Here is a 922,746-nt window from a genome sequence, read left to right on the forward strand (position 1 = left end):
CCGGGCGAACAGGCGCTGGATCTGAAAGTGATCCGTGCCGAACTCGCCGAAGGCAGCCGCATCACCGCTCGCGGTGCGCCGGGAACCTATGAAAAAGCGGCCCGTGCCGGACGTAACCTGAATCTGCAGTTCAAGGCGCTGGAGGCTCCACGGTTGGTCGTCGATGCCCGTGGCGGCACCGGGGCGCCGGGCTTCGTCGGGCTTGACGGGGCCAACGGTCAGGAACCGGGCTGCACCTGGGGCCAGGCCGGGCATGGTTTCGACGGCAGTGACGGCAGCAACGGTCAGCCCGGTGCGCCGGGCGCACTGGTGCGGCTGGAAGTGCCACGGGAGTTTCCGGCGGAGCTGATCAAGGTCGACGTGGCCGGTGGCGCCGGCGGCGCGGCAGGCCCTGGCGGTAAGGCGGGGGCGGGCGGCAAGTCCAAGGGCTGCCTGGTGTATCGCGCCGATGGCGGCAAGAACGGCAAGCCGGGGGCTGACGGACAGCCGGGGCCGGCCGGGGCGGCGGGTTCGGTTACGGTTCAGCGCCTGTAAGCGAATCCTGGTCTGATCGTTCCCGCGCTGCGGGAACGATCCCTTCAGAACGAAGGCCGTGCCGCGGCAATCGCTACCAGCAACACCCCGACCAACAGATTGACCCCCACCACCTTGCGAATCCGTCCCAGCACCGCTGCACCAGCCGGCCAGTCCTTCGCATCAACCGCCGTGCGCAGTTCCGGTAGCATCAGCCCCTGAACCCGGATGAACAGGGCCGTCATCACCACGTACAACCCCATCATTACCTGCACGTATTTCGGCGCCGTTTCGAAACCGATGTGCTGCAGATGCAACATGCCCACGCCGGTCACCGGCAGCAGGATCACCGCACCCCACACCCAGCGGAAAAAACCTTGAAACACTTCCACCCACAGGGTCAGCCGTCCGGGACCCTCCAGCGCCTTCACGACTGCGGGACGCAGCACCATCCAGGCGAAAAACATGCCGCCGACCCACACCAGGGCGGCGAGGACGTGCAGGGGGTAAACGAGGCTAAAAGGTGTCATTGGGGCACTCCGATCTGCGCAGGATTGATTAGCGGGGTATGATAGCGGCCGATCCGAACCACTGAAAATTTATCCAGCGTTTTTGCGCCCGACAACACATGATCAGCACTGAACTCAAAACCACGATCCAGGGCGCCTACTCGCGTTTTCTGGAGGCCAAGAGCCTCAAGCCGCGTTACGGCCAGCGTCTGATGATCGCTGAAGTCGCCAAGGTTCTCGGGGATATCGACACCGACGACGAGGGCCGGCGCAGCGGTGATCCCGCAATTGTCGCGGTGGAAGCCGGCACCGGTACCGGCAAGACCGTGGCCTACAGCCTGGCCGCCATTCCTACGGCGAAACTGGCCGGCAAGCGCCTGGTGATCGCCACCGCGACCGTCGCCCTGCAGGAGCAGATCGTTCACAAGGACTTGCCCGACCTGATGCGCAACAGCGGGCTGAACTTCAGCTTCGCCCTGGCCAAGGGCCGTGGCCGTTACATGTGCCTCTCCAAACTCGACATGCTGCTGCAGGAAGGCCACGCACAGACCGCCACGGCCCAGCTGTTCGAGGAAGAAGGCTTCAAGATCGAGGTCGACGAGGCCAGCCAGAAGCTGTTCACCAGCATGATCGAAAAGCTCGCCGGCAATAAATGGGACGGTGACCGCGACAGCTGGCCCACTGCGCTGGAAGACGCCGACTGGGCGCGGCTGACCACCGACCACAGCCAGTGCACCAACCGTCATTGCCCGAACTTCGGCCAGTGCGCCTTCTACAAGGCTCGCGAAGGCATGGGCAAGGTCGACGTGATCGTCACCAACCACGACATGGTGCTGGCCGACCTGGCGCTGGGCGGCGGGGCGGTCTTGCCTGACCCGCGCGACACCATTTATGTGTTCGACGAAGGCCACCACCTGCCGGACAAGGCTATCGGTCACTTCGCTCATTACACGCGGCTGCGCTCCACCGCCGACTGGCTGGAAACCACCGCCAAGAACCTCACCAAGCTGCTGGCCCAGCATCCGCTGCCGGGGGATCTCGGCAAGCTGATCGAACAGGTGCCGGAGCTGGCGCGGGAGATCAGGACCCAGCAGCAGTTCATGTTCACCGCCTGCGAGCAGATCGCCGACTTCAAGCCCGGCGAAGACGTCGAGGGTCGCGAACGGCCACGACATCGCTTCGTTGGCGGAGTGATTCCGGAACACCTGCGCGAGTTGGGCATCGAGCTGAAAAAAGGCTATGCCCGTCTCAACGATCTGTTTACCCGTCTGACCGACCTGCTCAAGGAGGGCATGGACGGCGAGGTCAACATCGGCATCGCCAGCAATCAGGCCGAAGAGTGGTATCCGCTGTTCGGCAGCCTGTTGTCCCGTGCCTCCGGCAACTGGGAGCTGTGGACCGCGTTCACCGCCGAAGACCCGGAAGAGAGCCCGCCGATGGCTCGCTGGCTGACCCTGGCGGAAAGCGGTTCGCTGTTCGACATCGAGGTCAACGCCAGTCCGATCCTCGCCGCCGAAACCCTGCGCCGCAGTCTGTGGAACGTGGCTTACGGCTGTCTGGTGACGTCGGCCACCCTGACCGCGCTCGGCACCTTCGACCGCTTCCGCATGCGTGCCGGCCTGCCGAAAAAAGCCGTCACCGCCGTGGTGCCGAGTCCGTTCCATCACGCCGATGCCGGTGTGTTGCGGGTGCCGGACCTGAAGGCCGATCCACGGGACGTCGCCGCTCACACGGCGGCAATCATCCGCGATCTGCCGGAACTGGTCGAAGGCTCGCGAGGGAGTCTGGTGCTGTTCTCGTCGCGCAAGCAGATGCAGGACGTGTTCGACGGTCTTGACCGCGACTGGCGCAAGCAAGTGTTCATTCAAGGCAACCTGTCGAAACAGGAAACCCTGAACAAACACAAGGCGCGGGTCGATGGCGGTGATTCCAGCGTACTGTTCGGCCTCGCCAGTTTCGCCGAAGGGGTGGATTTGCCGGGGGCTTACTGCGAGCACGTGGTGATTGCCAAGATTCCGTTCTCGGTGCCGGACGATCCGGTCGAGGCCGCATTGTCGGAGTGGATCGAAGCCCGGGGCGGCAATCCGTTCATGGAAATCTCGGTGCCCGATGCCTCGCTGAAGCTGGTTCAGGCCTGCGGTCGTCTGCTGCGTACCGAAGAGGATCGCGGCACCATCACCTTGCTTGACCGGCGGCTGGTCACCCAGCGCTACGGCAAGGCGATCCTCAATGCGTTGCCTCCCTTCCGCCGTGAAATATCCTGAGACATCGGTGGGCAGTTTTGCCCGCCGCGTTGTCTATCTCTACGCCATCGCTTTTCCATTGGCCATTGCTGGTCGCTAGGGAGAAATCCGTTCTCATGATTCGTCGTACGTTGCCTGCCTTTTTTGCCCTGGTTTTCGCTGCACCCTTGCTGGCGGCGCCTGCGGGGCAGCAGACCCTGTTCAATTTTGTCCGCCCCGCCGATGTGGTGAAAGTGGCGACCGAAAACGCCGACCTGCCACAAGCCAACGCCGAGCAGACCCCTGAGGGCGAAGTGCTGCGCCGGGTGACGTTCAACCCGGTGGCGCGTCCGACCCTGCGCCTGACCCCGCAGACCGGTGCGTGGGACTGGTCGCAGTCCGGCATGATGAGCCTGCGTATCCAGAGCGCGATGAACTGGGCGGTGACCGTTTACGTACAGATCCAGAGCAACGACGGCAAGACCCTGGTCAGCCGTGTCGATCTGCCGGCCGGACCGGCGCAGACCCTGCTCGTACCGTTGACCGCGACCTCGCCACTGAACCAGGGCATGAAGGCCGGGCCGTTGATGCCGATGACGATCGACGGCCAGCGCATCCTGCTGGCCAGCAGTTCCGGTGAACTGGATCGCAGCCAGGTCGTTTCCGTCAGCCTGTCGATGGACCAGCCGAAAGCCGCGCAAAGCTTGCTGTTGGAGCGCTTTGGCGTGCAAGACGAGGGCGAGGTGATCAAAGCCGCCTACGGCAATCTGGTGGATGCCTACGGTCAGTCGACCCGCGGCAAATGGCCGGAGAAAGTCGCCAATGACGAACAACTGAAATCCGCCGCCGCCAAAGAACAGCAACAGCTGAAAACCTGGCTGGCCGAGCGCGAAAAGTCTTCGCTCGACAAGTTCGGTGGTTTGAACAAGGGGCCGGCGTTCAAGGCCAGCGGCTTTTTCCGCACCGAAAAACTCGACGGTCGCTGGTATCTGGTGACGCCGGAGGGCCATCCGTTCTATTCACTGGGCGTGAACACGGTCAGTCCCGAGGTCAACCAGACCTATGTGGCCGGTCGCGAGTACATGTTCGAGTCTCTGCCGAAACCCGATGAGCCACTGGCCGTGCACTTCGGTGAAGGCGACAATCGGGGCGGCAACGGGGCCGATCAGGGCCGGGGCTACGGCAACGGACGCTGGTACGACTTCTATGGCGCCAACCTGCAACGCCTTTACGGCGAACCTTGCGCAGCTACGGCGACGACCGAGAAAGCGCCGGCTACCCCGTGCAAGGCCACCATCGACGAGCAGCAGTGGACCCGCCATACCCTCGACCGCCTGCAGGCGTGGGGTTTCAACACTGTCGGCAACTGGAGCGCACCGCAACTGGGCGACGCCGAACGCGTGCCGTACACCTTGCCGCTGTCGATCGTCGGCGATTACGCCAGCATCAGTACCGGCAACGACTGGTGGGGCGGCATGCCTGACCCGTTCGATCCACGCTTCGCCATGGCTACCGAACGTGCGGTAGCGATTGCCGCCCGCGATCACCGCGACGATCCATGGCTGATCGGCTACTTCGCCGACAACGAACTGGCCTGGGCCGGTCCCGGTGACGATCCGAAGTCGCGCTACGCGCTGGCTTACGGCACTTTGAAAATGACCACCGACGTTCCGGCCAAGCGGGCGTTCCTCAAGCAATTGCGCGACAAATACCGCAATCAGGCGGGGCTGTCGAAGGCCTGGGGTATCGATCTGCCGGCGTGGGAGTTGATGGAAGACCCGGGTTTCGAGGCACCGTTGCCGAATCCGGAGCACCCGGAAATCGAGGCTGACTACAAATACTTCCAGAAAGTCTTCGCCGATACTTACTTCAAGACCATTTCCGATTCGCTGAAATGGCATGCGCCGAACCAGTTGCTGCTGGGTGGTCGTTTCGCCATCAGCACGCCGGAGGCCGTGGCCTCATGCGCGCAATACTGCGACGTGCTGAGCTTCAACATGTATACCCTGAAACCCCAGGATGGCTATGACTTCGCTGCGCTGCGCAGCCTCGACAAACCGGTGCTGATTACCGAGTTCAATTTCGGCTCGACCGATCGCGGCCCGTTCTGGGGCGGTGTGACGCCGTTGAGCAAGGAAGAAGACCGTGGCCCGGCGTATGCCAACTTCCTCAAGCAAGCCCTCAGCGAGCCATCGATTGTCGGCGTGCACTGGTTCCAGTATCTCGATCAACCGGTGACCGGGCGTCTGCTCGATGGCGAAAACGGTCACTTCGGTCTGGTGGGCGTGACTGACTTGCCGTATCAGGGGTTCGTCGACACCGTGCGCAAGAGCAATCTGGCGACCCTTGACCAACTCGGCAAAGAAGCCGCGAAGGCCGCAGCGGCGGCGGACAAGGCCGGTCACGAGATCGAAGGCGGGCGCAAGGGCGAGGCCGGCAAAGGCCCGGGGCAGGGCGCCGGCCATACCGGCGGGCACTCCGGCAACGGCCATTGAGGCAGGACCGCCCGGCCCGCCGCTGTTCCCAAATCCCTCAAGGGCTGGAACAATGCGGGCCACTTTGTAGAGCGTTTTCGCGGGGGAGTTGCGGGTGCAGATTCAGGGACATTACGAGCTTCAATTCGAACCGGTGCGCGAGGCTTTTGCCGCACTGTTCGACGATCCCCAGGAACGCGGCGCCGCGTTGTGCATCCGGGTCGGCGGGGAAACCGTTCTCGACCTCTGGGCTGGCACCGCCGACAAGGACGGCAGCGAAGCCTGGCACAGCGACACCATCGCCAACCTGTTCTCCTGCACCAAGACCTTCACCGCCGTCACCGCGCTGCAACTGGTAGCCGAAGGCAAGTTGCAACTCGATGCGCCGGTCGCGCGCTACTGGCCGGAATTCGCCGCCGCCGGTAAGGAATCCGTGACGTTGCGTCAACTGCTTTGCCATCAGGCCGGCTTGCCCGCCCTGCGCGAGTTGTTGGCGCCCCAGGCCTTGTATGAGTGGCAGACCATGGTCGACGCCCTGGCGGCGGAAGCACCGTGGTGGACGCCGGGTACCGGGCACGGTTATGCCGCGATCACTTACGGCTGGCTGGTCGGCGAGCTGCTGCGGCGGGCCGACGGGCGCGGGCCGGGGGAATCCATTGTGGCGCGGGTCGCCAAACCGTTGGGGCTGGATTTTCACGTCGGTCTGGCCGACGAGGAGTTTCACCGCGTCGCGCATATCGCCCGGGGCAAGGGCAATGTCGGCGACGCTGCCGCCCAGCGCCTGTTGCAGGTGACCATGCGCGAACCGACCGCCATGACCACCCGTGCCTTCACCAATCCGCCGTCGGTGCTCACCAGCACCAACAAACCGGAGTGGCGGCGCATGCAGCAACCGGCGGCCAACGGCCACGGCAATGCGCGCAGCCTGGCGGGGTTCTATGCCGGTCTGCTCGACGGCAGCCTGCTGGAAAGCGAAATGCTCGACGAATTGACCCGTGAACACAGCCTCGGCGAGGACAAGACCTTGCTGACCCGTACCCGTTTCGGTCTCGGTTGCATGCTCGATCAGCCTGATGTGCCAAACGCCACTTACGGCCTCGGCCCGCGGGCGTTCGGTCATCCTGGCGCGGGCGGTTCCATCGGTTTTGCTGATCCGGAGCACGATGTGGCCTTCGGATTTGTGACAAATACCCTGGGGCCGTACGTCTTGATGGATCCGCGTGCGCAGAAGCTGGCGCGGGTGCTTGCCACTTGTCTGTAAAACATGGCTGGAGGTTCCAGGGCCGGAACCTCATTCGGCTTTTCGATTCAAAGCGTCTGTTTATCCGGGCGAAAGTCCTCTGATTGTCCATCACTAATTTTTGTGGGTTTCCAATGTCGTCCAAACAAACTCTCGCTCTGGCCCTGTGTTTCGCGATCACCGGTTGCGCTCAGACTCCCAAGAATGACGCCGATGGCGGTAGCTGGTGGCCGTTCGGTTCCTCCGACAAGGTCGCGGCCAAGGAGCCGGCTCCAGCGCCAGCATCGGTGAAACCCGCCGCTACCGCCCCTGTCGCCAAGACCGAGAGCAGCAGCCACTGGTACTGGCCGTTCGGTTCCGATGAGGCGGCAGACAAGGCCAAGGCTGACGTGAAGCCCGAAGTCAAACCCGAGGCCAAGCCTGCCGTTGTTGCCAAGGCGGATGCCGACACCGGCAGCAAGTGGTGGTGGCCGTTCGGCGGCAAGTCCCAGGACACCGCCAAGGCCGTGCCTATGCCTGACCCGAAAGTGACCCAGGCCTGGCTCGACGATTACGAACCGCGCCTGCGCGAGGCGATCAAGGGCAGCAACCTGCAATTCGAACGTCGTGAAAACGTCCTCGTGGTCACCGCGCCGGTTGAGGGGTCGTTCAACCCGAAACGCCCGGCCATGCTGTTGCCGGTGACCCTGAGCCCGTTCACCAATATCGCCAAGATCCTCGAAGCCGACCCGAAAACCGCTGTCCTGGTGCTGGGCCACAGCGACAACGCCGGTGTCGCAGCGGACAACACCAAACTCAGCCAGGAGCGTGCCCAGTCCGTGGCGGCGATCTTCCGCATGAGCGGCCTGCAGCGTGATCGCCTGATGCTGCGCGGCATGGGTTCCGAGGCACCGCGTGCGGCCAACGACAGCGTTGAAGGGCGCGCCCTGAACCGTCGCGTCGAACTGCTGGTGACCCCGCAGAACACCATGGTTGCGCTGCTGAGCAAATACAACATGCCGGCACCGAAGCCGGTCACGATGGTCGCTGCCCAGGACGTCAAGCCAGTCGCCAAGCCTGTGACCCCGGCGCCGGCCGCGAAGAAAGCCGCTGTTCCGGCCAGCAAAAAGGCTCCGGCCAAGAAAGCCGCCGCCAAAGCGCCAGCCAAGAAGGCACCGGCGAAGACGCCGGCCAAGAAAACCGCTCCAGCCAAAGCCGCCGCCAGCGACAAGAAAGTCGCAGCGACCGATGCGGCAAAACAGTGATCCGCTAACGAAAAGGAATGCGCCATGACCCAGGCTCTGGCAGATATGCGTCGTGATTACACCCGGGACGGCCTGACCGAGGCGCAAGCCCCGGCCGAGCCTTTCGCGCTGTTTCACCAGTGGTTTGCCGATGCGGTGAAAACCGAACAGGCGCCGGTGGAGGCCAACGCCATGACCCTGGCCACGGTCGATACGGACGGGCGTCCGCACTGCCGCATTCTGCTGCTCAAGGGCCTGGACGAGCGGGGCTTCACCTTTTTCACCAACTACGAAAGTGCCAAGGGCCAGCATCTGGCCACGAATCCGTTCGCGGCCATGACGTTCTTCTGGCCGACCCTGGAGCGCCAGGTGCGCATCGAAGGACGGGTCGCCAAGGTCACGCCCGAGGAATCCAACGCCTATTACCAGGTACGTCCGCTGGGCAGCCGACTGGGCGCCTGGGCTTCGCCTCAGAGCCGGGTGATCAAGGGAAGGGGTGAACTGGAAGATTTGCTCAAGGCCACCGAGCAGCGCTTCAGCGACACCCAGCCCGACTGCCCGGAACACTGGGGCGGCTACCGCTTGCTCCCCGAACGCATCGAGTTCTGGCAGGGGCGCGCCAGCCGTCTGCACGATCGCCTCAACTACCGTTTGCAGGGCGCCGACTGGATTCTTGAACGTCTGGCACCTTAAGCAGTCTACCGAGCGGGATAGCCTGCCGCAGCGGCCTCGAGCCACTTCGGCAGGTCCCGGCGCCTGATTTTCTGTGCCCGGGCCTGCGCCAGCCGTTCGAGCATGAAGGCGCGTTTGCCTTCATCCTTGCCGGCCAGCGACAATGCCAGATCGCGGTCCATCCAGCGTCTGATCCGCACGTACAACCACCCGTGGAAGTACAAACCGGCGACGGTCGTGACGACAATGATGAAGTAGTCCATGAAAATCCTTGGGGTCGGCGGCGCAAGCTTTGTATTTTGGCGCTACTGTTGGGTGAGTTCGTGGAGGCCCTGTACCGGGCCTGAATGAAACCAAATTTATCCGGGCGATGCCGTGACAGGCGTCAAGCTGCGGAGTTTAATGAATACCTGTCCTTTGGAGTTGATCCTATGCGTAAGTCTGTTCTGCTGGTTGCTTCCTTTTCCACGATGGCGATGTTGCTTGCCGGCTGCCAATCGAGCCTGACCGGTGACTCCTACTCCCGTGACGAAGCGCGTCGTGTGCAGACGATTCGCATGGGTACCATCGAATCCCTGCGTCCGGTGAAAATCGAAGGCACCAAGACCCCGATCGGCGGCGCCGCCGGTGCAGTGGTCGGCGGTGTCGGCGGCAGCGCCATCGGCGGCGGTAAAGGCAGCATCGTTGCAGCCGTTATCGGTGCCGTGGCCGGCGGTCTCATCGGTTCGGCCACCGAAGAAGGCCTGACCCGTACCCAGGGCGTTGAAATCACCGTACGCGAAGACGACGGCAGCATGCGCGCCTATGTGCAGCAAGTGCAGGAGAATGAAGTGTTCCGCGTTGGCGAGCGCGTACGGATTTCGACTGTTGGCGGGACCAGCCGCGTTTCGCACTAAGCGGGAACGAGCGGTAAAGGAAAACCCCGATCAGGTGACTGGTCGGGGTTTTGTTTTTAAAGACTGTATTGGCACATTACTTCTTAATAGGTGTTGCAGCTCAACTGAAAGATATAGGCGGGATCAAAAACCTTCTTTCCCAATAGTTTCTCCAAAGCTGCGAGCTGATCACTTGTCAGGTCGTAGCCTTCCCAACCTTGCTGTTCTGCTGTCCAGCCCATGATGGCAAAGATCTTTTCATCGCATCCTTCAGGCAATTGTTCCTCAAATGCGAGCAACTCTGTTTTTTATCAAAGGCTTCGATGATGTAATTCAGTTCAGCATGGCGAAAAGTCATTCGGTACATACCAGTTGAATTATACGACTTGCTCCTGAGAGTTTTTCACCGGTCCATTCTTCCAGAGTTTTGACCTGGTCTTCAGACAGGTCGTAACCATCGAATTCGTCTTCCGGATGTTGCCAGTTCATCAGTACCTTCAACGCTTCAGTATGGCATGCAGCAATTTTGACGCTGAAGAGCAGGTCTTCGGTTTTCTGATCAAAAACTTCAACCACATGAATCATTTCTCTACGCTCCTTGTGGGATCGGCAGGTTTCGTCTGTTCGCCTGTTTCAGGGTCGTACTCTCCTAGGTGTTTTCCTTGTTTGGTATACATCTCGACCTTGCCATGCTGAGAGTCCCACTCATAAATTTTCCCAGAAGCATCTTTCCATCGTCTGCGCTTTTTCCCTCCACCTCGAACCGACGTTTTCATTGGTGCAGATTTGACATCAGGAAATGCTGACAGTGATGTTGGGGCGGGATGATATTTGATGTCTCCACGAGCATTGAGGACGATGTATAGCGGTTTTACTCCCGACCCCGCCGGAAACACCAATATGAAATCCCGATACTCCGGCGGATAAACCGGGTTCACCAGAATCCCGTCCGCCGCTTTCGTCGGTGGATACACCCAGATAGGCGGCGCCTGTGAAGCGGCCTCCAGCGCGGGGATGCCGAGGATGTCGGAGCCGTCCACGGCGGGCGTCCAGATCAGTTCGATGCCTTCGCCGAGGTCTGCGACAAACCGGTTACCGCGAGCAGTGAACTGCGCGACATCGACCATTTCCCAGTCGCGGTTTTTGCCGGTGTAGAAGCCGTAACCCTTGAGGCTGCCGTCGGCCTGCTGTTCGACATACAGTCGCATGCGGGTGCGGGCCTGTTTGAGGGCGAGCAACTGGTCTTCGGTGTAGAGGGCGCTGTCGCCCAGGTTCGATGGCATCAACAGCGCGACCAGCCCGACCAGCGGCGTGATGACGGCAGTGGAGGCCATGGCGGGCAATGCCTTGAACGCTTCACCCGCAAGGGCGAAAGTGCCCAGCCCCGCAGGAATGGCGGTGCCGCTGATTTTTTTGAGTGCCACGCCGCCGCTGTCATCGGCCTCACGGCCACCGAGCAGGATCAGATCGCCGTAGTCTTTCAGGCTGTCCGTCGGCACCATCCCCGAGGGATTCGAGTAATCGATGATTGCGTCCGGCAACTTGCAGGACTTGGCGAACGTGCAGCCGGCACGCATTGGTTGAGGCTTGTTCGCCGCCACCTCGCGGCTGCGCTCGAAGGCCTCCTGGCGCGCCAGCATGGCGTCGTACTTGTTTTGCCGTTCGTCCTGATCGGCCAGCTCGGTGGCCGTCATGTAGCGATAGGTGACGTGATGCCCGTCGCCTGCCGGTGGGTTGGGAACCCGGGGAATGTCCTTTTGACCAGCCACTGATTGTCCTTTCGTTCATGCATCGGCAGCCCCTCGAAAGGGCTGCACGACGTTAACGAAGCAGGAAAATCGTGGCTGTAGGACGCGTCTCCAAAGACGTGGGGATTGTTCGCTACGGCATCAGGAAGGCAGCGCGGTGTTCTTTCTGCTTGCCGCCAGGGTCACCGCATAACCGATCAATGCGGCGAACACCGAGCCGGTGAGAATCCCCATCCGGTCCATCCCGGCGTATTCACTGGCACCCGGAACGAAGGCCAGGGAACCAACAAACAGGCTCATGGTAAAGCCGATCCCGCAAAGGATCGCCACGCCCAGCACCTGGCCCCAATTGGCGTTCTGGGGCAGGGCGGCGATGCCGGTTTTCACGGTGAGCCAGGTCAGGCCGAACACACCGATGGTCTTGCCCAGCAGCAGGCCGACGGCGATGCCCATCGGTACGTGGTGGGTAAAGCTTTCGGCGGTTACGCCGGTCAGCGACAGGCCGGCGTTGGCGAACGCGAACAGCGGCAGAATGCCGTAAGCCACCCACGGGTGCAGTGCGTGTTCCAGGGTCAGCAGCGGCGACGGCTCGGCGTTTTTCGTACGCAGCGGGATGCAGAACGCGAGAGTCACGCCGGCCAGCGTTGCGTGGACGCCGCTCTTGAGCACGCAGACCCACAGGATCAAGCCGATGATCATGTACGGCCCGAGCTTGACCACCCCGAGCCGGTTCATCGCCACCAGCGCCGCGATGCACGCGGCCGCCAGGCCCAGCGACAGGGTCGAGAGTTCGCCGGAATAGAAGATCGCGATGATCACGATGGCGCCAAGGTCATCGATGATCGCCAGGGTCATCAGGAACAGCTTCAGCGACACCGGCACCCGCTTGCCCAGCAGTGCCAGTACGCCGAGGGCGAAGGCGATGTCGGTGGCGGTGGGGATCGCCCAGCCATCGAGGGCGGCCGGGTTGTCGCGGTTGAGGAACCAGTAGATCAGCGCCGGCACCAGCATGCCGCCGATGGCCGCCGCGCCGGGCAGGACGATCTGCGAAGGTTTCGACAGCTGGCCGTCGAGCACTTCACGCTTCACTTCCAGGCCGATGAGCAGGAAGAACAGCGCCATCAGGCCGTCGTTGATCCACAGCAGCAGGGGCTTGGCGATTTTCAACGCGCCGATCTGTGCCACTACCGGGGTGTCGAGCAGGCCGCTGTACAACCACGACAGCGGCGAGTTGTTGATGATTAAAGCCAGGATGGCCGCGGCGATCAGTAACAGACCGCTGGCAGCTTCCAACTGAAAGAAACGCGTGAAAGTGCTACGCAGAGGCAAGGTCGCTCTCCATCGATAAAGTCAAAAGGTGGGACACCCTAACCCGTACTGTTAGTTGTTAAAACAAAAGTTATATTCTTTTTTGTTATATATGGTTACAGGGCGCGAGCCAGACCTTGGCAAAGCCTAGCAGTTGCCCCGGGGATTGAAGTTCAGCTGTATCTGTCAGTGCGGTGGGATTTTTCCTAAGCTTGGGAGCTAAGCCTGTGAAGGCACTTCTGCCCGATTCAACGAGAACGACAGCCATGAGCGACAACCGACAGTGGGCCCGCGAAGCCATCCGGATCATCGAAGCGGACTTCCAGCGCAGCGCCGACACCCACCTGATCCCCTTGCCGCTGCCGGGGTTTGCGGGCATCGAGTTGTACTTCAAGGACGAATCCAGCCACCCCACCGGCAGCCTCAAGCATCGGCTGGCCCGTTCGCTGTTCCTTTACGCCTTGTGTAACGGCTGGCTCAAGCCCGGCGCGCCAGTGATCGAGGCGTCCAGCGGTTCGACGGCGATTTCCGAAGCTTACTTTGCGCGGATGCTCGGATTGCCGTTCATTGCGGTGATGCCGGCGACCACCTCCAGGGAAAAGATCGCGCAGATCGCTTTCTACGGCGGCAAGAGCCATCTGGTGGACGATCCGACGCAGATCTATGCCGAGTCCGAACGTCTGGCCCGCGAACACGATGGGCACTTCATCGACCAGTTCACCTACGCCGAGCGCGCCACCGACTGGCGGGCGAACAACAACATCGCCGAGTCGATCTTCCAGCAGATGCGCTACGAGCAGAACCCGTGCCCGGCGTGGCTGATTTCCAGCCCCGGCACCGGCGGCACCACCGCGACGCTCGGCCGCTATGTGCGTTATCGCCAGCACTGCACCCGTGTGCTGTGCGCCGATGCCGAGCGTTCGGTGTTCTTCGACTTTTACCAGACCGGCGACGCGAGTTTGCGTCTGGACCACGGCTCGCGGATCGAAGGCATCGGTCGGCCACGGGTGGAAGCGTCGTTCCTGCCGAAGGTGATCGATGCGATGGTCAAGGTGCCGGATGCCTTGTCGCTGGCGGCCATGCATTACCTGGCGCAGCGTCTGGGGCGGCATGTGGGTGGGTCGAGCGGCACCAACCTGATTGGCGCGCTGATGGCGGCGCAGCAGATGAAAGCGGCGGGGGAATCGGGGTCGATCGTCGCGATCCTGTGCGATGGCGGCGAGCGCTACGCAGACACTTATTACGATCAGGCGTGGCTCAAGGCGCAGGGCTATGAGCTGGAAGGGTTGATGGCGGCCGTGGCGGCGAGTGCCGAACGGGGTGAGGCGTTACCGGCTTCAGTGTTACGCGCAAATATCTGAGCCACCGGTAACCAGTGTGGAAGCTGGCTTGCCAGCGATAGCGCAGTGTCAGTCAACATTAATTGTGAATCTGACTCCGTCATCGCTGGCAAGCCAGCTCCCACAGGTTTTTGCAGTATTTCAGGTCGTGCAGATCAGTCTTTCAGACCCAGGATATCCCGCGCCACAGCTTCGGCAATCCGAATCCCGTCAACACCCGCCGACAGAATCCCGCCGGCATACCCCGCGCCTTCACCGGCCGGGAACAGACCTTTGACGTTCAGGCTCTGCAGCGATTCGTTGCGCGTGATGCGCAGCGGTGACGAAGTCCGCGTCTCGATCCCGGTCAGCACCGCATCGTGCAGCGAATAACCGCGAATCTGCTTCTCGAATGCCGGCAATGCTTCGCGAATTGCTTCGATGGCAAATTCCGGCAGCGCCAGGGCCAGATCGCCCAGCGCTACACCCGGCTTGTACGACGGCTCGACTTCGCCCAGCTCGGTGGATGGCGTGCCGTTGATGAAGTCGCCGACCAATTGCGCCGGCGCCTTGTAATCGCTGCCGCCGAGGATGAAGGCGTGGGATTCCAGACGTTCCTGCAGTTCGATGCCGGCCAGCGGGCCGCCCGGATAATCGACTTCCGGGGTGATGCCGACGACGATGCCGGAGTTGGCGTTGCGTTCGTTACGCGAGTACTGGCTCATGCCGTTGGTGACCACGCGGTTCGGCTCGGAGGTCGCGGCGACCACGGTACCGCCCGGGCACATGCAGAAGCTGTAGACCGAACGGCCGTTTTTGGCGTGGTGCACCAGTTTGTAGTCGGCGGCGCCCAACTTGGGGTGACCGGCGTACTTGCCCAGACGCGCGCGGTCGATCAGCGACTGCGGATGCTCGATGCGGAAACCCACCGAGAACGGCTTGGCCTCCATGAACACGCCACGGCTGTGGAGCATGCGGAACGTGTCGCGGGCGCTGTGGCCGAGGGCGAGGATCACGTGCTTCGAGTGCAGGACTTCGCCGCTGGCCAGTTCGACCCCGAGTAATTGGCCGTCTTCGATCAGCACGTCGGTGACACGTTCCTGGAAGCGAACTTCACCGCCCAGAGCACGAATCTCCTCACGCATGTTTTCGACCATGCCGGTCAGACGGAACGTACCGATATGCGGCTTGCTGACGTAGAGAATCTCTTCCGGCGCACCGGCCTTGACGAACTCGTGCAGGACTTTACGGCCGAGGAATTTCGGATCCTTGATCTGGCTGTACAGCTTGCCGTCGGAGAAGGTGCCCGCACCGCCTTCGCCGAATTGCACGTTGGACTCGGGGTTGAGCACGCTTTTGCGCCACAGGCCCCAGGTGTCCTTGGTGCGCTGGCGCACTTCGGTGCCACGTTCGAGGATGATCGGCTTGAAGCCCATCTGCGCCAGCAGCAGGCCGGCGAAGATGCCGCACGGGCCGAAACCGACCACGATCGGCCGCTGGCCCAGGTCGCTCGGCGCCTGGCCGACGAACTTGTAGCTGACATCCGGCGCCACGTTGACGTTGCGGTCATCGGCGAACCTGGCCAACACCCTGGCCTCGTCGCGCACTTCCAGGTCGATGGTGTAGATGAAGCACAGTTCGGTGGACTTTTTGCGCGCATCGTAGCTGCGCTTGAACAAGGTGAAGTCGAGCAGGTCATCGCTGGCGATGCCCAGGCGCTGCACGATGGCGGTGCGCAGGTCTTCGTCGGGATGGTCGAGCGGCAGCTTGAGTTCAGTGATTCGTAACATGACAGGATCCGGTTCGCGGGACGCACAACTGCGCCAGGGCGTTTGAAGGCGGCGATTATAAGCCGCAACGGCCGGATCCCGTGAGGGTAAAACGATCAGTCGTTGCGCGAGCCGCCGAAATACCCGCAACCGCGCTGGACCTTGCCGTCGATGCGCAGCTCGGCGCTCATGTGCTGCACGCTGCCGGTGCGGCTGTCGACGCAGCGCTGCGGCGTCACCCACAGTTCAATGCGCTGGTTGTCGGCTTCGCTGCTGAGGTTGAAACGGCCGTCGCCCAGTTGCTCCTCGACGTAGGGCACGGCGAGCGGTGGCTGGCCTTCGCGGTCGATGACCATGCCTTTGCCACTGACCTTGACGTTCCACTCCGGGCCATGGCCGGCGGCACGCAGGATCAGTTGTTTGAAGTTCGGATCATCGCAGGCGGTGCCGGAGCGTTCGACGCGATACAACTGGGTCAGGTCGAGCCGGTCACCGGCGATCTTCCCGCGTACGTCGGCGAACAGCTTGCCTTGCTGATCGGCCAGGGTCGCAGCCTCTTGCAGAATGCTGGTGCCGCCGATGTCATTGACGACGTACTGACGCTGTTCGCCGCACGACTGGAACACCAGTTTGCCGTCGTCGGCGGTCAGTTGCCCCTGCATCCGCGTCTGGCCGACGTGGGAAGCGCTGGTCCGCGCGCCGTCGAACAACTGGCACGCGGCAAACAGAGGGAGCAGGGCAACAACGATCAAGGAACGGGCAACACGCATCTTCGGCTCTCCAGACAAGTGCCGCCACGTTACGCAGGCTGACCGTTCATCACAAGGGTTTAGCCCACGTGAAATGTCTGACCTGTCTGCAGTCCTTCGACACTTTTGGCGTAGGCCAATGCCACATCCGCTGCCGGAACCGGCTTGTAGCCGCGGAAGTACGGGGCGTAGCTGCCCATGGCTTCCACCAGCACGGTCGGGCTGATCGAGTTCACGCGCAGGCCGCGAGGCAGCTCGATGGCGGCGGCACGGACGAAGCTGTCGAGGGCGCCGTTGACCAGTGCCGCCGAAGCACCGCTGCGGATCGGATCGTGGCTGAGCACGCCGCTGGTAAAGGTGAACGACGCACCGTCGTTGGCGAATTCGCGGCCGATCAGCAGCAGATTGACCTGGCCCATCAGTTTGTCTTTGAGGCCGAGGGCGAAGCTGTCTTCGTTCATTTCACCCAGCGGGGCGAAGGTCACGTTGCCGGCTGCGCAGACCAGGGCGTCGAATTTGCCGGTTTGCTCGAACAGCTTGCGGATCGACGCGCTGTCGCTGATATCCACCTGGACATCGCCGCTGTTGCGGCCAATGCGAATGACTTGGTGACGCTGTGACAGTTCTTTGTCCACGGCCGAACCGATGGTGCCGCCTGCGCCGATCAACAGAATTTTCATCGTGATTGCCTCGAGTGATTGAACGAGCTTTCAGTCTAGAGTGGTTTTTTTGGCGGATAAGCGCGCTAATGGGCAACCTTTGGTTTTCAAATGGAAACAATCCATGAGCGAGATGGATGATCTGGCAGCGTTCGCGGTGTTGGTCGAAGCCGGCAGTTTTACGTTGGCGGCGCAGCAACTGGGGTGCAGCAAGGGGCAGTTGTCCAAGCGCATCAGTCAGCTGGAGGCGCGGTTTTCCGTGGTGCTGCTGCAACGCACCACGCGTCGGCTGAGTCTGACCGCCGCCGGTGCGGCGCTGTTGCCTCAAGCGCAAGCACTGGTGGTTCAGGTGGAAAGAGCACGTCAGGCATTGGCGCGTTTGAAGGACGATCTGGCCGGTCCGGTGCGTATGACGGTCCCGGTATCGTTGGGGGAAACCTTCTTCGATGGTCTGGTGCTGGAGTTTTCACAGAAATACCCCGAAGTACAGATCGAACTGGAGCTGAACAACAGCTATCGCGATCTCTCCCGCGATGGCTTTGATCTGGCGATCCGCACGGATGTCGCCAATGACGAGCGACTGGTGGCCAAGCCTTTGCTGGCCTGGCAGGAAATGACCTGCGCCAGCCCCGCTTACCTTGAGCGTTTCGGCGAACCGCTGACACCACCGGCGCTGGCCGAACATCGTTGCCTGCTCAACAGTCACTACGGCGGTCGTGAAGAATGGCTGTATCACCAGCAGCACGAGCTATTGCGGGTGCGGGTGTCGGGGCCGTTCGCCAGCAATCACTACAGCCTGCTGAAGAAAGCCGCACTCGCTGGCGCCGGCATCGCTCGCCTGCCGTCCTATCTGTTGCAGACGGAATTGGCTGACGGGCGATTGCGCTGGCTCCTGCGGGATTTTCAGACCCGGCGCATGCCGATGTACCTGGTGCATCCTTATCAGGGCGGGCTGCCAAAGCGCACGCAGGTGCTGGCGGACTATCTGATCGACTGGTTCAAGCGCAGCGGCGAGGCGCTGGACCGGCTTCAGCGGTAACGTCGGGCGATCAGATGATCGATCGACAATTTGCCCGGTCCCGTGGTCATCAGGTACAGCAACACTGCCGCCCAGGTGCCATGGGTCGGGTAGGCATCGGGGTACACAAACAGCTCGATGACCAGCGTCATGCCCAGCAACGCCAATGCGGAAAACCGTGTGGCAAAGCCGACAAGAATCAGGATCGGGAAAAAATGTTCGGCAAACGCCGCCATATGCGCGGCGATTTCCGGCGACAGCAGCGGTACGTGGTATTCGCTCTGGAACAGCGGAATCGTCGAGTCCGCCAGGTGTGGCCAGCCGATCTGAACGGTGCCGTCGATGAGGTCGATGGCCAGGCCTTCGACCTTGGTCTGTCCGGATTTCCAGAACACCGCCGCGATGGAAAACCGGGCGATGAAGGCGATCAGGCTGTGCGGGATTTTTTCCAGCAGCGCGATGGCGCGGGCAATGAGGCTGTTCATGGCGAAACCTTTTGCTGTAAGTGAGTGATGGCGTGGCGACTGATCAGCAGGGCCAAGGTCTGGCTGAGATCGAAGGCTTCTGCGGATTCCAGCGCCTCGGTCAGTGACAGGCCGGCCTTGAGCTGGCCGATGAACTGGCTGGCGCCGGGATCCACGGCAAACACCTCGACCTCCAGGCCGTTGCGCAGGACCAGCGCGTGCTGGGCCTGATCCAGATCGATCCCGGCGAGTGTCGCGTCGTGCTGGTGCGCCGCCCAGATATCCACCACGGCAAAGGCTGAATCGAGCACGTGCAGCGAAGGATGCAGACCGATTTGCAAGCGACTCAGGCCTTCCTGATCCGCGAAGGTCGCAGCGATTCGCGCCTGGCTGAGCGGTGCGACATCGGCGGCGTGATAGGCCAGCGTGCGCAGGCGTTCCAGTCGCGCGACATCGGCCAGATAAGGAACGCTCGACGCCGGTTCGAATCCGCTGATGAAGTCCGCCAGATCACTGCCGTAGTCGCTCATCAACGGGCTTCGAGGTGGATGGTTTTGAATGAAGACTCCGGCCATGGCACGGAAGAATTCCTCTCCCACCAACTGCATCACCACGGGGTAACTGTCGGCCAGTGCATTGCTCAATGAGCCTTGCACGTTGTTGCGGTACACCGCGAAACGGCTGGCGGGATCGGCACCGTTGACGCTGCGCAAACCATCGGGGCAGGGCAGGCCGGTATCGAGAAGTGCTGCACTGAATACGGCCTGGGTGCTCATGGCCGACCTCCTGCGCAGCGCAGAAGCAGATCGGCTTGTTGCGCCTCGGCCATCAGCACGTTGAAGGCCGGCACCTGATTGTCCCGTTCGATCAGCGTCGCCACCGGGCCGATGCGCTCCAGCGCCTGTCGGTACAACGACCAGACGGCCTGATCGACCGGTGCGCCGTGATCGTCGATCAGCAAGCGATCACCGAGGCTGTCGGCATCTTCGGCAAACCCCGCCAGATGGATCTCGCGCACCGCGTGCAGCGGCAATGCATCGAGGTAAGCCAGAGGATCGCGCTGATGGTTGATGCACGAGACGTAGATGTTGTTCACGTCCAGCAACAGACCGCAGCCGCTGCGTCGGATGACTTCACGGATGAACTCCGCTTCGTCGATTGTCGAACGCTCGAATGCCAGATAGGTCGCCGGGTTTTCCAGCAACATCGGGCGCTTGAGGGTGTTCTGCACCTGGTCGATATGTTCGCAGACGCGGTCGAGCGTCGGTGTGTCGTAAGCCAGGGGCAATAGATCATTGAGAAACACCGGGCCATGGCTCGACCAGGCCAGGTGTTCGGAAAAGGATTGAGGTTGATAACGCTCGATCAGCGTACTCAGACGTTTGAGGTGTTGAACATCCAGCGGGCCCTCGGCACCGATGGACAAGCCGACGCCGTGCAGCGACAGCGGATACGCTTCGCGGATCAGACCCAGAAAGTGATGAAACGGGCCGCCGGCCACCATGTAGTTTTCGGCGTGGACTTCGAAGAAACCGATGTCCGGTAGAGAACCGAGCACTTCACGAAAGTGCCCGGTCTTGAGCCCCAGCCCGGCACGGGGCGGGAGCCCGCAGAGGGCTGCCCGAGTGCGGGGGGAGGCATGGTCGCAGGATGTGATCATGATCGTCACTCGGGCAGGCCGTGGATCAGGACTTGGCCTTGAACGCTTCCAGCTGACCGAAACCGGTCGGCGAGGTCTTGCTTTCGGTGGTGGTGCAGGTGCCTTTCGGAACGAACTTCCAGGAGTTGGCCTGGTAGTCCATTTTCGCCGTGCCTGCGCAGGTGGTGCCGGCGCCGGCGGCACAGTCGTTGTGACCTTTCATGGCCACGCCGAAGCATTTTTCCATGTTGCTGTTGTCGGCGGCCTGAGCGGTCGAAACGCCGGCCATGCTCAGGGCGGAGCCCAGGGCCAGAACCAGGGCGGTGGCGGACAGGGTGCGGGTGGTAGCAATCATGATGTTTCTCCGGTTTTTGCTTGGGTTGGAACAAGCGATGTGCGCTTGCTTGTCCCACTAGAGAAACGGGGTGGCGATGCGTTACAGCGATCGACAAAATAATTTTCAGAGCGAAAAAAAAACGGCCCGAAGGCCGTTTTCTGTTTAACGCGATCCATCAACCGCCGAGGTACGCCTCGCGCACTTTCGGGTCGGTCAGCAGCGCTTCACCGGTGCCTTGCATCACCACCCGGCCGTTCTCCAGAACGTAGGCGCGGTCGGCGATTTTCAGCGCCTGGTTGGCGTTCTGCTCGACCAGGAACACCGTTACACCGTCCTTGCGCAGCTGTTCGATGATGTCGAAGATCTGCTGGATGATGATCGGCGCCAGGCCCAGCGACGGCTCGTCGAGCAGCAGCAGTTTGGGCTTGCTCATCAGCGCACGGCCGATGGCGAGCATTTGCTGTTCGCCGCCGGACATGGTGCCGCCGCGCTGGTTGAAGCGTTCTTTCAGGCGTGGGAAAAGTCCGAGAACCTTGTCCATCTGCTCCTGATAGTCGCCCTTGTTGGTGAAGAATCCGCCCATGGACAGGTTTTCTTCGACGGTCAGTCGGGCAAACACCCGACGGCCTTCCGGCACCACGGCGATGCTCTTGCGCATGATCTGCGACGAGTCCTGGCCGACCAGTTCCTCACCCATGTAGCGGATGCTGCCGCTGTGGGCCTGGGGCGATCCGCAAAGCGTCATCAGCAGCGTGGACTTGCCGGCACCGTTGGCGCCGATCAGGGTCACGATTTCGCCCTGGCGGACTTCGACGTTGACGCTGTGCAGGGCCTGGATCTTGCCGTAGAAGGTGGAAACGTTTTCGAACTGCAGCATTTACGCTTCCCCCAGGTAGGCTTTGATCACTTCAGGATTGTCGCGGATCTGTTCCGGTGTGCCGTCGGCCAGAGGCGTCCCCTGGTTGATCACGACGATGTGGTCGGAAATGCTCATGACCAGTTTCATGTCGTGTTCGATCAGCAGCACGGTGACGTTGTGCTCCTCACGCAGCACGCTGATCAGCGCCTTGAGGTCTTCGGTTTCCTTCGGGTTCAGACCGGCGGCCGGTTCGTCGAGCATGAGGATCCGCGGACGGGTCATCATGCAACGGGCGATTTCCAGACGACGCTGCTGACCATACGCCAGGGTGCCGGCGGTACGGTTGGCGAACTCCTTGAGGTTGACCTTTTCCAGCCAGTATTCGGCGTATTCCATGGCCTCGCGCTCGCTCTTGCGGAACGCCGGGGTCTTGAACAGGCCGGACAGGAAGTTGGTGTTCAGGTGACGGTGCTGGGCGATCAGCAGGTTCTCGACCGCCGTCATGTCCTTGAACAACCGCACGTTCTGGAAGGTGCGCACCACGCCCTTGAGGGCAATCTTGTGCCCCGGCAGGCCCTGGATCGGCTCACCGTCCAGCAGGATGCTGCCGCCCGACGGCTGATAGAAACCGGTCAGGCAGTTGAACACGGTGGTCTTGCCCGCGCCGTTCGGCCCGATCAGTGCCACCACTTGTTTTTCCTTGACGGTCAGGGCCACGCCATTGACTGCCAGCAGGCCGCCGAAGCGCATGCTCAGGTTTTCGACTTTAAGGATCTCGCGGCTCATTTTCGCAACTCCATGTGTGGGCGTTGCATCGGCAGCAGACCTTGTGGACGCCAGATCATCATCAATACCATCAGGGCACCGAACATCAGCATTCGGTATTCACTGAATTCACGCATCATTTCCGGCAACAGGATCATCACCACGGCCGCGAGAATCACGCCCAGCTGCGAGCCCATGCCACCGAGCACCACGATGGCGAGGATGATCGCCGACTCGATGAAGGTGAACGATTCCGGGGTCACCAGCCCCTGACGGGCGGCGAAGAAGCTGCCGGCGAAACCGGCGAAGCTCGCACCCAGGGTGAATGCCGAGAGCTTGATCACAGTGGGGTTGAGACCCAGTGCACGGCAGGCGATCTCATCTTCACGCAACGCTTCCCACGCACGACCGATCGGCATGCGCAGCAGGCGGTTGATGATGAACAGCGCGGCCAGCGCCAGCAGCAGGGCAACCAGGTAGAGGAAGATCACCTTGTTGATCGAGTTGTATTCCAGGCCGAAATACTCGTGGAAGGTTTGCATGCCTTCCGCAGCCTTGCGTTCGAAGGTCAGACCGAAGAACGTCGGTTTCTCGATGTTGCTGATGCCGTTCGGGCCACCGGTGATGTCGGTCAGGTTGCGCAGGAACAGACGAATGATTTCCCCGAAGCCGAGGGTCACGATCGCCAGGTAGTCACCACGCAGACGCAGGACCGGGAAGCCCAGCAGGAAGCCGAACGTTGCCGACATCAGGCCGGCGATCGGCAGGCAGATCCAGAAGCTCAGGCCATAGTAGTGCGACAGCAGCGCGTAGCTGTAGGCACCGACGGCGTAGAAACCGACGTAACCCAGGTCGAGCAGACCGGCCAGACCGACCACGATGTTCAGGCCGAGGCCGAGCATCACGTAGATCAGGATCAGCGTCGCGATGTCCACCGCGCCACGGGAGCCGAAGAACGGCCACACCAGTGCACCGAGGATCAGCGCAATGATGATGTAGCGCTGGGTGGTCGGCAGGGTCAGGAAGTTGCTGGCTTTGGCCGGGATCAGCGGCAGGCCCGGCGAGGATTTCCACGCCTTGCTGATCTGCTGGTTGAACAGCACCCGCAGGAACATCAGCACCGAACACACGGCGATGGTCGCCAGGATGGCCGGGCTGGTGCCATGCACTTCAAGGTTGATGCCGACGATGGTCAGTTTCAGACCCAGTACCGGGTAGGCCACGGCCCACACCAGCAAGGCACTGAAGAGTGCCTGTTTAAGATTCCTGTTCATACTTTCTCAACCTCCGGACGGCCCAGAATGCCGGTCGGACGGAACAACAGCACCAGAACCAACAAGCCGAAAGCCACGACGTCCTTGTACTGGTCGCCGAAGATATCGGCGCCAAAGGCTTCGGCCACCCCGAGCACCAACCCGCCGAGCATGGCGCCGGGGATGCTGCCGATCCCGCCCAGTACCGCGGCGGTGAAGGCCTTGAGGCCGACGAGGAAACCGGCGTTCGGGTTGATCACGCCGTACTGCATGCTCAGCAGTACCGCAGCGACAGCCGCCAGCGCGGCACCGATGACGAAGGTCAGGGCGATGATGTTGTTGGTGTTGATGCCCAGCAGGTTGGCCATCTTGATGTCTTCGGCACAGGCGCGGCAGGCGCGACCGAGGCGAGAGCGGGAGATGAACAGGGTCAGGCCGAGCATGGCGACCAGGGTCACCACGAACACCACGATCTGCATGTAGGAAATCAGCACTTCATGTGCGCCACCTGGCCCGATGGAAAAGTTTCCGGGAATCAGGTTGGGGATGGATTTGTCCTTGGAGTCTTGCGCCAGCAGAACCGTGTTCTGCAGGAAGATCGACATGCCGATGGCGGAAATCAGCGGGATCAGACGGTTGCTGCCGCGCAGGGGGCGGTAGGCGATCCGTTCGATGCTGTAACCGTAGGAACTGGTGACGACGATGCTGGCGATGAACGCCGCGGTCATCAACAGCGGGACGTTGTCGAGTCCCATCATGGCCAGCCCGGCGATGGCGATGAACGCCACGTAGGAGCCGATCATGTACACCTCGCCGTGGGCGAAGTTGATCATTCCAATGATGCCGTAAACCATCGTATAGCCGATGGCGATCAGGGCATACGTGCTGCCAATGGTCAGACCATTAACCAGCTGCTGGAAGAAGTGATAGATGTCAGGCATTACAGCGCTCCTAAAAACCTGATACGCATTTCACTGGTGGAGTCATTTTCCCACTCGGTCCCGTGGATCTTCATCCACTTCGAATCCGGGTTTTGCCAGCGAACCGCTGATGACGGTTTTGAGATTTTCAGGTGGGGAGACTGGCGGATCACGCCAGCGCGGCCCAATACATTCGTAAAACAAAGCCCACGGCACGCCGTGGGCTTTATTGGCAGTCAGTCAGGCAGCGCCTTACTGAGGCGAAACTTCGGTTTTAGGTTTGCCGAAGTGCCACTCGTAAACCACGAACTTGAAGTCCTTCAGGTCGCCCTTGGCGTCGAAGCTCAGGTCGCCGGTCGGGGTCTTGAAGGTGCCGGCGTGAATGGCGGCGGCCACTTTGGCAGGGTCTTCGGATTTGGCAGCGGCGATACCGCCGGCAATCACTTCGACCGCCGAGTAGGAAGGGAACACGAACGGACCGCTCGGATCTTCTTTCTTGGCCTTGAAGTCTTCAGCCAGCTTCTGGTTGGCCGGATCCTGGTCGAAGGACTTCGGCAGGGTCACCAGCAGGCCTTCGGAAGCGTCCTTGGCGATCTGCGAGATGGAGTCGTTGCCCACGCCTTCCGGGCCCATGAACTTGGCTTTCAGGCCTTTTTCCTGGGCTTGACGCAGGATCAGACCCAGCTCCGGGTGGTAGCCGCCGTAGTAGACGAAGTCGACGTTGGCTTGCTTGAGCTTGGAGATCATCGAGGAGAAGTCCTTGTCGCCGGCGTTGACGCCTTCGAACACGGCGACTTTCACGCCTTTCTTCTCCAGGGTCGCCTTGACGGCGGTGGCGATGCCTTCGCCGTATTGCTGTTTGTCGTGCAGTACGGCAACGATTTTCGGCTTCACGTGATCGGCAATGTAGTTACCGGCGGCAGGGCCCTGGGCGCTGTCCAGACCGATGGTGCGGAACACCATTTTGTAACCACGGTTGGTGATGTCCGGGCTGGTGGCAGCCGGGGTGATCATGATCACGCCTTCGTCTTCGTAGATGTCGGAAGCAGGCTGAGTGGAGCTGGAGCACAGGTGACCGACCACGAACTTGACGCCGTCGTTGACGACCTTGTTCGCTACGGCTACCGCTTGTTTCGGATCGCAGGCGTCATCGTATTCAACGGCTTCGAGCTTTTTGCCGTCGACGCCGCCTTTGGCGTTGATCTGCTCGATGGCCATTTTGGCGCCGCTGAACTGCATGTCGCCGTACTGGGCTACCGGGCCGGTTTTAGGGCCGGCGATGCCGATCTTGATGGTGTCGGCTGCGAACGAATGGCTGGCCACCCCGGCCAGTACCATTGCGGCAAACAGTTTGGAAATCTGCTTAGTAGCCTTTGTCATAGTGCTCCACTCTTGCTGTTGTATTTTTTTAGAGTCCTGACGCCGTAGCAGCAGAACCGGGCTGGGTATCTTCGCGATACCTTCCGGAAATGCCCCCGGCAACTGTACCGGTACAGTGTAGAGCGCCGGTTGTTGGCCTGGGAAGCTGGCGCCAAGGGGCAAATCCTGAGGGTGTCGCTTTAATGAAAGAAAAAGACAGAATTGCGGCGGGGCTTTCAGAGGGCTTATGTCCCATTTGTCAGCATTCCCTGGCTTTCCTGCGCTTTTCGTTCGGTACAGCCTTTTACTACCGGGTTTTTCTGCCGGACCACCGACGTTATCATTCGCGCCGATTTCTTTTCCGGACAGTCCCATGAATCAAGAACCTAGCACCCTCTATGCCAAGCTGCTTGGTGAAACCGCATCCATTACCTGGAAAGAGCTGGAGCGCTTCTACGCCCAGGGTGCCCTATTGTGGGTCGACGGCGACCTGGATTTGATCGCCGTGGCCGAGGCCGTGGCATCGGACCAGGGCGAGAAAGTGGCTGCCTGGCTGGCCGAAGACAAAGTCGCCAAGCTGTCTGAAACGCGGGCGCTGGATATTTTCGAGCGCGATCCCGAGATGTGGGCGGTGGTGGTCCGGCCGTGGATTCTGGTCCAGGAAAGAGCGTTGGCCTGAGAGGTTGCACCTTGTTGGTGCGCTTGATGGTCGAGGAAAAGTGTGTAGCCGAGTAGCGTGATGGCAGGTTGCCGTAGAGAAATGCCACAGGCAGGGGTGGCATAACGGTGACGTAAACGTAACGGGCACAGTTTAGTAAGCAGCCTAACGGCTGCTTAATTGTTTCGGAATGTTGGAAAGGCTGAAATCTTCAGGGAATTCGCGGCCCCCTTCGCGAGCAGGCTCGCTCCCACAGGGAAACGAATTCCAATGTGGGAGCGAGCCTGCTCGCGATGGGGTCGCCTCGGTCCGGTGTCAGACCGAGTAAGTCTTGCCAGTATGGTTATTCAGCGAAATGACCTTGGTCTTGCCGATCCGGTGACGGTAGATCTCGCGCAGGTATTTGATCGACTTTTTCACGCAATCGCGCGACAGGCGAATGTCGTTGATCGAGACGAACTTCTCCTTGTCGTTGATCAGCTCGCGGTATTTCTTTTCGTACATCGGCTTGATCGCGTACCAGTTGGTATCGAGGATCTTCGCCGGATTTTCGAACTCGTTGAGCAGGTCATCGATGCGCTCCTCGTCGAATTCTTCATTGATGATGAAGTCGAGGATCGAGTTGTCGAGAGTCTCGTCGAAACGGTACGGATTCTTCGCAAAGCAACGCTTGATGAAGGCCACGATCAGGGTCAGGAAGTCGTCCGACAGGCACGGGCTCTTGGCGATCAGGGTAGTCAGCGACAGGTTGGCCGAGGCGCCGATAACCAGTGCGTAACGCTTGAGCGTGGTGTTGGGGAACAGGCTGTTGAGGTGGGTCTTCAGCCGGTTCAGGTCCATGTACGACAGCTTGTAGTCTTTCGGCAGCGAAACGATCGAGACCACCGACGAGCAGTTCTTGAAGAAGTGCAGGTCATGCAGCGCGGCGGCGTCGTAGCCGGAATTCTTGTATTGCTCCAGCGACGCACGATAACGCTTGGATTCGATAGGCAGCAGGCTGATGCCTTCGATGGCCTGGGTCACCTTGTTGAAGTGCGGCAGATCGATGGAGCGGAAGAACAGGTCGTCGATGTTCAGGCGCTGCGGCTCTTTGTCGAACACCTTGAATTTGTCGCTGCTCGGCGGCGGTGTTTCCGGCACGACCGATTCTGCGTAGGCAATCGCCACCGGGCCGGCCAGACTCATGAACAGGTCGTTGGCGTCCAGGCGGATGGTTTCGCCGATGTCGATGCCGGCACGCCGGAAGTAGTTCTGGTCATAGTCGGTGGTAACCGCCTGCGCCGTCAGAATGTTGAAAATCTGCTGCGAGATGTACTGGTTGGCGTGCTTCTCCATCGCATTGACGTCAATGTTCTGGATGTTGCCGTCATCGCTCTCTTCGGCGTAACGCATGATGTCGTTGGAGATCAGCATCATGGCGTTCCATGGCCGGATACGGCCCATGACGCTGGCTTCGCTGCTGTCTTCGTTGGCGAAGTTGTACGAGAAATCCCATTCTTCCGACAGGTATTTGCACAGCAGTCGACCGGCGTTGATGTGCAGCGCTTCGGACATTTCGCTGCGGTGGTCGGAAATGTTCGGCAGCACGCAGATACCGCTGGTGAAGATCGGCTCGAACACGAACGAATGACCGCTCTTGCCGTCATGTTCGTCCATCGGCTTGGTGTCGAACGTCTTGTTCATGTACGAGTGCTGCTGGGCCAGGCCGAATTCCGAGGCCATGCCCGAACCGGTACCGCCACCGGCACTGAAGATCGAGAAATACAGGCGCGACTGGTTGGCCTTGATGCCGCAGCTGTCGATCAGGTACGAGTGGATCATTTTCCAGTCGGGGCTGGAGAAACGCTGGGTGTCCTTGTTGAGGATGATCTTCGCCAGGTACTGGCCGAGGATCGGCGCGTTACCGGCGCCGCCGGCGTGGACTTCGGACAAGTCCATGATCTTCATTTTGCTGTAGTCGCGCAGGAAGCCGCTTTTCTCGCCCTTGCGCGAGAAACGGATGCGCCCGGCGATGTCTTTGTCCAGGTCGCCGAGCATCACCAGCGGTTCCACCAGGAATACCGGTTTGGTCGATTTGTTCGGGCCGATCCGCAGGTTCTGCTTGATCCACTGGGCCGGGCTGTAGCCTTTGTCGGAGGCCAGGCGACGGTCAGCCGCGCGGTCTTCGTTGTTGAATTCGTTGAGGTAGAACTTGCGCGCGTTGTACACCAGCTCCGCCACGTCGAGGGCGATGTTGGAGCCGCAGCGACCGAGGCCGATCAGACACACCGATGGGAATTCCTGGTCGTTGTGCTGCTCGTTGTCGCCTTCCAGGTGCGGCGGGCGCGGGAACACCAGGTCACGCAGGCCGTCGAGGTTGTCGAGGATGCGGTCGGTGTTGGTTTCGGTGAAATACAGGTATTGCTGGGTGCCCAGAGGGCGGGAAGGCGGCAATGGCTTCATGGGGGCAGGGCTGTTCGCTGCAGGGCTCAGGGTCAGATCGGATACCGCAGTGGCCGGATTGTTTTTGGAAGTCATTGTGCGCCATGTACCTGGACTGGTTGGTTCGGCGACCGCTGTCGTCGAGCCTCACGGAATGGGATCTCGCGTCTTTTTACTGCGCGTATTTGGCCCGTGCGTCAGGGGTTTGGCCTGTGTGCCGCACGGGGGAATCCTTTCCTGATTGATGATGGATCGGCCATGATTCGGCGATCTTTAATCAAAAGGAGGCTAAATGATGTCAACGCTACCTTCGTTGGGGTTTGCCGGAATCGGTCTGATGGGGTTGCCGATGTGTCGTCGTCTGCTGGCGGCGGGTTATCCACTGACCGTGTGGAACCGCAACCCGGACAAATGCGCGTCGCTGGTCGAGGCCGGCGCCCGGCAGGTTTCGACCCCGGCCGAACTGTGCGGGCACGCCGACGTGGTGATGCTCTGTCTGGCCGATACGGCGGTGGTGCGCGAGGTGGTGTTTGGCCCGGCCGGTGTTGCTGAAGGCGCAAGAAACGGTCAGTTGCTGGTGGACTTTTCCAGCCTTGAACCGACAGCGACTCGCGAGATGGCCGCGGAACTGGCGCAAAAGACCGGTATGACGTGGCTCGACACTCCGGTGTCCGGCGGCGTCGTTGGCGCAGAGGCTGGCAGTCTGGCCATCATGGCGGGCGGTGATGCAGCGGATCTTGATCGGGTGCGCCCGGTGTTGCTCACCCTCGGTCAACGCGTCACGCATATGGGCGGCATCGGCGCAGGTCAGGTGACCAAGGCCTGCAACCAGATGATCGTCGCCTGCAATGCGCTGGTGATTGCCGAGGTGGTCGCGCTGGCCGAGCAGGCCGGGGTCGACGCCCGCCTGATCGCCGAAGCGCTGGCCGGTGGTTTTGCCGATTCGAAGCCGCTGCAGATCCTCGCCCCGCAAATGGCCGAGAGCCGTTTCGAGCCGGTGAAATGGCATGTACGCACGTTGCTCAAGGATCTCGACACAGCGGTGAAGTTTTCCCGCGAAACAGGCTCGGCCACGCCGATCAGCGGATTGGCCGCACAACTGATGCGCCTGCATGGGGCGCAGGGCTTTTTGGCGAAGGATCCATCGACGCTGGTGCAAATGTACCGCGGGCCAGAGTCAGCGGATTGAGCGTGTGGGTGTGTTTGCGCTGATTGATTTCCTCGAGGACCGGCCGCAGTTCCTCCAGCGGCACCGGACGGCTGAGCAGGTAGCCCTGAATGAAGTCACAGCCGGAACGCTCGAGGAATTCGTATTGCTCCAGGCTTTCGACACCTTCGGTGACCACTTGCAGGTGCAGGGTGTGCGCCATGACGATGATCGCCTGGACGATCTCCATGTCGGCGGTGGCCTTGGGAATATCGAGGATGAACGAACGGTCGACTTTCAGGGTGTTGAGCGGCAGACGCTTGAGGTAGGCGAGCGAGGAATAGCCGGTGCCGAAATCATCGATCGACAGTGATACGCCCAGGGCGCGGATCTGCCGCAGCAGCACCAGCGTATTGGCAATGTTGCCCATCAGGGCGTTTTCGGTCACTTCCAGTTCCAGTCGCTCGGGGGCGACGCCGGCACTGTGCAGGGCCCGTTCGATTTCATTGGCCAGCTCCTCCCGCGCCAGGTTCAGCGGAGAGCAGTTCCAGGCGATCTTCAACTCATCACAGCCATGGCGCGACAATTCACCAAGATCGTCGCAGGCCTTGCGCAACACCCAGTTGTCCAGTTCGGCGATCAGTCCGTTGTTTTCCGCGATGGTGATAAAGCGGTCCGGCGTCAACAGCCCATGCACCGGGTGCCGCCAGCGAATCAGTGCCTCCAGCTTGGTCACTTTGCCGGTCTTGAGTTCGAAGATCGGCTGGTAATACAGCATCAGGCCGTTCTCCTCGCGTAGGGCATGGCGCAATTCTTCTTCCAGTTGCAGTTCCTGGCTGGCGCGGTTTTTCAGGCTGGAATCGAAGAAATGTAAGCCATTGCGCCCGGCACCCTTGGATTGATACAGCGCCAGATCCGCGTGCTTGAGCAACTCCTCGCAGGTGGTGCCGTCCTCGGGAAACAGGCTGATGCCGATGCTGGTGGTCATCACCATGCGCCGCCCGGCCAGTTCGATCGGCTCTTTCATCTTGAGCATGATGCGCTGGGCCAGGTTGCGAGCCTCTTCGCGGTCGCGCAGGCCGATCAGGATGCAGAATTCGTCGCCGCCGAAACGCGCCACCACATCCTCATGGCCGCGTACCGAGCCTTTGATGTGCCGGGCGATGACTTTGAGCAGTTCGTCACCGGCATCATGGCCGAGGCTGTCGTTGATGCGTTTGAAATGATCGATGTCGAGAAACATCACCGCCAGCATGCCGCCTTCGGTGGCTTTCTGGCTGAGCTTTTCAGCGAAGAGCTGGTTGAACCCGCGACGGTTGATCAGGTTGGTCAGGGCGTCGTAATTGGCGGCCTGTTGCAGCGACATGCGCGCCTGATCGAGCTGGCTGAGCAGCATGTTGACCCGGCGCAGGTCCTGTTCCTTGTTCTGCAGTTTCTTGTCGGCCAGTGCGGCGCTGATGGCGCTGCCGAGGATCAGCAGGGTGATGAAGGCGACGGTGAGCCCCAGTTGCAAATGGCTGGAATCGGCCTTCAGTGCAGGGATGCTCCCCTCCGGCAGGACCAGTTGCAACGCGGTCATGCCGGTGAAGTGCATGCTGATGATGCCGGCCCCGAGAATCAGTGTGGCCACGTATTTGAGCATCTGGTTGTGCAGGCCGCTGCCTTCGCGCAGATTCCCGGCGACCCACAGCGCGGCGAAACTGGCGACGATGGCAATCAGGATCGAGAGCCCGAACAGGGTCGGGTCGTAATAAGGGGTCGCCGCCGATTGCATGGCGGCCATGCCGACATAGTGCATGCCGGCAATGCCTGTGCCAATGACGATGGCCGTCTTCAGGTATGGCAGCAGACTGGGTTGCGGTTCACTCAGGGTGTGCATCGCCAGCCAGGAGGCCAGCACTGCGATCAGCAGGGAAAACAGAGTGATGGACAGGTCGTACTGGATGTCGATGGGGGTCTGGAACGCCAGCATGCTGATGAAATGCATCGCCCAGATGCCACCGGCCAGGCAAGTGGCGCCGATCCAGCGCCAGATCCTGCGCGATCCGGGGTCTTCGGCGTGGCCGACGCGTTCCGCCATGTCGAGGGTGGCGAAGCTTGCGGCGCAGGCCACCAGATAGGCGACCAGCACCAGCAAGGGATTGTGTGTGCAATTGAGGATGATCTGCCCGCTGTGCGGCAGCTCGGTAACAAACTGCAAACCAAGCCACTCCATAGCATGCCCCGTCTCTGAGTGCTTCCTGACTGCGTCATGTACGCAGGCGAATGAGAGGAGTATAGAGGTCGATTTCGCGGTGCAAGCGATGGTGGCACATTGGTTCTAATGATTTTGGCATGAGCGCCATAGCGATTGGCGCTAAGGCTCAGGCGACCTCGTTCCAGTGCGGTTGCAGCGGGGGCAGGCCGAAGCGGGCGCGGGCCTTGTCGCAGTCGATGTTCTGCACGCCGTTTTCCCACGACGCCTCGAATTCCCGGCAGGGGCTCGAACGCTTGTCGTAGATCGTGCAACTCACGGCCTTGCCGACTTCGCCCGCCAGCGCAGTGCAGCGCGGGGCCTTGCGGTCGGTACCGATCATGGCAACCCGGCTCGGCGTGATCTGGGTGACCAGCTCATCGGGGACGGTCCCGCCGGAGGATGCGCATTCACCCCAGAAAAATGACACACGAAAATGAGAACAGCAGGCACCGCAATTCAGACACGGACTGACATCGGACATGGGAGGGGCATCAAAGGGATTGATCGGGAGGATCCGGACGGATCCGGCGGCCATTCTAGGCTTTGCAACGGCGTTGGGAAGGGGGGCGAGAAAGTATTTTTTCATTACCGGATTTTTCGCAAAAGCCCCGGTTTTCGGGGGATTCGAGGCTTATCAAGGGCTTACGTTTCGTTACAGTGCCATGGGCGGATATCAGGCTGGCGAATGATCACAGACAGCCCCGATTGCCATGACTAGATTGCAGGTTCCGGGCTCGGATGCGTCGGCAGTGAAGCCCCATGACAATAAAAGAGACGGACCCATGCAGAACTCGACCCAAGCGGCGAATGCCTGGCGCATTCTGTTCCTGTTGTTCCTTGCCAACCTGTTCAATTTCTTCGATCGCACCATCCCGGCGATCATCATCGAGCCGATCCGCATGGAATGGCACCTCAGCGACTTTCAGCTGGGCATCGTCGGCACCGCGTTCACCATCGTCTATGCCATTGCCGGTCTGCCGCTGGGGCGTCTGGCCGACACCGGCTCGCGCAGCAAACTGATGGGCTGGGGGCTGGCGACCTGGAGCGCGCTGACGGCCGTCAACGGTCTGGTCGGCAGCTTCTGGAGTTTCCTGCTGGTGCGCATGGGCATCGGTATCGGTGAGGCCAGTTACGCGCCTGCGGCCAACTCATTGATCGGTGACCTGTTCCCGGCCCACCGCCGCGCGCGGGCCATGGGCATCTTCATGCTGGGCCTGCCGTTGGGGCTGCTGCTGGCGTTCTTCACCATTGGCGCGATGGTCAAGGCGTTCGACAGCTGGCGTGCCCCCTTCTTTATCGCTGCGGTGCCGGGCTTGCTGCTCGCGGTGTTCATGTTCTTTATCAAGGAACCCAGACGCGGTGCGGCGGAAACCGTGCAGGTGTCGCAAGAGAAGGTCGACAAGCCGATCCGCCGGGTGCTGGCGGTCCCGACGTTCCTGTGGCTGGTGCTGGCGGGGTTGTGCTTCAACTTTGCGACCTATGCCTGCAACTCGTTCCTGGTGCCGATGCTGCAACGTTATTTTCTGATGCCGCTGCAGGAAGCGGCGGTGGCCACCGGGCTGATCGTCGGAGTGACCGGGCTGATCGGCCTGACCCTGGGCGGCTGGATCGCCGACAAGATTCACCAGCGTGTGGCCAACGGGCGCCTGTTGTTTGCGGCGTTCAGCCTGATCATTTCCACCGTCTGCACTGCGTGGGCACTGCATGCCGGCCGGATCGAGATCGGTGTGTTTGTCGCGCTGTTCAGTGTCGGCTGGCTGTTTGCCTATAACTTCTACACCTGTGTGTACACGGCGATTCAGGACGTGGTCGAACCGCGCCTGCGGGCTACGGCGATGGCGTTGTTCTTTGCCGGGTTGTACCTGCTGGGCGGCGGTCTGGGGCCTGTCGTGGTGGGCGGTCTGTCCGATCACTTCGCGAAATCGGCCATGGCAGCGGCGGGCGCCGGACAGATGACCGAGGCCTTCAAGGCGATCGGCCTGCATGACGCGATGTACCTGATCCCGGTAGCGCTGTTGTTCACGATGGTGTTTCTGTTTCTGGCGTCGCGGTGTTTTGTGCGGGATGCCAAGCGGATGAAGGCGGGGATGTCGGCAGTGGTGGAGCCTGAGGGCGCTGCGGTAACTGCATGATTGCTATCGCTGGCTTGCCAGCGATGGGGCCATTGGCATCACCCCAAAAATGGCAGACAAAAAAAGGCCCGCATCGCTGCGGGCCTTTTCATGTGTGGCGTTGGAGCAGGGCGGTTTAACCCGCCACCAGCACCCGGATCGCTTCCAGTCGCAGCGCAGCCTTGTCGAGCATGGCCAGGCCTTGCTCGCGCTGTTCGCGCAGGGCAACCAGTTCGCTGTCGCGTACGGTCGGGTTGACCGCCTGCAGGGCGGTCAGGCGCGCCAGTTCTTCGTCGGTGTCCGCTGCCAGACGGCGGCGGGCCTCGGCCACGCGCTCGGCATGGCGCGGGGTGACCTTTTGTTCACCGGCGTTGATCCGTGGTGTCAACTGATCGCGCTGAGCCTGGATGAACTTGTTGGCGCTGGCGCGTGGCACGCTTTCCAGCTGATCGTTCAGGGTCTCGAACGCCACCCGGGCCGACAGGTCGTTGCCATTGGCATCGAGCAGGCAGCGCAGGGCGGCCGGTGGCAGGTAACGGCCCAGTTGCAGCGAGCGCGGCGCGACCACTTCGCTGACGTACAGCAGTTCCAGCAGCACGGTGCCCGGTTTGAGCGCCTTGTTCTTGATCAGTGCGACCGCAGTGTTGCCCATCGAGCCGGACAGCACCAGATCCATGCCGCCCTGCACCATCGGATGTTCCCAGGTGATGAATTGCATGTCTTCGCGTGACAGCGCCTGGTTGCGGTCGTAGGTGATGGTCACGCCTTCGTCGTCGCCCAGCGGGAAACTGGCGTCGAGCATTTTTTCGCTCGGCTTGAGGATCAGGGCGTTTTCCGAATGGTCTTCGCTGTCGATGCCGAATGCGTCGAACAGGGTTTCCATGTAGATCGGCAGGGCGAACTGGTCGTCCTGTTCCAGAATCGCCTCGACCAGCGCTTCACCTTCGCCGGCGCCGCCGGAGTTGAGTTCCAGCAGACGGTCGCGGCCGGTATGCAGCTCGGCTTCCAGACGCTCGCGCTCGCGGCGTGCCTCGTCGATCAGGGCTTGCCACTCGCCGTCATCCGCCGCTTCAAGCAGCGGCAGCAGGCGCGGGCCGAACTGATGCTGCAAGGCGTTGCCGGTCGGGCAGGTATTGAGGAACGCATTCAGCGCTTCGTGGTACCACTGGAACAGGCGTTCTTGCGGACTGGTTTCCAGGTAGGGCACATGCAGTTCGATGGTGTGTTTCTGGCCGATCCGGTCCAGACGACCGATCCGCTGTTCCAGCAGGTCCGGGTGCGACGGCAGATCGAACAGCACCAGATGATGGGCAAACTGGAAGTTGCGGCCTTCGCTGCCGATCTCCGAACAGATCAGCACCTGCGCGCCGAACTCCTCGTCGGCGAAGTAGGCGGCGGCGCGGTCACGTTCGAGGATGCTCATGCCTTCATGGAACACCGTGGCCGGGATGCCGGAGCGCACCCGCAGAGCGTCCTCCAGGTCCATCGCGGTTTCGGCGTGGGCGCAGATCACCAGCACTTTGGTGCGCTTGAGCATTTTCAATTGATCGATCAGCCACTCGACGCGCGGGTCGAATTTCCACCAGCGTTCTTCTTCGCCGGCGTCCGGCTGGGCCTGGAAGCTGACCTCCGGGTACAGCTCGGCGTGATCGCCCAGCGGCAGTTCGAGGTATTCGTCCGGGCACGGCAGCGGGTACGGATGCAGCTTGCGCTCAGGGAAACCCTGCACGGCGGCACGGGTGTTGCGAAACAGCACGCGGCCGGTGCCGTGGCGGTCGAGCAGCTCACGCACGAGGCGGGCGCTGGCTTCGGTGTCGCCATCGTTGACGGCGGTAAGCAGGGCTTCACCTTCGTTGCCGAGGAAGCCGTGGATGGTCTTGTGCGCTTCAGCCGAGAGGCGGCCCTTGTCCAGCAGTTCCTGAACGGCTTCGGCCACCGGACGATAGTTCTCGCTTTCGGCACGGAAGGCGGCCAGGTCATGGAAGCGGTTCGGGTCGAGCAGGCGCAAACGGGCGAAGTGACTGTCCTGACCCAGTTGTTCCGGGGTGGCGGTGAGCAGCAGCACACCGGGGATGGTTTCGGCCAGTTGCTCGACCAGCGAATATTCCGGGCTGACGTTATCTTCGTGCCAGACCAGATGGTGTGCTTCGTCGACGACCATCAGGTCCCAGCCGGCGGCGAACAACGCGTCCTGGGCCTTCTCGTCGTCGACCAGCCACTCCAGCGCCACCAGAGCCAGCTGGGTGTCTTCGAACGGGTTGGAAGCATCGCTTTCGATGAATCGCTCTTCGTCGAACAGTGCGACTTGCAGGTTGAAACGGCGGCGCATTTCCACCAGCCATTGGTGCTGGAGGTTTTCCGGCACCAGGATCAGTACGCGGCTGGCGCGGCCCGAAAGGAGCTGACGATGGATCACCAGGCCGGCTTCGATGGTCTTGCCCAGACCCACTTCGTCCGCCAGCAATACCCGTGGCGCGATGCGGTCGGCCACTTCACGGGCGATGTGCAACTGGTGCGCGATCGGTTGTGCACGCGCGCCACCCAGCCCCCACAGCGAGGACTGCAGCTGGCGGCTGGTGTGTTCCAGGGTGTGATAACGCAGGGAAAACCACGACAGCGGGTCGATCTGGCCGGCGAACAGGCGGTCGCTGGCCAGGCGGAACTGAATGAAGTTCGACAGCTGGGTTTCCGGCAGGGTAACGGCTTCGTTCCCGGCGTTCAGGCCGTGATAGACGAGCAGGCCATTGGCATCCTCGACTTCGCGCACGGTCATTTTCCAGCCTTCGAAGTGGGTAATGGAGTCACCCGGCGAGAATCGCACGCGGGTCAGGGGCGCATTCCTTAGCGCGTACTGGCGGGTTTCGCCAGTGGCCGGGTAAAGCACGGTCAACAAGCGGCCATCCTGTGCCAGAACGGTGCCTAAACCAAGCTCTGCTTCGCTGTCACTGATCCAGCGTTGCCCCGGTTGATACTGCTGCGCCATGCTGCCTGACTCCCACCTTGAAAAAGCGGGCTATCTTAACGGAATGAGGCCCTGAGGCCAAAGGATTAGGAGCCGTGACGAGCTTTTAGCTGCAAGCCGCGAGTGAGGGCAAATGCGGTCATCTGTCAGTTTTAAGCACAGCCCGGGCACCTGTGAGTGCCAACCCGGTCACAAGTTTGCGACCGATGGCTCAAGGCACCGATGCCGCAGCCGATAGCCTGCTGACAGGAGACCCTTCATATGCTGCCACCGATGCTCCCCCTGAGCGCCGTGCCGATCACTTCCCAGCAGGATCCGATCCGCCAGCGGCCGGACATTCCTCCGGTGGTGCCGGTGCAGGAAAGCTCCAATGAAAGCACCATCGACCTGCAAAAACGTGACCCGGAAGAAGACGGCCTGCTGCTTCGCGAAGAACAGCGTCGTCAGCAGGAGCGCGACCGTCGTCGCCGCGAGGCCGACGAGGATCCACAGGAGCACCTCGCGGTGCCGGGCACCGAACTCAATGCCGACAACACCGTGCCGGTGGTGCCGCTGATGGAAGATCAACCCCGTCAGGGCTTGTGGGTCGATATCGAGATCTAAGGCTGCCCGGCTGGCGTCCTGAGTACACGATTCGTTGTATCCCTTTTTATTGATGACTAGCCAGCGCTGGCGCCAGGCCGCATTATGGGCGCAGTCCTGTCGGCGGTCCGGCAGTTGTGATTCAGTCCAAGCGATGTTCCTAGCGCCATGAGCCAAGATGACAAACTGATCGACCTCAACACTGAGCGCGCCAAGCGGGTTCATGACCTCAACGAAAAACGCCTGAATGAAGTGCGCAAGGCATTCGAACAGGCCATGCCGTTGGGAAAACCGAAGAAAAAGTCGAAAAACAAACCGAAAAAGCGTTGATCTTCCCCTGTATCCGTTGATGCAGGTCAGTTATTTCCTCCCCTTTCCTACACACCTTTACTGGTATTGATCCCGGTCAATTCCTGCGCCTGCCTGATTGGTTAACTTAGCTCCATCGCAGCAAAGCAGGGGCCAGGAGGCCAGTCATGTTTTTCGATAACGTGGTGTTTGCCGGGGTTCTGACGGTAGGGCTCATGGTTCTGTTTTTTGCAGGGTTTGGATTTTTTATCTGGAAGGATGCGAATAAGCGCAAGAAGCCTTAGTCCTTCCGGATTTGATGAGCACGCAAGGCATTTTGGGCAACTTCGGTTGCCCTTTTTTTTTGTGTCTTGGCGGCCTTTGGGCCGACCATGCTTTGGGTTGTTTTGGGTGAGTATCCGTTTCTTTGGGTGTTGCTAATGGCGGTTTCGCCCTTACGGCGACTCACTTTTTTGACAAACGCCTCAAAAAAGTAAGCAAAAAAACGCTTGCTCCTGCGTTCGGCCCGCTCGCTGGGGCTCGGGGTTCCTTCGCTCCGGGATTCATCCGGGGGCATCGCCTCCGGTTTGCTTCGCTGCACCTCCTCTCGATGCATGCGGCTGCGCCGCAAGGTCGCTGCGCTCCCACCCCCGGATAAATCCCTCCACTCAGCCTTCCGATGGGGCCGGCACGTCAAAAGCGGTACTCGAGCTAACGCTCATTGTGTTGAGTGGTGGAAAGCCAAAGCCAAAGCCAAAGCCAAAGCCAAAGCCAAAGCCAAAGCCAAAACATTGATCGTTCCCACGCTCCGCGTTCCATTTCCGAAGGCAACAAAAAAGGCGTGATCCTTTCGAATCACGCCTTTTTCATTACTACGATCTATCAGCTACCCAGCGCCTTCGATGCCAGCCAGAACAGGCCGGCCGACAGGGCCACGGTGGCCGGCAGGGTCAGGACCCAGGCCAGCAGGATGGTTTTCACGGTGCCGCTGTGCAGGCCGCTTTTGTTGGCGACCATGGTGCCGGCCACGCCCGAGGACAGGACGTGGGTGGTGGACACCGGCAGGCTGAAGATGTTGGCCAGGCCGATCATGCTCGCGGCAGTGATCTGCGCCGACATGCCCTGGGCATAGGTCATGCCTTGCTTGCCGATTTTCTCGCCGATGGTCAGGACCACGCGTTTCCAGCCGATCATGGTACCCAGACCCAGGGCCAGGGCGACCGCCAGAATCACCCAGAACGGGGCGTATTCGGTGGTGGTGGTCAGGTCTTTGCGCAGCTTGTCGAGGTCGGCTTTTTCACGCGCTTCCAGGCCCGGGAGTTTGGCGACTTTCTTCGCGGTATCGTCCAGGCACAGCAGGTAGCGACGCACTTCGATGCGGCTTTCCGCCGGCAGCGAGTGGTAATCCGATACACCTTTGAGCGTGTGGAGCAGGGCGGAAATGGTCGGTTCGGTCTGCTGCGGGTTGCAGCGGAATTTCTCCGGCAGGTCGCCTTCCACGCTTTTGCCCAGGGCCAGGAACTCGCCGAGGGAAGAAGCGTTGCGCTGGTAGAACTGGCTCAGGTGCAGGGTCGCATCGCGGGTACGTTCGATCTGGTAGGTGGTGCTGTTCAGGTCGAGCACGAACTGCGCAGGCACGATACCGATCAGTACCAACATGATCAGGCCGATGCCTTTCTGACCGTCGTTGGAGCCGTGCACGAAGCTCATCGCCATCGCGGACATGACCAGCACCAGACGATTCCAGAACGGCGGGTGTTTCTTGTCGTCGATCTTGCGGCGCTGTTCCGGCGTCTTGTGCATTTTCGACAGCGGGCGCCACCATTTCAGGCCGATCAGCACCAGCGCGGCGACCAGGAAACCAGCCATCGGCGAGAACACCAGCGAAGCACCGATATCGATCGCTTTCTGCCAGTTCACGCCATCACCCAGCGGAATATCGTTGATCAAGGCGTTGGCCAGGCCGACACCGAGGATCGAGCCGATCAGGGTGTGTGAACTGGAAGCAGGGATACCGAAGTACCAGGTGCCCAGGTTCCAGGCGATGGCGGCGGCGAGCAGCGAGAACACCATGGCCAGACCATGGCCGGTGTTCACGTTGATCAACAGTTCTACCGGCAGCAGATGGACGATGGCATACGCCACGCCGACGCCGCCCAGCAATACGCCGAGGAAGTTGAACACGCCCGAGAAGAACACCGCCAGATGAGGCGGCATCGCTTTGGTGTAGATAACAGTGGCTACCGCGTTAGCGGTGTCATGAAATCCATTGATGAACTCGAAGGCGAGGACAAATGTCAGGGCGAGCAGGAGGCTCACAAGCACCCAGGCATCCAGTCCGCTGAATAAATCGATCATGAAGGTTTTCTGACCCGGTCATAAGGGGGCGCGATTATGCCAGAAAAGACTGGAAATCGATCCCCTACCTGCTCATCGGTCACCTTCTTCGCTCAATTAATTTGTATCAAGGTGCATTGCCCGAGCATTTTGCAGGGTTTTGCAACCTGTTGATTCAATTGGAAAAAGTGCTCAAAGGTGGCAGGTTGGCCGGTGTCCGGGAGGGGGTGGAAGCTTGTATGAAAAATCTGAAAGACGTGTCTGACGTGCTCCAGGCCCGCGCAATACGGGGAAGCTGGCCGCTGCCCGCGGGTAGCGGGCGCGCAAGGCCTCGTCAGTCCACCGTGCTTGTAACCCGGTGAGTACGCTGACCTTCGAAAGATACAAAGGACGACTTCAAGGCTCTTCGGCTTTGAGTTCCTTTTCCATCTTCTGCAGTTCCTGCTGGAAGACCTGATCCTGAACAGTGGCGCGTTTACGCCAGGGTTTGCGTTCCGGTTCGGGCTGGGCGGCGTAGGTGGTGACTTCCCCGCCGTAAACTTCCTTGTAACGTTGTTCCTGGCGCTCAAGTTCCGCGCGCAGTTCGTCTTTCGTCACAGTGCTACCTGTATGAGTTGAGATAAATGTCTGGTGAAACGCACTGCAACGAATCGATTGACCCGTTCGCCGACAAGTCACTGCTCGAAAGGGCAGCGGTGCAATCGGCAAAGTGGCCAGGACTTCCGTGTTACAGGCGGCTACGGCACCAGATTAAAACTGACGCAGCATCAGTTTCCTGTTTTCAGCGAGCGCGCTGGCGGTGCATGGGTGATGAACATCAGGCGCTGGCCGGGCTGAATGCAATGGACATTGTTTCAGCGAATGGTGTCGGCAGCAGATAAAAGCGCGACACCATTAAGGGGCATTATAGCGGCCGATTCTGGATTGACTATCTTTGCGAAGTTAAAAACGGTTCCGGGTGTGTGATTGTTTTGTGATGCGCAACTGTCAGCAGTAGTTACGACCTTGTTCATCAGTGATGTGTTTCTGGCGCCAATGGTCGAACAACTAGGGTTGCGGACCCGGAAGTAAGAAGTTGTTAAAAATCGTCCGCCCGTCGCCTTTGGAGCAATTGCGATTATCGGTCGGTGGTTCGATAATCGCCCGAAGTTGGCAGGCCGGTACTTGTGCATCGGTCTGCGAGTCGCTTGTATAGCCGTCGATCCGTACAGGAAAAAGATCCCGACATGAACGATCAAATGCGCAATTCCTTTACGTCAGTGGCGCCGCCGATCGTTGCCTCACCGGCCAAGCGCATCCAGGCCATGACCGGCGATCCTGATTTCATGACTTCTCTGGCCCGCGGCCTGGCGGTGGTGCAGGCGTTTCAGGAGCGCAAACGGCACCTGACCATCGCCCAGATCAGTCACCGCACGGAAATTCCCCGCGCCGCCGTGCGCCGTTGCTTGCACACCTTGATCAAACTCGGATACGCCACCACCGACGGGCGTACCTACTCTTTGTTGCCGAAAGTGCTGACCCTCGGTCACGCCTATCTGTCGTCGACGCCGCTGGCCGTCTCTGCCCAACCGTACCTCGATCGCATGAGCGAGCAACTGCACGAAGCCTGCAACATGGCCACGCTGGAAGGGGACGACATCCTTTATATCGCACGTTCGGCCACGACCCAGCGCCTCATCTCGGTGGATCTGTCAGTGGGCGGGCGGCTGCCGGCGTATTGCACGTCCATGGGCCGGATCCTGCTGGCGGCGCTGGATGACACCTCGCTGCGCGAATACCTCGACCACGCCGAACTGGTGGCCAAGACCAGTCGTACATTGCACACCCCCGAGTCCTTGCTCGCCTGTCTGCAAGAGGTGCGGCAGCAAGGCTGGTGCATCGTCGACCAGGAACTGGAGCAGGGTCTGCGTTCGATCGCAGTGCCGGTGTACGACGCTTCCGGCCAGGTGGTGGCGGCGCTCAATGTCAGCACTCATGCCGGCCGCGTCAGTCGCAGCGAACTGGAACAACGTTTTCTGCCGGGCCTGTTGAGCGCCAGCCGCGATCTCAGTGCGCAGTTGTTCGCCTGATGAAGCTGTTCGATAAACGCACAGAGTTGCGTTTATCGAATTGACGCTAAAACCCTCGGATCATTAATGTCGCGGCAGCGTCATCCGGCACCGAAGTAAATGAGCCCGCCGGATCGTCGACTTACATAATAATGACAAGAGGCAACTTCCCATGTGCACGTTCCCCGACTGTCGCCGCTCCCGGTCCTGTTGCCGATTTCAGCGCAACGCCTGATTCCCTTCTTATAGAGTTGTATCCGTGCCGGTCATTGGCCGGTCGCCGTTCGACTGCGTTTTTTGCGTGGAATAAAAATAATGAACCAGCCTCAGTCCGCTGTAGGTCACTGCCTCGACGTGCAGTCCTTCATCAATGCCCAACCGATCTCGCGCTATCAGTGGCGCGTGGTGATTCTGTGTTTCCTGATTGTCTTCCTCGATGGCCTCGACACCGCGGCCATGGGTTTCATTGCGCCGGCCTTGTCCCAGGATTGGGGCATCGACCGCGCCAGCCTCGGCCCGGTGATGAGCGCCGCGCTGATCGGCATGGTCTTCGGCGCGTTGGGTTCCGGGCCGTTGGCTGACCGCTTCGGGCGAAAAGTCGTATTGGTCGGCGCGGTTTTTCTGTTCGGCGCCTTCAGCCTGGCTTCGGCCTACGCCACCAGCGTCGAACAATTGCTGGTGCTGCGTTTCCTCACTGGGCTGGGACTGGGCGCGGGCATGCCGAACGCCACCACGCTGTTGTCGGAATACACCCCGGAGCGCAAGAAGTCGCTTTTGGTGACCAGCATGTTCTGTGGGTTCAACCTTGGCATGGCCGGTGGCGGATTCATTTCGGCCAAGCTGATTCCGGCGTTCGGCTGGCACAGTCTGTTGCTGATCGGCGGGATTCTGCCGTTGATTCTCGCCGGGGTATTGCTGGCCTGGTTGCCGGAATCGGCGCGCTATCTGGTGGTACGCAATCGCGGCACCGACAAGGTGCGCAAGACCCTCGCACCGATCGACCCGGCCACCGTCGCCCAGGCGGCGAGCTTCAGCGTGCCGGAACAGAAAACCGTAAAAGCCCGTAACGTGCTCGCGGTGATTTTCTCCGGCACCTACAGCGTCGGCACATTGCTGCTTTGGCTGACTTACTTCATGGGCCTGGTGATTGTTTATCTGTTGACCAGTTGGCTGCCGACCCTCATGCGTGACAGCGGCGCGAGCATGGAGCAGGCGGCCTTCATCGGCGCGCTGTTCCAGTTCGGCGGAGTGTTGAGCGCAGTGGGCGTAGGCTGGGCGATGGACCGATTCAATCCGCACAAGGTCATCGGCATTTTCTACCTGCTGGCCGGGGTGTTTGCCTACGCGGTCGGGCAAAGCCTGGGCAACATCACGTTGCTGGCGACGCTGGTACTGGTGGCGGGCATGTGCGTCAACGGCGCGCAATCGGCAATGCCGTCACTGGCGGCGCGGTTTTATCCGACCCAGGGCCGGGCGACAGGGGTGTCGTGGATGCTGGGGATCGGCCGCTTCGGTGCGATTCTCGGCGCATGGATGGGCGCGACCCTGCTGGGCCTGGGCTGGAACTTCGAACAAGTGCTCACGGCGCTGGTGATCCCGGCGGGGCTGGCGACCGCAGCGGTGGTCATCAAGGGCCTGGTCAGTCACGCGGACGCAACCTGATATCAAGACGGATCGCCCCGCACCCGGGGCGATCATTAGGTTGATAACAATCTGTTCGATAAACGAACACTCAGTCGATTATCGGATTGTTTGGTGAAAATCAGCGGCTTAATCTTCAGTGACTCCGGCGCATGACCTCGCGCCTTTTTTATCACTGGCGATTCACTGGAAAAACGGGAGCCCGCTCCATGGCTGAGATTCTTTCGCTGCACGACGCGGTGAAGCGATTCGTCAACGACGGCGACACCGTCGCGCTCGAAGGCTTCACACATCTGATCCCTACGGCGGCGGGTCATGAAATCATTCGTCAGGGCAAGAAAGATCTGACCCTGGTGCGGATGACCCCTGACCTGATCTATGACCAACTGATCGGTGCCGGTTGTGCCCGCAAACTGATCTTCTCCTGGGGCGGCAACCCGGGCGTGGGTTCGCTGCACCGTCTGCGCGACGCAGTCGAGAAACAATGGCCCCATGCGCTGGAAATCGAAGAGCACAGCCACGCCGATCTGGCCAATGCCTACGTCGCCGGCGCTTCCGGCCTGCCATTTGCGGTGTTGCGAGCCTACGCCGGTTCGGATCTGCCGAAGGTCAACCCGCTGATCAAATCCGTCACGTGCCCGTTCACCGGTGAAGTGCTGGCCGCCGTGCCTTCGGTGCGCCCGGACGTCACCGTGATCCACGCCCAGAAAGCCGACCGTCAGGGCAACGTGCTGCTGTGGGGCATCCTCGGTGTGCAGAAAGAAGCCGCTCTGGCCGCCAGGCGTTGCATCGTCACCGTTGAAGAAATCGTCGACAACCTCGACGCGCCGATGAACGCCTGTGTGCTGCCGACCTGGGCCTTGAGTGCGGTCTGCCATGTACCCGGTGGCGCGCATCCGTCCTACGCCCACGGTTACACCGAGCGTGACAACCGTTTCTATCAGGCGTGGGATCCGATCGCCCGCGACCGTGAGACGTTTACCGCGTGGATCAACGAATACATCCATGGCTGCGCTGACTTCAGCGAATTCCAGGCCAGATTGGCCGCTGCTTCGGAGGCCAAATAATGACGTACACCACCAACGAAATGATGACCGTCGCCGCGGCCCGTCGCCTGAAGAACGGCTCGGTGTGCTTCGTCGGCATCGGCCTGCCGTCGAAAGCCGCCAACCTGGCGCGCCTGACCTCGTCGCCGGACGTGGTGCTGATCTACGAGTCGGGCCCGATCGGCGCCAAACCCAGTGTGTTGCCACTGTCGATCGGTGACGGCGAGCTGGCGGAAACCGCCGACACCGTCGTGCCGACCGGTGAGATTTTTCGCTACTGGCTGCAGGGCGGGCGCATCGACGTCGGTTTTCTGGGCGCAGCGCAGGTCGACCGTTTTGGCAATATCAACACCACCGTGGTCGGCGATTACCACCAGCCGAAAGTCCGCTTGCCGGGTGCCGGTGGTGCGCCTGAAATTGCCGGCTCCGCGAAAAGCGTGCTGATCATCCTCAAGCAGTCGGCGCGTTCGTTTGTCGACAAGCTCGATTTCATTACCTCGGTCGGCCATGGCGAGGGCGGCGATTCGCGCAAGCGTCTGGGCCTGCCGGGTGCCGGTCCGGTCGGCATCATCACCGACCTGTGCATCATGGAACCGGAAGCGGGCACCAACGAGTTCGTGGTGACCGCCCTGCATCCGGGCGTGACCCGCGAACAAGTGGTCGCCGCCACCGGTTGGGCGATCCGGTTCGCCGACAGCGTTGCGGTCACTGCCGAACCGACCGAGGTGGAGCTGACGGCCCTGCGCGACCTCGAGGCCCGCACTGCAGCGGCCCACGGCCAGGCACCGGGAGAAGCATGATGCGTGACGTTTATATCTGCGATGCGATTCGTACCCCCATCGGTCGTTTCGGTGGCGGTCTGGCGGCGGTGCGCGCCGATGACCTGGCAGCGGTGCCGATCAAGGCCCTGATGGAACGCAATCCGTCGGTGGACTGGAACGCCCTCGACGAAGTGTTCCTTGGCTGTGCCAACCAGGCCGGTGAAGACAACCGCAACGTGGCGCGCATGGCGCTGTTGCTGGCCGGGCTGCCGGAGAGCGTGCCCGGTGTCACCCTCAATCGTCTTTGCGCATCGGGCATGGACGCCATCGGCACCGCGTTCCGCGCCATCGCCAGCGGCGAGATGGAGCTGGCGATTGCCGGCGGCGTCGAGTCGATGTCCCGCGCACCGTTCGTGATGGGCAAGGCTGACGCGGCGTTCTCGCGCAACATGAAACTGGAAGACACCACCATCGGCTGGCGTTTCATCAACCCGCTGATGAAGGCCCAGTACGGCGTCGACGCGATGCCGCAGACCGCCGACAACGTCGCCGACGACTATAAAGTGTCGCGCGAGGACCAGGACGCGTTCGCCCTGCGCAGTCAGCAACGCACGGCCGCCGCCCAGGCTGCCGGCTACTTTGCCGAAGAGATCGTCGAAGTGCGGATCGCCCACAAGAAAGGCGAAACCGTGGTCAGTCAGGATGAACATCCCCGCGCCGACACGACCCTTGAAGCCCTGACCAGACTGAAACCGGTCAACGGTCCGGACAAGACCGTCACCGCCGGCAACGCGTCGGGTGTGAATGACGGCGCCGCCGCACTGATTCTGGCCAGCGCCGAAGCGGTGAAAAAACACGGCCTGACTGCTCGCGCCAAAGTGCTGGGCATGGCCAGCGCGGGAGTCGCTCCACGGGTGATGGGCATCGGCCCGGTGCCGGCGGTGCGCAAGCTCACCGAGCGCCTCGGCGTGGCGGTCAGCGATTTCGATGTGATCGAACTCAACGAAGCCTTCGCCAGCCAGGGGCTGGCGGTATTGCGTGAACTGGGGTTGGCGGACGATGCGGCCCAGGTCAACCCGAACGGTGGCGCGATTGCCCTCGGTCATCCACTGGGCATGAGCGGCGCGCGTCTGGTGCTGACGGCCCTGCATCAGCTGGAAAAGACCGGCGGCAAGAAAGGTCTGGCGACCATGTGCGTCGGTGTCGGTCAGGGTCTGGCCCTGGCCATCGAACGTATCTGACACGCAGCCGTGACGAAAAAGAACAGAGGAAAGCGAAATGACTGACAAGCCTGGTTACCGCCGCCCGCAGGAAGGCACCCAGCCGCCGTACCTGCACCCGACCTATCAATCCACCAATCTGCGCTCGCCGTCCAAACCGTTGGTGTTTCTGCCCCATTCGCTGTCGGAAATCACCGGCCCGACCATCGGTGCCGAGCGTGTGGCCGAAACTGACAATGATCTGACCGCCCAGCATCAGGGTGAACCGCTCGGCGAGCGGATCATCATCCACGGGCGCGTGCTCGACGAAGACGGTCTGCCGGTGCCGGGAATTCTCGTGGAAATCTGGCAGGCCAACGCCGCCGGTCGCTACAACCACGCCCGCGATCTGCACGACGCGCCGCTGGACCCGAATTTCACCGGTACCGGTCGCACCGTGACCGACGCTGACGGCTGGTATCAGTTCCAGACCATCAAGCCCGGCGCCTATCCGTGGGGTAATCACCACAACGCCTGGCGCCCGGCCCACGTGCATTTCTCGCTGTTCGGGCCGAGCATCCTGACGCGGCTGGTCACGCAGATGTATTTCCCCGGCGATCCGCTGCTGGCGTACGACCCGATCTACAACTGCGTGCCGGACACCTCGGCCAAGGAACGCCTGATCGCTGCCTTCGATCTGGAAAAAACCATTCCGTCCTACGCCCTCGCTTATCGCTGGGACATCGTGCTGCGCGGCCGCGAAGCCACGCCGATGGAGAAATGAGATGACCCTGACTGCGACCACGTCCCACACCGTCGGGCCGTATTACCACATCGGCCTGACCTGGCTGAACCGCGAAAACCTCGCCACCGAGCTGTCCCTCGGCGAGCGCGTGGCGATCACCGGGCAAGTGCTGGACGGCAACGGCGATGTCGTCAACGACGCCATGCTCGAAGTCTGGCAAGCCAACGCCGCCGGTAAATATGACCATCCGGAAGACCAGCAGGCCAAACCGCTGGACCCGAATTTCGAAGGCTTTGGCCGAGTGCCGGTGGATGCCGAAGGGCGCTTTCGTTTCACCACGATCAAGCCGGGGACGGTCGAAGGCCTGAAAGGCACGACCCAGGCGCCGCATCTGGTGGTGCTGGTGTTTGCGCGAGGTCTGGTGAAGCACTTGCTGACGCGGATTTACTTCGAAGGTGATCCGGCCAACATCAATGATCCGCTGCTCGAATGCGTGCCGGCCGAGCGCCGCACCACGTTGCTGGCGAAGCCGGATGCAGCGGGCGTTTATCAGTGGAATGTGATTCTGCAGGGCACTGATGCGGAAACCGTGTTCTTAGATTACTGACGTCACCACACATCGCTTGTGGGAGCGGGCTTGCTCGCGAAGATGTGTCAGTCGCCATTGATGTTGGCTGATCCACCACTTTCGCGGGCAAGCCCGCTCCCACAGGGATTTGCAGCGCTTGAGTATCTGTGGAACGGGACTGTTGCGAAGTGTGTCTAGACTTTCACGTGTCCCCTTCGAGTACATAACAATGACAACCACCACCACGCATTACACCGGCGAAGAGCGCAGCAAGCGCATCTTCGCGATTGTCGGCGCCTCCTCCGGCAACCTGGTCGAATGGTTCGACTTCTACGTTTACGCCTTCTGCGCGATCTACTTCGCCCCGGCGTTCTTCCCTTCGGACAACCCCACGGTGCAACTGGTCAACACCGCCGGCGTGTTCGCGGCCGGATTTCTGATGCGCCCGATCGGTGGCTGGATTTTCGGTCGGGTGGCGGACAAGCACGGGCGCAAGAATTCGATGCTGATTTCGATTCTGATGATGTGCTTCGGCTCGTTGCTCATCGCCTGTCTGCCGACCTACAACAGCATCGGGGTCTGGGCGCCGGTGCTGTTGCTGTTCGCGCGTCTGCTGCAAGGTCTGTCGGTGGGCGGCGAATATGGCGCCACGGCAACGTACATGAGCGAAGTGGCACTCAAGGGCCAGCGCGGGTTCTTCGCTTCGTTCCAGTACGTGACCCTGATTGGCGGACAACTGCTGGCGGTGCTGGTGGTGGTGATCCTGCAACAGTTCCTCTCTGAAGACGAACTGCGGGCCTACGGCTGGCGGATTCCGTTCGTGGTCGGAGCGGTGGCGGCGCTGATTTCACTGTTCCTGCGTCGCGCCCTGAAAGAAACCACCAACAAGGAAACCCGTGAGCACAAGGACGCCGGCAGCATCGGTGCGTTGTTCCGCGATCACAAGGCCGCCTTCATTACCGTGCTGGGGTACACCGCCGGTGGCTCGCTGATTTTCTATACCTTCACCACCTACATGCAGAAGTACCTGGTGAACACCGCCGGCATGCACGCCAAGACTGCCAGCTTCATCATGACCGGTGCGTTGTTCTTGTATATGTGCATGCAGCCGCTGTTCGGCATGCTCGCCGACAGGATCGGGCGGCGTAACTCGATGCTCTGGTTCGGCGCCCTCGGCACGCTGTTCACCGTGCCGATCCTGCTGAGCCTGAAAAGCGTCAGCAGTCCGGTCCTGGCCTTCGTGCTGATTACCGTGGCGCTGGCGATCGTCAGTTTCTACACCTCGATCAGCGGTCTGGTGAAGGCCGAAATGTTCCCGCCTGAAGTGCGCGCCCTTGGCGTCGGCCTGGCGTATGCGGTGGCCAACGCGATCTTCGGCGGCTCGGCGGAATACGTGGCCCTGAGCCTGAAGGCCGGGGGCATGGAAAACGCCTTCTACTGGTACGTCACGGTGATGATGGCGGTGGCGTTCCTGTTCAGCCTGCGTCTGCCGAAACAGGCGGCGTACTTGCACCACGATCTCTAAACCGAAGTGCGCGGGCCGCCATGGCCCGCGCCGGCAAGGACTGTTTATGACTCAGCGACCGGGCAATCAATTGTTCGATGCCTACTTCACTGCCCGCCAAATGCGCGACGTGTTCTGCGATCAGGGCCGGGTGCAGGCGATGCTCGATTTTGAAGCCGCTCTGGCCCGGGCCGAAGCGCGGGTCGGAGTGATTCCGGCGAGTGCGGTAGCCGCCATCGAAAATGCCTGTCGCGCCGAGTTGTTTGATTTCGCAGCGTTGGGTGAAGCCATCGCTACTGCGGGCAATTCGGCGATTCCGCTGGTCAAGGCATTGGGCAAGCGGATCGCGGCATCCGATGTCGAGGCCGAGCGCTACGTGCATCTGGGCGCCACCAGTCAGGACGTGATGGATTCCGGGCTGGTGCTGCAATTGCGTCAGGCGCTGGCGCTGATCGAAGGGGAATTGGCGCAACTGGCCGACTCACTTGCCGTTCAGGCGCAGTGCCACGCGGCGACGCCCATGGCCGGGCGGACCTGGCTGCAACACGCGACGCCGGTGACACTCGGCATGAAGATCGCCGGCTGGCTCGGCGCCGTGACCCGCAGCCGTCAGCGTCTGCGCGAACTCAAGCCGCGCCTGCTGGTGCTGCAATTCGGCGGCGCATCCGGCACCCTGGCGGCGCTGGGCGAACAGGCGTTGCCGATTGCCCGTGCCCTGGCCGAAGAACTGAATCTGACCCTGCCCGAACAACCCTGGCACACCCAGCGTGATCGCATCGTCGAGTTCGGCGCGGTGCTCGGTCTGATCGCCGGCAGCCTCGGCAAACTGGGCCGCGACATCAGCCTGTTGATGCAGACCGAAGCGGCGGAAGTGTTCGAACCGTCGGCACCGGGCAAGGGCGGTTCCTCGACCATGCCGCACAAGCGCAACCCGGTGGGCGCGGCGGTACTGATCGGCGCGGCGACCCGTGTGCCGGGTCTGGTCTCGACGCTGTTCAGCGCCATGCCCCAGGAACACGAACGCAGCCTCGGCCTGTGGCACGCCGAATGGGAAGCCCTGCCGGACATCTGCTGCCTGGTGTCGGGCGCGCTGCAACAGGCACGGCTGTTGGCCGAGGGGCTTGAAGTCGATGCGGCGCGCATGGCCCGCAACCTCGAATTGACTCAAGGTCTGGTGCTGGCCGAAGCGGTGAGCATCGTCCTCGCGCAACGGGTCGGCCGCGACACCGCGCATCATCTGCTCGAACAGTGCTGCAAACGGGCAGTGGCCGAACAACGCCATTTGCGTGCCGTACTCGGCGACGAGCCGCAAGTGACCGCGCAACTGAGCGCAGCCGAACTGGATCATCTGCTCGATCCTGCCCGTTACCTCGGTCAGGCGCAGGTCTGGGTCGAGCGGGCCGTGGCCGAGCACAACGCATTGTCTGACTGAAAGGAGAGGGCTGTGGCTTTCGTTCAACTCGCCGATGGCGAACTGCATTACACCTTGGAAGGTCCGTCCGGTGCGCCGGTGCTGGTGCTGTCCAACTCGCTGGGCACCGACCTGCACATGTGGGACGCCCAGATGCCGGCGTTCACCGAGCACTTTCGCGTGCTGCGTTTCGACACTCGCGGTCACGGCCGGTCGCTGGTGACGCCGGGCCCTTACAGCATCGAGCAACTGGGCCGCGACGTGCTGGCGCTGCTGGATGCGCTGCACATCGAACGCGCGCATTTCTGCGGTCTGTCGATGGGGGGGCTGATCGGTCAATGGCTGGGGATCAACGCCGGCCAGCGTCTGAACAAGCTGATCGTGTGCAACACGGCGGCGAAAATCGGTGACCCGTCGGTGTGGAATCCGCGCATCGAAACCGTGCTGCGTGACGGCCCGGCGGCGATGGTCGCGTTGCGCGATGCATCGATTGCCCGCTGGTTTACGCCTGATTTTTCGACGGCCAATCCGGCAGCGGCCAAGCAGATCACCGACATGCTCGCGGCCACGGATCCTGAAGGTTACGCCGCCAACTGCGCGGCGGTGCGCGATGCGGATTTTCGTGAGCAGTTGTCGTCGATCAAGGCACCGCTGCTGGTGATCGCCGGTACTGAGGACGCGGTGACGCCGCCGTCCGGCGGGCATTTCATTCAGGAGCATGTGCGCGGCGCCGAGTACGCCGAGTTTTATGCGGCGCACCTTTCCAACGTTCAGGCCGGCGACGCGTTCAGCGACCGCGTGCTGAGCTTCCTGCTGGCTGATTGAGGGGACTTTTGTGGACGAGAAACAACGTTATGACGATGGCATGCAAGTGCGCCGCGCGGTGCTCGGCGATGCCCATGTCGACCGCAGCCTGACCACCCTGACCGAGTTCAATTCGGAATTCCAGGAAATGATCACCCGGCATGCCTGGGGCGACATCTGGACCCGTCCGGGCCTGCCGCGCCACACCCGCAGCCTGATTACCATCGCCATGCTGATCGGCATGAACCGCGAGGGCGAACTCAAGTTGCACCTGCGCGCAGCGGCCAACAATGGCGTGAGCCGTGGCGAGATCAAGGAAGTGATCATGCAGAGTGCGATTTACTGCGGGATTCCGGCGGCGAATGCGACCTTTCATCTGGCCGAATCGGTGTGGGATGAGCTGGGTACCGAATCTCGCGAGTAATCGTTGAATTCAAAGGATCGCAGCCAATTGAAGACTGCGATCCTTTGAACCTCATACCTTGGCGACAATGAAAATCCGCTTGAACGGAAACAGCGTATGCCCGTCATCCTCCTGCGGATAATACGCATGCACCCGCATCAGATAGTGATAGATGAACCGCGCCTGTTCCTCTGACGTCAGGCCCTGCATCACTGGCCGCAGCGCCGACACTTTCACCCAGTCATAAACCGGCGACTTGCCGTCGACCACCTGCAACTGCTCGGTTTCCCAGATCTCCAGCGACCGGGTCAGCGGTGCGAGCAGGCGATAGTAATCCTCCAGCGATAACAGCGACCGTGCCGCCATGCGCTGGCGCAGTTGCAGGCTGCCCAGCGGTTGGCCACCGGGGCCGGCATCCTCGAGGGTATCGAGCATCAGGCGATACCAAAGCGCATCGCGCCAGTCGGGCATGTGCGCGGCCAGGCATCCGCCGGGGTTGAGGTGATTGAGTAGTCCCGGCAACAGCGCTCGATGGTCATCGATGAAGTGCAACACGGCTGCGGCGAACAGCAGGTCAGCCGGCTTGCGGGGGGTTCCAGTGTTGCAGCTCGGCGTGTTGCCAGCGCGCCTTGATCGGCAGACAGCGGGCGACTTGAAGCATGTCTTGCGAACTGTCGATGCCCTTGAGATCTGCCCGGGGCCAACGATCGGCCAGAACCTTCGTGGCAATCCCGGTGCCGCAACCGAGATCGTAGATGCGTTGGGGATTGTCCAGGTCGACGCGGCCGAGCAGTTCATCGACCGGTTGTTGTCTGAGGCGGGAAAACTGCTGATACGCCTTGGCATCCCAATCGGGAGCCGATTTGACTCGAGTGATCATGAGGTGGTCCTCCGATGATCGGCAGTGTCTTCCGGTGACAGCCTGGCTCAAGTCCGGGGGACCAACATCAACAGATAACGGAAGCGGGAAGGGTGGAGCGCCTGATTCCTTCAGGTGCATCCACTGTACTCAAGGATGGGGAACGTTCCATGAATCCTGACGGATGGCGCAGCCCCCTAGAGCAGGCTGATCGGATAGCTGACGATCACCCGGTTCTCGTCGAACTCGTTGTTGCTGTAGTCACGGCGCAGGGTCGAGTTGCGCCAGCGCACGTTCAGGTCTTTGAGCACGCCGCTTTGCACGGTGTAGCCCAGCTCTGATTCGCGGCCCCATTCCTTGCCGTCGGTGATAGCGCCGGTGTGCACGTTGTCGCCGCTGATGTAGCGGTTCATCAGCGTCAGGCCGGGGAGGCCGAGGACGACGAAGTTGTAATCGTGGCGAATCTGCCAGGAACGTTCCCGAGCGTTGTCATAGCTTGAGTTGTAGCTGTCGTTGGCCAGGGTCCCGCCACTGGTGCCGTTGACCCGCATCCAGTTGCTGTCGCCGGTCAGTTTTTGCAGGCCGACGTAAAAAGTGTTGCCGCCATATCGCGCGGAGAACATTCCCGACCACGTCTTGTTGTCGAGCTTGCCGGCCCGGGCGCTGCCGTCATCCTTGCCGTAGAAGAAGCCGAGGTTGGCGCCCAGCGTCCAGCCGCCGAGTGGCTGGCTGTGGATCAGGTTGACGTACTGCTGGCTGTAGATGTCCTTGAGTTCGGCATTCCACAGGCCGATCTGCGTGCGTTTGTCATTGAATGCGACTTCGCCGCCCTGGAAGTTGAAGCGGTCTGACGTGAACGCCGGTTTACCGAACATCGACAGGTCGCTCATGCTGCTGTCGTCACGCGGGCTGTTGGCGCGGAACTGGCCGCCGTACAGGGTCAGGCCATCGATTTCCTTCGAGGTGATCTGCCCGCCGCGAAAGGTCTGTGGCAGCGAACGGCCGTCGTCCGAACGCAGGATCGGCAGCACCGGCATCCATTCGCCCACCTTGATTTCGGTCTGCGACAGCCTGGCCTTGAACGCCACGTTGGTGCGGCCGAAGGTGTCCGCCGGGCGACCGTCATGATCCAGCGGCAACAGTTGCGTGCCGCCGGTGCCTTTGCCGCCATCGAGTTTCACCGAGTACAACCCCAATACGTCCATGCCGAAACCGACCGTGCCCTGGGTGAAACCGGATCTGGCGTCGAGGATGAAGCTCTGCGTCCATTCCTGCGCCATGCCCTGGGCCTTGGTCGGGTTGGTGAAGTTGCGGTTGATGTAGAAATTGCGCAGGTTGAGGCTGGCCTTGGCTCCATCGATGAAACCGGCCTCTTCGGCCATGGCGGGTAAAGCGGCGCCGGTCAGTGCCAGGACAATCAGGCCAGGAAATGCGCAAGGGGTTTTGCAGTGTGTCATGGGCTCGGGTCTCTCTTATTGTTCGGGGTGCAGCAGTGCGTGGCCGCAACCTGAGGTTGCAGACAAGAAAAGGGATGTGAGGAGAAGAAGGGCGGATCAGCCCGAGCGGCGAGGACGTGTCGTCATGGGGGAGCCTTTTTATTGGTTTTGTTGTTGTGGGCAATGGTGAGGGGGATCGGCGAGGGGATTCAATCGGGGTGAATGGGGTTGTGTGCGATTATCGAACGATAATCGACGATGGTTTTATTCATTGCCAGGTACACATTCTTAATTAAAACCCGTGGTTATGCTTCGTGTTGATGGCTGTTCCGGCGGTGTTCTATTAATGGCAATTGTGGATGTGGTTAGTACTTTGGTTGTAGGAAATAAACTACAGAAGTTATTGAAATAAAGGTTGGTTAATTAATCGCGGGTTTAACTTGATAATTGGTGTTATCGCTTATCGTGAAAAGGTTTAACGGGATATTGTGTTGTAACTGGCAAAGGAAAGGGTCGTTGCTATATTCAAGATTCTCGAAGGGGGCATGGAGGCTGATTGTCACTTTCGAGAAGATTAATTATTGAAAACAAGGAGAGATAACATGCCTGCAAAAGTTAATCAGGAACGTCTTGCGACGGTGGTCGGTCGTGCCCTTATTGATAAGGACTTTGCGGAACAGTTGCACAAGGATGCTGAAGGCGCGGCCAAGGGCATCGGTGTGCATTTGAGCGCATCCGAACTGGGCGCCGTCAGGAGTATTGATGTGACAAAACTGGGCACCGCCGGTGCGGGTATTCGCGACAAACTGGGAGCCGCTGCGATCTTTGATCAGCAACAGCAGGTTCAGGCACGGATGGATTGATGCCCGGGGGCCGTTTGGCGTGCCACGGAGCAGCGATCCGTTTCTGACACACGTCAAATGGCCCGCCTGGACATGCTCGAACAGCGGGGAAGCGGTCTATGTCAGTCACCTTGGTTCCCATGGACGACACGGAATTTTCGGCGTTCACCGAAAGGGCGGTCGAGGAATACGCTCAAGGCATGGTCGCTTCGGGAGAGTGGAGCCAGGCAGAGGCGCCACATCGTTCCGGTACGGCGTTCGCGCAGTTGCTGGACCAAGGGCGGCTCACCGAAGGTCATCAGCTCTGGGTGCTCCGGGACGATCAGCGGCGCATCGGCGAATTGTGGATTGCCCGGCGCCACGTCGGCCCCAAACCGATTGCCTTCATTCTGGATATCTACATCGAACCCGGTGAGCGTCGTCAGGGTCATGCCCGTCAAGCCATGCTGGCCGCCGAAACCTGGGCGCGCCAGAACGGCTGCGAGGAAATGCGTCTGCATGTGTTCGGTCGCAACCTGCCGGCCCGTGGTCTTTATGAACAACTGGGCTATGAAATCGCCAGTCTGACCATGGCGAAACCATTACCGCCTGACTGAAAGGATGGTTGAAAAATGGATATTGGAAACCACGGCGAACTTGATTCGACGGTTGATGACTTGTTTAAAGCGAATACGTTTCTTGCAGATGCACGGTATTCCAGGTTTGAGATATTACTTGAGCATGTCAGTCGCAATCGTTTCACTGTATTCATGGTTTTATATGCCGAGCTGTTCAAGCTGCTTGGCGAAGATTCGCGATTGTCGGCATTCTTCGAACGAGCAGTGGAACTTGTATTGTTGCCGCCTCACGAGCAGGCTTCGATTATCAATGATCCGGTTTTTCAGATATGGGCGGGACAGACATTCCGGTTGACCAATCATTGTCTGGTCGGCAAGTCGGATAATACGGTCGAACTTGAAAAGGCATTGTTGGAATTCTCCGACATGCTCGACAGGGTCAAGGAGCGCAATACCTCGGTTGCCGTTCAGAGCGATCCGCCGGTCTACCGGTTCGATGCCGATCCTCTGATCATGCAGGCTACTCCGCCCAGCTACGAGTTCCCGGAAGACGAAGCGAGCCGCAAACGCCTGGAGCGTGGCGGAATTTCCAGCCGCTTTTTCGCCGACGTGGTGAAGATTGCCCTGTTGCGGATCGAACACACCTGGCCGGCCTGCCGTGAACAGATGAGGTTCCTGATCAAGTCGATTTGCTTCCTGCCGGACGGTGCTTTTCGCAGTTGTTCGGCTTCGCGTTACACCGGCGTCATTCTCCTGGCGAGCCGGGACGAATCGATCCTTGATCTTGAAGAATCCCTGGTGCATGAGGCGACTCACCAATTGCTCTATCACATCGTCGAAGTGTCTGCCGTGGTCGACCCTGATGCCTCGCAGGAGCCGTCATTCAGTTTGCCGTGGTCCGGTCAGAAGCGTGACCTGTACGGCTACTTTCATGCGTTTTACGTGTACATCGCGCTGGTCAAATACATGGAGCGGGTGCGCTCGCGCTCTGCCGAGGAGTTGCAGCGGGCGCAGAACCGACTGCTGTTCATTCTGCGGGGGCTGATCCGGGCCTTGCCCGATCTTCAAGCCAGTGAGGACTTCACACCCCATGGGCGCCAGTTGCTGGACAACCTTGCCGCCGAAGTCCGGGCCATGGAGAGCAAATATGCCGGGCGGCTGGCCGCCTCGCCGACATTGACCACGACGCCGTCGGTATTGGGCGCAACGGCCTGAGCCGGGAGGCAAGCATGACGATGTTCGATGCTTCGCGATTTCCCGAGGCCGGGGTAGGGCTGGAGTACCACTTGCCCCGTCACCGGGTTGCCGATCATGCCGTCGATCCGGCCCTTGAACGGATCCTCGCCGAAGGGCTGCCGTATTTTGATTATCTGGAGTTTCAGCCAACCCACAGCATTCTCGAACCGCGTTTGCTCGAGGTCGGGGAGCAGACGCCCAGCCTGCTGCATTCTTCCAGCCTGTCTCTGGGCAGTGTGGGCATCGCGATGGATCGCGAGTTTCTGCAGATGACCCGACGGCTGTGCGACAGAACCCGCTCACCCTGGCTGGCGGAGCACATTTCCTGGTCGCGGTTTCATGGCGGCGACACCCAGCACTTCATTTTGCCGACCCTGGCTGCGGAAGTGGCCGATACGGTGGTCGCCAACGCTCTTGAGCTGCAGGCACTGACCGCAACGCCGCTGGTGCTGGAGAATGCTCCGCGCCTGTTTTCATTGACAGATGCGGCGGAACAGTCGGAAGGCGAGTTCATTTCCAGCGTGGTGCAGCGCAGCGGTGCGGGGTTTCTGCTGGATCTGGACAGCGCCATCGCGACCGCCAAGGCGCAGGGGTATGAGCTCAACGATTATCTGCGTTCGTTGCCGCTGGACCGGTTGATTGAAATCCACACCGGTCATCCGCGCCGGGACTGGGATCTGCTGACGCAGTTGTTTGCGGTGTCTCCCGTGCGGGCGGTAACGCTGGAGTGGGATATCGCCGACAGGGACGACGACGCGCAACTGCAATGTCTGATTCGCGACATCAAGCGCCTCAAGCCCAGGGTGCTGTTCTGGCAGGGCCGCGACTCACCCTCCGAGCCGCAGACTCCGGCCCTCGAACCCGGTGAGTTGCTCAGACTCAGGGGCAGCGTATGGGTGAGTGTCGGACCGTCATCCTTCGTGTTGCGGGACCGGCAGTCGGGTCTGAGTCTGGAGTTCTGCCTGACGCTGCTGCCGTTGTTGAAGCACTTCATGGTTGCGCGCACGCTGGAGAGTGCCTTGATGCTGCCGGACATTCTGCAGGGGCCCGGGCAGGGCAACAATCTGGCGTTCCTGCAGACGCTGGTCAACCAGGGAATCGTGCAACCCGTCATACCCCGGCGCGATCGGGTTCACAGACAACCGCTGCAGCTCTGGTCCCGCTGGGAAGCGGCGCTGGAGTTCTACCTCAGTACCCGCACCGGTCTGCAGACACCTTATGTCAGTGTCGTCGAACTCGAGGCCGAACTTGAGAAGAAAGCTTCGCAGCAGCGTCAGCCTTCCTCTTTCAAGGACTATCACTCGCATCCCTTCATTGCGCTGGAAAACCCGTTGCTGGTGCCCGGTGAGACCATCGCCGAAGCAACGCTGCTCGATACACTCTGTGCCCGGCGTACATCCCGGGCATTCAGTGGCAAGCCGTTGACCCCGACCCAGCTGTCTCTGCTGCTCTATTACACCTGGGGGGTGACGGCCATGGAACCGAACGGCATGGGCGACTTTTTCCTGAAGAGGACCTCGCCCTCCGGCGGCTCGCTGCAGGTCACCGAGGTGTATGCGGTGCTGATGAATGTGCAGGGTTTCGAGCGGGGGCTCTATCACTACTCGGTGCGCCGACATGGACTGGAACTGCTGTCACGGGAGGATCCTCGGAGCTGGATAGGCGAGGCCTGTGGCGGGCAACCCTGGGTGAAAGACGCGGCAGCGGTATTTGTGTCTACCGCGCGGGTCGAGCGGCTGGCCTGGAAATACGAGTTCAGCCGTGCGCTGCGGGTGGCGCTGATGGATGCCGGGCATTTGAGCCAGACGTTTTCACTGGTGGCCACGGGGCTGAATCTCGGATGCTTCACCACGGCGGCATTGCGCGATGAAATGTTCGAAAACCGTCTGGGACTCGACTATCTGGAAGAACCGGTGTTTCTGCTCAACGGAGTCGGCGGCTGAAGGCGTTGCGCAGACAACAAAAAGCCCACCGAAAGGTGGGCTCTTGGTTTATCGCGACACGATCAGAACAGTTTCATCTTCGGCGCTTCTTCTTTCAGCGGCTCGTTCTGCGCGGTCTGCGCATTCCAGCCGCCACCCAGGGCCTTGTACAGGTTGACCTCACTGGTCAGCTGCGCGAGGCGGTCGGTGATCAGGGCCTGTTGGGCGCTGAACAGCTGACGCTGGGCATCGAGGAAGGTCAGGTTGCTGTCGACGCCGATGCGATAGCGACGCTCGGCCAGACGGTAGTAGTCCTGGTTCGCGGCGACGAAATCACGCTGGGCCTGCAACTGTTCGGTGTAGGTCTGACGCGCGGCCAGGCCGTCGGCGACTTCCTGGAAGGCCGTTTGAATGGACTTCTCGTAGTTCGCCACGCCGATGTCCTTCTGGATCTTGGCGTAGTCGAGGCTGGCACGCAGGCTGCCGGCGTTGAAGATCGGCAGGTTGATCTGCGGCTGGAACAGCCACGTCCCCGAACCACCCTTGAACAGACCGGACAGGTCCGGGCTCAGGCTGCCCGCATTGGCGGTCAGGCTGATGCTCGGGAAGAACGCGGCACGGGCCGCGCCGATGTTGGCGTTGGCGGCCTTCAGGTTGTATTCGGCCTGGAGGATGTCCGGACGGCGTTGCAGCAGGTCCGACGGCAGACCGGCCGGAACGTCGCTGAGCAGGTCATCCGACAGCGGTCTGGCCGCTTGCAGGTTGGCCGGCACGCCGGTGCCCAGCAGCAGGGTCAGGCTGTTTTCGTCCTGGGCCACCTGGCGGGTGTAACGGGCCAGTTGGGCACGGGCGTTCTCGACCGAGGTGCGCGACTGCGCCAGATCCAGCGCCGAGGCCACACCCACTTCGTTGCTGCGACTGGTCAGCTTGTAGCTTTCCTCGAAGGCACCCAGGGTCTCCTGAGTCAGCTTCAGCAGCTCCTTGTCGGCCTGCCAGGTCAGGTAGGCATTGGCCACGCTGGCCACCAGGCTGATCTGGGTGCTGCGGCGCGCTTCTTCGGTGGCGAAGTATTGCTGCAGCGCTTGCTCGCTCAGGCTGCGGACCCGACCGAACAGGTCGAGCTCGTAGGCGCTGATGCCGACGGTGGCGGTGTAGGAACTGTTGATGGTCGCTTCACCGGTCTGCGATGCACGGGCCGGAACCCGCTGACGGCTGCCGCTGGCATTGGCCGAAACCGCCGGGAACAGATCGGCACGCTGGATGCGGTACTGAGCGGCATAGGCGTCGATGTTCAGCGCCGCGACCCGCAGGTCGCGGTTGTTTTCCAGGGCAACCTGGATCAGCTGTTGCAGGGCAGGGTCATGGAAAAACTGCTTCCAGCCCTGCTCGGCAGCGGCCTGCGCCGGTGCCTGGGCCGACGAATACGCCGGACCCTGCGGGAATTGCGCGGCCACCGGTGTTTCAGGCCGCTGATAATCCGGTATCAGCGAGCAACCGCTCAGCACGAAGGCGGCGACTGCGATGGAGAGTAGCGACTTGCTCATTGGCCAGCCTCTTTAGGAGTTTCGATGGTGTCATCCTCGCCGGCAATTTTGCGCTGGCCCATGGACGACACAGTGACGAAGAACAGTGGAACCCAGAAAATCGCCAGGATCGTGGCCGTGAGCATACCGCCAATCACGCCCGTACCGATCGCGTGCTGACTGCCCGAACCGGCACCGGTGGAGATAGCCAACGGTACTACACCGAGAATGAAAGCCAGCGAGGTCATGATGATCGGTCGCAGACGCATGCGGCAGGCTTCGATCGCCGCATCACGCAGACTGCGCCCATGCTCGTGCAGTTCCTTGGCGAACTCGACGATCAGAATGGCGTTTTTAGCCGCCAGACCGATGGTCGTCAACAGGCCCACCTGGAAGTACACGTCGTTCGACAGACCGCGCAGGCTGGTAGCCATCAATGCACCGATGATCCCCAGCGGTACCACGAGCATGACCGCGATCGGAATCGACCAGCTTTCATACAGCGCTGCCAGACACAGGAACACCATCAGCAGCGACAAAGCGTACAGCGCTGGCGCTTGCGAGCCGGACAGACGTTCCTCGTAGGACAGACCGGTCCAGGAAATACCCACACCCGGCGGCAATTTCCTGGCAATGGCTTCGACTTCGGCCATCGCTTCACCGGTGGAGTAACCCGGCGCCGGAGAACCGAGGATCTCCATCGCTTCCACACCGTTGTAACGCGCCAGTTTCGGCGAGCCGTAGATCCACTCGCCCTTGGCGAACGCGGAGAACGGAACCATGGTGCCGGCGCTGTTGCGCACGTACCACTTCTTCAGGTCTTCAGGGCTCATGCGCGCACCGGCCTGACCTTGCACGTACACCTTCTTCACCCGACCGCGGTCGATGAAGTCGTTGACGTAGCTACTGCCGAAGGAAATCGACAGGGTGCTGTTGATGTCGGACAGGCTCAAGCCCAGGGCGCGGGCCTTCTCGTCATCGATTTCCAGGTGGTATTGCGGCTCGTCGTTCAGACCGTTCGGACGCACCTGGTAAAGCACCTTGCTCTGCGCGGCCATGCCGAGGAACTGGTTACGCGCTTCCATCAGTTTTTCGTGGCCGATACCGGCGCGGTCCTGCAGGAACACGTCGAAACCGGTGGCGTTACCCAGCTCCAGTACGGCCGGCGGAGCGAAGGCAAACACCATCGCGTCGCGGAAGCTGAAGAAGTGCTGCTGGGCGCGTTGCGCCAGGGCGAACACGCTGTTGCTCGCGTCACGCTCGTGCCACGGCTTGAGCATGATGAACGCCAGACCGGAGCTCTGGCCGCGACCGGCAAAGTTGAAGCCGTTCACGGTGAACACCGAGGCAACCGCACCGGCCTCTTTGTCCAGCAGGTAGGAGCGCATATTGTCAATCACCACCTGGGTACGCTCGGCACTGGAGCCGGCCGGGGTCTGCACCTGGGCGAACAGTACACCCTGGTCTTCTTCCGGCAGGAACGCCGTCGGAATGCGGGTGAACAGCCAGATCATGCCGACCACGATCAGCAGGTAGGCCAGCAGGTAAGGTGCCTTGCGCTGCAGAATGTTGCCGACACCGCGCTCGTAGCTGCGTACGCTGCGGTCGAAGTTGCGGTTGAACCAGCCGAAGAAACCGCGTTTCGGCGTGCCGTGCTCGCCTTTCGGAATTGCCTTGAGCATGGTGGCGCAAAGCGCCGGGGTGAAGATCAGCGCCACCATCACCGACAGGGCCATGGCCGAGACGATGGTGATCGAGAACTGACGGTAGATCACACCGGTGGAACCACTGAAGAACGCCATCGGCAGCAGTACCGCCGACAGGACGAGGGCGATACCGACCAGGGCGCCCTGGATCTGGCCCATGGACTTCTTGGTCGCTTCCTTCGGTGACAGGCCTTCTTCGGCCATCACCCGCTCGACGTTTTCCACCACGACGATGGCGTCGTCCACCAGCAAGCCGATGGCCAATACCATACCGAACATGGTCAGGGTGTTGATGCTGAAACCGGCGGCCGCGAGGATGCCGAACGTACCGAGCAATACCACCGGCACGGTCATCGTGGTGATGACGGTGGCGCGGAAGTTCTGCAGGAACAGGAACATCACCAGGAACACCAGTACGATCGCCTCGACCAGGGTTTCAACCACACCCTTGATCGACTCGGTCACCACCGGGGTGGTGTCGTACGGGAACACCACTTCCATGCCTTGCGGGAAGAACGGCTTGAGGTCGTCAATCGTCTTGCGCAGGGCCTTGGCGGTGTCGAGGGCGTTGGCGCCGTTGGCCAGTTTCACCGCCAGACCGGAAGCCGGCTTGCCGTTGAACTGCGCCGAAATACTGGAGTTCTCACCACCCAGACCGACGTCGGCGACATCGCCGATACGCACTTGCGAACCATCCTGGTTGACCTTCAGCAGAATCGCCTTGAACTGCTCGGCGGTCTGCAGACGGGTCTTGCCGATGATCGTGGCGTTCAGTTGCTGGCCAGGCAGCGCCGGCAGACCGCCGAGCTGACCGGAAGACACCTGGACGTTCTGCGCCGAGATCGCGGCGCTGACATCGGCCGGGGTCAGGTTGTACTTGTTCAGCTTGGCCGGGTCGAGCCAGATGCGCATCGCGTACTGGGCACCGAAGACCTGGAAGTCACCGACACCGGCGGTCCGCGAGATCGGGTCCTGCATGTTCGACACGATGTAGTTGGACAGGTCGTCCTTGGACATGCTGCCGTCACGGGACACCACGCCGATCACCAGCAGGAAGTTCTTCACGGCCTTGGTCACGCGGATACCCTGTTGCTGCACTTCCTGCGGCAACAGCGGGGTGGCCAGGTTCAGCTTGTTCTGGACCTGGACCTGCGCGGTGTCGGAGTTGGTGCCTTGCTCGAAGGTCGCGGTGATGGTCATGCTGCCGTCGGAGTTACTTTCCGACGACACATAACGCAGGTTGTCGATACCGTTGAGCTGCTGCTCGATGACCTGCACCACGGTGTCCTGGACCGTCTGTGCCGAAGCACCCGGATAGGTCACGGAAATCGCAATGGCCGGTGGCGCAATGCTCGGGTACTGGTTGATCGGCAACTTGAGGATCGATAGAGCCCCGACCAGCATGATCACGAGGGCAATTACCCAGGCGAAAATCGGACGGTCGATGAAAAATTTCGACATGAGTTACTCCCCTTTGCCGCCGTAGGCCTTGTCATTTGCCTTGGCGGGTGCCGGGTTCCTGGCGACGTTGGTCGCTTCGGTCGGGTTGACCTGAACACCCGGACGCACGAATTGCAGCCCTTCGGTGATCAGGCGATCGCCGGCTTTCAGGCCGTCTTCGATCAGCCACTGGCTGCCGACGGTACGGCTGGCCTTGAGCTGACGCAGTTCGACCTTGTTGTCCGCACCGACGACCAGCGCGGTCGGGGTGCCCTTGAGGTCGCGGGTCACGCCTTGTTGCGGTGCCAGAATGGCAGCGGCGTTGACACCGGCTTGCAACTGGGCACGCACGAACATGCCAGGCAGCAGGGTGTGATCCGGGTTCGGGAACACGGCACGGAGGGTCACGGAACCGGTGGTCGGGTCGACCGACACTTCGGAGAATTCCAGCTTACCGTCGAGCTTGTACTGGCTGCCGTCTTCCAGGGTCAGCTTGACCGCGGCGGCGTTGTCGCCGGCTTTCTGCAGACGACCGCTTTCCAGCTCGCGGCGCAGTTCCAGCAGTTCGACCGAAGACTGCGTCACGTCAACGTAGATCGGGTCCAGTTGCTGGATGGTCGCCATCGCATCGGCCTGACCGTTGCTCACCAGCGCACCTTCGGTGACCGAAGAACGGCCGATACGCCCGGAGATCGGCGCATAGACCTTGGTGTAACGCATGTTGATCTGCGCGCTCTGCAGCGAGGCTTCCGATTGCAGGGTGTTGGACACGGCCGTGTCGTATTCCTGACGGCTCACGGCCTGCTCATTGACCAGTTGCTTGTAGCGGTCGGAGATCGACTTGGTCGAACGCAGATTGGCTTCGGCGCTCTTCAGGGTCGCTTCATAGACCGACGGATCGATCTGATACAGCTGCTGGCCGGCTTTGACATCGCCGCCTTCCTTGAACAGACGCTTGAGAATGATGCCGTTGACCTGCGGGCGGACTTCAGCGATGCGGAACGCACTGGTGCGGCCCGGAAGTTCCGATGTCAGGGTAAAGGCTTGTGGTTGCAGGGTGACGACGCCGACCTGAGGAGGCGGTGCGGCGGGAGCCGCCTCTTCCTTTTTACATCCGCTGAGCAGCGATGCCAGGGCGACGGCAGTGACCAGAGCGGTAACAGCTGGCTTGAATTGCATGAAGATCCTCGGGTCAGGCGCGCGAAAAGCGCACAAGAAGTGTGGAAGGGTAAAAAATGGATGCCGGGTGGATAAGTAGCTTGCTAATGAATATACTTACGTTCATGGTTGTTTGTAAACACCTTGGCTGCGTACCCAATCGGTTACAAAAGTCGTGGCAAGGTCTGAAATTGTAGGCCGGGGAAGTGATCCGCGAGAGATCCGCCCCTTTTTATTCAGCGGATATTCAGCCATCCCTGAACCATCCTGTTTGAGGTTTTACTGCCATGGTTCGTCGTACCAAAGAGGAAGCTCAGGAAACGCGAAGCCAGATTCTGGAAGCCGCCGAGAAAGCTTTCTTCGAAAGGGGCGTGGCCCGCACGACGCTCTCCGACATTGCGAGCCTGGCCGGTGTGACCCGCGGTGCCATCTACTGGCACTTCAGCAACAAGGCGGATCTGTTGCAGGCGATGCTCGAGACGTTGCGTGAGCCGCTGGACGAGTTGGCCAAGGCCAGCGAAAGCGAGGACGAGCTGGATCCGCTGGGCTGCATGCGTCAGTTGCTGATTCATTTGTTTCAGCAGGTTGCGCTGGATCCGAAGACTCGGCGTATCAACGAAATTCTGTTTCATAAGTGCGAGTTCACCGATGAAATGTGCGACCTGCGCCAACAGCGCCGGACTGCCAGCCTCGATTGCAATGTGCGGATCGCGCTGACACTGAGTAACGCGGTCAATCGTGGGCAACTGCCGGCGGACCTCGACACCGCCCGTGCTGCCATCAGCATTCACGCCTTTATCGACGGCATCCTGTATCAGTGGCTGCTGGCCCCGGACAGCTTCGAGCTCTATGCCGAAGCCGAGCGCTGGGTCGATACAGGGCTGGATATGCTGCGCTGGAGTCCCGGCCTGCGCAAATGAAACAAAATGCAAAATCGGATCAGGTTGGATCAATCAAGCAGGCGAAAGAAGATCCCTGTTCGTTCGCCTTGCTGCAACGGACTGCTTTTATATACCTCATCGAATCGAGTTGATACGTAGCGAACTACGTATTTTGTAGGGATTTTGTTTCATGTTTGTGAGCAGATGTCAGCGCCCGACCTGATCAGCGCCCATGAAAAAGCCCCGGCTCTGGCGAGTCGGGGCTTTTTGCGTTTCGGCGCAGTGGCTTACAGCGTTGGGTAGTCGATGTACCCGACCGGGCCCTTGCCGTAGAACAGTTCAGGGCGAGCATCGTTGAGAGGGGCATCGGCCTTCAAGCGGGCCGGCAGGTCCGGGTTGGCAATGAACGGGATGCCGAATGCCACTGCGTCGGCCTTGCCCTCAGCCAGCCAGGCGTTGGCGCTGTCCTTGGTGAAGCGCTCGTTGGCGATGTACGCGCCGCCGAAGGCTTCTTTCAGTTGCGGGCCGAGGCTGTCTGCGCCTTCTTTCTCGCGGGAGCAGATGAAAGCGATGCCACGCTTGCCCAGTTCGCGGGCGACGTAAGTGAAGGTTTCGGCCAGGTTGTCGTCGCCCATGTCATGGGAGTCGGCGCGTGGTGCCAGGTGTACGCCGACACGGCCGGCGCCCCAGACTTCGATCGCCGCGTCAGTCACTTCCAGCAGCAGGCGGGCACGGTTTTCCAGGGAGCCGCCGTAGTGGTCGGTGCGCTGATTGGTGCTGCTTTGCAGGAACTGGTCGAGCAGGTAGCCGTTGGCGCCGTGGATTTCCACGCCGTCGAAACCGGCGGCCTTGGCGTTTTCCGCACCGACGCGGTAGGCGTCGACGATGTCGGCGATTTCAGCGGTTTCCAGCGCACGCGGGGTCGGGAAGTCGGCCAGTGGGCGAACCAGGCTGACGTGACCTTTCGGCTGGATGGCGCTTGGGGCGACCGGGGTTTCGCCGTTCAGGTACGACGGGTGGGAAATCCGCCCGACGTGCCACAGTTGCAGGACGATCTTGCCGCCGGCGGCGTGAACCGCCTTGGTCACGTTGGTCCAGCCGCGCACTTGATCGTTGGACCAGATGCCCGGGGTGTCCGGGTAGCCGACGCCCATCGGGGTGACGGAAGTGGCTTCGCTGAGGATCAGCCCGGCGGAAGCACGCTGCACGTAATATTCGGCCATCAGCGCGTTCGGTACGCGGCCTTCGTCGGCGCGGCAGCGGGTCAGCGGCGCCATGATGATGCGGTTGGACAGCTCGAGATCGCCCAGCTTGATCGGATCGAAAATTGTTGCCATGAGATACAACCCTCGTGAAGTCAGTGAGTGAATCAGTTAGCGGTGGCCAGCTCGGGGTTACCGTTCTGGCGGAATGTGATCAGGGTCACCAGCAGCGCCAGGACCGCCAGCGCGGCAGCGGCGAGAGGCACGCTGGTCAGGCCGTAGCCGTGGGCGATGACGCTGCCGCCGACCCAGGCACCCAGCGCATTGCCGACGTTGAAGGCGCCGATGTTCAGGGTCGACACCAGATTCGGGGCGGCCTGGCCGTAGGTCACGACGTTGACCTGCAGGGCCGGCACGGCGGCGAAACACGCGGTGGCCCAGAGGAACAGGGTGATTTCGGTGGGGATCAGCGCGATGCTGGTCCAGGTCAGAACGGTGGAGGTCACGGCCATGGCGATGAACACGCCGATCAGCGTCGCTGCCAGGCCCTTGTCGGCCAGTTTGCCGCCGATGATGTTGCCGACGGTCAGGCCCAGGCCGATCAGCATCAGGGTCCAGGTCACGCCACGGGGCGAGACGCCGGTGACATCACCCAACAGTGGTGCGACGTAAGTGAACAGGGTGAACACCGAGGCGGCGAACAGCGCAGTCATGCTCAGGGACAACCAGATCCCGGCGCCCTTGAGGGCGGCCAGTTCGGCGCGCATGTCGAGTTTTTCCTCGTCACGCTTGGCCGGCAAAAAGCGGATCAGGCCGAGCAGCGCAATCACGCCGATCACGGTCACTGCCCAGAAAGTCGAACGCCAGCCGGCTTCCTGGCCGAGGGCGGTGCCCAGCGGAACACCCAGCACGTTGGCCAGGGTCAGGCCGGTGAACATCAGCGCCACGGCAGACGCGCGTTTGTTCGGCGCCACCAGGTTGGCGGCAACCACCGAGCCGATGCCGAAGAACGCGCCGTGACAGAGGGCGGTGATCACTCGGGCAAACATCAGTACGTTGTAGTCAGTGGCGATGGCGCAAAGCAGGTTGCCGATAATGAAAATGCCCATCAACGCGACCAGTGCAGCCTTGCGCGGCAATCGCGCAGTGGCCATCGCCATGAATGGTGCACCGATCGCCACGCCCAGGGCGTAACCGGTCACCAGCCAGCCGGCACCGGGGATCGACACACCGAGATCGGTCGCCACATTGGGCAGCAGGCCCATGATGACGAATTCCGTGGTGCCGATGGCGAAGGCGCTCAAGGCGAGTATGAGAAGCGAGAGGGGCATCGTTTGGTCCTTTTGGCTGGCTGACGTTAAGGGTCAGAGCTCTTTGCTGAGGGTGCTGAGGAACGCCTGGATCACGTCCTCGTTGCGTTTGAAAAAGTGCCACTGGCCGGCTTTCTGGCTGCTGATCAATCCTGCGCGTTGCAGGGTGGCCAGGTGGGCGGAGACAGTCGATTGCGACAGGCCGCAGCGTTGATCGATCTGCCCGGCACAGATGCCGTACTCGTGGTTGTGGATCTGTTCCGGAAACTCGGCTTTCGGGTCTTTCAGCCAGTTGAGGATGTCTCGCCGTACTGGGTGTGCCAGGGCTTTTATTATTTCGTCGAGGTCAATGTTCATGGCTGGTTGCTCGTGATGTGTGTAGCGTTATATCGCGATGAGGCGAACTTTAAATCGGTATTTCGCGATATACCAATATGAATTCGATCTGACGACCGCATAAATTGGTATATCGGGTTATAACGATATGTGAGGTGTAAACAAACCCGGGCGCGGTGCTAAGCTGCGCCCATGAACTATCTCGCACATTTGCACCTTGGTGGCCAGCGTCCGGGTCAATTGCTCGGCAGTCTGTATGGCGATTTCGTCAAAGGGCGGCTGCAAGGCCAGTTCGATGCGGAGATCGAAGCGGCGATTGCCCTGCATCGTCAGATCGATGTGTTCACTGATCGTCACCCGTTGGTGGACGCTTCACTGGCGCGGTTCACCTCGACCCGCCGCCGCTACGCCGGCATCGTCCTCGACGTGTTCTTCGACCATTGCCTGGCCCGGGACTGGACACTGTACGCCGACCGCCCGCTGGAGCAGTTCACCTCCGACGTTTACCGTGTGCTGTCCAGCGAGCGGCAGTTGCCCGAGCGCCTGGCGAAGATCGTCCCGCACATGGTGGCCAATGACTGGTTGGGTTCGTATCAGGAGTTCGAAGTGCTGGAACAGGTGTTGCGCGGGATCTCCCGGCGCCTGACCCGACCTGAAGAACTGGCGGGGGCGATGGAGGATTTGCGGCGGTTGTATGAACCGTTGAGCGAAGACTTTCGTTTGTTCTACCCACGGCTGCAGGACTTTGCCGGCCGACAGCTGTAGGCGGAGTCGCCGATCAGGCCGCGATCAGATCGCGGGCATGTTGCGCTTCGACCGGTTTGAGCACATCGCCGAACAAGACTTTCTGCACCGCCTGCTGTGCTTCAAACGCCAGCGCCGCGCGCTCGCGGCCCTGGCAGGCAATCGGCTTGAGCAGATGAATCTCGACATCGCCGCAATCGTTGCTGAACAGACGCATCAGGTGCGACAGCAAATCATCGTCACCAATGAACGGTGCCAGCGTATCGATCTGGCCATTGCGCAGATAACGGATCGCCACCGGTTGCAGCATCACTTCGGAATCAATCGCCGCCGACAGCAGGCGACCATGAAAGGTGCGCAGCGAACGACCGTTGGTGGTGGTGCCTTCCGGGAACATCAGCAGCGGATGATCGGTTTGCAGGTGACGGGTCATCTGTTTGCGGATCAACTGGCTGTCGCCCGAACCGCGACGGATGAACAGGCTGCCGGCCTTCGCCGCCAGCCAACCGGCCACCGGCCAGGTGCGCACTTCGGCCTTGGACAGAAACGACAGCGGCGTCAGCATGCCGAGCAATGGAATGTCAGTCCATGAAACGTGGTTGCTGACCCACAGCATCGGCTGCTTCGGCAGCTCACCGTGGACGGTCACGCGAAAGGGCAGGGCATTGCTCAGGCGCGCCATGAAAAACCGCGACCAACGCTGCCGGCGCTGCATCGAATGGGCCAGCCCCAGGCGTTCGAAAACCCCGAAGACACTGGCCATGCTCAGGCCCAGCGTCACCACCAGCAGCACCCGCGCGATTCGCGCGTACACCCGCAACCGGCTCATCACACGGCCGCCTTGAAGTGTCTGGCATAGCGCGGGCAGAGCTCGTCGCGCTTGAGCAGGATGAACACGTCGGCGACCTGGAAATCTTCGTCCCAGCACGGCTCGCCACAGATCTTCGCCCCGAGGCGCATGTAGGCCTTGAGCAACGGCGGCATTTCGGCGATCACGTTGGAAGGAATATCCAGCGCCGGGAGCGGATTCTTCGGTTCGGCGCGCAAGTGTTCGGTGCACAGATAACGCTCGCGCAGACGCTGCATGATCGCGTGCGCCTGTACGCCGCCGTCCTGCATCGGGATACTCGCGCAACCCATCAGGTAGCTGTAGCCGCCCTGGTTCAGCACCTCGGCCAGTTCGCCCCAGAGCACGGCGATGGTGCCGCCGTTGCGGTAGGCCGGGTCGACACAGGTGCGACCGATTTCCAGGATCGGCCCCTGAAGGCCGGCGAGGCCATGCAGGCTGAATTCTTCTTCGCTGTAGAACCGGCCCAGGCTGCTGGCGGCGGTGTGATCGAGCAAACGGGTAGTCGCCACCAGGCGGCCGGTGTTCAGGTCACGCACGCCGATGTGGCTGCAGTGAACATCATAGTCATCCATGTCCAGACCCAGTTCCGCGCCTTTCAGCTTGGCGTTGAATTCGCCGCTGAACACGTTGAAACGCAAGGCCTGGGCTTGCTGCAACGCTTCGGCGCCGATCAGGCGTTCGGCTTGCAGGCGGCGTTCATTGCCGGTGTCGCTGATGCGGGCGATCTGAGTCATTTGAATCTCCGTACGGGCCTTTAACCCGTCGTGGGTTACAGCCGATCGACTTTCTTTATGCAGCTGTGTTGTGCAAAGTCAGGCTATGTAGCCCCGGTGTCATCGCCATGAATGTTTGGTGATGCTTATATGACAGCCCACAAGGAGCCTCTGATGACCTGGTCGACCCTGCTTGAATGCCGCGAACGCCTGCCCGCCGTTGCCGATCTGGCGGAGGGTTTCGCCACGCTGCTGCATCAACTGGGCAGCGTCACGCCGTTCGAACTGGCGGTGGCGGGAGGGCGGCGGATGGCGACGCCGGGGCTGGCGTTTCTGGTGGGCTATCAGGCGGCGTTGCGCATGCTCTGGCCGAGCGCACCGCCGAGCCTGGGCGCGTTGTGTGCGACCGAGCAGCGCAGCCTGCGTCCGGCGGACATGCAGACCCGCCTCACGGATCTGCGCCTCACCGGGCTAAAGGATTTCGTCACCGCCGGCGATGCGGCGGACTGGCTGCTGATCGCCGCGCGCAGTGAGCAACCCGGCGAATCACCGCGTCTGAGTCTGGCCGTGGTGTACCCCGGCGAGTCCGGCGTGCGTGTGGAAAAACTCCCGGCGTTGCCGTTGATGCCGGATATCAGTCATGGTCGTTTGCACCTCGACGACGCCCTGTGCGAGTTGCTGGCCGGAGACGGTTGGGATGCCTACGTCAAACCCTTCCGTACCCTTGAAGATGTCTATGTACTGAGCGCCATGACCGCGTGGTTGTTCGGCGTCGCTCAGGACAGCGGCTGGCCGCAGCCGCTGCAATTGCGCTTGCTGGCGCTGTTGGCCGGGTGTGCGGAAGTCAGTCGGCAGCCACCGAACAATCCCGCCGGGCATGTGTTGCTTGGTGGCTTGTTTGCGCAGTTTGACGGGCTCAAAGCGGAAGTCGATCAGGCCCTGCGTGACGGCAATCCCGAGTGGGCGGCGATGTGGCAGCGCGATCAGTCGGTCATGCAACTGGCGGCGGGCGCGCGGGCCAAGCGTCTGGCCAAGGCGTTGGCGACCAGCCAAAACACATCTGTCATGAACGCCGGCTAGGCTTGGCAGGTTAATCCCCAGAGCCCTCACCATGTTCAAAGGCCTGTCTCTTTTTCTGCTGCTGATCAGCTTCACGGTTCAGGCCGATCAATGGCCGGGCGAACAATGGCCGACCGCTCCGAAAATCACCGGCCCGGCCGTCGAGGCACTGGAGGCTTACGCCTTTCCCGCCCGCGACGACAACACTCGCCAGGGCATCCGCACCGATGCCTTGCTGGTGGTCCGCGACGGCCAGATCGTCTATGAACGCTATGGCGCCGCAACCACCGCCGACACGCCACACCTGACCTGGTCGATCAGCAAAAGCCTGATGGCCACGGTGCTGGGTGTGGCCTACGGCGAAGGTTTGTTCAAGCTGGACGATCCCGCCGCAAAGTTTTACCCGGCGCTGGAAAAACACCCCGCGATCAAGATGGCCGATCTGCTGCACTGGGCCTCGGGCATTGACTGGCAGGAAGACTACGAATACGCCCCGCTGAAGTCCTCGGTGGTGGCGATGCTTTACACCCGTGGTCACCGCGACATGGCCGCGTTCACCGCCGATCATGACAGCTACGCGCCGGCGGGCCAGGCGTTCCGCTATTCCAGCGGCGACAGCAATCTGTTGGCGGCGGCGCTGAAAACCATGGTCGGTCCGCAGCGTTATCCAGACTATCCATGGACAGCGCTTTTCGATCCATTGGGCATCCGCCATGCCACCTGGGAAACCGATGCCACAGGCACCTTCGTCGCGTCGTCCTATGCCTACCTGACGGCCCGGGATCTGGCGCGGATCGGCCTGCTGATGGCCCGGAACGGGCGCTGGAACGACCGGCAGTTGCTGCCAGAAGAATGGGTAGCGTTCAACCGCCAGCCCTTCAGCGGCTACAAGGCTGATCAGGACGAAGCCGTCCCCGGCGGCCAGTGGTGGCTCAATCGCCCGGCGGACGGCGCCCCCTCGCCATGGCCCGATGCACCGCCCGATACCTTCGCCGCCCTCGGTCACTGGGGTCAGGCGCTGTACGTGATTCCGAGCGAAAAACTGGTGATCGTGCGCTACGGCGATGACCGCGACGGCAGCTATCGCCATAACGAATTGCTCAAGCGCGTGCTCGGGGCGGTGCGGCCATGAAACTGTTCAGTCGTATTCTTTTGGGGCTGTTTGTCGTGCTGCTGGGCTGGGGCTGGCACGAACGGCAAAACCTGTGGGCCTTCCCCGATATCATCAGCGCCTATACCGCCAAGGAATACTGTTCGTGCCGCTACGTCATGAACAACGACGCCGGATATTGCCGGGGTTACGTCAAGCAGTGGTTGCCCGCTGAGCTGACCGATAACGCTGCACAAAAACTCGTCAGTGCCAGCGGCATGGGCCGTAGCAACAGCGCCCAATGGCAGGGCGAGCGTCAGGGCTGTCGTCTCAATCCCTGATCAGCAAAATGAACTGCCAGTTTGCAACCCGGCTTCAGGCAGTTAAGGTTCGTGCAGGTTAATCGGCCCCACGAGTTTTCAATGTTCAACCGTTCTCTGTGCAACGCCTTCGCCGGCCTGCTGCTGGGCGCCGCTGCGCTGCCGGCCCAGGCCAACTGGTATCTGGACGGCGAGTCGTCGCGGCTCTCCTTCGTCAGCACGAAAAACGCCAACGTGTCCGAAGTTCAACGCTTTCTGGTACTGCACGGCAAGGTCGATCCCGATGGTCGCGCCGAAGTCGAGGTCGAACTGGATTCGATCAACAGCGGCATTCCGCTGCGTGACGAGCGCATGCGCAAGGAACTGTTCCAGATCGAGCAATTCCCCGGAGCGACCATCACCACACAGATCGACCTGCGCCCGATCAACGATCTGGCTCCCGGCGCGCAGCTTGAATTGCGCCTGCCGCTGACCGTCAATCTGCATGGCAAACAGCGCGAATATCCCGCCGAATTGCTTGCCACGCGCCTCGATGACCGACGTTTTCAAGTGGTAACCCTGGAACCGCTGGTGATCAGCGCCGAGGACTTCGATTTGCTGCCGGGGCTGGAAAGCCTGCGCAAAATGGCCGGCCTGTCGGCCATCAGTCTGTCGGTGCCGGTGGGTGCGGTGCTGATCTTTGCGGCACGCTGACATGCGCGGCGCAGTGTTCCCTTGGCGTGACGGCAACCGCTTCGAACTGTTGATCGACGGCCCGCAATTCTTCCCGCGCATGCTTGAAGAAATCGCGGCGGCCCGTGAGCAGATCGAGCTGGAGCTGTATCTGGTGGAGGCCGGTGCCTGTGCCGAAACCGTGGTCCAGGCGCTGGTGCTGGCGGCCGAGCGCGGGGTGCGTGTGCGGTGTCTGTTCGATGATTACGGCAGTCTCGCCTTCACCTTGACCTTGCGTCAGCGCCTGACCCTCGCCGGTGTCGAGCTGCGTTTTTACAATCGCCTGAGCTGGCGGCGCTGGGTCGGCAATTTCTACCGCGATCATCGCAAGCTGTTGCTGGTCGACCAGCGGCTGGCGGTGGTGGGCGGCACCGGGGTCACTGACGAGTTCTGGAGGCCGGGTCACGACAGCAGCGAATGGCATGAAGTGATGGTGCACATCACTGGCCCGCTGGTGCTCGACTGGCAATTGCTGTTCGACCGCCAGTGGATCGCCAACCGCCATCGCCGGGCCTGGAAGCCTCACGCGAATTTTGGTCTGCCACGATTGCCGCGAGTACCCGACACGGGTGAGGGCATGGGCCGGGTGGCTTACACCGACGCCCGTCAGCATCGCGACATCCTGCAATCGCTGTTCCGTGCCCTGAACAGCGGCCAACAGCGCATCTGGCTGGCCACGCCGTATTTCCTGCCGACCTGGAAAATCCGCCGCTCGTTGCGCAAGGCCGCCGCCCGTGGTCTCGATGTGCGTCTGCTGCTGACCGGGCCGCGCACCGATCACCCGTCGGTGCGTTATGCCGGCCATCGCTACTACCCGCGCCTGCTCAAGGCCGGGGTGAAAATCTTCGAATACCAGCCGTGTTTCCTGCACCTGAAAATGGTGCTGGTGGACGATTGGGTGAGCATCGGTTCTTGCAATTTCGATCACTGGAATCTGCGCTTCAACCTCGAGGCGAATCTGGAAGCGCTGGACCCGTCATTGACGGCAGAAGTGGTGGCGAGTTTCGAGAAGGACTTCGGCCTGAGTCAGCAGGTGAGTCTGGAGGAATGGCAGCGTCGGCCATTGTGGCGCCGGGTGAAGCAGCGGATCTGGGGCTGGGTGGATCGGGTGGTGGTCAATATTCTGGATAGACGCGGGTAGCACTCATCGCAAAAACAATGTGGGAGCGAGCCTGCTCGCGAAAGCGGTGTACCAGTCAGTGTCGATGTGACTGATGAACCGCATTCGCGAGCAGGCTCGCTCCCACAGTGGAGAATTGCCCGGGCGTTACAGCAATTCAAAGCTCTGCTGCGTCACGTCCTGGGAATCCAGGCCGATCTGCACGTTGAACTTGCCCGGCTCGGCGGCATATTTGAGCTGGGCGTTGTAGAACTTCAGGTCATCCTCGGTGATGGTGAAGTGCACGACTTTCTGTTCGCCGGCCTTGAGCATGATCTTCTGGAAGTTCTTCAGCTCCTTGACTGGGCGGATCATCGAACCGGTAACGTCCTGAATGTACAACTGCACCACGGTTTCGCCGTCACGCTTGCCGGTGTTTTTCACCGTGACACTGGCGTCGAGCTTGCCGGTGGCGTTCAGGGTGGTCGACGACAGTGCCATGTCGCTCAGGCTGAAATCGGTGTAGCTCAGGCCGTAACCGAACGGAAACAGCGGACCTGTGGTGTCATCGAAATACTGCGAGGTGTAGTTGCCCGGTTTGCCCGGCGTGAACGGCCGACCGATGCTCAGGTGGTTGTAGTAGGTCGGGATCTGGCCCACGGAACGCGGGAAGGTCACCGGCAGTTTGCCCGACGGGTTGTAGTCACCGAACAGCACGTCGGCGATGGCGTTGCCGCCCTCGGTGCCGCTGAACCAGGTTTCCAGGATCGCGTCAGCCTGTTCTTTCTCCTGAAGGATCGTCAGCGGACGACCGTTCATCAGCACCAGCACCAGCGGCTTGCCGGTGGCTTTCAGAGCGCGGATCAGCTCACGCTGATTCTCCGGGATGTTCAGGTCGGTGCGGCTCGAGGATTCGTGAGACATGCCACGGGATTCACCCACGGCGGCGACTACCACGTCGGCCTCTTTGGCGGCTTTTACCGCCTCGTCGATCAGCACGTTCGCCGGGCGCGGGTCATCGACCACTTCCGGGGCATCGAAGTTGAGGAAGTTCAGATAGTCGAGGACCTTCTTGTCGCTGGTGATGTTGGCACCACGGGCGTAGATCAGGTTCGACTTGTCGCCGATCACATTGCTCATGCCGTCGAACAGGGTCACCGATTGCGCCGGACGACCGGCGGCGGCCCAGCTGCCCATCATGTCGATCGGCGCCTTGGCCAGCGGGCCGACCAGCGCGACTCTGGCGGTTTTCTTCAACGGCAGGGTTTCGTTCCGGTTTGTCAGCAGCACCAGGCTGCGGCGGGCCACTTCACGGGCTTCGGCGCGGTGCAGGCGGCTGTCGGCGTAGGTGTCGGCCGGATCGTCTTCAGCCTTGCCGATGCGCAGGTACGGGTCCTTGAACAGGCCCATGTCGTACTTGGCGGCGAGGACTTCCCGTACGGCGTTGTCGATGTCTTTCTGTTCGATCTCGCCGGACTTGAGCAGCCCCGGCAGCTCTTTGCCGTACAGGGTGTCGTTCATGCTCATGTCGATGCCGGCCTTGATCGCCAGCTTCGCCGCTTCGCGACCGTCGGCGGCCACGCCGTGCTTGATCAGTTCGAAGATCGCGCCGTGGTCGCTGACCGCCAGGCCCTTGAAGCCCCACTCCTTGCGCAACAGGTCGTTCATCAGCCAGGTGTTGGCGGTGGCCGGGATGCCGTTGACCGAGTTCAGCGCGACCATCACGCCACCGGCGCCGGCATCGATGGCGGCGCGGTACGGCGGCAGATAGTCCTGGTACATCTTCACCGGGCTCATGTCCACGGTGTTGTAGTCGCGACCGCCTTCGACCGCGCCGTACAGCGCGAAATGCTTGACGCTGGCCATGATGCTGTCGGCCGCGCTCGGCGTGTCGCCCTGATAGGCCTTGACCATGACTTTGGCGATGCGCGACGTCAGGTAGGTGTCTTCACCGAAACCTTCGGAACTGCGGCCCCAGCGCGGGTCGCGGGAGATGTCGACCATCGGCGCGAAGGTGATGTCGAGGCTGTCGGCTGCGGCCTCTTTGGCGGCGATGCGCCCGGACTGGCCGATGGCATCCATGTCCCAGCTCGACGCCAGGGCCAGGGGAATCGGGAAAATCGTACGGTGACCGTGGATCACGTCGTACGCGAAAAACATCGGAATCTTCAGACGGCTGCGCATCGCAGCGTCCTGCATCGGACGGTTTTCCGGGCGGGTGATCGAGTTGAACGTGCCACCGATGTTGCCGGCAGCGATTTCTTTGCGGATCAGCTCGCGGGGCATTTCCGGGCCGATGCTGATCAGGCGCAACTGGCCGATCTTCTCGTCGAGGGTCATTTGTTTCATCAGGTTACTGATGAACGCGTCCTTGTTTTCCAGAGGTACCGGGGTCGTGGCAGCCAGTACTTGATGACTGGCCAGACTGACGAACAGGCCCAGCAAACACAGCTTCTTCATGAATAGTTTTCTCAAGGGCCTAAACGGCGTTACAACACCGGCCAGCCAAAATTTAGGGAGCGACTATTGTTGTTCGGGTGCTGATTCAAAAAACGACAGCCGAATAGACGGCGCCAATGTCGGCGACGTGATCGCGCAGGGCCTCTTTTTAGCCCATCGGCCCGCTGCAATCCAGTGGCGCGGCTGATTATGTCCCGGGAGCCGGCCCGGAAGGTCTGGTGTGTGGTCATTCATGTCATGTGCAAGGGAGCTTCGAAACGATGAATGTCAGTCCTGTCTACCGCTCGCGCTTGCAGGTCGCCACCTTGCTGGTGCTGGCCATGCTGTTGACCGCTTGCGGCATCAACAACATTCCCACCCTCGACGAGCAGGCCAAGGCCGCCTGGGGTCAGGTGCAGAACCAGTACCAGCGCCGCGCCGACCTGATCCCCAATCTGGTGGAAACCGTGAAGGGCTACGCGAAACACGAAGAGGCCACCCTGACGGCGGTGGTCGAGGCCCGGGCCAAGGCAACGTCGATCCAGGTCGATGCCAGCACCCTCGACAATCCGGAAAAGCTCAAGCAGTTCCAGCAGGCCCAGGATCAACTGACCGGTGCCTTGAGCCGGTTGATGGTGGTGTCCGAGCGTTATCCGGACCTGAAGGCCAACCAGAATTTCCTCGCCCTGCAATCGCAACTTGAAGGCACGGAGAACCGCATCGCCGTGGCGCGCCGGGATTTCATTCTGGCGGTGCAGAAATACAACACCGAGATCCGCACCTTCCCTGGCCGCCTGTGGCACAGCGTGATGTACAGCGATCTGCCGATCCGCGAGACCTTCGAAGCCACCAGCCCCGGCGCGGACAAGGCCCCGGAAGTGAAGTTCTGAGCCGGGGATGCCCATGGGTGCGTTGAAGTGGGGCCTGGTGCTGATGCTGTGGCTGTTCGCCGTCAGCGCCCGGGCCGAGTTGACCTTTCCGGCATTGACCGGACGGGTGGTGGACGATGCGCAAATGATCGAGCCGTCGGTGCGCGCGCAACTGAGCCAGCAACTGCAGGCCCACGAACAGGCCACCGGCGAGCAACTGGTGGTCGTGACGTTGCCGAATCTGCAAGGCGCCACTATCGAGGATTACGGCGTTGAACTCGGTCGGCGCTGGGGCATCGGCCAGAAGGACAAGAACAACGGCGCACTGTTGATCGTCGCCCGGGACGAGCGCAAGTTGCGCATCGAGGTCGGCTACGGGTTGGAGGACCGGTTGACCGATGCCCAGAGCTCGGTGATCATCCATCAGGTGATCACGCCGGCGTTCAAGACCGGTAATTTCAGCAAGGGCATCAGCGACGGCGTGGCGGCGATGCTGGTGGTGCTGGGCGGCAATCCGCTGGATGAACCGTCCACGGTGTACGAATCGTCTGGCGATCCTTCTGACGACTTTGTCTCGCGACACCCGGGAATATTCGTATTTCTGGTGATGTTGTTCATCCTGACTGTTTTTGTCTGCCAGATGCTCGGTATCCTTCCCGCCGGCCGGGGCGGGTCCGGAGGAGGGGGCGGCTTCGGTGGCGGTGGTTTTGGCGGCGGCGGTGGAGGCGGGGGCTTCAGCGGCGGCGGTGGCAGTTTCGGCGGGGGCGGTTCCTCCGGCGGCTGGTGATAACAAGAATGAGCAGGCATTTCACGACATGGCACTACTGACTGAACACGAACAACGCAAGGTCGCCGAGGCCATCGCCCGTGTCGAGCGCGACACCGACGCCGAACTGGTGACGGTGCTGGCGGCCCGCGCCGATGATTACGCGTACATTCCGTTGCTGTGGGCCAGTCTGCTGGCGCTGGTGGTGCCGGGCATTCTGCACTACCTGACCGGATGGCTGACGATGCACAGTCTGTTGCTGGTGCAGTGGATCAGTTTTGTCGTGCTGTGCCTGGTATTTCGCTTGCCCAAAGTCACCACTCATCTGGTCCCGCGCCACGTCCGGCACTGGCGCGCCTCGAACCTGGCGCGTCGGCAATTTCTCGAGCAGAACCTGCATCACACGGTGGGCAGCACCGGGATGTTGATTTTTGTCTGCGAGGCCGAGCGGTATGTGGAGATTCTGGTGGATGAAGGTATTTCCAGTCGGCTGGACGACAAAAGCTGGGACGCGATTGTCGCGGCGTTTACCGAGCAGGTGCGCCAGGGCCAGACGTTGCAGGGCTTCGTGACCTGCATAGAGGCGTGCGGCGAGTTGCTCAAGGTGCATGTGCCGGTGACGCAGGTGCGCAATGAATTGCCGAATCGGTTGGTGGTGTTGGGATAAGCCGTTCGGGAAAATAGCCGTGCCCTCAAACGCCATCCCCCCTTAAACTAGCGGCCATTCCCGATTTGCCCGTCCGAGGCCGTTTTCTGCATGTCTGCCACCGCCGTTTCCACCCCCGATCACCACGCCCGTTTCATCGAGTTGCTGCAAACCAGTCTCGAACAGAAGGGTTTCATCAAACTGGTGCTGGCCAGGTACGTCGGCGAAGAAGCGGATCTGCAGCGGATCATCATCAAACCGGTGACGGTCAAGGCGCAGCCTCATCTGTCATTCGTCTATCGCTACAAGACTCGCGACATCACCAAGAACCTGCCGCTGACCGAGGCGGTGGCGACGATTGCAGGGCTGCTGCCGGCGGCTTTCAAGAACGCGCATTTGCTGACGCTGACGGATGAAGCCCAGCTCGAATACAGCAAAAAGGGCAAGAGTTCGCTGTTCATGAGCAAGCCCCAGCAATTGCGCGAAGTGCCGTCCGCCGGGCACAACCGCGAGAAAAACCGCTTCCTCGAGTTGAGTCGCCCGTTCCTCAAGGATCTGGGTGTGACCAACGCGCAACACGAGCTGATTCCGGCGATGTCGCGCAAGTGGAAGCAGATCAACAAGTTCATCGAAGTCTTCAGCCATGCGCTGACTTCATCGCCCCTGGCCCTGGACAAACCGGTACGGGTGGCGGATTTCGGTTCAGGCAAGGGTTACCTGACCTTCGCCATTCATGACTATCTGCGCAACACCCTGAAGGCCGAGGGCGAAGTCACCGGCGTCGAACTGCGCGAAGAAATGGTCAACCTGTGCAATGCCGCCGCGCAGAAACTCGAACATCCCGGGCTTGTGTTCAAGTGCGGCGATGTGCGCAGCGTGGCGCCGAGCGAACTGGAGGTGATGATCGCGCTGCATGCCTGCGACATCGCCACCGACTACGCGATCCACACCGGCATCCGCTCCGGCGCGTCGATCATCATGTGCTCGCCGTGCTGCCACAAACAGATCCGCCTGCAGATCCAGAGCCCGGCGCTGCTCAAGCCGATGCTGCAATACGGCCTGCATCTGGGGCAACAGGCGGAAATGGTCACTGACAGTCTGCGTGCACTGTTCCTGGAAGCTTGCGGTTATGAGACCAAGGTCTTCGAGTTCATTTCGCTGGAACACACCAACAAGAACAAAATGATCCTCGCCGTGAAGCGCGCCGAGCCGGTGGACCCGGCCCGGTTGCTGGTGAAGATCCAGGAACTCAAGGCGTTCTACCACATCAGCGAGCATTGCCTGGAAACCCTGCTGCTCGCCGATGGCCTGCTGCCGCTCAACGCTTGAGCTGAACCCCGGCCGGTAACGTGCCCGGTTGAGCCGGGCGCACCGCGGTCTTGCGCCCGAGCATCACTGTCGCGATCACCCCGCAGGCGAACAGCCAGGTGATCGGCTCCACGTGCTCACCGAAGAGCAGCGCGGAAAACGCGATGGTGAAGAAGATCTGCAACAGCTGGATCTGACTGACCCGGGCAATGCCGCCCATGGCCAGCCCGGCGTACCAGGCGAAGAAACCCAGGAACTGCGAAAACAGCGCGACGTAACCGAAGGCCCACCAGGTTTTCGCCGACACCGCACCCTGATGCTGGAACGCCAGGTACAGCACCGGGCCGATCAGCAACGGTGTCGACAGCACCAGCGCCCAGCAGATCACTTGCCAGCCACCCATCTCCCGGGCCAGGCGCCCGCCCTCGGCATAACCCAGACCGCCCACCGCAATCGCACCCAACATCAGCAAATCCCCGGCCTGAATGCTGCCGGCGCCGGTGTACAACGCATAACCCAGCACCAGCGCACTGCCCAACGCGGCGCAGGCCCAGAAGGCTTTCGACGGCCGCTCATGGGACAGCCACGCCGCGTACAGCGCCACGCACAGCGGCTGCAAACCGTTGACCAGCGCGCCGTGGGACGCCGGCAAGGTCTGCATGGCCCAGGCCGATAGCACCGGGAACCCGAGAATCACCCCGGCGATCACCAGGCTCAGGCCTTTGATCTGTTTCCAGGTGGGCCACTTTTCCCGTCGCCACAACAGCAGCAATGCTGCCGGAATCGCCGCGAACAATGCGTGGCCCAGGCCGTTGAGCAACGGGTGCAGTTCCTGCACGACGATGCGGGTGAAGGGCAGGGTGAGGCTGAAAATCACAACGCCGAGCAGGCCCAGGGCCATGCCGGTGTTTTCGCGCGAAGACATGATGGCAACCAGATTCGAAGATGACAGGGAGGAGGCTTCATCTAGCCACAAACCTCGCGTATCACGCTGTTACAGTCCTGCACAGAGTTAGCCGTACAGTTAGGGTAATGCCCGTGGCGAGGGAGCTTGCTCCCGCTGGGCGCAAAGCGGCCTTGATGTGCGTTCAGGCTCGCGTCTGCTGCGCAGTCGAGCGGGAGCAGGCTCCCTCGTCACGAATTGGACTACTTTGAATACTCCTGTGCATTTACCAGAGGAGCCCTGTCCATGGCCGCGAAAAAGATTCTGATGCTGGTCGGCGATTACGTTGAAGACTACGAAGTGATGGTGCCGTTCCAGGCCCTGCAGATGGTCGGGCACACCGTGCACGCCGTGTGCCCCGATAAAGCTGCCGGCAAGACCGTGCGCACCGCGATCCATGATTTCGAAGGCGATCAGACCTACAGCGAAAAACCCGGTCACCAGTTCGCCCTGAATTTCGATTTCGCCAGAGTCGATGCCAAGGATTACGACGCACTGCTGGTGCCCGGCGGCCGTGCGCCGGAATATCTACGCCTGAACGAAAAAGTCCTGGAACTGGTGCGAGCCTTCGACAAGGCCGGCAAGCCGATTGCTGCCGTCTGTCACGGTGCGCAACTGCTGGCGGCGGCGGGGATTCTTGAAGGGCGTGAGTGCAGCGCCTACCCGGCCTGTGCCCCGGAAGTGCGACTGGCCGGTGGCACCTACATCGATATTCCGGTCACGGACGGTCATGTGCAGGGCAATCTGGCCACCGCGCCTGCCTGGCCGGCGCACCCGAACTGGCTGGCGGGTTTCCTCGGGCTGCTTGGAACCAAAATCACCCTGTGACCCATCGATAAGGAGATACACCATGTCCGGATGGTATGAGTTGAGCAAAAGCAGCAATGGCCAGTTCAGGTTCGTACTGAAAGCGGCGAATGCCGAAACCATTCTGACCAGCGAGCTGTACACCAGCCGCACGGCCGCCGAAAACGGCATCGCTTCGGTGCAAGCGAACAGCCCGCTGGATGAACGCTACGAGAAAAAATCGACGAAGGACGGCCATCCCTACTTCAACCTCAAGGCAGCCAATCACCAGATCATCGGTAGCAGCGAGTCCTATTCGTCGGAGGCGGCGTGCGCCAAAGGCATCGCCGCTGTGAAGGCCAATGGACCGACCAAGGTAATCAAGGACAAAACCCTGCCGGTACTTTGAATCCAGCACAAAACCCTGTGGGAGCGAGCATGCTCCCACAGGGATGGTGTGTACCCTGAAGTCAGCTCAGGGTTTTGAGAATGCCCTGCAACTGGCTGCGCCCGGCCTCGTTCAACGGGAACACCGGCAAGCGCGGATCGCCGGCTTCCAGATCGGTCAGGCGCAAACCTGCCTTGATCGTCGCCGGCAAACCGCCCTTGAGGATGAAATCCAGCAGCGGCAACTGGCGATAGAACAACTCCCGTGCCTTGCCCAGATCCCCCGCCAGTGTGGCTTCGTACAGATCCAGGTTGAGTTGCGGGATCAGGTTCGGGGCCGCGGTGCACCAGCCCTTGGCGCCAGCGGCGAACGCTTCCAGCGCCAGCGGGTTGCAGCCGTTGTAGAACGGCACCCGGCCTTCGCCGAGCAGTTGCAGCTTGTGCATGCGCTGGATGTCGCCGGTGCTCTCCTTGACCATGGTCACGTTTTCCACGCCGTTGACGATGCGCAGGATCAGCTCCACCGACATGTCGGTGCCGCTGGTGGCCGGGTTGTTGTAGAGCATGATCGGCACGCCGATGCTATCGCCGATGGCGCGGTAGTGGGCCAGGATTTCCGCTTCGCTGAGCTTCCAGTAAGAGGTCGGCAGCACCATTACCACGTCGGCGCCGTGGGCCTCGGCGAAGCGTGCGCGACGCACGGCTTTGGCGGTGGTCAGGTCGGAGACACTGACCACGGTCGGTACCCGTCCGGCGACGTGTTTGATGCTGAACTCGGCGACCTGGTCCCACTCCGCATCGCTCAGGTAGGCGCCTTCGCCGGTGCTGCCCAGCGGTGCGATGGCGTGGACGCCGCCGGCGATCAGACGATCGATCGAGCGGCCGAGGGCCGGCAGGTCAAGGCCTTCGCCATGGGCGCCGAACGGGGTGATGGTGTAGCCGATGATGCCGTGAATGTTGGTCATGTGAGTGCTCCGCAAGGATGGGCTGTTCAGTTCAGGCAATCGGCGTGCTGGCGCAGGTTCTGCCGGGCGTAGTAGTTGAAGGCAGCGGCGTGGCGCTTGGGTTTCGACACCCAGTCATGCGCCTCGCGCCCCAATTCGGGAATGATCGGTTTGATCGTGCCGGCGGCCATGGCCAGCAGTTGCAGTCTGGCGGCGCGCTCGATCAATTGGGCGATGACACAGGCTTCCTCGATGGTCGCCCCGGTAGACAGCTGACCGTGGTGGGAAAGCAGGATCGCCCGCTTGTCGCCCAACGCGCCGGCAATCAGTTCGCCTTCTTCGTTGCCCACCGGAACGCCGGGCCAGCCTTCAAGGAATGCGCAGTCTTCGTACAGCGGGCACAGGTCCATGTGGGAAATCTGCAGTGGTACTTCCAGCATCGACAGCGCGGCGATGTGCGTCGGGTGAGTGTGGATGATGCAGTTCACATCCGGCCTGGCGCGGTACACCCAGCTGTGGAAACGGTTGGCCGGGTTGGCCATGCCATGGCCTTCGAGCACTTCCAGGTCTTCGTTGACCAGCAGCAGATTGCTCGCGGTGATTTCATCGAATCCCAGCCCCAGTTGCTGGGTGTAGTAAGTGCCCGGCTGCGGGCCACGGGCGGTGATCTGCCCGGCAAGGCCCGAGTCATGGCCGTTTTCGAAGAGGATCCGGCAGGTCAGGGCCAGCTTTTGCCGGTCCGTCCACGTATTATCCGCCAGGGTGTTTTGCATCTGTGTCAGCGCTTGCCTGACCAGTTGGTCTTTGGGGAGTGTTAATGTCTTGGCCATATCGGTGTCCTGTGGTGGTTGCACATGAATGACACTTAAGAGGCTATATGACACTTTGTGTCATTGGCAAGGGCAAATCGTCTTTCCTCTGCTGGAATAATCGCTGCGCATGTCTATCCGTTTGAAATTATTGAGAAAAAAACTTGGTGTAACCCTTGAGGCGCTGGCCGAAAAATCCGGCATGACCAAGAGTTACCTGTCGAAGGTCGAGCGCGGCTTGAACACGCCGTCGATTGCCGCCGCGTTGAAACTGGCGAAAGCGCTGAACGTGAAAGTCGAGGAATTGTTCTCCGAAGACAACGTCAGCCTCGACAGCTACAGCCTGGTGCGCAGCCATGAGCGTCAGTCGCTGGCGGCCAACGATCACAGCCCCGGTTACGCGGTGCTGGCTCACCAGGTCAGCGAGCGCAGTCTGTTGCCGTTCATCATCTATCCGCCGACCGAATTCACTGACAAGACCTTCAAGGAACACTTGGGCGAGGAGTTTCTGTTCGTCCATGAAGGCCGGGTCGAAGTGGATTTCATGAACGAACGGGTACTGCTGGAGCGGGGCGATGCGCTGCACTTCAATGCGCAGAAACCGCACCGGATCCGCTCGGTGGGCGAGGAGCAGGCGCAGCTGCTGGTGGTGGTGCACAGCAGCGAGGAATGATCAGTCCTCGACCGGCACCGATAGCTTCGGGTTGCCCAGGGCATGGGACTTCGAGTCAAAGAACCGCAGTTCCACGCCGGTTTCGTCGAACACCTTCGCGTAATGCCGTTTCTGGTGCTGGATGAATGCCGCACTGCGCGGGTAGATCGAGATCGCCACGGTTTTCGGTTTTGCCAGGCGCAGGGCACGCACGATGTGTGCATCCTGCTCGCCGAGGGCATGGCCGAAGATGCACAGGCTGTCACCGTGCCCCAGTAACTGGTCGTAGCAGAACGACAGGTAATCCGAACTGCGGATAGTCTTGAGTTTGTCTGCGCTCGGCCCTTCGTTGACGAACAGCGGTACGTCGTCGAGGGTCTTGAGGGTGTTGTTGATCGCAAAGTTGCCCAGCAGCGTGCCTTCGGTGGCGGTCAGCTTGCGGGCGCTGCCGTCCAGGTTGCGCACCAGATGCAGGCCGCCGTGCAGGTACAGCAGACGGGGCTTGTCGCTGCGGCTTGCGCACAGATCGAAGTTGGCGTCGGGGCCGTTGAACAGATCGTCGATGGCGTCGCTGTCGTGTTGCAGGGCCCAGTAGTTGAGCAGGTCGTAATTGGTGGTGAACACCGTGCGATAGCTTGCCAGTTCGTTGTTCAGCGTAGCCAGAGTCGAGGTTTCAATCAGCCGCCACGGAATATGCACCGCGTGGACGGTGTTGATCAGCGCTTCCTTGATCGCGTAGTAGCGGTTGCGCGGTGCAGCGGAACTGACGGCCAGCGCCTTGTTGACCCGGCTGGTGGTTTTCAACGCGCCGAGCACCTGCTCGAAACTGCGTGTCTGCAGGGCGTCGAACACGCTCAGTTCCGACGGGGTCAACGGTTTTTCCTCCACTGTGCGGGCGTTTTCGAACAGCGAGTCATAGCCGAAATCGTCCCATACTGTGCGGCTGGCGCCGTTGCCCACCAGCAAACCGCTGAAGTCGGTGGTGGCGCGTAACGCGTTCCAGTCTTCGAGGGTAGCGTCGACATCCAGAAAATCGGTCATTGCAGGGCACGTCTCAAAACAAGGGGCAGATGGGCGGCGACTTTATCACGAGCGGGTATTGAGCCAGATCAACATCCGCCGTGACCGATCGGTCGATCCTGTATGCATCCGCCGGATCGCAGGAGTCGAACCGGCCCCTGTCAGGAGACGCGCCATGAGCAGCACCTTTTTCATTCCCGCGGTAAACGTAATGGGCAGCGGCTGCCTCGACGACGCCATGAATGCCATCCGCAACTACGGTTTTCGCAAGGCGCTGATCGTCACCGACGCGGGCCTGGCCAAGGCTGGCGTGGCAACGATGATCGCCGAGAAACTGGCGATGCAGGACATTGATTCGGTGATCTTCGACGGTGCCAGACCCAACCCGAGCACCGCCAACGTCGAGGCCGGGCTGGCGCTGCTAAAGGACAGCCGCTGCGATTTCGTTGTCTCCCTCGGCGGCGGCTCGCCCCATGACTGCGCCAAGGGCATCGCGCTGTGCGCGACCAACGGCGGGCAGATCCGTGATTACGAAGGCGTCGATCAGTCGGCCAAGCCGCAATTGCCGTTGATCGCCATCAACACCACCGCCGGCACGGCCAGTGAGATGACCCGTTTCTGCATCATCACCGACGAAACCCGGCACGTGAAAATGGCCATCGTCGACCGCAACGTCACGCCGCTGCTGTCGGTCAACGACCCGGCGCTGATGGTCGCCATGCCGAAAAGCCTGACCGCCGCCACCGGCATGGACGCACTGACCCATGCCATCGAAGCCTATGTGTCCACTGCGGCCAACCCGATCACCGACGCCTGCGCGCTGAAAGCGATGACTCTGATCAGCAACAACCTGCGTCTGGCGGTACGTGACGGCAGCGATCTGGCGGCGCGGGAAAACATGGCGTATGCGCAGTTCCTCGCCGGCATGGCATTCAACAACGCGTCCCTTGGTTACGTGCATGCGATGGCGCACCAGTTGGGCGGTTTCTACGACCTGCCGCACGGGGTGTGCAATGCGGTGTTGCTGCCCCACGTGCAGACGTTCAACGCGCTGGTGTGCGCCGATCGCCTCACCGATGTGGCTCACGCCATGGGCGCCGACATTCGTGGTTTCAGCCCGGAGGAGGGCGCAAAAGCTGCGATTGACGCGATCCGCTGCCTGGCCAGGGACGTCGACATCCCCGGTGGCTTGCGCGACCTCGGCGCCAAATGCACTGACATCCCGGTACTCGCCGCCAATGCCCTGAAAGACGCCTGCGGTTTCACCAACCCTCGGGCGGCGGATCAACGGCAGATCGAGGAGATTTTCCGCAGCGCGTTTTAAGCGGACTGACGATCGGGCGCGAACCTCGTGCAGAGCACCGCGCCCAACGCCAGAGCGCAACACAGCAACGCCAGCGGCCACGCTTGCGGACCGGCGAACAGGCTGGCCACGGCGCCAATCAGCGCGGCCATCAGTTGGTGGATGAAACCGCTCAAGGCCATCGCGTAGGCCCCGGCAACCGGCGCTCCATCGTTGGCCCGTGACAGGCTGATCGGATAGTTCAACGACTGGCCGAACACGGCGACGCAGTAAGGCAACCAAAGCAGCCAGGCAACGGAGCTGGCCAACAGGCTGCCTGCCAGCATCACCCCGCTTCCGGCCATCACCAGGCCCACACCCAACGTCATCAACCGGTGCTGACCGGTACGCAGCACAAAGCGATTGACCGCCAGCGCCCCCAGAAAATAGGCCGCGCTGATCGGCCAGCCCAACAGTCCGTATTCGGTCGTCGACCAACCGAACGGACCTTGCAGAATCAATGGCGCAGCGCTGTTGAACGCGATGATCACGCCATAACCCAGGCCGCCCGCGAGCGCCGGCAGAAGAAACGCCCGATGGCTCAGGATTGCTCCGTAGACCGCCCAGGACGAAGCGCTTGCCGGCGTGTCGACGAGTTGCGGAAAACCCAGACGCGAGACAAGCGCGGCCATCGACAGGCTGAGCGCACCCAGCAGATAGAAGATCGCCGGCCAGCCCAGCGTCACCTGAATCAGTGAGCCGGCGTATTGTCCGATCCCGAGTGCCACCACGAACGAAATCGAAATCCACGACAACGCCTTGGCCAGCAGATCACCCCGGAAGCTGTCACGGATCAGCACCCGCGCCATCACCGAAATGCCGCTGGCGCCGATCCCCTGAAGCAGTCGCAGCAGCAGGAATGACGCCAGCGTCGAGCCCAGGGGCAACGCCAGATTCGCCAGCCCGTAGATTCCCAGCGCCGCCAGCAGCACCGGTTTGCGCCCGATGCGTTGTGCAAGGCTGCCCCAAAGCAGCATCGGCAGCGCCATGCCGATCAGGTACAGCGACAGGCCCCAGGCTACCTGCGTTGCATCGATGTGCAGGTGCTTGGCGATCTGCGGCAACGCCGGCAGATAAATGCTCATGCCCAGTTGGGCGAGGAACACGGTGGAGCAGGTAAGAAGCAGGATGAGGCCGGGGTTCATGAGTCGTCCGTGCAGGCTCAGTGGTCGCGATGGCCGCGGTGAGTCAGAAACAATCCGATGATCACATCACAGAAGTGGTGGATCAGTGTCGATTCCATATCGGCGCGCAATGTAACGCGAATCGCGGCTTTACCTTGAGCCACCACCGGAAAAAATACCGCGCTGGTGAAAAAGCCGTGCTCGGCCAGTTCTATGGCAATACGCGTGGCCAGGGTGGCCTCACCGCAATTGATCAAGCGAATGGCCATGGAGCTGCCATGCTGTTCGGTGCTCAGAAGACTGTCGAACAGGCGAATGTTGGCCTGGAGCCGAACCTGCAGTGCGCGCAGTTCAGCACTGCGATGCAACTGGATCGAAGCAAGGCCAGCGCCGATGGCGGCGCAATTGAGGCTTTGCGACCAGTTGCTCGGCCCGCCGTAACGCTGAATCAACGTCCTCTGCCGCTCATTCCCCAACATCACCAGACCGCCGCTGGCCCCGAACGATTTGGCCAGTGACGCGACGATCAGACAGTCCTCTTCCAAAGCCGGCATTCTTGGCCGCACCAGTCCGGCCCCGTTGTTGCCGACCGCCGACAGCGCATGGGAGTCGTCCAGATAAAGGAACAGGCCGTAACGTTCTTTCAGGTACAGCAGACCGTCCAGATTGGCGACGCCGCCCATGCTGTAGGCACCGTCGGCAACGTAGGCGACCGTGGCATGGCGCTGGCACACCGATTCGAGAAAATCCATGTCGTTATGGGGACAGGTCAATACGAGGGTTTCATCGGCGCAACTGGCCTTCAGTTGGTTCATCGAATAGTGCGCCAGACGATCAAACACCATCACCGGCGGGCGGTTGTGCGTGAACACCCCACTGGCCAGCAATGGCAGGATCCCGGCACTGGCGGCGCTGCAGGACAGACTGCTCAGGCACACGGCACCGAACAGTTCAGACAGTTCGCATTCGTAACGATCGAGCAGCGCCAGTTTGCAACGGTTTTTAGAGTTGGCGATCCGTAGCGTGCCGGTTTCCCGCAGTGCCGAGATGGCGCCTTCAAGCAGGGCCGGGTGGTGATCGAGGCCCAGGTAGGACGTGGTGCAAAAGTGATGGAAGGAGCGCCCGTGCTGATCGACCAGTTCGTTGCAGCCTTTGACTTCGACATTGAGGGCGGCGATTTTTCCGGCTTCGGCGGCGTCCCAGTCGTGGTCCGCCAGAGTGATGACCTTGCGATAGTGAGTGAAGGTGTGGGCGGCGGTATCGGACAGATGATTCACGGCAGCTCTCCTTGAGCATGGCAATCCATGGGATGTTGCAATTTGTGTGTGTTGCCAGACTTTACAGAGCGCGATACCGGGTCAGAATCGGTCATATCTGATAGCGCTGAGGGGCGTTGGAGTTTTGTTTGTAGGGCAATGCCAGGCAGGAGCGTCAGATCGTGAAACGCCTGACGACCCCCGGGTGATGACTCATCCTGTCGTCACAGCGCTTTTTTCTATCGCAGTGGAAAACTGGATCAACAGCACACCGGCGATCAACAGCATTGCCCCGAAAACCCGTGGCAAGGTCAGTTGTTTTTCCAGCAGGCCGAATAACCCGAAGTGATCCAGCACCATCGACGCCAGGACCTGCCCGGCCAGGGCCAGCGCGACGAACCCCGATGCCCCGAGCTTCGGCACCAGCACCACCGCCAATGCCACGAAGCACACCCCGAAAGCGCCACCGGCCCACATCCACAGCGGCGCCTTGCCGATGAATGCCAGCGATGGCAATGGCAAGCGCAGTGCAACAATCACCGGCAACAGAACCAGCACGCTGACCAGCAAGGACGCCAAGGTCGCCCACAAGGGATGGCCCAACCCTCGGGCCAGATTGGTATTGATTGCACTTTGAAACGGGACGACGGCCCCGGCCACTGCCGCCAGCAGCAACAGACCGGCCCAATGCAAGGTACTCATAATCGTGCTCCAGCAAGGTTTTGCTGGACTCTAAGGTATTCGTCGCGCAGATTTAAATTCTGTTTTGTCATGCGGAACATGCATCAGATGAATGAACTTCGGCGCATCGATCTCAACCTGTTGGTCGTCCTCGACGCCTTGCTCGCCGAGCAACACGTGACTCGCGCTGCCGAGCGTCTGCACTTGAGCCAGCCGGCGGTCAGCCATGCGCTGGCCCGTTTGCGCGACTTGCTCGGTGACCCCTTGCTGGTGCGTGCCGGTTCGGGGCTGGTACCCACCGCCCGGGCACTGGAACTGATTGCGCCGCTGTCCGAAGCCCTGGCCCGGGTGCAATCGCTGCTGGCGCCGAACACCTTCGATCCCGCCAGCGCCCGTCGGACCTTTCGGCTTGCGATGTCGGACTATGGCGCGGCGATCATCCTGCCCGGGCTGATTCGCACGTTGCGCACCGAAGCGCCGGGCATCGACCTGCAAATCAGCCATGCCAGCCGCGAAGGCATGGTCGAGGGGTTGCTCAATGGCGACATCGACCTCGCGGCTGGCGTACTCCCGGAATTGCCCGGCGAGTTGTGCAGCATGCCAATGTTCGAGGAACGCTATGTCTGCCTGCTGGATCGCCAGAGCCTTCCCGCCGGTGATGCTCTCGATCTGCCAACCTACCTTTCCCGTCCCCACGTCCTGCTGGAGATGCGCGGCAGCGGCACCCCGGAAATCGAACGCACCCTGACCGCCCTGCGTGAGCGCCGCCGCGTCGCCGTCAGCCTGCCGCATTGGAGCGTGGCGCCGCAGTTCATCAGTGGCACGGATCTGATCCTGACCGTAGCTTCGCGAGCGTTGAAGGATGTGGATGACGACTCGTTGATCGTCGTGCCGCCACCGTTCGAGATCGCACCGTTCACCTTTGTCTCGGCGTGGCACAAGCGGCGGGGCGGGGATCAGGCGTTGAACTGGTTGAACCGGCAGATTGAGCAGGGGATAGTGCGCAGCTGAACAACATCAAGGAGCTGGGCGTGACAGTGAAGTCTGTGGTGACGGTGGGGCTGGCGCTTTGCGGGGCGCTGATGGCGGGGGCGGTGTTGGCGGATTGTTTGCCTGCGCCGGTGAACGGTGACCTGGATTTCTCCGTGTGCAAGGAGTGGCCGGCCTTTCCGGGATTGAATATCAACGCGAATGCGAAATTTCAGCGCAGGTCCGGGCCGGGTGCTATCGATACGAGCGGCACCTATGATTTCACTTTATCTGTCTTGAAAAGCGACCAAACGGAACCGGTTGCCACTTATCACCAAGCCTCCGCTTTCTTCTCGGATGGGGTGACATTGCGAGATATCTCGCTCGATACCGCGCGCTACAAGCTGACTCCAGAGGTACGGGCGTTTGGTGTTCGCGTGCAGTTCACCAATGCCTCTCGCCTCAATCCGCTTGAGGAAACGCACCTCTCTCTTTTTGTAAAAGAAGGCGACAAGTTACGCCCTGTGCTCAGTCAATTAGTGGTTTACGAGTACGGCGGCGAATGGGACGGTGATTGCACTGGCGAGCGATTTGAGATGACCAGAACAGTAGAAATCGCCAAGACCAGCTCCCATGGTTATGCCGATCTGATTATCAAAACCCGGCAGACAAACACGACCAATGTCGTCGAAGGCGATACTTGCGAAGACAAGATCCATGTCAGCTCCCCTGAACTGACAACCCTTCACTACGACGGCAAATCATATGTCTTGCCTAAAGGTTTCAAAGCCATCGAGTGATACAGAGCCAACGCGACTTATTTCAAGGAAGAACAATGCTCACCCCGACCCGACTTTTCATCGCCCTCGGTTTTCTGGCCGTTACCACTCAGGCCCACGCCGCCTGTGAGATAAAGAAATTCGACGGTCACTCCCTGTCACGCTGCAAAGTGTGGCCGGCCTTCCCGGACAAGGCGATCTCGGCCAAATCCACCTTCGTGTCCGACTCCGAAGGTGATCACGACGGCGTGTTCGACCTGGAACTGTCGCTTCTTAACGCCGCCAATGCCAAGCCTCTGGCGACTTACGTCAAACCCGGTGCCTACAACTCCGACGCGATCAGCTTCGAAGACTTGAAGATCGATACCGCTCGATATCGTCTGGCGTCGGACGTTCGCGCCTTTGGCCTGCGGTCGGATTTTGCCGACCAGCTTTCAAGAGCCAATCCCTACGCGAAAACCGATCTGGCGCTGTATGTCCGCGAAGGCAGCAAGTTGCGACCGGTGCTGGAAGGCCTGGTCATTCGCAAGGAATTTGGCGAGGTTAGCGGTGAGTGCGATACCAAAGACACGAAAATCCTCAGGACCGTGGAAATCGGCCCATCCAGCCATAATGGCTTCGCTGACCTGATCGTTTCCTCAAGTGGTGTGGTGTACACCTCGACCCAGTCAGGCAAAGAGTGCGTTTCCAAAACCTCCAACCTGAAAAACACCCAAATCACCCTGACCTACGACGGCAAGCAATACACCGTCCCCGAAGACCTCAGAGGTTACTGACCGATGCTCACCGGCCTCAATCACCTGACCCTCGCCGTCACCGACCTGGATCGCAGCCTCGGGTTCTACCGCGACGTGCTGGGCTTGCGGGTCGAGGCCACGTGGGACGCCGGTGCCTACTTGTCGCTTCCGGGCTTGTGGTTGTGTCTCTCCCTCGATGCACAACGCCAATCCGAGCCCGGCGCCGACTACACCCACTACGCCTTCAGCCTCGGCGCTGCGGATTTCCCGCTGTTCGTGCATCAGCTTCGTGCCGCGAACGTGCCGCAATGGCGCGACAACCGCAGCGAAGGCGCATCGTTCTACTTCCTCGACCCGGACGGGCACAAGCTCGAGGCCCACGTCGGCGATCTGGCCTCGCGGCTGGCCGCGTGTCGGCAAAAGCCCTACGCCGGGATGCGTTTTTTCAACGAGTCGTGAATATTCACAAACCGCTGGGCTAGACTGGCGGCCACGTTTTGCGGCGTTTGCAGGTATTTCATGACTCCATCGTTGCTTATGGCCGTGCTGGCCTCGGGTTTCATCTACGGCATCACGCCGGGGCCGGGTGTCCTTGCGGTGTTCGGCATCGGCGCCGCGCGCGGTCGTCGGGCCGGGGCAGGGTTTCTGTGCGGGCATCTGCTGGGCGATGTGATCTGGTGCAGCACCGCGCTGATCGCGATTGTCGGCGCCCGGGAAATCGGTAGCACCGCGTTCGATGTGCTCGGTGTGCTCAGCGGTCTGTACCTGTTCTGGCTCGGCTGGCGCGCCGTGCGGGCCAAACGCAGCAACGGCGATCAACCCCAGGGCGCGGCGCGCCAGCCGTTCTGGCACGGCATCCTGTTCGGCCTGACCAACCCCAAGGCCTACCCGGTGGCGGTGGCGACATTCACCGCGCTTCTTTCGAGCCGTGCCGAACTGCTCAACTGGTCGATGCTGCCCATGCTGATTGCCCTGAGTTTCCTCGGCGGATTGCTCGCCTACGCTATTCTCATTGGCGTTGTCGGCGCCCGTCAGGTGCGTACGCTGTATCAGCGCCATGAACTGGCCATTACCCGGTTGTGCGGGGTAATGTTCATCGGTTTCGCCATCAACGCGCTGGTGCATGCGCTGCCGGGGCTGATGCCGAACAAGGCTTGAAAGAAATCGCCGGGATGCGAGGTCGAGGTCAGGGACGGTTGATCAGTGCTGCATTACCGGACACCCACGCTGAACCATGGAAAGCCGAAATTCTGCGCCCTTGGCGAGTTACATCGATCTGTTGCTGGACGCCGTTTGCGCGGTCGACAAACAAGGTCGCTTTGTTTTTGTCAGCGCGGCCTGCGAGCGGATTCTCGGCTACACCCCTGACGAACTGATCGGTCAGTCGATGATCGACTACGTCTATCCCGCCGACCGGGATCGCACCCTGGCCGCTGCCAGAGACATCATGGGCGGCGAGCCCAAGCACAATTTCGAAAACCGCTACGTGCGCAAGGACGGCAGTATCGTGCACATCCTCTGGTCGGCACGCTGGTCGGAAGTCGATCAATTGCGCATTGCCGTGGCGCGGGACATCACCGAGCGCAAACTTGCCGAATCCCGGCAGGCGGCGTTGTATGCGATCTCCGAAGCGGCCCATGCGGCGGAAGATCTGCTGGCATTGTTCAAACGCATCCACACGATCATCGGTGAGTGGCTGCCGGCGCTGAATTTTTCCGTGGCGCTGTACGACGAGCACTGTGCAAAGCTGGATTTTCCCTATCACGTTGACGATGACGAGGCACAACCGGAGCAACCGGGCACGGTGACCGGGCGCCTGTGCGCCGAGGTGATCCGCAGCGGCCAGCCGATCCTGCTGACCCCGGATTGCCCGCAGGCACCGCCGGGTTTCGAAGCGCTGGTGGCCGGGCAGCAATCACCGTGCTGGCTCGGCGTACCGCTGAACTCGAAGAACGGCACCATCGGCGCCCTGATCGTCAAAAGCCTGCCCGGCGGCGAGCGTTACACCGAGCGCGACAAAGAACTGCTGCAATACGTCTGCGCCCAGGTCGCCACAGCCATCGAGCGCCAGCAATTGCACGCCCGTCTGCGACGCATGGCGCAATATGATCAATTGACCCAATTGCCCAATCGCGAATTGTTGCGTGATCGGCTGAAGGCTGCGCTGGCCAGCGCTCGGGAAACATCGGGGCACATGGCGCTGCTGTATGTCGATCTGGATCGCTTCAAGCAGGTCAACGACACCTTTGGCCACGGCGTCGGCGACATGTTGCTGCAGACCGTGGCCAACCGCCTCAAGGGCTGCGTACGCGAGACCGACACCGTGGCACGGATCGGTGGTGACGAGTTCGTGGTATTGCTGCACAGCGTCCATGCCCCTGACGATGCCGACAGCGTGGCGGAAAAGATCCGACAGGTACTGGTGCAACCCATGCGCCTGGACGGGCACAACCTGAACATCGAACCGAGCATCGGAGTTGCGCGCTTTCCCGAACATGGCCATCACGAGCAGCAGCTGTTTCGCCACGCTGACCAAGCCATGTATGCCGCCAAAAGACAGAATCATCAGGCCCGGGGTATCTGACGGCCTGGCCGTTCGTCGCGGCAGCGGCAACTTTTATAAACCTTTGAGGGCCGTGTTTTTCTCAACTTAGGCGGGCAACAGCTCGCTTACGATCAATACCAAGAGGTAGAGAATCATGCCTAACTCAAGAAACTCGAACTCGGGAAACTTCGCCAACGATCGAACAAAGGCCTCTGAAGCCGGTCGCAAAGGTGGGAAAACCACCACCACGACTGTCGACAAAGAGCCTAAATCCGAAATGGGCCGCAAGCCCGCTCAGAAATCGAAGTAGTCGGCGAAGGTTGTTTTGATTGAGAGGCGGGGGCGCAAGCTCCCGCTTGAATTTGCCGAGAAGGAGGGCGCGACCATGAGCCGGATGGCCACCCGAGTACGCCGCATCAGTTTTGTCAGCCTGCTGGGCCTGTGTGCCAGCAGCGCATTTGCCCAGTCGCCCGCCGACTTCATCAACGAAGCCTCGGCCAAAGGCATGGCCGACATCGAAGCCAGCCGTCAGGCGCACGGCAAGGCCGAATCGAAAGAGGTCAAGGATTACACCATCGTGGTCATCAACGACCGCACCACGGCCAACCAGCATTTGGCGAAAATCGCCAAAAAACTCGATCTGCCGGTGGCCCCTCGCGAAGAACTCGCCGACAAGGCCAGGACGTTGATTCCGGAGGTGAAGGACGGCGCGTCTTTCGATCAGGCTTACGCCGCCAGCCAGGTCAAAGCCACCGAAGAAGCCATCGACCAGATCCAGCAGGAAGCCCGGACTACCGACGTGCCGGAAATCAAGGCCTTCGCCGACGAGACCCTGCCGAAGCTGCAAAGCCATCTGGAAATGGCCCGAGCGCTGCAAGCCAGTCGCTGAAGCCGGGTTAAACAAAAAACGGCGCTCGATGCGCCGTTTTTTCTGCTCAGCAATCATTCAAGTCCTGCTTCGGTTTGCTCTTTTCTCCCAACCCCTCCAGGTTGAAAACTTCGCCTTCGCCCAATGTACGGTAGTGCTTGCGCAAGGCTTCCAGTTGTTTGAGATCCAGCGCTTCCAGCCCGAGCATTGCGTTCTGTGCCTCTTTGGTTACCAGCAACAGTTCGTCGAGCTTCAAATGCAGAATGTCGGTGTCGCGGTTCTGGGTGTTCTGGATCAGGAACACCATCAGGAACGTGATGATCGTGGTCGAGGTGTTGATGATCAGTTGCCAGGTGTCGTTGAAATGAAAAATCGGCCCGCTCAGTCCCCATAGTCCAATCAGAATCAAAGCTCCCATGAACGTCTTGGGGCTGCCGGCCCAGAGTGCGAGCGTTTGCGAAATCTTTGCGAATTTCATGACCTTGTTCCTTATTGAGGGGCGCTTGAAATTCAGACATCTGAGGTGTGGCGAAAATTCTACTTACAAATCTCGGTGTTCACTGCCAGACCGGCGTTATCGGACGTAGGTAGGGGAAGGCAGGCCTGCAAGTTCGCTGTATCGTGACGGCAGTCGCTTTTCCATGTTTCGCCAAAACGTCCAAGACAGGAGAACGCAATGACCTGGTCCGCCAGACAATACGTCGCTTTCGAAGATGAACGCACCCGCCCGGCCCGTGACCTGCTGGCGGCGATTCCCACACAGCGAGCACGCTCCGTGGTCGATATCGGTTGTGGCCCCGGCAACTCGACCGAGCTTCTGGTGGAGCGTTTTCCGGGGGCGAACGTGCAGGGGCTCGACAGCTCAAAGGACATGATCGAGGCCGCACGCAAGCGTCTGCCGCAGTTGCAGTTCAAGGTGGCGGACATTGATACGTGGGCCGATGAAGGGCCATTCGATGTGATCTTCGCCAACGCGGTGTTGCAGTGGGTGCCGGATCACGCGGCGTTGTTGCCGGCACTGGCGGGCAAGCTGGCGCAGGGCGGCACTCTGGCGATCCAGATGCCGGACAACCTCAACGAGCCATCCCATCGCTTGATGCGCGAAGTGGCTGCCGACGGGCCATGGGCCAGCAAGCTGGCCGGCGCGGCAGGGCAGCGGACCGAGATGGCGGATGCCAGTGCTTATTTTTCGATGTTGCGTGCGCATTGTGCGCGGGTCGATGTGTGGCGCACCACCTATCACCATCAGTTGGCGGACGGGGCTTCAGGCGTTGTCGAGTGGTTCAAGGGCAGCGGTCTGATTCCGTTCCTCAGCCCGCTGACCGAGGCGGAGCGGGCGCAATATCTGGCGCGTTATCTGGCGGAGGTTGCGAAGGCTTATCCTGCGATGGCGGATGGTTCGGTGCTGTTGCCGTTTCCGCGATTGTTCATCATCGCCACACGCTAGATACCCCGTGGCGAGGGAGCAAGCTCCCTCTCCACAGATGATCTGAAAATTCAGCGCTGTACGGCGACCAGCATCATCATCGGCCGCTCGCGTTCTTCGGCGAGGGCCGGTTGCGCGGCCACTTCTGCATCGCTCGGGCCCCATTCGTTGACGTGTTGAATCGTGAATCCGGCGCCAATCAATGCGTTGAGCAGTGTCCCGACCGTGCGATGTTGCTTGATCACCCCGTCCGCCAGCCAGTTCGTCACCCGTTCGCCTTCCCTCTGATAACTGTCCAGCGGCCAGCGCTTGTTACCCTCGCTGTCGATCAGCCAGCCCGGATTGCGCGGCGCCATGAAGATCGGGTGCTCGATGGAAAACACGAAATGCGCACCGGGTTTGAGTGCGGCATGCAGCCTGGCAAACAGCCCCGAGAGATCCTTGATGTAGTGCAGCGCCAGCGAACTGTAGGCCAGATCGAAAGTGCATGCAGGCAAATCGAGCTGTTCCAGGTCGGCACGTTCGTAGCGGATGTTCGCGGCTGACGTCGTTTCCTTCGCCCGTTGGAGCATTTTCTCCGAGACATCCAGCCCCAGTACGTCGGCGGCACCTTGTTCGCTGGCCCAGCGGCAGAACCAGCCATAGCCGCAGCCCAGATCCACCACCTGCAAACCGTGCAGGATGGGCAGCAAGGTCTTCAGCGCCGGCCATTCAGGTGCGGCATCGAGGCCGCCGAGGGAGCGGTTCAACTGGCTGTAACCCTGAAAAAATTCGGGGTTGTCGTAAATGTTCTGGGTCATGGTCGGGTGCTCGTCTGAATTTGATTCGGGTGGCTCAACGGCCACGATTTGAAGTCCCTCGAAATGTGATGGCGCGTATTCGTCGATGGCCGCGCAGGGGGAGGGTGGTGGGTGACGGGGAAATGCTAGCGGGTCGGGGTGAGCGTGAGAACCGAACGAGTGTTGAGGATCTGTAAGCAACTCAGCGTAGCCGCTCTACGTTCTCATCGATTCGTTTCTGGATGGTTTGCAACGTGTCTTGAGTGATGACGCCGGGATACATCTTTTCGGCCATCGCCGCGAACTGGTCGGCCACTTCGCAGAATCGGGCGATGACAGCGTCGGCCGTTTCAGACGAAACCTCTGCTTCTTCTGCAAGATCGAGAATGGCTTTTCGCCCGATTTCCAATGCCTCGCCCATTACGTCCATCTGGTGGTAACCGCCGGGACCCTCGCAGAAGGTTACATCGTAGGCTGGCGCCAGCTTCCATTGGCCGGATTCCGACATGATGTAGGCGAAGTTCTTTGGGTGGTCATCTCGGTTATTGAACGCGACGTTGAAAACTACACGCTCAAACGCGAGCGCTTTCTCCCTTACGTCATTGGTGCACAGATGAGTTGCACGCAGGAAATTGACGTAGTCCAGTGCTCCGGCATTCTGGAAATCAGCGGCAGTGAAGGCAGCGAGACTTTGCATAGGCACGCGTAAGTCGTTTTCGCGATCAAAGCGCTTGGTAGCAAACGCTGCCAGCCCGTTTGGCAGGCTGAAGTACTGAGTGTCAGGTGTCTTTATTCCACACATCCGCAAGCATTCGGCGTAGACCATTTCGATGGCACACACCTCGGGATGCTCCTGCCGCGCGGGAAACTTGACCAGCCAGGCTTCGAAGCCTGATCTGGCTATGGTGGTATAGGTGTCGGTTTGCGGATCGCGATAGACCAAGGCTTTTGGTCTGGCACCCTGCGGAGAGCCACCCACCAGCAACAGCCGTTGCAAGAATTCACCACCTTCACCATTGAGAACTTCCTGCACCTCAGCCGCTAACAGATCGATGGAGACCTCAACTTGCGGCTCCAGCGCCTCGGGCGCCACCGGCTCGAATGACATTGCGCCCATAGCACTGTTGCCAATGTAAGCGAGACGCGCGAGCGGGCCGATGCGTGCGGAGTTAAGGCCGCGCCGCTTGAACAAGCGATCCATCAGCAGCATGCCCCAGCCATCCGGCAGCGAATCGTAGACAGGTCCAGGCAAACCCAATTGATGGGACGGAAAGTCACGCCGTAACTTGGGACCTTCCAATGGCAGCCTGTACGCCGACAGTTCCAGGCCTCTGCTCTTTGCCTCGTCGCTGTACTCGAACACGATCAGTGGACGACCGGTGATTGCCGTCGTGGAAACGAGTGTGCCCCACCGCCAGTGTTCACCCCATCCGTCGTAATAGACGTCCACTCGTTCAAGCATTTCCTGATTTCCTTTTAATGCGCTGACGCCTGGAACTGTCTTCATAGCGAAGGATGTCGTCCAGGCTGTCCAGTTTTGGCAAGAACAGATCTTCGACTTCCTGGACACGCCCAACAACCATGGCTACACGGACCACGGTTTCGAAACTGACATTACGCCCGGCTTCAAGGTTGGCCACCGTATTGGTGCCGACACCGGCGCGAGCAGCCACATCGGCTTGTGTCATTTGCAGGGCTATCCGCTCTGTGCGCAGGCGTTGGCAGAGCCGCTTGACGATCTCGCTTGGTTTGCTGAGGCTTAATTCCAGCATGGTGTGCCTTATGTCGCATAAAGGTCAGTCAATACCCAAAATTATAGAGTTAACCTTCAGTGCGTCAAATCAGTTAAATCCATTTTGATAGGAGTTAACCTCGATTCATGTCGATAAGCCATAATAATGCATAATTAAATTTCAAGTTTGTAAGCAGTCCAATCTGGCTTTACGTGGAGCATTACTTCGAGACCATCTCAATCGCCTGTTCCTGGGTGTCCCCGGTCGAGAAGCAGCCAGGGAGGTCTGGCAACTCAACTCGCCATGCGAATTCACGGTTACCGGGATGTATCGCCTGAACGCTTCGGAGCGCTCACGAAATGAGTTCGGATTGTCACGAGCGTAAGGGAAGACGGGTTGAATTCAATCAACGTGTAGTTTCTGAATGGTTCAAAAGCGGGCTTTTGCGCTACAAATCACAGGCACAAAAAAACCGGCCATCAAGGCCGGTTTTTTCTGTTTGCGCATCCCCCGCCAAACCACGACGCGGGACATGAATTCGATTGGAGCGGGTGAAGGGAATCGAACCCTCGTTATCAGCTTGGGAAGCTGGAGTAATGCCATTATACGACACCCGCTCGGAGCGGCTGACTTTGTACCAGACTCGGCCACGGATTTGAAGTTTTCTTTGCGTGGGGCGAGCGCAAAAGCCTGAATCAGGGCCGGATCGGTCGATCGCGGGCAAGCGCTGCGGGCTGGAGGACGACTTTATCTCAGATCCGCAGGCTCGCTCGCGACGACGTTGTTTCAAACGGCCAATGCATGGTGATCCTGGACAAACGGGTGACGCGTTCGGCTCATGGGCTGCTGTGCAGGTTTCAGGAAGCCGAGCAGGGCGTTCTGGCTGTCCCGGCAAGCGGACTTGTGTTCCATGTCGAGGAAGTGCCCGGTGGCCTGCAGGGTGGTGAAGGTGCTTTGCGCCACGTGGTTGCCGAACAGCCGGGCATCTTCGGCGGCGGTGTATTCGTCCCATTCGCCGTTCATGAACAGCACTGGCACGTTGATCTTTTTCGCTGCATTCAGATAGCACTGGCGATCACTGTTCAGCACATTGCTGATGTGAAAGTGCATCTGCCCGTATTCGTGCTCGGCGAGGCTGCTGACGTGACGATAGTTGAAACGCTTGAACAGGGATGGCAGGTGCTTGCCGATCGTGTTGTTCACCAGATGGCCGACGCGGTTGCGATCCAGGTTGCTCAAATAATTCACGCCCCGTTCGAGGTAGTCGCGCATCGGTTCGTTGATCACTGGCGAGAAGGAACTGATCACGGCCTTTTCGATACGCCGTGGCTGGTGTGCAAGGGCGACCATGGTCGCGGCGCCGCCCCAGGAAAACGACAGCACATGCTCGGCGGCGAAGTGATCGATCAGTTCCAGGAGAATCTGGGCTTCGATTTCCTTCGTCAGCATTTTCTCGTGACGATTGTGGACTTTCGACCTGCCCGCGTAGGGCTGGTCGTAGCAGACCACGTTGAATTGCGGGTGCAGATTTTTCACGGTCTGTGCAAACGACGCAGTCGTGGCCATCGAGCCGTTGACCAGAATAATGGTCTTTTCCGCGGCGTCTGCGCGATAGAACTCCGTGTAAACCCGATACTGACCCTGTATATCCAGCACAGCGATTTCTGGCCTCATGTCATAAGACTCCTGGCAAGCGGGTATGCGCGCAAATAGAGATTGCACGAGCTTTGTGACAGGTAGGCATACGCCTGGAATTTGGAGCCCATGTCGATCCGGAACGGCAGGTCGACGGGTATTGTTATTGGCGGGCAATCTGCCGGCTGAGGCGAGGCCCTGAGGGCTCTCTACCGGCAAAAGGTTTCTTGGATGTTGTATGTGACTCATCGGTCACAATTTGGCCGACGTCCTGATTCAAGCAGGGGGATCCGGATCGCGCAAGTGCCGTTGGCAAATTGTTCGACAACTTCTGCTGAGCGGTCGGCGGCTCAGAACAAATGGATCTCTTCGGTGCGCAGGGCTCGGTATTCGCCCGGTTTTAGCGCGTTGTCCAGGTGCAGCAGACCCATGGACTCGCGGTGCAGGCGCAGCACTTTGTTGTTGAAGAGACCGAACATGCGCTTCACCTGATGGTAGCGCCCCTCGACAATGCTCAGCCGTGCCGTTCGTGGGCCGAGCACTTCCAGCTGCGCCGGTTGGGTGGTCAGGTCTTCGAAGGCGAAGTAGATCCCTTCGGCAAACTTGATCGCATATTCCGGGCCGATCTCTTGTTCGGTCTCGACGTAATAGACCTTCGGCAGTTTGGTCTGGGGCTGGGTCAGACGCCGCGACCAGCTGCCGTCGTTGGTGATCAGCATCAGGCCGGTGGTGTTGAAATCCAGGCGCCCGGCAATATGCAAGTCGTCCTTGTCCGGCTCATGAATCAGGTCGAGCACGGTCGGATGCTCGGGATCGCGGGTGGCGCTGACGCAGCCCTGGGGTTTGTGCAACATGAAGTAGCGCGCCGGTTTGCCGGTTTGCAGCACTTCGTCGTCGACTTCGACGCGGCTGAATTCCAAGACTTCGCTGTGGGGGTCGCTGACGACTTTTCCGTCAATGCGCACGCGCTTTTCCACCAGCAACAGGCGAACCTGCTTGCGGTTGTAGCGGGGCAGGTTACTGAGGAAGCGGTCGACGCGCATGATCAGGAATTGGCAGGGGACGGGGGGCGCATCTTACGTTATCGACGACCTGGCCGCTTGCAGTTGCGCCTCGACCCGGGCGCAACGCGGGCACAGACAGGATTCATTGCGCAGTTCCGGCGGCAGGGCTTCGAGGACCGCCGGGTCAATGGAAACGCCGTAGCACCAGCAGGCACGGTCGGCGGTACGTGGATCAGCCAGGGTGCAGTCGTTGCGGGCGCCGCAGGCCGGGCAGAGGTCAGGTTTGTTCATGGTCGTCAGGCATAGGCAGAGTGAGGCATTTCCATGCAGGTGCGGTTGCGGCCGGTCTGTTTGGCCCGGTACATCGCATGATCGGCCCGGGACAGCAGGCTGTGCAAGGTGTCATCCGGTTGCAGGGTGGTGGCGCCGATGCTGACTGTCAGATTCAGGGTGTGATCGTTGTAGGCGTATTCATGCTGTTCGACGTGTCGGCGGATCTTCTCGGCAATCTTCTGACCGGTCTCGCCGTCAGTGTCCTTCAGCAGAACGATAAATTCCTCACCGCCCCAACGGCAGACGATATCGGAATGTCGCAGACAGCTTTGCAGGTCCCGGGCAAAGCCGATCAAAACCTGATCACCGGCCATGTGGCCGTAGGTGTCGTTCAACTCTTTGAAGTGGTCCAGATCCAGCAGCAATGCGGTGAGTGGTTTCGGCTCGCGATGCGCTTCCTGCAGGGCCTGTGCGGCGAGCAGGTCGAAGCCGCGGCGGTTGGGCAGTTCAGTGAGGCTGTCGAGGGTGGCCTGGGCGTGGATCTTGTCCTGATAGCGTTTGATCAAGCGGTTGACCAGCCACAGCACGATCAAGGTCACCAGCAGACAGATCAACAGATTGAGGTACAGCGACTGGCGAATCTCGCTCAGTGCGCCGTCTTCACGTTTGTCGACGAACAGATACCAGTTCAGCTCTGGAATGAACCGCACATTGAGGAAATGTCCCTGACCGTGGGCGGAATATTCGTAGCTGCCGCTATGGGGTTTGGGCAACTGGCTGACCAGGCCTTTCATGCTGTCGAGATCTGTCAGGCTTTTGCCGGCCCGCGCACCTTCCGGCCCGCCCTCGGCGCCGGTCAGTACCAGTCGGCCAAAGGTGTCGACGAAGTAAACGCTGCGTTGATAACGCTGTTGATACTTGTCGATCAGCTTGATGACCGCGTCCACCGTCAGCCCCACACCGGCGGCACCGATGAAGCGATCGTTGTAATCGAACACCTTGTAGTTGATGAAGAAGGTCATGTTGTCTTTGTTGGCCAGATCCGGGTCGACATTGATCTCGTACGGATCTTTCATGTCGCGCACGCGGAAGTACCAGGCGTCGCGCGGCTCGTCGATCTTCACCTGCTTGAGCACACCCTTGGCGTGGTAGTAGGTGTGACTGCTGTTGGAGACGAAGAATGCGGTGTAGGCACCGTAGTGGGTCATGACCTCGTCGAGATAACGGGTCATCTGGTCGCTGTCTTTCTCGCCGTTCACCACCCAGTCGCGCATGAAGGTGTCGCGGGACATCATCGAGGAAATCAGGATCGGTCTGACGAGATCCTTCTGGATTTCCGAATAAACGGTGTCGGAAGTCAGCGGCAGTTCCGTGTTGACGATGTTGTCGCGGATCGAGGCTCGAGAGGCGTAGTAGCTGAGCAGCGAGGTGGCGAGGAAGCCTGCGCCGAGGAGGGCGACCAGCGTCAGTACCAGCGAACGTTGGGAGTAAAACGCAGATCTGAGCGGCATTGGCAATTCCGTTGACGGTGGCCCGATGGCAGCATTCTAGTGGCAGTGACGGGGAAAAGGTTGCGGCATATTGGCCTGAAATGAGCAGCCTGTTGCGCCGCTGATCCGACGGGCGATGGAAGTTGGCACTCGGCAGCGATTAGCCAGTCAAATCCGTTGTCAGCCGGTCTGTGCCGACTGCTGTCACAGGTCTTCCAGGAGGCCGTCATGAGTACTGCAAAATTGCTGCGTCGAGTGCTGCTGGGAGCAGTGCTCGGTTTTGGGCTGTCCGGTTGTTATTACTACGCCGGCAGCTACGATGCCTACCCCGCAACCTATTATTACCCCGGCTATTACTCTCCCTATTACTACGGTGGCTATTACGGCCCGCGCTATTACGGTGGCGGGCGCTATTACTACTATGGAGGCCATGGCTATCGCGGAGGGTACGGACGGGGTTATCACGGCGGCGGATATCACGGTGACCACCATTAATCAGCGGCTGAATGAGTCGATGTTTTCGTGAACAAGGTTTCATCAATCACATGTTTCAACTTGTTACAGAAACGCACCAGATTCGGAAAACGCTGTCAGATGTTTCGTCAGTCGCCGAATGAAAGACTGACGCCTGCCAGCGTCGCTGGTGTGGCTACCCGCGGTCCAGGAGGCCGCCATGTATCGCCGAATTCTTCTGCTTGCCGTGATGCTTTTTTCGATTGGCGGTTGTGTCCCTTACTCCTACGGTGAGGGTTATTACACCTCAGAGGTCTATACCTCCCAATCTCCGTCGTACTACAACAGCGGTGGCACCTATTACAGCGGTGGCAGCACCTACTATTCAGCCCCGCGTTACTACCAGCCAGCTCCTCGCTATTACCAGCCGGCGCCACGTTATTACTCGGCGCCGCGTTACTACCAACCGGCCCCGCGCTACTACGAGAGCCGCCGCTGGCACGGCGATGATCGTGGACGCTGGGATGGCCATCGTCGTGGTGGCTGGGACGATCATCGCGGTCGTGGCGATCACTGGCGCGGCAACCGCTGGTAACTCCCCGCAAAAAAGCGGCGCATTGAGCGCCGCTTTTTTTTGCCTGTTTTTCGGCAATAACGTGTATCGAACCATCTCCTAACAGGTTCTCGGAACCCTCCTACAGTTTTATTTCTGAACATTTGTTAGCGTTTGTATGCATACGTTGATGTTGAAAAACTTCAATTTCAGGGAGATGTAAGCGCGGGATATTGCTCAGATATGAATCTTCTTATCATTCATCAAAATTTTCCCGGTCAATTTCGTCATGTGGCGTTGGAAGCATTGCGCAGGCGTCTGGGAGTCGTAGCAGTTGGGCGCGATACGGCGCCAGGTGTTGCCGGTGTGAAGTTTTATCGATATAGGCCATCAAGAAAAAATATTTACGGCGTTCATGCTTGTTTACGTAAGTATGAGGAGGCTGTTTCCGATGGGCAGCAAGTTAAAAGAATATTGTTGGGGCTTAATAAAGCAGGCTTTCGGCCTGATGTAATACTCGCACATCCAGGGTGGGGCGAAACTCTATTTGTCAAGGATGTGTATCCGGAAGTGCCTCTTGTGCATTTGTGTGAATACTATTACCGAGCACATGGAGCAGACTCTGATTTTGATCCCGAGTTTCCTTGTGCGATCGATGTGTCTTCAAGGCTCGGAATCTTGAATTCGATGCATGTTTTGAATATTGAGCAATGTGATGTCGGCATTGCACCCACACACTGGCAGCGCAGCCTTTTTCCGAAAGCATATCAATCTAAAATTCGCATCATTCACGAAGGTGTTGTTCAGGTTGCTGATTCGGAAAATTTAAAGTCCGTAACTTTGCCTGACGGGTGCACGATTATATCAGGTCAGCCTGTTGTGACTTATGTCGCCAGAAATCTTGAACCGTATCGTGGGTTTCATAGTTTTATGCGAGCCATTCCTCGTATCCAGGAAATATTCCCGAATGCGCAAATTATTGTAATAGGCGGAGAGGGTGTCAGTTATGGACGGATGCCCGTTGGATACCCGAACTGGCGCAGCAAGATGCTCGCGGAAGTGGATGTTGATATTTCCCGGGTTCACTTTGTGGGGAAGTTGCCTTATCAAACATATAGATCGGTTCTGAGTCTTTCAAAGGCTCACGTGTATTTGACATATCCGTTTGTACTGTCGTGGTCTCTGTTGGAGGCAATGGCGTCTGGCTGTGTTGTCGTCGGCTCAGATACCGCTCCCGTACGGGAAGTTATCGAGAGTGGAGTCAACGGAATACTTGTGGATTTTTTTGATGTTGAAGAAATCGCCACGGCAGTGTGCAGGGTTTTAACGTCTTTCGGTGATTTTGAATCCATGAAGGACGCGGCGAGATTGAGGGCAAGCGAATTCGATGTGGTTAAAGGAGTAAGCGGCTACTTCGAAGTGTTCAAGGAGTTGATGAGGTGAGTTGTTTCAAGTGACGTGATTGATCATTTTAAAATGGAGATTTGAAATGCTGAAGATGTCTCGCAAGGAAGTTTTTCGTCAGTGCAGACGGGCGGTTAAATATGGACTGTTGCTAGCGATCTGTTATTGGATGGTCGACTTCTATATCCGGTGGGAAGAGGCTGCAGAAAAGCGGGCGATTTATCAGAAAAAACAGGAGGAGTGCAGCAGGAAACTGGCGGGTATGGAGCAGGTTCCTATCCTTGGCGGCAGTCTGCTGGACCGGACAAGGATTCCCGGGTTCCATTTTGGATCGACATTAAGGAGCGACGGTTCCTGTATTGCCGATCTTCTTGATGGGTCATTCTGGTGGACGGGAAAAGAACTGTTTCCTGTGTATGAAACTCTTGGGGTAGAACCACCCAGCAGCTGGACGCATTTCCACGTTACCGCCAGGCTTTTCACCAGAAGGGATACCACGGCACCGCACAACATGGGCGGGCGGCATGTGGATTGGCCGGATGAACTGATTGTTAAGCTGAAAAATTATCCAGGCCTGGAACTTTGGCTTACCGCGCCTCCACCCAGTATCAAAAATGAATTCTCTGTTCGACTTTTTGTTATGCGCGACTGGCGTCGGCATGATGGAACGCCACGGAAGATAAATTGTGAAGGTTTAAATTCGCTAGAATCTAAAGCTTCTGCAAGCGGTTTGAGTAAAGCCTATCTTTTGAAAATGAATAAGGAGCAGTTGGAGAATTTGGAGTTTGGGAGTTTGCGTGCGTATTGTACGGTCGGGTTGCACCATTTCGATTTTGCAGGTGGGGATGCTCGTATACATTTGGGTACCGAGGGTTTGCGGGGTGCTCCAGAAGCGCTTAAGGCTGTCAGTGACTATCTTTCACATTCAATTATTACAGGGAAGTAAATATGAGCTATATATTCAGTGATTTGGAAAGATCGGAAATTTTGCAGGCTGCAAATGTTTGTGAGGGAATGGAATTCAATGTCGAGGAGGAAGAGTATTTTGCGATGGCAGTGGAGGGGCGAAGCTGTGTTGCACTTTACCGCATATTGTCAAATATCCTGGATGAAAAGATTTTAGACGGTTCTGCGTTCGATGAGAACGTAATGGGTATTTTTAAAGATGCCAAACTTTGGCTCGATGTGGCAATTGATGCAAATGGCGGAGTGGGTGCTTACTCTGCGTTGATCCGAGCGTATACCCAGCGGCAAGGGGAGTTAAGGTTAAATAGAAAATTCAGTGATTATAAGATGCAAGAGTCATCTAATCAGGTGGCGGTCAATCTCATGAATACGCTGGTAAAAGGCTCCGTTGAATATGGTTTGGCGCCATGGACTGTGCCCACCATAAGCCAAATTGCAGCAATCGATGCAAGCGCTATTGGTAGAGTATTATTTCGTCAAGTTGTTGGTGATATTGATACGGCTACCAGTCGTAATGCGGGATGGTCTGGAACAATCGGCTTCAGCCTGTTGGGTGGAGAAAAACCCTATGAAACCTGGCGATTGATCTCCGCCGGTGATCCGGATTCCCATATAAAAGGGAATCATGGTCTTGCCAGGTTCAACAGGCTGGATGACCTAAAGAATATTCTGTTTGCCGTGGATTCATACGGTATAGCCTTGCAGGCAGTGATCAAAAACTTCGGGTTGAATATGGTCGAAAGCCTGTTCTCGGTCCTGCCCGAACAGATAAATATCGCTCTTGCCAGCGGCAGCATCAATCCGCTTATTCAGCACGTGGTGAAAGGTACGCCCATTTCACCTATTGTCAGCCTGATATTGCGATATAACCTGAATGATTTTTTTGACATGCTCAGGCGAACCTACGACGGAAATTCGGCCGCCACGCCTACCACCGATGAAACCTTCGCCTCCAACGCTTACACATTTTTCTCCGCATTTTCTCCGTCTCAATCTCAGCGCATCGTTACCAGAACCATTGGCGAGTACGGCAGCGCCAGTGACTGGGCCCAGTTGGCCACCCAGGCAACGCCCATCGGCGTCGCGTTACGCAATTCTCTCCAGCAGTTAAGTGAAATCGTGATCGAACGATCCGATGGTTTTTCAGGACGCGGACTGGAGCTTTACGATCCCGAAACGGGGGAGGGCTTCATCACTGAGCAATGGCTTGCCGATCGCTCTGAAATGCTGGCCCGGCTGATTTCCCGAACCAATGGATCGTTCGGTCGAAATACTGTCCAGACCTTTTCCTATTCGGATTTGGCGTCGGGCAAACAGGCGCCGATGACCACAGGTGTCTCCAACCCTCTGGTCATGTTTGGCGATGACGGCGGACGATCATTCGGTGGCGGGGCAAATACCGATCATCTTTACGGCGGTGGTGGCAATGATTCAATCAGTGGGCTGTCCGGTAATGACGTTATCCAGGCGGGTAGCGGTAACGACTCTATGACTGGAGGCGAAGGGCACGACGCGTTGTACGGGATGGCGGGTAATGATGTTTTGGTGGGTGGCAGGGGCAATGACTTTCTGGCCGGTGGGTCGGGAAAGGATCGGTATGAGTTTTCCAGCGGAGATGGGATAGACGAGATCTTTGAGGCGGACGTTGATGACGCGTTACTGATAAACGGACTTCCAATCCCGGCCCTTGAGCGCAGCGCTCCGCTCAGCAATATCTGGCTGACGGAAGATCGAACGATCACTTTGACGCTCATTGAGGATCCGGCTGAAAACACGCTGAACATCAAATACGGACCGAACGACCTCATCGTCGTAAAGAATTTCGCGCCGGGGATGCTCGGCATTGATCTTCCTGATTATCGGGGCCAGACGTTCTCTGCTCCCGATCTGATTCTTCAAGGCGACTGGAAAGTTAAAGATACCGACCCGAATGTTCGTGGGGATCAACCTTCTTATGATGAGTTGGGCAACGCCCTGCTTATGCCCAACGTCAAGCAGAGGAACAAAGCCGATTTGCTATACGGATCACCGAAAGACGACCTCATCGTTGGTCTTGGCGGATCTGATCGACTGTTCGGCAAGGAAGGTAACGATCGTTTATTCGGCGACAAACCGTCGACGCTGGAAAAGGCCTTTGCCGATGCAACCAAGGGAAAGACCAGCCGTGGCGATTGGCTGGATGGCGGGCCGGGTGATGACCTGCTTGTCGGCACGGCTTCGCGAGATGTGCTTCTCGGTGGGTATGGCCGGGACACGCTGATCGGGGGAGCAGGTGATGACAATTTATCCGGTGATGAGACGACTGGATCACATGAGCAAGGCTGGGGCGTCAGGCGCGTCAATGTTCCACTTGTCGATGGCGTTATCAGCATGCGCACTGTCTTTGACAAGTCCTCATTGAATCGTCCCTTGGAGGGCGGCAACGACGTTCTCTATGGCCAGAGTGGCCAAGACTTTATGAATGGCGGCTGGGGAGATGACTTGCTCGATGGCGGCAGTGACGATGACACGCTGTCCGGCGGGGAAGGTAATGACACGCTGGCTGGCGGGAGTGGCGATGACACATTGCTGGGAGACAACCTGGATTGGGGTGGCGGTCTCGACAGCCGGCATCATGGCAACGATTTGTTGGTGGGTGGCAGTGGCGATGACTCCCTTGCCGGCAACGGTGGTAGCGACGTGCTGTACGGTGGCAGCGGCAATGATGTACTGAAAGGTGATGACGAGATACTGCGAGGCGTTGCGGGTGATGCCGCAGACTTTTTCGGAAGTGATTTTCTGGATGGCGGCGAAGGAAATGACACCCTTTGGGGCGGCGGTGCCGATGATTCGCTTTTCGGTGGCGGTGGTAACGACGAGTTGGTCGGTGATGACCATGAACACCCGGTTCGTTATCACGGTGATGATTATCTTGATGGCGGTACGGGAGACGACACACTCCGTGGACTGGGTGGCTCTGACACTCTGATAGGTGGATCAGATGCAGATGCTCTGGATGGTGATGAGCCTGGCTTGAAAGCGGGCGGAACCAACGATGACCACATTCAAGGTGATGCAGGAAACGATACGCTCTGGGGAGGTTTGGGCGCCGATACGCTTTTGGGTGGTGCCGATGATGACTTTTTGATGGGTGACTACGAGCAAACATCCGAAGCGGAACATGGCGCTGATTATCTTGATGGCGGCTCAGGCGACGATACTTTGCTGGGCGGTGGTGGAAACGACACGTTGGTTGGCGGCGAGGGTGTTGATTATTTGCGCGGCGGCCCTGGCGATAACGTGTTTGAAGGTGGTGCCGGTAACGATTATCTGGAAGGGATGCAGGGTAACGATGTTTTTTACTTTGGCGTTGGCGATGGTCTGGATGTCGTTACTGATACAGGTGGCAACAATGTCGTACATTTTGGCGCTGGATTTGCTGAGCAGAACTTGCAGGCCGAGATCGTCAATCTTGATGTGGGCACGGTGTTGCGTCTGTCGAATGGTATGGGTGACGCGCTTCTGATTCGTCACCATGAAAAGTGGGCAGGTTCGACTTTCAGGTTCAACGATGGTGTGGTCCTGAATTTCCAGGATGTAATCAAATTAACGGTGCAACCGGTAGATGCTACGGATCAGTCCATGACAATTGCTACAGTGCCCGATGCCGGAAAAGTGCGGGACATTGAGAGTGAGAGTGTAGCAGTCGTCCAGACACCGCCCGATGACACATCCGCTTCTACTGAAAGGGAGGGTAGTAAAACGAGTCGTCATACCGGGTGGGATAACCATTTTCTCTCGGAGCTAAAAGCGAAGCGCTCAGCGGACAGGCAGGTGTCAGGATTTGCACTGAACGATCAGGGTGTGTGGGTTAGAAGTCATATTGCTACCGATGAAAGTGGTTATGTCATTAGCGCCGAGCTGATCCGTGACGACGTCGAAGTCGGATTTCTCTCCAGGACACCTGAGTGGATGGGAGCTATTGCCGGTGACGCCGTAGTGAGTGAACAGACCTCAATCTCTGCAACGAAAACCACGTTCAAGCCTGTAAAAGCTGAAGCGGCTCAATTACCGAAACAAAAGCCAGAGTACTATCCATCGGGCTCGAGTTATTCGGGGTTTTCGTTAAATTCAGGTGACGCCGTCGTTGAAGACAGAGACTCCTCGGGCGCCATTCAGGGGTGGTACGTCTATCCCGCTGGAAGTTTTGAAAGTCATGAAACTGTTCTTAGAGCGTTTCGTTGGAGTACGACTAACCAAACGATCAAACATAAAACTGTTCATGGCAGTGACGCTGGCGGCAGGGTAAATCTCGAGGTGGGAAATCTCTTTCATGGCGGTGCAGGAGATGACTTGATCGCGACCTATGCCGGTTCAGTGCTTGAGTATGGCGAGGTTAACGACAGGATCCCGGGTGCGTTTCTATCGGCTGGCGCAGGCAACGACACATTGCTTGGGTCTGCGGGGGGCGATTATTTGGTCAGTGGGCCGGGAGAAGATTGGCTTTACGGCGAAAACGGTCCCGACACTTACATAGTTCAAGCGCATGATGGCGCAACAACCTTTATTGCGGACGTGCTTGCCCCGGTGTTTTTGAGCCCTGAGGTTGGAGCTTCCGGATGGAGTGACGAGTTCGGGGGGCTTGATATTGATACCGTCATTCTTCCGGATGAGGCGAAGCCGGCCAAGTTGCAGTTAAGCTGGGGGGCGGTATTGATTGAAGCGGTAAATATTGAATTGTTACCCGCTCCACCACGCAGTGCTTATCGCCAGCCGCCTCGGGCCCGGATGCTGTATACGACACTCGATATCGGATGGGGCGGAACTCAAAAAGTACGAATCGTTTTGCCCCGTCCGAATGATCTCGGTGGTTCCGGAATTGAAAGAGTGAGGTTTTCCGACGGGTCGAGCATCAGTTTCAAAGACCTCGTCAGTCGATCAGGCATTGCACCCGATACTTATCATCACGGCATCACCGTTCAAGACGCTGCTCAGGTCAAGTCTTTCCGAGACAATCATTTTCTGCCGCTCGTGGGTGGTCGCGGTAATGACACCCTCCGCGGGGCTGGTGAAATAAGGGGAATGCAAGGAGATGATCTGCTCTGCGGCAGTTCAGGCGATGACGTTCTCTACGGCGGGGCTGGCAATGACACCTTGTCCGGTGGCGCGGGTAATGATGTGTATAAATACGATGGGCTCGGGCGAGACTTGGTAATCAATGCAGGCGGTGGAACTGACGGTATAGATTTTTCGGAAGTCGGGCTATCGATTGATCAACTCAAGTTTCACCGAGAGCAGGATGATCTCGTCATCGTAGTCAGTTATGGCGTGTCTCCAAAGATTCGTGTCTCCGGACACTTTTCGAGGGGTGATGCCGCTATCAGCTTCATCAGTGTCCTAGGAGAGGATGGAGCCGTTCAAAACTACACGGCGAATCAATTCGCTGAGCTTTTACACCCTCTACCTCCGTTACGGGATGTAGAGGATATCTTGTCGAAAAATGATGAAGAGTCGGTGCAGGCCATGAAGGAAATAATCGAGTTTTACCAGTTGAATGCCTGATCGCAGCCAATTCGCGTTGGGCTCGAGTTTCCCGCGACAGAGCTCAAGAGACTGTAATCGCGGGTAACGATCGGCTTTAGTACTGCGACAGATCCGCCAACGGATGCCGTCCCTCCCAGACCTTGTGAAAGTGCGCCTCGACCACCGCTTCCGGCACCCGGGTAATGTCCGGCCAATGCCAGTGCGGTTTCTGATCCTTGTCGATCAGCCGCGCCCGAACCCCTTCGCTGAACTCAGGATGCCGGCAACAGTTGAGGCTCAGGGTGTATTCCATCTGAAAGACTTCAGACAACGACAAGTGCCGGGCGCGCACGATCTGTTCCCAGACAAGATGCGCGGTCAGTGGCGAACCTTCGCTCATGGTTTTCGCCGCCCGGGCAACCAGCAGGTCGTTGCTGTCCCGTTGCAGGCTGAGGGCTTTCCAGGCGCAGGTCACGTCGCTGACATCCAGCCATTCATCGATCTGCTGCCGCCGCGGCAGCCATTGCGCTTCCGGCATTTGCGCCACGGCCTCCTGCTGCAACGCCTTGAGCAGACTGTTGAGCTGCATGGCGGTCTGTTCCTGCCAGTTCAATTGCAGCAGGCGGTCGATCAGTTCCTGCTGCTGTTCGTCGAGCAGGAAACGGTCGGCGAGGTCCAGATCGAGTGCATCGCGGCCATTCATGTGCGCGCCGGTCAGGCCGAGGAACAAACCGAGCTTGCCCGGCAGACGTGACAGAAACCAACTGGCACCGACATCCGGGTACAAACCGATGCTGATTTCCGGCATCGCCAGTCGACTGCTCGGTGTGACGATGCGAATGCTCGCACCTTGCAACAGACCCATGCCGCCACCGAGCACATAACCATGGCCCCAGCAGATCAACGGTTTCGGGTAGGTGTGCAGGCTGTAGTCCAGGCGGTATTCGGCATTGAAAAACTGCGCAGCCAGCGGCGGTACTTCGCCGGGATGCATACGACAGGCTTCCACCAGACTGCGCACTTCGCCACCGGCACAGAAGGCCTTGGCACCGTTGCCGCGCAAGAGCACACAGACAATTTGCGGATCCTTGGCCCAGACGCTCAGTTTGTCGTTCAGTGCATGGATCATGGGCAGGGACAGCGCATTGAGCGATTTTTCGGCATCGAGAGTGGCCACGCCGATGCGCGCACCGTCGGTGCCGGTCAGTTCTTCGAAGTGCAGATTCATCGTGACCTCGATCGGGAATTTGAACGATCAGTATGAACGCTGTGTGGGAAAGTGCCGGATCTGCGTCAGATCAATTGACAAGCGTGGTCGGCTTTCCTAGGGTTCGCCCCATTGTTTTTGCCGGGTATGACCATGACTGCTGACGACCGTATCAAACTCGAACCGAGCTGGAAGGAGGCACTGCGTGCCGAATTCGACCAGCCTTACATGGCAGAGTTGCGCACTTTTCTGCAGCAGGAGCGGGCGGCCGGCAAGGAAATCTATCCGCCGGGCCCGCTGATTTTCAATGCGCTGAACTCGACGCCGCTGGACAAGGTGAAGGTGGTCATCCTTGGTCAGGATCCGTACCACGGCCCCGGCCAGGCCCACGGCTTGTGCTTCTCGGTGCAGCCGGGCGTGCCGGCGCCGCCGTCGCTGGTCAACATCTATAAAGAATTGAAACGCGATCTGAACATCGACATCCCCAACCATGGCTATCTGCAGAGCTGGGCCGATCAGGGGGTACTGATGCTCAACACCACCATGACCGTCGAGCGCGCCAACGCCAACGCGCACAAGGACAAGGGCTGGCAGTTTTTCACCGACCGGATCATCGAAGTGGTCAGCCAGCGGCAGCCGCATCTGGTGTTCATGCTCTGGGGCTCCCATGCCCAGAGCAAACAGAAGCTGATCGACGCCACCAAGCATCTGGTACTGACCTCGGTGCATCCGTCGCCGCTGTCGGCCTATCGCGGCTTCCTCGGCTGCGGGCACTTCAGCCGTACCAACAAGTTCCTGGAGCAGAACGGCGAAGCGCCGATCGAGTGGCGCTTGCCCGCCGTCGTCTGATCGTCAGGGCTGGCGGTTCCAGTACTTGAACAACGGTTCCGCCAGAAACAACACGAACAGCAGCCGCATCACCTGCATCGCCGTCACCAGCGGTACCGACAGTTGCAGGGTTTCCGCTGTCAGGCTCATCTCGGCGATCCCGCCGGGCATCATGCCCAGGGTCAGCGAGCGCAGATCCAGATGGGTCATTGCACTCAGTCCCAGCGCCGCCAATGTGGCGATCAACATGGTCAGCGCCGTGCCGATCAACGTACGCCCCATGAATGACGGTGCGCGGCGAAAGAACTGCCGGTTGAAATGACAGCCGAGTCCGCTGCCGATCAGCCACTGGCCGATCTGGCTGCCGCCATTGGGCAGACCGATGTGCAGATCCCAGCCGATGCTCACCGCCGCGCTGACCAGCAACGGCCCGAACAGCCACGGATTGGGCTGGCGCAGACGTTGCCAGAGCCAGGCGAGCAGACCGCCCGCCGGAAACAGAAACGCCAGCCAGCGCCAATCGACGCTGCCGGCGTGAGAAATCGAGGCACCATCGCCCAGCAGATATTTGAATGCCGCCGGCACACACAGCACCACTACCAGCACCCGCAGGCTTTGCCCGGCCGCGACATGGCTGAGCAGTGCGCCGTTGCGTGCGCCGAGGTTGACCATCTCACCGGAGCCGCCGGGCATGCTGGAGAAAAACGCCGTGGCGCGATCCTCACCGGTACGGCGCATCAGCCATACGCCGACTACTGCCGACAGGCTGGTGACCAGCGCCCCGAAGAAGATCAGGCCAAAGTGGCTCAGTACCTGCTCCATCACCAGTGGGGTAAAGTGCAGGCCGATGCCGATCCCGACGATCCACTGGCCGCACTTGCGGCCGCCAGGGATTTCTGTCAGTTGCCAAGGGGTCAGGCAGCGCACCAGGATGATCGCCAGCAACGAGCCGACCATCCACGGCAGCGGCCAGCCGATCTGGCTGGCGATGAAACCGCCAAGCAGACCGACCAGCGGCGTTCCCCACCAGGTTTTGAAGGACCGATCAGACATCGGCGATGGCGCGCCGGGCGACCGAACGTTTGCGCCAGATACGCAGCAGCGGCATAAACAGCATGATCGCGGTCAGGATCCAGACACCGAAGGTGATCGGGCTCGACCAGAGGATTTCCAGCGCACCGTTGGAGATCGACAGCGCACGGCGCAGGTTCTGCTCCATCAGGCCGCCGAGGATGAATCCCAGCAGGACCGGCGACAGCGGGAAGTCCAGTTTGCGCAGGATGTAACCGAAGATGCCGATGCCGACCATCAGGAACAGGTCGAACGTGGTGGCATGCACCGCGTACACGCCGATCCCGGTAATGATTGCGATCACCGGCACCAGCGCCCAGTTCGGCACGGCGAGGATGCGGGTGAAGATGCGGATCATCGGGATGTTCAGGATCACCAGCATGATGTTGGCGATGAACAGCGAAGCGATCAGGCCCCAGACGATGTCCGGTTGTTGCTGGAACAGCAGCGGGCCCGGGGTGATGTTGTACAGCGACAGCGCACCGATCATCACTGCCGTGGTGCCTGAGCCCGGTACGCCGAGGGTCAGCATCGGCACCAGCGCGCCGCAGGCGGATGCGCCGATGGCGGTTTCCGGGGCGGCGAGACCGCGCTTGTCGCCTTCACCGAATTTGCCGTCGGCACCGGCGATGCGTTTCTCGGTCATGTAGGCCACGGCACTGGCCAGGGTCGCGCCGGCGCCAGGCAATACGCCCATGATGAAGCCGAGCAGACCGCAACGAATGTTCACCACGAATACCGACGCCGCTTCCTTGAGGTTGAACATCATCCGTCCGGTGGCTTTTACGGCTTCCTGGCCACGATGGGTTTTCTCCAGCAGCAACAGGATTTCGCTGATCGAGAACAGGCCCAGCACCAGCACCACGAATTGAATGCCGTCGGTCAGGTGAATGTTGTCGCCGGTGAAACGGTACACACCGCTGTTGGCGTCGATGCCGACGCTGGACAGGAACAGACCGATCAGCGCTGCAATAAATGTCTTCAGCGGTCGGTCACCCGCCATGCCGCCCAGGCAGACAATCGCGAACACCATCAGGACGAAATATTCGGCCGGCCCGAAAGCGATGGCCCATTTCGCCAGCAGCGGGGCGAACAGCACCATGCCGCAGGTGGCGATGAGCGCACCGATGAACGAGCTCCACGCCGACAACGACAGCGCCACACCGGCGAATCCCTGACGGGCCATCGGATAGCCGTCGAGGGTGGTCATCACAGTGGAAGCTTCGCCGGGAATGTTCAGCAGGATCGAACTGATCCGCCCACCGTATTCACAGCCCAGGTACACCGCCGCCAGCAGGATCAGCGCCGACTCCGGCGGCAGACCGAGGGCGAAGGCGATCGGAATCAGCAGTGCCACGCCATTGATCGGGCCCAGGCCCGGCAACAGGCCGACGACGGTGCCGATCAGCGTACCGGTCAGCGCGGTGACCAGGTTATACGGGCTCAGCGCGACGCCGAAGCCCTGTCCCAAATATCCGAGCGTATCCATATCAGTTCTCCAGAACGTCGAGCAGGCCGAGGGGCAGCGGTACGTCCATCAGACGGTCGAACAGCAGGTACAGACCGATGGCCATCAGCGTGGTCACCACGGTGCTCGGCAGCCAGCGGCCACCGTACAGGCGCGCCATCGGGATGCCGATCACGCAACTGCTGAGGATGAAACCCAAGGGCTCGAACAGACCGGCGAACACCAGCAGCAACAGCACGCAGATGCCGATCTTGGTCAGGGTTTCACGGTCCAGCGGCGGTTCGTCTTCGCTGTGTTTGATCGGTGCCGGGCGAAACAGCATGTACAGCAGCGCCAGGCTCATCAGGCCGAGCATCAGCAGGGGAAATGCCCGCGGGCCGACCGGTTCGTAGGAAAACGCCGCCTGATAGGGCCAGGCCATCAGTGCCAGGCCGGTACAGGCCAGCAGCAACACCGAAGCAAAAATGCGTTGAATAAGCATGAGGAACTCCTGGGCCACGACCTCGAAGCGCGAGGCCATGGCCGTTAGACAGAGACGATCACTGGATCAGGCCGAACTCTTTGGCCAGCACTTTGTAATCCGCGACTTGCTTCTTCACGTAGGTGTCCAGTTCCGGGCCGGTCATGGCGAACGGGAACAGTTCACGCTGATCACGAAGCTTGGCGAAGTCGTCGGAGGCCAGCAGTTTGTCGAAGGAGGCTTTCCACCAGGCGTAGTCTTCATCGCTGACTTTCGGCCCGAGATAGAAACCGCGTACCACCGGCCAGACGATGTCGTAGCCTTGTTCGCGGGCAGTCGGGATGTCCTTCATTTCCGGCTCGTCCAGGCGTTTCTCGGCGAACACGGCCAGCAGGCGCATGTCACCGCTCTGGATGTGCGGCATGGAGTCGGAGATGTCGGTGCTGCCGACCTGGATGTGACCGCCGAGCAGGGCGGTGGCGATTTCGCCGCCGCCTTCGAGGGCGACATAACGCAGGTCGCGCGGGTTGATCCCGGCAGCCTTGGCGATCAGTGCGGTCTGCATCCAGTCCTGGCTGCCGACGGTGCCGCCGGAGCCGATGACCACGGCGCTCGGATCTTTCTTCAGTGCCTGAACGAGATCATCAAGGGTTTTGTAGGGCGAATCGCTTTTCACCGCGATGGCGCCATAGCTGGTGCCGACCGCCGCCAGCCAGCGCACGTTGGTTTCATCGAAGCGGCCGAACTTGCCCTGCGCCAGGTTCAGCAGTGAACCGCTGGACCAGGCCACCAGCGTGCCGGCATCCGCCGGGCGCTGAGCCACGACGGCGTTGTACGCCACCGCGCCGACACCGCCAGGCATGTAGGTCACGCGCATCGGTTTGGTCAGCAGTTTTTCGTTGACCAGCGCGCTTTGCGCCAGTTTGCAGGTCAGGTCGAAACCGCCGCCGGGGGAGGCCGGGGCAATGCATTCCGGGCGTTTCGGTTCAGCCATCAATTGACCGGCGAACAACATGACGCCAGCGGCCAGAGCGACTTTACGCAGTGATAAGTTCATCGATGTCTCCTTGGGAGTTGTTGTTATGGACGTACTGAATTACCAAAGGGCAACGCTATAGCTCACCAGCAGACGCACTTCATCTCGATGAAATCGGCGGAGCTCATCGGTGCAAAACCGGCGAGGGCCGCGGCGCTGGCAAGGGCGGTATGGCTGAAACGGGAAGGAAGAACAGGCGTAGGAGCCTTGGTCTGCAAGGTCGGCATGCGAGGGGTACTCCGTTTATTGTTCTTATTGGTCGAAAACGCTTCGAGGCGTTTTTCGTATCGCTGTATGGCACAGCGACGGAAGCCGAAACATTCCGTAACCCGACTCTATCGGCCAAACCTTTCGCTAACCTTTCAGCGGCCTTTAACGCGTTTTCGGGCTTCACAGCGGCGGTTGCGGCTGTAAACTCCGCGGCAAAGAATGGCGTCGGCCATCCCTGAATGAGGTGAGATCCATGCGTGTTCTGCTCGTCGAAGACCATCTGCCACTGGCCGAAAGCGTTGCCCAGGCGCTCAAGAGCACGGGGTTGACCGTGGATGTGTTGCACGATGGCGTGGCCGCCGACCTGGCGTTGGGCAGCGAGGAATACGCGATGGCGATCCTTGATGTCGGCCTGCCGCGCATGGATGGATTCGAGGTGCTGGCACGCCTGCGGGCCCGGGGCAAGAATCTGCCGGTACTGATGTTGACCGCTCGCAGTGACGTCAAGGATCGGGTTCACGGGCTCAATCTCGGTGCTGACGATTATCTGGCCAAGCCGTTTGAATTGACGGAGCTTGAGGCCCGGGTCAAAGCCTTGTTGCGTCGCAGTGTGCTTGGCGGTGAACGCTTGCAGCGCTGTGGTGTGCTGGCCTATGACCTGGAGACCCGGCGCTTTACCCTCGGCGAAGAGTTACTCACCCTGACTTCCCGTGAGCAGGCCGTGCTCGAAGCTCTGATTGCCCGTCCCGGGCGGGTGATGAGCAAGGAGCAACTGGCCTCGCAAGTGTTCGGTCTTGACGAGGAAGCCAGCCCCGACGCCATCGAAATCTATGTGCATCGCCTGCGCAAGAAGCTCGACGGCCATGCGGTGGCCATCGTGACTTTCCGTGGCTTGGGGTATCTGCTGGAAAGCCGCGATGCATAAGCCCAGCAGCCTGCGCTGGCGATTGTTGTGGAACCTCGCGCTGCTGTTGGTGGTGCTGATGCTGGCCAGCGGCTTGAGCGCCTACTGGAACGGTCGCGAAGCCGCCGATACCGCTTATGACCGCACGCTGCTGGCGTCGGCCCGCACCATTGCCGCAGGGCTGTCTCAACGTGATGGCAGTCTGAGTGCCGATGTGCCCTACGTGGCGCTGGACACCTTCGCCTACGACAGCGCCGGGCGCATCTATTACCAGGTCAACGACATCCATCAGAAACTGATTTCCGGTTACGAAAACCTGCCCGGCCCGCCGCCCGGAACGCCGCGAACCGACAGTTACCCGGCGCTCGCGCGTTTTTACAACGCCACCTATCAGGGCCAGAACGTGCGCGTGGTCAGTCTGTTGAAAGCGGTGACCGAACCGAACATGAATGGCATGGCGGAAATCCGTGTCGCTGAAACCGATGAAGCACGCGTCAGCATGGCCCGCAGCCTGGCGGCAGACACGTTGTTGCGACTCGGCATGCTGGCAATCGGTGCGTTGCTGCTGGTGTGGTTTGCCGTCAGTGCGGCACTGCGGCCGATCGAGCGCTTGCGCACGGCGGTGGAAGAGCGACAGCCGGATGATCTGCGGCCCTTGCCGCTTGTGGAGGTGCAGCACGAATTGTGGCCGCTGGTGCGAGCGCTCAATCACTTTACCGAACGCCTGCGCGGGCAGTTCGAGCGGCAGGCGCAATTCATTGCCGATGCGGCCCACGAACTGCGTACACCGCTGGCAGCGCTCAAGGCCCGTCTTGAACTGGGGCTGCGCTCCGGTGAGCCGCAGACCTGGCGCGAGACACTGGAGTCATCGGCACAAAGTACCGATCGCCTGACCCATCTGGCCAACCAGTTGTTGTCGCTGGCCCGGGTGGAAAACGGTGCCCGGGCGATTGCCGAAGGTGGCGCACAATTGCTCGACCTCAGCCAACTGGCCCGGGAACTGGGCATGGCCATGGCACCGCTGGCCCATGCGCGGGGCGTCGCTCTGGCACTGGAGGCCGATGAGCCCGTGTGGTTACGCGGCGAGCCGACGTTGCTCAACGAATTGCTGAGCAACCTGGTGGATAACGCGCTGGCCCACACGCCGTCGGGGGGCAACGTCATTCTGCGAGTGTTGTCACCGGCGGTGCTTGAGGTGGAGGACGACGGCCCGGGCATTCCGCAGGATGAACGTGACCGGGTGTTCGAGCGCTTCTACCGGCGTAATCAGCAGGTTGCCGGTTCCGGGCTGGGGCTGGCGATTGTCGGGGAAATCTGTCGCGCGCATCTGGCGCAGATCTCGCTGCATGATGGTGAGCAGGCGGGTTTGAAGGTGCGGGTGAGTTTTATCGCGGGCTGAAACTCAGTAGAACATCGACCGCGACTCTTCCAGATCCGCGCACAATGCCTTGTTGTCGATGTCGATCCCGAGCTTGCGACAGGCTGGAACGCTGAGCGGGTCAATCCGGGCGAAGGGGTGATCGCTGTCCTTGTGGCAATACAGGCTGGCCACCTGTACCAGATCCACGTAGTCGACCTGCGGCGATTCGCGTTTCAGATCCTGATACAGCCCGGGCAACGCCACGAGTCGCTCGGGGAATTCCCAGACCTGCAGCAATTTGTCGCCGATCAGCGGATGAATGTGATCGATCACGTGGTTGAGGCTGACCGGATCGGACAGCAATTCATAGTGATCTTCGGCGTAGGTCAGGATCGGCAGCACGCCGATCTGGTGCACCAGCCCGCCCAATGCAGCCTGATCAGGCTTGAGTTGGGTATGGCGGCGGCACAGAGCGTAGCTGACACCGGCGATTTCCAGACTCTTGCGCCACACCTCGCGCATCTTCTGTTCCACCACCTCGGAGCGGGCGTGGAAGATCTGTTCCATCACCAGGCCGATCGCCAGGTTGCTGCTGTAGTTGACGCCCAGCCGGGTGATCGCGGTGTGCAGGTCGGTGACTTCCTGGGTGGCGCGCAGCAACGGGCTGTTGACCACTTTGATCAGCCGCGCGGACAGTGCCGTGTCGCGGCCGATCACTTTGCTCAGGTCGCTGACGCTGATGTCCGGGTCTTCGGCGGCCTTGCGAATCTGCAGGGCCACTTCCGGTAACGTTGGCAGAACCAGGTCATCGTTATCGATGGCCTCAACCAAATCCTGTTGGACCTTATCCGCCAGCTCACTCATGTCATTTCTCTAGGGTGTTGCAACCAATACTGCGATCAACGCTGGATTTCGCGGTCGCGATCCAGTTCGTATGGCAGGTCGAGCAAGTGCAGCGCCGGACCTTCGGCCGTGCCCAGACGCAAGTCGCCTGCGTCGGCAGCTTCGGCCTGCAGTACCGCCAGCAGTTCAATATTTTGTTCGGCGCGGGCAGCCAGCACCACTTCGCCGATGGAACTGCCGTGGCTTGGGGCGAACAGCGGGGACCCAGGCTCAGGCAACTCGCTGGCGTCCAGTTGCACGCGGTACAGGCGACGCTTGAGCTTGCCCAGGTACTGCATGCGCGCAACGATTTCCTGGCCGGTGTAGCAGCCTTTCTTGAAGCTCACGCCGCCGACCGCTTGCAGATTGAGCATCTGCGGAATGAACAGCTCCCGGGTGCCCGGCATGACCTGGCCGATACCGGCGCGGATCTGGCCCAGCAGCCATTGGTTGAGTTGGGCTTCGGTCAGTTGCGCAGACAATTTGCCTTTGACCGCGTCAGCCTGAACGGCCGGGACCCAGAGTTCGGCACGTTCGGGGGAAACGCGAATCGCGATCAGCCCTTCGTGGCGAACCACACTGTCGGCGTCTGCCGGCAGTTCCAGACCCAGGCTGCTCAGGGCTGCATCCCCGTGATCCAGACCGAAGCGCACCCATGCGGCGCTTTCGTCGGTCAGTTTCGATTTGGAAAACACGGCGTATTTTTTCAGGTCCGCGAGTTGCGGCTCCAGCAGTTCACCAGCCATCGCCATCAGCACGCCATCGCCTTCGAGCACAATGCGGAAACTCGACTGCATCCGGCCTTTCTGCGTGCAGCGGGCACCGAGGCTGGCCCGGTCATCGCTCAGGTAATTGATATTGCAGGTCAGCTGGCCTTGCAGGAATTTGCCGGCATCCGCGCCGCGAACCGCGAGAACGCCTTCATGAGAGAGGGTGCAGAAAAAAGCAGAATCGGCCATGGGTCATCGCAGGGTAAATAGACTGGGGCACATCATAAGGGGGTGGTGTTGAAATGGGTAGTTCATAAAGGATCGGTGGCGCGCGACCAAAGCCGACTGTTCGGCCCGCCCCGGGCCTGTATACTTGCGGCCTATTTGAGGAGCGCTCCATGGTCGAACAAGTTGAACTGAATCGCCTCTTTTGGCACAGCCGCCGCGGCATGCTCGAGCTTGACGTGCTGCTGGTGCCCTTCGTGAAAGAGGTCTACTCGAGTCTGAACGAGGTGGATCGCGCGCTGTATGTCCGCCTCCTGGAGTGCGAGGATCAGGACATGTTCGGCTGGTTCATGGAACGCAGCGAATCGGAAGATCCCGAGCTGCAACGCATGGTTCGCATGATTCTGGACCGTGTCCAGCCCAAGTAACGCGTTCGAATGCCGCTGGCAGGCCTCTCGGCAATTGCTGGCGGCGTATCTCCTGGTTCAGGCGTCCGCCCTGTGCGCTTTGTTTCTGCTTGTCCTGCCTTTATGGGGCAGTCTGCTCGGTGCAGTCGCTTGCCTGATCCATGCGGCGTGGGTGCTGCCCCGCCAGATTCTGTTGAGTCATCCCAAGGCTTTCTGTGGATTGCGTCATGATGCCGATGGCTGGCAATTGTGGAATCGGGCCGATGGCTGGCAGCCGGTTCAGTTGCGACCGGACAGTCTGGCGCTACCCATGATTGTGGTGCTGCGCTTTCGTTTGCGCGGCGAGTGGCGGGTCAGGTCGATCTGCGTACCACGGGATGCGCAGGCGGCGGATCTGCACCGACGCCTGCGGGTACGCCTCAAGTTCAGCCGACGTAGGTGGGCGGCACCAGAATAGTGTCGAGGGCTTCGGGCAACAGGTCCGGGTAGTCGAGGGTGTAATGCAGGCCTCGGCTCTCTTTGCGCTCCATGGCTGAGCGAATCATCAGTTCCGCCACTTGTGCCAGGTTACGCAGTTCGATCAGGTCGCGACTGACCTTATAGTTGCTGTAGAACTCGTCGATTTCGTCCAGCAGCAGTCGCACGCGATGTTGTGCCCGTTGCAGACGCTTGTTGGTGCGTACGATGCCGACATAGTCCCACATGAAGCGCCGCAGCTCGTCCCAGTTGTGCGCGATGATCACGTCTTCGTCGGAGTCGGTTACCTGGCTTGCATCCCAGGCGGGCAAGGCGTGGGGGATGGCGACGTCGGACAGCTGTTCGAGGATGTCCGAGGCGGCAGAACGGGCATAGACGAAGCATTCCAGCAGCGAGTTGCTGGCCATGCGATTGGCGCCGTGCAGGCCGGTGAAGCTGGTTTCGCCGATGGCGTAGAGACCGGGTACGTCGGTGCGCCCCTGTTGGTCGACCATCACACCGCCGCAGGTGTAGTGCGCCGCCGGGACGACCGGGATCGGCTGTCTGGTGATATCGATGCCGAATCCGAGGCAGCGCTCGTATACCGTCGGGAAATGGGTTTTGATGAACGTATCGGGTTTGTGGCTGATATCGAGATAGACGCAGTCCACTCCCAGTCGCTTCATCTCATGGTCGATGGCTCGGGCCACGATGTCCCGGGGCGCGAGCTCGGCGCGCGGGTCGAAACGCTGCATGAAGCGTTCGCCGTTCGGCAATTTCAAATGCGCGCCTTCTCCGCGCAGGGCTTCGGTGATCAGGAAACTCTTGGCCTGCGGGTGATATAGGCAGGTGGGGTGGAACTGATTGAATTCCAGGTTTGCCACGCGGCAACCCGAACGCCAGGCCATGGCGATGCCGTCGCCGCAGGCACCGTCAGGATTGCTGGTATAGAGGTACACCTTGGCGGCGCCGCCGGAAGCCAGAATCACGAACCGGGCACCGTAGGTGTCGACTTCGCCGGTCTTGCGATTGAGTACGTAGGCGCCGAGGCAGCGGTCGCCGTCCAGACCGAGGCGACGTTCGGTGATCAGGTCCACCGCGACCCGCTGTTCCAGCAGTTCGATGTTCGAGCGTTTTCTGGCCTGGGCCAGCAAGGTCGTGAAGATGGCGGCGCCGGTGGCATCGGCGGCGTGGATGATGCGGCGATGGCTGTGGCCGCCTTCGCGAGTCAGGTGGAATTCGAATCCGCCGTCTTCTGCCCCGGACTGTTCGTCGCGGGTAAAGGGCACGCCTTGGTCGATCAGCCACTGGATCGCCTCTTTGCTGTGCTCGACGGTGAAACGTACCGCATCTTCATGACACAGGCCGCCACCGGCGTTGAGCGTGTCATCGACGTGGGATTCGACGGTGTCGGTATCGTCCAGTACAGCTGCGACACCCCCTTGGGCCCAATAAGTCGAGCCGTTGGCGAGATCACCTTTGCTCAATACGGCGATGCGCAAGTGACCGGGCAGGGTCAGCGCGAGACTCAAACCGGCAGCACCGCTGCCAATCACCAGGACATCGTGTTGAAACTGTTGGCTCATTTCAGGATTCCGCTCAATGCGACCCGGGTCGGGGTTGGCGCAAGACAGGCGGAGGGGCGAGTCGAGACAGCCACACAGCCCACTAGTATATAGAGGGGTGGGGCGGCACAATAGCCGGGCCGATATGGCATTGTGAAACTATCGCGATGGAAAAATGCAGGCGCCTTTTCAGATGCTTTTTTCTCTGATTCAGGCAAAAAGCGGCTGTATCGCGGATGAAACAGGCTTTTTCCACCCGTGGTTGCCCAATGTCGCTTCAGTCCGGCTATAAATGTTTGGAACTTTTGCCAAAGGCTCAAGATCAATAGACAGTTGCCTGAATCAAGGGACAGTGTCGGCTTCATAGCGGAATCCGTGGTTGGATTCTCGCCGGTGAGCCGATGAAAAGATTATTCGCGCAGCCGGCTTGTCCCGCGCTGCGTTTTTCGTGCGTGTCAAATCAGAAGCCCGCAGGAAACTTGCTTGGAGGGGGAGAACTTTTGCGAAAAGCCCGAGTCTATGTTTGCAAGTCCGGTCGATTGGTCATGCAAGCCTCCTCCGAGTTTATCGAGGAGTGTTCATGCTAACCCAGGAAGAGGATCAGCAGCTGGTCGAGCGCGTTCAGCGCGGCGACAAGCGAGCTTTCGATCTGCTCGTGTTGAAGTATCAACACAAAATTCTCGGGTTGATCGTGCGTTTCGTGCACGACACCCATGAAGCCCAGGACGTTGCGCAAGAAGCCTTTATCAAGGCGTATCGAGCGCTTGGAAACTTTCGCGGAGACAGCGCCTTTTATACATGGCTGTACCGCATCGCCATCAACACGGCGAAAAACTATCTGGTTTCACGCGGCCGCCGGCCGCCGGATAGCGATGTCAGTTCGGAAGATGCAGAGTTCTATGACGGCGATCACGGCCTGAAGGATCTTGAATCTCCAGAGCGTTCATTGCTGCGGGATGAGATCGAAGGCACCGTCCATCGAACCATTCAGCAATTGCCAGAGGATTTGCGCACGGCTTTAACTTTGCGTGAATTCGATGGTCTGAGTTACGAGGACATCGCGAGTGTCATGCAATGTCCGGTTGGTACCGTGCGCTCCCGGATTTTTCGCGCTCGGGAGGCCATCGATAAAGCCCTGCAGCCGTTGTTGCAGGAAAACTAAAGACAGCGGCGACAGCCAAGAGAGGAACGCCATGAGTCGGGAAGCCCTGCAGGAATCGCTGTCCGCAGTGATGGATAACGAAGCGGACGAACTGGAATTGCGTCGAGTGCTCAACGCACTGGATGATGTTGAAACCCGCGAAACCTGGGCTCGTTACCAGATCGCTCGGGCAGCCATGCACAAGGATCTGCTGCTGCCACGCCTGGATCTCGCTGCGGCGGTTTCTGCTGCGCTGGAAGATGAAGCCACTCCAGCCAAAGTGTCCCGCGGTCCTTGGCGCAGCCTGGGTCGTCTGGCCGTTGCAGCTTCTGTGACTGTTGCCGTATTGGCCGGTGTTCGTCTGTACAACCAGGATGAAATCGCCGGTGTTGAACTCGCGCAACAATCCAATCAGCCAGCATTGGCCGTTCCTCAAGTAAAAGGCCCGGCTGTATTGGCCGGCTACAATGAGAGTTCGGAAACCACTGGCCCTATGGCCAACGGTGTGCTGCAAGGTCAACCGGGCTGGCACGATCAGCGTCTGCCAGGTTACCTGCGCCAACACGCTCAGCAAGCCGCGCTGAAAGGCACTGAAAGTGCCCTTCCTTATGCGCGTGCAGCCAGTCTGGAAAACCGTTAAGGAGGATCATGCGCGTCATACCTCTACTTTCGCTTCTGCTCAGTGGCTGGTTCGTTGTTCCCGCCCATGCCGATGAGGCCCAGGACTGGCTGACCCGTCTGGGCCAGGCGGAGCAGCAGCAAAGCTTTCACGGCACATTCGTCTACGAGCGTAACGGTAGTTTTTCTACCCACAGCATCTGGCATCGTGTCCAGAACGGGCAAGTGCGTGAGCGCTTGCTCCAGCTTGATGGTTCTGCACAGGAAGTCGTGCGCGTTGATGGGCATACTCAATGCGTCAGCGGAACCCTGATTGCGGGGCTGGGAGATTCTCCAAATTCTGCCGCTCGTTCTCTTGATCCCCAGAAACTTAAGAATTGGTATGAGCTTGCCGTGATCGGCAAGTCGCGTGTGGCCGGGCGTGAGGCGGTAATCGTATCGTTGACGCCAAGAGATCAATATCGCTACGGTTTCGAGCTGCATCTGGACAAGGAAACCGGGTTGCCACTCAAGTCTCTGTTGCTCAATGACAAGGGACAGCTGCTTGAGCGGTTCCAGTTCACTCGTCTGGATACCTCCGAGGTTCCTTCCGACAAGGAACTTCAGGCCGCTTCCGACTGTAAACCGGTCAACCTCGAGAGTGACAAGGCTTCAGCCGTCAAGGCCGCTCAGGTCTGGCGATCCGACTGGTTACCTCCAGGCTTCGAGCTCACCAGCAGCTCCTCGCACAAGGATCCCGACACCAAGACCCAGGTCAACAGTCTGCTATATGACGATGGACTGGCTCGTTTCTCGGTGTTTCTGGAGCCGCTCAATGGTGCAGTCGTCACGGATACCCGGACTCAGTTGGGTCCTACCGTCGCAGTATCCCGCCGTCTGACTACGCCACAGGGCGAAATGATGGTGACGGTGGTCGGCGAAATTCCGATTGGCACCGCCGAGCGGATTGCCCTGTCGATACGCAATGATGGCGCTGCAACCAGCAAGCAGTGAGCTGATTCCAGCCGTTTCCACTTCGTGTTCGAGATGTGAAATGTTTGCTGAGCATTTTCATTTGCAAATAACCCGAAAATTTTTTATAGGTCAGAGCCTCTCGGCTCTGGCCTTGTTTGTTGTTCCCGGAACAAAAATGCCGGCCTGCGGTTTCCGGTGTTCCTTGCTCCATATCGCTTAACCCTGCTCGTCGTAACGGGAGCTGTATGTCGATACCAAGTTTGAAGTCTTATCTCTCCGTCATCACCGCTGTGCTGGTGCTCGGTCAGGCTGTCCCGGCAGTCAGTGCGGCTGAAGCGGCCAGTCCGGTCAACCTGCCGGATTTCACCCAGTTGGTTGAAAAGGCCTCGCCTGCGGTGGTGAACATCAGTACCACGCAAAAACTGCCGGATCGCAAAGTGAACCAGCAGATGCCTGATCTGGAAGGTTTGCCGCCGATGCTGCGTGAGTTCTTCGAGCGGGGCATGCCACCGCAGCAGCGTTCGCCACGTGGTGACCGTCAGCGTGAAGCGCAATCGCTGGGTTCGGGCTTCATCATTTCGCCGGATGGCTACATCCTGACCAACAACCATGTGATCGCCGATGCTGACGAAATCCTCGTTCGACTGGCGGATCGCAGCGAAATGAAAGCCAAGCTGATCGGCACCGACCCACGCTCCGATGTGGCCCTGCTGAAAATCGAAGGTAAGGACCTGCCGGTGCTGAAGCTCGGCAAATCTCAGGACCTGAAGGCCGGTCAGTGGGTCGTGGCGATCGGTTCGCCGTTCGGCTTCGACCACACGGTGACCCAAGGCATCGTCAGCGCCGTTGGCCGCAGTCTGCCGAACGAAAACTATGTGCCGTTCATTCAGACCGACGTGCCGATCAACCCGGGCAACTCCGGTGGTCCGCTGTTCAATCTGAACGGCGAAGTGGTGGGGATCAACTCGCAGATCTACACCCGCTCCGGTGGCTTCATGGGCGTTTCCTTCGCTATACCGATCGATGTGGCCATGGATGTCTCCAACCAGCTGAAAAGCGGTGGCAAGGTGAGTCGCGGCTGGTTGGGCGTTGTCATTCAGGAAGTGAACAAGGATCTGGCCGAGTCGTTCGGTCTGGAAAAACCGGCCGGTGCGCTGGTGGCTCAGATCCAGGATGACGGCCCGGCTGCCAAGGGTGGACTGCAAGTAGGCGATGTGATCCTGAGCATGAACGGCCAACCGATTGTCATGTCCGCTGATCTTCCTCACTTGGTAGGTGCTTTGAAAGCTGGCGCCAAGGCCAATCTGGAAGTGATCCGTGAAGGCAAGCGCAAGAATATCGAGCTGACGGTCGGCGCGATTCCTGATGAAGACAAGGAGCTGGATGCCTTGCCGAAATCCGGCGTCGAGACCAGCAGTAATCGCCTCGGTGTTTCAGTGGCCGAACTGACCGCTGAGCAGAAGAAAACCTACGACCTCAAAGGTGGTGTGGTGATCAAGGAGGTGCAGGACGGTCCTGCCGCACTGATTGGCCTGCAGCCAGGCGACATCATCACTCATCTGAACAACCAGGCCATCGGTTCGGCCAAGGAGTTCGGGGAGATCGCCAAGGCACTGCCGAAGAATCGCTCGGTATCGATGCGGGTTCTGCGTCAGGGTCGTGCCAGCTTCATTACCTTCAAGCTGGCTGAATGATCCGATAGCTGTCGCGTAAATGAAAAAACCGCCTCGAATGAGGCGGTTTTTTCATGCCCGCAATTTTATCCCATCATGTCCTTGATCATGCGTTCCTGCTCCATCAGCTCACGCTGACGAGCGTCGATACGCGACGATAGCGGGAAGTTGTTGCCGGCCTTGCGTTTGGCAAAATCCAGTTGCTGGATGGCTTGGCGATAGTCGCCGACCAGTGCGAAATACTCGGCGCGGGCTTGATGCAGGCCGATGATATTGCCAGACAAACCACGGGTTTCAGCCACCTGATACCAGACGTCCGGATCATCCGGGCGTGATTTCAGCAAGCCTTCCAGAGCCTTTTCCGCATCGGCCGTACGGTTTTGCTTCAGCAGCAGATCGACACGTACCTGGTTCAGCGGATAGTTACCCGGGTATTGCGTCAGCATGCGGTCGACCCGAGACTGCGCGTCTGCCAGGCGATTGTTGGTGATGTCCAGATCGATCTGGGCGAGGTTGTAGATGATTTCGTTCGGCGACTGCGCCAGCAACTGCGTGAGGTTCGCTCGCGCCTCATTCAACTGGCCTCCCTTGATCTGGGCGATCGCCAGACCGTAACGGGCCACATTGTTTTTCGGGTTTTCGTCCAGTTGCGCCCGGAAGCGTTTTGCACCCATCCCGGGGGTTTCTTCATAGATTAGCTGTACCCGTGCGCGGATCAACTGATAGCGCATGCTGTCCTCGATGCCGCCGGGCTTGGCCTGCTCTGCGCGGTTGCGGGTGTCGGCGATGCGGGATTCGGTTACCGGGTGAGTCAGCAGAAATTCCGGCGGCTTGGCGTCGTAGCGATATTGGCGCATCAGGCGTTCGAACATGGTCGGCATGGAGCGGGGGTCGTAACCGGCCTTTTCCAGATTGAGGATGCCGATTCGGTCAGCCTCTTGCTCGTTCTGGCGCGAGAAGGTGCGCTGCGACTGGATCGCTGCCGCCTGAGTGCCGGCGATGGTCGCAATCCCTGCATCGCCGCCACCGGCTGCTGCGATCACGATCCCGGCCAGCAGGGCTGCCATCATCGGTACCTGCATCCGCTGCGAGGCTTCGACGCCCCGGGCGAAGTGGCGTTGTGACAAGTGTGCCAGTTCGTGGGCCAGCACCGAGGCATATTCACCTTCGGTCTGGGCGTTGAGGAAAAGGCCGCCGTTGACTCCGACAATCCCGCCAGGTGCCGCGAAGGCGTTGAGCTGCGGGCTGTTGATCAGTATGAACTCCAGGCGTCGGTCGTTGACCTGGCTGGTTTCCACCAGTTTATAGACGCTGGACTCGACGTAATCCTTGAGCTGCGGATCGTTGAGTTGCGAAACCTGGCTGCGCAGCAATGCCAGCCAGGCGCGGCCCAGTTGGTATTCCTGTTGTGGCGAGACGATGGCAGAGCTGGCGTCACCGAGTGACGGCAGGTCGTCGGCGAAGCCCTGTGAGGCGAGCAGGCAAGCGAGCGTCAGCAGGGTAGGGCGCAAAAATGTCATGCACAAAGCCTTAGTCGACAAAGTCCTTACTGTAGCCGGACACCGGGCCTGCGACCAGATATTCTAGGCAGCCTGACCACCTGATCCGGAGTGACGCATGACCGACGCCGTAGCCCACGACTGTGAACTGGACGCCAGCGGCCTGAACTGTCCGTTGCCGTTGCTCAAGGCCAAGATGGAACTGAACAGGTTGCCCAGCGGTGCGGTACTGAAGGTGATCGCCACGGATGCCGGCTCACAGCGCGACTTTCGCACCTTTGCGCGGTTGGCCGGTCATACGCTGCTGCGTGAAGAAGACGAGGCAGGCGTCTACCGTTACTGGTTGAAAAAAGCCTGAAATCGACAGCGTAAAAGACCTAAGGATTATTGATGTTCAAAGTGTTACGCGACTGGATTCAGCGCTACTTTTCCGATGAGGAAGCCGTCGTGCTGGCGGTGCTGTTGTTTCTTGCCTTCACCGCCGTGCTGACCCTGGGTGGAATGCTTGCGCCGGTTCTGGCCGGGATGGTGCTGGCTTACCTGATGCAGGGTTTGGTGGTGACCCTGGAGCGCCTGCGGATGCCTGGCGGCGCGGCGGTGGGGTTGGTATTTGCGCTGTTCATGGGCGTACTGCTGTTGTTCATCGTCGTAGTGTTGCCGTTGCTCTGGCATCAACTGATCACCTTGTTCAACGAGCTGCCGGGCATGCTCGCCAAGTGGCAGTCGTTGCTGTTGCTGCTGCCGGAGCGCTATCCGCATCTGGTGTCCGACGAGCAGGTGCTGCAAGCCATCGAGGTGGCACGGGGCGAGATCGGCAAGTTCGGGCAGTGGGCGCTGACGTTTTCGTTGTCCAGTCTGCCGCTGCTGGTAAACATCATGATCTACCTGGTTCTGGTGCCGATCCTGGTGTTCTTCTTCCTTAAAGATCGGGTGATGATCGGTGAATGGGTGCGCGGTTATCTGCCGCGTGAGCGAGCGCTGATCACCCGGGTTGCCGAGGAAATGAACCGGCAGATCGCCAACTACATTCGCGGCAAGGTCATCGAGATCGTGATCTGTGGTGGCGTGACCTATATCGCCTTCGTCGCCCTCGGGCTGAACTACGCAGCGCTGCTGGCGTTGCTGGTGGGAGTGTCGGTGGTGGTGCCGTATGTCGGGGCGGTAGTGGTGACGGTGCCGGTGATGTTGATCGCGCTGTTCCAGTGGGGCTGGAGCGATCAGTTCATTTATTTGATGGCGGTCTACGGAATTATCCAGACCCTGGACGGCAACGTGCTGGTGCCGCTGCTGTTTTCCGAAGCGGTCAACCTGCACCCGGTGGCGATTATCTGTGCTGTGCTGTTGTTCGGCGGGTTGTGGGGATTCTGGGGTGTGTTCTTCGCGATTCCGCTGGCGACGCTGTTCAAGGCTGTGCTTGATGCGTGGCCGCGCAAGGAGCCGGTAGTAGCGCCACTGCTCTGAAGCGGATTCGGCGCCCGTCAGGGCGCCAAAAGGATCAGGCCTTGTTCAGTGCCTGAGCGGCGGCCAGCACCGCATCAACGTGGCCCGGCACTTTCACGCCACGCCATTCCTGACGCAGTACGCCGTTCCTGTCGATCAGGAAGGTGCTGCGATCCACACCCATGTATTCCTTGCCATAGAGTTTTTTCAGCTTGATCACGTCGAACAGCTGGCAGATGGCCTCGTCCTTGTCGCTGATCAGCTCGAACGGAAACTCCTGCTTGCACTTGAAGTTCTCGTGGGACTTCAGGCTGTCCCGGGAAATACCGAAGATTTCCGTGTCGGCCGCCTTGAACGCTGCGTATTGATCACGAAACCCCTGGCCTTCCGTGGTGCAACCCGGAGTGCTGTCCTTCGGATAGAAGTAGATCACCACCTGCTTGCCCTTGAGGGCCGAAAGGCGCACGGTCTGTCCGCTGGTGGCGGGTGCTTCGAAGTCGGCAACCGCTTGATCGATGGTTACGGCCATGAAAGCTTCCTTACATTGGGTTTTGTGGGCGCCACGGTTCGATCAGCGCGTCCAGGTTCATGGCATCGGCGAAATCCAGGAACTGGTCGCGCAGCCAACTGATCTGGGTGCCGGCCGGCAAGGTCACGGTAAATGTGGCGTTGAGCATGGTGCCGCCGGTCTGCGGCGCCTGATAGGTGTCGCAGGTCAGATTTTCCAGCTCGACGTTGTGATCCATGAAGAACTGGCAGAGTTCGTTGATGATGTCGGAGCGATAGGCCGAGGAGACGTAAGCCACGTACGGCAGGGCCTGCGGGCGATTTTCCAGGGCGGCGCTGCGCACCACGTTCACGGTGAATGAATGACGTTTGGCCAGGATCGGCAGACTGCTTTCCAGGCGGGCCAGGGCGTCCCAGCTGCCGGAGACTTCGAGCACCAGCGCGCTGCACTCGCCGTGGCGGGTCAGTCGCGAAGTGACGACCGCGCAGCGGTTTTCATGGCTGGCGCGGCACAGGACGTTGGTCAGCTCCATGGGATTGGCGCCGAGCGCACTGACGACAAGGAATTGTTCGCGAACTGTGGGGGTGGACATGCAGCATTCCTAAAGCGATGAGCGGTCGGTAGGTTAAAGGCATTGATTGCCGGGACATGCCTGTACGGAAAGCCCGATTTGCATGTCGCCAGGGCTCCGATAATAAGGAAGCGCAAGGCGGCGACACTGGAATGGGGGCCTCGATGGCCGAAACAGGGAGCAGGAACCCGGCGTACAAGCTGATCTGTACCGATCAAAGTCTGAAGGGTAGCGAAAAGCGGCGCTCAGGGGAATGGCGGCACCGTACTTCGCTTGTGCAAGCATGTTGGCGCCAGTACCATTACCGCTCTCTTTTTCCGGCAGGAGCGGTTTCATGATTGCGGGCAGTATGGTGGCACTGGTCACACCCATGGATGCACAAGGGCGTCTTGACTGGGACAGCCTCAGCAAACTCGTGGACTTCCACCTCAAGAACGGCACCCATGCCATCGTCGCGGTCGGTACGACCGGCGAGTCGGCAACCCTTGACGTAGAAGAACACATTGCCGTCATCAAAGCCGTGGTCAAGCAAGTCAACGGTCGAATTCCGGTCATCGCCGGCACTGGCGCCAACTCGACCCGCGAAGCCGTCGAGCTGACCCGCAATGCCAAGGAAGCCGGCGCCGACGCCTGCCTGCTGGTGGTTCCGTACTACAACAAGCCGACCCAGGAAGGCCTGTACCAGCACTTCAAACACATCGCCGAAGCCGTGGACATCCCGCAGATCCTTTACAACGTTCCAGGCCGCACTTCCTGCGACATGCAGGCCGAAACCGTGATCCGTCTGTCCAGCGTGCCGAACATCATCGGCATCAAGGAAGCCACCGGCGACCTGAAGCGCGCCAAGGCGATCCTCGATGGCGTGAGCAAGGATTTCATCGTGCTGTCCGGCGATGATCCGACCGCCGTCGAACTGATCCTGATGGGCGGCAAAGGCAACATTTCCGTCACTGCCAACGTCGCTCCGCGCGAAATGGCCGACCTGTGCGAGGCCGCGCTCAAGGGCGACGCCGAGACCGCACGGGCAATCAACGAAAAACTGATGCCGCTGCACAAGGACCTGTTCATCGAAGCCAACCCGATTCCGGTGAAGTGGGCTTTGGTCGAAATGGGCCTGATGCACGAAGGTATCCGCCTGCCGCTGACCTGGCTGAGCGCTCCTTGTCATGAAACGTTGCGTTCGGCCCTGCGCCAGTGCAGCGTCCTGGTTTAATTGAGGAAGTACAACGCATGAAGCGAATGGCCGGACTTTCCGCACTTGCCTTGATTATCTCCAGCACCAGTGGCTGCGGATGGATCTGGGGCCCGGAAGGTTATTTCCGTGACCGTGGTAGCGACTACCTGGAAGCGAAACAGACTGCACCGATGCAACTTCCGGAAGGTGTCAGCACCTCCAAGCGTCTGGATCCGCTGCTGCCGATCCCGCGCAACGTCGCCGACGATACCGCTACCGGCGAATATGTGGTTCCGCGTCCTCAACCGTTGTCGGCAATCGCCGATGCCAGCGATTACTCGCTGCAGAAGAGCGGTGATTCGCGCTGGGTCATGGGCCAGCATCCGCCGGCCGAAGTCTGGCCAGTGGCTGTACAGTTCTTTCAGGACAACGGTTTCCGTCTGGATGAACAACGCCCGCAAACCGGTGAGTTCACCACCACCTGGCAGCATGCCGACGAACTGTCCGCCGCCATGGCCAAGCGCCTGAGCGCCGCCGGCGTCGGTGCCGACAGTGAAACCCGCGTGCGGGTGCGCATCGAGCCAGGTGTACAGCGCAATACCAGTGAGATCTATGTGGTCAGCGCCGAGCGTCCTGCCGGCAGCACCGCGAATGTCGATTTCACCAACCGTTCGGTCAACACCGGTCTGGACGCTGCGCTGGTCGACGACTTGCTGGCGAGCATGAGCCGCACCTCCGAGAAGGGCGGGTCGGTGTCGATGCTGGCATCGCGTGATTTCGATACCCCGAGTCGTGTCAGTCTGAGCGAAGACGGCAGCGGCAACCCGGTCCTGAACGTCGGTTCCGACCTGGACCGTGCCTGGTCGAGCGTCGGTCGTGCGCTGGAGCAAGGTCAATGGCGCGTCGAAGACATCAACCGCAGCCTGGGTCTTTACTACATCAACCTGGCCGAGAAGGCCGAGAAGAAAGACGAGAAGCCCGGTTTCTTCAGCAGTCTGTTCGGCAGTGCGCCGACCAAGGAAGAAGTTGAGGCTCGTGCCGAGCGTTATCAGGTTCGCCTGAGTAAGGTTGGCGAGAACGTTCAGGTGACCGTGGAGAAAAACATCAACACCGTTGCTCCGGCCGAAGTGGCCCGTAAAGTGTTGAGCGTGATTCAGGACAACCTGGGCTGATCCCATGCGTTTTGCCGTTCTCGGCAGCGGTAGCCAAGGGAACGGCACGCTGATCGCCAGTGACGATACGTATGTGCTGGTGGACTGTGGCTTTTCTCTTCGGGAAACCGAAAAACGCCTGTTGCGCCTGGGTGTGAGTCCGGCGCAACTGAGCGCGATACTCGTGACCCACGAACATGCCGACCACGTGCATGGCGTGGGTTTGCTGTCTCGGCGCTACAATCTGCCTGTCTATCTCAGTCGCGGCACGTTGCGCGGGATGCGCAAACCGATTGAACCCGCAGGCTTCGTGGCCGGCGGCGAGCAACTGCAGATCGGTGCTCTGGACATCCGGGTCATTGCCGTGGCCCATGATGCTCAGGAACCGACCCAGTATGTCTTCAGTGATCGGGAGCAGCGGCGTTTCGGCCTGCTGACCGATCTGGGTTCATATTGCGAGCGGGTGATGGATGGCTATCGGGATCTCGATGCGTTGATGATCGAGTCCAACCATTGCCGCGACATGCTGGCCCGTGGTCATTACCCGTACTTTCTCAAGCAGCGGGTGGGCGGCGAGCTGGGACATTTGAACAACCACCAGGCGGCATTCCTGGTGGCCGAGTTGGGCTGGCAAGGCCTGCAACACCTGGTCCTGGCCCATCTGAGCAGCAAGAACAACCTGCCGCAGCTGGCCCGGCAATGTTTTGTCGACACCCTCGGGTGCGACCCGGACTGGCTGCAACTGGCCGATCAAGATTCAGGGCTCGACTGGCGCCACATCGCCTAGCCCATCTACTTAGCAAGCGGAGCCCATCATGGAAAAACGTGAAGAACTCTACCGCGGCAAAGCCAAATCGGTTTACAAGACCGACGACGCTGACCGCTTGATCCTGCTGTTTCGCAACGACACTTCGGCGTTCGACGGCAAGCGCATCGAGCAGCTCGACCGCAAAGGCATGGTGAACAACAAGTTCAACGCCTTCATCATGCAGAAACTCGAAGCGGCCGGCATCCCGACCCAATTCGACAAACTGCTGGGCGACAACGAATGCCTGGTGAAGAAGCTGGACATGATTCCGGTCGAGTGCGTCGTGCGCAACTACGCCGCCGGCAGCCTGGTCAAGCGTCTGGGTGTCGAAGAGGGCATGAAGCTCAACCCGTACACCTTCGAACTGTTCCTGAAGGACGACGCCAAGGGCGATCCGTTCATCAACGAATCCCACGTCGTGGCGTTCGGCTGGGGCACCGCCGAGCAACTGGCGCGCATGAAAGAACTGTCGCTCAAGGTCAATGAAGTCCTGAGCAAGCTGTTCGACGACGCAGGTCTCTTGCTGGTCGACTTCAAGCTTGAATTCGGTGTGTTCAGCGACGGCTCCATCGTCCTGGGCGACGAGTTCAGCCCGGACGGCTGCCGTCTGTGGGACAAGGACACCAAGAAGAAGATGGACAAGGACCGCTTCCGTCAGGGCCTCGGTGACGTCATCGAAGCCTACGAAGAAGTCGCCAACCGTCTGGGCGTACCGCTTTAATCGACGCAAGCATCTGATAGCACAGAAAATATTTCGTTCAGGGGTTTCCCATTCAACGAAAGTGTTGTTATGATGCGCGCCGTTGGAGAGATGCCAGAGTGGCCGAATGGGACGGATTCGAAATCCGTTGTACCTTCGCGGGTACCTAGGGTTCGAATCCCTATCTCTCCGCCATACTTGGAAAAAGCCCCGTAGATGAAAATCTACGGGGCTTTTTCGTATGTGCTGAAAAAATTGCTGCTCAACTTTCCACCGGTGCCAGCACTATTTTCTCTACCCATTTCCCTGTTGGGTCTTGGTGGAACCGCCTTCATTACATCGTCGATTACAGCCTTGCCCATCTCTGTCAGAAAATGTGCGACCCAGGCATACACGCAACTCGCGGATTCTGCCTACAAGCCTGTTTTGAGTCACCAGATCGCCCGAAGCTGTCGAGCAAAGACTATCTGGTGGAGTTGCGTCGACTGCACGTTGAGCTCGTCAAGCGGCAGAAGCCGGGAGGGTACAAGGAGTCGGATTACCCCTTCCGGCACATTCCCGAGAAATTCTGAGGATCAACTTCGTTAATGGAAACGCCCCATGGATGAAAATCCATGGGGCTTCTTCGTACCGGCAGGATGATCGGCCAGTCTCAAATCTCCTTCACCGGCGTTTCTCCGTGCACGCCCTTGATCAACTCGATCACATGCAGACAGTCCGCCTTGTTCACATACGACTCCCCGCTGGCGACCGTTTCATGGTTTCCCGCCCTTAACCGCCAGCGCCATTGGCCTTTGCCAGTGCTGAGGGTGCCCTTGGATTGCCTGTAAATCTCGAAATACATTGAGTTCGCTCCATGCGATGGGGATAGTGCGACAAGCTGTTTGACGCATGCTCGCAAGCCTAGCGGAGCCTTCTCATTTGGCTATCGGGGATTTGTTTCCAATCGTTCGATAATGTTTCTGCAAGGCGCGGGGCAGAGCGTCGGGATCGGCCTTCGTATTGGCGAGTACGTCCTTTTTTCACCCTTGCATGAGCACCAGTGGTGCTGCTTAATACGGGGCGGCTCATGGCGTCGGATTTCGTTCGGTGACCGACAAACACTATAAGAAAAGAGCAGTCCATTGACCCATTCGCATGGAACGCAACATGCGGGCCCGGTGACGTTATCGCTGGTGGTTCCCGTATTCAATGAAGAGGACAGCCTCGACGGCTTTCTCCTGCGCATTCGTCAGGTGTTCGAGCCTGAGGCTCAGATCAGTCTTGAACTGGTTTTCGTCAACGACGGCAGTACTGATTCGACGCTGGAGCGCCTGCTGCAATGTCAGCAGAGCAACTCGACGATCCGCATCGTCGATCTGAGCCGCAACTTCGGCAAGGAGGCTGCGCTTTCCGCCGGTTTGCAGATCTGTACCGGGCAGATCGTGGTGCCGATCGATGTCGATCTGCAGGACCCGCCCGAGGTCGTTCTGCAGATGATCGAGCGTTGGCGCGAAGGTTACGAGGTGGTGCTTGGTCACCGCATCAGCCGCCGCAATGACTCCTGGGCCAAGCAGACGTCCGCCAGTTGGTTCTATCGTCTGCACAACAAAATTGCCGAACAGACATTGCCGGAAAACGTCGGTGATTTTCGACTGATGGACCGTTGCGTGGTGGACGCGCTGCTGACGCTGCCGGAATCCCGGCGATTCATGAAAGGCCTGTTTGCCTGGGTCGGGTTTCGCACCACTCAGGTCGAATACGAGCGCCCGGAACGGGCGGCCGGGCAGAGTAAATTCAACGGCTGGCGGCTGTGGAATTTCGCGCTCGAAGGCATCACCAGTTTCAGCACCGAGCCATTGCGGATCTGGACGTACCTTGGAGCGTTGGTGTCTCTGGTGTCATTTGCCTTTGCCATGTTCATCGTGGTGCGTACGCTGATCTACGGCATCGATCTGCCCGGTTATGCGTCGCTGATGGTGGCGGTGACGTTCCTCGGCGGCTTGCAATTGGTCGGTATCGGCGTACTTGGCGAATACCTGGGCCGCACCTACATCGAAGCCAAGCGTCGACCGATTTTTCTGGTGCGCCGCATTTACGAATCCAGAGACTGAAGCATGGACCTCAAGGAAACCGATATCCTCGGCGACAGCATCGGCGAGCATTGGTATTACGCTTCCAAAGCAGCGGCGACCCGCCGGTTGCTGGGGGAGACACCGATAAAAAGCATCCTTGACGTCGGCGCCGGGTCCGGTTTTTTCTCCCATCATTTATTGGCCCGCACGGGAGCGCATGAGGCCTGGTGCGTGGACATCAGCTATCCCGCCGAATCCAGTGCCAGCACGGGTGGTAAACCTGTGCATTACCGCCGTGCGATCGATACCGTGGACGCCGATCTGGTATTGCTGATGGATGTGCTGGAACACGTCGACGACGATCTGGGTCTGCTCAAGTCCTATGTCGACAAAGTGCCGTCCGGCAGCCGCTTCCTGATGACCGTGCCGGCGTTCCAGTTCATGTGGAGCGGGCACGATGATTTTCTCGAGCACAAACGCCGCTATACCCTGAGCCAGTTCGAGTCTCTGACAAAGAACGCCGGATTGACGGTCGAGAAAGGCGCTTATTACTTCGGCGCAGTGTTCCCGATTGCCGTTGCGTCGCGCCTGATTCCCGGTGGTTCAAGTGGTTCGAAACCGCGCTCGCAACTGAAAAAACATCACCCGCTGGTTAATACGCTGCTCAAGACCCTGTGCAGCCTGGAGCTACCTTTGATGGGCATGAACCGCCTGGCCGGACTGAGTGTATTCGTGCTGGCGCGCAAACCGTGACGTCTGCCGGGAAAGACGCGCTGATCCGGCGTGGCCTGCGCTTTGCTGTGACAGGTCTGTTCGTCACCGCGTTGCATGCGCTGGTAGCGGTTTTTTTCATCAACTTCGTGAGTCCTCAGCCGCCGCTGGCTAACGGCGTGGCATTTGCCATTGCGACAGTGGTGTCCTACGTGATCAACACCACCTGGAGTTTTTCCGCTCGTTTGCACGGTAAAACGCTGCTGCGATTCCTGCTGGTTTCGGCGGGAGGTTTTCTTTTGGCGATGTTCGTCGCCTGGGCCGCGCAGATGGCAGGGCTGCACTACCTGCTGGGTATCGTGGCGGTTGCGCTGACCATTCCGGCATTCACTTTCGTACTGCACAACTTCTGGACCTATCGATGAAGGATATACGCGAGCACCCGGCGCTCTCCTTGCTGCCGTTGCTGTTGGGGGCGCTGGTGTTTTTCCTGACGATCGGGCCGCAGGCGCTGAATCCGCAAAACATTGCCTGGCTGGAACAGGGTGATCCGGCGACGCATTATCTGGGCTGGGAATTCTTCCGACGTGCGCCCTGGACTTTTCCGCTCGGGCTCAATCCGTCCTATGGCCTGGAACTGAGCAGTTCGATCATCTTTTCCGACTCCAATCCCTTGTTGGCGTTGTTGTTCAAGCCCTTCAGTGCGTGGTTGCCGGACACCTTCCAGTACTTTGGCCTGTGGCTGCTGGCGTGTTGTGTCCTGCAAGCCTGGTTCGGCTGGAAACTGCTCGGGCTGATCAGTGGCAATCCCGTGATTCGCCTGTTGGGCACGGGCCTGCTGGTGTTTTCGCCAGTCATGCTTCTGCGCATGGGCGCGCATCTTTCTCTGGCGGGACATTTCCTGATTCTGGCCGCGCTGTATCTGGCGCTGGTGCCGGGTCTGCGTCGACGCCATTGGACCTGGGGTTCGTTGCTGGCGGTGACGTCATGGGTGCATGCCTACCTGCTGGCCATGGTGGCCCTGATCTGGCTGGCGGATCTGTTGGGCAAGGCATTCAGTCGCCAATTGACCCCGCGTCAGGGGCTGATCGAAGGTGGATTGCTGTTTGCGCTGGTGAGCGTGTGCTGCTGGCAGGCCGGCTATTTCAGCATTGCCGATGGTGCGGCCTCGGCCGGCTTCGGCTTGTACCGGATGAATGTGCTGTCGCCGGTCGATCCGGCGGGCTGGTCCCGGGTCCTGCCCGATTTACCAAAACGCGAGGATGACTTTGAAGGCTTCAATTACATGGGGCTGGGCGTTCTCCTGATGGTGCCTGTGGCAATGATTGCCTGGATGGGCAACCGCCAACCCTTGAAGGACATGGTGCACGCACGTCCATGGCTGTTGCTGGCCTTGTTCGGACTATGGGTTTTCGCACTGTCGAATCAGATCGGAATCGGCTCATTGACCGTCGTTTATCCGCTGCCGGAGATGATCCTCAAGTTGGCCAATGTCTTCCGGGCCTCGGGGCGGATGTTCTGGCCGGTGCTGTATGCCCTTGTTCTGGGCGTGCTTTATCTCGTGGTGCGTGGTTACCGACCGCGTGTTGTCATTTTTTTGCTCGCCACAGCACTGGTGGTCCAGGTCGCCGATACCCGCAATGGCTGGCTTGGGTTGAGACAGGGGAAAATGCTTGCGCCATCGGCGACCTGGGGCAGCCCGATGCACGATTCTTTCTGGGCAAGCGCAGCCGGGCATTACGCGAATGTCCGCAGTCTGATGCCGCAGAATCAGAACGATCGATGGCAGGTGATTGCCGGGTTTGCCGCTGCTCACGGCATGAAGACCGATGCCGTCTATCTGGCACGCGTGAGCGCTTCGGCACTGACGCTGGCGCAGCAGAAAGCACGAGGCATGCTCGACTCGGGGCGTTACGACGCGGACTCGCTGTACATCCTGAGTGACGACGTCCTGGCGGACGCAGCCAAAAGCATCAACAGTGAATCCGATCTGTTGACCCGTGTGGATGGCCTCATTGTGCTCGCTCCCGGGTGGAAAAGTTGCGCACAGTGTCTGTCCATCAAGGATGAGGGGCAGCGGATATCCATGATTCCCCTCTCGGTGCCTGGACAAACGCTGACATTCAACTATCGGAACCGACAACTGGCCGACGGCTGGTCGACACCGGAAAGCTGGGGCACATGGACGGACGGGCAACAGGCGAAAATCGAAATGCGCCTGGTGCCGCAGGCGCGTTCAATCGTGCTCTACGCATTGGCCTTCGTCCAGCCACAGCATCCCGCTCAGCGAGTGATCGTGAACCTCAATGGCGAACAGGTATTGAGCACGAGTCTGACACAGCTCCTTGGCAATCGCCTGGAGGTTCCGATCAGTTCCTCGCTCAGTCAGCGCCTTGCGAGAGACGACCGGCTCACTATCGAACTGCAATTGCCGGATGCCATCAGTCCCCGGCAGCTGGGTATCAATGATGATTCGCGGGTCATGGGCCTGGGGCTGAAGTCTCTGACGGTGCAATGACGCACCGTTTTGATGGACGCTGCCCCTGCAGCCTTTCTACACTGCCCGCAATCCGGGGACAGGGGGCAATGGATGAACCGCAATGAACTTCGCAAAGCCGACATCAACCTGATGGTGGTGTTCGAAACCTTGATGCTCGAACGCAACGTGACACGGGCGGCGGAAAAGCTGTTTCTCGGCCAGCCGACCATCAGTTCGGCGCTCAATCGCTTGCGCACCATGCTCAACGATCCATTGTTCATTCGCGTCGGTCATCGCATGGAGCCGACAGCCCGCGCCGAGGACATCTATCGCCATCTCAAACCCGCGCTGGACTCGCTGTCCGTGGCGCTGAGCCTGACCCGTGATTTCGATCCCGCCGTCAGCACCATGACCTTTCGCATCGGCCTGTCGGACGATGTCGAGTTCGGTCTGCTGCCGCCGCTGTTGCGCGCCTTGCGCCAGGAAGCACCAAACGTGGTGTTTGTGGTGCAGCATGTCGATTACTGGCGGATTCCCGATCTGCTGGCGGCGGGTGACATCACCGTCGGTATCAGCCAGACCCGGGGCCTGCCGGCCAATGCCAAGCGCAAGCTGTTGCGACATATCCAGCCGAGCATCCTGCGTGCCGACAAGTCCGACACCCCGTTGACCCTCGATGAATATTGCGCACGTCCGCACGTACTGGTTTCCCACACGGCCAATGTCAGTGGCTATGCCGATGAGTGGCTGGCGGATCTCGGTCGCACCCGTCAGGTGGTGTTGTCGGTGCCGCAATACAGCGCCTTGCCGGCGCTGCTCGCGGGCACTGATCTGATCGCCAGCCTGCCGGACTACACGGCCGAGGCCATGGCCGCCTCAGGGCTGCTGTTCAAGGAAGCATTCCCGTTCAAGACCCCGACACTCGATCTGTCGATGGTCTGGCTCAGCCATGTCGACAGCGACCCGGCCGAGCGCTGGCTGCGCTCACGGCTGGAACAGTTCATGAGCGAGCGGCCTCTGATGCCATCGTTGGCGTGAGTCAGCCGTTGCTGTGGTATATGTACGACCTTTCTGCCGACCGATTGGAGTCTTTCGATGCCACACCTGCACGTGGAGTACACCGCCAACCTGCCGCAACTGAACGCCGATGTGGCGTTGATCCGGCTCAATAACACGTTGGTGGCGTCCGGTCAGTTCGCGGCGGAGTTCGACATCAAGAGCCGCGCGGTGAAGGTCGAGACCTTCAAGGTCGGTACCGGCATGGGCGAGCGCGCCTTCGTGCACGTGAAGCTGGCACTGCTCAGTGGCCGCTCGCCGGAAATCAAGAAACAACTCTCGCAGAGCCTGCTGGCGGTGCTGCAGGAGTTGTGCGAATGGCCGACCGGGGTCGAAGTCCAGCTGTGTGTGGAGTTGCTGGATATCGACCGCGATTCCTACAGCAAAACCGCCATCGGCATGTAGGACTCAGGCCGCTTCCAGCTCCGCGCAGGTCTTGATGATCTGCTCGCGCAGCCACAGGTTGGCGCTGTCCTGATCGACGCTGTGACTCCACTGCATGTCCAGAGTGAAACCCGGCAGGCCGTTGGGCGCCTCGCAGTGATTGAACACCGCATCGTTGGTCAGCAAGCGCTGGATCCGCCGGGGCAGGGTCAGGATGAAATCCGTTCCGGTAATCATCTTCAAGGCGGCGCTGTAGCTGTTGGAGCGGGCGACGATCTGGCGCTTCTGTGCCTGCCGTGCCAGCCAGCCATCGACCATGTTGGTGGTCGAGGTCCAGGGCGTGGGGAACACATGCCGCCGCTCGGTGAACGCTTGCAGGCTGAGACGTGGCTCCAGCGGTGTCGCACGTTTGTCGAAAACGCAGACCAGATCATCTTCCAGCAACATCCGGGATTTCAGGTCGGCATGGCTGCGATGGAAGTGCGGACCGAAACAGATCACCAGGTCGAGGCTGCCGTCGCGCAACTCCTGTGCCGGGACATCGGTTTCGAACTTGTGCATGTTGACCATCACCGGCAGATCGTCGAAGTCGAAACGCTTCAACATGCGCGGCAGGATCAGTTGTTCGAAGTATTCCGGGGCGCAGATGTTGAAGGTCACCGGCTGTGCCATCGGGTCGAACGCCGGGGCGCCGGCGTGGCACAGGTTGATGCTTTCGAGGATTTTCTGCACGTGGCCATACATGCTGCTGGCCTTGTAGGTCGGGCGCATGCCCGTGCGGGTGTTGACGAACAGCTCGTCTTCAAAACTGGTGCGCAGTTTCTTCAGGCAGTAACTGACGGTGGACTGACTGACAAACAGCGCCTCCGACACATCGGTGACGCTGCTTTGCTCATACACGGCGACAAACACCATGAGATCCTGCATGTCGAGCTTTCTAAGCAAGTTACTGTTCAGCATCCGTTCCGTCTCGCTGTGCTCCTTGCGCCGAATCCGCGCAAACGTGTGCGCATGATCGTAACGGAACGATGGTGCCAGGAGAAAGCCCTGTAGGATTTTTCACGGACAGTTGTGGGACAGAAAGTTTTAGTAATACGACGTATCAAATCCTTCGTGCGAAAGATGGCCAGAAGCCTTTAACCAGACAAGGGAAGAGCCGTGCACAACGCCCGATCAGTGAAAGTGCCGGGCGTAATCTCGAGGGTCGAAACGCAGCACCATCAGCAGCATGACCGCCATCACCGCAGTCAGCGACCACCAGGCCCATTCGAAGCTGCCCAGCCGATCGCGGATCACCCCTGCCAATAGCGGTGAGAGGCCGGCGATCAGATAGCCGACACCTTGTACGAAAGCCGTCAGACCGCCTGCGTGTTGCGGGTTGTCGAGGTGGTCGAGGGAAACGATCAGGCTCATCGGAAACAACCCGCCAATCCCCAGCCCCAGCAGGCACGGCCACAGCAGACTCAGGTGTTGCGGGCTGAGGATCAGCCCACAGAACCCGGCAATGATCAGCACCAGCAGGGCGCCCAGCACCAGGCGCCGGTCACGGCTTCGGTTGGCAATCGCCGGAACCACCAGGCCTGAAATCACTTCCATGGCCGTCAGAAAACCCAACAGCAGACCGGCATTCTGCTCACTCCAGCCTTTTTCCACGTAATACGGCGCGAGCCAGGCCAGCACACAGGTGTAGGACGCCGTTCCAAGACCGAAAAAGAGGGCGAGCAGCCAGGCGCGGGGATGATTGATGAAGGATTTTTTCTTCACTGCCGTGATCGTGCAGGGCGGGGCGTCCTCGCGTTGTGACCACCAGAACACCAACGCCAGCAGCGCCAATACCGCCCAGATCGCCAGCCCGGCACGCCAGCTGCCGGTGTCGAGCATCACCCGCGGCGCGAGCGAGGCGGCCAGTGCGGCACCGCCCATGATCGATGTGACATAGAGCCCCATGCAGAGTGCCACGTTGCCGGGAAACCGCGACTTGATCAGCGCCGGCATCAAGGCCTGGATCAGCGCGATGCCGAACCCGGCCAGGACGGCACTGACGATCAGTTGCGGTGCCGAATCGAGAAACAGCCGGGACAGGGTCGCCACTCCGATGATCAGCAACGACAGCACCACCGTGCGTTGCTCGCCGAGGCGCTGGCTGATGCCGACGCCGAAGAACATCGCCAGTCCCATCGCCATCACCGGCAGCATGGTAAGCAGCGATGCCAGACTGAAGCTCAGCGCAATATCGCCGCGAATCGCCGACAGCAAAGGCCCGATGGCGGCCATCGACGGGCGCAGGTTGAGGGCGACCAGAATGATGCCGAGCATCAGCCAGACAGCAGGGCGGGAAGTGACGCGTGTACTTTCCATGTTCGGACCTTTGAGTGAACGCCCAGCGATTAAGCGAGCGCAGTGCCGCCGGCGGCAAATCAGAAAATCCCGGGTGGTATTTAAAAAGTCGATAGCCAGTCGATTGGCGGGTTTGACAGGTTCATTGGCGGTTCAGACAGAAGGCAGTCCTGGTCAGGAACCGAGTCTGCGGAATCTTTCTGTAAGACTATTCTTGTTCTCAGGCAGGCAATTTCATCAAAGCACAGACCTTGCGGAGGCGCGGAAAGCACCGATGGCGATATATACTGCGCGCCATTCTTGAAGGGAGAGCCGTGTGGCCATCGATATTCACTGGATTCGCGACAACGATAGCCTCGCGCGGTTTTGCGCCGAGTGGCAGCAGTTGCCTTTCGTTGCCCTCGACACCGAATTCATGCGGGTCGACACCTTCTACCCGATTGCCGGCCTGTTGCAGGTCGGCGACGGCAAACGCGCCTATCTCATCGACCCGCTGACCATTGACGCCTGGCAACCGCTGGCGGCGTTGCTGGAAAACCCGGCGGTGCTCAAAGTGCTGCATGCCTGCAGCGAAGACCTCGAAGTCCTGTTGCGCCTGACCGGCAGCCTGCCGGCGCCGCTGTTCGACACGCAACTGGCGGCTGCCTACCTGAACCTCGGGTTCTCGATGGGCTATTCGCGTCTGGTGCAGGAAGTGCTCGGCATTGAACTGCCGAAGGGTGAAACCCGTTCCGACTGGCTGCAGCGTCCGTTGTCCGACACGCAGATCAGCTATGCCGCCGAAGACGCCGTGCATCTGGCGGAGGTTTTCGTACAACTGCGTCCGAAACTGTCCGACGACAAATTTGCCTGGGTGCTGGAGGACGGCGCCGAACTGGTCGCCAACCTGCGCCGCGAGACCGATCCCTACGAGGTGTATCGCGAGGCGAAGCTGGCGTGGAAACTGTCCCGCGCTCAACTGGCCGTGTTGCGCGAACTCTGCGCCTGGCGTGAACGCGAGGCCCGTGCCCGCGACCTGCCGCGCAATCGTATTGTCCGTGAGCATTCGCTGTGGCCGCTGGCCCGCACGCAACCTGACAGCCTCAGCGCGCTGGGCAAGATCGAAGACATGCATCCGCGTACCGTGCGTCAGGACGGCGAATTTCTGCTTGATCTGATCAAGCGCTCTGGCAGTGTGGGGCCTGACCAGTGGCCGCCGGCCGTGCCGGAACCGCTGCCGATCGAAGCCGCCGCGCTGATCAAACGGTTGCGGGCCCTCGGTCAGGCCGAAGCCGAACGCCTGGGGATCGCGCCGGAACTGATGCTGCGCAAGAAAACCCTCGAAGCGCTGGTCAAAAGCGGCTTCCCCGAGGGGCCTTATCAATTGCCTGATTCGCTGCGTGGCTGGCGCCGCGAATTGATGGGCCAGAAGCTGCTCGACAGCCTGGCCACCGCCGGAGAACAGCCTTGAAACGTATTTGCTCCATTTATCAAAGTTCGAAAAAGAGCGGCATGTACCTCTACGTGCTCAAGAGTGATGCCCTGGAGCGCGTGCCGGAAGGTCTGATGGCGGCGTTCGGCAAGGCGAAGCATTCCTTCGATCTGGTGCTGACCCCCGAGCGCAAGCTGGCCAGCGAAGACATCGCCGTCGTCCTGGAGAACCTCGACAGGCAGGGTTACCACCTGCAGATGCCGCCGGCCGAAGAAGAGTACATCGAGCACTTGCCGGAAGAGTTGCTGCGCCGCAACGACCCGGTCTGACCTGCGAGGCCCTGTCCTGGGCCTCTTGTAATCCCTGAAACTGTTTTTACCGAGATGACTGCCCCCAGACGGGCGGTCGTCTGCACGGCTTGCGAAAGGTTTGAAGATGCGCGTTCTGATTGCTGAACACGACCACGCGGTATACGCCCGGCTGCTGCGTCAGGCAGCTCCCGAGCTTGAAGTGCTGACCAGCGGCGACTCCGCCGAGCTGGCCCGTCAGGCCGTTGATTGCCCCGTATGGCTGGGGCAGCCCGATCTGCTGGCGACCCTGTTGCGTCAGGGCCATCAGCCACGATGGCTGCAATCGACCTGGGCCGGCATCACGCCGCTGCTGGCCGACGGCTTGCGTCGGGATTACCGCCTGACCCGGGCGGTCGGTATTTTCGGTCAGGTGATGGCCGAGTACGTGCTGACCTACATGCTCGGTCACGAGCGTGAAGTGCTGGCCCGGCTGGTGAGTCAGGTCGAGCGCAAATGGGACAACCGCACCGGCCAGAGTCTGGTGGGGCGCAAGGTGCTGATCGTCGGCACCGGTGACATCGGCCAGAGCGTGGCGCAGTTCCTGCTGCCATTTGGCGTCGTGCTGTATGGCATCGCCAGCAGCGCCCGGGAGCAGGCGCCGTTTGTCGAAGTCGGTTCGATGGCTGACCTGCCACGGCTGGTGGGTGAAGTGGATTACGTGGTCAATCTACTGCCCAACACCGAGCACACTCATGACATCTACAACGCAGCGCTGTTCAAGCAATTCAAGCCGACCGGGTTGTTCATCAACGCCGGACGCGGTGTGGCGGTGGTCGATGCGGATCTGGTGGAAGCGCTGAAGGAAGGCCATCTGGCCGGCGCGGTGATCGACGTTTGCCGTCAGGAGCCACTGCCACAGCGTCATCCGTTCTGGACCGCATGGGGCTTGCTGTTGACCGGGCACAGCTCGGCACCGACATCGCCGCCGATGATGGTGCAGTTGTTTCTGGATAACCTGCGGGCGTACCAGGCGGGCGAAGCGTTGCGCGGGGAAGTGGATTTCGCGCGCGGTTACTGAGTCCGCCGCTATACAAATGTGGGAGCGAGCTTGCTCGCGAAAGCGGTGTAACAGTCACGATCATTATTGACTGACACAACGCCTTCGCGGGCAAGCCCGCTCCCACAGTTCGTTTTGCAGTGTGGCTCAGAGGGTGAAATCGCCTTCGGCCGCCAGCTCGCTCAAAGGACGACGCGGGCTCGGCACTTCCCGTGCCTGCAGGTAGTCCGCCAGGGTTGCCTTGTCACCCAGCTTGCCGACGGCGACTGCCGCGTGCAGTGCGTAACCTTGCGGGATGTTCAGCTCCTTGCGGGTCAGCTCCTGATCGAAGCCGGCCATGCCGTGAGTGTGCCAGCCGCTCAGGCTCGCTTGCAGTGCCAGGTGGCCCCACGCAGAACCGGTGTCGAAGGTGTGCCACAGTGCGGGTGTTTCCTCGGTCGCACCCGGGGCGGTGAAGGTGGTTTTGGAAATCACGATCACCAGCGCCGAAGCATGCTGCGCCCAGGCACGATTGAATTCATTGAGCAGGCCCAGGTAGCGCTCCCAGTTCGGCGTGTCGCGACGGGCGTAGAGAAAACGCCACGGCTGCGAGTTGTACGCCGACGGTGCCCAGCGCGCGGCTTCGAAGAAGCTCAGCAGGGTTTCTTCCGGGATCGCTTCGCCGGTGAAGGCGCGGGGCGACCAGCGATCGGTAAACTGCGGGTGAATGGCGTAATCGGCAACGCGAGGGTTGGCACTCATCGAGAGATTCCTTGCTACGTTTGAGAACAGGTTGGAAGCGAAACCCGGCAGGATCAGCCGGGCTGAACGATGGGGGGCGAGTCTCAAGCCGTGCAGTTCACCGGAGTGCAACGCGGTCGAGCGTCAATGGCCTCCGGCCCGGGCTTCTTGAGACTGGCAAAGCTACTTGGCCGCGCAAAAACTGACAAGCCCCGCACAACCGACAGTCGCCGACGCTTGGCCCACAGGGCCTTGGGCACTAGACTGGCGGCCTTTTCACCACCTGATGTTGATGCTTGAGCCATGGCCGCCAAAGTCGAACCGTTCTGGAAACGCAAAACCCTCGATCAACTGGATCACGAGGAATGGGAATCGCTGTGCGACGGCTGTGGACTGTGCTGCCTGCAGAAGCTCGAAGATGAAGAAGACAACAGCGTCTATTACACGCGCATCGCCTGCAAACTGCTGGACCTGAAAACCTGCCAGTGCAGCGATTATCCGAACCGCATCAAGTTTGTTCCGGACTGCATCCAGCTCACCCCGGGCCAGGCCGAAGCATTCAAATGGCTGCCGCCGACCTGCGGTTATCGGCTGGTCAGCGAAGGCAAGGATCTGCCGTTGTGGCACCACCTGGTCTGCGGTGATCGCGACGCGGTGCACCACGAACGGATTTCCCAGTCCGGGCGCATGCTCGCCGAAGGCAGCGTGCCGGAAGAGGACTGGGAAGATCACCTGATTTTCCGGGCCGGCTAGGCTCCCGAGAATTCAGGTTCCAAAGTCAGGTTACAACAAGGAGTGTGTATGGCTGTGGGATTGCGCCGGACGTTGATCGTCGGATTGCTGGCGCTGAGCGCGCCGGTATGGGCGGCCAAGAAGGTCGATCTGGATTACCACGTGCGCCTGTTGCCGCAAAGCGATCAGGCGCAAGTGAGCCTGACCCTGGCCAAAGGCGAGGCCGTGCGCAGTCTGGATTTCGACCTCGGCGACGGCAGCCGCTACAGTGACTTCAAGGCCGACGGCCAATGGCAACTGACACCGGGCCAACACGCCCGCGGCGTGTGGCGCCCGACGGCGGACAAGGCCAGCCTGACCTACCGCGTACGCATCAGCCACGGCCGCAAGAGCGGCAGCTTCGACACGCGCATGACTCCGACCTGGGCGCTGATGCGCGGCGATGAACTGGTGCCGCCGGCCAGGCTCGATCAGCAGGACGGCATTGAACTGGTCTCGCGCCTGCAATTCGAACTGCCCGACGGCTGGAAAAGCGTCGAAACCGCCTGGCCACGTATCGGCAAGAACAAATTCCGCATCGACAATCCATCCCGTCTGCTCGACCGGCCCACGGGCTGGATGCTGGCCGGCCACCTTGGCAGCCGCCGTACGCGGTTGGGCGAAACCGAAGTGACGGTGGCCTCGCCGCAAGGGCAAGGCATGCGCCGGATGGATGTGCTGACCCTGCTGACGTTCGTCTGGCCGCAGGTGCAAGCGGTGTTTCCACGCCATCCGGGCAAGCTGCTGATCGTCGGCGCCAACGACCCGATGTGGCGCGGCAGCATGGCCGCACACGAGTCCATCTATCTCAATACCCGATTGCCCATGGTCAGCGAAAGCGGCAGCAGCCCTTTGGTTCGCGAGTTGGCGCAAGTGTTCGCACGGATCAACGACGAGCAGCGCAGCGACTGGATCAAGGAAGGTTTCGCCGAGTATTACGCCGTCGAACTGGTGCGTCGTGCGGGTGGCATGAGTGATGAACGCTATCAGGCGTTGCAGCTGAAACTGGCGAAGGACAGCCAGAAGGTAACGACCTTGCGCGGTGAACAGATCGGCCCGGCACAGGTATCCAAAGCGGTTTTGCTGCTGCAGGAACTGGATCGTGAAATTCGTCTGAAGACCCGCAACAAACGGTCGCTGGATGATGTGCTGCGCGGGGCCATGCATCTGGGGACAGTGGATACCAAGGCGTTCGGGCAACTCGCCGATAGCGTCATCGGCGAGTCTTCCAAAGTCCTTGATACCGCGTTACTGCAGTAAAGCCGTCATCGCTGGCAAGCCAGCTCCCACAGGTTTGTGCGGTGACTACCGATTGGTCTCCAGCCCAAAACATTGTGGGAGCTGGCTTGCCAGCGATGAGGCCATCAGCCTCAAGGCAAATCCAGAATCAAACCCCGGCTTCAGGTGACTTCACCGAATCATTGCCGGTCACGGTCGCGGTTCTGGTCGCCGCTTCGGCGTTGGCTTTCAGCTTGCTCAGCTCTTCACCGGCGCGCTCGATCTTCGTGCGCACGTTGTTCATGTCCTGACGGCTTTTTTCCAGCAGGCTTTTCACCGAGCTGTGGCCGGTGATGCCTCGGGCCATGGCCACGCCGCCGATGGCCACCTGGATCAGGCCGAACACGCCGCCACGGCGAAGACCCTTTCCGACCATGATCACGCCGCCGGCCAGCGAGCCGATGCGCTCCCAGCCTTCGACGTTCTGTTCGGAACGGGTCTGGAACGGGGTGGATTCGATACGCTCGACGCGTTTGAGCTCGGTCATGATCTTTCTCCAGGCAATGAGTGATGGATAAACAAGCTGACTGCACCGGCAGTCAGCTCGTTCCATCGGATGTGCGGCGCTTCAGCGGAATTTCGGCCCGGAACGGGTGTTCAGGCCTTTGGCCATGCGGTCGTAGAGCACGACATTGACCGTGGCGGCGAGGTTCATGCAACCGGTGGTCGGGATGTACACGACGTCTTCGCACCAGTCGCGGATCTCCTGATCCAGCGAGCCGTCTTCGGGGCCGAAGATGTACAGGGCGCGATCCGGGTGGGTGTATTCCGGCAGCGGGCGGGCGCCGTCGACCAGTTCCACGGCGACCGGTACGCAATTGAGCGGCAGGATCTTTTTCAGGTCGTCGATGCCGATCAACGGGATGTCGTAGTGCACGCGCTTGGTGTCGGTGACGAAATCGGCGGCGCGTTCATAGCGCTTGCCGGTGTAGAACACGGTCGATACGCCGTAGCAGCCTGCGGCGCGCATCACCGAACCGACGTTTTCCGGTGATTTGGGGTTATACAAGCCAATGCAGCTGTACCGTTTGTCTGCCACGAGCGGAGTGCCTTCGGAAAAAAGAGGGCGATTATACGGGGATTGGGGGAGGGGTGTTCAGTTTGAGATTGGCGGTGTCTGCCAGGCCGCCTTCGCGAGCAGGCTCGCTCCCACAGATCGGTGTCGTACACAAAACCAATGTGGGAGCGAGCCTGCTCGCGAAAGGGCTGGGTCAGGCGCTGAAGATCTTCAGTCTTCTTTTTTCATCAACCCGGCCAGCGCCGCAAACGGGTTATGCGTGGCCTTGGCGATCTTCGGCGTGCTCAGCGAGCCTTCGCCGAAATACTGCTGATCGGTGTAGCGCGAATGTTCGTTGTCGTGGCAGTACAGGCACAGCAATTCCCAGTTGGAGCCGTCCTGCGGGTTGTTGTCGTGGTTGTGGTCGCGGTGATGCACGGTCAGTTCGCTCAGGCGCTTGCCGGAAAACTCGCGGGCGCAGCGGCCGCACACATGCGGGTACATCTTCAGGGCTTTGTCGCGATAGCCCATTTCCTTGTCGCGCTGGTTGTCGGCGAGGATGCGATCCAGCTTCGAAGTGTTGGTCGGGGTGGACGAACTCATGGGTTCACCTTGGTAGAAAGACTAATGACGGATGTGGGGAAGTTTAGCTCAGCCCGAGGCGTGTTCTGCAAGAAAGGAACAGCGCGCAAGTGCGGTTGGGAGTAGTCTGAGGCCAGTCCGGGGCCATTGGAGTCATCGATGAAGTGCAGCATTCTGGCAGCGATCATGCTGGCCGCTCTTTCGGCAACAGGCGCGCAGGCCCAGCAGGCGGTGCCCGTCAGTCCGACGCCGCAACCGGGTTCGCCCGGCACCGCAACACCGACACCGTATCCCCAGATCAGCCCGGTATCGATTCCCAAGGCCGGTCCCGGCAGTGGCGGGCCGCCGCTGGTGCCGATCGAAATGCCCAGCCCGCCGACCAGGGATCAGCCGGTGCCGGGTATCGACCAGCCCGAAGGCAAACCCAAATCCCCCGGCGGCTAGATCTGCTGCGCCGCCAGTTGGCCGTCGGCCATGCGCAGGCGTCTGGAGAGGGAAACGGCGAGGGCGCGAATGATCTTGGCGGCGATCTTCGGTGCGTCGTTGAGCATTTTTTCCAGCGAGTCCTTGCCGAGGTTGAGCAACTGACAGTTGCTCGCCGCCACACAGGTCGCCGAGCGCCGTTCGCCGTCGAGCACGGCCATCTCACCGAAGGCCCGTCCGCTGCGCAGAGTGGCCATGGTGATGACCTGACCGTCGGCGCCGATCTTCTGCACGGCCACCTGACCGGTGTGGATGATGCACATGAAGCTGCCGGCATCGCCTTCGCGAAAGATCGCCTCGCCTTCGGCCACGCTGCTGATGCTGAAGTAGCCCGAAGCGGCGGCGAAGTCCGCCAGTTGCAATTGGTCGAACAGGCCGCAGTCCATCAGCCAGTCGCGGATTTCGTTGTTCAGTAAGGTCGGTTCTGACATGTCGTTGCGGTCTTTTTGTTGTGTCGGGTTGCAGGCTCACCGGGAGCCGACTTGATTATCGGCTTCCGGTGTCCGGAATTAAGACCCGAGTGACCGGCGGAGTTCCTCAGGCGATGCCCAGAACCTTGAAAACAAATGCATATTCGAGGGCTACGTCACGTAATCCCTGATAACGCCCGCTCATGCCGCCGTGGCCAGCGCCCAGTTCGGTCTTGAGCAGCAGCGGATTGTCGTCGGTCTTGGTTGCGCGCAGCTTCGCGACCCACTTGGCCGCTTCCCAGTACTGCACGCGGCTGTCGTTGTAACCGGCGATCACCAGCGTCGCGGGATAAGCCTGGGCGGTGACGTTTTCGTACGGCGCGTAGGCTTTGATTCGTTCGTAGACCTCAGGCTCTTCAGGGTTGCCCCACTCGTCGTATTCGGTGACGGTCAGCGGCAGGTCCGGATCGAGCATGGTGTTGAGCACATCGACGAACGGCACTTCGGCGATTGCCACGCCGAACAGCTCCGGACACTGGTTGAGCACCGCACCGATCAGCAGGCCACCGGCGCTGCCGCCACTGATCGCCAGTTGCGGCGCGGTGGTGATGCCATTGAGGATCAGGAATTCGGCACAGGCAATGAAGTCGCTGAAGGTGTTCTGCTTGTGCTCCTGCTTGCCGGCGCGATACCAGGCTTCGCCCAGTTCACCACCGCCGCGCACGTGGGCAATGGCGAACGCCATGCCGCGATCCAGCAGACTCAGGCGGGCATGGGAAAACCACGGGTCGAGGCTCGAACCATAGGCGCCGTAGCCGTAGAGATACAGCGGCACCGGCTTGCCGAGCATTTCGCGTTTCATCACCAGGCTGATCGGCACCAGCGTGCCGTCCGGCGCGGTGGCCCACAGGCGCTGGCTGACGTAGGCGTCGGCGTCGAACGGGCCGAGCACCGGGGTTTCCTTGAGCACTGCCTGTTCGCCGGTAGCGAGGATCAGTTGCCGGACCTGGGCCGGGCGATTCAGCGCTTCATAGCGCAGGCGAATGCGGTCGCTTTCGAACTCCAGACTGTTTTGCACGTAGAGGCTGTAGGCCGCGTCCGGCAATTGCACGCGATAAGGCGCCAGACCGTGCGGGCGCACTTCGATGATTGGCAGTCCGCCTTCGCGCAGGCTCAGGGTCAGGGCTTCGGCGTTGAGGGTGACGCCATCGAGCATCACCGAATCGCTGTGGGGAATCAGGTTCTGCCAGTCGGATTCGCTCGGCGCGATGCCGGTGTCCGGCGCCTGATACAGGGCGAAGTTGATGCCGTCGCGGTTGGTGCGGATGAACCAGGTCCATTCACCGTCGAGTTTGCCGTGATCAACGTCGTATTCGTGATCCTCGACCCGTGGTGCCAGGCAGGTGAAAGGCTGGTGCGGCTGATTGGCATCCAGCGCCCAGACTTCGCTGGTGGTCTTGCTGCCCAGGGACAACAACAATTGCTGCTCGGAGCTGGAGCGGTAGCAATGCAGGAAGAAACGCCCGTCCGGCTCGTGGAACACCTCTTCGGCAGCGGTACCGTCGAGGCGGTAGCGGAACAGTTTGTGCGGGCGATGGGTGTCGTCGAGCACGCTGAAGAACAGGGTCAGACTGTCGTTGGCCCAGGTCATGCTGCCGTCGCAGTCCTGGAACTCCAGTTCGCTGACACGCTCGCTGGACAACTCCTTCACGAACAGCGTGTAAATCTCGTCGCCCGAGGCATCGACGCTGTAGGCCAGGCGCTGATGATCCGGGCTGATGCTGAACGCGCCGAGGGAGAAAAAGCCGCCATTGGCCAGGGCGTTCGGGTCGAGCAGCAGTTGTTCGCGGCTTTCGTCGAGGGTCAGGCTGTCGTCGGCCGGACGCGGGCAGCGGTAGTGACGCGGGTATTCGTCCCCCGCCGTGGTGCGGGTGTAATACAGATAAGGGCCCCACGGCGACGGCAGGGACAGGTCCGTTTCGAGGATCCGGCCCTTGATCTCCTCGAACAGGGTTTCGCGCAGTCCGGCCTGATCGGCGGTCTGCGCCTGCTGGTAGTCGTTTTCGGCCTTGAGGTAGTCGAGCACCGCGTCGGTGTCGCGTTCCTGCAGCCAGGCATACGGGTCGTGACCGGCATCCTTGCGGGCAATCGGGGCGCTGGTGACGTTGGCGGATACGGGCATGGAGGGCTCTCGAACATGACAAATGAGGACCGCACGGACGGCGGGGAAGCCTGATGTGCGAAAAGTCGTTACTATAAGCGCCTCTGTGCGACACGCGTAGCGTGTCTTCAAGACTTCGAGGTGGATGGTCATCTTGAAGGGCTGTTTGATTACCGCCAAGGCTGGAGTACCCAATCTCCAGAAACAAAACCAGACCCATAAGTCCAATGCCTTCAAGGACTTACCGTTGCGGCGGGGCATGCCCACAGTCGATCAGCATTCCACAATAGCGACTGGGAAGGATCTCTTTCTTTCTAGAATGCATCTTCAATCTTCGGTTCTTACAGAACCTCACCCCAGCGGGAAAGAATCCCCGCAAGGGTTTTCTCCTGCTTCCGAAACAGGAGGAAACACTTTTCTGAGCATGCTGACTCTGTCAGTTCCTGCTCATCCCTCTGAAGACTCGAGCGAAAGCTCTGTCTGTCATTGTCCATCCAGCTTGCACGCAAGTTGGCAGCGGACTCGTTGTACGACCAACGATAGCCTAGGAAGACATGCGTCATTGGCAACGATGAGGTGTGAAGCTTTTCTAACAACGTAGCCCCTGAAAAGGTCTGCAGCCACCGTGAGGGGATGTAGAGATGCTCGGAGCTGAACCGGGTTGAGGCGCAAGGCTGGTTGGCATGGGCAACATATGTGAACTGCTGATAAACGTCGTAATTATAAACAAGCCAAAACAGCTGTCAGGCTTGAGCCAAAAGGCAAAGTGATCGGATATCTCTGTAGAGGCTGGAGATACGTCGTCATCAAGATCACCGGCGAAAAGGCAGGCCCTAAACCAATCGTGTGACAGGCAGGGAACGTGGTAAGCCCGTATGGCTGCCTTCGGGCAGGTGAACCGCAAGGGGATCTGTTGGCTGTGCGGGTATGGGATCGCAGAGAAAGCGAAAGTCGATCTGTAATGGATCGGATAGGGGTTGAAACATCACCTCACGGGAAACCGGGCAGACTTCTGCGTGGTCTTTCGTCGCATGAACTCTGACTGAGTCTGTCTCAATAATTTCAGAAACCTGCGGTTGAGGTTTCCCATTCATCCAGCCCTGACGGGACGTCCATTCCCGTCAGGGGATGCGTACGTCTTCAGCTCAGGCAACTTGAGAGGAAGGCAGCATGAAAGTACACAGCCCCACGGCCGTGTCTGCGCCTTCCGGCGCTCCGCAACAGTGGCATGACATCGATTGGTGGCGTGTTCAGCGGAATGTCCGGGTGATGCAGTTACGGATTGCGAAGGCTTGTCGGGAAGGCAATTGGCGCAGGGTTAATTCCCTGCAACGAATGCTGACCCGCTCTCGTTCGGCCAGATATTTGGCCGTTCGGCGAGTCACTGAAAACCAGGGCAAGCGCACGGCAGGAGTCGACCGCGTGCTCTGGGATACACCCGATGCCAAATGGAAAGCGGCAAACGGGTTGAAGCGCCACGGATACAAGCCACGGCCGTTAAGGCGTGTCTTTATTCCGAAGTCAAATGGGAAGGAACGCCCTCTGGGAATTCCGACCATGACTGACAGGGCCATGCAGGCGTTGTATTTGCTGGCTCTGGCGCCCATTGCAGAAACCACCGGAGATCCGAACAGCTACGGCTTCAGGATTGAGCGCTCTACCGCAGACGCGATGGGACAGCTGTTCATCTGCTTATCCAAGAAGGTTTCGGCCGAATGGGTACTGGAGGCGGACATCAAAGGCTGCTTTGACCACATCAACCATGACTGGCTGATCGCCAATGTCCCTACGGACAAAACGATCCTCCGGAAATGGTTGAAGGCTGGAGTGATTCACAAAGGCCAGCTACAGGCAACGGACGCCGGTACGCCACAAGGCGGGATTATCTCGCCGACCTTGGCAAATATGGTGCTGGATGGACTGGAGTCACAGCTCAAGCAACATCTGGGCGTGACGAAAGCCAAGAAGCTGAAAATCAATGTGGTGCGTTATGCGGATGACTTCGTGATTACCGGAAGCTCGAAAGAGACACTGGAAAGCAAAATCAGACCTTGGGTGGAGCAGTTCCTCGCTGTGAGAGGACTGCAGCTGTCGCCCGAGAAAACCCGTGTCGTTCACATAGATGAAGGCTTCGACTTTCTGGGATGGAATTTCCGCAAGTACGAGGGAAAGCTCCTGATCAAGCCAAGCAAGAAAAACGTGAAAGCGTTCTATCGCAAGGTGAAGGATGTCATCAGTACCAACAAAACGGCGAAGCAAGAGGATCTGATCCAACGGCTGAATCCGATGCTGCGTGGGTGGGCGATGTACCACCAACCAGTGGTTGCCAAGAAGGCGTTTAGCAGAATGGATAATTCTGTTTTCCATGCGCTTTGGCGTTGGGCGAAAAGGAGACACCCAAATAAATCGTTGGAATGGGTCAGGAGAGGTTATTTCCAAGCCCATGAAGGCAAAAGTTGGGTATTTGCCACCATGGCGATGAGGGCGGACGGAACGAAAGCAATAGCTTCTCTGTACTCAATAGCGAGCACAACGATCGAACGGCATAGAAAGGTGAGCGGGGATTACAACCCCTTCGATCCTTCCATGGAGGAGATGGGAGAGAAACTGCGAATGGCACGAATGCTCAAAAAGCTGAAGTACCGAAAGCAGATAGTGAGGCTCTTCCAAACCCAAAATGGGCAATGCCCACTGTGCAAACAGCCGATCACCAAGGAAAGCGGGTGGCATGACCACCATATAATCCACCGCTCCCAAGGCGGTGGAGACACCTTGGATAACCGAGTACTATTGCATCCAGTTTGTCATCAGCAGCTACACAGCCGTGGATTGACAGTAAACAAGCCGGCTCCAAATGGGGCTTTTTAAAGACTTGAGCCGTATGCGTTGAAAGGCGCACGTACGGTTCTTAGGGGGAGGCAGACCAGTAATGGTCTGTCTCTACCCGACTTGCCTGCCTTGCCATGGACACCATGACCGAGAACGACTATCTGATCGCCTGGGGCCTCTACGCCTTTGCTGCCGTTGGCTGCCTGCTGGTGTGGATGCGCATGACCCGCTGGATGTGGCGCTGGCTGCGTGAGCCGCTGCGTGTGCTGGTGGCGGTGTTGCTGTTCAGCCCGACCATCATCGATCCGGTGAAGGAAAAATTCGCCCCGGCCGTCGCCATCACGGCGCTGGATCTGGCGTTCAAGGTGGGCAACAACGCCTGGCGCGCGATCTCCGAATTGCTCATGTACGCGATGATCGCGTTCGGCCTGTACCTGATTTTCGTGTTGATCCGCTTCCCGATCGAACGCGCTTCGAAGGCGCGCAAGGAACAGGCCGAAGCCGCCCGCGCAGCCGCCCGTGCCGATGACGAGCGCGACAGCGATCAACCGTTCGGCGGCGCCGGCGATGATCGTTATGGCCGGCCACCGCTGCCGGGCAATCCGCAGCGTCGGCGCGTCGAGCCGCGTCTGTAATCACGAGAGCCCGCACATGTGTGAACTATTGGGCATGAGCGCCAACGTGCCGACCGATATCGTGTTCAGCTTCACCGGGCTGATGCAGCGCGGTGGTCGCACCGGCCCGCACCGCGATGGCTGGGGTATTGCCTTCTATGAAGGTCGCGGATTGCGGCTGTTTCAGGATCCGGCGGCCAGCTGCGAGTCGGAAGTGGCCAATCTGGTGCAGCGTTATCCGATCAAGAGCGAAGTGGTGATCGGCCATATCCGCCAGGCCAATGTCGGCAAGGTCTGCCTGTCCAATACCCATCCGTTCGTCCGCGAACTGTGGGGACGCAACTGGTGCTTCGCGCACAACGGCCAGCTCGCCGACTTCACCCCGATCAAGAGTTTTTACCGTCCTGTGGGCGATACCGACAGCGAGGCGGCGTTCTGCGATTTGCTCAACCGCGTACGTGCAGCGTTTCCGGAACCGGTCGATATAGAAGTGCTGCTGCCGGATCTGGTCGCCGCATGCGCCGAATACCGCAGCAAAGGCGTATTCAACTGCCTGCTCAGCGACGGCGACTGGCTGTTCTGCTATTGCTCGACCAAACTTGCGCAGATCACCCGGCGCGCACCGTTCGGCCCGGCACGGCTCAAGGACGTTGATGTGATCGTCGATTTCCAGGCCGAAACCACGCCCAACGACGTGGTCACGGTCATTGCCACCGAACCTCTGACCGAAAACGAAACCTGGACCCGCTACGAACCGGGCCAATGGAGCCTGTGGCGACGCGGCGAATGCGTCCGTCAGGGCACGACCGAATAAAGGATCTTTCCTCGATGTTGCTCAGTTATCTACGGCTGGTGTTGTTTGCGGCGGGCCTGTTGATCGGTGTCCAGGTGCCGGGATTCATCAACGATTACGCCAAGCGGGTCGAGGCGCATCTGATCGAGGTGCAGACCGGCCTGCGCGGTTTCCAGGGTACCGCCGCGCAATTCTTCAAGGGAGATATGCAGGCACTGGTCGCCCATTACCGCGCCAGCGAAGACCCGGTGTTTCGCAGCGATGCCGACAGCCTGAGCACCTTGCTCAACCGTCAACTGGCGCTGGACAAGCAATTCCAGGCGATGCAGGGCCCCTGGTACATCCGCTTCCTGCAAGTGGTGCTGGCCGCCGATCCGGACATTCGCAAAGAGACCTGGAACGGCTACAGCTACCAGATTCTGCTGACACCGCAAGCGATGATCTGGGGCATGAGCGGCGCGATGCTGCTGTCGTTCGGTCTCGAATGCCTGTTCCGTCTGATCGACTGGGTGGTGCTGGGCGGCAAACGCCTGCGCCAGAGCCGGCCGATCGAAGACCGGGATGTGCGCGGGCTGTAAACCTCGAAGCATCGTTCCCACGCTGTGGGAACGATCAACTCAGAACGATGTAATCTGTTCCCACCTTGCGCGCATACCCCTCCAGCACCTGCTGACACAACGTCACGATCTCTTCGGCCCATTCCACGCCCACCCGCCACGACACCACCACTTGCAGATCGGGTGGCCGTTGATCGATGTCGAGCAGGGTCAGTTCGCCCCGCGCCAGTTCTTCGGCCACCAGCACCGGCGGCAATGCGCCGATACCAAAGCCGTCGCGCAACAACCGGGTGATCGCCGACACCGAGTTCACACAGTTCAAGCGTGGCGCCAGCACGCCCTGGGCCTGCATCAACGCCAGAATGTCCTGATGCGGCCGGGAGTTTTTCGAGTAGGTGATGATCCGTTCCTGCGCCAGATCGGCGAGGTTCGCGTAATCGCGGTTGTAGATCGATTGGCTGGCGACGATCCAGCCGATGGGATGGCTGGCCAGTTCCAGACTGCGCACGCTTTCATGACGCACCAGATCGGTTTGCAGGATCAGATCGAGAAAGCCTTTTTGCAACTGATCGCAGAGGTTCAGCGAGGTATCGGCCACCAGTTCGATTTCCACTCGTGGGTACAGATCGGTCATCTGCGCCACCAGCGGGCTCAGCCAGGTGTGAATCACCGTGTCCATCACCCCGATGCGCACCCGACCGACCTTGCTCGATCGGGTCTCGATGGACTGCTTCAACGCCTGCAGGGTGTCGAGCATCTGCTCGGCATAGTCCAGCACTTTCAGGCCTTCCGGCGTCAGGCTCACACCGCGCGAATCCCGCACAAACAGCTTCACCCCAAGCTCACCCTCAAGCACGGCAATGCGGCTGGAAATCGACGCCTGAGTGGTGAACAGCTTGTCGGCGGTCAGGCGGAAACTCTTCAGCCGGGCGACCCAGACGAAGGTCTCGAGAAACTTCAGGTTCATGGCAACAAATTTTTCTTATGTCTTGGGCGGGTTTTTATTCGTTGGACGCGGCCGGGTGACGCACCCAAGAATCGACGCATCCGGTTCCCACGATAGGCGTCGTCGGAGCTTCGAACAAGACCAATAAAAGCCTGCGGAGACATGCCATGAGTGCGCCCGACACCCTCGACCTCCCCAAGACCACGGCCCGTCCCGGCCCGTTCGACTGGTATCGCAACATCAATCAGCAGGAGCGCCGTACCTTCTGGAGCTGCAAGATCGGCTACGGTCTGGACGGCATGGACACCCAGATGCTCAGCTTCGTGGTGCCGACCCTGATCGCGATGTGGGGCATCACCACCGGCCAGGCCGGGTTGATTCATACCAGCACGTTGATCGCTTCGGCCATCGGCGGCTGGGTGGCGGGGATTCTCTCCGACCGCATCGGTCGCGTGCGCACGCTGCAACTGACAGTGCTGTGGTTCGCTTTTTTCACCTTCCTTTGCGGTTTTGCCCAGAACTACGAACAACTGCTGATCGCCCGCACCCTGATGGGCTTCGGTTTCGGTGGTGAGTGGACGGCCGGCGCGGTGCTGATCGGTGAAGTGATCCGCGCCAAGGATCGTGGCAAGGCGGTCGGCATGGTGCAATCGGGCTGGGCGCTCGGTTGGGGACTGACAGCGATTCTGTATGCGCTGCTGTTCTCGGTGTTGCCGCCGGAAGACGCGTGGCGTGCACTGTTCATCCTCGGCATCGTGCCGGCGGTGTTCGTGATTTTCGTCCGCCGTCTGGTGAAAGATCCCGAGATCTACCGCGAAGCCAAGGCCAGACAAACCCCGGACAACCCGTCGAAGTTCTACGAGATCTTCGCCCCCGGCATGCTTTTCACCACGTTTCGCGCCTCGCTGCTCACCACGGGTGCCCTCGGCGGTTATTACGCGATCACCTCCTGGCTGCCGACTTTTCTGAAGAATGAACGTGGCTTGAGCGTACTCGGCACCGGCGGTTATCTGGCGATGGTGATCATCGGCTCCTACGCCGGTTATGTGATCAGCGCCTATTTGACCGACCTGTTGGGACGCAAGAAGAACTTCATCCTGTTCGCGGTCGGCTCGTTCACCATCGTTCTGTTGTACACCCAGCTGCCGGTCAGTAACGGCGTGATGCTATGGCTGGGTTTCCCGCTGGGCTTCTTCGCCTCGGGGATTTTCAGTGGCATGGGGGCGTTTCTCACCGAGTTGTTTCCGACGCGGATTCGCGGTTCGGGGCAGGGTTTCTGCTACAACATCGGCCGGGCGCTGGCAGCGTTGTTCCCGTTGCTGATCGGGCTGCTCAGCCAGAAAGTACCGCTGAGTGTCGGCATCGGGGCCTTTGCGGCGGTGTCCTACGGCGTGGTGATCCTCTCGGCGCTGAGCCTGCCGGAAACCCGGGGCAAGCTACTGGACGCGCAGTAACTGATAACCTGCGACAACTGTCCTACGGCATAAAAAGATAACAGCTACAGGAGTGTTCACCGTGAGCCGCCTGCTATTGAACTGTGACATCGGCGAGAGCTTCGGCAGCTGGACCATGGGTCTGGACGCGGAAGTCATGCCCTTCATCGATTGCGCCAACATTGCCTGCGGCTTTCACGCCGGCGACCCGGGCATCATGCGCAAGACCGTCAGCCTTGCCCTGAGCCATGGCGTGCAGATCGGCGCGCATCCGGCCTATCAGGATCTGGTGGGTTTCGGTCGGCGCTCCATGGCTTACACCGCCCAGGAACTGCAAGACATCCTGCATTACCAGATCGGCGCCCTCGACGGCATTTGCCGCGCCCAGGGTGGCAAAGTCGGCTACGTCAAACCCCATGGCGCGATGTACAACGACATGATGGCCAACCCGGCGCAGTTGCGGGCGGTGATTCAGGCCGTCGCGGCTTACGATCGCAGTTTGCCGCTGATGCTGATGGCGACTCGTGACAACACCGCAGCACAACAGCTCGGTGACGAGTACGGCGTGACCCTGTGGTTCGAAGCCTTCGCCGACCGTGCCTACGACAGCGCGGGCCGACTGGTGTCGCGACAACTGCCGGGAGCGGTGCACCACGACGCCGAAACCATCATTGCACAGGCGCTGACCATCGCCCGTGGCGACAACCTGACCGCCAGCGACGGCAGTGCGCTGCATTTGCAGGCCAACACCTTGTGCGTGCATGGCGACAACGCCGGTTCAGTGGCGGCCGTGCAGCGCATTCGACAGGCCTTGAGCGAGCAGGGCGCACCATGAATCCGCGGGTGGAAGTGGTGGCAGTGGATTGTCTGATGCTGCGCCTGTTCGATGAAATCGCCGAGGCCAACATGCCGTGGATGCTCGCCGCCAGCGAGCGCTTGCGCACGGTATTTGGCGAGCATCTGATCGATCTGGTGCCGTCGTACACCACGTTGATGGTGCATTACGACCTGACGGCATTGAATCCGGGTCAGGCACGGGAGTTGATCGCCGAAGCGTTGATCGACCTGACGCCGAATGCGCGAACCGGCGGCCAGTGTCATGTGCTGCCGGTATGGTACGACCTGAGTGTCGGTCCGGAACTGAGCCTGCTGTCGCATCGCAGCGGTTTGTCGGTGGAAGAGGTGATCCGCCGCCACAGTGGTCGTGAATATCAGGTATTTGCGCTTGGATTTGCGCCGGGCTTCGCTTTCATGGGCCTGGTTGAAGAGGTGCTGGCCGCGCCGCGCCTGAATACGCCACGCAAAAAAGTCGCCGCCGGCAGCGTCGGCATCGCCGAGCGACAGACGGCCGCGTATCCCGTGGTGTCCCCCGGCGGCTGGAACCTGATCGGGCGCACGCCGGCAAAGCTGTTCGACCGCGAGCGAGAGGGTTACAGCCTGATGCAGCCCGGCGACACCGTACGCTTCGAAGCGGTGAGCCATGCCGAATTCATTCGGCTCGGCGGTGACGACACGCCTCTGGAGGCCCTGGCATGAGCCGACTGACGATTGAAGCGAGCACGCCGCTGTGCCTGTTGCAGGACGCCGGGCGTTTTGGCGTGCGTCATCTGGGCGTGACCCAGGGCGGTGCGGCGGACTGGCGGTCGATGGCCTGGGCCAACTGGCTGTTGGGCAATGACCTGGATTGGCCGGTGATCGAAATCACCCTCGGCGGGTTTGCGGTGGTGGCGCAGGACGACTGTCTGCTGGCATTGGCTGGCGCCGATCTGGGGGCGCAGATCGACGGCGAAGCATTGGCGCCATGGAGCAGTTTCAAACTGCGCAAAGGGCAGAAACTGCAATTGAATCAGCCATTGCTCGGGGCTCGGGCCTATTTGGCGGCGCCCGGTGGATTCATTGCGCCGAAAGTGCTGGGCAGCCGTGCCACCGTGGTGCGTGAGGAACTCGGCGGTCTCGATGGTTTTGGCTTGCCATTGGCCAAGGGCGCTTCGCTGAGTTATCAAGGTGAAACCCTATTGGTGCGCGAGCTCCCGGCAGCGCACCGACCGGATCTGCGTCTCGACGCGCCGCTGGATCTGGTGCTTGGCGCACAAATCGGCCAGTTCAGTGGGCAGAGCCTGTTCGATGCATTCAACCGTGTCTGGACGCTGGACAGCCGCGCTGATCGCATGGGCATTCGCCTGTTGGGGACGGCGTTGCAGTATCAGGGCAAACCGATGATTTCCGAGGGCATTCCGCTGGGCGCGGTGCAGGTGCCGCCGGACGGGCAGCCGATCGTGTTGCTCAATGACCGGCAGACCATTGGCGGGTATCCGCGCCTGGGTGCATTGACCCCTTTGGCGCTGGCGCGCCTGGCGCAGTGTCTGCCGGGGGCGAAGGTCAGATTGCGCCCGGTGGTGCAGGACGTCGCGCACCGGGAACATGTCGAATATCTGAAGCGCTTTTGATCCTTCCCCCGCCGCTGGCGGGGGAGTGATTGCAGATTACTTGGACAGAAACCGCATCCCTTCTTCCAGCCCGCGCAGGGTCAACGGATACATCTGATCCTCGATCAGGTCCCGCACGATGTTGGTCGACGAGGTGTAGCCCCAGGTGTCTTTCGGGTACGGGTTGATCCAGATGAGCTTCTTGTACTTCTCCATGAAGCGCTGCATCCACACGTAACCCGGCTCTTCGTTCCAGTGTTCGACGCTGCCGCCGGCCTGGGTGATTTCATAGGGCGCCATTGCGGCATCGCCGATGAAGATCACCTTGTAGTCGGCGCCGTACTTGTGCAGCAGGTCCTGGGTCGACGTGCGTTCGGAGGTGCGACGCATGTTGTTCTTCCACACCGATTCATAAATGAAGTTGTGGAAGTAGAAATACTCAAGATGCTTGAACTCGGTCTTGCAGGCCGAGAACAGCTCTTCGCAGATCTTCACGTGGGCGTCCATCGAGCCGCCGATGTCGAACAGCAACAACAGCTTCACCGTGTTGCGTCGCTCCGGGCGCATCTGGATGTTCAGCAGGCCGGCGTCCTTGGCGGTGTGGTCGATGGTGCCGTCGATGTCCAGCTCTTCTGCCGCGCCCTGGCGCGCGAATTTACGCAGGCGGCGCAGGGCGACCTTGATGTTGCGGGTGCCCAGTTCCACGGAGTCGTCGAGGTTCTTGTACTCGCGCTGATCCCAGACTTTCACCGCTTTGCCCTGTCGCTTGCCGGCATCGCCGACCCGGATGCCTTCCGGGTTGAAACCACCGGAGCCGAACGGGCTGGTGCCGCCCGTGCCGATCCATTTGTTGCCGCCGGCGTGGCGTTCCTTCTGTTCTTCCAGACGTTTCTTGAACTCTTCGATCAACTTGTCCAGGCCGCCGAGGGACTGGATCTGCGCGCGTTCCTCGTCGGTCAGCGAGCGCTCGAACTCCTTGCGCAACCAGTCTTCGGGGATCAGCGCCTGCAGGTGATCGTCGAGCTTTTCCAGGCCGTTGAAGTAGGCGCCGAACGCGCGGTCGAACTTGTCGAAATGCCGTTCGTCCTTTACCAGAATCGCCCGGGACAGGTAATAAAACTCGTCCATGTCGGCGAAGGTCACGCGCTGTTTCAGCGCGTTGATCAGGTCGAGCAGCTCGCGCACCGAGACCGGTACCTTGGCTGCACGCATTTCATTGAACAGGTTGAGCAACATGGCGTCAGCCTCTTAACGGGTGCCGCGACGGCTCATGAACGCCAGGCGCTCAAGCAGTTGCACGTCCTGTTCGTTCTTCACCAGCGCACCGGCCAGCGGCGGAATCGCCTTGGTCGGGTCGCGTTCGCGCAGCACCGCTTCACCGATGTTGTCGGCCATCAGCAGTTTCAGCCAGTCCACCAGTTCCGAGGTCGACGGCTTTTTCTTCAGGCCCGGCACCTTGCGCACGTCGAAGAACACGTCCAGCGCTTCGCTGACCAGATCCTTCTTGATGTCCGGGTAGTGCACGTCGACGATTTTCTGCAGGGTGGTGCGGTCAGGAAACGCGATGTAGTGGAAGAAGCAGCGGCGCAGGAAGGCGTCCGGCAGCTCTTTCTCGTTGTTGGAGGTAATGATGATGATCGGACGCTGTTTTGCCTTGATGGTCTCGTCGATTTCGTAGACGTAGAACTCCATCTTGTCGAGTTCTTGCAGCAGGTCGTTGGGGAATTCGATGTCGGCCTTGTCGATTTCGTCGATCAGCAGAATCACGCGTTCTTCGGACTCGAAAGCCTCCCAGAGCTTGCCCTTCTTCAGGTAGTTGCGCACGTCGTGGACTTTTTCATTGCCCAGTTGCGAATCGCGCAGACGGCTGACCGCGTCGTACTCGTACAGGCCCTGATGGGCCTTGGTGGTGGACTTGATGTGCCAGGTGATCAGCCGGGCGCCGAACGATTCGGCCAGTTGCTCGGCGAGCATGGTCTTGCCGGTGCCCGGCTCGCCCTTGACCAGCAGCGGCCGCTCCAGGGTGATGGCGGCGTTGACTGCCAGCTTCAGGTCATCGGTGGCGACGTAGGCCTGGGTGCCTTCGAACTTCATCTGCTAATCCTCGAACGGTAACGCCGACCTGAACGGGCAGGGCGGAGGCGAAAAATCGGATGCCCGACTATAACGCGCAGCCCGGTCGACTGTGAACGCAGACGGCGTATTCAGTCTCTGAATGGAGCGTCACATGTTGACTCAGTTTCGGCACGGGGCCAGTATTCAGGTATCGCCGATTTGGCGATAGCCTTCGAGCATGTCTACCAAATACCGATTTCGCGAAAAATACCGCATTCAGTTGCGCGAGAAGGATCACCCGCCACCCCATGTTCACCTGACCGGTGGCGGAATGGATGTGATGCTGAGCCTGGAAACCGTTGAAGTCATGATGGGCAAGGCACCGCCGCTGATCGTCAAGGAAGCGCTGGCGTGGGTTTCGGCCCATCAGACGCAATTGCTGGAGGACTGGAAACGATGTTACCCATGAAGCGGCCACGGTTGGCGGCTGTGCAGGCACTGGCTGATGCTCGCCTGTCACTGAGCTTTATTGACGGCCAGCAACTGATACTCGATTTGAGCCGCGACCTCCAGACCTATCCGGGGCTCGCTCCGCTATTGGATAGTGAAGTGTTCGCAACCGCTGACTTGGGCGACGATGGCTGGAGCGTGGAGTGGCTGGAGCCGGATATCCAGATTGGTGCCAATACCTTGTACCGGGACGCGCTCGCGCAAAATGCGCCCGACGAAAACACACGGATCTTCATGACCTGGCGTGCTCGCACAGGGTTACCGTTGAATCAGGCAGCCGAAGCGTTGGGTGTCAGTGCCCGCAGCATCAGTCGCTACAGCAATGGGCGGGAAGCCGTGCCACGGTCATTGGCCCTGGCCTGCCTGGGTTGGGATTCATTGCAGGAGAAACCTGCGCTGATCGCGGCAGAGGATACTGGACGCTACATCGTCAACCGTAAAACTTAGCCCGCATCCGGCTTCGGTCGCTCATACCGGGCATTGAAAGCCTGGATGAATCCATTGCGCAGAATCTGCAAAAACGCTTCGAACGCGCTGATATCCTGCTGATGAACGCTGCCGCTGAGTTCGACCCGGGTCGCAAACTGATTTTTCGCCTGGTTTTTCAGCACGGTTTCAGTACCGCCTACCAGCGCCTCCCAGACCGAGCGGAAGATGCTTTTGTTCTTGTTTTCCACATCCTGCTGCCAATTGAACACTTCAACATCGCGCAGCAGGGGTTTGATGTAGCCCGTGAGCTGGGCTTTTTTGGCCTGCGCCTCGATGACCACGTCGCCGTGGCCCGCATTGAAGTCGAACTTGCCGTAGGCCGAGGCAAAATCGTTCATGCGCTTGAGTTCGAGATCGCGGGCCCGCAGGCGAAATTCGAAGTCTTCGAAGTTGCTCAGCGGATCGAAGGTGGCGGAGGTTTCCAACGGTGCCTGGCCCAGCAGCATGGCCTTGCCTTCGAAGCGGGCATCGCGCTTGCCCTTGGTGTCGACCACGTTGGTCAGGTTGTAAATGCTGGCCTCGACATTCGTGGCGTTCATGTTCACGGGTGGTTTGGAGTTGAAGTTGCGAAAACTGATACGGCCATCGTGGATCTGCACTTCGTCGAGGGTGATCGGCAACAGCTTGCCCAACTGCGCACGCCAGTCGGTGCCTTTACCGGTCTGGGAGTTCTGTTTGTTGGCGCCGCCATCGACGAAGTTGACCTCTGGTTTGAAGAACTTCACTTGGGCGACCACCGCATGGTCGTACCACAATGAATGCCAACTGACGGACAAGTCGATCAATGGCGCGTTGACGAACGGCACCGGTACCTTGCCGTCGACCTTGACGATCTTCAGGCCGTTGATCTTGTACGCACCACGCCACAGGGCCAGGTCGACGTCGGTAATTTGCCCACGGTAGTCGCCCATGTTGGCCAGTTTGTCGTTCAGATAGTCGCGCACGAGGTAGGGCAGGGCGATGTGCAGAGCGACCAACAGGACGACGACAATGGTGAGAATCCACAACGGCCAACGGTAGCGACGCTTCATGGTGGCATTTTCCTTGCGATGTAAAGCGATTGACTGTCGGCGGTTGCAGACGTTCGACCCGACTGGACTGCCAGGAGCAACAGGCTTACCTTGGAAGGCTGAATTTCACGCTGTACAAGGACCCAGCCATGAGCCGCATTTTTGCTGACAACGCCCATTCCATCGGCAATACGCCGCTGGTGCAGATCAATCGCATTGCGCCCCGTGGCGTGACCATTCTGGCCAAGATCGAAGGTCGCAATCCGGGCTATTCGGTCAAGTGCCGGATCGGCGCGAACATGATCTGGGACGCCGAAAGCAGCGGCAAACTCAAGCCGGGCATGACCATCGTCGAGCCGACCTCGGGCAATACCGGCATTGGCTTGGCGTTCGTCGCCGCCGCTCGTGGTTACAAACTGATGTTGACCATGCCGGCCTCGATGAGCATCGAGCGGCGCAAGGTGCTCAAGGCGCTTGGGGCCGAACTGGTGCTGACCGAGCCCGCCAAGGGCATGAAGGGGGCGATCGAAAAGGCTGCCGAAATCGTCGCCGGCGACCCGGACAAATACTTCATGCCGGCCCAGTTCGATAACCCGGCCAACCCGGCCATCCATGAAAAAACCACCGGTCCGGAAATCTGGAACGACACCGACGGTGCCATCGATGTGCTGGTGGCGGGCGTCGGCACTGGCGGAACCATCACCGGTGTATCGCGGTATATCAAGAATACGGCGGGCAAACCGATTATCTCGGTGGCCGTGGAACCCGTGTCTTCGCCGGTGATCAGCCAGGCCCTGGCCGGCGAAGAAATCAAACCGAGCCCGCACAAGATCCAGGGCATCGGCGCCGGTTTCGTGCCAAAGAACCTCGACCTGTCGATGGTGGACCGGGTCGAGCGCGTCACCGACGAAGAGTCCAAGGTCATGGCGCTGCGTCTGATGCAGGAAGAGGGAATTCTGTGTGGCATTTCCTGCGGCGCGGCGATGGCAGTTGCGGTGCGCCTGGCGGAAACCCCGGAAATGCAGGGCAAGACCATTGTGGTGGTGCTGCCGGACTCGGGTGAACGTTACCTGTCGAGCATGCTGTTCAGCGACCTGTTCACCGACCAGGAGAACCAGCAGTAAGCGTGGCGTTGATTCAGGTCAGCCAGGATTCAGGCTTGTTATGTTAATTAGTGCTTTGTTGCGCAATTCTTAACACTGAATCTTGGGTCGGGCGGGTTTTTCCCGGCGCCGGTAGTGTTTATCATGGCCGGCCGCCATGCCGGGTGAGTGACATGGCGTGGCGTTGTCTTTTTTCAAGGAGTCGTTGATGACCTTTTCGTTGGCCGCCAAGGTATCGGTGTTGCTGCTGTTCGTGAGCAGCATCCTCTACGTGCATTTGCGCGGCAAGGCGCGTTTGCCGGTGCTGCGCCAGTTCGTCAACCACTCGGCGCTGTTCGCTCCGTACAACGCCTTGATGTACCTGTTTTCCGGCGTGCCGTCCAAACCGTACCTGGATCGCAGCAAGTTCCCGGAACTGGACGTGCTGCGCGACAACTGGGAAACCATCCGCGACGAAGCCATGCACCTCTTTGACGAGGGCTACATCCGCGCCGCCGAAAAGAACAACGACGCCGGTTTCGGCTCGTTCTTCAAGAAAGGCTGGAAGCGTTTCTATCTCAAGTGGTACGACAAACCGCTGCCATCGGCCGAGACCCTGTGCCCGAAAACCGTGGCGCTGGTCAGTGCCATCCCCAACGTCAAAGGCGCGATGTTCGCGCTGTTGCCGGGCGGCAGCCACTTGAACCCGCACCGCGATCCGTTCGCCGGTTCCCTGCGCTACCACCTGGGGTTGTCGACCCCCAACTCCGACGATTGCCGGATCTTCGTCGACGGTCAGGTCTACGCCTGGCGCGACGGTGAAGACGTGATGTTCGACGAGACCTACGTGCACTGGGTCAAGAACGAAACCGAGCAGACCCGCGTCATCCTGTTCTGCGACGTCGAGCGTCCGCTGAGCAACCGCCTCATGACCCGCATCAACCGCTCCATCAGCGCCTGGCTGGGTCGTGCGACCGCACCGCAAAACCTCGATGACGAGCGCGTCGGCGGGATCAACCAGGCCTATGCCTGGAGCAAGAACTTCAGTGACAAGTTCAGCGGCGTGGTCAAACAGTGGAAACGCCGCAATCCAAAGGCCTACCGTGTGATGCGGCCGGTGCTGGCGGTGGTGGTGTTGACGTTGCTGGGGTATTGGCTGTTTGGTTGAGGCTGGATGCAGACGTATAAAAACCGCTCCTTGTGAGCGGTTTTTTCATGAGGGGAAAATAAAAGATGCGCCGGCGAGAACCCCCCCCGGCTCTTCCACCGCTGGATTAGCCAATGTCTCTCTAATTCGAAGAAGCTCCTTTTCAGGTAACTCTCCAGAAGAGCGCTTACCTTTGGCCTTTACCAGTTTGGCGTCTGGCGTTTTGTTTTCAACGACAGTTTTCATGGCACCTCCAATATTGATCATTTAGTGAACAGTTAACCCGATACTAGTCTTGGTCAACAGGCTTCACAAGCCGACCTTCAGAGTCAAACTCAAACCCCAGTTGCCGATAAAGTGGTATCACTCCGGGAAGAGGCTCCTGAATTTCGATTTGCTTGCTGCCTACGATTCGCGCGAAGTGCGTCACGGCGGTCAGGGCAAATGTTGCGATTCGGCACTTGAGGGGGTGATCGTTTCCGGGTTTTCCTTCCAGACGCACGATTTTGACTCTCAACCGGCTCTTATTCGGATTCGCAAAACAGAGTCCGCATAGCTCACGCTCAAACCAGATCGCCAAATCGAATCCCATTTGCTCTCTGGCTTTCCACCTGACGACTTCCTGCCAGGAGAAATAAGGATCCAGCCATTGTTCGTAGGCGATCAGTGCCAAAGCGTCGATAGCTTCGAACCGAACTCTGGAGTAATCGACATCCACAATTCCTTTTTCCTCCAGATCTTCATGCAACTTTGCGAAAGTGCTGCCCGCGTACTTCCTGGCTTGTGATCTGTACAGTTGGTACCGCAGATATGTCCGTTCCCTTGGCATGTGATCTCGCGCATTCCATTTCCCCATCAATTGCAAACGAGCCTATGCGCCTGCATCCAGCCTGTCGCTGGCGGCCCTTTGCCCAACTTATTGCAATCCATGTCGCAGGCTGGTTATAGTCGGCGCTCGTGAGTCTCGGGACTCACCTTTCAAATCCCTCGAAAAAGATCAGCCCAGATGCCTGTATCCCTCATCAACGCGGTAGTCGATTCAGCGGTCAACGCTGGCGTCGTGCCATGCGGGAATCAGCAGCCTGTGCAGATCAGTCATTACCCTCCACCTGTCAGCAGCACGCCGGTGTGCGCAGTCGTATCACCGCCGGGCGTGGGTGTTTCGCGCTGATCAGCGTTTTCTGCTGACTCCTGCGCCCGCCTGAAAAAACCTACTGAATTTCAGCTTCGGCTGAGTTGGCTATTTGCCTGACTACAGGTGGTATTCATGTTTGTCCTTTCGAAAAAATCCGCGCTCGCGGCGGCGTCCACGAGCCTGTTCGTCCTGCTGTGGAGCAGCGGGGCGATCTTCTCCAAGTGGGGGCTGGCCCACGCTTCGCCCTTTGCCTTTCTGCTGATCCGATTTGTGATCGCCCTGTCCGGGCTGGTGTTGCTGGTGCCGTTGCTCAGGCTGAAGCTGCCCAGGGGTGGCAGGCCGATGCTGTATGCGATGGCTACCGGGCTGGTGCTGTTGGGGGCGTATCAGATTTTCTATCTGTTGGCGCTGGACTTGAAAGTCACCCCCGGCGTGATGGCGACCATCATGGGCGTACAACCGATCCTCACGGTGGTGATCATGGAGCGCCAGCGCTCGGCGAGCCGGATCTTCGGTCTGGCGCTGGGGCTGGCCGGTCTGATCATGGTGGTTTACCAGGGCATCGGCCTGGCCGGAATGTCCCTGGCGGGCATGCTGTTCGGGCTGTTGGCGCTGGCCAGCATGACGTTCGGCTCGATCATGCAGAAACGCATTACCGACAACCCCCTCGGCACGCTGCCGGTGCAATACCTGGCGGGACTGTTGCTGTGCGGGATCTTTGTGCCGTTCCAGCCTTTCCACTTCGAGCACAGCGCCGGTTTCATCGTGCCGGTATTGTGGATGGGTCTGGTGGTTTCGGTGCTGGCGACCTTGCTGCTGTATCGACTGATCGCCCGGGGCAATCTGGTGAATGTCACCAGCCTGTTCTATCTGGTACCGGCGGTGACGGCAGTGATGGACTATCTGATCTTCGGCAATCGACTGGCCGCGCTGAGCGTGGTGGGGATGCTGTTGATCATCGTCGGTCTGGTCTTCGTGTTCCGTAAATCGGCGTAACAGCCGCGCATGAAAAAGGCCCGGGAGAAAACTCCCGGGCCTTTTTGTATCTGGCGATCAGCGAGCGGTGATCTCTGCCGGCTTCACCGCCGTCGGTTTCAACACCAGCCACAACGCTATCGCGATCAAGACTCCGCCGTACAGATGAGCCATCGACAGCGGTTCGTCGAGAAACAATGCGCCCCACAGCACGCCGAACGGCGGAATCATGAAGGTCACGGTCATCGATTTCACCGGCCCGATGGAAGTCAGCAGGCGGAAGTAAATGATGTAGGCGAACGCGGTGCAGCCCAGGCCAAGGCCCAGCAGTGACAACCAGACAGGCCAGCCGCCCCAGCTCATTGGTGGTTGAGTGATGACGCTGTAGCCGAACAGTGGCAGCAGGAACAGCGTGGCGCCGAGCATGCTGCCCAGCGCCGAGAGACGGCTGTCGAGCCCGCCGGCCTGATCCAGCCAGCGCCGGGCGAGGAATCCGGCAAACCCGTAGCAGGTCGTTGCGAGCAGGCAGGCAAAGGCACCCATCAGCAGCGGCAGATCGAACGCCACGGGGCCGGCGCGGGTCAGCACGCCCACGCCAAGCAGACCCAGGAAAACCCCGGCCAGTTTGGCCACCGTGAGTTTTTCACTGAAGAACAGCCCGCCGATCAACACGCCCATCAACGGCGTGGTGGCGTTGAAGATTGCCGAATAACCGGCCGGCAGCACTTGAGCCGCGACGGAATACATCGTTGCCGGCAGCCCTGAGTTGATCACCCCCAGCAACATCACGGTCTTGAGTTTGCCTTTGAAATCCCAGCTGATACGCATCAGACCGAGGATCACCAGCAAACCGGCAGCCGCGATCGAAACCCGGAAAAAGCCGGTCGGAACGGTGCCGATCGCAGGGGCGATGATGCGCATGAACAGGAAGCTCGCCCCCCAGATCGCGGCCAGCGACAACATGCGGAAAATATCGACAGGGCTCACGAGCAACTCCTTCCATTTCGGGGACGAGAGTGTTGCCGAGCGCCCTGTCGATGGCAACCGCTGATCGGGCATTTAATTTCTTCGTCAGAGCACGAAGCGCGTCACCAGCCCGTTGAGGTCGACCGCCAGGCGCGACAGTTCCTGACTGGCGGCTGACGTCTGGGTGGCGCCGGCGGCGGTCTGGGTGGACAAGTCGCGGATGGTCACCAGGTTTTCATCGACTTCCCGGGCCACCAGGGCCTGCTGTTCGGCGGCGCTGGCGATGACCAGGTTGCGCTGGTTGATCTGCGAGATCGACGCGGTGATTTTCTCCAGTGCCTGACCGGCGCTGTTGGCCCGGCGCAGGGTCTGGGTGGCCTGCTCGGCGCTGCTTTGCAGGGCGCCGACCGTGGCGCCGGTGCCTTGCTGGATGCTGCTGATCATCAGCTCGATTTCCTCCGTGGAGTTCTGCGTGCGCTGAGCCAGCGAGCGCACCTCATCGGCCACGACTGCAAAGCCGCGTCCCGCTTCGCCGGCGCGCGCCGCTTCGATGGCTGCGTTGAGTGCGAGCAGGTTGGTCTGGCCAGCGATGCCGCGAATCACTTCCAGCACTTTGCTGATGTCCTGGGCCTGAGTCGCCAGGCCTTCGGCCTGTTCAGATGCACCGAGCACCGCGCTGACCAGTTCCTGAATCGAACTGATGGTCTCACTGACCTGTACATGCCCGTGCTTGCTGTCCTCGTTCGAGGCCTCGGACGCTTCGGCGCTGGACACCGCGTTGGCCGCGACTTCATCCACCGCCGTGCTCATCTGGGTGACCGCCGTGGCCGCCTGTTCGATCTGGTCGTTCTGCTGTTGCAGGCCACGGGTGCTTTGCTCCATGACTGAACTCATTTCCTCGGCGGCAGAGGCCAGTTGTTGCGCCGACTCGCTGATGCCGCGAATGGTCGAACGCAGATTGCCCTGCATCTCGGCCAGGGCCTTGAGCAGTTGCGCCGCTTCATCCCGACCCGTGCTGTCGATGGGAGCGCTGAGGTCACCGGAGGCAATCCGCCTGGCCACGCTCAATGCCTGATTGATCGGCGCGGTAATGCTGCGGGTCAGGAGCCACGCCAGCAGCAAGGTCGCAACCAGGGCGATGACGATGATCGTCGCGACGATCCACAGCGACTGTTGATAGGTTGCCGCCGCCGCTTTTGCAGCGGCGTCGGCGCCTTGCTGATTGAGGGTGATCATTTGTTCCAGGGTCTTGTCGAGCACGTTGCCTTGGGGGGCCAGTTCCGTGGTCAGTCGTGCATAGGCCTGATCGCTCTGCCCGGCGTCGATCTGTTTGATGATCTGGTCAAGGATGCTCAGGTACCTGGCCGTGTCTGTGCCCAGAGTTTCCAGCATCGTCCGCTCCTGATCGTTGGCGATCAGGGTTTTGTGATCGTCGAGGCGCTTCAGCAATTCCTGGCGCTGTGCCGTCAGCAGGCCTTTGCTGCGTTCGCGCACGGCAGCCTCGGTGCTCGTGATCAGGCGCAGGGCTTCGAGGCGGATGCTGGCGATGTTTGCCGCCGCGTCGTGAATGCTTTCGATGCCGGGCATCCATGACTCTTCGATGACTGCCGTGCTTTCACGCAGGGCTTTCATCTGGCCCAGGCCGAACAGGCCGACCACCATCAGTAGACCGGCCAGAACGGCAAAACTCAAACTGGCGCGCAAACCTGTGCGCAGATTCCGGATAGACATCAATGTGCTCCTTGGACGTTGAGAAAGAAGGCGTCCTCGTGAGCCGAGGATCTTGTTGTGAGGCGGGTGATGGCGAGCTGTATATCAAAGTGCCATCATCTTGGTAAGGTCACCACGCACGGGCAGTGGGCAGGAATGCCCAGACCGGGCAAAGCCGCGAGATAGAGATGTCATTGCTTGATTGGATCCGAAACCCGCAGGATCAGTGGGCTGGCGCCGAACGATGGGAAGGGCTGATGGGCGTGTTTGCTGACCGAACAGTCGAATAAAAAAACTTTGATAAAAACTGTGTTGCTGTACAACACGGTCGCGGAAATGGCAGAAATTACGCTTCTCCTGCCACCGGTTCCGTGGCTAAGCTCAGGCCTTCGAGCACAGATTCTTCAATTCCCGCAGAGGTCTCATCCATGCCGCAGCAATGGCCAGCCACCGACATCGCCCGCATGATCCTCGATGGCTTTGACGATTACCGCGAGCATTTCCGGCGGATCACAGACGGTGCCCGGGAACGCTTCGAGCAGGCGCGCTGGCAGGAAATACAAACGGCGTCGGCGGCGCGGATCAACCTCTACGAAGAAAAGGTCGGTGAAACCGTCGCCCGCCTGCGCGAGTATTTCGAGGCGGACACGCTGATGGAGGTCAGTTGCTGGCCACTGGTCAAAAGCGCCTACATCAGCATCATCGATCTGCGTTTCGACGATGAGCTGTCCGAGACCTGGTACAACTCGATTTTCTGCGGACTGTTCAGCCACGACCTGATCAGCGACGGCTGCATGTTCATCCACACCACACGTCCGAGCCTGCGTCGTGCCCGGGCCGCGCAGACCCGCACCTACAAGCCCCATGGGCAACTGTCGGGCATGCTCGCGAGCATCTTTGCCGATTACCGTTTCAGCGAGGATTACGCCGATCTGCCCCGGGATCTGCAGCGCCTTGAAGCGCAATTGCGCGAGAACCTGCCGGACTGGGTGTGCAAGGACCCGGAACTGAGCGTCGAGCTGTTTTCCTCGGTGCTGTACCGCAACAAGGGCGCCTATCTGGTCGGACGCCTCTACACCAACGACGACCAGTGGCCACTGGTGATTCCGCTGCTGCACCGCGAGGGGCGGGGGATTCAGATCGACGCGCTGATCACCGACGAAGCCGACGTGTCGATCATCTTCTCGTTCACCCGCTCCTACTTCATGGTGGATGTGCCGGTGCCGGCAGAGTTCATCGGCTTCCTCAAACGCATCCTGCCGGGCAAGCACATCGCCGAGCTGTACACCTCGATCGGTTTCTACAAACACGGTAAATCCGAGTTCTATCGCGCCCTGATCAACCATCTGGCCAATACCGACGACCAGTTCATCATGGCCCCGGGCGTGCGCGGCATGGTCATGAGCGTGTTCACGCTGCCGGGCTTCAACACCGTGTTCAAGATCATCAAGGACCGCTTCTCGCCGTCGAAAAACGTCGACCGCGCCACGGTGATCGAGAAGTATCGACTGGTAAAAAGCGTCGACCGCGTCGGGCGCATGGCCGATACCCAGGAATTCGCCGACTTCCGTTTTCCCCTGAGCAAGTTCGAGCCGGCGTGCCTGGCGGAATTGCTGGAAGTTGCGCCGTCCACGGTGTCGCTGGAAGGTGAAACCGTGCTGATCCGCCACTGCTGGACCGAGCGCCGGATGACGCCGCTGAACCTCTACCTCGACAATGCCAGTGAAGCCCAGGTGCGCGAAGCACTGGAAGACTATGGCCTGGCGATCAAGCAACTGGCGGCAGCCAACATCTTTCCGGGCGACATGCTGCTGAAGAACTTCGGTGTCACCCGTCACGGCCGGGTGGTGTTCTATGACTATGACGAGATCTGCTTCCTCACCGAAGCCAATTTCCGCCACATCCCGCCACCGCGCACGCCGGAGGACGAAATGGCCTCCGAGCCGTGGTATTCCATCGGGCCGCTGGACGTGTTCCCCGAGGAGTTTCCGCCGTTTCTGTTCGCCGATGCCAACCAACGCAAACTGTTCGACCAGTTGCATGGCGAGCTGTACGACGCCGATTACTGGAAGGGCTTGCAGGAGGCGATCCGGGCGGGGAAAGTCATCGATGTCTTCCCGTATCGGCGCAAGGGTCTGGATAACGAATAACACTGCGAGCGAACACTCTGTGGCGAGGGAGCTTGCTCCCGCAGGGCTGCAAAGCAGCCTTGGAACCACCTGTCAGTCCGGGCGGCGATTGCTGCGCAATCGAGCGGGAGCAAGCTCCCTCGCCACAGTAGAAGCCAAATCTGCCACAATCGCGTCCTTGCGCCACTAGACGACCGAATTGCGTACCCGATGACCGACGAATCGCCCTCCATCGACAAACTGCTGAAAAACCTCGATCACGCCATGCTTGCCGACCGCCATCGGCTGCGGCGGCAGTTGCTTGAACTGCGCAAGAAACCCGACGAGGCCAAACTGGCTCAATGGGTGGCTCGCATGCAGGCGTCCTGCGATCAGGTGCTGGCGCGCAAGGCCAGCCTGCCGGTGATCCGTTACGATGACAGCCTGCCGATCGCGGCCAAGCGTGACGAAATCAAGAAAGCCCTGGAAAAACACCAGGTGCTGATCATCGCCGGCGAAACCGGCTCGGGTAAAACCACCCAGCTGCCGAAAATCTGTCTGGAAATCGGTCGCGGCCAGCATGGCCTTATCGGCCACACCCAGCCGCGTCGAATCGCGGCGCGCAGTGTGGCCAGCCGGGTTGCCGAAGAACTCGGCACGCCGCTGGGCGCGCTGGTCGGCTATCAGGTGCGCTTCGAAGATCAGAGCGATGCCAACACCCTGATCAAACTGATGACCGACGGCATTCTGCTGGCGGAAACCCAGAACGACCGCTACCTCGAACGCTACGACACGATCATCGTCGACGAAGCCCACGAACGCAGCCTTAACATCGACTTCCTGCTCGGTTACCTGAAAACCCTGCTGCCGCGTCGCCCGGACCTGAAAGTCATCATCACTTCGGCAACCATCGATCTGGAGCGTTTCTCGAAACATTTCGACGATGCGCCGATTGTCGAGGTGTCCGGCCGAACCTTCCCGGTGGAAACCTGGTATCGCCCGCTGACCCTGGAGCAGGACGAAGAGGGCAACCGCGTCGAGGACGACCTGACCGTCGATCAGGCCATCCTCGCCACCCTCGATGAAATCGCCGCGTATGAACGCAGCGAACGTCGCAGCCCTGGCGACGTGCTGGTGTTTCTGCCGGGGGAACGCGAGATTCGTGACGCCGCCGACATGCTGCGCAAGGCCCAGCTCAAGCACACTGAAATCCTGCCGTTGTACGCACGACTGACGCCGGCCGAGCAGCAGCGGATTTTCCAGTCCCACCCGGGGCGTCGTGTGGTGCTGGCCACCAACGTTGCCGAAACCTCGTTGACCGTGCCGGGCATCCGTTACGTGATCGACAGCGGCACGGCGCGCATCAGCCGCTACAGCTATCGGGCCAAGGTCCAGCGCCTGCCGATCGAAGCGATTTCCCAGGCCAGCGCCAACCAGCGTAAAGGCCGCTGTGGCCGGGTCGAGCCGGGCATCTGTGTGCGTTTGTACAGCGAAGAGGATTTCCTCGGTCGTCCGGAATTTACCGATCCGGAAATCCTGCGCACCAACCTCGCCGCCGTGATCCTGCAGATGCTGCATCTGCGCCTCGGCGAGATCACCGCGTTCCCGTTCATCGAGCCGCCGGACGGCAAGGCGATCAGCGACGGTTTCAATCTGCTGCAAGAGCTGTCGGCGGTGGATCGCAACAGTCAGCTGACCCCGCTGGGGCGTCAGTTGGCGCGCCTGCCCGTGGACCCGCGCATGGGCCGCATGCTGCTGGAAGCGGCAAAACTCGGCAGCCTGCAGGAAGTGTTGATCGTTGCCAGTGCCATGTCGATTCAGGATCCGCGCGAGCGTCCACCGGAGCGTCAGCAGGCCGCCGATCAGGCCCATGCGCAGTGGAAGGATGCCGATTCGGACTTCGCGGCGCTGGTCAATCTGTGGCGTGGTTTCGAAGAACAGCGCCAAGCGTTGACCGCCAATCCGCTGCGCAACTGGTGCCGCAAGAATTTCCTCAACTACCTGCGCTTGCGCGAATGGCGCGATTCCCATCGGCAATTGAGCCTGATCTGCCGCGACTTGCAGTTGAGCCTGAACAAAGAGCCGGCGGACTATCCGAAACTGCACAAAGCGGTGCTGGTCGGCCTGCTCAGCCAGATCGGCCAGAAAACCGAGGAGGGTGACTACCTCGGCGCCCGTCAGCGGCGCTTCTGGATTCACCCGTCGTCGGGCATCGGCAAAAAGCGCCCGCAGTGGGTGATGACCGCCGAGCTGGTGGAAACCACCAAGCTTTACGCGCGGATGGTGGCGAAGATCGACGCCGACTGGATCGAGCCGCTGGCCGGGCATCTGATCAAGAAGAACCACTTCGAACCGCACTGGGAGAAGAAGCGCGGCCAGGTCGTGGCCTTCGAACAGATCACCCTGTTCGGCCTGATCGTGGTCGGCCGTCGCCCGGTGCATTACGGCCCGGTGGATCCGGTGGTTTCGCGGGAATTGTTCATCCGCGAAGGCCTGGTGCGGGGCGAGATTCAGTCCCGGGCCAAATGCCTGAGCGCCAACAAGCAGTTGCTCGAACAGCTCGACGAGCTGGAAGCCAAGGCCCGTCGCCGGGACATTCTGGCCGACGAGGAAACCCTGTTCGCCTTTTACGATGCGCGGTTGCCCGCGGAAATCCATCAGAGCGCGACATTCGACAGCTGGTATCGGATCAATAGCCAGAAAAACCCGCAGCTGTTGATCATGCGTGAAGAAGACGTGCTGGCCCGGGAGGCCAGCGAAGTCACCGCGCAGCATTACCCGGACACGCTGCGCATTGGCGATCTGGAACTGGCCCTGAGTTATCACTTCGAGCCCAATCACCCACGGGACGGTGTGACGCTGCGCGTTCCGGCTCCGCTGTTGCCGATGCTGCCGCCGGAGCGCCTGGAATGGCTGGTGCCGGGGTTGATCGAAGCCAAGTGCATCGCGCTGGTGCGCAACCTGCCCAAGGCCTTGCGCAAGAATTTCGTGCCGGTGCCGGACTTCATCAAGGCTGCCCTGCAACGCATGACCTTCGCCGAAGGCTCGTTGCCCCAGGCGCTGGGTCGCGAGCTCCTGCGCATGACCGGTGCGCGGGTCAGCGATGAAGCCTGGGCCGAAGCGGCGCAGCAGGTTGAAAGCCATTTGCGGATGAACCTGGAAATCGTCGACGGCCAAGGCAAGTTTCTTGGCGAAGGGCGAGACCTGGCGGAGCTGACGGCACGTTTCGCCGAAGCCAGCCAGGCCGCACTGGCCGTACCGCAGAGCGCCAGAAGCCAACAACCGGTGGAGGCCAAGGTCTTCGCGCCGGTGGCGGAAAAGACCCAGCAGAAGATCGCCGGACTGTCGATGACGGTGTATCCGGCGCTGGTGGAAGAGGGCGGCACGGTCAAGGAGGGGCGGTTCTCGACCCCGGCCGAAGCCGAGTTCCAGCACCGCCGCGCCTTGCAGCGCCTGTTGATGCAACAACTGGCCGAGCCTGCGAAATTCCTGCGCGGCAAGTTGCCGGGACTGACCGAGTTGGGGCTGCTCTACCGCGAACTGGGTCGGATCGATGCGTTGGTCGAAGACATTCTGCTGGCCAGCCTCGACAGCTGCATTCTGGAGGGTGAAGACCCATTGCCTCGCGACGGCGCCGGGCTCGCGGCACTGGCCGAGCGCAAGCGCGGCAACTGGACCGAACATGCCGAGCGGGTGGCGCGCCTGACTCTGGAAATCCTCAAGCTCTGGCACGGCCTGCAAAAACGCTTCAAGGGCAAGATCGATCTGGCGCAGGCGGTGGCGCTAAACGACATCAAGCAGCAGCTCAGTCATCTGGTGTATCCGGGTTTCGTCCGGGAAACGCCGATGCTCTGGCTCAAGGAACTGCCGCGTTACCTGAAGGCCGTCGAGCAGCGTTTCGAAAAGCTCGGAGCGCAGGTGCAGAAGGATCGGGTCTGGAGCGGCGAACTGGCCGGCCTCTGGACGCAATACCAGACTCGCGCCGCCAAGCATGCCCAGGAAGGCAAGCGCGATCCGCAACTGGAGGTGTTCCGTTGGTGGCTGGAGGAGTACCGGGTGTCGCTGTTCGCCCAGCAGTTGGGAACGAAAGTGCCGATCTCCGACAAGCGGCTGAGCAAGCAGTGGGCGCAGGTCGAGGCCTGATCCAGGGTTTACGCGATCACCTGTGGGAGCGGGCTTGCCCGCGAAAGCGGTGGGTCAGGCAACATCGATATTGCATTTGACGACCCCTTCGCGGGCAAGCCCGTTCCCACAGGGATGTGTGACAGCTCCCGGAAATGGGGCCAAAACCTCGTGTTTATGGCAAACTTCGCCCCCATAAACGCCGGTTTCGCGACCCAGAGCCTTCGCCGGGTCGCGCAGCGGAATAAAGCGATGCCAGGTTTTTGCGTCCCTTACCGGGAATGAACCCTTTGCGTGTTGGCACGTCGGTGCCAGCACTTTCTGCCTGAACAGATTAGAGAAACGACCATGCATAACGTCGTCATCAGCGGCACCGGCCTGTACACCCCGGCCAACAGCATCTCCAACGAAGAGCTGGTGCAGTCTTTCAATACCTACGTCGCGCAGTTCAACGCGGACAACGCTGACGCCATCGCCCGCGGCGAAATCCAGGCCCTGACCGAATCCAGCGCCGCGTTCATCGAAAAAGCTTCGGGCATCAAGAGCCGCTTCGTCATGGACAAGGAAGGCATCCTCGATCCTGCACGCATGACGCCACGTCTGCCCGAGCGTTCCAATGACGAATGGTCGGTACTCTGCCAGATGGCCATCGGCGCAGCCGAGCAAGCCTTGCAGCGTGCCGGCAAGACCGCCGCCGACATCGACGGCGTGATCGTCGCCTGCTCCAACCTGCAGCGTGCCTATCCGGCCATCGCCATCGAAGTCCAGGAAGCACTGGGCATCCAGGGTTTCGGTTTCGACATGAACGTCGCCTGCTCGTCGGCCACGTTCGGCATCCAGCAAGCCGCCAACACCGTGCAACTGGGCCAGGCCCGGGCGATCCTGATGGTCAACCCGGAAGTCTGCACCGGTCACCTGAACTTCCGCGACCGTGACAGCCACTTCATCTTTGGTGACGCCGCGACTGCTGTTGTCATCGAGCGTGCCGATACGGCGACGTCGAAACACCAGTTCGAGGTGGTCAGCACCAAACTGCTGACCAAGTTCTCCAACAACATCCGCAACAACTTCGGTTTCCTCAACCGCGCAGCGGAAGAGGGCATCGGTGCCCGTGACAAACTGTTCGTGCAGGAAGGCCGCAAGGTGTTCAAGGATGTCTGCCCGATGGTGGCCGAGCTGATTGGCGAACATCTGGAAGAGAACAAACTCAACGTCGGTGACGTGAAACGCTTCTGGCTGCATCAGGCCAATCTGAGCATGAACCACCTGATCGTGCGCAAGCTGCTGGGCCGTGAAGCCACCGAAGAAGAAGCCCCGGTGATTCTCGATACCTACGCCAACACCAGCTCCGCAGGTTCAGTGATTGCGTTCCACAAGTATCAGGATGATCTGGCGGCCGGTTCGCTGGCGGTGCTGAGTTCGTTCGGTGCCGGTTATTCGATCGGGAGCGTGATTCTGCGCAAGCGTTGAGGTGGGAGGTTAATTTCCTCTTAACCGCGCTGATTTTTCCTACATCCGGATCAGCGCAGACGCTGTAGTTTTCGGGGATGACGGCAGGTGAGATCCTGCCGTTTTCATTTTCGAAGTCAGGACAAGGGGATTGATGGATGGTGGCTGACGACACCCAATTGCTTGCACGCCTGCTGGCCGGCGAGCAAAAGGCTTTCAAGGAACTGGTCACGACTTACCAGAGCGCCATGCGCGCGGTGGCGTATGCGATTGTCGGCCAGCGTCACGTCGAAGAAGTCGTGCAGGACGCGTGGCTTTCGGTGGTGCGCCATATCGGCAGCTTCGAGGGCCGCTCCAGTCTCAAGACCTGGCTGCTGACCATCACCGCCAATTCGGCCAAGGGCCGCTACAAGCAGAACCGTCGCGAAGTGTTGCTGGATGATCTGCCGTCGCCCCATGGCACTATCGACGATGACCGTTTTTCTCCGGGAGACGGACACTGGCTGGTGGCACCGTTCGCCTGGCACCAGGACACCCCCGAAGCGCTGCTCACCGAAAACGAGTTGCGCGAATGTCTGGAACACACGCTGCTGAGCCTGTCGGAACTGCAAAGCAGTGTGCTGCTGTTGCGCGAGCGCCAGGGCCTTGAACTGGAAGACATCTGTAATCTTCTGGAGATCTCGCTCTCCAATGTCCGCGTGCTGCTGCATCGGGCACGTTTGAAGGTCTTCGCGACCGTGGAGCATTTTGAGGAGACAGGCGAATGTTGACCTGCAAGGAGCAAGTGGCACGATCCAGCGATTATCTTGATGGCCAGCTGAGCTTTCGCGAAAAACTGATGGTGCGTCATCACCTGATGTTCTGCCGCAACTGTCGGCGTTTCATTCGCCAGATGCGGCTGATGCAGGCGACCCTGAAGGCCATGCCGGAGAAACCTGAAGAAGGTGTGGATGCCTTGGCCGAGCGCCTGGCGCAGCAGCGGCGCAAAGACCGGTCCTGACAAAAAACGGCCCGGGCCGGCCGCAGCGAACGGATGATGGGGATCGCTGCTGCCGTACCGGGCTGTAGGAGAAAATCAGCGTCAAGCTGCAAATGAGGCACTCACGTGCAGCCTGTCGCTTGTCATAGCTGTTTTAGAACTTGGCTTCGGCATCCAGTTGCAGGGTATTGATGTCGGAGTCGGTCTTCCTGAGGCTGGCGTTGGTGTAGTCCGAGTTAGCCATGAAGTAAGTGGCACCCAGGGTGAAGTTCTTGTCCAGCTCGTAGCTCACTTTCAGCTTGCTGCCGCGCGAACCGGTGTAGCCGTTGGCGAAGTCGGAGTCGGTGAAGGCACCCACCACCGCGTTACGCTGTACGTCGCGGTAGTTGTAATCGATGCCGAAGCCGTAGACCTTGGTCTTCACACCGGCCAGCCAGCCAGTGTCCTGGTCGTTGCTGGCGTCGTTGTTGTTCACGTACTGACCGTAGATCGACAGCGGTACCGGCAGGTTGGCGATGTCCAGCTGACCGAAACCCTCATACAGTTTGAAGGTTTCGTTCGGGCTGTTGCCGTTGACGGCCAGGGCGCATGGCGCGGTGACGGTGCCGCTGGTCGGGCAGGCACTGTTCTTGTCGTTGTCGTAGGAGTAGATGCTGCCGCCCAGGGTCAGTTTCAGGCTGTCGGTCAGCGCGAAGCGACCGCCCAACTGGCCGGCGTACAGACGCAGGTCGTGCTTGAACTGCACGCCTTCGCCGTCGACGTTGTCCTTGAGGGTGTAGTGACCGGCGCTGCCGAACAGTTCGGCGCTGCCGTTCAACGGGTACTTGTAGGTAACAGCCAGGCCTTCCGGGTTGATGTCGCTGTCCCAGATGATGTCGCCCATGCTCACCCAGGGCTGGTTCATCTTACCGGCGATCAGATGCAGGTTCTTGACCGCGTCAGGGTGGTAGTCGACGTAGCCCAGGTCGAGCCAGATCTGCTTCTTGTCGAAGTAGTTGTTCAGGTCCTGGTTGGTGGAACGGGCGTCGTCGCTGCTGCCGGTGGCGATACGGATACCGGTGTCGACCTGCGGGTTGATTTCGGTGTACGCACCCAGACGGGCACGAATGCGCTGACGGTCCTGGTCCTTGGCGTTCGGCACGCCATCGTTCTTCACGGTTTCCTGACGGAAACGCACGTCACCCTTGAACTGGGTCTTGGCAGCCCAGGCCAGCTTCTGGTCGAAGCTGCTCAGCTCGTTGGTTTTCTTCGCGGTTGCCGCGATTTGCTCGTTGGTCTCTTGCTGCGCCTGCTGCGCGATTTGCTGGGCCTTCTGATCCTGGGCCAGTTCGGCTTGCAGTTCTGCATACTGCGCCTGGGTGATGGAACCGTTAGCTTTGAGCATGTCGAGCAGTTTGGCGTCGACTGCGGCACTGGCCGGAACACTCATGGCCAGCAACAGGCCACCGCACAGGGCCGCCGCAGTTTTCGTGGAAGCAAGACGCATAGCAATCTCCGAAGATGAGAGGGATGGCTGAACCATCCTGGGCACAACCGACGGTTTGAAGGTCGGAAAACTGTGACCGGGTAGAACCCGGCGCTCTAAAAACAGGCGCCAGTATCGCGATGGTTTATGACAGAGCAGTGGCACGGTGATGGCAGCTTGATGACGATCTCAAACGTCCGTGAACTATTGATCCAGAGCGCTGTCGCGCAATCGGACGTGGGCAAGACAGGGGTGATCAGCGATACTCGCGAGGTTTTCAGGGCCAAACGTGGAGAGGAAAATGCCGTTGCAGCGCCTGCAAAAACTGTCGGAGATCGAACCGGCACTCTGGGATGCACGGGTGCCGGATGACCAGCCGTTTCTGCGCCATGCCTTCCTCGGCGCGCTGGAAGACAGCGGCAGTGTCGGCCCGCACACGGGTTGGCAACCGGAGCATCTGCTGCACGTCGAAGACGGACGTCTGCTTGCGGCGCTGCCCGGTTATCGCAAGTGGCATTCCTACGGCGAATACGTGTTCGATCACGGTTGGGCCGATGCCTGTGCCCGTGCCGGCATCGATTACTACCCCAAGTTCTTGAGCGCCGTGCCGTTCAGCCCGGTCACCGGGCCGCGCTTGTTGGCGGCGAGCGTCGAGGACGGATTCGAACTGCTCAAGAGCCTGCCGGGTTACCTGGAGATCGAGGAACTCTCCGGCGCCCACATCAACTTCACCGATGCCTTTACCGATGCCGCCATGGCCGAACAGCCGGGCTGGCTGCAACGCATCGGCTGTCAGTACCACTGGCAGAATCGCGGCTATCGCGACTTTCAGGACTTTCTCGACGTGCTCAGCTCACGCAAGCGCAAGCAGATGCGCAAGGAGCGCGAGCAAGTGGCGGGGCAGGGCTTTGAATTCGAATGGCTTGAGGGGCGAGAGCTGGACGAAGCGCAGTGGGATTTTGTCTACGCCTGCTACGCCAACACCTATGCAGTGCGTCGTCAGGCACCGTACCTGACGCGGGAGTTTTTCAGTCTGCTGGCCGAGCGCATGCCGCAATCGATTCGTGTCGTGCTGGCCAGGCAAGGATCAAGGCCGGTGGCGATGGCGTTCAGTCTGGTGGGAGGCGACAGTTTTTACGGGCGTTACTGGGGCTGCCTTGCCGAGTTCGATCGGCTGCATTTCGAAACCTGTTTCTATCAGGGCATGGATTACGCGATTGCCCAGGGCTTTCAGCGTTTCGACGCCGGCGCCCAGGGTGAACACAAACTGATTCGCGGCTTTGAACCGGTGATCACTCATTCCTGGCATTACCTGCGCCATCCCGGTCTGAAAGCCGCCGTGAAGGATTTTCTTCAACAGGAGCGAGCCGGTGTGCTGGCTTACGCCGAAGAGGCGAAAGCGGCTTTGCCCTACCGTCAGGCATAGATTTCCTGTGGGAGCGAGCCTGCTCGCGAATGCGGTAACTCAGGCAATCAAGGTGTTGACTGATGTTCTGCTTTCGCGAGCAGGCTCGCTCCCACGCAGGGTTCTCGGAGGTTCTCAGGTTTCTTCCTTGCCCAACCAGCGATAGACCACGCCGCCCACCACCGCGCCCAGCAGCGGCGCGACCCAGAACATCCACAACTGCGCGATGGCCCAGCCGCCGACCATCAGCGCCGGGCCCGTGCTGCGGGCCGGGTTGACCGAGGTGTTGGTCACCGGAATCGAGATCAGGTGGATCAGCGTCAGGGCCAGGCCGATGGCGATCGGTGCCAGTCCCGCCGGGGCGCGTTTGTCGGTGGCGCCGAGAATGATCACCACGAACATGGCCGTCATGACCAGTTCAGTGACGAACCCGGAGGCCATCGAGTATTTGCCTGGCGAATGCTCGCCATAACCATTGGAAGCAAGGCCGGCGGCGATGTCGAAACCCTCCTTGCCGCTGGCGATGTGATACAGCAGAGCCGCTGCGAGAATCCCGCCGATCACCTGGGCGATGACATAGGCGGGCAACTCCCTGGCCGGAAACCGTCCGCCGACGACCAGACCGAGCGACACGGCCGGATTGAGATGACAACCGCTGATGTGGCCGATGGCAAACGCCATGGTCAGCACCGTCAGACCAAACGCCAGGGCGACCCCCAGCACACCGATACCCACAGGTGATGAAGCGGCAATCACCGCACTGCCGCAACCACCGAGAACCAGCCAGAACGTACCCAACAACTCCGTGACCGAACGTTTGAACAGAGACATGAGAGTGTCCTTGATAGACGCGCTATCGAGACTGTATCGATTGGTGTTTCCTTGCATTTACGACAGGTTCATTTCCAGAGCCTTTGCTGATTACAGCAGGGATTGTGCGGATTTCCAGCAGGCATGAAAAAGCCGCCAGGGCCCGTGGTTCAAGGGCTGTGGCGGCTTTTCGTCTGCGGCAGAATCAGTCGATGCCGACAAATCCTCCAGTCTGGTGCGCCCACAACCGTGCGTACAATCCGCCATGGGCCAGCAGTTCGGTATGGTTGCCGGTTTCGGCGATCTTGCCGTTCTCCAGCACCACCAGCCGATCCATGCGGGCAATGGTCGAAAGACGGTGGGCGATGGCGATCACGGTCTTGCCCTGCATCAGGGTTTCCAGGCTTTCCTGGATCGCCGCTTCGACTTCCGAGTCCAGCGCCGAGGTCGCTTCGTCCATGATCAGGATCGGCGCGTCCTTGAGCAGCACCCGGGCAATCGCGATCCGTTGACGCTGGCCGCCGGACAGCTTGACGCCACGCTCGCCGACATGGGCGTCGAAACCGGTGCGTCCTTCGGCGTCCGACAGCAGCGGAATGAACTCGTCGGCCCGGGCCTTGCGCACCGCTTCCCAGAGTTCGGCGTCGGTGGCGTCGGGTTTGCCGTACAGCAAGTTGTCGCGGATCGAACGGTGCAGCAGCGACGTGTCCTGGGTGATCATGCCGATCCGCGCTCGCAGGCTTTCCTGGCCGACTTCGGCGATGTTCTGGCCGTCGATCAGGATCCGCCCGCCTTCGACGTCGTACAGGCGCAACAGCAGGTTGACCAGAGTCGATTTGCCGGCGCCGGACGGGCCGATCAGGCCGATTTTCTCGCCGGGTTTGATGGTCAGGTTGAGGTCGCCGATGATGCCTTTCTTCTTGCCGTAGTGAAAATCCACGTGCTCGAAATGCACTTCGCCACGGGACACGGTCAGCGGTCTGGCCTGTTCGTGATCAGTGACGCTGACCGGTTGCGAGATGGTCTGCAGACCGTCCTGAACCATGCCGATGTTTTCGAAAATGCCGGTGACCACCCACATGATCCAGCCGGACATGTTGACGATGCGGATCACCAGACCGGTCGCCAGGGCGATGGCGCCGACGCTGATCAGCGATTGTGTCCAGAGCCACAGGGCCAGCCCCGTGGTGCCGACGATCAGCAGACCGTTCATGGTGGTGATGGCCACGTCCATGCTGGTGACCACGCGGCCGGCCAGCCGGGCTTTTTCGGTCTGCTCCTGAATCGCCTCGCGGGCGTAGTGCTGTTCGAAGTTGGTGTGGGCGAACAGCTTCAGGGTGGCGATGTTGGTGTAGCCGTCGACGATGCGGCCCATCAGTTTCGAGCGCGCGTCGGAAGCGGCGACGGAGCGGTCCTTGACCCGAGGCACGAAGTAATAGAGCGCGCCGATGTAAGCGGCGATCCACGTCAACAGCGGGATCATCAGGCGCCAGTCGGCTTCGGCGAAGAGCACCAGCGAGCTGATCGCATAGATCAGCACGTGCCACAACGCATCCACCGCCTGCACCGCGGAATCACGCAGCGAGTTGCCGGTCTGCATGATGCGCTGGGCGATGCGCCCGGCGAAGTCGTTCTGGAAGAAATTGAGGCTCTGCTTGAGCACGTAGCTGTGGTTCTGCCAGCGGATCAGGCTGGTCATGCTCGGGCTCAGGGTCTGATGCACCAGCATGTCGTGCAGGGCCAGAAACAGCGGTCGCAGGAGCAGGGCAACCACGGCCATCCACGCCAGTTCGGCGCCATGCTGCTGGAAGAAATCGACGTTCGGCGTGCCTTGCGCAAGGTCGATGATGCGGCTCAGGTAGCTGAACAGCGCCACTTCGATCAGCGCACCGAACAGGCCGACGATCAGCAGCGCGACGAAACTCGGCCAGACCTGCTTGAGGTAATAGGTATAGAAGGGCAGAACACGGTCCGGCGGAGAGGCCGTAGGGGCGTCGCGGAATATGTCGATCAGTTGTTCGAAGCGGCGATAGAGCATCAGATAACCGCCCGGAGTACGGGCTCTCCTTTTATCAGTGTGAGCGGCGAGGCATGAAACCATCGCCGCTCGATACGCCCTGTAAAGCTTAGTCGATGCGCTTGGCCGACTTGATGATCACAGGGTCCACCGGCACGTTCTGCATGCCCTGTTTGGTGGTGGTCTGGGAGTTGACGATGATGTCGACCACGTCCATGCCCTTGACCACTTTGGCGAATACCGCGTAACCGGCGTCGCGGCCCGGGTCGAGGAACGCGTTGTCGGCAACGTTGATGAAGAACTGGCTGGTGGCCGAGTTCGGATCGGAAGTGCGGGCCATCGACAGGGTGCCGCGAACGTTGTGCAGACCGTTGCCGGCTTCGTTCTTGATCGGGGCGTCGGTAGGTTTTTGCACCATCTGCTGGGTAAAACCGCCGCCCTGTGCCATGAATCCAGGGATCACACGGTGGAAGATCGTGTTGGTATAGAAACCCTTGTCAACGTACGAAAGAAAATTCTTGGTGCTGATCGGCGCCTTGACCGGGTCCAGCTCGATTTCGATGGTGCCGTTGGTGGTCACCAGTTCGACGTGTGGCGCCTTTTCCGGCGTGGCAGCCATCAGGTTGGCGGCGAACAGCACGGTGCCGGCGGCGAGGGCGAGTTTTTTCAGCATGGTTCAGTGATCCTGAGGGTGAATATCGACTGTGGCGAGAAACGCCAGCAGCGTTTGATTGAAGCGTTCGGGCTGATCGAGCGGGGTGGCGTGACGCGAATCGGCAATCACCTCCAGTCGTGCATCGGGCAGCAGTCTGACATAGGTTTCTTTCAGAGCGACGGGGGTGTAGTCCCGGTCGGCGCTGACGACGAGCGTTGGACAGGTGATCCGGGAAAGACGTTCCTGCACCCCCCAGCCAACAATCGCATCGAAGCTGGCGAGATAAGCACGTTTGTCGTTCTTTGCCCAGCGCTCGGCCATCTTCTGTCGCAAATCGGCCTGCTCCGGTCTGGGGAACAGTCTGGCGCCAAGGGCCTTGCCGATGGTGGCCAGGCTCAACAGACGCATCAGGCTCCAGCGCTTGAACCACTGCCAGTAATCGTCGCGACTGCGCACCTTGACCTCCGGCGCGCTGTTGACGATGGTCAGGCTCTTGAGCAACTGCGGCTGATCGACAGCGAACTGGAAACCGATCATGCCGCCCATGGACAGCCCGACGTAATGCACCGGGCCGAGGCCAAGGTGCTCGACCAGGGCGACGATGTCGGCGCTGAACCCGGCGATGCTGTAGCGCTCGCGGGGCTTGTCGGAGCGACCGTGGCCGCGCACATCCGGGACGATCACCCGGTATTGCGCGGCCAGCACCGGAATCTGCATTTCCCAGTCAAGCGTGCTGGAGCCTAGCCCGTGAACCAGCAGCAATGGTTCGCCGTGGCCATATTCCTCGTAATGCAGGTTGCAGCCTTCATGTTCGAAATACGCCATCGGTGACTCCGTGTCAGGCTTGTTCGGGAGCGGCGAACGGTGCGTCCAGCGGCAAGGTGTCGAAGGTGCGCAGCAGTTCGACGAGGATCTGCGAGGCCGGGCCCAGCGGTTTGTCCTTGTTCGAGTACAGATAGAAACTCGGATTGCGGCTGCCGCCCTGATCCAACGGTAGCAGCTTGAGCAGGCCTTCCCTCAATTCCCGTTCGATCATGTGCCGTGGCAGCCAGGCGAAGCCCAATCCGCTGGAGACGAAATTGGCGGCGGTGGCGAGGCTGCCGACGGTCCAGCGCTGTTCGGCGCCGAGCCAGCCGACGTCCCTCGGCTGCTGGCGGCCGGAGTCGCGGATCACCACTTGCATCTGGGTTTCCAGGTCCTGGAAGTTCAATTCGCGGTTCAGCCGATGCAAGGCATGTTCGGGATGGGCGACGGCGACGAATTCCACGTCGCTCAGCTCCGCGCCAAGGTAGCCGGGAATGCTCAGGCCGGTGATCGCCAGATCGGCCACACCTTCGAGCAGCACTTCTTCGACGCCTGACAGCACTTCTTCACGCAGACGCACGCGGCAACCACGGCTCTGCGGCATGAACGCGGTCAGTGCACGAACCAGGCGTGCGGTGGGGTAGGCGGCATCCACCACCAGCCGCACTTCGGCTTCCCAGCCTTGCTCCATATGATGGGCGAGGTCTTCCAGCTGGCTGGCCTGTTTCACCAGTTGCCGCGAACGGCGCAGCAGCACGCCACCGGCCTCAGTGAGCACGGCTTTGCGTCCGTCGATGCGCAACAACGGTACGCCGAGCTGATCCTGCATGCGGGCGACGGTGTAGCTCACCGACGATTGCGAACGGTGCAGGGCTTCGGCGGCCTGGGCGAATCCGCCGTGGTCGACCACTGCCTGCAACGTTCGCCATTGATCGAGGGTCACGCGGGGCGCTTTCATCGATAGCTCCTCTTGTCCTAAGCTGGCGGTCCCCCATGGAGACTGCCGAATGAAAAAATTCTGTTGTGTGGTGCTGGCGCTGCTGCCGCTGACTGCGTTTGCGTATCCGATCGATGTGCAGAAGAATCTCAATGGCCTGAAGATCGATTACGAGTCCTTCGATACCGATAAAGACATCGGCTCCATCCGGGTCGCCAACTACGGCGAAGTCGACGCGGTCTGCAAAGTCGTGTTCAGCAATGGTCCGGAAGCGCCGCGCACCCGCAATATCGAAGTACCGGCCGGCAAACACACCAATGCCACCGCCAAGTTCTCCCGCGAAATCATCAAGCTGCGCGTCGAGCTGAGCTGCAACCCGAAATAACATCAGTCCCTGTGGAGCGAGCCTGCTCGCTCCCACAATGGCTCAGGTGCATCTAAACGAATATTTCGATGGTTTGCAGCAATTATTTGCGCTTTTTCATCGATGCGACCCTGTTTAACCTTCACTCCATCGACTTACAACATTCCCGGATGGAGGCTACACAACATGTCCCGCGTTCTGATCATCGAAAGCAGCGCCCGCCAGCAAGACTCGGTTTCCCGTCAACTGACCCAGACGTTCATCAGTCAATGGAAAGCTGCACACCCGACCGATCAGATCACCGTCCGCGACCTCGCCGTGAATCCTGTTCCGCACCTGGACAGCAACCTGCTGGGCGGATGGATGAAGCCCGCCGAACAGCGCAACGCCAACGAACAATCCTCGCTGGATCGCTCCAACGAACTGACCGATGAACTGCTGGCCGCCGACGTGCTGGTGATGGCCGCACCGATGTACAACTTCGCGATTCCCAGCACCCTGAAAGCCTGGCTCGACCATGTGCTGCGTGCCGGCGTCACCTTCAAATACACCGAAACCGGCCCGCAAGGCCTGCTCAGCGGCAAGCGTGCCTATGTACTGACGGCTCGCGGCGGCATCTACGCCGGCGGTCCGGCGGATCATCAGGAACCTTACCTGCGTCAGGTGATGGGTTTCATCGGCATCCATGACGTGACCTTCATCCACGCCGAAGGCATGAACCTGGGCGGTGACTTCCAGGAGAAAGGCCTGAATCAGGCCAACGCCAAACTGGCTCAGGTCGCTTGATATGTTAATCGCCAGATAATCGCCGCTTGTTCTAGTGACCTGGCGCAACCCCTTCAACGCTCTACGCGCATCGAACCTCCCTTTGCACTTGTTGCTCCTGAGTGCTGCAGCCCGATTGAACGCTTTAGCGAGATCGGGCTTTTTTTTGCCTGCGATTTTTGCAACGCAGGGCATCCCCTGTGGGAGGGTTCGCGATCAGAAGCAAAAACCGCTATCGTCGCCGCCATTCGAAATCGAGGCGACCATGGGCTATCTACTTATTGTCACGCTGATCCAGGCGTTTTCCTTCAATCTCATCGGCGAATACCTGGCCGGGCACGTCGACAGCTACTTCGCGGTGCTGGTGCGCGTGGTGCTCGCGGGGCTGGTGTTCATTCCGCTGACCCGCTGGCGCTCGGTGGAACCGGCGTTCATGCGCGGCATGCTGCTGATCGGTGCGCTGCAGTTCGGTGTGACTTACGTCTGCCTGTATTTGAGCTTTCGCGTGCTGACGGTGCCGGAAGTGCTGCTGTTCACCATCCTCACGCCGCTGCACGTGACCCTGATCGAAGATGCGCTTAACCGCCGCTTCAACCCGTGGGCATTGATCGCCGCACTGGTGGCAGTGGCGGGGGCGGCGGTGATCCGCTACGACCGGATCAACCCGGACTTCTTCATGGGTTTTTTGTTGCTGCAACTGGCCAACCTCACCTACGCCGCAGGGCAAGTGCTGTACAAGCATCTGGTGGCGAAGCACCCGAGCGATCTGCCGCACTACCGGCGCTTCGGCTTCTTCTACCTCGGCGCGCTCGCGGTGGCGTTGCCGGCCTTTCTCCTGTTCGGCAAACCGGATTTTCTGCCGCAAGCGCCGCTGCAATGGGGCGTGCTGGTGTTCCTTGGCCTGGTTGCGACCGCGCTGGGCCTGTACTGGTGGAACAAGGGTGCGTGCCTGGTCAACGGCGGCACCCTGGCGGTGATGAACAACCTGCATGTGCCGGTGGGGCTGGTGTTGAACCTGCTGATCTGGAATCAACACGAGGAACTGGGGCGGTTGGTCCTCGGGGGCGGCGTGATTCTGGCGGCGGTGTGGATCAGTCGGTTGGGGATTGGCAAGGCGGCGCCAGTTGCCCCACCAGAAACTCGATAAACGCCCGGGTCTTCTGCGGCACCCGCCGCGCTGACGAGTACACGGCGTTGATGGTAATCGCCGGGGCTTGCCATTCGCACAGCACCGGCACCAGTCGCCCGGCCGCCAGTGCATCTTCGACGATGAAGTCCGGCAGCAGTGCAATGCCCATGCCGGCCTCCGCCGCCTGCGCCAGCAGGTCACCGTTGTTGGCATGCAGAGGCCCGGTCACGTTGACGCGCTGCGTCTCCTTGCCGTTGCACAGTTGCAGGCTGACGCCGCTCTGCAGATAGCCGTAGTTCAAGCATTGATGCGAGCGCAGGTCCTGCGGTGTCTGCGGCGTGCCTGCGCGTTCGAGGTAAGCGGGAGAGGCGACCATGATGCGCGGCGCCGGCGCCAGTTGCCGGGCGATCATGGTCGAATCGGGCAGGCTGGCGATGCGGATCGTCACGTCGAACCCGCCGCGCACCGGATCGACCTGCTGGTCGCTGAGCACCAGTTGCAACTCGATGTTCGGGTGCTGCTCGTGGAACAGCGGAATCAACTTGCCCAGGCGCCGCAGGCCGAACGACATCGGCGCGTTCACGCGCAACACCCCGCGCAATTCGCCAATGCCATCCCGCGCCCGCTGTTCGGCCTCGTCCAGCGCCGCGATCACTTCCCGCGCCGCTTCGAAATACTCCGCTCCGGCCTCGGTCAGGTGCAGGCTGCGGGTGGTGCGTTGCAGCAGTTGTACGCCGATGGCTTCTTCCAGCGCCTGAATCTGTTTGCTGACTTTCGACCGGGGCACGTCCATGGCCCGGGCGGCGGCTGCGAAGCCGTTCTCGCCGACCGTCACCACGAAGGCGCGCATGCATTCGATGCGATCCATGATTGTCCCTTTTTTGGAATCAATGATTCTCGATTTTAGGGAATTGTCCCTTTATCGGCCAGCCCCTAAAGTGACATCCAAGCCGAGACAACAACGCCGAAGACGGCAAAACGCCTCGACTCACCCAATACCCAATCGACACTCTGAATCGACATCAAAAGGAACGCGCCATGTCTAACCGTGAACTGCTGAACCCGACCAACTCCGCCCTGATCCTGATCGACCACCAGCCACAAATGGCGTTCGGCGTGCAGTCGATCGACCGTCAGACCCTGAAGAACAACACCGTGGGCCTGGCCAAGGCGGCGAAGATCTTCAACGTTCCGACCATCTACACCTCGGTCGAAACCGAAAGCTTCAGCGGATACATCTGGCCGGAACTGCTGGCGGTGCACCCGGAGCAGAAGCCGATCGAGCGCACCTCGATGAACTCCTGGGAAGACAAGGCGCTGGTGGACGCGGTGAAGGCCACCGGTCGCAAGAAACTGATCATCGCCGCGCTGTGGACTGAGGTCTGCCTGACCTTCCCGGCGCTGGAAGCCCTGGCGGAAGGCTACGAGGTGTACATCGTTACTGACGCATCCGGTGGCACCACCAAAGAAGCCCATGACATGTCGGTGCAGCGGATGATTCAGGCCGGCGCCGTTCCGGTGACCTGGCAGCAAGTGCTGCTCGAGTACCAGCGTGACTGGGCGCACAAAGACACTTATCAGGCGGTGATGGACCTGGTGCTGGAACACAGTGGCGCTTACGGCATGGGCGTCGACTACGCCTACACCATGGTGCACAAGGCGCCGCAACGGCAGGTCAAATAAGTCGGCAGGACAAAAAAAGACGCAACCGGGGTTGCGTCTTTTTTTGCGCTGAAGAAAGCGCTACATCAAATGTTTTTCAGCTTCGGGCATATGCGCCGAACCCAACACCGCCGGCAACAACCCCGAACGCAGATCCCCACCGCTCGGCTGCTGATACAGGCTCAACCCGAACTCCGGCAGCACCGCCAGCAGGTAATCGAAAATATCCCCCTGGATCCGTTCGTAATCGGCCCACACCGTGGTCGTGGTAAAGCAGTAGATTTCCAACGGAATGCCCTGGGCCGTGGTCTGCATCTGGCGCACCATGCAGGTCATGTTGGGCTGGATCTCCCGGTGGCTCTTCAGGTAGGCCAGTGCGTACGCGCGGAAGGTGCCAATGTTGGTCATGCGCCGACGGTTGGCCGACATTGCCGCGACATTGCCCTGGGCCTCGTTCCAGGCTTTGAGCTCGGCTTTCTTGCGACTCATGTAGTCGGTCAACAGGTGCACCTGGGACAGTTTCTCTTCTTCATCATCGCGGATGAAACGCACGCCGCTGGCGTCGATGAACAGACTGCGCTTGATCCGCCGCCCGCCGGACTGCTGCATGCCGCGCCAGTTTCTGAACGACTCGGACATCAGGCGCCAGGTCGGGATCGACACGATGGTCTTGTCGAAATTCTGCACCTTGACCGTGTGCAGGGTAATGTCGACTACGTCGCCGTCGGCGCCCACCTGTGGCATTTCGATCCAGTCGCCGACCCGCAGCATGTCGTTGCTGGTCAGTTGCACGCTGGCGACGAACGAGAGCAGGGTGTCCTTGTAGACCAACAGGATCACCGCCGACATCGCACCCAGACCAGACAGCAGCAACAGCGGCGAACGGTCGATCAGGGTGGCGACGATGATGATCGCGCCAAACACATACAGGACCATTTTCGCCAGTTGCACATAACCCTTGATCGAACGGGTGCGTGCATGTTCGGTGCGGGCGTAGATGTCCAGCAGCGCATTGAGCAGGGCGCTGACCGACAACAGCAGGAACAGAATGGTGAACGCCAGCGCGACGTTGCCGAGAAACACCATGGCGGTCTTGCTCAGCTCCGGCACCAGGTGCAGGCCGAACTGGACGACCAGCGACGGCGTCATCTGCGCCAGACGCTGAAACACCTTGTTGTGCCGAAAGTCGTTGATCCAGTGCAACGCGGGCTGGCGACCGAGCATGCGACTGGCATGCAGGATCAGATAACGCGCCACTCGTCCGAGAACCAGCGCGATCACCAGCAACAGAATCAACGCCAGGCCGGCGTGCAGGAGCGGGTGCTGATCGAGGGCACCCCAGAGGTCTTGGGCGTTGAGCCAGAGCTGTTTGAAATCCATGAGAGAGACGATTCTTCTGTAAGACGCGACGGGCGATTAGAGCATTTAAGACGCTGTGTATTACCGTTGGAGACAAATCGAGCAACAAAAAAGCCACTGATTGCGCCTGATTTCACAAAGAAACTCGGCCTGAGCGCTCGAAACCGGTAACCTATGCAGCTGTTTTTTCGCACATCTTCGAGGTAGCACCCGTGTTTTCCCAATTCGCCCTGCACGAACGCCTGCTCAAAGCCGTGGCCGAGCTGAAATTTGTCGAGCCAACGCCTGTGCAAGCCGCGGCCATTCCGCTGGCGCTTCAGGGGCGTGACCTGCGGGTGACGGCGCAAACCGGTAGCGGCAAGACCGCCGCTTTTGTCCTGCCGATCCTCAATCGCCTGATCGGCCCGGCCAAAATCCGTGTCAGCATCAAGACCCTGATCCTGTTGCCGACCCGCGAGCTGGCCCAGCAGACACTGAAGGAAGTCGAACGCTTTTCGCAGTTCACGTTCATCAAGTCCGGTCTGATCACCGGTGGTGAAGACTTCAAGGTCCAGGCCGCCATGCTGCGCAAGGTCCCGGACATCCTGATCGGCACGCCGGGCCGGATGATCGAACACCTGAACGCCGGCAATCTCGACCTGAAAGAGGTTGAAGTGCTGGTTCTTGACGAAGCCGACCGCATGCTCGACATGGGATTCGCCGAAGACGTGCAGCGTCTGGTGGACGAATGCCCGAACCGTCAGCAGACCATGCTGTTCTCCGCCACCACCGGCGGTTCCGGTCTGCGCGAGATGATTGCCAAGGTGCTGAAGAACCCTGAGCACCTGCAACTCAACGCGGTCAGCCAGCTGAACGACTCCACCCGTCAGCAGATCATTACCGCCGACCACAACCAGCACAAGGAACAGATCGTCAACTGGCTGCTGGCCAACGAGACCTATCAAAAGGCGATCATCTTCACCAACACCCGGGTCATGGCCGACCGTATCTACGGCCGCCTCGTCGCCCAGGAATACAAGGCATTCGTGCTGCATGGCGAGAAAGACCAGAAGGATCGCAAGCTGGCCATCGACCGTCTGAAGCAGGGCGGCGTGAAGATTCTGGTGGCCACCGACGTGGCGGCCCGTGGTCTGGACGTCGAGGGTCTGGATCTGGTGATCAACTTCGACATGCCGCGCAGCGGCGACGAATACGTACACCGCATTGGTCGTACCGGCCGCGCCGGCAACGATGGTCTGGCCATCTCGCTGATCTGCCACGGTGACTGGAACCTGATGTCGAGCATCGAGCGCTACCTCAAGCAGAGTTTCGAGCGCCGCACCATCAAGGAAGTCAAAGGCACCTACAGCGGACCGAAGAAGGTCAAGGCCTCGGGCAAGGCCGCGGGTACCAAGAAGAAAAAGACCGACGCCAAGGGTGACAAGAAAAAAGCCGTCGCCAAGACCCCGAACAAGCGCAAGAGCGCCAACCGTCCGAAGCCGGATTCGCTGGTGAGCAGTGACGGCATGGCCCCGCTCAAGCGCCGCAAGCCGGCAGCGCCTGCGGCTGAATAAGCCGTTTCAGATGCCCAAAAAAACCCGGACAGTGTCCGGGTGTTTTATTGCCGGCAGTTGATCAACTGCCCAGCTGTCCACGGGTGTCGGCATCAAAACGTTGCTTTGCCTGATCCGCCTTCGGTTTGAGCTGTGCGAGCAGGGCCGCCTCGCTGTACAACCCGGTCAGCGCCAGTTCCCTCGGCGTCGGTTCGATCGGAATCAGCACATCTTCATTTGCCGCGTGCAGCCAGATCGCTACGACATGCAGCGCCGAAACGAACAGCACTCGCAGCTCAACGGTCTTGCCCTGCAACTGCGGCGATTGCTCGGCCAGTTTCAATGCATCCACCGTTGCGGCTGCGTGGTTGCCGTGGTTCAACGAAGCGAACTCGACGTGACCGCGGACTTCGGCCAATTGCGCATCGGCAATCGACACGCCGTCGGCAAACACCAGGTAATGCCAGTCACCGATCCGGGCGTCCTTCAGGCCTTTGCCCTGGCTCAGATCCTCCAGACTGAGCGAATAGCCACGATAGGCCTCGCTGAGACTGATTTTCGCCGGTGCCGCACTGGCGAAGTGGCGATTGATGCCAAACCCCTGGGTTTGCAGCGCTGCTTGCAGCACCGGACGCAAGGTCTGTACGCCGTTGGAAGGCGCCTTTGGATAAGTCAGTTGCATGATGTCGCCCTCCTAGTTTTTTGCCGTGAAGTACGTATGAGTCCAGTTTCCGCCGCCGTTGTAGGAGCCGGGGAACGAGTTCAGTGCACGGGTCGAATAACCGTAGATGGAGTCCGCGACCAGCACGTAATTGCCATTGGTGCCATAGATCGTCAGAAAGTGCGCACCGCCGCCGTACCAGGCACAGCGCAGACCGACGGGTCGGCCCATGTTGATCTGGTTCTGGATGGCCGACATCTGCAACGAACCCTGATTCATCCCGTTGTAGCTGCGGGTGGTTTGCAGAGCCGAATCCAGGTAGCCGTAGACGTTGCAGGGGCCGGGCTGGCTGCAGCAGTTGCGGTTCAACTGGGTGCTGGCAACGCCGCACTGAGTCCAGGACCCGGTGCCGTAATAGTTGCCGACCGAAGCCGAGACTGCAGCCCAGCACCAGTTGGTCTGGGTCTGTTGCTGCATCGTGAAGTTCAGGCTTGAGGCCGCCAGCGCCTCGGCCTGCGGGGCCGCTTCGACCTCGACCAGCTGCGCGTCGAGCAGATGGCCGGTCAGGCACCCGGGCAGGGTGCTGCCGGTGAATGGCGTTGTTTCAGTGGTTAACATTTTTCAATCCTCCATGAATGAAAACAAATGTCTTGCGTGGATTTGCGAGCCGTCGGCGGTCAAGGGGTGCCACTTCTGTGGCGGGTTCCGAGCAGGCTCCAGGTAACCCTAGGTCTGAATATGCATTGGTGCAAATATATAAATGCACAAGTGCAATTTTGCAGACGAAAGGACACTCTCTTCAGTGTGTCCTTCGGGGTGGAAGACCCGGGCTGTCAGCCCTCGGCCTTATGTTCGGCCGAATCCAGCTCCTTCAAGCGCTGGTCGATCAACTGACATTTGTCCGGCAGATCCGCAGAGGCCGTGCCCAGATCCATTTTCTGCAGCTCGGCATTAATTTCCTTGGCCTTGGCCGGGTTTTGCTCGGTGAGCTTTGCCACTTCCCCGGCCAGTTGTTCGCGTTTGGCGGTGGCTTCTTCGGGCGTGCAGGCCCAGACGGGCAGGGCGCAGGCGAGGGTGGTGGCGAGTGTGAGTTTGAGCAGGGTTTTCATGGGACGGGCCTCGGTTCCGGTTAAGGCGGGTTAACCGGTTGAAGCCCGTGACCAGTGGAAAGTTCACTGTTTTTGCTGGCTCAGTCGCCGTGACAACAGCTGGATTTTTCTGCCTTGTCATACCGATCATGATGCCGCACCCACTCCATGATTTCGTCCTCGTTCCGACCCTTGGGCGTGAGGTCGAGAAAATTGTAGGCGCCAACCAGCATGTCCAGGCCCCGGGCGTAGGTTGAGTAGGTGTGAAATATCTCGCCGTTATTGGCGCGATAAAACACACTCAGCCCCGGCATTTCCTCCTCGGCACTGTCAGTCTTTTCATAGTTGTACGTAGCCTTTCCGGCTTCGGCATCTTCAGCACGGGCGCACACGCCAAAGTCGTAGTTGAAATCGGATCCGTCCGACGACACCCAGTCGAACTTCCAGCCCATCCGTCGCTTGAATGCCTGGAATTCGGCGAACGGCGCGTGGGATACCGCCACCAGCGCTATGTCGTGATGAGCCAGGTGCAGATTGGCGCCGTCGAAGTGGTCACTCAGGAAGGAGCAGCCCTGGCAGCCTTCTTCCCAGCCCTTGGCGAACATGAAGTGATAGACGATGAGTTGACTGTGGTGGCCGAACAGGTCGGCGAGTTTCAATTGGCCGTCCGGCCCCATGAAACGATAGTCCTTGTCGACTTTCACCCAGGGCAGGGCGCGGCGTTTGGCGCTGAGGCGGTCGCGTTCCCGAGTAAAGGCTTTTTCATCAGCAAGGTGTTGTCTGCGGGCGGCGAGCCATTCTTCGCGCGACACCACCGGATGATTCTCAACGTTCATGATGATTTCTCCTGCGCAGGTTGAATCCGACTGTCTCAGACTAGTCGCTCACTGCCTCCGGAAATCGACAGACCACCGGTCGATCGTGCCATCGAATAATCCTGAACGGTGACGCAGCGCTTCGGTCACAACCTGTGAACGCGCCAAAAACTCACGCGCAACGGAGGTTCAATCAGGATGACGACTTATAACTGGGATTTGATCGAACGCCTGCTGCATGAAGTGCAGAACGGCGCAGGCCACAGTTTTGCACCTCGCACCTTTGCCGAAGATTACGCGGCTGACAAGGCGGCAGCGGGCGAGCCCATCGAGAATCTGGATCACCTGAAAACCCTGGCCTGTGACTACGAAAAGCTGCTGCTGGATCGCGGTTACATCACCCCGCGCGAGGAAGACGGCAGCACGGGCAACAACTTCAGTCTGACCCTGCGCGGGTCGAGCCTCTTGAGCCTGATCGACAGCAGCATCCCCGGCAATGACCACCCACGTCAGGTGCTGGACGAACAGGAGGATGCGCTCGACGAGGCCACGTTCGACACCGTGGCCTCCAAGGCGCAGATCGCCTGAGTTGTCGAAGCGAGCGATCGTCCGGATGCGGTCCGGACGATCTTCGCTGTTCAATTGCGCCTGGCCGCTTTCAGGCACTTCAAATCATTGAAGTCCTTGCGTACACCTTCGATCTTTTTCAACAAGCGCTGACGCTGCTGCGGCGTACTCTCGGCCATCAGGTCCACCGCCAGTGAACGGGCCTGTGCCTCGGTATTGTCGTAGGCCTTGCGGTAATCCGCTGTCCATAAACGCTCGCGATAGACCAGAAGGGTCTCGATCCGCTGTGGGAATTCCGGGCTCTTGCGCTGGGAAACGGCGGCGCTGAACTGTTGCTGCCAATGCGCACGGTTGGCGATCCATTGGGTGTTCTGATCGCCGAGAGCGGTCGACCACGCCATCACCCGTTGCTCTTGCGTGACACTCAAAGGCCCGAGCCAGTCGTTGAGGCGCTTGTCCATGCGGGCGCCACGCTCGGCAATCTGCTGGGCCAGTGGCGGCTTCACATACTCCTGCTGACGTTTGCGCAGGTCCTTGGCAAATGCAGCGTTCATGTCCGCGACCTGTTTGTCGTCCAGCCCCTGCAGCAACTCGATGGCCGACGGGGTGATTTCCCGTGCGGTTTCGGCAATCGCCTGTTTGGCTTCCACGGTGCGGGCCTGCAATGCAGCATCGGTGACCTGGTTGGTTTCGACCATGGTCTGCAGGCGATCCAGCCAGTCGAGATAGCCCGGCAACTGGGTGGTGCAATGCCAGTTCAGGTGTTCCTTGAGGCGCTCGTTGAACCAGTCTTTCTGCTCGCCGTTCATGTCCAGGTAGTCGCTGAGCGTCCATGGAATGATGACGTCGAGATTGCGATAGGCCAGGCCGATCCGGCTGCAGGCGCCGAGTGCGAGCAGGCAGACCAGCAGGGTGGCGAAGGGTTTGAACCAGCGAGACATGGGCGAGTCCTTGCGAAAGCCTGGCGTCTGATTCTTATGTGAACGCAGGATGCTCCCGGCAGTTCAGCCAATCAATAGAACGTGCGTTCGGCCTTGAGCGTGACCAGCCCGTCGCACTGGCTGTTGTGTCCGGAGTAAGCCGAACAGTCGCTGCCGCTGAGGCTGGAATTGCTGTAGATCAGGTCCAGATCGATACCCATGACCGGCCGGGAAAATTTCACCGACCAGTCGGTAAAACTGCTGACATACCCACCGTCCACCGAAACCGGCGTGTTGAGCTGATGGGTGGTGTATTTCATGCTGATCCCGATACCGAACGGCGGGTTGCCGCCCAGATCGGCAAACAGGGTGTTGTTCTGTTTATCCGGATCGTTGCTCAGTGCGATGCCGAAACGGCTGCCGAGCAACGTCAGGCCACCGAAGAATTCCTGACTGTCGAGGGTGTCGACCTTCGGGTAGCTGTAATGAATCATCCCGACTTCGTAGCCGAGGGTTTGATCGAAAGGTTGTTTGAAGCCGATGTAGGAATCGATTTCAAGATTCTTGCCCGGCGTCAGTCCCATGCTCGGCGCGTACTGGCCAACGTAAAGGCCGCTGTCGTGGCTCAGATCGAGGCCACCGTGGAACGAGCCGATCGCCGAGGGTTTGACCAGGCCCTGAGCCATGCTGCGGCTGGGCGTGGTGCCGAGTTTCAGGTCGAAGTCACCGAGCTCACGCTGGAAAATCTGCGCGTGTGCGACCGGGCTTGCCAGCAGTCCTGCAATAAATAAACAGAGCGGTTTGAACATGCGTCACTCCTTGAACAGCGAGCGCAGGGTGACATACCTGCTGAAACGCTTGATCCAGACGCGTGCAAGGATACCGGCGAATGCTCGGCATCGGGGGCCGTTCGTCGATTCATGCTGATTTGATTTAAACGCGAGGGAAGTCTTGCGAGGGATCCGGTCCGGACGCTTCGACGTTCAAAGCGTCCTGGATCTGGTGCAGGGCGGGGTGTTACTTCTTGCCCAGGCTGATCTGTCTGGACGAGGCGAATGTCTGGCCGCTGACGCCCTTGGCAATTTGCTGGATCTCGCCGCCGGACTTGAGGAATGCCGCGATTTGATCGTTGATCGATTCGCTGGTTTCAACGGCTGGAGCTGGCTTTGCTTTGCTGGTGGATGCTTTTACACGCATGGCGGCCATTAACCTGTAGAAAAGTAATTCGGCCAGGCATCGTACAGGAATAACTTGCTGATCGCTTGGTTAATATCCATCGGAATAAACAGTTGTGCGGGCAGGGCATCTCTCGAACCATCGTCTGGATATCCCGCTAACCTGCTGATTTAAATAAATAACATGGAACGGAATTGGCCTGCTTTTCAGGAGCCTGGTGTGGCCGGAAACCGCCGGTTCGGTCTGACGAGTGGCGTCCGTCCAGCGGCAAATCGAGGAAAATCAAGGCTTCGCGCAAATTTCAGGGCAACCCTGGATCTGGCGCCCGACGAATCCGGCAAAACCGGGTAGAATGCCGCCCACGCAATGAGGGTATTGGAAATGGCTTTAGTCGGGCGTTACAACAGTTTGCAAGTGGTTAAACACACTAACTTCGGTTTATATCTGGACGGCGGGTCCGACGGCGAAATTCTTTTGCCCAATCGTTATATTCCCAAAGATATTCCCAGCGAAGATGAAGACTGGCTCAATGTTTTCGTTTATCTGGACAGTGATGACAAACTTATTGCCACCACTGAAAAACCAAAAGTTCAGGTCGGTGAATTTGCCAGTTTGAAAGTTGTTGAAATCAACAGTATCGGTGTATTCCTCGACTGGGGTCTGCCAAAGGATCTGTTGTTGCCTTACTCGGAAGAAAAACGTCAGTTGACCGCCGGCGACTATTGCGTGGTGCACGCCTATCTCGACAAGCGCACGCGCCGTATCACCGCCACCGCGCGTCTGGATCGCTACCTCGACAAGACCCCGGCCAACTACAGCGTGGGCCAGGAAGTGGATCTGCTGGTGGTCGAAGCCACCGACATGGGCTTCAAGGCGATCATCAACAACAAGCACTGGGGACTGATTCACAAAAATGAAATCTTCAAGTTCATGCGCTCCGGCATGCGCGAGAAGGGCTTCATCAAGGAATTGCGCGCCGACGGCAAGATCAGCCTGAGCCTGCAGCCGGTGGGGCAGGATGCGGCCAGCAGCCTGAGTTCGAAGATCCTCGCCAGGTTGCGTGAAAGCAACGGCACCCTGGCCGTCAGCGACAAGAGCGACCCGGCGCTGATCAGCAGCCTGTTCGGTGTCAGCAAGGGTAACTTCAAGAAGGCCATCGGTTCCTTGTACAAGGAAGGCAAAATCATCATTCATGCCGATCGCATTGAACTAACCTGACCCTGACGTAGCCCATGTTGCATGGGCTCACCTGAGGTCGGGCAGATGAAAAGATCGCTGATTGCCTACGTTGCGACACTGCTGACGTTTCTTCTGCTCGACGGCGTCTGGCTCGGCGTATTGATGGCACCGACCTATCGCGAACTGCTCGGGTCGCTGATGCTCGAAAAACCGTTGCCGGCCCCGGCAGCGGTTTTTTATTGCCTGTACGTTTTCGGCTGCGTGGCGTTTGTGGTGGTGCCGGCGACGACCTGGCAACGCGCCGCCCGCATGGGGGCGCTGCTCGGGCTGGTCGCTTATGGCACCTATGACCTGACCAACTGGGCGACGCTGCGCGGCTGGTCGGTGCAAGTGACATTGATGGACTGGGCGTGGGGGACGTTTGCCACGGCGGTGATCTGTACGGTTGGATTCGTCGCGACCCGCCGGTATGGCAGATAAGTCCGTTGATTTCAGTTGTTTGAGCTGACGCTTCAGGAGAATGAAGTGTCTCTTCCAGACGGCTTTTTCTGGCCAACTGGTTAATAATCCTCGAAACCATTATTCGCCCCGGACATCGATCCGGGGCTTTGCTTTGACCATTGGGAAAACTGCCATGACGTATGCGTTCGAGGTGTTGCGGTGAGTGTCAGTCGGCGCAGTGCCGACGGCTTTGCCCTGCAAGTGATGATCGGCCTGTGCCTGATCTGGGGCGTGCAGCAGGTGATGATCAAGTGGGCGGCGACCGATATCGCGCCGGTGATGCAGGCAGCCGGACGATCGGGGATTTCCGCGTTGCTGGTTGGACTGCTCATCTGCTGGAAGGGCGGCTGGGAACAGGTCGGCACCACCTGGCGTGGCGGTTTGCTGGCCGGTGCCTTGTTCGGGCTTGAGTTCCTGTTCATCTCCGAAGGCTTGCAGTTGACCACCGCAGCGCACATGTCGGTTTTCCTCTACACGGCGCCGATTTTCACGGCGCTGGGTGTGCACTTCCTGTTGCCCAGCGAGCGTCTGCGTCCGGTGCAATGGCTGGGAATTTTCATGGCGTTCGTCGGGATTGCAGTGGCGTTCGCCGGTGGCGTGTCCTGGGACAACCTCGACCATCGCATGCTGCTGGGCGATGCCCTGGGCGTACTGGCCGGGGCCAGTTGGGGCGCGACCACCGTGGTGGTGCGCGCCTCGCGGCTGTCGGACGCTCCAGTGACGTTGACGCTGTTCTATCAACTGATCGTCGGTTTCGTCGGTCTGCTGTTGATCGCATTGTTCAGCGGCCAGATCACCCACGTCAGCCTGACCGTCGTGGCGGTGGGCAGCGTGCTGTTCCAGGGGCTGGTGGTGTCGTTCTTCAGTTACCTGACCTGGTTCTGGCTGCTGCGCCGTTATCTGGCGGCCAACCTGGCGGTGTTTTCCTTCATGACACCGTTGTTCGGCGTCACGTTCGGCGTGGTGTTGCTGGGTGAAAAGCTCAGCCTGAATTTCATCGTCGGTGCCGTACTGGTGCTGCTTGGCATCACCTTCGTCAGCGCGGAACAGTGGGTGCGTCGGCGTTTGCGCAAGGCACTCGGCCAGTCGTAAGCGGTTTCCACGCCAGGCCGCCGGCGATCAGCAGGCCGCTGCCGGCGATCACCAACGCCGGTTGCAGGCCGCCGCTGAAGTGGCTGCTGACCGCCGCCAGCAACGGCCCGCTGAGCTGACCGACAGCGAAGCACGCGGTGAGCAGGCCGGCGTTGCGCTGGGTGGCATGGGGCGCCAGTTCCCGTGAGCGTTGCATGACCAGTTGCATACAGGCCAGGAACGGCGTGCCACACAGGATCACACCCAAAGCCAGGCCCGGGCCGCTGCCCGACAGGCAAGCGAACACCCCGGCCGCTTGCAGCCACAACGTCGCCATCAACCAGTGACGGGTGGTGTCCTGATCGTGCCGACGCAGACTCACCAGCAACACACCAAGGGCCGCGGCGAGGCCGAAGCATGGCCAGAACAGATCGGCCTGCCATTGCCCGTGAAACTGCGCATTGGCCATCTGCGACAGGAACGTGGCCGGAATGATGTAGCCCACGCCATACAAGGCATACACCACCGCCAACCGCGCAATGCCGCGATTCGAATGCTTGACGGCAGCAGGTGCGACGCTTGCGCTGGAAACCGGTTGCGGCAGGATCCGCACGATCCCCAGCAACATCACCAGCGCCACGGCAGCATAGATCAGCCACAGAGTGGCGGAAGTCTGCTGCGCCAGATGTGAGAACAGCGCCAGCAGCCCCGTCAGAAAAATCCCCAGCCCCGGCCCGGCAAAAACCAGCGCTCCCAACCGTGGGCGACCCGCCGCCGCAGCCAACGGCTGACTCAGTGCGGTGATCATCACCAGTACCCAGGCACTCGCCACGCCCGTGCCGAAACGCAGCAGCAGATGCGACCAGAAACCGTCGGCCCAGAACGACGCCAGCGTCAGCAGCACGCACAGCCACAAACCGCCATGCAAACGGCGTTGTACCTGATCGGGGCGACGGGAAAACATCGCGTCCACGGCGCCGAGCAGATAGCCGAGGTAGTTGGCGGCCGCAATCAGACCGGCGGCAGTCAGGTCGATCTGCCCTTCGCTGATCAGGTGGGGAAGTTGCGGTGTGAGGGCGAAACGCCCGATGCCCATGGCCATCATCAGGGCAATGAAGCTGGCGGATAAGCGAATCAGCGGCGACATGGTCTGGATTCCGTTAGAGGTTCAATGACCGTCAGGCTAGGACTGATTGACTTTCTTTAAAATTGAATAATATTGAGTAACTTGTTCAGTTCAGGAGAAAGCTTGTGGAGTTCAGCCAATTGCGGATCTTCCAGGCCGTGGCGCAAGAGGGTTCGATCACCCGTGCCGCCGAACGTCTGCACCGGGTGCCGTCGAACCTGTCGACCCGGCTCAAACAGCTCGAAGAGCAACTGGGCGTCGAGCTGTTCGTCCGGGAACGTCAGCGTTTGCAGTTGTCGCCTGCGGGAAAAGTCCTGCTGGACTACGCCGGCAAACTGTTTGCCTTGCGTGATCAGGCCAGCGCAGCGGTGATGGGCGGGCAACCGGCGGGGGATTTTGTGCTCGGCACTCTGTACAGCACCGCCGCGATCCATTTGCCGGCGCTGCTGGCGCGGTATCACAAACAGTATCCGGCGGTGAATCTGCAGGTGCAGTCAGGGCCCTGCGGTGAGTTGCTCGAAGGGTTGCTGGCCGGGCGGCTTGATGCGGCGCTGGTGGACGGCCCGCCACAACTGGCCGGGATCGACGGCGTGCCGCTGTGCAACGAGCGGCTGGTTTTGATCAGCGAGGCCGATCACCCGCCGGTGCGCAGTGCCAGGGATGTCGAGGGACGGGCGGTGTTCACCTTTCGCCATGGCTGTGCCTACCGGGCGCGGCTGGAGGCGTGGTTCGCCCATTACCAGACGGCGATGGGCCGGGCGATGGAGATCGAGTCCTATCAGGGCATGCTCGCCTGCGTGATTGCCGGCAGCGGCGTGGCGCTGATGTCGGAGTCGATGCTCGCCAGCCTGCCGGGCCGCGAAAGTGTCGCGGTGCATCCGCTGGCCGAGCCATTTGCCAGTGCGACAACCTGGCTCATGTGGCGCCGGGGCATGGTCGGGGCCAATCTCAATGCGTGGATTGAACAGCAGCAGATGCTCTATCCCGTGGCCGGCGAAGAAAGCCTGGAAATCGCTTGAACGATCGGTCAGGGATTCTGATCCATTCAGTAACAGATCATTGCGGATTTTGCCGAGCATTGCGTAGGACTTCGGACTATTATCAGTGCGAAGCGGCCTCAGAATTCCGGTCGCTCAGCACCACCCTGAAGGGGGCATGACGATGAAAGAGAAAATTCAGAACTGGCTGCACGATTTGGGTGTTGCCCTCGGCTTGATCGAACCGCCTCTGCAACCGGTCCCGATTCGCACTGACGACGAACAGCGTCGGCGTCAGCAGCGTCGGCGGTAATGCCTCCGGCTTCAAGGATTAAATATTAAAGAGGTCGCCGTTTCGGGCGGCTCCAGCACAAAGAGGCTGGAGCCGCTCGAAACGGCGACCTTTTGCTTTTCAGTGCCGCCCGATTTCCAGTAGAAACCGGCTCAAGTCATTCGCGGTTTTCGCGCTCTTGAGCATGTGGTCTTCCTCGGCGGTGAAGGCCGTCAGTCCGAATTCATCTTCCAGATGGAAGATCAGATCCTCGATGTCCGCCTTTTCCAGACCCAGCTCCGCCAGACTGGTGTTGTCGTTGAAGTCGCGGTGTTCCAGCAGGCGTTTGATGAATCGGTGCACGGCGGCACGCACGGCAGCTCTTCTCATGGCAGATGTTCAAAAAGTGGCGGGATCTGACTGGAGTACAGCAGGCCTCAGGCGTGTCGGCGCAACCATTCGTCAATCATCGCGCGCAAATGCTCTCCCGAGAAACTACCGAAATGTCCACCATGCACGGTACGGATCGGCAACGCCTGCAAGCGACGAAGGCTGGCGGCGTAATCCTCGAGATTGGAGTGGTAGGCGTCTTCGATCAACGGCCCGTCGTAGATGATGTCGCCGCTGAACAGGGTTTCGGTGGCGGCTTCATAGAGGCTGATCCCGCCCGGCGAATGCCCCGGCGTGTGCAGCACCTGCAACGTGCGGTTGCCCAGATCCAGCACATCGCCGTTCTCGACAAACCCGGTGGCCGGCGCAGCCTTGACCCGGTATTCGGCGTAGCACAACGGGCAGTCCGGGTGCGCTTCGAACATGTCGTCGCCGACGAAGGCGCGGCTCAGGTCATTCTCGCCATCCGGCGCCGCCAGAATGTCCGCCTCGGCGGGGTGTACCAGCCGTTCGGCAAACTCGTAATGACCGGCGATGTGGTCGAAGTGGCAATGACTGGCCACCGCCACCAAGGGGCGCTCGGTCAGCCATGGCAGTTGCTCGCGCAGGCTGACCAGCCCGGAACCGCTGTCGAGCAGCAGATCCTTGTCCCGACCCTGAACATGCCACAGGTTGCAGCGATAGAACGGGCGAATGTACGGCTCGTGAATCAGGCGGATGCCGTCGCTCAGGTGCTGTACTTCGAACCACTGATCGCGAGAAACAATCTTCATAAAGCATTTCTCCAGAGGAAAAAAAACGAGTGTGGCAAGTGGGCGTGTCCTCCCTTATTTCCTGCGCCGCGCCGGATCTGATGTCGTGCAGGGCAAGGCGCGAGGAGCGTAGTTTGGTTTTTCCAAATAAGCTCTGAGCAACGCAGCCCTGCACGACATCAGCTCCGGCCCTCCGGGTTGTGCCTAAAAGCGAGCCAGGCTGTGTTGCAGTCCTTGGCAAGGAAACGACCCTTACCTACGAACTGCGCCTTGCCTGGCTCGCTTTTAGGCGCAACGCGGCGCAGGAAATAAGGGAGGACACGCCCGTGCCACACTCGTCGAAGAAAGCATCAAGTCGTTATGTTCAGCTTAGATCGCGCTGGCCACCGGGGCAGGGCGGCGGGAAACCAGGCTCACCACCACGAAACTCACCAGGCCGACGGCCAGGCTGTAGTAGATCGGCGTGTTGGCGTCCAGACCGTCCTTGAACATGAACAGCAGGGCGGTGGCGAAACCCAGACCCATGCTGGCGATCGCGCCGGCGGTGGTGGCGCGTTTCCAGAAGATTGCACCGATCAGCGGAATCAGCATGCCGCCTACCAACAGGTTGTAAGCGAGGGTCAAAGCGCTGATCACATCGTTGACCACCAGCGCGATGGCCAGGACCACGGCACCGGTCAACAGGGTGAACAGACGGTTCACACCCAGGCTCGACTGTTTGCCGCCACGCAGTTTCGGCAGCAGGTCTTCGGTCAGGGTGGTGGAGGCGGCGAGCAGACCGGCGCTGGCGGTGGACATCATGGCGGCCAGGGCGGCGGCGATCACCAGACCGCGGATGCCGTCCGGCAGCGACAGTTTGACGATCGCGGCGAAGGCGTTGTTGACGTTGTCCAGATCCGGAATCAATACGTGTGCCGCCATGCCGATCAGGGCGCAGGCCAGGCCGTAGAGGATGCAGTAGATACCCGCGAAGCTGCCGGCGTACTGAGCCACTTTTTCATTCTTGACGGTGAACACCCGTTGCCAGATGTCCTGACCGATCAGGATGCCGAAGAAGTAGATCATGAAGTAGGTGATGATCGTGTCCCAGCCGATGGTGGTGAAGTTGAATGCCGCCGCCGGCAGCTTCAGCACCAGTTCGTCCCAGCCACCGACTTTGTACAGGCAGATTGGCAACAGGATGAACATCAGGCCTACGGTCTTGATGATGAACTGGACGATGTCGGTCAGGGTCAGCGACCACATGCCGCCGATGGCCGAGTACACCACCACCACGCCACCGCCGAGCAGTACCGAGACCCAGAACGGCAGGCCGAACAGCACTTGCAGCACGGTGCCGATGGCGAGGATCGAGGTCACGCCGATCATCAGCGCGTAGGCCAGCATGATTGCCGCGCTCGCCGAGCGGGCCATCGGGTTGTAGCGTTTTTCCAGGACCTGGGTCACGGTGTAGATCTTCAGTTTCAGCAGCGGCTTGGCCAGGAACAGGTTCAGCGCCACGATGCCGCAACCCAGTGCCGCGCACAGCCAGAAACCGGAGATACCGTGCACATAGCCCAGACGCACGGTGCCGACGGTGGACGCGCCACCCAGAACGGTCGCGGCCATGGTGCCCATGTACAGGCTCGGGCCGAGGTTACGCCCGGCGACGAGGAAATCCTCGTTGGTCTTGGCTTTGCGCATGCCGAAATAGCCGAGCAACAGCATGCCGGCCGCGTAGATGAGGACGACGAATAAATCCAGAGCCATGATGGCGTGTCTCCGATTGTCTTTTTTATGGGGTGGAACACTGTGGGGGAAGGCTGACCCCCACAGGCGATTCGTTTATTCAGGCAGCCTGACGCAGCGCCGCTTCAGCCGGCGCATGGGCGCTTTTGCTTCGGGGATCCTTCGGGCCATACACCAGCGCCGGTTCCGGGAACAGGCTCAGCAGCATCAGGTACATCACCGAGGCCAGGCCAAGAGTCACCAGCAGGCTGATGTCGATGCCGCCGGCCAGTTCACCGAGCGGGCCGACGAACTGCCCCGGCAGGTTGACGAAGCACAGGCCGACCGCCGCGCTCGGGATCCATGCACCCAGGCCACGCCAGTTCCAGCCGTGGTTGAACCAGTAGCGTCCGCCTTGCTCGCCGCGGGTGAACACTTGCAGGTCGTCCGGGCAGTAGAAACCGCGACGTACCACCAGGCCGATGATCATGATCACCATCCATGGGGTGGTGCAGGTGATGATCAGCACGGCAAAGGTCGACACGCTCTGCACCAGGTTCGCCGCGAAGCGCCCGATGAAGATGAAGGCAATCGACAGCACGCCGATCAGCAGCGTCGCCTTGACCCGCGACAGCAGACGCGGGAACACGCTCGACATATCCAGCCCGGTGCCATACAGCGAGGTGGTGCCGGTGGACATGCCGCCGATCACCGCAATCAGGCACACCGGCAGGAAGAACCAGTTCGGCGACACCGCCAGCAGACCGCCGACATAGTTGTTGGCCGCGATGTAGTCCGGTGCCTGGATCGCCACGATGGTGGCGGTGGTCAGGCCGAACAGGAACGGGATGAAGGTGGCGATCTGCGACAGAATCACCGCCGCCATGATCCGCTGACGCGAAGTCTCACGCGGGATATAGCGGGCCCAGTCGCCGAGGAACGCGCCGAAGGAAATCGGGTTGCTCATGGCCACCAGCGCAGCGCCGATGAACGCAGCCCAGAAGCCCGGCTGGCCAAGGCTGACGGTGCCGGCGTAGTGCGAATCGAAAGGACCGGCGAAGGCGAAGATGCCCAGCAGGAACAGCAGGCTCGCGCTCCACACCGCGACCTTGTTCACCCACAGCAGGAAGCGGAAGCCGTAGATGCACACGGTCAGCACCAGTATTGCGAACAGACCGTAGGCCAGACCCAGAGTCAGGTCGGTTTCCGGCAGGCCGATCAGGCGTTTCGCACCACCGATCAGCGCATCACCCGAACTCCATACCGAGAGCGAGAAGAAGGCGATGGCGGTCAGCAACGACAGGAACGAACCGACGATCCGCCCGTGCACGCCGAAGTGCGCACCGGACGACACGGCATTGTTGGTGCCGTTGAGCGGGCCGAACAGGCCCATCGGTGCGAGGATCAGCGAGCCGAGCAGCACGCCCGAGACAATCGCCCAGACGCCCGCCTGAAAAGACAGGCCGAACAGTACCGGGAAACTGCCGAGCACGGCGGTGGCAAAGGTATTGGCGCCGCCGAAGATCATGCGGAACAAGTCCACGGGACCGGCGGTGCGTTCGTTGTCCGGGATCTGTTCGACCCCGTGGGTTTCAATTTGCGTAAGGCTTTGGTCTTTGTTGTTGTTATTCATGATCTGCTCCGATCACAAAGGCGCGCTCATCGTGCGTGAGCGTCACCTGTCTTGGCTAAGGGGGTGGCAGCCCTTCCGGCATTGCGGACAAATGTTCGTGGCAGGCCAGCCAATGGCCTTGTTGTTCTAGGCTCGACGCTTGTTTCCTGAAAACAATCGTCTCGCGCTCCTGGCTGAAGTGTTGCTCCCCTTGCATGCGCAGCTCGGTGGCCACGTCATGGATAAACACCGCCACGTCACCCTGAAGGCTGACGAAGGCGTTACTCGAGGTGCACGACAGCACCTCGAAGCCATCCTCGGCGCGCCAGCGGTCCCACAACGCCTGATAGGCGTCGCGTGACAGCAGGGGCTGTTCGAGGGTGTAGAACACGAAGCTCGCATCGGCGCTGAACGCGCCGAAGTAGGCTTCGCGATCATTGCGGGCGAAGGCGGACACCAGATCGGCGGCCGCTTTCAGAACCTGATCACGTTCGTTCATGACCCGACCCTCAGCGGTGGACCACGCCCGGCAGTACGCAGAGCATTTCGTACAGCAGGTTGGCGGCCAGCAGCGAGGTATTGCCGGTGGTGTCATAAGCGGGCGAGACTTCTACCAGATCGCAGCCGATCAGGTCGAGGCCCTGGCAGCCGCGAACGATTTCAATCGCCTGAATGGTCGTCAGACCACCGATTTCCGGGGTGCCTGTGCCTGGCGCCCAGGCCGGGTCGATGCCGTCGATGTCGAAGCTCAGGTACACCGGGCCACCACCGACTTTCTCGCGCACTTCGGCCATCAGCGGTTCCAGCGACTTGTGCCAGCACTCTTCGGCCTGCACTACGCGAAAGCCCTGATCACGGCTCCAGTTGAAGTCGTCAGCGGTGTAACCCTGCGCACGCAATCCAATCTGCACCACGCGGTCGCAGTCCAGAAGGCCTTCTTCGACGGCGCGACGGAAGGTCGTGCCGTGGGCGATCTTCTCGCCGAACATGTGATCGTTGACGTCAGCGTGAGCGTCGATGTGCACCAGACCGACCTTGCCGTGCTTCTTATGAATGGCACGCAGGATCGGCAGGGTGATGGTGTGGTCGCCACCCAGGGTCAGCGGGATCACGTTGTGCTCGAGGATGTTGTCGTAGGCTTCTTCGATGATGCGTACGGCGTCGAGCAGGTTGAAGGTGTTGATCGCCACGTCACCGATGTCGGCAACCGACAGCGAATCGAACGGCGCGGCGCCGGTGGCCATGTTGTACGGGCGGATCATCACCGATTCGGTGCGGATGTCGCGCGGCCCGAAGCGGGTGCCGGGACGCAGCGAAGTACCGATGTCCAGTGGCACGCCGACGAAGGCAGCGTCCAGACCGGCAGCGGTCTCAAGGTGTGGGAGTCGGAGCATGGTGGCGATGCCGCCGAAGCGCGGCATTTCGTTGCCGCCCAGTGGTTGGTGAAGAATCTTGTCCACGGGTAGGGCCTCATCGTCTTTGTTTTATTTATGTCGGCGCGCCGTTCAGCACAGGTTCGGACGCCGCTGTGGGGCCGATTCTGCGAAATGCAGTGAGGGGGAAGAATCGCTACGAACAAAAACTTAGTTCAGAATTTTCTAAACTAATGGGGAGGCGCGGGATAGACTCTTCGACCTTATATAGATGACCCTGTGGCGAGGGATGGGGTGCCGTGGGATGTTTATCGCGCCTGTGATCCTTGTTTGTGGAGTACCCATGGCCAATGCTTTACCCGACTTGAAACTTTTGCGCATCTTCGTCAGCGTCGTGCGGCATCAGGGGTTTGCCAATGCGCAGCAGGAACTCAACCTGTCGACTTCGGCGATCAGCACCTACATGAGCCAGCTCGAAGCCGCGCTCGGCCTTGTGCTGTGCCATCGCGGGCGTGGTGGTTTCAGTCTGACCAGCAAGGGCGAGCTGTTCCATCAGGAAACCCTGCGCCTGCTCGCAGAACTCGAGGGCTTCGAGCAATACGCCGCCGCGCTCAAGGGTGAATTGCGCGGCACGCTCAACCTGGGGGTGATCGATTCCACGGTCAGCGACAAGGCCCTGCCGTTCGCCGAAGCCATCGGCGCCTACAGCCAGGAACACCCGGCGGTGCATTTGCATCTGTCGGTGATGAGCCCTTATGAGCTGCAACTCGGCGTGCAGGACAACCGCCTCGATCTGGCCATCGGCGCGTTTTCCACGCGCATGAGTGGTCTGGTGTACATGCCGCTGTACCGCGAACAGCACTGGCTGTATTGCAGCAGCCGTCACCCGTTGTTCAACGAGCGGCGGATTCCCGAGCAGGTCATCACCCAGCAACGCATGGTCGGTCGCGGTTACTGGAGCCAGGCGGAACTGGCGCGCCACGGTTTCAAACACAGCGCCGCCACCGTGGAAAGTATGGAGGCGCAGCTGATTCTGGTGCTGTCCGGCGCCTACATCGGTTACCTGCCGGAGCACTACGCCCAGGCCTGGGCGGACAAGGGCGACCTGCGGGTGCTGTTGCCGGCGACCTTCGGTTATCAGGCGCCGTTTTCCATGATCATGCGCCGTGGCCGCAGCCGCGAGCCGTTGATCCAGACCTTCCGCGACCTGCTCAAAGCGCAGCTCAATCAGGCCTGAACATGTCCAGACCTCAATGCCCGCGCTGCCTGCGCCCACAAACCCACTGCCTGTGCCCGCTGATTCCCAGCCTCGACAGTCGCACCCGCGTGTTGCTGTTGCAGCATCCGAGCGAGGTCAATCACGCGCTGAACACCGCACGTCTGGCGGCGCTTGGTTTGAACAATGCGCAACTGATCGTCGGCGAGGTGTTCGAGGATCTGCCGGCGCTGTTGAATCAGCCGGGGTATCAGGCGCGGCTGTTGTTCCCGGCGGATGATGCGCAGCCGATGCAGGCGTACGCCGCCTCCGATGAAGCGTTGTTGCTGGTGGTGCCGGACGGCACGTGGCGCAAGGCGCGCAAGATGTTGCACCTCAATCCCTTGCTGGCGGCGTTGCCACGGGTGACGCTGGCGCAGGGCGGGATTTCGCGGTATCGGCTGCGCAAGGCGCCGGGGCCTGGGGCGTTGTCGACCATCGAGGCGATTGTGCAGGCGTTGCAGACCCTGGAAGCGCCGGCCTCTTTCGATCCGTTGCTCAAGCCGTTCGAGGCGCTGATCGAGGGGCAGATTGCGGCGATGGGGGAGGAGACTTTCCAGCGTAACCATGGCGATAGATAAGTGCTGAAGCGGCTGACCTCTTCGCGAGCAGGCTCGCTCCCACGTTTGATCGCAGGTGTACACAAATCATGTGCTCAGCTCAAATCCCCTGTGGGAGCGAGCCTGCTCGCGAAAGCATCAGATAAATCACCGCAAAGTCCGGATCATCGCTAGCGCTCGCGCATCGCCTCGGTCCTCGCCTTGAGCACCGGTTTGAGCAGGTAATCCAGTACGCTTTTCTCCCCGGTGATGATGTCCACCGTTGCCACCATCCCCGGGATGATCAGCAGCGGTTTCACATCCCCGCCCAGATGGTTTTTGTCGGTACGCACCTGAATCAGGTAAAAGCTGTTGCCCTTGTCGTCGGTAATGGTGTCGGCACCGATCAGCTCAAGTTTGGCACTGAGTCCGCCGTAGATCGTGTAGTCATAGGCGCTGAACTTGACCATGGCTTTCTGGCCCGGGTGCAGGAACGCCACGTCCTGCGGTCGCACCTTGGCTTCGATCAGCAGGTTGTCTTCCAGCGGCACGATTTCCACCATGTCGCTGCCCGGCTGGACCACGCCGCCGATGGTGTTGACCTTCAATTGCTTGATCACCCCGTGCACCGGCGAGGTCACCGTGGTGCGGCTGACGCGGTCGTCGATGGCGATGCTCGATGCGGTGATTTTCGACAGGTCGGTGCGTTTCTGGTTGAGGTCCTTGGCGGCGTCGGAACGGAAGGTCTGTTCCGATTCGTCGATCTTGCTCTTGATCTCGTTGATCGCCGATTCGGCCCGGGGAATTGCCAGGGTCGTGGCGTTCAGCGATCCGCGAATTTCCACCGCACTGCGTTTGAGCCGCAGGATTTCCACCGGCGACACCGCCCCGGTGCCCACCAGTGGCGACGACATGTTCATCTCTTGCTGCAACAGCGCCAGACTGGAACTGTACTGACCCTGCTTGGAGCGAAACTCCGCCAGTTCCTGAGTCTTCTGCCGCAACTGTTCGGTGAGGGTCCGTTGTTCGCTGGCCAGCCTGCGCTGACGCTGGTCGTACAACGCCCGTTCGTCTTCGGCGACTTGCGGCGCCTTGCTGAGGATCTCGTCGGAGAGCTTCATCGGCCGGCCTTCGGACTCCGCCGACAGCCGTTCGACCTGGGCCATCAACGCGTAGCGATCGGCCTCGCTCTCGCCCTTGTTCGACAGAAACCGCGTGTCATCCAGGCGCAGCAGGGTGTCGCCCTTGTTCACCATTTGCCCTTCACGCACGAAAATTTCGGTGACGATCCCGCCCTCGAGGTTCTGGATCACCTGGACCTTGCTCGACGGAATCGCCTTGCCTTCGCCCATGGTCACTTCTTCAAGCACCGCGAATTTGGCCCAGACCAGCGCACTGATCAGCAGCGCCGCCGCCAGCCACACGGTGATCCGCGACCAGCGCGGCGAATCCTGCAACGAAGCACTGGCGGTTTCCGGCATGAATTCGGCTTCGGCGCTTTTGCCGAAACTGTCGAAGTAACCGCGCGATCTTGAGGAAGAGGAAGCAGACATGGGCGACTCCTAGACTGCCGCCGAGCCGACCCGGCCCTTGCGCAGTGCATCGATGACCGCTTCTTTCGGACCGTCGGCGACGATCCGGCCGTTGTCCAGCACCAGCAACCGGTCCACCAGGCTCAGCATCGAGGTGCGGTGGGTGACCAGCAACAGTGTCTTGCCCTCTACCCATCCATGAAGCTTCTGGCGCAGGACATCTTCGCTGCTGTTGTCCATGGCGCTGGTGGGTTCGTCGAGCAGCATGATCGGCGGGTCGAGCAACAGTGCCCGGGCCAGCAATACCGCCTGGCGCTGACCGCCGGAAAGCAATTGCCCGCGCTCGCCCACCGGCCGGTCGAAGCCTTGCGGATGCTGACGGGCCAGCTCGGTGACACCGGTCAGTTCGGCCACTTCGAGCATGCGCGCATCGCTGACATACCGGGCGCCGAGGGTCAGGTTGTCGCGCAGGCTGCCGGCCAGCAGCGGCAGGTCGTGGGCGACGTAACCGATCTGTTGGCGCAGGTCGGCGACATCCAGTTGCCGTAGGTCGAGGCCATCGAGCAGCAACTGGCCTTCCTCCGGTTCGAAGAAACCCATCACCAGCCGTGCGAGGGTGCTTTTGCCGGAACCACTGCGGCCGATGATGCCGATGCGTTCGCCGGGCTTGAGGCTGAAACCGACATTGCTCAGGGCCGGAGCGTTCTGGCCGTTGTAATGGAAGGTCACACCGCTGACGTCCAGTGCGCCTTGCAGTTGCGTGCGTTCCAGCGGCCGCTGTTTGCCGTCGCGTTCCTGGGGCAGGGCCATCAGCGCGTCGGTGCTTTTCATGGTCAGTTGCGCTTGCTGGTAGCGAGTGATCAGTCCGGCAATCTGGCCCAGTGGCGCAAGCACGCGACTGCCGAGCATGTAACTGGCCACCAGCGCGCCGACGCTGAGGTTGCCGGCGATGATGCTGTAAACCCCGGCGACGATGGTCGCCATCCCCGAGAACTGCTGGATGAACAGCGTGCCGTTGGTGGCCAGCGCCGAGAGGTTGCGTGCATGACTGTCGAGGCGGGTGAGGGCGCCGTGGGTGCTTTCCCATTTGTGCTGGCGCTCGCTTTCGGCGCTGCAGGCCTTGAGGGTTTCCAGGCCGCCGAGGGTTTCGATCAGCAACGCCTGACGCTCGGCGCCAAGGCTCAGACTTTTCTGCACGGTGTCGCGCAGACGTGCCTGAATGATCATCGCGAACATGATGGTGATCGGAAACGCCAGCAGCGGAATCACCACCAGCCAGCCACCGAGCAGGCCGATCACCACCAGCATCAGCACCACGAAGGGCAGGTCGATCAGGCTGGTCAGGGTCACGGCGGTGAGAAATTCCCGCAGCCCCTGAAAGTCATGAATGCTCTGGGCGAACCCGCCGATGGTCGCGGGCCGGGCTTTCATCGCCATGCCGGTGATTCGCTCGAACAACGTCGCGGACAGGATCACGTCAGTCTTCTTCCCGGCGGTGTCCAGCAGGTGCGCTCGCACCACCCGCAGTACCAGTTCGAAACCGGTGCCGATCAACAGCCCGATGGCCAGCACCCACAGGGTCGACGTGGCCTGGTTCGGCACCACGCGGTCGTAGGTCTGCATGACGAACAGCGGCACCATCAGGCCCAGCAGGTTGATCAGGAAACTGGCGAGGATCGCGTCGCTGTAAAGCCATTTCGACAGCTTCAGGGTGTCGCGAAACCACGCCTGGACCCTTGGCACCAGGGGTGAACGCAGGTCTTCCAGTTCATGCCGGGGCCGGGCGAACAAGGCCTGCCCCGTATAGTGTTCGGCAAGCTCTTCGTGGCTGACCCACTGCTCGCCGCCGTCGGCTTCACTGGGCAGGATCAGCGCCTTGCCGTCATCGGCAAGACGACGCAGCACCGCCGTGCGGCCATTGCCCAGCAGCAACAGCACCGGCAGGTTGAGCGGGGAAATGTCCTTGAGATCGCGGCGCAGCATGCGCGCCTGCAAACCGGCCCGGGCCGCTGCACGGGGCAGCAGGTCCAGGCTCAGACGTTGTCTGTCCAGGGGCAGCCCGGCACTCAGGCTGGCGCGACTGACCGTCGCGCCGTGGAGTTTGCAGAGGATCAACAGACCGTCGAGTAACGGATCATCGAAGCTCAGACGCGGATCAATCCCGGAAACACCGGGTTCCATGCTGGTCATATTGATCGCCTCTCTTGATGACTGCCCGATTACCTGTGGCGAGGGAGCTTGCTCCCGTTTGAGTGCGCCGCACTCACATGGATCTCAGTGTTGCCGGGTTCGTTGGGGGCGCTGCGCACCCCGGCGGGAGCAAGCTCCCTCGCCACAACGGTTTATTTGAGTTCGGGCAAGCGCGCCTCGTTTTTCACTTCGGCAGCGGCAATTGCGTCAGCCGGCAGCACCACCCGTTGCTTGCTCAACAACTGCCCCATGTTCGCCAGCACGCGGTACATCGAAAACTCCTCGGTGTAGCGGATTTCGGTGTAGCGGCGGTTGGCGTTGTACAGCTCGTTTTCGCTGTCGAGCAGGTCGAGCAGGGTGCGTTGGCCGAGGCCGAACTGATCCTGATAGGCGGCGCGTACACGCTTGGTGGTCTCGGCGTATTCGCGGGCGGTCGGGGTCTGTTTCTTGGCGTTGACCATGGCGTTCCAGGCCAGGTGAATGTTCTCGTTGAGCTGGCGCAGGGCGTTGTTGCGGATATCCATGGCCTGGTTGATCTGGTGCGCATCGGAAGCCAGTCGCGCCTTGTCGCTGCCGCCACGGAACAGGTTGTAGTTCATCACCACGCCGACCCGCCATTCGTTGTCGTGGCCTTCGTCACCCTGCACGTTGTTGTTGGCACCGACCGCCGCTTCGGCATCGAAGCGTGGATAGAACGGCGACTTGGCGACTTCGTACTGGCTCTCGGCCGATTGCACGTCGGCCTGGGCGGATTTCAGGTACGGGTTGTTCTCCACCATGCTCTGCTGGGCTTCGGGCAAGGTGGCGGGCAATTCACCACGGGTCGAGGCCGGCGCTTCCAGTTCATCGGGCATGCGCCCGACCACGGCGTAGAAATTCGATTCGGCGTCCGCCAGATCGACCTCGGCAGTGTCGAGGTTGTTCTGCGCCAGCGCCTTGCGGGCTACCGACTGGTCGGAGTCGGCGGTGCTGCCGATGCCGCGCTGGGTACGCAGGCCGATCTGGTCGTTGACCCGCAGGTGAGCCTGCAGATTGTTCTTGGCAAGCGTCACCAGTTCGCGGCGCTTGAGCACTTCGAGGTAGACCTCGATGGTGCGCAGGGCCAGATCCTGGGCGGTGCCTTGCGCGTAATACGCTCGAGAGTTGGACACGCCCTTGGTGCGTTCGACCTCGTTGGCGGTGTTGAAACCGTCGAACAGCATCTGCCGCAGGCGCAGCTCGGACTGGGTGTAATTGAGGATTTCGGTGTGGTGATTACCCAAGGCCCGGGTGTTGGTGTTGTCGCTGTAGCCGCGCCCGTAGGCAGCGTTCAGATCCACCGACGGATAGAAGCCGCCCCTGGCGACTTTCACCTGTTCATCGGCCGACAGTTTGGCGTCCACCCGCGAAGCCAGTTCCGGGTGGGTCGCAATGGTGCTCTGAATGGCTTCGGTGAGGTTCATGGCCTGAGCCTGGGAAGTGCAAGCCATGGCCAGCAAAACCGCACTGCAGAGGGGTGTTGGAAAGCGCATGGGTGCATCTCCCTGAGTCCTGATGGTATTCCGCTGTCGCCAATTTATTGACGAGTTTTTTAGTGTTTAGCGTCTCATCGCTGTTACAACAGAGCTAAGAACATCCTGAAGCGTAGCTAAGAAAAATTTTTCATATGGGTTATGCCGAAAAAAACTTATGCGCTTTGCCGAATCCAGCACATTGTTCCATTCGAAAGCCTTTGTTTTATGCGCTTTAGGGAGTGCATGAAGGCTTGAGGAAAGTTCCACTCACTTTGCGACATACGGGCGAAGTACTGCTAAAGGGGAGGGACGCGTAGCGGCAAAAGGGCGACAGTTTTTTGTCACTCGGGTGATTCACCACCGTTACGTAGCGCTAGTGGGCGTGCTGCATCGATCCGGGATTCCAGGTGCCTGAGGGCGCTGGGGTTTCTGAAGATGCACAACCTGCGAAACGAACTGTCGAGGTGCGAGCGTCGCCCCGACAACCCGTTTGAGCCATGGGCTGCTTCGCGAACCAGCGCCGACGGTGGTCGGCAGCGGAGGACATGCACATGGCAACGCTCATCGGGACGGTTTCCAAAGTCATTGGTCAGGTATTCGCTCAAACGGCGGACGGAAGTCGGCGCGCATTGCTCGCGGGCGATCGACTGTTTGCCGGGGATCAATTGATCACGGGCGCGGAGGGAGCGGTCGCCGTCCATCTGCAGAACGGCCAGGAACTGACCCTGGGCCGCGACAGCAGCCTGACCCTGACCGGGCAATTGCTGGCCAACCACGCGCCCCATGTGGATGCCCCGGAAACGCTGACTCCGAGCGATGCGCAACTCACCGATGTCGCACAGATCCAGAAAGCCATCGCCGCCGGTGAAGACCCGACCCGATCCGCTGAAGCCACTGCGGCCGGCCCCGATGCGCCCGGTGACATCAATGGCGGCAAGGGCGGTGGCCACAGTTTCGTGTTGCTGACCGAAGTGGGTGGCCGGGTCGATCCGGTCATCGGTTTCCCCACGGCCGGTTTCGGTGGCATTCCCGAGTTTCCGCAAGAGCGGCACAACGTAGTGGTCGACAATGGCGACAACACGCCGGTCGTTGCGCCACCGGTCAACAATCCGGTCAATCTCGTTGGCCTGGATGTACCCGGCGGCGAGTTGACTTTGAACGAAGCCAATCTGCCGGACGGTTCTGCCGCCAATCCCGGCGCGTTGACCCAGGCCGGCAGCTTCAGTATCTCGGCGCCCGATGGTCTGACCAGCCTGAGCATCGGCGGCATCAACGTAATCGTCGGTGGCGTGCCGGTCGGTTTCCCGCAATCGATCACCACACAACTGGGCAACACCCTGACCATCACCGGTTACAACCCGGCCAATGGCACGGTCAGTTACAGCTACACCCTCAACGGCAACGATGCCCATCCGGCGGGTGACGGTGCCAACAGCCTCAGCGAACATTTCACGGTGATCGCAGGCGACAGCAACGGTGACACGGCGACCGGCTCGCTGGACGTCAACATCACCGACGACGTGCCCAAAGCGGTGGATGACAGCAATGCCAGCACCGCTTCGGAAACCAACCTGAGCCTGACCGGCAACGTGCTGACCAACGACGTCCAGGGAGCCGACCGCATTCCTGTCGGTCCCAACAGCGGCCCGGTGGTAGCCGGTACGTTCACCGGGACTTACGGCACGCTGGTGCTGAACGCCAACGGGACTTACACCTACACCCTCAATACCAGCGACGCAGATTTCAAGGCGTTGCATGGCGGCGGCAACGGCACCGAAACCTTTACATACACCCTGCGTGATTCCGATGGCGACACCAGTACCGCGAATCTGGTGTTGCAGATCCACAACAACGACGATCCGGTGATCATCAGCGGCCTCGACGTCAACGGCGGCGAGCTGACGGTTTTCGAGAAAAACCTCAGCAACGGCAGCGCACCGGATGCCACCGCGCTGACCCAAAGCGGCACGTTCACCATCACCGCGCTGGACGGTGTCACCACGCTGACCGTGGGTGGCATCGCCGTCGTGACCAACGGTGTGGCCGCCGGATTCCCTCAATCCATCACGACGCCGCTGGGCAGCACGCTGACCATTACCGGGTTCAACGCTACGACCGGCGTCGTCAGCTACAGCTACACCCTCGATCACAACGACGCGCACCCAACTGCCAACGGTGCGAACACCCTGAGCGAACAGTTCGCGGTCACCGTGGTGGATGACAACGGCACTACGGCCAATGCCAGCCTCGATGTGAATATCGTCGACGACCTGCCAAAAGCCGTAAACGACACCAATGCCGGCACCGCATCGGAAACCAATCTGACGCTGACCGGCAATGTGCTGACCAACGACGTGCAAGGTGCCGACCGTGTGCCGACCGGCCCGGTCACCGCCGGAACGTTTACCGGCACCTACGGCACTCTGGTGCTGAATGCCGATGGCTCTTACACCTACACCGTCAACCCTAACGACGCCGACTTCAAAAACCTGCACGGCGGTGGCAACGGCACCGAAACCTTCACCTACACCATCACCGATTCCGACGGCGATACCAGCACCGCGAACCTCGTCTTGCAGATCCACAACAACGACGATCCGGTGATCATCAACGGCCTGGATGTGAACGGTGGCGAACTCACCGTCTACGAGAAAAACCTCAGCACCGGCAGCGCACCGGATGCCACCGCGCTGACCCAAAGCGGCACGTTCACCATCACCGCGCTGGACGGTGTGACCACGTTGACTGTGGGGGGCATCGCCGTCGTGACCAACGGTGTGGCCGCCGGATTCCCTCAATCCATCACGACTCCGCTGGGCAGCACGCTGACCATTACCGGGTTCAACGCTACGACCGGCGTCGTCAGCTACAGCTACACCCTCGATCACAACGACGCGCATCCGACTGCCAACGGCGCCAATACGTTGAGCGAACAGTTCGCGGTCACCGTCGTCGATGACAACGGCACTACGGCCAATGCTTCGCTGGACGTAAACATCGTCGATGACCTGCCCAAAGCGGTGGACGACAGCAACGCCGGCACGGCTTCGGAAACCAATCTGACGCTGACCGGCAATGTGCTGACCAACGACGTGCAAGGTGCCGACCGTGTGCCGACCGGCCCGGTCACCGCCGGAACCTTCACTGGAACTTACGGCACCCTGGTGCTGAATGCCGACGGTTCCTACACCTACACCGTCAACCCTAACGACGCCGACTTCAAGAACCTGCACGGCGGTGGCAACGGGACTGAAACTTTCACCTACACCATCACCGACTCGGACGGCGACACCAGTACCGCGAACCTCGTGCTGCAGATCCACAACAACGACGATCCGGTGATCATTAACGGCCTGGATGTGAACGGTGGCGAACTCACCGTCTACGAGAAAAACCTCAGCACCGGCAGTGCGCCGGATGCCACTGCGCTGACTCAAAGCGGCACGTTCACCATCACCGCGCTGGACGGCGTAACGACCCTGACCGTGGGCGGCATCGCCGTCGTGACCAACGGTGTGGCCGCCGGATTCCCTCAATCCATCACGACGCCGCTGGGCAGCACGCTGACCATTACCGGGTTCAACGCTACGACCGGCGTCGTCAGCTACAGCTACACCCTCGATCACAACGACGCGCACCCAACTGCCAACGGTGCGAACACCCTGAGCGAACAGTTCGCGGTCACCGTGGTGGATGACAACGGCACTACGGCCAATGCCAGCCTCGATGTGAATATCGTCGACGACCTGCCAAAAGCCGTAAACGACACCAATGCCGGCACCGCATCGGAAACCAATCTGACGCTGACCGGCAATGTGCTGACCAACGACGTGCAAGGTGCCGACCGTGTGCCGACCGGCCCGGTCACCGCCGGAACGTTTACCGGCACCTACGGCACTCTGGTGCTGAATGCCGATGGCTCTTACACCTACACCGTCAACCCTAACGACGCCGACTTCAAAAACCTGCACGGCGGTGGCAACGGCACCGAAACCTTCACCTACACCATCACCGATTCCGACGGCGATACCAGCACCGCGAACCTCGTCTTGCAGATCCACAACAACGACGATCCGGTGATCATCAACGGCCTGGATGTGAACGGTGGCGAACTCACCGTCTACGAGAAAAACCTCAGCACCGGCAGTGCGCCGGATGCCACCGCGCTGACCCAGAGTGGCACGTTCACCATCACCGCGCTGGACGGCGTCACCACACTGACCGTGGGTGGCATCGCCGTCGTCACTAACGGTGTCGCCGCTGGCTTCCCTCAATCCATCACGACGCCGCTGGGCAGCACACTGACCATCACCGGCTTCAATGCCACCACCGGCGTTGTCAGTTACAGCTACACCCTCGATCACAACGACGCGCATCCGACTGCCAACGGCGCCAATACGTTGAGTGAGCAATTCGCGGTCACCGTGGTGGACGATAACGGCACCACGGCCAACGCATCGCTGGACGTAAACATCGTCGACGACCTGCCAAAAGCCGTAAACGACAGCAACACCGGCACGGCTTCGGAAACCAATCTCACGCTCACCGGTAACGTCCTGACCAACGACGTGCAAGGCGCCGACCGTGTACCGACCGGCCCGGTCACCGCCGGCACCTTCACCGGGACTTACGGCACGCTGGTGCTGAATGCCGACGGTTCCTACACCTATACCGTCAACCCTAACGACGCCGACTTCAAGAACCTGCACGGCGGTGGCAACGGGACTGAAACTTTCACCTACACCATCACCGACTCGGACGGCGACACCAGCACCGCGAACCTCGTTTTGCAGATCCACAACAACGACGATCCGGTGATCATCAACGGCCTGGATGTGAACGGCGGCGAACTCACCGTCTACGAGAAAAACCTCAGCACCGGCAGTGCGCCGGATGCCACCGCGCTGACCCAAAGCGGCACGTTCACCATCACTGCTCTGGACGGCGTCACCACACTGACCGTGGGTGGCATCGCCGTCGTCACCAACGGCGTGGCCGCCGGATTCCCTCAATCCATCACCACGCCGCTGGGCAGCACGCTGACCATTACCGGGTTCAACGCTACGACCGGCGTCGTCAGCTACAGCTACACCCTCGATCACAACGACGCGCACCCAACTGCCAACGGTGCGAACACCCTGAGCGAACAGTTCGCGGTCACCGTGGTGGATGACAACGGCACTACGGCCAATGCCAGCCTCGATGTGAATATCGTCGACGACCTGCCAAAAGCCGTAAACGACACCAATGCCGGCACCGCATCGGAAACCAATCTGACGCTGACCGGCAATGTGCTGACCAACGACGTGCAAGGTGCCGACCGTGTGCCGAGCGGGCCGGTCACCGCCGGCACCTTCAACGGGACTTACGGCACTCTGGTGCTGAATGCCGATGGCTCTTACACCTACACCGTCAACCCTAACGACGCCGACTTCAAGAACCTGCACGGCGGTGGCAACGGGACTGAAACTTTCACCTACACCATCACCGATTCGGACGGCGATACCAGCACCGCGAACCTCGTCTTGCAGATCCACAACAACGACGATCCGGTGATCATCAGCGGCCTCGACGTCAACGGCGGCGAGCTGACGGTTTTCGAGAAAAACCTCAGCAACGGCAGCGCACCGGATGCCACCGCGCTGACCCAAAGCGGCACGTTCACCGTCACCGCCCTCGACGGTCTGCAAACCCTCACGGTCGGCGGTATCGCGGTGGTCACCAACGGTGTGGCCGCAGGCTTCCCGCAATCGGTCACCACGCCGCTGGGCAGCACACTGACGGTCACCGGCTTCAACGCCGCGACCGGCGTCGTGAGTTACAGCTACACCCTCGTGCACAACGACGCGCACCCGAGCGGGAGTGGTGCCAACAGCCTCACCGAGAACTTCAACGTGGTGGCTACCGATGGCGATGGCAGCACCGCGTCGGGGCAGATCAACGTCAACATCGTCGATGACCTGCCGACCGCCAAGGCCGATACCGGCTCGGTGGTGGAGGGCGGTACGGTCAACATCAGCGTGCTGGGCAACGACGTCACCGGTGCCGATGGCCCGGCAGCAGGCGGTGCGGTGGTGGGCGTGCGGGCCGGCAGCGATACGTCGACCTCGGCCATCGGCGGCCTCAACAGCAACATCAACGGCACCTACGGCTACCTGACCCTGGATGCGGCGGGCAACGCGGTCTACCACAGCAACCCGAACTCGGTGAGCCCACCGGGCGCCACCGATACGTTCACCTACACCATCCGCGACAGTGACGGTGACGAAAGCACCACCACCATCACCGTGAACGTCGCCGACAGCAAACTCGTGGCCTCGGTGGATCAGGACGTGACCGTCTACGAAAAAGCCCTCGATCTGACCAAGGACGGGCAAGACCTGGCTCCCGGCACGGTCATCGGCAGCGACCCGAGCAACACCGGCGAAACCGCCAGCGGCACGCTGGTCGGTGCGGTCACCGGCGGCAGCGGCGCGATCACTTACACCCTGGTCGGCAGCGCCACCGGTACCTATGGGCAGATCCAGCTCAATGCCGACGGTACGTACACCTACACCCTGACCTCGGCGCCGAAAACCACACCGAACGCCAACGACGGACCGAACACCCTGAGCGAAAGCTTCACCTACAAAGCCACCGATGCGCTGGGCAACAGCACCACCAGCACCATCGTGGTCAACATCGTCGACGACGTGCCCAAAGCGGTGGCCTCGGATCGTTCGGTGGCGGCGGTGGAGATCGATTCCAACATCCTCATCGTGCTCGACATCTCCGGCAGCATGGCCGACGCCTCCGGCGTGCCGGGCCTGTCGCGGCTGGACCTGGCCAAGCAGGCGATCAGCGCCTTGCTCGACAAGTACGACGATCTGGGCGATGTGAAAGTACAGCTCGTCACCTTCAGCAGCAGCGCCACTGACCGCACGTCGGTGTGGGTCGATGTGGCGACCGCCAAGACCTTGCTCGCCGGCCTCAGCGCCGGTGGCGGCACCAACTACGATGCGGCCGTGGCGACCATGCAGACCGCGTTCAACACCTCGGGCAAACTCACCGGGGCGCAGAACGTCGGCTACTTCTTCTCCGACGGCAAACCTACAACCGGACAGGAAATCGGTACTGCCGACGAGGCCGCGCTGAAGAACTTCCTCGATGCCAACAACATCAAGAACTACGCCATCGGACTCGGCAGCGGTGTGAGCAACGCCAACCTCGATCCGATTGCCTATGACGGCATCAGCCACACCAACACCAATGCCGTGGTGGTCACCGATCTCAATCAACTCAACTCGGTGCTGTCCGGCACCGTGGAAGGCGCGCCGGTTACCGGTTCGCTGCTGGGGGACAGTGGTTCGTTCGGCGCCGATGGCGGTTTCATCAAGTCCATCGTGGTCGACGGCACCACCTACACCTATGACCCGAAAGCCAACAGTGGCCAGGGTTCGCTCACCGCCAGCGGCGGTACCAACCACGGTACCTTCAACACGGTGAACAACACCCTGAGCATCGCCACCAACAACAGCGGCACGCTGGTGGTCAACCTCGACACCGGCGACTACAGCTACACCTCGCAGAAAACCACCACCACGGTGATCACCGAGAACATCGGCTTCACCCTCAGTGACAACGACGGCGACCTCGCCAGCTCGACGCTGACGGTGAAAGTCATCCCGAATTCGCCTCCGGTGGCGGTGGACGATCACATCATCACCAACGTGCTGTCGAGCACCGTGACGGTGCCGGGCGAGCTGCTGCTGGCCAACGACAGCGATCCGGACGGCGACACCCTCAACGCTTCGCCCACCACCTTCAATACCGGTTGGGTGGCCAAGGGCGCGGACTTCACCGGCAGCGGCGCGATCAGCTTCACCGGCACCAGCAACACCAGCGCCAACCAGAACCTGGCCGATGTGCGCAGCTCCTTTGCGGCCAATACGGCGGCGATGACAGCGGTGCTGGTGGTCAGCGGCTACCTTGGCGCCGTGACCAACGCCAATGCCAACGATGAAGACCTGATCACCGTCAAACTGAAACAGGGCGAGACCCTCAATCTCGACCACAACCTGGCGGCCGGGCACATCACCATGGAGTATTCGGTGAATGGCGGGGCGTTCGTCAGCATCGCCGATGGCGGCACCATCACCGCCAGCGCCGACGGTACGTATCAGATCCACATCACCAACATCACCAACACCAGCGGCAGCAACTCCAACGCTGCGGAAAACTACCAACTGACCATGACGGTCAACTACGCCGGGGCCCACGACGTCACCCCGGATTTCCAGGGCACCTACACCGCCAACGACAATCACGGCGGCAGCGACACCGCCAACGTGACCATCAGCTATCAGGACGGCCACACCCTCACCGGGACGTCTGGTGATGACGTGCTGGTGGCGGGCAGCGGCGACAACATCCTTAACGGCGGCGATGGCAACGATGTGCTCACCGCCGGCTCCGGCAACAACGAACTGCATGGCGGCGCCGGCAATGACTTGCTGTACAGCGGCCCGGGCAACGACATTCTCGATGGCGGCCCCGGTATCGACACGGTCAGCTACGCCCATGCCACCGCCGGGGTGACGGTCAACCTCGGCCTGCTCGGTGCGCAAAACACCGTCGGCGCGGGCACCGATACTCTGAGCGGCATCGAGAATCTCGTCGGCTCGAACTTCAACGACACCCTGACCGGTGACAACAATAACAACGTCATCAACGGCGGGCTGGGCAACGACATCCTCAACGGCGGCGGGGGAGACGACCTGCTGATCGGCGGCATGGGCAACAACACCCTGACCGGCGGGCCGGGCGCCGACACCTTCCAGTGGCTCAAGGGCAACAGCGGCCACGACACCATCACCGACTTCACCCCAGGCACCGACAAGCTCGACCTGTCGCAACTGCTGCAAGGTGAAAACGGCACGGCAGCGTCACTGGATGACTACCTGCACTTCACCGTCACCGGCAGCGGCGCCTCGGTGGTCACCACCATCGATGTCAGCGCCATGGCCGGCGCCACACCGAACCAGACCATTGACCTGGCGGGCGTCAATCTGGCCAGCCATTACGGTGTGACGCCGGGGGCGGGCGGGGTGATTGCCGGTGGACATGACACGGCGACGATCATCAACGGCATGCTGAATGATCATTCGTTGAAGGTGGATACGGTGTGATCTGAACGCTGAAACGACAAAACCCGCCGTTCCGGTTAGACGGGACGGCGGGTTTTTTATGGATGGCGAAATCTGTGGCGAGGGAGCTTGCTCCCGCTGGGTTGCGAAGCAGCCCCCAAACGCATTGCGAGCGCTTCGCACTCGAGCGGGAGCAAGCTCCCTCGCCACAATCGCTCACTTGGCTAGAGGTTTGCGTCAGCCTTCAGTTCCAGATTATCCAGCACCCGGTTCACCGCCAGCTCTCCCAGCATGATCAGTTGCGCAATCCCCGATAGCACATGCCGCTGCGGCGCATCGAGCATCCCGGCGAAATCGCTGGCCATGGTTTTGGCCGAGGTCAGGGTCTCGCAGGCTTCGGCCAGCAGCTCTTCGCTCGGGATGCCAGGGGCGATGAGGTAGCGGGTGTCGGGTTTGAGCAGCGGTTTTCTGGGGTGGAAGGGGTTGAGGTAGTGATCGAGAGCGCGTTCGGCGGCTTCGTGGAATTTCTTGGAATCGAGGGTTTCGTAGGGGGAAGTCGAATCGACTTCCGGCGGGTTTGGCGTGGGTTTGATCATGGATAAAGCCTCTAGAGTAGTGGAGGCGCCACACTTCGCTGCTAAACGAAAGAGGTGGCGGCCGTACGCGGGTTAGCAGACCAGGACTCTAGAACCCGGCGCACCGAAGTGCCCCACGCAAAGCCGCCATAACGTGAACGGACAGGCGTGAGCCTGATCACGAACAAACGGCATTGTGCGTCTAGAGTAAAATCCGGGCTGCTAAACCCGATCGCTGCTTTTCAGCGACCGCCAAACAATAGGACCCGCCCGCCAGGCGCACAAGCCGGCGGATTCTGGCGGATGCGTAGGCAAAGGCGCAAGGTGGCGTGGCTTTGCGGACATAACCGTCAACAATCTTCAACAGGGTTTCCAAAGGCACTGAAACGACAAAACCCGCACTCCCGGTTCAAAGGAGGCGCGGGCTTTGCATGGTCGGGACTGGTAAATAAATGCGTCCCCATTTATGTTTTGATTTTTTGATCTTTTATATTTCTACCTTTTCTACAACCAAATTACTTCCGGAGCAATTGCCCAATTGAGTCCTGTAGAACATTCAATCTCGACGTAAGACAGATTGCCGCCTGATGGAGCAGTGTATGTCACTTCTGTGAGCGTGGTTATGGTGGGGGTCTGCCGGACCAAGCGTTGTTGATTCAAATCATAATAGTCGACAATAAAAGTTAACTGTTTGTTCGTGTAAAACGCTCTACATTTTATTACCACCTTGTTTGCATGACCGGTAAATTTTATCCGGCCTCGTCGGCCTGGGCCAATAGTCAAGCCTGTGCCCTTGTCATTATGTATGCCCATCATATGATTGCCGTTATCCAGCACATTGGTCACCAAAAGCCCGTTTGGAGTTGTAATGCTTTCTTCTATCTCCCTTAAATTGAAGTCGTCAAGGATCAGAAAGTTTTCGATGCCAGAGGTTGCCGCACTTATATTCAGTTTCCACGGCTGCGATTCCGGTAATGCACCGTAAGTGGCCTTGACCGTATAACTATGCGCTCCGGCACTCTGCCCTGTAAGGTGATGCGAGTAATCACCATTAGAATCAACTGTAATTGTGCCTTTCAAAGCACCACCGTCCAGCAACTGGAGCTGTTGACCCGCGCTCGCCCTGCCTTTGAACACCAATGTGGTGGCGACGGTAATTCCGCCATTCGGAACAGCTGCACCGGTAGCGGTGTTTTCATTCACCCTGGTAATGGTCGGCGGCATGGCAGCGGTCACCGTCAACGTACGCGGGTCGGATGTCTGTCCCGAACCGTACAGCGCTTGTGCAGTGAATGTGTGCAACGTGAGTGTCCGGCCGGTGAGTGTGTGCCGCCAGATGCCGGTGCCGGGATCGGCTGTGGGCTGGCCATCGAGCGTTGCGCCATCGCGCAGCTGGACCTTTTGACCGGGAGCGGCCGTGCCGATGAGCGTCACGCTGGTATCGACGGTGTAGGCACCGGGCAGGATTTCGACGCCTTTGGAGTCCTCTGCCCGGGTGATTTCCGGCTTTACATCCGCGATAGCCTTGACCGTGTAGGTGCGCTCCGGAAAGGTCACCGCGTCGTTTTCTGCCAGGCTGCCACTCAACCCGGCCTTGAACGCGATCCTCAACGACGAACCGTCCTTCAGCGCCTGCAATTCGGTCTTCAACACCGCTGTGTCGTAGTGGCCATTGTCGATCCATCCTTGGTTTGTCTGAGCGTTTCCACCATTCCAGAGGGTTTTCGCATAAGGCGTGTTGTCACTTTTCATGCCTGACAGGTGCATCCACACTCTTTGCTTCAGCGCAATGAACGGCCAGTCGAGGGCACGCAACGTGGCGTTGCCAGTCAGCGCCGAGACGTTTAGCTCCAGCCCGTCACCGTTGTTGGCCGCCTGAAGAATCTTCGGCACGTTCGACAGATCCAGCACTAGCGACTGCACCGCCAGGATACGGGTATCCGAAGGCAGCGGCTCACCGCTGCCGCGTTTCACCGTGTAGCTGACCGTCACCGCTTTGTTCAGGTTGAAAGCCACCACACTGTTGGCCAGGGGAATTTCCTGCGCCCCGAGCACGGTGACGGGTTTTTCCGGCGCCGTGTATGAGCCTTCCGCCGGCGCGCCCGCCGCACCGGTCCACTTGGCAATGATTTTGTCACCGATCCGCATGCCTTCGTAATCCACGATAGCGGTCAGGGCATCCTTCGCGGCATTCGGGATCAGGCTGAGGTCGTTCGGCGCTTCCTTGATTTTCGGGGCTTTCAGCTCCAGCGCCACCCCAACACTGAACGCCTTCACATCGGAATAACTGGTGGGCCGCTCATCCGCCCATTTAATGGAATAAGACGCCTCGACCGTCCCGCCTTCATTGCCCTTGATCAGCTCCGCCTTGATGGTGAACGGCACCGGTTGGCCGGCAGTAAACGAGGACAATTTGACCGAGTCGCTGTCCGGCCCGGTTTTCGAGCCATTCCAGAAGTAGGTCACTTCGTCATCCTTGACTGTATTCAGGTATTCCACAGTCAGCGTGGTGCCGTCCGTATCTGCCGGCAATACGCCGTCCACCACGCCGTCCACCTTCGGCGCCGGCAGCTCTTTCCTCGGTTCGCCGACGTTCAGGACCTCGGCGTGAATCGACTCTCGGATGGCGTGGGTGGCGTTGACGCGGTTCATCGTGCCCAGCACCGCGTCCTCGATCAACAAGTGGTAATACAGCTCTAACGTGCCACCTTCGATCTGTTTGAGATGAAGGCCCGGGACGTTGATCAGCAAGGGCACACCGGCCGTGATATCGCCATTGGTAATCGGGCGCAGCGGCAGGTCGGGCAAGTAGGTGCTCAGGTCAGGCCGGGTGCCGAGCCAGAACAGTTTGATCGCCTGGCCGGCCGCAAAAGATTTGTCGAATGGAATCTCGATGCGGGCCTGTACCAGCTCCGGATCGAGGGCGCCTTGCAATGCGTCGCGGGCGATCGGGGCCAGCAGGCGCTTGATCTCGCCAATGACATTGATGAACTGGGTCTTGGACAACAGGTCGGCGGAACCGTCGGCTTTTTTCAGGCGAAAGGACAAGCCGATCTGGGTCTTGGCCAGTTGCCGCAGCACGGCATTGGGTATCTTGATTTCGGGGATGCTCGGCACGCTGACCAGCGCCTGGCCGGTGATCTCGATGTTGATCGGTGCCCCTTCGACCGGTGTGCCCTTGAGCCGGACGATGGGGGTGTCACCAACCTTGAATTTGTTACCGTCCACGGCAAGGATCTGCGCCGTGGCATCGGCATCCCCCAGTTTGTCGGCGTCCAGCACGTTGTTCACCGCTTCCTTGCAGATCGGTGCGCTGAGCCTGTCGGCGTCGACCGCGACCACCACGCGCTGTTCGTAACTCCAGTCTTCGGAGCGGTTTTCGACCATGTCGTAAACCTCGAAGGCCACGGCGAGACCGGCCTCTCCGGAGTCACCCGCCTCGCGAATGGTTGCCTCGGTAATGAGCACGACAAGCGGCACTGTGCCGTCGGCCTCATCCTGAGTCAGCGGTCCGTAGAGCACAAAAAAACCGCCCCAGGTCACCTGAATCCAGTCGCCGGCCGCTGCGTAGGGATAGGGCTCTGGCCCGTCGTCAGAGGGGCCGATCGTGATCGGCACACCAGTGGCGATGTTGTCCTTGTCGATACCGCCCTCGAGAATCTCCTTGGGGATGGTCATTTTCAGTTTCGAGTGCCCCGGCCCTTCGTCGCTGTCATGGCCACCGGGGCGGGTGAGCTTGACCCGTACCTGCATCACTTCGGACGGTTCGGGCGTTCCGCCCTGTCGGGTGACGGCGTAGGACAGCGTGGACGAGCCATCACTGAAGCGGGCGGCGGGCACAAACATCGACAGCGTCGTGTTGACTTCATGATCGTCGACGGTTTTGTTGAATACCGGCTGCCCGCCCAGGGAAATTACCAGCTTGTCACCTCGGCTCATGACCCCCCACGGTCCGGCCCGGCACAGCAAGCCCTGTTTGGGAAAGTTGTCCTGCACCGCTGCGATGTTGAGCCCCCAGACATCAGGGTTTTGCGAAACGGGGCCGGTGCGGCCGGGAACGTCGGGTTCGGCGAGCAACAGCGGTGATGAGCCAGGGGGGTTGTTGACCGTCATGGCGCAAACTCCGATCGAATGGTGGGACGATGGAGGCATTGAACGGCGCTGTATGCGGAGTTGGCTACTGTCAGAAATTACAGGTGCGCATGTGTTTAAGACGAAAGGTAGGGCCTGAGCGCTGAAGCGACAAAACCCGCCGCCCCGATCAAACGAGACGGCGGGTTTTTCTTTGCTCAGGCTACAGCGGCATCTCAGCCTTCACTTCCAGATTATCCAGCACCCGATTCACCGCCAGTTCCGCCAGCATGATCAGTTGCCCGATGCCCAGCAGCACATGCCGCTGCGGCGCATCGATCATCCCGGCGAAATCGCTGGCCATGGTTTTGGCCGAGGTCAGGGTTTCGCAGGGGTAAAGGTGGCGGCTGTACGCAGGTTAGCGATCCGGGTCACAGAAACCCCGGGTAGACCTGAAGGTCTCCCACGCACAGCCACCATTACGCCAATTGCAAAGATAAGACTGCAATCGAGAGTGGGCATTGTTGCGTCTGTATGAAGCCGGATCGCTAAACCCGATCGCTGCTTTTCAGCGACCGCCAAACAATAGGACCCGCCCCCAAGGCGCACAAGCCGGCGGATTCTGGCGGATGCGTAGGCATCGGCGCAAGGCTGCGTAGCCTGGGTCGGCCACTGAGCCTGTTTGTTAAACATTTCTGTTTATGCCGCTCTGCCGAATTGACTGCGCCCCCCAATCTCCGGACGAACGGTAGCAAAACCTGTAATTTCTGACAGTAGCCAGTGAATGTGCAACGCCGTTAAATCACGTCAGAGCAACGAATCCTGAACCTTTAGATAACGTGCAGTTGTTCAGGGCGTGAGGTCATTTTTTGAGAGGGCGTCTGTAATGCCGGAGACTCAAAACCAGATCGACTCTGTAGATCCCGAACTGGAAAAACCCAGGGTTCCGATCATTCTCAAGGATGAGCACGGCAATGAAAGCCCCGATGGCCTGCTGCCGCGCAGTGCTTTAAGCGATGATCTGCAGGTGATTGTCCCCGACTGGGTACCGCCCCCCTTCGCTGATCCCATCCCTTACATCATTACCATCAGTTGGGTGCTGGAGGGTGGCTCGTTCACTCCGGTGTGCAAAGAGACATTCGATACGCCGGGGGAGAAGGTCTTGAAAGTCCCGCGGGACAAGCTGGCGCATGGCATTTACGCCTTGTCCTACGAGTTGAATTACGGTGGGAACAAGCAATATTCCTTTGATACTCGAGTGACGGTCGATCGGCTGCCTCCGGATGATGGGCAAAGCCCCAGAGCCCTGATATTGCTGAACGTTCCCGGTAACGTCATTACCGACGACTATCTCACCCGTTTTGGCGAGGTCAGGTTTCAAGTCCCGTTTTATGTGGATGCCAAGGCTCGGGACCGTGCGATCTATTTTCTGACCGACAACGACAATCCGCCGGACTCAGAGCAGGAAATTCGTGAGCAAGAGTTCAGCCAGCAGGACATTGATCAGAGACTGCTGTTTATTACGATCTATGAAGCAGACATTCGGGCCAGAGGGCACGGCCCACGTTATTTTTATTACAAGCTGCGTGACTGGGCCGGCAACATCGGGCCGCGCGCCACGCTGTTGCCGGTGTTTGTCGATCTGAGACCCGGGCCCGGCAACCTCAAGCCGCCTCGTGTGCCCTTGTCGATCCGGGGATTGATCGACCGCGAGCATGCCCGCGAAGGGGCCACGAACCAGAAGGCTGTTACGGTTGAAATCGACCCTTATGACAATCCGGATGCTTCCGACAAACTTCTGATCCGGTGGAACGGTCATGATCTTGCACCGCTTGATGTCGATCCTGCGGCATTTCCACTCACCGCGACCGTGCCCTGGCCAACGCTGACGGCTGACGGGCTCGGGCCCATGGACGCGCATGTCGACTACCGCGTCAGCCGGGGCGGGATACCGACGCCGCCGTCACCTGAAACAACCGTGCCCTACAACTTTACAGTCGCGGGTCAAGACCATCCCGACGCACCTGCACTGTTGAACACCAGGCTGGCTAAGGTCGAGATTTACGGCGCCGTTTCCAAAGAGCTGAACAAGCTGCTGCCCGATGACTACGAATTGCCCGCCGAAGGGCAACTGGCGCTACATGACAATCCCGTACCGGGGGAAAAAGTCTTTCTGTATTGGGGAGCCATCAGTACGCCCGTCGCGGAGTATGAGGTTCAGTTTGGTGACACGGCCGGGAAAATCATTCCCTTCAGCATCCCTTGGGCGTTTATCGACCTGGACAAGGAAAATCCCGCGCTACCCGTGCGCTACTTCACCGATAACGGTGTGAATCAGCAGTTGGCCCCGACGACCCCGGTGAACGTGGCAATCATCATCAGGAATCTGCCCGAGCCGACCTTCCCGGATGGTGGGCGGCAAGGGCTGCTCAATTGCTGCGCCAACCCGCGTTTGTGGGTGCATGTAAAAGTTCATGTCAAAGGGAATGCCGCGTTCGACGAGAACGATGTTGTCGAGCTGCATTGGCAAGGGTGTCTGGGCCCCAACGGTACTTCTCCTATTGCGGGCGCTGCAGACTCTTTCCCGAAAACGCTGAGTATTGATGAGGCACGCAATGGTTTTGACGTGCTGGTGACGGACTATCAAAAGTTGATTGCGCCCATGGTCAATAACGGATCGGCGCTCTGTCGTTATTTTTTGAGAAAGAGCAATGGCGGGCGGGGAGAGTCGAGACCGGATTTCGTCGTTATCAATAGAACCATGCCCAGCGGGGAAATCTGTGGGCCGGATAATGATCTTTGTGAAGAGTGAGTTACGGGCAGCCTGTTTCAAGTTGCGTCTGCTGTTTTAGTTGTGCATGAAAGCCAGTTTTTTCGTGGTAGTGATCAGTACTCAAGTGTCCTGATGGAGGTCTTCATTGCCCTTTGTCAGTCAATCAAGCAATGACGAGGAAGTTAAAAATGACCAGTTTCATATCGCTCACACCTGCACAGAATCGGGAGCGTTTCTTTGGTGTCCGGCGGCGCATACTGAAAGTTGCCGCTGAACCACCTGAGCTGCATTCCGATAATCCATTACTGGCTGACAAGCCTGACGATGACATCAACCAACTGCATTCCAGCTTCCAGGGTTTTGAACTGAAAGTACTGATTCCCCGATTTGCCGAAGCGGGTGACCCCTCAGGTATACAGGGCTTCTTGCAACTGACGTGGGACGGCACTGCCCAGGGGGCAAGAATTCCCTATACGACACCTGTTGATGTAGCAGTCACCGAATTCGACGCAACTTTGCCAGCGGGCCTGACATCCACTTCAGGCCCCCACGAGTTGAGTTATATATTGAATCACGGCGGCAACCGGCAGGATGTGACGCCGCTGGTGATCAATATCGACAATGTAGCGCCTGTTCCATATGGCAAAGCAACCGTACCTCCCGAGGTTGAGCGGGACGGGATCACCAAAAAATATCTGGATGATAATGGCTCTGTACTTATCACCATTCCCCCGTACGGCGGTAAAAAACTCGGTGATGTCGCCGAATGCTATTTTGGTTCCAGCCTGCCGCTCGCCACGCTTATAGGAACGTTTACCGTGACGGATGTCTTGGACCCTGTAACGTTCAATTTGACGGCCGCTCAGGTGGGAACCGAAGAGGGGGAAATGTCGATTTTTTATTACTTGTATGACCGCAAAGGCAACAAGAGCACGCAGTTGTATTACCTCAACCTCAACGTCGTACTGACCGATCCACCGGAAGGGCTGTTGCCTCCAAGCATTCCTCTTTACGACGACGACACACCTCCGAGACTCGTGGATCTGGAGGATGCACGGATGCCCGTGGGGGTGGGTATTCTGGCGGAGTACACCAACTTCATCGATGGCTCCGACGAACTGGAAGTGACTGTCGATGGCAATCTTCTGCCGGCCGTGAAGATCAATGGGTTTCCTTTTTACATCGATGTTCCTTACAGCGCGGTCTACAACGGTGATTTGGGTCTAAAAACCATTACCGTCGGATATCAGATCAAGCGGGGTAGTGTCCGGCATCCATTGACTCCCCTGACCAAGGATATCGAGGTCGATCTTCGCCGACCAGGCGGAGGCACGGGGCCGGATAACCCCAATCCCGATCTTGATCTGGTTAATGTTCAAGGGCAGGGCGGCAATGCGGTGAACGTCCTGACGGCGGCAGATGCCAATCAGACAGTTGACGTCACAGTGCCTGTTTTCGCTGGGCTAAAGGACGGAGACGTGATGACTTTGATCTGGAAGGGAGTGGAGGTCCCAGACACTCTAGGAGGGGTCATTCAGCTGGACGGTACGGAAACAGGCAATTTGGTATGGACCATCGAGTGGGACGTTGTCGATGCTGGAGGCAATGGCAATCCGATTGAAGTCAGTTACAAAATTACCAACCCTGGCGTGAATGACAATGAAGAGCACTCATTCCCGCAAGATGTCGACGTGCTGATTCGAGCGGGTTCTACTCCTGATGCGAAGTTTCTGCACCTCGATCCTGACTTTACCGACTGGTTCAACTGTAACTCGTTGCGGTCAGACCCTGTACTGGTCAAGTGCGCCGAGGTGCTGGTTGATGGAGGGGAACCCCAGCTGGCAGACCAAGACCTGGTATTTATCTATCAGGGTTATAGCGATTCGACAGGCCAGACAGAAATTCCCAACACTTACCGCGAAGTCAAATATAAGCCGTCCGCACAAGAGGCTCAGGATGGTTTCATTATCAAGATTCCCTATCAGGAAATCATTGACACGGGGAGCGCATGGGGGGCAGTCAGTTACTCGGCCATCATTGATGGGCGACCTACGCCTTCCAAGCGGCACCTGGTGAGAGTGCATATGAAGCTGGGGGACGGGACGACCTGCCCTATTTGAAAAAGAAAAACCGGGAGGCCAATAGCCTCCCTTTTTTTAGCGATGACTATTGCTGAAGGTTTTTCGCTGCCTATTTAGGGACTTCTCCTACATTTTTTTGTGGAAAATCCCATTACCTTCCGCGCTCTATTTTTCACGCAAATGCTCTACGCATTTTTTGTAATGATTTTGGAGGTGGACTAGTCATGAACGTATCTTACGAGTATCCCTCGACCCCGATCTTGAAAAGCACATTGGGGATGTTGGTGTTCCTGCCGTTTTTCTCAATGTCCGGCGGCGTAGTACTCGCAGCTACCATTGTCGATAACACGACCCTGACTATTGATTCAACAACAACACCCATTGACTACCTGGTGCGCAACGGCGGGGTGTTGAATGTCAATGGCGCAAGTACGCAATCGATCACCGTGCAGCCCGGTTCTACGTTGAACATCAATGGCGCCACCGTTGTGGGTAACAGCGGTATCGAAGGTGTCATCATCACCAGCAGCCGAGGCACCATCAACCAGGCCAACGTGACCAGCGACGACATCGGTCTGGCCGTCAACCGATCTTCGATTGCCGCTGGCGGCTCTACTGTGGATGTTTCCAACAGTCAAATTCGCGGTGACGTCTTTGGTGCACAGGTCACCGGGTTGAGCACTTTGTCGTTGGTCAATACGCAAGTGACTGGCGCGGGTACGAGCGGCATCGGCGTGAACATTCTTGGAGGGCAGGTGAATGCCTCCGCCGGGACACAGATCACCGGACAGACCACAGGCGTGCGCATGGTCAACGATACGGCCAATGTCGGCGCTCGTGCGCTCACTCTGGATAACGCCACTGTTCAAGGCATCAACGGTTCTGCGGTTCTGGTTGATCGCGGGACCAATGCCACCATCAACCTGTCGAACGGCGCCCGGCTGCTTGCCGGGAACAACAATCTGCTCGACGTCCAGGGTGCCTCCACCGCCGCCATGACCGTCGCCAGCAGCGAGTTGCAGGGCAACATCAACATCGCTGGCAACAGCACCGGCAACCTGACCTTCGATCAAGGCCGGATGACCGGCGATGTGCTGGTCGAAAACGGTTCGACCGCCAACGTCACCCTGCAGAACAGTTCGCAGTTCACCGGCCGTCTCGACAAGGTCAATGGCGTGACCGTCAACAGTGGTTCGATCTGGACCCTGACGGGCAACGACACCGTAGGAACCCTCGCCATGAATGGCGGGACGATTCGCTTTGGTGCGCAGGATGTGCCCAATACCTTCTACCAGTTGAACGTCGGTACGCTGGCCGGGTCGCCCGATGGTTCCAGTACGTTCGCCATGAAGGGCAACTTCGCCACGGGGCAGCATGACTTCCTCAACGTCACCGGTGTGGCGACCGGGCAGTTCGGTTTGCTGGTGGCGGCGTCCGGTCTGGATGCAGTGAATCCACAACAACTGACCCTGGTGCACACCGCCGCTGGCGATGCGCAATTTGCGCTGACGGGCGGGCGAGTGGATCTCGGCACCTGGTCCTATGACCTGGCCCAGCGACCGGTTGGAACCGGCGGCACTGAATGGTTCCTCGATCCGACCACCCAGGTGATCAGCCCTGGTGCCAGTGCGGTGCTGGCCCTGTTCAACTCTCCGATCACCCTGTTGTACGGAGAAGCCAGTTCACTGCGCAGCCGCATGGGTGAGTTGCGCTTCAACGGTGGCCAGTCGGGCGCCTGGGCACGCACCTATGGCAATCAGTACAACGTGTCAGAAAGCTCCGGTGTGGCGTACAGGCAGAACCAGCAAGGGCTTTCCCTCGGAGCTGATGCCCGGGTGAATGACAGCGATGTGCTGGTGGGCGTGATGGGGGGCTACAGTCAATCGGACCTGAATCTTGAACACGGTACTTCAGGCACGGTCAAGAGTTACTACTTCGGGCCTTACGTGACGTGGATGGACCGCGACACCGGTTACTACGTTGACGGTGTGCTGAAATTCAACCGGTTCCAGAATGAGGCCAAGGTCGGTCTGAGTGACGGCACGCGTGCCAAGGGTGATTACGACAACTGGGGTGTCAGTGCATCGGTTGAGGCCGGTCGTCACATCAAGTTGCGCAACGATTATTTCATTGAACCTTTCGCGCAGTTTTCGGCGGCGCAGATCCAGGGCAAACGCTTCAGCCTGGACAACGATATGCAGGCCGATGGCGATCGTACCCGCTCATTCCTGGGCAAGGCTGGCACCACGTTCGGGCGCAATTTTGATATCGGCAACGGTGCTGTGGCGCAACCTTATGTGCGTGCAGCCATCGCCCATGAGTTTGCGAACAACAATGAGGTGAAGGTCAACAACAACGTGTTCAACAACGACCTGTCGGGTTCACGGGCGGAGTTCGGCACGGGTGTGGCGGTGGCGTTGTCGGACAAATGGCAGGTGCATGTTGATCTGGATTACGCCAATGGCGAGCATATTGAGCAGCCTTGGGGGGGGAATGTGGGAGTGCGGTATAGCTGGTAAGTCGCTGAGTCTTTCAAAAGCGCCTCATAAACAATGAGGCGCTTTTTGCGTTCTGCAATCGCAGCCGTTTTATCTTATGCCCACTCCGTTTGCAGTACCGTAATGTTGAACGTGAGCTTCCGTTCCGGTGACGAGGTTTTTCATGTAATACCGGGTTATGGGCCACGAGGCCGCGAGATCTGTTGACCAATAATAATAATTCCCCATGGGCCAACGGCTTCCATAAAGGTTATACATCTCTCTGAGTTCGCCCAAGGAGGGTAATCGAGCGCCGTTGTTGGCGGCATTGTTTCTCATGGTTGTCCAGTTTCCCTGTCCGAGGCCGACACAATGGATGACACCTGTCACGCTCACGGTGTAGCTCTTTGACTGATTGGCTGCATCTGAGACGGTAATGGTTGCAGAACCGCGACCTCTGACCGTGACCAGTCCAGATGAGCGATCAACGAAAGCCACGCTCGTGTTGCTGGAGGTATAGATATAAGCGGGCTGCCCCCCGGATGCCTGGTGATGCACTGACGTTCCCGGACCGAAAGCCGGGAGTACTTCGGGATTGCCGGGAATCAGGTAGATCTTGCCGCTCAATGTCACCGGGCTGGTGTTGAAGTTCAGTGGAGGAATCGGCGAGTTTACGGTGAAGCTTCGCGCATTTGACGTTTGTCCGGTCACCACCGCCCGTGCGGTGATGGTATGCCCACCCAGTCCTACTGCCAATGTGGTATTCCAGATGCCTGTATTCAGAGCTGTCGCAGTGTGTTTTGGCGTGCCTCCATCGTAGATCTGGACCTGATGCAAAGGCGTCACCCTACCTTGCAACGAGACTGAAGTGTCTGTGGTCGTACCGTTATTCAGCAGTTCACCGCGAGAGTCTCTGACGGAATCAAGCGTAGGAGCGGTGTGTACTGCGACGGTAAAGCTGCGAACCGCCGACTCCGGTTGTGCCCCGTACAGTGCCCTGGCCTTGATGTTGTGCGGTGCAACGCTGAGACCGGTGAAGGTTTTGCTCCAGTCACCATTGGCATCGACATTGGTCACAGGCGGGACGGCGGTAGTGCCGTCATAGAGCTGCACGGTCTGGCCGGGGCTGGCCTTGCCGGTGACGGTGACGCTGGTGTCGAAGGTGGTGCCGTTGTGCGGCACGCTGCCCTTGGAGTCGGTGACATTGGTGATGGTGGGGGTCACGGCTTGTGCGACGGTAAAGCTGCGAACTGCCGACTCCGGTTGTGCCCCGTACAGTGCCCTGGCCTTGATGTTGTGCGGTGCAACGCTGAGACCGGTGAAGGTTTTGCTCCAGTCACCATTGGCATCGACATTGGTCACAGGCGGGACGGCGGTAGTGCCGTCATAGAGCTGCACGGTCTGGCCGGGGCTGGCCTTGCCGGTGACGGTGACGCTGGTGTCGAAGGTGGTGCCGTTGTGTGGCACGCTGCCCTTGGAGTCGGTGACATTGGTGATGGACGGGGCCGAGGCGACCGCGACGGTGAAGCTGCGAACCGCCGACTCCGGTTGTGCCCCGTACAGTGCCCTGGCCTTGATGTTGTGCGGTGCAACGCTGAGACCGGTGAAGGTTTTGCTCCAGTCACCATTGGCATCGACATTGGTCACAGGCGGGACGGCGGTAGTGCCGTCATAGAGCTGCACGGTCTGGCCGGGGCTGGCCTTGCCGGTGACGGTGACGCTGGTGTCGAAGGTGGTGCCGTTGTGCGGCACGCTGCCCTTGGAGTCGGTGACATTGGTGATGGTGGGGGTCACGGCTTGTGCGACGGTAAAGCTGCGAACTGCCGACTCCGGTTGTGCCCCGTACAGTGCCCTGGCCTTGATGTTGTGCGGTGCAACGCTGAGACCGGTGAAGGTTTTGCTCCAGTCACCATTGGCATCGACATTGGTCACAGGCGGGACGGCGGTAGTGCCGTCATAGAGCTGCACGGTCTGGCCGGGGCTGGCCTTGCCGGTGACGGTGACGCTGGTGTCGAAGGTGGTGCCGTTGTGTGGCACGCTGCCCTTGGAGTCGGTGACATTGGTGATGGACGGGGCCGAGGCGACCGCGACGGTGAAGCTGCGAACCGCCGACTCCGGTTGTGCCCCGTACAGTGCCCTGGCCTTGATGTTGTGCGGTGCAACGCTGAGACCGGTGAAGGTTTTGCTCCAGTCACCATTGGCATCGACATTGGTCACAGGCGGGACGGCGGTAGTGCCGTCATAGAGCTGCACGGTCTGGCCGGGGCTGGCCTTGCCGGTGACGGTGACGCTGGTGTCGAAGGTGGTGCCGTTGTGTGGCACGCTGCCCTTGGAGTCGGTGACATTGGTGATGGACGGGGCCGAGGCGACCGCGACGGTGAAGCTGCGAACCGCCGACTCCGGTTGTGCCCCGTACAGTGCCCTGGCCTTGATGTTGTGCGGTGCAACGCTGAGACCGGTGAAGGTTTTGCTCCAGTCACCATTGGCATCGACATTGGTCACAGGCGGGACGGCGGTAGTGCCGTCATAGAGCTGCACGGTCTGGCCGGGGCTGGCCTTGCCGGTGACGGTGACGCTGGTGTCGAAGGTGGTGCCGTTGTGCGGCACGCTGCCCTTGGAGTCGGTGACATTGGTGATGGTGGGGGTCACGGCTTGTGCGACGGTAAAGCTGCGAACTGCCGACTCCGGTTGTGCCCCGTACAGTGCCCTGGCCTTGATGTTGTGCGGTGCAACGCTGAGACCGGTGAAGGTTTTGCTCCAGTCACCATTGGCATCGACATTGGTCACAGGCGGGACGGCGGTAGTGCCGTCATAGAGCTGCACGGTCTGGCCGGGGCTGGCCTTGCCGGTGACGGTGACGCTGGTGTCGAAGGTGGTGCCGTTGTGCGGCACGCTGCCCTTGGAGTCGGTGACATTGGTGATGGTGGGGGTCACGGTTTGTGCGACGGTAAAGCTGCGAACCGCCGACTCCGGTTGTGCCCCGTACAGTGCCCTGGCCTTGATGTTGTGCGGTGCAACGCTGAGGCCGGTGAAGGTTTTGCTCCAGTCACCATTGGCATCGACATTGGTCACAGGCGGGACAGCGGTAGTGCCGTCATAGAGCTGCACGGTCTGGCCGGGGCTGGCCTTGCCGGTGACGGTGACGCTGGTGTCGAAGGTGGTGCCGTTGTGCGGTACGCTGCCTTTGGAGTCCATAATGTCGGTGATAGTCGGTTGAACAGCCGCCTTCACCGTAAAAGCCCGGATCAGGCTGGAAACCGGGTCCGCTGCATATAGAGCGTGAGCTGTAATGTGATAATCCTTGATCTGGAGGTTGAGCAGGGTCTTGCTCCAGATGCCATCAACCCCAACGTCAGCATTGCCGTGTGAGGTGGAGCCATCGAAAATCTCGACCTTCTCATCCCGGGTCGCGGTGCCTTTGACGGTCACCTGCTCAAAGAAAGTATCGCCACCCTCTGCAACCTCCCCACTGGCGTCAGTCACATGGGTGATCTTCGGCGTCAGCCAGTCGTACCGGGTTCTGATCGTCAGCGACAATTTCGGGAACTCAATCGCATTGACTTCCTGATCGGTGCCATCAAACGAGACTTTGCAAATCACGTCTGCCGGTGTGGAATGCCCCAGTTTCATCAACTCGCTTCTTAGCAGCACTTCATTCAGCCCGTTGCTGACCTGCGCCGGAGTGATCTCCACGCCATCGAGCATCCGGATGACGTAGTCGCTGCCTGTCGTTGTCTTGCCTTCCAGTCTTAGCCAGAGGCGTTGCTTGAGCGCAATGAACGGCCATTTCAATACGAGAGCGTTCGCATCACCGCTGAACGTCATCAGATCAAGAACATCGCTGGTTGCCAAAGGTACTTGCGGACGCGGCCAGTCGTTTTCAGGGTCCTCGAAGTTGGAAACATACAAGTCCAGGGACTCAGAGGGAGTGGTGAAACCATAGCGTGTCACGCCGTAACCGACGCTCACTCGTCGGTCGATGTTGGCGCCGATCACGTTGCTGCCTATGTGAAAAGTGACGGTTCCACTGGCATCCCCCGGCAATTCAAGATCAAGTGAAGTGCCTTCACCCTCTGTACCGATCCATTTAAGGTTGATGGTATCCAGATCGGGTTTCATGCTTTTGTAACTGACGCGTACGTCGGCGCCGTTGAGGCCGTCTTTGGGGTTCAATATATCGTCGGGGGCCTGAACTACTTTGGGTGGGGGCAGCTCGCCGACGAGTTCACCTATCAGAAGATTCAGCGTTGCAGAATGTTCGTAACGTTGATTGGAGGGGCGCCATAGCGAGTAACGGACCTTGACATATTGCCCGATATTGGCAGTGACATATTCCGCAGGCACTCTGAAACGCAGCGGTTTACCGGCGCTGAGCGAGGTGATGGGCAACTGGTCGCTGATGCTGCCCAATGGATGAGTCGCCTGCCAGTACCAGGTCACGATGTCGTCTTTTTGCGTCGGAGGGTTTTCGATCAGTATGTGGACAACGTCAAAGACTTTGGAGGGGTCGAGCACATCCTTGTCTTTGTCGGCTTCCTCCACCTCGGGCCTGGGCAGTGTCGCGGTGACGGTTTGCACCTTGACCAACAGATGCTCTGAATCACTGACGCCGTAGAGCTCCGGCTTGTCATTGGACACGGTGTACCAAAGATCGAGACGGCCGTTGCCGAGCACGATGATGTGCTCTGCGTCGATGTAAACAGTGAAAAAGCCTTCTTTTGCCTCATTGTCACTGACGGTATGAGTGAACTCATGGACATAGGGCTGACCGTTGGACTTTTCACCTATCCAGTGACCGGCGACCAAATCGCCATTGGCAATGGTCAGATACTTGATCCGTACCGTGGCGTAGGGCCTGTCTGACTCGAGTATGTCACCCAGCAACTCGAGAATCGTCGGTGCGTCCGGCATCGAAACGTCACCCACCACGTTGGCAAATTCGCGTTTGGAGGACAGCGGTGGGCTTCCGTCTGCTTTCGTCAATACGTAGGAGGCGTCAGCCCGGCCCATGGCGATGGCGCGGACTTGCGCGTACGGCACCTTGAATTCCATGACACTCGGGATGTTGTCCACCGGTTTGGTTTCGGTGTGAATCAACGGCTTGCCAGTGAAAGGGGTGCCGATCCAGGTCATTTCCACTGAGTCGTTCAGCGCGAAATCCGAGCCCTGGATGTGGACCTGGACCGTGACGTCCCGCTGGTTCAAGTCGATGATCGTGATGATCCCATTGACCGATTCCTTGATAATCGGGGCAACCAGACGCCAGGCGCCGGCGTCGACGGCAATCCGAGTGCGTTTGGAGTGCCGGGAAGACCAGTTCCATACTTCATCGTGAGGGTTGTACTTGATTTCCAGCGTCGGGCTGTCGCCACCGGCCAGAATGTCTTCCTGTTTGGCGACGATCACGATGGGGTCCTTGCCCTCTGCCTGCGGTTGTGTGACGAGGTGCGGCGCGAGGGTATGGCTGCCCCAGCGCATCAGAATCGTGTCTCGCACCCTGATTTCAGGATAGGCACGAACCGTCAGGGGAACCCCTTTTTTTGCCCACGCCGCGTCGATCACTCCCTGATCGATGATTTCCTGCGGCAGTTGCGCGATGTGCAGTTCGGAGTGCCCGTCGGGTAGATGGGGTTCCCTGTCTCGGCCACCGGGGCTGGTGAGTTTGACGAAAAACAATGACGTTACAGAGGGATCGTCCGGCGTGCTTGCGCCGAACCGGGTCAATTCATAAAAGCATTCATGCAGACCGGAAGTGAACAGCGCTTTGTCCAGATAAAAGAACAGGTGCTTGTCTTTTTCCCCCGCTTCAACCATTCGGGTGAGCAGCGGAACGTCATCCCAGTAAACGACATTTTTATCACCCTCCAGCATGTCGAGGTACGCCACAATTACGCACAGCACGCCGCTGGCGCTTTCCTCGACCACTGCAATATTGATCCCGCCATCGGCATCCACGACTGGCGCGACTGCGCCGCTGATCTGCATGGGCCGAAGCGCCCTTGTGACGGGCTGATTGAGATCGGGAAACAGAAGCAGGCTTTTGGTGGGCATGACGAAACTCCTGAACGAGCACGCAATGGGATCGCAGACGGTTTTTTATTGAACCTGAGGGGAGGAGGGAGAGGTACTGTCAGATCTGACAGGTTCGCAGGTTTTTTAGACCAGCGGTCGCTGAGTGTTCAGCGTTTGTGCAGGGTTTTCTGTCGCAGAATGTAGACCGTCACCAGCACCGCACTGGTCAACATGAACCCGCGCGCCCACGGCAGCGGCACCAGGTAGCATGAGAACAGAATGCTCGCCCACATCAGCCCGATCGCGTAGACCTTGCCCTTGAGCGGTATGCCATTGCCATCGAGGTAATCGCGGATCCACGGCCCGAGCCGGGGATGCTCGACCAGCCATTGATAGAAACGCGGAGAACTGCGGGCGAAGCAGGCGGCTGCCAGCAGCAGGAAGGGAGTGGTGGGGAGAACAGGCAGGAAGATCCCGATCACCCCCAATGCCACGCTCAGCCAGCCGATGGCCAGCAGGATGTAGCGCAACATCAGGGAGCGGTTGCCTATGGGGTTGTCCATAGGCCGGATCTTAGTGGTGACGTGGCTTGAGGATCGCCGGTTTTTCGTCGGGAGCGTGGCACAGCAGGTACAGCGCGGTCAGGGCTTCTGGAATCTGCACGATCATGTCGTCCATCAGGTTGGCATCTTTTGCGATGTCTTCGAATTCAGGCTGTTCGTCGAACAGACCCGAACCGACCATGATCGGCAGGAGCATTTCGCTGACTTCTTCTTCGGCGGTTTCGAACCAGGCCGCTTCGCGCAGGAACACGCCTTCCATGAAACCGATGCACCAGCCGCGCAGTTCGGAATCATCCGGCTCGTCGCCCAGGTCCAGGTCGCACGGCAGCTCGAACTCTTCATCGGAGGCCAGTTGGCGAGCGATGTGGGCTTTGAGGCCGATCAGCGTGGCTTCGATCTCTTCGCGCTGGGCTTCGCTGCTGTAATGCGGCTCTTCGGCAAACAGGGCGTCGATCCATTCACGATCAGGCACCACGTCGGCGCAGATCGACAGCGCGGTCAGGTAGCCGTGAGCGGCCACATAGTCCAGCGCCTCTTCATGCAGCTCGTCGGCGTCGAGGAAGACTTGCAGGCGGGTTAGTTGCTCGGCGAAGGACATTAAAAGGCTACCTTGGGGGAATAAACAATGCGGGAATTCTAGGCCTTCTTGAGCCCTCAAGCCAGCCGCATGGCACATTTGCGCCCACAAGCTTCTTATCGGCGGCACCCTTTGCCGGGAAGGGCTCGGGTATACTGCCGCGCTTTGCGATCCCTGCCTGCGTCGCGGCTGGTTTTGTACGGCGTCCTGCAATGCGCCCTTACGTTTTGTTTAAAGCAGCCCCGGCTGCCTTGAACCAGCCTGTGCAGGGATGTTTCGGTGGATTTTTGGAGTTTTTATGCTCGAACAGGCTCAACGCGTCCTCAAGGACATCTTCGGCTACGACAGTTTCCGCGGTCGCCAGGGTGCAATCATTGAGCGCGTGGCCAGTGGCGGCGATGCCCTTGTGCTGATGCCGACCGGTGGCGGCAAGTCGCTGTGCTACCAAGTACCGGCGCTGCTGCGCGACGGCCTGGCCGTGGTGGTGTCGCCGCTGATCGCGCTGATGGACGATCAGGTCGCCACCCTTGAAGAGCTGGGCGTGGCCGCTGCGTCGCTGAACTCCACATTGAGCCCCGAGCAGCAGCGCGACCTCGCCAACCGGATCCGGCGCGGCGAAGTGAAAATGCTCTATCTGGCGCCGGAGCGTCTGGTACAGCCGCGCATGCTGTCTTTCCTGCAAGGTTTGAACATCGCCCTGTTCGCCATCGACGAAGCGCATTGCGTGTCGCAGTGGGGCCATGACTTCCGCCCGGAATACCTGCAACTGGGGCAACTGGCGGAAATGTTCCCCGATGTACCGCGTATTGCCCTGACGGCCACCGCCGACAAACGCACCCGGGAAGAAATCGTCACCCGTCTGCAGCTGCAGAACGCCGAGCGTTTCCTGTCGAGCTTCGACCGGCCGAACATCTTCTACCGCATCGTGCCCAAGGAGCAGCCGCGCAAGCAGTTGCTGGCGTTCCTTGCCGAACGACGCAGCGACGCCGGCATCGTCTACTGCCTGTCGCGCAAAAAGGTGGAGGAGGTGGCCGCGTTCCTTACTGAGCAGGGCTTCCCGGCGCTGCCGTATCACGCCGGTCTGCCCAACGATCTGCGCGCCTATCACCAGAAGCGCTTCCTCAACGAGGAAGGCCTGATCATGGTCGCCACCGTGGCGTTCGGCATGGGTATCGACAAACCCAACGTGCGCTTTGTTGCTCATCTCGACCTGCCGAAATCCCTTGAGGCGTATTACCAGGAAACCGGACGCGGTGGTCGTGACGGTCTGCCGGCGGACGCGTGGATGGCCTACGGCCTGCAAGACGTGGTGATGCTCAAGCAGATGCTGCAGAACTCCGAAGGCGACGAGCGCCACAAGCGTCTGGAGCAACACAAGCTCGACGCCATGCTCTCGCTCTGCGAAGAAACCCGCTGCCGCCGTCAGGCGCTGCTGGCGTACTTCGACGAAGACATGCCCGAGCCGTGCGGCCACTGCGACAACTGCACCGACGGCGTGCAGACCTGGGACGCCACCGAGCCTGCGCGTCAGGCACTGTCGGCGATCTATCGCACTGGCCAGCGCTACGGCGTCGGCCATCTGGTGGACGTGCTGCTGGGCAAGGACAACGAAAAAGTCCGCAGCTTCGGCCACCAGCACCTGTCGGTGTTCGGCGTGGGCAAGGCGCTGGGGGAGAGCGAATGGCGTTCGCTGTTCCGCCAATTGGTGGCCCGTGGTCTGGCGGACGTCGATCATGAAGGTTATGGCGGACTGCGTCTGAGTGACACATGCCGGCCGCTGCTCAAGGGTGAAGTCAGCCTGGAGCTGCGCCGCGACCTCAAGCCACAAATCACTGCCAAGAGCGGCAGCAAGAGCCAGGCCAGCCAACTGGTGCGTGGCGAAGAACGCGAACAGTGGGAAGCCTTGCGCGCCCTGCGGCGCAAACTGGCGGAAGAGCATGGCGTGCCGCCGTATGTCATCTTCCCCGACTCGACCCTGCTGGAAATGCTCCGCAGCCAGCCGACCTCGATGGCGCAGATGGCTCGGGTCAGCGGTGTCGGCGCCCGCAAGCTGGAGCGTTACGGCGAGGCGTTCCTCGAGGTGCTGGGCGGCGAGGCCGAGGCGCCGAAAGTGGTGGCCGATGTGCGCCACGAACTGATCACCCTGGCCCGCGCCGGCATGACGCCATTGCAGATCGCCGGCCAGTTGCAGTGCTCGGAAAAGAACGTTTACACCATGCTCGCCGAAGCCATCGGCAAGCAGCAATTGTCGCTGGAGCAGGCGCTGGATCTGCCGGAAGACCTGATGGGCGAAGTGCAGGACGCGTTTCTCGACGGCGAGGGCGAGTTGCCATCCGTCGCCGAAGTGGCGGAGCTGTTTGCCGGCCGTGTTCCGGAGGGTGTGCTGTATTGCGTGCGCGCGGCCTTGCAGGCTGAGTTCGAGATGTGAGCAATTGCTTACACAAACCGTTGTATTGATGGAACGATTCAGTATCGGCCTGCTCTTGCCTATAGCCAGATGTCATGCTTAGCTGACTAATAATTAGTTTTTCTCTATTTCTTCAGCCTAACCATGAGTGTTTTATGCCGTTAACCGATCAACACCGCTTTGGCATGCAATTGGCCCAGATGTCCCGTGGCTGGCGTGCCGAGCTGGATCGCCGGCTGGCCGGCCTGGGTCTGTCCCAGGCGCGCTGGCTGGTGCTGCTGCATCTGGCGCGTTTCGAGGAAGCCCCGACCCAGCGGGAGCTGGCGCAAAGCGTCGGCGTCGAAGGGCCGACCCTGGCCCGGCTGCTCGACAGTCTGGAAAGCCAGGGGCTGGTGCAACGTCAGTCCGTGATGGAAGACCGTCGGGCGAAAAAGATTGTGTTGTGTGCCCCGGCCCGCCCGCTGATCGAACAGATCGAAACCATCGCCACGCAGCTGCGCAAGGAGTTGTTCGAGGGCATTGATGAGGCTGACATGAAGGTGTGCATGCGGGTTCACGGGCACATTCTGGCGAATCTGGAAAAATCTTGAGGCACAACGACGTGCCGTTTTTTTGAGGGATCGCGCTGGGCAGACTATAAGAACTACTGGGCAATATCGTGTTCGTACCGGATGTGCGAACCCATAGAAGTCGGTTTTGCTTATTTAAGGGATGCTCATGCTCGACAGTCGGCACGTAGTACTGCGTTGCGCCCATTCATTGCTGGTGGCCGGTGTTGTCACCTGGTCCACGGCATCGCTGGCGCTGGGGCTCGGTGACATCACCGTGCACTCAGCGCTCAATCAGCCGTTCAAGGCCGACATCGCCCTGGTGGATGCTGCCGGGCTCAGTGCAGGCGAACTCTCGGCCAGCCTGGCCTCGGCAGACGAGTTCGGCCGAGCCGGCGTCGAGCGGGTGTTCTTTCTCAACGACCTCAAGTTCACGCCGATCCTGCACGGCAATCGCAATCTGATCCGGGTGACCTCGACCAAGCCGGTCAACGAACCTTTCCTGAATTTCCTGGTGCAGCTCAATCAGCCCAACGGCCACCTTCTGCGTGAATACACGGTGCTGATCGATCCGCCGGGTTCGCCGGGGATCGTGCCGGCCACCGACGAACCTGATGTCCATGCGCAATCTTCGGAATTCCCGACGCCCGAGCCGCCTGTAGCCACCTCCCAGAACAAACCTGTTGCCGCACCGGCCGCGCCAGCGCCTCAAACGACGCCAGCCAATGACGCGCAGGCGGAACAACTGGCGGCCAGCGTGCTGCAGAACCAGCAATTGCAGAAGACCATCGATGAGCTGAATCTGAAGCTGCAGACGCAGGATGTGCAAATCGCCGACGGCAAGAAGCAGCTGGCTGATCTGCAGGCCCGTCTGGCAGAGGTTCAAAAGGCTCCGCCGGCGCCTGCAGCACCGACAGCGCCTGCGCCAGTGCCGGTCGCAGCGCCGACGCAGACACAAGACGACTCTGTCAGTTGGCCTTTGCTCCTGGGCTTGCTGCTGTTGCTCGGGGGGCTGGTGGCCGGGCTGATCGTGCGCCGCAGGCGTCAGCAGGCAATGATCCCGGATGGACCGGCACGCATGCTGCCGCTGCGAAGCGAACCGGAGCTCAATGACAGCGAACACGTTCGCCCGCATGCTGCGCACGGAGCCGTTGAGCATAGAGACGAACAGACAAGCGGCGATGTGCTGGAAGCCGTAGGTATATACCTGGCTTACGGTCGGTTGGGCGAAGCGCTTGGCTTGCTGCGCGAAGCATTGCGAAAAGACCCGGAGCGCATCGATCTCGGTATGCAGTTGCTCGATGTGCTGGGACGGCAGGGCGATCAGACGGCCTATGACGAACAGGAACACCACTTGCGCCAGCTCGGTGTCGAAGAGCAGCGACTTGTCGATGTCCGCTCAAGCCACTCCAAACTGACGGCGGCCACAGCGCCGCCCCCCGTGGCCCCGGACATTGTTGCGTTGCCCGCTGCGCCTGTGTTGCCTGCCGAAACCCTGGCCGAAGACGATTTCGAGCTGAATCTGGATGCGTTGTCCACGGACTCCGCCTGGGAATTGAAGGACAGTCGCGCTTCCAGTGATACCTCTGCGCCGGCCCCGTCCGCGTTCGGCTCCAGCCTGCAGGTACTGCCACAGGATTTCGAGCCTCCGTCATCTGCCGATGAGAACCCTGAAACGGCTGAGCTGGAATGGATCGCCGAACCGGAGGTACCGCCGATAGACGACGATTTCCTTAACGAGTTTGGCGATCCCGAGCAGTCTCTGGCGCTGGAGCCACTTGATCTGCAAGCGCCGGAGCCAGAGCATGATCCGATAGAAGCTGCTCACGCCGGAAAACTCGAACAGGCCCAGACCTGCATCGACGATGGCGATCTCGACAGTGCGATCGCTTTGCTCAATGAGCTGCTCAAGGAGGGCGACGAGCCCCTCAGGCAAACCGCCCGAACACTGTTGGCGGGCATTCGCTGACCCGGTTCAGAAGGTTTGCCCCAGGTTCAGGTAAACCGCCTGTTCATTGGCATCGTTGAGGCCATAGCTGAAATTCAATGGCCCCAATGGTGTGTCGAAACCGATGAATACGCTGGCTGCATTGATGTAGCCGCTGTCGAAGTCGTTATCGTTGTTCCAGGCCCGGCCACGCTCCAGCGACCCGCCGGCATACAGCGGGAAATCCAGTGGCAGGTAGGCGCGTGGCGTCAGACGGCGGTAGTACACGGCCCGCAGCAGGCTGACGTTCTGCCCGGAGATGGCGTCTTCGCGGAAACCGGACAGCTGCCGGGCGCCACCGAGCAGGAAACTTGAAGTCACCACATTGGCATCGTCCAGCGTGCGCCCATAGCGACCGCCCAGGATCAGCGTGTCCGGGCCGCTGCTCATGGCCTTGTCCAGTTTGAACTCCCATTGCCGGTAGCGCGTGTCGGAGCCCAGGCCCGGCTCGAACTGCATCAGGGTCAGGCTGACATCCTTGCCGTCGTGGGGGAAGTACACGTTATCCAGTGAGTCAAACGAATACTTCAGCGCATAGAAACCTTCATTGAAATGTTCGCTCGGCAGATCCTGATCGCCGATCCGCACGTCTGCCTTGCCCCAGGCCTCGCCGACGCCAAAGCGGATTTCGCCGTTGTTGCCGATCTGGCGCCCGACGTTGAGTCCGAAACCGTAGCGCTCGACGCGGTACTGGGCGACCGGATCATTATCGAGCACCGAGTCGACATTCTGGGCTTCGAACGCCGCATAGGGGGCGACGAAGTAGCGTGAACCCACGTCCAGCGGCTGGTAGAACTCCGTGTAGAGTTCCTGTTTGTCACCGATTTGCGCCCGGGTCAGCCACTCGGCGCCGAGGCGATTGATGCCGTTCATGCGGTAACTGGCGCCCAGATTGAAGGCACTGTCGCCGCGCATGTCGTCCGACAGGTTCAAGCCGACCCGCAAGTAATCGGTGCCGCTGCGCTTGCCCCGGGCGCTGATTACCAACGTGTGTTCCTGGCCCTTGTGTACCACGCGGTACTGCACCTGTTCGAAGTAATCCAGACCGTACAGGGTGCCCATGTCCGAATGCAGTCGCCCCAGGTCCAGCGGTTCGCCAATGGGCTGGCGGATGTAGTAACGGATCACGTCGTCGCCGACTTTCGAATCGTTTTCGATTTTGATCGCGGTGATGATCGGCGTGCGTTGGCCCGGTGCGCGGGCGGCGTTGAGCTCGGCGTCCTGCGACACCGCAGGCTTCAATCGCGCGAGGCGGGCGTCGAGGGCTTTGGTGGCGCGGTATCCGGCGTCGATCATTTCTTCGGCGCGACCGAAGTCGGTGACGCCGAAACTGGCCAGTGGTGGCTGGATCAGCACATCATTGGGGTGCAGCGCGGCCAGTTGTTCCTCGGAATTGCGCCGGGTCATCAGGGTGATCGACTGGTTCAGCACATCCACCACGGTGGTCAGTTGCTTGCGATTGCGCAGCGGGGTCCCGATGTCGACCACGATGGCGACATCGACGCCCATTTCCCGGGCGACATCGAGGGGGATGTTGTCGGTCATGCCGCCGTCCACCAGCAACCGGCCGTCCAGCTCGACCGGGGCGAACACCGCCGGGATCGACATGCTGGCGCGAATCACCTGGGGCAGGTGGCCCTTGCGAAACACCACTTTTTCGCCATTGGCGATGTCAGTGGCCACGGCGCGGAACGGGATCGGCAGCTTGTCGAAATCCCGGGTGTCGCTGGTATGGGCGAGCAGGCTTTCCAGCAGCAGCGCCAGGTTCTGTCCCTGGATCACCCCCAACGGCAGGCCGAGACTGCCGTCGTCGCGAAAGCTCAGTTTCTGCTTCACCAGAAAGTCACGGTCATCCTGTTTGCGCCGAAACGGTACGTCCTCCCGGGGCGGCGCATCGGACAAGGCCTGCTGCCAATCGATGCTCAAGGCCATTTTTTCCAGCTCGTCGATCTGGTAGCCCGAGGCGTACAGGCCCCCGACCACCGCGCCCATGCTGGTGCCGGCGATCGCGTCGATCCTGATGCCTTGCTCTTCCAATGCCTTGAGTACACCGATGTGCGCGAGTCCACGGGCCGCACCGCCGGACAGCACCAGACCGACTTTCGGTCGGGGTGCTTCACTGGCATGAATGAACAACGGCAGGAAACCAAGCAAAAGGCAGATCAGCAGACGACGCATTGTGAGTCTCGGGGCGAGCGTTAAAGCCGGCTATTATAGCGGCGCCCTCTGGCTCAGGAGTTTCAGCGATCATGACCGCCACAAAACCGGAAATCGTCATCACTTATTGCACGCAATGCCAGTGGCTGCTGCGTGCCGCGTGGCTGGCGCAGGAGTTGCTCAGCACCTTCGGCGACGACCTTGGCAAGGTGTCACTGGTGCCGGGCACCGGCGGGATTTTTCACATCAGTTGCGACGGCGTGCAGATCTGGGAGCGCAAGGTTGACGGTGGTTTTCCCGAGGCCAAGGTGCTCAAGCAGCGGGTACGCGACCAGATCGACCCGGAACGCGACCTTGGCCATAACGACCGAACTCAGTGAGAGGCCGCCTCGGCTGCCACGGATTTTTTGCCGGAGCTGCCTGACAGCTGGCTCGACACCACGATGGCCACAATGATCAGTGCACCGCCCAGCAGCATGCGCAGGGTCGGATTTTCATCGAACAGCAGCCACGCGACGGTGATGCCGTACACCGGTTCCATGGCGAACACCACGGCTGCAGTGCGCGCCTTGATCACCGCCAGACTGGCGACGAACAGACTGTGGGCGACGCCGGTGCAAAACACCCCGAGCAATCCGATCCACAACCAGTCGATGGCACGAACGTCGCTCAGTTGTGGCGCCGCCACCGGCAGCAGACACAACGCCACCACCACGTTCTGACACAGTGCTGCCTGCACTGCCGGGATGCGACCGGAGCTGGCCCGGTTGGTCAGCGACAATAGCGAAAACAGCAGGCCGGACAGGATTGCCCAGAGCAGGCCGGCAGTGGCGCCGCTGGCCAGATCGAACGCCGGGGTTACCAGTATCAGCCCTACACTGACCAGCGCCACCAGAATGATCTCGTTGGCGCGAATACGCTCGCGGAAGATCAGACCTTCGAGGATCACCGTAAAGGCCGGGAAACTGGCGAAGCCCAGCGTGGCGACGGCGACACCGGCGACCTTCACCGCGACGAAGAAACTCACCCAGTGGCCGGCCAGCAATACACCGCTCAGGGCCAGCCGTCGCCAGTCCACGGCTTGCAGTCTTTGCCAGCCGTGATCGGTGGCGAAACGGGTGAAGAAAGCCAGCGCAAGTACGGCGAAGGCGGCGCGTCCAAAGACGATGACCGCCGGCGTGGCGGCAGCGAGTTTGCCGAAGACGCCGGTCAGGCCGAACATCAATGCGCCGATATGCAGGGCGCCGAGGGCGGTACGGGGAGTCATGTCGATCCTTTTTCCAGACGCAATTTCATTGACTCATTGAAGCCGGAAACGGCCCGTCAGTCTGTCGGCAGACTATCGACTTTTGTCGTCAGTCTCGCGTCGCAATTGTGTAGGAGAGGTACCAAACTCACGCAGGACGGCAGCCGAGAATGCACTTTGAGATCCATAGCCGACGCGGCTGGCGATTTCACCGATGGGCAGGGTGGTTTCCCGCAACAGCGTGACGGCCTTGTGCAGACGTCGACTGCGGATGTAGTCCATGGGCGTTTGCCCGCATTCGGCGACGAACCGGGCGTGCAGCCGAGCGCTGGATAATCCGGCGACGCGAGCCAGGTCCGCCACTTGCAGCGGATAGGCCGCGTACTGCTCGATGTGCGCATCAAGTGCCGCGTAGGGCAGGCGACGGGCGCAGATTTCGGCAGGTCGAGCGTGGTTCAGACTGGCCAGCAACAAGACCGCGCCCTGTTGCGCGATCAACGGATCGTCCACCGGACTGTTTGCCAGCCAGTTGACCAGTTGGCCCTGGCCGGTATCCAGCGAGAGCCGGGCGGCATTGTCCAGCAGACGACGGCTGGCCTCGGCGTGATCGCCCAGCGACTGCGCCAGCCATTGTTCGTCCGGCACATCCAGGACCAGACAACGGCTGCCCCTGGGGCTGCCGCACGCATGGTGCGCGCCGGCGGGAACCACCACGAAACTCTGCTGCAGGACTTGACTGCCATGACCTTCGACCTCGAAATCCAGCGCGCCGGACAGGCCGAACACCAGTTGCGCGTGGTCGTGACTGTGGACGATCAGGTCGTGGGTGTAATGGCGCAGGGTCAGGATCGGTTGCATGGCGGTCTCCGGGCGAGCTGCCAGTCTACACCGGCGCGCAGGCGGCGCGTTTGTCACAAGACTGACGCATGCCTGTCATGGTCGATTAACCGGGCTCGCGCACAGTGGCGAAAACATCGCAGAGGGTTGCCCATGACCAGCGCCGAGCTCGCCCGACCCAGCCGTAAACAAAGGGTTCGCACCTTGTGGATCTCCGACGTGCATCTGGGCACGCGGGATTGCCAGGCCGAGCATCTGTCGCAGTTTCTCAAGGGCTATCACGCCGACAGGATTTACCTGGTGGGCGACATCATTGACGGCTGGAAGCTGCGCGGTGGCATGTACTGGCCCCAGGCGCACACCAACGTGATTCGCCGTTTGCTGACCATGAGCAAGCGCGGTACCGAGGTGATCTACGTCACCGGCAACCACGACGAATTCCTGCGCCGCTATTCAAAGCTGATTCTGGGCAACATCCAGCTGGTGGACGAAGCCGTGCACGTCACCGCCGATGGCCGGCACTTGCTGGTGATCCACGGCGACCAGTTCGACGTGATCACCCGCTATCACCGCTGGCTGGCGTTCCTTGGCGATTCGGCCTACGAATTCACCCTGACCCTCAATCGCTGGCTCAATCACTGGCGGGCGAAATATGGCTACGGCTACTGGTCGCTGTCGGCTTATCTGAAACACAAGGTGAAGACGGCCGTGAATTTCATCAGCGACTTCGAAGAGGCCATCGCTCATGAATGCGTGAAGCGCGAGCTGCACGGTGTCGTGTGCGGGCACATTCATCACGCCGAGATCCGCAAGGTCGGCGAGGTGGATTACCTCAATTGCGGAGACTGGGTGGAGTCGTGCACGGCGCTGATCGAGCACTGGGACGGCACGATCGAGCTGTATCGCCTGGCCGATGCGCAGGCGCGGGAGGCCGAATTGAAAGCGGCCAAGGTTGCCGAGCTGGCCTGAGTTTTTCAAATCAACTCAAGCCGGGGAGTGTTCCTCCATCGCCGCTTTGTAGATGGAGTTCTTTGGCTGGGCGAACAGCCGCTCGATCATCGGCTCGAAGAAACTCAGCGGCAGGGTGTCGTAGTCCGGGTCAAATGCCGCCGCGTCGTACCTGGCGCAGAACTCGGCGGTCGCCTGATACTGCGGATGGCCGCTGAACTGCTCGCGCAAGTGCCGATCCATGCCCAGGTGATGGAAGAAATAGTAGCCCTGGAAGATTCCGTGTTTTTCCACCATCCACAGGTTTTCGGCGCTGACGAACGGCTTGAGAATGGCGGCGGCGATGTCCGGGTGATTGTAGGAACCCAGCGTGTCGCCGATGTCGTGGAGCAGGGCGCAGACCACGTATTCCTCGTCGCGCCCGTCGCGATATGCACGGGTGGCGGTTTGCAGCGAGTGGGTCAGGCGATCCACCGGGAACCCGCCGAAATCACCTTCGAGCAATTTCAGGTGCGCGGTGATCCGGCCCGGCAATTGACGGGCGTAGGCACTGAAATCCGCCGCGATGATTGCCCAGTCTTCCTGGGTGCCGTGTTCCATGTGGGTGAATTTGGCAGTGGCGTTCATCGGCAATCCTTCCGGTCAAGTCTCAGAACGCTACGCGCCCCAGGATCATGTCGCGATACATGACGAAGTCGCCCAGCAGGCTGTAGAGCGGATGCTGGAAGGTGGCCGGCCGGTTTTTCTCGAAAAAGAAATGCCCGACCCAGGCGAAGCTGTAACCGGCCAGCGGCAGGGCCAGCAACAGCAGCCAGGCGCCCTTGGCGATGGTCAACGCGAGAATGAAGATCACCAGCGTCGTGCCGACGAAGTGCAGGCGACGGCAAGTGCTGTTGCTGTGTTCGCTGAGGTAGTACGGATAGAACTCGGCGAAACTGTTGAAAGGCTTGATGGTTTCCACGACCGCTGTCTCTGTGGTTATTGTTCTGATGGCAAGTTGTTCGGCGGGTAGCTTATTTGAGTCTAGAGTGAACAGTGGCGTCGGCCAGTGACAATCGGCGCCACTTTACTATCCTTGGAAAATCGGCCGTAGTATGCGGCTCATCATGTCATCCAAGAAAAAAACGCCATGAGCGAACGTACGACATCTGCAAGCTGGGCGATGGGGATTGTCAAGGCACTGGAAATGGACGGCCTGGATTGTCGGGTTCTGTTCAAGCAACTGGGGCTTGATTATGCGGCGCTGGAGGATCCGGACGCGCGTTTCCCGCAGGATTCCATGACCCGACTCTGGCAGCGGGCGGTCGAGCTGTCCGGCAACCCGGCCATCGGCCTGAACATGGGCAAGGTGGTACGACCCGCCTCGTTTCATGTTGCGGGCTACGCGTTGATGTCCAGCAACACCCTGGCCGAAGGCTTTCAGCGACTGGTGCGGTATCAGCGGATCATCGCCGAAAGTGCCGACCTGAGTTTTCGTCTGCTCGACGAAGGCTATGCGCTGATCCTGACGGTGCACGGCGATCATCTGCCGCCGACCCGGCAAAGTGCCGAAGCCTCGCTGGCCTGCGCGCTGTCATTGTGCGGCTGGCTGACCGGGCGTACCTTGCACCCGCGCAAGGTGCTGGTGCAGGGCGATGAGCCCGATGACCTCGAACCTTACAAACTGGCTTTTCATGCGCCGCTGGTGTTCAACGCACCGTATGACGCACTGATTTTCGAGCGGGCCGACATGGAAGCGCCGCTGCCCACCGCCAACGAAGCGATGGCGCTGCTGCACGACCGGTTCGCCGGGGAGTATCTGGCACGGTTTTCCGAAAGTCGCGTGACCCACAAGGCCCGTCAGGTGCTGTGCCGTCTGTTGCCCCAGGGCGAACCCAAACGCGATACGGTGGCGCAGACGCTGCATCTGTCCCAGCGCACGCTGCAACGGCGTTTGCAGGAAGAGGGCACCAGTTTCCAGCAGTTGCTCGATGACACTCGCCGCGAACTGGCCGAGCAATACCTGGCGCAGCCCAATATGACCCTGCTGGAAATCGCCTATCTGCTGGGGTTTGCCGACCCGAGCAATTTCTTCCGCGCCTTCCGCCGCTGGTTCGACACTACGCCCGGCGATTACCGGGCGCGTTTGCTGGACGCGCCGAACGCGGTCAGTGGCGCCAGAACGCCGGAATACACAGCACAAACACCGTAATGATCTCCAGCCGGCCCAGCAGCATGCCGAACGACAGGATCCACTTGGCGGCATCCGGCAGCGTCGAGAAGTTGCCGGCCGGCCCGATGGTTTCGCCCAGTCCCGGCCCGACGCCGGAGACTGTACTGGCTGCGCCGGTCAGCGCCGTCATCCAGTCCACGCCGATCAGTGACAGCAACAGGGCAATCACACAGATCGTGATGGCGAAGAAGAACGAAAAGGTCAGGATCGAACGCACGATTTCTTCGTCGAGGCGATGGCCGTTGTATTTCTGCTTGATCACCGCGCGCGGGTGAATCAACTGATTGAGGTTGGCCTTGAGCAGGATGTAGGCGACCTGGAACCGGAAGATTTTGATCCCGCCTGCCGTCGAGCCGGAACAGCCACCGACGAAGCCCAGGTAGAAAAACAGCATCAGCGAGAAATTGCCCCACAGGCTGTAATCCCCCAGTGCAAAACCGGTGGTGGTCACGACCGACGTCACGTTCAGCGCCACATGACGCAGTGCGTCCAGCCAATGCAGGTCGGTGGTCCACCAGTACCAGGTGCCAAGTACCAGCCAGGTCACCAGCAGCATTCCGAGCAGGCCTTGTACCTGCTGATCCTTGATCAGCGCCCGGCGGTTGCCGCGCAACGTGGCCACGTAAAGCGTGAACGGCAGGCTGCCGAGGATCATCACCACCACCGCCACCCAGTGCACCGCCGGTTGTGTCCACTTGGCCAGGGACTGGTCAGAGGTCGAGAAACCGCCGGTGGAGATCGCCGACATCGCGTGGTTGATCGCATCGAACGGGCTCATTCCCGCCCACCAGAACGCCAGGCTGCCGAGAATGGTGATGCCGATGTAGGTGACCACGATCAGGCGCGCCACCATGTGCGAACGGGGCATGACTTTTTCCGAGCGATCCGAGGATTCGGTCTGGAACAGGCGCATGCCACCGATGCGCAGCAGCGGCAGAATCGCCACTGCCATGCCGATGAAGCCGATGCCGCCGAGCCAGTGCAGCAGCGAGCGCCACATCAGGATGCCGGGAGACATGGTGTCCAGACCGCTGAGTACGGTCGAGCCGGTGGCAGTGATACCGGACATGCTTTCGAAGAACGAGTCGGTGTAGCTGATGTGCTGGGTCAGCAGAAACGGCAGCGCGGCGAAAATGCACACCACCAGCCAGCTGCTGACGGTCAGCAGGTACATGTCGCGGGGGCGCAGGTGAATGTGTTCCGGGCGACCGGGAATCACCAGGGCCAGACCGGCAAGGAAGGTGATCATGCTCGCCCAGAGGAACGACGGCAGGTCCCCGGTACGCTCGAAAATCACCAGAGTGGCCATGGGCACGACCATGGCAATGGCCAGGGTGATGAGGAAGATGCCGATGATGAAACCAATGATCCGTAAGGTCGGCAACGCCATGAAATCCGCTCGGGCTGATGTGGGAAGGGCGCCATTCTACCTGCGAGGCAAGGCATGTAAACCGACGCGGCCGGATCACTTGCAGCTAGAATAGCCGGACATTTTTTTCAGGAGGTGGCCGATGCAGGCTCTCGACGCTTTGCTCAACCGTGTTTCCGTTCCGCGACTGGTCGATCCGGCCCCTTCCGCCGAACAACGCGAAGTGCTGTTCGCCGCCGCGACCCGCGCTCCGGATCACGGGCATTTGCAGCCGTATCGCTTTCTGACCGTCGAAGGTACGGCACGTGAGCAAATGGGCGAGTTGCTGGCGCAAGCGGCACAGATGCAGGAAGGCGAAGTCACCGAAGCGATGATCGACAAGGCCCGCAACGGCCCGCTGCGGGCGCCGCTGGTGGTCGTGGTCATCGCAAAACTGCAGGATCACGTCAAATACCCGAAGGCCGAGCAGTTGCTGGCGGCGGGGTGTGCAGCCCACGGGATTTTGCTGGCGGCCTATGCGCAGGGGATTGGCGCGGTATGGCGTACCGGTGAGCTGGCTTACTCAAAACATGTCGCCAAAGGTTTGGGGCTGACGGATGACGAAGAGGTGATTGCGTTTCTTTACCTCGGTACGCCGCAGAAAGAACCGCGCGTGGCGGAGAAGGTTGATCTGGCGGAGTTTGTCAGTGCCTGGCCGGGTAAAGCCTGACACTGAAAACCTCATCAGGGCTGGACAACCGCACCCGGTTCCAGCGGCAACTCAAGACTGGCCACAAACCCGCCCTGCGGGTGATTGGCCAGCACCAGCGTCCCGCCATGGCGCTCCGCCGCACGCCGGGCGATTGCCAGGCCCAGACCATGCCCGGCAGCGGTTTGCCCCGGTGCCCGATAAAACGGCTCGCCCAACTGGCTCAAATGCTCGGCCTGCACGCCCGGTCCGTGATCGCGCACGCTCACCACGATCCGCTCGCCATGTCGCGAGGCTTGCAATTCGATCGACTGCCCCACCGGGTTGAAGCGCTGGGCGTTGCGCAGCAGATTGTCCACGGCGCGTTCGATCATGGTCGGCCAGCCTGTCAGATTGAGCTGCGGTTCGGCCTCCAGACGTACGGTCTGCTCCGGCGAGCCGAGTTGCGCGTCCTTTTGCAGGGTGCCCAGCAGGGCATTCAGATCCACGGATTCGGCGCTGGCGTTGTCGGCGTCGACCCGCGCCAGCACCAGAATTTCACTGATCAAGGCTTCCAGCCGATCGCATTCGCGGGTAAGACGCGGCCAGAGTTTTTCCCGTTCTTCCGGGCTCGCCCGTTCGGCCAGTGCCAGGGCGATGCGCAGACGTGCCAGCGGTGAGCGCAACTCGTGGGACACGTCGCGCAGCAACTGGCGCTGGCTGCCGATCAGGCTTTGCAGGCGTGCGCCCATGCGGTTGAAGTCGTTGGCCAGCACGCCGAACTCATCGCGGCGGTTGGCCAGTTTCGCCAGGCTGTTCTGCTGGTAGGTGGTCTGCCCCAGATCGTGCACCGCGCCGCGCAAGCGGTTGAGCGGGCGGGTGATGGAAAAGGTCACCAAAAGACTGAACAGGGTCAGCACCACCAGCGCGATCCCCAGCGCGCTCAATGGCCAAAGCAGGCTTTCGCGGTGCCAGGCGTCGAGTTCCGGGTGCGGGATGCGATAGATGAACAGGTAAGTATCACCGGTCTTTTCGCTGGTGAATTCATCGGTCAGGCGCCGCCAGGGCAGGCGCCGGTCGTCGTTGTTCTGCCGTGCTTCAAAGGCTGCCGCGCGACGGGGGAAGGTGCCGCGTACCACCGGGTCGCCGCTTTCGTTCAGCACTTGTACGTCGATGTGATACTGACGCTTGCGTTGCTGGAGGATGTCCTGGGCGGCGTCTTCACCCTGGGACTCGTAGGTCTGCGTCCAGTCGGCGGCCAATGTGTTGAGGCCCGGATGGCGGCTGAGGATCCAGGCGTCCTGATTGAGCATGTGCCCCAGCAAAATGGAAAGCCCCGCAACCAGGGCGATGGCCAGCCAGAAGCTTGCGAGAATACGCCAGAACAATGAACGCACAATGATTCCTCAGAACAAACGCAAAACCCTGTGGGAGCGAGCTTGCTCGCGATAGCGTAGTGTCAGACAGCTAAGTTTTGTCTGATGCACCGCTATCGCGAGCAAGCTCGCTCCCACATTGGGCCGGGTGAAAAAAGACCCGACGGGGTGAGCCGTCGGGTCAGAACATTATTGCGCCTTTTGCGGCTGTTGCGCTTTCCAGGCCTTGAACTCGGCCCATTCGGCGCGACGCTCGGCCTGTTTCTTCTGGATCTCGTCGAATTTCTTCTGTTGATCCGGTTTCAGCACGGCGCGGACGTCGGATTCGGCTTTCTTGTGGTTGGCCGCCATCTCGTCTTTCATGGCTTTCTGGTCGGCCGGGGAGAGTTTCTCCAGGTATTTCTCGACCGTCTGCTTACGCTCGTGCATCTGCTCGCCCATGATCTTGCGGATTTGCTCGCGCTGTTCGCGGGAGAGGTCCAGCTCGCTGTACGGGCCTTTGCCGTGCATGCGGTGCATCTGACCGCCGTGGCTCCAGCCACCGTCAGGCCCGCCCATCGGGCCACCATCCTGCGGCACGGCCATGGCGACGGTCGGCAGAGCGGCAGCGAACATCAGAGCGATAAGAGTCTTGCGCATGGTGTATCTCCTTGTCTCGTTCCCGGTACGTTCCGGATGGGTACAGATTACGGAGATCAAGGTCAGCGGCGGTCAGCGCTGGGTAAAGCTTGGGTAAAGACGCTTTGTCATCGAACTGACAAAGCGTCCGCAGAAACGCTAGAGGCTGTAGTAGTAGCCACGGCTGCGCAGGGCCACGATGCGCGGGCGGCCGTCGGCGTGGGGGCCGATCTTCTTGCGCAGGTTGCTGACGTGCATGTCCAGGCTGCGATCGTACAGGGTCAGCTTGCGACCCAGGGCGATCTGCGCCAGTTCCTGCTTGTCCAGCGGCTCGCCCGGTTGTTTGAGCAGGGCTTCGAGCAGACGGCTTTCGGATACGGTGAGGGTGAATTCCTTTTCGTCGATGCTGACCACGCCGCGCACCGGACTGAAACTCAGGTCGCCCAGCTCCAGCTGGGTCGACACGGCGGCCGGATGGCTGCGACGCAGCACGGCGCGCAGGCGGGCGGTGAGTTCGCGGGGATCGCAGGGTTTGGCCAGGTAATCGTCGGCACCCAGTTCCAGACCGAGGATGCGGTCCAGCGGCTCGCCGCGGGCCGAAAGCATCACCACCGGAAGGTCGGCATGGTCGTTGCGCAATTGCTTGAGCAGTTCCAGACCGCTGCCATCGGGCAGCATCACGTCCAGCACCACGGCAGCGGGGGCGGATTCGGCCAGGGCCTTGCGGGCGCTCTGGCCATCGTGGCAGGCACGCACCTGAAAGCCTTCCTGGCTCAGCCAACTGCTCAGAAGCTCACACAGCTCCTGGTCATCATCAATCAGTAACAGCTCGCTCATGACTCACTCAATTCAGCCATTGTCGACGTTTTCGACTTGCACCACTGGCAAAGATACCGCAGAGCAGGGCCAATAGCGCTACCCCGGCGCCGGTGACGAACCATTGCTGCTGTTCGGTCAGCAGGCGCGGCACTGGGCTGGCCAGGGCTTCCTTGAGTTGCAGCTTCAGACGCTGGTTCTCCTGGCGGAGCCGGGCAAGCTGGGCGCTTTCGCGGGTGTTGTCGGCATCCTGCAGTTGTTTGCTCAATTCTTCACGCTGCTGCTCGCTGGCTTTCAGGCGCTGCTGCAACTCGGTGATCTGGCTGCCGGCGCTCAAGGACAACGGCGTGGAATAGCCGCTTTCGGTGCTTTCCTCACCATGGGCGGGCGCCATGATCGACAACGTGACCAGCATCAGACACAACGGACCCTTGCGCATAGCGACTCCTGTTTCCAAATGGATATTGGGCAGGTTGTCGGCCGGCAAACGAGAATAATGAGCGATTGAGAACGCGATGAACCGACAAGGTTCATCGCGTGGCAGTAGATTAAGGCAGGACTTGCTTGAACGGCTTCACGACTACATTCGCATAGACGCCTGCAGCGATGTAGGGATCGGCATCGGCCCAGGCTTGTGCCGCACTCAGGGAGTCGAATTCGGCGACGATCAGGCTGCCGGTGAAACCCGCCGCGCCCGGATCATTGCTGTCGACCGCCGGATGCGGGCCGGCCAGCACGATGCGGCCTTCGCCCTTGAGCACCTGCAGGCGTTCAAGGTGCGCCGGGCGGGCGGCGAGACGCGCGTCCAGAGAATTGGCGACGTCGGTGGCAATGATGGCGTAGAGCATGTCAGTCCTCGGTTTTTGGCGTTGTGGTATCGGCGTCGTGCAGGTGACGGGACAGGTAGATGCCCTGGCCCACCAGGAACAGCACGGTCATGCCCAGGCTGCCGAACACCTTGAAGTCCACCCAGATGCTCTGGAAGGTGAAGGCAACGAACAGGTTGGCGGCGCCGCTGAACAGGAAGAAGGCGATCCAGGCGATGTTCAGGCGGGTCCAGACCGGGTCCGGCAGGGTCAGCGCGTGGCCCATGATGCGCTTGATCAGCAGGCGGTCACCGATGAAGTGGCTGCCGATGAAGGCCAGGGCGAACAACCAGTTGACCACCGGGGCTTTCCATTTCAGGAAGGTTTCGCTGTGGAAAGCCAGGGTCAGGCTGCCGAACACGAGGCAGGCGATCAGGGTCAGCCACTGGCTCTTCTCCAGCTTGCGCTGCTTGATGAAGAGCGCGCCGTAGACCACCAGAGAGCTGACAATCAGCATTGCGGTGGCGCTGTAGATACCGCCGACGGTCAACTCGTGACCGGCGACATCGACGGTACGGGGGTCGAGTTTGTAGACGATGAAGAACAGCAGAAGCGGGATGAAATCGATGAATTGTTTCACAGTGAGAGCCAGAAGCTGGATGTGGCGGCATAATAACAAACATATGGGCGCGCGATAGCGCCAGCTGATTTGAGGTTACACAACCCCGTGAATGTCGATTTGCACTGCCACAGCACGGCCTCCGATGGCGCCCTGGCGCCTGCGGCACTGGTTGCGCGTGCGTTCGAGAACGGCGTGCGAATCCTGGCCCTGACCGATCACGATACCGTCGAAGGCCTCGCCGAGGCGCGTGTCGCTGCCGAAGCGTTGGGGATGCAACTGGTCAACGGCGTCGAACTTTCCTGTACCTGGGGCGGGGCGACCATTCATGTGCTGGGCTATGGCTTCGACGTCAACGCCGCGCCGTTGGTCGAGGCCATTGCGAAGTTGCACGATGGCCGCTGGCTGCGGTCTGAAGAAATAAGCCGCAAGCTCGCCCTCAAGGGCATGCCCGGCGCACTCGACGGCGCACGGCAGATCCAGCAGGAGCTGGGCGACAGCGGCAATGCGCCGGCCCGCCCGCATTTCGCCGACTGGATGGTGCGCGAAGGATTCGTCAAGGATCGCGCCGAGGCGTTTCGCAAATGGCTCGGCGCCGGCAAGCTTGGGGACGTCAAGCAACACTGGCCGACCCTCGATGAAACCGTCGGCACGCTGCGCGCCGCCGGGGCCTGGGTCAGCCTGGCGCATCCCTGGCACTACGATTTCACCCGCAGCAAGCGCCGAAAGCTGATTGCCGACTATATTCAAGCGGGCGGACAGGCGATTGAAGTCGTCAACGGTTATCAGCCTGCGGAGCAGGTAGGCAGCCTGGCGATCCTTGCCCGTGAGTTCGGTCTGCTGGTCAGCGCCGGCAGTGATTTTCATGGCCCGGGAGGCTGGTCGGAGATCGGCCAGTACCGGCCGCTCCCTGAGGACCTTCCACCCCTGTGGTGTCGGTTCAAACATGACACAGTTATTGCCGCCGTCTGAACAGGTAGAGAATGTGAGCCAATTTTTCCAGATTCATCCGGAAAACCCGCAAGCGCGCCTGATCAAGCAGGCGGTCGAGATCATCCGCAAGGGCGGGGTGGTGGTCTATCCAACGGACTCTTCCTACGCAATCGGTTGCCAGATCGGCGACAAGACGGCGATCGAGCGTGTCCGGCGCCTGCGTCAGCTCGATGAAAAGCACAACTTCGCGCTGATCTGCAGCGATCTGTCGCAACTGGGCAACTACGCCAAGATCGACACCGGCACCTTCCGGATTCTGAAGGCCCATCTGCCGGGCCCTTACACCTTCATTCTCAACGCCACCCGCGAAGTGCCGCGACTGTTGCTGCACCCGAAAAAGCGCACCATCGGTCTAAGGGTGCCCAGCCACCCGATTGCCCTGGCGCTGCTGGCCGAGCTGGGTGAGCCATTGATGAGCGTGACCCTGATCATGCCCGGCGATGAAGACCCGTTGAGCGATCCTTACGAAATGCGTCAATTGCTTGAGCATCAGGTCGATCTGATCATCGACGGCGGTTTCGGCGGCATCAAGGCCTCCACCGTGGTCGACCTGACCGGCGACGATCCGGAAGTGGTCCGCGTCGGTTGCGGTGATCCTGCGCCGTTCATGGTCGAGGCCTGAATGTCCGCAGTCGAAACCGTCGATCCCCAGGCCGGTGCCCAGCAGGAACTGCCGTTTGCCATGGTCTATGGCCAGGCCGTCACGGAAATGCCGCTGGACCTGTATATCCCGCCGGATGCCCTTGAAGTCTTTCTCGAAGCGTTCGAAGGCCCGCTCGACCTGCTGCTGTACCTGATCCGCAAACAGAACATCGACATCCTCGACATTCCGGTGGCGGAAATCACCCGTCAGTACATGGGCTATGTCGAGCTGATGCAATCGGTGCGCCTGGAGCTCGCCGCCGAATATCTGGTGATGGCCGCGATGCTGGCCGAAATCAAGTCACGGATGTTGCTGCCCCGGGCCGAAACCGTCGAGGACGAAGAGGAAGACCCGCGCGCCGAGCTGATCCGCCGCTTGCAGGAGTACGAGCGCTTCAAGGTGGCCGCCGAAGGCATCGACGGGCTGAGTCGGGTCGGTCGCGATGTGATCGTGCCGAAGCTCGAGGCCCCTCAGGTGACCGTGCGCAAGTTGCTGCCGGATGTGGCGCTGGAAGAAATACTGATGTCCATGGCCGAAGTGTTGCGTCGTGGCGACATGTTCGAAAGCCATCAGGTCAGCCGCGAGGCATTGTCCACCCGCGAACGCATGAGCGATGTGCTGGAGCGGCTCAAGGGGGGCGGCTTTGTGCCGTTCGTCGAGCTGTTCACCGCCGAGGAAGGTCGGCTCGGTGTGGTGGTGACCTTCATGGCGATCCTTGAACTGGTCAAGGAGTCGCTGGTCGAGCTGGTGCAGAATGAGCCGTTCGCCGCGATCCACGTGCGAGCCCGAGTCGAATAACGAGTCTGAACATGAACCTGACTGAACCCCGCGAGCTGGCGCCCCTGCTTGAAGCCTTTCTGTTGGCCTCGGGAAAGCCGCAAACCCTTGAGCGACTGTACGAGTTGTTCGAGGAAGGCGAACGACCGGAGCCGCCGGTCTTCAAAAAAGCCCTGGCCCTGCTGGAAAAGTCCTGCGAGGGGCGGGCATTCGAGCTCAAGGAGGTGGCCTCCGGCTATCGTCTGCAGATTCGCGAGAAATTCGCACCGTGGGTCGGTCGTCTATGGGAAGAACGCCCGCAACGTTATTCCCGGGCCCTGCTGGAAACCATGGCGCTGATCGCTTATCGCCAGCCGATCACCCGAGGCGAGATCGAGGACGTGCGGGGCGTGGCGGTCAACACCAACATCGTCAAGACCCTGATCGAGCGTGAATGGATCCGTGTCGTCGGTTACCGTGACGTGCCGGGCAAACCGGCGATGTTCGCCACCACCAAGGCGTTTCTCGATCATTTCAACCTCAAGAGCCTTGATGAATTGCCACCGCTGGCTGAATTGCGTGAGATCGAACCCGATCCGGTGCTCGACTTCGACGATGCCCCGGTGCCCCCGGGGTTGCAGGAACTGGCCGATGCCAGCGCCGGGCCGGAAGAGCCGAAAGAGGAAACCAGTTTCCACACGTTGCTGCTCGAACTGGACAGCATGGAGGAGGGAATCAAGACCGACTTCGATGATTTGCTGCGGGATGCGGCGGATGGCGAGTCGGTGTCGTCCGGTTTCGAGACCGATCCGGCCAGACCATCCGTCGACGTTGAATTCGAAGCGAAGCCGGAGGTTGAGCCCGATCTTGAGCCCGAGCCTGAAGAAGACGTCCTCGGAGTTGCCGAAGCCCGGGAGAAATTGCTGGCTGCCGTCGCCCGGCTTGAACAGCCGGCTGTCGATGAAGAACTGAGCGAAGAAGAAGCCGAAGCCCGGGCACTGGCCGAAGCCATCGAAGCCGAGCGCCGCGAGTTCGAGGATTGAGCATGAGCTCGACCAAGGACCCGTGCATCAGTCTCTGCAAGTTCAGCGATGACATCTGCCTCGGATGCGGGCGCAGTAAGCGCGAGATCAGGGCCTGGAAGAAACTCGACAAGGATGAAAAGCGCACGGTGCTGGCCGAGGCCGCGCTGCGCCTGATCAGACTCGGTGCCACCGGTCGGCGGAAAAAGAAATAACCTGGCCGCGATCGGCTAGTCTCTGATGCGCGCGCGGACACATCCGCGTATGATTCGCGACCCTTCGGCGATCCCTTCGCCCGAAAACCCAGATTTCAACGATTCAGCGGCTCAACTCAGGGCCGTTGAGCAGACCACACCGGGAGGTGCCCAGATGAGTGACAATCAGAAAGACGACCAGGAAATTCGCCCGGCAGGCGAAAAACTGCAAAAGGTCCTCGCCCGTATCGGCGTCGGCTCGCGCCGTGACGTCGAAGCGTGGATCAGCCAGGGCCGGATCAAGGTCAATGGCACAGATGCCACCCTCGGCCTGCGTGTCGACATGCACGACGCCATTACCATCGATGGCAAGGTCATCAAGCGCGAAGAGGCGGCCGAATCGGTCCGCCGCGTGATCATGTACAACAAGCCCGACGGCGAGATCTGCACCCGCGACGACCCGGAAGGCCGCCCGACCGTATTCGACAAGTTGCCACGCCCGAAAGAAGGGCGCTGGATCAACATCGGTCGTCTCGACATCAACACCACCGGCCTGCTGATGTTCACCACTGACGGCGAGCTGGCCAACCGTCTGATGCATCCGTCCTTCGAGATGGACCGAGAGTACGCCGTCCGTGTTCGTGGCGAAGTCGATGACGAGATGATCGAGCGTCTGAAGGCGGGTGTCGTGCTGGAAGACGGCCCGGCGCGCTTCACTGACATTCAGCAGGCACCAGGCGGCGAAGGCTTCAACCACTGGTATCACTGCGTGGTGATGGAAGGTCGTAACCGTGAAGTGCGTCGCCTGTGGGAATCCCAGGGCCTGGTGGTCAGCCGCCTGAAGCGCGTGCGTTTTGGTCCGGTGTTCCTCAATTCCGATTTGCCGATGGGCCGCTGGCGCGAAATGAGTCAGTACGAAGTCGACGTGCTGAGCGCTGAAGTCGGTCTGACACCTGTGGCCCTGCCGCAGTTGAATGCCAAGAGCAAGGACAAGCTCGAGCGTATGCAGCGCAAGTCGTCGCGACCGATGGCTCGCACCGAGCGTGTGCGCACCTTGCGTCCGGCCAATGGCGCACCGGCTGCTGCCGGCCCGCGCCCGGCGCGTGAGCCGCAGATCGAAGGCGAGCGCCCGGCTCGCAAGCCGGCGGCGCGTCCGGAAGGTGAGCGTGCACCACGCGGCCGTACCGATCGCAGTGAAGGTCGTGCGCCTGCCGGTCGCGGTACGCCGGTGGCGGATCGTCCGGCCGATACCAAGCGTCCGGCCAAACCGGCACCGAAGCGTCCAGGCATCAGACTGGCGGACGATGACAAGCCATCGGGCAAGCGCCGTGGCGCGCCTGCCGGTTCCGGCCAGCGTCCGGGGTTCGGTCGCAAGAAGCCGGAATAAGGCAGCTGCAAGTTTCGAGCGGCAAGCCTCAAGCTGAAACAGAAAACGCCAACTCTTGGAGTTGGCGTTTTTTTTTGGACTTTTTATTTCTTTTTTTTGAGGTGTCTTTTCTTGTTTTAGAACAGAAAACTTGACGGCTTTCAAATAGTTAGCCAGCTAACGTCAATCTCCGCACCAGGCTCCGGTTGGTGTGGAGTGGAAAATTTACGTTACGCAGTGTCAGCGGCTATTTACGAAAAAGTCGCCGTAGCCCCGTGAATCGGATGCGTCTGTCGCGCTGTAAGGAAAATCTGCCGGAACTCGTCCCGCCGGGCCTTGCGCAGGGCTCTGGCGTGCTTGTTTCAGGCTCGTTTGAAAGGTGAGATGCGCCCCATGCCTGTCGTGCAGGTGCATAACAAGAAGGAGGCGCAATGAACGCCGATATCCATTTTCACTTCTCTTCGTGGGACGGATTGACCATCGTCCACGCCGATGGCCTGCAAAGGCCTGACTCAATTTTTGCAGCCGTCCGGGTCGCCCGGGACGGACACACGCAATCCCGGCAACCGACTCGCTGATCCAGCGGGGTCTGGCAGCAGGGGGTTAGCGGTGTACAATGCGCCGCGTTTTAACTGTGACCCTCTGCGTAATCGCGCAAACCTCAAGGCTATCCGCCTTGTTCACTCCGCCGCGTCACGAGCGTGTCGGGTTCGATTTCGTCACAGACAAGAACAAACAGGTGACGCATGACCGTTGTAAGAAAACTGAATGCCTGGTGCTTGCGCTGGGGTTTGATCAGGGCTGGCTGAAATCGCAACCTTGCAGCAACGTCTACTGAACATCATCAAACCTTGTGTGAGACCTTTTTCATGAGTGGACAAAACTCGCAATCAGGCGAGCTGAAACGCGGCCTGAAAAATCGCCATATTCAACTGATCGCCCTTGGCGGCGCGATCGGCACCGGATTGTTCCTGGGCTCGGCGGGGGTGCTGAAATCCGCCGGCCCGTCGATGATCCTCGGCTATGCCATCTGCGGCTTCATCGCCTTCATGATCATGCGCCAGCTCGGCGAGATGATCGTCGAAGAGCCGGTGGCCGGCTCCTTCAGCCACTTCGCGCACAAATACTGGGGCGGTTTCGCCGGTTTCCTGTCGGGCTGGAACTGCTGGATCCTGTACATCCTGGTGGGCATGTCGGAGCTGACAGCCGTCGGCAAGTACATCCACTACTGGGCGCCGGACATCCCGAGCTGGGTCACCGCGGCCGCGTTCTTCCTGCTGATCAATGCGATCAACCTGGCCAACGTCAAGGTTTTCGGTGAGGCCGAGTTCTGGTTTGCGATCATCAAGGTCGTGGCCATCGTCGGCATGATTGCCCTGGGCAGTTACCTGCTGGTCAGCGGCCATGGCGGCCCACAGGCTTCGGTCAGCAACCTGTGGTCCCACGGCGGCTTCTTCCCCAATGGCGTCAGCGGTCTGGTGATGGCCATGGCGATCATCATGTTTTCCTTCGGTGGTCTGGAAATGCTCGGTTTCACCGCAGCCGAGGCCGACAAGCCGAAAACCGTGATCCCGAAAGCGATCAACCAGGTGATCTACCGGATCCTGATTTTCTACATCGGCGCACTGGTGATTCTGTTGTCGCTGACCCCGTGGAACAGCCTGCTGGATACCCTCAACGCGTCAGGCGACTCCTACAGCGGCAGCCCGTTCGTGCAGGTGTTCTCGATGCTCGGCAGCAACACGGCTGCGCACTTGCTCAACTTCGTGGTACTGACCGCAGCGCTGTCGGTGTACAACAGCGGCACCTACTGCAACAGCCGGATGCTGCTGGGCATGGCGGAGCAGGGCGATGCACCGAAAGGGCTGGCGAAGATCGACAAGCGCGGCGTACCGGTGCGTTCGATTCTGGCTTCGGCGGCGGTCACCCTGGTGGCCGTGCTGCTCAACTATCTGATGCCTCAACATGCGCTGGAACTGCTGATGTCGCTGGTCGTGGCGACGCTGGTGATCAACTGGGCGATGATCAGCTTCTCGCACTTCAAGTTCCGCCAGCACATGAACAAGACCAACCAGAAGCCGCTGTTCAAGGCGCTGTGGTACCCGTACGGCAACTACATCTGCCTGGCGTTCGTGGCGTTCATTCTTGGCGTGATGCTGCTGATCCCGGGCATCCAGATCTCGGTGTATGCGATTCCGGTGTGGGTCGTGTTCATGTGGGTCTGCTATGTGATCAAGAACAAACGTGGCGCGCAGCCAACGTTGCACGCCGCCGTGAAGTAACGCGGCGAGCACAAACATCAAACCCGGCCTGGCGCCGGGTTTTTTGTTTTCGCGGATTCTGCAAGTGATCCCGAATGCCTTTTGTTTCCGGGGTGAGAATTCTGCGCGTTACGCGTAATCGGCAATGGGATAGAGCGTGCACAACGCTTCGGTCTGCAAGCGGAATTGTTCCTTCGCGGCAGGCTCCAGTGCGTAGTCCCGCTCACCCAGCGGTGTCACCTTGTCGAGGATCCGGCACATCAGGTCGACAATCTGCCGGCATCCTCTCCGGTCGATGTGGCGTTGGGCAATGGAGCCGGTGCCGATGCGCAATCCGCTGGTCACGGAGGATGACCGAAGCTCGCCAGGGACGCGGTGCCTGTTCACGATGATTCCGCATTGTTCCAGCGCCGATTCTGCAATGGAACCGGTGATGCCGCTGCGCAACCGGAGCAGAACCGTATGGTTTTCACTGCGTCCGCCCACCACTTCATAGTCATGTGCTTGAAACGCAGTGGCCAGTTCATCGGCCGAGTTGCGGATCCGCGCCATGTACGCGTCGAACTCTGCCGACATGGCATGCCCCAGTGCCGCCGCCTTGGCCGCGATCATGTTGACGGCCGGCGCACCTTGCATGCCGGGAAACACAGCCTGGTCAAGGGCGCGGTTGAAGGTTGTCCTCAGGCCGGGAACCTTGGTATTCGCATCCCGGCCGCAAAGGATCAGGCCGCCGCGGGGGCCCATGAGTTGCTTGTGTGTGCAGGTAGTGGTGACGTGCGCTACGTCGATCGGGCTTGGATGGCGCCCGGTGGCAACCAGACCGGCGATATGTGAAATGTCGGCGAGCAGGATGGAGCCGGCCTCGTCGGCAATTTCGCGGAACCGCTCGAAATCCACCACCCGCGAGTAGGCACTCGCACAACACATGATGATGCGCGGGCGGTGGGCGAGAGCCAGTGTGCGTACCTCGTTGTAATCGATCAGGCCCTCGGCGGTCGTACCGTAGCGGATCGCCTTGTAATGGTCGCTCGAGAATGCCGCAGTGCTGCCATGAGTCAGGTGGCCGCCATGTTCGACGGCCATTCCCAGCAGGGTGTCGCCAGGTTCGAGCAGGCCGGTGAGCACCTGGTAATTGGCGTTCGATGCCGAGTGTGATTGCACGTTGGCGTACTGAGCGCCAAACAGCTCCCGGGCTCTGCGGATGGCCAGCGACTCGACCAGGGTGACGTTTTCGCATCCGGCGTTATAGCGTCTGCCGGGTGTCCCTTCGGCCGTCACATTGACCAGTGCCGACGCGGAGGCTGCCAGGGTGCGTGGGTTCGCAGCGCAGGCGGAAGAGACCAGTGACAAGGTCTGGTGCTGGCGCGTGACTTCGGCGTCGAGAATCTGCGCGAGTTCGGCGTCTTGCGCTCGCAGGTCTGCCAGGCCGCGCCGCAGCAAGTCGGCCTGGGTCGTAAGCTGTTGAGTATTGACCGGCATTGTCTGTATTCCTTCCCTGTGTGTTGCGCGCAGCCAGCAACCGCGCGACTTTCCCGTTTTGCCTGTGGCGACATCCCTGTATTGCCAAACCGGTGCAGGCGGATCCGTTTTCCGGCGCCGCTGCGCACAAAACCAACCTCCGTACAGACAGTCAGTGTCTTTTCCCCTGTGGATCATTGGGGCGAGACTGCCCGAAGCATCATAGTTTTTTTGCTTGGGAACGCTAGAAGAATTAATCAAAAAAATGAACATTCTTCAAAGAAAATGATTCTTTTTGTCGGGGGAGGGTGTAAAAGCTGAGAGCTTGTCGCTGCTTTTCTTCGATGAAGCGAAAGGTGAAGGGAACGGACAAGTCAGTTCAGATTGCCGGGTGAGACGACAAGGTTGAGCGAGCCATCGAGGGTTCAGTTAATCCCGGATGGAGGATGCTATGATCGCTCGCGATTTTGACAGGGATGCAGTTGTAGTCATCCGCCTGGGTAATTATTCAGGGTGTGATGTCTTTACAGTTACCAATGGGCAGCAGGCAATTCATGCACAGACGAGAAAGATCGGAGAATCTGAAAAACAACATCAAATACCTGATAAAAAGCCGTGGGGAGACACAGTTGTCCTTGTGCAACTCCAGTGGCCTGACCAGAACAACCATCTATAACATCCTTGAGGGGAAAGTGGTCAATGTTCAACAGTCCACGGTTCGCAAGATTTCCGACTTCTTTGGCGTTTCTTATGAAGAAATAGAAACGATCGATTTTGAAGAGAAGGAAATAATAGAAAGCAGTATTTCGCCGCAGGGGAACATGAACCCGGCGGCGGTGCCTGTCCTGAAAGAGAGTCTGCTGATCCAGAATCTGGACAAGAGGATTGGCGAATTGGCCACGATTCATCCATTGACCTATTACTTCGGCACCTCCTTCAATTTGATCGGTGTGCTGTTGGAAAACGAGATCAGTGGGCTGAATGAGCCGGGCGATCTATTGATCGTTCAGAAAGGCTCCTCGAGCAGCGGCAGGGAAAAGCTGGTGTATGACAAGGTCACGAAAAGGCTGGCGATTACCAGGGAGATCGGCGTCTCCACGGATCGCATTCGTGTTGTCGGGGATATCATCGAGGAACGATTTAATGGGTTGTAGTGTTGGAATGGAAAACAGCAAGTACAAGCTATTGGGATTTGAGAACGAAAAAAGCCTGGCAGTCATCATGGTGATTGCTACAGGCAAGATAATAAAGATAAAGCTGAGTGAAGTTTTGAATAGTGAGATTATGGATAATCTGAACAAGCTGGAAATAAAGAATCTGTACAAGAAGTTCTATTCTCAGGGCGGGGCGCTGACAGCCTATGAGTTGAATGATCGTCATGAAAGTTCATGGATGATTTACATCATTCTGAACCTCATGTTGTTTACCCTGTATATCTTTACCAGCATCGCCGCGACCAAGCCTATCTATCTGGCGTTTTTCGATATCATCGTGACGCCGGGGACGTTTCTGTATCCGCTGACATTTCTGATCGTCGATCTGTTGAATGAAACGTTCGGTCTCAGACTCGCGCGCAAAGCCATTCTCTTTGCGTTCATCAGCAACGCCGCCATCATCATTCTGCTGGCCATCACGACTCATCTGCCCGGTTTGCCAGGGTGGAAGCTGGACGGGCCTTACAATGATGTCATTGGTCAGCTGTCTTCGGTTCTGGTGGCATCCTCTGTTTCATTTCTGGTGTCCGAAAACATAAACTCGTATCTACTCTGCAAAATCAAGGAACTCACAAACTCCAGGTTCCTGTTTTTGCGCGTGTTTTTAAGTACGTTGTTTGCGGTGATTATCGACAGTTTTCTTTTCTGCTTTATCGCGTTCTATGGCGCGATGGAGACCAGCGCGATATTGAACATGATCTATGTTCAGATTGCGATAAAGGTGGGTTTTGCTTTCTTTAATGTCTTGCCGGCTTACGGGGCAAGATCATTGTTCAAGAAGTATTTGACTGGAAGCCAGGCACAGTAATAACTGTCGTCGCTCACCGGGACGTGATGGCTGTCATGTCCGGTGAGCGTCTGTCGCTGTACTATCGGATATTCAGTTCAGCTCAAGTTTTTCTTTCAGCTTGCGCGCGACCTGATCCTTGTCGTTCAGGAATTCGGCGAGCCCTTTGGCACGAAGATTACAGGCGTCGCAAGTGCCGCAGCCGCTGCCGGTAATGCCGTTGTAGCAGGTCAAGGTCCGGTCGCGGATGAACTCCAGTTTTTGATGGTAATCGGCCAGGGCCCAGGTTTCCGCCTTGTTCAGCCACATCAACGGCGTTTCCAGGGTCAACTTGTAGTCCATGCCGAGTTCAAGGGCTTTGTTCAGCGCTTTGACAAAATCATCCCGGCAGTCCGGATAACCGGAGAAGTCTGTTTCGCAAACACCGGTAATGACGGTTTTTGCCTGCACCTGATACGCATAGATCGAGGCCAGGGTCAGGAAGAGAATATTCCTGCCCGGTACAAAGGTGCTGGGCAGACTGTCGCCCGAACTGTTCATGGTCGGTACTGGAATGTTGTCGCGTGTCAGGCTGCTGATCGCCAGTTCGTTCAGCAGGGAGACGTCCATGGTCTTGTGCACGGTCACGCCAAGTTCTTTTGCAAGTTGCTGTGCAACTTCGATTTCCGCGCGATGGCGCTGGCCATAGTCAAAGGTGATGCAATGGATTTCATCGTAGCGGGTCAGGGCATGGATCAGGCAGGTTGTCGAGTCCTGTCCGCCACTGAATACGATGACCGCTTTGTTGCTCATGGTTATGCTTCCTGCATTGAAAGGTTAAGTGCGATGGATCGAGCAACAATCGAGGAAGTGGCTGCTCTGCGGGGACGACATTCTACGGAGTGCGGTGCTCGATGGCACGGCTTGTTGGCCTGGTGTGGACGGATAGTCCCTCCTGGCGCTTTGTCGTTTCAGCTGTAAGTCGCCCTGTATAGTGAAAGGCCCCGTCACCCGGGAGCTGTTGACTGTCGCCAGGACCCGCTTGGCGACAGTCAGCTTTCACAATGAGAATGCAATGCTGAAGATTTCCAATAACGTGCATCTGCCGGATGCCGAGATCGAGCTGACCGCCATCCGTGCCCAAGGGGCCGGTGGGCAGAACGTCAACAAGGTCTCCAGCGCCGTGCACCTGCGCTTCGATATTCCCGCCTCGTCCTTGCCCGCGTTTTACAAGGAGCGGCTGATGGCGCTGCGCGACAGTCGTATCACCAGCGACGGCGTGTTGATCATCAAGGCCCAGCAATACCGTACTCAGGAACAGAATCGCGCCGATGCGCTGGAGCGTCTCGTCGAGCTGATCCTCAGCGCTACCAGAGTCGAAAAGAAGCGCCGCCCGACCAAGCCGACGCTGGGCTCACAGAAGCGTCGGCTGGAGTCCAAGACCAGGCGCGGCAGCATCAAGGCCGGGCGGGGCAAGGTGGATTTCTAGTCTTCGCGATACTTCGAGGTATGTCGATACAGATAGACGCTCAGCGCCAGGCCGCTCAGCGCAGCAATGGCGGCGAACAGGAAGATCGAGGCAAAGCCGAAGCCTGCCGCAATCGCCCCGGCCAGCGGCCCGGTGATCCCCAGCGAAAGATCGATGAACAGCGAGTAGGCACCGACTGCCGCTCCACGGCTGGAGGCCGGCACCAGATTCACCGCTTCCACACCCAGTGCCGGGAACACCAGCGAGAAACCGAAACCACTCAATGCCGCACCGGCCAATGCCCAGTGTGCATCGGGCGCCAGCCATAGCAACAACAGGCCGAGGGTTTCCACCGACAGGCAGGCAATCGCGACGCGAAAGCCACCGAGGCGATTGATCAGGTTGCCGAACAGCAGGCGCGCACCGATGAAGCTGGCGCCGAACAGGCTCAGGCACAGCACGGCGTTATCCCAGTGTTGCGTGGCGTAATACAGGGTGATGAAGGTGGCGATGGTGCCGAAACCGATTGACCCCAGCGCCAGCCCGCAGCCGTGGGGAAATACCCGCCCGAGCACATGCATGAACGGCAAGCGCTCGCCGGCGACGATCGGCGCGGCGGTTTTTGGCCAGGCCAGCAGCAGGCCCAGGGTGGCCAGCAGCAGAATGCTGACGCCCATGCTCCACAGACCGAAATGGCTGACCAGCCACACCCCCAGTGGTGCCCCGACCGCCAGGGCACCGTAACTGGCGATGCCGTTCCATGAAATGACTTTGGCCGTGTTGGACGCGCCGACACGACCGATCCCCCATCCGATCGACCCGGAGCCGACCAGGCTTTCGGCGCTGCCCAGCACCAGGCGCCCGATGAACAGGCTGATCAGGCTGAGCAACGGCAGGTCAGGCGTCCAGGCCGAAATCAGCATGAACACGCCGCTCAAGCCACAGCCTGCCAAGCCAATCATCACCGCACGTTTGCTGCCCTGATTGTCGATGATCCTGCCGGCATAAGGACGGCTGAGCAGGGTGGCGAGGTATTGCACGCTGATCACCAGCCCGGCGATGACCGCACCGAAGCCCAGGTCGCTATGGACATACCCGGGCAATACGGCGAGTGGAATGCCGATATTCAGGTAGCCGATGAAAGTGAAGAGGACGATGGAAACGACTTGCAGCGTGACCGCCAAGGGGCGCCGGGGTTCTGGCATAGGGGACGACATGGGGTAACGATCCACGGGAAGAGCAGAATAGATAGGCTGCTCATGATACCGATGTGGAGGCGTCTGCGGCGGGGAAAAGTAAAACTATTTGGCCGGGACGACCAGTTGCGTGGTGACCAGGGCCGCGAGGGCATTTTCTTCGCTGCCGAAACGGGCGAGCAGGGCGGCCTGTTTTTCGGGTGAGAGGCGGCTCCAGATCTCGATCATCTTCTCGGTGGTGCCGATGAGGATTTCAGCCTGTTGTTCGTTGAAGGATTCGTCGGTCATGGCGGGCTCGGTTTCAGGCAGTGTGGAAAGCGCATGTTAGCGCTTTCCACACGGTCTGTACGGCGGGTGTTACTTACTCTTCGCTGTCGGCCGGACGGCTTTCAGCGGCTTCTTTCGGCTCGGCCTGTTGGGCGCCGGCTGGTTGCGTGGTCGTCTGCTCAGGTACGTGCAGGCTCGGGAAGGGGAGATTGGGAATCTCGTGCATGGTTGCGCTCCTCGCTAAGTCTGTTGATAGATCTGGTAGATCCGCGCTTTCAGAAAGCCTGCGAAGGATACAGCAGTAAAAATGACAATCAGATTTTTAATTCTGTTTGTTGCGACGGGCGGAATTGTCTAGACAAGTGCGGCAGGGTGACGCAGGGCAAATTTGCTTGATTGTTCCCATGCTCCGCGTGGGAACACCTCAATGGACGCTCCGCGTCCGCTTCGGCAGGGACGCGGAGCGTCCCGGGATGCATTCCCACGCAGAGCGTGGGAATGCATCCCGGAGGGAGTTAGTTGCAGACGCTGGCGATGGCTTCGGCCAGCAAGTCGAGGCGCGTCGCATCAATCCCCGCGACGTTGGCCCGGCCCGAGCTGACCATGTACACGCTGTGATGCTCGCGCAGGTCTTTCACTTGTTCCGGCGACAAACCGGTGTAGGAGAACATCCCGCGCTGTACGCCAATGTGTGCAAAACGCTCGCGCAGGCCATGCGGCTCCAGCGCTTCCACCAGGCCGCTGCGCAACTGGGCGATGCGCAGACGCATGGCTTCCACTTCGTCGGCCCAGCGGCGTTTCAGCTCCGGGTCGGCGAGGATCGTGGCGACGACGGCCGCGCCGTGATCCGGTGGTGTCGACCACAGGTTGCGGGCGATGTGGGCCAGTTGGCTGCGGACGTCGATGAGCTTGTCGGCGGTTTTCGCGCAGACGATCAGCGCGCCGGTACGGTCGCGGTACAGGCCGAAGTTCTTTGAGCAGGAGCTGGTGATCAGCAGCTCGGGCAACTCGGCGGCGAACAGCCGGGTCGACCACGCATCCTGCTCCAGGCCATCGCCGAAGCCCTGGTAGGCAAAGTCGATCAGCGGCAGCAATTCGCGGCGACGCACTACGTCCAGCACCCGGTGCCAGTCGTCGTGACTCAGGTCGAACCCGGTCGGGTTGTGGCAGCACGCATGCAGCAGCACCACATCGCCTTTCGGCACTTCGTTGAGCACGGCCAGCATGGCATCGACGTCGAGACGGTTGTCGCTGCCGACGTACGGGTAGTGACTGATCCTGACGCCGGCTGCCGCGAAAATCGTTTCGTGAATCGGCCAGGTCGGGTTGCTCAGCCAGACGCCCTTGCCCGGCAGGCACTGGGCGATGAAGTCCGCCGCCAGACGCAGGGCGCCAGTGCCGCCCGGGGTCTGGGTGGCGCCGGCGCGTTGCTGGGCGATCAGTGCCGAATCGGCACCGAGCACCAGCTCATTGATCAGCTTGCCGAACAGCGGGTTGCCGTGACCGCCGATGTAAGTCTTGGTGTCCTGGCTTTCGATCAGGCGCGCCTCGGCGATTTTCACCGCCTCGGGAATCGGTGTCAGGCCCTGGGCATCCTTGTAGACGCCAACGCCGAGGTCGAACTTGCGCGGGTTGGTGTCCTGCGCATAGGCCTCCATCAGGCCCAGGATCGGATCGCCGGGCACCCGGCCGATGGCGTCGAAGTGCATTACTTGCGTCCTTCTGCAGTCTTGGCCACTTCGTCGGTGCGTGCGGCCATGATGAAGTCGTTGCGGTGCAGGCCTTTGATCGAGTGGCTCCACCAGGTCACGGTGACTTTGCCCCACTCGGTCAGCAGACCCGGGTGGTGACCTTCGGCCTCGGAGATCTCGCCGACGGCGTTGGTGAACGCCAGGGCGTGCTTGAAGTTCTTGAACAGGAAGACTTTTTCCAGCTGCATGATGCTGTCGCGCACTTCGATGTTCCAGTCAGGGATCTGCTTGATCAGGATCGGCAGTTCTTCATCGCTGACCTGTGGAGCATCGGCACGGCACGCTTCGCAATGGGCTTGGTTCAAAGTGGACATGGTGTACTTCCTGAAATCGAGAGGTGTTTTTTTATATTGGCTGTCAATGTCGCCACGCTAAACCAAAGTGGCGACGACTGACAGGTTCACTTGTAAGCAAAAGTCGCGGTTCAGGCGGCTTTTGGTTTTGGCGGAAATTTCGGTGCGTGCAGACCCAACTGCATGCCTTGCTTGACCATGCCCATGATGTCTTCGTGGGCGAGATCGAACAGGCGCTTGAGGTTCGGCAGAACAAAGTACAGCGGTTGCAGGATATCGATGCGATACGGTGTGCGCATGGCTTCCAGCGGATCGAAGGCCTGATGCTCGGGTTCGTCCGACAGCGAGTAAACGGTTTCTTTCGGCGAGGACAGAATGCCGCCGCCGTAAATGCGTTTGCCTTGCGGGGTGTCGACAAGACCGAACTCGATGGTCATCCAGTACAGACGCGCCAGGTACACGCGCTCTTCCTTGGTGGCTTGCAGACCAAGCTTGCCGTAGGTATGGGTGAATTCGGCGAACCAGGGATTGGTCAGCAGCGGGCAGTGACCGAAGATCTCGTGGAAAATGTCCGGTTCTTGCAGATAGTCCAGCTCTTCACGGGTACGAATGAAGGTGGCCACCGGAAACTGTTTGCTGGCGAGCAATTCGAAAAAGGTCTGGAAAGGGATCAGTGCCGGGACGCGGGCGACCTGCCATCCTGTGGTCTCGCCGAGCACCTTGTTGATCTCGCCCAGTTGCGGAATGCGGTCATGGGGCAGACCGAGTTTTTCGATGCCGTCCAGGTATTCCTGGCAAGCGCGACCCTCGACCACTTTCATCTGGCGGGTGATCAGCGTGTTCCACACCGCATGTTCTTCGGCGGGGTAGTCGATAAAACCTTGCGCATCGGGCTCGCGGGCCACGTATTGCGTCTGCTTCATACTGCTCTCCTGCGAGGGGAATTCGTTCTTGTTATGTCCTGCCATGGACTGAGAAATACCTCAGCGCGTGCCGTGTTGCAGCAAGGTTGATGAGCCGTCGAGTAGGAAAAGTCTCCTTGATTCGTAAAATTATCGTTACGCCTTGTGCGATAAGTCGTGATTGCGGTGATTTGCAGGTTTGAAACGACCTGTGTCTGTCACATAATCTTGACGACTATCTTGCGGGCGACCGAGAAAATTCCGCCCCCTCCACCTGTTTCGGGCCTTTATATGCGTATCAAAGTCCATTGCCAGAACCGCATCGGCATCCTGCGCGACATTCTCAATCTGCTGGTGGAGTACGGGATCAACGTCGCTCGCGGCGAAGTCGGCGGAGAGCACGGCAATGCGATCTACCTGCACTGCCCGAACCTGATCAATCTGCAGTTTCAGGCGTTACGGCCCAAGTTCGAAGCCATCGCCGGCGTCTTCGGCGTGAAACGAGTGGGATTGATGCCCAGCGAGCGCCGGCACATGGAGCTGAACGCGTTGCTCGGGGCGCTGGAGTTTCCGGTGCTGTCGATCGACATGGGGGGATCGATCGTGGCCGCCAACCGCGCGGCGGCACAGTTGCTGGGAGTGCGGGTGGATGAAGTGCCGGGGATTCCGCTGTCACGGTATGCCGAGGATTTCGATCTGCCGGAGCTGGTGCGCGCCAACAAATCGCGGATCAATGGCATGCGGGTCAAGGTCAAGGGGGACATTTTTCTGGCCGACATCGCGCCGCTGCAATCGGAGCATGACGACAGCGAAGCCATGGCCGGCGCGGTCCTGACGCTGCACCGGGCGGATCGGGTCGGCGAACGCATCTATAACGTGCGCAAACAGGAGTTGCGTGGCTTCGACAGCATTTTCCAGAGCTCGAAAGTGATGGCGGCGGTGGTGCGCGAAGCCCGGCGGATGGCACCGCTGGACGCGCCTCTTTTGATCGAGGGTGAAACCGGCACCGGCAAGGAATTGCTGGCGCGGGCCTGTCATCTGGCGAGCCCGCGCGGCCAGTCGCCGCTGATGGCGCTCAACTGCGCGGGGCTGCCGGAGTCGATGGCCGAGACTGAATTGTTCGGCTACGGCCCCGGCGCCTTTGAAGGTGCGCGTGCCGAAGGCAAGCTCGGGCTGCTGGAGCTGACGGCGGGCGGCACGCTGTTCCTCGATGGTGTCGGCGAAATGAGTCCGCGCTTGCAGGTGAAATTGCTGCGTTTCCTGCAGGACGGCTGTTTCCGGCGTGTAGGCAGCGATGAAGAGGTTTACCTGGATGTGCGGGTGATCTGTGCTACCCAGGTGGACTTGTCGGAACTGTGTGCGAGAGGGGAGTTTCGCCAGGATCTGTACCATCGCTTGAATGTGCTCTCGCTGCACATCCCGCCGCTGCGCGAGTGCCTCGACGGACTCACGCCGCTGGTGGAGCACTTCCTCGATCAGGCCAGCCGGCAGATCGGTTGCCCGCTGCCGAAACTGTCGCCGGCGGCCATGGACCGACTCAGTCATTACCATTGGCCGGGCAACGTGCGACAACTGGAAAACGTGCTGTTCCAGGCGGTTTCGCTGTGCGATGGCGGGACGGTCAAGGCTGAGCACATCCGCCTGCCGGACTATGGCGTGCGTCAGCCGCTTGGCGATTTTTCGCTGGAGGGCGGGTTGGACGAGATTGTCGGGCGCTTCGAGAAGGCGGTGCTGGAGCGGTTGTATTCCGAGCACCCGAGCAGTCGGCAACTGGGCAAGCGGCTTGGGGTTTCCCATACGACCATTGCCAACAAGTTGCGAGAGTACGAAGTCGGCAAAGACGCGTCGAGTGATTCCGACCGGTCTGGTTGATTGCCGCGAAGCGGCATGACACCGCCGGTTTTTCGTCTTCGATACATTTCCCTCAATCCCGCGAAACCCCGCAAGTCCTTTGTTTATCGGGCTTATGGCCGCCAGAAAAAAGTTGGTCTGCAAATTGCTTATGGCTCAGCAGTACAGCAGTGGGCGGCAAACGTCCGGCATGCAGAGGAAAGAGTGTGGACAAGTACCTTTATGTGGCAATGACCGGCGCCAGCCAGAACGCACTGGCGCAAAAGGCTCATGCCAACAACCTGGCGAACATCTCCACCAATGGCTTTCAGCGCGACCTGGAACAGGCGCGTTCGATGCCGGTGTTCGGTGACAGCTTTCCGGCGCGTGCGTTTGCCATGAGCGAGCGGCCCGCCACCGATTTCACCCAGGGTTCGCTGGTTCAGACCGGGCGTGACCTGGACGTGGCCGTCAGTGGCAACGGCTTTATCGCCGTGCAGAACCCCAACGGTGGCGAAAGCTACGTGCGCACCGGCAGCCTGAACATCGACGCCCTTGGCGTACTGCGCGCCGGTAACGGCATGCCGGTCCTGGGCAACGGCGGACCGATCGCCATTCCGCCGGAGCAGCAGGTGGAAGTCGGTGAGGATGGCACCATCAGTATTCGTGCGATGGGCGAAGGCCCGCGTGTCATGGCCGAAGTCGACCGGATCAAGCTGGTCAACCCGGACATCAAGAACATGAACAAGGGCCTGGACGGTTCGATCTACACCAAGGACGGCCAGCCTGCGCCGGCCGATGCCAACGTCAAGCTGGTGTCGGGTTTCCTGGAGTCGAGCAACGTCAATGCCGTGGAAGAGATGACTTCGGTGCTGGCCCTGGCCAAGCAGTTCGAGTTGCACGTCAAGATGATGAACACCGCCAAAGACGACGACCAGGCCATGGCTCGGGTCTTGCAGATCAGCTAATTATCAGAACGTCGCGCCGTAAAACAGGCGCACGAGGAGAATCGAATGCTTCCGGCTCTATGGGTTGCCAAAACCGGTCTGTCCGCCCAGGACACCAACCTGACCACCATTTCCAACAACCTGGCCAACGTGTCGACCACGGGTTTCAAACGTGACCGCGCCGAGTTCCAGGACCTGCTGTATCAGATCAAGCGTCAGCCAGGCGCCCAGTCGACCCAGGACAGCGAACTGCCGTCGGGTCTGCAGGTGGGTACTGGTGTGCGCATCGTCGGCACCCAGAAAAACTTCACCGCCGGCAGCCTGCAAACAACCGAGCAGCCGCTGGACATGGCCATCGACGGTCGTGGTTTCTTCCAGATCCTGCAGCCGGACGGCACCACGTCCTACACCCGTGACGGTACGTTCCACCTCGATTCCAATGGCCAGATCGTCAACGCCAGCGGTTTTGCCCTGGAGCCGGCGATCGTCATCCCGAACAACGCCCAGACTTTCACCGTCGGCCGTGACGGCACCGTGTCGATCACCGTGGCCGGCAACCCTGCCGCCCAGGTGATCGGCAACCTGCAGACCGCCGACTTCATCAACCCGGCCGGTCTGCAAGCCGTGGGCAACAACCTGTTCCTGGAAACCGCTGCTTCCGGCGCGCCGCAGGTCGGTACTCCGGGCCTGAACGGTTTCGGTACCACTCTGCAGAACACCCTGGAAACCTCCAACGTCAGCACCGTGGAAGAGATGGTCAACATGATCACCACCCAGCGTGCCTACGAGATGAATTCCAAGGTGATTTCCACCGCCGACCAGATGCTCTCGTTCGTAACGCAGAATCTGTAATCAAGTCTATGAGGCGGCCATGAGGCTGCCTGCAGCACCGTGAGGTAAGGGTCATGAAGCGCTTTGTATCTATTGTGGCATTGAGCGGGGTCGTCTCGCTCGCGGGCTGCGTCGCTCCGACGCCCAAGCCCAATGACCCTTACTACGCCCCGGTGTTGCCGCGTACGCCGTTGCCGGCGGCCGCCAACAACGGCTCGATCTATCAGGCCGGTTTCGAACAGAACCTGTACAGCGACCGCAAGGCGTTCCGGGTCGGTGACATCATCACCATCACCCTGAACGAGAAGACCCAGGCCAGCAAGAACGCCAACTCGCAAGTGGCCAAGAACAGCAAGACCGGCATCGGCCTGACTTCGCTGTTCGGCGGCAGCGGGACCACCAACAACCCGTTGGGCGGCAATGACCTGAGCCTGGACGTCGGCTACAGCGGCGACCGCGCGACCAAGGGTGACAGCAAGGCGGCCCAGGGCAACACCCTGACCGGTTCGATCACCGTGACCGTCGCCGACGTGCTGCCCAACGGCATCATCGCCGTGCGCGGCGAGAAGTGGCTGACCCTCAACACCGGCGACGAGCTGGTGCGGATCGCCGGCCTCGTGCGTGCCGATGACATCGCTACCGACAACACGGTGTCGTCGACCCGGGTCGCCGATGCGCGCATCACCTACTCGGGCACCGGTTCGTTTGCCGATGCGAGTCAGCCAGGCTGGTTCGACCGTTTCTTCCTCAGCCCGCTGTTCCCTTTCTAGGTGGCTACGTTGAATCTGAAAAGCTTTATGGTGGCTGCGCTGTTGCTGTCGGCAGCCTTCAATGCACAAGCCGAACGGTTGAAGGACATCGCCAGCATTTCCGGCGTGCGTTCCAACCAGTTGATCGGCTACGGCCTGGTGGTCGGGCTTAACGGCACCGGCGACCAGACCACGCAAACCCCGTTTACCCTGCAGACCTTCAACAACATGCTCTCGCAGTTCGGCATCAAGGTGCCGCCGGGATCGGGCAACGTGCAGTTGAAAAACGTCGCGGCGGTGTCGGTCAGTGCCGATCTGCCGGCGTTCGCCAAACCGGGTCAGCAGGTCGACATCACGGTTTCCTCCATCGGTAACTCCAAGAGCCTGCGCGGCGGTACGCTGCTGCTGACCCCGCTCAAGGGGATCGACGGCAACGTCTACGCCATCGCTCAGGGCAACCTGGTGGTCGGCGGTTTCGATGCTGAGGGCCGTGACGGTTCGAAGATCACCGTCAACGTTCCGTCGGCCGGTCGCATCCCCGGCGGTGCATCGGTGGAGCGCTCGGTGCCGAGTGGTTTCAACCAGGGCAACAGCCTGACGCTGAACCTCAACCGTTCCGACTTCACCACCGCCAAGCGCATCGTTGACAAGATCAACGACATGCTTGGCCCAGGCGTCGCCCAGGCGATCGATGGCGGTTCGATCCGCGTCACCGCGCCGCTCGATCCGAGCCAGCGCGTCGACTATCTGTCGATCCTGGAAAACCTCGAAGTCGACCCGGGTCAGGCGGTGGCGAAAGTCATCATCAACTCCCGTACCGGCACCATCGTCATCGGCCAGAACGTGAAGGTTTCGCCGGCCGCCGTGACCCACGGCAGCCTGACCGTGACCATCACCGAAGACCCGATCGTCAGCCAGCCGGGCCCGCTGTCCAATGGTCAGACGGCCGTGGTGCCGCGCTCGCGTGTCAATGCTCAGCAGGAAGCCAAGCCGATGTTCAAGTTCGGTCCGGGCACCACCCTCGATGAAATCGTGCGTGCGGTGAACCAGGTCGGCGCGGCGCCGGGTGACCTGATGGCCATTCTCGAAGCACTGAAGCAGGCCGGCGCGTTGCAAGCCGACCTGATCGTGATCTGAGGACGCCGCCCATGGATATGCGCAAGAGCGGTCTGGTCAGCAGCAGTGATTCGGGTTCCTACTCGGACCTCAATCGCCTGAACCAGCTCAAGGTCGGCGACAAGAACAGCGACGCCAACATGCGCAAGGTCGCGCAGGAATTCGAATCGCTGTTCCTGGGCGAGATGCTCAAGTCGATGCGTTCGGCCACCGAGGCGCTGGGGCAGGACAACCCTATGAACACGCCGGCGGCCAAGCAGTATCAGGAAATGTACGACCAGCAACTGGCGGTATCCCTGTCCCGTGAGGGCGGTGGTATCGGCCTGGCCGACGTGCTGATGAAACAGATGTCGAAGAACAAGCCGATGGCGCCGGGCGAGGCCGCCGCCGCGTCCGCTGCCAAACAGCAGGAAGCGCTGGCCAGGGCTGCTTCGGTGGAAACGCCGATTGCTGCTGGCACCGTGGCCACCAGCGGCCCGCTGTCGCGCCTCAATGGGGAACGTCCGTTGTGGGCGTCGCGTTCGGTGCATGCGCCGAACACCCAGCTGGCCCACCGCAATGACATGGAAATGATCAACCAGCGTCGCCTGGCTCTGCCGCCGAAGCTGGCAGACCGTTTGCTCGCCGGCCTGGTGCCTTCGGCCACGAACGCTGCGACGACGCAACTGCCGCAGCGCAATACGGTGGCAGCTGTCACCGGTTCCGGCCCGCTGTACAACGGCGACTGGCTGGCCCGCGCCGAGGCGGACAAGGCTTCCGGCGGACAGATGCAGATCTACGGCCGCGCCATGGCGCAGATTCCGCTGGCGCCGGCCAAGCGTGCGTTCAGCAACGCCGACGAATTCGTCAACACCATGCTGCCGATGGCCAAGGAGGCGGCGGCGCGCATCGGCGTCGATCCGCGCTATCTGGTGGCTCAGGCCGCGCTGGAAACCGGCTGGGGCAAATCGGTCATGCGCGCTCAGGACGGCACCAGCAGTCATAACCTGTTCGGGATCAAGGCCAGTGGCAACTGGAAGGGCGATTCGGCTCGGGCGATCACCAGCGAATTCCGTAACGGGCAGATGGTCAAGGAAACGGCGGAGTTCCGTTCCTATGCCTCATACAAGGACAGCTTCCATGATCTGGTGACGTTGCTGCAGAGCAACAATCGCTATCAAGAAGTGTTGAAGTCGGCCGATAACCCAGAACAGTTTGTACGCGAATTGCAAAAGGCCGGTTATGCGACCGACCCGCACTACGCGACGAAGATTTCGCAGATTGCCAGGCAGATGACCGTCAATCAGAACTACGCTGCGGCCGGCGTTTCGACGACGCCCTTATAAACACAAGGTAAGGTTTGAATCATGAGTTTGCTCAATATCGGGATGTCGGGGTTGGCTGCCAGTTCATCCTCTCTGGCTGTGACAGGTAACAACATTGCCAACGTCGACACCGCCGGTTATTCGCGCCAGCAAACCGTGCAGGGCACCAAATCCTCGATCCAGTACGGCAACGTATTCATCGGTACGGGCACTACCCTGGCCGACGTGCGCCGGGTATACAACTCCTACCTGGAAACCCAGCTGCATACCGCTACGTCGCTCAACAGCGAAGCGGCTGCGTACGGTGGGCAGGCGACTGCGCTGGACGCCTCGCTGTCCGACACCAACACCGGCCTGACCGGCGTACTGCAGAAGTTCTTCACCTCGATGCAAGGTGTCGCGACGTCGGCGACCGACGACACATCCCGTCAGTCGGTACTGACCGGTGCGCAGGCCCTGACCAGCCGCTTCAACGCGCTGGCCAAACAGCTGAACGATCAGAACACCACGATCAACGGCAACCTCGGCGACATGGCCGCTCAGGTCAACAAACTGGCCACCTCGATTGCCAATCTCAACCAGAAGATCGGTGAAGTTTCCACCAGCGGCGGCCAGCCGAACGATCTGCTCGACAGCCGTAACGAAGCCGTGCGCCAGCTGTCCGAGCTGGTCGGTGCGCAAGTGGTCGAGCGTGGCACCAGTTTCGACGTCTACGTGGGCAGCGGCCAGCCGCTGGTCGTCGGCAATACCACCAACACCCTGAGCACGGTGCCGAGCAAGGACGACCCGTCGCGCATGGGCATCCAGATGGATCGCGGCTCTAGCACCATCGACATCACGTCGGTGATCAGTGGCGGTGAAATGGGCGGTCTGCTGACCTATCGCAATGAAGTGCTGAACCCGTCGCTCAACGAACTGGGTCGCGTAGCGCTGGTCATTGCCGATCAGATGAATCGCCAGCAGGCCCAGGGCATCGACAAGAACGGTGACTTCGGTGCACCGATTTTCAACGACATCAACAGTGCCGCGCTGATCAGCCAGCGCAGCATTGCCTCGGCCGGCAACAGCGCGGGTTCGGGCAACCTGAATGTCACCATCAAGGACACCGGCAAGCTGACCACCAGCGATTATCAGGTCACCTTCACCAGCGCCACCGACTATACGGTCAAGCGCTCCGACGGCACCGATCTGGGTTCGTTCAGCACCACGACCACGCCTGCGCCAGTGATCGACGGTTTCACCCTGGCCCTCAATGGTGGCGCGATGAGCGCCGGCGATACCTTCAAGGTCACCCCGACCCGTGACGCGGCCACCAACATTCAGACCGTGCTGACCGATCCGAAGAAGATCGCGGCGGCAGCACCCCTGACCGGCGTGGCCAGTACCAACAATTCCGGCACCTACACCCAGCCGACACTGGTCGACACCATCGACATCACCAACCCGGCTTCCCAGGCCGAGTTGCAGAACGCGCTCAAGTATTCGACGCCGGTCAAACTGGTCATGGGGGCGGTCACCAGCGGCAGCCAGTCGTACAACATGGTCGATGCCAAGGGCAACACCATCGGTAGCGGCACCATCGTGCCGGGGCAGGCCAATACCCTGAACCTCAAGATCGGCATGGTCGACTCCACCGGTGCTCCGGTGATGGACACCTCGGTCACGCCGAACGTGCAGAAGACCTTCACCGTGCAGACCACCGTGGGCGCTACCCCGAAAGCGGGCGAAACCTTCACGATCAACCTGACCGGCGCAGCCTCTTCGGACAACCGCAACGCCCAGGCGCTGGTCGGCCTGCAGACCAAACAGACCGTCGACACCGGCACTGGCAGCAAGGGCATCAGCCTGACCGATGCCTATAACAAGCTGGTGACCAACGTCGGTACCAAGGCGGCCCAGAGCAAGTCCGACAACGAAGCCACTTCGGTGATCCTCGATCAGGCCCAGGGTGCGCGCAACTCGCTGTCCCAGGTCAACCTCGATGAAGAAACCGGCAACCTGGTCAAGTATCAGCAGTACTACACCGCCTCTTCACAAATCATCAAGGCTGCGCAGGAAACCTTCGCAACGCTGATCAACAGTCTTTAAGGAGTCGTAATCCATGCGCATTTCCACCGCTCAGTATTACGCGACACAAGCTGCTCAATATCAGCGCAACTACAGCAAGACGGTCGCGACCGCCAACGAAGCCAGCAGCCTGCAGCGCATCAACACCGCCGCCGACGATCCGATCGGCGCCGGTCGCTTGCTGAAGCTCGGCCAGCAGGCCGCAATGCTCGATCAGTACAAAGGCAACATCGACACCACCAAGAGCGCGCTGACCGTTCAGGAATCCACCCTGAACTCCATCACCACTGCTTTGCAGCGCGCCAAGGAAATCGGTCTGGCCGCCAACAACGGCATTGCCACCGACGCAGACCGCAAGGCTTATGCGGCAGAGTTGAGCCAGATCCAGCAACAGGTGCTGGGCCTGATGAACTCCAAGGATGCCAACGGCAATTACCTGTTCTCCGGTTCCAAGACCGATACCGCGCCATACTCGCAAAATGCCGATGGCACCTACACCTATAACGGTGACCAGACGCAGATCAATCTGAACATCGGCGATGGCATGTCGGTCGCCACCAATACCACCGGTTGGGATGCCTTCCAGCAGACCATCAACACCAACCGGACCCAGACCACCATGACCGCTCCGGCCGTCGACGATGGTCGGGTGGTATTGACCAACGGCATCGTCGGTTCCAGCGCCACCTATAACGCCAAGTTCGCGGCCGGCCAACCGTACACCGTGGATTTCATCAGCAGCACCCAGCTGAAAATCACCGATGCCCTGGGCAACGACGTGACAACCGAGGCGAGCCAGAACGGCCTGATCAGCAACAGCAACGGTGCGAACCAGACCGTCAGCTTCCGTGGCGTCGATCTGAAGTTGAACATCAACCTCAAGGCCGGCGATACCAACCCGGATGCCGTCATCGCCGGCCACAGCTTCCAGCTGTCGGCCACGCCTGACTCGTTCACCACCTCACGCAGCGCGGGCAACCCGTCGACGGCGGTCATCACGGGCTCCGGCGTAACCAACCAGGCTGCGTACGACGCGGCATTCCCGTCCGGCGGCGGTGCGATCCTGAAGTTCACCAGCGCCACGGCATTCGACCTGTACGCAGCGCCGGTCACCGCTGACAGCAAGCCGGTTTCATCGGGCACCCTGGTCGGCAACAACGCTACCGCCGCCGGTGTGACGTTCACCCTCGGCGGTACGCCGGGCGCGGGCGATCAGTTCTCGATCCAGTCCAACAATCACCAGACCCAGAACGTGCTCGACACCCTGGGCCAGATGGTCACGGCGCTGAATGCACCGATCGACGGTGATCCGGTGGCCAAACAGAAATTCCAGGGTGCGATGGAGTCGGCGCTGGGCAACATTGACAGTGCTGCGAATCAGATCGGGTCTGCCGTGACGTCGATCGGTGCTCGCGGGCAGTCGCTGGATGACCAGACCACCACCAACCAGAGCCTGATCCAGGCGAATACCACGACTCAGGGTTCGATCCGTGATTCGGATCCGGCGGATGTCATGACCCGCCTGACCCTGCAGCAGACCATGTTGCAGGCCTCGCAACTGGCATTCAGCAAGATCAGCCAGCTGGGCCTGTTCAACAAGATCTGATATCGACCGGGCGCGCAAGCGCCCGGTTGCCCTGATCATTCTGTACTTATTGTTTTCTTTTGCGGTTTCGAAGGGCTCGCAGTTCCGGGCGGGTTCCCGCCGCTTGCGAGTCCGCCGTGAATTCACTTCCCCTTGTCAGTCTCGTCATTCCCGCTTTCAATCCGCGCTTTTTCGAACGGACTTTGAACAGTGCCGTCAGCCAGACTTACCGCGCGCTGGAGATCATCGTCTGCGATGACAGCCGAGGCGGCGATATCGAAGGTATTGTGGCGGCGGTCGTCGAGCGTTCGGGTGTCGAGGTGCGCTACGTGCGTAACCCACGCACGCTGGGCATGATCGGCAACCTCAAGGCCTGCCTGGCCGAGGCGCAGGGCGAGTTCGTCAAGTTCCTGTGCGACGACGACCACCTCTACGCCTCCTGCATCGAGCAGCAGGCCCATGAGCTGGTGCGCGACGAAGTGAGCCTGGTGCTGGCCCAGCGGCTGCTCTGGGATGCGCAGGACATCATCCTGCCGGCGCGCCTGGAAAACACTTCCTTGTCACCGGCCAGCGGCCTGTTCAAGGGCGACGATCTGCTGGCGATCTTCGAAAGGTTTCCGGTGAACGTCCTGGGCGGCTTCAGCAACGCGCTGTTCCGGCGCGCTGATCTCGAAGAGCTGTTGCCGGCATTGACCCAGGACGGCCACTGCTTCACCGCGTCCCTGGATTTCGCCCTTTACATCTGTCTGATGCGGCGCGGCAACGTGGCGATCTCCAACAACGTGCTCAGCGCCGAGCGGCTGTACCCCGAGCGCCTGAGCGCCAGCCAGCCGATGAAGGATGCGCTGGAGGTCGAGCGCGAGTGGATGACGCAGATGCTCAAGGCCCGCAGTGGCGAATCGGCGCCGGCGCCGGGTTGGGTGCGTTATGTGCCGCTGGCCAAGGCCGACGAGACGCCGCGGACCTGGGAAGAGCTGCCCCTGAGTCGTACCCTGGGCACCAAGCAGAGCCGTGAGGAATGGTGCGTCGGCGTCGACAGCTGGAGCTTTGCCGAACTCTATGCGCAATGGCTGGGCTGCCGCGTGCTCAGCGAGGCGCAGCGTCGAGTGCTGCCCGAGACCTTCGCCAGTTGGTCGCACAAGCCGCGGATCGTGCCGGTCGTCATCGATGCAGAAGGCAGCCGTGACGGCGTCGAGCGCACGCTGGAGGCATTGGCCGCCCAGGATTACCCGCCGGAGCTGATCCTGGTGCTGTCCGCCGACTGCTCCGAACCGGAGCTGGACGGTCAGGTCTTCCGCATGCCGTTGCAAGGTGACGGTCTGGAACAGATCAATGCGCTGCTGCCGCAACTGGAAGGGGCCGACTGGTTCTATCTGCTGCAGGCAGGCGACCGCCCGGTGGCTCCGGCACTGTTGCTCATGGCCGAGCGGATCGTGCACAACCCGTCGCTGACCTGTCTGTACGGCGACGAAGGCAGCTTGCGCAACGGCGAGTCGGCGGAGCCGGCGTTCAAGCCGGACTTCAACCTCGACCTCATGCGCAGTTTCCCTTATGTCGGACGTGCGCTGGCGTTCCAGCGCGAGCGCTTCCTGGCCCTGGGCGGCTTTGCGCCGGAGTTCGCTGAACTGGCGCCTCACGATGTGCTGTGGCGCATGGTCGAAAGCGGCGGCACGCACGTGGTCGGCCATGTCGCCGAAGTCTTGCTGGAATCGGTCTTCGACCTGGCCGGATGGCTGACCGAACCGGGCGTCGTCGAGCAGAGTCCGCGCGTGCTTGAAGCGCACCTGCAACGCCTGGGTGTTGCCCATGAACTGCGCCGCGGCAGCATCGATCTGATCAACCGCATCGACTATCGCCATCCCCGCCGCCCGCTGGTGTCGGTGATCATCGTCACCAAGGATCAGACGGCGGCCTTGCAGCGCTGTGTCGAGACGTTGCTGGAGAAAACCGCCTACAGCGAGTACGAACTGTTGTTGGTCGACAACGGCAGCGAAAGCCCCGAGGCATTGACATGGCTGGACGGCATGGCGCAGCTGGGCGGTGACCGGCTGCGCGTGTTGCGTTACCCGCAGCAGGGCAACCCGGCTGCCACTCACAACTTCGCGGTGGGTCAGGCACGCGGCGAATATGTGCTGATGCTCAACGCCTTTGCGGTGATCACCCAGGCCGACTGGCTGGACGAGCTGCTCAATCACGCCCAGCGCCCGGAAGTCGGCGTGGTCGGCGCCAAGATCTACAACCCGGACGGTTGTGTACTGCACGCCGGCCTGGTGCTGGGCATGCAGGGGGCGGTCGGGCTGCCGTTCTACGGTCAGCCGATGCAGGCGGACGGCTACATGTATCGCCTCCAGACGGCCCATGACTTGAGTGCCGTCGGTGGTGATTGCCTGATGATCCGCAAGGAGGTCTTTCAGGCGGTGGGAGGGCTGGACGAGCAGGATCTGACCCAGACGCTCAACGTCGTGGACCTGTGCCTGCGGGTCGGACAGGACGGCTATCTGGTGGTCTGGAACCCTTATGCCAGGCTGGCGCTGGGTGCGCGTCCCGCTGTGGAGGCGACGGAGCAAGAGCAACAGTTGCAGGTGCAGGAGCAGGAAACGTTTTATCAGCGCTGGTTGCCGCTCATCGCGCGTGACCCGGCCTTCAACGTCAACCTGGCGCTGCAGGGCATCGGTGCGACCAGTTTCAGTCTGGAGCCGGGCCTGCGCACCGGCTGGACGCCGTTTTCCAGGAAACTGCTGCCCAATGTGCTGGCCGTGCCGATCAACGCGTCCGCCATCGGCCACTACCGCATCAGCCAGCCGATGATCGAGCTGGAAGCGGCGAATCGGGCCGAAGGGCGTATCTGCTACGGCTTGCCGTCGATCATCGAGATCGAGCGCCAGTCCCCGGATGTGATCGTGCTGCAAGGGCGTTACTCGAAGCACGCCATCGATGAGATCCCGCCGCTGAAGCAGTTCTCGAATGCGCGGAGGATCTTCGAGCTCGATGACAACGTCATCGACGTGCCTCAGCGCAATGCGCACACCCGCAACATGCCCAAGCGCGATGAAATGGAGCAACTGGTGCGCCGTGCCATCGGCTATTGCGACCGCGTGGTCGTGTCCACCGCGCCTTTGGCCAACGTCCTGTCGGACATGCATCACGACATCCGCGTCGTGCCCAACATGCTGTCCCGGCACCTGTGGACCGACCTGCGCAGCCAGCGTCGAACTTCGAAGAAACCGCGGGTCGGCTGGGGCGGCGGCACCAGCCACCACGGCGACCTGGCGGTGATCGCCGACGTGGTGCGCGAACTGGCCAACGAGGTCGACTGGGTATTCTTCGGCATGTGCCCGGACGACCTGCTGCCTTACATGCACGAGTTCCACGGCGTGATCGGGCTGGACGTGTACCCGGCGAAACTGGCCAGCCTCAATCTGGACCTGGCCCTGGCACCGCTGGAGTTCCATATCTTCAACGACTGCAAGAGCAATCTGCGTCTGCTGGAGTACGGCGCCTGCGGCTACCCGGTGATCTGCACCGACACCGAGGCCTACCGCGGTTACCTGCCGTGCACCCGGGTCAAGACCAACACCACCGACGAATGGCTGCAAGCCATCCGCATGCACCTGGCCGACCCGGACGCCAGCTACCGTATGGGCGACCAGCTGCGCGAGGTCGTGCTGCGGGATTACGTGCTGCGCGACGAGAACCTGCGGTATTGGGAGAACGGCTGGTTGGCGGATTGAGAGATTCGCGCTGAAGGCCATGAAGAAACAGGCGACCCAGGAGGTCGCCTGTTTTTTTGGAGTTCAGAAAATGTCGAATGCATCCACCCGGATGCCTTTTCCGTTCGCAGGCTCGCGCTGTCGGGATTGTCCGTCGATAACTTTCTTTCCTGTGGGTTCCATTGATTGTCTGCAATGGCCTCGAAGTTTTTTGGGCCCCCTCAGTTTTGGCGGTTCTCTGTCGATACCCCGGTATTCGTCCGATCGACCGGCATGTTGACGTTGAGTGACAGCCTTCGAGTCGGCAGGGTTGCAGATCCAACAACCACGCAAGGAAGAAGCAAATGGCTGTAGTGAATGGAACGAGTGAAGCGGATGTCCTGTATGGCACCGAGAGCAATGACGAGCTCCATGGAATGGAGTCGGATGACGTGCTGTTCGGCAGCGCGGGATCGGATGTGCTGGATGGCGGGGAGGGTGTCGATACGGCGGACTATCGCCTGCTGTCCACGCCTGTCAGTGTCGAGATCGGCAGCGGTCCGGCAGCGGTCTCGGGCGAGGGCAAGCACGATACCTTGATCGGTATCGAGAAGGTCGTCGGCACCTTCGGCAACGATACGTTCAATGTTTCGGTCGGCGGTGTGACGGTGGACGGAAGCGCGGGCGACGATGTGTACATCGTCAGCAGCGAAGGCGTGACTGTCCTCGAGGAGAACCATGGCGGCTATGACGAGCTGCGTACCAGCCTCAACACCATGAAAATGGATTCCTTCATCGAGAAGCTGACGTTCACCGGCACCGGGGATTTCAAGGGCTACGGCAATGATGGCGACAACGAGATCGTCGGCGGCGCCGGCAACGACTGGTTGTGGGGCGGTGCCGGCGGGGATCATTTTGTCGGCGGTGAAGGCTTCGACACCGTCAGCTACAGCGACAGCCTCGAAGGCGTGCGATTCAGGGATTTCACCAACTTCGACGGATTGACCATCGCCTATGGCGACTCCTACACCGGTATCGAAGCCATCGAAGGTTCGAAATTCGATGATGTGTTTTACATCACCGATGCTGCCGACTACGCCTTGATGATCGACGGCAGCGACGGCTATGACACGGTGAGCTACCGAAACGCGCTCGTGGACGTCGATGTCGAGATCGGCGGCAATTCCAGGCTCTTGAACATCGAAAAGGTGATTGGCTCATCCAGTGCTGATCACTTCACCGTCAACGCCGGCTCTGTGACCCTGGCCGGAGGCGGCGGTGACGATGTTTACACGATCAACAGTGCCGGTGTGACCGTGATCGAGGAAGACGGATTCATGGGGGGCAACGATCACGTGTACACCAGCCTGGCCACGATGCATCTGGATCCGTTCATTGAAAAACTGACCTATACCGGCACGGCGGACTTCACCGGTTACGGCAACGACCTCGCCAACGTGATCACCGGCGGCAGCGGCAATGACGTGCTTTACGGCGGTGCGGGCGATGACCAGTTCTTCGGCGGCGACGGCACCGATACCGTGAGTTACGACGACAGCGACGTCGGGGTGAACATCGGGTTCTGGAAGATCGGGCAGAACGGCACGGCGGAAGGCGACACCTACTACTTCATCGAAGGTCTGCGCGGCAGCCGGTTCGATGATGTTCTGCAAGGTGACGCAGAGGACAACATCCTGGAAGGCAATGCCGGTGACGATGTCATTCACGGCGGCTACGGGGCGGACATCCTGTGTGGCGGCCTGATTTCCGGCACGGTTGGCGGGAGCGTGCAGAATGATTTCCTGGATGGCGGCGAAGGCGATGACACTTACGTGGTGAATGCCCCAGGCCTGGTGACGATCCAGGATTTCGGCAGCAGCCTCAACGACACCCTGATCCTGAACACAATCGCCAACGTCAGCCAGTTGAGCGTCACCCGCATCGGCAACGACGCCTACCTGCACAGCGTCAACGACACCGGTGATGGCGTGCCGGCCAACGGCGTGAAGCTGGTGGACTGGTACGTACCGACCTACAACACCCTCGAGCATCTGCAGACTGCCGACGGCCAGGTTTATGACCTGCCGGCGACGGTCGACGGGTTTGCGATGTTTGGCTGATCCGTTCGCGTCATTGACGTAACGCAGTGAAAGGGATGCGCCCGGATTTCGCCCTCGTCGCGGGGGCGGCAGAGCTGGCGCGTTTCCTGCAAGTCCCCCTCAAATCGCCATAAAACGAGCGCTCGCGGTGATTCACCTGCGCCCGGACTGGCAAAGGTTCAGCCGCAAAGGCCCGCAACAGCGAGGCCGAGCCCTGTGACGCAGAAGAGGGGAGACGATGAAGGCAGTAATTTTGGCGGGCGGGCTCGGTACTCGCATCAGCGAGGAGTCGCACCTCAAGCCCAAGCCGATGATCGAGATCGGCGGCAAGCCAATTCTCTGGCACATCATGAAGCAGTATTCCGCCCACGGAATCCACGACTTCGTGATCTGCCTCGGCTACAAGGGCTACGCGATCAAGGACTTTTTCGCCAACTACTTCCTGCACACCTCCGACGTCACCTTCGACATGCGCAACAACCGCATGGACGTGCACCAGAACTACAGCGAGCCATGGCGCGTGACGCTGGTCGACACCGGTGAAGACACCATGACCGGGGGGCGCCTGCGCCGTGCGGCGCGCTATCTGGAAGGTGAAGAGGCATTCTGCTTCACCTATGGTGACGGCGTGTCCGACCTCGACATCGGCGCTCTGGTGGATTTCCACCGCGGCCACGGCAGACTCGCCACCGTCACCGCTGTGCAACCGCCCGGACGCTATGGCGCACTGGAGCGCGACGGCGACAGCGTATTGGGCTTCACCGAAAAACCACGGGGCGATGGTGGCTGGATCAACGGTGGTTTCTTCGTCCTTTCGCCCAAGGTGCTGCCTTACATCGCGGACGATCAGACTTCCTGGGAAGCCGAGCCCTTGGCAAACCTGGCCGCCGAGCAACAGTTGCAGGCGTTCCAGCACGAAGGCTTCTGGCATCCGATGGACACTCTGCGTGACAAGAACCATCTCGAAGCGCTGTGGCAGAGCGGGGAGGCCCCATGGAAGCAATGGGCCTGAGTCCTGAATTCTGGCGCGGCAAGCGGGTTCTGGTCACCGGACACACCGGTTTCAAGGGCAGCTGGCTGACCCTGTGGCTGCAAAGCCTCGGCGCGCAAGTCAGCGGTTTTTCCCTGGATCCTTCGACCGAGCCGAGCCTGTTCGAACTCGCGCGAGTACACGAAGGCATCAACGATCAGCGTGGCGACCTGCGAGACCTGGGCGCCTTGCTGGAAATCATCGCCGACACCGAGCCGGAGATCGTCCTGCACCTGGCGGCCCAGCCGCTGGTGCGCGAAGGCTATCGCGATCCGCTCGGCACCTACTCCAGCAACGTCATGGGCACACTGAACCTGCTCGAAGCGATCCGTCAGGTCGGTTGCGTGCGGGCCTGCGTGCTGGTGACCACCGACAAGGTCTACGCCAACAAAGAATGGCTGTGGCCGTACCGCGAAGACGAAGCCCTCGGTGGTCACGACCCTTACAGCAGCAGCAAGGCGTGCTGCGAGTTGCTGGCTCAGTCTTATGCGGCATCCTTTTTCCCGGCGGACAAGTACGCCGAACACGGCCTGGCGCTGGCCACCGCTCGCGCCGGCAACGTGCTGGGCGGCGGCGATTTCGCCCCTGAACGGCTGATTCCCGATGTACTTAAAGCCTGGTCCGCAGACGAGCCGGTGACCCTGCGCTACCCGCAAGCCGTTCGCCCTTGGCAGCACGCGCTGGAGCCGCTGGCCGGCTATTTGCAACTGGCCGCCGGCCTCTATGAAGATGGCCCGGAATACGCCGGGGCGTGGAACTTCGGCCCGGGCGAAGCGGACATGTGCAGCGTCGGCGAAGTGGTCGAACTGCTTGCCAATCGCTGGCCACAGGCCCGGGGTCTGCGCATCGAACCGAGCGAACTACACGAAGCCGGCCTGCTGCGCCTGGACAGCAGCCGCGCCCGTCAGGTGCTGGGCTGGCAACCGCGCTGGACGTTGCAGCAATGCCTGACCCAGACCCTCGACTGGCACCTGGCGTGGCAGAACGGCGATGACATGCGCACCGTGACCCTCGGTCAACTGAACCTGTACCGGGGCGCGCTGTGAGTGAATTTTCCTTGCAAGCCTTGCCGCTGGCGGGGCTGTTCAATGTGCGGCACAAGCGTTTCGAAGATCAGCGCGGGCACTTCGCCCGGCTGTTCTGCGAGGGCAGCCTGAAGGCGTTTGGCAGTGAATTTCACATCCGCCAGATCAACCACTCCTGCACCCGCGAGAAGGGCAGCGTGCGCGGTCTGCATTACCAGAACGCCAACGCGCCGGAAGCCAAGCTGATCACCTGCCTGCGCGGTGAAGTGTGGGACGTGGCGGTGGACCTGCGCCCGGATTCCGAAACCTTCCTGCACTGGCACGCCGAGCACCTGAAGGCCGGTGACGGTCGCAGCCTGTTGATCCCGGCCGGTTTCGCTCACGGTTTCCAGACCCTCACCGACGATGCCGAACTGCTTTATCTGCACAGCGCCGATTACGCGCCTGAGCACGAGGGCGGCCTGTCGGTGAACGATCCTCGGCTGGCGATCGCCTGGCCGTTGCCTGTCAATAATTTGTCAGCGCGTGATTCCAGCCATCCCGCGCTCGATCATCACTTTGCTGGAGTGCGTCTATGAATTGCCGTGGGTGCGCCGCACCGCTGAGCCTGCCGCTGATCGACCTCGGCACCTCGCCACCGTCCAACGCCTACGTGCATGCCGATCGGCTGGAGCAGGCCGAACAGTGGGTGCCGCTGAAGGTCGCCGTGTGCCAGCAATGCTGGCTGGTGCAGACCGAGGATTACACCTCTGCCGACAGCCTGTTCGACGCGGAATACGCCTACTTCAGCTCGTTCTCCAGCACCTGGCTGGCCCACGCCGAGCGTTATGTGGCCGAGATGACCGAGCGCTTCGGCCTGACCGCCGACAGCCGGGTGGTGGAAGTCGCGGCCAACGACGGCTACCTGCTGCAATACGTCGCCGCTCGCGGCATCCCGTGCCTGGGCGTCGAGCCGACCCGCAGCACCGCGCAGGCGGCACGGGAAAAAGGCCTGGAGATTCGTGAGCTGTTCTTCGGCCGCGACACCGCCGCACAGCTGAAAAGCGAAGGCTGGTCCGCCGACCTGATGGCCGCCAACAACGTGCTGGCCCATGTGCCGGACATCAATGACTTCCTCGGTGGTTTCGCCACGCTGCTCAAACCGACCGGCGTCGCCACCTTCGAATTCCCGCAACTGCTGACGCTGATGGCGGGCGCGCAGTTCGACACGCTGTACCACGAACACTATTCCTACCTGTCCCTGACTGCCGTGCAGACGTTGTGCGAGCGCAACGGTCTGGAGGTCTTCGACGTCAGCCAGTTGACCACCCACGGCGGATCGCTGCGGGTGTTCGTGCAGCGCAGGGACGGCGAACGCCGCGCTGTGCAACCCGCGGTGCAACAGCAGTTGCAGGCCGAACTCGACGCGGGTGTGAAAACTCCCGAGTACTACGCCACGCTGGCACCGGCCGCCGAACGCATCAAACATGATCTGCTGCGTTTTCTGTTGCAAGCCAAGGCCGATGGCAAGCGCGTAGTCGGTTATGGCGCTGCCGCCAAAGGCAACACCTTGCTCAATTACGCCGGGGTCAAACCGGATCTGCTGGCCTGGGTCGCCGATGCCAACCCGCACAAGCAGGGCAAGTATTTGCCGGGCAGTCGCATCCCGATCGTGGCGCCAGCGCAGATCGATATCGAAAAACCGGATTACGTGCTGGTGCTGCCATGGAACCTGCTGCACGAAGTCAGCCAGCAACTGGCTCAGGTACGCCAGTGGGACGGCCGCTTCGTGATCGCCGTGCCTGAGTTGAGCGTGCTGTGAAGGTCCTGGTCACCGGAGCCACGGGCTTCGTCGGTCGTCATCTGGTCGCGGCGTTGCTGGGGCATGGCTGCACGGTGCGGGCGGTGGCGCGCAGTGAGCAGACCGCCGCCAGCATGGCGTGGATCAATGACGTCGAGTTCGTCAGCGCGGATATTCACGCCGCCGACCTGGACATTGATGCGCTGACCGAGGGGGTCGACGCACTCGTACACCTGGCATGGCCGGGGCTGCCGAACTATCGGGCACTGTTTCATTTCGAGCACAACCTGATGGCCGATTACCGCTTTATCAAGGGCGCGGTCGAGGCGGGCGTGAAGCAGGTACTGGTGACCGGCACCTGCTTCGAATACGGCATGCAGAGCGGCCCGCTGAGCGAATGGAACGATGCACGGCCAGCCAATCCCTACGGGCTGGCCAAGCACACCCTGCACCTGTTTCTGCAAAATCTGCAGCAGGAACATCCGTTCACCCTGCAATGGGTGCGGTTGTTCTATCTGCATGGCACCGGACAGAACCCCAACAGCCTGCTGGCGGCGCTGGACCGGGCGATCGATGCGGGTGAGCCGACGTTCAACATGTCGGCCGGTGAACAGTTACGGGATTTTCTGGCGATTGAAAACGCCGCCGCGCATCTCGCCGCGATCCTTCACAAGCGCGATTTCGACGGCACGCTCAACTGCGCCAGCGGCCAACCGGTTTCAGTGCGTGCGCTGGTCGAACAGCGTGTGCGCGAGCGCGGCGCGTCCATCGGCCTGAACCTTGGTCATTATCCGTATCCGACCCACGAACCGCTGGCGTTCTGGGCGGTGACCGAGCGTCTGCAACAGTTATTGGGAGAGCCGCAATGAGGCACGAGTTGTATCGGGTCACCGACCTGCCGGTGCTGCAGAACCGCACCTTTGCCGATCCCGAATCGGCGAAGGCGTCGGCTCGTGCCGACATGTTGCTGGTGCAGGATGAGCGCAGCGGTCTGATCTTCAACGCCGCGTTCGACGCCGACAAACTCAGCTACGACGCCGACTACCAGAACGAGCAGGCCCATTCCGGCCAGTTCCAGAAGCACCTGCACGACGTTGAAGGCATCATCGCCAAGCACTTCAAGGGTCAGGAACTGATCGAGGTCGGCTGCGGCAAGGGCTACTTCCTTGAGCTGCTCAAGGGCCTGGGCTACCGCATCACCGGCATCGACCCGGCTTACGAAGGCGACAACGCCGACGTGATCAAGGCCCCGTTCACCCGTGGCCTGGGCCTGGAAGCGGACGCCATTGTGCTGCGCCATGTACTGGAGCACATTCAGGATCCACTGGGCTTTCTGGCGGTGATCGCCGAAGCCAATCAGGGCGGCGGGCAGATCTACATCGAAGTGCCGTGCTTCGACTGGATCCTCGAACACCGCGCCTGGTTCGACCTGTTCTACGAGCACGTCAATTATTTCCGCCTCGACGACCTGCGCCGGATGTTCGGCACCGTGCACGAGGCCGGCCACCTGTTCGGCGGCCAATACCTGTACATCGTCGCCGACCTTGCCACATTGCGCCTGAACCCGGAACAACCGGTGCCACGCCTGGCATTGCCGGACGATTTCACCGCCAGCCTCGACCGCGCGGTGCAGATCATTCAGGCCGCACCCGGACAGGGTTCGGCGATCTGGGGGGCGTCCTCCAAAGGCGTGATCTATTCGCTGTTCCTGCAAAGGGCGGGCGTGGCGGTGGATCGCGTGGTCGATATCAACCCGGCCAAACAGGGGCGCTACCTGCCCCTGAGCGGCGCCCGGGTGTCCTCGCCGCAGGAGGCGATGGATGCCTTGCCCGAGGGCGCCAACCTGTTTGTGATGAATTCCAATTACCTCGAAGAGATCAAGCGGATGACCGGTGGACGTTACGTCTATCACGCCGTCGACAGCGCTTCGTTCCAGTGAACCTTGAGATTTTGAAAATGACCGACAACAGCATCAACAAAGCCTTCGAAGCCGAGTGCCGCGAGCAGATCGCCCAGCAGGGTGACGATCAGAAACTTACCGGCCTGGCCCGTGACTTCTTCAATGAGTCCGCCAAACACAAGTACAGCTACCACTTCTCGTGGATGGGCCGTCCGATCATCCAGTTGCCGCAAGACATGATGGCGATGCAGGAAATCATCTGGCAGGTGAAGCCGGACCTGGTCATCGAGTGCGGCATCGCCCACGGCGGCTCGATCATCTACTACGCCTCGCTGCTGGAGCTGCAAGGCCACGGCGAAGTGCTGGGCATCGACCTCGACATTCGCCCGCATAACCGCGAAGCCATTGAAAGCCACCCGATGAGCAAACGCATCAAGATGATCGAGGGCTCGAGCATCGACCCGGCCATCGCCGCTCAGGTGCGTGCTGCCGCTGAAGGCAAGAAAGTCATTCTGGTGCTCGATTCCAACCACACCCACGACCACGTGCTCGAAGAGCTGCGCCTCTATGCGCCACTGGTTTCGGTCGACAGCTACTGCGTGGTAATGGACACCGTGGTTGAAGACATGCCGGCCGATTTCTTCCCGGATCGTCCATGGGGCCCGGGCGACAACCCGAAGACCGCCGTCTGGAAATACCTGGAAGAGAACAAGGATTTCGAAATCGACGTTCAGTTGCAGAACAAGCTGCTGATCACCGTGGCGCCGGACGGTTACCTGCGTCGCGTGCGTTAATCGAAACATCATCAAAGCGTAGATTTGGCGATTCGCCGGTAGTGGGGAGAGGTTATGCAAGGCAAGTACGGTTCGGAACAGGCGCCGGTGCTCAATGAGCTGTTGACCGTGGTGCTGTTTACCCATAATCGTCCGGCGTTCCTGCGCCGGGCGGTGAAGTATTACAGCGCCTTGCCTTGCAGGATCATGGTGCTGGATTCGAGTCCGGAACTGCCTGAAGGCGACTTTTCCGCCGTCGACTATCACCACGTGCCGCAGTTCGCCTATTGGGGCATGCAGGCCAAGCTGGCCTATGGCGTGGAGCGCGTGACCACGCCGTACACCGTGCTGGCGGCGGACGACGACTTCATCCTGCACGATTCGCTGGCCGAGTCCGTGGGTTTCCTGCAAGACCATCCCGACTACGGCATGTGCCACGGCTACTGCCTGATGTACCTGACCCTGGCCGGTGACGTGAGCTACTACCGCCGCGACAAGAAAGTCTGCGAGGACTATGCGTCCGAGCGGGCCCAGGATCGCGTCATCGATTACATGAGCCAGTACATCCCGCCGTTCTACGCGGTGACCCGTACCGACCTGATGAAGTCCTGGCATGCGGCGATGCCGGCGGGCACCAGTTTCCAGTGGCAGGAGATCGGCCATGTGTACTACATGCTGGCCTGCGCCAAGGCGCGGATCCTGCCGATCCCTTACGTGGTGCGCGAAATCAACTACGGCAACTCCGAGCACAGCACCGAGGTGTACCACTCGCTGACCTACATGGACGCAAGGTCGGTGGCCGAGCGCGAGGCGTTCGCCGAGTTCCTGGCGTCGTTGCCCACCGGCATTCAGGGACTGGATGCGGAGCAAGGCAAGGCCTTCGCCCTGCAGAGTTTCGAAGCGATGGTCGACAGCCTGCAATCGGGCCGTGCACTGACCGCCGAGCTGATTATCCAGTCCACGTGGCACCAGGCGCTCAAGCGTCCGGACCGTCGGTTCGGACCGCTGCAGTACGTGGAAATGCCGTTCTACAACCAGGCCTTCTTCGATCGCCTGGAGCAGATCGAATTCATGCTCCACGCCATGCCGGCCGGCCGCGTTCAGCTGAACGGCCTGGAAGGTGTGTGGACCCGTCAGGCTCACTTGCTGCAGGCGCGCAACAACGACACCGCCGAGAGCGTGCTTGACCGTCTGTGGCAGGCCCACGACCTCAACGCCTTCAACCGCGAAGTGCTCAAGCGCCTGCTGGCGCAACTGGAGCAGGCGGGCGAAGACGAAGAGGCGCAGAAGACGCGCGACTGGCTGGCGCGCCTGGAGGCCTTGACCCTGGAAGATCACCGTCCGACGTTCGAGAAGATGCAGTCCGGCAAACTGCTCAAATGGCTGGGTTCGCGCCAGCCGGAGGCTGCACAGCTCGGAGCGATTGCCGAACATCTGGCGGTCAACGGCGGCGGCCCGCAGTTCGGCGTTTTCCTGCTGGACCTGGACAACGACATCGACAAGGTGCAAGTCACCCTCGACAGCCTGCTCGAAGGTCAGTGCAAGGCATTCCGGATCGTCGTGTTCACCACCGGTGAGCCACCGGTCGCCACTACGGCGCAGAACACCCTGCACTTTGTCCGCGTCACGCCGGGCAATCTGGTCGAGAAGCTCAACCAGAGCGCCCGCCAGTCGCCATGCGACTGGGTGCTGCTGGCCGAAGCGGGCGACGAGTTCACCGCTGCCGGTCTGCTGCGCGCCAGCCTCGAACTGATGGCCGCCGACGGTTGCAGCGCGGTATCCACCGACGAGATTCAACGCCAAGACAAAGGCGCGCTGGTGGATGTGTTCCGTCCGGGCTTCAACCTGGACTTGCTGCTGAGCCTGCCGGGCATGATGGCGCGTCACTGGCTGATCCGCCGAGAGTCGCTGGTCGCGGTCGGCGGCTACCGGGCGGACTTCAGCAAGGCGCTGGAATTCGACGTGCTGCTGCGCATCCTCGAAAAAGACGGGCTCAACAGCCTGGCGCACCTCGACGAGCCGCTGCTGATCGCCCGCGCGCCACAGCTGGAGGAAAACCCTCATGAGCGCCTGGCCCTGCTGCGTCACCTGGGCACCCGCGGCTACAAGGCCAAGGTCACGTCCTCGACGCCGGGGATCTACCAGATCGACTACCACCACAGCGAGCGCCCGCTGGTGTCGGTGATCGTGCCGGCGGGCAACGACCTGCCTGCCTTGCAGCGCTGCCTGGAAGGCGTGCTGCTGCGCACCCGCTATCACCACTATGAGATCCTGGTGGCCGCGACGGCGCAGCAGTCGGCCGAAGTCAATGACTGGCTGGGCGCCTATCAGCACCCGAAGGTTCAGGTGCTGCGCGCCGATCAGCCGTTGAACGAACCGGCGCTGATCAATGCCGCCAGCCGTCAGGCCCAGGGCGAATATCTGGTACTGCTCGCTGCTGACGCGGAAGTGGTCAACCCGAACTGGCTCGATTCGATGCTCAACCACGCGCTGCGTCCGGAAGTCGGCGTGGTCGGGGCGAAACTGGTCGACCGCGACGGCAAGGTCAGCCAGGCCGGCCTGATCCTGGGCCTGAACGGCGGGGTCGGTTCGGCCTTCATCGGCGAAAAACATGATGCTGACGGATACCTGTACCGCCTGTCGGTGGAGCACGGCTATTCGGCGGTGTCGGGCGTTTGCCTGATGGTGCGCAAGGCGCTGTTCGAAGGCCTGGACGGTCTGGACGACACCACCTTCGCGGACGGTTTCAGCGACGTCGACCTGTGCCTGAAAGCGGGGCAGGCCGGCTACCTCACTGTGTGGACGCCGTCGGTTCAGGTGCTGCATCCGGGCCAACTGCCGCAGGCCCCGGAGGCGCTTGAGGCGCTGCGGGAAAAATGGGCCGCAGCCTTCGCCGGGGACCAGGCCTACAACGCGAACCTGAGCCTGACCGGCAAAGGCTACACCCTCAACGAAAGCGCTTCGCTGGACTGGGCGCAACTGCTTGCCTAAGCCTTCGCGCAGGGAACGGGACTCAAGACATGTTCAACGGCAAATCGATTTTCATCTCCGGTGGCACAGGCTCGTTCGGGCGCAAATTCATTGCGCGCCTGCTCGAGCAATACCAGCCCAAACGCGTGGTGGTGTTCTCCCGGGATGAGCTCAAACAGTACGAAATGCAGCAGACGTTCAACGCGCCGTGCATGCGTTACTTCCTCGGGGATGTGCGCGACGCCGAGCGTCTGCGCCAGGCCATGCGCGGCATCGATTACGTGGTGCATGCGGCGGCGCTCAAGCAGGTGCCGGCGGCGGAGTACAACCCCACCGAGTGCATCCGCACCAACGTCAATGGCGCGGAGAACATCATCGCCGCCGCCATCGACAACGGCGTGAAGAAAGTCGTCGCGCTGTCCACCGACAAGGCCGCGAGCCCGATCAACCTGTACGGCGCCACCAAGTTGCTGTCGGACAAATTGTTCGTCGCGGCCAACAACATTGCCGGTGAGCAACAGACGCGGTTTGCCGTGGTGCGCTACGGCAACGTGGCCGGCTCGCGTGGTTCGGTGGTGCCGTTCTTCAGCCAGCTGATCGCCGATGGCGCGAAAGAACTGCCGATCACCGACGAGCGCATGACCCGTTTCTGGATCACCCTCGATCACGGCGTGCAATTCGTCCTCGACAGTTTTGCGCGGATGCACGGCGGTGAAGTGTTCGTGCCGAAGATCCCGTCGATCCGCATTGTCGATCTGGCCCGGGGCATGGCCGGGCATCTGCCGCACAAGAACGTCGGCATCCGTCCGGGGGAAAAGCTGCACGAACTGATGGTGCCGCTGGACGATGCGCGGATGACTCTGGAGTTCGATGATCACTACACGATTCAGCCTTCGATCCGTTTCACCAGCGTCGATGTCGATTTTGCCGTCGACAGACTCGGCGAGCAGGGGCGGCCGGTGGGCGAGCACTTTGAGTATCGCTCCGACACCAATCCGCATTTCCTCTCGGTCGGGCAGATCGCCGACCTGCACGCGAAGCTGTCGATATGATTCCGTATGGTCGGCAAAGCGTCGATCAGGCGGATATCGACGCGGTCGTCGAGGTCTTGCAGTCCGACTGGTTGACTCAGGGGCCGACCATCGAGCGCTTCGAACAGGCGATGGCCGAGCGTTGCCAGGCGGATTTCGCAGTCGCAGTGTGCAACGCCACCGCTGCGTTGCACATTGCCTGCCTGGCGGCTGGGCTCGGTCCGGGCGACCGTTTGTGGACCACGCCGAACACCTTTTTAGCGTCGGCCAACTGTGGCCGTTACTGCGGCGCCGACGTTGACTTCGTCGACATTGATCCGCTGACCTGGAACCTTGATGCCGAGGTTCTGGCTAGCAAGCTCGATGCTGCCGAACGCGACGGCACGCTGCCCAAAGTGCTGGTGGCCGTGGCGTTCTCCGGGCAGAGCTGCGACATGCGGCGCATTGCCGAACTGGCCGAGCGCTACAACTTCACCGTGATCGAAGATGCCTCCCACGCGGTCGGCGCCAGTTATGCCGGGCGTCCTGTGGGCTGTGGCGAATTTGCGGCGATGACGGTGTTCAGTTTCCACCCGGTGAAGATCGTCACCAGCGGCGAGGGCGGCATGGTGCTGACCAATCGCCCGGAGTTGGCCGAGCATCTGCAACGCCTGCGCAGCCACGGCATGACCCGCGATCCGCAGCAGATGACCGAGCCCAGTCACGGACCGTGGTATTACCAGCAGGTCGAGCTGGGCTTCAATTACCGGATCACCGATCTGCAGGCCGCGCTGGGTCTGTCACAGTTGAGCAAACTGGACGAATTCATCGCCCGTCGCCGCGAGTTGGTCGCACGTTATGACCGCCTCCTGGCGTGCTTGCCGCTCACCCTGCCGAGCCTCCAGCCGGACGCAGAATCGGCCTGGCATCTTTATGTGGTGCGCTTGCAGACCGAACGCATCAGCCTGAGTCACCGTCAAGTGTTCGAAGGTTTGCGCTCGGCCGGGGTCGGTGTGAATCTGCATTACATTCCGGTGCATCTGCAGCCTTACTATCGTGACCTGGGTTTCGCCGAGGGTGACTTCCCCGAGGCCGAGCGTTATTACGCCGAAGCGATCAGCCTGCCGCTGTTTCCGCTGCTGAGTGATCAGCAGCAGGATTACGTGGTCGAGCAACTGCGTCGGTTGACTGAATGAGTGCCGCTGTCGCGGTGGATGGAAAACGGCAATGCGTGATCTGAGCGAACAGGAACACTTCTGGCAGGGCGAATTCGGCAACCAGTACGTCGAACGCAACATCGGACAACCGTTGGTGGCGGCCAATCTGGCGTTGTTCGCCAAGGCCCTGACACGGGCCGGGCGGATCGACAGCCTGCTGGAACTGGGCACCAACGCCGGCAACAACTTGCAGGCGTTGCGACAGCTGTTGCCGCACTGCGAACTGTCTGGTGTCGAGATCAACGCCAGCGCCTGCGCTCAGGCGCGTGCGCTGGATATCGCAACAATCTGGCACGGCTCGTTGTTCGATTTCCCCCGCGAACGAACCTTCGACCTGACCTTGAGCAAAGGCGTGCTGATCCATCTGGCGCCGGAGCTGTTGCCGACCGCCTATGCGCAGTTGTACGAGCTGAGCCGGCGCTACATCCTGATCGCCGAGTATTACAATCCGTCACCGGTGGAAGTGTCCTATCGCGGCAACAGCGGCAAGCTGTTCAAGCGTGATTTCGCCGGGGAAATGCTCGATCGCTATCCGGATCTGCAACTGCTGGACTACGGTTTCGGTTATCACCGCGATCCGCAGTTTCCGGTGGACGACATCACCTGGTTTCTGCTGGAAAAACGTCCTTGAACAACGTCGCAATCATCCCGGCCCGCGGGGGCAGCAAACGCATCCCGCGCAAGAATCTCAAGCCGTTCGACGGTGTGCCGATGATTGTCCGTTCGATTCGCACGGCGCTGGATTCGGGGTTGTTCGCACAGGTGGTGGTCAGTACTGATGACGAAGAGATCGCCGCGCTGGCGCAGGCTCACGGTGCTCACGTGCCGTTCATGCGTCCGGCGGAGCTGGCCGATGATTTCACCGGCACGGCGGCAGTGATCGTGCATGCCTTGCAGCAACTGCCGGCCTTCGATTACGCCTGCTGTGTGTACGCCACCGCGCCGTTGTTGCAGACGCGGTTTCTGCGTCAGGGCTTTGAGTTGCTGGCGCAGCATCCGGACAAGTCCTTTGCTTTTTCGGTCACCGATTTCGGCTTTCCGGTACAGCGCGCCCTGACCCTTGACGGGCAGGGCGCGCTGACGGCGCTGTACCCCGAGTTTCGCAATACCCGTTCGCAGGATCTGCCGGCTGCCTTTCAGGATGCCGGCCAGTTCTATTGGGGCCGCAGTGAGGCCTGGCTGGGTGGAGAGGTGCTGTATTCGCCGGCCAGTCTGCCGGTGATCCTGCCCCGGTATCTGGTGCAGGACATTGATACCGTCGAAGACTGGAAACGCGCCGAATACCTTTACGCGGCACTCAAGGCTGGTGGAGAGCTGCAATGAGAGTGCTGATTCGCGCCGACGCCTCGCCGACCATCGGCAGTGGCCATATCGCCCGCTGTCTGACGCTGGCGCGAGTGCTGCGCACGCAGGGCAGTCATGTCGCGTTCGCCTGTCGTCGTTTGCCGGGGCATCGGCTCGATGCGTTGCAGGCCGAGGGCTTCGAGACCTTTGCGCTGCCTGATCGCTATATCGACGAAGATCCACAGCAGGCCATCGAGTCGATGCTGCCGTGGCAGGCGGATATCGATGCACTGGCGACGCAGCTGGACGGACAGGCCGCATTCGACTGGATCATCGCCGACCATTACGGCCTCGATCACCACTGGCAAACCGCTGCGCGCCGTTTCGGTTCGCGCATCGCTGCCGTGGATGATCTCGCGACTCGGCGCTACAGCGTGGATCTGCTGCTCAATCAGAATCTCTCCGGGCTCAGCGAAAACTATCAACCGCTGCTGCCGGCCGGTTGCCGGACCTTGCTTGGGCCGCGATTCGCCATGCTGCGCGAAGAGTTCAGTGGCCCGGCCATCGAGATCAAATCCGTGGCGCGGCGGGTACTGGTGAACTTCGGTGGTTTCGATGCCGCCCGGCAGACCCACCACGCGATGCTGGCACTGGCGGATTTTTCCGGGCTGGAAGTGGACTTCGTCGCCGGTGCCGACAACCCGGCATGGGCCGAGATGCAGGCACTGGCCGAGAATCGGCCGAACTGGACCCTGCACCGTTTCGTCAGCGATTTTCATCGGCGCATGACCGAGGCTGACCTGTTCATCGGCGCTGGCGGTGGCACCAGTTGGGAGCGGGCAGCGCTGGGTCTGCCGACGATTTGCATCGCCGTGTCGAACAACCAGCAGAACAACGGCGAAGTCATGGCAGCGGCCGGTGCCCATGTATTCATGGGCGCCCGCGAGCAGGTCAGCGTCGCGCAACTGCGTGATGCCATCGGCTTTGTCGTGGGCAATTTTTACCTGCGCCAAAGCCTGGCCGAGCGCTCGCGCCAGTTGGTCGACGGACGCGGTGCGTTGCGGGTAGCGGCGGCATTGGCCGGCGCCGTACTCAGGCTGCGCAAGGCGACGCCGGACGATGCGCAGTTGCTGTTCGACGGGCGCAATGCCGAGGCGGTGCGTCGCTGGTCACTGGAGAGCGGCGTGATCGGGTGGTCGCAGCATCTGAACTGGCTCGACGCGAGTTTGCGCAATCCTCAACGCTTGCTGTTGATTGCCGAGGCCGATGACGGTCCGGTCGGGGTGTTGCGCTACGATCTGCGCGGCTTCGACGCTGAAGTTTCGCTGTATCTGCTGGAGGGGCGTTTCGGTCTCGGCTGGGGCAGGGCGCTGCTGGCGCGAGGCGAGGCGTTCGTCACTGCACACTGGCCGCAGATGACCGCGATCACCGCGCAGGTCTTGCCGGCCAATCAGGCCTCGCTCAATGTATTTCGTGACGCAGGCTTCACCCAAAATGCCTGCGCGTTCACCAGGGAATTGAAGGAACCCCGCTCATGAACAGTTTCAGGATTGGCGACCGCCTTGTCGGTGCCGATGCACCGCCGTTCATCATTGCCGAAATGAGCGGCAACCATAACCAGTCGCTGGACGTCGCCCTGCAGATTGTCGAAGCGGCGGCCAGGTCCGGTGCCCACGCCTTGAAGCTGCAAACCTACACCGCCGACACCATGACCCTGGATCTGGCGCAAGGCGAGTTCTTCATCAAGGATCCGACCAGTCTGTGGGCGGGTACTTCGCTCTACGACCTTTATGAAAAGGCCCACACGCCCTGGGAATGGCACGCGCCGATCTTCGCCCGGGCCAAGGAATTGGGCATGCTCGCGTTTTCGACGCCGTTCGATGACAGCGCCGTGGACTTTCTTGAAAGCCTCGATGTACCGGCCTACAAGATCGCCAGTTTCGAAAACACTGATCTGCCACTGATTCGTCGCGTCGCGGCCACTGGCAAACCGCTGATCATTTCCACCGGCATGGCCAGCATCGCGGAACTCGACGAAACCGTGCGCGCTGCCCGTGAGGCCGGGTGCAAGGATCTGGTGTTGCTCAAATGCACCAGCACCTACCCGGCGACGCCGCTCAACAGCAATGTGCGCACTATCCCGCATTTGCGTGAATTGTTCGGTTGTCAGGTCGGTCTGTCGGATCATTCGATGGGTGTCGGCGTGTCGGTAGCGGCCGTGGCACTGGGTGCGACGGTGGTGGAAAAACACTTTACCCTCGACCGCGCGGCGGGCGGGGTGGACGCCAGTTTCTCGCTGGAACCGGCGGAACTGGCCAGTCTGGTGGTCGAAACCGAGCGTGCCTGGCAGGCCATGGGCCAGGTGCATTACGGGGTGACCGAGGCTGAGAAAAAATCTCTGGTCTACCGTCGGTCGCTGTACGTCACGGCCGATATGGCGGCCGGTGAACCCTTCACGGCGGCCAACCTGCGCGCCATTCGTCCCGGTCTCGGTCTGCCGCCCAAGCATACCGATGCTGTCCTCGGCCGCCGCGCGCGGTCACCGATCAAGCGTGGTACGCCGCTGGACTGGTCCCTGGTCGAATAATCCGATCTGCACCGATTTGGCCAAATAGCGTGACCTGCGAGTCATAACGCGCATCTTCACTGTATTGTGTTGATCGGGGAGATGGCGCCTGGCCCGTTATCGGTTCCAGTGATAGCCCTTTGCGCTCCCCGTGGCTGCCCGTTGTGGCGGCCGTTTTCTGTTTGTCGGCGCCCCTCGAATCCTTGCGAGCGGTGGTATTGGGCTGTTTATTATTGGGAAGCCGTAATGATTGGCATAAAAAGCATTGCGAGCTACGTTCCTGTAGCCGGCGTGGACAATTACGCACAAGGTGCAAAATTCGAGAAGGATGAAGAATTCATCCTCGGCAAGATCGGTTCGGCCTTCCTTCCACGCAAAGACGCGGAACAGGAAACCTCCGATCTGTGCGTTGAAGCGGCCAATGCGCTGTTTGCCAGCAACCCTGAACTGAAACGTGAATCCATCGACGCGCTGATCGTCGTCACCCAGAACGGTGACGAAGAAGGCCTGCCGCACACGGCTGCCATTGTCCAGGACAAGCTCGGTCTGCCGACTCATGTCGCGGCGTTCGATATTTCCCTGGGCTGCTCCGGCTACGTTTATGGCATCTATGCGATCAAAGGTTTCATGGAAGCGGCTGGCCTCAAGAACGGCCTGCTGATCACGGCTGACCCGTATTCGAAGATCGTCGATCCGGAAGATCGCAATACCACCATGCTGTTCGGCGATGCAGCCACTGCAACCTGGATGGGTGAAGATCCGGTCTGGGCGCTGGGCAAGGCCAAGTTCGGCACTGACGGTTCCGGTGCACCGCATCTGAAAGTCACCGATGGTGTGTTTTTCATGAACGGTCGTCAGGTGTTCAACTTTGCCCTGTTGAAAGTCCCGGCGCACTTGCATGAATTGCTCGACGATTCCGGCCTCGGCGCCGATGACATCGATGCGTTCTGTATTCACCAGGGCAGTGCCGCGATCGTTGATGCCGTTGCGCGGCGTTTCGAAGGCGAGCCGGAGAAATTCATCAAGGACATGGTCGAGACCGGCAACACCGTGTCGTCGAGCATTCCGCTGCTGCTGGAAAAGCACGCGCTGGACTCCAGCTGGAACCGGGTGGCGCTCAGCGGTTTCGGTGTCGGCCTGTCGTGGGGCTCGGCGATTATCTATCGTCCCTGAATCCATCGAAAACGACAGATACAAAAATAGCGTTCCAGGGTTAACCTTGAACGCTATTTTTTTGCCTGAAGGGAGCGCGAGGCGCCATGAGCGAGTTTTTCCAGGGCAACGCTGAAGTCATCCAGAAGCGCTGGCCGGCGCTGTTCGCGCGATTGCAGAGCGAAGACAGCTCGGCAATCGAGGCCGGGCTGACAGAAGGCCTGGGGACGACACTGAGCATCAACGGCATCCAGCTCACCAGCCGTCATGATCGCGTCCGCGAAGCCCGGATTCAGGCCGAGAGCCTGCCGGCGGGCAAACCGCAATTACATGTCTATGGCACCGGCCTCGGGGATCTGCCTTCCGTGCTGCTGGAGCGCAACGGGCTCGAGCGACTCTACGTGCACATCCTCAACGGCGCGCTGTTTGCTTTGGTGCTGCAACTGCTCGATCAGCGTCAATGGCTGCAGGACGCTCGAGTCGAACTGCTGTACGCCGGCGACCTGCCGGATATTTGCACGCCGTTCTTTGCATTGCCCGCCGAAATGCTGCTGGCCGACGACTTCAACGCGAAGATTCGTGATCGACTGGTCAGTGAAGTGCACCTGAGTTTCAACAATCGCGAGTTCGATCCGCAGTTGCCGTTCATTCAGCAGCGTTTGCGTGACTGTTTGCCCGTGCTGCTCGCCGACGATGATGTGGCGCAATTGTTCGGCACCTGCGCCGGACGGGAAATCTATGTGATCGGTACCGGTCCGACCCTCGAGCAGCATTTCGAGCGTCTGGCTGCGATTCGCCAGCAACGCGATCGTCCGCTGTTCATTTGTGTCGACACCGCCTATCGGCCGCTGCGCGAGCACGGCATCGTGCCGGATTTCGTGGTGAGTATCGACCAGCGCATCAACTTCCGGCATCTGCCTTTCGAAGAGTCTGACGGCATTGCGCTGGTGTACTTGCCCATGAGCGATCCCGACGTTTTACGGGCATGGAAGGGCAAGCGCTACGGCGGTTATTCGCTCAGTCCGGTCTATGCGGCGTTGCGTGAGCAATATCCTCGGGCACTGCTGCATGTTGGCGGCAGTGTGATTCACCCGGCGGTGGATCTGGCGGTGAAAATGGGGGCAGGGCAGATCACCCTGTTCGGCGCCGACTTCGCGTTCCCGATGAACAAGACCCACGCCGGCTGGAATGATGGCGACCTGGGACCTTCGGTGAACCAGGCGCGGCACTGGGTGCTGGATGGCTTCGGCCAGCGTGTCAGTACACAGCTCAATTTCCGCGGTTATCTGTGCGTGCTGGAGCGTTACATCGCCAGCCAGCCGCAGGTGGCGTTCTACAACAGCAGTCGCTCGGGGGCGTTGATTGCCGGGACGCGTTTCAATCAGGAGTTTGTGCAATGAGCGCACTGCAAGGCTGTGTCGATGAATGCCGGCGTTGCGCCGTGCTGTTCCGGCTGGGGCGTGATGTGGAGGCGGCGCTGGACATGGTGGAGGTATTTGAAGGTGTACAGCATTTGCTGGTGCCTGCAGCCGCGGATGCGCAGCAAGCCTGGACGCATTTGCTCACGCAGATGCTCGATTGCCAGGAGCGCCAGGACTGGCTGGGTCTCGCCGATTTCATGGAGTACGAATTGATCCATCTGCTGGAAAGTTCTTCGGCATAAGGAATCACCGACAGCGCTGGCTCGCAGGTTTGCGCCGTGGACAGTTTTATGACGTCATTTTTTCGTGGGTAAAACGCGGCTAAGTCTTTGTTTTCTAGGGAGTGGCAGGGTGATGGCAAAATTTTTCAAAAAAGCCCTCAAGCAACCTGCAATCCCGACGATAACTATTACGAAGGTTCTCTAGGCCATACCCGGCGGTTGCCAGGGCCGGAAGCCGCAGTACCCAACCAACGAGGAATTCGTCATGGCTTTAACTGTAAACACCAACACCACGTCGCTGAACGTTCAGAAAAACCTGAACCGCGCTTCCGACGCTCTGTCGACTTCGATGCAGCGCCTGTCTTCCGGCCTGAAAATCAACAGCGCCAAAGACGACGCCGCTGGCCTGCAGATCTCCAACCGCATGTCTTCGCAGATCCGCGGTAACACCCAGGCTATCCAGAACGCCAACGACGGTATCTCCGTTGCCCAGACCGCTGAAGGCGCTCTGCAAGCTTCGACCGACATCCTGCAGCGTATGCGTGAACTGGCTGTTAAAGCCCGTAACGGAACCAACGGTACTGCTGACCAGACCGCGACCAACGCCGAATTCGCTCAGATGTCTGACGAACTGACTCGTATCGCTCAGTCCACCAACCTGAACGGCAAGTTCCTGCTGGACGGTTCGGCTGGTACTGTAACTCTGCAAGTCGGCGCCAACACCGGTTCGGCTAACCACATCGACCTGGTACTGAGCTCCAAGTTCGACGCCGCCAGCCTGTCCGTAGGCAGCGGTACCGTAGTTCTGACCGGTGCTAGCGCAAGTGGCGCTGCACAGAACATCGACAACGCGATCACTGCAATCGACGCCGCTATCGCGACCATCGGTGCAACCCGTGCAAACCTGGGTGCTTCGCAGAACCGTCTGACCAGCACCATCCAGAACCTGCAGAACATCAACGAAAACACCACTGCTGCACAAGGTCGCGTACAAGATACCGACTTCGCCGCAGAGACTGCTAACCTGACCAAGCAGCAAACCCTGCAACAGGCTTCGACCTCTGTTCTGGCTCAAGCCAACCAACTGCCTTCCGCTGTACTGAAGCTGCTTCAGTAATTTCGGAATGAGTTTTGGCGGGGGAGTGCGCTTGCGTGCTCTCTCGCCTTTTCACGTTAAGAGGTGATGGGCATGGACATGAGCGTAAAGCTTAACGTGTCTTATCCGGCTCCCAAGCAGGCCAGTCCGGTTGCCGACAAGCCGTCGGAGACCAAACCTTCGACCGTTGAAACTGTTTCCGAGGCGAAAAAAAGCCAGGAAATGGATGAAAACAAGTTGAAGTTGGCGGTGCAGGAGATCGAGAAGTTTGTTCAATCGATCAAGCGCAACCTGGAGTTTTCGATCGATGAGCATTCTGGCAAGGTCATCGTCAAAGTGATCGCCAGCGAGACGGGTGAGGTCGTAAGACAGATTCCTTCCGCTGAGGCACTCAAGCTGGCAGACAGTCTCGCCAACGCAAGTCATGTGTTGTTCGACGCCAAAGTCTGATAGCTGGCATGAAACGTGTTTGAAGTTCTTTAGACGCCGACCAGGGTCAAAAGACTGGCAACAAATCAAAGGGAGATGCACATGGCAAGTCCAATTCTACCGGGTACCGGCCTGGGTTCCGGCCTGGACATCGGTGCGATCGTTACTGCGCTGGTCAACGCCGACAAATCGGCGAAGCAGACGCAGATCGATACCCAGACGAAAAACAACACGCTGAAAATTTCCGGTGTGGGCACGCTCAAGAGCGCGCTGACCACGTTCCAATCTGCCCTGGCCACCCTGAACAGCAAGACCACTCCTGCGTTCGCCGGGTATACGGCCACATCGAGCACACCTGCAACGCTGACCGTGACTTCCGACAATACGGCGGTCTCCGGTTCCTACAGCGTTGTCGTCAAGAATTTGGCCTCGGGGTCGAAAGTAGCGAGTGCAGCCTTCGCCGGCGGCGCCTCCAGTGCCATTCCGAGTGGTACCCTGAAAATCAGTCAGAATGGCACTGATTACAATGTCACCATTCCGGCCAACGCCACCTTGCAGAGTACCCGTGACGCCATCAACACGGCTCAGGGCAGCAACGGCATTTCTGCCAACATTGTGACCGACGCCAGTGGCGCTTCTCGTCTGGTGATCAGCTCGAGCAAAACGGGTGCAGGCTCCGATCTGACGGTCAGCGGTATCGCCGGTCTGGAAATCGATGGCACCAAGGTCATGTCCGACACGCCGGCGGCCAGCGACTCGGGTTCGGTCGGTGGTCTCGCCAAGGACGCATCGCTGACCATCGACGGTCTGGCAGTGACCAGCAAGAGCAACACCGTTACCGGTGCGATCAGTGGCATGACCCTTAATCTGGTGTCTGCCAACTCGACGCCAACCACGGTTACCGTCGACACCAATACCAAAGGTCTGCAAACGTCGATTCAGACGTTCATCGACGCCTACAACACGCTCAAGAGCACCGTGGACACCTTGTCCAAGGCGACTCCGGATGAAGATGGCAAGCTGACCGTGCAGGCGGCATTCACGGGTGATGCCCTGCCGCGGTCGCTGATTGCCGGCATTCGTGCCGAATTCACCGGTGCTGGCGCTGGCGGCGCAATGTCCTACCTGTCGCAGGTCGGTGTGATGACCGACTCCATCACCGGTAACCTGAAGCTCGACACTGCTGCCTTCAACAAGGCCATGGCTGTGCCGGGTGCGACTGGTCAGGTGCAACAGCTGTTCAACGGCACCAATGACACCAACGGTCTGCTGGCGCGGGTAAGCAAGTCGGTAGACCCTTACCTCAAGGCTTCGGCTGATGGCAAGACCCAGGGGCTGCTGGATCAGCGACTCACCATCCTGAACAACAACAGCCGCGATATCTCCGATCAGCAAAAAGCGCTGGATGTCCGGGTGGCCAACCTGACCAAGACGTTGACCGCCAAGTACAACGCCATGGACTTGCTGGTAGGGCAGATGAAGGCTACGGCGAGCAACATCACGTCCTTCTTCGCCTCGCTCAACGCGCAGCAATCCGCGAAGTAACATGCAAGAGCGACAAAAACCCGGCTACGCTTTCGAGCGTGTGCCGGGTTTTTGTCTTGTGGTCTAAAGTTTTTCGGCTCGCAGGCGATACACTGGTCATACGAGTCATTGTGGCAAATGAGGTAGAACATGAATCCGATGTTAGCCCTTCGGCAGTACCAGAAAGTTGGCGCTCAAGCTCAGACTTCCGAAGCGAGCCCTCACCGTCTGGTGCAAATGCTGATGGAAGGTGGTCTGGATCGTATCGCTCAGGCCAAGGGCGCGATCGAGCGCAAGGACATTCCTGCCAAGTGCACGTCGATCAGCAAGGCCATTGGCATTGTAAGCGGCTTGCGCGAAGGTCTGGATCTGGAGAACTCGGCCGATACGCTGGCCGATCTGGACGGGCTGTATATCTACATGATGAAGCGTCTTGCCGAGGCGAACATCAGCAGCGACCCGCGTATCCTGGACGAGGTCGCCGGCCTGCTGACCACGGTAAAGGAAGGCTGGGACGCTATCGCGCCTGTTCCCGCTCCTCAGTTTTAAGGAGATCACCATGAGTCTTGTATTGCAGCGAATCGAAGAAACCCGTGTAGCGCTGGTCGATGCCCTGGCCGAGCGTAACTGGGAGGCGATCGGTCAACTGGATCTCGATTGCCGTTCCTGCATGGAAGATGTCATGAGTGAGGCTTCTTTGGATGAAGTGGCGCTGCGTGACAATCTTGAGGAGTTGCTGCATGTGTACAAGCAGTTGCTCGAGGTTGCCATGGGAGAACGCCAGGCGATAGTCGACGAGATGTCGCAGATCACACAGGCGAAAAACGCGGCAAAGGTTTACCATCTGTTTGGTTAATTAACCCTCAGTTAATCCAGACATGTGCGCCATAAATTTGACTGTGCACGGTTTTTTGACTTAACTAGTGGCTGTTTTCAGATTTCAGGCGTCTACAGGCACGAAGTGTCCTGCAAGCGTCTCGCTTGCCCCTCGTTTCGGGCATTGAGTTGACTAGGGAAGTTGCTATTGCATGTGGCGTGAAACCAAAATTCTGCTGATCGATGACGATAGCGTCCGCCGCCGCGACCTGGCGGTGATTTTAAATTTTCTTGGCGAAGAAAATTTACCCTGCGGAAGCCATGACTGGCAGCAGGCAGTCGGCTCTTTGTCGTCTAGTCGTGAGGTCATTTGCGTACTGATCGGGACGGTCAATGCTCCTGGTGCGCTTTTGGGCCTGTTAAAGACACTCTCGACCTGGGATGAGTTCCTTCCGGTTTTGCTGATGGGCGATAATTCTTCGATGGACCTGCCCGAAGACCAGCGCCGTCGGGTGCTGTCGACGCTCGAAATGCCGCCGAGCTACAGCAAACTGCTGGATTCCCTGCATCGTGCCCAGGTCTATCGCGAAATGTATGACCAGGCCCGTGAGCGCGGTCGTCATCGCGAACCCAACCTGTTCCGCAGCCTCGTCGGCACCAGCCGGGCGATCCAGCATGTGCGGCAGATGATGCAGCAGGTGGCCGACACCGACGCCAGTGTGTTGATCCTCGGCGAGTCCGGCACCGGCAAGGAAGTGGTTGCGCGAAACCTGCATTACCATTCCAAGCGCCGTGACGCGCCATTCGTGCCGGTCAATTGCGGTGCGATTCCGGCAGAGCTGCTGGAGAGCGAGCTGTTCGGCCACGAGAAGGGGGCCTTCACCGGCGCGATCACCAGCCGTGCCGGCCGTTTCGAGCTGGCCAACGGCGGTACCTTGTTCCTCGACGAAATCGGCGACATGCCGTTGCCGATGCAGGTCAAGCTGCTGCGCGTGCTGCAGGAGCGGACCTTTGAGCGCGTGGGAAGCAACAAGACCCAGAGCGTCGATGTGCGCATCATTGCCGCAACCCACAAGAATCTCGAGAGCATGATCGAGACCGGTACTTTCCGCGAAGACCTCTACTATCGCCTGAACGTATTCCCGATCGAGATGGCGCCTTTGCGCGAGCGTGTCGAAGACATTCCGCTGCTGATGAACGAGCTGATTTCGCGGATGGAGCACGAGAAGCGCGGCTCCATCCGTTTCAATTCCGCCGCCATCATGTCCCTGTGCCGTCACGGCTGGCCGGGCAACGTCCGCGAGCTGGCCAACCTGGTGGAGCGCATGGCGATCATGCATCCATACGGGGTGATCGGCGTGGTCGAGCTGCCGAAGAAATTCCGCTACGTCGACGACGAAGACGAGCAGATGGTCGACAGTCTGCGCAGCGATCTGGAAGAGCGTGTGGCAATCAACGGTCATACGCCTGACTTCACCGCCAACGCCATGCTGCCGCCGGAAGGCCTGGATCTGAAGGACTACCTCGGTGGTCTGGAGCAGGGGCTGATCCAGCAGGCGCTGGATGATGCCAACGGTATCGTCGCTCGGGCTGCCGAGCGCCTGCGCATCCGGCGCACCACGCTTGTGGAGAAGATGCGCAAGTACGGCATGAGCCGGCGTGAAGGCGATGAACAGGCGGATGATTGACGCCTGTTTTTCAACTGCTTCATTTATAAGCAGTTTTTTTTAGGCACGGGTATTGCTACGTCCCTCGCAACGTTCCGTTTCACTGACGGTCAGCCAAGCGAGAGAGCACAATGCCCCAAGCCTCCCAGATGTCTTCTGTTCCCGAATCCTCGGGGCCACTGCCGTCCGTAGAGCAGGCCAGCCGGCAGGGGCTTGAACAGGCGTTTGCGCTGTTCAATCAGATGTCCAGTCAACTCACCGATTCCTACAGCATGCTTGAGGCGCGGGTCACCGAACTCAAGGGTGAGCTGGCCGTCGTCAGCGCTCAGCGCATGCAGGAGTTGGCGGAAAAGGAACGGTTGGCCAACCGTTTGCAAAACCTCCTCGATCTGTTGCCGGGTGGTGTGATCGTCATCGACGGGCACGGGATCGTGTGCGAGGCCAATCCCGCCGCTATCGAATTGCTCGGCTTGCCGCTTGAGGGCGAGCTGTGGCGTCATGTCATTACCCGCTGCTTCGCGCCCCGCGAAGATGACGGTCATGAAATCTCTCTTAAAAACGGTCGACGTCTGTCGATTGCCACTCGCTCGCTGGATGCCGAGCCGGGGCAGCTCGTGCTGCTCAACGACCTGACTGAAACCCGTCATTTGCAGGATCAGCTCGCTCGCCATGAACGACTCTCGTCGCTGGGGCGCATGGTCGCTTCGCTGGCCCATCAGATTCGCACGCCGCTTTCCGCTGCGCTGCTCTATGCCAGTCATTTGACTGAGCAAGCGCTGCCGGTCGCCACACAGCAACGTTTTGCCGGGCGTCTCAAAGAGCGCTTGCATGAACTGGAGCACCAGGTACGCGACATGCTGGTTTTCGCTCGAGGCGAGCTGCCGTTGACCGATCGCCTCACGCCCAGTGAGCTGATGCAGTCTTTGCAGGCTGCGGCGCTGCCTCATGTGCAGGATCTGCCCATTCGCTGGCAATGCGACAGTCATGCGGGCGAGTTGCTGTGCAATCGTGACACGCTCGTCGGCGCACTGCTCAACCTGATCGAAAACGCCATTCAGGCCAGTGGCGGTGACGTGCGTCTGAAGGTGCATTGCTACACCCGTGGCAACAGCCTGCGTCTGTGTGTGAGTGATAACGGCGGCGGCATCGAGCCGGCGGTGCTGGCGCGTCTGGGCGAGCCATTTTTCACCACCAAGGTCACCGGCACTGGTCTGGGGCTGACCGTGGTCAAGGCTGTGGCTCGGGCGCATCAAGGAGAATTGCAGCTGCGCTCACGTGTGGGGCGCGGCACGTGCGCGCAGGTCGTCCTGCCGATGTTTTCCGCTGTACAGGGAGCTGAGTGAAGGTCATGGGCATCAAGGTTCTGCTGGTCGAGGATGACCGTTCGCTGCGCGAGGCGCTGGCCGATACGTTGCTGCTGGCGGGTCACGACTATCACGCTGTGGGTTCGGCCGAAGAGGCGTTGAAGGCTGTGGAGTGCGAGGCATTCAGCCTGGTGGTCAGCGACGTCAACATGCCGGGCATGGACGGTCATCAGTTGCTCGGCCTGTTGCGCGCCCGTCAGCCGCAACTGCCAGTACTGCTGATGACGGCTCATGGTGCGGTCGAGCGAGCGGTGGATGCCATGCGTCAGGGCGCGGCGGACTATCTGGTCAAGCCTTTCGAGCCAAAAGCGCTGCTGGATCTGGTGGTGCGCCACGCTTTGGGCAATCTCGGTGCTGCCGACACGGAAGGGCCGGTAGCCGTCGAGCCGGCCAGTGTTCAGTTGCTGGATCTGGCCGCGCGGGTCGCCCGCAGTGATTCCACCGTGCTGATTTCCGGTGAGTCCGGCACTGGTAAAGAGGTGTTGGCGCGCTACATCCACCAGCAATCCCATCGTGCCGGTCAGCCGTTCATTGCGATCAACTGTGCGGCGATCCCTGACAACATGCTCGAAGCAACCCTGTTCGGCCATGAAAAGGGCTCCTTCACCGGCGCCATCGCGGCGCAGCCCGGCAAATTCGAGCAAGCGGACGGCGGCACCATTCTGCTCGACGAAATTTCCGAAATGCCTCTCGGCCTGCAGGCCAAGCTGCTGCGGGTATTGCAGGAGCGTGAAGTGGAGCGGGTCGGCGCGCGCAAGCCGATCACTCTCGACATTCGTGTCGTTGCCACCACCAACCGTGACCTGGCGGGGGAAGTGGCGGCGGGGCGGTTCCGGGAAGACCTTTACTATCGTCTGTCGGTGTTTCCGCTGGCTTGGCGTCCGCTGCGCGAGCGCACCGCCGATATCCTGCCGCTGGCCGAGCGCCTTCTGGGCAAGCACGTCAATAAAATGAAGCATGCGATGGCGAGGTTCTCGCCCGAGGCGCAGACGTGTCTGATCGATTATCCATGGCCAGGCAACGTGCGTGAGCTGGATAACGCTATTCAGCGGGCCTTGATTCTCCAGCAGGGAGGCCTGATCCAGCCGCAGGATTTCTGTCTCTCCGGGCCTGCGCTGTTCGCTCCATTGCCGGCGGCAGTGCCGGTGGCGCCGGCCATTCGTGAGGTCGAGATCGAAGCGGATTCGGCGGGGGCTCTGGGCGACGATCTGCGTCGCCGCGAGTTCCAGATGATCATCGACACCCTGCGTACCGAGCGAGGTCGACGCAAGGAGGCCGCCGAAAAGCTCGGCATCAGCCCCCGGACGTTACGCTACAAACTGGCACAGATGCGTGATGCCGGCATGGACGTCGAAGGTTATCTGTTTGCGACGTGACCACCGTCGCAAACGTTTGAAAATGCATTTCTCCAAGCGGTGCCTGTGAGCTGGCACCGTTGTTGCTAACACCTGAGTACCCGCCGAGTGAGTGTCAAAAAATTGCGGGCCGCCCAAGAGAGTAGACCATGAGCCAAGGTATTGAATTTAATCGGTTGATGATGGACATGAAAGCCATGCAAATGGACGCCATGTCGAAGCCGAAATCGACTGCCGCTGTCCCTGAAGTGGCAGGCAGCAGCTTTTCCGACATGCTCGGTCAGGCCATCAACAAAGTGAACGATACCCAGCAGGCCTCGAGCCAATTGGCCAACGCGTTCGAAATCGGCAAGAGCGGCGTCGATCTGACGGACGTGATGATTGCCTCGCAGAAGGCCAGCGTGTCGTTCCAGGCTCTGACCCAGGTGCGCAACAAGCTGGTTCAGGCGTATCAAGACATCATGCAGATGCCGGTTTAAGGACGAGATTGAGTCATGGCAGAAGCAGTCGCCGATAACGTTCCGGCCAAGGCCACCCCGATAGACGGCAAACCGCCGCTGTTCGGCCTGTCCTTTCTGGAAAACCTCTCCGAGATGACCATGCTGCGTCAGGTAGGCCTGTTGGTCGGCCTGGCCGCGAGCGTGGCGATTGGCTTTGCCGTGGTGCTGTGGTCGCAACAGCCCGACTACCGGCCTCTGTATGGCAGTCTGGCCGGTATGGACGCCAAGCAGGTCATGGATACCCTGGCCTCCGCCGACATTCCCTACACCGTCGAACCGAATTCCGGCGCCTTGCTGGTCAAGGCCGATGACCTGTCCCGTGCGCGACTGAAACTCGCTGCTGCTGGTGTCACTCCCAGCGACGGCAACATCGGTTTCGAAATCCTCGACAAGGAGCAGGGTCTGGGCACCAGCCAGTTCATGGAAGCGACTCGCTATCGTCGCGGCCTCGAAGGCGAACTGGCCCGCACCATTTCCAGCCTGAACAACGTCAAGGGCGCCCGCGTTCACCTGGCGATCCCGAAAAGTTCGGTGTTCGTGCGTGACGAGCGCAAGCCAAGCGCTTCGGTTCTGGTCGAGTTGTACTCCGGTCGTTCGCTGGAGCCAGGCCAGGTCGTTGCCATCATCAACCTCGTGGCCACGTCCGTACCCGAGTTGAGCAAGTCGCAGATCACCGTCGTCGACCAGAAGGGCAATCTGCTGTCGGATCAGGCGGAAAACGCCGAAATGACCATGGCCGGCAAGCAGTTCGATTACAGCCGCCGCATGGAAAGCATGCTGACCCAGCGTGTGCACAATATTCTGCAACCGGTTCTGGGCAACGATCGCTACAAGGCTGAAGTGTCGGCCGACATTGATTTCAGTGCCGTCGAATCCACCGCCGAGCAGTTCAACCCGGATCAGCCGGCGCTGCGCAGCGAACAGTCGGTCAACGAACAACGTACCGCCAGCAATGGTCCGCAAGGCGTACCGGGGGCCCTGAGCAACCAGCCGCCGTCGCCGGCTTCTGCACCGCAGACCACGGGTGGCGCCCAGGCTTCGACCGGCATGGTGCAGCCAGGCCAGCCATTGGTTGACGCCAACGGTCAGCAGATCATGGACCCGGCCACCGGCCAGCCGATGCTCGCGCCGTATCCGGCAGACAAGCGTCAACAATCCACCAAGAACTTCGAACTCGACCGTTCCATCAGCCACACCAAACAGCAGCAGGGTCGCCTGAATCGCCTGTCGGTGTCGGTGGTGGTGGACGATCAGGTCAAGATCAACCCGGCCAACGGCGAAACCACCCGTGCGCCATGGAGCGCCGACGAATTGGCGCGCTTCACTCGCCTTGTGCAGGACGCGGTCGGTTTCGACGCCAGCCGTGGCGACAGCGTCAGCGTGATCAACATGCCGTTCTCCGCCGAGCGCGGCGAAGTGATCGCCGACATTCCGTTCTACTCCCAGCCATGGTTCTGGGACATCGTCAAACAGGTGCTGGGTGTGTTGTTCATCCTGGTGCTGGTGTTCGGCGTGCTGCGTCCGGTGCTCAACAACATCACCGGTGGCGGCAAAGGCAAGGAACTGGCCGGCCTGGGCAGTGACGTGGAACTGGGTGGCATGGGTGGTCTGGACGGTGAACTGTCCAACGATCGTGTCAGCCTCGGCGGCCCGACCAGCATCCTGCTGCCGAGCCCGAGCGAAGGCTATGACGCTCAGTTGAACGCAATCAAGAGTCTGGTGGCAGAAGACCCGGGTCGTGTGGCCCAGGTCGTGAAAGAGTGGATTAACGCAGATGAGTGATAACCGAGCCGCCGTCGCCAAACTGTCCCGGGTCGATAAAGCCGCGATCCTGCTGCTGTCCCTGGGTTCGACCGATGCTGCACAAGTGCTGCGCCACATGGGCCCGAAAGAGGTTCAGCGGGTCGGTGTGGCCATGGCCCAGATGGGCAACGTCCATCGTGAGCAGGTCGAACAGGTCATGAGCGAGTTCGTCGACATCGTCGGCGACCAGACCAGCCTGGGCGTCGGCTCCGACGACTACGTGCGCAAAATGCTCACCCAGGCCCTGGGTGAAGACAAGGCCAACGGCCTGATCGACCGCATTCTGCTGGGTGGCAACACCAGCGGTCTCGACAGCCTGAAATGGATGGAGCCGCGCGCCGTAGCCGACGTGATCCGTTACGAACACCCGCAGATCCAGGCGATCGTGGTGGCGTACCTCGATCCGGATCAGGCCGGTGAAGTGCTGGGCAACTTCGACCACAAGGTGCGTCTGGACATCATCCTGCGCGTCTCGTCGTTGAACACCGTTCAGCCGGCTGCACTGAAAGAATTGAACCAGATCCTCGAGAAGCAGTTCTCCGGCAACTCGAATGCCTCGCGCACCACCCTGGGTGGTATCAAGCGGGCGGCGGACATCATGAACTTCCTCGACAGCTCGATCGAAGGTCAGCTAATGGACTCGATCCGCGAAGTCGACGAAGACCTGTCCGGTCAGATCGAAGACCTCATGTTCGTGTTCAACAACCTGGCCGATGTCGACGACCGCGGTATCCAGGCGCTGCTGCGCGAAGTGTCCTCCGATGTGCTGGTGCTGGCCCTCAAGGGGTCGGACGAAAGCGTCAAGGAAAAGATTTTCAAGAACATGTCCAAGCGTGCTGCCGAACTGCTGCGCGACGACCTCGAGGCCAAGGGCCCGGTGCGCGTCAGCGACGTGGAAACGGCGCAGAAGGAAATCCTCACCATCGCTCGCCGTATGGCCGAAGCCGGAGAAATCGTGCTCGGTGGCAAGGGCGGCGAGGAAATGATCTGACGCCATGGTCAAGAACGACGACGAAGTGACGGACCTGATCCGTGCCCGGGACGTTCGTGGCTTCGATACCTGGGCCTTGCCCAGCTTCGATCCGCCGGCGCCTGAACCCGAGCCTGAACCGGAACCCGAACCGCCGGAGATGGAAGAAGTGCCGCTGGAGGAAGTCCAGCCACTGACCCTCGAAGAACTCGAAAGCATCCGTCAGGAGGCCTACAACGAGGGTTTTGCCATCGGTGAAAAGGAAGGTTTCCACAGCGCTACCCTCAAGGTGCGCCAGGAAGCCGAAGTGGTTCTGACGGCCAAGGTCAACAGCCTCGAGCAATTGATGGCGAACCTGTTCGAGCCCATCGCCGAACAAGACACGCAGATCGAGAAGTCGCTGGTCGACCTGGTACAGCACATCACCCGTCAGGTCATCCAGCGCGAGCTGGCCATCGACTCGACGCAGATCGAACACGTCATGCGCGACGCTCTCAAGCTGTTGCCGCTGGGCGTGGGCAATGTGCGGCTGTACGTCAATCCGCAGGATTTCGAGCAGGTCAAAGCCCTGCGCGAGCGCCATGAGGAAACCTGGCGGATCGTCGAGGATGAATCGCTGTTGCCGGGCGGTTGCCGGGTTGAGACCGACCACAGTCGGATCGACGCCAGCATTGAAACCCGTGTCGGTCAGGTCATGGCCAAGCTGTTCGATCAGTTGCACGAACAGGCCCTGCACCCGGCTGAACCGGACCTGAGTCTGGACTTGCCGGAAACGCCGAAACCGGCCCCGGTCACTGACGAGCCGCTCGCGGACGCCCCCGATGCGCCTTGAACGCACCAGTTTCGCCAAGCGCCTGAGCACCTACGCCGAGGCCACTGAAATCGCTGGCGCGCCCATTCTTGAGGGGCGCCTGCTGCGCATGGTCGGCCTGACCCTCGAAGCCGAAGGTCTGCGCGCCGCCATGGGCACGCGCTGCATGGTGATCAACGACGACACCTACCATCCTTCTCAGGTTGAAGCCGAAGTCATGGGCTTCTCCGGCAGCAAGGTGTTCCTGATGCCGGTCGGTAGCGTTGCCGGTATTGCGCCGGGTGCCCGTGTGGTACCGCTGGCCGATACCGGTCGTCTGCCGATGGGCATGAGCATGCTCGGTCGCGTGCTGGATGGCGCCGGGCGCGCGCTGGACGGCAAGGGCGGCATGAAGGCCGAAGACTGGGTGCCGATGGATGGCCCGACCATCAACCCGCTCAACCGAGACCCGATCAGCGTTCCGCTGGATGTCGGTATCCGTTGCATCAACGGTTTGTTGACGGTCGGTCGCGGCCAGCGTCTGGGGCTGTTCGCCGGTACCGGTGTCGGTAAATCCGTCCTGCTGGGCATGATGACCCGCTTCACCGAGGCCGACATCATCGTCGTCGGTCTGATCGGTGAGCGGGGACGAGAAGTCAAAGAGTTCATCGAGCACATCCTCGGTGAAGAAGGCCTCAAGCGTTCCGTGGTGGTTGCTTCGCCGGCGGACGACGCGCCCCTGATGCGTCTGCGCGCGGCAATGTACTGCACGCGCATCGCCGAGTATTTCCGCGACAAGGGCAAAAATGTCCTGTTGCTGATGGATTCCCTGACCCGTTTCGCCCAGGCTCAGCGGGAAATCGCCCTCGCCATCGGCGAACCGCCGGCGACCAAGGGTTATCCGCCCTCCGTGTTCGCCAAGCTGCCGAAACTGGTGGAGCGCGCCGGTAACGCGGAGAAGGGTGGGGGCTCGATCACAGCGTTTTATACCGTACTGTCCGAGGGCGATGACCAGCAGGACCCGATTGCCGACTCGGCGCGGGGTGTGCTCGACGGCCACATCGTGTTGTCCCGGCGTCTGGCCGAAGAAGGTCACTACCCGGCCATCGACATCGAAGCCTCGATCAGCCGGGTGATGCCGGCCGTGGTGCCACCGGCACACATGACCCGGGCACAGTTCTTCAAGCAGTTGTGGTCCCGTTATCAGCAGAGTCGCGACCTGATCAGCGTCGGCGCTTATGTTGCCGGTGGGGATCGCGAAACTGACCTTGCCATCAGTCTGCAACCGCAGCTGGTCAGATACCTGCGCCAGGGTCTGAACGAAAGCATCAGCCTGGGCGAAAGCGAGGCGTACCTCGAAACCATCCTCGCCCCTGCGACCGGCGGGTAACCGGCCATGGCCCTGAGCCGCGCCGCGCGTCTGGCACCGGTGGTGGAGATGGCCGAGAAGGCCGAGAAAACCGCCGTGCAGCGCCTCGGGTATTTCCAGGGGCAGGTGAAGGTGGCCGAGAGCAAACTCGCCGACCTGCATGCCTTTCGTCTGGATTATTCCGAGCAATGGATCGTGCGCGGCAGCACCGGCGTGACCGGGCAGTGGCTGCTCGGGTTTCAGGGCTTTCTGACCCAGCTCGATACGGCGGTCGACCAGCAACGGCAAAGCCTGCAATGGCACCAGAACAACCTGGACAAGGCCCGCGAGGCCTGGCAACAGGCATTCGCCCGGGTCGAAGGCTTGCGTAAACTTGTACAACGCTACCGTGACGAAGCTCAACGGGCTGAAGACAAGCGCGAGCAAAAGCTGCTGGATGAACTGTCACAGCGTCTGCCGCGTCGCGACGTTTATTGACGGGCGAATCTCTGACATTTGCCGGCGTTTTCCCACCTTGCTCATGGCCCCTGCAAGTGCTAAACCTTGTACACGTCCGTCAATGACAAGGAAGCCAGTACATGTCAGTCGTTACAGAAGTCTCTCCCGATGGTCAAAAACTGACGATTTCGATCAAGGGGCGGTTCGATTTCGGTCGTCATCAGGAGTTTCGCGAGTCTTACGAGCGGCTCGACAGGAAACCTGATTCCATCGTGGTGGATCTGAAGGACGCCACGTACCTCGACAGCTCGGCCCTGGGCATGCTGCTTCTGTTGCGTGATCACGCGGGTGGCGACGACTCGGACGTGCGCGTGGTCAACAGCAATTCGGATGTGCGCAAGATCCTCGCCATTTCCAATTTCGACAAACTGTTCGACATCAGTTGACGGCCATGCAGCCGCAGGAGCCGCTGACGATCCTGATTGCCGAAGACAGCGCCGCTGACCGGCTGCTGTTGTCGACCATTGTCCGCCGTCAGGGGCATGCCGTGCTGACTGCTGCCAACGGTGCCGAAGCGGTCGAGGTGTTTGCCGGCCAGCAGCCGCATCTGGTGCTGATGGACGCCATGATGCCGGTCATGGATGGCTTTGAAGCGGCGCGGCAGATCAAGGTGCTGGCGGGTGAAAACCTGGTGCCGATCATCTTCCTCACGTCGCTGACCGAAAGCGAGGCCCTGGCGCGCTGCCTGGAGGCCGGTGGCGACGACTTTCTGGCGAAGCCCTACAACCAGGTGATCCTGTCCGCCAAAATCAAGGCGATGGATCGCTTGCGGCGCCTGCAGGCCACGGTTCTGCAGCAGCGTGACCTGATCGCCCGACATCACGATTACCTGCTTAACGAGCAGCGGGTTGCCAAGGCCGTGTTCGACAAGGTCGCGCATTCCGGTTGCCTCAGTGCGCCGAACATTCGTTACCTGCAGTCGCCGTACGCGCTGTTCAATGGCGACCTGTTGCTGGCGGCCTATACGCCTGCGGGCGACATGCATGTGTTGCTCGGGGATTTCACCGGTCACGGCCTGCCGGCGGCCGTGGGTGCCATGCCGCTGGCGGAAGTGTTCTACGGCATGACTGCCAAGGGCTACGGTCTGGCCGAAACGCTGCGGGAAATGAACGCCAAGCTCAAACGAATTCTGCCGGTGGACATGTTCTGTTGTGCCACGTTGCTGTGCCTGAGTTTTCAGCGCCGTAGCGTGGAAATCTGGAACGGTGGCATGCCCGATGGTTATCTGCATCGCATCGCCACGGGGGAGCGGGTGCCGCTGGCGGCGCGGCACCTGCCGCTGGGGGTGCTGAGCCCTCAGACGTTCGACGATCGCACCGATGTGTTCTCGATGGCGGTGGGCGACCGCGTTTTTCTTCTGTCCGACGGGGTGATCGATACGTGCGATGCCAACGATCAGCTGTTTGGCGTCGAGCGCCTGCAGCGCGTGTTTGCCGACAATCGCCAGCCGGACCGACTGTTCGCCGAAATCGAGCAGGCCTTGCAGGATTTTCGCGGCGAAGCCCGGGACGATGTGAGCATGCTCGAAGTCAGTCTGCTGGACGTGGCGCAAGTCAATCCACCGGCGCCGGTGTATTCCGACAGCGGCCAGTCCTGCCCGCTGGACTGGTCGGTGAGTTTCGAATTTCGCGGTGCCACGCTCAAACGCTTCAATCCGTTGCCGTATCTGTTGCAATTGCTGCTGGAGGTACACGGCCTGCGCAGCCAGAGCGGAGCGTTGTACAGCGTGCTGGCCGAGCTTTACTCCAATGCGCTGGAGCACGGCGTGCTCGGGCTGGATTCCAGCCTCAAGCGCGATGCCGCGGGGTTCGCGCGGTATTATGAACAGCGCAACAAGCGTCTGGATGCCTTGCAGGATGGTTATGTGCGCGTGCATCTGCAGGTCCGGCCGGAGGGCGAGGGTGGTTGCCTGGTTGTGCGGGTCGAAGACAGCGGCAAGGGGTTTGACGTGGCGCGGGTGATGGCGCGGCCACTGGACGATGTCCGTCTGTCGGGGCGTGGTGTCAGTCTTGTCCGGCAACTGGGCAGAAACCCGAGCTGGTCCGATGATGGTCGCAGCGCTCGCGTGGAGTTTTTCTGGGAGGCTCTGGCATAATCCATGGATTCTTGATCAAGGAGTGAACAAGTGACTGAAGTCTGTGTTGATCGCGACGTGCTGAGCGCGCTGCAAGAAGTCATGGAGGATGGTTATCCGGAACTGCTGGATACCTTCCTGGCCGATTCCGAGGCCCGCCTGCGCGAATTGCAAAAAACTGCAGATGCCGATGCGTTATCGTCGGTGGCCCATAGTTTCAAGGGTAGCAGCAGCAATATGGGCGCGACCCGTCTGGCCGAGCTTTGTCAGGAGCTGGAGCAGCACGCCAAGGACAAGAGCCCCTCCGAAATCCTCAAACTGGTGGCCGAAATCCACGACGAATTCGCGGATGTGCGCCCCGTCTATGAAGCCGAGCGACAGCGCTCACCTGCCCATTGAGTCGTCCGTCCGGCGCTTTTGTCCGGTCCCGGACAAAACTGGCCCGGCACTTGCAGTCATCTCGTTCATCTGTACCTACGATCCCAGTGCAGCGGAGACCGTGCCATGCCTGCAACCCCTAACATTCTTCTTCAGGCCGCCGCCCAGGCCAAGGCGCAAACCGCCTCTGCCAAATCGTCTGCGGTGGCCGCAGGGCCCGGGGACAAGGCTTCCAGCTTCGCTCAGGTGTTTGCCGATCAAGGGCAGAACAAACCTGTCGTGACGATCGACAATTCGCCCAAACCCGCACGTGACAAAGATGCTGGCAGTGTCGGCAACAAGGATGCCGGCAAGGATCAGTCTGCCGCCCCCGCGCCGACGGTTGCCGATAGCGGCAAAGCCTTGCCCGCCGACAACACGTCGTCGACGCCTGCGGATGACAAGGTCGCCGGCAGCGACGATACCTCGGACACCCCGGCCGCTCCGGTGGCTGATACCACCCCTGTGGTGGATCCGACGCTTGATCCTGCGCTGATGCAGGTCGTGCAACCGGTGGTCACGCCGCCGGTGGTGGCGGCCCCCGTGGTCGAGGCTCCGGTGAAGCCCGAGACCCCGGCGCCGGCGGTTGCAGCATTGCCGGCTGCGGCCCCCGCTCCGGCTCCAGCCATTGACAGTGATTTCGATCCCGAGGCCGATCCGCTCGATGCGCTGCCGGTACTGCGCATGGCGATGGAGCAGAGCGGTCACATTTCCGCCTCCAGTCAGTCGCAACCCAAGGCGACCCCTGCTCAGGCCCAGGCCGATGGCGACCTGACTTCGGCGCAGACGTTTGCTGTCGGCATGGCCAGCATGCTGGACGTGCAGGCTGACAAGGACAGCACCAGCCAGGGCGGTGAAAAGGCCTTCAGTGGCCTGATCGACGAGGGGCTGAAAGACTTGAAGTCCGCCACCAGCGATACCCGCGTGGATGATTTCGCCAACCGCCTGGCGGCGCTGACTCAGGCGGCTACACCGAAAACCGCCAACGCCGTGCCGGTGAACCAGCCGATCGCCATGCATCAGAACGGCTGGACCGAGGAAGTGGTCAACCGCGTCATGTACCTGTCGAGCAACAACCTGAAGGCGGCGGATATCCAGTTGCAGCCGGCCGAACTGGGACGTCTTGATATCCGTGTGAACATGGTGCCGGACCAGCAGACTCAGGTGACGTTCATGAGTGCTCACCCGAGCGTGCGCGAAGCGCTCGACGGTCAGATGCATCGTCTGCGTGACATGTTCACCCAGCAGGGCATGGGCCAGGTCGACGTCAGCGTTTCCGACCAGAACCGTGGCTGGCAGGGTCAGGGCCAGGAACAGGCGCAGCAGGGGCAGACGGGGCGCACCGGTGCCGCTGGTGGTCGCCTGGACTCCTCGGAAGAAGAGTTGACGTCAGCGGCCGTGGCTGAAGCCGCGGCTCAAACCACCCAGGTAATCGGCTCCAGCGCCGTCGACTACTACGCCTGATTGAAAGCACTCACAAAACCTGTGGGAGCTGGCTTGTCGGAACGCCGCATCGCAGCGATGGTTGCAGCACATTCAAAATACAATGTGTCAGACAAATCGCTATCGCCGGCAAGCCAGCTCCCACAGGGATTTGCATCAGTTCACCATTTCCTCTCATCTTCCCTCCGACACTTCTGGCATAACACTTGCTCTTGCCTTGCCGTGCGACTGTGAAAACCCGATTAGTGACGGATTATTGGCATGGCGAAGAGCGAAGCAGCAGCAGTAAAAGACCCCGCAACCAAAGGCAAACTCAAGATGATCATTGCGATCGTGCTGGGGTTGCTGCTGGCCATCGGCGCGTCTGTGGGGGCGACCTGGTTCTTCATGCACAGCGCCCAGAGCAAGCCTGCGGCTGCCGTGGAAACCGCTCCGGTCGGCAAGCAGCCGGCGATTTTCGAACCGATGGCGCCGGCCTTCGTGGCCAACTACAACCAGAACGGCCGTCAGCGCTACATGCAGGTGAGCATCACCATGCTGGCGCGCAACCAGGCCGATCTGGACGCGCTCAAAGTGCACATGCCGGTGATCCGCAACAACCTGGTGATGCTCTTCTCCGGTCAGGACTTCGCCACGCTGGCGACCCCGGTCGGCCAGGAGATGCTGCGCCAGAAAGCCACGGCCAGCGTCCAGGAAGTGGCGCAGAAAGAGCTGGGCAAAGTGGTGATCGAACAGTTGCTTTTCACTAATTTCGTATTGCAGTAGGAACACGACATGGCCGTGCAGGATCTGCTGTCCCAGGATGAAATCGACGCGCTGTTGCATGGCGTCGACGATGGTCTGGTACAGACCGATAACGCTGCCGAACCCGGCAGTGTCAAAAGCTACGACCTGACCAGCCAGGATCGCATCGTCCGTGGACGCATGCCGACTCTGGAGATGATCAACGAGCGTTTTGCCCGTTATACCCGCATCAGCATGTTCAACATGCTGCGCCGCTCGGCGGACGTTGCCGTCGGTGGCGTGCAGGTGATGAAGTTCGGCGAATACGTGCACTCGCTGTACGTGCCGACCAGTCTGAACCTGGTCAAGATCAAACCCCTGCGCGGCACCGCGCTGTTCATCCTGGACGCCAAGCTGGTGTTCAAACTGGTGGACAACTTCTTCGGTGGCGACGGCCGTCACGCCAAGATCGAAGGGCGTGAATTCACCCCGACCGAACTGCGTGTGGTACGCATGGTGCTGGAGCAGGCGTTCGTCGATCTGAAAGAAGCCTGGCAGGCAATCATGGAAGTCAACTTCGAGTACATCAACTCGGAAGTGAACCCGGCCATGGCCAACATCGTCGGCCCGAGCGAAGCAATCGTGGTTTCCACGTTCCACATCGAACTCGACGGCGGTGGCGGCGACCTGCACGTGACCATGCCGTACTCGATGATCGAGCCGGTGCGTGAAATGCTCGATGCCGGTTTCCAGTCGGACCTCGACGACCAGGACGAGCGCTGGGTCAACGCCCTGCGTCAGGACGTGCTCGATGTCGACGTGCCGATCGGCGCCACCGTGGCTCGCCGCCAGTTGAAACTGCGCGACATCCTGCACATGCAGCCGGGTGACGTGATCCCGGTCGAAATGCCGGAAGACATGATCATGCGCGCCAACGGCGTGCCGGCCTTCAAGGTCAAGATGGGCTCGCACAAAGGCAACCTCGCGTTGCAGGTCATCGAGCCGATCGAGCGCCGCTGAAGCGGCGCCACACCCCTTTCGCATTTAACTGAATTGTTGCCCGCCGAGGACAAATGATGAACGACGAAATGAACGCCCAGGACGATCAGGCACTGGCTGACGAGTGGGCTGCGGCCCTGGAAGAAACCGGCGAGGGCGGTCAGGCCGATATCGATGCGCTGCTGGCGGCCGACGCCGGCGTGTCGAGCTCCAACCGTGTGCCGATGGAAGAATTCGGCAGCGTGCCCAAGAGCAACGAGCCCGTGAGTCTGGACGGTCCGAATCTGGACGTGATCCTCGACATCCCGGTGTCGATTTCGATGGAAGTGGGCAGCACCGACATCAACATTCGCAACCTGCTGCAGTTGAACCAGGGTTCGGTGATCGAGCTCGATCGTCTGGCCGGTGAGCCGCTGGACGTGCTGGTCAACGGCACCCTCATCGCTCACGGTGAAGTGGTGGTGGTCAACGAGAAGTTCGGCATCCGCCTGACCGACGTGATCAGCCCAAGCGAACGCATCAAGAAGCTGCGCTGAGTGAAAAAGGTTCTGTGCTCCTTGCTGGCTGCGGTGCTGGCGCTGCCATTGATGGTCATGGCCGCTGAACCTGCGGCGACAGCTGCGGTCGCTCCGGCTGCTCCGGCGGTAGCCCCGGCAGTCAACAGCGGCGTCGCCGGGCAATTGACGCAGTTGGTGTTCGGTCTGTTGCTGGTGGTGGGGCTGATCTTCTTCCTCGCCTGGCTGCTGCGTCGGGTGCAGAACGCGGGGCCGGCGGGCAAGGGGCAGGTGATCGAGCTGATCGGTTCCCGTGCGCTCGGTCCTCGTGACCGTCTGCTGCTGGTACAGGTCGGCAGCGAGCAGATCCTGCTGGGGTTGAGCCCGGGCACCATCACCGCGCTGCATGTGCTCAAGGAGCCGGTAGAAGTCCCGGCCACATCCGAGAAAGCGACTCCGGAGTTTGCCCAGCATCTGTTGAAGATCCTGGGCAAGGATCAGAAGGATACGAAGTAATGGGCGCGTTGCGCATCGTCTTGACCCTGGCCTTGATGTTGGCCGCGCCACTGGCGTTCGCCGCCGATCCGTTGTCGATCCCGGCAGTGACCCTGGGCACCAATGCCAACGGGGCGCAGGAGTATTCGGTCAGCCTGCAGATCCTGCTGATCATGACGGCGCTGAGTTTCATCCCGGCCGCCGTCATTCTGATGACCAGCTTCACCCGGATCATCATCGTGTTCTCGATCCTGCGTCAGGCCCTCGGCCTGCAGCAGACACCGTCGAACCAGATCCTCACCGGCATGGCGTTGTTCCTGACCCTGTTCATCATGGCGCCGGTATTCGACCGGGTGAACAACGATGCCCTGCAGCCCTATCTGGCGGAGAAACTCACCGCCCAGCAAGCGGTGGAAAAGGCTCAGGTGCCGATCAAGGACTTCATGCTGGCGCAGACTCGCTCCACGGATCTGGAGCTGTTCATGCGTCTGTCCAAGCGCACCGACATCGCCACGCCGGATCAGGCACCGCTGACCATTCTGGTGCCGGCGTTCGTCACATCCGAACTGAAAACCGCGTTCCAGATCGGCTTCATGATCTTCATTCCGTTCCTGATCATCGACCTGGTCGTGGCCAGTGTGCTGATGGCGATGGGTATGATGATGCTGTCGCCGCTGATCATTTCCTTGCCGTTCAAGATCATGCTGTTCGTGCTGGTTGACGGCTGGGCGCTGATCATCGGCACCCTCGCCAGCAGTTTCGGAGGTGTTTCACCATGACGCCGGAAGTAGCGGTCGACATCTTTCGCGAAGCCTTGTGGCTGACCACGATGATGGTCGCGATCCTGGTGGTCCCGAGTCTGCTGGTGGGCCTGCTGGTGTCGATGTTTCAGGCGGCGACGCAGATCAACGAACAGACCCTGAGCTTTCTGCCGCGTCTGCTGGTGATGCTGGTGACCCTGATCGTCGCCGGTCCTTGGATCATTCAGACCTTCATGGAATACATCATCCAGTTGTACAAAAACATTCCGCTGGTCATCGGCTAGGCCATGCAGTCGCTGCTTCAGTTGACCGACGCCCAGATCAGCACCTGGGTGGCGACGTTCATGCTGCCGCTGTTTCGCATCGGCGCCATGCTGATGGTGATGCCGGTCTTCGGCACCACGCTGGTCCCCAAGCGCATCCGTCTGTACCTCGCCCTGGCGATCACGGTGGTGATTTCGCCGAACCTGCCGCCCATGCCGGCGGTCAGTCCCCTCGACCTGAGCGGGCTGTTGATGATTGCCGAGCAGATTCTGGTCGGGGCGGTGCTCGGGTTTTCCCTGCAACTGTTTTTCCAGGCCTTCGTGATCGCGGGGCAGATCGTCGCGATTCAAATGGGCATGGGTTTCGCCTCGATGATCGACCCCACCAACGGCGTGTCGGTGGCGGTGATCGGGCAATTCTTCACCATGCTGGTGACGCTGCTGTTCCTCGGCATGAACGGGCATCTGGTGGTGTTCGAAGTGCTCACCGAAAGCTTTACCACGCTGCCGGTCGGTGCCGGTCTGATGACGGCGCATTACTGGGAACTGGCCGGCAAGCTCGGCTGGGTGCTCGGTGCGGCATTGATGCTGGTGCTGCCGGCGGTCACCGCGCTGCTGGTGGTCAACATTGCGTTCGGCGTGATGACGCGCGCGGCGCCGCAACTGAACATTTTCTCGATCGGTTTCCCGCTGACCCTGGTGCTTGGCCTGTTTATCGTCTGGGTCGGTCTGGCGGATATTCTCAACCAGTATCAACCGCTGGCCGTCGAAGCCTTGCAGTTGTTACGCGAACTGGCACAGGCGCGCTGAGTCATGGCAGAGAGCGAGAGCGGTCAGGACAAGACAGAAGACCCCACGGAGAAGCGCAAGAAGGACTCCCGGGAAAAGGGCGAGATTGCCCGCTCCAAGGAGCTCAACACGCTGGCGATCATGCTGGCCGGTTCCGGGGCGCTGCTGATTTTCGGCGGCATGCTGGCGCAGGACCTGATGGAGCTGATGCGCGTGAATTTCACGCTGTCGCGCGAAGTTGTCATGGATCAGGGCGCCATGGGCCGGTTCCTGATGAGCTCCGGGCTGTCGGCGCTGCTGGCGATCCAACCGATCATGATCACGTTGCTGCTGGCTGCGTTTCTGGGGCCGATCGCCCTCGGCGGCTGGTTGTTTGCGGCGGGTTCTCTGGCGCCCAAGTTCAGCCGGATGAACCCGTTGTCCGGTCTCAAACGCATGTTCTCCATGAAGTCGGTGGTCGAACTGCTCAAGGCGTTGGCCAAATTCCTGATCATTCTTGCCGTGGCGCTGGTGGTGTTGTCCGGGGATGTCGACGACTTGTTGCGCATCGCCCATGAGCCAATGGACCGGGCCATCATTCACAGCCTGCAAGTGGTGGGCTGGAGCACCCTGTGGATGGCGTGCGGGCTGATCATCATCGCGGCCGTCGATGTTCCCGTGCAGATCTGGGAGAGCATCAAGAAGCTCAAGATGACCAAGCAGGAAGTGCGCGACGAGCACAAGGACCAGGAGGGCCGACCGGAGGTCAAGCAGCGGATCCGTCAGGTGCAGCGCGAGATGTCGCAGCGGCGGATGATGGCGGCGATCCCCGAGGCCGACGTGGTCATCACCAACCCGACCCACTACGCCGTGGCGCTCAAGTACGATTCGGAGAAGGGCGGGGCGCCGGTGCTGCTGGCCAAGGGCACTGACTTCCTGGCGCTGAAAATCCGCGAGATCGCCACCGCCAACGAGGTGATGCTCCTGGAATCGCCGGCCCTGGCGCGTTCGATCTACTACTCCACCGAGCTGGAAGAAGAGATTCCCGGCGGCCTGTACCTGGCGGTCGCTCAGGTACTGGCCTACGTCTACCAGATCCGCCAGCACCGCGCAGGCAAGGGTAAGTTCCCGGAACCGCTCAAGGACGACCTGCCGATTCCGCCGGATCTGCGACGCGATTCCTGACTCGGCAGCTCGTCTGAAAAACATCCATACCTGACAGTTCTGACAGTAGACGGCGATGGGCTATCGGTGCATTCATAGCGGCGGGAATGTTCCCTTTGGAGGTCTCGTCGTTGGCGCTCTCGGGCATGTGTCTGAAGCGTTCGAGATGCTCAGGACTGGTCAGGGGTGGTCATCATGGTAGAGCGTCTGTATAGAAAACTTTCGGGTATGAATCTCGAGTTTGTCTCGGGGCGATTGGAAGAGAATTCTTCTGAAAAGGCTATTGGCTATGTCGTAGTTTTTAGAATGAATCTTGATTTCCTGAATTTCAAAGTCATGGCCGATCAGTTCATACCCGGCTATCTGAATCATCCGGTAAACGCCATCCGCCCAGAACTGGACGGTACGGCCTACCACTATGCCTACAATTATTTCTTTGATTCGGCGGGGAAAATCACCAACAACCCGACATTGTTCAAAGTCTTCACGCATCCAGAGTTCTACATGGATCAATGGTCTAGTGGAGGCTTGGAAAAACGTTACGCCAAGCCGCATTTCGAGGTCGTCGATGGACAACTGCAGATTACCGCGCGTACAGACTTTCGTTGGGGGGACGGTCGCGAGATCCGCATTGCTGATTTGCCGCTGATTTATTTCCAGTGGGCACTCAACCTGTTGGAGAGCGATGTTGAATTCCCCGAGTTCAAATCGCCGGAAACCAAAGTAGTATTGGGCTATGCCCACGAAGACTCGGTAGAGGTCGAGGGTGTGCAATTGTTACGTGGGACGTTGTACATGATCGGTGCGCAACTCGAGTTCGGCGAGATTCCGCCACAAAGAATACTCACGGCGCAGTGATGAGGGGCCGACTCGATGGGGTAATGAATGAAGCCGCCGCCGATTAAGTTCGGTGGCGGCTTTTTTGCGTCCGATGAAATGAGTTGTTTGTGGGGGGCGTTTTTGCGAGCGGGCCCGCGAAAGCGTCGACCGCCACGACGCATTTCTCAAGCCTTTACACAGAGGTCTGCGACGGTTGTAGCTCCAGATTATTCAGCACCCGATTCGCTGCCAGTTCCCCAAGCATGATCAGTTGCCCGATGCCCGTCAGCGTCCTGCGTTGCGAGGCGGGCATGAGGTGGGCGAAGTCATTGGCGATGGTTCTGGCGGAAGCGAGGGTTTCGCAGAGCTCGACCAGCAGCTCTTCGTTTTTGAAGTCTGCGGTGACGGCAAACATCCGGCGGGTTCTGCGGGGCGGTGGCGTGGCGCCGGGCGGGCAGAGATAGTGATCGAGGGCGCGGTCGGCGGCTTCGTGAAGCTTTCTGGAGTCGAGGGATTCGTAGGGCGAGGCAGGGTCGGTTTCGGGCGGGTTGGGTGTTGGTTTGATCATGGTGAAGCTCCTTTGGGGTGGAGCCGCCAGATCCAGTCGCTAAACAGGAAGGTGGCGGCTGTACGCAGGTTAGCGAACCGGTCAAAGGCACCCGGCAGACCACAAGGGTCTCCCGCATACAGCCACCATAACGAAATTGCAGACATACAGATCCGCAACGAAGCCTGGAACGCTGGTGCACCTTTAAATTGAGCCGAGTCGCTAAACCCGATCGCTGATTCGTCAACGACCGATCCACAATAGAATCCGACCCCAAAGCGCACAAGCCGGCGGATTCTGGCGTAGCGGTAGGCAATGGCGCAAGGATTCGTAGCCTCCAAGGCGTGTCTGGAGGTGTCTTTTAAACACTCGAGTTTAAAAGGCACTTTTTGCTGACTTCTTGCGAAAGCGACATCCCGCCCAGCAGAAAAACCACACTCAAACCCCTCTGTTTCAATCATCGGCAAAAGTTGGAAGGCTTCTTGCAGTAGCCGCCGTGCGCCCGCTTGGGGCGTCAAAAGTTTGCTTTAAAGGAACGGGGAAAACCGGTGGATCGCTCTCAGTTAATCAACAGTGCTCGCTCGAACATTGCCGAACTCAGTCGAGGCAATCTGGGTGTGCCGCTGTTGCTGCTGGTCATGCTGGCGATGATGATGCTGCCGGTGCCGCCGTTCCTGCTCGACGTGTTCTTCACCTTCAACATTGCCCTGTCGATCGTCGTGCTGCTGGTCTGCGTGTACGCCTTGCGGCCGCTGGATTTTGCGGTGTTCCCGACGATCCTGCTGGTGGCGACCTTGCTGCGGCTTGCGCTGAACGTGGCGTCGACCCGGGTGGTGATGCTCCACGGTCAGGACGGTCACGCCGCTGCCGGTAAGGTGATTCAGGCCTTCGGCGAGGTGGTGATCGGCGGTAACTATGTGGTCGGTATCGTGGTCTTCGCGATTTTGATGATCATCAACTTCGTCGTGGTGACGAAGGGTGCCGGACGTATTTCCGAGGTGAGCGCGCGTTTCACCCTCGATGCGATGCCCGGCAAACAAATGGCCATCGACGCCGATCTCAACGCCGGTCTGATCGACCAGGCCCAGGCCAAGGCCCGTCGCCAGGAGGTCGCCCAGGAGGCAGAGTTCTACGGTTCGATGGACGGTGCCAGCAAGTTCGTCCGTGGTGACGCCATCGCCGGTCTGCTGATTCTGTTCATCAACCTGATCGGCGGCATGGCGGTCGGTATCTTCCAGCACAACATGTCCTTCGCCGACGCGGGCAAGGTTTACGCCTTGCTCACCATCGGTGACGGTTTGGTGGCGCAATTGCCATCACTGTTGTTGTCGACAGCGGCCGCGATCATGGTGACCCGTGCTTCCGGTTCGGAAGACATGGGCAAGCAGATCAACCGCCAGATGTTTGCCTCGCCGAAAGCCCTCGCGGTCGCCGCCGGTCTGATGGCGATCATGGGGCTGGTGCCGGGCATGCCGCATGTCTCGTTTCTGACCATGGCCGCGCTGGCCGCCGGTGGCGCCTACCTGTTCTGGAAAAAGCAGAACGTGGCCAAGGTGCAGGCGCTGGAAGAGGTCAAGCGTCAGCAGGAACTGCTGCCGTCGCCGGCTCGCGCCATGGAAACCAAGGAACTGGGCTGGGATGATGTGACACCGATCGACATGATCGGCCTGGAAGTCGGTTATCGGCTGATTCCGCTGGTGGATCGCAACCAGGGCGGGCAGTTGCTGGCGCGGATCAAGGGCGTGCGCAAGAAGCTCTCGCAGGATCTGGGCTTCCTGATGCCGACCGTGCACATCCGCGACAACCTCGACCTGGCGCCAAGTGCCTATCGCCTGACCCTGATGGGGGTGATTCTGGCCGAGGCCGAGATCTATCCGGAGCGCGAACTGGCGATCAACCCGGGGCAGGTCTATGGCACGCTCAACGGCATTACCGCCAAAGATCCGGCTTTCGGTCTCGAGGCCGTCTGGATCGAAGTCAGTCAGCGTGCCCAGGCGCAATCGCTCGGCTACACCGTGGTGGACGCCAGTACCGTGGTCGCCACCCACTTGAACCAGATTCTTTACAAGCACTCCAGCGAGCTGATTGGCCACGAGGAAGTGCAGCAACTCATGCAATTGCTGGCCAAGAGCTCGCCGAAACTGGCCGAAGAGCTGGTGCCGGGCGTGGTCTCGCTGTCACAACTGCTCAAGGTATTGCAGGCGCTGTTGGCCGAACACGTGCCGGTGCGCGACATCCGCAGCATCGCCGAAGCCATCGCCAACAACGCCGCCAAGAGTCAAGATACCGCCGCGCTGGTGGCTGCCGTGCGGGTCGGCGTATCCCGTGCCATCGTCCAAAGCATTGTAGGGACTGAGTCCGAGCTGCCAGTCATCACGCTGGAGCCAAGGTTGGAACAAATATTGCTCAATAGTTTGCAGAAGGCAGGACAAGGCTCGGAAGAGGGCGTTCTGCTGGAGCCGAGCATGGCCGAGAAGCTGCAGCGTTCGCTGATCGAAGCGGCGCAGCGCCAGGAAATGCAAGGACAGCCGGTGATCCTGTTGGTAGCAGGGCCGGTTCGCGCGATGCTCTCGCGCTTCGGCCGCCTGGCAGTCCCCGGACTGCATGTGCTGGCCTACCAGGAAATTCCGGACAACAAGCAAGTGACCATCGTTGCGACAGTAGGGCCCAACGGCTGAGGTAGTGGTTTATGCAAGTTAAGCGTTTTTTCGCCGCCGATATGCGTCAGGCCATGAAACTGGTTCGTGATGAGCTGGGCGCCGATGCCGCCATCATTGGCAACCGCCGCATTGCCGGCGGTGTCGAGCTGACGGCGGCGCTGGATTACAAACTGTCGGCGCTGGCGCCACGGGTTCCGAACATGGAACTCGAAGACGAGCTGCGCAAGACCCAGTCGCGCATCGTCACGGCACAGGCCGAGCTGAGCATGCGCGGTGAAGCCGACGGCAGCACCAATCGCCAGCTGTTCGCCGGGCTGCCATTGACCGCCGGCCTGCCTTTGACGGCTGCCGAGCCCTTGAGCGAACCCACCTACGCCGCACCTGCACGTCCGGCGCCCGCACCTGCGCCGGTGGCTGCCGGTGTCGATCCGCGTGCACTGGATTCGATGCGTTTCGAACTCAACAGCCTGCGCGAGCTGATGGAAGTGCAACTGGGCACCCTGGCCTGGAATCAGCTGCAGGGCAGCCGTCCGGCCCAGGCCAATCTGTATCGTCGTCTGCAGCGCATCGGCCTGTCCGGTCCGCTGGCCCGTGACCTGCTGGCGCTGACCAGCGACATCGAAGAGCCTCGTCAGGCCTGGCGCATGCTGCTCGCGCACCTGGCGCGCATGATCGTCACACCGGAAGTGGAGCCGCTGGAAGAGGGCGGGGTCATTGCCATGGTCGGCCCGGCCGGCATGGGCAAGACCACCACACTGGCCAAACTGGCAGCCCGTTACGTGCTCAAGTACGGCGCGCAGAACATCGCGCTGGTGAGCATGGACAGTTTCCGCATCGGCGCTCAGGAGCAGTTGAAAACCCTGGGCCGCATCCTCAATGTATCGGTGACTCACGTCGACCCGGGCCAGTCCCTGGTGCAGGCGCTGGATCCACTGCTGCGCAAACGCGTGGTGCTGATCGATACCGCGGGCCTGCAGGCCAGCGATCCGGCATTGCGCATGCAGCTGGAAAGCCTGGCCGGTCGCGGCATTCGTTCAAAAAATTATCTGGTGCTGGCAACCACCAGCCAGAAACAGGTTCTAACCGCCGCTTATCACAGTTACAAGCGTTGCGGGCTCGCCGGGTGCATCCTGACTAAACTGGATGAAACGGCCAGCCTTGGCGAAGTGCTGAGTCTGGCAATCAGTCATGAACTGCCGGTCGCCTATCTGACCGACGGCCCGCGGATTCCGGATGACCTGCATCTGCCGCGCCGCCATCAACTGGTCAGCCGCGCCGTCAGCGTGCAAATGCAGGAAGAACCCAGCGAAGAAGCCATGGCTGACATGTTCGCTGATATCTACCACAGTCCGACCAAGCAGGTTGGCTGAGGTAATGAACAGTTTTTGTACCTACATAGATGGTCTGCCATGCATTGTTCCGGTTGTGAACGCGCAGCCAGTAATGTGGCCTCCGTCCATGCAAGACAAGGTAAAGAAATAACATGGGCAGCATGCATCCCGTACAGGTGATCGCGGTGACCGGCGGCAAGGGTGGCGTCGGCAAGACTAACGTGTCAGTGAACTTGTCCCTGGCGCTGGCAGAACTTGGCCGTCGGGTCATGCTGCTGGACGCCGACCTGGGTCTGGCGAACGTCGACGTTCTGCTGGGCCTCACGCCCAAACGTACCCTGGCCGATGTGATCGAGGGTCGCTGTGAGCTGCGCGACGTACTCTTGCAGGGCCCCGGTGGCATCCGCATCGTGCCGGCCGCTTCCGGCACCCAGAGCATGGTTCACTTGAGCCCGGCCCAGCATGCCGGTCTGATCCAGGCATTCAGCGACATCGGCGACAATCTCGATGTACTCGTGATCGACACTGCTGCGGGTATTGGTGACTCGGTAGTCAGTTTTGTGCGCGCAGCCCAGGAAGTGTTGCTGGTGGTCTGTGACGAGCCGACCTCGATCACCGACGCCTACGCGCTGATCAAGTTGCTCAACCGCGATTACGGCATGAACCGCTTCCGCGTCCTGGCCAACATGGCCCAGAGCCCGCAGGAAGGTCGCAATCTGTTCGCCAAGTTGACCAAGGTCACGGATCGCTTTCTTGACGTGGCCTTACAATACGTCGGTGCGGTGCCTTACGACGAAAGCGTGCGCAAGGCGGTGCAGAAGCAGCGTGCGGTCTATGAAGCCTTCCCGCGTTCCAAGTGCGCACTGGCGTTCAAGGCGATCGCGCAAAAGGTCGATACCTGGCCGCTGCCCGCCAACCCGCGCGGCCATCTCGAATTTTTCGTCGAGCGCCTCGTGCAGCAAACGGCAGGACCAGTGCTATGACCGCCAGCGGTATGAATCTTTACAAGAAGTCGGCACGTGACGCGCAGTACGAACTGATCGAGCGTTACGCGCCATTGGTCAAGCGCATCGCCTATCACTTGCTGGCGCGTTTGCCGGCCAGTGTGCAGGTCGAGGACCTGATCCAGGCCGGGATGATCGGTCTGCTCGAAGTCTCGACCAAATACGACGCCAGCAAAGGTGCGAGTTTCGAAACGTACGCGGGCATCCGTATCCGCGGCGCGATGCTCGATGAAGTGCGCAAGGGGGACTGGGCACCGCGCTCGGTTCACCGCAATACCCGCATGGTCAGCGACGCGATTCGCTCGATTGAGGCTAAAACCGGCCGTGACGCTAAAGATCATGAGGTTGCGGCCGAACTCCAGTTGAGTCTCGACGATTACTACGGGATTTTGAATGACACCCTGGGCAGCCGACTGTTCAGTTTCGACGACCTGTTGCAGGACGGCGAACATGAAGGGCTGCACGAGGATGGCGCCAGTGCTCATCTTGAGCCGTCGCGCGACCTGGAAGACGAGCGCTTCCAGGCGGCGCTGGCGGACGCGATTGCCAATTTGCCGGAGCGTGAGCGACTGGTGTTGGCGCTGTACTACGACGAAGAACTGAACCTCAAGGAAATCGGTGAAGTCCTTGGCGTCAGCGAATCGCGGGTCAGCCAGTTACACAGCCAGTGCGCGGCCCGTTTGCGGGGGCGTTTGGGGGAGTGGCGAGCGCGCTGAAGGCGGTGTGGGGACACTGCGAACGAGGCTGGTGCGGTGGTGAGCGGCACCGGTCTTGCTCTGTTGTGCTCCAGACAGTCATCGAGTGCTTTGCCGGATTGATTGAAATGGCGCGTCCAGGTGCTGGGCGCGTTTAAGACTGCTTGGAGGTCGAATTGAACAAAGACATGAAAATCCTCATCGTTGATGACTTCTCAACGATGCGGCGGATCATCAAGAACCTGTTGCGTGACCTCGGGTTCACCAACACCGTTGAAGCCGACGATGGCACCACCGCCATTCCGGTGCTCAACAGCGGCAGCATCGACTTTCTGGTGACCGACTGGAACATGCCCGGCATGACCGGTATCGACCTGCTGCGCCACGTGCGCGCCGATGAAAAGCTCAAGCACCTGCCCGTGCTGATGGTGACCGCTGAAGCCAAGCGCGAGCAGATCATTGAAGCCGCCCAGGCCGGCGTCAACGGCTACGTGGTCAAACCTTTCACGGCTCAGGCGCTGAAAGAAAAAATCGAGAAGATTTTCGAACGCATCGGCTGATGACGCGCGGGGGAGCTATGGAGCATAAAGAATCTTCACAGGGCGACTTCGAGTCGACGCTGAAAAAACACGCGGTCGAACTGGTCGAAAGCCTTGAAAAAGGCCGGTTCGGCGACGCTGTGCAACTGATCCATGAGCTCAATCAGACCCGTGACCGAGGCCTGTACCAGGAAGTCGGCAAGCTCACGCGCGAACTGCACAGTGCAATCGTCAACTTCCAGATCGACCCGCATATGCCGCAGGCCGAGGAGGTGTCGCAGATCACTGATGCGACCGAGCGCCTGGGCTATGTGGTCAAGCTGACTGAAGCTGCGGCCAACCGCACCATGGATCTGGTGGAAAGCGCCACGCCGGTGGTCAATGGCCTGGCTGACGAAGCCCAGGCGTTGAGTGCCGATTGGGGACGCTTCATGCGCCGTGAAGTCGGGGCAGAGGAGTTCCGCGAACTGGCACGCCGGGTCGACGGTTTTCTGGCGCGCAGCAGCACGGACAACCGTGCGGTGTCGAGCAGCCTCAACGACATTCTGCTGGCCCAGGATTATCAGGATCTCACAGGTCAAGTGATCAAGCGTGTGACCCAGCTGGTCACCGAAGTCGAAAGCAATCTGCTCAAACTCGTGCTCATGGCCAGTCAGGTGGACCGCTTTGCGGGCATCGAACATGACCGTGCGGCGATGCTCGCTGAAAAAGATCCACAAAAACATCTCTCGCAGGGTGAAGGTCCGCAGATTCATGCCGATAAACGAGAAGACGTTGTGTCCGGTCAGGACGATGTGGACGATTTGCTATCCAGCCTTGGATTTTGAGTTTTTTTGGGTTTTTAGACCTGTAGGAGCACCCCATTAATGAGCTTCGGCGCCGATGAAGAGATCCTTCAGGATTTCCTGGTTGAGGCCGGCGAGATTCTTGAGCAACTGTCCGAACAACTGGTCGAGCTGGAAAGCCGCCCGGATGACGCAGATCTGCTCAACGCAATTTTTCGCGGTTTCCACACTGTAAAAGGGGGCGCCGGCTTCCTTCAGCTCAACGAGCTGGTGGAGTGCTGTCACATCGCCGAAAACGTGTTCGATATCCTGCGCAAGGGTGAGCGTCGCGTAGATGCAGAACTGATGGACGTGGTGCTCGAAGCGCTGGACTCGGTGAACAGCATGTTCGGCGAAGTCCGCGATCGCAGCCCTATCACCGCTGCAACCCCGGAACTGCTGGCCGCGCTGGCGCGCCTGGCCGAACCGCAATCGGCGGATGAGGTTGCGGCCTCGCCGGTAGCCGAGATGATCGAAGAGCTGGTCGTTGAAGGCGATTCTGGCGATTCGGGCGATATCACCGACAATGAATTCGAACAGTTGCTGGACTCGCTGAGCGCCGTCAAGGCCGAAGCCGAGGCCCCGGCGGCTGCCGCTGCGCCGGCTTCCGACGAAACCGCCAGCGATGAAATCACCGACGCTGAATTCGAGTCGCTGCTCGATCAGTTGCATGGCAAGGGCCAGTTCGCGGCCGACGCCGTCGCACCGGCTGCAGCCGCGCCGGCGGCCCCGGCAGCCGGCGATGACTCGGACATCACCGACGACGAATTCGAGGCCTTGCTCGATCAGCTGCACGGCAAGGGCAACTTTGCCGTCGATGCGCTGGAGTCGGCAATGGCATCGGTTCCCGCATCGACCGCGCCTGCAGCCGCTGCAGCGGGCAGCGATCTGATCACCGATCACGAGTTCGAATCGCTGCTGGATGAGCTGCACGGCAAAGGCAAGTTCACCGACGTTGCCACCGGTGCGCCCGTGACTGCCGGCAGCGCTGCCGCGGTGGCAGCGCCTGCTGCCAAAGCCCCGGCCGCTGCGGCGAACCCTGCCGCGAAAGCGCCGCAAAGCAAGCCTGAACCGAAAGCCGAAACACCGAAGCCGGCCGCCGCTGCCGCACCGGCTCCGGCCCGTGCCCCGGCGACACCGCCACCGGAAAAACCGGCGAGCGAAGCCGAAACCACCGTTCGCGTGGACACCGCGCGTCTCGACGAGATCATGAACATGGTCGGCGAGCTGGTGCTGGTGCGTAACCGTCTGGTGCGTCTGGGCCTGAACAGTGGCGACGAGGCCATGCAGAAGGCCGTGTCGAACCTCGATGTGGTTACCGCTGACTTGCAGACGTCGGTGATGAAGACCCGGATGCAGCCGATCAAGAAAGTCTTCGGTCGTTTCCCGCGTCTGGTTCGCGACCTTGCCCGTCAGCTCAAGAAAGAGATCAATCTGGAACTGGTGGGCGAAGAGACCGACCTCGACAAGAACCTCGTCGAGGCGCTGGCCGACCCGCTGGTCCACCTGGTGCGCAACGCGGTCGACCACGGCATCGAATCGCCGGAAGAACGCGAAGCGTCGGGCAAGCCCCGCGGCGGCAAGGTCGTTCTGGCGGCCGAACAGGAAGGCGACCACATCCTGCTGTCGATTTCCGACGACGGCAAAGGCATGGATCCGAACATCCTGCGTGCCATCGCCGTGAAGCGTGGTGTGATGGACAAGGATGCAGCCGACCGTCTGAGCGATACCGAGTGCTACAACCTGATTTTCGCCCCGGGCTTCTCGACCAAGACCGAGATCTCCGACGTGTCCGGTCGCGGTGTCGGCATGGACGTGGTGAAGACCAAGATTTCCCAGCTCAACGGTTCGATCAACATTTATTCGACCAAGGGCCAGGGTTCGAAAATCGTCATCAAGGTGCCGCTGACGCTGGCGATCATGCCGACCCTGATGGTCATGCTCGGCAACCAGGCGTTCGCGTTCCCGCTGGTGAACGTCAACGAAATCTTCCACCTCGACCTGTCGACCACCAACGTGGTGGACGGCCAGGAAGTGGTGATCGTGCGGGACAAGGCGTTGCCATTGTTCTACCTCAAACGCTGGCTGGTCAGCTCGGCCGCTCACGAAGAGCAGCGCGAAGGCCATGTGGTGATCCTTTCGGTGGGCACCCAGCGGATCGGCTTTGTCGTCGATCAACTGGTCGGTCAGGAAGAAGTGGTCATCAAGCCATTGGGCAAGATGCTGCAGGGAACTCCGGGCATGTCCGGCGCCACCATTACCGGTGACGGCCGCATTGCGCTGATTCTCGATGTTCCAAGCATGCTCAAGCGTTACGCCGCACGGCGTATTTGAATCCGGGGCAGCGGGGCGACCCTGTCCCGCTGCACCTAATGGAGTGTTTATGGCAGTCAAAGTCCTGGTGGTGGACGATTCGGGTTTTTTCCGCCGCCGCGTCTCGGAAATTCTTTCAGCGGATCCGAGCATCCAGGTCGTCGGTACGGCGACCAACGGCAAAGAGGCGATCGATCAGGCCCTGGCTCTCAAGCCGGACGTGATCACCATGGACTACGAGATGCCGATGATGGATGGCATCACGGCGGTGCGACATATCATGCAGCGCTGCCCGACTCCGGTGTTGATGTTCTCCTCGCTGACTCATGAAGGCGCCCGGGTCACCCTGGATGCGCTGGATGCCGGCGCGGTGGATTTCCTGCCGAAGAATTTCGAAGACATCTCGCGCAACCCGGAGAAGGTCAAGCAATTGCTGTGCGAGAAGGTTCACAGCATTTCGCGCAGCAATCGTCGTTTCAGTGCCTACAGTGCGCCAGCGCCTGCTGCCGCACCGGCGCCAGCACCGGCGGCTCCTGCGCCGTCGGGCTTTGGCAGTCACAGCAGCGCTGCAGCCCGTCCGGCACCCGCGCCCGCACCGGCTCGCGCTCCGGCCGCCAGTGCTTCGTCGCCCGCACCGAAGCGCAAAAACTACAAGCTCGTCGCGATCGGCACATCGACCGGCGGCCCGGTGGCCCTGCAACGGGTTCTGACCCAGTTGCCGGCCAACTTCCCGGCGCCGATCGTGCTGATCCAGCACATGCCGGCGGCTTTCACCAAGGCTTTCGCCGAGCGTCTGGACAAGCTTTGCCGCATCAGCGTCAAGGAAGCCGAGGATGGCGACATTCTGCGTCCGGGTCTGGCACTGCTGGCCCCGGGTGGCAAACAGCTGATGGTCGATGGCCGTGGCGCGGTGAAAATCCTGCCGGGCGACGAGCGTCTGAATTACAAGCCTTGCGTGGACATCACGTTCGGCTCCGCAGCCAAATCCTACAGTGACAAAGTTCTGGCGGTTGTGCTGACCGGCATGGGCGCCGATGGTCGTGAAGGCGCACGCTTGCTCAAGCAGGGCGGCAGTACCGTCTGGGCCCAGGATGAAGCCAGCTGCGTGATCTATGGCATGCCGATGGCCATCGTCAAGGCTGACCTCGCGGATGCGGTGTACGGTCTGGACGATATCGGCAGGCACATCGTCGAGGCGTGTATCTGATGGATGTTCTGAGCCTTATCGGGATCATCATGGCGTTCGTCGCCATCATCGGCGGCAACTTCCTTGAAGGTGGTCACCTCGGCGCGCTGGCCAACGGCCCGGCGGCGCTGATCGTGCTGGGCGGAACCATCGGTGCCGCCTTGCTGCAATCGCCGATGAGCGCGTTCAAGCGTGCCATGCAGATTCTGGCGTGGATCTTTTTCCCGCCCCGTGTCGATCTGGCCGGTGGTATCGATCGAGTGGTCAACTGGAGCCTCACCGCGCGCAAGGAAGGCCTGCTGGGCCTGGAAGGCGTGGCGGATGCCGAGCCGGATGCCTACTCGCGCAAAGGCCTGCAGCTGCTGGTCGACGGCGCCGAACCGGAAGCCATCCGCAGCATCCTTGAAGTGGATTTCTACACTCAGGAAGCCCGCGATGTCGAAGCGGCCAAGGTCTTCGAAAGCATGGGCGGCTATGCGCCGACCATCGGTATCATCGGTGCGGTCATGGGCCTGATCCATGTGATGGGCAACCTGGCCGATCCATCGCAACTGGGCAACGGCATCGCCGTGGCATTCGTCGCCACCATCTACGGTGTGGCCAGTGCCAACCTGGTGTTGCTGCCGATCGCTGCGAAGCTCAAGTCAATCGCGTTGCGGCAGTCGCGTTATCGCGAAATGTTGTTGGAAGGCATTCTGTCGATCGCCGAAGGTGAAAACCCACGCTCCATCGAGTTGAAGCTGCAAGGCTTCATGGATTAAGGGAATAGCCTCATGGCCCGTCGTCGCCAGCATGAAGAACACGTCAATCACGAGCGCTGGCTCGTGTCTTACGCAGACTTCATCACACTGTTGTTCGCTTTCTTCGTGGTGATGTACTCCATCTCGTCGATCAACGAAGGCAAGTACAAGATCATTTCCGAAGCGCTGATCGGGGTCTTCACCGACTCCGACCGCGCGCTCAAGCCGATCCCGATCGGTGAGGAGCGCCCCAAGACCGTGACCCCGGCCAAGCCGCTGGTCAAGGACAGCGAGCAGGTCGATGCCGGCATCGCCGGTGCCAGCGATCCGTTGAAAAGCATCGCCGACGATATCAGCGCCGCGTTCGGCGACCTGATCGCGAGCAACCAGATGACCGTGCGCGGCAACGAGCTGTGGGTCGAGATCGAGCTCAACTCCAGCCTGTTGTTCGGCAGCGGCGATGCCATGCCAAGCGACATCGCGTTCAACATCATCGACAAGGTCGCGGCGATCCTCAAACCGTTCGATAACCCGATCCACGTCGAAGGCTTCACCGACGACCAGCCGATTCGCACCGCTCAGTACCCGACCAACTGGGAGCTGTCTTCGGCGCGTTCGGCGAGCATCGTGCGCATGCTGGCGATGCAGGGCGTGAACCCTGGTCGCATGGCCTCGGTGGGCTATGGCGAATTCCAGCCAGTGGCCAACAACGCCACGGCCGAGGGCCGGGCCAAGAATCGTCGCGTGGTGCTGGTGGTGTCGCGCAATCTCGATGTACGCCGCAGCCTGACAGGCACCGGGACCGCCAATGCAACACCGGACGCCGCGTTGAAGCGTGCTGGCACACAAACTGCACCGACCCCGGTCAAGACGCCGGGACGCGAGAGTGCCGTCAATTCTCCGTCGCCCGCATTAATACGCTGAGCCATGTCTCGGCCGAGCATCTCGGCCGGGAGGAACGATCCGAATGAGAGTCTGGGCAGTCGCCAATCAAAAGGGTGGTGTTGGTAAAACCACTACTTCCATCGCTTTAGCCGGTTTGCTGGCGGAGGCGGGCAAGCGCGTGGTCGTGGTCGATCTCGATCCGCACGGCTCGATGACCAGCTATTTCGGTTACGACCCCGACAGCCTGGAACACAGCAACTACGACCTGTTCCTGCACAAGGGCGGTGTGCCGCAAGGCCTGCCGGGCCAGTTGCTGCTGTCCACCAGTGACGAACGCATTTCCCTGCTGCCGTCGAGCACTGCGCTGGCCACCCTCGAGCGCCAGTCGCCGGGGCAGAGTGGCCTGGGCCTGGTGATCGCCAAGAGTCTGGCGCAACTGTGGCAGGACTTCGATTACGCGATCATCGACAGCCCGCCGTTGCTCGGCGTGCTGATGGTCAACGCCCTGGCCGCGAGCCAGCAACTGGTGATCCCGGTGCAGACCGAACACCTGGCCGTCAAAGGTCTGGAACGGATGGTCAACACCCTGGCGATGATCAACCGCTCGCGCAAACAGGCGTTGCCGTTCAACATCGTGCCGACCCTGTTCGATCGCCGCACCCAGGCGTCGATGGGCACCTTGCGCGTGCTGCGTGACAAATTCCCCGACGAGATCTGGCAGGGTTACATCCCGGTCGATACCCGTCTGCGCGACGCCAGCCGTGCCGGCGTCACGCCTTCGCAATTCGACGGCAAGAGCCGTGGCGTGCTGGCTTACCGCGCGCTGCTCAAGCATCTGCTGGCGCAGCAGCTCGTTGCGCAGGTGGCCTGAGCATGAATCGGCCGATCAAACTGACTTCGCGTCCGCAACTGGCTGTGCAGTCCTATCTGGACAGCTTGCTGCAGGAAGTCGAGCAAGAGCTCCCGCAGGAAGTCGAGGCGCCGGTCGAGGTGGTTGAAAGCTCCGCGGAGCTGGATGAGTTCCAGGCGGCGGTGCTTGAAGAACAGGCCCGCGATGCGCAGCAAGCCGCCAGGCCTGCTGCTCCGGTTGCAGCGCCCGCCGCTGTGGTGGCCAAAGCGGCGGCACCTCTGATCAAGGAGCCCGAGCCGGTTCGCGTGGTATCGACCCTCGCGCCCTTGCTGCAAACACAGCTTCTTCAGGCACAACCCGAACCGGCTCCGGTCGAACCGCCAGTTCAGCCAGTTGTTGCGCCGGTTGAACCGGTCGTTGAACAGGCATTGGTTGCACCGCTGGTCGAAGTGCATCTGCCGCCGAGCAATACACCGCCACCGGTGGACACCGACGGCCGTCCGGCCTGGGCTTCGGAAGCCTTCGAATGCCTGCTGTTCGATGTGGCCGGGTTGACCCTGGCGGTGCCGCTGGTGTGCCTGGGCTCAATCTATTCGCTGACCGGCCATGAGTTGACGCCGCTGTTCGGCCAGCCCGAATGGTTTCTCGGCATCCTGCCGAGCCAGGCCGGCAACCTGAAGGTGCTGGACACTGCGCGCTGGGTCATGCCGGATCGCTATCGCGATGACTTCCGTCAAGGCCTGCAATACGTGATTTCGGTACAGGGTTACGAGTGGGGCCTGGCGGTGCATCAGGTCAGTCGCTCGCTGCGTCTGGATCCGAATGAAATCAAATGGAGAAGTCACCGGGGTCAGCGGCCATGGCTCGCGGGCACGGTGATCGAACACATGTGCGCCTTGCTCGATGTCTCCGCACTGGCCGAGCTGATCGCCAGCGGTGGGGCAAAGCACATGTCCGGCAGTAAGCCGACCCACAAAACGACATGACACTTACATAACAGACATGTCCGGCATTCCATGCCGGCACACGAGACACACACCGCCATTGCGGTATTTCGAGGGGCTAGGGTATGAACGACAAGGCTACTGCGGCAAAGGGTTCCGAAGATCCGATCCTGCAATGGGTGACTTTCAAACTGGACAACGAAACCTACGGCATCAACGTGATGCGCGTTCAGGAAGTCCTGCGCTACACCGAGATCGCTCCGGTTCCGGGTGCGCCAAGCTACGTGCTGGGCATCATCAACCTGCGCGGCAACGTGGTGACCGTGATCGACACCCGTCAGCGTTTCGGCCTGATGAGCGGCGAGATCAGCGACAACACCCGTATCGTCATCATCGAAGCCGACAAGCAAGTGGTCGGCATCATGGTCGACAGCGTGGCTGAAGTGGTTTACCTGCGTCAGTCGGAAATCGAGACCGCGCCGAACGTCGGTAACGAAGAGTCGGCCAAGTTCATCCAGGGCGTATGCAACAAGAACAACGAGTTGCTGATCCTGGTCGAGCTGGACAAGATGATGACTGAAGAAGAATGGTCGGAACTGGAGAACATCTGATTGATTCTCGAGGTAGCGGTCATTGTCCTGTTCCTGTTCTGGGCAGGCACGCTGGCGATGTTTCTGGCGTACATCAAGGCGCAGCGCCTGATCGCTGCGCAACAGGCCCAGGGCGATGCGCTGCGTGACCAGCGCATCAAGGACCTGGCCAAGCGTGTCGACGACTACCAGAACGGCAACGTGCGCATGGGCGAAGCCCTGCATGAGCTGCGCGCGGTCGTCGGTCCGATTCCGGACAAGATTTCTCAACTCGAACAGCGCGACCCGTCAAGCCTGTCATTCGCCCAGGCGGCGAAACTGGTGGGGATGGGCGCGAGTGTCGATGAGCTGACTCAGTCCTGCGGGTTGACCCAGGCTGAGGCGGAGTTGATGCGCAAGCTGCACAGAAGCAGCTGAGGGCTTCGAGCGGCAAGTGGAATCAAAAAATCGCAGTTCATGACTGCGATTTTTTTTGCCCTCAGTAATCGTCGCCGCGATCGGTGATGTCCTTCTCGACCATCGGTGCATCCGGATCATGTCCTTGCGGGAACTTGCCCTTGAGGTTCCAGGCGAACGCGATGATCTCGGCAATCGTCAGGTACAGCTCCTGCGGAATACTGTCGCCCAGCTCCATGCGCGCCAGCAACTTCACCAGTTCGGCGTTTTCGTAGATCGGTACTTCGCAGTCGCGGGCGATGCGCAGGATTTCTTCGGCCAGTTCGTCGTCGCCCTTGGCGGTCAGCGTCGGGGCCTGGCTGCCGTCGTATTTGAGGGCGATGGCCTGGCGTGGAGCGGTGGAATCGTTCATGCGGTTTCGTCGACCCAGCGGTGTTCGAGACGGGTTTGATTGCCTTGCGGTGGCGTGCCGAGGTGGCAGTCGAGATCGCCGACGTTGAGTCCGCGATCCAGCAGGCGCTGACGCAGGGTGGCCAGATTGGATTCGATCAGATCGGCGGTGTAGGGGCGTTCGGCCCAGAGCTGGCTCGACAGGCTGCCGCTGATCAGTTGCGCCTGAATCTGCATCGGCCCCAACGGCTCCATGTCGAATGCCAGATCGACTCGCCACAATGGCTGTCTGGTTTCGCGCTCGCTGTCACGGCGTTCCTGCTGTTGTTCTTCCTGTGGCGCTTCTTCACGCTGGAACTTGACCTGCAACGGCACAATATCCTGCAGGTTGCGCATCGGGATTTCCAGTTGCCAGGTGCTGAGCAGGCGTCCGTCGTCGGTCATGCCGGTCTGTTCCAGGCTCGACAGTTGATGGCTTTGCAGGCGCGAGACTGCGGCGGCGGCCAGGCGCAGCAAGTGTTCCAGATCGCCTTCACCTTCCAGGCTCTGCAGCAACCGGTCCGGCAGCGGGAATCCGCCTGGCAGCGGTTTGGCGCTGACCTGGCCGAGCATGCCAAGGGCATTGCGCACGAAGCTCGGCATCGCCTGGGCCAGAGTGTTGGCGGCGATAAGCGCATTGAGATTGGTGTTGCCGGGCAGGCCGGGGGTGAGCTGGGCAATCAGCTTGAGCAGGTCGCCTTTCATGTCCGGGGTCAGCGTCGGGTTTTGCCCGGCCAGTAATTTGGCTTCGAGAAAGGCGCCGCTGTTGAGCAGCGCCTGGGCCAGGCCTTTGGGGGTGGTCAGTTGCTGGACGTCCGGCAGGTTGGCCAGCAGCCTGTCCACGGCCGCGCGCAGATCGCTGGAGGTCTGATCGTCGGCGGGCGGCAGGCTCTGGAGCAATTTCAGCAAGCCATCCAACGAACCCTGACGGCTTTGCTGGCTGACCAGTTGCTGACTGACCGCCAGTTGTTCCTGACGGTTGCTCAACGGCAGAAACTTCAAGGTCTGCGAATCCTGCACCAGCGCCGACAGCAGCGTGCCGATGCGCAACGGCTGCGGGCTGTCGATGCTCAGGGTGCTGCCGCTCAACACCGTGTTGAGCAGGCTGACCGTCGAGCGGAACACCGCCGGCTGTCCCGGCACTTGCGGCAGGGCCTGATTCGTCAGCACCTTGCCTTGCAGCAGTGTGCCGACCGGTAATTGCGCGGTGTCGATGCGAGTCAGGGTGGCGACAGCCGTGGCGATGGCCTGTTGCACGGTAACTGCCAGATTACCGGCCGACGGCTGGGTGACCGCCAGGTTGGTGCCTTGTGGCAGCGGCAGGGGGCTGGTTGCCTGTACGGTGGTCTGGCGGCCGCCGTCAAGGGTGACCTTGAGCAGCACCTGAAAGGCCTGGTCTGCCGGTTTCTGTGACAACACCTCGGCCCTGGCGCTCTGTCCGGCGGCAATCAGCCCGTCCATCGGCGTCAGCAGCTTGAGCAGCTCACCCACCTGCGGGCGAGGGGGCGCCGGAGTCGTGGGCGGGAGCGGGAGGATGTTCATTTCGCCTGTCATACGCGGACACAACCTGAGGAAAATGCACTCGGGAGAGCAGGGGACGCCATGTATAATGCCGCCCGTCCTTCCGTTCGTTCAAAAAAACATAGCAATTGTTTGACGCAGCTCTCTGGATTGAGCCGTCATTGCATTTATGCTGCAACTCTTTAACGGCCGCCCCAGAGCCGACTTGAACCGTATAAGGCCCATGAACCCTTGACCAGCCCTGTCCTGCAAACCGTCGGCCTCGCCTGTGAGCGTGATCTCAGACTGCTCTTCGAGAATCTCGAATTGAGACTGGCCAGCGGCGATATGGTGCAGATCAGCGGCCCCAACGGCAGCGGCAAGACCAGTCTGCTTCGCTTGCTGGCCGGCCTGATGCAGCCGACCGACGGTCAGGTGCTGCTCAACGGCCAGCCTCTGGCCGAGCAACGCAGCGAACTGGCGCGTAACCTGCTGTGGATCGGCCATGCCGCCGGCATCAAGGACTTGCTCACCCCGGAAGAAAACCTCGCCTGGCTCTGCGCCCTGCATCAACCCGCCGGACGCGACGCGATCTGGCAGGCGCTGGCGGCGGTTGGATTGCGCGGTTTCGAGGATGTTCCCTGCCATAGCCTGTCCGCCGGTCAGCAACGGCGCGTTGCGCTGGCGCGGTTGTATCTCGACAGTCCGCCGCTGTGGATCCTCGATGAACCCTTCACCGCACTGGACAAGCAAGGCGTGGCGCAACTCGAAGAACACTTGGCCAATCATTGCGAGCAGGGCGGTCTGGTGGTGCTGACCACCCACCACACGCTGAGCCGGATGCCGGTCGGTTATCGCGACATCAATCTGGGGGACTGGGCAGTATGAGTGTGTTCGGCCTGCTGGTTGCCCGCGAGTCCCGACTGCTGTTCCGCCGCCCGGCGGAGCTGGCCAATCCGCTGATTTTCTTCGCCATCGTCATTGCATTGTTCCCGCTGGCCGTCGGACCGGAAACTCAAGTATTGCAAAACTTGTCCCCGGGGTTAGTCTGGGTGGCGGCGCTTTTGTCGGTCCTGCTCTCGCTGGACGGGCTTTTCCGCAGTGATTTCGAAGACGGATCCCTTGAACAGTGGGTCCTTTCGCCGCACCCCCTGCCACTTCTGGTATTGGCAAAGGTGCTGGCACACTGGCTTTTTTCCGGGCTGGCACTGGTTTTGCTCTCGCCGTTACTGGCGTTGATGCTCGGGTTGCCGGCTGCGTGTCTGCCGGTATTGCTGCTTTCGTTGTTGCTGGGAACACCAGTGCTGAGCTTGCTCGGCGCGGTGGGCGCGGCGCTGACGGTCGGTCTGAAACGCGGTGGCCTGTTACTGGCGCTGCTGATTCTGCCGCTGTACATCCCGGTGTTGATCCTTGGCAGTGGCGCCTTGCAGGCGGCGTTGCAGGGCATGCCGGCGATTGGTTATCTGTTGTGGCTTGGCAGCCTGACCGCCCTGGCGATAACCCTGACACCTTTTGCAATAGCTGCTGGCCTGAAGATCAGCGTCGGCGAATAATGAGGTCTGGTTAAAATTTAACCAGCAAAGACCCTGAGACCGCTCACACCGATGAGCGGCACCCGTGATGGAAACAACATGAACTGGACCTGGTTTCACAAGCTCGGCTCGCCCAAGTGGTTCTACGGCATCAGCCGCAAGTTCCTGCCGTGGCTGAGCATTGCAGCGTTGCTGCTGATCGCTGTCGGCATCGTCTGGGGCCTGGCTTTCGCGCCGCCGGACTATCAGCAGGGCAACAGTTTTCGCATCATCTACATCCACGTTCCCGCCGCGATGCTCGCTCAGTCGATCTACGTGATGCTGGCGGTGTGCGGTGTGGTCGGGCTGGTGTGGAAGATGAAACTGGCCGACGTCGCCCTGCAATGCGCCGCACCGATCGGCGCGTGGATGACCGCCGTGGCGCTGGTTACCGGGGCGATCTGGGGCAAGCCGACCTGGGGTTCGTGGTGGGTCTGGGACGCACGCCTGACCTCGATGCTGATTCTGCTGTTCCTGTATTTCGGCGTGATCGCCCTGGGCAACGCCATCAGCAATCGCGACAGCGCCGCCAAGGCCTGCGCGGTGCTGGCCATCGTCGGCGTGATCAACATCCCGATCATCAAATACTCGGTGGAATGGTGGAACACTCTGCATCAGGGCGCGACTTTCACCCTGACCGAAAAACCGGCGATGCCCGCCGAGATGTGGCTGCCGTTGCTGCTGACGGTGCTGGGTTTCTACTGTTTCTTCGGTGCCGTGCTGTTGCTGCGCATGCGGCTTGAAGTGCTCAAGCGCGAGGCCCGTGCCAGCTGGGTAAAAGAAGAAGTGCAGAACAGCCTGGAGGCCGCTCGATGAGTTTCGCGTCATTCGGCGACTTCCTCGCCATGGGTCATCACGGCCTGTATGTCTGGTCCGCCTACGGCATCTGCCTGGCGGTGCTGGCCCTCAACGTGGCGGCGCCGATCCTGGCCCGCAAGCGGTATCTGCAACAAGAGGCGCGTCGTCTGCGCCGGGAGAACGGCAAGTGAATCCGCTGCGCAAAAAACGCTTGATCATCATTCTGGCAATTCTGGTCGGGGTCGGCGCCGCCGTCGGCCTGGCCCTGAGCGCCCTGCAGCAGAACATCAATCTGTTTTACACCCCGACCCAGATCGCCAATGGCGAAGCACCGCAGGACACCCGCATCCGGGCTGGCGGCATGGTCGAGAAGGGGTCGCTGCAACGCTCCCCGGATTCCCTGGACGTCAAATTCGTGGTCACTGACTTCAACAAGTCCGTGACCATCACCTACCGCGGCATCCTCCCGGACCTGTTCCGCGAAGGACAGGGCATCGTCGCACTGGGCAAGCTCAACGCCGACGGCGTGGTGGTCGCCGATGAAGTACTGGCCAAGCACGACGAGAAATACATGCCGCCGGAGGTGACCAAGGCCTTGAAGGACAGCGGTCAATCCGCGCCAACCCAAGCGAAGGAGGGTTGATCGATGACGTCCACCATTTTCATTCCCGAGCTCGGCCATCTGGCGATGATCCTGGCGCTGTGTTTCGCCCTTGTACAGGCCGTGGTGCCGTTGCTCGGTGCCTGGCGCGGCGATCGCCTCTGGATGGGGCTGGCCCAGCCAGCCGCATGGGGCCAGTTTGCGTTTCTGTTGTTCGCCTTCGGCGTCCTGACCTATGCCTTCATGACCGACGATTTCTCCGTCGCTTATGTGGCGATGAACTCCAACAGCGCGTTGCCGTGGTACTACAAGTTCAGCGCGGTGTGGGGCGCCCACGAAGGTTCGCTGCTGCTGTGGGCGCTGATTCTCGGTGGCTGGACCTTCGCGGTATCGGTGTTCTCCCGGCAGTTGCCGCAAGTCATGCTCGCTCGGGTGCTGGCGGTAATGGGCATGATCAGCAGCGGTTTTCTGCTGTTCCTGATCCTCACCTCCAACCCGTTTTCGCGGATCTTGCCGCAGATTCCGGCCGACGGTCGTGACCTCAACCCGTTGCTGCAAGACATCGGCCTGATCGTGCATCCGCCGATGCTGTACATGGGTTACGTCGGTTTCTCGGTGGCGTTCGCCTTCGCCATCGCCGCACTGCTCGGCGGTCGTCTGGATGCGGCATGGGCACGCTGGTCGCGTCCTTGGACCATCGTGGCCTGGGCGTTCCTCGGCATCGGCATCACCCTCGGTTCGTGGTGGGCCTACTACGAACTCGGCTGGGGCGGCTGGTGGTTCTGGGACCCGGTGGAAAACGCCTCGTTCATGCCTTGGCTGGTGGGCACTGCGCTGATCCACTCGCTGGCGGTCACTGAAAAACGCGGCGTGTTCAAGAGCTGGACAGTGTTGCTGGCGATTGCCGCGTTTTCCCTGAGCCTGCTGGGCACGTTCCTCGTGCGTTCCGGGGTGCTGACGTCGGTGCATGCGTTTGCCTCCGATCCCGCGCGCGGCGTGTTCATCCTGATTTTCCTGCTGTTCGTGGTCGGTGGTTCGCTGACCCTCTTTGCCTTGCGCGCTCCGGTGGTCAAGAGCCAGGTCGGTTTCAATCTTTGGTCACGGGAAACCCTGCTGCTGGGCAACAACCTGGTGCTGGTGGTGGCCGCGTCGATGATCCTGCTCGGCACCTTGTATCCGCTGATTCTCGATGCGATCAGCGGCGCCAAGCTGTCGGTCGGGCCGCCATACTTCAATGCGCTGTTCATTCCGTTGATGGCGCTGCTGATGGTGGTGATGGCGGTCGGCGTGATCGTGCGCTGGAAAGACACGCCGGTGAAATGGCTGGTCAGCATGCTCACTCCGGTGCTGCTGGGCAGCGTCGCTCTGGCGGTGGTTGCCGGTGTCGCCTACGGCGATTTCAACTGGGCGGTGATCGCAACCTTCCTGCTCGCGGCCTGGGTGTTGCTGGCCGGTGTGCGTGACATCTTCGACAAGACGCGCCACAAAGGCCTGATCAAGGGCCTGCCGACCCTGACCCGCAGCTATTGGGGCATGCATCTCGCCCACATCGGCATCGCGGTGTGCGCCCTGGGCGTGGTGTTGTCGAGCCAGAACAGCGCCGAGCGCGACCTGCGTCTGGCGCCGGGCGAGTCGATGGAACTGGCCGGCTATCAGTTCGTGTTCGAAGGTGCCAAACACTTCGAAGGGCCGAATTTCACTTCCGACAAAGGCACCATCCGGGTGATCCGCGATGGCCGCGAAGTCACTGTGCTGCACCCGGAAAAACGCCTGTACACCGTGCAGAGTTCGATGATGACCGAAGCCGGGATCGACGCCGGCTTCACCCGCGACCTCTATGTCGCGCTGGGTGAACCTCTGGGCGACGGCGCCTGGGCGGTGCGGGTGCATGTGAAACCGTTTGTGCGCTGGATCTGGTTCGGCGGTCTGCTGACCGGCCTGGGCGGGATGCTGGCGGCGCTGGACCGGCGTTACCGGGTCAAGGTCAAAGCCAGGGTGCGTGAAGCGCTGGGCATGGAAGGAGCCGCTGCATGAGACGTTGGTTGATGCTGGTGCCACTGGCGATTTTCCTGCTGGTGGCGGTATTTCTTTATCGCGGTCTGTACCTGGATCCGGCGGAGCTGCCGTCGGCGATGATCGGCAAGCCGTTCCCGGAGTTTTCCCTGCCGGCGGTGCAGGGCGACAAGACCCTGACCAAGGCTGACATCCTCGGCAAACCGGCGCTGGTCAACGTCTGGGGCACCTGGTGCATTTCCTGCCGGGTCGAGCACCCGGTGCTGAACAAACTCGCCGAGCGCGGCGTGGTGATCTACGGCATCAACTACAAGGACACCAACGCCGATGCGTTGAAGTGGCTGGCCGAATTTCACAATCCATATCAACTGGACATCCGTGATGACGAAGGCTCCCTGGGGTTGAATCTGGGTGTTTACGGCGCGCCCGAAACCTTTTTCATCGACGCCAAGGGCATCATCCGCGACAAGTACGTCGGTGTGATCGACGAGCAGGTCTGGCGCGAAAAACTGGCGGCCAGGTATCAGGCACTGGTCGACGAGGCCAAGCCATGAAGCGTTTTATTGCTGCGGTGGTACTGGGGCTGAGTCTGGCCGGTGTGGCCCACGCCGCCATCGACACCTATGAATTCGCCAAAGACGCTGATCGTGAGCGTTTCCGCGAGCTGACCAAGGAACTGCGCTGCCCCAAGTGCCAAAACCAAGACATCGCCGACTCCAACGCGCCGATTGCCGCCGACCTGCGCAAAGAGATTTTCCGCATGCTCGGCGAAGGCAAGGACAATCAGCAGATCATCGACTTCATGGTCGATCGCTACGGTGATTTCGTCCGCTACAAACCGGCGCTCAATGCCAGGACCGCGCTGTTGTGGTTCGGCCCGGCGGGATTGCTGCTCGGCGGTTTTGTCGTCATCGCTGTGATCGTCCGCCGCCGTCGCGGGCAACGCGCCGAGACTCCGCAATCGCTGTCCCCTGAAGAGCGTCAGCGCCTCGACCAACTGTTGGATAAAAACCAAGAATGATTGATTTCTGGCTTGCCGCAGGGCTGTTGCTTCTGGTCGCCCTGAGTTTTCTGCTGATTCCTGTTTTGCGCGAGCGTCGCGCCCAGCGTGAAGAGGATCGGACTGCCCTGAACGTCGCGCTGTATCAGGAGCGCGTCGCCGAGCTGCAATTGCAGCAGGCTGAAGGTGTTCTCGATGCTGCGCAAATGGACAGCGGTCGTGCCGAAGCGGCCCGTGAGTTGCTGGCCGACACCGAAGGCGTGGCGCCGGCGCGGGTTTCGACGCTGGGGAAACCGTTGCCGCTGCTGGCGGCTGTGCTGGTGCCGGTGCTGGGCCTCGGTCTGTACCTGCATTTCGGTGCCGCCGACAAAGTCGAACTGACCCGGGAGTTCGCCCAGGCACCGCAGTCGATGGAAGAGATGACCCGGCGGCTGGAGCGCGCCGTGGCCGCGCAACCGGATTCCGCTGAAGGCCTGTATTTCCTCGGTCGTACCTATATGGCTCAGGATCGTCCGGCGGACGCGGCGAAAATGTTCGAGCGCGCCGCCAACCTGGCCGGTCGTCAACCGGAACTGCTCGGCCAGTGGGCGCAGGCGCAGTACTTCGCCGATGGCAAAAAGTGGTCGGACAAGATCCAGGCCCTGACCGACGAAGCGCTGAAGGCTGATCCGAAAGAAGTCACCAGCCTCGGTCTGCTCGGGATTGCTGCATTCGAAGGCGAGCGCTATCAGCAAGCCATCGACTACTGGAATCGTCTGCTGGAACAACTGCCAGCGAATGACAAATCCCGTGAAGCCCTGCAGGGCGGTATCGCGCGAGCGACCGAGAAACTTGAAGCCAGCGGCGGCAAGGTGGCTCAGGCGCCGGTCGCGAAAACCGCGCTGCTCAAAGTCAGCGTCGATCTGGCCAGCGATCTCAAGGGCAAGGTGCAACCGGGTGACAGCGTGTTCATCTTCGCCCGCGCCGTTTCCGGCCCTCCAGCGCCGCTGGCCGCCAAGCGCCTGACCGTCGCAGACCTTCCGGTGACCGTCGAACTGGGCGATGCCGACGCGATGATGCCGCAGTTGAAACTGTCGAACTTTCCTGAAGTCCAACTGGTTGCGCGCGTCTCCCGTGCCGGTCAACCGACCGCCGGTGAGTGGGTAGGCCGCAGCGGGCCTCTGGCCAGCAGCACCACCGCGCCGCAAAAACTGACCATCGACAGCCCGGACAAATAGCCGGAACCATCAGGAACGCACCGCCATGAACGCCATCGCCCGAATCACAGTCCTTACACTGGCCCTGGGCTTGAGCGCATGTGCGGTGCAACGGCCGGAACCCACGACCAGGTTGCCACCGATCCCGCCGTCACAGCCGGGTCCGACACCGTCCACCAGCCCGACGCCGGGCAAACCGGGCATTCCGGCCAAGCCGTCGAAACCCGCACCGCGCACCTCAGCAAGCTTCGCCCCGCCACCGGGCGGCAACAGCCATTGGGATCAGAAGCTGGGCGTGTACGTGCTGGATGACCAGCCCAACACCTTCTACCGCCAGCGCACCTACTACCGCTGGAACAACGGCTGGAGCCGCTCGATCAGCCCGAACGGACCGTGGGAGGAGACCAATATCCACGGTGTACCGGCGGGGTTGGGCAAACAGTTCGGGGAGTAATGAAAAACGGCGATCCTGGGATCGCCGTTTTGCTATCCAGGGTCATGAGCTTTCAAAGCATCGCGTGATAGCTGCTTAGTGCCTGGACCGATTTACTCAGGCCTTGTCGTTGCAGTAGATCAAGAAAGGGTCCGACGTCCATGGCAGGCATTTTCAGCTGCCGACGCTGTTTTTGGGCCGCTGCAACCACTGCTGCCGGATCAAGCCCCAAGAGGTTGTCGACGAACTCGTCCGGATGCTGCGCTTCGATGCCGAAACGCTCCAGCGATCTGCAGGGAAAGTCTTTCTGGTTGAACGTCACTATCACGCTTGCGCCGCAGCGGATGGCCGCTGCCAGAACATGACAATCATTGCAGTCGGGCAAGGTGAGGCCGGCAATCAGGTCTTCATAGTCATGGACACAAGCGTCGGGTATGGCTTGATCCATCAGGCCGGACGTACGGTCCAGCTGTTCCATTGTCAGATCCGGGCGGTTCTTCAGCAGATTGCGTTTCCATTCACGGTGAATCTCCTGGGTCCATCGCGCCCGAAATCGTCCCGAGAGGGCAAGCCACATGAGGAAGTCTCTCAAGGGGGCGGGGTACAAGACGCATGCATCGTACAAAGCGGTAAAAGAGGAATGCCTCACTCGTATCCTGTCCTTAACGCCTGAGCTTGCTCTGCGAGAAGCGCCATTGCCTGCTCGCTGGCGGTGGTGCGCCGGGTCTTATAGTCCATCAGATCGGCAAAACGCACACGTCGGTGCTTGCCTGTTTTGTGGTAGGACAACTCGCCGCTTTCTAGCAGTTTTATGAGGTGTGGACGTGAGACGTTGATCAGGTCGGCGGCTTCCTGAGTCGTCAATTCAGCATGCACCGGCACGACTTGGACCGCGTTGCCGGCTGCCAGCTCCGCCAGAATGTCGATCAGCAGGCGCAAGGCCGAGGTGGGCAGTTCGACGCGATGAGCTTCATTCTGCTCGTCGAAAATCTGGATGTACTGAGTCTCGAAACCGGTTGCGAGATAGGCAACCAAGGCGCGCTGTCCTTCAATGGCGGCTTTGACTTCACGTTCTACGGGAATGCTGATGGAGGGATGAATAACGGTTGACATGGCGAGTCCGGCTTTGGGAATGAGTAATACCGGGAACGCTATTCGAAATAAGCGAAAATCGCAATAAACGAAACGAGTGCTGGTTTTACAACGCTCTCGCCAACAACCCCTGCACATATTCAACAAACGCCCGCGCCTTGGCGCTGGCCATCCTGCCGGTCGGGAACACCGCCCATAGCTCCTGCTTCGGCAACACCCAATCGCTCATGACAGCCTTCACTGCGCCGCTGGCCAGTTCCGGCGCAAACATCCACTCCGAGCCCAGTCCAAGACCCTGATGGGCCAGCACCGCCTCACGCAAACCTTCGGCGGCGCTGACGCGCAGGCGGCCATGGACGGTCACGGACTGTTCTTCACCATCCTTGTTGAAGTGCCAGGTCGCACCGCCGCCACGGTTGTAGATGACGGCGCGGTGTTGTGCCAGATCGGCAGGGCAGGCGGGTTCACCGTGACTGGCGAAGTAGGCCGGAGTGCCAACAATGACGCGCCGGCATTCGGCGATCTTGCGTACCGTCAGGCCGGAGTCGCTGAGCGGCCCAAGGCGCAGGGCGATGTCGATGCCTTCTTCCACCAGATTGATGTTCTGGTCGTCGAGCAACAGGTCGACATTGAGTTGCGGGTGCTGATCGAGAAACGGCCCCAGCTGTGGAACCACATGCATCCGGCCGAAGGTCACGGCAGTGCTGACCCGCAGATTGCCGCTCAGGCCGCCGGCCACACCACGGGCAGCGTTGTCGGCCTCGTCGGCTTCTTCGAGCGCACGCTTGGCCCGCTCGAAAAATGCCAGCCCGGCTTCGGTCGGCGTCAGGCCTCGGGTCGAACGCAACAGCAGGCGCACGCCGAGGCGGGTTTCGAGTTGCGCGATGGTTTTCGACACGGCGGGCTGGCCGATTTCCAGTCGCCGGGCGGTGGCGGAAAACGACCCGGTTTCCACGACGTAGACGAAGGTTTCCATGGCGGCGAGACGGTCCATCAGCGGTCCTTGAAATAGAGGGGAGCAAGCATGGCAGCCAAGTTTAATCGGGTCCGAAGACACTGCACCAATCACATGCTGCAAAACAACCGAACGTCGTGCTGCGAATTTCTGTGCTTGAGTAAAGATAACTCTAGGGTTACTTTTGTTGAGCCGAAGCAAGGAGGCGGTTGGTGCAGAGCAGGTTATTGATCAAGGAGCTGGAGGAAGCAGGCTGGACGCTGGATCGGATTACCGGCAGTCATCACATCTTCACGCACCGTTACAACCCTTACACGATTCCCGTTCCTCACCCGTAGAAGGATTTGCCGGTCGGAACGGTCAACAGCATCAGGAGGCGCGCCGGGTTGTACAACCCGCCCGCCAGTGACACAGGAGATTCGTAATGCAATACCCAATCTGCATCGAGTGGGGTGATGAAAGCACCGCCATCGGAATTCAGATCCCCGATATTCCCGGCGCGGTAACGGCCGGTGATACGTTTGAAGATGCCTACAACGCAGCCGTCGAGATTGCCCACATCATGCTGCAGGAGATCGCAGCGGATGGGGATTCGATTCCGATGCCGACCTCAGCGGCAGCCCATCGCAACAACCCGGAATTTGCCGACATGGGCTGGGGCATGCTGGAGCTGGACATCTCGCCGTACATGGGCAAGACCGAGAAAGTGAACGTGACCTTGCCCGGTTATGTCATCCAGCGGATCGACCGCTATGTGCGAGAACACAACGTCAAAAGCCGTTCATCCTTTCTGGCGGATGCCGCCATGGAAAAACTGGTCCGGCATTGAGCGTCGGGCGCTGCCGGTCGCAGCGCCCCGCACCACTCAAGCCGTCGCCATGACGGCTTTTTGCGAAGCACTCAAAAACCGCACCAGCGCCAGCAGCGGGAATGCACTGCCGACAATCACGATCCACAGCCAACCGCCATGCTCGTACACCGCACTGGCCACCGACGAGCCGAAGGCACCACCGATGAATATGCTGGTCATGTACAGCGCGTTGAGGCGGCCGCGGCTTTTGGCGTCGAGGGAGTAGACCGCACGCTGGCCGAGCACCATGTTCATCTGCACGCAGAAGTCGAGCACCACGCCGGTCACGGCCAGGCCGATCACGCTGTAGGCCGGGTGGATGAAGGCGGGCAGAAAGCTCAGGCTGGCGAACAGCATGGCCAGCAGCGAGGCGACGCGGGTGTGGCCGGCGTCGGCCAGACGTCCACTGATCGGGGCGGCGATGGCACCGATGGCGCCGACCAGGGCGAAGATCGCGATTTCACTCTGGGACAGGCCATGGTTGCGCGCCAGTTCCAGCGGCACGGCGGTCCAGAACAGGCTGAAGGTGGCAAACATGCAGGCCTGGTAGAACGCCCGCTGACGCAGCACCGGTTGCTGGCGCAACAGCGTCCACAGCGAGCCGATCAACTGCCCGTAGGAGGCGCTGTGATCCGGCTGGCGTTTGGGTACGGTCAGCATCAGCACCACGCTGATCGCCGCCATCAACGCCGCCGCGATCATGAACATCGCCCGCCAGCCGAGATGGTCGGCGACCACGCTTGATACCGGACGCGCCAGCAGAATCCCCAGCAGCAAACCCCCCATGATCCCGCCGACCACCCGGCCACGGGACTCCTCCGGCGCCAGATGCGCCGCCAATGGAATCAGCACCTGCACCGACACCGAGCTGAATCCCACCAGCAGCGAAACCAGCAGAAACACATTGGGCTGATCGGTAAATGCCGCACCCAGCAGGCTGGCAATCGCGACCACCGTGGTGATGATCATCAGACGGCGGTTTTCCAGCAGATCCGCCAGCGGCACCAGGAAGAACAGCCCCAGCGCATAACCGATCTGGGTCAGCGACACGATGAAACTGGCCATGGTGTCGGTCAGGCCGATGTCCGGTGCAATCAGGCCGATGATCGGCTGGGCGTAATAGATGTTGGCAACGATGGCGCCGCAGCAGAAAGCGAACAGCAGTACCATGCCTCGGGTCATTGCGTGAGTTGTGGCGGTCATAGGGTTTCTCGATCCGGCGAAAAGGAATGCGGTGAGGCTAAGGGACGAAGCGGGCGGGCGGTAGAAGCCCCGGATCGATATCAGTTATTCCGTTGCGGAATAGATGGCGTCGAACATCCGTCGTCCATCGGCGAACCTTGCGTCCGTCCGATCAGAGGCGATGATACATTCACTTACATCTTGTTCGATAGCGTGCTTATGTTGTCGGTGGATTTCCAACTGCGCACAACCGGAGGATTGCGATGTTTCAACAGTTGCTTCGCCACACCACGACTCTTTTGATGATCGGCGTGCTCGGCGCCGGCAGTGTCTTCGCCGGCGAAGCCCCGGGGATGCGCATGGGCGTACGCGGCGAAATCACCGGGGTCGGCCCTGACTCGCTCAAGGTGCACGTCAATACGGGCGAAAACGTCGTGGTCCAGTTGACCCCGGACACCAAGGTCCGCGCCGTCACGTTGGCCAATATCGAAGACATCAAGCCCGGCAGTTACATCGGCTCGGCAGCCATTCCCCAGGAGGATGGCTCGCTCAAGGCGCTGGAGGTTCACGTATTCCCAGCGGAGCTGGCCGGCAGCGGCGATGGCCATCGGCCGTTCGACCTGGCCAAGGGCAGCAGCATGACCAATGGCAGCGTCGGCGATCTGGTGGTGAGCAACGGTCGGGTGCTGACCGTCAACTACAAGGGCGGTCAGCAGAAGATCCTGGTGCCGGAGGACGTGCCGATCGTCAATCTGACGCCGGGTGATCGCAGCCTGCTCAAGGTCGGGGTGAAGATTGTGACCTTCGTGACCCAGAGCGCGGACGGCACGCTGACCGCGCAAACGATCTCGGCGGGCAAGGATGGCGTGAAACCACCGATGTAACAGCCCTCATCCTCTCCCCAAGGGAGAGGGGATTTGCCCACAAAAAAGGCGACCTCTTCAGGTCGCCTTTTTCATGTCAGCTCACGCCTTACTGGCCGTTGTAGATCTGGTCGAAGGTCCCGCCATCGTTGAAGTGGGTCTTCTGCACGGTGCGCCAGTCGCCGAAGGTCTTTTCGACCGACAGGAAGTCGACTTTCGGGAAACGGTCGGTGTACTTGGCCAGCACCGCCGGGTCACGCGGACGCAGGTAGTTGGCGGCGGCAATTTCCTGCCCTTCCGGCGACCACAGGTATTTCAGGTATTCCTCGGCGGCGGCGCGGGAGCCTTTCTTCTCGACGACTTTGTCGACTACCGACACCGGCGGCTCGGCTTCGGCGGAGACGCTCGGGTAGATGACTTCGAACTGGTCGCGGCCGAATTCGCGGGCGATCATTTCCGCTTCGTTTTCGAAGGTCACCAGTACGTCGCCGATCTGGTTGGTCATGAACGTGGTGGTCGCGGCGCGGCCCCCGGTATCGAGCACCGGCGCCTGCTTGAACAGCTTGCCGACGAAGTCCTTGGCCTTGTTCTCGTCACCGCCGTTTTTCAGCACATAGCCCCAGGCCGACAGGTAGGTGTAGCGGCCATTGCCCGAGGTTTTCGGGTTCGGCACGATCACCTGCACGCCGTCCTTGAGCAGGTCCGGCCAGTCTTTCAGGGCTTTGGGGTTGCCCTTGCGCACGATGAACACGGTCGCGGAGGTGAACGGTGCACTGTTGTTCGGCAGACGGGTGACCTAGTCCTTTGGAACCAGCTGACCGTTGTCGGCCAGGGCGTTGATGTCGGTCGCCATGTTCATGGTGATGACGTCAGCCGGCAAACCGTCGATCACGGAGCGAGCCTGTTTGCTCGAACCGCCGAAAGACATCTGCACCGTGATGTTTTCCTTGTGTTCGGCCTGCCAGTGTTTCAGGAACGCAGTGTTGTAGTCCTTGTAGAAATCGCGCATCACGTCGTAGGAAACGTTAAGCAGGGTCGGTGCGGCCTGAGCCACGCTGCCGAAGGCAAGACCTGCGGCGAGAAGTGAGGCGCCAAAGAGTTTTTTCACTGCGCATTCCTTGTTCTGTGGGGGTGTTTTTACAAAGGTGAGGCCATTTGCCAGCGACTATAGCGGGGCGCGCATAGTCGCTTAAAGATTAAAAAGAACTTTGCTTATTCCATTTTCTTGAACAGCGCATTGCCGCAACGGGAGCAGAACGACGCTTCGTGTTCATGGCTGTTTTTCTTGCATACCGGGCAATCGTGCTGCAGCTGACCGCCGCGCATGGCCGTGGCCAGTTCGGCGGTAAAAATCCCGGTGGGCACGGCGATGATCGAATAACCGGTGATCATCACCAGCGACGAAATCACCTGGCCCAGCACGGTTCTGGGCACGATATCGCCATAACCCACGGTGGTCAGGGTCACGATAGCCCAATAGATGCCTTTGGGAATGCTGGTGAAGCCGTGCTCAGGGCCTTCGACCACGTACATCAGGGTGCCGAACACCGTGACCAGGGTGCACACGCTGAGCAGGAACACGAGGATTTTCTGCTTGCTGCCACGCAGTGCATCGAGCAGGTAATGCGCCTGTTTCAGATATGGGCCGAGTTTGAGCACGCGGAAGATCCGCAGCATCCGGATCACCCGGATGATCAGCAGGTACTGGGCGTCGCTGTAATACAGCGCGAGGATCCCGGGCACGATCGCCAGCAAGTCCACCAGCCCATAGAAACTGAAGGCGTAGCGCAGCGGTTTGGGCGAACAGTACAGACGCAGCAGGTATTCGCCGAGAAAGATGACTGTGAAGCCCCACTCGATGTACGCCAGCACGTCGGCGTAGTTCTGGTGGATGTCATCGATGCTGTCGAGGATCACCGTCACCAGACTGGCGAGGATGATCAGCAACAAGGTCTTGTCGAATCGACGTCCCGCGACTGTGTCAGTCTGGAAGATGACCACGTAAAGGCGATCTCGCCACGTGTTGTTGCCGTTCATTCAAATCGCCCTGGCCATAAATCAGCGCAGCCTAGGTTGATTCTCCCCGTCAGCGCAAGGCGCCGCGTTCATTTCCGGCTGGCGCATCAGGCGAATGCCGGTGCGCAGCAGCCAGCAGGCAAGAATGAAAGGTGCCGTGAGGGTCGCCAGGCCAAGGGCCGCAAATAGCGGCGTCACCAGCAGCGCCAGGCCGATGCCGAACAGCGGCAACCAGGAGTGCTGGCGTTGGGCGCTGAAGGCGAGGGCCGCGAGCACCGCGTTGTAGCCACCCAGACCGAGCAGCGCGATCTGGCTGTCGTGATGCAACAGGCTGGAACCCAGACCGAGCGCCGAGGCCAGCAGTGCCCAGGCAAAGGCCCGGCGATCGGCGATCAGCAGACCGGCAGCGATCAATGCACCGGCCAGTGGATGGTCGAGAAACATCACTTGACCGAAGCCTTTCAGGGCGGCACCGAGCAGGTTCAGTGTGTCCGGTTCAAGCGCCGAGGCCGGCGTCGAAGGCTCGGCGAAACACAGAGACACCCAGCCCAGCATCACGAACGGCGCGGTGTAGGCGGGCAGGTATTCGGTAAGACGTGCGCGTTTGAGCCATTGCTGCGTGATCATCGCGCTCAGGCCACCGGCGGCCAGAATCAGCGGTGGCAGCATTGGCGACCAAGGGAAATACAGGCTCAGCAACAGACCGATCAGCACGCCGTTGTAGCTGAACACTCCGGCCTGGCGATCAGCCTTGGCGTAGTTGCGGCGTTGCGCGGTGAGCAACCCGGCTACAGCGCCGAGCAACGCGCCGGCGAACAGCACCGGTGCGGTAAATAAAATGGCCAAAAGGCACAACAGGCCACACAAAGGGTGGCGCTGCAGGAAGATCTGACTGAAACCGTTGAGCAAGGCTTCGGCCCAGTCGGGGCAGTGGGTGTTGAAATGGTTGGCAGGCATGGCAGTTCTGAAAGTCAGTGAAACCGAGTCACCTGCTTCGCCAGCAGGCTGGCTCCCACATTGAATCTTTGTTCAGTCATCGAGTTTGTGGTGCACACAAATCAACTGTGGGAGCGAGCCTGCTCGCGAAGAGGCCGGTGAGGCGCTAAATCAATGTTTCGATCCGCAGCGAATTAGTCGACCCCGGCTGACCAAACGGCACACCCGCGGTGATCAGCAACGTATCGCCACGCTCGGCCATTCCTTGAGCCTGAGCGATTTCCAGCGCGGTCGAGCACACTTCGTCCACCTGACGCAGGCGATCATTGACCACCGAGTGAATACCCCACGCCACGCTCAAGCGGCGAGCGGTCTGCAGGTTCGGCGTCAGGTTGAGAATCGGCGCCTTCGGCCTTTCCCGCGATGCGCGCAGGCTCGATGCGCCGGACTCGCTGTAGTTGACCAGCACCGCCACCGGCAGCACGTTGCTGATCCGGCGAATCGCGCAGCTGATGGCATCGGACACGGTCGCTTCGGCTTTGGGCCGGCTGACATCGAGCTGGGTCTGGTAGTCCGGACCGTTTTCGACCTGGCGGATGATCTTGCTCATCATCTGCACGGCTTCCAGCGGGTACTCGCCGGACGCGGTTTCCGCCGACAGCATCACCGCATCGGCACCTTCGGCCACGGCGTTGGCCACGTCGGTGACTTCGGCGCGGGTCGGGGCAGGCGAGAAGCGCATCGATTCGAGCATCTGCGTCGCCACCACCACCGGTCTGCCGAGCTGGCGGCAGGTGGTGATGATGTTTTTCTGGATCTGCGGCACGCTTTCGGCCGGCACTTCCACGCCCAGATCACCACGGGCCACCATGATCGCGTCGCTCAATTCAGCGATCTCGCGCAGTTGTTGGACGGCTGAGGGTTTCTCGATCTTCGCCATCAGGAACGCCTTGTCGCCGATCAGCGCGCGGGCCTCGCGAATATCTTCCGGGCGCTGCACGAATGACAACGCCACCCAGTCCACACCCAGCTCGAGGCCGAAGCTCAGGTCGCGACGATCCTTGGTGGTCAGCGGGCTCAGGTCGAGTACGGCCTGCGGCACGTTCACGCCTTTGCGATCCGACAGCTCGCCGCCGTTGAGCACGGTGGTGTCGATCGCGTCGCTGTATTTGGTCACGACCCGCAGGCGCAGCTTGCCGTCATCCAGCAGCAGATCCATGCCGGCTTCCAGCGCCGTAATGATCTCCGGGTGCGGCAGGTTCACCCGGCGTTCGTCGCCCGGTGTCGCGTCCAGATCGAGGCGGAAGGCTTGACCGCGATGCAGTTGCACCTTGCCGTCAGCGAACTTGCCGACCCGCAGTTTCGGCCCCTGCAAGTCCATCAGGATGCCGAGCGGATAGTTGAGCTGGCGCTCGACTTCGCGGATCCACTGATAGCGCTTGGCGTGGTCGGCATGATCGCCGTGGCTGAAGTTGAGGCGGAAGATGTTGACCCCGGCCTCGACCAGCTCACGGATGTCGTCGATGCCGTCGACGGCAGGCCCGAGGGTCGCGAGGATTTTGACTTTTTTGTCAGGCGTCATGATTTGGAACTCTCGAGGATCAGAATGGCGCGGAAGTCGTTGACGTTGGTGCGGGTCGGCTCGGTAACGATCAGCGCATCGAGCGCCGCGAAGTAGCCGTAGCCGTTGTTGTTGTCCAGTTCGTCGCTGGCGCTCAGGCCCAGGGTAGCGGCGCGTGAATAGCTGTCCGGGGTCATGATCGCGCCGGCGTTGTCTTCCGAGCCGTCGATGCCGTCGGTGTCACCGGCCAGCGCATAGACGCCGGGCTGGCCCTTGAGGTTGTCAGTAAGGCTGAGGAGGAATTCGGCGTTGCGTCCACCACGGCCATTGCCGCGCACGGTCACGGTGGTTTCGCCGCCGGAGAGAATCACGCACGGTGCCGCCAGGGGCTGACCGTGATGAATGATCTGGCGCGCGATACCGGCGTGGACTTTCGCCACTTCCCGGGATTCGCCTTCCAGGTCGCCGAGGATCAGCGTGCTGAAACCGGCCTGACGACATTTCACCGCTGCAGCATCCAGCGATTGTTGAGGGCGGGCGATCAACTGGAAGTGACTGCGGGCCAGGCTCGGGTCACCGGGTTTGACGGTTTCCGATTCCGGGCTTTGCAGCCAGGTGCGCACGGAAGCCGGAATTTCGATGCCGTAGCGCTTGATGATTGCCAGTGCTTCGGCGCTGGTGCTCGGGTCGGCCACGGTCGGGCCGGAGGCGATAACCGTGGCGAGGTCGCCCGGTACATCGGAAATCGCATAGGTATAAACAGTCGCCGGCCAGCAAGCCTTGCCCAGGCGTCCGCCCTTGATCGCCGAGAGGTGCTTGCGCACGCAGTTCATCTCGCCGATGGTCGCGCCGGATTTGAGCAGGGCTTTGTTGATCGACTGTTTGTCGGCCAGGGTGATGCCTTCGGCCGGCAGCGCCAGCAGGGCAGAGCCGCCGCCGGACAGCAGGAAAATCACGCGGTCCTCTTCGGTCAGGTTGCTGACCAGTTCCAGCACGCGTTTGGCCACGGCCAGACCGGCAGCGTCCGGCACCGGATGCGCGGCTTCGACCACTTCGATTTTTTCGCACGGGGCGCCGTGACCGTAGCGGGTCACCACAAGGCCCGAGACTTCACCTTCCCAGCAGCGCTCGACCACTTGCGCCATGGCAGCGGCGGCCTTGCCGGCGCCGATGACGATCACGCGACCTGTGCGATCGGCCGGCAGATGGGCTTCAAGGACCTGGTTCGGATGGGCCGCGTCGATGGCTGTGGCAAACAGCTCGCGCAGCAGTTGTTGCGGATCGACCGACATGGCGGGCTCCCGGAATTCTTGTTATTGGGGGATGCGTACCTTGTGGGAGCGAGCCTGCTCGCGAAGACGGTGTGTCAGTCAACAGATCCGTTGAATGTGAATCCGCTTTCGCGAGCAGGCTCGCTCCCACAGGTTTGATGCGGTTTGGCAGGGCTTACTTCTTGTCGCGAATCGAGAAGTTGGCCATGTGTTCCAGGCCCTTGATCAGCGCCGAGTGGTCCCAGTTGCTGCCACCGATGGCCGCGCAGGTGCTGAACACTTGCTGGGCGTTGGCGGTGTTCGGCAGGTTGATGCTCAGCTCCTTGGCGCCTTGCAGGGCCAGGTTCAGGTCCTTCTGGTGCAGGCTGATGCGGAAGCCCGGATCGAAGGTGCCCTTGATCATGCGCTCGCCGTGCACTTCGAGGATCTTCGAGGAGGCGAAACCACCCATCAGCGCTTCACGCACCTTGGCCGGATCGGCACCGTTTTTGGACGCGAACAGCAGGGCTTCGGCGACGGCCTGAATATTCAGGGCAACGATGATCTGGTTCGCCACCTTGGCGGTCTGACCGTCGCCATTGCCGCCGACCAGCGTGATGTTCTTGCCCATGGCCTGGAACAGCGGCAGCGCGCGTTCGAAGGCACCGGCATCGCCACCGACCATGATGCTCAGGGTCGCAGCCTTGGCTCCGACTTCACCGCCGGACACCGGGGCGTCGAGGTATTGCGCGCCTTTTTCGTTGATCTTCGCGGCGAACGCCTTGGTGGCGGTCGGCGAGATCGAGCTCATGTCGATTACCACCTTGCCTTTGCCGATACCGGCAGCGACGCCGTCGGCGCGGAACAGCACGTCTTCGACCTGCGGGGTATCCGGCACCATGACGATGATGAATTCAGCTTCCTGGGCCACTTCTTTCGGGTTGGCCAGGGCGACGGCGCCAGCGGCGACCAGATCGGCAGGCGCGGCGTCGTGGTGCGCCGACAGGAACAGGCTGTGACCGGCTTTCTGCAGGTTCGAAGCCATTGGGTGGCCCATGATGCCGGTGCCGATAAATCCGATTTTAGCCATGAGAAATTCCTCTTGTTTTTGTCTTGCTCAAGCAAATGGGGTCAGATCGCGTTGTGGGTCTTCAGCCAGCCGAGGCCCGCTTCCGTGGTGGTCAGCGGTTTGTATTCGCAGCCGACCCAGCCCTGATAACCGATGCGATCGAGGTGTTCGAACAGGAAGCGGTAGTTGATTTCGCCAGTGCCCGGCTCGTGGCGGCCCGGGTTGTCGGCGAGCTGCACATGGTTGATTTCGGCCAGATGCGATTGCAGGGTGCGGGCCAGATCGCCTTCCATGATTTGCATGTGATAGATGTCGTATTGCAGGAACAGGTTGGCGCTGCCGACCTGCTCGCGAATCGAAAGGGCCTGCGCCGTGTTGTTCAGATAGAAACCCGGGATGTCGCGGGTGTTGATCGCTTCCATCACCAGTCTGATGCCGACGGCTTGCAGCTTCTCGGCGGCGTACTTGAGGTTGGCGACGAAGGTCTTTTCAACGGTGGCATCGTCCACACCCTGCGGACGGATACCGGCCAGGCAGTTGACCTGGGTGTTGCCCAGCACCTGGGCGTAAGCGATGGCCAGATCGACCCCGGCGCGGAACTCTTCGACCCGGTCCGGCAGGCACGCGATACCGCGCTCACCCTTGGCCCAGTCACCGGCCGGCAGGTTGAACAGCACTTGGGTCAGACCGTTGGCGTCGAGTCTGGCCTTGATTTCGGCTGAGCTGAAATCGTACGGGAACAGGTACTCGACACCGCTGAAGCCCGCCTTGGCGGCGGCGTCGAAACGGGCAAGGAAATCCTGTTCGGTGAACAGCATGGACAGGTTGGCTGCGAAACGCGGCATGGTGGTCTCCCGTAAATCTTGTGAGGTTCCCCTTGTGGGAGCGGGCTTGTGTGGCGAGGGAGCTTGCTCCCGCTCGGCTGCGAAGCAGTCGCATAGCTTTCGGGGACGCTTCGCACCCTGGCGGGAGCAAGCTCCCTCGCCACATGGCCCGCTCCCACAGTGGGAGCGGTCAGCAGTTAATCGAGCAACGAAATCGCCGTTGGTGCGTCGTTGCCGACCAGCGCCAGGTCTTCGAATTCGTTGACGGCGTTGATCTCGGTCCCCATGGAGATGTTGGTCACACGCTCCAGAATGATTTCGACGATCACCGGCACCTTGAACTCTTCGATCAGTTCTTGGGCCTTGCGCAGGGCAGGGGCGATGTCGGCCGGTTCGAACACACGCAGCGCCTTGCAGCCCAGGCCTTCGGCGACGGCGATGTGGTCGACGCCATAACCGTTGAGTTCCGGCGCGTTCAGGTTATCGAAGGACAGCTGCACGCAGTAGTCCATTTCGAACCCGCGCTGGGCCTGGCGGATCAGACCCAGGTACGAGTTGTTCACCACGACGTGGATGTACGGCAGATTGAACTGAGCGCCGACCGCCAGTTCTTCGATCATGAACTGGAAGTCATAGTCCCCCGACAGGGCCACGACTTTACGGTTCGGATCGGCCTTCACCACGCCCAGCGCTGCCGGAATGGTCCAGCCCAACGGACCGGCCTGACCACAGTTGATCCAGTGACGCGGCTTGTAGACATGCAGGAACTGCGCGCCGGCAATCTGCGACAGACCGATGGTGCTGACGTAGCAGGTGTCCTTGCCGAACACCTGGTTCATTTCTTCGTAAACGCGTTGCGGCTTGACCGGAACGTTGTCGAAGTGGGTCTTGCGTTGCAGGCTGGACTTGCGCTGCTGGCAGTCTTTCAACCATGCGCTGCGGTTTTTCAGTTTGCCGGCGGCTTGCCATTCACGGGCGACTTCGATGAACACGGTCAGCGCGGCGGCGGCGTCGGACACGATGCCCAGGTCCGGGGTGAACACGCGTCCGATCTGGGTGCCTTCGATGTCGACGTGAATGAACTTGCGGCCTTCGGTGTAGACATCGACCGAACCGGTGTGACGGTTGGCCCAACGGTTACCGATGCCCAATACCACGTCGGATTTCAGCAGGGTGGCGTTGCCGTAGCGGTGTGAAGTCTGCAGACCGACCATGCCGACCATCAGCGGGTGATCGTCCGGGATGGTGCCCCAGCCCATCAGAGTCGGGATGACCGGGATCCCGGTCAGCTCGGCGAACTCCACCAGCAGGTCACTGGCGTCGGCGTTGATGATGCCGCCACCGGCCACCAGCAATGGACGCTCGGCCTGATCGAGCAGTGCCAGGGCCTTTTCAACCTGCACGCGAGTGGCGCTCGGCTTGGCCAGCGGCAGTGGCTGGTAGGCGTCGATATCGAATTCGATCTCGGCCATCTGCACGTCGAACGGCAGGTCGATCAGCACCGGGCCCGGACGGCCGGAGCGCATTTCATAGAAGGCTTTCTGGAACGCATAAGGCACCTGGCCCGGCTCCAGAACGGTGGTCGCCCACTTGGTCACCGGCTTGACGATGCTGGTGATGTCGACGGCCTGGAAGTCTTCCTTGTGCATACGGGCACGTGGCGCCTGGCCGGTAATGCAGAGGATCGGGATCGAGTCCGCGGAGGCACTGTACAGGCCGGTGACCATGTCGGTGCCGGCCGGGCCGGAAGTGCCGATGCACACGCCGATATTGCCGGCCTTGGTGCGGGTGTAGCCCTCGGCCATGTGCGAGGCGCCTTCAACGTGGCGAGCGAGGACGTGATCGATGCCACCAACTTTCTTCAGGGCGGAATACAGCGGGTTGATCGCAGCACCCGGAATGCCAAAAGCGGTATCGACCCCTTCACGGCGCATCACCAGAACGGCGGCTTCGATTGCTCTCATTTTGCTCATGGTTTTGTGCCTCTTTACGTTTTGTAATTGTATACAAGTGGCTTTTGCGCAGAGTGTATTCACGGCGGACGGCGCAGGTCAATCCATTTTCTCAAGCGCCTGTTTCATTCGTCGGAAGCCGATTCTGCTGTGGCTTTTCGTCGCATAGGGCGCTTTTCGAGAATTATTGTATACAAAAAAATAATTCATTGTGTTCTATTTGTGGCATCGGGCTGCGACGCAAGCGCGCAGCAAAAAACGCAGCCCAACGGCTTTCCCAATAACAAAATGAGGACGGCACCATGAGCGCTTTAACCTTGAAAGTCGCAGTCAACCTGGTCAACGAAGCCATCAGCGCAGGGCGGGCGATCTCCGCTGCGCCGCTGACCATTGCAGTGCTGGATACCGGCGGCCACCTGGTCACCTTGCAACGCGAAGACGGCGCCAGTCTGCTGCGCCCGAACATCGCCATCGGCAAGGCTTGGGGCGCCATTGCCCTGGGCAAGGGCTCACGCCTGCTGGCGCTGGACGCGCAACAACGTCCGGCCTTCATCGCCGCACTCAACAGCATGGGGCAGGGCAGCGTCGTGCCGGCACCGGGCGGTGTGTTGATCCGTGATCAGGCTGGTAACGTGCTGGGAGCGATCGGCATCAGCGGCGATCTGTCGGATGTCGATGAGCAGGTGGCGATCAAGGCTGTAGAGGCCCTGGATCTGCGGGCGGATGCGGGGGTGGCGGCTTGATGTTCGGCGTTTGAACTGACGCCGTCGCGAGCAGGGTCATTCCTACAAGTGGTCACAGGTAGACACATTTCTGTGGTCACCTTAAACCCCCTGTGGGAGCGAGCCTGCTCGCGATGGCCGCCTGGCAGACACAACCTGACAAGGATCTGAACCGCACTCCAGCATTTTCAGGGCTAGCTTGCTTCATGATTGCAATCATGGAGGAAGCTCATCAATGTCCAATTCACCCGCTTCACACCGCCTGAGGATCGGCCGCCATGCCGAGCCTGATCGCATTTATTTACTCACTTCCAATACTCATAAGAGAAAACCGTTTTTCAGGGATTTTGCCTTGGGCAGGTTAGTGGCTGATCAGTTTGTTTTGGCGCAAAAACAGGGTCATGCGAACTCTCTGGCGTGGGTAGTTATGCCTGATCACTTCCACTGGCTCATTGAACTAAAGAGCGGATCGCTCGGTGAGTTGATGCAACGAACAAAATCACTCAGCACCAAAGCCGTAAACCAGTTCACCGGTGGAAAAATCAATCTTTGGCAGAAGGGGTTCTATGACCAAGCTCTTCGCCAGGAAGAGGAGTTGGTGAAGTTGGCACGGTATGTCGTGGCTAACCCATTGCGGGCTGGATTGGTGGAAAAGCTGTCTGACTATCCGTTGTGGGATGCAATTTGGGCTCAAGCCAAAATCGGGTCGTCTTCATCGCTAGCAGGCTAGCTCCCACGGGAGGGTTTGCGGATGGAGGAGGGTGGGAACTCACCTGCTAGCGATGAAGTCACCGGAGGCGTCAGTCCGGCTCGCAGCCTTTGAGCACCAACCGGATAATCGTCTGCGCCGCCGCCTCGTAATCCGCTTCGTCGAGCTTTTCCTTGCCGGTCACGGCGGAGATCTGCCAGTCGAAGTCGGCGTAGGTCTGGGTCGCGGCCCAGATGCTGAACATCAGATGGTTGGGGTCGACCGGGGCGATCTGGCCGCGGTCGATCCAGATCTGGATGCAGTCGATGTTGTGTTTGGCCTGGCTGTTCAGTTGCTCGACCAGGTCGGCGCTCAGGTGCGGGGCGCCGTGCATGATCTCGCTGGCGAATACCTTCGAGGCAAACGGCAGGTCGCGGGAGATGCGGATCTTGGAGCGGATGTAGCCGCTCAGCACTTCGCTCGGTACACCGTCCGGGTTGAACGGGGTCGAGGCCTGCAGGATCGGCACGATGATGCTTTCCAGCACCTCGCGGTAGAGGTTTTCCTTGGACTTGAAGTAGTAGTAGACGTTGGGCTTGGGCAATCCCGCCTTGGCGGCGATGTCGCTGGTTTTGGTCGCAGCGAAGCCCTTGTCGGCAAATTCTTCACTGGCGGCACGCAGGATCAGTTCTTTGTTGCGCTCGCGGATTGTGCTCATAAACCCGGTGGTTCCTTGCCTGTACTGGCGGTTGCGCATGGTAGCACCGGCCTCGCGCGACGCTCAACAATGCACCGTGCGGCCCGCAGTCACGGTATGCTGCGCGGCATTATTCACAAAAGGAAACAAGGTTCATGGCAGGAAGCAGTTTGCTGGTGCTGATCGACGATATCGCCACCGTGCTGGACGATGTGGCGCTGATGAGCAAAATGGCCGCCAAGAAGACCGCCGGGGTACTCGGCGATGACCTGGCGCTCAATGCCCAGCAAGTCTCCGGTGTACGCGCCGAGCGGGAAATTCCCGTGGTATGGGCGGTGGCCAAGGGGTCGTTCGTCAACAAATTGATCCTGGTGCCGTCGGCGCTGGCGATCAGTGCGTTTGTGCCGTGGCTGGTGACTCCGTTGTTGATGGTCGGCGGTGCCTATCTGTGTTTCGAGGGCTTCGAAAAACTCGCACATCCGTTATTGCACGGCAAGGACGAAGATCAGGCCGGGCATGCGCAGTTGACCGAGGCCGTAGCCGATCCGGCGACCGATCTGGTGGCCTACGAGAAGGACAAGATCAAAGGCGCGATCCGCACCGACTTCATCCTCTCGGCCGAAATCATCGCCATCACCCTCGGCACCGTGGCCGAGGCTTCGCTGACCCAGCAAGTGATCGTGATGTCGGGCATCGCGGTCGTCATGACCGTGGGCGTCTATGGCCTGGTGGCCGGCATCGTCAAACTCGATGACCTCGGCCTGTGGCTGACCCAGAAGCCCGGCGCTGCGGCGAAACGCATCGGCAACGCGATCCTGCGCGCCGCGCCGTACATGATGAAAGGCCTGTCGGTGATCGGCACGGCGGCGATGTTCCTGGTCGGCGGCGGCATCCTGACTCACGGCGTACCGGTGGTGCATCACTGGATCGAGAGCGTTGCCGCAGCGGCGGGCAGCGCCGGGTTTGCGGTGCCTGTGTTGCTCAATGGCGTGGCGGGGGTTGTGGCGGGGGCGGTGGTGCTGGCTGTTGTGTCGGTCGTCGGCAAAATCTGGAAAGCGCTGAAGGGCTAAAAACTCGCGCGTCCCACATTTCTTTCAGATTGTTCCTACATTGTTGTTTTGAGGACATTCGTAGACTCCGCACCGCTGTTCTCCAGTAACGGTTGGAACAGATTTTTCGGTAGCGAAGGGATTCTGGAATGAAATGGTATTTGCAGGTATTGAGAAAGTACGCAACGTTCAAGGGGAGAGCCAGCAGAAAAGAGTTTTGGATGTTTTTTCTGATAGAAACTTGTTTGCAGGCGGTATATCTTGCGATTGGATACGCTACGGAACTGAATAGAGAACCTTATTATTTGCTGGCACTGCCAATTTATGGCGTGTTGACCTTGAGCCCTCGTCTGGCAGTGATTTGGCGCAGGTATCACGACATGAATAAGAGCGGACTCAATATATTCTGGGCGGCCGTTCCTTTGGTTGGGCCGTTCATTCTCTTGATCACGTTGGCGGCAAGCGGGACTAAAGGGGAGAACAGTCACGGCCCTGACCCAAGAGAGCCAAAGGTAGTTCATGCTTGAAAGTTCAATCTGTAAAGATTGATCACCGTGAAATAAAAAAGGCCATTCGATTCGCATCGAATGGCCTTTTTTTTGTGGCTGCCGGTTTTACTCGGCGATCTGCAGCTTGCGCGATTCGGTGTACACGTAGCGCACCTTCTCGTATTCGAACGGTGAGTTCATCTGGCCGTAACGGAAGTGGGTCTGATAACGCTTGTCGACGGCGCGCAGTGCCCAGATTTCCGGATGGTTTTCGCTGACTTTCGACACGTTCAGGTAGTTGATCGCCGATTCGGCGGTGTAGTCCACGGCCAGACCTGCGGTGTCGCGCAGGTTCGACGGGCCGAGGATCGGCAGCACGAAATAGGCACCGCCCGGTACGCCGTAGAAGCCAAGGGTCTGGCCGAAGTCTTCGTTCTGGCGCGGCAGCCCCATGGCGGTGGCCGGGTCCCACAGGCCGGCGATGCCGATGGTGGTGTTGAGCAGCAGGCGCGCGGTGGTTTCCATCGAGCGCTTGCCCTTGAACTGCAACAGGCTGTTGACCAGGTTCGGGACGTCGCCAAGGTTATTGAAGAAGTTGCTCACGCCGGTACGCACGAAGCTCGGCGTGATGTAGCGATAACCATCGACCACCGGCAGGAACACCCATTGGTCGAAGCGGTAGTTGAAGTGATAGACGCGGCGGTTCCATGACTCCAGCGGGTCATACACGTTCAAGGCATTGAGCGTCGAGCGCTCGAACTCGCGCTGGTCCAGCCCCGGGTTGAACTTGAGCTTGGACAGGGGCTCCTTGAAGCCGTCACTGTCGACCACCACCGGTGCATTGGCTTTGCTGTTGTCGGCCTGGGCCATGCCTGCACAGAGTAACGCTGCAAACAGCAGGAGATATTTAGCCACGGAAGAACTCCAGCATGGCGTCGCTGTTGACGCGGTAGTTAAGGTTGCCGCAATGGCCGCCCAGTGGATAAACCGTCAGCCGATCGCCGAAGGTCTTGCGCAGGAAGCCGAGGTCGCCCGGGCCGAGGATCACGTCGTCGGCGTTGTGCATCACGGCGATTTTCGGGCTGTCGTGCAGGTAGTCCTTGAGGGCGTACAGGCTGACCTGATCGATCAGTTGCAGCAGGCTGCCGCCGTCGGTGCGGGCACGCCACATCGGGATCACCTGTTCGGTCAGGTAGCAGTCGAAGTCGCATTGCAGCGCACGCTTGAGGAACGGCGTGAGGCTGGTGCCTTCGGTGATCGGGAATTTTGGCGGAGTGATCAGGCCGCGACGGTTGATCAGGTCCGAGGTGAAGGCAATGTCGGCCGCCGAGAAGCGGAACGAGGTGCCGATCAGCATCGCCATCTGCTCGTTGCTCAGGTGCTGCTTGGACTGCTGGAAGTCATAGAGCAGCGCATCGTTCAGGTCGATGTAGCCTTTCTGCTGGAAGTAACGGGTCAGCTTGGCCAGCACCAGTTCATAGAAAGTGGTGCTGTTGTTGATGCCCTTGACCTCGGTCTGCACCAGCTTGTCGAGGTTGGTGATCGAGGTGTACAGGTTGACCGGCGGATTGAGCAGCAGGACTTTCTTGAAGTTGAAGCTGCGGCGGGTTTCGTCCAAGTGGGCAACGAATGCTGCGTCCAGCGCACCGAGGCTGTAGCCGCTCAGGTAATAGTCGGTGACTGGCACTTTCGGGGTTTGCGCGCGCACGGCCTGCATCACCCGGTACATGTCTTCGGCGTCTTCCTTGGTCACGCCGGGGGTGGCGAAACGCGAGGCGGCGCTCATGAAGTCGAAACTGGTGGGGGAGGACAGCTGCACCACATGGTAGCCGGCCTTGTAGTAGAGCTTTTTCAGGTATTCGTTGAGGCTGCTGTCATAGCGCGCGCCGGTACCGGCAATCAGGAAGATCAGCGGGGCCGCCTTGTCCTGGGTGGCGATGCGGTAGGTGAGCTTTTTCACTGCCCAGAAATTGTCCGGCAGGATGAACTCGCGTTCCGGACGCAGGGTGATGCTGCGGTCGCTCTGATGGATGTCGTCGTCCGACGGCAACTCCGGACGCAGGTCCGGCGGCGTGGTGGCGATGGTCGCTTCGAACGGGTTGGTCAGGGGAAAGCCATAACTGGCGGCATCGATATCCACCGCCAGCGCGGACGCACTCAGAATAAGGCCGCCAAACAGGGCGGCGAAGCGCAAGGATCGGAGCATGAGTGAATCCCTTAAAGAAAGGTGCCGAATGAGGTTCGCAGGCTATGACCACTGGGTTTGCGCCAAAGTGCCATGCCGCGGCACCCAACTGACGGAATTCGGGGTAATAGTAGCCGGACGATACACGTTGCACCGATCGAAAGACCAGTTAAGAGTTGTTAGTTCTTGCACATGGCGGGCAGGCGATTAAGCTGGCCGCCGATTTCATCGATTGGAGTGTTCCATGTCCCGCCGCTTGCCCGTGATTCTGCTGCTCGTTCTGTTGCCGTTATGGCTGGCCGCCAGTTACGGCGCGCGTTATGGCTTCATGGAGGACGCGCAGTGGGTGGGCATCTGTGTGGATGAGGCAAGTCGCTGGGAATGTTCGGTGCGCTCGAATCTGGGTCTGATGATTCATTTCCAGATGCTCGGCTGGGCGGCGGTCGCGGCTGCAGTGATCGGTTTTGTCCTGCCCGGACGGGCAGGGTGGTGGCTGGCGGTGCTGGCGCTGGTGTTCGGGTTGCCGGCGCTGGCGTTGTACAACACTACGCTGGCGGTGTTTGCGGTGGTGATCGCGGGATTGCGACTGGTGCGGGAATCTCGCGGCGTCTGACAGTCAGTCATCGCGGGCAAGCCCGCTCCCACAGGGTGCGTGGCGCACACAAAACTCGAGCTTGACTCGGTCACTGTGGGAGCTGGCTTGCCAGCGAAGAGGCCGGTTCAGCCTCTGAAGATCAGCGGTTGCGCACCCTCAGGCAGCGCCACAACGCCGCCACCATCAGCAGGCTCACCAGCGCCCAGCCCCACGCCTGCTGGTTCTGCAATCCTTCACGGAACAGCTGCGGCGCGATACCCGCGCCGAGGATGAAGGTCAGCAAGGCGATTTCCCGACGCGGCACGTTGACCGGACGGCACAGATAAACCAGCGCCGGCAGGATGAACGCCATGCTCGCGAAGCTGCGATAGCGTGGATCGAACACCATCTCCAGCATCATGATCGCGCCGGCAAAACCGGCGACCGCTACCAGCCAGCCGGCCCGGCGTTCGAACAGGGCGAAGGCGCGCTCACGCCAGCCATCGCGGGCGCTCAAGGTCAGCGCGGCGTGGGCCAGGATCAGCAGATTCAGCGCCGTCAGCAGGCCGACCCACAGCCATTCGCTGGTGAACCGCGTGGTCACGCGCGCCAGATCGCCCCAGGCACCGATGGAACAGGCGGCCAGCGCGCCGAGCAGAGGCAGGATCAGGGCGCTGCGGGTGGTACGCACGCGACCGGCCAGCAGCAGCGTGCCAAGGAAAATCAAACCACCGACGCCCAGCCATTCTTTCCAGTACGGCACGTTGGTCACCGGCCCGGCGAGTACACCCTTGTCCTGGCGATCCGCATCGAACAGCCCCCAATAACCGCCAACCGCACCTTCACTGCCGCGCTTCCACGGCTGGTCGAAGGCTTCGATCAGGTTGTAATGCCAGCCTTGCTGTTCGGCCAGCGTGACAAAACCGCGAATGAACCTGGCTTCGTTGACACGGCTCGGCAATGCGGTCTCCCGCTGACGGCCTTCGCTTGGCCAGCCGGTTTCGCCAATCAGCACGTCCTTGGGCGCGAACTTGTTGCCGAACACCTGACGCACATCTGCCACGTGTTGCAGGGCAGTGTCGATGTTCGACGGATCATCTTCCCAGTACGGGAGCAAATGAATGGTCAGGAAATCCACCGCCGGTGCGACTTCCGGATGCTTGAGCCAGAACTCCCAGACATCGGCATAGGTCACCGGCTGCTTGATGTGGTTTTTGACCTTGTTGATCAGCCTGGCCAGTTGCGCACCGGTCACTTCCTTGCGCAGCAAGGCTTCGTTGCCGACGATCACGGCGCTGACCACGTCCGGGTTGGCGTTGGCCGAGGCAATCAGCAGATCGATTTCTTTCTCGGTGTCCACCGGGTTGCTGTTGACCCAGGCGCCGATCATCAGCTTCAAACCATGCTTGCGCGCCAGTTCCGGCAGGGCTTCGAGGCCGGTCATGGAATAGGTGCGGATGCATTCGAAGCGGGTGGCGAGCAGGGCAAGGTCGGCGTCCATGCGCTCCGGGCGCAGCTTGAACGGCACGTCGAACGGCGACTGATCCTTGTCGAACGGGGTGTAGGAGGCGCACTGCAGCTTGTGGGTCGGGGTGGCGACATCCGGCAGGATCACCGGTTTGCCAAGGCCATACCAGAAGCCGCAAAGGGCGAACAGGCCGAGCAGGCAGGCGAACAGATAGGGAAAAAGGGGAAAGCGGGAAGTCGCGGACATGGTCAGGCCGAGTGGCTGCAAAGCGACGCATGTTACCTGCATTTATAGAGGGGTGGTGGTCCGGATGATTTTGACATGCAAAGTTCGGGCGGATTGTCTGGCGCCAAATATTCAGACGCAGTTAATGGCTTTCTGATGTCGTTTCTCGTTGCTTCGAGGTCGCTGGCAGAGCAGGTCGCCGACGGCGTCAGGTCGATGATCGAATCATCAGTACTCCGCTGATGTTCGAAAGAGTTTGCGGTCAGGCGTGATGGAGGCGCCGTGCACCATAACAATACGTTGACGATGCCCGGCATCCGTCGGGCGCAGCATTTCGGGGAAGTAACGATGAAGATGCGACGACTTTTAGGCGCAGGTGCCGCTCTGGTGCTTGCGATGAGCTCCACATTCGCCAGCGCTGAAAAACAGACCCTGAACATCGGTTACGTTGACGGCTGGTCCGACAGCGTGGCGACCACCCACGTGGCGGCCGAGGTGATCAAACAGAAACTCGGCTACGACGTGAAACTCCAGGCCGTCGCCACCGGGATCATGTGGCAGGGCGTTGCCACCGGCAAACTCGACGCCATGCTGTCGGCCTGGCTGCCGGTGACCCACGGCGAATACTGGGCGAAGAACAAGGATCTGGTCGTCGACTACGGCCCGAACTTCAAGGACGCGAAAATCGGCCTGATCGTGCCGGAGTACGTCAAAGCCAAATCCATCGAAGACCTGAAAACCGACGACAGCTTCAAGAAGCGTATCGTCGGCATCGACGCCGGCTCGGGTGTGATGCTCAAGACCGACCAGGCGATCAAGGACTATGACCTGACCGGCTATCAACTCAAGGCCAGTTCCGGCGCCGGCATGATCGCCGAGCTGACCCGTGCCGAGAAAAAGAACGAATCCATTGCCGTGACCGGCTGGGTGCCGCACTGGATGTTCGCCAAGTGGAAACTGCGCTTCCTCGACGACCCGAAAGGTGTGTACGGCGCGGCTGAAACCGTGAACAGCATCGGCAGCAAGGAGCTGGACGCCAAGGCGCCGGAAGTGGCGAAGTTCCTGAAGAACTTCCAGTGGGCCTCCAAGGACGAAATCGGTCAGGTCATGCTGGCGATCCAGGACGGTGCCAAGCCTGAAGCCGCGGCCAAGGACTGGGTGGCCAAACACCCGGACCGCGTGGCTGAATGGACTAAGTAACAGCTGCACCGCTTTACCCTGTGGGAGCGAGCCTGCTCGCGATGGCGTCCTGTCAGTCACCTGTGGAGTCGACTGGCAGATTGCATCGCGAGCAGGCTCGCTCCCACATTTATTTGTACAGTCCTGAAATTGGCAGAACGGTCATGGCGTTCTACTACTAAGGTCGTCTGGAAGCCGGCTCGCAGCCGCATACAGTGGATACGTTCCAAAAATAAAAATCTGTGCTGCGAGGATAAAAACAATGAACGACAGCATTTACCTCTCGATTCAGAACAGCCCGCGCTTCAAGGAGCTGGTGAAGAAAAGGGAAAGGTTCGCCTGGATACTCTCGGCGATCATGCTAGGGCTCTACTCCGGATTCATCCTGCTGATCGCGTACGGGCCGCAAGTGCTCGGGACCCGAATCAGTGCCGGCTCATCGATCACCTGGGGCATTCCCATCGGTGTCGGGCTGATCGTTTCGGCCTTCGTTCTGACCGGTATCTACGTGCGCCGCGCCAATGGCGAATTCGACGACCTGAACAATGCGATTCTCAAGGAGGCCCAGCAATGATCCGGCGTCTACTGGCTCTATTGAGCATCGCAGCATTCGCTCCAGCCGTCTGGGCCGCTGACGCCCTGACCGGCGAAGTCCACAAACAACCGCTCAACGTTTCCGCGATCGTCATGTTCGTGGTGTTCGTCGGCGCGACCCTGTGCATCACTTACTGGGCTTCCAAACGCAACAAGTCGGCCGCCGACTACTACGCGGCAGGCGGCAAGATCACCGGTTTCCAGAACGGCCTGGCGATTGCCGGTGACTACATGTCGGCGGCATCCTTCCTGGGGATTTCCGCACTGGTGTTCACCTCCGGCTACGACGGCCTGATCTATTCGATCGGCTTCCTGGTGGGCTGGCCGATCATTCTGTTCCTGATCGCCGAGCGCCTGCGCAACCTGGGCAAATACACCTTTGCCGACGTGGCGTCGTACCGCCTCGGGCAAACCCAGATCCGCACGCTGTCGGCCTGCGGCTCGCTGGTGGTGGTGGCGTTCTACCTGATCGCGCAAATGGTCGGTGCCGGCAAGCTGATCCAGCTGCTGTTCGGCCTCGATTACCACGTTGCGGTGATTCTGGTCGGTATTCTGATGTGCCTGTATGTGCTGTTCGGCGGCATGCTGGCGACCACCTGGGTGCAGATCATCAAGGCGGTGTTGTTGCTGTCCGGTGCCTCGTTCATGGCGCTGATGGTAATGAAGCACGTCAACTTCGACTTCAACACCCTGTTCTCCGAATCGATCAAGGTTCACGCCAAGGGCGAAGCGATCATGAGCCCCGGCGGTCTGGTGAAAGACCCGATCTCGGCGTTCTCCCTCGGCCTGGCACTGATGTTCGGTACTGCCGGTCTGCCGCACATCCTGATGCGCTTCTTCACCGTGAGTGACGCGAAAGAAGCCCGCAAGAGCGTGCTGTACGCCACCGGTTTCATCGGCTACTTCTACATCCTGACCTTCATCATCGGCTTTGGCGCGATCCTGCTGGTCAGCACCAACCCTGCGTTCAAGGATGCTACGGGTGCTCTGCTCGGCGGCAACAACATGGCGGCGGTGCACCTGGCCAATGCCGTGGGCGGCAGCGTGTTCCTCGGCTTCATCTCGGCAGTGGCATTCGCGACCATTCTGGCGGTCGTGGCGGGGCTGACTCTGGCCGGTGCTTCGGCGGTGTCTCACGACCTGTACGCCAGTGTGATCAAAAAGGGCAAGGCCAACGAGAAGGATGAAATCCGCGTTTCGAAGATCACCACGGTCACGCTGGGCATCCTGGCCATCGGTCTGGGCATTCTGTTCGAAAGTCAGAATATCGCGTTCATGGTCGGTCTGGCGTTCTCTATCGCGGCGAGCTGCAACTTCCCGGTCCTGCTGCTTTCGATGTACTGGAAGAAGCTGACCACCCGTGGCGCCATGATTGGCGGCTGGCTGGGGCTGGTGAGCGCGGTGGGGCTGATGATCCTCGGCCCGACCATCTGGGTGCAGATCCTGCACAACGAGAAAGCAATCTTCCCGTACGAATATCCGGCGCTGTTTTCGATGATCATTGCGTTCATCGGGATCTGGTTCTTCTCGATCACCGACAAGTCGGCTGAGGCCGAGAACGAGCGTGCGCTGTTCTTCCCGCAGTTTGTGCGTTCGCAGACGGGGTTGGGGGCTAGCGGGGCGGTTTCGCACTGAGGCTTTGTAGGTTGAGTTGAATGGAAAATGCCCTGGTCGAGAGATTGGGGCGTTTTTTTGTGGGCGGTTATCGGATGTTCTTGGGGATTGGGTGTATATCCGTTGCTGGGGTAACGGCTTCTTAGGGTTCCGCCCTTACGGCGGGTCACTTTTTACAAACGCCTAAAAAGTAACCAAAAACGCTTGCTCCTACGTCCGGCCCGCTCGCTGGGGCTCGGGGTTCCCTCGCTCCGGGATTCATCCGGGGGGGCATCGCCTACGGTTTGCTTCGCTGCACCTCCTCTCGATGTGTTTGGCTTCGCCAAACGGTCGCTGCGCTCCCACCCCGGATGAATCCCTCCACTCAGCCTTCCGACGTCGCCCGAAGATCAAAAGCGGTACTCGAGCTAACGCTCATCGTGAAGAGTGGTGAGCAGGGGATGCTCTTGATCTGGCTTTTGACGTGGCTTTTGATCTTCAGCCCCTTCGGCAGGCCGAGCGGAGGTGTTCATCAGGGGGTAGGCGCGCAGCGCCGTGCGGCGAAGCCGCATACATCGAGAGGAGGTGCAGCGAAGCAAACCGTAGGCGATGCCCCCTGATGGACACTGTAGCGAGGGAACACTGAGCCTAGGCGAAGTGCCGTACGCCGGGGCAAAGCCTTTTGCTTACTTTTCGGCGTTTGGAAAAGTGAGTCGCTGTAAGAGCGAAACCGCCAGCGGCAGCACCCGAAGCAACGGATATGCCCCCAATAAAAAAACCACAAAAACAAAAAAACGGCCCCCATTCTCATGGAGGCCGTTCCCGGTACAACGCTAAGAAGCTATCGCAAGACAGCTCTTATTTGCGGTCTTCCAGCTTGGTGATATCCCGCGACTCATAGCCGGTGTACAGCTGACGCGGACGGCCGATCTTGTACGGGCTGGAGAGCATTTCCTTCCAGTGGGAGATCCAGCCGACAGTACGTGCCAGGGCGAAGATCACGGTGAACATGCTGGTCGGAATGCCGATCGCCTTGAGGATGATCCCCGAGTAGAAGTCGACGTTCGGGTACAGCGAGCGTTCGATGAAGTACGGATCGGTCAGGGCGATCTCTTCCAGGCGCATGGCCAGTTCGAGTTGCGGATCGTTCTGGATGCCCAGTTCCCTCAGCACTTCGTCGCAGGTCTGCTTCATCACGGTCGCGCGTGGGTCGCGGTTCTTGTAGACGCGGTGACCGAAGCCCATCAGCTTGAACGGATCGTTCTTGTCCTTGGCCTTGGCGATGAACTTGTCGATGTTCGAGACATCGCCGATTTCATCGAGCATGGTCAGCACGGCTTCGTTCGCACCGCCGTGGGCAGGGCCCCACAGTGCGGCGATACCGGCGGCGATACAGGCGAACGGGTTGGCGCCCGAGGAGCCCGCCAGACGCACGGTGGAGGTCGAAGCGTTCTGCTCGTGGTCGGCGTGGAGGATGAAGATCCGGTCCATGGCCTTGGCGAGCACCGGGCTGATCGGTTTGATCTCGCACGGGGTGTTGAACATCATGTGCAGGAAGTTTTCCGCGTACGACAGGTCGTTGCGCGGGTACATCATGGGTTGGCCCATGGAGTACTTGTAAACCATCGCGGCCAGGGTCGGCATCTTGGCAACCAGGCGGATCGCGGAAATTTCGCGATGCTGCGGGTTATTGATGTCGAGGGAGTCGTGGTAGAAGGCCGAGAGGGCGCCGACTACACCGCACATGACGGCCATCGGGTGGGCGTCGCGGCGGAAGCCGTTGAAAAAGGTTTTCAGCTGCTCGTGAACCATGGTGTGGTTCTTCACGGTGCCGACGAACTGGGCCTTTTGCTCTGCGGTCGGCAGTTCGCCGTTCAGCAGCAGGTAGCAGGTTTCCAGGTAGTCCGACTTTTCAGCCAGCTGTTCGATCGGGTAGCCACGGTGCAGCAGGATGCCGTTGTCGCCGTCGATATAGGTGATCTTCGATTCGCAGGAAGCGGTCGACATGAAACCGGGGTCGAAAGTGAAGCGGCCCGTGGCCGTCAGGCCCCGAACATCGATTACATCGGGACCAACGGTGCCGGTTAAAATGGGCAGCTCGACGGGGGCTGCGCCCTCGATGATCAACTGCGCTTTTTTGTCAGCCATGTGGCCTCCTATTTATGCTTGAAATCATCAGACAGACCCCCCACGCAGGGCCCGCACCACTATAGTGAGATAAATTTGAATGTCAATTTGCCTAAAGTCTTGCTCCAGAAGGCTTTAACCGCACTTTTTCCTCGAAATTTCCCGCCATTTACGCCTTTTATGCAACTTGTGCAATCCGCTATTGGGGGTAGGCGAGTGCGTTGTCATTAGTAGCCTAACTGTCTATACTCGGCGACCGACCGCCAAGGGCTTTTGGGCTCGCTTTCATTGGGGGTCGCATCCCTGGGTGGTGGTTACCTGACCAGTGCACTCCCCAACAACTTTGCCCTGATTGTTAGGGGCTCTTCAGTGTGAAAAAAAAGCCGTGAAAAGCCAACGACCTGTAAACCTAGACCTAAGGACCATCAAACTCCCCATCACCGGCGTTACGTCGTTTCTTCACCGTGTTTCCGGCATCATCCTCTTCCTGGGCCTCGGCATCATGCTTTATGCATTGGGCAAATCCCTGGGTTCCGAGGAAGGTTATGTCGAGGTGAAGGCATGCTTGACCAGCCCGCTGGCCAAGTTCGTAGCATGGGGCCTCCTGTCCGCTCTTCTGTATCACCTGGTTGCCGGTGTGCGCCACTTGATCATGGACATGGGCATCGGCGAGACGCTGGAAGGCGGCCGCCTGGGCTCGAAACTGATCGTCGCCGTTTCCGTGGTGCTGATCGTTCTGGCAGGAGTTTGGATATGGTAACCAGCGTTACAAACCTTTCGCGTTCGGGCCTCTATGACTGGATGGCACAGCGTGTGTCTGCGGTCGTTCTCGCGGCTTATTTCATTTTTCTGATCGGCTACCTCGCCGCGAACCCTGGCATTGGCTATGAGCAATGGCACGGTCTGTTCGCCCACAATGCGATGCGTATCTTCAGTCTGCTGGCTCTCGTTGCCTTGGGCGCTCACGCCTGGGTCGGCATGTGGACCATTGCGACCGATTACCTGACGCCTATGGCGCTGGGCAAGTCGGCGACTGCAGTACGTTTCCTTTTCCAGGCAGTATGCGGCGTCGCGATGTTCGCTTACTTCGTCTGGGGTGTGCAGATTCTCTGGGGTATCTGATTCATGGCTAACATTCCAACGATTTCTTTCGACGCCATCATCATTGGTGGCGGCGGTGCCGGCATGCGCGCAGCGCTGCAGCTGGCGCAGGGTGGTCACAAGACTGCCGTGATCACCAAGGTTTTCCCGACCCGTTCGCACACCGTATCCGCCCAGGGCGGCATCACCTGTGCCATCGCGTCGGCCGACCCGAACGATGACTGGCGCTGGCACATGTACGATACCGTCAAGGGTTCCGACTACATCGGTGACCAGGACGCTATCGAATACATGTGTCAGGAAGGCCCGGCTGCCGTTTTCGAGCTGGACCACATGGGTCTGCCGTTCTCGCGTACCGAAACCGGCCGTATCTACCAGCGTCCGTTCGGCGGCCAGTCGAAGGATTACGGTAAAGGCGGGCAGGCTGCCCGTACCTGCGCCGCTTCCGACCGTACCGGTCACGCGCTGCTGCACACCCTTTATCAGGGCAACCTGAAAGCCGGTACCACGTTCCTGAACGAGTACTACGCTGTCGATCTGGTGAAGAACGACGCAGGCGACTTCGTCGGTGTTATCGCCATCTGCATCGAAACCGGCGAAACCACTTACATCCGTTCGAAAGCCACCGTGCTGGCGACCGGCGGTGCAGGCCGTATCTACGCTTCCACCACCAATGCCCTGATCAACACCGGTGACGGTATCGGCATGGCTCTGCGGGCAGGCGTGCCGGTGCAGGACATTGAAATGTGGCAGTTCCACCCGACCGGCATCGCCGGCGCCGGTGTACTGGTTACAGAAGGCTGCCGTGGTGAAGGTGGTTACCTGATCAACAAGCACGGCGAGCGTTTCATGGAGCGTTATGCTCCGAACGCCAAAGACCTGGCTGGTCGTGACGTGGTGGCCCGCTCGATGGTTAAAGAGATCATCGCCGGCAACGGTTGCGGTCCGAATGGCGACCACGTAATGCTGAAACTCGACCACCTGGGCGAGGAAGTGTTGCACAGCCGTCTGCCGGGCATCTGCGAACTGTCGAAGACTTTCGCCCACGTAGACCCGGTGGTCGCTCCGGTTCCGGTCGTTCCGACCTGCCACTACATGATGGGCGGCGTTGCCACCAACATTCATGGTCAGGCGATCACCCAGGACGCCGATGGCGTGGACAAGATCATTCCGGGTCTGTTCGCGGTCGGTGAAGTGGCTTGCGTATCGGTTCACGGCGCCAACCGTCTGGGCGGCAACTCGCTGCTCGACCTGGTGGTGTTCGGCCGTGCTGCCGGGCTGCACCTGGAGAAGGCGCTGACTGACGGCATCGAATACGACGACGCCACCGAAGCCAACATCGAGGCTGCCCTGGCACGCCTGAGCGCGCTGAACAACCGTACCGACGGCGAAGACGTCGCGACCCTGCGTCGCGAGCTGCAAAGCTGCATGCAGAACTACTTCGGCGTATTCCGTACCGGCGAATACATGCAGAAGGGCATCGCCCAGCTGGCTGAACTGCGCAAGCGCATCGCCAACGTGAAGATCAACGATAAGTCGCAGGCGTTCAACACTGCGCGTATCGAAGCGCTGGAGCTGCAAAACCTGCTGGAAGTGGCTGAAGCTACCGCCATCGCTGCCGAAGAGCGTAAAGAGTCCCGCGGCGCTCACGCCCGTGAAGACTTCGAAGACCGTGACGACGAAAACTGGCTGTGCCACACCCTGTACTTCCCGGGTGAGAAACGTGTCGCCAAGCGTGCCGTGAACTTCTCGCCGAAGACTGTTCCGACTTTCGAACCTAAAGTCCGGACTTATTAAGGGTGACCGCCATGTTGAAAGTCAGTGTTTATCGTTACAACCCTGATCAGGACGCTGCGCCGTTCATGCAGGAATTCCAGGTCGATACCGGTGGTAAAGACCTGATGGTGCTGGACGTGCTGGCCCTCATCAAGGAGCAGGACGAAGGTTTCTCCTATCGTCGCTCCTGCCGTGAAGGCGTCTGCGGCTCCGACGGCATGAACATCAACGGCAAGAACGGCCTGGCGTGCATCACGCCGCTGTCCGCTGTCGTGAAAGGTAACAAGCTGGTCATTCGTCCTCTGCCAGGTTTGCCGGTTATCCGTGACCTGGTCGTCGATATGAGCATCTTCTACAAGCAATACGAGAAGGTTAAGCCATTCCTGCAGAACGACACGCCGGCTCCGGCCATCGAGCGTCTGCAGTCCCCTGAAGAGCGTGAAAAGCTCGACGGTCTGTACGAGTGCATCCTGTGCGCCTGCTGCTCGACCTCTTGCCCGTCCTTCTGGTGGAACCCGGACAAATTCCTGGGTCCGGCTGCACTGCTGCAAGCGTACCGCTTCCTGGCAGACAGCCGCGACACCAAGACGTCCGAGCGCCTGGCGTCCCTCGATGACCCGTTCAGCGTCTTCCGCTGCCGGGGCATCATGAACTGCGTCAACGTATGTCCGAAAGGCCTGAACCCGACTAAGGCCATCGGTCACATCCGTAACATGCTGCTTTCGAGCGGCGTGTGATTCAGAAGCTGTAACTGCCGTTCCAAAAAAGCGGCACCGCTGCACCGTACAGGTCAAGGCGCGGGCTTCAACCCGCGCCCTGGCTATAACCAGAGCAACAGCCATAAGCTGCGGCTCTTATTTTGAAGAAATGAGACAAGCAGGGGCATCCGGGCTGGTACCCGGACTATCAGTGTGATCCTAAGTGGCTTGTTTTGGTCGCTGCATTCGGACTTCTGCAAGTTTGCTCGGTGTCGACACCGATGGTGTTCCCCTAACCGAGGGTGACCAAGCATGCAAGAAAGCGTGATGCAGCGCATGTGGAACAGCGCCTACCTTTCCGGAGGTAACGCTGCCTATGTGGAAGAGCTTTATGAGCTCTACCTGCACGACCCTAACGCTGTGCCAGAAGAGTGGCGCAACTACTTCCAGAAGTTGCCTGCCGACGGCAACTCCTCCACCGATGTTTCGCACTCCACGATTCGCGATCATTTCGTGCTGCTGGCAAAGAACCAGCGCCGCGCCCAGCCGGTTTCCGCCGGCAGCGTGAGCACTGAGCACGAGAAGAAGCAAGTTGAAGTGCTGCGATTGATCCAGGCCTACCGTATGCGTGGCCACCAGGCAGCCCAGCTTGACCCGCTGGGACTGTGGCAGCGTCCTGCACCTGCAGACCTGTCGATCAATCATTACGGCTTGACCAATGCCGATCTTGATACGACCTTCCGTGCCGGCGACCTGTTCATCGGCAAAGAGGAAGCGAGCCTACGCGAAATTCACGAAGCGTTGCAGCAGACATATTGCCGCACCATCGGCGCTGAATTTACGCACATCACCGATTCCGAGCAGCGCCAGTGGTTCCAGCAGCGTCTGGAAAGCGTACGTGGCCGTCCGGAATACTCCGCCGACATCAAGAGTCACCTGCTCGAGCGCGTGACGGCCGGTGAAGGCCTGGAAAAATACCTGGGCACCAAATACCCGGGCACCAAGCGTTTCGGCCTGGAAGGCGGCGAAAGCCTGATTCCGATGCTCGACGAACTGATCCAGCGTTCCGGTTCCTACGGCACCAAGGAAGTCGTCATCGGCATGGCCCACCGTGGCCGTCTGAACGTGCTGGTCAACACCTTCGGCAAGAACCCGCGCGAGCTGTTCGACGAGTTCGAAGGCAAGAAGAAGGTCGAGCTGGGTTCCGGTGACGTCAAATACCACCAGGGCTTCTCGTCCAACGTGATGACCGCCGGCGGTGAAGTTCACCTGGCCATGGCGTTCAACCCGTCCCACCTGGAAATCGTTTCCCCGGTGGTCGAAGGTTCGGTGCGTGCCCGTCAGGACCGTCGCAACGATGCGACCGGCGAGAAAGTACTGCCGATCTCCATCCACGGTGACGCGGCATTCGCCGGTCAGGGCGTGGTGATGGAAACCTTCCAGATGTCGCAGACCCGCGGTTTCCGGACCGGCGGCACCGTGCACATCGTGATCAACAACCAGGTCGGTTTCACCATCAGCAACCCGCTGGACTCGCGCTCCACCGAGTACGCGACCGACGTTGCGAAGATGATCCAGGCGCCGATCCTCCATGTGAATGGCGATGATCCGGAAGCCGTACTGTTCGTGACCCAGCTGGCCATCGACTACCGCATGCAGTTCAAGCGTGACGTGGTGATCGACCTGGTCTGCTACCGTCGTCGCGGCCACAACGAGGCCGACGAGCCAAGCGGCACCCAGCCGCTGATGTATCAGCAGATCACCAAGCAGCGCACCACCCGTGAGCTGTACGCTGATCGCCTGACCCAGGCCGGTGTACTGGACGCAGAGCGTGTCCAGGCGAAAGTCGACGAATACCGCAACGCGCTGGACAACGGTCTGCACGTGGTGAAGTCGCTGGTCAAAGAGCCGAACAAAGAACTGTTCGTGGACTGGCGTCCGTATCTGGGCCACACCTGGACTGCGCGTCACGACACTCGTTTCGATCTGAAGACCCTGCAGGAACTGTCCGCCAAGCTGCTGGAAATTCCGGAAGGCTTCGTGGTTCAGCGCCAGGTCGCGAAGATCTATGAAGACCGCCAGAAGATGCAGGCCGGCGGCTTGCCGATCAACTGGGGTTATGCCGAAACCATGGCATACGCGACCCTGCAGTTCGAAGGTCACCCGATCCGCATGACCGGTCAGGACATCGGCCGCGGTACGTTCTCGCACCGTCACGCTGTTCTGCACAACCAGAAAGATGCGGGCACCTACGTGCCGTTGAAGCATCTGTTCGAGGGTCAGCCGCGTTTCGAACTGTACGACTCGTTCCTGTCGGAAGAGGCCGTGCTGGCGTTCGAATACGGTTACTCGACCACCACGCCGAACGCGCTGGTGATCTGGGAAGCCCAGTTCGGCGACTTCGCCAACGGTGCGCAGGTCGTGATCGACCAGTTCATCACCAGCGGCGAGCACAAGTGGGGCCGTCTCTGCGGTCTGACCATGCTGCTGCCGCACGGCTACGAAGGCCAGGGCCCTGAGCACAGCTCGGCACGTCTCGAGCGTTACCTGCAGCTGTGCGCCGAGCACAACATTCAGGTGTGCATGCCGACGACTCCTGCGCAGATCTACCACTTGCTGCGCCGTCAGGTGATCCGCCCGCTGCGCAAGCCGCTGGTAGTGCTGACTCCGAAGTCGCTGCTGCGTCACAAACTGGCAATCTCGACGCTGGAAGATCTGGCCGAGGGTTCGTTCCAGACCGTTATCCCGGAAATCGATGCACTGGACCCGAAAAAGGTCGAGCGCGTGGTTCTGTGCAGCGGCAAGGTTTACTACGACCTGCTGGAAAAACGCCGTGCCGAAGGCCGCGAAGATATCGCCATCGTGCGTATCGAGCAGCTGTACCCGTTCCCTGAGGACGACTTGAAAGAAGTCCTGGCTCCTTACACCAACGCCAAAGCGGCGGTTTGGTGTCAGGAAGAGCCGATGAACCAGGGCGCCTGGTACTGCAGCCAGCACCACCTGCGTCGCAGCATCAGCAACCTCAACAAGTCTCTCGTACTCGAGTACGCGGGCCGTGAGGCTTCTGCTGCACCTGCATGTGGTTACGCATCGATGCACGCCGAGCAGCAGGAAAAACTGCTGCAAGACGCGTTTACCGTTTAACGCCTTCGCGCACCTGAAACCGAATTTAAGGAACCACAGACAATGGCTATCGAGATCAAAGCCCCCACTTTCCCGGAATCGGTTGCCGATGGCACCGTTGCCACCTGGCACAAGCAACCGGGCGACGCCGTCAAGCGTGACGAACTGATCGTCGACATCGAAACCGACAAGGTCGTACTGGAAGTGCTGGCCACCGCCGACGGCGTACTGGGTGCAATCGTGAAGGGCGAGGGCGATACCGTCCTGTCCGACGAAGTCCTGGGCTCCATCGTTGAAGGCGGCGCTGCTGCCGCTGCTCCGGCTGCCGCTGCGGCTCCGGCCGCTGCTGCCGCTGCCCCGGCTGCTGCCGGCGCTGACGAAGATGCGATCGCTGCTCCGGCCGCTCGCAAGCTGGCCGAAGAAAACGGCATCAACCTGGCTTCCGTAAAAGGCACCGGCAAAGACGGCCGTGTGACCAAGGAAGACGTGGTTGCCGCTGTTGAAGCCAAGAAAGCCGCTCCGGCTGCCGCGCCTGCCAAGGCTGCTGCCCCGGCCGCTGCCGCTCCTGTGTTCGCTGCTGGCGACCGCATCGAGAAGCGCGTTCCGATGACCCGTGTTCGTGCCACCGTTGCCAAGCGTCTGGTAGAAGCCCAGTCCAACATGGCGATGCTGACCACTTTCAACGAAGTCGACATGACCGAAGTCATGGCCCTGCGTTCGAAGTACAAGGACCTGTTCGAGAAGTCCCACAACGGCGTGCGCCTGGGCTTCATGTCGTTCTTCGTGAAGGCTGCCACCGAAGCGCTGAAACGCTTCCCGGCGGTCAACGCTTCGATCGACGGCAACGACATCGTTTACCACGGTTATGCCGACATCGGCGTTGCTGTTTCCAGCGACCGTGGCCTGGTGGTTCCGGTTCTGCGTAACGCCGAGCACATGAGCCTGGCTGAAATCGAAAACGGCATCGCCACCTTCGGCAAAAAGGCCCGTGACGGCAAACTGTCGATGGACGAGATGACCGGCGGTACCTTCACCATCACCAACGGTGGTACCTTCGGTTCGATGATGTCGACCCCGATCGTCAACCCGCCGCAGGCAGCAATTCTGGGCATGCACAACATCATCCAGCGTCCGATGGCCATCAACGGTCAGGTCGTTATCCGTCCGATGATGTACCTGGCACTGTCCTACGATCACCGTCTGATCGATGGCAAAGAAGCTGTGACTTTCCTGGTGACCATCAAGAACCTGCTGGAAGATCCGGCTCGTCTGTTGCTGGATATCTGATAGAAGCAGTTGCGAGCTGCAAGCTTCAAGCTGCAAGTAAAGGCAGTTTGGCTTGTGGCTTGCGACTTGAAGCTTTTCGCTAAAGAGGATTTTTTGAATGTCGCAGAAATTTGACGTAGTAGTGATCGGTGCCGGCCCTGGCGGCTACGTAGCTGCCATCAAGGCCGCGCAACTCGGTCTGAGCACTGCCTGCATCGAGAAGTACACCGATGCCGAAGGCAAGCAAGCCCTGGGCGGTACCTGCCTGAACGTAGGCTGCATTCCGTCCAAGGCACTGCTGGACAGCTCCTGGAAATACAAGGAAGCCAAAGAAAGCTTCAACGTTCACGGTATCTCGACCGGCGAAGTCAAAATGGACGTCCCGGCGATGGTTGGCCGCAAGGCCGGCATCGTCAAGAACCTGACTGGCGGTGTCGCCACCCTGTTCAAGGCCAACGGCGTGACTTCGATCCAGGGCCACGGCAAGTTGCTGCTGGGCAAGAAAGTCGAAGTGACCAAGCCGGACGGTTCGGTCGAAGTGATCGAAGCCGAAAACATCATCCTGGCGCCAGGCTCGCGTCCGATCGACATTCCGCCGGCTCCGGTCGACCAGAAAGTCATCGTCGATTCGACCGGTGCTCTGGAGTTCCAGGCCGTTCCTAAACGTCTGGGCGTGATCGGCGCTGGTGTGATCGGTCTGGAACTGGGTTCGGTATGGTCGCGTCTGGGTGCACAGGTGACTGTCCTGGAAGCCCTGGACACCTTCCTGATGGCAGCGGACACCGCTGTTTCCAAGGAAGCGCTGAAAACCCTGACCAAGCAGGGTCTGGACATCAAGCTGGGCGCCCGCGTAACCGGTTCCAAAGTGAACGGCGACGAAGTTGAAGTCAGCTACACCGATGCCAACGGCGAACAGAAAATCGTTTTCGACAAGCTGATCGTAGCCGTTGGTCGCCGTCCGGTGACCACCGACCTGCTGTCGGCCGATTGCGGTGTGGAGATCGACGAGCGCGGCTTCATCAAGGTTGACGATCACTGCGCGACCACCGTACCGGGCGTCTACGCCATCGGTGACGTGGTTCGCGGCATGATGCTGGCGCACAAGGCCTCGGAAGAGGGCATCATGGTTGTCGAGCGCATCAAGGGTCACAAGGCCCAGATGAACTATGACCTGATCCCTTCGGTTATTTATACTCACCCGGAAATCGCATGGGTTGGTAAAACCGAGCAGGCCTTGAAAGCTGAAGGCGTTGAAGTTAACGTCGGCACCTTCCCGTTCGCAGCATCCGGCCGTGCCATGGCCGCCAACGATACCGGTGGTTTCGTCAAGGTCATCGCCGATGCCAAGACTGACCGCGTATTGGGCGTGCACGTGATTGGCCCGAGTGCCGCAGAACTGGTTCAGCAGGGCGCGATCGGTATGGAATTCGGCACCAGCGCTGAAGATCTGGGCATGATGGTCTTCTCCCATCCGACCCTGTCCGAAGCCTTGCACGAAGCTGCTCTGGCCGTGAATGGCGGCGCCATCCACGTTGCCAACCGCAAGAAGCGTTAACACACAATAAGAAACCACGGCGGTACGGCCCGTCGTGAGCCTTGCGTGCAAGACTCACCGCGGAATGTCCGCTGGACGCAGTCTTGCGTAGCTGCACCGGGTGTCCGGAACGGCTGCGCAAGCAGCAGTCACAGGTGGCGCGGCACTCATCAAGAGCGCAGCGCCGAATGCGCAGTACCTAACGAAGACGGTAAAAAGCATGAATCTTCACGAGTATCAGGGTAAGCAGCTGTTCGCTGAATACGGCCTGCCAGTTTCCACTGGTTTCGCAGTAGACACCCCGGAAGCAGCAGCAGAAGCTTGCGACAAAATCGGCGGCAACGAGTGGGTTGTCAAAGCCCAGGTTCACGCCGGTGGTCGCGGTAAAGCGGGCGGCGTAAAGCTGGTTCGCAGCAAAGAAGACGCCAAAGCCTTCGCACAGCAGTGGCTGGGCAAGCGTCTGGTGACTTACCAGACTGACGCCAATGGCCAGCCAGTCACCAAGATCCTGGTTGAATCGTGCACTGATATCGCTAAAGAGCTGTACCTGGGCGCTGTCGTTGACCGTTCGAGCCGTCGCATCGTGTTCATGGCTTCCACCGAAGGTGGCGTGGACATCGAGAAAATCGCTCACGACACTCCAGAAAAAATTCTGAAAGCCACCATCGATCCACTGGTCGGCGCTCAGCCGTTCCAGGGTCGCGAGCTGGCATTCCAGCTGGGTCTGGAAGGCAAGCAGGTTGCCCAGTTCGCCAAGATCTTCGTAGGTCTGGCCAAGCTGTTCAAGGATCACGACCTGGCCCTGCTGGAAGTGAACCCGCTGGTGATCAAGGCTGACGGCGATCTGCACTGCCTGGACGCCAAGATCAACATCGACGCCAACGCCATGTACCGTCAGCCTAAGCTGAAGACTTTCCACGATCCGTCCCAGGACGATCCGCGCGAAGCGCACGCTGCCAAGTTCGAACTGAACTACGTGGCGCTGGAAGGCAACATCGGCTGCATGGTGAACGGTGCCGGCCTGGCCATGGGTACCATGGACATCGTCAACCTGCACGGCGGCAAGCCAGCCAACTTCCTCGACGTAGGTGGTGGTGCTACCAAAGAGCGCGTGACCGAAGCATTCAAGATCATTCTGTCCGACAGCAATGTCGCTGCAGTACTGGTCAACATCTTCGGCGGCATCGTTCGTTGCGACATGATTGCCGAAGGCATCATCGGTGCAGTGAAAGAAGTCGGCGTGAAAATCCCGGTTGTTGTTCGTCTTGAAGGCAACAACGCTGAACTGGGCGCTAAAGTACTGGCAGAAAGCGGTTTGAACATCATCGCTGCTACCAGCCTGACCGACGCTGCTCAACAAGTCGTAAAAGCTGCGGAGGGCAAGTAATGAGCGTCCTGATCAATAAAGACACCAAAGTCATCTGCCAGGGCTTCACCGGCGCGCAGGGTACTTTCCACTCCGAACAAGCCATTGCCTACGGCACCAAAATGGTTGGCGGCGTGACTCCGGGCAAGGGTGGCACCACTCACCTGAACCTGCCTGTGTTCAACACCGTGAAAGAAGCCGTAGCCGCCACTGGCGCCACCGCCAGCGTGATCTACGTTCCGGCTCCTTTCTGCAAGGACTCGATCCTGGAAGCAGCTTTCGGCGGCATCAAGCTGATCGTCTGCATCACCGAAGGCATTCCTACCCTGGACATGCTGGACGCGAAGGTCAAGTGCGACGAGCTGGGTGTGACCCTGATCGGCCCTAACTGCCCAGGCGTGATCACTCCGGGCGAGTGCAAGATCGGCATCATGCCGGGTCACATCCACTTGCCAGGCAAGGTCGGTATCGTTTCCCGTTCCGGCACCCTGACCTACGAAGCCGTCAAGCAGACCACTGACGCCGGTTTCGGTCAGTCGACTTGCGTCGGCATCGGCGGTGACCCGATCCCGGGTTCGAACTTCATCGATATCCTGAAGCTGTTCCAGGAAGACCCGAAGACCGAAGCGATCGTAATGATCGGCGAGATCGGCGGTTCGGCTGAAGAAGAAGCGGCTGCCTACATCAAGGCCAACGTGACCAAGCCGGTTGTTTCCTACATTGCTGGTGTGACTGCTCCTCCGGGCAAGCGCATGGGCCATGCGGGTGCAATCATCTCCGGCGGTAAAGGCACTGCAGACGAGAAATTCGCTGCGCTGCAAGACGCAGGTGTAAAAACCGTGCGTTCGCTGGCAGACATCGGCAAGGCCCTGGCCGAGCTGACTGGCTGGGAAGTGAAGAAGTAAGCTTCGGCTGACTTTTTGCTCCAGCAACAAAGGCCACCTTCGGGTGGCCTTTGTCGTTTCCGGTCCTGGATTTGACGATGGCGATTTATAGGCACCTGTCCAATTACATGCAAAAACGCGACACAGACACGTCGCGTATCGGATAGTTCGCCCTCAAACAGTGCGTTTGTCAGACAAATTCGTTAGGCTAGCAGCCATTTTTGCGTCTGCCGCCCACAAGGCATGCAACGCGCTAAACGGGTCAGTCCCATACGGATTGACAGCATTTCCCTAACCCCACAGGGAAATCCCCCTCTAAATTCCGATTCAGTAGTGTGGTATTTCCTTAATGAAAGTTTTGAAAGGTCAGGACATCCTGGCACTTGGTTTTATGACATTCGCCCTGTTCGTCGGGGCCGGCAACATCATTTTCCCGCCTATCGTCGGTTTGCAGTCCGGACCCAACGTCTGGATGGCGGCGCTGGGCTTCCTGATCACGGCGGTCGGTCTGCCGGTGATCACCGTTGTCGCGCTGGCCAAGGTCGGCGGGGCGATGGATGCCTTGAGCACGCCGATCGGCAAGATTGCCGGGGGTGTGCTGGCCGCAGCCTGCTATCTGGCGGTCGGCCCGTTGTTCGCCACGCCGCGCACGGCGACCGTGTCCTTTGAAGTGGGCCTGGCGCCGCTGACCGGCGAGAGCCCGCTGGCATTGTTCCTCTACAGCACGGCTTACTTCCTGCTGGTGTTCTTCATTTCGCTCTATCCGGGCCGCTTGCTGGATACCGTAGGGCGTTTCCTCGCGCCGTTGAAGATCATCGCTCTGGCGGTGCTCGGTATCGCTGCCTTCGCGCTGCCGGCCGGTGATATCGGCGTCGCCACTCCGGAATACGTCGCCGCGCCGTTCTCTCAAGGCTTCATCAATGGTTACCTGACCATGGATACCCTTGGCGCCCTGGTGTTCGGCATTGTCATCGTCAACGCAATCCGTTCCCGTGGTGTTGAATCGCCAGCGCTGATCACCCGTTACGCGATCATCGCCGGGCTGATTGCCGGTGTCGGTCTGGCACTGGTGTACGTCAGCCTGTTCCGTCTGGGGTCCGGCAGTCATGAAGTGGCCGCTGGCGCAACCAACGGTGCCGCAGTGCTGCACGCTTATGTGCAACATACCTTCGGTTCCCTGGGCAGCGGGTTCCTCGCGGTGCTGATTTCCCTGGCGTGTCTGGTGACAGCGGTCGGCCTGACCTGTGCCTGTGCCGAGTACTTCAGCCGCGTAGTGCCGCTGTCCTACAAGACCCTGGTCGTCATCCTCGCGGCATTCTCGCTGCTGGTGTCCAACCTGGGCCTGACCAAGCTGATCGCCTTCTCGATTCCGGTACTGACCGCGATCTATCCGCCTTGCATCGTTCTGGTGGCCCTGAGCTTCTGTGCCGCGTTCTGGCATGAGCAGAGCCGCATCATGGGGCCGGTGATGCTGGTATCGTTCGTGTTCGGCACCATCGACGCCTTGAAGGGCGCCGGTCTGGCTGACTGGATGCCGTCGCAACTGTCCCATCTGCCGCTGAGCGAGCAGGGCCTGGCTTGGCTGGTGCCATGCGTGATGACGCTGGTGGTCGCGGTGGTTTGTGACCGTTTGCTGGGCAAGCGCGCCGAAGCCCTGGCCTGAGATTGCCGGCTCGCCACAAGCGGGCCCTGCGATTAAACAGAAATGCCCCGTATCAATCGATACGGGGCATTTTTTATGGGCGTCCGGCAGTGTCTTTTCCTTTCGGCTAACGTCGAAGGGAAGCCGAAATCTTCAACACAGGGAATTGCATGTCGTTCATCCAAGCCAACCTGATCCACCTGCTTGCCGCGCTCTGGTTCGTCATCTGCTGGGGCGGTTATACCCGTTACGCCACCTGGAAGGGCCGTGACACGGCGTGCCTGGCCAGCGTGTTGCACCTTTACCGCGAAGACTGGATGCGTCGCATGCTGCTGCGTGACAACCGCATCGCCGATGCCAGCGTGATCGGCAACCTCGAACGCAACGCCTCGTTCTTTGCTTCCAGCACCCTGATCATCCTGGCCGGCATTCTGACCGTACTCGGTGCGTCGGAACGCGCGGTATCGTTGCTGGCAGACATTCCAATGGTGCAACAGGCCTCTCAGGGAATGTCCGAGATCAAGTTGCTGTGCCTGGCGCTGGTATTCGTTTATGCCTTCTTCACGTTCAGCTGGTGCATGCGTCAGTACAACTTTGCGGCGGTACTCGTGGGCTCGGCGCCGATGATCGGCGAGCGTCAGGTTTCCGAGCAGGAGCGCAGGGCGTTTGCTTCCCGGGCGGCGCGAGTCATTTCGATGGCGGCCAACCAGTTCAACTTCGGGCTGCGCTCCTATTACTTCGGCATGAGCATGCTGGCCTGGTTCGTCAGCCCGTGGCTGTTCATGCTGATGAGTGCGGGGGTGGTGCTGGTGTTGTATCGCCGCGAGTTTCATTCCGACGTGCTCGATGTAATGGTCTATACCCCTACAGAGGCGCCGTTGCCCGAGACGATCAAAGAGGCTGCTTGAATGAGTATTCCGTTCTGGTGTGTGTTTATCAGTGCGTTGTTGATTTACGTGGCGCGCATGCCGGTGGGCAAGGCCATGAAAGAGCAGGGCGGTTACAACAATCACCTGCCGCGTCAGCAGCAGGCGCAGCTTACCGGTTACGGGGCCCGGGCACTGGCGGCGCATCAGAACAGCATTGAAGCGTTCATTCTGTTTGCGGTGGGTGTGCTGATGGCGCACACCACTCAGACAGTGGGTTGGCTGATCGATACCCTGGCAATCATCTTCGTGGTCGCCCGAATTCTCTATTTGTGGTTTTACCTGGCGGACATCCCCGGACTGCGCAGTCTGGTGTGGCTGGTCGGCCTGGTGTGCTCGTTGTTGTTGATGGTCAGTCCGACTTTTAGAACCGCACTGCTCTAAGCTGTCATTACCAAAAAAATCGCAGGCAAAAGAAAACCCGCACTTGGCGGGTTTTCTTTTTTGGCTTCCAGAAGCGGCTTATTGCTTCTTGGCAGCTTCGTCCGCAGCGGCTGCGTTCGATTCGGCCTGATCTTTGGCGGCTTCGGCGTTTTCTTTCGCCGCTTCGTTCACTTTATCCTGTGCTTCATTCATTTTCTGCTGAGCTTGTTCAGCATGTTGATTGGCATCTTGAGCTTTGTCCTCGGATTTTTTATCGCAGGCAGCGAGACCGAGGGAAGCGGTCAACATCAAGGCAATAGCTAAAGTCTTACGCATGGGGTGTTTCTCCTTATGGAAAATAACTACTGGCCTTAAGAACGCGACCCCCAAGATTAAGTTCCTCATTTCCATCAGATATATAAGTTTGTTATCCAACGGAACTTTTGCCGTTCCGGTCACTACCGGAAAGAGCGATTTGGAAGAGTAATTATCACATGGCCGAAAACCCTGTTTTTGAGCGTGCGACCCGCTTTCTTTCGGCACTGCGCCATTGTCAGGTGTTAGGCCTGAAAGTGCACAGCGCCAACAGCGAGGGCCTGACGGTGTTCTTGCCGTACAGCGCGCAAATCGTTGGCAACCCGCTGACTGGCGTGGTTCACGGCGGGGCGATCACGTCGCTGATGGACACCGCATGTGGCATGGCCACCTTGTGTGTTTTGCCCGAATTCGAAGTCTGCCCGACCCTGGATTTGCGCGTCGACTATATGCACGCGGCCGAACCGCACAAGGATGTGTATGGCTTCGCCCAGTGCTATCGCGTCACCACGGACGTGATCTTTGCCCGGGGTTTTGCCTATCAGGACGATCCCGGACAGCCGATTGCCCATGTCGTCGGCACTTTCATGCGTATGGGCAAGGGCCTCAAGGGGATCAAAGGCTTTGCTGGTGCGATCAAGGGAGACAGCCCATGAGTGATGATTTCAAACGGCAACTGCAAGATGCTCACGAGAAGGGTGACTACGCGCCGTTGCTGAAGCTGATTCCCTATGCCGGCCTGATCGGCGTCGAGTGTTCGCGGGTTGGTGATGACTTGCTGTTCAAGCTGCCGGCGAACAAGGACAACATTGGTAACCCTTTATTGCCGGCCATTCATGGCGGGGTGATTGCCGGGTTCATGGAGCTGTCCGCTGCCCTGCATCTGTTGATTTTCACCGGCGCGCCCGGTGTGCCGAAGATCATCGACTTCTCCCTCGATTACCTACGGGCCGGGCAGTTTCGCGATACCTGGGCCCGGTGCCAGGTCTGCCGTCAGGGGCGGCGGGTGGCCAACGTTGCGGTCACGGCCTGGCAGAGCACCGAAGGCGAGCCGATTGCCACAGCCCGTGCCCACTTCAAGATCGACGAGCCCTTGAAATCCTGAACACCGTCCCCAACTCAATGAGCAACCCGTCGCAGACCATCAGGGTCGCGGCCAATGCCATCTGATTGGAGTTTGATGACCATGAGTGTGGAAACTCAAAAGGAAACCCTGGGCTTCCAGACCGAGGTGAAGCAACTGCTGCACCTCATGATCCATTCGCTGTATTCCAACAAGGAAATCTTCCTTCGCGAATTGATTTCGAACGCCTCTGACGCCGTCGACAAATTGCGCTTCGAAGCCCTGGCCAAGCCTGAATTGCTCGAAGGTGGCGCTGAACTGAAAATCCGTGTGAGCTTCGACAAGGACGCCAAGACCGTCACCCTCGAAGACAACGGCATCGGCATGAACCGCGACGATGTGATCACCCACCTGGGGACCATCGCCAAATCCGGCACCGCCGATTTCATGAAAAACCTGACGGGCGACCAGAAGAAGGATTCGCACCTGATCGGTCAGTTCGGCGTGGGTTTCTATTCCGCTTTCATCGTTGCCGACCAGGTTGACGTGTACAGTCGTCGCGCCGGCACTGCTGCCAGCGAAGGCGTGCACTGGTCGTCGAAAGGCGAGGGCGAATTCGAAGTCGCCACCATCGACAAGCCAGAACGCGGTACCCGCATCGTCCTGCACCTGAAATCCGGTGAAGTCGAGTTCGCCGATGGCTGGCGTCTGCGCAACATCATCAAGAAGTACTCCGACCACATCGCGCTGCCGATCGAGCTGCCCAAAGAAGTGGCTGCTGCGGAGGGCGAAGAGAAGCCAGCCGTTGAATGGGAAACCGTCAACCGCGCCAGCGCCCTGTGGACCCGTCCTCGCACCGAAGTGAAGGACGAGGAATACCAGGAGTTCTACAAACACATCGCCCACGACTTCGAAAACCCGCTGTCGTGGAGCCACAACAAGGTCGAGGGCAAACTCGAATACAGCTCGCTGCTGTACGTACCGGCCCGCGCACCATTCGATCTGTACCAGCGTGAAGCACCGAAAGGCCTGAAGCTTTACGTGCAGCGCGTGTTCGTGATGGATCAGGCCGAGTCGTTCCTGCCGCTGTACCTGCGTTTTATCAAGGGTGTGGTCGATTCCAACGACCTGTCGCTGAACGTGTCGCGGGAAATTCTGCAGAAAGACCCGATCATCGACTCGATGAAGTCGGCGCTGACCAAGCGCGTGCTGGACATGCTGGAAAAACTGGCGAAGAACGAGCCTGAGCAATACAAGGGCTTCTGGAAAAACTTCGGTCAGGTCATGAAAGAAGGCCCGGCAGAAGATTTCGCCAACAAGGAAAAAATCGCCGGTCTGCTGCGTTTCGCATCGACCACCGAAGGCGACGGCGAGCAGATCGTCGGTCTGGCCGACTACCTGGCCCGCGCCAAGGAAGGTCAGGACAAGATCTACTACCTCACCGGCGAAACCTACGCGCAGGTCAAGAACAGCCCGCACCTGGAAGTCTTCCGCAAGAAAGGCATCGAAGTGCTGCTGCTGACCGACCGCATCGACGAGTGGCTGATGAGCTACCTGAGCGAATTCGACGGCAAGAACTTTGTCGACGTCGCCCGCGGTGACCTGGACCTGGGCAACCTGGACTCGGAAGAGGACAAGAAAGCCGCAGAGGAAGTCGCCAAGTCGAAGGAAGGTCTGGTCGAGCGCCTGAAAACCGCGCTGGGCGAGTCCGTTGCCGAAGTCCGCGTTTCCCATCGCCTGACCGATTCGCCAGCCATTCTGGCCATAGGCGAGCAGGACCTGGGTCTGCAAATGCGTCAGATCCTCGAGGCCAGCGGGCAGAAGGTGCCGGATTCGAAGCCGATCTTCGAATTCAACCCGACTCACCCGCTGATCGAGAAACTCGACAACGAGACCAGCGAAGATCGCTTCAGCGACCTGTCGCACATTCTTTTCGATCAAGCTGCACTGGCGGCTGGCGACAGCCTGAAAGACCCGGCTGCTTACGTGAGCCGTCTGAACAAGCTGCTGGTCGAGCTGTCAGCGTAATCAAGATGCAGAAAAACCCGCTTCGGCGGGTTTTTTCATTCTGGGATTCAATCCATCAGGAGTCAGAAATGAGCCAAGTCACTGTACGTTCCGTGGTCTATCAGATTGACGGCCAGCCTTATGAAGGTCGCTTGGCGTTTGACGCCGAGTACAAAGGTGCGCGTCCGGGCCTGCTGATGGCACCGAACTGGATGGGGGTCAGCGCTGGCGCGGAAGAAATCGCCAGGTCCGTGGCGGCCAAGGGTTATGTCGTGCTGATCGCTGATGTGTATGGTCAGGCCGTGCGTCCGCAGAATGCCGATCAGGCCGGCGCGGCGATGATGCCGCTGAAGAATGACCGCGCGCTGCTGCGCAAGCGTATGCAGGCAGCCTTCGAACAGTTGCAGAAGCAGGGTGAAGCGGCAGTCGATACCTCGAAACTGGCGGTGTTCGGCTTCTGCTTCGGCGGCTGCTGTGCGCTGGATCTGGCCCGTACCGGTGCGGCGGTGAAGGCCGCTGTTTCGTTCCACGGCACGCTGGATTCGCCGAACCCGGCGGACGCGAAGAACATCAAAGGCTCGGTGCTGGTGCTGCACGGCGCTTCCGATCCTCTGGTGCCGAAAGAGCAACTGCCGGCATTCGAGGAGGAGATGAATGCGGCCGGTGTGGACTGGCAGTTGCTGAGCTACGGCGGCGCGGTGCACTCGTTCACTGACCCGCACGCCAATGTTCCGGGCAAGATGATGTATGACGCGAAGACCGCTGCGCGGGCGTTCAAGTCGATGCATGACTTGCTGGAGGAAGTGTTCAAGGGCTGATACGGTTGCCAGGCGCTGACTTTTCAGTGCCTGGTCTGGCCTCTTCGTCGGATCGCCGCCCGGGGCAAGCCCGCTCCCACAGTTATTGTGATTTGCCCAGGTTTTTCGGCTGACACATCATCTTGGGGGAGCTGGCTTGCCAGCGAGGGCTGTTTGACGGGCGACACATGACCTAGGGAAGTTCAATCCGCTCGACTTCCCCCGGAACCGTCGGCCAATCCCCGGCCGCCCATTTGCGCCGGGCCTCATCGATGGCCGCCGGATCGCTCGCGACGAAATTCCAGTTGATTCGCCGTGGCCCGTCCAGCGGCGCGCCGCCGAACAGCACGGCATGACTGTCGCTTTCTGCGAACAGGCTCATCTCTTCTCCGGCCGGTAACACCACCAGAGCGTGAGGTTCCACGTTTTCCCCATTCAACTGCACATCACCGCTCAGCACATACAGAGCCCGCTCTTCATGTTCGTTCGGGATGAGCAGTGTGGTCGCCTTTTGCATCTTCAGTTCGGCGTACAGCGTAGGAGAGAGCACTGGCACCGGTGATTCCAGACAAAAACCTGACCCTGCGATCATGCGGATCTGTACGCCGAGGTTATCGCTGACCGGCAATGTCGATGCCGGGTGATGGCTGTAATGGCCAGGGCCCTGTTCGTGCTCCTTGGGAGAAGCGAGCCAGATTTGCAGCCCGTGCATTGTGAAGTCTTGTTCCCATAGCGGTCCGGGTGTGCGCTCGACGTGAGCGATTGCCGTGCCGGCGGTCATCCAGCTGACATCGCCGGCGTTGACCACTTGATCCGAGCCGAGGCTGTCCTTGTGCTGAATCTGTCCTTCGAACAGATAGGTCAGCGTCGACAGGCCGATGTGCGGATGTTGTCGGATGTTCATCCCCTTGCCCGCGGGATAAACCGTTTCAAGCATGTGATCGAAAAACACGAACGGCCCGACGCTGCGGCATTTGGCTGATGGCAGCGGGCGCAGGATCGGCTGCCCTTCGACGTCTTCGGCGCGCGGGCGGATGATCAGAGGTTGGGTGTCCATGGTGCGTTCCAGGCTGGGCGGGTGATGCACGAAGCATAACCCGCCGATGTCATCGTGGTGATTACTGGCTGTCGAAGCCTTGTGGAGCGTGAGTTTCGATGGTGACTTCGCTGGTGGTCATCAGCTTGTGAATCGGGCAGCGATCAGCGACGCGCAGCAGTTCTTCGCGCTGGGCATTGGTGAGCACGCCTTTGAGCGTCAGGGTGACGTGCAGGGCGTATTTGCCTTTCTGTTCCTGGCTGTTGTCGCGCTTGACCTCTACACCGACGCCTGTGAGCGGGATGTCTTTCTTCTTCGCGTACAGCTTCAGGGTCAGGGCCTTGCATGCGCCGAGGGCGGCGTCGAAATAATCGTGGGGTTCAGGTGCGGAGCCTTCGCCGCCCGCTGTGGTCGGGACATCGGTAAACAGTTCGTGCTCATCGATCTGCACGGTGTGACGGAAACCTTCGGCGGACACGGTATTGACGGTAACGGTCATGTGAACCTCGCAAGCGGTAGGAAATGTCATTCGATCAAATAAGATCCTGCAGGTATAGAGCCTTCCCACAGGGGCGCGTTCCACTTTCTTGCCGGCGTTCGGCAGGGCGTCAGGTTATGCCGCAATGTCGAATAATTCTTGTACCTGTGTATTGCCTGCAGGGTACTTCAACGTTTTGCAATCTTCCCGTTGATCGTGCTGCGAACGGCGCTCAAGTCCGGCAAACCATCGCTGAATCGTTAATGCCGAAGGTTCGAAGTATCAAGGCTTTTTGATATCACCTTTTCGTCTTACGCAAATTTTCGCCGGGCCGATACCTTCTAAAGCAGCCAGCTGCAGGGTTGATGCAGCGCTTTTGGAAGGAACCAGAGCAATGAGTATCCGCAGTCTCAATATTGCCCCCCGTGCCGGGCTGGGCTTCGGCCTGTTGGCGTTGATGGTGTTTGCCCTCGGAGCGTTCGCCCTGTTGCAGATGTCGAACATGCGGGCGCAGTCCGATGAGGTCGACAAGAACTGGCTGCCCAGCGTGATGGCCGTGGGCGAAATGAGTCAGGACATGCTGCGTCTGCGTGCGCTGACCATGCGTCTGTTGCTCAATCGCGATCCGCAGGCGCTGGATCAGAATGTCGCCAAGCTCAATGAGCTGCGCGGGGTGTTGAGCGAGGCCCAGCAACGCTACGACATCTTGATCGTGCTGCCCGAAGAGCGAACGTTGTTCGATCGCTTCAAGGTCGCCGAGCACAAGTACCTGGAATTGCAGGCGCAGGTAATGGCGTTGTCCGCCCAGGGGAAGGTGGAAGAAGCGGCGACCATTCTCAATACTCAGATGAACCCGTTGGCCGATGAAATCGCTGTCACCCTCAAAGAGCTGGTGGAACTGAACAAGCACAACGCCAACCTCGCCACCGAGGCGGCGCGACTGGTGTTCATCAATTCACGGGTCTGGGTCGGGGTTATGATCGGCATCACGGCACTGATCACTATCGGCCTGGCGTTGTTGTTGACCCGCAGTATCGTGGTGCCGCTCTCGCAGTCGCTGGGGGTGGCTGAAGTGGTGGCCGGCGGCGATCTGACCGGTGATATCAGCGTCACCGGCAAGGATGAGCCGGCCCGTCTGCTGCATGCGTTGAAAAGCATGCAGCACAATTTGCGCGACACCATCCGGCAGATTTCAGAGTCTTCCAGTCAGTTGGCCTCGGCCTCGGAAGAACTGAGCTGCGTCACCGAAGATGCCACGCGCGGGCTGCATCAGCAGAGCCTGGAGATCGAGCAGGCTGCTACGGCGGTGAATCAGATGACCGCTGCTGTGGAGGAGGTCGCCAGCAATGCCGTGGCGACCTCCGAGGCATCGCGTGAGTCGGACCGCATCGCCCAGCATGGCCGGGAGCAAGTGCAGCAGACCGTATCGTCCATTGAGTTGCTGGCGGATGATGTCACCGCCAACGCCGCGCAGGTGGAGGATCTGGCGCAGAAGGTCTACAGCATCAGCAAAGTGCTGGAGGTGATCCGCTCGATTGCCGAGCAGACCAATCTTCTGGCGTTGAACGCTGCCATCGAGGCGGCCCGCGCGGGCGACGCCGGACGTGGCTTCGCGGTGGTGGCCGATGAAGTCCGGGCATTGGCCCATCGCACCCAGCAATCGACTCAGGAAATCGAACAGATGATCGGCGGCATCCAGCAGGGCACCGATTCGGCGGTCAGTTCGATGCAGCAAAGCAATGTTCGCGCGCGCTCGACCCTTGATCTGGCGAAGGCTGCCGGCATGGCGCTGGAAGAAATTGCCTCGGCGTTTACCTTGATCAACGAACGCAATCTGGTGATCGCCAGCGCTTCGGAAGAGCAGGCTGCCGTGGCGCGAGAGGTGGATCGTAATCTGATGAACATCCGCGATCTGGCGATGCAGACCTCTGCCGGGGCCAACCAGACCAGCGCCGCGAGTCAGGAATTGTCGCGACTGGCGGTGGATCTGAACAACATGGTGGCGAAGTTCTCCGTCTGATCACCGAACGACAGGCAAAAAAAAGCCCCGCGTTTGCGGGGCTTTTCAGTGGGTCAGCTGCCTTTGACCGTCTTGCCGTTGACCGTACCGTCCTGGAGCATGATGTTGTACTCCTTGCCGTCAGTCTCGACCTGTTGCAGGCGAACCAGCAGGTAATCCCAGTCCTTGGCGAACCACATGACGGTGGTGCGCTTGCTTTGTGTCGGATCACGCACGCGCTCGACCTTCACGGCGTCGATCCTGCCGGCCTTGGTCTCGACCTTCTCGGTACCCAGGACGCGGAAGTCATAGGTATCGACGTCGCTGCCATCGACCACCTGGTAGCTCATGGTCTTCTTGCCGGAGGCGACGTCATGCTGCAGTGCCAACTGGTAAGTCGATTTGTCGACCATGCCACGATTCAGCGGGACTTTGACCGCATCGCCACGATCGGTGCCGGTGACGAGTTTGTTGTTCCAGTCGAAGTCCAGATCGGCTTTCTTCGCTTTACCCAGACCGCCGCGTTCGAAGTGGTAGGACTGAGGAAGCAGTGTGTCCTTGTCCAGGGTGAGGGTGCTTTCCTCGGACAGGCTGGCGATCATCATCGAAGCCTTGAAGCTGAGCTTCCAGACGCCGTTGGCTTCCTTGGTCAGGCTGCGTTCGGCGGTGCCGCTCATGGGCAGCTGTTTCCAGTCGGCGGTGTAGCTGGCGGAGAACGGTTGAAGGTCTGCCGCCTGGGCGAAAGGCAGGGCGAGCAGAGCGCAAGCGAAGAGCAGGGCGCGACGCATAAAATCTCCTAGTTTCGAATCAAGTGACCGCTGGCCCCGAGTAACTGGCCATCCAGTAAAGCACCTTGTTCGCCGAGGGTAAGCCGTCCTTCGGCAAACCAGCGTACGGCCATCGGGTAGATCAGGTGTTCCTGAACGTGAACCCGTTGCGCCAGACTCTGCGGCGAATCGTGCAACTCTACCGGTATTACTGCCTGTACGACCAGTGGTCCGCCATCGAGTTCCTCGGTGACGAAATGCACGGAACAGCCGTGCTCGGCGTCGCCGGCCTCCAGCGCTCGCTGATGAGTGTGTAACCCTTTGTATTTGGGCAACAGCGACGGATGGATGTTGAGCAGGCGACCCTGATAGTGCCGGACGAAGTCAGCGCTCAGAATGCGCATGAAACCGGCCAGGACTACAAGTTTCGGATTGAATTCGTCGATCAGTTCGATCAGGGCGGCATCGAAGGCCTCGCGACCTTCGAAACCCTTGTGATCCAGCGAGCGGGTAGCAATACCCGCGTCACGGGCGCGCTGCAGGCCGTAGGCGTCGGCGCGGTTGGAAATCACCGCAGCGATGCGAACCGGGCTGTCACCGGTCCGCGTGCTGTCGATCAGGGCCTGCAAGTTACTGCCGGTGCCGGACAACAGCACCACGACATCACAGGTATTAGGCATCAGTGAGCCTTGAGGTTCTTCAGCTCGACCTGGGCCGCGCCTTCGGCAGCGACACCGATCTGGCCGATGACCCAAGGCTGCTCGCCGGCTTCACGCAGGGTCTTGAGCGCGGTTTCGACGTGCTCCTGAGCCACGCAGATCACCATGCCCACGCCGCAGTTCAGTACGCGGTGCATTTCGGTCTCGTCGACGTTGCCTTTCTCCTGCAGCCAGTCGAAGACGGCAGGGCGGGTCCAGCTGGCCACGTCAACCACGGCTTGAGCGTCTTTTGGCAGGACGCGCGGGATGTTGTCCAGCAGGCCGCCACCGGTGATGTGGGCCATGGCCTTGACGGCGCCGGTGTCCTTGATCAGCTTGAGCAGCGGCTTCACGTAGATGCGGGTCGGGGCCATCAGCAGCTCGGTCAGCGGCTTGCCGTCGAGCTGAACGGTTTCGATGTCGGCGCCGGACACTTCGATGATCTTGCGGATCAGCGAGTAGCCGTTGGAGTGCGGGCCGGACGATGGCAGGGCGATCAGGGCGTCACCGGTGGCGACTTTGGAGCCGTCGATGATGTCAGCCTTTTCCACGACGCCGACGCAGAAACCGGCCAGGTCGTAGTCTTCGCCTTCGTACATGCCAGGCATTTCAGCGGTTTCGCCGCCGACCAGCGAGCAGCCAGCCAGTTCGCAGCCTGCACCGATGCCGGTGACGACGGTGGCGGCGACATCGACGTTCAGCTTGCCGGTGGCGTAGTAGTCGAGGAAGAACAGCGGCTCGGCACCGCACACCACCAGATCGTTGACGCACATGGCGACCAGGTCCTGGCCGATGCTGTCGTGCTTGTTCAGGTTCAGCGCCAGGCGCAGCTTGGTGCCGACGCCGTCGGTGCCGGAAACCAGCACAGGCTGTTTGTAGCCGGCCGGGATTTCGCAGAGGGCGCCGAAACCGCCCAAGCCGCCCATGACTTCAGGGCGCGCAGTGCGCTTGGCGACGCTCTTGATGCGTTCGACCAATGCTTCACCGGCGTCGATGTCTACACCGGCGTCCTTGTAGCTCAGGGAGGGTTGCTTGCTCATGATCCAGGCCTTTAGGGGAGGGGATTCAGGGGTAACGACCGAGTTCAGCGGGAACACTGAAAGCGGCGAGGCGATTGCCTCACGCGAATTTCGGTGTGCCCGGCTGCTGCCGGTCTGCGAAGGCGCGCGATTTTATCAGGCTTGAGGGGCAGCGGCCATCCTCGCGCCGACGGGCAGGGGCATATCGGCCGAAAAATTTTGCAATTGAAGCTGTGGATGACATCGCGGGTGCCTGTATAAGGAAGCGTCTATCGTTAGGGCTGTGCAAAAACTTGGCGCCTGCGTGTGAATGTTTTGCAACGGTCAGTGGTCACAGGCTTGCTCAACTCCGGTTCTTGCGGCCTGTTCCAGCCGCTCTTGGCTCTTGTCGACGGGAATTCTCCATGCGTTTGTGTAAATTGCTGTTTGTGGGCTGCTTGTCTCTGGTCAGCCTGGCGAGCCAGGCGGAAAACCTCAAAGGTCTTTATCAGGTGCGCGAGCCGGTCAGCGGCCAGTCGCCGCAAGAGCGTGATCGCGCCACGCAGGCGGCGCTGGATACCCTGGTGCTGCGTCTGACGGGCGACCCGAAGGCGCCGCAGAATCCCGGTCTTGCACCGATACGCAAGGATCCGCAGCAGATCATCAGTCAGTTCGGCTTCGATGCCGGACCGCCGGAAGTCTTGAAGGTCGATTTCGATCCGGGTACTACCGAACAGGCTCTGCGTCGTGCCGGGTTGTCGCTGTGGGGTGCCAGCCGGCCGTCGATTCTGAGCTGGTGGCTGAACGATTCCACTGAAGGTTCGAGCCTGGTGGGGGATGGTCAGGCCAGTGCCGCGCCGCTGCGCCGGGCGGCCCAGCATCGTGGATTGCCATTACGCCTGCCGCTGGCGGACTTGAGCGAACAATTGGTGGCCACCGCGCCGACTCTGGAAGGCAATGATTCAGCGCCGTTGCATGCAGCTTCCGAACGCTATGGTGCGGATGCGCTGCTCGCCGTGCATGCCCGCGAAGAAGGCGGTCAGTGGCAGGCCAAGTGGCATTTGTGGCTGGGGGATCAAAAAGAAGCGGGAAGCGTACAGGGCGCTGATCAGGCTGCGGTTGCCGATGCGGTGATGCTGGCGGTGGCCGAACGCCTGGCGCCGCGTTTTGTTGCCAGGCCGGGTGCCTCGGGGCAGCAGACCCTGGAAGTGCAGGGCATGAACCTGGAACATTACGCGACCTTGCTTCGGATGCTCGAGCCGTTTGGCGTACGTCTTGAAAGCGCCGATGCCGATCGTATCGTCTATCGGGTCAATGGCAGTGCCGATCAGTTGCGGGCTCAGTTGTCGCTGGCGAGGTTACAGGAGTTGCCGGCCGAAACACCGGCTCCGGTGACGCCTCAGCCCGGGGTGGCGGGTGCCGCGCCTGCTGCGGTCCCGACACCGACGGCGCCGTCGCTGCGGTTTCGCTGGTAAGTCTTTCTTATATATAAGCAATGGAGTGTTACATGGCCGATACTCGGCGTTGGTTCTGGCTCGGTGGGGTGCTCCTGCTTTGCGCGTTTGTCTGGTTGCTGCATCCGATCCTCATGCCGTTTCTGGTGGCGCTGTTGCTTGCGTATCTGTTCGACCCGCTGGTGGATCGGCTGGAGCGCCTGGGTCTGTCCCGTACCTGGGGCGTGATTGCGGTCTTTGCCTTGTTCACCTTGATTGTCACCGCGCTGTTGCTGGTGCTGGTGCCGATGCTCGCCAAGCAGTTGCTGCGTCTGTATGAGCTGGCGCCACAGATGCTCGACTGGCTGCAGCACACGGCATTGCCTTGGGCGCAGTCGAAGCTGGGGTTGTCGGATGGTTTCTGGAAATTCGACAAGGTCAAGGCGGCGATCAGCGAACACATGGGGCAGACCACCGACATCGTCGGGGTGGTGCTGAGTCAGGCCACGGCTTCAAGTCTTGCGTTGATCGGCTGGCTGGCGAATCTGGTGCTGATTCCGGTGGTGAGCTTCTATTTGCTGCGCGACTGGGACGTGATGATGGCCAGGATCCGCAGCCTGTTGCCGCGGGACCGCGAAGAGCGCGTGGTGGCGCTGGCGGGCGAATGTCACGAAGTGCTCGGTGCTTTCGTGCGCGGGCAGTTGCTGGTGATGCTGGCGTTAGGCGTGATCTACGCGGCGGGGCTGATGATTGTCGGCCTGGAGCTGGGCCTGTTGATTGGTCTGATCGCCGGACTGGCGGCCATCGTGCCTTATATGGGATTCGTGATCGGTATTGGCGCGGCGCTGATTGCCGGGTTGTTCCAGTTCGGTGGCGATCTCTACCCGATGCTCGGGATCGTGGCGGTGTTCATGGTCGGTCAGGCTCTGGAGGGAATGGTGCTGACACCGTTGCTGGTCGGCGATCGAATCGGTCTGCATCCGGTGGCGGTGATTTTCGCGATCCTGGCGGGTGGAGAACTGTTCGGTTTTACCGGTGTGTTGCTGGCGTTGCCGGTGGCGGCGGTAATCATGGTGCTGGTGCGTCACGTCCATGATCTGTACAAGGATTCCGATATGTATAGCGGAGTGGATGATCCGAAGCTGTAATGGGTCAGGGCCGCCCGGTGGATCAGCGGGTTGGCCCGTCTCGTGCAGACGATGCCGGCGCGCAGGTGCCAAAGAAACTGTCATGAAACCAGTGTGTTAACGCAAACCTTTGATTTTGCTTGGGGTCTGTCGCATTGTGCGCTCCGCTTCACGGGTATAAACTTCGCACACTTTACACAGAGGCCACTAACGGTTCCTTGAGAACTGTTCAGTCAGCATGAAACCGATTCAGCTGCCCCTAGGTGTGCGTCTGCGTGACGACGCCACCTTCATCAATTACTACCCAGGCGCCAACGCCGCTGCACTCGGCTATGTCGAGCGCCTTTGCGAAGCCGACGCCGGCTGGACCGAAAGCCTGATCTATCTGTGGGGCAAGCACGGGGTAGGGCGTACGCATCTGTTGCAGGCCGCTTGCCTGCGTTTTGAACAGATGGGCGAACCGGCGGTGTATCTGCCACTGGCCGAATTGCTGGATCGCGGCATCGAAATTCTCGACAACCTCGAACAATACGAACTGGTCTGCCTTGATGATTTGCAGGTGATTGCCGGCAAGCCCGACTGGGAAGAGGCGATGTTCCATCTGTTCAATCGCCTGCGTGACAGCGGTCGACGTTTGTTGATTGCTGCATCTACCTCGCCTCGGGAGCTGCCGGTAAAACTGGCGGACCTGAAATCACGGCTGACCCTCGCGCTGATTTTTCAGATGCGTCCTCTCTCCGATGAAGACAAATTGCGCGCCCTTCAATTGCGAGCATCCCGTCGCGGTCTGCACCTGACCGACGAGGTCGGGCATTTTATTTTGACTCGCGGCACCCGCAGCATGAGCGCGCTTTTTGACCTGCTCGAGCAGCTCGATCAGGCCTCCTTGCAGGCTCAGCGCAAGCTGACCATTCCCTTCCTCAAAGAAACCCTGGGCTGGTAAAACCGGGGCTTTCAGCGGGTTTTGGCAAATTTCAGGCGTCAGAAAACCCGCTTTCCTGCGCACTGCGCAGGCCGCGTCTGGATTCAAACAGGCTTAAGCGCTTAGATGTAAACAAGAAACCGGGAAGTCACAAAAAGATCGATTGAATTTGCAAATGAGGCTGATAGCGGGCATAGTCTCGACTTCTTTACAACTAACAGCCACGGTCGTGCCCATGCTAAAGCGCTTCGCACCCCTCGTGCCTCTCGCACTCGTCACCCTGTTGTTCGGTTGCGCTGCTCATTCACCTGTCAATCAAGAGCAGCAACAACAGGTTAAAAATTCTGCTACCGCCCAGTCTTCCGTCATTTACCAGGAAGAGCTGGACACCGAAAAGGAACTGGCTGCCTTCAACGGCAAGAAGCCTTACCAGCTTCCGGTTCTGGCCGACAGCATTCTTGAACGCGGCATGTCCCTGATCGGTACCCGTTACCGTTTCGGCGGCACCTCCGAAGCCGGGTTCGATTGCAGCGGTTTCATCGGCTACCTGTTCCGCGAAGAGGCGGGCATGAATCTGCCGCGTTCTACTCGCGAAATGATCAACGTGGATGCGCCGCTGGTAGCGCGCAGCAACCTCGAACCAGGTGATCTGCTGTTCTTCGCCACCAACGGTCGTCGCGGTCGTGTCAGTCACGCCGGGATCTACCTGGGCGACAACCAGTTCATCCACTCCAGCAGTCGTCGCAGCGGCGGTGTCCGCATCGACAGTCTGGGTGACAGCTACTGGAGCAAGTCTTTCATCGAAGCCAAGCGCGCTTTGGCGAACGCTCCAACCGTGGTTACCGCTCGCAAGTAATCACGCCTTTGTCGCCACGTTCGTGGCGACAAGCGGTACCTTCGGGGCAATAGACATGAACTTTACAAGGTGAAGTTAAAGTCTTACTTGAAGTTTGCCGCGTAGCCGCTAGAATCCTGATCTATATTGATGGCAAACCGCCTGCGTCCCGACGCAGGCGGTTTTGTTTTCTGTCGAATCGGCAGTAAAAGCCGCAGCCAGATCAGGATGTTCTGCTTATGACGATGCCGGCCCGCCTCACCCTGATGTTCTTCGCAGCGCTGCTCAGCGCCTGCGCCAGCCGTACTCCACCGCCAGCCCCCGTGGTTCGCGCGCCCATTGTGTTCGGATCCTCCCAGGCCTTTTCTCCCGCTGCCGAAGACGTGCTGTTCCGTGCGCTCGGACTGGTGGGTACGCCTTATCGCTGGGGTGGCAACACACCCGATTCCGGTTTCGATTGCAGCGGTCTGATCGGTTTTGTGTACCGCGATGCCGCCGGCATCAGCCTGCCGCGTTCGACGCGCGAGATGATCGTCATGCAGGCGCCGAATGTCGGCAAGGAAGGGCTGCAGACCGGTGACCTGATCTTCTTTGCCACCAACGGCGGCTCTCAGGTCAGCCATGCAGGGATCTATGTCGGGGAAGGGCGCTTTGTTCATGCGCCGGCCACGGGTGGTACGGTGAAGCTGGACAGCCTGTCGAAAGCTTATTGGCAGAAAGCCTATCTGAGCGCCAAGCGCGTTTTGCAGCCGGAGCATCTGGCGCACAATCCGTAACGCTGCGAATCAAGAAAAAACCGTGGGAGCCCATTGGCTCCCACGGTTTTTTTGTTTCCGGGTCACGCTATTTAGCCGCAGAAACTCGCCACACCTTGTTCCCTACATCGTCCGCCACCAGCAATCCACCTTGCTGGTCGATCACCACGCCGACCGGGCGACCCATGGCGTTCTCGTCCTTGTCGAGAAAACCGGTCAGAACATCCACTGGCGTTCCGCTCGGCTTGCCGGCCGCAAAGGGCACGAAGATCACCTTGTAACCACTGTGCGGTTTGCGGTTCCACGAACCGTGCTGGCCGATGAACGCACCTTCCTTGAATTGGGCCGGCAGTGTGTTGCCCTCGGCGAAGGACAGGCCCAGTGAGGCCGTGTGTGGGCCGACGGCGTAGTCCGGTGCAATGGCCTTCGCCACCAGGTCCAGGTTTTGCGGTTTCACGCGCACATCGACGTGCTGGCCGTAATAGCTGAAGGGCCAGCCATAGAAACCGCCGTCCTTGACCGAGGTGATGTAGTCCGGCACCAGATCACTGCCGATTTCGTCCCGTTCGTTGACGGCGGTCCACAGGGCGCCACTTTGAGGTTCCCAGGCCAGGCCATTGGGGTTGCGCAGGCCAGAGGCGAAGATCCGGTGATTGCCGCTGGCGCGATCCACTTCCCAGATTGCGGCGCGGCCTTCTTCCTGATCCAGGCCGTTTTCGCCGACGTTGCTGTTCGAGCCGACAGTGACGTAAAGCTTGCTGCCGTCCTTGCTGGCGATGACGTTCTTGGTCCAGTGGTGGTTGAGCGGGCCGCCCGGCAGATCCACGATCTTGATCGGCTGGCTCTTGATTTCCGTTGCGCCGGGTTCGTAGTGAAAACGCAGCAAGCGGTCGGTGTCGGCGACGTACAGGTCATTGCCGACCAATGTCATCCCGAACGGTGAATTGAGATTTTGCAGGAACACCGTACGCGTCTCGGCCACGCCGTCGTGATCGGCATCACGCAGCAGGGTGATGCGGTTCGGGCTCGGTACGCCGGCCCCGGCGCGGCCCATGACTTTCTTCATCACCCAGCCGCGAATGCCTTTGCTGTCCTCGGGTTTCGGTGGGGCATTGGTTTCGGCCACCAGTACGTCGCCATTGGGCAGCACGTAGAGCCAGCGCGGGTGATCAAGGTTCTCGGCAAATGCCGCTACCTGAGTGCCTGCCGCCGGCGTCGGTTTCGCGCCGGCCGGCCAGCCGATCGCCGGGGCGATGTTCACCGTCGGGATCAGGGTTTTATTCGGTTCGGGCAGTTTGGGAGACGGGCCGGTGCCGTCCGAGACTTGCAGGCTGGAGGATTCGCCGCAGGCGCTGAGCCCGCCGGCGAGTGCGATGACGAAAAGGAGGTGGGGCTTGCGCATTGCTGATCTTCCCTATGAATGCATTCCTGATCATAGAGAAGTGCGCGAGCCCGATGGTTCAACTCCTCAGCCGCGAGCTTCCTTGAACAGCACGGCAATGCCGGGGTGATAGTTGCCGGCCTCGCTGCGCAATTTGCGGTAGGCGTAGGGGAAATACCAGGCGACGGCGCAGGTGTGTTCCTTTTGCAGGTCGTCGACCATGTCCTGCAGTTCTTCAGGGCTGGCGCTGTGCTGGGCTTTCTGCGGAGCGACGAACAGGCAGCCGAGCTTGAGATCGCTGGCGTAGCTGATGCGCTTCGCGTCACTGGTGATATCGGCCAGCGCCTGGGTCAGGTGCAGGCTGTTGACCCGCGGCCAGCGCTGAGTCGCCTGGATGTAGGCGCGATCTTCGGCGCCGGCCAGAAACAGGTCGGCCCGGGCATTGCGTTCGCCTTCTTCATTCTGCTTGCGGGTGGCGGTGTCGCGCAGGGTCACCAGTTCGGCCATCCAGGCGGCGGCGGACAGCAAGCCGAGGTTGGCTTTCTCGTCGTGCCAGTAGGGTGTGTCGTTGTCGCCGCGCACGGCGTTGTAGCGGTCGATGCAGTCGAACCAGCGTTCCAGCACCGGGCGCAGGAATTCCAGCCGCGGATTGCTGATGATCATGCCTTGCATGGTGCTCTCCCTTGTTATTGTGATGTGCTCTCTGCAGTCAAAAAGCATGGCTCTTTGATATCACTGCTGACAGTGTGGCACAAGATTGGCGTCAGATAATTGATCGGCGGCAGTTATTTGCCGCGCAGCGCCCTCTTCATTTGACGCTCCACCCCCAACCCTCTAACCTTCGCGGCTTGTTTCAGGTGCTCTGTGACCGCTGTCGACAGAGTGAAACAGGGAAGCCGGTGAGGATTGTCTTCACGCGAAGAGCCATCACGATCCCGGCGCTGCCCCCGCAACGGTAAATGAGTGAAAGCTGCGTTCGATGCCACTGCTGCAAAGCGGGAAGGCGCGCAGCCAGGCGTGAGCCGCTCATGAGCCCGGAGACCGGCCTGATCCATCCAGCGGCATCACGGTGGGCGATGCCAGGCTTGTTGCCGTCTATTCTTGTGCCTGCCCGCCGTTATCCAGCCTCAACGGAGAGCTCCCCATGACTGATTCCCTCGAACGCGACGAGCGTCACCTGGCGCGCATGCAGCGCAAAAAAGCCGTGATCGACGAGCGCATCGCCAATTCGCCAGACGAATGCGGTCTGGTGCTGGTGTTGACCGGCAACGGCAAAGGCAAAAGCAGCTCGGCGTTCGGCATGCTCGCCCGTGCCATGGGCCACGGTATGCAGTGCGGTGTGGTGCAGTTCATCAAGGGCCGCAACAGCACCGGGGAAGAGCTGTTCTTCCGCCGCTTCCCCGAGCAGGTGCGTTTTCATGTGATGGGCGAAGGCTTCACCTGGGAAACCCAGGACCGCCAGCGCGACATCGCCGCCGCCGAGGCTGCCTGGGAGGTTTCTCGTGAGTTGCTGCGTGATCCGTCGATCGGTCTGGTGGTGCTCGATGAGCTGAACATTGCCCTCAAGCACGGTTACCTCAACCTGGATCGGGTGCTCAGCGACTTGCAGGCCCGTCCGCCGATGCAACACGTCATCGTCACCGGCCGCGCCGCCAAACCGGAAATGATCGAGATGGGCGACACCGTCACCGAAATGGGCATGATCAAGCACGCCTTCCAGGCCGGTATCAAAGCGCAGAAAGGCGTCGAACTTTGAATCAGCCTCGTCACTGTCCGGCGGTTCTGATTGCCGCGCCGGCCTCCGGCCAGGGCAAGACCACCGTCACCGCCGCGCTGGCCCGCCTGCACCGCAATCAGGGGCGCAAGGTCCGGGTGTTCAAGTGCGGGCCGGATTTTCTCGATCCGATGATCCTCGAGCGCGCCAGCGGTGCACCGGTCTATCAACTGGACATGTGGATGGTCGGCGAGCAGGAAAGCCGTCGCCTGTTGTGGGAAGCCGCCGCCGACGCCGATCTGATCCTGATCGAAGGCGTGATGGGCTTGTTCGATGGCACACCGTCGAGCGCCGATCTGGCCCGGCATTTCGGTGTTCCCGTGCTCGGCGTGATCGACGGCACCGCCATGGCCCAGACGTTCGGTGCGCTGGCCCTGGGCCTGGCGCGCTATCAGCCGGACTTGCCGTTCGCCGGCGTGTTGGCCAATCGCGTCGGCACCGTGCGCCATGCGCAATTGCTCGAAGGCAGTCTCACCGAAGGTTTGCGCTGGTACGGCGCGCTGTCCCGGGAAACCGGGATCGAGTTGCCAAGCCGCCATCTCGGCCTGGTGCAGGCCAGCGAACTCAATGACCTCGATGTGCGCCTCGACGCCGCTGCCGAAGCGCTGGCCGGCACGTGCGAGGTCGCGCTGCCGCCGGCCGTCGAATTCGCCGCGCCTGAAACCGTGAAGACCGAAAGACTGCTCGAAGGTGTGCGCATTGCTGTCGCCCGTGACGAAGCCTTCGCTTTCACTTATGGCGCCAGTCTCGATCTGTTGCGGGCGATGGGCGCGCAGTTGAATTTCTTCTCGCCGATCCACGACACGGCGTTGCCCGAGGCCGACAGTCTGTATCTGCCTGGCGGTTATCCGGAACTGCACCACGTTGTCTTGGCGCAAAACACCGAAATGCTCGAAGCCATCCGCGTGCATCACGCCGCCGGCAAGCCGCTGCTCGCCGAGTGTGGCGGAATGCTCTATCTGCTGGATTCGTTGACCGATGTCGAAGGCATCCGCGCCGGACTGGTCGGTTTGCTCAAGGGGGATGCGGTGATGCAAAAGCGTCTGGCGGCACTGGCGTTGCAGTCCGTCGAACTGCCGGAAGGCCTGCTGCGCGGCCACACCTATCACCATTCCCTGACCACCACCGAACTGACACCGATTGCCCGAGGCCACAGCCCCAACGGTGGGCGCGGGGCGGAAGCGGTGTATCGCGAAGGAAGGATGACAGCCTCCTACGTGCACTTTTATTTCCCGTCGAATCCGTCGGCGATCGCTGCGCTGTTGGTGCCATGACCGACAACGCATTCACTGAGTCCGAGCGCGCAGCGGTTTACCGCGCCATCGCCGAACGCCGCGACATGCGCCACTTCAGCGGCGGCACGGTCGAGCCCCGATTGCTGCGCCGATTGCTTGAGGCCGCGCATCAGGCACCGAGCGTCGGCCTGATGCAGCCGTGGCGCTTCATTCGCATCAGCGACCGCGCCTTGCGTGGTCAGATCCGCAATCTTGTAGAGGAAGAACGCGTGCGCACCGCCGAGGCACTTGGCGAGCGCAGTGACGAGTTCATGAAACTCAAGGTCGAAGGCATCAATGACTGCGCCGAAGTGCTGGTTGCTGCGTTGATGGACGACCGCGAACGGCACATTTTCGGGCGCCGCACGCTGCCGGAAATGGACATGGCGTCGCTGTCCTGCGCGATCCAGAACCTGTGGCTGGCCGCTCGCGCCGAAGGCCTGGGCATGGGCTGGGTGTCGCTGTTCGAACCGCAGGCGCTGGCCGATCTGCTGAAGCTGCCGGCAGGGGCCAAGCCGCTTGCGGTGCTTTGCCTGGGGCCGGTCGAGGCATTCTATCCGGCGCCGATGCTGGTACTCGACGGCTGGGCGCAGGAGCGTCCGCTCAGTGAACTGCTGTATGAAAATGTTTGGGGAGTGAATCAATGAGTGTGGCGTTGCTGAGTGTCGCCGCCGTTGCGCTGGATGCGCTGCTGGGTGAACCGAAACGCTGGCATCCGCTGGTGGCGTTCGGCAATTTCGCCGGGCGCATCGAGCAACGATTCAACACCGGCGGGCGCGGCTGGCGCAGCCATGGCGTCACCGCGTGGGTGATTGCCGTGCTGCCGCTGACCCTGCTCGCCACGGCATTGTCCTGGGCGCCGTATGTGGGCTGGATCGTCGAGATCGTTGCGCTGTATTGCGCCCTCGGCATGCGCAGCCTCGGTGAGCACGTCGAGCCGGTGGCCAAGGCCCTGCGCAGCGATGATCTGGAGGAGGCGCGCAAGCGTGTGGGTTACCTGGTCAGCCGTCAGACCCGTGAGCTGGACAGCACCGCCGTCGCCCGTGCCGCTACCGAGTCGGTGCTGGAAAATGGCAGTGATGCAGTGTTCGCCGCGATCTTCTGGTTTGTCGTGGCCGGTGTGCCGGGCGTGGTGCTCTATCGCCTGAGCAACACCCTCGACGCAATGTGGGGTTATCGCAACGAACGTTTCGAGCGTTTCGGCTGGGCCGCGGCAAAAATCGACGATGTCCTCAATTACATGCCTGCGCGTCTGGTGGCGTTGACCTACGCGCTACTGGGCAAGACCCGGCTCGCGCTGAAATGCTGGCGCACCCAGGGCCCGAAATGGGACAGCCCGAACGCCGGTCCAGTGATGGCGGCCGGCGCAGGTGCCTTGGGCGTCGAGCTGGGCGGCCCGGCGATCTATCACGGTGAGCTGCACGAGCGTCCGCAATTGGGCGAAGGTGCGCCGGCGGATGCCGATTCCATTGATCGCGGCTGGCAATTGGTTCAGCGCGGGGTATGGTTATGGCTGCTGATTCTCTGCGTGGGGGCTGAATTCTATGCTTGAGCACGGTGGCCGGCTGCGCAGGGCGGCGCGCGAATACGGCATCGCGGAAGAAGACTGGCTCGACCTGTCCACCGGTCTGGCGCCGTGGCCGTTCCCGGTCCCGGAGATTCCGCTGCGGGCCTGGGCGCGCTTGCCGGAAACCGATGACGGTCTGGAGCAAGCGGCGTGTGACTACTACGGCGCTGCGCAGGTATTGCCGGTGGCCGGTTCGCAGATGGCCATCCAGTTGCTGCCGCGATTGCGCCGGGCCGGCAAGGTTGGCGTGCTGTCGCCGTGTTATGCCGAGCATGCCGAGGCCTGGCGGCGCAACGGTTATATCGTTCGCGAAGTGTTGGAGCAGGAAGTCGAGTTTTTCCTCGACAGCCTCGACGTGCTGGTGGTGGTCAACCCGAACAACCCTACGGGCCTTGGCCTGACCCCGGCGCGTCTGCTCGACTGGCACGCGCGGCTGGCCCAGCGCGGTGGCTGGCTGGTGGTCGATGAAGCGTTCATGGACAACACGCCGCAACTGAGTCTGGCGCCGTATACCCATCAGGTCGGGCTGATCGTGTTGCGTTCCTTCGGCAAGTTCTTCGGGCTGGCCGGTGTGCGGCTGGGGTTCGTGCTGGCCGAGCGCAAGTTGCTCCGCTTACTGGCCGAGCAGGTGGGGCCCTGGGCTGTCAGCGGGCCGACCCGGGTGCTGGGGCAGGCGTGCCTGCAAGACACTGAAGGTCATACACGTCAGCGGATCCGCAGCGACGAAGCCAGCGAGCGGCTGGCCGCGCTGCTCGAGCGCCATGGCTTCAAGCCCCAGGGCGGCTGCGCGCTGTTTCAGTGGCTGATCACCGAGCATGCTTACGCACTGCATGAATTCATGGCCCGGCGCGGCATCCTGCTGCGTCTTTTCACGCACAACAGCAGCCTGCGTTTCGGCCTGCCGGCCAATGCCGCCGATGAGGTGCGTCTTGAACAGGCCTTGCAAGCTTTCGCCGTGGACCGCTCGATGGAAAAGACACCCGCATGACCACTTTAATGGTGCAGGGCACCACCTCCGACGCCGGCAAAAGTACGCTGGTGACCGCGCTGTGCCGCTGGGCGACCCGTCAGGGCGTCGCCGTGGTGCCATTCAAACCGCAGAACATGGCGCTCAACAGCGCGGTGACCGCCGACGGCGGCGAGATAGGCCGGGCGCAAGCGGTGCAGGCGCAGGCCTGCGGTCTTGAACCGCACACCGACATGAACCCGGTGCTGCTCAAGCCCAACAGCGACATCGGCGCCCAGGTCATCATCCATGGGCGTGCAGTCAGCAGCATGAACGCCGTCGGCTATCACGACTACAAAGCCATCGCCATGCAGGCCGTGCTGGCCTCTCACGAGCGCTTGAGCGCTGCATATCCGCTGGTGATGGTCGAGGGCGCGGGCTCGCCGGCAGAAATCAATCTGCGCGCCGGCGACATCGCCAACATGGGCTTCGCTGAAGCGGTGGACTGCCCGGTGCTGCTGATTGCCGACATTAACCGTGGCGGCGTATTTGCCCATCTGGTGGGCACGCTGGAATTGCTGTCGCCGAGCGAGCAGGCGCGGGTGAAGGGCTTTGTCATCAATCGCTTTCGTGGCGACATCGCTTTGCTGCAACCGGGCCTCGACTGGCTGGAGCAGCGCACCGGCAAACCGGTGGTGGGCGTGCTGCCTTACGTGATGGATTTGCATCTGGAAGCCGAGGACGGCATCGACCGGCGTCAGACCGACAAGGCCGAGCAAGTCCTGAAAGTGGTGGTGCCGGTGCTGCCGCGCATCAGCAACCACACCGATTTCGATCCGCTGCGGCTGCATCCTCAGGTGGATCTGCAGTTCATTGGCCCGGGGCAGACGATTCCGCCAGCCGATCTGATCATCCTGCCGGGCTCGAAAAGCGTGCGCAGCGATCTGGCCTGTCTGCGTGCCAATGGCTGGGAAACCGCCATCCGTCGTCATCTGCGCTATGGCGGCAAACTGCTGGGGATTTGCGGCGGCCTGCAAATGCTCGGCGAGCAGGTGCATGATCCGCTGGGTCTGGAAGGCGCGCCCGGTTCCAGCGCAGGTTTCGGTCTGCTGGCATTTGAAACGCAGCTTGAAGCCGAGAAGCAGTTGCGCAATGTGCGCGGGCGCCTGGCGCTGGAGGATGCCGAGGTCAGCGGTTATGAAATTCATGCCGGTGTGACGACGGGGCCTGCGCTGGAAAATGCTGCTGTCCATCTGGATGACGGTCGCTGTGATGGTGCGCAAAGTCTCGACGGGCAGATTTTCGGCACCTACCTGCACGGTTTGTTCGAGTCGCCGGCGGCCAGTGCGGCGCTGTTGCGCTGGGCCGGTTTGAACGATGTGCAGGAGGTGGACTACCACGGCCTGCGCGAGCGCGATATCGAGCGGCTGGCGGATCTGGTGGAGAAGCATCTGGATACCGATTTGTTGCGTGAACTCTGTGGAATGTGATTTGCCCATGCCGTCCTCATCGCGAGCAGGCTCGCTCCCACTTTGAAATGCGTTCCACTGTGGGAGCGAGCCTGCTCGCGAAGACGGTCGTTGTAGCACCCGATATTTATAGGATGTATTCATGCTCCAACTGATCCTGGGTGGCGCCCGTTCCGGCAAAAGTCGCCTGGCCGAAAAGCTCGCCACTGACAGTGCGCTGGCCGTGACATACATCGCCACCAGCCAGCCGCTGGATGGCGAGATGAATGAGCGCGTCGCCCATCATCGGGCGCGACGTCCTGCCGAATGGGCATTGATCGAAGAACCGCTGGAACTGGCTCGAGTGCTGCGCGAAACCGCCCGCACCGAGCGTTGCCTGCTGGTGGATTGCCTGACGCTGTGGCTGACCAATCTGCTGATGCTCGAAGACACCGAACGTCTCGCCGCCGAACGCGAAGCCCTGCTCGAATGCCTGGCATCGCTGCCGGGTGAAATCATTTTTGTCAGCAACGAGACCGGAATGGGTGTCGTGCCGCTGGGCGAATTGACTCGCCGCTACGTCGATGAAGCCGGTTGGCTGCATCAAGCTCTGGCCGAGCGTTGTCAGCGAGTCGTCCTGACCGTCGCCGGCCTGCCCCTGACCTTGAAAGGACCTGCGTTATGACCCAAGCCTGGTGGCTGAACCCGTGCAAACCGGTGGATACGGACGCTGTTGAAAACGCGGCGGCGCGTCAGCAGCAATTGACCAAACCTGCCGGCTCTCTCGGGCAGCTCGAATCGGTGGCGGTGCAACTGGCCGGGTTGCAGGGCCGGATCAAGCCGACACTCGATCAGGTCTGGATCGCGATTTTTGCTGGCGACCACGGTGTTGTGGCCGAAGGGGTTTCGGCGTTTCCGCAGGAAGTCACCGGGCAGATGCTGCTGAACTTTGTCAGCGGCGGCGCGGCGATCAGCGTGCTGGCGCGGCAGCTCGGCGCACAGCTTGAGGTCGTGGATCTGGGCACCGTGACCTCGTCGTTGAACCTGCCGGGCGTGCGTCACTTGAATATCGGTCCGGGCACGGCAAATTTCGCGAAGGGGCCGGCAATGACTCCGGCTCAGGGCGAACTCGCTTTGCAGGCCGGCCGCGACAGCGTGTTGCGGGCGAAGGCAGCCGGCGCGCAATTGTTCATCGGTGGCGAAATGGGCATCGGCAACACCACGGCCGCCAGTGCGCTGGCCTGCGCGCTGCTCGATTGCCCGGTCGCCCATTTGACCGGCCCTGGCACCGGGCTGAATGCCGAAGGCGTCAGCCACAAGGCGCAGGTGATCGAGCGGGCGCTGGCGTTGCACGCTTCGCAACGTGAGGATGTGTTGCAGACGCTGTGCAATCTCGGTGGCTTTGAGATTGTGGCTTTGGTCGGTGCGTATCTGGCGTGCGCTCAGGAAGGTGTGGCGGTGTTGGTGGATGGTTTCATCTGCACCGTCGCGGCGCTGGTGGCAGTGCGGCTGAATCCGGCCTGTCGTGAATGGCTGCTGTTTGGTCATCGCGGTGCCGAGCCGGGTCATCGCCACGTGCTGGAAACCCTTGGCGCCGAGCCGCTGCTGGAGCTGGGCCTGCGCCTGGGCGAGGGCAGTGGCGCCGCGCTGGCGGTGCCGTTGCTGCGTCTGGCCTGTGATCTGCACGAGCAGATGGCAACCTTCGCCGAAGCGGCGGTGACGGATCGTCCGGCATGACCTTGCGTCTGGACCTGCTGCGCCACGGTGAAACCGAACTCGGCGGCGGCCTGCGCGGCAGCCTCGACGATGCCTTGACCGAACAGGGTTGGACACAGATGCGCGAGGCGGTGATCGGGCAGGGGCCCTGGCATCGGCTGGTCAGTTCGCCATTGCAGCGGTGCGCGCGTTTCGCCGAAGAACTCGGCAGGCAATTGGGTTTGCCGGTCTCGCAAGACAAGGACTTGCAAGAGCTGCATTTCGGTAGCTGGGAAGGGCAGAGCGCAGCGGCGCTGATGGAGACCGATGCCGAAGCGCTCGGGCTGTTCTGGGCGGATCCGTATGGGTTCACCCCGCCTCGGGGCGAGCCGGTTGCCGAGTTTTCGGCGCGGGTGCTGGCAGCCATCACGCGGTTGCATGCGGCGCATGCGGGGGAGCGGCTGTTGCTGGTCAGTCACGGCGGCGTCATGCGCCTGTTGCTGGCCCGCGCCCGTGGCTTGCCCCGCGAGCAGTTACTCAATGTCGAAGTCGCTCATGGCGCGCTGTTTTCACTGGTTGTCGAAGCGGATGGTTCGCTCAAGGAAGTGTGCTGACATGCTGCCCCTGTGGATCGCCCTGCAGTTTCTCAGCAGCCTGCCGATTCGTCTGCCGGGCATGCCGGCGCCTGAACAGCTCGGGCGCTCGCTGCTGTTCTATCCGCTGGTGGGCTTGCTGTTCGGCCTTATTCTCTGGGCGTTGAACTTCGCTCTGGTCGGCGCTCCCTTGCTGTTGCATGCCGCGTTGCTGCTGACGGTGTGGGTGCTGCTCAGCGGCGCCCTGCACCTTGACGGCCTGGCGGACAGCGCCGATGCGTGGCTCGGCGGTTTTGGTGACCGCGAGCGAACCCTGACGATCATGAAGGATCCGCGCAGCGGGCCGATCGCGGTGGTGACGCTGGTGCTGGTCCTGCTGCTCAAGTTCGCGGCATTGCTGGCGTTGATCGAAAAACAGCAAGGCATGGCGCTGATCATCGTGCCGCTGCTGGGGCGGGCGGCACTGCTTGGGCTGTTTCTCACCACGACCTATGTGCGGGCCGGCGGGTTGGGGCAGGCGCTGGCCGATCATTTGCCGCGCAAGGCAGGCTGGTGGGTGCTGCTGGGCAGTTCGCTGGCGTGTCTGCCGATCGCCGGTTTCAAGGCTGTCGTTGCATTGCCGCTGGCGATCGTGGTGTTCATCTGGTTGCGGAATCTGATGGTGCGGCGGCTGGGTGGAACCACGGGGGATACGGCGGGAGCGTTACTGGAATTGCTGGAGATGGCCGTGCTCGTCGGGCTGGCTTTGTGTTGATCTGTAACTTGATTTAACAGACTCGCGGGTATATACACGCATCATGCTTCCTTCTCAGTGTTTGTGCACCAACCTGCGTCGCGCCGCCCGTGGCGTCAGCAGGCATTACGACGGCGCTCTCGACGGCTTCGGGATCAACGTTGCCCAGTATTCTCTGCTGTGCAATCTGCAGCGTCTGGATCAACCGAGCATTTCCGAACTGGCTGAAGCCATGGGGCTGGATCGCAGCACGCTCGGGCGCAATCTGCGGGTGCTGGAAGGCGAGGGGCTGGTGACGCTGGCCGAGGGCGAAGACATGCGCAACCGCATCGTCCGGCTTACCGAAACCGGTGTACAACGCCTGGCAGCAGCCCTGCCGGCCTGGGAAGCGGCGCAGCAGCGGTTGATCGACCGTCTCGGCGCCGAGAAGCGTGAAACCTTGCTGCGGCTATTGGATGAACTGGCTTGAGGGCCGGTTTTTTCCGACTTTAAGCGGGTATATACCCGTGAATGGAGAATAACAATGAGTTCGATGTGGCGTACGTGCGGTTGGGTATTGCTGGGAAGTGCGCTGATTCTGGCGTTGTCATTGGGCGTGCGGCACGGCTTCGGCCTGTTCCTGTCACCGATGAGCGCCCAGTTCGGTTGGGGGCGTGAAGTGTTTGCCTTTGCCATCGCGTTGCAAAACCTGATCTGGGGCCTGGCGCAACCCTTCACCGGCGCGCTGGCTGACCGCTTCGGCGCGGCGAAAGTGGTGCTGATCGGTGGCGTGCTCTACGCCTTGGGCCTGGTGTTCATGGGCCTGTCGGAAACGGCGTTGGGCCTGTCCCTGAGCGCTGGTTTGCTGATCGGTATCGGCCTGTCCGGCACTTCCTTCTCGGTGATTCTGGGCGTGGTCGGCCGTGCTGTGCCGCCGGAAAAACGCAGCATGGGCATGGGCATCGCAAGTGCTGCCGGTTCTTTCGGCCAGTTCGCGATGCTGCCGGGCACCCTGGGGCTGATCGGCTGGCTCGGCTGGTCGACGGCGTTGCTGGCGCTGGGCCTGCTGGTGGCGCTGATCGTGCCGCTGGTGAGCATGCTCAAGGACAAGCCGCTGCCGGTGCTCGGGCATGAACAAACCCTGTCCGAAGCCTTGCGTGAAGCCTGCTCGCATTCCGGGTTCTGGCTGCTGGCGTTCGGTTTCTTCGTCTGCGGTTTCCAGGTGGTGTTCATCGGCGTGCACTTGCCGGCGTATCTGGTCGATCAACATCTGCCGGCTACCGTCGGCACCACAGTGCTGGCGTTGATCGGGCTGTTCAACATCTTCGGCACCTACACCGCCGGCTGGCTCGGCGGGCGCATGTCCAAGCCACGTCTTTTGACTGGCCTGTATCTGCTGCGGGCGGTGGTGATCGTGCTGTTCCTCTGGTTGCCGGTGACGACGACCACGGCGTATCTGTTCGGCATGGCGATGGGTTTCCTGTGGCTGTCGACCGTGCCGTTGACCAACGGTACGGTGGCGACCTTGTTTGGCGTGCGAAACCTGTCCATGCTCGGCGGGATCGTGTTCCTGTTCCATCAGCTCGGCTCGTTCCTCGGTGGCTGGCTGGGCGGGGTGGTGTATGACCGAACCGGGAGTTATGACTTGATCTGGCAAGTGGCGATTCTCTTGAGCCTGTTGGCGGCCGCGCTGAACTGGCCGGTGCGCGAGCGTCCGGTCGAACGTCTGCAGGCCCGTGCGAGCGCGGCATGAAACGAGTCTGGCCACGAATCGCCATCACCGCACTCGGCGCTGCCTTCCTGGCGCTGGTGTGGTGGGGCTGGCATCAGGGTGGCCTGGCGCTGATGCAGTTGGGCATGGGCGCTTGCGTGTAGGCTTGGAGGGCGAGTAACGTCGGGTTCTGACGACTGCTCAAGGAGGCCCGACATGCTCAAGCGCTGGTGTGCTGTTCCCGCGTTGCTGATGGCGTTGACCGGACTGGCCCGGGCCGCGGACTGCCCGGAATTGCTGCAAGGTTCTCTGCCCAAATTGCGGGCCAAGGAATCCATCAACCTGTGCCAGCGCTACGCCGACAAGCCGCTGGTGGTGATCAACACCGCCAGCTTCTGTGGTTTCGCTCCGCAGTTCGAAGGCCTCGAAGCGCTCAATCAGCGCTACAAGGGCCAAGGGCTGGAAATGCTTGGCGTGCCCTCCAACGACTTCAAGCAGGAGTCCAGGGACAGCGCCGAGACCGCCAAGGTCTGCTACGCCAACTACGGCGTGACCTTCACCATGACCGAGCCGCAGAAAGTTCGTGGTGACGATGCTACCCATCTGTTCCAGGTCCTGGCCGCGCAAAGCAGCGCGCCGAAGTGGAATTTCTACAAATATGTGGTCGATCGCCAGGGCAAGGTAATAGCCAATTTCTCCAGCCTGACCAAACCGGATGATCCGGAGTTTCTTGCGGCCATCGAGAAAGCCATTGCGTCGAAACCACTGAAACCCTGATCGACACCCACCAAAAAGCCCCGCCTCTATAAAGAGTGCGGGGCTTTTGGGTGGCGAGGCCTCAAATGGTAAAGCGCTCAGCCTCGTCGTGCAGCGTCAGAAGCGGTAGGTCGCACCGACACCGAAACCGTTTGCCGAGTTTTCATACTTGGCATCGTAGCTCTGGCCACGATTGTTTTCGTTGCGGACTTTGACCGATTCTTCCTGCAGGTACGAGTAGGCGACGTCGATGGTCAGGTCTGGGGTCGGACTCCAGCCGGCACCGATACTGAAGATGGTCCGGTCACCGGTAGGAATGCGCGGCGAACGGTCGACGTTGTTGGTCGGTGCCTGGTCGAAGGTCAGACCGGTACGCAGTACCCATTCCTTGTTCAACTGGTAGGAAGTACCGATGGCGTAAGCCCAGCTGTCATGCCAGTTCTGATCTTCGGTGATCTCGCCGAACTGACCGGCCAGCAGCGGCTGGACACCGGAGTTCTTGACGGTGATCTTTTCCAGCTGGCTCCAGCGGGTCCAGGTGGTACCGGCGTAGACGTTCCAGCGATCGTTGATCTCTTGGGTGACCGAGAAGTCCACGGATTCTGGCGTGGTGATCTTCAGCGAAGCGTCGTACTTCTGGCTGGCGCCCAGGCCGACGGCGGCCAGTGCGCCGTAGTTGACCTTGGTGTTGCCTTCGAGCTTGTAATCGACCTTGGAGTGGTAGGTCAGGCCCAGGCGCGTGGTGTCGGTCGCTTGAACCAGCACACCGACGTTGTAGCCCAGTGCGGTGTCGTCACCCTTGATCTTGACCTTGCCGTCCGGCAGGGCCTGAGTGATCGACAGGTTGGACTCCAGCGAGCCATCGATACGGTTGATGGTCGGACCGAAACCAACCGAAACCACGTCGTTGAACTTGTAGCTGACGGTTGGCTGGAAGGTGATGACCTGGACTTTGGACTTGCTGCCGAAGTAACGGCCGGCAAAGCCTTTTTCATAGTCGGTAATCAGGCCGAAGGGTACATATACACCCAGGCCGAATGCCCAATGCTCGTCGATCGGCTTGACGTAGTAGCCCATAGGTACGGAGGTGAAGGGCACCATGTCGCCTTTGTTGCTGCCGCCGTTAGGGCTGGAGCTGGCGTGGCTGATATCGGTCTTGGCATCGAGGAATGCAACACCACCGGTGACTTGTTCGCGGGTCAGGCGCGACATGCCGGCAGGGTTGCCGTATACAGTGCTTGCGTCGTCGGCAGAAGAAGAACGCCCAGCGTAACCAGTCCCCATCCCGCTGATGCTGTGTTCGTTGATGGCAAAGCCAGCGGCGAAAATCTGCGTGGATGCCAGGGAAACGGCGAGGCTGATGGTGGTTTTGAGCATTACTTTTTTCATTATTAGAACTCCTGGTGATCACCGGGGCGAAAATTACCAACATTTTCGTTCCAGCGCTATAGTCCGTATTGCTTGAGATAGAGCGGTTTTGTAGGACAATCCGACCAGATTCGCGACCTGTTGGACGATCTTCCGGAACTGGTCGGTCAGCAAGCGACCTGATTCAGCGGTGAAACACAGGTTTGCCAGGCACAGGTGAAGTCGCGCAGGCGACCCTGGGGCTGGAAGGTCTGACGCCAGATGCGCGCCATGGCGAGCAGGTCGTCGGACTCGGGGAGGGTGGGGGTCTGTTCTTCCACCAGCAGCCAGGCGATGGCGGTGGCGTAACGCAGATTGACGGTCAATTCGAGGTGCGGACTGCTGAGAAACGCATGTTGGCTGGCAAGGCCGCGAACCAGGCTGGCGCGCTCCGGATCCAGCGCCAGGTAATGGTCCCAGAGTGCCTGATGGCGTTGCTCTGCAATTCGGTACAGACCGTGACCGCGGCGGTCGTGCAGGGCGGAACCCAGGGCGGACTGGCTGGCGGCGATGCCCAGCAGCAGGGATTCGGCGGTGGCGCAGTGGCGTCCCAGATAGATCAGTGTCGGACGGATCACATAGCGGCACAGTTCGCTGGCAGCGATACCCATAAAGCCCTCGGTTCTTGTTATTGGACGGCGAGGCCTGAAGGGGAGCTTGGCAGCTGTGAATCGAATCAGGCCCGCCGAAAGCGGATCAAGCCGCTTGAGTTGAAGTGTAGTGTCATATTCACGACGTAAAGGCCTGTTTTTAAAATATTACCGGCGTCCAGTTATATCCCTTATACCCGTTGGTGCTTAACCGTGATCGATGAAAAGAGAAACATCGGGCAATAAAAAGCCCCGCATTTTCGGCGGGGCTTTTGCTTTTGCAGCCATTTCGGCCTCTCAGGCAATCAGCGCCTGGCGGGTGCGGTCGATCACGGCCTGCAGCGGTTCGGCGCTGGAGTACTGATCGGGATACAGACGCTCGCTGTGGCGGGCGATCCCGTGTTCATTGACCACGGTGAAGCTGAAGCAGCCTTTGCGAGCGGCCATGATCAGGCAGTTCATTGGAGCAAAAGCGTTGGTCAGGGTGCGAATGGCATCCTCGGTCTGGATTTGAGTAGACATAGTTATCAGGTGTTCCTACAAATGACACGGATAAGAACCGTGCAACGTTAAAACGTTCCAGTAACGCAGACCACCATGGGTCGAACGAAGAACCTGACTGGAACAAGGCAGCCAGATTGAAGCGCTGAAAAGTTGGCGCGCTTGGGCTGGCAGGTAGGTACTTAGGAGGACAGGCAACACATCGAGGGCAGAGGTTCCGGGCCCGGGGTGAAGATCCTGATCAATTTGCAGGTTGGTTCGGTCAGAGTAACGAGTCCTTGCAACATCCTTTGATTCGTTTCAAAGGCTGTGTCGTTGCAGGCGTTACCTGGAAACCATCGAGAGGTCGGGCCCGTTTTATCGGTGGCTTCTCGACGAGAAGGCTGACCGTGGGGTTGTTCGACCGGAATTGACTTTCAGCTTGGTACTAACGGCGCGGATGGTAACGGAGCACATTGAAAAAGGCAAACCTGAATTTCAGAATGAGCGCGAGCCATTTTCTTCAGGCTCTGGTGTTGCTCCGAATTGGTTCAGCCTTTGACCGCTGGTCGAATCGCAGGACTGGCGAGGCAGACGCATCGTAGCGGCCAGCTCCCCTTCCTGGATGTTGAAACGACCCGAAAAAGCGCACCGATATAACCGCGTAACAGGTACTTGTGCACATTAGTTGCGCGGACGGTAACGCCACTGTCACATCATTCCTGACCCTGATGGCTGCCCGTATCGAAAGTTTAAGTCAATGAAAAACATCGCTTTTTTTTACTGGTGAAAAAATCGTCAGTTTGACTGCGAGCCCCATTCCACAAGGCTTTGCGACGTATCGGGAGGGGTTGTCCACTGAGTTATCCACAGCTTCTGTGGATTGTCCCTGGCGCTTGCTCTAGGACGGGCGTGCCGGGTTTTTTTCGACTTTACCTGTGCGAAAAAGAGAGTAGAGTGGCGCGCCTTCCGATTTGTCCCACAGTGCTTTATGAAGTTTCGCTCAGCTCCAGAATCTGTTACTTCCCGACCCCTGCCTGTTACTGCTCCCAAGCGATTTTCCGTACGCGTGGCCGAATGGCTGCTCGACAGCCCGCGCCTGAGTGAAAGCCGGAACGCCAAGCATCTTGCCGGTCGGCTGCTCAAGCAACCGGCCCGGGAGGGTGTGGTTGTGGCGCAAAGCCGCCTCGGTCAGTTGATGTGCCGTGAGTGCGGCAACGCCCGGGATCGCCGTATCGGGCAGGATCTGCTGCGTCAGGCCGCCCGTGCGGGTGACCGGCGTGCGCAGCAGGAACTGGGCCTGATCGAAGACTGAGCTGTCCAAGACCTGACGCCTTGGTTAACCTTCAGGCTTTATCGGATCGGCGGACATGACTATGGCGATGGACTTGACCAGCATCTTGCTCGGGTTGGCAGGCGCGGCCTTGCCGCTGCTGGCACTGGCCTGGCAACTGCAACGCCGGGCCGGTCAAGGCGAATCGCAAGTCGCGTTGCTCGAAGAGCGACTGGCCATGGCGCAAATGGCACAGGACGGCCTCAACGCCCAGCTCGAAGCCTGTCGTGATGAAATCGCCGACCTCGGCCAGGCCAACGCCGCGAAACAGGCGGATCTTGCCGCCGTGCGCCGTGAGGTGGAACTGTTGCAGATCGAGCGCGACGACGCCCGCGACGCGGCCCACGCCTGGAACCTCGAACGCGCCAACAAGGACGCCGAGCTGCGCCGTCTGGACGCCCGGGCGGCTTCGCTGACCGCCGAACTGCGTGAGCAGCAGCAAAGCCATCAGCAGCGCCTGGATGATCTGCAAGGTTCCCGCGACGAATTGCGCGCCCAGTTTGCCGAACTGGCAGGCAAAATCTTCGACGAGCGTGAACAGCGCTTTGCCGAAACCAGCCAGCAGCGACTCGGGCAATTGCTCGATCCGTTGAAAGAACGTATCCAGTCTTTCGAAAAGCGCGTCGAGGAAAGTTATCAGGCTGAAGCCCGCGAGCGCTTCTCGCTGGCCAAGGAGCTGGAGCGACTGCAACAACTGAACTTGCGCCTGAGCGATGAAGCGACCAACCTGACCCGCGCCCTCAAAGGGCAGAAAACCCAGGGCAACTGGGGCGAGCTGATTCTTGAACGGGTGCTGGAGCACGCCGGGCTGGAGAAAGGCCGCGAGTACCAGACCCAGGTCAATCTCAAAGGTCCGGACGGCGAGCGCTTCCAGCCGGACGTGATCATTTATTTGCCGGGCGACAAGCAGGTGGTGGTCGACTCCAAGGTCAGTCTCACTGCTTATCAGCAATACGTTGCTGCGGACGACGATGCTATCGGCCAGATCGCCATGAAACAGCACGTGCTGTCGCTGCGCAGTCACGTCAAAGGTCTGGCCGGCAAGGACTACAAGCGTCTGGAAGGGTTGCACAGCCTCGATTTCGTCTTGTTGTTCGTGCCGATCGAGGCTGCATTTTCGGCGGCGTTGCAGGCCGAACCTGCGCTGTTCCAGGAGGCTTTCGACCGCAACATCGTGATTGTCAGTCCGACCACGCTGCTCGCCACTTTGCGGGTCATCGACAGTCTGTGGAAGCAGGAGCGCCAGAGTCAGAACGCCCGGGAAATCGCCGAGCGGGCCGGATGGCTGTACGACAAGTTCGTGCTGTTCATTCAGGATCTGGACGAAGTCGGCAATCGCCTGCAGCAACTGGACAAAGCCTACAGCGCAGCGCGAAACAAGCTGACGGAAGGGCGCGGCAATCTGGTCAGTCGCAGCGAGCAGCTCAAAATGCTCGGTGCACGAGCGAGCAAGAGCCTGCCGACGGATCTGCTGGAGCGCGCAATGACCGATGCCGACGGCCTGGTCGAACTGCCTGAGTAAACCGCCTTTCTAAAGTGGCAGATAGCGACTCAACAACGCCCGCAGCGCGGCCGGTTTCACTGGTTTGGCCAGATAATCCAGACCTGCGCCGTGTACCAGCGCCACGGTTTCCGGGTGCCCGTCGGCGCTGATCACCACGCCGGGCACCGGCTCGCCCAGTCGTGTGCGCAACCAGGCCATCAGGTCGGTGCCGGTTTCGCCGTGATCGAGGTGAAAATCCACCAGCGCCAGTTGCGGCCGCACGCCATCGTCGAGCAGTGCCGCGCATTCCTCGCGGTTGCGCGCCGTCCACACCTGACAACCCCAGCGCGTCAGCAAGCTGTTCATGCCGATCAGAATGCTGTCTTCGTTGTCGATGCACAGCACCTTTGCGCCGCTGTGCAGTTTGCCGTTGAGTTCGATCGTCGCACCTGGCTGTGCGGCCTGCATCCGCGCCAGCGGCACCCGCACACTGAACACACTGCCGCGCCCCGGCCATGAACGTACGCGCAGAGTATGCCCGAGCACCCGGCACAGACCGTCGGCGATGGCCAGACCCAGTCCCAGGCCTTTTTCGGCGCGGGTCTGATGACTGTCGAGGCGTTTGAATTCTTCGAAAATCACCTGCTGCTTGTCTTCCGGAATTCCTGGCCCGCGATCCCAGACTTCCAGGCAGACTTCGCCTTGACGTCGACGTACGCCCAGCAGGACCGGGCCTTTGGCGTAGCGGAAGGCGTTGGTCAGGAAGTTCTGCAGGATCCGCCGCAGCAACTTGATGTCACTGTCGATGCGCAAGTGACTGCCGCGCACCCGGAAACTCAGGCCTTGTTCCTGAGCCAGCGCCGTGAATTCCGCCCCCAGGGTGTCGAACAACTCATTGACCGCGAACGGCTTGCGATCCGGGTTGATCTTGCCGTTTTCCAGGCGGGAAATGTCCAGCAGGTCGCTGATCAGGTCTTCCGCCGAGCGCAGTGAGCTGTCCAGATGCTGCACCAGTTTCTGCGCTTCGCCGCTCAGTCCGTCTTCTTGATGGGAGAGGGCGGCGGAGAACAGCCGCGCGGCATTCAGCGGTTGCATCAAGTCATGGCTGACAGCGGCCAGAAAGCGGGTTTTCGACTGGTTGGCCGCCTCGGCATTGCCCTTGGCTTCCGTCAGCGCGAGGTTGAGTTGCGACAGCTCCTGAGTCCGTTCGCTGACCCGTTGCTCCAGCCCTTCGTTGGCCTCGGTCAGTGCCTGTTCGGCTTCGCGGAACGCGGTGATGTCGGTGAAACTCATGACGAAACCGCCGCCGGGCATCGGGTTGCCGATCAGCTCGATCACCCGGCCGTTGGGGAACAGTCGCTCGGAGGTATGGGCGCGACCCTGACGCATCCAGTGCAGGCGTCGGGCGACGTGGACTTCCGCCTCGCCGGGGCCGCACAAGCCGCGCTCGGCGTTGTAGCGAATGATGTCGGCAATCGGCCGGCCGACGCTGATCAAACCGTCCGGATAATTGAACAGCTCCAGATATCGGCGGTTCCAGGCCACCAGCTTCAGCGACTGGTCGACCACGCTGATGCCCTGGGTGATGTTCTCGATGGCGCCTTGCAGCAGGGCACGGTTGAACTGCAGCACTTCAGAGGCTTCGTCGGCGATCCGGACGACGTCCTCCAGCTGCATTTCCCGACCTTCGATCGCGGCTTTTACGACGGCTCGCGTCGAAGAAGCACCGAGGACACCGGCCAACAAGCGTTCCGTGTGGGCGATCCACTCGCTGTCGGCATTCTGATTCGGGTTGAAGCCTTTGCCCTGACGGTAGGCGAAGCGGATGAAGCTCTGTCGCGCACGTTCTTCACCGACAAACCGCGCCGCCAGTTGCAGCAAATCGTCGATCTGCACCGCCAGCATCGAACGCGCACTGGGCCGTGCGCTGATTTCCTGACCGATGAAGCGGCCCGCCTGCCAGTGTTCCGATACTCGCGTGCGCGACAGCACCGAAACCCAGGCGAACAGGGTGAAATTGCCGGCCAGTGACAACACTACGCCTTGGGTCAATGGGCTGATCGGCAGGTTCAGCGGATTGCTGTGCAGCCAGGCCAGGCCGGGGAACGTGTCCAGTGACCAGCCGAGGCTGCGGGCGGCAATCGGCAGAATCAGCGTGTAGAACCAGAGGAAGGTGCCGGCGGCGAGGCCGGCGAACACGCCACGACGGTTGGCCTGTTTCCAGTACAGCGCGCCGAGCATGGCCGGTGCCAGTTGGGTCACGGCGGCGAAGGCGATCTGGCCGATGGTCGCCAGGCTCGCGGTGGAGCCCAGCAAGCGATAGCTGACATAAGCCAGCAACAGAATGACCACGATGCTGACCCGGCGCACCGAGAGCATCCACTGCCGGAACACTTCGAACGGTCGCTCGGCATTGTTGCGGCGCAGCAGCCACGGCAGCAGCATGTCATTGGACACCATGGTCGACAGCGCCACGCTCGCCACGATCACCATACCGGTGGCCGCCGAGGCGCCACCGATGAAGGCCAGCATCGCCAGCGCCGGATGAGCCTGGGCCAGCGGCAGGCTGATGACGAAGGAGTCCGGGATGACGGAGCCGGGCAACATCATCTGACCGGCCAGCGCGATCGGGACGACAAACAATGCCGCCAACGCGAGGTAGGCCGGAAACACCCACTTGGCCAGACGCAGATCCTGCGGGTCGATGTTTTCCACCACGGTGACATGAAACTGCCGGGGCAGGCAGATGATCGCCATCATCGCCACGCCGGTCTGCACCACCATCGAGGGCCAGTTGATGGTTTCTTTCCAGTATTCCTCAAGGCGCGGGGCGAGCATCGCCTGATTGAACAGGTCGTCGAAGCCGTCATACAGGCCGAAGGTGACGAAGGCGCCGACGGCAAGGAACGCGAACAGTTTCACCAGCGACTCGAAGGCAATCGCCAGCACCATGCCTCGGTGGTGCTCGGTGGCGTCAAGGTTGCGCGTACCGAAAACGATGGTGAACAGCGCCAGCACCAGCGACACGATCAGTGCCGTATCCTGGGCGCGGGTGCCCATGGCATCTGCACCGGCACCGATCAACAGGTTTACACCCAGGACGATGCCTTTGAGTTGCAAGGCGATATAAGGCAGGACGCCCACCAGACAGATCAGTGCGACCACCACCGCCAGCGTTTGGGATTTGCCATAGCGGGCGGCGATGAAGTCGGCGATGGAGGTGATGTTCTCCTGTTTGCTGATCATCACCATTTTCTGCAGGACCCACGGCGCGCCCAGCAACAGCAGGATCGGCCCCAGATAGATCGGCAGGAATGACCACAGTTGTTCGGCCGCCTGACCGACCGCACCAAAGAACGTCCAGCTGGTGCAGTAGACCGCCAGCGACAGGCTGTACACCCAGGCACGCATCCGCGGCGGCAACGGCGCGCTGCGGCGGTCGCCGTAGAAGGCGATGGCGAACATGATGGCCATATAGGCCAGGGCGACGGCGGCGATCAGCCCGGTGGACAACGACATGGAGCACTCCCGACAAAATACGACCGGACTTGCGCCCGGTCAGACAGTCTCGCATGCGCGCGACGGTTAGTCAGTGTCGACCAAGGTCGTGGCGTGGCGGGGTGTCGCAGGCGCAGAACCGGACGGTTCTGCGCTGTCAGTCCTGTTGCAGGGTGATGTCGATCAGCCGGTGCAGTTCTTCGACCTCCAGAGGGGCCGCCGCAAACAGAATCCGGAACACCACCGGTGCTACCACGCTGTTGATCAACCGGTCGACGCTGGGGGCCGTCTCCTCGGGATAGCGATCGATGATGGTCTGCAACTGCGCCCCGAGGATTGACACGCAATATCCCGGTGTGGCGCTCGCCTGTACGTCACGCATCATGTTGCGTCCCGGCTCGGAACTCATTTCATCAAGATATTGTTCGGCCCAGGCCCGGATATCGCTGCGCAGACTGCCGGTTTGTGCGGGTTCGCTGTCCGGGCGCATGCGGGCGAGGGCGACATCCGCCAGCAAGGTCGCCAGATCGCCCCAGCGACGGTAAATGGTCGACGGCGTGACACCCGCCCGCGCCGCGATTTGCGGCACCGTGACGGTCGAGCGCTCCTGTTCCTGCAGAAGTGCGCGGACTGCCGAATGAATCGACTCTTGTACCCGTGCGCTGCGGCCTCCGGGACGTAAACCTTCTTTAATAGCCATGGGGCAGACCTTAACACAAAGAATTTGCTTTAAGCGCAAGCCGGGCGCACACTCCGCAAAAGCAAAAAAATAGCTTTTAAAGGAGTGCGCCCATGACCCGCCTTGCTTCCAACCGTTCCAGTCTGTGGTTTCTGGCGATTACCTTACTCAGTTTTCTCGCCGCTTCCACAGCGCCGACGCCTTTGTATCACCTGTATCAGGATCACCTGCATTTTTCCGCGGCGGTACTGACTCTGATTTTCGGCGTTTACGCGCTGAGTCTGCTGGCCGCGCTGCTGACAGTCGGTTCCCTGTCAGACCACCTGGGACGCAAACCGGTGATTTTCACCGCGGTTGTCCTCAATGCCTTGGCGATGTTGTTGTTCATTTATGCTGACAGTGTCGGCTGGCTGATCGGCGCGCGGGTACTGCAAGGATTTGCCACCGGCATGGCCACCGCTGTGTTGAGCGCGACGTTGCTGGACACTGACCGTCAACAGGGGCCACTGATCAACAGCGTGGCGCCGTTGCTCGGCATGGCATTGGGGGCGATGGGCTGCGGTCTGCTGGCGGAGTTCGCGCCCGCGCCATTGCAATTGACCTTTTGGGTATTGCTCGCGTTGTTCGTGGCCCAAGGCCTCTATGTCTGGCGCTTGCCGGAAAGTGTCTCGCCGCAGGCCGGAGCGTGGGCCTCGCTGCGGCCGACCTTGCACGTGCCGGTTCAGGCGCGCTCGACACTGTGGCGAGTGCTGCCGTTGAACACCGCGACCTGGGCCCTCGGCGGCTTTTATGCCTCGCTGGCTCCATCCCTGGTGCGTACGGCGACCGGATCCACTTCCAATCTGATCGGCGGCGCAACGGTGGCGGCCCTGACCGTGACCGGTGCGTTGATGATTTTCACCCTGCGCAATCGTCCTGCTTCAAGAGCCCTGCAGCTCGGTGCAAGTCTGTTGCCGGCGGGTGTCGTATTGATGCTGCTGGGCGTGCACAGCGCCTGTCTGTCGGTGTTTTTCTTCGGTACGCTGGTTGCCGGTTGTGGATTCGGCTCAGGATTTCTCGGAGCGGTGCGCAGCCTGGTGCCGCTGGCACTGTCTCATGAGCGTGCCGGGTTGATGTCGGCGTTCTATGTGCTGAGCTATCTGGCGTTCTGCCTGCCCGCATTGCTGGCAGGGCACTTCACCCACAGCCTTGGCTTGCTGGCGACCACCGATGTGTATGGTGCGGTGCTGATCGTGCTGGCAGTCGGCGCGCTGCTGATGAGTTTTCGTGCGCAAGTGACCAGGACTTGCAGCGCGCCATAGACCTGCGGATTCGGTTAGCCTTGGTCAGCCCATTCTTCTCACGGAACGATTCATGAAGATTATCCGCAGCAAGTCCTTCACCGCCGAGCGTGCCTGGGGCGCGCTCGACATCGCCAACATGAACGGCATCACCACACGTCTGCACTGGACCGATCAGCCGTACAAATGGCACGTCAACGACGGCGAGGAAGTGTTTGTAGTGCTTGATGGGCAGGTGCTCATGCACTACCGCGAAGGGAGTGAAGAAAAGCAGGTGCAACTCGATGTCGGAGACATCTTCTACGCATCCGTCGGTACTGAACATGTTGCTCACCCGCAAGGCGTTGCGCGGATTCTGGTGATCGAAACAGAGGGTAGCGTTTGACTATGTATCTATTGGATAGATAACAGTTAGAGAAATTACCCGTTATATAGATATTCGATTCGGTTCTACCATGGACTCAACCTCACCTGAGGACAGGAGTTCATGATGATTTGCCCCAACAGTGCCAAACCCGGCATCAAGCCTTTCACCCAGCTTCAACATCCCCGCGAAGTCATCCGTCAATTCACGCCGAACTGGTTCGCCGCGACCATGGGTACCGGTGTGCTGGCGTTGGCGTTGGCGCAATTGCCCTTCGCCATCCCAGGGCTGCACGCCGTGGCCGAAGGATTGTGGATGTTCAACATTCTGTTGTTCGCGCTGTTTACCGCTGCCTACGCTGCGCGCTGGATGCTGTTTTTCGACGAGGCGCGGCGGATTTTCGGCCATTCCACGGTTTCGATGTTCTTCGGCACCATTCCCATGGGGCTGGCAACCATCATCAACGGTTTTCTGCTGTTCGGCCTGCGACGCTGGGGCGAAGGTGTGATTCATCTGGCCGAAGTGCTGTGGTGGCTGGATGTGGCGATGTCGCTGGCTTGTGGGGTGCTGATTCCCTACATGATGTTCACCCGTCAGGAACACAGCATCGATCAGATGACCGCCGTCTGGCTGTTGCCGGTGGTGGCGGCGGAAGTCGCGGCGGCCAGTGGCGGACTGCTCGCACCGCACCTGGCCGACGCGCAGTCGCAACTGGTGGTGTTGACGACCAGCTACGTGCTCTGGGCGTTTTCCCTGCCGGTGGCGTTCAGCATTCTGACCATCCTGCTGTTGCGCATGGCGCTGCACAAACTGCCTCATGAAAGCATGGCCGCCTCCAGTTGGCTTGCTTTGGGTCCCATCGGTACCGGTGCCCTGGGGATGTTGCTGCTGGGCGGCGATGCGCCGGCGATCTTCGCGGCCAACGGCTTGCCCGGCATGGGTGAAATCGCCTCGGGTCTGGGCCTGGTGGCCGGGATCACGCTTTGGGGCTTTGGCCTGTGGTGGATGTTGATGGCGCTGCTGATCACCGTGCGCTACCTGCGTGACGGCATCCCGTTCAACCTCGGCTGGTGGGGATTTACCTTCCCGTTGGGCGTGTATTCGCTGGCGACCCTGAAACTGGGCAGCACCTTGAACCTGACGTTTTTCAGCGTGGCCGGCTGTGTACTGGTGACGTTGTTGGCAGCCATGTGGCTGATCGTCGGCAAGCGAACCCTCCAGGGCGCCTGGCGTGGCGAGTTGTTCGTCTCACCGTGTATTGCAGGTTTGAAGAAATAACCTGAAAAGTTTAGGTAAGGTGTGGCCTGGATCGCGGATCGACATTCCAATAAGCGTATCCAGGCCACTCGCTACCCAACATCAGGGACACACGGAAGATGAGTCACCCCTCACAGTTCAACCTGCTGCGTACCCGGCGCTTCCTGCCGTTCTTCATCACTCAGTCGCTGGGCGCGTTCAACGACAACGTGTTCAAGCAGTCGCTGATCCTCGCCATTCTCTACCGGCTGACCATCGAAGGTGACCGCTCGATCTGGGTCAATCTGTGTGCGCTGCTGTTCATTCTGCCGTTTTTCCTGTTCTCGGCGCTGGCCGGGCAGTTCGGGGAAAAATTCGCCAAGGATGCGCTGATCCGTCTGATCAAACTTGCAGAAATCGCCATCATGGCCGTGGGATCCGTGGGCTTTCTGTTCGATCACCTGTCGCTGATGCTGGTGGCACTGTTCGCCATGGGCACGCACTCGGCGCTGTTCGGTCCGGTGAAGTACTCGATCCTGCCGCAGGCACTGCATGAGGATGAACTGGTCGGCGGCAACGGTCTGGTGGAAATGGGCACGTTTCTGGCGATCCTGGCCGGCACCATCGGCGCCGGGATCATCATGTCTTCGTCGCACTATGCGCCGTTGGTGTCCTGCGCGATTGTCGGCATCGCGGTACTGGGTTACCTCGCCAGCCGCAGCATTCCCCGGGCGGCGGCCGCTTCGCCGGAAATGCGCTTGAACTGGAATATTTTCAGCCAGTCCTGGGCCACGCTGAAACTCGGGCTGGGCCAGACGCCGGCGGTGTCGCGCTCGATTGTCGGCAACTCGTGGTTCTGGTTTGTCGGGGCGATCTATCTGACGCAGATTCCGGCTTACGCCAAAGAATGGATGCACGGCGACGAAACCGTGGTGACCCTGATCCTCACTGTGTTTTCAGTCGGTATTGCCGTGGGTTCGATGCTTTGCGAGAAGCTGTCCGGGCGCAAGGTCGAAATCGGTCTGGTGCCGTTCGGCTCGTTCGGCCTGACGGTTTTCGGATTGCTGCTGTGGTGGCATTCCGGCGGAATTCCGGAAAGCACCGTTGGCCACAGCTGGACTGAAATCCTGGGCTTTGGCCACACCTGGGCCGTGCTGGTCGATATCCTTGGCCTGGGCATCTTTGGCGGTTTCTACATCGTGCCGCTGTATGCGCTGATCCAGTCGCGCACCCCCGAGAACGAGCGGGCGCGGGTCATTGCGGCCAACAACATTCTCAACGCGCTGTTCATGGTGATTTCGGCCATCGTCTCCATCGTGTTGCTGAGCGTGGTCAAACTGTCGATTCCGCAACTGTTCCTGGTGGTGTCGTTGCTCAACATCGGTGTCAACGCCTACATCTTCAAGATCGTTCCCGAGTTCAGCATGCGCTTCATGATCTGGCTGCTCAGCCATTCCATGTACCGCGTCGAGCATCGCAACCTTGAAGCGATTCCCGATGAGGGTGCAGCGTTGCTGGTGTGCAACCACGTATCGTTCGTCGATGCCTTGCTGATTGGCGGCGCGGTGCGTCGGCCGATTCGCTTTGTCATGTACTACAAGATCTACAACCTGCCGGTTCTGAACTTCATCTTCCGCACGGCGGGGGCCATTCCGATTGCCGGACGCCAGGAAGACATCCAGATCTACGAAAAAGCTTTCACTCGTATCGCCCGATATCTGAAGGACGGTGAACTGGTGTGCATCTTCCCCGAAGGCAAGTTGACCGCCGACGGCGAGATCAACGAGTTCAAGGGCGGGCTGACGCGGATTCTCGAAGAGACACCGGTGCCGGTGATTCCGCTGGCATTGCAGGGTTTGTGGGGGAGCTTCTTCAGCCGCGATCCCGAAAAGGGGTTGTTTCACCGCTTGTGGTCGCGGGTGACGCTGGTGGCGGGTTCGCCGGTGGCCGTCGAGGCGGCGCAACCTGCGAAGTTGCAAGCGTTGGTCGGGGAATTGCGCGGGACAGTAAGATAATCATTGGCTTTGCCGGCCTCATCGCGGGCAAGCCCGGCTCCCACAGGATCTCCAGTAAACATGGATTTTGTGTACACCCTGTGGGAGCGGGCCTGCCCGCGATGAGGCCAGTGGCTTAAGCGCTGACCTTGAGCCCGATCAACCCGGTGATGATCAGCGCGACGCTGACCAGCCGGATCAGCGCCATCGACTCACCGAACAAAATGATCCCGGCAATCACCGTGCCCACGGCACCGACGCCCGTCCAGATCGCATAGGCCGTGCCCAGCGGCAGTTCCTTCATCGCCAGCCCCAGCAAACCAAGACTGATGGCCATGGCGGCAACGGTCAGGACGGTGGGCAATGGACGGCTGAAGCCATCGGTGTATTTCAGGCCGACGGCCCAGCCGACTTCGAACAGACCGGCGAAAAACAGAATGATCCAGGACATGAAAGCCTCCATCGATTGACGGGGCCGTCCCCGGATTGAAAACTCGATTGAGCCGCAGAGTCGTCCCCGCGTGGCGCACATGGTACCTAAAAATGTGCGCCGGGGACCCGGTCAGTCTGCGGGCTGCTGAGTCAAAGCTTCACGATCTTCCTTCTCGCTCATGCGCCGGAACCAGGTCGATAGCAGCGCCCCGGAAATGTTGTGCCACACACTGAACAGCGCACTCGGCACCGCCGCCAAAGGCGAAAAGTGTGCACTGGCCAACGCGGCACCCAGCCCCGAGTTCTGCATGCCGACCTCCAGCGCCAGAGATTTGCGCTGGGCCAGCGGCAAACCAAACAGGCGCCCGGTGAAGTAACCCAGCAAATAGCCGAAGCTGTTGTGCAACATCACCACGGCCATGATCAGCAGGCCGGATTCGGCGATTTTCGCCTGACTGGCGGCGACCACCGCGGCGACGATGATCACGATGCTGACCACGGACACCAGTGGGAGCACGTCTACCGCATGCCGGACTTTGTCGCCGAGCAGGCGTTGCGCCACCACCCCGAGAATGATCGGCAACAACACCACTTGCAGGATCGACCAGAACAAATCCATGAACGAAACCGGCAGCCAGGCAGAGGCCAGCAGCCAGATCAGCGCCGGTGTCAGCAACGGGGCGAGGAGGGTGGTAACGGCGGCGATGGCCACCGACAGGGCCAGATCGCCCCGGGCCAGCCAGGTCATGACGTTCGAGGAAGTGCCGCTCGGGCAGCACCCGACCAGAATCACCCCGACGGCGATTTCCGGCGGCAAGTGAAAGACCTGGCACAGCAACCATGCCATGCCCGGCATGATCACGAAATGTGCGACCACGCCCAGGGCCACACGCCACGGATGGCGGGCAACGGCGGCGAAATCGTCGACTTTGAGGGTCAGGCCCATGCCGAACATCACCAGCCCGAGCAGTGGCACGATCGCGCCCTTGAGGTTGAGGAACCATGCCGGTTGCAGAAATGCGAACACGGCGAAGATCAGAACCCAGTAAGCGAAGGTGTTGCCGACAAAACGACTCAGTGCAGCCAGTGCGCGCATGGCCTGTTCCTTATTATGTGAAAACGCCACCGAAGCGGTGGCGTTTGAAGATAACTCAAAGACTGGGCAGAGGCTTAGATCCCCTGCGGCGTCTCTTCACCACCCAATGCTTCAACCAGCGCCGGCAGGAAATCACCGAAGGTCAGCATCATCAGCGTGAAACTGGCATCCAGTTGGCCGAGGGCTTCGTCGCCGCCGTCCTGTTCCGCCTGATCCTGCAACAGGTCTTCGAACTTCAGGCGTTTGACGGTCATCTTGTCGTCGAGCATGAACGACAGTTTGTCCTGCCAGGCCAGCGACAGTTGAGTCACCACTTTGCCGGTGCTCAGGTGCAGCTGGATTTCTTCGCTGGTCAGGTCCTGACGCTTGCAACGCACGATACCGCCATCTTCATGGGTGTCGCGCAGCTCGCACTCGTCCAGAACGAAGAAATCAGGGGCGGCTTGCTGGGTGGTGACCCATTCGGTCATCACGGCAGTCGGCGCGGTTTTTACGGTCAGCGGACGAACCGGCAAGGTGCCGATCACTTCCCGCAGGGTGGAGAGCAAGTCTTCAGCGCGTTTCGGGCTGGCCGAGTTGACCAGGATCAGGCCCTGTTTCGGCGCGATGGCAGCGAAGGTCGAGGAGCGGCGGATGAAGGCGCGCGGCAGGAACGCCTGGATGATTTCATCCTTGATCTGATCACGTTCCTTCTTGTAGACCTTGCGCATCTGCGCGGCCTCGATCTCCTCGACCTTTTCCTTGACCGCGTCACGCACGACGCTGCCCGGCAGGATGCGTTCTTCTTTGCGGGCAGCCACCAGCAGGAAGTCACCGCTGACGTGCACTAATGGAGCGTCCTCGCCCTTGCCGAACGGTGCGACGAAACCGTAGGTGGTCAACTCCTGGCTTGCACATGGACGCGCCAGTTTGGTGGCCAGTGCAGTTTCCAGCGCCTCGGCATCGACAGGCAGGTCTTGGGTCAGGCGATAGATAAGCAGGTTCTTGAACCACATGGGGTGAGTCTCTCCTTTATACAAAGGGGGGCATTATTGTCTTCGCCGGGTCAGAGGCCAACCCTTCTCTAAGCCTTTGGAAGGCCTGAGAAAATTTATTAAAAAAGTGCTTGCCAGAGGGTGGGTCGCTCCGTAGAATGCGCGCCACACCGAAGCGAAGGGTGATTAGCTCAGCTGGGAGAGCGTCTGCCTTACAAGCAGAATGTCGGCGGTTCGATCCCGTCATCACCCACCATTCGTTTCAAGTGTTTAGCGCAGCGGTAGTTCAGTCGGTTAGAATACCGGCCTGTCACGCCGGGGGTCGCGGGTTCGAGTCCCGTCCGCTGCGCCATATTCGGTAACCTGGAACACTGAACGCCAGGTCACCACGGAAGAAACCCGCCAAGGCGGGTTTTTTTCTGCCTTGAGTTGTACAGGCGGAATGCGTCGTTTCACCGGTTTTCGGATTTTTTTGAAAAAAACTTCAATTAAATCAACACATTACGAAAACTTGTGGCATAATGCATCCCGCAACGAAGCGAAGGGTGATTAGCTCAGCTGGGAGAGCGTCTGCCTTACAAGCAGAATGTCGGCGGTTCGATCCCGTCATCACCCACCATTCGTTTCAAGCGTTTCGCGCAGCGGTAGTTCAGTCGGTTAGAATACCGGCCTGTCACGCCGGGGGTCGCGGGTTCGAGTCCCGTCCGCTGCGCCATATTCGGTAACCTGGAACACTGAACGCCAGGTCACCACGGAAAGCCCGCCAAGTGCGGGCTTTTTGCTGTCCGGGATTTGGCTTTTGCCAGCCATGAACATTGGAAAGCGACCTTTGACGGTCGCTTTTTTCGTTTCCGGCGCTGCTATTGCCCTGCGTTGCGGCTGTGTCGGTAATCGCTGACCGCTTCGTACACCGCTTTACGCAGGCGATTGATCCCGCCAATCGGGCGATGGGCCTCGATACCGAACCAGGGATTGAACGACAGGTTGTCGCATTGCAGGTTCAGCGCCGGGGTATCGAAGTCCTGTGGCGGCAGGGTGATTCTGGCCACTGTCTGGAACGGACTGTCCTGTTCGTGCCACTCGATGCTGGTGTCTTCGATCGGCATGTACTTGTTCGCGTCCTGGCGCTGGATCTGCAGCACGAAACACGCGGGCACCCGATCCGTGGACAGTTGCTGACTCAGTGCGCTGCGCAGGAAATTCGGCAGATCCCGGTTTTGTTTCGGCAGCGTGTAGGCCGGGCAGTTGTCCGGATCCGGCATGACCCGGTACTTGGCATTGGCCTCACCGAACTTGTAGGGCGATACCGAAAAGTAGGTTGTACGCGTCGGACTCTCTGGCGGCGGGGAAAGCGTTGCCAGCGCAATGAATAAATGTCTGATCTGCCAGGTTCGCGGGTCCCAGCCCGGAAAGAACGCCATGACCTTCTTGCCTTCAGCCTGCGCCGCCACATTCTGACGATATTCAGCGACATCGCTGACGAAGAAATTCGGATGGCTGAACATCACGAAATCCTGCTCATGCAGGTCCTGACGGTCCCCCAGCAACTGTTTGCCCGGCACATCGAGCAATTTGATCGCCATGCCCCGGGCATCGCGGATGCTGTCGAACTGCGGGTAGGCGTTGCCGTTGGACAGGCGCATCGTCGCCTGCCAGAACTTGCCGGGTTCGCTGAAAACGCCACGTCGCAGATCCTGGGCCAGATCCGGCAGCACCTGCACCTCTGCCTTCACACAACCGTGAGCCTTGGCATGGGCGTCACGCAGGTAGCGCGTACTTTCCCGGTGCTGATCGACAATTCGCACAGCGGTCTGGATCACGTCCTGCGTCATGGCCGCTTCGCCTTCCGGAATTTGCTCCAGTGCCGATACCGGTCCCCGGTGCTGCCAGGCAAACCAGGCAGCCGCCAAAGCCCAGCCAATCAGGCCGGCCACCAACAAAAACAGCAGGGTTTTACCCAGCAACCGACCCAGCCACAACCAGAACCGAGCCAGTAACGATGGCTTCTTGAACGAATTGAAGATCATGGCAGTTGCGCCTCCAGCGGGCCGCCCAGCACTTTCAGATATTCCAGCAGCGCCCAGCGCTCCTCAGGCTGCAACAATCGCCCGATGACTCCGTTGCCGCGTTCGCCGGCGCGGAACTCATGGCCACTGTTGTGGTTGCCGGTGATGCGCGTGTCGAACAGGAAAGCGTTGGTAAAGGCTTCGGTGCGATAACCCAGATGCCGAGGGTCGTATTCCAGAGTGCCTTTATAGAACGTGGTGGAGCGTTCATCCTGCGGCGACAGCAGTTGATACAAGCTTGGCACCGAACCGTTGTGCAGGAAGGGCGGGGTGGCCCACACACCGGCGAGCGGACGAGCCTTGTAGGCGACTTTCTCGCGGACGCCGATTGGCAGGCCGAACCCGTCGAGCTGCGGTTTTTCTGCCGGTGTCACGCCCGCTTCACGGTAGGCACGGTTTTCCACGAATGCCGTGACATAAGCCAGGCCCTTGGCCACGGACAACTGGCTCAGATCCAACGGTTCTTTGGGCGTGGGATGCAGTTTCACGTCCATTTGCTCCAGCTCCGCCGGACTCCATTGCAGCGCCGTCAGATCGAATCGGTGATTGGCGATGTTGTTGGCTGCGTTCGGATCGGTGCCGATGACATCGACGGGTAGCATGGTCAGGTGCTTGACCCAGCGTTCGCCTTCTTGCGTAACTCGCGGAACATGGCAACCGGCACAGTTTTCGGTAAACAGTGCGCGCCCTTTGGCGGCCAGTGGTTTGTCGACTGCACCCAGCACCTCTTCCGGCCAGGCGGGCGGCTGAAGTGTTTGCAGGGTTTCTTCTATCTTGTGCAAATCACGCACGCGTACGCTCGACGCATAACGTTCATCACCCTGCAGCGGCTGGCCGTTGGCATCGAAGAAGCTCAGGGTGGCGCCAACTCCCAGCGCCTCGCCGATGTTGCGGGCCATCGGTTGCTGCGCCGAACCGTTCCACTGCACCCAGTCGAATGTCCACATGTCCCATAGTTGCGGGTAATCCACCGGGGCGTTGGCTACGCGGTAATTGCTTGGGGAAATCGCGTCACCGAAGGTTGCATTGGCGATTCGTCCGAACGCATCGGTGCGGCCAGGGCCTTCCTCGGTGGGATAGAGTCCGCGATGAGTGTCGTTCCATGCCACTTTGAGGAAGGTGTTCAGCGAGCTTTTGAAGTCTTTGCGCAGTTGTTCGTGGCGCTCGTCATAGTCGTCGCCCAATACGTTTCGGGCGAAGCGTTCGAATTTCCAGGGGTTGTAGTAAGTGGAAGCCAGACTGGCGACCAATGCCTGACCGAAACTGCCTCCACGCAATGTAGGAACGCTGGAGGGCAGCACATGTTGAGCCGAGCCCCCATCAATGCGCACGGCCTGACCCTTCAAGTGTAATTCGCCGGTGTGACAGGCCGCGCAAGTAATGTCCAGATAGTGCTCGGTGCTGCCCGGGTTCTGATGTCGGGTAAAGCCCACCGGCAGATTCCCGGGGTTGTCCGATGTCGCTTTCTGCTGCGGGTCGATCAGGAAGCCGAAGCGCGCGAGATAGTCGGGGGACGCGAAGCGTTGCTGCGAAAACGGTAGTTCCAGGGCCTGAAACCATTCATAACGCAGGCCTTTGACCTGAGTGCCTTGCGGCGTGAAGTAATAGGTCTGACGCTGTTCGTCACTCCATTGCTGGAGGTAGTGCACCTGTTTTACAGGCGCGGGGAAAGGCAACTTCGGATTGGCGACATAGTAGAGAACCACCGCCAGGAGCAGTCCCAGCAGTATCGCAATCAGCGTCAGCACACGGAATAAGAAGCGCAAGATGAACATCCTTGTCGAGTTTTTGCGCTGTTATGCCTGAGCCGGCCATGTGGGGCAAGTGGCCATTGCTGTGGGTGTTGTGGGAAGTGTCGTCGGTTACTGTCGGCTCAAGATGACAGAAGCTTCATCCTGCCTTTGCTAAAATGCTTTTTAATCCCTGAACTTATCGGAAGATTCCTGCTCTCATGCCGGTAGCCATTGGTCGTGGCGGCCTGATAAGCTCGCGGCTTTACTCGATTGCCCTTTCGGCGCATGAACAAGGAAATAGCATGAAACAGCATCGGTTGGCGGCGGCGGTTGCCCTGGTTAGCCTGGTACTCGCGGGTTGTGACTCGCAGACCAGCGTGGAGCTGAAAACCCCGGCGCAAAAAGCTTCCTACGGTATCGGCCTGAACATGGGCAAGAGCCTTGCTCAGGAAGGCATGGATGATCTGGACTCCAAAGCGGTAGCCCAGGGCATCGAAGATGCCGTCGGCAAGAAGGAACAGAAGCTGAAAGATGAAGAACTGGTCGAAGCCTTCGCCGCACTGCAAAAGCGTGCCGAAGAGCGTATGGCCAAGATGAGCGAAGAGTCGGCAGCCGCCGGCAAGAAATTCCTCGAAGAAAACGGCAAGAAAGCCGGCGTGATCACCACCGCTTCCGGTCTGCAGTACGAAGTGGTCAAGAAAGCCGACGGCCCGCAGCCCAAGCCTACCGACGTAGTGACCGTTCACTACACCGGCAAGCTGACCAACGGCACCGTATTCGACAGCTCCGTCGAGCGCGGCAGCCCGATCGATCTGCCGGTCAGCGGTGTGATTCCGGGTTGGGTCGAAGGTCTGCAACTGATGCACGTTGGCGAGAAGTACAAATTGTACATCCCTAGCGACCTGGCTTACGGCGCTCAATCGCCAAGCCCGGCCATCCCGGCCAACTCGGTTCTGGTCTTCGACCTTGAACTGTTGGGCATCAAAGACCCGGCCAAAGAAGACGCCGCTGCCAAGTAATTGGCCCCGGTTTCGACGACAACGCCTCGCTAATGCGGGGCGTTGTTGCATCTGGTCGACGCCCGGCGTAAACAGAGCGAACCGACAGGCACCATGACAGTCCTAGATTGTGTAGCTGCCCGCGCTAGACGCCCTGAGCTGCCAAGTCAATGAAATATTGGGCTTTTTTATGTGAGTAAAAAACGCCCGATCTGAGCTCAGCCCTTGTGGAGCGGGGCTCTCAGCGTTGAAATGCAGCTCTGTTCACAAGGTTATCCACAATTTGTGTGGATAACATTTCAACGGGAGAAATAGATGAAAGCTCCATGGAATTTCGCCCGGTTCCTGCCGCTGGCCGGTCGACTCCTGGCCCGAGGCCGTTTGCCGACGCTGTTGTTCGCCGTGGCCAGCAAAGGCGCTGCCCAAGGCAATCGGCTTGGAAAGTTGAAAGACGACCTGCGTCTGCTCCAGGCGTTATGTCTGGCGTACTGGCGTGGTGAGTATCGGGCGATCAGTCCCAAAGCCATTGTTTCGGTGGTGGCGGGGTTGATGTACTTCCTCAGCCCGGTGGATGCGATTCCGGATTTCATTCCTGTTTTCGGCATGCTCGATGATATTGCCGTCCTCGCGTGGCTGATGAAAACCCTCGATGACGAGCTCAGTGCTTTCCGTTTGTGGCGTCAGCGGCAGACACCGGAAAAGCTCAGGGTTGTCGAGCGTCTGCCCGATACACCGGAGCAACTTCAGCTTCAGGGCCCGAAAAAGTCCTGAATCGCGACAGCCTCTTATACAGATAGATACCCCCCGCGACCTTGGCCGCTGTTAGGATTACACTTCTAGGGAAAAGTGCCGACTCGCTAAGTGTTGTTGTCCCACGGGGTAGTCATGGATATTCAGATCATTGCACGCGATGGCGAGCCCGAGTATGCGGTTCTGCCATGGGCTCGGTATCAGGCTCTACTGAAAGCGGCAGGCATCAACGAAGCACCGTCGCAAACGGCTCCAGCGCCGCTTGCGGCCACACCGGACCCGATTCTTCCTGGTCTGGATCAGTTACGCAGTTTGCGCGAAGGGAAGGGCATCGCCATCGAGGCGCTGGCCCGCACGGTAGGCATCAGCCCGTCTTATCTGGCCATGATCGAAAGCGGAGAGCGTCTGCCCGACGCTGCGATTCGCCGCAGTCTGGCCTGGGAATTGACGGTGCCAGGGTGGAGGGAACAATCGTGAGCGTACGCATCAGTCGTCAACATTGGGACGGATTGCTGGGGGAGCTGGACCAGGCGCGCAGGCAGCGCCATCTTCTGACTTATCGAGCCTTGCTCGAGCGTCTGCAATTGCCCACGCCGGCGATGCAGACCCTGACCGCTGCACTGGAGCATCTCGCCGCGCTGGATGCGAAAGCCGAGCAGCCATTGCGCAGTTCCCTGGTAATCAGCCAGGGCGCCAGTCGCCTGCCACGCACCGGTTTCTTTGAATGTGTCGAACGCCTGGGACGTTTTTCCGGGCCGTCCGATGGTGTTGCCGCCGCTTCCTGGCATGCCTCGGAAGTGGTGCGGGTTTTTGAGTACGAGTACCCGGAATCGGCGGAGGCCTGAGTGTTTTTACGACTCAAGGCGCGGGCCGGTTACTGGTTCGCCCGCAGGTTGTTTCATTGGTCGTGGTTTGTCCGCCAGCCCCGAGGCTGGCACTGGCTCGAAGGACAGTTTGCGCGTATGGCCAACCTGGGCGATGTCGGCGCGCAAAGCTTTTACGGGCACATCCTGACGTTTCGCGGCGTTGGCCTGGGCGCGCGTGAGGAGGGCGTCCGGCTGCTGCGACTGGCGGCGCTGGCCGGGGATGGCAAAGCGGCGTATCAGGTCGGCGCCATCAGTCTGGCGGGCACACCGGGTAAAGCGCCTGATCCCCTGGAAGCAGCTCGCTGGTGGACCATGGCCGCCAAGGCCGGGCATCCATTGGCCGAGTTGAAGTTGAAAGAGCTGGCCGCCGGGGTCGCTTCTCGGTAAGCCATGTGTTCCATGAGCGGGGCGTGAGGGAGACCTCCCGCCCCGTTTTTGCGTCTGTCATTCGACAAAAATCAATTACAGACTTCTCCTACAGCTGTCGCCTACCCGCCTGACTTCTTTTCTGATTGATCCCCCGCAAAGTCCTTCGCCTGATTTCTGCGCGAGGGAACGCCCATGTTCGACCCGGTTTTTCATTTCTTTTTGCGCATGGGAATGCGCTGATGGAAGCCACCACACGCATCGAGCAAGCACTCGACAGCTTTCCCCGCACCCTCGATCTCTATCGCGAACAGCTCAGGCACTGGTTCAGTCGCTCGACCGACAGCATCAGCCATACGGCCGATCTGCCGTCGTTGATGGGGATGGAGCGGATCCTACGCTTCGGTGAACACACCACGGCGGTCGCCCTGGACGACAAGTATTTCTCTTCGGCTGTCGTGCAATGCCCGGAACGCGGGCCGATGGAGATCGAGAGCAAGTTCGAGTCGGTGTATGACATTCCCTTGGGCGACATCGTTGTCGATGTGATGGCGGTGGATGGTGGCGAGGTGAAGTCCGTCACGCTCGATGCTCAGGGCAAGGGGCTGTTCACCGGCGAGGCAGGCAAGTTCTATCGGGTGGTGGTGCACGGCGCGGCCAGCGAGAAGCAGATCGATGCACTTTTCGAGTCCTACGATGGCCTGACCCGACAGCTGGATGGCTGGTTGCGCAGCGAGTGGCAGGGCTTCAGGCCGCAGTGGTCGCAGTCGGTGGCCAGCGCTGCCGGCAACGGAATGCTGGCCGGGAGTTGGGCGGCGATCGAGGGCGTATGGGACAGCATCGGGTTGCTGTCGGAGATGCTCAAGGATCCTCCCGCGTTTGCCGATCGGCTGGGCGAAAGCGCGACGACGTTGGCCGAGTTCGCGGTGTCGATGCCGGAAAAAATGCAGCAGCTCCAACTGCTCGTCAGTGACGAGGCAGTGCTCTGTCTTTTGCTGCGCACGGCCAGCCTTTGGCTCGAAATGTTGCCACCCGGCGAGGTCGCAGGGAAAACCGCCGAAGCGGTATCGATGGTCGTGGTGCAATTGCTGATCGATGTATTGATCGGCGTTGTATTGACCTTCGTCGGCGCCGGGACAGGGATTGCGTATCTGACCTTGCGCCTGGTGGATCATGGTGCTCAGTTGTTGTCGGCGGTGACGCGTCTGGTGAAGGCGATGTTTGGCATTGTCAGCACCTTCATCGGCTACGTGAACCAGTACAAATCCGTCGCCGCACGAGGTATCGCAGCCGGCGTGAAGAAGGGCCGCATGCAATTGCGTTGGGATGCCAAACGCAACGCTTCCCTGAAAAAAGACGAGCTTCACGACGACAAGCCTGATCAGGCGAAAAACCCCAACGGCGACAGCGCCGATTGCGTCCCCCGCACCTGCACCAACGGCTGCCCGGTATCGATGGTCACTGGCGAAGAGCTGCTGACCCTGACCGATGGCGTGCTCGACGGGCTGCTGCCGTTCGAGTTCACCCGCCTGTACCGCACCAGCGCGGCGGAAATCGATGTCGGGCTGGGATTTGGCTGGAGTCATTCGCTGGCCCATCGGCTGGAGGTCGAGGGCGATGGTGTGGTCTGGATTGACCACGAGAACCGGCGCACACGGTTTCCGCTGCCGAGTGTCGAGCGCCCGGCGATTCACAACAGCCTGTCGCGGGCGGCGATCTTTCTCGGAGATGAGCCTGAGGAACTGATCGTTGCGCTGGCGGGGAATGCGGCGCGGTTCTATCACTTTCGGGCCGGGCGTCTGACGGCGATCAGCGATGCCTACGGCAATCGTCTGACGGTGCATCGGGATCTTTCCGACCGGATTCAGCGACTGGATAACGGCGCCGGACGTTCGCTGCTGTTGCGCTACGAGCGGGCGCACCTGGTCGCGGTCGATTATCAGGTTTTCTGTGAAGCCGCCTGGCGCACCGAGCAGACGCTGGTCAGCTACCGCTTCGATGCCCGCCACCGGCTGATCGAGGCGAGCAACGCCGCCGACGAGAGCGAGCGTTACGACTACGACGACCGGCACGTCATCCTGCAGCGGCAGTTAACGGGCGGCGCGAGTTTTTTCTGGGCGTGGGAGCGCGAGGGCAAGGCTGCGCGCTGCGTGCGGCACTGGGCGTCGTTTTCGCAGATGGACACGCGTTACGTCTGGGACGACGCCGGCAGCGTGCGGGTGCAGTACGTCGACGGCCGCGAAGAGGTTTATGTCCACGACGACACGGCGCGGCTGGTGCGGCAGGTCGCCGCCGACGGGGGTGAGCAGCGCAAGGCCTACGATGCGCAGGGTCGGTTGATCGCCGAGCAGGATGCGCTGGGGGCGGTCACCGAGTACCGCTACGACGATGCCGGACGGCTGATCGCGCTGATTCCGCCGGACGACGCGCCGACGTCCTACGAATACCGCAACGGTTTCCTGCACCGCCGCAGCCGGGGCGACGCCGAATGGACCTGTCGGCGCAATGCCCAGGGCGACATCACCGAAGCGGTCGATCCCGACGGCCATGTCACCCATTACCACTACGACCCCCAGGGGCGGCTGCTGTCGATCCGTTATCCGGACAGTGGTCGGCAGGTGTTCGTGTGGAACGACCTGGGCCAGTTGCTCGAGGAAAGCCTGCCCGACGGCGGGGTTCGGAAGTTTTCCTACGATGCGCTGGGCCGACGGATTGCAACGCAGGACGAACACGGTGCGGTCACCGGCCATGCCTGGGATGCCGTTGGCCGGCTGATCCAGACCACGCTGCCGACCGGGGCCACCCGAGCCTGGTCCTACAGCGCCTACGGCCAGATCACTGCCGAGCGCGACGAGCTGGGGCGCATCACCCGCTACGAGTATGACGACGACCTGCATTTGGTCAGCCGCCGGATCAACCCCGACGGCACGCGGTTGCAGTACCGCTACGACCATGCGCAGTTGTTGCTGACGGAGATCGAGAACGAGTCCGGCGAAAAATATCGGCTGGACTACACACCCACCGGATTGATCCGACAGGAAACCGGATTCGATGGCCGGCGCACCGCGTATGCCTACGACCGCAACGGCCACCTGCAGGAAAAGACCGAGTTTGGTGATGACGGCTCGACCTTGGTCACCGCTTATGAGCGTGACCGTGCCGGGCGTCTGCTGCGCAAGACTTTGCCCGATGGCAGCACGGTGGATTATCGCTACGACCGCCTCGGTCGGCTGACCGGCGTGGACGACGGCCAGAACCACCCGCTGGCCTTCGAATACGACCGACAGAACCGGCTGATCACCGAGCATCAAGGCTGGGGCACCCTGCGTTACACCTACGACGCCTGCGGCCAGCTCACCCGGATGCGCCTGCCGGACAACAGCAAGCTCGATTACCACTACGCCAAGGGCGGCGCGCTGACCGCGATCGACCTCAACGGCGCCTTGCTCACCCGCCACGTCTACCAGAACGGTCGCGAGCAGCAGCGCCAGCAGGGACTGCTGCTCAGCGAATATGCCTACGACGAACAGGGGCGTTTGCTCTCCCACGCTGTCGGCCATCAACGCAGTGCCCTGTATCGCCGCGACTTTGCCTACAGCGCCAACGGCAACCTCGAACAGATTGCCGACACCCGCCACGGCCAGCGCAGCTACCAGTACGACGTCCTCGACCGGCTGATCCGCGTGCGCCACAGCCGCAACGACCTGCCGGAAGCCTTCGCCCACGACCCGGCGGGCAACCTGCTGCTGCAGGATCGCCCGGGCCCTAGCCACATCAAGGGCAACCGCCTGCTGATGCAGGGCGATCGCCACTATGACTACGACGCCTTCGGCAACCTGATCCGCGAACGCCGGGGCCGCGCCCAACAACTCGTCACTGCATACCGCTACGACAGTCAGCACCGCCTGATCGGCCTGACCCGCCCCGACGGCAGCACTGTGACCTACCACTACGACGCCTTCGGCCGCCGTATCCGCAAGACCGTCGACGGCCAGACCACCGAGTTCTTCTGGCAGGGCGACCACCTCGTCGCCGAAAGCAGCAAAGATCAGCACCGCAGCTTCATCTACGAACCCGGCACCTTCCGCCCATTGGCGATGCTCGACGGCCAGGGCCCGAAACGCGCCTGCCCGTTCTACTACCAGCTCGACCACCTCGGCACCCCGCAGGAACTGACCGACTACAGCGGCGAGATCGTCTGGTCGGCCAGGTACAACGCCTACGGCAAAACCACCTCGGTGGAACTGGCCGGCGACGACTACCTCGACCAGCCGCTGCGCTTTCAGGGGCAGTACTTCGATGACGAAAGCGGACTGCATTACAACCGGCACCGGTATTACGACCCGGAGGTGGGCCGATACCTGACGCCGGATCCGGTGAAGCTGGCGGGTGGGTTGAACCAGTACCGGTACGTGCCGAATCCGACGGGGTGGGTGGATCCGTTGGGGTTGACGTCAAATTGTCCGCCGCCGAACAGGCCGGGATGTCCGGTGCCGGATGGGGTGGGTGGTTCGGTTGTTCATGAAGGCGAGCCAGCGCTGCCGAAGATGACTGCGCAGGAGCGGCGGGCGAGGATTGACGAGTTGGCAGAGGCGAATGCTTATCGGCGTTTGGATGAAATGGAGAAAGCTACGCAAGGCGCACACTTCTTAGAGAAACATGGCAAACAGACCACACTGGCTTCTCAGCAGGAACGTTCGATTACGGGTAGAAACCCAACAACTGGTGTCATCGAGGTTTATACCAACGGGAGACGAGCAGGGCAGCCAAAAATACCTAGTGCAGCCACACATTTTTTTAGCTATCGAGACCAATTGAACGCGATATATCGTGCGCAGCTGATTTTCAGGAGAAATGGTCAAATGGCGTCTAAGGAACCGATGAATATGGGCAAAATTGTTGGTGAAGGATACAAAAGAGGTGGAGTAATTTACGGGCAGCAAACACATGCAGTAGTCATCCTGGATCGAGCAGGTAAGCCGATAACCTCTTATACGGAGTTTATGGAATGAAACGTAAGCCTGAATATTTTGTTTTGCGTGGTCTGCTTTTTCTGTTTGATATAGAAAATACACATGATGATGCGCGTGAAAAGATCATTGTTTCAAAGAATGTTAATGACAAGAAGGAGCTTGCTGAACTGTTTGATATTCTTATGAAGCCAGAATTTCTCTCTTACAGTTTTGATGAGCGCGAGTGGTGTATTAATACGCTGAAGCACTACTTGGAGACCGGTGACAGCTTTGATGCTGTATTTACAAAAATCACAACTTATTTTGATGACGATGTAGAGGATCAGCGTCAGTTCATGCAGGTTTTGTTAAGTTGCTTGTTGAGGTACCAAATCGATGCTTCAACAGAGAGACAAGGATGACACAGGGATGGCCGTGTATTGATAATCAACGCTGGCCAATCACCTGCGCTGAGTGAAGATCAGCAGTCGTAAGGCTATCAATCAAATGCACACTATACCCCTGCACATTCTTCGCATGATGCTTCGCCTGCGAAGCCATCTCCGCCAGCTGGCTCGCATCCAGTTGCGCACAAGCATCCGGATGCAGATGGACGACCCCGATGGAGAGTGACAGCAACGGAAATTCCTGTCGGATACCCTGACGATTCGGCGCAACAAAACATCCGGCTTCAAGGTGTTCGGGGCGGTAGAAGCGACGGCATTGGCTCTGGAAATCATCAAGCAATTGGTTCAGCCGTTTGCGCCAATCCTCCGGGCCGAGCACCAACAGAAAATCATCCCCACCGATGTGGCCAACGAAATCGCGGGACGGGTCGACGCGTTCGTTGAGGCATTGCGCCAGACACAACAGCACCTCGTCTCCCCGACCATATCCATAGATATCGTTAAAGGGCTTGAAACTGTCGATATCGACATAGCAAATAACCGATTCCCGCCCTTGTTGCAGCAGGCGGGTGAGGCATTGCTGTATCGGTACGTTGCCGGGCAGCAGAGTCAGCGGGTTGGCGTAACGAGCCTGCTGGATTTTCAGTTCGGTAATCAGTTTGAGCACGTCGATCACCCGGCCCAGGCCCAGATAGCTGCCGTTGAGGGTGATGATGAAGTCTTCTTCGATGCGCTGTCGGGCGCGGCTGGTGATCAGGCGGCTGACCTGTTGCAGTGACTGGCTCATTTCCACGGCGAGAAAATCGTCGTTCATCAGCCGGCTGATGGGTTTGCGGGCGAACAGGTCTGTGGCGAACGGCTTGAGCAGTGCATCGGACAGAGAATGACGATGGACGATGCCACACGGCTGGCCCTGTTCGTCGAGCACTGCCAGCGAGTTCAGGTTGGCCTGACGGCGAAACGCTTCGAGAACAGTGGCGGTTGGCGTATTGCGATTCACGGCCGGCTGATCATTGAGCAGGGCGCTGAGGTCGCTGCCTTCGTCATTCAGCGCGACGGCGCTGCTGTCGTGCTTGGGCATCAAGGCCCGGGCGTCCCGTGGCGGGTGTTCCTGAGGACGTCCGAGCAGATAGCCCTGCACCAGGTCCACACCCATCTCGGTCAGCACCGCAAGCTCCTCCGGCAGTTCGATACCTTCGGCAATCACCTGGGCCCGGGAGGCCTTGGCGATTTGCAGGATCGATCCGACGAACTCGCGTTTCAAGGCGTCCTGATGGATACCATCGATAAAGTGCCGGTCGATCTTCACGTAATCCGGCCGCAGTTCCGACCACAAGCGCAGGCTCGAATAACCTGCGCCCAGATCGTCGAGGGCAATCGAAAAACCCATGGCCCGGTAGTGATGCAGCGCGGTTTGCAGCAACTGGAAGTCGTCAATCGGCGTCTGTTCGGTGAGTTCGATCACCACCTGGCTGGGTGGAATGCCGAAGTCCTGCAGCAATTGGAGAGTACGTCCCGGCTGATGTGCGGCTTCGAGCAGGGATTCGGGAGAAACGTTAAGAAACAGCTTGCCCGGCAGTTGCTGTTCGTTGAAGCGCCGGCAGGCGCTCTGGCGGCAGGCAATCTCCAGTTCGTTCAAGCGGCCGGCCTGGCGGGCGACGGCGAACAGGGCGATGGGGGAGTGCAGCGGGCTGTTGGACGGGCCGCGAGTCAGGGCTTCATAACCCAGAATGCGTCGCTCGGAGAGGCAGATGATCGGCTGGAACAGGCTGTGTAAAACGCTTTGAGTCAGGATCGAGCTCAAGGCACTCAGCTGTTCGGTCGTGGTCATGGCAATCTCTGGCGATAAAAAAGGACTGGGAGCGTTCTCGATGAAGAGAACCGCTCCCAGTCCTTTATTGCACGACAGAATGATGACTGTTTGATGACGATCCGGGGGTTGTCACCATTAAATTGCCATCACCTTACTTCTTGGCCACCTGATTGCTCAGCTTCAGGTAATCCAGCAGCACACGCCCGGTCTCGCTCAGGTAGGCGTCGTCTTCCGGTTTGACCTTGTCCGGCTCGGCGGCAGCAAGGGCGTCGTCGTCTTCTTTCTTCAGCTCCTTGAGCGGCTCTTCGCCTTTGGCCTTGCGACGGATGTTTTCCATCGCCAGTTGCTTGGCGTCGATGTCGGCGTGCTGGGCACGGCGATCGGCTTCGTTGAGGCTGACGGTTTTTTCTTCCAGCAGCTTTTGCGCCAGGGCCAGCTTGTCGCGGATGAACACGAACTCCGCGTCCTTGGCCGAACGGGCGTCATGCTCGGACTTGAGCTGGGCCAGGAACGGCTTGAACGGGTCGACCGCCGGTTTGATCGCCGCGCGAATGGTGTCCCATGGCATGGCTTCCGGCAGGGCGCTCTCGCCGATTTCCTTGGTGTCGATGATCGACGGGTAGTCGATGTCCGGCAGTACGCCCTGATGCTGGGTGCTCTGACCGGAAACCCGGTAGAACTTGGCCAGGGTCAGCTTCAGTTCGCCATGGTTCAGCGGCTGGATGGTCTGCACGGTGCCTTTGCCGAAGGTCTGACCACCGATGATCAGCGCACGGTGATAGTCCTGCATGGCGCCGGCGAAGATCTCCGAAGCCGAGGCGGACAGGCGGTTGACCAGCAGCGCCATCGGGCCTTTATAGAACGCGCCCGGGTTTTCGTCTTCCAGCACATCGACCCGGCCATCGGCATTGCGCACCAGCACGGTAGGGCCCTTGTCGATAAACAGGCTGGTCAGCTCGGTGGCTTCCTGCAGGGAACCGCCGCCGTTGTTGCGCAGGTCGATGACCACGCCGTCGACTTTCTCTTTCTGCAGTTCGGTCAGGAGTTTCTTGACGTCGCGAGTGGTGCTCTTGTAATCCGGATCACCGGCACGGAACGCCTTGAAGTCCAGGTAGAAGGCCGGAATCTCGATCACCCCGAGCTTGTAGTCCTTGCCGTCCTGCTTGAGGCTCAGAATGGATTTCTTCACGGCCTGGTCTTCGAGCTTCACCGCTTCACGGGTGATCGGCACGATCTTGCTCGTCTGATCGTTCGGCGCATTGCTGGCCGGGATGACTTCCAGGCGGACCACGGTGCCTTTCGGACCACGGATCAGCTTGACCACCTCGTCCAGACGCCAGCCGACCACGTCGACCATTTCCTTGTTGCCCTGGGCAACGCCGATGATCTTGTCCGCAGGAGCGACCTGTTTGGTCTTGTCGGCCGGGCCTGCCGGCACCAGACGCACGACCTTCACCTGGTCGTTGTCGCTCTGCAGCACGGCGCCGATGCCCTCAAGTGACAGGCTCATGTTGATGTCGAAGTTTTCCGCGTTATCCGGCGACAGATAGTTGGTGTGCGGATCGTAGGACATGGCGAAGGTGTTGATGTACGCCTGGAAGATGTCTTCGGCACGGGTCTGGTCCAGGCGCGCCAATTGGTTCTTGTAGCGCTTGGTCAGGGTTTCCTGGATCTGCTTCGGCTCTTTGCCGGCGATCTTCTGCCGCAGCACTTCGTCTTTGACGCGTTTGCGCCACAGGTCGTCGAGTTCGGCGGTGGACTTGAGCCACGGAGCGTCCTTGCGGTCGATCAGCAAGGTTTCCTTCGTGGTGAAGTCCATCTTGTCGACGCCTTTGTTCAGCTCGGCAATGGCGAAGTCCAGACGCGCTTTCACGCGGTCCAGATAACGTTTGTAGATGGTGAAGCCGGCGTTGAGGTCGCCGCTCTTGAGGAAATCGTCGAACTGGTACTTCCACTTGTCGAATTCGGCGATGTCGCTGGCCATGAAATAGCTGCGCGACGGGTCCAGCAGCTTGATGTAGCTGTCGTAGATGATCGCCGAACGTGCATCGTCGAGCGGCGGCTTGCTGTAGTGGTGGCGCTTGAGCAACTCGACGACGTTCAGACTGGCGATCACTTCATCGCGATCAGGCTGCAACTTGTCCCAGCTGTTGGCTGCGAATGTAGTGCCCGACACCGGCAAGAGGCCGATACCGATGAAAAGAGCGAGGGCGGTGCTGGGGAGCAGATGCTTCATGCTGATTCGACGCGGGGACAATTGATAACGCATATTAGGCCGTCTTTGAAGTCGCCGGTACCTCTACGCTCTGTACGATAACTGCTGTTCAGCGCTCGTTCAGACCCCAGGGCCGGTCGCATAATGCAAAAAGCCCGGCGCTACAGCTTCGGGCTCAGTCCAGACTCACTATGGAGGCACTGTGAAGGCATTGCAAGGCGTTGAAGGTCAAGTGGCATGGGTTGATGAACCCGGTCCTGAGTGTGATGCAGGACAAGTCCGCATCCGGGTGGCGGCTGCGGGCCTCAATCGCGCGGACTTATTACAGAAGGCGGGGCTTTATCCACCGCCACCGGGCGCCAGTCAGGTGCTCGGTCTTGAGTGCTCCGGAGTGATCAGCGAAGTCGGCGCCGGCTCCTCCTGGCAGATCGGTGATCGGGTCTGCGCCTTGCTGGCCGGGGGCGGAATGGCCGAAGAGGTCGTCGTCGACGGGCGGCATGCGCTGCCGGTTCCGGAGGGCGTGTCGCTGATCGAAGCCGCCGCATTGCCTGAGGTCTATGCGACGGTCTGGCTGAATGTGTTTCAACTCGCTGCGCTCAAACCCGGGGAGAAAGTTCTGTTGCATGCGGGGGCCAGCGGTATCGGTTCCGCCGCCATTCAACTGTGCAAGGCGTTTGGCAATCCATGCTGGGTCAGCGTCGGATCGGCCGAGCGCCTGGCCTATTGTGAAGCACTGGGCGCCCAGGGCGGCGTGGTGCGCACCGACGATCTGGAAAGCCTGCGGGACTTCGGGCCGTTCGATGTGATTCTGGATCCGGTCGGCGGCAATTACTCGGCGCTGAATCTGAAGCTGATGGCTCAGGACGGCCGCTGGGTGCTCATCGGTCTGATGGGGGGCCGTGAAGCGAAACTGGACCTGGCCCAGGTGCTGGCCAAGCGTGTGCAACTGCTGGGCTCGACCCTGCGCAGCCGCGACGATCAGTTCAAGGCCGATCTGTTCAGCGATCTGCGCCAGCATGTGTGGCCGCTGTTTTCCGAGGGGCGCCTGAAGCCGCAACTGGCCAGGACCTTTGCGATCAAGGATGCCGAAGCGGCGTTTGCCGAGCTGGCGAGCAACACGGTGGCCGGGAAACTGGTGCTGGTGATCGACGAAAGCCTGAGCTGATCGTCGATGCATGTGGGAGCAGGCCTGCTCCCACATGGCATTCACTTATTTCCAGAGGTGAATCGGCCATCCGGACTGCTCGGCCTGCTCGCGCAACACCGGGTCGGGATTGACCACATGCGGGTAATCCACCTTCAGCAGCAGCGGCAGGTCATTGCGTGAGTCGGAATAGAAACTTGCGCCTTCAAGGTTTTCCTCTTCGGCATCCAGCCATTCCAGCAGGCGGGTGATCTTGCCTTCGCGATAGGTCAGGGTACCCACGGTGTTGCCGGTGTATACGCGATGGGCGACTTCCAGTTCGATGCCCAGGATCTCGTCGATGCCCAGCCGCTCGGCAATCGGTTTGACCAGGTGCGTGCCCGAGGCCGAAATCACCAGAATCCGGTCACCGGCCTTGCGGTGGGCGGCGATGGTTTTGGTGGCGTCGCTGAAGATGATCGGCTCGATGAAGTCCTCCACCCACGGTCCGACGAGATGCTCGACTTCTTCCGGGGTGCGACCGATCAACGGTTCCAGGCTGAAGTCCATGTAATCCTCCATGCGCAATTTGCCATGGCTGTAGGCGTCCATGAGCTCATTGTTCCTGCGCATGAACGACTCGGGATCGACCCAGCCCAGGCGGCCCATCTGCTCGCTCCAGAGGGTGGCGCAGTCGCCGTGGATCAGGGTTTCGTCCAGATCAAAAATTGCCAGGGCCATCAGTGCAGTTCTCTCTTCAACGTCAGCAAAGTCATCAGGCTACCTCACACAGGGCAGCCGGATCGATGGAAAGCGCCAGGCGCCGACCGTCGGGGTGTAGATCCGCTGCCGACCGGTTGAGCACATCCACTACCAGCTCCACACCCCTGGCTTCGACGCGATAGCGAATCACGTTGCCCAGCAGGCTGTGGCTGCGGATCTGTGCATCGAGCTCGCCGTTCAGGCTCAGTTCGATGGCTTCCGGGCGAATCGCAACGCGGTGGTTGATCGGTCGCTGCAACAGCTTCGTTGCACTCTCGGCGTCCAGCAGGTTGTAGTTGCCGATGAAACCGGCGGCGAATACATCGACTGGGGCGGTGTACAGGGTTTCGGCATCGCCGCTTTGTACGATCTTTCCCTGATTCATCAGGAAAATCCGGTCAGACATGGTCAGGGCTTCTTCCTGATCGTGTGTGACGAAGATGGTGGTCAGACCCAGTTCGCGCTGGATCTGACGGATCTGCTCGCGCAGATGCTTGCGAATCCGCGCATCAAGGGCTGACAGCGGTTCATCCAGCAACAACAGACGCGGACGGGTGACCAACGAGCGGGCGAGGGCGACACGCTGGCACTGACCACCGGAAAGTTGGTGCGGATAACGACTGGCGAAGTCGTTGAGTTCCACCAGTTTCAGCGCCTCGGTGACACGCTTGTGGCTGTCGTCCGGATTGACCTTCTGCATGCGCAGGCCAAAGGCGACGTTCTGCTCCACGGTCATGTTGGGGAACAGTGCATAGCTCTGGAACACCATGCCGATTCCGCGTTTCTGTGGCGTCAGCGGCACGATGTCGACGCCATCGAGCAGAATCTTGCCGCCATCCACCGGTGTCAGGCCGGCGATGCAGCGCAGCAGGGTGGATTTGCCACAACCGGAGGGGCCGAGCAGGGTGACGAACTCACCTTTCCGGATTTCGCAGTTGATGTCGCTGAACACCGTGGTGCCGGCGTAGTTTTTCTGAAGGTGTTGGACGCTGACATAGCTCATTCGCTTTTGTCCTTGTTCAAGATGTTGGCGACCCAGGTCAGGACCAGCACAAAAAAGAAGTAGGAAATCACCAGTGCGCTGGTGAAGTGGCCGCTGCTGTTGCGCATGTTGTTGAGGTAGACCTGCAGGGTTTCGTAGCGGGTGCCGACCAGAATGTTGGCGAACACGAATTCACCGAACAGGAACGAGAACGACAGCAGCAATGCGACCATCAGGCCTTTGCGAAGATTCGGCAGTACCACCAGAAACGCAGCCTGAAAGGTACTGGCACCGAGCAGTTGGGCGGCGTCCATCAGGTCACGCAGGTTGATCGCCTGCAGGTTGTTGGTGATGGCCCGGTACATGAACGGCAGCGCCACGGTGAAGTAGCAACCGATCAGGATCCACGGCGTGCCGACCATCGCGAGCGGCCCGGAACCATAGAGCTGCAACAGCCCCACCGACGACACCACCGGCGGCACCGCGAAGGGCAGCAGGATCAGGATGTTCATCAGCGCATCGAGTTTCGGGAAGTGGTAATGCACCACGAACAGCAGCGGCAGGATCAGCACCACCGAAAGGATCAGCGCACCGACGCACACCAGCAGCGACTGACCGAAGGCGTGCAGGAAACGTGGATCGCTCCACAACTGGATGTACCACTTGAAGGTGAAGCCGCTGGGCAGCACGGTGGCCGACCAAGTGCTGGCGATCGAATAGATCAGCGTGCCCAGCAGCGGCAGCAGCAGAATGGCGAACAGCAGGTAGACCACGACGCGGTGGTAGACGCCGGCCGGGCCGGATTCAGCGCGAGACATGGTAGCTCCTCTTCAGCAGCAGTTGATGCACGACGGTCACCAGGGTCATCAGCGCCACCAGCACCACGGCCAGGGCACTGGCCATGTTCGGGTCCAGGGAAATGTCACCGGAGACCATCGCCGCAATCCGGATCGGCAGTACGTTGAAGTTGCCGGTGGTCAGCGCATACACCGTGGCGTAGGCGCCGAGGGCGTTGGCCAGCAGGATCACGAAGGTGCCGAGCAGGGCCGGGGTCAGCACCGGCAGGCCGATGTGACGCCAGAACTGCCAGCCGTCAGCGCCGAGCAGTGCGGCGGATTCGCGCCAGTCTTCACGCAGCGCGTCGAACGCCGGGTACAGCAGCAGAACGCCCAGAGGAATCTGGAAGTAGGTGTAGAGGATGATCAATCCGGTTTTCGAGTACAGGTTGAAGTCCTGGATGATCCCGGCCTGCTTCAGCATGATGGTGATGCTGCCGTTGAAGCCGAGCAGGATGATGAACGCGAAGGCCAGGGGCACGCCGGCGAAGTTGCTGGTCATGTTGGCGAAGGCGTTGACGAAGTTGCGCAGCTTCGAATCCACCCTGCGCAGGGAGTAAGCACCGAGCACGGCGATGATGATGCCGAACACACTCGACCAGAAACTGATTTCAAGGCTGTACTGGATTGCCTGCAGATAGAACTTCGAATTGAAGATTTTGCTGAAGTTGGCGAAGCCCCAGCCGAACTCCTCCGATTGCAGGCTGTTGATCATCACCCAGATCAGCGGGGCGATTTCGAACACGATAAAGAACAAGGCGAACGGCACCAGACACAGGGCCGCCAGCCATTTGCCGCGAGTCATGGCGTTCACTTGAGCAACTCCCGGCACACAGGTTTGTCGTGGGGCACGCCAAGCAATTCGCAGACCGTGCCGCAAAGATCGGTCTGCTTCGGTGTGGCGTCGGCGTTCAGGCTGAAGGCGTCGCCGAGTACGAACAGCGGTACCTGGCGTTCTTCCGGCAGCAGGCCGTTGTGCGAGCGGTCGCTGTTCATGCCGTGGTCAGCGGTTACCAGCACCTGACAACCGGCGTCGAGCCAGCCTTGCAGGTAGTCGGCGAGGATGATGTCGGCGCTGCGCGCGCTGTTGCGGTATTGCGGAGTGTCGAGGCCGTGCTTGTGGCCGGCGTCGTCGATGTTCATCGGATGGATCAGCAGAAAGTCCGGAGCGTGGCGCAGACGCAGGTTCTCGGCGTCGGCGAACAGGTGCGAGTCCGGATAGTGATCGTTCCAGTAAAAGTGACCATGCTGGATCGGTAGCATCGGGTCGTCGGTGTGACGATCCCTGGCAGCCACGAACGGCGAGCGGTTGTACAGCTCGCTGACCCAGTGGTACGCCGCCGCGGCGGTTTTCAGACCGGCATCGCGGGCGTAGTGATAGATGCTGCGCTGGTTGGACAGGCGCGAGACGTTGTTGTGGACGATGCCGCTGTCGATGGGCGGCACGCCGGTGAGGATGCATTCGTAAAGGGGTCGGGACAGGGCCGGCAGCTCGCACTCCAATTGATAGAGCGCGGCGCGTCCTGCGCCAACGTAAGCCTGCAGATGCCCCATGGCGTGACGCGCGACTTCGTAATTGAGGCCGTCGAGCACGACAAGGATGACGGTGTGCTTCATGGGGGGCAAAAACTCCGCGAATTCAAACAGCTCGAAATCAACTCAATCCCGTGTGGGAGCGAGCCTGCTCGCGAAGGCGGTTGTTCACTCAACAAGGATGTTGACTGAGACGGCGCATTCGCGAGCAGGCTCGCTCCCACATCTGGATCTCCAACAAATCACACAGAGGGGGCTACCGCATTACTGCATGTTGATGATCACTTCTTCCTGCCACTTCTGCGGCAGAGCCTTGGAGGTTTTTTCCCACGCATCGGCGTCCTTGATCGGCGTGACCTTCTTGTACTGCTCGTTCGGCAACAGCTTGGCTTTCACGTCTTCCGGCAGGGTCAGGTGCTCGGCGCGGATCGGACGGGCGTTGCCACGGGCGAGGTTGGTCTGGCCGGCGTCGCTGAAGATGTATTCGCGGGTCAGCTTGGCGGCGTTCGGGTTCTTCGCGTATTTGTTGATGATGGTGGTGTAGCCGGAAATCACCGAGCCGTCGGACGGGATCAGCACCACGTAGTCATCCGGGTTGGCCATCTTGGCCTTGTAGCTCAGACCGTTGAAGTCCCAGACCACGCCGACTTCGACCTCGCCTTTTTCCATGGTGGCGATGGTCGGGTTGGCCAGCGACAGGCGACCTTGCTTGGCGATGTCTGCGAAGTACAGCAGGGCAGGCTGGATGTTTTTCTCGTCGCCGCCGTTGGCCAGCGCTGCCGCGAGTACACCGTTGGCCGCCTGGGCCGCGGTGCTCACGTCACCGATGGAGACCTTGTATTTGCCGCCCTTGAGGTCCGCCCAACTTTTCGGTACTTCGGAACCGTGCAGCAGCTTCTTGTTGACGATGAACGCAATGGTGCCGGTGTAGGCCAGCGCCCAGTTGCCGTCCTTGTCCTTGGCCCAGGCCGGAACCTGATCCCAGGTGGTCGGCTTGTACGGTTGCACCACGCCTTGCTTGACAGCGATTGGGCCGAAAGCGGCGCCGACGTCGCCGATGTCGGCGGTGGCGTTGTCTTTCTCGGCGGCGAACTTGGCGATTTCCTGGGCCGAACTCATGTCGGTGTCGATGTGTTTCAGGCCGTAGGTCTTGGCCAGGTCTTTCCAGGTGCCTTTCCAGTTGGCCCAGTCGTCGGGCATGCCGACGCTGTTGACGGCGCCTTCCGCTTTCGCTGCGGCTTCGAGGGTTTTCAGATCGTCAGCCGCCATGGCGGCGGTGCACAGGGCAATGGTCGAGCCTAACAGTGTTGCCAGGAAAAGCTGTTTCATTCCGAAGCTCCTTGGTCGTGTTCAACGCTGCGATTGCGGTGTGTGTTGGTCTAGGTCAGCAATACCTGAGCCAATGTAGGGGGGCTGGATGACACTTTGATGTCGGCGAATGCCTGGCCAGCGATTTTTTTCGCCGGTACCGGCGGCTGCCCGGTAAGCGTAGACCACCCTTAAAGTCCCGGCTGGCAAGGGACCTGGCCGATGTATTGCAAGTTGTCAGGGCGACCGTTCGGTGGTTTTGTCATCTCCCGGTCATCTGCACTGCCTAGGCTTGCAACACGACCGAACGGCGCAATAGTCGTGCGGTTTTGCCCCGAAACAGTGCTGGTCTAGTCCAGATAGGTAACATTGATGCGCGATGAGGCAACAAAAGCGGTGACAGCCATTGGCCAGATCCTTCAGGAACAGATCGGTCATGGTCTGCTCGCGGCGGGGAGCAAGCTGCCGGCCGAGCGCAAGCTCAGCGAGTTGTTCGGCACGACCCGGATCACGGTGCGGGAAGCCTTGTTGCAACTGGAGGCGCAAGGCCAGATTTACCGCGAGGAACGTCGGGGCTGGTTCGTGTCGCCGCCGCGTCTGGCTTACAACCTGATGCAACGCAGTCACTTTCACGCGATGGTCAGTGCGCAGGGGCGGGTGCCGTCGACCGAGGTCATTTCTGCGCGACTGCAACCGGCGTCGGCGGCGGTGTGTGCGTGGTTGCAGTTGCCGGCGCTGTCGAGCGTGATTCAGATCTGCCGGTCGCGACGGATCGACGGGCGGCTGGTGCTGTATGTGGAGCATTATCTGAATCCGCAGTATTTCCCGGGGATTCTGGATTTCGATCTGAATCAGTCGATCACCGAGCTGTATGCGCGGCATTACGATTTGCACTATGGGCGGGTGCGGTTCGAGATTGTGCCGACCTCGTTGTCGGTGGATGCGGCGGCGGCTTTACGGGTGTCGGTGGGGAGTCCGGGGTTACGGATTGCGCGGGTCAATTATGATCAGTCGGGGCGGTTGATTGATTGTGATCTGGAGTTTTGGCGGCATGATGCGATTCACGTTGGGGTTGACGTTGTTTGACCTTGACCTTGGCGGCCTTTGGGCCGGCCAGGTTTTGGGTTGTTTTGGGTGAATATCCGTTTCTTCGGGTGCTGCGGCTGGCGGTTCCGCTCTTACAGCGGGTCACTTTTTCAAACGCCAAAAAGTAACCAAAAGGCTGGGCCCCTGCGTTCGGCCCCTCGCTGAGGCTCGGGGTTCCTTCGCTCCGGAATTCATCCGGGGGCATCGCCTCCGGTTTGCTTCGCTGCACCTCCTCTCGATGTGTTTGGCTTCGCCAAACGGCGCTGCGCGCCACCCCCCGGATGAATCCCTCCACTCAGCCTGCCGATGGGGCCGCACGTCAAAAGCGGTACTCGAGCTAACGCTCATCGTTTTGAGTGGGGGGGCGTGGAGGTTTGGTTACTCCTGAGTTTGGCCACCACCGCCTGCGGTAATCACCTGCACATTCATCCTCGGCGTCGCCAGATCCAGTCCTGCCTCATCCAGATGCCGTTTCAGCGACAAATTGAACGCCCGCGAAACCTCCCACTGTTTGATCGGTGCGGTCTTGAACCGGGCGCGCAATATTGCGTTGCCGGATTCAAAACTTTCCACGCCCTGAATCTCCAGTGGCGACCAGATGTTGCGGCGCTGTAGCGGGTCGGTGCGCATTTTCTGGCCGACGTCGCGCATCAGTTTGATCGCGTCGTCGATGTTCATGTTGAAGGGCACGGCCACGCGGAAGATCGCGTAGCCGAATTCCCGGGAGTAGTTCTTGATGCTTTTGATTTCGCTGAACGGGATGGTGTGGACGATGCCGTCGATGTCCCGCAGGCGAACGGTGCGGATGGTCAGGCCTTCGACGGTGCCCAGGTGCCCACCGACGTCGACGTAGTCGTCGATGGCCAGGGAGTCTTCGATGATGATGAACAGGCCGGTGATCAGGTCGGCCACCAGCGACTGGGCGCCGAAACCGATCGCCAGGCCGATCACGCCGGCACCGGCCAGCAGAGGCGTGACGTTCATGCCCATGTTTGCCAGGGCGACGATCAGGGCGATGATGAAGATCGCCACGAACAGCACGTTGCGGATCAGCGGCATCATCGTTTGCGCGCGGGCGTTGGCCAGTCCTTTGCGCGAGCGGGTGAGGGCGTGGTGGACGGCGGTGTCGCTGAGGATCCAGATCAGCCAGGCGAAGATCAGCGTGCCGATCAGGCTGAACAGTTTGACGCTGATGTCGTGGCCTTCGCCTTCGGTGAAGCCGATCAGCGAAAGGCCCCAGACCCGCAGGCCGAGTTCGATGAAGGCCAGCCACACCAGCAGATGCGCGAGGGTGTAGAAGAAGCTCTTCAGGCGTTCGGAGTACAACGCATGACGTTTCGGCCCGTGCTGAGGCTTGAGGGCATGGCGACGGACAAGGCCGTTGATCACCATGCACAACACCAGCAGTACGGTGCAGATCAGCGACTGGCGCAATGCCGTGCTGGTGTCGCCGGCGGAGACGAACGTGGCGAACAGGGAAATGCCCACCAGCACCAGCGCCGGTACGTACCAGAAGGTGCCGAGGATTTCGATGGTGTCGCTCAGGGCGCGGCGGGTCAGGCGACGGGACAGCGGCTGGTTGCGGATCAGGTGGGCGATGGGGCGGCGGAAGCGCAGGATGAACAGGCCCGTCAAAAACGCCGCCAGCACATTGGTGACGGTGGCGGCGGTGTGGGCCAGGTGTGCGCCCAGACCGGCCACCAGGCGCGGATCGCTCAATGCCTCACCGAACGCGGCGAAGCTGCCGATCAGCCACAGCGGACGGAAAGCCTGGTGACGCAGGATATACAGCGCACGGTGGCGGTGCGGGCCGTCGAGCAAGGAAAAGGCAATCACGCAGATCGCCGAGAAACAGGTGCCGACCACCAGCGCGTAGGCCAGCACCATCGCCAGGCTTTTACCCAGGGACGATGGCAGCGCGTAGCTCATGTAGACAGTGATGACCAGGGCGATCATCCACGGCCCGAGCTTGCGCAGAGCAAAACGCAGCATGTCGAGGGCCCGGGGATGTTGCGGCAGTTCTTCGGTCAGGCCGAAGCGCATGCGCACCCGGTGGCCGAGCCAGATCAGCGCGGCGGCCAGCAGGCTCCAGACCATCAGGATCATGGCGAAGCCGAAGATGATCGGCAGCCATTCGCTGGCCGGCATCATCAGGGCGGACAGTTCGTCCTTGGCCAGTTCAAACTCGGTGGACCAGCGATTGAGCGGGCTGTCGCTGCCGGTGAACTGCTTTTCGAAATTGGCCAGGGTGCCGCCGATCAGGCCCAGTACACCTTCTTCCGGGGTGGCCTGGGCCTTTTTCGTGGCGTCGCGCAGTTTTTTCAGGTCGATCAGCAACTGGGCGCGTTGCTGATCGTTCTCCAGCGACTTGATGACTTCGTCGAGGGATTGGCCGAGCGGTTCCTGGGCCTCCGGTTGCGTCTTGTTCGAGCCATTGAGCAGACCGGGCAGGCTCACCGCGTGGGCAGGCGCCAGCGGCAGCAACGTCATCAGGCAGACAAGAAAGAGGCAGGGCAGGGCAAAAAAACGAGCGAACACTAGGCGGTCAACCTCGCAAGGGGCGGATCGGGCGAGTGTACGAGGCCGCCCGGATCAATGCGAGCCGGGCACGGATTTATTCGTTGAGTTTGGCGAGGATCTTGTAGACCACGGTGGCCAGGATCATCAGCATTCCGACCCACATGGCGAGCACACCGGCGTTCTTGTCGCGGAAGTTGAAGCCGATCGCCAGCAGAATCATTCCGGACAGGATCGGAATGAGCATGGCGTGGAACGCAGACATCGAGATCATGGCGACAGCCTTGTCGAAGGGGATGATTCAAGTCTAGGCGGGATTCTGCCGGACGGTGCTGATGTGTATCAGAAATGAACGGGTTTCGCAGGACAGGGGATCGCGGCAGGCAAGCGGCGATCCCCGTTTTTCTACGGCAATTCGCGACTGGCGTAGAACGCGCTCAGCACTTTCACCAGATGCGCCAGGTCATGGCTGCCGCACAGTTCGCGGATCGAGTGCATGGCGAACGTTGGCAGGCCGATGTCGACGGTGCGTACGCCGAGGTGGCTGGCGGTGATCGGGCCGATGGTCGAGCCGCAGCCCATGTCGCTGCGCACCACGAAGCTTTGCACCGGCACTTCTTCGGCCATGCACAGGTGGCGGAAGAAACCGGCGGTTTCACTGTTGGTGGCGTAGCGCTGGTTGCTGTTGACCTTGATCACCGGGCCGGCGTTGAGTTTCGGGCCGTGGTTGGCGTCGTGCTTTTCGGCATAGTTCGGGTGTACGCCATGGGCATTGTCGGCCGAGACCAGCAGGGATTTCTGAATGGTGCGGACGAACTCGTCACCTTCGGGCAGCAGACGACGCAGAGTCTGTTCCAGCATCGGGCCGTCGGCGCCGCAAGCCGAGCAGGAACCGACTTCTTCATGATCGTTGCACACCAGCACGCAGGTTTCTTCGGTGTCGGCGGTCAGCAGGGCTTGCAGGCCGGCGTAGCACGACAGCAGGTTGTCGAGTCGGGCACCGGCGATGAAATCACCGTGCAGGCCGATGACCGCAGCGCTTTGGGTGTCGTAGAAACTCAGCTCGTAATCGAGCACCACGTCGGCGTTGAGACCGTGTTCTCGGGCCAGTTGATCGGTGAGCACGGCGCGGAAGTCCACGCGCTCGTCACCTGCGAACTGCGCGAGAATCGGCGGCAGTTCGGTCTGGGCGTTGATCGCCCAGCCCTGGTTGGCTTCACGGTTGAGGTGGATCGCCAGGTTGGGAATGATGGCGATCGGGGCCTTGAAGTCGATCAACTGGCTCTCGACCTTGCCGTCGCGACGGAAAGTGACCCGGCCGGCCAGCGACAGGTCGCGGTCGAACCACGGCGCCAGTAGCGCGCCGCCGTAGACTTCTACGCCCAGTTGCCAGAAGCCCTGGCGCTGCAATTCCGGTTGCGGCTTGACCCGCAGGCACGGGCTGTCGGTGTGGGCGCCGACCAGGCGAATGCCGTCGTGCAGCGGAGCGTTGCGGCCCATCTTGATCGCGATGATCGAGGAGTCGTTACGGGTGACGTAGTAACGGCCATTGGCTTCGGTGTGCCAGGTCTCGCGTTCGTCGAGGCGCACATAACCGGCGGCCTCCAGGCGTTGAACAAGGCTGGCGGTGGCGTGGAACGGGGCAGGGGAGGCCTTGAGGAAGTCGATCAGGCCTTGGTTCAACTCTTCGCGCATAAGAAGCTCCAGACAGCGATGGGCGGGAGTTTAACGCATCGGCCTGATGCTTGGGACATGACATGTGCCGCTCGCGTCAACGAGCGGCGGCCACCCGTTTTTTCAGATAGGTCATGATGACTTTTTCGTCTTCGGGCTTTTCCGGGCGAGGCAGCTGTTGTGGCCAGCGGCTCTGGTTCAGGAGCTTTTTCTGACGTTTTTCGTCCCAGCGCAGAATTTCCCGTGAGGCACATTCCCACCATTCATGGCGACAGGCACTGTAGTACGGATGATCCGGTGCGGCGCTGCCGTACAGCAGATCACGACCGACCTTACGCATCGTGCCTTTCTGATTACGCAGCTTCCATTTGATTTTCAGACGCTGCCAAGCGGACGGGAACGGTTTGACCCGCGGCACGTCCTTGCACAGATCTACCAGCCGCTGGCTGAACTTTTCACCGTGCTGGGCGAAGAAGAAGGCCTGCATCGCATGAAAAAAACGCTTTTCCGCGAAGTAGTGATAAATGTACCTGCGGGCCTCGAGCACTGGTCGATTACGCATGGCGAACGACAGGGCGATCTGTTCGATGGTATGGATCTCGAAACCGTCGGCTGTCCATTCGTCGATCAGGCGGATCGACTCCTCGAACAACGCGCCGTCGCTGTCGGTCACACCGCACAGCCCGCTGTTGTAGAGCTTGAAGCCGTTTGCCGGGGTGACGCCATGGGCGCCGAGATCGCGACCGAGCTTCAGGTAGTTATCGCGCTCGAAGACATCTTTCCAGTCGTATTCGAAACGATCCATCACCGACTGCCCGGCAGTAATGTGCGGGAACAGGCGGTTAGGGTCACTGGTGAACAGGGTGTCGGTATCGACGAACAAGGTCTTTTCGGCCAGTTGCAGGCCGGCGGCGATGGCGCAGGCCTTGCGTCGGTGGTGATAGCCGTGGTCGCCCTGCCAGCGAGTCAGCGTCGGTTCGTCGAGCAGCACGGTATCGACTGGCCAGCCTTCGTAGTCCTGCGGCCGATCAGTGAGAACCCTGATGGCCGGGCGTTTGCCGGTTTTTGCCTGGGAGAGGGCGGTCAGGATGCTGAATTTGGCTTCGCGCCTGTAAACATCCTTGTTGCCGTAGATCAGGTAAAGCAGTTGGTGACGGGTCTTCTTGACGGGTGTTGCCAGGGAATCAGTACAACTCATCCGGAACAAAATCCTTTAAAACAGGCGACTGCCGGTCAGGCAGTGCTTAAAACGGAGCCGGGCATTCGAAGCGCAAGCGTTCGCCGGACTGTGGGTGGGTGAAACTGAGCATGCTGGCGTGCAGGCACAGACGCGGCCAGGCGGCCAGGGCCTGCTCGTGAGCGTAGAGGCCGTCACCGAGCAGCGGATGACCGATGGACAGCATGTGTACGCGCAACTGGTGCGAACGGCCGGTGATCGGCGTCAGCTCGACGCGGCACCAGTCGCCGCAACGTTCCAGCACGCGCCAGAAGGTCAGGGCGTGTTTGCCCAGTTCGTGGTCGACGACGTGTCGCGGCTTGGTCGGCGGGTCGTAGCGCAATGGCAGATCGATGCTGCCGCTGTCCAGTTCCGGCTGACCCCAGGCCAGGGCGGTATAGGCCTTTTCGGTTTCGCGGTCGTGAAACTGGCGCGACAGTTCGCGGTGGGTGTCGGCGTCGCGGGCCAGCAGAATGATGCCGGAGGTTTCCCAGTCCAGACGATGGACGATGCGTGCCTCCGGGTAGCCGTTTTCCTGCAGGCGGGTGATCAGGCAGTCCTTGTTGTCGTCGGCCCGGCCGGGCACCGAGAGCAACAGGGTCGGTTTGTTCACCACCAGCAAGGCGGCGTCCTGATAGATGATTTGGACGTTGGACAACGGCATTAAAACAGCCTCGTAACAAATGCCAACGGCGGCTCAGGGCCCCTCCGGTGTCGGAAGGGCCCTGAGCCGCCGTCGTTCCTGCCGGATCGACTCAGCGATCGGGAAGGGTGATGTTGAGTTCCAGAATCGAGCAGCTGCCCTGGTTTTCCAGCGCCACGTGTACGTCGTCGTTGCCGATGTTGACGTATTTGCGGATCACTTCCACCAGTTCCTTTTGCAGGGATGGCAGGTAGTCAGGGGTGCTGCGCTGGCCGCGTTCATGCGCCACGATGATCTGTAGACGCTCTTTCGCGACCGAGGCGGTACTTGGCTTTTTGTTGGCACGAAAGAAGTCAAAAAGGTTCATTACCTACCTCCAAACAGACGCTCGAAGAATCCCTTCTTCTCGACATTCAGGAACCGGTGTTCTTTTTCCTTGCCCAGCAGGCGATCAACGGTATCGCTGTAGGCCTGGCCGGCGTCGCTCTGGTCGTCGAGGATGACCGGGACGCCCTGGTTGGAGGCCTTGAGCACGGCCTGGGATTCCGGAATGACACCCAGCAGGCGCACGGCGAGGATTTCCTTGACGTCTTCGACGCCGAGCATTTCGCCTTTTTCGACGCGCTCCGGGTGGTAGCGGGTGATCAGCAGGTGTTCCTGAATCGGCTCTTCGCCTTTTTCGGCGCGACGGGACTTGCTGGCCAGCAGGCCGAGCATGCGGTCGGAGTCACGTACCGAGGACACTTCAGGGTTGGTCACGACGATCGCTTCGTCAGCGAAGTACATGGCCAGGTGCGCGCCTTTCTCGATGCCCGCCGGGGAGTCGCAGACGACGAAGTCGAATTGCTCCTTGAGCTCCATCAGGACTTTTTCCACGCCTTCCTGGGTCAGCGCGTCCTTGTCGCGGGTCTGGCTGGCAGCCAGCACGTAGAGGTTTTCCAGGCGCTTGTCTTTGATCAGGGCCTGTTGCAGGTTGGCTTCGCCGTTGACCACGTTGACGAAGTCATACACCACGCGGCGCTCGCAACCCATGATCAGGTCGAGGTTACGCAAGCCCACGTCGAAATCGACGATCACTGTTTTGTGGCCGCGCAGTGCGAGGCCGGTACCGATAGCGGCGCTGGTGGTGGTCTTACCCACACCACCCTTGCCGGATGTAACCACGAGAATCTTGGCCAAGGTGTTTCACCCCTAAGGAAGAAGGACTGTTCAGCCCCTGAAAAACATCTCTTGAAAACTACTGCAGTCGGACAGCCTTGGCTGGAATCCGGCTTTTGGCCTTTTTCCTACTTCGTTTGAGCCGTTTTCGCTACGTTTTAGAGATGCTTGGAAAATGCGGCAGTATCCGTTAAAGCCGAATGATGTTCAACACGTCGCCCGACAGGCTGACCTGTACGCCCGAACCCCACATCGGATCGCGACGCAGGTCTTCGGAAACCTTGTAATGGCCTGCGATGGAGATCAGTTCAGCGCTCAATTGCTGACAGAAAATCCGCGCCTTGGTGTCGCCCTTGACCCCGGCCAGCGCTCGACCGCGCATCGGGCCGTATACATGGATATTGCCATCGGCGAGAAGTTCCGCCCCCGGGCTGACCGAGGACACCACCACCAGATCGCCACCCTGCGCGTAGATCTGTTGGCCACCACGTACTGGCGTGGTAATGACACGGGTCGGTTTGACGGTCGGCTCCGGCGGCTTTTCCGGCTTCTTTGGTGCAACGGGTTCAGCGGTTTCGAGCGGACGTTCACGGGCACCGGAAGGCGGCAGCACCGGGATATCGATGGCGATGGCGGCGGCGATGTCTTCGATGCGGCTGGCGCGGATCGCCAGCGTACGCAAGCCGTGCTGGCGGCACACGCGCATCAGGCCCGGCAAGTCGACGGCGCCTTCGCTCGGCGGCAGTTTGTCCAGGGCCAGGACCAGCGGTGCGTTGCTGAAGAAGTTCGGTGCCTGGGCGACTTTGGCGGCCAATTGCCGATCGAGGCTGTCCAGGTCGTTGCGGGACAGTTCCAGCACCGTAATGGCAAGCATGCTGCCCTTCAGCTGGAACACGGGATCTTGGTCTGGCGATTCGGTTTGGCTCATGTCGGCATACAACGGCTTGTCACTAAAAGTGCCGAGACTTATAACGAGAACGCCCGCGAGCCGCAAGCCGGGCCGAACGATGTAGAATGCGCGGCCACTTATTTACGGAAGCTTTAATGGATCGCCCGCGTTTTCGAAGAGCATTTCTCGCTCCACGCTTCTGGCCGCTCTGGTGCGGTCTGGGGCTGTTGTGGCTGACGGTGCAGTTGCCCTATCCGGCATTGCTGGCCATCGGTCGTTTTCTGGGTGCCGTGATGTATCGCTTCGCCAGCGACCGGCGGCGTATCGCCAAGCGCAATCTGGAACTGTGTTTCCCGGAAAAGTCTGCTGCCGAACGCAAGCGTCTGCTCAAGGAAAACTTCGCCTCCACCGGCATTGCGTTCTTTGAAATGGCGATGAGCTGGTGGTGGTCGCGCCAGCGTCTGGCGAAACTGGCCCACGTCGAAGGCCTGGAGCATCTGCAAAAGGCCCAGCGCGAAGGCACGGGCGTGATTCTGATGGCGGTGCATTTCACTACCCTGGAAATCGGCGCGGCTTTGCTCGGTCAGCAGCACACCATCGATGGCATGTACCGCGAACACAAAAACCCGCTGTTCGATTTCATCCAGCGTCAGGGCCGCGAGCGGCACAATCTCGACTCGCTGGCGGTGGAACGCGACGACGTGCGCGGCATGCTCAAGCTGCTGCGTTCCGGGCGAGCGATCTGGTATGCGCCGGATCAGGACTACGGTGCCAAGCAAAGCATCTTCGTGCCGCTGTTCGGCATTCAGGCCGCGACCGTCACCGCCACCAGCAAGTTCGCCCGGCTGGGCAAGGCGCTGGTGGTGCCGTTCACTCAGGAGCGTCTGGCCGACGGCAGCGGCTATCGTCTGGTGATCCATCCGCCGCTGGAAGGTTTCCCGGGTGAAACCGAGGAGGCCGACTGCATCCGCATCAACCAGTGGGTGGAAGGCGTGTTGCGCGAATGCCCCGAGCAATACCTGTGGGCGCATCGTCGCTTCAAGAGCCGCCCGCCAGGCGAGCCGAAGCTGTACGCCAAACGCCGTTGAATCACCCCATCCCATAAGCACCACGGAGCGTTGCGATGAGCCCAACTGAACCGGTCACAGGTTTGATTCTTTCCGGCGGCGGGGCTCGGGCGGCGTATCAGGTGGGGGTGCTGGCGGCGATTGCCGAATTGCTGCCCCTGGGCGCGGACAATCCGTTCCCGGTGATCGTCGGTACCTCGGCCGGGGCGATCAATGCGGTCAGCCTCGCCAGTGGCGCCACGGACTTTCGGGCCGCCATCGAGCGCCTGACCCTGTTCTGGCAAGGCTTTCGCAGTCATCGCGTGCTGCGCAGCGACTGGCCGGGGGTGATCCGCCAGGCCTGCCGTTTCGTCAGTCACAGTCTGCTGGGCATGGGCCGGCAATTGCCGGTGGCCCTGCTCGACAGTTCTCCGCTGCGCCATCTGCTCAATGAAAAACTGCACATGCCCGGTATCGCCGAATCCATTGCCCGCAAGCAGTTGCATGCCGTGGCGGTGACCGCATTCGGCTATGAGTCGGGGCAGGCCGTGACCTTCTATCAGGGCGGTGGCAGCATCGATGCCTGGTTGCGTCATCGACGCATTGGCGTACCGACCCGATTGACCGTGGAGCACTTGCTCGCCAGTTCGGCGATCCCGCTGTTGTTCGCGCCGGTGAAAATCGGCGAGGAATATTTCGGCGATGGCGCGGTGCGACAGTCGGCACCGATCAGCCCGGCTCTGCACCTGGGGGCGAGCCGGGTGCTGGTGGTGGGTGTCAGTGGCAATCCGCGAGGATTCGACCCGGCGCAACCGCTGGAGCGCACCTATACGGGAAAACAGCCGACACTGGCGCAGATCGGCGGCCACATGCTCAACAGCACCTTCATTGACAGCCTGGAAAGCGATATCGAGCTGCTCCAGCGTCTGAACCAGTTCAGCCACCTGATGCCCGACGGCACGCCGATACGCACGCTGGGCGTGGCGCCGGTGGACGTGCTGGTGATCTCGCCAAGCCAGCCGATCGATGAAATCGCAGCAAGACATCGTCAGGAATTGCCGGCAGCCTTGCGGCTGTTCTTGCGCGGGCCGGGAGCGACCAAAACCAGTGGGGCAGGCGTGCTGAGTTATTTGCTGTTCGAGGCGGGGTACTGCAGCGAATTGATTGACCTGGGGCGGCGTGATGCGCTGGCCAAGCGCGATGAGCTGTGCCGGTTTCTCGGGATTGGCGAGGCGGTGGTTCCGGCCTGAAATTTGCGGTGCAGCAATCGCTGGCAAGCCAGCTCCCACAGGTTCTTTGGCGTACACAACAGCTGTGAACGACGCATGACCCTGTGGGCGCGAGCTTGCTCGCGAAGGCATCCGTGAGGACGCCGCCAGATCAGAAGTGGAACTTCACCAGGAAGCTGGTCACGTTCTGATTGGTGGTGAAGGCACGGGTGTCGTCAATGCCGTACTTGTCTTTCCAGTAGTCGTATTCCACACCGACGTACAGCTGCTTCTCGCCGAAATTCAGCGCCTTGCCCAAGTCGTATTTCACTTGTGGGTTGAAGTGCAGGTTGGCGTGGTATTCGCCTTTGCTGTTGACGTCGTTGTCGACCACCCAGTCCATGTAACCGTCGATCAGCACGTTCGAATTGCCGACCGGGATGGTGTAGGACCAGACCGGCGTGATCTGCCAGACGTTGTCACCCGGGCGCGAACCTTCGGTGTGACGCTGGTAGAAGTTCAGCTGGAAGTAGTCGAAGCCCGGAATGGCCAGATCGAAGCCTGGACCGATCAGGTAGGACTCGACGTCGCCTTCGCCGAACTCGTAGGTCATTGCCAGCAGCACGTCTTTGATCGGGCCGAATTCGAGCTTCTGGTCGAGCACCTTGCCCAGCGAGATGCGTGGCTGGAATTCACCGTAGTAGGTGTTGTTGCCGACGCCGCCATCAGGCTTGCCGTTGTAGAAAATCTTGTCGATGAACAGGAAGTTGTCGCCGTACTTCCACGCATCGGCGTGCTCGAAGGTGACGGTCTGCTGGATGGCCGGGTTGACCTTGAAGTCCTTGCCGTACAGGTAGGTCAGGCTGTTGTTCTGCCATTGCAGCAGGCCGTCGGCCATGGCCTGGCCCCCCGCCAGCATGGTTCCCGCAAGCATCAGGCTGGTGCTCATACGTTTCATTCGGTTGCTCCCAAAGTAGGTGTTCCACGTTTATTTTTTTGAGTCGGCGCTCTGGTGTGGCGCCTTTTTTCGTTGCCGCAAAAAATATCCATTCGGTCAGCTTTCATGCGGTTTGCAAGGGCTGAGCCAAGGCTTTTCGAAAAGCAAAAAAACGCCCGTCGGCTGTTGAAAAACAGTCGATTGAGCGTGTTTTCGGGACGCCTCGGTACTGACCGCGGCCGGGATAAGCTGGCCCGTCGGTCAGGAATTAAATCCGGGCTTTTTTTTAGACCGAATTCAGAAGGCCGCGGAGAATACTGACTCAACGGCCAGGCCTCAAGTGCCCCGCAACAGAGCACCGACGACAGGTAGGCGGCACGGTTGCGGGTCATCTTAGAAGTGCACCTTCACCAGCAGGCTGGCGGTGTTTTGATTGGTGTCGAGGTTGTGGCTGCTTTCGACGCCGTATTTGTTCTTCCAGTAGCTGTATTCGGTACCGACATAAAGTTGCTTCTGACGCCAGCCGAGGGCTTTGCCCAGGTCGTATTTGATCTGCGGGTTGATGTGCAGGTTGGCGTGATAGGTGCCGCGTGAGTTCTCGTCGTTGTCGACGACCCAGTCGAGATAGCCGTCGATCAGTACGTCCGAGTTGCCCAGCGCAAAGCTGTAGGACCAGCCCGGAGTGATCTGCCAGACACCATCGCCAGGGCGCGGGCCTTCGGTCTGGCGGCGGAAGATGTTCAGGGTCACGTAGTTGAAGCCCGGCACTTTAAGGTCGAAACCGGGGCCGATCAGATAGGCCTCGCTCTCGCCTTCGCCGTATTCGTAGGTCATCGCCAACAGCACGTCCTTGATCGGGCCGAATTCGAGTTTGCGGTCGAAGATCTTGCCGAATGAGAAGCGCGGGGTGAATTCGCCGTAGAAGGTGTGCGGGCCTTTGTTGCGGTCTTCCTGGCCGTTGTAGAAGATCTTGTCGACGAACAGGAAGTTGTCGCCGTACTTCCACTTGTCGGCGTGTTCGAATGTCACCGTCTGCTGGATCGACGGGTTGATCGCAAAGTTCTTGCCGTACAGGTAGCTCAGGCTGTTGGTCTGCCACAGCAGTAAATCGCCGGCCATGGCCTGCGATGCAGCCAGCAGGCCGCCGCTCAACAACACATGGGTTTGAGTCCGGATCATCTGTTGCTCCCTCTTGTTTTTATTGTTTGAGGCAAAGCTGTCGCGAGGGGGCTGGCGTTGGCGAGCCCCTCTTTTACGCTTCGGATCAGTGCGGGTGTGCGTGACAATCGTTGATGGTCGCGCGCTCGGCGCCGCCCAGGATGTTGAACAGCAGGTTCAGCGTCAGCGCACTGAGGGTGGCCATGGCGATGCCGCTGTGGGTGATCGGGCTCATCCAGAGAGGCAGGTGGGCGAAGAACTCAGGGCGAACCACCGGAATCAGGCCCATGCCGATGCTCACCGCCACGAGCAATTGATTGCGACGGTCGCCGATGTCGGCTTCCTGCAGGATCTTGATGCCGGTGGCTGCCACCATGCCGAACATCGCAATCGCCGCACCACCGAGTACTGCCGGTGGAATCGACGCCACCAGGAACGCGGCTTTCGGCAGCAGGCTGAGGACGATCAGCAGACCGCCGGCAACGAGGGTCACCGAACGGCAGCGCACGCCGGTCATCTGCACCAGGCCGATGTTCTGCGCGAAAGAAGAGTGGGTGAAGGTATTGAAGAAACCGGCAACGAACGAGGCGCCGGCATCGCACAGCAAACCCCGGCGCAGCCTGCGCGGGCAGACTTCCTGGCCGGTGATCTTGCCCAGTGCCAGGAACATCCCCGTGGACTCGACGAAGATGATCACCACCACCAGACACATCGACAGGATCGGCGCCAGTTCGAACTTCGGCATGCCGAAATGCAGCGGGGTGACGAACTGAACCCACGGTGCATTGGCCATGCCGCTCAGATCGACCATGCCGATGGCGCCACAGAGCACATAGCCCAGGCACATGCCGATCAGCACGGAAATATTGACCCAGAAGCCGCGCATGAAGCGGTGGATCAACAGAATGGTGGCCAGTACCAGTGCGGCAATGGCCAGGTAAATCGGCGAGCCGAATTGAGCAGCGACAGCGCCGCCACCGGCCCAGTTCACGGCCACGGGGAACAGCGACAGACCGATCGAGGTGATGACCGTGCCGGTCACCAGAGGCGGGAAGAAGCGTACGACTTTGGACATGAACGGCGCGATGATCATGCCGAAGAATCCGGCGGCGATGGTCGCACCGAAGATCCCCTGCAGACCGATGCCGGGCATGCCGGCCATGGCGACCATGCTGCCGACGGCGGCAAAACTGGCGCCCATCATCACCGGCATGCGGATGCCCATCGGGCCGATCCCCAGGGACTGCACGATGGTCGCGATGCCGGCGACCAGCAGGTCGGCGTTGATCAGGAAGGCGATTTCTTCACGACTCAGGCCAGCGGCCTGTCCGATGATCAGCGGGACCGCGATGGCGCCGCCGTACATCAGCAGAACATGTTGCAGACCGACCAGGATCAGTTGCAAAAGGGGCAAACGCTGAATGGCGGGTGCGTCGGGGATGCGCGCTTTGGACAGCTCGGACATGCAACACCTCGGATCTTTTTATTCTTGTGATTGAACAGCTGCCGGGTTGCTCACAGCTGTTTCTTTGCATCAGGTAAACCGCGTTGCGGCAATTCGCCGGCAAGCCAGCTCCCACACAGGCAGTGCAAAACCCTGTGGGAGCTGGCTTGCCAGCGATGCTTTTACTGCTTAGTTGGTCTGGGCTCCCTGAGCGATCCATGCACCGATCAGATCACGTTCCTGCTGGGTCATCTGCGTGATGTTGCCCAGTGGCATGATCTGCGTGGTGATGGCTTGCGCCTGGATCCGCGCCGCGTTCTGGCGGATCTGCTCGGGGGTGTCGAACATCACACCGGCCGGCGCCGCGCTGAACAGCGGGCTGGTCGGTTTGGCCGAATGGCAGACCGCGCAGCGTTCCTGGATCACCGAGTGCACCTTGTCGAAACCGGCGCTGGCGTTGGACGCCTGAGCAGGGGCTGCGGCCGGTGCGGCAGGGGCCGCCGGTTGTGCCGCTTCAGCCGGTTTCGCGCCACCACCCAGCGCCGTTTCCGGCAGTGGCTGGTACTCGATTTTCGCCGGGGCCTTGGCCACTTCCGGTGCAGTCGTCGGCGCTGGGCCGGTGACATACGCCAGACTGATCATGCCCACCGCTGCCACCGGCAGGGTCCAGGCGAACTTGTGGCTGTCGTGACGGGTGTTGAAGTAGTGACGCACCAACACCGCCAGTACCGCGATCCCGGCCAGGATCAGCCAGTTGTACTGACTGCCGTAAGTGCTCGGGAAGTGGTTGCTGATCATGATGAACAGCACCGGCAGGGTGAAGTAGTTGTTGTGACGCGAACGCAGCAGGCCCTTGGCCGGCAGCGCCGGATCCGGCGTGCGGTTCTCGGCAATCGCGGCCACCAGTGCGCGCTGGGCCGGCATGATGATACGGAACACGTTGCCGACCATGATGGTGCCGATGATCGCGCCGACGTGCAGGTACGCACCACGACCGCTGAACACCTTGCTGAAGCCAAACGCCGCACCGATGATCAGCACGAACAGGATGAAGCCGAGCAGGGCGGGTTTCTTGCCCAGTGGCGAATCGCAGAGGAAGTCGTAGATGAACCAGCCGGCGATCAGCGAACCGATGCCGATGGCCACGCCTTCAGGGCCGGTCAGGCCGCTGCCGGGTGCCACGAGGTAGAGCACGGGGTTGGAGTAGAACACCACGCACAGCAGCGCGATCCCCGACATCCAGGTGAAATAGGCTTCCCATTTGAACCAGTGCAGGTTCTCCGGCATCGACGGAGGAGCCAGTTTGTATTTTTCCAGGTGATAGATACCGCCGCCGTGGATCGCCCACAGATCGCCGGCAAGGCCGGTTTTCGGGTTGACGCGGTTGAGGTTGTTCTCCAGCCAGACGAAGTAGAACGACGCGCCGATCCAGGCCACGCCAGTGATCATGTGAACCCAGCGCACGCTCAGGTTCAGCCATTCCAACAGATGTGCTTCCACAGTCTTTACCTCATGCCTGTCACTCTTGTTGTCGAGTGATCAGACCTTCTCTTATTGGTGGGGGGCGAGGATCAAACGCTCATCCTCTTTGAAGAAATGCTCATCGCAGTTATTGCCAGTGCCACTGCGATCAACCACCAGGAAGTCATCCCGCTTTTCGATCGTCAGCACCGGGTGGTGCCAGACGCCGCGATGGTAATTGATGCCCTGCCTGCCGTTGGTGACGAAGGCGCGGACCAAGCCTGATACAGGTACATCGCCAAGTGGCGCGACCACGATCAGAAAGGGGTTGCCGAGCAGCGGAATGAAAGCCTGGCTGCCCAGCGGATGGCGCTCCAGCATGCTCACGGTCAATGGCATGTCCTGCGCGTCGGCGCGGAATATGCTGATGATCGCGTTGTCCTCGGGCGTCGCGGTTTCGACCGTCGCCAGTTTGTGGAAGCGCATGGTCGAACCGTTGTTGATCATGAAGTGATCGCTGCCGTCGGTTTCGATCACGTCACCGAACGGGGCGAAGGCTTCTTTGGTCAGCGGTTCAATCGTCAATGTGCGCATGCTGTTCTTCTTATCCAAAATTCTGTGTTGTTAGAACTATCGCCATCGCGGGCAAGCTCGCTCCCACAGTGAACGGTGGTGTTCACAAAAACTGTGGGAACTGGCTTGCCAGCGATTGGGATCACCCTTGTTTAGCGACCTTGCCGAACAGGCGCAGGCGGCTCACACCACCGTCCGGGAACACGTTCAGACGGATGTGGGTGATCGGACCCAGTGCCTTGATCTGCTCGACGAAGGTGTGTTCGGCGTGCATTTCCAGCTTCTGGCTCGGCAGCAGTTCGCGCCAGAACAGCGACTGGGTTTCGATCTGGCTGTCGGTGCCGCCCTTGACGAACGCGCCCTGGATCGAGCAGCTGTCCGGGTAGTTGCCCTTGAAGTGCAGGGTGTCGACGACGATTTTCTCGATCTCGCCCGGGTGGCCCAGCGCGACGATCACCCAGTCATTGCCTGGGGTGCGACGACGTGCGGTTTCCCAGCCGTCGCCCATGTTGATGCCACGGCCCGGGTTGAGGATGTTGCTCATGCGACCGAAGTGTTCGTCGGAACAGGCGAGGGCGCGGCCACCGTTGAGGGCTGCAGCCAGGTCGACTTGCTCGTTGTCGCCAACAGCGGACCAGTCGCGGAACGGGATGCCGTACACGCGCAGACGTGCCACGCCGCCGTCCGGGTAGATATTGAAGCGCAGGTGGCTGAACGCCTGGTCGTTGCTGATTTCGTGGTAGTGATGGCTGTTGCCTTGCAGCTCGACGGCCGACAGTACTTCAGTCCACTGGGTGTTTTCGTCCGGCTCGCCCGACGCCAGGAAGCAGGCTTCCAGCGAAGCCGATGGCGGGAAGTTGCCGGTGAAGAATGAAGTGTCGATGTCCACGCCTTTGATCGAACCCGGTACGCCCAGGCGGATCACCGCGCTGTCGTAGCCTTCGAAGCGCTTGCGGCGCGATTCCCAGCCGTCCATCCACTTGCCGTTGTCATCGAACACGCCCTCCTTCCACACGGCCGGGGTCGGCTGAAACAGACGATTGGCGTCTGCGAACCAGTCATCGGTGACCGAAATGATTTTGGTGCCCAGACGGGCATCGGCCAGGTTGACGAACTTCTCGAAAGGTACGGCGTAAGCTTTCATTCTTCTTGTCTGCCTTTAAATAAGTGGCTTGGGATGCTTGCGAGGCCCTGGGAAACACAAGCGTTCTGGTGGCTTCTCGGGCCAGGCTTGCTAGAGAGTCAGTAATCGGAACAGGGCGATCTTGTTGATCTCCGCCAGCGCGCATTTGAACTCGGTGTCGACCGGGTTGTGGATGCGCGTTTCGAACGCCGCGAGGATCTGATGCCGGTTGCTGCCTTTTACCGCCATGATGAAGGGAAACTTGAACTTGGCCTTGTAGGCGTCGTTCAGCTCGGTGAAGCGCTGGAACTCTTCGGCCGTGCATTGGTGAATACCGGCGCCAGCCTGTTCATTGGTGCTGGCTTCGGTCAACTGGCCCTGGACGGCAGCTTTGCCGGCCAGGTCAGGGTGAGCGTTGATCAGCGCCAGTTGACTGGCGTGATCGGCGCTCAACAGGATGTCGCTCATGCGCTGGTGCAGGGTTTCGATCTGGTCGATCGAGGCATCCTGGCCCAGCTCGAAGGCCTTTTCGGCCACCCATGGCGAATGTTCGTAGATGTCGGCGAAGGCTTTGACGAAGGCGTCGCGGCTCAGGGTCGACGGTTTCAGGGTTTGAAAGGTGCTCATTTGGCAGCCCCTTGGTACGGGTGGGTTTCGTGCCAGTGACGGGCGATGTCGACGCGACGGGTGAACCACACCTGTTCATGACTTTTAGCGTATTCGATGAAGCGTTTGAGCGAAGCCAGACGCGCCGGGCGGCCCACCAGACGGCAGTGCAGACCGATCGACAGCATCTTCGGCGCTTCGGCGCCTTCGGCGTAGAGCACGTCGAAGGCGTCTTTGAGGTATTCGAAGAAATCGTCGCCCTTGTTGAAGCCCTGGACCTGGGTGAAGCGCATGTCATTGGTGTCCAGAGTGTACGGAATCACCAGGTGCGGTTTGCCGGTCGGATTGTTTGGTTCCCAGTAGGGCAGGTCGTCGTCGTAGGTGTCGCAGTCGTAGAGGAAACCGCCTTCTTCCATCACCAGACGACGGGTGTTCGGGCCGGTGCGACCGGTGTACCAGCCCAGCGGGCGTTCGCCGGTGAGTTCGGTGAGGATGCGGATCGCTTCGAGCATGTGCTCGCGTTCCTGAGCCTCGTCCATGTATTGGTAATCGATCCAGCGGTAGCCGTGGCTGCAGATCTCGTGACCGGCCTCGACCATCGCACGGATCACGTCCGGGTGACGCTGGGCGGCCATGGCCACGGCGAAGATGGTCAGCGGGATGTCGAATTCCTTGAACAGTTTCAGGATCCGCCAGACGCCGGCACGGCTGCCATACTCGTACAGCGATTCCATGCTCATGTTGCGCACGCCTTGCAGCGGTTGAGCGGCAACCATTTCAGAGAGGAAGGCTTCGGATTCTTTGTCACCATGCAGGATGTTGCGCTCGCCGCCTTCTTCGTAATTGAGCACGAAGGACAGGGCGATCCGGGCATTGCCCGGCCAGTGTGGGTGAGGAGGGTTACTGCCGTAACCGATCAGGTCGCGTGGGTAGTCAGCGCTCACTGCAGTCTTCCTTCTTATCGTTGACAGATGGTGTGACGCCCTGGCGGTGAGATGGTTGGCTGGCGTCACAGCGATGGGCTGATTGTATACAACTTTATTCTCAATTTGTAAGCCTGAATTTTTGCATTTTTCACCGACTGTCATCTTTTGCTGGTAACGGCGTGAGGCTGCAAGAATCCTGCCTGACCAGTCAGCTAATGGTTCAGGGGTTCAATGAATGCGTGGGTCATGGGCAAATTCCCGATAAAACACGGGATGGCGGGGGTGAGAGGAAAAATGTCGTTTTTATTGTGTACAATTTTTTTGAAAAGTGTCTTAATCAGTCGCTCGCCGCAGCTTTTCGTGCTCCGAAACGGTGCGGTCTCCTTTTTCAACTGACTTCGGGAGGCGCGAAGTCTGACTGCTTCACGCAGGCAGGCGCGCAGAATCAATGGGACGTTTGACAACACACGTTTTGGACGCTGCACACGGTTGCCCGGGCAGCTCGATCAAGGTCGAGCTGTACCGCGTTGAAGGTTCGCACCTGGAATTGGTCGCCAGCGCGCTTACCAACAGCGATGGCCGGGTCGATGCGCCGCTGCTGCAAGGCGATGACTACCGTACCGGTGTCTATCAGGTTCAGTTCCACGCCGGCGATTACTACCGCGCCCGTGGCGTCCAGTTGCCGGAGCCGGCATTTCTGGACGTGGTCGTGCTGCGGTTCGGCATTTCTGCAGAACAGGATCACTACCACGTACCGTTGCTGATTTCGCCTTACAGCTATTCCACCTACCGGGGCAGCTGACCCCCAAGCAGCTGCCCCCCGCCGGGAAGCGACTGCGCATATAGCTTCTTTGGTCTTTCGCCCGCTCACACTGCGGGCTTTTTTTCGTCTTGTCGAACGCGTTTCGGGTTATTGGTTCGCAAGCGTACCGAGCCTCGACTCATCATCCCTGACGATGAAAATGCTGTCCGGTTGCGAAGCATGGATCTGCGATCCACCCTTGAGCCACACCAGTCGGTTTTCGGCGTGCGCCTGAAGGATTTCCTGAAGTGCCGGGTATCCGATCCGGGTATTGAGTCGAGCATCGGTGGTATCAGGACTGAAGCTCAAGGGTTGATGGATTTTCCTGCCCCTGACACGGTGCAGGCTGATGAAAAAGACGAAGGGATGATTCACCCGACGAAACACCAGAGCCGGGAAAGTCGTCGAAGGCGTCGGCACGTGAACATCGTAGCCCTGGCGGACCAGGATGCCGAACATGAGCCGCTTGAGGTCGATCCCTGACTGAGTCGTTTTGAAAGCGTCCCACTCCTGTTTTGTCAGATCGAAGTCCAGCCGCTGCAAGGAGCCTTCCGCCGTCAGGGCTGGCAGTTCAAGTGTGCGACTGAAACCTGCTCCGCTGTCGGCGTTTGTCAGAATCGGGAGCATCAGCAACGGATCGGCCAGCGCCGGATGAGGTGTGCTGTTGCCGCGCTTCCAGTCATTGAACGTCTGCCTGAGGCGCGTCAGGCCGACGCCGGTTGCTATGTCCCCGTTGTTGGCCAGGCTGAACTGATGTCTGGCAACCTTGTTCACCGAGATTTCCGACAACTGCGGAAAAAAAGCGCCAATGTATTGCTTCAGCGGATGTTGAAAGGGGAGGCTTGGATCGACCTCCCAGCGGTTCGCGGGCGGAACGCGGATCGCGCCTCTGGGTTGCTGCATCAAGTCTGTACCGAGGATCCGTTCCAGGTAATCGAAGTCATACATCCAGTGTTCCGGATTCCTGATGTAGACGATCGGGTGATCCGGATCGCTTCCCCGTGGCACAAGGAGAAAACGGATACCGTCGACTTCAATGCCTCCGGCGGAGGGTTGCTGGAGTGTTGCATCCCATTTTTTCCAGGGATCGGACCATTCTTCCCCCGTCGAGGTGAAGGCACGTTTGGACGCGACGGCGCTTTCTGCGGATTCGTCATCCGGGTTTCGCAGGCGTTTGAGTGACAATCTGGATTCGTTGCCCGAGGTGCCCTCCACAGCAGGTTTCACGCGCCAGGTCAGAGTGCCTTCCACCCGCTCGACTCGTGGGCCGGAGGGCTTGTAGTCGCTGTTCAATCTTGCCCGGTAGTGATTTTCCGCATCGATACCCAGCAGGACGGTTCCTCCCTCTTGAAGATCCACAAAGTGTCTCTGCGCCCCGAGTTCCCGAATTCCGGACAGCGCATTCGGCGCCGGGAGCCTGGAGAGCTGATTGGGCGGAAGGAAAAAGTGCTCGATCGGCGCATGAATGACCACAGGAGTGACATGGGTCTCGGCCGGCAGGTCGGCGATCTCCAGAGGCGCAGGCCGGGGGGAAGGTGATTGAACGGATGTTCTCAGGGGATCGATCGATACTCGATCTTCACCATGAGGGGCGATGTTCAGCGGCAACCTGTGGAATGCCGGAGGCCCGACGTCGGGAAGGGGGAAAGGCGTTTCGGGAGTGTTGGTTGGTGCGCCGGGTTTTATCGGGCGTCTGGGGCTCATGGGTTAATCACTCGCAAGGTCGGTTCACGTTGGTCTGGCCAGAAGAAGCCGGATGTTCGGTGAATCGACGTTGCGAAGTGCGGTACATAGATCTATTCGTGAGGCGAAATGTTACCGGGTATCGCTCGTTCCCGAGAGGCTCAGTGACTGCTCAGCAACGAGGCTGCACCTGCTCCGCCAAACAGTCCGGCACTGATGCGGTTGAACCAGCTCTGGCCCTTGCCGCTGCGCAGGTATCGCGCTGCGCCGTGAGCGCCGAGGCCGTAAGTCAATTTGCACAGCAGATCGAGCACGGTCCAGGTCGCAATCATCACCAGCAACTGCGGCAGAAACGGCTGCTCGGCATTGAGAAACTGCGGCAGAAACGCTGCAAAGAACAGGATGTCCTTCGGGTTGCTGGCGCCCAGTACGAATGCACGCCCGAACAATGCGCGAAAGCGAGGAGCCGGCGCTGCGTCTGGAACCTGGGCGCCGACCGATGGCTGACGCGATTGCTGCCAGCTCTGCCAGGCGAGGTAGAACAGGTACAGCGCACCAACGATTTTCAGTGCGCTGAAGAGTTTTTCCGATGCCAGCAGCAAGGCGCCCAGACCCAGAGCCGAGGCGCTGAGCAGGCAGATCGACGCACTGACGCCACCCAGAAAGGCCGGATAAGAGCGGCGCAATCCGTAATTCAGACTGTTGCTGATCATCAGCAACGACAGTGGTCCCGGTATCAGAATCACCACCAGCGCAGCGCCGCTGAACAGCAGCCAGGTTTCCAGACTCATCACTTTCTCCTTCTTGTCGTTATCAAAGATGTGCAAAAGCCCCACCCGCTGGGGTGAGGCTGTTTTGATGCCCGAACCGCGTGTCGCTTACAGGAAGATGAACTTGGCGATAAAGATCGCGCAGAGCACCCACAGGCTGACGGAAATCTCTTTGTACTTGCCAGTGCCGGCCTTCAGCGCGACATAGGTGATGAAGCCCAGCGCGATGCCGTCGGCGACCGAGAAGGTCAGCGGCATCATGATCGCGGTGACGATGGCCGGAATGCTGTCGGTCGCTTCGTCCCATTCGATGTGCGCCATGCCGCCCATCATCAGCATTGCGACATAAATCAGCGCGCCAGCGGTGGCGTAGGCGGGAATCATGCCGGCCAGCGGTGCAAAGAACATCGCGGCTATAAATAGCACACCGACGGTGACTGCGGTAAGACCAGTCCGACCACCCGCCGCTACACCGGCGGCACTTTCCACGTAGCTGGTGACCGGTGGAACGCCGACGACCGCACCGAATACGCTGGAGGCGGAGTCGGCTTTCATCGCGCGAGAGAGGTTTTCGATACGACCGTCAGCGCCCACCAGATTGGCGCGCTGGGCAACGCCCATCAGGGTGCCGGCGGTGTCGAACATGTGTACGAAGAGGAAGGCCAGTACCACGCTGATCATGCTGACGTTGAACACGCCGGCGACATTCATGGCCATGAAGGTCGGTGCCAGGCTTGGCGGAGCGGACATGATCCCCTCGTAGTGCACCAGGCCGATGCCCCAGCCGGCCAGAGTCACGGTGATGATACTGATGAGGATCGCGCCGAACACTTTGTGGTAACTGAGGATCGCGATCATCAGGAAGCAGAGGGCGGCGAGCAGCGGGCCGGGTTCACGCAGCGAGCCGAGCTTGATCAGGGTGGCCGGACTGTCGACCACGATACCGGCGGTCTTAAGACCGATCAGCCCGAGAAACAGACCGACACCGGCACCCATCGCAAAGCGCAGGCTGACCGGAATGCTGTTGAGCAGCCATTCGCGGATGCGCGAGAAGGTCAGGATCATGAACAGCACGCCCGAGACGAACACCGCCCCGAGGGCGGTTTCCCAGTTGTAGCCCATGGTGCCGACCACGGTGTAGGTAAAGAATGCGTTGAGGCCCATACCCGGCGCCAGGCCCACCGGCCAGTTGGCGTACAGACCCATCAGCAGGCAGCCCAGAGCGGCGGCAATGCAGGTGGCGACGAAGGCCGCACCATGGTCGATCCCGGCATCGGCCATGATGTTCGGGTTGACGAAAATGATGTAAGCCATGGTGATGAAGGTTGTCAGACCGGCAATCAGCTCGGTCTTCACCGTGGTGCCATGCAAGCTGAGTTTGAAGATGCGCTCCAGCAGGCCATTGCGTAACGGCGGCGAGAGTTCCAGCGTCGATGCTTCGGATTTGCGGCTTTCCACAGCGAGTACTCCTCAAGAGTTTTATTGTTATTTCCAGGGCCGGACCCTATGAGGAGGGTGGCAGCGGCCCTTTGAGGCATACGCGAATTTGTTGACCATGCGGTCAGGAACTCGCACGCAGTGGATTATGCTTTTGTATACAAATAAAGCAAATAATGTTTTTGGTTTTGTTGACGAAAGTTTTGAGGATCGCGCTATATCACTCGGTCGAGCGGCTTTTCCCCAGGGCCGTATTCACCGCCAGCCAGCCATTCACCGCTGTTTCGCCGGCCTCGGCGAACGCTCGCTCGAGTAATTTCACCTGTTCGCGACGCAGCGCCTGTTCAAGTTTCGCGCCTTCGACGGTCAGCTCCAGCAAGCGCTTACGCTTGTCCACCTCGGACGCCACGCTGTCGACCAGGTGCATTTCCTGCAACTGGCGCAATGGCATGTTCAACGCCTGTTTGCTTACGCCGAGCAATGTGAGTAGCTCCTTGACGCTTGAATTCGGATAGCGGGCGATGAAAAACACGATGCGTTGGTGCACTCGCGACAGACCGCGACGTTCGAGCATTTCATCGGCTTTGGCGGTGAATGCCTGATAGCCGAAGAAGAACGCTTCCATGGCTTGTTGTTGGCTGGCGCAATTTTTAAGGTCAATCATGTTGACGTTTCCGCAGAAGTTGACGTAATTTCAGTCAACCAGTTTGACTCATTTCCTTCCAGCCTCGCTAGCGGTGATCCCCATGGCTTTTTCCGAACGAGTGTCGCGTCTCAAAAGTTCTCTGATCCGTGAAATCCTTGCCGCGGCGCAGCGCCCGGAAGTCATGTCGTTCGCCGGCGGCTTGCCGGCTGAAACGATGCTGCCGAAGGTCGAGTGGGCCACCATGCCGCTGTCTCTCGGCCAATACGGCATGAGCGAAGGCGAGCCAGCGTTGCGTGAAGCACTGGCAGCAGAGGCGAGGGCGCTGGGTTTGCCGTGCGAGGCGAGCCAGGTGTTGGTGGTCAGTGGCTCTCAGCAAACCCTTGATCTGGCCGCCAAGCTGTACATCGACAAGGGCACGGAAATCCTGCTCGAAGCGCCGACCTATCTTGCGGCGTTGCAGATTTTCCAGTTGTTCGGCGCCGATTGCCTGACCGTGCCGCTCGAGGCCGACGGACCGGACCTTGCGCAATTGCGCCAGCGCCTTGAACAGCACCGCCCGGCGTTCATCTACCTGATCCCGACCTTCCAGAACCCGTCCGCTGTCCGCTACAGCGAAGCCAGGCGCGAGGCGGTCGCCGCGCTGCTCGACGAGTTCGGCGTGACCCTGATCGAAGACGAGCCCTACCGCGAACTGACCTTCGACGGCGGCAGCGCCCGACCGATCGCCGGTCGTTTGAAGAAATCCAGCTGGATTTACACCGGCACCGTTTCGAAAACCCTGCTGCCGGGTCTGCGCGTCGGCTATCTGATTGCCAGTCCAGACCTGTTTCCACATTTGCTCAAGCTCAAGCAGTCGGCGGATCTGCACACCAATCGCATCGGCCAGTGGCAGGCGTTGCAGTGGATCGGCAGCGAGAAATATCAGCAGCATTTGAGTGAGTTGCGCGGCTTCTACCGTCAGCGCCGCGATGCCTTTCAAGCGGCGCTGGACACTCACTTCGCTGATCTGGCGGACTGGGAAACGCCGCAGGGCGGGTTGTTTTTCTGGCTGACCCTGAAAAAGCCGTTGGACACGCGCACCTTGCTCAATGCCGCGTTGGCCAACGATGTAGCGTTCATGCCGGGCGAACCGTTTTTCCCGGAGCCGGATCGCAACCCTGGCCATCTGCGCCTGAACTTCAGCCACATTGATCCGGATCGTCTGGATGAAGGGCTCAAGCGTCTGGCAGGCGTCGTGCGCCAGGCACATGCCGCGCAGGCGGCATAAAAAAACCGGCCGCGCAGGCCGGTTTTTTTAGGTTCAGACGGCGGCGAACCGCTTGTTCAGGTATTCGATGATGGTGTCGGATTCATACATCCAGGTGGTCTGGCCGTTCTCTTCGATGCGCAGGCACGGCACCTTGATCTTGCCGCCCTGTTCCAGCAGGGTCTGGCGATCCTGCTCGTTGTTCTTTGCGTCCTTCAGAGCCACCGGCACATTCAGGCGACGCAGGCTGCGGCGGGTCTTCACGCAGAACGGGCAGGCGTGAAACTGATACAGGGTCAGATCCTTGGCGGCGGCGTCCACTTGAGCCTGGGCAGCGGCGGGGCGCTGCTTCTTGCCCGGTCGGGTCAGGAAATCAACGAAGATGATCAGTTGGCCGAGGCCGACACGAAGCGCTTTGACGAACACGTTACAAGCCTCACAGGGACATTGAAGAAGGCGCGCAGCTTACCCGATTTTTCACGGACGAAAAAAAACCGGCGATCAACGCCGGTTTTTTTGTGTCGCAGATTACTTGATCAGGCTGAGAAACTCGCTGCGGGTCGCCGCGTTTTCGCGGAACTCACCGAGCATCACCGAAGTGATCATCGACGAATTCTGTTTCTCCACACCGCGCATCATCATGCACATGTGCTTGGCCTCGATCACCACGGCCACGCCCAGCGCGCCGGTGACCTGCTGGACCGCATCGGCGATCTGGCGGCTGAGGTTTTCCTGGATCTGCAGGCGACGGGCGTACATGTCGACGATCCGCGCGACCTTCGACAGGCCCAGCACTTTGCCGCTCGGGATATACGCGACATGGGCCTTGCCGATGAACGGCAGCAGGTGGTGTTCGCACAACGAGTAGAGCTCGATGTCCTTGACCAGCACCATTTCGCTGTTGTCGGAGCTGAACAGGGCACCATTGGTGACCTCTTCGAGCGTCTGTTCATAACCGCGGCAGAGGTACTGCATGGCTTTGGCGGCACGCTTCGGCGTGTCGAGCAGGCCCTCGCGGGACACGTCCTCGCCCAGTTGGCCGAGAATCGCGGTGTAATTCTGTTCCAGGGACATGAAACTACCTGTGGGGATTTTCGCAAAGGGCAAGGGTACGGTGGCGGACACGACCCTGCAAGTTCGGTGTGACGGGATTATTCGTCGCGGCCTTCCATCATGGTGCGTTTGAGCATCACGTAAACCGCGCCGGCGCCGCCGTGTTTCGCCTGGCATGAGCAGAAACCGAGCACTTGCGCATGCTGGCGCAGCCAGGTGTTGACGTGGCTTTTGATCATCGGGCGCTTGCCGTCCAGACGCACGGCCTTGCCGTGGGTGACGCGTACGCAGCGGATTTCGAATTTTGTCGCCTCGGCGAGAAACGCCCAAAGGGTTTCCCGGGCCTTTTCGACGCTCATGCCGTGCAGATCGAGGCTGCCTTCGAACGGGATCTGTCCGATCTTCAGCTTGCGCATCTGGCTTTCCTGCACCCCGTCGCGGGCCCACATCAGCTCGTCTTCGGGGCCGACGTCGATCACGAACTGATCGGACAGACCGTCAACGGTGGTGGTTTCGGTACGGATGGTGGCGGACTGGCGCAGTTTGGCGATTTGCGCACGGTCAGTCTTGGGTTTGCCGGTGTCGGCGCGGTCGTGCTTGATCGGCTTGACGCCTTGGATCGCACTTTTGAACAGGGAAAAATCGTCGTCTTGCATATCAGCCTCCGCGAAGGGCGGCCAGTTTACCCAAAGAGACACAAAACGGCCCGGCAAAAAGCCAGGCCGTCGATTCAGTCGTGTTTTTTCATCAGGTGCGGAGACATGTTCAGTTCCCGCGATTGCCGCGCGCGACGCCGGCAACGGCGCCACAAGCCTACGCCGAAATACAGGAACAACAGGCCGACGGCCAGAATGATCGCCGAGCCGGTCGGCGTAGCATTCAATTCTCCGAGTGCCGGCGGGTGCCCGATCAGGCTGGCGGCCCCGGCCATCGCCAACAGCACACCGAACGTCGCCAGAATGGCGGCGATCGCTGCGCCAAATCGAAAACGCCAGTTGCTTTGGCCTTTGGGCCGCAAGCGGCGTGCGTCAAATCCATCGGATAACTTCATTCCGACCTTCCTCAATGGGTATCGGCCCTTCGACCGGGAGTTGCCCGGGTTGTTCCTGAGGCTAGGGTAATTGAAGCAAATGCGAGGCTTTTGCGGATGAGCGGCGGGCCGGGCCGCTCACGGGCAGGTGTATCAGATCAGGTCCTGAGTCCGGGCAAGGGTGGCGAAGTTGTCGGCCATGATCGCCATTTCCGCCTCCTGTACCTGGGCGGCGCTGAGTACGCGGCCCTTGAATGGCAGATCACGAGTGGCGCAGGCGTCTTCAACCAGGGTGCAGCGGAATCCAAGATTCTTCGCCGCGCGTACGGTGGTGCTGACGCTGGAGTGGCTCATGAAACCGCAGACGATCAGGTCGAGCGAGCCGAGGGTTTGCAGGCGATCGTAGAGTTCGGTGCCGTGGAAAGCGCTCGGCAACAGTTTGCCGATGATGGTTTCATCGCCCTGGGGTTCCAGACCGGGGATGAATTCGCCGCGTTCGCCCTGCGGGTCGAACAGACCGCCCACGGTGCCGAGGTGGCGTACGTGCACGATCGGACGGCCGGCTGCACGTGCGGCGGCAACCAGTTGTTTGATGTTCGCGACAGCCGCGTCCATGCCGCTCAGGGCCAGCGGGCCGCTGAGGTACTCTTTCTGGGCATCGATGATGACCACGGTGGCATGGCTCAACGTGGCCGCTGCGTAACCGCGACCGCTGAGTTGAAACATCGTTTTTGGAACGGACATTCTGGGGCTCCTTCGGGTGGGGCTTTTGCGACATTGTCCTCTGGCTGAGCGGTTCTGTGAATCGCTACCATCGTAGGCACCGTCGTTTCTGGCCTGCAGCCTCGTCAAGTTACACGTTCTGTTCAATAGCTGATAAGGAATTCGGAACGCTCCTACCGTCGACCCGGGATATTTCCTGCGTCGTCGTGACGCGTTTTGGCTGCTAGAATCGCCAGTCGTTTTTTCTGGAGTTCTGCCCGTGATCACTTCCCGACTTCGTACCCTGCGCGACCATATCCGTTGGGCCGTCAGCCGCTTCCATGGGGAGGATCTGTTTTTCGGCCACGGCACCGATAACGCCTGGGACGAAGCCCGGCAACTCGTGCTCGGCGCCCTGCACCTGCCATGGGAAATCGCCGACAGCTATCTGGACTGCGCGCTGGAAGACGACGAACTGGTCAACCTGCAACGCTTGCTCAAACGCCGCATCGAAGAGCGCATTCCGACCGCTTATCTGCTCGGCGAGGCGTGGTTCTGCGGCCTGTCGTTCATCGTCGATGAGCGCGTGCTGATCCCGCGTTCGCCGATCGGCGAGTTGATCGAAAACCGTTTTGCGCCGTGGATCGGCGCCGAGCCGGCGCGGATTCTCGACCTGTGCACCGGCTCCGGCTGCATCGGCATCGCGTGCGCCTACGAGTTCCAGAATGCCGAAGTGGTGCTGGCGGACCTGTCGTTCGAAGCCCTGGAAGTGGCGAACCAGAACATCGAGCGCCACGGCGTCGACGAGCGTGTGTTCACCGTGCAGGGCGATGGTTTCGAGGGGCTGCCGGGTCAGCGTTTCGACCTGATCGTGTCGAACCCGCCTTATGTCGATGCGGAAGATTTTGCCGACATGCCGGACGAATACCATCATGAGCCCGAGCTGGGCCTGGCCTGTGGCGACGATGGTTTGAACCTGGTGCGCCGGATGCTCGCCGAAGCGGCAGATCACCTCACCGAGAAGGGTTTGCTGATCGTCGAGGTGGGCAACAGCCAGGTACACGTCGAAGCGCTGTACCCGGAAGTCGATTTCGCCTGGCTGGAATTCCAGCGCGGCGGACATGGCGTGTTCATGCTGACTGCCGAACAGTGCCGCAATCATCAGGCGCTCTTCGCTTCCCGCGTCTGACCTGAACCGATCGTTCCCGCCTCGGTGGGAACGATCGTTGGCTCAGCGGTGCGTGGCAATCCAGATCAGCAAACCTGCCTGAAACACCGCAAACGCCACCAGACACGTAATGGTGAAGCGCAAACCGGCGTCTTCACGCTTGAACTTGCTGACCTTGTCTTCCTGCTGCTTCAGTTTCACTTCCTGTTCGGCCAGGTTCTGCTCGGCTTGCTGCAGCATCTGCGCGGCCTCGAGAATCTCGACGATCTGCAGCTTTTCAGTGTTCCAGTCGCCGAGCAAATCACCGACCCGGACGTCCTTGACGCTGCCCTTCAAGTGCTGGGCGTCGGCGTACACCACATCAAAGCCGTGTACCCGCAGAAAGTGATCGCGGCGCAGGCGGGTGGCTTCGTTCAGTGCGTCCTTGTTGTTCAGGTCCATGCCGTCGACGGTGTAGGTGGGCCAGCGCTTCTTCGCCCAGTTGATGCCCTGGGCGGCCATGAAACGGCCGATGCCACGGTTTGGCGGTTCGATCTGCAAACCGCTGTCCGGGCCGAAGTGCACGCGCTTGGTCTTGTGGTCGACCCACACATCAAGCTGATTCTGTTCTTTGCGCACGCGCTGGGCAGGCAGTTTGATCTCCATGCGCATCAGGCTCTGGTCTTTGCCGTTGCGCTCGGCGTAACCGAATTCGACAAAACGCAACGGCCGCCCGCCGGTGTTGCGGTCGGTCTGCAACGGCGCCAGGCGAAGCATTTTGTGGTGCTCGACGTGGACATCCGCCCATGGCAGCTCGACCGCTGGCGGTGCGTCTTTTTCAGCGGTGGTGTCGGGTGAAGTCTGGGTATCAGTCATAACGGCGAGATCCTGTCCAAGCTGCCTGCCGCCAGCCAGTACGCTGGCGACAAAGGCTTATCGGCCGTTTTTTCCAGGACTGGAGGGTTAACGGGTGCGAAGTCCGTCAATAAACCCGAGAATCCGGGTTCCCAGTTCGGCCGCCAGCGGCAGATTCGGGTCCTTGTAGGACGCCACTTGCCGTTTCACGTCATTGGGCACGATGCGCATCACATGATTCATGCCTTCGATCACCGCCAGTGTGGCATCGGGTTTTGCCGCTTTGAGCAAATTGGCGTCATCGACCTGGACTTGAATGTCATTGCTGCCTTGAACGATCAAGGCCGGCATTTTCAGTCGGGCGAAGGCTGCGGACGGGTCCTGACGGAACAGCGAAATCAGATAGGGCTGCACGCTCGGGCGGAAGATCGCCTGTAACGGCGGTGGCACGTTGTCATCGGTATGCCCGGCCTTGAGGCTGTCGAGCAGCTCGTTGCTGCGCTGCATCAAAGGTGGTGGAAGGCTGCGGGCCAGTTGCCGGCGCAGGACCTGATCGATCGGCCGCGCCGTGCCGGACAGCGAGATGACCGCCGCGGCGTCGACTTTCGGTGCGGCCAGGCTGGCAATCAGTGCGCCCTCGCTGTGGCCGAGCAGGATCAGCGGACCGAAACGCGGATCGGCCTTGAGCTTCCGGCCCCAGGCCACCGCGTCCGCGACATAGGCCTCCACCGACAGATTGCGCTCATCCGGCGTCGCGGCCAGGCTCGCCGCCACCCCGCGCTTGTCGAAGCGAACGCTGGCGATATTGTGTTTGGCCAACACCCAGGCCAGTCGCTTGAGGCTGTCGTTGCGCCCGCCGTCCGGGTTGTTTCCGTCACGATCCGTAGGACCGGAGCCAGACAGGATCAGGACAATCGGCAGCGGATTGTCAGACTTCGGCAGCAAAAGCGAGCCGAAAAGTTCTCCGCTGCCGGTGTCCAGCGTCACCGGGCGTTGCAGGACCGTTGCCTGGACGAAGCCAGTAAACAGGGTAAGGCTCAAGATCAAAACTCGCAGCATCATCACGCCATCATTTGCCAAGGTGCCGGTTGGACTCACCAACACCGCCAAGGTTCGAGGATGAACTACTCGGTTAGCCTGCGTATACTGGCGCGCATCATGAATTCGGGTTTGATTTAACGGAGCGTCCTGCATGTCCGGCAATACCTACGGCAAGCTGTTCACTGTCACCACCGCGGGCGAAAGCCATGGTCCGGCGTTGGTCGCCATTGTCGACGGCTGCCCGCCGGGCCTGGAGATTTCCCTTGAAGACCTGCAGCGCGACCTCGACCGCCGCAAGCCGGGCACCAGCCGTCACACCACCCAGCGTCAGGAGGCCGACGAAGTCGAAATCCTTTCCGGCGTGTTCGAGGGGCGCACCACCGGTTGCGCCATCGGCCTGCTGATTCGCAACACCGACCAGAAGTCCAAGGATTACTCGGCGATCAAGGATCTGTTCCGTCCGGCCCATGCCGATTACACCTACCATCACAAATACGGCGAGCGCGATTACCGCGGCGGCGGTCGCAGCTCCGCGCGGGAAACCGCCATGCGTGTGGCGGCCGGTGCGATCGCCAAGAAATACCTGGCGACCCAGGGCATCGTGATTCGCGGCTACATGAGCCAGCTCGGCCCGATCGAAATCCCGTTCAAGACCTGGGAATCGGTCGAACAGAACGCCTTCTTCAGCCCGGACCCGGACAAGGTGCCGGAACTGGAAGCCTACATGGACCAGCTGCGCCGTGATCAGGATTCGGTCGGGGCGAAGATCACCGTGGTCGCCGAAGGCGTGATGCCGGGTCTGGGCGAGCCGATCTTCGATCGTCTCGACGCCGAACTGGCCCATGCGCTGATGAGCATCAACGCGGTCAAGGGTGTGGAGATCGGCGCCGGTTTCGCCTGTGTCGCCCAGCGCGGCACCGAGCACCGCGACGAGCTGACCCCGGACGGTTTCCTCAGCAACAACGCTGGCGGCATCCTCGGTGGCATCTCTTCGGGTCAGCCGATCGTCGCGCATCTGGCCTTGAAGCCGACGTCGAGCATCACCACCCCGGGCCGTTCGATCGACATCGACGGCAACCCGGTCGAAGTGATCACCAAGGGTCGTCACGATCCGTGCGTCGGCATCCGTGCCACGCCGATTGCCGAGGCGATGATGGCCATCGTGCTGATGGATCACCTGTTGCGTCACCGTGGTCAGAACGCCGACGTGCGGGTGAACACCCCGGTGCTGGGTCAGCTTTGATGGGGCAACTCACGGCCGCTGCGGTCTGACCGTGGCGGCGCTTCCGTACTGGCGGCTGTCCAGTTTCTATCTGTTCTATTTCGCCTTGCTCGGCTCGACGGCGCCGTTTCTGGCGCTGTACTTCGATCACCTCGGGTTCAGCGCCGCACGCATCGGCGAGCTGGTGGCGATCCCTATGCTGATGCGCTGCGTGGCGCCGAACATCTGGGGCTGGCTCGGCGACTACACCGGCAGACGACTGGCCATCGTGCGCTTCGGCGCGCTGTGCACGCTGCTGACGTTCTCGCTGATTTTCGTCAGCAAGACCTACGCCTGGCTGGCGATGGTCATGGCGTTGCACGCTTTCTTCTGGCATGCAGTGTTGCCGCAGTTCGAAGTCATCACCCTGGCGCATCTGCAAGGCCAGACGTCTCGCTACAGCCAGATCCGGCTATGGGGTTCCATCGGTTTCATCATCACCGTGGTCGCCCTCGGACGGTTGTTCGAATGGCTGAGCCTCGACATTTATCCGGCGGCGCTGGTGCTGATCATGGCCGGCATCGTGCTCAGCAGTCTGTGGGTGCCGAACGCGCAACCGCCTCAGGGCAACCGACCGACCGGGGAGGGATTCCTCAAACAGCTGCGCCAACCCGGAGTGCTGGCGTTCTACGGTTGCGTGGCGCTGATGCAGGTGAGCCACGGGCCGTATTACACGTTTCTGACCTTGCACCTTGAACGACTGGGCTACAGCCGTGGCGTGATCGGCATGCTCTGGGCCGTTGGCGTGGTGGCGGAGGTGCTGATGTTCATGGCAATGAGCCGGATTCTTACGCGCTTCTCCCTGCGACGGGTGCTGATGGCCAGTTTTCTGCTGGCGGCGCTGCGCTGGTTGCTGTTAGGTTCGTTCGCCGAATTTCTCTGGGTGCTGCTGTTTGCCCAGGTGCTTCATGCTGCGACATTCGGCAGCTTTCATGCCGCTGCCATCGCCTTCGTGCAACGTAGCTTCGGCGCCCGTCAGCAAGGGCAGGGGCAGGCGATGTACGCGGCGCTGGCCGGTACCGGCGGAGCGCTCGGTGCGTTGTATGCCGGTTACAGCTGGAACGCCCTCGGTGCGACATTGACTTTTAGTATTGCCAGTCTCGCGGCGCTTGCTGCTGCCGTTATCATTGCCACACGTATGCAAGAGGACAGGCCATGAGCCTTACCCGTGAACAGCTTGCCCAGCAGATCATCGATGCCGGGCGTTTTCTTTATGGCCGCGGCTGGTCGCCGGCCACCAGCAGCAACTATTCGACGCGCCTGTCGCCGGGCGAAGCGCTGCTGACCGTGTCCGGCAAGCACAAGGGCCAACTGGGTCTGGACGATGTGCTGGCGACCGACCTGTCCGGCAACAGCCTGGAACCGGGCAAAAAGCCTTCCGCCGAAACCCTGCTGCATACCCAGCTCTACAGCTGGTGCCCGGAGATCGGCGCGGTGCTGCACACTCACTCGGTGAACGCCACGGTGCTGTCGCGCCTGACGCCGCAAGACTTCATCGAGTTCGAAGACTACGAATTGCAAAAAGCCTTCAGCGGCATTACGACCCACGAATCCCGGGTGCGGGTGCCGATCTTCGACAACGATCAGGACATTGCACGCCTCGCCGCCAAGGTGCAGCCTTGGCTCGATGCCCATCCCGATTGCGTCGGTTATCTGATTCGCGGTCACGGTCTTTACACCTGGGGTGCGCAGATGAGTGATGCATTGCGCCAGATCGAAGCCTTTGAATTCCTGTTTGAATGCGAGTTGAAGACCCGCAGCGTCATGAACCGCCAAGGCTGACTTCACCAGAACCAGCCCATTTGCCTGATGAATGCAGTGCCCGACCGGTCTCGAAGAACCGGACGGCAAGGCCGATACCGAGGAATTGCCCCATGAGCAGCCTGTCCGTCTATCACGTTTCCAGCCCTGAAATTCCGAACAAGGTGCTGACCCACTTCGAAGACATCGCCTCGACCCTGGCCGAGCAGGGTGTGCGCTTCGACCGCTGGCAAGCCGCCGCCAAGATCCAGCCCGGTGCCAGCCAGGAAGAAGTGATCGGCGCCTATCGTGAGCAAATCGACCAACTGATGACCGAGCGCGGTTACATCACCGTCGATGTGGTCAGCCTCGATAGTGATCATCCGCAGAAAGCCGAGTTGCGCGCCAAGTTCCTGGAAGAGCATCGCCATGGCGAAGACGAAGTGCGCTTTTTCGTCGCCGGTCGTGGCCTGTTTACCCTGCACATCGACGATTACGTCTACGCCGTGCTGTGCGAGAAGAACGACCTGATTTCGGTGCCTGCCGGCACCAAACACTGGTTCGACATGGGCGAGAACCCGCACTTTGTCGCGATCCGCCTGTTCAACAACCCTGAAGGCTGGGTCGCCAACTTCACCGGTGAAGACATCGCCGGCCGCTTCCCGCGTCTGGAGGATTGAGCCGATGTCGATCAAGGTCATCCTCACCGATATCGAAGGCACCACCAGCGCGGTGAGTTTTGTGTTCGACGTGCTGTTTCCGTATGCGGCGAAGCATCTGCCGGACTTCGTTCGCCAGAACGCCGCCCGCGCGGACGTTGCCGGGCAACTGGACGCCGTGCGCCGTGACAGCAACGAACCCCAGGCCGACGTTGAGCGAGTTGTAGAGATTCTGCTGGCCTGGATCGCCGAAGATCGCAAGGCCACGCCGCTGAAAGCGTTGCAGGGCATGGTCTGGGAGCAAGGCTATCAGGCCGGTCAGTTGAAAGGGCATGTATACCCGGACGCCGTCGAAGCGCTCCAGCGCTGGCATCAGGCTGGTTATCAACTGTTTGTTTATTCGTCCGGTTCGATCCAGGCACAGAAACTGATTTTCGGCTGCTCGGAAGCCGGGGATCTGACGCCGCTGTTCAGCGGCTACTTCGACACCACTTCAGGGCCCAAGCGCGAAGCGCAGTCATACAGCACTATCCAGCAGGCCATCGGCGTCGAGCCGCAGGAGATCCTGTTCCTGTCCGACATCGTGCAGGAACTCGACGCCGCCCGGTCCGCCGGCCTGCAAACCTGCGGCCTGGCCCGAGAGGGCGGGGAGCTGGAAGGGCATGTGACCGTCGACAGCTTTACCGGGATCGAGCCGGAAGCGTTCTGACCCCATAAATCGATGCGCAAAAAACAGGCCGTGAAGCGAAAGCTCCACGGCCTGTCTGTTTATGCAGTGTTCGTTACATCGAGTGATAGGTCGGCAGGGCAAAACGCTGCTGGCTTTGCAGCATGCCGATCTGCGGCAGCTCGCTGGCCTGTTCCGCCAGATCACGACGAATCGCGCTGATCGCCCACGACAGTTGGTCGGCGGCATGCAATTGCTGATAGGTAAGCGCACGCTTGAACACTTTGCCGTCGGCACTCTTGAGCGTCAGCAGGATCCCGCCATCGGGACGTGGCTGGGTGGTCACAGCGAAGTTGGAGAACAGGGAGGTAAATTTTTCTTGGATCAGGCTCATGTCTTTCAGCTCCGTATGCACTTGAAGGGCAAGCATGCGGAGGGAGTTGCAGTGATTGTGCCAGTATTTTGTTTTTATAAATTCGTTATAAATCAATAAGTTATAGATATCTGAAATTCAGGTTGTCGTGCAATCTGCATGAATGGCCATCGTGCATCCTGCATTTTGCGGGATTGCTGTCGATCTGACGGAACCATTGCATCCCGCCGCGATCGCGCTTCGTCCTGTAGCGCTGACGGATACAAAACATTGCAAAAACCGCGTGTACAGCCCGAGAAGCCCTGACGTATTTTCGGCCTCGACCCTCGCTCAGAAAGCGCCGGTTGCCTCACCCGATTGCCCGACAATAAAAATCCGGCCTGCACGTCAAGGCCCAACGGGAGCTGCCATGAGTCACGCGCCTGGCGACACGATTACCTGGGGCATGATGCTCCGCAAACTGCCGACGATCGCCAAAGCCATCCCGCGGGTGGTGAAAGGCCTGAAGGTGGCCAACGTCAAGGATCCGACCCGGACCTGTGGCCTTGGCTGGACATTCGAGCAAGCGACCCTGCGCAATCCCGAGGGTCCCGCGCTGCTGTCGGGCGAGGTGGTGCTCAGTTATTCCCAGGTCAACCAGTGGGCCAACCGCATTGCTCATTATTTGATCGGGCAGGGCATCGGCAAAGGCGATGTGGTAGCCGTGTTCATCGAGAACCGTCCGGAACTGCTGGTGACGATTCTGGCGCTGGCCAAGGTCGGTGCTGTCAGTGCGCTGCTGAACACTTCGCAGACCCGTGACACGCTGATCCACAGCATCAATCTGGTGGCGCCGGTGGCGATCGTCGTTGGTGAGGAGTTGCTGCCAGCGTTTGCAGCAGTACGCGAGCAAGTGAAGATTGCGCCGGCCCGCACCTGGTTCGTGGCTGATCAGGATACGTTCAGTCATCCGGGCATCGCCCCGCAGGGTTACGCCAATCTGATCAGCGCCAGTGCCGATGCATCAGGCGACAACCCGGCCAGCAGCCGGCAGATTTTCTTCGACGACCCCTGTTTCTACATCTACACCTCCGGCACCACCGGGTTGCCCAAGGCCGGAGTGTTCAAGCATGGGCGCTGGATGCGCAGTTCGGCGAGCTTCGGCATGATCGCCCTCGACATGCGTCCGGACGACATCGTCTATTGCACCTTGCCGCTGTATCACGCCACCGGGCTTTGTGTGTGCTGGGGGTCGGCGGTCAATGGCGCGTCGGGTTTCGCCATTCGCCGCAAGTTCAGCGCCCGCCAGTTCTGGAACGATGTGCGGCGCTACCGTGCCACCACCATCGGCTACGTCGGTGAGTTGTGTCGTTATCTGGTGGATCAGCCGGCCAGCAGCGATGACAGCCGCCATGACGTGCGCAAGATGATCGGCAACGGCTTGCGGCCAGGTGCCTGGGCTCAATTCAAGACCCGCTTTGCGGTGGATCACATCTGCGAACTGTATGCAGCCAGCGACGGCAATATCGGTTTCACCAACATCCTCAATTTCGACAACACCATCGGTTTCTCGCTGATGGCCTGGGAACTGGTTGCTTACGATCAGGACAGCGGCGAACCGATTCGCGGCGACGACGGTTTCATGCGTAAGGTCGGCCGGGGCGAGCGAGGGCTGTTGCTGGCGCGAATTGACGACAAGGCGCCGCTGGATGGCTACACCGATCCGCAGAAAACCGCCAAGGTCGTGCTGCAGGATGTATTCGCCAAGGGTGACCGCTTCTTCAATACCGGTGATCTGCTGCGCAACATCGGCTTCGGCCATGCGCAATTTGTCGATCGCCTCGGCGACACCTACCGCTGGAAAGGCGAGAACGTTTCGACCACCGAGGTCGAGAACCTCTTGCTGCAGCATCCGCTCATTTCCGAAGCCGTGGCCTATGGCGTGGAAATCCCCAATACCAACGGACGCGCCGGGATGGCGGCGATTACACCCGCCGAGTCCCTGGCGACTCTGGACTTCACCGAGCTGTTGGCGTTTGCCCGCCAGCGCATGCCGTCCTACGCGGTACCGCTGTTCCTGAGGGTCAAGGTGAAAATGGAAACCACCGGCACTTTCAAATACCAGAAGACGCGCCTAAAAAACGAAGGCTTCGACCCGGGCGTAACGGGGGACGACCCTGTCTACGCCTGGCTGCCGGGCACTGAAACCTACGAACAGGTGACGGATGAAATCCTTGCGGATATCCGCGCAGGCAAATTGCGTTATTGATATTGGCTATTGGCTGTCTCGGAAAAAAGGGGGTGACAGCTATCGCCACGCTCGGGAAACTAGCGGCTTTCCGATTGACCGAAAGTGGAGTTGCCCCATGTCCGACCAAAGCCGCCAGATGACGCCCGAAGAAGCTGCCGAATTCACCGAGCAGGTATTCAACAAGGCGCGCGAAGGTGACGCGGTGATGCTGGATCGCCTGATCACGGCCGGTTTGCCGGTGAACCTCACCAACAGCAAGGGCGATACCCTGCTGATGCTCGCCAGTTACTACGGGCATGTGGACGCGGTGCAAGTGCTGCTCAAGCACAAGGCCGATCCTGAAAAGCGCAATGGCAATGGCCAGAGTCCGATTGCAGGCGCCGCGTTCAAGGGCGATCTGGCCGTGGTCAAGGCCCTCGTGGCCGGCGGGGCGCAGATTGAGGGCGCCTCCTTCGACGGTCGTACGGCGTTGATGATGGCGGCGATGTTCAACCGGGTCGAGATCGTCGAGTATCTGATCGACCAGGGCGCCGACCCGAGAGCCAAGGACGCCAACGGCGTTACCGCGCTGGATGCGGCGCGCACCATGGGGGCCGTGGACACCACCGCGCAGCTGGAAAAACTGCTGGGCTGAAGCCGACGATCCGCAACCGGCTCTGTGGCGAGGACGAGAATGCGCTATCCTTCGCGCCCTCGAAATCCCTTCGCCACAGGACCTGCCCCCCATGAAAGCCGCACTCGCCGAACTCATCAGCAAAATCAGCTCCGGCTGCATGGGCGAAGACGAGATCCAGAAGGTCGCCGATGAAGCCGCACAGGCCTACGCCGATGCCGAGGCTTTTCTGACCGCCAACCCGGACATCAACTACGACGACACCTTCCCGATTCCGCTGGGCGAGTGGGTCGTGGTCGGCAGCCTGCCGGATACTGTGCTGTTCCAGGCCGACACCTACGTTGACCTGTTCGCCCGGATCATCGCCTCGTTCGGTCCGAACGTGGCGTTCAACCTCAAGCCCAAGCAACTGGCCAGGACCGAAGCCCTGACCGCGCTGAATCGCATTCAGGTGCAGATGAGCAGCCTGAACAAGGAAAACGGCGGTTACACGCTGATGAACTTCAGCCAGTTGCTCGACGACGAGCTGCAAGTGGTGCTGGTCTACGGCAACGACGTGCCGCGCGTGCTGGAGCTGTGCGCCGAAGTGGGCATCGCCGCTGCGCCTTCGCTGGAAGCCTTGAAGGTCGCCGTCCACGTCTGAATGCAATAAAAGGGAACCCTGCGCGTGACCGTCTATCCTAAAAGTGCACGCCACTATTCTGGAGCGACACCATGGGTTCCACGTTCAACGGCCTGATCGGCCTGATCATTCTTGCCCTCGACATCTGGGCGATCATCAATGTGCTGAAAAGCGGCGCCGAGACCGGGATGAAAATCCTCTGGGTGCTGTTGATCATCCTTCTGCCGGTACTGGGCCTGATCATCTGGGCAATTGCCGGGCCGCGGGGCAATGTGCGGATCTGACCGTTCGCCCCATGGATTGCGCGGGGCCGATGAACTGAGGTTCGACCTGTCATCTTCGGCAACGTAGAATGCGCGCCTTTCCCGGGCAATCGAACCTGACGATTGGCGCCCGCGCATTCATCGGAGCACTTCACATGACCGTCACCAAGACCAGCGAATATCTGGAAACCCTCTACGAAGGCTACGGCCAGCGTTTTCGCATGGAAAAACTGCTGCACGAAGTGCGCACCGAACACCAGCATCTGGTGATCTTCCAGAACCCGCGCATGGGCCGTGTGATGGCGTTGGACGGCGTGATCCAGACCACCGAAGCCGATGAATTCATCTACCACGAAATGCTCACCCACGTGCCGATCCTCGCCCACGGCACTGCCAGGCGCGTGCTGATCATCGGCGGCGGCGATGGCGGCATGCTGCGCGAAGTGACCAAACACGCCAGCGTCGAGCACATCACCATGGTCGAAATCGACGGCACTGTGGTCGATATGTGCAAGGAGTTTCTGCCAAACCACTCCAGCGGCGCTTATGACGATCCACGCCTGAACCTGGTGATCGACGACGGCATGCGTTTCGTCGCGACCACCACGGAAAAGTTCGACGTGATCATTTCCGACTCCACCGACCCGATCGGTCCGGGCGAAGTGCTGTTCTCGGAAAACTTCTATCAGGCTTGCCATCGCTGCCTGAACGAGGGCGGTATCCTCGTGACCCAGAACGGCACGCCGTTCATGCAGATCGACGAGGTGAAAACCACCGCCGGTCGCCTGCGCAGCCTGTTCCCGGACTGGCACTTCTATCAGGCGGCCGTGCCGACCTACATCGGCGGTTCGATGACGTTCGCCTGGGGCTCGACCAACCCGGCCTATCGCAAGCTGAGCCGTGAAGTGCTGCAGCAGCGCTTCATCGGCAGCGGCATCGTCACCCGCTACTACAACCCGGAAATCCACATCGGCGCCTTCGCTTTGCCGCAATACGTGCTGCAAGCGGTGAACAAACCGGGCAACGACTGATCGTTCGGCCGCCGTCACTGCGGGGGCGAGCCGCTTCGCTCCCGCAGATGAAGTGTTTTTCATGTTGCATCGGCGTAAAGCTTTTGAACGATCAATCCTGACAAAAGTCGAGATAGATGTAAGCCCATTTGCGGGTTTGATCGAGGAGGCTCCGATGTCAAAGTGGAAAGTCACTTTCGTGGACGATCATGGTGAAACCGTCGATGAAGTCTTCGATTGCGAAGAATGCCCGAGTCATGAGCGAGCCGCCCGGCTCATCAAGGAACGGTTCCTGCCCGTTGTCGCCGAGCTTGACCTCAACGACCTGGAAGGCCGCACCGCCGACGCCGGCGTGAAGACCCTGAAAAACCAGCACAGCATCGAAATCCGCAGCATTACTCCCGTCTGAAAATCTTTTTCCCGGTAACGCACCAGACCTTGGCAGCGGCTCTCTCCTGGGGCTACTCTGCAAGCGAGATCAGCGAACGGATCGCTAAGGTCTGGTCTTGTCAGCTACATGCTTGTTTCCCGCCGACAACACGGTTGTCACAGCGCTTGAGCCGTCCGGCCAGGTGCAGGGAATACGGAAAGTCTATCCATCTATGCGAGGGGGACGTTCATGAGCACAGCCTATCAAGAAGACATCAGCAGCAACGTGCTGCGCCGCATGAAAGAAGGCGGTTTCGATTTTTCCCGATTCCATCCCATCGAGTTCTACGCCATTTTCCCGGACGAGGAGCGGGCGCGCAGGGCGGCAGGCAAGTTTCGCGGTGAATCCATCAATGCCCAGGTCAGTGTGCGCGACGACGGCGCCTGGTTTCTGGAATTGAGCAAGGTGATGTACGCAACCTACGACGACATCGGCGATTTCGAACAGGGGTTTTCGGCGGTGGTCGAGCCTCTGGGCGGCATCATCGAAGGCTGGGGTGTGAAGCAGGAGGTGCGCAACCGCCATCGCTTGAACTGATTCTCCTCGCCACACATCCGGCAACGGCTGACCTTCGGGTCGGCCGTTGTCGTTTCGGCACCTTGAAAAACGTCCAGTAAAACCCTGAAACAAGAATCCAGAGCAAAAAAAAGCCACCGCAGAGGGTGGCTGAAAGGGAAGACCGGAAGGAGAGGGAACCGGTCAGGGTTACGGCCGGGAGGGGCTTGCCGGGGCAAGCCGGATCTGTGGGGCTGCGTGCTTCACCCGGGAAGTCTCGCAGCGGATGGGCGGATTATCCGCAGCCCGCGCCGGGCAGTGAAATCAACTCTGACTATGCTGCTGATAGGCGACGGTGCTGCGTCGCAATGAAGCGGGGGTGATCAGGTTGAGGCATTTGCCGCACAGGAATGGTGCGGTGCGTGCGATGTGAATATCCAACCTGTTGAAATCAAAGCGTTTATGCCGATGGCACGGGCCTTGCGATGGCCTGCATGTCCGGAGTGACAAGGAGTACGGCATGATCCGCACCAGTTTTGATGAAATGTACGATGCCGGCGGCGTGGTTCGCCCGCATTACCGGGAGTTTGCCCGCTGGCTGGCAGAAACCCCCGAGGAACTGTTGGCCCAGCGGCGTCGTGAGGCCGATCTGCTGTTCCATCGCGCGGGGATCACGTTCACGCTCTATGGGGATGAGCAAGGGACAGAACGCCTGATTCCCTTCGACACCATTCCGCGCAGCATTCCCGCCAGTGAGTGGCGGATCGTCGAGCGCGGCTGCATCCAGCGGGTCAAGGCGTTGAACATGTTTCTCGCCGACCTCTATCACGAGCAGCGCATCATCAAGGCCGGGATCATTCCCGCCGAGCAGGTGCTGGCCAACGAGCAATACCAGTTGGCGATGCAAGGGCTGGATCTGCACCGCGATATCTATTCGCACATCTCTGGCGTCGATCTGGTGCGCGACGGCGACGGGACCTACTACGTCCTGGAAGACAACCTGCGCACGCCCAGCGGCGTGAGCTACATGCTCGAAGACCGCAAGATGATGATGCGCCTGTTCCCCGAGCTGTTCGCGGCCCAGCGCATCGCACCCATCGACCATTACCCGAACCTGTTGCTCGATACCCTGAAAAGCTCAAGCCCTCTCGATGACCCAAGTGTCGTGGTACTGACGCCGGGACGGTTCAACAGCGCATTTTTCGAGCATGCATTCCTGGCCCGGGAAATGGGCGTGGAGCTGGTGGAGGGCGCCGATCTGTTCGTACGCGACGACAAAGTTTACATGCGCACTACCGACGGTCCCAAAGCGGTGGATGTGATTTATCGCCGTCTCGACGATGCGTTTCTCGATCCACTGGCGTTCCGTCCGGACTCGATGCTTGGCGTGCCGGGATTGCTGTCGTCCTATCGCTCCGGCAACGTGGTTTTGGCCAATGCGATCGGCACCGGCGTGGCGGACGACAAGTCGGTGTATCCGTTCGTCACCGAAATGATCCGTTTCTATCTCGATGAAGAACCGATCCTGCAGAACGTGCCGACCTGGCAATGTCGCAACCCGTCTGAACTTTCCCATGTGCTGGCCAATCTTGCAGATCTGGTGGTCAAGGAAACCCAGGGCTCCGGCGGTTACGGAATGCTCGTGGGACCGGCGGCGACGGCGGCGGAAATCGATGCGTTCCGCGAGCGGATCAAGGCCAGGCCTTACGCCTACATCGCGCAACCCACGTTGTCGCTGTCGACCTGTCCGACCTTTGTCGAAAACGGCATTGCGCCGCGCCATATCGACCTGCGTCCGTTCGTACTGTCCGGTCGCGAAACCCGGGTCGTGCCCGGCGGTTTGACCCGTGTCGCCTTGCGTGAAGGCTCTCTGGTGGTGAACTCATCCCAGGGCGGCGGAACCAAGGACACCTGGGTGGTCGAGGATTGAAGGAAGCCTGCCATGTTAAGTAGAACTGCCTCGGATCTGTACTGGATGTCGCGTTACCTGGAGCGGGCGGAAAACCTCGCCCGCATGCTCGATGTCAGTTATTCGCTGTCGCTGATGCCGCAGGACGGCCGTGGCGATGGCCTGCATGAACTGGCGATGCCGTTGATGATCACCGGCACCCTGGATGATTACCTTGAGCGCCACGGCGAGCTGCATGCCGAGCGATTGCTGCATTTCTTCGCCCTCGACGCGGCGAACCCGGCGAGTATCTACAGCTGCCTCGGCGCGGCACGAGCCAGTGCCCACGCGGTGCGCGGGCGGATCACCGCCGACATGTGGGAGAACATCAACGCCACCTGGCTGGAGATCCGCGGGATCGCCAACCAGGGCCTCAGCCGCTATGGCATGAGCCGGTTTTGCGAGTGGATCAAGGAACGTTCGCACCTGTTCCGCGGTGCGTCCTACGGCACCATCATGCGCAACGACGCGTTCCGCTTCATTCGCCTGGGTACCTTCATCGAGCGGGCGGACAATACGTTGCGGCTGCTCGACGCTCGCTATGAAATGGCCGGCGATCAGGCCGAAGCGGTCAGTGACGGCACCGCCCACGCCTATTACCAGTGGAGTGCGTTATTGCGGGCGCTGTCGTCGTTCGAGGCTTACACCGAGATCTATCGCGATGCACCCGGCGCCCGGCACGTCGCCGAGTTGCTGCTGTTGCGTGCCGACGTGCCGCGCTCCTTGCGGGCCTGCACCGAAGAAATCGACCAGATCCTCGCGCAACTGCCAGGGGCCAACGGTCGCCCGGCGCAACGGCTGGCGGCGGAAATGGACGCACGCCTGCGCTACACCGGCATCCACGAAATCCTCGAGGAAGGGCTGCACGCCTGGCTCACCGAATTCATTCCACTGGTGCGCCAGTTGGGCAACGCCATTCACAGTTCCTATCTGGAGGCCGCATGAGACTTTCCATCAGCCACGAAACCACCTATCACTACGAAGATCAGGTGCGGGCGAGCATCCAGTACCTGCGCCTGACCCCTCACGACAGCGAACGCCAGCATGTGCTGAGCTGGCAACTCGACCTGCCGCGCCCGGTGCGGGCCCAGCTCGATCCGTTCGGCAACATCCTGCATGTCCTGACCATGGACGAGCCTCACGAAGCGATCATCATCGGCGCTCGGGGGCAGGTCGATATCGACGAAAGGCGCGAAGCGGAACATGAACGCCAGTCGGCGTTGCCGTTCCTGCGTTTCACCCGGCTGACCGAGGCGGACGAGGCGTTGCGGGCGTTTGCCGAGAAGTCCTGCAAACAGCGGCGCGACCGCACTGCGCTGATCGACTTGATGCATGGCTTGAACCAGCACATGACCTATACGCCGGGATCCACCGAAGTCGATACCAGCGCCGCCGAGGCGTTCGCCGGGCGCGCGGGGGTCTGCCAGGATCATGCCCACGCGTTTCTGGCCTGCGCACGCAGCCTGGGGGTGCCGTCGCGGTATGTGTCGGGCTATCTGTACAGCGAGGATTGCGAACACCTGGCCAGCCACGCCTGGGCCGAAGCCTGGATCGATGACGCTTGGTACAGCTTTGACGTGACCAATGAACTGGCGCGGCCGGAGCGGCACTTGAAACTGGCGGTGGGGCTGGACTACCTGGATGCCTGCCCGGTACGGGGCATGCGCCGGGGAGGCGGGGCAGAGCAAATGCATGCGAAGGTGCTGGTCGCGCCGACACCGGTCATCTCGGTGCAACAACAGTAAATTTGGGGAACGAGCCTGCTCGCGGGATTATCTGACACACCGCTTTCGCGAGCAGGCTCGCTCCCACAAGGCATGTCTCAGGATTTAACCTTGCGCCCTGCCATGTGCTGCAAATACCCCACCAGTTTCTGCAGATCCGCATCCGGCAATACATCGGCGGAGAACCCCGGCATCTTCGCCTGCGGCCACTGGCGCAAGCTCTGCGGATCGCGGATATAGCGCTTGAGGAAGTCCGCGCCCAAGTATTCGGTCGGGTTGTACGGAATATTCAGATCCGGCCCGAATTGCGCATCCCCCGCACCATTCAGTCGATGACAGGCCAGGCAGTTTTTCTGGAACAGTGCAAACCCCTGATTCACCGGGTCATCGGCCTCCAAGGCAGGATCCGGCAGCAGGGCAGGGAAGCGTTCGGCCACTGGAGCCATGCGTTTGATGCTCGCCACTTCGAACGGCCATTGTTCCGGACTGATATTGTCGGCCTGCGGATCGGTCCAAACCAGGTAGAACGGCCCGGCGCTGTGCTTGCCTTCCGACAGCGGCGGCCACGGGTGGGCCGGGTCTTCGATGGCCAGCCAGGCCCGTGAACCTTTGGTGCTGAGCAGCGGCGCGGCGGCCAACTCGGCGGCAAAACCGTCCAGTGCCACGGCTTGCAGGTGATCTTCGGGTTTTATACCGGTCAGCAGCGCGGCAATCGGCACGGCGCGATAAGTCATGTCCTTCTTGTAGGACACATCATTTTTGATCGTGAGGGTTTGCACCTGAGGATGCTTGAGCAGTTCCTCGGTCTGCCAGGTGCGACTGTTCTCGCCCAATTGCAGATCCAGTTGAGCAGCAGACAAGGACATGCTCAGCAGCATGCCCCCGAACAGAATGAGTGCTTTCAATTGATCGCCGTCCATGTCGTGGAAGTGCGCAAAGAGTGGCACAGCCATGCTGGCCCGGATAGCGGGCCAGTCACATTTTCAGTGGCGATGAGCAACACCCGCCGCTTGAATCAGCCAATCACCTTGGTCAGGTTCGGCAAAATCAATAACAGCGTGGTGGCGAAAAGGATGAGCCCCGCTTGACGAACTTTCGGTTGTTTGAACATGGCTTGACCGCCTTTTTTGTTATTTCCTGATGCCTGCCTGCGTGTCCATGACGGCAAGCGCTGCACTTCCTGTAGAAGAACGCCTGCCTCGGCAAAACCCGACGACAACGACGTACATGTTCACCTTAGGGCCCGCGTCACGCTTGGCTTAGATCCATTTCACATGTATTTGCTACCAGTCGCGATTAAAAAGGCATGAGGCCCTTTGCCAGCTTCTTTGCCGACCTTTTGCTAGACAGCTCGGTGACCTGAACCGGTTAACCTGGCCGGGAATGACCGTCCGTCTGAGCGTGCACGTCAACGTCATTGAGCACTGTGGTCATTGAATCCATGAGCGTCTCGGCCAAGAGTGGGAGCACGAATTTCACTCACCGCACAGGTTCGAGAACGCCATGACCCAAGCTTTGATTTTCGATGCGTTACGCACGCCCCGTGGCAGAGGCAAGGCCGACGGTTCGCTGCACAGCGTCAAACCGGTGAACCTGGTGGCCGGGCTGTTGACCGCATTGCAGAGCCGCACGGAGCTGGACACCAGCCAGGTCGATGACGTGGTGCTCGGTTGCGTTACGCCGATTGGCGACCAGGGCGCGGATATCGCCAAGACTGCCGTGCAAGTGGCTGATTGGGACGTCAGCGTTGCCGGCGTACAGATCAACCGTTTCTGTGCCTCGGGGCTGGAAGCGGTGAACCTGGGCGCGATGAAGGTGCGTTCCGGGTTCGAAGAGCTGGTGGTGGTCGGCGGGGTCGAATCCATGTCCCGCGTGCCGATGGGCAGTGACGGCGGCGCCTGGGCGCTGGACCCGCAAACCAACCTGCACAGCCATTTCACCCCGCAAGGTGTCGGTGCCGACCTGATCGCCACTCTTGAAGGTTTCAGCCGTCAGGACGTCGATGCCTACGCGCTGCACTCGCAACAGAAAGCCGCCCGCGCCCGGGCCGACGGTTCGTTCAACAAATCGCTGGTGCCGGTGCAGGATCAGAACGGCATCATCCTGCTCGATCACGATGAGTTCATTCGCGCCGAGTCGACCCTCGAAGGCTTGGGCAAGCTCAAGCCGAGCTTCGAGATGATCGGCCAGATGGGTTTCGACGCCACGGCGCTGCGGGTCTACAGCCACGTCGAGCGCATCGACCATGTGCACACGCCGGGCAACAGCTCCGGGATCGTCGATGGTGCCGCGCTGATGCTGGTCGGCTCCGAGGCCAAAGGGCGGGCGTTGGGTCTGCAACCCCGGGCTCGCATTGTCGCCACGGCGGTCACCAGCACCGACCCGACCATCATGCTCACCGGCCCGGCGCCGGCCACCCGCAAGGCGCTGGCCAAGGCGGGGCTGCGGGTCGAAGACATCGATCTGTTCGAGGTCAACGAGGCATTCGCTTCTGTGGTGCTGAAATTCATCAAGGACATGGCCGTCGACCCGGACAAGGTCAACGTCAATGGCGGCTCGATTGCCATGGGCCATCCGCTGGGCGCCACCGGTTGCGCGATCCTCGGCACCTTGCTCGACGAACTGGAAGCCCGGCGCCTGCGCTACGGCCTGGCGACGCTGTGCGTCGGCGGCGGCATGGGCATCGCCACCATCATCGAACGCCTCTGACCCTCAGGAACCTTGTCATGACCCAAGCCATTCGTTACGAAAAAGGCCAGGACGGCATCGTCGTCCTGACCATCGACATGCCGGGCCAGAGCGCCAACACCATGAACGCGGTGTACCGCGAGGCCATGGCCGAAAGTGTCGCCCGCTTGCAGGCGGAAAAAGATGACATTGCCGGGGTGATCGTCACTTCGGCCAAAAAGACCTTCTTCGCCGGCGGCGACCTGAATGAACTGATCAAGGTCGGCAGGCCCGAAGCCAAGGCGTTCTACGACATGGTGCTGACCCTCAAGGGCCAGTTGCGCACCCTGGAAACCCTCGGCAAACCGGTGGTCGCGGCGATCAACGGCGCGGCGCTCGGTGGCGGCTGGGAAATCTGCCTGGCTTGTCATCACCGCGTGGCGTTGGACGATGCCTCGGTGCAACTCGGTCTGCCGGAAGTGACCCTCGGTTTGCTGCCGGGTGGCGGCGGGGTGGTGCGCATGGTGCGCATGCTCGGCATCGAAAAGGCCCTGCCGTATCTGCTCGAGGGCAAGAAAGTCCGTCCGCAGCAGGCGCTGCAGGCGGGTTTGATCGATGAACTGGCGGCAGATCGCGATGAACTGTTGTCCAAGGCCAGGGCCTGGATTCTGGCCAATCCTGCGCCAGTGCAGCGTTGGGATGTGAAGGGCTATCAGATTCCCGGCGGCACGCCGTCAAATCCGAAAGTTGCGCAGATGCTGGCCATTGCGCCATCGATCCTGCGCACCAAGACCCAGGGCACGTTGCCGGCGCCGGAGAAAATTCTCTGTGCGGCAGTGGAAGGTGCGCAGGTGGATTTCGATACTGCGCACCTGATCGAAACCCGTTACTTCACCGAACTGACCACCGGCCGGATCTCGAAAAACCTGATCGGCACCTTCTGGTTCCAGCTCAATGAAATCAAAGCCGGCGGTTCGCGTCCGCAGGGGCTGGCACCTTATGTGACGAAGCGTGTGGGTGTGCTCGGTGCCGGGATGATGGGCGCCGGTATCGCTTATGTCAGCGCCTCGGCCGGAATCGAGGTGGTGCTCAAGGACATTAACCTCGCGGCTGCCGAAAAGGGCAAGGCGCATTCGGCAATGCTGCTGGACAAGAAAGTCGCTCGCGGGCAGATGACCGCCCAGCAGCGTGAGGCGGTGCTGGCGCGTATCCGGACCACTGAAAACGATGCCGATCTGGCAGGTTGCGATCTGATCATCGAGGCGGTGTTTGAGGATCGTCAACTCAAGGCCAAGGTCTCGGCAGCGGCGCAGCAGGTGGTCGGTGCCGACGCGGTGATGGCCTCCAATACTTCGACCCTGCCCATCACCGGCCTGGCGACGGCGGTGCCGGATCAGAGCAAGTTCATCGGCCTGCATTTCTTCAGTCCTGTGGAAAAAATGCCGTTGGTAGAGATCATCAAGGGCGCGCAGACCAGCGACGAAACCCTTGCACGCGGGTTCGATTTCGTCCTGCAAATCAAGAAAACGCCGATCGTGGTCAACGACAGTCGTGGCTTTTTCACCTCACGGGTGTTCGGCACGTTCACCAATGAAGGCATTGCCATGCTCGGCGAAGGCATCAACGCAGCGATGATCGAGACCGAAGCGCGCAAGGCCGGGATGCCTGTCGGACCGCTGGCAATCTCCGACGAAGTTTCCCTCAGCCTGATGAGTCATATCCGCCAACAAACGGCCAAAGACCTGCAAGCGGAAGGGAAGCCGCTGATTGAGCATCCCGCGTTCGCCGTGATTGACTTGCTGCTCAACGAATACAAGCGGCCGGGCAAGGCAGCGGGAGGCGGTTTTTATGAGTACCCGGCTGGAGGCCAGAAGCACCTGTGGCCCGAGCTGAAAACCCGTTTCGAGAAAGCCGACGGGCAGATTTCACCGAAAGATGTGCGGGACCGGTTGCTGTTCGTGCAAGCCATCGAAACGGTGCGCTGTGTTGAGGAGGGGGTGTTGACCTCGACGGCGGATGCCAACGTCGGTTCGATCTTCGGCATCGGTTTCGCGACCTGGACCGGCGGCGCGTTGCAGTTCATCAATCAATATGGCGTGAAGGACTTTGTCGCACGGGCCCAGTACCTGGCCGAACAGTATGGCGAGCGTTTCGCACCGCCGGCTTTGTTGCTGCAAAAGGCTGCCAGCGGCGAGCTGTTCTGACGGCACGGGAAGCATTCGGGGGCTTGCCTTGCCGGGTGATTTCAGGGCAGGCTCTGGGGTGTGCATTATTCCCATCACGTGTCAGGAATTTTTTATGTCGCTACGCATCTGCATTCTGGAAACCGACATCCTGCGTCCGGAACTGGTCGATGAATATCAGGGTTACGGGCAGATGTTCCAGCGCCTGTTCTCGAAACAGCCGATCGCCGCCGAGTTCACGGTGTACAACGTGATGCAGGGCGAGTATCCGAGTGATGACCTGACGTTCGATGCGTACCTGGTCACGGGCAGCAAGGCGGACTCGTTCGGCACCGACCCGTGGATCCAGACCCTCAAGCAATACCTGCTGACCCGCTATGAACGCGGCGACAAACTGCTCGGCGTGTGCTTCGGCCATCAATTGCTGGCGCTGTTGCTGGGTGGCAAGAGCGAGCGTGCGACCCAGGGCTGGGGTGTCGGCACCCACAACTACAAGCTGGCGGCCAAGGCTCCATGGATGAACCCGGTGCGCGAAGAACTGACGCTGCTGATCAGCCACCAGGATCAGGTGACGGCGTTGCCGGAAAACGCCACGGTGATTGCCTCCAGCGATTTCTGCCCGTTTGCCGCTTATCACATCAACGACCAGGTGCTGTGCTTCCAGGGGCACCCGGAATTCATTCATGACTATTCGCGAGCGTTGCTGGACCTGCGTCAGGAAGCGCTGGGCGAACAGATCTACAGCAAGGGCGTGGCCAGCCTTGAGAACGATCACCACGGCACCACGGTGGCGGAATGGATGATGCGTTTCGTGGCGCACAAGCCAAACGCTGCTTGAGCGCCAGCGCCCTCGTGTCGTCTGCGGGGGCGCTTTTTGCCCTACAGCCAGCCCGACTTCTTGAAACTGGCCCACAGCCCCACGCAGCCCGCCGTGATAAAACCCAGCACGGCGAAATAGCCGTAATGCCAGCTCAGCTCCGGCATGTTCTGGAAGTTCATGCCGTAGATCCCGGCGATCGCTGTCGGGAACGCCAGAATCGCCGCCCATGCCGCGAACTTGCGCTGCACCACACTCTGTCGTGACGCCTCCAGCAACACACCGATCTCGATGGTCTGACTCGCAATCTCGGCCAGGGTGGTCAGGTCTTCCATCTGCCGTGTGACATGGATCTGCACGTCGCGGAAGTACGGACGCATGTTCTTGTCGATGAAAGGGAAGCTCAGCTTCTGCAATTCTTCGCCGATTTCCACCATCGGCGCTGCGTATCGACGCAGGCGCAGAACGTCGCGGCGCAGACCGTGGAGCTTCTGGATGTCGTGCTCATTCAGTGCGCTGCACAGCACGTTGCGTTCCAGTTCATCGATCTCGGCGTGGATCGCTTCACCCACCGGCTGATAGTTTTCAATCACGAAATCCAGCAGGGCATACAGTACGAAATCTTCCCCGTGTTCCAGCAACAGCGGTCGCGCCTCACAGCGTTGGCGGACATGGGCGTAGGACGCGGAATGCCCGTTGCGCGCAGTGATGATGTAGCCCTTGCCGGCGAAGATATGGGTTTCAATGAACTGCAGGATGCCGTGTTCGCGCACGGGTGAGTAAGTGACGATGAACAGGGCGTCGCCGAAGGTTTCCAGCTTCGGGCGGCTGTGTTTTTCCAGGGCGTCTTCGATGGCCAGTTCGTGCAGGTTGAACTGGCGTTGCAGGTTGGCCAGTTCCTGGGCGTTCGGTTCTTCGAGGCCGATCCAGACAAAGTGCCCGGTCTTGGCGGCCCATGCGGCGCCTTCATCGAGGGAAATATTGGTGACTTTCTTACCGGCGCTGTAAACCGCAGCAGCAACAACTCGACCCATGGTGGTGGTTCACTTCTTCTTGGCAGATGGCAGGGGAGACATGGCTTCAGCTTAGCCGTGTCGCTGCTTGAGAGTCAGTGAAATCTGCACAGTTCACCGGGCAAAAGAAAACCCGCACAGGGCGGGTTTCCTTTTCACGCGGCTTGAAGCTGTCGATCCATGTCATCGATGCACTCGCGCATCTGTTCGCGGCATCGAGCGATGAGCATGGGCATGTCGTCCATGGTCAGGCCGGCGGTGGGAATCGCCGGCAGCGAGCGTATGAGAATTTTCCCGCTGCGCCAGCGGTTCAGACGCATGTGCTTTATGTAGCTGCTGACACAAACCGGAACGATAGGCACGCCGGCGGCGATGGCCATTTGAAACGCACCTTTCTTGAATGGCAGCAGTTCTTCGCCCAAGTTGCGCGTGCCCTCCGGAAACACCCAGATCGAGGTGTCCTTGTGCTGCAAGGTGTCGGTGGTTGTCAGCATCGACCGGCGGGCCTTGTGCGCATTCCCGCGATCGATCAACACATTCCCCGAGAGCCAGAACAACTGCCCGAACAACGGTACCCATTTCAGGCTTTTTTTGCCGATGCACACGGTTCGATGCGGCACGACGTTGCCGAACACGAACAGGTCATAGTTGGACTGGTGATTGGCGATGATCACGCAACTGGCGGGCTTGTTCATCAACGATCCGACATCGGCCTTCACCCGCAGACGCAAAATGCACATGGCCGGCAGTGCATAGAGGCGGGCGCACAGGCGACTGTTATCCGGATTGAAGGGGCGGCACAGTCCGAGGATCAGCCCTAGCACGCCCGCAAGAATAAAGTGCAGGCCCATCAACAACATACGAAACATGAACAGCATTTTCAGGCCCACCGGGACAAAAGGTGGCGCAGTGTACGGATGTGCACTGTTTTCGGCAATTGCCGCTATAGAGTCAGGAGATGGGCGATGTTTAAGCACATGTTTCCGACTTGTCGGTCAGAGCCGTCCTAGAGCTGCTGAAGAAATTTAAACGTTGCGCGTAAGAAAAAGCCCGACGCGACGGTCGGGCTTTTCTGCATCGAGCTGAAGAGGATTCAGCCCAAGTGTTCCTGATCCTGAATGATGGCGTTATCCAGGGTTTCCAGCAGGGCCTTGCGAACCTTGAGCTTGGTGTTCTTGTGCGCGGTCATGTTGATCTTCTTCAACTGACGCGCTGCGGCGAGGGCGGCACCTTGCAGTTCTTCGGCAGAAACCACCTTGTCGAGGAAACCGGCATCCACAGCGCTTTGCGGATCGAACATTTCCCCGTTGATCACCGAGCGATGGAACGCCGAACGGCGCAGCCGATCACGGGCCAGTTCGATACCGGCGTGGTGCATGGTCATGCCGATCTGCACCTCGTTCAGACCAATACTGAACGGGCCGTCGACACCGATGCGGTAATCGGCGGACAACAGAATGAACGCACCTTTGGCCACGGCATGACCCGGGCAGGCCACGATCACCGGGAACGGGTGCGACAGCAGGCGACGGGCGAGGGTCGAACCGGCGGTTACCAGCGACACGGCTTCTTTAGGGCCGGCGGTCATCACTTTCAAATCGTAGCCGCCCGAGAGAATGCCCGGCTGGCCGGTAATGATCACGATTGCACGATCCGCCACCGCCTGATCCAGCGCCGCGTTGAAGGCCGCGATCACGTCCGGGGAAATGGCGTTGACCTTGCCGTTGCTCAGGGTCAGAGTCGCGATACCGTCTTCGAGGTGGTAGGCAATCAGGTCGCTCATGGCGTAATTCCTTATAAGAAAGATGGGCAGACGTTACCCAGCGTCGCCGGTCAGGTAAAGCACTGTGACTGACTTGCCGGTCACCGATTGCCGCCTGCTGTACAGGCTGCTGCGGGTTCGCCGCTTCATGGGAGGGTTTCGCCGACCGGAGAATGGCCGGTTTGCCATGATCCGAAATGCGCAGAACGGCTAAATGCCTTAACCGCATGAAAATTCTGAAAAAAAGTTTGCCATCGGAAAAGCTTTCGACTACATTAGCGCGCCTCGACAGACAGAACATGTTTGAAGAGATACGGTGAAGTGTCCGAGTGGCTTAAGGAGCACGCCTGGAAAGTGTGTATACAGGAAACTGTATCGAGAGTTCGAATCTCTCCTTCACCGCCAGATTCGATGTAAACAAAACCCCTGGTTTCGAAAGAAACCAGGGGTTTTGTGCATTCCGGGTCCGGATTTTTGGTTGCTCAGCCGGGTTCGGTGTCATTTTGCCGGGGCGGTACAATCGCGGTTTTATCTGTATGTAAAAGGACGACTTCCATGATCATTTCCACCACCCACTCCATCGAAGGCCGGCAGATCACGGCGTATCTGGACATTGTCAGCGCCGAATCGGTGCAGGGCGTGAATGTGATTCGCGATATGTTCGCCGGGATGCGCGACTTTTTTGGTGGGCGTTCACAGACGCTGGAGCGCGCGTTGAAGGAGGCGCGTGTTCAGGCGACTGACGAGATCAAGGAACGTGCACGGTCCTTGCAGGCCGATGCGGTGGTCGGTGTGGATTTCGAGATCAGCATGCCGGCGGGGAAGGGCGGGATGGTTGTGGTGTTTGCGACCGGTACGGCGGTCAAGTTGCGCTGAGCCGGATTTGCGGATGACAGGCCATTCGTCGGGGTTCAGGCGATCTGAATCACAAGTCCAGGAATGACCGGCTAGTCTCAAAAGCCTTGGAGGTCGATATTTTTTCAGGCAAAAGGGTCTTGCCGGTATCGGCCCGCTTTTGAAAGGGGCGAAGAAATGACTGATCCGTACATCGAAGACGACGGGGCTGAATTTCCATTCAACAATTGCGTGCGCTGCGGCCAGACCGAGTATCAGGCGGGTTTTGGCGAGGATCCGGTGCAGACCGGCAAGATCAAGTCCACGGCGCCCAAGGGGCCCAAGGCAAAGTTTTTGCCCAAGGTGACGACGCGTTCCAGGAAGTAATCCGGATGCCACACAGCCCCCGCCATTGAGCGGGGGTTTTTGTTAAATGATTGTCGAGAGATCTGTCCTACAAAAATTGCGAACTCGTCTGGTTTCTTTCACAAACTTTTCACACCCATCTACGTAGGGTGAAGCCATCCGTTAGAAAGCAAGTCTCCAGCCCGTCTCCCCAGCGGGCTTTTTTTTGCCTGACATAAAACCTTTTTGATAATCGCTGTCCAATCGGCGCCAAGTGCGCGGCAGTGCTGGACATTGCCGCTGCAACAGCATTCAATCTGCGCCCTTTTTTCTTCCTTTTGTTGAGGTTTTCGTCATGCGTTTAACTCTGCCTGCTCTGGTTCTGGGGCTTCTGGTTGCTCAAGGTGCAATGGCGGGCGACGGTACCGCCGCGCTGGGTGGCGGTCTGGGTGGCGCGCTCGGTAACGTGGTTGGCCAGAAAATGGGCGGCAGCACCGGTGCAGCGATTGGGGCCGGCGTAGCAGGCGCGGCCGGCGGTGCCTTGGCAGCGAAGAAAGGTGCCCGTACCAAAGCGGCCATTGGCGGTGGTGTCGGCGCGGCAGGTGGTTCGATCATCGGCAACAGCCTGGGTGGCAAGAATGGCGCGACCATCGGTGCTGGCCTGGGTGGCGCAGCGGGTGGTGCAGTGGGCAGCAACCTGTCCAAGGGCCACAAGCGTCACTGATTGCGAATGCGTGTCTGAAAAGGCCCGGCTATATGCCGGGCCTTTTCGTTGCTGAACGTTTTTCCGGAATTCGCCTCCAATTGCGTATAGCCCATTCTCCGGGCGTACCGTCCCGATCCGGGACCTGTGAGGTCTGTATGCGATCGACATTAACTGCGTTGGTTTTAGGATTGCTCGTGGCCCAGGGCGCCATGGCTGCCGGCGATGGTTCCGCGGCGGTCGGCGGTGGTTTGGGTGGTGTGCTGGGTAACGTTGTCGGCGGACAACTCGGCGGCAGCACCGGCGCGGCCGTCGGGGCCGGTGTCGGCGGCGCGGCCGGCAGCGCCGTCGGGGCAAACAAACGCAATCGTACGGAAGCGGCCATTGGCGGTGGCCTCGGAGCGGCCGGCGGTTCGGTGCTCGGCAACAGCGTCGGTGGATCTACCGGCTCGGCTGTCGGAGCGGGACTCGGTGGTGCGGCGGGTGGTGCCATTGGCAACAGCCTGGGTGACGATGGTGGACGATCGCATTCCGGTGGCGGCCACAAGCACAAACACAAATATCGTCACCGCTGACCGAGCGGATCTGAAACCCGGCCTTGTGCCGGGTTTTTTGTGTTCGCATGCAATGCGCTGGAACGTTTGGCGACCATACTTTTCGAACGTCTACACGCTGAGCTCCCGAGGTGCGCCATGACTCCCGAAACCGCAGGCAAGGAAGAAAAAGGCCCGAGCGGGCTGCCGTTTATCAATGATCCGGGGAATGAGGATCCGGGGTCGTTGATGGATGATGCGACGGTTCCGCTTTGGGAGGGGGAGGGGGAAAAGCTGGAGTATGAGGATTTCGATGATGATGAGTGACGCGCTTTCGCTCCCTTGAGCTGTTGCTCAACCTCGACCACGCTCGTTATGCTGCTGAACCCTTTAATCAGATCCGAGCAGCGGCAGCCGATGCCGCCCGGGATGTCTTTGATAACGGATCCGATGATGAATGCACCACTGAAGGCGTTCGGCCCGATCAAGGCCGTGATTTTCGATATGGACGGTTTGCTGCTGGACACCGAGGGCATTTACACCGAGGTCACCTCGCTGATTGCCGAGCGTTACGGGCGCACTTTTGACTGGAGCATCAAGCAGAACATCATCGGGCGCGGGGCTGGCGATCTGGCGCGCTATGTGGTCGAGGCGCTGGATCTGCCAATCACCGCCGAAGAGTTTCTGGTGATCCGCGAGCCGCTGATGCGCGAGCGCTTTCCCACCGCGCAAGCGATGCCGGGGGCCGAGGAACTGATTCGTCACCTCAAGGCACACAACATTCCGATAGCGGTGGGTACCAGTTCATCGCGCCAGTCGTTCGGCCAGAAAACCACGTTGCACCGCGACTGGTTTGCATTGTTCGACTTCATCGTCACCGCCGACGATCCGGAAGTCGGTGCCGCCAAACCGGCACCGGACATTTTCCTCACGGCGGCTCGCCGCTTGGGTGTGGCGCCGGAAGATTGTCTGGTGTTCGAGGATTCGCCGTTTGGCGTGACGGCAGCAAAAGCGGCGGGCATGACCGCCATCGCGATTCCGGATGCGGCCATGGCCGATGAAAAATACGCACATGCCGACGGAATACTTCGTACGTTGAAAGCGTTCACGCCGAGTACCTGTGGTTTGCCGGCGCTTGACTGGGCCTGACGGGACCGCAGATAAAAACGCCGCCCCTCCATTGAAAGAGGGGCGGCGTTTTTCGATCACTCGAAACAATCAGGCGCCGAAACCACCGTCGATGGTCAGGCTGGCACCGGTGATGTAACCGGCTTCCGGGCCGGCCAGGTAGGCGACGAAGCTGGCGATTTCATCGGCTGTACCGTAGCGACCGACCGCCATCAGCGGAATCAGGCTTTCGGCAAAGTCGCCATGGGCCGGGTTCATGTCGGTATCCACCGGACCGGGCTGCACGTTGTTGACGGTGATGCCTCTTGGTCCGAGATCCCGGGCCAGGCCTTTGGTCAGACCGACCAGCGCGGACTTGCTCATCGCATACACACCGCCACCGGCGAAAGGCATGCGGTCAGCGTTGGTGCTGCCGATATTGATGATGCGCGAGCCTTCGCCCATGTGTCTGGCGGCTTCCTGGCTGGCGATGAACACGCTGCGCACATTGATCGCCAGGGTCTGATCGAAGTCTTCCAGTTTGAAGTCTTCCAGCGGAGCGACAGCCAGCACACCGGCGTTGTTGACCAGAATGTCGAGGCGGCCAAAGGTTTCGACGGTCGCGTTCACGGCGTTGCGGATGGCGCCGGCATCGGCGCTGTCGGCCTTGATCGCCAGGGCTTTGCCGCCGGTAGCGGTGATGCTGTTCTGCAGTTCTTCAGCCTTGGCGGCGGAGCTGACGTAAGTAAAGGCAACCGCGGCGCCTTCAGCGGCCAGGCGTTTGACGATGGCGGCACCGATGCCGCGAGAGCCGCCTTGAATCAGAGCGACTTTACCGCTGAGGTGTTGAGTGGTCATGTTCGATCTCCAGAAGTTTCAAGGCGGGATGCCTTGTGGTTGGAGCCGAGTATCGGCCTTGCATCGACAACCGTGTAGACCATGATTGCTATAGTCTGTGTAAACCAGAAGTTTATAGTGAGGCTCATGGAAACCTTCAGCAGTATCGAATGCTTTGTGCGTAGCGCCGAAGTCGGCAGCTTTGCCGAGGCCGCCCGACGCTTGAGCCTGACCCCGGCGGCAGTCGGCAAGAGTGTGGCGAAGCTCGAGGCGCGGCTGGGTGTACGGCTGTTCCAGCGTAGTACACGGAGTCTGACGCTGACCGAAGCCGGTCAACTGTTTTTGAGTCAGATCAGTGGCAGCTTGACGACCATTCAGAATGCCGTCGCCAACCTGGCCAGCGTTCAGGGGCTTCCGGCGGGGTCGCTGAAAGTCAGCATGGGTACGGCTTTCGGCTGTCTGTATGTCGTGCCGATGCTGGGTGAGTTCCTGCGGCGATACCCGGCGATCAGTCCGGACTGGCATTTCGATAACCGGCAGGTCGATCTGATCGGGCAGGGCTTCGATGCGGCGATCGGCGGGGGATTCGAATTGCCTCAGGGCGTGGTCGCCCGCCGGCTGAGTCCGGCGCACCGAGTCCTCGTGGCATCGGCGGACTATCTGCGCAACCATCCAGTGATCAGCGAGCCGGATGATCTCAGGCACCACGACGGTATTCTGATCCGCTCGCCGCAAACCGGACGTGTGCGCTCCTGGCAACTGACCGGTGGTAATCCGCAGAATTGTCGCCCGTTGACGCTCCAGGCACGCATGACCCTGAGCGATTCCCAGGCCGCCTGCGCCACGGCGGCGCAAGGGCTGGGGATTGCACTGGTGAGCATGCCCTTCGCCGTGGGCTATCTGGAAGCGGGGACCTTGCAGCGAGTGCTGCCCGACTGGTACGTCGACGACGGTAACATTTCCATTTATTACGCCGAACACAAACTGCTGCCGGGCAAGACCCGGGCGTTCGTCGACTTCGTCATCGAGCAGTTTTCAGCCCGGGGCCTGGCAGAGCGATTCAACGCGCAAAACGCGCTGGCCAGCCGATGATGGTTTTCGGACGCGGCGTCGCATACGTCCGCACCTTGGAGGTCGACAGCCCCAAACGCACCAGCGATTCGGCGATGGTCACGGCAGCGGTGACGCCATCGATCACCGGCACTCCGGTGCGCTGACGGATTTTCTCATCGAGCCCGGCCATGCCGCCGCAACCCAGGCAAATCACTTCGGCCTTATCCTGTGTCACCGCCAGTTCGGCCTGATGCACGATGGCTTCCAGCGCCCGTTGCGGTTCATGTTCCAGCTCAAGCACCGCGAGGCCGCTGGCCCGCACCGAGGCACAGCGATCCCACAGGCCCGAGAGTTTCAGTCGATCCTCGATCAACGGCACGGTGCGATCCAGTGTAGTGACCACCGAATAGGCGTGGCCCAGAAACATCGCGGTACTCGCTGCCGCATCGGTGATGTCCACCACCGGCACGTTGAGCAATTCCTGCAAGCCTTCGCGACCGTGCTCGCCGTAGCCGGCCTGGATCACCGCGTCGAACGGCTGGTCGTAGGCCATCACCCGGTCCATGACGGCGATGGCTGCCAGATAGCTTTCGAAATTGCCCTCGACGGAGTCCGCCCCGAAATGCGGCGTCAGGCCGACAATCTCGGTGCCGGGGGACGCGACGGCCTGCGCCGAACGAGCAATGGCCTGGGTGATGGATTCGGTGGTGTTGACGTTGACCACGAGAATACGCATGAGAAGTCCTTATTGCGGTTGGTTCTGCGGCCCGGCAAAGGGCCGCCAAAAGATTCAGTGGCTGACGTTGTCGACGGCGATGGTTTCTCCGTCCACGTCGGCGTAGTGCGGCTGGCGTTTGGCGACGATCAGGTAAAGCATCCCGGCGATCCCGGCACCGATCAGCCAGGAGAAGGGCGAAACGCTGTGGAAGCCCGGCACCAGCGCCAGGACGATGGCGATCAGCGCGGCTGGAATGAACGCAGCCACTGCCCGCAGATTGACCCCGCGGCTGTAGTAATACGCGCCGTTCGGGTCTTCGCTGTACAACTGCGGCACGTTGATCCGGCCTTTGCGGATCAGCCAGTAGTCGACCATGATCACGCCGTACAACGGGCCGAGCAGAGCGCCGAGGCCCGACAGGAAATACACGATCACCAACGGGCTGTTGTAGAGGTTCCACGGCAGGATCAGCACGGCAATCGTGGCGCTGATCAGCCCGGCGCGGCGGAAGGTCAGGTACTTCGGCGCCAGGTTGCTGAGCACGAAAGCCGGGGCGACGAAATTGGCCATGATGTTCACCGCCACGGTGACGATCAGGAACGCCAGGCAACCGAGCACCAGAAAGAACGTGTTGGGGATCGAGGCGATGATCTCGGTCGGGCTTTCGATGATCCGGCCATTGATCTGAAATTGCGCCCCGCACAGCAGAACGGTGATTGCAGCGAACACCAGAATATTTACCGGCAGGCCCCAGAAGTTTCCGACCTTGATGGTTTTGCGGCACGGCGAGGAGCGGGCGAAGTCGCAGAAGTTGAGGATCAGCGTGCCGTAGATCGCCAGCCAGAGTGCGCCGCCGGCAAAGATATTGCGCCACATCTCGCCGCCGGTCAGCGGTTCGCGGATCGACCAGGCAATGGTCGCGTTGGCCTGGGTGTACATCCACGCGGCAAGGCAGGCGACGGTCAGCAGAATCACCGGCCCGGCGAAGGCTTCGTAGCGGCGGACCATTTCCATGCCGTAGGCCAGAATTCCCAGTTGCACGAACCAGATCGCCACGAAGCATACCCAGCCCAGGCTCGACATGCCGAGGATCGAGTCGTGGTCGTAGTCGGCGAAGCCGGGATGGATCGCCGTGAGCAATACACGAAAGACCACCGACGCCAGATACGTTTGAATCCCGAACCAGGCAATGGCGATGACCGCCCGGATCAGCGCGGGAATCTGCGCCCCGTGAATGCCGAAACTGATGCGGCTGATGACCGGAAACGGCACTCCGGTTTTCTGCCCCATGTAGCCCGACAGGTTCATGAAGAAATACACCAGCGCGGCGCCGATCCCCAGCGACAGCAGAATCTGCCAGCCACCCAGGCCCAGGGCATACAGACCGATGGCAAACGAGTAGTTGGCGATGTTGTGCACATCGTTGGTCCACAGGGCAAAGATGCTGTATTTGCCCCAGCGCCGTCCTTCGACCTTGGTCGGTGCGAGGTCACTGTTGTGCAGGCGTGGGCTTAATTGGAGCGGCTCGACCTGGCCAGTGCCGAGCATTGGCTGGTCGGGGGCAGAGGCGGGCAGATTCAGCGCGATATTGTTGGAGAGGCTTGTACGCATTCCGGCAGGCTCCTGATGTGCAGGGGCCGCGATGACTGTGCATGAGCTTGAGGCTCGACAAATCTTCGTCGCGGCCAGCGGACATCACTGGTTACGGGGCATCTGCAGCCTGTACGGGATAGGGCGCTTCAGGCTTGCGGATCGAAAGTGTGTATTCATGTTCTGCAGTTTTGTATACAAAACATGTATGCACTAAGCCAGATCTGTGCCAGCCAGCGATCTATGAAAATCGCGGTTGATTACGAAAAGTTATTGAATGGCGCTAAGTTGCTGAAATGCGGACGATATAAATTGACCGCTTGAACAGGTATTTATTTTTCGGAGGGAATTCTGGTGGGCGTCGGAAGGGTTCGCTCGGTGAGCGTGATGTAACTTTTCAGGGCGCAGAAACGAAAAGTGCACACATAAATGGCACCGATGGTGACATTCTTGTGTACACATTTTTCATGTCCGGCAGAGACAACTGTGCGGCGAGCGCTTTACCCCTTGCTGATGATATTCCCGGCGTGCAACCCGCATTCTTTCTGGGTCGCTTCTTCCCACCACCAGCGGCCTTCGCGCTCGTGCTGGTTCGGCAGCACCGGGCGGGTGCACGGTTCGCAGCCGATGCTGATGAAACCGCGTTCATGCAGGCTGTTGTACGGCAGCTCCAGCATGCGGATGTAGCCCCAGATTTCCTCACTGGTCATCTGGGCCAGCGGATTGAACTTGTACAGCGTGCGCTCCGGGGTGGAGAACGCGCTGTCGATTTCCATCACCGCCACCGCGCTGCGGGTGCCAGGGCTCTGGTCGCGACGCTGGCCGGTGGCCCAGGCTTTGACGCCGGACAGTTTGCGGCGCAGCGGCTCGATCTTGCGGATGCCGCAGCATTCACCATGGCCGTCCTTGTAGAAACTGAACAGGCCTTTTTCCTTCACGAACGGTTCGAGTTTCGTGTAGTCCGGCGAGACGATTTCGATGTCGATCTTGTAGTGTTCGCGCACCTGATCGATGAAGCGGTAGGTTTCCGGGTGCAGACGACCGGTGTCGAGACTGAACACCTTGACGTTCCTGTTCAGCTTCCAGGCCATGTCCACCAGCACCACGTCCTCGGCGCCGCTGAAAGATATCCACAGGTCATCGCCGAACTCGGCGAACGCGAGTTTGAGGATGTCCTGGGCGGATTTGTTGGCATAGGTCGTGGCGAGTTCCACGACGTCGAACGTTGGGCTCATCAGGCGGCTTCCTACAGGTCGGTGGTGCTGGGCGCTCTATATGGCGGCGATGTTAACAAAAAGCAACGTCCGCCGGGGCGGCCTCTGCGCTGCACGGTCCAGGTCGGGCCGCCAGAGTTCGGGCCCGCTCGCCACAATCAGGTCTATAGGCCCTGCAGGGTTTCCAGCAGAACCTTCACCTTGGTAATCGACTCCTGATATTCCGCCTGCCAGTCCGAATCGGCGACGATCCCGCCACCGCCCCAGCAACACACCTGACCATCCTTCACCAGCAGACTGCGAATGGTGATGGAACTGTCCATTTCGCCGCGCACGTCCAGGTACAGCAATGAGCCGCAATACAGGCCGCGCCGGGTCGGCTCCAGTTCGTCGATGATCTGCATCGCACGGATCTTCGGGGCTCCGGTGATCGAGCCGCCGGGGAAGCTGCCGGCGATCAGGTCAAGGGCGTCGCGATCCTGCGCCAACTCACCGGTCACGCTGCTGACCAGGTGATGCACATTCGGATAGCTTTCCAGGCTGAACAGCTCCGGCACTCGCACGGAGCCGATACGGCAAGTGCGGCCCAGATCATTGCGCAACAGATCGACGATCATCAGGTTTTCCGCGCGATCCTTGGGGCTGGCCAGCAGTTCGGCGGCGTTGGCGGCGTCTTGTGCCGGCGTCGCACCACGGGGGCGGGTGCCCTTGATCGGGCGGGTTTCCACCTGACGCCGGCTGACTTTGACGAAGCGCTCGGGCGACAGGCTCAGCACCGCGTTGCCGTCAGGCAGGTTCTGGAACCCGGAAAACGGCGTCGGGCAGGCTTCGCGCAACGCGCAGTAAGCCAACCATGGATCGCCCTGGCACGGCGCCCGGAAACGCTGGGCGAAGTTGACCTGATAGCAGTCGCCGGCCTGGATGTATTGATGAATGCGTTCGATTGCCTGACGGTAGTCGTCGGCCGAAAGATCGGCGGTCATCGGCGTGTTCAGCTTGAACGGCGTCAGTTCGGCGGCCACCGGTTGGCTGAACAGGTCGATCAGCCGTTGCTTCTCGCTGGTACTGACCGACGGGTGGAACACCAGTTGGCTGGTGGCGTTCTGGTGATCGCTGATCAAGGCCCAGTCGTACAGACCGAATCGCGCATCCGGCAGTTGCAGATCATCCAGCGCCTGACTCGGCAGGTTTTCCAGATGCCGGCCGAAGTCGTAACTCAGGTAACCGATCAGGCCACCGGCGAAGGGCAGCTCGTATTCCGAAGGCAACTGTGCCTCGCCAAGGCGCGCCAGATTGTTCCGCAGGCGTTGCAGGAAATCGTCGCCACGTTCGTCGGGTAACACCGCCAGTTGTTCCAGCGGCCAGGCGCTGAGCAAGTCATAACGGCCACGATCGGCAGCGGGCCGGCCGCTGTCGAGCAGCACGGCGCCGGGCGCATGGCGGATTGCCGCGAAATACTCGGCGGGGTTGGCGCAGTAGGGCAGAGGGTGTACGGAACAGGTCAACATGGGCGGGGCAGATCGGCCATCGAGGCGGGGTGGGGATTGTAGTCCCCTCGGGGAATTGCTCCTAGAGGGGATGTCGGGGATTGGTAGATCGACAGCGGCTGACGAGCAACCTGTGGCGAGGGCGTTAGCCTTCAACAGCAGGAATATGCCCAAACAGTTCCTGGGCAAACGCCACCCGCTCTTCAACCGTTTCAGTCACGCCGCGGATCTTGAGATCCTCCAGGTGCGCTTCCACCGCATGGGTGCGCGAGGTCAGGCCGCAGTCATTGGCAATCTGGATATTCAGCCCGGGCCGCGCATTGAGTTCCAGAATCAGCGGTCCTTTTTCCTGATCCAGCACCATGTCCACGCCGATGTAGCCCAGCCCGCACAATTCGTAGCAACCGGCGGCGAGCTTCATGAAACCGTCCCAGTAGGGCAGTTGCACCCCGTCTACCGCGTTGGTGGTGTCCGGATGTTTGGCAATGATGTTGTTCAGCCAGGTGCCGCGCAACGTCAGGCCGGTCGCCAGATCGACACCGACGCCGATGGCGCCCTGGTGCAGGTTGGCCTTGCCGCCGGACTGCCGGGTCGGCAGCCGCAGCATGGCCATCACCGGGTAGCCCATCAGTACGATGATGCGGATGTCCGGCACGCCTTCGTAGCTGATGCTCTTGAAGATCTGGTCCGGGGTCACCCGGTATTCGATCAATGCCCGGTCGCGGTGTCCGCCCAGCGAATACAGGCCGGTGAGGATGCTGGAGATATGGTGCTCCAGTTCTTCGTGCGTGAGGATTTTGCCCGACACGGTGCGATAACGCCCCTCGAAACGGTCGGCGATGACGATGATGCCGTCACCGCCGGCGCCCTGGGCCGGCTTGATCACGAAGTCGTTGCGCCCGCCGATGATCTCGTCGAGCCTGTCGATTTCCTTTTCCGTGGAAATCACGCCATACAGCTCCGGCACATGGATGCCGGCCTTGATCGCGCGTTCCTTGGTGATGATCTTGTCATCGACGATCGGGTACAGGCTGCGCTTGTTGTACTTGAGCACGTAGTCCGCGTTGCGCCGATTGATGCCCATGATGCCCCGGGCTTCCAGGGCCTTCCAGGTCTTCCAGAAACCGAACATCAGGCGTCAGCCTTCTTCAGGAAGGCCTTGAAACGCACCAGTTCGGTCAGGCGGTAACCGCGATAGCGACCCATGGCCAGCATGAAGCCCACCAGAATCAGCAGAATCGCCGGGAAGGTGAACACAAAATACACCAGTTCCGGGACGGTCATGATCAAGTGCGCCAGGGACGCCGCGAACAAGGTGCCGATCGCCACTTTCAGGGCATGGCTGGCGCCGCGCTCTTCCCAGGTGATCGACAGGCGTTCGATGGTCATGGTCAGGATCACCATCGGGAACAGCGCCACGGACAGACCGCGTTCCAGACCGAGCTTGTGACTGAACAGGCTGATCGCTGCAATCAACACCACCACGAAGGTCAACACCACCGACAGCCGTGGCAGCATTTGCAGCTTCAGGTGTTCCAGATACGAGCGCAGCGAAAGCCCCAGCGCCGTGATCACGGTAAACAGCAGAATGCCGAAGCCCAGTTGCGTCTCGCGGAAGGCCAGGGCGATCAGTACCGGGGTGAACGTACCCAGGGTCTGCAGACCGACCAGGTTGCGCAGGATCAGGATCACCAGCACGCCGATCGGGATCATCACCATGATCATGAACGTCTGCTGAGTCTGCAGCGGCAGGCCGTACAGCGAGTACTCGAGGAAATTGGCGTCGGTGTTTTCGTCGGTCAGCTTGGCCAGACGGATCGCGTTCATTTCGCTGTTGTTCAGGCTGAAGGTCACGTTGGCCTTCTTCGCACCGTCGATGGTGATCAGGTTTTCATCACCGGTCCACCACAGCAGGCGATCGCTCGGCAGACCTTGTTCACCGGTTTCCGGGTTGAAGTACAGCCAGTCGTTGCCGTTGAAGCTGCGCAGCCACAGTTCCGGAGTCTGCGGCTGATCGGCGACGAGGCGGATGGTGTGGACCTTTTCCACCGGAACGTGGGCGATGGACAGCAGCAGTTCGACGATCTTTGCCTTGTGCGGCGTCGACGGATCACCGGCCAGCAGCAGTTTCACGTTGTCGTCGTTGGTATTGTTGACACGCTTGATCGCTTCGCCGATGAAGGTCTCGACGTCGGCCGAGTGCTGGCGGATCGGCGCGAGCAGGGCTTCGGCGGCGATTTTTTCCGGGCCTTCGATGGCCATGCTGTCGCGGAAGGTCGGGCCTTTGACCTTGGTTTTTTCGGCGGTGTAGCGCTTGGTCAGCACCAGGCGGTAATACAGAGTCTGGTTGCCCTTGGCCCGACGTGCCGACCAGGTGACCTTGCGGTTGCCGTCGACACGGTTGACCGCCACGCCATAGTTGTTGGAGATGAAGCTTTCATTGAGGCTGACGTAATCGCGGCTCAGGGGCGGCACGAACATCTGGATCTTCACCGGATCCTTGGTGCTGGCGACGAACTCGACCTTGGCGTCGATGTTCCACAAGTCGTCGGTGGCGTCTTCGGTCACCGGGATGCCGAGCACGAAAATCTGATAGGCCGTGACCGAAATGCCCAGGAGCACCAGGATGGCGATCAGGATTTTCAGGTGGAAGGTTAAAGAACGCATGGACATTACTCGGCGGTATGAGCGGCGATGGCGCAGGCAGGTTTGCCGGCAGCGTATTTAAGACTGGGATCGACCAGCGCATCGAAGCGTTTCAGCGCCTCGGAGCCGATCAAAAGCGGGTATTGGAACGCACTGCGGTCGGTCAGGTTCACTTCGATGCTGCGCATCGCCGAACCCATGCAGATATCCAGCTCGATCACCGGGCGTGCGGTGTACTTCTTGCCTTCTTCCGGGTCGTAGTCGCCGGCGCGGCGCTTGATCTTGCTGACCCGGGCCAGTGGCCGTTCGATCGGGTGCGAATGCGCCGCGTCGATGGCCAGGTAGAAGCGCACCCAGGACTCGCCATTGCGCTTGAAGCGTTTGATGTCGCGGGCGCTCAGGGAGGCGGTTTTCGCCCCGGTGTCGAGTTTCGCCGCCACTTCCAGGTTGATCCCGTCGAGCGCAGCGTATTCGTTGAGGCCGTACACAGTCTTTTCCCCCGCCACAGCCAGGCCGGGCAGGCAAAACAGATAGAAAAAGGTAGGGAAGGGCTTGAGTCTCATAAATCCTGGCGAGCAGCGTTCCGTTCTCGGTTCAGGGCCACGGCATCAGGAGATCCTGTCTGCGCGTGCCTTCGTGTGCCTATCAGCTTTTTATGACAAGCCGTGCAAGTGACCCGCAAATGCGGCGGCATTCTAGCACGGTGGTTTAATGGCGCCAGCGCCCGAGCAGGTCTATAACCCTTGGGGTGGATGACGCGTGTTATTAGACGATTGTCGACAATCTTTATTTTTCCTTTGACTGGTACGGACTGATTCGCTAGTTTTTGCCGCATCTGATTTAAAGGTGTCGACAATATGCTGGATCAACTCGATCCTCCGGTCATCAGCGGCGACGATTCGGAAACCCTGTCCGAAAACGTCTTCCGGCGCATCCAGGCGGCTATCGTCAAAGGCGAAATCGCCCCTGGCAGCAAGATCTCCGAGCCGGAACTGGCGCGTACCTACGGCATCAGTCGCGGACCGCTGCGTGAGGCGATTCATCGTCTCGAAGGCCAGCGCCTGCTGGTTCGAGTGCCGCACGTCGGTGCACGGGTAGTCTCGCTGAGCCACGCCGAACTGCTCGAACTCTACGAAATCCGCGAATCCCTCGAAGGCATGGCCTGCCGTCTGGCGGCCGAGCGCATGAGCGTCGAAGACATCGACGAGCTGCGCCGGGTGCTGGAAACCCACGAGCGCGATGCCGCGTTTCAGGCCGGCGTCGGCTACTACCAGCAGGAAGGCGATTTCGACTTTCACTACCGGATCATCCAGGGCAGCGGCAACCGCACGTTGACCCAGATGCTCTGCGGCGAGCTGTATCAACTGGTGCGCATGTACCGCATCCAGTTTTCCACCACGCCCAACCGCCCGCGCCAGGCCTTTGCCGAACACCACCGGATTCTCGATGCCATCGCCGACCGTGACGGCGAGCTCGCGGAATTGTTGATGCGCCGCCACATCGGCGCCTCGAAACGCAACATCGCCCGTCATTACCAGGACGGCGCCGACAACCAGACAGCCACTGAACGAGGTGAGTCATGAGTTCCAACAAGAGCACTCCAGGCCAGCGTTTCCGCGATGCGGTCGCCAGCGAACATCCGTTGCAAGTGGTCGGCGCGATCAACGCCAACCATGCGCTGTTGGCCAAGCGTGCCGGTTTCAAGGCGATCTACCTCTCGGGTGGCGGGGTAGCCGCTGGCTCCCTCGGCTTGCCGGATCTGGGCATCACCGGCCTGGATGACGTGCTGACCGACGTGCGCCGCATTACCGACGTCTGCGACCTGCCGCTGCTGGTGGACGTGGACACCGGTTTCGGTGCCTCGGCGTTTAACGTGGCCCGCACCGTGAAGTCGATGATCAAGTTCGGCGCGGCGGCGATCCATATCGAAGACCAGGTCGGCGCCAAACGCTGCGGTCACCGTCCGAACAAAGAAATCGTGACTCAGCAGGAAATGGTCGACCGCATCAAGGCGGCCGTGGATGCCCGCACCGACGACAGTTTCGTGATCATGGCCCGCACCGACGCGCTGGCCGTTGAAGGTCTGGAGTCGGCACTGGAGCGAGCCGCCGCGTGCATCGAGGCCGGTGCCGACATGATCTTTCCGGAAGCCATCACTGAACTGGAGATGTACAAGCTGTTCGCCAACCGCGTCAAGGCGCCGATCCTGGCCAACATCACCGAATTCGGCTCGACGCCGCTGTACACCACCGAACAACTGGCCGGTGCCGATGTGTCGCTGGTGCTGTACCCGCTGTCGGCGTTCCGCGCGATGAACAAGGCCGCGGAAAACGTCTACACCGCGATCCGCCGCGACGGCACCCAGCAGAATGTCATCGACACCATGCAGACTCGCATGGAGCTTTACGATCGCATCGATTACCACACCTTCGAGCAGAAGCTCGACGCGCTGTTTGCGGCGAAGAAGTAAGCCGCAACCGTACTCCCTGACAAATTCAAGAATGGAGACAACAATGGCCGAAGCAAAAGTACTCAGTGGCGCCGGGCTCCGGGGCCAGGTTGCCGGGCAAACCGCACTGTCCACCGTGGGCCAGGCCGGTGCCGGGCTGACCTATCGCGGCTACGACGTGCGCGAACTGGCGGCAGATGCACAATTCGAAGAAGTGGCGTACCTGCTGCTCTATGGAGAATTGCCGACCAAGGCCCAGCTCGCCGAGTATCAAGGCAAGCTGAGCAAGTTGCGCGACCTGCCGCAAGCGCTGAAAGAAGTGCTGGAACGCATTCCCGCCGATGCCCACCCGATGGACGTGATGCGCACCGGTTGCTCGTTCCTGGGCAACATCGAGCCGGAGAAAGACTTTTCCGAACAACGCGACAAGACCGACCGCCTGCTGGCCGCCTTCCCGGCGATCATGTGCTACTGGTATCGCTTCAGCCACGACGGCAAACGCATCAACTGTGTGACGGACGAGCCGTCCATCGGTGGGCATTTCCTGCACCTGCTGCACGACAAGAAGCCGAGCGAGCTGCACGTCAAAGTGATGAACGTGTCGCTGATCCTCTACGCCGAACACGAATTCAACGCCTCGACCTTCACCGCCCGGGTGTGCGCTTCGACCCTGTCCGACCTGTATTCCTGCATCACGGCGGCCATCGGTTCGCTGCGTGGCCCGCTGCACGGCGGCGCCAACGAAGCGGCGATGGAAATGATCGAGCGCTTCTCGTCGCCGGAAGAGGCGATCAAGGGCACCCTCGGCATGCTTGAACGCAAGGACAAGATCATGGGCTTCGGCCACGCGATCTATAAGGACAGCGATCCGCGCAACGAGGTGATCAAGGGCTGGTCGAAAAAACTCGCCGACGAAGTGGGCGACAAGGTGTTGTTCGCGGTTTCGGAAGCCATCGACAAGACCATGTGGGAACAGAAGAAACTGTTCCCGAATGCCGACTTCTACCATGCCTCGGCGTACCACTTCATGGGCATCCCCACCAAGCTGTTCACCCCGATCTTCGTCTGCTCGCGCCTGACCGGCTGGGCGGCACACGTGTTCGAACAGCGCGCCAACAACCGCATCATCCGTCCGAGCGCCGAGTATGTCGGCGTTGAACAGCGCAAGTTCGTGCCAATCGAACGTCGCTGAATGGTGATGGCCGAACACTGATCCGGAGGTTCATCGAGGACCCTGTGGGAGCTGGCTTGCCAGCGATGACTGAGTCGCATCCAACATCGATGTCGACTGACACACCGCTATCGCTGGCAAGCCAGCTCCCACAGGGTTTGGTGTGAATTTCAAGATCATTGTCCAGCTCACCCTTTGAAACTACCGTGACCGAGTCCCGACCGATGAACACAGAATTTCGCAAGAACCTGCCCGGCACGCCGCTGGACTTTTTCGATGTCCGCGCAGCGGTCGAGGCAATCCAGCCCGGCAGCTACGACACCCTGCCGTACACCTCTCGCGTTTTGGCGGAAAACCTCGTGCGTCGCTGCGACCCGGCCACGCTTACCGATTCCCTGAAGCAACTGATCGAGCGCAAGCGCGACCTCGACTTCCCGTGGTTTCCGGCCCGCGTGGTGTGTCACGACATTCTCGGCCAGACCGCGCTGGTGGATCTGGCCGGCCTGCGCGACGCGATAGCCCAACAGGGTGGCGACCCGGCGCAGGTCAACCCGGTGGTGCCGACGCAACTGATCGTCGACCACTCGCTGGCGGTCGAGGCGGGCGGTTTTGACAAGCAGGCGTTCGAGAAGAACCGCGCCATCGAGGACCGTCGCAACGAAGACCGTTTCCACTTCATCAACTGGACCAAAAAGGCGTTCAAGAACGTCGACGTGATCCCGCCGGGCAACGGCATCATGCACCAGATCAACCTGGAGAAAATGTCTCCGGTGATCCAGGTACGCGACGGCGTGGCATTCCCGGACACCTGCGTCGGCACCGACAGTCACACCCCGCACGTCGATGCGCTGGGCGTGATTGCCATCGGCGTCGGTGGCCTTGAAGCCGAGAGCGTGATGCTCGGCCGCGCTTCCTGGATGCGCCTGCCGGAAAGCGTCGGCGTCGAACTGACCGGCAAGCTGCAACCGGGCATCACCGCCACCGACATGGTGCTGGCGCTGACCGAGTACCTGCGTAAAGAGAAAGTGGTCGGTGCGTGGCTGGAATTCTTTGGCGAAGGTGCTTCGGCACTGACCCTCGGCGACCGCGCGACCATCTCCAACATGGCCCCGGAATACGGCGCCACGGCGGCGATGTTCTACATCGACCAGCAGACCATCGATTACCTGAAACTCACCGGTCGTGAAGACCAGCAAGTGCAGCTCGTCGAGCAGTACGCCAAACAGATCGGCCTGTGGGCCGACAGCCTGAAAGGTGCGCAATACGAGCGCGGTCTGACCTTCGATCTGTCTTCGGTGGTGCGCAACATGGCCGGCCCGAGCAACCCGCACGCCCGCGTGGCGGTGGCGGATCTGGCGGCCAAAGGCATCTCCGGGAAGTGGGAAGCGGTGCCGGGGCAAATGCCCGACGGCGCGGTGATCATCGCGGCCATCACCAGTTGCACCAACACCAGCAACCCGCGCAACGTGATCGCTGCAGGCCTGCTGGCGCGCAATGCCAACCGGCTTGGGCTGACCCGCAAGCCGTGGGTCAAGTCGTCGCTGGCACCGGGCTCGAAAACCGTGGCGCTGTATCTCGATGAAGCGGGGCTGACCCCGGAGCTGGAGCAACTCGGTTTCGGCGTCGTCGCCTTTGCCTGCACCACCTGCAACGGCATGTCCGGGGCGCTGGATCCGGTGATTCAACAAGAGATCATCGACCGCGACCTGTACGCCACCGCCGTGCTGTCCGGCAACCGCAACTTCGACGGGCGGATTCACCCCTACGCCAAGCAGGCGTTCCTCGCTTCGCCGCCGCTGGTGGTGGCCTACGCGATTGCCGGCACCATCCGCTTCGACATTGAAAAGGACGTGCTGGGTGTGGTCGATGGCAAGGAGATCCGCCTGAAGGACATCTGGCCGAGCGACGAGGAAATCGACGCGGTGGTGAAATCCTCGGTCAAGCCCGAGCAGTTCCGTCAGGTCTACATTCCGATGTTCGCCATCCATGAAGACACCGGGCCGAAAGTCGCGCCGCTGTACGACTGGCGCGAAATGAGCACCTACATCCGCCGTCCACCCTACTGGGAAGGTGCGTTGGCCGGGGCGCGCCCGCTCAAGGGCATGCGCCCGCTGGCGGTGCTGCCGGACAACATCACCACCGATCACCTGTCGCCGTCGAACGCAATCATGCCCGACAGCGCTGCCGGCGAATACCTGGCGAAAATGGGCCTGCCGGAAGAGGACTTCAACTCTTACGCGACTCACCGTGGCGACCACCTGACCGCCCAGCGCGCCACCTTTGCCAACCCGAAACTGTTCAACGAAATGGTCGTGGAAAACGGCAAGGTCAAGCAGGGCTCGCTGGCGCGTGTGGAGCCGGAAGGCCAAGTGATGCGCATGTGGGAAGCCATCGAAACCTACATGGAACGCAAGCAGCCGCTGATCATCATCGCCGGGGCCGACTATGGTCAGGGTTCGTCCCGGGACTGGGCGGCCAAAGGCGTGCGTCTGGCGGGTGTGGAAGCGATTGCCGCCGAAGGCTTCGAGCGCATTCACCGCACCAACCTGGTGGGCATGGGCGTGTTGCCGCTGGAGTTCAAGCCGGGCACCAACCGTAAAACACTGGGCATCGACGGCAGCGAAACCTACGACGTGATCGGCGAGCGCACGCCGCGCGCCGACCTGACGCTGGTGATCCATCGCAAGAACGGCGAGCGCGTCGAGGTGCCGGTAACCTGCCGCCTCGACACCGCCGAAGAAGTGTCGATCTACGAGGCCGGCGGCGTGCTGCAACGCTTCGCCCAGGACTTCCTCGAAGAATCGGCGGTTGCCGTTTAAACCACGCAGTGCGAGTGCGGGTCGGATGACCCGCATTCGCTGATATAGGGAGCACCATGGCTCACGCACCGCAAATCAAAATCCCCGCCACCTACATGCGCGGCGGCACCAGCAAAGGCGTGTTTTTCAGCCTCAAGGATCTGCCCGAAGCCGCGCAGATACCCGGTCCGGCCCGCGATGCGCTTTTGCTGCGGGTGATCGGCAGCCCCGACCCGTATGACAAACAGATCGACGGCATGGGCGGCGCCACCTCGAGTACCAGCAAAACCGTGATCCTGTCGAAAAGCATCAAGGCCGATCACGACGTCGATTACCTGTTCGGTCAAGTGTCCATCGACAAACCGTTCGTGGACTGGAGCGGCAACTGCGGCAACCTGTCGGCGGCGGTCGGCTCCTTCGCCATCAGCAACGGCCTGGTGGACGCGAGCCGCATTCCGCACAACGGCGTGGCGGTGGTTCGCGTCTGGCAGGCCAACATCGGCAAAACGATCATCGCTCATGTGCCGATCACCAACGGCGAAGTCCAGGAAACCGGTGATTTCGAGCTCGACGGCGTGACCTTCCCGGCTGCCGAAGTCCAGGTCGAATTCATGGACCCGGCGGCGGAAGAAGAGGGCAGCGGTGGTTCGATGTTCCCCACCGGCAACCTGATCGACGAACTGGAGGTCCCAGGCGTCGGCACGTTCAAGGCAACCATGATCAACGCGGGCATTCCGACGATCTTCGTCAACGCTGAAGACATCGGCTACACCGGCACCGAACTGCAGAGCGCGATCAACAGCGATCCGAAAGCCTTGCAGATGTTCGAAACCATCCGCGCCTACGGTGCTTTGCGCATGGGGCTGATTTCCAACATCGACGAAGCGGCCAAGCGTCAGCACACACCGAAGGTTGCGTTTGTGGCCAAACCTGCGGATTACGTGGCGTCCAGTGGCAAGTCGATTGCTGCCGGGGATGTGGATCTGCTGGTGCGGGCGTTGTCGATGGGCAAGTTGCACCACGCGATGATGGGCACGGCAGCGGTGGCGATCGGTACGGCAGCGGCCATCTCCGGCACGTTGGTGAATCTGGCCGCTGGTGGTGTCGAGCGTAACGCGGTGCGCTTCGGGCATCCGTCCGGCACGTTGCGCGTCGGGGCCGAGGCCAGTCTGGAAAACGGTGAGTGGGTTGTGAAGAAGGCGATCATGAGCCGTAGTGCGCGGGTGTTGATGGAAGGTTACGTCCGCGTTCCAGGAGATTCGTTCTAATTCTGCTTGGGGCCCTGTGGGAGCGAGCTTGCTCGCGATAGCGGTGTATCAACCAGCATCAATGCTGAATGTGCCGGCCCATTCGCGGGCAAGTCGAATCGTCGCACCGCCGCTCCCACAGGTTATGTATTTCAACCATAAGAAGGCTGTACGCCTCAGAGTCCCAGCCTGAACCGAGGTCCCATCAACGAACCACTGTCAAGAGTGATCGAACATGAGCGCCAACGTCGACCTGAACAATCGCCCCGACTACGACCGTGTCCTGCAGGACATCGCCGATTACGTCCTCACCTATAAAATTGAATCCTCCGAAGCCCTCGACACCGCCCGCAACTGTCTGATGGACACATTGGGCTGCGGCCTGCTGGCCCTGCGTTTCCCTGAATGCACCAAGCACCTTGGCCCTGTCGTCGAAGGCACGGTCGTGCCATTCGGCGCCCGGGTGCCGGGCACTTCCTATCGCCTGGACCCGGTCAAAGCCGCGTGGGACATCGGCTGCATCGTGCGCTGGCTGGATTACAACGACACCTGGCTCGCCGCCGAATGGGGGCATCCGTCGGACAACCTCGGCGGGATTCTCGCGGTGGCCGATCATTTGTCGCAAAAGCGTCTGGCCAATGGCGAGGCGCCGCTGACGGTGCGCGACGTGCTCGAAGCGATGATCATGGCCCACGAGATTCAAGGCGTGATCGCCCTGGAAAACGCCTTCAACCGCGTAGGCCTCGATCATGTGATTCTGGTGAAAGTGGCCTCGACGGCCGTTGTCGCCAGACTCATGGGGGCCAATCGCGAGCAGTTGCTGTCGGCGTTGTCCCATGCGTTTGCCGATGGTCAGGCGTTGCGCACGTATCGCCATGCGCCGAATGCCGGTTCGCGCAAATCCTGGGCGGCGGGGGATGCGTCCAGTCGCGGCGTGCGCCTGGCGGATATCGCGATGCGCGGCGAGATGGGCATCCCCGGTGTGTTGACGGCAAAGCAGTGGGGTTTCTACGACGTGCTGTTCAGCCACACCAACAACGATCTGGCGCTCAAGCCTGACGACAAACGCGCCTTCAGCTTCTCGCGTCCGTTCGGCAGTTACGTGATGGAAAACGTGCTGTTCAAAATCAGCTTTCCCGCCGAATTCCACGCGCAAACCGCCTGCGAAGCCGCTGTGGCCCTGTACCCGAAGGTGCGCAATCGCCTGCATGAAATCGACCGCATCGTCATCACTACCCACGAATCGGCGATCCGCATCATTTCCAAGGTCGGCCCGCTGGCCAACGCCGCCGATCGCGATCACTGCCTCCAATACATGACCGCCGTGCCGCTGGCGTTCGGCAATCTGGTGGCGGAGCAGTACGAGGATGAGTTTCACGCGGCCCATCCGGTCATCGATGTGCTGCGGGAAAAAATGGTCATCGTCGAAGATCCGCGCTTCACCCGCGAATACCTCGAAGCCGACAAACGCTCGATTGCCAACGCGGTGCAGGTGTTTTTCAAGGACGGTTCCAGCACCGAAAACGTGGTGGTGGAGTACCCGATCGGCCACCGCCGGCGTCGAGCCGAGGGCATTCCGTTGCTGGAGGACAAGTTCAGGGCGAACCTGGCTACGCGGTTCACCGGCCAGCGCAGCGCCGAGATCCTTGCGGTCTGCAAGGATCAGGTGCGGCTGGAGGTGATGCCGGTGAACCGGTTCGTCGATTTGTTTGTTATTTGAGGGACCGCGTTATCGTGCTTCGCGGGCAAGCCACGCTCACAAAGGGTTTTGTTGTGAATGCAAAATCTGCGTACACCACAAAACCCTGTGGGAGTTGGCTTGCCAGCGATGGCGGCTGCAAGGGCGCTACAAATCTATTTGAAACGCCGCTCCACGCCTTTTTCCACGAGGATTTTCGCGGAGATTTCTTCAACGGAGAAATGTGTGGAGTTGATGTGCGGGATGTTCTCGCGGCGGAACAGGTTCTCCACCTCGCGCACTTCGAACTCGCACTGGGCGTAGCTTGAATAGCGGCTGTTGGGCTTGCGTTCGTTGCGGATCGCGGTAAGGCGGTCCGGGTCGATGGTCAGGCCGAACAGCTTGTGCTGGTGGGCGCGCAGGGCGGACGGCAGTTGCAGGCGCTCCATGTCGTCTTCGGTCAGCGGATAGTTGGCCGCGCGGATGCCGAACTGCATGGCCATGTACAGACACGTCGGCGTCTTACCACATCGCGACACGCCCACTAGTATCAGGTCGGCCTTGTCGTAATAGTGGGTGCGTGCGCCGTCGTCGTTGTCGAGGGCGAAGTTCACCGCCTCGATCCGCTCCATGTAGTTGGAGTTGTGGCCGATCGAATGGGACTTGCCGACGGTGTAGGAAGAATGCTCGGTCAGTTCCTGTTCAAGAGGGGCGAGGAACGTCGAGAAGATGTCGATCATGAAACCATTGGAGGTTGCGAGAATCTCACGGATGTCCTGATTGACGATGGTGTCGAAGATGATCGGCCGGAAACCATCGGTTTCAGCGGCTTTGTTGATTTGTTGTACCATGGCCCGCGCTTTGTCCGCGTTGTCGATGTAAGGTCGCGTGAGCTTGGTGAAGGTAATGTTTTCGAACTGCGCCAGAAGGCTTTGACCCAGGGTTTCGGCCGTGATGCCGGTGCCATCGGAGATAAAGAAAGCAGATCGTTTCATTTGCACCCTGGGCCTTAAGCTAATGAGCATTTCTGGATATGATAGGCGCGATTTGTCGGCCGCCGATGGCCCGCATTCTCACTTATTTTCCAGGTCCAGGCCATACAACCGGCCGACGCTCCCCCGAGCCGCCGGTTTCTGAGCTTTTCCAACACAGTTAGTGGAGAGATCACCTTGGTAGAGTACGTAGTTTCCCTCGATAAGCTCGGCAAACACGATGTTGAGCATGTGGGGGGCAAGAACGCATCCCTGGGCGAGATGATCAGCAACCTGGCCGGTGCCGGTGTGTCGGTCCCCGGCGGCTTCGCCACCACGGCGCAAGCCTATCGCGACTTCCTGGAACTGAGCGGTCTGAACGATCAGATTCACAAGGCCCTCGATGCGCTGGACGTCGATGATGTCAATGCCCTGGCCAAGACCGGTGCCCAGATCCGTCAATGGATCATGGAAGCCGAATTCCCTGAAAAACTGAACACCGAGATCCGCACCGCATTCGCTGCGCTGTCGGCCGGTAATCCTGACGTGGCCGTGGCCGTGCGTTCCTCCGCCACCGCCGAAGACCTGCCGGACGCTTCGTTCGCCGGTCAGCAGGAAACCTTCCTCAATATCCGCGGCGTCGACAACGTGATCCGCGCGGCCAAGGAAGTGTTCGCATCGCTGTTCAACGACCGCGCCATCTCCTACCGCGTGCACCAGGGCTTCGATCACAAACTGGTCGCCCTGTCCGCCGGCGTGCAGCGCATGGTGCGTTCGGAAACCGGCACCGCCGGCGTGATGTTCACCCTCGATACCGAATCCGGTTTCCGTGACGTGGTGTTCATCACCGGCGCCTACGGTCTGGGCGAAACCGTCGTACAGGGCGCGGTGAACCCGGACGAATTCTATGTCCACAAGGGCACGCTGGAGGCCGGTCGTCCGGCGATCCTGCGCCGCAACCTGGGCAGCAAGGCCATCAAGATGATCTACGGCGACGAGGCCAAGGCCGGTCGTTCCGTGAAGACCGTCGATGTCGACAAGGCCGACCGCGCACGTTTCTGCCTGACCGACGCCGAAGTCAGCGAGCTGGCCAAGCAGGCGATGATCATCGAGACGCACTACGGCTGTCCGATGGACATCGAATGGGCCAAGGACGGTGACGACGGCAAGCTGTACATCGTGCAGGCCCGTCCGGAAACCGTGAAGAGCCGCACCCAGGCCAACGTCATGGAACGTTACCTGCTGAAGGAAACCGGCACCGTGCTGGTGGAAGGCCGTGCCATCGGTCAGCGCATCGGCGCCGGCAAGGTGCGGATCATTCGCGACGTATCGGAAATGGACAAGGTCCAGCCGGGCGACGTGCTGGTCTCCGACATGACCGACCCGGACTGGGAACCGGTGATGAAGCGCGCCAGCGCCATCGTCACCAACCGCGGCGGCCGTACCTGCCACGCGGCGATCATCGCCCGTGAGCTGGGTATTCCGGCTGTCGTGGGTTGCGGCAACGCCACCCAGCTGCTGAAGGATGGCCAGGGCGTGACCGTGTCCTGCGCCGAAGGCGACACCGGTTACATCTTCGAAGGCGAGCTGGGCTTCGACGTCAAGAAGAACTCCGTGGACGCCATGCCGGAGCTGCCGTTCAAGATCATGATGAACGTCGGCAACCCTGACCGCGCCTTCGACTTCGCGCAACTGCCGAACGCCGGTGTGGGCCTGGCTCGTCTGGAATTCATCATCAACCGCATGATCGGCGTTCACCCGAAAGCGCTGTTGAATTACGACGGACTGCCGCAGGACATCAAGGAAAGCGTCGACAAGCGAATCGCCGGTTACGACGATCCGGTCGGTTTCTACGTCGAGAAACTGGTCGAAGGCATCAGCACCCTGGCGGCTGCATTCGCTCCGAAGAAGGTCATCGTGCGTCTGTCGGACTTCAAGTCCAACGAATACGCCAACCTGATCGGCGGCAAACTGTACGAGCCGGAAGAAGAAAACCCGATGCTGGGCTTCCGCGGCGCTTCGCGTTACATCAGCGAATCGTTCCGTGACTGCTTCGAGCTCGAGTGCCGTGCACTGAAACGCGTGCGCAACGAGATGGGCCTGACCAACGTCGAAATCATGGTGCCGTTTGTACGGACCCTGGGCGAAGCGAGCCAGGTGGTCGATCTGCTGGCCGAAAACGGCCTGAAGCGCGGCGATAATGGCCTGCGCGTGATCATGATGTGCGAACTGCCGTCCAACGCGATCCTGGCTGAAGAATTCCTCGAGTTCTTCGACGGTTTCTCGATCGGTTCCAACGACCTGACCCAACTGACACTGGGTCTGGACCGTGACTCCGGCATCATCGCGCACCTGTTCGACGAGCGTAATCCGGCGGTCAAGAAGCTGCTGGCCAACGCGATTGCCGCGTGCAACAAGGCTGGCAAGTACATCGGCATCTGCGGTCAGGGCCCTTCGGACCATCCGGATCTGGCCAAATGGCTGATGGAGCAGGGCATCGAAAGTGTGTCGCTGAACCCGGACACCGTGCTGGAAACCTGGTTCTTCCTGGCTGAAGGTCAGGCGGAATAAGCCGTGAATGAAGCCTCGGCCCATTGAACCGGGCCGTGGCTTTAAGATTGAAACAGGGCGGGCTCTCCGGATGCCGCCCTTTTTTGTGCAAGAGCATCATGCAAAGCAGCAGCAACCTTTTTCCTGTCGCCCTGATCAGCGCCGAACGTCGCGGTGATCTGAGCGAAGACATCTACCGTTTGAAGCCGGGCAACAGCCCTGACGGGTCCGTTGAAATCGCGGTGACCCGTCTCGGCATGGCCGATGAGCCGGCGTCACGCGGTGTACCGGTGATTTTGCTGCATGGCAGCTTCTCCAATCGGCGCTTCTGGTTTTCCCCAAAAGGCCTGGGGCTGGGCGCTTATCTGACACGTCTGGGATTTGATGTGTGGATCCCGGAAATGCGCGGTCACGGCATGTCCCGGCGCAACGAAGACTATCGCCGCAACCGTGTTGCCGACTACGCCCGTTACGACCTGCCGGCCATTGCCGCGTTCGTGCGTGAACAGAGCGGGCAGGTTCCGCACTGGATCGGCCATTCGTTGGGCGGCATTACGCTCGCGGCAGCGCTGGGCGGCGAATACCTCGGGGAGCCGGCCGTGGCGTCGGCAGCGTTTTTCGGCACCCAGGTCAGCCGCACGTATTGGCCGTTGAAAATACCGCCGGTGGAGTGGAGCGGGCGCTTCATTCTCAAGCGTTTTGCCCAGCTGTCCGGCTCGCGGCTCAAGCGTGGTCCGGAGGACGAACCGATCGGCCTGGCGCTGGAAAGCATGCGCTGGTACGGCCTGTTCGGGCGTTTTGGCGACAAGGACAAGAATTGGTGGGCGGGGCTTGCCGATGTTCAGGTTCCCGTACTGGCCGTAACGGCGGCCGGGGATCATCAGGATCCGGCCTGGGCCTGCCGCAAACTGTTCGAGCAAATCGGCTCCGAGCACAAGCAGTTCATCAACTTGGGGCGCGAACAGGGCTTCAGCGAAAACTTCGGTCATGTCGAGATGCTGGTGAGCAAGGCCGCCCAGACCGAAGTCTGGCCGCTGGTGGCGCGCTGGTTGACTGACCAGCACACGCCGTTACTCGGCGAAAAGGTGGATCTGGCGGCAGCGGGATGAACGCAAGGCTCTGAAAAGGGCATTTCGTTCGAACCGGGTTGCGGCTAAGATATGACGCATTGGACGGTTCCGGTCACATTTGGTGACTGTTTCGCTATTACGTTTCAGCTTGTGTTCAGGTTCGCTCAGCGACCATTGGCTGAACCAAGGTAAACAGCGACCGCCGGATCTCGTTTCCAAAGAGTGCGACATCCATGATCGTCTTCCTTGTTACAGGAGTTATTCGATGAACCATTACCTCACGCCTGACCTGTGCGACGCCTATCCGGAGCTGGTGCAGGTACTGGAACCGATGTTCAGCAATTTCGGCGGCCGTGATTCCTTCGGCGGCGAGATCGTGACCATCAAATGCTTCGAAGACAACTCGCTGGTCAAGGAGCAGGTCGAACTCAAGGGCAACGGCAAGGTGCTGGTGGTCGATGGCGGCGGGTCCCTGCGGCGTGCGCTGCTGGGCGACATGCTGGCTGAGAAGGCCTCGAAAAACGGCTGGGAAGGGCTGGTGATCTACGGCTGCATCCGTGACGTGGATGTCATCGCCCAGACCGATCTCGGCGTGCAGGCACTGGCCAGCCACCCGATGAAGACCGACAAGCGTGGCATCGGCGATCTCAACGTCCCCGTGACGTTTGCCGGCGTGACGTTCAAGCCGGGTGAATACATTTATGCGGACAACAACGGCGTGATCATCTCGCCAAGTCCGCTGAAAATGCCTGAATAAATCGCGGCAGAAACCGGGGTGAGGATGTTCGAGGAAGAAAACGCGCAATGGGGGCTGGTGCATGCCCTGGTGCTGGACGGTAAAGGCGGTGCGCGTTCGATAGCCCGGACTGAACTCGACGACTTGCAGCTGCAGGCCCATGAAAGCCTGTGGCTGCATTGGGATCGCAGTCATCCGCAGACCCAGACCTGGCTGCGCAAATCCAGCGGGCTCAACGAATTCACCTGCGATCTGCTGCTGGAAGAGAATACCCGTCCACGGCTGTTGCCGCTGCCTGACTCCGAATTGCTGCTGTTTTTGCGCGGGGTCAACCTCAATCCCGGTGCCGAGCCTGAAGATATGGTTTCGGTACGGATTTTCGCTTCGGCCCAGCGCGTGATTTCCTTGCGTCTGCGCCCCTTGCGCGCCACCGATGAATTGCTGGCGATGCTGGGGGAGGGCAAGGGCCCGAAAACCTCGTCCGAACTCATTCTTTATCTGGCGCAATACCTCACCAACAAGGTGCAGGATCTGGTCACTTGCCTGTCGGAGGTGGTCGATGAAGAGGAAGAAAAGCTGGATGCCGACGAACGGTATACCCCCGAACACGGAGCGGTTTTGCACATCCGTCGCCGGGCAGCCGGACTGAAGCGTTTTCTTGCGCCGCAGCGGGAAATTTTCGGACAGCTGACACGGATAAAACTGCCATGGTTCGTCGATGACGACGCGGACTACTGGAACGAATTGAACAACAGCCTGACCCGCTATCTCGAAGAGCTCGAATTGACCCGGGAGCGCGTGGGGCTTGTGCTGGACACCGAAGACCGGCGTTTGAGCGTGCGCATGAATCGCACCATGTATCGCTTCGGGATCATCACCGGGATCTTCTTGCCGATGAGTTTTCTCACCGGCCTGCTGGGGATCAATGTCGGTGGAATTCCGCTTTCCGGAAATCCTTACGGCTTCCTGGTGGCGTGCCTGCTGATGGTTCTGGTGGCGCTCGGACAATGGTGGTTGTTCCGCCGATTGCGCTGGGTTTGACGATGGGCCATGTGACCCGACCAAATTTGCCCGCGTCTTCCACAGACATCACGAGAGGTGCGTATGCACGATCCGTTTGAACAGTCTTTGCGCGACATGCTCAACGCCTCGCCGTCCGGCCGTGACGACGATGCCTGCCTGGGCCGCGTACTCAAAACCGCTAACCGCCAGGTCGGCGCCGGTGATCTGTTCAGCCTGCTGGGCCGCTGGCTGCCCGCGCTGATGATCGCCCTGAACAACGGCTCGGCTCATGTCGCGCCGGTTTCCCGTCTCCGTAAACCTAACGCTCGCACTGCTGATAAGGCTGATTGAATATGGAACTTGATCTCTGGACTCAGAGCCTCGTCACGGCAATGACTGCGTTGTGGACCAAAGTCGCTAATTTCATCCCGAACCTGTTCGGCGCACTGGTGGTGCTGCTGTTGGGCTTCGTCGTGGCGAAGCTGCTGGACACTTTGCTGTCCAAACTGCTCGCCAAACTCGGCCTTGACCGCCTGATGGGCGGCACCGGCCTGACCAAACTGATGTCCCGTGCGGGACTGCAGGTACCGATCTCGACGTTGATCGGAAAAATCGTCTATTGGTTCGTTCTGCTGATTTTCCTGGTTTCCGCAGCAGAATCTCTTGGACTTGAGCGAGTATCAGCTACGCTGGACATGTTGGCGCTGTATGTACCGAAGGTTTTCGGCGCTGCACTGGTGCTGCTGGTGGGGGTTTTGCTGGCGCAACTGGCCAACGGTCTGGTGCGCGGTGCGGCAGAAGGCGTCGGACTGGACTACGCTTCAGGACTTGGGCGTATTGCCCAGGGGCTGGTGATCATCATCAGCATTTCGGTCGCGATCAGTCAGCTCGAGGTCAAGACCGACCTGCTGAACCATGTGATTGTCATCGTATTGATTACCGTTGGTCTGGCGGTTGCGCTGGCCATGGGTTTGGGAAGCCGGGAAATTGCCGGTCAGATTCTTGCGGGAATCTATGTGCGTGAGTTGTATCAGGTTGGGCAACAAGTGCGTGTTGGCGAGGTCGAAGGCCAGATCGAAGAGATCGGCACGGTTAAAACCACATTGCTGACCGATGAGGGTGAGCTAGTCTCTCTCTCCAATCGGATCCTGCTGGAACAGCATGTGAGTAGCCGCTAATCCGGCAAACCCTGCTAATGTATGCCGCCGCAAAATGCCAGCTGAGGCTGGCTGCGGTGGACATTGACCTGACTGTCGGCACGACTTGTTTTGAATAAAGCCCAAACCACGCGCTACGACCCCCGCGAGCTCTCTGACGAGGAGTTGGTCGCGCGCTCGCATACCGAGCTGTTTCACGTGACGCGCGCCTATGAAGAATTGATGCGGCGTTACCAGCGGACATTATTTAACGTCTGTGCACGATATCTTGGGAACGATCGCGATGCAGACGATGTCTGTCAGGAAGTGATGCTGAAGGTGCTGTATGGCCTGAAGAACTTCGAGGGGAAATCGAAGTTCAAGACATGGCTCTACAGCATCACGTACAACGAGTGCATCACGCAGTATCGGAAGGAACGGCGAAAGCGTCGCTTGATGGACGCACTGAGTCTTGATCCCCTCGAGGAAGCGTCCGAAGAAAAGGCGCCGAAACCCGAGGAGAAGGGCGGACTCGATCGCTGGCTGGTGTATGTGAATCCGATCGACCGGGAAATTCTGGTGCTACGTTTTGTCGCAGAGCTGGAATTCCAGGAGATCGCAGACATCATGCACATGGGTTTGAGTGCGACAAAAATGCGGTACAAACGTGCTCTAGATAAATTGCGTGAGAAATTTGCAGGCATTGCTGAAACTTAGTTCGGCGCAAATATCTCTTACGTGTAGGCAAGTTCTGATAGACTTGCCGCCGAGTTGTCCCCCGGTTTGCGGGACTGCTTCACAATCACCAGATGGGGATTTAACGGATGAAACTGAAAAACACCTTGGGCTTGGCCATTGGTTCTTTGATTGCCGCTACTTCGTTCGGCGCACTGGCACAAGGCCAAGGCGCAGTTGAGGGCGAGCTGTTCTACCAGAAGAAGTACAACGACAGCGTTAACCACGTTGAAGACGGTCACAACCCTGGCGCCCGTATCGGTTACTTCATTACCGACGACGTAGAAGTCGGTCTGGGCTACGATAAAGGCAACTACACCCGTTCGAACGACGGTACCGGTAGCCAGAAAATCAAGAGCGACAACTTCAAGTTGTTCTCCCAGTACCACTTCAACAACCCAGGCGACATGGTGCGTCCATACGTTGAAGGCAGCGTTGGTCACAAGAGCATGACCAACGTCATCGCTGACGGCCATAGCGGTCGTGACCAGTCGACCTTCGTTGGTATCGGCGCTGGCGCCAAGCTGTACTTCACTGACAACTTCTACGCCCGTGCTGGTGTTGAAGCTGACTACAAGCTGGACAACGGTCGTTGGGACTACGCTCCTACCGTTGGTCTGGGTGTGAACTTCGGTGGCGGCGGCAAGCCAGCTGCTGCTCCAGTTCCAGCTCCGGCTGAAGTCTGCTCCGACAGCGACAACGATGGCGTTTGCGACAACGTTGACAAGTGCCCTAACACCCCAGCCAACGTAACTGTTGACGCTGATGGCTGCCCAGCCGTTGCTGAAGTTGTTCGTGTAGAGCTGGACGTGAAGTTCGACTTCGACAAGTCGGTCGTCAAGCCAAACAGCTACGCTGACATCAAGAACCTGGCTGACTTCATGAAGCAGTACCCATCGACTCACACCACTGTTGAAGGTCACACTGACTCCGTCGGTCCTGACGCTTACAACCAGAAACTGTCCGAGCGTCGTGCAAACGCCGTTAAACAAGTTCTGGTTAACCAGTACGGTGTTGAATCGTCCCGCGTTCAGTCGATTGGCTACGGCGAAACCCGTCCAGTTGCTGACAACAAAACCGAAGCTGGCCGCGCCGTTAACCGTCGCGTAGAAGCTCAGGTTGAAGCTCAAGCTAAGTAATTAGCTCGCTGCTTTGAGAAAAGCCCGGCTTATGCCGGGCTTTTCTTTGTCTGCGATTTGGTGAAACCAGATGATCAGGCCGACTGATCGGCCGGCCAGGCGAGCAAATCGGTTCGGGCCGCAGAAGCCGCCACTGCACCAATTACGAGAATGGCCGGGCTCTTGAGCTGGAAGCTGCAGGCCGCTTCCTCCATCCCCGTCAGATCGCTCCGGCATTCCCGCTGCTGCGGCAGGGATGCGTTCTCGATCATCGCCACCGGCGTCTCCATCGCCATCCCGCCTGCCAGCAATTGCTCACGAATCTCGCTGAGCCTGGCCACTCCCATGTAGATCACCAAGGTCGTACCGCCTTGTGCCAGGGCCTGCCAGTTCAATTGGCTGTCATCCTGAGTGTGCGCGGTAACCAGCGTCACACCCCGCGCCACGCCGCGCAAAGTCAGCGGAATATCACACTGCGTTGCCCCGGCCAGCCCGGCAGTGATGCCGTTGACCAGTTCCACTTCAACCTCATGTTCACGCAGCCACTGCACTTCCTCGCCGCCACGGCCGAAGATGCAGGGATCGCCGCCCTTGAGGCGAACCACGCATTTGCCCTGACGCGCATAACGCAGCATCAGCCGATGAATGAATGCCTGAGGCGTCGAGCGGCAGCCGCCGCGCTTGCCGACCGGAATGATCCGTGCGTCAGGGCAGTGCTCCAGCACTGCGTCATTGACCAGATCGTCGATCAGCACCACATCCGCTTCGTGCAAGGCGCGCACGGCTTTGAGCGTCAGCAATTCAGGATCGCCGGGACCTGCGCCCACCAGCCAGACTTTTGCGTTCATGGTGTTTTCCTCTTCAGATAACGGCGACCGGCCGTGCTTCGGCGGCCAGCAAACGCTTGATTTCCGGGACGCAGGAACCGCATTGCGTGCCGCAGCCCAGTGTGTTTTTCAAACCCTGCAAATCCAGACCTTCACGAATCCCGGCGCAGACCGCGCTATGGCTGACGTTCCTGCAATTGCACAAGGTCTTGTCGGCAACGCTCTGCACACCGGCATTGCCCGGTGGCGCACTCATCGGCGCCAGCAGCCAGCGCCGCAATTGTTCATCTGCGCGGCCCTCCAGCCAGAGGCCTTGCAGCCAATGCTGGGCGAGGGTCTCGCCAGCGAGGCGGATCGTCGTGATTCGCCCGCTCTCGATACGTACCCGTTTGCCGATGGCCCGGCGCGGATCGTCATAGGCCAGTACCGGACCGTCGATCAGAGCCAGGCACTGATCGATTTCGCGCAGCAATTGCGGATCGGGCGCGGCGGCGCTGGCAGCGCGTATCAGCAACGCCGGGCGCTCGCGACCGACAAGGCTGAGGCTGACGTAGGAAAACGCCTCACACAGCGGTCGAAGCGCCTCGAAGTGCCGTTGAACATCGCCCTCGATCAGTGCGAAAAGCTGCCAGGGCAGACTCACCGGTTCCAGGCGTACACCGCTGTGCTTGAGTTCCGGTTGTTTCGACAAAGGATCGAAGGCGGGCAGGGTCAGGCAATTCACGCCGCCCTTGAGAAAACGGTCCCCCCAGTGCATCGGCAGAAAAGCCTGGCCCGGACGCACACTGTCATCGCTGGCGACCGCCACGATCACGGAGCCCCGGCGGCTCTTCAGATTCACCAGATCCCCCGGCTGCAAACGGTGCCGGCGCAATTCGTCCGGGTGAAGGCTCAGCACGGCTTCGCTGACATGCCCGAACAACTGCGCTGCCGTGCCGGTGCGGCTCATACCGTGCCATTGATCGCGCAGGCGACCGGTGATCAGGGTCAGTGGAAAGCGTGCGTCCCGTTGCTCCTTGGCAGCGCGGTAGGGATCGGCAACGAACTGCGCGCGACCACTGGCCGTAGGAAATATGCCGTCGCAGTACAGCCGTGGCGTACCCTGCCGGGCGCCCTGAGGAAACGGCCATTGTTGCGGCCCGATTTCGTCGAGCAATTCATGGCTGATGCCGGACAAGTCCAGATCGCGGCCACGGGTCAGTGCCTTGAATTCATCGAACAGCTGAGCGGGGCGATCAAACGCAAACAGGCTCGGCTGTTGCGGGCGCAGACGTTTTTCCAGTCGTTGTGCGAAATCCACCGTGATCGCCCAGTCCGGTCGCGCTTCACCCGGTGCGGCAATGGCTTTGCGGACGTGGGAAATGCGCCGTTCGGAGTTGGTCACCGAGCCTTCCTTCTCACCCCAACTGGCCGCCGGCAACAGCAGGTCGACAAACGCTGCGGTTTCGGTGGTGCGAAACGCTTCCTGCAACACCACGAAGGGGCAGGCGTCCAGCGCTGCGCGCACGGCGTTCTGGTCCGGCATCGATTGCGCCGGGTTAGTGCAGGCAATCCACAACGCCTTGATCTTGCCGTTGCGCATCTGCTCAAACAGTTCGATGGCGCTGAGACCGGTGTTTTCCGGCAGCGAATCCACACCCCAATACGCCGCCACTTCTTCGCGGTGCTCCGGGTTGGCAGCCTCACGATGACCGGGCAACAGGTTGGAGAGGCTGCCGGTTTCCCGCCCGCCCATGGCATTTGGCTGACCGGTCAGGGAGAAAGGTCCTGCACCGGGCCGGCCGATTTGCCCGGTGGCCAGGTGCAGGTTGATCAGGGCGCTGTTCTTCGCGCTGCCGGCGGTGGACTGATTAAGGCCCATGCACCACAGCGACAGAAAACTCGGCGCGGTGCCGACCCATTCGGTGCATTGCTGCAGCTGCTCGACGCTGATTCCGCACAACTGCGAAACCATGGCCGGCGTGTAATCGCGCACCAGGCTTTTCAGCTCGGCGAGGCCTTCGGTGTGCGTCTTGACGAAGTCGCGGTCGATCCAGTCTTCCCACAACAACAGATGCAAAATCCCATGGAACAAAACGACATCGGTGCCCGGCAGAATCGCCAGATGCAGGTCGGCCAGATCACAGGTGTCGGTGCGCCGTGGGTCGATGACGATGACTTTCATCTGCGGGCGGCGGGATTTGGCCTCTTCGAGCCGACGAAACAGTACCGGGTGGGCGTAGGCCATGTTACTGCCGACGATCATCACGCAATCGCTGAGCTCCAGGTCCTCGTAGCTGCACGGTGGTGCGTCGGCGCCGAGGCTGCGCTTGTAACCCACCACTGCCGAAGACATGCACAGCCGCGAATTACTGTCGATGTTATTGGTGCCGACCAGCGCCCGCGCCAGTTTGTTGAAGGCGTAGTAATCCTCGGTCAGCAACTGTCCGGAGATGTAGAACGCCACGCTGTCGGGGCCGTGTTCGGCGATGGTTTTGGCGAACACATTGGCGGCGTGCTCCAGCGCCGTGTCCCAATCGGTACGGCTACGCGCCAGGCCTTTGCCCAGGCGTAATTCCGGGTACAACGCCCGCGCCGCCAGATCGCCGGTCAGGTGCAGGGTCGAGCCTTTGCTGCACAGTTTGCCGAAGTTGGCCGGGTGCGCCGGATCGCCGCTGACGCCGAGAATGCGCTCGCCGTCATGCTCGATCAGCACGCCGCAGCCGACCCCGCAATAACAGCAGGTCGAGGCGGTCGTCTTGCGGTTCATCAGACGGCGTCCCGCAGGGCCAGTTGCACGCGGCCGTTTTCGACCCGGGCCGGGTGATGATGTGCGCAACCGACGTCCGGTGCCTGGGCTTCGCCGGACTGCAGGTCGATCTGCCAGTTGTGCAACGGGCAGGCCACGCGCTTGCCATAGATCAGGCCCTGTGACAGTGGGCCGCCCTTGTGCGGGCAGCGGTCATCGAGTGCGAAAACTTCGTCGTCGCTTGTGCGAAAGATCGCAATGTCACCTTTGGGCCCGGCGATGATCCGCGAGCCGAGGGCATTGATCTCTTCCAGAGCACAGATATCGAGCCAGTTCATGCCGGCACCTCCAGGTTTTTCATGGGGATCACGTCGAATTCTTTCTTCAGTTGCGGCTGGGCGAGGCGTTCCTTCCACGGGTCCTGTTCGAACGACAGGGAGAATTGCAGGCGCTCGTTCAGAGCCTTGCGGCGCTCAGGGTCTTCCAGCACGGCTTTCTTGATGTGCTCCATGCCGACCCGTTGCAGGTAGTGCACGGTGCGTTCGAGGTAGAAGGCTTCCTCGCGGTACAGCTGCAGGAACGCGCCGTTGTATTCGCGCACTTCCTCGGCGGTCTTGAGCTTGACGAAGAACTCGGCGACTTCGGTCTTGATCCCGCCGTTGCCACCGATGTACATCTCCCAACCGGAATCGACGCCGATGATTCCTACGTCCTTGATTCCCGCTTCCGAACAGTTGCGTGGGCATCCGGAGACCGCTAGCTTCACTTTGTGCGGCGACCACATGTTGAACAGGTCGTGTTCGAGGTCGATGCCCAACTGGGTCGAATTCTGCGTGCCGAAGCGGCAGAACTCGCTGCCGACGCAGGTTTTCACGGTGCGGATCGACTTGCCGTAGGCGTGACCGGACGGCATATCGAGGTCTTTCCACACGCCGGGCAGGTCCTGCTTCTTGATCCCCAACAGGTCGATGCGCTGGCCGCCGGTGACCTTGAGCATCGGCACCTGATATTTGTCCGCCACATCGGCGATCCGCCGCAGTTCCGACGGGTTGGTCACGCCACCCCACATCCGTGGCACCACCGAATAGGTGCCGTCCTTTTGAATGTTGGCGTGGGCCCGTTCGTTGATCAGCCGCGACTGCGGATCGTCCTTGGCCTCGCCGGGCCAGGTGGAAATCAGGTAGTAGTTGAGGGCCGGGCGGCAGGTGGCGCAGCCGTTCGGGGTGCGCCAGTTGAGGTAGCTCATGGTGCCGGCGATGGTCAGCAGGTGCTGCTCGCGGATGGCCTGACGGATCTGGCCGTGATTGAGATCGCTGCAACCGCAGATGGCTTTTTCGCTTTTCGGTTTGACGTCCGCCGCACCGCCGACGGTGTTGATCAGGATCTGCTCGACCAGCCCGGCGCAGGAGCCGCAGGAGCTGGCGGCCTTGGTGTGTTTCTTCACTTCGTCGACGCTGAACAGGCCGTGTTCCTGAATCGCCTTGACGATGGTGCCCTTGCACACACCGTTGCAGCCGCAGACTTCGGCGTTGTCGGCCATGCTCATGGCTTTGTCCTGGCCTTGATGTCCTAGGTCTCCAAGTGCGTTTTCTCCGAACATGAGGTGATCGCGGATCTCGCCGATGGCGTGATTCTCACGAATCTGCCGGAAATACCAACCGCCATCTGCCGTATCGCCGTACAGACAGGCGCCGACCAGCACGTCATCCTTGATCACCAGTTTCTTGTACACCCCGCCGATCGGATCGGAGAGGGTGATGGTTTCGGTACCTTCGCCGCCCATGAAGTCGCCGGCGGAAAACAGGTCGATGCCGGTGACCTTCAATTTGGTCGACGTCACCGAGCCCTGATAACGGGCAAAACCCAGTTGCGCCAGGTGGTTGGCGCAGACTTTGGCCTGTTCGAACAGCGGTGCAACCAGGCCGTAGGCAATGCCACGGTGGCTGGCGCATTCGCCGATGGCATAGATGCGTGGGTCGTAGGTCTGCAGGGTGTCGTTGACCAGAATCCCGCGATTGCACGGGATGCCGGCCTTTTCCGCCAGTTCGGTATTGGGTCGAATGCCGGCGGCCATGACGACGAGGTCGGCAGGGATGATGTCGCCATTCTTGAATTGCACCGAGCCGACGCGGCCGTTGCCGGCGTCGTGCAGGGCCTGGGTCTGTTCGCACAGGCGAAAGTGCAGGCCACGGGATTCGAGGGCGGTTTGCAGGAGCTGGCCGCTGGTCTTGTCCAGTTGCCGCTCCAGCAGCCACTCACCGAGGTGCACCACGGTGACGTGCATGCCGCGCAGCATCAGGCCGTTGGCCGCTTCGAGGCCGAGCAGGCCGCCGCCGATCACCACGGCGTGCCTGTGGATCTTGGCGGTGTCGATCATCGCTTGGGTGTCGGCGATGTCGCGGTAACCGATCACGCCCTGCAAGGTGTTGCCGGGGATTGGCAGGATGACCGGGGTCGAGCCGGTGGCGATCAGCAGGCGATCGTATTCGGCCTCGGTGCCGTCCTCGGCGATTACACGGCGCTTGATCCGGTCGATCTCCACCACTTTGCGGTTGAGCAGCAGTTTGATGTTGTTTTGCAGGTACCAGTCGAGGTCGTTGAGCACGATCTCGTCGAAGGTCTGTTCGCCGGCCAGCACCGGTGACAGCAGGATGCGGTTGTAGTTGGTGTGGGGTTCGGCGCCGAAGACCGTGATGTCGTACAGCTCGTTGCTCAGTTTGAGCAGTTCCTCCAGGGTACGGACCCCGGCCATGCCATTGCCGATCATCACCAGTTTGAGTTTTTTCATCAGGTTCTCCGGGGAGCTTCGGGCTTGCCTCTTGTGGGCAGTCAGGCCTTGCTCGACAAAAATGGCGCAAACAAAAAAGGCGTCCCGCCAGTTACCTGGCGAGGACGCCTTTGTCCTTGTCCCGTTCTCTCGGGAAGCCTGGCCTTCGTCGTTGAAGGTCGGGCTTTATGTCAGTTGAAAACGATAATGCAGTGGTTGTGCCAAGTCGCGCTGAGCCTTGAATTCATTGAGGTGGCGCAGAAATAGGCCCGAGAGTCATTGTGGTTTTTGCACCGATTGGATGCGGCTTGCCCGCTAATGGAGCGACAAGTCAGCCATGAAACAACAGGAACAGCAGCACCAGGTTGCCCAGCAGCGCCAGTAACGCCAATGTCCGCCAGACCTTCAGCGGTTCCCGTTCGAGCAGGGGGCGAGGGCGAACATTCAGGCTGCGACGTTCACCCTGTTCCAGCGTGAGCAGCCATTCTTCGGCGGTTTCATAGCGTTGCAACGGGTCGGCCGAGACGCCACGTTCCAGACACTGCGCCAGCCATTCCGGCAGATCCGGCCGATAACGCGCCGCACTCACCGGCACCCCGAAACGCGGACGCTGAAAGGCTTCGATCTCGCCGTAGGGGAAGTGTCCGGTGAGCAGGAAAAACAACGTCACGCCCACCGCATACAGATCCTGACGAGCCTCGGGTGCATCGCCCCGAAAAGACTCCGGGGCGATATAACTCGGGGTTCCCGGCAGCGTCGATGGCGTGTCTTGCGAAAGGCCTGGGCAATACGCCAGACCGAAATCCAGCAGGCGCAACTCGGCGTCGTCCCCCAGCAGCAGGTTTTCCGGTTTGATGTCGCGGTGCAGAATCTGCCGCCGATGCAGCAGGCCGACGGCCCGCAACAGGTGTTCGGCCACGTCCTGCCACTGAGTCAGCGGCATCGGGCCGCTTTGTTCGAACAGTCGCGCCAGGGTGGTCCCCGAATATTCACGCATCACGTAGTACAAATGCTGACGCTGACTGGCGCCATGGACTTCAGGGAAATGTCGCCCGGCCACGCGTTTGAGAAACCATTCCTCCGCCAGCAAGGCCTGGCCTGCGTGGGCATCGTCCGCCAGCCGTGTGGGCAAGGTCTTCAACAGCCACGCCTGGCCTTGGCCATCGAGGACGCGATACAGCAACGATTGTTGGCTCTGACCAACGACGCCTTGCACCAGCCAGCCTTCGAAGCTCTGACCCGGTTTGAGCGTCGGGGGCAGCGGCCATTGCTGCAACTGGATCAGCGCATCGCCGATGCTCGCTTCCCCCACGGCATCCACCCGCACCAGCAAGGCGCTGGCATTGTCCTGGCTGCCGGCCAGATGCGCGGCGTAGACCAGCGTTTGTGCCGCACTGTGCAGGTCCGGTTGATCACGCAGGATTCCGGCGATGGCCGTGTCGCCAAGCACGGCCCAGACACCGTCGCTGAGCAGCACGAAGCTTTCGCCCTCACGCAGCTCGCCGTCGAGAAAATCCAGCACCAGATGCTGATCCAGGCCCAGTGCACGCTTGAGCACGTGCTGCATGCCCGGCTGTTCCCAGACATGATCCTCGGTGATCCGCTGCAGGGTGTCGGCGTGCCAGCGATAAACCCGACAATCCCCCACATGCGCCAGTGTGAAGCGCCTCCCGCGCAGGACCAGCGCGCTGACGGTGGTGAGCAACGGCTGGCCGCCGCCATTGGCCTGCAACCAGCGGTTTTGCGCGAGCAGCAGGCGATCCAGCGCCTGGGCCACGCTCCAGGTCTGCGGGGTGGCGTAATAGTCCAGCGCCAGCGCCTGCAGGGTCGAGCGCGCAGCCAGACCGCCATCGGCGCACTGGCTGACGCCGTCGGCGATGGCAAACAGAAACCCTTTGCTGGCGACCAGCGCCGGGGCTGGCGTGACCAGGCGCAGGGCGTCCTGATTCTCCGCGCGCGGTCCGGTGGCGCTGGCTTCGGCGAAGCTCAGTTGCAGGGCCATTCGAGCCTCAGACCCGGGCAGCCGTCACGGCCGCCGAACCCCAGGTGGTTCTCCAGCGACGTTTGACCCCGTGCAGGCCGAACCATGCCAACACGCCAAGGCTGGCAAACAACCAAAGTGCCAGTTGATAGCTGCCGGTGCTCTGTTTGATCGCGCCCATACCGGCGGCGAGGGCAAAACCGCCGATGCCGCCGGCCATGCCGATCAGCCCGGTCATCACGCCGATCTCGCGGCGAAAACGCTGTGGCACCAGTTGGAACACCGCGCCATTACCTGCGCCGAGACCGAGCATGGTGCAGACGAACAGCGCCAGCGCCGCGTAGGAACTTGGCAGGTTGAAGCCGACGGCCGCGATGCAGACCGCCGCCACCGTGTACATCGCCAGCAAGGTGCGAATCCCGCCGAAACGGTCGGCCAGCGCGCCGCCCAGCGGGCGCATCAGGCTGCCGCCGAACACGCAAGCAGCGGTGTAGTAACCGGCGGTGACCGGGCTCAAGCCGTATTGGTCGTTGAAGTAGCCGGGCAGGGCGCTGGCCAGGCCGATGAAGCCGCCGAAGGTGACGCTGTAGAAAAACATGAACCACCAACTGTCACGGTCGCCCAGGGCCTTGAAGTAGTCGGCCATGGCTTTGGCTTTTGGTCGCTCCGGCGCGTTTTTCGCCAGCCAGGCAAACAGCACCAGGGTCAGGATCAGCGGAATCAGGGCGAAACCGAACACATTGCTCCAGCCGAACGCCGCCGCCAGTACCGGGGCGATCAGCGCCGCGAACACGGTCCCGGAGTTGCCGGCCCCGGCGATGCCCATCGCCTTGCCCTGATGTTCGGGCGGATACCACTGCGAGGCCAGCGGCAGGGCCACGGCGAACGAGGCGCCGGCCATGCCGAGGAACAGACCGAGCAACAAGGCTTGTTCGTAACTGTGGATGCCGAGTTTCCACGCACCGAACAGCGCACATATCACGGTCACCTGGCCAATCAGCCCGGCGGTTTTCGGCGACAGGCGATCGGCGAGCATGCCCATCGCAAAGCGCAACACGGCCCCGGCCAGAATCGGCGTGGCTACCACGAGTCCGCGCTGTTGAGTGGTCAGGTGCAAGTCGGCGGCAATCTGCACCGCCAACGGGCCGAGCAGATACCAGACCATGAAGCTCAGGTCGAAATACAGGAAGGCCGCGAACAGGGTCGGGGTGTGGCCGGATTTCCAGAAGCTTTTATTCATCGCGCACCTCAGCGGTAGAGAATCTCGAGAAGGAGTCAGAACCAGCACAGTGGGGCGCCGCCACGGCCGCACCACCGGCCCCGGTCAATGGGGCCAAAACGCAAAAACGCCGCTACCCGGATCGCCGAAAGGGGCGAAGGAGGTGAGCGACGTCTTTGTCGTGGGTGGGGCAACCGCCGTTGGTTACCTGTGCAGAATACTTAGCGAGATTTGTGCCAACAGTGCTCGACCGAGTGGCGGCCAATCGCGGGCAAGCCCGCTCCCACAGGTTCCGCATTAATCACAGACACTGTGTACGACAGGGAAACCTGTGGGAGCTGGCTTGCCAGCGATGGGGCCTTTACAGGCTCCACGAAACCTCAGCCAAACAACTCGCTCATGGCAATGATCTGCTCCGCGACCTGGATCAGTTTCTGCTGACGGCTCATGGCCTGGCGGCGCATCAGGGTGTAAGCCTCTTCTTCGTTGCAGTCCTTCATTTTCATCAACAGACCCTTGGCCAGTTCGATGCGCTTGCGCTCGGCCAGTTGCTGGTCGCGAGCTTGAAGCTGGGCACGCAGGGCCTGGTCGCTTTCGAAGCGGGCCATGGCCACGTCGAGAATCGGCTGCAGGCGTTGTGCGTGGATGCCTTCGACGATGTAGGCACTGACCCCGGACTTGATCGCCTGACGCATCACGCCGGGGTCGTGCTCGTCGGTGAACATCACGATCGGCCGTGGCTGGTCACGGCTGACCAGTACCACTTGCTCCATCACATCGCGGCCCGGTGACTCGGTATCGATCAGGATCACGTCCGGGCGCACCGTTTCGACGCGCGCCGGCAGATCGATGGTCAGGCCGGACTCGTCGATGACCTCGAAACCGGCCTCGGTCAGCGCAGCTTTCAGGCGGCCGACTTTTTTCGCCGTGTCGTTGATCAGCAGAATGCGCAGCATGTTCGCGGTCTCCTGTCAGCGGTGGGCGAGAAGGGGAGTGAGGTCGCTCAATGCATGCAATTTAAAGCTTCGGGCATAGGCAGCCGGGTCGCTGCCGTCCCAGACCTTGCCGTCGATCAACTGGCTGCTGCGCATGTCCTCGGTGCCGACTTGCACACCGACTGCGCTGGCGGCGTCGCGGTACAGCGTCAGCTGTTGCACCTGACGGGCGACGGCGAGGTAATCCGGGTCGTCACGCAGCAAACCCCAGCGGCGAAACTGGGTCATGAACCACATGCCGTCCGACAGGTACGGCAGATTCACCGCACCATCGCCGTGAAAACGCAGGGCGTGCGGGTCTTGCCAGCGGTTGCCCAGACCGTCGTCGTAGGCGCCGAGAAAACGCGGTTCGATGCAGGACACCGGGGCGTCGAGGTACTCGGCGGCGCTGAGCAGGTGCGCGGTGCTGCGGCGGTTTTCCGGGCTTTCTTCGATGAAACGGCTGGCTTCGAGGATCGCCATCACCAGCGCCCGGGCCGTGTTGGGGTATTGCTCGACGAAGGCGCGGGTGCAGCCGAGGACTTTTTCCGGATGGTCGGGCCAGATGGTCTGGCTGGTCGCCAGGGTGAAACCGAGATCCTGCTGCACGGCGCTGGCGGCCCACGGCTCGCCGACGCAAAAACCGTCGATGCGGCCGGCCTGCAGGTGCGTGACCATTTGCGGCGGCGGCACCACCACGCTGTCGACATCCTGCAACGGATGAATGCCCTGGCTTGCGAGCCAGTAATAAAGCCACATGGCATGGGTGCCGGTGGGGAAGGTCTGGGCGAAGGTCAGCCTTGCGCGGGTTTGGTGCACGTGGCGGTCCAGCGCCTCAGGACCGGTCACGCCCAGGCTCTGCAAATCGTGGGACAGATTGAGGCTCTGGCCGTTCTGGTTCAGACCCATCAGCACCGCCATGTCGGTGGACGCAACCCCGCCGATTCCCAGGTGCACTGCGTAGATCAGGCCGTAGAGGCTATGGGCGGCATCGAGTTCGCCGCTGACCAGGTTGTCCCGCAGGTTGGCCCATGAGCTCTGGCGCTTGAGATTCAGGGTCAGGCCGTAAGGCTGGGCAAAGCCCTGCGTGGCGGCGACCACCACCGAAGCGCAGTCGCTCAGGGCCATGAAACCCAGATTGATCGCGCTTTTTTCCGGGGCATCGCTGCCGTTGACCCAGGCCAGTGGCCCGATGGAGGTTTGAGTCATGAAGCCACCCTCAAAAAAAACGTCGCCCCGGACTTTGTCGAGGCAAATTCCGGTGACGACGCCATTGTCCTTGCCCGCCTGCCGTCATTGGCCTGCGGGCTGATGCGGGAGCAGGTGCAAGGCATATGCCAGCGCAGCGGATTTGCGCATGCGCCTCGCACGGCAGGGCGATGCCCGGCTATAATCGCCGCCTCTTTTCGCCGCCCGAGTCATAGCCGCCCATGTACACCCTGGCCCGTCAGCTGTTGTTCAAACTTTCCCCGGAAACCTCCCACGATCTGTCGCTGGATCTGATCGGCGCGGGCGGGCGTTTGGGTCTCAACGGCTTGCTGTGCAAGGCGCCGGCTTCGCTGCCGGTGAACGTCATGGGTCTGCAGTTCCCGAACCCGGTGGGACTGGCGGCCGGTCTGGACAAGAATGGCGCGGCCATCGATGGTTTCTCGCAGCTGGGGTTCGGTTTTGTCGAAATCGGTACCGTGACCCCGCGCCCGCAGCCGGGCAACCCTAAACCCCGGATTTTCCGCCTGCCGGAAGCGGAGGCGATCATCAACCGCATGGGTTTCAACAACCTCGGTGTGGATAACCTGCTGGCGCGGGTGGCTGCGGCAAAGTACAAGGGCGTGCTGGGGATCAATATCGGCAAGAACTTCGACACCCCGGTCGAGCGTGCGGTGGACGATTACCTGATCTGCCTGGACAAGGTCTACGCCCACGCCAGTTACGTCACGGTCAATGTCAGTTCGCCGAACACCCCGGGCCTGCGCAGCCTGCAATTCGGTGACTCGCTCAAGCAATTGCTGGCGGATCTGGCCACACGCCGCGCCGAATTGGCCCTGCGCCACGGCAAGCATGTACCACTGGCGATCAAGATCGCGCCGGACATGACCGATGAAGAAACCGCGCAAGTCGCGCAAGCGCTGATCGAAACCGGGATGGACGCGGTGATCGCCACCAACACCACCCTTGGCCGTGTGGGCGTCGAAGGGATGGAGCATGGCGACGAGGCGGGTGGTCTGTCCGGAGCGCCGGTGCGTGAGAAGAGCACCCACACCGTGAAGGTGCTGGCGTCCGAACTGGGTGGCCAGTTGCCGATCATCGCGGCGGGCGGTATCACCGAGGGCAAGCATGCGGCCGAGAAGATCGCTGCCGGCGCGAGCCTCGTGCAGATCTACTCCGGCTTCATCTACAAGGGCCCGGCGCTGATTCGCGAATCCGTGGATGCCATTGCCGCCAGGCGCTGATCTCGGGATATGACAGGACAGGCAAAAAAAGGGCTCCTCGAAGGAGCCCCTGGGCCGTAGCCCGCCGTCCGGGAAGGACGTGCATGGTGATCATGGGTGTTGCGAAATCAGATTGTCGTGTCGGAATAAATGCCCTGTGTCAGCCGACGGCGTGAAGTTCGTTGAGTCTGTGGATTCCCGCAGTGCCGGTCATACCGTCCCAGTTGTCGCCGCGTCCTTCTCGCCAGCCGTTGATCCAGGCTTGACGTACCGACGGTAGAGTAAATGGGCAAAGCTCACGGGACTTGCCACCAACGCCATATTGATACCCGCGCAAAAATGCTCTTTCCAACGGATCACGCTTAAGTCTTCTCATAGGGTGTTTCCCTCACTTGTTGACTGTTTTTGTCGCGTTGACCTCAATCGAGGTCTGGCAGAAAAACTCTGCCGTTGGCGGCTCGCTGCCGGCGTGGCGAGCCAAGGTGTTGACGCCGTTGCGACGTCAACCTGTGTCCAGTTCTAACCAATGAGTCACATCGAGGGAATGACCGTTTTGTCATAAGGACGTAACGAAAAGGGTGCTATGGCGATAAGTAACGTCAGGTTTCATGACCGTTTATTCACCCAACCCCGGTATGATCGGCCCTGCGCTGCATGACGGGGTTAATCCTTTAGTGCGAATGACCCACGTTTACGCTTGGGTACTATTCGACGAAGGGTTGTCCTGAATCATTTTGTTGCATCAACTTTTTTATCTGTCCCGGCATCTAAGCTCTTTTAACCCGAGCAGCGGGGATGGAACGGCACACCTTCGTGCCACGCGGGCGCTCTTGTCGAAAAGCGCCTGATTGAAAACCGGATCGGCAATGCGTTGCCGGTTCATCAGCCAAAGGCTCTGGAAAAACCATGTCCGACCGTTTCGAACTCTTCCTCACTTGTCCCAAAGGCCTTGAAGGCCTGCTCATCGAGGAAGCCGTCGGGCTTGGCCTTGAAGACGCCCGTGAGCACACCTCCGCCGTGCGTGGCATGGCGACCATGGAAGCCGCTTATCGTCTGTGCCTCTGGTCGCGCCTGGCCAACCGGGTGTTGCTGGTGCTCAAGCGCTTCCCGATGAAAAATGCCGAGGATCTGTATCACGGCGTACTCGACGTCGACTGGCAGGATCACATGCTTCCCGACGGCACGCTGGCTGTTGAGTTCAGCGGGCATGGCTCGGGCATCGACAACACCCATTTCGGCGCCTTGAAGGTCAAGGACGCCATCGTCGATAAACTGCGCACGCCGCAGGGCGACCGTCCGACCATCGACAAGCTCAACCCGGACCTGCGCATTCACCTGCGCCTGGATCGCGGCGAAGCGATCCTGTCCCTTGACCTGTCCGGCCACAGCCTGCACCAGCGCGGTTACCGCTTGCAGCAGGGCGCGGCGCCACTGAAGGAAAACCTCGCCGCTGCGATCCTGATCCGCTCCGGCTGGCCGCGCATTGCAGCCGAAGGTGGTGCGCTGGCTGACCCGATGTGCGGCGTCGGTACCTTCCTGGTGGAAGCTGGCATGATCGCCACCGACATGGCGCCGAACCTGCGCCGCGAGCAGTGGGGATTCACCGCGTGGCTGGGTCACGTACCGGCGCTGTGGAAAAAACTGCACGAAGAAGCCGTCGAGCGTGCTGCCGCCGGCCTGGCCAGACCGCCGCTGTGGATCCGTGGCTACGAAGCCGACCCACGACTGATCCAGCCCGGCCGCAACAACGTCGAGCGCGCCGGCCTGAGCGAGTGGATCAAGATCTATCAGGGCGAGGTGGCAACCTTCGAACCGCGTCCGGACCAGAACCAGAAAGGTCTGGTGATCTGCAATCCGCCATACGGCGAGCGTCTGGGCGACGAAGCCAGCCTCTTGTACCTCTACCAGAACCTCGGTGAACGCCTGCGTCAGGCCTGCCTGAACTGGGAAGCGGCGGTGTTCACCGGCGCGCCGGATCTGGGCAAGCGCATGGGTATTCGCAGCCACAAGCAATATTCGTTCTGGAACGGCGCATTGCCGTGCAAGTTGCTGTTGATCAAAGTCCTGCCGGAGCAGTTTGTCACCGGCGAGCGCCGCACTCCGGAGCAACGCCAGGCCGAGCGCGAGCAGGCTGCCCATGATCAGGCGCCGAACGAGCCACAAGAGCGCAAGTACAACAAGAACGGTAACCCGATCAAACCGACGCCGGCCCCGGCGCCGGTGATCGAGCAGCCGCGCCTGAGCGAAGGCGGGCAGATGTTTGCCAACCGCCTGCAGAAAAACCTCAAGGCGATGGGCAAGTGGGTCAAGCGCGAAGGTATCGATTGCTACCGCGTCTACGATGCGGACATGCCGGAATACGCCATGGCCATCGACCTCTATCACGACTGGGTGCACGTCCAGGAATACGCCGCGCCGAAGTCGATCGACCCGGAGAAAGCCTCGATCCGCATGTTCGACGCCCTGGCCGCCATTCCGCAGGCGCTGAACATCGACAAGAGCCGCGTCGTGGTCAAGCGCCGCGAGCGTCAGAGTGGCACCAAACAGTACGAACGTCAGGCGGCTCAGGGCAAATTCAACGAAGTCACCGAAGGCGGCGTGAAGTTGCTGGTGAATCTCACCGACTACCTCGACACCGGGCTGTTCCTCGATCACCGGCCGATGCGCATGCGGATTCAGAAGGAGGCGGCCGGCAAGCGTTTCCTTAACCTGTTCTGCTACACCGCGACCGCCAGCGTGCACGCGGCCAAAGGTGGCGCACGCAGCACCACCAGCGTCGACCTGTCGAAAACCTACCTCGACTGGGCCCGTCGCAACCTGTCGCTCAACGGCTTCTCCGACAAGAACCGTCTGGAGCAGGGCGACGTGATGGCATGGCTCGAAAGCAACCGGGAAGAATACGACCTGATCTTCATCGACCCGCCGACCTTCTCCAATTCCAAGCGCATGGAAGGTGTTTTTGACGTGCAGCGTGACCAGGTGCAGTTGATTGACCTGGCCATGGCCCGTCTGGCCAAGGGCGGGGTGTTGTACTTCTCCAACAACTTCCGCAAGTTCCAGCTCGAAGACAACCTGGCCGAGCGCTATGCGGTGGAGGAAATCACCGCCAGCACCATCGATCCGGATTTCGCCCGCAACGGCAAGATCCACCGCGCCTGGAAAATCACGGCTCGTTGACGCTCTGCCTGATTGGATCCACAGAGCCTTGATTTTAAAGGCTCTTGGATCCCATCAGAGCTAGCCAAATTAGTGGCTAATAGCTATAACTCACACACGGCCAATGGGGTTATCCCGTAAGTACTGGCGTAGTGAGTGGCCCTTATGTCGTTGCACCCCGTGCGCCCCAAGATTCTGGGTTTCATCAGCGAAGAAGTTTCGGCCTGGCTGGTCGCGCTGCTGGTATTGCTCGCCGGCGGGATTCTCACGGGGCTGCTGGCGTGGGCCACACTCAATCAGTTTCACAGCCAGTTGCGTCAGCGTTTTCAGTTGTTGGCCAACGAACGCTACAGCCGTATCGAAGAACGTTTTCAGGATCAGGAGCAGCGCCTCGACGGCCTGCGGCGGTTCTTCGCCAACTCCGAATCGGTGTCCCGTGCCGAATTCGATGGCTACACCCAACCCTTATTGCTGCGCACCCAGGCCTATTCGTTCGCCTTGCGGGTGAGTGGGGCCGAGCGCGCCGCCTTCGAACAGCGGGTGCGCGATGAAGGCCTGAACACGTTCAGCGTGCGTGAACTCAATGCCCAGGGCGAGCTGCAACTGGCCGCCGCCCGGGATGAATATGTCGTGGTGGTCTACAGCCAGACCCAGAGCCGCCTCGGTTCCCCACTGGGTTATGACTTGCTGGCCCAGCCGCTGCGCCGTTCGACCCTGGAGCGTGCGGATCAACTGGGCGGACTGGCGGTTTCACAACCGATGCATCTGGTCAGTATCGAACCGGCCTATGCGCGTGGTGTATTGCTGGTGGCGCCGGTGCGGCGCGAGGGAGAGGCTAAATCCTTCGGCTATGTGATGGCGGTGATCAGCATGCGCCAGTTGCTGGCCGACGGGCTGCCGGATGCCCTGCATGATTACCTTTCGGTGCGCATCCTCGATCTGTCGACCAGCGATCAGCACGAGGTACTGTTCGAGTCGTCCAATGATCCGGCCCCCAGCGATCTGTCGACCACGCGGCTGGTGCGCATGGCCGACCATGACTATCAGGTCGATATCTCGCCCAGCGAAGCCTTTCTGCAGGCCAACCATTCGTCGGTCGGCAGCGTGGTCATACTGGGCGGCCTGCTCAGCCTGTTGCTCAGTGCGCTGCTGTATGTGCTGGTCAGTCAGCGTCAGCGGGCCTTGCGCCTGGTCGAGTTGCGTACTCAGGAGCTGCACGAGCGCGAACAGGAACTGCGCGGCACCCACGGTCAGTTGCGCGGCGTGCTCAATGCGGCGACGCAAGTGGCGATCATCGCCACTGACCTGCGCGGTGTCATCAACACCTTCAATCCCGGCGCGGAGCAAATGCTCGGTTACCGCAGTGCCGAAGTCGTCGGCCACATGACCCTGGAAAACCTGCATTTTCCCCGGGAACTGATCACCCGGGCGGCGGAACTGAGCACCCGCTACGGCAAGAGCATCCCGACCTGCCAGGCCATGCTGGTGGAAGGGGGCGAAGTGGGTGGGCATGAAGCGCGTGAATGGACGCTGGTGCGCAAGGATGGCAGTCATCTGCCGGTGAACATGCTGGCCACGCCGGTGCTGGACGAGCAGGGGCTGTGGGTCGGGCACCTGGCGATCTGCATCGATATCACCGAGCGCAAGCGCGTCCACGAAGCGCTGGCGGCGCGGGATGTCCTGCTGAAGAAACTCAGTGCCCACGTTCCCGGCGGCATCTACCAGTTCAAAATGGAATTCGACGGGCGCTTCAGCGTGATCTACGCCAGCGACGGCATCCGCGAGATCTACGAGCTGGAACCCGACGTGCTGTTGCTCAATGCCGAATCCATCTTCACCCGGATTCATCCGCAGGATGTCAGCCGCGTACGCAAGTCGATCCGTGCCTCGGCGGACAACCTCAGCCCGTGGCGTGAGGAGTACCGCGTGCAATTGCCCGAGCGCGGCCTGCGCTGGGTACGCGGCGAAGCGACCCCCGAGGAACTGCCGGGCGGTGGCGTGCTGTGGCATGGCTACATCTCGGACATCTCCGACCTCAAGCGCGTGGAGGAAGAGCTGCGCGCACTGTCGGTGACCGATGCGCTGACCGGTATCCACAACCGGCGCTATTTCCAGGAACGTCTGACCACTGAAATGGCCCGTGTCGAGCGCGGTGGCGGTGAGCTGTCGGTGATCATGCTCGATATCGACCATTTCAAACGGATCAACGATCAGTTCGGGCATGCTGTCGGTGACCGGGTATTGCAAGCCGTTTGCGAGCGCATCGGTCATCGCCTGCGGCGAACGGATGTGTTCTGCCGCCTGGGCGGTGAAGAATTCATGGTGCTGTGTCCCGACATCGATGGCGATCAGGCGTACATGCTGGCCGTGGAACTGTGGCAAGGCCTGCGCGGGGCGCCGGTGGATGTGGTCGGAGTGGTGACGGCCAGTTTCGGGATTGCCAGCTGGCGGCCGGGGGAGGGTGCCGATTCGTTGTTGCTGCGGGCGGATTCGGGCGTCTATGCGGCGAAGCAGGCCGGGCGGGATCGGGTCGAGCGGCAGATGAACTGATCCGGTTTGCCGCTGACAACTTGTGGGAGCGGGCTTGCTCGCGATGACGGTGTGTCAGTCACTTCAGATGCTGCCTGGACTGACGCCATCGTCGGATCGCCGCCCGGGGCAAGCCCGGCTCCCACAGGTCTTGCAGGGTTCTCAGGGGCGGCTTACAGAACCGAAGCGGTCTGCGGCAGTTTCGGCTGTTTATAGAGATCCAGCAGCACCTGATCCAGCACCGACGATGCACCGAACGGCGCCTTGTCATTGAGGATCGCCACCACCGCCCAGGTGTTGCCGTTGACGTCGCGGCTGAAGCCGGCGATGGCGCGCACGGTGTTCAGGGTGCCGGTCTTGACGTGGGCCTCGCCGCGCACTGCGGTGGTTTTCAGGCGCTTGCGCATGGTGCCGTCCATGCCGGCGATCGGCAGCGAACTGATGTACTCGGCCGCATAAGGGCTGTGCCACGCCGCTTGCAGCATCGCGGCCATTTCCCGGGCGCTGACCCGTTCGGCACGGGACAGGCCGGAACCGTTCTCCATCACCAGATGCGGCGCAGTGATGCCTTTTCTCGCCAGCCACTGACGCACCACACGTTGCCCGGCCTTGGCGTCATCGCCGTCGGCCTCGTTGCGGTATTTCTGGCCGAGGCTCAGGAACAACTGCTGGGCCATGGTGTTGTTACTGTATTTGTTGATGTCACGGATGATTTCCGCCAGATCCGGCGAGAACGCGCGGGCCAGCACCTTGGCACCACTCGGTGTCGGCGCCAGGCGATCCTTGCCCTGGATGCTGCCGCCCAGTTCCTTCCAGATCGCCCGCACGGCGCCGGCGGTGTAGGTCGCGTGGTCGAGCAGAGACAGATAAGTCTGGGAACTGCAGCCTTCACCCAGTTGACCGGCAACGGTCACGGTCACGCTGCCATCGGCCTGGGTCACCGGGTTGTAGCGCACGCCACCGGTGCATTGCTTGGAGTTGAGCGCCTTGACGGTGTTCTCGATCCTGATGCTGGCGATTGGCGGCTCCACCGAAACCAGCACCCGGCCATTGTCGTTGCGGGCCACGAAGCGCAGGGCCTTGAGGTTGACCAGCAGCGAGTCCGGCTTGACCAGGAACGGCTTGTTTTCGTCGTTGCCGTCGTCGTTGAATTCAGGCAGTTGCGGCTGAATGAAGAAGCTGCGGTCCAGCACCAGGTCGCCGGTGACCTGAGTCACGCCATTGGCGCGCAGGTCGCGCATCAGCAGCCAGAGTTTTTCCATGTTCAGCTTCGGATCGCCACCACCCTTGAGGTAGAGGTTGCCGTTGAGGATGCCGCCGCTCAGGTCGCCGTCGGTGTAGAACTCGGTTTTCCACTGATGGTTGGGGCCGAGCATTTCCAGCGCCGCATAAGTGGTCACCAGTTTCATGGTCGAGGCCGGGTTGACCGACACGTCGGCGTTGTACACGGTCGGGGTGCCCGGGCCTTCCAGCGGCACCATCACCAGCGACAGGGCGCTGGGCTGCAGTTTGCTGGCCTTCAGGGCTTTTTCGACATTGGGCGTCAGGGACGTGTTGAGGGTGGCAGCGGAAACGGGCAGGGCCAGCGGCAAAAGAAGACCGGCCAGGAAAAGAGGACGCAACGATTTGATCATATGAAATAAAACCCTGCAGTCGAGGGGAAAAAAGACGAGGACATGGATGAAAAGGCCCTCAGTGGTCATGAAAGTGTCGGCATTATGCCCCAAGGTGTAACAGCTTGTGCCTTTCCCGAGGCGGCCAACGGGTTATTTTTTTACGGGCGGTCGCACGCTCGTCCCGGATAGGCAGGCAATCGCCGGCTTAAACTGGTAAAGTGCCGGCCGTTATTTATTGAGAGGATTGTTCCAATGGCGACTAACCGTTCCCAGCGTCTGCGCAAAAAACTGTGCGTCGATGAATTCCAGGAGCTGGGTTTCGAACTGAACCTGGACTTCAAAGAAGATTTGTCCGAAGAAGCCATTGACGCTTTCCTCGAAGCCTTCATCAAAGCTCTGGACGCCAACGGTCTGGGCTATGTCGGCGGCGAAGGCTTCGGTCTGGTTTGCCTGCAGAAGCGTGGCTCGGTTACCGAAGAGCAGCGCGCTGCCGTGGAAGCCTGGCTGAAAACCCGCACCGAGCTGACCAATACTGAAATCAGCCCGCTGCTGGACGTGTGGTACCCGGAAAAGCCGATCAACAAGGCTTGATTCCGAAATGAAGAACGGCGACCCGAGGGTCGCCGTTTTTTTATGCCTTGCGCCAATTCAGGATCAGCAAGGTCAACACCCCCGCGACAATTCCCCAGAAGGCCGAACCGATGGAAAACAGCGTCAGTCCTGACGCCGTGACCATGAAGGTGATCAGCGCCGCTTCCCGTTCCTTCACTTCGGTCATGGCAATGCTCAAGCCGTTGATGATCGAGCCGAACAGTGCCAATGCGGCAATCGACAGCACCAGCTCCTTGGGCAGCGCGGCGAACAGCGCCGCCAGCGTGGCGCCGAACACCCCGGCGATCCCGTAGAAAATCCCGCACCACACCGCTGCGGTGTAGCGTTTGTTGCGATCCTCATGGGCGTGGGGGCCGGTGCAGATCGCCGCGCTGATCGCCGCCAGATTGATGCCATGGGAGCCGAACGGCGCCAGCAGCAGCGAGGCGATGCCGGTGGTGGTGATCAGCGGCGAGGCCGGGACGTTGTAGCCATCGGCACGCAGCACGGCGACGCCCGGCATGTTCTGCGAGGTCATCGCCACCACAAACAACGGAATGCCGATGCTGATGGTCGCGGCAAGCGAGAAGTGCGGCGTGGTCCAGACCGGTGTCGCCACTTCAAGGTGAAAACCGCTGAAGTCCAGCAGCCCCATGAAGCCCGACAGCGCGGTGCCAATCAGCAGCGCGGCGAGCACCGCATAACGCGGCGTCAGGCGTTTGACCAGCAGATAGGTGAAGAACATCCCCAGCACCAGGCCGGTGCGGTGCTGCGCGGCGACGAAAATTTCGCTGCCGATCTTGAACAGAATCCCCGCCAGCAACGCGGCGGCAAGGGAAGCCGGGATCTTTTTCACCAGCCGTTCGAAGCTGCCGGTCAGGCCGCAGATCGTCACCAACAACGCGCAGGTGATGTAGGCACCGATGGCTTCGCCGTAGGTGACGCCGCCAAGGCTGGTGATCAGCAGGGCTGCGCCGGGGGTCGACCAGGCGATGGTGATCGGCGTGCGATAGCGCAGGGAAAGACCGATCGAACACACCGCCATGCCGATGGAAATTGCCCAGATCCACGAGGAAATCTGCCCGCTGCTCAGGCCCGCAGCTTGCCCGGCCTGGAACATCAGCACCAGCGAACTGGTGTAACCGGTCATCATCGCGATGAACCCGGCGACGATGGCGGAGGGCGATGTGTCCGCGAAGGGGCGCAGTCGGGTGTGGGTGATTTCATTCATGACAGCGGCGTTCCTTGTTCAAACCACGGATTTCGGGTTTAAGCCTAAACTCAAACATAACGATGCGTTGCAATACAGCCGAAGTCACAAACAGCCGTACAGTCGTGTTGCCACCTTCCATTGTGTACAATCGCGCTGTTTTTTACGCGATACTTGCCAGCGACCCACTGTGCCGTATTACAGTCACGGTCAATTCGCCGCAGTTCTTCCGACTCGAGTGCCCATGAACGAACAGTTGCAACCCCTCAAGAAACAACCGCGAGCAGGCAAAGCCGGCCGCAGCGGAACCCAGGACGATATTGTCTATGCGCATATCTTCGAGGCCATCCTCGAACAGCGCCTGGCGCCCGGTACAAAGTTGAGCGAAGAAGCGCTGGGGGAAATTTTCGGGGTCAGCCGCACCATCATTCGCCGAGCGCTCTCGCGTCTGGCCCATGAAGGCGTGGTGCTGTTGCGGCCGAACCGTGGCGCGGTGGTGGCGAGCCCGAGCGTCGAAGAGGCGCGTCAGGTGTTCCTCGCCCGGCGGCTGGTGGAACGCGCGATCACCGAGCTGGCGGTGCAGCACGCCACCGCCGAGCAGATCGCTGAACTGCGGCAGATGGTCAACGACGAACGCGACAGCTTCTCCCGTGGTGATCGCGGCGCCGGCATCCGCCTTTCGGGCGAATTCCACCTGAAACTGGCCGAAGCGGCGAAGAACGCGCCTCTGATCAGCTTCCAGCGCAGCCTGGTTTCGCAGACCTCGCTGATCATTGCTCAATATGAAAGCGGCAACCGTTCGCACTGTTCCTATGACGAACACACCCAGTTGATCGACGCCATCGAAGCGCGCAACGGCGAACTGGCGGTGGACCTGATGATGCACCATATGGATCACATCGACAGCAAGCTCAACCTCGATGAGGAAAGCGCTTCGGATGATCTGCACGCGGTGTTCTCGCACCTGTTGCAGACCAGGAAGCCGGGGCGTCCGGCGGCCAAGCTCTAACTGGCACCGAGTCGCGGCATTCGCGGGCAATAAAAATCCCCCGGAGCTGAACGCCACCGGGGGATTTTTTATGCCTTGTGAAAACTCAGCGCTGATGCACCAGCGCACCCGCTGCATAGGTCTGGGCAACCGTGCGGTCATCGCCCAGCGTCATCAGCACGAACAACGTCTCGGCAACGTTGTTGGCCTGCTTCAGGCGGTAGCTCAGCAGCGGCGTGGCGTTGTAGTCCAGCACCAGGAAGTCGGCGTCGGAACCCGGTTGCAGGTTGCCGATCTTGTCTTCCAGACGCAGTGCCCGGGCGCCGCCGAGGGTGGCCAGGTACAGCGACTTGAACGGGCTCAGCCGCGCACCTTGCAGCTGCATCACCTTGTAGGCTTCGTTCAGGGTCTGCAGCAGCGAGAAACTGGTGCCGCCGCCCACATCCGTGCCGAGACCGACATTCAGCTTGTGCTTCTCGGCCATCGGCAGGTTGAACAGGCCGCTGCCGAGGAAGAAGTTCGAGGTCGGGCAGAACGAGATTGCCGAACCGGTTTGCGCCAGGCGTGCGCATTCGTCGTCGCACAGGTGCACGCCGTGGGCGAACACCGAGCGCTCGCCGAGCAATTGGTAGTGATCGTAGACGTCGAGGTAGCCCTTGCGCTCCGGGAACAGTTCCTTGACCCACTCGATTTCCTTGAGGTTCTCGCTGATGTGGGTCTGCATGTACAGATCCGGGTATTCAGTGAGCAATTGACCGGCGAGGGTCAGTTGTTCCGGAGTGCTGGTCGGGGCGAAGCGCGGGGTCACGGCGTAGTGCAGACGCCCCTTGCCGTGCCAGCGCTCGATCAGTGCCTTGCTGTCGACGTAGCTGGATTCAGCGGTGTCGGTCAGGTAGTCCGGCGCGTTGCGGTCCATCATCACTTTGCCGGCAATCATCCGCAGGTCAAGCTTCTCGGCGGCTTCGAAGAACGAGTTCACCGACTGCGGATGTACGCTGCCGAACACGAGGGCGGTGGTGGTGCCGTTGCGCAGCAGTTCCTTGATGAAGATGTCCGCCACTTCATCGGCGTGAGCCTTGTCGCCGAACTGGCTTTCGCACGGGAAGGTGTAGGTGTTCAGCCAATCGAGCAGTTGCTCGCCGTAGGCGCCGACCATGCCGGTCTGCGGCAGGTGGATGTGGGTGTCGATGAAGCCCGGGGTGATCAGCGCATCCTGGTGATGCGTGATCTCGATGTCCGCCGGCAGGGTCGGCAGCAGTTCGCTGGCGTGGCCGAGGGCGCTGATCCTGCCGCCATCGACCACCAGCAGGCCGTCCTCGAAATACTCGTAGGAGGCTTCGATCCCGACCTCGGCGGGGTCGGCGATGCTGTGCAGGATGGCGGCGCGGTAGGCTTTGCGAGTCAGAGGCATGAGGGTTCTCTAATCAGTTTGAGGCTTTGAGTGTGGCGGCCTGGCTGCGGCGCGAAACCGGCAGCAGTCTGGCAATCGGTTCGGCGCTGGCGGTGTGCTGGCCGAAATGGGCGTTATAGGTGGCGATGATTTCGCCGGCGATGGAAATGGCGATTTCTGCAGGCAGCTTGCCTTTGACTTCGCCGATGCCCATCGGGCAGCGCATGCGTTGCACGATGCCGCTGTCGAACCCACGGTCACGCAAGCGGTGTTCGAACTTGGCGCGTTTGGTCTTCGAACCGATCAGGCCAAACCAGGTGAAGTCGTTGCGCTTGAGGATCGCGGCGGTGAGTTCCAGGTCCAGCTGATGGTTGTGGGTCATGACGATGCAGTAGCTGCCGGCGGGCAGGTCGTCGACTTCGTCCACCGGTTCCTCGGCGACGATCTTGCGCACGCCGTGGGGAATCTGTGCGGGAAATTCCTCTTCCCGGGAATCGATCCAGCGTACCCGGCACGGCAGGCTGGCGAGCAAGGGAACCAGCGCGCGACCGACATGACCGGCACCGAACACGGCGATCTGCGCCTGCACCTGGCTCATCGGTTCGAACAGCAGCACCGTGGCGCCACCGCAGCACTGGCCGAGGCTGGCGCCGAGGCTGAAACGTTCCAGATGGGTGTCCTGCCTGCCGCTGGCGAGCATCTCGCGGGCGATCTGCATGGCCTTGTATTCCAGGTGCCCGCCACCGATGGTGTCGAACGTCTGGCGTGCGCTGACGACCATTTTCGAGCCGGCATTGCGCGGCGTCGAGCCTAGCTCTTCGATGATGGTCACCAGAACGCAGGGTTCGCCCTGGTTCTGCAGGTCGGCGAGGGCGTCGATCCAGTTGTACATAGTTCACCCCTACAACATCGTTGTCTGTTCGGGCCTCTTCGCGAGCAGGCTCGCTCCCACAGGGAAATGCATTCCAAATGTGGGAGCGAGCCTGCTCGCGATGGCCGCGCCTCTGTCCTAGAGCGGAGCCAGCTCGGTTTCAGCCTCGACGGCCTTGACCGCCTTGAGCTGACGCATCTGCTCGCACCCCCACAGCACCCGCTCCGGGGTCGCCGGGGCGTCGATCTTCGGTTGGTGCCGGTAGTCTCCGAGGCTGGCCACCGCATCCTTGATCGCGCACCACGCGGCGATGCCGAGCATGAACGGTGGCTCACCCACAGCCTTGGAGTGGAACACCGTGTCTTCCGGGTTCTTGCGGTTTTCCACCAGCTTCACCCGCAAATCCAGCGGCATGTCCGCCACGGCCGGGATCTTGTAGCTGGCCGGGCCGTTGGTCATCAGCTTGCCCTTGTTGTTCCAGACCAGTTCTTCCATGGTCAGCCAGCCCATGCCCTGGACGAAGCCGCCCTCGACCTGGCCGATATCGATGGCCGGATTCAGCGAGGCGCCGACGTCGTGCAGGATGTCGGTGCGCAGCATCTTGTACTCGCCGGTCAGGGTGTCGACGATCACTTCGCAACACGCCGCACCGAAGGCAAAGTAGTAGAACGGCCGGCCACGGGCCTGGCTGCGGTCGTAGTAGATTTTCGGGGTCTTGTAGAACCCGGTGCTCGACAGCGAGACCTGATTGAAATATGCCAGCTGGATCAGCGCTTCGAAGGTCATGATGTGGTCGCGAACACGGACATGACCATTGTGGAACTCCACGTCTTCTTCACTGACCTTGTAGTGTCGCGCGGCGAATTCGACGAGACGTTTCTTGATGGTTTCCGCTGCGTTCTGCGCGGCCTTGCCGTTCAGGTCGGCTCCGCTGGACGCCGCTGTCGGCGAGGTGTTCGGCACCTTGTCGGTGTTGGTCGCGGTGATTTGCACACGGTCCATTTCCACCTGGAACACTTCGGCGACGACCTGCGCGACCTTGGTATTGAGGCCCTGACCCATTTCCGTGCCGCCGTGGTTCAGATGGATGCTGCCGTCGGTGTAAATGTGCACCAGGGCGCCGGCCTGGTTGAGGAAGCTGGCGGTGAAGGAAATGCCGAACTTCACCGGGGTCAGCGCCAGGCCCTTTTTCAGGATCGGGCTGTTGGCGTTGTAGCGACGGATCGCTTCGCGGCGTTCGGCGTACTGGCTGCTTTCTTCCAGCTCGGCGGTCATTTCCTCGAGCATGTTGTGCTCGACGGTCTGGTAGTAATGGGTGACGTTACGCTCGGTCTTGCCGTAGTAGTTGACCTTGCGCACGGCCAGCGGATCGAGGTTCAGATGGCGGGCAATCGCATCCATCACTTCCTCGATCGCGACCATCCCTTGCGGGCCGCCGAAACCACGGTACGCGGTGTTCGACGCGGTATTGGTCTTGCAGCGGTGACCGTTGATAGTGGCGTCGCCGAGGTAGTACGAGTTGTCCGAGTGGAACATCGCCCGGTCAACGATCGACGCCGACAGATCAGGCGAGCAGCCGCAGTTGCCGGCCAGGTCCATCGCAATTCCGTGCAGGCGCCCGGTGCTGTCGAAACCGACGTCGTACTCGACGTAGAACGGGTGACGCTTGCCGGTCATCAGCATGTCTTCGACCCGTGGCAGACGCATCTTGGTCGGCTGTCCGGTCAGGTGCGCGACCACGGCGCACAGGCATGCCGGGCTCGCGGCCTGGGTTTCCTTGCCGCCGAAACCACCGCCCATGCGGCGCATGTCGACGACGATCTTGTTCATCGACACGTCAAGAACTTCGGCCACCAGTTTCTGCACTTCGGTGGGGTTCTGGGTCGAGCAGTAGACGATCATGCCGCCGTCTTCCGTCGGCATCACAGAGGAGATCTGCGTCTCCAGGTAGAAGTGTTCCTGTCCGCCGATGTGCAGCGTGCCTTGCAGGCGATGTTCAGCCGTAGCCAGCGCATTGGCCGAGTCGCCACGCTGATGGGTATGGCTTTCAAGCACGAAGTGGCGCTTGCGCAGGGCTTCGACCACGTCCAGCACCGGTTCCAGGTCTTCGTATTCGATGATTGCGGCCATGGCGGCCTTGCGTGCGGTTTCCAGATCCCTGGCCGCCACGGCCAGTACCGGCTGACCGACGAACTGCACGTCATCGATGGCCAGCAGCGGGTCGCCCGGCAGCAGCGGGCCGATGTCTTTCAGGCCTGGCACGTCTTCGTGGGTGATGGCGATGCGCACGCCTTCGAAGGCGTAGCAGGGTTTGGTGTCGATGCTGATGATTTTCGCGTGGGCGCGATCCGACAGCCGTGCGTAAACGTGCAGCTGATTCGGGAATTCCAGGCGGTCATCGATGTACTGCGCTTCACCGGACACATGCTTGGCGGCGCTGTCGTGCTTGACGCTGCGGCCGACACCGGTGGTCAGGTCCCTGGCGAACAGTTCTGCCAGTTCAGCTTGTGTTTTCTCTACGCCGTGATGGTTAGACATAAGCGGTCACCCGAGTCTCGATGTGCGGTGTTTGCAGTTCGATGAAGTATTTGCGCAGCAGGTTCTGCGCGCTGAGCAGGCGGTATTCCTTGCTGGCGCGGAAGTCCGAGAGCGGGGTGAAGTCCTCGCCCAGCGCGGTGCAGGCACGTTCGATAACGGCGTTATTGAACGGCTGACCGAGCAGCACGGCTTCGCAATGGGCGGCGCGTTTCGGGATCGCGGCCATGCCGCCGAAGGCGACGCGGGCATCGGTGATCACGCCGTTCTCGACGCGCAGGTTGAACGCGGCGCAGACGGCAGAGATGTCGTCGTCCAGACGCTTGGAGACTTTGTAGGCGCGAAAGCGCTGCTCGGCGGTGGCGCGAGGGACGATGATTTTCTCGATGAACTCGCTTTCCTGGCGTGCGGTGACCCGGTAATCGATGAAGTAATCTTCCAGGTTCAACGTACGGCGGGTTTCGCCCTTGCACAGGACGATCTGCGCGCCGAGGGCGATCAGCAGGGGCGGCGAGTCACCGATCGGCGAGGCGTTGCCGATGTTGCCGCCCAGGGTGCCCTGGTTGCGGATCTGCAGCGAGGCGAAGCGATGCAGCAGTTCACCGAAGTCCGGGTACTCGGCATTCAACGCTTCATGGCAATCGGAGAGGGCGGTGGCGGCGCCGATTTCGAGGCGGTCATCAAAACGCTCGATGCGCTTCATTTCGGCGACATTGCCGACGTAGATCATCACCGGCAAGGTGCGGTGGAACTGCGTGACTTCCAGCGCCAGATCGGTGCCACCGGCCAGCAAACGGGCCTGTGGGTAGGCGTCGTAGAGGTCGGCCAGATCGGCCACGGTCAGCGGCACCAGGCAGCGTTTGTCGCCGCTGTTGAGTTCGCCGATATCGGTCGGGGCAATGGCTTTGAGGCGAGCGATGGTTTCTGCTTCCCGGGCGTCGAACTGGTCCGGTTGCTTGCCGCAGCAGGCTTGTTCGGCGGCGGTCAGGATCGGCCGGTAGCCGGTGCAGCGGCAGAGGTTGCCGGCCAGCGCTTCGTGGGCCTTGGCATGATCCGGTGCATCGCTGTTCTTTTGCAGGGCGAACAGCGACATCACGAAGCCGGGGGTGCAGAAACCGCACTGCGAGCCGTGGCACTCGACCATGGCTTTCTGCACGCTGTGCAATTCGCCCTTGTGCTTGAGGTCTTCGACGCTGATCAGTTGCTTGCCGTGCAGCGACGAAACGAACGTCAGGCAGGAGTTGAGGCTGCGGTAGCGAATGTGCTCGCGGCCCTCGTCATCCGTCTGCAACTCGCCGACCACCACCGTACAGGCGCCGCAGTCTCCACTGGCGCAGCCTTCTTTGGTGCCGGGTTTGCCCACGTGTTCACGCAGGTAGTTGAGCACAGTCAGGTTCGGGTCCAGGGCGTGCTCGCTACGGAGTTCCTGGTTGAGTAAAAACTGGATCACGGAAGGCCTCGCAGACTCATTATTGTTGTTAAGCGACTTGAGCCGAATTTAGCAGGTCTGACTTTTCGGTCAATGGTTTTCTGACTTAAAGGTCAGGAAAATCCGTTTTGTCGCTTTACAACCGCTCTGTTCAGTATTGACCCTCATTGGATCAAACGCTTTTTTGCGGGATTCGTGCCAAAAACCGCTGTGCGGGCACTCCGCCATGACCGCGCATTGCGCTACACTGCGCCGCTTGTGCAGATCGAAGAGTTTGAAGGACAACCATGACGTTCAAGGCGCCGGACAGCCTCGCCGAGCAAATCGCTCACCACCTCGCCGAACGGATCATTCGCGGCGAAATGAAGCCGGGAGAGCGCATCCAGGAACAGAAGGTCACGCTGGCGCTGAACGTCAGCCGCGGCTCGGTGCGCGAAGCCTTGCTGATCCTCGAACGCCGTCATCTGATCGCGATCCTGCCGCGCCGCGGCGCCCACGTCACCGAACTGACGGCGCACAAGGTGCAGAGCCTGTGCACATTGATGAGCGAGCTGTACATCCTGCTCGGCAACGCAGTGGCCAACGGCTGGCAGGTCCAGGCCGACATGGCGCCGTTCGTGCAGATCCAGCAGCGCCTGACTGCCAGCTACGAGCGTCAGGACATTCGCACCTTTGTCGATGACAGCTTCAACGTGATGCGCGCCGCGTATCCGTTCGCCAATAACCCGTATCTGCAGGAAACCGTCGAGAACCTGCAGCCGGCCATGAGCCGTGCGTACTTCCTCGCGCTGGAACAGCGCAAGGCCGAGATGAGTGAGTTTCTCGAGCTGTTCGAGCGCTTGCTGGCCGCCGTCCTCGCCCGTGACCTGCCGCAGATCCGCATCGTGCTGACGGCTTACGCCCAGCGCAGCTGCGATCTGGTGGTGTCCGCCCTGACGGTTGCCTGACCTTGCGCCTCAAATGCATCAAACTGGCGGGGTTCAAATCCTTTGTCGACCCGACCACGGTGAACTTCCCCAGCAACATGGCGGCGGTCGTCGGGCCGAACGGTTGCGGCAAGTCGAACATCATCGACGCCGTACGCTGGGTGATGGGCGAAAGTTCGGCCAAAAACCTGCGCGGCGAGTCGATGACCGACGTCATCTTCAATGGCTCGACCAGCCGCAAACCGGTGAGCCAGGCAAGCATCGAGCTGGTGTTCGACAACTCCGACGGCACGCTGCTGGGCGAGTGGGCGGCATACGCGGAAATTTCGATCCGACGCAAAGTGACCCGCGACAGCCAGACGACCTATTACCTCAACGGCGCCAAGTGCCGTCGTCGCGACATCACCGACATTTTCCTCGGCACCGGCCTCGGTCCGCGCAGCTACTCGATCATCGAGCAGGGGATGATCTCCAAGCTCATCGAATCCAAGCCGGAAGACCTGCGCAATTTCATCGAAGAAGCCGCCGGCATCTCCAAGTACAAGGAACGCCGGCGCGAAACGGAAAACCGCATCCGCCGCACCCACGAAAACCTTGCCCGTCTGACCGACCTGCGCGAAGAACTCGAGCGCCAGCTCGAACGCTTGCACCGTCAGGCCGAGGCGGCCAGGAAGTATCAGGAATTCAAGGCCGAAGAGCGCCAGCTCAAGGCGCAACTGTCGGCCCTGCGCTGGCAGGATCTGAACGATCAGGTCGGCCAGCGCGAATCGATCATCGGCAACCAGGAAATCAGCTTCGAAGCGCTGGTCGCCGAGCAACGCAACGCCGACGCGGCCATCGAACGCCTGCGCGACGGTCACCATGACCTGTCCGAACGCTTCAATCTGGTGCAGGGGCGCTTCTATTCGGTCGGTGGCGACATTGCCCGGGTCGAACAAAGCATCCAGCACGGCCAGCAGCGCTTGCGTCAATTGCAGGACGATTTGAAGGAAGCCGAACGTGCGCGCCTCGAAACCGAATCGCACCTGGGGCACGACCGCACGCTGCTGCTGACCCTCGGTGAAGAACTCGCTCAGCTGACCCCCGAGCAGGAAGTCACCAATGCTGCCGCCGAGGAAGCCGCCGCGGCGCTGGAAGATTCCGAATCCGTCATGCATGGCTGGCAGGAACAGTGGGACGCCTTCAACCTGACCTCCGCCGAGCCGCGTCGTCAGGCTGAAGTGCAGCAGTCACGCATTCAACAGCTCGAAACCAGCCTGGAACGTCTGGCCGATCGACAAAAGCGTCTGGCGGAAGAGCGGGCGTTGCTGTCGGCCGACCCGGAAGACGCGGCGATGATGGCGCTCAGCGAACAACTCGCCGAGTCCGAAGCCACTCTCGAAGACTTGCAGACCAGTGAAGAGGCTCAGGTCGAAAAGCTTGAGCAACTGCGCCAGGAATTGCAGCAAGCGTCGACCGCACAACAGCAGGCGCAGGGCGATCTGCAGCGCCTCAACGGTCGCCTCGCGTCCCTCGAAGCCTTGCAACAGGCCGCGCTCGATCCGGGCAGCGGCACTGCCGAATGGCTGAAGGAACACAACCTCGCCGAACGCCCGCGCCTGGCCGAAGGCCTGAAGGTCGAGGCCGGTTGGGAGCTGGCGGTGGAAACCGTGCTCGGCGCCGACCTGCAAGCGGTGTTGGTGGATGACTTCGCCGGTTTCGATTTGTCCGGTTTTGCCCAGGGTGATCTGCGTTTGCTCAGCCCCGGCAATGACGGCGTGCGCGTGGCCGGCAGCCTGCTGGACAAGGTCGAGGCGCAGGTTGATCTGTCGCCATGGCTGGGTCAGGTCAAACCGGTCGACAACCTTGAGCAGGCGCTGGCCCTGCGCGGCCAATTGGACGCCGGGCAGAGCCTGATCAGCCGCGACGGTTACTGGGTCGGTCGGCATTTTCTGCGGGTGCGCCGTGCCAGCGAAGCCGAAAGTGGCATGCTCGCCCGTGGTCAGGAAATCGAAGCGCTGCATCTGGAACGCGAAGAACGCGAAGCCACGGTCGACGCCATGGAAACCCGCTTGCAAACCTTGCGTGCGCAACAGCGTCAGCAGGAAAACGGCCGCGAACATCTGCGTCGCCTGTTGCAGGACGAGGCCCGTCAGCAAGGTGAATTGAAAGCCCAGCTCTCCGCCGGCAAAGCCAAGGCCGAGCAGCTGAACCTGCGTCGCACCCGTCTTGACGAAGAACTGGTCGAGCTCGCCGAGCAGCGCGAGCTGGAACACGAGAACATCGGCGAAGCGCGGATCCAGTTGCAGGACGCTCTCGACGCCATGGCCCTCGACACCGAGCAGCGCGAGTTGTTGCTGGCCCAGCGCGACAGCCTGCGCGAACGCCTCGATCGGGTGCGTCAGGAAGCGCGCCAGCACAAGGATCATTCCCACCAATTGGCTGTGCGGCTCGGCTCGTTGCGTGCGCAGCACGATTCGACGCGTCAGGCTCTGGAGCGTCTGGAAATGCAGGCCGAGCGACTGACTGAAAAACGTGAACAGCTCAGCCTGAATCTGGAGGAGGGTGAGGCGCCGCTGGAAGAGCTGCGCCTCAAGCTCGAAGAGTTGCTTGAGAAGCGCATGAGCGTCGACGATGAACTCAAGACCGCGCAGATCGCCCTGGAAGACGCTGACCGCGAACTGCGCGACGCGGAAAAACGCCGCAGCCAGGCCGAGCAGCAATCGCAGTTGATCCGCGGCCAGCTGGAACAGCAACGCATGGAATGGCAAGCCCTGACCGTGCGCCGCAAGGCTTTGCAGGATCAACTGCTGGAAGACGGCTACGATTTGCACGGCGTGCTCGAAACCTTGAGCGCCGAGGCCAGTGAGAAGGAGGCCGAAGAAGAACTGGAACGCATCGCCGCACGCATTCAGCGCCTGGGCGCGATCAACCTCGCGGCGATCGATGAATACACGCAACAATCAGAGCGTAAACGTTATCTGGATGCTCAGGACGCCGACCTGGTGGAGGCCCTCGAGACACTCGAGAACGTCATCCGCAAGATCGACAAGGAAACCCGCAATCGTTTCAAAGATACCTTTGATCAGATCAATGGCGGTTTACAGGCGCTTTTCCCGAAAGTTTTCGGTGGCGGACGCGCGTATTTGGAACTGACGGGCGAAGATCTACTCGATACAGGGGTGACGATCATGGCGCAACCGCCCGGAAAGAAGAACAGCACCATCCATTTGCTTTCCGGCGGCGAAAAGGCCCTGACCGCGCTGGCACTGGTTTTTGCGATCTTCAAGTTGAATCCGGCGCCGTTCTGCATGCTCGATGAGGTTGACGCACCACTGGATGACGCTAACGTTGGACGCTACGCACGATTGGTCAAAGAGATGTCGCAGTCCGTGCAGTTCATCTATATCACCCATAACAAGATCGCCATGGAAATGGCCGACCAGTTGATGGGCGTGACGATGCACGAGCCAGGGTGTTCGCGACTGGTGGCCGTGGATGTCGAGGAGGCGATGGCGATGGTGGATGCCTAGCGGCTCAGCTTCGAGCGACGAGCTTCAAGCGGCCGGCTCGAAGCCTGCAACTCGAAGCCTGAGCGAAGCGAGCCCACAATTTGCGCGGCGATTTCGACAGACGGTGTAAAGTTGTCTTTGGTCGTGCTAGTTTAATGTCAATTTTTCGTATACGTGGGCAAAACGCCTGTCAGAACATAGAGTTGGCGCCACGTTTTAAAGCGGTTTGCACAATGTAAACCCCTTATTTTTCAGCATTTTTCATAGAGGCACGGGATTACATGGAAATCGGTCTGCGCGAGTGGCTGATCGTCATCGGCATCATTGTGATAGCCGGTATTCTTTTCGATGGCTGGCGCCGTATGCGCGGCGGCAAGGGAAAACTGAAATTCCGTCTTGACCGAAGTCTGTCCAACCTGCCGGACGAGGACACCAGCGCCGAGCTGTTGGGCCCGGCCCGCGTACTGGATACCCATAAAGAGCCACAACTGGACGAACACGACCTGCCATCGGTGAGCATGCCGGCCCGCGAACCGCGCGAGCCTCGCGAATCCGGCTCCAAGCGCAGCAAACGTTCCAGCGGCGGTCCGGCCCAGGGTGATTTGAACCTTGATCTGGACCTGGATGGCGGCCCGAGCTTCAGCAGTCGTGACGAAGATTTCGTCGAGCCTGTCGCCAAATCGTCGCCGGCCGTTGCCGACAAGGATCAGCCACAGGCCGAAGAAGTGCTGGTGATCAGCGTGATCTGCCGCGATCCGGCTGGCTTCAAAGGCCCGGCACTGTTGCAGAACATTCTGGAAAGCGGTCTGCGTTTTGGCGAAATGGACATCTTCCACCGTCACGAAAGCATGGCCGGCAACGGCGAAGTGCTGTTCTCCATGGCCAACGCGGTCAAGCCGGGCATCTTTGATCTGGACGACATCGACCACTTCAGCACGCCGGCGGTGAGCTTCTTCCTCGGTCTGCCAGGCCCGCGTCATCCGAAGCAAGCGTTCGACGTGATGGTGGCGGCAGCCCGCAAGCTGTCCCAGGAACTGAATGGCGAATTGAAAGATGACCAGCGCAGCGTCCTGACCGCGCAAACCATCGAACACTACCGTCAGCGCATCGTCGAATTCGAACGCCGCGCCCTGACCCAGAAGCGTTGATTGAAAAGGTTGCCTCGCGACAAAGAGGCAATCGGCAAACAGATTGAGCAGCCTCGGCTGCTCTTTTGCTTTATGAGAGAACACCCATGACTGCCGCCAAAGACCGCATTCTAGAGCTGCGTGCCGAACTCGATCAGCACAACTACCGTTACCACGTCCTCGATGAGCCGAGCATTCCGGATGCCGAGTACGATCGGTTGTTTCACGAGCTCAAGGCGCTGGAAGCGGCCAATCCGGAATTGGTCACCAGCGACTCGCCGACCCAGCGCGTCGGCAGCGTGGCGCTGACCGCGTTCACGCAGGTGCGCCACGAAGTGCCGATGCTCAGCCTCGGCAACGCCTTCGAAGAAACCGACATGCGCGAATTCGATCGCCGGGTGACCGAGGGTCTGGATCTGCCGGCCGGTGATCTGTTCGGTGGTGGCGCGGCGGTCGAATACAGCTGCGAGCCGAAACTCGACGGCCTGGCGGTCAGTCTGTTGTATCAGGACGGCCTGCTGGTGCGTGGCGCCACGCGCGGCGACGGCACCACCGGCGAAGACATCAGCGTCAACGTGCGCACCGTGCGCAACATTCCGCTGAAGCTGCATGGCAGCGGCTGGCCGGCGACGCTGGAAGTGCGCGGCGAAGTGTTCATGTCCAAGGCCGGTTTCGAACGTCTCAATGCGTCGCAACTGGAAGTCGGCGGCAAGACCTTCGCCAACCCCCGTAACGCCGCGGCAGGCAGCCTGCGTCAGCTGGATTCGAAGATCACCGCCAACCGCCCGCTGGAGTTCTGTTGCTACGGCATCGGCCAGGTGTCCCACGACATCGCCGATACCCACATCGGCAACCTCAAGCAACTGCAGGCCTGGGGGATGCCGATCAGTCATGAGTTGAAACTGGCCAAAGGCATTGGCGAGTGTCTGGATTACTACCGCGATATCGGTGAGCGCCGTAACGCGCTGGCTTATGAAATCGATGGTGTGGTGTTCAAGGTCAACAGCATTGCCGACCAGCGCGAACTGGGCTTTCGCGCACGCGAGCCGCGCTGGGCGATCGCGCACAAGTTCCCGGCCATGGAAGAACTCACCGAGTTGCTCGATGTGGAATTCCAGGTCGGCCGTACCGGCGCCGTGACCCCGGTGGCACGTTTGAAACCGGTGAAGGTTGCCGGTGTCACCGTGGCCAACGCCACGCTGCACAACATGGATGAAGTCGCACGACTGGGCCTGATGATTGGCGACACGGTGATCATTCGCCGCGCCGGCGACGTGATTCCGCAAGTGGTGCAAGTGGTCATCGAGCGCCGCCCCGAGGACGCACGACCTGTGCAGATCCCCGAAAGCTGCCCGGTGTGCGGCTCTCACGTCGAGCGCACGCAACTGGTCAAGCGCAGCAAGGGCAAGGAAACCATCAGCGAAGGTGCGGTGTATCGCTGCGTAGGCCGACTGGCCTGCGGTGCACAGCTCAAGCAGGCGATCATTCACTTCGTCTCCCGTCGGGCGATGGACATCGAAGGCCTCGGTGACAAGAGCGTCGAGCAACTGGTCGATGAAGGCCTGGTCAGCTCGCCAGCGGATCTTTATGCGTTGAAGTTCGAAGACATCGTCGACCTGGAAGGCTTTGCCGAGGTGTCGAGCAACAAGTTGCTGGCGGCCATTGAAGACAGCAAGAAGCCGGGTCTGGCGCGATTCATCTATGCGCTGGGCATCCCGGATGTCGGTGAGGAGACCGCCAAGGTGCTGGCGCGTTCGCTGGGTTCGCTGGAGCGTGTCCGGCAAGCCTTGCCGCAAGTGCTGACGTACCTGCCGGACATCGGCCTGGAAGTGGCTCACGAGATCCACAGCTTCTTTGAGGATGCGCACAACCAGCAGGTGATCACCGAACTGTTGGGCCACGGTCTGCAGATTCAGGATCAGGGCGAGCTGGGTGCCGAATTCGCCGCGAGCACCACGCTGGGCGGCTTCCTCGACAAGCTGCACATCCCTTCGGTCGGGCCGGGTGGGGCGCAGAAGCTGGCTGACAAGTTCGAAACGCTGGAAGGCGTGATGACCGCCGATTGGCTGGACATGCGTCAGGCATTGCCGGAAAAACAGGCCAACTCGGTTCGGGAGTTCTTCGCCTTGCCCGAGCATCGTCAGCTGGCGGAGTCTGCCGAACAGCAGTTGCGCGATTTCGGCATGCACTGGCAGAGCGAGAAAAAAGTCGTCGAAGGTCTGCCGCTGGCCGGCGAAACCTGGGTACTGACCGGCAAGGTCGAGCTGATGAGCCGCGACGTTGCCAAGGAACACCTCGAAAGCCTCGGTGCCAAGGTTGCCGGTTCGGTGTCGGCCAAGACCCACTGTGTGGTGGCAGGGCCGGGCGCCGGTTCGAAATTGACCAAGGCCAATGAACTGGGCGTGAAGGTCATGGATGAAGAGGCGTTTATTGCGTTCCTGAAAGGGCACGGACTGGCGGTCTGATCCTGTGGCGAGGGAGCTTGCTCCCGTCGATTTGAAGCTGCTTCGCAGCTCAGCGGGAGCAAGCTCCCTCGCCACAACGCGGCATTATCCGGAGCGGGTATTGCCCCATGGAACGATGTTGTCTCGTGAATGATCTAGTCTCGGCAGGCCCCAGGGAGAGATCCTCATGCACCGCTTTTTCGAGCAGTTGAGTTCACGCCTCGTCGCGCCGTTCATGGCTGAATCCTCGCGCAACAGCAAGATCTGGCCGTGCCGTTGCGGTCAGTCGCTGTTCTTTCGCAACAGCCAGTGCCTGGCCTGCAACGCAGCGTTGGGTTATCAACCGGAAAACAGTCGGCTGACGTCGCTGCAATCGGGACCGTCCGAGGGCACCTGGACGCTGGACGTCGATCCCGGGGCCGGGCTGTTCCGGCGCTGTGCCAACCTCGATACCCCGGCGGCCTGCAACTGGCTGCTGCCCGCCAACGATCACGACACGCTGTGTATTGCCTGTAATTTGAATCGCTTCATTCCCGACCTGTCCGTCCCTGAGAACCCCGAACGCTGGCGCAAGGTGGAAATCGCCAAGCGGCGACTGGTGGCGCAACTGATCAACCTTGGCTTGCCGGTCATCCCGAAAACCGTCGACGAAGAGACCGGCCTGGCGTTCGACTTCATCGGCGTCGATCTGCAGGGCAACGCGCCGATGACCGGCCACTCCAATGGATTGATCACCCTCGACATCGCCGAAGCCGACGACGCCCACCGCGAGCAGGTTCGGGCGCAGATGCACGAACCCTATCGCACATTGCTCGGGCATTTTCGCCATGAGGTCGGGCATTACTATTGGGATCGGTTGATCGCCAACGGCCCATGGCTGGGTGCGTTCCGCAACCTGTTCGGCGACGAGCGCGCCAGTTATGCCGAAGCGCTGGAGCGGCATTATCAACAGGGCGCGCCGGCGGACTGGTCGCAGCATTACGTCAGCGCCTACGCCAGCATGCACCCATGGGAAGACTGGGCGGAAACCTGGGCGCATTACTTGCACATGATGGATGCGGTGGACACCGCCCTGGGTTTCGGCATGAATACCCGGGAGATGGACCTCGATTACCAGCCGTTTCCGTCGAGCACGCTGTATGACCCCGAACATCCCGGCGCAGCGGCATTCCTGTCGTTCGTCAACGCATGGATCGAACTGGCCGGCATGCTCAACGAGCTGTCGCGCAGCATGGGCCAGCCGGATTTCTATCCCTTCGTCCTGCCGCCGGCGGCGATCGCCAGGCTGCACTTCATTCATCTGGTGATCCAGCAGGCGGGCGGCCGCGCCGACGAGGTGCTGCAGGCGCAATAGCAAGTACTTGAGCCCCCTCATATTTTTAATCTGCAACCAGCGGTTGTAACTTCGTCGCAGATAGGTACAATGGCGCGGCTCGCCGACAGGTGAGCGTCGTTATGGTGACCCTATCGGTCCCCCCGCAACGATCAGCCGTGAACCCGGTCAGGCCTGGAAGGGAGCAGCCGCAGCGGTGACATTGTGTGCCGGGGTGTGGCTGGTAGGGTTGCCACCTTGACGAACATCGAACGAATCAACAGCGAACTGCATGGGTTTTGCCCACTGCGGTTTTTTTATGTCTGCGATTTGGCGTTCAATGCAACACGCCCTGTGGGAGCAAGCCTGCTCGCGAAGGGGGCGACACGGGGTCATCATGTCCCCGGTAATCCCGCATACTCGCCTTAACCGAAATGAATGCAGAGTCTGGCCCGGATGGACCTTGTCGGGTCTGCGCCCAGGTCGTGAGGTTTTATGCTCCCGGAACATTCCGATTTATCCAGCCCCGTGTTCTTGCCCGTTACGGATGAAACCTGCGCGAACCTGTTGCAGGCGAGTGGCGCCAAAGCCCTCGAAGCCCTGACCGATCCAGAACTGGCGGCCGTGCTGGTCATCCAGAATCTAGTGCAAACGAAAGAGCAGGATTTCGGTGCCATTGCGGCTGAGAAGGTTCTGGCCAGACTCCTGGCGTGGGCCGTCGAGGCCCGTGAGTCAACGACTGCCGGCTTGCTGTCGGAAGCGCAGCGTTTGTTCGATCCGCGCAAACTGTATTTCGGCCTGAAGGTCCTCAGATCATTGAATCTGCGTTTGCTACTTGCCCGGGAAGTGTCTGCACGCGATTACTTGTTACCTGATGGTCAATGGGATTTTGAATACAAGATCCGCCACCATCGCAGCCATGATCCGTTCAGTCAGCCGTTAGTGACACCCAGGCACCGCGAGCGCTGGCTGAGTCCGGCGCAGGACAAACTGGTCAGGACCTTCCGCGCCAACCTGGACGAAGACCTGCACGTTCAAGGCTATGCAGGCGTCGGCAAGAGCCATTTGCTGGTGGCCCTGCTTGAGCATCTGCGGCCGGAAAAGACCCTGTTGCTGGCACGCACCCCGGCGAAACTTGAAATCCTTCGTCAGCGCATGGGCGGAGCAGGCGAGAAAAAGGCCGGCCAGACGTTCCTGGCCTTTGCTCGGTCGCTGTCGCTCGGTCGCAGGCCGCAGGCGGAGGGAACTCGAATGCCGAGCCGTCAGGCGCTGGCGCAGGAACTGAACATCTATGGTTTTCGCCACCACGACGGGCAGGCGACTCTTGAACTCTGCCTCAAGGTGATCGAGCGTTATTGCCGCTATCGCGATCACACCTTCTCCGCTAAACATCTGCCGCATTTCAACCAGTCGCTCTCCAGCGTGGACGCTCAGGTGTTGCTGGAGTATTCGAGCCGTGTGTGGGGCTACCTTGAGCTCAATCCGGCGTGGGGCAGCCAGACCGGGTTCGAAGCTTTATTGATGATCAAGCGGGCCTGCATTGCCGGCTGTGCGGTGCCGGCGCGGTACACGCATGTGCTGATCGACGAGAGTCAGGATATTCCCGGGTCGCTGCTGCAGATCATCGAACGCGGCCGCCAGGTGCTGATCACCCTCGGCGACGAATATCAGCAGGCCAGCGGCGTGCTGGTCAAACGTCAACGTGAGGTTCGCCAGAGCGATATCAGCTACTCCGTGCGCTCGGGTCGCAACGTCGAACGGCTGGTCAACCCATTGATCGCCCGGCATTCGCAGAAGGGCAAGATTCCTTTCGAAGGTGGCAGTGATACCGATGTCGTCATCAAGGAATACCCGGAGGGCTTTGTTCCGCCCGAGGGCTGCGTGGTGCTGACGGCATCGCCGTGGGACACCATGAGCTGGGCCATCCACCTGCACGATTCCAACTGCACCTTCAGATTCCCCGACAAGCCCTCCCAGGATGATCTGAAGCATTTCATGGCCACGGCTATCGAGTTGTTCAGACCGGACTTCTATCGCTCCGAATTCAGCGAAAACAGCGTGCATCCGTACTTCAGCGACCTGCCCGACTGGCAAGCCGTGTGCGACGCCAACCGGTTCGACGAGTCGTTTCTGCAGGTCAAGGCGAGGCTGGAAAACGGCTTCATGATTGCCGACCTGACACGCTTGAACCGAATGATCGACAACACCGGCAACGGTTGCATGCTGATGCTCGCGGAAGAGGCGGGGGGCATGGAGTTCGACAAGGTGCTGTTGACCCCGGGACTGCTGACCAACGAGAAATTCAAGGATGCCTACGAATTCGATCAGCGGATCTGCGCTGTCTACATCGCCATCTCCCGCGCCCGGCTGAAGCTTTACGTGCCGTACGATGTGGTCGCCTGGGTCGAATATCACGAATATCAGAAATTTCGCGATACGGCGGGGCACTGATCATTCGTTGCCGTTTGCCGGTCAAGGGGCGTTTCCCGAACCCTCACGCCACAATTGGTCGGCATCGAAGAGGGGCAGCAGGGCCGGGTCGGCGCCGGCTGATTGGTCCCTATACGCTCCGGTCGCTCCCGATCCCGAACCGATAAAAGCCTTCGCCCATGCAGCTTGGCCAGAATAGAACAGCGCACCGGATGCAATTTTGCCCTTGCTCCGCTAGCATTAGCCGCTTCTGCTTCCTTTGCCGCGACGGTTTTCGATGAGTTATCAGGTTCTTGCACGTAAATGGCGTCCGCGCTCGTTCCGCGAAATGGTCGGCCAGACCCATGTGCTCAAGGCTCTGATCAATGCCTTGGACAGCCAGCGCCTGCACCACGCCTACCTGTTCACCGGGACGCGGGGCGTCGGCAAGACGACGATTGCGCGGATCATTGCCAAATGCCTGAACTGTGAAACAGGTATCACTTCAAGCCCGTGCGGCGAGTGTTCGGTGTGTCGCGAGATCGATGAAGGCCGCTTCGTCGACCTGATCGAGATCGACGCCGCGAGCCGGACCAAGGTCGAGGACACCCGCGAGCTGCTCGACAACGTGCAGTACGCCCCGAGCCGCGGACGCTTCAAGGTCTACCTGATCGACGAAGTGCACATGCTTTCCAGCCATTCCTTCAATGCGCTGCTGAAAACCCTTGAAGAGCCACCGCCCTACGTCAAGTTCATCCTGGCGACCACCGATCCGCAGAAACTTCCGGCAACGATTTTGTCGCGATGCCTGCAGTTTTCCCTGAAGAACATGACGCCCGAGCGTGTGGTCGAGCACTTGACCCACGTCCTCGGTGCCGAAAACGTGCCGTTCGAAGACGACGCCCTGTGGCTGCTTGGTCGCGCGGCGGACGGCTCGATGCGAGACGCCATGAGCCTCACCGACCAGGCCATTGCCTTCGGGGAAGGCAAGGTGCTGGCTGCCGATGTGCGGGCGATGCTCGGGACGCTGGATCACGGCCAGGTCTATGACGTGCTGCACGCGCTGATCGAAGGCGACGCCAAGGCGTTGCTCGAAGCCGTGCGTCACTTGGCCGAACAGGGCCCGGACTGGAACGGCGTACTCTCGGAAATGCTCAATGTGCTGCACCGCGTCGCCATCGCCCAGGCGCTGCCGGAAGGTGTCGACAACGGCCACGGCGACCGAGACCGGGTGCTGGCACTGGCGCAGGCGTTGCCGGCCGAAGACGTGCAGTTTTACTACCAGATGGGCCTGATCGGCCGCCGCGACTTGCCGCTGGCGCCGGATCCGCGAGGTGGTTTCGAGATGGTGCTGCTGCGGATGCTGGCTTTCCGGCCGGCGGATACGGCGGATGCCCCGAGGCAATCGCTAAAGCCAGTGGGGATCAGCCAGGCCACAGTTGATTCCGCAAATGCAGTGGCTGCCGCGCCGAAGCCTGCGCCGGTAGTGGCTGCGGCTGTTGCGCCGGCTCCTGTGGTTGCGCCAGCACCTGCTCCCGAGCCGGCGCCGGTTGTCCCGGTGATCGTGCCTGAAGCCGTTCATGAACCGGAGCCGGAACCAGAGCCCGGACCGGTGGCGGTCGAAGAAGCAGTCGTCGACCTGCCATGGAACGATCCGGTAGTGCCGGCGACCGTGCAGCAGCCAGCCGTGGAGCCTGTACTGGAGACCACCGCCGAGCAACCGGATCTACCGCCGATGCCGCTGCCGACCCCGGACAGTGTCGTGCCTGACGCCCCGGAGTGGGTCGCAGCGCCGATTCCCGAGCCGTCGGTGGCCGATGTCGATGCCGCCACGCCAGGCATGGACATGGATGACGAACCGCCGCTCGATGAAGATTACATCGAGCCGGACATGGATTCTGCCTACAGCTATCTTGACGATCTGGCCAGCGAACACGCCGCAGAACCGACCCCCGAACCCGAGCCGGAACCCGCCGCTGCGCCGGCCACCGGTCTGGCCCTGCAATGGCTGGAACTGTTCCCGAAACTGCCGATTTCCGGCATGACCGGCAGCATCGCCGCCAACTGCACGCTGATCGCGGTCGATGGCGACAACTGGCTGATGCACCTGGACCCGGCTCACAGCGCCTTGTTCAACGCCACTCAGCAACGTCGTCTGAACGATGCCTTGAACCAGTATCACGGCCGCACGCTGAACCTGAGCATGGAGCTGATCAAGCCCGAGCAGGAAACCCCGGCCCAGGCGGCCTCCCGGCGCCGTGCCAACCGTCAGCGCGAGGCGGAGGAGTCGATCCACGGCGATCCGTTCATCCAGCAGATGGTGAAGGAGTTCGGCGCGGTCGTGCGACACGATACTATTGAACCTGTCGACGCCCTGGCCAGTCAGGGCTAATAACTGAAGGCGCTCGGGGCAAGTCGCCGGGCGCTGTATTGATCCAAGTACTTTTGAGGTGATTACCATGATGAAAGGTGGCATGGCCGGCCTGATGAAGCAGGCGCAGCAGATGCAGGAAAAAATGGCCAAGATGCAGGAAGAGCTGGCCAACGCAGAAGTCACCGGCAAGGCCGGCGGCGATCTGGTCACCGTGGTGATGACCGGCCGTCATGACGTGAAAAAAGTCAGCATCGACCCGAGCGTGCTGCCGGGCCTGGACGAAGACGACCGTGAAGTGGTCGAGGATCTGGTGGCTGCCGCCGTCAACGCCGCCGTGCGTCAGATCGAAGCCAACAGCCAGGCGAAAATGGGCAGCATGACCGCTGGCATGAACCTGCCGGCCGGTATGAAACTGCCGTTCTGATTCGTCTACCCACGGCGCACGAGTGAAAAAAAATGCCAGGCATCGCGCCTGGCATTTTTGGTTTCGCAATCAAGTCCTTACCGTAGCGCCAGCGGGCCCGGATCCTGTGATGTGGCGGGTGCCCTGGACCGGACATTGACGCTGTCCGGAGGCGCGGGTATAAACCGCGTCTCGTTGTTTTGTCGGACTTTTCCCCATGAGCTTCAGCCCTTTGATTCGCCAACTGATCGACGCCCTGCGAGTTTTGCCAGGTGTGGGTCAGAAAACCGCCCAGCGCATGGCGTTGCAGTTGCTCGAACGTGACCGCAGTGGCGGCACGCGTCTGGCCCAGGCATTGGGACAGGCCATGGAAGGGGTCGGACACTGCCGTCAGTGCCGCACGTTGACCGAGGACGAACTGTGCCCGCAATGCGCCGATCCGCGCCGTGACGACTCGTTACTGTGCGTGGTGGAAGGGCCGATGGATGTCTATGCGGTCGAGCAGACCGGGTTTCGCGGTCGTTACTTCGTACTCAAGGGCCATCTGTCACCGCTGGACGGGCTCGGGCCGGAGGCCATCGGCATTCCGCAATTGATGGCGCGGATCGAAGAGGCGGGTACCTTCACCGAAGTCATCCTCGCTACCAACCCGACCGTGGAAGGGGAAGCGACAGCGCATTACATCGCACAGTTGCTCAATAACAAAGGTTTGATCGCCTCGCGTATCGCACACGGCGTGCCGTTGGGCGGCGAGCTGGAACTGGTGGACGGCGGCACGCTGGCCCACTCGTTTGCCGGGCGCAAGCCGATTTCTCTCTGAGCCTCACAATCTGGTTGAAAACCAAGCAAGCGCTCGGTTAAGTTCGGCGAACCCTTCCATGGAGTTCGCCGATGCCCGCCTTCCAGGAATATTTCGACCCCAGTCATCAATTGGTCCGCGACAGCGTCAGACGTTTCGTCGAGCGTGAAATCCTGCCGGACATCGATGCGTGGGAAGAGGCTGAAAGCTTTCCCCGTGAGCTGTACCTCAAGGCCGGTGCGGCCGGCATCCTCGGCATTGGTTACCCGGAAGCGCTGGGTGGCAGTCACGAAGGCGATCTGTTCGCCAAGATCGCCGCCAGCGAAGAACTCATGCGTTGCGGCTCCGGCGGGGTGGTGGCCGGGCTAGGTTCGCTGGATATCGGCTTGCCACCCATCGTCAAATGGGCCCGGCCCGAAGTGCGCGATCGCGTCGTACCTCTCGTACTCAGTGGCGAGAAAATCAGCGCGCTGGCCGTGACCGAGCCGGGCGGCGGTTCCGATGTCGCCAACCTGCAGACTCGCGCTGTACGCGATGGTGATCATTACCGGGTCAGCGGCAGCAAAACCTTCATTACCAGCGGCGTGCGCGCCGATTACTACACCGTCGCGGTGCGCACCGGCGCGCCAGGATTTGGCGGCATCAGCCTGCTGTTGATCGAGAAGGGTACGCCCGGTTTCACCGTCGGCCGGCAGTTGAAGAAAATGGGCTGGTGGGCGTCGGACACGGCTGAATTGTTCTTCGACGATTGCCGGGTGCCTGTGGGAAATCTCATCGGTGCCGAGAACATGGGTTTTGCCTGCATCATGGGCAACTTCCAGAGCGAACGCCTGGCGTTAGCGTTGATGGCCAACATGACCGCTCAGCTGGCGCTGGAAGAAAGCCTGAAATGGGCGCGGGAGCGTGAAGCGTTCGGCAAACCCATCGGCAAGTTTCAGGTGATCAAGCATCGTCTTGCGGAAATGGCCACCGCGCTGGAAGTCTCGCGGGAGTTCACCTATCGGCAGGCGGCGAAGATGGCGGCGGGGCAAAGCGTGATCAAGGAAATCTCCATGGCCAAGAACTTCGCCACGGACACCTCGGATCGCATCACCCATGAGGCGGTGCAGATTCTCGGGGGGCTGGGCTACATGCGCGAAAGCCGGGTGGAGCGGCTGTATCGGGATAACCGCATCTTGTCGATTGGCGGCGGGACGCGGGAAGTGATGAACGAGATCATCAGCAAACAGATGGGGCTTTAGATGTGGCAGTGAGGCTGCCGGCCTCTTCGCGAGCAAGCCCGCTCCCACATTCAACCGTGTTCCATCAGGGGAATGCGGTCGAATGTGGGAGTGGGCTTGCTCGCGAAGGCGTAATGGCAGGCGCCGCTTACTTGTCAGTCAACGCAAACTGCGTCAGGCAGAACGTAGGGATTCCCATGTCCTCAAGACGCTGCGAACCACCCAGCTCCGGCAGATCGATGATCGCCGCCGCCTCATGAACGCGGGCGCCCATGCGGCGGATCAGGTTGGCCGCTGCGATCAGCGTGCCGCCGGTGGCGATCAGGTCATCGAACATCACCACCGAATCACCTTCGCACAGGCTGTCGGCGTGCGCTTCGAGGAACGCTTCGCCGTACTCGGTCGCGTAACCTTCAGCCAGCACGTCCGCCGGCAGTTTGCCTTGCTTGCGGAAGAGTACCAGCGGCTTGTTCAACTGATAGGCCAGCACCGAACCGATCAGGAAACCACGCGCATCCATCGCGCCGATGTGGGTGAAGTCGGCTTCCACGTAACGGTGGGCGAAGCTGTCCATCACCAGGCGCATGGCCTTGGGCGACTGGAACAGCGGGGTGATGTCGCGAAAGATCACGCCCGGTTTCGGGAAGTCGATCACAGGGCGGATCAGGGATTTGATGTCGAAGGAGTCGAAGACCATCGTCGAGGTGTCCTGGCAGGGCTGCAAACGGCGCAGTATACCCGCGGCTGAAACGATACGCTCGGCCGCGGGTCGAGATCAGACCTCGAGCGAGCCGCCGGCCAGGGCGCAGAGCTGGATCGGGTCGAGGATATGGATTTCCTTGCCCTCGGCGGCGATCAGTTCGTTCTGCTGGAAGCGGGTGAAGACCCGGGACACGGTTTCCACCGCCAGTCCCAGATAATTGCCGATTTCATTGCGCGACATGCTCAGACGGAACTGGTTGGCCGAAAACCCGCGAGCGCGGAAACGGGCCGACAGGTTGACCAGGAAGGTGGCAATGCGCTCGTCGGCGGTCTTTTTCGACAGCAGCAACATCATTTGCTGGTCGTCGCGGATTTCGCGGCTCATCACGCGCATCAGCTGACGGCGCAACTGCGGCAATTGCAGGGCCAGTTCGTCGAGGCGTTCGAACGGAATTTCGCAAACCGAAGTGGTTTCCAGGGCCTGGGCGGAAACCGGGTGTTTCTCGGTGTCCATGCCGGACAGCCCGACCAGTTCGCTCGGCAGGTGGAAGCCGGTCAGTTGTTCTTCGCCGGTATCGCTCAGGCTGAAGGTCTTCAGGGCGCCGGAGCGTACTGCATAAACGGAATCGAAGGTGTCGCCCTGGCGGAACAGGAACTCACCCTTCTTCAGCGGGCGGCCACGTTTGACGATTTCGTCCAGCGCATCCATGTCTTCCAGATTCAGCGAAAGTGGCAGGCAGAGAGGGGCCAGGCTGCAATCCTTGCAATTAGCCTGGCTGTGAGCGCGCAGTTTGACTGGCTCGGACATTTCTTAAATCCTTGTGGGAAAACACACATAAGGCGTAAGGGTAACCCAGGGGGGGACATTCAGGCCAGCCTGTGGCGAGATTGCCCCACGGGCAAAAAGCCGCAGAGCAAAGCGCAGACCTGTTGCAAGGGTTGACCCGCAAGGAAACGACTTCATGGTGTGCACGCAATTGACGACGGTTCAGATCACCCGGGAAAAACGCTGACGGTTCTGCTGTTCCAGATACGCATCGAACACCATGCACACCGAACGCACCAACAGGCGACCGGCCGGCAGCACGTTGATCCGTTCGCGATCCAGCTCGATCAGCCCGTCCTTTGCCATGCCTTGCAGCTGCGGCCAGAGCGCGCCGAAATAGCCTTGAAAGTCGATATTGAATGTGCGCTCGATCTCGGCGAAATCCAGGCTGAAATTGCAGATCAGTTGTTGAATCACTGCGCGGCGCAAGCGGTCGTCGGCGTTGCACACCAGGCCACGGCTGGTGGCCAGTTGCGCGCCGGCGAGGGTGTTCTGGTAGTGATTGAGGTCGCTGCTGTTCTGGCAGTACAGATCGCCGATCTGGCTGATGGCCGACACGCCGAGGCCGATCAGGTCGCAATGCCCGTGGGTGGTGTAGCCCTGGAAGTTGCGTTGCAGGGTCGATTCTTCCTGGGCAATCGCCAGTTCATCGTCGGGCAGGGCGAAGTGATCCATGCCGATGTAGCGGTAGCCGGCGGCAGTCAGTTGCTCGATCGTGCGTTGCAGCATTTCCAGTTTCTGTGCCGGGCTCGGCAGTTCGTTGCCGTTGATCCGCCGCTGCGGCATGAAGCGTTCCGGCAGGTGCGCGTAGTTGAACACCGAGAGCCGGTCCGGTTGCAGGCTGATGACTTCTTCGACCGTGCGGGCGAAGTTGTCCGGGGTCTGCTTGGGCAGACCGTAGATCAGATCGATGTTGATCGAGCGAAACTGCAAGGTGCGCGCCGCGTCGATCACCGCGCGGGTTTCGTCCAGGCTCTGCAGGCGATTGACCGCCCGTTGCACCGCCGGGTCGAGGTCCTGCAGGCCAATGCTGACCCGGTTGAAACCCAGTTCCCGCAGCAGGCCCATGGTCGACCAGTCGGCTTCGCGTGGATCGATCTCGATGCCGTAATCGCCGGAGTCGTCATCCAGCAGATTGAAATGCTTGCGCAGGTGCGCCATCAGTTGCCGCAACTCATCGTGGCTGAGAAAGGTCGGGGTACCGCCACCAAAGTGCAGTTGTTCGACTGTCTGCGCCGGATCGAGGTGGCAGGCGATCAACTGGATTTCCTGCTCCAGCCGTTGCAGGTAGGGCAGTGCACGGCCGCGATCCTTGGTGATGACTTTGTTGCAGGCGCAGTAGTAGCAGATGTTCGCGCAGAACGGCACGTGCACGTACAGCGACAGCGGGCGCAAGGCCTTGCGGCTGTCGCGCAGGGCGTGGAACAGGTCGAACGTGCCGACCTGACTGTTGAATTGCACGGCCGTCGGGTACGAGGTGTAGCGCGGCCCCGCCAGGTCGTAGCGGCGGATCAAATCGGTGTCCCAACGAATGGCGTCGAGCATGCGGGCATTCCCCCGGATAGGCTGGCAGTGTGAGCGAGTCTAGGGGAGGGCGCGACGAGGCATCTTGATTTGCATCAAGCCTGGATCAGTGGCCCATCAGCCAGTGCTGATGCGGCCCTGGCAGGGTCCAGAGACCGAACAGGATGACCAGCAATCCACCGGCCATGCGTACGCTGCGTTTGCGCAACAACGCCGTGACCCGCTCGGCAGCCAGGCCTGTCGCGAGCAGCACCGGCGAGGTGCCGAGTCCGAAGGCGAGCATCAGCAAGGCACTGTCCAGCGCATTGCCCTGACTGGCCGACCACAGCAGCGTGCTGTAAACCAGCCCACACGGCAGCCAGCCCCACAGTGCCCCGAGCAGCAAGGCCCGGGGCAGGCTCGACACCGGCAACAGGCGATTGGCGACAGGTTGAATGTAGCGCCACAGGCCGCGACCCAGACTTTCGATGCGGGTCAGGCCGCTCCACCAGCCAGCGAGGTACAAGCCCATGGCGATCAACAGCAGCCCGGCGAGCACCCGCATGAACAGCGCTGCCGGGCTGTTGGCCACGGCCCAGCCCGCGAGTCCGATCAGCAATCCGGCCGTGGCATAACTGAGAATCCGCCCAAGGTTGTAGGCCAGGAGCAAGCGAAAGCGTCGGCTGCGTTGCTCCTTGGGAATCGCCAGGGTCAGTGCGCCCATCAGGCCGCCGCACATGCCCAGGCAATGACCGCCACCGAGCAGGCCGAGAATCAGTGCAGAGACCAGCAGTGGCGCCAGTTCAAGCATGGGGCGGCGCCTTGTCGTCCGGTCTGGCCGGGTTGGCTTCATCCACGGCGGCGGTGTGTTTCGGATCCTGGTCGTCGAACAGAATGCTGTGGGCCGGGCCGTCGAGGTCGTCGTACTGGCCGCTGTCCACCGCCCAGAAGAAGATGTAGACGGCGATGGCCACGATCAGCAATGCGGCCGGAATCATCACGTAGAGAGCTGGCATCTGTACTCCATGCCCGCGCGGCTCAGGCCGGCAGCGGGCGGGTTTCTGACGAGGCGTTGACGGTCGGCGCGCTCGGCAGGCGAGTCAGGCGCAGGGCGTTGAGCACCACGGTCAGCGAACTGATCGACATGCCGACGGCGGCCCACACCGGAGTGATCCAGCCGAGGGCGGCGAACGGCAACATGAGGCCATTGTACAGCGCGGCCCACAACAGGTTTTCGATGATGACCCGACGGGTGCGACGGGCCAGCGTGAAGGCTTGCACCAGCGCGTCGAGCCGGTTGGACAGCAGCACTGCGTCGGCACTGGTTTTCGCCAGATCGGTGGCCGAGCCCATGGCCACGCTGATGTCGGCGGCTGCCAATACCGGCACGTCGTTGACCCCGTCGCCGAGCATCAATACCTTGCGGTCGTCCTTGTGCAGTTGTTGCAGCACTTGCAGTTTGTCGTCCGGGCGCAAGCCACCCCGGGTTTCGTCGATGCCCAGTTCGGCGGCGACACTGGCGACCATCGGCGAACTGTCGCCCGACAGCAGCAGCGTATGCCAGCCGCGCGCCTTGCACACGGCGAGCAGGGCCGGGGCATCGGCACGCAGGCGATCATCCAGGACGAACCATGCCAGCGGGCCTTGGGTGTCGCCCAGCAGCAACCATTGGCCCGGTTCGTCGGGCATCTTCGGCACAGGCGCGCCGCTGAGATCGCAGACGAAATCCGCCTGCCCGATGCGCAGACGCTGTTCGCCGACCAAGCCTTCAAGCCCCAGCCCCGGTGTGCTGTGAACCTCTTCGGCGGCCAGCGGCGCCCGGCCAAAGGCTCGGGCGATCGGATGTTCCGAACGGTTTTCCAGCGCAGCGGCGAGGCTCAGGCACCGGTCGCTGTCGAGGTCACCGAGGGGGCGAATCGAGCGCAGCACCAGACGCCCTTCGGTGAGGGTGCCGGTCTTGTCGAAAATCACTGTGTCGATCTGATTCAGACCTTCCAGCACATGGCCGCGTGTCAGCAGCAGACCCAGCTTGTGCAACGTGCCCGTGGCGGCGGTGAGTGCGGTCGGTGTGGCAAGCGACAATGCGCAAGGGCAGGTCGCCACCAGCATGGCCAGAACGATCCAGAAGGCCCGCGACGGATCCAGTTCCCACCACAACAGACCGATCGCGGCGGCAGCAATCAACGACAGCAGCAGGAACCATTGCGCGGCGCGGTCGGCGATTTCCGCCAGACGTGGTTTTTCTGCCTGAGCGCGATCCAGCAAACGGACGATGGCCGACAGCCGCGTGTCCTGACCCAGTGCCTGCACTTCGACGGTCAGTGCGCCTTCCACATTCAGCGTGCCGGCGGTGACCGCGTCGCCGGGTGTGCGCATCTGCGGCAGGTATTCGCCGGTCAGCAGGGATTCATCGATGCTCGACTGGCCGTCAAGAATTCTGCCGTCCGCCGGCAGCACCGAGCCGGGCTGCACCAGCACCCGGTCACCGAGGCGCAGTTCGCTGAGCAGGATCCGTTCACTCTGGCCGGCGTCGTCCAGGCGCAAACAAGAGGCGGGCAACAGGTTCACCAGTTGCGCAGTGGCAGCGGCGGTGCGTTCCCGGGCGCGGCGTTCCAGATAACGCCCGGCCAGCAGGAACAGCGCGAACATGCCCACTGCATCGAAATACAGCTCGCCGTTCCCGGTGATCGAGGTCCAGATGCCGGCGACGTAAGCCGCGCCGATGGCCAGCGACACGGAAACGTCCATGGTCAAGTGGCGGGTGCGCAAGTCACGCATGGCGCCCTTGAAAAACGGCGCGCAGCTGTAGAACACAATCGGCGTGGTCAGGAACAGCGCGACCCAGCGCAGGATGGTGTGCAGTTCGGGGCTGAGGTCGATGTTGAATTCCGGCCAGGTCGCCATGGTTGCCATCATCGCCTGGAACCACAGCAGTCCGGCGACGCCGAGTTGGCGCAGGGCGAGACGGTTTTCGCTGGCCAGTTGTTCGCTGGCGCGGTCGGCCTGATACGGGTGTGCGGCGTAGCCGATGTGGCGCAGTTCGCCGAGGATCTGGCTCAGTGGCAGTTGCGCATCGGCCCAGCGCACGTGCAGGCGATGGTTGGACAGATTCAATCGCGCCTCGGCCACGGCGGGCAGGGTGCGCAAGTGTTTCTCGATCAGCCAGCCACACGCGGCGCAACTGATGCCTTCCATCAACAGTGTGGTTTCGGCCAGTTCGCCTTCGTGGCGGACGAAGGGTTGCTGCACATCGGCGCGATCATACAGCGCTAGTTCATCCACCAGTTGCACGGGCAGCGCCTCGGGGTTGGCCGAGGCTTCGCTGCGGTGTTGGTAGTAGCTTTCGAGCCCGCCGGCGACGATGGCTTCGGCCACGGCCTGACAGCCCGGGCAGCAGAACTCGCGGGATTCCCCGAGCACGACAGCAGTGAAGCGGCTGCCCGTCGGAACGGGCAGGGCGCAGTGGTAGCAGGGGAGTGGGGTGGTCATCAGGAGGGTTGCTTACTTGTCCAGGTCTTCCGCGCCTTGCAGCGGTTCGTCACCGAGCAGCAGATCCTTGTCATGGCTGACCACTTCTTCCTCGAACATGCGCCATACCTGATCGCCCTGCGAACCCAGCAACTCAACAAAACGACGGCCTTCGACCTTGTCGTTCATCTGGCCAATGTAACGACCCTGCTCGGTTTCGCTGCGGGTCAGGACGATCTTGCGATCCTTGTCCGGCTGGGTCGGGGAAATCAGGTTCAGTTCCAGGGTTTTTGGCTGGCTGTCGCCGCTCAGGCGCAAGTCGACTTCGCCAGTGACGTCGTCCAGGTGTACGTTGGCACGCATTTTCAGGGTCTGTGCCAGCAGTTCACGGTCCAGCGAACGATTGATGCCCTTGCCGGCCTCGTAGTAATTGTCGTTGACCAGGTTGTCCGGGTGATTCACTGCGATGGTCACCATGGACAGGGTCAAGGTCACCGAGCAGGCCAGGATCCCGATGATGATCCATGGCCAGAGATGCTTGTACCAGGGGCTTGCGGCGTTTGCGGCGGGCATGTTCTGTTCTCTCAACGATTCTGTGGGCCGATGAACCGGCTCTTGGCTTCGACGTGGACGCTGTCGTCATCGGCATCCTTGAGGATGAATTTCACCTCGTTGGTGCTCGACGGCAGTTGTTCGGGGGCGCTCGACAGTTCGACCGGCATGCTGAAGATTTCCCCGGCCGGCACCTTGATTTCGCGTCTGCCCTGCAGGCGCAGATCCGGCAGGCCGGCGGCTTCCAGCACATAGGTGTGGTCGCGCTGATCCTTGTTCATGATCTTCAGGCTGTAGACATTTTCGATCCGGCCTTCGGCGTTCTCGCGATACAGCACGCGGTCCTTGCTGACGTCGAAGCCCACCAGCGAGCGCATGAAGAAGGCCGTTACCAGCAGGCTGATCATCGCCAGCAGCACCACGGCATAGCCGATCAGGCGCGGACGCAGTTTATGGGTTTTCTGCCCGGACAGGTTGTGTTCGGTGGTGTAGCTGATCAGGCCGCGCGGGTAATCCATCTTGTCCATGATGCTGTCGCAGGCGTCGATGCACGCGGCGCAGCCGATGCATTCGATCTGCAGGCCGTCGCGGATGTCGATGCCGGTCGGGCAGACCTGGACGCACATGGTGCAATCGATGCAATCGCCCAGGCCCTGAGCCTTGTAATCGATGCCTTTCTTGCGCGGGCCACGACTTTCGCCGCGACGCGGATCATAGGAAACGATCAGCGTGTCCTTGTCGAACATCACGCTCTGGAAGCGCGCATACGGGCACATGTAAATGCACACCTGCTCACGCAGCCAGCCGGCGTTGCCGTAGGTGGCGAGGGTGAAGAACCCGACCCAGAAATACGACCAGCCATCGGCCTGCCCTGTGAAGAAGTCGATGACCAGTTCACGGATCGGCGAGAAATAGCCGACGAAGGTCATGCCGGTGACGAAACCGATCAGCAGCCACAGGGCGTGCTTGGCGAATTTGCGCAGGAACTTGTTGGCGCTCATCGGCGCCTTGTCGAGCTTGATGCGTTGGTTGCGGTCGCCTTCGGTGACCTTTTCGCACCACATGAAAATCCACGTCCATACGCTTTGCGGGCAGGTGTACCCGCACCAGACCCGGCCGGCATACACCGTGATGAAGAACAGGCCGAACGCGGCAATGATCAGCAGGCCGGAGAGCAGAATGAAATCCTGTGGCCAGAAGGTGGCGCCGAAAATGAAGAACTTGCGTTCCGGCAGGTTCCACCACACGGCCTGATGGCCACCCCAGTTCAGCCAGACCGTTCCGAAATACAACAGGAACAGCACGGTACCGCCCATCATCCGCAGATTGCGGAACAGGCCGGTGAAGGCACGGGTGTAGATTTTTTCTCGAGAGGCGTAGAGATCGACGCTGTTGTTCGCGTTCTTGTTGGGGGGCGTGACGTCGTGTACCGGAATCTGATTACTCATCATTGCATCCCACGGCAGTGGAAAAATGCCTCGGCCGATACGTGCCGGTCGGGGTCAGAAAGGGTGTTGCGATGGCGCAATGATACGCCTGTGATGTCGACGAACGGGTGCGACCTTTGGTCGCGTTGGGGAAAGATCCTGAATGGTGTAGCGAATGCAACAAAGCATGATGCAGATCAATTGACTATAGACGATCCCTGATCCTGCTTTGGCGAACGGCTGTCCCGGCGCGTGCCGACGTCAAGTCAGCTTTCCGCCTCTGAGGCTGTCCATCGGGCACTTGTCGCAAATCATTAAGGAGCCGGAATGCAAAAGGCCCCGCCAATGTTCATTGGCGGGGCCTTTCTTGCTTCAAGCGCTGGCCCTTACTGAGCCTCGGCCTCTGGTGCTTTTTCACCATGGGACAGGCTGTAGACGTAGGCCGCCAGCAGGTGAACCTTGTCGTTGCCTTGCAGTTGTTCCTGGGCAGGCATCTGGCCCTGACGGCCGTAACGGATGGTCTGCTGCAGCTGCGCGAAGCTCGAACCGTAGATGAACGCCGCCGGGTGGGTCAGGTTCGGGGCGCCCATTGCGGGCGTGCCTTTGCCTTCCGGACCGTGGCAGGCCACGCAGTTGGCGGCGAACAGTTTCTGGCCGTTGGCCGGATCGGCCTTGGTGCCTTCCGGCAGCTTGCGGCCATCGAGGTTGGTCAGCACGAATGCCGCCACGTCCGCCACGCCTTGCTCGCCGATCACTTCGGCCCAGGCCGGCATCACCGCGTGACGTCCGCCCATGATGGTGGTCTTGATGGTTTCCGGTTCGCCACCCCAGCGCCAGTCGGCGTCGGTCAGGTTAGGGAAGCCGTAGGCGCCCTTGGCGTCGGAACCGTGGCAGACCGAGCAGTTGGATGCGAACAGACGACCGCCCATCTTCAGGGCTTGCGGATCCTTGGCCACTTCTTCGATCGGCATGGCTGCGAATTTGGCGAAGATCGGACCGAACTTGGCGTCGGAGCGAGCCATTTCCTTTTCCCACTCGTGAACGCCGGTCCAGCCGGTCTGGCCGTTGGCGAACGGGGTCTGCTTTTCGTTATCGAGGTAGTTGTAGCCCGGCAGCAGACCTTTCCAGCTGCCCAGGCCCGGGTACAGCACCAGATAACCCAGGGCGAAGACGATGGTGCCCACGAACAGCATGAACCACCATTTCGGCAGCGGGTTGTCGTACTCCTCGATCCCGTCGAAGGAGTGGCCGACCGTCTCGTCGGTCTGCTCGGCGCGCTGACCCTTGCGGGTCGACAGCAACAGCCAGGTCAGGGAAAAGATCGTACCGAGACTGAGGACTGTGACGTACAGACTCCAGAATGTAGTCATTCTTTGTTACTCCTAGAAGCTTGCTCGACGTGCTTGATGGCTTCGGGATCATCCGCGAAAGGCAGTAAGGTCGCGTCTTCAAACTCCGACTTGCGCTTGGGGCTGAACACCCACAACGCCAGGCCGATGAAGGCAACCATCACGACAACGGTGCCCAGGCCTCGAATCATCCCGATATCCATCAGAATCACCGTTTGCTTTTGATGATGGTGCCCAGGCCTTGCAGATAGGCCACCAGCGCGTCCATTTCGGTTTTACCCTTCACAGCATCTTTTGCACCGGCAATGTCTTCGTCGGTGTAAGGGACGCCGAGCGTGCGCAACACTTCCATTTTCCTGGCCGTGTCTTTGCCGTCGAGCTTGTTTTCCACGAGGAACGGGTAAGCCGGCATTTTCGATTCAGGCACGACGTTGCGCGGGTTGTACAAGTGCGCACGCTGCCAGTCATCGGAGTAACGACCGCCGACACGGGCCAGGTCCGGGCCGGTACGCTTGGAACCCCACAGGAACGGGTGATCCCACACGCTTTCACCGGCGACCGAGTAGTGGCCGTAGCGTTCGGTTTCGGCACGGAACGGGCGGATCATCTGCGAGTGGCAGCCGACACAGCCGTTGGCGATGTAAACGTCGCGGCCTTCCAGTTCAAGGGCGGTGCGCGGCTTCATGCCTTCGACCGGCTTGTTGGTGACGTCCTGGAAAAACAGCGGAACGATTTGGGTCAGGCCACCGACGCTGACGGCGATGACCATGAAGAAGGCCAGCAGGCCGATGTTCTTCTCGACAGCTTCATGCTTCATCAGTGAGCTCCAACTACGGCGATCTTGGCGGCGGCTTCAGCTTCAGCCGGGTCCGAGGCGCGAACGGTGCGCCACACGTTGTAGGCCATCAACAGCATGCCGCTGGCGAAGAACGCACCGCCCAGGGCACGGACGATGTAGCCAGGATGGCTGGCCTGCAGCGCTTCGACGAACGAGTAGGTGAGGGTGCCGTCGTCGTTGATTGCACGCCACATCAGGCCTTGAGTGATGCCGTTGACCCACATCGAAGCGATGTACAGCACGGTACCGATGGTCGCGAGCCAGAAGTGCGCGTTGATCAGACCGACGCTGTGCATCTGCGCGCGGCCGAACAGTTTCGGGATCATGTGGTAGATCGCGCCGATCGAGATCATGGCCACCCAGCCGAGCGCGCCGGCGTGTACGTGGCCGATGGTCCAGTCGGTGTAGTGCGAGAGCGAGTTGACGGTCTTGATCGCCATCATCGGACCTTCGAAGGTCGACATGCCGTAGAACGCCAGCGAGACCACGAGGAAACGCAGGATCGGGTCGGTGCGCAGCTTATGCCAGGCACCCGACAGGGTCATCATGCCGTTGATCATGCCGCCCCAGCTTGGCGCCAGCAGGATGATCGACATGGCCATGCCCAGCGATTGTGCCCAATCCGGCAGCGCGGTGTAGTGCAGGTGGTGCGGACCGGCCCAGATGTACAGGGTGATCAGTGCCCAGAAGTGCACGATCGACAGACGATAGGAGTAGATCGGACGTTCGGCCTGTTTCGGCACGAAGTAGTACATCATCCCCAGGAAACCGGTGGTCAGGAAGAAGCCCACGGCGTTGTGGCCGTACCACCACTGGATCATCGCGTCGGTCGCGCCCGAGTAGGCGGAGTAGGACTTGAAGAAGCTCACCGGCAGGGACGCGTGGTTGACGATGTGCAGCATCGCCGTCACGACGATGAACGCGCCGTAGAACCAGTTACCCACGTAGATGTGTTTGGTCTTGCGCTTGGTGATGGTGCCGAAGAACACCAGACCGTAGGTGACCCAGACAATGGCCAGCAGAATGGCGAGGGGCCATTCCAGTTCCGCGTATTCCTTGGTGGTGGTGTAACCCAGCGGCAAGGTAATCAGCGCGCCGACGATCACGGCTTGCCAGCCCCAGAAGGTGAAGGCCGCGAGGCTGTCGGAAATCAGTCGCGTCTGGCAGGTTCGCTGCACGACATAGTAGGAAGTGGCGAACAGTGCACAACCACCGAAGGCGAAAATCACCAGGTTTGTGTGCAACGGGCGCAGGCGTCCAAAGCTCGTCCAAGGCAGACCGAAGTTCAACTCCGGCCAGACCAGTTGCGAGGCGATGAAGACACCGAGCCCCATGCCAAGGATCCCCCAGACCACCGTCATGATGGCGAACTGGCGGACTACCTTATAGTTATAAGCAGTCGGACTGATTGCTGTGCTCATTCTAAGGTTCCACGGTTTGGGTGTTTTATTAGGATTAAAATCGGTCGCAAGTATGTAGAAAGCAGGGGGTCAATGCAACGCGCCATGACCTGGGTCAATGCTTTCCAACGCTGATTCTGCGGCCTTTCCATGCGCCGCGTAAGGACAAAATTGCCCTCGGAAAAAATCTCCCGGCGGACAAAAAAAGCGAGGGGTCCCGGTCGGCCGAAACGGGGTATGTTGGAACGCCAGGTCCGGGTGACGGACGGTCATCGGCGCGACAGCCGGTATCTACCGGCCTTTGCGGCCATGTCAGTCAGCCGATTCGTTCAACGCCTCGTTCAGGGTCAACGTGGAACCGGCACGGGCCAGTCCGCATCGAGCAAGCGTAGACCCGAATCCGGGGAACCGAAAGGAGAGGGGAAGAGGGGGTGCGACAATGCGTCGCAAAGAGGCTGGAAACTGCCGCACTGGAAACGTGCGGCAGTGTTGTGCTCAATGATTACTGTTTGTTGTCTTCGGTAATCAGTTTTTCTGTATTCAATCCATGGCTTAGGCTGTACACATAAGCGGCCAGCAATTGCACTTTATCGTTGCCCAGCAGCTCGCTCTGAGCCGGCATGTGGCCCTGACGACCATGGCGGATGGTCTGTTCGAGTTGAGTCAGGCTGGTGCCATAGATAAATCCGGCCGGGTGCGTCAGATTCGGCGCACCCATGGCTTCAGTGCCCTGGCCGGTTGCCCCATGACAGGCTACGCACCTGGTGCTGAATGTTTGCTGTCCGGCTTGCAGGTCGGCCTTGTTGTCCGCCGGCAGTGGCAGCCCGGCCAGTTCGTGACGCACATAGGCGGCGACGTTTTTCACGCCCGCCTCACCGAGTGACTCGCCCCAGGCCGGCATCGCCGCGATCCGGCCACCCATGATGGTGGTCTTGATCGTCTCGGCGCTGCCGCCCCAGCGCCAGTCCTGGTCGGCGAGGTTAGGGAAGCCGAAGGCGCCCTTGGCGTCCGAGCCGTGACACACCGAGCAGTTGGAGGCGAACAGACGGCCACCCATTTTCAGCGCCTGCGGATCCTTCGCCACTTCTTCCACCGGCATGGCGGCGAACTTGGCGAAGATCGGCCCGAACTTGGCGTCGGCCTTGCTCATTTCCTTTTCCCACTCGTGGACACCGGTCCAGCCGTCCTCGTAGCCGGGCAGGATGCCTTTCCAGTTGCCGAGCCCCGGATAGAGGATCAGATAACCCACGGAAAACACCAGCGTGCCGGCGAACAGCATGAACCACCACTGCGGCAGCGGGTTGTCGTACTCTTCGATGCCGTCGAAGCTGTGGCCCATGGTCTGGTCGACGCTGCCCTTGGTTTCGCCCCGACGGGTGCCGACCAGCAGCCAGGTCAGGCCGATCAGGCTGCCGATGGTCAGTACGCAGATCCACGTACTCCAGAAGGTGGTCATGACCGGGTACTCCTTGTTTCAGTTGCAGGGGTTGGGTCGGATTGCGGCTCGTCGGCGAACGGCAGCAGGCGCGCTTCGGCGAACTCCGGTGTGCGCTTGCGGTTGAACACCCACAGGGTGAGGCCGACGAAGGCCACGAACACCACGACCGTGCCGAGGCCGCGAATCAGCCCCGCGCTCATTTCAATGGCCATGTCTCACCTCTTGCTCTTGATTGCAGTGCCGAGCACTTGCAGGTAGGAGACGAGGGCGTCCATTTCGCTCTTGCCCTTGAGGCTGGCCACCGCGCCGCTGATGTCGTCGTCGGTGTAAGGCACGCCGAGGGTGCGCATGACCTTGAGCTTGGTTTCGGTGTGGCTGCTGTCGAGCGGTTGGGTGACCAGCCACGGGTAGGCCGGCATCTTCGATTCCGGCACGACGTTGCGCGGGTTGTACAAGTGCGCACGGTGCCAGTCATCCGAGTAACGACCACCCACACGGGCTAGGTCCGGGCCGGTACGCTTGGAACCCCACAGGAACGGGTGATCCCACACGCTTTCACCGGCGACCGAGTAGTGGCCGTAGCGTTCGGTTTCGGCGCGGAACGGACGGATCATCTGCGAATGGCAGCCGACGCAGCCTTCGCGGATGTAGATGTCGCGGCCTTCCAGTTGCAGCGCGGTGTAGGGCTTCATGCCTTCCACCGGTTTGTTGGTCACGTCCTGAAAGAACAGCGGGACGATCTGGGTCAGGCCGCCGATGCTCACGGCGAACACCATCAGCAGCATCAGCAGGCCGACGTTCTTTTCAATCGTTTCGTGTTTCATGGCGGACTCCTCAGGCCATCTGCGCGGCGGCAACGACGTCAGCAGGCTGCGAGGCCCGCACGGTGCGCCAGGTGTTGTAAGCCATCAGCAACATGCCGCTGAGGAAGATCGCCCCGCCGATCAACCGCACGACGAAGCCAGGGTGGCTGGCCACCAGGGTTTCGACGAAGGAGTAGGTCAGCGTGCCGTCTTCGTTCACCGCACGCCACATCAGGCCCTGGGCGATGCCGTTGACCCACATCGACGCGATGTACAACACGGTGCCGATGGTCGCGAGCCAGAAGTGCGCATTGATCAGGCCGATGCTGTGCATCTGCTCTTTGCCGAAGACTTTCGGGATCATGTGGTACAGCGCGCCGATGGAAATCATCGCCACCCAGCCAAGCGCGCCGGCGTGTACGTGGCCGATGGTCCAGTCGGTGTAGTGGGAGAGGGCGTTGACGGTCTTGATCGCCATCATCGGACCTTCGAAAGTCGACATGCCGTAGAACGCCAGCGAAACCACAAGGAAACGCAGGATCGGGTCACTGCGCAACTTATGCCAGGCGCCCGAAAGGGTCATCATGCCGTTGATCATGCCGCCCCAGCTCGGTGCCAGCAGGATCAGCGACATCACCATGCCCAGCGACTGCGCCCAGTCCGGCAGCGCGGTGTAGTGCAAGTGGTGCGGGCCGGCCCAGATGTACAGGGTGATCAGCGCCCAGAAGTGCACGATCGACAGGCGATACGAATACACCGGACGTTCGGCCTGCTTCGGTACGAAGTAATACATCATCCCGAGGAAACCGGCGGTGAGGAAAAAGCCTACGGCGTTGTGGCCGTACCACCATTGCACCATCGCGTCGGTTGCACCGGCGTATACCGAGTAGGACTTGGTGAAGCTCACCGGCAGCTCAAGGTTGTTGACGATGTGCAGGATCGCCACGGTGATGATGAACGCGCCGAAGAACCAGTTGCCCACATAAATGTGTTTGGTCTTGCGTTGCATGATCGTGCCGAAGAACACGATGGCGTAGGCGACCCAGACAATGGTGATCAGAATGTCGATCGGCCATTCCAGCTCGGCGTATTCCTTGGAACTGGTGTAACCCAGCGGCAGGCTGATGGCCGCCAGCAGGATCACCAGTTGCCAGCCCCAGAAGCAGAAGGCGGCGATTTGCGGCGCGAACAGTTGCGTCTGGCAGGTGCGCTGCACCGAGTAGAACGAACTGGCGAACAAGGCACAGCCACCGAACGCGAAGATCACCGCGTTGGTGTGCAGCGGGCGCAGGCGTCCGAAGCTGGTCCACGGCAGGTTGAAGTTGAGTTCGGGCCAGACCAATTGAGCCGCGAGAAAAACCCCGAGCCCCATGCCGACGATGCCCCACACCACCGTCATAATGGCGAATTGGCGGACCACCTTGTAGTTGTAGGCGGTACTGATAGAAGTGTTCATGGTTCCCCATCCACGGTTCAGCCGAAGTGAGTGCGCGCAGAAAACGCCGCGAACCCTTCGCCTGGAGTTATAGGCAGACTAAAAGCGAGGCAAGCATGGACAAACAGCACAAGGCCAGTATTGACGGGGATCAATGGGCGCAGTGCGTGCGGGATCACGGGTGGCTTTGGAATGCCGCTGTTGGCGAGGCTTCGGCGACCCTCATCCTCGCCCATGGTGCCGGGGCGCCGATGGACAGTGAGTGGATGACGGATATAGCTGGGCGCCTTGCCGGGCTGGGTGTCAACGTGTTGCGGTTTGAGTTTCCTTACATGGCGCAGCGGCGGGTTGATGGCAGCAAACGCCCGCCGAATCCGGCGCCGAAGTTGCTCGAATGTTGGCGTGAGGTGTATGGCCTGGTGCGACTTCATGTCGCTGGGGTTTTGGCGGTTGGCGGCAAGTCGATGGGGGGGCGGATGGCCAGTCTCCTGGCTGATGAGCTTGGCGCTGATGCCCTGGTGTGTCTGGGTTATCCGTTTTATGCGGTGGGGAAACCGGAGAAACCACGGGTCGAACATCTGGCTTCGTTGCGGACTCGGACGTTGATCGTGCAGGGGGAGCGGGATGCGCTTGGCAATCGGGACGCTGTCGAGGCTTACGATCTATCGCCGAGTATTGAGGTGTTCTGGTTGGCTTCTGGGGATCATGATTTGAAGCCGCTCAAGGTTTCCGGGTTTACGCATGAGCAGCATTTGGCTTCGGCGGCGGAGAGGGTTGCCGGGTTTCTTCGTTGAGGTTTGGTTTTGGGGTGTATATCCGTTGCTGCGGTTATGGCTGCTTAAGGTTCCGCCCTTACGGCGGGTCACTTTTTACAAACGCCTAAAAAGTAACCAAAAACGCTTGCTCCTACGTTCGGCCCGCTCGCTGAGGCTCGGGGTTCCTTCGCTCCGGGATTCATCCGGGGAACATCGCCTACGGTTTGCTTCGCTGCACCTCCTCTCGATGTGTTTGGCTGCGCCAAACGGTCGCTGCGCTCCCACCCCCGGATAAATCCCTCCACTCAGCCTTCCGGTGTCGCCCGTGGATCAAGATCAAAAGCGGTACTCGAGCTAACGCTCATCGTTTTGAGTGGTTAGAAGCGGAGGTGAGCTGCTTTCGTTTTCTGTGGGAGCCAGCCTGCTGGCGATGGCGGCCTACGAGCCGACCAATCTCTTGCAGACTGCATGTAATACCTGTGGGAGCTGGCCTGCCAGCGATGGCGGCCTGACAGCCGACCGGTTTCTTGCAGACTGCATGTAATCCCTGTGGGAGCTGGCCTGCCAGCGATGGCGGCCTGACAGCCGACCGGTTTCTTGCAGACCGCATGCAATCCCTGTGGGAGCTGGCCTGCCAGCGATGGCGGCCTGACAGCCGACCGGTTTCTTGCAGACTGCATGTAATCCCTGTGGGAGCTGGCTTGCCAGCGATGGCGGCCTGACAGCCGACCGGTTTCTTGCAGACTGCATGTAATCCCTGTGGGAGCGAGCTTGATCCGGGCGGCGATCCGACGAAAGCGGTCTGCCACAGCGCAGCAAAGGAACAGTCAAACATCCGGCTTCAGGGCTCATAAACGTAATTCTGCAAGCGCGTTTAAAGTACACGAACCGTTACGCCATAAGGGCTACAACGCCTTGCGTGGTTACCTACGCCTACGCCAGAATCCGCCGGCTTACGCAGCTAGGAGAGGGCTATATCGTTTCCCTGTCACTGAAAAACAGTGATCGGGTTTGGTAGCCCGTCTGTAATAGCTGTATGGCAACACCGTATGAGGTCCCTTTTCTTGGGGCTCGGTTCTATGGTGGTCATGCGTGGGGCTCATTCGTGAGCGCCGGGTTCCTATTGCAGCCGGTCTACCAACCCGTGCATGGCCGCCACCCATCGTTTGGTAGCGTGGGTGACGGCTCCTTGAAGTCTGCAATAGGAGTTACATCCATGTTCAAAGCCACACCCAACCCACCAGCAACCGATCCAACCACCAACGACCCCGCGCTCGAATCCCAAAAGTCAAAAGAAGCCGCCGACCGCGCACTCGACTTTTACCTCGGCCCCGAAATCCCGAAGTATTTCCCGCCCAAGGCCCGCCCCATCTACATGGTCGATCCCACGCTCGATGACGAAACACTGCTTGTCGAAGCCAGTGAATCGCTGTCGTCAGCCAACGCCATGGCCGGCAATATCGCCAACTCGGTAAAAGGCCCGGAACGCAAACCGCTGCTGGCGTTGCAACAGCTGATCATGTTGAACGAGCTGCTGGTAAATCGGCTGCTGGACAGGCTTCGTTTGCCGCAGTAACCGCCGGTAACCGCGTGTAACGCCAAATCAAAAACAAAAAAACCGGATAGCTCTCACTATCCGGTTTTTTGTTATCACCCACTTAATACATTTTCCGAGAACTGGCCAGCCAGCTAATCAAAAGTCCTCAAGGTCGGGATAGATGACTTTTCCCACGACCCATGGCTCAACAATCTCGCAATGCACCGTTCGCAGAAATGAACCCCACTCACTCCGGTTATGGGCATCCGGGCCTGTGATTGTCAGCAAAAGGTATTCATCTCGGAAAGCATCGTAGGAGTAGATAAGCCAGAAGTCGTTGTCAGGATCGTCAACCAGGGCAGTTCGATAATACTGGCGGTCTATTTTTGCCCACCGCGTCTGGGTCGCTTGAGTGCTGGCCAGGTGGATATGATGCATATCGCTGAGATCGAGTCGTTCGTCTCGCCCAAAAATAGCGGGCAGTTCACCGCACACTTTGTAGTTATAAAAATGAGCGGCGAAGTTTTTCCAGTTGTTGATTTGTTCGAAAAGCGCAGAGATTTTGACTGCTGGCATCTATGGCTACTTTGTTGTGGGTAGCTTGCCAGTGATCACATATTTATCGAACGCTTTCTGCCCATCACGCGCGGCTTGCCGGACATCAAGAAAAGTCAGTTCATCGCGAATGACTTTTTTAACCGGCTTGTCGATCTTTCTGGTGGTGGCCATCGGAGCCTCCAAAGGAGATGTATTCATACTGACCAGCTTAAGGGATTGGATTTCTACCGGCAAACGATAGAACCGGACCCAACCGTGCGCCAGTCAGCGGATTCTGGCGTGCTTGTAGGGTATGGCGCCCCTATGTGTAGTCACGCCGTAAGCCAAAATAAAAAACCCGGAAGCTCTCGCTATCCGGGTTTTTTCTATTGCAGAACAATCAGCGGTTAAACCGCTCTACCAACGAATACTGCGTGTTGGCCGTCTTGGTCAGCTCTTCACTCAGCAACGCCGAGTTATGCGCCTGTTCCGAGGTCTGGTCCGCCAGTTCCGAGATGTTGCTGATGTTGCGGCTGATTTCTTCAGCCACGGCACTTTGCTCTTCGGTCGCGGCGGCGATCTGGGTGGTCATGTCGGTGATGTTGGCCACCGCTTCGCTGATGCCGACCAGCGCTTCGTCCGCTTCCAGGACCCGCGCCACGCCTTCTTCCGCCTGGCGGTGGCCGGTTTCCATGGTTTGCACGGCATTCGAAGCGGTCTGCTGCAGCTTGGCGATCAAGGCGTGGATCTGGCCGGTGGATTCGCTGGTGCGTTGCGCCAGTTGACGGACTTCGTCGGCCACCACGGCAAAACCACGGCCCATTTCGCCGGCACGTGCTGCTTCGATGGCGGCGTTGAGCGCCAGCAGGTTGGTCTGGTCGGCGATGCCTTTGATCACGTCGACCACGCCGCCGATTTCGTCGCTGTCCTTGGCCAGTTGCGAAACGGTCAGACCGGTTTCGCCGACCGCCGCCGACAGGCGCTGGATGGCTTCGCGGGTTTCTCCGGTGATGTCGCGGCCGCGGCCGGTCAGGCGATTGGCTTCCTGGGTCGCATCAGCAGTGCGTTGTACATGGCTCGCCACTTCCTGGGTGGTGGCGGCCATCTGGTTGACGGCGGTGGCGACCTGTTCGGTTTCCACGCGCTGGCGTTCCAGACCGCTGGAGCTGTTGTGCGCCAGGGCGTCGGACTGTTTGGCCTGATCGGTCAGGTGCTCGGCGGTGTCCTGCAGACGAGTCAGGCAGGTTTTCAGGCGGGCTTCCTGACTGAGGATCGACATCTCCAGACGCGCCTGAGGGCCACGGCTGTCGGTGTACATCTGTGCGATCAACGGGTCGGAAGTGGTCTGCTCGGCCAGGCGCAGCAAGCGCTTGAGCCCGCGTTGTTGCCATTGCAGGCCCAACAGGCCCAACGGTACCGACAGACCGGCGGCGAGGGCGAAGCCCCACTGCGAGTTCAGGGTGGCGCCGATCATGAAGCTCAACTGGCTGACCAGAATGAACGGCACCCAGTCCTGCAGCACTGGCAGCCATTTGTCCGTTTGGGGGATCGCCGACTTGCCCTGGTTGATGCGTTGGTAGAGCGCTTCGGCGCGGCGGATCTGTTCGGCGGTGGGTTTGACCCGCACCGACTCGTAACCGACCACCTGATTGCCTTCGAACACCGGCGTCACGTAGGCGTTGACCCAGTAATGGTCACCGGTCTTGCAGCGATTCTTGACAATGCCCATCCATGGCAAGCCTTGTTTCAGTGTGCCCCACATGTGCGAAAACACCGCTGCCGGGACGTCAGGGTGACGAACCAGGTTGTGCGGCGCACGGATCAGCTCCTCACGCGAAAACCCGCTGATTTCGACGAAGGCGTCGTTGCAGTAGGTGATCACGCCCTTGGCGTCGGTTGTGGAGATCAACCGTTGCTGAGCCGGGAAAGTCCGTTCGCGTTGTGTAATGGGCTGGTTATTACGCATGGTTTTTCAATCCGCAAGGCTTTGAAAGGTTGTCGGCGGGGTCGGCGATTTATTGAAGTTTTTTTTCATTTATAAGTACGGCGTCGCAAAACGGCTCTTGCTTCAACCGGCGAGCATCGGATAGGTGAACAGGCTGAAATGCAGCAGGTTCAGACCAAAATGCGTGGCGATCGCAGCACCAAGCCCGCCAAATCGATAGGCCAGACCATAGCCGACACCCGCCAGGCCCGCCAGCAACACCCATTGCCAGCCGGCACCCACATGCACCAGGCCGAACAGCAGGGACGCCAGCAGCAGCGCAAGATTGTCACCGTAGGGCAGGTGTTTGAAACGCCGGCCGAGGCCGCCCTGTATATAGCCGCGAAACAGCGCTTCTTCGACCAGCGTCACCAGCAGCAGATTGTTCAGCACCCACAGCCACGCCTGATCCGGCCATTTTGGCGCCCAGGTGATCATGCCCAGCAACATTGCGCCGCCGAGGGCCACAATCACGCTCAACGTCAAAGCCAGCGCGGTGGCGTACACCGTCAGACGCAACGAGCGCCGCGCGACGATCCACGGGCAGACCAGCAACAGCCAGAAGCCGATCAGCGGTTTGTCGAGGTTTACGAACATCGAGAACGGCACGGCGTCGTCGGTGAAGTGCTGCGCCGGGATGGCCCGACCGTTGTAGAAGCCCGGCAGCCAGTGCATGGCCAGTGCCAGAGCCAGCACGATAAACAGGCCATGGCCGAGAAAACGCCCGACCGGCACCGTTTGCTGGCGCACGGCGTAGCCGGCGAACAGCAGCAGGGCGATGGAGATCAGCGCCAGCCAGCCGAGCTGGCCGAAGCTCAGCGCCAATCCGTAACCCAGGCTGAGAAGCCCGAGATAGAGCCATGGCAGAGCGGTCATGGAAAGTCCTTGTGCACGATGGGTGGACAGGCTTTCTACACGGGTGGGGGCGAGGGGACAAGTGAAGGTGTACGGAAAAACCGGGACAGTACAAAACCCTGAATGAAAAGTGAGGGAAGGCCAGTCCTTCCCGGTGGGAGCGAGCCTGCTCGCGATGGCGGTCGATCTGTGACACAACAGTCGACTGACACGTCCTCTTCGCGAGCAGGCTCGCTCCCACAGGGTTTTGTATTCGGCAGAAGGATCAGCGCAGATTGAGTCTTGCCGCAGCGCGCCCGGTGATTTCAGTGCGCAGCTTCAGCGAAGGTGCCGCACGTTTGCGCGCCTCTTCGACAATTCCGCTCGGCGCAGTCTCGGGGCTGCCCGCATCAAACGGCGGCGCCGGTGCATATTCAAGCTGCAGCTGGATCAGCTGTGCCTTGTCGGCACCCACCAGTTCCTCCGCCAGCGTCAGGGCAAAATCGATCCCGGCCGTGATGCCGCCCCCGGTAAACAGATTGCCGTCGCGCACCACTCGATCCTTCACTGCAATGGCGCCCAAGGTTGGCAGCAGTTCGTGATAGGCCCAATGCGTGGTCGCCCGTTTGCCCTGCAACAGACCCGCCGCGCCAAGTACCAGCGAACCGGTGCACACCGACGTCACGTACCGCGCCTGCGCCGCTTGCGCCTTGATGAAGGCCAGGGTCTGTTCATCTTCCATCAGTGGCCCGACCCCGGCACCGCCGGGAACGCAGATCACGTCCAGATTCGGGCAATCATCAAAGGTGATGGTCGGTTTCAGCAGCAGCCCGGTGCTGGAGGTCACCGGCACCAGATCCTTCCAGATCAGGTGCACTTGCACGTCCGGCAACGAGGCCAGTACATCGTACGGGCCGGTCAGGTCGAGTTGCTGCACCTGGGGAAACAACAGAAAACCGATCTGCAACGCCATGGTTTTTCTCCGTGAAAAATGGGTGGACGGCTTCACTGTAGGCGGGTAGGTTTTGGCGCATACGCCAATAAACCCTCGAATTACGCCAAATGCCGAAAGCCATCCACGTCCTCGCGTTCGCCAATGTGCAGTTGCTTGATGTCACCGGGCCGTTGCAGGTTTTTGCTTCGGCCAACGACATTGCCCGCCAGCAGGGTTTGCCTGCGCCGTATACGCCAACGGTCATCGCCAGTGGTGGCGGAGCGGTGAACTCGTCCGCCGGTTTGGCGCTGCTCGCCGAACCGTTGCCGGAGCAGGCCAGCGATACCCTGATCATCGCCGGTGGCTGGGGCGTTTACGCCGCTGCCGAAGACGCCGAATTGGTGAGTTGGGTGCGCGAACACGCCAGCGGCTGCCGGCGCGTGGCGTCGGTCTGTACCGGCGCCTTTCTGCTGGCCGCCAGTGGCTGGCTCGACGGTCGCCGGGTCGTCACCCACTGGACCCGTTGCGAGCAACTGGCACAGAAACACCCGCGCTTGCAGGTCGAGCCCAATCCAATTTTCATCAACGACGGTCCGGTCTGGACCTCGGCGGGCGTCACCGCCGGCATCGATCTGGCGTTGGCGATGGTCGAAGACGATCTCGGCCGCGACATGGCGCTGGACGTCGCCCGGCAACTGGTGGTGTTCCTCAAGCGCCCGGGCGGGCAGTCGCAATTCAGCGTGACGCTGTCGCTGCAAAAACAGGGCAATCGCTTCGATGAGTTGCACGCGTGGATCGCCGAACACCTGACTTGCGATCTGGGTATCCCGACCCTTGCCGAACAGGCCGGCATGAGCGAGCGCAGTTTCGTGCGCCACTACCGCGCCGACACCGGCCAGACCCCGGCCCGGGCCATCGAACTGATCCGCGTCGAAACGGCGCGTCGGTTGTTGAGTGATACCGGGTTGCCGATCAAACGGGTCGCGGCCAATTGTGGATTTGGCAGTGAAGAGACGTTAAGACGCAGCTTCCTGCGGGCCATGGGCGTGACGCCGCAGGCGTATCGGGAGCGGTTTTCGGTCAGTGCTGGCGAGACTTGAAGACCCTGTGTCTCGCGCCCACACTGCGTCATTCTTTTTCAGCAGGGGCTTTCATGACATTAGGTATTTCGTATGCCCTTAATCATCGCCTGGTGGTCATGGGCGATTTGCTGATTTCCGGGGATGAGCGTGAGCACGACGTTTCGATTCCAACGGTGGGAAGCGTAACGGAAGTCTTTCCCAAGGGATCGGGTTTCTCCATCACCGGTCTGACTCAAAAGGTCATCGTGATTTGCGAGGACATGGTCATTACCTGGGCGGGTCATGAAGTGGCGGCAACCATGGCTATCCGCTGGCTTCGTGAGCTTGCGGGAACTGGTTTGACTCCGGAAAAAATTGCCATTTTCCTGAAGCAGCTTCCGCAGAACCTCGGAAAGCTCGATCTGCAACTGACTGGTTTTTTCGTGTACGAAAATCAAGGCTATTTGGTCGATTACAAAGAGCACGCGGTCGAATCAACAAACTTTACTGACTTGCGTTTGATCGGCAACGGGGCTGATGTTTTCGAGGAAATGTTCGGCAAATACCGGTGGGTTTCGGGTACCAGCCGAGGTGTGGAGGCTGATCGTGGCGAGTACTTGAGTCTCACCATGGCGCTGGCTGGCATGCTATTGGAACTGGAGCTGAAGAATCAGCCAATTTCGTTGCTCCGCTATTTCGGTGGCGGGTATGAAGTGGTCTTTGGCGAGGCGGGAGCCTTCCGAAAGCTGGACGATGTCACTCACGTGTATTGGAAAATGCAAGTGACTGAGGATGGGGTGGGAATTACCAAGCCGTTTTACATACAGAAGCAGTTTTACCGGGGTAATGATCTGGTGATCATGCCGATACGCATTTCTTTGGGAGATGCCGCACGAAGCGGGATCGTGGACGATGAGGTCTACGTGGTTCGGGAACCAGGCAGCAACCAACGCAATCTGGATCTCCACCCCGACGACTTACCGTCCTTTAACTCTTGCAATACTTGTCACTATTTCATCGAGGGTGAAACGGCCCGGGTGTTCACCCGTTTTCAATACCGTGAGGATCCGAAGGAAAACGACCTGACAATTGTCGAGTCCGACACAGGGAAACAATTGAAGATCCGCAAGTCGTTTCTCGAAGCTATTACCACGACAGTCTGGAACGATCCGCGATGGCGTTCGCCTGAGTGAACTCAGCTTGCCTGTAGCAGACCCAGTAATGCCTTGAGCGTTTCGCCCGGCGCCTCCTCGGGAATGTCATGCCCGACACCCGCCAACACCCGCCTCTCGTAAGGCCCGGTGAAGTGCTGCGCATCTTCATCGTCTGCCGGCGCCGGGCCAACGCCGTCATCGGCACCGCACAGGGAAATCGTCGGCACACTGATCGCCGGCTGTTTTTCCAGCGCCTGCTCCATCCACTCCAGCGCCGGATCGCCCGGCGCATACATGAAACGATGGCGATAGGAGTGAATCACCATCTCGACGAAATCCGGATTGTCGAACGCCGGTGCGCTCAGCGGATAACGCTCGGCGTTCCGCGTCCAGGTCGGTGACCACAACTGCCAGAGCAACTCGCACAGCGCCCGCCGGTTCTGCGTCAGCCCTGCAACACCACGGGGCGTGTGGAAGTAGTACTGATACCAGAAGCGATGCTCGGTCTCGGGATCCAGCGGCTGGATCGAATTCGGAATGTCCTGCAGGTTGTAGCCGTCGCCCGTCACCAACCCGCGCACACGTTCGGGAAACAGCGCCGCCACAATGCACGCCGCCCGACCGCCCCAGTCGTAACCGCATAACGTCGCTTGCTCGATACCCAGCGCATCCATCAGATCCAGCAGATCCTGAGCCAGCGCCGCTTGCTGGCCGGAGCGCAACGTGTCCGGGCTGTTGAAACGGGTCGGGCCGTAACCGCGCAAGTACGGCACGATCACCCGATAGCCTTTGGCGGCGAGGGGCGGGGCGATTTCGTCGTAGGCGCGGGGGGAGTAGGGGAAGCCGTGGAGCAGGATGACCGGCGTGCCGTCTTCAGGGCCGTGATGCTCATAGGCGATGGTCAGACTGGCGGTCTGGCTGAATCGGATGTCGGCACGGGTCATGGAAAGTCTCCTTAAGCCTCGGCTTCCGCCACCTGATTGAAATACTTGCTGCGATCCGGCGTAAACGTCACCACCATTTTCGTCCGCGAGCAGGTCATGACCCGTTCTGCACCCAGATCGATATCCAGATCTTCACCACGCAACCCCTGCCACTGAGCCAGGTATTTCAGCGAGCCATATTTTTCGTTTTTTTTCAGGCTGCGACTCACGCCACCTTTCCAGCCGAGCACCGGCAACTCGTCGGCGCGGCAGCGTTGGGCGAGGTCGGGGAAGCGGTCGGCGCGCTGGCGGCCGATTTCCCAGCATTTGATCAGGCCCTTGTCGGCGGCTTCCCACAGTTCGTCGCGGGTCAGGCCAGACCTCAATGGGGAATCGATGGGGCGGTGGATGCGTTGGCTCATTCTGGTTCCTTGAATCGGGTTTTTATTGGACAGCTCCGCTGTGCCCGTTGCGGTGGATGGTAGGGGGGGATGTAACCGCTGGCAACAAGGTATTTCGGGGTGTAAGTGCAAGTGACGGGCAGGGAATGTTTGGGGTTTGTTGAGTGGCTGTAGGCAGTCAGGTATTGCCAGTCGTGGCGAGGGCGCTTGCTCCCGTTCGGCTGCGCAGCCGTCGCACAGCCGGGCTGAACAGTCTCTCAGGAGAAATGCGGGGGCAGGGCTTGGGGTGTCGCTGCATCACCCGACGGGAGCAAGCTCCCTCGCCACGACTGCTGTGATTCTGTTTATTTACGTGTAGGGATTAGCCACGATCAGAGCGAGTGCCGGGCGTATTTCCTACAGAATCTGATGGCTTTACGGCTGCCATTCACTCTTTGTCCCACTCAACTTGCGATCGAGAAAACACGCCGCGCTGATCAGTGCCAGATGCGTCAGCGCCTGTGGCGTGTTGCCCAGATGCCGGCCACGGCTGTCGAACTCCTCCGCGTACAACCCCAGCGGATTGGCGTAGCGCAACAGTTGTTCGAATTCCAGATGGGCCTTGTCCACTTGCCCGGCCCGGGCCAGGCATTCGACGTACCAGAACGAGCACGCCGCGAAGGCGCCTTCGGTGCCGGCCAGGCCGTCGATGCCGGTGTCATCGTTGCGGTAGCGATAAACCATGCCGTCGCGCACCAGATGCTTCTCGATAGCGGCCAGTGTCGCCAGCCATTTCGGATCCTTGGCGCTGACAAAACGTACCAGCGGTATCAACAACATCGAGCCATCCAGCGCAGTACCACCCTGGTACTGCACGAAGTGCCCGCGCTCTTCGTTCCAGAAGTTGTGCCAGATATCGGTATAAATGGCCTGGCGGGTCTGGTCCCAGCGGGCGAAAGGTGCCGGCAGCGAGCGTTTCGACGCCAGCCGGATCGCCCGGTCCACTGCCACCCAGCACATCAGGCGCGAATGCAGGAAGTGATGTTGCTCGCCACGCATTTCCCAGATGCCGACGTCCTTGGTCTGCCAGGTCTCACAGACCTGATCAACCACTTCCATTACGTGTTTCCAGCCTTCGTGGGAAATCGCGTCACCGTATTTGTTGACCAGATAAACGGCGTCCATCAGTTCGCCGAAGATATCCAGTTGAATCTGGTCGTAGGCGCCATTGCCGATGCGTACCGGTTTTGCGCCGCCATGTCCGGACAAATGCGCGAGTTCGGTTTCCGGCAGTTCCTGGCGTCCGTCGATGGCGTAGAGGATGTTCAGCTTCATCGGCTGATCGCTGCAATCGCTGACCCGCCCGCGCAGCCAGCGCATGTAGCCGTTGGCTTCGTCGATGAAACCCAGGCGCATGAAGGCGTAGACGGTGAACGACGCATCGCGGATCCAGGTGTAGCGATAGTCCCAGTTGCGTTCGCCGCCGGGAGTTTCCGGCAGGCCGAAAGTGGCGGCGGCGAGGATTGCGCCGTGCTGGCGCGAGGTCAGCAGCTTCAGGGCCAGCGCCGAACGGTTGACCATTTCCCGCCAGCGACCGCGATAGTTGGACTGACCGATCCAGTCGCGCCAGAACTTCAGCGTGCGTTCGATACAGAGCTCGTCGGCCCCTTCGGCAAAGCGCGGGTCGTCGCTGGCGCCGAGCATGAAGGCAGCTGTCTCATCCTGCTTCAGGGTGAACTGCGCGACGGCTGCTTCCTGATCGATGTTCAAGCCTCGATCCGAGGCCAGCCGCAGTGTCGGCTGGCCGCTGGCGCTGAACAGCACGTCGTTCTTGTCGATGACGGCGCGGGTGTCTGCGCGGGCATAGTCATGCCGGACGGCGCAACGCAGGTGGAACGTTGCCTGCCCGCTGACCACCCGCACCCGGCGCATCAGCAGCGGCAACGCCTCGTCGTTGTCGCCGATGGGCAGCAGATCGGTGATCTCCACCACAGCGTGATCGCTCAGCCAGCGGGTTTGCAGGACGTTGGTGTCCGGCAGGTAAATCTGCTCGCGGCGGGCGTCGGGCAGGTCCGGGGCCAGCTGAAAGATTCCGGCTTCGGGCGTGTCCAGCAGCGAACAGAAGATCGACGGGCTGTCGAACTCCGGCCAGCAGAAGAAATCCACGCTGCCCCTGTCATTGATCAGCGCCGCACTGCGCAGGTCGCCGATGATGCCGTGGGCATCGATGGCGCTTTGTCGTTCGGAATGATGTTCAGCCATTGCCACGGAACTCCGGATAGAGGCTCATGCCGCCGTCGATGAACAGGGTGGTGCCGACGATGTAGTCGGAGGCGTCGGAAGCGAGGAAAACCACCGCGTTGGCCACGTCTTCGACATCGCCGATACGCCCGTAAGGGATGAGTTCGAGCAGGGCCTGCCCGGCGTCGCCTTCGGTGGTGTCTTTATTGATGGCCGTGCGGATCGCCCCCGGCGCGATGCCGTTGACGCGGATGCGCTGCTGGCTGACTTCCTGGGCCAGGGTCTGCATCAACTGATCGACACCGCCCTTGGACGCTGCGTAATTGACGTGCCCGGCCCATGGAATGCGCTGGTGCACCGAGCTCATGTGAATGATCTTGCCGGCAGCCCGGGATACGCCTTCACGCACGCCCTGACGATTGAAAATCCGTAGCGCAGCGCGGGCGCAGAGGAACTGACCGGTGAGGTTGACGCCGATGACTTCATTCCAGTCGGCCAACGACAGATCCACCGCCGCCGCGTCCTTTTGCAGGCCGGAATTGGCCACCAGAATGTCCAGCGTGCCGAAGGCATCGAGGGTCTGTTGGAACAGTCGCTCCACGTCCTCTTCCTTCGAAACATCGGCGCCGATGGCGATGGCCTGACCACCGTCGGCGACGATCTGCCGGGCCAGCGTTTCGGCGGGTTCGGCCTGGCGGTTGTAATTGATGACCACGGCGGCACCGGCGGCGGCCAGGGCTTTGGCGGCGCCATGGCCGATGCCGGAACTGGCGCCGGTGACCAGTGCCACCTGGCGGGCGAGGGAAATCTGCATGCAGGGTTGCGCCTTGGGTTGAGGGCTTACTTAGCTGACTGATGGCCGCTGGCGAGAGTTCATCCGCTTACATGAAATCATCGACAGCTTTGGCCGCAGCGATTGGCCCTGCGCGTCACAGGGACTTCACATTCCACCAACAATTCCTCGCTTTCCCGCCCCTCAGGCTTTGTGGCAAGTTGGCCGCCCCTGATGAGGCTGTATCCGATGGCAAACCCTTACCGCGAACTGTTCAACGCCCCCGGTGCCCGGGCCTTTGTGATGGCCGGGATGATCGCGCGCATGCCGATTTCCATGACCGGTATCGGTGTGATCACCATGCTCTCGCAACTGGCTGGCGGTTATGCGTTGGCGGGCGGGGTGGCGGCGACCTTTGCCCTGGCCACGGCGTTCTGTGCGCCGCAGGTGTCGCGGCTGGTGGACCGTTACGGTCAGGGGCGGATTCTGCCGGTGGCGGCGCTGATCGGTGGCGGGGCGTTGCTGATGTTGCTGCTGTGCACCCGTTTGCAGGCACCGAACTGGACGCTGTTCATCTGCGCCGCGCTGGCCGGTTGCATGCCGAGCATGTCGGCGATGGTGCGGGCGCGCTGGACGGAAATCTATCGCGGTCAGCCGCAATTGCAGACGGCCTATGCGCTGGAATCGGTACTCGACGAAGTCTGTTTCATCGTCGGGCCGCCGCTGTCGGTGGGGCTGAGCGTCGCGGTGTTTCCCGAGGCCGGACCGCTGGCGGCATTGTTGATGCTGGCCATTGGCGTGACGGCATTCGTCGCCCAGCGCAGCACCGAGCCGCCGGTGCATCCTCATGAATCCCATCACCAAGGTTCGATCATTCGTTCCACCGACGTGCAATGGCTGCTGCTGTTGATGGTCGCCATGGGCATGATCGTCGGCGTGGTCGACGTGGTCAGCGTTGCGTTCGCCCAGCAACAGGGTCAACCGGCGGCGGCGAGCATCGTCTTGTCGGTGTATGCCATCGGCTCCTGTCTGGCGGGCATCGCGTTCGGCGCGATGCGCTCGAAGCTGCCGTTGCCGCGCCTGTTTCTCTATGGCGGGCTGGCGACTGCAGTGACCACGCTGCCGCTGTTGCTGGCCACCAATATCTTCGGATTGGCCGTCGCAGTGTTCATTGCGGGGCTGTTCTTCTCGCCGACGCTGATCGTGGCGATGGCGTTGATCGAACGCATCGTGCCGCCGGCCAAGCTCACCGAAGGCCTGACCTGGCTGGTGACCGGCCTGAGTATCGGCGTGGCCATCGGTGCTGCGGGCTCCGGGGCCCTGGTGGATGCCTTCGGTGCGCGCAGCGGATTCTGGCTGGCGATCGTTGCCGGGGCGGTGGTGCTGGGCTCTGCGGTGCAGAGCTTTCGTCACCTCAAATAGGCCGCTTACCAGCCCCGACCGGAATTCACCCAAAAGTTGACGGACAGTGAAGTCGACACCGACTCCACCTGATGAAACCAGCCTTCGGGCAGGAACAGCAGATCCCCGGCCTCCAGGGTCACGCGCAGGAATGTCACGTCGCGTGCGCCGGGAAAACGCTCGTAGTCCGGCGCATCCGGGTTGAAATCGCAGCCATCCAGACCACCCTCCGGTGCGGTGGACCAGGTGCCCAGCGCTTCGCGATGGTGGGGCGCGGCGAGGGTGAATTTCTTCTGGCCCCAGACCTGGGCGAACAGGTTGTCGGAGTCATCGCGGTGCAGCGGCGTCAGCGTGCCTTTGGGGCCGATCCAGATCCGTGGCGCAATGAACAGCGACGCATCGAAGTAGGGCGGGTATTGAATCTGCTGCATCAAGGCGCTCGGCAGGATGTTGTTGCCCATGTACGCCGGCGGTTCGCCGTCCTTGCCCTTGACCGCCGGGCTGTCCAGCGAAGCGATGAAATCGGCCATCGAGGTGGAGCGAAAATCCCGTTCGGTGGAAAAGGTTTTCTTCACGTAGTCGCCATGGCGGGTGATGCCTTGCAGTTCGGCGAAATGCACCAGTGATTCTTCGCGGCTGAGCCTGAACAGCGGCCAGTCATGCAAGGCATGGCTGATGACCACCGGCGTGCCGTAAGGCAGGTAGTGTTCTTCGAATGCCTGGCGCGACAGTTCGCTGCGCGGTCGGCGTTCGACGACGGTCTGCACAGGCCGTGCGGCAGTGATGGTCTCACTGTGGCGCGGCGGTGTCGGGTAGCGCTTGTTCATGTCGACTTTCTGCGTCGGCGCACCACCGTAACGGGCATGGTCGATGATCTGCGGCAGCATCGTCGCCAGGCCCATGTTGCCGCCGATCTTCAGCCGACCGCTGGCGAACAGTTCTTCGACGTTGGCGGTGCCGGTCATGATCCCGGCAAAATCGTTCGGTGCCACTTCAATGGTCACGTCCGGACTCGGGTGTCGACCGGCCTCGGTGCGGGAGCTGGCCTTGACCTCGGACCAGTACGCCTGCTGCGGACCAAAGACGAATTGAAAAACGCCTTCGATGCCGACGGCACCGGCGTTGGCGAACAGCTTGCCCAGAATGCTCTGCAGGTCCACGGTGAATCCTCGTTGTTGTTTTGGTCTGAACGGTTAACGAGGCTTTGCGGGGGAAATTTAGCCGCCGCCGACTAATTTGCCCGGCCGTTGATCCGTACCCTTTTGAAGAGACTTTTTCGAGGGAAACGTGGTGACCAAGCTGACCCTGCTGTGCCTGCCGTACTCCGGCGCCAGTGCCATGGTCTACAGCCGCTGGCGGCCCAAACTGCCGCAATGGCTGCAACTGCATCCGGTGGAACTGCCCGGGCGCGGTGCACGGTTCGACGAGCCGCTGCACACCGACATGCGCGTGCTGGCCATGCAGTTGGCCAAGGAATTGCGCCCGACACTCAAGGCTCCGTATGCCTTGTTCGGCCACAGTCTGGGTGCTTTGTTGGCGTGTGAAATCGCCCATGCGCTGCGGTCGCTGGGGTGTCCGGAACCCGTGGCGCTGTTCGCCTCGGGCACTGCCGCACCAACCATGCGCGCCGAATACGACCGGGGTTTCGCCGATCCCAAGACAGACGCCGAGCTGATCGACCAGCTGCGCACGCTCAACGGCACCAGCGAGGAAGTGCTGGCCAACGAAGAGCTGATGAGCCTGACCTTGCCGATCCTGCGTGCGGACTTTCTGCTCTGCGGCAGATTCCAGCCATTGCAGCGCCCGCTGCTCAAGTGCCCGGTGCACGTGCTGGGCGGCAAGGCCGACAAGGCCACCACCGAACAGTTGATCGGCTGGAGCAAGGAAACCTCGGGCAGCTTCTCGGTGGACATGCTGGCCGGCGGGCATTTCTTCATTCATGAACATGAAGCCAGGGTGCTCAAGGTGATCAAGGATCAGCTTGAAGTGCATCACCGGCGCCATGCGCTGGCCGTCAGCGCCTGAATACCCATTGGCGACTGCAGGCTCTCTCCCGCAGTCGCTCCCTCTTGCAGCTCGCAGCTGCCCCTCTCATCGCTAATTTTTCCGGTCTGCATTCGTTTTATAGGGACGACGTGCCTTTGTGCTTCTTGCCTACTGAATCCGGATCCCAAGAAATGAATGCTGATGACTCCTTGAAACTCGCTCGCCGGTTTATCGGGTTGCCGCTGGAAAAGCGCCAGATGTTCCTCGCCGCCCTGCAACGCGAAGGCGTGGATTTTTCAAGGTTTCCGATTCCGGCCGGGGTCGAGGCCGAGGATCGGCAGGCGCTGTCCTACGCGCAGCAGCGCATGTGGTTTCTCTGGCATCTCGATCCGCACAGCGGTGCCTACAACCTGCCGGCGGCGGTGCGCCTGACCGGCCGCCTGAACCAGACCGCGCTGGAGCAAGCCTTCGCCAGCCTGATCGAGCGACACGAAACCCTGCGCACGGTGTTCCGGCAGCAGCCCGACGACAGCCTGCTGCAAGTGCCGCTGCAACAGCCGCTGGACATCCAGCGCATCGACCTCGGCGATTTGCCTGGCGCCGAACGTGAAACCCGCGTGGCCGCCGCCGCGCAGGAACAATCGCTGCTGCCGTTCGACCTGGCCAACGGCCCGCTGCTGCGGGTGCGCCTGTTGCAGCTGGGCGAGCAGGAACATGTGTTGCTGCTGACCCTGCATCACATCGTGTCCGATGGCTGGTCGATGAACGTGCTGATCGACGAGTTCTGCCGTTTCTATGACGCCCACGATCAGGGCCGTGCTGCCGACCTGCCGCCGCTGGCGGTGCAATACAGCGACTACGCCCTGTGGCAGCGCCGCTGGCTGGAGGCGGGTGAGCAACAGCGTCAACTCGACTACTGGCTGGCGCAGATGGGCGACGAACATCCGGTGCTGGAGTTGCCGGTGGATCACCCGCGTCCGGTGCTGCCGAGCCATCAGGGCCGGCGTCTGGAAAGCGTGGTGGACGCTGCGCTGGTCGAGCAATTGCGCGGCATCGCCCGCCAGCACGGGGTGACGCTGTTCATGCTATTGCTCGCCACCTTCAATATTTTGCTGCACCGTTACACCGGGCAGAGCGACCTGCGCGTCGGCGTGCCGATCGCCAACCGCAACCGCCGGGAAATCGAAGGGCTGATCGGCTTCTTCGTCAACACTCAGGTCCTGCGCGTGCAACTGCACGGCCAGACCGCCTTCGCCGATCTGCTGCGTGACCTCAAGGAAACCGCCCTCGGCGCCCAGGCCCATCAGGACCTGCCGTTCGAACGACTGGTCGAGGCACTGAAACTGGAACGCAGCCTCAGCTACAACCCGCTGTTCCAGGTGATGTACAACCACCAGCCGGAAGTCGCCGATGTCACCACGCTCAAGGTTGGCAGCGGTCTGGAGCTGGGCGTCATCGAATGGGAAAGCCGCAGCACCCAGTTCGACCTGAGCCTGGACACCTACGAGAAGGGCGGGCAGCTGCACGCGGCGTTCACCTACGCCACGGATCTGTTCGAGCCTGCAACCATCGAGCGCATGGCGCGCCACTGGACGAACCTGCTGCGCAGCATCGCCAGCGATCCGCAGCAGCGTGTCGGTGACCTCGCGCTGTTGGAATCGACCGAACTTACACAACTGACCAAGGATTGGGGGCGCCACGACGCGCAATGGCCGAGTGAGCGCCCGGTGCATCAACTGTTTGAAACCCAGGCCGAACAGACACCGGATGCCGTCGCGCTGATGTTCGATGGCCAGCGACTGACCTACCGCCAGCTCAATGCCAGGGCCAATCGTCTGGCGCGCACGCTGCTGGCGCAAGGCGTCGGCCCGGAGGTGCTGGTGGGCGTGGCGGTGGATCGCGGACTGGAGCTGATCGTCGCGATTCTCGCCGTGCTCAAGGCCGGTGGCGCTTACGTGCCGCTGGATCCGCAATACCCGCGTGATCGCCTGCTGGGCATGATCGAAGACAGCGGCAGCCGCTTGCTGCTGACCCAAAGCCATTTGCTCGAGCGTTTGCCGGTGCCGCAGGGCGTCCTGAGCCTGTGCCTGGATCAACCTGAAGTCTGGAAAAGCACTGACGAAAGCAATCCTCACCGCGCCGTGTGGGCCGACAACCTGGCCTACGTGATGTTCACCTCCGGCTCCACCGGTCGCCCGAAAGGCGTCGGCATCAGCCACGGTGCCCTGAGCAGACACGCGTTCGCCTCGCAGCATTACTACGGCCTGAGCGCCGCCGATTGTGCGCTGCAATTCGCGACCTTCAACTTCGATGCCTTCGGCGAGCAACTGTTCGGCCCGCTGACCTGCGGCGCCTCGGTGGTACTGCGCGGCAATGAGGTGTGGGACAGCGAAACCCTGTACCGGAACATTGTCGAGCACGGCATCACGGTCATGGACCTGACCACCGCTTACTGGAACATGATCGCCAAGGAGTTCGCCGCCGCCGGTCCCCGTGACTACGCGGCGCTGCGCCAGGTGCACAGCGGTGGTGAAGCGATGCCGCCGGAAGGCGTACAAGCCTGGCGTAAGGCCGGTCTTGAGCACGTCAGATTGCTCAACACCTACGGACCGACCGAAGCCACGGTCACCGCCACCACCCTCGATTGCAGCGACTACGTCTTCGGTCGCCAGCCGTTGCCGCTGACAATGCCGATCGGTCAGCCGCTGCCGGGTCGTCATACGTATCTGCTGGACGCCGACGGTCAGCCAACCCCGGTCGGTGTGGTCGGCGAGTTGCTGATCGGCGGTGAGTTGCTGGCGCGTGGTTATTTCCAGCGAGCCGACCTGACCGCTGAACGCTTTATTCCCGATCCGTTTTCCGGCACGGGTGCACGGCTGTACCGCACCGGCGACCTGGCGCGTTACAACGTCCATGGCCAGATCGAATACGTCGGTCGAGTCGACCATCAAGTGAAGATCCGAGGCTTCCGTATCGAACTCGGCGAGGTCGAAGCGCGCCTGCTGGAACTGGACGATGTCAGCGAAGCCGTGGTGCTGGCGGTGCAGGGTGGCAGCAGCCTGCAGCTGGTGGCTTATGTGGTGCCGAAAGACGCGTCCGTGGTCGTCGCAGACGCCGATGAACAGGGCGCGGCGCGGGAAGCGATCAAGGCGCAGCTCAAGGACAGCCTGCCGGACTACATGATCCCGACGCAGCTGCTGTTCCTTGCCGAATTGCCCCTGAGCCCCAACGGCAAACTGGACCGCAAGGCCTTGCCGGCGCCGGACGCCAGCCAGATGCAGCAGACGTTCGTCGCACCGCGCAGCGAGCTGGAACAGACAATCGCCAACATCTGGCAGGACGTGCTCAAGCTCGAACAGGTCGGCCTTACCGACAACTTTTTCGAGCTGGGAGGTGACTCGATCATCTCGATTCAGGTGGTCAGCCGCTCGCGTCAGGCCGGGATTCATTTCAGCCCCCGCGACCTGTTCCAGCACCAGACCGTGCAAGGCCTGGCCAGCGTGGCGCGGCAGGGCAGCGGCGACGTGAGCATCGATCAGGGCCCGGTGACCGGCGAGTTGCCGTTGCTGCCCATCCAGCAAGTGTTCTTCGAGGATGAAATTCCCCAACGCCAGCACTGGAACCAGGCGGTGCTGTTGCGTAGCCACCAGACCCTGAATGCAGAAGCTCTGCTGCAAGCGCTGAACGCGTTGGTCGCCCATCACGATGGCCTGCGGTCGCGTTTTGTCGAAAACGCCGAAGGTTGGCGTGCCGAGGTAGCACCGGTGGCGCACGACCCGGAGCTGTTGTGGACTGCCGACAGCCTCCCCGATGCCGATGTGCAAGCGCTGTACGCCAAAGCCCAGCAAAGCCTGAACCTGCAAGACGGCCCGTTGCTGCGTGCCGTGTTGGCAACCGTTGCCGATGGCAGCCAGCGCCTGTTGCTCGCGGTGCATCACCTGGTGGTGGACGGTGTTTCGTGGCGCATTCTGCTGGAGGACCTGCAGCTGGCTTATCAACAGGCTGCACAAGGTTCTGTCATCAAGCTGCCGCCGAAAACCAGCGCCTACAAAGCCTGGGGTGAGCGTCTGCAAGCCTGGGCCGCGACCGAAGCCGTGCGGGCTGAGCTGGGCTTCTGGCAACGACAGCTCGACGGCGCCGCACTGGAGCTGCCCTGCGACAACCCGCAAGGCAGTCGGCAAAGCCGTCATGCCCTCGTGCTGCACAGCCGCCTCGACAAGGCCTTCACCCGGCAGTTGCTGCAACAGGCCCCGGCGGCGTATCGCACTCAGGTCAACGATCTGCTTCTGACCGCGCTGGCGCGGGTCATCAGCCGCTGGACCGGCCACGCCGACACCCTGATCCAGCTGGAAGGCCACGGCCGCGAAGACCTGTTCGATGATGTCGACCTGACCCGCACCGTCGGCTGGTTCACCAGCCTGTTCCCGGTGCGCCTGACACCGGCGGATTCCTTTGCGGCGGCGATCAAGCAGATCAAGGAACAACTGCGCGCCATTCCGAACAAGGGCATCGGTTTCGGCGTGCTGCGCCATCTCGGTGACGCCGCCACCCAGGCCAGCCTCCAGGCCCTGGCGATGCCGCGCATCACCTTCAACTATCTGGGCCAGTTCGACGGCAGCTTCGATGCCGAGGACGGCGCGTTGTTCAGCCCGGCCGGTGAAAGCGCCGGGCTGGAGCAGAGCCCCGATGCGCCGCTGGATAACTGGCTGGGCGTCGAAGGTCAGGTCTATGACGGCGAACTCGACCTGCGCTGGACCTTCAGCCGCGAGCAATTCAACGAGGCGACCATTGCCCGGCTGGCCGAGGATTACCAGCGTGAACTGCAAGCGTTGATCCGCCATTGCTGCGAGGCGGATTCGATGGGCGTGACGCCGTCGGACTTCCCGCTGGCGCACATCGATCAGTCGCAACTGGACGCGATCCCGGTGCCGGCCGCCCATATCGAAGACCTCTATCCGTTGTCGCCGATGCAACAGGGCATGTTGTTCCACACCTTGTACGAGCAGGGCACCGGCACCTACATCAACCAGCTGTGCGTAGATGTCGACGGCCTTGATCCCGAGCGTTTCCGCGCGGCGTGGCAAGCGACCATGGACGCCCACGACATCCTGCGCAGCGGTTTCATCTGGCAGGGCCAATTGCAGGAACAACTGCAAATCATCCATCGCCAACTGACGTTGCCGTACACGCTGCTCGACTGGCGCGAGCGCAGCGACATCGCTCAGGCCCTCAAGAATTTCACCGCTGCCGATCTGGCCGAAGGGTTCGACCTGACCCGGCCCGGGCTGCTGCGGGTGACCCTGATTCGCATCGACGACAACCGCCATCACCTGATCTTCACCAACCACCACATCCTGATGGACGGCTGGAGCAGCGCGCAGATGCTTGGCGAAGTCCTGCAACGTTATGCCGGGCAGCAACCGCCGCGTCCGGTCAGCCGTTTTTCCGATTACATCCAGTGGCTGCAACGCCAGGACGCCGCCGTCAGCGAAGCGTTCTGGCTGCAACAACTGGCGGATTTCCACGAGCCTGCGATGCTGGCGCAGGCCGCTGCCGGCGGGGGTGAGGTGCGCAGCGAAGTCGGTCACCGGCTCAAGCATTACGAGCTCGATGCACCGCGCACCGCTCGTTTGAACGCCTTCGCCCGTGAACAGAAAGTCACCGTCAACACCTTGGTGCAAGCCGCGTGGCTGCTGCTGTTGCAGCGTTACACCGGCAGCGCCTGCGTGGCGTTCGGCACCACCGTGGCCGGGCGTCCGGCGGAACTGGTGGGCATCGAGCAACAGGTCGGCCTGTTCATCAACACCTTGCCGGTGATCGCCGGCAGTCGTCCCGATCAGACCGTGGCCGCGTGGCTGGCAGCCGTACAGGCGCAGAACCTGTCGCTGCGCGAGTTCGAGCACACACCGCTGGCGAACATCCAGCGCTGGGCCGGGCAGGGCGGCGAGTCGTTGTTCGACACGCTGCTGGTGTTCGAAAACTTCCCGATTTCCGAAGCGCTGCAACACGGCACCGCCCAGGGCGTGGTATTCGGCGAAGTGACCAACCAGGATCAGACCCACTATCCGCTGACCCTCGGCGTGACGCTGGGTGAAACCCTCGCGCTGCACATGAGCTTCGACCAGACGCATTTCAGCGTCGCCACTGTCGAGCGCCTGAGCGCACAGCTGCTGCACCTGCTGGAACAATTTGCCGAGTCCGCCGGACGTCGTCTCGGTGAAATCGCCCTGGCCACTGCCGACGAACAGGCGCGGCAGCAGGCGCAAAACCATCCGCAGGCGTATCCGGTCGATATCCTGGTACACCAGCGCTACGCCCGATTGGCGGTGCAGCAACCGGATCGCACGGCGGTCATTTTCGATGGCAGGCATTACAGCTACGGTGAACTGGATGCGCGGGCCAACCGTTTGGCCCATGAACTGGTGGCCCGTGGCGTGCGCGCCGAAGTGCGGGTCGGCGTGGCGATGCCGCGTGGTGAAGGTCTGATCGTTGCCTTGCTCGCGGTGCTCAAGGCCGGCGGCGCCTATGTGCCGCTGGATACGAGCTACCCGCGCGAGCGTCTGGCGTACCTGATGCAGGATGGCGGTCTGTCACTGTTGCTGACCGACTCCCGTGTGTCGGCGCAACTGCCGCTCGACGACGCCATGAGCGTGCTGGAGCTCGATCGCCTCGACCTCAGCGGCCATTCGGCACAGGCGCCGGTGGTGGCGCTGGATCCGGACAATCTGGCCTACGTGATCTACACCTCCGGTTCCACCGGCAATCCGAAAGGCGTCAGCGTCACCCACGGGCCGCTGGCGATGCACTGCCAGGCCATCGGCGAGCGCTACGAAATGCGCGACAGCGATTGCGAGTTCCATTTCATGTCGTTCGCCTTCGACGGCGCCCATGAGCGCTGGCTGACCAGCCTGACCCACGGCGGCTCGCTGCTGATCCGCGACGACAGCCTGTGGACCCCGGAGCAGACCTATAACGCGATGATCGAACACGGCGTGACCGTGGCCGCGTTCCCGCCGGTGTACCTGCAACAGCTGGCCGAACACGCCGAGCGCACGGGCAATCCGCCGCCGGTGCGCATCTACTGCTTCGGCGGCGATGCGGTGCCGAGCGCCAGTTTCGAACGGGTCAAACGTGCGCTCAACCCGGAATACATCATCAACGGTTACGGCCCGACCGAAACCGTGGTCACACCGCTGATCTGGAAGGCCGGTCGCGAAGTGCCGTGCGGCGCCGCCTATGCGCCGATCGGCAGCCGCATCGGCGACCGCAGCGCCTACGTGCTCGACGCCGATCTGAACCTGCTGCCCCAAGGCATGGCCGGCGAGCTGTACCTCGGTGGCAGCGGCGTGGCCCGGGGGTATCTGAACCGTCCGGCGATGACCGCCGAGCGCTTTGTCGCGGATCCGTTCAGCACGACCGGTGGTGTGCTGTACCGCACCGGCGACCTGGTGCGCCAGCGCGCCGACGGCACCTTCGACTATCTCGAACGTATCGACAATCAGGTGAAGATCCGGGGTTTCCGTATCGAACTGGGCGAGATCGAAGCTCGTCTGCAAGCCCTCGATGGCGTGCGCGAAGCGGTGGTCGTGGCGCAGGAAAGCGCCGGCAGCAAACGACTGGTGGCGTACGTGGTCGGCGACTCGCAACAGGCGGATTTCGCCGAGCAATTGCGGGCGCAACTCAAGGCCACATTGCCGGCGCACATGGTGCCGGCCTACGTGCTGACCCTCGAGCGCATGCCGCTGACACCGAACGGCAAACTTGATCGCAAAAACCTGCCGAAGCCTGACGTCAGTCAGTTGCAGCAAACCTACGTGGCACCGCAAAGCGCACTGGAGCAGCAACTGGCAACGATCTGGCAGGACGTGCTGAAGCTGGAGCGCGTCGGTCTGACCGACAACTTCTTCGAGTTGGGCGGCGATTCGATCATCTCGATCCAGGTAGTCAGCCGTGCCCGTCAGGCCGGATTGCGCTTCACCCCCAAAGACCTGTTCCAGCACCAGACCATTCAGGCGCTGGCCAATGTGGTGCAGACCGGCGAGCCGGTGCAGCCGATCGATCAGCAACCGGTGACCGGTGAAACCGCGTTGTTGCCGATTCATCAGTGGTTCTTCGCGCAGCCGATTCCTGACCGTCATCACTGGAACCAGTCGGTGATGCTCAAGACCACTCAAGCGTTGGATGCGGCTGTTCTTGAGCAGGCGCTGGATGCCGTGGTGGCGCATCACGACAGCTTGCGCCTGGCGTTTGTCGAGCGGGCCCGGGGCTGGACGGTGCAGTACCGCGATATCGAAAACCAGGCAGGCGAAACCGTACTGTGGCAGGTGGACGTCGCCGATCCGGCGGCCCTCGAAGTCCTCGGCAACAAGGCCCAGCGCAGCCTGCAACTGAGCGACGGTTCGCTGATCCGCGCGGTGCTGGCGAACCTGGCCGATGGCAGCCAGCGTCTGCTGCTGGTGGTTCATCACCTGGTGGTGGATGGCGTGTCGTGGCGGATTCTGTTCGAAGACTTGCAAGGCGCTTACCGGCAGATTCAGTCGGGCGCAGCCGTGCAACTGCCGGCCAGGACCAGTGCGGTGAAAGCCTGGGCCGAAGCCTTGCAGGGCTACGCCGGCAGTGCGCCGTTGCAAGCCGAGCTGGGCTACTGGCAACAGCAACTGCAAGGCACATCGAATGCATTGCCGTGCGACAACCCGCAGGGTGGTCAGCAGCATTGCCAGGCCATGGCGATCCGCACGCCGCTGGACAAAACCCTGACCCGCCAGCTGTTGCAGGAAGCCCCGGCGGCCTACCGCACTCAGGTCAACGACCTGTTGCTGACCGCATTGGCCCGGGTGATGGTGCGCTGGACCGGCGACGATCATGTGCTGGTGCAACTGGAAGGGCACGGTCGCGAAGACTTGTTTGATCACGTCGATCTGACCCGCACCGTGGGCTGGTTCACCAGCCTGTTCCCGGCAAAGCTGACCCCGGTCGCTGACCTCGGCACCTCGCTGAAGCAGATCAAGGAACAACTGCGGGCGATCCCGAACAAAGGCATCGGCTTCGGCGCTCTCGCGCACCTGGGTGACGACCACGCCCGGGCCACTCTGCAAGCGCTGCCGACGCCGCGCCTGACGTTCAATTATCTGGGCCAGTTCGACGGCAGTTTCGAGGCGGGCGACGCCGCGCTGTTCGTGCCGACCAGCGAGTCCGGTGGCGAAGAAGTGAATATGCAGGGTCCGCTGGGCAGCCCGCTGGCCCTCGACGGCAAGGTGTTCAACGGCGAGCTGGACCTGAGCTGGACTTTCAGCCGCGAGATGTTCGAGCCGGCGACTATCCAGCGTCTGGCCGACGACTATCTGCAAGAACTGACCGCGCTGATCGCCCATTGCTGTGACCGCGCCAACCGTGGCGTGACCCCGTCGGACTTCCCGCTGGCGAGCCTGACCCAGGCCCAGCTCGACGTGCTGGCGCCGCAACCGCAGGCCATCGATGACATCTACCCGCTGTCGCCGATGCAGCAGGGCATGCTGTTCCACACTCTGCTCGAACACGGCAACGGCGACTACATCAACCAGATGCGCCTGGATGTCGATGGCGTCGACCCGCAGCGTTTCCGCGCCGCGTGGCAAGCGGCGGTGGATGCCCACGACATCCTGCGTACCGGATTCGTCTGGCAGGGTGATCTGGAGCAACCGCTGCAAGTGGTGCAGCGTCAGCTCGACGTGCCGTTCCGCGTACTCGACTGGAGCGGCCAGTCCGACCTCGATGCCGCGCTGAAAAAACTCGCCGATGACGAACGTGCGCAAGGCCTGGACCTGACCCGCGCACCGTTGCTGCGGCTGGTGCTGGTGCGCGTCGCCGAAAACCGGCACCACCTGATCTACACCAACCATCACATCCTGATGGACGGCTGGAGCAGTGCGCAGTTGCTCGGCGAAGTGTTGCAGCACTACAGCGGCGAAGCGGTGCCGTGTCCGACCGGGCGTTACCGCGATTACATTGCCTGGCTGCAGCGTCAGGATGCCGCCACCGCCGAAGCCTTCTGGCTGGCGGCGCTGGGCAACCTGCAGGAGCCGACCCGTCTGGCCGATGCCATTGCGCGGCCGAATGCCGGTCTGCCGAGCGTCGGTTACGGTGATCATTTCCAGGTACTCGATGCCGGTCTGACCCAGCGTCTGGGTGAGTTCGCCCGGGCCTCGAAAGTCACCGTCAACACCCTGGTGCAAGCTGCCTGGCTGCTGCTGTTGCAACGCTACACCGGCAAGGATTGCGTGGCGTTCGGCGCCACTGTCGCCGGGCGTCCGGCGGATCTGCCGGGGGCCGAGCAGCAGGTCGGTCTGTTCATCAACACCTTGCCGGTGATCGCCGCGCCGCAAGCGCAGCAGAGCCTGGCCAGCTGGCTGCAGGCCGTGCAGGCGCAGAACCTGGCGCTGCGCGAGTTCGAACACACGCCGCTGGCACAGATCCAGCGCTGGGCCGGGCAGGGCGGTGACGCGTTGTTCGACAGCCTGATGGTGTTCGAGAACTACCCGATCGCCGAAGCGCTGGAGCAAGGCGCACCGCAAGGCCTGCGATTCGGCCCTGTGGAAAATCACGAGCAGACCAACTACCCGTTGACCCTGCTGGTGCATCTGGGGGCCGAATTGTCGGTGCACTTCAGCTATCAGCGCGACCGTTTTGCCGACGTCAGCGTGGCGCAACTGGGCGAGCACTTGCAGCGTTTGCTTGAGCAAATGACCGAGGCGGGCGAGCGCTCGCTCAGCGAGTTGCATCTGCTCGAAACGGCTGCGGTTCACAGCGATTTCGTCACCGATCTGTGCATCCACCAGAGCATCGCCCGTCAGGTCGCCGCGACTCCGGATGCGCTGGCCGTCACCTTCGCCGACACGCAACTGACCTACGCCGAACTGGATGTGCGGGCCAACCGTCTCGCGCACAAGCTGATCGAACTCGGCGTCGGCCCGGAAGTGCGGGTGGGCGTGGCGTTACCACGTTCCGAGCAGTTGCTGATTGCCTTGCTGGCGGTGCTCAAGGCCGGTGGCGCCTACGTGCCACTGGACCCGGACTACCCGGCCGACCGCGTGGCGCACATGCTCGAAGACAGCCGTGCGCGAGTGCTGCTGACGGAGCAGGAACTGGCTGCCACGTTGAGCGTGCCGTCCGACACGCAAGTGTTGTTGCTGGATCAAGTTGAACTCCACGGCTATCCGGTTCAGACACCGCAAACCGCAGTGACCCCGGACAACCTCGCCTACGTGATCTACACCTCCGGCTCCACCGGCAAGCCGAAAGGCGTGGCGATCGCCCATCGCAACGTCATGGCGCTGATCGACTGGTCGGCCAAGGTCTACCGCCGCGATGACATCCAGGGCGTGCTGGCCTCGACCTCGGTGTGCTTCGACCTGTCGGTGTGGGAGCTGTTTGTGACCCTGGCCAACGGCGGCTCGCTGATCATCGCCCGTAACGCGCTGGAACTGCCGCAACTGCCGGCGCGGGATCAGGTGCGCCTGATCAACACCGTGCCGTCGGCGATCAACGCGCTGCAACGGGCCGGGCAGATTCCGCCAGGCGTGCGGATCATCAACCTGGCGGGCGAGCCGCTCAAGCAAGGGCTGGTGGATGTGCTCTATCAGCAGCCGAACATCGAGCATGTCTACGACCTGTACGGCCCGTCGGAAGACACCACTTACTCGACCTGGACCCGCCGCACCGCCGGTGGTCAGGCGCGAATCGGTCGAGCCCTGGATCACTCCGCCAGCCACTTGCTCGATGCCGATCTGCAAGCGGTGCCGCAGGGTGTGTCGGCCGAACTGTATCTGTCCGGCGCCGGCGTCACACGTGGTTATCTGGGCAAAGCGGCGATGACCGCCGAGAAGTTCGTGCCCAATCCGTTCGCCCGCAACGGCGAGCGTCTCTACCGCACCGGCGACCTGATCCGTCAGCGCGAGGACGGCGAACTGGAGTACATGGGACGGATCGACCATCAGGTGAAAATCCGTGGTTTCCGTATCGAACTGGGCGAAATCGAAGCACGCCTGCTGGCGCAACCGGGCATCAGCGAGGCGGCCGTGCTGGCGGTCGAGGCCGACGGCGGCGCGCAATTGGTGGCCTACGTGGTCGCTGCACAACTGGACGTGTACGACGGTGAAGCGCAGCGACAACGGCGCGACGGACTAAAGACTGGCCTCAAGTCTTCGTTACCTGACTACATGATTCCCGCGCACCTGCTGTTCCTCGAGCAGTTGCCCCTGACGCCCAACGGCAAGCTCGACCGCAAGGCGCTGCCGGCGGTGGATGCCAGCCAGATGCAGGCCGCGTATGTCGCGCCGCAATCGGAGCTTGAGCAACAGGTCGCGGCAATCTGGCAGCAAGTGCTCACCGTGGAACGCATCGGTCTGAACGACCATTTCTTCGAACTCGGCGGGCACTCGCTGCTGGCGGTCAATGTCGTGTCGCGCATCGCCCTTGAACTGGGCCTGACGCTGACGCCGCAACTGCTATTCCAGCACCCCGTCCTGGGCGACTTTGTCGCTCGGCTCGATACAGGAGGCGGGGCAATCAACGAACAGAAACTGAACAAGCTGGAAGCCCTGCTTGACGATATGGAGGAGTTCTGATGGACACGAGTGTTGCTTTGAGGATTGCCAAGCGCTTTATCACTCTGCCGCTGGACAAACGTAAGCTCTACCTGGAAAAGATGCTCGAAGAGGGCGTCTCGCCGGCCAACCTGCCGATTCCGGAAACTCGCTCAAGCTTCGAGGCGATCCCGCTGTCCTACGCCCAGGAACGCCAGTTGTTCCTGTGGCAGATGGACCCGCACAGCACCGCGTATCACATCCCCAGCGCCCTGCGCTTGAAGGGCACGCTGGATGTCGCGGCGCTGGAACGCAGTTTCAACGCGGTGGTTGCCCGCCACGAAAGCCTGCGCACCACGTTTGTCGAGCAGGGTGAAACCTTCTGCCAGCAGGTTCACGAGCAGATGCCGCTGAGCATCACCGTCGAGACGCAGGCGTCCGGTGAAGATGTCGACGCCGCGATCAAGGCTTTCGTCGAACAGGAAACCGCACGACCCTTCAACCTGCAGCAGGGCCCGCTGTTGCGGGTGTCGTTGCTCAAGGTCGGTGAGGACGATCATGTGCTGGCGCTGATCCAGCACCACATCATCTCCGATGGCTGGTCGATGCAAGTGCTGGTCGGCGAGCTGATCAAGCATTACGCCGCCGACACCAGCGGCCAGTCCCTGAACCTGCCGCCGCTTGAGGTGCAGTACGCCGACTACGCGATCTGGCAGCGTCACTGGCTGGAGGCCGGCGAGCGTGAACGGCAGCTGAAATACTGGATCGACACCCTCGGCGGCGAACAGCCGGTGCTGGAGTTGCCGATCGATCATCCGCGCCCGGCGGTGCAGAGTTTCCGGGGCGCACGCCTCGATCTGAACCTGCCGACCGCGTTGGGTGATGCCCTCAAGCAACTGGCCCAGCGCGAAGGCGCCAGCCTGTTCATGGTGCTGCTGGCATCGTTCCAGGCCTTGCTGCATCGCTACAGCGGCCAGTCGCAGATCCGCGTCGGCGTGCCGACTGCCAACCGCAACCGGGTGGAAACCGAAGGTCTGATCGGCTTCTTCGTCAACACTCAGGTCTTGAGCGCGGACGTCCACGGACAACTGCCTTTCAATCAATTGCTGGCCCAGGTCAAGCAGTCGGCGGTGGCTGCCCAGGCCCATCAGGACCTGCCGTTCGAGCAACTGATCGAAGCCCTGCAACCGGAACGCAGCCTGAGCCACAGCCCGGTGTTCCAGGTGATGTACAACCACCAGGCGGTCAACGACCAGACCCGGCGCCAGAGTCAGGTGCAACTGCCGCAACTGAGTGTCGAGGACATCGTCTGGGAGGGCCGCACCGCGCAGTTCGACCTCACGCTGGGCACCTACGAGTCCAGCGACGGCGTGGCGGCGGAGCTGACTTACGCCACCGACCTGTTCAAGCCGCAAACCATCGAACGCCTGGCGCGTCACTGGTTGAACCTGTTGCACGGCATTGTCGCCGCGCCGCACCAGCGCGTCGGCGAACTGCCGCTGCTGGAAACCACCGAACATCAAGTGTTGTTGCAGGACTGGAAACGCGTGGTCGATCACGCTGCGCCGGCCCCGTGCGTGCAGCAACGCATTGCTTTGCAGGCCGAGCGAACCCCTGAAGCCACCGCGCTGATCGTTGGCGAGGCTGTGCTGACTTACGGCCAGTTGAACGCCCGCGCCAACCAACTCGCGCACAAATTGATCGAGCTGGGCGTCGGCCCGGATCGGCTGGTGGGCATCGCGGTCGAGCGCAGCGTCGAAATGATCGTCGGCCTGCTGGCGATCCTCAAGGCCGGCGGTGCTTATGTACCGCTGGACCCGGCCTACCCGGAAGATCGTCTGGCCTACATGATCGAGGACAGCGGCCTCGCGCTGCTGCTGACCCAGTCGCACTTGCAGATGCAACTGCCGATCCCGGCGGGTCTGGCCACGGTATTGCTGGATCAACCGCAGGACTGGCTGGCGGCGTACCCGACCGCAGCGCCTGAGGTGGCCGTGACCGGCGAGCATCTGGCCTACACGATTTACACCTCCGGCTCTACCGGCAAGCCCAAGGGCGTCATGGTGCGCCACGCCGCCCTGAGCAACTTCGTCGCGAGCATGGTCGGGCAACCGGGCATCGCTGCGGCGGATCGCATGCTGTCGCTGACCACGTTCTCCTTCGATATTTTCGGCCTGGAAATCTACGGTCCGCTGCTGGCCGGCACCGCTGTGGTGCTGACCGGCAAGGACGTGCATCAGGACCCGCAAGCGGTGCTCGAACTGATCCACCGCCACGGCGTGACGATGCTGCAAGCCACGCCTTCGACCTGGCGCATGCTGCTGGACAACGAACACGCCGCGATTCTCGATGGCCGCACCTTCCTCTGCGGCGGTGAAGCGCTGCCCCAGGAGCTGGCGCAACGCATGCTGGCGCGTTCGCCGCAGGTCTGGAACCTCTACGGTCCGACCGAAACCACCATCTGGTCGGCATTGCATCCGCTGAGCCCGGACAACAGTCGTCCGTTCCTCGGCAAACCGATCGACAACACGGCGTTGTATATCCTCGGCAGTGATCTGGAACTCAATCCGCCCGGCGCGCCGGGCGAGCTGCTGATCGGTGGCGATGGTCTGGCGCGGGGTTATTTCCAGCGTCCTGCGCTGACCGCCGAACGCTTCGTGCCGGACCCGTTCTCGACCACCGGCGAGCGTCTGTATCGCACCGGTGACCTGACCCGTTACCGCGCCGAGGGCGTGATCGAATACATCGGACGGATCGACCACCAGGTGAAAATCCGGGGGTTCCGCATCGAGCTGGGGGAAATCGAAGCGCGCCTGCTGGCGCTCGACAGCGTGCGCGAAACGGTGGTGGTCGCTCAGGATGGCCCGACCGGCCCGCAACTGGTGGGCTATGTGGTGCCGGCGTCCGGAGAAGCGCTGGACGCCGATGGCGAAGCCGCGTTGCGCGCCGCGCTCAAGACCAGCCTCAAGGCTGAACTGCCGGAGTACATGGTGCCGGCGCACGTGCTGTTCCTCGCGCAACTGCCGCTGACCCCCAACGGCAAGGTCGACCGCAAGGCCTTGCCGGCGCCGGACGCCAACCAGATGCAATCGGCCTACATCGCGCCGCAGACCGCCACCCAGCACACCGTCGCCGAGATCTGGCAGGCGGTGCTGAAACTGGAACAGGTAGGGCTGAGTGACCATTTCTTCGAGCTGGGCGGCCATTCGCTGCTGGTGACCCAGGTCGTCTCGCGAGTGCGTCAGGCGCTCAATGTGCAAGTGCCGCTGCGCACTTTGTTCGAACACAGCACCCTGGCAGACTTCGTCGCCGCCCTCGGGGTCGAGCAGGCGCAGCAGGAGCCGCCGATCGTCGCGCTGCCGCGTCTGCAGCCGCTGACGCTGTCCTACGCTCAGGAACGCCAGTGGTTCCTCTGGCAACTGGAACCGACCAGCACCGCCTACCACGTGCCGGCGGCGCTGCGTCTGCGCGGTGAGCTGGACCTGCCGGCGTTGCAGCGCAGCTTCGATGCACTGATCGCCCGCCATGAATCCCTGCGCACCTGCTTTGTGCAGGAGCAGGGCCAGACCCTGCAAGTGATCCAGGCGCAGGCTTCGCTGGAGATTGCTGTTGAAAGCCTCGACAGCGAGCTGGATGAGTCCGCGTTGCAAGCGTTGGTCGCCGAAGAAACCCTGCATCTGTTCGACCTGCAGAAAGGCCCGCTGCTGCGGGTCAAACTGCTGCGCCTGGCCGCCGATGACCACGCACTGATCATCACCTTGCACCACATCGTCTCCGACGGCTGGTCGATGGGCATCATGGTCAACGAACTGGTGGCGCTGTATGCCGCGTACAGCGAAGGCAAGACTGCGCAATTGCCGGCGTTGCCGGTGCAGTACGCCGACTACGCCGTATGGCAACGCCAGTGGATGGACGCCGGTGAGCGCGAGCGCCAACTGAGCTACTGGACCGCGCAACTGGGCGACGGCGATCAGCCGTTGCTGGAACTGCCGACCGACCGTCCGCGTCCGCCGGAGCAAAGCTACCGGGGCGCACGTCAGGACATCCCGCTGAGCGCGCAACTGGTCGCCGGCCTGAAACAGGTCGCGCAACAGGAAAACGTCACCCTGTTCGCGCTGCTGCTGGCGTCGTTCCAGACCCTGCTGCATCGCTACAGCGGTCAGACCGACATTCGCGTCGGCGTGCCGGTGGCCAACCGCAACCGGGTCGAGACCGAAGGCCTGATCGGCTTTTTCGTCAACACCCAGGTGCTGAAGGCCGAGTTCGACAGTCAGCAGACCTTCCGCAGCCTGCTGCAGCAGGTGAAGCACACTGTGCTCGGCGCCCAGGCCCATCAGGACCTGCCATTCGAGCAACTGGTCGATGCGTTGCAACCGGAGCGCAGCCTCAGCCACAGCCCGCTGTTCCAGGTGTTGCACAACCACCAGAGTCAGGCCCGTCGGGCACAAGGCGCGACGCGTCTGCCGAAGGTCGAGATCGAAGGCCTGAGCTGGGTGTCGCACACCGCGCAGTTCGACCTGACCCTTGATACCTTCGAATCGACGGACAACGTCTGGGCCGAACTGACCTACGCCACCGACCTGTTCGACGCGGACACCATGGAGCGTCTGGCGCAGCACTGGACGAATCTGCTGCACGGCATCATCGCGGACTGTGGTCAGCGCATCGCCGAGCTGCCGCTGCATGACGCCGCCGAACGTCAGGCCACGCTGCTGCAATGGAACCCGACCGTCACCGATTTCCCGAGCGAAGCGTGCCTGCCTCAACTGATCGAGGCGCAGGCCGCGCGTGCGCCGCAAGCAATCGCCGTGACTTATGGTGAGCAGACCCTGAGCTACGGCGAGCTCAACAGCCGCGCCAACCAGTTGGCTCACAAGCTGATTGCCAGCGGTGTCGGGCCGGACGTGCGCGTCGGCCTGGCGGTGGAGCGCAGTCTGGAAATGCTCGTCGGCCTGCTGGCGATTCTCAAGGCCGGTGGCGCCTACGTGCCGCTTGATCCGAGCTACCCGGAAGAACGTCTGGCCTACATGATCGGCGACAGCGGCATCGGCCTGCTGCTGACCCAGAGTCATCTGTTAGGTCGTCTGCCGGTGCCGGACACCGTGCGCAGCCTGATGCTCGATCAGGATCGCGATGGTCTGGAAAGCTACAGCGACGCCAATCCGCAAGTGAACATGAGCCCGGACAACCTGGCTTACGTGATCTACACCTCCGGCTCCACCGGTCAGCCGAAGGGCACCTTGCTGGCTCACCGCAACGTGCTGCGCCTGTTCGAAGCCACCGATGCCTGGTTCGACTTCGGCCCGCAGGACGTATGGAGCCTGTTCCATTCCTATGCGTTCGACTTCTCGGTCTGGGAGATCTTCGGGGCGCTGCTGTACGGCGGCAAACTGGTGGTGGTGCCTTACGAGATCAGCCGTTCGCCGGAAGATTTCTACGGCTTGCTGTGCCGTGAAGGCGTCACCGTCCTCAATCAGACGCCATCGGCATTCAAGCAACTGATGCAAGTGGCGTGCGCTCCGGAACACACGGCGGTGCAACCGTGCCTGCGTTACGTGGTGTTCGGCGGCGAAGCGCTGGAGGTGAAGAGCCTGCGCCCATGGTTCGAGCGCTTCGGCGATCAGGCCCCGCAACTGATCAACATGTACGGCATCACTGAAACCACGGTCCACGTGACCTACCGGCCGATCTCCTTCGCCGACTTGCAACGCGATGCCAGCAGCCCGATCGGCGAGCCGATTCCGGACTTGTCCTGGTACTTGCTCGATGGCGACCTGAACCCGGTGGCCAAGGGTTGCATCGGCGAGCTGTACGTCGGTCGCGCCGGTCTGGCTCGCGGTTACCTGAACCGCCCGGATCTGACCACGTTGCGCTTCATTCCCGATCCGTTTGCCGCCGATGGCGGGCGTCTGTACCGCACCGGTGACCTGGCGCGTTATCGCGCCGACGGCGTGATCGAATACATCGGGCGGATCGACCATCAGGTGAAGATTCGCGGCTTTCGCATCGAACTCGGTGAGATCGAAGCGCAGTTGCTGGAACAAACCGCCGTGCGTCAGGCCGTGGTGCTGGCGCAACCGGGCCTCAGTGGTCAGCAACTGGTGGCGTACCTGGTGCCGAGTGATGTTGCATTGCTCGACGCCGACGCTGCCGAACAGGGTCAATGGCGCGACAGCGTGCGGGCCGCGCTCAAGGAAAACCTGCCGGACCACATGATCCCGGCGCACTTGCTGCTGCTCGAACAATTGCCGCTGACCGCCAACGGCAAACTCAATCGCAGTGCCTTGCCATCCCCGGACGCCAGCCAGGCGCAGCAGGCCTATCAGGCCCCGCAAAGCGAACTGGAACAGCGCCTGGCCGAGATCTGGCAGGACGTGCTGAAGCTGCCGCAAGTCGGTCTGCACGACAACTTCTTCGAGCTGGGCGGCGATTCGATCATCTCGATCCAGGTGGTCAGCCGCGCCCGTCAGGCCGGCATCCGTCTGAACCCCAAAGACCTGTTCCAGCACCAGACCGTGCAGCGTCTGGCGCTGGTCGCGCAGACCGGTGACAGCGAATCGACCGTCGATCAGCAAGCGGTCACCGGCCCGGCGTTGCTGTTGCCGATCCAGCAGCAGTTCTTCGAGGATGACATTCCCGAGCGCCACCACTGGAACCAGTCGGTGCTGCTCAAACCACGCCAATCGCTGTCGGCCGAACAGGTCGAGCAGGCGTTGCGTGCTCTGGTCATCCATCACGATGCCTTGCGTCTGAGCTTCCGTCAGCAGGGCAGCGGCTGGCAGGCCGAACACCTGCCGGTCGATGCGTTGCCGCAAAGCCTGCTCTGGCAGGAAAGCATTGCCGACATCGCGGATCTCGAAGCCTTGGGCAACCGCGCCCAGCGCAGCCTCGACCTGCAAAACGGCCCGTTGTTGCGGGCGGTGCTGGCGAATCTGGCCGATGGCAGCCAACGCCTGTTGCTGGTGATCCATCACCTGGCGGTGGACGGCGTGTCATGGCGGATTCTGCTGGAAGACTTGCAAACCGCTTATCAGCAAGCCCTCAGCGGTCAGGCCCCGAGCCTGCCGGCCAAGACCAGCGCCTTCAAGGACTGGAGCGAACACTTGCAGCGCTACGCCAACGGCCCGGCGTTGCAGGAAGAACTGGCGTACTGGCAGGCCTGCCTGAGCGACGTCAGCACCGATCTGCCGTGCAAACGCAGCGATGCCGGCCAGCAAAACCGGCTGGCGCAAACCGTGCAGACCCGCCTCGGCGCGGAACTGACCCGGCAGTTGCTGCAAGAAGCCCCGGCGGCCTATCGCACTCAGGTCAACGACCTGCTGTTGACCGCGCTGGCCCGGGTGATCGGGCGCTGGAGCGGGCAGCCGTCGACGCTGATTCAACTGGAAGGCCATGGTCGCGAAGAGCTGTTCGACGGTGTCGACCTGACCCGTACCGTGGGCTGGTTCACCAGCCTGTTCCCGGTGCGCCTGACCCCGGCCGAGGGCGCGGGGGAGTCGATCAAACAGATCAAGGAGCAATTGCGCTCGATCCCGAACAAAGGCATCGGTTTCGGGGCGTTGCGTCACTTCGGTAACGCCGACGCGCAAAACAGCCTGAAGGCGTTGCCGATTCCGCGCATCACCTTCAACTACCTTGGCCAGTTCGACGGCAGTTTCGAAGCCGATGACGGCGCGCTGTTCGCGCCGGCGCCGGACAATGCCGGCCTGGAGCAGAGCCCGGATGCACCGCTGGGTAACTGGCTGACCCTCAACGGTCAGGTGTATGGCGGTGAACTGAGCGTTGGCTGGACCTTCAGTGAAGAACGTTTCGACCGCGCCACCATTGAGGCCCTGGCCCGCGACTACGCCGATGAGCTGGCCGCGCTGATCGCCCACTGCCTGACGCCGGGCGTGGAAGGCCTGACCCCGTCGGACTTCCCGCTGGCCGGCCTGACCCAGGCACAACTCGACAGTCTGCCGCTACCGGCTCCGCAGATTGCCGATATCTATCCGCTGTCGGCAATGCAGCAGGGCATGCTGTTCCACAGCCTGTACGAACAGGCAACCGGCGATTACATCAACCAGGTTCGCCTCGACGTCGAAGGTCTCGACCCGCAGCGCTTCCGGCAGGCCTGGCAAGCGGCGGTGGATAACCATGACATCCTGCGTACCAGTTTTGTCTGGCAAGGCCAGGTGGCGCGTCCGGTGCAGGTGGTGCACAAGCAACTGGAGATGCCGTTCAGCGTGCTCGACTGGCGTGATCGCAGTGCCGATCCGGCAGCCCTGGATCAGTTGGCCGCGAGCGAGCAGGCGCAAGGTTTCGATCTGAGTCACGGCCCGCTGCTGCGCATGGTCGTGGTGCGTCTGGACGAGCGGCGTTGTCACCTGATTTACACCAACCACCACATCCTGATGGACGGCTGGAGCAACTCGCAGCTGCTCGGTGAAGTCCTCCAGCGTTATGCCGGTGAAACCCTGCCGGCGCCCGCCGGGCGTTATCGCGACTACATCGAATGGTTGCAACGTCAGGACGCCAGCGTCAGCGAACACTACTGGACCGCGCAACTGGCCAACCTGCAGGAGCCGACCCGCCTGGCCCAGGCGATTCAGGCCCAGCGCAGCGACGAGTCGCGTGAAGGTCATGGTGAGCGCTACGTGTTCATCGATGCCGATCAGACCCGACGTCTGGGCGAGTTCGCCCGGCAGCAGAAGGTCACCCTCAACACCTTGCTTCAGGCCGCATGGCTGCTGCTGTTGCAGCGCCTGACCGGGCAGGACAGCGTGGCGTTCGGCGCCACCGTGGCCGGGCGTCCGACCGAACTCAAGGGCGTCGAGCAGCAGATCGGCCTGTTCATCAACACCTTGCCGGTGATCGCCAGCCCGCGTTCGGACGACAGCGTCGGCCAGTGGTTGCAACGTGTACAGGCGCAGAACATCGGTCTGCGCGAGCACGAACACACGCCGTTGTTCGATATTCAGCGCTGGGCCGGGCAGAGCGGTGAAGCCCTGTTCGACAACATTCTGGTGTTCGAAAACTATCCCGTGTCCCAGGCCCTGGAGCAGGGCGCACCGCAGGAGTTGCGTTTCGGTGGCATCGACAACCACGAGCAGACCAACTATCCGCTGACGCTGGCGGTGAATGTCAGCGATGAGCTGTCGCTGCACTACAGCTACCAGCGCGGACACTTCACCGATTCGGTGATCGAGCAATTGAGCGCGCAACTGCACAACCTGTTGCAGCAGATGGTGCAGTCGGGCGAGGCCTTGCTCGGCACGCTGGACCTGCTCGACAGCGCCGACCGCCGTTTGATGGTCGAGCAGTGGAACGCCACTGGCATCGACTATCCACTGGAGCAGGGCGTACACACCCTGATCGAAGCCCAGGCCCTGCGCACCCCGGACGCACCGGCGCTGGTGTTCGCCGGCCAGACCCTGAGCTACGCACAGCTCAATGCCCGCGCCAACCAGTTGGCCCATGGCTTGATCGCCCGTGGGGTCGGCCCGGATGTGCTGGTCGGTATTGCGGTCGAGCGCAGCCTGGAAATGGTCATCGGTCTGCTGGCGATCCTCAAGGCCGGCGGCGCCTACGTACCGCTGGACCCGGAATACCCGCGTGATCGCCTGAGCTACATGATTGCCGACAGCGGCATCGACCAGTTGCTGACCCAGCCGCACTTGCTGGCCAGCCTGCCGATTCCCGATGGCGTACAGACCCTGTGCCTGGAACCCGCTGGCGCGGACTTCGCCGGGTGGCCGATGCACAACCCGCAGGTCGAATACGACGCCGGCAACCTGGCCTACGTGATCTACACCTCCGGCTCCACCGGTATGCCCAAAGGCGCGGGCAACGCCCATCGCGCCCTGACCAACCGCCTGATGTGGATGCAACAGGCCTACGGTCTGGACGCCAGCGACACCGTGCTGCAGAAAACCCCGTTCAGCTTCGACGTGTCGGTGTGGGAATTCTTCTGGCCGCTGATGACCGGCGCCCGACTGGTGGTCGCGGCACCGGGTGACCATCGCGATCCGGCGAAGCTGATTGCGCTGATCAACGCCGAGCGTGTCACCACGCTGCACTTCGTGCCGTCGATGCTGCAGGCTTTCCTGCAGGACACCCACGTGTCGAGCTGCACCGGTCTCAAGCGCATCGTCTGCAGCGGTGAGGCGCTGCCGGTGGATGCGCAGGTTCAGGTGTTCGCCAAACTGCCGCAGGCCGGTCTGTTCAACCTGTACGGCCCGACCGAAGCGGCCATCGACGTGACCCACTGGACCTGCCGCGACGAAGGCCGCGATGGCGTGCCGATCGGTCAGCCGATTGCCAACCTGTCGACCTTCATTCTCGACAGCGGCCTCAATCCGCTGCCGGTGGGGGTGGCCGGTGAGCTGTACCTCGGCGGCATCGGCCTGGCCCGTGGTTATCACCGTCGTCCGGGGCTGAGCGCCGAGCGTTTCGTCGCCAGCCCGTTCGCGGCCGGCGAGCGGATGTACCGCACCGGTGATCTGGCGCGTTACCGCGCCGACGGCGTGATCGAGTACGTCGGGCGCATCGACCATCAAGTCAAACTGCGCGGTCTGCGGATCGAGCTCGGTGAAATCGAAGCGCGACTGATGGAGCATGCTGCCGTGCGTGAAGCGGTCGTGGTTGCCCGTGATGTGCTGGGCAGCCAACAGCTGGTGGCGTACCTGGTGCCGAGCGATCCGGCGACGCTCGATGCTCCGGACACCGTGCGCAATGAACTGCACGAGAGCCTGTCGACCTGGCTGGGCGCGAGCCTGCCGGATTACATGGTGCCGGCGCACCGGATGTGGCTGGCGCGGATGCCGCTGAGCCCCAACGGCAAGCTCGACCGCAAGCGTCTGCCGGCGCTGGAGTTTTCGGCTTCGCAGCAACATGTCGAGCCGGTCAACCCCACCGAGCAGGCATTGGTGGAGATCTGGAAAGAGGTGCTGGGCCTTGAGCGGATCAGCACCACCGACAGTTTCTTCGCCTTGGGCGGCGATTCGATCATCTCGATTCAGGTGGTCAGCCGCGCCCGTCAGCAGGGCCTCGAACTGAGCCCGAAAGACCTGTTCCAGCAACCGACCATCCAGCAACTGGCCTTGCGTGCCCGGGCTAGCGAAGGCACCCCGGCACCGCAGACCGCGCTGGTCGACCTGCCGCTGCACGGCTTGAGCGAGGCGCAGATTGCCGAGCTGCCGTTGCCGCAAGGGCAACTGGACGGGCTGTACCGCTTGTCGCCGATGCAGCAGGGCATGCTGTTCCTTGGTCTGAATTCGCCGGACGGTGACCTCTATATCAACCAGGTGAGCATTCCGGTGCAGGGCCTGGAACCGGCGCGCTTCAAGGCGGCGTGGGAAGCGGTAAGCCGTCGCCATGACATTCTGCGCACCGGTTTCCTCTGGCAGGACATGGCCGAGCCGTTGCAATTCGTGCTCGCCGATCCGCAACTGCCGGTGAGCCTGCTCGACTGGCGTGATCAGGACCACTCGCAAGCCGCGTTGCAGGCGCTGGCCGCCAGTGAACGGGCCAAGGGGTTCGACCTCGACCGTCCGCCGCTGCAACGCCTGACGCTGGTGCAAGTGGGCGAGGACAGTTATCAACTGATCTGGACTTATCACCACATCCTGATCGATGGCTGGAGCAGTTCGCAGTTGATCGGTGAAGTGCTGAGCCAGTACTCCGGCCAGCCGCTGGCCGAAGCCGTGCCGTACCGCCGCTACATCAACTGGCTGCAACAGCAGGATGCCAACGCCAGCGAAGGTTTCTGGCGTGAACATTTGAATCTCCTCGACGAGCCGACTTACCTCGCCGACGCCGTGGCGCGCACCGGTGACGGTCGCGGTCATGAAGCGCTGTACAGCCGTCTGGGCGAAACCCGCACCGAACAGCTCAAAGCTTTCGCCCAGTCCCAGCGGGTCACCCTCAATACGCTGGTGCAGGGCGCGTGGCTGATGCTGCTCAGCCGTTACAGCGGCCAGCGCAGCGTGACTTTCGGCGCTACCGTGGCCGGGCGCCCGGCGAGCCTGCCGGCGTCGGAATCGATCCTCGGTCTGTTCATCAACACCTTGCCGGTGATCAAGGACGTGCCGGCGCAACAGGCGGTCGGTGACTGGCTGCGCGACCTGCAGGACTTCAACCTGGAAATGCGCGAGCGCGAATACACGCCGCTGTCCGACGTTCAGCGTTGGGCCGGTCGCACCGGGCAGTCGCTGTTCGACAGCATCATCGTGTTCGAGAACCATCCGATCGATCAGGCGTTGCGTGAGTGGCGCGACGACTCGCTGAAGTTTGGCGAGAGTGCCAGCGCGGGCCTGACCAACTTCCCGATGGACCTGATGGTCACCCTCGAAGAAGGACTGGTGATCGAGTACATGTTCCTGCGCGAGCACTTCGACCGGGCGACCGTCGAAGGCATCCGCAGCAACATGGAGGGATTGCTGGTTGCGCTGACCGAAGACGCTGCGCAACCGCTGGGCCGCATCGGCCTGCCGACCGCGCAGGTGGCGGACAAGGTACCGGTTGCGGTGCAATCGCCAGCGTCGGCGGTGCATCAGCGCATCGGCCAGTGGGCTGCGCAACGCGGCGAGCAAACCGCGGTGGTCTTCAACGATCAAACGTTCAGTTACGGCCAGATCGAGGCCCGGGCCAATCGTCTGGCCCATGCGCTGATCGCCGAAGGCGTCGGCCCGGAAGTGCGGGTCGGCGTGGCGTTGCCGCGCAGCGAAAACATGATCGTCGCGCTGCTGGCGGTGCTCAAGGCGGGCGGTGCCTATGTGCCGCTGGATGCGACCTATCCTCGCGAGCGCTTGAGTTATCTGATGCGCGATTCCGGTATCGCGTTGTTGCTCAGTGATTCGAGCCTGCGTCAGGTGATGCCGACCCAGGACAACCTGCATGTGCTGGAACTGGATCGACTGGACCTGAGCGCTCATCTGGATACGGCGCCACAGGTTTCGGTAGAACCGGGCAACCTGGCGTACGTGATTTACACCTCCGGCTCCACCGGTTTGCCGAAAGGCGTCGGCGTGGCCCACGGGCCGCTGGCGATGCACTGCGAGGCGATCGGTCAGCGGTATGAAATGAGCGAAGCCGATTGCGAGTTGCACTTCATGTCGTTCGCTTTCGACGGCGCCCATGAGCGCTGGCTGACCACGCTGACCCATGGCGCACGCCTGCTGATCCGTGACGACAGCCTGTGGACGGCCGAGCAGACGTACAACGCCATGCATCAGCACGGCGTGACCGTGGCGGCGTTCCCGCCGGTGTACCTGCAACAACTGGCCGAACACGCCGAGCAACACGGCAATCCACCGCCGGTACGCATCTACTGCTTCGGTGGCGATGCGGTGCCGGTGGCGAGCTTCGAACTGGCCCGGCGCGCGCTCAAGCCGCAATACATCATCAACGGCTACGGCCCGACCGAAACCGTGGTCACGCCGCTGATCTGGAAGGCCGGCGCCGAAGATGAATGCGGCGCCGCCTACGCGCCGATCGGCAGTGTGGTCGGCGAGCGCAGCGGTTACGTGCTCGACAGCGATCTGAACCGTTTGCCGGTGGGCATCGCCGGCGAGCTGTATCTCGGCGGGGCGCTGGCGCGAGGTTATCTGGGCCGTTCCGGCGGCACCGCCGAGCGTTTCGTGGCCAACCCGTTCAGCGCCGATGGCAGTCGTCTGTACCGCACCGGCGACCTGGTGCGCCAGCGTGCCGACGGTACGGTCGACTACCTGGGGCGGATCGATCATCAGGTGAAAATCCGTGGTTTCCGTATCGAACTGGGTGAAGTCGAGGCGCGCCTCAAGCAACAACCGGGCGTGCGCGATGCAGCCGTGGTCGCCCGCGAGGGCGTCAGCGGCAAACAACTGCTTGGCTACGTGCTGGCCAGTGCCGATGCATCGCAAGGTCTGTGCGACCGCCTGCGTGAGCAGCTCAAGGCCAGCCTGCCGGACTACATGGTGCCTGCGCACCTGATGTTGCTCGAACGCATGCCGCTGACGCCGAACGGCAAACTCGATCGCAAGGCCTTGCCGGACCCGGACGCCGAACAGCGTCAGGATTACGTGGCGCCACGCACCGAGCTGGAGAAGGCCCTGGCGAAGATCTGGCAGGAGGTGCTGAAGATCGAACGGGTCGGCCTCAACGACAACTTCTTCGAACTGGGCGGCGATTCGATTCTCAGCCTGCAGGTGGTTGCCCGCAGTCGTGTGCTCAAGGCTCAGGGCCTGAGCCTGAAACTGCGCGACCTGATGCAGAAACCGAGCATCGGCGAGCTGGTGGCCAGCGTTCAGGGCTCGACCGGGAAGGCCTCCGGACTGCTGGCGATGAACGCCGAGGTCAAGGGCAAGGCGCCGTTGTTCTGCATCCATGCCGGTTTCGGCACGGTGTTCGACTACGAGCCGCTGGCCCGTCGCTTGAGCGGTCAGCGCCAGGTGTTGGCGATCCAGTCGCGGATGTTGCTCGACCCGGCCTTCCGCGATACGTCGCTGGAACGCATGGCCAGCGATTACGTGGCGCAGATCCGCGAGAAACAGCCGCAGGGACCGTATCACCTGCTGGGCTGGTCGCTCGGCGGTACGCTGGCGATGCTGATGGCGGCGCAGCTTGAGCGGGAAGGGCAGCGGGTGCAATTCGTCGGTCTGGTGGACAGCTTCGTGGCGTCGGCGGCGATCAATGCCGGTGCGGTGGATGACTGGCGAGCCGATCTGCGTGATTTCCTGCGGGTCACGCTGCCGGACGCCTCGGACGTGACCATCGAGGGTGAAGAAACCGTGCAGAACCTGCGCGCGATCTTCAGCGCCGCGATGGGCACCGAGACGGGAGCGTCGACTTACGTGGCGCTGGGGGCCGACGAACTGGCCCATGTGTTCAGCGTGGCGCGCCGGCTCAAGCAGTTGTCGTTGCAGCTCGACCGCTGCCCGCCGCTGGCGGTGCAACCGATCTGCTGGTGGACTCTCGGTCGCGAAGAGGAGGCGGTGGAACTGGCCGCCCAACTCGAACAGCCGGGCATGGGCGGCGAATGGCTGGACTGCGGGCACTTCCAGATCCCGCGGGATGAAACTTTCCTGTCCGAGGCTGAAGAAATGCTCGGCGAGTTCGTTGAATCAGTAGTCATGTCCTGAAACCCGCTTTGTAACCGGAAACACCACTCGGGCGCCTAAGGCGCCCGAGTGGTCTGGAGAAATTGAATGTCGTTGAATCCTGATATCGCCGCGTTCCTGCAACTGGTCGGCAACGGCCGTGCCAGCGGCAAACGCGTGGGCATGCATGAGCTGACCCCGGAACAGGCCCGCGAGCAGTTCGATCAGTCATCGCTGCTGATGGACGCCGGCGGCGAAGACCTTGCTGTGGTCGATGAGCTGCAATTGCCGGTACGCGACGGTTCGCTGCTGGACGCGCGGATCTACAGCCATCAGCCGTTGAAAACCGGGGCCGGACGTCCGGCGCTGTTGTACTTCCATGGTGGCGGTTATGTGGTCGGCAGCCTCGACTCCCATGATTCGCTGTGCCGGGCGCTGGCGTCGATGGCCGATTGTGTGGTGCTTTCGGTGGCCTATCGACTGGCGCCTGAGTTCCGTTTTCCCACCGCGGCGGACGATGCACAGGACGCCTGGGACTGGCTGGTGGCCAGCGCCCGGGACCTGGGTCTGGACACTGACCGTCTGGCGATTGCCGGCGACAGCGTCGGTGGCAGTCTGGCCACGGTGCTGGCGGCGCAATTGGCGGGTGCTCCGGTGCAGCCGCGTTTGCAGGTGCTGATCTACCCGGTCACCGACGCCAGTCGCAGCACACCCACCATCGAGCGTTACGCCGAGGGCTATCTGCTGGAGAAAGCCTCGCTGAACTGGTTTTACGACCACTATCAGCGTGAGGCGGCCGATCGTCTCGATCCGCGCTTTTCGCCGTTGCTGGGTGAGGTTCCGGTCCATATGGCACCGGCGTTGCTGGTGCTGGCCGAGTGCGATCCGCTGCACGACGAAGGCGTGGCGTACGCCCGGCATTTGCAGGCGGCGGGTGTCGAGGTCGAGTTGAAGGTGTACGAAGGCATGACCCATGACTTCATGCGCATGGGCGCGATCATCGATGAAGCCGAGGAGGCGCAGCAGCACATTGCCGAGCGGCTGGCGCAGGTGTTTACGGCGGGGTAGCACGGGTTATTCGAGGGACTGAAAAGGGCCGCTGTCTGCGGCCCTTTTCTTTTGTCCGGGATTTGCATTCGGGCAGACAGCAAAACGCCGGCAGACGCCGGCGTTTTGTCTGGCGCCGAGCGTGTTACCAGTTGTAGGTCACGTCGGCGGTCATGGTGCGGCCTTCGCCGTAGTAGCAGTCCAGGGTGCTGTTGCAGCTGGCGACGTACTTTTTGTCGGCGAGGTTTTCCAGGTTCATCTTCACTTTCACGCCTTTGACGTGCAGCGGCGATTTCTCCAGGTCGTAGGAGACCATGGCGTCATATACGGTATAGGACGGGATCTGGAAGGAATCCTCCTCGTAGTCCGAGCCGTAGCTGCTGCGCACGTAGCGGGTACCCAGGCCCATGCCCAGACCGGCCAGCGGGGTGGAGACGTCGAAGTCGTAGTTGACCCACGCCGAGGCGGTCAGCGGCGGGCTCATGGCCAGGGTGCGGCCTTCGCGACCGTCGTTGACGCTGCGCCATTTGATCTGGTTGCGCGACACCGAAGCCAGCACACGCAGGTTCTGGGTGACGTTGACCTTGCCTTCCAGTTCCACGCCGCGCGAGCGCACCGAACCGCTCTGGCTGCTGAAGCCCGGGTTCTGCAGATCGTTGGTCAGCATGTTGTTCTGATCGATCTGGTAAGCCGACAGCTGGATGAAGCCGTCGACGAAGCTCGGCTCATACTTGATACCGACTTCGTACTGCTTGCCCTCGGTCGGTTCGAACGGACGGCCGTTCATGTCGGCGCCGGTCTGTGGCAGGAACGATTCGGCGTAGCTGACGTACGGCGTCAGACCGTTTTCGAACTCGTAGCCAAAGCCTGCGCGTCCGGTGAACTTCTCGTCCTTGATGTTCGAACGGTTGCCGCCCAGCGGTTCCTTGTTGATGGTCTCGGCGAAGTCGTAGCGACCGCCGACGGTCAGGAACCACTGGTTCCAGCGCATCTGATCCTGGGTGTACAGGCCGGTCTGCTTGATCGTGTTGTCCCAACGGTAAGGCTGGCGGAAGTTGAACTCGCTGCCGTAGACCGGTTTGTACAGGTCGATGGCCGGTCCGGTCCGGTCATAGCGACCGAGGAACTTGGAGTTGAAGTGGTAGTAGTCCACGCCCAGCAGCAGGGTGTGATCCAGCTCGCCGGTCTTGAATTTGGCCTGGGCGATGTTATCGACACCGAAGACCTTGTTGTCCTGGGCCCAGTCCACACCAAAGCGGGTCTGACGGCTTTCGTCATCGGCACCGGTGACCGGATTCGGTTCGAAGGAATAGCCGTGCAGCGGTGCGATGTAACGGTCGTTGAGCTGCGCGTAACGGGCGTTCTGCTTGAGGGTCCAGACGTCGTTGAGTTCGTGGGAGATCTCGTAGCCGAGCACGAACTGTTCGCGGTCGTACTTGTTCACGTTCGGCTCGCCGAGGAACAGGCTGCGGCTGATGCGACCGTTGGCGCTGCGGTACACGGTGCCGTTGGCCGGCAGGCCCTGGGCTTCCGGGGTGTCGTGGTCTTTCTGGTACTGGCCGTACAGGGTGATGCTGGTGCGGTCGTTCGGCAGCCAGGTCAGGCTGGGCGCGAGCATCATGCGTTTCTGGTCGGCGTAGTCGATCTGCGAGTTGCTGTCGTTGACCACACCGGTCAGGCGATAAAGCAGTTCGCCCTGGTCGTCGAGCGGGCCGCCGAGGTCGAAGGCGCCGTATTTGCGGTCGTAGCTGCCGCCACCGACGATCACTTCATGCAGCGGTGTGGCGGTCGGGCGCTTGCTGACCATGTTGACGATACCGCCCGGCTGGTTCTGGCCATACAACACCGATGCCGGGCCCTTGAGCACTTCGATGCGCTCCAGGCTGTACGGGTCGATCTGCAGCGAACCACCGGTGCTGCCACCGCCGTAGGGCAGGTGCAGGCCGTCGAGGTACAGCGGGGTTGGCGAGAAGCCGCGAGACGTCGGCTCATCGAAAATCTTCACCCGGTCGGAGAAGCCGCCGCCGGTCATGCCAGCGGTGTAGCGCAGGGCTTCGGTGACCGATTGCGAACCGCGCATCTTGATTTCGTCCTGGGTGACGACGTTGATGGTCTGCGGGATTTCCTTCAGCGCGGTATCGGTCTTGGAACCGGTGGCGCTGCGTTTGGCGACGATCCCGTCCACGGGACCCCAGGCCGATTCGCCGGCGGCGGTGATGCTGGTCGGTGCCAGGTCCAGGGCCGCGCCGTTGCTGCGGGCGCGCAACGATACATTGTTGCCCTGCACGCTGTAGGCGATGTCGGTGCCCTGCAGCAATTGCGCGATGGCGGCGGTCGGCTCCAGGCTGCCACTGACGGCGGTGCTGCGCAGACCGCTGACGTCGTCCGGGCTGTAGAGCACTTGCAGATTGGTCTGGCGACCGAATTCCTGCAGTGCGCTCCCCAGCGACTGTGCAGGAATATTGATCGCCACCGCTGCGGCCTGCACCTGACCGATCACCGGCAGGGTCAACGCCAGGGCGCAAAAAGCGGGAAGGGTAGTGCGCAAGGAGCGGCGGATCAGCAGAGCTTTGGCGAGCGGGTGGAGTCCGTGCGGTGCGGGCATTGTTCTTCTACTCTTGAAAGTGTTGACTGAGAACGATTTCTATTAACTGTATGTAAGACGTTGAGCCTCCCGAAAACCGGAAAGGCTCGACGCACTTTTTTTACAGATGTTTCACAATCAGGCGGGTTGCAGCTCGGTGACCACTTTGCCGGCGTTCATGCGCACCAGTTGGTCGGCGACGTCGAAGTAACGATCGTCGTGGGAAATGACGATGATGGTCTTGCCCAGACGCTTCAGGTCCGGCAGCAGTTCGGTGTAGAAGATCCGCCGGAACGTCGGATCCTGGTCGGCGGCCCACTCGTCGAACACCAGCACCGGACGCTCTTCCAGCCATGCGTTGATCAGCGCCAGGCGCTTGCGCTGGCCGGTGGACAGATCGGTGGTGGTGAACGCGCCGTCGCGCACGCTGACCTTGTGCGCGATCTCCAGGCGTTCGAGGTATTTGTTCGCGTCCTGCGGAATATGCGTGTCGCCCTGCACCACGTCGTCGAACAGGTAATAGTCGGCGAAGATCGTGGTGAACAACTGGCGATAATCATCACGGGTGAGGGCGGTGACGACCTGACCGTTGAGGCGGATTTCGCCTTGCTGCGGCGCATACAGGCCCAACAGCAACTTGATCAGGGTGGTCTTGCCGCAGCCGTTTTCGCCGACGATGAAAATGATGTCGCCCTGATCGATCTTCAGGTTCACCGGCCCCAGACGGAACGGTGCCGCGCCTTCCACGGTCGGGAAACTGTACGAAACATCGGTCAATTCCAGACTGTGCACCGGGGTTTTCCGGTTGCCCTGATCGTTGAGCAGCAAGTGCGGTTCGGGCGAAGAAAACTGCTCGGAGAGTTCGGCGATCCGGCGGAAGGCGATCTGTGCACGACCGACAATCGGCAACGCCGCCATGACGTGTTCCAGCGGACCTTTCATGTACAGCAGCACCAGCACGAAGCCGCTCATCACCGCTTTGTCGGCGCTCGGCCACAGCGATTGCAGGGCCAGCGCCAGGCCGATCACCACGAAGAACAACATCGAGCCGAGGGTCTTGGCGATCACGTAGATGTTCACCGAGCGCACCTGGGTGTCGCAGATGCGGTCGGCGGTGCTCTGGATGCCTGAAACGAACATGCGGTGGCGACGTGGGCGGTGGATGCGCAGTTCCTTGGCGCCTTCGGCAATCGCGTTGTAGTTTTTCTGCAAGTCGTCTTCGTGGTCGCGGGCCTCCATGAAACCCTGCATGCCACGGCCCTGGGCCATGTATTGAATGATCGTGCCGATCAGGACCGCCACCGCCATCATCAGGAACATCGGCCACGACAGCATCGCCAGATAGCCCATGCAGCCGAGAGTGACAGTCATGGAGATGGCCAGGGGCGAAAAGGCAAAAGCAAAGTCACTGATGGTGTCGACGTCGTGGGTCAGCACCGGGATCAGTCGATGGCTGCGGTAGCGTTCGATCTGCTCGATGGGCGCCGACAGCACCTTTTCGCCGAGTTCCTTGCGCAGCCTGGCGATGATGTGCTGGCCGACGAAGTTGGTGCCGATGTCGGAGAAGATCGAACTGGCCAGGGCCAGCAGGCACAGGCCGGCGAATACCGCGACCACCGTGCTGGTCAGGCCGGCTTCGGAATGCAGCGCGTTATTGATCGTCGCCAGCAACGCCGTGACGCTCAGGCCGCCGACCATGCCGAGCAGGATCGAGCCGGCAACGATCAGCCGAAAGGGTTTGAGCAGGGCGAACAATTCATTGATCACCCCGCGTGTTGGTTTGCTCATGGAGGTTCCCTGCGTGAAAGAGCGGCAAAGGCCTGCATCGGCTGCGGGCGTCGCCTGGGTGACGTAGAGGGCAGTGGCGCGTCGCAATGGATCGCGCCATCTGTAGAACGACTGGCGGGAGGGTTAATTTAGCGTGGCGATGGCGGGTTACAGGTCCCGGGCGACGCGGAAGCCGATCCAGTCGCCGCGTTCGGTCGGCACCAGCGCATTGCGATTGCCGGAGCGTGAAAATACCGGTGCTTCGCCCCAGTCGTTGCCGCGGATGCGCCTGAATTCACACTGGCCGGTCAGCCAGGCGCTGCCGTCGCTCGGCGCGCCTTCGTAGTTTTCGTTGTAGCAGTCGGCGGTCCATTCGTAGACGTTGCCGTGCATGTCGTACACGCCAAAAGCGTTGGGCGGGAAACTGCCGGCCGGGGCAGTAAAGTTATAGCCGTCGGCGGCGCCATAGGTGTTGGCGTGTTTGGCGATGCTGTATTCCTTGCCCTCATCGAACGGAAAGGGGAACGGGCCGCTCGTACCGCCCCGGGCCGCATATTCGCGCAGGGATTCACTGACCAGTCGATATGGTTGACCGGTCTTTTTCGACAGCCACGCCACGTAGGCGTTGGCTTCGGCGAAGTCCATGCACACCGCCGGATGCCGGTCGGTGTACTGCTTGCGCGGGTCACTGCCGGCGTAGTCCGGAACTCCGGCCTTGCACGCGCGACCCGGACGATCGTCGCCGTCAGGCATGCGGTAGCCGGTGTCCTTGAGGTAGGCGAACCATTCGCCCTTGAGCACCTGGAAGCGGCTGATGGCCAATGGTCTGGCAAAGGTCACCGGGTGCATCGGACCTTCATCGGGCTCGCGGCCCACTTCATCTTCCGGAGTGCCCATGGTGAAGGTGCCGGTGGGCAGCACGACCATTTCCGGACAGTCCTTGCAGTCCTTGAACACCTTGCCCGGCGCTGGCGCTGTGGCCGCTTGCGCTGCGCCTGGCAGCAGGCTCGCGGCGAGGGCGGCGAGCATCAGCGCCGGCAGGGTTTTCACGGCAGAACGAGGCAGTTCACTGTTCATTTCGAGTCTCGTCAAAGGGAAGGAAATCGTTCGCTCACAGCGCCCGGTCGAGCACCGCCAGCAGGCGGTCGATCTGGGCTTCGTCGTTGAGCAGCCCCGGCGCCGTGCGGATCACCGGCCCGACATCGCGCTCCACGGCATCGGCCACTACCTTGTTGGCCATCAGGTGCGCGGCGATCCTGTCGCTGTCCTTGCCCTTGACCCGGAAGAAGGTGAAACCGGCAGAAAATTCGGGGCTCAATGGCGTGACCAGTTCGATCTGCGGCCGTTGCAGCAGGCGTTTTTTCAGGTAGCTGTTGAGTTCGTGAATGCGCGCCTGCACGTCGGCCTTGCCCAGTTGCAGGTGCAATTTGAACGCTTCGGTCAGGGCCCATCGATGCTCGAACGCGTGATAACCGCCCGGCGTCATGGTGGTCGAGAAGTGCTCGGCCTCGGAGAAGGTCGGGATGATCGGCGTGACGTATTTCACGTCCGTCGTGCGACTGACCACGATCCCGGTGCCGCGCGGGCCGAACATCCATTTGTGGGTGCCGGCAACGAAGAAGTCGCAGTTCATCGCCGGGAAGTTCACGTCTTCCACTCCAAAGCCGTGCACGCCGTCGACGACATACACAATGCGGTCGGCCTCGCTGCGGCCACGGTTGTGTTTGTCCACCAGCGCACCGATATCGGCGAGCGGCAGTTTCACACCGCTGCCGGAATGCACCCAGCACATGCCCAGTACGCGGGTTTCCGGACGGATACTGCGGTCGATGTTGGCCAGCAGTTCGTCCTTGCTGATCCGGTACGGGTCCTTGAACAGGCGGATCTTGCGCACCCGAGTGCCGTCACGCCGGGTGCGCAGTTCGAGGATGGTGTGGGTCGCGTAATGCTCGTGTTCGGTGGTGAGGATTTCCTGGTCGGCGCGCACCTGTACGCCGCCATAAATCATCGCCAGGCCTTCGGTGGTGCTGCCGGTCAGGGCGATCTGCCGGGCATCGGCCTGCACGTAACGGCCCGCCCAGGCGCGCACTTCTTCTTCGCGTTTTTCGGTGACACCGTGGTCCCAGTCCATGGCCAGCCCCGGATTTTTGTCGAGGGCGGCGCGGTGCATTTCGATCGCCTCGCGCACCGGGCGAGGGTGGGTGGTGACCAGGAAGTTGGAGAAGTGCAGCCAGGCCGGATCCTGATCGAACAACTGCTGCAATTGCGCCCACTTGTTGCGCGATGGCGGCGCGGCGGCCGTTGACGCGTTGGTGATGTTCGGCAGGCTTGCGCCCAGCGGTAGTGCGGCAGCGAGGATCCCGGCCTGCTTCAGAAAGTCACGACGGTTGCTCATGGCCTGGCGACTTCCCGGCTCGAAGCAATCGCCGGTCTGGCGGCTTTCTCGACCTGATCCCAGACCCGCAGGAAATTGCCGCCCCAGAGTTTGGCGATGTCAGCTTCCGAGTAACCGCGCGACAGCAGTTCAGCGGTGACGTTGCGAATCTCGCTGACGTTCTCCCAACCCTTGACGCCGCCGCCTTCGTTGAAATCCGAACTGATGCCGACGTGGTCGATGCCGATCTTGCGCACGGTGTAATCGATGGCGTCGCCCAGGTCCTTCAGGCTCGCCTTTGGCTCTGTATCGAGAATGGCGTAGAGCTGGCCGGCGTATTCGCCGAACTTCTGCTCCGACCACGCCGAGATGATCGGATCGCCCGGCATCAGCGCGAAGGCCTGATTCGGCAGCGGCGGCAGATCGAAGCGCTTGCGCAGTTCGTTGAGTTTGTCCTGAGTGCCTTGGGTCAGCGGACGCAGGTATTGCGAGAAACCAACGATCTGCACCACGCCGCCGCTGTTCTTGATCAGTTGCAATTCCTTGTCGCTGAGGTTACGCGGGATATCGACCATGGCCCGCGGTGCAGAGTGCGAGGCCACCAGCGGCGTGCGGCTCAATTGCGCGACTTGCTCCAGGGCCTTGGTCGACATCTGCGACACGTCGATGATCACGCCCAGGTCGTTCAGGCGCTTGACTGCCTGCTTGCCGATATCGGAAAGACCGTCGAGAGCGTCCGGCGAGTCATTGAAAAACGGCAGCGGGCGCGACGAGTCGGCCCAGTCGTTGTTGCCGATGTAGCTGAAGCCGAACATGCGCATGCCGCGCGCCGTCCACAGGTCCAGCTGATTCAGGTCATGACCCAGCGGGTAGGCGTTGAGCATGCTGATGAAGATCGCGAACTTGCCTTCGCCGTGCAGGCGCCGGAAGTCGTTGGCGGTGTAGGCGATGCCGACCTGATTGGGAAAGTCACGGACCATCCCGGAGATGATCTTGTAGCGGATCTCCTGCTGGTTGCGCGCCTCTTCGACAAAACCGGCGGTGGGCTTGTGCGGGGCGTTCGGACCGTTCCAGATTTCCGGCCAGCCGAAAATCGTCAGCGCCGCACCGGACAGCCGTCCGCGATTGGCCTTGACCAGGTCGAACTGCTCGCTGCCGTCCTTGTCGATCTCGTTGCCGGTGGTGCCGAAGTTCTGGGTGATGGTGATGTGGCTGTCGAACGAGAGCATGTGTTCGTGCAGTTCTTCGGCCTGCTGCATGACTTTGACCGGATAGCCGGGGTTGTCCTTGAACCCGATGTCCCAGACCGCGAAACCGGCACCGGCGCTGATCGCCAGGGCCAGCGGCAGGCCGATGAATAGAGCCTTTTTCGAACGTGGTTTTGTCATTGCCATCTCAGTCAGGTTCGCTGTCGAGGTACAGGCGCAGAGGCCTTTGCTATCTGGGAGGAACGAGCGGGCGCAGGAAAAAATTAGTCGTGGTCACCGACGCTTAAATTTGTCCGGGCAGCAAACGTTCTAGCTGGGATAAAGCCTGCTTCAGGGCTGAATACAGGTAGGGCAATGAGGATTTCTCGACGATGGTTCATGGCAGGCCTGGCGCTGACCGGCGCTGCCGTACCTGCAGCTTATTTCGGGCATCGTGAATGGACGAAGCCCGACCCGACGATCACGCCCGGCGAGGCGTCGTTCGATGTCGCCGACGTGGCCGGGCAGCGCCTGGCGAATGCATTGCGCGGGATCTGGAAGATCCGTTTTGTCGGCCGTGATGCCGGCCTCGACGGGCTGCCGCCCGAGGGTCTGGAAGTCTTTCTGGATATCGGCCAGAAGGGCCGGGGCGTGTGCGGGTTTCTCGACACGCCGGAGCGTTTGCGTTCTGCCGAAACACCGCGTTACCGGATTCTCGGCGATCTTGCCGGGGCCGAGGCCTCGAAGCTCAGTTGGCGGTTGCTGGGCGCCGGGGGCCGTGTCGATTACGAACTGAACATGATCCTCGATGAGGTCTGGGCCGATTTCGGCAACGCCGGCAGCGGCAGCCTCAGCGGCACGGTGCAGCGTCTCGACCGCTCGCTGGCCTTGCCGGCCCAGGATCACCGCTTCATTGCGGTCAAATGCCTGTTCCCGGAAGCACGACAACGCACACCGTTGAATCCGACGCTGCTGGCGTGGCTGGTGTCCCCCGAGCATCGGCTGTTTCACCAGGTCTGGCATGCGACGCGGGACAAGTGGCACACCTTGTCCGAAGACAAGCGCAACGCCTTGCGCGGCCTCGGCTGGCAACCCGGTCCTCGCGATCAGGAGCGCGATGCTCGCGGTCCGCGCAAGGATCGCAACGGTTCGGGCATCGATTTTTTCTTTATGCACCGGCACATGCTCGGCACCGCGCGCTCCATGCAGGATCTGCCGTCCTGGCAGTTTTTCCCGCTGCCCCAACCGGAACTGGTGCGCGACCGTGTCGGGTTCGCCCGTTATTTCGACAACCACGACGGCACCTCGCTGCCGCCGACCTGGCTGGCCGAGGGCGATGACGAGTACGCGCAATGGGTCAGCGACCTGAAGACCGCCGAGACCTATCAGAGCAATTTCGAAGTCTGGGAATCGCAGTACCGCGATCCGCAGTACCTGTCGAAGCTGACCCTGGGCCAGTTCGGCTCCGAAGTGGAACTGGGTCTGCACGACTGGTTGCACATGCGCTGGGCCTCGGTGCCGCGGGATCCTTCCAACGGCCAGCCGGTGCCGTTGGCCCGGGATCTGGATGACTTTGCCGCGCGCTGGTTCGCTCCGGAAAACGACTTTCTGGGCGACCCGTTTTCATCCCATGTGAACCCGGTGTTCTGGGCGTTTCATGGTTGGATCGACGACCGTGTGGAAGACTGGTTCCGCGCTCACGAGCGCTTCCATCCGGGGCAGGTTTCACGTCTTGAGGTCAATGGCGTGAAATGGTTTGCGCCCGGGCGCTGGGTCGAGGTGGCGGACCCCTGGCTCGGCCCGACCACTCATGGGTGCAGCACCGTGCCGGGCCTGCAGGTGGGCAAGTCGGTGGAAATGGACCCGGAAACCATGAAGCTGGCGCTGCGCATCACCTTCGGTGAGGACGAGAAGAAGCTTGAAAGCCTGTTCCGGCGCGTGCCGAAACGACCGTGGTATGCGCGCAATCTGACGGCCAAAACCGGCGCGGCCTGAGGGCTGCATTGTCACTCAATCGTGCAGCAGGCTTGCTCCCGCCATGATCGTGTCCATTCGGATGGAATGCGGTCATGGCGGGAGCGAGAACGGTCTTGAGTTCGCTGCGCCTAGAGCGTCTGCCACCCGCCACCCAGCGCCTTGTACAACGCCACACTCGCCTGCAATCGCGACAGTCTCAGTTGCACATTCAGATCCTGCGCCGCGTACAGCGTGCGCTGGGTTTCCAGCACCGTCAGCAAATCCTCGGCTCCCGCCTGGTAGCGGCTCTGAGCGATATCGAAGGCAGTCTGCGCCTGATTCAGCTCTTCACTTTGCCACTGGCGCTGTTGATCGAGCCCGCGAATCCCGTTGAGGGCTTTTTCGACATCGGCGAAGCCGTTGATGATTGCCCCGCGATAGGTTTCCAGCAGTTCTTCCTGGCGGGCCGTGGCCTTGTCGCGTTCGGCGCTCAGGCGGCCATTGTTGAAGATCGGCGCCACCAGCCCGGCGGTGAGGTTGTAGAAAGGGCTGCGGATAATGTCATCGAACTGATTGGCCCCGGAGCCGAGCTGCGCAGTCAGGGTCACGGTCGGCAGCATGGCGGCGCGGGCGACTTTGACGTCAGCCTGCGCCGCTGCCAGTTGCGCTTCGGCGCGGGCGATGTCCGGACGCCGGTTGAGCAGATCGCTGGGCAGGCCGGCGTCGATGCTCGGCCATTGCAACCGGTCGAATGACTCTGTGCCGGTCTGCAATTCCTGCACGGGGCGGCCGAGCAGGGCGGCGAGGCTGATCAAGGCCTCCTGGGCTTGCTGTTGCACCAGCGGTAATTGTCGTTGCTGCGCGGCCACCAGGCTTTTCTGCTGAGCCAGTTCCAGTGCGGTGGCCGAGCCTGAGTCGAAGCGGGTCTGCACCAGTTTCAGCACGTTCTGCGCGTTGGCCAGGTTCAGCGCGGCGATACGGCTTTGCTCGCGCAGGGACAGGGCCTGGGCATAGGTGCTGGCCACGCCGCTGAACAGGGTCAGCTCGACGGTCGCCCGATCGAATTCGCTGGCCTGCAGGGCGAATTGTGCGCTGTCGCGGGAGGCGCGTTTACCACCCCAGAAATCGATTTCGTAGGACGCGCTCAGATTGGCGTCGAAGTAATTCACCGCCCGATTGCTGCTGTCGGCATCGAGCTGGTTGTAACCGTTGCCACGCAGCAGTTTTTGCCGATTGGCATTGGCCCCGGCTTTCACTTCAGGCAGTCGCGAACCGCTGGCAATCACCGTGCCGGCCTGGGCCTGGCGTACCCGGGCCATAGCGGCGGCGAGGTCGAAGCTGCCGAGACGGGCCTGTTCTATCAGGCGGTCGAGCTCGGGGCTGGCGAACTGTTTCCACCAGTGCGGGTCGATGCGGGCAACGCTGGCCGTGTGGGGCGACTGCCACGCAACGGGCGGTTGCAAGCCGCTGTCGGGACGCTGGACGGAACTGCCGCAGGCGCTGAGCAACAGGCACACGGTCAACAGGCTGAGGCGCGGTTTCATAGAACGATCATTCACTGGTAAGGGCCGTGACCGGGTCGAGCCGGGCGGCTTTGCGGGCTGGCATGAAGCCGAAGACGACGCCGGTCACGAGGGCGCAGCCAAAGGCGCCGAACACCGCCATCAAGGAAAACGCCACGGCGACTTCGCTGAGAATCAGCACGCCGCCGACGATCAGCGCCAGGGCGATTCCGGCGAGGCCGCCGACCACCGATAGCATCACGGCTTCGGTGAGGAACTGGCGCAGGATGTCCCGCTGCCGGGCGCCGGTGGCCATGCGAATGCCGATCTCGCGAGTGCGTTCGCGCACGGTCATGAGCATGATGTTCATCACACCGATCCCGCCCACCAGCAGCGAAATCGCGGCAATCGATCCGAGCATCAGCGACAGGGTGTTTTGCGTGCGTGCCTCGGCCTGGATCATCGCGGCGTTGTTGGTCAGTTCGAAATCCTTCTTGCCGTTGTGCAGGCGCAGCATCAGTTGTTCGATGGCGTGTTCGGCCTCCTTGACCTTGCGTGCATCCGCCGCGGCGATGGCCACGTATTCCGGATTGCGCGTGCCGAACAGCCGCACGCTGGCGGCGGAGTAGGGGATGGCGATGCGGTCGTCGCTGTCCTGATCGCCGGAGCTCGCGCCTTTTTCCTGGAGCACGCCGACCACCTGGAACGGCACGTTCTCGATCAGGATGTATTGGCCGATGGGGTTGGGCACATCCTTGAGCAGTTTGTCGCGAACTTTCTTGCCGATCACCGCCACCGCGCTGGCGTTGCGTTCGTCGGCATCGGTGAAGTAGCTGCCCTCGACCACCGGCCAGTTGAAGATCGCCGGAAAGTTGGTGTCGTTGCCGCCGACGTAGCTCATGTGGTCGGCGTTGCCGAACCGCACACCGGCCTCCGCGCCGTTGACCGGCATGATCCGTTTGACCTGCGGCAGGCTGGCCAGCGCCGCGACGTCATCAAGGGTGACGATGCCCGGCGGCGTGCGCGGATTGGGCGCCGAGCCGCTGAGATAAATGATGTTCGAACCGAACGCGCCCATTTGCGCCATGACCTGACGCTTGCTGCCTTCGCCGACCGCGAGCATGACCACCACCGAGGCCACGCCAATGATGATTCCCAGCAGGGTCAGCGCCGTGCGGAAGCGGTTGATCCACATCACCCGCCAGGCGGCGTGCAGGGCGTCTACCAGTTCACCTTTCCACGCGCCGGACGCTTGCGCGCCTTCGCTCAGGCGCTGGCGCAGATCGACAGCCTGCAAGGATCCGGGGTTGGTCGACGTCCGGGCTTCGGGAGTGTCCCGGGCGCTGTCGCTGATGATCAGGCCGTCGCGGATCTCGATGATGCGCTTGGCCCGGGCTGCCACTTCGCGGTCGTGGGTGATCAGGATGACGACGTGGCCCTGGCTCGCCAGTTCGTCGAGCAGCGCCATGACTTCCTTGCCGCTGTGGCTGTCGAGGGCGCCGGTGGGTTCGTCGGCAAGAATGATGTGCCCGCCGTTCATCAACGCCCGGGCAATCGACACCCGTTGCTGCTGACCGCCGGACAACTGGTGCGGTCGGTTGCCGGTACGCGATGCGAGCCCGAGCCGGTCGAGCAGGGCGGCGGCGCGGGCGTGGCGCTCGGCGGCGGGTGTGCCGGCGTAGATCGCCGGCATCTCGACGTTTTCCTGGGCCGAGCCGGACGGAATCAGGTGGTACCCCTGGAACACGAAACCGAAAGCCTCGCGGCGCAGCCAGGCCAGTTCGTCGGTGTCGAGGCCGGCGACGTTTTCCCCGGCGAAGCGGTATTCGCCGGACGTCGGTCGGTCGAGGCAGCCGAGGATGTTCATCAGCGTCGATTTGCCGGAGCCGGACGCGCCGACGATCGCCACGAATTCTCCGGCGTGGATCGACAGGTCGATTCCGCGCAGCACATGCACTTCAGGCGCATCGCCGCCACCGTAGGATTTACGGATGTCCTGCAGGTCGATCAGGGGCGTTTGCATTCAGCCTCCGTTACCGTCGGCCGGGCCGACCAGCAAGTGATCGCCTTCGCTCAGACCTTCCAGCACCTGGACTCTCAAGCGGTCGCTGATGCCGGTATGCACTTCGCGGGACTGAATCTCGCCATTGGCGGCGATCACCTGCGCGGTCTGCCGGTTGGCGGTGGCAGTGCCTTGCAGGGCGGCAAGCGGCGCGGTGAGGACGTCTTTCGCCTGGCTGGCGACGAAGAATACCTGGGTGGTCATTTCCGCCATCAGGGCGTTGTCGGCGTTGTCGACATCCAGCAGCACCGTGTAAAGCACCACCCGGGCGCTGCCGCTTTTGCTGGTACTGGCGGGGCTGCCGCCACCCTGGCTGGTCTGGTCCAGTGGCTTAGGCGGCACCGGCAGGATTTGCCGCACGGTGCTGCTCCAGCGCCGATGGCCGCCGCTGAGGGTGGTGAAGTAGGCGGTCATGCCGGGTTTGACGTGGCCGATGTCGGCTTCGGAGACCTCGGCCCACACGGTCATCGGCGACAGTCTGGCGATGCGCAGGATCAGCGGCGTCTGTTGCTGCGCGTTGAGGGTCTGGCCTTCACGGGCATCGAGGGCGACCACGGTGCCGGCCATCGGCGCGTAAATGCGGGTATAGCCGAGTTCGGCCTGGTCGCTGCGCAGACTGGCTTCGGCCTGGCGGATCTGTGCCTGGAACATGTTGATGCGCGCCTGGGTGGCTTTCAGTTCGGCGCGGGCGGTCTGCACGTCTTCTTCGCGGGTGGCGCCGCCGGCGGCCAGGTTTTGCTGGCGCTGGTATTTCTGCTGCGCCAGTTCGTGCTGGGCCTTCTGTTCCTGTAACTGGGCCTTGAGGTTTTCGATGGAAAAACGTCCGGCGTCGAGTTTGGCTTTCTGGGTCGACGGGTCGATCTCCACCAGCAGTTGGCCTTCCTTGACCACGTCGCCGACTTCCACGTGGATCTTGCGGATCTGCCCCGATGCCTGGGCGCCGACGTCCACATAGCGTCGCGGTTGCAGGGTGCCGAGTGCGGTGACGCTGCTTTCGATATCGCCACGGGTCACTTGTACCGTGGCGTACTTGTCCCGGCCGGGAGGCAGGATCTGCCAGGCAGCGTAAGCGGCGACGGGGATCAGACAAAGGGCTGCGAGCAGTGCGCGTCGGGCGGGGCGGGGACGTTTCATGCAGGGTTCCGGCCAGTGGAAATCGGCCCGTCGTTCAACACGCATGCACAGGATCGGGCACCGTGGAACGCTGCCGCAGGGCGCGGCAGACACGGGGAGCTGTCCTGTTAACGATGAAAGCGGAGGGGAATTTAAGCGGCGACACAGGTTGTTACAGCAATCCGAAGGTATAGCCGAACCTCTATTTTTCGGGCAACGACAAACACCACTTTAAATCTATATGAGAATTACTATAAATTACGCACCTCAAGTTGCCACCACATTGCTACTGCCGCAAACGGCGGGGCTCAACGGTGTGCTCAAGGACAGAACCCGCACTCGAGCGGCCGGGAGTCATGTTGGAAAACTACTATCGCGAGCTGGTGTGTTTCCTGAACGCCAGGCTCGGCAACCGACAGGTGGCCGAAGATGTGGTGCATGACGCTTATGTGCGGGTGCTGGAGCGTTCCAGTGATACGCCGATCGAACAACCTCGCGCCTTCCTCTATCGCACCGCGCTGAATCTGGTGATCGACGACCACCGGCGCAATGCCCTGCGGCAGGCCGAATCCCTGGAAGTACTCGACAGTGAAGAACGTTACTTCACCCCGTCACCCCACAATACGCTTGATCATGGTCAGCGCCTGGACATGTTGCAGCGGGCATTGGCGGAGCTTGCGCCACTGTGTCGCGACAGCTTTCTGCTGCGCAAGATCGAGGGGCTGTCCCATCCCGAAATCGCCGAGCGCCTGGGCATTTCCAAGGCGCTGGTGGAAAAGCACATTGTCAATGCCATGAAGCATTGCCGCCTGCGGATCAAGCAATGGGACGCCCATTGAACCGTCGTCGTTAAATTTTATTTCACTGTCCTCGTTCCTACTCAACAGACGACCTGCTGTCCTGCTCAGGGCCGGCCGGTCACCCAAGCTCTTCCTCCGCGCTGTTCGGGGGTTCATCCAGAGGACACTGGAAATGACACAGGCAATTGCATCGCCCATCGTTCACGACCTGATCGGCGTCGGTTTCGGCCCTTCGAACCTGGCGCTGGCCATCGCTCTGCAGGAGCGAGCCCCTACTCTGGGCGAGCTGGATGTGCTGTTTCTCGACAAGCAACCGACCTACAGCTGGCACGGCAACACGCTGTCGACCCAGAGCGAGCTGCAGATTTCTTTCCTCAAGGATCTGGTGACCCTGCGCAATCCGACCAGCCCGTACTCGTTCGTCAATTACCTCAAGCACCATGGTCGTCTGGTGGACTTCATCAACCTCGGCACCTTCTACCCGTGCCGCATGGAGTACAACGACTACCTGCGCTGGGTCGCCGCGCAGTTCACAGAACAGAGCCGTTATGGCGAAGAAGTGCTGACCATCGAGCCGGTGCTGCACAACCATCAGGTCGAAGCGTTGCGGGTGATTTCCCGTGGTACCGACGGCCAGCAATGGGTGCGCACCGCGCGCTCGGTGGTAGTGAGTGCCGGTGGCACGCCGCGCATTCCTGAGTCGTTCAAGGCGCTCAAGGGCGACCCTCGGGTGTTCCACCACTCGCAATACCTGGCGGAGATGGCCAAACAACCCTGCGTGAACAACCAGCCGATGAACATCGCGATCATCGGCGGCGGCCAGAGCGCCGCAGAAGCCTTCATCGATCTGAATGATTCGTTCCCGTCGGTGCGGGTCGATATGATCCTGCGCGGTTCGGCGCTGAAACCGGCGGACGACAGCCCGTTCGTCAACGAAGTGTTCTCGCCGGAATTCACCGACCTGATCTTCCAGCAGAAGAGCAGCGAGCGTGAGCGTCTGGTCAACGAGTACCACAACACCAACTACTCGGTGGTCGACATCGACCTGATCGAGCGTATCTACGGCATCTTTTATCGTCAGAAAGTCTCCGGAATTGCCCGCCATGCGTTCCGCACCCTGACTACCGTCGAGAGCGCCGCCGCTACCGATCGCGGGATCGAACTGACGGTGCGCAACAACGCCACCGGCGAAGTCACCATGAGCCTCTACGATGCGGTTGTGCTGGCCACCGGTTACGAGCGTCAGATGCACCGCAAACTGCTGGCGCCGCTGGAAGAGTACCTGGGTGACTTCGAGGTCGATCGCAACTACAGACTGATCACCGATGAGCGCTGCAAGGCCGGTCTGTACATGCAGGGCTTCTGCCAGGCCAGTCACGGCCTGAGCGATACATTGCTGTCGGTCCTGCCGATCCGCGCGGACGAGATTGCCGGTTCGCTGTACGAGCACGGCAAGAACCGCGGGCACAGCCGTTCGGTGATGGATTTGTTGCTGGCCACTGCCAGCTGATGACTTCCTGACGACTCCCGCGCCGAGCGCGGGAGTCGTTTCGAGGTCAATCCTGAACCCTTCCTGAATGGCCCTGCGTTTACCTGCCGCACCTCCTTTTGCGGGTTTACTCTCCAGGTATCGGGGCGTAAGCTTCGCGCGTTTTCATCAATAGCGGAGACCCACAGTGGGTACTTGTTCGAGTGACAGTTGTCGGCCGGTCCTTGTAACCGGCAGATTCTCGGCAAGATAACGCGCATTCCTTTTGTGCCGTTGTCTCGCCGAACAGCGAGCAGCGGCATCCCGATCATGGTCAGTTGAGACCATGTCCCGACGTCCTTCTCATCGACACTGAAAAGAGCGTGGTTTCGACTTTGTCGTCGCAATCGCGACCCTATCGACACGCCTGTCTTTTTTGACCGGCGCGCCAGGCCTTGCCGTGCCGGTTGCTCCGGTGCAAGGGGGCTGGACGTACCTGCCTGACGGTTTCCCGGCTGACCACAGGGGCAACAGCCATGAAACTTACGCTCAAGGAATTTTTCGCAGGTTTCCTGCGTACACGCCACATCGCCCGGCACTTCCGTCGCCTGGCGTTGCTGGAGAACCTCAAAGACACCACGGTCAGCCGTGAAGTGCCGCCCACCCTGGCCAACACGCTGGTGGACGCCGCCCATTGCGACAGCGGCGTGCTGCTGTCGAATCTGGGTACGCACACCGACGGTCTCACCGATTTTGAAGTCGATGCGTTGCGCGCGCAGTTCGGCCTCAACGAAGTCGAGCACGAGCAACCGCTGCCGTGGTGGACCCACCTGTGGCACTGCTACAAAAACCCGTTCAACCTGCTGCTGACCCTGTTGGCGGTGATCTCGTGGCTGACCGATGACCTGAAAGCCGCCATCGTGATCTTTTCGATGGTGGTGCTCTCGACCCTGCTGCGCTTCTGGCAGGAAAGCAAATCCAACCAGGCCGCCGACGCGCTCAAGGCCATGGTGAGCAACACCGCCACGGTGATGCGCCGGGACGAGCCGCGTGCCGAACTGCCGATCAAGCAATTGGTGCCGGGCGACCTGATCGTGCTTTCGGCCGGTGACATGATTCCTGCCGATTGCCGGGTGCTGAGTGCCAAGGACCTGTTCGTCAGCCAGGCCGCGATGACCGGCGAATCGATGCCGGTGGAGAAGTTTCCCCGTCAGACGGACCGTGAAACCCGAAATCCGCTGGAGCTGGACAACATCCTGTTCATGGGCACCAACGTGGTGTCCGGGACGGCGGTGGCGGTGATTCTCACCACCGGCAACAGCACCTATTTCGGTGCGCTGGCACTGCGGGTCGGGGCGACTGATCGGGCGGTGACTTCGTTCCAGCAAGGCGTGAACAAGGTCAGCTGGCTGCTGATCCGCTTCATGTTTGTCATGGCGCCGCTGGTGCTGTTCATCAACGGTTTCACCAAGGGTGACTGGACCGAAGCACTGCTCTTCGCCCTGTCGATCGCCGTGGGCCTGACCCCGGAAATGCTGCCGATGATCGTCACCTCGACGCTGGCCAAGGGCGCGGTGTTCCTGTCGCGCAAGAAAGTCATCGTCAAACGCCTGGATGCGATCCAGAACTTCGGCGCCATGGACGTGCTGTGCACCGACAAGACCGGCACCCTGACCCAGGACAAGATCTTCCTGGCGCGCAATGTCGATGTCTGGGGCGAAGACTCCGATGACGTGCTGGAAATGGCTTATCTGAACAGCTACTACCAGACCGGACTGAAAAATCTGCTCGATGTGGCGGTCCTGGAACACGTGGAAATCCATCGTGAGCTGAAGGTCGGCACGGCGTTTCGCAAGGTCGACGAGATCCCGTTCGACTTCAACCGCCGGCGGATGTCGGTGGTGGTCGAAGGGCGTGGGCAACCGCATCTGCTGATCTGCAAGGGTGCGGTGGAAGAAGTGTTGTCGGTGTGCACCCGGGTTCGTCACGGTGAAGTCGACGAAGCCTTGAGCGATGAATTGCTGGCGAGGATTCGTCAGGTGACCGCAGCCTTCAACGCTGAAGGCTTGCGCGTGGTCGCGGTGGCGGCACGGTCGATGCCGGAAGGTCGCGACACTTACAGCCTGAGCGACGAGCAGGAGCTGACGCTGATCGGTTATGTGGCATTCCTCGATCCACCGAAGGAAAGTACTGCACCGGCACTCAAGGCTTTGGCCGAACACGGCGTGGCCGTGAAAGTGCTGACCGGCGACAACGAGCTGGTGACCGCCAAGATCTGTCGCGAGGTAGGCCTGGCGCAGCAGGGTCTGTTGATGGGCAACGACATCGAACGCATGAGCGACGCGCAACTGGCGGTGGCCGTTGAAACCACCAACGTGTTCGCCAAACTGACGCCGACCCACAAGGAACGCATCGTGCGCATCCTCAAGGGTAACGGCCACGTGGTCGGGTTCATGGGCGACGGCATCAACGACGCACCGGCGCTCCGCACGGCAGACATCGGGATTTCCGTGGACAGCGCGGTGGACATCGCCAAGGAAGCGGCGGACATCATCCTGCTGGAAAAGAGCCTGATGGTGCTGGAGGAGGGCGTGCTGGAAGGGCGCCGGACCTTCGCCAACATGCTCAAGTACATCAAGATGACTGCCAGCTCGAACTTCGGCAACGTGTTCTCGGTGCTGGTCGCCAGTGCGTTCATTCCGTTCCTGCCGATGCTGCCGATGCATCTGCTGGTACAGAACCTGCTGTATGACATTTCGCAGATCGCGATCCCGTTCGACAACGTCGACGACGAAATGCTGAAACGACCACAACGCTGGCAGCCGGGGGATGTCGGACGCTTCATGCTGTTCTTCGGCCCGATCAGTTCGATCTTTGACATCACAACGTTCGCCCTGATGTGGTACGTGTTCGATGCCAACACTGCGGATCACCAGACCCTGTTCCAGTCCGGCTGGTTCGTGGTGGGGCTGCTGACCCAGACGCTGATCGTGCACATGATCCGTACGCCGAAGATTCCGTTCCTGCAAAGCCGTGCCGCCATGCCGCTGCTGGTGATGACCGGAATCATCATGACCGTGGGCATCTTCCTGCCGATGGGACCGCTGGCGCACTACTTCAAACTGCAGGCGCTGCCATCGATGTACTTCGTGTTCCTGCCGGTGATTCTGCTGGCGTACATGGCACTGACCCAGGCCGTGAAAGGCTTTTACATCCGCCGGTTCGGCTGGCAGTAACAGGAGAAAATCCCCCCTTGTGGGAGCAAGGGGGGACGGTTTCAAGGAGTACAACATGCAAGCCATCAACAACATCAATCTCGCTTCGCTGCTCGACACGCTGGTCAGCCTCAGCGCCGCTTTCGTGCTCGGCGGGCTGATCGGCTTCGAACGGCAGTATCGGCAACGCACGGCGGGCTTGCGCACCAACGTGCTGGTGGCGGTGGGCGCAGCGATTTTCGTCGATATGGCCAATCGCCTCGGCGGTGCCGAAGGTGCGGTGCGGGTGGTCGCCTACGTGGTGTCCGGCATCGGATTTCTCGGCGCCGGCGTGATCATGCGTGAAGAGGGCAACGTACGCGGTCTCAACACCGCAGCGACGCTCTGGACCTCGGCAGCGGTCGGTGCCTGCGCGGGCGCAGACCTGCTGGCCGAAGCGGTGCTGGGCACCTTGTTCGTGCTTGCCGCGAATACCTTGCTGCGACCGATCGTCAACAACATCAACCGTCAGCCACTGGATGTGGTTTCTGCGGAGGTGACCAACATTGTCTATGTGATCGCCCGACGCTCGCAGCAGACAGCTGTTTTCGCCTTGCTCGAAGCCGAACTGGAACGCAGCAACTACCCGGCCAGTGATGTCGATGTGCATGCCTTTGGCGCCGACGAGATCGAGATCGAAGCCACGCTTGCAACCACTTCTGTGGACGGCGATGAACTGGACGCACTGGTGGCGCGAATCTCTACCTCGAACCTGGTGGTGCAGGCGTTCTGGAGTCCGAGCACGACGGAGTGACACGCTTGATCCGGATGAGTGACGGTTTTTTTCAGAAAAGTCCTACAGAGCGTATCCCGATGCTTGGGTAGTCTTGCCGCCACTTGAAGCGACTGGCGGGACGTTCACGATGACCGACAAAACCTTGCGTATTCTGATCGCCGACACCCGGCATTTTCACCGGATGAAGATCGAGCGTCTGTTCAACAGCCTCGATTACTACCGCATTGCACCGGTACAGAACCTCACCGAGCTGCTGACGCTGGTCGATTACGGTTGCCAGCCGTTCGATGTGTTGGTGTTGAACGCCGAGCTGGCGGGCGGGATGCCGGATCTTTGCGGGTATCTGTTCGATCATCCGCAAGTCCGGCATGTGCTGGTCTATGGTGAGGTGGCGGATGCTCCGGCCGTTTGCGCACAGTACCGGGACAGAATTGCCATCAGCCACATTCCGTTGCCCTCGATGAGCGCCATCGCACAGCTGATGGCATCGGTCGAGGCTTGCCGTGAACATTCATCGCCTGTGTGCCCGGCAACTTCCTTTGCGCAACTGCGCGCCTGAGCACGATTTGGTCCGGTATGCAACTGTCAGGTCTGACAGGTGCTTCGCCGTGCCTGCCGTGCAAAAGTTGTAGCGCAGCTGCCAGTCGTCCCGTTCATGCAGGTTCAGTGGCGCCAGTGTCAGGCATTCGCCACGGGAGTGGTTATGGGTTCAGCAATGGTCGTCGATGATCACCCGGTGGTAGCCGGTGCCGTCCGTATGGTTCTGGAATCGGTGGGTTATAAGCCGGTTCATGTCGCTTCGAGCGGTGTCGATGTGGTGCCGATGATTCGCGAGCATGCGCCGGAACTCATCATACTTGACCTGAAACTCACCGGCATGGGCGGTCTGGAAGTACTGGAGCGCATCAGAGCCATCGGCCTGACCTGCAAGACCGTGATTTTTACCTCGGCCGACCCGCAGCATTATATGGCCCGCTGCCGACGTGCCGGTGCGATGGCCTTCGTCACCAAGTCCGCGGAGTTGCAGCAACTGCGGAACGCAATCAAGGCTGTCCGTGCCGGTTACAGCTATTTTCCTGAAGCGCCCGTGGGGTTCGCGGGGCCATCGAGAGTTGACGGCAATGAGCGCGAGCTGATCGACCGTCTCTCGGATCGTGAATTGCACATTCTGCTGCAGCTGGCACTCGGCAAACCCAACAAGGACATCGCCATGGAGATGAACCTGAGTCACAAAACCATCAGTACTTACAAGACTCGTCTGATGTTGAAGCTCGGGGTCAGCTCGCTCGTGGTGCTGCGAGAATTTGCCAGACGCAACCATCTGCTCTGAGAGGCTGACCCGTGGTGAGGTCGCTGCGACTCATTCCTCTGTTGATCTTCCTTTTTGCCAGTGCGGTACAGGCATCCGGCGCTGCGCAAAAACTGGAAATCGTCTCCCGCACCCGGCTGGAAGGTGTTCAGGTACGGCTTGACGAACAGGATCGACAGTGGCTTCGGGCACATCCGGTATTGCGCATCGGCGCTTCCGGGCCGGACTATCCCCCCTTCGAATTGACCCGCAACAGGCATGAACTGGAAGGCCTCACGGCCGAATACGCCGACGCGATCTCACAGGTGCTGAACGTCGGGATCGAAGTCTGGTGCTACCCCGATCGCGAATCCGCCATGGCCGCGCTCAAGGCCGGGGAGCTGGATTTGCTGGGCACCTCGAACAACTATGAGATCGCCGATCCCCAGCTGATGCTGTCCCGCGCCTACGCCGAAGATCAGCCGATGTGGGTGACCCGGCTCGATGAACCGTTACCCGATGATCTGTCAGGCAAGCGCATTGCGATGGTGGATGACTACCTGCCGGCTTCGACCATCGTGAAGGCTTACCCGCAAGCCGTCCTGCAGCGTTATCGCTCGATCCTCGATGCCCTGGGTGCCGTGGCATTCGGTCGGGATGATCTGTACCTCGGTGACTTCATCAGTGCCGGCTATCTGATCAACACCAACTTTCACAATGACTTGCAACTGGCCGGCCCTTCGGGCCTCGATGCGAACCCTTTCGCTTTTGCCCTGGCGCGTGGCAGCACGAGTTTGAAACGTCTGGTCGACAAGGCCCTGTTGGCCATTCCCATGGAGCAGCGCCTGGCCATGGAGCTGCGCTGGAGTGCCGGTCGTGCCGACAGTGCCGCGCAAACGCGGGTGAGCCTGAGCCCTGGCGAGCAACAGTGGAAAGATCAGCATCCGGTGGTGAGAGTGGGCGCCCTCGACGATTTTGCGCCGTTGACGTTCTTCAATGCCGATGGGCGTTTCAGCGGGCTGGTTGCCCAATTGCTCAACCTGATCAGTCAGCGCACCGGCCTGACATTCGAGGTGGTACGCGGACAGTCCCTGGACCGCCAGGTCGAGCAATTGAAAAGCGGCGAGCTGGACTTGTTGCCAGTACTGACACCGAGCCGTGAACGTGAGCTTGACATGCTGTTCACGCGGGCTTTTGCCAACACCCCCTTCGTGTTGATCACCGATTCGACGGCGCAGGGACCGCGCAGCCTGAGCGAGATGGCGGGGAAGCGCCTGGCGCTCTATCGCGGCAATCCATTGCGCGATTATCTGCTGGAGAACCTGCCCCGGGTCCGTCTGATCGAGTTGCCAAGCCCGGCAGCGGGTACCCAGGCGCTGCTCGACGGACAGGCCGATGCGACATTGAGCTCATTGCTGGTCGCGCGTTATCAGATTGATCACCAGTATCGGGACCGCTTGCGCATTGCCTCCACCGTAGGGGATCAACCAGCCCGGGTTGCCATGGCCACGGCGCTGGATGCTCCGCAGTTGCAATCGATTCTGAACAAGGCATTGCTGAGCATCGCCCCGCAGGAAATGGACGATCTGGTCGCGCACTGGAGTCGTAACGTGGTGCTGCAGGACAGCTATTGGCTGCGTCATCGGGCGCAGATCCTGCGCGGGTTTGCCGTCGCAGCGGGATTGTTGCTGTTGGCATTGGCCTGGATTGCCTTTCAGCGCCGGCAGATTCGCCAGCGCCAGCAATGGCTGCTGCAACTGCAGGAAGCCAAGAATGCGGCGGATGATGCCAATCGGGCCAAGAGCACTTTTCTGGCCGTCATGAGTCACGAAATCCGTACGCCCATGAATGCCTTGCTGGGCATGCTCGAACTGGCGCTCAAACATGCCGATGAAGGTGTGATCGATCGCCCGGCAATGCAGGTGGCGTCCACTGCGGGGCAACAACTGCTGGCATTGATCGGCGATATTCTCGACATCGCACGCATCGAGTCAGGTCATCTGTCGCTGGTTCCCGAACGGACCCGTCTGCGTGAGACCGTGTTATCCGTGTGTCGGGTTTTCGAAGGACTGGCGCGCCAGAAACAGCTGTCATGGCGTGTAGAGCTGGATGAGCGCAGCGAGGTCGAGGTGATGGTCGACGCGCTGCGTTTCAAGCAGGTGTTGTCGAACCTGCTGAGCAATGCGATCAAGTTCACCGATGAAGGCGCAATCGTCCTGCGGTTGCACATTTACGATGCGCCCGAGGGGCAGGTGGAAGTGGGGGTGATCATCGAAGACAGTGGTCGGGGAATCAGCGCCGAAGATCAGCAACGCCTGTTCAACCCGTTCGTGCAAGTCGGCAGCCAGCCGGTGTCGGCTCGCCATGGTTCCGGTCTGGGCCTGGTAATCAGCCGCAACCTGTGCCGGATGATGGGTGGCGATTTGTGGCTGACCAGCGTTCCCGGGCGAGGTACGCAAGTCATGTTGCGTCTGGAACTGCCGGTGCTTGAGCCTCTCGATCAAAAGGACGCCAGGATACCGGTGATGACAGCGGCGAAATCGCTGGACGTTCTGGTGGTGGACGATCACCCGGTCAATCGCCTGTTGCTGTGTCGGCAGTTGAGCGAGCTCGGGCATCGATTTGTCGACATCGAACACGCTGAGCAGGGACTGGATCTGTGGCGCGGCCAATCTTTCGATGTACTGATCACCGACCTCAACATGCCCGGGCTCAACGGTTATGACCTGGCGCGAGCGATTCGCAAAGAGGAGGCGGCGACGGGCAGCAAGCCTTGCCTGATTCTGGGGTTTACCGCCAATGCACAACTGGAAGAAAAACAGCGATGTCTGGCAGCCGGAATGGATGATTGCCTGTTCAAGCCGGTTTTGCTGCGGGAACTGAGCCTGGCACTGCTGGGCGCAACACCGAACGAAACACAGCCTGCAGCCATGGACGAGCAGGGATTGCCCGGTTTCGATCTGAGTTCGCTGTTGCAACTGGCGGGTGCGGACAACCCTGTCATCGGGCAATTGCGTGAGGAGATGCTGAGTAGTCTGCACACCGATCTGGAACGGCTCGACCAGTCGGGTCGGGAAGGTGATCGCGCCGCCCTGAAGGATCTGGCGCATCACGTCGCGGGCGGGGCGCATATGATCGGTGCCGAACGCGTGGTCCAAGCGTGCCGGGTGCTCGAACAGGCTTGCCGTGCCGATGAGCCCGAAGCCGCGCTTGAGGCTGCCATCGATGCGCTGCGCGAGGCCATGCACGACCTCGCGCGGCAACTTCAGGCCTGAGCGATCAGTCCCACTGCGGCGCAATGCCTTTGGGGCTGGTGAGGCGATGACCGCGATCCAGAGTGGCGATCAGCGCCATGTCGGCCTCGCTCAATGTCAGCGCGGTGGCGCCGAGGTTGCCTTGCAGGTTGGCGCGCTTGGTCGACGATGGAATCACCGCGTAACCCGATTGCATCGCCCATGCCAGTGTGACTTGCGCCGGGGTGGCTTGCAGACGCTCGGCGATCTGCACGATCAGCGGATCCTTCAGCACTTCGCCATAGGCCAAAGTCATGTACGAGGTGATCTGGATGCCCTGGCTCCGTGCGAACTCGACGACCTTGCGGTTTTGCAGATACGGGTGCAATTCGATCTGATTGGTGGCGATGTTTTCTGCACCGACGGCGGCAATTGCCTGCTTCATCAGGTCGATGGTGAAGTTGGATACACCGATCTGCCGGGTCAGGCCCAGGCGCTTCGCTTCCAGCAGGGCGCCCATGAATTCCGCCACCGGTACCTGGTCTTCCGGCGATGGCCAGTGGATCAGCGTCAGGTCCAGGTAGTCGGTCTGCAGCTTTTCCAGGCTTTCCTTGAGACTGTCGATCAGACGGTCCTTGGCAAAGTTGGCGATCCAGATCTTGCTGGTGATGAACAATTCGTTGCGGGCAATACCGCTGGCGGCGATGGCCTGGCCGACCTCGGCCTCGTTTTCGTAGATCTGTGCGGTGTCGATGACCCGGTAACCGAGCTCAAGGGCAGTGCTCACCGAATCGATGACCACCTGACCTTGCAGGCGAAACGTACCAAGACCGAAAGCGGGAACAGACATGCAGGACTCCAGGGTTGCAGTGGGAATGGGCAGGAGTATCCGCTGGCGCTTCCGTGAGAAAAACCGCTGTCCGGGCAAAGTACTGTTGACTGAAAGTCACGAATAATTGTGCTGGATATTCGTTCCATCAGTAGAACGATGAAGTCGGTTTTGCCTGACTAGTGCCAAAGGCGTGGCGAATTTATGATCGATCCATGATCAACCTGATTTCGGAGCCCACCATGAAAAACCTCATCGGTATCTTTACCAGCCCTCGCGGCCACTGGGTCGGCGATGGGTTTCCGGTTCGTACACTGTTTTCTTACGACAACCTGGGCAAGCACATCAGCCCGTTCCTGCTGCTCGATCATGCAGGACCTGCGCAGTTCACCCCGACCACTGAGCGACGTGGGGTCGGGCAGCATCCGCACCGCGGTTTCGAAACCGTGACCATCGTTTATGACGGCGAAGTGGAGCATCGCGATTCCACGGGCAGCGGCGGCAAGATCGGACCGGGCGATGTGCAATGGATGACCGCCGCCTCCGGGATCCTGCATGAGGAGTTTCACTCTGCGGATTTCGCGCGCAAGGGCGGCACGCTGGAAATGGTGCAGCTTTGGGTCAATCTGCCCGCCAGGGACAAAATGGCGGCGCCGGGCTACCAGACGATTCTGGACAGTGACATCCCCGACATCGCGCTCAAGGACAACGCCGGCAGCCTGCGGCTGATCGCCGGTGAATTCGACGGCCATACGGGGCCGTCCCGTACCTTCACGCCGATCGATGTCTGGGATCTGCGTCTGAATGCCGGCAAGTCACTGACGCTGAATCTGCATGAAGGCCGAAACACCGCGCTGGTGGTGCTTCGTGGTGCGGTCCGGATCAACGGCCAGGAGTCGGCGGGCACAGGGCAACTGGCGTTGTTCGAGCGTGAGGGTGACCGCCTGACGCTTGAGGCCAGCGAAGACGCGATGGTGTTGCTGCTCAGCGGCGAGCCGATCGATGAGCCGATCGTCGGTCATGGCCCGTTCGTGATGAATACCGAGCAGGAAATTCATCAGGCGTTCGTTGATTTCCAGTCAGGCCGGTTCGGACGGATGCCTGCGTAGATTCACATTGTGGGAGTCAGCGAGCTGGCTCCCACATTTTTTTTCAGAGGGGCATTCGATAGCCCTTATCCCGCCAAATCAATTGCTCCTACACTAAGCCCAATCTGTGCGATTTTCTCGCGATTGACCTCTGTCGGAGTTGTTTGATGCTGTCTCTGCTGACTGAACATCCGTTGTTCTGCGCGTTGATCCTGATCCTGCTCGACCTTGGCCTGTGGCGTCTGATCGGTTCCCGGGGCAGTGGATGGAAGCTGTTGGTGCGGGTGCTTATTTTCAGCCTGTTCAGCGTGCTGCTGTTCAACGAAGGCCTCAACCCGATGGAGCCGGCGCCTTGGGCCGACAATGTGCCGCTGCATCTGGCGGCGACCGGGCTGCAGATCGGCTGGTGGCTGTTCGGCGCACGGACCCTGACGGTGTTGATCGGGGCGGTGATGATGCAACGGGTCGGCCACACCGGGCGGCTTTTGCAGGATCTGCTCGGTGCGGTGATCTTTCTGATCGCCATTATTGCGGCACTGGCCTATGTGCTGGACTTGCCGGTCAAAGGTGTGCTGGCGACATCCGGGGCGCTGGCGATCATCGTCGGTCTGGCGTTGCAGAGTACGCTGAGCGACGTGTTCTCCGGGATCGTCCTGAACACCACCAAACCCTATCAACTCGATGACTGGATTTCCATCGACGGCACCGAGGGCCGGGTCACCGACATCGACTGGCGCGCCACGCGCCTGCAGACTTCCCAGGGCAGCATGGCGGTGATTCCCAATTCACTGGCGGCCAAGGCCAAGATCATCAACTTCAGCCGCCCGAGCAATATGTTCGGTGTCGCCGTCAGCGTGCAGGTGAGTCCCCATGCCCGACCGAATTCGGTGATCGACGCTCTGGAGCGGGCGATGCAAGGTTGTCGTCCGTTGCTGGACACGCCGGCGCCGAGCGTCGCGCTGAAAAGTTCGAGCAGCGCCGGCGCGGAGTATGAAATCAGCGGCTTCGTCGCCTCGATGGGCGAGAAGCGTGCGGTGCGCAATCAATTGTTCGACCTGGCTTACCGACATTTGCAGGCATCCGGGGTCAACCTGCTGTCGAGCGATGAGCCTGCCGCACCGGCCCATCTCTCGCGGCCACGGGCGCTGCTCGACAGCTCGCCGATTTTCTCCACCCTGCGGCAGGAAGAGAAAGAAACCTTCAGCCAGAACATGACCCTGCAAACTTTCCGCGCCGGCGAGATCATTCTGGCGGGCGGGGAGGTCAGCGATCACTTGTTCATCATCGAGTCCGGTGTGGTGTCGGTGACCTTGAATCGTCACGGCGTACCGTTCGAATCCGGGCGCATGGGACCGGGGGAAGTGATCGGCGAGGCCGGGATTCTGTCCGATTCGTCTTTGCCCGCCGACTTTTCCGCCAAGACGTTCTGCGCCCTGTATCGCATCGAGAAGTCTTATCTCAAGCCTTGCCTGGATGCCCGTCATGACATCAATGACGCGATGAAGGCGCTGCTGGATTTCCGCCTGCTCAAGGCGCAGGCGCTGACGCAGGAAACGCCGGCAGCGGTTCCGAAAAGAGGCTTCCTGCAATGGCTGCGTCGTCGCGCCTGAGGCGGATCAGCGGCATCCATGCCCGGTAGCAGGCGCGATTGGTGAAATCAATTGTCGATCCGATACCCGGATCCCGTATACATGAGGACCATCGGCGGAACGATCCGCGTCTCCCTGCAAAAGGACTGAGCAATGAGCGAGCCACGCCTGGCGAATCTGAAACGGTATCTGCAACGACTCGGGTTCGACACGCATCCGGCACCGACCCTGGACACGCTGCGGTTGTTGCAGCTGCGCCACACCGGTGTTTTCCCTTTCGAAAATCTGTCGACGCTCACCGGCGAACCTGTATTGATCGATCTGCCGTCAATTGAGCGCAAGGTTCTGAACGACGCCCGCGGTGGCTACTGCTACGAGCTCAACAACCTGTTCCTGGCACTGTTGCTGGAGCTGGGCTTCGATGCCCGGGGCATCAGCGGGCGAGTGGTGATGAATCAGCCCGAAGGCAGCTGGACGGCACGCACCCATCGCTTGAGTCTGGTGACCCTCGAAGGCGTGCGTTACATCACCGACGTCGGCTTCGGCGGCATGGTGCCGACTGCGCCGCTGGTACTCGATACCGAAGCGGAGCAATCCACACCCCACGAACCCTATCGCATCGAAGTGCAGGCCGATGGCTACATGCTGCGGGCGAGTGTCGCCGGTGAATGGCGACCGATGTACCTGTTCGACCTGCAACGCCAGGAAGACATCGATTACACCCTCGGCAACTGGTATGTCTCGACCCACCCGGACTCACCGTTCGTTCAGCGCCTGATGGTTGCACGCACCGGCGATGGCTGGCGACGTACGTTGAACAACGGCAGTTTCGCGATCCACCGCATCGGTGCCGAGAGCGAGCGGCGTGAAGTGACTGATGTCGACGAACTGATCGAATTGCTGGAGCGGGAGTTCGGCCTGCGCTTGCCGCACCAGCCCGGTGCACGTCTGGCGCTGGCGCGCTTGATTCAGCCGGCGTGAAGCCTAAGGTTTTGCATCCGGCTCCAGTACCCGCCGGATTTCGTTCACGGCCGCCGACAGTTTTTTCTCAAGGCTCTTGAGGTCGGTGGCGGTGACGCCTTTCTTGAATTGCCCAATGGAATGCTCGAGTTCATCGGCATCGCCACGGCTGTTAAGCAGAGCGTGGCGCAGAGTGTTGTTGATTACCGTCTGATAGCCAAACCCTTCGTCTTCGGCGACCGTACGTGCGGCTTCGATGACCGCATCATCGAGCATGATGGTGATGCGGGTCTTGCCCTTGTTGGAGGCGACGGCGCCCCGTTTTCCCTGGCTGAAGTCGTATTCATCCTTCATTGATCAAGTCTCCGGAAAATAATCGCGTCGCTCGCTGGGCGTTGCCCTGCGCGCGGAAATGATTCGAACCAAATTCGGCTCTCGATAGCTGTACACAACGACCAGCAAACGTCCCTTGCCGTCGTTGCCGAGAGTGATCCAGCGTTGCTCGTCATGATCGTTGTCTTCAATCGTCAGTGCTCGTTCGTCGTAGAAGACCGGTTCGGCCTCGGCGAGGCTGATCCCTCTGTGTTTGAGTTTGTTGGCAGCATTCTTGCTTTTGTCGAACTAAATCTTGAATGACTTCATTATGCATACTTTATATGTATAAAAAAGAGCGCGGCCACACCGTCGGTCGCCATGAGCACTTCAGCCTAGGTGGATAAAACGCGGGGCCAGTCAACGATGTGTTGCCGGATTTGTGGCGGCATGTAGGCGGCGGGATAGAAGGTTGAGTGGCTGCCTATCCATAATGTGACTGATAAGTTGTATACAACTCTATGGACATTTGTCCCGACTCTTGAATACAGTGTGCGCATAACAAAAACCAGGGAACCCCCCCACCATGAAAACGCCCCATGTTTCACACCAACGGCCCGAGGACGAAAATCTCGGGGTCGGCGCGAATATGGCTTACGGCCTGCAACATGTTCTGACCATGTATGGCGGTATCGTCGCGGTGCCACTGATCATTGGCCAGGCCGCCGGGTTGTCACCGGCGGACATCGGTCTGTTGATTGCTGCTTCATTGTTTGCGGGAGGGCTGGCCACGCTGCTGCAAACCCTGGGTCTGCCGTTTTTCGGATGTCAGTTGCCGCTGGTGCAGGGCGTGTCGTTCTCCGGTGTCGCCACGATGGTGGCGATTGTCAGCAGCGGCGGGGAGGGCGGCTTTCAATCAGTGCTCGGCGCGGTCATTGCGGCGTCGCTGATCGGCTTGCTGATCACGCCGGTATTCTCACGCATCACCAAGTTCTTCCCGCCGCTGGTCACGGGCATCGTGATCACCACCATCGGCCTGACGCTGATGCCGGTGGCCGCCCGCTGGGCCATGGGCGGCAACAGCCATGCGCCGGACTTCGGAAGCATGCAGAACATCGGTCTGGCGGCGGTTACGCTGGTGCTTGTGCTGTTGCTGAGCAAGATCGGCAGTTCCACCATTTCGCGTCTGTCGATCCTGTTGGCGATGGTGATCGGCACGGTGCTGGCCGTGTTCCTCGGCATGGCGGATTTCTCTGGCGTCACCCAGGGTCCGATGTTCGGCTTCCCGACGCCGTTCCATTTCGGCATGCCGACCTTCCATTTTGCCGCGATCCTGTCGATGTGCATCGTGGTCATGGTGACCCTGGTGGAAACCTCGGCTGACATCCTGGCAGTCGGTGAAATCATCGGCACCAAAGTCGATTCCAAGCGACTGGGCAACGGTCTGCGGGCGGACATGCTGTCGAGCATGTTTGCACCGATCTTCGGCTCGTTCACCCAAAGTGCCTTCGCCCAGAACGTCGGGCTGGTGGCGGTAACCGGAATCAAGAGTCGTTATGTGGTGGCGACCGGCGGTATCTTTCTGGTGATCCTCGGCCTTTTGCCATTCATGGGCCGGGTCATCGCGGCGGTGCCGACTTCGGTTCTGGGCGGCGCCGGCATCGTGCTGTTCGGCACCGTGGCGGCGAGCGGTATTCGTACGCTGTCCAAGGTCGACTACCGCAATAACGTCAACCTGATTATCGTTGCCACGTCGATCGGATTCGGCATGATCCCGATTGCCGCGCCGAACTTCTATGATCACTTCCCGAGCTGGTTCGCGACCATTTTCCATTCCGGCATCAGTTCGTCGGCGATCATGGCGATCCTGCTGAACCTGGCGTTCAACCACTTCACCGCCGGCAACTCGGATCAGCAGTCGGTGTTCGCGGCGGCAGAAGAGCGGACCCTGCGTTACCGGGATCTGGCCGCCCTGCGCGAAGGCGATTACTTCAGCGACGGCAAGCTCCATGACTGTGATGGCAATGAAGTGCCGGTGATCGATCTGGAGTCGGATCACGGTCATGGCGCACCGAAGGTACATGCCAGGAGCAGCGAGCACGTCTGACCGTTGTGTCTGAAACAGAAAAGGGCCGATCAGTCGGAAAACTGATCGGCCCTTTTTATGGCGCCGATTTTTTCAACGCCCACAAAAAAGCCCCTGAATCTTTCGATTCAGGGGCTCTGTATTTGGCTCCACAACCTGGACTCGAACCAGGGACCCAGTGATTAACAGTCACTTGCTCTACCAACTGAGCTATTGCGGAATTGGTGCGTATGTTACTGATTTAAAAAGACTAGTCAAGCTTTGTCGGAATTTTTTTGCTGAACGGTTTTCAGCCGCCAAATGTAAAGGTGCCCATCAGCAGTTTTGCGTACAGCGCCGTGGCGGCCAGTTGCACCAGCCACAGGGCCAGACCGCCGAGAAATACACCGGTCGCCACTTGCAGCACCAGGCTTTTCTCGCGTTTGCCCGAGGTGCGGGGTGGATAGTAGTCCAGCTCGTCACGGTCGGCGCGCAGATCGTCGTTTTTCATGTCGGTTCTCTGAAATCCTGTTTGCATGCAGTCTAGAGGGTATAGCGGCTTTTCTTCGGACAAATAAAAAACGGGAAACCCGAAGGCTTCCCGTTTTTAATGCTGCGCCGGATCAGATGACCTGAACGATGGCGTCGGTCACGACTTCGATGTTGCTCTGGTTCAGCGCGGCCACGCAGATGCGGCCGGTGTCCAGGGCGTAGATGCCGAACTCGTTGCGCAGGCGATGAACCTGCTCGGTGGTCAGGCCGGAGTAGGAGAACATGCCACGCTGACGACCGACGAAGCTGAAGTCATGCTGCGGGGCTTTCTTCGCCAGCAGGGCGACCATCTGCTCGCGCATGCCACGAATGCGCAGGCGCATTTCGGCCAGTTCGGCTTCCCATTGGGCGCGCAGTTCCGCGCTGTTCAGCACTGCAGCGACAACGCTTGCACCGTGGGTCGGCGGGTTGGAGTAGTTGGTGCGGATCACGCGTTTGACCTGCGACAGTACGCGGGCGCTTTCTTCTTTCGATTCGCTGACGATCGACAGGGCGCCGACGCGCTCGCCGTACAACGAGAACGACTTGGAGAACGAGCTCGATACGAAGAAGGTCAAGCCGGATTCGGCAAACAGGCGCACGGCAGCGGCGTCTTCGGCAATGCCGTCACCGAAACCCTGGTAAGCCATGTCGAGGAACGGCACGTGACCTTTGGCCTTGACCACTTCCAGCACGTTGTTCCAGTCCGCCGGGCTGAGGTCGACACCGGTCGGGTTGTGGCAGCAGGCGTGCAGCACGATGATCGAGCCGTTCGGCAGGGCGTTGAGGTCTTCCAGCAGGCCGGCACGGTTCACGTCGTGAGTGGCGGCGTCGTAGTAGCGGTAGTTCTGCACCGGGAAACCGGCGGTTTCGAACAGCGCGCGATGGTTTTCCCAGCTCGGGTCGCTGATGGCCACGACGGCATTCGGCAGCAGTTGCTTGAGGAAGTCGGCACCGATTTTCAGTGCGCCGGTTCCGCCGACGGCCTGAGTGGTGACCACGCGGCCAGCGGCCAGCAGTGGCGAATCATTGCCGAACAGCAGCTTTTGCACAGCCTGATCGTAAGCTGCGATGCCGTCGATCGGCAGGTAGCCACGGGAAGCGTGCTGAGCAGCGCGAATGGTTTCGGCTTCGATAACGGCGCGCAGGAGTGGAATTCGCCCCTCTTCGTTGCAATACACACCCACCCCGAGATTGACCTTGTTGGTCCGGGTATCGGCGTTGAATGCTTCGTTGAGGCCCAGGATTGGATCGCGGGGTGCCATTTCGACAGCGGAGAACAGGCTCATTTTTACGGCAGCTCTAAATGGAGAGTGGAGGGACGTGTGGCGCTCCAGCCGAATGCACTAGAGCGGTGCACAAACGGGGAGCTAGTATAGAGGCCATCATCGACCAATGGCGACAGGCGATTCGGGTTTTCAGGTAAGTTTTTCCGATTATTTCTCGACCGTTAGTCGAATGGGCTTGTCGGAGACTTTACCGGATGTAGGACTTTTACCTTGAAAGGTAAGGCAATCGGCTCCACATTCAGCACAATCTTCGTTTTTCCTTGCGCGACATTGGTCGTTCGCGGTCTTCCTCGTGGTGCTGCGGTTTTCCGTCAGCGCCGCGATTGCAGAGGTGTTTATGTCTGAATTCCAGCTCGTCACCCGATTCGACCCTGCCGGCGATCAGCCTGAAGCCATTCGCCAGATGGTCGAGGGCATCGAAGCCGGGCTGGCGCACCAGACGCTGCTCGGTGTGACCGGTTCGGGCAAGACCTTCAGCATCGCCAACGTGATTGCCCAGGTGCAGCGTCCGACCCTGGTGCTGGCGCCGAACAAGACTCTGGCCGCGCAGTTGTATGGCGAGTTCAAGTCGTTCTTCCCGAACAACGCCGTCGAGTATTTCGTTTCCTACTACGACTACTACCAGCCCGAAGCCTACGTGCCGTCGTCCGACACCTTTATCGAGAAGGATGCGTCGATCAACGATCACATCGAGCAGATGCGTCTGTCGGCGACCAAGGCATTGCTGGAGCGCAAGGACGCGATCATCGTGACCACGGTGTCGTGCATCTACGGTCTGGGCAGCCCCGAAACCTATCTGAAAATGGTGTTGCACGTCGATCGCGGCGACAAACTCGATCAACGCGCACTGGTGCGACGCCTGGCTGACCTGCAGTACACCCGCAATGACATGGATTTCGCCCGGGCCACATTCCGTGTACGCGGCGATGTGATCGATATCTTTCCAGCCGAATCCGATCTCGAAGCCATCCGTATCGAGTTGTTCGATGACGAAGTGGAGAGCATTTCCGCATTCGACCCGCTGACCGGCGAGGTCATCCGCAAACTGCCGCGTTTCACCTTCTACCCGAAGAGCCACTACGTGACGCCCCGGGAAACCCTGCTCGATGCCATCGAGGGGATCAAGGTCGAATTGCAAGAGCGTCTGGAATACCTGCGCAACAACAACAAACTGGTCGAGGCCCAGCGCCTGGAGCAGCGCACCCGGTTTGACCTGGAGATGATCCTCGAACTCGGCTACTGCAACGGTATCGAAAACTACTCGCGCTATTTGTCGGGGCGTCCCGCCGGTGCGGCACCGCCAACGCTCTACGATTATCTGCCCGCCGACGCCTTGCTGGTGATCGACGAATCCCACGTCAGCGTGCCGCAGGTCGGCGCGATGTATAAGGGCGACCGTTCGCGCAAGGAAACCCTGGTGGAATACGGCTTCCGTCTGCCCTCGGCGCTGGACAACCGACCCATGCGTTTCGACGAGTGGGAAGCTGTGAGCCCGCAGACGATCTTCGTTTCCGCCACGCCCGGCAATTACGAAGCCGAGCATGCCGGACGGGTGATCGAGCAAGTCGTACGGCCGACCGGTCTGGTCGACCCGCAGGTCGAAGTGCGTCCTGCGCTGACCCAGGTTGATGATCTGCTTTCGGAAATCACCAAGCGTGTAGCCTTGGAGGAGCGAGTGCTGGTCACCACGCTGACCAAGCGCATGGCCGAAGATCTGACGGACTACCTGGCCGACCACGGCATTCGTGTACGTTATCTGCACTCGGACATCGACACCGTCGAGCGGGTCGAAATCATCCGCGATCTGCGCCTTGGTACGTTCGATGTGCTGGTGGGGATCAACCTGTTGCGAGAAGGCCTGGACATGCCGGAAGTGTCACTGGTGGCGATTCTCGATGCCGACAAGGAAGGCTTTCTGCGTTCCGAACGCTCATTGATCCAGACCATCGGGCGAGCGGCCCGTAACCTCAATGGGCGGGCGATTCTCTATGCGGATCACATCACCGGTTCGATGGAGCGCGCCATTGGCGAGACCGAGCGTCGTCGCGAAAAGCAGATCGCATTTAACCTGGCCAACGGCATCACGCCGAAAGGCGTTTTCAAGGACGTTGCGGACATCATGGAAGGCGCCACCGTGCCCGGCTCGCGGAGCAAGAAGCGCAAGGGCATGGCCAAGGCTGCCGAGGAAAACGCCAGATACGAGGCCGAACTGCGTTCGCCGAGCGAGATCACCAAGCGCATCCGCCAGCTGGAAGAGAAGATGTACCAGTTGGCCCGCGATCTGGAATTCGAAGCGGCGGCGCAGATGCGCGACGAAATCGCCAAGCTGCGTGAGCGACTGTTGGCCGTTTAACAGATCGTTCCCACGCTCTGCGTGGGAATGCAGCCCTGGACGCTCTGCGTCCGCTCAAGGTTAATGAGCCTCGCCGGCCTTCAGGCCGGCAGGCAGTTTTCTGGTCAATAAAATGGCCAGCATGCTGATTCCCAGCGCAATCCCGACAAAATGAAACGCGTCGTTGTAGGCCATGATCAGCGCCTGCTGATGGACAATCTCGCTCAGTTTCCCCAGCGCCGCCGTGTCACTGCCAAAACGATCGGTCATCGATGCCAGACGTTCGGCCACCTGTGGATTGGTCGGCACCACCGCTTCACGCAAATAATCGAAGTAAGTCTTGGTGCGCGCATCCAGCAGGGTGGCGAGCAGGGCGATGCCGATGGCGCCGCCCAGGTTGCGCAAGATGTTGAACAGACTCGACGCCGAGCCCGCGTCCTGGGGCTGAATGTAAGCCGTGGCGATCAACGAAATGGTGACCATGATCAACGGCTGGCCGAGGGCGCGGATGATCTGGATCTGATTGAACTGCGGCCCGGCAAAGTCAGGGTTGAGCACGCCGGATGAGAAACTCGCCAGACCAAACAGCCCGAACCCCAAAGTACATAGCCATTTGGGTGACACAAACTTCATCAGTTTCGGCACCAGCGGAATCAGAAACAGCTGTGGTACGCCCATCCACATGATCACTTCGCCGATCTGCAGGGCGTTGTAATTCTGGATCTGCGCCAGATACAGCGGCAGCAGGTAGATCGAGCCGTACAGCCCGACGCCCATGCCAAGGCTGGAAATGCTCGACAGACCGAAGTTGCGATTGCGCAGGATGCCGAGGTTGATCAGCGGGTTGGGTTTGGGAATCTGTACGATCACGAAGGTGATGAGGCTCAACAACGCGATGCTGCCCAGCGTCACGATCAGGCTCGATTCCAGCCAGTCCTTGCGATGACCTTCTTCAAGAAACACTTGCAGGCAACCAAGGCCGATGCCCAGCGTGAGAATGCCGGTGTAGTCGGTGCTTTTCAGCAGTTCCCAATGGGCTTCTTTCTTTTCCAGGCCGTACATCAGCCCCGCGATCATGATCAGCCCCGGCGGCACGTTGATGTAGAAAATGTATTCCCAGCCCCAGTTTTCCGTGAGCCAGCCGCCGAGGGTCGGTCCGATGGACGGGGCGAAAGTGGCGGTCATGGCGAACATCGCCATGCCTTTGGCACGGTGGTGTTCGGGGAGTTTGATCAGGGTCAGGGTGAAGGCCAGCGGGATCAGTGCGCCACCGGTGAAACCCTGCATGGCGCGGAATACGATCATGCTGTCGAGGCTCCAGGCCATCGAACACAGCAGGGATGAAATCAGAAAACCCATCGACACCCACACCGCCAGGCGCCGTGCCGAAAGCAGCTGCACCAGCCATGCGGTCAGCGGGATCATGATGATTTCCGCCACCAGATAGGACGTGGAAATCCATGAGCCTTCTTCCAGCGTTGCCGACAGCGCGCCCTGAATGTCCTTGAGCGATGAGTTGGTGATCTGAATATCGAGCACCGCCATGAATGCGCCGAGCATCACGCTCATCACCGCGATCCAGTCCCGCCGGGTCGGTTCGCCGACCGGGCGGATCAATTGATCACCGGCCATTGTCTGGAGCGTCTTTGATATTCACGGTAGCGGTGACCGACATGCCCGGGCGGATTTTGCCGTGCAGCGGGTTGTCCGCCTTGAACGTCAGCTTGACCGGAATCCGCTGTACGACCTTGGTGAAGTTGCCGGTGGCGTTGTCCGGCGGCAACAGGCTGAACTGCGCGCCGGAGGCGGCGAACAGGCTGTCGACCCGTGCTTCGATCGGCGTATCGCTGTAGGCATCAAAGACCAGCTCGGCTTTCTGGCCCGGTTGCATGTGGCCAATCTGGGTTTCCTTGAAATTGGCCTGCACCCAGATGTCTTCGTCCGGAACGATCGACAGCAGATACGCGCCGGCCTGAACAATCTGGCCATTGCGTGCGGCACGCTGGCCGACCAGGCCGCTGATCGGCGCATGGATTTCGCTGCGGGTCAGGTTCAGTTCGGCCTGGGCGAGGTCGGCGCGGGCGTTGGCGATCTGCGCGTCGAGGCGTTTGATCTCCGCATTCAATGCGCTGACCTGTTGGCGCTGACTCTGGGCATCGGCCTGAGCCTTGGCCACTTGCGAGCGGGCGATGTGGTTGTCGGCGGAAAGGGTGGTGACCCGTTCCTCGGAAACGAAACCGGGTTTGCGCAGGGCTTCGGCACGGGACAGATCGATCTGTGAGCGGCCCAGTGTCGCTTGCGTGGTGGCCACTTGTGCTTCGCTGGCGGCAATCAGGCTGGCCTGCTGCGTCAATTTGCTCTGGGCCTGCAGGCGCTCGGCTTCGCGGGTGGCGAGGGCGGCGTTGGCGCGATCAACGGCGAGGCGGAAGTCGTCGCCTTCGAGGCGGACCAGCAACTGGCCTTTTTCTACATGCTGATTGTCCTGCACCAGGACTTCGTCGATGCGCGCGCTCAATTGGCTCGACACGCGGGTGATTTCGCCCTGGACATAAGCGTTGTCAGTGCTTTCATAAAATCGTCCCTTGAAAAACCAATGAGCAAACAGGCTTCCTGCAATCAGCAGGACAAGCAGGACGAAAATGATCAGGCGACGCTTGAGTTGGGCAGGCATGGGGCAAACTGTAGTCGAGGAATTGTAAGGAAAGTTATCAGCAAGCGAATCTGGCACGAAGCCGATAAGCGGTAAATGCCGTCTGCTGATATTCAGCCATTCACTGCGCCCAACGGGCGTTTCAGACGCAAGCTTGGCTTAAATGCCCTGCCCGCTGGAGCCGGGCGGGTGTCGCCTGTTACCATTCGCCGCTTGATTGTTCTTTGCTTTTCATTCTTTTCGAGACATGCCATGACCACCGTCCGCACTCGCATCGCGCCATCGCCTACCGGGGACCCCCATGTAGGTACCGCTTACATCGCATTGTTCAACTACTGCTTTGCCAAGCAGCATGGCGGTGAGTTCATCCTGCGGATCGAAGACACCGACCAGTTGCGTTCGACTCGCGAGTCCGAACAGCAGATCTTCGACGCCCTGCGCTGGCTGGGCATCGACTGGAGCGAAGGTCCGGACGTCGGCGGCCCGCACGGTCCGTATCGCCAGAGCGAGCGCGGCGACATCTATCAGAAGTACTGCCAGCAACTGGTCGACATGGGCCACGCTTTCCCGTGCTTCTGCACTGCCGAAGAACTGGACCAGATGCGCGCCGAGCAAATGGCTCGCGGCGAAACTCCGCGCTACGACGGCCGTGCACTGCTGCTGTCCAAGGAAGAAGTTGCCCGTCGTCTGGCTGCCGGCGAGCCTCACGTGATTCGCATGAAAGTGCCGACCGAAGGCGTCTGCGTGGTTCCGGACATGCTGCGTGGCGACGTCGAGATCCCGTGGGATCGCATGGACATGCAAGTGCTGATGAAGACCGACGGTCTGCCGACGTACTTCCTGGCCAACGTGGTCGACGACCATCTGATGGGCATCACCCATGTGTTGCGCGGTGAAGAATGGCTGCCATCGGCACCGAAACTGATCCTGCTCTACGAATACTTCGGCTGGGAACAACCGCAACTGTGCTACATGCCGTTGCTGCGTAACCCGGACAAGAGCAAATTGTCCAAGCGCAAGAACCCGACTTCGGTGACGTTTTACGAGCGTATGGGCTTCATGCCGGAAGCGATGCTCAACTACCTGGGCCGTATGGGCTGGTCGATGCCGGACGAGCGCGAAAAGTTCTCGCTGCAGGAAATGGTCGACAATTTCGACCTCAAGCGTGTGTCCCTGGGCGGGCCGATTTTCGACATCGAGAAACTGTCGTGGCTCAACGGCCAGTGGTTGCGTGACCTGCCGGTGGAAGAGTTCGCCGCTCGTATTCAGAAGTGGGCCTTCAACTCCGAATACATGATGAAGATCGCACCGCACGTTCAGGGCCGTGTCGAAACCTTCAGTCAGGTTGCCCCGCTGGCCGGGTTCTTCTTCGCCGGTGGCGTGAACCCGGACGCCAAACTGTTCGAATCGAAAAAGCTCTCGGGTGATCAGGTTCGTCAGTTGATGCAGTTGATCCTGTGGAAACTCGAAAGCCTGCGTCAATGGGAGAAGGACAGCATTACGGCGACGATTCAGGCAGTGGTGGAGTTCCTCGAGCTGAAACTGCGTGATGCGATGCCGCTGATGTTTGCGGCAATCACCGGTCAGGCAAGCTCGGTATCGGTGCTCGATGCGATGGAAATCCTCGGTCCGGATCTGACCCGTTTCCGTCTGCGCCAGGCCATTGACCTGCTGGGCGGCGTGTCGAAGAAAGAAAACAAAGAGTGGGAAAAGCTGTTGGGCGCTATCGCCTGATCGCGTTTGACGTTGCAGGACGCGCCGCAGGTCAGGATCTTTTGATCCCGTCCTTCGGCGTTTTCCCCCGAATTTACGGGGGGAGGGCGGTAAGTGATTGTTATGCCGACAAAAAATTTTGAAATTTTTCAAAAATAAGTTTGACAGGCTTTCGATACGCCCTTAAGATTCGCCCCGTCCTCAGCGATGACATCAACGATGAGGGGCTATAGCTCAGCTGGGAGAGCGCTTGCATGGCATGCAAGAGGTCGACGGTTCGATCCCGTCTAGCTCCACCAATTTACACTTCGAAGCTTGGCCACACCGGTTTCGAAGCGATCAACACTCAGCGTTGATCAGTTGTATAGAAGGTTTGTGTCCCCTTCGTCTAGTGGCCTAGGACACCGCCCTTTCACGGCGGTAACAGGGGTTCGAGTCCCCTAGGGGACGCCAGTTTTACAGAAGTGATGTTGCAAAATGTCGCTCCGCCGCGAGGCGAAAAATCTGGGGCTATAGCTCAGCTGGGAGAGCGCTTGCATGGCATGCAAGAGGTCGACGGTTCGATCCCGTCTAGCTCCACCAATTTACAGTTCAAGGTCTGGCCACGCAGACCTTGAATCGATCAGATCTCAGCACTGATCAGTTGTATAGAAGGTTTGTGTCCCCTTCGTCTAGTGGCCTAGGACACCGCCCTTTCACGGCGGTAACAGGGGTTCGAGTCCCCTAGGGGACGCCACGATTACCCGCCTTGCGGGATTTATAAGGGTCATTCAATTATTGAATGGCCCTTTTGTTTGTCTGGCGTTTGGCCAAATCTCCTTTTTCCTTACACTGTGCTTCAGACCAGCGGTCATATTCTCGACTTGCAGAATATTATTATGAGAATAATATTCTAATCGTAATATTCGGAGGCAACGATGAACGACAAAAAAGCTCAAACCCGCGAACGCATCCTCAAGGCTGCCAGCGCCGCTCTGATTCAGCGCGGCCCGGCCGAACCGAGCGTGGGAGAGGTCATGGGGGCCGCCGGTCTGACTGTCGGTGGCTTCTATGCGCACTTCGAAAGCAAGGACGCAATGATGCTCGAGGCGTTCAAGCAGTTGTTGAGTCGCCGCCGGGATCTGATTGCCGACATGGATAGCGAGTTGACCGGTGAAGAGCGCCGCGCCTTGGTGGCCGCGTTCTACCTGTCGCGCAAGCATCGCGATTCCAGCGATTCGGCCTGTCCGATTCCGGCTTCTATCGGTGAGCTTGGAAGGCTGCCGGAAGCGTTTCGCATAGCGCTCAACGAGCACCTGGAGCTGATGATTGCGCAATTGGCGTCAAGCCCCGAAGACACCGACAAAGCGCTGGCCGATGTGGCCCTGATGGTGGGTGGTCTCGCGCTCGCGAGGGCGCTGGGGCCTGGTGATTTATCCGATCGATTGCTGCGCGCTGCCAAGTCGGCGGTGCGTTGACCTGAAGGCAGCAAGCCTGAGGAGAGAGCGATGAGCACGTTGAAGTGGGTTCGTGGCGTTAATGGCACCTTGGGCTGGTTTGCGCCGAAACTGGTAGCAAGCAAAATGCGGCTGGCGTTCATGACGCCACGCGCGAATTCGCCACGGGAGTGGGAATTGCCGCTTTTGGCGAAATCCGAGCGAATCACTTTACGTTTCGGTCTATCCGCACTGCGTTGGGGGCAAGGTCCGACAGTTCTGCTGATGCACGGTTGGGAAGGGCGGCCGACCCAGTTTGCCGCGCTGATCACTGCGCTGGTCGAAGCCGGTTACACCGTGGTCGCTCTCGATGGTCCGGCTCACGGTCGTTCGCCAGGGCGCGAAGCCAACGTCGTTCTGTTTGCGCGCGCCATGCTCGAAGCCGCTGCTGAATTACCACCGCTGCAAGCGGTCATCGGCCACTCCATGGGTGGTGCCAGCGCCATGCTTGCGGTGCAGCTGGGGCTGCGTACCGAAACCCTGGTCAGTATTGCCGCTCCGGCACGCATTCTGGGCGTTTTGCGCGGATTTGCGCGTTATGTGGGAATGCCGCCCCGGGCTCGTTCTGCGTTCATTCGTCAGGTCGAACAGGACGTCGGCATGCGCGCCGCCACTCTTGACGTCGCCCACTATCAGCTGGATATGCCAGGCCTGATTGTGCACGCCGAAGACGATACCTTCGTCTCGGTGAAAGAATCCCGACTGATCCACGAGTCCTGGTTCGACAGCCGACTGTTGCGTCTGGAGTCAGGCGGTCATCAGCGTGTGCTGGCCGACCCCAGGGTGATTGATGGCGTGCTATCACTGCTGGCCGGGCGTAGCCTTCAGGCACGGCAATCGGCGTAGTCATCCGTTACACTGCCCCGGTTGAATCATTTGACCGGGAGTAGGGCATGGGCTGGGATCGGGCAACGCCGTTTACCATTGATCTGCAAGTAGGCGCCGAGGACATCGACGGGTTGGGTCATGCCAACAACGCGGTGTACGTGACCTGGCTCGAGCGTTGTGCCTGGCGCCACTCGCAGCGGCTGGGGCTGGACCTGGTCGAGTACCGGCGTCTGGATCGGGCGATGGCGGTGGTGCGTCACGAAATCGACTATTTGGCAGCCGCCTATGAAGGTGACGAGCTGCAACTGGCAACCTGGATCGTCGATTGGGATCGGCGCCTGAAAATGACCCGTCACTTCCAACTGGTTCGCCCCAGTGATAACGCCACGCTGCTGCGCGCCCAAACTACGTTTGTCTGCATCGAGCTGTCCACCGGCAGGCCCAAGCGTATGCCTGCCGAGTTCATCGAAGGCTACGGCCCGGCCATCCAGACAGCGAACATGGGTTTAACGCGCGAAACCCAGTAAACTGCCGCTCGTTTTTCCTTGAGTGTGTGTTTTCCATGCAAATTGCTCTGGCGCCGATGGAAGGGTTGGTCGACGACATCCTGCGCGATGTCCTGACCCGTGTCGGCGGTATTGACTGGTGTGTGACCGAGTTCATTCGCGTCAACGATCAGTTGCTGACCCCGGCCTATTTCCACAAGTTCGGCCCTGAACTGCTCAATGGTGCCCGCACTGCCGCTGGTGTGCCGCTGCGCGTGCAACTGTTGGGTTCCGACCCGGTATGCCTGGCGGAGAACGCTGCACTGGCCTGTGAACTGGGCTCGGAAGTGATCGATCTGAACTTCGGTTGCCCGGCCAAAACCGTGAACAAGTCCCGTGGCGGAGCCGTACTGCTCAAGGAGCCGGAACTGCTCAATCAGATCGTCGAACACGTGCGGCGTGCAGTGCCGGCGCACATTCCCGTCACTGCCAAGATGCGCCTGGGTTTCGACAGCCCGGACGGCTCGCTGGTCTGCGCCACGGCGCTGGCCGAGGGCGGCGCCGAGCATATCGTGCTTCACGCCCGGACCAAGATGGACGGCTACAAGCCGCCCGCCCATTGGGAGTGGATCCCGCGTGTGCAGGACGTGGTCAAGGTGCCGGTGTTTGCCAACGGCGACATCTGGAGTGTCGAAGACTGGCGGCGCTGTCGGGAAATCAGCGGTGTCGAAGACATCATGCTCGGTCGCGGCCTGGTGTCGCGTCCGGATCTGGCCCGGCAGATCGCTGCCGCCCGTGCCGGCGAGGAAGTCGTCGAGATGACCTGGGCCGAGCTGCTGCCGCTGATCCAGGACTTCTGGCTGCAAGCCAAAGCGCAGATGACTGCACGACAATCGCCGGGTCGCCTGAAGCAATGGCTGGCGATGCTGACCCGCAACTACCCCGAAGCGGCCGAGCTGTTTACTGTGCTTCGCCGCGAAACCGAGCCGGACCAGGTCTCGCGTTTGCTGGGCTTGCCGGTTGCCGAAGCGGCCTGAAAAAAATCTTCAAATCTTCTCTTGAAAACAAAATGCAGGTCCCTATCTAAGGGTTACGCGATGCCGAATTCGGGTCGCGGAGACAAAAAACTTGCTGATTGTTTTCAGGAGATTTGAACCATGAGTACTGCATTTTCCCTCGCGCCACTGTTCCGTTCCTCGGTTGGTTTCGACCGTTTCAACGACCTGTTCGAAACCGCCCTGCGCAACGAGCCGGGCAGCAGCTATCCGCCTTACAACGTCGAAAAACACGGTGACGATCAATACCGCATCGTCGTGGCGGCGGCCGGTTTCCAGGAAGAAGACCTGGAACTGCAAGTCGAGAAAGGCGTGTTGACCATCAGTGGCGGCAAGCGTGACGCGAACGAAGGCGTCACTTTCCTGCACCAGGGCATCGCCCAGCGTGCATTCAAGCTGTCCTTCCGTCTGGCCGATCACATCGAGATCAAGGCTGCCGACCTGCGTAACGGTCTGTTGAGCATTGACCTGCTGCGCGTGATCCCGGAAGAGGCGAAGGCCAAGCGCATCCCGATCAACGGGGCGGAGAAGCCGGTTCTGCAACACTGATTCACTTGCAGAAACATATCGTCTGAACAGGCGATGAGCCGATGAATGAAGGCCCCGATACGTCGGGGCCTTTTTGTGTGCGCAGAAAAACTGCAGTTCGGCTTTGCCACCAACGGCGGTTTCTCTACAATCCGCCGCAGTTTTTGCCGACCCCCATCCTTACCGGTCGGCCTGGAGCCTTTTTTCATGGACGATATCCAACAGCGCTGGCTGTGCGCTCTCTCAGCGCCTATGGCCGCGCTCAACACCGGTGCCGGGTACGATGACCCCGCGTTCTGCGATGACCATTACATCGATCTGAAAGACAGCTGGGGCATCGATGATCGGCGCCAGTTGTTCGATATGCTCCAGTGGATGACGGACGACGGTCATGCCAAACACCTGAAGGGAGCCTATCTGGCCTGGCAGCGTTGCCTGCCGAGTCAATGGCGGGCCTTGCTTGAAGATCTGAGTCCCCGTGAGCGTGTCCTGCACGAGTTCGCGAGCCGAACTTTTGGCAGTTGCGGTCCGGCTGGCATTTTGTCCTGGGACTATGGGCGGATGGGCTTCCTCTTGCGTTGCGCTGTACGTAATCAGTGGGTCGATCTGTCCGAAAGCAACTGGCTGCACAGCCGTTTGGCCGCCAGGGCGAAATTTCACTACGACAGCTGGACGTCCTACTTCAGTGGCTTTGTTGTCGGCCGCACGTTTTGGTGCTGCCTGAACACAAGCGACGACGCACTGGCTTGCGAGCTGGAACGGCAAGGGAACAGCGCTCATAACCTGCGAATCACCCGGGGCCTCGCCCAGAACATCCCGCACTTTCTGGCTGACTTGCCTTGGCACATGGAGATCGATTCGTTACCCCGTCCGGCATCGCTCAAGGAGTTCGACTGGTCATGAGTTGCTGGATTCGCCTGGGCATCGAACCCACCTCCGATGAAACCCTGATTCGCGATGCCTACCGCGCACGTCTGCCGTTGCATCATCCGGAAACCGATCCTGAAGGATTTCAGGCGCTGCGCATGGCCTACGAAAACGCCTTGCGCCTGGCGCGTGAGGACGTGGACGAAGCACACGGGGAAGAGGCTGAAGACTCAGAGCAGGAGGTCGTCGAGATCCCGCAGGCGTTCGTGGATTTCTGCGAGTTGCTTGATGATTCAGCACGACGATTCAATATTCAGGCGTGGCAGGCATTTGTCCGGGCGCTGGATGAGCTGTCGCTGGAGCAGCTCGATGAACTCAGTTGGAGGCTCTACCACCGGATGGCCGACGCCGGTCCGCTGTCCTACCGATGCGCGAATCTGTTGGCCAAGCGTATGGCCTGGGATCATCAGTTGCTGGATCTGGAATTCAACGACGCTCATCGAGTGGAAGCTTTTCTGCAACGAATCGGAACGCCTGACCCGTTTGATACGGATCTGATGAGCAACTGGTCAGAGCCTGCACAGATCGAATCACTCTGGTACGCCCGTAGCCTCGACTTTATCTTCACCCAGCGTCCACTCCATGAGTTCGCCGACTTCGCCAGCCAGCACACCTGTCTGCCCTTGCCGGATGATGCTGCGTTCATCAAGCGTTTGCTGGTTCAGTTCACGCAGGCGGGCATTGGTGCACCGACGTTCTTGCAGTGCTGTATCGAACAGCAACTTGAATCACCCGATGATGTTGACTGGCTGTACCTGGTGGCCTGTCAGAGCAGCCTGCTGGGTTATGACGATCAGGCGTTGCCGTACTGGATCCGGTTGTGGAATGAACATCGCCATCCGATGGCTGAAAGTCGTCTTCTGGATTTGTGTGCCAAGCGGCAACCGACTTTTCTGCCTCTGCTGATTCAGGCGTTCGATTGTCTGGGCGACTTTTCTGACTGGCCTGCGGATCTTGGGGATGACGCCCAGGTGTATGGCAGTCCCTCACAACGCCCCGAGACGCTGAATCGTTGGTTGGGTGTAGGACAGCTGAAGCTTGATAACCTGGCGCAGAGTTTTGTCGAGTGGCGCATGGCAGGCGATGAACTTCCATTGTTGGCGCAATTACTGGGTGAAAATGCCGACAGCCGACTGCTGCATCTGTACCGACATGCCTGGGCGCTGCATCGAGGGGATGCGGTCTTGCTGCAGCGGATTCTGGATCAGCCGCTCCCTGTCGATGCGCTCGAATGCCTGGTGCTGAGCGGGTTCAAGGCTCAGGCCGGGCAGCACCTGCGCTGGTTGAGCGATGCGCCGATTGCGCGCGCGATGAATGCCTTCAGTGAAGCGGATTCAATACCGCAGCAGTTGCCGCAGGAACTGAAAAAAGGCGAGCTGCACAAGGTTTGTCGTCAATGGTTGCGCCGCCTGCGGCCCTACAGTGACACCGCCCTTGAGCGCATCGCCGAAGCGTTCAGGTTGGGTGCCGTCAGAGACGACTGCGATTTGTCCGAGCTCGATCTGCTTCTTCAGTTGAGTCGTCGTGGGACAGGGTTACCGCCGGTCGGGCTGGGTGAGGCTGCCTGGGAGTGGCACGCGCAGACCTTGTTTTTACTGGCATTGCTGGATCAGCCGGAGCGCTGGCTGCAATTGATCGATGCGCAGTGCCTTGAGCGTCTGCCTTTCAATCCGGCTCATCCTTTGAGTCGATTGCAGCCATTGTTGCGGTGTTTGCAACGTGAACAAGGCAATTGCGACGGGCTGTTGGGCTGGCTGCAAGGCAATGATCCGGTGCACGGCTTGTTGGTGCAGCAATTGTTCAGCGTGCAGCAGGCCCTCGGCAGCGCCCGATTGCCTGCCAACACACTGCTTTACACCTGTCTCGAAAGCGACCGCGCTGCATGCGGCGACAATCTGCTGGGCTTGTTGATGTTCTGGGGCGTGCTCTACCACGACCCGAGTCTGAGCGCCGAGCAGCATCGTGTCTTGCTGCAATCCATCGCGGCGGTCAGTTGCGAAGACGACTGGCTCGAGGGTTTTCGCGACGCCTTGATCAAGGGCGAGCCGGTGTGGCCGCCGCGCAAGGTGCTGACGGATTTTGGCGTCGACAAACTCTTGACATACGAGGCGCTGGATGCGCTCAAGGGCCTGGTACGCCATGGCGCTGCCGGTGTGCCGAATACCCGGGTGTTGCGTCAATTGCAGCAGGGCAAGGATGACATGCAGAACAGTGTCGGTTTGCGTCTGGCGCTGTGCGCCTTGCTGTCCTGGTCGGAGCGTTTGATGCTGGCCAAAAGTGATATTCAGCCGGTAGCGGCGGGTGCAATCTGGCGCCTGGGGTCGAGGCTGGGGCGCAAGGCATTTATCGCTCAGGTCCTGGGGGTTGTGCTGATTGCGCCGATCGCAGGCCTGCTCAGTGGTACCACGCTCTTTGGGATTCTGATTCTGTTGCTCAGTGTTCTGCTGTTATTCGGCGCCACGCTGCGCCGTTTGCATGACATGGGGCGAGGTCTGCCGACGTTACTGATATTCATGGCTCTGTCACCGATCTTGCCGTTTCTGCCACTGCTGCTGTTCGGGTTTCCCGGAGACAGGCTACCCAACCGTTATGGTGTGCCTGCGGACAGCAGCGGTGACGAAATGCTGTCCGGTGGCTTGCAGGCTGCGCTGCGGCGGCTCAACGGCTAGAGGCGCAGTTGGTCCAGCGCCTTGTTGATTTCTGAGCGGTAGCTGGCGATCTCTGCAGGTTTTTGACCAGTGAGCACCGTAGTGAAGTTGTGCAGCCACTCGGCAATGTGTTCGCGCTGTGCGCCCAGACTCTGCATCCATGCCCGCTCCAGGCGGGCCAGCAGTGTGCGGTTGGGCAATGCATCACGCGGATGGACCTTCAGCGTTGACAGTCGGTTATGGCTGTCTCTGCGTGCTTGCTCATCCAGTCCGGTGGGGCTGCGGTCGATGCTGTGGCTGTGGCGTTCACCGGTCTCGAGCAGCGTGACGTCGACTTCGAGCAGGCCGTTGATGTCGTAGCTGAAGCGCACGTCCAGTTCCTGGATATTGTCGCTGGGCGTCAAGGTGACATCGAAAGCGTCAATAAGGATGTTGTCACGTACCCACGGCCGCTCGCCCTGATAGACGGCAATGCGGATCAACTCCTGTCGGGGACAGGTTGTGTGGTAACGCTCGACCCGCGACGTCGGAATGATGGTGTTGCGTTCGATGATCGGCGAAAAAGCCCCTTCGATGCCTTTGCCACGCATTGTCTCGATGCCCAGCGTATACGGGCAGACGTCGGTGAGGATCAGTTCTTCGATCGCGCCATCGCGCGCCTTGCAGGCGGCTTGCGTGGCCGCTCCCAGTGCAACGAGTGTGTCGGGATCAAGATGCCGGTAAGGCAGGCGTCCGAACAGTGTGGCGACCAACTGTTGCACCGCCGGCATCCGCGTCGCTCCACCCACCAGCACCAGGCTATCGAGATCCCGTGGTTTCAGGCGCGCATCGCGCAGGGCCTGTTCGATCGGCGAGCGCAATTTTGCCAGCAAGGGTTCCCAGATCTTCACGGCAGCGGCTTCGTCCAGCGACCATTCGTACAGCTTGTCGGCATGACGCCAGTTCAGCGATTGAGCTCCCTCTCCGAGTTTGCATTTGAGCTGTTCCAGCGCATCGTTCAGGCTGGCCATGCCTTGCGGATCAATGGTCGATGGGGTCAGTTGCCAGTTCTTCAGACAGGCGTTCAACAGTGCGGCGGTAAAGTCTTCGCCGCCCAGGAAGTTGTCGCCGGTGGACGCATGCACCTCGATCAGCGGCAACGCGTATTCCAGCACCGTGACGTCGAAGGTCCCACCGCCCAGATCGAAGATCAGTGTGCGTTCGAATTTCTGCTCATGCAGTCCATAGGCCATGGCTGCGGCGGTCGGTTCGTTGATCAGTCGTGAGACTTTCAGGCCGGCCAGTTCGGCGGCAAAAAGTGTGCGTTTACGTTGTTCGTCACTGAAATAGGCAGGCACTGAAATCACCGCTTCCTGGACCGGGTGCCCCAGAAATGCTTCGGCATCCTGTTTGAGCGAACCGATCACCAGCGCCGAGAGCTCTTCCGGGCTGAATGAACGCCTGCCCAGCTCCAGACGCTTGTCACTGCCCATGAATCGCTTGAATGCCGCTGCCGTGCGCTCCGGGTGGGTGGTCAACCGGGCGCGGGCGGCCTTGCCGACCAGAATGGTGTCGTCTTCATCGAGGCTGACCACCGAAGGGGTCAATACCTCGCCGATGGCGTTGGGGATCAATCGGGCCTGCCCGTCCTGCCAGACGGCGATCAAACTGTTGGTGGTACCAAGGTCTATGCCCAGCAGGGCCGGGCGGGGGAGGGTTGCATCCTGCATGATCGATCTCGAAACGGCGCGAAAAAACGCGACCCTACAGGTTGCCGTCAACCCTGGCAATTACCGGTCTTGCATCAATACCTGCGGTAGGCGACGGTAGGTTTCCGGTCACTCCAGCAACCCCTTCAACCCCTCCAGCGCCACCGGCCGGCTATGCAGATACCCCTGATACAAATGGCAACCCAGTCCTTGCAGGAATTCAAGCTGCTCCGGGGTTTCCACGCCTTCGGCGATCACCTCCAGTTCCAGGCTGCGGGCCATGGCGACGATGGCGCGGATGATCTCGGCGTCGTTGGGGTCGCTGGTGGCGTCGCGGATGAAGGACTGATCGATTTTCAGGGTGTCCACAGGCAGGCGCTTGAGGTAGGTCAGCGATGAGTAACCGGTGCCGAAGTCGTCCATGGCGAAACTCACGCCAAGCTTTTTCAGGCGGCGCATCTTGCTGATGGTGTCTTCCAGGTTCTGGATCACGATGCCTTCGGTGATTTCCAGTTTCAGCAGCGAGCAGGGCAGGCCATGGCTGGTCATGCTGTGTTCGATCCGTTCGACGAAGTCGTTCTGGCGGAACTGCCGGGGGCTGATGTTCACGCACAGGCTGAACGCCAGTGGATCGATCAAGCCGTCGGCAATCAGTTGTTTGAAGGCATCGCAGGCCTCGTCGAGAATCCAGGTGCCGACCTCGAGGATCAGCCCGCTGTCTTCCAGTACCTTGATGAACTCGGCAGGCGATTGTGCGCCGAGTTCCGGGTGGTTCCAGCGCACCAGCGCCTCGGCGCCGATGATGCGGTTGTCCCGGGCGTCCACTTGCGGCTGGAAATGCACGTTGAATTCGCCACGGGACAATGCCAGGCGCAAGTCGGTCTCCATGCGCAGCCGTTCGCTGGCCGCCTTCTGCATGGTGTTGTGATACATCTGTGTGGTGTTGCGACCGGAATCCTTGGCCCGGTACAGGGCGATATCCGCACGCTTGAGCAGGTCGGTCGGGGTCGAACCGTGGTCGGGAATCAGCGCCACGCCGATGCTCGGCGTCACTTGCAAGCGCTGCCCATCGAGGAACATCGGCTCCGACAGCAGTTCGCGAATGGTGTCGGCCAGTTCACGCACCTGCACGCTGACCTCGTTGCGAGTGCCCTCCAGGCCGCTGAGCAAGACCACGAACTCATCACCACCGAGCCGGGCGACGGTGTCTTCCATGCGCACGCTGGCCTCGAGGCGTGCGGTGATGATCTTCAGCACCGTGTCGCCGACCGGATGGCCGAGCGAGTCGTTGATGTGCTTGAAGTGATCCAGATCGAGAAACAGCAGCGCACCGCGCAGGTTGTGGCGTTTGAGCAAGGCGATCTGCTGGCTCAGGCGATCCATCAGCAATGCGCGGTTGGGCAGATTGGTCAGCGGGTCGTGATAGGCGAGGTGCCGGATCTGTGCCTCGGCATTTTTCAGCAGGCTGACGTCCCGGGCAGTCAACAACAGACAGGCGGTTTCGTTGAGGGTGATCGGTTCTACCGAGACTTCCACGGTCAACAGTTCCCCGCGCTTGTTGCGCCCGAGCATCTCCTGATGATGCACGCGGCCCTTGATCTGCAACTCGGCGAGCAGCGCCGAGCGTTGTTTTTCCTCGGCCCAGATGCCGACCTGATACACGGTCTTGCCCACCACTTCGTCGGCACGATAACCGGTCAGGCGACAGAAGCCGTCGTTGACCTCCAGGTAGCGCCCGGTATCGCGCTCGGTAATGGTGATGGCGTCGGGGCTGGAGTGAAACGCTTTGGCAAATTTCTCTTCGCTGGCCTTGAGTGCCGCTTCCGAGCGTTGTTGCTGAGTAATGTCGCGCAGCGTGGTGACGATGCACGGCTGGTTGCCGACGCTGATCTGGCGGCTGGATATCACGCAGGTCAGCGATTGGCCGTCCTTGTGCTGGACGATGATCGCGACGTTGCTCAGGCCCTGTTCGCGGATCACCCGTTCGATACGTTGCAGGCTCTTGGCGGAAGCATCCCACAGGCCGATTTCTTCGGCGGTATGGCCGATGACATCGGCGGCGCTCCAGCCGAAGGTCTGGGTAAAGCTGGAGTTGATCTCGATGAATTCCCCGGTTTCCTGACGTGTGACACAGATCGGGTCGGGGCTGACCTGGAACAGCGTGGCGAATTTCTCTTCGGAGGCTATCAGGCGCTGTTCGCGTTCGACCTGATCGGTGATATCCAGCAAGGTGCCCGCCATGCGCAGCGGTACGCCGTTCTCGTCGCGATAAAGGCGGGCGCGGCTTTCCAGGTAGCGGGATCGACCGTCCGGCAGTTGCACGCGATACGTCAACTGATAGTTGCCTGCCGGGCCTTCGCGCAGGCTGCGGTAAGCGTCACGCATGCTGTCGCGTTCTTCACCGGGTACGCCTTCGAAGAATTCGTCGAACGATTCGTGGAACGGAATCGGTTCAAGTCCGTGCAATTGCGCGGCCCGCGCCGAGCCGTAAAGCATGCCGCTGGGAATGTGCCAGTCCCAGGTCCCGAGCTGTGCCGAGTCCAGGGCCAGATCGAGGCGTTCCTGGCTGTCCTTGAGCGCGTGTTCGGCCGCCTTGCGTTCGGTGGTGTCGAGAAAGGTGCTGAGCAGGTACGGCTGGCCTTCGAGCTCAACCTTTTGTGCGCTGAGAATGCCGTCGTGAACCTGGCCGTTGCTGGCGCGGAACTGCACCTCCATGCTGATCAACTCGCCCTTGGCCTTGGTCTTTCTGACCAGTTCCGCTCGTTGTTCGGGATGCACCCACAGGCCAAGTTCCAGGGTGGTACGACCGATCGCGCTCTGCACCGGCCAGCCGAACAGGCTCTCGAAATACTGGTTGGCCTCGCTGATGAGGCCGTCTTCCTGGCGGGTCAGCAGCACCATGTTCGGGCACAGGTGAAACAGTGTGGCGAAACGTTTCTCAGAGCTGCTGAGGGCCTGTTCCCGTTGCCGCTGATGGGTGATTTCACGAATCACCCCGATCATTCGGGGGCGGCCATGCTTGTCCGGCAGCAGACTGCCATTGATTTCCAGCCAGTGCAGGCTGCCGTCAGGCCAGCGGATGCGGTGGTGCATCGCTTGTTCCAGCGGCGCGCCGGCAATGACCGCGTGAAAGGCGCGAATGGTCTTGGCCCGGTCTTCCGGCGGCAGCAGGTCGAGGTATTCCAGATCTTCGGGCAACGGCTGCCGTGGATCGAAGCCGAACAGGGCCTGGGTGCCCCGCGACCAACTGATCTGCCCGCGTTCGATGTCCCAATACCAGGCGCCGAGGCGGGCACCGTTGAGCGCCGCGAGCAATTGTGGCGCGCTCTCCCAGCTCTGTTCGGAACGCCGTGGGTCAATGGCCTTAATACGCGGCATCGGCGGAATACGGTCAACAGATTTCGGCATTGTTAACGGGCCTTGAGCTGATTTGGGCATTAGGCACAGGGGACGGCAGCTCTATAGGAGTAGCACAAGTCAGCCGAGAGTCCCTGGCAGATCGATTTGCGCGTCCAGAAGGGCCATAAACGCCCGTGCAGCATTCGACAGTGTCCGTTCGGTGTGCAGGATATAGCCTAGCTGGCGACTGAGCTGTATGCCCGGCAAAGGTATGCGCGCCACCTGTTCATCGAGCATGGTGCGTGGCAAAACGCTCCAGGCCAGGCCGATCGACACCATCATCTTGATGGTTTCCAGATAGTTGGTGCTCATGGCGATGTTCGGTGTCAGCCCCTGTGCCTCGAACAAGCGTTGGACAATATGGTGAGTAAAGGTGTTTCCGCCGGGAAAAACCGCCGGATGACCGGCAATGTCTGCCAGTGTGACGGCGCCGTTGCTGATCAGCGAGTGTTCCGGGGCGACCACGAAATCCAGTGGGTCATCCCAGACCGGCATGGCCTTGACCAGTGTGTGCGGCTCCGGTGCCAGGGTAATCACCGCCAGTTCCGCTCGGCCATGGAGAATTTCCTCGTAGGCCACTTCCGAATCGAGGAACTGAATATCCAGCGCAACCTGTGGGTAGCGGCGGGTGTATTCGCGCAACAAGGGTGGCAGGCGGTGCAGACCGATATGGTGACTGGTGGCCAGGGTCAGCCGACCACTGACTTCGCCGGTGAGGTTGGTCAGGGCGCGGCGGGTGTCGTCCAGTACGTTGAGAATCTGATAGGCCCGCGGCAGAAGGGCCCGACCGGCCTCGGTCAGACCCACTTCACGCCCCAGACGGTCGAACAGGCGCACATTCAATTGCTGCTCCAGCCCGGCGATGCGTTTGCTGATTGCCGGTTGTGTCAGGTGCAGGCGTTCGCCAGCGCCGGAGAAGCTTCCGGATTCGGCAATCGCGATAAAGGCATTGAGGTTGGCCAGATCCATTCTCTGTATTCCAGTTGGTTATCCAAAGCATAAAAAATATGAATTTGAGTTATTCAATCTAACCCCATAGGATCGGCCTCACAAGCCAAAGGGTTATTGATAAGCCCAGGGCATAGAAACAAGCTGATGAGGAAACGTCTGATGGCCGGCAAAACGCTCTACGACAAGCTCTGGGATTCGCATTTGGTCAAGCAGCGCGACGATGGCTCGGCGCTGATCTATATCGATCGTCACATCATCCACGAAGTGACCTCGCCGCAAGCCTTCGAAGGCCTGCGTCTGGCCGGGCGCAAGCCATGGCGCATCGATGCCAACATCGCGACCCCGGACCACAACGTACCGACCACGCCGGAGCGCAAGGGCGGCATCAGCGCCATTGCCGACCAGGTCTCGCGCTTGCAGGTTCAGACCCTTGATGACAACTGCGATGAATACGGCATCGTCGAGTTCAAGATGAACGACGTGCGCCAGGGCATCGTCCATGTGATCAGCCCGGAGCAGGGCGCGACCTTGCCGGGCATGACCGTGGTCTGCGGCGACTCCCACACCTCGACCCACGGCGCGTTCGGTGCCCTGGCTCACGGTATCGGCACCTCCGAAGTCGAGCACGTGCTCGCCACTCAGTGCCTGGTCGCCAAGAAAATGAAGAACATGCTGGTGCGTGTCGAGGGCCGGTTGCCGTTCGGCGTGACCGCCAAGGACATCGTTCTTGCCGTGATCGGCAAGATCGGCACCGCCGGCGGCAACGGTCATGCCATCGAGTTCGCCGGCAGCGCGATTCGCGATCTGTCGATCGAAGGCCGCATGACCATCTGCAACATGTCCATTGAAGCCGGCGCCCGTGTGGGCCTGGTGGCGGCAGACCAGAAGACTGTGGATTACGTCAAGGGACGTCCGTTCGCACCGAAGGGCGCCCAGTGGGAGCAAGCCGTCGAATCCTGGAAAGACCTGGTGTCCGACGCCGACGCGCATTTCGACACCGTGGTCGAACTCGACGCCGCACAGATCAAGCCGCAAGTCAGCTGGGGAACCTCGCCGGAAATGGTCCTGGCCGTTGATCAGAACGTTCCGGACCCGGCAAAGGAAACGGATCCGGTCAAACGCGACTCCATCGTCCGTGCCTTGAAATACATGGGGCTGACCGCCAATCAGGCGATCACCGACATTCAGCTCGACCGCGTGTTCATCGGTTCCTGCACCAATTCGCGGATCGAAGATTTGCGCGCTGCGGCTGCGATCGCCAAAGGCCGCAAGGTCGCATCGACCATCAAGCAGGCCATTGTGGTACCGGGTTCGGGGCTGGTGAAGGCGCAGGCCGAGGCCGAAGGTCTGGACAAGATCTTCCTCGAAGCCGGTTTCGAATGGCGTGAACCGGGCTGTTCGATGTGCCTGGCGATGAACCCGGATCGCCTGGAGTCCGGCGAGCATTGCGCCTCGACCTCCAACCGTAACTTCGAGGGCCGTCAGGGCGCCGGTGGTCGTACCCACCTCGTCAGCCCGGCCATGGCCGCTGCGGCGGCGGTGAACGGTCGTTTCATCGACGTTCGTGAATTGATCTGAGGAGCGCAGCATGAAAGCTTTTACCCAGCACACCGGCCTTGTCGCACCTTTGGATCGTGCCAACGTCGACACTGACCAGATCATCCCGAAGCAGTTCTTGAAATCGATCAAGCGCACCGGTTTCGGTCCGAACCTGTTCGACGAGTGGCGTTACCTCGATGTGGGTCAGCCGTACCAGGACAACTCCAAGCGCCCGCTGAACAAGGAGTTCGTGCTCAACGCCGAGCGTTATCAAGGCGCCAGTGTATTGCTGGCCCGCGAGAACTTCGGCTGCGGCTCCAGCCGTGAACACGCGCCGTGGGCGCTGGAAGAATACGGGTTTCGCAGCATCATCGCGCCAAGCTATGCCGACATCTTCTTCAACAACAGCTTCAAGAACGGTCTGTTGCCGATCATTTTGAGCGACGCAGAAGTCGACGAGCTGTTCAAAGAGGTGGAAGCCGAGCCGGGTTATCAGCTGCAGATCGACCTGCACGAGCAGACCGTGACCAGTCCGAGCGGAAAGACTTACCGTTTCGAGATCGACGCATTCCGCAAGCACTGCCTGCTCAATGGCCTGGACGACATCGGCCTGACCCTGCAGGACGGCGATGCGATTGCGGCGTTCGAAGCCAGGCATCGTGCGAGCCAGCCGTGGTTGTTCCGCGACGCCTGAGCAAGATTTGAGATTGATGCCGTCAGGGCCGGCCTCTTCGCGGGCAAGCCCGCTCCCACAGTAAATTCGCGGTGTTCGCGAAACCTGTGGGAGCTGGCTTGCCAGCGATGAGGCCGGCAAAGGCAACACAAGACGTGACCCAGAAAAGGACGTACCCATGACCAGCACCGCCCACAGTCAGGTTGTACAAAAGCAATTCGGTGAACAGGCCGCCGCTTACCTGAGCAGCGCCGTCCACGCTCAAGGCACTGAATTTGCGCTGCTGCAGGCTGAGCTGGCGGGGCAGGGCGAGGCTCGGGTGCTGGACCTGGGTTGCGGCGCCGGACACGTGAGTTTCAACGTCGCTTCGCTGGTGAAGGAAGTGGTGGCTTACGACCTGTCGCAGCAGATGCTCGACGTGGTGGCCGCTGCTGCCGCTGATCGCGGGTTGAGCAACGTGTCCACGGTCAACGGTGCCGCCGAGCGTCTGCCGTTTGCCGATGGCGAGTTCGACTTCGTGTTCAGCCGTTACTCGGCGCACCACTGGAGCGACCTCGGCGTGGCCCTGCGCGAAGTGCGCCGGGTGCTGAAACCGGGTGGTGTGGCGGCGTTCATCGATGTGCTGTCACCGGGCAGCCCGTTGTTCGACACCTATCTGCAGAGCGTCGAAGTGCTGCGCGACACCAGCCATGTACGCGATTATTCTGCCGGTGAGTGGCTGCGTCAGGTCAGCGAGGCCGGTCTGCATACCCGCAGCACCACGCGTCAGCGCCTGCGTCTGGAGTACAACAGCTGGGTCGAGCGCATGCGCACGCCCGAGGTGATGCGCGCCGCGATCCGCCAGTTGCAGCAGTCGATGGGCAACGAAGTGCGCGAATATTTTGAGATTGAGGCCGATGGTTCGTTCAGTACAGATGTACTGGTGCTCTGGGCCGAGAAATAACTTTAGAACGACAAGCATTTTTCCGGGCGCGCCACTCGATGGCGCACCGACTGAAGACACGAGGAAAGCATGAGCAAGCAGATTCTGATTCTCCCAGGCGACGGTATTGGTCCGGAAATCATGGCCGAGGCGGTCAAGGTGCTGGAACTGGCCAATGACAAGTACAGCCTGGGCTTCGAGCTGAGCCATGACGTGATTGGCGGCGCCGCCATCGACAAGCACGGCGTGCCGCTGGCCGACGAAACACTGGACCGTGCCCGTGCCGCCGACGCTGTGCTGCTGGGTGCCGTGGGCGGTCCGAAATGGGACACCATCGAGCGTGACATTCGCCCTGAGCGCGGTCTGCTGAAAATCCGTGCGCAACTGGGTCTGTTCGGCAACCTGCGTCCGGCGATCCTGTATCCGCAACTGGCCGAGGCGTCGAGCCTGAAGCCGGAAATCGTTTCCGGGCTGGACATCCTGATCGTCCGCGAGCTGACCGGCGGTATCTATTTCGGCTCACCGCGTGGCACCCGCACCCTGGAAAACGGCGAGCGTCAGTCCTACGACACGCTGCCGTACAGCGAGAGCGAAATCCGCCGCATCGCCCGTGTCGGTTTCGACATGGCCATGGTTCGTGGCAAGAAGCTGTGCTCGGTGGACAAGGCCAACGTGCTGGCGTCCAGCCAGTTGTGGCGTGAAGTGGTCGAGCAGGTGGCCAAGGATTACCCTGAAGTCGAGCTCAGCCACATGTACGTCGACAACGCCGCGATGCAACTGGTGCGCGCACCGAAGCAGTTCGACGTGATCGTCACCGACAACATGTTCGGCGACATCCTGTCCGACGAAGCATCGATGCTCACCGGCTCCATCGGCATGCTCCCGTCGGCTTCGCTGGATGCCAACAACAAGGGCATGTACGAGCCTTGCCACGGTTCGGCACCGGACATCGCCGGCAAAGGCATCGCCAACCCGCTGGCGACCATTCTGTCGGTGTCGATGATGCTGCGTTACAGCTTCAATCTGCACGAGGCGGCGGACGCCATCGAGAAAGCGGTCAGCGTGGTGCTGGATCAAGGCCTGCGCACCGGCGACATCTTTTCGACCGGTTGCACTAAAGTCGGTACGCAGGAAATGGGTGACGCAGTAGTCGCCGCGCTGCGGAATCTGTAATCTCTCGGGCCCGCTGCGAAATTCAATACAAAGCAGCGGCCCACTTTTCAAGAAGGTGTAGTTGCGATGAAACGTGTAGGTCTGATCGGTTGGCGCGGCATGGTCGGTTCCGTGCTCATGCAGCGGATGCTGGAAGAGCAGGACTTCGATCTTATCGAGCCGGTGTTTTTCACCACTTCCAATGTCGGTGGCCAAGGCCCGTCCGTGGGCAAGGACATTGCTCCGCTCAAGGACGCTTACAGCATTGAAGAGCTGAAGACCCTCGACGTGATCCTGACCTGCCAGGGCGGCGACTACACCAGCGAAGTGTTCCCGAAGCTGCGCGAAGCCGGCTGGCAGGGTTACTGGATCGACGCGGCCTCGAGCCTGCGGATGAACGACGACGCCGTCATCATTCTCGATCCGGTCAACCGCAAGGTCATCGACCAGCAGCTCGATGCGGGCACCAAAAACTACATCGGCGGCAACTGCACCGTCAGCCTGATGCTGATGGGCCTGGGCGGTCTGTTCGAGGCCGGTCTGGTCGAGTGGATGAGCGCCATGACCTATCAGGCAGCCTCCGGTGCCGGCGCGCAGAACATGCGTGAACTGATCAAACAGATGGGCGCGACCCACGCCGCCGTCGCCGATCAACTGGCCGATCCGGCCAGCGCGATCCTCGACATCGACCGTCGTGTGGCCGAAGCCATGCGCAGCGACGCTTACCCGACCGAAAACTTCGGCGTACCGCTGGCCGGCAGCCTGATCCCGTGGATCGACAAGGAACTGCCGAACGGCCAGAGCCGCGAAGAGTGGAAGGCCCAGGCCGAGACCAACAAGATCCTCGGCCGCTTCAAGAGCCCGATCCCGGTCGACGGCATCTGCGTGCGCATCGGCGCCATGCGCTGCCACAGCCAGGCGCTGACCATCAAGCTGAACAAGGATGTGCCGATCGCTGACATCGAAGGGCTGATCAGCCAGCACAACCCTTGGGTCAAGCTGGTGCCGAACAACCGTGAAATCAGCATGCAGGAGCTGAGCCCGACGAAAGTCACCGGCACCCTGAACGTGCCGGTCGGTCGTCTGCGCAAGCTGAACATGGGGTCGCAGTTCGTCGGTGCCTTCACCGTCGGCGACCAGCTGCTGTGGGGCGCGGCCGAGCCGCTGCGTCGCATGCTGCGGATCCTGCTGGAGCGTTGATCGCTTGAAGCAATGAAAGAACCCGTGCCTTGCAAGAGGCGCGGGTTTTTTTTGCCTGTCCGGCAGCCACCCGGTAAAGTGCCGCTCCCCCCGTTCCACCAGAGGTCGCACCATGAGCCAGCCCATTGATATTGCCGTGATCGGCGCCACCGGTATTGTCGGCGAAACCCTTGTGCAGGTTCTCGAGGAGCGCGACTTTCCGGTCGGCAACCTGTATCTGCTGGTCAGCAGCGAATCCGCCGGCAGCTCGGTGCTGTTTCGCAACAAGAACGTGCGCGTACGCGAAGTCGACGCGTTCGACTTCAGCAAGGTCAGACTGGCGTTCTTTGCCGCCGGCCCGGCCATCACCCTGAGTTACGCCGCCCGCGCTCATGCGGCAGGTTGCTCGTTGGTGGATCTGTCCGGAGCCTTGCCGGCGGATCAGGCGCCGTACGTGGTGCCGGAAACCAATGCCACTGTGCTCGCGGGTATGAAAATGCCTTTCCAGGTCAGCAGCCCGAGCCCGTCGGCCACCACGCTGGCCGTGGTGCTGGCGCCGCTGCTCGATCTGGTCGATCTGCAATATGTGCATGTCACCGCCAATCTGGCGGTTTCTGCCCAAGGCCGTGAAGCGGTTTCCGAGCTGGCGCGGCAGACGACGGAACTGCTGAACATGCGACCGCTGGAACCGACCTTCTTCGATCGGCAGATGGCGTTCAACCTGTTGGCTCAGGTCGGTACGCCGGACGCGCACGGCCACACGCTGCTGGAAAAACGTCTGGTGCGCGAGCTGCGCCAGGTGCTGGCCAAACCTTCATTAAAGATTTCCGCAACTTGCGTTCAAGCCCCGGTGTTTTTTGGCGATAGCTTTAGCGTGACCTTGCAGTCAGCGAACGCGGTCGACCTGGAAAAAGTCAATGCCGCGCTTGAAGACGCCGAGGGGATCGAACTGGTCGAGGCCGGCGATTATCCGACTGCGGTCGGTGACGCGGTGGGGCAGGACGTGGTCTATGTCGGGCGGGTTCGCGCCGGTGTCGACGAGCCGTCGGAACTTAATCTGTGGCTGACGTCAGATAACGTACGCAAAGGCGCGGCGCTCAACGCGGTGCAAGTGGCCGAGTTGTTGATAAAAGACCTGCTGTAAAAGATACTTGGCAACAATTTGTCGACTGATTCTAGCCGGGCGCTATGCTTGGCCAGACGGCTTGATGACGTAATACCCTCCGGGACTTTCCGGGGCATCAAAGAAATGATCGCGCGCGGCATGTTGTCGTCGTCGCGCGCAATGCCTTACGGCAGCGACAATCGATATTTTCTCGCTGGCCGAGGAACGTTCAAACAAAGGAAGAGGCTATGGTTCAAGTTCGCAAACTGGTGTTAGCAATAGCGGCCGCCTCGGCGCTGTCCTCCGGTATGGCGCATGCCCTCGGGCTCGGGGAGCTGACCCTGAAGTCGACCCTGAACCAGCCGCTGGTGGCGGAAATCGAACTGCTCGATGTCAAGGATCTCACTGCTGCCGAAGTGGTGCCGAGCCTGGCCTCGCCGGAAGATTTCGCCAAGGCCGGCGTCGATCGCCAGGCTTTCCTCAATGATCTGACCTTCACCCCGGTGCTCAACGCCAGCGGCAAGAGCGTGCTGCGTGTAACGTCGAGCAAGCCGCTGTCGGAACCGATGGTGAAATTCCTTGTGCAGGTGATGTGGCCGAACGGCCGACTGCTGCGCGATTACAGCGTATTGCTGGACCCGTCGAAGTTTTCGCCACAGACCGCTGATGCCGCCGCTCAAGCTGCGCCGGCACAGACCATCACCGCGCCGACCACAGGCGCAACGCATTCGACACATACCACCACGCCACGCGACACCCTGTGGGAAATCGCGGCGAAGGCGCGCACTGGCGGATCGATCCAGCAGACCATGCTGGCGATTCAGGCGCTGAACCCTGACGCATTCATCGACGGCAACATCAACCGCCTGAAAACCGGTCAGGTGCTGCGTCTGCCGGATCAGGTGCAAAGCACCGCATTGCCGCAGTCGAAAGCGATTGCCGAAGTGGCTGCACAGAACGAGGCCTGGCGTCAGGGTCGTCGTTATGTGGCCAAGCCGGGCACCGGTCAGCAACAGCTCGATGCCACCAAGCGTGGTCGCGCCAATGCCGGCGCTGCGCAGAATGCCAAGGACAACCTGAGCCTCGTTTCCGCCGAAAGCGGCAAGGCTCGTGGAAAGGGGCCGGCCGGTGATGCCAAGGCTCTGAGCAACAAACTGGCCGTGACCCAGGAAAGTCTCGACACGACCCGTCGTGACAATGCGGAACTGAAAAGCCGCATGGCCGATCTGCAAAGCCAGCTGGACAAGCTGCAACGCCTGATCGAACTGAAAAATAACCAACTGGCGAAAATGCAGGCTGAAGGCGCGGGCGCGACCCCGGCGCCTGCAGCGGATGCGGCTGCTCCGGCAGTGCCGCCGGTTCCGGCCATTACTGCGGAGCTGGCGGCCACCCCGCCAGCAACGCCGGCGGAGGCCGCACCTGCCGCGCCTGCGCCTGAAGCCGCTGCGCCGGCCCCGGTTGAACCCGTGGTCGAGCCCAAGCCTGTCGCCGACGAAGACAAAGCCTTCAACGAACTGCTGACCAACCCGATTCTGCTGGGGCTGGTCGGTGGTGGTGCGGTGGTGTTCCTGCTTCTTCTGTTGCTGCTGGCCCGTCGCCGCAAGGCGCAACAGGAGGCCGAGAAGCATCTGCGCATGGCTCGCGCTCTGGAAGAGCAGTCGTTCTCGCCTGAGCTCGATCTGCCGGAAGACAGCTTCGAAGGCCTGGAAGTGCCGGCGGCAAGCGTCAAGCTCACGCCAGCGCCCGCTCCAGCTCCAGCACCGACTCCGGCCCCTGTGGTGGCTCCGGTAGTGATGGCCGAGCCGATCGCTGCGCCACTGGTCGCCCCGGCTGCCGAGCGCTCCGACGATGTGCTGGACAAGGCGCAGTCGCATATCGATAACGGTCGCTTGAATCAGGCGGCAGCGTTGCTGGAGGAGGGCGTCAGCCTGGAGCCGCAGCGTAGCGACTTGCGCCTGAAGCTGATGGAAGTCTACGGTCGCCAGGGTGATCGTGATGCCTTCGTCGGTCAGGAGCGCCAACTGGTTGCCAACGGCGACAACTTTGCCAAGGTCGAGGAGCTGAAAAAACGCTTTCCGGCCATGGCGGTCGTTGCGGCTACCGGTCTGGCGGCGGCGGCCATTGTGGCCGAGCTGGACGAGGATTACGTCAAGGAACTGCTGCTCGATGAGCCAGAAGCGCCTGTTGCCAAGGCGGACGACGATCTGGACAGCGCTTTCGACCTGAGTCTGGATGATCTCGACAACATCAAGCCGCTGGATCCGGTTGCGCCGGTGGCGGCTGTCGAGCCTGAGGCACCGGTGGAGCTGGACGAATTCCCGGCCGATGACGACCTGAGCTTCGAGTCTGTGCTGCAGCAGCAGACAGAGATCAAGGAAAACCTTGATGATCTGTCCGACTTCGATCTGGATCTGGACCTGGGTGCCGATCCTGCGCCGGTGCCGGTTGATCTGGCTGACGAGGATTTTTCGCTGGAGCTGGACGAAGGCGTGAAGGATCTGCCGCCGGTCGAGCCGCCGGTGGTGGCTGAAGCGCCTCTGGATGATCTGGAGCTGCCTGCCGATTTCGATCTGTCCCTGGCCGACGAAATGGATGCGACCCCGGCTGAACCGGATGCATTCGCCGCCGAGCTGGACGACGTCAATGCCGAGCTGGATCGCCTGTCGAGCAGCATTAGCGAGCCGAGCTTCACCGAAGCCGATGCCGCAATGGGTGGTGATCTGAACGACGAGGACTTCGATTTCCTCGCCGGTACCGACGAGGCCGCCACCAAGCTCGATCTGGCACAGGCCTACATCGACATGGGCGACAACGACGGCGCGCGCGACATCCTCAACGAAGTGCTCAGCGAGGGTGATGACAAGCAGAAGAACGAAGCGAAGGAAATGCTTTCGCATCTGGCCTGAATCAGCGTTCGGCGGTAAACAAAACGGCAGCCCATCGAGGCTGCCGTTTTTGTTTGGGTCTGGCATCCCCGGTTCATCGCCTTATAATGCCCGCCTTCGTAGATCATCAGGCTGTCCCGACTTGGCAAACATAGATAACCCGGCCGCCGAAATGGCTCCCGAAGGCTTTTTTCGCGTCGCTCTGGGCGTTGAATACAAAGGCTCGCGCTACAGCGGCTGGCAGCGCCAGTCCACCGGTGTGCTCACGGTGCAGGAAACCCTGGAAAATGCCTTGTCGAAGGTCGCCAATTCGCCGATCTCGCTGCAATGCGCCGGACGCACCGATGCCGGTGTGCATGCCTGCGGGCAGGTTGTGCATTTCGATACGCAGGTCGACCGCTCGCTGAAAGCCTGGGTCATGGGTGCCAACATCAACCTGCCCCACGACATCAGTGTCAGTTGGGCGAGGGTCATGCCTGCGCACTTTCATGCGCGATTCAAGGCCATTGCCCGGCGCTATCGTTACGTGATCTACAACGATCAGATCCGGCCGGCGCATCTCAATGAAGAAATCACCTGGAATCACCGCCCTCTGGATGTGGAGCGCATGGCCGAGGCCGCGCATTACCTGATCGGTACCCATGACTTCAGTGCCTTCCGTGCCGGTCAGTGCCAGGCCAAGTCGCCGATCAAGCAGATGCATCACTTGCGCGTGACCCGTCACGGCAAAATGATCGTGCTGGACATCCGCGCCAATGCGTTTCTGCATCACATGGTGCGCAACATCGCCGGAGTGCTGATGACGATCGGTGCCGGCGAGCGACCGGTGGAGTGGATGAAAGAAGTGCTGGAAAGCCGTGAGCGGCGTTCCGGCGGGGTCACGGCTCATCCGTTCGGGCTGTATCTGGTACAGGTCGAGTACCACGACGAATTCCCGTTGCCCGAGCGTTTCATCGGGCCACATTTCCTTACCGGTTTCTCGGAACTTGACGGCTGACGCCCTCGAATGCATTTGTTACCATCCGGGACTTTCCCGGATTTGCCTTGAGGTTTTATCGACATGTCGGCCGTTCGCAGCAAGATCTGCGGGATTACCCGCATAGAGGATGCGTTGGCAGCCGTCGAGGCCGGGGCCGATGCCATCGGGTTCGTGTTCTACGCCAAAAGCCCTCGGGCGGTGACCGTGCAGCAGGCGCGGGCGATCATCGCCGCGTTGCCGCCGTTCGTGACCACGGTGGGGCTGTTTGTCAACGCCAGTCGCTGCGAGCTCGGGGAAATCCTCGATGCGGTGCCGCTGGATCTGCTGCAGTTTCACGGCGACGAGACCGCTGCCGAGTGCGAAGGCTGGCACCGGCCGTACATCAAGGCCCTGCGGGTCAAGGCCGGCGATGACATCGCCGCAGCCTGCGATGCCTATCCGAGCGCCAGCGGCGTGCTGCTCGATACCTACGTGGAAGGCGTACCCGGTGGAACCGGCGAGGCGTTCGACTGGTCATTGATTCCGCAAGGTTTGAGCAAGCCGTTGATTCTTGCCGGCGGGTTGACACCCGAGAACGTCGCCGAAGCGGTTGCCCGGGTACGGCCCTACGCGGTTGACGTCAGCGGTGGGGTAGAGGCGAGCAAGGGTATCAAGGATCACGCAAGGATTCGGGCGTTCATCAACGCCATAGGTTGATGTGACGGCTGGCAGACTGCCGCCGTCCACAGCTCTGTAGAAAAGAGGCTGAGGGTCATTTCGGATTGTACGCAGGTCAGTTCCGCTGACCCGGCAACTCCATCGATCATCGCCACACATGAATTTAGCTGAAGGGCATACACGGGGCCGCGAACCAGAGCGTTCGGGCCGCCGGTACTGGAGAAAGAAAGCATGAGCAACTGGTTGGTAGACAAGCTGATCCCTTCGATCATGCGTTCGGAGGTCAAGAAGAGCTCGGTGCCTGAAGGCCTGTGGCACAAATGCCCGTCCTGCGAGGCCGTGCTGTATCGTCCGGAGCTGGAAAAGACCCTGGACGTTTGCCCTAAATGCAACCACCACATGCGCATCGGAGCACGTGCGCGCATCGACATCTTCCTGGATGCAGAAGGTCGTGTTGAGCTGGGTGCCGACCTGGAGCCGGTTGACCGTCTGAAATTCCGTGACGGCAAGAAGTACAAGGATCGCCTGACTGCTGCGCAGAAGCAGACCGGCGAGAAAGACGCGCTGGTTTCCATGAGCGGCACCCTGCTGGGCATGCCTGTCGTGGTTTCGGCGTTCGAATTCAGCTTCATGGGCGGCTCCATGGGCGCCATCGTCGGTGAGCGCTTCGTGCGCGCTGCCAACTACGCTCTGGAAAACCGTTGTCCGATGGTCTGCTTCTCCGCCTCCGGTGGCGCGCGGATGCAGGAAGCCCTGATTTCCCTGATGCAGATGGCCAAGACCTCGGCGGTGCTGGCGCGTCTGCGTGAAGAAGGCATTCCGTTCATCTCCGTGCTGACCGATCCGGTTTACGGCGGCGTTTCCGCCAGTCTGGCGATGCTGGGCGACGTGATCGTCGGTGAGCCAAAAGCCCTGATCGGCTTCGCCGGCCCGCGCGTGATCGAGCAGACCGTGCGCGAAAAACTGCCGGAAGGCTTCCAGCGCAGCGAGTTCCTGCTGGAGCACGGTGCAATCGACCTGATCATCGATCGTCGCGAACTGCGTCCGCGCCTGGGCAATCTGCTGGCACAGCTGACCGGCAAGCCGACGCCGACCTACGTTGCTGCGCCTGTCGAACCGATCGTCGTTCCACCGGTGCCTGCCAACGTATGACCGAGCGCACCCTTGGCGAGTGGCTCGCCTACCTTGAACAGTTGCATCCTTCCGCCATCGACATGGGGCTGGAGCGTTCGCAACAGGTAGCGTCCCGCATGGGGCTGGGCCAGCCGGCGCCTCGGGTGATTACGGTCACCGGCACCAACGGCAAGGGTTCGACCTGCGCTTTCGTGGCTTCATTGTTGCGGGCGCAGGGCCTGAGCGTCGGTGTCTACAACTCCCCGCACCTACTGCGTTACAACGAGCGGGTGCAGCTCAATGGCGTCGAAGCCACGGACGCGCAACTGTGCGAAGCCTTTGCAGCGGTTGAAGCCGGGCGGGGCGAGATTTCCCTGACTTACTTCGAGATGGGCACTCTGGCTGCATTCTGGCTGTTTCAACAGGCCGGGCTCGACGCGGTAGTGCTTGAGGTCGGCCTGGGCGGGCGTCTGGACACGGTCAACGTGGTCGATGCGGATATCGCGCTGGTCACCAGCATTGGTGTCGATCATGCGGATTACCTGGGCAATACCCGCGAGTCCGTGGCCTTCGAGAAGGCCGGAATTTTCCGTCAGGGCAAGCCGGCACTGTGCGGCGATCTGAATCCTCCACAACCTCTGCTGGACAAGGCACGCGAGCTTGCTTGCCCGTTCTTTTTGCGTGGGCGCGATTTCGATCTCGGCATCACTGACCAATTCTGGCAGTGGCGCGGGACCGACGCAGACGGCCAGGCCGTTGAATTGCGTGATTTGCCGCTGCTCGATCTGCCGATGGAAAACGCCGCACTGGCGTTGCAGGCTTATCTGCTGCTGGGCCTGCGTTGGGACGCTCGACAGATTGTTGCGGCTTTGCAGGCCACTCGCGTGGTCGGTCGCCTTGATCGTCGCTCGTTCGAATGGAACGGCAAGCGCCTGAACCTGCTGCTGGACGTGGGTCATAACCCGCACGCGGCGGAGTATCTGGCCCGGCGGCTGGCTGCCCGTCCACCGGTCGGCAAGCGCCTGGCCGTGTTCGGCCTGTTAGCGGACAAGGATCTGGATGGCGTGGTCGGTGAGTTGAATGCCAGTATCCAGCATTGGGCGGTGGCGCCGCTGGATTCGCCGCGAGCGCGCCCGGTCGCTGAATTGAATGCGGCATTGCAGAACCTTGGAGCGTCGGTCGCGTCTTATGACAGTGTGGCGGCTGCTCTGGAGGGACAATGTGCAGCGGCCACCAGTGACGACGAGATCTTGCTGTTCGGATCATTTTATTGTGTCGCCGAGGCCCTTGAGTGGCTGGCCCGGCGCTCCACGGAGGAAGCGGCAAATGGCTTTGCTGGATAAAGCGTACAAGCAGCGCATGGTCGGTGCCCTGGTGCTGGTGGCGCTGGCGGTGATTTTCCTGCCCATGCTGTTTTCCCGTCAGGACGAGCAACGTCAGGTAACCGTCGAGGCGCCCGCTGCGCCGCAGGCGCCTGCCGTGGCGCAGATCCAGATGGAAACCGTGGCGGTGCCTGAGCCGCAAGTCCTGCCTCAAGAGCCGGTGCCGAGTGATGATGAGGTCGCCGAACAGGCCGCGCCGGTCGCACCGGTTGCGCCTGCGGCTCCAGCTCCGGCTCCGGTAGCCAAACCGGTTGCAGTTGCTCCAGCGCCAGCGCCTGCGCCCGTGAGCAAGCCAACTGCCGCTCCGGCTCAACCGATCGCTGCGCTGTCGGCCAAGCCGGATACCACCCAGAGCCGCGTCGATGCCAATGGCCTGTCGGTGAGCTGGTCGGTGCAACTGGCCAGTCTGTCGAGTCGCGCCAGTGCCGAAAGCCTGCAGAAAACCCTGCGCAGTCAGGGTTACAACGCTTATATCCGCTCTGCCGATGGCAAGAATCGGGTGTTCGTCGGTCCGCTGATCGAGCGTGCCGAAGCCGACCGCCTGCGTGATCTGTTGAGCCGCCAGCAGAACCTCAAGGGGTTTGTGGTGCGCTTTCAGCCCGAGCGTGGCTGAAATCTATCACCTCGATTGAAATGCACTGACAATCGCAGCTTACCGACAGCCATGCGCTCTGCTAAAATGCGCCGCCTTATCCGTCTGTAGGCTGCACTGTGCCATTTACCTGGGTTGACTGGGCGATCGTTGCAATCATCGCCATCTCCGCTTTGATCAGTTTGAGCCGCGGCTTCGTCAAGGAAGCACTATCGCTGGTGACCTGGATCATCGCAGGAGCGGTTGCCTGGATGTTCGGTGGCTCACTGTCCGAGTACCTCGCCGGATACATCCAAACACCGTCGGCTCGTGTGATCACGGGCTGTGCCATCATGTTTGTCGCCACACTGATCGTGGGCGCAATGATCAATTATCTTATCGGCGAACTGGTTCGCGTCACCGGATTGTCCGGGACCGACAGGTTTCTCGGCATGGCCTTCGGCGCTGCGCGTGGCGTGTTGCTGGTGGTCGTGGCGGTCGGGCTGTTGAGCCTGGGGCCGGTACAGCAGGACGGGTGGTGGAAAGAATCACAGCTCGTGCCAAAGTTTCTATTGGTCGCAGACTGGTCCAAAAACCTGATTCTCGGGTGGAGCAGTCAGTGGCTTGCCAGCGGAATCAGCGTACCCGCTGATATTCCGTTCAAGGAGCAACTCTTGCCGTCGGCCAAAACGCCTCAGTGAGTGTTGTTCAGTTCAGATCCATTAAGTAGGGGTTGCGTCGCATGTGTGGCATCGTCGGTATCGTCGGTAAGTCGAACGTCAATCAGGCGCTGTATGACGCGCTAACCGTGCTCCAGCACCGCGGCCAGGACGCTGCCGGTATCGTGACCAGCCATGATGGCCGGTTGTTCTTGCGCAAGGACAATGGTCTGGTGCGTGACGTGTTTCAGCAGCGTCACATGCAGCGCCTGGTCGGTCACATGGGTATCGGTCACGTCCGTTACCCGACTGCCGGCAGCTCGACGTCGGCCGAGGCTCAGCCGTTCTACGTCAACTCGCCATACGGCATTACCCTGGCGCACAACGGCAACCTGACCAACGTTGAGCAATTGGCCAAGGAAATCTACGAATCCGATCTGCGTCACGTCAACACCAGTTCCGACTCTGAAGTGCTGCTCAACGTGTTCGCTCACGAACTGGCCCAGCGCGGCAAGTTGCAGCCGACCGAAGAAGACGTGTTCGCTGCCGTGACCGACGTCCACAACCGTTGTGTCGGTGGCTACGCCGTAGTGGCGATGGTGACCGGATACGGCATCGTCGGTTTCCGCGACCCGCACGGCATTCGTCCGATCGTGTTCGGTCAGCGTCACACCGACGAAGGTGTCGAGTACATGATCGCGTCCGAAAGCGTTTCGCTGGACGTGCTCGGTTTCACCCTGATCCGCGACCTGGCGCCGGGTGAAGCGGTCTACATCACTGAAGACGGCAAGCTGCACACCCGTCAGTGCGCGACCAACCCGTCGCTGACCCCGTGCATCTTCGAGCACGTCTACCTGGCGCGGCCGGATTCGATCATCGACGGCGTGTCGGTCTACAAGGCCCGTCTGCGCATGGGTGAGAAGCTGGCCGAGAAGATCCTGCGCGAGCGTCCAGAGCACGACATCGATGTGGTCATCCCGATTCCGGACACCAGCCGCACTGCGGCGCTGGAACTGGCGAACCATCTGGGCGTGAAATTTCGCGAAGGTTTCGTCAAGAACCGTTACATCGGCCGTACCTTCATCATGCCTGGCCAGGCCGCGCGCAAGAAATCGGTACGTCAGAAGCTCAACGCCATCGAGCTGGAGTTCCGCGGCAAGAACGTCATGCTGGTGGACGACTCGATCGTCCGCGGTACCACCTGCAAGCAGATCATCCAGATGGCCCGTGAAGCCGGCGCTAAAAACGTCTACTTCTGCTCGGCGGCCCCGGCCGTGCGCTTCCCGAACGTTTATGGCATCGACATGCCAAGCGCCCATGAACTGATCGCACACAATCGTTCGACCCAGGACGTGGCTGACCTGATCGGTGCCGACTGGCTGATCTATCAGGACCTGCCTGACTTGATCGAGGCGGTCGGCGGCGGCAAGATCAAGATCGAAAACTTCGATTGTGCGGTATTCGACGGCAAGTACGTTACCGGCGACGTCGATGAGGCCTATCTGAACAAGATCGAGCAGGCGCGCAACGACGCCTCGAAGGCCAAGACCCAGGCGGTGAGCGCGATCATCGATCTGTACAACAACTGAGTTTCAACCGGCCCTTAGGGGCCGGTTTTGTATCTGGCAAAAGACTTTTATTTATCGAGAACAGGGCAAGGAGTGACAGCATGAGTCAGGAATGGGATGCCGGTCGGCTGGACAGCGACCTCGAAGGCGTAGCGTTCGATACCCTGGCCGTACGTGCCGGTCAGCACCGTACGCCGGAAGGCGAGCACGGTGATCCGATGTTCTTCACTTCCAGTTACGTTTTCCGTACCGCCGCCGATGCCGCCGCACGATTTGCCGGAGAAGTACCTGGCAACGTTTACTCGCGTTACACCAACCCGACCGTTCGCTCGTTCGAAGAGCGTATTGCCGCGCTGGAAAATGCCGAGCAGGCGGTGGCCACTGCTACCGGCATGGCCGCGATCATGGCGGTGGTGATGAGCCTGTGCAGCGCTGGCGATCATGTACTGGTGTCGCGCAGCGTGTTCGGTTCGACCATCAGTCTGTTCGAGAAATACTTCAAGCGCTTCGGCGTGGAAGTCGATTACGTGCCGCTGGCGGATCTGTCGGCCTGGGATGCGGCGATCAAGTCCAACACCAGATTGCTGTTCGTCGAGTCGCCGTCCAATCCGCTGGCCGAGCTGGTGGACATCACCGCGCTGGCAGAAATCGCTCACGCCAAAGGCGCGATGCTGGTGGTCGACAACTGCTTCTGCACGCCGGCATTGCAACAGCCGTTGAAGCTCGGCGCAGATATCGTCGTGCATTCGGCCACCAAGTTCATCGATGGCCAGGGCCGTTGCATGGGCGGCGTGGTGGCCGGTCGCGGCGAGCAGATGAAAGAAGTCGTCGGCTTCCTGCGCACCGCTGGCCCGACTTTGAGCCCGTTCAATGCCTGGATCTTCCTCAAGGGCCTGGAAACCCTGAATCTGCGGATGAAGGCGCACTGTGCCAACGCGCAGCAACTGGCTGAATGGCTGGAGCAGCAGGATGGTATCGAGAAGGTGCATTACGCAGGCCTCAAGAGCCACCCGCAGCATGAGTTGGCCCAGCGTCAGCAGAAGGGCTTCGGCGCGGTCGTCAGCTTCGAGGTGAAGGGCGGCAAAGAAGGCGCCTGGCGCTTTATCGACGCGACCCGTTTGATTTCGATCACCGCCAACCTGGGTGACAGCAAAACCACCATCACTCATCCGAGCACCACGTCCCACGGTCGTCTGGCGCCGCAGGAGCGTGAAGCGGCGGGGATTCGTGACAGCCTGATCCGCATTGCGGTGGGGCTGGAGGATGTCGCTGATCTGCAAGCCGATCTGGCGCGCGGTCTGGCGGCGTTGTGATCGAATTGTCTTCCCTGACGACGGGTACCCATGGCCGCGTGGCGCTGGTCACGGGGGCTGCCCGCGGTATCGGACTGGGTATCGCGGCGTGGCTGATCAGCGAAGGCTGGCAAGTGGTGCTGACGGATCTGGACCGCGCGCGAGGCTCCAGGGTGGCGAGTGTGCTTGGCGAAAATGCCTGCTTCATCGCCATGGATGTGGCGGATGAAAACCAGGTGGCGCGTGGCGTCGCTGAGGTGCTGGGGCAGTTCGGACGGCTGGATGCGTTGGTGTGCAACGCGGCGGTGGCGGATCCGCACAATATCGTTCTGGAAAGCCTTGATCTGGCGTACTGGAATCGTGTTCTGGCGGTGAACCTCAGCGGGCCGATGCTGCTGGCCAAGCATTGTGCGCCGTATCTGCGGGCGCATAACGGGGCAATCGTCAATCTGGCCTCGACCCGTGCAGCACAGTCGGAGCCCGATACCGAAGCCTATGCCGCAAGCAAGGGTGGCTTGCTGGCGTTGACTCATGCACTGGCAATCAGTCTTGGACCGGAGATTCGCGTCAATGCGGTCAGCCCGGGCTGGATCGATGCGCGGGATCCCTCCGCGCGTCGTGCTGAGCCGTTGACGGATACAGATCATGCCCAGCACCCGGCAGGCAGGGTAGGGACGGTCGAGGATGTGGCGGCAATGGTGGCATGGCTGTTGTCGAAGAATGCCGGGTTCGTGACGGGGCAGGAGTTCGTGGTCGACGGCGGCATGACCAAGAAGATGATCTACTCGGAATGACATGTTTTTGTCTTTTTGAGAAAAACTTCAATCCTGCTATTGACTTAGGTTCGCTACCTGCGTAAATTTCGCGGCCTCGGAGATGCAAACGGGTGATTAGCTCAGCTGGGAGAGCGTCTGCCTTACAAGCAGAATGTCGGCGGTTCGATCCCGTCATCACCCACCACTCCCGAGATACTTGCGAAAGCAAGAGGTAGGCTGAAAGTGCCTCCACCGACGCGCAGCGGTAGTTCAGTCGGTTAGAATACCGGCCTGTCACGCCGGGGGTCGCGGGTTCGAGTCCCGTCCGCTGCGCCATATTCAACGAGTCAGGCAGTGTCTGGTTCGCGATTGAAAAGCACCGAAGCTTTCAGTCAAGCAAGTTACTTGAGCATCAGCTCAAAGCGATACGCAGCGGTAGTTCAGTCGGTTAGAATACCGGCCTGTCACGCCGGGGGTCGCGGGTTCGAGTCCCGTCCGCTGCGCCATATCTGCTTCAAGGACCACTGAACGCCTTGAAGCACCGAAAGCAACCTTCGGTTGGTTCGGAGTCGATAGCAAAGACCCTGGTCGAAAGGCCGGGGTTTTTTGTGTCTGAAATTTGACCCTCCAGAATGTCTCCTCTGCTTACCTCGCGACGTACGCGAGAAGTCCTCAGGTTAATGCTCTCCCTGCGTCATCGAGTCGCTGCGATGCATTGCCACATTGATTTTTGATTTTTTAGTCAGTTTTTTGTAACTGGTTATTTGCTGCGAGCCCGGAAACCTATAAAGTTAACCTTTCGGTCAGCTTTGCACTGTCATCACGCCCTTTGTTCAGCCAAAAAGGGCTTCTGCAAGACTCGAGATTCCCAGTAGATAACCAGAAGGGCGGATCCATAACCGCCCAGAGGATGATCCATGTCCAACCGTGAAATATCCCGGCGCTCGTTCCTTCAGGGCGGGCTGGTGGCGGGAGTGAGCGTTACGCTCACGCCGCTCAGCAGCCAGGCGCTGGCTGCCTTGATGGAAAACAGCGTGACCGTGCCGTCCGAGCAGTGGCTCGGCAATAACGGCAAGGCGCGTCAGCGTAACGATGCCTTGTCCAAGGTCTGCGGCAGCAAGGTTTTTGCCCGCGACATCCGTTCCAGGGACATGCCAGGCTGGCCCCAGCAGCAAGGCCACGCCATGTTGCTGAAAACCATCAAGGCCGATCGAATCTACGATGGCTATGACCTGTCGTGGCTCGGTGCCGATCTGCAGCCTGATCGCATCGTCACCGCAGCTGACCTGGACAAGGACGGCATCGTGTTCCCGGAAGAGCACGCACCGGATCCGCTGCTGCCGGAAGGCAAGGTGCCGATGTTCATCGGCCATCCGGTGGCGATCCTGATCTGGAACGATTTCGAGCGTTTCCGTCAGGCCAAGAACAAACTCAAATTCAATGACAAGGCGATTCGTTACGGTGCAAAAGTGCCGTTCTACGAAGGCGATCCCTATGGCAGTTTCCGTTATGTGCGTGTCGGCGGACCGACGTCGGCGGACGAAGACGAGTTCGCCAGCCTCAAGGATTCGATCCTGTTCCCGATGCTCAAGAACCGCCGCCCGGTATGGAATTCCCAGCCGAACCTGCACGGCAACCTGACCGAGCGCGGCCTGTTCTACGCCGAACGCATGAAGAAAGAAATCGACTCCCCGCCGGATAACTGGCTGGTGTTCGACGAGCGCTACAAAACCCCGTCCATCGAGCCGGCAGCCATGGAGCCGGACAACGGCAACGGCTGGTACGACCCGGCGACCAGGACCCTGCATTTCGTTGTCGCCACTCAATGTCCGCTGGAAGCGGCAACCGAGACTGCGAAGATGATTTCGCCGTCGCGTTTCGGTCTTGCCCACCTGAACATGCACCCGGGTTACACCGTGGGTTACGGTTCCAAGGACCACAATATCTTCGTTTACTACGCAGCCCTGGCGGCGCTGTACGGAGCAGGGGTGCCGATTCGCCTGGCCAACGACCGCTACGAGCAGTTCCAGAGCGGTATCAAGCGTCACCCGTTCGATATTCGTTACCAGTTGGCGGTGGACAAGACCGATCACAGCTTCAAGATTTTCCGCGCCGAAATGAGCGTCGATGGCGGCGGCCGGATCAACTACAGCCCGTCAGTGGCTGCCGTTGGCGCTACCGCGGCGCAGTCGATCTACTACATGCCGCAGAACGACCTTCAGGTGACTGCCTACCACTCCCGTGGTGTTGAGGCGGGCTCGATGCGGGGTTACGGCACCCTGCAAAGCATGGCTTCCACCGAAATGATGATCGACGAAATTGCCGATCGTCTCGGTGTCGATGCCATCGACCTGCGTCGCAAGAACGCATTGCGTTCGGGGATGAAAAACACCCAGGGCGCGATCCCTGCCGGTGCGCTGCGCCTGCACGAGATTCTCGACAAGGCGTCGCTGCACGAAGTCTGGAAAAATCGCGACGCCATCAAGAAACAGCGTGAAGCGGCAGACCCGGACAACTGGTATGGCGTCGGTTTTGCCATTTGCCAGAAAGACTTCGGCACTGGCTCCGAAGCACCGATGGCCAGCATCGAGTTCACCGCTGAAGGGCGCATTTCCCTGCGTCACATCGGTATCGAAATCGGCACCGGCATGTCTACCTCGCAAGCCATGGTGGTTGCTGATTTTCTCGGCAGCCCGGCGCACGACGTGAAGACCGGCGAGACCGAATGGAAGGAAATGCAACTGGTCACTGCCGGCAACCCTTACATCATGAGTCAGGCCGAGCAAGACAACTTCCTGCGTAACCCGCGCTGGGTCGGCAAGTTGGCGTCGGCCTCGTCCGCGACCAACTCCGCCTACTACTTCAGCCACGCCACCCGTGAAGCGGCGCGCGTGCTGTTCAATCATGGTCTGTGGCCGGCGGCGCTGGAGATCTGGCGTCAGGGCCCATACGGCGGCCAGGCCAACCCTTACGTCGTGCGCCGTGAAGATGCGCATTGGGTCGACGGCAAACTGACTGCCAACGGCATGCAGCCGTTGAGCTTCGAAGAGCTGGCCAAGCGCGCCCACGAGCGTGGCTTGGTGACCGCCGCCACGGTTCACGGTTTCAACCGCTGGAGCTGGGCCGAAGCCGAATACAGCATTGACGGCGTGCGCGAGCGTCTGCCGCTGGACGGTCTGGCGGTGAAATACGGCGATGGCGCTCCGAAAGCCAAGAAGGCGCAGATGACCAGCGACGGTTTCCACCTGCTGGATCGGCAGAATGTCGCCTATCCGGTGGTTCAACTGAACAACGCTGCCGTCACCTACTACAGCCCGGTGGCGACGCTGGTCGAGTTGAAGGTCAACAAAGGTTCGGCAGAAGTCGAAGTGCTCAACCATCACTCGTGGCTGGAGTGCGGCCGGGTGCTGGTCGAAGAACTGGTTCGTGGTCAACTCGAAGGCGGCATCGCCATGGGCATCGGTCACGCCTTGATGGAAGAAATGCCACTGTACGAAGGCGGGCCAGGGGAGGGTGACTGGAACTTCAACCGTTACCGTCTGCCGATGGCGCGCCATGTGGCGGTGTGGAAGCAGACATCGGAGATCCTGCCGCCGCTGTCGCCAAGCGACCCGTCCAAAGGCATCGCCGAAGTGGTGATGATCCCGGTGGTCGGCGCCATCGGTAACGCCGTGGCCCACGCCATCGGCAAACGTGTCCGCGACCTTCCAATCACTGCTGCGCGCATCAAGGAGGCCCTCAATGGCTAACCGTCCGCTTCAACTGACCCTCAACGGTCAACCCGTCGGCCCGGTGGACATCCCTGATGACCTGCCGATGATCGATTACCTGCACGAATACAAGAACCTCACCGGCTCGCGTCTGGGCTGCGGTCAAGGCATCTGTCACGCCTGTGTGGTGATCGTCGATAACCCGGACGGCACCAGTGAAGAAGTGCGCACCTGCATCACTGGCGCGCATTATTTCGAGGGTAAAAAGGTCCGCACCATCGAGGGCCATGCCAAGCGTGACGAGCAGGGTCAGGTCACTGAGCTGAACCCGATCCAGCAGCGTTTTGTCGATGAGTTCGCCTTCCAGTGCAGTTACTGCGCACCGGGCTTCGTCAACGCCGCGACCGTGCTGGTGGAAAAGCTGCAACGCCAGCCAATCGTCAAAAGCAAACTGGAACAAGTCATCGAGGACAGCCTCGGTCATCACATCTGCCGTTGCACCGGGTATGTGCGTTACTACAACGCTACCCGCAACGTGCTGACGGATCTCGGCCTGGTCAAGGAGGGTTAAGCATGATGCGTTTACTGACCCGCCTGACCCTGGCGGTCGGGCTTGCCGTGCCTGTGCTGGCGGCCCATGCGGATGATCAGGTCAAGCGCGGCGAATACCTCGCCCGCGCCGCCGACTGCATGGCTTGCCACACGGCACCGGGTGGGGCGCCGTTTGCCGGTGGGCTGCCGATCGTTTCACCGTTCGGCACGATCTACGGCACCAACATCACCCCGAGCAAGGAGCATGGCATCGGCCTGTACAGCGATGACGAGTTCTTCGCGGCACTCACCGAAGGCAAACGTCGTGATGGCGCCAACCTGTACCCGGCGATGCCGTATACCTCGTATCACTTGATGCCGCGTGCGGATTCGGATGCGATTCATGCGTATCTGAAAACCATCGAGCCGATCGAGCGCGCCGCGCCGGTGACGAGCCTGAGCTTCCCATTCAACGTGCGTCCGGGCCTGATGGGCTGGAACATGATGTACGGCAAAGCCTTGAAACTGGAGCCGGCAGAAGGCAAAAGCGAAGCCTGGAAGCGCGGCCAGTACATGGTCGAGGTGCTTGGTCACTGTGGCGAATGTCATACGCCACGCGGCCTTCCCGGCGCCATGCAGCTGGACAAGCGCCTGACTGGCGGCATCCTCAACGGTTATCTGGCTCCCAGCCTGCTGGCGACGGATCTGGCGGCCCGCGGATGGAACCATCAGGACCTGAGCACGTTCCTCAAGCACGGCATGAGTGCCCAGGGCACGATGTTCAACGAGATGTTCCCGGTGTTCCACAACAGCACCCAGGGTCTGAATGATCCGGATCTGGCGGCGATGGCAACCTTCCTGCTTGGCGACAAGCCACCGGCGGCAAGAGAGCTGGCTGAAGTGCCGGTGGAAAAACTCGGTGCCAGCGCTCAACGCGGTCGTCAGGAATACTTGAACGTCTGCGCCGGCTGTCACGCTGCCGGTGGCGAAGGCAAGCCGCATATTGCGGTGGCCATGCGCGGCAACACCACGTTGCGTCTGGAAGACCCACGCAACCTGTTGCGGGTGATCGAGGATGGTATTGGCGAACAGAAGTTTGCCGGGTTTGAACACATGCAGCCGATGCCGGGGTTTGCCAACAAGCTCAGTGCCGAACAACTGACCGACTTGCTGAACTACCTGCGTCAGGGTTGGGGTGGTCAGTCGGCCGAGTTGGCGGTGGGTGACGTGCAAAAGCTGCAGGCCGACGCACCATCCATCGAGCACAAGGCGCACTGACCATGCAGCATCTCGATCTGCAGGTTGTGCGGCGGGCGCTGGAGTGGTCGGCAGCGGGGCAGCGCATCTGGCTCTGCACCGTACTGACGACCTACGGCTCGGCGCCTCGCGCGCCGGGTTCGCTGCTGGCGGTGAACGACGGCGGGCAGTGGATCGGGTCGCTGTCCGGTGGCTGCGTCGAGGAAGATTTTCTCGAACGCGTCGCCGAAGGTGCGTTTCTCGATGCGATCAATGTGGTGCGCTATGGCGAAGGCGATGATCCGCGCTCGCGGGTCAGTCTGCCATGCGGCGGCATTCTCGATGTACTGGTAGAGAAATTTGACGCTGACTGCAATGTGCAGGCGCATCTGCGTGAGCTCGAATCGGCATTGCTTGGGCAGCGCCGGTTGATTCGTGAAGTCGATCTGGCGACGGGCGCGCGTGCGGTATTTGCGGATCGAGAGCAGGGTGCGCGGATCGAGCGAGAAATCGACCGGGTACGGATTCGCATCGGGGCTGCCCAGCGTTTGCTGCTGGCCGGCTACTCCAGCGTGGCGCAGGCCTGTGCGGAGTTCGCGGTCGGTCTCGGCTTCGAAGTGATTCTCTGCGATCCGCGTGATGAAGTGCTCGACGGCGTGATGCTCGATGGCGTGGAGATTCGTCGGCAGTTGCCGTCGGTGTTTATTGCCGATGGTGGTTGCCACCGTGATACGGCGGTTGTGGCATTGACCCACGATCCGCGAATCGACGATCTGGCGATGATGGAGGCTGTACGCACCGAAGCTTTCTACATCGGTGTGATGGGCTCGCAGCAGACATCGCAGAAACGCTTCGAGCGCTTGCGCCGGATTGGCGGGCTGGGGGAGAGCGAGTTGGCGCGGATTCATGCGCCGATCGGTCTTAACCTCGGTAGCAAGACGCCGGCGGAAATTGCCTTGGCAGTGTTGGCGGATATCCTGCGGATTCGTAGCGGGATTGCACGAGATCAGTTGTGACGGGTGCAGAATGTAAAAAGGGCCGCTTTCCAGCGGCCCTTTTTTTGCGCGTCAGAAACCGAGCTTGTCACGCAGTCCGTAATACCACGCGCCAAGTGCGGCAAACGGCGTGCGCAGCAGTTGCCCACCCGGGAACGGGTAGTGGGGCAGGTCGGCAAACGCATCGAAGCGTTCGGCTTGTCCGCGAAGCGCCTCGGCCAAAACCTTGCCGGCCAGGTGGGTGTAAGTCACCCCGTGGCCGCTGCAGCCTTGAGAATAATAGATGTTGTCGCCCAGGCGCCCGACCTGAGGCAGACGCGACAGGGTCAGCAGGAAATTGCCGGTCCAGGCGTAATCAATTTTCACATTTTTGAGTTGCGGGAAGGCCTTGAGCATTTTTGGCCGGATGATCGCCTCGATATTCGCCGGATCCCGGGCGCCGTAGACCACGCCGCCACCGAATATCAGGCGTTTGTCAGCGGTCAGGCGGTAGTAGTCGAGCAGATAATTGCAGTCTTCGACACAGTAGTCCTGCGGCAGCAGGGATTTCGCCAGCTCGTCACCCAGTGGTTCGGTGGTAATGACCTGAGTGCCGCACGGCATCGACTTGGCTGCCAGTTCTGGCACCAGATTGCCGAGATAGGCGTTGCCGGCGACGATGATGAATTTGGCCCTGACCTTGCCCTGTGGCGTATGCACGACCGGGTTGGCTCCGCGCTCGATGCGCAGGGCCGGCGACTGTTCGTAGATTGCTCCACCCAGGGATTCCACCGCTGCGGCCTCGCCCAATGCCAGGTTGAGTGGGTGGATATGGCCGCCGCTCATGTCGAGCATGCCGCCGACGTATTGATCGCAGGCGACCACTTCACGGATACGGCGCTGATCCAGCAGCTCGAGCCGGGTGTGTCCGAAACGCTCCCACAGGCGTTTCTGCGACTCGAGGTGACCCATCTGCTTGGCCGACAGGGCAGCGAATACGCCGCCGTCCTTCAGATCGCACTGGATGTTGTATTGGCTGACGCGATCACGAATGATCCGGCCGCCCTCGAACGCCATTTGCCCGAGCAGTTGAGCCTGTTTCGGACCGACGCTGCGCTCGATGACATCAATGTCGCGGCTGTAGCTGTTGACTATTTGCCCGCCGTTGCGGCCTGACGCGCCGAAACCGACCTTCGCGGCTTCCAGCACGGTTACTCGAAAACCGTTCTCCAGCAGGAACAGGGCCGAGGAAAGTCCCGTGTAACCAGCACCAATCACACAGACATCCGTCTCCACGTCATTCTGCAGCGCAGGGCGCGGTGGTGCGGCGTTGGCCGACGCAGCGTAATAAGACTCTGGGTAAGGGGTGTTTGCCATCCTGCAGCCTCTGTTTAATATATTTTACGAGTGAGGCGATCCTACCCGAGTTGAAAAACCTCCGCCAGCCACCGGGAAATCTTCCTGGCGGAGGGCGAAATTAAATATTTTGCATATTCATAGGGTTAGGTGAAAAAAAGGTGTTGACACCCCTCCGGAATTCCGTAGAATGCCGCCTCACAGCAGGCACGTAGCTCAGCTGGTTAGAGCACCACCTTGACATGGTGGGGGTCGTTGGTTCGAGTCCAATCGCGCCTACCAAACAAAATCCGCTCTGCTGGGCGGTCTGAAGGGGTTACCGGAAACGGTAACCCCTTTTTGCTTTCTGCGATTTGCAAAACTCCCACCTCAGAACGCCAATTCCATTCCGCGATGATCATCTTCCGTTCGTCGAAAAAATGTCAGCCTCCATTTAAATAGTGTGGATATTTAAGGGGTTACGATTTTTTTTAACCGAATGGTTATCAAAAATACGTTGTTACACGCTGCGAATATCAGTAATATTCGCCCCGCGTTCACCACCACGGTTTATGCATTTTTAAATCCCAAGCTTCCATCAGCTGCTTGGGATTTTTTTTGCCCGCAGTTTGCCTTCCTCCCTAGCCTCGCTCATATCGCGCACAGCGGTTGTTGCCGGCCTTTGGCCGCATCGAGCAACTTCATGCATTTTCGACTACTACTGTCTGGCCGAGATCAAACTCACTCCCGACAGGAGTTCCGCAATGCTCATACATTGGTTTCTTGCAGCGCTTCATCTGTTGGCATTTGCCTTGGGGTTCTGGGCGGTGTTGACCCGAGGTGCGGCGTTCAGACAGCTGGCTGCCGGGTCTGGTGAGGTCGGACGGGTCTTGCTCGCGGACAATCTGTGGGGGATAGCGGCGTTGGTTTTGCTGGTCACCGGGAGTGTGCGGGCTTTTGGCGGATATGAGAAAGGGGCCGACTACTACCTGCATCAGCCGCTGTTTCACGTGAAGATGACGCTGCTTGTGCTGATTCTGCTTTTGGAGCTGGCTCCGATGATTGCGCTGATCCGGTGGCGCATGGCTCGGGCTGGCGGCGCATCGATCGATCGCGGGCGAGCAAGTGTCTTTGCGCGAATCAGTCATGCCGAAGCGCTGTTGCTTGTCCTGATGGTGATAGCGGCTACCGGAATGGCGCGAGGGGTGACGTTCGGCTAGGTCGGCACGATTCCCAGCTTCTGTTCAGAAACGTCTGACAGTCAGCCATTGCGATGATGGTTAGTATCGGTAGCGAAAAAGGGACGGTCGTAGGAGGGAAGCACTTATCGCCTGCGCCGTCACCAGTGAGGTGGGGTGGCAAAACGGCGCTTGGATCTTTAGCCAGTCATTACGCGAGGGTGAACGGACTGGCTACTGACTGCGACAGGGCTCAGGGAGTTTGCGGTTTGTCCGGAGCGGTCAGGCCGGCCTGAATGCGTTGGTAAATTTCTTCACGGTGTACGGCAACATTCTTTGGAGCGTTGATGCCGATACGAACCTGTTGGCCGCTTACGCCGAGAATGGTGATCGTAATGTCATCACCGATGTTTATGCTTTCACCGACTTTGCGGGTGAGTATCAGCATGGTCTTCTCCTTGATTGCTTTGTAGGGCACCTGATTCAGACAGTGCAGAGGTCGGTGGTACGTATAGATTAGTGCGAAGTCTCGCGGTTTGGGTGCCTCTTTCTGATGCTCAGAAGCGACATTAATTCCCAGCGCGTAACTATACAGGTGCTTCGATCATCAATCTCGTAGTTTTGTGCCCATTTTGCAGGGCTCTGAAAGTAATCGTGGATGTTAAGATCGCCGTTTCGAAAATTCAGAGGGAAGCGTTGTGCGCAAATTGGTCTGGGTAGTCGCGGCACTGGCATTGGCAGGGTGTGGTGAGGGCAAGCGTGTCGATGCGCCAAAGCCGAAAACGGTAACGGTGGCAGCGCCTGCGACAGTGTCCGGACCTCAGTTTGATGTGGAGGTGCGTGGCGAAACCCCGCAGGCTGTCAGTGATCTGAGCGGATGGTTGATCGAACATGCGTTCGTTGCCAATGTCATCAGGGATGCCGACGGGAAGACCCGGATTCTGCTGGGGCCATTCAGTTCCAGAACCGAAGCCGAAGCGAAACAGGCCGATGTCAACGCAGCGCTTGTCAAAGCGAAAAAGCAGAACATCGAGACATTGGTGATCGAGCGCGCTTCTGCACAGTAAACATGCCTTTTTGCGGAGCTGACTAAAGGGTGTCCGGCGTGATTCGTTTTAATGGGATCACTGAAGATTCTCAGAAGGAGCTCCGCATGGCCTCCAGTCCTTACAAGTTGTTCGACGTTGTGTTGCGTCGCAAGCAGCCCCTCAGTCCGCATCTCATGCGGATCACTCTTGCCGGTCAGGCCGTCAACGAGATGGCCACCTGGGCGCCTGATCAGCGAGTCAAGCTGTTTTTCCCGGCAGCGGACGGCTCTCCTGCCAGGCTTTCTCAGGAAGACGGATGGTACGCCCGTTTCCGCTCAATGCTGGCAGACCGACGCCCAGCCATGCGTACGTACACGATCCGCCATTTGCGTGCCGATCAGGGCGAGGTCGATATCGACTTTGTGCTGCATGGCGAAACCGGTCCTGCTTCCAGATGGGCCTTGCGAGCACAACCGGGTGAACCGATGCAGATCCTGGCGCCTGATCGTCGATACTTGGCGAGCGAGGCGGGTGGTTTTGAGTGGAAACCTCCGCGATCTCTCAAGCATCTCTTGCTGGTCGCCGACTCGACAGCGTTGCCGGCCGCGATGGGGATCCTCGATGAGCTGTCGGTGCTTTCGGACCCGCCTCAGGCTCAAGTATTCCTGGAGGTCGACAGTGTGGCGGACAGGCTCGAGTTACCGGATTGGCCGGGTCTGTCGGTGCAGTGGTTGATTCGAGAGCAGGCGGGCGCGGCGGCTGCCGGGTCGCTGATGGTAGACGCTGTGCGAAAGGCTGTGCTGCCTGTCGAGGTAACGATGGTTAATCGAGCGGTAGAGTTGGCCGATGTCGATATTGATCAGGAGATCCTCTGGGAAATCGCTGAAAGCGCTGCGGAAGGATTTTATGCTTGGATCGCGGGTGAATCGGCCGCTGTCATGAATCTGCGCAGATACCTGATCAAGGAGTGCGGCATTTCTCGCGAATCGCTTAATCTGATGGGCTATTGGCGTTACAACAAGTCCGGCAGCTAACCAGAAAAAAGGCCTCGAGCTTGAAGCGCGAGGCCTTTTCTTTTTATGCATGCTTTCAGCCACAGGCTTTCAGGTTGACCGGTCCGACGAACACGTTGCCGCGTCCCATCACACATGCCACGCTTTGATTGCGCTGACGTTCCCAGTCCTGAACCGGGTACGTCTTGTCCCACGCTTCATACAGTTGCCGATCCTGCTTCGACAGGCGCAAGCCATACTGCTTGCTCATATAGAAATAGGTGCGGGCAATCATGCCGCGAATCGAAGGGCGGGGCATGACCTTTTTCGCCTTGAAATCGATCTGGGTCAGGCACGCACCATATTGACCTTTTTCTACCGGTAACCAGCCATAGCTGAAGTTGCTGCGATCACCGTTGACCTCACCAATGCTCGGTACCAGGTTGTGCAGGTCGGCCTCGGCTTTTTGGTAGCCCGGATCGTAGCGCGTGCAATTCTTGCGTCCGCCTTCCTGCCAACATTGGCGCTGATGTCCAAACTCCCAGGCCGGGACGATGTGTTCCCATTCAATCCGGGAGGCGCGTTTGGCATTTTTGCGCGGCACGTAACCGCAAGCTGCCAGGTCGACCTTGTTGCCGGTGTATTTGCAGCCGCAATAGAACTCGGTGGATTGTGGGGCGTACAGCTTCCAGGCGACCTTTTTGGCTTCGGTAAACGTACGGGGTGCGCCGGCCTGGGCGCCAATTGAAATGAACAGCAAAAACACAGCAAGCGAACGGACAAACATTGAGTCAATCTTCCTTCGGTACAACCCAGAAAATCTGCACGCCACCATCATCGCGATAGGCGAGGGTGACATTGTCGTTCTCGTCGATTTCCTCCAGCAGGCGCTCCCATGCATCCATCGGTTCATCCGGGAGGCGGAAGAGCAGAGCAGCTTTGGCTTTTTGTGCGGCGGGGGAGTTGATGATCTTTTGAACACGCATGCCCATGCGTTCATAGGCATCAGGAGCGTCGGAGGAAGTGGCCACGAGATTATCCTTATTAGGCTGTACGTGCATACAGTATTTAACTGTAGGCATTTTCGCAACTGCTTAAAATTCAAGAAAATCCTCTGACAGCGGTTTTCCGGTTTTGATGTGGGTTATCCGAAATTTTTGTACGCAAGAGTTGCGTTTAGGTAGCTGCACCACCCGCCTGTATGGCGAGTGGTGAAGCAAGTGCCCGATCGAGACAGGGCCGGGCGAGGCTGAATCAGTACTCCCAGAACATCCGCTGCAATTCTTTGCTGTCGTTGGTTTTGGTCAGAGCGACCATCGCCAGGATGCGGGCTTTTTGTGGGTTCAGGTCGTGAGCCACGACCCAGTCATATTTGTCGTCGGGCTGTTCGGCGTTGCGCAGCACGAAGCCACCGGCATTGACGTGGGAGGAGCGAATGATCTGTACACCATCCTTGCGTAGAGCTTGCAGGGCAGGGACTACGCGGGAAGACACCGAGCCATTGCCGGTACCGGCGTGGATGATGGCTTTGGCGCCGGACTGGGCCAGGGCTTTGTAGGCTGTATCGCCGACATTGCCGTAGGAATAGGCGATTTCTACGTCAGGAAGGCTCTTGATGTTCTTGATGTCAAATTCGGAATCCATGGTGTGGCGCTTGGCTGGCAAGCGGAACCAATAGGACTTGCCTTCGACCACCATGCCCAGCGGACCCCATGGGCTCTTGAACGCTTCGGTCTTGATGTTGATCATTTTGCTGACATCGCGGCCAGACTGGATTTCATCATTCATGGTCACCAGTACACCCTTGCCGTGCGCTTCCTTGCTGCCGGCCACCGCTACCGCGTTATACAGGTTGAGCATGCCGTCCGCCGACATGGCGGTGCCGGGGCGCATGGAGCCGACAACGATGATCGGTTTGTCGGTCTTTTCCACCAGGTTCAGAAAGTAGGCGGTTTCTTCCAGAGTGTCGGTGCCGTGGGTGATGACGATTCCGTCGACGTCCTTGCTGTCAGCCAGTTCGGATACGCGACGACCCAGTTGCAGCAGGTTTTCATTGGTGATGCTTTCCGAGGCGATCTGCATGACTTGTTCGCCACGCACATTCGCCAGTTTGCTCAGTTCAGGGATGCCGGCGATCAATTGTTCGATACCAACCTTGGCGGCCTGATAGGTCGCGCTGTTGGCGGCGCTGGCGCCTGCGCCGGCAATGGTGCCGCCTGTTGCAAGAACTACCACGTTAGCCAGTTTGGTCTGGGTTTCGACTTCTTTTGCCTGAAGAGCGGAGGGCAGAAGCAGCATCAGGGCCAGAGCGCCCGGAAACAATGTCTTGAAAGCAGATTTCATTATTTTTCTCTCTAGTAGTGAGACGGTGCTGATGCAGGTTCATCTAGATGCGCCCCGGGCCGATCTGTAATGCCAGGGGTGCTGTGAGGGAGCAGGATCCGTACCAGCCGTACTGTGCTCTAGGGAAATGTTTAACCTCATGATTTATATCAACAATTTTTTGATTGTTGATTCTCGGGGGGAATCGTTTATCCGGTATTCCGAATAGCCGCCGCTTTCGTGTTCGGCTCTCCGAAAAGGACTACGACTTTTACCTGAAAAGTGTGTTTGCCGAATTTGGATCCTTTGCTAAAGAAAATTTCCCGCAGGCCGATGGGTGTTCAAGGAAACTGGAATTTAGGGAGTTCGCATGTCACTGACCATCGGTTTTACACATCCCGGTGCTGTCACCATCGGCGGCAAAACCGCGGCGACGATCAACGCCATGAATGATGCGCAAGCCGAGGCCTCTGGCGAAGCGCTGGGTGTTGAAAAGGCCGAGAGCGGCGAGGTCAGGACCGGCGGTGCCACGCAAGAAGGCAGCCAGGCTGAAAGCGGTGATAACCTGAGTCTCACCGTCAAGATGTTGCTCAAGCGCATGCAGGAACTGCAGAAGCAACTACAGGAGCAGCAGCAACGTCTGGCTGCCGCACAGGCTGCCAGTTACCCGACGCCCGAGGCGAAATCGCAGGCGGTCATGGCTGTTCAGGGTGAGATAGCTGAAACCAGCGGCGCACTGCTGGAAGTCTCGGCGGCGCTGGTCAAGGAAATGTCCAAGGGTTCATCCGGCGGTAACCTGGTCAACACCACCGCTTGAGCTCGCATGGGCGAGTCTGCCGATTCGCCCTGCAATCATTACCGATCTCTGATTGTTGACAAACGTTGGCTGCATTCGCATAGTTCGCTCTACGCAAACGTTTGCGCAGCAGTTTCAGAGCAGTGTTGTCTGGAAATGCCGACGAAGCTTACGCCAGCGCAAGCGTTGCTCACAATAATCATAAGATCGGAGTGAACCCATGAAGCTGCCATTCGCTGGACGTCTTCTCGCTGTCGCCATGCTGGCTGCAGCATCCGCCGCACTGCCTGTCTCTTCGGCTTTCGCCGAATCTCCGGAAAAACCCAAGGTCGCACTGGTCATGAAGTCCCTGGCCAACGAGTTCTTTCTCACCATGGAAGACGGCGCCAAGGCTTATCAGAAAGAACACTCCGCCGATTTCGACCTGATCTCCAACGGTATCAAGGATGAAACCGATACTGCCGGTCAGACCCGCATCGTCGAGCAGATGATTCTGGCGAAGGTCAATGCGCTGGTCATCGCGCCGTCCGACTCCAAGGCCATGGTGCCGGTGATCAAGAAAGCCGTCGATGCCGGCATCACGGTGATCAACATCGACAATCAGCTCGATCCTGCGGTCATCAAGAGCAAAAACATCAGCGTACCTTTCGTGGGGCCGGACAACCGCAAGGGTGCACGTCTGGTAGGCGAATACCTGGCCAAGCAGCTGAAGGCCGGTGACGAAGTCGGCATCATCGAAGGCGTCTCGACGACGACCAATGCCCAACAGCGTACGGCAGGCTTCAAGGACGCGATGGAAGCAGCACAGATCAAAGTGGTGTCGCTGCAGTCCGGCGATTGGGAAATCGACAAGGGCAACAAGGTAGCTGCATCGATCCTCAGCGAGTACCCGGATGTAAAGGCATTGCTGGCTGGTAACGACAGTATGGCTGTCGGTGCCGTATCCGCTGTGCGTGCTGCGGGCAAGGCCGGGCAGGTGCAGGTGGTGGGTTACGACAACATCAATGCGATCAAGCCAATGCTCAAGGACGGCCGTGTTCTGGCGACTGCCGACCAGTTCGCTGCCAAACAGGCCGTATTCGGTATCGAGACTGCATTGAAGATTCTCAAAGGCGAGAAAGTCGACAGCGGTGCCAATGGCGTGATCGAAACGCCGGTCGAACTGGTTACCAAGTAGTCCTTCGCGACGCAATGGCGCTCGCCCGTCCGGGCGGGCGCACGGAGAGTTTTTATGTCAGTTTCCGCCCCGAACGCTGTCCTCACGGTCAGCGGTATCGGCAAGACCTACGCGCAACCGGTACTCACCGATATCGACCTGACGCTGATGCGCGGTGAAGTGCTGGCGCTGACCGGCGAGAACGGCGCCGGTAAAAGTACCCTGTCGAAGATCATTGGTGGTCTGGTGACACCGACTGCCGGGCAGATGCAGTTCCAGGGCAAGGACTATCGTCCGGGCAGTCGTACCCAGGCTGAAGAGCTTGGCGTGCGCATGGTCATGCAAGAACTCAATCTGCTGCCGACCCTTTCGGTGGCGGAGAACCTGTTTCTCGACAACTTGCCGAGCAACGGTGGCTGGATCAGTCGCAAGCAGCTGCGCAAGGCCGCAATCGAAGCCATGGCTCAGGTTGGCCTGGATGCCATCGATCCGGATACGCTGGTCGGCGAGCTGGGTATCGGGCACCAGCAAATGGTCGAGATCGCGCGCAATCTGATCGGCGATTGTCATGTGCTGATTCTCGACGAACCGACGGCAATGCTCACGGCTCGCGAAGTCGAAATGCTTTTCGAGCAGATCACCCGGTTGCAGGCCCGTGGTGTTGCGATCATCTATATCTCCCACCGTCTCGAAGAGCTGGCGCGAGTCGCGCAGCGAATTGCCGTGCTGCGTGACGGCAATCTGGTGTGTGTCGAGCCGATGGCCAATTACAACAGCGAGCAGCTGGTTACCTTGATGGTCGGCCGCGAGCTTGGCGAACATATGGATATGGGGCCACGCAACATTGGCGCTCCCGCGCTGACAGTCAAGGGCCTGAGCCGCTCGGACAAGGTCCGTGATGTGTCCTTTGAAGTGCGTGCCGGTGAGATCTTCGGCATATCCGGATTGATCGGAGCAGGACGCACTGAGTTGCTGCGTCTGATCTTTGGTGCGGATCCTGCCGACAGCGGCAGCGTCGCTCTCGGTTCACCAGCTCGAGCAGTAAGCATTCGCTCGCCGGTCGATGCAGTGCGCAATGGTATCGCCTTGATCACTGAAGACCGCAAGGGTGAGGGGCTGCTGTTGAGTCAGTCGATCAGCGCCAATATCGCCTTGGGCAACATGCCGGAAATTTCCAGCGGTGGCTTCGTCAACCATGGCGATGAAATTTCTCTGGCAAAGCGGCAGATCGAAGCCATGCGCATCCGTAGTTCGAGCCCGACACAGCTGGTGTCCGAACTGTCCGGCGGCAACCAGCAGAAAGTGGTGATCGGCCGCTGGCTGGAGCGCGATTGTTCGGTGTTGTTATTCGATGAGCCGACCCGTGGCATCGACGTGGGGGCCAAGTTCGACATTTATAACCTGCTCGGCGAACTGACCCGGCAGGGCAAGGCGCTGGTCGTGGTATCCAGCGACCTGCGTGAATTGATGTTGATCTGCGACCGTATCGGTGTGCTGTCGGCGGGGCGCCTGATCGATACCTTCGAGCGTGACCGCTGGACACAGGATGACTTGCTTGCCGCGGCATTCGCCGGCTATCAAAAACGTGATGCGCTGCTCAACGAAGCAGCGCCTAGGGACCTCCCATGAAAACTGCATCTTCTGCCGGCAAACGTAGTGGCAATTTCTACGGACTGGGCACTTATCTGGGCCTGGCAGGCGCCTTGCTGGCGATGGTTGCGCTGTTCTCGGTCATGAGCAGCCACTTTCTGTCGTACAACACCTTCAGCACCCTGGCCAATCAGATTCCCGACCTGATGGTGCTGGCGGTGGGCATGACCTTCGTCCTGATCATCGGCGGTATCGATCTGTCGGTGGGGTCGGTGCTGGCGCTCGCGGCTTCCACAGTCAGCGTTGCAATCCTTGGCTGGGGCTGGAGCGTCTTGCCATCGGCGTTGCTTGGCATGACCGTGGCCGCTTTGGCGGGGACTGTTACGGGTTCGATCACGGTCGCCTGGAGAATCCCGTCATTCATCGTCTCGCTCGGTGTGCTCGAGATGGCCCGTGGCCTGGCGTATCAAATGACAGGCTCGCGAACGGCCTACATCGGTGATTCCTTTGCCTGGCTGTCCAATCCGATCGCATTCGGCATTTCACCGTCGTTCATCATCGCCTTGCTGGTTATCTTCATCGCGCAGGCCGTGCTGACCCGTACCGTGTTCGGTCGCTACCTGATCGGTATCGGTACCAACGAAGAAGCGGTACGGCTTGCCGGCATCAACCCCAAGCCATACAAAATTCTGGTGTTCAGTCTGATGGGCTTGCTGGCCGGTATCGCGGCGCTGTTCCAGATTTCCCGTCTGGAAGCGGCCGATCCAAACGCCGGTTCAGGCCTTGAACTGCAAGTCATCGCGGCTGTGGTAATCGGTGGCACCAGCCTGATGGGCGGTCGTGGTTCGGTCATCAGCACCTTTTTTGGTGTGCTGATCATTTCAGTGCTGGCGGCAGGTCTGGCGCAGATTGGCGCGACGGAGCCGACCAAGCGCATCATCACCGGCGCGGTCATCGTCATCGCTGTGGTACTCGATACGTATCGCAGTCACCGCGCAAGCCGGCGGGGTTGAGAGATGGCGACGATCAAGGATGTGGCGGCACTCGCGGGAATTTCATACACGACGGTTTCCCATGTGGTGAACAATACCCGGCCAGTGAGTCAGGAAGTGCGACTGAAAGTCGAGGCGGCGATCAAGAGTCTCGACTACGTACCGAGTGCTGTGGCGCGTTCGTTAAAGGCCAAAACCACCGCCACCATCGGCTTGCTGGTTCCCAACAGTCTCAATCCGTACTTTGCCGAGCTGGCACGGGGGATCGAGGATTACTGCGAGCGTAATGGCTACTGCGTGATTCTCTGCAACTCCGACGATAACCCGGACAAGCAGCGCAGCTACTTGCGGGTTCTGCTGGAAAAACGCATCGATGGTCTGATTGTCGCTTCCGCGGGAGGTGACAGCGGCCTGGTGCAGGGGCTGACCGGAGTCAAAACGCCGATGGTCATCGTCGACCGCGGACTGGAAGGTGTGGACGCCGATCTCGTGCGGATCGACCATGAATATGGTGCCTACCTGGCGACAAGACACTTGCTTGAACTCGGCCACCGCGACATCGCTACCATCGGAGGCCCGGCAGGCACCAGTGTTGCGCAGATGCGTCAGGCCGGATTTCGCCGCGCCTTGAAGGAAGCGGGTTTAGAGGTGTCACCGGCGCGTGTGCTGGAAAGCGATTTCACCAGCACCGGGGGTTACAACGCAGCGGCGGTGCTGCTGGAGAGCAACCCTCCGAGCGCCATCTTCGCCGGCAACGACATGATCGGCATCGGCGTGTTGCGCGCTGCCGCCGAACGAAATGTTCGCGTGCCGAGCGAGCTGTCGGTGATCGGCTTCGACGATATCCAGATGAGTCGCTACGTGTATCCGGCACTGACCACTGTCGGCCAGTCGATCCTGCAGCTGGGCGAAATGGCGGCGGAAGTACTGTTGCGCAGAATCGCTGCCCCTGATCTGGCGACCGATCAGCGCATTGTGACCCCCAGCATTGTCTTGCGAGAATCGACTGCACCGCTGGTTGGCGTGTTCACCGAGTATCGCTGAAAACGAATTGATGAGTAGTGATGTATGCCCGCAAATGTAGTGGTAATAGGCAGCCTGAACATGGACCTGGTCACACGGGCGCCACGCTTGCCCCGGGGCGGCGAAACACTGATCGGCCATTCGTTCGCCACCGTGTCGGGTGGCAAAGGAGCAAACCAGGCGGTGGCCGCCGCCCGACTGGGCGCGCAGGTATCGATGGTCGGTTGTGTCGGCGATGACGACTATGGCGTGCAATTGCGCGAGGCATTGCTGGCCGAGCGGATCAACTGCCAGGCGGTCAGTGTGGTCGAAAATTCCAGTGGGGTGGCGTTGATCGTGGTCGATGACAATAGTCAGAACGCGATCGTCATCGTCGCCGGGGCCAACGGCTCCATGACACCGGCAGTGATCGACCGATTCGACGCAGTATTGCAGGCTGCGGATGTCATCATCTGTCAGCTGGAAATTCCGGACGCCACTGTCGGACATGCCCTCAAGCGCGGTCGCGAGCTGGGCAAGACTGTCATCCTGAACCCGGCCCCGGCCAGTCGACCGCTGCCAGCGGACTGGTTTGCCTCCATTGACTATCTGATTCCCAATGAAAGCGAAGCCGCAGCCCTCAGCGGCTTGCCGGTAGACTCACTGGAGAGCGCCGAAAAAGCCGCATCCCGATTGATTTCCATGGGCGCAGGCAAAGTGATCATCACCCTCGGTGCTCTTGGCTCATTGTTTGCCGACGGCAATCGTTATCAGCATTTTCCAGCACCCAAAGTAAAAGCCGTTGATACCACGGCAGCCGGGGATACTTTCGTCGGTGGTTTTGCGGCTGCGCTGGCGACTGGCAAAACCGAAATCGAGGCTATCCGTTTTGGTCAGATTGCTGCAGCGCTTTCGGTTACTCGGGAGGGTGCCCAGCCGTCCATTCCCTCTACCTCTGACGTACAGGCATTCAAAGCTCCATGAAAAAGACTCCTCTGCTCAACGTCGCGCTGTCACGGCTGATCGCCTCCCTTGGTCATGGCGACATGGTCGTGATCGGTGATGCCGGGTTACCTGTTCCGCCTGGTGTCGAACTGATTGATCTCGCGCTGACCCATGGTGTCCCCGATTTCATCAGTACATTGAAAGTCGTGCTTAGCGAAATGCAGGTAGAGAGTCATGTGCTCGCCCAGGAAATCCTCGACAAGCGACCCACTGCGCTCTCCGCGCTGGATACGTTGAATGGCGAAGGTTCCCTGGGACGGCGCGAAATGCTCAGCCACGAACAATTCAAGGTTCTCAGCCGTCAGGCGCGAGCGGTCGTAAGGACCGGTGAATGTCAGCCGTACTGCAACATCGTGCTGGTGGCCGGGGTTACGTTTTAACGGGTCCAGGACCCATTCACTTTTCATCAGCACAAGGAATGCGCCATGCACCGCTATGCTCAAAAAATGCATCAACTGATCCGGAGTCTGCTGCTTTTGTCCCTGATAACCGTGACCGGCGCGCAGGCGGCGGAAAAGATCGACCTGATCATCGACACCGACCCGGGGGCCGATGATGTCGTGGCTCTACTGTTTGCGCTGGCCTCGCCCGAAGAGCTGAACATTCGCGCGCTGACCACCGTGGCAGGCAATGTGCGTCTCGACAAGACCTCCCGCAATGCTCGGCTGGCCCGTGAATGGGCAGGGCGCGAAGACGTTCCGGTCTATGCTGGCGCGCCAAAGCCCCTGATGCGCACGCCGATCTACGCCGAGAATATCCATGGCAAGGAAGGCCTGTCGGGCGTCGCCGTGCATGAGCCGAAAAAGGGGCTGGCTGAAGGTAACGCGGTCAACTACCTGATCGATACGCTGAAAAAAGCCAGGCCGCACAGCATCACCATTGCCATGCTCGGCCCGCAAACCAATCTGGCGCTGGCACTGATTCAGGAGCCGGAGATCGTTCAGGGCATCAAGGAAGTGGTGATCATGGGTGGCGCCCACTTCAACGGCGGCAACATCACGCCGGTGGCCGAGTTCAACCTGTTTGCCGATCCGCAGGCGGCCGAAGTCGTGCTCAAGAGCGGAGTCAAGCTGACCTACCTGCCGCTGGACGTCACTCACAAAGTGCTCACCAGCGATGCGCGACTGAAGCAGATCGCGGCGCTGAACAACAATGCGAGCAAAATTGTCGGCGATATCCTCAACGAGTACATCAAGGGTGACATGGAACATTATGGCATCCCGGGTGGCCCGGTGCATGACGCCACGGTCATCGCCTATCTGCTCAAACCGGAACTGTTTACTGGTCGTTCGGTGAACGTAGTGGTCGACAGTCGCGAAGGTCCGACATTCGGGCAAACGATTGTCGACTGGTATGACGGCCTCAAGGCGCCCAAAAATGCCTTTTGGGTAGAAAACGGCGATGCTCAGGGCTTCTTCGATCTGTTGACCGAGCGTCTGAAGCGCTTGAAATAAGTGTTACGCCCGCAGGTGTCAGCCTGCGGGCCTTATTCATTTCCTGAGTCCGGCGTGCCTTTGAAGTCGTCCGGATATTTCTCGAACAGCTGGGCGATGAATGATTGCGCAGCTTGTGTCCCAAGCGCCTTGACCAGCAGGTCGATGCTGATCAGAGCCAATTCCTCAGGGCTTCCCGGGCTGTACGAACTATGCCCTTGTGGCCAGTGAGCCTTTATATCGGCGGAGATGTTTACGGTCGTCATGAGGCGCTCGAAAGTTCGCTGGATCGAAGACTTGAGTTAACCACTTTGCCCGAGGCTTGGCACTGCGACTTAGGCATGAGCCCGGGGCTATGCGACACTTGGTCGTCTTTAAAAAAACAGGTGCCGAGCCGTGCAGATCGATTTGAACTCTCCCGATGGCCTGACGCTTGAGTCGGTGCGCCAGTTATTGGCTTCGGCCAGTGATGATGAACACACTCAACTGCGCGTGACCAGGAACGGTATTGCCTATATCTCGAGCGGGATTACGGGCGGCCAGGAAATCGATGGGCTGGCATTTCGTCTGGAAACCTGGGCAAAGGGTTCGGGTTATGTGGGCAATGTTGCAGCCAGTGACGAAGTCTGGGTCATGCAGATTTTCAATGCCCTGAAGGACAATTGGCCGAACCCTCCGTTCGACTACATCGACATCTACTGATGTGTCGTTAATATTCGGTGACGATTGTATGAGCATACATAGTGCGATCTTCAGGCAGACTCAGCGTTTTTTTTCGGGTCGTGGGGCAGGGTGGTAGCACTCGATTTGAAACCAAATACCGTATTGGCGGTCGCACGATTTCAGCTTAACCATTTGAAAGAAGGAGGCTTCATGCCTTTGAAGTTCGCGTCTCTGGGTGCACTTATGGCCGTTGCCATGTTGGCCGGTTGCAGCACAACCTCCAGCGAGTCGGCAAAGGATCCTGTGGCGGCCGAAACCGGTCATGGCCGATGTGAAGCAAAGGCAGCGGAATTTGCCATCGGTAAAAAGGCTTCGCCGGAGCTGCTGGAGCAAGCCCGTGCAAAGTCCGGTTCGCAAAATGCCCGTTTTCTCAAGCCGACGGACATGATTACACTCGAGTACCGCTCCGATCGCTTGAATCTGAACACCGACAATAATCTGGTTGTCGTCAGCACCAGCTGCGGTTGATCGACAGGCATAAAAAACCCCGTCACATGGACGGGGTTTTTTTAGTGCGCCGGGAAATTACTCTGGGCGAACTTGTGCAGCTTGCATACCCTTTTGGCCTTTCTCAGCCACGAAGGAAACGGTCTGGCCTTCTTTCAGGCTTTTGAAACCGTCGGATTCGATAGCTTTGAAGTGTACGAACAGGTCGTCACCGCCACCTTGAGGAGTGATGAAGCCGAAGCCTTTTTCATCGTTGAACCATTTAACGGTGCCGGTTTGGCGATTAGACATGGTGTATCTCCAAGAAACATATATTTTCAGTAGTACTGTGCTGCTCAGGCCAACTGGGCACACCCGGGTATCATAGTCGAAATGTTCGCTTTGGTAGCCCCCCGGACGTGTTGTTTGCTTTCATATTGCAGACGCTTCGACAGTTTGAAGGTCTGTAACCCCCGGTTTCAGAGGCTTTCAGCCAAACCGGAGGGGTGTAAAAAAAGCTATAAAACCTGCATAAAATATCGATTTCAGGGGCATTCTCGCTGATTCGCACCTGTCGAATGCCAGTAAATCCTCTCGTCAGGACTATTTCTGCACCCGGCAAACCGAGATTTCTTTTAGTGCGCGCTGACCCAGTTCACCGCTCGGCGGTGTGTTTTTGTCCATCAACTGAGAAATTTCCTGCGTGGTGAATTTCTTTTCCAGGACATCCGCACCACAGGTGCAGTGTTGTTTGGCCACCGTCGGGTTGACGCTTTGGCTGGCCGCTTTGGTGCAGTCGTTCATGTATTGCTCTTTGACGCCTTTCGGCCAGGCGGCCTGCGCGCTCAGAGGCAACAGCAGAACTAAAGGGATGGCTGCGGCGAATAGGGTGTTGAGACGCATGCGAGGATGCTCCTTGTGGGTCGATGTCTTTGTATCTGATGGCTGAGGGGCCAATCAAGTTCATCACTCTGGCACAAAACAGACGATTTGCCTGCCGATACAACCAGTGTGCATGTATGACCGTTCATCTGTGCTAGCATGGCCGACTCGAGCGTTTGCAGGCTGCGGGTCTTCAGTCCCGGCAGTGGCAGCGTACGAATACTCAGATTTGAATCCCAGTCACTCTGGTTCGGTTTTCCGGTTGGCCGCAAGGCTCCTGCCGCTGTAAGGCAGGCGTTCGTCATTGAATGGCCTGGATCGGATCTTGTACTGGCTCATCCCAACCCACGTGACCTTTGGTAGGGGTCACCACTAGGAGAGGAGGCGCCATGCCAACTATTACTCTTCCCGACGGCAGTCAACGTTCATTCGATCACCCGGTTTCCGTAGCCGAGGTCGCCGCATCCATTGGTGCAGGCCTGGCCAAGGCTACTCTGGCCGGCAAGGTGAACGGCAAGCTGGTCGACGCCAGCGACATCATCGACAGCGACGCAACGCTGCAAATCATCACGCCAAAGGATGAAGAGGGGCTGGAAATCATTCGCCACTCTTGCGCTCACCTGGTTGGCCATGCGGTCAAGCAGTTGTACCCGACGGCCAAAATGGTCATCGGTCCGGTCATTGATGAAGGCTTCTATTACGACATCGCCTTCGAACGTCCTTTCACTCCGGAAGACATGGCCGCCATCGAACAGCGCATGCAGCAGCTGATCGACACCGAATACGACGTCATCAAGAAAGTCACTCCGCGTGCCGAAGTGATCGAAGTGTTCAAGGCTCGCGGCGAAGACTACAAGCTGCGTTTGGTCGAGGACATGCCGAACGAGCAGGCCATGGGTCTGTACTACCACGAAGAGTACGTCGACATGTGCCGTGGCCCGCACGTGCCGAACACTCGTTTCCTGAAGTCCTTCAAGCTGACCAAGCTCTCCGGTGCCTACTGGCGCGGTGATGCCAAGAACGAGCAATTGCAGCGCGTTTACGGCACTGCGTGGGCCGACAAAAAGCAACTGGCGGCTTATATCCAGCGTATCGAAGAGGCTGAAAAGCGCGATCACCGCAAGATCGGCAAGCGCCTGGGCCTGTTCCACACTCAGGAAGAAGCCCCGGGCATGGTGTTCTGGCACCCGAATGGCTGGACTCTGTATCAGGTGCTTGAGCAATACATGCGCAAGGTGCAGCGTGACAACGGCTACCTCGAGATCAAGACGCCGCAAGTCGTTGATCGCAGCCTGTGGGAAAAGTCCGGGCACTGGGCCAACTACGCCGACAACATGTTCACCACCGAGTCGGAAAGCCGCGACTACGCGATCAAGCCGATGAACTGCCCTTGCCACGTACAAGTGTTCAATCAGGGGCTGAAGAGCTACCGCGAGCTGCCGATGCGTCTGGCCGAATTCGGTGCCTGCCATCGTAACGAGCCGTCGGGTGCTCTGCACGGCATCATGCGTGTGCGTGCATTCACCCAGGATGACGCCCACATTTTCTGCACCGAAGAGCAGATGCAAGCCGAATCCGCCGCGTTCATCAAGTTGACCATGGATGTTTATCGTGACTTCGGTTTCACCGATGTCGAGATGAAGCTGTCCACTCGTCCGGAAAAGCGCGTCGGTTCCGACGAGCTGTGGGATCGCGCCGAAGCAGCTTTGGCCGCAGCCCTTGATAGCGCGGGCCTTTCCTACGATCTGCAGCCGGGCGAGGGTGCTTTCTATGGTCCGAAAATCGAATTCTCGTTGAAGGATTGCCTCGGTCGCGTGTGGCAATGTGGTACTTTGCAGCTCGATTTCAACCTGCCAGTGCGTCTTGGTGCCGAATACGTCTCCGAAGACAACAGCCGCAAGCATCCGGTCATGTTGCACCGTGCGATCCTCGGCTCGTTCGAGCGTTTCGTCGGGATTCTGATCGAGCACTATGAGGGTGCATTCCCTGCGTGGCTGGCGCCGACCCAGGCAGTGATCATGAATATCACTGATAAACAGGCGGATTTTGTCACCCAGGTGGAAAAAACTCTCAACGAAAGCGGGTTTCGTGCCAAGTCTGACTTGAGAAATGAAAAGATCGGCTTTAAAATCCGCGAGCATACTTTGCTCAAGGTTCCATATCTCCTGGTTATTGGGGATAAGGAAGTCGAGATGCAGACTGTCGCTGTGCGTACTCGTGAAGGTGCTGACCTGGGCTCGATGCCCGTCGCCCAGTTCGCTGAGTTTCTCGCGCAAGCGGTTTCCCGGCGTGGTCGCCCAGATTCGGAGTAATTATTATTAAGCGTGAAATGAGACAGGATAAACGAACTGCACCGAAAGCCCCGATCAACGAGAATATCTCGGCACGCGAGGTTCGGTTAATTGGCGCTGACGGCGAGCAGATTGGCATCGTCTCGATTGATGAAGCGCTTCGTATCGCTGAAGAAGCAAAGCTTGATCTGGTAGAAATCTCTGCAGACGCAGTCCCACCGGTTTGCCGTGTGATGGACTACGGCAAATCGATCTTCGAAAAGAAGAAGCAGATTGCTGCGGCGAAGAAAAATCAGAAGCAGATTCAGGTAAAAGAAATCAAGTTTCGTCCAGGGACGGAGGAAGGGGATTACCAGGTAAAACTGCGCAACCTGGTACGTTTCCTGAGTGACGGGGACAGGGCCAAGGTATCCTTGCGATTCCGCGGCCGTGAGATGGCCCACCAGGAGCTGGGGATGGAACTCCTCAAGCGGGTTGAACAAGACCTGCTCGAGTACGGTTCGGTCGAACAGCATCCTAAGATGGAAGGACGCCAGCTGATCATGGTCATCGCCCCGAAAAAGAAGAAGTAATCAACAGGGCACGGCAGGCCTTCTGATTATGTTTATCAACTGAATGCGGAGTATCCGAACATGCCAAAGATGAAAACCAAAAGTGGTGCCGCCAAGCGGTTTCTGAAAACTGCTAACGGTATCAAGCACAAGCACGCTTTCAAGAGCCACATCCTGACCAAAATGTCGACCAAGCGTAAGCGTCAACTGCGCGGTAGCAGCTTGCTGCATCCGTCTGACGTAGCAAAAGTCGAGCGCATGCTGCGCCTTCGTTAATTTTTGGATCAAGAATAGAGGAAGTAACTCATGGCTCGTGTAAAGCGTGGCGTCATTGCCCGTAAACGTCACAAAAAAATTCTGAAACTTGCTAAAGGCTACTACGGCGCACGCTCCCGCGTATTCCGTGTTGCCAAGCAAGCGGTAATCAAGGCAGGCCAATACGCCTACCGTGACCGTCGTCAGAAAAAACGTCAGTTCCGCGCTCTGTGGATCGCTCGTATCAACGCTGGTGCTCGTGTTAACGGTCTGTCCTACAGCCGTTTCATCGCCGGCCTGAAAAAAGCCTCCATCGAGATCGACCGTAAGGTTCTGGCTGATCTGGCAGTGAACGAAAAAGCGGCGTTTGCTGCGATTGTCGAGAAAGCTAAAGCCACCTTGGCTTAAGTACCCCCGACAGTCACCCGGCCTCATCTCTGTGGGGCCAGGTGTTAAACGTCATAAATAGGGGAAGAGCCTTCAAGCTCTTCCCCTATTTTGTATCTGGAGTCTGTACATGGAAAACCTGGATGCGCTGGTCTCTCAAGCACTAGAGGCTGTGCAAAGCGCTGAAGATATCAATGCCCTGGAGCAAATCCGGGTTCAATACCTTGGCAAAAAGGGTGAATTGACTCAGGTGATGAAGACCCTGGGGAATTTGCCGGCAGAGGAGCGTCCGCAAGTCGGCGCCCTGATCAACGTTGCCAAGGAACGTGTAACAGGCGTTCTCAATGCGCGCATGGCTCTGTTTGAAGAAGCCGAACTGGCTGCCAAACTGTCTGCCGAATCCATTGACGTGACGTTGCCGGGCCGCGGTCAGACCTCCGGTGGTCTGCATCCGGTTACCCGGACTCTGGAACGAGTCGAGCAGTTCTTCACCCGAATCGGCTACGGCATTGCCGAAGGCCCTGAGGTTGAAGACGATTACCACAACTTCGAAGCGCTCAACATCCCAGGCCATCACCCGGCCCGGTCGATGCATGACACCTTCTATTTCAACGTGAACATGCTGTTGCGCACCCATACCTCACCGGTACAGGTCCGCACCATGGAGTCGAAAAAGCCGCCGATCCGCATCGTCTGCCCAGGCCGCGTTTACCGTAGCGACTCCGATATCACCCATTCGCCGATGTTCCACCAGGTCGAAGGCCTGCTGGTTGATCGCGATATCAATTTTGCCGATCTCAAGGGCACGATCGAAGAGTTCCTGCGGGTGTTCTTCGAAAAGGAACTGGCGGTACGCTTCCGTCCTTCGTATTTCCCGTTCACCGAGCCGTCCGCTGAAGTCGATATGGAATGCGTGATGTGCAGCGGTAAAGGCTGCCGCGTCTGCAAACAGACAGGCTGGCTGGAAGTGATGGGCTGCGGCATGGTTCACCCGAACGTACTGCGCATGTCCGGGATCGATCCGGAAGAGTTCTCGGGCTTCGCCTTTGGCATGGGCGTCGAACGTCTGGCCATGCTCCGTTACGGCGTGAACGACTTGCGTCTGTTCTTCGACAACGACTTGCGGTTCCTCGCGCAATTTCGCTAGTCGTAACGAATTCTTAGGAGAGCAGGATGAAATTCAGTGAACAATGGCTGCGTGGCTGGGTCAGCCCGCAGGTAGGTCGCGACGAGCTGGTTGCCCGTCTGTCGATGGCAGGTCTGGAGGTCGATAGCGTGACCCCGGCTGCCGGTGTATTCAGCGGCGTGGTGGTGGGTGAGGTGTTGAGCACCGAGCAACACCCGGATGCCGACAAGCTGCGCGTATGTCAGGTCAGCAATGGTGTGGAAACGTTCCAGGTCGTGTGCGGTGCGCCAAACGTGCGTCCGGGCCTGAAGATTCCGTTTGCCATGATCGGTGCCGAGCTGCCTGGCGATTTCAAGATCAAAAAGGCCAAATTGCGTGGCGTCGAGTCCAACGGCATGTTGTGCTCGCAAGCCGAATTGCAGATCGGTGAAGGCAATGACGGTCTGATGGAGCTGCCGGCCGATGCGCCGGTAGGCGAAGATTTCCGTGTTTATCTGGATCTGGAAGACGCCAGCATCGAGGTCGACCTGACCCCGAACCGCGGCGACTGCCTGTCCCTGGCCGGTCTGGCGCGTGAAGTGGGGGCGTTATACGACGCTCCAGTCACTCGTCCAGTGGTGATGACTGTTCCTGCAGTGCACGACGAAGTGCGTTCGGTTGAAGTCTTTGCTCCTGCCGCCTGCCCGCGTTACCTGGGCCGCGTCATTCGTAACGTTGATCTGTCGAAGCCGACGCCGCTGTGGATGGTTGAGCGCCTGCGTCGCGCCGAAGTCCGCAGCATTGACGCCGCCGTCGACATCACCAACTACGTGATGCTCGAGCTGGGCCAGCCGCTGCACGCTTTCGATCTCGCCGAAATCAACGGCGGCATTCGTGTGCGCATGGCGGAAGAGGGCGAGAAGCTGGTCCTGCTCGATGGACAGGAAGTCAGCTTGCGCAGCGATACGCTGGTGATTGCTGACCATACTCGTGCCCTGGCCATTGCCGGTGTCATGGGTGGCGAGCACAGCGGCGTGTCCGCAACCACTCGTGACGTGTTCCTTGAGAGTGCGTTTTTCGACCAGATCGCTGTGGCGGGCAAGGCTCGCTCCTACGGTCTGCACACTGATGCCTCGCACCGCTATGAGCGTGGCGTGGACTGGCAACTGGCCCGGGAAGCCATGGAGCGCGCCACTGGCCTGCTGCTGGAAATCACCGGTGGCGAAGCCGGCCCGATCATTGAAACGGTCAGCGAGCAGCACTTGCCGTCGATTGCACCGATCACGCTGCGTGCTCAGCGCATCACTCAAATGCTCGGCATGGAAATGGATTCGGCCGAAGTCGAGCGACTGCTCAACGCTTTGGGACTGAAGGTTTCGGCCGACGGAGCAGGGCAGTGGCGCGTAGAAGTGCCAAGCCATCGCTTCGATATCAGCCTGGAAGTCGATCTGATCGAAGAGCTGGCACGTCTGTATGGTTACAACCGCCTGCCGGTTCGTTATCCGCAAGCTCGTCTGGCACCGCAAGCCAAGGCCGAAGCGCGCAGCGATCTGCCAGAGCTGCGTCGTCTGCTGGTCGCTCGTGGTTACCAGGAAGCGATCACCTACAGCTTCATCGATCCGAAGCAATTCGAGCTGTTCAATCCAGGTGTAGAGCCGCTGCTGTTGGCGAACCCCATCTCCAATGACATGGCCGCCATGCGTTCGTCGCTGTGGCCGGGTCTGGTCAAGGTGCTGCAGCACAACCTCAACCGTCAGCAGGATCGTGTCCGTCTGTTCGAGAGCGGTCTGCGCTTCGTCGGTCAGCTGGAAGGTCTCAAGCAAGAGCCGATGCTGGCAGGTGTTGTCTGCGGCAGCCGTCTGCCGGAAGGCTGGGCGCAAGGTCGCGAAACCGTTGACTTCTTCGACGTGAAGGCGGATGTGGAAGCTGTTCTGGGCTTCGCCGGTGCGCTGGAGTCGTTCACTTTCGCTCCAGGCAAGCATCCGGCGCTGCATCCGGGTCAAACCGCGCGCATCGAACGTGAAGGGCGTGAAGTCGGCTTTATCGGTGCAATTCACCCTGAACTGGCAAAATCCCTCGGTCTCGACCGCCCAGTCTTTGTTTTCGAGCTGGTTCTGGCTGAAGTGGCGTTGGGTAAAATGCCTGAATTCCACGAGTTGTCGCGCTTTCCTGAAGTGCGTCGTGACCTTGCACTGATTGCCCACAAAGACGTTGCGGCCTCGGCTGTACTGAGTGTAATCCGTGAAAATGCAGGCGAATGGCTCACGGATCTCAGGCTGTTTGACGTGTATCAGGGTAAAGGCATTGATCCTGATAGAAAAAGCCTTGCAGTCGGCTTGACCTGGCAGCATCCATCGCGCACTCTTAATGACGATGAGGTGAATTCGACGACGCAAAATATCCTCACCTCGCTCGAACAAAGGTTGAACGCCACGTTAAGGAAGTGACGTATGGGGGCTTTGACGAAAGCTGAGATGGCGGAACGTCTGTATGAAGAGCTGGGCCTGAACAAGCGGGAAGCCAAGGAACTGGTCGAACTGTTTTTCGAGGAAATCAGGCACGCTCTTGAAGACAACGAGCAGGTCAAATTGTCGGGTTTCGGCAATTTCGACCTTCGGGACAAACGCCAGCGGCCTGGCCGCAACCCGAAAACGGGGGAAGAAATCCCGATCACGGCTCGCCGTGTGGTCACCTTTCGTCCAGGGCAGAAGTTGAAGGCCCGAGTTGAGGCTTATGCTGGAACCAAGTCATAACGACGAACTACCCGTCATCCCGGGCAAACGCTACTTCACCATTGGTGAAGTCAGCGAGCTGTGTGCGGTAAAACCACACGTGTTGCGTTACTGGGAGCAGGAGTTTCCTCAGCTCAACCCCGTCAAACGCCGCGGAAACCGCCGGTATTATCAGCGCCAGGACGTGCTGATGATCCGGCAGATCCGGGCGCTCCTTTATGATCAGGGGTTCACCATTGGCGGCGCACGTCTGCGGTTGTCCGGAGATGAAGCCAAAGATGACACAACCCAATATAAACAAATGATCCGCCAGATGATCGCCGAGCTCGAAGATGTTCTGGTGGTTCTCAAGAAATAATTTCCTGCTTTTAAATACTTCCAGTTTTCAAAAGCTTGCGATATATTCTTGAGCGTTCTTCGACATGAAGGACCAGAGTCAACGCCTAGTCGGGGCGTAGCGCAGTCCGGTAGCGCACTAGCATGGGGTGCTAGGGGTCGAGTGTTCGAATCACTCCGTCCCGACCATAATTCCTGAGTAAAATCAGACACTTAAGCCGATCGTCCAGATCGGCTTTTTTGTGCCCGCGCAAAACTACACTTTAGCGAGTTGGGTTTTTTCGTGCGCAAGGCCAACAGGCGGCAAACTGCTGGCCCCCGATTATGTTCGATACCGGCAAACTCGCCTTTTTTCAAAAGGTTAGGTTGACCATATGCGGACGATTGTCATCACTGTTGCAGTGATTTCCCTGGCCCTGGTCGCGCTGGACGCCCAAGCGAGGGAACTGAGCAAGAGCCATCGTTTTGCTTGTACCTGGGGTTCGGATATCGCGGCTGGCGCGCAGCAATCGAAGCTGTCGGGGATTTCCCTTTATGGCGCCCGAAAGCGCTTGCAGGTACGCAAGTTTCAACAGCCGTGGATGCGGATGACGGCGATGGGGATCACTGAGCAGACCTACAACAGCACTTCTCGGCTCAAGCCCTCCGCGGTCAAGCAGACCTACTATGAGCAATGCGTGAGACATGAACTGGCTCAGCGATAAGCACAGGCCCAACCTGATGAAGGTTGGGCTTTTTCATGCCTCGCGCAAATGTGGCGCTACTTGTCGCTTTCGCAATTGACCATCCACGCGACACCAAACTTGTCCACCAGCATGCCGAAGCGTGCGGCCCAGAAGGTGGCTTCCAGCGGCATGTCCACTCGTCCGTCTTTGGCCAGAGCGTTGAAGACCCGTTCGGCTTCGGCGATGGTGTCGACGTTCAGGGAAATCGAACAACCGCTCATGCCCTGGGTCGGGCGGTCGGGTGTGGTGTCTGAAGCCATGAGCATCTGATCGCCGACCTTCAGGCAGGTATGAATGATCAGATTGTGATGTTCTTTCGGTACATGCTCTGCCGCAGGTGTTTCGCCGAAAGTCATCATTGCCTCGAGTTTGCCTTGCAGGCATTGCTCGTAGAACGTGAAGGCCGCACGGCAATCGCCGTTGAAGATCAGGTATGGGTTGATTTCCATGTTTGTGCTCCCGGACGGGTTGTGAAACGTGGCGCGGCCGGGTGTGCCGAAGCCACGTGAAGGATTGACCTCATCCAGCAAAGCGTCAGATAGAAGAATTACCAGCGGATGCAGCCCTATTTTTCTTCGGGATGACCGATGGTCTCGGCTTTCAGGAGTCGCCCGGGCTGCTGGGCAGTGTTGCCCTTGCCACGTGCCCGTCAGGCCTTGTCTGCATCAAGGTGTCTATGGCCTTGCGATAGTTTTGCCCGCCCAGTGCCATGCTGTTGTTGTGTGTTCCGCCGGGAACAAGCAGCAGTTTTTTGGGTTGTCTGGCAGCGGCGAACAGTTGCTCGCTGAAACGCGATGGCACAAATGTATCGGCCAGGCCATGTACCACCAACAATGGCATATGGATGTCGGCGATCTTGTCGATGGAATCGAACTTCTGCGACAGCAACCAGCGAACGGGTAGGGAAGTATCGGCTACGGCGGCGGCAACGTCGGCCAATGATGTAAAGGTGGATTCAATGATCAGACCGCGGACTGGCAGGCGCATGTGGTTGCTGGCCGCATCCCGGCCCAGTTCGGCAGCCAGATCGATGGCGACCGCACCACCGAGGGAATGCCCGTAGATCAGGCGCTTGTCCGGGTCGGGCTGTAACAGCTGAAAGCGCTCCCAGGCCACCCGGGCATCTTCATAGACGGTGCTTTCCGAAGGCAGGTCGCCACGGCTTTGTCCAAAACCGCGATAATCGATGGCCAGCACCGAATACCCCGCCGCGCGCAATTGTTCGATGCGAAACAACTGCCCGGTCAGGTTCCAGCGCACCCCGTGCAGGTAGAGGATGGCTGGCGCATTGGTTCGCTCCGCCGGCCACCACCAGGCGTGAATGTTTTGTCCGGCCTTGAAGGTTTTGGGTTGCAGGTCGAGTTCCTGAACGGTATCGGGTAATCCGTGATACCAGCCCGCCGTACCCGGTTCGATGCGAAACAGCAGCTTGCGTTCGGTGTGCTCCAGTACGGCGCAACTGGTTGGCAGGCCGATGATCAGGGCGGCCATGCACGCGAACGCCAGGCGGCGGCGTCGAAGCCGGGTCATGAAGGCGAGAAACATTAAACGGTTCACCAGCGCACGGACAAAGAAGCTTTTTACCAGAAGCACCTATCCCCGCGTGACAATTTCGATCGTCGCCCGCCTGCAATCATTACAAAACGATGCTGTGGCTCAGGCCACGTTCAACACGATCTTGCCGATGTGATCGCCTGCCTCCATGTGCGCGTGGGCGCGGGCCGCGTCGGTGAGCGGGTAAACCTTGTCGATGATCGGCAGGCAACGCCCGGCGACCAATGCCGGCCAGACATGCTCGCGTAATTGATCGGCGATGGCAGCCTTTTCCGCAGAAGTGCGAGCGCGCAACAAGGAACCGGTGACCACGGCCCGTTTGCCGAGAATGGTCAGCAGGTCGACATCGTTGGCACGGGCACCGCCAAGGAAACCCAACATCACCACACGGCCATCCATTGCCAGGGCGCCGAGGTTGGCGTTCAGATACGAGCCACCCATGATGTCGAGGATCACATTGACGCCCTGGCCGTTGGTTTGTTCGGCGATCACGGCCGCGAAATCCTGTTCGCGATAGTTGATCGGCTTACCGCCCAATTCAAGGATGGCCTCACATTTGTCGGGGCTGCCTGCGGTGGCGAAAGCTTCGATGCCGAACTCGCGGCACAGCATCAGCGCGGTGGTGCCGATGCCGCTGGTGCCTCCGTGGATCAAGACACGCTGTCCACGGCTGGCGGCACCGAGACCGAACAGGTTGGCCCATACCGTGAAAAATGTTTCGGGGATCGCCGCGGCCTGAGTCCAGTCCATTCCTTCGGGAACCGGCAGGGTCTGGCCCGCCGGAACCGTGCAGTACTCGGCGTAACCGCCTCCATTGGTCAGGGCGCAAACTCTGTCGCCAACCGCGAACTGACTGACCCCTGCACCCAGCACTACGACTTCACCCGCCACTTCAAGGCCCGGAATCGAGTTCATGCCGGGCTTCATCGGGTACTTGCCGGCGCGTTGCAGGGCATCGGGGCGATTGATGCCGGCGGCGTGTACGCGGATCAGTAGTTCACCTTGTGCGGCGACCGGCAGCGGGACGCGTCGTGGTTGCAGAACCTCGGGCCCGCCCGGTTCGGTGATTTCGATGCGGGTCATTTCAGTGGGCAACGTCATTTTCGATTCCTCTTGAAACAAATGATCAGTAGATGGGAGCGCAGTCAGGGGCAAATGATTCCCGTCATTGCGCGCAGCAGCGTCGTTCGCCGCGGGAGGGCAGCAGTTTCATGGCGTGCTCAAGTATCAGCGCGATCATGATGGCACCGCCCGCAATCACGAAGAGCAATGCATGCTGTCCGCCCGTGGCGTTGAACAGCGCCGAGTAGGCGAAGCCGGCCAGCGCCTGAAACGTGGCGAACGACACGGTGGCCCGGCTCCACGCCGCCTGTTGGCGATGGTGATCCGGCACCAGCTCATGCACCCGGGCCAACGCCAGCGGAACGATGCCCGGCGGAAACGAGCCGAGGATCACTGCCAGCAGTGCCAGCGCCAGGAACGAATGCGAAATGGCCAGCAAGCCAAGGGTGATCGCTTGCACCACCAGCACCAGACGAATGCCGGTCCGTGCGCCGAGCTGATCGGCGAGAAAGCCATGACTCACCGGGCCGACGATGGCGCCCAGACCGTACATGATCCAGACCAGCGCGCCGACGTGCGCGCCGGCGCCCAGGCCACGGGCGACGTAATCCACCAGGAAAACCATGGCCGGCACCAGCCCGGCAGCCATGAACGCATACTGGGCAAACAGCAGATAAACAGCAGGCGGTGTCGGCTCGACCGGTTCCGCCTGAGTCGTTGCGGCGGTTGCATGGGGAAGTTCCGATGGCCAGCCGAACCAGCTCATAGCCGTCAGTGCCAGCGACAAGGTGCCCAGTCCCAGCCAGGTCGCTTGCAGGCCCAGGTTCAACAGCAACGGAACAATCGTGCCCGAGCCGGCGATGCCCAGTCCGATACCGAGGAAAATCGCTCCGCTGGCCAGGCCTTTGCGCGCGGCCGGTACATGAGGCAATACGGTCGCGGCCACCAACACCATGATGGCCCCACCTGCGATTCCGGACAGCAGGCGCCAGCCGAAATACCAGCTCACCGATACGGGGTAAGCACAAGCAAAAAACGCCACGGTCACCGCCAGCATCATCAGACGCAGAGCGTTTCTCTGAGTCAGCCGTCGTGCAAGCGGACGGCCCAGGAGGGCGCCGATCAGGTAACCGACCAGGTTGGCCGCGCCGAGATAAACGACATCGTGGGTGGAAAACCACTGTGCCTGAATCAGCGCGGGGATCAGCGGCGTGTAGGCAAAACGCGCCAGACCGATGCTGACCAGGCTGGCGCAGAGTCCGGCGAAGATCGCCAGCCAGACGCTCGTGTCCGGACGCTCGGGCGAAGCAGTTGAAGTACGCATGACGGCAATCCTGTGAAAGGTTTATGGCGTCCAGCATATCGGCTATCGTTGCTGCTGAAATGCAGCGAGTTTGCGTGATAGTGATGCGTTTATGCATCAATGGGGAACGGTATGAACTGGGATGATGCACGGGTGTTTCTTGCGGTCTGCCGCGAGTCGACATTGCGCGGCGCCGCGCGCGTGCTGGGCGTGGACCAAGCGACGGTCGGGCGACGTATCACGGCACTGGAAAAGTCGCTGGGCGCAACCTTGTTCCTGCGTACCTCCGAGGGTTATGCGCTGACGGCAGTCGGCGAAGCCGCGCTCCGCTCGGTGGAAAAAATGGAGCATTCGGCGCTGGAGCTGGAACGGCGTATCCAGGGCCTGGACGATCGGCTGACCGGCAGTGTGCGGGTCAGCACCACCGATTCGCTGGCCATTGATTTCCTGATCCCGGCTATCGCGCGGTTGCACGAACAGCATCCGGATGTGCGCGTGCATCTGGACGCCTCCACGCAGATCCTCAGTCTGGCCAAACGCGAAGCGGACATCGCCGTGCGCAACACCCGTCCGGACAACCCGAACCTGATCGCACGGCGCATCGCGCGTTGGCCGGTGGGGTTGTTTGCCTCACAGACTTATGTCGACAGCCACGGGGTGCCGACGCCGGGCAGTGCCTTCGAGGGCCACGATCTGGTGGTATATCAGCCGTATCTGCAAGGCAGGCAGGACCTGACCCTGGTCAGCGAACCCGTGACTCGCGGGCGTATCGTCGCCGGCCTGAGCTCCAGCCTGCTGGTAAGACGATCGATTGCCGCCGGGCTGGGTATAGGAGAAATCCCGGTCTACATGGGCGAACGTGACGGGCTGGTCAGGCTATGGCCGGAGCGCACACGTCCGTTGCCCTATGAAGTGTGGTTGGTGACCCATGCGGATTTGCGCCATACCGCTCGGGTCAGGGCGGTGATCGAACAGATTGTCGAGGCGTTCGCACTGGAGAATGAATAGTCCATGAGTGCTGTGCAGGACAGCTGCATCAATTGATGATCCTGCCTGCACCAGCGCCGGGAGCGAAGTCATCGAGACAAGAATCGAATGCCGCGCCGGCAGGGCTGATGCCCTCCCGCAGAATGAAAAACGGCCTTCAACGAAGGCCGTTTTTTTCGAACGATGAAAACTATCGGCTCATGGCATTTCCGGAAGCTCTTGCGGCCGCAGGTCGAACACCAGAACTTCGGCATCCTGACCATTGCTCAGGGTCAGCGCCTGTTCTTCTCGAACACGGACACCGTCGCCTTCTTTCAACGACACCCCGTTCAGTTCAACGCTGCCGCGAGCCACGTGCACGTAGGCATAGCGGTTTGCAGGCAGTTCGAGCGTGGCGCTTTCCCGGCCATCGAACAGCCCGGCGTACACGCGTGCATCCTGACGTACCTTGAGCGAACCGTTGCTGCCCTCGGGCGAGATGATCAGTTGCAGGCGACCGCGTTTTTTCTGTTCGCTGAAGTGTTCCTGTTGATAGCGTGGTTTGGCTCCGCTGACGTCCGGCACGATCCAGATCTGCAGAAAGTGCACAGGCCGAGTCTGCGAGTGGTTGAACTCGCTGTGCGCCACGCCACTGCCGGCGCTCATCAGTTGCACGTCGCCTGGCCGAATCACCGAGCCGGTGCCGAGCGTGTCCTTGTGTTCCAGCGCACCCTCGAGCACGTAGGAGAAAATCTCCATGTCGCGGTGTGGATGCTGGCCGAAGCCTTTACCGGCGGCGACGCGGTCATCGTTGATCACCAGCAGGTCGGAAAAGCCTTGTTCACGCGGATCCCGGTAACTGGCGAAAGAAAAGGTGTGGAATGACTTCAACCAGCCATGATTGGCCAGACCACGGTCGGAGGCTTTGCGAAGGGTCAGCATGATGAAATCTCCTTTCAGGACGTTGATTCGTCCGAGTGAGGAGAAGGTTACTGGTAACCATGAAGTGCAATAAGTAGCTGTAAATTGAAATACTGTCCCTTTAGAGTTGACAGTCTTGTGCGCCCGTTCACGCAATCTTTCGCAACGTTTGCCCTGTACTTGGCCATAATGCTGCAACTTATATCTGTTCATTGATTTCAGTGATGTCTGCTCATGAAAACCGTGGCAATGGTGTTGTTTCCAGAGTTTCTCTTGCTCGATATGGCGGGGCCGATGGAGGTGTTTTCGGTTGCCAACCGCTATCTCAAGCCGGACGATCACTACCAACTGACGCTTTTGGGGACTGAACGTGGGCCGCTGCGCGCCTCCAACGGTGTGCTTGTACACGCCGACATGCACCTTGACGAAGCGGCCGGGCGATATGATTTGCTGCTGGTGCCGGGTGGCCCTGGTGCCTACAACAAAAAGTGCCCACCCTTGCTGGACTGGCTCAAAGGCGCGGTGAGTCGGGCCGAGCGCTATGGTTCCATTTGCACGGGAGCGTTCGTGCTGGGTTACGCGGGTCTGCTCGATGGTTATCGTGTGACCACTCACTGGAACTACACGGAGCGCCTGATCAAAGGCTTTCCAAAGGCAGATGTCGCGACCGACCAGATCTTTGTCGAAGACCGCAACCTGATCACCTCTGGCGGTGTCACCGCCGGCATCGATCTGGCGCTGGCGGTGGTGGCCCGCGATCACGGCAAGAAAATCGCCCAGGACGTGGCCAAAGTGCTGCTGGTGGTCATGAAACGCCAGGGCGGGCAGGCGCAGTTCAGTCCGCTGATGGCAGCCGTGGCCCCCCACGAAACGCCCATTACGCGGGTCCAGAATCACGTTCTGGAACATCTTGAGGAAGTCTTCACCATAGAGCGCATGGCCAGCCTGGCGAACATGAGCACGCGGCATTTCGCGCGGATGTTCTCCCGTGAGGTCGGCATGACGCCCATGGAATTCCTGCAAAGCGCGCGCATCGATTGCGCGCGCAATCTGCTGGAAACCGGCGATCTGCCATTGAAAACGGTGGCCTACAAGAGCGGTTTCGGCAGCGTACGCCACATGCGTTTCCTGTTCGGCGAAAAGCTCGGGCTGACGCCGACCCAATACCGCGAACAGTTCAGCTAGGGCCGTTCTGTCCGTCACGGGCACCCGGATGTCCGTGTTGCGCCCCGCGTGATGGTTGTACCGTCATCCAGGCCTGCCAAGATAACGGACATGAACAGCCTCAACCATTTGCATGCGGCGTCGGTCCTGCGCTTCGGTCCGTACGCGTTCCATTTGCGTCAGCGGCTGATCCTCGAAGGGGATCGGCAACTGCGCATGGGCGGTCGTGCGCTGGACATATTGCAGGTGCTGGTCGAGCGGGCCGGGCGGGTGGTCAGCAAGGAGCAATTGATCGCGTTGGTGTGGCCGACTTCGGTGGTCGAAGAGATCAACCTGCGGGTACACATCGCCGCGTTGCGCCGGGCTTTGCGCGATGGCGAGAACGGACAGCGCTACATCGTCAACTTACCGCAGCGCGGGTACAGCTTTGTTGCACCGGTGCATGACGATGGCGTCGCGCAAGTGGTGTTCGAAAGCCTGCAGATGCCTCAACACAACCTGCCCGCCCGGCTGACGCCTGTCACGGGTCGCGATTCAGTGGTCGGCAGTCTTGTGCGGCAGTTGCCGCTGTCGCGACTGATAACGGTGACGGGACCGGCCGGCGTCGGCAAAAGCACCGTGGCGTTGCGGGCGGCGGAACTGCTGCTGCAACACTTTCATGACGGTGTGTGGCATGTGGATCTGTCGCTGATCGACGAAGAAGCACCACTGACCAATGGCGTGCTGAAAATCCTCGATATTGATTTCGCCACCCTGGCGGCGCGCCATGCCTTGCTGGTGCTGGACAATTGCGAGCACTTGCACGAAGCCTGTCGGAGCCTGCTGCAGACATTGCTCGATATGGCGCCCCGACTGTCGATTCTTGCCACCAGCCGCACTCCGTTGTGTGTAGGTCTGGAAAGCCTCCAGCCACTGTCGCCCCTCACCGTTCCCAAAACCTCGGCACTCAATAGTGTCGATGAGGCCATGGGTTTTTCGGCGGTGCAGCTGTTTGTCAGCCGTGCCCGGGCCCGCCAGCATGATTTCGATCTGCGTGAGCAGGACCTCGAGGCGGTGCGTGATATTTGCGGGCGGCTTGATGGTCTGCCTTTGGCGATCGAGCTGGCGGCGGCGAAGATCGATGCACTGGCCCTGGTCGGGCTTCAGGCGCAATTGGCTCACGGACTGCAGGTTTTGAGTCAAGGTCGCCGTACCGCGGTGCCACGACACCAGTCAATGAAGGCTGCTCTGGACTGGAGCTACCAGCGTTTGAGCGAGCACGAACAACGTGTGTTGCAGCGCCTGTCGGTGTTCAAGGCGGCATTCACCCTGGATGCCGCCATAGGCGTGATCAGTTGTGCGCAGCTGCCGCCTTCGACGCTGGTGGCCGTGGTCGAACAACTGGCGTCGAAGTCGTTACTGTCGGTGGACCGATCCGGCGCAACACTGCGTTATCGAATGCTCAACACCACTCGCCGCTATGCCCGCGAACAGCTGGAGCTGTGCGGCGAACTGCATGACGTCGAGCTTCGACATTCTCGCTATCTGGGCCGTACGCGCCCGAACTCACGCGACCGACTGATCGCGCAGTTCGTCGAGCAATGAACGCACCTTGCGCAGGTCCGGGGTCGCGTAGCCTTCGGTGAAGCGGTTGTAGATCGGGGTCAGCATTTCCAGCGCCTCACGATAACGCGCCTGGCGTTGCCATAACCGGGCCAGCGACGTCGCGCTGCGCAGTTCCCAGGCCAGTGCGCCTTGCGTCCGGGCAATCGCCAGGGATTGCTGCAGGGCACTTTCGACCGTGTGATGGCAGGGCGATTCAGCGGTCAGCAATCGTTCGGCCCGTGCTCGCAAAATTTCCGCCGTGCTCCAGCCGGCCGCGCCGCTCTGGGCCCGCTCCACCAAGGCATCATCGACGAAACCCGGATCCAGCGTGACCATGATTTCCCTGACCAGACCGCTGTCCGCAGGCGGGATTGCAGAGGCTTTGTCGGCATCGATCACCTGCGCATACTGCCGTGCCCACGTGTAGAACAGCAGCACCGAATGCTTCTGCGACTGTTCGAGCAGGAGTTGCAGCAGGGCACGGGCGTTCTGCACATCACCGTTGTAATGGGCGATCAGGCAAGTGGCGAGTGCGAGGGTGTAGCAGATCGACGTGCCGTGATTGATCTGTACGGCGATGTCCAGCGCCTGCCGGGCCGTACGCCAGGCCTGTTCCGGAAAACCCTGCAACCATAACACCCGGGCGAGGACAGTCAGCGAGGCGACGCTTTGATCGTATTGCACGCCGAAACCGTGGGTGAAACGGTTGAGGTGGCCGCTTTGGGACATGCGCTGAATGACCTGTTCAGCGTGGATTCGCGCCTGATGCTGATCACCGGCGTAATGCAGCGCGAGCACCCGCAGACGATGAGTGCTCAATGACAGCTGCGCATCGCCATGCAGGCCGAGGCTTTCGAATTGCTCGCTTTGTTCAAGTGCCATCCGATAATGACCGCAACTCAGATTGACCGCCATGTGACCTGACACGGCACGCAACTGGCCGGCGATGTCGTCGTGCTTTTGTGCCAGCAGACGTGCACTGGCGAACGCTTCGATGGTTTCCGGTGTACCGCCCCAGGTGTGATAGCAGGCGCTGCCGAGAGCCAGTTTCAGGGCGATTTCCAGTCGCGGGCAAGGCGCCTGCGCCGACGCCAGCAACGCGAGTGCACGACGCACATGGACACCGTACTCCTTGAGCAGGGACAGCTCCTGCCACAACGGCGCCGAGGTCGCCGTCAGGCGCACGCCAAGTTGACGCGAGCCTTCATCGTTCAGCGTCCACTCCAGCGCGGCCCGCAGGTCTTCGAGGCCACGGGCGTAGCGCTCGATCCAGATTTCGGTCGGTGTGTTTTCCCAGTCGGCCTGTGCCTGATGCATCAGCGCCAGGCAGCGTTCGGCATGACGTTCACGGGTTTCGCCGAGTTCGGCGGCCTGGTCGAGTTTTTCCAGCGCGTAGCGGCGGGTGGTGTCGAGCAGGCGATAGAACACCTCTTCATCGCCTACCTCGACGTTGAGTAACGACTTGGCAACCAGTTGCGTGATCGAGGCAAACACCTCGCCGGACTCGATGTGCTGGCCAACGATGACCGCTGCGGCAGACTCCAGAGTGAATGCGCCACGGAACACGCCCAACCGGCGCAGGCCTGTCTGTTCGCAACCATTGAGCAGATTGAAGCTCCAGTCGAGCGTGGCCCGCAGGGTTTCATGTCGGCCCAGATGAGTCTGATTACCCGCCGGCAAATGTCCCTGAAGCTGCCTCAGCAGACCGTCCAGCCCGAGGCTCGCGACCTGTGCGGCCGCCAGCTCCAGTGCCAGCGGGATACCGTCCAGCCGTCGACAGATCTCGATGATCAAGGGCAGGTCGGCCTGTTTCGGCTCAAAGTGTTCGTGGGCGGCCATCGCCCGTTCGACGAACAGTTGCAGCGCGGAAAACCCCATTGCCTGATCGCGGTCGAGCACCGCAATCGGTGGTGGACAGTCGAGCGATTCCAGGCGCTGCACGTACTCACCTTCGGTGCGCAGACTTTCTCGACTGGTGGCCAGAATGTGCACTTGCGGCGCGCCACGCAGAATGCTTTCACTGAGCAGCGCCACGGCGTCGATCAGATGCTCGCAGTTATCGATCACCAGCAGCATCTGCCGCTCGCGCAGACTGTTGATCAGGCAGGCCATCGGCTCGTTGTCATGCAGCGAAAGGTCGAGCAGGGCGGCGAGGTGCGAGCAGATCGAGCGCGGGTCGTTGAGCGGAGCCAGATCCAGCAGGCGAATGCCGTCGCGATAGCGGCCGATCAGTTGCTCGGCGACACGCAACGCCACCGTGGTCTTGCCGATGCCGCCGGGGCCGATCAGGGTGATGCAGCGCTGGCGCGGCAGTTGGCTCATCAGGTTGTCGACCACCGCCTGGCGACCGATCATCCGCGTGCGGCGCAGCGGCAGGTTATGCCGGGCCGCGTGACCGGCGGCGGGTCGCTGCTCGATCGATTGCAACTGGATCGGCGCCACGAAACTGTAACCGCGCTGCGCCACCGTGACGATATAGCGCTGCCCGGCCTGACCGTCGCCCAGTGCCTTGCGCAACGATGCCATGTGCACCCGCAGGTTGATGTCTTCCACCACACTGTCCGGCCAGACTCCGGCGATCAATTGCTGTTTGCTCACGACTTCACCGGCATTGGCCAGCAGGATCAGCAGAATGTCCATGGCACGGCGGCCCAGGCGCAAAGGCTGGTCGCCTTCGAGCACCAGCCGCTGGCCGGGGTGAATCCGATAGGGGCCGAAACCGATGGCCTGATTCGGGGAAAGACTCAACCACATACTCCTTCGTTGTTCTTTTGATCCTGCCCGGCCGTTGATGAAAAAACGTGACAGGGCGGATAGCGACTCGACGAGGCTGTAAGCCGTCTGGTCCGCGTTTTCCGAGCATATTCCTCAGGATCGGCTGCCAGCGCAATGCATGCGAGGTGTTGATGCCCGGATATCTATCGGCAGGCGGCGTCATCGCGCTCGTATTCAAAGGCCCGAGTCTTCGCCTTCGCGCCCGGCAGATGAAAAAATTAACAACGATTAACTCGTCCACACCCGCTGCAGAGCCAAAACTCCGAGGCAACGGAATGCATACGTCTAGAGGACGCTGCGATGAGCAAGGTAGTGGTGGTCTATCACAGTGGCTACGGGCACACCCGCGTCATTGCCCGGGCGGTGGCCCAAGGTGTGGAGCGTCACTTGGGCAGTCGCTGTCTGCTGCTGGCGGTGGAGGATGTGGACGCACACTGGGAAGACCTGCACCGCGCCGACGCCATCATTTTCGGTTCGCCGACCTACATGGGCAGCGTGTCGGCGGCGTTCAAACAATTCATGGAGGCCACGGCGTCGTTTTACCTCGCCCGCCCCTGGCGCGACAAACTCGCGGCAGGCTTCACCAATTCCGGAAGCCTGTGTGGCGACAAACTCAATACCTTAGTGCAGATGGCCGTGTTCGCCGCTCAGCATTCGATGATCTGGGTGGGGCTCGATCTGCTGCCGGCGCGTGTCGGTGCCGGGGGCATTGACGGCCAATTGAATCGCCTCGGCAGTGCCCTCGGTGCCATGTCCCAATCCTCTGTCGAACAACCGCCCGGACTTGCGCCTCCGCTGGAGGACCAACTGACTGCCGCGCACCTGGGCGAGCGGGTGGCGCGGCTGGCTCAGCGGATGGTCCGGGAGTGAAGCCGCTTCAGCGGTTTTTCATGACCTGACAACGCCACGCAAACGGATTGATCCCTTCGCTGCGGGTGAAGATATGGCAAAAGTGCGCCTGATCGCAGAAGCCGCATTCCAGGCTGATCTGCGTAAGGCTGTGGTTGGTGTGCTGAATCAACTGTTTGGCCCGGGCAATGCGTTGGGAGCGGATCCAGTCTTGTGGCGAGTAACCGGTGCTGCATTTGAAAGCCCGGGAAAAGTGGCTGCGTGACAGTGCGCACGCGTTGGCCAGATCGGCAACTTCAAGGCTATCGCCGAGGCGTTCGAGAATGAGTTGTTTCACCAGCCGTTCACGTTGCGGGCTGAGGCCGCCAGTGCTGGTTTTGCGTGGGTCGCTGGCAGGGGCGAGGGCGACGGTTTGCTGTGAATGAGCCATGGCCAATGTCCGTGTCGAGGGGGGAAGGCACGGTCAGCGCTTTCCCTCAGGTCAATAAAACAACGCTGCGCAGAGGGATTCATTGTTTGGCGAGGGGCGAAGGCTGACGAGTTAAACGTTGTTAATTCCGCCTTCCGCTCCAACTCAGCACACCGCTGCAAGTCCCCATGGTGGGAATCGGGCAGGATGGCGACGATTGAGGCGGGCCATGAGGGCCGCAGAATCGGGCTCGTTCGAGGAGGCGCATATGAAAGGTTTGTTCAATGGCGTAATCGGCGCGACATTGGTCGGTGTGATGTCCACCGCCCTGGCGCAGGCACCACAGGTCGGCACGCAGGTGCCGGGTTATTTCCGGCTGGCGCTGGGCGATTACGAAGTGACGGCGCTGTTCGATGGCTACAACGACTTGTCGCCGAGGCTGCTGCAGGGCATGAGCCAGAGCCAGATTCGCGCCTTGCTGGCCCGTCGCTCGATTGAAACGCCGGGCGTGCAAACTGCGTTCAATGCGTTCCTGGTCAACACCGGCAAACAACTGGTACTGGTGGATACCGGCGCGGGTCAGTGCATCGGTGCTACCGCCGGCCAGCTTTCGGCCAACATGCAGGCGGCGGGCTACAAGCCTGAGCAGGTCGATGCGATTCTGCTGACTCACCTGCATCTGGATCACGTCTGTGGACTGGTGGACGGCCAGCAACAACCGATTTTCACCAATGCCACGGTTTACGCCGCCAAGGCAGAAGCCGATTATTGGCTCGACCCGCAGGCTCTGGCCAAGGCACCGGCCGGTGCGCGGGAGTTCTTCAAGATCGCTCAGGACTCTACCGCGCCATACATCGCCGCCGGGCGTTTCAAGACATTCGCGGCGGGCCAGTCGCCGTTGCCGGGCGTGGTCGATGCCACACTGGAAGCCGGCCACACGCCGGGCAGTACAACCTACCGTTTTATTTCACAGAATCAGAGCATCGTGTTCATGGGGGATCTGGTGCACAACCTGGCGGTGCAGTTCGATCATCCTGAGGTGGCGATCAGCTTCGACGTCAACAGCCAGCAAGCGATCAAAAGTCGTAATGCGGTGTTCAGTGCAGCGGCGGCCAGCAAAACCTGGGTAACGGCTGCGCACTTGCCTTTCCCGGGCATTGGCCACATCACCGCGGTCGACAAGCACTTCCAGTGGGTGCCGGTGGAATACGGCCCATACAAACGCGCAGCCAAAGTGCCGTTTATCGAATAAAGTGCACAGCTCTCACGTCAGGCTCAATCAAGGAAAACGTGCTCAATGAACCGAAACGATCTGCGCCGCGTCGACATGAACCTGCTGGTGATCTTCGAAGCATTGATGTTCGAAAAGAACCTGACCCGCGTCGCCGAAAAACTGTTCATGGGCCAACCCGCAGTGAGTGCGGCGCTGGGCCGCCTGCGGGATCTGTTCGACGATCCGTTGCTGCTGCGCAACGGTCGAGGCATGGAACCGACGGCCCGGGCGCTGGCGATTCTGCGGGAACTGCAACCGGCGATGGACGTGATTTCCGGCGCGGTCAGCCGGGCCAAGGAATTCGACCCGGCCACCAGTTGCGACGTGTTCCGCATCGGCCTGTCGGATGACGCCGAGTTCGGTCTGTTTCCGCCATTGCTGCGCCAGTTGCAGGAAGAGGCGCCGGGGATCGTGGTCGTGGTGCGGCGTGCCAACTATCTGCTGATGCCAACGTTGCTGGCGTCCGGGGAAATTTCCGTCGGTGTGAGTTACACAACGGATCTCCCGGCCAACGCCAAGCGCAAGAAACTGCGCGACATTCCCTGCAAGGTCCTGCGCGGCGATGACCGCCCGGGCCCGCTGACCCTCGACGAATACTGCGAGCGGCCCCATGCGATGGTGTCGTTCTCGGGGGACCTGAGCGGCAACATCGACGTGGACCTGGCCAAGGTCGGTCGCAGTCGTCGCGTGGTGCTTGGCGTGCCGCAGTTCAGCGGTTTGCGTGCCTTGCTCGCGGGCACCGAGATGATCGCCACGGTGCCGGATTATGCGGCGTGTGCACTGGTCGAAGGTTGTGCATTGCGAGCTGAAGATCCGCCGTTCCCGATTGATGCGGCGCAACTGTCGATGGCCTGGAGCGGGGTGCATGACAACGATCCGGCGGAAAAATGGCTGCGGTCACGGATCAGTCAGTTCATGTCGGCGTCGCTGGATATTCCGGCGATCTAGTTGCACGTTTACACGGAAAGCGGCCAGCGGGCCGTTTTTATCGGTGCCATACGGGGTTGTTTGACCGTTCGTCTTAAACCTGCACGCACCTGTAATTTCTGACAGTAGCCAACTCCGCATACAGCGCCGTTCAATGCCTCCATCGTCCCACCATTCGATCGGAGTTTGCGCCATGACGGTCAACAACCCCCCTGGCTCATCACCGCTGTTGCTCGCCGAACTCGACGTTCCCGGCCGCACCGGCCCCGTTTCGCAAAACCCTGATGTCTGGGGGCTCAACATCGCAGCGGTGCAGGACAACTTTCCCAAACAGGGCTTGCTGTGCCGGGCCGGACCGTGGGGGGTCATGAGCCGGGGTGACAAGCTGGTAATTTCCCTGGGCGGGCAGCCGGTATTCAACAAAACCGTCGACGATCATGAAGTCAACACGACGCTGTCGATGTTTGTGCCCGCCGCCCGCTTCAGTGATGGCTCGTCCACGCTGTCCTACGCCGTCACCCGACAGGGCGGAACGCCCGAACCGTCCGAAGTGATGCAGGTACGGGTCAAGCTCACCCGCCCCGGTGGCCATGACAGCGACGAAGGGCCGGGGCACTCGAAACTGAAAATGACCATCCCCAAGGAGATTCTCGAGGGCGGTATCGACAAGGACAACATCGCCACTGGTGTGCCGATCACGATCGGCCCCTCTGACGACGGGCCAGAGCCCTATCCCTACGCAGCGGCCGGCGACTGGATTCAGGTGACCTGGGGCGGTTTTTTTGTGCTCTACGGACCGCTGACTCAGGATGAGGCCGACGGCACAGTGCCGCTTGTCGTGCTCATTACCGAGGCAACCATTCGCGAGGCGGGTGACTCCGGAGAGGCCGGTCTCGCCGTGGCCTTCGAGGTTTACGACATGGTCGAAAACCGCTCCGAAGACTGGAGTTACGAACAGCGCGTGGTGGTCGCGGTCGACGCCGACAGGCTCAGCGCACCGATCTGCAAGGAAGCGGTGAACAACGTGCTGGACGCCGACAAACTGGGGGATGCCGATGCCACGGCGCAGATCCTTGCCGTGGACGGTAACAAATTCAAGGTTGGTGACACCCCCATCGTCCGGCTCAAGGGCACACCGGTCGAAGGGGCACCGATCAACATCGAGATCACCGGCCAGGCGCTGGTCAGCGTGCCGAGCATCCCCGAAATCAAGATACCCAATGCCGTGCTGCGGCAACTGGCCAAGACCCAGATCGGCTTGTCCTTTCGCCTGAAAAAAGCCGACGGTTCCGCCGACCTGTTGTCCAAGACCCAGTTCATCAATGTCATTGGCGAGATCAAGCGCCTGCTGGCCCCGATCGCCCGCGACGCATTGCAAGGCGCCCTCGATCCGGAGCTGGTACAGGCCCGCATCGAGATTCCATTCGACAAATCTTTTGCGGCCGGCCAGGCGATCAAACTGTTCTGGCTCGGCACCCGGCCTGACCTGAGCACCTACTTGCCCGACCTGCCGCTGCGCCCGATTACCAATGGCGATATCACGGCCGGTGTGCCCTTGCTGATCAACGTCCCGGGCCTTCATCTCAAACAGATCGAAGGTGGCACGTTAGAGCTGTATTACCACTTGTTGATTGAGGACGCGGTGCTGGGCACGATGAACCGCGTCAACGCCACCCACGCCATCCGAGAGTCGATTCACGCCGAGGTCCTGAACGTCGGCGAACCGAGGAAAGAGCTGCCGGCGCCGAAGGTGGACGGCGTGGTGGACGGCGTATTGCCGGCAGATACGGACGGCACCACGCTGACTGTGGAATACCTGAATACGGTCAAGGATGACGAAGTGACCTACTTCTGGAATGGCTCGAAAACCGGGCCGGACAGCGACTCGGTCAAGCTGTCCTCGTTTACTGCCGGCCAACCTGTGCCGTTCACCATCAAGGCGGAGCTGATCAAGGGCAATGAAGGCGGGACGGTCGAGGCGTCCTACTCCATCAAATGGGCGGATGGGCGGCCTACGAGTTATTCCGATGAGAAAGTTTTTTTGGTCGGTAAGCCGATCACCTTGCAGATCAACATAGCTGGTAAGCGGTCACAACTTGCCCCTCGCTATCACTCAAATGTGAGTCGATTAGTTGCGTCGTTGCCAGTGAGTGTAGAAAAAAGTATTTCCGACACGATTATATGGACATATGAAAGTATTGCCGATGGTTTCTCTGGCGATTGCTTTTTCGATACGAACCCCGAAAAGCCATTAACCGTAATTGTTCAGCGCGATAGCGAAATTATTGCTCGAACTGTTCTTCGACCCGTCAATATGGCTGGGATATACAATCTTGACGGTCGCCACAGTGGCAATATTGTGAAGGATGATGGAAGTGTTTTCGGTTGGGGCGACAACGATGAGATGCTTCCACCTTCGGGATTGTCGGATGTTCGTTGCGTTATATCCGGTGGGCGTGCATTTGCGGCATTGAAGATTGACAAAACCGTTCATGCCTGGGGGGGCGCAGCCGACGGTGGAGTAATTACACCCGAGGTTCAGGATCAACTGCGAAACGTAAAAACCATTGCGGCTACGGATGGAGCTTTCGTTGCTGTAACAGAAGACGGTCAACTTGTCGCGTGGGGGAATCCGAAGTTTGGTGGAGTGATACCAACTACTGCCGTTCCTCTACTTTTCCCGGCAATCAAAGTCTTAGGTAATACAGCAGATTTCACTGTGTTGCTACGCGACGGTCGTGTTTATAGCTGGGGAGGCACCTGGCCAGATGGTCAATGGATATCGCTAGCGAACGGCGCCACTCAATTTTGTGCAAGTGACCGAGCATTTTGTGTGCTGAAAAACGATCGCACTGTATTCGCATGGGGGTCGCCTGATCATGGTGGAGTTATCCCGGAAACCGAGGCGAATGCTCTCGTAGAGGTCAAACATATCGCTTCCACCAGCGGTGCCTTTGCTGCGCAGAAATTGGACGGTTCCGTCATCGCCTGGGGCAATGAGCGATTTGGTGGTAAAGCGCCAACAAACCTGCAGGCAGTAAACCATGTAGTGGGTTCGACAACGGCGTTTTGTGCTCTTGGAAGAGATGGGGCATTGTCCGCCTGGGGACAGCCTGCAGAAGGGGGGACAGTGCCCACGGGGTTGCCACCCGCTCTTTCAGTATCCGCTTCTTATGGTTCTTTCACTGCGATACTGAGCACTGGTGTCGCAGTTATGTGGGGAGTGAATACGTCCTCTCCCAGTCTGGGATCAATTGTATGTGCCTATGCTACTGGTCCCCAAGTTGTTCTGCTGAGTGCCGACAGCAGGTTAGTTGCAGTGGGGCCTGACGCTCCTGATCTATCCGCATTATCCGGTTTGGTGTCGTATACCGAGTAAGCACTTCTGTGCTTACTTTCCCTGTAAACGAGAATTCTATAAGGAATTATCGCTATGACACGTAATGTGAATGCAATTCCCACGGTAAAACAGGTTGCCATTATGGGCGAGCCCTTGGTGGGTGGAACACTCAGCGGTAGTTACATTTATGAGAACGCTGATGAAAATCCAGAGGGGGAGTCAATCTTTCGCTGGTATAGCGGTGGTGCCGGAGGAAACGTTGTCGCAACCTCCATTGATCTGACATTAAAGGCCGAACACGCGGAAATGGTTCTTGTTTTTTCGGTTAAGCCTGTCGCCGCAAGCGGGGAGATGGGTACTGAGTCAGCTTCTGACCCCGTAAAAGTTATTCAGGACGGGTTTCAAAATATATCCGACGAAGAGAGTGAAAGCAGCTTCCTGAAACAACGCGGACAGTTTGCTTTTCATGCAAACGGACCCAAGGATGGAGTCTTCACTTCGACGGCCGGAGCGTTCGCCCTAAAGAATAGGGTTACGCAAAATGTATCCGTCATGGGTACGGAAAGCTTTGGTGGCGTTATTCCACCGGAGTTAGCGACATACCTTCAAAATAATCCCGCCATAACAATGTTTACTACCGAGAAAAGCTTTGGGGCACTGGTTCCTATTGACAAGGATCATAATCAGTTACTTGTATGGGGAACCGATATGCCCGCATCGCTTCCCGACCTTCAAGATATCCAGTCGGTTTACAACAATGGTTCCTCACTGGCATTTATCTACAAGAATCGACAGCCAGGAGAGAATACGATTGGTGCGGTGGGGCCCGCTGAAAACGGTGGAGTAGTTCCCGTTGAGATACAGAACAAACTAATGTTTGATCGCCCAATGGCCATCTACGCCACGATAGATGCTTTCGCAGTGCGAACAGAGGGCGGGCGCGTTTACACCTGGGGCAACGCCGAAAACGGTGGTGCGATTCCAGCCGACGTACAGACACAGCTCAACAGTATGAAAGTCAATCGAATCGTCGCTTCACGCACGGCTTTCTGTGCAACGACGGAGTTATCCGAAATCATCTCATGGGGGGCAAACGGCGCTATTCCCGCTGCAACTCTGGAAAAAATCTATGACGATGGTGGAGCGCTTAATGTAATTGCTAACGACAGTGCTTTTATTGTCATCACTAAGGGGCGCCGCAAAGCAGCGACTTTTGGATTGGCGGCTTACGGTGGAGTGTTGTCAGAGCAGGCTGCCACTCTTGCTGCTCGTGGCAATCTGGTGCTGTGTGCTGCCACTCCATGGGCATTCTGTTTCATCAATGAAACCGGGCAAGCCGCTGCCTCGGGATCGGTCGGTCACGGGGGAGGAGAAATTCCCGCTCAAAGTGCTGATGGCGAGTCGTTCGATTTGCCATTAAATGCCCAGGCATCGCTTGAACAAGATGGAGTCGAATCTGAGATCAAGGCAATGTTCAGCAGCGCCAGGTTTGCAGATGACGCTCAAAGCCGAGTCTCTTCCAATCTTACATTGGCGGATGGCGAGACGATCGAGTTGTTGCGCAACGACGCAAGCTTCCTGCTGGTCAATCGACATGCCGATGGCCGCACAAAAGGCTTGATCTCATGGGGGCTGGCAGAGGTAGGCGGCACGATGCCAAGTGATATCAAGCAAACGCTGATGGCCAGCCGGATTCGCAAGATTTACACCACCAATGGTGCGTTCGCGGCGATCGTAAACCAAGGCACAACCGAAGGTGCTGTCATTGCATGGGGGCGATCCTCACAGGATGGCGGGCTAATACCAACTGAACTACGTAGTGCATTAAGCAGTGGCGTAGTCGAAATCTATACCATCCAGGCGATGCCCGCCCCCTCGACAGCGACTGTTCCGGCTGCTTTTGCCGCCCGCAAGTCGAACAACAAATTCGTGACGTGGGGAGCTCACGTCAAACAGGAAGAGTTCGAACCCGAAAGAAACAGCTGATTCCGCAGGAAAACTGTTGATCAATCTAGAGGGTTTTGAGATGAGCACTAAAGCCGAACCTATTGCACGTGACGTCATCATCATCGGGGAGCCGGTGATTGATGGTTACTTGCGTGGCAGCTATCGCTACCAAAATGCTGATGAAAATCCAGAAGGCAACTCTCGCTATCAGTGGTATCTCGATGGCACGCCAATCGCGGCACCGGAGGGGGTTGCTATTGATTTGAGAATCAAGAACGCCTATGCCGACCGGTCCATCATATTTGGTGTTACTCCAGTATCCGCAACAGGAGAGGTGGGCAAAGAGGTGAGCTCTGTCGCCAAAAAGGTGACCTCTGGATTTCAAGGGATCAGCTTAGAAGAAAATGAGAACAGCTTTTTGAAACAGTGGGGTAATTTTTCCTTTTATGGTGCGGAACCCCAGGATCGAGTGTTTGTATCGACGGGAGGGGCATTTGGCCTGATAGACCCGGAAACCCAGGATATTTATTTTGAAGGACAAGCTGGCTGGGGCTTGCCGGTACCACCTGACATCGCCAACTTTTTGAAAAATAATCCGGCCGCCCGAATGTTCACGACTGAAAAAGACTTCGCAGCGTTAGTTGATAATGGGGAAAGCAATCAGTTGTTGGTCTGGGGTGCAAACATTCCTGCCAATCACTCAGTCAAATTGACGGATATCAAATCGGTATACAGTAACCGCGTCTGCTTTGCTTTCATTTACAAAAACGCTACAGGTGATGCCAATAGAATTGGGGCCATTGGCTTGAGCGGCTCCGGTGATGTTATTCCCGAGCAAATCCAGGGCGCATTACGTTTTGATGAACCTGTTGCCATTCATGCCACGGAAAATGCGTTTGCGGTACGAACCCAAAACGGCAAGGTTTATGCGTGGGGGAATGCGACCAATGGCGGTTCAATCAGTGCCGAGGCTCAAGTACTACTCAATAGCATGTTTGTTGATCGAATCATTGCCGCCGCCGCTTCCTTTTGTGCGATCGGCCGCGACGGCAGCATCGCGACCTGGGGGAAAACCGCTGATGGGGGCACTATTCCGTCGAGTAAGTATGAGGCGATAATCGACGACGGCGGCGTGAATACGGTTATAGCGTCTACCACAGCATTTTGTGCGATTACCCAGGTTAGACGTAAGGCCGTCAGTTGGGGGCTGGATGGAGAGGGCGGACTGATGTCTCCGTCAGCATCTTTGATCGCAGCGCGTGGTGGAGTAATGCTGTGCAAGGCGGCACGCTGGGCTTTCTGTTTGGTGACTGAACGTGGTGAGGCAGAGTCATGGGGGGCGCAACGTTACGGGGGGGCCTCCATAACCGCTTCCACTCGCAGCGAGATCGAAGCGGTGATCAAGGAGATGAGTCCTCAACCCGGCTTTGCTTGTAGTCATGTGGGTAGCCGTGCAATCACGATTCCAGGCGAGGTCAGAATTTACGCAAATGACCTGAGCTTTTTTCTGGTAAGCCAATATGCTGATGGTCGAACCCAAGCGGTCATACCCTGGGGCATGAATACGCACGGCGGGGCATTTAGTTCTGGGGTGAGGCAGGCATTGATGGCCAGCAAAATTACAGGCGTGTACAGCACAAATGGTGCATATGGTGTGGTTGCTACCCAGGGCAGCGTTTACGGCGCGGTCATTGTCTGGGGGGCGACTCTGGCCATGGAGGATGCAGGCGAAATTCCGCCGACCCCTCCGGAGCTGGCTGGATACCTGAGCAGTGATGTTGTGGAGCTTTACTCGATCAAGCGTTATCCGTTTTATCAGGCGCCGCCTCCCACACCTCCCCCTCTTGATCCATCGTTTGCAGCGCGGCGCAGGGATGGTAGCTATGTACTTTGGGGGGGGAATGTGAAAAATCAGTATTACAAGCCGCAACCTGGGCAGATATCCGGCATGTTGAAGCCTAAATAGAATGATGGAATGGTTGCTGTACGTGCCTGACCAGTGATTCTGATCGGGCACGATGCTGTACGTTGCCGGAAAGTCATTCCAACGGCTTGTAAGGTATCCCTGTTGAATGATGTTGAAGGGTATGTCAGCAAAGCCACAACGCCTTGCACCTTCGCCTGCGTGTACGCCAGAATCCGCCGGCTTGCGCGCTGTTGGGGTGGGTCTTATCGCTTCCGGGTCGCTGACGTATCAGCGATCGGGTCTCAACACCCGCTACCTCATCGCCCCCGGCATCGACAGCGAAGAACTGCTGGCCGACGCCTGCGAAACCCTGACTTCGGCCAAAACCATGGCCACCGACTTCGCCGGGTTGGTGGACGGCTCGCAGCGGCATGTGCCGTTGGGGATTGCGCAGTTGATCATGCTCGGTGAACTGGCTGTGAACCGGGCGCTGGATAATCTGGATCTGAAGGCTGAGGCGCCGCTGTAACGGGCGCTCTGCGTTCGGCTCCGGAAGGGACGCGGAGCGTCCCGGACTGCATTCCCACGCAGAGCGCGGGAACGATCACGATTCCGGCCCTGAAAACGCCAAAGAGAGCACACCCATCCAATTTCCCCCCGATCAATCGTTGCACCATTGCCTGCAATGATTGATCGGGGGTGGGAACCATGAACGCTGCACAACGCAATGACCAGGCGCAAGACCTCGGCCTGCTGTTCCTGCGGCTCTCCGGCGGGTTGTTTCTGCTGTTTGTCCACGGCTTGCCCAAACTGCTGGACTTCACGGCGCAGTTGCAATTGATCGAAGACCCGTTTCACCTCGGTGCCCACCTCACCCTGATTCTGGCGATTTTTGCCGAAGTCCTCTGTCCGCTGCTGATCGTCGCCGGGTTACTGGTGAGATTGGCGTGCTTGCCTATTCTGTTTGTGCTGCTGGTGGCGTTGCTGCTCGTGCATCCGCAATGGAGTGTGGCCGAAGGGCAGTTCGGCTGGTTGCTGTTGATTCTGTTCACCACTGTTCTGATCGCCGGGCCGGGACGGCTGGCGCTCAATGCTCGATTGCCCGGAGTGCTCCGTTATGTCTGATACCCAGTCCCCGATAAAGCCGGGAACCGAAGAAACCGTGACGCTGATCGTCAAGCATCGGGTCAAGGCCGGTTTCGAACAGCCGTACGAAACCTGGCTGCGCAATATTGTCAGCGTGGCAGGACGCGAAGAAGGGCACCTGGGCGTGGACGTGATGCGCAGTAAACAGGGTGGCCTCGCGTTGTTCACCTGCGTGCTGCGTTATTGCTCGACCGAAGCGATGCAACGCTGGCTCGATTCGCCGCAGCGTCAGAAGCTGATCGAGGAAGCGGCACCGATGCTCGCCGACGGCGACCAGACCGAAGTCAACGCTGCCAATGAGTTCTGGTTCACGCCACTGGCCGATGCGGCCTCGCCACCACCACGCTGGAAGCAGGCCGTTGTGACGTTGTTCGTGATTCTGCCGCACACCTTGCTGGTGCCGCTGATCTGGGGGCCGTTGCTGCAACTCAATGCATTTCTCTCCAACTACGTGGTGGCCACGTTCCTGATCACCCTGACCATCGTGCTGTCGGTGGTGTACGTGTGCATGCCGGCCGCGACGCGCCTGTTCGCACCCTGGCTGACGGCGAGTCAGCCCCATGAACACCTGGAATCCAATGCCAACCCGCCGCGCTGAGCCGGCAGGTATGGGCTTCGTTTCACTTATCTCGAAGGAACTGCGATGAACGCCGATCTGATTCTGTTCAATGGCCAATTTCATACGGTAGACCGCGAAAAACCCCTCGCCAGTGCCGTGGCGATCAAGGACGGACGCTTTGTCGTCGTCGGCAACGATACGCAGGCCATGGCCCTGCGCGGCGCCGGTACGCAAGTGGTCGACCTCAAGGGCCGCTGCGTGATTCCCGGCCTCAACGACTCGCACTTGCACCTGATCCGTGGTGGCCTGAACTACAACCTCGAACTGCGCTGGGAAGGCGTGCCGTCGCTGGCCGATGCGCTGCGCATGCTCAAGGATCAGGCCGACCGCACACCGACCCCGCAATGGGTGCGCGTGGTGGGTGGCTGGAACGAATTCCAGTTCGCCGAAAAACGCATGCCGACCCTCGAAGAGATCAACCAGGCAGCGCCGGACACCCCGGTGTTCATCCTGCACCTGTATGACCGCGCACTGCTCAACCGCGCTGCCTTGCGCGTCGCCGGCTACACCCGCGACACGCCGAACCCGCCGGGCGGCGAAATCGTGCGTGATGCCAACGGCAACCCGACCGGCATGCTGGTGGCGCGGCCGAACGCGATGATCCTGTACGCGACGCTGGCCAAGGGGCCGAAGTTGCCGCTGGAATATCAGGTCAACTCGACCCGTCAGTTCATGCGCGAGCTCAACCGTCTCGGCCTGACCAGCGCCATTGATGCCGGCGGCGGTTTCCAGAACTATCCGGACGATTATCAGGTGATCGAACAACTGGCCAAAGACGACCAGTTGACCGTGCGCATCGCCTACAACCTGTTCACCCAGAAGCCGAAAGAAGAGCTGACCGATTTCCAGAACTGGACCGGCAGCGTCAAGTTGCATCAGGGCGATGACTTCCTGCGCCACAACGGCGCCGGCGAAATGCTGGTGTTCTCGGCGGCGGACTTCGAAGACTTCCTCGAACCGCGCCCGGACCTGCCGCAGACCATGGAGCAGGAACTGGAGCCGGTGGTGCGCCACCTGGTCGAACAGCGCTGGCCGTTCCGTCTGCACGCCACTTACAACGAATCCATCAGCCGCATGCTCGACGTGTTCGAGAAGGTCAACCGCGACATTCCGTTCAACGGTTTGCCCTGGTTCTTCGATCACGCCGAAACCATCACTCCACAGAACATCGAACGGGTGAAGGCGCTGGGCGGCGGCATTGCGATTCAGGATCGCATGGCGTTCCAGGGTGAATACTTCGTCGACCGCTACGGCAAAAAAGCCGCCGAAGCCACACCGCCGATCAAGCGCATGCTTGCCGAAGGCGTGCCGGTCGGTGCGGGCACCGATGCCACCCGGGTGTCCAGCTACAACCCATGGACTTCGCTGTACTGGATGGTCAGCGGTCGCACCGTTGGCGGTCTGGCACTGTACGAAGAAGGTTTGCCACGCACCACCGCGCTGGAGCTGTTTACCCATGGCAGCGCCTGGTTCTCGTCCGAACAGGGCAAGAAGGGCCAGATCAAGGTCGGGCAACTGGCGGATCTGGCAGCGCTGAGCGCGGACTTCTTCCATGTCGAGGAAGAGGCGATCAAATGGATCGAGTCGGTACTGACCGTGGTCGGTGGCAAGATCGTTTATTCCGCCGGCGAATTCGAAGACCTCGGTCCACGTGCCTTGCCGGTACTGCCCGACTGGTCGCCGGTGGTGAAAGTGCCAGGTCACTGGCGCCCGAACTCGCCGTTGCAGGCCCAGGTGCACCAGTGCAGCGGTCCGTGTGCAGTGCATTCCCACAGCCATGAAAAAGCCCGCATGTCGAATGCGCCGGTCAGCGACTTCGCCGGCTTCTGGGGCGCGTTCGGCTGTTCCTGTTTCGCTTTCTGATTTCGAAATAACGGCGCCGGTCCGAGTGGCCCGGCGCTTCACGCACCACCCATCCCCGAGGAGTTTCACATGAGCAACGTTCCTTACAAGCGCCTGAACAAAGACGACGCCGTGGTCCTGCTGGTCGACCACCAGACCGGCCTCATCTCGCTGGTGCAGGATTTCTCGCCGAACGAGTTCAAGAACAACGTCCTGGCCCTGGGCGACATCGCCAAGTTCTTCAACCTGCCGACCATCCTCACCACCAGCTTCGACAGCGGTCCGAACGGTCCGATCGTGCCTGAGCTGAAAGCCCAGTTCCCGGACGCGCCGTTCATTGCCCGTCCTGGCCAGATCAACGCCTGGGACAACGAAGACTTCGTCAAGGCCATCAAGGCCACTGGTCGCAAGCAACTGATCATCGCCGGTGTGGTGACTGACGTGTGCGTGGCGTTCCCGACTCTGTCGGCCATCGCTGAAGGTTTTGAAGTGTTTGTGGTGACCGACGCTTCGGGCACCTTCAACGAAACCGTGCAGCAAGCGGCGTGGGCGCGCATGTCGGCGGCGGGTGCACACCTGCTGAACTGGTTTGCTGTGGCGTGTGAGCTGCAGGGTGACTGGCGCAACGACATGGAAGGCCTGGCGAACCTGCTGTCCGAGCGTCTGCCGAACTATCGCAACCTGATCAACAGCTACACCAAGTTCACTGCCAAGTAATTGGCCGAAAGAAAATGCCCGCTCAAGAGCGGGCATTTTTTTGTCTGCCGAAAAGGGCTCAACGCTTTTGCAACCACCCCAGAAACCCGCCCTTGCGTACCGGCACAGGCTTGGCCATCAACGCCAGCCGGCTGTTCTGCTGCCGTACCGCTTGCAACTTGGTCAGCGCCTGACCGACTTCGCTGCGCTGTTCCATGCACTGGCGGGTCAGGTTCTTGTCGAGACGGTAAATGATCGAAGACGTCAACGCGGTAAACGTCGCCTGCGAAGGCGTATCCGCCAGAATGCTCTGTTCACCCATGACCTCACTCGGCCCCATGCGTCCGGCTTCGGTGAAACCATTGCCGTCCGGTACGCTGGCGCTGACCACACCGGTGGCGATCACGAACAGGCTGTCCGGGACTTCCTCCAGGCCCAGCACCACCTGCCCGGCGCTGTATTGCTGCGCGACCATCGATTCGGCGAGGCGATCGCGTTCTTCATGGCTGAGCGAACGGAAGATTTTCACTTCGTCGAGCAAGGCACGGGCGCGGGTCGAGGGTTCGATCACACCATCCGGGTGCCGCGAAATACCAGCCGCTTCGAGATGACGATGAGCGAGGTCGAACAATTGATTGCGCACTTCGCTTTTCTTGCCCAGTTCGGCGATGAAACCGCTGGCCACGTATTCCGACATTTCTTCGCCGGCCTCCTTGAGGACCGCTTTCGGCGCAGGCGTCAGCAGCAGACTGCTGCTGCCTTGCAGGGTGCGGTCGAGGGCGTCGAGCACGCGGCGCGGACGGATATGGTTCGGCACCTTGATACTGATCGACACGCCGTGCAGGTTGTTCGGACGGCTGAGGTTGACGATCTTGGCCTTGGCCGCCACCGAGTTCGGCACCACGGCCAGGGTTCCGGTGCTGCTCAACAGGTGCGTGGCGCGCCAGTTGATGTCGAGCACTTTGCCCTCGACGCCGTCGATCACCACGAAGTCGTCCACCTGATACGGCTTGGTGGTGTTCAGTACGATGCCGGAAAACACGTCGGCCAAGGTGCTTTGCAGCGCGAGACCGATCACGATGGCGACCACTCCGGAGGTGGCGAGCAAGCCTTTGACCGGCAGGTCCAGCACATAACCGGCCGCTGCAACGATCGCCGCCAGAAACACCAGTGCGCCGATCACATCCTGCAGCAGTCGGCCGCTGTGGCCGATGCGGCGCATCAGGATCAGGCCGATGACTTCGGTGAGCACCCGCGCGGCGTACAGCCACCAGAGAATCCCCAGGGCCGTCGCCCCGAGTTGCGCCACCGGGTCATCGGCGAACATCGGCACCTGCAACGGGCTGACGCCGGCGTTGATGACCAGTGCGTTGAAGGCCAGAAACAGCACCAGTCGCACAGCGACCCGTTGCGCGCGATGCTTGAACGGCGTGAGGTGCCAGATCAGCGCGTCGAGCACCAGCAGCAGGGCACTCCAGGACAGCAGATGGGCGGAAAAAAGGCTCATGAGGTGAACTCCGGCGGGCACAAAAGAAAACGCCACACCCGAAGGTGTGGCGAGGGGTTGCACTCAGTTCAGATGGGTCTTGAGTTCTGCCGCTGCCTGGCGCACGGCGGCCTTCACTTCGGGAATCCCGTTCAGCGGGTTGAGCAGACCGAAGTCGTGGATCATCCCGTTGTAGCGCACCGAGGTCACCGGCACACCGGCAGCGTCGAGGTGGCGGGCGTAGCCTTCGCCTTCGTCACGCAGCACGTCGAACTCGGCGGTCTGCACCAGTGCGGCGGGCAGGCCCTTGAGCTGTTCGGCGCTGGCGTTGAGCGGCGAGGCATGGATTTGCGCACGCTCGGCCGGGTTGGTGGTGTAGTTGTCCCAGAACCATTGCATCATGCCTTTGGTCAGGAAGTGGCCCTCGGCGAATTGCTGGTACGAGCCGTTATCGAAACCGGCGTTGGTCACCGGCCACATCAACAACTGGAAGCGCAGGGCCGGGGTTTTCTGTTCCTTGGCCATCAACGCCACGACCGCTGCCATGTTGCCGCCGACGCTGTTACCGGCCACCGCCAGACGCTTGCCGTCGACCCCGATGTCCTTGCCGTGCTCGGCCACCCATTTGGTTGCCGCGTAAGCCTGATTGATCGCAGTCGGGTACTGCGCTTCCGGCGACGGCGTGTAATCGACATACACTGCAACCGCGCCAGAGCCCACCACCAGATCACGGATCAGGCGTTGGTGCGTCGGGAAGTCGCCCAACACCCAGCCGCCACCGTGGAAGAACATGAACACCGGCAACTCGCCCTTGACCTTGGCCGGACGCACCACTTTCAGGTTGATCGTCTGGCCATCGACCTTGATCGCCTTGTCGCTGACGTCAACACCCGACAGGTCAACCTTCACCGAAGCCTGGGCACCGGTCAGTACCGCGCGGGCGTCTTTCGGGCTCAGTTGCTCCAGCGGTTTGCCGCCGCCGGCGGCGAGCGCATCGAGGAAGGCCTGGGTGTTGTGTTCGACGCCAGTGCCTTCGGCGGCGAATGCATTGCCGACGGACAGGGCGAGGAGGGAAGCGGCGAGGGTTTTCTTGATGTTCATGTGCAATTCCTTTTCAGTCGTTTGAGTTTTTGTATGCGTTGGGATCGGGCTGCTGTGGCGCTGGGGTTCAGGCCTCAGCAACACCGTGAGCACAGATTAATGAGGTGCCGGAAAGTGAAAAAGCGGCTATAAAGCGTTTAACTGTCAACCAGAGAGTGACAATGAACCCGTTCGAAGACATGCGTATTTTTTGCCAGGTGATGGACGCCGGCAGCTTCACGGCGGCGGCCGATCAGTTGGGCCTGTCCAAGCAGTTCGTCAGCCGTCGGTTGATGCAACTGGAAGAGCGCCTCGGCGTGCGTCTGCTCAACCGCTCCACCCGGCGTCTGGACGTGACCCCGCTGGGCCAGAGCTATTACGAATCGGCGCTGCGACTATTGAGTGAAGTCGAACAGGTGGAGCAGGGCATCGCCGGGCAAACCGCCGAGCCGCGCGGAGCGATTCGCGTCAGTGCGCCGCTGTCGTTTGCATTGGCGCATCTGGGCTGCTTGCTGCCACCGTTTCTGCAGCGTTATCGCGAGGTCACGGTGGAAGTGGATCTGAGTGATCGGCCGGTGGATCTGCTGGGTGAGGGTTACGATCTGGCGCTGCGTATCGGTGTGCTGGAAGACTCGACTCTGATCGCCCGCCGCATCGCGTCAATCGAGCGGGTTTACTGCGCCAGTCCGGGGTATTTGGCCGAGCGCGGTACGCCGGTCAAACCGGAAGATCTGCTCGGCCACGACTGCCTGCCTTACGGCCACGGGCGTTCGGTGCAGTGGCGGTTCAACGCGGGGCAGGGAAAGCCGCTGCTGGTGAATGTCACCGGGCGGATGCGCGTCAACAACGGTGAATTGCTGCGGGATGCGGCGGTGGCGGGGATGGGGATTACCTATCTGCCGACGTTCATTGTCGGCGCGGCGCTGAAGGATGGGCGGCTGGTGCCGGTGCTGGACGAGTTTCGGCCCGAACCGCTGACGTTGTCGGCGGTGTATCCGCAACATCGTCAGGCGTCACGGCCGGTGCAGGCGTTGATCGAGTTTTTGCGTGAGCGGCTGGATCAAAAACACGTCGCTCTCTAGGTTTGGCGGCTACCTGGTGGGCAGCGATGAGGCCTGTGGGAGCCGGGCTTGCCCGCGATAGCGGTGGGTCAGGGAGTGACGTGCTACCTGACCGGGCCCTATCGCGGGCAAGCCAGCTCCCACAGGGGTTGCGGTGTTTTCAGTTCGGGTCAGTTGGCCCGCTTGTCATCGCCAGGCTCACCGCCGACATGTACGCCGCGATCATCACCGGGTTCGCCCGCCGCATGCTGGCCTCGGTCATCACCGACTTCACCGGCGCGATGCACGCCATGGTCATCGCCGACTTCGCCCGCGCGATGCACACCGTGGTCATCACCGGGTTCCGAATGCGTTCCGCTGCGACCCGATGACGCCGTGCTGCCGGAATGGCCCGAACCGTGGTCACTGCCGCTGTGGCCACTGTTGCCACCACTGCCGCTGCCGCCGTGACCACCACCATTGCCACCGCTGCCACCACCGCCTCCGCTGCCGCCGCCTCCATTGCCGCCACCACCGCCGTTACCGCCTCCACCACCGCCGTGTCCACCGCCACCGCCGCCGCCACTGCCTCCACCGCCACTACCTCCACCACCGCCGCCACCACTTCCCCCTTCCTTGGCCTGAACACTCGATATCCCGGACAGGTTGTCCGGAATCAGTACGGTAGACGCCGACAGGACTGCGCCGATGGCCATTGCGAGCACTAGCTTTTTAATGTGCATATCGTTCTCCGTCTTTGTTGTCTTGATTGGGAACGTGGATGTGCCTTGTTTTTGCGTGTGATCCGACCCGTTCCCGAGGTCAGTGGATACTCGAAGCCAGTTCGAAGATCGGGATGTACATCAGGATCACGATCACCCCGATCAACAGGCCGATGAAGGTCATGAGCAGCGGTTCGAACAGACGCACGAACCACTCGATCCAGCGGCTGATTTCCTCATCGTAGAAATCGGCGCTGCGTTCCATCATTTGCCCGAGGTTGCCGGACTGTTCGCCGGCGCGCAGCAGGCGCAGGGACACGGGTGTCACCAGACGGTTGAGCTCGAGCGCGGTGGACAGCGATTGCCCCTCGCGCACCCGCTCGCAGGCCTGATCCAGCCGCGCCCGCGAAGCTACGGTGAGCAGGCCGCGCACCATGCCCATGGCCGTCACCAGTGGAATCCCGCCTTGCAGCAGAATCCCCAGTGACCGGTAAAACCGCGCCAGCTCATACATGAAAATCCGCTGGTGCACGGCGGGCAGTTTCTCCACCAGTCGATCCAGCCCACGGCGAAACGCCGGTTGTTTCTGCAGCACGGCGAGGGCGATGACGATTGTCGCCAACAGGCCAAAAAACTCACCCTGATGGGCGTGCAGAAACATGCCGCTGCTCATCAGGATCTGCGACAGCCACGGCAGGTTAGAGCCCAGCCCTTCGAACACCAGGCTGAAGCGCGGCACCACGTAGCCCATCAAAAACAGCACCACGCCACCGCCGACCACCAGCAACAACAGCGGATAGATCGAGGCGCTGACGATCTTCTGCCGCACCTCGTCCATGCGCTGGCGATAGCTCACGTAGCGGCCCAGCGCATCGCCGACCGCGCCGGTCTTCTCGCTGGACTGTACCAACGCCACGTACAACGGCGGGAAAACCGCCGACAACTGGCCCAGTGCCTGGGAGAAGGATTTGCCTTCGTACAGCAGCCGCACCAGCTCGCTCAGGGTTTTGCGGGCGGCGGGGGCGGTTTCTTTTTCGGCCAGGCTTTCCAGTGCATCGATCAGTGGCAGGCCGGCGTTGAGCAGGGTGGTCAGTTCCTGGCTGAACAGCACCAGGTTGAAGGTTTCACGTTTGCTCAGACGCAACGAGCGCCAGTGACGCTCGGCGTGCAGGCTGACCACGCGCAAGCCTTGATCCTCGGCGATGCGCCGCGCTTCGCTCTGGCCGGGCGCCTCTACGCTCAGCGACACCACCCCGGCCTTGCCCACTGCCTTCAAATGAAAACGCATGCGCTGTGCTCCGCTCATTGCCAGTTGGTGACTTCGGCGTTTTCGCCTTCGCCGCCGGGCTGGCCGTCCTTGCCCATCGAGAGCAGGTCGTACTCGGCGTTTTCGCCGGGATAGCGGTAGGTGTAGTTACGCCCCCACGGATCCTGCGGCAGTTTTTTCTGCAAGTACGGGCCGGTCCATTTGGCTTCGTCGCTCGGTGCGGTCACCAGCGCCTGCAAGCCCTGTTCGGTGGACGGGTAGTGGCCGACTTCCAGCCGATAAAGATCCAGCGCCTTGCTCAGGCCTTCGATCTGCGCCTTGGCGACCTTCACTTCGGAACGCCCCAGCTGGGCGAAATATTTGGGCGCGACGATCCCGGCCAACAGGCCAAGCACCACCAGCACCACGAGCAATTCGAGCAGGGTGAAACCGCGTTGGACATGCGGACGAAAATGCAGCTTCATGATGACCTCCCGTGAGTGGCAGCCGTGTCGCCACAGGGGCTTATGCAATTGCCATGCTCAGCCCCCGATAAATTCGGCTGTCGGGCTGTAGCCCTTGTATTACGGGCTCTTCAAGATTCGGCACAGTGCTTGCGTAGGGCTGGATGACGACGGGTCAGTGGGGCATTTCCCCCAATTTTTCGGGGCCTGTCAGGGGAGGCCCAATGATCCATTCATTCACTGCAGGACTGCTCGGCTGCGTGCTGTCAGTCGGTGTCGCGCAAGCCGATGTCTTCGTATCCGTGGACGCCAAGGGCAGCTACGTGCTGTCCAACGTCCACCGTCCCGGACGCACTTACGAGCGGGTGATCCGCGAAGCCGATGCGCCGCTGGTCAGCCTTGACCGGCAACCGCAATTGATCGCCAACCAGCCCTATGCCGAGCTGGTGTCAGCGGCGGCCAGCGCCAATCAGCTGCCTGAAGCCTTGCTGCACGCGGTGATCAAGTCCGAATCCAATTACAACCCCGGCGCCACCTCGCCCAAGGGGGCCGGCGGACTGATGCAATTGATGCCCGACACCGCCCGCGAGCTGGGGGTGAAAGACGTCTACGACCCCAAGGCCAACATCCAGGGCGGAGCCAAATACCTCAAGCGCCTGATGACCCTGTTCAACAACGACATCGCCCTGGCCGTGGCGGCTTACAACGCCGGACCTGACGCGGTGCTCAGCCGCGGCCGGGTGATCCCGCCGTTCGCCGAAACCCGACGTTATGTACCCAGCGTCTTGCGCCAGTACCGGCGTCTGCAAGGGCTGGCAGTGGACGCGCCGTTGTAGGTCCGGACACGGATTTCCCCACTTTCGGGGCAAATCCGAGGGGCCGGAAAAGTGGGGAAACGGGTGGGGAATATCCCCCGGATTCTCAAATGGCTTGTGTAACTGATTGAGATGAAAAGCAATTTTTTGTGGCATGCGGATTGCTCCAAGGGGTTTATCGAGAATCGTTCCCTGTGAGCACCCACTACGAGGTTTCCGATCATGGTTGGCATTCACCACGCACCGTCCCTGTTGAACTGGCTGCTGTTGCTGGTCTCGATGCTCAGTGTCGAACTGGCCAGCGCCACCGTGCGCTGTGAGCGCAATCTGGTGGCCAACGTCGTCGCCTTCGATCAACCGCTGATGTTCAACCGCCTCGGTGCGCAGAATGCCAACGGGATGATGTACGCGCTGCGCCGCGATGTGGTGGATGAGCATGACGTTTCGCTGGCCAATGGCGGCAGCGCGGTGCCGGGCAAAGTCTCGCTGCGGCCGGACAAGCGCCCGCGGCCGCTGGTGCTGCGGGTGGCCGCCGGTGATTGCCTGACGATCAACCTGCAGAACCTGCTCGATTATCAGGCCAACCCGAACAAGCATTTCGAAGGCCCTGAAGGCGAGGAAGGCGAGGAGGGCACCGAGAGCGCCAACGGCGCCGATGCTTTCAAAGTCGACGAGCAGGTCGCCGACCGCCATGTCGGTTTCCAGGTAAACGGCCTGCAAGCGGTGAACAGCATCGACGACATTTCCTCCTATACCGGGCGTAACGCCAATACCCTGGTGCCGCCGGGCGCGAGCCGTTCGTATGTGCTGTACGCCGAGCGCGAAGGAGCGTTTGCCGTCAGCAGTCGCGGCGCGACATTCGGTGGCGAGGGCGCGGCCGGGAATACCGCCAATGGCCTGTTCGGCCAGGTCGTGGTGGTGCCGAAGTCGGGCCGCACCTATCGCAATACTCTCACTGAAGAAGAAATGCGTCTGGCCACCACCGGTCGTACACCGGCCGGTCAACCCATCGTCGATTACCAGGCTCGCTACCCGCAGCGCGAACCATGGCTGCGCGAAGGCAAGGCTGGCACGCCGATCATCAGCATGGTCGACGGCAACGAAATCATCTCCAGCGAAAGCGATGCGATTGTCATGGGCAGCAATGCCGATGGCAGTTTTGCGCCCAGCACCTATCCGTTGGAATCGATGGGCAAACGCAACCCGGCGATCCCCAACCGCCTTGAACCATTTCGCGATTTCGCCTCGCAGTTCCAGGATGAAACTGCCGCGACCCAGGCATTCCCCGCCTACTGGGCCGACCCCGTCATGGCCCATGTGCTGGAGCCGACCCGCGACTCGTTCATGATCAACTACGGTTCCGGCGGCATGGGCGCTGAAGTGGTCGCCAACCGTCTCGGCGTGGGGCCTATGCACGATTGCCTGTCCTGCGCCTATGAAGAATTCTTCCTCAGCTCGCACACCGTCGGTGACGTGGCGATGCTGGTGGATGTGCCGGCCAACACCGGGCTCGAGAACATCGCCCCCGGCCAGACACCCAGCGCCGATCAGGTCGGCGTCAAGGCCACCATGGCCCTTTATCCGTCGGAGCCGTCGAACGTCAATCACAGCTACATCGGTGACTTCGTCAAATTCCGCAACACCCACAACGGCCACGAGCAGCACATCTTCCACCTGCACGGTCACCAGTGGCTGTTCAACCCCAATGATGACAACTCCGATTATGTCGATGCCCAAGGCATTGGTCCGGGCGCCGGCTATACCTACGAAATCGCCAACGGCGGCTCCGGCAACCGCAACCGGGTGGCCGGCGATGCGATCTATCACTGTCACTTCTATCCGCATTTCGCTCAGGGCATGTGGTCGATGTGGCGGGTGCATGATGTGTTCGAAGAAGGCACCCGGCTGGAAGTGTCGCAACAGGGCGTCGATGGTTATCACAGCGAACCTTACGCACTGCGCAGCGGTAAACCGGCCGCTGGTGCCCGCGCCTTGCCGGATGGCGAGATCATTGCCGGCACGCCGATTCCGGCCGTCGTGCCGCTGCCCGGCAAAGCCATGGCCCCGATGCCGGGCAAAGTGGTGGTCGTGCCGAAAATCGGTGAAACCCTGGTCGCCGGCCACGATGACGACGATGAGGAAGAAGAGGGCGATGACGATGGCGAACACCATGGCGGCAACGGCGGATCGCAAGCCATCGGTTCCCTGGCATTGGTCGATCGCAGCGAAGCCAACCGCAACGCCGACGGCAGCCTGAAAAACCCCGGCTATCCATTCTGGATCGGCGGCATGGAAAGTTCGGTGGGTCAGCGTCCGCCAACCCCACCGCTGGACATGCTCGACGCCGCCACCGCGCAATCATTGAAAGCCAGCGGCAAGGCGCTGTGGGCCAACCTCGACCCGAATCAGTCCGGCGGCTGGGACGGCGGCCTGCCGCGCCATGCCCTGGACGGCAAGTCGGCCGGAGGAGAAGCACACACCGTCACTACCTCGCTGGATTTCTCCAAGGAAGTCACCCGGGCCAAACCGATCTACCTGCCGGAAGAAGGCACCGAGGTCGAACAGGCCGCGATGGCCTTCCACGCAAAGAAAGATCATCCAAGCTTTGCCTTGCTGCCCGGCAATCAAATCGTGGCCAAGGCCTTCCGCACCAACGGCGCCTTGCCGATGGCCGGCGCGCCGTACTACGAACCGTGCATGGACGACCGGCAAAAACGCCTGACCAGCAGCGCCGGCACCGGTGAATTCGCCAGCGGCGACCGGCTGGACGGTATGTCCTTCGTCGGCGCCTCGACCTTTACCGCCGACCGGCCGCGGGTCTACAAGGCCGCCAACATTCAGTTCGATGCGGTCTACAACAAAGTCGGTTATCACTTCCCGCAAGCCCGGATTCTGGCGCTGTGGGAAGACGCCTGGCCGGTAATTACCAAACAGCGTCCGCCAGAGCCGCTGGTGATGCGCATGAACACCTTCGATTGCGTGCAATACCAGCAAACCAACCTGGTGCCCGCCACCTACGAGATGGACGACTATCAGGTGCGCACCCCGACCGACGTGATCGGCCAGCACATCCACCTGCCGAAGTGGGACCTGACGTCCGCCGACGGTTCCTCCAACGGCTGGAACTACGAGGACGGCGTGCTCTCCCCAGGCGCTGTTCAGGAACGCATTCACGCGATCCGCGAGTTCAACCAGTGCGAGGGCAGCGACCCGCGCGACGGCACCCAGGCGTGCCCGAAAGCCAAGGCGCATCCATTCTTCGGCCAATTCGGGCGCAGCGACTGGATGGGCGCACGCACGGCCATGCAGCGCTGGTTCGTCGATCCGGTGGTCAACGCCAAGGGCGTGGACCGGGGGCTGGGCACGATCTTCACCCACGACCACCTCGGCCCATCGACTCACCAGCAGATCGGGCTGTATGCCACGGTGCTGGCGGAGCCGGCCGGTTCCACCTGGTTCCACGCCGAAACCGGCGAGCCTCTGTACAGCGGCGCGCGCCAGGACGGCGGGCCGACCTCGTGGCAGGCGGTGATCAACACCGGCGACCTCGACGGCGACGGCAAGAACGACAGCTACCGTGAGTTCTTCCTCGAATACAGCGACTTCCAGCACGCCTATGAAGCCGGCGTGTACGTGGGTGCCGGCCCTAACGGCGTGCCTGATCCGCAAGCGTTTCCGGCCACCGCCGACAGCTTCCGCTACGCGATCAACCCGCCGGTGCGCAGCAACGCCAGCTCCTTGCTCGAGGGCGTGCTGGAAATGCAGGGCGGTCAGGTGCCGGGCTGCCCGAGCCGGCCTTGCCCGCAAGCGATCTCCGTGGATGATCCGGGCATGTTCGTCGTCAACTATCGCAACGAGCCGCTGGCCCTGCGGGTCTACGACCCGAACAAGGTCGGCCCGGACGGCAAGCGCGGCATGCAGGCCGACGGCCTCGGCGGCGATCTGGCGTACGCCATGCAAAGCCGTACCGACCGGGCGATCCCGGCGATGAACCTGGCGCCGAATCTGGTGACGGCTGCCACCGGCCCGACCGGCGGCACCACGCTGTTCCCGCCGCACATCAACAAGGGCGGCAGCGAGCCGGGCGATCCGTTCACCCCGATGCTGCGTACCTACACCGGCGACAACGTGCGTCTGCGGGTCCATGCCGGCGGCCACGAGGAAGAGCACAACGTCACCCTGCACGGCGTGAAATGGCTGCAGAGCGGTTCCGGTTTCGGCAACAGCTCCAACTCTGGCTGGCGCGCCTCGCAGATGATCGGCATCTCTGAACAGATGGGCTTCATCGCACCCGTTTCGATGCTGTCCAGTTCCGCCGCGACCACCGGTGACTATCTGTACTCGATGGACGCTTCGATCGAAGGCTACTGGAGCGGGATCTGGGGCGTGATGCGCAACTACACGGCCAAACGCAATGACCTGTTCGCCATCCCCAACAACCCGAACCCGGCCGGCATGCGCAACACCGTGGCGTTTGAAGGCAGCTGCCCACGGATCAGCGCCAACCCCAACGGCATCGGCACCCGGCCGACGGTGCAGCGCAACTATGAAGTGGTCGCCGCGCTGGCCAACGACATCCTCGGCAATTCGCTGGGCCTGAGCATCGGCGATTCTGCCGGGCTCGGTCAGCATGTCGGCGGGCCGCTGAATCCGGCGGGCGGCACCCTGGTGCTGAACTCGCGCACGGTGAGCATCCCGCAAGTGACCGTGACTGATCCGGAGGACGGCGAGACCATCACCATCGGTGGCCAGAGCGGGCCGCTGCATGATCCGACGGCGATCCTGTACGTGCGCAAATCCGACCTCGATCCGGTCAGCGGCAAGCTCAAACCCGGCATTCCGGTCGAACCGCTGGTGCTGCGCGCCGCGGCGGGGGACTGCATCAACATCACCCTGGAAAACCGTCTGCCCAGCGTGATGCCGGACCTGACCCAGACCGCGGTGATGCAAGGCATCGTCAAGCGTGACCGCAACAGCGGCCTGGGCTCGACCACTTTCAGCAACAACCTGATGCGGCCGTCCAGCCACGTGGGGCTGCACGCCCAACTGCTGGCCTACGACATCACCAAATCCGACGGTGCCAACGTCGGCGCCAACCCGATCCAGACCGTGCCGCCACGGGTTGGCAGCAGCGGCGCCTACCCGACCCGTACCTATCAGTACTACGCCGGGCATCTGGAGCGTGAAGGCAAACCGGTGACTCAACTGGGGCGCAGTGTCGACAACATCAACGCCACGGCCGTGGAATTCGGTGGCCTGAACATCACCCCGGCGGATGTGATCAAGCAACCGCAAAAAGGTCTGGGGGGGGCGATGAGCATCCTGCCGATCGGCGCGACCTGGGTCGACGATGCGCGCAAGGTCAACGCCACGGTCACCGCACCGGGGCAGACGACCTACCGCGACTTCGCGATGGTCTGGCACAAGGCGCTGAACACGCGCTGGGCCAATGGCCGGCCGGTCGAAGGCATCGCTGCCGAGGGCTTCGGCGTGCCGACCGATCCGCAGGACAACTCGAGCATGGCCATCAACTACAAGACCGAGCCGCTGTGGTATCGCTTCGGCCTCGCTCCGGATGCGCCGTTCGGCCATGCCGATGGCGCCGGTTACGGCGACATGACCAACGCGCACATGGCCTACAGCAATGCGCTGGTGGGGGGCGATCCGCAGACGCCGGTGCTGTATGCCAAACCGGGGCAGCCGTTGCGTACGCACATCCTGATGCCGAGCGGCGGCAGTCGCGGCACGACGTTCCAGCTCGACGGACATGTCTGGTCGCTCAACCCGTTCCAGGCCGAGAAGAGCGACACCGGTGGCTACCCGATGGGCACGCCGGGTGTGGGCTCGGTGCGCTTCGGCTACAACCCGATGTCGATGTACATCGGCGCTCACGAGAGCGTTCTGCCGGCGGCGCACTTCAGCTTCATGATCCTGAGCGCCGGGGGCAGCAACGCGATACCGGGGGACTACCTGTTCCGCGATTACGCCGCCTACGGCAATACCTCGGGGCTGTGGGGATTGCTGCGGGTGACCAATGAGCCGGAGCCGGCGCCGCCTGCTCAGTAGCTGGAATGCGATGGATCGGTGGATGCAAAAACTGTGAGAGCTGTCGGGGAAAGGTTTGCAGGGGAGAGATCCATGAACAGGATCATCAACATTATCGGCATCTGCCTGCTGGCGATGGCCGGCGCGCTGCTCACGCTGAGCGAGATAGCCCTGGCGCAAACCGGCGCCGGGCAGGTGCTGACCCGCGACGGCGTATCGATTGCCTTTAACCTGAAGCCGCTGGCCAGCGACGGCCAGTTGCGTGAGGGCGAGTTCGCTGACGTGCAGTTTCGCGTCACCGACGGCGCGTCCGGCCAGCCGTTGTCCGGTGTGGCGCCGGGGGCGTGGATCGATCCGCAAACCGTTGCCGCCGATCAGGCCCAGGGCCGCGATCAGAGCTGCAAGTCGCGGGTCGGCACGTTCCTCAAATCCAACATCGGCGCGCGGCCATTGCTCGATCTCAACAGCTATTTCCTGCTGGTGATGAACCGCGATGCCAGCGTTTCGGTGGTCGATCCCTCTGTCTCGGTCGGCGGCATCACCAGCACGCTGGCGCGGATCGAACTCAAGCAATCGCCGATGGATTGGGTCACGCCCAAGGACAACAAAAAGGTCTTCGTGTCGATGCCGGCGGCGGGAGAAGTGGCGGTGATCGACAGCGAGCAGTTCAAGGTCATCGACTCGGTGTCCGCCGGCAGCCAGCCAGTGCGAGTCGCGCTGCAACCGGACGAGCGCCTGCTGTGGGTCGGCAACAACGCGAGCAAGGCTGAAGCGTCAGGCGTTACGGTGATCGACACCCAGAGCCTCAAACCGCTGAAACACCTGATGACCGGTCGCGGCCATCACGAAATCACCTTCAGCAAGGACAGCCGTTTCGCCTTCGTCAGCAACCGCGACGACGGCACCCTCAGCGTCATCGACGTCGCCAGTCTGAGCCTGTTGCAACAGGTGCAAACCGGTTCCAGCCCGCTGTCGGTGGCGTACTCGCCGCTGTCCGGCGCGGTGTACGTGGCCGATGGCAAGGACGGCACCGTCACCGTGATCGACAGCAACAGCCGCGCAGTAAGGCGGGTAATCAAGCTGCAACAGGGCCTCGGCCCGATGGGTTTCAGCGCCGACGGCCGTTTTGGCGTGGTGCTGAACACGATGGAGAACCGCGCCACGGTGATCGACGCGGCCAACGATTCGGCGATCCATGACCTGGAGGTTTCAGCCGAACCCTATCAAGTGGTGTTCACCCAGGCCTATGCCTACGTGCGCGGACTGGCCTCGCCGAAAGTCACCATGATCAACCTGTCTTCGCTGGGCGAAGGGCGTCAGCCGATTACTCAGGGTTTCGAGGCCGGGCCGCAGCCGCCACGGCTGGCCGGGGACCTGCCGCTGGCGTCGAGCCTCGCGGTATCGCGCGATGACAATGCGGTGTTCGTGGTCAACCCGGTGGACAACACCACCTATTTCTACGCCGAAGGCATGAACGCGCCGATGTCCGGTTACCCCAACCGGGGGCAGATCGCCCGTGCCGCGCTGGTGATCGACCGCAGCCTGCGCGAAGTGTCGCCGGGGCTCTACAGCGCACGGGTCAAGCTGCCGGCGGCGGGGCGCTTCGACGTGGCGTTCCTGCTCAACCAGCCAAACATCATTCATTGCTTCACCGCGCAGGTAGCGTCCGACGGCGCGCCTGAAAAACATCTGGGCCTGCCCAAAGTCGAGTTCCTGCTGGACAAGACCGCCGTGGCCCTCAACGACCCGTATGTGGTGCGTTTTCGCATCGTCCAGGGCAAACAGAAGATCCAGCGCAGCGGCGTGACCGACGTGCAGTTGCGCTACTTCCTCGCGCCGACCTCGCGCCCCCGCGAAGTGGCGGCACAGGAAGTCGCCGACGGCGTGTACGAAGCGCCGGTGACCCTCGACCGCAGCGGCGCCTGGTACCTGCATGTGCGCGCGGCCTCGCTGGGCGCCGGTTTCGACGACAAGACATTTGCCAGTGTCCGGGTGCTGCCCGGCCAGACCCAGTGACGAGGTAACGACCATGAACCGATTTGCATCCCGTGGCCTGCTGACCCTGTGCCTGTTGGCCGCCGGTATCCAGCAGGCCAGCGCCCACTCGGCGGACGAGCACGCCGGGCACACGGCCCCAGCCGCCAACAGCCAGCAGCATGCCCAGGTCAAATTCGCCGACGTGCCGCTACTCGACCAGAACGGCAAGACCGTGCACCTGGAGCAGGATCTGGTGCACAACAAGATTGTCGTCATGAGTTTCATCTACACCAGCTGCACGACGGTGTGCCCGGTGGTCTCGTCGATCATGGGCAAGGTGCAGAAACAGCTCGGTGCCCGGGTCGGCACCGAAGTGCAACTGGTGTCGATCAGCATCGATCCGCAGCGCGATGACCCGAAACGCCTGCAGGATTACGCCCGCGCCTTCCAGAAAGGCCCGGGCTGGAGCTGGCTCACCGGTTCGCCGCAATCGATCACCGCCACCCTCAAGGGCCTCGGCACTTTCAGCGGCGACTTCAAGAATCACCAGCCGCTGATCCTCGTCGGTGACGGCAACAGTCGCCACTGGACTCGCTATTACGGCTTCACCGACCCGGTATTGCTGGCCAGGGAAGTCGAGAAACTCAGCGGCCTGCGCACCCACGCCAAACACACCGCGATTGCCATGGAGCAACAACCATGAGAACCCTGGACTGGATCACCCTGACGGTGTGTTTCTGGATTTTCAGCGCCATGGCCCTGGCCCACGAAGGCCACGAACAACCTGCACCGACAACGGCCAGCGCTGCGCCGGCACCGGCCAAAGGCACCCACGACGCGAAAACCTGGTTCACCGACACGCCGTTGCTGGATCAGAACGGTGACGTCCAGCGTTTCTACAGCGACGCGCTGCACAACCGCGTGGTGCTGCTCAACGTGATCTTCACCCGTTGCAATGACGCCTGCCCGCTGATCACCCGCAAGCTCAAGGAAGTCCGCGAGCTGCTGGGCGACAAGGCCGACGGCATCACCTTCATTTCCCTTACCAGTGATCCGCTGCGCGACACGCCGGCGGTGCTCAAGGCTTACACCTTGAAGCAGGGTGCCGATGACCCTCACTGGCTTTTCCTCACCGGCGACAAGGCGCAGATGGACCTGGTGCTGGGCCGCATCGGGCAGATCGTGCCGACGCCCGAGCAGCACTCGACCCAGTTGATCGTCGGCGATGTCGCCAACAAACGCTGGAGCAAAATCCGTCCCGATGCCCCGGCCGCCGCCATTGCCCAGCGCTTGCAGTTGCTGACAATGCCCATGGCCGGCCGCTGAGTCTGCGCCATGAACCTCGGCCGCGTCCTCGCCCTTATCCTGCTCGCTGGCGTCAGCCTCGGCGCGGCCGCGTTGCCGCTGACCGATGAAGAAAGCGCCGGCAAGCGCCTGTACCGCGAAGGTTTGTCCGCCAGCGGCGAACCGATCATGGCGCGGGTCGGCGCGGCGGATGTGTTGCTGCCGGCCACCAGCCTGCCGTGCGCCAACTGCCACGGCGCCGACGGTCTCGGTCGGCCCGAAGGCGGGGTGCGTCCGCCGGAACTCAACTGGTCGCGGCTGACCAGCGTCCACGGTCAGCAGCAAATCAATGGCCGCCATTACCCGGCTTACACCGAGAGCAGTCTGGCGCAGGTGATCCAGCAGGGCCGCGACCCCGGCAACAATCGCCTCGACCCGAGCATGCCGCGCTTTCTGCTGTCGATGAAGGATCAACGCAACCTCACCGCGTACCTCAAACGCCTGGCCGATGACCGCGATCCGGGGCTTGATGACCAGACCTTGCACCTGGGCACCTTGCTGCCCAGCCAGGGGCCGCTGGCCGAGGAGGGCGCAACCATCGCGGCGGTGCTCAACGGCAGCGTGGCGCGGATCAATCAGGCCGGCGGCATTCACGGCCGGCAGTTGCGTCTGAGCGTGGCCGATCCCGGCCCGGATCGCGCGAGTGCTGAACGGGCCCTGCAACGGCTGATCGAGGAGGAGAAAGTTTTCGCCCTGATCGCACCGCTGGCCCCGGCACTGGACAGCGAACTGGCGCCGCGCCTGGAACAGTCCGGCGTGCCATTGATCGGGGCCATGTCGCTGCTCGGTCCGGTGCAGGCCAGCCCGCAGATTTTCGAACCGTTGCCGGGATTGCGCGAGCAGCTGATCGCGCTGGCCGACTACGCCACCGCCAGCCTGCGAGTGCTGCAAGGGCCGACGCTGATTGCCTATCCCGATGATCCGGCGCAAGTGCTGGCGGCACAGACCCTCGGTCGTTATCTGCAGGAACACGGCTGGCAAAAAGTCCATCTGCAGACTTACGACCCGACGGCGGACAGCTTGCCGCTGGGCTCGCGCTCGGTGTTTTACCTGGGCAGCGGCGGTGGTTTCAGTCGGCTGGCGACCGGATTGCAGAATGCCGGGCAGGTGCCTTATCTGTTTGCCGCATCGAGCCAGGTGGCGGGAGATCTGCTGCAAGTGCCGGAGGGATTTTCCCGGCGAGTGTTTCTGGCGTATCCGTTCGTGCCCAGCGACTGGAGCCAGGCCGGGCGCATGGCGCTGACGCTGTTGCGCGAACAGCAGGGCCTCGGCGCCCGGCACGCGGTGCTGCAAGTCGGCGCTTACGCCTCGATGCTGTTGTTCAGCGAAGGCATGAAGCAGGCCGGCCGCGACGCCAGCCGCGAAAAACTGGTGGCGGCGCTCGAAGGCCTGCACGACTTCGACACCGGCCTGACCCCGCGCCTGAGCTTCGGCCCCGGCCGACGATCGGGCCTGAGCGGGGCGCACGTGGTCACCGTTGACTTGCCCGACCAGCGTTTTTACCTGGTCGCTCCCTACAAACCGATTATTGCCACGCCCTGACCGGAGGCCCTGATCATGAAGCTCAAAACCCTGTGTTTGCTGCTGACAGGCTGGTTGTCGGTGGCGCTGGCGAACGATGAACCGGTGGCCGCCCGGGTCAACGGCGAGGCGATTTCCGGGTTTCGCCTGGAACGCTATTTCGCCGAGTACCTGGAAGATCAAGGCCGCGCGGTGGCGAGCATCCGCAACCCGAAGGCCTATAAACAACTGCGGCAGGCCGCGCTGGATGCGTTGATCGACAAGGAACTGCTCTGGCAGGAATCGCGCAAGCGCGGGGTCAGGATCGATGAGCAAACGGTGCGCGATCAGGTCGAGCAGACCCGTACCGCGATCGGTGGCACCGATAAATTCCTCCAGCGTTTGCAAGACGCCGGTTTCGACGAGGCCTCGTTCACCGAGTACACCCACCGCGAACTGGCGGCGCAGCGGATGTTCGCCGAGCTGACCCAGGTCCAGGCCCCGGACGAGCAAACGGTGCGGGCTTTCTTTGAAGAACACCGCGCTGAAATGGGCGCGCCGGAGCAGGTGCAGGCCCGGCACATTCTGATCAAGGTTGCCGGCGATGCCGACGCCGCCACGGTTGAAGCGGCGCGGCTACGCTTGATGCAAATGCGGGCGGCTATCGCTGAGGGGCAAACCTTTGCTAGCGTCGCCCAATCGGGATCGGAAGATGTCACCGGCCGCCAGGGCGGGGACCTGGGGTATTTCGCCCGTGGGCAAATGGTGCCGGCCTTCGAAACGGCGGCGTTTGCCCTCAAGCCTGGCGAAGTCAGCGAGGCGGTGCGTACACCATTCGGCTGGCATTTGATTTTTGTCGAGAACCACAAGGAGGCGGCCGATGTCCCAGAGGAGCAAGGGCTGGAAACAGTCAGGGCGTACCTCGCCCGGCAACAACAGACCCAGGCTCGTCGTCAGGTGCTCGCGCAGTTGCGGGCAGAGAACAGGATCGAACGAATTGACGACGACTGAAGGTTCCCCCCCAAAAGTGGGGAATGGCTTCGATGCCCATTCAGGTGCTTCCCCGTTTCTGGGGAACGGGGTACCGGGACGAGCGGGCATTTCCATTCAATTCAAGGACATGAAGACAAAAAATTACCGGCACTCAGCCTGGCATGAAGTGTGCGTTACCTCTTGTGAGGCGCACTCCAGCAGGTTCGGGTCATTGAATTTCAATTGCCGGCACTTGAGGTTTCAGGGAGTCCACCTTGGTTAACAAAGTACTGGTTGTCGAAGACGAACAGCTGCTTGCACAGAACCTTCAGGATTATCTGTCGGCGCAAGGGCTGGAAGTCCGGATTGCACATGACGGCGCAGAGGGAATCGGCCTGGCCGAGACTTTCGCCCCCGACGTGCTGGTGTTCGATTACCGCTTGCCCGATATGGAAGGGTTCGAGGTGCTCGACGCGGTCCGCCAGAACAGGACGTGTCATTTCGTGCTGATAACGGGTCACCCGACCGCTGAAGTCTGTGAGCGGGCGCGGCAACTGGGGGTCAGTCACATCCTGTTCAAACCGTTTCCACTGGCGGAACTGGCCCGAGCTGTCTGTGACCTTCTGGGGATCCAGCGCGAAGAGAAACCCGGTGCGAGCCCATCCGAAGGCTTCGTCGAACGACGCCAGAGCAGGACCGAGAGCTTCCCGTTGCAGTTGTACGATGGCAGTTGGGTGCTGGCGGACCGCCGACGAAACCGGTCGGAGGCCATGGCACCGGACGACGATCAAATGCTCACCGGGGAGTAATGGCGCGATAGACGTTCCGGCACTCGCCGAACCCGCCTCCCGCGCCGTCAGGGCCTCAAGCCCCGGTTGTTGGAGAGCAAGCCATGGATCGTCTGTCCGTTGTCGTCGAACCGCTGTCGGTCACTCCTCCACAGGAGGCACAGACCCCGCCACGCTTTTCCAGTGAGCAACTGGCTCAGGCCCGGGCACGGGCCAGCACTTCCGGGGAGCGGGTGCTCGATGCACTGGCCGTGCTCTGTGAGCTGGCGCCGATGCCGTTCATTGCCAGCCTTGGCGCCACCCTGCATTACCCGGTGCTCGACACCGACACGCTGTTTCTGGCGACTCCGGTGTTCGACCGGGTTACCCTCGCGCAATGCCTCAAACGTGAATTCATCCTGCTGCGCCACAACGACGAAGTCATCGGCGTGTTCGCCGACCCCTTCGACACGTCGCGCCTGGCCTGGATCGACGAATGCCTGCACGGCGCGCCGCTGTACCTGGTGCACGCCGACGACCTCAAGGCCTATCTGGCCCGCCACGAAGAAAGCTTCCACGCCGTCGAATCGCTCAACGCCCAGGCCGATGCCGGCAGCGAGACCGATACCCTGCAAAGCCTGTCGCTGACCAGCATCAGCGAAGACTCGAGCGTGGTGGTGAAACTGGTCAACTCGACCCTGTACGACGCGTTGAAAATGCACGCCAGCGACATCCACCTCGGCACCACCGGCCATGGCCTGGTGATCAAGTACCGGATCGACGGCGTGCTGAACAACATCGGCAAGATCCAGGGCAGCGAGTTCGCCGAGCAGGTGATTTCCCGGGTAAAGGTCATGGCCGAACTGGACATCGGCGAAAAACGCGTGCCCCAGGACGGTCGCTTCAAGATCGGCATCAGCGGCCGGCAGATCGACTTTCGGGTGTCGATCATGCCGAGCATCTTCGGCGAAGACGCGGTGCTGCGGGTGCTGGACAAACAGGACCTGGCCGACAAGGTCTGCGGCGTACAACTTCAGGCGCTGGGCTTTGAAGACGAAACCCTGCGTCAACTGCGCCGTCTGGCTGCCGAACCCTACGGCATGGTGCTGGTGACCGGCCCCACCGGCAGCGGCAAGACCACCACGCTGTACGCGATGATCACCGAGATCAACCACGGTGTGGACAAGATCATCACCATCGAAGACCCGGTGGAATATCAGCTGCCGGGCGTCTTGCAAATTCCGGTCAACGAGAAGAAGGGTCTGACCTTCGCCCGTGGCCTGCGCTCGATCCTGCGTCACGACCCGGACAAGATCATGGTCGGCGAGATCCGCGACCCGGACACCGCGCAGATCGCCGTGCAATCGGCACTCACCGGGCACCTGGTGTTCACCACCATTCACGCCAACAACGTATTCGACGTGATCGGCCGGTTTACCCAGATGGAAATCGACCCTTACAGTCTGGTCTCGGCGCTCAACGCGATTCTCGCCCAGCGCCTGATTCGGCTGGTGTGCAGCAGTTGCAGCACACCGGTCAACCCGAGCGATGAAGAGCTGCGTGCCTCGGGCCTCGATCCACAGCAAGTCGATCACTACCGCTTCGTCCACGGCAAAGGCTGCGGCCACTGCCGCGGCAGTGGCTATCGCGGTCGGACGGCGATTGCCGAGCTGCTGCATCTGGACGACGAACTGCGGCAGATGATCGTCGAGCGCCAACCCATCACCCAGATCAAAGCCCTGGCCTGCGCCCGTGGTTTGCGCCTGTTGCGCGAATCGGCACTGGAGCTGGTGGAGCACGGCCGGACCACGCTGGAGGAGATCAATCGTGTCACTTTTATCGCGTGATCAATTTATCGCCGTGCTCGGCGCCAGCGGGGTCGGCCTCGGCCAGCGCCGGGGCAGCGACACCCTGTGGCTGGGCAGCGTCGGTTACATCGACGAAAGCTTCCAGAGCTACGCGGTGGCGCTGGACACCCTCGACCGTCTGCTCGGCGAACACACCCGCGCCGGTGCCGAGCTGAGGGTGGTGATCTCCGGCCATTTCAGCCGCTTTTGCCTGGTGCCCTGGAGCGAACAGATCAGCAGCCCTGAAGAACTGCGCGGCTTCGCCCGGTTGTGCTTCGAAGACCTGTTCGGCGCACCGACCCAACCGTGGAGTCTGGTGCTGTCGGCCGAGCCGGCCGGGCATGACCGGATCGCCAGCGCCTTGCCGCAGGATTTGCTGGAACGCCTGCGCACGCTGGTCGCGGGTCGCGGCCTGCGTCTGCGCTCGGTGCAGCCGTACCTGATGACCGCGTTCAACCGCTTCGACAAAAGCCTCGACGCCGGCGACTTCCTGTTCATTGTCGCCGAACCGCAACGCAGCGTGTTGCTGCTGGCAAGGGAAGGGCGCTGGTCGTCGGTGCGCTCGGTGGGCGGCAGCGACAGCGACGCGGCACTCAGCGCGCTGATCGGTCGCGAACGGCAATTGCAAGCTTCCACCAGCGAACGCGCCTTCAACGTTTACCTGCACGCCCCGGCACGCCTCGATGCGCAACCGGATTTGGCGGGGGTGCACCTGCGCACCCTCGAAGACGAATCGATGACCGTGCGTGACGCCTTGTACGTCATGTCCCGGGCGGTGGCCTGACATGCGCGCCTTGAACCTCGACTTCCAGCCTCGTCCGCGTTCCGGCCCGTTGGGCTGGAGCCTGTTCGGCGGCGGCGTATTCCTTGCGCTGGTGTGCTTCGGCGTGCAGCAGCACCTCGACGATCAGGCCGAACAACAGCAAGGTCACTTGCAACACACCCAACGCCAGCTCACCGGCGACAGCGGCGCCAAGACCACGCTGAGCCCGGCAGAAACCCGCGAGCAGGCGCAGAACCTCGCCGAAATGCGCAAGGTCTCGCAGCAACTGCGTCGCCCCTGGGAGCGCCTGTTCGCCATGCTCGAAGCCATGCCGCGCGACGACATCGCCTTGCTGACCCTGACCCCGGATGCACGCAAGGGCCAGGTGCGGATCAGCGCCGAGGCGCGGGATCTGCAAGCGATGCTGGATTTTCACAAACGGCTGGAAGCCAGTGACGAGCTGTCCGACGTGTCGCTGCTGAGCCACGAAATCGTCGTCAAATCGCCGGAGCAACCGGTGCAATTCAACCTGTCGGCGACTTGGGAGATGGGCGATGCGAATCCCTAGACTGATCGTTCACGAGTACCTGCAAGGTCTCGGTGTCCCAGGCCTGGCCGGACTGGCGCTGCTGCTGGTCACGGTTGCCTGGGCACTCGGCGGTTTGCTGCCGGGCTGGCAATCGCTGCAACAGCTCAGCCAGCAAACCCAAGAGGCCAGCGAATACCTGGCCAGGGTCGAGGACGGCAGCATCGCGCCGCCCGTGGTGCCGCAACGTCAGCTCGACGATTTTCGCAACAAGCTGCCGGCCCAGCCGCAAGCCACTGTCGCCATCGACCGCATCTACGCCCTGGCCGCTCAGGAACACATCACCCTGGCGCGCGGCGAATACGCCCTCGGCGTCGATCCCAAGACGCATCTGGCGCGCTACCAGATCCTGTTGCCGGTGCGCGGCAGCTACCCGCAACTGCGCCGCTTCCTGCATGCCTTGCTCGGCCAGTTGCCGGCGGTGGTGGTGGAGGACGTCGAGTTTCAGCGCAAGAAAATCGCCGACACCGACCTCAGCGGCCGGATCCGTATGACCCTCTATCTGTCGAGGTCGTGATGGACAGCAAACGCATAACCGGCTGGGTGGCGTTCTTCGGCGTGGCGGCGGCGCTGGCCTGGTTGCCGGAATATTTCTCGCCGAGCGACGAGGCGGATTCGACCGAAGTTGCCGTGGCCAGCCCGGCGAAAACCACTGCCCGTGGCGCCTTGCCCGCCAGCAGCGCCAAGGCGAATGCGGCGCCGATCAAGGACCTGAGCCCGGCCGGCGATCTGTTTGCGAGCAAATCCTGGAAGGCCGCGCCGACTTTGGCGACGGTCACCGAACAAGCGATCAACCCGACCCCGGTGGTGCAAGCCCCGAGCCTGCCACCGGTGCCGTTCCAGTTCGTCGGCAGGCTGCATGACCGCAGCGACCTGCAGGTGTTTTTGCAGGACGGCGAGAAAATCTACGTCGTGCGCAGCGGGGATGTGATCGACGACACCTGGAAGATTGCGGCGATTTCCGATCTGGAACTGAGCCTGGTCTACCTGCCTTTGCATTTGTCGCAGACCTTGTCTGTGGGGAGTACGCAATGAACAGATCCCGTTTGCTGATGAGCCTGGGCCTGTGTGCCGGGCTGGCCGCGTGCAGTTCCGCGCAGGTCGCCAACAAGGAAGCCGCCGACCTGATCGATCAGGGGCAGTACGAGGCAGGCCTGGCTCGGATCGAGGAAGGCTTGCGGGAAAATCCGCGCGACACCGAGTTGCACCTGCTGCTCAACAGCGGCCGGGCCAAGGCAATCACTGCGCTGTTGACCTCCGGCGACACCGACCGCGCCCGCCGCGATTTCGCTTCGGCGCGTACCGCCTACAACCGCGTGCTGACCATCGAGCCCAACAACCGCCGCGCCCAGGACGCGCTGCGCCAGCTCGAATACTTGCGCAGCATGGACGAAAAGATCGAACTGGCCCGTGGCGACCTGCGCCGGGGTGACATTTACGGCGCCGACCGCCAAGTGAAACAGGTACTCGAACTCGACCCGACCAACGAAGGCGCGCTGGAGCTGCAAGGCAATATTCGTCTGGTGCAGAGCCGCAACGTGGTCCAGTACCCGCAACTGCGCACCCGACTCGATCGCCCCGTAACCCTGGAATTTCGCGACGCCAATCTCAAGACCATTTTCGAAGTGCTGTCGCAGGTCGCCGGCCTGAACTTCATCTTCGACAAGGACCTGCGCCCGGACATGAAAGCCACGATCTTCGTGCGTGACGTGCGCATCGAAGACGCCGTGCAACTGCTGCTGCAACAGAACCAGTTGCACCAGAAAGTGGTGAACGAAAACACCTTGCTGATCTTTCCGGACTCGCCGCAGAAGCTGAAGGACTATCAAGAGCTGGTGATGCGCACCTTCTACCTGACCAGCATCGACGCCAACACCGCGCTGAACATGATCAAAACCATGCTCAAGACCCGCGACGTATTCGTCGACGAACGCCTCAACACCCTGACCATGCGTGACACCGAAGACGCGGTGCGCATGGCCGAGAAACTCCTGCAATCGCAAGACCAGTCCAACCCCGAAGTGGTGCTGGAAGTGGAAGTGATGGAAGTTGCCACCCAGCGCATTCTCGACCTCGGCCTGCAATGGCCGAACACCTTCGGTGTGGTCAACAGCGACGGTTCGGCGGTGACCATTCTCGATCAACTGAAAGGCATCAACTCCAGCCGGATTTCGATCTCGCCGTCGCCGCAAGCGAAGATCAATGCCCAGGACAACGACATCAACACCCTGGCCAGCCCGGTGATCCGCGTCAGCAACCGTGAACAGGCGCGCATCCATATCGGTCAGCGCGTGCCGATCATCAGCGCCACCTCGGTGCCTTCGACTCAAGGCCCGGTGATCACCGAAAGCGTGACCTACCTCGACGTCGGTCTAAAGCTCGAAGTGCAGCCGACCGTGCACCTGAATAACGAAGTGGCGATCAAGATTGCTCTGGAGGTGAGTAACGCCACACCGCTGGAACCGACCCGCCAGGGGACGATTCCGGTGCAGGTCGATACCCGCAACGCCCAGACTTCGCTGCGTCTGCATGACGGCGAAACCCAGATCCTCGCCGGCCTGATGCGCAACGACCACGGCGCCACCGGCAACAAGATTCCGGGCCTCGGCGACATTCCCGGTCTGGGCCGGCTGTTCGGCAGCAACAAGGACACCATCGGCAAATCGGAACTGGTGCTCTCGATCACCCCACGGATCGTGCGCAACCTGCCTTACCAGAGCCCGTCGGACATGGAATTCCCGACCGGCACCGAAACCAGCATGCACATTCAGGCGCCGGACCGTTCGCAGAACTACACCATGCCAGCGCCTGCCGCGCAGCCTCGTGCAGTCGGTGAAGCGGCCGTGGCAACCACTCACGTTACCGTCGAGAAGCCTTGATCATGAACGCCTCCCAGCGCGGTTTTACCTTGATCGAAGTCGTGGTGACGCTGGCCCTGATCGGCCTGCTGGCCGGCATGGCCGCGCCGCTGACCGAAACCCTGGTACGGCGTGGCAAGGAGCAGGAACTGCGTACCGCGCTGTATCAGATTCGCGATGGCATCGACGCCTACAAGCGTGCCTTCGATGCCGGTTACATCGAGAAGTCCCTGAACAGCAGCGGCTATCCGCCGAACCTGAAAGTGCTGGTCGAAGGCGTGCGCGATGTGCGCAGCGCCAAGGGGGCGAAGTTCTATTTTCTGCGCCGGATACCGCGGGATCCGCTGGTGCCGGCCAAGCGTGACGACAACGGCGGTTGGGGCCTGCGGGCCTACAACAGTTCGGCCCAGAACCCGCGCGATGGCGAGGACGTGTTCGACGTCTACTCCCATGCCCGGGGCAAGGGTCTCAACGGCATCGCGTACCGCGAGTGGTGACTCTCATGCGCCGGGAAAAGGGGTTTACCTTGCTCGAGCTGATGGTGGTGATGGCGATCATCGCGACCCTGATGACCATCGCCTTGCCGCGCTACTTCAACAGCCTCGAGGCCTCGAAAGAGACCACGTTGCACCAGAGCCTGTCGGCCATGCGCGAGGCGCTGGATCACTACTACGGCGACACCGGGCGCTATCCCGATTCCATCGAGCAACTGGTGGAGATGCGTTACCTGCGCAACGCGCCGCTGGACCCGATCACCGAACGCAATGACCAATGGGTGCTGATCGCTCCACCGGACGGCGTGGCGGGCGGCGTTGCCGACATCAAGAGCGGAGCTACCGGGAGGGCGCGCGATGGCAGCCAGTATTCCGAGTGGTAAGCACGCGGAGCAGGGCGGGTTCACCTACCTGGGCGTGCTGTTCCTGATCGTGATCATGGGCATGGGTCTGGCCAGTGCCGGCGAGTTGTGGTCGACCGTGTCGCGCCGCGATCGCGAGAAGCAACTGCTGTGGGTCGGCACCCAATACGCCCAGGCGCTGCGCAGCTACTACCGCAGTTCACCGGGGTTGGCGCAGTACCCGAAAGAACTGGTGGACCTGCTCGATGACGAGCGTTTTCCCGAGGCGCGTCACCATATCCGCCAACTCTATCCAGACCCGATCGGTGGCGGCGAATGGGCACTGCAACGCGGCTTCGACGGGCGCATCACCGGCATCAACAGTGCCTCCACCGAGGTGCCGTTGAAGCAGGCGGACTTCCCGTCGCAGTGGTCGGATTTCGAAGGCATGCAGCGTTATTCGGACTGGCAGTTCGTGGCCGAGAAAGCCTTCCTCGATGGCACCGGCTCCGGCAACGGGGGGCCGGCCAAAGGCCAGTCGGCCCTGCCGCAGGCGTTGCAGCCATGAACGCAAAAGGGTGGTGCGTGTTGATCCTCTCGCTAGCGGCGGCCTGCGCCAGTGCCAGCGAGGAAGACGAAATGATGGGCTTCATCGTCGACGACACGATCTCGCACATCGGCCACGACTTTTACTACTCGTTCAGCGAACGCCTGCGCGACACCAGCCGCATGGATTTCAACCTGGTGGTGCGCGAGCGCCCCGACGCGCGCTGGGGCAGCCTTGTGACCGTCGAATATCAACAACGCCTGGTGTATCGGCGCTTCCTGCCGCCGAACACCGTGGAACTGAAGGACGAGGCCTACGAGGCCGCCGACTCGGTTCGCCTGGAGGTCGTCCGGCGCAAGCTGGAAGCCCTGTTGCAGGACACCACCGACCTTGAGAAGGACGAACTATGAACACGACAACGTTCTCACGGCGCAGCGCATTCTGGATCTCGGGGTTGTTGATCGGGCTTGCCAGCGCCGCTGCTGTCCAGGCCACCGAACTGGTCTACACGCCGGTCAACCCGTCGTTCGGCGGCAACCCGCTCAACGGCACCTGGCTGCTCAACAACGCCCAGGCACAAAACGACCACGACGATCCGGATCTCAAGAAGCGCTCGACGGTGGCCGGCACCTCGGCACTCGAACGTTTCACCAGTCAATTGCAGTCGCGGTTGCTGGGACAACTGCTGGACAACATCTCCACCGGCAACACGGGGAGCCTGTCTACCGACGCTTTTATCGTCAACGTCGTTGATGACTCGGGGGCACTCACGATTGAAGTGACCGACCGAGCGAGTGGCGAAGTTTCCGAAATTCAGGTGAACGGCCTCAATCCATGACGGGATGACGGTTCCGGGGAGTGATGGACATGAAAAAAATAATTGCGCTAGGGCTGATGTTGGCAGCATTACAAGGGTGCAGTCTGCGCGAGCCGATGCCGGCCGAGCAGGACACCGAGACCCCGACCCTGACCCCCAGGGCCTCGACTTATTACGACTTGCTGAAAATGCCGCGACCCAAGGGCCGGCTGATGGCGGTGGTGTACGGCTTCCGTGACCAGACCGGGCAGTACAAACCGACGCCGGCGAGTTCGTTTTCCACCAGCGTGACCCAGGGCGCGGCGTCGATGCTGATGGACGCGATGCAGGCCAGTGGCTGGTTTGTGGTGCTTGAGCGGGAAGGGCTGCAGAACCTGCTGACGGAACGCAAGATCATTCGGGCGTCGCAGAAGAAGCCGAATACGCCGGTGAACATTCAGGGTGAGCTGCCACCGTTGCAGGCGGCGAACATGATGCTCGAGGGCGGGATCATCGCTTACGACACCAACGTGCGCAGCGGTGGGGAAGGGGCGCGGTATCTGGGGATTGATCTGACCCGGGAGTATCGGGTGGATCAGGTGACTGTGAATTTGCGCGCGGTGGATGTGCGCAGCGGGCAGGTGTTGGCGAATGTGATGACCAGCAAGACGATTTATTCGGTGGCACGCAGTGCCGGGGTGTTCAAGTTTATCGAGTTCAAGAAGTTGCTTGAGGCTGAGGCGGGGTACACGACCAATGAGCCGGCTCAGCTTTGTGTGTTGTCGGCGATCGAGGCGGCGGTGGGGCATTTGCTGGCGCAGGGGATTGAGCGGCGGTTGTGGCAGGTGGCGGGGGATGCTTCTACGCCTTCGCAGGATGATGTTTTGAATCGGTACCTGACTCAGAACAAGATTGATCCGGATGCGGAGTGAACGTGGCGGCCTTTGGGCCGACCAGGTTCTGGCTGATGTATCGGGTTCAAATTGTGGGAGCTGTTGATATTTTCAATGTACCTGGACCCTGTGGGAGCTGGCTTGCCAGCGATGGCGGCCTTATAGCCGACCATCCTCTGGCAGATGTACTCAGTTCCCCCTGTGGGAGCCAGCCTGCTGGCGATGGCTATTTCTCAGGCGGTGGGGTTCTTTCTGATTGAGTACATATCCGTTGCTGCGGTTATGGCTTCTTGGGGTTCCGCCCTTACGGCGGGTCACTTTTGGCAAACGCCCCAAAAGTAACCAAAAGGTCTCTACCCTGACGTACGGCCCTCGCTGTGGCTCGGGTTCCTTCGCTCCGGTATTCATCCGGGGGCATCGCCTCCGGTTTGCTTCGCTGCACCTCCTCTCGATGCATGCGGCTGCGCCGCACGGTCGCTGCGCTCCCACCCCCGGATCAATCCCTCCACTCAGCCTTCCGACGGGCCCTGAGATCAAAAGCGGTACTCGAGCTAACGCTCATCGTGTTGAGTGGTGAGAAGCAGAAAGCAGAAAGCAGAAAGCAGAAAGCAGAAAGCAGACTGCTTTTGCATTCTGTGGGAGCCAGCCTGCTGGCGATGGCGGCCTGATAGCCGACCAATTGCTTTGATCGTTCCCACGCTCCGCGCGGGAATGCAGCCCGGGACGCTCCGCGTTCCATTCTTGAATGTTTAAAAGTTGTGTCTTTTTCAGCGATCCTTCCCACAAGGTTTTCAGGTTGTCCATCGGAAGCGCGGGCTCTAGCCTGATTCGGTCGCTGCCAAATCAGCGGCCGGGCCTGGAAACCCGGGAATGTGAGAAGGCGAAAACGCTGTTCATAACGTATGCTTGCGCACCTTCATTGTGTGCACGCTGTTATGGCGGCTGTGCGCGGGAGACATTTATGTCTGCCGGGTCGCGTTCTCCCCGGATTTCCAGCCTGCGTACGGCTGCCACCCATTCTTCCTGGAAGTCGATTGGGCCGGCTGCAATCATCAATGAGGACGCAATGACCATGAAAAAACCAACACCCAACCCACCCGAAACCCAATCCAACCTCGAAACCGACCCAACCTCCCCATACACCTCCACCAACTCCAGAAAACTCCACGAAGCCGCCGAACGCGCCCTCGATCATTACCTCTGCCCCGGCGCCCACATCATGGGCAGCGTCAACGAACCCGCCCCGATGTACTTCGCCAACCCGGCCTACAACACCGAATCCCTGCTCGCCAACGCCAGCGAATCCCTGGGCTCTGCCAGCGAAATGCTCAACAACTTCGCCGCCACCCTCGACCCCGCCCACCGCAAGACCGCGCTGGGTATCGCGCAGATCCTCATGCTGGGTGAACTGGCCGTAAATCAGGCCTTGGATCACGTCGAGCTGAAAGACTGATCAAGCACCGTCCCCAATAAAAAACGCGACCCGGCAATGGGTCGCGTTTTTCACATTCAAACTGGAGTCACCATGGATCCCCTGATCTTCACAATCGTTTCAGACTTCGAAAGCGAAGAGCAGGCCGCCAGCTATGACCGCTGGTTGATTGCCAAAATACAGGCTTCAATCGATGACCCACGACCCAGCATTCCGAATGAACAGGTGATGGCTGAAATGTCGGCCCTGATGGAGGAAAAACGAAGAAAGCATGAGGCGAGGTAAGTGCTTTGCGTTGCTGACGGCAAGAAGGCTCGAGCCGCTATAAATCGCATATTTCATCTCAATTAGCTGAGTACTGAGATACAAAAAAACCGTACCTCCACGGGAAGCACGGTTTTGGGTGTTGAGACGAGGACCCGAGCCTTGGGTCGCCACTTAATCTGCATCAGCGCTTTTGCGCATTGATTCCATCAAGACGTTTATTTCCGCCATCACTTGCTCATGGGGAATACTCGGACGCGGATCATCAAGAGAGGCCTGTACTTCGGCCCGAAACCAACGGTCATAACTCGCAGCCTGTTCCTCAGGACCAAGATCCGAAACAACCGGGCAGAGTGGGTCGATCAAAGTCGGGTCGCTCATGGAACCTCCGGGTTTGGTGCCGGGAAGTCTATTCGGTAACGGTATCGCTGTCGTCGCTGTCTGGATGAATTGCATGTTGGCCTAGCTCCATGAGGATCAAGTTGTCCCGGCAAATCCTGGAGCCTGCACTTTCGACGGCCAACCGCCAGAATTTGTGAGAAAACTCCGCGAATTTCTGAAAACGCTCCGTTTTCCGTAGGACTCCACTCAAGCGTCAGCGCAAAAAAAAACCGCGACCCCAACAGATCGCGGTTTCCCGACACTCAACTCTTACTGCTGCAACACCGTCGCCTGGTTAGCCGACCCGAACTGCTGAATGGTCGCGGTCTGCGTCATCCCGCTCTGATCCACATTGGCAATGTTCCCGGTCCCGCCCTGGGTCACGTACGCCACGTTCATGGTGTCAGCCTGTTTGACCGTGATCATGTTGTCACTGCCGTACAGCTGCGCGGTGTAGGCCTGGTTGCCGGTGCCGGATTGATCGAATTCGGCGCTGTTGCCCGAGCCGTTCGACGAGCCCTGAACCAGGTTGGTGGTGCCGCGCTGGTCGGCGATGAGGATGTTGTCGCTGCCGTTCTGGTCGAAGTACAGCTCATTGTAGGAGTCCGCCTGGCTGACCGTGGTCTTGTTGCCGGTCCCGGTCTGGTTGGTGGTCATGATGTGGCCGACGCCGTCCTGGGTGAAGCTGGCGATGTTGCCGTTGCCGGCCTGATTGACTGTCGCACGCTGGTTGCTGCCGAACTGGCCGCCGTGTTGCGGGCCTTTCCAGTTGCTGGCGTAGACCTTGTTGTCGTTGCCCACCGAGGTGGCGTTGAGGGTGTGGCTGTCACCGTTCTGGTAGGTGTAATGCACATTGCCGTTGCCGACTTGATAGAGCGCCAGGGTCGAGTTGACCGACTCGAACTGGTCGGCATAGATGGCGTTGGTGTTGCCGACCTGGGTGACGGCGGCGGTGTTGTTTTCGCCATAGCTCTGGTCGACCACGGTTTCGTTGCTGTCGCCGTACTGGTTGACGGTGGCCTGGCTGGCCAGTTGCGAGTCTTGCCAGATTTCGCTGCCGTTGAGGTTGCCGAACTGGTTGATGGTGATGTTGCCGCCGGTGCCGTTGCGCTGGTCGCCATAGGCGTAGTTGGTTTCACCGGCCTGGTTGATGCCGATCTGGCCGCCGTTGTGCAGTACTTGTTCGGCGGTGCCGTAGTTGGCGGTGCCGTATTGGGTAATCACCGAGCTGTTGCCGGTGCCTTCGTACAGTTGCTCGATGTTGGCTTCGTTGCTGTCGCCGAACTGGAAGGTCTTGCCTTCGCTGCCGTTCTGCGAGTCCTGGTAGACGAACGAGAAGTTGCCGGTGCCTTGCTGTTGTTGCAGGGCCTGGTTGCCGGCGCCGAAACCGAGGGACTGGCTGGCGTGGGCGGTGTTGAAGGCGCCGGTCTGTTGTTGGGTGATGGTGCTGTTGTCTTCATACAGCTGTTCGGCGTAACCGGCGTTGTAGTCGCCGACCGCGTCCTGGGTGATGACGCTGGTGGCGGTGTCTTGCACGGCGGCGGCGTTGTTGCCCTGGCCCAGTTGGGTCTGGGTCGCGGTGCTGAACGGGGCCTGGGTCTGCTTCACATCAGCGATGTTGGCGGTGCCGAGCTGGCTCTGGGTGGAAATGCTGTCGTCGGCCATGGCCTGGGCACTGATCATGACCAGGATGGCGGCGGTGAGGGGCGTCAGTTTGAACATGATGAACTCTCCGATGATTGCAGTGCTTAGCGATATTGCTTGATCGAAACGCTCATGCCGTTGCCCGACTGGGTCACGGCGCTTTGCAGCCCCGTGCCGGCCTGCTCGATGCTGGCGTCGTTGTTGTTGCCGTTTTGCGAAATCTGCGCACGGTTGTGGCTGCCGGTTTGCGTGATGGACGCGGCGTTGCCGGAGCCGTTTTGGGTGATCAAGGCCATCAGGTCGCTGCCTTGTTGCAGGATGTACGCCTCCTGATTGCTGCCCGACTGCACGATTCTGCCCAGTAGCGACTGACCGTTCTGCGAGAGCAGGGCAAGGTTGACCTGGCCGTTCTGGTCGATCAGGGCTTGCTGGCCCACGGGGGGCGGCAGTTCGCCGAGATCGGCGCTGTTGGGCGCCAGGTCATCGTTTTCCATCAGGTCGTCGGCGCGCACGCCCGCACTGACGCACAGGGCGAGCAGGCAAAGCAGGGCGGCGGTCGGCGTGTTCATGGCGTTGTCCTGTGTTTTCCTGAATCCGAAATCCGGACTGAGCGGGCCCCACCCACTGCGCATTGAACGGTGTGGGGTGGGTGGGGCGTGGGCTCAGAGCGTGGTCACCGATACGGTGCGAACGGTGCCCTGGGACGAACGGATGGTGGCGGTCGGGTTGGCCGACGGCACAACCAGCGTGTTGTTCAGCGTCAGCCGCCAGCGTCCGGTCACCGGTACCGTGGTGCTACCCAGCGTTACCAACCCGTTCGGGGTGGTGACCTGCACGGTGATGGTGTTGCCGGTGGTCACCGAGGAGGTGCCGGCGAAGTCCCAGTTGAAGCGTCCGCCGGAGCGGGCCTGCACGGTCGAGGTGGTGATCGTGAAGGTTTCCGCCGCTGGCCGTAGCGACACCTGCACCGTGACGGTCGCCGGCGTCGACTGGGCGCCGAAGCTGTCCCGGGCGATGTAGGTGAAGGTCGTGGTGAAGGCCGTGGTCACGGTGGCCGGTGGGGTGTAGGTGATCACCGTACCGTCGGTGCTGACCGTGCCGCGTCCTGCCGGCGGTTGGGTCAGGCTGGCGACGCCCAGCGGTGTGTTGCCTTCCGGATCGGTGTCGTTGGCCAGGACGTTGATCGGGATTGCGACACCCAGCGTGGCAACGCTGTCGGCGACGGCGGTCGGTGGCCGGTTGGGCGCAACGGTAATCGTCACGGTCGCCGGGTTGGCTGAGGCCAGGCCTTTGCTGTCCTGGGCCTTGTAGGTGAAGGTGGTGGTCAGCGGAGTGTTGACCACGGCTGGCGGGGTGTAGACCACCGAGGTGGTGCCGCTCAGCGCGACGGTGCCCTGGCCTGCGGCCGGTTGCGTCAGCGCGGTAATGGTCAGCGGCACGTTGTTGTCCGGGTCGCTGTCGTTGGTCAACAGGCTGAGGGTGATCGGCACGCCGAAGCTGGTGCTGCCGGTGTCTGCAACGGCCAGCGGTGCCTGGTTCTCGCCGGTGTCCGGTGCGGTACCGACCACCACCACTGGCTCGGTGTCGCTGCCGCCGGCGGCGGACTTGACCGTGACGGTGGCCGGAGGCTGGGTCAGGTCGGCCACGGTGATTTTTTGCAAAGTCCCGGTTTTCGAAAGGCGTCCGTAACCTTGCGCGACCATGTCCGGCACCGCGACTTCATCGGTCGAGGTGGCTTCGATCAACAGGCTGTGGTTGGCCCAGTTGTAGCGGGCGGTCTGGATTTTCACCACGTCGGTGAGCTTGGCCGAAACGGCGGTCGGACGGGTCGTGCCGGCCGGGTTGGTCGCGGTCACGACCACCACCGACGGCAGGGTACCGGTGCCCAGACGCTGGCCGAAGAACAGCCCGTTGTTGTCACCCAGCAGGCTGGTCTGGCACGGCGTCGGCGGTGGGCCGGGCAGCAACGCCAACGTTTCACGGAAGCACAGGGTCGAGCTGCTGTCGGCCTCGGCGAACACCTCGGCGCGCACTCCGGCCGAAGTACGGCGATAAGTGGCGCGGTCGACGGCGACATGGGTCTGCTGCCGGTTGTCGAGGACCTTGCCGGCGACCGTGAACAGGTTGGTCTGAATCGAGCCGGCACCCGACGGACCATCGATCCGCAGGAAGTTGGTGTTGAACGGGCTGCCGGTCACCGCTTCGGTGAGGTTCGGATCACCGACGAAGGTTTCGATGCCGCCGGTGTCCGGGTTCACTTCGGTGTACGGGCCGTTGATGCTGCGCAGGAATGGGCCGATGGCCCCGTTGAGCGCACCGCTGAAGTTGCCCGGGGCGCCGATACCGATGTCTTTGGTGATGTTGATTGCCCGCCGGCCCGGCGTGGTGACATTGACGGTTTCAACACCGTACGGGTGGGTGATGGTGTAGGTGCCGGCCACCGGTACGTTCACCCGGATGCGGATCCGCGCGAAGCTTTGCTGATCGCCATCGACCGGATTTCCCGAGGCGAACGCCGCTTCGATCCCGGCCACGTAGGCATCCACGCCGAAACCGGCGCCGTTGTTCGGGATGTTGGTTTCGGCCAGGAACCAGAAGGCTTCCGGTGGCCAGTTGTCGGGAAACACCATCGGCAGGGTGTCATCGAACACACCCGGTTCCGGCAGCAGGGTGCACATGTACGCCGGCGGGGTGCTGACCGGCACCCGCGAACTGGCGGCGCGGGACTGGCAGAGCTCCATCGACAGTTGATTGTTGTCCTGGTACCACATCGGGAATTTCCCGGTGGCGAAGGTGTAGGGGCCGGGATCGACGGCGGCCAGTTGCGCGAACGCACTGCCGGTCAGCGAGATTGTCAGCCCGAGCGCGTTGAGCGCGAAACGTGGCCACTTGTTCATGATGCCTCCTGATGCGGATCTGGGCATGTGAGCGTTCATTGCACGATGACCACTTCTTCGGTATCGCTGCCGCCGTTGGACGACGTCACCCGAACCCTGGCCGGTGGAATCGGCGTGATCCCGGTGGACAGGGTTTTCACCGCGCCATCACCGCCCAGCGCACCGATGGTGGCGCCGGTGCCGGAGGTCGCGGTGAGTACCGGTGGCGAAGTTTCGTCACTGGTCGAAGCCTCCACAGTCAACTGCCCGGAACTGAGGCTGTACTCGGCGCGCTGGATCACCACCAGGTCGGTCAGGGTCATGGGCAGGGTGGTCGGTGAACTGGTGGCGATCGCCAGGTGATTGTCGGCGGTCACTTGCAGCACGGTCGGCAAGGTCGGGTTGACCGCCGATTGCGCGTACCAGCTGCCGGTGCTGTCGGCTTCTGTCATGTTCACCACGGGTGTGCTGCTGGTGATGGCGGCGGTACCGGGCGCTGGCGGCGCCTGGACAAACACGTCTTGCTGGGCCACCGGCGCACTGTCGCCGGGTTTGCGCGAGTAGGTGCTGCGCTGCGCAATCAGCGGGGTTGGCCGCACCACCGTCGACAACTTGCCGGACACGGCGAAGGTCGTGGTGCGCAGGTCAATGCCCCCCGGGCCTTCGATCCGCACGTAGTTGGTGTTGAACGGGCTGCCGGTCACCGCTTCATTGAGGTTCGGGTCGCCGACAAACTGCTCGGCCGCACCGGTCAATGGGTTGGTCTCGGTGTAAGGCCCGTTGACGCTGCGCAGGAATGGACCGATGTCACCCTTGAGCGCGCCGTCGTAGGTTTGCGGGGTGCCGATGCCGATGTCGCGAGTCATGTTGATCGCGCGGCGCCCGGGGGTGTCGACGGTGAACACATCGACGCCGTAGGGGTGGGTGATGACGTAGGTGCCGGCGGTGGGCACGTCCACCCGGATGCGGATCCGCGCGAAGCTGATCTGGTCGCCTTCCGCAGGGTCGCCGCCCCCGAACGCGGCTTCGACGGCGCTGACGTAAGTCAGGTCGATGCCGCGTGCCGCATCGACAATGGAGGCATCGCCGGTGAACCAGAATGCTTCATCGGGGAAGTTGGTGGGGAATACGAGCGGTTGCGTGTCATCGAACACGCCGGGGGTCGGCAACAGCGAGCACATGTACGACGGGGCGCCCGGTGTGCTCGGCACGCGGGAGCTGAGCGCTTTGGACAGGCACAGATCCAGGGTGCGACCGTGGGTGTCCTGATACCAGCTGGCGAAACCGCCATTGGCCGGTGTGTAGGGACCCGGGTCGACGGCGAACAGAGCGGCCTGGGCAATGCCCTGGGCCAAGGCGCTTACGACCAGGACGGTCGCGGTTTTGGACAGTAAAGGGTGCATGAGTTAATCCCTCTATCAAAGTACCTGCCCCTTGGGCATGGGTCAGTTGCAGAGGGCTTTACAACTTCCATACCAACGACGCGCCAACTGGCGGCAAAGGCCCGTGGCGCAAGGGTTCGCGGCTTGACGTGGGGGAAAGGGACGCCCGCCCGGACAGGGCGACTTTCCCCAGCATTGGGGATTGTGGGGAGGGCGCTGGTTATCCAGGGGCTTGTGGGGACCCGCATCCGGGCAAACACCCAACCGTGGGCTATAACCCTATAGGGATGTATCGGGAAGTCGCCGCCATGAACATGCAGTCAACATCGCTACCGGTCGAGCAGGGCAGCCAGCGGCTGAGCTCGCGCAAACAGTCGTTCAACCTGTTGCGCTGGTTTTCACTGATCAGCATGGCGGTGATCGGCACTGTGGCCGTAGCGCTGGGGGCGGTGTCGACACGGTTCGTGATCGAGGAAAGCGTGCAGCGCGATGCCTTGCTGACCGCGCAGTTCATTCAGGCCATCGCCTCGGCCGAAGTGCGCCACGTCTCGATCCCCAATATCCGCACCATGGGGGAACTGCTTGATCCTCGTCAGGACAACGACTTTCCCGATGTAGACCCGCAGGCCAGGGCCAGCGCGCGGGGCGAATTTCTTGATCACATCGAACATTTGCCGGATGTGATCCTTGCCAACGTTTATGCGCCGGATCGAACCGTGATCTGGTCGACCAATCCCGCACTGGTTAACACCCGCATTCATGCCGACGAAGACCTCGACCGGGCGTTCGATCAAAGAATTCCGGTGTCGGCCAGCTATCACGATGTCGACAAGGCCCGTGAAGAGCAGAAATTCGTGGTGCCGCCGGAATACATCTTCATCGAAAACTACATCCCGCTGTTCGACGCCGAGGGCAAGAACGTCACGGCGATGGTCGAGATCTATAAAGAGCCCAAAGACCTGATCGCCCGCATGGAGCGCGGGTTGGCGCTGATCTGGCTGGCCACCGCGCTGGGCGGCGGACTGATTTATCTGGGGCTGTACTGGATCGTGCGCCGGGCGGCAATCCTGCTGGCAGCCCAGCAAAAACAACTGATCGCCAACGAAACCTTTGTCGCCCTGGGCGAGATGTCTTCAGCGGTGGCTCACAGCCTGCGCAACCCGCTGGCGACCATCCGTTCCAGTGCCGAACTGGCGCTGGAGTTCGATGCTGGACCTGCGCAGAAAAACATCAAGGACATCATCGGCCAGGTCGATCGCATGTCGAAGTGGGTGCGCGAGCTGCTGCAATCGTTGCGACCGCTCAATGACGACCCGGAACCGGTGAATCTGGTGGCCGCGCTGAACGACAGCCTGATGGCGTTCGAGCCGCAGATCGCCAAGGCCGGCGTGCACGTGGCGTTTCATCCCCAGCAGACGCCGATGGTGCTGAGTCAGCCGGTGCAGCTCGCACAGATCCTCAACAGCCTGCTGGCGAACGCGCTGGAAGCGATGGACAAGGGCGGCACGCTGACTATCACCCTCGAACCGGGCGATAGCCGTGGCGTGATCGTCATGCTCAGCGACACCGGCAAAGGCATGAACGAAGAACAGCGCAGCATGGCGTTCCGGCCGTTCTTCACCACCAAGCAGGGCGGCCTTGGCGTGGGGCTGGTGCTGGTCAAACGGATCATGGAGCGCTTCGGCGGCGGTGTGAGTCTGGACAGCCGCGAAGGCGAAGGCACCACCGTTCGTCTGGCGTTTCAGCTCATTCAGTAAGTTGGGGTGAACTTTCCCCCAGCAGTGGGTGTCAGGCCCCGGTCACCGGGGAGTGGGGAATGCAACAGCGCGCGCAAGCCCCTGTTACAACTGGAAAAGATTTTTTGGCGAGGTAATTGCAAAACATCATCACCCCTTCCTTAGATGAGGCGGTTGGTGATGGACAGAACAACGCGTGCCCCCAAAAAGCTATTCCTGTTGACGCCACTGAGCGTCGTTCTGATGTTGACCCTCGGTAATATGTCGGGGGTTCGAGCGAGTCCGATCGACGACGAAAACCAGCCGGAAGCGTCCGACCCGTCGGCGTACCACGACGAGCCGGCCGATGAACCGGCGGCACTCAACGCCATCCTGACGATGCCCGAGGCCAACGAAGACTCCTTCGATCTGCCCGACGGGGTCAAAGGCACGCGCAACACGACGCGCACGGAAAACATCCTGCCGCCCGCCGTCCAGACCAGTTTCAATTACCCCACCAACGGCAAGCCGAGCCCGCTGTACGGTGCCCAGCCGTTCACTCAGCAACTGGTGCTGTTCGAAGAATTCGGCCCGGAAAAACTCGATCCCACCACACCGGCAGCACCCTTGAGTTTCCCGCCAGCGGCCATCGGCCCGGCACCGGCGCAGGACCCGAACAACATCGCCCGCAGTGCGCCTCCCGGCACCGCGCTGGACGCGTTTTTGCGTCAGCCGGGGCTCACGCCATTCCCGAGCCAGTTTGCCAACGTGGTTGACCGCAACCCGTGGCAGGCGCAGATCGAACTGTTCCTCAACCGTCATATCGGCTCTTCTGCCGAAGGCCGGCCACCGGGAAAAGGCTGGGCCCACCAGCGCTGGAACGAGTTCTACCCGCAAGTCGCCTACAAGACCGTGCAGACCGGTGCGCGGCTGAACGGCGGCCTGCGTGACAGTCGGCAAATGCACGGTTATGCGGTTGGCGAGTTCGGCCCCGGTGGTCTGTACCATAACGTCGCGGGTGTGCCTGCGACCGATGGCACGGCCAAGGGTGTCGATGCGCGCTTCCACCCGGCGATGCCGGTGCAGGACCACAATTCGGTGTGGACCTTTGACGGCACGCTGCCACCGAAACTGTTGATGGTGCGCTACGGCCAACCGGTGCTGATGCGTCACTACAACGGCTTGCCGATCGACCCTTCCGCCAACCGCGGTTTCGGTCTGCACACCATCACCACCCATGAGCATAACGGCCACGCGCCGGCGGAAAGCGATGGCTATGCCAACGCGTTCTTCTTTCCCGGCCAGTACTACGACTATCGCTGGCCGATCCAGCTCGCCGGTTACGACAGCATCAACACCAAGGCTGAAGACCCACGCGCGGCATTCCCGTGCGCGCCGGGGGAAACTCTGTGGGTCAACGATGTGCAGCCTGCGAAAAAGACCTGCGACCACGGCACCATCAAGATTCGTGGCGACTGGCGCGAAACCATGAGCACCCACTGGTTCCACGACCACATGCTCGATTTCACCGCGCAGAACGTCTACAAGGGCAACGCGGCGATGATGAACTACTACAGCGCCCTGGATCGCGGCAATGAATCGGTGAACGACGGCGTCAACCTGCGTTTCCCCAGCGGCAGCGCGTTGCCGTGGGGCAACCGCGACTACGACGTCAACCTGGTGTTCGCCGACAAGGCCTGGGATCAGCAAGGTCAGTTGTGGTTCAACCCGTTCAACACCGATGGCTTCATTGGCGATCAGGTGCTGGTCAACTGGCAATGGAAACCGACCCTCGATGTGAGGGCGCGCAGTTATCGCTTCCGCATCCTCAACGGTTCGGTATCGCGCTACTTCAAGTTCGCGCTGGTGCGTGAAGTCAAAGGCAACGGCGGCGAATTCCCGGGGCCGAAAAACGCCGGTGTGTCGTACAGCCGTGTGCCGTTCCACATGATCGCCAACGACGGCAACATCATGGAACACAGCGTACCGTTCGACGGGTCGATGGACCTCGATGCCGACGGCGACAAACAGAACCACAACGCGATTCTGCCGACCCAGGGCATCGCCGAGCGGTTCGACATCATCGTCAACTTCGCGAAAAACGGCATCAAGCCGGGTGACAAGCTCTTCTTCGTCAACCTGCAAGCCCAGGACGACGGTAAAGGCCCGAAAGAAGTGATCCCGCTGGCCGACGTGCTCTCGGAGAAATACCTGCCTGTGATCAAGCAGACCAGCAAGGGGCCGCAGTGGGACAGGGGTGACCCGGTGGTGGGCAAGGTCCTGCAACTCAACGTCAAGGCCTACACCGGTCAGGACCTGGCCATGGACCCGGCGGCCTACGAGCCGGCCAAACCGGGCAAGGCCGAAGGCATGGTAATGATTCCGCTGAAGATCCACCGCGACAACGCTGCCGACAAGGCGCTACTCGCCAGGGCGCTGCACCGGACCTTCATCTTCGGTCGCGCCGACGGCACCGACGAAGCGCCGTGGACGATCAAGACCGATGGCGGTTTCGGCTTTCACATGGACCCGCGCCGGTTGAATGCCTCGACCAAACTGGCCAGCGGCCCGACCGACGCCGGGGTCAGTGGTATCGGCACCCTGGAGGTGTGGAGTATCAAGGCCGGCGGCAAGGGCTGGAGCCATCCGGTGCATGTGCACTTCGAGGAAGGCATCATCCTCAGCCGTGGCGGCAAGGCTCCGCCTGAGTGGGAAAAATGGGCGCGCAAGGACGTCTACCGGATCGGTTCGGAAGCCGACGGGCTGGATAACGTCGAGATGGCGATCAACTTCCGCGAGTTTGCCGGGACCTACATGGAGCACTGTCACAACACCCAGCATGAGGACAACTCGATGCTGCTGCGTTGGGACCTGGAAAAACCCGGGCAGCTGCAGTTGATGCCAACACCGCTGCCGAGCTGGGATGGCGTGCGCTACGTCAACTCCGCCGCGCTGCCGACCTTCCGCACCGGCGACGGCTTCGGCCCGCAAGTGATAGTGAAACCATGAGCAGGGAGGGAGCCGACATGACCCAGCCAACGCCGCGCTCCCGCGCCCTGGGCATGCACCTGATTCTGGTGCTGGTCACCTGCCTGCTTGGCAGTCAGGTGCTCATCGCCCATCAGTCGCAGCCCGACGGCGCCAGTGAATCCGCCACCCCGTGGGGTGGCGACTATTTCCCCAATACCCTGCTGACCGATCAGGACGGTCGGCAGGTGCGTTTTTTCGATGACCTGATCAAAGACAAAGTGGTGGTGATCAACTTCATCTTCACCTCGTGCAGTGACTCCTGCCCGCTGGAAACCGCGCGCCTGCGCCAGGTGCAGAAGCTGCTGGGGGACCGGGTCGGCAAAGACATTTTCTTCTACTCGATCACCATCGATCCGCTGAGCGACACCCCCCAAGTGCTCAAGGCCTATTCGCAACGCTTCAAGGTCGGCCCCGGCTGGAAATTCCTCACGGGTGAATTCGAAGACGTCACCGAGCTGCGCAAGAAGCTCGGGCTGTTCATCGAAGGCGTCGACAACGGCCGCACCAAGGATCACAACCTGAGCCTGATTGTCGGTAACCAGAGCACCGGGCGCTGGATGAAAGCCTCGCCGTTCGAGAACCCGTGGATCCTCGCCGATCAGCTCGCCAATACCTTGCAGAACTGGAAACAGGCCAGCACCGAAGAAAGCTATGCCGACGCCCCGCAGATCCGTCCACCGAGCAATGGCGAAGAACTGTTCCGCACCCGTTGCGCTTCGTGTCACAGCCTCGGCCCGCAGGACGGCGAGGGCATCGGCATGCGCAACATCGGCCCGGACCTGATCGGCGTAACCCGCCAGCGTGACCCGGCCTGGCTCAATCGCTGGATCCGCGAACCGGATCGCGTGCTGGCGGAGAAAGACCCGATCGCACTGCAACTGTTCGAGCAATACGAGCGCATCCCGATGCCGAATCTGCGTCTGGACGAGGCTTCGGCGCAGTCGATCATCGACTTTCTGAGTGCCGAAACCGAGCGTCAGCATCCGTCCGTGCAACCCTTGGCCGACGGGGCGTTGACGCCAGTAAAACCGGGCTCTGCCAGCGAAGCGGTGAGTCGTATGCAGTAGCGGCTGAATAGCATCATTGAACCGTATGCCACGGTCATTGCCACCTACACTCATTCGAGAAGGCGGCTCTAACGGGTTCGACACAAAAACGCCAGGGCATTCCCATGCAGCGACTGGAAGAACAAAAAACAGCAGCGCCGAACGTGGCGTTGGCAGCCATCAAGAGTTGGGGCAGACAGTTCAACCTGCTGCGCTGGTTCTCGCTGGCCAGTTTTTTCATCATCGCGGCCGTGGCGCTGGGGCTGGGTTATATCTCCACGCGCTTCGTGGTTACCGAAAGCGTGGAGCGCGATGCACTGCTCACCGCGCAGTTCGTGCAGGCCATCGGCGATGCGGAAATGCGCCACGCCAACATCACGCCGCAACGGACCATGGGCGAAATGCTCGACCCACGCCAGGATCAGAATTACCCCGACGTCGATCAATTGGCCCATGCCGCGGCCCGCGCGGAGTTTCTCGATCATGTCGAACACTTGCCCGACGTGTTGCTGGCCACGGTGTATGCCCTGGATCGCTCGGTCATCTGGTCGACCAACCCCGAGCTGATCAACGTCAAGTTTGAAGACGACGACGAGCTGGATGAGTCGTTCGAGATGAAAATCCCGGTGTCTTCCAGCTATCACACGATCGACGATGAAAAACCCGAGCAGCGGCTGTCGCGGGAACCGAAATACCTGTTCATCGAAAACTACATTCCGATGTTCAACGCCGACAAAAGCAAAGTGGTCGCCATGGTGGAAATCTACAAGGAACCGGCGGATCTGGTGGACCGCATCGATCGAGGGTTCGCTTCGATCTGGGCCGCGACCCTCCTCGGCGGCGCGGTGATTTACCTGGGGCTGTTCTGGATCGTGCGGCGCGCCTCGACCCTGCTGCAGAGCCAGCAACGGCAACTGATCAGTAACGAAACCTTTGTCGCCCTGGGCGAGATGTCTTCGGCGGTGGCCCACAGTTTGCGCAATCCGCTGGCGACCATTCGCTCCAGTGCCGAACTGGCCCAGGAAGTCGCCAGCCCCGGTGCGCAGCGCAATATCGGCGACATCATCAGCCAGGTCGACCGCATGTCGCGCTGGGTGCGCGAGCTGTTGGTGTCGTTGCGTCCGATGAGTGACGACGGCGAGGCGGTGGAACTGCTGGCGGCGGTCGAGGACACCCTGGGGGCGTTTGACGCGTTGATCCGGCGCAATGGCGTCGAAGTGCGATTCACGCCACAAGATTGCCCGCCGGTCATCAGCCAAAAGGTGCTGCTGACGCAAATTCTCAATAGCCTGTTTGCCAACGCCCTGGAAGCGATGCCCAAGGGGGGGGTACTGAGTGTCGAGATTGAAACACCGCACACCGGTCATGTGCGCATGACCCTGAGCGACACCGGCAGAGGCATGAGCGCGCAGCAGCAACAACTGGTGTTCAAACCGTTTTTCACCACCAAACAGGGCGGCCTCGGGGTCGGCCTGGCGCTGGTCAAAAGAATCATGGAGCGGTTTCAGGGTTCGGTCGTGCTGACCAGCCGGGAGCAGGAAGGAACCCGCGTCAGTCTCAACTTTAGAGTGGCATCGGGAGGGGAATATGGAACACAGCATTCTGCTGGTCGAGGATGACGAACTGCTGGCCGAGAATATTCAGACCTACCTGGAGCGCAAAGACTTCGAGGTGACGGTCTGCCACTCGGCCGAGGACGCGCTGACGCAGCTGGAAAGCTTCATGCCGGACATCGTCCTGACCGACAACTCGCTGCCGGGCATGTGCGGTCACGATCTGATCCAGAAGCTGCGCATCAGCGCGCCGGAACTGAAAGTGATCATGATGACCGGTTACGGCAACGTCGAAGACGCGGTGGTCGCCATGAAGGAGGGCGCCTTTCATTACGTCACCAAACCGGTCGCGCTGCCGGAACTCAAACTGCTGCTGGACAAGGCCCTGGCCACCGAACGGATGGAGCGCACGCTGTCGTTCTACCAGGAGCGCGAAGCGCAGAAATCCGGAGTGCAGGCGCTGATCGGCGAGTCGTCGCCGATGCAGTACCTGAAAAACACCATCGGCCAGTTGCTCGACGCCGAGCGGCGCATGGCCAACACCGACCTGCCGCCGGTACTGGTGGAAGGCGAAACCGGAACCGGCAAGGAACTGGTGGCCCGCGCGCTGCACTTCGACGGTCCGCGCAGCAAAGGCCCGTTCGTTGAATTCAACTGCGCGTCGATTCCGTCCAACCTGGTGGAATCAGAACTGTTCGGCCACGAGAAAGGCGCATTCACCGACGCCAAGGACCGCCGGGTCGGACTGGTGGAAGCGGCGGACGGCGGCACCTTGTTCCTCGACGAGATCGGCGAAATGGACCTGCTGTTGCAGGCCAAGCTGCTCAAACTGCTCGAGGATCGGACCATCCGCCGGGTCGGCTCGGTGAAGGAGCGCAAGGTCAACCTGCGGGTGATCAGCGCCACCAATTGCAACCTTGAGCAGATGGTCCAGCAGGGCAAGTTTCGCCGTGATCTGTTTTTCCGTTTGCGGATCATCTCGATCAAGGTGCCGCGTCTTTATGCCCGTGGCGAAGACATCCTGCTGCTGGCCCGGTACTTCCTCGCCAGCCACGGCAAGCGCTACGGCAAACCGAACCTGCACTTCAGCGATCAGGCCGAGCAATTGCTGCTCAGTTACACCTGGCCGGGCAATGTGCGCGAGTTGCGCAACATGCTCGAACAGACCGTGTTGCTGGCGCCGAACGACACCATCGCCGCGCATCAACTGAATGTCTGCATGAGTCTGTGCGATGACCTGCCACCGCAGCATCAGCACGAAGTGCAGCATTTCGAACCACGTCCGGCGAGCAACACCGAGTCGATGAACCTGCCGGAAGTCGAGCGCGACATGGTGCGCAAGATGCTCGACAAGACCGACTGGAACGTCACCAAATCGGCGCGCCTGTTGGGCCTGAGCCGCGACATGCTGCGCTACCGCATCGAAAAACTCGGCCTGGCCCGTCCGGACAAGCGTCAGTGGTAAACGGCGTTGCTGCGTGGATTCGGCGGGCTCAGGCATTCGAGCACGCACGTCGGGTCCAGCACTTCGTCGTTGACGTAAATGCCGCGCTCGGCATCGTAGGTGCGGATGAACACCCGCACCGTCGCATCGGCCACTGTGGGCAGCTGCGAGTCATGGAACACGTGGCGATCCGGGATGACGATGAAATCCTGCGGCGGCGTGTCATCGAACGGCCGGGGTGGCTGAGCGGACAGCGACGGCGGAGCGGGGTGGGCGAAAGGCTGGTCGGAACCGTAGTAGTTGAAGTTGCTGTCCAGCGCCTGAGCCTGGGTGGCGGCGAGTAGACAAACGGACAGCGGCAATCGACTGAACATTCCCATGGCAGCACCTGTGGAAGCGGTTTTCCCCAAGGCTATTAACTATAGCTGTCCGTGATGCAGGCGTTGGTGCAAGTGTTGTCGGCTTACAAGTTCGCAACAACCTGTAGCGCGAGGCTGAACTAGACTCGGGCCGCTCGATTGTGAGCATCGCCCGGAGTGCGCCATGGAAGTGCCAAACAATAAAAATGCCGTCGAGAGCAATCGTCAGGCGTGGAATGATTCCGCCCGTCATCATCAGGATTCGCCCGACTGGCAGGCCTTGCTGACCGAAGTCACGCAGGCTGACTTTTCCTGCCTCGACGACACCCTTCGCGGTTTGCTCGAGCAGGTCGGTGTCGATGGCAAAGACGTCGTTCAGCTGTGTTGCAACAACGGCCGCGAGAGCCTGTCACTGTTCGCCCTCGGCGCACGGAGCGTGGTCGGTATCGATCAGTCGAGCGCGTTTCTCGAACAGGCCCGCGAACTGAACAAGCGTTCGCCGCACAATGCCGAATTCATCGAAGCCGATATTCACCACCTGCCTGAAGCGCTGCGCGGTCGTTTCGACGTGGCGCTGATCACTATCGGCGTCCTCAACTGGATGCCCGACATCGGCGAATTCTTCCGCCACGTCGCCTCGACCCTGAAACCGGGCGGACGACTGGTGATCTACGAGACCCACCCGTTTCTGGAAATGGTCGATCCCGAGGCCGAGGATCCGTTTCGCCTGGCGACCTCGTACTTTCGTCGCGAGCCGTTCGTGCAGCAGGAGCCGATCGTCTACGTCGGCAAGGTCGAGCAACCGGCCGCGCCGTCGTACTGGTTCATGCACACCCTCGGTGCCCTCTTCACCGCGGCCCTCGAAGCCGGGCTGAACATTGCGCACTTCAAGGAGTACCAGCATTCGAACCGGGAAGAGGCGTATGACCAATACCTGAACCGCGAGGCGCAGATGCCGATGTGTTTTACTTGGGTGGGGGTGAAAAGCTGAAGTTCGAACATCGCATCACGAAGGCGGCCGAATGGCCGCCTTCATCATTTCAAGCCTGCGCAGCCGCCGTCACCACCGGCCGCCCCGGTTTGCGCAGCGGATCCAGGCGCGAACCTTCATAGCGTGTCTCGCGGAAAAACCGCCAGCGCCCGAACAGTCCATAGACGTGTGTCACGCGCCCCTGCTCGTGATAACCCATGCGAATGTGCAGCTTCAGCGCCGGGATGTTGTGGGTTTCGCAGACGTCCACCACCTTGTGGCAACCCTGGGCGGCCATGGCTTGCCAGAGGGTGACTTGCACGTCCACCGACAGGCTGCTGCCAAAGTAGGCGCGGGTCATTTCGCCGCCGAATTCGAAAAACTCGCCAGGCTGGACCGGGAAGTTGCAGCCGTAATAGTGGCGGTCGTGGTAATCGCGGACACTGCCCCAGATGAAAGCCACCGCGTGGCCATCGGCGTCCAGGTACATGTGCCCGGTGTGACCTTCGGCTGCGAGTTCGGCCATGGTCTGCACACGGTCACCGAAATGCTTGCCGAACGCACCGGCATTCTGCGGCGTGATGTCGACCTTGCGCACGCCTTCGTAGGGGCGCAGCTTGTGCGGCGGCACCGGGCTGATCAGGTCGCGCTCCATCCACAGCAGTTCCCAATGGAAGAACACGTAGCGTTTCCACAAGGTTGCAAAGGTGCGGCCCAGGCCTTTTTGCTTGATGCGTTCGCGCAGCTTTTCGATGACGCTCATGATGCCCTCCGAGGCCGAAGCCCGGGTGTTTTTGTGGTTGGCTTTTGTGGGTATAGATCAAGCTGGCAAGTACATTTCAAAGTGCCATCTTCGAAAGTGTTGCCAGTTGTGTAACTCAATCGAGTGCCGCGGCACCCCGTAGAAAATCCTTGTTCAGGTTGGCGTAGGAAACCCGTGGAACCCCCGGCAACCGGTGCTCTAGCACGCGACTCAGGGACTCTCCAGGTTGTAGATAGGCATCACCGAAATCAGCCCCGAGCTGATTCGGATGGGCGACGATTTCCAGCACGCCGTCGGTCGGCGCAGGCTCGTTGCGCAGGTCCACCGGGGTGCAGACATAGTCTGCCGTCGCACCGGCCAGGCCTTGCAAACGACGGTTGAGCAAACCCTTGAACAGGCGCTTCGGCAGGTTCAGGTTTTGTCCCAGGTTGCGCGCCAGTCGCACCGGTACACCCTGGTGGGCGGCGAAGCGCGCGACGATCTCGCCGATCGGCCAGATGTTGTGCACGTGCTGATGGGAGTCGAGATGGCTGGGGCGCACGCCGTGATCGACACAACGCTGCCACTGCGCCTGCAATTCCTGCTGCACCGCTTCACGATCTTCGCGACCCAGCCACAGACTGTGCCGCGCAAGGCTCAGATCGAACACCCCGTGGCTGTCGCAGAAGGTGGAGCGGGCCAGAATTGCCTGGCTCAGCGGTCGGCCATACGTCAGGTTGAAATGCAGGCCGATCCGACCTTCCAGCAAGGGATGACGAGCCATCGCGCAGGCGGCTTCGAACGCCGGCATGTTGGCCATGGCCGTGGCAGAGCTGATGACCCCGGCCTGGAACGCGCTGAAAATCACCGCGTTTTCGTTCGGGCTCAGGCCGAAATCGTCAGCGTTGACTATGACTTGGCGAGGCATTTTCGCCCTCCGTGGTGATGGCGACGGGTTTGACGAGAGGTTTGGCGATTGCCGTTTTGCGTTGGGCGCGCCACTGCTGCAGTTTCGGTTTGAGCCGCTGCCAGAGACGCAGTCCAAGCCCCAGCAACAGACCGCTCGGTCGCCATGAGTAAAAGCTCCAGCGCCAGTGCTCCCGTTGTCCGGTCATGCGTTCGTGCAGTTGATGACTGGAGTTTTCCAGGCTGACCCGCGAGGCATCGATCCAGTGCCAGTGATCGTCCAGGCCCCAGCGAATCCATTCCTCCAGCAGCACCCGGCCGCTGCCCAGATCGGCGTACTGCGGCAGGAATGCGAGGTTGTAATCGTAGAGCCGGCCCTGTTCGAGCAAGCCAAGCCGGTAGCTGATGCAACGGCCATCCAGTTCCAGCGTGACCACCCGCACCAGACCCTGGGCGGCGAGGGCGGTGAAAGCGTGTTCGATGCAACGTCGGCTGCGTTCGGTGGCGAAGATGCCGACACCCTCGTCGCCCTTCCAGCTCACCGCTTCGACTTCGGCGATGGCTTGCAATAGCGGGCCGATGCTCCGCGCATCGGGCGTGATACGCCGCACCACGGCACCACAGGCGGCAATCCGTTTACGGGCGCGGCGCAGTTTGTAGCGTGGATCGCCGGAGACTTCCTGACGGTCTGCCTCGCTGATCAAGTGCACCGGCACCCGACAGCTCAGGCGTCGTTCGGCATTGGAGCTGTGGGCCATCCATGGCGTGAGGGCGCTTGCTTGGCCCACAGGCTCTGACAGTTCGTTGAGTTGCAGCAACGCGTGGGGGATGCGCCGGCGAATCAGCAGCAGCGCCTGACGCATGTCGTCGGCTGTCAGCACAGACAACAACGCCAGACGATCCGCCAGCGGATAGCCGAGGTGATGCACGACGGCAAACGGTATCCCGCCAAAGCGTTCACGACCGGCCACCAGCGGCAGGCACAGGCGCAATTCGTCTGCTTCCCAGCCCAGCAGAATGTGCAGATGTTCACTCGCGTCGAGTGTCTGCTCTGCCGCGATCAGCCAGCCGAGGCTGTTGAACGGCGTGTGGTCCGTCACCCGCAGGCGCAGCGCTTCATGGGCCGCTGCCGGGAAGTCAGGCGCGCACAACGAGGTGCGCCATTCGAATCGCGCCATAAGCTCAGGTCGCCGTTGCTGTAACGGATGGACGGGAAGGTTTGCGCAATGCATCCAGGCGCGAACCGCTGTAGCGGGTTTCGCGATAGAAGCGCCAGCGGGCGAACAGGGTGTACACGTTCATGATCCGGCCCTGCTCGGTGTAGCCCATGCGCAGGTGCAGCTTGAGCGCCGGGATATTGTGGAACTCGCAGACGTCCACCACCTTGTCGCAGCCCTGGGCGGCCATGGCTTTCCACAGCTCCAGTTGCAGATCCACCGACAGCTCGGTGCCCCAATAGGAACGGGTCAGTTCACCACCGAACTCGAAAAACTCGCCGGGCTTCACCGGAAACAGGCAGCCGTAGTAGTGGCGGTCGAAATAGTCCCGGGCGCTGCCCCAGATGAAGGCCACTGCATCGCCGTGATCGTCGAGGTGCATGTGCCCGGTGTGACCTTCACTGGCCAGTTCCGCCATGGTGCCGACGCGGTCACCGAAGTAGCGGGCGAAGGCGCTGGCGTTGTCCGGGGTGATTTTCACCACGCGCAACGGCGGATACGGTTTGAGGCTGTGGGGCGGCACCGGGCTGACAAGATCACGCTCCATCCACAGCAGTTCCTGATGGAAAAAGACGTAGTGCTTCCACACCTTGGCCAGCGTGGCCCGCAGACCTCTTTGTTTGATGTGTTCGCTGATTTTTTTCACAACGTTCATGGTCGGTACTCCTGATGACGTGGCATCGCGCGGCAAGTCGCCTGCGCGGCAGGACATCAACGGGCGGTTCATCCAGTGCGCCAGCTCAGGGAAAACAGGGTCTGCCCCGGCAACTCGAAGCGCACGCGACCGTCCTGACAACGGTAGGGCGCGTCGCGGCTGCGGTTGTCGGCGCCGAAGTAGCGCAGGGCGCCGTTGTTCAACGGGCACTTGGCGCCCGCCAGATCGACACGCTGCAACCGCGTGCCCTTGTTCACTCCCAGCAAGCCGCGCTGATCGTCGCCGGCCATCGCCAGCACATCGACTTCGAACGCATCGTTTTCCAGCCACAACACGTCATGCAGCCAGTGTTGCCGAATGAACTGCTGGGCCAGGCCCACGGGTTTGAGTTCGAAATGTTGCTCATCCGCCGAAACACGCAGCATGCCTTTGGGGTATTGCGGCTCGTCGGCGGCCTGGAACCAGTTGAGCATGGTCAGCAAGCCGTCCTGGGAGGCGTTGATCACCACCGAGGCCCACCACAGCGAGGTGTAATGGGTTTCCTGATCGTAGGGACTCAGGCTCGAGCCGCTGGACAGATTGGTCTGATCCAGCAGCAAGGCCTTGCGCGGCTGGCCCTTGGCATCGAGGCCCACCAGATCGGCGGCGCGACGCACGCTGTCGCGGTACACGCGAGTGGCGAGCAGATCGCGGATCATCCACTCGTGCCAGGCCAGTGCATCGACCTGATCGGCGTACTCACCCAGCAGACGCCGGGCCCAGTCGATGCCGCGCTTGTCCGCGGCGTTGTCGGCGAACGGGCCGTTGACCAGCCGCGAACTGGCCGGCATCGCGATGCGTACACCGGCCCGGTCATTGGCCGGATCGCTGCGCACCTGGCGGGCCATGCTGGAGAAGATCGAGCGGTATTGCTCGTAACTCGAATAGTTAAGATTGGGCTCGTCGGCAAAACCGATGTAGTGGGTGCCTTTACCGCCAAGCAGTCGCGTGCTCGCCAGCCAGGCGTCGAGGCCACCGTTGCTTTGCACGTCGGCGCGCAAGTCGGCCTGACGCTGACTGCCGGCGAGCAAAGTGATGTCCTGACGAATGCCGAAGCGGTCCTGATAGACCTGGCGAAACGCATCTTCGAAGTGCGGCTTTTTCGCCGTCACATCGACGAAACTGTAGTAACTGGCGGCTGTCGGTTTCAGTGCGTCGAGGGCGGCGTGACTGGCGGGCGGCGGCGTCACATAGGGCAGGGCGATGCCCAGGTCCGGCGTGCGGCCAAGGACCTTGTCGTGCAGGGTCAGCCGGGTCTGGCCATCGTCTTCGCGCAGCGGTTTGAGCTGCTGCGGGTTCTGCGCAAACAGATTGGCCGTGCCGTCGAGCCAGAACGCCGCTTTGCCGCTGCCTTGCAGACGCAGGCGCCAGACTTGTTCACGGTCGCTGACCGGCAGCGCGACCTGATCGAACTGCCAATAGGCGCGATAAGGTTTGAGCACCAGCGACAGCTGTTGCCCGTCGCCAACCCGTTGCGCCTGCAAGGTGCTGACGCCGCCGTGGAACTTGCCTGCGAGCACCGCGTGTTCACCCGGCGCAATCTTGAAAAACAACTCATCGCCGTCACGGGTTTCAGCGCTGAAATGCACCCTGGCCGGAGCGAACAGCGCCACGGTGTTTTCGTCGTGTTCGACCCGGTAATTGCGAAAGCTGTAGCCGGGGATTTCCAGTTGATAACTCGCCGGCCCCGGTAGCAAAGGCCAGCTCTGGCTGCCACGGGTTTCACTGGCCTTGATGAACCGGTCGCCTTGCAACCTGCCCTGGCCGTCGAGCAGGTACAGGTGTTCTTCGTTGGCGTCCGCCTGCCACGCCGGCGCCCAACGCACGGTCACTGTGTCGGGGCGATCCGCTTGCAGGTACAGGCTGCCGTCGCGAATGTCGCCCCAGCGCATCGACGCCGAAAAGGCGTCCAGCGACAGGCCGAGACCGAGCAGCAGGGCCAGGCTTTTCATGCGGATTTCCGTTGTAAAAAGCGACGCTGCAACATCAGCCACATTGGCGCGATGTCGGCGGGCAGGATGATCAGGGTTTGCCGGAACGGCACGCCGCTCAACCGGCAGTACAACACCAGCATGGCGAGCGTCACCGCCAGATAGGCAATCGACGAGGCCGCCGCAGCGCCGACAATGCCGTAAGTCGGAATCAGCACCACGTTCAGCGCCAGGTTGAGCAGGGCGCCGAGCCCCATCAGCAGCGACACCGTGCCCGGGCGATTCTTGCCCAACAGGTCGAGGCGCAGAATGCTCGCGTAACACAGGCCCAACAGGCCCGGCAGCAACGCCAGCAGCGCCGGATACGCCGGTTGGTAGGCGATGCCGAACAACGTGACGATCAGCCATTCGCCGATCACCGCCATGCTCAGGCAGGCGCCGAGCATCACCGTGGCGGTCAGGCGCAGGGCCAGCGGGGTGACCTTGTCCATGCCTTCGTCCTGTTGCAGCAGGCGTTTCATCAGCGGTGTGGTCACCGCTTCGGGGACGATCAACAGCAGTTCGGCGGCAGCGCTGGCCATGGCGTAATGCCCCAGCGCGGCACTGCCGAGCAGCGCGCCGATGAACAGGTAGTCGGAACGCAGGATGACCTGCTGGAACAACAAATCCGGATGGCTGCGGGCACTGTAGCGCAACAGTTCGTTCTGGCTGGCGCGGTCCCATTGCAGCCGCAACGGCTGCGCGCGCCTGAGCCAGACCCAACCGGCCAGCACCACCAGACTGATTCCGGCCAGCCAACTGATCAGTGCGGCTTCCAGTGCTGCTTCTTTCCACATCCAGAACAGCGCGAGAAACAGCAGCAGTGGCGCCAGGGATTCCACCAGGCGCAAGGCATTGAAGGCGACCACACCGCCGGATGCATTGTGCAGCGTCAGCAAGCCGCTTTTGAGTACGGTCAGCGGCACCGCCAGCAGCAACAGCCACGCCAGCAGGCCCAGTTGCACGGTCACGTCCAGTTCACTGCCGAACTCACGCACCAGCGCCACCACCAGCAAGGTCAACAGCCCCGCCAGCAGACAACCGAACACCAGCACCTGAGCCAGCAGCAAGCCCATCGGTCGCTGCTTGGCGGCCTGATAACCGACGGCGGAATTCAAACCGCCACTGGTGGCCGCGCTGATCAGATCGGGCAGGGTGCTGAGCAGGGCGAACAAGCCGCGCTCACTGGGGCCGAGGATCCGCGCCAGCAACACGTTCCTCAGCAGGCGCAGGGCGATCATCGCCAGTTTGGTACCCATGCTCAGCGCCAAATGCTTGAGGTAACGGCTTCGACTCATGGCCGCGCCCCACGAAAGATCCGCCACGACAGCAGTTCGGGATTGCGCGCCGTACGTTGACTGACGCCGAAGCGCGGCAGGTTCAGCGGATCGCCGGCGCCGCGATAGATGCCGGTGGCGGTGCCGAGGGCGAACGGATAATCATGGTGGGCGATCTGTTCGCGGACTCGTGCGTCGTTGTCGCCGTTGGGGTAGCAGTAAACCGGCAATGGCCGGTTGCAGCCGTTGTTCAGGGCAGTGCGGCTGCGGCTGATTTCTTCGGCCAGGCGCACATCGTCAAGTTGGGTGAGGATCGCGTGGCTGGCACCGTGGGGGCCGAATCGAACCAGGCCGGAAGCTTCCATTGCCCGTACCTGATGCCAGTCCAGCGCCTGGGGCAGAGACTCTGGCGGGCATTCGCCGGTCAGGCGTTCGAGCAGTGCGGGGTCGCAGTTCTTCAGGCCTTGCAGATAGTGCAGCAAGGTGAGGCTGCGGCGATCCACGTCGATGTCGTCCAGCAACACCGGCAAGGGGTGGTGCGTGGCCTGCAGGCATTCGATCAGATGCATGCGCGACTTTTCACCGTGGCTGCCCCACAGGGTTTCACCAATGCTTTCCCACCAGAAGCGCTGGCGGCTGCCGATGAAATCCGTGGACAGAAAAATGCTCGCCGGCACCTGATGTTTCTGCAAAAGCGGGAAGGCGTTGGCGGCGTTGTCGCGCCAGCCGTCATCGAAGGTCAGCGCCACCTGCGGGCGCTCGCGGCGCGGGGCGTTGGGTTGCAGGATTTCCATCAGCGGCACGCAATCGAAGTGCCTGCGCAGCCATACCAGCAAGTGCTCGAAGGCTTTCGGGCCGACGCACAGTTCATTGCGATGCGGCAGGTCGGCGGCGCGGTCGTTGGACAGCACCCGGTGCAACATCAGGATCACCCCGGCGCCGTGCAATTGGTTTCGTCCCACGGGCGAGTTGAGATAGAGCCAGCCACTGGTGCGTTTTATCAGTTGTTTGATCGCCATGGCTCGAGCCCTCTCAACGGTTCTGGTCAGGATTCCACTGGGCGTAACGCTGGCCGCGCAGGAACTGCCACAGGCCGATGGTCATCCCGGCCAGGGTCACCAGCAGGAATGCCGCCAGGCGGAACGGTTTGGGTAAGCGATGCTGCGAATCCAGCAGACCGGCAATCGCGATGGCGTAGCCGATCAATTGCGCGATCAGGCTCAGCCGATAGAAACCGTGGTCATCCCACAACCAGACATTGCTCAACAGCAGCGGCAGCAACAGGATCGGCGCCAGACGCCGGATCAACTTGTGGCTGATCAGCGCAATCGAGTACAGCCCGTGCTTGAGCGGATTGAGCAGCTCGCTGCGCTGGGCCAGGCTTTGCAAGCCGCCGACGGTGACCCGCTGACGACGACGGAACTGTTTGTCCGCTTCATCCACGCCGTGATCGATGACCTGGGCGTCAGGCACATAGACGATGCGTTTGAATTTCGCCGGCGCGCAGGTGCTGATGAAAAAGTCGTCGTTGACTTCCGCCGGCACGTTCTCGAACAGTTCGCGGCGCAGGGCGAGTAGCGCGCCATCGGCGGACACCATGCAGCCGGTGCGATTCTCGACCCGGCGCAGCCAGCCTTCGTAATGCCGGTACAGGCTGTCGCCGACACTCAAACCGCCGCCCGTGACGGGAATCACCATGTGCCCGGCGCAGGCGCCGACCTGCGGATCGCTCAGGGGCGCAAGCAGGTAGCCGAGGGTTTCCCGTGACCATTGGTTGTCGGCATCGGTGAACACCAGAATGTCGCCGGTAGCCAGGGCCACGCCGGCATTGAGTGTCGCGGCTTTGCCCTGACGCGGCAGGTCGAGCACGGTGATCCGTGGATCGACCACCTTGTGCGCGCAGGCCACGGTGTCGTCGGTGGAACCGTCGCTGGCCAGAATGATTTGCAGGGAAGCCGGCTGGTAGTCCTGGGACAGCAACGAGCGCAGCTTGTGCTCGATATGCCGCGCCTCGTTATGGGCGGCGATCACGATGCTGATGTTCAGCGGTGGCGCCGGGCTGTGGCGCCACGCCGGGAACAACGGCACCAGCAACGTCAGCAGCACCGGGTAGCCGACGTAGGCATACACCGGGAGCAACAGGCACATCCAGAAAATGAACTCAGCCACGGGCAGGCCTCCTGGCGTTCCAATGACACAGACTGAGAAGGAACGCTGCGCCGGCCAGGTGCAGGCGTACCCAATGCAGCCCCCACAGTTGCAGGGTCAGACCGATATCGTGCTGGCGACGACTCTGACGGATGCTCAGCACCAGCGCCGGGATCGTGGTCAAGGTCACCATGATCGCTGCGTGATGGGGAAAACCGTTGAGCAGTGCAGAGATGGCCAGCAGATCCAGCAGCCACGCCAACAGCGAAAACAGCGGAAAACGCAGCAGGCGCAGGCTGAAACCGTGGGTGCGCAGCAGCTGCAAATGGCTGCCCTGACGCCACATCTCCTTGCCCATCCACTCCCGCCAGTTCATTTCGTAACCCCAGTGCAGGGCCACGGTTTCATTGACCGACAGCAACCGCGCGCCCTGTTCGCTCTGGCGCAGGGTGAATTCCTTGTCTTCGCCGGTGCGCAGGGATTCGTTGAAGCCACCGACCTTGTCGAACCAGCGCCGATGCATCAACAGGTTGGAACTGGGCAGCCAGTCCACGGCATGGGCCTGATGACTGACCGGGCGCAGGGTGCGGCGTTGCCAGGCCACGGCGTACCACGGTGCGTTCGCTGGTGTATGCAGGTCCAGACCGAACACATCGGCGTGGCCTTCGGCTTCGAGGGCGAACAGCCCGGTCAGCCAGTCTTCGGGCATTTCAATGTCGGCATCGATGAACGCCAGCCAGTCGCCGGTGGCGATGGCGGTGCCGCGATTGCGCAGGGCGCCGATCAAAACGCCCGGCACCACCAGCACCTGCGCGCCGAACTGACGGGCGATCTGCGGGCCGTCATCGCTGGACCCGTTATCGACCACGATCAGTTCGCACTCGACATTGGCGGCGTGGGCGGCTTTCTGCGCCGCCAGCAGGGTACGGCCGATGTGGCGACCCTCGTTGTACATCGGGATGACGACACTGATCCGGCTCATGCCCTGGTCTCCACCAACGGTGCTTGCTCGGCCTTCAGGCGCAGGACACTGGTCAGCGCGAGCATGATCCACACGTACTTCTGGTTCGGTGCACTGAGGAACATCAGGAACAGGGTCAGCGACAGGTAACTCACTCCGAGATGGGTCAGTATGTCGGCCTGCTCCCAGTCACGTCGCAGCATCCAGGCGCGGCGCGCACGCATCATGTTGTACAGGCCCAGCCCGAGCATGCCGACGAACAGCAGGCCGGCGGGAATCCCCAGTTCGCTGAAGATTTCCAGGTAGGTGTTATGGGCCCGGCGGTACAGGTCGCCGATCTTGCGGTTGGCAGAGAATGTCTTGGCGTAGCCGGTGGTGGCGTAATGCAGGGGAAAGGTGCCGGGGCCGGAACCGAGCAGCGGGTTTTCGCGGATCATCTGGCTGCCGACCACGATGTACGAAGCGCGGCGGCCCAGGGATTCGTCATCGTGGCCGCGGGCGCCGGCGCTCAACACGCTCAGCGACTGGATTCGCGCCAGGTAGCCGGCGGGCATGGCGTAGATCGCCAGCGGAATCACGATGGCTGCGCCGAGCATGGCGAAGCCCAGATGCCGGGGCCGGATGCGCGTCAGTTGCGCCCGGTAATGCCAGCAACCGATCACCAGACTCAAAGCCAGCACCACCAGCCCGGAGCGCGATTCGGTCTTGGTCATGCCGCCGAGCAGCAACAGGCAGCACCCGCCCCAGAACAAACGGTGCAACAGGTTCGGGCTGCGAATGATCAGCAGCAGGCCCATCGGTACGGCGAAGGCGATCAGCATGGCGAAGGCGTTCGGGTCTTCGAGAAGGCCGGCGGCGCGGCCTTGATCCTGGAATTTCGTCGAGAACATCGCCATCGCACAGGTGGCGCTGACGGCCAGCGTCACCAGGCGGGCGAACAGGTCGAGGTTCAGCTCACGACCGATCAGCAAGGTGATGACAAACAGGATCAGACCGACGCTGAGTTCACGCAGATGACCCAGCGACATGCCCAGATCATCGGTGTCGAGCAGGCTCAGGAAGTACAGCACCATGAACCAGACCAGGTAGCGCCATATATTGCTGCGCAAACGCTGCGAAGGAATCTGGTGCATCGCCAGTTGCAGCATCAGGATCACCGTCAGCGAGGCACCGATGAGTTTGCTGCCTGACAGCGAGCTGTCCTTGAAGAAGCCCTCGAACGGCACCAGCGCGGCGATGCCGAGCAGACCCCAGGTCGGCTTGCGGTACAGCACGGCGAACCCCACCAGACCAAGCACCGCACCCGGCGCAAGATAGGGCCACGGGCTGGCCAGCAGGGCGATGCAGACCAGACCCAGCAAGCTGACGATCGAGAGCGGGAAAATCATGCGCGTGCCTCCCGTGCCGTACGGATATACAGCTGCGACCAGCGTTCGGCCAGGGCCTTGAGGTCGTAGCGGTCCTGTTGCGTGCGTTTTGCGTTGTCCCGCAGTTTGCGCGCCAGCCCGGGATCACTCAGCAGTGCGTCGAGCTGACGGCTCAGCGCACTGCTGTCGGTGGGCGCGGCCAGCAGGCCGTTGTGCCGGTGTTCCAGCACATCGGGAATCCCGCCGACACCGAAGGCCACCACCGGCACCCCGGTCTGCATGGCCTCCAGCAGAATCATTGGTGTGCCTTCGGTGCGCGAGCTGATCACCAGCGCGTCGAGTCGCTGCCACCAGCGGCGCATGTCGGTCTGATAACCCGGCAGACGAATGCGCTGCTGCAGTCCGGCGGCGTCGATCCGTGCCTGCAAAGCCTCGCGTTCCGGGCCGTCACCGAGCATCACCGCGTCGAGCTGCGGATGCTGATGACACAACGGGATCAGGGCATCGAGGAACAGATCCGGGCCTTTCTCGCTGCTCAGTCGGCCGACATAACCGGCGAGCCAGCGCGGATTTTCGGCTTGCAGGGTGCGCTCGGCGACCGCCGCCGGCAGACCGTTGGGGATCACTTGCAGCTTCTCCGCCCGCACGCTGGCCTGGCGGTGCAGCACCGCAATGCTCTCGGCCACGCACACCACCCGGTCCACCGACGCCGTGCGGCACAGTTGCAGACTCAGCCAGGTGTAGAACTTCTGCTTGCGGCTGCGCGGGGTGAAACCGTGTTGCGTAATCACCAGCGGCAGACGCAACAGCGAAGCGCCGATCCAGCCGAACAACAGGCCCTTGAAGTTATGGGTGTTGATCAACGGACGCTCTGCCCGGCGCTGGCGCAGATGCCCGAGCAGGGCGCCGAGACCGGCGCAACCCTGTGCATCGACGCCAGCCTCGCGAAAGCGCTCGATCAGCTCCGCTGGCGCATCGAGAAACAGCACTTGATGCTGCCCCGGTGTCGCCAGGCAATGATCCAGCAACATCCGTTCGGCCCCGTAGAAGCCGCCGCTGCTGAGCAAATGAATGATCGGCAGCGCGGCGTTCGGGGTGGACGGCGTGTTCAATTGCGCACCCAGTGCATGAAGCTCGGCACGGTCCAGTTCTTGTACGGATTGCCGGGTTGGGTGCTTTCATCGTTGATCACCAGCAGCACGGGCACGCCCAGTTCGTGACTGATTTGCGCCGGGTGTTTGAAGCGGTGATCGAAGAACTCGCGCACGTAGACCAGGGCAATCGCCAGCAGCAGGCCGGTGAACAGACCGAACGGAATGATCAGCAACGGTTTGGGGAACGCCGCCTCGGTCGGTTCGAACGGCGGGCTCAGGACCCGGGCGTTGGACAGGTCGTCGTTCAATGCACGGGTGGTGCTGCTTTCGGCGAAGCGCTGGGCGTAGGTCGAGAACGCGGCGTGCAGGGCGTCGATTTCGGTGTCCATCTGCCGCAGCTTGCTCTGGGTCTGCTGCAGATCGCGAATGCGCGCCTTGAACTCGGCGATGCGCGCGGTCTTCTGATCGATCACCTGTTGCACCACCGCCAGATCGTTGGTGCGTTCCTGAATGCGGTTGCTCACCACTTTGAGGAATTGCTGGCGGGTCCGGGCGATCTGTTCCCGGGTCAACAGCATCGGCTCGCTGCCAGGCTGGAACACCGCCAGATCATTCATGTAGCGGCTGACCTGGGTGGTCAGTTGCTCGCCCAGCTGTTTGATCTCCCGGTCCTCGAACGCCACGTTGTCGACGGTGGTGGTGAAGGTGTAGGGAAAGGTGTAGTCGTTCAGTTTGTTGTTGGCCGCGGCGGCCAGGCTGGTTCTCAGGTACTCCAGCCAGCGCTGGCTTTGCAACAGGCGATCCTGATACAGGTTCAGCGCCTGTTCTTCGGTGTTGATCGCGTTCAGGCGGAAGGTGATTTCCTCCTTCGGATCCGCTGCGCCGACGCTCTCGAGCAATGCCTGACGATTGGCTTCCAGCCCGTCGAGACGCACTTGATACAAGTGCTTTTTGCTCTCGTAGAAAGACTGCGGCAGGTCGATCGATTGCAGGGCCTGACGGCTCACCAGGTAGTTTTGCAGCAGGGCGGTGACGAAGGTCGTGCCTTGATGCGGATCGGGGAAGCTGTAGATGATCGAGATCACGTTGGAGCCGGGCAGGGTCTCGATCTTGAGGCTGTCGATGGCCTGTTGCGTCAGGCCGTCGAGCACGGTGTCACGCACCGGATCGGTCTCCAGGCCCAGCAGGTTGCGCAGCGGGTTGATCAGGTACTGGCGCAGGGGCGAGGTGATGAAGCGCCGGAACGGATCGCCGATCAGCCTGGCGAACATTCCGGGTGGCGGGGTGTATTCACCCTTGTCCCGCAGCTCGCTGATGGTCTGACGGATCAGCGCCGGCGAACGCAGGATGTTGCTTTCGGTTTCCATGTCCGCCAGCGACGGCGGGATGAAGGTGGCGTTGTCCACGGTCAGCGACGTGGTCGCGTCGCCCTGGGAAAGTTTTTTCGACTGCACGATCACCTGGGCGGTGATATCGAAGCTCTGTTTGAGCACCAGCGGCAGCACCAGCGCGATCACTGCAAAGATCAGGAAGACACGCTTCACCAGCCGTTTGTTGGCGAAGAAGATCCTGAAGAACTCATGCAGGTAGTTTTCCTTTGGATTCATGTCAGGTCACCCGAGAGTCAGTTGTTGTTGCTGCCTTTGTTGTCGACGCGGTAGCCGAAGCTGAACCCCACGCCCTGGAACAGCACGACGTCGGCCAGTTGCCGGGCCAGATCACCGGCGCTCGCCAGTTTGGTCTTCGGCACGTAAAGCATGTCGTCCGGTTGCAGGTAGGCGATTTGCGAGGCGTCACCGGCCAGTGCCTTCTCGACGTCATAGCGCACGGCCTGCACCTGATTGCCGTTGCGGCGCATGATCATCACCGAGTCCAGCCGCGCCTTGACGTTGGTGCCCCGGGCCAGGGTCAGCGCCTCAAGCACCGAGACCGGCCGGCGGATCGGGTAGGAACCAGGCTGGCCGACTTCTCCCAGCACATAGATTTCGTTGCCGGAGGTGGACTTGAGCATGACGTCCACGGTCATTCTTCCTGGCAGCTGCGCGTAGCGTTTGTTGAGGAAGGTTTCCAGTTGATTGATTGTCATGCCCTGCAGCGGCACGGCACCGATTTCCGGGAAGCTTGCGTAGCCGTCGTTACCCACGGTGATCTCGCGGCTCATGCCGGTGGCCGGGTGGTTGAGGGCGCTTTTGAGGTTCTGCTCGTTGGTCAGCGGGCTGATGACCTGCACGGTCAACTGATTGCGGTTGGGCTGGAACAACTGTTTGCGCTGATAGGCGCGCTGGATCTCGTCCCGTGCCTCATCGCTGGTCAGTCCGGCGATCTTCACCGAGGTGTTGGCGCCCGGCAGATTGATGGTGCCGTCCGGCAGTACCAGTTGATTGCCGTTGAGCTGGCTGGCAGCGGTGAAGTTCAGGCCGATCTGGTCACCCGACTGCACGCGGTAAGCGTCCGAGCCGCTGGTGCTGATGTGGAAGATCACATCCAGCACATCCTGCGGGCGCAGGGTTTGCTCGATCCTCGGCATGTCGGTGGCCTGGGCGTTGGCCGGAGTGGCGGTGAGGATATTCACCGGCATGGTCTGGGTTTCCGAATTGCTGGAGCAACCTGCAAGCGGCAGCATCAGCAGAACCAGTATCTTGGCGTTCATTGCGTCATCCCTCGCGTTGCTTACAGGTTTTTGTACAGCCACTTGGGCATGTAGTACTTGCGCCGGTTGAACACGCTGCCGACCACTTTCGCCCCGGCCTGCGTCAGCCGTTGCACGGCGGCCTGGGCGACTTCCCAGCGGGTGTCCTCGGCGCGCACCACGAACACCACGCCATCGGCCTGAGTGCTGAGCACCAGGGTGTCGGCCGCGGAGTACACGGCATCGCCGTCGATCACCACGAAGCGGTACTGGCTGCCCAACTGGTCGAGCAACGGGCTCAGGCGTTCGGCGGTCAGGTGTTCCATGGTGCGGATCGGCCGGCCGTTGGGCAGGACGTGGAAGGGCAGGCTCGACACCTGCACCACGCAGTCCTGCAACAACGGCGGGTTCTCGGCGTTGAACAGCAGGTCGCGCAGACCGCGCTCCTTGCTCAGGTTCAATTGCTGGGTGAGGTTGTTCGCCGACTGGCTGGCGTCGACGTACAGCACCAGACCGCTGCTCATCTGCGCCAGTTGACTGGCCATGGCCAGGGCGCTGGTGGTGGTGCCGGCGCCGGGATTGGCGGCGGTCAGGAACAGGATCCGCAGATCCAGGTCCAGCACGGTCGACGCCAGGTTCGACTCGCTGGGGCTGGCAATGCTCAGGCTTTTGTTGGTTGAACCGTCCATTAGCTTGCTCCGTGGCCGCTGAATACTTTGAAAGGGGTTTTCAACAGGATCTTCAAATCAAGCAACAGGCTCTGCTCGGCGATATAGCTGAGGTCCAACTCAACGCGCTGGTCGAAGTCGATGTTGCTGCGCCCGGAGATCTGCCACAGGCCGGTCATGCCGGGGTAGATCGCCAGACGGGCGAGGTGCTTGTCCTTGTAGCGGTAGGCGTTGAACGAGGTCGGGCGGGGGCCGACCAGGCGCATGTCGCCGGTTACCACGTTGATCAGGTTGGGCAGTTCGTCGAGGCTGGTGCGCCGCAGGAAACCGCCGATGCGGGTGATGCGCGGGTCCTGATCGATCTTGAAGTCGATCGCGTCGGCGCCGTGCTTGTTGAGGTGGCGCAGCGACTCCTTGAGTTCTTCGGCGTTGGCGACCATGGTGCGGAACTTGAACATGCCGAACTTGCGCCCGCGATAACCGGTGCGTTTCTGCACGAACATCACCGGACCTTTGCTGGTGAGCTTGATGGCGATGGCCAGGCCGATCAGCAGCGGCGAAATCATCAGCAGAATGACCAGCGCGCCAATGCAGGCCAGGACCCGGTTGGTGCGCGACAGTTGCCAGGGACGGCCACCCTCGCGCCCGGTCACCCAGCCTTGCCCCTGGCGGTGGATGGCCGCGTCGAGGCGCATTCGATGTTCCGGATCCATGCGTTTGTCGCGAACCAGATGTTGGATCGGTACACCTTTCTCATGTCCAGTCATGGAGTCCTCCGCTGGTGTTCAGCCGCGAACGGCGCGTGGGCGACAGGCCGTCGGGTAGTAATCGCGATACCAGGCGACGAAACGCCCGAGGCCTTCATCCAGCTCTATCCGGGGCTGGAACCCGGTGGCCTGGGCCAGATCATCGGTGTCGGCACAGGTGTTGAGCACATCGCCCGGTTGCAAGGGCAGCAGCTCGACAATGGCTTTCTGGCCAAGGTGTTTTTCCATCAGGGCCAGGTAGGTTTTCAGCTCCACCGGATGGTGGCCGCCGATGTTGAACAGGCACCACGGCGCCATGCTGCTGCCCGCGTCAGGGTGTTCGCGGTCCCATTCCGGATGGGTATGCGGCGGGTGCGTCGTCAGGCGGGCGATGCTCTCGACGATGTCGTCGATGTAGGTGAAATCCCGCTGGTGCAGGCCGTAGTTGAACAGCTTCAGCGGCAGGCCTTCGGTGATGGCCCGGGCGAACTGGATCGGCGACATGTCCGGCCGGCCCCAGGGTCCGTACACCGTGAAAAAGCGCAGCCCGGTGCAGGGAATGCCGAACAGGTAGCTGTAGCTGTGGGCCATCAGCTCATTGGCTTTTTTGGTCGCGGCGTACAGCGACAACGGATGATTGACGTCGTCATGCACCGTGTACGGCGTGTGCTGGTTGGCGCCGTACACCGAACTCGACGAGGCATAGATCAAATGCTCGACCGGGTGATGCCGGCAACTTTCCAGAATGTTCAGGAAACCGCTGAGGTTGCTGTTCAGGTAGGCCTGTGGGTTTTCCAGCGAATAACGCACCCCGGCCTGCGCCGCCAGGTGGATCACCACTTGCGGGCATTCGCGGACAAACAGCGCATCGACGGCGGCAGCGTCGGCCAGATCGACTCTGGCGATCTGGAAGTCACCGACCTGACCGCGCACCCAGCGCACGCGATCATGCTTGAGCTGCGGGTCGTAGTAGGCGTTGAAATTGTCCAGGCCGACGACCTGATGCCCGTCGCGCATCAAGCGCAACACGCAATGAGCGCCAATGAAGCCGGCTGCACCGGTGACCAGGATCTTCATGGCCGCACCCCGTCAGGCGCGATATGCCGCAGGCCGATGCCGCTGTAGTGCAGGCCGGCGGCGGCCACTTGTTCCGGGTTGTAGAGGTTGCGTCCGTCGATGATCACTTTGGAGCGCAGTTTTTCGGCCAGCAGCTCGAAGTCCACCACGCGAAAGTTCTTCCATTCGGTGCAGATCACCAGCGCATCGGCGTCTTCCAGGGTGTCGTCGCGGGTGGCGCACAGGTGCAGGTCATCGCGGTAGCCGTAAATGCGCCGGCACTCGGACATCGCTTCCGGATCGTAGGCCTGCACGCTCGCACCTTCGGCCCACAGCGCATCCATCAAATAACGGCTGGGCGCTTCGCGCATGTCATCGGTGTTGGGCTTGAACGCCAGGCCCCAGATGGCGATGGATTTGCCGGCCAGCCCCTGCGGGAACTGTGCCTTGAGTTTGCTGAACAGAATGTGCCGCTGGCTGTCATTGACCTCGGTGACACTGCGCAGCAGTTTCAGCGGCATGCCGTTGTGCTCGGCGGTGTGCAGCAGGGCGCGCAGATCCTTGGGGAAGCACGAACCACCAAAACCGCAGCCAGGGTAGATGAAGTGATAGCCGATGCGCGGGTCGGAACCGATCCCCTTGCGCACCGCTTCAATGTCGGCGCCCAGCCGTTCGGTGAGGTTGGCCAGTTCGTTCATGAAGCTGATGCGGGTGGCGAGCATCGCGTTGGCCGCGTACTTGGTCAGCTCGGCGCTGCGATTGTCCATGAACATCAGTTTTTCGTGGTTGCGGCAGAACGGCGCATACAACTCGCTCAACTGCGCACGGGCCTCGGGGTCAAGGGTCCCGACGATGATCCGGTCCGGGCGCATGCAGTCGGCGAGGGCGCTGCCCTCCTTGAGAAATTCGGGATTGGACACGATCCGCACGTTCACGCCGCTTTTGTCGCGCCGACGCAATTCGTTGCGGGCAGTGTCCAGCACCTGATCCGCCGTGCCGACAGGCACCGTGGACTTGATGATCAAGGTGCGATCGGCCTCCATGAAGCTTGCGATTTGCTGCGCCACATTGAGCACGTGGCTGAGGTCGGCGGAACCGTCCTCGTCAGCCGGTGTACCCACCGCGATGAAGATCAGTTCTGCATGTTCGACGGCATCGCTGGCCTGGGTGGTGAACAACAGACGGCCGGCCTTGATGTTTTCTTCCAGAGTGGCCGACAGCCCCGGTTCACTGATAGGCGGAACCGCCTGTTGCAGTTGTTTAATCTTGTTCGGGTCTATATCGACACACAGTACTCGATGTCCGACATCGGCAAGTGCCGCAGCTTGTATCAGGCCAACATAGCCCGTACCAAATACGCTCACGTCCATATTGGCGTGCCTCGTAAGACGGTGGAGGAAGATCGAATTGGAACTGTCAAAAGGGGTATAGCGCAGGGTGAGAAAACCGTGTCAGCAAAATGACATGTTGCATGTGTATAACACCCCCGTTTTTTGGGGCTAATGGCCATCAAGTACTTGCTGTATCTGGATTTGTCCCGTCCTTGACATGTTTTTCACAATTCCAAGAAAGCGATAAACGGTCGTAGGCCACAAAATTCAAGGCCTGTAGCGACTTGGGTGTGTCAGTTTTGAGTCAATGTTTTTTTGACGCTTTTGGCCAAAGTCCGACAATTCTTGCGCTTTGAAGTCTCGCTGCTAGTGTCAGAAATTGACCGACAAGCGATTGACAATACCTGTTGCCAGTGCCCGGAATCGCCATGTTTCGATATTTGAAAGAATTGCTTTTAATTATCTATCTACTGCTTTATTCCGATTATTACCTTGAGCGTTTAAACGCCATGGGAATCGGTCCGGCAGTACTGCTTTTTGGCGCGATGTTTTTGGCGCTGACTTTCGCATTATTACTAACGGCCTATATAAGGCAGACTTTCATTCGGCACTTGTTCGCATTGGCGATGTTTGTCTCGGCGGTGTTCTTTGATGTGTATACACGGGTGACTGCCGACTACCTGACGTACAGCAGTTTTGTCTCGCTGGTGTACTCCGGCGGCTTCATCCAGGAAGCGGCTTACCAGTACCGCGACGCGATCGTTCATGGTGTGCTCAACGGTCTGTTGCTGCTGCTCGGTATCGGCCTGCGGCCGCGTCATTCGATTCCGGTTCCCGGCCCGTTGCGAGTCGCAGCGCCGATTATGGGTGTGTTGCTGCTCAGCGCCGTGCTGTTTGTGCGGGCCGGGGAGGGCGCGCGGGGCTTGCCGATCATGTACACGCCGCTGGCCTACCTCAACCTGTTCGGTTACGAGGCGCTGCACAATACTGTCGGGCCCCGTGAACCGGTGACTCTGGCGCGCAACGGCCCCGCAGTGAGTCACGACATCGTGCTGATCATCGACGAAAGCATTTCCGGCAATTACCTGGACATCAACACGCCGTTCGGCGTGCACAGCAGCCTCAAGCAAGCGCATCCCGGCGTGGACATTTTCAATTACGGTTACGCCGCGTCCATCGCCAATTGCAGCGCCGACACCAACGTGACGCTGCGCTACGGCGGCACCCGTGGCGATTACATGCGTATCAACAGCACCATGCCGTCGATCTGGCAGTACGCGAAAAAGGCCGGCTTGCGCACGGTCTACATCGATGCCCAGCGCACCGGCGGCAACCTGCAGAACCTGATGACCGACACCGAAAAAAAGGACATCGACGAATTCGTGCAATTCGACCAGACCAGTGTCCGCGATCGCGACATGGCGGCCGCTGCCAAACTGATCGAGCGGCTCAACGACGACAGACCGGAGCTGGTGGTGATCAACAAGGTCGGCGCGCACTTCCCGGTGCACGACAAATACCCGGACGCCTTCATGGCCTACCGTCCGACCTTGCCGCGCGGGCAATTCACTGAAATCGCCGACACCGGCAAACGCGACGGTTTCAACGGCCAGCCGGATGACTGGGTGCTGTACCGCAACGCCTACAAGAACACCGTGTTGTGGAACGTCGGCGAGTTTTTTTCGCGGGTGTTCGCTCAGGCCAACCTGAGCAACGCGCTGCTCATCTACACCTCGGACCACGGTCAGGATCTCCACGAACGCGGCAACCCGGGGCTCAACACCCATTGCGGCGGCGATCCGGTAGAAGAGGAAGGGTTGGTACCACTGGTGGTGATCCAGGGCGATCAATTGCACACGCTGGACTGGTCGGCACAACTGGCGGCGAACAAGGATCGCTCCAGTCACTACAACATCTTCCCGACACTGTTGCAGTTGATGGGCTATGACCTGGCGGGGATCGAGCCGGTCTACGGCAAACCGCTGAGCGTGCCGACGGCGGACGACTTCACCTTCAACTACCGCTTCAATGCGCGGCTGGGGGCCAGGCCCGAGTGGAAGCACATCGACCTGAACAGCATTGTGACGCCGGGTGAGGCGTCGACCAGTGTTGCAGCAGGGCAGTAACTCATCGCGATCCGCTATCCTTGCCCAACACGCAACGATCGGATGGCGGCATGCTGCAGGTTCAAAACGTCTTCAAAAGCTATCTCACCCCGCAAGGCCCGTTGCCGGTGCTGCAAGGCATCGACCTGACGCTGGAACCCGGCAGCAGTCTGGCGTTGATGGGCGAGTCGGGCAGCGGCAAAAGCACATTGCTGCATCTGATCGCCGGTCTGGACAAGGCCGACAGCGGCAGCATCCGCAGCGGCGAATTTCGACTCGACGAAATGAGCGAAGCGCAACTGGCCGGTTGGCGCCGTACGGAAATCGGTCTGGTGTTCCAGCAGTACAACCTGATCGGCAGTTTGCGGATCGAGGACAACCTGGCGTTTCAGGCGCGACTCGCCGGGCGGCATGACCCGCGTTGGCAGCATCATCTGGTGCAGCGTCTGGGGCTGAAAGATTTGCTCAAGCGATATCCCGAACAGCTTTCCGGCGGCCAGCAGCAACGGGTGGCGCTCGGCCGGGCATTGGCGTCGCGGCCTGCATTGTTGCTGGCGGACGAACCCACCGGCAGTCTCGACGAAGCGACCAGCGATGAAGTGCTGCGGCTGTTGCTGGAACTGCTCGACGACACGCCGACCACGTTGTTGGTGGTCACGCACAGTCAGCACGTGGCCGCTCGGCTGGCTGCGCGCGTGGTGCTGTCCAACGGGCGTCTGACGTGAGGGTTTTGTGGCAGACCCTGATCGCCTTGTTCAGTCATTGGCGACGACATCCGGTGCAATTTTTCAGCGTGCTGACCGGGTTGTGGCTGGCCACCAGCCTGCTGACCGGTGTCGAAGCGCTCAACAGTCAGGCCCGGGACAGTTACGCCCGCGCCAGCCAGATGATCGGCGGCGAACCCCAGGCCAGCCTCGGCACGCCAAATGGCGCGACGTTTTCCCAGCAGTGGTTTGTCGATCTGCGCCGACAGGGCTGGCCGGTTTCGCCGGTGCTGCAAGGGCGTTTGATCCTCAGGGGTCACGAATCCCTGCGCCTGCAACTGATGGGCATCGAGCCGGTGTCCCTGCCGGCCGACAGCGCGGTGGCAGGACAGGCGATGCCGATCGAACGCATCGTCGAATTTTTCAGCCCGCCGGGCAGCACCTGGATTTCCCCCGACACCTTGCAAGCGCTGAACCTGTCCGAAGGTGCGACACCGCAAACCGAAACCGGCCAGACGTTACCACCGCTGCTGGCGCAAAAGGACATGGCGCCCGGTGTGTTACTGGTGGACATCGGCGCGGCCCAACGAATCCTTGAGCAGCCGGATCAACTGTCACGCCTGCTGCTGCCCAAGGATTTTCACGCGGATGTGCCGGCGGCGTTCAAAGGCCAGTTGCAGCTCAAGAGCAGCGGTGAGGAAAACAACCTGGCGCGGCTGACCGAAAGCTTTCACCTGAATCTCGACGCGCTGGGATTTCTCTCGTTCATCGTCGGCCTGTTCATCGTGCATGCCGCCATTGGCCTCGCACTGGAGCAGCGTCGCGGATTGCTGCGTACGTTGCGCGCCTGTGGTGTCAGTGCACGAATGCTGATCGCTTGCCTGACCGTCGAACTCGGTGCGCTGGCGTTGATCGGCGGGTTGTTCGGCGTCGTCAGCGGTTACTGGCTGGCGAGCGTGCTGCTGCCGGATGTCGCCGCCAGCCTGCGTGGGTTATACGGCGCGGAAGTGGCGGGGCAGTTGCGCCTCAGTCCCTGGTGGTGGTTCAGCGGTATCGGTCTGAGCCTGCTTGGCGCGTTGCTGGCTGGCGCCAACAGCCTGCTGCGGGCGGCACGGCTGCCATTGCTGGCGGTGGCCGATCCGCAGGCCTGGCATGAACAGCATGCGCGCTGGCTGCGGCGTCAGGGTCGGGTGGCCGGGGTGTTCGCGGCGGTTGCGTTGATCGCGCTGGTGTGGGGCAACAGTCTGGCCAGCGGTTTTGTGCTGATGGCCGGGTTGCTGCTCGGCGCTGCGCTGGCGTTGCCGGTGGTGCTCAGTGCGCTGTTGGAAGGCTTGCCCGGGCGCCGCCGTTCGGTGCTGGGGCAGTGGTTTCTCGCCGACTGCCGGCAACAATTGCCGGCGCTGAGTCTGGCGCTGATGGCGCTGCTGTTGGCGATGGCGGCCAACATTGGTGCCGGCAGCATGACCGCCGGTTTTCGCCAGACCTTCAATGACTGGCTCGAGCAGCGGCTCTCCGCCGAGCTGTATTTGAATCCGAACAATCCGGCGCAGTCTCGCGAGCTGTACAGCTGGCTCAAGCAACAGCCGGATGTCACGGCGATCCTGCCCAACTGGCAGATTTCGGTGACATTGCAGGGTTGGCCGACGGATGTGTTCGGCATCATCGACCATCCGTACTATCGCCGGCACTGGCCGCTGCTCGAATCCCGCGGCGCCGATCCATGGGCGTTGCTGGCCACGGATGACGCGGTGATGATCAGCGAGCAACTTGCGCGCCGGCTCAAGGTGTGGCCGGGTGATCACCTGACGATTCCCACACCGGGCCTGTCGTGGTCGCCTCGCGTCGTCGGGATCTACGCCGACTACGGCAATCCCAAAGGGCATGTGCTGGTCAACAGCAATCACCTGTTGCGCAGTTGGCCGCAACTGACACCGAACCGCTTCAACCTGCGGATCGAGCCGGCAAGGATTCCGGCATTGCTCAGCGCCTTGCAGGCACGTTTCCAGCTCGACGACAGCCGCATTGTCGACCAGGCGCGGCTCAAGGGCTGGTCGGTGCAGGTTTTTGAACGGACCTTTGCCGCGACGGCCGCGCTCAACAGCCTGACGCTCGCGGTCGCCGGAGTGGCGCTGTTCATCAGCCTGCTGACCCAGAGCCAGAGCCGCCTCGGCCAACTGGCGCCACTGTGGGCACTGGGCGTGACACGACGGCAACTGATGCTGCTCAACCTCGGCCAGACCTGGTTGCTGGCGGTGCTGACGCTGGTGTTGGCATTGCCGTTGGGCATCGGGCTGGCGTGGTGTCTGGATGCGGTGATCAACGTGCAGGCCTTCGGCTGGCGCCTGCCGCTGCGGGTGTTTCCGTGGCAATTGCTGCAACTGACCGGGCTGGCGCTGTTGGCGACGTTGTTGGCTTCGGCGTGGCCGCTGTATTCGCTGTACCGTACGCAACCGGCGGATCTGCTGAGGACGTTTGCCCATGAGGATTGAATTCGTCCCGTTGGTGCTGCTGTTGATGCTCGGTGGTTGTGACAACCCGGCACCGGAGCAGAAAGGCTTCGCCGGGATGGGCGCTCAGGCCGAGGCCTTCACGCCGGTGGTGCCGGGGCGGGCATTCAGCTTTCCGGCGGATCACGGCGCCCACGAGGGGTTTCGCATCGAGTGGTGGTATGTCACCGCCAATCTCAAGGACACCCAGGGCAATGATTTTGGCGTGCAGTGGACGTTGTTTCGCAGTGCCTTGAATGCTTCGCCGCAACAGCCGGGCTGGGCCAGTCAAACGATCTGGCTCGGTCATGCAGCGGTGACATCGGCCAACGTCCATCACGCTGCCGAGCGCTACGCTCGTGGCGGCGTCGGCCAGGCCGGTGTGCGTGCGGTGCCCTTCGAGGCGTGGATCGATGACTGGCGTTTCGTCAGCCAGGCAAGCGATCCGCTGGGTGACATGCAGCTCAGCGCGAAGGACAAAAACTTCAGCTATCAACTGCGGCTGACGTCCAGCCGTCCGCTGGTGCTGCAAGGCGATCACGGCTTCAGTCAGAAGTCCGAACAGGGTCAGGCCTCGTACTATTACAGCCAGCCGTTTTTCCAGGCCAGCGGCACCCTGCAAATCGATGGCAAGACCTACACCGTCAGCGGCCCGGCGTGGCTCGACCGCGAATGGAGCAGCCAGCCACTGACCGCCAACCAGACCGGTTGGGACTGGTTCTCCCTGCATCTGGACGACGGCGCCCACGTCATGCTCTATCGCATGCGCCAGAAGGAGGGCGCGCCGTACCTCACCGGCACCTGGATTGACGCCGATGGCCAGACCGAAACGCTGCGCGCCGGGCAGATCAAACTGACTCCGCAAGACAACGCGAACGTCGCTGGCCGTTCGATGCCGGTGCGCTGGTCGATCGGCATCCCGGACAAACACCTCGACATTACCCTCGATGCAATCAATCCCGATGCCTGGATGGGATTGCGCATTCCGTACTGGGAAGGTCCGGTGCGCTTGAGCGGCAGCCAGGGCGGACGCGGGTATCTGGAGATGACCGGGTATTGATCCCTTTGAAATACGTTGGAACTCTATGGCCTTTGCCGTTCTCTATCGGGAACGCGGCGCGACTTTTGACCCGCGACCGAGTCGAGGACTCCTATGAGCGACGACCTCCAGCCCCCTGATCTCGCCACCTGGCAGCGTCTGTTCGACGATGAAGCCTATTGGCAACAATCTCCCGATGCGTATTTCCTGGACTTGCAGCGTCTGGCCGATGACCTGTTCGGTCAGGGCGCCATCGACCTGAAGCAATGGCAGGACCTGACGGACAAGGCCAGGGCGCGGCACAAGCATTCGCCTGAAGCCAACGTCGCCCGAGAACTCGACGACCCTGAAGCCTGAGGAGTCAACCATGAACAGCAAAACCGACCCTTTACACCCGGACGAGCCCCGGCCACCGGGCGAAACCGAACGGGACAACGATGCCCTGCGTCCGACCGATCCCACCCGTCGCAAGGACAGCGGCAAAGGCACCCCCAGCGGCGAATCGACAGCCCAGGAAACCGCGAAGCAGCGCTGAACGACATCCAGGTTCCCTGGCGGCTTGAGAGGGAAGGGAGGGAGTCGCCGCCAGGTCGTGCATTCCGTCGCCGAGTATCTCGATACCGATGTGGATAAAGGTCTGCCTGGCTCAGCCGAGGGGATCGGTGAGTTGTGTAGCGCCGTAGGCGGCAGCAATCAGATTGGTGAGGCATTTCGCCAGGGTCAGGTACAACTGAAAATCACCAGAATTGATTCAGTGAAAGAACGGGTCAGCCTGGAAACCCTTCAGGCACTTACAAGGATGTATTAAAAGTGACCCGTGAGCATCAAAGTTGAGTATTAACTCTACAGAATGGCTGTTCTTGTACAAGTAGTGGTATGAGAACAGTCATATAAAGTGTTCCCGAGCGGGGCATTCGGGAAGTTTGTCGGGAAATATCGATGATCAGTGGTTGTTAACGTTTTAGTACATAAAATTCATTTTCAATTAGCACGACATATCTGCCAACTTCCATTAAAATCCTTCCCGTTCGCCCAGTGTCAGGGCTCTTTACCGGTGCATGGATTGCCAGGCCATTACACTGGGCGGACACCTCCTCAGAACAGAGGACCAAAGAATTCGAATAAAAAAGGGCGACTGTAAAGTCGCCCTTTTTATTGTCTGCGGAATTTCACCGGTCACATGCCTTGCTGTATCTGAATACGCCTGAGTGTTTGCTGATACATCGTGGTGCGGCGATGGTTTTTCGCGTAGCCACCGGCAGCCGCCACGGTGCCGGCCTGGATGTGATCCAGGTAGCGAAAGACCGTACGTGGCGACAGAAACCTGATGCCGTAGCCAAGGCTGCTTAATCGATCCTGCAGCGTGTATCCCGGGACCCGGTCATCCATCGAGAAATGCAGGCCATGGGCCTTGATCAACCGGGCATTCCACAAGGTGCAGAAGCTTTTGAGGTGGGTTTCCCGATACGGCTTTGGCTCCCGGGAGCGCAGGCCCAACTGCAGTTTTGCCCGCCGGAAATAGTGTTTGAAGTAACGTGAAGACAAGCGCCAGGTCTCTCTTAAAACACCTCGGTCAAGCTGTTCGACACACCCGACTGCCGCTGTATCCAAAGATTGCATGCACTCTTTCATCATCATTGAAAAGACACGGCTGTCGTAAACGAAAGTGTCAGTGTGCAGCAAAAAAAGATAATCGGTTTCAAGCTTTTCAAGTGCCAGATCAAGCGCCTTGCCGTGAGCGATATGACCGGCTTCTTTGCCGGGAGAAGGTCGCTCGATCAAGTTGATCCAGTCCAGGGTGCGCAAGTAAGCCAGACTTTCATCGGCAGAATCGTTGTCCACGACCCATACCGGGATCCGGTTGTCCTTCACGTATCGTTCGAGAAACTCCAGGCACATCCGGGTCATGTCCGGCGTCTTGTAATTGACCAATACAAGACTGAATGTGGGCTGTTTTTCCGAGGGGAATTCAAACGCTTTCATGGTCAGGGCTCACATCGGATCGAATGGTTTCGCAGGCGGTGATCAACACACAGAAGCCGCTGCGATGTGGCCCGGATGGTAGGGACGCAACCTTAGTTCAAGCTTAATTTCGGTTAAGATGCGCCGCCCTGTTCGGATCAAGGAAGACAACGGCCTGCGCCGTTCACCACGGATGAAACCACTTTCCCTCTACCACCCGGCGCTGTACTGGCTGCGCGTGTGGCAAAAAAGACTGTTCCGCCACATCGCCTGGCACTGCTCGGGCAAACGCTACGCACGGCCTGCCGCGACGGCTGAACGCTTGCCGTATCGCTACCTCAAACACACCTCGAAACTGATCCGCAAACTCGGCGATTCCGACCTTGCGCTGCAACACAACAAAGTCATCAACCTCAAACTCGCCGTCGCCGCTCTTGACGGCGTCACCATCGCCCCCGGCGAGTATTTCTCCTTCTGCCGCCTCGTCGGCCGCCCGAGCCGTCAGCGCGGCTACGTCGAAGGCATGGAATTGTCCTTCGGCCAGGCCCGCACCGGCATCGGCGGCGGCATCTGCCAACTCAGCAACCTCATCCACTGGATGGCCATTCACTCACCCCTGGTCGTCATCGAACGCGCCAACCACAGCTTCGACCCCTTCCCGGACAACGGCCGCGTCCTGCCATTCGGCTCGGGCGCGGCGATCTTCTACAACTACATCGACCTGGTACTGCACAACCCGACGGACCGGAGCTTTCAGCTGAAGTTGAAAGTCGGGGAAACGCAACTGGAGGGGGAATTGTTGAGCGACCGGGAACGGGAGTTTCGGTATCACGTGTTTGAAGTGGGGCATCGGTTTGTGCGGGAGGGCGAGCATGTGTTTCGGGAGAACGAGATCTGGCGGGAGGTGCGGGAGAAGGGGCAGGTGGGGGCGTTGGTGGAGAGGGAGAAGTTGTATGGGAATCGGGTGGTGGTTAAGTATGAGATAGGAGAACACATCTTTGAAAGGCAGCAGTAAGTTGTGTTTTTTTTCTTAGGGTTTTGAGCATGTGACGAAAATAACGAAATTACAGGTTTCGGTAGGGATACGTTTCGCCGCATAGGTGAAAGGTATCGTCCAGATAATAAACTCCGGAAATCGAGTTTATTACCAGTTCCAGCTTTCCCTTTGATGGGAAGAGTAAATAGAACAACTCAAAGAATAAATAGTCCTTGATGAGGGTCGCTGCTACGTCTGGATGGCTTTTTATAAGGGTTGAAAATGGCGGGTAATTGCAATCTAGTAATTCGGGGCAATCGGCGTAGCCTTGTTTGTTATCGTCTTGTATACATTCGGCGATAAATGCATTTGTTAGCTTGTAGAATTGCTCTGGCAGTTCGTGAATTTTTATTGATAAAGCATATTTTTTGCATTGTTAGAGAGAGATTCAACGAAGCCAGGGCTGCGATAGGTTACCGAGGTTGGGTCGATGATTTTGTTTTCTGATTTGAAGATCATGATTTTTAATCGTTGGTTGGGGTGAAGGTCAATGCTGTAATGTTTTTCGATTTATGGTTATAAAGTAATTTGATATTTATAAATGCGATATCCGGTATCAAAGTTACTGGTGGTGTGAGTGTTGCTATATGTGGAATCAAATAGACCTGTAAGAGGTGGTTGAGAAATTTTTTCTCTTGAATTTAATTTTTCTAAAGATTTTTGAAGTTTTTGATAGCTTTCTATGTATATGTATTCTGATGAGTTGAATTCAAGTGATATATTTTTTGGCGAAATTAAGGCGAGGTTGATAGAAATGTCTGGAGCCGAGAAAAGTCTTCCGCTGATATCATAAATTTTATCTCCTGTACTTAAATTCTGGCCATATTGCTCGTGGATTATATATTCGTCATCTCGATTTGATGAGCGCAAAAGCTTTTCGTAGCCCTTTATTGATTCAAAGGAAATGCTGGCATGTTTTATTATGAGAAAACCGTCATCGGTCATGTTTTCCAAAAGAGTTGAGTTCTGTTTGTTGATCGAGGAGATAACGGGTTCGTCGATTAAGTTTAGTACGAAGTTTGATAATGTAAGGCTGAATTTTTTCTGAACGTTTTCGATGGGTAGAATGCGGATATAAGTTATTAGTCCACCTGCGTTATCGGCGTCGATCGCGCCAAAACACTCTGTAACATCAATTGAGAAAATCATCGTGCTCTCCAGCGAGAACTGAATACAGCGGTTTGGATAAGATGTTGGAAATGGGTGTTTTAATATTCTTCATTCCATTCCTTATGGGTTTCAATGGCTATTTTTAGCCATGCGCTAAAATCAGGATATTCTCCTTGAAGTTCCCATCCCTCTGAAGCATATGCATGTATTATTAGAACTTTTGGATTGCCGGATAAGTCATCTCCGTCAAAGCAAGCAATATCATCATTGGCGTTAAACTTTGCGAAAGGAACTAACGTGCGGTTGGGGTACAGATTTTTTAGCGTGTTGTGCCAGTAGTTTATTTCTCCCTCTTGATATGTTAGTAACCACCAAGGTTCAATGTCCGGTTCAGGTTCCGTAGTCGCGAATTCTATGAATGTACCAGGGAAGTTGTAGTTTTTAAGATGTTCAATGTTGAGAAAAATTTTCATTTTTTCTGTTTGGAAAGTGTTTGAGCAGTTTTTGAAAAGTGGGCAATTTACCCATTTGACTAGTCCTTTGATTATTGACTTGATACCTGCTAATGGATGTCCCCCTCTGATGTCTTTTTTTACTAGCGGCTACTCTAGATAATAGTTAAATTTTTCCTCCCATCCGAAGCTCACATCCTGTTGCTTTGTGCGTTCAAAAATCTTAATTATTTTATTGTATGAATCCCCCATGTTTTTTTTTGAAAGTTCAGAATTTTTCCATATTAAATCTATTGGGCGCCCCACGTCTGTGCTGAGTAGGTCCCATAAGGCGTTGAGGTTGTTTCCATAAAAATCTGTCACCGAAAAAGCAATGGCTATTTCTTTATGAAATTCTTGCTCTGATGAAATGGTTAAGCCATCAAGTGTAATTATCATTTAAAAACACTTCCACGTTCCAATAGAGCTAACGGTTTCATAATGGTCCCCTTTTGGGGCTTGGTTTTATAATTTTACTTGCGTAAAGCTACTTGCAATTATTGTTAGTACAGGTTTTTGGTGCCAAGCGCAAAGAAAAGAGTAGCTTTTTGACTCTTTTTCTAAATCATTCTTGTCAATCATTTTTATAAGTTCTGAGTCTTGCATTGAGATTTTGGCTATTTCCTCACCTTCCGCGCCTATGCTCTGGAATGCAACAAGGTCCTCAAATTTAAGTATCCAAACTTCTTCTTTCCAATCTTTAAATTCTATGGAAAGTTTTCCTGGGTGGCTTGTTATTTTTTGTATTGTGCCGTCAGAGACGGAAAAAATTTTCATTTTACATTCCTGGGTGCTTTTCACCATGTAGGAAGCCAGTTCTAAAAATAAATCCGTCCCTTTTGGTGTAAATCCGAACCCCTCTGATTGCAGTTTGGCACCTAGAGCGGGTATTCACAGCGCCATGGCGTAGTGAACAGTTCTGAGTCGATATCGAGGTTTTCAAGAAGGACGTTGATTTCCGCTTCGGAGTTCATGGTTTCTATTTTTACGATAGTAATGTCTCGGTCGTCCACGCCATCACTTGTTTCAAGTGTTTCAGTGGGGATTGTAAATATTACTAATGCATATCGGGAATTTTTTGATTGGTGGATAAAGTCGAAATATTGATGTTGGTCATTGGTGAGGGGGTATTTATAAGTGGCATATAAAGAAATCCATTTTCTTAGTAAATGATTTTCGGATTTTAGCTCTTGCGCAATGTTGTTGTAGCCTGTTCCGTCGAGCCCGTACCATACGCTTCTTGGGATACATTTCTGTGCTGTCATTTTTGCCCCATATTCTTTTGGGCAGTAGATTATTTGTTTGGTTTTTTGCTGGTGTGTACGCAGTCGTGATCATCAATGTATGTCAAGGTTTTAAAATTTTTCCCTATTATCCAGAATGGGAAGCCAGTTGTTTCGAATAGTAGCGCTTTGAGATCGGTAGAGGACTCTAGTTTCCAGGCGTGAGTTTTATTGTCGTGAACTATTAGAGTGGGATATTCAAGGTCGTCAGTTGTGTCAACCTTTTTCCAGAATTCAGGATCATGCTTTTTTTCGGTGGTTATCAAAAAATATGGATCCAGATTCTTCGCAGGAGAAGAGAAGAATGCGATAGTCAAATCGTTGATTAGGTTGACTAGTTCAATTTCGTTTAGTTTTTTATTTGCTAGGTTCTGCTCTTCTAAGACAGAGTCGATTTCTTTTTCAAGGTAGTTCATTGCGGGTCTCCAATTCTCGCGCGTGATACAGGCACTGATTCTAATAAGATATGTCCTCTAATTGCGCCACCAGTTCCGCGTTTTCCCGGTGTTTAGTAAAAGGGGACAGATTTGAATGGCACTTACTTAACAGCTAACCGATTGAGCTGAAAGCAAAAATGAAGAAGGGCAGGCCTTGGTCTACGGTGATAGTTGCGAACACACACCAGAAAACCCAGGACACGGCACACATGGATCGTAGACGCCAAATTATTCAGTATCAACAGCAACGTTTCCGCCGCCATACTTCGAACTGTGATGCTTATGCTTTTTTCAATTTGCTCACGGCTCACGAATTGCTGCAGCGTGTGGAGTCGGTGCTGCCAGTGCTGATCGCGCAAAAACGCGTTGGAAATCGACCTGGTCGCATCGAACCGCGAGCCATAAAACGAAGACCTCAGGTCTGTCCCTTGCTGACCCAGTCCCGTCGATCAGCAAGGGCGGATGTGAAAAAAAGCGGGCACGCCAAACATGTTAAGTAAGTGCCATTCAAATCTTTCCCCTTCTCTCGTCCCTTTCTTTCTTGCCTAACGTTACCTTGTTAGGTTGATTCGGCTTTGATCAGCAAGTTATTGAGTTCAGGTTCAATTTCATCGTGGGGGGTGTTTTTTATAACTTCTTTGATAAAGGTTGCATATTTTTTTTCTATAGGGACTTCTGCCCAGTCGAGTTCATATATTGCAATTGTTTTTACATCTCTGTAGTTCGATTCGGAAAGTAGAAGTTTCAGTATTTCTATTGAGCGCTCAGTACGGTCCTCGCCCAGTGAAACCGCGCAACGTTGCTGCCAATATTCTGGCTTGGAAAGTATCTCTGTCGTTAAGCGGTCCCATTGTTGTTTTGTAAAGTCTATCAGGACGGTTTTTGCAACAAGCTCCGTGGTGTATTCTGTCCAGTTTGAATCTTCCGAATCACCAATCCAGGCACAGAGTTTTTCATAGGTTTCATCTTTTTCAAAGTTGCTCACGGAGTTGCTCCTGTTGGATATGATGAAGTAACGGCTCCGTTTTCTTTGATGACCTGCCATTCAACACCATCAACAATTTTTGTGTGTTCGGTAACGAGAGCTCCAGGTTCATTTCTTAAGACCTTACCAGGCTCTGCTGCTACTTCATCAGTAACTTTTAGTATTTTTGCATCACTCCAACTCTTAGGTGCGAAGGTATGTCGATTCGGCGACTTCGCTGCCGACCAGCCAATCGTGCCATCTTTTCGTTCTAGAATCATTTTGAAATTTTTTACACTCGTTGTTCCATCTTTATTGATGCTAACAACGTCGTATTGATACTTTTCTGGCGAGTTCATTGCTTGGGGGGAGTGCCCGCCGATAGGTTTATTATGTCCAAGGCTTCGAGTTCCATATAGAATTTTTTCCTGCATAGCCTTCGGGATCGGCCCTGCATATGGAGCTTCAGGACTGCCATCTTTGACCTTGGCATTGTCTTCCGGCTTTTCTGCACCGGTTGATGAGTTTTCTTTGTTATCGCTCCCGGGACAACCATTCAGCCCCAAAGGATCCACCCAACCCGTAGGGTTAGTCACGTACTGGTAGCTATTCAACCCACCCGCAAGCTTGATCGGATCGGGAGTCAAAAACCGTCCAGTCCCCGGATTGTAGTAGCGATGCCGGTTGTAGTGTAGGCCCGTCTCCGCATCGAAATACTGACCCTGGAATCGCAACGGGTTGTCGATTTCTCTGACATCCAGCGCAGCGAGGTTGCCGTAGGCGCGGTACTTCGCGGACCACATGATCTCGCCGCTGTAGTCGGTGAGTTCCTGTGGCGTGCCCAGGTGATCGAGTTGGTAATAGAACGGCGTTGCCTTGCGTGGGCCTTCGCCGTCGAGCATGGCCAGCGGGCGGAAGCTGCCGGGTTCGTAGATGTAGGTGCGATAACGGTTGTCCGCGCTTTCGGCGATCAGGCGTTCGCCTTGCCACAGGAATTCGGTGGTGTGGCCGTCGACGGTTTTCTCGATGCGGCGACCGAAGGCGTCGTATTGGTAAGACGCGGTGCTGCCACCCGGCAGGCTGACGCCGATCAGTCGGTGCTGGCAGTCGTAGCGATATTCAGTGACGAGTTTCTGGCCAGCGCCACGGCGCTCGCGGATCAGGTTGCCATAGGCGTCGTAGTCGTAGTGGCGGTCGCCCTGCATCAGCAGGCGGTTGCCTTTGACGTTGGCGAGGTTGGCTGTGCCTTCGTTGTTCTGGCCGAGCAGGTTGCCGGCCGGGTCGTGGGCGAAGCTTTCCGGTGTCGCGCCACGCACGCTGATCAAGCGGTCCAGCGGATCGTAGTGGAAGCTGCGGTTGCCTTTGCGGCTGTCGTCGATACCGGCGAGGTTGCCGTTTGCGTCGTAGTTGTAGCGGCGCTGGAACAGTTTTTTGTCGCGTTGGCTGACGCTGTGGGCTTGCAGGCGACCTTGTTCGTCGTACTGGTATTGGCTGAGCAGCAGGCCCTGCTGGCGCTGTTGTTCGCGACCGGCGCTGAACTGGTGACTGGTCAGGCGTGACCCGTTGAGGTCGATGCTGCCCAGGCGTCCACCCGACAGATGACGGTAGTCGAGTGTGCTGCCGTCAGGGAGGCGGCAGTGACTCAGTTGGCCGACGCTGTCGTATTCGTAGCGCGTGGTGCCCCAGCCCTGATGCTCGGTGATCAGACGATCTTGCACGTCATATTCGTAGGCGAGTGGCCAGTGGCCGTCGTCGACGTTGACCAGGCGGCCGAGGGCGTCGTAGCTGTAGTGGATTTCTTCGCCATCGGGAAGCGTCTTCACCAGAAGCCTGCCAGCCGCATCACGTTGGTATTCAGTCACCAACTCGCTGCCGTCATCGCCGAATTCCGTTTTCTTCAGCAGCTTGCCGTTGAGGTCGTACTCGTATGCAGTGCGACGACCGTCGAAGCCGGTTTCCTGCTGGATAAGGCCGTTCGAGTAGTAGTCGAGTTTGTAATGCTCACCACGTTCGTTTTCGATCTCGGTCAACAACAGGCGCGAGTTGTCGTAGCGGTAGCGCAGCTGGCTGCCGTCAGGATTGATGCGACGGCTGACAAGGTGCAGGTTGTCGGCATATTCGTAACGGGTGACGCGGCCGAGTTCGTCGCGTTCGGCAGTGACATTGCCGTAGGCGTTATAGGTGAACGCGCGCGTTGCGCCGCCCGGCAAGATAATTTGTGCGAGGCGGTTAGCGGTATCCCACTGATATTGGGTGATGGCACCTGATTCTTCTTGCCGAGTAATCTGCCGACCCAACGCGTCGTAGTGATATTTGCGTTGACCACCGTCGGGCAGGCGCTCCTCAAGCAATTGACCGAGGTTGTTCCACACCAGTTGGTGGCGGCTGCCATCCGGGTGACGGATCTCCAACAGACATCCTTGACGGTCGTAGCTGTAGAACGTCGAATTTCCGTCCGGGTCGATTTGCTGAGTGACATCACCCTGTCTGTTGCGTTGATACTTCCAGCTGGCTTTGCCACGGTGAACATCGCTGACGAATCCGTTGCTGTATTCGTACGTGGTGGCTTCATCTTCTGGAGGGATGACAGCGGTCATCAATCCATCATCGTCGTACCGATATTCGGTCACGGCACCGAGAGGATCCTTTTCCGCGACCAATTGGCCTTTGTCGTTATAGGCCTTGAGGTGCTCGGCACCATCCGGATCGATCTTGCTGATCAGTCGCGCCTGATCGTCGTGGGTGTAAACCTCTTCGCTGCCATCGGCGTTGGTAACGGTCACGCTGCCGTTGTCATCCCAGGCGTAGCGCGCGTCCATCTGCGAGAAGTTTGCCCAGTGGTGGATGCATCGAGCCAGTTTGCCTTCGTTCTCCCACTCCCAGAAGAAGCTCGCGCCGCCGGCCAGTTGCCGCTCCAGAATCACGTGTTGAGCGTTGTAGCGATAACGCTCGGCTTCCCCGGCGGCGTTCTTTGCTTCAATCAACCGGTGTTGCGCGTCATAGGTGTAGGTGACCAGTGTCTGGACGGTGTGCCAGGCATCCTCAAGATTGTCCGCTGGAAGAAACTGCTGATAGTCGACAGCCACAATATGTTTGCGGTCGTAGCGCAAAAGCAGCGAACGACCGGCGCCGTTGTCGAGGCGCTTTATACGGCCATGTATGTCCCGGGTAATGTGAAGGCGGTTGCCATAGCTGTCGCTGATGGCGATCAGGGTTGCGCCTTTGCTGTTGATGCGGAAGTGGTAGAACGACGGGCGTTTGCCGGATTGGGCAAGTATCAGTTCGGACGGATCGTCGCCGAGGAAAATGGCTGCACGCGAGAGGCTGTTGGTGATCGCCGGGCGTTGCTCGCTTGGAAGCGGGAACGGTGTTGAGCGGTTTTCGTGGTCGGTCCAGATGACCTCATCGCCCACGATTTCGATGCGCTGGGCAAGGGCGTGACTCCACCCGTACCCCAAGCCACAGTCGATTTCCACGGCGCTGGTTCTGTACAAGCGTGTCCATTCAAACGGCAGCAAGCCGTCAAGTTGGCCATCTGTCAGCGTCAGCAGCTCTTCACCGGTGACCATTGAAACCGGGCATCCGTTGGTGCACGTTCCCGAGGCCGGCTCGGCACTTTTTTCTGCGGGCGACTTTGCCTGCCTGGGTACATCGTCTCCCGCTTTTCCTCTACCTAGCGTCGCGTTTCTCTTTCCATCAAACCTCAGTTCAGAAACACCATTTCTCACCTTCGCCGTAACCCCACGCGCCGCAACGGCAGTGTACTTGGCGACGTATTCCATGAAGCCCTTGATGATCTTGAATACTGACTCCACAAAACCAGTGACAGCCTTGATGATGATCTGCCCGTACTTTTTCAGGCGTGCGGCGAGATAGATTACGCCCGTACCTTCCGCAGCAATTGTCAGCACGATACCAATCACGATGTCGATGGCGATGCCGACGACTGCCGCAGTTGTCATCTTTGCTGATTCACCAGCCAGTTTCGTTGGTGGCAAACCTGCCAACCAGATCACGGCACTGCGTACCATCAGGAACAGTGCGGCTTCGTCGCTGGCCAGCAACATCGCTTTTTTCATGACGTCCGGGGATTGTTTAGCCAGATCAATCAGCTTCTGGGTACCCGCTCCCAAATCGTTGGCAAATTTTCCCGGATTCTGAAGGATGTCGAGAACCAGACTGATGCCATCCCACACCCCTTTGATAGCCTCCCAGCCGCCCTCAAGGATGCCGCTGCCAACAGCCATCGCCATGCCGGATGCAGACAGATTCGACCATTGCGGTTTGAAACCGGCCCATTCTTTGCGCAGGAAGCCTTCAAGGTCAGCGGTGATGCCTTTGTAGGAATTGAAAAGGGCATCGATCTGGCCCGGCGTCACCTCGTTGTGAACGCGGATTTTGTAAAATTTGCCGGGAATACCACCTGTCCAGCTTGCCTTGCCTTGGGCGTCAAGTTTGACCTTGCTGACTGCTCCACCTTCCACCGCAACAATTTCAACTTCGATATTGCCAAGTGGAATGTCATAAACCGATTCAAACTTGCTCTCGATCAGCAGCGGTCCCTTCAAGGGGCACCGGGCCACGTTCGACGTGAAGTCGCCGTCTGTCATGCTCACCGATTTGCTGGTGTTGCCGACCTTGATCACTCGCTCCATGCCCAGCAAGGAAGGCAGGTCGGCGGCCCGACTGGCCTTGTCGGCAGCTCTCGCATACCAGGTTTTGGTTTGTTCCTGGTACAGCGTCAAGCTGTCCTTGAAGGTGTCAAGTTGCTTGTCAATGAAAGCAATGCGTTCCTTCACGATCATCAGCCTTGCTCCATAATCAGGTGATCCAGCAGTTTTTCTTTGCGGTTTTCAGATGTGTCCGGCCGACGCACGAAGCGGGTGATTTTCAACTTCAGATTGTTCTCGGGCCACGCGCTGTAAAGGTCCGGGCGTGCCTCTTCGAGCCATTGCATCAAGTTGCCGACCAGCGTCGTCCGGTCTTCCTCCGCCAACTGATCCAGCAGCTTCTTCGGCACCTCCCACCACGGCCAATCCCTCACCTTCGGCACCACCCTCGGCCCGACTTCCAGCGTTTTGCCATTGATCAGATACCGCTCGAAGACCGGCAGCACTTCTCCGGCCGTTTCCCCCAGCCCTTCAAGAATCGGATAGATATGTCGCCCGTCCCAGAAGCGGAAAAACACTTCAGTGCCGTCCGGCATTTTCACTTGGGTCAGGCTGCGCAGGTGTTCGAAGACTTCGTTGGGTTCGGAGCGGGAGACGGCCAGCCAGCCCCAGTCGAGGGCGTCGGTTTCGGTGATCCAGGGTAGGAAGGCCGAGTTGGCCTTGAGTTCGGCGACGTAGGGCATCACCGGTTGCCAGGTGGCGTAGGGCGTGCCACCCCAGATGGGGATGGCCTGGACGGTGGGTTCGCTTTGGTAGAGGTTCTTGAGTGCGTCGGCATCGCTGGCGGCGCTGACGATCAGGTACAGGCGTTCGTCTTTTTTCAACGGCTGTTGTGCCAGCCAGTCCTTGGGTGTCAGTCGATTAGATGGCACAGGCACCTGCCTTGCATTTTTCGCATTCTTCACAGAACGGCGCGTTGCGTTTGAGCGTATTGATTTGTGCCGGGGTCAGTACGGCACCTGCCTTGTCGGCATCGGCCTGTTTCAGCACGCCGGGCAGCAGCGGGGCGGCGCCGGAGCCGCTGCCCGGGCCACCGCCGGAGTTGATGTTGATCGCCGGCCCGCTCATGGTCACGCCGCCGCCATCGATCTTGATGAAGCTGCCGCCACCGACCAGCGTCAGCTCAGCCCCGGCCTCCAGCACGACTTTCATGCCGCTGCTCAGGTGGATTTCCTGGCCGGCGTCGATGAATTGCCCCGTGCCGATCTTGATGTGCTGGTTCACGCCCACGGTCAGGTGGTCGTTGGCGCGGGCTTCGACTTTGCGGTCTTCGTAGACGGTGTGGTGTTCCTCGGCCTTGAACTCCGTGTAGCTGTTCTTTTCAACGACGTCGTGGCGTTCGTTGCCGACGCGGATTTTCTGGTCGTGTTCGATGTTCTCGTCCCAGTCGCGCTGGGCGTGCAGGAAGATCTGTTCCTGGCCTTTCTTGTCTTCGATGCGCAGTTCGTTGAAGCCGCCGCCACCCATGGAGCTCAGGGTCTTGAAGGTGGTGCGGGTCTTGTTCGCCGGCAGGGCATAGGGGACGGTGTTTTCCTTGTGGTACAGGCAGCCGCTGATCAAAGGCTGGTCGGGATCGCCTTCGAGGAAGGTGACCAGCACTTCCATGCCGATGCGCGGGATGGCGATGCCGCCGTACTGGGCGCCGGCCCAGGCGGAAGACACGCGCAGCCAGCAACTGGTCTTGTCGTCGGCCTGGCCTTCGCGGTCCCAATGAAACTGGACTTTCACGCGACCGTATTCGTCGCAATGGATTTCCTGGCCTTTCGGGCCGGTGACCACGGCGCTCTGGCTGCCGAGGATGCGCGGTTTCGGGTGGCGCAGGGGCGGGCGGTTCGGCACGTCCCATGGGGTGGCCTGGAAGCGGTTGCGATAACCCTGATGGAAATCGTCTTTCAGCGCCGTGGTGTCACTGGTGACGGACTCTTCCAGCACTTGCGGCTGCTTGCCTTCGTGCAGGACCTCGGTGAGCAGCCACAGATCGTTCCACTTGGCCTTCGGGTGTTCCTTCAGCGCAAGGAAATGGCCGCTGACCAGCAGCGGCTGATCGCTGCGGCCCTCGGCGAGCTGGAAGTCGCTGCGATGGCGTTCGAGGGCGCGCTTGGCCAGATGCTTGCCGCGCTCGCGGTCGACGAAACGGCCCGGATAGTCGTAATCCTCGAGGTCGGGCAGGGCATCGCCACGGTTTTCGCTTTCGAGGGTGATGCGCGGTTTTTCGAAGTCATAGTCGCGGCGGGTGGTTCGGCTGGTGCGGGTTTCCAGGCGCAGGTCGAAGCGCTTGATCACCGGGGTGCTGGCGACCATGCCGGAGTCCTGCTGATAGGCCACCGGCGCCAGTTTGCGGAACACCGTCTGGTCATCGCCGAACACCAGCTTGTGACCCGTGGTGCTGTGCTGGAAGTGGTAATGAATGCCTTCCTCTTCGCACAGGCGCTGGACGAAATGCAGGTCCGACTCGTCGTACTGCACGCAGTAAATGCGATCGGGGTAGATCGAGCCGGTCTGGAAGGCGTAGGCGTTGCTCTGGATGCCGTGGTCTTCGAGGACCATGCCGATGATCTTTGGCACGCTGAGGTTCTGGAAGATCCGCTGGTTGACCCGGTGCGCCAGGTACGAAAGTTGCGGGCGCAGGGTCACGGAATAGCGCGTCAGGCGCTTGCCGGAGTCGCCTTGCGCGGCGCGGTAGATCAGGCCGTGAATGCCGCTGCCGTCGGGCGACAGCTGCAGGAAGGCCGGTTTGTGCAGCAGGGTTTCGAGGTCCAGCGACGGCTGCTCACTGACCAGCTCCACCTCGAAGGCAAATGGCTGGCTGACGGCTTCCCGACCGGTGACGGTATACACCTGGAAATCAACGGAAAGCCCTTCAATGGTCAGGGCAAAGTGGGTTTCATTGGCCGGCGCGAACATCCCTTGTTCCTCGTGCTGTACAGCGGCGTTCGTCGATGGCCGTCAAGCGGATCAACGCACGCGAAATTCTGGAGGGGCGTAAACAACATCGACCAGCAGAGCTGGCCGATGCTTGCAACAGTCAGCCGTAATTAAACGACTGGAGCACGCCAGTCATCGGAACCCGAAGTACCGGATACTTCGTGGGTCCAGGTGATTTTGCGGTAGGTGAACTGCACTTCTTCCAGGTGGGTGAAGTGAGCGTTCGATGGGTCCTGGCAGTTGTGCATCTTGTTGTTGATGGCGACGATGATCGCGTCTTCCAGTTTGGTGGTGTAGTAGTGCTCTTGAGTACCTTGAGCCGAAGTGCGGTACCACTGGATAACGATTTCGCTCATGCGCTCGCCGGAGGTCAGAGCCGCTTGCAGCAGAGGCGAAGACTTGTCGTAGACCTTGGTGATGATCACTGGCTTGTGAACGCGCTGACCGGTTGGCTGACCGGACTGTGGGTCACGCGGGATGATCACGTTGTGGTCGAACGCCTGAACCATGACCTGGTCTTCGTGACCTTCCTGGTAGGTGTTGCCAACGGAGTCGGCGGTGAACGCGCCGGCAGTGATCAGGCCTTGTTTTTCGCCGGTAACCGACATGTACGCTGGTGTTGCCATGGGAGGTGCTCCTTGCGGATAAAGTTAGGGTGCCCGGGAGGCGAAATCGCCCGGTGGGTGCCTGACTGTTATCAAGGAGCGTGCCAGGTTTTCTGAAGCCCCGTAAAACAAGGGGCGGGCGGGAGGTGTCAGCGGATTTCGATGAAAAGAACGCTGTTTCAGACAAAAAGTGCGCAAGAAGTTGCGCAGTGCTGCGCAACTTCTTGCGCACTTGGCTGGAAGCCTTGGTACGCAAGGCCTCCAGCAGTTCGAGAGGCCTTTTGTGGCGGGCGACTGCGCAACTTCTTGCGCAGTATGGCCAGGCGCCGTTTCGTCGCTTATCGAGTCAACGCAGCGAGGCATTCTTCGATCGAGCGTCGCTGGGTTTCGGCATACAGCCCCAGCTCATCGATGGTCGAGCGTCCCAGGGCCTGTTCGAAGGACTGCCGGTTGGAATGTTCGCCATAGTGCGCCTGCGCCGCGTCGCCCAGGTTTGACTGAAAAATCCCCGCTGCACTGACCGGCAGGAAATCTTCGTACACCAGCGGTTCGGCTTTCACATACCCGTCGCGCAGCAGTTCTTTAAGCGAGACCTGTGCAGGACGACCCGCCGCAAGCCCTTTGTCCGTCACGAAATAGCGAAAATACGCCAATTCCTCCTCGCGCATGCCATCGAGGCTGTCCGGGAATTCGCTGAAGTGCTGCGCCATCAGCGCGTTGTAGCGCGAGGCGTTGGCTTCGTTGGGAAAGTCGCCCAGCTCATCTCGTGCTGCATTCAGCAGGCGGTCGTACAACGCCCGACCCTTGGGTGTCAGCGCTGCGCCCCGTTGTTCGATTTCGCCGAAGCGGGCGCTGTGGCTGCCACGGGTCTGCGTCTGGTCGGTGAAAGCGATCGGCTCGTCCAGCGCCTTGAAACTGGTCTGGCGCAGGAGGATCGGATGTTGCCGACGAGGTGGCCCTTCAATGACCGCTTTCGGGGTGATGCCATGCAGCGGCATCTGCGCCTGAACAATGTCGATGTCCAGGGTGCGTGGGGTCAGGTGGTTGATGTGCGGGCCTTTGAACGCGACGACATCGGCGATCAGTCGATGCTGAGCACTGAGGGTCTGGTATTGCGCGGCGGTGACGGTCGCGCTGTGGTGCCAGCGAAAAGTCTCCAGCGCTTGCAGGACGAATTCCCCGGCTTCGGATTCATTCAGTCCGCCGACGGATTCGGCCCGTTCAATCAGGCGCAGCGCCTCTGACGTAAAGATCGAACGCTGATCCAGCACCGATCGGGCGAAGGCCCGCAGTTCGGGGTCTTCGATCAATTCCAGCCGCAGCAATGAGGTGAACACCCGGAACGGGCTGACCTGCAGCGCAGCTTCATGCACCGCACGGAATGCCGTGGAATGCACCGGCACTCCGGCAGGCGTCAGGTCGTAATAACCCACGGGCTGCATGCCCATCACGGCGAACAGGCGAGCGAGAGTGGCCAGCTCGGTGGCGGTGCCCACGCGGATTGCCCCGTGGCGCTCCATGTCCAGCCGTTCGATTTCGCCGGTGCTGTGCAATTGACTGGCGAGCTGCGGTTCGCGTGCAAGTACATCGCGGTTGGTCTGCTCCACCAGTTCCATCAGGGCGCCGTACAGAGGCACCTCTTCGCGATACATGTCGGACATCGCTTTGGAGAAGCGCTGGCGAATCAGGTCGGGGCTGACGAACGGCTGCACGGTCATGAAAAAAATTCCTGGCACGGTCACGTAAAGGATGGAGGAAAAGATCGCAGCCTTCGCTTGCGCGGGCAAACGAAGAATCCTACGGACTTCATTCTGCCAACGACTGATCGTTTACCTGTCCGTGCGCGAATGTTCTCCGAGGAACTCCCGATACAAACGCGCCGTGTTCGACGGCTGTTCGACCATCGGCATATGACCGACCCCGTCCCACACATCCACCCGCAGATTGGTGATGCCTTTGCTCCACACCGGCACGCTGCTGACATCGATCAACCGGTCCTTGCGGCCCCAGAGCAGCAGCGCCGGGCACTTGATGTCGGCCAGTCTGGGTTCCATCGGCGGACTGGCGCGGAAATCCCGGAAAATTTCTTCCAGTTCGTCCCGTTGTTGCTCGTAGCGCTGGGCAATGGCGTCCAGCACCAGGCCAGGCACCCATGGCGGTGAGGCCATGGTCATCGCATAGAAGTGTCGGAATTCTTCTCGTGAATTGATCAGGAACGGATTGTGCCCACGAGCCAGGTGACGCTCCATGTCGCTGGCCTCGGGCGCAGTGACGCCTGCCGGGTCGATCAGCGCCACCGAAGCGATACGGTCCGGGTAGGTCGCCGCCAGCCACGCGGCGATGTAACCGCCCATGGAGTTGCCGATCACGTGGACTTTCTCGACGCCGCAGACATCGAGCAACTGGATCATGCGCTTGGCCTGAAGCGGAATGTCGTAGCCGCCACCGGCCTTGAAGCCGGTTTCGCCGTGGCCGGCGATGTCCGGGATGATCACTCGGTACTGCCCGACAAAATGCCGGGCGAAGCGCAACCACAGGTTCTTTTCGGCGCTGAAGCCGTGCAGCATCAGAATGCTGCTGGACGCTTCATAGGGGCCGCCTTGCCAGGTCGAGACGGTCATTTCGGCGATCGGCACTTCGATTTTGTGCAAGCGATAGAGTCTGGCCTCCAGGGCCGTGCTCAGATCGTAGAGCCAGTGGCCGACCGCCGGGTAGCTCAACCAGCTCCAGGCCACGAAAACCGCGAGGGCGACAAACAGCAAGAGCATCGGAGGTCTTCCTTGTTCAAGACAGAATGTGGTCGGCCGGTTTCAGCCCACGGGTCAACCGGTAAAAGCTGAAACTGAAGCCGGGGAACATCGCGATCACATGACCGCTCCTGCTTTGATACCAACTGTGGCAGCCGCCGGTTTTCCAGACCGTGCGCTCCATCTCCCGGTGAATCATCTGAGTGTAGGTACGTTCTGCTTCGTGGCGAACTTCGATGCTGCGCAGTCCTTTGGCTTGAACGGTGCGGATGCAGTCGAGGATGTAGTTCATCTGCGATTCGATGATGAACAGTGCCGAGGTGTGACCGATGCCGGTGTTCGGCCCGGTGACGATGAACAGGTTGGGAAAGTCCGGCAGGCTGGTGCCGAGATAGGCGCGGGGATACTGCGCCCAGACGTCGCGCAGTTTGATGCCGTTTTTTCCGCTGACCGGGTAGGAAATCACGCCATCGGTGGCGTCATAACCGGTCGACCAGATGATCAGGTCGACATCGATGTGCAGGCCATCCGTGGTGGTGATGCCGGTTTCGTCGAGGGCGGCGATGGCCTGTTCGCGACTGTGCAGCGTGACATTGGCGCGGGTCAGCGCCGGGTAATAGGTGTTGGAGAGCAACACCCTTTTGCAGCCGATGGTGAAGTCCGGTGTGAGTTTTCGCTGCAGTTCGGGATCGGCAACCTGGCGTCTGAGAAATTTCAGCGCCTGGTTCTGCACCATGTGAATCGCCGGTTTCGAGTATTTGAAGGCGATGATCCGGGTTTCGAACTGCCAGTAGATCATCCAGCGCAACAGCTTCCAGGCTGGTTTCAATCCCAGCAGCCAGCGCTGGAAACGTCCGAACTTTCGGTCGGGGCGTGGCAGTACCCAGTGGGGTGTTCGCTGAAAGACGTGCAAATGCGCAACATCCGCTGCAATCGTCGGAATCACTTGCACCGCACTGGCGCCGCTGCCGACGATGGCCACCCGTTTACCGCGATAGTCGTAGCTGTGATCCCAATGGTTTGTATGAAAGGTCTTGCCCTGAAAGCGATCCTGACCGGGGAAGTGCGGGACGACCGGCTGGCTCAATGGTCCGGTGGCATTGATCAGGAACTGCGCGTAGTAGGTGCCCTTGGTGCCGGTGTGTACGGCCCAGCGCTTTGCGCCGTCGTCCCATTCGATTTGTTCGACATTGGCTTGCAGTTCCACCCGGTCGCGCAGACCGAAGCGCTCGATCACCTGTTCGGTGTAGCGATGCAGCTCGGCCTGTCCGGCGAACATCTGTGTCCACGGGAAGGGCGCGAACGACAGCGAATACAGGGGCGACGGCACGTCCACCGCCGCGCCGGGGTAAGTGTTCTGGCACCAGGTGCCGCCGAAAAAGTCCCGCCGTTCCAGCAGGCGAAAATCGTCGATGCCGGCCTTGAGCAGGTTGACCGCCGCACACTGGCCACCAAAGCCGCTGCCGATGATCAACACTTGATAGCGCTGCATGGGGTTCCTTCTTGAAGTCTTTTTTCCGTTTTCTTCCTTTCATGTATAGCCAACCATTTGCCTGACGTGTGCTGGAAGTGGCGCGGATCCGGCTTCGCTCTGGACAGGATGGGGGTCGCATCCGGTATGGAGCCCCGGGGCGATGTCAGGTACGGTTCAGTACCCGACACGAAACAAGGATTGATTCATGACGTTCAATTTCCCTCGTTCTCTGCTGGCCGCCGGCCTCGGCCTGACCCTCTCTTTGGCAGCCGCCGGGGCTTTCGCCGAACCGCACAAGCAGGTGCTCGCCGACGCCGAACAGTACAAGCCGCAAGCCCTGAAGCTGCTGGAGCGGCTGGTCAACATCGATTCCGGTTCCGGCGATGAAAACGGCCTCAGGCAAGTCAGCGAAATCGCGATCGACGAGCTGAAAAAGCTTGGAGCCAGCATCGAGCTCGTGCCCAACACGCCGGAAAAGACCCACCACGTACTCGCCACGTTCAAAGGCACCGGCAAGGCAAAAATCCTGCTGATGGCGCACATGGACACCGTGTTCAAGGAAGGCTCCGCCGCCGAGCGACCGTTTCACATCAAGGACGGCCGCGCCTACGGGCCAGGGGTGATGGACGACAAGGGCGGCATCGTCGCCGGCATCTATGCGCTGAAAATCCTCAAGAACCTCGACTTCAAGGACTACGCGCAAATCACGTTCCTGCTCGACGCCAGCGAGGAAACCGGTTCGGACGTCGCCACCGACCTGATCAAGAAAACCGCCAAACTGCACGACGTGACGCTCAACCTTGAGCCGGGTCGCCCGGCGGATGGCCTGGTGGTGTGGCGCAAGGGTAGCGCCACCGCGCTGGTCGAAGTGAAGGGCAAGGCAGCTCACGCCGGTGTCGCGCCGGAACTGGGGCGCAACGCGGCGATGGAGGCGGCGCACCAGATCCTGCAACTGGGCAAGCTCGGCGACGAAGCGAAGAAAACCACCATCAACTTCACCGTGCTCAAGGCGGGTGACCGCACCAATGTGATCCCGGATCAGGCCACCGCGAAAGCAGACGTGCGGGCAGCGGTGCCGGAAGAGTTCGACCGGATCGAGAAGGATCTGGCGCGGGTGTCGCAGGACAAGTTGATCCCCGAGACTGAAGTGAAGACCACACTGCAACGCGGCCTGCCGCCGATGCCGCAGACGGCGGAGTCGGATCGTTTGATGGCGATGGCCCAAGGGATTTACGGCGAGATTGGTCGCAAGTTGACTGAAGAAGGCAGCGGTGGGGCGGCGGATGCGAGTTTATCGGCCGGGGTGGGAACGCCGACGCTGGACGGTTTCGGGATTGTCGGCGGCAACATTCATACGCCAGAGGAATACGCCGAAGTGGAGAGTGTGGCGCCGCGGATTTATCTGTTGGCGCGGATGATGATGGAGTTGGCGAAACAGTAACGGCAGCCAGCGGTTTCGCGGCGGGCGCCATGCGAGTGGACTCGTGATGGCGTCGGGCCGCTCTGCCTCTTTGTAACGTGGTGCGGGGTTACTCTTTGACGCTCATGTATTCCTTGGCCCAGAGGATGTATTCCTCAGGCTGGGTGTAGGTGTGGGTCAATTCGGTGGCGCTCAGGTCCGAGGCCTGGGTGAAGATCTGCCGTTGTTCGCGCAGGCTGTCGTAGGTGGCCTTGATCGCCGCGAAGTAAGCACCGTGGCCGTCGATGGTCACGCGCACGCCCAGTTCGGCCAGGCGCTTGTCGTCGCGCAGCGCCGGGTTGCCGTAAGTCACCAGCATCAGCGGGACGGTCAGGTGTTCGGCGATCTGCTCGAGCTGGTCGAAATCCTGGACGCCGACCATGCAGATGCCATCGGCGCCGGCAGCCTGATACTGGCGGGTGCGGCTGATGATTTCCTGGTTGGGCAGGATGCCGGCGTTGGTCCGGGCGATGATCGCCATTTCCGAATCGACCCGTGCTTCCAGTGCGGCGCGGATCTTGCCGACGCCTTCGGCGACGGTGATCAGGTCGGTGGATTTACGGCCGAACTGGGCCGGCAGCAAGGTGTCTTCGATGGTCAGGGCGGCGACGCCGGCGCGCTCCAGTTCGACGATGGTGCGCATCACATTGAGCGCGTTGCCGTAGCCGTGGTCGGCGTCGGCGATCACCGGCAATTGGGCGACGCGGCCGATGCGGGTGGCCTGTTCGGCGAATTCGCTGAGGGTGATCAGGGCAAAGTCCGGAGCGCCCAGCACCTGCAACGAGGCGACCGAGCCGCCGAGAATCCCGACTTCAAAACCCAGGTCAGCGGCGATGCGGGCGGACATCGGATCGAACACCGAGGCGGTGTGATAGCAGGTGTCGGAGGCCAGCAGCTGACGGAAGTTACGGCGCAAATCTTGATGAGAAAGCCTGGTCATACGAGTTCCACCAATACAAAGGAATGGAAAGGCTTGAGCAAAGGTGTCAACGCCGAAGGTGAAAAGGCTATCACGCCAATGGGTCAAGGATCATGACGAATTAACGAGGAAGTTAACCAGGAAAAACCTGTTCAGGCTTGTTTGCCGCAGGCTGGGGCGCTCAGGCCGCCACCGCCTGCTGCTGTTGATTGGGCAACGGCACCGCCCGCACCGAGTTGCCCGGCTGCAATTGCAGGCGCTTGGCGGTGAGGCGGTCGACCACCAGAGTGCCGCCGACCCGACGCCCCGGCGCCACGGTGATGCGGCAGTTTTCCAGACGCCGGTTGTGGATCAGCCACAGCGGCGCCTGGTCGTCCGGCGTGCCGATGCTCAGGCTCAGTTCCAGGCTGTCGCGCACGGTGCGGATGCTGTGGATCGGCGCCTCGATGACCGGGCCGCCGTCGAAGATATCGATATAACCCTTATGCGCAAAACCTTCGGCCTGGAGAATCTTCAGCGCCGGTTCGGTGTTGGGGTGGGCCTGACCGATCACCGCCTGGGCCTGTTCGGTGAGCAGACAGGTGTACAGCGGCTGGCGCGGCATCAGTTCGGCGATGAACGACTTGTTGCCCAATCCGGACAAATGGTCGGCGTGGCTGAAGTCCATCTGGAAGAAGTGCCGGCCCAGGCTGTCCCAGAATGGCGAGCAGCCTTGCTCGTCGGCACTCCCGCGCAGTTCGGCAATCATCTTCTCGCCGAACAGATGCGGGAATTCGGCGACGAACAGTAAACGCCCCAACGACAGCAGACGGCCGTTGCTGCCGTGGCGCTGGTCGTGGCGCAGAAACAGCGAACACAGTTCCGATTGGCCGGTCAGTTCATTGTTGAGGAACAGCGTCGGAATCTGTCGCTGAATGCCAAGGTCCGGTGCCGAGCTGACAGTCAGTCCGACCCGGTAGTTGTACCAGGGCTCGCGCAGGCCCACGGCGCCGGTCAGGGCACTGACCCCGACCACCCGGTGCTCATCGTCTTCAAGCACGAACAGGTAATCGGCATCGGCGCGCTCGACCTGCTCGGCGAAGGCGCGTTGGGCCCAGCGTACCCGATGAGACAGGCGATCTTCATTGGCCGGCAGGGTGGTGAACCCGGGCCCGGCCTGCTGCACCAGCGTCATCAGGGCGGGCAGGTCGCTGACTTGGACCGGACGGACAATCATGCTGCAACTCCTTTTGCGCGCCTGCTCGGGCACTGTCGTGAAATACCGGCGCGGTTCACAGGGCGACCACCCGAACATTGCCGCCATGGCTGACCTTCAGCGCGGCACACATCGCCGGCGTCAGCGCCAAGGGCTGGTCGGGCTGGTAATCCAGCTCGGCGACCGTTGCTCTGTATCCATGCAGCGCATCGTTACTCACCAGATAACGACCACGTGCGTCGATCCGGGGTTCCTCCCGGACCGTGGCGACCCGACTGCCGGCAATCGAGCGGATATTGCCGGTGCGTGCGTACAGGGTCGGACCGGCATCGAACAGGTCGATGTAGCTGTTGGTTTCAAAACCTTCCCGTTCGAGGATATCGAAGGCTTCCTGGCCGTCGGGGTGTACCCGGCCGATGCACGCCTGCGCCGCTGGTGGCAGCATCGGCACGTAGATCGGGTATTGCGGCATCAGTTCGGCGAGAAACGTACGGCTCTGCAAGCCGCACAGACGTTCGGCCTCGACGTAGGGCAGGTCGAAAAAGTGTTTGCCCAGCGCATCCCAGAACGGCGACTGCCCCTGTTCGTCGCTGTAACCGACGATCTCGGTGATCACCGCTTCGGCGAAACGTGGCGCATGGGCGGCGATGAACATCAGGCGCGCCCGCGACAGCAGTTCCGAGTACGGCGTGCGCACCAGCGCTGCGTCGATGTGAAAACCGCGCAGCAGCGTGTGGCCGCTCAGGTCGTGGCACAGCGACAGTGCCGGCACGCCGTGTTCGATGTGCAGTTCCCGCGAAGCACTGGTGAAGTGGCGATTGCGCAGGCTGTAGAACGGTTCGTTGAAGCCGGCAGTGGCGAGGATCTCCGAGCAGCCCACCAGACGCTGGTGTTCCTGGTCTTCCAGTACAAAAAAATAATTCTCCGGGCCCTGGGCCGAGGCGTTGCTCTCGAACGACGCGCAGGACGCGGCGATTTTCCCGCCCAGGTGTTCGCGGTCGTCCGGCAGGGACGTGACACCCACCAGGCTGTCCCGGGCCAGTTGTTGCAATTGAGGCAGGTCGGTAGGCTCGACTGGGCGTAAGACCAGCATGGATGCACTCCTGTATCAAAAGGTTCGGCACGTTCGCCGAACCTGACTATCACTGTCGGTTTCCACGCGTTAAAGCGGCGGTCGCCTGAATTCTTGTCAGACGCCGCCCTTTTTCTTGTCAGCCATTGCTCGGGTCGGGCAGCGCGGCACTGGCGCCGAGCCTGTTCAGGAAGAACAGGTACACCAGACCCAGGACGATCCAGATCAGGCCGAGTTTCTGCGCATCGACACCCATGTTGTACATGATGGCCGCGACGATGCCGAAGCCGATCACCGGGCAGATCAGGTGACGGATCACCTGGCCGGACTTCTGCCGGCGCCAGTAGTAATTGATCACGGTCAGGTGCAGCAGCATGAAGCCGCTCAGGGCGCCGAAGTTGACCAGCGAAGTCAGCGTGTCCACCGAGTTGATGAACAGGTAGCAGATCACCAGCGACAGCACGGCCACCAGATAGATGCTCAAGTACGGCGTGTTGTGTTTTGGATGTACCCGGGCCAGCACTTTCGGCAGCTTGCCGTCACGGGCCATGCCGAACAGCAGACGCGAGACGGCGGCTTGCGAAGTGATCGCCACCGCGACGCCCCAGGCCAGGGCCGTGGCGACGCCGGTCAGGGTCGCCAGCCAGCTGCCGGCGGCGATTTCGGCGATTTCATAGAACGCGGTGTCGGCGGACTTGAAGCCCATGCCCGCTGCCAGATCGGTGGCGATCCAGGTTTGCACGACGAAAATCGCGCCCATCACCATCAGAGTGATCAGCGCCGCTTTGCCGACACTGCGGCCCGGATCGCCCTTGATCTCTTCGGCCAGTGTGGAGATCGCATCGAAACCGAGGAACGACAGCACCGCAATCGACACCGCTTGCATCAGCAGGGCGAAGTTGAAGGTTTGCGGGTGATACAGCGGCGCCAGGGTCAGCTGGCCGTTGCCGCCACCGTTGTGCAGAGCGTTCCAGGCGTAGAACAGGAAAATCCCCAGTACAACCAGCTGTGCCAGCAGGAACAGGATGTTCATGCGCGCGGTGAAGGTGATGCCGCGCAGGTTGACGAAGGTCGCGCTGACCAGGAACGCGAGAATGAAGCCGACTTTCGGGATGTCCGGATACAAATGGTTGAGCGCCATCGCTGCGTAAACGTAAAGCAGTGGCGGAATCAGCAGGTAGTCGAGCAGCATCAGCCAGCCGGCGATGAAGCCGACGTGCTGGTTCAGGCCGCGTTGCGCGTAGGAATAGACCGAACCGGCAATCGGAAAGGCCCGGGCCATGCTGCCATAGCTCAGCGCGGTGAAGATCATCGCCACCATGCCGATGATGTACGCCAGCGGCACCATTCCCGGTGCCTCGGCGTTGACGTAGCCATACACGCCGAACGGGGCGATGGGGATCATGAAGATCATCCCGTACACCACCAGGTCGGTCAGCGTCAGGCTACGTTTCAACTCCTGTTTGTAGCCGAACTCTTCTATTTCCATGAAGCGCAACTCCTTGTCAGCCAATCGTTCGTTTTAGTTGTTATGTCGGTCCGTCGTTTACAGCGTCAGCAGTTTTTACAGCCATGTTCAAAGCAGTGGAGCCAGATAATTTGCCCAGCGGGAAACCGCGTCCGGGCTGCGCAGCAGGTCGTTGCGCACCTCGATCAGTACCGAGTCGAGGCCCCGGGCATCGCCGTGCACCGGCACGGTCATGTCGCCCAGCGGGTCGATCCTGTAAGGCTGGTTGCCGGCGACTTTCAGCGGATGCTGACCGAGCCCGTCGAGCAGACGCCGGGCGTAGGCCTTTGCCTGGCCGAACAGCACACCGGCTTCCAGTTCACGCGGCTGGCCGTAGTAAACCGGGGTGAAACTGTGAATCCCGACCACCCGCACCGATCGACCCTGGGCCAGACGTTCGTCGATCAACTGTTGCAGCCGTGTATGGAATGGCTTGAACAGGCTCTGACGTCGGTATTCGCGGGTGGCTTCGTCGAGCTCGCGATTGCCGGGCACCTGATAGATCTCGCTCTGCGCCGGAATGCTGTCCGGGGCATGGCGGGGCCGGTTGAGATCGATCAGCAACCGGGAATAGTTGGCGCTCAGCAGCGTGGCGCCAATCTCTTCCGACAGTCGCTCGGCCAGCTCCAGCGCTCCGATGTCCCAGGCGATGTGTTCACGCGCCGCCGCGTCATCCAGGCCCAGGTTGTTCAGGGCGTCGGGGATGTAGCGGCTGGCGTGCTCGCACACCAGAATCAGTGGGTGCGTCGAATCTTCGCGGATCAGGTTGTAGACCGGTCGGGTGTACAACCCAAGCTCGGTGGATTCAGTACAGGCGTGCATAGTGCTCACACAGGTCAGCGGGCGAGAGCTGTTCCGTCAGCGCCAGTTCCTCGGTTTTAAGGGCGAAATAGGTGTCGAGCAACGGTGCCGGCAGCGCTGCCGTCAGCGCTTGGCTGTGACGCAGGCAATCCAGCGCCTGAGCCAGTGAGGCGGGCAGGGCAACGATGCCCCGGGCCGCCCGTTGTTCCTGGTTGAGTGAATCGGGGATTTCATCGGTGATCGCGTTCAGCGCCAGACGCTGTTCGATGCCCAGACGTCCGGCGATCAGCAACGCGGCCATCGCCAGGTGCGGCGAGGCGGTGGCGTCCATGGCGCGGAACTCCAGGTTGTATTGCCTGGCGACGGGTTTGTTGCCCAGGCTCACGGTCGGGCAGATGCGCAGCGCCGCTTCGCGGTTCTGCTGGCCCAGGCAGGCGTAGGACGCGCTCCAGTGATGCGGCTGCAAGCGCTCGTAGGATACCGGCGTCGGTGCAGTGAACGCACACAGCGCCGGCAAATAATGCAGCACGCCAGCCGCCCAGTGCTGACCCAGGGTCGACAGGCCATTGCTGGTGCCGGCGTCATAGAGCATCGGCTGGCCCGCGAGGTCCAGCAGGCTGACGTGCAGGTGTACACCGTTGCACACCGCATCGGCGGCGGTCTTGGGCGCGAAGCTCAGGTCCAGGCCCATTTGCCGGGCGATCTCGCGAGTGATCTCGCGCACGTTCACTGCACGATCCGCCGCCGCCACGCCGAGGGTCGGGCGGCAGGTGATTTCGTATTGATGCTTGCCGTATTCGGGCAGGAACATTTCCGGCTCGACACCGCCGGCGCGCAGGGCGCTGAGCAGCCAGCCGCCGAACTCCGCGCCCTGGCGCTGGGACTCCAGCGAAAAGGCCAGGTGTTCGGCGAAGCCGGCGTGCAGGTTGAATTCGTGTTCGAACGCGGCGTTGACCTGCAAGCCGAGCTGATCGCGATAACGCTCGACTTCATCGCTCAGCAGCGTGCGCGGGCAGGCGCCCCACGGGCGTCCGTCGGTCTCGCGGATGTCGCCGTGGATGAAATCCAGCGCCGGGGCGGCGGCGTCCGGGCCGTTGCCGACGGTGACGCGGCTGGCAAGGTCGGGAATCAGCCGCAGATCGCCGTAAGCGCCCCATGGGTTGGTCGAGGCAATGATGTCCTGCGGGGTCAGCGCGCTGTTGGCCGGCACCCAGCCACAACCGGCCGCCTGATAGTGTTCCAGTTCATCGCTGGGAAACGAGCGGCCACGGGTGATGCCGATCAGGTCGGTGGTAACGATGGTGGTCATCGGCAGTGGCGACAGGCGCTCGCTCATGGCGTCATCTCCCGCAGACGACCGAGTACGGTGTCGGTGTCGGTGATCCAGCAGTAGCCCTTGATCGCGTTCAGGCAGGCGTCATGGCGTGCTTCGGTGTAGGTCGCGCAGGCGTCCGCCACCAGCGTCACCAGATAGCCCCGGTCGGCGGCGTCGCGCACGGCCATGTCCACGCACTGGTCGGTGACGATGCCGGCGATGATCAGATGACGGGTTTGCAGATTGCGCAGCACGTAGTCGATGTTGGTCGAGTTGAAGACCCCGGAAGAGGTCTTGGGCAGCACGATTTCATTTTCTGTCGGGGTCAGTTCAGCGATGACCTGTGCCTGCGGGCTGCCCTTGGGCAGGTGCATGTCCGACAGTTTGTGATCCAGCGAGCGGTCACGACCATCGGCGGTCAGGCTTTCGATCAGGGTGTGCAGCACGTTCTGCCGTGCATTGCGGAAGGCGTTGAGCAGGCGCACCTGATTGGGCACCACCAGCGAGCGTGTGCGATGGAGGAAGTAAGCGGCGTCCGGGCCTTCGAGGTGCGGGTCGAACTGCGGCTCGAGCCAGGCACGCTGCATGTCCACCAGCAACAGCGCGGTGTGATCGGTGACAAACGGCAGGTCCCGTGGCGAGCGATGGGGAAGGCTGAACATCCTTATTTATCCTCCAGCAAATGGGTGTCGAAGTCGTTGCGCAAGGCATCGATGCCTTCCAGGCGGTCGGCCAGGTCCGGGCTGCGCAGGGTCAGGCAGGCGATCAGCGCTTCGACCTGGGCCAGCGCCGGGACCATGGTGTCGAACGGCGACGCCGATTCCACCGGGGCGCTGATGATCATGTCGGCCAGTTCCCGCAGTGGCGAGGCGTAGATGTCGGTGAACAACACGACCCGCGCATTGTTGTGCTTCGCCGCCGTGGCCACGCGCAGGGCCTGGGTCTGGTAGCGGCGATAGTCGAACACCAGCACCACGTCCTGACGTTGCAGATCGAACAGGCGATCGGGCAGTTGCGCGTTGTCTTCCAGGGCAAAACAACCGGGGCGCAGCAGTCGCAGGTGATTGAGCAGGTAGGTGGCCATCAGGCTGCTGAAGCGCCCGCCGAAGCAGTAGACCTGATGACGGGTGTCCAGCAGCCATTGCGACAGGATCCGCACGTCTTCGGGTTGAGTCAGAGCCTGGGTTTCCGCCAGCAGGCTGTGGCTGTGGGCCAGATAGTGGCTCCAGGCATCGTCCTGTTTCAGGTTCGAACGGGGCTGCAGCAGCGTGCGTGGCGAACGCAGGCGATGGTCCATGTCGCTGAGCAGGGCGTCCTGAAATTCGGCGTAACCGCCAAAACCGAGTTTTTTGACCAGACGCACGATGGTCGGATCGCTGACACCGGCGTGCTCTGCCAGACGCGCCATCGGGCCAAGCCCGTTGCGCGGGTACTGATCGAGCAAGGCCCGGACGACTTTGCGCTCTGACGGCGTAAGGTCCAGGCCGGGATCGGTAATCAGGTCTCTGAGAGGGGGCATCCGGGCTCCTGCTGGATGGGGGGTGTTGAATTCGCTTCACAATCCGTTAAAACAGTATTTATGTAACTGACGTTACATGTCTAGTGAATTTTCCGCGACGTCATTGAAGCCCCAAAATGGGGCGAAATGCCCGTGTAGCAAGGGCTACATGGATATCCATGGGTCTTGTAGTCCATTGCCCATTGTTGTGTCAGAAATTACCGCTTTGTTGTGAGGGAGTGATTTCGGGGCTGTCACGAAGGAGCCCGGTTTACGGCACAATTACGACTCTGTCGGCACTTTGCCGGATGTTTTTTACTTTCTGACCGAGTGACTCAGCGTGCAAGCCACCCGTTTGACCTTGATTTGCCACGCCAGAACCGTCTCACAAAAATTGGCGCGCTTTCCTACAGATGAGCCCGTTGAAAAAAGGGTCGTTGCATCTGACTCCCTGGCCACCCGGTTCGAGTTACCGCGTCGTTTGATCTGCGGTCCGGAACTGCGCACACGCCAGACCGCCGCATGGTTCGGTGCAGACGCGCAGGTTGATGAAGCCTTGCGCGATTGCGACTGGGGCCGTTGGCAGGGGCAGTCGATCAAGGACCTGCAGCGAGATGAACCGCAAGCCCTGCAAGCCTGGCTCGAAGACCCCGGCGTTGCGCCGCCCGGCGGTGAGTCGGTAGTCCAGCTCTGTGAGCGGGTGGCCATGTGGCTGGCGACCCTGCAAATCACGCCGGGCCATGTGGTGGCCGTGACCCATCCGTTCGTTATCCGGGCAGCGCTGATGCAGGTCCTGCAGGGCGAGGCGTTCAACCGGATCGATGTCGAGCCGCTGGCGGCCGTCGAGTTGCGTTTCTTCGGGCGCTGGCGACTACGCTTGCAGGGCATCGACCTTGAAGGAGACGGCTCATGAAGCGATTGCTGGTGATCGGCATAGGCGCCGGCAACCCTGACTACATCACGATGCAGGCCGTGAACGCGTTGAATCAGGTGGACGTGTTTTTCCTCATGGACAAGGGCCGGAGCAAGGACAAGTTAATCGACCTGCGTCGCGAAATCTGCGAGCGCTACATCACCGATCGTACCTACCGCTTCGCCGAAGCCCGCAGTCCGGAGCGGGAGCGCGGGGACGTGGATTACGGGGGCAGCGTTGATGATTTGAACCGGGCCAGGCAGCAAACCTTCGAACACCTGATCAATGACGAATTGTCTGACGGTCAGTGCGGCGGTTTTCTGGTGTGGGGCGATCCGGCGCTGTACGACAGCACGATTCGTATCCTGCAGGCGATTCTGGCCTCGGGGCGATGTGCGTTCGAGTTCGACGTGATCCCCGGTATCACCAGCGTTCAGGCCCTGGCGGCGCAACACAAGGTGCCGTTGAACAGCATCGGCCGCTCGATTGAAATCACCACCGGTCGACGTCTCGCGGCGGGGCAGGTGAGCGATACCGACAGCCTGGTGGTGATGCTCGACGCCGAAGATTCCTACCATCGGGTGGCTGATCAGGAGACAGAGATCTACTGGGGGGCCTACCTCGGCACGCCGGATGAAATCCTCATCAGCGGCAAGCTCAAGGATGTCGCCGATGACATCGAGCGGGTGCGCAAGGCGGCGCGGGCCGAGCATGGCTGGATCATGGACACGTATCTGCTGCGCAAGCCTTGACCTCTCGACCAAAGCGCTCGCGATACACCGAGGGCGGCACGCCGACCACGCTGCGAAACGCCACGCGAAAGCTCTCCACCGAACGATAGCCACAGCGCTGGGCGATCTGTTCGGTGTTCTGCGGTGTGCTTTCCAGCAACTCCCGGGCCCGGGCCAGGCGTTCGTGTTGCAGCCAGGCTTTGGGCGACTGACCGCTGGCCTGGGTGAACTTGCGCAGGAAGGTGCGTTCGCTCATCGCCGCTTCGCTAGCCAGATCGCGCACTTCCAGTGGTTCGTGCAGGCGCTCGCGGGCCCACTGCATTACACGCGACAGATCGCTGCGCGGTGTCGGGCTGACCGGTGTCGGAATGAACTGCGCCTGACCGCCAGTGCGTTGCGGCGACATCACCAGCCGACGCGCCACTGAATTGGCGACCTGAGTACCGAAGTCCCGCGCCACCAGGTGCAGGCAGGCGTCGATCCCGGCAGCGCTGCCCGCCGAGGTGATCAACTGGCCGGAATCGACATAAAGCACATCCGGATCGACATCGATGGCCGGGAAGCGCTCGGCCAGCTCCGCGGTGTAGCGCCAATGGGTGGTGGCACCGTGTCCGTCGAGAAGTCCGCTGGCCGCCAGCACAAAGACGCCGGAGCAGATCGACAGCAGCCGGGCACCGCGCGAGTGCGCATCACGCAATGCTTCGAGCAATGCTTCCGGGACCGGCGCGTTGCGGTCACGCCAGCCGGGAATGATGATGGTGCGCGCCTGGGCCAACAGCTCCAGACCGCCATCGGCCAAAACCTGAATCCCGCCCATGGCGCGCATCGGGCCCTGATCGACGGCGGCGATGCAGTGCGTGTACCACGGGAATTCGAATTCCGGTCGGGCCAGGCCGAAGATCTCCACGGCGATGCCGAACTCGAACGTACAGAGGCCGTCGTAGGCCAGGATCGCGACCAATCCAGGTGAATCAGGCATTTGGCGGAAAATTCCCGGTGAGTGTCTTGTGCGCCACTGTAGCGGCAAGCGACGGCTCGATAAAGTCTGTTCATCCCTTCACAGACGTAGGAGCAACACAACATGCCCAGCCTGGTTCGCCAAATTCCTGCAGCCCCTTCGGCCATTGCCCTGATGCACTTCAGCAACCGTCTGACCTTTGAAACCGACTGCTCCGACGTCTTCAGCAGCCAGGAGGCCGGCGAGGTCGACTTTGTGCTGGTGGATGTGCGCGGGCCGCTGGCCTTTGAGCGCGGTCATGTGCCGGGGGCGATCAATATTCCGGGGCGCCTGATGACGGCCGAAGCGCTGGCGGACTACCCGGGCTCCACGCTGTTCGTGGTCTACTGCGCCGGGCCACACTGCAATGGTGCCAACAAGGCTGCGGTGAAACTGGCGGCGCTGGGTTACCCGGTCAAGGAAATGATCGGCGGGGTGACCGGCTGGCTCGATGAGGGCTTCGAATTGAGTATCCCGGCACCCCGCAGCGTGACGCCTGCGATTGCCTGCGATTGCTGATACCCGTTGAGTTGCCGCTCTCGGCGGCAACTTTTAATGGCTTTGTCCTACAGCCCTTGCACCGCTCTGGCGCACACTTTTCCAGCGCGACGACACTCGCCGATTTTCTATAAGTATTTGTCGCTTAAACACAATTTGCCCCGTGCGCGGCGCCATAGACTGCCGGCCACTTCGGTTTCTTTGCGCTCACCAGCCCGAGACCGGAACTGACAATCGAAAGCTGCCAATAAAAGCCTCCGCACACGGGAGTAATAAATGAAAAAGCTGGTTATGTTCGGTGCCCTGGCACTGTCGATGTTGTCCCTGACGGCCGTGGCCGAAGACGCCAAACCGATCCGTATCGGTATCGAAGCCGGTTACCCGCCATTCTCGATGAAAACCCCTGACGGCAAACTGGCCGGTTTCGACGTGGACATCGGCGACGCGCTGTGTGAGCAGATGAAAGTCAAATGCACCTGGGTCGAGCAAGAGTTCGACGGTCTGATCCCGGCGCTGAAAGTGAAGAAGATCGACGCGATCCTGTCCTCGATGACCATCACTGACGATCGCAAGAAAAACGTCGATTTCACCATCAAGTACTACCACACCCCGGCGCGCTTCGTGATGAAGCAAGGCTCCGGCGTGAAAGACCCGCTGGTCGAGCTCAAGGGCAAGAAAGTCGGTGTGCTGCGCGCCAGTACCCACGACCGCTACGCCACCGAAGTGCTGGTACCGGCCGGGATCGAGCTGGTGCGTTACGGCTCGCAGCAGGAAGCCAACCTGGACATGGTGTCCGGTCGTATCGACGCGATGCTGGCCGACTCGGTCAACCTGAGCGACGGCTTCCTGAAAACCGACGCCGGCAAAGGCTTCGAATTCGTCGGCCCGACCTACGAAGACGCCAAATACTTCGGCGGCGGCGCCGGTATTGCCGTGCGTAAAGGCGATACCGAGCTGGCGGAGAAATTCAACACCGCCATCAATGAAATCCGCGCCAACGGCAAGTACAAGCAAGTGCAGGACAAGTACTTCGACTTTGACGTGTACGGCCATTAATTAGCCTTGGAAAAAGTGGCCCCGTTGATGCGGTGGCCACTTTTTTTTCGCCTGTGATTTATCCTGTCAGCACATTTTCAATGCAGTCACTGTGCAGCAGCGACTGCAGAATTTCCGGAGTTCCCCATGCAACGCATCGATCATGTTCTGCCCTGGAGCCACCTGGGCAGCGAGCGCGCGCTCAGCGTCTTTCGTTACGGCACCGGCCCGCGCAAGGTCTACATTCAGGCCAGCCTGCACGCCGATGAGTTGCCGGGCATGCGCACCGCGTGGGAACTGAAGCAGCGCCTGAGCGAACTGGAACAGCAAGGCCGGTTGCAAGGCGTGATCGAACTGGTGCCGGTGGCCAATCCCATCGGCCTCGATCAGCACCTGCAAGGCAGTCACATGGGCCGTTTCGAACTGGCGAGCGGCAAGAACTTCAACCGCTCCTTCGTCGAACTCAGCGCCCCGGTGGCCGCGCGCGTCGGCGATCAGTTGGGTAACGATGCCGAGGCCAACATCGCCCTTATCCGCCAGACCATGGGCCAAGTGCTCGACGACCTGCCGGCCCCGACCTCGCAACTGGAAGCGCTGCATCGTCTGTTGCTGCGCCATGCCTGCGACGCCGACATCACGCTGGACCTGCACTGCGATTTCGAGGCGGCGATTCACCTTTACGCGCTGCCGCAACACTGGCCGCAATGGCAATCCCTGGCCGCTCGCCTGAAAGCCGGCGTGGCGCTGTTGTGTGAAGACTCAGGCGGCAGTTCGTTCGACGAGTCGTGCTCCACGCCCTGGTTGCGTCTGGCAAGGCTGTTTCCGAACGCTGCGATTCCACCCGCCAACCTCGCCACCACGCTGGAACTGGGTAGCATGGGCGATACCCGGGTCGAACAGGCACAGGCCAATTGCGAAGCGATCCTGGGCTTCCTCGCCGAACAGGGGTTCATCAGCGGCGAATGGCCGCAAGCGCCGCAAACGTGCTGCGAAGCCATGCCGTTCGAAGGCACCGAATACCTGTTCGCCCCGCACCATGGCGTGGTGAGCTTTCTGCGCGACGCCGGTGAATGGGTCGAGCGCGGTGATCCCCTGTTTGAAGTGGTCGATCCGTTGAAGGATCGCATCACCACCGTGCGCGCCGGCACCAGCGGCGTGCTCTTCGCCATCGACCGTGGGCGCTACACCCAGCCGGGCACCTGGCAGGCGAAAGTGGCGGGGCGCGAGCCGATTCGGGCGGGCAAGTTGATCAACGACTGACCCCTTCGGCCGAACCACAGTGTTAGGCTCTGCCCCGAACCCTGCACTGTGTGAAGGAAGGCTTATGTTGAAAGTGTTTGCGTTGCTGACGCTGCTCGCGTCTACCGCCGTTCAGGCTCAGACCTCGCTGCAGAACGATCTGCCACTCAACTACCTGGCCCAGGTTCACCCGGACGCCGAACAGCGTCCGTTGGTGATTTTCCTGCATGGCTATGGCAGTAACGAAGCCGACCTGATCGGCATGAAATTTCAGCTGCCCGTGCAATACAACTACCTGTCGGTTCAGGCACCCATGGCGTTGGGCGAAGGACGATTCCAGTGGTTTCGCAAGAAGGGCGAAGGCGCTTACAACGGCGAGACCGATGATCTGAAGGCTGCCAGCCAGAAGCTGCGAGCCTTTGTCACCGCCGCCGCGCAGAAATATCACGCCCGACCGGACAAGGTGTACCTGATCGGTTTCAGCCAGGGCGCCATGATGACCTACGAAGTGGGGTTGCGGCAGCCGGCAGCGGTGGGTGGCATTGCGGCATTGAGCGGGCGGGTGTTACCGGTGCTCAGGAATGAGTTGGAGTCAGCGCAGCAGCATCCGCCGCTGGCGATCTTCATCGGCCATGGCACGGCGGATGACCGGGTGCCTTACAGTGGCGCCACGTCGGCCAAAACGCTGCTGGAGAAGCTGGATTACACACCGGAATTTCATGCCTATCCCGGGGTCGGCCACAGCATCAGTGCGGCCGAGCTTCGGGATTTGAACGGCTGGTTGCAGCGACTCAATCCGTGATGATCACTTTTCGCTGAGGATGGCTTTCACCAGCGCGTCGTGACCGCTCTTGTCGCTGGCCCGGGAAATCACCTGAACCAGCGCCATGCGGGTGCCGGAGCCGGCCATCAACGTGGTGTTGAGCGTCTGGCCACCGCCCTGGGTTGCGGTGCTGTCCACCTGACGCAGTCCCAGGCCATTGCTTTTGCGGGTCAGGCTCTTCTCGCTGAGCTTGTTGAAGTCCGGCAGTGCCTTGCGCTGGCCTTCGATGAAGTCGGAGACGGTGCCGTCGAGAAATGCACTGTCGTTGTCCTTGACGTTGTTGCCTTCGGGAATCTGGTTCTCGGCGGTGATGACCACGGTTTTGGTGGTCTGGTTGGTGTACATCGTGCCCTTGGCACCGGTCGGGCCGGCCGGCAGCGGGTCACCGACGAAGCCCTTGGGCAGGACAAAACTGAACTTGCCGTCGAGCATCGAGACTTTCTCGGTGACAGCCTTCTCTTTGGCCTTGGCCGCCTGGGCACTGACGGCGCCGAAACCGGCCACCGCCGCCAGCAGCAGGACGACGGCTTTCTTGCTAAGCAATGACATTCGAATCTCCGAGGGATGGTCGCGCTTGGGCGGCGATCATCCCACGGAGCATACCCGGCACTCCAGAGCGGTTTGTCCGGGCGGATTCAATGGGCCGACGGTGTCGGTGCCGGTCTGGCCAGCAACTGCCGGGTGACCCCGAGCATCGCCACCGAAACGGCCACCGCCACGACGAAGCCGCCATAAGCCAGACTTGGCAGCGTCAGGGCCAACACCAGGCAAAACGCCGAAAACGAATACATCCCCGTGGCCGTCGCCCGTAACAGCGCGGCGGTGAATGCCGGCCCGCGCGTCTGCTGGGAAAACACCGCCATCACGCTGCCCAGCACCGGGAACACCGCGAGCAATCCGCTCCAGCGCTCGCCGACCGTGCTGGCCAGCATCGTCACTACCAGCGTCAACGCCGCCCCGGCAATCATCCGCCAGACCAGTTTGTCCGACTTCGGCGCCGGGCCGCTGGTGACCGGTTGCACCTTGGGAAACAGATAGGGCGCTGCAAGGAGGGCGGTCGCAGCGGCGACGACGGAGAAGGGCAGCGACGCCGGAATCAGCGACAGGATCAGCGCCAACACGGCCCAGACCGAAAGAGAAACCACCAGCGCCAACGGCCAGTTCGCCCGCTGCGCCACCTGCGCATAAGTGACGCAAAACGCGATCATCGCAAACATGGCCGACAGCGCCGCGACCGCCGATTGCGCGGCAAACGCCGGTCCTTGCTCGATGGCGAGGAACAACAGAATCGGCCCGACCACCACCGGCAACCCCGAAAGCCACCCGGCCACACTGGGTCCCCAACGTTTGCCCGCCAGGGAAATCAGCAAAAGAAAACCGGGGATCAGCAGCAGTTTGAGGATCAGCACGCGGGTGACTCCGTGGATAAGAGACGGCCACGGTAGCATTGCCGGTGATGGATTGCTGTAAATGCATGCAATAAATGTATACAAAGTGCCTAGAAGGATCGCCGACTATGCTCTGGTCATCAGGGTTTACCGGAGTCGATGCCGCGATGGGCAGAACACCGAAGGTGCTGCGTGGATGCTGCGGAGTCGGCTTGTGGGCGTTGTTGCTGACACCGACCTGGGCCAGTTGGCAGGACGCTGTGCCCGGCGCGCAGATCATCGGCACCGGTGACTTCAGCGTGTTCGGTTTTGACATTTATAACGCCCGGTTGTGGAGTGCCGCACGACCATTGGCCGATGGTCAGCCTTTCGCCCTGGAATTGATCTACCGGCGCAACGTGTCCCGCGATGATCTGGTCAAGGCCAGCGTCGAGGAAATCAAACGCCTGGCCGGTTCGTCCATCAGCCCGGCGCAACTGGCCGTGTGGCAAGCGCAGATGCAGCAATCGTTCGTCGACGTCCAGGCCGGCACGCGGATTACCGGGGTGTATCTGCCGGGGCAGGGCGCACGGTTCTTTGTCGGCCAACAGTTGCAACATGAGATCGACGATCCTCTGTTCGCCCAGGCGTTTTTCAATATCTGGCTGGATCCACGCACGCGCAGTCCCGAATTGCGCCGACAATTGCTCGGCACTGCCAGCCCCTGAGCGCAGCACATCGGCGCTTGGGTGCGCCGACTGAAACGTCTAAGCTGCGCCTTTCTACTTGTTTCTGGATGTGTGCGTGAAATTCAGCCTGCCCAAAATCGCCACTGCGCCGTTCTGCCCGCCGGAAGTGGCCGGCAGCGTCTCGGTTGATCCGAATGCCTCGTTTTTCAAACGCGTTCTGCGTTTTGCCGGCCCTGGTCTGTTGGTGTCCATCGGCTACATGGACCCGGGCAACTGGGCGACGGCCATCGAGGCTGGTTCGCACTTTGGTTACAGCCTGTTGTTCGTGGTGCTGCTGGCGAGCCTGGCGGGAATGGCCGTGCAATGCCTGTGTTCGCGGCTGGGCATCGCTACCGGGCGCGACCTGGCGCAACTGTCCCGCGAACGCTACAGCACCCCGACGGCGCGGCTGCAATGGGTGCTGGCGGAAATCTCGATCATTGCCACCGACCTTGCAGAAGTGCTTGGCTGCGCGCTGGCGTTTCACCTGTTGCTCGGTTGTTCTCTGAGCTTCGGCATTGCCCTGACTGCATTCGATACCTTGCTGGTGCTGGCCCTGCAAAACCGCGGTTTCCGGCGGCTGGAAGCAATCATGCTGGTGTTGGTGGGCACCATCGGCGCGTGCTTCTTCGTTGAACTGCTGCTGATCAAACCGTACTGGCCGGACGTCGCCCAAGGCTTCAAGCCGTCACTGTCGGCCATCAGCGATGCGGCGCCGCTGTACCTGGCCATCGGCATCCTCGGCGCCACCGTCATGCCGCATAACTTGTACCTGCACACGTCGATCGTACAGACGCGGCTGATCGGCCAGGATCTGGCCAGCAAGCAGGACGCGGTAAAACTGGCGCGCATCGACACCATCGGCTCGCTGGCACTGGCATTGCTGGTCAACGCGGCGATCCTGATTCTTGCCGCCGCCGCGTTCAATCAGACCGGCCATTCCGACGTGGTGGACATTCAGGACGCCTACCACTTGCTCGATCCGCTGGTGGGCGGCGCGCTGGCCAGCGTGCTGTTCGGCGTGGCGCTGCTGGCGTCGGGGCAGAGTTCGACCTTCACCGGCACCATCGCCGGCCAGGTGATCATGGAAGGCTATCTGAACCTGCGCATTCCCTGCTGGCAGCGACGCCTGATCACCCGGGGGCTGGCGCTGATCCCGGCGTTCATCGGCGTGTGGCTGATGGGCGAAGGTGCGGTGGGCAAATTACTGGTGCTGAGCCAGGTGGTGTTGAGCCTGCAATTGCCGTTTGCGCTGTATCCGCTGATTCGCATGACCAACGACAAACAGCTGATGGGGCCGTTTGTGAATCGATTGCCGACAAGGATTCTGGCGTGGGGCCTGTTTGCAGTGATCAGCGGCGCCAATGCCTGGTTGATTCTGCAACTGGCGGCGTGATTTTCCACACGACGGGCAAAAAAACACCCGGTGCGACGTGAGTCGTACCGGGCTTGTTGCCAACGGGCAATGGATGTCGTGGATCCGCCGCCCGCTGTTGAACGCTTTTGTGCTTAAGCGCGTTCCAGCGCCAGAGCCACGCCTTGACCGCCGCCGATGCACAGGGTCGCCAGACCCTTTTTCGCATCGCGCTTGATCATTTCGTGCAGCAGGGTCACCAGCACGCGGCAGCCCGATGCACCGATCGGGTGACCGAGAGCGATGGCGCCGCCGTTGACGTTGACCTTGTCCAGATCCCATTGCAGGTCTTTGGCTACTGCCAGGGATTGTGCGGCGAAGGCTTCGTTGGCTTCGATCAGGTCGAGCTGGCCGATGTTCCAGCCGGCCTTGTCCAGGCAGCGACGAGTGGCCGACACCGGGCCGATGCCCATGATCGCCGGGTCGACGCCCGCGTTGGCATAGGCGGCGATTTTCGCCAGCACCGGCAGGCCAAGGGCCTTGGCTTTTTCCGCGCTCATCAGAATGACCGCAGCCGCGCCGTCGTTCAGCGACGAAGCGTTGCCGGCAGTGACGCTGCCGTCCTTCTTGAACGCCGGGCGCAGTTTGGCCAGGGATTCGGCGGTGGTGTCGCCCCGTGGCTGCTCGTCGACCTTGAACGCCACCGGGTCGCCTTTGCGCTGCGGGATCAGGATCGGGGTGATTTCATCGACGAAGCGCCCGGCCTCGATGGCGGCAGCGGCTTTCTGTTGCGACGCGGCAGCGAAGGCGTCCTGCTGCTCGCGGCTGATCTGGTATTTCTCGACCAGATTCTCGGCGGTGATGCCCATGTGGTAGTCGTTGAACGCATCCCACAGGCCATCGCTGATCATGGTGTCGACGATTTGCGCGTGCCCCATGCGCAGACCGGTGCGGGCGCCCGGCATGACGTAATTGGCCAGGCTCATGTTTTCCTGACCGCCGGCGATGATCACGTCGGCGTCGCCGCAACGGATCGCCTGGGCACCGAGGTGCAGGGCCTTGAGGCCCGAGCCGCAGACCTTGTTCAGGGTCATGGCCGGCACGGCGTGGGGCAGGCCGGCCTTGATCGCCGCCTGGCGCGCCGGGTTCTGGCCGGCGCCGGCGGTCAGCACCTGACCCATGATCACTTCATCGACCTGGGCACCGTCCAGACCGGTCTGCTCCAGCAACTGACGGATGACCGCCGCGCCCAGATCCACGGCGGAGACGGTGGCCAGCGATCCCTGGAAACTGCCGATGGCGGTGCGCGTGGCGGCAACAATGACAACGTCTTGCATTTTCGAATTCCTCACTCGGCAGCGAACTGCATTTCCGGTACGTGATCCGGGACGACAAGTTTACCAGCGGTTTTGGCGACGATTTCCTCGACGCTGACGCCAGGTGCGCGTTCCTTGAGGACAAAAGCGCCATTTTCGATTTCCAGGTACGCAAGGTCGGTCAGGACGCGCTTGATGCAACCGGCGCCGGTCAGCGGCAGGCTGCACTGGTTCAGCAACTTGGACTCACCGTCCTTGGACGCGTGGGTCATGATGACGATGATGTTGTCGGCGCCGGCCACCAGGTCCATCGCGCCGCCCATGCCCTTGACCAGTTTGCCCGGGATCATCCACGAGGCGATGTTGCCTTGTACGTCCACTTCGAAGGCGCCCAGCACGGTCAGATCGACGTGACCGCCACGAATCATCGCGAAGGATTCGGCAGAGTTGAAGATCGATGCGCCGATGCGCGCGGTCACGGTCTGTTTGCCGGCGTTGATCATGTCGGCATCGATGGTGTCTTCGGTCGGGAACGGGCCCATGCCGAGCAGGCCGTTTTCCGATTGCAGCATGACTTCCATGCCTTCGGGGATGTAGTTGGCGACCAGGGTCGGAATGCCGATGCCCAGGTTCACGTAAAAGCCGTCCTGCATTTCGCGGGCGACGCGTTGAGCCATTTGTTCGCGGGTAAGTGCCATGTTCTTGTTCTCCGTCAGCCTGGATTATTTGCGGATGGTGCGTTGTTCGATGCGTTTTTCGAACGTGCCGCAAATGACCCGGTCGACGTAGATGCCGGGGGTGTGGATCTGCGACGGATCCAGTTCGCCGGGTTCGACGATTTCTTCGACTTCGACCACGGTGATCTTGCCCGCGG

The 922,746-nt window shown here is 60.6% G+C and carries 816 protein-coding genes, 17 tRNA genes, 1 other RNA gene, 7 pseudogenes and 1 riboswitch (2 of these 842 running past the window's edge); of the genes and pseudogenes, 488 read left to right on the forward strand and 353 right to left on the reverse strand.

Annotated elements, in window-relative coordinates:
• Window positions 1-534, forward strand: the 3' portion of a protein-coding gene (locus NWV16_RS06975) for a collagen-like protein (RefSeq protein WP_260522467.1). It extends 225 nt beyond the left edge of the window; only the last 534 of its 759 coding nucleotides appear in the window; its start codon lies beyond the left edge, outside the window; the stop codon is at window positions 532-534.
• A gap of 44 nt (window positions 535-578) precedes the next feature.
• On the opposite strand, the gene NWV16_RS06980 is transcribed toward NWV16_RS06975, so the two are convergent.
• Window positions 579-1,043, reverse strand: coding sequence for a CopD family protein (locus NWV16_RS06980; protein WP_260522468.1), 465 nt, complete (start codon window positions 1,041-1,043; stop codon window positions 579-581).
• A 98-nt stretch (window positions 1,044-1,141) separates the two neighbouring features.
• Between NWV16_RS06980 and dinG the strand changes: the two genes are divergently transcribed.
• The 5 genes from dinG (at window position 1,142) to pdxH (ending at window position 8,874) form a co-directional block, all read left to right on the forward strand.
• A complete protein-coding gene (gene dinG / locus NWV16_RS06985) occupies window positions 1,142-3,286 on the forward strand; it encodes an ATP-dependent DNA helicase DinG (RefSeq protein WP_260522469.1) in 2,145 nt (714 codons plus the stop codon).
• Between the two features lie 95 nt (window positions 3,287-3,381).
• Window positions 3,382-5,739 carry a beta-galactosidase gene (locus tag NWV16_RS06990; protein ID WP_260522470.1) on the forward strand — a complete coding sequence of 786 codons (2,358 nt, stop codon included), beginning with the start codon at window positions 3,382-3,384 and terminating at the stop codon, window positions 5,737-5,739.
• A 94-nt stretch (window positions 5,740-5,833) separates the two neighbouring features.
• The gene (locus NWV16_RS06995; protein ID WP_260522471.1) at window positions 5,834-6,979 is read left to right on the forward strand and encodes a serine hydrolase domain-containing protein; all 1,146 of its coding nucleotides are present in this window, start codon (window positions 5,834-5,836) and stop codon (window positions 6,977-6,979) included.
• A gap of 113 nt (window positions 6,980-7,092) precedes the next feature.
• Window positions 7,093-8,202, forward strand: a complete 1,110-nt coding sequence (locus tag NWV16_RS07000) for an OmpA family protein (protein ID WP_260522472.1) — start codon at window positions 7,093-7,095, stop codon at window positions 8,200-8,202.
• A gap of 24 nt (window positions 8,203-8,226) precedes the next feature.
• The gene (gene pdxH / locus NWV16_RS07005) at window positions 8,227-8,874 is read left to right on the forward strand and encodes a pyridoxamine 5'-phosphate oxidase (RefSeq protein ID WP_260522473.1); all 648 of its coding nucleotides are present in this window, start codon (window positions 8,227-8,229) and stop codon (window positions 8,872-8,874) included.
• 5 nt (window positions 8,875-8,879) lie between these two features.
• On the opposite strand, the gene NWV16_RS07010 is transcribed toward pdxH, so the two are convergent.
• A complete protein-coding gene (locus NWV16_RS07010; protein WP_260522474.1) occupies window positions 8,880-9,116 on the reverse strand; it encodes a hypothetical protein in 237 nt (78 codons plus the stop codon).
• Window positions 9,117-9,284: 168 nt separating this feature from the next.
• Here NWV16_RS07010 and NWV16_RS07015 point away from each other — a divergent pair, with 168 nt between their 5' ends.
• Entirely contained in the window at window positions 9,285-9,749 is a 465-nt protein-coding gene (locus NWV16_RS07015; protein ID WP_065261914.1) for a glycine zipper 2TM domain-containing protein, read from the forward strand.
• 83 nt (window positions 9,750-9,832) lie between these two features.
• On the opposite strand, the gene NWV16_RS07020 is transcribed toward NWV16_RS07015, so the two are convergent.
• From NWV16_RS07020 to nhaA, 4 genes are all read right to left on the reverse strand, one after another.
• Window positions 9,833-10,027 (reverse strand): hypothetical protein, encoded by a 195-nt coding sequence (locus NWV16_RS07020; protein ID WP_409519335.1) that lies wholly within the window; start codon window positions 10,025-10,027, stop codon window positions 9,833-9,835.
• Between the two features lie 55 nt (window positions 10,028-10,082).
• Window positions 10,083-10,313 (reverse strand): hypothetical protein, encoded by a 231-nt coding sequence (locus NWV16_RS07025; protein WP_260522475.1) that lies wholly within the window; start codon window positions 10,311-10,313, stop codon window positions 10,083-10,085.
• Window positions 10,310-11,497, reverse strand: a complete 1,188-nt coding sequence (locus NWV16_RS07030) for a colicin E3/pyocin S6 family cytotoxin (RefSeq protein ID WP_260522476.1) — start codon at window positions 11,495-11,497, stop codon at window positions 10,310-10,312. The genes NWV16_RS07025 and NWV16_RS07030 overlap by 4 nt, the downstream gene beginning before the upstream one ends.
• Before the next feature lie 120 nt (window positions 11,498-11,617).
• Window positions 11,618-12,805, reverse strand: coding sequence for a Na+/H+ antiporter NhaA (gene nhaA, locus NWV16_RS07035; protein ID WP_260522477.1), 1,188 nt, complete (start codon window positions 12,803-12,805; stop codon window positions 11,618-11,620).
• 245 nt (window positions 12,806-13,050) lie between these two features.
• Here nhaA and NWV16_RS07040 point away from each other — a divergent pair, with 245 nt between their 5' ends.
• The gene (locus NWV16_RS07040) at window positions 13,051-14,145 is read left to right on the forward strand and encodes a PLP-dependent cysteine synthase family protein (RefSeq protein ID WP_260522478.1); all 1,095 of its coding nucleotides are present in this window, start codon (window positions 13,051-13,053) and stop codon (window positions 14,143-14,145) included.
• A gap of 134 nt (window positions 14,146-14,279) precedes the next feature.
• Here the strand turns inward: NWV16_RS07040 and NWV16_RS07045 are convergent, their stop codons facing one another.
• The 3 genes from NWV16_RS07045 to NWV16_RS07055 form a co-directional block, all read right to left on the reverse strand.
• Window positions 14,280-15,893 (reverse strand): NAD(P)/FAD-dependent oxidoreductase, encoded by a 1,614-nt coding sequence (locus tag NWV16_RS07045; protein ID WP_260522479.1) that lies wholly within the window; start codon window positions 15,891-15,893, stop codon window positions 14,280-14,282.
• Between the two features lie 95 nt (window positions 15,894-15,988).
• Window positions 15,989-16,642 carry a COG3650 family protein gene (locus tag NWV16_RS07050; RefSeq protein ID WP_260522480.1) on the reverse strand — a complete coding sequence of 218 codons (654 nt, stop codon included), beginning with the start codon at window positions 16,640-16,642 and terminating at the stop codon, window positions 15,989-15,991.
• A gap of 59 nt (window positions 16,643-16,701) precedes the next feature.
• A complete protein-coding gene (locus tag NWV16_RS07055; RefSeq protein ID WP_260522481.1) occupies window positions 16,702-17,301 on the reverse strand; it encodes a short chain dehydrogenase in 600 nt (199 codons plus the stop codon).
• Between the two features lie 103 nt (window positions 17,302-17,404).
• Here NWV16_RS07055 and NWV16_RS07060 point away from each other — a divergent pair, with 103 nt between their 5' ends.
• Window positions 17,405-18,319, forward strand: a complete 915-nt coding sequence (locus tag NWV16_RS07060; protein WP_260522482.1) for a LysR family transcriptional regulator — start codon at window positions 17,405-17,407, stop codon at window positions 18,317-18,319.
• On the opposite strand, the gene NWV16_RS07065 is transcribed toward NWV16_RS07060, so the two are convergent.
• The 9 genes from NWV16_RS07065 to NWV16_RS07105 form a co-directional block, all read right to left on the reverse strand.
• Window positions 18,310-18,783 carry a DoxX family protein gene (locus tag NWV16_RS07065; RefSeq protein WP_260522483.1) on the reverse strand — a complete coding sequence of 158 codons (474 nt, stop codon included), beginning with the start codon at window positions 18,781-18,783 and terminating at the stop codon, window positions 18,310-18,312. The genes NWV16_RS07060 and NWV16_RS07065 overlap by 10 nt on opposite strands.
• Window positions 18,780-19,538, reverse strand: coding sequence for a DUF2063 domain-containing protein (locus NWV16_RS07070; protein ID WP_260522484.1), 759 nt, complete (start codon window positions 19,536-19,538; stop codon window positions 18,780-18,782). Before NWV16_RS07070 ends, NWV16_RS07065 begins: the two co-directional genes overlap by 4 nt.
• Entirely contained in the window at window positions 19,535-20,422 is an 888-nt protein-coding gene (locus NWV16_RS07075; protein ID WP_260522485.1) for a DUF692 domain-containing protein, read from the reverse strand. The genes NWV16_RS07070 and NWV16_RS07075 overlap by 4 nt, the downstream gene beginning before the upstream one ends.
• Before the next feature lie 25 nt (window positions 20,423-20,447).
• Window positions 20,448-20,756 (reverse strand): DUF2282 domain-containing protein, encoded by a 309-nt coding sequence (locus tag NWV16_RS07080; RefSeq protein WP_260522486.1) that lies wholly within the window; start codon window positions 20,754-20,756, stop codon window positions 20,448-20,450.
• A gap of 157 nt (window positions 20,757-20,913) precedes the next feature.
• On the reverse strand, window positions 20,914-21,615 hold the full coding sequence (locus NWV16_RS07085) for an ABC transporter ATP-binding protein (RefSeq protein ID WP_065261022.1): 702 nt from the start codon (window positions 21,613-21,615) through the stop codon (window positions 20,914-20,916).
• Window positions 21,616-22,383, reverse strand: a complete 768-nt coding sequence (livG, locus tag NWV16_RS07090) for a high-affinity branched-chain amino acid ABC transporter ATP-binding protein LivG (protein WP_007969480.1) — start codon at window positions 22,381-22,383, stop codon at window positions 21,616-21,618.
• Window positions 22,380-23,636, reverse strand: a complete 1,257-nt coding sequence (locus tag NWV16_RS07095; RefSeq protein ID WP_065261021.1) for a high-affinity branched-chain amino acid ABC transporter permease LivM — start codon at window positions 23,634-23,636, stop codon at window positions 22,380-22,382. The genes livG and NWV16_RS07095 overlap by 4 nt, the downstream gene beginning before the upstream one ends.
• On the reverse strand, window positions 23,633-24,556 hold the full coding sequence (gene livH, locus NWV16_RS07100) for a high-affinity branched-chain amino acid ABC transporter permease LivH (protein ID WP_065261020.1): 924 nt from the start codon (window positions 24,554-24,556) through the stop codon (window positions 23,633-23,635). The genes NWV16_RS07095 and livH overlap by 4 nt, the downstream gene beginning before the upstream one ends.
• A 231-nt stretch (window positions 24,557-24,787) precedes the next feature.
• Entirely contained in the window at window positions 24,788-25,915 is a 1,128-nt protein-coding gene (locus tag NWV16_RS07105) for a branched-chain amino acid ABC transporter substrate-binding protein (protein ID WP_260522487.1), read from the reverse strand.
• 352 nt (window positions 25,916-26,267) lie between these two features.
• On the opposite strand from NWV16_RS07105, the gene NWV16_RS07110 reads away from it, so the two are divergent.
• Window positions 26,268-26,573, forward strand: a complete 306-nt coding sequence (locus tag NWV16_RS07110; RefSeq protein WP_260522488.1) for a DUF2288 domain-containing protein — start codon at window positions 26,268-26,270, stop codon at window positions 26,571-26,573.
• Between the two features lie 294 nt (window positions 26,574-26,867).
• On the opposite strand, the gene NWV16_RS07115 is transcribed toward NWV16_RS07110, so the two are convergent.
• Window positions 26,868-29,069 carry a hypothetical protein gene (locus tag NWV16_RS07115; protein ID WP_260522489.1) on the reverse strand — a complete coding sequence of 734 codons (2,202 nt, stop codon included), beginning with the start codon at window positions 29,067-29,069 and terminating at the stop codon, window positions 26,868-26,870.
• A 196-nt stretch (window positions 29,070-29,265) separates the two neighbouring features.
• Between NWV16_RS07115 and NWV16_RS07120 the strand changes: the two genes are divergently transcribed.
• The gene (locus NWV16_RS07120; protein WP_260522490.1) at window positions 29,266-30,162 is read left to right on the forward strand and encodes an NAD(P)-dependent oxidoreductase; all 897 of its coding nucleotides are present in this window, start codon (window positions 29,266-29,268) and stop codon (window positions 30,160-30,162) included.
• Here NWV16_RS07120 and NWV16_RS07125 read toward each other — a convergent pair.
• On the reverse strand, window positions 30,053-32,335 hold the full coding sequence (locus NWV16_RS07125) for a putative bifunctional diguanylate cyclase/phosphodiesterase (protein ID WP_260522491.1): 2,283 nt from the start codon (window positions 32,333-32,335) through the stop codon (window positions 30,053-30,055). The two genes, NWV16_RS07120 and NWV16_RS07125, sit on opposite strands and share 110 nt — an antisense overlap.
• A 148-nt stretch (window positions 32,336-32,483) precedes the next feature.
• Window positions 32,484-32,837, reverse strand: a complete 354-nt coding sequence (locus NWV16_RS07130; protein WP_260522492.1) for a YkgJ family cysteine cluster protein — start codon at window positions 32,835-32,837, stop codon at window positions 32,484-32,486.
• A gap of 301 nt (window positions 32,838-33,138) precedes the next feature.
• On the opposite strand from NWV16_RS07130, the gene NWV16_RS07135 reads away from it, so the two are divergent.
• Entirely contained in the window at window positions 33,139-34,488 is a 1,350-nt protein-coding gene (locus NWV16_RS07135; RefSeq protein ID WP_260522493.1) for a spinster family MFS transporter, read from the forward strand.
• Window positions 34,489-34,603: 115 nt separating this feature from the next.
• On the opposite strand, the gene rapA is transcribed toward NWV16_RS07135, so the two are convergent.
• Complete coding sequence (rapA, locus tag NWV16_RS07140; protein WP_260522494.1) at window positions 34,604-37,450, reverse strand: RNA polymerase-associated protein RapA; 2,847 nt, start codon at window positions 37,448-37,450, stop codon at window positions 34,604-34,606.
• Window positions 37,451-37,690: 240 nt separating this feature from the next.
• On the opposite strand from rapA, the gene NWV16_RS07145 reads away from it, so the two are divergent.
• The 3 genes from NWV16_RS07145 (at window position 37,691) to ccoM (ending at window position 38,604) form a co-directional block, all read left to right on the forward strand.
• Window positions 37,691-38,032, forward strand: a complete 342-nt coding sequence (locus NWV16_RS07145) for an aspartate-semialdehyde dehydrogenase (RefSeq protein WP_065259630.1) — start codon at window positions 37,691-37,693, stop codon at window positions 38,030-38,032.
• Window positions 38,033-38,179: 147 nt separating this feature from the next.
• Window positions 38,180-38,341, forward strand: a complete 162-nt coding sequence (locus NWV16_RS07150) for a hypothetical protein (RefSeq protein WP_260522495.1) — start codon at window positions 38,180-38,182, stop codon at window positions 38,339-38,341.
• Window positions 38,342-38,487: 146 nt separating this feature from the next.
• Window positions 38,488-38,604 carry a cytochrome c oxidase subunit CcoM gene (gene ccoM, locus NWV16_RS27720; protein WP_007959205.1) on the forward strand — a complete coding sequence of 39 codons (117 nt, stop codon included), beginning with the start codon at window positions 38,488-38,490 and terminating at the stop codon, window positions 38,602-38,604.
• A gap of 577 nt (window positions 38,605-39,181) precedes the next feature.
• On the opposite strand, the gene NWV16_RS07155 is transcribed toward ccoM, so the two are convergent.
• Complete coding sequence (locus NWV16_RS07155; RefSeq protein ID WP_065257561.1) at window positions 39,182-40,657, reverse strand: inorganic phosphate transporter; 1,476 nt, start codon at window positions 40,655-40,657, stop codon at window positions 39,182-39,184.
• A 375-nt stretch (window positions 40,658-41,032) separates the two neighbouring features.
• The gene (locus tag NWV16_RS07160) at window positions 41,033-41,233 is read right to left on the reverse strand and encodes a hypothetical protein (RefSeq protein WP_007986337.1); all 201 of its coding nucleotides are present in this window, start codon (window positions 41,231-41,233) and stop codon (window positions 41,033-41,035) included.
• Window positions 41,234-41,862: 629 nt separating this feature from the next.
• Here NWV16_RS07160 and pcaR point away from each other — a divergent pair.
• From pcaR to pcaC, 11 genes are all read left to right on the forward strand, one after another.
• Window positions 41,863-42,705, forward strand: a complete 843-nt coding sequence (gene pcaR, locus NWV16_RS07165) for a pca regulon transcriptional regulator PcaR (protein ID WP_065257562.1) — start codon at window positions 41,863-41,865, stop codon at window positions 42,703-42,705.
• A gap of 294 nt (window positions 42,706-42,999) precedes the next feature.
• Window positions 43,000-44,346: an MFS transporter gene (locus tag NWV16_RS07170; protein ID WP_260522496.1), complete on the forward strand. Its 1,347-nt coding sequence runs from the start codon at window positions 43,000-43,002 to the stop codon at window positions 44,344-44,346.
• A 188-nt stretch (window positions 44,347-44,534) separates the two neighbouring features.
• Window positions 44,535-45,392 carry a CoA transferase subunit A gene (locus tag NWV16_RS07175; protein ID WP_260522497.1) on the forward strand — a complete coding sequence of 286 codons (858 nt, stop codon included), beginning with the start codon at window positions 44,535-44,537 and terminating at the stop codon, window positions 45,390-45,392.
• Window positions 45,389-46,171 carry a CoA-transferase subunit beta gene (locus tag NWV16_RS07180; protein WP_260523491.1) on the forward strand — a complete coding sequence of 261 codons (783 nt, stop codon included), beginning with the start codon at window positions 45,389-45,391 and terminating at the stop codon, window positions 46,169-46,171. The genes NWV16_RS07175 and NWV16_RS07180 overlap by 4 nt, the downstream gene beginning before the upstream one ends.
• Window positions 46,168-47,373: a 3-oxoadipyl-CoA thiolase gene (gene pcaF / locus NWV16_RS07185; RefSeq protein WP_260522498.1), complete on the forward strand. Its 1,206-nt coding sequence runs from the start codon at window positions 46,168-46,170 to the stop codon at window positions 47,371-47,373. The genes NWV16_RS07180 and pcaF overlap by 4 nt, the downstream gene beginning before the upstream one ends.
• A 37-nt stretch (window positions 47,374-47,410) precedes the next feature.
• Window positions 47,411-48,115, forward strand: a complete 705-nt coding sequence (pcaH, locus tag NWV16_RS07190) for a protocatechuate 3,4-dioxygenase subunit beta (RefSeq protein ID WP_039771426.1) — start codon at window positions 47,411-47,413, stop codon at window positions 48,113-48,115.
• Between the two features lies 1 nt (window position 48,116).
• Window positions 48,117-48,683, forward strand: coding sequence for a protocatechuate 3,4-dioxygenase subunit alpha (pcaG, locus tag NWV16_RS07195; RefSeq protein ID WP_260522499.1), 567 nt, complete (start codon window positions 48,117-48,119; stop codon window positions 48,681-48,683).
• Window positions 48,684-48,873: 190 nt separating this feature from the next.
• Entirely contained in the window at window positions 48,874-50,169 is a 1,296-nt protein-coding gene (locus NWV16_RS07200; RefSeq protein WP_065257569.1) for an MFS family transporter, read from the forward strand.
• Window positions 50,170-50,215: 46 nt separating this feature from the next.
• Complete coding sequence (locus NWV16_RS07205) at window positions 50,216-51,580, forward strand: 3-carboxy-cis,cis-muconate cycloisomerase (protein ID WP_260522500.1); 1,365 nt, start codon at window positions 50,216-50,218, stop codon at window positions 51,578-51,580.
• A gap of 12 nt (window positions 51,581-51,592) precedes the next feature.
• Complete coding sequence (gene pcaD / locus NWV16_RS07210; protein WP_260522501.1) at window positions 51,593-52,384, forward strand: 3-oxoadipate enol-lactonase; 792 nt, start codon at window positions 51,593-51,595, stop codon at window positions 52,382-52,384.
• Between the two features lie 10 nt (window positions 52,385-52,394).
• Window positions 52,395-52,787: a 4-carboxymuconolactone decarboxylase gene (pcaC, locus tag NWV16_RS07215; protein WP_011332825.1), complete on the forward strand. Its 393-nt coding sequence runs from the start codon at window positions 52,395-52,397 to the stop codon at window positions 52,785-52,787.
• Between the two features lie 51 nt (window positions 52,788-52,838).
• Here pcaC and NWV16_RS07220 read toward each other — a convergent pair.
• Together NWV16_RS07220 and NWV16_RS07225 are read right to left on the reverse strand one after the other, a co-directional pair.
• Window positions 52,839-53,646, reverse strand: a pseudogene (locus NWV16_RS07220) (methyltransferase domain-containing protein).
• 176 nt (window positions 53,647-53,822) lie between these two features.
• Entirely contained in the window at window positions 53,823-55,082 is a 1,260-nt protein-coding gene (locus NWV16_RS07225) for an OprD family porin (protein WP_260522502.1), read from the reverse strand.
• A gap of 581 nt (window positions 55,083-55,663) precedes the next feature.
• Between NWV16_RS07225 and NWV16_RS07230 the strand changes: the two genes are divergently transcribed.
• The 4 genes from NWV16_RS07230 to NWV16_RS07245 all read left to right on the forward strand — a co-directional run bounded on the left by NWV16_RS07230 (window position 55,664) and on the right by NWV16_RS07245 (window position 59,639).
• A complete protein-coding gene (locus tag NWV16_RS07230) occupies window positions 55,664-55,924 on the forward strand; it encodes an Os1348 family RiPP precursor (protein WP_260522503.1) in 261 nt (86 codons plus the stop codon).
• 98 nt (window positions 55,925-56,022) lie between these two features.
• Window positions 56,023-56,499, forward strand: coding sequence for a GNAT family N-acetyltransferase (locus NWV16_RS07235; protein WP_260522504.1), 477 nt, complete (start codon window positions 56,023-56,025; stop codon window positions 56,497-56,499).
• Between the two features lie 153 nt (window positions 56,500-56,652).
• Entirely contained in the window at window positions 56,653-57,675 is a 1,023-nt protein-coding gene (locus NWV16_RS07240) for an aKG-HExxH-type peptide beta-hydroxylase (RefSeq protein ID WP_260522505.1), read from the forward strand.
• Between the two features lie 14 nt (window positions 57,676-57,689).
• Window positions 57,690-59,639: a DUF692 family multinuclear iron-containing protein gene (locus tag NWV16_RS07245; RefSeq protein ID WP_260522506.1), complete on the forward strand. Its 1,950-nt coding sequence runs from the start codon at window positions 57,690-57,692 to the stop codon at window positions 59,637-59,639.
• Window positions 59,640-59,701: 62 nt separating this feature from the next.
• Here NWV16_RS07245 and emhC read toward each other — a convergent pair whose 3' ends face one another.
• The 3 genes from emhC to emhA are packed head-to-tail and all read right to left on the reverse strand — an operon-like array spanning window position 59,702 to window position 65,466.
• Complete coding sequence (gene emhC / locus NWV16_RS07250) at window positions 59,702-61,162, reverse strand: efflux RND transporter outer membrane subunit EmhC (protein ID WP_260522507.1); 1,461 nt, start codon at window positions 61,160-61,162, stop codon at window positions 59,702-59,704.
• Window positions 61,159-64,308, reverse strand: a complete 3,150-nt coding sequence (gene emhB, locus NWV16_RS07255; protein WP_260522508.1) for an efflux RND transporter permease subunit EmhB — start codon at window positions 64,306-64,308, stop codon at window positions 61,159-61,161. The genes emhC and emhB overlap by 4 nt, the downstream gene beginning before the upstream one ends.
• 3 nt (window positions 64,309-64,311) lie before the next feature.
• Window positions 64,312-65,466 carry an efflux RND transporter periplasmic adaptor subunit EmhA gene (emhA, locus tag NWV16_RS07260; RefSeq protein WP_260522509.1) on the reverse strand — a complete coding sequence of 385 codons (1,155 nt, stop codon included), beginning with the start codon at window positions 65,464-65,466 and terminating at the stop codon, window positions 64,312-64,314.
• 266 nt (window positions 65,467-65,732) lie between these two features.
• Between emhA and emhR the strand changes: the two genes are divergently transcribed.
• A complete protein-coding gene (emhR, locus tag NWV16_RS07265; RefSeq protein ID WP_065257581.1) occupies window positions 65,733-66,365 on the forward strand; it encodes an efflux system transcriptional repressor EmhR in 633 nt (210 codons plus the stop codon).
• Window positions 66,366-66,613: 248 nt separating this feature from the next.
• Here emhR and NWV16_RS07270 read toward each other — a convergent pair whose 3' ends face one another.
• Genes NWV16_RS07270 through NWV16_RS07280 form a run of 3 tightly spaced genes read right to left on the reverse strand, consistent with a single transcriptional unit; the run spans window position 66,614 to window position 69,195 of the window.
• Window positions 66,614-67,663, reverse strand: coding sequence for an alkene reductase (locus NWV16_RS07270; protein ID WP_260522510.1), 1,050 nt, complete (start codon window positions 67,661-67,663; stop codon window positions 66,614-66,616).
• 32 nt (window positions 67,664-67,695) lie between these two features.
• Window positions 67,696-68,859, reverse strand: a complete 1,164-nt coding sequence (locus NWV16_RS07275) for an MFS transporter (RefSeq protein ID WP_260522511.1) — start codon at window positions 68,857-68,859, stop codon at window positions 67,696-67,698.
• A gap of 33 nt (window positions 68,860-68,892) precedes the next feature.
• Window positions 68,893-69,195 carry an ArsR/SmtB family transcription factor gene (locus NWV16_RS07280; RefSeq protein ID WP_065257584.1) on the reverse strand — a complete coding sequence of 101 codons (303 nt, stop codon included), beginning with the start codon at window positions 69,193-69,195 and terminating at the stop codon, window positions 68,893-68,895.
• Window positions 69,196-69,366: 171 nt separating this feature from the next.
• Between NWV16_RS07280 and NWV16_RS07285 the strand changes: the two genes are divergently transcribed.
• Window positions 69,367-69,939 carry an ACP phosphodiesterase gene (locus NWV16_RS07285; protein WP_260522512.1) on the forward strand — a complete coding sequence of 191 codons (573 nt, stop codon included), beginning with the start codon at window positions 69,367-69,369 and terminating at the stop codon, window positions 69,937-69,939.
• Window positions 69,940-69,952: 13 nt separating this feature from the next.
• Here NWV16_RS07285 and NWV16_RS07290 read toward each other — a convergent pair whose 3' ends face one another.
• Together NWV16_RS07290 and olsB are read right to left on the reverse strand one after the other, a co-directional pair.
• Complete coding sequence (locus NWV16_RS07290) at window positions 69,953-70,747, reverse strand: 1-acyl-sn-glycerol-3-phosphate acyltransferase (protein WP_260522513.1); 795 nt, start codon at window positions 70,745-70,747, stop codon at window positions 69,953-69,955.
• A complete protein-coding gene (gene olsB, locus NWV16_RS07295; RefSeq protein WP_065257587.1) occupies window positions 70,747-71,502 on the reverse strand; it encodes an L-ornithine N(alpha)-acyltransferase in 756 nt (251 codons plus the stop codon). The genes NWV16_RS07290 and olsB overlap by 1 nt, the downstream gene beginning before the upstream one ends.
• 153 nt (window positions 71,503-71,655) lie before the next feature.
• Between olsB and NWV16_RS07300 the strand changes: the two genes are divergently transcribed.
• From NWV16_RS07300 to NWV16_RS07320, 5 genes are all read left to right on the forward strand, one after another.
• Window positions 71,656-72,561, forward strand: coding sequence for an acyl-CoA dehydrogenase family protein (locus tag NWV16_RS07300; protein WP_260522514.1), 906 nt, complete (start codon window positions 71,656-71,658; stop codon window positions 72,559-72,561).
• Window positions 72,562-72,592: 31 nt separating this feature from the next.
• Window positions 72,593-73,672 carry a serine hydrolase domain-containing protein gene (locus NWV16_RS07305; RefSeq protein ID WP_260522515.1) on the forward strand — a complete coding sequence of 360 codons (1,080 nt, stop codon included), beginning with the start codon at window positions 72,593-72,595 and terminating at the stop codon, window positions 73,670-73,672.
• Window positions 73,669-73,971, forward strand: a complete 303-nt coding sequence (locus NWV16_RS07310; RefSeq protein ID WP_260522516.1) for an amidase — start codon at window positions 73,669-73,671, stop codon at window positions 73,969-73,971. Before NWV16_RS07305 ends, NWV16_RS07310 begins: the two co-directional genes overlap by 4 nt.
• Before the next feature lie 81 nt (window positions 73,972-74,052).
• On the forward strand, window positions 74,053-74,643 hold the full coding sequence (locus NWV16_RS07315; RefSeq protein ID WP_260522517.1) for a YceI family protein: 591 nt from the start codon (window positions 74,053-74,055) through the stop codon (window positions 74,641-74,643).
• Window position 74,644: 1 nt separating this feature from the next.
• Window positions 74,645-75,802, forward strand: coding sequence for a phosphatidylserine/phosphatidylglycerophosphate/cardiolipin synthase family protein (locus NWV16_RS07320; RefSeq protein ID WP_260522518.1), 1,158 nt, complete (start codon window positions 74,645-74,647; stop codon window positions 75,800-75,802).
• A gap of 126 nt (window positions 75,803-75,928) precedes the next feature.
• On the opposite strand, the gene bglX is transcribed toward NWV16_RS07320, so the two are convergent.
• The gene (gene bglX / locus NWV16_RS07325; protein ID WP_260522519.1) at window positions 75,929-78,220 is read right to left on the reverse strand and encodes a beta-glucosidase BglX; all 2,292 of its coding nucleotides are present in this window, start codon (window positions 78,218-78,220) and stop codon (window positions 75,929-75,931) included.
• Between bglX and NWV16_RS07330 the strand changes: the two genes are divergently transcribed.
• From NWV16_RS07330 to NWV16_RS07350, 5 genes are all read left to right on the forward strand, one after another.
• Window positions 78,219-78,407 carry a hypothetical protein gene (locus NWV16_RS07330; protein ID WP_141676545.1) on the forward strand — a complete coding sequence of 63 codons (189 nt, stop codon included), beginning with the start codon at window positions 78,219-78,221 and terminating at the stop codon, window positions 78,405-78,407. The genes bglX and NWV16_RS07330 overlap by 2 nt on opposite strands.
• Window positions 78,408-78,480: 73 nt before the next feature.
• A complete protein-coding gene (locus NWV16_RS07335; RefSeq protein WP_065257594.1) occupies window positions 78,481-79,089 on the forward strand; it encodes a LemA family protein in 609 nt (202 codons plus the stop codon).
• A 13-nt stretch (window positions 79,090-79,102) separates the two neighbouring features.
• Window positions 79,103-79,855: a YgcG family protein gene (locus tag NWV16_RS07340; protein WP_260522520.1), complete on the forward strand. Its 753-nt coding sequence runs from the start codon at window positions 79,103-79,105 to the stop codon at window positions 79,853-79,855.
• A gap of 28 nt (window positions 79,856-79,883) precedes the next feature.
• Complete coding sequence (locus tag NWV16_RS07345) at window positions 79,884-80,501, forward strand: TPM domain-containing protein (RefSeq protein ID WP_260522521.1); 618 nt, start codon at window positions 79,884-79,886, stop codon at window positions 80,499-80,501.
• 90 nt (window positions 80,502-80,591) lie between these two features.
• Window positions 80,592-81,809, forward strand: a complete 1,218-nt coding sequence (locus tag NWV16_RS07350; protein WP_260522522.1) for an SAM-dependent methyltransferase — start codon at window positions 80,592-80,594, stop codon at window positions 81,807-81,809.
• Here NWV16_RS07350 and NWV16_RS07355 read toward each other — a convergent pair.
• On the reverse strand, window positions 81,799-82,713 hold the full coding sequence (locus NWV16_RS07355) for a DMT family transporter (protein WP_260522523.1): 915 nt from the start codon (window positions 82,711-82,713) through the stop codon (window positions 81,799-81,801). The genes NWV16_RS07350 and NWV16_RS07355 overlap by 11 nt on opposite strands.
• A gap of 264 nt (window positions 82,714-82,977) precedes the next feature.
• Here NWV16_RS07355 and NWV16_RS07360 point away from each other — a divergent pair, with 264 nt between their 5' ends.
• Window positions 82,978-83,559 (forward strand): DJ-1/PfpI family protein, encoded by a 582-nt coding sequence (locus tag NWV16_RS07360; protein ID WP_260522524.1) that lies wholly within the window; start codon window positions 82,978-82,980, stop codon window positions 83,557-83,559.
• A 22-nt stretch (window positions 83,560-83,581) separates the two neighbouring features.
• Window positions 83,582-83,926 carry a YegP family protein gene (locus NWV16_RS07365; RefSeq protein ID WP_260522525.1) on the forward strand — a complete coding sequence of 115 codons (345 nt, stop codon included), beginning with the start codon at window positions 83,582-83,584 and terminating at the stop codon, window positions 83,924-83,926.
• A 61-nt stretch (window positions 83,927-83,987) separates the two neighbouring features.
• Here the strand turns inward: NWV16_RS07365 and NWV16_RS07370 are convergent, their stop codons facing one another.
• Together NWV16_RS07370 and NWV16_RS07375 are read right to left on the reverse strand one after the other, a co-directional pair.
• Entirely contained in the window at window positions 83,988-84,869 is an 882-nt protein-coding gene (locus tag NWV16_RS07370; protein ID WP_260522526.1) for a dihydrodipicolinate synthase family protein, read from the reverse strand.
• A gap of 26 nt (window positions 84,870-84,895) precedes the next feature.
• Window positions 84,896-85,678, reverse strand: coding sequence for an aldolase (locus NWV16_RS07375; RefSeq protein ID WP_260522527.1), 783 nt, complete (start codon window positions 85,676-85,678; stop codon window positions 84,896-84,898).
• Between the two features lie 109 nt (window positions 85,679-85,787).
• Here NWV16_RS07375 and NWV16_RS07380 point away from each other — a divergent pair, with 109 nt between their 5' ends.
• Window positions 85,788-86,330, forward strand: coding sequence for a helix-turn-helix domain-containing protein (locus NWV16_RS07380; RefSeq protein ID WP_085710196.1), 543 nt, complete (start codon window positions 85,788-85,790; stop codon window positions 86,328-86,330).
• On the opposite strand, the gene NWV16_RS07385 is transcribed toward NWV16_RS07380, so the two are convergent.
• Window positions 86,331-87,350, reverse strand: a complete 1,020-nt coding sequence (locus NWV16_RS07385) for a DUF4917 family protein (RefSeq protein WP_260522528.1) — start codon at window positions 87,348-87,350, stop codon at window positions 86,331-86,333.
• Between the two features lie 154 nt (window positions 87,351-87,504).
• Between NWV16_RS07385 and yiaY the strand changes: the two genes are divergently transcribed.
• On the forward strand, window positions 87,505-88,653 hold the full coding sequence (gene yiaY / locus NWV16_RS07390) for an L-threonine dehydrogenase (protein WP_260522529.1): 1,149 nt from the start codon (window positions 87,505-87,507) through the stop codon (window positions 88,651-88,653).
• Here the strand turns inward: yiaY and NWV16_RS07395 are convergent.
• From NWV16_RS07395 to NWV16_RS07405, 3 genes are all read right to left on the reverse strand, one after another.
• Entirely contained in the window at window positions 88,650-89,816 is a 1,167-nt protein-coding gene (locus NWV16_RS07395; protein ID WP_260522530.1) for an MFS transporter, read from the reverse strand. The two genes, yiaY and NWV16_RS07395, sit on opposite strands and share 4 nt — an antisense overlap.
• A gap of 17 nt (window positions 89,817-89,833) precedes the next feature.
• Window positions 89,834-91,063 (reverse strand): aminotransferase class I/II-fold pyridoxal phosphate-dependent enzyme, encoded by a 1,230-nt coding sequence (locus NWV16_RS07400; protein ID WP_260523492.1) that lies wholly within the window; start codon window positions 91,061-91,063, stop codon window positions 89,834-89,836.
• Window positions 91,064-91,264: 201 nt separating this feature from the next.
• Window positions 91,265-91,753, reverse strand: a complete 489-nt coding sequence (locus NWV16_RS07405) for a DMT family transporter (protein WP_260522531.1) — start codon at window positions 91,751-91,753, stop codon at window positions 91,265-91,267.
• Between the two features lie 78 nt (window positions 91,754-91,831).
• On the opposite strand from NWV16_RS07405, the gene NWV16_RS07410 reads away from it, so the two are divergent.
• The 8 genes from NWV16_RS07410 to NWV16_RS07445 all read left to right on the forward strand — a co-directional run bounded on the left by NWV16_RS07410 (window position 91,832) and on the right by NWV16_RS07445 (window position 97,651).
• Window positions 91,832-92,743, forward strand: a complete 912-nt coding sequence (locus NWV16_RS07410) for a LysR family transcriptional regulator (RefSeq protein WP_260522532.1) — start codon at window positions 91,832-91,834, stop codon at window positions 92,741-92,743.
• Window positions 92,744-92,763: 20 nt separating this feature from the next.
• Window positions 92,764-93,501, forward strand: a complete 738-nt coding sequence (locus tag NWV16_RS07415) for a hypothetical protein (RefSeq protein WP_260522533.1) — start codon at window positions 92,764-92,766, stop codon at window positions 93,499-93,501.
• Between the two features lie 35 nt (window positions 93,502-93,536).
• Complete coding sequence (locus NWV16_RS07420) at window positions 93,537-94,256, forward strand: hypothetical protein (RefSeq protein ID WP_260522534.1); 720 nt, start codon at window positions 93,537-93,539, stop codon at window positions 94,254-94,256.
• Between the two features lie 3 nt (window positions 94,257-94,259).
• Window positions 94,260-94,676 (forward strand): fosfomycin resistance glutathione transferase, encoded by a 417-nt coding sequence (fos, locus tag NWV16_RS07425; RefSeq protein ID WP_260522535.1) that lies wholly within the window; start codon window positions 94,260-94,262, stop codon window positions 94,674-94,676.
• Window positions 94,677-94,736: 60 nt separating this feature from the next.
• Window positions 94,737-95,375, forward strand: coding sequence for a LysE family translocator (locus tag NWV16_RS07430; protein WP_260522536.1), 639 nt, complete (start codon window positions 94,737-94,739; stop codon window positions 95,373-95,375).
• Between the two features lie 76 nt (window positions 95,376-95,451).
• Complete coding sequence (locus tag NWV16_RS07435; protein WP_260522537.1) at window positions 95,452-96,801, forward strand: bifunctional diguanylate cyclase/phosphodiesterase; 1,350 nt, start codon at window positions 95,452-95,454, stop codon at window positions 96,799-96,801.
• Window positions 96,802-96,916: 115 nt separating this feature from the next.
• Window positions 96,917-97,072, forward strand: a complete 156-nt coding sequence (locus NWV16_RS07440; RefSeq protein ID WP_260522538.1) for a KGG domain-containing protein — start codon at window positions 96,917-96,919, stop codon at window positions 97,070-97,072.
• A gap of 75 nt (window positions 97,073-97,147) precedes the next feature.
• Complete coding sequence (locus NWV16_RS07445; protein WP_260522539.1) at window positions 97,148-97,651, forward strand: DUF4142 domain-containing protein; 504 nt, start codon at window positions 97,148-97,150, stop codon at window positions 97,649-97,651.
• Between the two features lie 46 nt (window positions 97,652-97,697).
• Here NWV16_RS07445 and NWV16_RS07450 read toward each other — a convergent pair whose 3' ends face one another.
• Entirely contained in the window at window positions 97,698-98,108 is a 411-nt protein-coding gene (locus NWV16_RS07450) for a low affinity iron permease family protein (RefSeq protein WP_260522540.1), read from the reverse strand.
• Between the two features lie 198 nt (window positions 98,109-98,306).
• Here NWV16_RS07450 and tam point away from each other — a divergent pair, with 198 nt between their 5' ends.
• Complete coding sequence (gene tam, locus NWV16_RS07455; protein WP_260522541.1) at window positions 98,307-99,077, forward strand: trans-aconitate 2-methyltransferase; 771 nt, start codon at window positions 98,307-98,309, stop codon at window positions 99,075-99,077.
• Between the two features lie 50 nt (window positions 99,078-99,127).
• Here the strand turns inward: tam and NWV16_RS07460 are convergent, their stop codons facing one another.
• The 9 genes from NWV16_RS07460 to NWV16_RS07495 all read right to left on the reverse strand — a co-directional run bounded on the left by NWV16_RS07460 (window position 99,128) and on the right by NWV16_RS07495 (window position 105,991).
• Window positions 99,128-99,856: a class I SAM-dependent methyltransferase gene (locus NWV16_RS07460; RefSeq protein ID WP_260522542.1), complete on the reverse strand. Its 729-nt coding sequence runs from the start codon at window positions 99,854-99,856 to the stop codon at window positions 99,128-99,130.
• 181 nt (window positions 99,857-100,037) lie between these two features.
• Window positions 100,038-101,297 (reverse strand): type II toxin-antitoxin system HipA family toxin, encoded by a 1,260-nt coding sequence (locus NWV16_RS07465; protein WP_260522543.1) that lies wholly within the window; start codon window positions 101,295-101,297, stop codon window positions 100,038-100,040.
• A complete protein-coding gene (locus tag NWV16_RS07470; protein ID WP_248742821.1) occupies window positions 101,290-101,607 on the reverse strand; it encodes a helix-turn-helix transcriptional regulator in 318 nt (105 codons plus the stop codon). Before NWV16_RS07470 ends, NWV16_RS07465 begins: the two co-directional genes overlap by 8 nt.
• A 181-nt stretch (window positions 101,608-101,788) precedes the next feature.
• Complete coding sequence (locus NWV16_RS27800) at window positions 101,789-101,899, reverse strand: type II toxin-antitoxin system HicB family antitoxin (protein ID WP_409519376.1); 111 nt, start codon at window positions 101,897-101,899, stop codon at window positions 101,789-101,791.
• 212 nt (window positions 101,900-102,111) lie between these two features.
• A tRNA-Gly gene (locus tag NWV16_RS07475) sits at window positions 102,112-102,185 on the reverse strand.
• 169 nt (window positions 102,186-102,354) lie between these two features.
• Entirely contained in the window at window positions 102,355-103,242 is an 888-nt protein-coding gene (locus NWV16_RS07480; protein WP_260522544.1) for an alpha/beta fold hydrolase, read from the reverse strand.
• A 311-nt stretch (window positions 103,243-103,553) separates the two neighbouring features.
• The gene (locus NWV16_RS07485; protein WP_260522545.1) at window positions 103,554-104,246 is read right to left on the reverse strand and encodes a pseudouridine synthase; all 693 of its coding nucleotides are present in this window, start codon (window positions 104,244-104,246) and stop codon (window positions 103,554-103,556) included.
• A 33-nt stretch (window positions 104,247-104,279) separates the two neighbouring features.
• Window positions 104,280-104,498: a cysteine-rich CWC family protein gene (locus NWV16_RS07490; protein ID WP_260522546.1), complete on the reverse strand. Its 219-nt coding sequence runs from the start codon at window positions 104,496-104,498 to the stop codon at window positions 104,280-104,282.
• Between the two features lie 5 nt (window positions 104,499-104,503).
• Complete coding sequence (locus NWV16_RS07495; RefSeq protein WP_260522547.1) at window positions 104,504-105,991, reverse strand: sensor domain-containing diguanylate cyclase; 1,488 nt, start codon at window positions 105,989-105,991, stop codon at window positions 104,504-104,506.
• Window positions 105,992-106,198: 207 nt separating this feature from the next.
• Here NWV16_RS07495 and NWV16_RS07500 point away from each other — a divergent pair, with 207 nt between their 5' ends.
• The 5 genes from NWV16_RS07500 (at window position 106,199) to NWV16_RS27725 (ending at window position 114,887) form a co-directional block, all read left to right on the forward strand.
• Window positions 106,199-106,465 carry a hypothetical protein gene (locus tag NWV16_RS07500; protein WP_260522548.1) on the forward strand — a complete coding sequence of 89 codons (267 nt, stop codon included), beginning with the start codon at window positions 106,199-106,201 and terminating at the stop codon, window positions 106,463-106,465.
• Window positions 106,466-106,643: 178 nt separating this feature from the next.
• The gene (locus NWV16_RS07505; RefSeq protein ID WP_260522549.1) at window positions 106,644-107,018 is read left to right on the forward strand and encodes a hypothetical protein; all 375 of its coding nucleotides are present in this window, start codon (window positions 106,644-106,646) and stop codon (window positions 107,016-107,018) included.
• Window positions 107,019-107,219: 201 nt separating this feature from the next.
• Window positions 107,220-108,419 carry a glycosyltransferase family 4 protein gene (locus NWV16_RS07510; protein ID WP_260522550.1) on the forward strand — a complete coding sequence of 400 codons (1,200 nt, stop codon included), beginning with the start codon at window positions 107,220-107,222 and terminating at the stop codon, window positions 108,417-108,419.
• Between the two features lie 46 nt (window positions 108,420-108,465).
• A complete protein-coding gene (locus tag NWV16_RS07515) occupies window positions 108,466-109,326 on the forward strand; it encodes a hypothetical protein (RefSeq protein ID WP_260522551.1) in 861 nt (286 codons plus the stop codon).
• 2 nt (window positions 109,327-109,328) lie between these two features.
• Window positions 109,329-114,887: a calcium-binding protein gene (locus NWV16_RS27725; RefSeq protein WP_312846923.1), complete on the forward strand. Its 5,559-nt coding sequence runs from the start codon at window positions 109,329-109,331 to the stop codon at window positions 114,885-114,887.
• 76 nt (window positions 114,888-114,963) lie between these two features.
• Here NWV16_RS27725 and NWV16_RS07535 read toward each other — a convergent pair whose 3' ends face one another.
• Window positions 114,964-116,076, reverse strand: coding sequence for an enoyl-CoA hydratase/isomerase family protein (locus tag NWV16_RS07535; RefSeq protein WP_260522552.1), 1,113 nt, complete (start codon window positions 116,074-116,076; stop codon window positions 114,964-114,966).
• 132 nt (window positions 116,077-116,208) lie between these two features.
• Between NWV16_RS07535 and ung the strand changes: the two genes are divergently transcribed.
• On the forward strand, window positions 116,209-116,904 hold the full coding sequence (ung, locus tag NWV16_RS07540; RefSeq protein WP_260522553.1) for a uracil-DNA glycosylase: 696 nt from the start codon (window positions 116,209-116,211) through the stop codon (window positions 116,902-116,904).
• Between the two features lie 3 nt (window positions 116,905-116,907).
• Here ung and NWV16_RS07545 read toward each other — a convergent pair whose 3' ends face one another.
• The 5 genes from NWV16_RS07545 to NWV16_RS07565 all read right to left on the reverse strand — a co-directional run bounded on the left by NWV16_RS07545 (window position 116,908) and on the right by NWV16_RS07565 (window position 121,145).
• Window positions 116,908-117,936: an AbrB family transcriptional regulator gene (locus NWV16_RS07545; protein ID WP_260522554.1), complete on the reverse strand. Its 1,029-nt coding sequence runs from the start codon at window positions 117,934-117,936 to the stop codon at window positions 116,908-116,910.
• Window positions 117,929-119,443: a tripartite tricarboxylate transporter permease gene (locus tag NWV16_RS07550; protein WP_260522555.1), complete on the reverse strand. Its 1,515-nt coding sequence runs from the start codon at window positions 119,441-119,443 to the stop codon at window positions 117,929-117,931. Before NWV16_RS07550 ends, NWV16_RS07545 begins: the two co-directional genes overlap by 8 nt.
• 1 nt (window position 119,444) lies before the next feature.
• Window positions 119,445-119,903, reverse strand: a complete 459-nt coding sequence (locus NWV16_RS07555; protein WP_260522556.1) for a tripartite tricarboxylate transporter TctB family protein — start codon at window positions 119,901-119,903, stop codon at window positions 119,445-119,447.
• Between the two features lie 58 nt (window positions 119,904-119,961).
• Window positions 119,962-120,939, reverse strand: a complete 978-nt coding sequence (locus tag NWV16_RS07560; protein WP_260522557.1) for a tripartite tricarboxylate transporter substrate binding protein — start codon at window positions 120,937-120,939, stop codon at window positions 119,962-119,964.
• 62 nt (window positions 120,940-121,001) lie between these two features.
• Window positions 121,002-121,145 carry a hypothetical protein gene (locus NWV16_RS07565; RefSeq protein ID WP_260522558.1) on the reverse strand — a complete coding sequence of 48 codons (144 nt, stop codon included), beginning with the start codon at window positions 121,143-121,145 and terminating at the stop codon, window positions 121,002-121,004.
• 236 nt (window positions 121,146-121,381) lie between these two features.
• On the opposite strand from NWV16_RS07565, the gene NWV16_RS07570 reads away from it, so the two are divergent.
• Window positions 121,382-122,053: a response regulator gene (locus NWV16_RS07570; RefSeq protein WP_065257632.1), complete on the forward strand. Its 672-nt coding sequence runs from the start codon at window positions 121,382-121,384 to the stop codon at window positions 122,051-122,053.
• The gene (locus NWV16_RS07575) at window positions 122,046-123,431 is read left to right on the forward strand and encodes a sensor histidine kinase (protein WP_260522559.1); all 1,386 of its coding nucleotides are present in this window, start codon (window positions 122,046-122,048) and stop codon (window positions 123,429-123,431) included. The genes NWV16_RS07570 and NWV16_RS07575 overlap by 8 nt, the downstream gene beginning before the upstream one ends.
• A 3-nt stretch (window positions 123,432-123,434) precedes the next feature.
• Here the strand turns inward: NWV16_RS07575 and NWV16_RS07580 are convergent, their stop codons facing one another.
• Window positions 123,435-124,256 (reverse strand): HDOD domain-containing protein, encoded by an 822-nt coding sequence (locus NWV16_RS07580; RefSeq protein ID WP_260522560.1) that lies wholly within the window; start codon window positions 124,254-124,256, stop codon window positions 123,435-123,437.
• A gap of 35 nt (window positions 124,257-124,291) precedes the next feature.
• A complete protein-coding gene (locus NWV16_RS07585; RefSeq protein ID WP_260522561.1) occupies window positions 124,292-125,233 on the reverse strand; it encodes a folate-binding protein YgfZ in 942 nt (313 codons plus the stop codon).
• Between the two features lie 149 nt (window positions 125,234-125,382).
• On the opposite strand from NWV16_RS07585, the gene NWV16_RS07590 reads away from it, so the two are divergent.
• Window positions 125,383-125,637: a succinate dehydrogenase assembly factor 2 gene (locus NWV16_RS07590; protein WP_260522562.1), complete on the forward strand. Its 255-nt coding sequence runs from the start codon at window positions 125,383-125,385 to the stop codon at window positions 125,635-125,637.
• A complete protein-coding gene (locus NWV16_RS07595; protein ID WP_260522563.1) occupies window positions 125,621-126,073 on the forward strand; it encodes a protein YgfX in 453 nt (150 codons plus the stop codon). Before NWV16_RS07590 ends, NWV16_RS07595 begins: the two co-directional genes overlap by 17 nt.
• Here the strand turns inward: NWV16_RS07595 and nadB are convergent.
• Window positions 126,042-127,658, reverse strand: a complete 1,617-nt coding sequence (gene nadB / locus NWV16_RS07600) for an L-aspartate oxidase (protein WP_260522564.1) — start codon at window positions 127,656-127,658, stop codon at window positions 126,042-126,044. The two genes, NWV16_RS07595 and nadB, sit on opposite strands and share 32 nt — an antisense overlap.
• A 559-nt stretch (window positions 127,659-128,217) precedes the next feature.
• Between nadB and rpoE the strand changes: the two genes are divergently transcribed.
• The 4 genes from rpoE (at window position 128,218) to NWV16_RS07620 (ending at window position 132,044) form a co-directional block, all read left to right on the forward strand.
• Window positions 128,218-128,799: an RNA polymerase sigma factor RpoE gene (rpoE, locus tag NWV16_RS07605; RefSeq protein WP_060753712.1), complete on the forward strand. Its 582-nt coding sequence runs from the start codon at window positions 128,218-128,220 to the stop codon at window positions 128,797-128,799.
• Between the two features lie 31 nt (window positions 128,800-128,830).
• Window positions 128,831-129,418, forward strand: a complete 588-nt coding sequence (locus tag NWV16_RS07610; protein WP_260522565.1) for a sigma-E factor negative regulatory protein — start codon at window positions 128,831-128,833, stop codon at window positions 129,416-129,418.
• Window positions 129,419-129,426: 8 nt separating this feature from the next.
• Window positions 129,427-130,389, forward strand: coding sequence for a MucB/RseB C-terminal domain-containing protein (locus NWV16_RS07615; protein WP_260522566.1), 963 nt, complete (start codon window positions 129,427-129,429; stop codon window positions 130,387-130,389).
• A 206-nt stretch (window positions 130,390-130,595) separates the two neighbouring features.
• Entirely contained in the window at window positions 130,596-132,044 is a 1,449-nt protein-coding gene (locus NWV16_RS07620) for a DegQ family serine endoprotease (protein ID WP_065257641.1), read from the forward strand.
• 65 nt (window positions 132,045-132,109) lie between these two features.
• Here NWV16_RS07620 and NWV16_RS07625 read toward each other — a convergent pair whose 3' ends face one another.
• Window positions 132,110-133,543: a M48 family metalloprotease gene (locus NWV16_RS07625; RefSeq protein ID WP_260522567.1), complete on the reverse strand. Its 1,434-nt coding sequence runs from the start codon at window positions 133,541-133,543 to the stop codon at window positions 132,110-132,112.
• A gap of 97 nt (window positions 133,544-133,640) precedes the next feature.
• On the opposite strand from NWV16_RS07625, the gene NWV16_RS07630 reads away from it, so the two are divergent.
• The gene (locus NWV16_RS07630) at window positions 133,641-133,880 is read left to right on the forward strand and encodes a sulfurtransferase TusA family protein (RefSeq protein ID WP_258678867.1); all 240 of its coding nucleotides are present in this window, start codon (window positions 133,641-133,643) and stop codon (window positions 133,878-133,880) included.
• 32 nt (window positions 133,881-133,912) lie between these two features.
• Window positions 133,913-134,983 (forward strand): AI-2E family transporter, encoded by a 1,071-nt coding sequence (locus NWV16_RS07635; RefSeq protein WP_260522568.1) that lies wholly within the window; start codon window positions 133,913-133,915, stop codon window positions 134,981-134,983.
• A gap of 34 nt (window positions 134,984-135,017) precedes the next feature.
• On the opposite strand, the gene NWV16_RS07640 is transcribed toward NWV16_RS07635, so the two are convergent.
• Both NWV16_RS07640 and NWV16_RS07645 read right to left on the reverse strand, forming a co-directional pair.
• Window positions 135,018-135,491 carry a peroxiredoxin gene (locus NWV16_RS07640; protein WP_260522569.1) on the reverse strand — a complete coding sequence of 158 codons (474 nt, stop codon included), beginning with the start codon at window positions 135,489-135,491 and terminating at the stop codon, window positions 135,018-135,020.
• 10 nt (window positions 135,492-135,501) lie between these two features.
• Window positions 135,502-136,062 carry a glycine cleavage system protein R gene (locus NWV16_RS07645; protein ID WP_065257645.1) on the reverse strand — a complete coding sequence of 187 codons (561 nt, stop codon included), beginning with the start codon at window positions 136,060-136,062 and terminating at the stop codon, window positions 135,502-135,504.
• A 313-nt stretch (window positions 136,063-136,375) separates the two neighbouring features.
• On the opposite strand from NWV16_RS07645, the gene dapA reads away from it, so the two are divergent.
• From dapA to NWV16_RS07670, 5 genes are all read left to right on the forward strand, one after another.
• On the forward strand, window positions 136,376-137,254 hold the full coding sequence (dapA, locus tag NWV16_RS07650) for a 4-hydroxy-tetrahydrodipicolinate synthase (protein ID WP_065257646.1): 879 nt from the start codon (window positions 136,376-136,378) through the stop codon (window positions 137,252-137,254).
• A gap of 17 nt (window positions 137,255-137,271) precedes the next feature.
• Window positions 137,272-138,387 (forward strand): outer membrane protein assembly factor BamC, encoded by a 1,116-nt coding sequence (gene bamC, locus NWV16_RS07655; protein WP_065257647.1) that lies wholly within the window; start codon window positions 137,272-137,274, stop codon window positions 138,385-138,387.
• Between the two features lie 4 nt (window positions 138,388-138,391).
• Window positions 138,392-139,153, forward strand: coding sequence for an MBL fold metallo-hydrolase (locus NWV16_RS07660; protein WP_260522570.1), 762 nt, complete (start codon window positions 138,392-138,394; stop codon window positions 139,151-139,153).
• A gap of 28 nt (window positions 139,154-139,181) precedes the next feature.
• Complete coding sequence (gene purC, locus NWV16_RS07665; protein WP_007963288.1) at window positions 139,182-139,895, forward strand: phosphoribosylaminoimidazolesuccinocarboxamide synthase; 714 nt, start codon at window positions 139,182-139,184, stop codon at window positions 139,893-139,895.
• 84 nt (window positions 139,896-139,979) lie between these two features.
• Window positions 139,980-140,069: transfer RNA gene (locus NWV16_RS07670), tRNA-Ser, on the forward strand.
• A 29-nt stretch (window positions 140,070-140,098) separates the two neighbouring features.
• Here the strand turns inward: NWV16_RS07670 and NWV16_RS27805 are convergent.
• Both NWV16_RS27805 and NWV16_RS07675 read right to left on the reverse strand, forming a co-directional pair.
• The gene (locus NWV16_RS27805) at window positions 140,099-140,269 is read right to left on the reverse strand and encodes a DUF3077 domain-containing protein (RefSeq protein ID WP_409519337.1); all 171 of its coding nucleotides are present in this window, start codon (window positions 140,267-140,269) and stop codon (window positions 140,099-140,101) included.
• Window positions 140,270-140,526: 257 nt separating this feature from the next.
• A complete protein-coding gene (locus NWV16_RS07675) occupies window positions 140,527-140,718 on the reverse strand; it encodes a YegP family protein (RefSeq protein WP_065257649.1) in 192 nt (63 codons plus the stop codon).
• Between the two features lie 280 nt (window positions 140,719-140,998).
• Here NWV16_RS07675 and NWV16_RS07680 point away from each other — a divergent pair, with 280 nt between their 5' ends.
• The 6 genes from NWV16_RS07680 to NWV16_RS07705 all read left to right on the forward strand — a co-directional run bounded on the left by NWV16_RS07680 (window position 140,999) and on the right by NWV16_RS07705 (window position 146,579).
• On the forward strand, window positions 140,999-141,967 hold the full coding sequence (locus NWV16_RS07680) for a glycosyltransferase family 2 protein (protein WP_260522571.1): 969 nt from the start codon (window positions 140,999-141,001) through the stop codon (window positions 141,965-141,967).
• Between the two features lie 3 nt (window positions 141,968-141,970).
• A complete protein-coding gene (locus NWV16_RS07685) occupies window positions 141,971-142,681 on the forward strand; it encodes a bifunctional 2-polyprenyl-6-hydroxyphenol methylase/3-demethylubiquinol 3-O-methyltransferase UbiG (protein WP_260522572.1) in 711 nt (236 codons plus the stop codon).
• Window positions 142,678-143,064 carry a GtrA family protein gene (locus tag NWV16_RS07690; RefSeq protein ID WP_260522573.1) on the forward strand — a complete coding sequence of 129 codons (387 nt, stop codon included), beginning with the start codon at window positions 142,678-142,680 and terminating at the stop codon, window positions 143,062-143,064. The genes NWV16_RS07685 and NWV16_RS07690 overlap by 4 nt, the downstream gene beginning before the upstream one ends.
• Window positions 143,061-145,157, forward strand: a complete 2,097-nt coding sequence (locus tag NWV16_RS07695) for a DUF6311 domain-containing protein (protein WP_260522574.1) — start codon at window positions 143,061-143,063, stop codon at window positions 145,155-145,157. The genes NWV16_RS07690 and NWV16_RS07695 overlap by 4 nt, the downstream gene beginning before the upstream one ends.
• Before the next feature lie 72 nt (window positions 145,158-145,229).
• Window positions 145,230-146,156, forward strand: a complete 927-nt coding sequence (locus NWV16_RS07700; RefSeq protein WP_260522575.1) for a LysR substrate-binding domain-containing protein — start codon at window positions 145,230-145,232, stop codon at window positions 146,154-146,156.
• A 57-nt stretch (window positions 146,157-146,213) separates the two neighbouring features.
• Window positions 146,214-146,579, forward strand: a complete 366-nt coding sequence (locus NWV16_RS07705) for a 5-carboxymethyl-2-hydroxymuconate Delta-isomerase (RefSeq protein WP_260522576.1) — start codon at window positions 146,214-146,216, stop codon at window positions 146,577-146,579.
• 3 nt (window positions 146,580-146,582) lie between these two features.
• Here NWV16_RS07705 and NWV16_RS07710 read toward each other — a convergent pair whose 3' ends face one another.
• Both NWV16_RS07710 and NWV16_RS07715 read right to left on the reverse strand, forming a co-directional pair.
• Window positions 146,583-147,518, reverse strand: coding sequence for a LysR family transcriptional regulator (locus tag NWV16_RS07710; protein ID WP_260522577.1), 936 nt, complete (start codon window positions 147,516-147,518; stop codon window positions 146,583-146,585).
• Between the two features lie 213 nt (window positions 147,519-147,731).
• Window positions 147,732-148,916 (reverse strand): cyanate transporter, encoded by a 1,185-nt coding sequence (locus NWV16_RS07715; RefSeq protein ID WP_260522578.1) that lies wholly within the window; start codon window positions 148,914-148,916, stop codon window positions 147,732-147,734.
• 295 nt (window positions 148,917-149,211) lie between these two features.
• Between NWV16_RS07715 and rnd the strand changes: the two genes are divergently transcribed.
• The 3 genes from rnd (at window position 149,212) to NWV16_RS07730 (ending at window position 151,674) form a co-directional block, all read left to right on the forward strand.
• Window positions 149,212-150,345, forward strand: a complete 1,134-nt coding sequence (gene rnd, locus NWV16_RS07720; protein WP_065257658.1) for a ribonuclease D — start codon at window positions 149,212-149,214, stop codon at window positions 150,343-150,345.
• The gene (locus tag NWV16_RS07725) at window positions 150,342-150,635 is read left to right on the forward strand and encodes a YcgL domain-containing protein (RefSeq protein WP_065257659.1); all 294 of its coding nucleotides are present in this window, start codon (window positions 150,342-150,344) and stop codon (window positions 150,633-150,635) included. Before rnd ends, NWV16_RS07725 begins: the two co-directional genes overlap by 4 nt.
• A 106-nt stretch (window positions 150,636-150,741) precedes the next feature.
• The gene (locus NWV16_RS07730) at window positions 150,742-151,674 is read left to right on the forward strand and encodes a D-2-hydroxyacid dehydrogenase (protein WP_260522579.1); all 933 of its coding nucleotides are present in this window, start codon (window positions 150,742-150,744) and stop codon (window positions 151,672-151,674) included.
• Window positions 151,675-151,800: 126 nt separating this feature from the next.
• Here the strand turns inward: NWV16_RS07730 and NWV16_RS07735 are convergent, their stop codons facing one another.
• Window positions 151,801-152,394, reverse strand: coding sequence for a nitroreductase family protein (locus tag NWV16_RS07735; protein WP_065257661.1), 594 nt, complete (start codon window positions 152,392-152,394; stop codon window positions 151,801-151,803).
• A 282-nt stretch (window positions 152,395-152,676) separates the two neighbouring features.
• On the opposite strand from NWV16_RS07735, the gene NWV16_RS07740 reads away from it, so the two are divergent.
• Together NWV16_RS07740 and NWV16_RS07745 are read left to right on the forward strand one after the other, a co-directional pair.
• Window positions 152,677-153,126: a YcgN family cysteine cluster protein gene (locus tag NWV16_RS07740; protein ID WP_065257662.1), complete on the forward strand. Its 450-nt coding sequence runs from the start codon at window positions 152,677-152,679 to the stop codon at window positions 153,124-153,126.
• Between the two features lie 48 nt (window positions 153,127-153,174).
• A complete protein-coding gene (locus NWV16_RS07745; RefSeq protein WP_260522580.1) occupies window positions 153,175-154,404 on the forward strand; it encodes a hypothetical protein in 1,230 nt (409 codons plus the stop codon).
• 127 nt (window positions 154,405-154,531) lie between these two features.
• On the opposite strand, the gene NWV16_RS07750 is transcribed toward NWV16_RS07745, so the two are convergent.
• From NWV16_RS07750 to NWV16_RS07760, 3 genes are all read right to left on the reverse strand, one after another.
• Window positions 154,532-154,909: a DUF2892 domain-containing protein gene (locus NWV16_RS07750; RefSeq protein WP_065257664.1), complete on the reverse strand. Its 378-nt coding sequence runs from the start codon at window positions 154,907-154,909 to the stop codon at window positions 154,532-154,534.
• A gap of 81 nt (window positions 154,910-154,990) precedes the next feature.
• Entirely contained in the window at window positions 154,991-155,461 is a 471-nt protein-coding gene (locus NWV16_RS07755; RefSeq protein ID WP_007958066.1) for an RNA methyltransferase, read from the reverse strand.
• A 189-nt stretch (window positions 155,462-155,650) separates the two neighbouring features.
• Entirely contained in the window at window positions 155,651-156,022 is a 372-nt protein-coding gene (locus NWV16_RS07760) for a YajD family HNH nuclease (protein ID WP_007944009.1), read from the reverse strand.
• Window positions 156,023-156,160: 138 nt separating this feature from the next.
• On the opposite strand from NWV16_RS07760, the gene NWV16_RS07765 reads away from it, so the two are divergent.
• A complete protein-coding gene (locus NWV16_RS07765) occupies window positions 156,161-156,445 on the forward strand; it encodes a hypothetical protein (protein WP_260522581.1) in 285 nt (94 codons plus the stop codon).
• Here NWV16_RS07765 and NWV16_RS07770 read toward each other — a convergent pair.
• On the reverse strand, window positions 156,442-156,915 hold the full coding sequence (locus tag NWV16_RS07770; protein WP_260522582.1) for a cyclic nucleotide-binding domain-containing protein: 474 nt from the start codon (window positions 156,913-156,915) through the stop codon (window positions 156,442-156,444). The genes NWV16_RS07765 and NWV16_RS07770 overlap by 4 nt on opposite strands.
• A 106-nt stretch (window positions 156,916-157,021) precedes the next feature.
• Window positions 157,022-159,076 carry a S9 family peptidase gene (locus NWV16_RS07775; RefSeq protein WP_260522583.1) on the reverse strand — a complete coding sequence of 685 codons (2,055 nt, stop codon included), beginning with the start codon at window positions 159,074-159,076 and terminating at the stop codon, window positions 157,022-157,024.
• Between the two features lie 1,149 nt (window positions 159,077-160,225).
• Here NWV16_RS07775 and ltrA point away from each other — a divergent pair.
• The 4 genes from ltrA (at window position 160,226) to NWV16_RS07795 (ending at window position 163,869) form a co-directional block, all read left to right on the forward strand.
• Window positions 160,226-161,923 carry a group II intron reverse transcriptase/maturase gene (gene ltrA, locus NWV16_RS07780; protein WP_260522584.1) on the forward strand — a complete coding sequence of 566 codons (1,698 nt, stop codon included), beginning with the start codon at window positions 160,226-160,228 and terminating at the stop codon, window positions 161,921-161,923.
• A 95-nt stretch (window positions 161,924-162,018) separates the two neighbouring features.
• Complete coding sequence (locus NWV16_RS07785; protein WP_260522585.1) at window positions 162,019-162,519, forward strand: MFS transporter; 501 nt, start codon at window positions 162,019-162,021, stop codon at window positions 162,517-162,519.
• A gap of 16 nt (window positions 162,520-162,535) precedes the next feature.
• On the forward strand, window positions 162,536-163,312 hold the full coding sequence (locus NWV16_RS07790) for a class II glutamine amidotransferase (RefSeq protein ID WP_065258245.1): 777 nt from the start codon (window positions 162,536-162,538) through the stop codon (window positions 163,310-163,312).
• A 14-nt stretch (window positions 163,313-163,326) separates the two neighbouring features.
• A complete protein-coding gene (locus tag NWV16_RS07795; RefSeq protein WP_260522586.1) occupies window positions 163,327-163,869 on the forward strand; it encodes a DUF2937 family protein in 543 nt (180 codons plus the stop codon).
• 34 nt (window positions 163,870-163,903) lie between these two features.
• Here the strand turns inward: NWV16_RS07795 and NWV16_RS07800 are convergent, their stop codons facing one another.
• Complete coding sequence (locus NWV16_RS07800; protein ID WP_260522587.1) at window positions 163,904-164,815, reverse strand: LysR family transcriptional regulator; 912 nt, start codon at window positions 164,813-164,815, stop codon at window positions 163,904-163,906.
• A gap of 146 nt (window positions 164,816-164,961) precedes the next feature.
• Here NWV16_RS07800 and NWV16_RS07805 point away from each other — a divergent pair, with 146 nt between their 5' ends.
• The 4 genes from NWV16_RS07805 to NWV16_RS07820 all read left to right on the forward strand — a co-directional run bounded on the left by NWV16_RS07805 (window position 164,962) and on the right by NWV16_RS07820 (window position 168,674).
• On the forward strand, window positions 164,962-166,248 hold the full coding sequence (locus NWV16_RS07805) for an MFS transporter (RefSeq protein WP_260522588.1): 1,287 nt from the start codon (window positions 164,962-164,964) through the stop codon (window positions 166,246-166,248).
• 61 nt (window positions 166,249-166,309) lie between these two features.
• Entirely contained in the window at window positions 166,310-167,062 is a 753-nt protein-coding gene (locus tag NWV16_RS07810) for a 5-oxoprolinase subunit PxpA (protein WP_260522589.1), read from the forward strand.
• Window positions 167,059-167,763 (forward strand): 5-oxoprolinase subunit B family protein, encoded by a 705-nt coding sequence (locus NWV16_RS07815; protein ID WP_260522590.1) that lies wholly within the window; start codon window positions 167,059-167,061, stop codon window positions 167,761-167,763. Before NWV16_RS07810 ends, NWV16_RS07815 begins: the two co-directional genes overlap by 4 nt.
• Window positions 167,760-168,674, forward strand: coding sequence for a biotin-dependent carboxyltransferase family protein (locus NWV16_RS07820; RefSeq protein WP_260522591.1), 915 nt, complete (start codon window positions 167,760-167,762; stop codon window positions 168,672-168,674). Before NWV16_RS07815 ends, NWV16_RS07820 begins: the two co-directional genes overlap by 4 nt.
• Before the next feature lie 36 nt (window positions 168,675-168,710).
• On the opposite strand, the gene NWV16_RS07825 is transcribed toward NWV16_RS07820, so the two are convergent.
• Together NWV16_RS07825 and NWV16_RS07830 are read right to left on the reverse strand one after the other, a co-directional pair.
• Complete coding sequence (locus NWV16_RS07825) at window positions 168,711-169,889, reverse strand: vWA domain-containing protein (protein ID WP_007956512.1); 1,179 nt, start codon at window positions 169,887-169,889, stop codon at window positions 168,711-168,713.
• A 12-nt stretch (window positions 169,890-169,901) separates the two neighbouring features.
• Window positions 169,902-170,747, reverse strand: a complete 846-nt coding sequence (locus NWV16_RS07830) for an AAA family ATPase (protein ID WP_260522592.1) — start codon at window positions 170,745-170,747, stop codon at window positions 169,902-169,904.
• A 199-nt stretch (window positions 170,748-170,946) separates the two neighbouring features.
• On the opposite strand from NWV16_RS07830, the gene NWV16_RS07835 reads away from it, so the two are divergent.
• Together NWV16_RS07835 and NWV16_RS07840 are read left to right on the forward strand one after the other, a co-directional pair.
• The gene (locus NWV16_RS07835) at window positions 170,947-171,177 is read left to right on the forward strand and encodes a DUF4160 domain-containing protein (RefSeq protein WP_260522593.1); all 231 of its coding nucleotides are present in this window, start codon (window positions 170,947-170,949) and stop codon (window positions 171,175-171,177) included.
• On the forward strand, window positions 171,165-171,665 hold the full coding sequence (locus tag NWV16_RS07840; RefSeq protein WP_260522594.1) for a helix-turn-helix domain-containing protein: 501 nt from the start codon (window positions 171,165-171,167) through the stop codon (window positions 171,663-171,665). Before NWV16_RS07835 ends, NWV16_RS07840 begins: the two co-directional genes overlap by 13 nt.
• Here the strand turns inward: NWV16_RS07840 and NWV16_RS07845 are convergent.
• On the reverse strand, window positions 171,662-172,738 hold the full coding sequence (locus NWV16_RS07845; protein WP_260522595.1) for a DUF748 domain-containing protein: 1,077 nt from the start codon (window positions 172,736-172,738) through the stop codon (window positions 171,662-171,664). The genes NWV16_RS07840 and NWV16_RS07845 overlap by 4 nt on opposite strands.
• A 128-nt stretch (window positions 172,739-172,866) precedes the next feature.
• Between NWV16_RS07845 and cysK the strand changes: the two genes are divergently transcribed.
• Window positions 172,867-173,841: a cysteine synthase A gene (cysK, locus tag NWV16_RS07850; RefSeq protein ID WP_260522596.1), complete on the forward strand. Its 975-nt coding sequence runs from the start codon at window positions 172,867-172,869 to the stop codon at window positions 173,839-173,841.
• A gap of 187 nt (window positions 173,842-174,028) precedes the next feature.
• Complete coding sequence (locus NWV16_RS07855) at window positions 174,029-174,967, forward strand: aspartyl/asparaginyl beta-hydroxylase domain-containing protein (RefSeq protein WP_065258257.1); 939 nt, start codon at window positions 174,029-174,031, stop codon at window positions 174,965-174,967.
• 45 nt (window positions 174,968-175,012) lie between these two features.
• On the opposite strand, the gene NWV16_RS07860 is transcribed toward NWV16_RS07855, so the two are convergent.
• Both NWV16_RS07860 and NWV16_RS07865 read right to left on the reverse strand, forming a co-directional pair.
• On the reverse strand, window positions 175,013-175,192 hold the full coding sequence (locus tag NWV16_RS07860; RefSeq protein WP_260522597.1) for a hypothetical protein: 180 nt from the start codon (window positions 175,190-175,192) through the stop codon (window positions 175,013-175,015).
• A 43-nt stretch (window positions 175,193-175,235) separates the two neighbouring features.
• Window positions 175,236-175,775 (reverse strand): hypothetical protein, encoded by a 540-nt coding sequence (locus tag NWV16_RS07865; protein WP_260522598.1) that lies wholly within the window; start codon window positions 175,773-175,775, stop codon window positions 175,236-175,238.
• 438 nt (window positions 175,776-176,213) lie between these two features.
• On the opposite strand from NWV16_RS07865, the gene NWV16_RS07870 reads away from it, so the two are divergent.
• A complete protein-coding gene (locus tag NWV16_RS07870; protein WP_260522599.1) occupies window positions 176,214-177,077 on the forward strand; it encodes a DMT family transporter in 864 nt (287 codons plus the stop codon).
• A 57-nt stretch (window positions 177,078-177,134) separates the two neighbouring features.
• On the opposite strand, the gene NWV16_RS07875 is transcribed toward NWV16_RS07870, so the two are convergent.
• Together NWV16_RS07875 and NWV16_RS07880 are read right to left on the reverse strand one after the other, a co-directional pair.
• On the reverse strand, window positions 177,135-178,043 hold the full coding sequence (locus NWV16_RS07875) for a DMT family transporter (protein WP_260522600.1): 909 nt from the start codon (window positions 178,041-178,043) through the stop codon (window positions 177,135-177,137).
• Window positions 178,044-178,127: 84 nt separating this feature from the next.
• Window positions 178,128-179,753 carry a methyl-accepting chemotaxis protein gene (locus NWV16_RS07880; RefSeq protein WP_260522601.1) on the reverse strand — a complete coding sequence of 542 codons (1,626 nt, stop codon included), beginning with the start codon at window positions 179,751-179,753 and terminating at the stop codon, window positions 178,128-178,130.
• 407 nt (window positions 179,754-180,160) lie between these two features.
• On the opposite strand from NWV16_RS07880, the gene aceK reads away from it, so the two are divergent.
• The 5 genes from aceK to NWV16_RS07905 all read left to right on the forward strand — a co-directional run bounded on the left by aceK (window position 180,161) and on the right by NWV16_RS07905 (window position 188,411).
• The gene (gene aceK / locus NWV16_RS07885; protein WP_260522602.1) at window positions 180,161-181,882 is read left to right on the forward strand and encodes a bifunctional isocitrate dehydrogenase kinase/phosphatase; all 1,722 of its coding nucleotides are present in this window, start codon (window positions 180,161-180,163) and stop codon (window positions 181,880-181,882) included.
• Window positions 181,883-182,071: 189 nt separating this feature from the next.
• Window positions 182,072-185,983, forward strand: coding sequence for an ATP-dependent RNA helicase HrpA (gene hrpA / locus NWV16_RS07890; protein WP_260522603.1), 3,912 nt, complete (start codon window positions 182,072-182,074; stop codon window positions 185,981-185,983).
• 327 nt (window positions 185,984-186,310) lie between these two features.
• Window positions 186,311-187,432, forward strand: coding sequence for a beta-ketoacyl-ACP synthase III (locus NWV16_RS07895; protein WP_260522604.1), 1,122 nt, complete (start codon window positions 186,311-186,313; stop codon window positions 187,430-187,432).
• A gap of 137 nt (window positions 187,433-187,569) precedes the next feature.
• Window positions 187,570-188,181 carry an RNA polymerase sigma factor gene (locus NWV16_RS07900; RefSeq protein ID WP_260522605.1) on the forward strand — a complete coding sequence of 204 codons (612 nt, stop codon included), beginning with the start codon at window positions 187,570-187,572 and terminating at the stop codon, window positions 188,179-188,181.
• A complete protein-coding gene (locus tag NWV16_RS07905) occupies window positions 188,175-188,411 on the forward strand; it encodes an anti-sigma factor family protein (protein WP_065258266.1) in 237 nt (78 codons plus the stop codon). The genes NWV16_RS07900 and NWV16_RS07905 overlap by 7 nt, the downstream gene beginning before the upstream one ends.
• Window positions 188,412-188,544: 133 nt before the next feature.
• On the opposite strand, the gene NWV16_RS07910 is transcribed toward NWV16_RS07905, so the two are convergent.
• The gene (locus NWV16_RS07910; protein ID WP_260522606.1) at window positions 188,545-189,876 is read right to left on the reverse strand and encodes a putative porin; all 1,332 of its coding nucleotides are present in this window, start codon (window positions 189,874-189,876) and stop codon (window positions 188,545-188,547) included.
• Window positions 189,877-190,156: 280 nt separating this feature from the next.
• On the opposite strand from NWV16_RS07910, the gene NWV16_RS07915 reads away from it, so the two are divergent.
• The gene (locus tag NWV16_RS07915; RefSeq protein ID WP_260522607.1) at window positions 190,157-191,281 is read left to right on the forward strand and encodes a GNAT family N-acetyltransferase; all 1,125 of its coding nucleotides are present in this window, start codon (window positions 190,157-190,159) and stop codon (window positions 191,279-191,281) included.
• 114 nt (window positions 191,282-191,395) lie between these two features.
• Here NWV16_RS07915 and aqpZ read toward each other — a convergent pair whose 3' ends face one another.
• From aqpZ to NWV16_RS07940, 5 genes are all read right to left on the reverse strand, one after another.
• Window positions 191,396-192,091 (reverse strand): aquaporin Z, encoded by a 696-nt coding sequence (aqpZ, locus tag NWV16_RS07920; RefSeq protein WP_260522608.1) that lies wholly within the window; start codon window positions 192,089-192,091, stop codon window positions 191,396-191,398.
• A 184-nt stretch (window positions 192,092-192,275) separates the two neighbouring features.
• Window positions 192,276-194,108: an ABC transporter ATP-binding protein gene (locus NWV16_RS07925; RefSeq protein ID WP_260522609.1), complete on the reverse strand. Its 1,833-nt coding sequence runs from the start codon at window positions 194,106-194,108 to the stop codon at window positions 192,276-192,278.
• A gap of 88 nt (window positions 194,109-194,196) precedes the next feature.
• Window positions 194,197-194,760 carry a peptidylprolyl isomerase gene (locus tag NWV16_RS07930; RefSeq protein WP_065258271.1) on the reverse strand — a complete coding sequence of 188 codons (564 nt, stop codon included), beginning with the start codon at window positions 194,758-194,760 and terminating at the stop codon, window positions 194,197-194,199.
• 3 nt (window positions 194,761-194,763) lie between these two features.
• Entirely contained in the window at window positions 194,764-195,567 is an 804-nt protein-coding gene (locus tag NWV16_RS07935; protein ID WP_260522610.1) for an alpha/beta fold hydrolase, read from the reverse strand.
• Window positions 195,568-195,580: 13 nt separating this feature from the next.
• On the reverse strand, window positions 195,581-196,504 hold the full coding sequence (locus tag NWV16_RS07940) for a LysR family transcriptional regulator (RefSeq protein WP_260522611.1): 924 nt from the start codon (window positions 196,502-196,504) through the stop codon (window positions 195,581-195,583).
• 49 nt (window positions 196,505-196,553) lie between these two features.
• On the opposite strand from NWV16_RS07940, the gene NWV16_RS07945 reads away from it, so the two are divergent.
• The 3 genes from NWV16_RS07945 (at window position 196,554) to NWV16_RS07955 (ending at window position 198,759) form a co-directional block, all read left to right on the forward strand.
• Window positions 196,554-196,868, forward strand: a complete 315-nt coding sequence (locus NWV16_RS07945) for a 3-phosphoglycerate kinase (protein WP_085710332.1) — start codon at window positions 196,554-196,556, stop codon at window positions 196,866-196,868.
• A gap of 165 nt (window positions 196,869-197,033) precedes the next feature.
• Window positions 197,034-197,633, forward strand: coding sequence for an FMN-dependent NADH-azoreductase (locus NWV16_RS07950; protein WP_065258275.1), 600 nt, complete (start codon window positions 197,034-197,036; stop codon window positions 197,631-197,633).
• A gap of 244 nt (window positions 197,634-197,877) precedes the next feature.
• Window positions 197,878-198,759 carry a carboxylate/amino acid/amine transporter gene (locus NWV16_RS07955; protein ID WP_260522612.1) on the forward strand — a complete coding sequence of 294 codons (882 nt, stop codon included), beginning with the start codon at window positions 197,878-197,880 and terminating at the stop codon, window positions 198,757-198,759.
• Here the strand turns inward: NWV16_RS07955 and NWV16_RS07960 are convergent.
• Window positions 198,704-199,609, reverse strand: a complete 906-nt coding sequence (locus NWV16_RS07960) for a LysR family transcriptional regulator (protein ID WP_065258443.1) — start codon at window positions 199,607-199,609, stop codon at window positions 198,704-198,706. The two genes, NWV16_RS07955 and NWV16_RS07960, sit on opposite strands and share 56 nt — an antisense overlap.
• A gap of 170 nt (window positions 199,610-199,779) precedes the next feature.
• Here NWV16_RS07960 and NWV16_RS07965 point away from each other — a divergent pair, with 170 nt between their 5' ends.
• Window positions 199,780-200,424: a hydrolase gene (locus NWV16_RS07965; RefSeq protein ID WP_065258444.1), complete on the forward strand. Its 645-nt coding sequence runs from the start codon at window positions 199,780-199,782 to the stop codon at window positions 200,422-200,424.
• Window positions 200,425-200,484: 60 nt separating this feature from the next.
• On the opposite strand, the gene NWV16_RS07970 is transcribed toward NWV16_RS07965, so the two are convergent.
• The gene (locus NWV16_RS07970) at window positions 200,485-201,783 is read right to left on the reverse strand and encodes a mechanosensitive ion channel family protein (protein WP_260522613.1); all 1,299 of its coding nucleotides are present in this window, start codon (window positions 201,781-201,783) and stop codon (window positions 200,485-200,487) included.
• 191 nt (window positions 201,784-201,974) lie between these two features.
• Between NWV16_RS07970 and NWV16_RS07975 the strand changes: the two genes are divergently transcribed.
• Window positions 201,975-203,315: a DEAD/DEAH box helicase gene (locus NWV16_RS07975; RefSeq protein ID WP_065258446.1), complete on the forward strand. Its 1,341-nt coding sequence runs from the start codon at window positions 201,975-201,977 to the stop codon at window positions 203,313-203,315.
• Window positions 203,316-203,376: 61 nt separating this feature from the next.
• Here NWV16_RS07975 and NWV16_RS07980 read toward each other — a convergent pair whose 3' ends face one another.
• The 4 genes from NWV16_RS07980 to NWV16_RS07995 all read right to left on the reverse strand — a co-directional run bounded on the left by NWV16_RS07980 (window position 203,377) and on the right by NWV16_RS07995 (window position 205,879).
• Window positions 203,377-203,976 carry a hypothetical protein gene (locus tag NWV16_RS07980; RefSeq protein ID WP_260522614.1) on the reverse strand — a complete coding sequence of 200 codons (600 nt, stop codon included), beginning with the start codon at window positions 203,974-203,976 and terminating at the stop codon, window positions 203,377-203,379.
• Window positions 203,977-203,988: 12 nt separating this feature from the next.
• Window positions 203,989-204,573: a papain-like cysteine protease family protein gene (locus NWV16_RS07985; protein ID WP_260522615.1), complete on the reverse strand. Its 585-nt coding sequence runs from the start codon at window positions 204,571-204,573 to the stop codon at window positions 203,989-203,991.
• Between the two features lie 215 nt (window positions 204,574-204,788).
• A complete protein-coding gene (locus NWV16_RS07990; RefSeq protein ID WP_260522616.1) occupies window positions 204,789-205,064 on the reverse strand; it encodes a hypothetical protein in 276 nt (91 codons plus the stop codon).
• Between the two features lie 80 nt (window positions 205,065-205,144).
• On the reverse strand, window positions 205,145-205,879 hold the full coding sequence (locus NWV16_RS07995) for a DUF899 domain-containing protein (protein WP_260522617.1): 735 nt from the start codon (window positions 205,877-205,879) through the stop codon (window positions 205,145-205,147).
• 177 nt (window positions 205,880-206,056) lie between these two features.
• On the opposite strand from NWV16_RS07995, the gene NWV16_RS08000 reads away from it, so the two are divergent.
• Window positions 206,057-206,446 carry a transcriptional regulator gene (locus NWV16_RS08000; RefSeq protein WP_065258451.1) on the forward strand — a complete coding sequence of 130 codons (390 nt, stop codon included), beginning with the start codon at window positions 206,057-206,059 and terminating at the stop codon, window positions 206,444-206,446.
• Between the two features lie 50 nt (window positions 206,447-206,496).
• Here NWV16_RS08000 and NWV16_RS08005 read toward each other — a convergent pair whose 3' ends face one another.
• The 3 genes from NWV16_RS08005 to NWV16_RS08015 form a co-directional block, all read right to left on the reverse strand.
• Window positions 206,497-207,366, reverse strand: coding sequence for a DUF6279 family lipoprotein (locus NWV16_RS08005; protein WP_260522618.1), 870 nt, complete (start codon window positions 207,364-207,366; stop codon window positions 206,497-206,499).
• Window positions 207,367-207,437: 71 nt separating this feature from the next.
• Window positions 207,438-208,154 (reverse strand): TorF family putative porin, encoded by a 717-nt coding sequence (locus NWV16_RS08010; protein ID WP_260522619.1) that lies wholly within the window; start codon window positions 208,152-208,154, stop codon window positions 207,438-207,440.
• 208 nt (window positions 208,155-208,362) lie between these two features.
• Window positions 208,363-208,551, reverse strand: a complete 189-nt coding sequence (locus tag NWV16_RS08015) for a hypothetical protein (protein ID WP_260522620.1) — start codon at window positions 208,549-208,551, stop codon at window positions 208,363-208,365.
• Between the two features lie 351 nt (window positions 208,552-208,902).
• Between NWV16_RS08015 and NWV16_RS08020 the strand changes: the two genes are divergently transcribed.
• From NWV16_RS08020 to NWV16_RS08030, 3 genes are all read left to right on the forward strand, one after another.
• On the forward strand, window positions 208,903-209,739 hold the full coding sequence (locus NWV16_RS08020; protein ID WP_260522621.1) for a S1 RNA-binding domain-containing protein: 837 nt from the start codon (window positions 208,903-208,905) through the stop codon (window positions 209,737-209,739).
• Between the two features lie 45 nt (window positions 209,740-209,784).
• Window positions 209,785-210,180, forward strand: coding sequence for a DUF2177 family protein (locus NWV16_RS08025; RefSeq protein ID WP_260522622.1), 396 nt, complete (start codon window positions 209,785-209,787; stop codon window positions 210,178-210,180).
• A gap of 180 nt (window positions 210,181-210,360) precedes the next feature.
• The gene (locus NWV16_RS08030) at window positions 210,361-211,293 is read left to right on the forward strand and encodes a DMT family transporter (protein WP_260522623.1); all 933 of its coding nucleotides are present in this window, start codon (window positions 210,361-210,363) and stop codon (window positions 211,291-211,293) included.
• On the opposite strand, the gene NWV16_RS08035 is transcribed toward NWV16_RS08030, so the two are convergent.
• The gene (locus tag NWV16_RS08035) at window positions 211,238-212,419 is read right to left on the reverse strand and encodes an MFS transporter (protein WP_260522624.1); all 1,182 of its coding nucleotides are present in this window, start codon (window positions 212,417-212,419) and stop codon (window positions 211,238-211,240) included. The two genes, NWV16_RS08030 and NWV16_RS08035, sit on opposite strands and share 56 nt — an antisense overlap.
• 104 nt (window positions 212,420-212,523) lie before the next feature.
• On the opposite strand from NWV16_RS08035, the gene ptrR reads away from it, so the two are divergent.
• Window positions 212,524-213,417 (forward strand): putrescine utilization regulator PtrR, encoded by an 894-nt coding sequence (gene ptrR, locus NWV16_RS08040; RefSeq protein WP_260522625.1) that lies wholly within the window; start codon window positions 212,524-212,526, stop codon window positions 213,415-213,417.
• A gap of 142 nt (window positions 213,418-213,559) precedes the next feature.
• Entirely contained in the window at window positions 213,560-213,688 is a 129-nt protein-coding gene (locus NWV16_RS08045) for a PA1414 family protein (RefSeq protein ID WP_007914492.1), read from the forward strand.
• Window positions 213,689-213,787: 99 nt separating this feature from the next.
• Here NWV16_RS08045 and NWV16_RS08050 read toward each other — a convergent pair whose 3' ends face one another.
• From NWV16_RS08050 to speB, 6 genes are all read right to left on the reverse strand, one after another.
• Entirely contained in the window at window positions 213,788-214,036 is a 249-nt protein-coding gene (locus tag NWV16_RS08050) for a phosphopantetheine-containing protein (RefSeq protein ID WP_065258459.1), read from the reverse strand.
• 47 nt (window positions 214,037-214,083) lie between these two features.
• Window positions 214,084-214,809, reverse strand: a complete 726-nt coding sequence (locus NWV16_RS08055) for an MBL fold metallo-hydrolase (protein ID WP_260522626.1) — start codon at window positions 214,807-214,809, stop codon at window positions 214,084-214,086.
• A 348-nt stretch (window positions 214,810-215,157) separates the two neighbouring features.
• The gene (locus tag NWV16_RS08060; protein WP_260522627.1) at window positions 215,158-216,537 is read right to left on the reverse strand and encodes a sodium:solute symporter; all 1,380 of its coding nucleotides are present in this window, start codon (window positions 216,535-216,537) and stop codon (window positions 215,158-215,160) included.
• 79 nt (window positions 216,538-216,616) lie between these two features.
• Window positions 216,617-218,128, reverse strand: a complete 1,512-nt coding sequence (locus NWV16_RS08065; protein WP_260522628.1) for a cytosine permease — start codon at window positions 218,126-218,128, stop codon at window positions 216,617-216,619.
• A gap of 55 nt (window positions 218,129-218,183) precedes the next feature.
• Complete coding sequence (locus NWV16_RS08070) at window positions 218,184-218,606, reverse strand: YybH family protein (RefSeq protein ID WP_065258463.1); 423 nt, start codon at window positions 218,604-218,606, stop codon at window positions 218,184-218,186.
• A 10-nt stretch (window positions 218,607-218,616) separates the two neighbouring features.
• Window positions 218,617-219,567 carry an agmatinase gene (speB, locus tag NWV16_RS08075; RefSeq protein ID WP_065258464.1) on the reverse strand — a complete coding sequence of 317 codons (951 nt, stop codon included), beginning with the start codon at window positions 219,565-219,567 and terminating at the stop codon, window positions 218,617-218,619.
• A gap of 256 nt (window positions 219,568-219,823) precedes the next feature.
• On the opposite strand from speB, the gene NWV16_RS08080 reads away from it, so the two are divergent.
• Window positions 219,824-220,717 carry a LysR family transcriptional regulator gene (locus NWV16_RS08080; RefSeq protein WP_007956593.1) on the forward strand — a complete coding sequence of 298 codons (894 nt, stop codon included), beginning with the start codon at window positions 219,824-219,826 and terminating at the stop codon, window positions 220,715-220,717.
• A 2-nt stretch (window positions 220,718-220,719) separates the two neighbouring features.
• Window positions 220,720-221,316 carry a tRNA-uridine aminocarboxypropyltransferase gene (locus NWV16_RS08085; RefSeq protein ID WP_260522629.1) on the forward strand — a complete coding sequence of 199 codons (597 nt, stop codon included), beginning with the start codon at window positions 220,720-220,722 and terminating at the stop codon, window positions 221,314-221,316.
• Between the two features lie 149 nt (window positions 221,317-221,465).
• Here NWV16_RS08085 and NWV16_RS08090 read toward each other — a convergent pair whose 3' ends face one another.
• The 3 genes from NWV16_RS08090 to NWV16_RS08100 form a co-directional block, all read right to left on the reverse strand.
• Window positions 221,466-222,827 carry an HlyD family type I secretion periplasmic adaptor subunit gene (locus tag NWV16_RS08090; RefSeq protein ID WP_260522630.1) on the reverse strand — a complete coding sequence of 454 codons (1,362 nt, stop codon included), beginning with the start codon at window positions 222,825-222,827 and terminating at the stop codon, window positions 221,466-221,468.
• A 9-nt stretch (window positions 222,828-222,836) separates the two neighbouring features.
• Window positions 222,837-224,996, reverse strand: a complete 2,160-nt coding sequence (locus NWV16_RS08095) for a type I secretion system permease/ATPase (RefSeq protein WP_260522631.1) — start codon at window positions 224,994-224,996, stop codon at window positions 222,837-222,839.
• A gap of 152 nt (window positions 224,997-225,148) precedes the next feature.
• On the reverse strand, window positions 225,149-226,507 hold the full coding sequence (locus NWV16_RS08100) for a TolC family outer membrane protein (RefSeq protein ID WP_065260945.1): 1,359 nt from the start codon (window positions 226,505-226,507) through the stop codon (window positions 225,149-225,151).
• A gap of 533 nt (window positions 226,508-227,040) precedes the next feature.
• Between NWV16_RS08100 and NWV16_RS08105 the strand changes: the two genes are divergently transcribed.
• The gene (locus tag NWV16_RS08105; protein ID WP_260522632.1) at window positions 227,041-235,656 is read left to right on the forward strand and encodes a retention module-containing protein; all 8,616 of its coding nucleotides are present in this window, start codon (window positions 227,041-227,043) and stop codon (window positions 235,654-235,656) included.
• Between the two features lie 182 nt (window positions 235,657-235,838).
• Here NWV16_RS08105 and NWV16_RS08110 read toward each other — a convergent pair whose 3' ends face one another.
• The 3 genes and pseudogenes from NWV16_RS08110 to NWV16_RS08120 all read right to left on the reverse strand — a co-directional run.
• Window positions 235,839-236,210, reverse strand: a complete 372-nt coding sequence (locus NWV16_RS08110) for a DUF6124 family protein (protein ID WP_260522633.1) — start codon at window positions 236,208-236,210, stop codon at window positions 235,839-235,841.
• Between the two features lie 483 nt (window positions 236,211-236,693).
• On the reverse strand, window positions 236,694-240,302 hold the full coding sequence (locus NWV16_RS08115) for an Ig-like domain-containing protein (protein ID WP_260522634.1): 3,609 nt from the start codon (window positions 240,300-240,302) through the stop codon (window positions 236,694-236,696).
• Window positions 240,303-240,483: 181 nt separating this feature from the next.
• A pseudogene (locus tag NWV16_RS08120) lies at window positions 240,484-240,651 on the reverse strand (DUF6124 family protein); the annotation flags it as partial.
• A gap of 495 nt (window positions 240,652-241,146) precedes the next feature.
• On the opposite strand from NWV16_RS08120, the gene NWV16_RS08125 reads away from it, so the two are divergent.
• From NWV16_RS08125 to NWV16_RS08135, 3 genes are all read left to right on the forward strand, one after another.
• Window positions 241,147-243,072 (forward strand): hypothetical protein, encoded by a 1,926-nt coding sequence (locus tag NWV16_RS08125; RefSeq protein WP_260522636.1) that lies wholly within the window; start codon window positions 241,147-241,149, stop codon window positions 243,070-243,072.
• 149 nt (window positions 243,073-243,221) lie between these two features.
• Complete coding sequence (locus NWV16_RS08130; RefSeq protein WP_260522637.1) at window positions 243,222-245,153, forward strand: hypothetical protein; 1,932 nt, start codon at window positions 243,222-243,224, stop codon at window positions 245,151-245,153.
• A 185-nt stretch (window positions 245,154-245,338) separates the two neighbouring features.
• Window positions 245,339-247,633, forward strand: coding sequence for an autotransporter outer membrane beta-barrel domain-containing protein (locus tag NWV16_RS08135; protein ID WP_260522638.1), 2,295 nt, complete (start codon window positions 245,339-245,341; stop codon window positions 247,631-247,633).
• Window positions 247,634-247,702: 69 nt separating this feature from the next.
• On the opposite strand, the gene NWV16_RS08140 is transcribed toward NWV16_RS08135, so the two are convergent.
• The 3 genes from NWV16_RS08140 to NWV16_RS08150 all read right to left on the reverse strand — a co-directional run bounded on the left by NWV16_RS08140 (window position 247,703) and on the right by NWV16_RS08150 (window position 254,764).
• Window positions 247,703-253,642 (reverse strand): hypothetical protein, encoded by a 5,940-nt coding sequence (locus NWV16_RS08140; protein ID WP_260522639.1) that lies wholly within the window; start codon window positions 253,640-253,642, stop codon window positions 247,703-247,705.
• Between the two features lie 128 nt (window positions 253,643-253,770).
• Window positions 253,771-254,166 carry a YbaN family protein gene (locus NWV16_RS08145; RefSeq protein WP_260522640.1) on the reverse strand — a complete coding sequence of 132 codons (396 nt, stop codon included), beginning with the start codon at window positions 254,164-254,166 and terminating at the stop codon, window positions 253,771-253,773.
• Between the two features lie 10 nt (window positions 254,167-254,176).
• The gene (locus tag NWV16_RS08150) at window positions 254,177-254,764 is read right to left on the reverse strand and encodes a YecA family protein (RefSeq protein ID WP_065260959.1); all 588 of its coding nucleotides are present in this window, start codon (window positions 254,762-254,764) and stop codon (window positions 254,177-254,179) included.
• A gap of 277 nt (window positions 254,765-255,041) precedes the next feature.
• On the opposite strand from NWV16_RS08150, the gene recQ reads away from it, so the two are divergent.
• The 3 genes from recQ (at window position 255,042) to NWV16_RS08165 (ending at window position 259,667) form a co-directional block, all read left to right on the forward strand.
• Window positions 255,042-257,171: a DNA helicase RecQ gene (gene recQ, locus NWV16_RS08155; protein ID WP_260522641.1), complete on the forward strand. Its 2,130-nt coding sequence runs from the start codon at window positions 255,042-255,044 to the stop codon at window positions 257,169-257,171.
• 134 nt (window positions 257,172-257,305) lie between these two features.
• Window positions 257,306-257,740, forward strand: coding sequence for a MarR family transcriptional regulator (locus tag NWV16_RS08160; RefSeq protein WP_065260957.1), 435 nt, complete (start codon window positions 257,306-257,308; stop codon window positions 257,738-257,740).
• 127 nt (window positions 257,741-257,867) lie between these two features.
• Window positions 257,868-259,667 carry a FimV/HubP family polar landmark protein gene (locus NWV16_RS08165; protein ID WP_260522642.1) on the forward strand — a complete coding sequence of 600 codons (1,800 nt, stop codon included), beginning with the start codon at window positions 257,868-257,870 and terminating at the stop codon, window positions 259,665-259,667.
• A gap of 6 nt (window positions 259,668-259,673) precedes the next feature.
• On the opposite strand, the gene NWV16_RS08170 is transcribed toward NWV16_RS08165, so the two are convergent.
• The gene (locus tag NWV16_RS08170; RefSeq protein WP_260522643.1) at window positions 259,674-261,863 is read right to left on the reverse strand and encodes a patatin-like phospholipase family protein; all 2,190 of its coding nucleotides are present in this window, start codon (window positions 261,861-261,863) and stop codon (window positions 259,674-259,676) included.
• A gap of 71 nt (window positions 261,864-261,934) precedes the next feature.
• On the opposite strand from NWV16_RS08170, the gene NWV16_RS08175 reads away from it, so the two are divergent.
• Window positions 261,935-262,222, forward strand: a complete 288-nt coding sequence (locus tag NWV16_RS08175; protein ID WP_065260955.1) for a SelT/SelW/SelH family protein — start codon at window positions 261,935-261,937, stop codon at window positions 262,220-262,222.
• Here the strand turns inward: NWV16_RS08175 and NWV16_RS08180 are convergent.
• Window positions 262,216-263,109, reverse strand: a complete 894-nt coding sequence (locus NWV16_RS08180; RefSeq protein WP_260522644.1) for a DMT family transporter — start codon at window positions 263,107-263,109, stop codon at window positions 262,216-262,218. The two genes, NWV16_RS08175 and NWV16_RS08180, sit on opposite strands and share 7 nt — an antisense overlap.
• Before the next feature lie 72 nt (window positions 263,110-263,181).
• On the reverse strand, window positions 263,182-263,946 hold the full coding sequence (locus NWV16_RS08185; RefSeq protein WP_260522645.1) for a helix-turn-helix transcriptional regulator: 765 nt from the start codon (window positions 263,944-263,946) through the stop codon (window positions 263,182-263,184).
• Window positions 263,947-264,078: 132 nt separating this feature from the next.
• Here NWV16_RS08185 and NWV16_RS08190 point away from each other — a divergent pair, with 132 nt between their 5' ends.
• Entirely contained in the window at window positions 264,079-264,894 is an 816-nt protein-coding gene (locus NWV16_RS08190; RefSeq protein ID WP_065260952.1) for a UDP-2,3-diacylglucosamine diphosphatase, read from the forward strand.
• A gap of 15 nt (window positions 264,895-264,909) precedes the next feature.
• On the opposite strand, the gene NWV16_RS08195 is transcribed toward NWV16_RS08190, so the two are convergent.
• The gene (locus tag NWV16_RS08195) at window positions 264,910-265,500 is read right to left on the reverse strand and encodes an HD domain-containing protein (RefSeq protein ID WP_260522646.1); all 591 of its coding nucleotides are present in this window, start codon (window positions 265,498-265,500) and stop codon (window positions 264,910-264,912) included.
• Between the two features lie 22 nt (window positions 265,501-265,522).
• Window positions 265,523-265,834 (reverse strand): DUF962 domain-containing protein, encoded by a 312-nt coding sequence (locus tag NWV16_RS08200; RefSeq protein WP_260522647.1) that lies wholly within the window; start codon window positions 265,832-265,834, stop codon window positions 265,523-265,525.
• Between the two features lie 168 nt (window positions 265,835-266,002).
• On the opposite strand from NWV16_RS08200, the gene NWV16_RS08205 reads away from it, so the two are divergent.
• Window positions 266,003-267,064, forward strand: a complete 1,062-nt coding sequence (locus NWV16_RS08205; protein ID WP_260522648.1) for an AraC family transcriptional regulator — start codon at window positions 266,003-266,005, stop codon at window positions 267,062-267,064.
• On the opposite strand, the gene NWV16_RS08210 is transcribed toward NWV16_RS08205, so the two are convergent.
• On the reverse strand, window positions 267,021-268,475 hold the full coding sequence (locus tag NWV16_RS08210) for a TrkH family potassium uptake protein (protein ID WP_260522649.1): 1,455 nt from the start codon (window positions 268,473-268,475) through the stop codon (window positions 267,021-267,023). The two genes, NWV16_RS08205 and NWV16_RS08210, sit on opposite strands and share 44 nt — an antisense overlap.
• A 121-nt stretch (window positions 268,476-268,596) precedes the next feature.
• Here NWV16_RS08210 and NWV16_RS08215 point away from each other — a divergent pair, with 121 nt between their 5' ends.
• A complete protein-coding gene (locus NWV16_RS08215) occupies window positions 268,597-269,163 on the forward strand; it encodes a nitroreductase family protein (protein ID WP_260522650.1) in 567 nt (188 codons plus the stop codon).
• A 14-nt stretch (window positions 269,164-269,177) separates the two neighbouring features.
• Here NWV16_RS08215 and NWV16_RS08220 read toward each other — a convergent pair whose 3' ends face one another.
• The 6 genes from NWV16_RS08220 to NWV16_RS08245 form a co-directional block, all read right to left on the reverse strand.
• Complete coding sequence (locus NWV16_RS08220; protein WP_260522651.1) at window positions 269,178-270,518, reverse strand: HAMP domain-containing sensor histidine kinase; 1,341 nt, start codon at window positions 270,516-270,518, stop codon at window positions 269,178-269,180.
• Window positions 270,519-270,686: 168 nt separating this feature from the next.
• Complete coding sequence (locus tag NWV16_RS08225) at window positions 270,687-271,136, reverse strand: Spy/CpxP family protein refolding chaperone (protein ID WP_260522652.1); 450 nt, start codon at window positions 271,134-271,136, stop codon at window positions 270,687-270,689.
• Window positions 271,137-271,274: 138 nt separating this feature from the next.
• Window positions 271,275-271,952: a response regulator transcription factor gene (locus NWV16_RS08230; protein WP_065260824.1), complete on the reverse strand. Its 678-nt coding sequence runs from the start codon at window positions 271,950-271,952 to the stop codon at window positions 271,275-271,277.
• 7 nt (window positions 271,953-271,959) lie between these two features.
• The gene (locus NWV16_RS08235) at window positions 271,960-272,370 is read right to left on the reverse strand and encodes a translation initiation factor 2 (RefSeq protein ID WP_260522653.1); all 411 of its coding nucleotides are present in this window, start codon (window positions 272,368-272,370) and stop codon (window positions 271,960-271,962) included.
• Window positions 272,371-272,479: 109 nt separating this feature from the next.
• Window positions 272,480-272,779, reverse strand: a complete 300-nt coding sequence (locus NWV16_RS08240) for a YciI family protein (RefSeq protein ID WP_096822226.1) — start codon at window positions 272,777-272,779, stop codon at window positions 272,480-272,482.
• 1 nt (window position 272,780) lies between these two features.
• Entirely contained in the window at window positions 272,781-273,377 is a 597-nt protein-coding gene (locus tag NWV16_RS08245) for a septation protein A (RefSeq protein ID WP_260522654.1), read from the reverse strand.
• An 87-nt stretch (window positions 273,378-273,464) separates the two neighbouring features.
• Between NWV16_RS08245 and NWV16_RS08250 the strand changes: the two genes are divergently transcribed.
• The 8 genes from NWV16_RS08250 to NWV16_RS08285 all read left to right on the forward strand — a co-directional run bounded on the left by NWV16_RS08250 (window position 273,465) and on the right by NWV16_RS08285 (window position 280,612).
• A complete protein-coding gene (locus NWV16_RS08250) occupies window positions 273,465-274,328 on the forward strand; it encodes a PHP domain-containing protein (RefSeq protein WP_260522655.1) in 864 nt (287 codons plus the stop codon).
• A 13-nt stretch (window positions 274,329-274,341) separates the two neighbouring features.
• A complete protein-coding gene (locus NWV16_RS08255; RefSeq protein WP_260522656.1) occupies window positions 274,342-274,971 on the forward strand; it encodes an L-threonylcarbamoyladenylate synthase in 630 nt (209 codons plus the stop codon).
• Between the two features lie 60 nt (window positions 274,972-275,031).
• Window positions 275,032-275,790 (forward strand): segregation and condensation protein A, encoded by a 759-nt coding sequence (locus tag NWV16_RS08260; protein ID WP_260523494.1) that lies wholly within the window; start codon window positions 275,032-275,034, stop codon window positions 275,788-275,790.
• Between the two features lie 11 nt (window positions 275,791-275,801).
• Window positions 275,802-276,791: an SMC-Scp complex subunit ScpB gene (scpB, locus tag NWV16_RS08265; RefSeq protein ID WP_260522657.1), complete on the forward strand. Its 990-nt coding sequence runs from the start codon at window positions 275,802-275,804 to the stop codon at window positions 276,789-276,791.
• Between the two features lie 2 nt (window positions 276,792-276,793).
• Entirely contained in the window at window positions 276,794-276,985 is a 192-nt protein-coding gene (locus NWV16_RS08270; RefSeq protein WP_260522658.1) for a DUF1289 domain-containing protein, read from the forward strand.
• Between the two features lie 154 nt (window positions 276,986-277,139).
• Entirely contained in the window at window positions 277,140-278,351 is a 1,212-nt protein-coding gene (gene rluB / locus NWV16_RS08275) for a 23S rRNA pseudouridine(2605) synthase RluB (RefSeq protein WP_260522659.1), read from the forward strand.
• Between the two features lie 410 nt (window positions 278,352-278,761).
• On the forward strand, window positions 278,762-278,908 hold the full coding sequence (locus tag NWV16_RS08280) for a hypothetical protein (RefSeq protein WP_260522660.1): 147 nt from the start codon (window positions 278,762-278,764) through the stop codon (window positions 278,906-278,908).
• A gap of 291 nt (window positions 278,909-279,199) precedes the next feature.
• Window positions 279,200-280,612, forward strand: coding sequence for an amino acid permease (locus tag NWV16_RS08285; protein ID WP_260522661.1), 1,413 nt, complete (start codon window positions 279,200-279,202; stop codon window positions 280,610-280,612).
• A gap of 108 nt (window positions 280,613-280,720) precedes the next feature.
• On the opposite strand, the gene glyA is transcribed toward NWV16_RS08285, so the two are convergent.
• Complete coding sequence (gene glyA / locus NWV16_RS08290; protein WP_260522662.1) at window positions 280,721-282,070, reverse strand: serine hydroxymethyltransferase; 1,350 nt, start codon at window positions 282,068-282,070, stop codon at window positions 280,721-280,723.
• 533 nt (window positions 282,071-282,603) lie between these two features.
• Between glyA and NWV16_RS08295 the strand changes: the two genes are divergently transcribed.
• Together NWV16_RS08295 and NWV16_RS08300 are read left to right on the forward strand one after the other, a co-directional pair.
• Window positions 282,604-283,203 carry a helix-turn-helix transcriptional regulator gene (locus NWV16_RS08295; protein ID WP_260522663.1) on the forward strand — a complete coding sequence of 200 codons (600 nt, stop codon included), beginning with the start codon at window positions 282,604-282,606 and terminating at the stop codon, window positions 283,201-283,203.
• Window positions 283,193-284,071 (forward strand): queuosine precursor transporter, encoded by an 879-nt coding sequence (locus NWV16_RS08300; RefSeq protein ID WP_260522664.1) that lies wholly within the window; start codon window positions 283,193-283,195, stop codon window positions 284,069-284,071. The genes NWV16_RS08295 and NWV16_RS08300 overlap by 11 nt, the downstream gene beginning before the upstream one ends.
• A gap of 72 nt (window positions 284,072-284,143) precedes the next feature.
• On the opposite strand, the gene queC is transcribed toward NWV16_RS08300, so the two are convergent.
• Window positions 284,144-284,842: a 7-cyano-7-deazaguanine synthase QueC gene (queC, locus tag NWV16_RS08305; protein ID WP_260522665.1), complete on the reverse strand. Its 699-nt coding sequence runs from the start codon at window positions 284,840-284,842 to the stop codon at window positions 284,144-284,146.
• 262 nt (window positions 284,843-285,104) lie between these two features.
• Here queC and arfB point away from each other — a divergent pair, with 262 nt between their 5' ends.
• Window positions 285,105-285,518 carry an alternative ribosome rescue aminoacyl-tRNA hydrolase ArfB gene (arfB, locus tag NWV16_RS08310; RefSeq protein WP_260522666.1) on the forward strand — a complete coding sequence of 138 codons (414 nt, stop codon included), beginning with the start codon at window positions 285,105-285,107 and terminating at the stop codon, window positions 285,516-285,518.
• On the opposite strand, the gene NWV16_RS08315 is transcribed toward arfB, so the two are convergent.
• The 6 genes from NWV16_RS08315 to phhA all read right to left on the reverse strand — a co-directional run bounded on the left by NWV16_RS08315 (window position 285,515) and on the right by phhA (window position 289,972).
• Entirely contained in the window at window positions 285,515-286,702 is a 1,188-nt protein-coding gene (locus NWV16_RS08315; RefSeq protein ID WP_260523495.1) for an MFS transporter, read from the reverse strand. The genes arfB and NWV16_RS08315 overlap by 4 nt on opposite strands.
• A 96-nt stretch (window positions 286,703-286,798) precedes the next feature.
• Entirely contained in the window at window positions 286,799-286,981 is a 183-nt protein-coding gene (locus tag NWV16_RS08320) for a hypothetical protein (RefSeq protein ID WP_260522667.1), read from the reverse strand.
• Window positions 286,982-287,054: 73 nt separating this feature from the next.
• Window positions 287,055-287,186, reverse strand: coding sequence for a hypothetical protein (locus tag NWV16_RS08325; protein WP_260522668.1), 132 nt, complete (start codon window positions 287,184-287,186; stop codon window positions 287,055-287,057).
• A gap of 289 nt (window positions 287,187-287,475) precedes the next feature.
• Complete coding sequence (locus NWV16_RS08330; RefSeq protein WP_260522669.1) at window positions 287,476-288,669, reverse strand: amino acid aminotransferase; 1,194 nt, start codon at window positions 288,667-288,669, stop codon at window positions 287,476-287,478.
• Entirely contained in the window at window positions 288,669-289,025 is a 357-nt protein-coding gene (locus NWV16_RS08335; RefSeq protein WP_003222798.1) for a 4a-hydroxytetrahydrobiopterin dehydratase, read from the reverse strand. Before NWV16_RS08335 ends, NWV16_RS08330 begins: the two co-directional genes overlap by 1 nt.
• Before the next feature lie 110 nt (window positions 289,026-289,135).
• On the reverse strand, window positions 289,136-289,972 hold the full coding sequence (gene phhA, locus NWV16_RS08340; protein ID WP_082302448.1) for a phenylalanine 4-monooxygenase: 837 nt from the start codon (window positions 289,970-289,972) through the stop codon (window positions 289,136-289,138).
• A gap of 225 nt (window positions 289,973-290,197) precedes the next feature.
• Here phhA and NWV16_RS08345 point away from each other — a divergent pair, with 225 nt between their 5' ends.
• The 54 genes from NWV16_RS08345 to NWV16_RS08610 all read left to right on the forward strand — a co-directional run bounded on the left by NWV16_RS08345 (window position 290,198) and on the right by NWV16_RS08610 (window position 349,112).
• The gene (locus tag NWV16_RS08345) at window positions 290,198-291,778 is read left to right on the forward strand and encodes a sigma-54-dependent transcriptional regulator (protein ID WP_260522670.1); all 1,581 of its coding nucleotides are present in this window, start codon (window positions 290,198-290,200) and stop codon (window positions 291,776-291,778) included.
• A 185-nt stretch (window positions 291,779-291,963) separates the two neighbouring features.
• Window positions 291,964-292,704 (forward strand): flagellar basal body rod protein FlgF, encoded by a 741-nt coding sequence (locus NWV16_RS08350; RefSeq protein WP_065260804.1) that lies wholly within the window; start codon window positions 291,964-291,966, stop codon window positions 292,702-292,704.
• 45 nt (window positions 292,705-292,749) lie between these two features.
• A complete protein-coding gene (gene flgG, locus NWV16_RS08355) occupies window positions 292,750-293,535 on the forward strand; it encodes a flagellar basal-body rod protein FlgG (RefSeq protein ID WP_011333017.1) in 786 nt (261 codons plus the stop codon).
• 53 nt (window positions 293,536-293,588) lie between these two features.
• Complete coding sequence (gene flgH / locus NWV16_RS08360) at window positions 293,589-294,284, forward strand: flagellar basal body L-ring protein FlgH (RefSeq protein WP_065260803.1); 696 nt, start codon at window positions 293,589-293,591, stop codon at window positions 294,282-294,284.
• Window positions 294,285-294,311: 27 nt separating this feature from the next.
• Window positions 294,312-295,400: a flagellar basal body P-ring protein FlgI gene (locus tag NWV16_RS08365; protein ID WP_260523496.1), complete on the forward strand. Its 1,089-nt coding sequence runs from the start codon at window positions 294,312-294,314 to the stop codon at window positions 295,398-295,400.
• 11 nt (window positions 295,401-295,411) lie between these two features.
• On the forward strand, window positions 295,412-296,704 hold the full coding sequence (flgJ, locus tag NWV16_RS08370) for a flagellar assembly peptidoglycan hydrolase FlgJ (protein WP_260522671.1): 1,293 nt from the start codon (window positions 295,412-295,414) through the stop codon (window positions 296,702-296,704).
• 21 nt (window positions 296,705-296,725) lie between these two features.
• On the forward strand, window positions 296,726-298,771 hold the full coding sequence (flgK, locus tag NWV16_RS08375) for a flagellar hook-associated protein FlgK (protein WP_260522672.1): 2,046 nt from the start codon (window positions 296,726-296,728) through the stop codon (window positions 298,769-298,771).
• A gap of 13 nt (window positions 298,772-298,784) precedes the next feature.
• Window positions 298,785-300,356 (forward strand): flagellar hook-associated protein 3, encoded by a 1,572-nt coding sequence (locus tag NWV16_RS08380; RefSeq protein ID WP_260522673.1) that lies wholly within the window; start codon window positions 298,785-298,787, stop codon window positions 300,354-300,356.
• A gap of 116 nt (window positions 300,357-300,472) precedes the next feature.
• The gene (locus NWV16_RS08385) at window positions 300,473-304,066 is read left to right on the forward strand and encodes a glycosyltransferase (protein WP_260522674.1); all 3,594 of its coding nucleotides are present in this window, start codon (window positions 300,473-300,475) and stop codon (window positions 304,064-304,066) included.
• A gap of 323 nt (window positions 304,067-304,389) precedes the next feature.
• Complete coding sequence (locus NWV16_RS08390; RefSeq protein ID WP_260522675.1) at window positions 304,390-306,144, forward strand: calcium-binding protein; 1,755 nt, start codon at window positions 304,390-304,392, stop codon at window positions 306,142-306,144.
• 217 nt (window positions 306,145-306,361) lie between these two features.
• Window positions 306,362-307,135, forward strand: a complete 774-nt coding sequence (rfbF, locus tag NWV16_RS08395; protein ID WP_260522676.1) for a glucose-1-phosphate cytidylyltransferase — start codon at window positions 306,362-306,364, stop codon at window positions 307,133-307,135.
• Window positions 307,117-308,199 (forward strand): CDP-glucose 4,6-dehydratase, encoded by a 1,083-nt coding sequence (rfbG, locus tag NWV16_RS08400; RefSeq protein WP_260522677.1) that lies wholly within the window; start codon window positions 307,117-307,119, stop codon window positions 308,197-308,199. The genes rfbF and rfbG overlap by 19 nt, the downstream gene beginning before the upstream one ends.
• Complete coding sequence (rfbC, locus tag NWV16_RS08405; RefSeq protein WP_260522678.1) at window positions 308,196-308,756, forward strand: dTDP-4-dehydrorhamnose 3,5-epimerase; 561 nt, start codon at window positions 308,196-308,198, stop codon at window positions 308,754-308,756. Before rfbG ends, rfbC begins: the two co-directional genes overlap by 4 nt.
• A complete protein-coding gene (locus NWV16_RS08410; RefSeq protein ID WP_260522679.1) occupies window positions 308,753-309,979 on the forward strand; it encodes a class I SAM-dependent methyltransferase in 1,227 nt (408 codons plus the stop codon). Before rfbC ends, NWV16_RS08410 begins: the two co-directional genes overlap by 4 nt.
• Window positions 309,976-310,827, forward strand: a complete 852-nt coding sequence (locus NWV16_RS08415) for an NAD(P)-dependent oxidoreductase (RefSeq protein ID WP_260522680.1) — start codon at window positions 309,976-309,978, stop codon at window positions 310,825-310,827. The genes NWV16_RS08410 and NWV16_RS08415 overlap by 4 nt, the downstream gene beginning before the upstream one ends.
• A complete protein-coding gene (locus NWV16_RS08420) occupies window positions 310,824-311,897 on the forward strand; it encodes a class I SAM-dependent methyltransferase (protein ID WP_260522681.1) in 1,074 nt (357 codons plus the stop codon). Before NWV16_RS08415 ends, NWV16_RS08420 begins: the two co-directional genes overlap by 4 nt.
• A 17-nt stretch (window positions 311,898-311,914) precedes the next feature.
• On the forward strand, window positions 311,915-312,652 hold the full coding sequence (locus NWV16_RS08425; RefSeq protein WP_007958324.1) for a cephalosporin hydroxylase family protein: 738 nt from the start codon (window positions 311,915-311,917) through the stop codon (window positions 312,650-312,652).
• Window positions 312,653-312,706: 54 nt separating this feature from the next.
• Window positions 312,707-315,622: a glycosyltransferase family 2 protein gene (locus tag NWV16_RS08430; protein ID WP_260522682.1), complete on the forward strand. Its 2,916-nt coding sequence runs from the start codon at window positions 312,707-312,709 to the stop codon at window positions 315,620-315,622.
• A 29-nt stretch (window positions 315,623-315,651) separates the two neighbouring features.
• On the forward strand, window positions 315,652-316,653 hold the full coding sequence (gene pseB / locus NWV16_RS08435; RefSeq protein ID WP_260522683.1) for a UDP-N-acetylglucosamine 4,6-dehydratase (inverting): 1,002 nt from the start codon (window positions 315,652-315,654) through the stop codon (window positions 316,651-316,653).
• Entirely contained in the window at window positions 316,650-317,807 is a 1,158-nt protein-coding gene (gene pseC, locus NWV16_RS08440; protein WP_260522684.1) for a UDP-4-amino-4,6-dideoxy-N-acetyl-beta-L-altrosamine transaminase, read from the forward strand. The genes pseB and pseC overlap by 4 nt, the downstream gene beginning before the upstream one ends.
• Before the next feature lie 31 nt (window positions 317,808-317,838).
• Entirely contained in the window at window positions 317,839-318,459 is a 621-nt protein-coding gene (locus tag NWV16_RS08445) for a pseudaminic acid biosynthesis-associated methylase (protein ID WP_260522685.1), read from the forward strand.
• Window positions 318,456-319,151 carry a pseudaminic acid cytidylyltransferase gene (gene pseF, locus NWV16_RS08450; protein ID WP_260522686.1) on the forward strand — a complete coding sequence of 232 codons (696 nt, stop codon included), beginning with the start codon at window positions 318,456-318,458 and terminating at the stop codon, window positions 319,149-319,151. The genes NWV16_RS08445 and pseF overlap by 4 nt, the downstream gene beginning before the upstream one ends.
• Window positions 319,148-320,650 carry a UDP-2,4-diacetamido-2,4,6-trideoxy-beta-L-altropyranose hydrolase gene (pseG, locus tag NWV16_RS08455; protein WP_260522687.1) on the forward strand — a complete coding sequence of 501 codons (1,503 nt, stop codon included), beginning with the start codon at window positions 319,148-319,150 and terminating at the stop codon, window positions 320,648-320,650. Before pseF ends, pseG begins: the two co-directional genes overlap by 4 nt.
• Window positions 320,647-321,699, forward strand: a complete 1,053-nt coding sequence (pseI, locus tag NWV16_RS08460; RefSeq protein WP_260522688.1) for a pseudaminic acid synthase — start codon at window positions 320,647-320,649, stop codon at window positions 321,697-321,699. The genes pseG and pseI overlap by 4 nt, the downstream gene beginning before the upstream one ends.
• Window positions 321,700-321,924: 225 nt before the next feature.
• Entirely contained in the window at window positions 321,925-322,851 is a 927-nt protein-coding gene (locus NWV16_RS08465) for a ketoacyl-ACP synthase III (protein WP_260522689.1), read from the forward strand.
• Window positions 322,852-322,937: 86 nt separating this feature from the next.
• Window positions 322,938-324,230 carry a motility associated factor glycosyltransferase family protein gene (locus NWV16_RS08470; protein WP_260522690.1) on the forward strand — a complete coding sequence of 431 codons (1,293 nt, stop codon included), beginning with the start codon at window positions 322,938-322,940 and terminating at the stop codon, window positions 324,228-324,230.
• Entirely contained in the window at window positions 324,227-324,493 is a 267-nt protein-coding gene (locus NWV16_RS08475) for a hypothetical protein (RefSeq protein ID WP_065260781.1), read from the forward strand. The genes NWV16_RS08470 and NWV16_RS08475 overlap by 4 nt, the downstream gene beginning before the upstream one ends.
• A gap of 244 nt (window positions 324,494-324,737) precedes the next feature.
• Window positions 324,738-325,589, forward strand: coding sequence for a flagellin domain-containing protein (locus NWV16_RS08480; protein WP_260522691.1), 852 nt, complete (start codon window positions 324,738-324,740; stop codon window positions 325,587-325,589).
• Window positions 325,590-325,661: 72 nt separating this feature from the next.
• Window positions 325,662-326,018, forward strand: coding sequence for a flagellar protein FlaG (locus NWV16_RS08485; RefSeq protein WP_260522692.1), 357 nt, complete (start codon window positions 325,662-325,664; stop codon window positions 326,016-326,018).
• An 81-nt stretch (window positions 326,019-326,099) separates the two neighbouring features.
• Window positions 326,100-327,542, forward strand: a complete 1,443-nt coding sequence (gene fliD / locus NWV16_RS08490; protein WP_260522693.1) for a flagellar filament capping protein FliD — start codon at window positions 326,100-326,102, stop codon at window positions 327,540-327,542.
• 129 nt (window positions 327,543-327,671) lie between these two features.
• On the forward strand, window positions 327,672-328,070 hold the full coding sequence (fliS, locus tag NWV16_RS08495; RefSeq protein WP_065260777.1) for a flagellar export chaperone FliS: 399 nt from the start codon (window positions 327,672-327,674) through the stop codon (window positions 328,068-328,070).
• A gap of 10 nt (window positions 328,071-328,080) precedes the next feature.
• Complete coding sequence (locus tag NWV16_RS08500) at window positions 328,081-328,377, forward strand: flagellar assembly protein FliT (RefSeq protein ID WP_065260776.1); 297 nt, start codon at window positions 328,081-328,083, stop codon at window positions 328,375-328,377.
• Window positions 328,378-328,549: 172 nt separating this feature from the next.
• Complete coding sequence (locus NWV16_RS08505; RefSeq protein ID WP_260522694.1) at window positions 328,550-330,025, forward strand: sigma-54 dependent transcriptional regulator; 1,476 nt, start codon at window positions 328,550-328,552, stop codon at window positions 330,023-330,025.
• Window positions 330,026-330,153: 128 nt separating this feature from the next.
• Entirely contained in the window at window positions 330,154-331,347 is a 1,194-nt protein-coding gene (locus tag NWV16_RS08510; protein WP_260523497.1) for a PAS domain-containing sensor histidine kinase, read from the forward strand.
• Between the two features lie 5 nt (window positions 331,348-331,352).
• On the forward strand, window positions 331,353-332,744 hold the full coding sequence (locus NWV16_RS08515) for a sigma-54-dependent transcriptional regulator (protein WP_260522695.1): 1,392 nt from the start codon (window positions 331,353-331,355) through the stop codon (window positions 332,742-332,744).
• 128 nt (window positions 332,745-332,872) lie between these two features.
• Complete coding sequence (fliE, locus tag NWV16_RS08520) at window positions 332,873-333,202, forward strand: flagellar hook-basal body complex protein FliE (protein ID WP_065260774.1); 330 nt, start codon at window positions 332,873-332,875, stop codon at window positions 333,200-333,202.
• A 15-nt stretch (window positions 333,203-333,217) separates the two neighbouring features.
• Window positions 333,218-335,005, forward strand: a complete 1,788-nt coding sequence (gene fliF, locus NWV16_RS08525; protein WP_260522696.1) for a flagellar basal-body MS-ring/collar protein FliF — start codon at window positions 333,218-333,220, stop codon at window positions 335,003-335,005.
• Window positions 334,998-336,017, forward strand: a complete 1,020-nt coding sequence (gene fliG / locus NWV16_RS08530; RefSeq protein ID WP_065260773.1) for a flagellar motor switch protein FliG — start codon at window positions 334,998-335,000, stop codon at window positions 336,015-336,017. Before fliF ends, fliG begins: the two co-directional genes overlap by 8 nt.
• A 4-nt stretch (window positions 336,018-336,021) precedes the next feature.
• Complete coding sequence (gene fliH, locus NWV16_RS08535) at window positions 336,022-336,828, forward strand: flagellar assembly protein FliH (protein ID WP_260522697.1); 807 nt, start codon at window positions 336,022-336,024, stop codon at window positions 336,826-336,828.
• Entirely contained in the window at window positions 336,818-338,176 is a 1,359-nt protein-coding gene (gene fliI / locus NWV16_RS08540; protein WP_065260771.1) for a flagellar protein export ATPase FliI, read from the forward strand. The genes fliH and fliI overlap by 11 nt, the downstream gene beginning before the upstream one ends.
• A gap of 6 nt (window positions 338,177-338,182) precedes the next feature.
• Window positions 338,183-338,632 carry a flagellar export protein FliJ gene (gene fliJ, locus NWV16_RS08545; protein ID WP_065260770.1) on the forward strand — a complete coding sequence of 150 codons (450 nt, stop codon included), beginning with the start codon at window positions 338,183-338,185 and terminating at the stop codon, window positions 338,630-338,632.
• A gap of 101 nt (window positions 338,633-338,733) precedes the next feature.
• Entirely contained in the window at window positions 338,734-339,039 is a 306-nt protein-coding gene (locus tag NWV16_RS08550; RefSeq protein ID WP_065260769.1) for an STAS domain-containing protein, read from the forward strand.
• Between the two features lie 5 nt (window positions 339,040-339,044).
• Window positions 339,045-340,748, forward strand: a complete 1,704-nt coding sequence (locus tag NWV16_RS08555) for a fused response regulator/phosphatase (RefSeq protein ID WP_260522698.1) — start codon at window positions 339,045-339,047, stop codon at window positions 340,746-340,748.
• Window positions 340,749-340,778: 30 nt separating this feature from the next.
• Window positions 340,779-341,126: an Hpt domain-containing protein gene (locus NWV16_RS08560; RefSeq protein ID WP_065260767.1), complete on the forward strand. Its 348-nt coding sequence runs from the start codon at window positions 340,779-340,781 to the stop codon at window positions 341,124-341,126.
• Window positions 341,127-341,231: 105 nt separating this feature from the next.
• Window positions 341,232-342,608: a flagellar hook-length control protein FliK gene (locus NWV16_RS08565; protein ID WP_260522699.1), complete on the forward strand. Its 1,377-nt coding sequence runs from the start codon at window positions 341,232-341,234 to the stop codon at window positions 342,606-342,608.
• A 240-nt stretch (window positions 342,609-342,848) separates the two neighbouring features.
• Window positions 342,849-343,352, forward strand: coding sequence for a flagellar basal body-associated protein FliL (fliL, locus tag NWV16_RS08570; protein WP_065260765.1), 504 nt, complete (start codon window positions 342,849-342,851; stop codon window positions 343,350-343,352).
• A gap of 9 nt (window positions 343,353-343,361) precedes the next feature.
• A complete protein-coding gene (gene fliM, locus NWV16_RS08575) occupies window positions 343,362-344,330 on the forward strand; it encodes a flagellar motor switch protein FliM (RefSeq protein ID WP_003222890.1) in 969 nt (322 codons plus the stop codon).
• 53 nt (window positions 344,331-344,383) lie between these two features.
• Window positions 344,384-344,845 (forward strand): flagellar motor switch protein FliN, encoded by a 462-nt coding sequence (gene fliN, locus NWV16_RS08580; protein ID WP_176704483.1) that lies wholly within the window; start codon window positions 344,384-344,386, stop codon window positions 344,843-344,845.
• Window positions 344,846-344,896: 51 nt separating this feature from the next.
• The gene (gene fliO / locus NWV16_RS08585) at window positions 344,897-345,319 is read left to right on the forward strand and encodes a flagellar biosynthetic protein FliO (protein WP_409519378.1); all 423 of its coding nucleotides are present in this window, start codon (window positions 344,897-344,899) and stop codon (window positions 345,317-345,319) included.
• On the forward strand, window positions 345,319-346,077 hold the full coding sequence (gene fliP, locus NWV16_RS08590) for a flagellar type III secretion system pore protein FliP (RefSeq protein ID WP_065260763.1): 759 nt from the start codon (window positions 345,319-345,321) through the stop codon (window positions 346,075-346,077). The genes fliO and fliP overlap by 1 nt, the downstream gene beginning before the upstream one ends.
• Window positions 346,074-346,343, forward strand: coding sequence for a flagellar biosynthesis protein FliQ (fliQ, locus tag NWV16_RS08595; RefSeq protein ID WP_065260762.1), 270 nt, complete (start codon window positions 346,074-346,076; stop codon window positions 346,341-346,343). The genes fliP and fliQ overlap by 4 nt, the downstream gene beginning before the upstream one ends.
• 3 nt (window positions 346,344-346,346) lie before the next feature.
• On the forward strand, window positions 346,347-347,132 hold the full coding sequence (fliR, locus tag NWV16_RS08600) for a flagellar biosynthetic protein FliR (protein WP_260522700.1): 786 nt from the start codon (window positions 346,347-346,349) through the stop codon (window positions 347,130-347,132).
• Window positions 347,133-347,135: 3 nt separating this feature from the next.
• Window positions 347,136-348,275 (forward strand): flagellar biosynthesis protein FlhB, encoded by a 1,140-nt coding sequence (gene flhB, locus NWV16_RS08605; RefSeq protein WP_065260760.1) that lies wholly within the window; start codon window positions 347,136-347,138, stop codon window positions 348,273-348,275.
• Window positions 348,276-348,449: 174 nt separating this feature from the next.
• Entirely contained in the window at window positions 348,450-349,112 is a 663-nt protein-coding gene (locus tag NWV16_RS08610) for a hypothetical protein (RefSeq protein WP_260522701.1), read from the forward strand.
• Window positions 349,113-349,266: 154 nt separating this feature from the next.
• On the opposite strand, the gene NWV16_RS08615 is transcribed toward NWV16_RS08610, so the two are convergent.
• Window positions 349,267-349,641 carry a DUF6124 family protein gene (locus tag NWV16_RS08615; RefSeq protein ID WP_260522702.1) on the reverse strand — a complete coding sequence of 125 codons (375 nt, stop codon included), beginning with the start codon at window positions 349,639-349,641 and terminating at the stop codon, window positions 349,267-349,269.
• A gap of 527 nt (window positions 349,642-350,168) precedes the next feature.
• Between NWV16_RS08615 and flhA the strand changes: the two genes are divergently transcribed.
• The 14 genes from flhA (at window position 350,169) to NWV16_RS08685 (ending at window position 364,598) form a co-directional block, all read left to right on the forward strand.
• Window positions 350,169-352,298, forward strand: a complete 2,130-nt coding sequence (gene flhA / locus NWV16_RS08620; RefSeq protein ID WP_065260758.1) for a flagellar biosynthesis protein FlhA — start codon at window positions 350,169-350,171, stop codon at window positions 352,296-352,298.
• Between the two features lie 11 nt (window positions 352,299-352,309).
• Window positions 352,310-353,650, forward strand: coding sequence for a flagellar biosynthesis protein FlhF (flhF, locus tag NWV16_RS08625; RefSeq protein WP_260522703.1), 1,341 nt, complete (start codon window positions 352,310-352,312; stop codon window positions 353,648-353,650).
• 113 nt (window positions 353,651-353,763) lie between these two features.
• Entirely contained in the window at window positions 353,764-354,594 is an 831-nt protein-coding gene (gene fleN / locus NWV16_RS08630) for a flagellar synthesis regulator FleN (protein ID WP_003222917.1), read from the forward strand.
• On the forward strand, window positions 354,591-355,331 hold the full coding sequence (gene fliA, locus NWV16_RS08635; RefSeq protein WP_007951959.1) for an RNA polymerase sigma factor FliA: 741 nt from the start codon (window positions 354,591-354,593) through the stop codon (window positions 355,329-355,331). Before fleN ends, fliA begins: the two co-directional genes overlap by 4 nt.
• Before the next feature lie 167 nt (window positions 355,332-355,498).
• Window positions 355,499-355,870 carry a chemotaxis response regulator CheY gene (locus NWV16_RS08640; protein ID WP_003183998.1) on the forward strand — a complete coding sequence of 124 codons (372 nt, stop codon included), beginning with the start codon at window positions 355,499-355,501 and terminating at the stop codon, window positions 355,868-355,870.
• Window positions 355,871-355,887: 17 nt separating this feature from the next.
• A complete protein-coding gene (locus NWV16_RS08645) occupies window positions 355,888-356,676 on the forward strand; it encodes a protein phosphatase CheZ (protein WP_065260756.1) in 789 nt (262 codons plus the stop codon).
• 39 nt (window positions 356,677-356,715) lie between these two features.
• The gene (locus NWV16_RS08650; protein WP_260522704.1) at window positions 356,716-359,007 is read left to right on the forward strand and encodes a chemotaxis protein CheA; all 2,292 of its coding nucleotides are present in this window, start codon (window positions 356,716-356,718) and stop codon (window positions 359,005-359,007) included.
• Between the two features lie 49 nt (window positions 359,008-359,056).
• Window positions 359,057-360,193, forward strand: coding sequence for a chemotaxis response regulator protein-glutamate methylesterase (locus NWV16_RS08655; RefSeq protein WP_260522705.1), 1,137 nt, complete (start codon window positions 359,057-359,059; stop codon window positions 360,191-360,193).
• Window positions 360,193-360,933 carry a flagellar motor protein gene (locus tag NWV16_RS08660; protein ID WP_260522706.1) on the forward strand — a complete coding sequence of 247 codons (741 nt, stop codon included), beginning with the start codon at window positions 360,193-360,195 and terminating at the stop codon, window positions 360,931-360,933. The genes NWV16_RS08655 and NWV16_RS08660 overlap by 1 nt, the downstream gene beginning before the upstream one ends.
• 12 nt (window positions 360,934-360,945) lie before the next feature.
• Window positions 360,946-361,836 (forward strand): flagellar motor protein MotD, encoded by an 891-nt coding sequence (motD, locus tag NWV16_RS08665; protein WP_065260752.1) that lies wholly within the window; start codon window positions 360,946-360,948, stop codon window positions 361,834-361,836.
• A gap of 43 nt (window positions 361,837-361,879) precedes the next feature.
• Window positions 361,880-362,668, forward strand: a complete 789-nt coding sequence (locus NWV16_RS08670) for a ParA family protein (protein ID WP_065260751.1) — start codon at window positions 361,880-361,882, stop codon at window positions 362,666-362,668.
• A gap of 2 nt (window positions 362,669-362,670) precedes the next feature.
• Window positions 362,671-363,633, forward strand: a complete 963-nt coding sequence (locus tag NWV16_RS08675) for a CheW domain-containing protein (protein WP_260522707.1) — start codon at window positions 362,671-362,673, stop codon at window positions 363,631-363,633.
• 83 nt (window positions 363,634-363,716) lie between these two features.
• Entirely contained in the window at window positions 363,717-364,202 is a 486-nt protein-coding gene (locus NWV16_RS08680) for a chemotaxis protein CheW (protein WP_065260749.1), read from the forward strand.
• Window positions 364,203-364,598, forward strand: coding sequence for a DUF2802 domain-containing protein (locus tag NWV16_RS08685; RefSeq protein ID WP_260522708.1), 396 nt, complete (start codon window positions 364,203-364,205; stop codon window positions 364,596-364,598). It begins immediately after the preceding gene.
• 61 nt (window positions 364,599-364,659) lie between these two features.
• On the opposite strand, the gene NWV16_RS08690 is transcribed toward NWV16_RS08685, so the two are convergent.
• Window positions 364,660-364,989, reverse strand: a complete 330-nt coding sequence (locus tag NWV16_RS08690; protein WP_065261107.1) for an EscU/YscU/HrcU family type III secretion system export apparatus switch protein — start codon at window positions 364,987-364,989, stop codon at window positions 364,660-364,662.
• Window positions 364,986-366,560 (reverse strand): flagellar hook-length control protein FliK, encoded by a 1,575-nt coding sequence (locus NWV16_RS08695; RefSeq protein ID WP_260522709.1) that lies wholly within the window; start codon window positions 366,558-366,560, stop codon window positions 364,986-364,988. Before NWV16_RS08695 ends, NWV16_RS08690 begins: the two co-directional genes overlap by 4 nt.
• Window positions 366,561-366,758: 198 nt before the next feature.
• On the opposite strand from NWV16_RS08695, the gene ccmA reads away from it, so the two are divergent.
• The 10 genes from ccmA (at window position 366,759) to NWV16_RS08745 (ending at window position 374,139) form a co-directional block, all read left to right on the forward strand.
• Window positions 366,759-367,394, forward strand: coding sequence for a cytochrome c biogenesis heme-transporting ATPase CcmA (ccmA, locus tag NWV16_RS08700; RefSeq protein WP_260522710.1), 636 nt, complete (start codon window positions 366,759-366,761; stop codon window positions 367,392-367,394).
• Window positions 367,391-368,059 carry a heme exporter protein CcmB gene (ccmB, locus tag NWV16_RS08705; protein WP_007959235.1) on the forward strand — a complete coding sequence of 223 codons (669 nt, stop codon included), beginning with the start codon at window positions 367,391-367,393 and terminating at the stop codon, window positions 368,057-368,059. Before ccmA ends, ccmB begins: the two co-directional genes overlap by 4 nt.
• Window positions 368,060-368,137: 78 nt before the next feature.
• Complete coding sequence (locus NWV16_RS08710; RefSeq protein WP_260522711.1) at window positions 368,138-368,893, forward strand: heme ABC transporter permease; 756 nt, start codon at window positions 368,138-368,140, stop codon at window positions 368,891-368,893.
• The gene (gene ccmD / locus NWV16_RS08715; RefSeq protein ID WP_008055370.1) at window positions 368,890-369,066 is read left to right on the forward strand and encodes a heme exporter protein CcmD; all 177 of its coding nucleotides are present in this window, start codon (window positions 368,890-368,892) and stop codon (window positions 369,064-369,066) included. The genes NWV16_RS08710 and ccmD overlap by 4 nt, the downstream gene beginning before the upstream one ends.
• Window positions 369,063-369,518, forward strand: a complete 456-nt coding sequence (gene ccmE, locus NWV16_RS08720; protein WP_065261104.1) for a cytochrome c maturation protein CcmE — start codon at window positions 369,063-369,065, stop codon at window positions 369,516-369,518. Before ccmD ends, ccmE begins: the two co-directional genes overlap by 4 nt.
• Window positions 369,519-369,521: 3 nt before the next feature.
• Window positions 369,522-371,510 (forward strand): heme lyase CcmF/NrfE family subunit, encoded by a 1,989-nt coding sequence (locus tag NWV16_RS08725; protein ID WP_260522712.1) that lies wholly within the window; start codon window positions 369,522-369,524, stop codon window positions 371,508-371,510.
• Entirely contained in the window at window positions 371,507-372,043 is a 537-nt protein-coding gene (locus NWV16_RS08730; RefSeq protein WP_260522713.1) for a DsbE family thiol:disulfide interchange protein, read from the forward strand. The genes NWV16_RS08725 and NWV16_RS08730 overlap by 4 nt, the downstream gene beginning before the upstream one ends.
• Entirely contained in the window at window positions 372,040-372,510 is a 471-nt protein-coding gene (locus tag NWV16_RS08735) for a cytochrome c-type biogenesis protein (protein WP_260522714.1), read from the forward strand. Before NWV16_RS08730 ends, NWV16_RS08735 begins: the two co-directional genes overlap by 4 nt.
• Entirely contained in the window at window positions 372,507-373,706 is a 1,200-nt protein-coding gene (gene ccmI, locus NWV16_RS08740; RefSeq protein ID WP_260522715.1) for a c-type cytochrome biogenesis protein CcmI, read from the forward strand. The genes NWV16_RS08735 and ccmI overlap by 4 nt, the downstream gene beginning before the upstream one ends.
• 25 nt (window positions 373,707-373,731) lie before the next feature.
• Entirely contained in the window at window positions 373,732-374,139 is a 408-nt protein-coding gene (locus NWV16_RS08745) for a hypothetical protein (RefSeq protein WP_260522716.1), read from the forward strand.
• A 52-nt stretch (window positions 374,140-374,191) separates the two neighbouring features.
• On the opposite strand, the gene NWV16_RS08750 is transcribed toward NWV16_RS08745, so the two are convergent.
• From NWV16_RS08750 to NWV16_RS08760, 3 genes are all read right to left on the reverse strand, one after another.
• A complete protein-coding gene (locus NWV16_RS08750; RefSeq protein WP_260522717.1) occupies window positions 374,192-374,767 on the reverse strand; it encodes a PIN domain-containing protein in 576 nt (191 codons plus the stop codon).
• Entirely contained in the window at window positions 374,764-375,231 is a 468-nt protein-coding gene (locus NWV16_RS08755; RefSeq protein WP_260522718.1) for a helix-turn-helix domain-containing protein, read from the reverse strand. The genes NWV16_RS08750 and NWV16_RS08755 overlap by 4 nt, the downstream gene beginning before the upstream one ends.
• Window positions 375,232-375,316: 85 nt before the next feature.
• On the reverse strand, window positions 375,317-376,204 hold the full coding sequence (locus NWV16_RS08760) for a LysR family transcriptional regulator (RefSeq protein WP_260522719.1): 888 nt from the start codon (window positions 376,202-376,204) through the stop codon (window positions 375,317-375,319).
• A gap of 173 nt (window positions 376,205-376,377) precedes the next feature.
• Between NWV16_RS08760 and NWV16_RS08765 the strand changes: the two are divergent.
• Both NWV16_RS08765 and NWV16_RS08770 read left to right on the forward strand, forming a co-directional pair.
• Window positions 376,378-376,590: pseudogene (locus tag NWV16_RS08765) on the forward strand (type II toxin-antitoxin system HicA family toxin).
• Window positions 376,590-376,994 (forward strand): type II toxin-antitoxin system HicB family antitoxin, encoded by a 405-nt coding sequence (locus NWV16_RS08770; RefSeq protein ID WP_260522720.1) that lies wholly within the window; start codon window positions 376,590-376,592, stop codon window positions 376,992-376,994. The pseudogene NWV16_RS08765 and the gene NWV16_RS08770 overlap by 1 nt, the downstream one beginning before the upstream one ends.
• A gap of 36 nt (window positions 376,995-377,030) precedes the next feature.
• Here the strand turns inward: NWV16_RS08770 and NWV16_RS08775 are convergent, their stop codons facing one another.
• Complete coding sequence (locus NWV16_RS08775; RefSeq protein WP_260522721.1) at window positions 377,031-378,218, reverse strand: MFS transporter; 1,188 nt, start codon at window positions 378,216-378,218, stop codon at window positions 377,031-377,033.
• Between the two features lie 242 nt (window positions 378,219-378,460).
• Between NWV16_RS08775 and NWV16_RS08780 the strand changes: the two genes are divergently transcribed.
• Window positions 378,461-379,081 (forward strand): DUF5666 domain-containing protein, encoded by a 621-nt coding sequence (locus NWV16_RS08780; protein ID WP_260522722.1) that lies wholly within the window; start codon window positions 378,461-378,463, stop codon window positions 379,079-379,081.
• 88 nt (window positions 379,082-379,169) lie between these two features.
• Here NWV16_RS08780 and NWV16_RS08785 read toward each other — a convergent pair.
• From NWV16_RS08785 to gcl, 8 genes and pseudogenes are all read right to left on the reverse strand, one after another.
• Window positions 379,170-380,168 (reverse strand): annotated as a pseudogene (locus NWV16_RS08785) (sulfate ABC transporter substrate-binding protein).
• Window positions 380,169-380,272: 104 nt separating this feature from the next.
• Window positions 380,273-381,097: an ion transporter gene (locus NWV16_RS08790; protein ID WP_260522723.1), complete on the reverse strand. Its 825-nt coding sequence runs from the start codon at window positions 381,095-381,097 to the stop codon at window positions 380,273-380,275.
• Window positions 381,098-381,118: 21 nt separating this feature from the next.
• On the reverse strand, window positions 381,119-382,033 hold the full coding sequence (locus tag NWV16_RS08795; protein ID WP_260522724.1) for an urea transporter: 915 nt from the start codon (window positions 382,031-382,033) through the stop codon (window positions 381,119-381,121).
• A 145-nt stretch (window positions 382,034-382,178) separates the two neighbouring features.
• Window positions 382,179-383,594: a pyruvate kinase gene (gene pyk, locus NWV16_RS08800; RefSeq protein ID WP_260522725.1), complete on the reverse strand. Its 1,416-nt coding sequence runs from the start codon at window positions 383,592-383,594 to the stop codon at window positions 382,179-382,181.
• A complete protein-coding gene (locus NWV16_RS08805; RefSeq protein ID WP_260522726.1) occupies window positions 383,591-384,865 on the reverse strand; it encodes a glycerate kinase in 1,275 nt (424 codons plus the stop codon). Before NWV16_RS08805 ends, pyk begins: the two co-directional genes overlap by 4 nt.
• Window positions 384,866-385,019: 154 nt before the next feature.
• A complete protein-coding gene (locus tag NWV16_RS08810; RefSeq protein WP_260522727.1) occupies window positions 385,020-385,913 on the reverse strand; it encodes a 2-hydroxy-3-oxopropionate reductase in 894 nt (297 codons plus the stop codon).
• A gap of 41 nt (window positions 385,914-385,954) precedes the next feature.
• Window positions 385,955-386,737 (reverse strand): hydroxypyruvate isomerase, encoded by a 783-nt coding sequence (gene hyi / locus NWV16_RS08815; protein ID WP_260522728.1) that lies wholly within the window; start codon window positions 386,735-386,737, stop codon window positions 385,955-385,957.
• Window positions 386,738-386,913: 176 nt separating this feature from the next.
• Window positions 386,914-388,689 (reverse strand): glyoxylate carboligase, encoded by a 1,776-nt coding sequence (gcl, locus tag NWV16_RS08820; RefSeq protein WP_260522729.1) that lies wholly within the window; start codon window positions 388,687-388,689, stop codon window positions 386,914-386,916.
• Between the two features lie 281 nt (window positions 388,690-388,970).
• Here gcl and NWV16_RS08825 point away from each other — a divergent pair, with 281 nt between their 5' ends.
• Both NWV16_RS08825 and NWV16_RS08830 read left to right on the forward strand, forming a co-directional pair.
• The gene (locus NWV16_RS08825) at window positions 388,971-389,411 is read left to right on the forward strand and encodes a GlcG/HbpS family heme-binding protein (RefSeq protein WP_085710524.1); all 441 of its coding nucleotides are present in this window, start codon (window positions 388,971-388,973) and stop codon (window positions 389,409-389,411) included.
• A gap of 214 nt (window positions 389,412-389,625) precedes the next feature.
• Window positions 389,626-390,120 carry an REP-associated tyrosine transposase gene (locus NWV16_RS08830; protein ID WP_260522730.1) on the forward strand — a complete coding sequence of 165 codons (495 nt, stop codon included), beginning with the start codon at window positions 389,626-389,628 and terminating at the stop codon, window positions 390,118-390,120.
• A 70-nt stretch (window positions 390,121-390,190) separates the two neighbouring features.
• Here the strand turns inward: NWV16_RS08830 and NWV16_RS08835 are convergent, their stop codons facing one another.
• Entirely contained in the window at window positions 390,191-390,796 is a 606-nt protein-coding gene (locus tag NWV16_RS08835; RefSeq protein WP_065261083.1) for a TetR/AcrR family transcriptional regulator, read from the reverse strand.
• A gap of 134 nt (window positions 390,797-390,930) precedes the next feature.
• Between NWV16_RS08835 and NWV16_RS08840 the strand changes: the two genes are divergently transcribed.
• The gene (locus NWV16_RS08840; protein ID WP_260522731.1) at window positions 390,931-391,845 is read left to right on the forward strand and encodes a DUF808 domain-containing protein; all 915 of its coding nucleotides are present in this window, start codon (window positions 390,931-390,933) and stop codon (window positions 391,843-391,845) included.
• Between the two features lie 128 nt (window positions 391,846-391,973).
• On the forward strand, window positions 391,974-392,351 hold the full coding sequence (locus tag NWV16_RS08845) for a DUF805 domain-containing protein (RefSeq protein ID WP_260522732.1): 378 nt from the start codon (window positions 391,974-391,976) through the stop codon (window positions 392,349-392,351).
• 87 nt (window positions 392,352-392,438) lie between these two features.
• On the opposite strand, the gene NWV16_RS08850 is transcribed toward NWV16_RS08845, so the two are convergent.
• Window positions 392,439-393,227 (reverse strand): VacJ family lipoprotein, encoded by a 789-nt coding sequence (locus NWV16_RS08850; protein ID WP_260522733.1) that lies wholly within the window; start codon window positions 393,225-393,227, stop codon window positions 392,439-392,441.
• Window positions 393,220-394,518 carry a serine/threonine protein kinase gene (locus NWV16_RS08855; protein ID WP_260522734.1) on the reverse strand — a complete coding sequence of 433 codons (1,299 nt, stop codon included), beginning with the start codon at window positions 394,516-394,518 and terminating at the stop codon, window positions 393,220-393,222. The genes NWV16_RS08850 and NWV16_RS08855 overlap by 8 nt, the downstream gene beginning before the upstream one ends.
• Window positions 394,519-394,741: 223 nt before the next feature.
• Between NWV16_RS08855 and NWV16_RS08860 the strand changes: the two genes are divergently transcribed.
• Entirely contained in the window at window positions 394,742-395,110 is a 369-nt protein-coding gene (locus tag NWV16_RS08860) for a hypothetical protein (protein WP_260522735.1), read from the forward strand.
• A 121-nt stretch (window positions 395,111-395,231) separates the two neighbouring features.
• Here the strand turns inward: NWV16_RS08860 and NWV16_RS08865 are convergent, their stop codons facing one another.
• Entirely contained in the window at window positions 395,232-396,827 is a 1,596-nt protein-coding gene (locus NWV16_RS08865) for a beta (1-6) glucans synthase (RefSeq protein WP_260522736.1), read from the reverse strand.
• 285 nt (window positions 396,828-397,112) lie between these two features.
• On the opposite strand from NWV16_RS08865, the gene NWV16_RS08870 reads away from it, so the two are divergent.
• From NWV16_RS08870 to NWV16_RS08880, 3 genes are all read left to right on the forward strand, one after another.
• Window positions 397,113-397,964, forward strand: coding sequence for a glycine betaine ABC transporter substrate-binding protein (locus NWV16_RS08870; RefSeq protein ID WP_065261108.1), 852 nt, complete (start codon window positions 397,113-397,115; stop codon window positions 397,962-397,964).
• Window positions 397,965-398,205: 241 nt separating this feature from the next.
• The gene (locus NWV16_RS08875; protein ID WP_260522737.1) at window positions 398,206-398,517 is read left to right on the forward strand and encodes a DUF485 domain-containing protein; all 312 of its coding nucleotides are present in this window, start codon (window positions 398,206-398,208) and stop codon (window positions 398,515-398,517) included.
• On the forward strand, window positions 398,514-400,172 hold the full coding sequence (locus tag NWV16_RS08880) for a cation acetate symporter (RefSeq protein WP_260522738.1): 1,659 nt from the start codon (window positions 398,514-398,516) through the stop codon (window positions 400,170-400,172). Before NWV16_RS08875 ends, NWV16_RS08880 begins: the two co-directional genes overlap by 4 nt.
• A gap of 816 nt (window positions 400,173-400,988) precedes the next feature.
• On the opposite strand, the gene gltA is transcribed toward NWV16_RS08880, so the two are convergent.
• The gene (gene gltA, locus NWV16_RS08885) at window positions 400,989-402,278 is read right to left on the reverse strand and encodes a citrate synthase (protein WP_260522739.1); all 1,290 of its coding nucleotides are present in this window, start codon (window positions 402,276-402,278) and stop codon (window positions 400,989-400,991) included.
• 364 nt (window positions 402,279-402,642) lie between these two features.
• Between gltA and sdhC the strand changes: the two genes are divergently transcribed.
• The 12 genes from sdhC (at window position 402,643) to NWV16_RS08945 (ending at window position 416,957) form a co-directional block, all read left to right on the forward strand.
• Window positions 402,643-403,017 carry a succinate dehydrogenase, cytochrome b556 subunit gene (gene sdhC, locus NWV16_RS08890; RefSeq protein ID WP_260522740.1) on the forward strand — a complete coding sequence of 125 codons (375 nt, stop codon included), beginning with the start codon at window positions 402,643-402,645 and terminating at the stop codon, window positions 403,015-403,017.
• On the forward strand, window positions 403,011-403,379 hold the full coding sequence (gene sdhD, locus NWV16_RS08895; protein ID WP_055137329.1) for a succinate dehydrogenase, hydrophobic membrane anchor protein: 369 nt from the start codon (window positions 403,011-403,013) through the stop codon (window positions 403,377-403,379). Before sdhC ends, sdhD begins: the two co-directional genes overlap by 7 nt.
• 3 nt (window positions 403,380-403,382) lie before the next feature.
• Window positions 403,383-405,155 (forward strand): succinate dehydrogenase flavoprotein subunit, encoded by a 1,773-nt coding sequence (gene sdhA, locus NWV16_RS08900; protein ID WP_260522741.1) that lies wholly within the window; start codon window positions 403,383-403,385, stop codon window positions 405,153-405,155.
• Between the two features lie 11 nt (window positions 405,156-405,166).
• Window positions 405,167-405,871 carry a succinate dehydrogenase iron-sulfur subunit gene (locus tag NWV16_RS08905; protein WP_065260469.1) on the forward strand — a complete coding sequence of 235 codons (705 nt, stop codon included), beginning with the start codon at window positions 405,167-405,169 and terminating at the stop codon, window positions 405,869-405,871.
• A 273-nt stretch (window positions 405,872-406,144) separates the two neighbouring features.
• A complete protein-coding gene (locus tag NWV16_RS08910; protein WP_065260466.1) occupies window positions 406,145-408,976 on the forward strand; it encodes a 2-oxoglutarate dehydrogenase E1 component in 2,832 nt (943 codons plus the stop codon).
• Window positions 408,977-409,018: 42 nt separating this feature from the next.
• Window positions 409,019-410,242, forward strand: coding sequence for a 2-oxoglutarate dehydrogenase complex dihydrolipoyllysine-residue succinyltransferase (odhB, locus tag NWV16_RS08915; RefSeq protein WP_260522742.1), 1,224 nt, complete (start codon window positions 409,019-409,021; stop codon window positions 410,240-410,242).
• Window positions 410,243-410,339: 97 nt separating this feature from the next.
• On the forward strand, window positions 410,340-411,776 hold the full coding sequence (gene lpdA, locus NWV16_RS08920) for a dihydrolipoyl dehydrogenase (protein WP_260522743.1): 1,437 nt from the start codon (window positions 410,340-410,342) through the stop codon (window positions 411,774-411,776).
• A gap of 199 nt (window positions 411,777-411,975) precedes the next feature.
• Window positions 411,976-413,142: an ADP-forming succinate--CoA ligase subunit beta gene (gene sucC, locus NWV16_RS08925; protein WP_007959029.1), complete on the forward strand. Its 1,167-nt coding sequence runs from the start codon at window positions 411,976-411,978 to the stop codon at window positions 413,140-413,142.
• On the forward strand, window positions 413,142-414,026 hold the full coding sequence (gene sucD / locus NWV16_RS08930; protein ID WP_065260463.1) for a succinate--CoA ligase subunit alpha: 885 nt from the start codon (window positions 413,142-413,144) through the stop codon (window positions 414,024-414,026). The genes sucC and sucD overlap by 1 nt, the downstream gene beginning before the upstream one ends.
• A 328-nt stretch (window positions 414,027-414,354) precedes the next feature.
• Window positions 414,355-415,668, forward strand: a complete 1,314-nt coding sequence (gene brnQ / locus NWV16_RS08935) for a branched-chain amino acid transport system II carrier protein (RefSeq protein ID WP_065260462.1) — start codon at window positions 414,355-414,357, stop codon at window positions 415,666-415,668.
• 149 nt (window positions 415,669-415,817) lie between these two features.
• Complete coding sequence (locus NWV16_RS08940) at window positions 415,818-416,555, forward strand: DUF599 domain-containing protein (RefSeq protein ID WP_260522744.1); 738 nt, start codon at window positions 415,818-415,820, stop codon at window positions 416,553-416,555.
• A complete protein-coding gene (locus NWV16_RS08945) occupies window positions 416,556-416,957 on the forward strand; it encodes an MAPEG family protein (RefSeq protein ID WP_260522745.1) in 402 nt (133 codons plus the stop codon).
• 78 nt (window positions 416,958-417,035) lie between these two features.
• Here NWV16_RS08945 and NWV16_RS08950 read toward each other — a convergent pair whose 3' ends face one another.
• Entirely contained in the window at window positions 417,036-417,272 is a 237-nt protein-coding gene (locus tag NWV16_RS08950) for a hypothetical protein (RefSeq protein ID WP_065260459.1), read from the reverse strand.
• 158 nt (window positions 417,273-417,430) lie between these two features.
• Here NWV16_RS08950 and NWV16_RS08955 point away from each other — a divergent pair, with 158 nt between their 5' ends.
• The 4 genes from NWV16_RS08955 (at window position 417,431) to NWV16_RS08970 (ending at window position 421,139) form a co-directional block, all read left to right on the forward strand.
• Entirely contained in the window at window positions 417,431-417,907 is a 477-nt protein-coding gene (locus NWV16_RS08955) for a PaaI family thioesterase (protein ID WP_260522746.1), read from the forward strand.
• Window positions 417,904-418,356, forward strand: a complete 453-nt coding sequence (locus tag NWV16_RS08960) for a PaaI family thioesterase (RefSeq protein WP_065260457.1) — start codon at window positions 417,904-417,906, stop codon at window positions 418,354-418,356. The genes NWV16_RS08955 and NWV16_RS08960 overlap by 4 nt, the downstream gene beginning before the upstream one ends.
• 81 nt (window positions 418,357-418,437) lie before the next feature.
• Complete coding sequence (htpG, locus tag NWV16_RS08965; RefSeq protein ID WP_260522747.1) at window positions 418,438-420,342, forward strand: molecular chaperone HtpG; 1,905 nt, start codon at window positions 418,438-418,440, stop codon at window positions 420,340-420,342.
• 68 nt (window positions 420,343-420,410) lie between these two features.
• Complete coding sequence (locus tag NWV16_RS08970; RefSeq protein WP_260522748.1) at window positions 420,411-421,139, forward strand: dienelactone hydrolase family protein; 729 nt, start codon at window positions 420,411-420,413, stop codon at window positions 421,137-421,139.
• Window positions 421,140-421,311: 172 nt separating this feature from the next.
• Here NWV16_RS08970 and NWV16_RS08975 read toward each other — a convergent pair whose 3' ends face one another.
• Together NWV16_RS08975 and NWV16_RS08980 are read right to left on the reverse strand one after the other, a co-directional pair.
• Window positions 421,312-422,175, reverse strand: a complete 864-nt coding sequence (locus NWV16_RS08975) for a pirin family protein (protein WP_260522749.1) — start codon at window positions 422,173-422,175, stop codon at window positions 421,312-421,314.
• A gap of 61 nt (window positions 422,176-422,236) precedes the next feature.
• Window positions 422,237-422,653 carry an OsmC family protein gene (locus tag NWV16_RS08980; protein ID WP_260522750.1) on the reverse strand — a complete coding sequence of 139 codons (417 nt, stop codon included), beginning with the start codon at window positions 422,651-422,653 and terminating at the stop codon, window positions 422,237-422,239.
• Between the two features lie 373 nt (window positions 422,654-423,026).
• Here NWV16_RS08980 and NWV16_RS08985 point away from each other — a divergent pair, with 373 nt between their 5' ends.
• Complete coding sequence (locus NWV16_RS08985; protein WP_260522751.1) at window positions 423,027-424,652, forward strand: methyl-accepting chemotaxis protein; 1,626 nt, start codon at window positions 423,027-423,029, stop codon at window positions 424,650-424,652.
• Window positions 424,653-424,705: 53 nt separating this feature from the next.
• On the opposite strand, the gene NWV16_RS08990 is transcribed toward NWV16_RS08985, so the two are convergent.
• The 3 genes from NWV16_RS08990 to purM are packed head-to-tail and all read right to left on the reverse strand — an operon-like array spanning window position 424,706 to window position 427,136.
• Window positions 424,706-425,419: a DUF3108 domain-containing protein gene (locus tag NWV16_RS08990; RefSeq protein ID WP_065260453.1), complete on the reverse strand. Its 714-nt coding sequence runs from the start codon at window positions 425,417-425,419 to the stop codon at window positions 424,706-424,708.
• Window positions 425,420-425,427: 8 nt separating this feature from the next.
• A complete protein-coding gene (gene purN, locus NWV16_RS08995; RefSeq protein WP_065260452.1) occupies window positions 425,428-426,078 on the reverse strand; it encodes a phosphoribosylglycinamide formyltransferase in 651 nt (216 codons plus the stop codon).
• Window positions 426,078-427,136: a phosphoribosylformylglycinamidine cyclo-ligase gene (gene purM, locus NWV16_RS09000; RefSeq protein WP_260522752.1), complete on the reverse strand. Its 1,059-nt coding sequence runs from the start codon at window positions 427,134-427,136 to the stop codon at window positions 426,078-426,080. Before purM ends, purN begins: the two co-directional genes overlap by 1 nt.
• 383 nt (window positions 427,137-427,519) lie before the next feature.
• Here purM and NWV16_RS09005 point away from each other — a divergent pair, with 383 nt between their 5' ends.
• From NWV16_RS09005 to NWV16_RS09025, 5 genes are all read left to right on the forward strand, one after another.
• On the forward strand, window positions 427,520-428,569 hold the full coding sequence (locus NWV16_RS09005) for a DUF2066 domain-containing protein (protein ID WP_260522753.1): 1,050 nt from the start codon (window positions 427,520-427,522) through the stop codon (window positions 428,567-428,569).
• Window positions 428,570-428,601: 32 nt separating this feature from the next.
• Complete coding sequence (locus tag NWV16_RS09010; protein ID WP_260522754.1) at window positions 428,602-429,675, forward strand: AI-2E family transporter; 1,074 nt, start codon at window positions 428,602-428,604, stop codon at window positions 429,673-429,675.
• Between the two features lie 217 nt (window positions 429,676-429,892).
• Complete coding sequence (hda, locus tag NWV16_RS09015) at window positions 429,893-430,597, forward strand: DnaA regulatory inactivator Hda (protein ID WP_065260448.1); 705 nt, start codon at window positions 429,893-429,895, stop codon at window positions 430,595-430,597.
• Between the two features lie 214 nt (window positions 430,598-430,811).
• Complete coding sequence (locus tag NWV16_RS09020) at window positions 430,812-431,432, forward strand: C40 family peptidase (RefSeq protein ID WP_065260447.1); 621 nt, start codon at window positions 430,812-430,814, stop codon at window positions 431,430-431,432.
• Window positions 431,433-431,650: 218 nt separating this feature from the next.
• Window positions 431,651-432,187 (forward strand): C40 family peptidase, encoded by a 537-nt coding sequence (locus NWV16_RS09025; RefSeq protein ID WP_260522755.1) that lies wholly within the window; start codon window positions 431,651-431,653, stop codon window positions 432,185-432,187.
• A gap of 67 nt (window positions 432,188-432,254) precedes the next feature.
• Here the strand turns inward: NWV16_RS09025 and NWV16_RS09030 are convergent, their stop codons facing one another.
• Both NWV16_RS09030 and NWV16_RS09035 read right to left on the reverse strand, forming a co-directional pair.
• Window positions 432,255-433,568, reverse strand: a complete 1,314-nt coding sequence (locus tag NWV16_RS09030; protein WP_260522756.1) for a PQQ-dependent sugar dehydrogenase — start codon at window positions 433,566-433,568, stop codon at window positions 432,255-432,257.
• Between the two features lie 66 nt (window positions 433,569-433,634).
• Entirely contained in the window at window positions 433,635-434,219 is a 585-nt protein-coding gene (locus NWV16_RS09035) for a hypothetical protein (protein ID WP_065260444.1), read from the reverse strand.
• 166 nt (window positions 434,220-434,385) lie between these two features.
• A riboswitch (cobalamin riboswitch) is annotated at window positions 434,386-434,612 on the forward strand.
• A gap of 79 nt (window positions 434,613-434,691) precedes the next feature.
• On the opposite strand from NWV16_RS09035, the gene cobO reads away from it, so the two are divergent.
• The 14 genes from cobO to NWV16_RS09105 all read left to right on the forward strand — a co-directional run bounded on the left by cobO (window position 434,692) and on the right by NWV16_RS09105 (window position 446,044).
• Window positions 434,692-435,303, forward strand: a complete 612-nt coding sequence (gene cobO / locus NWV16_RS09040) for a cob(I)yrinic acid a,c-diamide adenosyltransferase (RefSeq protein ID WP_260522757.1) — start codon at window positions 434,692-434,694, stop codon at window positions 435,301-435,303.
• Complete coding sequence (locus NWV16_RS09045; protein ID WP_260522758.1) at window positions 435,300-436,595, forward strand: cobyrinate a,c-diamide synthase; 1,296 nt, start codon at window positions 435,300-435,302, stop codon at window positions 436,593-436,595. Before cobO ends, NWV16_RS09045 begins: the two co-directional genes overlap by 4 nt.
• Complete coding sequence (bluB, locus tag NWV16_RS09050) at window positions 436,592-437,242, forward strand: 5,6-dimethylbenzimidazole synthase (RefSeq protein WP_260522759.1); 651 nt, start codon at window positions 436,592-436,594, stop codon at window positions 437,240-437,242. The genes NWV16_RS09045 and bluB overlap by 4 nt, the downstream gene beginning before the upstream one ends.
• Complete coding sequence (gene cbiB / locus NWV16_RS09055; protein WP_260522760.1) at window positions 437,239-438,147, forward strand: adenosylcobinamide-phosphate synthase CbiB; 909 nt, start codon at window positions 437,239-437,241, stop codon at window positions 438,145-438,147. The genes bluB and cbiB overlap by 4 nt, the downstream gene beginning before the upstream one ends.
• Window positions 438,140-439,150, forward strand: a complete 1,011-nt coding sequence (gene cobD / locus NWV16_RS09060; RefSeq protein WP_260522761.1) for a threonine-phosphate decarboxylase CobD — start codon at window positions 438,140-438,142, stop codon at window positions 439,148-439,150. Before cbiB ends, cobD begins: the two co-directional genes overlap by 8 nt.
• Complete coding sequence (locus NWV16_RS09065) at window positions 439,147-440,598, forward strand: cobyric acid synthase (RefSeq protein ID WP_260522762.1); 1,452 nt, start codon at window positions 439,147-439,149, stop codon at window positions 440,596-440,598. Before cobD ends, NWV16_RS09065 begins: the two co-directional genes overlap by 4 nt.
• 121 nt (window positions 440,599-440,719) lie before the next feature.
• Window positions 440,720-441,241, forward strand: coding sequence for a bifunctional adenosylcobinamide kinase/adenosylcobinamide-phosphate guanylyltransferase (gene cobU, locus NWV16_RS09070; protein ID WP_260522763.1), 522 nt, complete (start codon window positions 440,720-440,722; stop codon window positions 441,239-441,241).
• Window positions 441,238-442,293, forward strand: coding sequence for a nicotinate-nucleotide--dimethylbenzimidazole phosphoribosyltransferase (gene cobT / locus NWV16_RS09075; RefSeq protein ID WP_260522764.1), 1,056 nt, complete (start codon window positions 441,238-441,240; stop codon window positions 442,291-442,293). Before cobU ends, cobT begins: the two co-directional genes overlap by 4 nt.
• The gene (gene cobC, locus NWV16_RS09080; RefSeq protein WP_260522765.1) at window positions 442,290-442,865 is read left to right on the forward strand and encodes an alpha-ribazole phosphatase family protein; all 576 of its coding nucleotides are present in this window, start codon (window positions 442,290-442,292) and stop codon (window positions 442,863-442,865) included. The genes cobT and cobC overlap by 4 nt, the downstream gene beginning before the upstream one ends.
• A gap of 1 nt (window position 442,866) precedes the next feature.
• Entirely contained in the window at window positions 442,867-443,598 is a 732-nt protein-coding gene (locus NWV16_RS09085; RefSeq protein ID WP_260522766.1) for an adenosylcobinamide-GDP ribazoletransferase, read from the forward strand.
• Window positions 443,599-443,641: 43 nt separating this feature from the next.
• Window positions 443,642-444,046 carry a MarR family winged helix-turn-helix transcriptional regulator gene (locus NWV16_RS09090; protein ID WP_260522767.1) on the forward strand — a complete coding sequence of 135 codons (405 nt, stop codon included), beginning with the start codon at window positions 443,642-443,644 and terminating at the stop codon, window positions 444,044-444,046.
• A 54-nt stretch (window positions 444,047-444,100) separates the two neighbouring features.
• Window positions 444,101-445,309: an MFS transporter gene (locus NWV16_RS09095; RefSeq protein WP_260522768.1), complete on the forward strand. Its 1,209-nt coding sequence runs from the start codon at window positions 444,101-444,103 to the stop codon at window positions 445,307-445,309.
• Complete coding sequence (locus tag NWV16_RS09100) at window positions 445,306-445,431, forward strand: hypothetical protein (RefSeq protein WP_260522769.1); 126 nt, start codon at window positions 445,306-445,308, stop codon at window positions 445,429-445,431. The genes NWV16_RS09095 and NWV16_RS09100 overlap by 4 nt, the downstream gene beginning before the upstream one ends.
• Window positions 445,432-445,483: 52 nt before the next feature.
• The gene (locus NWV16_RS09105) at window positions 445,484-446,044 is read left to right on the forward strand and encodes a glutathione peroxidase (protein ID WP_260522770.1); all 561 of its coding nucleotides are present in this window, start codon (window positions 445,484-445,486) and stop codon (window positions 446,042-446,044) included.
• 96 nt (window positions 446,045-446,140) lie between these two features.
• On the opposite strand, the gene NWV16_RS09110 is transcribed toward NWV16_RS09105, so the two are convergent.
• The 3 genes from NWV16_RS09110 to NWV16_RS09120 all read right to left on the reverse strand — a co-directional run bounded on the left by NWV16_RS09110 (window position 446,141) and on the right by NWV16_RS09120 (window position 448,542).
• Complete coding sequence (locus NWV16_RS09110) at window positions 446,141-447,412, reverse strand: OmpP1/FadL family transporter (RefSeq protein WP_260522771.1); 1,272 nt, start codon at window positions 447,410-447,412, stop codon at window positions 446,141-446,143.
• A gap of 146 nt (window positions 447,413-447,558) precedes the next feature.
• Window positions 447,559-448,041, reverse strand: coding sequence for a hypothetical protein (locus NWV16_RS09115; RefSeq protein WP_260522772.1), 483 nt, complete (start codon window positions 448,039-448,041; stop codon window positions 447,559-447,561).
• A gap of 276 nt (window positions 448,042-448,317) precedes the next feature.
• Window positions 448,318-448,542: a hypothetical protein gene (locus NWV16_RS09120; protein ID WP_065260428.1), complete on the reverse strand. Its 225-nt coding sequence runs from the start codon at window positions 448,540-448,542 to the stop codon at window positions 448,318-448,320.
• Between the two features lie 949 nt (window positions 448,543-449,491).
• Between NWV16_RS09120 and NWV16_RS09125 the strand changes: the two genes are divergently transcribed.
• Together NWV16_RS09125 and rmuC are read left to right on the forward strand one after the other, a co-directional pair.
• The gene (locus tag NWV16_RS09125) at window positions 449,492-449,815 is read left to right on the forward strand and encodes a sel1 repeat family protein (protein WP_260522773.1); all 324 of its coding nucleotides are present in this window, start codon (window positions 449,492-449,494) and stop codon (window positions 449,813-449,815) included.
• Window positions 449,816-449,990: 175 nt separating this feature from the next.
• The gene (gene rmuC / locus NWV16_RS09130) at window positions 449,991-451,355 is read left to right on the forward strand and encodes a DNA recombination protein RmuC (protein ID WP_260523499.1); all 1,365 of its coding nucleotides are present in this window, start codon (window positions 449,991-449,993) and stop codon (window positions 451,353-451,355) included.
• Window positions 451,356-451,364: 9 nt separating this feature from the next.
• Here rmuC and NWV16_RS09135 read toward each other — a convergent pair whose 3' ends face one another.
• Window positions 451,365-454,835, reverse strand: a complete 3,471-nt coding sequence (locus tag NWV16_RS09135) for a hybrid sensor histidine kinase/response regulator (RefSeq protein ID WP_260522774.1) — start codon at window positions 454,833-454,835, stop codon at window positions 451,365-451,367.
• A gap of 136 nt (window positions 454,836-454,971) precedes the next feature.
• Entirely contained in the window at window positions 454,972-455,514 is a 543-nt protein-coding gene (locus tag NWV16_RS09140; RefSeq protein WP_260522775.1) for a TetR/AcrR family transcriptional regulator, read from the reverse strand.
• Window positions 455,515-455,606: 92 nt separating this feature from the next.
• Between NWV16_RS09140 and NWV16_RS09145 the strand changes: the two genes are divergently transcribed.
• The 4 genes from NWV16_RS09145 to NWV16_RS09160 all read left to right on the forward strand — a co-directional run bounded on the left by NWV16_RS09145 (window position 455,607) and on the right by NWV16_RS09160 (window position 460,388).
• A complete protein-coding gene (locus NWV16_RS09145) occupies window positions 455,607-456,794 on the forward strand; it encodes an MFS transporter (protein ID WP_260522776.1) in 1,188 nt (395 codons plus the stop codon).
• Window positions 456,795-456,846: 52 nt separating this feature from the next.
• Window positions 456,847-457,158, forward strand: a complete 312-nt coding sequence (locus NWV16_RS09150) for a cupin (RefSeq protein ID WP_260522777.1) — start codon at window positions 456,847-456,849, stop codon at window positions 457,156-457,158.
• 105 nt (window positions 457,159-457,263) lie between these two features.
• The gene (locus NWV16_RS09155; RefSeq protein ID WP_260522778.1) at window positions 457,264-458,415 is read left to right on the forward strand and encodes a TDT family transporter; all 1,152 of its coding nucleotides are present in this window, start codon (window positions 457,264-457,266) and stop codon (window positions 458,413-458,415) included.
• A 98-nt stretch (window positions 458,416-458,513) separates the two neighbouring features.
• Window positions 458,514-460,388 carry an MFS transporter gene (locus NWV16_RS09160; protein WP_260522779.1) on the forward strand — a complete coding sequence of 625 codons (1,875 nt, stop codon included), beginning with the start codon at window positions 458,514-458,516 and terminating at the stop codon, window positions 460,386-460,388.
• Window positions 460,389-460,503: 115 nt separating this feature from the next.
• On the opposite strand, the gene sugE is transcribed toward NWV16_RS09160, so the two are convergent.
• The 3 genes from sugE to rdgC form a co-directional block, all read right to left on the reverse strand.
• The gene (sugE, locus tag NWV16_RS09165; protein ID WP_260522780.1) at window positions 460,504-460,818 is read right to left on the reverse strand and encodes a quaternary ammonium compound efflux SMR transporter SugE; all 315 of its coding nucleotides are present in this window, start codon (window positions 460,816-460,818) and stop codon (window positions 460,504-460,506) included.
• Window positions 460,819-460,929: 111 nt separating this feature from the next.
• A complete protein-coding gene (locus NWV16_RS09170) occupies window positions 460,930-461,895 on the reverse strand; it encodes a bile acid:sodium symporter family protein (protein ID WP_260522781.1) in 966 nt (321 codons plus the stop codon).
• 74 nt (window positions 461,896-461,969) lie between these two features.
• Window positions 461,970-462,890 carry a recombination-associated protein RdgC gene (gene rdgC, locus NWV16_RS09175; RefSeq protein WP_065260417.1) on the reverse strand — a complete coding sequence of 307 codons (921 nt, stop codon included), beginning with the start codon at window positions 462,888-462,890 and terminating at the stop codon, window positions 461,970-461,972.
• A 159-nt stretch (window positions 462,891-463,049) separates the two neighbouring features.
• Here rdgC and NWV16_RS09180 point away from each other — a divergent pair.
• From NWV16_RS09180 to NWV16_RS09195, 4 genes are all read left to right on the forward strand, one after another.
• Window positions 463,050-463,125, forward strand: a tRNA-Val gene (locus NWV16_RS09180).
• 19 nt (window positions 463,126-463,144) lie between these two features.
• Window positions 463,145-463,221, forward strand: a tRNA-Asp gene (locus tag NWV16_RS09185).
• 191 nt (window positions 463,222-463,412) lie between these two features.
• A tRNA-Val gene (locus NWV16_RS09190) sits at window positions 463,413-463,488 on the forward strand.
• 19 nt (window positions 463,489-463,507) lie between these two features.
• A tRNA-Asp gene (locus tag NWV16_RS09195) sits at window positions 463,508-463,584 on the forward strand.
• Window positions 463,585-463,729: 145 nt separating this feature from the next.
• Here the strand turns inward: NWV16_RS09195 and NWV16_RS09200 are convergent.
• Both NWV16_RS09200 and NWV16_RS09205 read right to left on the reverse strand, forming a co-directional pair.
• Window positions 463,730-464,896 (reverse strand): catalase family protein, encoded by a 1,167-nt coding sequence (locus NWV16_RS09200; RefSeq protein ID WP_260522782.1) that lies wholly within the window; start codon window positions 464,894-464,896, stop codon window positions 463,730-463,732.
• A complete protein-coding gene (locus tag NWV16_RS09205; RefSeq protein WP_260522783.1) occupies window positions 464,893-466,701 on the reverse strand; it encodes a cytochrome c in 1,809 nt (602 codons plus the stop codon). The genes NWV16_RS09200 and NWV16_RS09205 overlap by 4 nt, the downstream gene beginning before the upstream one ends.
• A gap of 269 nt (window positions 466,702-466,970) precedes the next feature.
• Here NWV16_RS09205 and NWV16_RS09210 point away from each other — a divergent pair, with 269 nt between their 5' ends.
• The 7 genes from NWV16_RS09210 to NWV16_RS09240 all read left to right on the forward strand — a co-directional run bounded on the left by NWV16_RS09210 (window position 466,971) and on the right by NWV16_RS09240 (window position 475,022).
• On the forward strand, window positions 466,971-467,687 hold the full coding sequence (locus tag NWV16_RS09210) for an FKBP-type peptidyl-prolyl cis-trans isomerase (RefSeq protein ID WP_260522784.1): 717 nt from the start codon (window positions 466,971-466,973) through the stop codon (window positions 467,685-467,687).
• A gap of 294 nt (window positions 467,688-467,981) precedes the next feature.
• The gene (locus tag NWV16_RS09215; RefSeq protein ID WP_260522785.1) at window positions 467,982-468,437 is read left to right on the forward strand and encodes a YkvA family protein; all 456 of its coding nucleotides are present in this window, start codon (window positions 467,982-467,984) and stop codon (window positions 468,435-468,437) included.
• 114 nt (window positions 468,438-468,551) lie between these two features.
• Window positions 468,552-468,893 (forward strand): helix-turn-helix transcriptional regulator, encoded by a 342-nt coding sequence (locus tag NWV16_RS09220; RefSeq protein WP_260522786.1) that lies wholly within the window; start codon window positions 468,552-468,554, stop codon window positions 468,891-468,893.
• Window positions 468,890-469,261: a hypothetical protein gene (locus NWV16_RS09225; RefSeq protein WP_003223109.1), complete on the forward strand. Its 372-nt coding sequence runs from the start codon at window positions 468,890-468,892 to the stop codon at window positions 469,259-469,261. Before NWV16_RS09220 ends, NWV16_RS09225 begins: the two co-directional genes overlap by 4 nt.
• Entirely contained in the window at window positions 469,262-469,669 is a 408-nt protein-coding gene (locus tag NWV16_RS09230; protein ID WP_260522787.1) for a sel1 repeat family protein, read from the forward strand.
• A 221-nt stretch (window positions 469,670-469,890) separates the two neighbouring features.
• Entirely contained in the window at window positions 469,891-474,660 is a 4,770-nt protein-coding gene (locus NWV16_RS09235) for an RHS repeat protein (protein ID WP_260522788.1), read from the forward strand.
• A complete protein-coding gene (locus tag NWV16_RS09240) occupies window positions 474,657-475,022 on the forward strand; it encodes a hypothetical protein (RefSeq protein WP_260522789.1) in 366 nt (121 codons plus the stop codon). The genes NWV16_RS09235 and NWV16_RS09240 overlap by 4 nt, the downstream gene beginning before the upstream one ends.
• A gap of 25 nt (window positions 475,023-475,047) precedes the next feature.
• Here NWV16_RS09240 and NWV16_RS09245 read toward each other — a convergent pair whose 3' ends face one another.
• Together NWV16_RS09245 and NWV16_RS09250 are read right to left on the reverse strand one after the other, a co-directional pair.
• Window positions 475,048-476,838, reverse strand: coding sequence for a bifunctional diguanylate cyclase/phosphodiesterase (locus NWV16_RS09245; RefSeq protein WP_260522790.1), 1,791 nt, complete (start codon window positions 476,836-476,838; stop codon window positions 475,048-475,050).
• 133 nt (window positions 476,839-476,971) lie between these two features.
• The gene (locus NWV16_RS09250; RefSeq protein ID WP_260522791.1) at window positions 476,972-479,056 is read right to left on the reverse strand and encodes a carboxy terminal-processing peptidase; all 2,085 of its coding nucleotides are present in this window, start codon (window positions 479,054-479,056) and stop codon (window positions 476,972-476,974) included.
• Between the two features lie 181 nt (window positions 479,057-479,237).
• Here NWV16_RS09250 and NWV16_RS09255 point away from each other — a divergent pair, with 181 nt between their 5' ends.
• A complete protein-coding gene (locus tag NWV16_RS09255; RefSeq protein ID WP_260522792.1) occupies window positions 479,238-480,200 on the forward strand; it encodes a zinc-binding dehydrogenase in 963 nt (320 codons plus the stop codon).
• A 45-nt stretch (window positions 480,201-480,245) separates the two neighbouring features.
• Here the strand turns inward: NWV16_RS09255 and NWV16_RS09260 are convergent, their stop codons facing one another.
• From NWV16_RS09260 to NWV16_RS09285, 6 genes are all read right to left on the reverse strand, one after another.
• Entirely contained in the window at window positions 480,246-480,899 is a 654-nt protein-coding gene (locus tag NWV16_RS09260; RefSeq protein WP_260522793.1) for an HAD family phosphatase, read from the reverse strand.
• 34 nt (window positions 480,900-480,933) lie between these two features.
• Window positions 480,934-481,923: an ABC transporter ATP-binding protein gene (locus tag NWV16_RS09265; protein WP_260522794.1), complete on the reverse strand. Its 990-nt coding sequence runs from the start codon at window positions 481,921-481,923 to the stop codon at window positions 480,934-480,936.
• Complete coding sequence (locus tag NWV16_RS09270) at window positions 481,920-482,720, reverse strand: ABC transporter permease (protein ID WP_260522795.1); 801 nt, start codon at window positions 482,718-482,720, stop codon at window positions 481,920-481,922. The genes NWV16_RS09265 and NWV16_RS09270 overlap by 4 nt, the downstream gene beginning before the upstream one ends.
• Complete coding sequence (locus tag NWV16_RS09275) at window positions 482,707-483,543, reverse strand: ABC transporter permease (RefSeq protein WP_176704515.1); 837 nt, start codon at window positions 483,541-483,543, stop codon at window positions 482,707-482,709. Before NWV16_RS09275 ends, NWV16_RS09270 begins: the two co-directional genes overlap by 14 nt.
• Window positions 483,544-483,548: 5 nt before the next feature.
• The gene (locus NWV16_RS09280; protein WP_260522796.1) at window positions 483,549-484,355 is read right to left on the reverse strand and encodes an alkaline phosphatase family protein; all 807 of its coding nucleotides are present in this window, start codon (window positions 484,353-484,355) and stop codon (window positions 483,549-483,551) included.
• A 180-nt stretch (window positions 484,356-484,535) separates the two neighbouring features.
• Window positions 484,536-485,600, reverse strand: a complete 1,065-nt coding sequence (locus NWV16_RS09285; protein ID WP_260522797.1) for an ABC transporter substrate-binding protein — start codon at window positions 485,598-485,600, stop codon at window positions 484,536-484,538.
• Between the two features lie 351 nt (window positions 485,601-485,951).
• Between NWV16_RS09285 and NWV16_RS09290 the strand changes: the two genes are divergently transcribed.
• Window positions 485,952-486,665 carry a UTRA domain-containing protein gene (locus tag NWV16_RS09290; protein ID WP_065261894.1) on the forward strand — a complete coding sequence of 238 codons (714 nt, stop codon included), beginning with the start codon at window positions 485,952-485,954 and terminating at the stop codon, window positions 486,663-486,665.
• A 378-nt stretch (window positions 486,666-487,043) separates the two neighbouring features.
• Here the strand turns inward: NWV16_RS09290 and NWV16_RS09295 are convergent, their stop codons facing one another.
• The 8 genes from NWV16_RS09295 to minC form a co-directional block, all read right to left on the reverse strand.
• Window positions 487,044-489,203 carry a mechanosensitive ion channel family protein gene (locus tag NWV16_RS09295; protein WP_260522798.1) on the reverse strand — a complete coding sequence of 720 codons (2,160 nt, stop codon included), beginning with the start codon at window positions 489,201-489,203 and terminating at the stop codon, window positions 487,044-487,046.
• 76 nt (window positions 489,204-489,279) lie between these two features.
• Window positions 489,280-489,456 carry a hypothetical protein gene (locus NWV16_RS09300; RefSeq protein WP_176704422.1) on the reverse strand — a complete coding sequence of 59 codons (177 nt, stop codon included), beginning with the start codon at window positions 489,454-489,456 and terminating at the stop codon, window positions 489,280-489,282.
• A gap of 131 nt (window positions 489,457-489,587) precedes the next feature.
• Window positions 489,588-490,877, reverse strand: a complete 1,290-nt coding sequence (locus NWV16_RS09305; protein WP_260522799.1) for a M18 family aminopeptidase — start codon at window positions 490,875-490,877, stop codon at window positions 489,588-489,590.
• 76 nt (window positions 490,878-490,953) lie between these two features.
• The gene (locus tag NWV16_RS09310; protein ID WP_260522800.1) at window positions 490,954-492,054 is read right to left on the reverse strand and encodes a hypothetical protein; all 1,101 of its coding nucleotides are present in this window, start codon (window positions 492,052-492,054) and stop codon (window positions 490,954-490,956) included.
• 46 nt (window positions 492,055-492,100) lie between these two features.
• Window positions 492,101-492,736 (reverse strand): RluA family pseudouridine synthase, encoded by a 636-nt coding sequence (locus NWV16_RS09315; protein WP_065258086.1) that lies wholly within the window; start codon window positions 492,734-492,736, stop codon window positions 492,101-492,103.
• 91 nt (window positions 492,737-492,827) lie between these two features.
• Window positions 492,828-493,082, reverse strand: a complete 255-nt coding sequence (minE, locus tag NWV16_RS09320; RefSeq protein ID WP_260522801.1) for a cell division topological specificity factor MinE — start codon at window positions 493,080-493,082, stop codon at window positions 492,828-492,830.
• Complete coding sequence (gene minD, locus NWV16_RS09325) at window positions 493,082-493,894, reverse strand: septum site-determining protein MinD (RefSeq protein ID WP_065258085.1); 813 nt, start codon at window positions 493,892-493,894, stop codon at window positions 493,082-493,084. The genes minE and minD overlap by 1 nt, the downstream gene beginning before the upstream one ends.
• A gap of 169 nt (window positions 493,895-494,063) precedes the next feature.
• Window positions 494,064-494,801, reverse strand: a complete 738-nt coding sequence (minC, locus tag NWV16_RS09330; protein ID WP_085732533.1) for a septum site-determining protein MinC — start codon at window positions 494,799-494,801, stop codon at window positions 494,064-494,066.
• Window positions 494,802-494,917: 116 nt separating this feature from the next.
• On the opposite strand from minC, the gene NWV16_RS09335 reads away from it, so the two are divergent.
• Window positions 494,918-495,850: a lipid A biosynthesis lauroyl acyltransferase gene (locus NWV16_RS09335; protein WP_065258084.1), complete on the forward strand. Its 933-nt coding sequence runs from the start codon at window positions 494,918-494,920 to the stop codon at window positions 495,848-495,850.
• A gap of 35 nt (window positions 495,851-495,885) precedes the next feature.
• Window positions 495,886-497,058, forward strand: coding sequence for a patatin-like phospholipase family protein (locus NWV16_RS09340; RefSeq protein WP_260522802.1), 1,173 nt, complete (start codon window positions 495,886-495,888; stop codon window positions 497,056-497,058).
• Window positions 497,059-497,188: 130 nt separating this feature from the next.
• Here the strand turns inward: NWV16_RS09340 and NWV16_RS09345 are convergent, their stop codons facing one another.
• The 8 genes from NWV16_RS09345 to puuE form a co-directional block, all read right to left on the reverse strand.
• Complete coding sequence (locus NWV16_RS09345; RefSeq protein WP_065258082.1) at window positions 497,189-497,974, reverse strand: outer membrane protein OmpK; 786 nt, start codon at window positions 497,972-497,974, stop codon at window positions 497,189-497,191.
• 372 nt (window positions 497,975-498,346) lie between these two features.
• Window positions 498,347-499,132, reverse strand: coding sequence for an outer membrane protein OmpK (locus NWV16_RS09350; RefSeq protein WP_260522803.1), 786 nt, complete (start codon window positions 499,130-499,132; stop codon window positions 498,347-498,349).
• Between the two features lie 85 nt (window positions 499,133-499,217).
• Complete coding sequence (locus NWV16_RS09355; RefSeq protein WP_260522804.1) at window positions 499,218-500,576, reverse strand: nucleobase:cation symporter-2 family protein; 1,359 nt, start codon at window positions 500,574-500,576, stop codon at window positions 499,218-499,220.
• 168 nt (window positions 500,577-500,744) lie between these two features.
• Window positions 500,745-502,055, reverse strand: coding sequence for a urate hydroxylase PuuD (locus NWV16_RS09360; RefSeq protein WP_260522805.1), 1,311 nt, complete (start codon window positions 502,053-502,055; stop codon window positions 500,745-500,747).
• Window positions 502,056-502,106: 51 nt separating this feature from the next.
• Entirely contained in the window at window positions 502,107-502,610 is a 504-nt protein-coding gene (locus NWV16_RS09365; protein ID WP_027613342.1) for an ureidoglycolate lyase, read from the reverse strand.
• Between the two features lie 121 nt (window positions 502,611-502,731).
• Window positions 502,732-503,733 (reverse strand): allantoicase, encoded by a 1,002-nt coding sequence (gene alc, locus NWV16_RS09370; protein ID WP_085577668.1) that lies wholly within the window; start codon window positions 503,731-503,733, stop codon window positions 502,732-502,734.
• A 90-nt stretch (window positions 503,734-503,823) separates the two neighbouring features.
• Window positions 503,824-504,339: a 2-oxo-4-hydroxy-4-carboxy-5-ureidoimidazoline decarboxylase gene (uraD, locus tag NWV16_RS09375; protein ID WP_260522806.1), complete on the reverse strand. Its 516-nt coding sequence runs from the start codon at window positions 504,337-504,339 to the stop codon at window positions 503,824-503,826.
• On the reverse strand, window positions 504,336-505,262 hold the full coding sequence (puuE, locus tag NWV16_RS09380; RefSeq protein ID WP_065258075.1) for an allantoinase PuuE: 927 nt from the start codon (window positions 505,260-505,262) through the stop codon (window positions 504,336-504,338). Before puuE ends, uraD begins: the two co-directional genes overlap by 4 nt.
• A 430-nt stretch (window positions 505,263-505,692) precedes the next feature.
• Here puuE and uraH point away from each other — a divergent pair, with 430 nt between their 5' ends.
• Entirely contained in the window at window positions 505,693-506,046 is a 354-nt protein-coding gene (gene uraH, locus NWV16_RS09385; RefSeq protein ID WP_011333195.1) for a hydroxyisourate hydrolase, read from the forward strand.
• Between the two features lie 108 nt (window positions 506,047-506,154).
• On the opposite strand, the gene NWV16_RS09390 is transcribed toward uraH, so the two are convergent.
• The 4 genes from NWV16_RS09390 to NWV16_RS09405 all read right to left on the reverse strand — a co-directional run bounded on the left by NWV16_RS09390 (window position 506,155) and on the right by NWV16_RS09405 (window position 510,600).
• Entirely contained in the window at window positions 506,155-507,750 is a 1,596-nt protein-coding gene (locus NWV16_RS09390) for a hypothetical protein (protein WP_260522807.1), read from the reverse strand.
• A gap of 140 nt (window positions 507,751-507,890) precedes the next feature.
• A complete protein-coding gene (locus NWV16_RS09395; protein WP_260522808.1) occupies window positions 507,891-508,520 on the reverse strand; it encodes a LysE family translocator in 630 nt (209 codons plus the stop codon).
• 87 nt (window positions 508,521-508,607) lie between these two features.
• On the reverse strand, window positions 508,608-509,957 hold the full coding sequence (locus NWV16_RS09400; RefSeq protein ID WP_065258072.1) for an NCS2 family permease: 1,350 nt from the start codon (window positions 509,955-509,957) through the stop codon (window positions 508,608-508,610).
• 199 nt (window positions 509,958-510,156) lie between these two features.
• Complete coding sequence (locus tag NWV16_RS09405) at window positions 510,157-510,600, reverse strand: MarR family winged helix-turn-helix transcriptional regulator (protein ID WP_260522809.1); 444 nt, start codon at window positions 510,598-510,600, stop codon at window positions 510,157-510,159.
• An 82-nt stretch (window positions 510,601-510,682) separates the two neighbouring features.
• On the opposite strand from NWV16_RS09405, the gene NWV16_RS09410 reads away from it, so the two are divergent.
• Window positions 510,683-511,849: a PLP-dependent aminotransferase family protein gene (locus NWV16_RS09410; RefSeq protein WP_260522810.1), complete on the forward strand. Its 1,167-nt coding sequence runs from the start codon at window positions 510,683-510,685 to the stop codon at window positions 511,847-511,849.
• Window positions 511,850-511,882: 33 nt separating this feature from the next.
• Here NWV16_RS09410 and NWV16_RS09415 read toward each other — a convergent pair whose 3' ends face one another.
• The 5 genes from NWV16_RS09415 to NWV16_RS09435 form a co-directional block, all read right to left on the reverse strand.
• The gene (locus NWV16_RS09415; RefSeq protein WP_260522811.1) at window positions 511,883-512,254 is read right to left on the reverse strand and encodes a glutathione S-transferase N-terminal domain-containing protein; all 372 of its coding nucleotides are present in this window, start codon (window positions 512,252-512,254) and stop codon (window positions 511,883-511,885) included.
• 102 nt (window positions 512,255-512,356) lie between these two features.
• Window positions 512,357-512,902 carry a GTP cyclohydrolase I FolE gene (gene folE, locus NWV16_RS09420; protein ID WP_003204506.1) on the reverse strand — a complete coding sequence of 182 codons (546 nt, stop codon included), beginning with the start codon at window positions 512,900-512,902 and terminating at the stop codon, window positions 512,357-512,359.
• A 77-nt stretch (window positions 512,903-512,979) separates the two neighbouring features.
• Complete coding sequence (locus NWV16_RS09425) at window positions 512,980-513,537, reverse strand: Smr/MutS family protein (protein ID WP_065258068.1); 558 nt, start codon at window positions 513,535-513,537, stop codon at window positions 512,980-512,982.
• Window positions 513,538-513,611: 74 nt separating this feature from the next.
• On the reverse strand, window positions 513,612-513,932 hold the full coding sequence (locus tag NWV16_RS09430) for a hypothetical protein (RefSeq protein ID WP_260522812.1): 321 nt from the start codon (window positions 513,930-513,932) through the stop codon (window positions 513,612-513,614).
• Window positions 513,933-514,064: 132 nt separating this feature from the next.
• A complete protein-coding gene (locus NWV16_RS09435) occupies window positions 514,065-514,655 on the reverse strand; it encodes a cysteine hydrolase family protein (protein WP_065258066.1) in 591 nt (196 codons plus the stop codon).
• Window positions 514,656-514,893: 238 nt separating this feature from the next.
• Between NWV16_RS09435 and prmB the strand changes: the two genes are divergently transcribed.
• On the forward strand, window positions 514,894-515,802 hold the full coding sequence (prmB, locus tag NWV16_RS09440) for a 50S ribosomal protein L3 N(5)-glutamine methyltransferase (RefSeq protein WP_260522813.1): 909 nt from the start codon (window positions 514,894-514,896) through the stop codon (window positions 515,800-515,802).
• 42 nt (window positions 515,803-515,844) lie between these two features.
• On the opposite strand, the gene NWV16_RS09445 is transcribed toward prmB, so the two are convergent.
• A complete protein-coding gene (locus tag NWV16_RS09445; RefSeq protein WP_065258064.1) occupies window positions 515,845-516,636 on the reverse strand; it encodes a hypothetical protein in 792 nt (263 codons plus the stop codon).
• Window positions 516,637-516,723: 87 nt separating this feature from the next.
• A complete protein-coding gene (locus tag NWV16_RS09450) occupies window positions 516,724-517,677 on the reverse strand; it encodes an alpha/beta hydrolase (RefSeq protein ID WP_260522814.1) in 954 nt (317 codons plus the stop codon).
• 130 nt (window positions 517,678-517,807) lie between these two features.
• Between NWV16_RS09450 and aroC the strand changes: the two genes are divergently transcribed.
• The 5 genes from aroC to mtnC all read left to right on the forward strand — a co-directional run bounded on the left by aroC (window position 517,808) and on the right by mtnC (window position 522,025).
• Window positions 517,808-518,899: a chorismate synthase gene (aroC, locus tag NWV16_RS09455; RefSeq protein WP_260522815.1), complete on the forward strand. Its 1,092-nt coding sequence runs from the start codon at window positions 517,808-517,810 to the stop codon at window positions 518,897-518,899.
• A gap of 31 nt (window positions 518,900-518,930) precedes the next feature.
• Window positions 518,931-520,076, forward strand: a complete 1,146-nt coding sequence (locus tag NWV16_RS09460) for an MFS transporter (protein WP_260522816.1) — start codon at window positions 518,931-518,933, stop codon at window positions 520,074-520,076.
• The gene (locus NWV16_RS09465) at window positions 520,073-520,699 is read left to right on the forward strand and encodes a methylthioribulose 1-phosphate dehydratase (protein WP_260522817.1); all 627 of its coding nucleotides are present in this window, start codon (window positions 520,073-520,075) and stop codon (window positions 520,697-520,699) included. The genes NWV16_RS09460 and NWV16_RS09465 overlap by 4 nt, the downstream gene beginning before the upstream one ends.
• A 92-nt stretch (window positions 520,700-520,791) precedes the next feature.
• Window positions 520,792-521,337, forward strand: coding sequence for an acireductone dioxygenase (locus tag NWV16_RS09470; protein ID WP_260522818.1), 546 nt, complete (start codon window positions 520,792-520,794; stop codon window positions 521,335-521,337).
• Window positions 521,338-521,341: 4 nt separating this feature from the next.
• Window positions 521,342-522,025 carry an acireductone synthase gene (gene mtnC / locus NWV16_RS09475; RefSeq protein WP_260522819.1) on the forward strand — a complete coding sequence of 228 codons (684 nt, stop codon included), beginning with the start codon at window positions 521,342-521,344 and terminating at the stop codon, window positions 522,023-522,025.
• A gap of 73 nt (window positions 522,026-522,098) precedes the next feature.
• Here mtnC and NWV16_RS09480 read toward each other — a convergent pair whose 3' ends face one another.
• Window positions 522,099-522,377: a DUF3509 domain-containing protein gene (locus NWV16_RS09480; RefSeq protein WP_065258057.1), complete on the reverse strand. Its 279-nt coding sequence runs from the start codon at window positions 522,375-522,377 to the stop codon at window positions 522,099-522,101.
• A gap of 388 nt (window positions 522,378-522,765) precedes the next feature.
• Between NWV16_RS09480 and NWV16_RS09485 the strand changes: the two genes are divergently transcribed.
• The 10 genes from NWV16_RS09485 to NWV16_RS09530 all read left to right on the forward strand — a co-directional run bounded on the left by NWV16_RS09485 (window position 522,766) and on the right by NWV16_RS09530 (window position 531,712).
• Window positions 522,766-524,604: a long-chain-acyl-CoA synthetase gene (locus NWV16_RS09485; RefSeq protein WP_260522820.1), complete on the forward strand. Its 1,839-nt coding sequence runs from the start codon at window positions 522,766-522,768 to the stop codon at window positions 524,602-524,604.
• 97 nt (window positions 524,605-524,701) lie between these two features.
• The gene (locus tag NWV16_RS09490) at window positions 524,702-525,220 is read left to right on the forward strand and encodes an ankyrin repeat domain-containing protein (RefSeq protein WP_260522821.1); all 519 of its coding nucleotides are present in this window, start codon (window positions 524,702-524,704) and stop codon (window positions 525,218-525,220) included.
• 91 nt (window positions 525,221-525,311) lie between these two features.
• Window positions 525,312-525,842 (forward strand): hypothetical protein, encoded by a 531-nt coding sequence (locus NWV16_RS09495; protein WP_260522822.1) that lies wholly within the window; start codon window positions 525,312-525,314, stop codon window positions 525,840-525,842.
• A gap of 71 nt (window positions 525,843-525,913) precedes the next feature.
• Window positions 525,914-526,105: a PLDc N-terminal domain-containing protein gene (locus tag NWV16_RS09500; RefSeq protein ID WP_003223221.1), complete on the forward strand. Its 192-nt coding sequence runs from the start codon at window positions 525,914-525,916 to the stop codon at window positions 526,103-526,105.
• Window positions 526,106-526,239: 134 nt separating this feature from the next.
• Window positions 526,240-527,115: a polyamine aminopropyltransferase gene (gene speE, locus NWV16_RS09505; protein WP_065258053.1), complete on the forward strand. Its 876-nt coding sequence runs from the start codon at window positions 526,240-526,242 to the stop codon at window positions 527,113-527,115.
• Window positions 527,116-527,269: 154 nt separating this feature from the next.
• A complete protein-coding gene (locus NWV16_RS09510; RefSeq protein WP_065258052.1) occupies window positions 527,270-527,503 on the forward strand; it encodes a hypothetical protein in 234 nt (77 codons plus the stop codon).
• 210 nt (window positions 527,504-527,713) lie between these two features.
• Entirely contained in the window at window positions 527,714-528,061 is a 348-nt protein-coding gene (locus NWV16_RS09515; protein ID WP_260522823.1) for a ribonuclease E inhibitor RraB, read from the forward strand.
• 478 nt (window positions 528,062-528,539) lie between these two features.
• Entirely contained in the window at window positions 528,540-529,949 is a 1,410-nt protein-coding gene (locus NWV16_RS09520; protein ID WP_260522824.1) for a circularly permuted type 2 ATP-grasp protein, read from the forward strand.
• Window positions 529,950-529,961: 12 nt separating this feature from the next.
• Entirely contained in the window at window positions 529,962-530,912 is a 951-nt protein-coding gene (locus NWV16_RS09525; protein WP_065258049.1) for an alpha-E domain-containing protein, read from the forward strand.
• Window positions 530,909-531,712 carry a transglutaminase N-terminal domain-containing protein gene (locus tag NWV16_RS09530; RefSeq protein ID WP_065258048.1) on the forward strand — a complete coding sequence of 268 codons (804 nt, stop codon included), beginning with the start codon at window positions 530,909-530,911 and terminating at the stop codon, window positions 531,710-531,712. The genes NWV16_RS09525 and NWV16_RS09530 overlap by 4 nt, the downstream gene beginning before the upstream one ends.
• Before the next feature lie 77 nt (window positions 531,713-531,789).
• On the opposite strand, the gene NWV16_RS09535 is transcribed toward NWV16_RS09530, so the two are convergent.
• Window positions 531,790-532,611 (reverse strand): cytochrome c, encoded by an 822-nt coding sequence (locus NWV16_RS09535; RefSeq protein ID WP_260523500.1) that lies wholly within the window; start codon window positions 532,609-532,611, stop codon window positions 531,790-531,792.
• Window positions 532,612-533,194: 583 nt separating this feature from the next.
• Here NWV16_RS09535 and NWV16_RS09540 point away from each other — a divergent pair.
• The 3 genes from NWV16_RS09540 (at window position 533,195) to NWV16_RS09550 (ending at window position 537,379) form a co-directional block, all read left to right on the forward strand.
• Window positions 533,195-534,400, forward strand: coding sequence for an acetyl-CoA C-acetyltransferase (locus tag NWV16_RS09540; RefSeq protein ID WP_260522825.1), 1,206 nt, complete (start codon window positions 533,195-533,197; stop codon window positions 534,398-534,400).
• Window positions 534,401-534,417: 17 nt separating this feature from the next.
• Window positions 534,418-536,562: a 3-hydroxyacyl-CoA dehydrogenase NAD-binding domain-containing protein gene (locus tag NWV16_RS09545; RefSeq protein WP_260522826.1), complete on the forward strand. Its 2,145-nt coding sequence runs from the start codon at window positions 534,418-534,420 to the stop codon at window positions 536,560-536,562.
• A gap of 94 nt (window positions 536,563-536,656) precedes the next feature.
• Complete coding sequence (locus NWV16_RS09550) at window positions 536,657-537,379, forward strand: amidotransferase (protein ID WP_065258044.1); 723 nt, start codon at window positions 536,657-536,659, stop codon at window positions 537,377-537,379.
• Window positions 537,380-537,420: 41 nt separating this feature from the next.
• Here the strand turns inward: NWV16_RS09550 and NWV16_RS09555 are convergent, their stop codons facing one another.
• The 3 genes from NWV16_RS09555 to NWV16_RS09565 all read right to left on the reverse strand — a co-directional run bounded on the left by NWV16_RS09555 (window position 537,421) and on the right by NWV16_RS09565 (window position 540,154).
• Window positions 537,421-538,392, reverse strand: a complete 972-nt coding sequence (locus NWV16_RS09555) for a magnesium and cobalt transport protein CorA (protein ID WP_065258043.1) — start codon at window positions 538,390-538,392, stop codon at window positions 537,421-537,423.
• Window positions 538,393-538,526: 134 nt separating this feature from the next.
• A complete protein-coding gene (locus NWV16_RS09560) occupies window positions 538,527-539,249 on the reverse strand; it encodes a 1-acylglycerol-3-phosphate O-acyltransferase (RefSeq protein WP_260522827.1) in 723 nt (240 codons plus the stop codon).
• A gap of 215 nt (window positions 539,250-539,464) precedes the next feature.
• Window positions 539,465-540,154, reverse strand: a complete 690-nt coding sequence (locus tag NWV16_RS09565) for a crotonase/enoyl-CoA hydratase family protein (protein ID WP_085732367.1) — start codon at window positions 540,152-540,154, stop codon at window positions 539,465-539,467.
• A gap of 294 nt (window positions 540,155-540,448) precedes the next feature.
• On the opposite strand from NWV16_RS09565, the gene NWV16_RS09570 reads away from it, so the two are divergent.
• The 7 genes from NWV16_RS09570 (at window position 540,449) to NWV16_RS09600 (ending at window position 543,697) form a co-directional block, all read left to right on the forward strand.
• Window positions 540,449-540,538: transfer RNA gene (locus NWV16_RS09570), tRNA-Ser, on the forward strand.
• A 150-nt stretch (window positions 540,539-540,688) separates the two neighbouring features.
• On the forward strand, window positions 540,689-541,009 hold the full coding sequence (locus NWV16_RS09575) for a YbjQ family protein (protein ID WP_065258040.1): 321 nt from the start codon (window positions 540,689-540,691) through the stop codon (window positions 541,007-541,009).
• Between the two features lie 156 nt (window positions 541,010-541,165).
• Window positions 541,166-541,354 carry a hypothetical protein gene (locus NWV16_RS09580; protein ID WP_085701198.1) on the forward strand — a complete coding sequence of 63 codons (189 nt, stop codon included), beginning with the start codon at window positions 541,166-541,168 and terminating at the stop codon, window positions 541,352-541,354.
• Window positions 541,355-541,667: 313 nt separating this feature from the next.
• The gene (locus tag NWV16_RS09585) at window positions 541,668-542,036 is read left to right on the forward strand and encodes a bacteriocin (RefSeq protein WP_065258038.1); all 369 of its coding nucleotides are present in this window, start codon (window positions 541,668-541,670) and stop codon (window positions 542,034-542,036) included.
• A 137-nt stretch (window positions 542,037-542,173) separates the two neighbouring features.
• Entirely contained in the window at window positions 542,174-542,590 is a 417-nt protein-coding gene (locus NWV16_RS09590) for a glycine zipper domain-containing protein (RefSeq protein WP_065258037.1), read from the forward strand.
• A gap of 117 nt (window positions 542,591-542,707) precedes the next feature.
• Entirely contained in the window at window positions 542,708-542,875 is a 168-nt protein-coding gene (locus tag NWV16_RS09595; RefSeq protein ID WP_260522828.1) for a hypothetical protein, read from the forward strand.
• Window positions 542,876-543,001: 126 nt separating this feature from the next.
• A complete protein-coding gene (locus tag NWV16_RS09600; RefSeq protein WP_260522829.1) occupies window positions 543,002-543,697 on the forward strand; it encodes an HAD-IA family hydrolase in 696 nt (231 codons plus the stop codon).
• A gap of 69 nt (window positions 543,698-543,766) precedes the next feature.
• On the opposite strand, the gene NWV16_RS09605 is transcribed toward NWV16_RS09600, so the two are convergent.
• On the reverse strand, window positions 543,767-544,513 hold the full coding sequence (locus tag NWV16_RS09605) for a 3-oxoacyl-ACP reductase family protein (RefSeq protein ID WP_260522830.1): 747 nt from the start codon (window positions 544,511-544,513) through the stop codon (window positions 543,767-543,769).
• Between the two features lie 126 nt (window positions 544,514-544,639).
• Between NWV16_RS09605 and NWV16_RS09610 the strand changes: the two genes are divergently transcribed.
• Entirely contained in the window at window positions 544,640-545,584 is a 945-nt protein-coding gene (locus tag NWV16_RS09610; protein WP_260522831.1) for a LysR family transcriptional regulator, read from the forward strand.
• Here NWV16_RS09610 and NWV16_RS09615 read toward each other — a convergent pair.
• The 7 genes from NWV16_RS09615 to NWV16_RS09645 all read right to left on the reverse strand — a co-directional run bounded on the left by NWV16_RS09615 (window position 545,553) and on the right by NWV16_RS09645 (window position 553,763).
• Window positions 545,553-546,281 (reverse strand): aspartate/glutamate racemase family protein, encoded by a 729-nt coding sequence (locus NWV16_RS09615; RefSeq protein ID WP_260522832.1) that lies wholly within the window; start codon window positions 546,279-546,281, stop codon window positions 545,553-545,555. The genes NWV16_RS09610 and NWV16_RS09615 overlap by 32 nt on opposite strands.
• Before the next feature lie 54 nt (window positions 546,282-546,335).
• On the reverse strand, window positions 546,336-547,874 hold the full coding sequence (locus NWV16_RS09620; protein ID WP_260522833.1) for an NCS1 family nucleobase:cation symporter-1: 1,539 nt from the start codon (window positions 547,872-547,874) through the stop codon (window positions 546,336-546,338).
• A 479-nt stretch (window positions 547,875-548,353) separates the two neighbouring features.
• Window positions 548,354-549,088 (reverse strand): phosphoadenylyl-sulfate reductase, encoded by a 735-nt coding sequence (locus NWV16_RS09625; protein WP_260522834.1) that lies wholly within the window; start codon window positions 549,086-549,088, stop codon window positions 548,354-548,356.
• A gap of 143 nt (window positions 549,089-549,231) precedes the next feature.
• Window positions 549,232-550,575, reverse strand: a complete 1,344-nt coding sequence (gene pabB, locus NWV16_RS09630) for an aminodeoxychorismate synthase component I (RefSeq protein WP_260522835.1) — start codon at window positions 550,573-550,575, stop codon at window positions 549,232-549,234.
• Between the two features lie 124 nt (window positions 550,576-550,699).
• Window positions 550,700-551,686 carry an alpha-L-glutamate ligase-like protein gene (locus NWV16_RS09635; RefSeq protein ID WP_260522836.1) on the reverse strand — a complete coding sequence of 329 codons (987 nt, stop codon included), beginning with the start codon at window positions 551,684-551,686 and terminating at the stop codon, window positions 550,700-550,702.
• Entirely contained in the window at window positions 551,686-553,221 is a 1,536-nt protein-coding gene (locus NWV16_RS09640; RefSeq protein WP_065258028.1) for an inactive transglutaminase family protein, read from the reverse strand. The genes NWV16_RS09635 and NWV16_RS09640 overlap by 1 nt, the downstream gene beginning before the upstream one ends.
• Before the next feature lie 5 nt (window positions 553,222-553,226).
• Window positions 553,227-553,763, reverse strand: a complete 537-nt coding sequence (locus NWV16_RS09645; protein WP_065258027.1) for an ATP-dependent zinc protease — start codon at window positions 553,761-553,763, stop codon at window positions 553,227-553,229.
• 297 nt (window positions 553,764-554,060) lie between these two features.
• On the opposite strand from NWV16_RS09645, the gene NWV16_RS09650 reads away from it, so the two are divergent.
• From NWV16_RS09650 to prpD, 6 genes are all read left to right on the forward strand, one after another.
• On the forward strand, window positions 554,061-554,783 hold the full coding sequence (locus NWV16_RS09650) for a GntR family transcriptional regulator (protein WP_176704423.1): 723 nt from the start codon (window positions 554,061-554,063) through the stop codon (window positions 554,781-554,783).
• Entirely contained in the window at window positions 554,780-555,670 is an 891-nt protein-coding gene (gene prpB / locus NWV16_RS09655) for a methylisocitrate lyase (RefSeq protein ID WP_065258025.1), read from the forward strand. The genes NWV16_RS09650 and prpB overlap by 4 nt, the downstream gene beginning before the upstream one ends.
• Before the next feature lie 43 nt (window positions 555,671-555,713).
• A complete protein-coding gene (gene prpC, locus NWV16_RS09660; protein ID WP_065258024.1) occupies window positions 555,714-556,841 on the forward strand; it encodes a 2-methylcitrate synthase in 1,128 nt (375 codons plus the stop codon).
• Between the two features lie 203 nt (window positions 556,842-557,044).
• Entirely contained in the window at window positions 557,045-559,639 is a 2,595-nt protein-coding gene (gene acnD / locus NWV16_RS09665) for a Fe/S-dependent 2-methylisocitrate dehydratase AcnD (RefSeq protein WP_260522837.1), read from the forward strand.
• A gap of 56 nt (window positions 559,640-559,695) precedes the next feature.
• Entirely contained in the window at window positions 559,696-560,886 is a 1,191-nt protein-coding gene (prpF, locus tag NWV16_RS09670; RefSeq protein ID WP_260522838.1) for a 2-methylaconitate cis-trans isomerase PrpF, read from the forward strand.
• Window positions 560,887-561,100: 214 nt separating this feature from the next.
• Window positions 561,101-562,585 (forward strand): 2-methylcitrate dehydratase, encoded by a 1,485-nt coding sequence (prpD, locus tag NWV16_RS09675; protein WP_260522839.1) that lies wholly within the window; start codon window positions 561,101-561,103, stop codon window positions 562,583-562,585.
• A 134-nt stretch (window positions 562,586-562,719) separates the two neighbouring features.
• Here the strand turns inward: prpD and NWV16_RS09680 are convergent, their stop codons facing one another.
• Window positions 562,720-563,538 (reverse strand): pyruvate, water dikinase regulatory protein, encoded by an 819-nt coding sequence (locus NWV16_RS09680; RefSeq protein ID WP_065259742.1) that lies wholly within the window; start codon window positions 563,536-563,538, stop codon window positions 562,720-562,722.
• A gap of 174 nt (window positions 563,539-563,712) precedes the next feature.
• Between NWV16_RS09680 and ppsA the strand changes: the two genes are divergently transcribed.
• The 8 genes from ppsA (at window position 563,713) to NWV16_RS09720 (ending at window position 571,882) form a co-directional block, all read left to right on the forward strand.
• A complete protein-coding gene (ppsA, locus tag NWV16_RS09685; protein WP_260522840.1) occupies window positions 563,713-566,085 on the forward strand; it encodes a phosphoenolpyruvate synthase in 2,373 nt (790 codons plus the stop codon).
• Window positions 566,086-566,183: 98 nt separating this feature from the next.
• Window positions 566,184-567,173, forward strand: a complete 990-nt coding sequence (locus NWV16_RS09690; RefSeq protein WP_260522841.1) for a lysophospholipase — start codon at window positions 566,184-566,186, stop codon at window positions 567,171-567,173.
• Window positions 567,174-567,399: 226 nt separating this feature from the next.
• Window positions 567,400-567,891 carry a ribonuclease E activity regulator RraA gene (gene rraA / locus NWV16_RS09695; protein ID WP_260522842.1) on the forward strand — a complete coding sequence of 164 codons (492 nt, stop codon included), beginning with the start codon at window positions 567,400-567,402 and terminating at the stop codon, window positions 567,889-567,891.
• 24 nt (window positions 567,892-567,915) lie between these two features.
• A complete protein-coding gene (locus NWV16_RS09700; RefSeq protein WP_065259738.1) occupies window positions 567,916-568,911 on the forward strand; it encodes a zinc transporter ZntB in 996 nt (331 codons plus the stop codon).
• 63 nt (window positions 568,912-568,974) lie between these two features.
• Entirely contained in the window at window positions 568,975-569,223 is a 249-nt protein-coding gene (locus NWV16_RS09705; RefSeq protein WP_065259737.1) for a CrfX protein, read from the forward strand.
• 2 nt (window positions 569,224-569,225) lie between these two features.
• Window positions 569,226-570,050: a mechanosensitive ion channel family protein gene (locus NWV16_RS09710; RefSeq protein WP_065259736.1), complete on the forward strand. Its 825-nt coding sequence runs from the start codon at window positions 569,226-569,228 to the stop codon at window positions 570,048-570,050.
• Window positions 570,051-570,140: 90 nt separating this feature from the next.
• Complete coding sequence (sigX, locus tag NWV16_RS09715; RefSeq protein ID WP_065259735.1) at window positions 570,141-570,725, forward strand: RNA polymerase sigma factor SigX; 585 nt, start codon at window positions 570,141-570,143, stop codon at window positions 570,723-570,725.
• Between the two features lie 107 nt (window positions 570,726-570,832).
• The gene (locus tag NWV16_RS09720) at window positions 570,833-571,882 is read left to right on the forward strand and encodes an OmpA family protein (protein ID WP_260522843.1); all 1,050 of its coding nucleotides are present in this window, start codon (window positions 570,833-570,835) and stop codon (window positions 571,880-571,882) included.
• 74 nt (window positions 571,883-571,956) lie between these two features.
• Here NWV16_RS09720 and cobA read toward each other — a convergent pair whose 3' ends face one another.
• From cobA to NWV16_RS09760, 8 genes are all read right to left on the reverse strand, one after another.
• Entirely contained in the window at window positions 571,957-572,709 is a 753-nt protein-coding gene (gene cobA, locus NWV16_RS09725) for a uroporphyrinogen-III C-methyltransferase (protein ID WP_260522844.1), read from the reverse strand.
• Window positions 572,710-572,722: 13 nt separating this feature from the next.
• Window positions 572,723-575,437, reverse strand: coding sequence for a nitrate reductase (locus NWV16_RS09730; protein WP_260522845.1), 2,715 nt, complete (start codon window positions 575,435-575,437; stop codon window positions 572,723-572,725).
• Entirely contained in the window at window positions 575,437-575,754 is a 318-nt protein-coding gene (nirD, locus tag NWV16_RS09735; RefSeq protein ID WP_007951992.1) for a nitrite reductase small subunit NirD, read from the reverse strand. Before nirD ends, NWV16_RS09730 begins: the two co-directional genes overlap by 1 nt.
• On the reverse strand, window positions 575,751-578,204 hold the full coding sequence (gene nirB / locus NWV16_RS09740; protein ID WP_260522846.1) for a nitrite reductase large subunit NirB: 2,454 nt from the start codon (window positions 578,202-578,204) through the stop codon (window positions 575,751-575,753). Before nirB ends, nirD begins: the two co-directional genes overlap by 4 nt.
• Before the next feature lie 310 nt (window positions 578,205-578,514).
• The gene (locus NWV16_RS09745; protein ID WP_260522847.1) at window positions 578,515-580,185 is read right to left on the reverse strand and encodes a bifunctional protein-serine/threonine kinase/phosphatase; all 1,671 of its coding nucleotides are present in this window, start codon (window positions 580,183-580,185) and stop codon (window positions 578,515-578,517) included.
• 7 nt (window positions 580,186-580,192) lie between these two features.
• On the reverse strand, window positions 580,193-581,404 hold the full coding sequence (locus NWV16_RS09750) for a nitrate/nitrite transporter (RefSeq protein WP_260522848.1): 1,212 nt from the start codon (window positions 581,402-581,404) through the stop codon (window positions 580,193-580,195).
• Between the two features lie 359 nt (window positions 581,405-581,763).
• The gene (locus NWV16_RS09755; RefSeq protein WP_260522849.1) at window positions 581,764-582,339 is read right to left on the reverse strand and encodes an ANTAR domain-containing response regulator; all 576 of its coding nucleotides are present in this window, start codon (window positions 582,337-582,339) and stop codon (window positions 581,764-581,766) included.
• Between the two features lie 15 nt (window positions 582,340-582,354).
• Entirely contained in the window at window positions 582,355-583,566 is a 1,212-nt protein-coding gene (locus NWV16_RS09760) for a CmpA/NrtA family ABC transporter substrate-binding protein (RefSeq protein WP_260522850.1), read from the reverse strand.
• A gap of 221 nt (window positions 583,567-583,787) precedes the next feature.
• Between NWV16_RS09760 and NWV16_RS09765 the strand changes: the two genes are divergently transcribed.
• On the forward strand, window positions 583,788-584,807 hold the full coding sequence (locus NWV16_RS09765) for a quinone-dependent dihydroorotate dehydrogenase (protein ID WP_260522851.1): 1,020 nt from the start codon (window positions 583,788-583,790) through the stop codon (window positions 584,805-584,807).
• Window positions 584,808-584,946: 139 nt separating this feature from the next.
• On the opposite strand, the gene rmf is transcribed toward NWV16_RS09765, so the two are convergent.
• Window positions 584,947-585,162: a ribosome modulation factor gene (gene rmf, locus NWV16_RS09770; RefSeq protein WP_003223300.1), complete on the reverse strand. Its 216-nt coding sequence runs from the start codon at window positions 585,160-585,162 to the stop codon at window positions 584,947-584,949.
• A gap of 530 nt (window positions 585,163-585,692) precedes the next feature.
• Here rmf and rlmKL point away from each other — a divergent pair.
• Together rlmKL and NWV16_RS09780 are read left to right on the forward strand one after the other, a co-directional pair.
• Complete coding sequence (gene rlmKL, locus NWV16_RS09775) at window positions 585,693-587,963, forward strand: bifunctional 23S rRNA (guanine(2069)-N(7))-methyltransferase RlmK/23S rRNA (guanine(2445)-N(2))-methyltransferase RlmL (RefSeq protein ID WP_260522852.1); 2,271 nt, start codon at window positions 585,693-585,695, stop codon at window positions 587,961-587,963.
• Between the two features lie 144 nt (window positions 587,964-588,107).
• Window positions 588,108-590,492 (forward strand): diguanylate cyclase, encoded by a 2,385-nt coding sequence (locus NWV16_RS09780; RefSeq protein WP_260522853.1) that lies wholly within the window; start codon window positions 588,108-588,110, stop codon window positions 590,490-590,492.
• Between the two features lie 152 nt (window positions 590,493-590,644).
• Here NWV16_RS09780 and dacB read toward each other — a convergent pair whose 3' ends face one another.
• Entirely contained in the window at window positions 590,645-592,105 is a 1,461-nt protein-coding gene (gene dacB, locus NWV16_RS09785) for a D-alanyl-D-alanine carboxypeptidase/D-alanyl-D-alanine-endopeptidase (protein ID WP_260522854.1), read from the reverse strand.
• A gap of 234 nt (window positions 592,106-592,339) precedes the next feature.
• Here dacB and NWV16_RS09790 point away from each other — a divergent pair, with 234 nt between their 5' ends.
• Window positions 592,340-592,678 carry a YggL family protein gene (locus NWV16_RS09790; protein ID WP_065259729.1) on the forward strand — a complete coding sequence of 113 codons (339 nt, stop codon included), beginning with the start codon at window positions 592,340-592,342 and terminating at the stop codon, window positions 592,676-592,678.
• Between the two features lie 40 nt (window positions 592,679-592,718).
• Here NWV16_RS09790 and NWV16_RS09795 read toward each other — a convergent pair whose 3' ends face one another.
• On the reverse strand, window positions 592,719-593,909 hold the full coding sequence (locus tag NWV16_RS09795) for a benzoate/H(+) symporter BenE family transporter (RefSeq protein ID WP_065259728.1): 1,191 nt from the start codon (window positions 593,907-593,909) through the stop codon (window positions 592,719-592,721).
• A gap of 223 nt (window positions 593,910-594,132) precedes the next feature.
• Between NWV16_RS09795 and NWV16_RS09800 the strand changes: the two genes are divergently transcribed.
• The gene (locus tag NWV16_RS09800; RefSeq protein WP_065259727.1) at window positions 594,133-594,897 is read left to right on the forward strand and encodes a GntR family transcriptional regulator; all 765 of its coding nucleotides are present in this window, start codon (window positions 594,133-594,135) and stop codon (window positions 594,895-594,897) included.
• A gap of 85 nt (window positions 594,898-594,982) precedes the next feature.
• On the opposite strand, the gene guaD is transcribed toward NWV16_RS09800, so the two are convergent.
• The 4 genes from guaD to xdhA all read right to left on the reverse strand — a co-directional run bounded on the left by guaD (window position 594,983) and on the right by xdhA (window position 601,122).
• Window positions 594,983-596,287 (reverse strand): guanine deaminase, encoded by a 1,305-nt coding sequence (guaD, locus tag NWV16_RS09805; protein WP_260522855.1) that lies wholly within the window; start codon window positions 596,285-596,287, stop codon window positions 594,983-594,985.
• A 13-nt stretch (window positions 596,288-596,300) separates the two neighbouring features.
• On the reverse strand, window positions 596,301-597,158 hold the full coding sequence (gene xdhC / locus NWV16_RS09810) for a xanthine dehydrogenase accessory protein XdhC (RefSeq protein WP_260522856.1): 858 nt from the start codon (window positions 597,156-597,158) through the stop codon (window positions 596,301-596,303).
• 117 nt (window positions 597,159-597,275) lie between these two features.
• On the reverse strand, window positions 597,276-599,675 hold the full coding sequence (gene xdhB / locus NWV16_RS09815; RefSeq protein ID WP_260522857.1) for a xanthine dehydrogenase molybdopterin binding subunit: 2,400 nt from the start codon (window positions 599,673-599,675) through the stop codon (window positions 597,276-597,278).
• On the reverse strand, window positions 599,668-601,122 hold the full coding sequence (xdhA, locus tag NWV16_RS09820) for a xanthine dehydrogenase small subunit (RefSeq protein ID WP_260522858.1): 1,455 nt from the start codon (window positions 601,120-601,122) through the stop codon (window positions 599,668-599,670). Before xdhA ends, xdhB begins: the two co-directional genes overlap by 8 nt.
• 266 nt (window positions 601,123-601,388) lie before the next feature.
• Here xdhA and NWV16_RS09825 point away from each other — a divergent pair, with 266 nt between their 5' ends.
• The 11 genes from NWV16_RS09825 (at window position 601,389) to NWV16_RS09875 (ending at window position 617,627) form a co-directional block, all read left to right on the forward strand.
• Window positions 601,389-602,048, forward strand: a complete 660-nt coding sequence (locus tag NWV16_RS09825; protein ID WP_065259722.1) for a GntR family transcriptional regulator — start codon at window positions 601,389-601,391, stop codon at window positions 602,046-602,048.
• Between the two features lie 2 nt (window positions 602,049-602,050).
• Window positions 602,051-605,539, forward strand: a complete 3,489-nt coding sequence (gene smc / locus NWV16_RS09830) for a chromosome segregation protein SMC (protein ID WP_260522859.1) — start codon at window positions 602,051-602,053, stop codon at window positions 605,537-605,539.
• A 260-nt stretch (window positions 605,540-605,799) separates the two neighbouring features.
• On the forward strand, window positions 605,800-606,666 hold the full coding sequence (gene zipA / locus NWV16_RS09835; RefSeq protein WP_260522860.1) for a cell division protein ZipA: 867 nt from the start codon (window positions 605,800-605,802) through the stop codon (window positions 606,664-606,666).
• A gap of 86 nt (window positions 606,667-606,752) precedes the next feature.
• Complete coding sequence (gene ligA, locus NWV16_RS09840; protein ID WP_260522861.1) at window positions 606,753-609,110, forward strand: NAD-dependent DNA ligase LigA; 2,358 nt, start codon at window positions 606,753-606,755, stop codon at window positions 609,108-609,110.
• 166 nt (window positions 609,111-609,276) lie between these two features.
• Complete coding sequence (locus tag NWV16_RS09845; protein ID WP_260522862.1) at window positions 609,277-610,443, forward strand: putative zinc-binding metallopeptidase; 1,167 nt, start codon at window positions 609,277-609,279, stop codon at window positions 610,441-610,443.
• Window positions 610,444-610,554: 111 nt separating this feature from the next.
• Window positions 610,555-610,651: signal recognition particle sRNA small type (ffs, locus tag NWV16_RS09850), an RNA gene on the forward strand.
• Between the two features lie 245 nt (window positions 610,652-610,896).
• Complete coding sequence (locus NWV16_RS09855; protein ID WP_260522863.1) at window positions 610,897-612,852, forward strand: hypothetical protein; 1,956 nt, start codon at window positions 610,897-610,899, stop codon at window positions 612,850-612,852.
• Window positions 612,853-613,108: 256 nt separating this feature from the next.
• The gene (gene dnaX / locus NWV16_RS09860; protein WP_260522864.1) at window positions 613,109-615,202 is read left to right on the forward strand and encodes a DNA polymerase III subunit gamma/tau; all 2,094 of its coding nucleotides are present in this window, start codon (window positions 613,109-613,111) and stop codon (window positions 615,200-615,202) included.
• A 67-nt stretch (window positions 615,203-615,269) separates the two neighbouring features.
• A complete protein-coding gene (locus NWV16_RS09865; RefSeq protein WP_007951650.1) occupies window positions 615,270-615,608 on the forward strand; it encodes a YbaB/EbfC family nucleoid-associated protein in 339 nt (112 codons plus the stop codon).
• A 196-nt stretch (window positions 615,609-615,804) separates the two neighbouring features.
• Window positions 615,805-616,407 carry a recombination mediator RecR gene (gene recR / locus NWV16_RS09870; RefSeq protein ID WP_260522865.1) on the forward strand — a complete coding sequence of 201 codons (603 nt, stop codon included), beginning with the start codon at window positions 615,805-615,807 and terminating at the stop codon, window positions 616,405-616,407.
• A gap of 71 nt (window positions 616,408-616,478) precedes the next feature.
• Complete coding sequence (locus NWV16_RS09875; protein WP_260522866.1) at window positions 616,479-617,627, forward strand: acyl-CoA dehydrogenase family protein; 1,149 nt, start codon at window positions 616,479-616,481, stop codon at window positions 617,625-617,627.
• A gap of 127 nt (window positions 617,628-617,754) precedes the next feature.
• Here NWV16_RS09875 and NWV16_RS09880 read toward each other — a convergent pair whose 3' ends face one another.
• From NWV16_RS09880 to ccoN (NWV16_RS09955), 16 genes are all read right to left on the reverse strand, one after another.
• On the reverse strand, window positions 617,755-618,303 hold the full coding sequence (locus tag NWV16_RS09880; RefSeq protein WP_065259713.1) for an adenine phosphoribosyltransferase: 549 nt from the start codon (window positions 618,301-618,303) through the stop codon (window positions 617,755-617,757).
• Window positions 618,304-618,381: 78 nt separating this feature from the next.
• Entirely contained in the window at window positions 618,382-619,116 is a 735-nt protein-coding gene (gene fnr / locus NWV16_RS09885) for a fumarate/nitrate reduction transcriptional regulator Fnr (RefSeq protein WP_260522867.1), read from the reverse strand.
• A gap of 180 nt (window positions 619,117-619,296) precedes the next feature.
• Window positions 619,297-620,679: an oxygen-independent coproporphyrinogen III oxidase gene (gene hemN / locus NWV16_RS09890; RefSeq protein WP_260522868.1), complete on the reverse strand. Its 1,383-nt coding sequence runs from the start codon at window positions 620,677-620,679 to the stop codon at window positions 619,297-619,299.
• Window positions 620,680-620,764: 85 nt separating this feature from the next.
• Window positions 620,765-621,448, reverse strand: a complete 684-nt coding sequence (locus NWV16_RS09895) for a sulfite exporter TauE/SafE family protein (protein ID WP_260522869.1) — start codon at window positions 621,446-621,448, stop codon at window positions 620,765-620,767.
• Entirely contained in the window at window positions 621,441-621,653 is a 213-nt protein-coding gene (ccoS, locus tag NWV16_RS09900; protein WP_065259710.1) for a cbb3-type cytochrome oxidase assembly protein CcoS, read from the reverse strand. The genes NWV16_RS09895 and ccoS overlap by 8 nt, the downstream gene beginning before the upstream one ends.
• Window positions 621,654-621,675: 22 nt before the next feature.
• The gene (locus NWV16_RS09905) at window positions 621,676-624,126 is read right to left on the reverse strand and encodes a heavy metal translocating P-type ATPase (RefSeq protein WP_260522870.1); all 2,451 of its coding nucleotides are present in this window, start codon (window positions 624,124-624,126) and stop codon (window positions 621,676-621,678) included.
• Window positions 624,127-624,138: 12 nt separating this feature from the next.
• Window positions 624,139-624,678, reverse strand: a complete 540-nt coding sequence (locus NWV16_RS09910; RefSeq protein ID WP_260522871.1) for a FixH family protein — start codon at window positions 624,676-624,678, stop codon at window positions 624,139-624,141.
• Between the two features lie 11 nt (window positions 624,679-624,689).
• On the reverse strand, window positions 624,690-626,105 hold the full coding sequence (gene ccoG, locus NWV16_RS09915) for a cytochrome c oxidase accessory protein CcoG (protein WP_065259707.1): 1,416 nt from the start codon (window positions 626,103-626,105) through the stop codon (window positions 624,690-624,692).
• Between the two features lie 365 nt (window positions 626,106-626,470).
• Entirely contained in the window at window positions 626,471-627,454 is a 984-nt protein-coding gene (gene ccoP, locus NWV16_RS09920) for a cytochrome-c oxidase, cbb3-type subunit III (protein WP_065259705.1), read from the reverse strand.
• Window positions 627,451-627,636 carry a CcoQ/FixQ family Cbb3-type cytochrome c oxidase assembly chaperone gene (locus tag NWV16_RS09925; protein ID WP_003175465.1) on the reverse strand — a complete coding sequence of 62 codons (186 nt, stop codon included), beginning with the start codon at window positions 627,634-627,636 and terminating at the stop codon, window positions 627,451-627,453. Before NWV16_RS09925 ends, ccoP (NWV16_RS09920) begins: the two co-directional genes overlap by 4 nt.
• A 5-nt stretch (window positions 627,637-627,641) precedes the next feature.
• Entirely contained in the window at window positions 627,642-628,250 is a 609-nt protein-coding gene (ccoO, locus tag NWV16_RS09930) for a cytochrome-c oxidase, cbb3-type subunit II (RefSeq protein ID WP_057396232.1), read from the reverse strand.
• Window positions 628,250-629,692: a cytochrome-c oxidase, cbb3-type subunit I gene (gene ccoN, locus NWV16_RS09935; RefSeq protein WP_065259704.1), complete on the reverse strand. Its 1,443-nt coding sequence runs from the start codon at window positions 629,690-629,692 to the stop codon at window positions 628,250-628,252. The genes ccoO (NWV16_RS09930) and ccoN (NWV16_RS09935) overlap by 1 nt, the downstream gene beginning before the upstream one ends.
• 481 nt (window positions 629,693-630,173) lie before the next feature.
• Window positions 630,174-631,127 (reverse strand): cytochrome-c oxidase, cbb3-type subunit III, encoded by a 954-nt coding sequence (gene ccoP, locus NWV16_RS09940; RefSeq protein ID WP_260522872.1) that lies wholly within the window; start codon window positions 631,125-631,127, stop codon window positions 630,174-630,176.
• Complete coding sequence (locus NWV16_RS09945; RefSeq protein ID WP_260522873.1) at window positions 631,124-631,321, reverse strand: cbb3-type cytochrome c oxidase subunit 3; 198 nt, start codon at window positions 631,319-631,321, stop codon at window positions 631,124-631,126. Before NWV16_RS09945 ends, ccoP (NWV16_RS09940) begins: the two co-directional genes overlap by 4 nt.
• Window positions 631,322-631,324: 3 nt before the next feature.
• Entirely contained in the window at window positions 631,325-631,933 is a 609-nt protein-coding gene (ccoO, locus tag NWV16_RS09950; RefSeq protein ID WP_065259701.1) for a cytochrome-c oxidase, cbb3-type subunit II, read from the reverse strand.
• A 10-nt stretch (window positions 631,934-631,943) separates the two neighbouring features.
• Window positions 631,944-633,368 carry a cytochrome-c oxidase, cbb3-type subunit I gene (gene ccoN / locus NWV16_RS09955; RefSeq protein WP_065259700.1) on the reverse strand — a complete coding sequence of 475 codons (1,425 nt, stop codon included), beginning with the start codon at window positions 633,366-633,368 and terminating at the stop codon, window positions 631,944-631,946.
• A 95-nt stretch (window positions 633,369-633,463) separates the two neighbouring features.
• Here ccoN (NWV16_RS09955) and NWV16_RS09960 point away from each other — a divergent pair, with 95 nt between their 5' ends.
• Together NWV16_RS09960 and NWV16_RS09965 are read left to right on the forward strand one after the other, a co-directional pair.
• The gene (locus NWV16_RS09960; RefSeq protein WP_260522874.1) at window positions 633,464-634,141 is read left to right on the forward strand and encodes an alpha/beta family hydrolase; all 678 of its coding nucleotides are present in this window, start codon (window positions 633,464-633,466) and stop codon (window positions 634,139-634,141) included.
• A 1,177-nt stretch (window positions 634,142-635,318) separates the two neighbouring features.
• Window positions 635,319-635,678 carry a DUF6124 family protein gene (locus tag NWV16_RS09965; protein WP_260522875.1) on the forward strand — a complete coding sequence of 120 codons (360 nt, stop codon included), beginning with the start codon at window positions 635,319-635,321 and terminating at the stop codon, window positions 635,676-635,678.
• Between the two features lie 117 nt (window positions 635,679-635,795).
• Here the strand turns inward: NWV16_RS09965 and NWV16_RS09970 are convergent, their stop codons facing one another.
• From NWV16_RS09970 to inhA, 5 genes are all read right to left on the reverse strand, one after another.
• A complete protein-coding gene (locus NWV16_RS09970) occupies window positions 635,796-636,215 on the reverse strand; it encodes a type II toxin-antitoxin system YafO family toxin (RefSeq protein ID WP_260522876.1) in 420 nt (139 codons plus the stop codon).
• A gap of 6 nt (window positions 636,216-636,221) precedes the next feature.
• Window positions 636,222-636,368, reverse strand: a complete 147-nt coding sequence (locus tag NWV16_RS09975; protein ID WP_260522877.1) for a hypothetical protein — start codon at window positions 636,366-636,368, stop codon at window positions 636,222-636,224.
• Between the two features lie 208 nt (window positions 636,369-636,576).
• A complete protein-coding gene (locus NWV16_RS09980; RefSeq protein WP_065257440.1) occupies window positions 636,577-638,142 on the reverse strand; it encodes a methyl-accepting chemotaxis protein in 1,566 nt (521 codons plus the stop codon).
• Between the two features lie 102 nt (window positions 638,143-638,244).
• Window positions 638,245-639,036 (reverse strand): CPBP family intramembrane glutamic endopeptidase, encoded by a 792-nt coding sequence (locus tag NWV16_RS09985; protein ID WP_260522878.1) that lies wholly within the window; start codon window positions 639,034-639,036, stop codon window positions 638,245-638,247.
• Window positions 639,037-639,280: 244 nt separating this feature from the next.
• Window positions 639,281-639,967 (reverse strand): isonitrile hydratase, encoded by a 687-nt coding sequence (inhA, locus tag NWV16_RS09990; protein WP_260522879.1) that lies wholly within the window; start codon window positions 639,965-639,967, stop codon window positions 639,281-639,283.
• 89 nt (window positions 639,968-640,056) lie between these two features.
• Here inhA and NWV16_RS09995 point away from each other — a divergent pair, with 89 nt between their 5' ends.
• Window positions 640,057-641,028, forward strand: coding sequence for a GlxA family transcriptional regulator (locus tag NWV16_RS09995; protein ID WP_260522880.1), 972 nt, complete (start codon window positions 640,057-640,059; stop codon window positions 641,026-641,028).
• 53 nt (window positions 641,029-641,081) lie between these two features.
• Entirely contained in the window at window positions 641,082-642,182 is a 1,101-nt protein-coding gene (locus tag NWV16_RS10000; RefSeq protein WP_260522881.1) for a hypothetical protein, read from the forward strand.
• Window positions 642,183-642,184: 2 nt separating this feature from the next.
• On the opposite strand, the gene NWV16_RS10005 is transcribed toward NWV16_RS10000, so the two are convergent.
• The 4 genes from NWV16_RS10005 to NWV16_RS10020 form a co-directional block, all read right to left on the reverse strand.
• Window positions 642,185-643,087, reverse strand: coding sequence for an alpha/beta fold hydrolase (locus tag NWV16_RS10005; RefSeq protein ID WP_260522882.1), 903 nt, complete (start codon window positions 643,085-643,087; stop codon window positions 642,185-642,187).
• An 11-nt stretch (window positions 643,088-643,098) separates the two neighbouring features.
• On the reverse strand, window positions 643,099-643,488 hold the full coding sequence (locus NWV16_RS10010; RefSeq protein WP_260522883.1) for a hypothetical protein: 390 nt from the start codon (window positions 643,486-643,488) through the stop codon (window positions 643,099-643,101).
• Window positions 643,489-643,881: 393 nt separating this feature from the next.
• On the reverse strand, window positions 643,882-645,708 hold the full coding sequence (locus NWV16_RS10015; protein ID WP_260522884.1) for a glycoside hydrolase family 15 protein: 1,827 nt from the start codon (window positions 645,706-645,708) through the stop codon (window positions 643,882-643,884).
• Window positions 645,701-646,501, reverse strand: coding sequence for a glucose 1-dehydrogenase (locus tag NWV16_RS10020; protein WP_260522885.1), 801 nt, complete (start codon window positions 646,499-646,501; stop codon window positions 645,701-645,703). Before NWV16_RS10020 ends, NWV16_RS10015 begins: the two co-directional genes overlap by 8 nt.
• A gap of 207 nt (window positions 646,502-646,708) precedes the next feature.
• Between NWV16_RS10020 and NWV16_RS10025 the strand changes: the two genes are divergently transcribed.
• Entirely contained in the window at window positions 646,709-647,881 is a 1,173-nt protein-coding gene (locus NWV16_RS10025; RefSeq protein WP_260522886.1) for an MFS transporter, read from the forward strand.
• 5 nt (window positions 647,882-647,886) lie between these two features.
• Here the strand turns inward: NWV16_RS10025 and NWV16_RS10030 are convergent, their stop codons facing one another.
• Entirely contained in the window at window positions 647,887-649,020 is a 1,134-nt protein-coding gene (locus NWV16_RS10030; RefSeq protein WP_065257432.1) for a cupin-like domain-containing protein, read from the reverse strand.
• Between the two features lie 127 nt (window positions 649,021-649,147).
• Between NWV16_RS10030 and NWV16_RS10035 the strand changes: the two genes are divergently transcribed.
• From NWV16_RS10035 to NWV16_RS10050, 4 genes are all read left to right on the forward strand, one after another.
• Window positions 649,148-649,885: a thioesterase II family protein gene (locus NWV16_RS10035; protein ID WP_260522887.1), complete on the forward strand. Its 738-nt coding sequence runs from the start codon at window positions 649,148-649,150 to the stop codon at window positions 649,883-649,885.
• 152 nt (window positions 649,886-650,037) lie between these two features.
• Window positions 650,038-662,448, forward strand: a complete 12,411-nt coding sequence (locus tag NWV16_RS10040) for a non-ribosomal peptide synthetase (RefSeq protein ID WP_260522888.1) — start codon at window positions 650,038-650,040, stop codon at window positions 662,446-662,448.
• On the forward strand, window positions 662,448-677,504 hold the full coding sequence (locus NWV16_RS10045; RefSeq protein ID WP_260522889.1) for a non-ribosomal peptide synthase/polyketide synthase: 15,057 nt from the start codon (window positions 662,448-662,450) through the stop codon (window positions 677,502-677,504). The genes NWV16_RS10040 and NWV16_RS10045 overlap by 1 nt, the downstream gene beginning before the upstream one ends.
• 66 nt (window positions 677,505-677,570) lie before the next feature.
• A complete protein-coding gene (locus tag NWV16_RS10050) occupies window positions 677,571-678,530 on the forward strand; it encodes an alpha/beta hydrolase (RefSeq protein ID WP_260522890.1) in 960 nt (319 codons plus the stop codon).
• Window positions 678,531-678,654: 124 nt separating this feature from the next.
• Here the strand turns inward: NWV16_RS10050 and NWV16_RS10055 are convergent, their stop codons facing one another.
• From NWV16_RS10055 to pvdM, 5 genes are all read right to left on the reverse strand, one after another.
• A complete protein-coding gene (locus NWV16_RS10055) occupies window positions 678,655-681,114 on the reverse strand; it encodes a TonB-dependent siderophore receptor (RefSeq protein ID WP_065257428.1) in 2,460 nt (819 codons plus the stop codon).
• Between the two features lie 117 nt (window positions 681,115-681,231).
• Window positions 681,232-682,881, reverse strand: a complete 1,650-nt coding sequence (locus NWV16_RS10060) for a cyclic peptide export ABC transporter (protein WP_260522891.1) — start codon at window positions 682,879-682,881, stop codon at window positions 681,232-681,234.
• Between the two features lie 147 nt (window positions 682,882-683,028).
• Entirely contained in the window at window positions 683,029-683,937 is a 909-nt protein-coding gene (locus tag NWV16_RS10065; RefSeq protein ID WP_260522892.1) for a formylglycine-generating enzyme family protein, read from the reverse strand.
• Between the two features lie 34 nt (window positions 683,938-683,971).
• Complete coding sequence (locus NWV16_RS10070; protein ID WP_260522893.1) at window positions 683,972-685,255, reverse strand: aminotransferase class V-fold PLP-dependent enzyme; 1,284 nt, start codon at window positions 685,253-685,255, stop codon at window positions 683,972-683,974.
• A complete protein-coding gene (gene pvdM, locus NWV16_RS10075; RefSeq protein ID WP_260522894.1) occupies window positions 685,252-686,622 on the reverse strand; it encodes a pyoverdine-tailoring dipeptidase-like protein PvdM in 1,371 nt (456 codons plus the stop codon). Before pvdM ends, NWV16_RS10070 begins: the two co-directional genes overlap by 4 nt.
• Before the next feature lie 174 nt (window positions 686,623-686,796).
• Here pvdM and NWV16_RS10080 point away from each other — a divergent pair, with 174 nt between their 5' ends.
• Complete coding sequence (locus NWV16_RS10080; RefSeq protein ID WP_260522895.1) at window positions 686,797-688,416, forward strand: PvdJ/PvdD/PvdP-like protein; 1,620 nt, start codon at window positions 686,797-686,799, stop codon at window positions 688,414-688,416.
• A gap of 110 nt (window positions 688,417-688,526) precedes the next feature.
• Here the strand turns inward: NWV16_RS10080 and NWV16_RS10085 are convergent, their stop codons facing one another.
• The 3 genes from NWV16_RS10085 to NWV16_RS10095 are packed head-to-tail and all read right to left on the reverse strand — an operon-like array spanning window position 688,527 to window position 693,075.
• Window positions 688,527-689,921 carry an efflux transporter outer membrane subunit gene (locus NWV16_RS10085; protein ID WP_260522896.1) on the reverse strand — a complete coding sequence of 465 codons (1,395 nt, stop codon included), beginning with the start codon at window positions 689,919-689,921 and terminating at the stop codon, window positions 688,527-688,529.
• Between the two features lie 7 nt (window positions 689,922-689,928).
• Window positions 689,929-691,902: a MacB family efflux pump subunit gene (locus NWV16_RS10090; protein WP_260522897.1), complete on the reverse strand. Its 1,974-nt coding sequence runs from the start codon at window positions 691,900-691,902 to the stop codon at window positions 689,929-689,931.
• Window positions 691,903-693,075, reverse strand: coding sequence for an efflux RND transporter periplasmic adaptor subunit (locus tag NWV16_RS10095; protein WP_260522898.1), 1,173 nt, complete (start codon window positions 693,073-693,075; stop codon window positions 691,903-691,905).
• A gap of 335 nt (window positions 693,076-693,410) precedes the next feature.
• On the opposite strand from NWV16_RS10095, the gene NWV16_RS10100 reads away from it, so the two are divergent.
• The 7 genes from NWV16_RS10100 (at window position 693,411) to NWV16_RS10130 (ending at window position 703,875) form a co-directional block, all read left to right on the forward strand.
• Window positions 693,411-693,893, forward strand: a complete 483-nt coding sequence (locus tag NWV16_RS10100) for a sigma-70 family RNA polymerase sigma factor (RefSeq protein ID WP_065257419.1) — start codon at window positions 693,411-693,413, stop codon at window positions 693,891-693,893.
• Between the two features lie 133 nt (window positions 693,894-694,026).
• Window positions 694,027-695,364, forward strand: a complete 1,338-nt coding sequence (locus tag NWV16_RS10105) for a lysine N(6)-hydroxylase/L-ornithine N(5)-oxygenase family protein (protein ID WP_260522899.1) — start codon at window positions 694,027-694,029, stop codon at window positions 695,362-695,364.
• 494 nt (window positions 695,365-695,858) lie between these two features.
• A complete protein-coding gene (gene mgtA, locus NWV16_RS10110) occupies window positions 695,859-698,558 on the forward strand; it encodes a magnesium-translocating P-type ATPase (protein WP_260522900.1) in 2,700 nt (899 codons plus the stop codon).
• Between the two features lie 55 nt (window positions 698,559-698,613).
• A complete protein-coding gene (locus NWV16_RS10115) occupies window positions 698,614-699,330 on the forward strand; it encodes an MgtC/SapB family protein (RefSeq protein ID WP_260522901.1) in 717 nt (238 codons plus the stop codon).
• Between the two features lie 109 nt (window positions 699,331-699,439).
• The gene (locus tag NWV16_RS10120) at window positions 699,440-699,871 is read left to right on the forward strand and encodes a chemotaxis protein CheY (protein ID WP_260522902.1); all 432 of its coding nucleotides are present in this window, start codon (window positions 699,440-699,442) and stop codon (window positions 699,869-699,871) included.
• A 144-nt stretch (window positions 699,872-700,015) separates the two neighbouring features.
• Window positions 700,016-700,642, forward strand: coding sequence for a response regulator transcription factor (locus tag NWV16_RS10125; protein ID WP_260522903.1), 627 nt, complete (start codon window positions 700,016-700,018; stop codon window positions 700,640-700,642).
• Between the two features lie 41 nt (window positions 700,643-700,683).
• Window positions 700,684-703,875 carry an ATP-binding protein gene (locus NWV16_RS10130; RefSeq protein WP_260522904.1) on the forward strand — a complete coding sequence of 1,064 codons (3,192 nt, stop codon included), beginning with the start codon at window positions 700,684-700,686 and terminating at the stop codon, window positions 703,873-703,875.
• A 4-nt stretch (window positions 703,876-703,879) separates the two neighbouring features.
• Here NWV16_RS10130 and dkgB read toward each other — a convergent pair whose 3' ends face one another.
• Entirely contained in the window at window positions 703,880-704,683 is an 804-nt protein-coding gene (gene dkgB, locus NWV16_RS10135) for a 2,5-didehydrogluconate reductase DkgB (protein WP_260522905.1), read from the reverse strand.
• Window positions 704,684-704,904: 221 nt separating this feature from the next.
• On the opposite strand from dkgB, the gene NWV16_RS10140 reads away from it, so the two are divergent.
• From NWV16_RS10140 to NWV16_RS10150, 3 genes are all read left to right on the forward strand, one after another.
• Complete coding sequence (locus tag NWV16_RS10140; protein WP_260522906.1) at window positions 704,905-705,771, forward strand: pirin family protein; 867 nt, start codon at window positions 704,905-704,907, stop codon at window positions 705,769-705,771.
• A 146-nt stretch (window positions 705,772-705,917) separates the two neighbouring features.
• Window positions 705,918-707,360 (forward strand): mechanosensitive ion channel family protein, encoded by a 1,443-nt coding sequence (locus NWV16_RS10145; protein WP_260522907.1) that lies wholly within the window; start codon window positions 705,918-705,920, stop codon window positions 707,358-707,360.
• A gap of 132 nt (window positions 707,361-707,492) precedes the next feature.
• Complete coding sequence (locus NWV16_RS10150; RefSeq protein ID WP_260522908.1) at window positions 707,493-708,320, forward strand: arylamine N-acetyltransferase; 828 nt, start codon at window positions 707,493-707,495, stop codon at window positions 708,318-708,320.
• Between the two features lie 3 nt (window positions 708,321-708,323).
• Here the strand turns inward: NWV16_RS10150 and NWV16_RS10155 are convergent, their stop codons facing one another.
• Both NWV16_RS10155 and NWV16_RS10160 read right to left on the reverse strand, forming a co-directional pair.
• Window positions 708,324-708,653 carry a BrnA antitoxin family protein gene (locus NWV16_RS10155; protein ID WP_260522909.1) on the reverse strand — a complete coding sequence of 110 codons (330 nt, stop codon included), beginning with the start codon at window positions 708,651-708,653 and terminating at the stop codon, window positions 708,324-708,326.
• Between the two features lie 3 nt (window positions 708,654-708,656).
• A pseudogene (locus NWV16_RS10160) lies at window positions 708,657-708,941 on the reverse strand (BrnT family toxin).
• Window positions 708,942-709,197: 256 nt separating this feature from the next.
• Here NWV16_RS10160 and NWV16_RS10165 point away from each other — a divergent pair.
• Window positions 709,198-710,718, forward strand: a complete 1,521-nt coding sequence (locus NWV16_RS10165) for a nucleobase:cation symporter-2 family protein (protein WP_065257406.1) — start codon at window positions 709,198-709,200, stop codon at window positions 710,716-710,718.
• 123 nt (window positions 710,719-710,841) lie between these two features.
• Here the strand turns inward: NWV16_RS10165 and NWV16_RS10170 are convergent.
• The 3 genes from NWV16_RS10170 to NWV16_RS10180 form a co-directional block, all read right to left on the reverse strand.
• A tRNA-Asn gene (locus NWV16_RS10170) sits at window positions 710,842-710,917 on the reverse strand.
• Window positions 710,918-710,986: 69 nt separating this feature from the next.
• Window positions 710,987-711,187 carry a hypothetical protein gene (locus NWV16_RS10175; RefSeq protein ID WP_260522910.1) on the reverse strand — a complete coding sequence of 67 codons (201 nt, stop codon included), beginning with the start codon at window positions 711,185-711,187 and terminating at the stop codon, window positions 710,987-710,989.
• A 112-nt stretch (window positions 711,188-711,299) separates the two neighbouring features.
• Window positions 711,300-712,496: an amino acid aminotransferase gene (locus NWV16_RS10180; protein ID WP_065257404.1), complete on the reverse strand. Its 1,197-nt coding sequence runs from the start codon at window positions 712,494-712,496 to the stop codon at window positions 711,300-711,302.
• Window positions 712,497-712,833: 337 nt separating this feature from the next.
• Between NWV16_RS10180 and uvrB the strand changes: the two genes are divergently transcribed.
• Window positions 712,834-714,849 (forward strand): excinuclease ABC subunit UvrB, encoded by a 2,016-nt coding sequence (gene uvrB, locus NWV16_RS10185; RefSeq protein ID WP_260522911.1) that lies wholly within the window; start codon window positions 712,834-712,836, stop codon window positions 714,847-714,849.
• Between the two features lie 60 nt (window positions 714,850-714,909).
• Here uvrB and NWV16_RS10190 read toward each other — a convergent pair whose 3' ends face one another.
• Both NWV16_RS10190 and NWV16_RS10195 read right to left on the reverse strand, forming a co-directional pair.
• Complete coding sequence (locus tag NWV16_RS10190) at window positions 714,910-716,400, reverse strand: MDR family MFS transporter (RefSeq protein ID WP_260523501.1); 1,491 nt, start codon at window positions 716,398-716,400, stop codon at window positions 714,910-714,912.
• A gap of 49 nt (window positions 716,401-716,449) precedes the next feature.
• Complete coding sequence (locus tag NWV16_RS10195; protein ID WP_065257401.1) at window positions 716,450-717,499, reverse strand: HlyD family secretion protein; 1,050 nt, start codon at window positions 717,497-717,499, stop codon at window positions 716,450-716,452.
• A gap of 231 nt (window positions 717,500-717,730) precedes the next feature.
• Between NWV16_RS10195 and gltX the strand changes: the two genes are divergently transcribed.
• The 12 genes from gltX to NWV16_RS10255 all read left to right on the forward strand — a co-directional run bounded on the left by gltX (window position 717,731) and on the right by NWV16_RS10255 (window position 727,158).
• Window positions 717,731-719,212, forward strand: coding sequence for a glutamate--tRNA ligase (gene gltX, locus NWV16_RS10200; RefSeq protein WP_260522912.1), 1,482 nt, complete (start codon window positions 717,731-717,733; stop codon window positions 719,210-719,212).
• A gap of 202 nt (window positions 719,213-719,414) precedes the next feature.
• Window positions 719,415-719,490, forward strand: a tRNA-Ala gene (locus tag NWV16_RS10205).
• A gap of 78 nt (window positions 719,491-719,568) precedes the next feature.
• A tRNA-Glu gene (locus NWV16_RS10210) sits at window positions 719,569-719,644 on the forward strand.
• Window positions 719,645-719,697: 53 nt separating this feature from the next.
• Window positions 719,698-719,773 (forward strand) — tRNA-Ala (locus tag NWV16_RS10215).
• Between the two features lie 78 nt (window positions 719,774-719,851).
• Window positions 719,852-719,927 (forward strand) — tRNA-Glu (locus NWV16_RS10220).
• Window positions 719,928-720,108: 181 nt separating this feature from the next.
• Window positions 720,109-720,648: a TetR/AcrR family transcriptional regulator gene (locus tag NWV16_RS10225; protein WP_065261386.1), complete on the forward strand. Its 540-nt coding sequence runs from the start codon at window positions 720,109-720,111 to the stop codon at window positions 720,646-720,648.
• A gap of 30 nt (window positions 720,649-720,678) precedes the next feature.
• The gene (locus NWV16_RS10230; RefSeq protein ID WP_260522913.1) at window positions 720,679-721,512 is read left to right on the forward strand and encodes an alpha/beta fold hydrolase; all 834 of its coding nucleotides are present in this window, start codon (window positions 720,679-720,681) and stop codon (window positions 721,510-721,512) included.
• Window positions 721,513-721,559: 47 nt separating this feature from the next.
• Entirely contained in the window at window positions 721,560-722,021 is a 462-nt protein-coding gene (locus NWV16_RS10235) for an acyl-CoA thioesterase (RefSeq protein WP_260522914.1), read from the forward strand.
• 35 nt (window positions 722,022-722,056) lie between these two features.
• On the forward strand, window positions 722,057-723,016 hold the full coding sequence (locus NWV16_RS10240) for a tRNA-dihydrouridine synthase (RefSeq protein ID WP_260522915.1): 960 nt from the start codon (window positions 722,057-722,059) through the stop codon (window positions 723,014-723,016).
• 120 nt (window positions 723,017-723,136) lie between these two features.
• Window positions 723,137-723,583, forward strand: coding sequence for an Hsp20 family protein (locus NWV16_RS10245; RefSeq protein WP_260522916.1), 447 nt, complete (start codon window positions 723,137-723,139; stop codon window positions 723,581-723,583).
• Between the two features lie 186 nt (window positions 723,584-723,769).
• Window positions 723,770-724,465, forward strand: a complete 696-nt coding sequence (locus NWV16_RS10250) for a DUF1266 domain-containing protein (protein ID WP_260523502.1) — start codon at window positions 723,770-723,772, stop codon at window positions 724,463-724,465.
• Window positions 724,462-727,158: a J domain-containing protein gene (locus NWV16_RS10255; RefSeq protein ID WP_260522917.1), complete on the forward strand. Its 2,697-nt coding sequence runs from the start codon at window positions 724,462-724,464 to the stop codon at window positions 727,156-727,158. Before NWV16_RS10250 ends, NWV16_RS10255 begins: the two co-directional genes overlap by 4 nt.
• Here NWV16_RS10255 and NWV16_RS10260 read toward each other — a convergent pair.
• From NWV16_RS10260 to NWV16_RS10270, 3 genes are all read right to left on the reverse strand, one after another.
• Window positions 727,155-728,846 (reverse strand): molecular chaperone HscC, encoded by a 1,692-nt coding sequence (locus tag NWV16_RS10260; RefSeq protein ID WP_260522918.1) that lies wholly within the window; start codon window positions 728,844-728,846, stop codon window positions 727,155-727,157. The genes NWV16_RS10255 and NWV16_RS10260 overlap by 4 nt on opposite strands.
• 108 nt (window positions 728,847-728,954) lie before the next feature.
• Window positions 728,955-732,233, reverse strand: a complete 3,279-nt coding sequence (locus NWV16_RS10265) for a PAS domain S-box protein (RefSeq protein ID WP_260522919.1) — start codon at window positions 732,231-732,233, stop codon at window positions 728,955-728,957.
• A gap of 69 nt (window positions 732,234-732,302) precedes the next feature.
• Window positions 732,303-733,193 (reverse strand): LysR family transcriptional regulator, encoded by an 891-nt coding sequence (locus tag NWV16_RS10270; protein ID WP_065261391.1) that lies wholly within the window; start codon window positions 733,191-733,193, stop codon window positions 732,303-732,305.
• A 141-nt stretch (window positions 733,194-733,334) separates the two neighbouring features.
• On the opposite strand from NWV16_RS10270, the gene leuC reads away from it, so the two are divergent.
• From leuC to NWV16_RS10385, 23 genes are all read left to right on the forward strand, one after another.
• Window positions 733,335-734,753 (forward strand): 3-isopropylmalate dehydratase large subunit, encoded by a 1,419-nt coding sequence (leuC, locus tag NWV16_RS10275; RefSeq protein ID WP_065261392.1) that lies wholly within the window; start codon window positions 733,335-733,337, stop codon window positions 734,751-734,753.
• Between the two features lie 10 nt (window positions 734,754-734,763).
• On the forward strand, window positions 734,764-735,408 hold the full coding sequence (gene leuD / locus NWV16_RS10280) for a 3-isopropylmalate dehydratase small subunit (protein WP_065261393.1): 645 nt from the start codon (window positions 734,764-734,766) through the stop codon (window positions 735,406-735,408).
• A 157-nt stretch (window positions 735,409-735,565) separates the two neighbouring features.
• Window positions 735,566-736,330 (forward strand): class I SAM-dependent methyltransferase, encoded by a 765-nt coding sequence (locus NWV16_RS10285; RefSeq protein ID WP_260522920.1) that lies wholly within the window; start codon window positions 735,566-735,568, stop codon window positions 736,328-736,330.
• A 69-nt stretch (window positions 736,331-736,399) separates the two neighbouring features.
• Window positions 736,400-737,482, forward strand: a complete 1,083-nt coding sequence (leuB, locus tag NWV16_RS10290) for a 3-isopropylmalate dehydrogenase (protein WP_260522921.1) — start codon at window positions 736,400-736,402, stop codon at window positions 737,480-737,482.
• Window positions 737,483-737,548: 66 nt separating this feature from the next.
• Window positions 737,549-738,661 carry an aspartate-semialdehyde dehydrogenase gene (asd, locus tag NWV16_RS10295; RefSeq protein ID WP_011333354.1) on the forward strand — a complete coding sequence of 371 codons (1,113 nt, stop codon included), beginning with the start codon at window positions 737,549-737,551 and terminating at the stop codon, window positions 738,659-738,661.
• 112 nt (window positions 738,662-738,773) lie between these two features.
• A complete protein-coding gene (locus tag NWV16_RS10300) occupies window positions 738,774-739,784 on the forward strand; it encodes an aspartate-semialdehyde dehydrogenase (RefSeq protein ID WP_260522922.1) in 1,011 nt (336 codons plus the stop codon).
• A 209-nt stretch (window positions 739,785-739,993) separates the two neighbouring features.
• Complete coding sequence (locus NWV16_RS10305) at window positions 739,994-742,651, forward strand: FimV/HubP family polar landmark protein (RefSeq protein ID WP_260522923.1); 2,658 nt, start codon at window positions 739,994-739,996, stop codon at window positions 742,649-742,651.
• Window positions 742,652-742,802: 151 nt separating this feature from the next.
• Window positions 742,803-743,627, forward strand: coding sequence for a tRNA pseudouridine(38-40) synthase TruA (gene truA / locus NWV16_RS10310; protein ID WP_260523503.1), 825 nt, complete (start codon window positions 742,803-742,805; stop codon window positions 743,625-743,627).
• A 63-nt stretch (window positions 743,628-743,690) separates the two neighbouring features.
• Window positions 743,691-744,305: a phosphoribosylanthranilate isomerase gene (locus tag NWV16_RS10315; RefSeq protein ID WP_260522924.1), complete on the forward strand. Its 615-nt coding sequence runs from the start codon at window positions 743,691-743,693 to the stop codon at window positions 744,303-744,305.
• Between the two features lie 192 nt (window positions 744,306-744,497).
• Window positions 744,498-745,418 carry an acetyl-CoA carboxylase, carboxyltransferase subunit beta gene (gene accD / locus NWV16_RS10320; protein ID WP_260522925.1) on the forward strand — a complete coding sequence of 307 codons (921 nt, stop codon included), beginning with the start codon at window positions 744,498-744,500 and terminating at the stop codon, window positions 745,416-745,418.
• Complete coding sequence (gene folC, locus NWV16_RS10325; protein WP_260522926.1) at window positions 745,415-746,722, forward strand: bifunctional tetrahydrofolate synthase/dihydrofolate synthase; 1,308 nt, start codon at window positions 745,415-745,417, stop codon at window positions 746,720-746,722. The genes accD and folC overlap by 4 nt, the downstream gene beginning before the upstream one ends.
• Complete coding sequence (locus NWV16_RS10330; RefSeq protein WP_260522927.1) at window positions 746,706-747,374, forward strand: SPOR domain-containing protein; 669 nt, start codon at window positions 746,706-746,708, stop codon at window positions 747,372-747,374. The genes folC and NWV16_RS10330 overlap by 17 nt, the downstream gene beginning before the upstream one ends.
• Before the next feature lie 98 nt (window positions 747,375-747,472).
• The gene (locus tag NWV16_RS10335) at window positions 747,473-748,033 is read left to right on the forward strand and encodes a CvpA family protein (protein WP_007956464.1); all 561 of its coding nucleotides are present in this window, start codon (window positions 747,473-747,475) and stop codon (window positions 748,031-748,033) included.
• A 41-nt stretch (window positions 748,034-748,074) separates the two neighbouring features.
• Window positions 748,075-749,580 carry an amidophosphoribosyltransferase gene (purF, locus tag NWV16_RS10340; protein WP_260522928.1) on the forward strand — a complete coding sequence of 502 codons (1,506 nt, stop codon included), beginning with the start codon at window positions 748,075-748,077 and terminating at the stop codon, window positions 749,578-749,580.
• A gap of 80 nt (window positions 749,581-749,660) precedes the next feature.
• Window positions 749,661-750,872, forward strand: a complete 1,212-nt coding sequence (locus tag NWV16_RS10345) for an O-succinylhomoserine sulfhydrylase (protein WP_260522929.1) — start codon at window positions 749,661-749,663, stop codon at window positions 750,870-750,872.
• Window positions 750,869-751,645 (forward strand): SDR family oxidoreductase, encoded by a 777-nt coding sequence (locus NWV16_RS10350; RefSeq protein WP_065261443.1) that lies wholly within the window; start codon window positions 750,869-750,871, stop codon window positions 751,643-751,645. Before NWV16_RS10345 ends, NWV16_RS10350 begins: the two co-directional genes overlap by 4 nt.
• A 90-nt stretch (window positions 751,646-751,735) precedes the next feature.
• A tRNA-Val gene (locus tag NWV16_RS10355) sits at window positions 751,736-751,811 on the forward strand.
• Between the two features lie 54 nt (window positions 751,812-751,865).
• Window positions 751,866-751,942, forward strand: a tRNA-Asp gene (locus NWV16_RS10360).
• A 93-nt stretch (window positions 751,943-752,035) separates the two neighbouring features.
• Window positions 752,036-752,112 (forward strand) — tRNA-Asp (locus NWV16_RS10365).
• A gap of 411 nt (window positions 752,113-752,523) precedes the next feature.
• Window positions 752,524-755,355 (forward strand): xanthine dehydrogenase family protein molybdopterin-binding subunit, encoded by a 2,832-nt coding sequence (locus tag NWV16_RS10370; RefSeq protein ID WP_260522930.1) that lies wholly within the window; start codon window positions 752,524-752,526, stop codon window positions 755,353-755,355.
• Window positions 755,348-755,887, forward strand: a complete 540-nt coding sequence (locus NWV16_RS10375) for a (2Fe-2S)-binding protein (protein WP_260522931.1) — start codon at window positions 755,348-755,350, stop codon at window positions 755,885-755,887. Before NWV16_RS10370 ends, NWV16_RS10375 begins: the two co-directional genes overlap by 8 nt.
• Before the next feature lie 2 nt (window positions 755,888-755,889).
• Window positions 755,890-757,125 carry a cytochrome c gene (locus NWV16_RS10380; RefSeq protein WP_260522932.1) on the forward strand — a complete coding sequence of 412 codons (1,236 nt, stop codon included), beginning with the start codon at window positions 755,890-755,892 and terminating at the stop codon, window positions 757,123-757,125.
• A gap of 2 nt (window positions 757,126-757,127) precedes the next feature.
• Window positions 757,128-758,099: an XdhC family protein gene (locus NWV16_RS10385; protein ID WP_260522933.1), complete on the forward strand. Its 972-nt coding sequence runs from the start codon at window positions 757,128-757,130 to the stop codon at window positions 758,097-758,099.
• A gap of 51 nt (window positions 758,100-758,150) precedes the next feature.
• Here NWV16_RS10385 and NWV16_RS10390 read toward each other — a convergent pair whose 3' ends face one another.
• Complete coding sequence (locus NWV16_RS10390) at window positions 758,151-759,434, reverse strand: FAD-binding oxidoreductase (protein WP_260522934.1); 1,284 nt, start codon at window positions 759,432-759,434, stop codon at window positions 758,151-758,153.
• A 184-nt stretch (window positions 759,435-759,618) separates the two neighbouring features.
• Here NWV16_RS10390 and NWV16_RS10395 point away from each other — a divergent pair.
• Both NWV16_RS10395 and NWV16_RS10400 read left to right on the forward strand, forming a co-directional pair.
• Window positions 759,619-759,695: transfer RNA gene (locus NWV16_RS10395), tRNA-Val, on the forward strand.
• A 461-nt stretch (window positions 759,696-760,156) separates the two neighbouring features.
• On the forward strand, window positions 760,157-760,612 hold the full coding sequence (locus tag NWV16_RS10400; RefSeq protein ID WP_260522935.1) for a DUF2214 family protein: 456 nt from the start codon (window positions 760,157-760,159) through the stop codon (window positions 760,610-760,612).
• A 211-nt stretch (window positions 760,613-760,823) separates the two neighbouring features.
• Here the strand turns inward: NWV16_RS10400 and csrA are convergent, their stop codons facing one another.
• A complete protein-coding gene (gene csrA / locus NWV16_RS10405) occupies window positions 760,824-761,018 on the reverse strand; it encodes a carbon storage regulator CsrA (RefSeq protein WP_003179932.1) in 195 nt (64 codons plus the stop codon).
• A gap of 250 nt (window positions 761,019-761,268) precedes the next feature.
• On the opposite strand from csrA, the gene NWV16_RS10410 reads away from it, so the two are divergent.
• Complete coding sequence (locus tag NWV16_RS10410) at window positions 761,269-761,637, forward strand: SPOR domain-containing protein (RefSeq protein ID WP_260522936.1); 369 nt, start codon at window positions 761,269-761,271, stop codon at window positions 761,635-761,637.
• Between the two features lie 86 nt (window positions 761,638-761,723).
• The gene (locus NWV16_RS10415) at window positions 761,724-762,632 is read left to right on the forward strand and encodes a siderophore-interacting protein (RefSeq protein WP_260522937.1); all 909 of its coding nucleotides are present in this window, start codon (window positions 761,724-761,726) and stop codon (window positions 762,630-762,632) included.
• Between the two features lie 55 nt (window positions 762,633-762,687).
• On the opposite strand, the gene NWV16_RS10420 is transcribed toward NWV16_RS10415, so the two are convergent.
• From NWV16_RS10420 to NWV16_RS10430, 3 genes are all read right to left on the reverse strand, one after another.
• Window positions 762,688-763,377 carry an endonuclease I family protein gene (locus NWV16_RS10420; protein ID WP_260522938.1) on the reverse strand — a complete coding sequence of 230 codons (690 nt, stop codon included), beginning with the start codon at window positions 763,375-763,377 and terminating at the stop codon, window positions 762,688-762,690.
• Between the two features lie 4 nt (window positions 763,378-763,381).
• Window positions 763,382-763,672: a DUF1654 domain-containing protein gene (locus NWV16_RS10425; RefSeq protein WP_260522939.1), complete on the reverse strand. Its 291-nt coding sequence runs from the start codon at window positions 763,670-763,672 to the stop codon at window positions 763,382-763,384.
• A gap of 172 nt (window positions 763,673-763,844) precedes the next feature.
• Window positions 763,845-764,933 carry an asparaginase gene (locus NWV16_RS10430; RefSeq protein ID WP_065261433.1) on the reverse strand — a complete coding sequence of 363 codons (1,089 nt, stop codon included), beginning with the start codon at window positions 764,931-764,933 and terminating at the stop codon, window positions 763,845-763,847.
• 349 nt (window positions 764,934-765,282) lie between these two features.
• On the opposite strand from NWV16_RS10430, the gene NWV16_RS10435 reads away from it, so the two are divergent.
• From NWV16_RS10435 to NWV16_RS10470, 8 genes are all read left to right on the forward strand, one after another.
• On the forward strand, window positions 765,283-765,729 hold the full coding sequence (locus tag NWV16_RS10435) for a hypothetical protein (protein ID WP_260522940.1): 447 nt from the start codon (window positions 765,283-765,285) through the stop codon (window positions 765,727-765,729).
• Window positions 765,730-765,928: 199 nt separating this feature from the next.
• Entirely contained in the window at window positions 765,929-766,885 is a 957-nt protein-coding gene (locus tag NWV16_RS10440; RefSeq protein WP_260522941.1) for a sugar ABC transporter substrate-binding protein, read from the forward strand.
• Window positions 766,886-766,939: 54 nt separating this feature from the next.
• Window positions 766,940-768,493 (forward strand): sugar ABC transporter ATP-binding protein, encoded by a 1,554-nt coding sequence (locus NWV16_RS10445; protein ID WP_260522942.1) that lies wholly within the window; start codon window positions 766,940-766,942, stop codon window positions 768,491-768,493.
• Window positions 768,490-769,467: an ABC transporter permease gene (locus tag NWV16_RS10450; protein ID WP_260522943.1), complete on the forward strand. Its 978-nt coding sequence runs from the start codon at window positions 768,490-768,492 to the stop codon at window positions 769,465-769,467. The genes NWV16_RS10445 and NWV16_RS10450 overlap by 4 nt, the downstream gene beginning before the upstream one ends.
• Before the next feature lie 3 nt (window positions 769,468-769,470).
• A complete protein-coding gene (locus NWV16_RS10455) occupies window positions 769,471-770,490 on the forward strand; it encodes a LacI family DNA-binding transcriptional regulator (RefSeq protein ID WP_260522944.1) in 1,020 nt (339 codons plus the stop codon).
• Window positions 770,491-770,514: 24 nt separating this feature from the next.
• On the forward strand, window positions 770,515-771,432 hold the full coding sequence (gene rbsK / locus NWV16_RS10460; protein ID WP_260522945.1) for a ribokinase: 918 nt from the start codon (window positions 770,515-770,517) through the stop codon (window positions 771,430-771,432).
• A complete protein-coding gene (gene rbsD / locus NWV16_RS10465) occupies window positions 771,429-771,833 on the forward strand; it encodes a D-ribose pyranase (protein ID WP_065261426.1) in 405 nt (134 codons plus the stop codon). Before rbsK ends, rbsD begins: the two co-directional genes overlap by 4 nt.
• A 45-nt stretch (window positions 771,834-771,878) precedes the next feature.
• On the forward strand, window positions 771,879-772,907 hold the full coding sequence (locus NWV16_RS10470; protein ID WP_065261425.1) for a nucleoside hydrolase: 1,029 nt from the start codon (window positions 771,879-771,881) through the stop codon (window positions 772,905-772,907).
• Between the two features lie 32 nt (window positions 772,908-772,939).
• On the opposite strand, the gene NWV16_RS10475 is transcribed toward NWV16_RS10470, so the two are convergent.
• Window positions 772,940-773,152 carry a hypothetical protein gene (locus tag NWV16_RS10475; RefSeq protein WP_065261424.1) on the reverse strand — a complete coding sequence of 71 codons (213 nt, stop codon included), beginning with the start codon at window positions 773,150-773,152 and terminating at the stop codon, window positions 772,940-772,942.
• 130 nt (window positions 773,153-773,282) lie between these two features.
• Here NWV16_RS10475 and NWV16_RS10480 point away from each other — a divergent pair, with 130 nt between their 5' ends.
• Window positions 773,283-773,588 (forward strand): hypothetical protein, encoded by a 306-nt coding sequence (locus NWV16_RS10480; RefSeq protein WP_260522946.1) that lies wholly within the window; start codon window positions 773,283-773,285, stop codon window positions 773,586-773,588.
• A 171-nt stretch (window positions 773,589-773,759) separates the two neighbouring features.
• Entirely contained in the window at window positions 773,760-774,077 is a 318-nt protein-coding gene (locus NWV16_RS10485; RefSeq protein ID WP_065261422.1) for an I78 family peptidase inhibitor, read from the forward strand.
• 57 nt (window positions 774,078-774,134) lie between these two features.
• Here the strand turns inward: NWV16_RS10485 and NWV16_RS10490 are convergent, their stop codons facing one another.
• Both NWV16_RS10490 and NWV16_RS10495 read right to left on the reverse strand, forming a co-directional pair.
• The gene (locus NWV16_RS10490) at window positions 774,135-774,347 is read right to left on the reverse strand and encodes a cold-shock protein (RefSeq protein WP_003179963.1); all 213 of its coding nucleotides are present in this window, start codon (window positions 774,345-774,347) and stop codon (window positions 774,135-774,137) included.
• Window positions 774,348-774,638: 291 nt separating this feature from the next.
• Window positions 774,639-774,938, reverse strand: coding sequence for a hypothetical protein (locus NWV16_RS10495; protein WP_065261421.1), 300 nt, complete (start codon window positions 774,936-774,938; stop codon window positions 774,639-774,641).
• A 368-nt stretch (window positions 774,939-775,306) separates the two neighbouring features.
• Here NWV16_RS10495 and thrS point away from each other — a divergent pair, with 368 nt between their 5' ends.
• The 10 genes from thrS (at window position 775,307) to NWV16_RS10545 (ending at window position 783,278) form a co-directional block, all read left to right on the forward strand.
• On the forward strand, window positions 775,307-777,229 hold the full coding sequence (thrS, locus tag NWV16_RS10500) for a threonine--tRNA ligase (RefSeq protein WP_260522947.1): 1,923 nt from the start codon (window positions 775,307-775,309) through the stop codon (window positions 777,227-777,229).
• Window positions 777,229-777,780 (forward strand): translation initiation factor IF-3, encoded by a 552-nt coding sequence (gene infC / locus NWV16_RS10505; RefSeq protein WP_170929631.1) that lies wholly within the window; start codon window positions 777,229-777,231, stop codon window positions 777,778-777,780. Before thrS ends, infC begins: the two co-directional genes overlap by 1 nt.
• Window positions 777,781-777,840: 60 nt before the next feature.
• Window positions 777,841-778,035, forward strand: a complete 195-nt coding sequence (gene rpmI, locus NWV16_RS10510; protein WP_002553160.1) for a 50S ribosomal protein L35 — start codon at window positions 777,841-777,843, stop codon at window positions 778,033-778,035.
• A gap of 30 nt (window positions 778,036-778,065) precedes the next feature.
• Window positions 778,066-778,422: a 50S ribosomal protein L20 gene (rplT, locus tag NWV16_RS10515; RefSeq protein ID WP_002553161.1), complete on the forward strand. Its 357-nt coding sequence runs from the start codon at window positions 778,066-778,068 to the stop codon at window positions 778,420-778,422.
• Between the two features lie 109 nt (window positions 778,423-778,531).
• The gene (gene pheS / locus NWV16_RS10520) at window positions 778,532-779,548 is read left to right on the forward strand and encodes a phenylalanine--tRNA ligase subunit alpha (RefSeq protein ID WP_260522948.1); all 1,017 of its coding nucleotides are present in this window, start codon (window positions 778,532-778,534) and stop codon (window positions 779,546-779,548) included.
• A 26-nt stretch (window positions 779,549-779,574) separates the two neighbouring features.
• Window positions 779,575-781,953, forward strand: a complete 2,379-nt coding sequence (gene pheT / locus NWV16_RS10525; protein ID WP_260522949.1) for a phenylalanine--tRNA ligase subunit beta — start codon at window positions 779,575-779,577, stop codon at window positions 781,951-781,953.
• 3 nt (window positions 781,954-781,956) lie between these two features.
• The gene (ihfA, locus tag NWV16_RS10530; protein ID WP_002553164.1) at window positions 781,957-782,259 is read left to right on the forward strand and encodes an integration host factor subunit alpha; all 303 of its coding nucleotides are present in this window, start codon (window positions 781,957-781,959) and stop codon (window positions 782,257-782,259) included.
• Complete coding sequence (locus tag NWV16_RS10535) at window positions 782,240-782,596, forward strand: MerR family transcriptional regulator (RefSeq protein WP_003179985.1); 357 nt, start codon at window positions 782,240-782,242, stop codon at window positions 782,594-782,596. The genes ihfA and NWV16_RS10535 overlap by 20 nt, the downstream gene beginning before the upstream one ends.
• Window positions 782,597-782,686: 90 nt before the next feature.
• Window positions 782,687-782,763, forward strand: a tRNA-Pro gene (locus tag NWV16_RS10540).
• Between the two features lie 185 nt (window positions 782,764-782,948).
• Window positions 782,949-783,278, forward strand: coding sequence for a hypothetical protein (locus NWV16_RS10545; protein WP_260522950.1), 330 nt, complete (start codon window positions 782,949-782,951; stop codon window positions 783,276-783,278).
• Between the two features lie 56 nt (window positions 783,279-783,334).
• Here NWV16_RS10545 and NWV16_RS10550 read toward each other — a convergent pair whose 3' ends face one another.
• The 4 genes from NWV16_RS10550 to NWV16_RS10565 all read right to left on the reverse strand — a co-directional run bounded on the left by NWV16_RS10550 (window position 783,335) and on the right by NWV16_RS10565 (window position 787,239).
• Complete coding sequence (locus tag NWV16_RS10550) at window positions 783,335-783,748, reverse strand: VOC family protein (protein WP_260522951.1); 414 nt, start codon at window positions 783,746-783,748, stop codon at window positions 783,335-783,337.
• A 151-nt stretch (window positions 783,749-783,899) separates the two neighbouring features.
• Window positions 783,900-784,844 (reverse strand): alpha/beta hydrolase, encoded by a 945-nt coding sequence (locus tag NWV16_RS10555; RefSeq protein ID WP_260522952.1) that lies wholly within the window; start codon window positions 784,842-784,844, stop codon window positions 783,900-783,902.
• 111 nt (window positions 784,845-784,955) lie between these two features.
• Window positions 784,956-785,954 carry an NAD(P)H-quinone oxidoreductase gene (locus tag NWV16_RS10560; protein ID WP_260522953.1) on the reverse strand — a complete coding sequence of 333 codons (999 nt, stop codon included), beginning with the start codon at window positions 785,952-785,954 and terminating at the stop codon, window positions 784,956-784,958.
• A gap of 64 nt (window positions 785,955-786,018) precedes the next feature.
• Window positions 786,019-787,239, reverse strand: a complete 1,221-nt coding sequence (locus tag NWV16_RS10565) for an MFS transporter (protein ID WP_260522954.1) — start codon at window positions 787,237-787,239, stop codon at window positions 786,019-786,021.
• A gap of 111 nt (window positions 787,240-787,350) precedes the next feature.
• Here NWV16_RS10565 and NWV16_RS10570 point away from each other — a divergent pair, with 111 nt between their 5' ends.
• The gene (locus NWV16_RS10570) at window positions 787,351-788,226 is read left to right on the forward strand and encodes a LysR family transcriptional regulator (protein WP_260522955.1); all 876 of its coding nucleotides are present in this window, start codon (window positions 787,351-787,353) and stop codon (window positions 788,224-788,226) included.
• A gap of 177 nt (window positions 788,227-788,403) precedes the next feature.
• Here the strand turns inward: NWV16_RS10570 and NWV16_RS10575 are convergent, their stop codons facing one another.
• Window positions 788,404-789,126 carry a pirin family protein gene (locus NWV16_RS10575; protein WP_260522956.1) on the reverse strand — a complete coding sequence of 241 codons (723 nt, stop codon included), beginning with the start codon at window positions 789,124-789,126 and terminating at the stop codon, window positions 788,404-788,406.
• Between the two features lie 213 nt (window positions 789,127-789,339).
• Between NWV16_RS10575 and NWV16_RS10580 the strand changes: the two genes are divergently transcribed.
• Complete coding sequence (locus NWV16_RS10580) at window positions 789,340-790,290, forward strand: GlxA family transcriptional regulator (RefSeq protein WP_260522957.1); 951 nt, start codon at window positions 789,340-789,342, stop codon at window positions 790,288-790,290.
• Window positions 790,291-790,380: 90 nt separating this feature from the next.
• On the forward strand, window positions 790,381-791,853 hold the full coding sequence (locus NWV16_RS10585) for an ATP-binding protein (protein WP_260522958.1): 1,473 nt from the start codon (window positions 790,381-790,383) through the stop codon (window positions 791,851-791,853).
• On the opposite strand, the gene NWV16_RS10590 is transcribed toward NWV16_RS10585, so the two are convergent.
• Window positions 791,815-794,601 (reverse strand): ATP-binding protein, encoded by a 2,787-nt coding sequence (locus NWV16_RS10590; protein WP_260522959.1) that lies wholly within the window; start codon window positions 794,599-794,601, stop codon window positions 791,815-791,817. The two genes, NWV16_RS10585 and NWV16_RS10590, sit on opposite strands and share 39 nt — an antisense overlap.
• A 327-nt stretch (window positions 794,602-794,928) precedes the next feature.
• Here NWV16_RS10590 and NWV16_RS10595 point away from each other — a divergent pair, with 327 nt between their 5' ends.
• Window positions 794,929-795,498 carry a flavodoxin family protein gene (locus NWV16_RS10595; RefSeq protein ID WP_260522960.1) on the forward strand — a complete coding sequence of 190 codons (570 nt, stop codon included), beginning with the start codon at window positions 794,929-794,931 and terminating at the stop codon, window positions 795,496-795,498.
• Window positions 795,499-795,505: 7 nt separating this feature from the next.
• Here the strand turns inward: NWV16_RS10595 and NWV16_RS10600 are convergent, their stop codons facing one another.
• Window positions 795,506-795,907, reverse strand: coding sequence for a helix-turn-helix domain-containing protein (locus NWV16_RS10600; RefSeq protein ID WP_260522961.1), 402 nt, complete (start codon window positions 795,905-795,907; stop codon window positions 795,506-795,508).
• Window positions 795,908-796,154: 247 nt separating this feature from the next.
• Between NWV16_RS10600 and NWV16_RS10605 the strand changes: the two genes are divergently transcribed.
• The 10 genes from NWV16_RS10605 (at window position 796,155) to ycaC (ending at window position 809,603) form a co-directional block, all read left to right on the forward strand.
• On the forward strand, window positions 796,155-797,138 hold the full coding sequence (locus NWV16_RS10605; protein ID WP_260522962.1) for an MBL fold metallo-hydrolase: 984 nt from the start codon (window positions 796,155-796,157) through the stop codon (window positions 797,136-797,138).
• A gap of 45 nt (window positions 797,139-797,183) precedes the next feature.
• Window positions 797,184-798,107: a LysR family transcriptional regulator gene (locus NWV16_RS10610; RefSeq protein ID WP_260522963.1), complete on the forward strand. Its 924-nt coding sequence runs from the start codon at window positions 797,184-797,186 to the stop codon at window positions 798,105-798,107.
• A 172-nt stretch (window positions 798,108-798,279) separates the two neighbouring features.
• Entirely contained in the window at window positions 798,280-801,465 is a 3,186-nt protein-coding gene (locus NWV16_RS10615; protein WP_260522964.1) for a hypothetical protein, read from the forward strand.
• Window positions 801,466-801,519: 54 nt separating this feature from the next.
• Entirely contained in the window at window positions 801,520-803,412 is a 1,893-nt protein-coding gene (locus NWV16_RS10620; protein WP_260522965.1) for a hypothetical protein, read from the forward strand.
• A 16-nt stretch (window positions 803,413-803,428) separates the two neighbouring features.
• Window positions 803,429-805,339, forward strand: a complete 1,911-nt coding sequence (locus tag NWV16_RS10625; protein WP_260522966.1) for a hypothetical protein — start codon at window positions 803,429-803,431, stop codon at window positions 805,337-805,339.
• A 121-nt stretch (window positions 805,340-805,460) separates the two neighbouring features.
• A complete protein-coding gene (locus tag NWV16_RS10630) occupies window positions 805,461-805,808 on the forward strand; it encodes a DUF6124 family protein (RefSeq protein WP_409519348.1) in 348 nt (115 codons plus the stop codon).
• Between the two features lie 179 nt (window positions 805,809-805,987).
• The gene (locus NWV16_RS10635) at window positions 805,988-806,404 is read left to right on the forward strand and encodes a DoxX family protein (RefSeq protein ID WP_260522967.1); all 417 of its coding nucleotides are present in this window, start codon (window positions 805,988-805,990) and stop codon (window positions 806,402-806,404) included.
• On the forward strand, window positions 806,397-807,023 hold the full coding sequence (locus tag NWV16_RS10640; RefSeq protein ID WP_260522968.1) for an antibiotic biosynthesis monooxygenase: 627 nt from the start codon (window positions 806,397-806,399) through the stop codon (window positions 807,021-807,023). Before NWV16_RS10635 ends, NWV16_RS10640 begins: the two co-directional genes overlap by 8 nt.
• 45 nt (window positions 807,024-807,068) lie before the next feature.
• A complete protein-coding gene (locus tag NWV16_RS10645; protein ID WP_260522969.1) occupies window positions 807,069-808,907 on the forward strand; it encodes an amidohydrolase in 1,839 nt (612 codons plus the stop codon).
• 69 nt (window positions 808,908-808,976) lie between these two features.
• Window positions 808,977-809,603: an isochorismate family cysteine hydrolase YcaC gene (ycaC, locus tag NWV16_RS10650; protein WP_260522970.1), complete on the forward strand. Its 627-nt coding sequence runs from the start codon at window positions 808,977-808,979 to the stop codon at window positions 809,601-809,603.
• Window positions 809,604-809,661: 58 nt separating this feature from the next.
• On the opposite strand, the gene NWV16_RS10655 is transcribed toward ycaC, so the two are convergent.
• Complete coding sequence (locus NWV16_RS10655) at window positions 809,662-811,089, reverse strand: mechanosensitive ion channel family protein (protein WP_260522971.1); 1,428 nt, start codon at window positions 811,087-811,089, stop codon at window positions 809,662-809,664.
• Window positions 811,090-811,152: 63 nt separating this feature from the next.
• The gene (locus tag NWV16_RS10660; RefSeq protein WP_260522972.1) at window positions 811,153-812,169 is read right to left on the reverse strand and encodes an alpha/beta hydrolase; all 1,017 of its coding nucleotides are present in this window, start codon (window positions 812,167-812,169) and stop codon (window positions 811,153-811,155) included.
• A gap of 161 nt (window positions 812,170-812,330) precedes the next feature.
• On the opposite strand from NWV16_RS10660, the gene NWV16_RS10665 reads away from it, so the two are divergent.
• Window positions 812,331-813,230, forward strand: coding sequence for a LysR family transcriptional regulator (locus NWV16_RS10665; protein WP_260522973.1), 900 nt, complete (start codon window positions 812,331-812,333; stop codon window positions 813,228-813,230).
• A gap of 149 nt (window positions 813,231-813,379) precedes the next feature.
• Here NWV16_RS10665 and NWV16_RS27730 read toward each other — a convergent pair whose 3' ends face one another.
• The 3 genes from NWV16_RS27730 to gspG all read right to left on the reverse strand — a co-directional run bounded on the left by NWV16_RS27730 (window position 813,380) and on the right by gspG (window position 815,641).
• On the reverse strand, window positions 813,380-813,931 hold the full coding sequence (locus tag NWV16_RS27730) for a hypothetical protein (RefSeq protein WP_312846924.1): 552 nt from the start codon (window positions 813,929-813,931) through the stop codon (window positions 813,380-813,382).
• A gap of 79 nt (window positions 813,932-814,010) precedes the next feature.
• Window positions 814,011-815,198: a type II secretion system F family protein gene (locus NWV16_RS10675; protein WP_115077250.1), complete on the reverse strand. Its 1,188-nt coding sequence runs from the start codon at window positions 815,196-815,198 to the stop codon at window positions 814,011-814,013.
• A 14-nt stretch (window positions 815,199-815,212) separates the two neighbouring features.
• On the reverse strand, window positions 815,213-815,641 hold the full coding sequence (gene gspG / locus NWV16_RS10680; RefSeq protein ID WP_260522974.1) for a type II secretion system major pseudopilin GspG: 429 nt from the start codon (window positions 815,639-815,641) through the stop codon (window positions 815,213-815,215).
• A 203-nt stretch (window positions 815,642-815,844) separates the two neighbouring features.
• Here gspG and NWV16_RS10685 point away from each other — a divergent pair, with 203 nt between their 5' ends.
• From NWV16_RS10685 to NWV16_RS10790, 22 genes are all read left to right on the forward strand, one after another.
• The gene (locus tag NWV16_RS10685; protein ID WP_260522975.1) at window positions 815,845-816,456 is read left to right on the forward strand and encodes a lytic transglycosylase domain-containing protein; all 612 of its coding nucleotides are present in this window, start codon (window positions 815,845-815,847) and stop codon (window positions 816,454-816,456) included.
• Between the two features lie 201 nt (window positions 816,457-816,657).
• The gene (gene mnxG / locus NWV16_RS10690) at window positions 816,658-822,501 is read left to right on the forward strand and encodes a manganese-oxidizing multicopper oxidase MnxG (RefSeq protein WP_312846925.1); all 5,844 of its coding nucleotides are present in this window, start codon (window positions 816,658-816,660) and stop codon (window positions 822,499-822,501) included.
• A 72-nt stretch (window positions 822,502-822,573) separates the two neighbouring features.
• Window positions 822,574-824,496, forward strand: a complete 1,923-nt coding sequence (locus NWV16_RS10695) for a YncE family protein (protein WP_260522976.1) — start codon at window positions 822,574-822,576, stop codon at window positions 824,494-824,496.
• Between the two features lie 13 nt (window positions 824,497-824,509).
• Window positions 824,510-825,160, forward strand: coding sequence for an SCO family protein (locus NWV16_RS10700; RefSeq protein ID WP_260522977.1), 651 nt, complete (start codon window positions 824,510-824,512; stop codon window positions 825,158-825,160).
• Window positions 825,157-825,783, forward strand: a complete 627-nt coding sequence (locus NWV16_RS10705; RefSeq protein ID WP_260522978.1) for an SCO family protein — start codon at window positions 825,157-825,159, stop codon at window positions 825,781-825,783. Before NWV16_RS10700 ends, NWV16_RS10705 begins: the two co-directional genes overlap by 4 nt.
• 9 nt (window positions 825,784-825,792) lie before the next feature.
• A complete protein-coding gene (locus NWV16_RS10710) occupies window positions 825,793-827,343 on the forward strand; it encodes an ABC transporter substrate-binding protein (protein WP_260522979.1) in 1,551 nt (516 codons plus the stop codon).
• 15 nt (window positions 827,344-827,358) lie between these two features.
• On the forward strand, window positions 827,359-828,312 hold the full coding sequence (locus NWV16_RS10715; protein WP_260522980.1) for a peptidylprolyl isomerase: 954 nt from the start codon (window positions 827,359-827,361) through the stop codon (window positions 828,310-828,312).
• Between the two features lie 236 nt (window positions 828,313-828,548).
• On the forward strand, window positions 828,549-829,082 hold the full coding sequence (locus NWV16_RS10720) for a response regulator (RefSeq protein ID WP_085698586.1): 534 nt from the start codon (window positions 828,549-828,551) through the stop codon (window positions 829,080-829,082).
• Window positions 829,083-829,165: 83 nt separating this feature from the next.
• Window positions 829,166-830,887, forward strand: a complete 1,722-nt coding sequence (locus tag NWV16_RS10725; protein WP_260522981.1) for a GspE/PulE family protein — start codon at window positions 829,166-829,168, stop codon at window positions 830,885-830,887.
• The gene (locus NWV16_RS10730) at window positions 830,868-831,671 is read left to right on the forward strand and encodes a hypothetical protein (protein WP_260522982.1); all 804 of its coding nucleotides are present in this window, start codon (window positions 830,868-830,870) and stop codon (window positions 831,669-831,671) included. Before NWV16_RS10725 ends, NWV16_RS10730 begins: the two co-directional genes overlap by 20 nt.
• 1 nt (window position 831,672) lies before the next feature.
• Complete coding sequence (locus NWV16_RS10735; protein WP_260522983.1) at window positions 831,673-832,218, forward strand: PilN domain-containing protein; 546 nt, start codon at window positions 831,673-831,675, stop codon at window positions 832,216-832,218.
• On the forward strand, window positions 832,205-832,753 hold the full coding sequence (locus tag NWV16_RS10740) for a GspMb/PilO family protein (RefSeq protein ID WP_085698590.1): 549 nt from the start codon (window positions 832,205-832,207) through the stop codon (window positions 832,751-832,753). The genes NWV16_RS10735 and NWV16_RS10740 overlap by 14 nt, the downstream gene beginning before the upstream one ends.
• Window positions 832,753-833,271, forward strand: a complete 519-nt coding sequence (locus NWV16_RS10745) for a hypothetical protein (protein ID WP_085698591.1) — start codon at window positions 832,753-832,755, stop codon at window positions 833,269-833,271. The genes NWV16_RS10740 and NWV16_RS10745 overlap by 1 nt, the downstream gene beginning before the upstream one ends.
• Window positions 833,268-835,115, forward strand: a complete 1,848-nt coding sequence (locus NWV16_RS10750) for a secretin N-terminal domain-containing protein (protein WP_085698592.1) — start codon at window positions 833,268-833,270, stop codon at window positions 835,113-835,115. The genes NWV16_RS10745 and NWV16_RS10750 overlap by 4 nt, the downstream gene beginning before the upstream one ends.
• 2 nt (window positions 835,116-835,117) lie before the next feature.
• Entirely contained in the window at window positions 835,118-835,591 is a 474-nt protein-coding gene (locus tag NWV16_RS10755; protein WP_007956136.1) for a type II secretion system protein, read from the forward strand.
• A gap of 5 nt (window positions 835,592-835,596) precedes the next feature.
• Window positions 835,597-835,971, forward strand: a complete 375-nt coding sequence (locus NWV16_RS10760) for a type II secretion system protein (protein ID WP_011333435.1) — start codon at window positions 835,597-835,599, stop codon at window positions 835,969-835,971.
• Entirely contained in the window at window positions 835,946-836,497 is a 552-nt protein-coding gene (locus NWV16_RS10765; protein WP_260522984.1) for a type II secretion system protein, read from the forward strand. The genes NWV16_RS10760 and NWV16_RS10765 overlap by 26 nt, the downstream gene beginning before the upstream one ends.
• The gene (gene csgE / locus NWV16_RS10770; protein ID WP_260522985.1) at window positions 836,494-836,886 is read left to right on the forward strand and encodes a curli production assembly/transport protein CsgE; all 393 of its coding nucleotides are present in this window, start codon (window positions 836,494-836,496) and stop codon (window positions 836,884-836,886) included. The genes NWV16_RS10765 and csgE overlap by 4 nt, the downstream gene beginning before the upstream one ends.
• Window positions 836,883-837,314, forward strand: coding sequence for a curli assembly protein CsgF (locus NWV16_RS10775; RefSeq protein ID WP_260522986.1), 432 nt, complete (start codon window positions 836,883-836,885; stop codon window positions 837,312-837,314). Before csgE ends, NWV16_RS10775 begins: the two co-directional genes overlap by 4 nt.
• A gap of 29 nt (window positions 837,315-837,343) precedes the next feature.
• Window positions 837,344-838,204, forward strand: a complete 861-nt coding sequence (locus NWV16_RS10780) for a CsgG/HfaB family protein (protein WP_227235128.1) — start codon at window positions 837,344-837,346, stop codon at window positions 838,202-838,204.
• Window positions 838,205-839,237: 1,033 nt separating this feature from the next.
• A complete protein-coding gene (locus NWV16_RS10785; protein ID WP_260522987.1) occupies window positions 839,238-839,618 on the forward strand; it encodes a DUF6124 family protein in 381 nt (126 codons plus the stop codon).
• Between the two features lie 72 nt (window positions 839,619-839,690).
• Window positions 839,691-839,882, forward strand: coding sequence for an antitoxin (locus tag NWV16_RS10790; protein ID WP_260522988.1), 192 nt, complete (start codon window positions 839,691-839,693; stop codon window positions 839,880-839,882).
• Window positions 839,883-840,035: 153 nt separating this feature from the next.
• On the opposite strand, the gene NWV16_RS10795 is transcribed toward NWV16_RS10790, so the two are convergent.
• The 5 genes from NWV16_RS10795 to NWV16_RS10815 all read right to left on the reverse strand — a co-directional run bounded on the left by NWV16_RS10795 (window position 840,036) and on the right by NWV16_RS10815 (window position 846,165).
• On the reverse strand, window positions 840,036-840,242 hold the full coding sequence (locus NWV16_RS10795; RefSeq protein WP_260522989.1) for an antitoxin: 207 nt from the start codon (window positions 840,240-840,242) through the stop codon (window positions 840,036-840,038).
• Between the two features lie 270 nt (window positions 840,243-840,512).
• Window positions 840,513-841,964 carry a curlin gene (locus NWV16_RS10800; RefSeq protein ID WP_260522990.1) on the reverse strand — a complete coding sequence of 484 codons (1,452 nt, stop codon included), beginning with the start codon at window positions 841,962-841,964 and terminating at the stop codon, window positions 840,513-840,515.
• Window positions 841,965-841,990: 26 nt separating this feature from the next.
• Window positions 841,991-842,455, reverse strand: a complete 465-nt coding sequence (locus NWV16_RS10805) for a curlin (protein ID WP_260522991.1) — start codon at window positions 842,453-842,455, stop codon at window positions 841,991-841,993.
• 93 nt (window positions 842,456-842,548) lie between these two features.
• Entirely contained in the window at window positions 842,549-844,783 is a 2,235-nt protein-coding gene (locus tag NWV16_RS10810) for an Ig-like domain-containing protein (protein ID WP_260522992.1), read from the reverse strand.
• A gap of 35 nt (window positions 844,784-844,818) precedes the next feature.
• Entirely contained in the window at window positions 844,819-846,165 is a 1,347-nt protein-coding gene (locus NWV16_RS10815; protein WP_260522993.1) for a hypothetical protein, read from the reverse strand.
• Between the two features lie 287 nt (window positions 846,166-846,452).
• On the opposite strand from NWV16_RS10815, the gene NWV16_RS10820 reads away from it, so the two are divergent.
• From NWV16_RS10820 to NWV16_RS10840, 5 genes are all read left to right on the forward strand, one after another.
• Window positions 846,453-847,901, forward strand: a complete 1,449-nt coding sequence (locus tag NWV16_RS10820; RefSeq protein WP_260522994.1) for a sensor histidine kinase — start codon at window positions 846,453-846,455, stop codon at window positions 847,899-847,901.
• A gap of 159 nt (window positions 847,902-848,060) precedes the next feature.
• Window positions 848,061-850,868, forward strand: coding sequence for a multicopper oxidase domain-containing protein (locus tag NWV16_RS10825; RefSeq protein ID WP_260522995.1), 2,808 nt, complete (start codon window positions 848,061-848,063; stop codon window positions 850,866-850,868).
• 17 nt (window positions 850,869-850,885) lie between these two features.
• The gene (locus NWV16_RS10830) at window positions 850,886-851,956 is read left to right on the forward strand and encodes an SCO family protein (protein WP_409519349.1); all 1,071 of its coding nucleotides are present in this window, start codon (window positions 850,886-850,888) and stop codon (window positions 851,954-851,956) included.
• Window positions 851,957-852,060: 104 nt separating this feature from the next.
• The gene (locus NWV16_RS10835; RefSeq protein WP_260522997.1) at window positions 852,061-853,554 is read left to right on the forward strand and encodes an ATP-binding protein; all 1,494 of its coding nucleotides are present in this window, start codon (window positions 852,061-852,063) and stop codon (window positions 853,552-853,554) included.
• Window positions 853,523-854,953: a sigma-54 dependent transcriptional regulator gene (locus tag NWV16_RS10840; RefSeq protein WP_260522998.1), complete on the forward strand. Its 1,431-nt coding sequence runs from the start codon at window positions 853,523-853,525 to the stop codon at window positions 854,951-854,953. The genes NWV16_RS10835 and NWV16_RS10840 overlap by 32 nt, the downstream gene beginning before the upstream one ends.
• Here the strand turns inward: NWV16_RS10840 and NWV16_RS10845 are convergent.
• Window positions 854,944-855,312, reverse strand: a complete 369-nt coding sequence (locus NWV16_RS10845; protein ID WP_260522999.1) for a hypothetical protein — start codon at window positions 855,310-855,312, stop codon at window positions 854,944-854,946. The two genes, NWV16_RS10840 and NWV16_RS10845, sit on opposite strands and share 10 nt — an antisense overlap.
• 163 nt (window positions 855,313-855,475) lie before the next feature.
• On the opposite strand from NWV16_RS10845, the gene NWV16_RS10850 reads away from it, so the two are divergent.
• Window positions 855,476-856,282 (forward strand): class I SAM-dependent methyltransferase, encoded by an 807-nt coding sequence (locus tag NWV16_RS10850; protein ID WP_260523000.1) that lies wholly within the window; start codon window positions 855,476-855,478, stop codon window positions 856,280-856,282.
• Between the two features lie 49 nt (window positions 856,283-856,331).
• Here NWV16_RS10850 and NWV16_RS10855 read toward each other — a convergent pair whose 3' ends face one another.
• The 17 genes from NWV16_RS10855 to NWV16_RS10935 all read right to left on the reverse strand — a co-directional run bounded on the left by NWV16_RS10855 (window position 856,332) and on the right by NWV16_RS10935 (window position 875,106).
• Complete coding sequence (locus NWV16_RS10855) at window positions 856,332-857,024, reverse strand: GNAT family N-acetyltransferase (protein WP_260523001.1); 693 nt, start codon at window positions 857,022-857,024, stop codon at window positions 856,332-856,334.
• A gap of 115 nt (window positions 857,025-857,139) precedes the next feature.
• Entirely contained in the window at window positions 857,140-857,931 is a 792-nt protein-coding gene (locus NWV16_RS10860) for a ChbG/HpnK family deacetylase (RefSeq protein WP_260523002.1), read from the reverse strand.
• The gene (locus tag NWV16_RS10865) at window positions 857,903-859,087 is read right to left on the reverse strand and encodes a GNAT family N-acetyltransferase (protein ID WP_260523003.1); all 1,185 of its coding nucleotides are present in this window, start codon (window positions 859,085-859,087) and stop codon (window positions 857,903-857,905) included. The genes NWV16_RS10860 and NWV16_RS10865 overlap by 29 nt, the downstream gene beginning before the upstream one ends.
• Before the next feature lie 4 nt (window positions 859,088-859,091).
• Complete coding sequence (locus NWV16_RS10870) at window positions 859,092-859,781, reverse strand: N-acetyltransferase (protein ID WP_260523004.1); 690 nt, start codon at window positions 859,779-859,781, stop codon at window positions 859,092-859,094.
• A 68-nt stretch (window positions 859,782-859,849) separates the two neighbouring features.
• Entirely contained in the window at window positions 859,850-861,772 is a 1,923-nt protein-coding gene (locus NWV16_RS10875) for a hypothetical protein (RefSeq protein ID WP_260523005.1), read from the reverse strand.
• Window positions 861,769-863,088, reverse strand: coding sequence for a lipopolysaccharide biosynthesis protein (locus NWV16_RS10880; RefSeq protein ID WP_260523006.1), 1,320 nt, complete (start codon window positions 863,086-863,088; stop codon window positions 861,769-861,771). Before NWV16_RS10880 ends, NWV16_RS10875 begins: the two co-directional genes overlap by 4 nt.
• Window positions 863,085-864,086, reverse strand: a complete 1,002-nt coding sequence (locus NWV16_RS10885; RefSeq protein ID WP_260523007.1) for a polysaccharide deacetylase family protein — start codon at window positions 864,084-864,086, stop codon at window positions 863,085-863,087. The genes NWV16_RS10880 and NWV16_RS10885 overlap by 4 nt, the downstream gene beginning before the upstream one ends.
• Window positions 864,087-864,099: 13 nt before the next feature.
• Entirely contained in the window at window positions 864,100-865,236 is a 1,137-nt protein-coding gene (locus NWV16_RS10890) for a glycosyltransferase (protein ID WP_260523008.1), read from the reverse strand.
• On the reverse strand, window positions 865,229-866,197 hold the full coding sequence (locus NWV16_RS10895; RefSeq protein WP_260523009.1) for a glycosyltransferase: 969 nt from the start codon (window positions 866,195-866,197) through the stop codon (window positions 865,229-865,231). Before NWV16_RS10895 ends, NWV16_RS10890 begins: the two co-directional genes overlap by 8 nt.
• Window positions 866,194-867,564 (reverse strand): O-antigen ligase family protein, encoded by a 1,371-nt coding sequence (locus NWV16_RS10900; RefSeq protein WP_260523010.1) that lies wholly within the window; start codon window positions 867,562-867,564, stop codon window positions 866,194-866,196. The genes NWV16_RS10895 and NWV16_RS10900 overlap by 4 nt, the downstream gene beginning before the upstream one ends.
• Window positions 867,561-868,667, reverse strand: coding sequence for a glycosyltransferase family 4 protein (locus NWV16_RS10905; protein WP_409519380.1), 1,107 nt, complete (start codon window positions 868,665-868,667; stop codon window positions 867,561-867,563). The genes NWV16_RS10900 and NWV16_RS10905 overlap by 4 nt, the downstream gene beginning before the upstream one ends.
• Entirely contained in the window at window positions 868,652-870,244 is a 1,593-nt protein-coding gene (locus tag NWV16_RS10910; RefSeq protein ID WP_260523012.1) for a Wzz/FepE/Etk N-terminal domain-containing protein, read from the reverse strand. The genes NWV16_RS10905 and NWV16_RS10910 overlap by 16 nt, the downstream gene beginning before the upstream one ends.
• A gap of 17 nt (window positions 870,245-870,261) precedes the next feature.
• Window positions 870,262-871,287, reverse strand: a complete 1,026-nt coding sequence (locus NWV16_RS10915) for a polysaccharide biosynthesis/export family protein (protein ID WP_065261824.1) — start codon at window positions 871,285-871,287, stop codon at window positions 870,262-870,264.
• A gap of 20 nt (window positions 871,288-871,307) precedes the next feature.
• Entirely contained in the window at window positions 871,308-871,955 is a 648-nt protein-coding gene (locus NWV16_RS10920; RefSeq protein ID WP_065261825.1) for a CpsD/CapB family tyrosine-protein kinase, read from the reverse strand.
• Entirely contained in the window at window positions 871,955-872,701 is a 747-nt protein-coding gene (locus NWV16_RS10925) for a sugar transferase (protein ID WP_260523013.1), read from the reverse strand. The genes NWV16_RS10920 and NWV16_RS10925 overlap by 1 nt, the downstream gene beginning before the upstream one ends.
• An 18-nt stretch (window positions 872,702-872,719) precedes the next feature.
• Window positions 872,720-873,757 (reverse strand): NAD-dependent epimerase/dehydratase family protein, encoded by a 1,038-nt coding sequence (locus NWV16_RS10930; protein ID WP_260523014.1) that lies wholly within the window; start codon window positions 873,755-873,757, stop codon window positions 872,720-872,722.
• Window positions 873,754-875,106 carry a UDP-glucose dehydrogenase family protein gene (locus NWV16_RS10935; protein WP_260523015.1) on the reverse strand — a complete coding sequence of 451 codons (1,353 nt, stop codon included), beginning with the start codon at window positions 875,104-875,106 and terminating at the stop codon, window positions 873,754-873,756. Before NWV16_RS10935 ends, NWV16_RS10930 begins: the two co-directional genes overlap by 4 nt.
• 389 nt (window positions 875,107-875,495) lie before the next feature.
• Between NWV16_RS10935 and NWV16_RS10940 the strand changes: the two genes are divergently transcribed.
• From NWV16_RS10940 to NWV16_RS10965, 6 genes are all read left to right on the forward strand, one after another.
• Window positions 875,496-877,193: a sulfatase-like hydrolase/transferase gene (locus NWV16_RS10940; protein ID WP_260523016.1), complete on the forward strand. Its 1,698-nt coding sequence runs from the start codon at window positions 875,496-875,498 to the stop codon at window positions 877,191-877,193.
• 50 nt (window positions 877,194-877,243) lie between these two features.
• Window positions 877,244-877,897, forward strand: a complete 654-nt coding sequence (locus tag NWV16_RS10945; RefSeq protein WP_260523017.1) for an ABC transporter ATP-binding protein — start codon at window positions 877,244-877,246, stop codon at window positions 877,895-877,897.
• Entirely contained in the window at window positions 877,894-880,365 is a 2,472-nt protein-coding gene (locus NWV16_RS10950) for an ABC transporter permease (RefSeq protein ID WP_260523018.1), read from the forward strand. The genes NWV16_RS10945 and NWV16_RS10950 overlap by 4 nt, the downstream gene beginning before the upstream one ends.
• A complete protein-coding gene (locus tag NWV16_RS10955; protein WP_260523019.1) occupies window positions 880,355-881,422 on the forward strand; it encodes a lipocalin-like domain-containing protein in 1,068 nt (355 codons plus the stop codon). Before NWV16_RS10950 ends, NWV16_RS10955 begins: the two co-directional genes overlap by 11 nt.
• A 93-nt stretch (window positions 881,423-881,515) precedes the next feature.
• On the forward strand, window positions 881,516-881,758 hold the full coding sequence (locus NWV16_RS10960; protein WP_260523020.1) for a hypothetical protein: 243 nt from the start codon (window positions 881,516-881,518) through the stop codon (window positions 881,756-881,758).
• Window positions 881,759-881,768: 10 nt separating this feature from the next.
• Window positions 881,769-881,936, forward strand: coding sequence for a hypothetical protein (locus NWV16_RS10965; protein ID WP_260523021.1), 168 nt, complete (start codon window positions 881,769-881,771; stop codon window positions 881,934-881,936).
• A gap of 641 nt (window positions 881,937-882,577) precedes the next feature.
• Here NWV16_RS10965 and NWV16_RS10970 read toward each other — a convergent pair.
• Complete coding sequence (locus tag NWV16_RS10970; RefSeq protein WP_260523022.1) at window positions 882,578-883,384, reverse strand: glycosyltransferase family 2 protein; 807 nt, start codon at window positions 883,382-883,384, stop codon at window positions 882,578-882,580.
• 172 nt (window positions 883,385-883,556) lie between these two features.
• Between NWV16_RS10970 and NWV16_RS10975 the strand changes: the two genes are divergently transcribed.
• Window positions 883,557-884,378: a VanW family protein gene (locus NWV16_RS10975; RefSeq protein WP_260523506.1), complete on the forward strand. Its 822-nt coding sequence runs from the start codon at window positions 883,557-883,559 to the stop codon at window positions 884,376-884,378.
• Between the two features lie 537 nt (window positions 884,379-884,915).
• On the opposite strand, the gene NWV16_RS10980 is transcribed toward NWV16_RS10975, so the two are convergent.
• The 7 genes and pseudogenes from NWV16_RS10980 to NWV16_RS27810 form a co-directional block, all read right to left on the reverse strand.
• Window positions 884,916-885,548 (reverse strand): hypothetical protein, encoded by a 633-nt coding sequence (locus tag NWV16_RS10980; protein ID WP_260523023.1) that lies wholly within the window; start codon window positions 885,546-885,548, stop codon window positions 884,916-884,918.
• A gap of 59 nt (window positions 885,549-885,607) precedes the next feature.
• Window positions 885,608-885,982 (reverse strand): hypothetical protein, encoded by a 375-nt coding sequence (locus NWV16_RS10985; RefSeq protein ID WP_260523024.1) that lies wholly within the window; start codon window positions 885,980-885,982, stop codon window positions 885,608-885,610.
• Between the two features lie 129 nt (window positions 885,983-886,111).
• Complete coding sequence (locus NWV16_RS10990; protein WP_260523025.1) at window positions 886,112-886,399, reverse strand: barstar family protein; 288 nt, start codon at window positions 886,397-886,399, stop codon at window positions 886,112-886,114.
• Window positions 886,400-886,465: 66 nt separating this feature from the next.
• The gene (locus NWV16_RS10995; RefSeq protein ID WP_260523026.1) at window positions 886,466-886,777 is read right to left on the reverse strand and encodes a hypothetical protein; all 312 of its coding nucleotides are present in this window, start codon (window positions 886,775-886,777) and stop codon (window positions 886,466-886,468) included.
• Window positions 886,778-886,878: 101 nt separating this feature from the next.
• Entirely contained in the window at window positions 886,879-887,265 is a 387-nt protein-coding gene (locus NWV16_RS11000) for a hypothetical protein (RefSeq protein WP_260523027.1), read from the reverse strand.
• Between the two features lie 29 nt (window positions 887,266-887,294).
• A complete protein-coding gene (locus tag NWV16_RS11005; protein ID WP_260523028.1) occupies window positions 887,295-887,699 on the reverse strand; it encodes a hypothetical protein in 405 nt (134 codons plus the stop codon).
• Window positions 887,696-887,782: pseudogene (locus NWV16_RS27810) on the reverse strand (hypothetical protein); the annotation flags it as partial. The pseudogene NWV16_RS27810 and the gene NWV16_RS11005, both read right to left, overlap by 4 nt.
• 282 nt (window positions 887,783-888,064) lie before the next feature.
• Here NWV16_RS27810 and NWV16_RS11010 point away from each other — a divergent pair.
• Window positions 888,065-888,220, forward strand: a pseudogene (locus NWV16_RS11010) (IS4 family transposase); the annotation flags it as partial.
• Between the two features lie 59 nt (window positions 888,221-888,279).
• Here the strand turns inward: NWV16_RS11010 and NWV16_RS11015 are convergent.
• From NWV16_RS11015 to NWV16_RS11050, 8 genes are all read right to left on the reverse strand, one after another.
• Entirely contained in the window at window positions 888,280-888,705 is a 426-nt protein-coding gene (locus NWV16_RS11015) for a HEAT repeat domain-containing protein (RefSeq protein ID WP_260523029.1), read from the reverse strand.
• A complete protein-coding gene (locus NWV16_RS11020; RefSeq protein ID WP_260523030.1) occupies window positions 888,702-893,489 on the reverse strand; it encodes an RHS repeat-associated core domain-containing protein in 4,788 nt (1,595 codons plus the stop codon). Before NWV16_RS11020 ends, NWV16_RS11015 begins: the two co-directional genes overlap by 4 nt.
• On the reverse strand, window positions 893,489-894,226 hold the full coding sequence (locus NWV16_RS11025) for a DUF4123 domain-containing protein (protein WP_065260409.1): 738 nt from the start codon (window positions 894,224-894,226) through the stop codon (window positions 893,489-893,491). Before NWV16_RS11025 ends, NWV16_RS11020 begins: the two co-directional genes overlap by 1 nt.
• Window positions 894,216-896,258, reverse strand: coding sequence for a type VI secretion system tip protein TssI/VgrG (tssI, locus tag NWV16_RS11030; RefSeq protein WP_260523031.1), 2,043 nt, complete (start codon window positions 896,256-896,258; stop codon window positions 894,216-894,218). The genes NWV16_RS11025 and tssI overlap by 11 nt, the downstream gene beginning before the upstream one ends.
• 131 nt (window positions 896,259-896,389) lie before the next feature.
• The gene (locus tag NWV16_RS11035) at window positions 896,390-896,905 is read right to left on the reverse strand and encodes an Hcp family type VI secretion system effector (RefSeq protein WP_260523032.1); all 516 of its coding nucleotides are present in this window, start codon (window positions 896,903-896,905) and stop codon (window positions 896,390-896,392) included.
• Window positions 896,906-897,222: 317 nt separating this feature from the next.
• Window positions 897,223-898,602 (reverse strand): VOC family protein, encoded by a 1,380-nt coding sequence (locus NWV16_RS11040; RefSeq protein ID WP_260523033.1) that lies wholly within the window; start codon window positions 898,600-898,602, stop codon window positions 897,223-897,225.
• 111 nt (window positions 898,603-898,713) lie between these two features.
• Window positions 898,714-899,652, reverse strand: coding sequence for an alpha/beta fold hydrolase (locus NWV16_RS11045; protein WP_260523034.1), 939 nt, complete (start codon window positions 899,650-899,652; stop codon window positions 898,714-898,716).
• A gap of 16 nt (window positions 899,653-899,668) precedes the next feature.
• On the reverse strand, window positions 899,669-901,123 hold the full coding sequence (locus NWV16_RS11050; protein ID WP_260523035.1) for a flavin-containing monooxygenase: 1,455 nt from the start codon (window positions 901,121-901,123) through the stop codon (window positions 899,669-899,671).
• 187 nt (window positions 901,124-901,310) lie between these two features.
• Here NWV16_RS11050 and NWV16_RS11055 point away from each other — a divergent pair, with 187 nt between their 5' ends.
• A complete protein-coding gene (locus NWV16_RS11055; RefSeq protein ID WP_260523036.1) occupies window positions 901,311-902,546 on the forward strand; it encodes a M20/M25/M40 family metallo-hydrolase in 1,236 nt (411 codons plus the stop codon).
• An 88-nt stretch (window positions 902,547-902,634) separates the two neighbouring features.
• Here NWV16_RS11055 and NWV16_RS11060 read toward each other — a convergent pair whose 3' ends face one another.
• The 8 genes from NWV16_RS11060 to NWV16_RS11095 form a co-directional block, all read right to left on the reverse strand.
• Window positions 902,635-903,504: an oxaloacetate decarboxylase gene (locus tag NWV16_RS11060; protein WP_221733829.1), complete on the reverse strand. Its 870-nt coding sequence runs from the start codon at window positions 903,502-903,504 to the stop codon at window positions 902,635-902,637.
• A 160-nt stretch (window positions 903,505-903,664) separates the two neighbouring features.
• On the reverse strand, window positions 903,665-904,699 hold the full coding sequence (gene astA, locus NWV16_RS11065; protein WP_260523037.1) for an arginine N-succinyltransferase: 1,035 nt from the start codon (window positions 904,697-904,699) through the stop codon (window positions 903,665-903,667).
• A gap of 55 nt (window positions 904,700-904,754) precedes the next feature.
• Window positions 904,755-905,771: an arginine N-succinyltransferase gene (locus NWV16_RS11070; RefSeq protein WP_260523038.1), complete on the reverse strand. Its 1,017-nt coding sequence runs from the start codon at window positions 905,769-905,771 to the stop codon at window positions 904,755-904,757.
• Window positions 905,772-905,889: 118 nt separating this feature from the next.
• Window positions 905,890-907,239, reverse strand: coding sequence for an APC family permease (locus NWV16_RS11075; protein WP_260523039.1), 1,350 nt, complete (start codon window positions 907,237-907,239; stop codon window positions 905,890-905,892).
• An 87-nt stretch (window positions 907,240-907,326) separates the two neighbouring features.
• Window positions 907,327-908,079 (reverse strand): N-formylglutamate amidohydrolase, encoded by a 753-nt coding sequence (locus NWV16_RS11080; RefSeq protein ID WP_260523040.1) that lies wholly within the window; start codon window positions 908,077-908,079, stop codon window positions 907,327-907,329.
• Window positions 908,063-909,394, reverse strand: coding sequence for a glutamine synthetase (locus NWV16_RS11085; protein ID WP_260523041.1), 1,332 nt, complete (start codon window positions 909,392-909,394; stop codon window positions 908,063-908,065). Before NWV16_RS11085 ends, NWV16_RS11080 begins: the two co-directional genes overlap by 17 nt.
• Window positions 909,391-910,035 (reverse strand): isochorismatase family cysteine hydrolase, encoded by a 645-nt coding sequence (locus NWV16_RS11090; protein ID WP_260523042.1) that lies wholly within the window; start codon window positions 910,033-910,035, stop codon window positions 909,391-909,393. Before NWV16_RS11090 ends, NWV16_RS11085 begins: the two co-directional genes overlap by 4 nt.
• Window positions 910,036-910,037: 2 nt before the next feature.
• The gene (locus NWV16_RS11095) at window positions 910,038-910,892 is read right to left on the reverse strand and encodes a MurR/RpiR family transcriptional regulator (protein WP_260523043.1); all 855 of its coding nucleotides are present in this window, start codon (window positions 910,890-910,892) and stop codon (window positions 910,038-910,040) included.
• 319 nt (window positions 910,893-911,211) lie between these two features.
• Between NWV16_RS11095 and NWV16_RS11100 the strand changes: the two genes are divergently transcribed.
• Window positions 911,212-911,784, forward strand: coding sequence for a histidine phosphatase family protein (locus NWV16_RS11100; RefSeq protein ID WP_260523044.1), 573 nt, complete (start codon window positions 911,212-911,214; stop codon window positions 911,782-911,784).
• Window positions 911,781-912,536, forward strand: coding sequence for a precorrin-6A synthase (deacetylating) (cobF, locus tag NWV16_RS11105; protein ID WP_260523045.1), 756 nt, complete (start codon window positions 911,781-911,783; stop codon window positions 912,534-912,536). The genes NWV16_RS11100 and cobF overlap by 4 nt, the downstream gene beginning before the upstream one ends.
• Here cobF and ftrA read toward each other — a convergent pair.
• Window positions 912,505-913,494, reverse strand: coding sequence for a transcriptional regulator FtrA (gene ftrA / locus NWV16_RS11110; protein WP_260523046.1), 990 nt, complete (start codon window positions 913,492-913,494; stop codon window positions 912,505-912,507). The two genes, cobF and ftrA, sit on opposite strands and share 32 nt — an antisense overlap.
• Before the next feature lie 102 nt (window positions 913,495-913,596).
• Here ftrA and NWV16_RS11115 point away from each other — a divergent pair, with 102 nt between their 5' ends.
• The 4 genes from NWV16_RS11115 (at window position 913,597) to NWV16_RS11130 (ending at window position 917,086) form a co-directional block, all read left to right on the forward strand.
• Entirely contained in the window at window positions 913,597-914,031 is a 435-nt protein-coding gene (locus NWV16_RS11115; RefSeq protein ID WP_260523047.1) for a rhodanese-like domain-containing protein, read from the forward strand.
• Between the two features lie 255 nt (window positions 914,032-914,286).
• Complete coding sequence (locus tag NWV16_RS11120; protein WP_065260389.1) at window positions 914,287-915,066, forward strand: ABC transporter substrate-binding protein; 780 nt, start codon at window positions 914,287-914,289, stop codon at window positions 915,064-915,066.
• Between the two features lie 126 nt (window positions 915,067-915,192).
• Window positions 915,193-916,305: a succinylglutamate desuccinylase/aspartoacylase family protein gene (locus NWV16_RS11125; RefSeq protein WP_260523048.1), complete on the forward strand. Its 1,113-nt coding sequence runs from the start codon at window positions 915,193-915,195 to the stop codon at window positions 916,303-916,305.
• Between the two features lie 64 nt (window positions 916,306-916,369).
• Window positions 916,370-917,086, forward strand: a complete 717-nt coding sequence (locus NWV16_RS11130; protein WP_260523049.1) for an alpha/beta hydrolase — start codon at window positions 916,370-916,372, stop codon at window positions 917,084-917,086.
• Between the two features lie 3 nt (window positions 917,087-917,089).
• Here the strand turns inward: NWV16_RS11130 and NWV16_RS11135 are convergent, their stop codons facing one another.
• Both NWV16_RS11135 and NWV16_RS11140 read right to left on the reverse strand, forming a co-directional pair.
• A complete protein-coding gene (locus NWV16_RS11135) occupies window positions 917,090-917,656 on the reverse strand; it encodes a hypothetical protein (RefSeq protein WP_260523050.1) in 567 nt (188 codons plus the stop codon).
• Between the two features lie 86 nt (window positions 917,657-917,742).
• Window positions 917,743-918,516 (reverse strand): hypothetical protein, encoded by a 774-nt coding sequence (locus NWV16_RS11140; RefSeq protein ID WP_260523051.1) that lies wholly within the window; start codon window positions 918,514-918,516, stop codon window positions 917,743-917,745.
• A 146-nt stretch (window positions 918,517-918,662) separates the two neighbouring features.
• Between NWV16_RS11140 and NWV16_RS11145 the strand changes: the two genes are divergently transcribed.
• Complete coding sequence (locus NWV16_RS11145; protein ID WP_260523507.1) at window positions 918,663-919,202, forward strand: chalcone isomerase family protein; 540 nt, start codon at window positions 918,663-918,665, stop codon at window positions 919,200-919,202.
• Window positions 919,203-919,329: 127 nt separating this feature from the next.
• Entirely contained in the window at window positions 919,330-920,598 is a 1,269-nt protein-coding gene (locus tag NWV16_RS11150) for an Nramp family divalent metal transporter (RefSeq protein ID WP_409519381.1), read from the forward strand.
• Between the two features lie 113 nt (window positions 920,599-920,711).
• Here the strand turns inward: NWV16_RS11150 and NWV16_RS11155 are convergent, their stop codons facing one another.
• The 3 genes in view from NWV16_RS11155 to NWV16_RS11165 are tightly spaced (at most 24 nt apart) and all read right to left on the reverse strand, a layout consistent with a single transcriptional unit that may run on beyond the window.
• Window positions 920,712-921,893: an acetyl-CoA C-acetyltransferase gene (locus NWV16_RS11155; protein ID WP_065260382.1), complete on the reverse strand. Its 1,182-nt coding sequence runs from the start codon at window positions 921,891-921,893 to the stop codon at window positions 920,712-920,714.
• Between the two features lie 11 nt (window positions 921,894-921,904).
• On the reverse strand, window positions 921,905-922,570 hold the full coding sequence (locus NWV16_RS11160) for a CoA transferase subunit B (protein ID WP_260523053.1): 666 nt from the start codon (window positions 922,568-922,570) through the stop codon (window positions 921,905-921,907).
• Window positions 922,571-922,594: 24 nt separating this feature from the next.
• Window positions 922,595-922,746, reverse strand: partial view of a CoA transferase subunit A gene (locus NWV16_RS11165; protein ID WP_260523054.1) — the final stretch only. The gene runs 547 nt beyond the window's last position; only the last 152 of its 699 coding nucleotides appear in the window; the start codon falls outside the window, past its right edge; its stop codon occupies window positions 922,595-922,597.

It is taken from the genome of Pseudomonas sp. BW7P1, assembly GCF_024981055.1.
GTDB classification, from domain to species: domain Bacteria; phylum Pseudomonadota; class Gammaproteobacteria; order Pseudomonadales; family Pseudomonadaceae; genus Aquipseudomonas; species Aquipseudomonas bananamidigenes.

Coding starts and splice junctions, on each gene's coding strand:
- NWV16_RS08950 (WP_065260459.1), bottom strand. CDS start 417,272: ATGCGTAAGACTTTAGCTATTGCCTTGATGTTGACCGCTTCCCTCGGT.
- phhA (WP_082302448.1), bottom strand. CDS start 289,972: ATGGCAGGACATAACAAGAACGAATTCCCCTCGCAGGAGAGCAGTATG.
- sdhD (WP_055137329.1), top strand. CDS start 403,011: ATGGTAACCAGCGTTACAAACCTTTCGCGTTCGGGCCTCTATGACTGG.
- pheT (WP_260522949.1), top strand. CDS start 779,575: ATGAAATTCAGTGAACAATGGCTGCGTGGCTGGGTCAGCCCGCAGGTA.
- olsB (WP_065257587.1), bottom strand. CDS start 71,502: ATGACTCAGATCGCCCGCATCAGCGACACCGGCAATGAACGCCGCCTG.
- NWV16_RS08660 (WP_260522706.1), top strand. CDS start 360,193: ATGGATGTTCTGAGCCTTATCGGGATCATCATGGCGTTCGTCGCCATC.
- prpD (WP_260522839.1), top strand. CDS start 561,101: ATGAGCGCCAACGTCGACCTGAACAATCGCCCCGACTACGACCGTGTC.
- livH (WP_065261020.1), bottom strand. CDS start 24,556: ATGCCTGACATCTATCACTTCTTCCAGCAGCTGGTTAATGGTCTGACC.
- pcaG (WP_260522499.1), top strand. CDS start 48,117: ATGACCCTGACTGCGACCACGTCCCACACCGTCGGGCCGTATTACCAC.
- minC (WP_085732533.1), bottom strand. CDS start 494,801: ATGAGCCAAACCGAATCGCCAGACCAAGATCCCGTGTTCCAGCTGAAG.
- NWV16_RS09090 (WP_260522767.1), top strand. CDS start 443,642: ATGCTTCCTTCTCAGTGTTTGTGCACCAACCTGCGTCGCGCCGCCCGT.
- NWV16_RS08990 (WP_065260453.1), bottom strand. CDS start 425,419: ATGCGTCGCGCCCTGCTCTTCGCTTGCGCTCTGCTCGCCCTGCCTTTC.
- accD (WP_260522925.1), top strand. CDS start 744,498: ATGAGCAACTGGTTGGTAGACAAGCTGATCCCTTCGATCATGCGTTCG.
- NWV16_RS07785 (WP_260522585.1), top strand. CDS start 162,019: ATGGACACCATGACCGAGAACGACTATCTGATCGCCTGGGGCCTCTAC.
- fliS (WP_065260777.1), top strand. CDS start 327,672: ATGAATCCGATGTTAGCCCTTCGGCAGTACCAGAAAGTTGGCGCTCAA.
- NWV16_RS08640 (WP_003183998.1), top strand. CDS start 355,499: ATGAAAATCCTCATCGTTGATGACTTCTCAACGATGCGGCGGATCATC.
- NWV16_RS08615 (WP_260522702.1), bottom strand. CDS start 349,641: ATGATCAAACCAACACCCAACCCGCCCGAAACCGACCCTGCCTCGCCC.
- NWV16_RS07070 (WP_260522484.1), bottom strand. CDS start 19,538: ATGAGCACCCAGGCCGTATTCAGTGCAGCACTTCTCGATACCGGCCTG.
- NWV16_RS08565 (WP_260522699.1), top strand. CDS start 341,232: ATGCCTGCAACCCCTAACATTCTTCTTCAGGCCGCCGCCCAGGCCAAG.
- NWV16_RS07685 (WP_260522572.1), top strand. CDS start 141,971: ATGGACCTCAAGGAAACCGATATCCTCGGCGACAGCATCGGCGAGCAT.
- nirB (WP_260522846.1), bottom strand. CDS start 578,204: ATGAAAAAACTCAAACTGGTGATGATCGGCAATGGCATGGCCGGGGTC.
- ung (WP_260522553.1), top strand. CDS start 116,209: ATGACTGCTGACGACCGTATCAAACTCGAACCGAGCTGGAAGGAGGCA.
- NWV16_RS07485 (WP_260522545.1), bottom strand. CDS start 104,246: ATGCGCGTCGACCGCTTCCTCAGTAACCTGCCCCGCTACAACCGCAAG.
- NWV16_RS07645 (WP_065257645.1), bottom strand. CDS start 136,062: ATGTCCACCCCCACAGTTCGCGAACAATTCCTTGTCGTCAGTGCGCTC.
- NWV16_RS10195 (WP_065257401.1), bottom strand. CDS start 717,499: ATGCCTGCCCAACTCAAGCGTCGCCTGATCATTTTCGTCCTGCTTGTC.
- NWV16_RS07870 (WP_260522599.1), top strand. CDS start 176,214: ATGTTTGTCCTTTCGAAAAAATCCGCGCTCGCGGCGGCGTCCACGAGC.
- rmf (WP_003223300.1), bottom strand. CDS start 585,162: ATGAGAAGACTTAAGCGTGATCCGTTGGAAAGAGCATTTTTGCGCGGG.
- cysK (WP_260522596.1), top strand. CDS start 172,867: ATGAGCCGCATTTTTGCTGACAACGCCCATTCCATCGGCAATACGCCG.
- NWV16_RS10070 (WP_260522893.1), bottom strand. CDS start 685,255: ATGAGCAACCGTCGTGACTTTCTGAAGCAGGCCGGGATCCTCGCTGCC.
- NWV16_RS08845 (WP_260522732.1), top strand. CDS start 391,974: ATGAAATGGTATTTGCAGGTATTGAGAAAGTACGCAACGTTCAAGGGG.
- NWV16_RS09910 (WP_260522871.1), bottom strand. CDS start 624,678: ATGCCCGCCGCAAACGCCGCAAGCCCCTGGTACAAGCATCTCTGGCCA.
- NWV16_RS07675 (WP_065257649.1), bottom strand. CDS start 140,718: ATGTATTTCGAGATTTACAGGCAATCCAAGGGCACCCTCAGCACTGGC.
- NWV16_RS07490 (WP_260522546.1), bottom strand. CDS start 104,498: ATGAACAAACCTGACCTCTGCCCGGCCTGCGGCGCCCGCAACGACTGC.
- NWV16_RS09970 (WP_260522876.1), bottom strand. CDS start 636,215: ATGCCAGCAGTCAAAATCTCTGCGCTTTTCGAACAAATCAACAACTGG.
- NWV16_RS10695 (WP_260522976.1), top strand. CDS start 822,574: ATGAACAGGATCATCAACATTATCGGCATCTGCCTGCTGGCGATGGCC.
- NWV16_RS07560 (WP_260522557.1), bottom strand. CDS start 120,939: ATGAACTTATCACTGCGTAAAGTCGCTCTGGCCGCTGGCGTCATGTTG.
- NWV16_RS10945 (WP_260523017.1), top strand. CDS start 877,244: ATGCTGCAGGTTCAAAACGTCTTCAAAAGCTATCTCACCCCGCAAGGC.
- NWV16_RS06990 (WP_260522470.1), top strand. CDS start 3,382: ATGATTCGTCGTACGTTGCCTGCCTTTTTTGCCCTGGTTTTCGCTGCA.
- NWV16_RS07765 (WP_260522581.1), top strand. CDS start 156,161: ATGAAGTGCAGCATTCTGGCAGCGATCATGCTGGCCGCTCTTTCGGCA.
- flhF (WP_260522703.1), top strand. CDS start 352,310: ATGCAAGTTAAGCGTTTTTTCGCCGCCGATATGCGTCAGGCCATGAAA.
- tssI (WP_260523031.1), bottom strand. CDS start 896,258: ATGTTCGCGCCGGCCAATGAAACCCACTTTGCCCTGACCATTGAAGGG.
- NWV16_RS08050 (WP_065258459.1), bottom strand. CDS start 214,036: ATGAGAAGAGCTGCCGTGCGTGCCGCCGTGCACCGATTCATCAAACGC.
- NWV16_RS09240 (WP_260522789.1), top strand. CDS start 474,657: ATGAAACGTAAGCCTGAATATTTTGTTTTGCGTGGTCTGCTTTTTCTG.
- NWV16_RS10150 (WP_260522908.1), top strand. CDS start 707,493: ATGAGCGAGCCACGCCTGGCGAATCTGAAACGGTATCTGCAACGACTC.
- NWV16_RS07270 (WP_260522510.1), bottom strand. CDS start 67,663: ATGGCAACAATTTTCGATCCGATCAAGCTGGGCGATCTCGAGCTGTCC.
- NWV16_RS10415 (WP_260522937.1), top strand. CDS start 761,724: ATGGCCTCCAGTCCTTACAAGTTGTTCGACGTTGTGTTGCGTCGCAAG.
- NWV16_RS08260 (WP_260523494.1), top strand. CDS start 275,032: ATGGTCTATGGCCAGGCCGTCACGGAAATGCCGCTGGACCTGTATATC.
- NWV16_RS07840 (WP_260522594.1), top strand. CDS start 171,165: ATGTTACCCATGAAGCGGCCACGGTTGGCGGCTGTGCAGGCACTGGCT.
- NWV16_RS07510 (WP_260522550.1), top strand. CDS start 107,220: ATGAATCTTCTTATCATTCATCAAAATTTTCCCGGTCAATTTCGTCAT.
- NWV16_RS10615 (WP_260522964.1), top strand. CDS start 798,280: ATGACGGTCAACAACCCCCCTGGCTCATCACCGCTGTTGCTCGCCGAA.
- NWV16_RS09960 (WP_260522874.1), top strand. CDS start 633,464: ATGGACAAACAGCACAAGGCCAGTATTGACGGGGATCAATGGGCGCAG.
- NWV16_RS07630 (WP_258678867.1), top strand. CDS start 133,641: ATGACCGACGCCGTAGCCCACGACTGTGAACTGGACGCCAGCGGCCTG.
- NWV16_RS07040 (WP_260522478.1), top strand. CDS start 13,051: ATGAGCGACAACCGACAGTGGGCCCGCGAAGCCATCCGGATCATCGAA.
- NWV16_RS08430 (WP_260522682.1), top strand. CDS start 312,707: ATGCAAGGCAAGTACGGTTCGGAACAGGCGCCGGTGCTCAATGAGCTG.
- NWV16_RS09530 (WP_065258048.1), top strand. CDS start 530,909: ATGAGACTTTCCATCAGCCACGAAACCACCTATCACTACGAAGATCAG.
- NWV16_RS07320 (WP_260522518.1), top strand. CDS start 74,645: ATGCGCGGCGCAGTGTTCCCTTGGCGTGACGGCAACCGCTTCGAACTG.
- NWV16_RS07800 (WP_260522587.1), bottom strand. CDS start 164,815: ATGAACCTGAAGTTTCTCGAGACCTTCGTCTGGGTCGCCCGGCTGAAG.
- folE (WP_003204506.1), bottom strand. CDS start 512,902: ATGTCCCTGGAACAGAATTACACCGCGATTCTCGGCCAACTGGGCGAG.
- NWV16_RS08325 (WP_260522668.1), bottom strand. CDS start 287,186: ATGCACGAGATTCCCAATCTCCCCTTCCCGAGCCTGCACGTACCTGAG.
- NWV16_RS07235 (WP_260522504.1), top strand. CDS start 56,023: ATGTCAGTCACCTTGGTTCCCATGGACGACACGGAATTTTCGGCGTTC.
- NWV16_RS09095 (WP_260522768.1), top strand. CDS start 444,101: ATGAGTTCGATGTGGCGTACGTGCGGTTGGGTATTGCTGGGAAGTGCG.
- fliM (WP_003222890.1), top strand. CDS start 343,362: ATGGCCGTGCAGGATCTGCTGTCCCAGGATGAAATCGACGCGCTGTTG.
- NWV16_RS09425 (WP_065258068.1), bottom strand. CDS start 513,537: ATGCAAGACGACGATTTTTCCCTGTTCAAAAGTGCGATCCAAGGCGTC.
- NWV16_RS09005 (WP_260522753.1), top strand. CDS start 427,520: ATGCGTTTGTGTAAATTGCTGTTTGTGGGCTGCTTGTCTCTGGTCAGC.
- fliG (WP_065260773.1), top strand. CDS start 334,998: ATGAGTGATAACCGAGCCGCCGTCGCCAAACTGTCCCGGGTCGATAAA.
- gspG (WP_260522974.1), bottom strand. CDS start 815,641: ATGAAGCTGCATTTTCGTCCGCATGTCCAACGCGGTTTCACCCTGCTC.
- pdxH (WP_260522473.1), top strand. CDS start 8,227: ATGACCCAGGCTCTGGCAGATATGCGTCGTGATTACACCCGGGACGGC.
- NWV16_RS08770 (WP_260522720.1), top strand. CDS start 376,590: ATGCAATACCCAATCTGCATCGAGTGGGGTGATGAAAGCACCGCCATC.
- NWV16_RS09555 (WP_065258043.1), bottom strand. CDS start 538,392: ATGGGTCGAGTTGTTGCTGCTGCGGTTTACAGCGCCGGTAAGAAAGTC.
- NWV16_RS08505 (WP_260522694.1), top strand. CDS start 328,550: ATGTGGCGTGAAACCAAAATTCTGCTGATCGATGACGATAGCGTCCGC.
- NWV16_RS09875 (WP_260522866.1), top strand. CDS start 616,479: ATGCCCGCCTTCCAGGAATATTTCGACCCCAGTCATCAATTGGTCCGC.
- NWV16_RS07635 (WP_260522568.1), top strand. CDS start 133,913: ATGTTCAAAGTGTTACGCGACTGGATTCAGCGCTACTTTTCCGATGAG.
- NWV16_RS10155 (WP_260522909.1), bottom strand. CDS start 708,653: ATGAAGGATGAATACGACTTCAGCCAGGGAAAACGGGGCGCCGTCGCC.
- NWV16_RS09405 (WP_260522809.1), bottom strand. CDS start 510,600: ATGATTGACCTTAAAAATTGCGCCAGCCAACAACAAGCCATGGAAGCG.
- ccmI (WP_260522715.1), top strand. CDS start 372,507: ATGATTGATTTCTGGCTTGCCGCAGGGCTGTTGCTTCTGGTCGCCCTG.
- NWV16_RS27730 (WP_312846924.1), bottom strand. CDS start 813,931: ATGCACATTAAAAAGCTAGTGCTCGCAATGGCCATCGGCGCAGTCCTG.
- NWV16_RS09365 (WP_027613342.1), bottom strand. CDS start 502,610: ATGCGCACATTGACGATTGAACCGCTGACCAAAGAAGCCTTCGCCCCG.
- NWV16_RS09305 (WP_260522799.1), bottom strand. CDS start 490,877: ATGCGCGAAGAGTTGAACCAAGGCCTGATCGACTTCCTCAAGGCCTCC.
- NWV16_RS07865 (WP_260522598.1), bottom strand. CDS start 175,775: ATGCCAAGGGAACGGACATATCTGCGGTACCAACTGTACAGATCACAA.
- NWV16_RS10750 (WP_085698592.1), top strand. CDS start 833,268: ATGAACAGATCCCGTTTGCTGATGAGCCTGGGCCTGTGTGCCGGGCTG.
- NWV16_RS09765 (WP_260522851.1), top strand. CDS start 583,788: ATGTACACCCTGGCCCGTCAGCTGTTGTTCAAACTTTCCCCGGAAACC.
- hda (WP_065260448.1), top strand. CDS start 429,893: ATGAAACCGATTCAGCTGCCCCTAGGTGTGCGTCTGCGTGACGACGCC.
- NWV16_RS08160 (WP_065260957.1), top strand. CDS start 257,306: ATGCCGTTAACCGATCAACACCGCTTTGGCATGCAATTGGCCCAGATG.
- NWV16_RS09760 (WP_260522850.1), bottom strand. CDS start 583,566: ATGACTCAAACCTCCATCGGGCCACTGGCCTGGGTCAACGGCAGCGAT.
- NWV16_RS10015 (WP_260522884.1), bottom strand. CDS start 645,708: ATGGCTGAACATCATTCCGAACGACAAAGCGCCATCGATGCCCACGGC.
- tam (WP_260522541.1), top strand. CDS start 98,307: ATGACCTGGTCCGCCAGACAATACGTCGCTTTCGAAGATGAACGCACC.
- NWV16_RS10495 (WP_065261421.1), bottom strand. CDS start 774,938: ATGCGTCTCAACACCCTATTCGCCGCAGCCATCCCTTTAGTTCTGCTG.
- NWV16_RS10345 (WP_260522929.1), top strand. CDS start 749,661: ATGAGTCAGGAATGGGATGCCGGTCGGCTGGACAGCGACCTCGAAGGC.
- NWV16_RS11020 (WP_260523030.1), bottom strand. CDS start 893,489: ATGATCGTGAAGGAACGCATTGCTTTCATTGACAAGCAACTTGACACC.
- NWV16_RS08100 (WP_065260945.1), bottom strand. CDS start 226,507: ATGCGCTTTCCAACACCCCTCTGCAGTGCGGTTTTGCTGGCCATGGCT.
- NWV16_RS07450 (WP_260522540.1), bottom strand. CDS start 98,108: ATGAAATTCGCAAAGATTTCGCAAACGCTCGCACTCTGGGCCGGCAGC.
- ccmD (WP_008055370.1), top strand. CDS start 368,890: ATGAGTTTCGCGTCATTCGGCGACTTCCTCGCCATGGGTCATCACGGC.
- NWV16_RS10165 (WP_065257406.1), top strand. CDS start 709,198: ATGAAAACGCCCCATGTTTCACACCAACGGCCCGAGGACGAAAATCTC.
- NWV16_RS07705 (WP_260522576.1), top strand. CDS start 146,214: ATGCCACACCTGCACGTGGAGTACACCGCCAACCTGCCGCAACTGAAC.
- NWV16_RS08335 (WP_003222798.1), bottom strand. CDS start 289,025: ATGTCCACTTTGAACCAAGCCCATTGCGAAGCGTGCCGTGCCGATGCT.
- NWV16_RS09495 (WP_260522822.1), top strand. CDS start 525,312: ATGAAAGCCGCACTCGCCGAACTCATCAGCAAAATCAGCTCCGGCTGC.
- NWV16_RS11090 (WP_260523042.1), bottom strand. CDS start 910,035: ATGTTCAGCCTTCCCCATCGCTCGCCACGGGACCTGCCGTTTGTCACC.
- NWV16_RS07570 (WP_065257632.1), top strand. CDS start 121,382: ATGCGTGTTCTGCTCGTCGAAGACCATCTGCCACTGGCCGAAAGCGTT.
- NWV16_RS07460 (WP_260522542.1), bottom strand. CDS start 99,856: ATGACCCAGAACATTTACGACAACCCCGAATTTTTTCAGGGTTACAGC.
- NWV16_RS08805 (WP_260522726.1), bottom strand. CDS start 384,865: ATGTCGGTCGATCCGCAACAACTGCTGCGCGAGCTGTTTGCCACAGCC.
- NWV16_RS10685 (WP_260522975.1), top strand. CDS start 815,845: ATGATCCATTCATTCACTGCAGGACTGCTCGGCTGCGTGCTGTCAGTC.
- NWV16_RS10300 (WP_260522922.1), top strand. CDS start 738,774: ATGAGCCAGCCCATTGATATTGCCGTGATCGGCGCCACCGGTATTGTC.
- NWV16_RS08215 (WP_260522650.1), top strand. CDS start 268,597: ATGCAGGCTCTCGACGCTTTGCTCAACCGTGTTTCCGTTCCGCGACTG.
- NWV16_RS10765 (WP_260522984.1), top strand. CDS start 835,946: ATGGCAGCCAGTATTCCGAGTGGTAAGCACGCGGAGCAGGGCGGGTTC.
- NWV16_RS07750 (WP_065257664.1), bottom strand. CDS start 154,909: ATGACCGAGCTCAAACGCGTCGAGCGTATCGAATCCACCCCGTTCCAG.
- NWV16_RS09540 (WP_260522825.1), top strand. CDS start 533,195: ATGACCCAAGCTTTGATTTTCGATGCGTTACGCACGCCCCGTGGCAGA.
- NWV16_RS07340 (WP_260522520.1), top strand. CDS start 79,103: ATGGGTGCGTTGAAGTGGGGCCTGGTGCTGATGCTGTGGCTGTTCGCC.
- NWV16_RS09250 (WP_260522791.1), bottom strand. CDS start 479,056: ATGAAGCATCTGCTCCCCAGCACCGCCCTCGCTCTTTTCATCGGTATC.
- NWV16_RS10535 (WP_003179985.1), top strand. CDS start 782,240: ATGCTGGAACCAAGTCATAACGACGAACTACCCGTCATCCCGGGCAAA.
- NWV16_RS09980 (WP_065257440.1), bottom strand. CDS start 638,142: ATGCGTAATAACCAGCCCATTACACAACGCGAACGGACTTTCCCGGCT.
- NWV16_RS11145 (WP_260523507.1), top strand. CDS start 918,663: ATGGGCAGAACACCGAAGGTGCTGCGTGGATGCTGCGGAGTCGGCTTG.
- NWV16_RS08035 (WP_260522624.1), bottom strand. CDS start 212,419: ATGTCGCCGCTGATTCGCTTATCCGCCAGCTTCATTGCCCTGATGATG.
- cobT (WP_260522764.1), top strand. CDS start 441,238: ATGACCCAAGCCTGGTGGCTGAACCCGTGCAAACCGGTGGATACGGAC.
- NWV16_RS11035 (WP_260523032.1), bottom strand. CDS start 896,905: ATGGCAACACCAGCGTACATGTCGGTTACCGGCGAAAAACAAGGCCTG.
- NWV16_RS09285 (WP_260522797.1), bottom strand. CDS start 485,600: ATGAAACAGCTTTTCCTGGCAACACTGTTAGGCTCGACCATTGCCCTG.
- NWV16_RS08130 (WP_260522637.1), top strand. CDS start 243,222: ATGACCAGTTTCATATCGCTCACACCTGCACAGAATCGGGAGCGTTTC.
- fnr (WP_260522867.1), bottom strand. CDS start 619,116: ATGTCCGAGCCAGTCAAACTGCGCGCTCACAGCCAGGCTAATTGCAAG.
- NWV16_RS07330 (WP_141676545.1), top strand. CDS start 78,219: ATGAATAGTTTTCTCAAGGGCCTAAACGGCGTTACAACACCGGCCAGC.
- NWV16_RS07060 (WP_260522482.1), top strand. CDS start 17,405: ATGAGCGAGATGGATGATCTGGCAGCGTTCGCGGTGTTGGTCGAAGCC.
- NWV16_RS08150 (WP_065260959.1), bottom strand. CDS start 254,764: ATGTCCTTCGCCGAGCAACTAACCCGCCTGCAAGTCTTCCTCGACGCC.
- NWV16_RS07730 (WP_260522579.1), top strand. CDS start 150,742: ATGCGCGTTCTGATTGCTGAACACGACCACGCGGTATACGCCCGGCTG.
- rfbG (WP_260522677.1), top strand. CDS start 307,117: ATGGAAGCAATGGGCCTGAGTCCTGAATTCTGGCGCGGCAAGCGGGTT.
- NWV16_RS10315 (WP_260522924.1), top strand. CDS start 743,691: ATGTCGGCCGTTCGCAGCAAGATCTGCGGGATTACCCGCATAGAGGAT.
- NWV16_RS09755 (WP_260522849.1), bottom strand. CDS start 582,339: ATGCTGCGCATTCTGCTGATCAACGACACGGCGAAAAAAGTCGGCCGC.
- NWV16_RS10805 (WP_260522991.1), bottom strand. CDS start 842,455: ATGAACACGCCGACCGCCGCCCTGCTTTGCCTGCTCGCCCTGTGCGTC.
- NWV16_RS09565 (WP_085732367.1), bottom strand. CDS start 540,154: ATGAGCGACCTGATTGCCTACCACCTCGAAGACGGTATCGCGACTCTG.
- NWV16_RS07470 (WP_248742821.1), bottom strand. CDS start 101,607: ATGCTGGAATTAAGCCTCAGCAAACCAAGCGAGATCGTCAAGCGGCTC.
- NWV16_RS08000 (WP_065258451.1), top strand. CDS start 206,057: ATGACGACTTATAACTGGGATTTGATCGAACGCCTGCTGCATGAAGTG.
- NWV16_RS10915 (WP_065261824.1), bottom strand. CDS start 871,287: ATGAACGCCAAGATACTGGTTCTGCTGATGCTGCCGCTTGCAGGTTGC.
- NWV16_RS10145 (WP_260522907.1), top strand. CDS start 705,918: ATGCTGTCTCTGCTGACTGAACATCCGTTGTTCTGCGCGTTGATCCTG.
- NWV16_RS08465 (WP_260522689.1), top strand. CDS start 321,925: ATGATTGGCATAAAAAGCATTGCGAGCTACGTTCCTGTAGCCGGCGTG.
- NWV16_RS10830 (WP_409519349.1), top strand. CDS start 850,886: ATGACCCAGCCAACGCCGCGCTCCCGCGCCCTGGGCATGCACCTGATT.
- asd (WP_011333354.1), top strand. CDS start 737,549: ATGAAACGTGTAGGTCTGATCGGTTGGCGCGGCATGGTCGGTTCCGTG.
- NWV16_RS27725 (WP_312846923.1), top strand. CDS start 109,329: ATGAGCTATATATTCAGTGATTTGGAAAGATCGGAAATTTTGCAGGCT.
- leuB (WP_260522921.1), top strand. CDS start 736,400: ATGAGCAAGCAGATTCTGATTCTCCCAGGCGACGGTATTGGTCCGGAA.
- fliH (WP_260522697.1), top strand. CDS start 336,022: ATGGTCAAGAACGACGACGAAGTGACGGACCTGATCCGTGCCCGGGAC.
- NWV16_RS10600 (WP_260522961.1), bottom strand. CDS start 795,907: ATGGCTCATTCACAGCAAACCGTCGCCCTCGCCCCTGCCAGCGACCCA.
- rapA (WP_260522494.1), bottom strand. CDS start 37,450: ATGGCGCAGCAGTATCAACCGGGGCAACGCTGGATCAGTGACAGCGAA.
- NWV16_RS09265 (WP_260522794.1), bottom strand. CDS start 481,923: ATGAGCTATGTCAGCGTCCAACACCTTCAGAAAAACTACGCCGGCACC.
- NWV16_RS10450 (WP_260522943.1), top strand. CDS start 768,490: ATGAAAACTGCATCTTCTGCCGGCAAACGTAGTGGCAATTTCTACGGA.
- NWV16_RS07575 (WP_260522559.1), top strand. CDS start 122,046: ATGCATAAGCCCAGCAGCCTGCGCTGGCGATTGTTGTGGAACCTCGCG.
- NWV16_RS08330 (WP_260522669.1), bottom strand. CDS start 288,669: ATGCACTTCGACGCCATCGGCCGGGTGCCCGGCGATCCGATCCTGGGC.
- NWV16_RS10725 (WP_260522981.1), top strand. CDS start 829,166: ATGGATCGTCTGTCCGTTGTCGTCGAACCGCTGTCGGTCACTCCTCCA.
- NWV16_RS10115 (WP_260522901.1), top strand. CDS start 698,614: ATGCAAGCCATCAACAACATCAATCTCGCTTCGCTGCTCGACACGCTG.
- NWV16_RS10775 (WP_260522986.1), top strand. CDS start 836,883: ATGAACACGACAACGTTCTCACGGCGCAGCGCATTCTGGATCTCGGGG.
- ccoM (WP_007959205.1), top strand. CDS start 38,488: ATGTTTTTCGATAACGTGGTGTTTGCCGGGGTTCTGACGGTAGGGCTC.
- NWV16_RS09120 (WP_065260428.1), bottom strand. CDS start 448,542: ATGTCTACTCAAATCCAGACCGAGGATGCCATTCGCACCCTGACCAAC.
- NWV16_RS10005 (WP_260522882.1), bottom strand. CDS start 643,087: ATGACCCGTGCCGACATCCGATTCAGCCAGACCGCCAGTCTGACCATC.
- rdgC (WP_065260417.1), bottom strand. CDS start 462,890: ATGTGGTTCAAGAACCTGCTTATCTATCGCCTGACCCAAGACCTGCCT.
- NWV16_RS10240 (WP_260522915.1), top strand. CDS start 722,057: ATGCAAATTGCTCTGGCGCCGATGGAAGGGTTGGTCGACGACATCCTG.
- NWV16_RS10645 (WP_260522969.1), top strand. CDS start 807,069: ATGAACGCCGATCTGATTCTGTTCAATGGCCAATTTCATACGGTAGAC.
- csrA (WP_003179932.1), bottom strand. CDS start 761,018: ATGCTGATACTCACCCGCAAAGTCGGTGAAAGCATAAACATCGGTGAT.
- NWV16_RS08810 (WP_260522727.1), bottom strand. CDS start 385,913: ATGGCTAAAATCGGATTTATCGGCACCGGCATCATGGGCCACCCAATG.
- aceK (WP_260522602.1), top strand. CDS start 180,161: ATGCCGCAGCAATGGCCAGCCACCGACATCGCCCGCATGATCCTCGAT.
- NWV16_RS08025 (WP_260522622.1), top strand. CDS start 209,785: ATGAAAAGATCGCTGATTGCCTACGTTGCGACACTGCTGACGTTTCTT.
- NWV16_RS10080 (WP_260522895.1), top strand. CDS start 686,797: ATGAGGATTTCTCGACGATGGTTCATGGCAGGCCTGGCGCTGACCGGC.
- NWV16_RS09610 (WP_260522831.1), top strand. CDS start 544,640: ATGGAAACCTTCAGCAGTATCGAATGCTTTGTGCGTAGCGCCGAAGTC.
- NWV16_RS10475 (WP_065261424.1), bottom strand. CDS start 773,152: ATGACGACCGTAAACATCTCCGCCGATATAAAGGCTCACTGGCCACAA.
- NWV16_RS10545 (WP_260522950.1), top strand. CDS start 782,949: ATGCGGACGATTGTCATCACTGTTGCAGTGATTTCCCTGGCCCTGGTC.
- ccoP (WP_260522872.1), bottom strand. CDS start 631,127: ATGACCACCTTCTGGAGTACGTGGATCTGCGTACTGACCATCGGCAGC.
- NWV16_RS09395 (WP_260522808.1), bottom strand. CDS start 508,520: ATGAGTCTGGAAACCTGGCTGCTGTTCAGCGGCGCTGCGCTGGTGGTG.
- astA (WP_260523037.1), bottom strand. CDS start 904,699: ATGATTGTCCGTCCGGTCCAAGTCAGCGACCTGCCCGCCCTGATGACG.
- NWV16_RS07585 (WP_260522561.1), bottom strand. CDS start 125,233: ATGGCCGATTCTGCTTTTTTCTGCACCCTCTCTCATGAAGGCGTTCTC.
- prpF (WP_260522838.1), top strand. CDS start 559,696: ATGGCTCACGCACCGCAAATCAAAATCCCCGCCACCTACATGCGCGGC.
- NWV16_RS09490 (WP_260522821.1), top strand. CDS start 524,702: ATGTCCGACCAAAGCCGCCAGATGACGCCCGAAGAAGCTGCCGAATTC.
- NWV16_RS08180 (WP_260522644.1), bottom strand. CDS start 263,109: ATGACTCCCCGTACCGCCCTCGGCGCCCTGCATATCGGCGCATTGATG.
- NWV16_RS08840 (WP_260522731.1), top strand. CDS start 390,931: ATGGCAGGAAGCAGTTTGCTGGTGCTGATCGACGATATCGCCACCGTG.
- NWV16_RS09410 (WP_260522810.1), top strand. CDS start 510,683: ATGGCTTTTTCCGAACGAGTGTCGCGTCTCAAAAGTTCTCTGATCCGT.
- lpdA (WP_260522743.1), top strand. CDS start 410,340: ATGTCGCAGAAATTTGACGTAGTAGTGATCGGTGCCGGCCCTGGCGGC.
- NWV16_RS07805 (WP_260522588.1), top strand. CDS start 164,962: ATGAGTGCGCCCGACACCCTCGACCTCCCCAAGACCACGGCCCGTCCC.
- csgE (WP_260522985.1), top strand. CDS start 836,494: ATGAACGCAAAAGGGTGGTGCGTGTTGATCCTCTCGCTAGCGGCGGCC.
- NWV16_RS07940 (WP_260522611.1), bottom strand. CDS start 196,504: ATGAAAGCGCCCCGCGTGACCCTCGATCAATGGCGAACGTTGCAGGCA.
- NWV16_RS10120 (WP_260522902.1), top strand. CDS start 699,440: ATGACCGACAAAACCTTGCGTATTCTGATCGCCGACACCCGGCATTTT.
- NWV16_RS07695 (WP_260522574.1), top strand. CDS start 143,061: ATGAAGGATATACGCGAGCACCCGGCGCTCTCCTTGCTGCCGTTGCTG.
- NWV16_RS07435 (WP_260522537.1), top strand. CDS start 95,452: ATGGAAAGCCGAAATTCTGCGCCCTTGGCGAGTTACATCGATCTGTTG.
- NWV16_RS10575 (WP_260522956.1), bottom strand. CDS start 789,126: ATGCTGACCCTTCGCAAAGCCTCCGACCGTGGTCTGGCCAATCATGGC.
- NWV16_RS07895 (WP_260522604.1), top strand. CDS start 186,311: ATGCATAACGTCGTCATCAGCGGCACCGGCCTGTACACCCCGGCCAAC.
- NWV16_RS09110 (WP_260522771.1), bottom strand. CDS start 447,412: ATGAAAAAAGTAATGCTCAAAACCACCATCAGCCTCGCCGTTTCCCTG.
- NWV16_RS07790 (WP_065258245.1), top strand. CDS start 162,536: ATGTGTGAACTATTGGGCATGAGCGCCAACGTGCCGACCGATATCGTG.
- NWV16_RS10985 (WP_260523024.1), bottom strand. CDS start 885,982: ATGAAAATTTTTCTCAACATTGAACATCTTAAAAACTACAACTTCCCT.
- recR (WP_260522865.1), top strand. CDS start 615,805: ATGAGCTTCAGCCCTTTGATTCGCCAACTGATCGACGCCCTGCGAGTT.
- NWV16_RS10790 (WP_260522988.1), top strand. CDS start 839,691: ATGGATCCCCTGATCTTCACAATCGTTTCAGACTTCGAAAGCGAAGAG.
- NWV16_RS09065 (WP_260522762.1), top strand. CDS start 439,147: ATGACCACTTTAATGGTGCAGGGCACCACCTCCGACGCCGGCAAAAGT.
- NWV16_RS10970 (WP_260523022.1), bottom strand. CDS start 883,384: ATGAAAGCGTTTGAATTCCCCTCGGAAAAACAGCCCACATTCAGTCTT.
- NWV16_RS07395 (WP_260522530.1), bottom strand. CDS start 89,816: ATGAACCCCGGCCTCATCCTGCTTCTTACCTGCTCCACCGTGTTCCTC.
- NWV16_RS07445 (WP_260522539.1), top strand. CDS start 97,148: ATGAGCCGGATGGCCACCCGAGTACGCCGCATCAGTTTTGTCAGCCTG.
- NWV16_RS08730 (WP_260522713.1), top strand. CDS start 371,507: ATGAGACGTTGGTTGATGCTGGTGCCACTGGCGATTTTCCTGCTGGTG.
- NWV16_RS10250 (WP_260523502.1), top strand. CDS start 723,770: ATGGACGATATCCAACAGCGCTGGCTGTGCGCTCTCTCAGCGCCTATG.
- NWV16_RS08670 (WP_065260751.1), top strand. CDS start 361,880: ATGAGAGTCTGGGCAGTCGCCAATCAAAAGGGTGGTGTTGGTAAAACC.
- NWV16_RS09335 (WP_065258084.1), top strand. CDS start 494,918: ATGGATCGCCCGCGTTTTCGAAGAGCATTTCTCGCTCCACGCTTCTGG.
- mgtA (WP_260522900.1), top strand. CDS start 695,859: ATGAAACTTACGCTCAAGGAATTTTTCGCAGGTTTCCTGCGTACACGC.
- NWV16_RS09210 (WP_260522784.1), top strand. CDS start 466,971: ATGAAACAGCATCGGTTGGCGGCGGCGGTTGCCCTGGTTAGCCTGGTA.
- NWV16_RS10655 (WP_260522971.1), bottom strand. CDS start 811,089: ATGAGCCTTTTTTCCGCCCATCTGCTGTCCTGGAGTGCCCTGCTGCTG.
- NWV16_RS10800 (WP_260522990.1), bottom strand. CDS start 841,964: ATGTTCAAACTGACGCCCCTCACCGCCGCCATCCTGGTCATGATCAGT.
- NWV16_RS09845 (WP_260522862.1), top strand. CDS start 609,277: ATGCACCGCTTTTTCGAGCAGTTGAGTTCACGCCTCGTCGCGCCGTTC.
- fliD (WP_260522693.1), top strand. CDS start 326,100: ATGGCAAGTCCAATTCTACCGGGTACCGGCCTGGGTTCCGGCCTGGAC.
- NWV16_RS10870 (WP_260523004.1), bottom strand. CDS start 859,781: ATGAACGTTGTGAAAAAAATCAGCGAACACATCAAACAAAGAGGTCTG.
- NWV16_RS10840 (WP_260522998.1), top strand. CDS start 853,523: ATGGAACACAGCATTCTGCTGGTCGAGGATGACGAACTGCTGGCCGAG.
- NWV16_RS09945 (WP_260522873.1), bottom strand. CDS start 631,321: ATGGCCATTGAAATGAGCGCGGGGCTGATTCGCGGCCTCGGCACGGTC.
- rpmI (WP_002553160.1), top strand. CDS start 777,841: ATGCCAAAGATGAAAACCAAAAGTGGTGCCGCCAAGCGGTTTCTGAAA.
- ftrA (WP_260523046.1), bottom strand. CDS start 913,494: ATGCCTGATTCACCTGGATTGGTCGCGATCCTGGCCTACGACGGCCTC.
- NWV16_RS08055 (WP_260522626.1), bottom strand. CDS start 214,809: ATGAAGATTGTTTCTCGCGATCAGTGGTTCGAAGTACAGCACCTGAGC.
- NWV16_RS07350 (WP_260522522.1), top strand. CDS start 80,592: ATGTCTGCCACCGCCGTTTCCACCCCCGATCACCACGCCCGTTTCATC.
- NWV16_RS07085 (WP_065261022.1), bottom strand. CDS start 21,615: ATGCTGCAGTTCGAAAACGTTTCCACCTTCTACGGCAAGATCCAGGCC.
- dnaX (WP_260522864.1), top strand. CDS start 613,109: ATGAGTTATCAGGTTCTTGCACGTAAATGGCGTCCGCGCTCGTTCCGC.
- NWV16_RS08140 (WP_260522639.1), bottom strand. CDS start 253,642: ATGCCCACCAAAAGCCTGCTTCTGTTTCCCGATCTCAATCAGCCCGTC.
- NWV16_RS08080 (WP_007956593.1), top strand. CDS start 219,824: ATGGCCAATGCTTTACCCGACTTGAAACTTTTGCGCATCTTCGTCAGC.
- NWV16_RS07735 (WP_065257661.1), bottom strand. CDS start 152,394: ATGAGTGCCAACCCTCGCGTTGCCGATTACGCCATTCACCCGCAGTTT.
- NWV16_RS10850 (WP_260523000.1), top strand. CDS start 855,476: ATGGAAGTGCCAAACAATAAAAATGCCGTCGAGAGCAATCGTCAGGCG.
- NWV16_RS11085 (WP_260523041.1), bottom strand. CDS start 909,394: ATGAGCGAGCGCCTGTCGCCACTGCCGATGACCACCATCGTTACCACC.
- pcaF (WP_260522498.1), top strand. CDS start 46,168: ATGATGCGTGACGTTTATATCTGCGATGCGATTCGTACCCCCATCGGT.
- NWV16_RS09925 (WP_003175465.1), bottom strand. CDS start 627,636: ATGGATATCGGGATGATTCGAGGCCTGGGCACCGTTGTCGTGATGGTT.
- NWV16_RS09310 (WP_260522800.1), bottom strand. CDS start 492,054: ATGAGTTGTACTGATTCCCTGGCAACACCCGTCAAGAAGACCCGTCAC.
- NWV16_RS10555 (WP_260522952.1), bottom strand. CDS start 784,844: ATGTTTCTCGCCTTCATGACCCGGCTTCGACGCCGCCGCCTGGCGTTC.
- NWV16_RS11005 (WP_260523028.1), bottom strand. CDS start 887,699: ATGAACTACCTTGAAAAAGAAATCGACTCTGTCTTAGAAGAGCAGAAC.
- NWV16_RS08960 (WP_065260457.1), top strand. CDS start 417,904: ATGAGTGATGATTTCAAACGGCAACTGCAAGATGCTCACGAGAAGGGT.
- minE (WP_260522801.1), bottom strand. CDS start 493,082: ATGAACCTTTTTGACTTCTTTCGTGCCAACAAAAAGCCAAGTACCGCC.
- NWV16_RS09680 (WP_065259742.1), bottom strand. CDS start 563,538: ATGAAACGATCTGCTTTCTTTATCTCCGATGGCACCGGCATCACGGCC.
- NWV16_RS08955 (WP_260522746.1), top strand. CDS start 417,431: ATGGCCGAAAACCCTGTTTTTGAGCGTGCGACCCGCTTTCTTTCGGCA.
- NWV16_RS07825 (WP_007956512.1), bottom strand. CDS start 169,889: ATGTTGCTCAACCTGTTCAATGAAATGCGTGCAGCCAAGGTACCGGTC.
- NWV16_RS08190 (WP_065260952.1), top strand. CDS start 264,079: ATGACCAGCGCCGAGCTCGCCCGACCCAGCCGTAAACAAAGGGTTCGC.
- NWV16_RS11125 (WP_260523048.1), top strand. CDS start 915,193: ATGCAACGCATCGATCATGTTCTGCCCTGGAGCCACCTGGGCAGCGAG.
- inhA (WP_260522879.1), bottom strand. CDS start 639,967: ATGGCGTTGCAGATCGGTTTTCTGTTGTTTCCCCAGGTGCAGCAACTC.
- NWV16_RS09270 (WP_260522795.1), bottom strand. CDS start 482,720: ATGTCTCGCGCTGAATCCGGCCCGGCCGGCGTCTACCACCGCGTCGTG.
- NWV16_RS08005 (WP_260522618.1), bottom strand. CDS start 207,366: ATGTCTCGCTGGTTCAAACCCTTCGCCACCCTGCTGGTCTGCCTGCTC.
- NWV16_RS08315 (WP_260523495.1), bottom strand. CDS start 286,702: ATGCCAGAACCCCGGCGCCCCTTGGCGGTCACGCTGCAAGTCGTTTCC.
- rpoE (WP_060753712.1), top strand. CDS start 128,218: ATGCTAACCCAGGAAGAGGATCAGCAGCTGGTCGAGCGCGTTCAGCGC.
- NWV16_RS07145 (WP_065259630.1), top strand. CDS start 37,691: ATGCTGCCACCGATGCTCCCCCTGAGCGCCGTGCCGATCACTTCCCAG.
- NWV16_RS08745 (WP_260522716.1), top strand. CDS start 373,732: ATGAACGCCATCGCCCGAATCACAGTCCTTACACTGGCCCTGGGCTTG.
- fliJ (WP_065260770.1), top strand. CDS start 338,183: ATGGCCCTGAGCCGCGCCGCGCGTCTGGCACCGGTGGTGGAGATGGCC.
- NWV16_RS09620 (WP_260522833.1), bottom strand. CDS start 547,874: ATGCGTACAAGCCTCTCCAACAATATCGCGCTGAATCTGCCCGCCTCT.
- NWV16_RS07385 (WP_260522528.1), bottom strand. CDS start 87,350: ATGACCGATTTTCTGGATGTCGACGCTACCCTCGAAGACTGGAACGCG.
- NWV16_RS11130 (WP_260523049.1), top strand. CDS start 916,370: ATGTTGAAAGTGTTTGCGTTGCTGACGCTGCTCGCGTCTACCGCCGTT.
- NWV16_RS10900 (WP_260523010.1), bottom strand. CDS start 867,564: ATGATTTTCCCGCTCTCGATCGTCAGCTTGCTGGGTCTGGTCTGCATC.
- NWV16_RS10780 (WP_227235128.1), top strand. CDS start 837,344: ATGAAAAAAATAATTGCGCTAGGGCTGATGTTGGCAGCATTACAAGGG.
- NWV16_RS08610 (WP_260522701.1), top strand. CDS start 348,450: ATGGTAGAGCGTCTGTATAGAAAACTTTCGGGTATGAATCTCGAGTTT.
- NWV16_RS09155 (WP_260522778.1), top strand. CDS start 457,264: ATGATTTGCCCCAACAGTGCCAAACCCGGCATCAAGCCTTTCACCCAG.
- NWV16_RS09865 (WP_007951650.1), top strand. CDS start 615,270: ATGATGAAAGGTGGCATGGCCGGCCTGATGAAGCAGGCGCAGCAGATG.
- NWV16_RS07620 (WP_065257641.1), top strand. CDS start 130,596: ATGTCGATACCAAGTTTGAAGTCTTATCTCTCCGTCATCACCGCTGTG.
- NWV16_RS10385 (WP_260522933.1), top strand. CDS start 757,128: ATGCAGCATCTCGATCTGCAGGTTGTGCGGCGGGCGCTGGAGTGGTCG.
- NWV16_RS10445 (WP_260522942.1), top strand. CDS start 766,940: ATGTCAGTTTCCGCCCCGAACGCTGTCCTCACGGTCAGCGGTATCGGC.
- NWV16_RS09880 (WP_065259713.1), bottom strand. CDS start 618,303: ATGGTCTTCGACTCCTTCGACATCAAATCCCTGATCCGCCCTGTGATC.
- NWV16_RS07420 (WP_260522534.1), top strand. CDS start 93,537: ATGCTCACCCCGACCCGACTTTTCATCGCCCTCGGTTTTCTGGCCGTT.
- NWV16_RS09125 (WP_260522773.1), top strand. CDS start 449,492: ATGAAGTTTCGCTCAGCTCCAGAATCTGTTACTTCCCGACCCCTGCCT.
- NWV16_RS10835 (WP_260522997.1), top strand. CDS start 852,061: ATGCAGCGACTGGAAGAACAAAAAACAGCAGCGCCGAACGTGGCGTTG.
- NWV16_RS07370 (WP_260522526.1), bottom strand. CDS start 84,869: ATGACCAACATTCACGGCATCATCGGCTACACCATCACCCCGTTCGGC.
- NWV16_RS07045 (WP_260522479.1), bottom strand. CDS start 15,893: ATGTTACGAATCACTGAACTCAAGCTGCCGCTCGACCATCCCGACGAA.
- NWV16_RS08345 (WP_260522670.1), top strand. CDS start 290,198: ATGCGTATCAAAGTCCATTGCCAGAACCGCATCGGCATCCTGCGCGAC.
- NWV16_RS10260 (WP_260522918.1), bottom strand. CDS start 728,846: ATGCAGGATGCAACCCTCCCCCGCCCGGCCCTGCTGGGCATAGACCTT.
- NWV16_RS07355 (WP_260522523.1), bottom strand. CDS start 82,713: ATGTCTTCGCGCGAAAACACCGGCATGGCCCTGGGCCTGCTCGGCGTT.
- NWV16_RS09545 (WP_260522826.1), top strand. CDS start 534,418: ATGACCCAAGCCATTCGTTACGAAAAAGGCCAGGACGGCATCGTCGTC.
- purM (WP_260522752.1), bottom strand. CDS start 427,136: ATGAGCAAGCAACCCTCCCTGAGCTACAAGGACGCCGGTGTAGACATC.
- NWV16_RS09315 (WP_065258086.1), bottom strand. CDS start 492,736: ATGCCGTTGTCCAACGTCCAAATCATCTATCAGGACGCCGCCTTGCTG.
- NWV16_RS08855 (WP_260522734.1), bottom strand. CDS start 394,518: ATGCTCCGATCCTTGCGCTTCGCCGCCCTGTTTGGCGGCCTTATTCTG.
- NWV16_RS08085 (WP_260522629.1), top strand. CDS start 220,720: ATGTCCAGACCTCAATGCCCGCGCTGCCTGCGCCCACAAACCCACTGC.
- flgJ (WP_260522671.1), top strand. CDS start 295,412: ATGGATATGCGCAAGAGCGGTCTGGTCAGCAGCAGTGATTCGGGTTCC.
- NWV16_RS08135 (WP_260522638.1), top strand. CDS start 245,339: ATGAACGTATCTTACGAGTATCCCTCGACCCCGATCTTGAAAAGCACA.
- hemN (WP_260522868.1), bottom strand. CDS start 620,679: ATGCTCGACGCCATTCGTTGGGACACCGATTTGATCCGCCGCTACGAC.
- NWV16_RS10640 (WP_260522968.1), top strand. CDS start 806,397: ATGTCTGATACCCAGTCCCCGATAAAGCCGGGAACCGAAGAAACCGTG.
- NWV16_RS10610 (WP_260522963.1), top strand. CDS start 797,184: ATGAACCGAAACGATCTGCGCCGCGTCGACATGAACCTGCTGGTGATC.
- NWV16_RS08165 (WP_260522642.1), top strand. CDS start 257,868: ATGCTCGACAGTCGGCACGTAGTACTGCGTTGCGCCCATTCATTGCTG.
- NWV16_RS07015 (WP_065261914.1), top strand. CDS start 9,285: ATGCGTAAGTCTGTTCTGCTGGTTGCTTCCTTTTCCACGATGGCGATG.
- dapA (WP_065257646.1), top strand. CDS start 136,376: ATGATTGCGGGCAGTATGGTGGCACTGGTCACACCCATGGATGCACAA.
- NWV16_RS10755 (WP_007956136.1), top strand. CDS start 835,118: ATGAACGCCTCCCAGCGCGGTTTTACCTTGATCGAAGTCGTGGTGACG.
- NWV16_RS10285 (WP_260522920.1), top strand. CDS start 735,566: ATGACCAGCACCGCCCACAGTCAGGTTGTACAAAAGCAATTCGGTGAA.
- NWV16_RS10630 (WP_409519348.1), top strand. CDS start 805,461: ATGTCAGCAAAGCCACAACGCCTTGCACCTTCGCCTGCGTGTACGCCA.
- NWV16_RS08870 (WP_065261108.1), top strand. CDS start 397,113: ATGAAGATGCGACGACTTTTAGGCGCAGGTGCCGCTCTGGTGCTTGCG.
- NWV16_RS10740 (WP_085698590.1), top strand. CDS start 832,205: ATGCGAATCCCTAGACTGATCGTTCACGAGTACCTGCAAGGTCTCGGT.
- sucC (WP_007959029.1), top strand. CDS start 411,976: ATGAATCTTCACGAGTATCAGGGTAAGCAGCTGTTCGCTGAATACGGC.
- NWV16_RS08390 (WP_260522675.1), top strand. CDS start 304,390: ATGGCTGTAGTGAATGGAACGAGTGAAGCGGATGTCCTGTATGGCACC.
- NWV16_RS10060 (WP_260522891.1), bottom strand. CDS start 682,881: ATGAGCAAACCAACACGCGGGGTGATCAATGAATTGTTCGCCCTGCTC.
- NWV16_RS09855 (WP_260522863.1), top strand. CDS start 610,897: ATGCTCCCGGAACATTCCGATTTATCCAGCCCCGTGTTCTTGCCCGTT.
- NWV16_RS07950 (WP_065258275.1), top strand. CDS start 197,034: ATGTCCCGCGTTCTGATCATCGAAAGCAGCGCCCGCCAGCAAGACTCG.
- NWV16_RS09795 (WP_065259728.1), bottom strand. CDS start 593,909: ATGAATGAAATCACCCACACCCGACTGCGCCCCTTCGCGGACACATCG.
- NWV16_RS09585 (WP_065258038.1), top strand. CDS start 541,668: ATGCGTTTAACTCTGCCTGCTCTGGTTCTGGGGCTTCTGGTTGCTCAA.
- NWV16_RS07820 (WP_260522591.1), top strand. CDS start 167,760: ATGAGCCGACTGACGATTGAAGCGAGCACGCCGCTGTGCCTGTTGCAG.
- htpG (WP_260522747.1), top strand. CDS start 418,438: ATGAGTGTGGAAACTCAAAAGGAAACCCTGGGCTTCCAGACCGAGGTG.
- NWV16_RS09280 (WP_260522796.1), bottom strand. CDS start 484,355: ATGAAGCACACCGTCATCCTTGTCGTGCTCGACGGCCTCAATTACGAA.
- NWV16_RS07555 (WP_260522556.1), bottom strand. CDS start 119,903: ATGCTTATTCAACGCATTTTTGCTTCGGTGTTGCTGCTGGCCTGTACC.
- NWV16_RS10665 (WP_260522973.1), top strand. CDS start 812,331: ATGAACCCGTTCGAAGACATGCGTATTTTTTGCCAGGTGATGGACGCC.
- NWV16_RS09260 (WP_260522793.1), bottom strand. CDS start 480,899: ATGGCCCTGGCAATTTTTGATCTGGACGAAACCCTGATCCACGGCGAC.
- NWV16_RS11070 (WP_260523038.1), bottom strand. CDS start 905,771: ATGCTGGTCTTACGCCCAGTCGAGCCTACCGACCTGCCTCAATTGCAA.
- NWV16_RS10045 (WP_260522889.1), top strand. CDS start 662,448: ATGGACACGAGTGTTGCTTTGAGGATTGCCAAGCGCTTTATCACTCTG.
- NWV16_RS07515 (WP_260522551.1), top strand. CDS start 108,466: ATGCTGAAGATGTCTCGCAAGGAAGTTTTTCGTCAGTGCAGACGGGCG.
- NWV16_RS10815 (WP_260522993.1), bottom strand. CDS start 846,165: ATGCACCCTTTACTGTCCAAAACCGCGACCGTCCTGGTCGTAAGCGCC.
- pseB (WP_260522683.1), top strand. CDS start 315,652: ATGTTCAACGGCAAATCGATTTTCATCTCCGGTGGCACAGGCTCGTTC.
- ccoP (WP_065259705.1), bottom strand. CDS start 627,454: ATGACTACATTCTGGAGTCTGTACGTCACAGTCCTCAGTCTCGGTACG.
- NWV16_RS10715 (WP_260522980.1), top strand. CDS start 827,359: ATGAAGCTCAAAACCCTGTGTTTGCTGCTGACAGGCTGGTTGTCGGTG.
- NWV16_RS09450 (WP_260522814.1), bottom strand. CDS start 517,677: ATGATGCTGCGAGTTTTGATCTTGAGCCTTACCCTGTTTACTGGCTTC.
- NWV16_RS08975 (WP_260522749.1), bottom strand. CDS start 422,175: ATGGACACCCAACCTCTGATCATCCGCCCGCGCGCCGAAGACGTCGAA.
- NWV16_RS10435 (WP_260522940.1), top strand. CDS start 765,283: ATGTCACTGACCATCGGTTTTACACATCCCGGTGCTGTCACCATCGGC.
- NWV16_RS07360 (WP_260522524.1), top strand. CDS start 82,978: ATGGCCGCGAAAAAGATTCTGATGCTGGTCGGCGATTACGTTGAAGAC.
- ycaC (WP_260522970.1), top strand. CDS start 808,977: ATGAGCAACGTTCCTTACAAGCGCCTGAACAAAGACGACGCCGTGGTC.
- NWV16_RS08295 (WP_260522663.1), top strand. CDS start 282,604: ATGCACAGACGAGAAAGATCGGAGAATCTGAAAAACAACATCAAATAC.
- NWV16_RS09985 (WP_260522878.1), bottom strand. CDS start 639,036: ATGACCGCTCTGCCATGGCTCTATCTCGGGCTTCTCAGCCTGGGTTAC.
- NWV16_RS07280 (WP_065257584.1), bottom strand. CDS start 69,195: ATGAACATTGACCTCGACGAAATAATAAAAGCCCTGGCACACCCAGTA.
- emhR (WP_065257581.1), top strand. CDS start 65,733: ATGGTTCGTCGTACCAAAGAGGAAGCTCAGGAAACGCGAAGCCAGATT.
- NWV16_RS07055 (WP_260522481.1), bottom strand. CDS start 17,301: ATGAAAATTCTGTTGATCGGCGCAGGCGGCACCATCGGTTCGGCCGTG.
- mtnC (WP_260522819.1), top strand. CDS start 521,342: ATGTCGATCAAGGTCATCCTCACCGATATCGAAGGCACCACCAGCGCG.
- NWV16_RS07900 (WP_260522605.1), top strand. CDS start 187,570: ATGGTGGCTGACGACACCCAATTGCTTGCACGCCTGCTGGCCGGCGAG.
- NWV16_RS09300 (WP_176704422.1), bottom strand. CDS start 489,456: ATGATCTCGATGTCTGCGTTCCACGCCATGCTCATTCCGATCCTGTCC.
- leuC (WP_065261392.1), top strand. CDS start 733,335: ATGGCCGGCAAAACGCTCTACGACAAGCTCTGGGATTCGCATTTGGTC.
- rfbF (WP_260522676.1), top strand. CDS start 306,362: ATGAAGGCAGTAATTTTGGCGGGCGGGCTCGGTACTCGCATCAGCGAG.
- dacB (WP_260522854.1), bottom strand. CDS start 592,105: ATGATCAAATCGTTGCGTCCTCTTTTCCTGGCCGGTCTTCTTTTGCCG.
- NWV16_RS09435 (WP_065258066.1), bottom strand. CDS start 514,655: ATGTCCGTTCCAAAAACGATGTTTCAACTCAGCGGTCGCGGTTACGCA.
- NWV16_RS09905 (WP_260522870.1), bottom strand. CDS start 624,126: ATGACCACCCCACTCCCCTGCTACCACTGCGCCCTGCCCGTTCCGACG.
- NWV16_RS08690 (WP_065261107.1), bottom strand. CDS start 364,989: ATGAACGATTCCACCGCTCCACGCCAGGCCATCGCCCTCAAATACGAC.
- glyA (WP_260522662.1), bottom strand. CDS start 282,070: ATGCCGGTCAATACTCAACAGCTTACGACCCAGGCCGACTTGCTGCGG.
- NWV16_RS08445 (WP_260522685.1), top strand. CDS start 317,839: ATGCGTGATCTGAGCGAACAGGAACACTTCTGGCAGGGCGAATTCGGC.
- yiaY (WP_260522529.1), top strand. CDS start 87,505: ATGAGCAGCACCTTTTTCATTCCCGCGGTAAACGTAATGGGCAGCGGC.
- NWV16_RS07945 (WP_085710332.1), top strand. CDS start 196,554: ATGAAAAAATTCTGTTGTGTGGTGCTGGCGCTGCTGCCGCTGACTGCG.
- NWV16_RS08655 (WP_260522705.1), top strand. CDS start 359,057: ATGGCAGTCAAAGTCCTGGTGGTGGACGATTCGGGTTTTTTCCGCCGC.
- NWV16_RS07065 (WP_260522483.1), bottom strand. CDS start 18,783: ATGAACAGCCTCATTGCCCGCGCCATCGCGCTGCTGGAAAAAATCCCG.
- NWV16_RS10820 (WP_260522994.1), top strand. CDS start 846,453: ATGAACATGCAGTCAACATCGCTACCGGTCGAGCAGGGCAGCCAGCGG.
- NWV16_RS10760 (WP_011333435.1), top strand. CDS start 835,597: ATGCGCCGGGAAAAGGGGTTTACCTTGCTCGAGCTGATGGTGGTGATG.
- NWV16_RS10040 (WP_260522888.1), top strand. CDS start 650,038: ATGAATGCTGATGACTCCTTGAAACTCGCTCGCCGGTTTATCGGGTTG.
- rplT (WP_002553161.1), top strand. CDS start 778,066: ATGGCTCGTGTAAAGCGTGGCGTCATTGCCCGTAAACGTCACAAAAAA.
- NWV16_RS10940 (WP_260523016.1), top strand. CDS start 875,496: ATGTTTCGATATTTGAAAGAATTGCTTTTAATTATCTATCTACTGCTT.
- NWV16_RS08420 (WP_260522681.1), top strand. CDS start 310,824: ATGAGGCACGAGTTGTATCGGGTCACCGACCTGCCGGTGCTGCAGAAC.
- NWV16_RS10580 (WP_260522957.1), top strand. CDS start 789,340: ATGAAAACCGTGGCAATGGTGTTGTTTCCAGAGTTTCTCTTGCTCGAT.
- NWV16_RS07995 (WP_260522617.1), bottom strand. CDS start 205,879: ATGAACGTTGAGAATCATCCGGTGGTGTCGCGCGAAGAATGGCTCGCC.
- NWV16_RS07080 (WP_260522486.1), bottom strand. CDS start 20,756: ATGATTGCTACCACCCGCACCCTGTCCGCCACCGCCCTGGTTCTGGCC.
- odhB (WP_260522742.1), top strand. CDS start 409,019: ATGGCTATCGAGATCAAAGCCCCCACTTTCCCGGAATCGGTTGCCGAT.
- NWV16_RS10370 (WP_260522930.1), top strand. CDS start 752,524: ATGTCCAACCGTGAAATATCCCGGCGCTCGTTCCTTCAGGGCGGGCTG.
- pheS (WP_260522948.1), top strand. CDS start 778,532: ATGGAAAACCTGGATGCGCTGGTCTCTCAAGCACTAGAGGCTGTGCAA.
- NWV16_RS10090 (WP_260522897.1), bottom strand. CDS start 691,902: ATGCAAACGCCCCTGATCGACCTGCAGGACATCCGTAAATCCTACGGT.
- NWV16_RS09480 (WP_065258057.1), bottom strand. CDS start 522,377: ATGAGCCTGATCCAAGAAAAATTTACCTCCCTGTTCTCCAACTTCGCT.
- NWV16_RS07700 (WP_260522575.1), top strand. CDS start 145,230: ATGAACCGCAATGAACTTCGCAAAGCCGACATCAACCTGATGGTGGTG.
- NWV16_RS08760 (WP_260522719.1), bottom strand. CDS start 376,204: ATGGACCGTCTCGCCGCCATGGAAACCTTCGTCTACGTCGTGGAAACC.
- NWV16_RS07110 (WP_260522488.1), top strand. CDS start 26,268: ATGAATCAAGAACCTAGCACCCTCTATGCCAAGCTGCTTGGTGAAACC.
- cobD (WP_260522761.1), top strand. CDS start 438,140: ATGCTTGAGCACGGTGGCCGGCTGCGCAGGGCGGCGCGCGAATACGGC.
- NWV16_RS10425 (WP_260522939.1), bottom strand. CDS start 763,672: ATGCCTACAGTTAAATACTGTATGCACGTACAGCCTAATAAGGATAAT.
- ccmB (WP_007959235.1), top strand. CDS start 367,391: ATGAGTGTGTTCGGCCTGCTGGTTGCCCGCGAGTCCCGACTGCTGTTC.
- purF (WP_260522928.1), top strand. CDS start 748,075: ATGTGTGGCATCGTCGGTATCGTCGGTAAGTCGAACGTCAATCAGGCG.
- NWV16_RS10180 (WP_065257404.1), bottom strand. CDS start 712,496: ATGAGCCTGTTCTCCGCTGTCGAAATGGCACCCCGCGATCCAATCCTG.
- NWV16_RS09100 (WP_260522769.1), top strand. CDS start 445,306: ATGAAACGAGTCTGGCCACGAATCGCCATCACCGCACTCGGCGCTGCC.
- NWV16_RS07170 (WP_260522496.1), top strand. CDS start 43,000: ATGAACCAGCCTCAGTCCGCTGTAGGTCACTGCCTCGACGTGCAGTCC.
- NWV16_RS08320 (WP_260522667.1), bottom strand. CDS start 286,981: ATGACCGACGAATCCTTCAACGAACAACAGGCTGAAATCCTCATCGGC.
- ccoS (WP_065259710.1), bottom strand. CDS start 621,653: ATGCCAGCTCTCTACGTGATGATTCCGGCCGCATTGCTGATCGTGGCC.
- NWV16_RS10455 (WP_260522944.1), top strand. CDS start 769,471: ATGGCGACGATCAAGGATGTGGCGGCACTCGCGGGAATTTCATACACG.
- NWV16_RS10000 (WP_260522881.1), top strand. CDS start 641,082: ATGACATTAGGTATTTCGTATGCCCTTAATCATCGCCTGGTGGTCATG.
- scpB (WP_260522657.1), top strand. CDS start 275,802: ATGAACCTGACTGAACCCCGCGAGCTGGCGCCCCTGCTTGAAGCCTTT.
- NWV16_RS08020 (WP_260522621.1), top strand. CDS start 208,903: ATGGCTTTAGTCGGGCGTTACAACAGTTTGCAAGTGGTTAAACACACT.
- NWV16_RS07795 (WP_260522586.1), top strand. CDS start 163,327: ATGTTGCTCAGTTATCTACGGCTGGTGTTGTTTGCGGCGGGCCTGTTG.
- pabB (WP_260522835.1), bottom strand. CDS start 550,575: ATGTTGACCTGTTCCGTACACCCTCTGCCCTACTGCGCCAACCCCGCC.
- NWV16_RS08860 (WP_260522735.1), top strand. CDS start 394,742: ATGTCCCGCCGCTTGCCCGTGATTCTGCTGCTCGTTCTGTTGCCGTTA.
- NWV16_RS09140 (WP_260522775.1), bottom strand. CDS start 455,514: ATGGCTATTAAAGAAGGTTTACGTCCCGGAGGCCGCAGCGCACGGGTA.
- NWV16_RS09635 (WP_260522836.1), bottom strand. CDS start 551,686: ATGTTCGGTTTCTGGAAGACCTGGAAGGCCCTGGAAGCCCGGGGCATC.
- NWV16_RS09275 (WP_176704515.1), bottom strand. CDS start 483,543: ATGACTCGCGGCAAATGGCTGGCGGCCCTGTGTCTGGTGCCGTTCGCC.
- NWV16_RS10255 (WP_260522917.1), top strand. CDS start 724,462: ATGAGTTGCTGGATTCGCCTGGGCATCGAACCCACCTCCGATGAAACC.
- NWV16_RS07365 (WP_260522525.1), top strand. CDS start 83,582: ATGTCCGGATGGTATGAGTTGAGCAAAAGCAGCAATGGCCAGTTCAGG.
- pcaR (WP_065257562.1), top strand. CDS start 41,863: ATGAACGATCAAATGCGCAATTCCTTTACGTCAGTGGCGCCGCCGATC.
- NWV16_RS10105 (WP_260522899.1), top strand. CDS start 694,027: ATGACACAGGCAATTGCATCGCCCATCGTTCACGACCTGATCGGCGTC.
- NWV16_RS09105 (WP_260522770.1), top strand. CDS start 445,484: ATGCTCAAGCGCTGGTGTGCTGTTCCCGCGTTGCTGATGGCGTTGACC.
- NWV16_RS09625 (WP_260522834.1), bottom strand. CDS start 549,088: ATGAGCCCAACGTTCGACGTCGTGGAACTCGCCACGACCTATGCCAAC.
- NWV16_RS09750 (WP_260522848.1), bottom strand. CDS start 581,404: ATGAATAAAAGCTTCTGGAAATCCGGCCACACCCCGACCCTGTTCGCG.
- NWV16_RS10795 (WP_260522989.1), bottom strand. CDS start 840,242: ATGAGCGACCCGACTTTGATCGACCCACTCTGCCCGGTTGTTTCGGAT.
- NWV16_RS10960 (WP_260523020.1), top strand. CDS start 881,516: ATGAGCGACGACCTCCAGCCCCCTGATCTCGCCACCTGGCAGCGTCTG.
- NWV16_RS07930 (WP_065258271.1), bottom strand. CDS start 194,760: ATGCTGAAAAAACTCGCCCTCGCCGCCGGCACCGTGCTGTTCGCCGCC.
- livG (WP_007969480.1), bottom strand. CDS start 22,383: ATGAGCCGCGAGATCCTTAAAGTCGAAAACCTGAGCATGCGCTTCGGC.
- NWV16_RS08480 (WP_260522691.1), top strand. CDS start 324,738: ATGGCTTTAACTGTAAACACCAACACCACGTCGCTGAACGTTCAGAAA.
- NWV16_RS09895 (WP_260522869.1), bottom strand. CDS start 621,448: ATGCTTGAACTGGCGCCACTGCTGGTCTCTGCACTGATTCTCGGCCTG.
- NWV16_RS09560 (WP_260522827.1), bottom strand. CDS start 539,249: ATGCTGTTCATGTTTCGTATGTTGTTGATGGGCCTGCACTTTATTCTT.
- NWV16_RS10485 (WP_065261422.1), top strand. CDS start 773,760: ATGCCTTTGAAGTTCGCGTCTCTGGGTGCACTTATGGCCGTTGCCATG.
- NWV16_RS08980 (WP_260522750.1), bottom strand. CDS start 422,653: ATGACCGTTACCGTCAATACCGTGTCCGCCGAAGGTTTCCGTCACACC.
- NWV16_RS07760 (WP_007944009.1), bottom strand. CDS start 156,022: ATGAGTTCGTCCACCCCGACCAACACTTCGAAGCTGGATCGCATCCTC.
- NWV16_RS08410 (WP_260522679.1), top strand. CDS start 308,753: ATGAATTGCCGTGGGTGCGCCGCACCGCTGAGCCTGCCGCTGATCGAC.
- NWV16_RS08775 (WP_260522721.1), bottom strand. CDS start 378,218: ATGACCGCCACAACTCACGCAATGACCCGAGGCATGGTACTGCTGTTC.
- motD (WP_065260752.1), top strand. CDS start 360,946: ATGGCCCGTCGTCGCCAGCATGAAGAACACGTCAATCACGAGCGCTGG.
- NWV16_RS10230 (WP_260522913.1), top strand. CDS start 720,679: ATGAGCACGTTGAAGTGGGTTCGTGGCGTTAATGGCACCTTGGGCTGG.
- NWV16_RS10470 (WP_065261425.1), top strand. CDS start 771,879: ATGCACCGCTATGCTCAAAAAATGCATCAACTGATCCGGAGTCTGCTG.
- zipA (WP_260522860.1), top strand. CDS start 605,800: ATGGAAATCGGTCTGCGCGAGTGGCTGATCGTCATCGGCATCATTGTG.
- NWV16_RS08905 (WP_065260469.1), top strand. CDS start 405,167: ATGTTGAAAGTCAGTGTTTATCGTTACAACCCTGATCAGGACGCTGCG.
- NWV16_RS09800 (WP_065259727.1), top strand. CDS start 594,133: ATGAACGAACAGTTGCAACCCCTCAAGAAACAACCGCGAGCAGGCAAA.
- NWV16_RS08825 (WP_085710524.1), top strand. CDS start 388,971: ATGAGCGCTTTAACCTTGAAAGTCGCAGTCAACCTGGTCAACGAAGCC.
- sdhA (WP_260522741.1), top strand. CDS start 403,383: ATGGCTAACATTCCAACGATTTCTTTCGACGCCATCATCATTGGTGGC.
- NWV16_RS08240 (WP_096822226.1), bottom strand. CDS start 272,779: ATGCTCTACGCCATCATTGCCACCGACGTCGCCAATTCTCTGGACGCG.
- NWV16_RS10955 (WP_260523019.1), top strand. CDS start 880,355: ATGAGGATTGAATTCGTCCCGTTGGTGCTGCTGTTGATGCTCGGTGGT.
- cobF (WP_260523045.1), top strand. CDS start 911,781: ATGAAGCGATTGCTGGTGATCGGCATAGGCGCCGGCAACCCTGACTAC.
- NWV16_RS11060 (WP_221733829.1), bottom strand. CDS start 903,504: ATGACCAGGCTTTCTCATCAAGATTTGCGCCGTAACTTCCGTCAGCTG.
- NWV16_RS08875 (WP_260522737.1), top strand. CDS start 398,206: ATGAACGACAGCATTTACCTCTCGATTCAGAACAGCCCGCGCTTCAAG.
- NWV16_RS10595 (WP_260522960.1), top strand. CDS start 794,929: ATGAGCAAGGTAGTGGTGGTCTATCACAGTGGCTACGGGCACACCCGC.
- NWV16_RS07740 (WP_065257662.1), top strand. CDS start 152,677: ATGGCCGCCAAAGTCGAACCGTTCTGGAAACGCAAAACCCTCGATCAA.
- NWV16_RS10565 (WP_260522954.1), bottom strand. CDS start 787,239: ATGCGTACTTCAACTGCTTCGCCCGAGCGTCCGGACACGAGCGTCTGG.
- fliR (WP_260522700.1), top strand. CDS start 346,347: ATGCAGTCGCTGCTTCAGTTGACCGACGCCCAGATCAGCACCTGGGTG.
- prpB (WP_065258025.1), top strand. CDS start 554,780: ATGAGTTCCAACAAGAGCACTCCAGGCCAGCGTTTCCGCGATGCGGTC.
- NWV16_RS07285 (WP_260522512.1), top strand. CDS start 69,367: ATGAACTATCTCGCACATTTGCACCTTGGTGGCCAGCGTCCGGGTCAA.
- NWV16_RS07610 (WP_260522565.1), top strand. CDS start 128,831: ATGAGTCGGGAAGCCCTGCAGGAATCGCTGTCCGCAGTGATGGATAAC.
- NWV16_RS10675 (WP_115077250.1), bottom strand. CDS start 815,198: ATGCGTTTTCATTTGAAGGCAGTGGGCAAGGCCGGGGTGGTGTCGCTG.
- fliQ (WP_065260762.1), top strand. CDS start 346,074: ATGACGCCGGAAGTAGCGGTCGACATCTTTCGCGAAGCCTTGTGGCTG.
- NWV16_RS10880 (WP_260523006.1), bottom strand. CDS start 863,088: ATGAGTCGAAGCCGTTACCTCAAGCATTTGGCGCTGAGCATGGGTACC.
- NWV16_RS07120 (WP_260522490.1), top strand. CDS start 29,266: ATGATGTCAACGCTACCTTCGTTGGGGTTTGCCGGAATCGGTCTGATG.
- NWV16_RS07290 (WP_260522513.1), bottom strand. CDS start 70,747: ATGAGCCGGTTGCGGGTGTACGCGCGAATCGCGCGGGTGCTGCTGGTG.
- sugE (WP_260522780.1), bottom strand. CDS start 460,818: ATGTCCTGGATCATTCTGTTTTTCGCCGGTCTGTTCGAAGTCGGCTGG.
- NWV16_RS10270 (WP_065261391.1), bottom strand. CDS start 733,193: ATGGATCTGGCCAACCTCAATGCCTTTATCGCGATTGCCGAATCCGGA.
- NWV16_RS11095 (WP_260523043.1), bottom strand. CDS start 910,892: ATGCCCCCTCTCAGAGACCTGATTACCGATCCCGGCCTGGACCTTACG.
- NWV16_RS07150 (WP_260522495.1), top strand. CDS start 38,180: ATGAGCCAAGATGACAAACTGATCGACCTCAACACTGAGCGCGCCAAG.
- NWV16_RS10995 (WP_260523026.1), bottom strand. CDS start 886,777: ATGAAAATTTTTTCCGTCTCTGACGGCACAATACAAAAAATAACAAGC.
- NWV16_RS09590 (WP_065258037.1), top strand. CDS start 542,174: ATGCGATCGACATTAACTGCGTTGGTTTTAGGATTGCTCGTGGCCCAG.
- NWV16_RS10330 (WP_260522927.1), top strand. CDS start 746,706: ATGGCTTTGCTGGATAAAGCGTACAAGCAGCGCATGGTCGGTGCCCTG.
- NWV16_RS09790 (WP_065259729.1), top strand. CDS start 592,340: ATGGCGACTAACCGTTCCCAGCGTCTGCGCAAAAAACTGTGCGTCGAT.
- NWV16_RS08125 (WP_260522636.1), top strand. CDS start 241,147: ATGCCGGAGACTCAAAACCAGATCGACTCTGTAGATCCCGAACTGGAA.
- NWV16_RS09025 (WP_260522755.1), top strand. CDS start 431,651: ATGACGATGCCGGCCCGCCTCACCCTGATGTTCTTCGCAGCGCTGCTC.
- NWV16_RS11160 (WP_260523053.1), bottom strand. CDS start 922,570: ATGGCACTTACCCGCGAACAAATGGCTCAACGCGTCGCCCGCGAAATG.
- NWV16_RS07075 (WP_260522485.1), bottom strand. CDS start 20,422: ATGATCACATCCTGCGACCATGCCTCCCCCCGCACTCGGGCAGCCCTC.
- NWV16_RS09690 (WP_260522841.1), top strand. CDS start 566,184: ATGCAAAGCAGCAGCAACCTTTTTCCTGTCGCCCTGATCAGCGCCGAA.
- NWV16_RS09510 (WP_065258052.1), top strand. CDS start 527,270: ATGTCAAAGTGGAAAGTCACTTTCGTGGACGATCATGGTGAAACCGTC.
- NWV16_RS08675 (WP_260522707.1), top strand. CDS start 362,671: ATGAATCGGCCGATCAAACTGACTTCGCGTCCGCAACTGGCTGTGCAG.
- arfB (WP_260522666.1), top strand. CDS start 285,105: ATGCTGAAGATTTCCAATAACGTGCATCTGCCGGATGCCGAGATCGAG.
- NWV16_RS07405 (WP_260522531.1), bottom strand. CDS start 91,753: ATGAGTACCTTGCATTGGGCCGGTCTGTTGCTGCTGGCGGCAGTGGCC.
- NWV16_RS09550 (WP_065258044.1), top strand. CDS start 536,657: ATGTCGCTACGCATCTGCATTCTGGAAACCGACATCCTGCGTCCGGAA.
- NWV16_RS08210 (WP_260522649.1), bottom strand. CDS start 268,475: ATGGCGTTGCCGACCTTACGGATCATTGGTTTCATCATCGGCATCTTC.
- NWV16_RS10050 (WP_260522890.1), top strand. CDS start 677,571: ATGTCGTTGAATCCTGATATCGCCGCGTTCCTGCAACTGGTCGGCAAC.
- NWV16_RS08780 (WP_260522722.1), top strand. CDS start 378,461: ATGTTTCAACAGTTGCTTCGCCACACCACGACTCTTTTGATGATCGGC.
- NWV16_RS07465 (WP_260522543.1), bottom strand. CDS start 101,297: ATGCTTGAACGAGTGGACGTCTATTACGACGGATGGGGTGAACACTGG.
- NWV16_RS08285 (WP_260522661.1), top strand. CDS start 279,200: ATGAGTGGACAAAACTCGCAATCAGGCGAGCTGAAACGCGGCCTGAAA.
- NWV16_RS10400 (WP_260522935.1), top strand. CDS start 760,157: ATGCTCATACATTGGTTTCTTGCAGCGCTTCATCTGTTGGCATTTGCC.
- xdhC (WP_260522856.1), bottom strand. CDS start 597,158: ATGTACAACTGGATCGACGCCCTCGCCGACCTGCAGAACCAGGGCGAA.
- NWV16_RS08985 (WP_260522751.1), top strand. CDS start 423,027: ATGAGTATCCGCAGTCTCAATATTGCCCCCCGTGCCGGGCTGGGCTTC.
- NWV16_RS10265 (WP_260522919.1), bottom strand. CDS start 732,233: ATGCCGAAATCTGTTGACCGTATTCCGCCGATGCCGCGTATTAAGGCC.
- NWV16_RS10605 (WP_260522962.1), top strand. CDS start 796,155: ATGAAAGGTTTGTTCAATGGCGTAATCGGCGCGACATTGGTCGGTGTG.
- NWV16_RS10865 (WP_260523003.1), bottom strand. CDS start 859,087: ATGGCGCGATTCGAATGGCGCACCTCGTTGTGCGCGCCTGACTTCCCG.
- speE (WP_065258053.1), top strand. CDS start 526,240: ATGACCGTCACCAAGACCAGCGAATATCTGGAAACCCTCTACGAAGGC.
- cobA (WP_260522844.1), bottom strand. CDS start 572,709: ATGAACGCAAAAGTCTGGCTGGTGGGCGCAGGTCCCGGCGATCCTGAA.
- NWV16_RS08270 (WP_260522658.1), top strand. CDS start 276,794: ATGAGCTCGACCAAGGACCCGTGCATCAGTCTCTGCAAGTTCAGCGAT.
- NWV16_RS07500 (WP_260522548.1), top strand. CDS start 106,199: ATGAGTACTGCAAAATTGCTGCGTCGAGTGCTGCTGGGAGCAGTGCTC.
- sucD (WP_065260463.1), top strand. CDS start 413,142: ATGAGCGTCCTGATCAATAAAGACACCAAAGTCATCTGCCAGGGCTTC.
- fos (WP_260522535.1), top strand. CDS start 94,260: ATGCTCACCGGCCTCAATCACCTGACCCTCGCCGTCACCGACCTGGAT.
- NWV16_RS08065 (WP_260522628.1), bottom strand. CDS start 218,128: ATGAATAACAACAACAAAGACCAAAGCCTTACGCAAATTGAAACCCAC.
- NWV16_RS07925 (WP_260522609.1), bottom strand. CDS start 194,108: ATGCTCTATCGCCGCTTCGAACAACTGATCGACATATTCCGCGACGCC.
- NWV16_RS11120 (WP_065260389.1), top strand. CDS start 914,287: ATGAAAAAGCTGGTTATGTTCGGTGCCCTGGCACTGTCGATGTTGTCC.
- mnxG (WP_312846925.1), top strand. CDS start 816,658: ATGGTTGGCATTCACCACGCACCGTCCCTGTTGAACTGGCTGCTGTTG.
- aroC (WP_260522815.1), top strand. CDS start 517,808: ATGTCCGGCAATACCTACGGCAAGCTGTTCACTGTCACCACCGCGGGC.
- NWV16_RS09640 (WP_065258028.1), bottom strand. CDS start 553,221: ATGCGTTCTTTAACCTTCCACCTGAAAATCCTGATCGCCATCCTGGTG.
- NWV16_RS10965 (WP_260523021.1), top strand. CDS start 881,769: ATGAACAGCAAAACCGACCCTTTACACCCGGACGAGCCCCGGCCACCG.
- NWV16_RS07980 (WP_260522614.1), bottom strand. CDS start 203,976: ATGCAACTGACTTATCCAAAGGCGCCTTCCAACGGCGTACAGACCTTG.
- NWV16_RS10380 (WP_260522932.1), top strand. CDS start 755,890: ATGATGCGTTTACTGACCCGCCTGACCCTGGCGGTCGGGCTTGCCGTG.
- alc (WP_085577668.1), bottom strand. CDS start 503,733: ATGAAAGCTTACGCCGTACCTTTCGAGAAGTTCGTCAACCTGGCCGAT.
- NWV16_RS08095 (WP_260522631.1), bottom strand. CDS start 224,996: ATGACCAGCATGGAACCCGGTGTTTCCGGGATTGATCCGCGTCTGAGC.
- bglX (WP_260522519.1), bottom strand. CDS start 78,220: ATGAAGAAGCTGTGTTTGCTGGGCCTGTTCGTCAGTCTGGCCAGTCAT.
- prpC (WP_065258024.1), top strand. CDS start 555,714: ATGGCCGAAGCAAAAGTACTCAGTGGCGCCGGGCTCCGGGGCCAGGTT.
- NWV16_RS08555 (WP_260522698.1), top strand. CDS start 339,045: ATGCAGCCGCAGGAGCCGCTGACGATCCTGATTGCCGAAGACAGCGCC.
- rlmKL (WP_260522852.1), top strand. CDS start 585,693: ATGTCCGACCGTTTCGAACTCTTCCTCACTTGTCCCAAAGGCCTTGAA.
- NWV16_RS10430 (WP_065261433.1), bottom strand. CDS start 764,933: ATGAAATCTGCTTTCAAGACATTGTTTCCGGGCGCTCTGGCCCTGATG.
- flhB (WP_065260760.1), top strand. CDS start 347,136: ATGGCAGAGAGCGAGAGCGGTCAGGACAAGACAGAAGACCCCACGGAG.
- NWV16_RS10570 (WP_260522955.1), top strand. CDS start 787,351: ATGAACTGGGATGATGCACGGGTGTTTCTTGCGGTCTGCCGCGAGTCG.
- NWV16_RS08170 (WP_260522643.1), bottom strand. CDS start 261,863: ATGCGTCGTCTGCTGATCTGCCTTTTGCTTGGTTTCCTGCCGTTGTTC.
- NWV16_RS07660 (WP_260522570.1), top strand. CDS start 138,392: ATGCGTTTTGCCGTTCTCGGCAGCGGTAGCCAAGGGAACGGCACGCTG.
- NWV16_RS10175 (WP_260522910.1), bottom strand. CDS start 711,187: ATGAAAAACGACGATCTGCGCGCCGACCGTGACGAGCTGGACTACTAT.
- NWV16_RS08755 (WP_260522718.1), bottom strand. CDS start 375,231: ATGTCAACCGTTATTCATCCCTCCATCAGCATTCCCGTAGAACGTGAA.
- NWV16_RS08680 (WP_065260749.1), top strand. CDS start 363,717: ATGAACGACAAGGCTACTGCGGCAAAGGGTTCCGAAGATCCGATCCTG.
- NWV16_RS09710 (WP_065259736.1), top strand. CDS start 569,226: ATGGAACTTGATCTCTGGACTCAGAGCCTCGTCACGGCAATGACTGCG.
- NWV16_RS08175 (WP_065260955.1), top strand. CDS start 261,935: ATGACCGCCACAAAACCGGAAATCGTCATCACTTATTGCACGCAATGC.
- NWV16_RS09595 (WP_260522828.1), top strand. CDS start 542,708: ATGACTCCCGAAACCGCAGGCAAGGAAGAAAAAGGCCCGAGCGGGCTG.
- NWV16_RS10930 (WP_260523014.1), bottom strand. CDS start 873,757: ATGAAGATCCTGGTCACCGGTGCAGCCGGCTTCATTGGCGCTCATTGC.
- NWV16_RS07770 (WP_260522582.1), bottom strand. CDS start 156,915: ATGTCAGAACCGACCTTACTGAACAACGAAATCCGCGACTGGCTGATG.
- NWV16_RS08230 (WP_065260824.1), bottom strand. CDS start 271,952: ATGAGCGAGCTGTTACTGATTGATGATGACCAGGAGCTGTGTGAGCTT.
- NWV16_RS10935 (WP_260523015.1), bottom strand. CDS start 875,106: ATGGACGTGAGCGTATTTGGTACGGGCTATGTTGGCCTGATACAAGCT.
- cobC (WP_260522765.1), top strand. CDS start 442,290: ATGACCTTGCGTCTGGACCTGCTGCGCCACGGTGAAACCGAACTCGGC.
- NWV16_RS09605 (WP_260522830.1), bottom strand. CDS start 544,513: ATGACCACTCAACACCTCAGCGGTAAAGTCGCTCTGATTCAAGGCGGC.
- emhA (WP_260522509.1), bottom strand. CDS start 65,466: ATGCAATTCAAGCCAGCTGTTACCGCTCTGGTCACTGCCGTCGCCCTG.
- uraH (WP_011333195.1), top strand. CDS start 505,693: ATGGGACGTTTGACAACACACGTTTTGGACGCTGCACACGGTTGCCCG.
- xdhB (WP_260522857.1), bottom strand. CDS start 599,675: ATGTCTAACCATCACGGCGTAGAGAAAACACAAGCTGAACTGGCAGAA.
- NWV16_RS10225 (WP_065261386.1), top strand. CDS start 720,109: ATGAACGACAAAAAAGCTCAAACCCGCGAACGCATCCTCAAGGCTGCC.
- NWV16_RS08090 (WP_260522630.1), bottom strand. CDS start 222,827: ATGTCTGCTTCCTCTTCCTCAAGATCGCGCGGTTACTTCGACAGTTTC.
- NWV16_RS09245 (WP_260522790.1), bottom strand. CDS start 476,838: ATGACCACGACCGAACAGCTGAGTGCCTTGAGCTCGATCCTGACTCAA.
- NWV16_RS10925 (WP_260523013.1), bottom strand. CDS start 872,701: ATGACTGGACATGAGAAAGGTGTACCGATCCAACATCTGGTTCGCGAC.
- NWV16_RS08380 (WP_260522673.1), top strand. CDS start 298,785: ATGCGCATTTCCACCGCTCAGTATTACGCGACACAAGCTGCTCAATAT.
- NWV16_RS07315 (WP_260522517.1), top strand. CDS start 74,053: ATGTTCAACCGTTCTCTGTGCAACGCCTTCGCCGGCCTGCTGCTGGGC.
- NWV16_RS10635 (WP_260522967.1), top strand. CDS start 805,988: ATGAACGCTGCACAACGCAATGACCAGGCGCAAGACCTCGGCCTGCTG.
- NWV16_RS07095 (WP_065261021.1), bottom strand. CDS start 23,636: ATGAACAGGAATCTTAAACAGGCACTCTTCAGTGCCTTGCTGGTGTGG.
- NWV16_RS08425 (WP_007958324.1), top strand. CDS start 311,915: ATGACCGACAACAGCATCAACAAAGCCTTCGAAGCCGAGTGCCGCGAG.
- NWV16_RS07835 (WP_260522593.1), top strand. CDS start 170,947: ATGTCTACCAAATACCGATTTCGCGAAAAATACCGCATTCAGTTGCGC.
- fliN (WP_176704483.1), top strand. CDS start 344,384: ATGATGAACGACGAAATGAACGCCCAGGACGATCAGGCACTGGCTGAC.
- NWV16_RS10245 (WP_260522916.1), top strand. CDS start 723,137: ATGAGTACTGCATTTTCCCTCGCGCCACTGTTCCGTTCCTCGGTTGGT.
- NWV16_RS08235 (WP_260522653.1), bottom strand. CDS start 272,370: ATGCGCAAGGGTCCGTTGTGTCTGATGCTGGTCACGTTGTCGATCATG.
- NWV16_RS09345 (WP_065258082.1), bottom strand. CDS start 497,974: ATGAAACGTATGAGCACCAGCCTGATGCTTGCGGGAACCATGCTGGCG.
- NWV16_RS08475 (WP_065260781.1), top strand. CDS start 324,227: ATGAGCGCACTGCAAGGCTGTGTCGATGAATGCCGGCGTTGCGCCGTG.
- NWV16_RS10855 (WP_260523001.1), bottom strand. CDS start 857,024: ATGAGCGTCATCGAAAAGCTGCGCGAACGCATCAAGCAAAAAGGCCTG.
- NWV16_RS09465 (WP_260522817.1), top strand. CDS start 520,073: ATGAGCCTTACCCGTGAACAGCTTGCCCAGCAGATCATCGATGCCGGG.
- NWV16_RS11000 (WP_260523027.1), bottom strand. CDS start 887,265: ATGACAGCACAGAAATGTATCCCAAGAAGCGTATGGTACGGGCTCGAC.
- NWV16_RS09470 (WP_260522818.1), top strand. CDS start 520,792: ATGAGCAGCCTGTCCGTCTATCACGTTTCCAGCCCTGAAATTCCGAAC.
- uraD (WP_260522806.1), bottom strand. CDS start 504,339: ATGAGCACCTTTCAAACCCTGAAACCGTCGACCCTGAGCCGCGACGCC.
- NWV16_RS08910 (WP_065260466.1), top strand. CDS start 406,145: ATGCAAGAAAGCGTGATGCAGCGCATGTGGAACAGCGCCTACCTTTCC.
- NWV16_RS09705 (WP_065259737.1), top strand. CDS start 568,975: ATGCACGATCCGTTTGAACAGTCTTTGCGCGACATGCTCAACGCCTCG.
- NWV16_RS07000 (WP_260522472.1), top strand. CDS start 7,093: ATGTCGTCCAAACAAACTCTCGCTCTGGCCCTGTGTTTCGCGATCACC.
- NWV16_RS09020 (WP_065260447.1), top strand. CDS start 430,812: ATGCTAAAGCGCTTCGCACCCCTCGTGCCTCTCGCACTCGTCACCCTG.
- NWV16_RS08550 (WP_065260769.1), top strand. CDS start 338,734: ATGTCAGTCGTTACAGAAGTCTCTCCCGATGGTCAAAAACTGACGATT.
- rluB (WP_260522659.1), top strand. CDS start 277,140: ATGAGTGACAATCAGAAAGACGACCAGGAAATTCGCCCGGCAGGCGAA.
- NWV16_RS07830 (WP_260522592.1), bottom strand. CDS start 170,747: ATGAAGTTCGAAGGCACCCAGGCCTACGTCGCCACCGATGACCTGAAG.
- NWV16_RS08970 (WP_260522748.1), top strand. CDS start 420,411: ATGAGCCAAGTCACTGTACGTTCCGTGGTCTATCAGATTGACGGCCAG.
- NWV16_RS08510 (WP_260523497.1), top strand. CDS start 330,154: ATGTCTTCTGTTCCCGAATCCTCGGGGCCACTGCCGTCCGTAGAGCAG.
- NWV16_RS10875 (WP_260523005.1), bottom strand. CDS start 861,772: ATGAAAAGCCTGGCCCTGCTGCTCGGTCTCGGCCTGTCGCTGGACGCC.
- NWV16_RS08185 (WP_260522645.1), bottom strand. CDS start 263,946: ATGCAACCGATCCTGACCCTGCGCCATTACACCCACGACCTGATCGTC.
- NWV16_RS10920 (WP_065261825.1), bottom strand. CDS start 871,955: ATGGACGGTTCAACCAACAAAAGCCTGAGCATTGCCAGCCCCAGCGAG.
- emhC (WP_260522507.1), bottom strand. CDS start 61,162: ATGAGCAAGTCGCTACTCTCCATCGCAGTCGCCGCCTTCGTGCTGAGC.
- NWV16_RS10550 (WP_260522951.1), bottom strand. CDS start 783,748: ATGGAAATCAACCCATACCTGATCTTCAACGGCGATTGCCGTGCGGCC.
- NWV16_RS09030 (WP_260522756.1), bottom strand. CDS start 433,568: ATGCGCAAGCCCCACCTCCTTTTCGTCATCGCACTCGCCGGCGGGCTC.
- NWV16_RS09615 (WP_260522832.1), bottom strand. CDS start 546,281: ATGCGTATTCTCGTGGTCAACGTCAACACCACCGAATCCATCACCCAG.
- NWV16_RS07910 (WP_260522606.1), bottom strand. CDS start 189,876: ATGCGTCTTGCTTCCACGAAAACTGCGGCGGCCCTGTGCGGTGGCCTG.
- flgH (WP_065260803.1), top strand. CDS start 293,589: ATGAAGCGCTTTGTATCTATTGTGGCATTGAGCGGGGTCGTCTCGCTC.
- NWV16_RS09485 (WP_260522820.1), top strand. CDS start 522,766: ATGAGTCACGCGCCTGGCGACACGATTACCTGGGGCATGATGCTCCGC.
- NWV16_RS07230 (WP_260522503.1), top strand. CDS start 55,664: ATGCCTGCAAAAGTTAATCAGGAACGTCTTGCGACGGTGGTCGGTCGT.
- NWV16_RS09160 (WP_260522779.1), top strand. CDS start 458,514: ATGAGTCACCCCTCACAGTTCAACCTGCTGCGTACCCGGCGCTTCCTG.
- emhB (WP_260522508.1), bottom strand. CDS start 64,308: ATGTCGAAATTTTTCATCGACCGTCCGATTTTCGCCTGGGTAATTGCC.
- NWV16_RS07550 (WP_260522555.1), bottom strand. CDS start 119,443: ATGGATACGCTCGGATATTTGGGACAGGGCTTCGGCGTCGCGCTGAGC.
- cobU (WP_260522763.1), top strand. CDS start 440,720: ATGCTCCAACTGATCCTGGGTGGCGCCCGTTCCGGCAAAAGTCGCCTG.
- NWV16_RS09780 (WP_260522853.1), top strand. CDS start 588,108: ATGTCGTTGCACCCCGTGCGCCCCAAGATTCTGGGTTTCATCAGCGAA.
- NWV16_RS07495 (WP_260522547.1), bottom strand. CDS start 105,991: ATGCCGCTCAGATCTGCGTTTTACTCCCAACGTTCGCTGGTACTGACG.
- NWV16_RS07960 (WP_065258443.1), bottom strand. CDS start 199,609: ATGGATCGCATCGAATGCATGCGCGCCTTCGTGGTGACGGTCGGCGAG.
- NWV16_RS07480 (WP_260522544.1), bottom strand. CDS start 103,242: ATGAGGCCAGAAATCGCTGTGCTGGATATACAGGGTCAGTATCGGGTT.
- NWV16_RS09215 (WP_260522785.1), top strand. CDS start 467,982: ATGAAAGCTCCATGGAATTTCGCCCGGTTCCTGCCGCTGGCCGGTCGA.
- NWV16_RS07380 (WP_085710196.1), top strand. CDS start 85,788: ATGTCTATCCGTTTGAAATTATTGAGAAAAAAACTTGGTGTAACCCTT.
- fliE (WP_065260774.1), top strand. CDS start 332,873: ATGAGCCAAGGTATTGAATTTAATCGGTTGATGATGGACATGAAAGCC.
- NWV16_RS10235 (WP_260522914.1), top strand. CDS start 721,560: ATGGGCTGGGATCGGGCAACGCCGTTTACCATTGATCTGCAAGTAGGC.
- NWV16_RS10785 (WP_260522987.1), top strand. CDS start 839,238: ATGAAAAAACCAACACCCAACCCACCCGAAACCCAATCCAACCTCGAA.
- NWV16_RS08940 (WP_260522744.1), top strand. CDS start 415,818: ATGTCGTTCATCCAAGCCAACCTGATCCACCTGCTTGCCGCGCTCTGG.
- guaD (WP_260522855.1), bottom strand. CDS start 596,287: ATGCCTCTGACTCGCAAAGCCTACCGCGCCGCCATCCTGCACAGCATC.
- NWV16_RS08470 (WP_260522690.1), top strand. CDS start 322,938: ATGAGCGAGTTTTTCCAGGGCAACGCTGAAGTCATCCAGAAGCGCTGG.
- NWV16_RS09430 (WP_260522812.1), bottom strand. CDS start 513,932: ATGAAGTTATCCGATGGATTTGACGCACGCCGCTTGCGGCCCAAAGGC.
- dkgB (WP_260522905.1), bottom strand. CDS start 704,683: ATGTCTGTTCCCGCTTTCGGTCTTGGTACGTTTCGCCTGCAAGGTCAG.
- pvdM (WP_260522894.1), bottom strand. CDS start 686,622: ATGACAAAACCACGTTCGAAAAAGGCTCTATTCATCGGCCTGCCGCTG.
- NWV16_RS08205 (WP_260522648.1), top strand. CDS start 266,003: ATGAGCGAACGTACGACATCTGCAAGCTGGGCGATGGGGATTGTCAAG.
- cobO (WP_260522757.1), top strand. CDS start 434,692: ATGACTGATTCCCTCGAACGCGACGAGCGTCACCTGGCGCGCATGCAG.
- NWV16_RS06980 (WP_260522468.1), bottom strand. CDS start 1,043: ATGACACCTTTTAGCCTCGTTTACCCCCTGCACGTCCTCGCCGCCCTG.
- NWV16_RS08725 (WP_260522712.1), top strand. CDS start 369,522: ATGACGTCCACCATTTTCATTCCCGAGCTCGGCCATCTGGCGATGATC.
- recQ (WP_260522641.1), top strand. CDS start 255,042: ATGCTCGAACAGGCTCAACGCGTCCTCAAGGACATCTTCGGCTACGAC.
- NWV16_RS09535 (WP_260523500.1), bottom strand. CDS start 532,611: ATGGACGGCGATCAATTGAAAGCACTCATTCTGTTCGGGGGCATGCTG.
- NWV16_RS08010 (WP_260522619.1), bottom strand. CDS start 208,154: ATGTTCAAACCGCTCTGTTTATTTATTGCAGGACTGCTGGCAAGCCCG.
- NWV16_RS07310 (WP_260522516.1), top strand. CDS start 73,669: ATGAAACTGTTCAGTCGTATTCTTTTGGGGCTGTTTGTCGTGCTGCTG.
- NWV16_RS07915 (WP_260522607.1), top strand. CDS start 190,157: ATGCCGTTGCAGCGCCTGCAAAAACTGTCGGAGATCGAACCGGCACTC.
- NWV16_RS08045 (WP_007914492.1), top strand. CDS start 213,560: ATGAAAGAGAAAATTCAGAACTGGCTGCACGATTTGGGTGTTGCCCTC.
- NWV16_RS10125 (WP_260522903.1), top strand. CDS start 700,016: ATGGGTTCAGCAATGGTCGTCGATGATCACCCGGTGGTAGCCGGTGCC.
- NWV16_RS07200 (WP_065257569.1), top strand. CDS start 48,874: ATGACAACCACCACCACGCATTACACCGGCGAAGAGCGCAGCAAGCGC.
- purN (WP_065260452.1), bottom strand. CDS start 426,078: ATGCCTAATACCTGTGATGTCGTGGTGCTGTTGTCCGGCACCGGCAGT.
- NWV16_RS08835 (WP_065261083.1), bottom strand. CDS start 390,796: ATGAGCACAATCCGCGAGCGCAACAAAGAACTGATCCTGCGTGCCGCC.
- NWV16_RS10100 (WP_065257419.1), top strand. CDS start 693,411: ATGTTGGAAAACTACTATCGCGAGCTGGTGTGTTTCCTGAACGCCAGG.
- pseC (WP_260522684.1), top strand. CDS start 316,650: ATGATTCCGTATGGTCGGCAAAGCGTCGATCAGGCGGATATCGACGCG.
- NWV16_RS09170 (WP_260522781.1), bottom strand. CDS start 461,895: ATGCGCGCACTGGCTGCACTGAGTCGTTTTGTCGGCAACACCTTCGCT.
- NWV16_RS07300 (WP_260522514.1), top strand. CDS start 71,656: ATGACCTGGTCGACCCTGCTTGAATGCCGCGAACGCCTGCCCGCCGTT.
- leuD (WP_065261393.1), top strand. CDS start 734,764: ATGAAAGCTTTTACCCAGCACACCGGCCTTGTCGCACCTTTGGATCGT.
- NWV16_RS08485 (WP_260522692.1), top strand. CDS start 325,662: ATGGACATGAGCGTAAAGCTTAACGTGTCTTATCCGGCTCCCAAGCAG.
- NWV16_RS07640 (WP_260522569.1), bottom strand. CDS start 135,491: ATGGCCGTAACCATCGATCAAGCGGTTGCCGACTTCGAAGCACCCGCC.
- NWV16_RS10585 (WP_260522958.1), top strand. CDS start 790,381: ATGAACAGCCTCAACCATTTGCATGCGGCGTCGGTCCTGCGCTTCGGT.
- NWV16_RS07935 (WP_260522610.1), bottom strand. CDS start 195,567: ATGGCGTATTTCGAACATGAAGGCTGCAACCTGCATTACGAGGAATAT.
- NWV16_RS07775 (WP_260522583.1), bottom strand. CDS start 159,076: ATGCCCGTATCCGCCAACGTCACCAGCGCCCCGATTGCCCGCAAGGAT.
- NWV16_RS09525 (WP_065258049.1), top strand. CDS start 529,962: ATGTTAAGTAGAACTGCCTCGGATCTGTACTGGATGTCGCGTTACCTG.
- NWV16_RS10620 (WP_260522965.1), top strand. CDS start 801,520: ATGACACGTAATGTGAATGCAATTCCCACGGTAAAACAGGTTGCCATT.
- NWV16_RS07115 (WP_260522489.1), bottom strand. CDS start 29,069: ATGACTTCCAAAAACAATCCGGCCACTGCGGTATCCGATCTGACCCTG.
- NWV16_RS08650 (WP_260522704.1), top strand. CDS start 356,716: ATGAGCTTCGGCGCCGATGAAGAGATCCTTCAGGATTTCCTGGTTGAG.
- fliI (WP_065260771.1), top strand. CDS start 336,818: ATGCGCCTTGAACGCACCAGTTTCGCCAAGCGCCTGAGCACCTACGCC.
- NWV16_RS07815 (WP_260522590.1), top strand. CDS start 167,059: ATGAATCCGCGGGTGGAAGTGGTGGCAGTGGATTGTCTGATGCTGCGC.
- pyk (WP_260522725.1), bottom strand. CDS start 383,594: ATGACGCCTGACAAAAAAGTCAAAATCCTCGCGACCCTCGGGCCTGCC.
- NWV16_RS10980 (WP_260523023.1), bottom strand. CDS start 885,548: ATGATTTTCTCAATTGATGTTACAGAGTGTTTTGGCGCGATCGACGCC.
- NWV16_RS11055 (WP_260523036.1), top strand. CDS start 901,311: ATGACGTTCAATTTCCCTCGTTCTCTGCTGGCCGCCGGCCTCGGCCTG.
- NWV16_RS10910 (WP_260523012.1), bottom strand. CDS start 870,244: ATGAATCCAAAGGAAAACTACCTGCATGAGTTCTTCAGGATCTTCTTC.
- NWV16_RS10085 (WP_260522896.1), bottom strand. CDS start 689,921: ATGAAACCGCGCCTCAGCCTGTTGACCGTGTGCCTGTTGCTCAGCGCC.
- NWV16_RS09145 (WP_260522776.1), top strand. CDS start 455,607: ATGACCCGCCTTGCTTCCAACCGTTCCAGTCTGTGGTTTCTGGCGATT.
- NWV16_RS07505 (WP_260522549.1), top strand. CDS start 106,644: ATGTATCGCCGAATTCTTCTGCTTGCCGTGATGCTTTTTTCGATTGGC.
- NWV16_RS09290 (WP_065261894.1), top strand. CDS start 485,952: ATGCGCGATGAGGCAACAAAAGCGGTGACAGCCATTGGCCAGATCCTT.
- cbiB (WP_260522760.1), top strand. CDS start 437,239: ATGAGTGTGGCGTTGCTGAGTGTCGCCGCCGTTGCGCTGGATGCGCTG.
- NWV16_RS08115 (WP_260522634.1), bottom strand. CDS start 240,302: ATGACGGTCAACAACCCCCCTGGCTCATCACCGCTGTTGCTCGCCGAA.
- NWV16_RS09600 (WP_260522829.1), top strand. CDS start 543,002: ATGAATGCACCACTGAAGGCGTTCGGCCCGATCAAGGCCGTGATTTTC.
- NWV16_RS09500 (WP_003223221.1), top strand. CDS start 525,914: ATGGGTTCCACGTTCAACGGCCTGATCGGCCTGATCATTCTTGCCCTC.
- NWV16_RS09135 (WP_260522774.1), bottom strand. CDS start 454,835: ATGTCGTTGTCCACCGGGCTGATCGCCGCCGTCGCCCTGGCCTATATG.
- fliO (WP_409519378.1), top strand. CDS start 344,897: ATGGTCATGGCCGCTGAACCTGCGGCGACAGCTGCGGTCGCTCCGGCT.
- NWV16_RS07175 (WP_260522497.1), top strand. CDS start 44,535: ATGGCTGAGATTCTTTCGCTGCACGACGCGGTGAAGCGATTCGTCAAC.
- NWV16_RS10660 (WP_260522972.1), bottom strand. CDS start 812,169: ATGAACATCAAGAAAACCCTCGCCGCTTCCCTCCTCGCCCTGTCCGTC.
- NWV16_RS07410 (WP_260522532.1), top strand. CDS start 91,832: ATGCATCAGATGAATGAACTTCGGCGCATCGATCTCAACCTGTTGGTC.
- NWV16_RS08830 (WP_260522730.1), top strand. CDS start 389,626: ATGTCCAATTCACCCGCTTCACACCGCCTGAGGATCGGCCGCCATGCC.
- pcaH (WP_039771426.1), top strand. CDS start 47,411: ATGACTGACAAGCCTGGTTACCGCCGCCCGCAGGAAGGCACCCAGCCG.
- NWV16_RS10975 (WP_260523506.1), top strand. CDS start 883,557: ATGAAACCACTTTCCCTCTACCACCCGGCGCTGTACTGGCTGCGCGTG.
- NWV16_RS10065 (WP_260522892.1), bottom strand. CDS start 683,937: ATGAACAGTGAACTGCCTCGTTCTGCCGTGAAAACCCTGCCGGCGCTG.
- NWV16_RS09515 (WP_260522823.1), top strand. CDS start 527,714: ATGAGCACAGCCTATCAAGAAGACATCAGCAGCAACGTGCTGCGCCGC.
- NWV16_RS09235 (WP_260522788.1), top strand. CDS start 469,891: ATGGAAGCCACCACACGCATCGAGCAAGCACTCGACAGCTTTCCCCGC.
- NWV16_RS07025 (WP_260522475.1), bottom strand. CDS start 10,313: ATGATTCATGTGGTTGAAGTTTTTGATCAGAAAACCGAAGACCTGCTC.
- NWV16_RS09745 (WP_260522847.1), bottom strand. CDS start 580,185: ATGGCCCTGCAACTGAGCTTCGCCGAAGCCAGCGCCACCGGACCGCGC.
- NWV16_RS09350 (WP_260522803.1), bottom strand. CDS start 499,132: ATGATCCGGACTCAAACCCATGTGTTGTTGAGCGGCGGCCTGCTGGCT.
- NWV16_RS08015 (WP_260522620.1), bottom strand. CDS start 208,551: ATGGCCGCCATGCGTGTAAAAGCATCCACCAGCAAAGCAAAGCCAGCT.
- ihfA (WP_002553164.1), top strand. CDS start 781,957: ATGGGGGCTTTGACGAAAGCTGAGATGGCGGAACGTCTGTATGAAGAG.
- ccoG (WP_065259707.1), bottom strand. CDS start 626,105: ATGAGTAATCAGATTCCGGTACACGACGTCACGCCCCCCAACAAGAAC.
- NWV16_RS07535 (WP_260522552.1), bottom strand. CDS start 116,076: ATGAATCTGCACTTCGAAGAACTGACCGGCACCGACGGTGCGCGCATC.
- NWV16_RS10375 (WP_260522931.1), top strand. CDS start 755,348: ATGGCTAACCGTCCGCTTCAACTGACCCTCAACGGTCAACCCGTCGGC.
- fliL (WP_065260765.1), top strand. CDS start 342,849: ATGGCGAAGAGCGAAGCAGCAGCAGTAAAAGACCCCGCAACCAAAGGC.
- NWV16_RS08790 (WP_260522723.1), bottom strand. CDS start 381,097: ATGAACGGCAACAACACGTGGCGAGATCGCCTTTACGTGGTCATCTTC.
- NWV16_RS07050 (WP_260522480.1), bottom strand. CDS start 16,642: ATGCGTGTTGCCCGTTCCTTGATCGTTGTTGCCCTGCTCCCTCTGTTT.
- NWV16_RS11075 (WP_260523039.1), bottom strand. CDS start 907,239: ATGGAAATAGAAGAGTTCGGCTACAAACAGGAGTTGAAACGTAGCCTG.
- NWV16_RS07715 (WP_260522578.1), bottom strand. CDS start 148,916: ATGGAAAGTACACGCGTCACTTCCCGCCCTGCTGTCTGGCTGATGCTC.
- NWV16_RS10390 (WP_260522934.1), bottom strand. CDS start 759,434: ATGGCAAACACCCCTTACCCAGAGTCTTATTACGCTGCGTCGGCCAAC.
- NWV16_RS07275 (WP_260522511.1), bottom strand. CDS start 68,859: ATGCCCCTCTCGCTTCTCATACTCGCCTTGAGCGCCTTCGCCATCGGC.
- purC (WP_007963288.1), top strand. CDS start 139,182: ATGGAAAAACGTGAAGAACTCTACCGCGGCAAAGCCAAATCGGTTTAC.
- NWV16_RS10055 (WP_065257428.1), bottom strand. CDS start 681,114: ATGCCCGCACCGCACGGACTCCACCCGCTCGCCAAAGCTCTGCTGATC.
- NWV16_RS07615 (WP_260522566.1), top strand. CDS start 129,427: ATGCGCGTCATACCTCTACTTTCGCTTCTGCTCAGTGGCTGGTTCGTT.
- NWV16_RS08300 (WP_260522664.1), top strand. CDS start 283,193: ATGGGTTGTAGTGTTGGAATGGAAAACAGCAAGTACAAGCTATTGGGA.
- NWV16_RS09730 (WP_260522845.1), bottom strand. CDS start 575,437: ATGAACCGCAAGACGACCGCCTCGACCTGCTGTTATTGCGGGGTCGGC.
- NWV16_RS08070 (WP_065258463.1), bottom strand. CDS start 218,606: ATGAACGAACGTGATCAGGTTCTGAAAGCGGCCGCCGATCTGGTGTCC.
- NWV16_RS07580 (WP_260522560.1), bottom strand. CDS start 124,256: ATGAGTGAGCTGGCGGATAAGGTCCAACAGGATTTGGTTGAGGCCATC.
- NWV16_RS11115 (WP_260523047.1), top strand. CDS start 913,597: ATGCCCAGCCTGGTTCGCCAAATTCCTGCAGCCCCTTCGGCCATTGCC.
- NWV16_RS11080 (WP_260523040.1), bottom strand. CDS start 908,079: ATGCACGCCTGTACTGAATCCACCGAGCTTGGGTTGTACACCCGACCG.
- NWV16_RS07130 (WP_260522492.1), bottom strand. CDS start 32,837: ATGTCCGATGTCAGTCCGTGTCTGAATTGCGGTGCCTGCTGTTCTCAT.
- NWV16_RS08735 (WP_260522714.1), top strand. CDS start 372,040: ATGAAGCGTTTTATTGCTGCGGTGGTACTGGGGCTGAGTCTGGCCGGT.
- ltrA (WP_260522584.1), top strand. CDS start 160,226: ATGAAAGTACACAGCCCCACGGCCGTGTCTGCGCCTTCCGGCGCTCCG.
- NWV16_RS10010 (WP_260522883.1), bottom strand. CDS start 643,488: ATGAGCCAACGCATCCACCGCCCCATCGATTCCCCATTGAGGTCTGGC.
- ligA (WP_260522861.1), top strand. CDS start 606,753: ATGACTGCCGCCAAAGACCGCATTCTAGAGCTGCGTGCCGAACTCGAT.
- NWV16_RS10420 (WP_260522938.1), bottom strand. CDS start 763,377: ATGTTTGTCCGTTCGCTTGCTGTGTTTTTGCTGTTCATTTCAATTGGC.
- queC (WP_260522665.1), bottom strand. CDS start 284,842: ATGAGCAACAAAGCGGTCATCGTATTCAGTGGCGGACAGGACTCGACA.
- NWV16_RS07745 (WP_260522580.1), top strand. CDS start 153,175: ATGGCTGTGGGATTGCGCCGGACGTTGATCGTCGGATTGCTGGCGCTG.
- NWV16_RS11050 (WP_260523035.1), bottom strand. CDS start 901,123: ATGCAGCGCTATCAAGTGTTGATCATCGGCAGCGGCTTTGGTGGCCAG.
- NWV16_RS09700 (WP_065259738.1), top strand. CDS start 567,916: ATGTTCGAGGAAGAAAACGCGCAATGGGGGCTGGTGCATGCCCTGGTG.
- NWV16_RS09085 (WP_260522766.1), top strand. CDS start 442,867: ATGCTGCCCCTGTGGATCGCCCTGCAGTTTCTCAGCAGCCTGCCGATT.
- NWV16_RS08060 (WP_260522627.1), bottom strand. CDS start 216,537: ATGGCTCTGGATTTATTCGTCGTCCTCATCTACGCGGCCGGCATGCTG.
- NWV16_RS07710 (WP_260522577.1), bottom strand. CDS start 147,518: ATGCTGAACAGTAACTTGCTTAGAAAGCTCGACATGCAGGATCTCATG.
- NWV16_RS07565 (WP_260522558.1), bottom strand. CDS start 121,145: ATGCCGACCTTGCAGACCAAGGCTCCTACGCCTGTTCTTCCTTCCCGT.
- NWV16_RS07440 (WP_260522538.1), top strand. CDS start 96,917: ATGCCTAACTCAAGAAACTCGAACTCGGGAAACTTCGCCAACGATCGA.
- fliF (WP_260522696.1), top strand. CDS start 333,218: ATGGCAGAAGCAGTCGCCGATAACGTTCCGGCCAAGGCCACCCCGATA.
- NWV16_RS10990 (WP_260523025.1), bottom strand. CDS start 886,399: ATGATAATTACACTTGATGGCTTAACCATTTCATCAGAGCAAGAATTT.
- NWV16_RS08865 (WP_260522736.1), bottom strand. CDS start 396,827: ATGCAGGTAACATGCGTCGCTTTGCAGCCACTCGGCCTGACCATGTCC.
- flgG (WP_011333017.1), top strand. CDS start 292,750: ATGCTTCCGGCTCTATGGGTTGCCAAAACCGGTCTGTCCGCCCAGGAC.
- NWV16_RS08795 (WP_260522724.1), bottom strand. CDS start 382,033: ATGCCTGCCAACCATTTCAACACCCACTGCCCCGACTGGGCCGAAGCC.
- NWV16_RS07985 (WP_260522615.1), bottom strand. CDS start 204,573: ATGTTAACCACTGAAACAACGCCATTCACCGGCAGCACCCTGCCCGGG.
- NWV16_RS08145 (WP_260522640.1), bottom strand. CDS start 254,166: ATGGACAACCCCATAGGCAACCGCTCCCTGATGTTGCGCTACATCCTG.
- NWV16_RS09340 (WP_260522802.1), top strand. CDS start 495,886: ATGAGCCCAACTGAACCGGTCACAGGTTTGATTCTTTCCGGCGGCGGG.
- NWV16_RS09575 (WP_065258040.1), top strand. CDS start 540,689: ATGATCATTTCCACCACCCACTCCATCGAAGGCCGGCAGATCACGGCG.
- NWV16_RS08945 (WP_260522745.1), top strand. CDS start 416,556: ATGAGTATTCCGTTCTGGTGTGTGTTTATCAGTGCGTTGTTGATTTAC.
- NWV16_RS07990 (WP_260522616.1), bottom strand. CDS start 205,064: ATGAAAACCCTGCTCAAACTCACACTCGCCACCACCCTCGCCTGCGCC.
- pseI (WP_260522688.1), top strand. CDS start 320,647: ATGAACAGTTTCAGGATTGGCGACCGCCTTGTCGGTGCCGATGCACCG.
- NWV16_RS09445 (WP_065258064.1), bottom strand. CDS start 516,636: ATGACTGATACCCAGACTTCACCCGACACCACCGCTGAAAAAGACGCA.
- ccoO (WP_065259701.1), bottom strand. CDS start 631,933: ATGAAACACGAAACGATTGAAAAGAACGTCGGCCTGCTGATGCTGCTG.
- NWV16_RS07245 (WP_260522506.1), top strand. CDS start 57,690: ATGACGATGTTCGATGCTTCGCGATTTCCCGAGGCCGGGGTAGGGCTG.
- rbsK (WP_260522945.1), top strand. CDS start 770,515: ATGCCCGCAAATGTAGTGGTAATAGGCAGCCTGAACATGGACCTGGTC.
- NWV16_RS08110 (WP_260522633.1), bottom strand. CDS start 236,210: ATGATCAAACCCACGCCAAACCCGCCGGAAGTCGATTCGACTTCCCCC.
- NWV16_RS07125 (WP_260522491.1), bottom strand. CDS start 32,335: ATGGAGTGGCTTGGTTTGCAGTTTGTTACCGAGCTGCCGCACAGCGGG.
- NWV16_RS09115 (WP_260522772.1), bottom strand. CDS start 448,041: ATGGGTATCGCTGCCAGCGAACTGTGCCGCTATGTGATCCGTCCGACA.
- NWV16_RS08365 (WP_260523496.1), top strand. CDS start 294,312: ATGGTGGCTGCGCTGTTGCTGTCGGCAGCCTTCAATGCACAAGCCGAA.
- NWV16_RS09520 (WP_260522824.1), top strand. CDS start 528,540: ATGATCCGCACCAGTTTTGATGAAATGTACGATGCCGGCGGCGTGGTT.
- hyi (WP_260522728.1), bottom strand. CDS start 386,737: ATGCCGCGTTTCGCAGCCAACCTGTCCATGCTGTTCACCGAACAGGAT.
- NWV16_RS11045 (WP_260523034.1), bottom strand. CDS start 899,652: ATGCTCTTGCTGTTTGTCGCCCTCGCGGTTTTCGTGGCCTGGAGCTGG.
- nirD (WP_007951992.1), bottom strand. CDS start 575,754: ATGAACTGGCTCGATATCTGTGCTCTGGAAGAGATCAATGCCCTCGGC.
- pseG (WP_260522687.1), top strand. CDS start 319,148: ATGAGAGTGCTGATTCGCGCCGACGCCTCGCCGACCATCGGCAGTGGC.
- rbsD (WP_065261426.1), top strand. CDS start 771,429: ATGAAAAAGACTCCTCTGCTCAACGTCGCGCTGTCACGGCTGATCGCC.
- NWV16_RS07305 (WP_260522515.1), top strand. CDS start 72,593: ATGTTCAAAGGCCTGTCTCTTTTTCTGCTGCTGATCAGCTTCACGGTT.
- NWV16_RS09355 (WP_260522804.1), bottom strand. CDS start 500,576: ATGTCCGAGCTGTCCAAAGCGCGCATCCCCGACGCACCCGCCATTCAG.
- NWV16_RS09720 (WP_260522843.1), top strand. CDS start 570,833: ATGAAACTGAAAAACACCTTGGGCTTGGCCATTGGTTCTTTGATTGCC.
- NWV16_RS07860 (WP_260522597.1), bottom strand. CDS start 175,192: ATGAAAACTGTCGTTGAAAACAAAACGCCAGACGCCAAACTGGTAAAG.
- flgK (WP_260522672.1), top strand. CDS start 296,726: ATGAGTTTGCTCAATATCGGGATGTCGGGGTTGGCTGCCAGTTCATCC.
- thrS (WP_260522947.1), top strand. CDS start 775,307: ATGCCAACTATTACTCTTCCCGACGGCAGTCAACGTTCATTCGATCAC.
- NWV16_RS10490 (WP_003179963.1), bottom strand. CDS start 774,347: ATGTCTAATCGCCAAACCGGCACCGTTAAATGGTTCAACGATGAAAAA.
- NWV16_RS09035 (WP_065260444.1), bottom strand. CDS start 434,219: ATGCAAGGCATGATCATCAGCAATCCGCGGCTGGAATTCCTGCGCCCG.
- NWV16_RS10825 (WP_260522995.1), top strand. CDS start 848,061: ATGGACAGAACAACGCGTGCCCCCAAAAAGCTATTCCTGTTGACGCCA.
- NWV16_RS08500 (WP_065260776.1), top strand. CDS start 328,081: ATGAGTCTTGTATTGCAGCGAATCGAAGAAACCCGTGTAGCGCTGGTC.
- NWV16_RS09995 (WP_260522880.1), top strand. CDS start 640,057: ATGCCGAAAGCCATCCACGTCCTCGCGTTCGCCAATGTGCAGTTGCTT.
- NWV16_RS08695 (WP_260522709.1), bottom strand. CDS start 366,560: ATGACAGGCGAAATGAACATCCTCCCGCTCCCGCCCACGACTCCGGCG.
- NWV16_RS10560 (WP_260522953.1), bottom strand. CDS start 785,954: ATGACGTTGCCCACTGAAATGACCCGCATCGAAATCACCGAACCGGGC.
- nadB (WP_260522564.1), bottom strand. CDS start 127,658: ATGAGCCAACAGTTTCAACACGATGTCCTGGTGATTGGCAGCGGTGCT.
- NWV16_RS09010 (WP_260522754.1), top strand. CDS start 428,602: ATGGCCGATACTCGGCGTTGGTTCTGGCTCGGTGGGGTGCTCCTGCTT.
- NWV16_RS10885 (WP_260523007.1), bottom strand. CDS start 864,086: ATGGCGATCAAACAACTGATAAAACGCACCAGTGGCTGGCTCTATCTC.
- NWV16_RS10710 (WP_260522979.1), top strand. CDS start 825,793: ATGAACCTCGGCCGCGTCCTCGCCCTTATCCTGCTCGCTGGCGTCAGC.
- NWV16_RS07880 (WP_260522601.1), bottom strand. CDS start 179,753: ATGTCTATCCGGAATCTGCGCACAGGTTTGCGCGCCAGTTTGAGTTTT.
- NWV16_RS10025 (WP_260522886.1), top strand. CDS start 646,709: ATGGCAAACCCTTACCGCGAACTGTTCAACGCCCCCGGTGCCCGGGCC.
- NWV16_RS07855 (WP_065258257.1), top strand. CDS start 174,029: ATGACCTTTTCGTTGGCCGCCAAGGTATCGGTGTTGCTGCTGTTCGTG.
- gcl (WP_260522729.1), bottom strand. CDS start 388,689: ATGAGCAAAATGAGAGCAATCGAAGCCGCCGTTCTGGTGATGCGCCGT.
- NWV16_RS08880 (WP_260522738.1), top strand. CDS start 398,514: ATGATCCGGCGTCTACTGGCTCTATTGAGCATCGCAGCATTCGCTCCA.
- NWV16_RS09825 (WP_065259722.1), top strand. CDS start 601,389: ATGACGTTCAAGGCGCCGGACAGCCTCGCCGAGCAAATCGCTCACCAC.
- ccoN (WP_065259704.1), bottom strand. CDS start 629,692: ATGAGCACAGCAATCAGTCCGACTGCTTATAACTATAAGGTAGTCCGC.
- NWV16_RS07905 (WP_065258266.1), top strand. CDS start 188,175: ATGTTGACCTGCAAGGAGCAAGTGGCACGATCCAGCGATTATCTTGAT.
- fleN (WP_003222917.1), top strand. CDS start 353,764: ATGGGCAGCATGCATCCCGTACAGGTGATCGCGGTGACCGGCGGCAAG.
- NWV16_RS09200 (WP_260522782.1), bottom strand. CDS start 464,896: ATGATCTTCAATTCGTTCAAGAAGCCATCGTTACTGGCTCGGTTCTGG.
- NWV16_RS07135 (WP_260522493.1), top strand. CDS start 33,139: ATGCAGAACTCGACCCAAGCGGCGAATGCCTGGCGCATTCTGTTCCTG.
- NWV16_RS09580 (WP_085701198.1), top strand. CDS start 541,166: ATGACTGATCCGTACATCGAAGACGACGGGGCTGAATTTCCATTCAAC.
- NWV16_RS09150 (WP_260522777.1), top strand. CDS start 456,847: ATGAAGATTATCCGCAGCAAGTCCTTCACCGCCGAGCGTGCCTGGGGC.
- NWV16_RS10705 (WP_260522978.1), top strand. CDS start 825,157: ATGAGAACCCTGGACTGGATCACCCTGACGGTGTGTTTCTGGATTTTC.
- NWV16_RS11135 (WP_260523050.1), bottom strand. CDS start 917,656: ATGTCATTGCTTAGCAAGAAAGCCGTCGTCCTGCTGCTGGCGGCGGTG.
- folC (WP_260522926.1), top strand. CDS start 745,415: ATGACCGAGCGCACCCTTGGCGAGTGGCTCGCCTACCTTGAACAGTTG.
- NWV16_RS11040 (WP_260523033.1), bottom strand. CDS start 898,602: ATGACCGTGCAGCCGTTCGTCAGCCCCGACCTGATTCGCCAGCGCTTC.
- NWV16_RS07240 (WP_260522505.1), top strand. CDS start 56,653: ATGGTTTTATATGCCGAGCTGTTCAAGCTGCTTGGCGAAGATTCGCGA.
- NWV16_RS10440 (WP_260522941.1), top strand. CDS start 765,929: ATGAAGCTGCCATTCGCTGGACGTCTTCTCGCTGTCGCCATGCTGGCT.
- uvrB (WP_260522911.1), top strand. CDS start 712,834: ATGTCTGAATTCCAGCTCGTCACCCGATTCGACCCTGCCGGCGATCAG.
- bluB (WP_260522759.1), top strand. CDS start 436,592: ATGACCGACAACGCATTCACTGAGTCCGAGCGCGCAGCGGTTTACCGC.
- aqpZ (WP_260522608.1), bottom strand. CDS start 192,091: ATGTCTCTGTTCAAACGTTCGGTCACGGAGTTGTTGGGTACGTTCTGG.
- NWV16_RS07225 (WP_260522502.1), bottom strand. CDS start 55,082: ATGACACACTGCAAAACCCCTTGCGCATTTCCTGGCCTGATTGTCCTG.
- hrpA (WP_260522603.1), top strand. CDS start 182,072: ATGACCGACGAATCGCCCTCCATCGACAAACTGCTGAAAAACCTCGAT.
- NWV16_RS10860 (WP_260523002.1), bottom strand. CDS start 857,931: ATGCCTCGCCAAGTCATAGTCAACGCTGACGATTTCGGCCTGAGCCCG.
- NWV16_RS08710 (WP_260522711.1), top strand. CDS start 368,138: ATGAACTGGACCTGGTTTCACAAGCTCGGCTCGCCCAAGTGGTTCTAC.
- NWV16_RS08195 (WP_260522646.1), bottom strand. CDS start 265,500: ATGAACGCCACTGCCAAATTCACCCACATGGAACACGGCACCCAGGAA.
- acnD (WP_260522837.1), top strand. CDS start 557,045: ATGAACACAGAATTTCGCAAGAACCTGCCCGGCACGCCGCTGGACTTT.
- NWV16_RS10810 (WP_260522992.1), bottom strand. CDS start 844,783: ATGAACAAGTGGCCACGTTTCGCGCTCAACGCGCTCGGGCTGACAATC.
- NWV16_RS07375 (WP_260522527.1), bottom strand. CDS start 85,678: ATGGCCAAGACATTAACACTCCCCAAAGACCAACTGGTCAGGCAAGCG.
- NWV16_RS09975 (WP_260522877.1), bottom strand. CDS start 636,368: ATGGCCACCACCAGAAAGATCGACAAGCCGGTTAAAAAAGTCATTCGC.
- NWV16_RS07625 (WP_260522567.1), bottom strand. CDS start 133,543: ATGACATTTTTGCGCCCTACCCTGCTGACGCTCGCTTGCCTGCTCGCC.
- NWV16_RS10700 (WP_260522977.1), top strand. CDS start 824,510: ATGAACCGATTTGCATCCCGTGGCCTGCTGACCCTGTGCCTGTTGGCC.
- truA (WP_260523503.1), top strand. CDS start 742,803: ATGGCTCCCGAAGGCTTTTTTCGCGTCGCTCTGGGCGTTGAATACAAA.
- NWV16_RS09390 (WP_260522807.1), bottom strand. CDS start 507,750: ATGAGCCCCAGACGCCCGATAAAACCCGGCGCACCAACCAACACTCCC.
- NWV16_RS07965 (WP_065258444.1), top strand. CDS start 199,780: ATGTCTAACCGTGAACTGCTGAACCCGACCAACTCCGCCCTGATCCTG.
- NWV16_RS10140 (WP_260522906.1), top strand. CDS start 704,905: ATGAAAAACCTCATCGGTATCTTTACCAGCCCTCGCGGCCACTGGGTC.
- NWV16_RS07545 (WP_260522554.1), bottom strand. CDS start 117,936: ATGTCTGATCGGTCCTTCAAAACCTGGTGGGGAACGCCGCTGGTCGGT.
- NWV16_RS07155 (WP_065257561.1), bottom strand. CDS start 40,657: ATGATCGATTTATTCAGCGGACTGGATGCCTGGGTGCTTGTGAGCCTC.
- NWV16_RS08280 (WP_260522660.1), top strand. CDS start 278,762: ATGAACGCCGATATCCATTTTCACTTCTCTTCGTGGGACGGATTGACC.
- NWV16_RS08225 (WP_260522652.1), bottom strand. CDS start 271,136: ATGCGCAAGACTCTTATCGCTCTGATGTTCGCTGCCGCTCTGCCGACC.
- NWV16_RS07590 (WP_260522562.1), top strand. CDS start 125,383: ATGGTCGAACAAGTTGAACTGAATCGCCTCTTTTGGCACAGCCGCCGC.
- NWV16_RS08515 (WP_260522695.1), top strand. CDS start 331,353: ATGGGCATCAAGGTTCTGCTGGTCGAGGATGACCGTTCGCTGCGCGAG.
- NWV16_RS10745 (WP_085698591.1), top strand. CDS start 832,753: ATGGACAGCAAACGCATAACCGGCTGGGTGGCGTTCTTCGGCGTGGCG.
- fliA (WP_007951959.1), top strand. CDS start 354,591: ATGACCGCCAGCGGTATGAATCTTTACAAGAAGTCGGCACGTGACGCG.
- NWV16_RS11155 (WP_065260382.1), bottom strand. CDS start 921,893: ATGCAAGACGTTGTCATTGTTGCCGCCACGCGCACCGCCATCGGCAGT.
- fliP (WP_065260763.1), top strand. CDS start 345,319: ATGGGCGCGTTGCGCATCGTCTTGACCCTGGCCTTGATGTTGGCCGCG.
- NWV16_RS10095 (WP_260522898.1), bottom strand. CDS start 693,075: ATGAAACGTCCCCGCCCCGCCCGACGCGCACTGCTCGCAGCCCTTTGT.
- NWV16_RS07105 (WP_260522487.1), bottom strand. CDS start 25,915: ATGACAAAGGCTACTAAGCAGATTTCCAAACTGTTTGCCGCAATGGTA.
- NWV16_RS07335 (WP_065257594.1), top strand. CDS start 78,481: ATGAATGTCAGTCCTGTCTACCGCTCGCGCTTGCAGGTCGCCACCTTG.
- NWV16_RS07955 (WP_260522612.1), top strand. CDS start 197,878: ATGGGCTATCTACTTATTGTCACGCTGATCCAGGCGTTTTCCTTCAAT.
- NWV16_RS10895 (WP_260523009.1), bottom strand. CDS start 866,197: ATGAGCCGGATCAGTGTCGTCATCCCGATGTACAACGAGGGTCGCCAC.
- dinG (WP_260522469.1), top strand. CDS start 1,142: ATGATCAGCACTGAACTCAAAACCACGATCCAGGGCGCCTACTCGCGT.
- NWV16_RS07430 (WP_260522536.1), top strand. CDS start 94,737: ATGACTCCATCGTTGCTTATGGCCGTGCTGGCCTCGGGTTTCATCTAC.
- NWV16_RS10735 (WP_260522983.1), top strand. CDS start 831,673: ATGCGCGCCTTGAACCTCGACTTCCAGCCTCGTCCGCGTTCCGGCCCG.
- NWV16_RS07845 (WP_260522595.1), bottom strand. CDS start 172,738: ATGAAGCGTCGCTACCGTTGGCCGTTGTGGATTCTCACCATTGTCGTC.
- gltX (WP_260522912.1), top strand. CDS start 717,731: ATGACCACCGTCCGCACTCGCATCGCGCCATCGCCTACCGGGGACCCC.
- NWV16_RS07010 (WP_260522474.1), bottom strand. CDS start 9,116: ATGGACTACTTCATCATTGTCGTCACGACCGTCGCCGGTTTGTACTTC.
- bamC (WP_065257647.1), top strand. CDS start 137,272: ATGAAGCGAATGGCCGGACTTTCCGCACTTGCCTTGATTATCTCCAGC.
- NWV16_RS10020 (WP_260522885.1), bottom strand. CDS start 646,501: ATGCAGATTTCCCTCGCCCGCCAGGTGGCACTGGTCACCGGCGCCAGT.
- NWV16_RS10845 (WP_260522999.1), bottom strand. CDS start 855,312: ATGGGAATGTTCAGTCGATTGCCGCTGTCCGTTTGTCTACTCGCCGCC.
- NWV16_RS09220 (WP_260522786.1), top strand. CDS start 468,552: ATGGATATTCAGATCATTGCACGCGATGGCGAGCCCGAGTATGCGGTT.
- NWV16_RS07970 (WP_260522613.1), bottom strand. CDS start 201,783: ATGGATTTCAAACAGCTCTGGCTCAACGCCCAAGACCTCTGGGGTGCC.
- brnQ (WP_065260462.1), top strand. CDS start 414,355: ATGAAAGTTTTGAAAGGTCAGGACATCCTGGCACTTGGTTTTATGACA.
- NWV16_RS07205 (WP_260522500.1), top strand. CDS start 50,216: ATGACTCAGCGACCGGGCAATCAATTGTTCGATGCCTACTTCACTGCC.
- NWV16_RS08105 (WP_260522632.1), top strand. CDS start 227,041: ATGGCAACGCTCATCGGGACGGTTTCCAAAGTCATTGGTCAGGTATTC.
- ccoN (WP_065259700.1), bottom strand. CDS start 633,368: ATGAACACTTCTATCAGTACCGCCTACAACTACAAGGTGGTCCGCCAA.
- rraA (WP_260522842.1), top strand. CDS start 567,400: ATGAACCATTACCTCACGCCTGACCTGTGCGACGCCTATCCGGAGCTG.
- NWV16_RS09965 (WP_260522875.1), top strand. CDS start 635,319: ATGTTCAAAGCCACACCCAACCCACCAGCAACCGATCCAACCACCAAC.
- gltA (WP_260522739.1), bottom strand. CDS start 402,278: ATGGCTGACAAAAAAGCGCAGTTGATCATCGAGGGCGCAGCCCCCGTC.
- ccoO (WP_057396232.1), bottom strand. CDS start 628,250: ATGAAGCATGAAGCTGTCGAGAAGAACATCGGCCTGCTGGCCTTCTTC.
- NWV16_RS07345 (WP_260522521.1), top strand. CDS start 79,884: ATGGCACTACTGACTGAACACGAACAACGCAAGGTCGCCGAGGCCATC.
- NWV16_RS09645 (WP_065258027.1), bottom strand. CDS start 553,763: ATGAGACTCAAGCCCTTCCCTACCTTTTTCTATCTGTTTTGCCTGCCC.
- NWV16_RS08645 (WP_065260756.1), top strand. CDS start 355,888: ATGGAGCATAAAGAATCTTCACAGGGCGACTTCGAGTCGACGCTGAAA.
- NWV16_RS10305 (WP_260522923.1), top strand. CDS start 739,994: ATGGTTCAAGTTCGCAAACTGGTGTTAGCAATAGCGGCCGCCTCGGCG.